Source organism: Pseudomonas sp. G3-19, from assembly GCF_054855875.1.
Window position 1 is genome coordinate 1,718,903 of the sequence record NZ_JBMPIQ010000003.1, and the last position, 914,128, is coordinate 2,633,030.

A 914,128-nucleotide genomic window follows, 5' to 3' on the forward strand; every position below is an offset into this window, starting at 1 on the left:
TTATCCCCGATGGGACGCGAAGCGGCCCCTGTTTCTAAAGTCAAAAGAGGGGCCGCTTCGCAGCCCATCGGGGATAAATCCCCTCACCACAAAACTGTGTAAATCCAGGACAGAGTGAAGCCTGAACATACCGGAGCTACGCATTACACGCGGCATATATTTTTTAAGGTCTGAAGCAACAAACTTACTAATTTATCTATCCCGGGCCTTTGCACATGATCGCTTCAACAAGAAATGCGCCGTCCGTGTCGGCGCTTACCGAAGTACGTCCACGTACTCATCCTTGCCTTGGAGTTCGTCATGTCCACCTCTGCAACAACATCCGCGCCGCTCATTGAAAAACACACGATAGGATACGTGCCCCCCGAAGATCGCCACGGAAAGGTCAGGGATCTGTTCACGCTGTGGTTCGGCGGCAACATCGCGCCGTTGCCCATCGTTACCGGCGCGCTGGGCGTGCAGTTGTTCCACTTGAATCTGGTCTGGGGCATCGTCGCGATTCTGGTCGGTCATCTGGTCGGCGGCGTGCTGATGGCGCTGCACTCGGCGCAAGGCCCGCAGATGGGCATTCCGCAGATGATCCAGAGCCGCGCGCAGTTCGGCTCGCTCGGTGCTCTGCTGGTGGTGCTGATTGCCGGGGTCATGTACATCGGCTTCTTTGCCTCCAACATCGTGCTGGCCGGCAAGTCGCTGCACGGCGTGGTCGACAGCGTGCCGGTGCCGGTCGGCATCGTCATCGGTGCCCTCGGTTCGGGGATCATCGGCATCATCGGCTACCGCTTCATCCACGTGCTCAACCGCATCGGCACCTGGGTGCTGGGGATCGGCATCGTCGTCGGTTTCGGCTACATCTTCACCCATATTCAAACCGATGACTTCCTCACCCGCGGCAGCTTCAACCTTTCCGGCTGGCTCGCCACCGTGTCGCTCGCTGCGCTGTGGCAGATCGCGTTTGCGCCGTACGTGTCCGACTATTCGCGTTATTTGCCGGCCGATGTAAAAGTCTCGTCGACGTTCTGGACCACGTATCTGGGTTCGGCGCTGGGCTCGAGTCTGGCGTTCATCTTCGGTGCCGTCGCTGTGCTGGCGACCCCGGTGGGCATGGACACCATGGATGCGGTCAAGCTCGCCACTGGCTCGATCGGCCCGCTGATGCTGGTGCTGTTCCTGCTCAGCGTGATCAGCCACAACGCCCTCAACCTGTACGGCGCGGTGCTGTCGCTGATCACTCTGGTGCAGACCTTTGCCTATCGCTGGATTCCGACCGCCAAGAGCCGTGCGGTGATCTCGATCATCGTGCTGCTGGCCTGCTGCTTCGCCGCCGTCGGCGCGTCGAAGGACTTCATCGGCCACTTCGTCGACATGGTGCTGGTGCTGCTGGTGGTGCTGGTGCCGTGGACGGCGATCAACCTGATCGACTTCTACGCCATTCACAAGGGCCAGTACGACATCCAGTCGATCTTCCAGGTCGACGGTGGCATCTACGGACGTTACAACCCGCAGGCGTTGCTGGCCTATGCGATCGGCATTGCGGTGCAGATCCCGTTCATGAACACCCCGCTGTACGTCGGCCCGGTGTCGGCGCACATCAACGGCGCCGACCTGTCGTGGCTGGTGGGGCTGCTGGTGACCTCGCCGCTGTACTTCTGGCTGGCCAGTCGTGACAGCGCCTATCGGCGGCGGATGATGGGCGGGAAACTGGTGGGCAGTCACTGAGATTGATTCGATGTAAAAAGAAGGCCCGCCATGCGCGGGCCTTCTGCGTTGTGGTGTGGTATTTCTTGATGCCCCGACAGGCACCCACGAGACAGGGAAAACTCATGCTGCGAATTCTGGGCAAGGCGTCATCGATCAACGTGCGCAAAGTGCTGTGGACCTGCGCTGAACTGCAGATCCCGTTCGAGCGTGAGGATTGGGGCTCGGGCTTCAAGCAGACTGATACGCCGGAGTTTCTAGCGCTCAACCCTTGCGCGATGGTGCCAGTGATTCAGGACGGCGATTTCACCCTGTGGGAATCGAATACGATCATTCGTTATCTGGCAGGCGCCTATGGCGGCGCCGACCTCTACCCCATCGAGCCGCGAGCCCGTGCACGGGTCGATCAGTGGATCGACTGGCAAGCGTCGGAGCTGAACCGCTCGTGGTCTTATGCGTTCATGTCGCTGGTGCGCCAGTCAGCGAATTATCAGGACAGCGCCGCTCTGGCCAAAGGCATCGAGCAGTGGTCGCAGACCATGGGCATCCTCGATCAACAGTTGCAGAAGACTGGCGCCTACGTCAGTGGCGAGCGGTTTTCCCTCGCCGACATCCCCATCGGGCTGTCAGTCAACCGTTGGTTCGAAACGCCGCTCGCGCATCCGGACTATCCCGCCGTCAGCGCGTATTACCAGCGTCTGAGCCAACGCGAAGGCTTTCGCCTGTACGGCAGAAACGGTACGCCGTGACAATCAGATCAACAGATCTTCATAAAACGCGCCGAACGGTCGCTGCGGGTGGGCGATCTGGATTTCCAGAATCCACACCCCGGCATTTGGCGTCTGGTCGAAATCGCCGAGATTGCCGCCGCGATGGATCGCGTGAGGGAAATCGCTGACGCGGTGGCCCTTGATATCGAGATTGAGTTTCCAGCCCATGGCTTCAGCCTGATCGCTGGCATAGCGATAAAGTTCGACACCGCTCACGCCTTGGCGCCACAGTGCCTCGACACGCTTGAACAGCTCCTTGGACGCCGCCGCGCAGGCGATCATTTCCGGATCGGAGCCAGTGGTGAAGGTCTCGCCGGCATCGCCTTCGTGCCCCTGCCAGACCACGCCCATGTCAATGAAGAAAATATCGTTGTCACCGAGCACCGGATCGCCTTCGGAACGCTCCTTGAACGCCTTCAGCGTATTGGCGCCGAAGCGAATCAGCAGCGGATGCCAGATGCGGTCCATGCCCAGTTCGGCGAGGATCTGCTTGCCCCGCTCCTGGGCTTCGGACTCACGCATGCCGGGCTTGATCACCCTGGCGATGGCATCAACGGCGTTCCAGGTCAGGCCCTGCGCATGACGCATCGTTTCCAGCACAAACCGCTCACCGACCGCTTCTTTACCGCTCAGGGCTGCACTCATTTGCTTGTTCCTCATGGCTACGCTGTGTAGTTTTTTATATTGCGAAACGCCGATCAAGATACAGCCATGACACAACGTGTCAATTACTCTTCCGCACGCACCACACCGCGCTCCTCCAGCAAACGCACGAACATGCTCAAGCTGCGCGACACCGTGCCCCGGCGCCACACCAGCCAGGTGGTCAGATAGCGAAAGTCCGCCGCCAGCGGCCACACGCTGACCGTCGCGCTGCCAGGCATGCTTTGCAGCATTTTGCGCGGCATCAGCGCCAGCCCGGCGCCGGCACTGACGCAGGCGAGCATGCCGTGGTAGGACTCCATCTCGAAAATCTTGCCCGGCACGGCAGCGTCGGTGCTGAACCATTTTTCGAAGTGATGACGATAGGAGCAGTTGGAGCGGAACGCGTAGATGTTCTCGCCGTTCACATCCGCCGCGCGCCGCACCGGGGGGTGATTGAGCGGCGCGATGATGACCATCTCTTCCTCGAACGCCGGCACACCTTCCAGCGCCGGGTGCAGCACCGGGCCATCGACGAAGGCCGCCGCCAATCGTCCTGAGAGTACGCCGTCGATCATTGTCCCGGACGGGCCGGTCGACAGATCCAGATCGACCTTGGGATGCAACTGGTTGTACGCCGCGAGCAGTTCGGGGATGCGCACGGCGGCGGTACTTTCCAGCGAACCGAGGGGAAATGCGCCCTGCGGTTCTTCACCGGCGACCGTGGCCCGCGCTTCCTGCACCAGATCGAGAATGCGCCGCGCGTATTCGAGAAAACTCCAGCCAGCCGGTGACAGACGCAAACGGCTTTTCTCGCGAATGAACAGATCGACGCCCAGATCCTGCTCCAGCTGTTTGATCCGCGTGGTCAGGTTCGATGGCACGCGATGAATCTGCGCCGCGGCGGCGCTGATGCTGCCGTGCTCGGCAACGGCCTTGAAGATTTCCAGCTGCACCAGATCCACAGTCATTCTCCAATCGTGAAAGAAACGATCTTTATTATTCAGTTTCCAGAAAACAAACGCCACCCTACTCTAGGCCCATCCACTGAACTCACAGGAGCCCGCCATGAGCCAGATTTCCAGCCAGACCCACGCCATCTCGATCAACCCTGCTACCGGAGAGCAGATCGGTCACTACGCCTTTGAATCCGCCGAAGCCCTCGACGCTGCGCTGACCCGCGCCGCGTTCGGTTTCTCGAAATGGAAACGCAAGCCGCTGCAGGATCGCTCCCGCGCCCTGACCGCCCTCGCCGGCGCCCTGCGTGACAGCGCCGAAGCCATGGCGACCATGATCACCCTGGAAATGGGCAAGCCGATCGCCCAGGCCCGTGGCGAAATTGAAAAATGCGCCAAGCTCTGTGAGTGGTACGCCGAAAACGGTCCGGCCATGCTCGACGCCGAACCGACTCAGGTTGAAGGCGGCAAGGCGCGCATCGAGTACCGACCACTCGGCCCGATCCTCGCGGTGATGCCGTGGAACTTCCCGATCTGGCAGGTGCTGCGCGGTGCCGTTCCGGCGCTTATCGCCGGCAACACCTACGTGCTCAAGCATGCGCCGAACGTGATGGGCAGCGCCTACCTGCTGCGCGACGTCTTCAAGAACGCCGGTTTCGCTGATGGCGTGTTTGAAGTGATCAACGTCACCCCGGAAGGCGTTTCCACCGCCATTGCCGACCCGCGCATCGCCGCTGTCACCCTGACCGGCAGCGTGCGCGCCGGCATGGCCATCGGTGCCCAGGCCGGTGCCGCGCTGAAGAAATGCGTGCTGGAACTGGGCGGTTCCGATCCGTTCATCGTGCTCAATGACGCTGATCTGGACGAAGCCGTGCAGGCTGCCGTGATTGGTCGTTATCAGAACTCCGGCCAGGTCTGCGCCGCGGCCAAGCGCCTGATCATCGAAGAAGGCGTGGTCGAAGAGTTCACCCGCAAATTCGTCGAGGCCACGCGTCAATTGAAAGTCGGCGATCCGCTGTCCGCCGACACCTACATCGGGCCGATGGCGCGTTTCGATCTGCGTGATGAACTCGACCAGCAAGTGCGCGACACCCTCGAAGAAGGCGCCACCCTGTTGCTCGGCGGCGGTAAGGCGCAAGGCCCGGGCAACTACTACGAGCCAACCGTGCTGGCCGATGTCACCGACCGCATGACCTCGTTCAAACAGGAACTGTTCGGCCCGGTGGCATCGATCATCACTGCCCGCGATTGCGCCCACGCCGTGGCCCTGGCCAACGACAGCGACTTCGGCCTGACTGCGACGATCTATACCGCCAACGTCGCACTGGCCCAGCAACTGACCAGCGAACTGGACACCGGTGGCGTGTTCATCAACGGCTACTCCGCCAGCGACCCGCGCGTGACTTTCGGCGGCGTGAAGAAAAGCGGTTTCGGTCGCGAGTTGTCGCACTTCGGCGTGCGCGAGTTCTGCAACGCGCAGACGGTGTGGCTGGATCGCAAATAATCAGGACTCCAACACGCACAGGTGGGAGTGGGCTTGCTCACGAAGGGGCCGGCATGTTCAGCATTGATCGTGACTGACCTGACGCCTTCGCGAGCAAGCCCGCTCCCACACTCGAAAATTCCGCACACACCGCTATAGCAAGTCGGGCGCTGTTTTTTGCGGCTGCGCAACCGCCGGCCCCTTGCTCAACAGCCCAAGCACCACTGCCGCCGAAGCCAGCGTGATCACGGTCAGGATGTGCAGCAGGTACTGAAACGCCGAGGCATAACCTTGCACCAGACGCTCGCTGGCCAGCCCCGGAACCATGTTGAGCGCATGCGCCATGTCGCCCGTGGTAACCCGGTGCGCGGTCTCGGCAATCAACGCCGCATCGACACTGCCTGCCACTGCCCCCGTCAGATCGGTATGCAGCAGCGAAGTCAGCACAGCGCCCACCACCGCCAGCGCAATACCCTCACCCGCCACGCGCACGGTATTGAAGATCCCCGCTGCCATCCCCGCGCGCTCCTTCGGCACAACGCTGACCGACAGACCATCCATCAAGCCCCACGGCAAACCGGTGCCAATCCCGATCAACAGCATCGCAATGACCAAGGCGGATTTTGGCTCGCCGACGTTGTACAGGCTCAACCCGTGCAAGCCCACCGCAGCGATCAGAAAACCGATCCCCGACAGGATTCCCGCCGAGACAAACCGGGTCAGCGACGCCGCCAGCATCGGTACCACCAGCATGGGCGCCGACAGCGCCAGCAACAGCAGGCCGGCATCGATTTCGCTCAAGCCTTCCACGCCGATAAAGCGCAATGGCAACATCACCACCAGCACGATGTAGCAAAAACAGGTGCCGATCGGCAGCATCTGCACGCCGATGAAGCGCGGAAAACGCAACAGGGTCAGATCGAGCATCGGATGTTTGACGCGCTTTTCGATCATCACGAACAACCCCAGCAACAATGCCGAAGCACCGAGCAGACCGACCACCAGCGGGCTGCCCCAACCGCTTTCCGGGGCCTGAATCACGCCGAAGGTGAACAGCGCCAGCATCGCACTGAAGGTGATCGTGCCCGGCCAATCCAGTCCCGTAGCATCCGGGTTGCGGCTTTCGCGCATGCGGGGCAGGCCGAAGACCATGGCGATCACGCCGATCAGCGCGGTGAAAACAAAAATCGCCCGCCAGTTGAACGCCTCGATCAATGCGCCGGCCAGCAGCGGCCCGAAAGCCAGACCAATGCCGAATGTGGTACCGAGTACGCTGTATGCACGGGTTCGCGCATGGCCTTCGAATTCCTGCGCCAGCGACGCTGAACCGCTGGCCAACGCCGCAGCACCGGCCACGCCCTGCACCGCACGCAGCCCATCCAGCCAGTACACCGACGGTGCCAGGCTTTGCGCGACCGATGCTGCGGTGAACAGCAACATGCCGAAGCTGAACAGGCGTTTACGCCCATAGACGTCAGCCAACGCGCCCGCCGCCATCAGCAAACTGCCGAACGACAACATGAACGCATTGGTGATCCAGGTCAGGGCAACGGGACTGCCGCCCAAATCTCGGCCAATGGCGGGCGTCGCCACCGCGCCACCGGTAAAACTCAAGGGCAGTACCAATGCCGACAGGCACACGGCCGCGAGGATCAGCAGCTTGTTATGCGCGCCTGGTTGATGAGCGACCGTTGTCATGCATTCATCCTTTAAAGAAATTGCCAGGCTGCGACTTTAAGGCCGTTATATTGATGCGATAATCCCAGCAATTTTGCATGACTTTGTGAAAGGCATTCACAGATGAAATCACCCTCAGCGGCAGACCTTTGCGTATTTCTCTGTACGGCGCAGCACTTGAATTTCAGCAAGGCCGCCGTCGAACTCGGGCTCACCCCGTCAGCCCTGAGCCATTCGGTAAAGGCTTTGGAGAATCGCCTCGGTGTGCGTCTGTTCAATCGCACCACCCGCAGCGTGGCGTTGACCGAGGCCGGTGGGCGCCTGTACGCGCGCCTGAAACCGGCGTTCCGCGACATTGACGACGCACTGGAAGACCTCAACCATTTTCGCGACAAACCCACCGGCAACCTGCGTATCACCTGCGGACGCCAGGCGTGCGAGCTGGTATTGCTGCCGATTGCCAGCGAGTTCTTGCAGACGTATCCGGACATTCGCATGGAGGTGGTCGAAAGCGAAGCATTGCTCGATATCGTCGCTGGCGGATTTGATGCAGGCGTGCGCTTTGGCGATCGACTGCAGGCCGACATGGTCTCGCTGCCGATTGGCCCGGCGATGCGTTCGGTGGTGGTGGCTTCGCCAGCATTCCTTGAACGCCATCCTGCGCCGCAAAAACCCGAAGATCTGCACGACTTGCCGTGCCTGCGCCACCGCTACCCCAGTGGCGCCCTGTATCGCTGGGAATTCGAACGCGATGGCATTGCCCAGGAAATCGAGGTCAACGGCCCGCTGACCCTGGGCGACGTCAGCTTGATGGTCGGCCCTGCACTGCAAGGCCTGGGATTGGCGTATGTGTTCGATGACATGGTCAGCGAACACCTGGCATCGGGGCGTCTGATTCAGCTGTTGGCCGACTGGTGCCCCTACTATCCGGGCCTGCATCTGTACTACCCGAGCCGGCGCCACGTACCGGCGCCGCTCAAGGCTTTTATCGACTTTGCGCGCGAGCGTAGTGGTCACTAGGGCTTACAGATATTTCAGCCAGGCAATATCGCGGCGCCGCGATTTCAGCGCGGAAAACCAGCGTACCGCCGGGTACTGTGCCAGCGCCAACAGCAGTGACACCAGCCAGATCGCCGCGACTGAATCGAAGCCGAAATAGCTACCGTGGTTAAGGCCGAACAACGCCACGGCAATCAGATACAGCACCTTCAGCACGTACAGATGCAGCAGATAAAAGAACATCGGCGCCGAACCGAAGACCGTCAGCCAGCGAATCCAGCGGCGCGTCTGCAGCCGTTCGAACAGCAGCAACAACAGCAATCCGACGCTCACCGTCAGGGTGATGAACAGCAGCGATGGCGGATACTTGGTGATGTTGAAAAACGCCATCAGCGTTTGCACGGTCGTGTCTTCAACCGCCCAAGGCTTTTCGCCGTATCCGTTGAGCAACCGCAGCCCGACGAAACCCAGCAGTCCGGCGATACCAGCCAGCAACAGGCACTGCTGACGAACTCCGGCGTCGGCCGCACGGGCAAACCACGGGCCCAGCGCATAACCCAGACCGATCACGCCGATCCACGGCAACAGCGGATACGAAGTGCGCAAGCGCAGACTGTCACCGACCTCGATCCAGCCCCGATCATGCAGGATCGCCCATGGCACATGCAGTGCCGACTCCAGCGCGAAATGCAGCCCGTCCAGCAGGTTATGCCCGGCAATAATCGCCAGACTCAGCGTCAGCAACAGCCAGCGCGGCAACCAGACCAGCAGCGACAACGCGATCATGCTCAAGCCAATCGCCCAGATCACCTGCAGATAGATCACGCTCGGCGGCAACTGAAACGTCCAGGCGAAGTTCACCAAGGTGAATTCCAGCACCACCAGAAACAGCCCACGCTTGAACAGGAAGGCACTGACATCGGCCTTGCCCGCGTACTTCTCGCCGAACAGCCACGCAGACAATCCAGTCAGCAACACGAACACCGGTGCGCACAGATGCGCCAACGTGCGACTGAAAAACAACGCCGGCTCGGTGTTGGCGATGTCCATCGGGTCGGACACCTGACGATGCAACAGGAACGTCTCGCGCACGTGATCCAGCAGCATGAACAGGATGACCAGACCGCGTAACGCATCAATGGACAGCAAGCGGCCGGTCGGCAGCGGGTTGGAACGGGTACACACAATCGTCATGGAGATTTCGCCAACGAGCAAATGAATCAGGGGATCGCAACCGCACGCCCCGCCAAAAATTCGCGTTACTCTATAACATTAAAATGTCGATTCCCAACCCAAACGACATTTGCCCAATCACGTCAGGCTTCTATAGTGATCAGGCGCCCCCTGCGCTTTGCGCCTGCTGTCGAGCGTTGCCCATGACCTCAACCGAACACCTGATCATCTGCGAGCATTGCGACTGCGTGTACGAAAAGGTCGTGCTCGGCAAACACCAGAAAACCCTCTGCGTGCGGTGCGGCGGCGTGCTGCAGCGCTACAACGGCTTGACCGTCGAGCAGCGGCTGGCCCTGAGTTTCACTGCGGCGATGCTGTGGCTGTTCGCCAATTTCTATCCGGTGATGAGCATCAGCATGAAGGGCCTGAAGAACAGCGCGACGCTGTGGGATTCGGTACTGGCGCTGAGTCAGGGGCCGATCACCTTCATGGCGATGGTCGCGGCGATTTCGATCATCATCGCCCCGGCGTTTCAACTGGTGCTGTTGATCTGGGTGCTGAGTTTCGCCTTGTCATCGCGCCGGGCGCCGGGCTTCAAGCTGTGCATGCGCTGGCTGGAAACCCTGCGCCCTTGGAGCATGCTCGAAGTGTGTCTGCTGGGGGCGATGGTGGCGGTATTCAAACTGGCCGGGCTGCTCGATGTGCTGCCGGGTATCGGCCTGTTCGCTTTGGCGGTGCTGAGCTTGATGATGATCCGCATTGCCGGCCGCGACATTCGTGATCTGTGGGACATTCTATGAAGCGACCCGCGACCGCCAGCGAACTGAATCTGTGCCTGTGCCACAGCTGTGGGCTGGCCTGTGACATGACCGACGAGCCGCACGAGTGCCCGCGCTGCGATGCGCCGCTGCATCGGCGCAAGACCAACTCCCTGACGCGCACCTGGGCCTATCTGTTCGCCGCGTTGGCGTTTTACGTGCCGGCCAATCTACTGCCGGTGATGAACACGGTGATGCTCGGCAACGGCGCCGACAGCACGATCATGAGCGGCGTGCTGGAGTTCTGGGAGGGCGGCGCGTGGGACATCGCACTGATCATTTTCATCGCCAGCATCGCGGTGCCGGGGATTAAATTCGTCGCCCTGTCGCTGCTGCTGATCACCGTGCAGCGGGGCAGCGACTGGGCGCGCCGTGAGCGCTCGAAGCTGTACCGTTTCGTCGAGCTGATCGGCTACTGGTCGATGCTCGACGTGCTGGTGGTCGCACTGGTCGCGGCGCTGGTGAAGTTCCAGGCGCTGGGCGATATCGAACCACGCCCGGGCATCCTGTTTTTCGGCATGGTGGTGGTGTTCACCATGCTCTCGGCGATGAGTTTCGACCCACGGCTGATATGGGACAATGCCCCGGACGACGAACCGCTCAGCGACGCACCACCTCAAGCAGCACCTGCAACGGATGGCGCAGCGCCCGATCCGACTGGCGCTTGACCTGACTGCGGCATGAGTAACCGGTGGCCAGCGCTTCGCCCCGCTCCGCCGGCGCCTCAACCTGCCGCGCCCACGATTGCTCGTAGATCACCGCCGAGGTTTCGCGGTTGCGCGCTTCATGGCCGTAGGTGCCGGACATGCCGCAGCAGCCGGTGGCCTGCGTCGCCAGTTTCAATCCGGCTCGCTCGAACACTTGCTCCCACTGGCGAGTGGCGGCCGGCGCGTTGGTTTTCTCGGTGCAGTGTGCCAGCAGACGGAATGACCGGGCCGCATCGGCAGCGGCCTGCTCCGGCATCACCTCGAGCAGCCATTCCTGTACCAGCGCGACTTCCGGGCAGTGGTCCATGCCGGGCACTTTCAGGTATTCCTGGCGATAGACCAGCGTCATCGCCGGATCCAGCCCCAGCAGCGGTACGCCAACGTCCGCCAGCTCACGAAGTTGCTGCGCATTGCGCAACGCCGCGCGGTTGAACGCTGACAGGAAACCCTGCACATGCAGCGGCTTGCCATTGGCACTGAACGGTGCCAGATACACCTGATAGCCAAGTCGTGAAATCAACTCCAGCAGATCCGCCAGCAGCGGCGCCTCGAAGTAACGAGTGAAGGCGTCCTGCACCAACACCACACTGCGCTCGCGCTGGGCCGGGGTCAGCACCGACAGCGTGGAAACCGTCGCCGGCTGCACCTTCCAGCGGCGCAGCGCAGCGTGGAAATCAAAGCGACTGAGCAACGGCACATCGACCATGCCGCCAAGACGCTCCAACTGTTTGCGCACAAAGGTTGCGCCCATCAAACCGTTGTACAGTGCCGGAATCCGCGCCATGTACGGAATGCTGTACTCCAGCGAAGCAATCAGATAGTCCCGCGCCGGGCGCAGATAACGGCTGTGATACAGCTCAAGGAAACGCGAACGGAATTCCGGCACGTTGACCTTGACCGGGCACTGTCCCGCGCAGGATTTGCACGCCAGGCAACCGGCCATGGCGTCATACACCTCATGGGAAAAGTCTGCATCCTGCGCGCGGCTGTTGCGCCAGCGTGTCCACAGGTTGCGGAAAAATGCCGGATGACGGATCGCCTCCGACAGCACATCCACCCCTGCCTCGCCCTGCAAACGCAGCCATTCGCGGATCAGCGATGCGCGCCCCTTGGGCGATTGCGCACGCTCGCGGGTGGCTTTCCACGATGGGCACATGGCGTCGTCGGGATCGAAGTTGTAGCAGGCGCCGTTGCCGTTGCAATGCATGGCTGCGCCGTAGCTCTGCCAGACCTTTTCGTCGATCTGTCGGTCGAGTTCGCCGCGCAGGGTCACTTCGTCGATTTTCAGCAACGCCGCACCGGTATTGGCCGGGGTGGCGATCTTGCCCGGGTTGAACTGATTGAACGGGTCAAACGCAGCTTTCAGTGCCTGCAACGCCGGATACAGCTCACCGAAAAATGCCGGCGCGTATTCCGAGCGCAGGCCTTTGCCGTGCTCGCCCCACAACAGGCCGCCGTAACGCTGGGTCAGCGCCGCGACGCCGTCGGACACCGGGCGCACCAGCGCCGCTTGCTGCGGATCCTTCATGTCGAGAATCGGCCGTACGTGCAACACACCGGCATCGACGTGGCCGAACATGCCGTACTGCAAACCGTGGCTGTCGAGCAGTTCGCGCAGTTCGGCGATGTACTCGGCCAGGTGCTGCGGCGGCACTGCGGTGTCTTCGACAAACGGCTGCGGCCGCGCTTCGCCGGCAACGTTACCGAGAAGGCCGACTGCGCGTTTGCGCATGCCATAAACCTTGTTCACTGCCGCCTGGCCGACCGCCAGGGTATGGCCGAGGCGTTCGACGGCGGTGTCGCTGCTCAAGTGTTCGAGGAAGGCTTCGACCCGGTGTTGCAGGTCCTCGGGATCATCACCGCAGAACTCCACCAGGTTGATCCCCAGTGTCGGGCGCTCGGCACTTGCCGGGAAGTATTCGGCGACGCCGTGCCAGACGATGTCCTGCATCGCCAGCAACAACACCTTGGAATCCACGGTTTCAATCGACAGCGGCTTGAGCGCCATCAGCGCCCGGGCATCGCGCAACGCATCCATGAACCCGGCGTAGCGAATGTTCACCAGCATCGTGTGTTTGGGGATCGGCAGTACGTTGAGCTTCGCCTCCACCACAAACCCCAGCGAGCCTTCGGCGCCGCACAGCACGCTGTTGAGGTTGAAGCGGTTGTCGGCCTCGCGCAGATGCGCCAGGTCGTAGCCGGTCAGGCAGCGGTTGAGGTCAGGGAACCGTTGTTTGATCAACTCGCCCTGCTCATCAATGATCTGCCGCGCACAGCGATAAACTTCACCCACCCGATCTTCACGGGCGCACAGCGCTGTCAGTTCGTCTTCCGCAAGCGCTGCGCCGTGCAGGCGTTCACCGCCGCGCAGGACCATGTCGAGTTCCAGCACATGGTCGCGGGTCTTGCCGTAGGTGCAACTGCCCTGGCCGCTGGCGTCGGTGTTGATCATGCCGCCGACGGTGGCGCGGTTGGAGGTCGACAGCTCCGGGGCGAAAAACAGCCCGGCTGATTTCAGCGCGGCGTTGAGCTGATCCTTGACCACCCCGGCCTGCACCCGCACCCAGCGCTGCTCGACGTTGATTTCCAGAATACGGTTCATGTGCCGCGACAGGTCGACGACGATGCCATCGGTCAGCGACTGGCCGTTGGTGCCGGTGCCACCGCCACGCGGAGTGATCACCACTTGCTGATAAGCCGGCTCGGCGATCAGCCGTGCGACCCGCGCCACATCCTCCGCATCCATCGGAAACACCGCCGCTTGCGGCAGGCGCTGGTAGATCGAGTTGTCGGTGGCGAGCACCACGCGACTGGCGTAATCGGCACTGATCTCGCCACGAAAACCACTGGCTTTCAGGGCGCTGAGGAACAGTTGGTAATCAGTAGTCAATGCAGCGGCGGGTGACAGCTGGGCAATCATCGGTGAGGAAATCTCGGTCAAAATCGGGCCGTGTGGCGGTGAACAGTTGTGCGCAATGAATGATTGCGTCACGCTCCCGCCATCTCATGGCGCTTATGTTCATTGCTTGGCGCCGTCGGGACAAACGTAAAATCGACCCGCAATCCATGACTAAAACGAATGAATCCGCGAACCCTCACCCCTTCCATGTCGCTGTTGCTGGCCTTCGAGGCCGCCGCACGCCATGAAAGTTACACCCGCGCCGCCCATGAACTGTCGCTGACGCAAAGCGCGGTCAGCCGTCAGGTGCAGATTCTGGAAAAGATGCTCGGCATGCGCCTGTTCAGCCGCGAAGGCCGGCAAGTGGTGCTGACCGATGTCGGGCGCATGTATCAGCGCGAACTGGCCGAAGCCCTCGGGCAGATCCGCAGCGCGACGTTGCAGGCCATGGCGTTCGGTTCCGGCATTCATAGTTTGCGTCTGGCGACGCTGCCGACCTTCGGCTCGAAATGGCTGCTGCCGCGACTCAAGGACTTCTACACCGCACACCCCGGCATGACCGTGCACTTGCATTCACGCATCGAAGCGATCGACTTCGACACCAGCGAAATCGATGCGGCGATCTGTGTCGGTGCGGGGGATTGGCCGGGGCTGAGCGCCCTGCCCCTGCACACTGAAGAACTGGTGGTGATTGCCAGTGCGCAGTTGTCATTGGCCGAGCGCGATGAAGCCGAGCAGCACATCGCCGGGCAGTTACTGCTCAATGTCAGCAGCAATGTCCAGGCCTGGGCGGAATGGTTCACCCATCATGGTTTGCCACACCGCAGCATGCGCATCGGGCCGAGCTTTGAAATGACTTCGCACCTGATTCAGGCGGTCCGGGCGAATATTGGCGTGGGGCTGGTGCCACGGATTCTGGTGGAGGATGAATTGCTTAACGGCGAGCTGCAGCAACTGGGGGAGCCGATCACCAGCCGCCGCAGCTACTACCTGGTGTATCCGCCGCGTAATGAGGCGTTGCCGTCACTGAAAGCGTTCAGGGACTGGTTGGTGCATACGCTCTGAACAGCAGCACTGCTTTTTCAAAGGTGGAGGCGCACTCGGCCCTCTCAACAGTGGACTATCCAACGGTTTTCCGTCTGGCCCAAAGAACAGGTGTTCATATTTCTTGGGCATTGGTTGTGGTGCTCGGGCGCTCATAATCAATCCTCTGATGCCGGGCTGAACTCAACCCATTTAACCTTCGCGGAATCTATCAACAAATATTCGGCGCCAAAAGGCGCCACTTTGCCATCTTCATGCAGCCAATGTGGCTTATGGATCACGAACTGGCCGTTGGCTGATTCCGGCGGCCACTCGGCCGGCCAGCCAAGAACGCGCCTTTCGTCATGCAAATGCAGGGTGATGAGCCGATCAAATTGCGCGAATGCGCAGAACCATTCGCTTGGGTAAGAAGATTGTTTCGTTACGTTTCTGCGACGCAGCCAACCATGTAGCTTGTCATTGGTCGCCAGACTACAGGACAGCAATCCAAGTACCAGCGAACAAAAGAATGCCCATGACGTCTGCGCCTTGCCATCCCATATTCCTAGAGAAAAACCCTTCGTACCCACATACAAAAAGATCACGCCAATACCTGTTACCACCCCATGAATCACAAACGTAAAAATCAACGCCTGCACAATCTGCCCAAAGGTGTCAGGCCGCTTGAACGAAGTGAGCGTGTAAAAAATCCAGGTAGAAACAAATCCGGGAATCAGATACTGCAACAACGGAATAACTTCCTTGACCAGATCATCCATGATCCGTGGCTCCTTGAAAGGCATGCCCCTCCGGTTACCGGGTGGCACTCAGAAGCCTAGCGCACACTGGAATACGCCTCGTGCCGATCTGTCACAGCGCATTTCGCAAAGCAAAAAAAGCAGAAACCATTGATCCGGTTTCTGCTTTTTGTGCGGCTGGTTTTTGCTGCGGAGGCTGGGCTTTACAGGCAGTCACGCACCGATTTGCGCAACGACCCGGACTTGGCCCATGGCGGTCCCTGATACAGGGAAACGCGACTACCGTCCTTGTATTTGATGATGTCGAGAATCTCGTCGGCGGTGACGAGGCTCGGCGCCTTGATCCGGTAGCCGTTGGAAATGGACGTCTGCGTGGTCTTCGGAATGTCCTGCTGCCACAACGGCAACAAGCACGCGGCATAGTCTTTAGGCGCTTTGGTGGTGGTTTTGCTGAGATTTGGCTCGCCCGGCACCAGCGATGCTGGCAATGAGCAACCCGCCAGCAATGCCAACGCCAAACTCCCGATCCATATCCGCATGGTGTTTCCCTGATCTGAAAAAAAGCGAATGTAACGTGTAACCGGTTGTACATCCATCCCGACGCCCCGCTACAAGGGCATTTGGACAAATATTTACATGCATGCAGCCCGGTGGCAGACGAGCTGCGCATCATCGAAGAAAAATGCGACTACTCTGTTCTACCGAGAATGTTCCGGAGGTGATCATGCGGCTCAATGAATACGAACACGAACTTCAGCGCGACCTGCAAGCCGTTGCATCGGATCTGAGATGGTCGGCGGTCGACCTCAAACGCATCGCCGAACAGCTGCGCAAGAGCGGCAATGAAGCGGATGCCCAGGCGGTACTCAGGTCCTGCGAGGTGCTGCAAAGTGATGAAGAACGCTTGCAGCTGTATGCCAAGGAAGTGAAAACGCGCTCCATCAGCCGGATCAAAGTCCACTGATCCCCCCCTTTACCTCAACAAAAGCCCCGGCAATCACCGGGGCTCTTTCGTTACATTTGCTTCAACTTGCAGTGTGACTTCGCGCTCGCACCGAGCGTTTTCTGTAACCCGGCAACGCAGCGGCATAGGCCAGCGCTTCCTCTCTGCTACCGAACGACGCAAGCCGATCGCCGTGAGTACAAACCCGCCACGGGCCGTTGTTCACGCTGAGTACGTCGTAGCCGTTCATGTGCATTTTGTTCAAGACCGGAATGCTCATGGGTACCTCCTTTTTGCCGACGGTGGATTCAGCTCTGCCTTTTTAACTTACACCCGGATGCCGCAGTTGTGCCGACCGGGTGTCGCCATCGCGATGCGCCAAGGCTCTGGCACTTTCCGCCAGGCCAAACACTCAAAACCCCGAGGGAACCTTTGAATCCGGGCCCGGCTCGAATATTGCAGTTTTATTTCATTTATGTGACACGCAGTAAACAGGTAACAGATGAAAGTACGCGCAACCGTTATTTGCGAGCAGGATCGACACGTTCTCCTGGTGCGCAAACCCCGCTGTCGCTGGACACTGCCCGGCGGCAAGGTCGAGCCTGGGGAAACCAAAGCCGGGGCGGCGACGCGCGAGCTGCAGGAAGAAACAGCACTGGATGCCGAGCAGATGTTGTATCTGATGGAACTGCACAGCGGCAGCACCCAGCATCATGTCTACGAGGCGTCAGTGCTCGATCTTGAGCAGTTGCGCCCGCAAAACGAGATCACCGAATGCATCTGGCATCCGCTGGACGCGGTGCAGAATCTGCCCACCAGCGACGCGACGTTACGTATCGTGCAGGCGTTTCAACGGCGCTTGTGAGAGATCAGCCGGCGAACGCCCGGCGCCCGGCACTCATTTCCGTGCGCAATTCGCCAATGAAGTTGGAAATGTCGCGGATTGTCACCAGATGTTCCGGTGAGACGCCATTGAGCAACAACTCGACTCGCCCGGAGTCAGGCTCATAAACCTTGATCCGCAACAGTCCCTGCTCCACTTGTGTGCATTCGCATTCAAGCGACGGAAAGCCGGATTCGACAATCCGGCAGATGTCGGCAATGGCTAGCATGGGCGCACGCCTCGCAGGCGATGAGTCGATCGACCCGTTGAGCATAGATGAGCCCTCAGCAACCCGCCGCCCCGAGAAGTGCCAACCCGATCACATTTTTCGCGCAGCCTTAGTGGGCGTCATGATCCCAGATCCAGTTCCACATCCCCGGCAACTGCACCGGCTGCGAACTCTGCTCAACCGTACGCGCCAGCGCCGCCTTCAACAGCGCCGCGTGATCATCGTAGAACGGTTTGTCCGCCAGTTTCACGCCCGTGGCGGCGGCGCTGTCGAGCAGGATTTGCAGGTATTCGCGGGTATGCCGCGCGGTGTAGCGGTTGAGGTCATGAAAGGTCACCACTACCGGAATCACCCCGTCTACGGTCGGAAATTCGCCGAGGGCAATGCGCTCGCGGACTTCCGATAGCTGGCGCAGCATATTCGCCCGACGTCGGGGACTGGCGTTGAAGCCCCAGATCTTGCCGTCATTGGCGCTCAAATCAGTCAACAACACGTGCAAGCCATGCTGCTGATAGGCGGCGAAGGTGCGCTTGTCGTAATTCCAGAATGGCGGACGCAGCAGGATCGGTGCTGCTCCGGTGATCGCGGCGATATCCGCCGTGCCGTTGCTCAACGACTGCTCCAGTTCTTGCGGATCGAGCGAGCGATGGTTGGTGTGCCAATGGGTGGCGGTGTGGAATCCGAGGATGTGCCCTTCGGCGTGCTCGCGCCGCATGATGCCGCGACCAATGTCACTGTTGCCGGCGCGTGGCGCACGGGTCTGGACGAAGAACACCGCTTTGATGTCCGGTTGCACCGGGTTGACCTTGAGGCTATCGAGCACGGTCGCCGAAGGGTTCCAGAAACTCGAGGCGCTGGGGCCATCATCGAAGGTCAGCAGAAAACGCACCGGGGCCTGGGCCTTGAGCCGGGTTTCGGTTTGCGCGGTCATCTCGATCGGCGCGGCAATGCAGCCGGCCAGCCCAAGCGCGATGGCCGCTGCACAGAGAAGATTGAACGCGTATTTCATGTTTTGCCTTGCGCCTGGCCGTTGCGGCCCTGTTGTCGACTGGCAAAACTCCCTCGCCCTGATCCATCCCTGCGCCCGGCTTCGCGAGCCAGATTTGGATAGGGTACACAGGCTTTGGTTCCGGCGCTCGCTCAGTCAGCCAGAGCCTGTTGAAACGAGGTATCGATGACCCCGGCGGTGGCCAGCGGCGCCGGCAGTGCCTTGACCTTGAACAGGAAGTCCGCGGTGCCTTGCAGGTCGACCGCCGCCTGCTGATCCACCGGCCCGACAGTCATGTGCGCCTGACGCAACCAGTGCCGTGAAACCTGCTGATCGAGATTGGCTTTCTTCGCCCACAGGTCCGCGTATTCGTCAGTGTGGCTGTCGACCCAGGCCCGCGCCTGTTTCAAACGCCCGAGAAAATCGGCGATCGCTGCGCGTTTGCTGTCGATCGAAGGCGCCGACGCGGCAATCGCGCTGAGGCCCGGCATCAGGTTTTTCGCGGTGAGAATCGGCCGCGCACCGGAGAACACGATTTGCTGGGAGATGTACGGTTCCCACACCGGGAAAGCGTCGATGCTGCCCTGTGGCAATGCCGCTGCCGCATCAATCGGCATCAATTTGACGAAGTCGACGTAGTTTTCCGGCAGACCGCCCTGCTCTAGGGCGCGCAAGGTCAGCTGCTGGCTCCAGGCGCCGGGCCAGTAGGCGACTTTCTTGCCCTTCAGATCAGCGATGGTTTTCACCGGCGAATCTTTCGGCACCAGCAAGGCGATAGTGTCCGGGTTCTGCCGCGACACACCGATCAGTTTCACCGGCGCCTGTTTGGCGGCGAGAAACAGAAAACCCGAATCGCCAAGAAAGCCCAGATCCAGCGAGCCGGTCTGCAGCGCCTCGGCCAGTGGCGCGGCGGCCTGGAAGTGCTTCCAGTCGACGCTGTAAGGCGCGTCTTTCAACACGCCGGAGGCTTCGACCGAAGCGCGGATGTTGTAGTAGTTCTGGTCACCAACATGCAGGACCAACGGCTCGGCGGCGTGGGCAAGCGGTGCGGTGAATAACGCGGTCATCAGTGTGCTGCGGAGCAAACGAGAGAGCTTCATGGGAGGTCCTGCGACGGGATTTTGCATAGACCATAACGCTGTTGATAAACCGATTTTAAATTCGATTAAGGCATAAGCTCAGCGCCCGGAATGCTCACTGTCCGTTGCGCAACAGTGCATTGCCACAATGTTTCCCAAGCAACAGTTGAAAGGCGCTAAAACCGGGGAAAACCCCGTAAACATGGGTCGAAACGCACATGGCACAGAGCCTGCAATATTCCATTCATGCAGGACGCAGCCGATAAAAATATATTTTTGGACATAACAACCAGTGCCTTTGCCGGAGCGCCCCATGACATCGTTCTTACCGTTTATCCGCCTCAAAACGCTGCTGGTCGCCAGCGCCCTGGCATTGAGCCTGCAACCGCTGGCCGAAGCCGCCGAAGCGCCGCCTGCGGAAGTCCATCTGGATTACGCCTACTACTCACCCGTGAGTCTGGTGCTCAAACATTTCGGTTTTCTCGAAAAGGCCCTGCCACAGACCAAAGTCAGTTGGGTGCTGAGCCAGGGCAGTAACCGTTCGCTGGAATACCTGAACAGCGGTGGCGTCGATTTCGCCTCCAGCGCCAGCCTCGCTGCCGTGCTGAGCCGGGCCAACGGCAGCCCGATCAAATCGGTATACGTTTACAGCCGTGCCGAATGGACCGCGCTGGTGGTGCGCAAGGATTCGCCGTACCAGAGCCTCGCCGACCTCAAGGGCAAGAAAATCGCCGCCACCAAAGGCACCGATCCGTACCTGTTCACCCTGCGCAGCCTGCAACAGGCCGGGTTGAAGAAAGACGACGTGGAACTGGTGCACCTGCAACATCCGGACGGCCGCACCGCGCTGGAAAAAGGCGATGTCGACGCCTGGGCCGGACTCGATCCGCACATGGCCGCCAGCCAGGTGCAGGCCGGTTCACGTCTGCTGTATCGCAACCCGGCATTCAACAGCTACGGCGTGGTCAGCGTCACCGAGCAGTACGCCAAGGAGCATCCGCAAACCATCGACACCGTGATCAAAGCCTACGAGCAGGCGCGGGACTGGGCGCTGAAAAATCCCGACGAGTTCGCCGCGCTGCTCGCCAAGGAATCCGGTCTGCCGCTGGACGTGGCCAAACTACAGTTGTCGCGCACCGACCTGAGCAGTCCGCAACTGACCGCCAACGATGTGCAGGCCTCGAAGGCGGCGGCACCGATTCTTGTGTCCGAGGAACTGGTGCGGCGTGGGGTGAATGTCGATCAAGTCATCGATCAGTTGCTCGACAGCGGAGTGCAGCAAGCCGTCGCCCGCCAGTAATCGACCAGACTCACAGCCCATCCGCGCCCGACGCGGATTCGCTGTGAGCGGAGCCCACGTATGAGCACTCGCAGTAACGAACTGCCCGCGCCGCCTCGCAGCTTGTCGAGGCCGCGTCCTTCATCTCTCAACCCGACATGGCGACGGCGCCTGAAAGGCCTGGCCCTGCCGCTGCTGATCGTAATCGCACTGGAGTTCATCGTGCGTCTCGGCTGGCTGCCGTCCTATCAGATGCCGGCGCCCAGCGAGATCGCCCTGACCCTCACCGACCTCGCCGAAGGCGCCCTGTGGAAACACATCAGCGCCAGCCTGTTGCGGGTGTTGCTCGGTTTTGCAATTGGCGCCAGCCTGGCGCTGGTGTTCGCCGCTTGGGTCGGCCTGAGCCGTGAGGCCGAGGCTTATCTGGAACCGACATTCGCCGCGCTGCGTTCGATTCCGAGTCTGGCCTGGGTGCCGCTGTTGCTGCTGTGGCTGGGCATCGATGAAACCTCGAAGATCGTGCTGATCGCCATCGGCGCGTTTTTTCCGGTGTACGTCAACGTGGTCGCGGCGATTCGCAACATCGATCGCAAACTGGTCGAAGTCGGACACATCTATGGCTTCAGCCGCTGGCAACTGGTGCGGCGGATTCTGCTGCCTGCCGCCCTGCCCGGCCTGTTCACAGGGCTACGCAGCGGCATGAGTCTGGCGTGGATGTTTCTGGTGGCCGCCGAACTGATCGCCGCGACCAAGGGCCTCGGTTATCTGCTCAGCGACGGCCGCGAAACCTCGCGACCGGACATCGTGCTGGCGGCGATTATCGTGCTCGCCGTGCTCGGCAAACTCAGCGACGGTTTGCTCGCAGTGCTGGAACGCCGCTGGCTGATCTGGCGCGACACGTTCACCGGTCAGGAGGCGCAGGATTGATTGGCCAGAGCCAACTAAGCTGAAAGCGTCCACCCAGAGATTCGGCGCATGTGCGGAAGACTCTCGCAGTACCGCGGCATTCACGACTTTGTCGCGGTGCTGAGCATTCCCGATGCGCTGATCAATCACGTCGGCGACGCTGCGCTGGAGCGCTACAACGCGGCGCCGACCACGTCACTCGCGGTGCTCCATCAACATGATCAACGCCTGTATGCCGACAACTTGCGCTGGGGCTGGCGCCCGCACTGGGCCAAAGACCGCGCGGCGCCGATCAACGCCCGCGTGGAGAAAGTCGCCCATGGGCCGTTCTTCCGGGCGATCTGGCGTCATCGGCTGATCGTGCCCATCGACAACTGGTTCGAATGGGTCGACGGCCCGGATAAAACCCGACAGCCGTGGCTGATCCGTCGTGCCGATCACGGGCCGGTTTTCTGTGCGGCCATCGGCCAATTTCCGACACCCGGCAGCGATGCTCGGGACGACGATGGATTCGTGATCATCACCGCCGATAGCGTCGGAGGCATGCTCGATATCCATGACCGAAGACCCGTGGTCTTTCGCGCGGAGCTGGCTGCCGAATGGCTAGATCCGGCAACACCTGCGGAGCGCGCCGAACAGATGCTGCTGTTTGAAGGTGAAACCAGTGAGGCATTTGCCTGGCACAAGGTTGGCAAAGCCGTCGGCAATTCACGCAATCAGGGTGCCGGACTGATTGACGAAGTGGCTTAAAGATCCGTGATCTCACGCGTTTACCCTGTAGGAGCTGCCGCAGGTGATAACAGGTGACACTCGATCTTTACAGTGAGTGTTTCATTGTTGAGACAGCCCGAAAAAAACAGTCGTTTGAGCGAACCAACCGCCTGTCTGACATTTCAACCGTCATACATACATTTAGATGCGCTACGGATAGCATGCGCGCCGCATTTCCAATTGGCATACCAGTTGACCAAAGAGTCAGCAAAACCAGGAATCCCCTACAACTTTAACAAGCCTTGCAGAGAACTAAGTTGCGCGACGATTTTGCAATCAAACAGGCCAACGGCCTGGAGTGTATCTATCTGTCCATGACAGAACGCTTTCAACTCGACTGTTTTATCGGCCACTACATCAAGACCCGAAACCTGCGTTCAGTGCCGGACATCGAACGCATCCTGCGCACCACCCTCGAAGGCTATCCCGGGCACCCACCGGTGATGGTCAACGAGCTCAATGCATGGATCGACAAGACTCTGGGCTATCGGGCGTCACATCCGGACTTCCCGTCTCTGGAAGACCTCTGAACAACAAAAAGCCCCGCTGTTGCGGGGCTTTTTGCAGATTGCTCTCAGAGCTTCATATCAGGCCCGGTGAGTTCCTTGCCATCGTCGTGCTTCCACGTCTGTTCCTTGCGTTTCTCTCGCTCGATTTCTTCTTCGCTGGGCTCGTCTACTTCATCGTCTACTTGTTCGTCTTCATCCGGACGCTTTTGCTCGGTCGTCATGTGCACCTCGCCTTGTCAAAAATAGTCATCCAACTAGCGTAGAACAGTTTTTTACCGGCAACTTACAACCACCAGCGCAGCAAAAAAGAAAAACGCCATGCTCAAAAGCATGCTGAGCAAGGTATTGCGGGTGTACAGCACCAGTCCGATCGCCACCAGCGAACTAAGCAAATACGGATTATCCCACTGCAGATTCAACTGTTTGTCCGGCATGAACACGATCGGCCCGCAGATCGCGGTCAACATGCCCGGCACGGCAAAGCCGAGAAACTGCCGCGCATTGCTGCTCAAGCGCAGCGGCAGGCGCGGTTCGAGAAACACGTAACGGTTGAGGAACACCAGAATCCCCATGCCGAAAATCACTGCCCAGACCATCATTTGCGCCCCCGATACAACTTGTTGCAGACAAACCCTGCGGTCATCCCGGCCAGCCCCGACAACACCAGTGCCGAGCCCCACTGCCAATAGCTGAACAGCACCGAGCAGAACAGCGAAACCGCCACACACACCACGGTCGGCACGTTACGCACCACCGGGGTGATCAATGCGATGAAAGTGGCGGCAATCGAGAAATCCAGCCCCAAGTGCTCAAGCCCCGGAATGCTGCTGCCCAAGACGATGCCGGCCAGGGTGAAGAGGTTCCAGGCGATATAGAACGTCAGGCCGACGCCCAAGGCGTACCAGCGGTTGAACTGCTGACGATCATGCTGACTGGTCAGGGCGAACAGTTCATCGGTGAGCAAAAAGCCCAGGCCGATGCGCCAGCGCCCGGGCAGCGGTGAGATCACCGAGCGCATGCTCATCCCATATAACAGGTGCTGCGAGGTCAGCAGCAGCGTGGTCAACAGGATCGAGAAAATCCCGGCACCGCCCTTGAGCATGCCGATCGCCACCAGTTGCGCGGCCCCTGCGAACACGATGCTCGACAGGCCCTGCCCCTGTAACGGCGTGAGATTGGCTTCGATCGCCATGGAGCCGGCCAGCAGCCCCCACGGCGCCGTCGCCAGTGATAACGGCATGATCGCCGCAGCGCCGCGAAGAAACGCACGGCGCGGCATAAGTGAGTCAGACATAACGCTCTTCAACCGAGGAAACGGTCGCAGACTCTGCCAGCAAGTGCCCCTTCGTGGCTTGAACAATCTTGCGCACTTGCGCTAAATCGCAGCGCCCCAGCGTCGCTGTCGGCGTACCATGGAGGCCTTCACAACCACGTCAGGGAGACGACATGCTGTACCGAATCGCAGCCGACGGGCTGGTGCTGTTCCATCTGTCATTCATTCTGTTCGTACTGTTCGGCGGGCTGCTGGTGCTCAAGTGGCCACGCCTGATGTGGCTGCATCTGCCGGCGGCTGCATGGGGCGTGGCGGTCGAGGTGTTGCACCTGACTTGTCCGCTGACCTACTGGGAAAACCTGATGCGCCACGCCGCCGGGCAGACCGAATACGCCGGCGGCTTCATCGAGCACTACATTTGGCCGATCATCTACCCCGCCGGGCTGACGCCGCAGATCCAGTTGGCGCTGGGCAGCGTGGTGCTGGCGATCAACCTGCTGGTCTATGCACGCCTGGTCCGTGCGTGGAAACTGCGCCGCGCCAGCCGTATTCCGTTTTAACGCGCGGCGGGTTTCAAGGCTTGCAGCCAGGCCGGATCCAGGCGCTTCTGGTCGATCTCCAGGCCCCGCGCCTGCATCCGTTCCTTGTGCGCTTCGACTTCCCGGTGCAATTGCGCGTGATCGCTGGAGTTACCGTCCAGTTCGTGCATCTGTGTCAGCCCCAGATGATAGAAGCGCAGCACCTTCATCGCGGTCGGATCGTTCTGTTCCACCGCAGCGGTCACCTGATGCATCACGTTGGTCACGCTCATCAGGCTGCGCTTGAGCCGCCAGCTATAGACCGCCGGGGCCATCCACGGCTGCTGCCAGAATTGCCCGCGCAGCAGCGCCGCCGTCAGCAGGAAGGCGACGAACACCCCGCCGACATTGAACCGCAAGTTATCGCCGCCCGGTTCGCCGAACAGCGCCACCGCCGCCGTCGAAAGCACCATCGCCAACACCAGAAACAGCACGGCAATGATCAGCGTGCTGCGGCGGGTCTGCTGGCGAAACGTTGCTGGGTCCATCGGCTGAATCTCGAACATCGGGCATGACTTCCTTGAGCGATAAAAAGGGCAACGGAAAAAACTCGCTGCGCATTATCGCCTCTCTCGGGGATTTAGCTATGCTGGGGGCCCTTTTCAACTTTTCAGCGTCCAACGAGGACATGGCGGTACAGCGCAGATCGTGCCATCTTCATTCATGGATACACACTATTCGGATGCCATTTGCCTGCCATTGGAATGACATCGTTTTAAGGATCATTGCATGACCCAACGACACGTAATCAACGCCTCGGTCAGCCCGAAAGGCAGCCTGGAAACCCTTTCTCAACGTGAAGTTCAGCAACTGAGCGAAGCCGGCTCCGGCAGCACCTACACCCTCTTCCGCCAGTGCGCCCTGGCCATCCTCAATACCGGCGCGCATGTCGACAACGCCAAGACCATCCTCGAAGCCTACAAGGACTTCGAAATCCGCATTCACCAGCAGGATCGCGGCGTGCGCCTCGAACTGCTGAACGCCCCGGCCGACGCGTTCGTCGACGGCGAAATGATCGCCAGCACCCGGGAAATGCTGTTCAGCGCCCTGCGTGACATCGTCTACACCGAAAACGAACTCGACAGCCAACGCATCGACCTCAGCACCTCGCAAGGCATCAGCGACTACGTGTTCCACCTGCTGCGCAACGCGCGCACCCTGCGGCCGGGTGTGGAGCCGAAAATCGTCGTGTGCTGGGGCGGCCACTCGATCAACACCGAAGAATACAAATACACCAAGAAAGTCGGCCACGAACTGGGCTTGCGCAGCCTCGACATCTGCACCGGTTGCGGCCCCGGCGTGATGAAAGGCCCGATGAAGGGCGCGACCATCGCCCACGCCAAGCAGCGCATCCATGGCGGGCGCTACCTTGGCCTGACCGAGCCGGGGATCATCGCCGCCGAAGCGCCGAACCCGATCGTCAACGAACTGGTGATCCTGCCGGACATCGAAAAACGTCTGGAAGCGTTCGTGCGTGTCGGCCACGGCATCATCATCTTCCCGGGCGGCGCCGGCACCGCCGAAGAGTTCCTTTACCTGCTGGGCATCCTGATGCACCCGGACAACGCCGGCCTGCCGTTCCCGGTGATCCTGACCGGGCCGAAACATGCCGCGCCGTATCTGGAGCAACTCGATGCCTTCGTCACCGCCACCCTCGGCGATGCGGCGAAGCAGCACTACGAGATCATCATCGACGACCCGGCCGAAGTCGCGCGGCAGATGACTGCCGGCCTCAAAGCGGTGAAGCAGTTCCGCCGCGAGCGCAACGACGCGTTCCACTTCAACTGGCTGCTGAAGATCGACGAAAGCTTCCAGCGTCCGTTCGATCCGACCCACGAGAACATGGCCAACCTCAAGCTGCACCGCGACCAGCCGCCCCACGAACTGGCCGCCAACCTGCGCCGCGCGTTCTCCGGGATCGTCGCCGGCAACGTCAAGGACAAGGGCATCCGTTTGATCGAAGAACACGGGCCGTACCAGATCCGTGGTGACGCGGCGATCATGCAACCGCTCGACGCGCTGCTCAAAGCCTTCGTCGCCCAGCACCGGATGAAACTGCCGGGCGGCGCGGCGTATGTGCCGTGCTATCGCGTGGTGGCGTAACTCTCCCGCCACCGCATCCCCCTGTGCCTGCCCCCCATGCAGGCACAACAAAACCAAAGTGGGAGCGAGCCTGCTCGCGAATAGGCCAGATCAGCCACTTCAGATGTTGACTGATCCACCGTTTTCGCGAGCAGGCTCGCTCCCACAGGTTGTGTGCCAGCCACAAATGCCAGGCACACCACAATGTTTCTGCGTGCGCCGATGCTGCCAATCAGCCTTTATTTCTGACGCAAAAGCCCCGTACATTCCGCACGACAGCCACCACCGGCCCGTACTAAGCTTCGCGCTCAATTTTTCAGGGACGATTCATGAAACGGATTGCCGCGTGTCTGCTGTCACTCCTGGCCCTGGCGGCCGATGCGGCCGATCTGCAACTGCTCACCGACAACCACCCGCCCCTGCATTTCCAGCAAGGCGATCAACTGGTGGGTTACGGCGTGGATGTGGTGCGCGCGCTGGCCGAACAGACCGGCGACCGGATCGATCTGCAACAAGTGCCGTTGCTGCGCGCCCTGCGCACCGCCAGCGAAACACCCAACACCGGCGTCTTCACCGTCCTGCGTACCGACGAGCGCGATGACCGCTATCAATGGGTCGGGCCGCTGATTGAAGTCGAAACCGCGCTGTATGCCCATGCCAACAACCAGCCGCCGGTAAAAACCCTGCAGCAGGCGGATCAGGCCGGTCGTATCAGCGTGCCGCGCAAATGGCTGATCTACAGCTACCTTCAGCAGCAAAATCTGAAGAACCTCGACGGTGTCGAAACCCCGGAACAGATGATGCGTCTGTTCAGCCTGGGCCGGACCGATTTCGTGGTCTCCGACACACTCTCCACCGCCGCGCTGGCCCGCACCCAAGGCATGGAACCGGGACGCTTGCAGTATCAGATTCCGCTGATGAAACAGGACACCTACATTGCCTTTTCGCTGCAGACCGATCCGGGTCAGGTCAAACGCTGGCAACAGGCGCTGGAAACCTTGCGCGCCGACGGGCGTCTGGAGCAGATTCGCCAGCGCTGGCTGATGAATGCACTTCCGAGATGACTGAGCTGCCCCGTTCAACTGTAGGAGTGAGCCTGCTCGCGATAGCGTCAGCCCCTTCAGCAATGAGGTGAAAGACCCACCGCTATCGCGAGCAGGCTCACTCCTACAGGGATCTGTGCAAGCCGGTCTGCTTTCATTCCACCAGCCGCGCCGCCAGCGCCTTCGCCTGCAACGCCACATCCGTCACCGCAGTGCTCTCCCACCACATCCCGCGCAACGGTGGCCCCATCGCGAACAATCGGCTGCCGGCCTGCCCTTCAGCATCCAGCACCGCCCCGTCCACCGCCGCTGCAATCCCCAACGCCAACGGCCCCGGACGCACCAGCCCACGCGCCAGCAACTGCTGCGGCAGCGGTCGCGCGACGCGGCGCCAGTCGTACTCGATGCCGCTGGAATTGATCAGCGCTGCCCCCTGTACCACACAGGTTTCTACCTCGCCCCGACGCCGAATTCGAATGCTCACACCCTCGCCCGTCATCGGCTCAAGCCCTTTGAACAACGCCGCCTGAATCCGCAACCGTCCTTCGTTGTGCAAGCGCTCAACCAATGCTGCACTCAGCGGCGGCGACCGGTGATGATGACTCTCCCACCACGGCCGCACATGGCGTACGAATTGTCGACGCTCAACGTCAGTTGCCTGACTCCACAGTCGTCCGATACGGGCCCGCACCGTGTCCAGCGGCGCCTGCCAATCGATGCCCTGAGCGATCGCCTCGCGGCAATGCCTGCGCAGCTCGCGCAACAACTGTCGAGGTGTGCGAATGCTCTGATCTTCGGCAAGAAAATCCACCCACGCCGGCGGTTGCCGACGCACATGGGGCAACAGTCCGTGACGGGAAAACACTTCGATCGGCCCGCGATGACCGGCCTGCTCCAGTGAAACCACGGCATCGACCATGGTCAGGCCGGAGCCGATGATCAGCACAGTCGACTGCGGATCGAGCTGACGCATGGCGGCGACATCCCACGGATCAAGCGCTGCGGCGTTCAGGCCGCTGGACTCTTTCTGCGGCGTGCGCGCGGCGGGGAACATGCCCGTAGCGAGCACGGCATAGGCGCCGCGCAGAGTCTGCCCATTGCTCAAGCTCATTTGCACCGAATCCGCATCAGTTTGCAGATCGACGACTTCAGCGCGAACGTGCTCGACGGTCGAACCATGCTGCGCACCAACGACGCGCGCCTCGGCCAGACGCTGCTGCACATACACGCCAAACAGCCCGCGTGGAGGGAACAGCTCACTGATTGGCACATTCTGCTCGGCAGATTCCGGCCAGCCACCGGCAGCGATGTGCGCGGTCAGCCATTGAGTCAGATCATCGGGGTTATCGGGGTCGACACTCATGCGCGCCGCATTGCCGTTGAGCGTGTGGCCCAGTTCGACGGCGCTGTAAGCTTCACCGCGACCGAGTTCGGCGCGCGGTTCGATGATCAGGATCCGACGCTGGCCGGGCAGTCGCAGCAATTGCACGGCCAGCATCGTGCCGCTGAGGCCACCGCCGATGATCAGGATGTCTGCGTTCTGACTCATTCAAATCACCACATTGCGCACAAAGCGCACCGCGACCGCTCCGTCATTGCGATAGCCGTGCGGCTGGTTGCTGGCAAACATGAAAAACGCCCCGGCGGAAATGGTGTTGGCCACGTCGCCAACCGTTAACGTCAAGCAACCTTCGAACACGTAAATCTGTTCGCTCCAGCCATCGGCGTCTGGTTGCGAGGGATAGACCTCGCCCGGTTGCAGGCACCATTCCCACTGCTCGACTTCACGGGTGGCGGTGGCCTTGGACAGCAGCACCGCCTTACTTCCCGGAATCACTCCAGCCCACGCCACCTCGTTGATGCGGCTGGTATCGCGTGCGTCTGGGGCCTGGATCAGGTCGCTGAAGGCCACGTCGAGCGCTTCGGCAACGCGATCGAGGGTGGTCAGGCTGACATTCTTTTCCCCGGCCTCGATCGCCACCAGCATGCGCCGACTGACGCCGGACTTTTCCGCCAGCGCGGTCTGGCTCATGTCGGCAGCGTGGCGCAGGCGCCGAACGTTGTGACTGACGTGTTGCAGGACGGACGCCCGTTGGCTGGAATCTTTGTGCACTATATTGCTCACTCGGTGGGGTTGGGCAGTATACTGCGCAACGTTGGGCGCATTGTGCGTCCTGCCTTTTATAGTGCGCAAGGACATGACGTCAGTGAACAGCTCCCCCACGCCGCTTCGCTTCTCCCGTTTCAGCAAGGCCGAGTGCGTGCTGGTGCTGATCACCATGGTCTGGGGCGGCACGTTCCTGCTGGTGCAACACGCCATGACCGTCAGTGGGCCGATGTTCTTTGTCGGCCTGCGCTTTGCGGCGGCGGCTTGCATCGTCGCGCTGTTCTCCTGGCGCCACTTGCGTGAACTGACCCTGTTCGAGCTCAAGGCCGGATCGTTCATCGGCGTGGCGATCATGCTCGGTTACGGCTTGCAGACGGTTGGTCTGCAAACGATCCCGAGCAGTCAGTCGGCATTCATCACCGCGCTGTACGTGCCCTTCGTGCCGTTGTTGCAATGGCTGGTGCTGGGCCGTCGTCCGGGGTTGATGCCAAGCATTGGCATCATGCTGGCGTTTACCGGTCTGATGCTGTTGTCCGGGCCGTCCGGGGCGTCGTTGAATTTCAGCCCCGGCGAAATTGCCACCCTGATCAGTGCCATCGCGATTGCCGCCGAGATCATTCTGATCAGCACCTATGCCGGTCAAGTCGATGTACGCCGGGTGACCGTGGTGCAACTGGCGGCGACCTCGGTGCTGTCGTTTCTGTTGGTGGTGCCAACCGGTGAAGCGCTTCCGGATTTTTCCTGGACCTTGCTGGTGACCGCGCTGGGACTCGGCGCGGCGAGTGCGGCGATTCAGGTGGCGATGAACTGGGCGCAGAAAAGCGTTTCGCCGACCCGGGCAACATTGATCTACGCCGGTGAACCGGTGTGGGCCGGGATCGTCGGGCGAATCGCCGGCGAGCGCTTGCCGGCGATTGCGCTGGTGGGTGCGGGGTTGATTGTGGCGGCGGTGATTGTCAGCGAGCTGAAGACCAAGGGTAAGGTTGTCGAAGAAGACGCGGAGCTGGAGCGGGAGACCCAAGGTTAATCCGCAATATCTTTAGTGCCTGACCCATCGCCTTCGCGAGCAAGCCCGCTCCTACATTGGAATGTATTTCAAATGTGGGAGCGGGCTTGCTCGCGAAAGGGCCATCCGTCACAACATCCCTCCCCCTGAAACAATGCCAAACCAAATTTTTCAGACTACTTTGTAGGATTCTGAGACATCCTGGCGTTTGGTAATCAGGGAGCTGGCACGTATGATGCTTCACAAACTTCCGCAGATTAGAAGCCTATGTCCCTGATAGTTCTACTGCTTCTGCCATTCATTGGCAGCTGTCTGGCAGCGGTGCTGCCACACAACGCGCGCAATACTGAATCCCTGTTGGCAGGTCTGGTCGCTCTGATCGGCACCGTGCAGGTCGCGCTGTTGTATCCGCAAATCGCCCACGGCGGGGTGATCCGCGAAGAATTCATGTGGCTGCCCAGCCTCGGTTTGAATTTCGTCCTGCGCATGGACGGCTTCGCTTGGTTGTTCTCGTTGCTGGTGCTGGGCATCGGGGCCCTGGTCTCTTTATATGCGCGTTATTACATGTCGCCGGACGACCCGGTGCCGCGCTTCTTCGCCTTTTTCCTGGCGTTCATGGGCGCCATGCTCGGGCTGGTGATCTCCGGCAACCTGATCCAGATCGTGTTCTTCTGGGAGCTGACCAGCCTCTTCTCGTTCCTGTTGATCGGCTACTGGCACCACCGCTCCGATGCCCGGCGTGGCGCCTACATGGCGCTGATGGTCACCGGTGCGGGAGGATTGTGCCTGCTGGCGGGGGTCATGATCCTCGGCCATGTCGTCGGCAGCTATGACCTGGACAAGGTCTTGGCCGCCGGCGATCTGATTCGCGCACATGCCCTCTACCCTATTCTGCTTCCCCTCATCCTCATCGGCGCCCTCAGCAAAAGCGCCCAGTTCCCTTTCCACTTCTGGCTGCCGCACGCCATGGCGGCGCCCACTCCGGTTTCGGCCTATCTGCACTCGGCGACCATGGTCAAGGCCGGGGTGTTCCTGCTTGCGCGCCTGTGGCCGTCGCTGTCCGGCAGTGAAGAATGGTTCTACATCGTCAGCGGCGCCGGTGCGTGTACGTTGTTGCTCGGCGCCTACTGCGCGATGTTCCAGAACGATCTCAAGGGCCTGCTGGCCTACTCGACCATCAGCCATCTGGGCCTGATCACCTTGCTGCTGGGTCTGAACAGCCCGCTGGCGGCGGTTGCCGCGGTGTTCCACATTCTCAACCACGCGACCTTCAAGGCTTCGCTGTTCATGGCCGCCGGGATCATCGACCACGAAAGCGGCACCCGTGACATCCGCAAACTCAGCGGCCTGATCAAACTGATTCCGTTCACCGCCACGTTGGCGATGGTTGCCAGCGCGTCGATGGCCGGCGTACCACTGCTCAACGGCTTCCTGTCGAAAGAAATGTTCTTCGCCGAAACCGTGTTCATCAACGCCACCGCGTGGGTCGAAGCAGCGTTGCCGATTGTCGCGACCATTGCCGGTACCTTCAGCGTCGCCTACTCGCTGCGCTTTACCGTCGACGTGTTCTTCGGCCCGACGGCTACCGACCTGCCGCACACCCCGCACGAACCGCCGCGCTGGATGCGCGCGCCAGTCGAGCTGCTGGTGTTCACCTGTCTGGTCGTCGGGATCTTCCCGGCGCAAGTGGTCGGCCCGTTGCTCGCAGCCGCCGCGCTGCCGGTGGTGGGCGGGACGCTGCCGGAATACAGCCTGGCGATCTGGCACGGTCTGAACGCGCCGATGATCATGAGCCTGATCGCCATGTCCGGCGGCATCGTGGTCTATCTGCTGCTGCGCAACCAGCTCAAGCGGGGCCGCTTCAAATACCCGCCGCTGGTGGGTCGCTTCAACGGCAAGCGCCTGTTCGAGCGCAGTCTGGTGCTGATGATGCGCATGGCCCGTCGGGTAGAACGCCGACTCGGCACCCGCCGCCTGCAAATGCAACTGTTCCTGATGGTCCTGGCGGCAGTGCTCGCCGGCCTGATCCCGATGTTGCACAGCAGCCTGAGCTGGGGCGACCGGCCGAAGATTCCGGGTTCGATCGTGTTCGTCACCCTGTGGCTGCTGGCGATTGCCTGTGCCCTCGGCGCCGCATGGCAGGCCAAGTATCACCGTCTCGCCGCCCTGACCATGGTCAGCGTCTGCGGGTTGATGACCTGCGTGACCTTCGTCTGGTTCTCGGCGCCGGATCTGGCCCTGACGCAATTGGCGGTGGAAGTGGTGACCACGGTGCTGATCCTGCTCGGCCTGCGCTGGCTTCCGCGACGGATTGAAGAAGTCTCGCCACTACCATCGAGCCTGCGCAAGGCCCGGGTGCGGCGCTTGCGCGACTTGCTGCTGTCGATTGCCGTCGGCGCCGGCATGGCGCTGCTGTCCTACGCGATGCTGACCCGGCAGACGCCCAACGACATTTCCTCGTTCTACCTCAGCCGGGCCATGCCCGAGGGCGGTGGCAGCAACGTGGTCAACGTGATGCTGGTGGACTTCCGCGGCTTCGATACCCTCGGTGAAATCACCGTGCTGGTGGCCGTGGCGCTGACCGTGTTCGCCCTGCTGCGCCGCTTCCGCCCGCCGAAAGAAAGCCTGCAGTTGCCGGCCCAGCAACGTCTGCTCGCGCCGGACGTGGTCACCGATCTGGTCAACCCGCGTACAGCCAGCGACACCGCGCTCGGTTTCATGATGGTGCCGGCAGTGCTGGTGCGCCTGTTGCTGCCGATTGCGCTGGTGGTGTCGTTCTACCTGTTCATGCGCGGCCACAACCAGCCGGGCGGCGGTTTCGTCGCCGGATTGGTGATGTCAGTGGCGTTCATCCTGCAGTACATGGTCGCTGGCACCCAGTGGGTCGAGGCGCAAATGAGCCTGCGACCGCTGCGCTGGATGGGCACCGGCCTGCTGTTTGCCACCGCCACCGGTCTCGGGGCGATGGCGGTCGGCTATCCGTTCCTGACCACCCACACCTGGCATTTCGCATTGCCGCTGCTGGGCGAGATCCATATCGCCAGTGCGCTGTTCTTCGATATCGGCGTGTACGCCGTGGTCGTGGGCTCGACGCTGCTGATCCTCACCGCCCTCGCCCACCAATCGGTGCGTGGTCACAAGACCGCGTCGCTGCCCAAGTCCGTCGCCAGCAAAGGAGCCGTCTGATGGAAGAAGTCATCGCAATCGCCATCGGCGTGCTCGCCGCCTCCGGGGTCTGGCTGGTGCTGCGGCCACGGACATTTCAGGTGGTCATGGGCCTGTGCCTGCTGTCCTACGCGGTCAACCTGTTCATCTTCAGCATGGGCAGCCTGTTCATCGGTAAAGAACCGGTGATCAAGGACGGCGTGACACAGGATTTGCTGCACTACACCGATCCGCTGCCGCAGGCACTGGTGCTGACCGCGATCGTCATCAGCTTCGCCATGACCGCGCTGTTCCTGGTGGTGCTGCTGGCGTCGCGGGGCCTGACCGGCACCGACCACGTCGACGGCCGGGAGCCCAAGGAATGATGGCGATGACTCACCTGATCGCCGCACCGATCCTGCTGCCGCTGCTGACCGCCGCCATCATGTTGATGCTCGGCGAGAAGCATCGGCCGCTGAAGGCGAAAATCAATCTGTTCTCCAGCCTCGTCGGCTTGTTCATTTCGGTGATGCTGCTGCAGTGGACGCAAACCACCGGCGTGCCCGGTTCCATCGGCGTGTACCTGCCGGGCAACTGGCAGGCGCCGTTCGGCATCGTGCTGGTGGTTGATCGCCTCTCGGCCTTGATGCTGGTGTTGACCGGGATCATCGGCGTCAGCGCCCTGTTGTTCGCCATGGCGCGTTGGGACGGCGCGGGATCGAGCTTCCACGCTTTGTTCCAGATTCAGCTGATGGGCCTGTATGGGGCCTTCCTCACCGCCGACCTGTTCAACCTGTTCGTGTTCTTCGAGGTGCTGCTCGCCGCCTCGTATGGCCTGTTGCTGCACGGCTCGGGTCGGGCGCGGGTGTCGTCGGGCCTACATTACATCTCGATCAACCTGCTGGCCTCGTCGCTGTTTCTGATTGGCGCGGCGTTGATCTATGGCGTCACCGGCACCCTGAACATGGCCGATCTGGCGCTGAAGATTCCGCTGGTTCCGGAAGCCGACCGTGGCTTGCTGCACGCCGGCGCGGGGATTCTTGCGGTGGCATTCCTGGCCAAGGCCGGCATGTGGCCGCTGAACTTCTGGCTGGTGCCGGCCTACTCCTCGGCCAGTGCGCCGGTGGCGGCGATGTTCGCGATCATGACCAAGGTCGGCGTCTACACCCTGCTGCGCCTGTGGACGCTGCTGTTTTCCAGTCAGGCCGGGGCTTCGGCATTCTTCGGTGGCGACTGGCTGATCTACGGCGGCATGGCGACTATCGCCTGCGCGGCGCTGGCGATTCTGGCTGCACAACGCCTGGAGCGCATGGCCAGCCTGAGCATTCTGGTGTCGGCCGGGATTCTGCTGTCGGCGGTGGGTTTCGCCCAGCCGAACCTGATCGGCGCGGCGCTGTTCTATCTGGTCAGCTCGACCCTGGCACTGAGTGCGCTGTTCCTGCTGGCGGAGTTGATCGAGCGTTCGCGTTCGGCCAACGAAATCCCGCTGGAGGATGAAAGCGAGTTGCTGCCGCGTCCGCAGGAATCGCTGCAACCGCCCAAGGGCATCAACCTCGATGACGAGCAGAAAGCCGTGGTCGGTCAGGTCATCCCGTGGACCATGGCGTTTCTCGGCTTGAGTTTCATTGCCTGCGCGCTGCTGATCATCGGCATGCCGCCGCTGTCCGGATTCATCGGCAAGCTCAACCTGATCGGTGCGCTGCTCAATCCGCTGGGGCTGGGCGGCGAGGCACCGATCTCGAACGCTGCATGGGCGTTGCTGGCGCTGCTGATCCTCTCCGGACTGGCCTCGTTGATGGCATTCGCGCGCATGGGCATCCAGCGTTTCTGGACGCCCGAGGAGCGCCCGTCGCCGCTGCTGCGCAAGCTTGAATGCGCGCCGATCTTCCTGCTGCTGGGATTGAGCATCGCGCTGACCTTCAAGGCCGAGCCGCTGCTGCGTTACACCCAGGCCACCGCCGACGCGCTGAACAACCCGCAGCAATACGTGATGGCGGTGCTCGGCACCCGCGCCGTTCCCAGCCCTGAAGCCAAAGCGGCGATGCTGGAGGTGCAGCCATGAAGCGCGTATTTCCGGCACCGTTGCTGTCACTGGCGTTGTGGGTTTTGTGGCTGACGCTGAACCTCTCCGTCAGCCCGGGCAACCTGCTGCTCGGTGCAATCCTCGGGTTCGCCGCACCATTGATGATGCGCAAGCTGCGCCCGAAACAGGTGCGCATCCGCCGTCCGCTGACGATTTTGCGCCTGTTCCTGATGGTGGGCCGTGACGTGATCCTCTCCAATCTGATCGTCGCCTGGGGCGTGCTCAACGCCGGTCGCCGCCCGCCTCGCTCGCGCTTCGTCAAAGTTCCGCTGGACCTGCGCGACGCCAACGGCCTGGCGGCGCTGGCGATGATCTGCACCGTGGTGCCCGGCACCGTGTGGTCGGAGCTGGCGCTGGATCGCAGCATTCTGCTGCTGCACGTTTGGGATCTGGATGACGAGGCGCACTTCATCCACCACTTCAAGACTGCCTACGAGCAGCCGTTGATGGAGATTTTCGAATGAGCCCGCTGCTGTCGAACGCGATTCTGCTGACGCTGTTCCTGTTCTCGCTGGCGATGGTTCTGACCCTGATTCGCCTGTTCAAGGGGCCGTCGGCACAGGATCGGGTACTCGCTCTGGATTACCTGTACATCGTCGCCATGCTGATGATGCTGACCCTGGGCATTCGTTATTCCAGTGACACTTACTTCGAGGCGGCGCTGCTGATCGCGCTGTTCGGCTTCGTCGGCTCGTTTGCCCTGGCGAAATTCCTGCTGCGTGGCGAGGTGATCGAATGACTGCTGAATTGTCGCTGTGGGTGGAGATTCCGGTGGCGATCCTGCTGGTGCTCAGCGGGGTGTTTGCGCTGATTGGCGCGACCGGATTGCTGCGCATGAAGGATTATTTTCAGCGCATGCACCCGCCGGCGCTGGCCTCGACACTGGGCGCGTGGTGTGTCGCACTGGCTTCGATCATCTGTTTTTCTGCACTCAAGTCCGGGCCGGTGATGCATGCCTGGCTGATTCCGATTCTGCTGGCGATTACCGTACCGGTGACTACGTTGCTGCTGGCGCGGGCGGCTTTGTTCCGCAAGCGCATGGCGGGGGATGATGTGCCGGCTGAGGTGAGTAGTCGCCGCACCGAGAGTGGTAGTTAGTTTCTACATCTAGGGTGTCTGAACTGGCCTCTTCGCGAGCAAGCCCGCTCCCACATTTGGAATGCATTTCCCCTGTGGGAGCGGGCTTGCTCGCGAAGAGGCCGGTATTGCCAACACATGAACCGGGTCAGACCCAAGCCACCGCCAACAACCCCGCCCCCAACACCAGACACAGCGGCGAATACACCCAGGTATCCAGCCGCGCAAACCGCGACCCCTTCACTTCCTTGAAAAACCCCACCAGATTCGAATCGCCGATCGCCCGGGCGAACATCAATAACGCAATCGCACTGATCACCCATTGCAACGCTTTGTGATGCACCGCCGGCATGCCCCAGCCGACCCGCATGCACACCAGCGCGGCAATCACCAACAATGCTGCCGCTACCAGCAAGGTAATCCAGCCTGACGGTTTGAACGCCGGTCGCACCGTCGCCACCAGTCCTCGCACCGGCACTTGCGGTACCGCCGCCACCGCCGCCCATTGCCCACCCAGCGCCCAATACACGTGTACCAGGGCGATTGCCGCAAATATCGTCACCAGCCATTGAGCCAACACAAAGGTCATGGTCGAGAATCCTTTAAGGGATTTGAACAAAACATCCTAGTTGGCATTTTTTGAAGTGCACGACCGATCAGCGGTACGGTAAAGTGCCGCCCCATGAAATTCACCCGTTCCGATCGCTCACTGCTGGCCTGGATGCTTTATTGCTGCGTCCTGTTCAACGTGTTCGCCTGCAGCATCGGTCACGGGCAAATGGTCGGGATGCAGCTCAACGGCATCGGCGGGCAGTTCTGTACGGTCGACCCGGCCACTCAAGCGCCGCTGACCAGCAATCCCGGCGAAGAACAATTGCCGACTCTGTCCAAGGCGTTCGGCTGCCCGTTGTGCTCGGTCGGCGGCGGCATGGGCCCGGCGTTCAACTCCAGCCTGACCCTCGCGGTTCTGCCCGAACAGCACAGCCCGCCGCTGGCGCCCATCGTCAGCGCCGACCTCCCTGCCCGCTTCACCTGGCCTTCGGCCAATCCTCGCGCCCCACCGCTCGCCTGAGTGTCTTTGCCTTTTTGATTTTTCAGCCCACTGCGCCAACGCGCGGCGTTCGCCTGTGCGCTGATTCCTAGACAAGCATTCAGGATTCAACGATGAAACATATTCCTCTGCTGGCGAGCCTGTGCGGCTGCCTGTCCCTTAACGCCTGGGCGCAATCCACCGTGGATCTGGCACCGATCACCATCGACGGCGAATCCACCAGCGAACCAGGCCTGAGCCTCGATCAATCCAGCGGCATGGCTTCGCGTCTCGGCTTGAGCGTGCGCGACACACCGGCCTCGGTGGCCGTCGCCAACCGCAACGACATCGAACGCCACGGCGCACAGAACTTTCAAGACGCCGCCAACACCCTGACCGGGGTCAATGCCAGCGCACCACCGGGCTTTGGCGGATTCGTCTCCTATCGCGGTTTCACCAGCAGCCAGATCACTCAGATGTTCAACGGCGTCACCGTCTCCGGCGGCCTCGCCCGACCGGTGGATTCATGGATCTATGATCGGGTCGAGCTGGTGGGCGGGCCTTCGTCACTGATCAACGGCGCAGGCTCGGTGGGGGGGTCGCTGAACTACGTGACCAAACTGGCAACTCGCGACGAACAAGCCGCTGAAGGTCGCGTCAGCTACGGCAGTTACGACACCACCGAAACCGCGTTCGGCCTCAACCACGCGCTGACCGACCCGAGCGCCGACGTGCAGCACTACGCGCGGCTCGATGTCAGCCACAACACCAGCAACGGCTACATCGACCGTCAGGAGCGCGATGCCTGGAGCGTGGCGTTCTCGTTGCTCAGCGACCTCACGCCGAATCTGTCGCACACCCTGGCCCTGGAATATCAGGACGAACACGAAGACAGCCCGTACTGGGGCACGCCGGTGCTCAACCCCAAAGCCGGCGAGTTGAAGATCGACAAACACAATCGCTTCAACAACTACAACGTCGAGGACGGGCGCTACGAACAGCGCACGATCTGGGTGCGCTCGATCATCGACTACCGGATCAACGACAGCACCACTCTGCGCAATACGCTGTATCACCTCGACAGCCAGCGAGACTACCGCAACCTCGAGACCTATCAGTACAACGCTGACAACACGGCGGTGAATCGCTCCACCGCCTATCAAGTGCGGCATCAGGGTGAGCAGAACGGCAACCAGTTCGAACTGCGCCACGACAATACCCTGCTCGGCCTCGACACCACTTGGTCCGGTGGTTTCGAGTACAAGGTCAACCAGACCACCAACTCGCCGCTGAATATCAAAGGCCCAAGCACGGTCGATCCGAACAACTACCGTCCGGGGCATTTCTACGATATTCCCGGCACCAACCCGACACTGATCAGCGACAAGACCAACGAGGTCACCACCAAGGCGCTGTTCGTGGAAAACCGCCTGGCACTGACCGACAAACTGGCGTTGCTCACCGGCCTGCGTTACGACGACATCGACCTCGACGTGACCAACCATCGCACCGTGACGGCCGCCAATCCGAAGCATCTCAAACGCAGCTGGGAGCCGGTCACCGGGCGCGTCGGCCTGACTTACCAGTTCATTCCATCCGCCAACGTCTACGTGCAATACAGCACCGCCGCCGAGCAACCGAACGGCACGCAGGACTTCGATGTTTCCACCGGCAAGCAATGGGAAGTCGGCAGCAAGTTCGACTACCTGGAAGGCCGTGGCTCGGCGACGGTTGCCGCCTACACCATCGAGCGCAAGGACTTCGCCGTGACTGACCCGCTGGACCCTACCAGCAGCATCCCGGTAGGACAGCAAACTTCGACAGGCATCGAGATTGCCAGCTCCCTGCGGATCACCGACAAACTGTTGGCCGAAGGCAACTTCGCCTGGGTCGATGCGCAATACGACGACTTCACCGAAAAAAATGCCGCCGGCGTAGTGGTGTCGCGCAAGGGCAACACACCGACCAACGTCCCGGATCGGGTCGGCAATCTATGGCTGACTTATGATTTTTCGCCGCAATGGCAAGGTGGGGTCGATGCGCGGTATGTGGCGTCAGTATATGCGGACACGGCGAACACCATGACCGTGCCGTCGTACACACTGTTCGGCAGCTTCCTCAGCTACAAGGTCGACTCGCACACCACCGTTACCGGGCGAGTGCGTAACCTGACCAACGAGGTGTATGCCGAGTTTGCGCATGTATCGCCGGCTTACTATCTGGGTACGCCGCGTACCTTTGAATTGGCGGTGCAAACGAAGTTCTAAAAGCATGAAAGCTTCGCGAGCAAGCCCGCTCCCACAGGAGAACGCGTTCCAATTGTGGGAGTGAGACTGCTCCCACAGGACAGAGCGCTCCAATTGTGGGAGCGGGCTTGCTCGCGAAGAGGCCAGCAGTCTCAACTATCTATTTCAGATCAGCCGCCACCTTCTCCGCCACATCCTTCGGCACCCAAGCCTGCCACACCTCCGGATGCGCCTTCATGAAGGCCTCAGCCGCCTGCCGTGGTGCGGTGTGTTTCTCGCTCATCTCGGCCAACGCCTTGTTCAGCGGATCGATCGGGAAATCCACCTTGCTGAAGAATTCGGCAATCTGCGGATACTGCTTCTGGAACGGCGTAGACACGCCAATCGACAGCTTCGATGCCAGCGAACGGGTCGGTTTCGGATTGGGGTTATCGGCATCGGTCAGGGTCTTCCACGCCTCGGCATCGAACGGTGGCTCTTCCAGCTGCACCAGTTTGAATTTGCCCAGCAATGGCGTCGGCGACCAGTAATAGAACAGCACCGGTTTGCCCCGACGGATCGAAGAGCTGATCTCGGCATCCAGCGCCGCGCCCGAGCCACTGCGGAAATTGGTGTAATCGTCCTGCAGGCCGTAAGCGGTCAGCTTCTGTTTGTTCACCACTTCCGAGGTCCAGCCGATCGGGCTGTTGAGGAACCGACCCTTGCTCGGATTTTCCGGGTCCTTGAACACGTCCTTGTATTTCTTCAGATCACTGACACTGCGCAGGTCCGGCGCCAGCGGCTTGATGCCCTTGGCCGGGTCACCCTTGATCACGTATTCCGGCACCCACCAGCCTTCAGTCGCACCCTTGACCGTATCGCCGAGACTGACGACCTTGCCCTCCGCTTCAGCCTTGACCCACACCGGACTGCGCCCGGCCCACTCTTCGCCAATAACCTGAATGTCATTGTTGGCCAGCGCGGTTTCCAGGGTGATGGTGGTGCCGGGCAACGTATCGGTCGGCAGGCCATAGCCCTTCTCGACGATGATCCGCAGGACATCGGTGATCAGGCTGCCGCTTTCCCAGTTCAGGTCGGCAAAATGAATCGGTGCCTGCGCCGCCGCTGCCGGCTGCGCGGCCGTCAGTACACCGAACGAAACCACGCTGGCGGCCAATAGCCGTCGAATTCCTTTCATGCTTTGCACCTCGTGCTGTTCACAGCAATAGCAGGATGGCCTGGCAGAAGACCGCAAGCCTCTGAATACTCAGTCAACTGACTGTAGCCGAGGTTCCTGCTTTTTCCGGGGGCCAATCCCGGCGAGGTTATGTTTCAGACTTTTCCTGCAAGCTTTGCAGCTCGCGTCTGACCATGCTGGCGTATTCCGCAGGCCGCAAGGTGTAGATCTGCGCTGCCACCCAGCTCAGCCACGCGCCCTGCAATTCGGCTTTGGCGTTGAACAGGCGCAATGCCTCTTCACGTGCGCGGTCGAGGTTCTGCGAATGGAAGTCGGCGCGACTCACACCACCGATCACTCGCTGGCCTTGAACGTGATCAGTTCGCCCTTGCGCCACTTCGCCGCTTTACCGGTAACGGCTTTCAGGGTCTTGGTCAGGCCTTCCTGCAGTTGCTGGTGTGCGGCAAACACCGTCACCACGCTGTGGCCTTCCTTGAACAGGATCGCGTGGCCGTCCGCTGTATCGACAAAGGCGTAATCGCCCAGGCCGTACACCGTGAGTTTGATTTCGCGAAAGCGAATGTCCATCTTGCCGCCTTCACGGCTGGGCAGCACGGCCGCGCTGAAATGATCGCCGACCTTGAGCTTGAGCCCCGGTTTGTCATCAACCACCAACGCACTTTCGGTGTCGATCTCGGCCACGTAAATGCCTTCGGCGTTCTGTTCGGTGATGTAAACAAAACGCGACTGGAACAGCTTGACCAGCTTTGCACGCAAATCACCCAACACGAACAAAGCATGCATATCGAGGTTACTGACTGCCAAAGAAACATCCCCACATCTGAAAAAGTACCCGCGCCAAAACGCGCACGGCAAAAAAACGGCCAGGCCGATGCTGTTACCGAATGACTTCAGTACACCTGAAACAAGCGGAGCGCCCATACATCACAAGTTCGCAAGACTACTGGAAAGTCAGGCGAGAAACTTGCCTCGATGTTCGCCAGGCCTTGAAGGAAAAATCTTCATTGAAGCGCAACGAAGACGGACTACAAACTTTAGGGAAAAAACTGACGAAAAAAAGCCCTTTTCCGACATATCGCCGGTAAAAAATTGCTTTAGATAGGCACCTGTCGCCAGCAGACACTGGCGATTCTAGAGCAGCGATGCTGCTTCCGACTACCCGAACCGACCTGTAACCGTCGGCTATCTCATGAAAAGGACTTCATATGTGCACTCTGACTCACTTTGCCCAGCCCTCCAAACCAGTCATGGATACGCCTTTCGTGCTGCACGGCACTGATTTGCCGGAACTTGCGCAATACGCACAAAGCGTCCAGACCCCGCGATTTCAGGTGGTCCCGGCAGGTAATGCGTTCTTTCATATCAAGGAATCTTCCACCGGCCGTGTAAGAGGTTTCCGCGAAGACCATAACGAAGCGTGCGCCCTCGCCCGCTTGCTTGAATCACGGATCGAACTCTTGCCCAACGGCTGCCTCAGATAAAGAGCGAGCGACAGCGCCATTTCGGCACACGCAAAAGGAGTACACGATGGAACTGCCTGCATATGATCTGAAAACCCTGTTCGACCAACTGGGCCTGCCATCGGAAAACGGGGCAATCGACGATTTCATCGAAGCGCATCCGCTGGATGCCAACACCAAGTTGATCGATGCCGAGTTCTGGACAGCGCAACAGGCGCAACTGCTGAAGGAGTGGCTGCGCGCCGACGGCGAAGAAGCGGTGATGGTCGATGAATTGAACGTACGCCTGCACGACGGACGTTAATAAATGTCAGTGCAGGCTGTCGCCAGGCTCGGCCATCAGTTGCGCGAGCCAGGCAGCCTTGCACTCCTCCGCCTCGTCGCGACTGGCGAACGCGGTGCCACGCCGCTCACCATTGAGCAACACCACCCAGCAGACGCTCTGGCCCATCGCGCGCAATCCGGCGGGCACACCACTGCCAATCATCACCGCGACATCGACTCTGCACATACTGACCTCTCGACTTCATTAGCTACCTAACTAACGGCCATGTTAATGACTTCGTCGCAGAGGAAACAGCAACGCCCGTGCACAGATTCATTGCGCGAGCGGTAACAATCGATCAGCGCGGATTCTCCGGCTTGTAACCCAGGCGCAGACCGCCCCAATGCCGGCCCTTGACCATGATCGGCACCGACAAGTCGTGCATCAGCTCCCCGGTGTCACGGGTGTAGGTCTGCAGCAACACCGCCTGTTGATGGCTGCCGCAGCGGATCCCGGTGCGGTCGGCGAACTTGCGTTTGGTACGATTACCCACCGCGTCGATCTGCTGGTCACCAGTCAACGGCTGACTGAACGCCAGGTTGTGCGTCGGCACATAACCCTGCTGCGTGCAGGCAATCGCGAACACTAACCCCTCATGACGCGGCAGCAACGGCTCCTGGATCGCCGGCAGCACCTGATCGGTGTAGCGGTCGAAACGGGTCTGAAACTTCGCCGGCTGCGTCCCGGGAATCGGTTGATATTGACGGTCGAACAAATCCTCAAGACTGATCCGCCCCTGCTCGACATCCGCCTCGAACCGCGCCGCAATCTGACTCGCGCCCTCACGCGCCAAGTCATAGACGCGCTGGTGATAGTCATCCAGACCGACTTCGGCCAGACGCTCGCTGATGGTTTCCGCCTGCCCTTCCATCTGCACAGCGGCCTCGGCCAGACGTCGGGTCTGCTGATCGCTGATCGCCAGATCGCTGCGCATCTGCTCGATGGCCTTGAACAGACTGTCGAGCTGCTCGCGATTGGTTTCCGCACCACGGGCGATTTCACCGACCTGGGTTTCCACCCCGGCCGCCAGCCGTGCGATGTTTTCCAGATGCTGGCCGGTGTTTTCAACTTGTTCGACACCGGTCTGCAGATCGCTGGACAGCTCGCGGATCTGCTCCACCACTTGCGCCGTACGCTGCTGAATGTCGGCAACCATTTCGCCGACTTCGCCGGTCGCCGAGGCCGTCCGCGCTGCCAGACCACGCACCTCATCCGCCACCACCGCAAAACCACGGCCATGCTCACCCGCCCGCGCCGCTTCAATCGCTGCGTTGAGGGCCAGCAGATTGGTCTGGCTGGCGATGGACTGAATCACCAGCGTCACCCGTTGAATGTCATCGCTGCGCAGGCTCAGGGCTTCGATCAATTCACGGCTGGCGTTGGCGCGTTGACTGAGTTGATGCATGCGCGCAATCGAATCCACCAGTTCGGTGCGCCCCGCCGCGCTGCTGTGATGCGCTTCGCTGGCGGCGTCCAGCGCTTCACGACTGAGCTGCGAAGTGGCGTGTTCGGTGGCGATCATCACTTCGGCGTTGCTGACAATCTGCGCCGCCGCATCGAGTTGCGATTCGAGTTTGCTCGCCAGTTGCTTGACGGAATACGCCACACCGGCGGCTGACAGCGCGTTATGACTGGTGGTGTAGGAAAGATCGCGGGTGAGTTCGGAAATCGCGCTGCCGGTATCGACAGGCGCAGCATCAGGGGTGACACGCGATCGCAGGCGCGGCAGCCAGACGATCAGCACCGCCAGCGGCATGCCGATGTACAGCGACCATCCACCCAGCGTCATGCCGGCGAGCAACAGCATCAGGGCGATGCTTTGCAGGGTCGGAGCGATCCAGCGGTTTTTCGGCAACAGCACTGGTGCGGGCAAAGCCCCAACCAGAGATCCATCTCTCGTCATATCAACACCCCACGCTTGTTCTCATTGTTGTGACTGCATTAAACGCCACTAGAACGCCATTATCCATGGTCCGTTAGTCGTGGAGTCTGCAGCAGGTCAATGGAACGGCGCGCAACATATCGCAGACGAGCAAAAGCAAAGATCGCAGCCCCGTCAGCTCGTGTAGGAGCTGACGAAGGCTGCGATCTTTTGCAGGCGCCCCCGATTCAGGGGGCAGCCATGGAATCAGGCCTGACGCTGGTGCTTGTCGATCTGCTCGTGACGCTCTTGAGCTTCGATGCAGTACTTGGTGGTCGGGCTGATCAGCAGGCGTTTCAGGCCGATGGCCTCGCCGCTGTCGTCGCACCAGCCAAAACTGTCTTCCTTGATGCGCTCAAGGGCTTGTTCCAGTTGCGGCAGCATGCGCTGGTCGCGATCGATCGCGTTCACCAGCCAGGTGCGCTCTTCTTCAACCGAAGCCGCGTCCGCCGGGTCGGCCGGAGTGTCCAGGCTTTCGATGGCGATACGGTTTTGCTCAATGCGCTCGTGGGTTTCGACTTTCATGTTCTGCAACAGCTCAGTGAAGAAAGCGTGTTGCTCGGCATTCATGTAGTCATCTGCCGGCATGGCCAGCAACTTGTCCTTTGTCATTGATATCTCTATAAAAAAACGTGCATTAAGGCGAAATAGGGAGCGTTCCGGCGAACCGTGTCCGGTCGACGAAAAGGCATCGTTTATTGCAAACGCCACCCGGCACTCAATTTACGAAGGGGCGGCAGTCTAAGGCCCGTTTGAGGCCTCAGCAACTGTAAATACCGGGAATTTGTCCGACAACAGCCGTAAACAGCTCTGACACAGGCTTCATGGCGGTCATCGGAGTGCGTTTATAGCAAGAAATTCAGTCGAGCGGCTGTATATAGAAGACAAACGGCTAACCGCTGGTGCCTCATCGCGAATTTTTCTTCTCCCGGTGCATCGTTTCAGCCAAGCAGAACCCCAAAAGCCCTCCTAACATCAGCCTCAGTGTGATTTGATCAGCCTAAAGGAAGACTTATGCCCCGCCCCGATCTGCCGGCCAACGACGAGCGCCCCCTCGCCAGCCCCCCGATCAATGCCGAGCGTCTGCTGCAACTGATCACCGACGAATACGACACCCTGCCGCGCCAACTCAAGCGCATCGCCAGCTACATGAGCCAGCAAAGCGAGCGGATCATGGTCGATCGCATCAGCGACATCGCCCGGGAATGCGAGGTGCATCCGTCCGCCATCGTGCGTTTCTCGCAACGCTTCGGCTTCAGCGGCTTCAGCGAAATGCAGGCGCTATTCCGCGCCGCCTACACCCACAAAGCCTCGCCGGTGCACAACTACCAGCAACGCATCCGCAGCATGATCGCCAACCAGTCGCAGCAGGCCAGCGACGGCGACCTCGCCCGCGAATGCATCGACGCCACCCGCTCCGGCATCGAACGCCTGGGCCGCGAACTCGACGACGTCGCGTTCGAAAAAGCCGTCGACCTGATCGTCAACGCCGACAACATCTATGTGGTCGGCGTACGTCGCTCCTTCGCCGTCGCCGACTACCTCGTTTACAACTTGCAACACACTCACAAGCGGATTCACCTGGTTTCCGGACTGGGCGGCAGTTATCGCGAGCAGATGCGCAGCGTGCGTAGCGGTGATTTGGTCATCGCCATCAGCTTCACCCCCTACGCCAAGGAAACCCAACACTGCCTGCGCTATGCCCGCCAGCAACAGGCCAACACCCTGATCCTCACCGACAGCCACCTCTCGCCTTTGGCCAAAAACGCCAACAGCCTGCTGCTGGTGAATGAGGGCAGCGCACTGGCGTTCCGTTCGCTGAGCGCGACGTTGTGTTTGTGTCAGGCGTTATTTGTGGCGGTGGCGTATCGGCTGGAATTGAATGTGGACGAGATTCACGAACAAGCCGGTTTTGACGACTGACATTTGCCTCAGGCTCGGCTAGGTTATGCCTTCCCACCGGTTCGACTTGAAGGAACGCGTCATGAAACTGATCGGCATGCTGGACTCCCCCTACGTGCGCCGCGTGGCGATCTCCGCCAAACGCCTCGGCATCGACCTCGAACATGAATCGGTCTCGGTGTTCCGCCACTTCGAGCAATTCCAGCAGATCAACCCGGTGGTCAAGGCGCCCACGCTGATCCTCGATGACGGCGTGGTCCTGATGGACTCCACCCTGATCCTCGACTACCTGGAAGCCGCCAGCGGCAAAAGCCTGCTGCCGAGCGACCTCCAACAACGCGCCCACGCCCTGCGCCTGATCGGCCTCAGCCTCGCCGCCTGCGAAAAAGCCGTGCAGCTCTACTACGAACGCAACCTGCGCCCGGCCGACATTCAATACCAGCCGTGGGTCGAACGCGTCGAAGGCCAACTCGCCGCCGCCTTCACCGCCCTCGAACAGGAACTGGAAAAAACCGGCCTGCCCACCGACGGCACCCTCACCCAGGCCGGCATCAGCCTCGCCGTCGCCTGGAGCTTCACCGACCTCGTCGTCCCCGACCAGATCGACACCCGCCGCTACCCGCACATCGCCCAATACACCGCGTACGCCGAAACCCTCGAAGCGTTCGTCAGCACCCCGATGACCTGACCATGAGCACCACCGACACCGCCGCCCCGGCGTTAAAGGAAATCTTCAACGCCGAGCGCCTGCAACACATCGCCAGCGAAATGAGCGCCGTGTACCCGGCGTTCAAGGCCAAGGCGTTTCTCAAGCACGCCAACCAAGGGCTGGCGGAATTGTCGGTAATGCAACGCATGGCCCGCGTCAGCGAAAGCCTGCACGCCGTGCTGCCGCTGGACTACGAAGATTCCCTCGAAGTCCTGCGCGAACTCGCCCCCCGCCTCAACAGCGGATTCGTCAGCATGTGCCTGCCGCACTACGTCGCCAGCTACGGCGGCCACGCCTTCGATACCTCGATGCAAGCACTGAAATACTTCACCACCTTCGGCTCCTCCGAATTCGCCATCCGCCACTTCCTGCGCAGCGACCTCGAACGCTCGCTGGAACTCATGCACGACTGGACCCAAGACCAAAACCACCACATCCGCCGCCTCGCCAGCGAAGGCACCCGCCCCCGCCTGCCCTGGTCATTCCGCCTGGAACCCGTGCAAGCCAACCCGCAACTGGCCGCCGGAATCCTTGACCGGTTGAAAGCCGACGAGAGTTTGTACGTACGCAAGTCCGTGGCGAACCATCTGAACGACGTGACCAAGGAACATCCGGAATGGGTGCTGGACACGATTGAAGGCTGGCCACTGGAGAACAAACACACGGCGTGGATTGCCAAGCATGCGTTGCGTAGTTTGATCAAACTGGGGGATCTGCGTGCGCTGACGGTGATTGGTGCTGGGGCCAAGGCTGAGGTTGAGTTGTTGGATGTGCGGGTTGAACCGGCGGTGGTCAGGTTGGGGGAAGCGATTACGTTGTCGTTTACGGTGAAGTCGACGGTGGCGCATGAACAGCGGTTGGTGATTGATTATGCGATTGACTATGTGAAGGCGAATGGCGGGGTTTCGGGGAAGGTTTTCAAGTTGAAGACGGTGGAGTTGGCGGGGTTTGAGGAGGTGGTTGTAGGGAGGCGGCAGGTGATTCGGGATTTTACGACGCGGAGGCATTTTTTGGGGCGGCATGGGGTTAGGGTTTTGGTGAATGGGGAGATTTTGGGGAGTGCTGCGTTTGAGATCGTTGCTGATTGATACCGGTAATAGATTCCGTTGATCTGGCAGTGCTCGGGCTGATAGGGAATTTACGGATGGGGGTGCTTTCGGCCAGAAGCTGACATTCCGAGTGCTTAAAAATTAGGAGTGATGCAAAGTGGTCGGGAGGAGCCTCAGCTTCGTACAGCTAGTGAGTCGACTTCGTGATGTCAAAGCAGTATCGTCAATTACGGCTATTTGATAGTAACCTTGAGCAGGGAGAGCAAAACATGGGCGTGATGAAAAAAGTAATATCTGGCGAGGCTATGCCCTTTTTGGCGCGCTTTGCGATCGCAAGAACGGGCGAGGACAGATTGCCCGGTTACTACTCAACCGAAATGGCGATGTGGGTCGTAGATTCAGAAACTGGCCCTGTTCCCATTATTGACCATTTTGCGTTAGCCGAGCTTATGACGAAGACCAAAGTGAACGCGGAGCAGGATGACGAAGGCCTTTATTCGCTGGACGAGCTGAAAACTATAACTGAGGTACGTGCAGAAAGTGATGATGTTGACTCTGCAATGAGCCATCTGTTGGAGCTTGTGACCAAGACAGACACCGTTGTCGAAAAAGATGATGCTGCGAACGATTTCAACCAGTTTTTGGAGCTCGTTACCAAGACCAATGTGCAGGTGGAAAAAGATGATAACGGCGATCCGGCGTCTGGCTTGGAGTCTCAGTATTTCAACGATTAGCCAAAGGAATGACGATGATTTTATTGGTTACCAATCGACGGGATATAACGATGGACTATGTGGTCGCCGAACTAAGGCGCCGCGAGATACCGTTTTACCGGCTCAACACTGAACTCTTGCCGCAGTCAATCAGTACCATGTCGGGGCGAGAGCGTAGAAAATGGTCGATTCGCATCGGCGACCACGAGATTCGAGGAGACCAAGTCACGGCAGCCTACTTCCGCCGTCCTGGAGCACCTAATGCCTTGGATTTCGTGAAGGATCAAGCCGAGAAGAGATACGTGGAGTACGAGTGGGGTAGTTTTCTCAAAAGCTTGTATATGCGTCTTGAAGATATCTGGTTTAGTAGCCCTACGCAGATATTTTTAGCTGAAGACAAACCTCGACAATTAATCCTCGCTCACGAACTGGGTTTCGACATACCAGAAGGCTGCGTTACTAATGATTGGACGTTGGTGAAGAAGCTGACAAATCAGCACCGATCAATTGGAAAACCTTTGCGAGAAGCCGTTCTTTCTGGCGATAACGAGCGTGTAATGTTCACTCATCGCATCGATGAGCTGAATGAGAGCGATGCTGAAGCTGTCGCACTAGCTCCCTTCATTGTTCAAAAGGAAATTCTTAAACGTTACGATGTGCGGGTAACGGTGGTCGGTACCAACATTTTCGCGACTGCAATTTGGTCGCAGACCAATGCAGAGACTGAAGTAGATTGGCGTCAGGGCACTCGAACCGATTTGAAACATGAGAGGATTGAGCTCGAGGAATCGATTAATCGTCGCTGTATTGCTCTCGTTAGGGCGCTAGGGCTGAAATTTGGTGCCATCGATTTTGTGTGCGACCAAGAGGGCAAGCTTTGGTTTCTGGAGGTCAACCCCAACGGACAATGGGCGTGGATAGAGAACTTGACGGGTTATCCGATTTCTAAAGCCATTGTTGACGAGCTGGAAGAGATATCCTTCGGATGAACAGAATTCGCGAGTTTGTTTGGCCCATTCTCGAAAAGCAAACTGTCGCGGAGGCCCAAGCCCTAAGCGATTCTGAGAGCAAGCTTCGGGCCTCCATTCAGCAGGATAATTGGAGCCCTGGCGCCGCTGTTGCGCTTGATGAGGCACGTCGTCTTTATGATGCAGAAGCTGAACGCCGCAGAAGCGCTGACACAAAAGCTGGAATCTACTTTGCCGCGATCACTGCGCTTGTGCCCGTTTTGACATCTCTTATCCCCAGTATCTGGAACGATAAGGCGAGCGCAATATTTTCGGGTGCGTCCCTACTAATATTTGCATTGGCCATCTGTTACTTGGTCAACGCCGGCCTGTGGGCATTTCATACGCTGAGGGTATCTCAATTTAACCAAATTCATTCGAGTGATTTGGTCCGCCTCGCAGGTAGCTCCGAATCTCCAACGACACTCATCAAGGAAATCACACTTGCCATCCACTTGAATTATCCGTTGGTGAACGAAAAAGTTACCTGTATAAAAATGACCCATGTTTTTCTATTGCGAGCATTTTTGACTTTCGCATTGCTGATGGTTATTCAGGGTCTTTGGCCTCCAGTGACGACCGCATTTGATTGGGCTAAAAAGAAATATTTACCCAGCAATCCCGCTCCAGTCGTGATGTGCTACTCGTGACATAGATCTATGAGTCGCCCGTAGTTTCGTAGATTCATTTGGAGGTATACTTTTGGCCGATAGCAGGCGCTCGCGAGAGACTTTGCGGATGCAAGAACTACGAAGTAGAAGGAGCCTGCTTCAATTCTATTGGTGCATTCTAAATGCTATAATTTAATGCGCCACGATATCAAGCTACTAGGCGGAAATTTTATGGACGAGTTCTCGTTAGAAAAAATGTCAGGCAGTATTCATTATGGCAGGACAAAAGAATATTTCAGAGAGGTTTTGTCTTCATATCAAAACGGAAATTATAGATCGGCAGTCGTGATGCTTTGGTCGGTAGCGATATGCGACATTGTTTATAAGTTACAAAATCTGATCGATCTGTATGATGATGGGTCAGCGAAGTCGATATTAGATGAGGTCAGTAAGATTCAAGAGCTAGATCATAAATCTGCCGCTTGGGAACTGAAGTTGATTGATGAGGTAAATGATAAAACAAATTTGCTGGATAGTTCCGAATACGAAAATTTGAGATATCTGCAAAAGCAAAGACACCTTTCAGCGCATCCTGTTTTGAACAGGGAACGTGAGCTGCATTCACCTAACAAAGAAACCGTTAGAGCATTAATTCGAAATACTTTGACCGATGTTTTAATCAAGCCTCCTTTCTATACCCAGCATATTTTTCAAGAATTACTTGATGATATTTCAGAGTCTCGCGAGATACTTAATGACAGATCAAAAGTAAAAAAATATGTTGTGAATCGGTATTTTGATAGAACCACCGTGCCAGTTGAGTTAAATATATTTCGTTCCCTATGGAAGATCGTGTTTAGAGTTGAAAATGAGCAGTGTGAAACTAACAGACTAATCAATCTTCATGTGCTTGAGGTGATAGCTACCAGAAATAAAGCTTTGCTTCCTGAAGCAATACGAGGAGATGTTGATTTTTTTAGCAATGTGGCTAGCGCTGGTAGCCCTTTGCAATATCTTATATTCTTCCTTTCTGAAAATCACGAATTATTCCCCATTTTAAGCGACGCTGCTCGTCTAAAAGTTGAACATTATATTGAGAGCGATCCTATAGGTAAAACTGCAGGATGGTTTGTAAAGGAGAATATTTTCAAGCATGGTGATGATCTACAGGAGTGGATTATAAAAGACAAGCCGGTTTTCAGTTCATACCAATTTGATTACATACTTAAACTCTCCGATTCTGAAGAATGGCAAGAGAAGTTCTGCATGATTGCCTCAACGTACTACGGAGTCAGCACAAACTATGATCAGGCGGATTCGCGCTTTCAAGTATCGATCCCCCAGTACATAAAGCTATTTAATGAAAACTCCATTAAATATCTGGCCGGACAAATTGAAAAAAACTCTCAATGCCACGATAGAGGTCGCGCTCGTCATGACTACACAATCATCAAAGCGAGAATAGATGAATTGTTTGGAGGCGCATTTGACTATACAGATTATTACTGGTTTAGCAGAAAGCTTGGCCTTGCTGATTGAGCTATAAATCCGATCTCCAAGGGCGCGAGGTTGAGCGTCAGCTTCTGGCCGAAAGCGGCCCTTCGTTGGGCGCAGCAATGACTCGACATAAGGACAGGCAGGAGATGTCTTCTTGCTGCTTCCTACCAACTCCCGTACGGAATGCCGAATTTCTCGATATACCGCTTGGACTTTTCGCTGACGGGATACGCATAGCGCCCTTGGTTCTTACCTTGACTAGGCCCCAGCGGTTCGACCTCTGCCTGTGCTCTGGCGACTTTGACAGGATGGTGGCATGAGTCTCGAACCCAGACTCGCACGACACCACCGGGTGCCAGGCCCAAGTAGAGAGACGCGTTATAGCGCCCCTTTTGTTCAGGTGTTTTAGCGCAGCGCTGATTGACGGACTCAAGCATGAGTTGTCTGGCTTCCTCTGGGATATCTACCCAGGCCTTGTACGTTTGCGGTTCAACAATGGATTGCCAACGGACATTGATCCTTTCGGGAAGATCAGCACCAACAACATTTTTTCCGTTACTTCCTACGCCGTGCCAACCTTGAGCAGATGCTGTTCCATCCTCTGGCTGCCCGCCTGAGGCGGATCCACCTCCGGTGCGCAGGAATACTCTGCCTTTAATGTCTTCGACCGAAGTGTCCTCAACCCAGACTTTCATGTAGTTGGGCTCAGTGAAGCCTAGCTCCCACCAAGGAGATTTGGGGTCGTTTTTGGCTGATAGCGGATCACTTGGCTGGCACCCGCTGATCAAGAGAACACAAATCATCGTTGTAAGTAGTTTCATCAGATGACTGTTACCAACTACCGTACGGAATGCCGTACTTGTCGATATAGCGCTTGGCCTTTTCACTCACAGGGTAGGCATAACGGCCCCCATTTTTCCCCCGCTCCGGACCCAGCGGGTCGATTTCGCCTTGCGCTCTAGCAACCTTGATTGGTCGGTGGCATGAATCCCTCACCCACACCTGAACAACACCACCCGGAGCGAGCCCCAAATAAACTGAAGCCATGTAACGCGCTGTTCTTTCAGGCCTTTCCGGGCATCGTTGATTTGTGGAGGTCACCATTATTTGTCTGGCCTCCTCAGGGATATCCACCCACGCTTGCCAAGTTTTCTGCTCGACGATTGATTGCCATCGGACATAAATGCGAATGGGTAGATCGGCACCCACTACTCTTTTTCCGCTGCCTCCCACTCCTGTCCAGCCGCGGGCAGACTCAGTACCGTCTTCAGGTTCTCCGCCAGCAGCAGTCCCCCCGCCGGTTCTGAAGAAGACTCTACCGGTAATATCCTGCACCGAACTGTCTTCCACCCAAACCTTCATGTAATCGGGCTCAGTGAAAGCCAGTTCCCACCATTCGGATTTAGGATCATTTTTGGCCGAGAGCGGATCAGCAGACTGGCAACCGGTCATGAACAAAGTAAGAAGTAAGGTGACGATTAGTTTCATTACCAGAGAGTCCAGTCAGGTACATGGGGATGTTGCACACGAATCATGTCTTCGGTGGGTGCGTTGATATAGACGGCTCGGATACCACTGCCATCCCTTCTTCCAAGTGGATGATTCCAGTTAGCGGACATATGAATGTATTTCAACTTCAGCAATTTCTCCTCATACTGAGTCGTGCTGTAGTCACCCGCCACAAATCGATCACACAGTGCCTGCAGTTCTGAGGGCACCGCCAGAGCGGCCGTTCCGGGAATCTCGTTGAATCGAACGCCCTTTTCCTTTGCGAGGCTATACATCACTCGCAGGTACACCCTCGACAAAAGGCCGCTCACAGGACGTTTGAGTTGTACGGCGGCATAAACACGCTTCCTGCGAGGGCTGAGCCGATCTTGTTGATCTACAGGTAGGAGAAGCGCCTCAGGAGTAACAATCTCCAGCATGTCTTCAGACCAGCCTTTGGAGACCCACTGATTTTTCAAAGACACAGCATCCCGATAGATGGACGTGGTAGATACATCGGTAAACTGCGAGACCTCAAGCGTTTGCATCGGACTGACGAGTACACACTCCTCAACCTCATCGCGGTAGCCACCACCAATATCGGAATGCACACCTGGAAGAGTGATTTCCAGGTGATCGGCTTTGACGCGACTCAATGCAAAGTTTGCCCGATACTCATCACGCGCGGACAGCTGAACGACATCAGTAAAAAAACGACGGTCCAGGTAGAGCTTGATGCCCGTGGCGACTGGACTCTTTACATTCCCCAGATTGGACCAGCCAGCAATCGAAGGCACGGTGTCGAACAGACCAATGAATCCCATATTGATACTGCTTTTGTACTGGTCAATGAAGGTTCGACTGAAGTCACTCGCATTGCTGCGGAATATATTCCCTAAGGGGCCCTGTTTTCCGCGAACGACTTCATTTGCAAAGTGCCGTGCGGCCGCAGCGCCTCGACTGAAGCCGAACGTATCGAAAGTCAGAGACGTGATTTCACTGTTTGGATTGTTATCCAGAACATCTTCAATACGCGATTTGATCTCTTCAAAAGAGTGCTGGACACGTCCCGCAACACCCGTATCACCTCGACCTGTGCCAGCGCCGAATTTACTGTCCTCTTCACCTGACCGGGTACCGATCCCCTCGACGTAAATCATGCGGAATGCTTGCTTGTGCGAACCATCGCCCTCCGCCTTCTGAGGTGCGAAATAGAGCTCACTCAGTTTTTGCACATTGCTGATGTCGTTGGCGTAGCTGCTATCCGGATCACTCATGTACGGCTTGCAACTGGCATCGATATCCTGCGGCGCAATGGGATGATGAGCACCGCAGAGCAACCCCGCAGCGGAGTTGTTTGCGTTGTTACCAGTACCATCAAAGAAAACCCCAATCCTCAACGCAATGCCGATTTTCTCAGGCTCGCGCGCAGGCTCTTTCCCATGCTTCTCATACTCAGCCCAACGCTGGGCATGAATATCGACGGGTTTGGCTTCTTCGTAGCGGTAGTTTTTCGGGGGGTTGGGAACGTAGCCACTCAATCCTTGATTCCTTGTTCTGATCCTTGAAGAACGGGCCGAAGGGTGACAGCCGAGGCGTGGAGGCGCAAGGCGTGGCCGTGTGCCAGCTCGGTTGAAATTGGTGGGCGCGACGAGGGTTTGGCTCGTCGCACGGGTATGGCTAGTGGGCGATTTCGACGTTGTCGAGGGCCTGGTTTACGGCGAGTTCGCCGAGCATGACGACCTGGGCGATGCCCAGTGCGGTTTTGCGGTGGGAGGTGTCGAGCGTGGCGGCGAAGTTGTTGAGCATTTCGCTGGCGGAGCCGAGGGTTTCGCTGGCGTTGGCGAGCAGGGATTCGGTGTCGCACTTCGGGTTGGCGAGGTACATGGGTTCGGGTTTGTGCGGGCTGGCCATGATTTGGGTGGCCGGGGACAGGTAATGGTCGAGGGCGCGTTCGGCGGCTTCGTGGAGTTTTTTCGAATCGAGGGATTCGTAGGGCGATGCGAGGTCGGTTTCTGGCGGGTTGGGTGTTGGTTTGATCATGGTGAAGCTCCTACGTCAAAAAAGGGAGCCATCACTCTCGCTACCAAACGAGGGTGGCGGCCATGCGCAGGTTGGTAGACCGGGACGTAGAAAACCGGCGCGCCCGAAGACGCCCTGTGCATGACCACCATGAAGCCGTGTCGAACAGACACTGCGGAACATGATGCTTATGCAATCTACGAGAACTCAGGGCTACCAAACCCGATCACTGTTTTTCAGCGACCGACAGACGATAGAACCCGCGCCCTAGACGCACAAGCCGGCGGATTCTGGCGTACTCGTAGGCGATGGCGCAAGGCGTTGTAGGGCGTCGGTGGTAACCGCAGGCTTCATATAAACATTCCGAATATTTTCTGTTTATCCACCGGTTGAACGGGCTACCGATCCAGCACCCACCCGGCAATGATCGGAATGCACTGTTCCGTTCAAAAAAGTCATTTACGCACCTACCTCGCCATCCCCCATGTCGCTAGAGTGCAGCGCTCTTTTCAACTGGCTGACGTACTGATGAATCTGTGGTTTCGATTGCTCTGCATGCTTTTTCGCCGGCCGTGGCGCAAGCCGGTCAATGCGCTGGAATCCACCGTGATCCGCATGCGCGTGTGGCCGCTGGATCTCGATTTGAATCGGCACGTCACCAATGGTCGCTACTTCACCATGGCTGACGTCGGGCGCATGGATTTTGTGTTGCGCAGTGGCGCGTTTCGGGTGGCGTTGCGCGCTAAAGCGTTGCCGATCGTTGGCGATACCTGGGGTAAATTTCGGCGTGAGCTGAAGCTGTTTGAAGCGTTTGAAATTCACAGCCGGATGCTTGGCTGGGACGACAAATGGAGCTTCATGGAGCATCGCTTCGTGAGCAAGGGACGGGTCATCGGCGTGGTGGTCATGCGTGGGCTGTTTCGTTCGGCGAAAGGCACGATTGCGCCGGGTGAGTTTGTCAGAGAGTTGGGGCTGCCTGAGCAGTCACCCGAGATGCCGGAGTGGCTGACGTCGTGGTCGGCGAGTTGTGATCTGATGAGTCGTCAGCTTAGAGGTGAGGAGGTTTGAGTGATTGGGTGGTTGGTTGATGGCTTTTATGGATAGAGTGCGGTGTCGCTTGTGCGGGCGCCATCGCGAGCAGGCTCACTCCTACAGGGGACGCGTTTCGAATGACGTGCCTTGTTCAAATGTCGTCCCGCTTGATGCGGAATATCAGACTTGGTGCTTTGCCCGGTACGTCGTCTAACTCATCGATACGGCGCATGCCGATTTTCTCAAGAACGCGGATCGAGGCCACATGATCCGGCCTGACCAAGCCGAACACTTCAGGCAACCCGAGATGGTCGAAGGCGTGGGTTAGCGCGGTTTGTGCGGCCTCTGTTGCATAGCCGTGGCCCCATGCTTCGACAGCGAAACGATAGCCGAGATTGGTCACCGTTTTCCTCAGGTAGTCATGAGCGGCGATGCCGGCGAATCCGAGAATTTGCTCAGGGGCTTGTGCGCTGCTGATTGCCCACCATCCGTAGCCGTGGGTTTCCCAGTGTTGCAGCCAGCGATCGAGCAGTGCTTCGGCTTGAGCGATGTCGGTCATAGGGCCGGCGGGGTTGAACAGGTTGGTTTGTGGGTCGCCGAAAATGGTAAAAACGGTGGGCAGGTCTGCTGGCTTTGGGCGTCGGTAGATCAAGCGTGAGGTTGCTTCTGACATCATCAAACCCTTTGAAAAGTCTCAACAAGGGGCAAGAGCCCCTCATCGCACATCACCGCTCTGAATCGATGTTGAACCAGGGCCGAAGGTGCCCAACCAGTTTGTCTTCGGCAAAGAAACGCTCAGCGACCGCGTTATCCGAAAAGTCATCGCACCAGGAAAACCCGATGTTGTTGTTTATCAATGTCAGGGGATCAGCTTCCCGAGGAAAAACGTGTTCGATGCCAAACCGCAACTGGCATGAGGTTGTTCGAGGCTTGGCCTTATTGTTCTGGGTTAACGGTGGGTGCGCGCGACCAGGTGTACCAGGCAAACGGTGTTCCCTCAGCCGACGCTTTAAATCGGTCGCCTTACCGACATACAAACACGGGTACGGTGCGTCTGCCGGCCACCAGTCGTGGTAACGCACATCGACATCAGAGCCTCCCGGCCCCTTGAGAATAATATGCCGATTAGCGCTCATGAGAAGCTTACGGCAGCCCATCCACCAGAATGCATAAACTCCTGCACTCGACGGTACGTTGACAGGGTGATGCCTGGAAACCAGATGCTCGATCCGGTGCACCGCTTTTGCATTGAGCATCTGCTTGGTCAGCGACTGCCAAGCCGCTGCCACCTTTACTGCTCGCGAGTCTTCTTTCAGTGTGTCCATTCTTGTTCGCTTTGTTGTTGATTCATTTACTACGCCCGGATTAGCACAGCCCTCAACAATTGATGCGTCGCCTGGAGTGCTAGCTCGCACAGCTTCCGCGCAAGGCTCGGGAGCCCGGCTCCCACAGGGATTGGGGGATGACTATTCTCGGTGGCGCGTCATGTTGATCAACGCCACACGCCTGCCACCCGGCGCCGCGCGTTCTTCGATGGAGAACGGCACGAAGCCAAGCTTCGGGTAGAGCAGCAACCCTGCGGTGTTTTCATTGAAGCACGAAAGCTGCACTTCCCTTGCCCCGTACTTTTCAAAGCCGACAGCAGTCATGGTTTCGACGATGTAGCGCGCGACGCCCTGGCCACGGGCATAAGGCGCGACGATGACGTTGCCGATGCAGCAGACGCCGTCGTGCTCGGCGCGGTAGAAGTTGGCGAAGCCGACGAATTCGCCGTTGGCCAGAAATGCCGTGGAGTCGAAGCGCTGGCTGATAGCGGTGTGCATTTGCTCTTCCGTCAGCGGGTACTGCGCTTTCGGAAACATGAAGTACAACTCTTGAACGCCTTGCGGAAAGCCGCACAGGGTTTTGACGTCGTCGGCCGTCACTGGCCGGTGGGAGAAATTCATCGCTGCCCTGCCCTCACTTTTTACCCGCCAGATGATACGCAACCAAGGCGTTGGCATGGCCGTGGCCCATGCCGTGTTCATCCCTGAGCCACGCCACCAGCTCCATGTGTTTCTTGTCGGTGATGCCGGCGAGCAGGTTCAGCCAGTGATCGATGGGCTGGCTGTATTTCTTTTCGATGGAGGGGAAGTACGACGCCGGGCCTTTTACTTTGTTATCTTCGCTCATGCTGCAAGCTCCCTTGGGTCACGACGGAGGGTCGGCGGACGCTCCTTGTCAGCAGGTCATAGAGTGGACGCGAAGTACGATTGCGGCAACTTTCCCGTCCTGTCAGACGCCACAAAAACCTGTGGGAGCGAGCTTGCTCGCGAAGGCAGTGTGTCAGTCAGCGATGATGCCGGCTGACACGACGCCTTCGCGAGCAAGCTCGCTCCCGCAGGGATTGGGGGTTGAAGGAGGTCAGGGTTATTCCGTGCGACCCGGCAACATCCGCACCAGCGTGTTATCCCGCACCCAGTAGTGGTGAAACAGCCCCGCCGCTGCGTGCAAGCCGATCAGCCAGTAGCCGGCGCTGCCCAGCGTTTCATGCCAGTACTTGAGCTGTTTGGCGAAGTCCGGGTCGATCGCCACCGGTGCCGGGACGTGGAAGCCGAAGTACGGGAACGGTTTGTCGGCGGCGGCGAGCATCAGCCAGGCGAGGATCGGCGTGGCGATCATCAGCACGTACAACGCCAGGTGCATCAGGTGCGAGATGCCGGTCTGCCAGGATGGCGGCTTCGGAGTGATCGGCGGGCGTGGGCTCAAGCGGCCGAGGAGACGCACCCACACCAGCACGAAAATGCTCGCGCCGAACAGGCCATGGAAGCCCATCAGCAGGCCGCGCGCTTCGCTGCCCTTGGGCATGAAGCCTTTGATTTCGACACAGGCATAGACGCCGACGAACAGCGCCAGCATCAGCCAGTGCAGGGTGATTGAGAGTTTTCCATAACGGGTTACGGCGGTGTCGCGGGTCATAAGAAGCGCCTCGTGATTGTCGTGAGTGACGGTCGATTCGTTCGACAGTCTCGATCCGGTTGCAGGGCGAACCGACGGTGCCACCCTGCCCTTGCAGTCTTAAGACAATCTGAAGATTGCCCGTTGATTAACCTTTTTTCACCTTCAGACTTCGTTAAGAAACGCCTCCGATACTGCGCTCAAATCATTGAGGGAGGCGTTCTGCCCATGCCCGATTTCGACTGGAACATTCCCCTTCCCCTGCGCTTCGGTCAAGCCGAAACGCCGCAGATGACGTTGACCGGCGCCTTGCCCGACGACGCGCTGCGAGAGACTTTCGAAGCTTTCATCCAGCAGCGTTTTCGCAAAGCCCACGGCGCCGACATTCGGCACTTTATGCCCGAGCTGTTCGGCATGCACAACGGCGACGGTGAGCTGTGTGCGGTGGCCGGTGTACGTCGTGCACATCAAGAGCCGCTGTTTCTCGAGCGCTATCTGGATGAACCGATCGAACCGTTGATCAGCGCTGCAGCGGATCGTCCGGTGGATCGCACTGGCATCGTCGAAGTCGGCAACCTCGCCGCCAGCGACACCGGCAGCGCACGCATGAGCATCATCGCCATCACCTATCTGCTGGCCATGGGCGGCCTGGAATGGGTGACGTTCACCGGCAACATCGGGCTGGTCAACAGCTTCCATCGGCTCGGTCTGAAGCCAGTGACATTATGCGCCGCCGACCCGGATCGCCTGGGTGACGAGCGTCAACACTGGGGCAGTTATTACGAAAGCAAGCCTTGGGTGCACGTCGGCAACATCCGCGCCGGCTTCATCCATTTGCGCAATATCGGCCTGTTCACTCGATTGGGACTGCCGACCTCGATTGAAGGAGCATGCCATGTCGCTTGAACTGCAACGCTTCCAGGAAACCCTGCGCGACCATGCCCGGCGCAATGACAACTGCACCGCGCTGTGGGGCGATACGCTGAAACTCGATTACGCCACTGTTTACGCCGAGGTGCTGTATCGCCAGGAGCGCCTGCGCGACGAACAGGCGCAGGTGATCGCCTTGGCCCTGGATAACGGCGTCGACGCGATGCTATGGGATCTGGCCGTGTTGTTCGAGGGCTTGACCTGCGTGACGCTGCCGGCGTTTTTCAGCTCCGCGCAACGTGCCCATTGTCTGGAACAGAGCCAGGCCGAACGGGTGATTGCCGAACCGGAGCTGGACGCCGAGCTGCTCGCCGCCGGTTACGAAAAGCGCGGCGAGTTCTGGTGCCGCACGTTCGATGGCCCGAGTCGCCTGCCAGCCGGCACCGCCAAACTGACCTTCACCTCCGGCACCACCGGCACACCGAAAGGCGTGTGCCTGAGTGCCGACAGTCTGCTGCGTGTGGCGCGGGAGCTGGATCAAGCGAGCAAATCCACCGATCCGCAGCATCATCTGGCGTTGTTGCCGCTGGCGATTCTGCTGGAAAACCTCGGCTGCTACGCCGCGCTGTACGCCGGTGCGACGCTGAGTCTGCCGAGCCAGAAAACCTTGGGCATCCAGGGCGCCAGCGGCGTCGATGTACCGCACCTGCTGGGTTATCTGGCCGGACGTGCGCCGGAGAGTCTGATTCTGGTGCCGCAGCTGTTGCTGATGCTGGTCAGCGCTGCCGAACAGAAAGCCTTCGATCCACAAAAACTGCGTTTCGCCGCCGTCGGCGGTGCGCGGGTCTCGGAGGATCTGCTGCACCGCGCGCAGCGTGTCGGCCTGCCGGTTTTCGAAGGTTATGGCTTGTCCGAATGCGCCTCGGTGGTGTGCCTCAATCGCCCCGGCGCGCGGCGTCCGGGTAGCGTCGGCCAGCCGCTGCCGCACGTTGAAGTGCGCTTGGCCGAAGACGGCGAAGTACTGATCAAGGGCTCGGCGCTGCTCGGTTATCTGGGGGACGCGCCATACGCTGATGAATGGTGGCCGAGCGGCGATCTGGGCGAGTTCGACCCCGAAGGTTTCCTCTACCTCAAGGGCCGTAAGAAGCACCAGTTCGTCACCAGTTTCGGGCGCAACGTCAACCCGGAATGGGTCGAGTCGGAACTGACCCAGCGCCGCCATATTGCCCAGGCTTTCGTCTACGGCGAGGCCCTGCCGCACAACCACGCCTTGCTCTGGCCGCACCGTGCCGATTGCAGCGACGCGGAGCTGGCGGCAGCGGTCGCCGAAGCCAACGAAGCCTTGCCCGATTACGCCCAGGTGCACCGCTGGACGCGCCTGCCGCAACCGTTCACCGCCACCAATGGTTTGCTCACCGCCAATGGTCGCCCGCGCCGCGAGGCGATTGTCGCGCTGTACCACGCCCAATTGACTGAATCCGCTGTTTCCGAGGAGTCCGCATCATGAGTTTTTTCGACACCCTGCAAGAAGCCACGCAGCAGGAACGCCACGAGCTGTTCAACCTGCCGATCATCCTCGATGCCCTGCAAGGCAAGGTCAGCCTGCAAAGCTATCGGGCATTTCTGGCTCAGGCGTATTACCACGTGCGCCACACCGTGCCGTTGATGATGGCCTGCGGCGCGCGCCTGCCGACACGGCTGGAGTGGCTGCGCAAGGCCGTCTGCGAATACATCGAAGACGAATACGGCCATGAACAGTGGGTGCTCAACGACATCGCCGCGTGTGGCGGTGATCGCAACGCGGTGCGCGACGGGCAGCCATCGCTGCCGATCGAATTGATGGTCAGCTTCCTCTACGACCTGATCGCCCGAGGCAATCCGGTGGGCCTGTTCGGCATGGTCAACGTGCTTGAAGGCACCAGCATCGCCCTGGCCACCCATGCGGCGGGGAGCATTCGCGAGCGTCTGGCGCTGCCGGACACCGCGTTCAGCTACCTCAGCTCGCACGGTTCGCTGGACATCGAGCACATGCAAACCTATCGCCGCTTGATGAATAAGCTGGAAGATCCAGACGATCAGGCAGCAGTGATCCACGCCTCGAAAGTCGTCTATCGCCTATACACCGACATGTTCCGTGGCCTGCCGCGTGATGCGGAGGCTCAACATGCAGCTGCGTGATGCGCGGGTGGTGTTGACCGGCGCCAGTGGCGGCATCGGCATGGCCATCACCGAGGCCTTGTGCGCCGCCGGCGCCCAGGTATTGGCGGTGGCGCGGCATGAGCAGGCGCTGGCGCCGTTGCTTGAGCGCTACCCGAATTCGCTGTGCTGGGTCGCCGCCGACCTGACCTTCCTCAGCGACCGGCGCAAAGTGCTGGCCGCCGCCGAAGCCATTGGCGGCATCAACCTGCTGATCAACGCGGCCGGGGTCAATCATTTCGCCATGCTTGAACAGCTGGATGACAGCGACATCAACGCAATGCTCGCGGTGAACATCAGCGCACCGATGTGCCTGACCAAACTGCTGCTGCCACTGCTCAAACAGGCTGACAGCGCGATGGTGGTCAACGTCGGTTCCACTTACGGCTCGATCGGCTACCCCGGTTACGCCAGTTATTGCGCGACCAAGTTCGCCCTGCGCGGATTCTCCGAAGCGCTGCGCCGCGAACTGGCCGACACCCGGGTCAACGTGCTTTACGTCGCGCCCCGGGCCACGCGCACTTCGATGAACAGTGCGGCGGCGCAAGCCTTGAACGATGCGCTCAAGGCCAACGTCGATGACCCGCAAACCGTCGCCTCGGCGGTGATCCACGCGATCGCCGGCGACCGCCGCGACCTGTATCTGGGCTGGCCGGAGCGCTTCTTCGTACGCCTGAACAATCTGCTGCCACATCTGGTGGATCGAGGCCTGCGCAAGCAGTTGCCGCTGATTCGCCGCCTCAGTGAGAAACCTGACAACGAGCCGCCAAAATCATGAAAAGACTTTCCGTATGCCTGTTGCTCGCCGCCCTCAGCCAAAGCGTCTGGGCGCTGGAACCTGCCGATCAGCAACGCCTCAACGGCATCCAGCAGAGCTGGGCGCACATCCAATATGAAGTGGCAGAAAAACAGCGCGCCGCCGCGTTCGAGCAGTTGTCGTCCGAAGCCACTGCCTTTACCACCCAGCGTCCGGCAGTGGCCGAAGCGTGGATCTGGAAAGGCATCGTCACCAGCAGTTGGGCCGGCGCTCAGGGCGGACTCGGTGCCTTGGGCAAGGCCAAGGACGCCAAGGCCGATCTGGAAAAAGCCCTGACACTCGACCCCAAAGCCTTGCAAGGCTCGGCCTACACCAGCCTCGCCGCGCTGTATGATCGCGTCCCGGGCTGGCCGATCGGTTTCGGCGACAGCGACAAGGCCGAGCAACTGCTCAAGCAAGCGCTGCAACTGAATCCAGAGGGCATCGACAGTCTGTACTTCTGGGGCGATCACCTCTACCGTCAGAAGCGCTACGCTGAAGCCAGGGTCGCGCTGCTCAAGGCCCAGCAGGCCGCCCCGCGCCCGGGCCGGGAAACCGCTGACGCCGGGCGCCGCAAAGAGATCGCCGCCCTGCTGGTGGACGTGAACAAGAAACTCGACTGACAGGAGTCCGCGTGCGTTTATTACTGATTGAGGATGACGTAGCCCTCGGTGAAGGCATTCATCAGGCGTTGGGGCGCGAGGGCTACACCGTCGATTGGTTGAAGGATGGCAGCAGCGCGTTGCATGCGCTGCTCAGTGAAACCTTTGACGTTGCCGTACTCGATCTGGGCCTGCCGCGCATGGACGGCCTCGAAGTGCTGCGTCGTCTGCGCGACAGCGGTTCGAACCTGCCGGTGCTGATCCTCACCGCGCGCGATGCCACCGAAGACCGCATCGCCGGGCTGGACGCCGGCGCCGACGACTATCTGGTCAAACCCTTCGACCTCAATGAGTTCAAGGCACGCCTGCGCGCCTTGTTGCGTCGCAGTGCCGGGCGCGCCCAGGCGCTGATCGAACACGCCGGGATCAGCCTCAACCCCGGCACCCAGCAGGTCAGCTATCAGGGTCAACCTGTCGCGCTGACGCCCAAGGAATATCAGTTGCTGCATGAATTGCTCTCGCCGCCGGGCCGGGTGATGACCCGCGACCAACTGATCCAGTTGCTTTACGGCTGGAACGAAGAAGCCGAGAGCAACACCCTGGAAGTGCACATCCATCACCTGCGCAAAAAATTCTCCACCGACCTGATCCGCACCATTCGCGGTGTGGGTTATCTGGTGGAGGAGCGTCGATGACCTCGATTCGTCGCCGTACGCTGACGCTGATCATCGGGCTGTTGCTCGCCGGTCTTGCGGTGCTCAGCGTGTTCAACCTGCACGACAGCAACCACGAAATCGCCGAAGTCTACGACGCGCAACTGGCGCAAAACGCTCGCCTGCTGCAAGGCGTGATGCGCATGCCGCTGGCGAGCAAGGTTCACTCGCAGTTGTATCAGGCGTTCAATCAGGCGCTCGGCGAAGCCAAGCCACGCGTCGACGGCCATCCTTACGAAAGCAAGATCGCCTTCCAGGTGTGGAACCCGAAAAACGAGGTGCTGGTGCACACCGCCAGTGCCCCGTCGTTCACCGCCCCGCCGACGAAGCCGGGCTTCAGCGATGTGGTCGACTTGAACAACCGTCACTGGCGCGCCTTCATGCTCGAAGACCCGCAGAACGGTCTGCGCATCTGGGTCGGCGAACGCGATGATGTGCGCGCCGATCTGGTTGATCGCATCGTGCGCCACACGCTGTGGCCGAACGTGCTCGGCAGCCTGATACTCGCGGCGATGGTCTGGCTGGCGATCGGCTGGGGACTCAGGCCCTTGGCGAACATGGCGCAAACCTTGCGCGCCCGACACAGCGGCTCGCTGGAGCCGCTGCAACTGACGCCGCTGCCCAGCGAACTGGAACCGATGCAGGCGGCGCTCAACCGCATGCTCGCGCAGATTCAAGAAGTGCTTGGCCGCGAACGACGGTTTATCGCCGACGCCGCCCACGAGATGCGCACGCCACTGGCGGTGCTGCGGGTGCATGCGCAAAACCTGCTGGAGGCCGGTACCGAACAGGAGCGCCGCGAGTCGTTGCAGTTTCTGATTTCCGGCGTCGACCGCACCAGCCGTCTGGTCAACCAGTTGCTGACCATGGCCCGCCTCGAACCGAAATCCAACCCGCCGCCGCTGCAACGCATCGACCTCAGCGAAACCGTGCGCAACAGCCTCGTGCAACTGACGCCGTGGCTGTTGAGCAAACACCTGGAACTGGCCTTCGAGGACGGCGAACAACCGTTCCACGTCATGGCCAGTACCGCTGCGATCGACATTGCCCTGGGCAACCTGATCACCAACGCTGCCAACTTCTCGCCGGAGCACGGCGTGATCACGGTCAAACTGAGCCAGGCCGAGGGCTGGTGCCTGCTGAGCGTGGAGGATCAGGGCCCGGGAATAGACGAAGCGGATCGGGCGCGTCTGTTCGAACGCTTTTACAGCCGCGGCAACACACAAGGTGCGGGCTTGGGGCTGACCATCGTCAACACCATCGCATTGCGTCTGGGCGGGCGGATTACCTTGGTCAACCGGCCTGAGGGCGGCTTGCGCGCCACCTTGTCGATGCCTCTTGGCTCAGTTGTGCAGCAACGCAGCGGCGGATGACACCACCAGCAACACCGCCAGAATCCGGTTCAGCCACTGCAACTGCGCCGGATTGCTCAACCAGCGCGCCGCACCGCGACCGAGCAACGCCCACAGCGCCAGACACGGCAACGACACCAGAAAGAACGCCAGGCACAACGCGTTCAAGCCCTGCCCTTGCGCGGTAAATACGCTGATCACCGCAATCGACATCATCCACGACTTGGGGTTGACCCATTGCAACAGCGCGGCGCCGAGCAAGCTCAGTTCGGCTTTTTCCTCGCCGGCAGTGGGATCGATGGCGGTGGCCGGCGCGGTGAAAATCTGCCACGCCAGCCACAGCATCCAGCCCATCCCCAGCGCACTGATCACCGGGCGCACGCCGGGCAGCATCAGCGTACTGGCGCCCGCACCGGCGACCCACACCAACGACGCGGCGCCCGCCCCCGCACCGAGAATGATCGGCAGGCACGGCCGCCAGCCGCGTCGGGCGCTGGTGCTGAGGACGATCAGGTTGGTCGGCCCCGGGGTGATCGAGGCGACGAAGGCAAAGAGGATGAACGCAAGCATGGCACGGCCCTGTAGAAAGTCAGGGCCTACTGTGATGGCTGAGCAGCGTGGTGGTCTTGAACGTTTGTTCAGCGTCGAAACGTGCCGATGGCGCGTTGCTGATAGGCGCCCGGCGTGATGCCGTAGGCGCGCACGAACCAGCGGCCCAGATGGCTCTGGTCGGCGAAGCCGAGGCGGCTGGCCACTTCCACTGGCTGCATGCCAGCGGCGAGCATCTGTCGGCCACGGCTGAGGCGCAGCTGGATCAGCCACGCGTGCGGCGCCAGACCGTAGGCCGCTTTGAAGGCGCGGGTCAGGCGAAAGCGGTCGGTGCCACAGACGTCGGCCAGGGTTTGCAGGCTGATGTCTTGCTCGTGGTAGGCCACCAGGTAATCGCGTGCCTGCCGGGCGATCAGTGGCGCGCGGTTGGCAGCGGTGGGTTGCGGTCGCCGGTACAGATGAATCGCCAGTCGCTCGAGCAAGGCATCCAGCGCCACATCGCGCACCATGCGCACGTCCTGCTTATGCAGCGCATTGAAGGCAAACAACGTGGCGCGAGCCAGTTCAGGATCATCGTTGAGCACACTGCCGATCCCCGGCAAGCCGCTGCCGTAGCTGCCCATATGCAAACCGTCCAGCGCCTGCTCCAGCCATGTCGGTTGCAGATAGAGCATGCGATAGGTGAAGCCGTCCGGGCTCGGCGCATCGCCGTCATGGATGTCGCCGGGTTCAAGCATGAAGACCTTGCCCGGCGTGCTGTCATGCCGCGCCCGACGGCTGTTGAAGCGCTGCACGCCTTGCTCGGTGAAGCCGATCAGGTAGGTTTCGTGCCAGTGCGGATCGTAGGCATGCGCGTGCCCGGCGAAATGCGCGTGCAGGGTTTCGATGCCGGTTTCCCGGTCGCGGGCAAGGTCGATCCAGTTGCTCATGGCGTGCGTACAGTGGTGGGCTGGGGCCAGTAATCCACAATTGGCGGGTTGAGGCTAGAAGGTTTGTGCATTTCAGATCGAGCGCTGATTGACCCGCGCCATCAATTGCTCGGCACTTTCCTTACGCTCGGAATAGCGATCCACCAGAAAATCCTGACGGTCGCGCAGCAGCACGGTGAACTTCACCAGCTCCTCCATCACATCAACCACGCGGTCATAAAACGCTGACGGTTTCATCCGCCCCGCCTCGTCGAATTCCGTAAAGGCCTTGGGCACCGAAGACTGATTGGGGATGGTGAACATGCGCATCCAGCGCCCCAGCACGCGCAACTGATTGACCACGTTGAACGACTGCGAACCGCCGCAGACCTGCATCACCGCGAGGGTTTTGCCCTGAGTCGGACGCACCGCTCCGAGCTCCAGCGGAATCCAGTCGATCTGCGCCTTGAACACCGCCGACATCGCGCCGTGGCGTTCCGGCGAACACCAGACCTGACCTTCCGACCACAGCACCAGCTCGCGCAGTTCCTGGACTTTGGGATGGTCGACCGGGGCGTCATCCGGCAACGGCAGACCGGACGGATTGAAGATGCGCGTCTCGGCACCGAAGTGCTCCAGCAAGCGTGCGGCCTCCTCCACCAGCAGACGGCTGAAGGAGCGTTCGCGGGTCGAGCCGTAGAGCAGCAGGATGCGTGGTTTGTGTTCGTGCGAAGGTGATGTGATCCGGCCTTCGAACAGCGTGTGATCAAGATTGGGCAAGTGCTCTGACATATGTCCTCCGGCTCAGAGGGAGCCGATGCGATCCAGTTCGCGCTGAAGCTCAACGCGGCTGAGTGATTTGAAAGGAAGACCGAGGAAGGTTGCGCAGCGGCGCTCGATGATCGCCAGCGTGGCACGGAACGCGGCATCCACTGCGGCCTCGTCACCGCTCACATCAGAGGGATCTTCCAGCCCCCAATGGCATTTGATCGCCGGGCCGAAGTACACCGGGCAGGTTTCGCCGGCTGCCTTGTCGCAGACGGTGATGACGATGTCCGGCGGGTTGCCTTCAAAGGCGTCGTTGCCTTTGCTGTACAAACCGTCGATAGCGATACCGGCCTGTTGCAGCGTCGTCAGGCTGCGCGGCAACACTTGGCCCTTGGGGAAACTGCCGGCGCTCACCGCCTCGAAACCCTCGCGCGCCAGATGATTGAACATGGCTTCGGAAAGGATGCTGCGGCAACTGTTGGCCGTGCACATGAACAGGACACGCATGGATAGCTCCGGGGATATTTGAAATTCAGCAGCACGCGGTTTCGCGGGCAGGACGGCCGTCCATGTTGTGCAGGCGACAGGCATTGTCCTTGAGCCAATCGGCGTTGGCCGTGGCCGTGACCTTGAGGATCTGGTGAACCCAATCCGGCAGATCCGGGTTGAGCCGGTAATAGACCCACTGACCCTGACGGCGATCGAGCAACAACCCATTGCTGCGCAGTTGCGCGAGGTGGCGGCTGATTTTCGGCTGGCTGTCGTCGAGGGCGCACATCAGCTCGCAGACACACAGCTCACCCTGCTCGGCAATCAGCAAGGTGGCGCGGACACGCGTTTCATCGGCCAGGCTTTTGAACAGTTCGGTGGGGGTGAGCATGGAGGGGCGGGCTCGAACATATGGAAAACCGAATATACGGATATCCATATATTATTCAACCCCAGATGCGATCCCTTGTAGGAGTGAGCCTGCTCGCGATAGCGGCATGACTGTGAAGCAGAAGTCGCCTGATACACCGCTATCGCGAGCAGGCTCACTCCTACAAGGGAATTGTGTGGGCAGGATCAGCCGCGCAACAGGCCTTGCTCCGCCTCGCAAAGACCGACGACATAATCCCAGACCACCCGCAACCTTACTGACTTGTGCAGCTCGCGCCGGGTACTGATCCAGTAACTGCGCTCGATGCTGTCATCCGGCAGCAACCGCAGAACCCTGTGGGAGCGAGCTTGCTCGCGAAGGCGTAGTGTCAGTCGATATCTACTTCACAGACATACCGCCTTCGCGAGCAAGCCCGCTCCCACAAGGGGATTTGTGTGAGGCTGGACTAGCCGCGCAACAGCTCCTGCTCCGCCTCGCAAAGGCCGACGACATAATCCCAGACCACCCGCAACCTTACTGACTTGTGCAGCTCGCGCCGGGTACTGATCCAGTAACTGCGCTCGATGCTGTCATCCGGCAATAACGCCACCAGATCCGGATCCGACGCGGCCATGTAGCAAGGCAACACCGCAATGCCCAATCCCGAGCGCGCCGCTTCCTGCTGGGCGATCACGCTGGTGCTATGGAACACCACGCGCGGACTGCGGCAGAAGCTGTTGAGGAACATCAGTTCCTGACTGAACAGCAAATCATCGACATAACCGATCCACGCATGCCGCCCGAGGTCTTCGCGGCTGCGCAACGGCGGTGCGTTGTCGAGGTAGCGTTGGCTGGCGTAGAGCGCCAACCGATAGTCGGTGAGTTTGCGCGTGACCAGCATGTCCGCTGCCGGGCGCTCCAGATGAATGCTGATTTCCGCCTCGCGGTTGAGGATGCTGACGAAGCGCGGCACGGCGACCAGTTCCACTTCCAGCCCCGGATAACGTTCGAACAGGCCGATCATCCGGCTGGCGAGAAACTTGATGCCCAGCCCTTCGGTGACGCCGACACGGATCTTGCCCAGCGGTGCGGTGGACTGGGTGATTTCTTCCTGGGCCAGCAGCGCGACGTTCTCCATGGCTTCGGCGTGCTTGAGCAGCGCCTCGCCTGCCGGGGTCATTTCATAGCCTTGGGCGTGCTGGACAAACAGCGCGGTGCCGAGGCTTTTTTCGATCGCCTCGATGTGCCGGGCCACGGTGGCGTGAGTGGTGTTCAAGCGCCGGGCAGCGGTGAGCAGGCGGCCGCTGCGTTGCAACTCCAGAAAGAACCGCAGGTCGTTCCAGTCGAACATGGGGTGTCCTTGTCAGCTATGGTCAATCCGGGCTGTTTGAAAACGCACAGCGGCTGCGCAAAAACTAACATTCTTTTAACGAAAGCTAACAACTAGAGTGTCCGACAATAAAAACAAAAAGCGAGGTCAGGGAATGCAGACTTCCCTTGAAGAATACGACTACATCGTGGTCGGCGCCGGCCCTGCCGGGTGCTTGCTGGCCAATCGACTGTCGGCGGATAAACAGCAGCGGGTGTTGCTGCTCGAAGCCGGCGGACGCGACAACTACGCATGGATTCACATCCCCGTGGGTTACCTGTTCTGCATCGGCAACCCGCGCACCGACTGGTGCTTCAAGACCGAAGCGCAACCCGGCCTGCAAGGTCGCAGCTTGAGCTACCCACGCGGCAAAGTGCTCGGCGGCTGCTCCTCGATCAACGGCATGATCTACATGCGCGGCCAGGCTGGCGACTATGACGGCTGGGCCGCCGAGGGCAATCCGGGCTGGGCATGGAACGACGTGCTGCCGCTGTTCAAACAGAGCGAAAACCATTTTGCCGGCGCCGCTGAATTTCATGGTGCCAAGGGTGAATGGCGGGTCGAGCAACAGCGGCTGTCATGGCCGATTCTCGACGCGTTTCGCAGTGCCGCCGAACAGAGCGGCATCGCCAGCATCGACGACTTCAACCAGGGCGACAACGAGGGTTGCGGCTACTTTCAGGTCAACCAGAAATCAGGAGTGCGCTGGAACGCGGCCAAGGCTTTTCTCAAACCTGTTCGCGAGCGGACCAATCTGACGGTGCTGACCGGGGTTGAAGTGGATCGGGTGCTGCTGGAAAACGGCCGTGCTTCAAAAGTCAGCGCGCGTCACGAAGGCCAGGTGAAAAGCTTCAAGGCGCGCAAGGAAATCGTCCTCTGCGCTGGCGCCGTGGGTTCGCCGAGCATTCTGCAACGCTCCGGGATCGGCCCGCGTCCGTTACTGGAACGCCTCGGCATCGGGGTGATTCATGAGCTGCCGGGGGTCGGCGGCAATCTGCAGGATCACCTGCAACTGCGCCTGATCTACAAACTGCAGAACGCCCGCACCCTGAATCAGATCGCCGGCAGCGTCTGGGGCAAGATGGGCATGGGCCTGCGCTATCTGTATGACCGCAGCGGGCCGCTGTCGATGGCGCCAAGCCAGCTCGGGGCGTTTGCCCGATCCGGGCCGGAGCAGACTTCCGCCAACCTTGAATACCACGTGCAGCCGCTGTCGCTGGAGCGTTTTGGCGAGCCGCTGCACAGCTTTCCGGCGTTCACCGCGTCGGTGTGTGATCTGCGTCCGCAGAGCCGTGGCCGCATCGACATCCGTTCGGCAGACCCGCAGGAAGCACCGCTGATTCAACCCAATTACCTCAGCCATCCTGAAGACCTGCGCGTGGCCGCCGACGCGATCCGCCTGACCCGCCGCATCGTCAGCGCCCCGGCCCTGCAAGCGTTCAAACCGGTGGAATATCTGCCCGGCGACAGCCTGCAAAGCGAGGAGCAATTGCACGAAGCGGCGGCGCGCATCGGTACGACGATTTTCCATCCGGTCGGCACCTGTCGCATGGGCAGTGACGCTGACGCGGTGGTCGACGCGCAATTGCGCGTGCATGGCGTGCCCGGCCTGCGCATCGCCGACGCCTCGATCATGCCGCGCATCACCTCAGGCAACACCTGTTCGCCTACGCTGATGATTGCCGAGAAGGCGGCACAGTTGATCCTTTCAGGACCTGTTCACACCCCCAATGTGGGAGCGGGCTTGCTCGCGAAAGCGGAGTGTCATTCACCCATGATTTGACTGACACAGCCCCTTCGGGAGCAAGCCCCCTCCCACAGGAATCAACAGCATTCAAGGCAACGCGCAACACCCGGACACGCAACACCAGTGGAACAACAAAAACAATCACTGTGAGGGATACCGACATGTCAGAACACGCTCAGCCGCTGGACGCCGCGAGCGGCGCCAGCACCAGCAATGCCACGCAGAAAGTCATCTTCGCCTCGTCTCTGGGGACGGTGTTCGAGTGGTATGACTTTTTTCTCTACGGCGCCCTCGCGGCGGTGATCAGCAAGCAGTTTTTCGCCGGGGTCAACGACACCACCGCGTTCATCTTCGCGCTGATGGCCTTCGCCGCCGGGTTTATCGTGCGGCCGTTCGGGGCGCTGGTGTTCGGTCGGTTGGGGGACATGATCGGACGCAAATACACCTTCCTCGCCACGATCATCCTGATGGGTATCGCCACGTTCTGCGTCGGCCTGTTGCCGACCTACGCCAGCATCGGCATTGCCGCGCCGATCATTCTGGTGGTGCTGCGCATGCTTCAGGGCCTGGCGCTGGGCGGCGAATACGGCGGCGCTGCGACCTATGTGGCGGAACACGCGCCAATCGGCAAACGCGGTTTCCACACCAGCTGGATTCAGTCCACCGCGACCCTCGGCCTGCTGCTGTCGTTGCTGGTGGTGCTCGGTTGCCGCTACTTCACTGGCGATCAGTTTGAAGTCTGGGGCTGGCGCATTCCGTTCCTGCTGTCGATCGTGCTGCTGGGCATTTCCACCTGGATCCGCCTGAGCCTGCACGAATCGCCGGCGTACCTGAAAATGAAAGAAGAAGGCAAAGCCTCGAAAGCGCCGATCCGCGAATCCTTCGGCAAATGGGAGAACCTCAAGGTTGTGCTGATCGCGCTGTTCAGCATCAACGCCGGGCAAGCGGTGACCTTTTACGCTGCGCAGTTCTACGTGCTGTTCTTCCTCACCCAGTTCCTGAAAATGGACCCGGCGGTGGCCAACAGCCTGCTGATCATCAGTGTGGTGATCGGTGCGCCGTTCTTCATCATTTTCGGCTGGCTGTCGGACAAGGTTGGACGCAAACCAGTGCTGATGCTCGGGCTGCTGCTGGCCACTGCGCTGTACTTCCCGATCTTCAAATCCCTGGCACATTACGCCAACCCGGCTATCGATCAGGCCAGCCGTCAGGCGCCGATCACCGTGCTGGCCGATCCGGCCACCTGCACCTTCCAGTTCGACCCGGTGGGCAAGGCCAAATTCGACAGCCCGTGCGACAAGGTCAAGACCTTCCTGGTCAAGCAGGGCCTGCCCTACTCCAGCGTCGCCGCCCCGGCGGGCAGCGGCGTGCAGGTGAGCGTCGGCGACGTGAAAATCGACGGCTACGACGAATCGGCCCTGCGCGGCGCGGTGACCCTCGCCGGCTACCCGCAACAGGCCGACCTGCAACAGATCAACAAACCGATGATCGTGGCGCTGATCGTCGCACTGATCATCATCTCGGCCATGTGCTACGGCCCGCTCGCGGCGCTGATGGTCGAACTGTTCCCGACCCGCATCCGCTACACCTCGATGTCCCTGCCGTATCACATCGGCAACGGCTGGTTCGGCGGTTTCCTGCCAACGGTGTCGTTCGCGCTGGTGGTGTACACCGGGGATATTTTCTATGGGCTGTGGTACCCGGTGCTGATTACCGGGGTGAGCCTGGTGGTGGGGATGATTTGTCTGCGGGAGACGAAGAATATCGATCTCGATAAGAACTGAATCTGAAACATGATCCTTTGGTAAAAAAACCTGTGGCGAGGGGATTTATCCCCGATGGGGTGCGTAGCGCCCCCCGTGAAAAAGGGGACTACTACGTAGTCCATCGGGGATGAATCCCCTCGCCACAATTAAATCTCTTCCTCCAGTAACTAAGCGTCAGCCTTGATCACTTCAAACTTCACCTGATCCGGATAAAACGCCACATAGTTCTTGATCGCATCGACCGAGATCTTCGGTTTCTCGTACGTCCACACCGCATTCGCCCCCTCATGCCCCGGCACTTGCAGGCTGAAGTAATTGGCATCGCCCTTGTACGGGCAGTAACTGGTGTGGTCGGTGCGGGCGAAGTATTTCTCGTCGATGTCTTCGCGGGGCACGTAGTACACCGGCGGGTAGTTGGCCTCATGGAGCACCAGCACATGCGAGGACGCCGCGACCTGGATGCCGTGGAATTTCACCAGCAGGCAACCGGGGAGTTCTTCGAGGGTGATGACGGGATTGAGGCCGGTGGTGCTCATTGGGGTTTCTCCAGGGACAAATGAACTGTGGCGAGGGAGCTTGCTCCCGCTGGGCTGCATAGCAGACCCAAATCCGGAAATCGCGCTGCATCAGGTATAACGCGATTTCAGGTTTTGCGACGGCTTCGCCGCCGAGCGGGAGCAAGCTCCCTCGCCACAAGCGTCAGGTTGGCCCTGTCATTTCACATCAAACCACGATATCAGTCGCCACCGCCTGCCCCACCACACCCACGGCAAAGTCAACCTGCCCCTGCCCGGTCAGATCGACCAGCAGCCCGGTCTGACCGTTCTGCGCGTAGTAAGTCAGGATCGCATCGCCCGCGTGGCCGGTGAAACTGCTGACGAAGTTCAGTGACGCCGCCCCCGTGGCAAACGCGGCGATGCCCGAGAGGTCGATCTTGTCCACGCCGCTCTTGAAATCCATGATCCAGTCCGGCTGGTTGTTGGTCGAGTCGCTGGCCGCGCCGAACACGAAGGTGTCTGCGCCCTCGCCGCCCCACAGCACATCCGCGCCGCCACCGCCGTAAAGGATGTCGTTGCCGGCTCCGCCGAACAGATGGTTGACGGCCAAGTTGCCGATCAGCAGGTCATTGCCCGAACCGCCAACCGCATTCTCCACGGTCACGCCATAGGCAATCGATACGTTGCCGACCAGCCCGCCAACGTCAGAGAACGAACCCTCATTGAGGTTGATCTTCTGGTTCTGGGTGAAGCCGGAGAAGTTCAGCGTATCGTTACCGCCACCGTCCCACACTGAGAACACAACTTTCGACGCCGCCGATGTCGCGCTGTAGAAATCGCGGCCGGCGTTGGAGCCGAAACCGTAGGTGGTGTCATCGGCGCGGGTTGCATAGTTGGCGCCATAGAGTTTCTGCACCGCCACGATATCGTCCAGCAACGGCGCGGAGGCGTAGGCGCCGCTGCCGTCCTTGCTGAAGTTCTGGTCGGTGTTGGCTTCGCTCCAGTAGCTCATCAGGCTGTAGCCACGGGTGTCTTCGGCGTACTTGGCGTCGTTGTAGGTCGGACTGCCGTTGCCGGCGTTGTAGGCGCCCGGGTGCGACAGGCCAAGGGTGTGGCCGATTTCGTGGGTCAGGGTCTGACGCCCGTAGTTGTTGGTGTCCGGGGTCTTGTTGACCTGATATTGATTGTTGATCAGGTACCACGACTGACCGTCATAGCTGCCGCCGCTCGGCAGGTAGGCGAACGCTGCGCCGCCGGTGCTGACGTCGTAGTTGCCGAAGGTCATGTGGCCGTCGCCGCCCTTGCCCTCAGTGAACGTGACCTTGGCCACGTCGGCCCAGGATTGCATGGCCAGTATGGCTTGAGCCTTTTGCTGAGCGCTGAACTGGCTGAAGTTGCCTAGGTTCGGGTTGTAGTTTGCCGGTTTCTCGGTAAGGAAGGTGTAGGTCAGGGAGATTTTGCCGTCACCGTTCTTGTCGTGCCACGACAGGTTTTTGCGCAGGATTTCGTCGGCTGCCTGATCGGCGGTGAACGACGGTTTGCCGTTCACCAGGCCGACGCCGCGGTCGTACAGGTGGCTGAAGGCGTTCACTTCGTCATAGGCGCTGCTGGATTTTGCTTTGGCTTGAGCCATGGTGGGACTTCCTTGTTTCAGAGTGGTCAGTGCGTTCGGACCGTGGCGATCTTCTGGCGAGATCGTCCTGTCGCTCGCGTTTCTTAAAGGCCCGACGAACCTGCCATGCCCGGCAAGCGCGGTGCCATTCGATTTCTCGATAGTCGCCCGCGCCGTCCCGGTAATACCGGTCATTCCCGGCAACGTTTTTATCTGTATATCCATACAGATAAAAGTTGCCCCTAGCGCGAACTCCGGCCATTCTGTGCACCTCCAGTGAACTGAACGACGACGGTGGTTATGCGGCTGTACCTCTGTGAAAAACCTTCCCAGGCCAAGGACATTGCGGCCGTGCTCGGCGCAAAGCGTCGGGGCGACGGCTGCTGGCTGGGAACGGACGTCACAGTGACCTGGTGCATCGGCCATCTGCTGGAAACCGCGCCGCCGGATGCCTACGACGCGCGCTACAAGCGCTGGGTGCTGGCGGATCTGCCGATCATTCCCGACAAGTGGAAAATGACCGTCAAGCCGCGCACCGCCAGCCAGTACAAAGCGGTCAAGCGCCTGCTCGGCGAGGCCAGCGAACTGATCATCGCCACCGACGCCGACCGTGAGGGCGAAATGATCGCCCGGGAACTGGTCGAGCACTGCCGCTATCGCGGGCCGATCCGTCGCCTGTGGCTGTCGGCGCTGGATGAGGCGTCGATCCGCAAGGCCCTGGCCGCGCTGAAGCCGGGAGCGGAAACCTTCAGCCTGTACCACTCGGCGCTGGGGCGCTCGCGGGCCGACTGGCTGATCGGCATGAACATGAGTCGCCTGTTTACGCTATTGGGCCGGCAGTCCGGCTATCAGGGTGTGCTGCCGGTCGGCCGGGTGCAGACGCCGACACTGCGGCTGGTGGTGGACCGCGACCGCAGCATCGCCGACTTCGTGCCGGTGCCGTACTGGGCGATCGATGTGCAACTGCTGCACGACGGCACGCCGTTCACCGCGCAATGGCGTGCGCCCTCCGACGTTTGCGACGAGCAGGATCGCTGTCTGAATCAGGCGCTGGCCCAGCAGGCAGCCGCCGCTCTGAACAGCGCCGCCAGTGCGCGAGTGGTCAAACTGCGCACCGAACGCATGCGTGAAGTGGCACCGCTGCCATTCGATCTGGGCACCCTGCAGGAGGTCTGCTCGAAGAAACTCGGTCTCGGCGCCCAGGAAACTCTCGACATCGCCCAGGCCCTCTACGAAACCTACAAGGTCATCACCTACCCGCGCAGCGATTGCGGCTTTCTGCCGCTGAGCCAGCACAGCGAGGCGCCGGGGATACTGGCGGCACTGCGTCAGGCCGACCCGAGCCTTGATGTGTTGAACGGTCACCTCGACCCGCAGCGCCGCTCGCGGGCGTGGAACGACGCCAAGGTCAGCGCCCACCACGGCATCATCCCCACCGCCGCGGCGAAAAATCTCGAACGCCTGAGCGGCAAACACCGGGCGGTCTATACCCTGATTCGTGCGCGTTATCTGGCGCAATTTCTGCCCAACCATGAATACGATCGCACCCAGGCCGACTTCGATTGCGCCGGTGAAGCCTTGCGCGCCGTCGGCAAGCAGATCATCGAACCGGGCTGGAAACGCGCCCTGCCCGAAGCCCTCGCCCCGGCCAAGGGTCGTGAAGCGCCAGCCCCGCAAACCCTGCCGGCGCTTAGCCAGGGTATCGATTGCGCCGTGGCCGGCGTGAACCTCAAGGATCTGTGGACCCAGCCGCCGAAGCCCTACACCGAGGGCGACCTGATCAAGGCGATGAAGAACGTCGCCAAACTGGTGGAAGATCCGCTGCTCAAACAGAAACTCAAGGACACCACCGGCATCGGCACCGAAGCGACCCGCGCTTCGATCATTCAGGGTCTGCTGGATCGAGGTTATCTGGTGAAGAACGGCAAGGCGCTGGCCGCGACGCCTGCAGCCTTCAGCCTGATCGACGCCGTACCCCGGGCAATTGCCGACCCCGGCACCACCGCCATCTGGGAGCAGGCGCTGGACATGGTGCAGAGTGGCGAAATGAGCCTGGAGGAGTTCGTCACCAAACAGGCGGCGTGGATGAGCAAGCAGGTCAGCCGCTGTTCGGCGCTGAGCCTGACCATCAGCGGCCCGCCACCGGCCGGCAAGGCTGCGGCGCCGTGGAAGAAAAAGCGTAAATCGACCCGAAGCAAAACTGCCAGCGCAGCCAAACGCACAGCGAAGTAATGATCAGTCCTGTGGTGGGGGACTCTGTGGTGAGGGACTCTGTGGTGAGGGGATTTATCCCCGATGGGCTGCGAAGCGGCCCCAGCTTTTACTTAAACAAGAGGACTGCTGCGCAATCCATCGGGGATAAATCCCCTCACCACAAGGTATGAGTCGACAATACTGAAGTCGCAATCTTCAGGAATTCCCCCCAATGCCCACTATCGAACTGCACCCCGCCCACCGCGACGAACTGCAAACCATCGAAAACCTCATGCAGTTCTACATGTACGACTTCAGCCAATGGCTACCACTGAAACTCGGCGAACATGGCTTCTTCAGCATTCAGCCGAAAGACGACTACTGGCGCAATCCAGCTACCCAACCGTTCCTGATCTGCGTCGACGGTGAACTGGCCGGCTTCGTGACCGTGGATGACGAAACCCACATCGACGGCGCCGAACACAACATCGGCTACTTTTTCCTCTCCCGACGCTATCGTGGCCAAGGCGTCGCGCAGTTTGTCGTCTCTGCCCTCTTGAGCCGTCTGCCCGGTCAATGGCAGATTTTCCACATCGACGCCAACCTGCCTGCGCAGCGCTTCTGGGCCAGGTTGATCCCCGAATTGACTGGCGGCGCATTCACCCGCCAACAGCGCGCCGTGGACGGTTACCCCTGCACCTTCTACGTCCTGCGCGCCCCCGCATCCGTTGCCTGAACGGATCTTTTCTCATTCCAAAACAGCTTTGTCCGACAATATGTAGTGAACAAAAATAATCACTACAAAACCGTTGACGGCACCGTTTTGCTTTTGCATGATGAAGACGTTCCCCGATCGGGAACATCGGTAACACGCTTGAGCAAACTCGTCTGACCGCCGAGTTGTTTTTTCCGGATACACGCTGCCCACAAGGCAGATTGAAGAAGCTGACCTGGCCTGAACGTCCAGTACAAGGACGAGAAGCGCTGGCGAAAATTCTCAAGACGCTTGTGGTCGACCCTGAAAACGTCGTCAAGGAGCCTCCCGGTTTTCGCTGCTTCTCCTCGTTGTGACGCTATTGCGTAGCAGTTATTCAACACGACTACATGCAACAGACGCATGACCCCGTACTTCACACGGGCGACTGCTGACGTCCTGGTTTCGGTGCCAGGGATCAACTAACCGATGGGCTACCTGTATTAGCGAATCAACTTTGAAAGATCACCAGACTGGTCAAGGGGCAAACATCATGAATCTGAACAATCAACCTACTATCGAAGAACTGGCTCGTATGTTCGCTGCGCAAAAAGACAGCCACGACAGCCACATTCTCTGGATCAGCAAGTCGGGTCAGGTGCATATCGACTGCCTGTCGCCCCACGCTGGTGAAGAAGAATTCGACCGCAGCAACCAGAACCTGCTGGCCCGCCTGAAGATGTACCGCCGCGGCCACGGTTATGTCGGCAAGAAAGCTGCGGCCGACAAGGACTTCATCGGCAATGTGCTGCAGACGCTGAAACAGGCGTGGGATTCGATGCAGAACAAGAATGAAGTTCGGGTGATTGACCGGTTCTACTGAGTTACAACTTCAATAAATAAAAGGGGCCTGCTTCCAACAGAAGCAGGCCCTTTTTATATCCGCAATTCACACACAATCCTGTGGGAGCGGGCTTGCTCGCGAATGGGCCGGGTCAGTCACCATCACCTCAACTGAGACACCGCATTCGCGAGCAAGCCCGCTCCACAGGGGGGCTGTGTTGTTGGTCAGATTTTCGTTTGCAGGACCAGATTCACAAACGCCAGCGCCGCCGCACTGTGGTAATTATTCTGCCGCCGCAACAACGCCGCCCCACGCTGCGGCGCTTCGTTCTCGACGCTCAAGCGACGCAACGCCCGGTCTTCGCTGGCAATCGCTTCGGGCAACATCGTCGCCATCGGCGAATGCCGCACCACCTCCAGCAACGTACTTACCGAGTTCACCTCGATCCGCACCTGCGGCGTGATCCCCTGCTGACGGAAATACTCATCGATCGATAACCGGGTGATGAAATCTGGCGCCAGCAAGGCGAAATCAAGTTGCGCAAGATCACGCGATGTCAGCACCGCACTGCTGTCGTACAGCGGATGCTCGCGCCCGACCATGATCCCCAGGGTTTCAGTAAACGCCGGAATACACTCAATGTCCGGGTGGCGCACCGGGGTAAAGGCAATCGCGATGTCCAGCGAATCGTCCGCCAGCCCAGCCTCGATGTCGTCCATCGACAGTTCGAAAATCTGCAAATGAATACCCGGATAGCGCGCCGCGAAATCGCGCACCAACGGCCCGACCAGATAGGCCATGAACGTCGGGGTCATGGCCAGCCGCAAGCGCCCACGGGACAGATCCTTAACGTCATGCAACGCCCGCTTGCCCGCCTCCAGTTCCACCAGCACGCGCCGCGCACACTCAATGTAAGCCTCACCGGCATCGGTGGGTTTAACGGTGCGCGAGGTGCGGTCGAACAGGTTCACTCCAAGGGATTCTTCCAGTTGGCGGATCTGTTGCGACAGAGTCGGCTGCGACACATGCAACGCCTCCGCCGCCCGGGTGAAGCCGCCGTGATCGGCCACGGCCAGCAGATAACGTAAATGTCGCAACAACATGGGATCACCATCTATAGGCAGGACTTATGTGAAGCATTGTATATCGGTCTTGGACGCTATGGATCAATCGACAGAAGATGGCTCCCACACAGCAAGCCAACCTTGAAAGGAGTGACACCATGCAACAGTCCCACGCCTATAACGATGCCAGCCTGGCCCTGACCACGCGCATTCTCGACATCAAGGCCCGCAAGAATTTGTCATGGCAGGATCTTGCCGATGGCACCGGCCTGAGCCTGGCCTACGTCACTGCTGCCCTACTCGGCCAGCACCCGCTGCCACAAGACGCCGCGCAAGTGGTTGGCGACAAACTCGAACTGGACGCCGACGCCGTTGCCGCCCTACAGATCATCCCGCTGCGCGGCAGCCTCAGCGGCGTGCCGACCGACCCGACCATCTACCGCTTCCACGAGATGATCCAGATCTACGGCACCACCCTCAAAGCCCTGGTTCACGAGCAGTTCGGCGACGGCATCATCAGCGCCATCAACTTCAAGCTCGACATCAAGAAAGTCGAAGACCCGGAAGGCGGCTCCCGCGCCGTGGTCACTCTCGACGGCAAGTTCCTGCCGCTGCGTCCGTTCTGATCCACCCCGGCCCGCACCCCGTGTGCGGGCCCATCCAAACCTCAATTGCCAAGTCGTCACCCCATCTGCCTGGAGGCTGCCCCATGCACAAAATTCTGTTGACCCTGACCCTGCTCGCCGGCCTTGCCGCCCAGGCCCAGGCTGATGAAGAGGCGATTGCCTACCGCTACGGCATGACTCTGGATATTGCTGAAATCGTGAACATCACCCCGGTCGCCGACGTCTGTGGCGTTGTACCGGTCGAGATGACCTACCTCGACAGCCACGGCGCAAAACACATTCTTCAATACAGCGAATTCGGCACCGGCTGTTCGAACTGAGAGGACAACACCATGAAAAACCTGATCGAAGGCTTCCTGAAGTTCCAGAACGAAGCGTTTCCGCAACGCACCGAGCTGTTCAAGCACTTGGCGACCACTCAAACCCCGGGCACCTTGTTCATCACCTGTTCCGACAGCCGCGTGGTGCCGGAACTGCTGACCCAGCAAGAACCCGGCGAGCTGTTCGTGATCCGTAACGCAGGCAATATCGTGCCGTCCTACAGCCCGCATCCGGGCGGGGTGTCGGCGACGGTGGAATACGCGGTGGCGGTGCTTGGGGTGACGGACATCGTGATCTGCGGCCACTCCGATTGCGGCGCGATGACCGCGATTGCCCAGTGCAAATGCATGGATCATCTGCCCGCCGTCAGCGGCTGGCTGCAACATGCCGAGTCGGCGAAAGTGGTGAACGAGGCGCGGCCGCACGCCAATGACGCGGCGAAATTGAGTTCGATGGTGCGGGAAAATGTGATCGCGCAACTGGCGAATATTCAGACCCACCCGAGCGTACGTCTGGCCCAGGAGAAGGGCCTGCTGAACCTGCATGGCTGGGTGTATGACATCGAGACCGGCTCGATCGATGCGCTGGCGGCGGATCGGCGCACGTTTGTGCCGTTGGCTGAGCAGCCAGCGACTTGCGCCATTCAGGCAAACACCAGCGCAGCCGCCTGATACAAATCCGCTGAGGTGAAGAGGAACTTGTGGCGAGGGGATTTATCCCCGATGGACTGCGCAGCAGGCCCGATCTCTTGGGGCCGCTTCGCGCCCCATCGGGGATAAATCCCCTCGCCACAGGGCCGGTGTGCATCAATCGGGATAAGGCGTTTTCAGCGCTTTACGCTGAGGTCGATCTGGGTCATACGGCTACGAACCGTAAACACCCCATCCCCCGAAAGAATCGCACTGCGCGCAAACAGGCGCCCGCTCTCCCAGTTCGAAAGCCCTAGTTCCGGCTTGTTCAGCGCGTACTGGCCATCGACCCAACGGGTAATCCCGTTACCCACAAACGGCGCGTTCACCGCGTTGTAAAAACGCTCTTGCGCAGCAGCATCCTCGCTGATCAGCGACACCGTGAACTGCGGGCTGTAGCGGTTGAACAGCGCGATCGCCTGATCCAGTTCGTCGACAATCATCAGGCTGACTTCCGGGGTTTCTTCCCACTCCCACTCGCGGCCCAGCTCTGATTCCGCCAACGCTTCGGCCAGAGCTTCGGTCTGATAACCCTCGGCGCGATAGACCTCGACCGTCGCGTTCTGCCACTCAGCCGGCAGGTAACTTTCGCTGCCTGTGACGATGTGCAATTTGCAGCCCTGACCGCGTGCGCTGCCGGCCTGCTGCAGCGCATTGAGGAACAGCGGGATCAGCTCGACGGCACGATCACGTTCAATCAGGCAGACGTTCAGCGTGTTGCAGACTTTGCGATCCAGCGAATTACGCACCACGGCGGCGAAGCGCGTGGCGTCGGCGTCACGATCGGCAATCAGCCACGCGCCACCAGTGCCGTGCAGGCTGACCGCCGTGCCCGCCTGCTGGGCGATGCTGCCCAACTGGCTGACCGCGCGGCCCGAACCCCGGGCCACCGCCAGCGACAAACGCCGGTCGGCGAACATCGCCCAGCCGGCGGCGTGATTGACGCTTTCCACCAGCGACACCGCGCCCGCCGGCAGACCGGCATCGGCCAGCGCCGGGTTCAGCGCGTGAGTGACGATCGCTTGCGCGGTGCCCAATGCATCGCTGCCGATGCGCAATACCGCGGTGTTACCGGTGCGCAGAACGCCGGCGGCATCGGCGAACACGTTCGGCCGTCCTTCGAACACGAACGCCACGATGCCCAGCGGCGACACCACTTGCTCGACCTTCCAGCCGTCGTGTTCGACGCTGCTGATGACCTTGCCGCGCGTGGCCGGCGCATCCCGCCAGGCGCGCAGACCGGCGATCATGTCGCGGCGCATGCGTTCGTCGGCGAGCAGTCGGGTGGTCGAGCGGCCACGGGCCTTGGCGCGTTCGATGTCGGCCAGGTTGGCGGCTTCGATCAGGTTCCAGCACTCTGCGGTTTCCAGGCGTTGTGCGAACAGATCGAAGAAGTGGCTGATGGCCTCGTCGGACACCGCCGAAAGCGCGCTGAAAGCCGCTTGCGCACGCTCGATTGCCACAGCAGCCGCTTGTTGGTCAACCACCGGAATCAGCAACAGCTCGCCACTCACCTGCTCGACCAGCAGATGGTCACCGGGCTGAAACCGCGCCGCCAGTTCGGGGCTGACCACGGTCACGCGGTTACCAGCGAAAGGGATCGGCGTGCCAGCGACTAGACGTTCGAGCGCAAGAGACATGAAGCGGATTCACCATATGAGGGGCGGCCGGAAAATGTAGCGGATTCTGCGCTGAAACACACCTTCTACAAACACCACCGAACCTGTGGGAGCTGGCTTGCTCGCGAAGGCGTCGGCACCATCAACATGGATATTGAATGTGCTGGCCTCTTCGCGAGCAAGCCCGCTCCCACAGGTTTCGTGGTGTTTAAAAGATTGGGTCAGAACACCGACCAGCCAATCCGCGAACTGAGCATCTCCAGCGCCGCCATCCCCGCCAGCGAGTTGCCGGCAGCGTTGAGTTCCGGCGACCACACGCACACCGAGAACTGCCCCGGCACCACCGCGACAATGCCGCCGCCAACCCCGCTCTTGCCCGGCAAGCCGACGCGATAAGCGAAGTTGCCGGCCTCGTCGTACAGACCGCTGGTGGCCATGATCGAGTTGACCTGCTGGGTCTGGCGCCGAGTGAGGATCTGTTCGCCGCTGTGCTTGCAGAAACCGTCGTTGGCGAGGAAGCAGAATGCGCGGGCCAGATCGATGCAGTTCATGCGCAGCGCGCAGTGGCTGAAGTAGCTGCGCAGCACCGCTTCGACGTCGTTGTGGAAGTTGCCGAACGATTGCATCAGGTACGCCATGGCCGCGTTGCGGGCGCGATGCTGGTACTCGGATTCGGCGACCTTGCCGTCGACGATCACCTGCGGATTGCCCGACAGGCGCCGCACGAAGTCACGCATCGACAGGGCTGGCGCGGCGAAACGCGACTGGTTGATGTCGCAGATCACCAGCGCCCCAGCGTTGATGAACGGATTGCGCGGACGCCCGCGTTCGAACTCCAGTTGCACCAGCGAGTTGAACGGCTGGCCGGACGGCTCGTGCCCCAGGCGCTCCCAGATCGCTTCGCCGGAATGCTCGATCGCCTGCACCAGACTGAACACCTTGGAAATACTCTGCACCGAGAACGGCGTCTCGGCGTCGCCGGCGCAATACATTTCGCCGTCGTTGCCATACACGGCGATGCCCAGCTGATTGGCCGGCACGGTGCCGAGGGCGGGAATGTAATCAGCCACTTTGCCCTGCCCGATCAGGGGCCGGACAGCGTCAAGAATCTCGTTCAACAGCGCTTGCATGCCGGGTTCCGAAGTCTCGCCCCATGGGATTGCGGGGACACTGGGGCTAGACGCTGCGCAACTGCCACGAATCACACTGGCTATCACAGGGGACTGTGGTAGATGAAAGATTCAGGGCTGGCCACGATCAAGGGTGGGAGTGGGCTTGCTCACGAAGGGGTCGGCACAGTCAGCATTGATGTTGGCTGACCTGACGCTTTCGCGAGCAAGCTCGCTCCCACAAGGGGCTGTGGTGGATGAAGGATTCAGGGCTGGCCACGATCAAGGGTGGGAGTGGGCTTGCTCACGAAGGGGTCGGCACAGTCAGCATTGATGTTGGCTGACCTGACGCTTTCGCGAGCAAGCTCGCTCCCACTGGGGCTGTGGTGGATGAAGGATTCAGGGCTGGCCACGATCAAGTGTGGGAGTGAGCTTGCTCACGAAGGGGCCGGTACAGTCAGCATTGATGTTGACTGAACTGACGCTTTCGCGAGCAAGCCCGCTCCCACTGGGGCTGTGGTAGATGAAAGATTCAGGGCTGGCCACGATCAAGGGTGGGAGTGGGCTTGCTCACGAAGGGGTCGGCACAGTCAGCATTGATGTTGGCTGACCTGACGCTTTCGCGAGCAAGCTCGCTCCCACTGGGGCTGTGGTGGATGAAGGATTCAGGGCTGGCCACGATCAAGTGTGGGAGTGAGCTTGCTCACGAAGGGGTCGGTACAGTCAGCATTGATGTTGACTGAACTGACGCTTTCGCGAGCAAGCCCGCTCCCACTGGGGCTGTGGTGGATGAAGGATTCAGGGCTGGCCACGATCAAGTGTGGGAGTGAGCTTGCTCACGAAGGGGTCGGTACAGTCAGCATTGATGTTGACTGAACTGACGCTTTCGCGAGCAAGCCCGCTCCCACAGGGGGGGCTGCTGCAAATCCGGAACTCAGTGTGCGCCGTCGAGACCGGCGAGCAGCGCACTGTCGCGGCTATAGATATCCGGCGAATAACGCACCTGCCCATCCTTGCCGACCTGTGCCGTCCAGTAGGTCATGAGGATCGGCACCGGTGCCGACAGGCGGAATTCGTGGGTGCTGCCGGTGGCGAGCAAGGTGTCGGTGCGCGTACGTTCCGCCGGGGTCAGTAACAGGTCGCGCAGTTGCATCGGGTGCTCGACCCGCACACAGCCGGAGCTGAAGGCGCGCGGGCCTTTGTCGAACAGGGCCTTGCTCGGCGTATCGTGCAGGTACACCGCGAACGGGTTGGGGAAGCGGATCACCAGTTGCCCCAGCGGATTACGCGGCCCGGCCTCCTGGCGCAGCATGATGTTGCCGGGGTTGTCCCAGTCGATATCCGCTGCGGCCAACGGCTGGCCATGGGCGTCGAGCACCTGCAGGTTCTGCCGGCTGAGGAAGGTCTGATCCTTGCGGATCGCCGGCAGCTTGTCTTCTTTCCAGATGGTCGGCGGCACGGTCCAGGTCGGGTTCAGGGTCAGGCGCGTGACCCGGGATTTGAGCAACGGGGTCTGCCGTTCGGCGCGACCGACCTGGGTACGGGTCTGCCAGACCGGCACGCCGGCCTGATATAGGGTCAGTTCAGCCGCGGCGACGTTGACCAGCAAACCGTCGGGCTCCATGTCCTGGGCCAGCCAGCGGAAACGTTCAAGGTTGACGCGCAATTGTTCGCGGCGCGTCAGCGGGCTGATGTTGAGCTCGGCAATCGTCCCCGGCCCGACTACCCCGTCGGCCTGCAACGAATGGTTGGCCTGGAAGCTCTTCACCGCTTCCACAAGCACGCCCTCATAGGCATTGCCGGGCGTACCGATGGCGTGAGTCAGATAGCCTTCGTTGAACAGGCGTTGGGCCAGTTCCGGCACGCGTTTGTCTTCCATCGCCGGGCGCAGCAACGGGCCGTTGCCCACCGACTGCCAGTGCGGCAAGGCTTGCAGCCGCTGGCTGGCGTAGAGGTGGCGCAGGCTTTGGTATTGCGCCAGACGCGGACGCGCCAGATCGAACGCGGTCTTGATGTCGTGCAGACCGGGCACGGCGATCGCCAGCAATTCCGCCTGACGATCACGCGGGGTGTCATCGGAATGCCACAGCGGCTCGAAATGCGATTGCAGCAGACGACCGTAATGCAGGTCCTGCAGGGCTTGCAGATAAGAGCGGCTGATGTCGATATCGGCGCACAACTCGCCGTCCTGCGGCGGATTGGCCGCCACCGGGTAGCGCTTGGGATTGAGGCCATCATCGGCCAACAGCTGCAACTGCGCGCGCAAGGCCGGCAAACGCCCGGACTCGCTGGCCCACACCGGCAGCCAGTCCTGCTGCTGATAAAACGCCTGCAATTGCGTCAGCGCCGAGCCGCTCAGGTGCGCGGCAATCGCCGGGCACGCCAGGGGCAAACCGATCAGCACCGCTTGCAGCGGACTTTGTGGCTCGACCGGCATTTCCGCCGGCGGCGTCGGCAGGGTCTGCAACGGTGGCAGCGGCTCATCGGCGCAAGCGACAAACGGCGCAGCGAGCAAACAAATGCTCAAGTAGCATGCGTACTTTTTGAACAACTGCTTTACTCCAATCCGTGGCCGTCTGAATGACGGTCAACCTTACATCAGGTGCGCTGAACAGTCAGGCTCGAAACAGGGGTCTGTCGGGTATGACTGGGAGTCAGGAGCCAAAGTGCCAAATAAGTAGCAAGTGAGGACACTTTATAAATGTTGACGTATTTGCGCCGACTTCTGCTGACCACCGCGACCCTCGTCGTCGTGAGCAGCCCAGCTTTCGCCGCCGGCAAACCATCGCCGGTTCTCTTCACCAGCCTCGCCCACGCCGCGCCGGAACTCAATCCCCAAGCGCTGAAAGGTGCCTTGAGCGCCATGCAATGCGCAGTGAACAATGGCGCGAGACCCTCACGCCACCTGGCGATCATCGATTATTCGCAGCCCTCCACCGCCCGCCGGCTGTGGATCTTCGATCTGAACAGAAAGAAACTGGTGCTGCGCGATCTGGTCGCCCACGGTTCAAATTCCGGGGAAAACTTCGCCACCCAGTTCTCCAACCGCGAAGGCAGTTACCAATCCAGCCTCGGTCTGTTCCGCACCCAGGAAAGTTACGAGGGGACCCATGGTTATTCGCTGCGCATGGACGGTCTGGAGCCGGGCTTCAATGATCTGGCCCGCGACCGCGCCATCGTGATCCACGCCGCCGACTACGTGAATCCGTTGTGGAGCAAGCGTCAGGGCCGTATCGGTCGCAGCCAGGGTTGCCCGGCGGTGCGCCCGCAAGTGGCGAAGCAGGTGATCGATAAACTCAAGGACGGCCAGTTCATGTTCTCCTGGTACCCGGACCAGCGCTGGCTGAAGTCCTCGCCGTACCTCAACTGCCAGCCGCAGCAAGTGGCGAGCATCTTGAGTACCCACGCCAGCTGACGATCAGGGCCACGACCATCAGCGCCGCCGCAACCCCGAACGTGCTGTGCAAGCCACTGCCGATGACCTCGGCCGGGGCTTGCGTCGGGTCACCCGTAGCGAAGGCGAACACCGCGCCCATGACCGCCGCGCCGGTGATCAGTCCGAGATTGCGTGACAGCCCGAGCAGGGCCGACACCACGCCGCGCTGATCCTGACTGACCATGGCCATCAACCCGCTATTGTTGGCCGCCTGAAACAACGCGTAATTGCTGGCAATGACCGCCATCGGCAGCAGATACGCCGGCAGACCGAGACTTATCGGCAACAACGCCAACAAACTGCAACCACCGGCCAACCCGAACAACGCCCCCGGCACCACCCGCCGCGCACCGAAGCGATCCACCAGACGCCCCGCCGGCACCCCGCCGCACGCCGCCAGCAGCGGCCCGACCGACAATGCCAGGCCGACCACGGTGCTGCCCAGTCCCAGGCCCCGGCTCAGGTAAAACGGCCCGACCACCAGCGTAGTCATCATCACCGTCGTCACCAGCAACGTAAGCGCCAGGCTGCTGCTCAGACGCGCGTCGGCAAACAATGACAGGCGAATCAGCGGCGCCCTGGCGTTCATCTCGACCGCAACAAACACCCCTGCTCCGCACAGGCTGACCAGCAGCAACATCAGCGTGTAGCCATCGAGCGTCATCGCCAGCGCGTAGGCGGCCAGCGTCAATACCAGCACCACGGTGCCGAGGTAATCAAACGCGACTGCCGATTTGGCCGGGCGATCCGCCGGCAGATATCGATAAACCAGCCACGCGTTGAGCAGGCCCAACGGCACGTTGAGGACAAAGATCGACGGCCAGCCGACATGCGCGATCAGCAGACCGCCCAGCGATGGCCCGAGGCTGGTGCCGGTGGCCGACATGGTTGCCAGCAAGCCCATCGCACTGCCCGCCCGCGCCTTGGGCACCGCATCCGCCACCAGCGCCACCGTCAAGGCGAACATGATCGCCGCGCCAAGGCCCTGCACGGCCCGCGCGCCGATCAACCAGCCAAGCCCCGGCGCCAGCGCACAGCACAGCGAAGCACTGGTAAAAATGCCGATGCCGATCAGCAGCAGTCGCCGCCGCCCGAACACATCGCCCAGACGCCCGACGCTGACAATCAACGTGGTGACCGCCAGCAGGTAGGCCAGCACGATCCACTGCACCTGTTGAAACGTCGCATCGAACGCTGCAGCCAAGGTCGGTAATCCGGCATTGGCGATGCTGGTGTCCAGCGACGGCATCAACATCGACAGCGCCAGACTGGTCAGCGCCCAGCGGGCTTGAGGGGGCAAGGGGGATCCGGGCATCGGGCGCTCCTGGTGCAAAGGTCAGACGGCATAGCCTGCTTCTCGACAAGGCAAGGCGCAAGACGCATGCTTTGCACTTGATACCTGCATGGAACGCCATGTCATGAGCACACCGGATCTGAACCTGTTGATCACCCTCGACGTGTTGTTGCGCGAAGGCAGCGTCGCCCGCGCCGCGCACATTCTGCGGCTGAGCCCGTCGGCCATGAGTCGTGCCCTGGCCCGGCTGCGCGAAACCACTGGCGATCCGTTGCTGGTGCGCGCCGGCCGAGGTCTGGTGCCGACCCCGCGTGCGCTGGAATTGCGTGAGCGGGTCAGCGCTCTGGTGCAGGAAGCCGAGGCGGTGTTGCGCCCCGCCGAAGTGCTCGATCCCGGCCAGTTGCAGCGCACCTTCACCCTGCGCAACACCGACGGATTTGTCGAAACCTTCGCCGCCGCGCTGCTCGCGCGCATCGCTGAAGAAGCACCCGGCGTGCGCCTGCGCTTTGTGCAGAAAGCCGACAAGGACAGCACGCCGCTGCGCGAAGGCCGGGTCGATCTGGAGACCGGCGTGGTCGACGACAGCACCGACCCGACGCTGCACAGCCGCATTCTGTTTGAGGATCACTGGATCGGTGTGGTGCGCGAAGGCCATCCGTTGAGCTCGGGCAAGATCAGCAGCAAACGCTTTGCCGGCGGCCAGCACATTCTGATCTCACGGCGCGGGCGCAGCAGCGGCCCGGTCGACGAAGCGTTGCTCGCCGCAGGTCTGACGCGGGATATCGTCACGTCATTCGGCGGCTTTTCGGCGGCGCTGACGCTGGTGCGCGAATCGGACCTGATCGCCACGGTTCCGGAGCGTCACACCAGCAAGCTGCGCATGGGCCTGCACAGCTTCGCCCTGCCCTTCAGGATGCCGCCGATCAGCGTGTCGATGCTCTGGCACCCACGGATGGACGCCGACCCGGCGCACCGCTGGCTGCGCAACTGTGTGCGGGAAGTCTGCGTTTAACGCGCGTCGCCCCCAGCCGGTTTGTAGAACAGGAATTTTCCGACCGCGGCGGTCTTTTTGTACTCCCTGGCCCAGCTCGGATGCACCTGGCGATCATGGAAATACAGTGCGCCATGGGTGCGATCCGGCAACTGGCGGTTGAGTGCCTTGCCGGCGATGTCCTTGGCCAGGGTGTATTCGGCGTCTTCCTTGACCTGATCGGCCTTGCCATCGCACCACCAGGAAAACTGGCAGCTCTTGGTTTCCGAACCTTGCTTGACCACTTCGCACACTGTGCCGGGAAAGCCGTCGTGCCCCAGGCGATTCATCACCACATTGGCCACCGCCTCCATTTCCGGGGTGTCGCGACCCTTGGCTTCCCAGTAGATACTGCGCGCCAGGCAGGTGATCGGATCGTCCAGCGGCGCGGTGCCGGCGGGGTCAACCGCCTGCACTTCAGTGGGGGTGATCGCTTCGGATTTGGGTGCTGGCGCCGCGCTGACTTTGTCGGCGGCCTTCTCTTCCAGCACCTGGGCTTTCTCTTCGGCCTTGGCCTTGATCGGGGTCTGATCGGTGGCGTTCACAACGCCGGCCATAAGGGTTAATGCGAAACAGCCAGCCAACCATTTCAATCCCATGTCAGTTCTTCCGGCAGCGCCCGTTCCGGGCAAGGTGTTTCGTGGGGGAGACGCCCGGTTCCCGGGGCCTTCGGAGAGTGTAGACGGCAAATACCGCAGTAACGTTCCGCAGAAAAATCCGCTCGGTAAAGAAAAAGACATTGCATTCCCCCGGGCCATTTCGCGCATCATGAGCGCACTCAGCTCAAGGGAGATTTCCATGCGCTTCATGCCATCCGTCTTGCGTTTTGCCACGCTGTCCGTGGGCCTGGTCGTGGCCGCCTCGGCCATGGCTGCCGACGAGTCGCAACTGATCGAGTCGATCAATGCCTACCGCAGCCAACCGCAGCGCTGCGGCAGCCAGGCGTCTAGTGAACTGCCACCGCTGTCGGCCGATCCACGGCTGAGACTGCCGGCCGCCGGTGCGGTCGATCTGCAACAGGCCATGGCCAGCGCCAGCTACCCGATGGTCAACGTGCAGGCGATCACCCTCAACGGCCCACGGGATGCAGCGTCGGCGATGAAGGCGATTGAGGAAAGTTTCTGCCAGGTGGTGCTGGACCCGCAGTTCGTCGATGTCGGGGTCAGCCGTGCTGATCGTGACTGGCGTATTGTGCTGGCGCGACCTCTACTGTCGGCGAAGCTCGGCGATGCGCAAAGCGAAGGCCAGAAGTTGCTCGAACAACTCAACGCCGCTCGCGCCCAACCGCGTCAATGCGGCGGCCAGGCCTTTGCCGCGGCCGGGCCACTGGCCTGGAACGCGAGCCTGGGCACGATCTCCCAGGATCACAGCCGCGACATGGCCAACAACAACTACTTTGATCACAAGGACCGCGACGGCCGCACCCCGGGCGACCGCGCCGAACTGGCCGGCTACAGCGGGCAACTGGTCGGCGAGAACATCGCTGCCGGCCAAGACACCGTGCGCAAGGTCGTCGACGGCTGGCTCGCCAGCCCCGGCCACTGCGCCAACCTGATGAACCCGCAATACAAAGAACTCGGCGCCGCCTACGCGACCGACCCAAAGAGCAGCGCCGGGATTTACTGGACCGCGATGTTTGGGGCGCAATAGCCCGCCTTCAGAAAACACCGAAGACCCAAGGTGGGAGTGGGCTTGCTCACGAAGGGGCCGGCGCATTCAGCATCAATGTCGACTGACCTGACGCTTTCGCGAGCAAGCCCGCTCCCACTGGGGATCGTCGGTGAATGAAGGATTTGCGGCTGGACGCTATCAAGTGTGGGAGTGGGCTTGCTCACGAAGAGGCCGGCGCATTCGGCATCAATGTCGGCTGACCTGACGCCTTCGCGAGCAAGCCCGCTCCCACTGGGGATCGTCGGTGAATGAAGGATTTGCGGCTGGCCGCGATCAAGGGTGGGAGTGGGCTTGCTCACGAAGGGGTCAGCACATTCAGCATCAATGTCGACTGACCTGACGCTTTCGCGAGCAAGCCCGCTCCCACTGGGGATAGGTGCTGGGTGAAGGATTTGCGGCTGGCGGCGATCAAGGGTGGGAGTGGGCTTGCTCACGAAGGGGCCGGCACATTCAGCATTGATGTCGACTGAGCGGACGCCTTCGCGAGCAAGCCCGCTCCCACTGGGATCGCATTTGTTCTGAAGTAATGCGGTGTATGCACATCCTGATCTCAAACCCAGATCGCATCCCATAACGGATAGTCACCGAGTTTTTTTACCAGTCCGGCCCGCAGTGGATTAGCCACTACATAGCGGGCCAGTTTCACCAGGTCCTCCTCTCGACGTAATGCATGATCATGAAAACCGTGCTGCCAAAGGCTCCCGGTTCTACCGGCTGCTGTGTTCACTGAACGAGTACTCAGGGATTTGACCTGGCACATCAATTGTCCAAGTGTTCCCTTTTGCAACTGGATCAGCCAATGAAAATGATCCGGCATGACAACCCATGCCAATGTCTCGGCAAACCCCTCCTCCTGCGCCTGCCTGAACTGATGTACAACCAACCGGCCGAGCCTGTAATCCGTGAACACCGGCTCACGCCCCAAGGTATTGGCGGTTAGTAGGTAGATCTGATTTTCTTCGCAATGACGGCCGGTTCGCAGGCGATGTGATGAATAACGTTTGGGCATTCCTTTGCCTTGTTCATGGTTGAATTCAGAAAAAGGCTAGATCAGCCATCACAGTGCGCCGAACATGTTTGTTGGCAGGATGTGTCTGCGCACCGGATCAACTGTGGGAGTGGGCTTGCTCACGAAGAGGTCGGCACACTCAGCATCAATGTCGGCTGACCTGACGCCTTCGCGAGCAAGCCCGCTCCCACTGGGGGATCGTCGGTGAATGAAGGGTTTGGGGCTGGCCGCGATCAAGGGTGGGAGTGGGCTTGCTCACGAAGGGGCCGGCACATTCAGCATCATTGTCGACTGACCTGACGCCTTCGCGAGCAAGCCCGCTCCCACTGGGGGATCGTCGGTGATGAAGGATTTGCGGCTGGCCGCGATCAAGGGTGGGAGTGGGCTTGCTCACGAAGAGGTCGGCACACTCAGCATCAATGTCGGCTGACCTGACGCCTTCGCGAGCAAGCCCGCTCCCACAAGGGATCGTCGGTGATGAAGGATTTGCGGCTGGCCGCGATCAAGGGTGGGAGTGGGCTTGCTCACGAAAGGGCCGGCACATTCAGCATCAATGTCGACTGACCTGACGCCTTCGCGAGCGAGCCCGCTCCCACTGGGGGCATCAGTGATGTTCAGAATTGCGGGCACAAAAAAACCGGAGTCATGGCTCCGGTTTTTTTATTGTCAGTGGGTCCTCATTCCTGCTGCATACATCGCCAGTTTCAGCACACTCGCCACCACGGCGAGTGACACGACGCTGCCGAACCAGATCAGCAACAACCAGCCCAAACGCTGGTACCAGCGGGAGGATCTGACCTCACGCGAATCAATGGTAGCCATCGCCAATCCTCACTTTGCCGCGGAATACGTAGTAGCTCCAGAAGGTGTACATCAGGATCACCGGCAGGATGAACAGTGCGCCGATCAGGGCGAACAACTGGCTCGAAGGCGGAGACGCCGCCGCCCACAGGCTCACCGATGGCGGGATGATGTTCGGCCAGATGCTCAGCGCCAGACCGATGTAACCGAGCAGCATCAACACCAGAGTGAACACGAACGGCCAGTGGGTGTGACGCTGACGCAAGGTACGCAGCAGCCCGAACAACGCCAGCAGCGCCAGCACCACCAACCCGGCGAACACCATCAAGTGCCCGCTGGTCGACCAGCGAGTGGCCAGCTCCGGGTGCAACTTCAGTGTCCACGCACCAATCACCACCACCATCGCCGTCAGCAACCACGCCAGCGGCCGGGTGAACAGACGCATCCGCGACTCGAGCATGCCTTCGGTCTTGACCAGCAACCAGGTGCTGCCCAGCAGCGCATAAGCCACCACCAGACCGACGCCGCACACCAGCGGAAACGGCGCCAGCCAGTCCAGGCCGCCACCAGCAAACTGCCGATTCACCACGGGAATGCCCGATACGTACGCGCCGATCGCCACACCCTGGGAGAACGTCGCCAGCAGCGAACCGCCGATGAACGCCTTGTCCCACCAGTGACGCTTTTGCGCTGACGACTTGAAGCGAAACTCGAACGCCACGCCACGGAAAATCAGCCCGCAGAGCATCAGGATCAGCGGCAGGTACAACGCCTCCAGAATCACCCCGTAGGCCAGTGGAAACGCGCCATACAACGCCGCGCCACCAAGCACCAGCCAGGTTTCGTTGCCGTCCCACACCGGGGCGACTGTGTTCATCATCACGTCGCGCTCCTGCTCATCCGGGATCAGCGGAAACAGGATCCCCAAGCCCAGATCGAAGCCGTCCATGATCACGTACATCATCACCCCGAAGGCGATGATCACACCCCAGATCAACGAGAGATCGATACCTTGAATACCCATGACTCAATGCTCCTTCATCGGGGCGGTAGCCGCCGAAATAGGCCGGCGCGGGGTCTGCAACTGATCGCCCTCCGGCGGATGTTCGTGATGCGGCTGCGGGCCCTTGCGCACCAGTTTCATCATGTAGCCGATGCCCACGGTGAACACCGAGCAGTAGATCACCACGAACAGCAACAGCGAGGTGCTCATCTGCGCCACCGAGTGGTGCGACGCGGCGTCATGGGTGCGCATCAGGCCGTAAACCACCCACGGCTGACGCCCGACTTCGGTGGTGATCCAGCCGGCCAGCAACGCGATCAACCCGCTCGGCCCCATCAGCAATACCAGACGCTGGAAGCCGCGATGCTGATAGAGCTTGCCGCCACGGCGCAGCGCCAGACCGAGCACACCGACGAGGATCATCAACATGCCCAGCCCGGCCATCACGCGAAAGCTCCAGAAGATGATGGTCGAGTTCGGCCGATCCTCTTTCGGAAAGCTCTTGAGCGCCGGGATCTGCTTGTCGAGGCTGTGGGTCAGGATCAGGCTGCCGAGGTACGGAATTTCCAGCGCGTACTTGGTCTTCTCCGCCTGCATGTCGGGGATGCCGAACAGCACCAGCGGCGTCGGGCCATTGTCGGCGTTTTCCCAGTGGCCTTCGATGGCGGCGATTTTTGCCGGTTGATGCTCCAGGGTGTTCAAACCATGGGCGTCACCGACCACCGCCTGAATTGGTGCCACGATCAGCGCCATCCACAACGCCATGGAAAACATCCTGCGCACCGGCGCGGTATTGTTGCCGCGCAGCAAATGCCAGGCCGCCGACGAGCCCACGAAGAAGGCCGTGGCGACGAACGCGGCGATCGCCATGTGCGCCAGACGGAACGGAAACGACGGGTTGAACACAATCGCCAGCCAGTCCAGCGGCATCACCCGCCCATCGACGATTTCAAAGCCCTGTGGGGTCTGCATCCAGCTGTTGGACGCGAGAATCCAGAACGTTGAAATCAGCGTGCCGATAGCGACCATCACCGTGGCAAAGAAGTGCAAGCCACGGCCGACGCGGTTCCAGCCGAACAGCATGACCCCGAGGAAACCGGCCTCAAGGAAGAACGCCGTCAGCACCTCATAGGTCAGCAACGGCCCGGTGATGCTCCCGGCGAAGTCGGAAAAGCCGCTCCAGTTAGTGCCGAACTGGTACGCCATGACCAGCCCCGAGACCACGCCCATGCCGAAGTTGACGGCAAAGATCTTCGACCAGAAGTGGTAGAGATCGCGGTAGGTGTCGTCACGGGTTTTCAGCCACAGGCCTTCGAGTACCGCGAGGAAACTCGCCAGGCCGATGGTGATCGCCGGGAAGATAATGTGGAACGAAACCGTGAACGCGAATTGAATTCGCGCCAGGTCCAGTGCCTCCATGTTGAGCATGATGATGTCCTCATCCAGGCTGAAAAGCGGCAGCACGTCGCCGGGCCACCGCCAGGCGCGAACGCCTGCAGCCATTCAAATTGCCAAGGTTTTTATAAGTAGCGGGTCAGGCCAGCGATGACGGGATCAGGTTGCTGACCTTGGCCGCTTCGAGGCGAATCGCGACGAATTTCGAGGTCGGCGTGTAGGTCCGGTCGCCGTAGCTTTCCAGCGGCACCAGCGGGTTGGTTTCCGGGTAGTACGCCGCCGCCTGACCGGGCGGAATGTCGTAGGCGATCAGGGTGAACCCGCTGACCCGGCGCTCGCGCTTGTCATCCCACAGCGCCACCAGATCGACCTTCTGCCCCGGTTCGAAACCGAGACGCTGGATGTCCTGCTCGTTGGCGAAGATCACGTCGCGCATGCCGTAGACACCGCGATAACGGTCGTCGAGGCCGTACAGCGTGGTGTTGTACTGATCGTGGGAACGCATGGTCTGCAGGATCAGATCCGGCTTGACCGGCAGGTTGCGCACGCCTTCGCTGATCAGGTGTTCCGGCAGCACGCACGGGGTGAACTGGGCTTTGCCGGACTCGGTGTTCCAGACCCGATCCGAGGCATCGTTGCCGAGGTGGAAGCCGCCCGGAGTCAGCAGTTTTTCGTTAAAGTTCTCGAAGCCCGGAATCACATCGCCGATCAAATTGCGAATGCGCCCGTAATCGCCCACGACCCACTCCCAGTCGATTGGATGCTTGCCCAAGGTCGCGGCGGCAATCCCGGCAATGATCGCCGGCTCGGACTTCAAGTGCGCCGACTTCGGTTTCAACTGACCGAACGACAAGTGCACCATGCTGAAGGTGTCTTCCACGGTCACGCCTTGCGGGCCTTCGGCCTGGATGTCGATGTCGGTGCGGCCGAGGCACGGCAGGATCAATGCGTCGCGACCGGTGACCAGATGGCTGCGGTTGAGCTTGGTCGAAATGTGCACCGTCAGGTCGAGTTTGCGCATCGCTTCGTGGGTTCGCGGGGTGTCCGGCGTGGCTTGGGCAAAGTTGCCGCCCAAACCGATAAACACTTTGGCTTCGCCACGCTCCATCGCACCGATCGCCATCACCGTGTTGTGCCCGTGCATGCGCGGCACTTTGAAGTTGAAGCGTTTTTCCAGGGCGTCCATCAGCTCCTTCGGCGCCAGTTCGTTGATGCCCATGGTGCGGTCGCCCTGCACGTTACTGTGCCCGCGCACCGGCGACAGACCGGCACCCGGACGGCCAACGTTGCCGCGCAACAGTTGCAGGTTGATGACTTCCTGCAGGGTCGGCACCGAGTGCACGTGTTGGGTCAGGCCCATGGCCCAGCACATGATCACGCTCTTGGCGCGGCCATACATGCGCGCGGCCAGTTCGATGTCGTGCAACGGCACGCCGGACTGCTCGAGGATGTGCTCCCAAGTCGTGGCGTCGACTTCTGCCAGGTAGCTGTCCAGACCCGAAGTGTGCTCCGCGATAAACGCATGGTCGAACACCGGTTCGCCACCGCTAGCCTGGGCTTCACGCTCCCACTGCAGAAGGAATTTGACCATGCCGCGAATCATCGCCATGTCGCCACCCAGCGCCGGGCGGAAGTACGCGGTGTTGGTCGCTTCCCAACCGTTGCTGAGCATCTCGATCGGGTTCTGCGGGTTCTGGAAACGTTCCAGGCCACGCTCTTTCAGCGGGTTGATGCACACCACTTGCGCGCCACGTTTCACCGCTTCACGCAGCGGTTCGAGCATGCGTGGGTGGTTGGTGCCGGGGTTCTGGCCGATGACGAAAATCGCGTCGGCATGATGCAGATCCTCGTAGACCACGGTGCCCTTGCCCACGCCCAGCGTCTCGCCCATGCTCACCGCACTGGCTTCGTGGCACATGTTCGAGCAGTCGGGAAAGTTGTTGGTGCCGTAGGCGCGGACGAACAACTGATAGAGAAACGCCGCTTCGTTGCTGGCCCGGCCCGAGGTATAGAACTCGGCCTCGTGCGGCGATTTCAGACCCTTGAGGTGTTCGGCGATCAGCGCGAACGCATCTTCCCAGGTGGTTTCCACATAGCGGTCGACCCGCGCGTCGTAACGCATCGGGTGGGTCAGACGGCCCTGATATTCCAGCCAGTAGTCGCTCTGCTCGGCCAGGCTCGATACCGTGTACTTGTTGAAGAACGCCGGGTCGACCAAGCGCCCGGTCGCCTCCCAGTTCACCGCTTTGGCGCCGTTCTCGCAGAACTTGAGCATGCTCGCACCGGGCGCTTCACCCCACGCACAGCCCGGGCAGTCGAAGCCGCCGTTCTGGTTGGTCTTGAGCATGGCGCGGATGTTTTTCAGGGCGTTTTCACTGCCCAGCCAGCTTTTGGTCAGGCTGATCACAGCCCCCCAACCGGCAGCGGCTCCCTTGTAAGGTTTGTAACGGTCGACTTGTGACATGGGACATCTCCATGACGATGCACACAGGCATGAACCTGATCTTGGTTAAACAGCGACGGCCGACTTTGCACAGCAATAAAGTGGTCGTTTCAGTTGCCGGAGCAAGGATATGAACCGTTACAAAACATTGTCTAATCGCTATTTATGACCACATTATCGAAACCCTCTATCACGGCGAAAAACCCTTTATTTACGAGGCGTTGCGAAACTAAAACGGTAACTTCCGAGAGAAAATAATTGATCATCGACGCGCTCAATCAAGCGGTCATAAACAGTGATTGGACGAGATCTGAAGTTGCCCATAATCTGCGCTAACCAGTTCCGTCAATGCGGACTTCCCACTTCTGCGAGGCTGTCATGTCAGAGCGTGTCCTGATCGATGGTTACAACCGCCGCGTCGACTATCTGCGCATGTCGGTCACCGACCGCTGCGACTTCCGCTGCGTGTATTGCATGGCCGAGGACATGCAGTTCCTGCCGCGCCAGCAAGTGCTGACGCTGGAGGAGATCTATCAACTGGCGCAGAGCTTCGTGGCACTGGGCACGCGCAAGATTCGCCTGACCGGCGGCGAGCCGCTGATTCGTCCGGGCGTGGTCAAGCTGTGCGAGCAGATCGCCGCCCTGCCCGGCCTGCGTGAACTGTGCATGACCACCAATGGCTCGCAGCTGGGCAAACTCGCCGCGCCGCTGTTCGACGCCGGGGTCAAGCGACTGAACATCAGCCTCGACAGCCTCGACCCGGATCGTTTCAAGCAAATGACCCGCACCGGTGATCTGGCACAGGTGATCAGCGGCATCGATGCGGCGCGCAAGGCCGGTTTCACCCGAACCAAACTCAACGTGGTGGTGATGCAGGGGCGCAACGATCAGGAGATCAACGATCTGGTGAGCTTTGCCATCGACCGCCAGCTCGACGTCTCCTTCATCGAGGAAATGCCGCTGGGGATCATCAGCGAACACAGCCGCGCCGAGACGTTTTTCTCCAGCGCCCAGGTGCGCGAAAAAATCGCCAAGCGCTACACCCTGATCGACTCCGCCGAGTCGACCCAGGGCCCGTCGCGCTACTGGCGGCTGGCCGAGGCGCCAGACATTCGTCTGGGCTTTATCTCGCCGCACAGCCACAATTTCTGCGGTACTTGCAACCGGGTGCGGCTGACTGTCGAGGGGCGCCTGCTACTGTGTCTGGGTAACGAGCATTCGATGGATCTCAAAGCCGTGTTGCGCGCTCATCCGGGGCAACCAGAGCGGCTGGAGAAGGCCATCATCGAAGCGATGAAACTCAAGCCGTATCGGCACAATTTCGAAGTGAACGACGACGTTCAGGTCGTGCGCTTCATGAACATGACCGGCGGCTGAGCCGCCCTCACCCTGCGTAACCGGGATCACCCAGCATGATCATCAGACCCAAGGTCAACCAATTCGCCATCCTCTTCACCCTCAAGGGTTCGATCGCCAAACGTATCGCCCTGCGCACCCTGATGGTCACCCTGCTGGCTTCTGCCATCGTGCTGATTGAAATGCTCCATCCGAGCAACTTCACCAAGGTCAACGCCACGCCGTTCACCCTGCTCGGGCTGTCGCTGTCGATCTTCATGAATTTTCGCAACAACGCCTGCTACGACCGCTGGTATGAAGCGCGCAAGGCCTGGGGCGATGTGCTGGTGCACATCCGTTCGGTGATTCGCGAAACCCATGTCATCCGCGAATCGGCGCAGCGCAAGCCGTTGCTGCTCAACCTCTGCGGGTTTGCTCATGCGCTGAATGCGCGATTGCGCCGGGAAAGCGAAGCGGCGGCCAGCAGCAAGTGGATCACCCCGCAACACGATGCGCGGGTGCCGGACTACAGTGGACGGATTCTGCAGCAGGTCGGCCAGCAATGTTCGGATCTGCATCAAAGCGGCGAACTGAGCGAGTGGCGCTACATGCTGCTGGCCAATCACCTGACCAGCCTGACTCAGGCACAAGCGGTGTGCGAGCGAATCAAGAACACCCCGCTGCCCTTCCCCTACACCCTGCTGCTGCACCGCACGATTTACCTGTTCTGCATCCTGCTGCCGTTCGCCATGGCCGAACCGCTGGGCTGGCTGACCCCGCTGTTCACGGCGATTGTCAGCTACACGTTCTTTGGTCTGGATGCGATTGCCGATGAACTGGAAGACCCGTTCGGCCGCGACGAAAACGATTTGGCGACTGACTCGCTGGTGCGCACTATCGAGCGTGACATTCTCAGCGAACTGGGCGAAACCGACCTGCCGCCGATGTTGCTGCCGGTGGACTATGTGCTGAGCTGAGCTCGTTCCCTCTGTAGGAGTGAGCCTGCTCGCGATAGCGGTCGACCAGTCAGTGAAGATATTGACTGTGCCGCCGCCTTCGCGAGCAGGCTCACTCCTACAGGTTCCAGGTACACCCCGCAGAATGGCTGATCATCACACATCCAAATGTGGGAGCGAGCCTGCTCGCGAAGAGTGCTTGTCAGTCAACATTGATGTTGTATGACATGCCGCCTTCGCGAGCAGGCTCGCTCCCACAGTTCTGATTTGTGTCGGGGTCAGAACAGTTCGCTGAAGGGAATGAAACGCAGAGGATCGCCAATGCCGTGGGTGCTGTTTTCCGGCACCTCCACCAGCCCATCGGCCCAGGTCGCTCCGAGCAAAACGCCGGAACTCTGGTTCGGATACAACACCGCGCGCCCCGCCTCCAGCCGCACCCGCAGATACTCTCGACGGCTGCCAGCCTTGTTCCAGGCGAACCCGGCATTCACCGTGAAGCTCAACGGCATGACCTCTTCCACGCCCTGAATGCGCAGCAGATACGGTCGCGCCAGCAGGCCAAAAGTCACCAGCGCCGAGGTCGGATTGCCCGGCAGGCCAATCACCGGCACCGTGCCGAAATGGCCCACGGTCAGCGGTTTGCCAGGCTTGATCGCCAGCTTCCACAGCAGCGGTTTGCCGTCCTCACGCAGCACCTGCCCGAGGCAATCGGCATCGCCGGCAGACACCCCGCCGGTGGTCAGGATCAGGTCAGCCGCCACTTGCAGTTGCTCAAGCTTGAGCCGCGTCTGCGCCGGACGATCCGGCAGGATCCCGGCGTCGATCACCTCGCAGCCCAGTTCCTTCAGCCAGTGGCCGAGCAGCACACGATTGCTGTTGTAGATGCTGCCGGGACGCAGCGGCAGGCCCGGCTCGACCAGTTCGTCACCGGTGGACAGCAGCGCCACGCGCGGGCGACGCACCACGTGCAGTTGCGCCAGCCCCTGCCCGGCCGCGACCGCCAGTTCGAACGGCCCGAGGCGTTTGCCGGCGCGCAGCAGGATGTCGCCGACGCGGTTTTCCTGACCCTGCGCGCGAATGTTCTGCCCCGCCTTCAACGGCTGCAAAAAACGCACGCGGCCGTCCTCCAGCACTTCGACGTTCTCCTGCATCTCGATGCAGGTAGCGCCGGGCGGCAACGGTGCGCCGGTAAAGATCCGCGCGCAGGTGCCGGGCAATAGCGCGTCCGGTGCCAGACCGGCGTAGACCTTTTGCGACACCTTCAGCGGCTGACGATGCAGATCGGCCAGGTTCAACGCATAACCGTCCATGGCACTGTTCGGCCACGGCGGCAAGTCGAGCGAGGCGACCAGATCACTGGCCAGTACCCGCCCACGTGCCTCGTCGAGCGGCAGAATTTCGCTATCGGCCAGACGTTGCTCATTGGCCATGCCGAGCAATTGGTCGAGGGCGTCCTCGACCGGCATCAACCCTGCCTTGCTCATCCGCGCGGCCCACAGGCAGCGACTGATTTGAGGTGCGGCACAAAGTTGCACGGGCGGTGGCGGTTATCCAGTTGCTCGGCGAGGATACCTTCCCACGCTGTGCGACAGGCACCGGTCGAACCCGGCAGGCAGCACACCAGTGTGCCGTTGGACAGCCCGGCCAGCGCGCGGCTTTGCACAGTCGACGTGCCGATATCGAGAATCGAAATGGCGCGGAACAACTCGCCAAACCCGTCGATCTGCTTGTCGAACAGACAGGCCACCGCTTCCGGCGTGCTGTCGCGCCCGGTGAAACCAGTGCCGCCGGTGATCAGCACCACCTGAATGCTGTCGTCGGCAATCCAGTGCGCGACCTGGGCGCGGATCTTGTACAGGTCATCCTTGAGCAGATTGCGCTCGCTCAGGGTATGGCCGGCCTCCAGCAAGCGGCTGACCAGCAATTGGCCGGACGTGTCGCTCGCGTAATCGCGAGTATCGCTGACGGTCAGTACGGCTATGTTCAGGGGGACAATCAGGGCATCCGCTTTCGCACTCATGGGAATCTCCGGCAGTAGTCAATCAGATTGCCGAGCAGCCTAAGTGCCACTTATGAGTACTGTCTAATCACTCTGGCCAACCACATTATCGAGCTGCTCTATCGGCGCCGTTGACCTCGGCCAACGCCTTTGAAACCATGGGCGATAGAGCTGATCGATAGGCTTTTCAATTCTTCCGATTGGACGCAGATACAGGCAGGTGAGATCGTCACACCTCGCGTTTTTCGTGCGCTGCGCGCATCTGCGTCAATACTCAATCCAATTTCTCAACGAGCAGGTGCCTTCGTGGACATCAAACAACTCAAGTTCCTGATCGCACTGGACGAAACCCGACACTTCGGCCAGGCCGCCGCCCGCTGCCACATCACCCAGCCGACCCTGTCGATGCGTCTGCGCAATCTGGAAGATGAGCTGGATCTGGTGCTGGTCAATCGCGGTCAGCGCTTCGAGGGTTTCACCCAGGCCGGCGAACGGGTGCTGGCTTGGGCGCGCACACTGCTGGCAGCGCATGACGGCCTGTTCGCCGAAGCTGCGGCGTGCCGCGGGCAACTGGTCGGCAGCTTGCGCCTGGGTCTGGTGCCGCTCAGCAATTTCAACCCGGTCAATTACATTCAGAGTTTGTCCGGGACCTATCCGGAGCTGAAATTCAGCCTGTCGTCGGGGAGTTCCGACGAGATCATCGCCGGTTTGGGCAACAATCAACTGGACCTTGGCGTGTGTTATCTGGACCACGTCAACCCGAACTATTTCGACTTTTTCGAAATCGGCGAAACCCGCGTCGGTCTGCTTTACGACAACCGTCACTACCATTTCGAAGGCTCGGAAATGAGCTGGGAAGACGCCGCCGAACTGCCGCTGGGGATGATCACCACCGGCATGCATTACCGCAAATCCATCGACCTGAGCTTCCGCAGTCGCGGGCTGAATCCGCAGCCGATCCTGGAAAGCGATTCGACGTATCAATTGCTGCAGGCGATTCACCAGGGCTTCTGCTGCTCGATCATGCCGCTGGACAGCGGGCTGGAAGAGCCGATCGAACACCTGTCGTTCATGCAACTGCCGGATGCCAGCGTGCTGGCGCCGCTGGGGCTGGTAATGCGCAAGACCGAGCCGCGTTCGGCGATTGCCGAGAAGTGTTTTGCCGAGGCGCGGAAAATGTTTGGGGGTGAGGTGCCGGTTATTTGAGTGACTATCCAGACATTGCTGTTGGACGCCTGGCCGCCTTCGCGAGCAAGCCCGCTCCCACAGGTTGAATGCATTTCAAATGTGGGAGCGGGCTTGCCCGCCAAGAGGCCCGGACAGCCACACACATTTCGGATATGACAGCGGTGATCGACCCACCCAATCACCAGATCAGAACAAGCGATTGGACGCACTTTTGACTCCCCCGTAGCCTGAACTCACTTCAGCGCTTCGGGACTTTTCAAGATGCAGTGCCAAGTTGCAACAACCGCCGAACCGGGGGATGCCAATGCCCCCGCACCGCAACCGTCACAGGTGGCGTTTCGCGAATACCTGCAAGACGCCCCGCTCTCTCACGCCGCCCTGGCCGCGGAAATTGCTCTGGCGATCACCTTCAATGGCCTGAGTCAGGCGGTGATGATGGTCTCGCCCGGCAACCTCGAAGACTTCATCCGGGGCTTCAGCCTGAGCAACGCGATCATCGACAGCGTCGACGAGATCTACGACATCCGCCTGAACCATTTCGATCAGGCCTGTCAGGCCGAGGTGCAGATATCCAGTCGCGCGTTCTGGGCGCTGAAAGATCATCGTCGGCAAATGGCCGGCACCAGCGGCTGCGGCATCTGTGGCGTCGAGGCGCTGGAGCAGGCGTTGCCGCAACTGCAGATTCTGCAACCCTGCGCCCTGCCGCCGGCCGCGCATTTTGACGGTATCCGCCAACGCATCGAACAGGCTCAGCAACTGGCCCGCAGCAGCGGCGCCCTGCACGCGGCGCTGTACTTCGATGCCAGCGGTGAGGCGCTGTTGTGCCGCGAAGACATTGGCCGGCACAACGCCCTCGACAAGCTGATCGGCGCGATGCAAATCGCTGACGTCGATGCGCGCCAGGGCTTCGTGGTGGTCACCAGCCGTTGCAGCCTGGAGCTGATCCACAAGGCCGTGCGCGCCCGCCTCGGCACCCTCGTCAGCCTGTCCGCCCCCACCGCATTGACCGTGCGCTGGGCGCTCAAGCATCACCTGAATCTGATCCACGTTCCGCACCGTAACGCCCCCCGAATCTACAGCCCGATCCAGGAGCTTTCGCCATGAGCAACACCCTCACCCACCTCGACGATCAGGGCCGCGCCAACATGGTCGACGTCTGCGACAAAGCCGCGACTCGCCGCGAAGCCACGGCGCAGGCCTGGGTGCAGATGCGCCCGGAAACGCTGCAGATGATCCAGGCCAACGGTCACCCCAAGGGCGACGTTTTCGCCGTGGCGCGCATCGCCGGAATCCAGGCGGCCAAACGCACCCACGAACTGATCCCGCTGTGCCATGCGCTGCTGCTCAGCTCGATTCACGTTGAACTCAAGGCCTGCGAACCGGACCGCGTGCAGATCACCAGCACCTGCCGCCTCACCGGCCAGACCGGCGTCGAACTTGAAGCCCTGACCGCCGCCAGCGTCGCGGCGCTGACCATTTACGACATGTGCAAAGCCGTGGACCGGGCCATGGTCATCGGCGACATCCGCCTGCTCAGCAAACAGGGCGGCCGCTCCGGACACTTTCAATGGGAGGACGCGCAATGATCCTGATCAACTACTTCGCCAGCTACCGTGATCGCCTGAATCTGGGCGGGGAAAAAATCCCCCTGAGCGACGACCTGACCTGTATCGAGGACGTGCGGCAGATGCTCATGGCCCGTGGTGAGGAATGGCGCGAAGTGCTTGGCGCCGGCAACCTGATGTGTGCGTTGAACCAAGAGCTGTGCCAACCGAGCGCGGCGATCGAAGACTTCGACGAGATCGCGTTTTTCCCACCGGTCACCGGGGGCTGAGCATGACGGTTCGAGTTCAGTACAAAAGCTTCGACGTCGGCCAGTTGACCGCCGACCTGCATGCGCGCAATCCACGGGTCGGCGCGGTGGTGAATTTCATCGGCTATGTGCGTGATCTGAACATCGGGCAGAGCGTGAACGAGCTGTTCCTCGAGCACTATCCGGGCATGACCGAAAAAGCCCTCGAACGGATCGCCGACGAGGCACGCGAGCGCTGGCCGCTGCTGGGTGTGGAGATTGTGCATCGGGTCGGCGCACTGGCGGTGAGCGAGCCGATCGTGTTCGTCGGTGTCAGCAGCAAGCACCGGCACATGGCGTTCGAAGCCTGCGCGTTCATCATGGATGTGCTCAAGACCCGCGCGCCGTTCTGGAAGCGTGAGAGCACGGCGCAGGGTTCGCATTGGGTCGAGGCGCGGGAGAGTGACCAGAATGCGGCGCTGCGCTGGAGTCTGGCGCATGCCTGAAGATCAAGAGCCCCTCACCCTAGCCCTCTCCCCGAGGGAGAGGGGACTGATTGGGGGATATTGAAGAAATTCACCGAATTGAAAGATTGGTTCTGAATCCATAATCGACTCGATCTCTCAGGTCGATGGATGACGCCAGACACCTCGGTCGGCCCCTTCACGCGCAGGCGTATGGCTGAAGATCAAATCCATAATCGACTCGATCTCTCAGGTCGATGGATGACGCCAGACACCTCGGTCGGCCCCTTCACGCGCAGGCGTATGGCTGAAGACCAAATCCATAATCGACTCGATCTCTCAGGTCGATGGATGACGCCAGACACCTCGGTCGGCCCCCTCTCCCTCTGGGAGAGGGCTGGGGTGAGGGTTGAAAGTCTGATTAGATAGCCACTCCGCCAGGATTAAACTCCGGAGTCTCGTTTGAGCACAGCGCCCAACAACCTGCCCCGCCCCGCTCCCGTCACCCTGCGCCAGGCCTGGCGCTTCTGGCTCAAGCTCGGCTGCATCGGTTTCGGTGGCCCGGCCGGGCAGATCGCGATCATGCATCAGGAACTGGTCGAGCGCCGGCGCTGGATCTCCGAGCGGCGCTTTCTGCACGCGCTCAACTACTGCATGTTGCTGCCCGGCCCCGAAGCCCAGCAACTGGCGACCTATATTGGCTGGCTGTTGCATCGCACCTGGGGCGGGGTGATCGCCGGGGCGCTGTTCGTGCTGCCGTCGCTGTTCATCCTGATTGCGCTGTCGTGGCTGTACATCGCGTTCGGTGACGTGCCGGTGGTGGCCGGAATTTTCTACGGAATCAAACCGGCGGTGACCGCGATCGTCTTGCACGCCGCGCACCGTATCGGCTCGCGGGCGCTGAAAAACAGTTGGCTGTGGGCGATCGCCGGGGCGTCATTCGTGGCGATCTTTGCCTTCAATCTGCCGTTCCCGCTGATCGTCCTCGGTGCGGCATTGCTCGGCTATTTCGGCGGACGCCTGGCGCCACAGCGCTTCAACAATGGCGGGCAGCGCAGCAGTGCCGAATCCTTCGGCCCGGCGCTGATCGATGACGACACACCGACACCTGAGCATGCGCGATTCAGCCTGCCGAAACTGTGGCGTCTGCTGCTGGTTGGCGCAGCGCTGTGGTGTTTACCGATGGGCCTGCTGACCGCGCTGTTCGGCTGGGATGGCACCTTCACGCAAATGGGCTGGTTCTTCACCAAGGCCGCATTGCTGACCTTCGGCGGCGCTTACGCGGTGTTGCCCTACGTCTATCAGGGCGCGGTCGGGCACTATGGCTGGCTGACGCCGACGCAGATGATCGACGGCCTCGCCCTCGGCGAAACCACGCCCGGACCGTTGATCATGGTGGTGGCGTTTGTCGGTTTCATCGGCGGTTACGTGCAACCGGCGTTCGGCGCGGAACATGCGTTCGCCGCGGGCGCACTGGCGGCGACGCTGGTGACCTGGTTCACCTTCCTGCCCTCGTTCCTGTTCATCCTCGCTGGCGGGCCGTTGGTGGAATCAACGCACAACGAACTGAAGTTCACCGCACCGCTGACCGCGATCACTGCAGCGGTGGTCGGGGTGATTCTGAACCTGGCGTGTTTCTTCGCTTATCACGTGTTCTGGCCCAACGGATTTGCCGGGCACGCGGATCTGTTTTCGATCGGGCTGGCGCTGCTGGCGGCGTTGGCGCTGTTCATTTTCAAGCGTGGAGTGATCGAAGTGTTGATCGTTTGCGCCCTCGCCGGGCTGGGCTTGCACCTGCTGCGCTGAATCCTGGCCTGCGAATCTCCCGTTTACACGCCCGCGAATTCCCCCTTACTATCCGGGCACACCGGTCGGCGGGCCTGCCCCGCCACCGACGTTTTCCGCCAACGGAAACACGCGTTATGAGCACGTCACCACAACAACCAGAAAGGTTGAACGTCTCCGCTGTGTGCGCCCTCTGTCACAGGGGCCGCGCATGAATCGCATCGTCAATCTCCCCATGGCCCTGCGCCGTTCCAAGCTGCGTCACTCCGCACGCCCGCCGGATATCGCCTGCTGACTCCGACAGTCAGAAAAGATCCATTGTGGTGAGGGGATTAATCCCCGATGGACTGCGCAGCAGTCCCTATCTTTTTGGCCCGCTACGCGCGCCGTCGGGGATAAATCCCCTCACCACAGTTTCAGTGTCACTTCCGACTGCCGGGCATTAGCGAAATACTTTTTTCTTTTTGATATCCCTGCCAGGACACCCACGCCTATTTACCGCGTCGCGTCCGGCCCGATCCTGCGCGCCCATGCGGCGCCATCGTGAGTGATTGACCATGAAATTCGCAGCCATCGAAGACGCACGCCTGTTCCTGGAACAGAATCCCGATATCGACATGATCGAGCTGTTCATCCTCGACGCCAACGGCGTGCCGCGCGGCAAGCTGTTGCACCGCGAAGAACTGCTGGCGGTCTACCAAAGCGGTCGCCCGCTGCCCAGCACCATCCTTGGCCTGACCGTGCAGGGCGAGGACGTGGAAAACTCAGGTCTGGTGTGGGACGTCGGCGACATCGACTGCCGCGCCTACCCGCTCGAAGGCAGTCTGGTGCGCCTGCCGTGGCGGCAGATTCCGACCGCAGCGGTGCAGGTCAGCATGCACCCGAGCGAGGGAATGCCGGCGAGCATCGCCGACCCGCGTCATCTACTGATCAAGGTGATCGACGGCCTCAAGGCCGAGGGTTTTCACCCGGTGATGGCGTGCGAGCTGGAGTTCTATCTGCTCGACGCCAAACGCGATCACAACGGTCGCCCGCAACCGGCGCTGGACGCCGACGGTGGCCGACCGCGACACACCCAGGTCTACGGTTTGCGTGAACTGGAGCAGATCGAACCGTTCCTCGCCGACCTCTACGGCGCCTGCAAACTGCACGGTATTCCGGCGCGCACGGCGATCTCGGAATACGCCCCGGGCCAGGTGGAAATCACCCTCGAACACGGCGACGCGTTGCTCGCGATGGATCAGGCGGTGCGCTACAAACGCCTGGTCAAAGCGGTGGCGCACAAGCACGGCATGCGGGCGACGTTCATGGCCAAGCCGTTCGATGATCTGGCCGGTACCGGCATGCACATGCACGTCAGCCTCGCCGATGCCGAAGGGCGCAATCTGTTTGCTTCCGAAGACCCGGCCGGTACCCCGCTGCTGCGCACCGCGATTGGCGGCATGCTCGCCTCGCTGCTCGATTCGCTGCTGCTGTTCTGCCCCAACGCCAACTCCTACCGCCGCTTCCAGGCCAACAGCTATGCGCCTTTGGCGCCGACCTGGGGCGTCGACAACCGCACCGTCAGCCTGCGCGTACCGGGCGGCCCGGCCAACACCCGGCACATCGAACACCGCATCTGCGGCGCCGACGCCAACCCGTATCTGGCGGCGGCAGCGATCCTTGCCGGGATCCATCGTGGCATCCGCGAGGATCTGGATCCGGGCGCACCGGTCGAGGGCAACGGCTATGCACAAGCCAAGGAATTACTGCCGACCGATTGGCTGACCTCGCTGCAGGCGCTGGAGAATTCGGTGTGGGCACGGGATGCCCTGGGACAGGAATTTCTCGGGGTGTATCTGGCGGTGAAGCGTGCCGAGTACCGGCAGTTCATGGCCGAGGTGGGTGAACAGGATTGGCGCTGGTATCTGACCGAAGCCTGAAGCCTCACACCATCCCCCCTGTGGGAGCGGGCTTGCTCGCGAAGGCGTCGGCACAGTCAATATTTCAGTGACTGACCCACCGCATTCGCGAGCAAGCCCGCTCCCACAGGGGATTGCACCCTGACTCCCGAATTTTGTGTGGACACCGACATGACCCAACGCTGCAATTCCTACTACACCGCCACCCTCAACCAGGACACCGACTACCCGACCCTGCAGGGCCGGCATCAGGTCGATGTGGTGATCATCGGCGGCGGTTTCACCGGCGTTGCCACCGCCGTCGAACTCGCGGAAAAAGGCCTGAAAGTCGCCATCGTCGAGAGCCACAAGATCGGTTGGGGCGCCACCGGGCGCAATGGCGGGCAAGTCACCGGCAGCCTCTCCGGCGACGGTGCAATGCGCAAACAGATGCGCCCGAAACTCGGTGATGAAGTCGACGATTTCATCTGGCACCTGCGCTGGCGCGGTCATCAAATCATCCGGCAGCGGGTCGAGAAGTACGGCATCCAGTGCGACCTCAAACACGGCCATCTGCACGCCGCCTACAAGCCAAGTCACATGGACGGTTTGCGCCAGGATTACGACGAAGCCGTGCGCCGCGGCCTGGGTGATGAAGTCAGTCTGCTCGACCGCAGCCAGGTGCGCGACCTGCTGCAAAGCGATCTCTACCACGGCGCAATCAAGAACACCCGCAACATGCACCTGCACCCGCTCAACCTGTGCATCGGCGAAGCGCGGGCGGCGGAAAGTCTAGGTGCCTTGATCTTCGAGAACAGTGAGGTGCTGGAAATCATTCACGGCAAGACGCCAGGCGTGCGCACCGCCCACGGCCAGATCGATGCCAATCAAGTGATGCTCGCCGGCGACGTTTATCACAAGCTCGAACCGGGTCAGCTCAAGGGCAAGATTTTCCCGGCCATGGGTGGCATCGTCACCACCGCGCCGCTGGGTGATCTGGCGCGGCAGATCAACCCCGAAGACCTCGCGGTGTACGACTGCCGTTTCGTCCTCGACTACTACCGCCTCACGGCCGACGGGCGCCTGCTGTTCGGCGGCGGCGCCAACTACAGCGGCAAGGATTCACGGGACATCGCTGCCGAGCTGCGCCCGTGCATTGAGCAGACCTTCCCGGCGCTCAAAGGGGTGCAGATCGACTACCAGTGGAGCTGCGCGATGGGCATCGTGATCAACCGCATCCCGCAACTGGGCAAGCTCTCGGACAACGTCTGGTATTGCCAGGGTTATTCCGGACACGGCATCGCCACCACCCACATCATGGGCGAAATCATGAGCCGCGCGATCACCGGGCAGATGGAACAGTTCGACACCTTTGCGCAGTGCCAGCATATTCGGGTGCCGATGGGGGATTTGCTGGGCAATCCGCTGCTGGCGGCGGGGATGTGGTATTACCAGATGCTTGAAAAGTTGCGTTGACCGCACCGGCCCCATCGCGAGCAGGCTCACTCCTACAAGGGAAACGCGTTCCAAATGTGAGAGCGAGGCTGCTCGCGAAGAGGCCAGCAGCCTCACTACAAATCTCAGTCAGGCAACTGCTCCCACATTGAAATGCACTCCAAATGTGGGAGCGGGCTTGCTCGCGAAGGCGCCAGCAGCCTCACTACAAATCTCAATCAGGCAACTGCCCCCCCATTGAAATGCATTCCAAATGTGGGAGCGGGCTTGCTCGCGAAGGCTCCAGCCGCCTCACTATACAAATCTCAGTCCGGCAACTGCCCCCCCCCCCCATTGAAATGCATTCCAAATGTGGGAGCGGGCTTGCTCGCGAAGGCGCCAGCAGCCTCACTACAAATCTCAATCAGGCAACTGCTCCACCACAATCCCCAACCGCCGATAATCCTCGACACTCCCCGACGCCAGGTGCCGCTCGGTTATCAGCGTATGCAGGCGCGTACACGCGGCCACCACAAACGGCTCCACCGCGCCGAGCTTGTCCGCCGTGGTCACCGCAATCACCCGCGCCGCGCTGTCGAGCAGCGCCTGCTTCACCGGCACTTCATCAAAATGCAGTGAGGTGACGCCCACCTCCGGGTGAATCGCACAGACGCCGGTAAACGCCAGATCCGCCTTGATCCCGGCCAGCATGCGCACCGCCTCGTGCCCACTGGCCGACATCGTGCGCGGGTTCAGTTGTCCCCCGGCCAGAATCACTTTCACCCCCTTGTATTCGGACAAGGCAATCGCTGTCATCGGCGCGGCGGTCACCGCAGTGATCTGGATATCCGCGCGCAACGAGCGCGCCACCTGCAACGCGGTCGAACCGGAATCGAACAGCACAATCTGCCCGTCCTCGACCTTTTGCGCCGCCAACTGCGCCAGCCGCACTTTTACCTCATCGGTCTCTTCCAGCCGGGTGAAGTAATCCTTGCCGCTGTCCTTGGGCCTCGGCAACGCCCCGCCATGCACGCGCTGCACCAGTCCGGCGTGGTCCAGTTCGGCCAAGTCGCGGCGGATGGTGTCTTCAGACACAGCGAAGTGCTGGCTCAACTCGGAGGCCATGACCTTGCCGTCGCGTTCGAGGATCAGGAGGATTTTCTGCCGGCGCAGGGATGGCAGTTCGGTGACCGAATGATCGTGCATGGTTTTGCCTGTTTGTGCTTGTAGTTGCAGGTTTCGCCGAGACTAGCGAAAGCCTTGGGCAAACACAAACCGGCCGGTATCAATTGTTTCGATCATTGGAATCAACATGCCGAATTTTTTCTTTGCATTCAGCCTGTTCAGAATGGCCTCACTTTAAAACGGCTCAGGATGAACAGCTGATGAATCTCAATTTTGCGTTTGCGTGCATGATCGTGGTGTCTTTTGCGATTGCCCTGGGCCACGCCTGATCCGTCACACCGACGCTGCCAGATGCTCACGCAACCATTTGTGCGCCGGGTCGCGATGCGCGCGCTCGCCCCAGAACATCGCCATTTCGTAGCCCGGCACCGGCAACGGCGCATCGACTACCTGCAACGCCGGGTTGTCGCGAACCAAGCGTGACGGCAGCATCGCCACCAGATCGGTACTCGCCAGCACTGACATCACCATCAGAAAATGCGGCACCGACAGCACCACTTTGCGCGCCAGGCCGACCTCGGCCAGCGCCTTGTCGGTCACCCCGAAAAAGCCCCCACCCTCGCGCGACACCATCACGTGTTCCAGCGCGCAGAACTGTTCGCGAGTCGGTTTACGCTTCAAACCCGGATGCCCGACACGCCCGGCCAACACGTAATGCTCGGTGAACAGCACCCGTTGATGCAGATCCAGCGGCGCCTCTTCGGTGATGTGCAGCGCCAGGTCAAACACGCCCTGCTCCGCCTGCCTGGCCAACTGTGCCGGCACCAGATCGAGCACCGCCAGCCGCGTGCCCGGCGCCTGAGTGCGCAAACCGCTGAGGGCCGGCAGCACCACCGTCGATTCGCCGTAATCCGTCGCCGCAACTTTCCAGATGTGGCGGGCCTGCGCCGGATCGAACGCGCTGGCCGGCGCCACCGCGCGTTCCAGTGCTTCCAGTGCCTCGCGCAACGGCTCGCGCAGTTCGTCGGCCCGCGCGGTTGGCCGCATGCCCCGTGGCCCGGGCAGCAACAGCGGGTCGCCGAAGATCTCGCGCAGCTTGGCCAGGTGTACGCTCACTGACGGCTGCGACAGGCTCAAGCGCTCTGCGGCGCGGGTTACGTTGTGTTCTGCCAACAACACGTCTAGGGTCAACAGCAAGTTGATATCCAGACGTCGTAAATTATTCATGGCTATACCTGACATATCAGACATTCATTTCCAATATACCGATCAAGGATTGATCCTGCCTGCATTCAACCAAGGAGTTGCCACATGAATGTGCTACTGGTCTACGCCCACCCCGAACCTACTTCGCTCAACGGCTCGCTCAGGGACTTCACCGTCCAGCGCCTGCAAGCCGCCGGCCACACCGTGCAGGTCTCCGACCTGTATGCGATGAACTGGAAAACCACGATCGACGCCGATGATGCCCCCGGTCGCGATGAAAGCCGGCCATTCCATGCCTCGATTGATTCAAAACTGGCTTACCAACAGGGCCGGCAGTCGGCCGACATCGCCCGCGAGCAGGAAAAACTATTGTGGGCCGACGCGCTGATCCTGCAGTTCCCGCTGTGGTGGTTCACCATGCCGGCGATTCTCAAAGGCTGGGTCGAGCGCGTGTATGCCTACGGGTTTGCCTACGGTGTCGGCGAACACTCCGATGCGCGCTGGGGCGAGCGCTACGGCGAAGGCAAGATGAAAGGCAAACGTGCGATGCTGCTGGTCACCACCGGAGGCTGGGATTCGCACTACAGCCCACGCGGGATCAACGGGCCGATTGATGATTTGCTGTTTCCGATTCAGCACGGCGTGCTGTTCTACCCCGGTTTCGACGTGGTGCCGCCCTTCCTGGTGTACCGCGCCAGTCGCATGGATCAAGCGCGGTTTGCCGAGACCTGCGAGGCACTGGGCACGCGGCTGGATGAATTATGGAGCACGCGGCCGATAGCGTATCGGCAGCAGAATGCCGGGGATTATGAGATCCCGGCGTTGACGCTCAAGGATGATATTGCTCCGGGTGAGCAAGGGTTCGCCGCCCACACTTTGTAAAGATCACTGAACCTTTGTGGCGAGGGAGCTTGCTCCCGCTCGGCGACGCAGTCGTCGCAAAACCTGCGATTTTGGTACACCTGAAACACCGTGGCATCGGGGTTTGGGGCCGCTGCGCAGCCCAGCGGGAGCAAGCTCCCTCGCCACAGGGGGATGTGCTTCAGACTTCCTCCCGCGCCCGCCGCACCTGCACCAACAACGCCGGCGCAAAGTGCAGCAAGACCATCCGCGCCAGGTGGTGAGTCAGGATGAACACCACATTCAGACCACCGGCGAAGGCGACAATCGCAATCGTCTCGATCGCCCCCGGCATGTACGCCAGCCACAGCGACAGCGGATCACTGCCCAGCCAGCGCGCCGCCACTTCGGCAAACGCCGCCGCGACCACGATCATCAAGCCGACCGACACCAGCGCCGTCCGCCCGTGCCGCCCCAATTCCGCAAGACCGAGTCCCTGAAAGCGCGAGCCAATCCGCACGCCAAGAATCAGCGCCGCCAGATTCAGGCTCCAGTCCGGCATGTGAAAGCCGTGCAGCCATCCCGATTTCACAAACACCGCCGTCAGCAGAATCGCCGTCAACATGAACGGCGCCGGCACGCCGATCACCAACAGCAGTCGCCCGATGACGATGCTCAAGCCGATCAGCGCCAGCACGGTCAACGCCATGCCCGTGCTCAACGGAGCGCTTTCAACCACCGCCACCGAGGCCTGCCCGGGAATCAAAAAGCTCACCAGCAGCGTGATCAGCAACAAGCGCATCAAGTGCACGATGATGACTTTGCTCGAAGCCTTTTCCGACTCCAGCAAATCGAACACCGCCGCCAATGCACCGGGGTACACCGCCAACAGCGCATCGGTGCGATTCCAGCCAGCGCCGCGGGTCAGCCACCATCCGGCGAGGGCAATCTGCACGGTCAGGCATATCAGCAGAACGCCGAGGCTTGGCAACATCGCCGACGCCGTCACACTGTCCCACGCCTCGAACATCAGCCCGGTGGCGATGCCCAGCGTGACCTGGATGTAGCCCAAACCATAAGGCGTCGCGGGGGCAAACCCGAACTTGGTGGCGACCAATGCGGTGACAAGAATCGCCCCCAGCAACAAGCCATGAGGGACACCGCTGACCTGCAACGCAGCGCCGACAGCGGCAGCGATCAACAAACACAGAATCGATTTCATATTCTTCGCCTTCCTGGCTATTTCCCTGAGGTATTCCACTCCCCTGTAGGAGCTGCCGAAGGCTGCGATCTTTTGACTTTGATTTTTAGAAGCAAGATCAAAAGATCGCAGCCTTCGGCAGCTCCTACAGGGGGGATTCGTTCTTACGTGCGCAACCGCCCAATCGCCCGCCGATACTTCTCGACCCGTTCCAGATCCTCCCAACTCGGCGAGGCAATGCGCGACAGGTCGCTGTTCTCTTCCAGATCCGCCAGTTTCACCACCCGGCCAATCGGGTTCTGCGCCGCGCGCTCGACGAAATCCTCGTAGGACTCGCCCGGCACTTTGGTCACGGATTCAATCGCGCTCAGCACCTCTTCACTGAAACCTTCCTTGCGCAAATCATCGAGGCTGATGGCGCAATCCTCGACCACATCGTGCAGCACGGCGACGATGCGTTCTTCCAGCGTGCTCATGCGCAACATGACTTTCAGCGGATGCAGAATATACGGCGCACCGCCCTTGTCGACCTGCCCGGCATGGGCGGTGGCAGCGATGGCGATAGCGCGTTCGAGGGTCTGGGTCATGGGAGTCTCTGTGGGTTAAACGCCGTATCGGCCGCCGACGTGGATGTTGCGTTTGAGCCAGTTGCGGATCGCTTCAAGCCGTCCGGTTGGCTTCGCAGGCCCGGAATGACGTTGAAGAATCAGCGAGACCACGGTGGACTGATCGGCATTTGGATGGGCATCGATCAACTCGGCAACCCACGCGCAGTCAGCCTTCCTCAGGTGTTCACGCCACTCGCCCGGCCAAGCATCCAGCTCATCCAGCGCCAACCACCGCGCACCGCCATGCTCCATATGCCCGCCAGACATCGACTGCTCGAAACAGAAAGGCGAGTCTGGCTTTGCAGGGTCAATGTGAAACAGATAGATGTCGTGAAAGGGATGCTGCGAGGGGAGCGCGTTATTGCGGCTGCCGATTTCGATCATGGGCAATGTTCCAATCCTTGGGCGCTTAATGTTTCCGATTGTTTCGCAGTGTACGCCACACGAGCAAATCAAAAACCCGATGGAACCTCCCTCCTCCACGCCATCTCGAAACTATAAAGCGCCAAAAGCTTCGATCAGACCCGGCGCCCCTGAAGAGGAAACCCCGATGAACATTCGCTTCCTGCTTCTAATCGCCACGTTCGCCGTCATCCCCACCTGCGTCATGGCCGAAGGCTGCGACGTTCAGACCCAATCCTCCAGCGCTTCGGTGCCAGCGGTGGAAACCCACAGCTGCTACGAATACGAAGGCATGCCCGTCAGCTCCATCGACTGGTCGTGCAGCAATGAAAGCAAAGACATGCTCAACAGTAAGAAAACCAAGGTCGACCACTGTGCCGACCACTATCAGGCCACCTGTATCGCCACGATCACCCAGGAATCCCTGGCCAACCCGCACTCCACCAGCAAAGACAAAAACGCCAAGGCGCTGAACATCCCCGATAACGCCCAAGTGACCACGTATTACTACGACGTGGATCATCTGGCCCAGGCGCGAATTGATTGTGAGAATGGTGGGGGCCAATGGAAGGCAAAGTAAGCGTTTGATATCTGTGTTTGCGACAGGCAAAGAAAAGCCCGGCTCAAAAGACCGGGCTTTTTAATGCGCAATCTCCGTTAACCACCGCCGTTACCCCCACTGCTGCTATCGGACGATTGACCCGCGGAGCTGGGCTTGGAGGCAGAAGGCACCGGCCCATTGTCGGTCTTGCCACCATCCCCACCTTCAGGCAGCGAATTGGCATCCGGATCGGCATGGGTGGCAGGGGACGCCGGGTCGCGAGTCTGGCTGTTGCCGTCGTTGGCCGTCGGGGTCGGCGTCTCGCCGGCGGCAATCGCGTACAGCGAACTGCCAGACAGCAACGCCGCGAGGGTAAACACCGCGATTTTATGGTTCAGCATGGTGGCTCTTCCTCTGCGTGGGGAGTTACAGCATTGGAAGAAGGTGTGTGGTGAAGGTGCGGTGTGTCGGACGAATGGTTATCGCCCAGTCATTTCGCGCAGTTTCGATATCTGAAAACTTCGTAGGAAAACACTTCATGTGGCGAGGGAGCTTGCTCCCGCTGGGCTGCGAAGCGGCCCCAAAACCGAATAGTCCGTTTTGCTAGCGGTACCGTCGAGTCAGCGAACGTGAAGCTTTATAACTGATTAAAAGGTGAGTTATTAATTTTTCATTCAAAAACCTGTCAGCAATGACAGGTTAGAAAAACGGCTATTGCGATAACCTATGTTTTCGGCAAGATCAATATTTATCGTTCAGGAGATTATCCATGAGTGCGTTATATGCCTACTACAATAAGTCCGACGAGTTTTCTGCCAATCGCATAATAAAAGTTGGACTCATGAAAGGGGCTGAGGCTATGTATTTTAAAGGTGAGAGCGTTTCATGCACGGAGGAAATAAAAGAGGGTTGGTATTACGATGAAAAAAGCCGAAAGTTCATGACTGAGCAAGAATTTGATAACAGTCGCGAAAAATATAGAATTTCACCTGCTCCCTCGGCAGGACCGAAAATAACTTCAGCAAAAGACAGCCAAGGATCAGGACCTACCAGAACGTATTAAGACTTCGCTAGAGTTTGGACGAGAAAAAGCAATGTTTTCGAGGCTATGGCTCATACAAAAAATCACTATATACGCCTCCAAATGCACCGCTGGCTCTCTGGAGTTCAGCGGTGCACTTTCAGCAAACGTGCTCAAGCACAACGGATTGAATTAATTTTCAAAGTAAAACAAATCAAAAATTCGCCGGCGTATTCGCACTAATAATCTCCGCCTCATCCGCCCCGATATTCCGGAACTTGTGCGGCAGCGTCGTCGGAAAGTAATACCCATCCCCCGCATTCAACACGCTCACCTGCCCATCCACGGTCAACTCCACCGTGCCACGGGTCACCAACCCACACTCCTCGCCTTCCGCATGCACGATCGGCTCCTCGCCGGAGCTCGCGCCCGGAGCGTACTGCTCACGCAGCAAGCGCATCTGACGGCTCGGCACCGAGGCGCCAATGAGCAGCAGGCGCAGGCCGTGGCGGCCGAGGTCGGGTTGTTCGTTGGCGCGGAAGACGTATTGGTGTTCGCGCGGGGGCTGGTCGAAGGTGAAGAAGTCGGCCAGGGACATCGGGATGCCTTCGAGCAGCTTTTTCAGGGAGCTGACGGAAGGACTGACGCGATTCTGTTCGATCAGGGAGATGGTGGCATTGGTCACGCCGCTACGCCGGGCCAGCTCGCGCTGGGAGAGTTTGTAGCTTTCGCGTACTAGTTTGAGTCGAGAACCCGTATCCATGACAGCCTTATGTGAGTAGTACTTAAGGGTAATGGGGGTGGGTGGCGGGTGCCGCGCAAGGCGCGGATCACGTTGCTCCCGTGTCCCGGAACCGTGAAAGGCGGCTATTAAATCACGTTTGCCGGTGTTGCTCAGCAGGTTCGATGGACGGTGCGGTAAAAGTCCTTCTGGCCTTGGTAATACCGCCACTGTGGGAGCGGGCTTGCTCGCGAAAGCGCTGTGTCAGACAACATGTGCGTTGGCTGAACAGGCCCCTTCGCGAGCAAGCCCGCTCCCACAGTTGGATCTGTTTTGTGTCATTTAGCTTGGTAGCGGTTGTCAGGCCGCCATCGGCGGTATTGCTACAGCATTAAAAAAACCGGCGGGGTCTTGGGGACCGCCGCCGGGGAGGTAACTAGATGCCGAAGCGGTCGCGCAGCGAGTAGTAGACGGCGCCGAGGGCGGTCAATGGGGCGGAGAAGGTGCGGCCGCCGATCATTGGCATGTGCGGCAGCGAGGCGAAGGCGTCGAAGCGTTCGGCGTCGCCGCGGATCATCTCCGAAATCAGTTTGCCGGCCAGGTGCGAGCAAGTGACGCCGTGGCCGCTGTAGCCTTGCATGTAGTAGGCGTTTTTCTCGATGCGGCCGAATTGCGGCATGCGTGACATGGTCAGCAGGAAGTTGCCGGTCCAGCGGTAGTCGATTTTCACGTCCTTGAGCTGCGGGAAGGTCTTGAGGATCTTCGGCCGGATCAGTTGTTCGATGTCATCCGGCTCGCGCGCGCCGTAGACCACACCGCCGCCGTACAGCAGACGGTTGTCGGCCGTGAGACGGTAGTAATCCAGCAGGTAGTTGCAGTCTTCGACGCAGTAGTTGTTGGTAATCAGGCTGCGCGCCTGCTTCTCGGTCAGCGGTTCGGTGACGACGATCTGCGAGCCGCACGGCATGCTTTTCGCGGTCACGCGGTTGTCCAGACCTTGCGGCAGATAGGCGTTGCCGGCGATCAGCAGATACTTGGCGCGCACCTGGCCTTTGGCGGTGCGCACGACATTCGGCTCGCCGTATTTGATTTCCACGGCAGCCGATTGCTCGTAGATCTTGCCGCCCAGACGCACGATGGCCGCAGCTTCACCGAGAGCGAGGTTCAGCGGGTGAACGTGGCCGCCCTGCATGTCCAGCAGGCCGCCAACGTAGGCGTCGGAGCCGATTTCGCGACGGATGTCAGCGGCATCGAGCATCTTCAGGTTCTTGTTGCCGTAACGTTCCCAACTGCGCTTCTGCTCGGCCAGGCCGTTGAGCTGTTTCTTGTTCATCGCTGCGAAAATGCCGCCCGGGCGGTAGTCGCATTTGATGTCGTATTCCTTGATCCGCGAACGGATGATGTCGGCGCCTTCGAAGATCATGCTGCCGAGGATTTCCGCGGTCTTGTCGCCGTAGCGTTCTTCGATCACATCGACGTCGCGACTGTAGGAGTTGACCAGTTGCCCGCCATTGCGACCGCTGGCGCCGTAGCCGACTTTCGCCGCTTCCAGCACCGTCACCTTGTAGCCGGCTTCGGTGAGGAACAGCGCCGAGGACAGGCCGGTGTAGCCGGCGCCGATGATGCAGACATCGCACTCGACCGACTCTTCAAGGGTCGGGAAGTCGATGACTTCGTTGCGAGTGGCGGCGTAGTAGCTGTTGACGTGTTGTTGTTTCATTTTATTGTTCTCCGAGGGTCGCCCTTAGGAGCGACCACCGTTGTAAAAGAGTTAGAGCTTGATCCAGGTCGCTTTCAGCTCGGTGTACTTGTCGAACGCGTGCAGCGATTTGTCGCGACCGTTGCCCGACTGTTTGAAACCACCGAACGGCGCGGTCATGTCGCCGCCGTCGTACTGGTTGACCCAGACGCTGCCGGCCCGCAGGCCACGAGCGAAGGTGTGCGCCTTGCTCAGGTTGCTGGTCCAGACACCGGCAGCGAGGCCGAAGATGCTGTCGTTGGCGATCTGCAGCGCTTCTTCAACGGTGTCGAAGGTGATCAGCGACAGCACCGGGCCGAAGATTTCTTCGCGAGCGATGGTCATCGCATTGGTCACGCCATCGAAGATCGCCGGTTGCACGTAGAGGCCACCGGTTTCTTCGAGGGCGCGCTGGCCGCCGGCGATCAACTCGGCGCCCTGCTCGCGACCGATGCTGATGTAGCGCAGCACGTTGTCCAGTTGACGCTGATCAACCACCGCGCCGACGGTGGTCGCAGGATCCAGTGCGTGCCCCGGTTTCCACGCTTGCAGCGCTTCCACCAGCAGCGGGATGAATTGCTCGCGGATCGAACGCTCGACCAACAGGCGCGAACCGGCAGTGCACACTTCGCCCTGGTTGAAGGCGATCGCACCGGCCGCAGCCTGGGCGGCCGCGCGCAAGTCCGGAGCGTCGGCAAACACCACGTTCGGGCTCTTGCCACCGGCTTCGAGCCAGACGCGTTTCATGTTGCTCTGGCCGGCATAAATCATCAGTTGTTTGGCAATCGCCGTGGAGCCGGTGAAGGCCAGCACGTCGACGTCCATGTGCAGCGCGAGCGCCTTGCCGACGGTGTGGCCGAAGCCCGGCAGGACGTTGAACACGCCTTTCGGAATGCCCGCGTCCAGCGCGAGCTGGGCGATGCGGATCGCGGTCAGTGGCGACTTTTCCGAAGGCTTGAGAATGAACGAGTTGCCCGCGGCCAGGGCCGGGGCGAATTTCCAGCTGGCCATGATCAGCGGGAAGTTCCACGGCACGATCGCGGCGACTACGCCGGATGGCTCGCGGGTCACCAGACCGAGTTGATCGTGCGGCGTGGCGGCAACTTCATCGTAGATCTTGTCGATGGCCTCGGCGCTCCAGCGGATCGCATTGGCGGTCGCCGGGATGTCGATGCTCATCGAGTCGCTGATCGGTTTACCCATGTCGAGGGTTTCCAGCAGCGCAAGTTCTTCCTTGTGTTGCAGGATCAGATCGGCGAAGCGGATCAGGATGCGTTTGCGCTCGGCCGGGGCTTTGTTGGCCCACACGCCGGAGTTGAACGACTGACGGGCGACTTCGACGGCGAGGTTGGCATCGGCTTCATCGGTGCTGGCCACGGAGGCGAGAAAACGGCCGTCGACGGGGCTCAGGCATTCGAAGGTGGCGCCGCTGATCGCCGGGCGATATTCACCGTTGATGAACGCGCGGGATTCGATGGTCAGGGACTGGAAGCGTTGTTCCCAGTCGTTGCGTGTGGTTGTCATTATTGTGGCTCGACAAGGGGGAATTGGGGGTGTCGTGTCTGGCTTGAGATAGCTGCCCTCACCCTAGCCCTCTCCCAGAGGTAGAGGGGACCGACCGAGTTGTCTCGGGAGTTGCGCCGACCTGAATGACCGAGTCGATTATGGATTCGGTAAAGCAGGTTCAGGTCGCAGGATTTCCCAAGCATCCCCGGTCAGTCCCCTCTCCCTCCGGGAGAGGGTTAGGGTGAGGAGCTCTTGGCTTTTGAGGGCCGAAACCATCACACCGTATGCAGATACCAGTTGTACTCAAGGTCGGAAATCGAGTTCTCGAACTCGGCCAGCTCGCTTTCCTTGCACGCGACGAACACGTCGATGTACATCGGGTCGATGTACTTGGCCATGACTTCGCTGTCGTCCAGCTCGCGCAGTGCGTCGCGCAGGTTGTTCGGCAGGCTCTGTTCGTTCTGCTCGTAGCTGTTGCCTTCAACCGGCGCGCCCGGCTCGATCTGGTTGGTCAGGCCGTGGTGAATACCGGCCAGTACCGAAGCCATCAGCAGGTACGGGTTGGCGTCGGCACCGGCCACGCGATGCTCGATGCGCACGGCGTCGGCCGAACCGGTTGGCACACGGACTGCAACAGTGCGGTTGTCGATGCCCCAGCTCGGCGAGTTCGGCACGTAGAACTGCGCACCAAAACGGCGGTAAGAGTTGACGTTCGGGCAGAGGAAGGCCATTTGCGCAGGCAGGGTCTCCAGCACACCGCCGATCGCATGTCGCAGCGCGGCGTTCTGCTCGGGATCCTCGCTGGCGAAGATGTTGTTGCCTTCTTTGTCCAGGATCGAAATGTGCACGTGCAGACCATTGCCCGCCTGGCCCGGATACGGCTTGGCCATGAAGGTGGTGTCCATCTCGTGGTCGTAGGCGATGTTCTTCACCAGACGCTTGAGCAGCACCGCGTAGTCGCAGGCCTTGATCGGGTCGGAGACGTGATGCAGGTTGACTTCGAATTGCGCCGGGGCGCTTTCCTTGACGATGGCGTCAGCCGGAATGCCCTGCTCTTTCGCGCCTTCCAGAATGTCCTGGAGGCAGTCGACGTATTCGTCGAGATCGTCGATCAGATACACCTGAGTCGACACCGGGCGCTTGCCGGAGACCGGCGAACGTGGCGACTGCGGACGGCCGTTCACGTTGTCCTGGTCGATCAGGTAGAACTCCAGTTCGAACGCGGCGCAGATGGTCAGGCCCAGTTCATCGAACTTGCGCACCACGTTGGCCAGCACTTCACGCGGATCGGCGAAGAACGGCTCGCCCTCGATCTCGTGCATGGTCATCAGCAACTGTGCGGTTGGGCGCTTCTGCCACGGCTCGATGCTCAGGGTGCCCGGGATCGGGTAGCAGATGCGGTCGGCGTCGCCGATGTCCAGGCCCAGGCCGGTGCTTTCCACCGTGGAGCCATTGATGTCGAGGGCGAAGAGCGAGGCCGGCAGGTTGATGCCTTTCTCGTAAACCTTGTGAAGACTGGTGCGCTCGATGCGCTTGCCGCGCACCACACCGTTCATGTCTGCAATCAGAAGGTCGACGTACAAAACCTCAGGATGTTTCTTAAGGAATGCGTTTGCTTCGTTGAGTTGAACGGCACGCAGAGGGACCGACATGATGCACCTATTTAGCTGTTAATTATTATGTTCACCGCTGTTTCGCCGAGCCAGTCAATCCGAAAGGCAAAGTGAAGTCAATAGCGAACACCTGGCCGTTCAGCGTTTATTTTTCGGGCTTTTTTTAACACTCACGTGCCAATGCAGGCGCCGCAAGGCCTGGAATCATGAAGATTGGATGAACGGCGTTTAGAATTTTTTACATGGCAGTTGTTAATTAAAATCAACGAGGCTAAGCTCCGGAAAAGCTCGTTCAAGTGTCAAACTTCGAGGTGAATAAAAATGGCATTCAAGCCATTGATCGGCGTTACTGCGTGCGTCAAACAGATTGGCCTGCACCCCTATCACATCAGCGGCGACAAGTACGTACGTGCTGTCAGCGTTGGCGCTCAGGGTCTTCCAGTGGTCATTCCTTCCCTTGGCAAACTGACTGAAATCGAAGACCTGCTCGGTCAGCTCGACGGTCTGTTGCTGACCGGCTCACCCTCGAACGTGGAGCCCTTCCACTATCAAGGCCCGGCCAGCGAACCCGGTACGGATCACGATCCGGCGCGGGACGCCACTACCCTTCCTTTATTGCGCGCAGCTATTGCGGCGGGCGTTCCGGTGCTCGGCATTTGCCGTGGCTTCCAGGAAATGAACGTGGCCTTCGGTGGCAGCCTGCACCAAAAGGTGCACGAGCTGCCGGGCATGCTCGATCACCGTGAAGCCGACAGCCCGGACGTGGCCGTGCAATACGCACCGGCGCATGCCGTGAGCGTGCTCGCTGGCGGTGTGTTCGAGGCGCTGGCGTTGCCGGGCGAGTTCCAGGTCAACTCGATTCACAGTCAGGGCATCGACCGCCTCGCGCCCGGCCTGCGTGCCGAAGCGGTGGCGCCGGATGGCCTGATCGAGGCGATCTCGGTCGAGCACAGCCCGACCTTCGCCCTCGGCGTGCAATGGCACCCGGAATGGCAGGTGCTGGACAACCCGAACTACCTGAAGATTTTCCAGGCATTCGGCGCGGCCTGCCGGCAACGGGCAGCGCGTCGCAGCCAGCGCTGACACCACCCAGGATTTCAAAACTGTTTACTGCCCCCACGGGGTCGGCGGTTGCGCGTGTGCGCATCCGTCATCCGTGAAAACAACAAACCGTAATAACAACAAGTACGACCCAGGCAGCCAGGAAGGCGGCGCCGAACAAGCCCTCGGCAGCGCAAGGTCAGTTAAGCATGCGCAATTCCCCCTGTAGGAGTGAGCCTGCTCGCGATAGCAATAGACCAGTCAACAGAGATGTCGACTGACATGGCCTCATCGCGAGCAGGCTCACTCCTACAGGGGATATGTAATGACTGAAATTGCGCTTACAGGCTTGCAATCCACTTAAGCCCGGCCACGTTGGCCGAGCGAACGAAACCTGTTGGGAGTTTCACATGGCAAACGCCTCCAGCACTTACCGGAAGGCACTTGAAGGCCACCAGCAACCGAAAAAGGTTCTGGTGAAAGTCGATCGTGTCACCAAGAAGTTCGACGAAACCACGGCAGTGGATGATGTGTCCCTGGAGATCCATCAGGGCGAAATTTTCGCCCTGCTCGGCGGCTCCGGTTCGGGCAAATCGACCCTGCTGCGCATGCTCGCCGGTTTCGAGCGGCCAACTGAAGGGCGGATTCTGCTCGACGGTGTGGACATCACCGACATGCCGCCGTACGAGCGGCCGATCAACATGATGTTCCAGTCCTACGCGCTGTTCCCGCACATGACTGTGGCGCAGAACATCGCCTTCGGCCTCAAGCAGGACCGTTTGCCGGCCAGCGAAATCGACGCCCGCGTCGAAGAGATGCTGCGCCTGGTGCACATGACCCAATACGCCAAACGCAAACCCCATCAGTTGTCCGGCGGTCAGCGCCAGCGCGTCGCCCTTGCCCGCTCCCTGGCGAAACGTCCAAAGCTGTTGCTGCTCGACGAGCCGATGGGCGCGCTGGATAAAAAGCTGCGCTCGCAGATGCAACTGGAACTGGTCGAGATCATCGAGCGCGTCGGCGTGACCTGCGTGATGGTGACCCACGACCAGGAAGAGGCCATGACCATGGCCGAGCGCATCGCGATCATGCATCTGGGCTGGATCGCCCAGATCGGCAGCCCGGTGGACATCTATGAAGCACCGGTCAGCCGCATGGTCTGCGAATTCATCGGCAACGTGAACGCCTTCGACGGCACCGTGGTGGAAGACCTTGAAGGTCACGCGATCATCCACAGCCCGGATCTGCAGCAGAAGATCTACGTCGGCCACGGCGTCAGCACTTCGGTGCAAGACAAGTCGATCACCTACGCGATCCGCCCGGAAAAAATGCTCGTCAGCACGCTCAAGCCAGAGACCCGCTACAACTGGTCCGAAGGCAAGGTGCATGACATCGCCTACCTCGGCGGCCACTCGGTGTTCTACGTCGAACTGCCCGGCGGCAAGATCGTCCAGTCGTTCATGGCCAACGCCGAACGCCGTGGCGCGCGTCCGACCTGGGACGACAAGGTCTACGTGTGGTGGGAAGACGACAGCGGCGTGGTACTGCGCTCATGAGAACCTTCAATCAGCAATTCCTGCGCCTGGTGCCCAGCGGGCGAAAGTTCGTCATCGGCATCCCGTTCATCTGGCTGTTCCTGTTCTTCATGCTGCCGTTCTTCCTGGTGATGAAGATCAGCTTCTCGGAGGCTGCGCTGTCGATCCCGCCGTACTCGGAGATCTACACCTACGCCGAACAGAAATTCCAGCTGATGCTCAACATCGGCAACTACACCATGCTCGGCGAAGACGAGCTGTACCTGTCGGCCTACCTCGGTTCGCTGAAGGTCGCGGCGCTGAGCACGCTGATGTGCCTGGTGATCGGTTTCCCGATGGCCTACGCAATCACCAAGGCGAGCAAGGAAGCGCAAAACGTCCTGCTGCTGTTGATCATGATGCCGACCTGGACCGCGATCCTGATCCGCGTGTATGCGTGGATGGGCATCCTCAGCAACAACGGTCTGCTCAATGCATTTCTGATGTGGACCGGGCTCACCGATCACCCGATCGAGATCCTCAACACCAACACCGCGGTGTATATCGGCGTGGTGTATGCGTACCTGCCATTCATGGTGTTGCCGCTGTACGCCAACCTGGTGAAACACGACGGCAGCCTGCTGGAAGCCGCGTCGGATCTAGGTTCGAGCAACTTCAACAACTTCTGGAAAATCACCGTGCCGCTGGCCAAGAACGGCATCATCGCCGGTTGCATGCTGGTGTTCATTCCAGTGGTCGGCGAGTTCGTGATTCCGGAACTGCTGGGTGGCCCGGAGACGCTGATGATCGGTCGCGTGCTGTGGCAAGAGTTCTTCAATAACCGCGACTGGCCGGTGGCGTCTGCGCTGGCGGTGGTGATGCTGTTGATCCTGATTGTGCCGATTCTGCTGTTCAACCGCAGCCAGGCCAAAGAGATGGAGGCACGGGGATGAAACGCTTCGGTTTTTCCAAGTTCATGTTGATCTTCGGCCTGATGTTCATTTATCTGCCGATGCTGATTCTGGTGATCTACTCGTTCAACGCCTCGAAACTGGTGACGGTATGGGGAGGCTGGTCAGTGAAGTGGTACGTCGGCCTGCTCGACAACACGCAACTGATGGGCTCGGTGGTGCGCTCGCTGGAAATCGCCTGCTACACCGCGATTGCCGCAGTGGCGTTGGGCACCCTCGCCGCCTTCGTGCTGACGCGAGTGACGCGCTTCAAGGGTCGCACGCTGTTTGGCGGTCTGGTGACGGCGCCACTGGTGATGCCTGAGGTGATCACCGGTCTGTCGCTGTTGCTGCTGTTCGTGGCGATGGCGCAGTTGATCGGCTGGCCGCAGGAGCGTGGCATCGTCACCATCTGGATCGCCCACACCACGTTTTGTGCCGCCTATGTGGCGGTGGTAGTCTCCGCCCGCCTGCGGGAGCTGGATCTGTCGATCGAAGAAGCCGCGATGGATCTGGGGGCCAAGCCGTTCAAGGTGTTTTTCCTGATCACCATTCCAATGATCGCGCCGTCGCTGGCAGCGGGCGGAATGATGTCGTTCGCCCTGTCGCTGGACGACCTGGTGCTGGCGAGCTTCGTCTCAGGTCCGGGTTCGACCACGCTGCCGATGGAAGTGTTCTCGGCGGTGCGTCTGGGCGTGAAGCCTGAGATCAACGCCGTGGCCAGCCTGATTCTGCTCGCGGTGTCGCTGGTGACCTTCCTGGTCTGGTACTTCGGCCGCAAGGCAGAAGCCAGCCGCAAGAAAGCGATTCAGGAAGCGATGGATCAGACGGCGAATGAGGCGTGGCAGCAACCGCAACGCGCCGCCACTGCCTAAGCAACACCGATGAACACTGTGGCGAGGGGATTCATCCCCGATGGGTCGCGAAGCGGCCCCAAGCCAAGCACTTGCGGTGTAACAGGAACACCGCATGCAATGGTTTGGCGACTGCTTCGCAGCCGATCGGGGATAAATCCCCTCACCACAGCAAGCTCCCTCGCCACAGGTTTTACGTACACCCGGTTTGTGTTTTTGAATAAAAAGAATGGAGTTTCACCGATGAAAATGTTTGGCAGGACTCTGCTGACACTGTCCTTAATGGGCGCAATCGCCACGGGCGTCCAGGCCAACGACAAGGTGCTGCGTGTTTACAACTGGTCCGATTACATCGCGCCGGACACCGTCAAGAAGTTCGAAGACGAGACCGGTATCCAGGTGACCTACGACGTGTTCGACAGCAACGAAACCCTTGAGGCGCGTTTGCTGGCGGGCAAATCCGGCTACGACATCGTCGTGCCGTCCAACAGTTTCCTGGCCAAGCAGATCAAGGCCGGGGTCTATCAGCCACTGGACAAATCGAAGCTGTCGAACTGGAAAAATCTCAACCCGGTGCTGCTGAAAAACGCCTCCGCCAGTGATCCGGACAACGCCCATGCGTTCCCGTACATGTGGGGCTCGATCGGCATCGGCTACAACCCGGACAAGGTCAAGGAAGTGCTCGGCGCCAAGGCCCCGACCAACTCTTGGGACTTGCTGTTCAAGCCGGAAAACGCTGAAAAGCTGAAAGCCTGCGGCATCAGCTTCCTCGACTCGCCGACCGAAATGATCCCGGCCGCCCTGCACTATCTGGGCTACCCGGTGAACGACAAGGACAAGGCGCACATCCTCGAAGCCGAAGCACTGTTCATGAAGATCCGCCCGTACGTGGCGTACTTCCATTCCTCGAAGTACATCTCGGACCTGGCCAACGGCAATATCTGCGTGGCGGTCGGTTACTCCGGTGACGTGCTGCAGGCCAAGGCCCGTGCGGTGGAAGCCGGCAACAAGGTGCAGATCGACTACAGCATTCCGAAGGAAGGCGCCGGCAGCTTCTACGACATGGTCGCCATCCCGCGCGATGCGGCGAACGTCGAGAACGCCTACCTGTTCATGAACTTCCTGATGCGCCCGGACATCATCGCCGAGATCACCAACAGCAACGGCTACAGCAACGCCAACTCGGCGGCGACGCCACTGGTGGACGAAGCGATCCGCAACGATCCGGGTTCGTATCCATCGCAGGCGGTAATGGCGACGTTGTATGCGGTGCCGGATCAGCCGATTGCCACCCAGCGGATCATGACCCGCGGCTGGACCCGGGTGAAGCTCGGTAAATAACCGAATAACCCTGTGGGAGCGGGCTTGCTCGCGAAAGCGCAGTGTCAGGCACAGATGAATTGACTGACCTGACGCCTTCGTGAGCAAGCCCACTCCCACAGGAGATAGGTGTCAGCTTGAAAGTTTACGGTTTCCCGTTCACGCAGCGCCTTACCACCGCTGCACCCTGCAATGAACGGCCTCACCTGGCTCCCTCGGCTCAGGTGAATTTCAGGCGCCCTCGGGCGCCTTTTTTTCTGCGCTCAATTCAATGGCCAATCCTGCAGGATTCGATAGCGACCCTTGTGCGATTCGAACAAGGCAAAGCGCTCGGCGCGCAGGAAAAACTCCGGCGGCGTAGTGGCCTCCGGCGCCTCTGTTCGATAGTCACGGGCCAGGGTCAGGTGCGGGCGAAACTCGCGTGGTGATTCTTCGAAGCCGAACGGCAGCATCGCCTGCTCCAGCGCATACACCAGACGCAACAGGGCCGGCGGCGCCTGCTCCGGCGCCAGCGACAGGATCCCCGCCCGATGCCAGACCTGCAGGCGATCCAGCGCAATCTTCAATGGCTCACCCGGCGTGCGCACCTTGCCGGCGGCCTCGCAAACTTCATGGATCTGCGCCAGCGGCACAGCACCGAGAAACAGCAGCGTCAGGTGAAAGTTATCCGCCGGCACCGCTTTGCCGGTGCGCAACCCCAGCTCGCCGCGCCACTGGGCAATGGCCTTGCGTTGCGGTGACGGGCAGTCGAGGGCAAAAAACAGTCGCTTGAACGGTTCATCCCTGCGCGCATCATCGGTCATGGGCCAACTCCTTCGCTCGTCGATCAGCCGATTCTACACAGGCTTCTCTGACGACTGGCGACACCCGGCTATAGTTCAAGGATTGCCATCGAACCGGAGGTCGCCATGCGCGAGATCCTCAGCAAAGAACCGTGGTGGGCCCGGCCACCCAGCCCAGGGCAGGATGAAACCGAGCTGGAATGGGGCTGGCTGGTGCATTACAGCGAAGGTGAACCGCGTTTCGAATTCGTCCGCGAGCGGCCAACGGAAGAGCAAATCCGCAACCGCAAAAGCTGCCGGATCACCCCCTCTCCAGAGTAATCACAGGCCATTGTGGGAGCGGGCTTGCTCGCGAAAGCGGCGGGTCAGCCATGAAGATAGTGGCTGTGCCGACCCCTTCGCGAGCAAGCCCGCTCCCACAGGGTTTCGCAGGATGACGACAATCGTGGGCACACCACAACTCCAGGGTGGGAGCGGGCTTGCTCGCGAAAGCGGTGGGTCAGCCATGAAGATAGTGGCAGTGCCGACCCCTTCGCGAGCAAGCCCGCTCCCACAATGGATTTGCGCTGGTCTTCAGGATTCAAGAAGGTTCTTGAAGCCCCCAAAGATCATCCGCTGCCCATCAAACCCCATCGGGTTGACGTCCGGTTGCATGCGCGGGTCGTCCATCATCTTTGCCATGCCGGCATCGCGGGTGGCTTTGTCGGGCCAGATCAGCCAGCCGGACGACACCGTCTCGCCCTCCTTGAGTTTTACCGCCATCGGGAATGACGTGACTTTGCCGTCCGGCACGTCATCGCCCCAGCACTGAACCACCTCCTTCGCTCCGTATTCCTTGAACAGTTTCGCGGCGATCTCACAGTGTTTTTTGTACTGTTCGCGATTGGCATTCGGCACGGGTGCTACAAAAATATCGATGTAAGCCATGATCACTCTCCTTGCACGTTGGGTTCGATCTGCCGGGTAGTCGATTGCGGCGGCCGCCATTCGACACGATTCACGCCCTGCCCGACCGACGGTTGTTCGCCCCCGCCAAGGCTGCCCTCGACCTGCCCGGCGATATGCAGGGTTCCGGCCATGACCCCGGTGGTCGGGTTCTGCAGCAATTTCGCCCAGGCCTTGTCGAACGTGCTGCCCAGGCTGCTGCGAATCAGCGCTTCGCTGTCGGGCCGGTCGTTGGCCTGGATGATCGCGCGGATGCCCGCCACACCGATCGAGATCACCCCGCCGACCAACTTGCCCGCCGCAGCCGCCACGGCACTGGCCGCCCCGCGCGGAGCCATTTCCGCCTCCATCCGCTGGCTGGCGCGTTTGGCCACGGGGGCCATGCCGGCGTCGGTCGAAGCGATGCCTTTGCTGCCGCCTTCGGTGTGGATCTTGTCGATCAACGCGGCATACGCCGGCAAGGTGTTCAGCGGCTCGGTGCTGATGACCTGATAGAGCGACGCATCCCGCGCCGGCGGCGGGCCGAGGGCAATCGCCGGGACCTTTTGCAGACGCCCGTTGAGCTGGGCCACCGGCACACCATAACGCTGGGCGATGAGCGGCATCTGCTGGGCCATCAGTTGCGCGTAGAACGCCGTGGCCTGACCGAGGATCGCGTCCGGATCGATCTCCACCGCCACCGGTTCCAGCACTCTTTCCTGATATTGCTCAAGCAGATAGCTCGCCAGGCGCTTGGCCGACGCATCCTGCTCACCGCCGGCACTGATGGTGTACCAACTGACCTTCATCGACAGCCATTCCTGAGTCCAGTAGCTGCTGAACCACGGAATGAAATTTTCTTCAGTTTGCTGATAGACGCGAGTGCGCCAATGTTCCATCGAGCCACGGGCAAATACTTTGACTTGCTCGGTGGATTGCTGCGAGGCGCTGACGATGTCGCGATCGATCTGCTGCCAGGTCGCCTGCGATACCACCACCGCTCGCGGCGCCACCGGGGCCCGCGCCGAGGAGGCACAGCCAGCCAGCAGACACAGTGCGGCGAGGCTCAGCGCACGCAGGTTCACGGTGGTGGAGTCCTTGAATGGAGGAAAACAGATTTGAGTATAGGTGCGGGTATTGGGCCATTTGTCGGTTGTGGCCGGACGGGCGCTCTCACTTTGAAATGCGTTCCCCCTGTGGGAGCGGGCTTGCTCGCGAAAGCGGTGGGTCAGCCATGAAGATGTTGGCTGTGCCGGCCCCTTCGCGAGCAAGCCCGCTCCCACAGGGGGAAGCATCAACCATCAACGCCGTCGATATTCACCATCGCCACGATTGCCTTCCGCCCGCCGCCCGGCGAAGGCACGATTCACCCATCCGAGACGCAACGAGGAGTACCCATCATGATTCGCACCATCACCCTCTCCGTGAGCTTCCCGGTGTTCGGCAGCAACTACTACGACCAGCAAGTCGTCTCGCGCAAGTCCCAGGCGCTGCTGTTCAACGAAGATTTCGACGATGTGCTGATGCCCGCCGCGAGCAATCATTTCAGCAATGAAGTGGTGGGCATCAACGATCAGTTCCGCTTTCTGAGCGACATACTCGCCACCCATTTGCTGGATCTCGAGGCCACCGCGCCTGCGCATTCCAGCGTCCGGGCGAGCGCTCATTTTTAATCGACGAGGGCGTTCCCGTTGCGGGAACGCCCTTTTGATTTCTACTCAGTCATCGTCGCGATCACGATAGTAACGACGCCCGTCGCGACGACCATCGTCGCGGTCATCCCAACGCCGGTCATGGTCGTAGTAGCGACCGTGATCACGGTCGTAATGTCGTCCGTGGCGATGATCATCATCAAAGTCCGCCACACAGCCAGCCAGCAAAACAGCGGCGGATATCGTCAACAGCAAGGTTGTTGCACGCTTCATTCAAACTTCCCTAACACCAAGGTCTTGACCACGGAACGGCTGTCACTGCCCGCGCCTTCAGGACGCAGTGCGCGCAGCCGCTGATACGACCGGACAAAAGGACTTTGATTCACTGCCCGACCACGACCGTTGATCGGCCCGCCGCCAGCATCCGGGCAGCGGCGAAATGCCACCTATACTGCTGCTTAGCGACTCCCACGCAACGGATCTGCGCCTCGATAACAACAAGCAGAGGTGGACCATGGTCTGGCAGCAAATCTACGACCCGTTCGGTAACCCGCTGATCTCCACGCTCATGGCCGCGGTGCCGGTGGTGGTGATGCTCGCGGCGCTGGCGTTCTTTCACGTCAAGGCGCATCTGGCCGCTCTGTTGGCGTTGGCGTCGGCCCTGCTCATCTCGATCTTCGCCTTCGGCATGCCGGCGAGCATGGCCGGTTCGGCGGCGCTGTTCGGCGCCGCCAATGGCTTGCTGCCGATCGGCTGGATCGTGCTCAACATCATCTTTCTGCATCGCCTGACCACCGAGAATGGCTCGTTCAAAGTGCTGCAGGACTCCCTGGCGCGAATCACCGATGACCGGCGTTTGCAGTTGCTGCTGATCGCCTTCTGCTTCGGCGCGTTTTTCGAAGGCGCGGCCGGGTTCGGCACACCGGTTGCGGTGACCGGGGCGATTCTGATCGGCCTCGGTTTTTCGCCGTTGGCCGCCTCGGGGCTGGCGTTGATTGCCAACACCGCCCCGGTGGCGTTCGGCGCCCTCGGCACGCCGATCATCACCCTGGCCAAGGTCACCGGGCTGGACGAGATGGAGCTGTCGATGATGGTCGGTCGGCAGCTGCCGTTTTTCTCGGTGCTGGTGCCGTTCTGGCTGATCTGGGCGTTTGCCGGGTGGCGCAAGATGCTGGAGATCTGGCCGGCGATTCTGGTGGCCGGGGTCAGCTTCGCGGTGCCGCAATTCCTCGTGTCGAACTTCCACGGGCCGATGCTGGTGGACGTGATCGCCGCGCTGATTTCCATGGCCTGCCTGACCCTGTTTCTGCGGGTCTGGAAACCGGCGACGGTGTACACCTCAGCCGCCCTGTCCGGGCGGGTCGACAACTCCAGGGTCGAGGAAGAAACAGTCACCGCCAGCGCCGCATTCCGCGATCAGGCGCGCCCGGCGGTGATGCGTGCGTGGATGCCGTGGATCATCCTCACGGTGTTCGTGTTTGCCTGGGGCACCCAGGGCTTCAAGAACGTCTTCGACGTGCGCCCGGCGCTGGATCCGGTAACCCATTCGGTGAAACTTGATGCGCAAGGCAAACCGCTGAATGAGGCCAACCCGATTTTCTCGCCGGCGCTGACCTTCACCACCCTGCACCTGCAAGTGCAGAAAGTCCCGCCGGTGGTGCCGGCGCCGAAAGCCGAAGAGGCGATCTACAAGTTCACCTGGTTCACTGCCACCGGCAGCGGCATCCTGCTGGCGGCGATTGTCGGCGGGCTGCTAATGGGCTATTCGATCCCGCAACTGATCAAGCAATACCTGCGCACGTTGTGGGTGGTGCGCTTTTCGCTGATCACCATTGCGGCGATGCTGGCGCTGGGGTTCCTCACGCGTTATTCCGGGCTGGACGCCACCATGGGTCTGGCGTTTGCCGCGACGGGGGTGTTCTACCCGATGTTCGGCACCCTGCTCGGCTGGCTCGGCGTGGCATTGACTGGCTCGGACACAGCGTCGAACGTGCTGTTCGGCGGACTCCAACGGGTGACCTCGGAACAGCTGGGCATCAGCCCGGTGCTGATGGCAGCGGCCAACAGTTCCGGCGGGGTGATGGGCAAGATGGTCGATGCGCAATCGATCGTGGTCGCCTCCACCGCGACCCGCTGGTATGGGCATGAGGGCGAGATTCTGCGCTACGTGTTCTTTCACTCGATCGTGCTGGCCATCCTGGTGGGCGGGCTGGTGACGTTGCAGGCGTATGTGGCGCCGTTTACGCACATGGTGGTTGGCGGGCATTGATGTCGCTTGTAGGGGCCTCTTCGCGAGCAAGCCCGCTCCAACATTTGGACTGCATTGCCCTTTGGGAACAAGCTATTTCCCCACCAGGATTGCATTCTCCGTGGGAACAACCCCGTTCCCACATTTGGAATGCATTCCACTGTGGGAGCGGGCTTGCTCGCGAAAGCGGTGTGTCATTCAACCCAAAGGCGAACTGTTCCGACGCCTTCGGGAGCAAGCCCCCTCCCACATTGATAGGCATGCCCCCCAAATTTGGCTATGTGTCGATCAGAAGATTGATGAGCCATGCGCATAACTCTATAGCGCAAATCCGCAAAAACCTTTTCCCCTCCGCGCAGGTCATTCCAAGAACGAGACCGGTAAACATGCCGGCGCGCCCGTTTGGGCCCTTCAATCCCTGCCGTCCTGATTAAGCCAGAGAGGAATCGAAGCATGACGATTTCCCGACGAAGATTCCTGATCCTCGGCGCGGTGACCGCCACCGCGTTTGCAATGCCCCCCTTCATTAGCCTCAAGGCCTACGCGGCCAGTCTGGAGCAACCCGCCATGGCCAAACTGACGATCAACGTCAACGGTAAACCCCAAGCCCTTGAGGTGGACAACCGCACCACCCTGCTCGACGCCCTGCGCGAGCACCTGCACCTGACCGGCAGCAAAAAAGGCTGCGACCACGGCCAGTGCGGCGCCTGCACCGTCATCGCCGACGGCCGCCGGATCAATGCCTGCCTGACCCTGGCGGTGATGCACGAAGGCCGTGAGATCACCACCATCGAAGGCCTCGGCATGCCCGACAACTTGCACCCGATGCAGGCTGCGTTCATCAAGCACGACGGCTACCAGTGCGGCTATTGCACGCCGGGGCAGATCTGCTCGGCGGTTTCCGTGCTCAAGGAAATCCGCGAGGGCATTCCCAGCCACGTCAGCCCCAGCCTGACCGAAGCCCCGCAACTGATCGCCAGCGAATTCCAGGAACGCATGAGCGGCAACATCTGCCGCTGCGGCGCCTACTCGAACATCATCGAAGCCATCACTGAAGTCGCGCAGGTGCCAGCATGAGAGCGTTCAATTACAGCCGCGCCGATTCCCCCGCCGCAGCAGCAGCGCTGGCGGCGCAGGTCGAAGGCGCGAAATTCATCGCCGGCGGCACCAACCTGCTGGACCTGATGAAACTCGACATCGAAACCCCGTTGCACCTGATCGACGTCAACCACCTGGGCCTCGATCAAATCGAAGCCACGCCTGAAGGCGGATTGCGCATCGGCGCGCTGGTGCGCAACACCGATCTGGCCGCTGACAGCCGCGTGCGCAAGGATTACGCGTTGCTCTCCCGCGCTCTGCTCGCCGGGGCCTCGGGCCAGTTGCGCAACATGGCGAGCACCGCCGGCAACCTGCTGCAACGCACCCGCTGCCCGTACTTCTACGACGTCAATCAGGCCTGCAACAAACGCCAGCCCGGCAGTGGCTGCGCGGCGATTGGCGGGGTCAGTCGTCAATTGGGGCTGATCGGCGTCAGCGACGCCTGCATCGCGACCCACCCGAGTGACATGGCGATTGCCATGCGCGCCCTCGATGCGCAGGTTGAAACGGTGAAGCCGGACGGCAGCACACGCAGCATCGCCATCGCCGATTTCCATCAACTGCCAGGCAATACGCCGAACATCGAAACCAGCCTCACGCCCGGCGAGTTCATCACTTCGGTAACCTTGCCGGCCCCGGTTGGCGGCACGCACATTTATCACAAGGTGCGCGATCGCTCGTCGTACGCCTTCGCGCTGGTGTCGGTCGGTCTGATCCTGCAAAAGGACGGCAGTGGCCGTGTGGCGGTCGGCGGTATTGCGCCGAAACCGTGGCGGGTGGAAGACGCCGACACGTTGCTGCCCAAAGGCGCAAAAGCCGTCAGCGAACACTTGCTCGACGGTGCCACGCCAACCCACGACAACCAATTCAAACTGACCCTGGTCGAGCGCACGCTCGGCTCGGTGTTGGCGCAAGCGAGGGATGAAGCATGAAGTTCGACACGCCCGCCACCACCAACCCGATTGACCAGCTCAAGGTCGTCGGCAAACCCACCGACCGCATCGAAGGCCCGCTGAAAACCAGCGGTCAGGCGCCATATGCCTATGAGCAGCACGAGGCCGTGGCGAATCAGGCTTACGGTTTCATGGTCGGCTCGGCCATCGCCAAGGGCCGCATCAGCCACATCGATCTCGACGCTGCACAAGCGGCGCCCGGCGTGCTGGCCATCGTCACCGCCGCCAATGCCGGCAAGCTTGGCAAAGGCCAATACAACTCGGCGCCGCTGCTCGCTGGGCCCGAGGTGCAGCACTATCACCAGGCCGTGGCGCTGGTGGTCGCCGAGACCTTCGAACAGGCTCGCGCTGCGGCGCAATTGGTCAAGGTCGATTACGTCGCGGCCAAAGGCGAGTTCGAACTGGCCAACATGCTTGACCAAGGCGTCGAAGACGACGAGTTGCCCGACGTCACCCACGGCGATTTCGACAAGGCCTTCGCCGCTGCGCCGGTGCAGTTCGACCAGACCTACACCACTCCCGATCAGTCCCACGCGATGATGGAGCCGCACGCGACGCTGGCCGCATGGAAAGGTGATCATCTGACCTTGTGGACCTCCAACCAGATGATCGCCTGGAGTGTCGGCGACGTCGCCACGACGCTTGGCCTGCCCAAGGAAAACGTGCGCCTGATCTCGCCGTACATTGGCGGCGGCTTCGGCGGCAAACTGTTCATTCGTGCCGACGCAATCCTCGCCGCCCTCGGTGCGCGCCTGGCCAACCGCCCGGTGAAAGTCGCCCTCGCCCGCCCGCAAATGGCCAACAACACCACCCACCGCCCGGCCACGATCCAGCGCATTCGGATGGGCGCCACGGCGGACGGCAAGCTCAGCGCCATCGCCCACGAAGGCTGGTCGGGTAACCTCAAGGACGGCAAGGTCGAAGTCGCCGCGCAGCCGAGTCAGTTGCTCTATGCCGGGGAAAATCGCCGGGTGACCATGCGCCGGGCGCCGCTGGATCTGCCCGAAGGCAACTCCATGCGCGCGCCGGGTGAAGCGCCGGGGCTGATGGCGCTGGAGATCGCCATGGACGAAATGGCCGAGCAGCTCAAGCTCGACCCGGTGCAGTTCCGCATCCTCAATGACACCCAGGTCGACCCGGTGAAAACCGAGCGTCCGTTTTCCCAGCGACGCCTGATCGAATGCTTGCAGACCGGTGCCGAGAAATTCGGCTGGAACCAGCGCAATGCTACTCCCGGCAGCCGTCGCGAAGGTCGCTGGCTGATCGGCATGGGCGTCGCCGCCGCGTTTCGCAACAACCTGCTGCTGAAGTCCGGCGCCCGGGTGCGGCTGGAGCGCGACGGCAAGGTCACGGTGGAAACCGACATGACCGATATCGGCACCGGCAGCTACACGATCATCGCCCAGACCGCGGCCGAGATGATGGGCGTGGGGCTGGCGGACGTCAGCGTGCATCTGGGGGATTCGACCTTCCCGGTATCGTCCGGCTCCGGTGGCCAGTTCGGCGGCAACTGCTCGACTGCCGGGGTGTATGCCGCGTGCATGAAACTGCGTGAAGCGGTGGCGACGAAGCTGGGCATGAGCGGTAGTGACGTCGAGTTCGCCGACGGTCAGGTGCGCGCCGGCGGCAAGACCCTGCCGCTGCGTGATGCGGCAAAAGATGGCGTGGTCGAGGCCGAGGACAGCATCGAGTTCGCCGACCTCGCCAAGCAGTATCAGCAATCGACTTTCGGCGCGCATTTCGTGGAGGTTGCGGTGGACGCAGCGACCGGCGAAGTCCGCGTGCGGCGCATGCTCGCCGTCTGCGCGGCGGGACGGATTCTCAACCCGAAAGCCGCGCGCAGCCAAGTGATCGGCGCGATGACCATGGGCGTCGGAGCGGCGTTGATGGAAGAGTTGGCGGTGGACAAGCGGCTGGGCTTTTTCGTCAATCACGATCTGGCCGGATACGAGGTGCCGGTGCATGCCGACATTCCGCATCAGGAGGTGATTTTCCTCGATGAGACCGATCCGATTTCATCGCCGATGAAAGCCAAGGGTGTGGGGGAACTGGGGATTTGTGGCGTGAGCGCGGCGGTAGCGAATGCGATCTACAACGCCACCGGGGCGCGGGTGCGTGAGTATCCGATTACGCTGGACAAGATCCTCGATTCGTTGCCGGAGATGACCTGAGCAACCTGGAAAAGCCCCTCACCCTAACCCTCTCCCAAAGGGAGAGGGGACTGACCGAGTTGTCTTATGGGATGCGCCGACATGAGAGGTCGTGTCGATTATGGACTCAGCGTAGTGCTCACAGACATCCCCCAATCGGCCCCCTCTCCCTCCGGGAGAGGGCTGGGGTGAGGGAACCGCGTCACTCGGATCGCAAATACTGCTCAGCACTCACCTGCTCCATCCACTCCACCACTTCACCGTCCAGCACTTCGGCAATCGCAATGTGCGTCATCGCCGTGGTCGGCGCGGCGCCATGCCAGTGCTTCACCTGCGGCGCGATCCATACGGTATCGCCGGGGCGGATCTGCCGAACTGGCTGACCCCACTCCTGCACAAAACCTGAACCGGCGGTGACGATCAGCGTCTGACCCAACGGATGGGTATGCCACGCCGTGCGTGCGCCAGGTTCGAAGGTCACCGTGGCGCCGCTGACACGCGCGGCATCGCTGCCCTTGAACGGCGCGTCAACACGCACAGTGCCGGTGAACCAGTCTGCCGGGCCTTGGGCCGAGGGTTGCGAGCCGTTGGGAGTAACAATGACGCGCGGGGATTCGTTGGCCTGGGCCTCACCCGCAAGTAAGGACAGGGTCAGTGCAGAAGCGGCAATCGGGTTCATGGCGATGGTCTCCGGTGATCAATAGCCGCACTTTACCGAGCCGTACTCTTCAAATAATCGACTAGAATTCGAAAAAACTTATGCAGGACACTCATCAATGCTTCGAGAAAACGCCAGTGACCTGCTCGCCTTCCTCGCCGTGGCCCGCGAGCGCAGCTTCACCAAAGCCGCGGCCAAACTCGGCGTCTCGCAATCGGCGCTCAGCCATACCATCCGCGCCCTTGAAGCGCGTCTGGGCCTGCGCCTGCTGACCCGCACCACGCGCAGCGTCTCACCCACCGAGGCCGGCGAACATTTGCTGCAGACCATCGGCCCGCGCTTCGAAGAGATCGAACAGGAACTGGCGGCCCTGAGCAACCTGCGCGAAACCCCGGCCGGCCGGATCCGCATCAGCGCCACCGACCATTCGCTGAACTGGCTGCTGCGCCCGGTGCTCAAGGAATTCCTGCCCCAGTACCCGGACATCGCCGTCGAGGTGATCTGCGATTACGGTTTCGTCGACATCGCCGGACAAGGCTTCGACGCCGGCATTCGGCTGGGCGAAGACGTGGCCCAAGGCATGATCGCCACCCGCATCGGCCCGGACATGCGCATGGCGGTGGTCGGCTCGCCGGCCTATTTCGCCAACCGTACACACCCGCAAACGCCAAGAGACTTGACTGACCACGCCTGCAACAACTTGCGCCTGCCCACCAACGGCGGGCTGTACACCTGGGAGTTCGAAAAGGGTGACGAAAGCCTCAAGGTGCGAGTGTCCGGGCAAGTCACGCTGAATGGCGTCTACCCGCTACTCGACGCCGCAGTCGACGGTTTCGGCCTCAGCTACATTCCGGAAAATATCGTCGCGCCGTATCTGGCCGAGGGGCGTCTGGTGCAAGTGCTGGCAGACTGGTGCCCGACGTTTGCCGGTTACCACCTGTACTACCCGAGCCGACGGCAGGCTGCGCCGGCGTTTGCGCTGTTGGTGGAGGCGTTGCGGTATCGCGGCTGACCGCCTACCCCAGCAGCGCAATCAACTGGTGGCGCTGCGCATCGGTGAGCATCGGCCCGAATCCGGCGCCAGCGTTGTCGGCCATGTAGCGCGGATTGCCGGTGCCGGGAATCACGCAAGTCACCGCCGGGTGCGACAGCAGGAACTTCAACGCCAGTTGCGGCCAGCTGTTGACCTGCACGTCCGAGACCCAGGCCGGCAACGGCTTGACCTTGAGACGGGCGAGCAACCCGCCGCCGCCAAAAGGCCGATTGCAGATCACCGCCACCCCGCGTTCACGGCACAGCGGCAGAATGCGTTTCTCCACGCCACGGTCATCGAGGGCGTAGTTGATTTGCAAAAAATCCAGTTGTTCGGCCTTGAGCACTGCTTCGACTTCATCGTAGGCCGACGGCGTGTAATGGGTGATGCCGATGTAGCGAATGCGCCCCTGCTCTTTCCATTCGCGCAGGGTTGGCAGATGGCTTTGCCAGTCCAGCAGGTTGTGGATCTGCATCAGGTCGATGCGTTCGGTGCGCAGCAGACGGAAGGACTGCTCCATCTGCGCGATGCCCTCCTTGCGCCCGCGGGTCCAGACCTTGGTCGCCAGAATTGCCGGCGAGCGCGGTTCGTGGATCGATAGCAGCTCGCCAGTGGTTTGCTCGGCGCGGCCATACATCGGCGAGCTGTCGATCAACGTGCCACCCTTTTTGAACAGCTCGTCGAGCACTGCTGGCAATAGCTTATAAGCCGGATCGCCGGGAGCAACGTCAAAGCCGCGATAAGTGCCCACGCCCACCATGGGCAACAGCTCGGAGCTGGAAGGGATGGCGCGGGTCTGCATGGTCTGGTCTCCTGCCTGGCTCGGCGAAGTGGCAGTCGGCGTGATGGCAGTGGCCAACGCCCGGTCAAAGGTCAGGACCGCCGAAACCCCGGCAGCCAGCGTGAGCAAGCGGCGACGGGAGCAACCCTCAGTGTGGCTCATGCGGGTTCCCCTGCTGCGTGAATCTGTTGCACGTTATGTGCGACGGCTGCCGGCCCGATTCGCTGGACTACACTGCGACTGCGAACACCCGCGCCCCGTTAAAGTTAGTCGAATGTCCAGAAAACTGATGTCACTCGTCGCCTTGCTCATCGCCCTCTACCTGTTGCTGTGCGGGGCGCTGTTCATTTTTCAGCGCTCGCTGATCTATTTCCCCCAGCCTGACAACGCCGTGACTACGGAAGATTCGCGGCTGAAACTGGCGATGCCGGAGGCCGATGTGTGGGTGACCACGCGCGCGCATGCCGGGCCAAAAGCGCTGATCTACTTTGGCGGCAATGCCGAGGATGTGTCGCGCAATCTGCCGTCGTTCAGTGAGGCTTTTCCCGACTACGCGGTGTTTTTGCTGAACTACCGGGGCTTCGGTGGCAGCGGCGGCTCACCTTCGGAAGAAGCGATTGCCGAAGATGCGCTGGCGCTGTTTGATCAGGTGTACGCCAGCCATCCGCAGATTGCCGTGATCGGCCGCAGCCTGGGATCGGGGGTGGCGGTGCGGCTGGCGAGTCAGCGTCCGGCGACCAGATTGATTCTGGTGACGCCGTACAACAGCCTCGAAGAAATTGCCGTCCGCCAATACCCGTGGTTTCCGGTCAAATGGTTGCTGAAGGATCGCTTCGAGTCGGGCCGCTATGCCGCGCACATTCGCGTGCCGACGTTGCTGTTGGCGGCCAGCGATGACGAAGTGATTCCACGAGACAGCACGCAGCGGCTGCTGACGCATTTCCCCAAAGGCGTGGCGACGCTGCGGGTGGTGCCGGATTCGGGGCACAACTCGATTTCCGAGCGGGTGCAGTATCTGCAGTGGATGCAGGAAGTGCTTGATCGCTGATAGCCGATTATTGCGTTGGCTGAACTGGCCCCTTCGCGAGCAGGCTCGCTCCCACAGAGGTACGCATTGCCAAGGTGGGAGCGAGCTTGCTCGCGAAGACGCCAGTGCAGACAGCACAAAGTCCGGCTCGCCCCCCCCCTGAATCACCCCACAAAAAAGCCAGATGGCCAGCATGAACCAAGTGCAAAAAGCCCAGTCCTAGTGGCGCCGTATTCCGCGGCTGCCCACTTCAGCACTGTCCTTTTCCCTGAGTCTGCCGTCCCATGCGCCATGTCGTTCGCTCATCACGCTTCGTTTCGCTGTGCCTGCTGATCCTTACCACACTGTTCACCGAGACCTCCCACGCCAGCGAAGAGCGGCAACTGATAGCCGCGATCAACGACTATCGCGCCCATCCGCAACGCTGCGACCGCCGCCCGGCCCAGCGCCTGGCGCCACTGTCGCTGAAATCGAATCTGGCGCTACCGATCGGCTATGGCTACGGCGGTGGCTTGCGCGAGAGATTGAAATCTTCGGGGTATTCGGCGGTGGCGGTACGCAGTATCCGCATCATTGGGGCCGGGGATGCCGAGGAAGCCTTTGAGCAGTTACAAGACAGCCACTGCAGCGCCCTGCTTGACGCCCAGTACGCCGACATCGGCGTCAGCCGCTCCCGTGGTGAATGGCAAGTGGTGCTGGCGCAACCGGTGCTCGACAGTCGCGTCGGCGACAACCGCAGCGTCGGCAAGGCCTTGCTTGCGCAGGTCAACGCCGCCCGGGCGCGACCACGGATGTGCGGGCGCCAACGCTTCGCCGCCGCCCGCCCCCTGAGCTGGAACGCCGCACTGGGCGCCGCCGCACAAGGCCACAGCAAAGCCATGGCCTACGGCAACTACTTCGCCCATCGCGACCCGGACGGCGACCTGCCGGCGGATCGCGCCCGGGCGGCGGGTTATCGGGGACGGCAGATCGGCGAAAACATCGCCGCCGGGCAGAGCTCACCGGCCAAGGCGATGGCCGGATGGCTGGCCAGTCCCGGGCACTGTGCCAACCTGATGAACCCGATGTTCACTCAGGTCGGTGCCGGGTTCGCCAGTGAGGCGCGCAGTGATGAGGGGGTTTACTGGACGATGGTGTTTGGTGCGCCTTGATTCGCTTGAGAGCTTTTCAGTGACGCTACTGGCCCCTTCGCGAGCAAGCCCGCTCCCACACTGGATCTGTGTTGTTCACAAATCCATGTGGGAGCGGGCTTGCTCGCGAAGAGGCCGGTACAGACACCCTCAATCGCTTGCGCCGCCTCCCGGTTCAGTCCAGTTCGGTGTGATGCGAGAAGTTACAGCGAAGTAGAAACAGCCGCGCCCTTCGATAAAAAAGGGCGCTGGAGTCTGGTGGAGTGCTGCCGGGGTCAGACCGGGGAAATCGTCGCAAGCATTCCGATCAGAATGGTCAACGTCAGAAACCCACCGAGGAAAATCGCCATCTTGTTCATGCTGCTCTCCTTAATGTTGAGCTTGCGGTGCACCGGGCGCTTCGGGATGAAGGGCTGCCGCGGGTGACCGAATTGCCGGGCTATTCTGAGCGCCTGACTGAGCCGGTTACAGAGGCAGATCCAACAGAAAAATACGGATCAGATGCCAATCTGATCCGCTCCGCCCATGCTCTGGTATTCAGATCGGCACACAACGGTTCGAGATCCACCGCTTTGAACTAGAGTGATTGCCGTCGCGCGAAGAACAACAACAATTCCAGGAGTGGTCAATGTCCGAACTGAACCTGCACCCCAACGCCGCTGAATCCCTGAAACGCTGGCACGAGATGATCCGCACCGGCAACCTCAAGGCCTTGCCCGAACTGCTCGATGCCAATGCCGTGTTCCGCTCGCCCATGGCCCACTCGCCTTACCCCGGCGCGCCAGTGGTGACGATGATCCTCAACACCGTGTTCGACGTGTTTGAAGATTTCAAATACCACCGCGAACTGGTGACTGCCGATGGTTTGAATGTGGTGCTGGAGTTCAGTGCCAAGGTTGGGGCGAAAGAGCTGAAGGGGATCGACATGATTCGCTTCGATGAGAGCGGGAAAATTGTAGAGTTCGAGGTGATGGTGCGGCCGTTGAGCGGGTTGCAGGCCCTCGGCGAAGAGATGGGGCGGCGGCTTGGTGCGTATCTGGCAAGCGCGAAACCAAAGTAGGATCAGGCGCCACAAAAAAAGCCCACTGACCGTTACCGGTTCAGTGGGCTTTTGTGCATCAGGCGTCTAGTTACAACGCCATGTCACGTGCAGCATTTTCCTTCGGTGCTTCAGCTTTTTCAGCTGCAGGTGCAGCAGCAGCCTGACCGATCACCGGTGGAGTTGGCAGTTCGAGGATCTTGGCGGTGTACGCCCACTCTTGTGCCACTTTGGCCGGATCGTTGTTCAGCTGGGTGCCGTAGCTTGGAACGATCTGGTGCAGCTTGGCTTGCCATTCAGGGGTGGCGACTTTGTCTTTGAAGACTTTCTGCAGCACGCTCAGCATGATCGGTGCAGCGGTCGACGCGCCTGGCGATGCGCCCAGCAGGCCGGCGATGGAGCCGTCTTGTGCAGCAACGATTTCGGTGCCCAGTTTCAGCACGCCGCCAGCGGCTTCATCACGCTTGATGATTTGCACACGCTGGCCGGCTTGCCACAGGCGCCAGTCTTCGGCTTTGGCGTTCGGGAAGTATTCCTTCAGCGCGTTCAGACGGTCTTCATCCGACAGCATCAGTTGACCGGCCAGGTACTCGACCAGCGGGTATTCCTTGATGCCGACCTTGGTCATCGGCCAGATGTTGTGGGTGGTGGTGCTGGTCAGCAGGTCCAGGTACGAGCCTTCTTTGAGGAACTTGGTGCTGAAGGTCGCGAATGGGCCAAACAGGATGACGCGCTTGCCGTCAAGAACACGGGTGTCCAGGTGCGGAACCGACATCGGCGGTGCGCCAACCGAAGCTTTACCGTAGGCCTTGGCCAGGTGCTGCTCGGCGATGGCCGGGTTATCGGTCACCAGGAACGAGCCGCCGACCGGGAAGCCAGCGTATTCCTTGGCTTCAGGAATGCCCGACTTCTGCAGCAGGTGCAGAGCGCCGCCACCAGCGCCGATGAACACGAACTTGGCGTCGGTTTCGGTCTTGGTGCCGTCTTTCAGGTTTTTGTAGCTGACGCGCCAGGTGCCGTCGGCGTTCTTGGTGATGTCTTCGACTTCACTCGACAGCTTCAGGTCGAAGTTAGGCTTGGTCTGCAGGTAACCGGCGAACTGGCGGGTGATTTCGCCGAAGTTCATGTCGGTACCCAGCGGGCTCCAGGTGGCCGCGATTTTCTGGTTCGGGTCACGCCCTTCCATCATCAGCGGGACCCACTTCTTGATCACAGCCGGGTCTTCGGAGTACTGCATGCCGGCGAACAGCGGGCTCGCTTGCAGGGCTTCGTAGCGCTTTTTCAGGAACTTGATGTTGTCATCGCCCCACACGAAGCTCATGTGCGGCGTGGTGTTGATGAACGAGCGAGGGTTCTTCAGAACGCCTTGCTGAACCTGCCAGGCCCAGAACTGACGGGACACCTGGAACGCTTCGTTGATCTCGACCGCTTTCGGGATCGTCACGTTGCCTTTGTCGTCTTCCGGGGTGTAGTTCAGCTCAGCCAGGGCGGAGTGACCAGTACCGGCGTTGTTCCAGCCGTTGGAGCTTTCCAGAGCGACGCCATCGAGGCGCTCGACCATTTCCATCGACCAGCTTGGCTCCAGCTCATTGATCCACACACCCAGGGTGGTGCTCATGATGCCGCCGCCGATCAGCAGAACGTCGACTTTCTTTGCTTCTGCAGCATTGGCGGACGACATCCCCATCGCCAAAGCCAGCCCGAGCAAGGCTGTGTTCACTTTCTTAAACATCCGTTGCACCTATGATAAAACGCCTTCCGCCCGCCGCTGTTATCTGTATGCGATCCGCTTTGATGACGCTCAGGCTCGCGTCGCAGATTCCGGCACACTTCAATTTTGACGGGTGGGCACACAAGGCCGACGTACCGCATCGACCTCAGTTAATGTCCCTTCTGAACTGACTTCTTATCATTATTGGCTTCAGCTACTTGAGCGACAGGGATTCCGTCAGCCCGCCCCAAAGGCAGGCAAACCGAATAAGGTCAAACCAAGTTGGCGCGAAGAATATCACGTCAGGGCAAACCCGCGCGTCTGTTCCCGACTTGAGAGTCTTTTTCCGCTCTGGGCGTTATCGGCCGGTTTGGGCTGAACATGATTCAGAAACCTGTGGTGGCTGGGCTGGCTCCATCGCGAGCAGGCTCACTCCTACAGGGAATGGGCTGCTCTCGCGATGGCGGCGCTACAACCGAAACCGATCCACCGACAACGCCAACGCCCCCGCCAGACTCGACAGTTCATCGGTGGTATTGGCCGTCTGCCCGATCACTTTACTGTTGCCCTCGGACATCCCGGCGATCATTTCCACCTGATGGGCGATTTCGTTGCTGGCCTGGCTTTGCTCGCCGATGGTGCGAGTGATGTCGTTGACCAGTTGCGTGGTGCTGAGGGTGGCGTCGAGGATTTCGCGAATCGCCCGTTCGACTTCAGCCGTGACCGCCATGCCCTTGTCGACCTGGGCCACGCCGGCCTCCATGCTGCTGACCGCCTCGCGGGTGCTGTGCTGGATGCGTGCGACCATCGCAGCGATTTCCTGGGTTGAGGCACTGGTGCGTGCCGCCAGGCTGCGCACTTCGTCGGCAACCACGGCAAAGCCCCTCCCCAGCTCGCCGGCCCGCGCTGCCTCGATGGCCGCGTTGAGTGCCAGCAGGTTGGTCTGGTCGGCGATGCTCTTGATCACCTGAATGATGTTGAAGATGCCTTCGGATTCCTGATCCAGCGTACGGATCACCTGCGCCGACTGTTGCGCCGAGCGGGCGATGTCGTCCATGTCGCTGACCACCTGATGGATCACCTGTCCGCCGCTCTTGGCCAGCGACTCGGCCTGATTGGCCATGCCCAGCGCGCGTTCGGCATGACGAGTGATTTCCTCGATACTGGCGGTCATCTGGCTGGCGGCAGCGGCCATGGTGCCGGCCGCGGCGCTTTGCTGCTGACTGCTGTCGGCGACCTGATGGCAACCGTGGCTCAACTGCTCACTCATGCCGCTGACGCCATGGGCGTTGCGCCGAACGACATCGATCATGTTGCGCAGGTCACGCTGCATGGTCGCCAGACTGCGGATCAGCGTACTGGCCTCGTCCTTGCCGGTCGGCTCGCTGATCGGTTCGCTGAGGTTGCCGTGGGCAATGCTTTGCGCGATCTGGTTAGCGGATTTCAGCGGCCCCATGATGCTGCGGGTCACCCAACGCCCTTGCGCCAATAACAGCAGCAGACTGGCGAGCAATACTGCGCCGAGGGCGATGTTGGCGTTGCGAATGGCGCTTTCGGTGGCCTGGCTGGTGTCACGGGTGTTGCTTTCGATCAGTTCGCTGAGGGCCGCCATCTGCTCTTCAAGCTGACTGAAGGCGCTGTTGAACGTGCCCAGCTCCCGTTGCGCGCTGTCCGGGTTATCCAGTGCCAGGCCGACGATCCGCTCGGCCGCCGCAATGTAGGTATCCAGGCTGGGCTTGACGTGTTCCAGAGCGGCCCTGATCGTGGGATTGACCGGCAATTTGAGGTTTTCATCCAGCACTTCGCGAAAATGCGTGGCGTGCTCGTTGATCGAGTCCTGCACCTCTGCGGCCGTGCCGGTGCTTTTGCCCAAGCCGACCAGCATTGCCGAATACACGTCGGCTCGCAGCGCATCGTGCATCATGTCGGCTTCCATGTGATTGCGCAGCGCGGTCATGCTCACCGCGTTGTCGTTCACCGCTGCGGACATGCGCGTATTCCCCACATAGCTGACCAGACTCACGATCAGCGCCGTCAACAGACTGGTGGCAATCAGCAGCAGCAAACGCAATTTGATCGACACGGTGGGTTCCTCCCCTGAGGCGCGCCGGAATGCGCCTTTCAGGATTTCAGTTAAGCTTATTTGTGCAGATGTGCCGCTTCAGAGCGTTTCAGCAAGTATCCGCGTGTTCGAACGGAACTCCGGCAAAGGTCGCACCTCTGAGATTATGTAGTCCTTCCTTTTTGCTTCGCGCTTGTGGAGGAACATCGTCATGCGCAAGTTAGTGCTCATTTCTTCTCTCCTGCTGTGCCTCCCTGTCGGCTCGGCGCTGGCCCGTGTCGACGCCGGCGATGTCGCCACCTCGGCGGGCGTTTCCGCGTCGCTGTACTCGACCTTCAAGGATCACAAAATGGTGATCCCGGCGCGCGACGACCTGTCAGCATTCGTCGCCAGCGGCGGGGCCATCCGTGGGGTTTATCTTGAGTCGGTACTGCAACAGGTCCGGCACGACAACCCCGGCCTCAATGCCAGCGATGAAGACCTCGCCAACGCGATTCTGGTGCATTACGAAGGCCTGAATCAGTAGTTGCCAGGGACGCAGCGGCCGATGGACGGCAGCTGAGGGCGCATAGGCAAAACCGTCTGACGGCCTCTATGATGGAGGCCATGACGACTCTTGCGCCTCCTGCGCCTTTGCGCTCACCCTGCCCGCCCGGCGCCTGCGATTGCGGGCGCGACGCGTTGCTGGAAGCGCCGGGCACGGATCTGCGCATTCTGCGCCTGACCCGCGAGCAGGAAAAAATCCTCCTCGCCCGGCTGGAACAACTTAAAGACCTTGCGGACTTGCGGCATCTGCAACAGCGCATGCACGAACAGTTGGGCCTGCGGGTGGAAATCTCCCCGGGCTTTCATGAAGTGCGCAGCATGCTCGGCATCGAGATTCAGATCGAGGCGCTGCCGGGACTGTGCCGCAAGACCCGCAAGTCAATTCCGGCGGCGATTCGTCGGGGCTTGAACAACCACCCCGAAATCGCCTTCGAACTGCTCAACGCTCACGACTTGCTGCGCGACACCTGATCATTTTTTCATGCCAACCCGTTTGCGCATCTCGGCAGTGATGCTCTGGCGGGTTTTCTTCAGGTCGGCCCACGGCTCATCGCCGACTTCGTTCAGACGCTCATGGACATTGCTGATGTTCCACTGATTGCCACCCTTGATCTCCCCTACTTCTTCGCGAAACAGCGGTACCGACACCGGCAGTCCTTCACGGGTGCGCGCCGCGTAGGCACAAATGGTGGTGGCGCCCAGGCCGTTACGCAGGTAGTCGATGAAGATCCGACCGACACGATTTTTCGGCCCGGACACCGCGGAAAAGCGTTCCGGCAACAGCTTGGCCATGTGACTGACGATCGCATGGCTGAAATCCTTTACCTCGTCCCAGCCATGCTTGCGGGTCAACGGCACCACCAGGTGAATGCCTTTGCCGCCGCTGGTCTTGAGAAACGCCTTGAGCCCCAGTTCATCCAGCACGGTGAGGGTCAGCGCAGTGGCTTCGACCATGCTTTTCCACGGCAGCGCGGGATCCGGGTCGAGATCGAGGACGAAACGGTCAGGCTTGTCCAGATCGACGGTGGTGGCGTTCCAGGTGTGCAATTCGACCGTGCTCATCTGCACTGCGCCGATCAAGGCTTCGGCGTTGTTGATCAGCATCACCGGTTGCCCGGTGACGTCCTTGTCCAGTGTGGTGATGCCGGGAATCGCCAGGCGCTCGGCGTTTTTCTGGAAAAACAGTTCGCCGGCAATGCCGTCCGGCGCCCGCACCAGCGCGACCGGGCGATCCTTGAGCTGCGGCAGAATCCACTCGGCGACGCTGGCGTAATACTCGGCCAGTTGCATCTTGGTGGTGCCGCTGACCGCATCGATCACCCGATCGGGGTGAGTGATGCGCACTTTGCCGCTGGCCAGCCCCAGCTGGGACGGCGCCGGTTCGGCTTTCTTCGGCTCAGCAGCTTTCTTTGATTCTGCAGCTTTCTTCGACGAGGCAGTTTTTTTCGACGGGGTGGCTTTCGCTGAAGTCTTCACGGGTTTCGCGCGCTCCTCGGTAATCGACCTGGCCGGTTTGTCATTACGCAGACCATGGAACACGGCGTGACGTACCGAACCGTCCTTGGTCATTTCGGCGAACGCCACTTCTGCCAACAGTTTCGGTTTGAGCCAGTGCACGCCTTTGGCCTCGAAGCCGCTCGGTGGATTGACCACCGCAGCCTTCTTCACTTGCAACGGCTTGAGCTGGGCGAGGATGCTTTTCAGTGTGGTTTCGTTGAAACCGGTGCCGACCTTGCCGGCATAGCGCAACTCGCCACTGTCGCGATCGTGCAGGCCCAACAACAGCGCGCCGAAGGCACTGCGCGCGCCTTTCGGATCGGTGTAGCCGACGACCACGAATTCCTGCCGATGCTTGCACTTGAGCTTGATCCAGTCACTGCTGCGCCGCGACACGTAGGGCGAGCCGAGGCGTTTGCCGATCAGCCCCTCCATCTGCATCTGACAGGCGCTGTTGAGCAGTGCGTCCGCCATTTCATCGAAAGCTTCGGAGAAGCGCAGCAATGGCTGCTCGTGCCCGCCGAGTACCGTGGACAACGCCGCGCGACGCTCCTCGACCGGCACTTCGCGCAGGTCGACACCGTTGAGGTACGGCATGTCGAACAGGTAGTACATGATGCTGGCGCTGCGCCCGGCTTCGAAGGCGTTTTGCAGCGCCTGAAAGTCTGGGACACCGCGCTCGTTGGTGACCACCACTTCGCCGTCCAGCCACGCCGATTCCAGCCCCAACTCGGCCAGGGCTTGCGCCTGTTGCGGCAGTTTGTGCGTCCAGTCGTGACCGTTGCGGGTGAACAGTTGCACCTGGTCGTGATCGATGCGCGCCATGATCCGGTAGCCGTCGAACTTGATCTCGTAGCTCCACTGCCCTTCGGGTGCGCTGTCGACCAGGGTCGCCAATTCCGGCTTGAGTTGCGCCGGCAGTTTGGCCTTGCGCGCACCAGTGAGCGTCCCGGATGCCGCTTTGCGCGGTTTCGCCGGGGCCTTTTTCACGGGCCTGGCTTGCTCGGCGGCGAGCTTGGGTTTGCTGATCAGGGTGCGTTCGCTGAGCACGCTGTCCGGCTCGGCGCTGAGCACATCGTAGTCGTCCTGCGGGCGCGCGGCGCTGTCCTGATGTTTGATCAGAAACCAGTTTTCCTTCTTGCCCGGCATGTGCGTGCGCACCAGATTCCAGATCCCGGAGAGCTTTTCGCCTTGCAGTTCGAACTTGAGTTTGCCCTTGGCGTAGGCCTTGGCCGGATCCTCCTGCGGAATCCACACACCACGATCCCAGACAATTACATCGCCCGCGCCGTAATGCCCCTCGGGAATGCTGCCCTCGAACGTCGCGTAATCCAGCGGATGGTCTTCGACGTGTACCGCCAGACGCTTGACCTTGGGATCGAGCGACGGGCCCTTGGGCACCGCCCAGCTCTTCAGTGCGCCATCGAGTTCCAGGCGAAAGTCGTAATGCAGGTGTGACGCGTCGTGCTTCTGGATGCAGAACTGCAGCGCATGTTCAGTGGCCTTGCTGCAGCCACGGCGTTTAACGGCGGCGGGCTCCGAGGTCGCCGAGAAATCGCGCATGCGGTTGTAATCGTCGAGGTTCCTGTTCATGGCGCACCTGCCTTGTGTCAGCCAATGCGGGTCACGGTCAGCGCGACCACGGCGATCCGGTCCACGCGCTGGTAACCGGGGTTCAACAACTCTTCACCGAATACGTCGGGATCCAGCTCGCGATAGGTCCAGCCGAATCGCGTCGAATCCAGGCGCGGCACCACCGTATCGAAAAAAGGATCGCGGCCATCGACCATGGCCACGCCGGTGTAGAGCAGCAACGAACCACCGGGGGCCAGCCGATTGAGCGCTTGCTCGACGATACGCAGCGACAATCCGGCGCCGAGCGAGCCACCGCCATGCCGATAAGCACGCCCGGCCGGATCGGCCATGTACGGTGGGTTGGCGACAATCAGGTCGAAATTGCCTTCGGTGCCCTGCAGCACATCACTGGCCTGCACCTCGACATTCGCGACTTCGGCCAATGCTGCGTTGATCGCGGTCAGGCGCAGCGCGGCGGGATTGATGTCGACCGCCAGCACCTGCGCTTCACGCCGTGCGCGGGCAATCAGGATGGCGCCGACGCCGGCGCCGCAGCCAATGTCCACCGCACGCTGAATCGGCGCGAAGCTCTGTTGCAGATGCGCGTGAATCAGTTGCGCGAAACGGTAGGTGTCCGGGCCGAAAAACACCGAATCGGCGGCATCGGTGGGAAAGCCGGAATGCACGAACAACAAATCATCCAGACTCGACCAGCGCACCCGGCTTTTCAAGCGGCCGTCGTAGACATCAATCACTTGCGCATCCTGCAATTGCCGCTGTTCATCGGCAGACAGCAAGCCAGGTTCGAACGGCCGCGACCAACCGAACACGTCGCGCAGGGTATCGGCGACCTGCCCTTCGTCACGCTGGTTGACCCGCTGATGGGTCAGGGGCGTCGGCGTGATGAAACGGTAGCCGTCGGCCTGCAGGCGCCGGCCGAGTTGCAGCAGCGTCAGGTCGTGGGCGGACAGTTGTTCTTCCTGATTCATGAGATTTCCTTAACGCAGACTGGATTTGAGTTCGATGAAGCGGCGTGTCGCCAGAAGCCCCGCCGGGTGGGCATGGCGGGCCGGTGACAACCATGGGATCAGCGTCGCCATTTGTGCGTGTCCGTCCTGACCTTGCAGGGCAGACATCAGCCGCTGCACATCGGGATCGTGTTCGGGCACGGCGGCGTCCGGGGTGGCAACCTGACGGCTGCGCCGTGGTGCTTTGCGTTGGTCGGATGGCGTCCAGTCGCCGGCAATCCAGTCGTGCAGCAGTTGCTTTTCATAGGGACTGAACACGCCGAACATCGCCGCACCGTCGCCGTCGATCAACTGCCAGAAACGGCTGGCTTGCGGATCTTCATTGCGTTTGATCCAGCCTTTGTCCTGCATTGCCTGCAGGAAACCCGGTAGCTGTTCGGGATTGGCCAGCCACTGATTGACGGTTTTGCCTTCGAAACGGCAGTAGTCGGAGTGCATGTGCTGACCGAACGGGCGTTTGCGCTCAAGCATCGCCAGCACTTCCTGCTCCAGGTCAAAACCCTCGATGATCGCGCGACTGCCCTGCCCCAAGTCATTTAGTCGATAGCCCAGCGATACCCGGCGCAGAAATTCGCCGCGATCGGCTTCCAGCGGCAGCAAGTCAAGTACCGACTGCACGGCCTTTTGCGCATGCCCGGTGCTGGCGTTGTCGATGGTCACATGCAGGGTGAAGTAGTAAGGATCAATGCCCAACTCGCTGAGTTCATAGGCGCTGATCAGCAAGTGCAGCGGCAGTTGTTCGTAGCCGAGGTTGTAGCCGATCACCTCCGGCAGAAAGCTTTCGCCACAGGCGCCGAGTGCCAGTTGCAGGGCACCTTGCAGGTAGCGTTCATCGGCGATGGCGCTGGCGTCCTGCAAACCATGCTCAGCGAGCAGTTTGCGGTAGATCACCACGTGGTTTTGCGCTGGATTGCCGTCGCCCAGTTCTTCCAGATAGGTACACAGCAACCCGTCGAAACGCGGGTCGCGCCACTGCGCCAACAAACCGTACAGCCACGCGCCATCGACCAGTTTGGTCGGCGCCACGGCTTGCAGAAAGTACAACGCGTGAGCCTTGTTGCGGAAGAACTGGCGCGGTCCGCCGGCCTGGCGTTGTTGCAGGTAATCGGCGTACTGCCGGGCAACTTCTGTGCAGTGCTCGGCGACCCAGCCTTGCCACGCCGACGGATCCTGAGGGAGTTCTTCGGGCAACAGCGCGGCGCGCTGCAACTGCTCGGCGAGAAAATCCTGCGCGAGGGTTTCAGGCACATCCTCAAGCAGCAGTGCCTCATAAATACGCCGCAGATCGCCGTCGGCATTGATGGGCTGTTGCTGCGCGCTCGGCGCCTGCAGAGGGGTCAGGGCAGTCATGTCAGTGTTCTCGTTCGGTTGGCCGGTCAGGGCGTTGTTTCACGCCTCTACATCAGCAGAGCAACCGCTACGGAGAAAAATTCAATCAACATGAAAATCGCCCTGACGGACGGAGCATCGCGGTCCCGGCAAGGGCTGCTCGATACCGCGATTTTTGACGGTGCTTCAGGCCTGACCTTTGGCCTGAGCCTCCAGGTGCAACTGCAATTGCGGGGCGATCTGCAGCGCGGCAGCCAGTTCATCCAGGTAGTTGCGTTCGGCGTCTTGCTGATCGTCCACCAGGATCACGCTGACCAGGTACATTTCGGCGGCCGTCGCCGGGTCGCCGTTGGCCGCCTCGGCTACTTCGTTCGCATCCAGCGGTTTGGCAACTTCAGCGTTAAACCATTGCTGCAATTCTGGATCGTCGGTGTGTTTGCCAATCTCTTCATCGATCATTTGCCGTTCCCGGGCGTCGATCTCACCGTCAGCCTTGGCTGCCGCGATCAGCGCCCGCAGCACAGCATGCCCGTGTTCCTCGACTTCGGGCCCAGCCAGCAGATTTGCGGTTGGCGGAATCTGCTGTGGCGCCGCCGACGCCTGACTGCGCTGCCAGGCCTGATACGCCTGGAACGCCATCATTCCCAACGAGGCCAGTGCCGCATAATTGGTGCCGCCGGAACGACTTTGTGTTCCGCCGCCACCGAGTGCCCCACCCAGCGCGCCGCCCAATCCACCGCCGCCACCGCCGCCAAGTAAACCACCCAGCAATCCACCCAAACCGCCCAGCCCACCGGACTGCGCGCCACTGGCGCCTGTACTCGCGCCGCCGCCCAACAGACCGCCAAGCAAACCGCCCAACCCACCCAGCCCACCGCCGGCCGAACCAGCACCTTTTTGTCCCGCCGAGGCCTGGCCCCGGAGCAGTTGTTCGAGCAAATCGCTGGTGTTCATGATCTCGTCCTCAGCCATTGGCAATAAATGCGTCAGGCAACAATAGACCGCCGACGCCGGCGCGCCAGCACCGTTTGGCTGACGCTGGCAGATTTCGCCGAGGTATTTTTTGTGCGGGCAGCTAAGATTCAAAGGTGGTGAACCTTATCCCGGCCAAACCGGTCGATAGCTGCAACCCCGACCCGGTTTGCCGGCGCCCTTTGCCCAAGGGTGATACCCGGCATGCTTCATTTTTCTGGAGAACGCCCCTGTGATATCGACCGTACACATCGCCAGGCTCAAAGCATGGGGCGCCCATGGTTTTACCGCGACCGGCGTGGTCACAGCCTTTCTGGCGACCCTCGCCCTGCTGGAAAACCAGCCGACTCACTGCCTGATGTGGCTGGGCGTGGCATTGATCGTCGACGGTCTCGACGGGGCGTTGGCGCGTAAGGTCAATGTGCAGTCGGTGCTGCCGAGTTTCGACGGCTCGATCCTCGATCTGGTGATCGACTACCTGACCTACGTGTTCATTCCGGCGCTGTTCATCTATCGCTACATTCCCCTGCCCGACTACACCCTGCTGCTGAGCGTATCGCTGATTCTGGTGTCGTCGCTGTTCTGTTTCTGCAACGTCAACATGAAGAGCAAGGACAACTATTTCGTCGGTTTCCCCGCCGCATGGAACGTGGTCGCGCTGTGCCTGTACATCATCAATCCGGGGCCGTGGATCACCTTTCTGACCATCATCGGTCTGGCGCTGCTGACCGTGACCCGCATGAAGTTCCTGCACCCGTTCCGGGTACGCCGGTTCATGCCGATCAACATCGCGGTGACGGCAATCTGGCTTCTGTGCAGCCTGTCGCTGGTGCTTAATCACCCGATGATCAATCCGCTGGTGATGGGTTTGTGGCTGCTGGCGTCGGCGTACTTCCTGGGGATCTGCATCTGGCGTACGGCGCTGGAGTGGGTTGATGGGGCGCACCTGAAATAGGCCTGATCGCCACACCTAAAACCTGTGGGAGCGGGCTTGCTCGCGAATGCGTCTGTCCAGTCAATAATTCTGTCTACTGATCCACCGCATTCGCGAGCAAGCCCGCTCCCACCGGGGTTTTGCATGGTTCTGAACATTCAGCGCTTGGTAATGACCACCTCCAGATACTCGCTCGGCACCACCAGCGACTTCTCTCCCACCCGGTTCGAGCGGTTCAGCAGGTCCGCCAGATCACTCTCCAGCGCTTGCCCGCTTTCCGGCGGCAATGCCGCGAAGGCCTTGTGCACTGGCCCGTACCAGTGACGGAAAATGTCGATGAAATGCGCCGCCGAGCGATAGCGGAAATTGAAGGTGCGGCGGGTGACCTGCAGCAGAAATTCGCGCTCATTGAAGTGGCTGTGCAACCACGCTTCAGTGCCCCAGTTCGACGGCGGCTGGGCCACGGCGGGGGGTGGCACGTGGCGACCGAGAACCTTGAACATCTGGCCGACGAAACCTTCCGGCGTCCAGTTCGCCAGACCGATGCGCCCGCCCCTTCGGCAGACCCGCGCCAGTTCCGCTGCGGCAGTCGCCTGATCCGGGGCAAACATCACGCCAAAGGTCGACAGCACCGCGTCGTAACTCTCGTCGGCGAACGGCAACGATTCGGCATCGGCGACCTGAAAAATCACATCAAGATGCTCGGCCCGCGCCCGATCCTGTCCCCGCTCCAGCAGCGCCGCGACATAGTCGGTCGAGGTCACCTGACAACCACGTCGCGCCGCCGCCAGTGTGGCGTTGCCATTGCCGGCGGCGACATCCAGCACCTCCTCATCGCAGTGCAGGTCGCAGGCCTCGGCGAGGTTTTCGCCGACGATCTGCAAGGTGGTGCCGATCACCGCGTAATCACCGCTGGCCCAGGCGACTTTCTGGCGCTCTTTCAGACCCGTCAGATCAATGGGAGTACTCATCAATCGTGCTCCGCAGCAGGTAGAAGGACTTCATTCGGCCGTGGTCGGGTCGATGACCGTCATCACCCGCGCCACGCTGTTGGCCGGGAATCCACCCAGCCTGGCGTGCTCGCGCACCTGCTCTTCGTCAGGGGCGATGTAGACGCAATAGATTTTGTCGGCGGTGACGTAACTCTGCAGCCACTGCACCTGTGGCCCGAGTTCACGCAACACCTGGCAGGAGGTTTGCGACACGGCTTGGAGTTCTTGCGGCGACAGCTTTCCGGCCCCTGGAATCTCGCGTTCAATCACGAATTTCGGCATGGCAACCTCGCGTTCTTTTTATCAGTGACAGGGACGGCAGTGGCCCTGCTCATCCACTATCGCGCCGAGGGTCGATGGCGTCCCTGCCAATCGTCCGAAGAGCCCGGAAAACCCCGGCCTGGCCGATGAATGGCGGCTTTTTGTAAAGGCCTCGAGACACTCCGAGATTGCCATTGCATGGGGCAATCGGCTTTTATGCCTTCCCGTCTTCCGTGAATGGATTCCATCATGTCCCTGCGTCTTGAATGGCTCGTCGATCACCCGCAGCACAGCGACACTTACGCCGAGTGGATCCACCGCCAGTTCGCCTACGAATACGCCGAGCAACCCTTGACCGAATGGCAACGCGAGTTCGCTGCCGGCCAGAACAATGGCGACTGGTCATGCCTGATTGCGCTGGACGGCGAGCGTCTGCTCGGCGGTGCGGCGCTGGCCCGGGCGGATCTGGCCCTGCGTCCGGATCTCGGCCCGTGGCTGGCGTGCGTGTTTGTCAGCCCGCAAGCTCGTGGCCAGGGGCTGGCAGAGCGGTTGATCGATGGCATCAGCCAGACGGCGAAACAGCGCGGCTTCGCGCGTTTCTATCTGCACACGCAGAGCAAGCAGGACTACTACGCCAAACGCGGCTGGACAGTGCTGGAGCGCTTTCGCGCCTGGGACAACGAGCAATGGCTCATGGTGCGCGACCTTTGAGCCATTGATGTGCGCGGGCGGTGACTGTCGATGCATCTGAGCACTCAGTTCTGGTTGTTACAGCCATCGGCAAATTTGCGGTAATCCAGCACCTGGGTTTTTCCGGCCGAATCCAGGTACGTCATGCGCGCATCGATAATGCCGCAGTTCACCGCGTTGTCCTCGGTCATCGACAGCACTTTCTGGATGTCCAGGTGCGTGCCGTAGGTGTAGGTGTGCGGGCTGACATCGGCTTCGGCCCGGGCCGACAGGGTGCAGATGTTCAGGGCGGCGAACAGGCAGGCGGCGACAACGGTTTTGTGCGTCATGGTGGTTTCCTCAAGGCTTGTATGGGTTGAGCCGAGGCAAACTGTGTGGGCCTCGATGGAGCCTATTTGAGGCGCGCGAGGTATCGCGTCTGTGTCAGGAAACGGCCGCTATCAATCACTGTGTATCCCCACCGCCCGGAGATACACAGCGATACAAAACCCTGAAAAAATCGCGTTTTTGCATGTGTATGTATCCGCCATTACGCCAGATACACTGCAATACAAACCCGGGCAGGCAAGCCGTCGCAGGCTCGATAGACTGCACGGCATTGCCCTTTGATAGAGGTTCTGCACCGATGGAACATGTCGATCACATCCTCATCGTCGACGACGACCGCGAGATCCGCGAGCTGGTCGGCAATTACCTGAAAAAGAACGGCCTGCGCACCACCGTGGTCGCCGATGGTCGGCAGATGCGCAGTTTTCTCGAAGCCAACACCGTTGACCTGATTGTGCTCGACATCATGATGCCCGGCGATGATGGCCTACAGCTGTGCCGCGAACTACGCGTGGGCAAACACAAGGCCACGCCGGTGCTGATGCTCACGGCGCGCAACGATGAAACCGACCGCATCATCGGCCTGGAAATGGGCGCCGACGATTACCTGACCAAGCCGTTCGCCGCTCGCGAACTGCTGGCGCGGATCAACGCGGTGCTGCGGCGCACGCGCATGCTGCCGCCGAATCTGGTGGTCACCGAAAGCGGCCGGCTTCTGGCCTTCGGCCGTTGGCAACTGGACACCTCGGCCCGTCATCTGCTGGACAAGGACGGCACGCTGGTCGCCCTCAGTGGCGCCGAATATCGCTTGCTGCGGGTGTTTCTCGATCATCCGCAACGGGTACTCAGCCGTGATCAGTTACTCAACCTGACCCAGGGCCGCGAAGCCGATCTGTTTGATCGCTCGATTGATCTGCTGGTCAGCCGTTTGCGCCAGCGCCTGCTTGATGATGCGCGTGAGCCGGCTTACATCAAAACCGTGCGCAGCGAGGGTTATGTTTTTTCGCTACCGGTGGAAATCCTCGGGGCCTCGGCATGAGCCTCAAGCTGCATTGGCCACGCACCCTGGCTTCGCGGTTGTCGCTGATCTTTCTGGTCGGGCTGATCCTGGCCCAGGCCCTGTCGTTTGGCGCGCAGTATTACGAGCGTTTCCAAAGCGCCAGAAGCACCATGCTCAGCAATATGCAAAACGACGTTTCGACGTCGGTTGCAATCCTCGACCGCTTGCCGGCGCAGGAACGCCCTGCCTGGCTGCCACGACTGGCTCGCACCAACTACGATTATCGGTTGAACGACGGCGATCCCGGCGCCCCGCTCGACGCCGAGGAGGTACCGGTGGCCGCGACCTCGATCAGCAGTGCGATCGGTGGCGCCCATCCGCTGTCCTTCAGCCGTTTTTCCGCAGAGAAAAAACACTTCCAGGCCCATTTGCGCCTCAGCGACGGCAGCCCGTTGACCATCGATGTGCGCCCGGCCATGCCGCCGCTGTCGCCGTGGCTGCCGGGGGTATTGCTCGGGCAATTGGCGCTGCTGATCGCTTGCACCTGGCTGGCGGTGCGCATTGCCATACGCCCCCTCGCCCGCCTCGCCAATGCCGTGGAATCCCTCGACCCCAACGCGCACCCGGTGATGCTCGACGAACACGGCCCGACCGAAGTGGCCTACGCCGCACGGGCCTTCAACGCGATGCAGGCGCGCATCGCTGCATACCTGAAAGAGCGCATGCAACTGCTGGCAGCGATTTCCCATGACCTGCAAACCCCGATCACCCGCATGAAATTGCGCGCAGAGTTCATGGACGACTCGGTCGAGAAAGACAAACTGTGGAACGACCTCGGCGAGATGGAACATCTGGTGCGCGAGGGCGTGGCGTATGCCCGCAGCATCCACGGCTCGACCGAGGAAAGCCGGCGCACCGACCTCGATTCGTTCCTCGACAGCCTGGTGTTCGACTATCAGGACATGGGCAAGGACGTGCAACTGAGCGGGAAGAGCGCGGCGGTGATCGATACCCGTCCCCAGGCCCTGCGCCGGGTGCTGGTGAACCTGACCGACAACGCACTGAAATTTGCCGGTGCCGCGCAGTTGCAGGTCGATATCGACGACGGTCTTTGCATCAAAATCCTCGATCGCGGGCCGGGCATTGCCGAAGCCGAGTTGCAACAGGTCATGCAGCCGTTCTACCGGGTGGAAAACTCGCGCAACCGCAGCACCGGCGGCACCGGCCTGGGCCTGGCCATCGCCCAGCAACTGGCCATGGCCCTCGGCGGATCACTGACCCTGAGCAACCGCGAGGGCGGAGGCCTGTGCGCGGAGTTGAAATTGCCCCTGCGCTGATCCCCACACCAATCACCTGTGGGAGCGGGCTTGCTCGCGAAAGCGGCGTATCAGCCCCTGATGCATCGACTGACATACCGCGTTCGCGAGCAAGTCGAATCTTCGTACCGCCGCTCCCACATTGGAATTTGCATGGAGCACAAACACTGCATCTTGCCCCAGCCCGACTAGACTGATTCATGCCCCAGTCGAGGGGGATTGCAGGACGACGTCAGCTGTGCCCTGCCCACTTCTGTGACCACCGCCCAGCGGCCCATGCCTCGACAACGTTTTGCCACCGGACGGTGATCCTGTATCAGGAGCACTCGTGATGGACGAAACACGACTCAACGCATTCATGGGCAAACTGGTCAACGACATGGGCGGCGCCGCGATGCTGGCGAACGTCATCGTTGGCGAAGAACTCGGGCTGTACCGGGCGATGGCCGACAGTCAGCCGGTCACCCCGCAAGCCCTCGCCGAAAAAACCACCTGCAACCCGCGTCTGGTACGCGAATGGCTCAGCGCGCATGTCGCGTCCGGCTATATGGAGCATCACGATGGCCAGTTTCGGTTGCCGGAAGAGCAGGCGCTGGCACTGGCCGTGGAAGACTCGCCGGTGTACGTCGCCGGCGGACTCGGTGTGGTGGCCTCGTTTTTCCACGACAAGGACAAACTGGTCAAGGCTATGCGCGGCAACGGCGCCCTGCCCTGGGGCGATCACCATCCGTGCATGTTCAGCGGCACCGAACGCTTCTTTCGCCCCGGCTACAAAGGTCACTTGATCGCTGAATGGCTGCCGGCGCTGGACGGCGTGGTCGCCAAACTCGAAGCAGGCGCCAAAGTCGCCGACATCGGCTGCGGCCACGGCGCCTCGACGGTGATCATGGCCCAGGCGTTTCCCAACTCGCGCTTCGTCGGTTTCGATTATCACGCGCCGTCGATCACGGTTGCCACGCAGCGCGCCGAAGAAGGCGGCGTCAGCAGCCGGGCAAAATTCTTCCAGAACACCGCCAAAAGCTACCCCGGCGACGACTACGACCTGATCTGCTATTTCGACTGTCTGCACGACATGGGCGACCCGGTCGGCGCCGCACGGCATGCGTTCGAATCATTGAAGAAGGACGGCACGGTGCTGCTGGTCGAGCCGTTTGCCAACGACGCGCTGGACGACAACATCAACCCGGTCGGACGCCTGTTTTACGCGGCCTCGACCTTTATCTGCACGCCGAATTCGCTGTCCCAGGAAGTTGGCCTGGGGCTGGGTGCGCAGGCCGGTGAAATGCGCTTGCGCAAGGTGTTTACCGAGGCCGGGTTCAAGCATTTTCGCCGGGCGACGCAGACGCCGTTCAATCTGATTCTGGAGGCGCGCAAATAAATCACCGCTATCACCTGTGGCTAGGGAGCTTGCTCCCGTCGGATTGCAAAGCAAGCCCAAAACAGGCCTGCTGCGCAGTCCAGCGGGAGCAAGCTCCCTCGCCACACGGTTAATGCTAACCTGCGGGCATCGTCCTCCCCGGAGTGCTGACCATGCTCGACAGCCCGACCCGCGAACACCTCGACACCCTGCACCAGGCCATGGCCGATGGCGGCTTTGTGGTGCTGACCGGCGCGGGCATCAGCACGCCGTCGGGCATCCCGGATTACCGCGACAGTGAGGGTGTACGCCGGGGCCGGCAGCCGATGATGTATCAGGAATTTCTCGCCGCTCCGGAATCCCGTCGCCGCTACTGGGCGCGGGCCATGCTTGGCTGGCCGCGGGTGCGTCAGGCGCGGCCCAATGCCGCGCATCAGGCGCTGGCCGATTTGCAGCGCCGGGGTCTGATCAGCGCCTTGATCACGCAGAACGTCGACACCCTGCACGATCAGGCTGGAAGTCAGGACGTGATCGAACTGCATGGCAGCCTGCACCGGGTGTTGTGCCTGGATTGCGGCCAGCGCAGCGCGCGTGACGACATTCAGCAGCGGATGGTCGAGCAGAATCCGTATCTGGCCGGGGTCGACGCGGTGCAGGCGCCGGACGGCGATACCCTGCTCGATCCGGCCTTCGAAGCACGTTTTCAGACGCCACAATGCCCGTATTGCGCCGGTGAACGGATGAAGCCGGACGTGGTGTTTTTCGGTGAAAACGTGGCGCAGCCGACGGCGGCGCGGGCCATGGCAGCGGCAGAAAATGCCGCGGGATTGCTGGTGGTGGGTTCGTCGCTGATGGCCTATTCGGCGTTTCGTCTGTGCCGGGTGATTGCTGATCGGGGCAAGCCGTTGCTGGCGATCAATCTGGGCAAGACCCGCGCCGATGATCTGCTGGATCTGAAGATCGAGGCGTCATGCGAACAACTGCTGCCGTTGCTGGTGCAACGCTTGACTTCCTGACTCGCGAAATCCCCTGTAGGAGCGAGCCTGCTCGCGATAGCGTCCTTTCAGCCAAGACTTTCCTCGACTGATACCCCGCCTTCGCGAGCAAGCCCGCTCCCACAGGATCAATGTTCGGCTTTGAGAATATCGAACAGTGCCTGCGCCGCTGCCGACAGCTCATTGCCCGGCTCCGTCAGCACACCAATCGCCCGCTCCACTGAATCATTCAACGTCAGGCAATGCGCGCCCAGTTCGAGCATCTGCTCGGCGCACAACGCCGGCACCGCACTCACCCCCAATCCGCTAGCGACCATGCGCCCGACGGTTGCCAGTTGATGACTCTCGAATTCCACCGGCAGTTTCATGCCCCGGGCCTGCAAGTGCTCTTCGAGCATCACCCGCACCGTCGACGGCCGTTGCAGGGTGATGAACGGTTCCTGCAGCAGGGTCTGCCAGTCGATTTCGCCAAGCCCGGCCAGCGCTGAATCCTGTGGCACCACGGCGACAAAGCGGTCCATGTACAGCGGGGTAAACGTCAGCGAGGTGTTCTGCATCGGTTCGAACGCGACACCCAGTTCCACGTGGCGGTCGCGGACCATTTCCAGCACTTGCTCGTTGATCACGTCGTTGACCGTGACGTTGACGTTCGGATAGCGCGCGCGAAAGGTCTTGAGAATCGGCGGCAGCAGGTTGCCGGCAAACGACGGCATGGCCGCCAGCGTCACCCGCCCGCGTTGCAGGCTGAAGCGCTGACGCATTTCGTCTTCGGCGTTGTCCCAGTCGGCAATCAGACGCCGGGCCAGCGGCAGCAGCGATTCGCCCTCGGCGGTCAGCGCCACATTGCGCGTGTTGCGACTGAACAACCGCCCGCCCAGCCCCTCTTCCAGCGCCTTGATGGTCAGGCTCAGGGCCGATTGCGACAAGTGCAGACGCTCGCAGGCCACGGCGAAGCTCAGGCTCTGAGCCACAGCGAGGAAAGCACGGATCTGTTTGATGGTCATGAGCGCTATGCTTCCGTATCTGCAATCAGTCAATTGTTTAACTTTATCAATCAATCAACCTTAAAAATCAACTTAACAAATATATTCTCCAGCGCGACACTCCAGTCATTCGGCTAGCCAGCCGCCCGACAAACAATAAAAGAGGTGCATATGGCAGGTTTCGACAAGCGCGTGAGTTCCTACGAGGAAGCTCTGGCCGGTCTTGAAGACGGCATGACCGTGATCGCCGGCGGCTTCGGCCTGTGCGGCATCCCGGAAAACCTGATCGCCGAGATCAAGCGCAAGGGCACCCGCGACCTCACCGTGGTTTCCAACAACTGCGGCGTCGACGGTTTCGGCCTCGGTGTGCTGCTGACCGACCGCCAGATCAGCAAAGTCATCGCCTCCTACGTCGGCGAAAACAAACTGTTCGAAGAGCAACTGCTCAAGGGCGACATCGAAGTCATCCTGACCCCGCAAGGCACCCTCGCCGAGAAAATGCGCGCAGGCGGCGCCGGCATCCCGGCCTTCTTCACCGCCACCGGCGTCGGCACCCCGGTCGCCGAAGGCAAGGAAGTGCGTGAATTCAAAGGGCGCAAGTACCTGATGGAAGAGTCCATCACCGGCGACTTCGCCATCGTCAAAGGCTGGAAAGCCGACCATTTCGGTAACGTCGTCTACCGTCACACCGCGCAGAACTTCAACCCGCTGGCGGCCACCGCCGGCAAGATCACCGTGGTCGAAGTCGAAGAAATCGTCGAGCCCGGCGAGCTGGATCCGTCGCAGATCCACACCCCCGGCATCTACGTCGACCGGGTCATTTGCGGCACGTTCGAAAAGCGCATCGAACAGCGCACCATCCGCAAATAATTCAGGCTGACGGAGAATAAAAACATGGCACTTACCCGCGAACAAATGGCTCAGCGCGTCGCCCGCGAAATGCAGGACGGCTACTACGTGAACCTCGGCATCGGCATTCCGACCCTGGTCGCCAACTACATTCCCGACGGCATGGAAGTCATGCTGCAATCGGAAAACGGCCTGCTCGGCATGGGCCCGTTTCCGACGGAAGACACCATTGATGCCGACATGATCAACGCCGGCAAACAGACCGTGACCGCGCGCATCGGCGCATCGATTTTCAACTCCGCCGAATCCTTCGCGATGATCCGCGGCGGGCATGTCGACCTGACCGTACTCGGCGCGTTCGAAGTCGACGTCGAAGGCAACATCGCCTCGTGGATGATTCCCGGCAAACTGGTCAAGGGCATGGGCGGCGCGATGGATCTGGTGGCCGGTGCCGACAACATCATCGTGATCATGACCCACGCCTCCAAGGACGGTGAGTCCAAACTGTTGGCCAGGTGCAGCCTGCCGCTGACCGGCGCCGGCTGCATCAAGCGCGTACTGACCGACCTCGCCTATCTGGAAATCGAAAATGGCGCTTTTGTCCTCAAGGAACGCGCACCTGGCGTCAGCGTCGAGGAAATCGTCGCCAAAACCGCTGGTAAACTGATCGTCCCGGATCACGTACCGGAAATGCAGTTCGCTGCCCAGTGAGGAATTCGAAAATGCAAGACGTCGTAATTGTTGCCGCCACCCGCACCGCGATCGGCAGTTTCCAGGGTTCGCTGGCTTCGGTGTCCGCCGTTGATCTGGGCGCTGCGGTGATTCGCCAGTTGCTCGAGCAGACCGGCCTGGACGGTGCACAGGTCGATGAAGTGATCATGGGCCAGGTGCTGACCGCCGGCGCCGGCCAGAACCCGGCGCGTCAGGCGGCGATCAAGGCTGGCCTGCCCCACGCCGTGCCCGCCATGACCCTGAACAAGGTCTGCGGCTCGGGCCTGAAAGCCCTGCACCTGGGCGCGCAAGCGATCCGTTGCGGCGATGCCGAGGTGATCATCGCCGGTGGTCAGGAAAACATGAGCCTGTCCAACTACGTGATGCCAGGCGCACGCACCGGTCTGCGCATGGGTCACGCGCAAATCGTCGACACCATGATCAGCGATGGCCTGTGGGATGCGTTCAACGATTACCACATGGGCATCACTGCCGAGAATCTGGTCGATAAATATGAGATCAGTCGCGAACAGCAGGACGCCTTCGCCGCCGCTTCGCAGCGCAAAGCCGCTGCGGCCATTGAGGCCGGACGCTTTGTCGATGAGATCACCCCGATTCTGATCCCGCAGCGCAAAGGTGATCCGGTGGCGTTCAAGGTCGACGAACAACCACGTGGCGACACCACCGCCGAATCCCTGGCGAAACTGCGTCCGGCGTTCAAGAAGGACGGCAGCGTCACCGCCGGTAATGCTTCGTCGCTGAACGATGGCGCCGCTGCAGTGATCCTGATGAGCGCCGAAAAGGCCAAGGCCCTGGGCCTGCCGGTGCTGGCAAAAATCGCCGCGTACGCCAACGCCGGTGTTGACCCAGCGATCATGGGCATCGGCCCGGTCTCGGCCACCCGTCGCTGCCTGGACAAGGCGGGCTGGAACATCGGCCAACTGGACCTGATCGAGGCCAACGAAGCTTTCGCTGCGCAATCGCTGGCAGTGGCCAAGGATCTGCAATGGGATCTGGACAAGGTCAACGTCAACGGCGGCGCCATCGCCCTCGGTCACCCGATCGGTGCATCGGGCTGCCGCGTGCTGGTGACGCTGCTGCACGAAATGATCAAGCGTGATGCGAAAAAAGGTCTGGCGACCCTGTGCATCGGCGGCGGTCAGGGTGTGGCGCTGGCGCTGGAACGCGGTTAATCCAAAGGAGCAATACAGGCGGCGGACGGATCCACGACATCCGCTCGCTGTCTGGTTTCACCGCTTTTGTGGCGAGGGGATTTATCCCCGATGGGATGCGCAGCAGCCCCAGAATTTTTCGCCTCGACACACATCTTTGCCAGCGCTTCGCACTGGATCGGGGATAAATCCCCTCGCCACAGGGTGCTTTGAAAGTCACACCACCATCTGCAGAATCAACCAGGCATTCGCGCCACTGATCACCACAAACAATCCCCACGCCAGCACCCGGGTCGGCAGCCGGTTCACAAACGGCCCCATCAGTTGCTTGTCGCTGGTCATGCGAATCAGCGGGTACAGCGCAAACGGCAGCTGCAAACTCAACACCACCTGACTCAACACCAGCAACTTGCCCACCGCGTTATCGCCCATCAGCCACACGCCAAGGAACGCCGGGATCAGCGCCAGCCCACGGGTGATCAACCGCCGCTGCCAGCAGGGAATACGCAGGTTCAGATAACCCTCCATGATCACCTGTCCGGCGATGGTCCCGGTGAACGTCGAGCTCTGCCCCGACGCCAGCAACGCCACGCCGAACAGCACACTGGCCAGCGCGCCGCCGACCAGCGGGTCGAGCAGGTGGTAGGCGTCCTGAATGTCGACCACGTCGGTATGCCCGGACTGGTGAAACGCAGCCGCCGCCAGAATCAGGATCGCCGCGTTGACCAGCAGCGCCAGCGCCAGCGAGCCGATAGTGTCGATGCGCGCCAGGTTGACCGCGTCCTGCTTGCTGGCCAGGTCCTTGCCGATCATCCGCGTCTGCACGATCGAAGTGTGCAGGTAGAGGTTATGCGGCATCACCGTCGCGCCGAGAATACCGATCGCCAGATACAACGGCGCGGCATCGCTGATCGCCGAGAGCGACGGTTTGAAACCGGCGAACACATCTGGCCAGTACGGTTTGATCAGCACCAGTTCAACGAAGAAACACACGCCGATGGTCGCCACCAGCACCAGCATGATCGCCTCCAGCCGACGGAAGCCACGGTTCTGCAAGGCCAGCACCAGCAGCGTGTCGAAGGCGGTCAGGGCAATGCCGAAGGTCAGCGAACAGCCAAGCAACAAGTGAAACGCCAGGGCGCAGCCGAGCACTTCGGCCAGATCAGTGGCGATGATCGAGATTTCCGCCAGCACCCATTGCAGGCGCGCGGTCGGGGTGCTGTAGCGCTCGCGGGACAATTGCGCCAGATCGCGACCGGTGGCGATGCCCAGACGCGAGCACAGGCACTGCACGACCATTCCCGCCAGACTTGCGAGCAACACCACGAACAGCAGGCTGTAACCAAAACGCGAACCGGCCTCGATCGCGGTCGCCCAGTTGCCCGGGTCCATGTAGCCGATCGACACCAGCAAGCCAGGCCCGGCAAAACGCAGCACGCGTTTGAAGAACGAAGCGCTCGGATCCACCGCGACGCTGCCGGCCACTTCCGGCGGGCAGAACGGCGCGGTGGCGATTTTGGGTAAGCTGAATTTCACGCACACATCCAGAAACAAGTTCGAAAGACGCAGCTTAGAGGTTTCAGTCAGCGCCTTGAAGAACAAAAACTCTATCGGCTCATGCCCAACAGTTGCTCACGCAGTTCGGGATTGCGCGTACGCGGATCCAGCCAGATATCGAAAAACGCCCGGGCAAATTGCGGATCATCGATTTCATGCTGCAACTGCTGACCGACAAAAAACCGCGCGCCCTGCCCCGGCAGATACACGCCCGTAATCCGCGTGCCGGCCTGCACATCGACGAACGATTGCTCCATTTGCCCTTGCCACCTGGCCAGTTGCGCGGGACTGACGCCCGAGCCTGCCAGGCGTTTGATTTCATCGACACTGGCCTGCACCAGATCATCGCGGGAGATCTTGCGCCGATAGATCAGCTCCAGGGCGAAGGGCTGTTCGGTGGACAACGGGCGTGCCGCACTCCACAACCGGGCGTTGTAGACGTCAAAGCCGAACACACTGAAATCACCGGTGCCGATGATTTGCGCGCCGGGCACGGCGTCCTGCCAATTGGCCCAGGTCGGCGTCAGCAACAACGCCCACAAGCCGATGCCACAGCACCCACGCAGCAACTTCGATGGTTTGCTCATCGCGGCATCGACTCCGGTAAACCCTGATCTTCAGAGCATAGCGGATATCACTCGCAGACTTTGTATACAAAAATTGTCGATCAATGCAGCAATCGGTTACCTTGGCCGTTCCATCCCCGGAGGCCTCCCGCGTGCTGATCCTCAAATTACTGCTGATCCCCGGTTTTCTACTGCTGATTTCTCTCGCCGGCAAGCGCTGGGGGCCGAGCGTGGCCGGTTGGCTGTCGGGGTTGCCGGTGGTGGTCGGGCCGATTCTGTTTTTCCTCGCCATCGAACAGGGGCCGCAGTTTGCCGCGCAATCGGCGGTGGCGGCGCTGTCGGCGATGTTCGCCATGATCGCCTTCTGCATTACCTACGCGCAGGTGGCGCAGCGGGCGAACTGGCCGTTGGCGCTGACGATTTCCCTGACGGTGTGGGCGGTGCTGGCGCTAATGTTGTCGCTGATTCCGTCGTCCCTGACGTTCTCGATCGCTGCGGCGGCGATTGCCCTGCTCGCCGCGCCGTACCTGTTTCCCGACGTGCAGCCGGTACTGAACGGCCCGGCGCCGAAGTCGGACAAACTGCTCTGGCGGATGATTGCCGGTGCGGCGCTGACGCTGCTGGTGACCATGCTTGCGAGTACCGTGGGCGAGCGCTGGAGCGGCTTGCTCGCGGTGTTCCCGGTGCTCGGCAGTGTGATGGCGGTGTTCTCTCAGCAGACCCGTGGCCCGGCGTTTACCGCGACATTGCTGCGGGCGACGGCGACCGGCATGTACTCGTTTTCGGCGTTTTGCCTGGTGACGGCGCTGACCCTGCCGAGTCTCGGCTTCAGCGGATTCATCGCCGGTGTCGCGGTGTCGGTGGCGATGCTCGGGGTCACCCGCAAGTTGCTGGCCCGACCGACTCCCGCCAAAAGCCCACAACCTCAAGGCTGAGGCAGCCTGACAAACCGCGCTGGAATGCCAGGCATGCTCCGTGGGATCATCGCCGCCCTGGCGCGACCATCCCTCGGAGATTCACATGTCATTGCTCAGCAAGAAAGCCGTCGTCCTGTTGCTGGCGGCGGTCGCCGGCCTCGGCGCCCTCAACGCCCAGGCAGCCAAGCCCAAGGAAAAGGCCTCGACCAACAACGTGTCGATGCTCGACGGCAAGTTCACCTTCGTCCTGCCCAAAGGCTTCACCGCCGACCCGCTGCCGGCCGGGCCAACCGGTGCCAAGGGCACGATGTACACCAATCAGGCGACCAAGACCGTGGTCATCGCCGCGGAAAACCAGATCGCCGGCGGCGCCAGCGTCAAGGACAACGACAACGAATTTCTCGATGGCAGCCTGGCGAGTTTCATCGATGACCAGCGCAAGGCCCTGCCGGACTTCAACAAGCTCAGCGAAAAAAGCCTGACCCAGAAAAGCAGCGGCCTCGGCGTGCGTCAGGTCGACAGCACCGCCACTCAGGGCGGCGGCCAGACCCTCAATACCACCCTGCTCGCCGCGTCCGGCAAGCGCATGGCGCTGGTCCAGGTGATTTCCCGGGCCAGCGACAAGAGCGGTCACGATGCGCTGGTGAAAACCATCCTCAAGGACAAGTGATCCTTACGGATTGAGCTGCTGCAGCCAGGCGTTCAAGTCGCGCAGCTCGGCAGAACTGATGCTGTGGCCGACACCGGGATAAGCGTGAAACTCGGGTTTGTAGGCAAGTTTTTGCAGCAGCGCATTGGCCGCGGTGCCGTCGCGGTACGGCACCCGATCATCGGCGGTGCCATGGCCGATGAAGATCTTCAGCGGCAACGGTTGTTGCTGCGCCTGGAGCTCGGTTTTCAATACCGGCAACAGGCGTCCGCTCAACGCCGCGATGCCACCGACCGCCACGGGCGGACGCAAGCCCACCTCGTACGTCATCATCGCGCCCTGGCTGAAGCCGATCAGGTACACCTTGTCCGGGCTGGCGTGATATTTCTTCGCCGCCTGGGCGACAAACTCCCGCAGTTTCTGACCGCTGGCCTTCAGATCATCGGTCTCAAAGTTGTAGGCGCCTTCGCCTTTTTTGCGAAACCACTGGAAACGCCCTTCGCCCAACGCCAGCGGCGCCTGCACCGAGAGGTAGTTGTACTGTGCCGGCAGTTGAAACTTCATACCGATCAGATCGGCTTCGTTACTGCCGTAGCCGTGCAGAAAAATCACCAGCGGCCGGGTGTTCGCGTCCGGGTGAACCTGTTCGATGTATTTCAGTGGCAAGTCGCTTTGCAGCGTGGTTTGCGCGTGGACGGCGCTGGACGCCAGCAGGGTTAACAGGGCAAACGCCTTCAACATAAAGCCTTCCTTCACAGAGTGTCGGGTTCGTCGGTGAGCCTAACACTCTCTGAAGATTGTGGTGCTGGCGAGACCGCTATCGCGAGCAGGCTCACTCCTACAGGGACAACGCATGCCAAATGTAGGAGTGAGCCTGCTCGCGATGAGGCCGGAAAATCCAAGGAAATCTGTCAGTCGTTTATCAGCTTGCCCACCCGAATCGGCTCACGCCCCGCCACCTTGGCCTGCCAGATCCCCGGCTGGGTGTAGCGCCCGCGATCAATCGCAAACAGCACGCCGCTGGTGCCGGCGCGGACGGTGGTCAGCCGGTCATTCAACGGATCCACCACTTCGAACAGCGCATCCCCCTGCTCGACCCACTCCCCGGCATTGCGCAGGAAACTGACCACGCCATGGTGCGGCGCGAACAGGTATTCGGTGCCTTCGAACGGCATGCCTTCGCAGCATTCGCTCGGCGCCGCCGGCCATTCGCCGCTGATGAAACCCTGCTCGGCGAGAAAGCCGAGAATCGCTTCACAATTGGCCTGCGCCTGATCGACCCGGGTGTCGCCAATGCTGCCCAGTTCAAGGGTGGTGGCGAGGTTCGCCGGGGGAATCGCCGCACTCGGAAACGCTCGGGCCAGACGCAGCCACGGCGATGAGCACGACTCATCGAACGAACTGCCACCGGAGTCTTCGCACAACAAGGCCACGCCGGCCTTCAGTCGCGCCGCCAGCGATTGCCAGCGCGGCCAGTGTTGCGGCAATGCGTAAATGTGAATCGCCGCGTCGAAATCGCAATGCAGATCGAGGGTGATGTCGGCGTCGCAGGCATGGCGCAGCAGCAAGCGGTGCAGCGCTTCCAGTTGCGAGGCCGGGGCTGGCAACTCATCGAGCACCTCGCCCATGGTCTGGCGGATCAGCGCGATGTTGGCCTCGGCGTCGCTGCCCAATTGCTCGCCGATTCGCGCCGCCACCGGCGCACTGAGTTCAACAAACGCGCGGTTGAAATTCTTCCCGCTGCCCAACTCGAAGCGCCCCATGTGGCTGCCTTGCAGATGCTGGTCGAGGCCAATCGGGTTGGCCACCGGCACCAGCTCGATCACGCCTTGCAGACGACCCTGCTGTTCCAGCTCGTTGAGGCGTTGCTTGAGTTCCCATGCGGTGCGCATGCCCGGCAGTTCGTCGGCGTGCAGACTGGCCTGGATGTACACCTTGCGAGTGCCCGCGCCGTAACGGAAGACGCTGAGGGAACGTTCGCTACCCAGATGGCTCCAGGGCAGGACATGGTCGATGCGTTGCATGGGAAAACTCCTGAATGGCTGGATCACGCAGATCCCCTGTAGGAGTGAGCCTGCTCGCGATAGCGGTGTGTCAGGCACTAAAGCGGCTGAATGTTAAACCGCTATCGCGAGCAGGCTCACTCCTACAGGGTTCTCCTATGAATCAGAGCACAAAAAAAGTGGCCACCGCGCAAACGGGACCACTTTTTTCTACAGCGTATTAATGACCGTACACGTCAAAGTCGAAGTACTTGTCCTGGACTTTCTTGTACTCGCCATTGGCGCGGATTTCGGTGATGGCCTTGTTGAATTTCTCGGCCAGCTCGGTATCGCCCTTGCGTACGGCAATCCCGGCACCGCCGCCGAAGTACTTGGCGTCTTCGTAAGTCGGGCCGACGAATTCGAAACCTTTGCCGGCGTCGGTCTTCAGGAAACCGTCGCTGAGGTTGACCGAGTCGGCCAGCATCGCGTCAAGACGACCAGATTTCATATCCAGGTTGGCTTCCTGTTGCGAGCCATAGCGCACCACTTCAAACCCGGCGTCCTTGGCCATGTCGGTGGCATAGCGGTCGTGGGTACTGGCGCGCAGCACGCCGACTTTCTTGCCCTTGAGCTCGGTCAGCGGATCTTTGACACCGGAGCCTTCCTTCATCACGAAGCGCGCCGGGGTGTGGTAGTACTTGATGGTGAAATCGACGTTTTTCTTGCGGTCGTCAGTGATGGTCATCGAGGACAGGATCGCGTCGATCTTCTTCACTTTGAGTGCCGGGATCAGGCCGTCGAACTCCTGCTCGACCCACACGCATTTGACGTCCATCTGTTTGCACAGGGCATCGCCGATATCGACGTCGAACCCGGTGAGTTTGCCATCAGCGGTTTTCATCGAGAATGGCGGGTAAGCGGCTTCGATCCCCAGACGAATCGGTTTGGCGTCTTCGGCGACAGCGGTCAGGGACAACATCGACAGTGCCAGGGCACCGAACATCACTAGCTTCTTCATTTATTACTCCTGTGTGCGGAGGCTTTTATTGGCAGCTTTCGATTGGCGTTCGGTCATGGCCATTGAGCAGCAAAAACCGACGTGGCCGGCAGTCTATGGCGGCGCGCACAGGGCAAATTGTGTTTAGGCGACAAATACTTACAGAAAATCGGCGCACGCGTTGACCGGGATCAACGGTGCGCCGACATGGTGCAAAGGCTGTAGGACAAATCTTTGAAAACGACACAAATGGCCTTTGTAGGAGCTGCCGCAGGCTGCGATCTTTTGCTCTTTAAAAGTCAAAAGATCGCAGCCTGCGGCAGCTCCTACAAAAGCTTTCAGCATTCACATCCAATAGGCGCCTTGGCGGCTTGAGTAGCACTCAAGCTGAAGCCCTCATCCAGCCAGCCGGTCACGCCGCCGATCATCTCCTTGACCGGGTAACCCAACGCCGCCAGTTTCACCGCAGCCTTGTTGGCGCCGTTGCAGTGCGGGCCGGCGCAATAGACCACGAACAACGTGCTCGTCGAATACTCCACCAGGCCTTCGGCGGTCAGCAAGCGGGTCGGAATGTTGATCGCGCCCGGCACGTGACCGCGCTCGAACGCCAAAGGCCCGCGCACATCGACCAGGACAAAATCGACTTCACCGGCCTCCTGGCTGCCGTACACGTCAGAACAATCGGTTTCAAAGGTCAGACGGTTGCTGAAGTGCATCAGGGCAATCGCCGACGGTGCGGCAGGAATGTCGCGAACCAAGCTGGTCATGTTGTGTGGCTCCTTCATCTGTTGGGGTGTGAGCAGACTTTATCGGGCCGGCACTTGGCGCTACAGTGGCGCACAAGACACTCACCGGGAATTTTCCGCCAAATGCCTGACTCACCTGGATTGGTCGCGATTCTGGCCTACGATGGCCTCTGTACCTTCGAGTTCGGCATTGCCGTGGAGATTTTCGGCCTGCCCCGGCCGGAATTCGATTTCCCGTGGTACGAGCACTGCATCGTCGCCGTCGATCAAGGGCCGATGCGCGCCATGGGCGGGATTCACGTATTGGCCGACGGCGGCCTGGAGCTGCTGACGCAGGCGCGCACCATCATCATTCCCGGTTGGCGCGACCGCGAGGCCCCGGTGCCGCCGGCGCTGATCGACGCCTTGCGACAGGCCCACGCCCAGGGTGCGCGGTTGCTGTCAATTTGCTCAGGGGTGTTTGTGCTGGCCGCCAGTGGCTTGCTCGACGGCCACGGTGCGACCACCCACTGGCGCTACACCGATGAACTGGCGCGACGCTACCCGGCGATCGCGGTCGATCCGGATGTGCTTTACGTCGATTCCGGACAGTTGATCACCTCGGCGGGCAGCGCCGCCGGGATCGATGCCTGCCTGCATCTGCTGGCACGGGACTTCGGCACCCAGGTCGCCAATTCAGTGGCCCGGCGTCTGGTGATGTCGCCGCAACGCACTGGCGGTCAGGCACAGTTCATCCCCACGCCGGTCAGCGCGACGCCGCGAAACGACTTGTCGCGGGTGATGCAGTGGGCCCGCGAGCGCTTGCACCAACCGCTGGAAGTGCGCGATCTGGCCAGCGAAGCGGCGATGAGCGAGCGCACCTTTTTGCGCCGTTTCACCGAAGCCAGCGGACAATCGCCCAAAGCGTGGCTACAACACGAGCGACTGGCCCGGGCGCGGGAATTACTGGAGAGCAGCGTGCACAACACCGAGCAAATTGCCCTGCACTGCGGTTATCGCTCGGTGGAAAGTTTTCGCGTGGCGTTTCGCAGCGTGGTCGGGGTGCCGCCGTCGGTGTATCGGGAGCGGTTTGGGCGTGGGGTCAAGGCCATTTCTTGAGTTGACTGTGATGACCCCTTCGCGAGCAAGCTCGCTCCCACATTTGAAATGGGCCCCCCTGTGGGAGCGAGCTTGCTCGCGAAGAGGCCAGTCCAGCCACAATAAACCTACGGCTTACGCAACAGATAGGTATCCATGATCCACCCATGCTCGGCACGGGCTGCTTTGCGCACCCGCTCGATCTCGGCCGCCACATCCTTGAGCTTGCCACTGATCAGAATTTCATCCGGTGTGCCCAGGTAGGCTCCCCAATAAATCTCGGTCTGCTGATCCGCCACATGGTGGTAGGAATCTTCAGCGTCGAGCATCACCACCAGGCTGTCCGTGTCACTCACCTGCCCCGCCGCCAGACGCCGGCCAGTGGTGATTTCAATTGACCGGCCAATGCTGTTCAACGGCACTTTATGCTGCGCCGCCAACGCCTGAACGCTGGTTATCCCGGGGATCACTTCAAACTCGAAAGCACAGCGACCTGACACCAGAATCGCCTGCAGGATACGAATCGTGCTGTCGTACAACGCCGGGTCGCCCCACACGAGGAATCCGCCGCACTGCTCGTCAGCCAATTCTTCATTGATCAGTTGTTCGAAGGTTTCTTGCTTGGCGCGATTCAGATCATCGACCGCGCGGGTGTAGTCCACGTCGCCGCGCGCGCGCTCTGGGCTGTGGGATTCGACGAAGCGATACGCAGGATCGGTGATGTAACGCGCACAGATATCGCGACGCAAATCGATCAGTTTGTCCTTGCTCGGGCCTTTGTCCATCAGAAAGAACACGTCGACCTGATTCAGCGCCTTTACCGCCTGCATCGTGATGTAGTCGGGATTTCCGGCGCCGATGCCGATGACCAGCAGTCGTTTCATCAAAGTGCTCCCGCAAGATCGATACCCAGCAAGCGTAGCCGCCAGATGCCGTTGAACCGCAGCTCAACCATGGACAACGGTTCAACATCAACGGCGTTGAACGCCGCGCCCTGTAACACCTGCATCAGTGCCGCACGCACCACAAACGGATGGGTGACGGCGACGATGTGCCCCGATGCGCCTTGCAGACTGGTCAGCCATGCCGCCACGCGTTCGCTCAACTGCATTACCGACTCGCCACCATGCGGTGCCGCCTGCGGATCATTGATCCACGCCTGCAAGGCCTCGGCCTCGCGCACTTGCAGATCCTTGATCGCTTGCCCGTGCCAGCGCCCCGAAATCGCAATCGCGCAGCGCTTCGTCCACTTGCGGCGCCGCACCGAACCACTCGGCGGTCTGACGCGTACGCAGTTCCGGCCCGCACAACAAACGGCTGGCACCGGTGAATTTTGCGGCCAACGCGCCGAGCGCCAATGGCGAATTTTCAACAGGCTCGTTCGTAGGAAAGCGCGACAATTTCTGTGCGACGGTTCGCGCGTGGCAAATCAAAGTCAAACGGGTGGACTGCACAGGGTTTCACTCGATGAACATCAGCTGAATCGGCGGCAAATCGCCGGTCTTGTGGCAATTGTGCCGTAACCCGGTCGCTTCAGGGGATCTCGTGAACCTCCAGCCCAGTACTCTGAAGTAGAAAAAGCGGCAATGTCTGACACGCCTGGAGGCAATGGACTACAAGAGGCACAGACTCAGGTGTAGCCCTTGTTACTCAGGGTTGTGAGCTTATTTAAACGTCGAATCGCCAACGCTAAAAATTCACTAGACATGTAACCTGAGTTACATAAATACTGTTTTAACGGATTGTGAAACGAATTCAACACCCCCCCCCTTCATCCAGCAGGAGCCCGGATGCCCCCTCTCAGAGACTTGATCACCGACCCCGGCCTGGAGCTGACGCCGTCTGAGCGCAAAGTGATTCGCGCCCTGCTCGACCAGTATCCACGCAACGGCCTGGGTCCGATGGCGCGTCTGGCCGAGCACGCCGGCGTCAGCGATCCGACCATCGTGCGGCTGGTGAAGAAGCTCGGATTCGGCGGTTACGCCGAGTTTCAGGACGCCCTGCTCAGCGACATGGACCACCGTCTGCGTTCACCGCGCACCCTGTTGCAGCCGCGTTCGCACCTGAACAAGGACGATGCCTGGGGCCATTATCTGGCCGACAGCCAGCGTCTGCTGGTGGAAACCCAGGTTCTGACGCAACCCGAAGACGTGCGCATTCTGCTCGACTGGCTGCTCGACACCCGGCACCAGATCTACTGCTTCGGCGGGCGCTTCAGCAGCCTGATGGCCAACTACCTGCTCAATCACTTGCGCCTGCTGCGACCCGGCTGCTTTGCCCTGGAAGACAACGCGCAACTGCCCGACCGCCTGTTCGATCTGCAACGCCAGGACGTGGTGCTGCTGTTTGACTATCGGCGCTACCAGTCCCAGGCCCTGCGGGTTGCCTCGGCGGCGAAGAACAACAACGCGCGGGTGGTGTTGTTCACCGACATCTATGCCTCGCCGCTGCGCGAACTGGCGGACCTGATCATCAGCGCCCCAGTGGAATCGGCCTCGCCGTTCGACACCATGGTGCCGGCGCTGGCCCAGGTCGAGGCGCTGATTGCCTGCCTGACCCTGCGCAGCCCCGATCTGGCCGATCGCCTGGAAGGCATCGACGCCCTGCGCAACGACTTCAACACCCATCTGCTGGAGGATAAATAAGGATGTTCAGTCTTCCCCACCGCTCGCCGCGCGATTTGCCGTTCGTCACCGACCACACCGCATTGCTGCTTGTGGACATGCAGCGTGCCTGGCTCGAACCGCAGTTCGACCCGCACCTGAACGGCCCGGACGCCGAGTATTTCCTGACCCGCGCGCACATGCAGGTGGTGCCCAACCAGCGCCGTTTGCTCAGTGCCTTTCGCGAAGCGCGGCAGAACGTGCTGCACACGATTATCGAAAGCCTGACCGCCGACGGTCGCGACCGCTCGCTGGATCACAAACTGTCGGACATGCACCTGCCCAAGGGCAGCACCCAGGCGCGGATCATCGACGACCTGACCCCGGTGGAAAACGAGATCGTGTTGCCGAAAACCTCGTCCGGGGTGTTCAACTCGACCAACATCGATTACGTGCTGCGCAACCTCGAAACCCGTCACCTGATCATCGCTGGCATCGTCACCGACCAGTGCGTCGACATGGCCGTGCGGGATGCCGCCGACCGTGGCTATCTGGTGACGCTGGTCGAAGACGCCTGCGCCACCTACACCCCGGCGCGGCATGACGCCTGCCTGAACGCGATCAAGGGTTACTGCTGGATCACTGACACACAAACCGTGCTCGGCCGCTTGCAGGAGATGCGCCCATGAGCGAGCGCCTGACGCCGTTGCCGATGACCACCATCGTCACCACCGACCTGATCGGCATCACCCGTGGCCGCTCGTTTCCCACCGATCAGCTGGAACATTATCAAGCGGCCGGGTGCGGCTGGGTGCCAGCCAACAGCGCACTGACGCCTCAGGACATCATCGCCTCGACCAACCCATGGGGCGCCTATGGTGATTTGCGGTTGATTCCCGATTTGAGCAGCCGCGTGACGGTCGGTAATGGCCCGGACGCCGCAGCACCGGCGCTGGACTTCATCCACGGCGACATCCGCGAGACCGATGGCCGGCCGTGGAGCGCTTGCCCGCGCACGCTGCTGCGCGATGAAATCGAGCGCTATCGCGACGACCTCGGTTTGCAGGTCAACGCGGCGTTCGAACACGAATTCAACCTGCATGCCGGCTTCGCCGAACACCTGGCGTTTTCCCTTGAAGCCCAGCGTCAGGGTGCCGAATTCGGCGGCTGGCTGCTGAGCGCCCTGCGCGCCGGCGGTGTCGAGCCGGAAATGTTCCTGCCCGAATACGGCAAGCACCAATACGAAATCACCTGCCGGCCAACCCTCGGCGTGGCGGCGGCGGATCGTGCGGTCAACGTGCGCGAGATCACCCGCGAAATCGCCCGACAAATGGGCGTCGACGTCAGCTTCGCGCCGAAAACCAAGGCCGACGCGGTGTGCAACGGTGTGCACCTGCACGTCAGCCTGCTCGACCTGCAAGGTCTGCCGCTGCTGTACGACGCCGGCACCAGCAACGGTCTGTCGACCCTCGGACAGCATTGGGCCGCCGGGATCCTGCATTACCTGCCGGCGCTGTGTGCGTTCACCGCGCCGACACCGGTGTCGTACGAGCGTTTGCAGCCACACCACTGGAGTGCGTCCTATGCGTGTCTGGGGCAGCAGAACCGTGAAGCGGCGCTGCGCATTTGTCCGACCGTGAGCCTGGGCGGCAAATCCGTGGCGGCGCAGTACAACCTGGAATTCCGCGCGATGGACGCCACCGCCTCGCCGCATCTGGCGATGGCCGCACTGCTGATTGCCGGACGGCTGGGCATCGAACAGCGTCTGGCGCTGAACGCGATCACCGATGAAATTCCCGATTCACTCAACGACGAGCAACGCAAGGCCCGGGGCATTGTGGCCCTGCCCGCCTCGCTGGCCCAGGCGCTGGATTGCCTGCGTGACAGTGCAGCCTTCAATCAATGGCTGCCCAAGCCGTTGCTCGACACTTACCACGCCCTTAAAACCGAGGAACTGGCGCTGACGGAACAGCTCTCGCCCGCTGACCTGTGTGAGCACTATGCACGCCTGTACTGAATCCGCCGAGCTGGGGTTGTACACCCGCCCGGTCTACAACCTGAGTCGCGAAGATTCATCGCATCCGTTGATCCTGGTGTGCGAGCACGCCAGCCGCTACATCCCCGAGGCCCTGAACAATCTGGGCCTGGACGATGCCGCCGCGCGCGAGCACATCGCTTGGGACATCGGCGCACTGCAACTGGCTGAAAAGCTCTCGGAGAGACTTGGGGCGACACTGTTGAGCGCCAACTATTCACGGCTGCTGATCGACCTCAATCGGCCACGGCATGCCCCCGACAGCATTCCGGCGCAGAGCGAGATTTATCAGGTGCCCGGTAACCGCGAGCTGGACGAAGCCACGCGCGAGTACCGGCGCCAGACCCTGTTCAAACCGTTTCACGCCCGGCTGCAGACCCTGATCGACCAACGCGTCGCACAAGGCCAAGCGGTACGGGTGGTAGGGATTCACAGTTTTACCCCGGTGTATTACGGCCAGCCGCGCCCGCTGGAAGTCGGCGTACTGTTCGGTCAGGCCGGCGCCTATGCGCAACGGGTGATCGATGGCCTCGGCCAGCACCCGCTGAACGTCGCGGGCAACCAGCCGTACCGGGTTGATCCGCTGGGCGACATGACCGTGCCGGTGCACGGCGACGCCCGGGGGCTGGAATCGGTGTTGATCGAGGTGCGCAACGACCTGCTGCGCAGCCCCGAAGCGGTATCGTTGTGGGCCGAGCGCCTGGCGCCGCTGCTGTAAAGAATGCTGCAAGACTGCTGACGCTGTAAACGATGGACCGATATAACAACTAAAAACGCTGGATAGGCTGACAAGGAGTTGCGCTTCATGGAAATAGAAGAGTTCGGCTACAAACAGGAGTTGAAACGTAGCCTGACACTGACCGACCTGGTGGTGTACGGGATGATCTTCATGATCCCCATCGCCCCCTTCGGCGTGTATGGCTACGTGAATGCCGAGGCGCCCGGGATGGTGCCGCTGGCCTACATCATCGGCATGGTCGCGATGCTGTTCACCGCGCTGAGCTACGGCAGCATGGCCAAGGCGTTTCCGGTCGCCGGTTCGGTGTATTCCTACGCGCAACGCGGCCTCAATCAACACGTCGGCTTCATCGCCGGCTGGCTGATGCTGCTCGACTACCTGCTGATTCCACCGCTGCTGTACGTCTACGCGGCGATGGCCCTGAACCATCTGTACCCGGACATTCCGAAGGTCGGCTTCATTCTGGCGTTTCTGGTCAGCGCGACGTTCGTCAACCTGCGCGGCATCACCTTCACCGCACGGATGAACATCATCTTCCTGCTGGCACAGCTGGTGGTACTGGGAATCTTCCTGTTCTACGCCTGGAACGCCCTGCACAATGGCGGCGGCAACGGCGAGCTGACCCTGGCGCCGCTGTATCACCCGGAAACGTTCAATTTCGCCTTGCTGATGCAAGCGGTGTCGATTGCCGTGCTGTCATTCCTCGGCTTCGATGCGATCTCGACCCTCGCCGAAGAAATCAAGGGCGATCCGGGCCGCAGCGTCGGCCGCGCAGCGCTGATCACTCTGGTGGTGATGGGCGTGATTTTCGTCGTACAGACCTGGATCGCCACCGATCTGGCTGCTGGCATGGGTTTCAAGTCCGCCGACACCGCATTCTATGAAATCGCCGAAATCGCGGCTGGCAGCTGGCTGGCCACCCTGACCGGTGTGGCGACCGCGCTGGCCTGGGGCGTCGCGGTGGCGATCACCTCGCAAGCGGCAGTGTCGCGCCTGCTGTTCGGCATGGCCCGCGATGGCAAGTTGCCGAAAGTGCTGGCCAAGGTGCACCCGAAGCACAACACCCCGTACCTGAGCATTTATCTGGTGGCGGTGCTGTCGCTGGTGATCTGCTACCTGTTCATCAATTCGGTCGACACCCTGACTTCGCTGGTCAACTTCGGTGCCCTCAGCGGTTTCATGCTGCTGCACCTGACAGTGATCAACTACTACTGGCGTCGGCAGAAGTCCGGTCAGGTCGTACGCCATCTGATCTGCCCGGTGATCGGCTTCATCATCGTCGCCGCCATCATGTACAACATGGGCGTCGATGCGCAGAAACTCGGCCTGATCTGGATTGCGCTGGGTCTGGTGTACCTGTTCTTCCTGAACAAGCTCGGCGCCAGCACAGCGCTGCCTGACCCGAGCAATGGCTGACAAGAAAAAGAGCGGCGTCTGACATCAAATCAGGCGACCGCCGCTTTAAAGCGTGGCAACCGACAGTGATAGTCAGGTTCGGTGGGATCACCGGACCCTTTGATACAGGAGTGCATCCATGCTGGTCTTACGCCCAGTCGAGACAACCGACCTGCCGCAATTGCAGCAGCTGGCCCGCGACAGCCTGGTCGGCGTCACGTCGCTGCCTGACGACAGCGAACGCCTGCGCGAAAAAATCGCCGGCTCCTGTGCCTCGTTCGACAACGACACTCAGGCGCAAGGCCCGGAGAACTACTTCTTCGTGCTGGAAGACCTCGACACTCAACGGCTGGTCGGTTGCTCGGAGATCCTCGCCACGGCCGGTTTCAACGAACCGTTCTACAGCTTGCGCAATCGCCACTTCACCAGTGCTTCGCGGGAACTGAACATCGAGCACGGGGTGCCGGCGTTGTCACTGTGTCACGACCTCAGCGGACACACGCTATTGCGCGGGTTTCACATCGACAACGCGCTGGTGCGCAGCGCCTTTTCCGAATTGCTGTCGCGGGCACGGCTGCTGTTCATCGCCGCTCACGCACAACGTTTCGCCGATGCGGTGATCACCGAGATCGTCGGCTATAGCGATGAGAACGGTCATTCGCCGTTCTGGGACGCACTGGGCAAACACTTCTTCGACCTGCCCTACGTCGAGGCCGAACGCCTGTGCGGTCTGCAAAGCCGCACGTTTCTCGCCGAACTGATGCCGCAATACCCGATTTACGTACCGATGCTGCCTCCGGCAGCGCAGGAATGCATCGGCCGGATTCACCCGGACGGCCAGGAAGCGTTCGACATCCTCGAACGCGAAGGCTTTGAAACCAACAGCTACATCGACCTGTTCGACGCCGGTCCGACCCTGTATGCGCGCACCGCGAACATCCGTTCTATCGCCCACAGCAAGACAGCCAGCGTGCGCGAGCAGGCGCAGATCGACGCCCGCGGCCATTACCTGCTGAGCAACGACGCGCTGCATGGCTTCCGGGCCATCGTCGCCGAACTGGATTACCAGCCTGAGCAACCGCTGTCGCTGACGCCGGATCTGTGTGCCGCACTGAAGGTCACCGATGGCAGCACGATCAGGGTGATAGCCCTGTGAACCGCCACCGGCTGCACACCCAACGACAGTGCCCGAACCGGCGCGTACAAGGAGTTACCGCATGATCGTCCGTCCGGTCAAAGTCAGCGACCTGCCAGCACTGATGACCCTGGTGCAACAGGCTGGCCCGGGGTTCACCACCCTCCCGGCCAATGAGGATCGCCTCGCCCACCGGGTGCGTTGGGCCCAGCGCGCGTTTTCCGGACAAGTGGAACGGGCCGACGCCGATTATCTGTTCGTGCTTGAAGATGACGACCTGCGGGTGGTCGGCGTCAGCGCCCTGACCGGCGCGGTAGGCCTGCGCGAGCCGTGGTACAACTACCGAGTCGGCCTGACCGTGAGTTCGGCACCGGATCTGGGCATTTCGCGGCAGATCCCCACACTGTTTCTCAATAACGAGCTGACCGGCCAGTCGGAACTGTGTTCGCTGTTCCTTCAGCATGAGCAACGCCATGGCAACAATGGACGGCTGCTGTCGCTCGGGCGGCTGCTGTTCGTGGCCGAGTTTCCGCAACTGTTTGGCGAGAAGATGATCGCCGAACTGCGCGGCAGTGCCGATGAACTCGGTTGCTCGCCGTTCTGGGACAGTCTGGGCCGGCATTTCTTCCAGATGGACTTCAGCCATGCTGACCACTTGTCGGGTCTGGGCAACAAGTCGTTCATCGCCGAACTGATGCCGCGCCAGCCGTTGTACACCTGCATGCTCACCGAACAGGCACAGGCGGCCATCGGCCAGGCGCATCCCAATACCGAGCCCGCGCTGAAGATCCTGCGCGAAGAAGGATTTGTGCATAAGGGCTACATCGACATCTTCGACGGTGGCCCGGTGATCGAAGCACCGATCGGCAACATTCGTACCGTGCGCGACAGCCTGGCGCTGACCCTGAGTCTCGGCACGCCGGACGATCAGGCACCGTTGTGGCTGATCCACAACCGGCGCCTGGAGAACTGCCGCATCACCGTGGCCCCCGGTCGTCTGGTCGGCAATACCCTGGTGGTCGATCGCCTCACCGCCAAGCGCCTGCAACTGCAACCGGGCAATTCGGTGCGCGCCGTGCTGCTGCCCAGGCAACAGCAACAGGCGGTAGCGGCCTGATCTGCGGTTTAGCCAGTGAAAATCCGCTGACTGCCGATGAAACCTTTCAGCCGCTGGATCCTTCATCAACGCCTCACTCGCAAATTCGTCATGAACCTTGACCCATTCGCGTGATAGCCTTTTCATTCTTCGGCGTTGACACCTTTGCTCAAGCCGTTCCATTCCTTTGTATTGGTGGAACTCGTATGACCAGGCTTTCCCATCAAGATTTGCGCCGTAACTTCCGTCAATTGCTGGCTTCCGACACCTGCTACCACACCGCCTCGGTGTTCGACCCGATGTCCGCGCGCATTGCCGCAGACCTGGGTTTTGAGGTGGGGATCCTCGGCGGCTCCGTGGCCTCGTTGCAGGTGCTGGGCGCCCCCGACTTTGCCCTGATCACCCTCAGCGAATTCGCCGAACAGGCCACCCGCATCGGCCGCGTCGCCCAATTGCCAGTGATCGCCGACGCCGACCACGGTTACGGCAACGCCCTCAACGTGATGCGCACCATCGTCGAACTGGAACGCGCCGGCGTCGCCGCCCTGACCATCGAAGACACCCTGCTGCCGGCGCAATTCGGCCGTAAGTCCACCGACCTGATCTCGGTCGCCGAAGGCGTCGGCAAGATCCGCGCGGCGCTGGAAGCCCGGGTCGATTCGGAAATGGCAATCATCGCCCGCACCAATGCCGGCATTCTGCCGAATCAGGAAATCATCAGCCGCACCAAGCAGTATCAGGCCGCCGGTGCCGACGGCATCTGCATGGTCGGGGTGCAGGACTTCGATCAGCTCGAGCAAATCGCCGAACACCTGACGGTCCCGCTGATGCTGGTGACCTACGGCAACCCGGCGCTGCGCGACGACAAGCGCCTGGCCGAACTCGGGGTGCGCGTGACCATCGACGGCCACGGCGCCTACTTCGCCGCGATCAAGGCGACCTACGACAGCCTGCGCGAACAACGCCAGATCTTCACCCAGGCCTCGGACCTGAGCGCCACCGAGCTGACGCACACCTATACCCAGCCTGAGGATTACATTCTGTGGGCGAAGGAATACATGAGCGTCAAGGAATAAGCTGCGGTCAGGACTGGCCTCTTCGCGAGCAGGCTCGCTCCCACAGTGGATCTTCAGTGAGCACAGCATGGGTGTTGAACACAGATCCCATGCAGGAGTGAGCCTGCTCGCGATGACGTCGGCACATTCAACACCCATTTAGCCTGACCCGCCGCCTTCGCGAGCAAGCCCGCTCCCACAGTGGATCTTCAGTGAACACAGCAGTGGTGTTGAACACAGATCCCATGCAGGAGTGAGCCTGCTCGCGATGACGTCGGCACATTCAACACCCATTTAGCCTGACCCGCCGCCTTCGCGAGCAAGCCCGCTCCCACAGTGGATCTTCAGTGAACACAGCAGTGGTGTTGAACACAGATCCCATGTAGGAGTGAGCCTGCTCGCGATGACGTCGGCACATTCAACACCCATTTAGCCTGACCCGCCGCCTTCGCGAGCAAGCCCGCTCCCACAGTGGATCTTCAGTGAACACAGCAGTGGTGTTCGGCGCAGATCCATTGTGGGAGCGAGCTTGCTCGCGAAGGCGTCAGTTGCAGCACCGCCAATCCGAGGGAGTCAGCGCTTGGCCAACTCCATGATCATCCGCGACAACAGATAAATCCGCGGCGCCACGCTCGCCACTTCGGCGTATTCCTCCGGCGTGTGGATATTGCCGCCGACAATCCCGAAACCGTCCAGCGTCGGCGTACCCACCCCGGCGGACAAGCTGGCATCCGCCGCGCCACCACTGCCCTCTTCGGTCAGCTTGCGGCCGATCTCGCCGTAAATCCCTTGGGCCATGGCCATCAAGCGATCCGACTCCGCCGTTTGCGGCATCGGTGGCAGGCCGCGTTTGAGGCTGGTGGTGACTTCGGTTTCAGCGATCAGCTTATCCTGCGACACTCGCGCCAGGTCTTTCTCGATCCGGTCGAACTCTTCCGGCACCGCCGCACGCACGTCAGCCTTGGCGGTGGCGTGATCCGGGATCACGTTGGTGCGATCACCGGCCTGAAGCACGGTGAAGTTGATCGTGGTTTTCTTCGCTTCGTCGCCGAGTTTGCCCAGTTGCAGAATCTGGTGCGCCGCTTCCATCGCCGCGTTCCGCCCCAGTTCCGGCGCGACCCCGGCATGCGCCGCCTTGCCTTTGACCTCGACCAGCGCCGTCGCACTACCTTTGCGCCATACCACCAACCCATCGGCCGGACGCCCAGGTTCAAGGTTGAGGGTCACGTCATGCGCCTTGGCGGTTTTCTTGATCAGGTCGGTGGCAACGTCGGAGCCGGTTTCCTCGCTGGCGTCGAGCAGGAAGGTGATTTGCGCGTAGTCCTTGAAGTCGAGGTTCTTCAGAATCTTCAGCGCGTAGATCCCGGCGACGATGCCGCCCTTGTCGTCCATCACCCCGGGCCCGTAGGCGCGGCCGTCCTTGATGTGGAACGGCCGCTCGGCCGCGGAGCCTTCCTTGAACACCGTGTCCATGTGCGCCATCAAAAGGATTTTTGCCTTGCCGGTGCCTTTGAAGGTGGCCAGCACATGATTGGATTTTTCCGGGGTATTGGGCACCAGTTCGATGGTGGCGCCGAGCTTCTTCAGCTCATCGATGGCGATCTCGCTGACTTGTTTCAGGCCCGGTTCATAACCGGAACCGGAGTCGATGTTGACCAGCCGTTCCAGCAGTTTCAGGGCTTCGGGCTGATACTGCTCGGCATCCGCCAGCACTTGCTTGTGCGGTTCGGCGAAGGCGCTGGCGGAGCTGAGGACGAGGGACAGGCCGAGGCTGGCGGCCAGCAGCGAGCGGGGGAATGCGAACGTCATGAATCGATCCTTGTTTCGCGTCGGGGGGACTCAAACCGTACCTGACATCGACGCAAGGCTCTATACCGGATGCGACATCTCTGCGGCCGACACCGAACACTTGTAGGCCTTCGCCTGCTCGCGACAGCGGAGTGTCAGCCGACATCAATGCCGCTGACAGAACGCCTTCGCGAGCAAGCCCGCTCCCACAGGGGACGGCGGTGATAGATCAGACCGAATCGAGCAGTTCCTGCTTCGGCAGATCATCACTGTTGCAGATCACCCGATTGCGCCCGCTCGCCTTGGCCTCGTACAACGCCTGATCCGCATCATTGAGCCAGCGGGTCGCGTCGCCGTGTGCCGGTTCGTAAGCCGCCAGACCAATGCTCAGACTGACCTTGAGCGCCGGGTTCTGCTCGTAACCCAGGGTGGCGAAACGCTCGCGCAAGGCTTCCATGGCCTGCGCGGCATTGAACAGCGGCAGGTCAGGCAGGATCACGCAAAACTCGTCGCCGCCATAGCGCCCGGCGACGTCCGCAGCGCGCAGGTTCTGCTTGAGCATTTTGCTCAACTGGCGCAGCACGATGTCACCCGCCACATGCCCGTAGGTGTCGTTGATCGCCTTGAAGTGATCGATGTCGATCAACGCGATCGCTGCGCCCTGCTGCTGCCGGCGGCAACGTTGAAAGGCGATTTCCAGTTGATCCTTCCACGCGCCGTGATTGAGCAGTCCGGTGAGGCTGTCGGTGCGACTCAGGGCCAGTAGCTCACGCTTGTGCAGACCCAGCGTGTAGGCCTGGCGAAAGCAGATCCAGCCCAGCGCCAGCGGGTACAGCATCAGCAACGGCAGGCAAGCATAAAGCTGCAGAGGCGAGGTTTGCGGGATGAACGCCGGGGCGAAAACCACCAGGCCGACGCCGATACCGAGGATCTGCGCCGCCAGGCCTGCGGCGAGAAAACGTAATCCGCCGATGGCGACGTTATTCATCGCCATCATCGAAATGGTGGTGGCACTGGGCAGCGGATTGAACTGCATGGCGGCGACCCAGAAGCCGCCCATAAAGGCATCAACCAACAGATTGCGGTGTTCCGCATGGTAAGGAACGCTGGCACGACGGGCCCATTGAAACGCCAGGTGCGGCCAGAGCAGGCCATTGAACAGCATCAACGCCCAGACCCACAGCGGCGGGTCTAGCGGGTACATCGCCGCGCTCACGCACAACAGCCCCAGCACCAGCCCGAGGGTTCGCGATGTATAAAGCCTCCTGGCCAATGAAAGTCCCTTTCCCCCCTTGTTTCGCATAAGGGCCTCGACCACTCAACGGAACCTGCGAACACCGTCAGACGGATGTGCTGGAAGTCTAACAGGCAGCCGTTAAATAGCTATCACCGGCCAGCCGCTGAATACCGCGCCATCGCCGTCGCGCACAGGGCAAATTTTTAGCTATACCTGAAAGGACGAAAACGGAAAAACGACTATAAGAAGGAGGCCCATGCAGACCTACCGAGTGTTGATCATCGGCAGCGGATTTGGCGGCCAATGCGCGGCGGTCAACTTGCTCAAGGCCGGAATCGACGATTTTCGCTTGCTGGAAAGAAGGGACTTTTTCGGCGGCACCTGGTGCCAGAACACCTACCCCGGCGCGGCGGTGGATGTGCCGTCGCCGCTGTACTCGCTGTCCTTCGCGCCGTACCGCTGGACACAGATGTTCGCCGCCCAGGCCGAATTGCATCGCTATACCGAACACGTCATCGAGCGCTTCGGCCTGCGCGAGCGCGTGGCGCTGCAAACCAACGTCGAACGCATCGAATGGGACGACGCCGAACAGCGCTGGGCGGTGCACACCAGCAAAGGGATTTTCTACGCGCAGTTCGTGATCAACGCCTCCGGGCCGTTGAGCCAACCGGTGATCCCACCCTTCCCCGGCCAAGATCGCTTTGAGGGCAGGACTTTTCATACCAACAATTGGGATCACAGCTACGACTACCGCGGTAAACGCGTGGCCATCGTCGGCAGCGGCGCCAGTGCCGCCCAGGTGATTCCGGCGATTGCTGCCGAAGTCGAGCAATTGCACGTGTTCCAGCGCACGCCACATTGGGTGCTGCCGCGCGCCGATCGCACGTTCGGGCCTTTCCAGCGCTGGCTGCTGGGTGTCAAACCGGCGTACAAGCTGCTGCGCTGGCTGCTCTACTGGCAATTCGAGACGCGGGTGATCGCCTTCAAATATTCGAAACCGGCGATTCACCTGGTCCAGCGCCAGGCGCTGCGTTTTCTCAAGCAACAGGTGCCGGACCCGGTATTGCGCGCAAAACTCACCCCGGACTTCACCATCGGCTGCAAGCGCATTCTGCTGTCCAGCACCTATTACCCGGCGCTGACCCGGCCCAACGTCACGTTGCACAGCCGTGAGCAAGGCATCGCCGAAATCGATGAAACCGGGATCACCACCACGGACGGCCAGCACATCGACGTCGATCTGATTATCTGGTCGACAGGCTACGACGCCACCGACGGCGTGGTCTCCTATCCGGTGACCGGCAGGCACAGCGTGCAACTCAAGGATGTCTGGGCGCAGTACCCGCGCGCCTACCTGGGCACCAGCCTGCCGGACTTTCCCAACCTGTTTATCGTCACCGGGCCCAACACCGGCATCGGGCATACCTCGGCGCTGTTCATCATCGAAGCGCAGATGAATTACATCCTCGACTGCATCCACACCCTGCAGTCAAAAGGCCTGCGCAGCATCGAAGTGCGCCCCGCAGCGGAACGTACCTACACTGCAATGATACACCGTGAGATGGAACGCACGGTGTGGAAGTCCGGCGGCTGTCACAGTTGGTATCAGAGCAAGAGCGGTCATGTGATCGCGATATTTCCGGGCTTCAGTTTCAGCTACTACCGGTTGACCCGGGCGCTGAAACCGGCTGACCACATTCTGTCCTGAACAACGTAAAAGGAAGACGTCGATGCTTGTGCTGTTTGTCGCTCTCGCGGTTTTCGTGGCCTGGAGCTGGTTGAGTTACCCGGCGGTCGGGCATTGGCTGTACGACCTGAGCACGGCGCTCGAGGCCAAGTTGTACAAGTTGCACAAAATCGAGGTGCCGATTGCCGAAATGACCGTCTCGACCTGGCAGGGTGGTCCCTATGAAGCAGCCAGCGCGATCCTGATGCTGCACGGCTACAGCGCCGAGAAGAATCTGTGGCTGCGCTTCGCCAGGCATTTTGTCCGCCAGTACCGGGTGATCATTCCGGACATCGCCGGTCATGGGGAAACCGGGTTCAAGGCCGGTGGCGGCTACGACATTGCGCTGCAGGCCAAGCGCATGATCCAGCTGCTGGACGTCTGCGGCGTGGAGAAAGTCCACGTGATCGGCAACTCCATGGGTGGCTACATCGCGGCATGGCTGGCAGCAACTTACCCGGAGCGGATCGCCTCGGTGGCGCTGATCGACCCGGCCGGCGTCACTGCACCGCAGGCCAGCGACATGGAGCGTCATCTGGCCCGTGGGCATAACCCGTTCCTGATCAACTCCCGGGAAGAGTTCCGCCAGTTTTATGCGATGACCATGGCCTCGCCGCCGTGGGTGCCCGGGCTGGTGCTGGACGCCATCGCCCAGCGATACGAACGTCAGCGTGATGAACTGGAAGAGATCTTCCGCGACTTCCGCGCCAGCCCGCCGATGGAGCCGAAACTGGCCGAGATCAAATGCCCGGCGCTGCTGCTGTGGGGCCGCAAGGACCGCTTGATCGACGTCAGCAGCGTGCCGGTGTGGAGCAAGGGCATCGCCAATCTGCGGGTCGAAGTGTGGGATGGCGTCGGACACATGCCGATGGTCGAACAACCGGGGAATACCGCACGGTTGTATCGGGAGTTTCTGGGCAATCAGCGATGAGTCCCAACACTATCCTTGTGATGAGGGAATTTATTGTGGTGAGGGGATTCAGCGAAACGTCGCACCGCCCCGATGGGTTGCGCAGCAGCCCCAGTTCCAGCACTAAGCTGAATCAGACACACCGCATTCTCTGGGTTGGGGCTGCTGCGCAGCCATCGGGGATAAATCCCCTCACCACAGGTAATCACGTCCGCCGATGGGGTCGAAATGAACATTCTCTACGACGAACGCCTCGACGGCCCGCTACCGGAGGTGAACAAGGCCGAGTTGCTGAAAACCCTGCAGCGCGCCCTCCCGGATCTCGACCTGCTCTGGCGTGAAGACGAACTCAAGCCTTACGAATGCGACGGCCTCTCGGCCTATCGCACCACGCCGATGCTGGTCGCCCTGCCCCGGCGACTCGATCAGGTGCAGACCCTGCTCAAGCTCTGCCATCAACACAACGTGCCGGTGGTGGCCCGGGGTGCCGGCACCGGATTGTCGGGGGGTGCGCTGCCGCTGGAAAAAGGTCTGTTGCTGGTGATGGCGCGCTTCAACAACATCCTGCACATCGACCCGGCGGCCCGTACCGCGCGGGTTCAGCCCGGGGTGCGCAATCTGGCGATTTCCCAGGCGGCCGCGCCGTTCGGCCTGTATTACGCGCCGGACCCGTCGTCGCAGATTGCCTGCTCGATCGGCGGCAACGTCGCGGAAAACGCCGGTGGCGTGCATTGCCTCAAGTACGGCCTGACCGTGCACAACCTGCTGAAAATCGAAGTGCTGACCATCGAGGGTGAACGTCTGACGCTGGGCAGCGACGCCCTCGATGCGCCGGGTTTCGATTTGCTGGCGCTGTTTACCGGCTCCGAAGGATTGCTCGGGATCATCACCGAAGTCACGGTCAAATTGCTGCCCAAACCGCAGCTCGCCAAGGTCTTGCTGGCCAGTTTCGACTCGGTGGAAAAGGCTGGCCGTGCCGTGGCCGACATCATCGCCGCAGGGATCATTCCCGGCGGCCTGGAAATGATGGACAACCTGGCGATCCGCGCCGCTGAAGACTTCATTCACGCCGGTTACCCGGTTGATGCCGAGGCGATTCTGTTGTGCGAACTCGATGGCGTCGAAGCCGATGTCCACGACGATTGCCTGCGGGTGCGCGAGGTCATGCTCCAGGCCGGCGCCAGCGAAGTGCGGCAGGCCCGCGATGAAGCCGAGCGCGTGCGCTTCTGGGCCGGGCGCAAAAACGCCTTTCCGGCGATTGGCCGCTTGTCGCCGGACTACTACTGCATGGACGGCACCATCCCGCGCCGCGAATTGCCCGGCGTGTTGCACGGCATCGCCCGCCTCGGCGCCGAATACGGCTTGCGCGTGGCCAACGTGTTTCATGCCGGCGACGGCAACATGCACCCGCTGATTCTGTTCGACGCCAACCAGCCCGGCGAACTGCATCGCGCCGAAGCGTTAGGCGGGAAGATTCTGGAATTGTGCGTGCAGGTTGGCGGCAGCATCACCGGTGAACACGGGGTCGGCCGCGAGAAAATCAATCAGATGTGCGCGCAGTTCAACAGCGCTGAGCTGAGCCTGTTCCACGCGGTCAAAGCCGCGTTCGACCCGCAAGGCCTGCTCAACCCCGGCAAGAACATCCCCACCCTGCACCGCTGCGCCGAATTCGGCGCGATGCACATTCATGCCGGACAACTGCCATTCCCCGAACTGGAGCGTTTCTGATGGCTGATTTCGACGCCAGCAGCGCGCTGCTCGATCAGGTCAACCAGGCCCGGGCCAACGCCACGCCGCTGAAGATTCAGGGCGGCAACAGCAAGGCGTTTCTCGGCCGCGAAGTGGCCGGTGAAGTGCTCGACGTCCGCGCACATCGCGGCATCGTGCGCTATGAACCGACCGAGCTGGTAGTCAGCGTGCGCGCCGGTACGCCGTTGCGCGAGCTGCTCGCGGCGCTCGACGCGGCCGGGCAGATGTTGCCCTGCGAGCCGCCGGCCTTCGGCGACAGCGCCACGGTGGGCGGGATGATCGCCAGCGGACTGTCCGGGCCACGGCGGCCATGGTCAGGTTCGGTGCGCGATTTTGTCCTCGGCACTCGGGTCATCACCGGGCTCGGCCAACACCTGCGCTTCGGTGGCGAGGTGATGAAAAACGTTGCCGGCTACGACCTCTCGCGCCTGTTGACCGGCAGTTTTGGTTGTCTCGGGGTGCTCACCGAAGTCTCGCTGAAAGTCCTGCCAAAACCGCGTCAATGCCTGAGCATCCGTCTCGATATCGACTGCGCGCGGGCGCTGGCCAGATTGGCCGAATGGGGCCAGCAACCGTTGCCGATCAGCGGCGCCTGCCATGATGGGCAAAGCCTGTATCTGCGCCTTGAGGGCGGCGAAGGCTCGGTCACCGCCGCGCATCAACGGCTCGGCGGCGAACCACTGGATTCGACGTTCTGGCGCGACTTGAACGAGCAACGCCTGAGCTTTTTCGACGAAGGACTGCCGCTGTGGCGCCTGTCGCTGCCGAACAATCTCGGGCCGCAGGACTTGCCCGGCCAGCAGTTGCTCGACTGGGCCGGCGCGCAACGCTGGCTGAAATCCGATCACGAGCACATTCAGATCCTCGCCCAGGAACTCGGCGGCCACGCCACCTGCTTTACCCATGGCGCCAGCGACACACCGTTCCAGCCGCTAGCCCCGGCGCTCATGCGTTATCACCGGCAACTCAAGGCGCAACTCGACCCGCAAGGGCTGTTCAACCCCGGCCGGATGTACGCGGAGTTCTAGCCATGCAAACCACCCTCAGCGAAGAGTCCCGACAACTGCCGCGCGCGGCCGAGGCGGAAAAAATCCTCCGTACCTGCGTGCATTGCGGGTTTTGCAACGCCACCTGTCCGACCTATCAGTTGCTCGGCGATGAACTCGACGGGCCGCGCGGACGCATCTATCTGATCAAACAAGTGCTCGAAGGCGCGCCGGCCACCGAGCAGACGCAGTTGCATCTGGATCGCTGCCTGTCCTGCCGCAACTGCGAAACCACCTGCCCTTCCGGTGTCGACTATCACAACCTGCTGGATATCGGGCGGGCGGTGGTCGATCAGGCGGTGCCGCGCCCCGCTGCCCAGCGCTTGTTACGCGAGGGCTTGCGTGCACTGGCGCCGAATCCCGGGATGTTCAAGGGTTTGCTGCGCGTTGGTACAACCTTCAGGCCCCTGCTGCCACGAATGTTCGAAAGCAAATTGCCGCAGCGCTCGTCAGCATCCGGTTCACGCCCTGCTCCGCGACATGCGCGGCGGGTGTTGTTGCTCGAAGGCTGTGTGCAACCGGGCCTGTCGCCGAACACCAATGATGCGACGGCGCGGGTGCTCGATCGGTTGGGGATCAGCGTGACGCCGGTGGCCGAGGCCGGTTGCTGCGGCGCGCTGGACTATCACCTCGACGCCCAGGCCAAGGGCCTCGACCGCGCGCGGCAGAACATCGACGCGTGGTGGCCGCACCTGGAAAACGGCGCCGAAGCCATCGTGCAGACGGCCAGCGGTTGCGGCGCGTTCATCAAGGATTACGGGCATTTGCTGGCACAGGATCCGCGCTACGCCGACAAGGCGCGGCAGATCAGCGAACGGACGCTGGATCTGGTACAGATCCTGGCCCGGGAGCCCCTGGAGAAACTGTGCGCCGCCAGCCAACGCCGGATCGCCGTGCATTGCCCCTGCACCTTGCAACATGCGCTGAAACTCGGCGGCGCGGTGGAGACACTGTTGACCCGGCTGGGCTTCAACCTCACGGCGGTGCCGGACGGGCATTTGTGCTGTGGTTCGGCCGGCACCTATTCGCTGACCCAACCGACCCTTGCCCGGCAACTGCGCGACAACCGCCTCAATGCCTTGGAGAGCGATCGCCCGGACCTGATCGTCACCTCCAACATCGGTTGCCAGAATCATCTGGCCGGCGCCGGGCGCACCCAGGTTTTGCACTGGATCGAACTGGTGGATCAGTCGTTGGCAGAATGAAGTTCGTAGGATTCTTCGTTTGCCGCCGTCGGCGAAGGCTGCGATCTTTTCCTCCATCCTTTACGTGACCGTGGCAGGAATTTTTTTCATGACCGTGCAGCCTTTCGTCAGCCCCGACCTGATCCGCCAACGCTTCTCCAAAGCGATGTCCGACATGTACCGCGAAGAAGTGCCGTTGTACGGAGCGCTGATGGAACTGGTGGAACAGTCCAATCGCGAAGTGCTGGCGGCTCAGCCGGACATCGCACGGCAGCTCGACAGCACCGGTGAAATCCAACGGCTGGACATGGAGCGCCACGGCGCCATCCGCGTCGGCACGGCTACAGAGCTGGCGACCCTCGCCCGGCTGTTCGCGGTGATGGGCATGCAACCGGTGGGTTATTACGACTTGACCCCGGCGGGTGTGCCGGTGCACTCCACGGCGTTTCGCGCGGTGCATGAAGCGGCGCTGCAGGTCAGTCCGTTTCGGGTGTTCACTTCGTTGCTGCGTTTGGAACTGATCGAGGATCCCGAGCTGCGCGCGTTTGCCGAATCGGTACTGAATCAGCGTTCGATCTTTACCCCTACTGTCTTGCACCTGATCGAGCAGGCTGAGTCAGCGGGTGGTCTGAATGAGCCTGAAGCGGAGGAATTTGTCCTGCAGGCCCTGGAGACCTTTCGCTGGCATCACAGCGCAACCGTCACCGCCGCGCAGTACCAGACCCTCAGCGCTCAGCACCGTCTGATCGCCGATGTGGTGGCGTTCAAAGGCCCGCACATCAACCACCTGACCCCGCGCACGCTGGACATCGACAAGGTTCAGGCGCAAATGCCGGTGCATGGCATCACCCCGAAAGCGGTAATCGAAGGGCCACCGCGTCGGCACTGCCCGATCCTCCTGCGCCAAACCAGTTTCAAGGCACTCGACGAGCCGATTGCCTTCACCGACCAGAGTGACACCCACGGCAGCCACAGCGCGCGCTTCGGCGAGATCGAACAACGCGGTGCGGCGCTGACTCCCAAGGGGCGAGCGCTGTATGACCGTTTGCTGAATGCCGCCCGCGATGAACTCGGTGACTTCCCCAACGAAGGCAACGCCGCACGCTATAACGAGCTGATGACTCAGCACTTTGGCGAATTTCCTGACAGCGTCGACGGCATGCGCGAACAGGAGCTGGCGTATTTTCGCTACTTCCCTACCGAAAAAGGCTTGGCAGCGGGTAGCCTCATGTCGGCATCGCTGGAGGATTTGCTCCGCGAGGGCCATGTGAAAGCTGAACCGTTGGTGTACGAAGATTTCCTGCCGGTGAGTGCGGCGGGGATTTTTCAGTCAAACCTTGGGGACGCGGCGCAGACGCACTATGGCGAACACTCCAACCGCCAGGCGTTCGAACAGGCGCTGGGGCGTGCGACCATTGATGAGTTGGGGTTGTATGCCGAGACGCAGCGGCGTTCGATTGAGGAGTGTGCCCAGGTTTTGGGCCTGAAACTGTTCTGACTGTGGCGAGGGAGCTTGCTCCCGCTGGGCTGCAAAGCGGTCCTCGTTTTGGGAGCGCTGCGCACTCCAGCGGGAGCAAGCTCCCTCGACACAGAATCAAATGTTGCCTCTAGCGCAGTCGCGACAACAAGGCGAAACGCTCGACGCTGGCCCTTGGCCTTACTGCGCAACTTCTTGCGCACTTGTTCGGTGAAAAAGGCGATTCATCGCGCTGCAGGCCTTGACTGGCGTGGCTTACAGCCAAGTGCGCAACTTCTTGCGCAGTACTGCGCAAGAAGTTGCGCACTTTCCCTCTCGATTCAGCAAAAAACATCGGCCAAACCGCACGCCAGAGCCACTCCACCCCCGGCTGCCGGGACCTTCGACAAACCTGGCACGCTCCTTGATAACAGTCAGGCACCCACCGGGCGATTTCGCCTCCCGGGCACCCTAAATTTATCCGCAAGGAGAGCACCCCATGGCAACACCAGCGTACATGTCGGTTACCGGCGAAAAACAAGGCCTGATCACTGCCGGCGCCTTCACCGCCGACTCCGTTGGCAACACCTACCAGGAAGGCCACGAAGACCAGGTTATGGTTCAGGCTTTCAGCCACGACGTGATCATCCCGCGTGACCCACAGTCCGGTCAGCCAACCGGTCAGCGCGTGCACAAGCCAGTGATCATCACCAAGGTCTACGACAAGGCTTCGCCTCTGCTGCAAGCTGCTCTGACCTCCGGCGAGCGCATGAGCGAAATCGTTATCCAGTGGTACCGTACTTCGGCTCAAGGTACTCAAGAGCACTACTACACCACCAAACTGGAAGACGCGATCATCGTCGCCATCAACAACAAAATGCACAACTGCCAGGATCCAGGCAACTCGCACTTCACCCACCTGGAAGAAGTGCAGTTCACCTACCGCAAAATCACCTGGACCCACGAAGTATCCGGTACTTCGGGTTCCGATGACTGGCGTGCTCCAGTCGTTTAATTACGGCTGATCGTTACAAGCATCGACCAGCCCTGCTGGTCGATGTTGTTTACGCCCCTCCAGAATTTCGCGTGCGTTGAACCGCCTTGCGGTTGTCGACGAACGCCGCTGTACAGCACGAGGAACAAGGGATGTTCGCGCCGGCCAATGAAACCCACTTTGCCCTGACCATCGAAGGGCTCTCCGCCGATTTTCAGGTGTTTACCCTGACCGGCCGGGAAGCCATCAGCCAGCCTTTTGTCTTTGAGGTGGAGCTGGTCAGTGAGCAGCCGTCGCTGGACCTCGAAACCCTGCTGCACAAACCGGCCTTCCTGCAGCTGTCGCCCGATGGCAGCGGCATCCATGGCCAGATCTACCGCGCCGCGCAAGGTGACTCGGGCAAACGCCTGACCCGTTATTCGGTGACCCTGCGCCCGCAATTGTCGTACCTGGCGCACCGCGTCAACCAACGGATCTTCCAGAACCTCACGGTGCCGAAAATCATCGGCATGGTTCTCGAAGAGCACGGCATTCAAAGCAACGCCTACGAATTCAAGACCGGTTCGATCTATCCCGAGCGCATATACTGCGTGCAATACGATGAATCGGACCTGCATTTCATCCAGCGTCTGTGCGAGGAAGAAGGTATTCACTACCACTTCCAGCACAGCGCCACGGCGCACAAGCTGGTGTTCGGCGATGACCAGACGGTGTTCCCGAAACTCAAGCCTGTGGCCTACCAGCAAGACTCCGGCATGGTCGCCAGTAACCCGGTGATCAAGCGTTTCGACCTGCGCCTGGAAACCCGTACCAGCCGCACCACGCGCCGCGATTACGACTTCGAAAAACCGCGCCTGACCCTGGAAAGCGAAAACCGCGGCGACGCCCTGCCCGATCTCGAAGACTACGATTACCCGGGCCGCTTCATCGACCGCGAGCGCGGCAAGCACCTGGCCAAACGCGCCCTCGAACGCCACCGCAGCGACTTCCAGCTCGCCGAAGGCAAGAGCGACCAGCCGCTGCTGGTCAGCGGTCATTTCCTTGCCCTGACCGAACACCCGAAGGCCAAGTGGAACGACCTGTGGCTGCTCACCGAAGTCCTCCACGAAGGCAAACAGCCGCAAGTGCTGGAAGAGTCGGTGACCAGCGACACCACCGCGCTGAAAGACGATTTCCATCAGGGCTATCGCAACCGCTTCCAGGCGACCCCGTGGGACGTGCCGAACCGTCCACCGCTGCGCCACCCGAAACCGCGCATCCTCGGCAGCCAGAGCGCCGTGGTCACCGGCCCCAAAGGTGAAGAGATCCACTGCGACCAGTACGGTCGGGTCAAAGTGCAATTCCACTGGGACCGCGAAGGCCAGGCCGACGACAAGACCAGTTGCTGGCTGCGCGTCTCCAGCGCCTGGGCCGGCGCCCAGTACGGCGGCATCGCCATCCCGCGCATCGGCATGGAAGTGCTGGTCACCTTCCTTGAAGGCGACCCCGATCAACCGCTGATCAGCGGCTGCCTGTACCACAAGGAAAACACCGTCCCCTACGCGCTGCCGGCGAACAAGACCCGCAGCACCTTCAAGACTCTGAGCTCGATGGGGGGCGGTGGCTACAACGAACTGCGCATCGAAGACAAGAAAGGTCAGGAGCAGATCTTCCTCCACGCCCAGCGCGACTGGGACGAAAACATCGAGCACGACCAGAAGATCCGCGTCGGCAACGAACGCCACGACACCGTCGAGCAAAACAGCTACACAGAATTCAAGGCCGAGGAACACCACACCGTCTACGAAGACCGCAAAGTCGAGGCCCGCGCCAACGATCACCTGACCGTGGGCGTGAATCAGCACATCAAGATCGGCACCGGTCAGTTCATCGACGCTGGCCAGGAAATCCACCTCAGCAGCGGCATGAAAGTCGTGCTCGAAGCCGGCGCCGAACTGACCCTGGTCGGCGGCGGCAGCTTCATCAAGATCGACGCCGGCGGCGTGACCATGAGCGGCCCGACGATCAACATCAACTCCGGCGGCAGCCCCGGCAGCGGCACCGACGCCGCCCCGCTGATGCCCGGCGTGCTGAAACAGGCCGACGCCGACAAGGCCGGTCAGGTCCTGACCCCGGCCCAGATCAACACCCTCAAACGTAACGCGCCGTTCTGCGAAGAATGCGAAAAATGCAAGGCAGGTGCCTGTGCCATCTGATCGACTGACACCCAAGGACTGGCTGGCACAACAGCCGCTGCAGAGCGGTGAACGCCTGTATCTGATCATCAGCGCAGCAAGCGATGCCGACGCGCTGAAAACCCTGTACCTGACCGAACCCACCGCCCAGCTCCTGCCAATCTGGGGCGACACGCCCTACTCCACCTGGCAACCAGTGATGCCCTACGTCACCGAGCTCAAACCGAACTCGGCATTCCTGCCGTGGATCGCCGAAACCGACGCCCTCGACTGGGGCTGGCTGGCCGTCTCACGCGCCGAACCGAACGACGTGTTCGAGCACCTGCGCAGCCTGACACAGGTGAAGATGCCTGACGGGACTGAGGTGTTTTTCCGCTTCTGGGATGGCAGGCATATCTACCCGATTCTGAAGGGACTGGGAGACAAGGCCGGAGAAGTGCTGCCGGTGTTTGAACGGTATCTGATTAATGGGCAAACGCTGGAGGTTGGGACGCGAGTGTTGCCGAAGGTGCGGGATTGGCCGTGGTGGGAAGTGCCGAAGGATTTGCTGGATAGTCTGATGGCCGAAAATCCATCAACGATTATTGGCAACATGATGCAGTGGCTGTTGGATGAACATGCTGACCTGTATTTCTCGTTCCCCGAGTCGAACCTGAAACAAAAAGTGGCGCGCTTTGTAAAACGCACGCCGCTCACGGAAGAAAATTTTGCCGGGCTGCTGAAAGCCCATCTGGAAAATGAGGTGGTTGTATGAGCGTTTTGATGGGTGGGATCGTTGGTGGCCTCACGGCAAAACAACCTGATGCTCAGGCAATCATCGCCGACTTCAAGAAGTGTCTGAAAGATTACCGCAAGCATGCCGAAGCCTGGTATGGCGGCATTCTGGATGCCGAGCAGCAGTTCAAGGTCGGCGACGAAGTCGGGACGGCGGACAAGGACAGCAAAAAGGAAAATACCCTTTATGCCAACTGCCCGGCGAACGGCAAGCTAGTACTCGTGCATAGCTTCGAATCCGCGCGTTTTGTCCCGATCGGTAATACGCCGGTACGCCTGACGCCGGTGGTGGACGGCCGCTTCATTGGCAAGAACGAAGTGGGCCCGACGATCAACAAAACCATCGACTCGACGGGGATTCTGGAAGTTTCCGGGCTCACCCCCAATCAGCAATACAAGATTACGTTCTTCCCAAATCCCACGCCTGCTCAGATCGATAGCCTCTTCAACTCCTATCAAGGCGTGATTGGTGAATTGGGCGGATGGCTGCAAACCGAGTGGAGCACAAGTTTCTTGCCGCTTTGGCAGGCACACACTGATGCATCACTGGGCGGTCGTGCCCTGCAGGAACTGGAAGCCGCGTGGGAAGGCTTCATGAAGGCGATCATGGGTTTGTGGGGCGATATCAAGAGCCTTTATGACCTCGTTGCACACCCCCGCGAAAACTACGAAAAACTGAAAAAATTCTTCACAGAAGAACAGATCAAGAAGATTTATGACGCCTCGTCAGAGGCTATCCACACTGCCCTGCTGATCGCCAGCGATGAACCACTGATGTGGATCTACGTCGCTGCCATCGTGGCGTGGATAAAGATGCTCCCGCCACAGACCTGCACAGAAGTGCTGGCGCAAATGAGCACAGAATTCTTGCTGAATATTCTGGTCGGTGTGGTTCTGACAGGTGGTCTGGGCCTGGCCGTGCGTATCGGTACGAAAGCAATCAAGGGGGTGCAAAGCAGCGGTAAGGTCATAAAACTCATTGAAGACTTCACCGGCATGCTGATGAAGGTCAGCAAGTCCAAAGCAACGCCGCATACCGAGGCGTCGAAGCCGTTATTGCTCAATGGTGATTCGAAGTTCAATCCGGCACGCAAGGCAGATGTTCAGATTGCGTCGCCTAAACCTGCCGAAACCGCCACAGCGCCGAAGAACAAGCCACCGGTGAGCGGTGGGAAGGTGGAATCTGATGCGCAGGTTCAGGCCCGTAAAAAAGATGAGCCGGCTTCGCGTGTCGAACAGGTAGAACCCGTCGACAACGCGCCAAAACAGTCGAAAAACCCGGCTGACGAACCCGCACAATGTGTCGACAAAACCTGCTCCAACGGCGAACCCGTGTCGATGGTGACCGGTGAAGAATTGCTCACGCTGACTGATGGTGAACTGGGTGGTCTGCTGCCGTTCGAGTGGACTCGCCTTTATCGCAGCAGTGCGGTGGAAATCGACAGCCGCCTCGGCCATGGCTGGAGCCATTCGCTGTCCCATCGCCTGCAGGTAGACGATGAAGGCGTGCTCTGGACCGACAATGAGAACCGCCAGACCCGTTTCCCAATGCCAACCGAGCAACGTCCGGCCATCACCAACAGCCTTGCCCAGGCAGCGATCTTCCTTGGCGATGCTCCCGGAGAATTGGTCCTTACACAGGCCGGCCCCAAAACTCGCTTCTACCATTTCCGAGCTGGCCGCCTGACTACCATCAGCGACGCTTACGAAAATCGATTGCACATCAGTTACGACTTCGTTGACCGCATCCAGCGTATCGATAACGGCGCAGGCCGTGCCCTTTTACTGCGTTACGACGACCGACACATTGTGGCCGTCGATCAGCAGCAACAGCGCCCGGAATACACCGAACGTGGTGAGCGCCAGGATCCATGGGTGACCATTCAGACGCTTGTCACCTACCGGTACAACGCACGCAATCAACTTGTTTCTTCCACAAATGCAGCCGGTGAAACCGAGCACTACCGGTACAACGATCAGCACGTCATTCTTGAGCGGCAAATGGCCGGCGGCGCCAGTTTCTTCTGGGAATGGGAACGGGAAGGCAAACACTCTCGCTGTGTACGTCACTGGGCCAATTACGCGCAAATGGAAGCGCGGTACGAGTGGGACGACAAAGGCTCGGTGACCGTCTATAACGCCGATGGCAGTAAGCTGGTCTATGTGCATGACGAAAATGCGCGCCTGGTCAGCGAGACCGCGCCCGATGGCGGCGAAAAGCAAAATGCCTACGACGATGAGGGAAGGCTGGTCGCCGTAAAAGATCCGATGGGCGCGATCACTGAATATCAGTACAGCGAAGCTGGGCGCTTAATCGCCGTTATCCCGCCGGAAGGTATACCGACCCGTTACAACTACTTCAACGGTCAACTCATTGATGTACAGCGCGGCAAGGCACGCTGGAAATATGAGCGCAACCGTCAGGGTGATATCACCCAACAAACCGACCCGGACGGCAACGAGACCCACTACAGCTATGACCGTCAGGGCAGATTGCTGGAAATTCGTCACCCCGATGGCAGCCGCCATCAACTGGGCTGGAACAACCTCGGCCAGTTGCTGGAAGAACGCCTGCCGGACGGTGGTCAACGCAAGTACCGCTACGATGCACTTGGCCGGCAAATCACTCGTCAGGACGAATTTGGCGCGATTACTCAATATCAATGGGACGCCGCTGATCGCCTGACCCAAGTAACCCTGCCCGGCGGTGCCACTCGCGCTTTCACCTATAACCCGTATGGCCGGGTCACCGCCGAACGCGACGAACTCGGCCGTATCACCCGCTACGAATACGCCGAGAACCTGCACCTGGTCAGCCGCCGCATCAATCCGGACGGCAGCCAACTGCGCTACCGCTACGACAACTCGCAACTCAATCTCACCGAAATCGAAAACGAACGCGGTGAGCGCTATCAGCTCGATTACTACTCGAACGGCCTGATCCAACAGGAAACTGGCTTCGATGGCCGTCGTACTGCCTACGAGTACGATCTCAACGGTCAGTTGCTGAAGAAAACCGAGTTCGGCGATGACGGCAGCGAGCTCGTTACCGAATACCAACGCGATGCCGCTGGCCGTCTGCTCGTGAAAACCCTCGCCGATGGCGAAGAAGTTCACTACAGCTACGACGCCCTCGGTCGCCTGGTAAACGTCGACGACGGCCACTGGCCGCTCGCCTACGAATACGATGCTGCAGGATCGCCTGATCACTGAACACCAAGGCTGGGGCACCACTCGTTACGAATACGACAGCGTCGGCCAATTGAGCCACTGCCGCCTGCCAGATGGCAGTACGCTCGATTACCGCCACCTGCCCGGCGGGCGCCTGAGCAGCATCGACCTCAACGGCTCACGCCTGACCAGCCATCAGTTCAGCGCCGGTCGTGAACAACAGCGCCAGCAAGGCCTGTTGCTCAGTCAATACCAGTACGACGAACAAGGCCGACTGCAAGCACACACCGTCGGCCAGCGTGATAAAAACCTGTTCCAGCGTCGCTACAACTACGACGCCAACGGCAACCTCGCCGACATCGACGACAGCCGCAAGGGCAATCGCAGCTACCATTACGACCCGCTCGACCGACTCATCAGCGTGCGCGGCGCTACACCGGAGAGCTTCGCCCACGACCCGGCGGGCAACCTGCTGGGTCAGAACAACGAAGGCACGGCCAACCTCGCTAACGTCAAAGGCAACCGTCTGCTGATGCAAGGCGACCGTCATTACGACTATGACGCCTATGGCAATCTGATCCGCGAACGTCGTGGCACCGGCCAGAAACTCGTCACTGAATACAGATACGACTGCCAGCACCGTCTCATTGGCGTCAGCCTGCCGGGCGGTAGCACCGCGTCCTACAAATACGACGCCTTTGGTCGCCGCGTCGAAAAAACCATCGACGGCCACACCACGGAATTCCTGTGGCAAGGCGAACGTCTGATCGCTGAAAGCGCCGAAAACCGCTACCGCAGCTACATCTATGAGCCCGGCAGCTTCCGCCCACTGGCGATGCTCGATGGCGAAGGCCCGCGCAAAGCCACGCCGTTTTACTACCAACTCGACCACCTCGGCACACCGCAGGAACTCACCGACTACAGTGGCGAGATCATGTGGTCGGCCAAGTACCGCGCCTACGGTAACCTCGCGGCGCTGGACGTCAGCGAGATCGATAACCCGCTGCGTTTCCAAGGACAGTATTTCGATCCCGAGACGGGGTTACATTACAACCGGCACCGCTACTACAATCCTGGGACTGGAAGGTTTTTGACACCGGATCCGATCAAGCTTGCTGGCGGATTGAATAACTACCAGTACGTGCCTAACCCTACGGGGTGGGTGGATCCATTGGGGTTGAATGGGTGTCCGGGACAGAAAAAATTTACGAGAAATGATAAATTTTATGGTTCTCGCAGAGCTGCATTTCAAGACGCAAAACGTGATGCGAGAATACCTAAATCAGCCGAACCAATGGAAGTCAACCAAGTTGCCCTTACGAAAACGGGTGAGCATGGCATAGGAAAACAAAACGTTCTCGATGCAGATGGCAACATTGTCTACACTAGAGAATACCACTATAAAAACATTGACAATGAGCGCGTAGTCATTCAAGAGCATTCATATGGACATGAAGATTTCCCAAGCGACCATGCTTCGCACAAACCGCATTTCAATGTGAGAGAGTATGATCCTAGTAGTGGCAACGCTGACCGCACTAGAACTTTCCATCTTAAAAGTGTTTCCAACCACTATGTTTTCGAGTGACAAATAAAATGTGGATAGACTACATTTCAGACAAAAAACAATGGCTAGCCATTTTTGGGAATAACTATGAACCAGCGGACCTACATATCTCTCACGCCATTTTTAGAGACAACGCAATAACCTTAAAATTATTTAGCCACCTTAAAGGTGACAGCTATCCGGATAAATGGATAAAGAACGAATATAACGAGTATTCCTTTGATCTAATTATCAACGATGTAAAAACTGTAGAGATCAGAAACTTCAACCTCTATGGCAAGCTAAAGTTAGAAATCAAAAAAAACAATAATGAGCACGAGATAAAAGCCACAGTTAATGCTCTCTGCAATTTCACATGCATAGCCAGCGGTATTTTTATAGCTAACATCAAAGCTTACAACAATGACGGCGCAGTTTAAGTGCAAAAAAGTCGACATATGATTTTCATGGTCTAGCCACTAAATATTACAACTGTGAGCATCGACTCATCTGCGTCAAACCGCAAGGCAGGGAGTACGGTCATCTACAAATACGACGCCTTTGGTCGCCGTATCGAGAAAACCGTCGACGGCCACACTACCGAGTTTCTGTGGCAAGGCGAACGCCTGATTGCCGAAAGTTCAGACAATCGCTATCGAAGCTACATTTACGAGCCGGGCAGCTTCCGCCCACTGGCAATGCTCGACGGCGAGGGCACACGCAAGGCCACGCCGTTTTACTACCAACTCGACCACCTCGGCACACCGCAGGAGCTCACTGATTACGGCGGCGAGATCATATGGTCGGCGAAGTAACGCGCCTACGGTAACCTCGCAGCGCTGGATGTCAGCGAGGTAGATAACCCGCTGCGCTTCCAAGGTCAGTACTTCGATGCCGAGACGGGGTTACATTACAACCGGCACCGCTACTACAATCCTGGGACGGGACGGTTTTTGACGCCGGATCCGATCAAGCTTGCGGGCGGGTTGAATAATTACCTGTATGTATCAAACCCCACAGGCTGAGTGGATCCTCTTGGGCTTAATCAGTGTCCGGGGAGCGGCAGATATTTAGACAAACCCGCAGAAGCTGATGGTTCTTTAAACATTGATGCCGGTACAAATCCGATAGAGGGTTATTACAATATCGATATTGATCCTAAAGCTCCGGGAGTACACGCTGGGAATGCAACGGATTTGTCGGGTATAAAATCAGGATCACAAAGTCATATCAACATGGATAACCCTTACGGCTACGACCCTTTAAACCCAGAAATATTAAGGGTATTATCCGAAAATGGAAAAATCACTATTACAGGCAGCGCATTCGCAAACAAATACATAAAGAAATCACTAAAAAGAATAGATGAATTAGGGCTAAGAACAGTTTCACAAACCAAAGTCGACCCAAAAGGCTTTAAAACAATTGACGGCAACCAAATCGAATCAAAACAACTTGATCAGTTTGTAATCGAGAGAGCAAAATGAATTTCTCAGTTGACATTACAGAATCCTTTGGCGCTATCGATTTCGATAATGCCGGCGGAGTTATTTCACATATAAATATTCCCCCGAACGAAAACATTCAAAATAAATTTCGACTCGAATTATTTAATTTTGTACTTAACTTAATAGACAAACCGGTAATTTCTTCAATAGAAAACCAGAATCCAAATTTTCTAGAAAAGATGGACGAGGACGGATTCCTGGTCATCAAGAAAGCTATTATCACATTTGAAAAAATAAAAGGTCACGAAAAATTAATACGCCTATTGAACGAGGAAAGTGGCTACTTGACGCACGAGTCTTACGGCCCAAAACTAGAGAACAAAGATAAAATATACGACATCGGCGGAAGATCGTTTTCAACTCCTGAATTATTAATTAACCTCGCAATAATTTCACCAAAAAAAGTAACCCTCGACTTCAGCGCTTCAAACCACACCTATATACCCACATACGAAGAACTTCAGAAATCAGTAGAAATATTGAACTCACAAGCAAATCGCTCCCAACCTGAAATCCAGGGAGTATTCGATACTAACTTTAGCAATTCTCATATGATAAGCGACTTTGACGCAGGCTATCGAGTATACAAATTATAGAAAAGTAACGGACCGGGGCCATATGGAAGAGATTATTCAGGAGCTTTTGCTCAAAGTTTCAACCAGAGGTATCCTCACGAAAACCTGAATGTATAAATAGTTGCAGCACACACAACAAGAACCGTAACTGATGGATAGCATTTTTATAGACAAATCAAAGGACAAAAACAGGCAAAAAAAGTTTACAGATTTATTTCGCTTGCAAAAAAGGGACAGATTTATTTTCCGGCTTGCCCCCTTTTTTTGATTCAAAATTTTTTTTGAAGACAGCCTTTCTTAGCCCCCTTTTCAGAAATAAATCCGTCCCCTTTTTTCTCAGCTATCACTACGACCCCCTTGATCGGCTGATCAGCGTGCGCGGCGCTACGCCGGAAAGCTTTGCCCACGACCCGGCGGGTAACCTGCTCGGTCAGAACAACGAAGGCACGGCCAACCTCGCCAACGTCAAAGGCAACCGTCTGCTGATGCAAGGCGACCGCCACTACGACTACGATGCCTACGGCAACCTGATCCGCGAACGCCGTGGTACCGGCCAGAAACTCGTTACCGAATACCGCTACGACTGCCAGCACCGCCTGATCGGCGTAAGCCTGCCAGGTGGCAGCACCGCGTCCTACAAATACGACGCCTTCGGTCGACGCATCGAGAAGACCGTCGACGGCCAGATCACCGAGTTTCTGTGGCAAGGTGAACGACTGATCGCCGAAAGCGCGGAAAACCGCTACCGCAGCTACATCTACGAACCCGGTAGCTTCCGTCCACTGGCGATGCTCGATGGCGAAGGCCCACGTAAGGCCACGCCGTTTTACTACCAACTCGACCATTTGGGCACACCGCAGGAACTCACCGACTACAGTGGCGAGATCATGTGGTCAGCGAAGTACCGCGCCTACGGTAACCTCGCTGCGCTGGACGTCAGTGAGATTGACAACCCGCTGCGCTTCCAGGGTCAGTATTTCGATTCCGAGACGGGCCTACACTACAACCGGCATCGCTACTACAATCCGGGGACTGGACGGTTTTTGACGCCGGATCCGATCAAGCTTGCTGGGGGGTTGAATAACTACCAGTATGTGCCTAACCCTACCGGATGGGTGGATCCGCTGGGGCTGAACGGGTGTCCAGGTAGTAACGGAGGGACATCAACTGAAGATGTTAATAACCCTACTAAAAGCGCCTTGAAAAACATGGTGCGCAAACTACCACTCAGTCGCAGATGGAACGTGCTGCTACTGGAAAAAACCCGACCACCGGCGTAGTAGAAACATATCCAAACGGTAAGACAATCACTCCAAACTCAACAAGATACACCAGTCACAAAGCGCAGCTGACAGCTATAAAACGTGTAATGCGAATATATAAAAACACTGGAAACAAGGCATTGGCTGAGCGTCCCATGAGCATGGGGGGCATAATCGGAGAGTGATACAAAAAGGGCGGAACAAAGTACAAACAACAAACTAAAGCCGTTACAATTATGGACACTAACGGCCTACCAAGAACATCATTCCAAAAGTATGAAAAATGAAACTTGAACCCAGCCTCGACATACTACCTTCACTGTTATTTCCTATTGACGTAAACAGCGAGCAAGATGACACCACAGCAACATTTATAGCGAACATAGACACAAACAGTAAAGATGAACTAGTCAAACTATTTGACGCGCTCATTGAGCCAGAATTCAAATGCCGTATAGCGAGTGAACAGCAGTGGTATATCGACACACTCACCTTTTATCTAAATAAAAATGAAAAATCTAACCGAGTATTCTCGGATATCACCGCATATCTTGCTGAGGAACCAGCTGATAAGCGCCAATTCATGTCAGTTCTTCTAAACTGCCTAAAAAAATACAAAGAAAAAAATTGACGAAAAAACTGGGAGTATTGTTATAAATGGCGTTCGCCCAATTTTTCCAAAAACGCCTATACAAATAATGCTGCTGAATGGTGCAACATGCACTCTAGCGACCAAAGGGGACAAGACCAAAGGGATAGATTTATTTTCCGGCTTGCACCTTTTCCTAGCCCAGTTTTTTCAGAAAATAAATCCGTGCCCTTTTTCCCACCGCCATTACAGCAATCGGATTACACACTCAAAGGACTGTCCCCTTGAAACACCTGACTCGCCCTCTAACCCTTCTTCTCGCGCTTACCTTCTCACTCAGCGCTACCGCATTATCCCTTCGCTCCGAACAACGCCCGGACGGAACGACGGCCCTGCTACTCACCAATGACCCAGCGCCGGACAGAGCGCCAAAGCTCAACAAGGATCCAGCCATTCGTTCGGCGTTAGTTGATTTCTTTGGTTACCAAACGGGTAGCTACACCAACGACAAAACGATGATCGTGCAACAAGTCCTGGATGCGCTCGATTCGGAAATGTCCATGTTTGAACAGGGTGTGCCTGCCGGCAGAAAAATGATCACCGCCATGGATGACGGCAACAACGGGTTCGACCGCGGGGCTTTGTTGCTGGACGACAAAGGACAATTGATCGCTGTCGGCTTGGTGAATGGTCATTGCACGGTGAAGTCTCGTGACGAGGCTTTGACCTGTAATGATGCGCCGGACACGGTGCTGACGATCTTCCAGCCGCAAGGCGCAAAAAAAGCTGACGCAGAGCCTTTGATTGGCTGGAGCAAGCAGCTGCCGCCGCTGTTGGCCATGTGGGCGGAAAGCGATAATCCTGAGCGACGAGCCGCAGCGCAAAAAATTGCGACCATTGAATACGCTGCCACTAACCCGAGTCAGGGTGCCTGGACGGTGGGTCAGTTACCTTCCGATTTCCCTGAAGCAATGCTGGCGATGCTGCCGCAACGGGCGCATCTGATCGGTGCGGGTGCTCACGGCGTATTCACCACGCCGGGGATGGAGGGTTCACCGATTGAGGGTGATTGGGACAAGATTGCCGGACGTCCTCAGCATGAGTTCGAGGTCATTCTTCGTACCTTTACTGATTATGCAGATGTCATCAATTTCTATCAGCAGCATGCGAAGGATGCCGAAATCAGCGGTAATCAACGAAAAGCGCTGGTCGAGGGTTACATCGGTGGAGGTACTTACAAAATCGAAATAAGTAATAGGGAAGACGAGGGAACGGTCATCACGCTCTCGGCGTGGAATCAAGAAGTCTGATTCATTCAGTCGGGAGTGTCATAAATTTTGTGTTCGGGCATAACATGTCGCAGAGGTGCATGTATGCCGACCAAAAAGAGACCGGCCCGAGAGGCCCAGCGTGACCTTCCTTCCATTCCCCAAGAGCTGATCGACCAGTTCGTCAGCGGCCCGATGAGTGCCGACGCTATTCAGGATGCCGCGATGGCGTTTAAGAAAGCGCTGATCGAGCGAGCCCTTGGCGCCGAGATGGGGCACCACCTTGGTTATCCTCAGGGCGCGGAGCGCCCTGAGGATTCGAGTAATCAGCGTAATGGCAGAAGCAGCAAGACCGTGCTGACCGAAGACGGCCCGTTGCGTCTGGATATTCCCAGAGACCGCGACGGCAGTTTCGCCCCGATCCTGATCCCCAAGCACGAGCGCCGTTTCACGGGTTTCGACGACAAAATCATCGCCATGTATGCCCGTGGCATGAGCGTTCGCGAGATTCGTGCTTTCCTCTCGGAACAGTACGGCACAGATGTCTCTCATGACTTCATCAGCTCCGTCACCGATGCGGTTCTGGAGGAAGTCAGTACCTGGCAGCAACGCCCGCTTGAGCCCATGTATCCGGTCATTTTCTTCGATGCTCTGCGGGTCAAGATCCGTGACGAAGGCGTGGTTCGCAATAAGGCCATCTACTTGGCTCTGGGCGTGCTGCCGGATGGGACCCGAGATATTTTGGGGATCTGGATCGAGAACACTGAAGGTGCCAAGTTCTGGATGAAGGTCTTCAATGACCTCAAAACCCGGGGCGTCGAAGACGTGCTGATCGCGGTAACTGACGGGCTCAAAGGTATGCCGGAGGCTTTGAGTGCGGTGTTTCCAGAGACAACGCTGCAGACATGCATCGTCCATTTGATCCGCAACAGCCTTGATTACGCGGCGTGGGACAAGCGCCGTGAACTGGCCAAGGCCCTTAAGCCGATTTATCAAGCTCTCAATGCCGATGTCGCCGAACAGGCTCTGGACGCCTTCGAAGCGGGGCCGTGGGGCAAGCAGTATCCGACGATAGCGGCGGCTTGGAGACGCGCCTGGGAGCGGGTTATCCCATTTTTCGTGTTCCCACCCGCGATACGCAAAGTGATCTACACCACCAACGCGATCGAAAGCATCAATTCGCAGTTACGCAAGATCATCAAGACAAGAGGCCACTTTCCAACCGATGAGGCGGCGACAAAACTGATCTGGCTGGCGCTGAAAAACATCACCGCCAACTGGGGCAGCGCCGCCCATGACTGGAAAAGCGCCATGAATCAGTTTGCGGTTTTATATGGAGACCGATTCATCAGGCCGAACTGGTGAAATGAAGGCCTGCCTGACGGCAGGCCATTACCGGCCCGCACACAAAAAATCTGACACTCTCATTCAGTCAGAAAGAGGCGACTTCAATCGCCTCCTTCTGGTTGTATCTCAGAGCTTTTCCAGTTCTTCCTTTGCTCCAGGCGCATAGCGACCCACTGCCTTGAGCATCCAGAACTCTGCCTTGGATCGGCTCTTGGGCAGTCCACCTCGCCCTTGCGCATACATCTTTCCTAAGGCCAACTGAGCGTTGCCAAAGTCTGCGTCCGCTGACTGGCGGTAAAGTTTTGCAGCTTCGCGTTCATTGCGTTCAGTTCCACGGCCCTGCTCCAGCATCTGTGCCAATTCATATTGCGAGTACTTGTTACCTTGCAAAGCCGATTTGCGATACCACGCGACAGCGAGCTTTTCGTCCTTTTCCACACCGCGCCCGGTGGCCAGCATTTCGGCAAAATTGTTTTGACCAGATGCGTCCCCTGCCTCAGCGGCCTTAAGAAACCACTTTGCCGCGGTTACATCGCTCTGTGGAACTTCGTCACCCTCTTCGTAGATGTGGGCCAGTAACATATAGGCCATGACATAACCGCCCTCCGCCGACTGGTTGTAATACGCCAACGCTTTGTCCATATCCTTGAGATTTTTGATTGATTGGCCGCCGCGATGGTAGATCTGCGCCAGGCTGAACTGTGCTTTGGCGTTACCCTGCTCCGCCGCTTTCAGATCCCAATAAACACCTGCATCTTCACCCTCAACACTTCGATCCCAACTAAGCTCCTCAGCAAGTCCGACTTGCGCCTCGGCATTTCCTTGCTCTGCTGCCTTGCGAAACCACTGTTCCGGCATGCCAGGCGACCACTGCTCTACCACCCCGCAAAGATTCTCCTGAATGGCTTTGCCAAACTGCGTCTGCGCTTCGAGATCACCTGCAACCGCTTGCTCTTGCAGATGTTCCGAATTCGGTACGCACTTCCCTGCCTTCATCCCGTCGTAGAGCTCACGTGGTTCTTGTGCCCATGTATTACATGCGATGAACATAGAAAAGAGGGCAGTACCCGCTGCACCGATAGTTTTGAAACTGTTGCTCATTTGTTACTTCCTTGTCGCTTAAAAAATCCAAGAAAATCGGTGGAAAACACTAGGTCGCTTCAATCATCTGATCTGCAACCTCATACTTAACCACCACCCGATTCCGATACAACCTCACCCGCTCCACCAATTCCCCCACCTGCCCCTTCTCCCGCACTTCCCGCCAGATCTCATTCTCCCGATACACCCGCTCCCCCTCCCGCACAAACCGGTGACCTTCCTGAAACACGTGATACCGATACTCCCGCACCTGATCGCACAACAACTCCCCCTCCAGCTGCGTGTCCCCCACGTTCAACTTCAACTGAAAACTCCGATCCGTCGGGTTGTGCAGTACCAGGTCAACGTAGTTGTAGAAAATCGCCGCGCCGGAACCGAATGGCAGTACTCGCCCCTCGTCCGGGAATGGGTCGAAGCTGTGGTTGGAGCGTTCAACGACTATCAGCGGTGAGTGGATCACCATCCAGTGGATCAGGTTACTCAGTTGGCAGATTCCGCCGCCGATACCGCGTCGCGCTTCGCCGAAGGAGAGTTCCATGCCTTCGACGTAGCCGCGTTTGCGGGTTGGGCGGCCGACGAGGCGGCAGAAGGAGAAGTGTTCGCCGGGGGCGATGATGAGGCCGTCGATGGCGGCGACGGCGAGTTTCAGGTTGATGACTTTGTTGTGTTGCAGGGCGAGGTCGGAGTTGCCCAATTTGCGGATGAGTTTCGAGGTGTGTTTCAGGTAGCGGAATGGCAGACGGTCAGCGCCGGCCACAAGGCGTGCGTAGCGTTTGCTGGAGCAGTGCCAGGCGATCTGGCGGAATAGTCTTTTTTGCCACACGCGCAGCCAGTACAGGGCCGGGTGGTAGAGGGAAAGTGGTTTCATCCGTGAGGCGACGGCAGGTGCCGTTTTGTCCTTGAAGCATCTGAGGGGCGCGCAGTTTAGCCTGTGGGCCGGCTTGCGTCGTGCGCGAGATGCCGTGGCTCGACACACTTCGAATGGCTTGCTGAACAGAAAATTAAGCTTCAACTAAGCTTGCGTCGCTAGCATCCCGGCCCGAGAGACACCTGTCGCCGATCAACCGCGGATGAGCTTCCCGAATGAGCCAGTTTGATTTACCAGCCGTTACGCAGTCGAATTTCAGTCTTGTATTGGTAAATTACAAAACCCCGGACATCACCCGGATGTGCCTGGAGTTGTTGCGCGAGCACGTCCGGGCGCAGCGCATTCCGGTTTGGGTGGTGGACAATGATTCGGCGGATGCCAGCCTGGATTACTTGCGTTCGCTGGACTGGATCAATCTGATCGAACGTCCCTCCCCCGGCAAAGAAGCGGGACATATTGCGCATGGCAAGGCGCTGGATCTGGCGCTGGAAAAAGTTGAAACCGACTATCTGTTTCTGCTGCACACCGACACCTTTGTCTACGACAAGGAAGTCTTCGCGATGATGTTGCGCGAGTGCACTAGGACTTCGGATATCGCCGCAGTCGGGTGTGTCGAACAAATCAATCGTGGGATCGTGAGAGACACCTGGCGGTTAACTTCGCGATTTTGCAAACACTATATTCGCCGGGCGAAAACTGCGTTGGGTTTGCGCAGTAAAGAGCCGAAACCTTATCGGGAAACTCACCTCAAGAGTTTCTGCACTTTGTGGAACGCCAAGTTGATGAAGTCCCATGGACTGCACTTTTGCATGGATGACCGAGTGCCCGGTTATACCCTGCAGGATCGAATGGTCGGTCTGGGCTATGGCATCAAACTGCTGTCACCACGCAAGATTTTCCGCTATCTGGATCACATCCAGGCAGGAACCGTCGCCGCCGCCGGCACGTACGGCAAAAACCACCGCCGCACCAAGATGTATGAAGCCACCCTCAAACGATTTGAGGGGCAGGCATCGGCATAATCGCGAACACAAAAAAGGGCGACTGCAAAGTCGCCCTTTTTTTATCTGAAATTGTATACATCCGCTCCGAAGAGGTGTTCGCCCAGTGTAATGGCCTGGCAATCCATGCACCGGTAAAGAGCCCTGACACTGGGCGAACGGGAAGGATTTTAATAGAAGTTGGCAGATATGTCGTCATACACAAAGGTAAATTTTATGTACGAAAAAGTTAATAGATATTTATCGACGAAATCCTTTCGTGAAACTTTCAAAGCACGGTTCAGCTCATTTCAGATGATTGTTCTCATACAATAATCTGTACAAGAACAATCATCTTGTAGAGTTAATACTCAGCTTTCATGCTGACTGGTCACTTTTAATACATCGGTATAAGTGACAACTACGCTCTGCCCGACTTTCAGATCTTTCAGCTTGGCCTGAATTTCAGGCTTTTTGACGTCGAGGATTTTCGACTGACCTTGAGGGTTTTCCAGGGTCACCTGATTTTGCTTCAAATCAATTTTGGTGATTTTCAATTGCACCTGAATCTGGCGATAAGCCTCGCCGCCCGGGTTTTCGCTGCCCGGCGCCTTGCGCAGCTCGCCGCTCCGCTCGACGGTGCCAGGCAGACCTTTATCTACATCGGTATCGAGGTAAGCCGCCACCGAGCGTTGTACTTCGACTTTTACCAGATCGCCGACCTGAAGATTGGCGAGGTTTTTCGCCTTGTCGCTGAGCTGAACGTGAACCTGACGACCTTCGGCGCCTTCCAGCACCACCTGATGGTTGGCTGCATCGACGGCCAGCACTTTGGTGGTGACCTGATCGGCCTCGACGGTGGCGGACAGCGGAATATCGGCCGCCATGGCGCCGAAGCTGGTGGCGGACAGGACGGTTGCGAGGGTGATGGCCTTGGCCAGAGCGTGGAGCTTCATAAGCGGTACTTTCCCTGTAATGAATGGCAGCAACCGGCGCCAACGTCTGTTTGGCGCCGAATGTGCCACTGAGCATAGACGCTGTTCAGGGCTTGGCTTTCGTTTCTGACGCGGCGGTCTCCTGCGCGGTGGACTCGCCACTGGTGGTGCCCTTGCCGCTGTCCTCGCGCTGTTTGGGGTCGGTCGGGCGCAGCGCGTCGTTGTCGCGCTCGGTTTCTCCCGGTGGCCGGGGTTCGTCGGGGTGTTCGCTGGGGGATACGGGTTTCATGGTGGTTCTCCTCAGGCGTCAGGGTCATCCAGTTCATTGGTAACGTTCACGGCTGGCGAATTCTTATGCAGGTCATCGGCCTTGGCGCGCAGGATCTGCCACTGCTCCAGATCGATCGCGCCCTGGCCGAGCAGATCGTCGGCAATGCGTTGCAGGTCGAAATAGTGAGCGTCGGGGGATTGCTGCCAGTAGGTCTGATCGTCGAACAGGCGCTGCCAGGTGGTGAGGTCTGGGGGTTGCAGGTCGTCGCTCATGGGCGGGCTCCTCGCCGGGGTCTCGGAAATGGGCCGGGATTGATCGGTAGAGGGTGGTAGACGGGGCGGAGTTCCGGGCAATTGCTCTGTGGGTGGCTGTAACGGCGCCTTCGCGGGCAAGCCCGCTCCCACAGGTTTTGCGTGTGAGCGTCAGTACCCGGTCATTTCCAGATAGCCGCGCCCGCCATGGCTACCGCTGATCCGCACCGGCCCTTCCCAGTAAGGGATGCGCAGGTTCATCCAGGCGTCGGGATTGAGCGCGTCGAGGCTGATGTCGAGGTGTTTGTCGGGAATGCTGATCGACCAGCGCACCGGCATCTGGCGGCCGGCAACTTTTGCGGTGTCCTTGGGTGTGAGTCTGATCTGCGCGCCGTGCAGGGTTTCGGTCTGGCCGTCGGCGTTGATCCAGGTGCCGGTCAGATACGGCGCGCCGTCGGTTTGCCGGGTGCGAAACAGCATCAGCGACTCACCACTGTCCAGGTGCAGGGAAAACCAGTCCCACCCGGTCTGATTGGCTGCCAGCGGCTGACTGCTCCATTCACGATCCAGCCACGCCGGGCCGCTGACGGTGTAAGTCTGGCCGTCGATTTGCAGGGTGCCGCTGGCCTGAAAAAACGGCTGACTGTAGTAGTACGAAGCCTGACCCTGTTCGGATTTTCGGCTGAAACCGTTGTCACCTTGCAACACCAGTGGACGACTGGAGGTGAGGTGCAATTGATAGCTGAAAGCTTTGTCGCTGGCACTGAGTTGCAGATCGGTCAGCGGATCCTGCGCCTGACTGGCGAAGCGCCAATCATCGATCCACGCCTCGAACGGCGCGACGTTCACCCCGGCCTGCCCCACTCCGCCTCGGGCATAGCGCTCGGCGGCATGGTGCGCGGTGGCCGAAGTCACTGCGGCATGCCCGAGCCAGATCGTCTGGTTGGCCCAGCCAGGTTGGTCTGCCGCAGGTTTTAACGCACTGCGAAACAGCGTCCATTGCACGCCGAAATCGTGGCCCTGCTGATCCTTGAGATTGGCGGTGACATACCACCACTCGATACGAAAACCATCATGTGCGCCGTGATCTGCCGGGAAGCTGAACACCCGCCCCGGCACCACCGGTGTGAACTGCGCGGCCTGATCGCCGAGCCCGGCAAAACCCTTCTGCTCTGGCACAGGCTGATCGCAACCGCCCAACAGCAGCAACGCGAACAGCAGCGCAACCCGGTTAATCCTCATGAGCAAACGTCCTCAGCAGATCCGCAGGTTGCGTGCGGTACAACGAATACAGCGGCCACGCCGAGGCCAACAGCGTCGCCAGCAACGCCAGCCCTAGCAACTGCAGCAGTTGCAGCGGAAAGATCCGCAACGGCAAACGCCAGCCGAATGCCTGCACATTGATCACCGCGTCCAGACACCACGCCAACGCGATCCCCAATGGCAACGCCAGCACCAGCGTCAACACCGCCAGCAGCCAGGTCTGGCCGAGGTTGAGCAGCATCAACTGGCGGCGCGTCACGCCCAAGGCCCACAGCGGCGCCAGTTGCCCTAGGCGGCTCTGGCTCTGAGTCAGCAGGCTGATGAACAGCGCGACACCGGCCACCGCCAAAGTCAGGCTGTTGAGCGCGGCGGTGGCGGCGAAAGTGCGTTCGAAAATCTGCACCGACCAACCCTTGAGTCGCGCCTGATCGACGATGCGGCTGTCATCAAGCTGAAAGCGCGTTTGCAGTGCGCGCAAAAACGGCGGGATATCGGGCGGCGCGATGCGCAGGTTGAAACGGTTCGGCGTCAGTGACGGCCACAACCGCAGCAAATGATTGCTGTTGACCAGCGCGTGCCCCTTGGGATTGCCGTAGTCGGCGTAGATCCCGACGATCCGCGGCGACCACGCCCCGCCCGGCGTCGGCACGCTCAGATGATCCCCCGCGCGCACCTTCAGCCGTCGTGCCAGTTGTTCGCTGAGCATCACTGAATCGTCGTTCGCCAGATGCGCCCACGGATCTCCGGCAATCGCCTCGAGCAACGGCCAGTGCTGCCGGTAATAAGGATGATCGATCACCCCGAACACATCCGCCGGCCAGCCTTGCAGGGTGACCGCGACTTGCCAGTTGGGCAGCACCGCGCTGACGTTCGGCTGTTGTTTGAGCCAGGTGTACATCTCGCGCGATTGCGCCGGATTGACCGGGTTGAGGTACAGCTCGGCACTGAGGCGTTGTTCGAGCCAGTCGTCGAAGGTCTGGCGAAAACCGGCGGTCATGCTGCCGGCGCCGATGTTGGCCGACAGCGCCAGCAGCAACGCCATCAGGGCCAGACTGAGTGCCGGCAGTTGCTCGCGGCAATCGGCGAGAAACCACTGACCGAGTACCGAGCGACTACGCCCGAGCAACGGATTGAGCACCGCGCTGAGCACCACCGGCAACGCCAGCGCGGCGCCGAGCAGCAACCCGGCCATCAACACAAAACCACTGCTCAGACTGTCGCCCCAGACCAGCGCCAGCAGCGCGATCAGTCCCAGCACCGCCGCCAGCCAACCCTGACGGCGCAACCAGCGCGCATGTTGCTGATGCCAGGCCTGCGGATCCGCCACCGCCAACAGCGGCAAGCGTGCCGCACGCAGCAGACTGTTGGCACCGGCCAGCAACGCGCCGAACAGGCTCAAACCAATACCGCTGAACCACCACCACGGACTCAGGCGCAACTGCCCCGCCACTTCCGCGCCATAAAGGCCGCGCAGGCTGGCGGCGACATCCGGCAGCAACACGCTCGCCAGCCAGTAACCGCTGATGACTCCGAACACCCCGCCAGCCAACGCCAACACACCGAGCTCGACGACCAGACAGCCGATCAACATCCGCGCACTGACCCCGCAGGCGCGCAACGTACGCAGCAGGCCGCGACGTTGTTCCAGTGCCAGACCGATCGCCGCGTGCACGATGAACAGTCCGACCAGAAACGAGAGAAAGCCCAAGGCATCCAGGTTGAGGTGAAAGCTCTCGGTCAGGCGCGAAAGATTGTTTTCCTCGGCGCTGCTTTTGAGCTGCAGCCGGCCATTGAACGCGGCCGGCAGCTCGCCATGAAAATCCTTGGGCAGTAACAAGCGTGACAGTTGCCCGGGCTGTTCGAGCACGGTTTGCGCGACGCCGATGTCGACCAGCAACATGCCCGGTGCCATGTCCTTTTGCGCGTGCAGCGGCGGCAGCGTCTGGCCGCTGGCGGTTTGCGGCGTGGCGCCTTCGGTCAGGCCCAAGGCGTGCAGGGTTTCCGGTGAAATCCACGTGCTGCCCGGCGGCGAGAAGAACGCGACGATGCGCTCGATCGGCATCGCCTGCCCGGCCACCGCAGCGTCCGTCGGCAGCGACACCGGTTCGATGCCCATCAGTTGCAGCCGCTGATCCGGATGATCCTTGAGCATCAGCCGGCCTTGCAGCAGCGGCGACACCGGCCAGCCTGCGCGGCGCAGATCGATGAACCACTGCTGGGTGAACGTCGCACCGCTCGGTGTGGCCAGACTGGCCTGAGGTTCGCCGCCGATCATCTGGCTGGCCCGGGCGTAACTGTCGCGGGCCTGACTGTTCAGCGCCTCGACCCCGGTCAGCAGGCTGGTCGCCAGCCACAACCCGGTCAGCACACTGAAGAACTGCACCGGATGCCGCCGCCAATGGCTGAGTAGCGCGCGCAGGGTTTGCCAGAAAACGTTCACGTCAGCCGGCCACTGGACAACACCACCCGCTGCGCCAACCGCGCCGCCACGCGTGGGCTGTGCGTGACCATCAACAGCGTGGTCGGCGTGTCATCCAGCAACTCGAGCAACAGGCGCAGCACTTCGTCGCTGGTGGCTTCGTCGAGGCTGCCGGTGGGTTCGTCGGCCAGCAGCAGTTTCGGCCGCGACGCCAAGGCCCGGGCCAGCGCCACCCGCTGCTGCTGACCGCCGGAAAGTTGTTCGGGATAACGCTTGAGCAACTCGCCCAGCCCCAGACGCTGCACCAGATGCGCTTGCCAGCGCGGCTCATGGCGCCCGGCCAGGCGCGCCTGGAACGCCAGATTGTCCTCGACCCGCAGGCTGCCGATCAGGTTGAACTGCTGGAACACCAGACCGATTTCCGTGCGGCGCCAGTCGGCCAGTTGCGCTTCGTTCATCTGCTCCAGCCGATGCTCGCCGCTGTGAATACTGCCGCGATCAACCTTGTCGAGGCCTGCGATCAGGTGCAGCAAGGTGCTTTTGCCGCTGCCGGATTCGCCCATCAGCGCCAGACTGCTGCCGGCTTCGAGCGTCAGGTCGACGCCTTGCAGCACCGGTAACGGGCCTTGGGGGGTGAGGTAACTTTTGAACACGCCTTGAACCTGAAGCATGCCGCCATCCGTTGGGTCAGTGTGGGGCAAGGATAGCGGATTGCGGTCTCTTCAGATCAGTGGTGTTTGCACTGGCCTCATCGCTGGCAAGCCAGCTCCCACAGTGTTTTTGGGTGTATTCAGTATTTGTGAACAACCTCAATCCCTGTGGGAGCTGGCTTGCCAGCGATGAGGCCCGTTGGCCCGACACAAATCTCACTCCCCGGTCGCCACACTGGTCGCCGCCGCACCCGGCGTGACGATGGTCTTCAGATCAATATGCTTCCACTCAGGCTTGGCCCCCAGCCGCGCATTGAAGCGGTAGTTGAAGGTGAAGTCGTCCGCTGTCGGCAGCGTCAACGGTTTGCCGTACAGCGCCTCGACTCCCGCCAGGTCATAACCCATCAACTGCAGCAGCGTCGGAAAAATGTTGTAGTGACTGGAGCGATCCTTGTTCGCCGGCAACGCTTGCGCCCAGTCCGGCCCGTGCAGCTGATCGCCCTGAATCACCACCAGTGGCACCAGCCCTTCTTCCTCCACCGGATCGCCACCGCAGTGGGTATTGAGCCCGGGGTTGCCGCGTTCATGCAGGTCCTGGCCGTGATCGGAGGTGTAGATCAGCAGCGCATTGTGCAAATTGGCCTGGGCAAACACCCGGGCGAAGAACTCGCCGACATTCCACAGCACGGTGCTCTTGTAGGCGTTGCGGTACAGCACCCAATCATCCGGCTGGCCGTTGAAACCGTCGCGCTTACCGGTATCCGCCACTTCGGTGAATTGCCCGCGCGGCAAGGTCGGACGGTAGGCCATGAAGGCGTCGGGGTATTTGTCGTGCACCGGGAAATGCGCGCCGACCTTGTTGATCACCACCAACTCCGGCTGATCATCGTTGAGCAATTCGATCAGCTTGGCGGCGGCAGCCATGTCGCGGTCACGCACGCTGGTCTGGTCAAACTGGACGAATTCGTCGATGTCTTTTTTCTCGGTGTCGGTCATCAGGTTCTGCAGATTGCCGGCAGTGCGCTGAGCGTCGATGTACACCGTGCGCAACCCGGCCTTTTTCGCGTACTGCCAGATCGACGGCAGCGTGCTGTTGATGCGCATGTAATCGTCGCGGGTGCCGCCGTAGCGCAACGTGACGTTGGTGTCGGCGCTGCAATTGGCGATGGATGCGGCGTAGCCGTAGTTGAAAATGTCGACGCCCGGATGCGCCTGATTAAGGTTGCTGTGCACCCCGAACGGCGCGTTGATGTCCAGGTAATTGCCGGAAATGCTTTCGTCGATGATCAGCACGATGTCGTGATTGATCGCCACTGCGTTGCGCGCCAGCGTCACCGGCTCGCGCGGGCCGACCGTGTTGTGCAGCGCTTCATAAGCGAACAGGTTGAGATAGGCCAGCGGCGTGTACATGATCGGCAAACCGCGCGCGCCCTCGCCCGCCCGCAGGAACAACACCGCGCTCAACAGCAGCACACCACACACCGGCGCCGCCACACGCAACGCGTTGGGCACCACCAGTGCATGGCGCGGTTTCAGACCGATGCCGAACAGCAACAGCAGACCACTGAGCGCGCCATGAATGATCGCGTCGCGATACTGGTAGGCGGCCTCCTGAATGAAGCCGCCGGAGTACACCAGCGAGACAAAACTGCTGTAGCTCAGGTAATCCGCGGTGACTCGGGTATAGACATCGAAAAACACCGCCGAGACAAACAGTGTTATTGCGAACAAGTGGCGAATGAGAGCCTGACGAATATAAGCCGTTAGATATAACGCTAAAGTAAGCGCCAAAAACATCGCGCCAAAAAGAAGTACAGCAAAACCGACGCCGATAGCATTTAACCGATCAACGTAATATTCGGAATAAAGCAGCAAATAAACAATTAAAAGTACTTCTTTGGTATATCTGAACATGGCGATACCGCTCGTGCAAAACGGCAGGGAGTCAAAGGTTTGTCGGTCAGAACCTGACACTAGCACCCAGCCATCAAAGCGCAAGAATTGACTGTTTTCTTTAGAAAGCGTCAAAAAACCGGTGACTCAAATCTGACACACACAAAACGCTAGAAGCCTTTAAATTAAAGACTTACAACCGTTTATCGCTTATTTGAAATCTGAACAAATCTGCAAAAAAACAACAAATCCAATCGCAGCAATGACTTGATGGCCAATCGCCAAAAAGCGCTCAAGTGTTATACAGGTGCAACATGTCATTTTGCTGACACGCTTTCCAAACCCTGCGCTATACCCCTTTTACAGTCTTCTTCCGAACTTCTTCTTTTCGCTCTATCGAGGGTGCGCAGATGGACGTGAGCGTATTTGGCACCGGCTATGTCGGATTAATTCAAGCCGCCGCACTTGCAGATGTAGGACATCGGGTTTTATGTGTCGATATTGACCCCAACAAGATCAAGCAACTGCAACAAGCTGTGCCACCTATTAGTGAGCCAGGTCTTTCCAGCACCCTTGAAGAAAACATCAAGGCCGGCCGCTTGCTCTTTAGCACCCAGGCCAGCGACGCGGTGGAGCATGCCGAGCTGATTTTCATCGCCGTGGGCACGCCGGCCGATGAAGACGGTTCCGCCGACCTGACCCACGTGCTCAACGTCGCCCGGGAGATCGCCTCGCACATGGAGGCCGATCGCACCCTGATCATCAAGTCCACGGTGCCGGTCGGCACAGCGGACCAGGTCGCCGCCAAGGCCAGCGAAGAGTTGCAGCGCCGTGGCAAAAGTGCCCTCAAGGTCCGCGTGGTGTCCAACCCCGAATTCCTCAAGGAGGGCAGCGCCCTCGCCGATTGCATGCGCCCGGACCGGATCATCGTCGGCACCCGCGATGACGAAGCCCGCGAGCAGATGAGCGAGCTGTACGCGCCGTTCTGCCGTAACCACGAAAAACTGATGTTCATGGACAACCGCAGCGCCGAGCTGACCAAGTACGCAGCCAACGCGATGCTCGCCACGCGCATCAGCTTCATGAACGAACTGGCCAACCTCACCGAACTGCTCGGCGCCGACATCGAAGCGGTGCGCAAAGGCATCGGCTCCGATCCGCGCATCGGCTACCACTTCATTTACCCCGGTTGCGGCTTCGGCGGTTCATGCTTCCCCAAGGATCTGCGCGCCCTGCTGCACACCGCCGAACACAACGGCATGCCGCTGAAATTGCTGCGCAGCGTCACCGACGTCAACGACAGCCAGCGGCACATCCTCTTCGGCAAACTCAAGGCGCAGTTTCCGCAGGGTCTGGCCGGCAAGTCGATTGCGATTTGGGGCCTGGCGTTCAAACCCAATACCGATGACATGCGCGAAGCCCCCAGCCGCTACCTGATGGACGCGCTGTGGGCCGAAGGCGCCAGCGTGCAGGCCTACGATCCGGAAGCCATGTCCGAATGCCGGCGCCTGTACGGCTATCGCAACGACCTGCACCTGTGCGCCACCCGCGACGACACCCTGGAAGATGCCGATGCGCTGGTGATCTGCACCGAGTGGAAGAACTTTCGCGTAGTGGATTTCGAGCTGCTGGCGAGCAAGCTGCGCTCGAAAGTGATTGTCGACGGTCGCAACCTCTACAACCCGGAACACGTGGCCGCCGCCGGTCTGCATTACAGCGGCATCGGCCTGCGCCACATCGCTCCGGAAGGACTGCGCCCATGAGAATCCTGGTCACCGGCGCAGCCGGCTTCATTGGCGCCCATTGCGTGTTGCGGCTGATGCGCGACGGGCATGCGGTGGTCGGCCTGGATAACTTCAACGGCTATTACGACCCGCAACTGAAACACGATCGGGTGCAATGGGTGCGCGATCAGGTCGGGCATTTCCCGCTGGCGCGGATCGATCTGGCCGATGCCGCCGCGATTGAAGCGCTGTTTGTCCGCGAGCAACCGCAAGTGGTGATCCACCTCGCGGCGCAGGCCGGGGTGCGCTACTCGCTGGAAAATCCGAAGGCCTACCTCGACAGCAACCTCAGCGGTTTCCTGAACATTCTCGAAGGCTGCCGGCATCATCCGGTCGAGCATCTGATCTACGCCTCGTCGAGCTCGGTGTATGGCGCCAACCAGCACACGCCGTACTCGGTGCATGACGGGGTGAATCACCCGCTGTCGCTGTACGCCGCGACCAAAAAAGCCAACGAGCTGATGGCCCACAGTTATAGCCACCTGTTCGGCATTCCCTGCACCGGTCTGCGCTTTTTCACCGTGTACGGGCCATGGGGTCGGCCCGACATGTCGCCGATCCAGTTCGCTCGGGCGATCACCGAAGGCACGCCGCTGAAGCTGTTCAACTACGGCGAGCACCAGCGCGATTTCACTTATATAGACGACATCGTCGAAAGCATCGCGCGCCTCACCGACCATCCGCCGCACAACCACCCGGAGTGGGATCGTGAACATCCCGACGCGGGCAGCAGCATGGCGCCGTGGTGCCTGTTCAACATCGGCGGCCACCACCCGGTGGAGCTGAAAACCTATCTGGCGCTGATGGAAAAACACCTCGGCCAGAAAGCCATTGTCGAGCTCTTGCCCCTGCAACCGGGCGATGTGCTCAACACCTGTGCCGAGACCGATGATCTGGCCCAGGCCACCGGGTTCCAGCCCCGGATCGAGCTGGATGAAGGACTGGGGCGTTTCATCGCCTGGTTTCGCGACTACTACCCCACTGCCTATCGCCCACGCGCCGCTCGCGGCTGAACATCAGCGGAGGACCCCATGACTGGACATGAACAAGGTGTACCGATCAATCAGATGCGCCGTGACAAGCGCATGGATCCCGAGCACCGAATGCGCCTCGATAGCGCCATCCACCGGCAGGGCCGTGGCTGGCTGACCGGCCGCGACGGCGGTCGGCCATGGACGCTGTCACGCACCAACCGGGTATTGGCCTGCTTCGGTGCGCTGCTGATTCTGGTGATGTTTTCGCCGCTGCTGCTGGGCCTGGCGCTGGCCATCAAATTCACCAGCCCGGGACCGGTGATGTTCGTGCAGAAACGCACCGGTTATCGCGGCCGCACCTTCGGCATGTACAAGTTCCGCACCATGGTCTGCAACGCCGAAGAACTCAAGGAATCGCTGCGCCACCTTAACAAGCACGGGGTCGACGCCATCGACTTCAAGATCGACAAGGATCCACGCATCACCGGCATCGGCGGTTTCCTGCGGCGTACCAGCCTCGACGAACTGCCCAACCTGTTCAACGTGGTCAGCGGTGACATGCGCCTGGTCGGCCCGCGGCCGACTTCGTTCAACGCCTACCGCTACAAGGACAACCACCTTGCGCGTCTGAGCATCTACCCCGGCATGACCGGCCTGTGGCAGATCTCCGGGCGCAGCAATATTGACTTCGACCAGCGCGTTGAGTTGGACCTCAGCTATATCGCCGAGCAAAGCCTTTTGCTTGATCTGAAGATCTTGTTGAAAACCCCCTTCAAAGTATTCAGCGGCCACGGAGCAAGCTAATGGACGGTTCAACCAACAAAAGCCTGAGCATAGCCAACCCCAGCGAATCGAACCTGATTTCGACCGTGCTGGATCTGGATCTGCGGATCCTGTTCCTGACCGCCGCCAACCCCGGCGCGGGCACCACCACCAGTGCCCTGGCACTGGCCAGCCAACTGGCGCAGATGAGCAGCGGCCAGGTGTTGCTGGTCGATGCCAGTCAGTCGGCAGGCAACCTCACGCAGCAATTGAACCTGGGCAAGGAGCGCGGCCTGCGCGACCTGCTGTTCAACCCGGACAACCCGCCGCTGTTGCAGGACTGCGTGGTGCAGGTCTCGAGCCTGCCTTTCCATGTGCTGCCCAATGGCCGGCCGATCCGCACCCTCGAACACCTGACCGCCGAGCGCCTGAGCCCGCTGCTCGACCGCCTGGGCACCCAGTACCGCTTCGTGGTGATCGACGGCGACGCGGTGTATTCCGCCGCCGACACGCTGGTGCTCGCCACTCAGGTCGATGGCGTGGTGTTCGTGGTCCGCGCTGAGGACACCCGCTGGGAAGTCGCCCAGGCCGCCGTGCAACGTCTGACCCAGGCCGGGGCAAAAGTGGTCGGCAGCGTGTTCAACCGGCGCAAGTACTACATGCCCAAGTGGCTCTACAAAAACCTGTAAGCAAACGCGAAGGATGACGCCATGAACGCCAAGATACTTGTTCTGCTGATGCTGCCGCTTGCAGGCTGCTCCAGCACTTCCGAAACCCAGAACATGCCGGTGAACATTCTCACCGCCACCCCGGCCAATGCCCAGGCCACCGATATGCCCAAGGTCGAACAGACCCTGCGCCCGCAAGACGTGCTGGATGTGATCTTCCACATCAGCACCAGCGGTTCGGACGCTTACCGCGTGCAGTCGGGTGACCAGATCGGCCTGAACTTCACCGCCGCCAGCCAGCTCAATGGCAACCAGTTGGTGCTGCCCGACGGCACCATCAACCTGCCCGGCGCCAACACCTCGGTGAAAATCGCCGGCTTGACCGCCGACGAGGCGCGCGATGAAATCCAGCGTGCTTACCAGCGCAAACAGCTGTTCCAGCCCAACCGCAATCAGCTGACCGTGCAGGTCATCAGCCCGCTGACCAATGAGCAAAACCTGAAAAGCGCACTGAATCACCCGGCCACCGGCATGAGCCGCGAGATCACCGTGGGCAATGACGGTTATGCGAGCTTTCCGGAAATCGGCGCCGTGCCGCTGCAAGGCATGACCATCAACCAACTGGAAACCTTTCTTAACCAGAAATACGCGCAATTGCCCGGGCGGATGAGCGTCGATGTGATGCTCAAGTCCACCGCCGGCAACGAGATCTATGTGCTCGGCGAAGTCGGCCAACCGGGTTCCTACCCGATCCGCCGTCCGGTCTCGGTGCTTGAAGCGCTGACCCTGGCGCGTGGCACCAACGTCAAGGCGCGCCTGGACTCGGTGGTGATCATGCGGCGCAACGGCAACCAGGTGCAGGCCGTGCACTACGACGTGGAAAAAGCCCTGTCGGGCGATGCGTCGCAGATCGCCTACCTGCAACCGGACGACATGCTGTTCGTGCCGAAAACCAAACTGGCGAGTGCCGGCGATCTGGCCCGGCAACTGGCTGACGTGGTGCTGTTTCAGGGCGTGGGCTTCAGCTTCGGCTACCGCGTCGACAACAAAAGCAGCAGCAGTAACTGACTCTCAGGTGACCGATCATGAATCCAAAGGAAAACTACCTGCATGAGTTCTTCAGGATCTTCTTCGCCAACAAGCAACTGGTGAAACGGGTCTTCCTGATCTTTGCAGTCATCGCGTTGGTACTGCCGCTGGTGCTCAAACAGAGCTTCGATATCACCGCTCAGGTGATCGTGCAGTCGAAAAAACTCTCCCAGGGTGACGCCACCACGTCACTGACGGTCGATAACGCCACCTTCATTCCGCCGTCGCTGGCGGACATGGAAACCGAAAGCAACATCCTGCGGTCCCCGGCGCTGATCCGCCAGACCATCAGCGAGCTGCGCGACAAGGGCGAGTACAACCCGCCGGCGGGCATCTTCGCCAAACTGGTGAGCGAACCGTTCCGCCGCTATATCTCTTCGCCGCTGCGTGAGTACGTGATCAATCCGCTGCGCAACATGCTCGGGCTGCAAACCGATCCGGTGCGTGACACCGTGCTCGACGGCCTGACGCAAGATGCGATCAACAGCCTGAAAATCGAGACCCTGCCAGGCTCCAACGTGATCTCGATCGTCTACAGCTTCCCCGATCCGCATCAGGGCACGACGTTCGTCGCCACCCTGCTGCAGAACTATCTGGGCAGCCGTCAGGCGCTGCAATCGATCGACCTGCCGCAATCCTTCTATGAAACCAAGAAGCACCTGTATCAGGTGCGTCTCGACGGGCTGGAAGGTAATCGGCAAGCGCTGCTGGAAAGTGTTGCATCGTCCGATCCGAAGGAAGAAATCACCTTCCGCCTGAACGCGATCAATACCGAAGAGCAGGCCCTGAACCTGTATCAGGATCGCCTGTTGCAGAGCCAGCGCTGGCTCGAATACCTGAAAACCGCGCTGACGGCCGCCAGCAGCAACAAGCTCAACGACTACACCTTCCCCTTCACCTTCACCACCACCGTCGATAACGTGGCGTTCGAGGATCGGGAAATCAAACAGTTGGGCGAGCAACTGACCACTCAGGTCAGCCGCTACATGAATGACCTCGCGGTGTTCCAGCCCGGCAGCGAGCCGATGCTGCTGACCCGCGAACAGATCGCCCGCACCCGCCAGCAGTTCCTCAAAGTGGTGAGCAACCGCATTCAGGAGCGCACCAACGATCTGGCCGTGGTGCAACAGGTGATCGATCAGAAAACCGCGCGCATCGCCGAGTTCAAGAACCGCATCCACACCTTGCAGCAGACCCAGAGCAAGCTGCGGCAGATGGACACGGAAATCGACGCGCTGCACACGGCGTTCTCGACCTACGCGCAACGCTTTGCCGAAAGCAGCACCGCCGGTTCGCTCAACGACGACCTGTCGAACGCCAAGGTGCTCAGCCCGCCGTTCGAGCCGACCGAGCCAGCGTTCCCCAAACCGCTGCTGATCATTCCGTTCGGGCTGTTCACCGGTCTGCTGCTGGCGATAGCCCTGGTCTATGTGCGTGAGTTCTTCGATCACCGTTTCAAACACCCTGCGCAAATCACCCACGAACTGGGCCTGCCGGTGTTGCTGGTGATCAACGACGAGAACGTGCTGCCGAGCAATCCGCACAAGAACTGGACCGTGCCAAGCTTCGTGCACTGGGTGCGCAATTGAACACGCTGTCCACCCCGAACGCCGCGCTGCCGATCATTCATTTGCTCAGCAGCGGCGGCTTCTATGGGGCCGAGCGCATGCTGCTCGATCACTGCCTGGCGACACCGGGGCAGCACCAGGTGCTTTTCCTCGATGCACCGCCGGCGTTGATCGCGCGCTTTCGCGAGGCCGGGGTGGACTGCCGTGGCTGTGCCGGGCTGGGTGAGCTGTTGCGCCACCTGCGGGCCCGGCGCAGCGAACGGCCGCTGATCAACACCCACAACTTCAAAGGGCTGTTGTTCGGCTGGGTCGGCGCAACGCTGTTGCGTTTGCCGCTGGTCATCACCCAACACGGCTTCACCCCGCGCAGCCGCAAGCAGAAGTTCTACACCTGGCTGAGTCTGCAGTTGTGCCGCACGGCGTCGGTGGATCGGGTGGTGTGCGTGGCCGAGAGCATTGCCGTGCTGCATCGTCAGGCCAGCGTGCAGGCGGAAAAACTCCAGGTGATCCCCAACGGATTGCCCGCCGCCGACGCGCTGGTCAGCACCGTTGACCGCCAGCGCTGGCTCGCCGGTTACGTCGGGCGCCTGAGCAGCGAGAAAGGTCCGGACCTGTTTCTCGATGCGCTGATTCCGCTGTGTCACCAGCATCCGCAACTGGACGCGGTGATGCTCGGCGACGGCCCGGAACGCGAGGCGCTGCAGGAGCGGATCGACGCCGCAGGTTTGCAGCAACGGATTCGTCTGCCCGGCTACCAGACCGCCATGCAACCGTGGTGGCAGCGCCTGGATGCGCTGGTGATCAGCTCGCGCACCGAAGGCACGCCGATGATTCTGCTCGAAGCGATGCAGAGCGGCGTGCCGGTGGTGGCGTTCGCCGTCGGCGGCATTCCCGATGTGCTCGAGCACCGGCATAACGGTCTGCTGGCGACACCTGCCGACAGCGCCGACCTCGCCCGTCAGCTCGACAACCTGCTGAGCGAGCCGAAACTGGCCCGGCATTTGTGCGACAACGCAAAGCGTACGCAACAGGATCGCTACGACCTCAAGGCCCTGGCCGAACGCTGGTCGCAGCTGTACATCCGCACGGCACGGGAGGCACGCGCATGATTTTCCCGCTCTCGATCGTCACGCTGCTCGGGATGGTGTGCATCGGTCTGCTCGCCAGCCCTTATCCGTTTCTCGCACCCGGCGCGGTCATTGGCCTGGTGGGTTTCACAGTGTTGTATCGCAAGCCGGCCTGGGGCCTGCTGGGCATTGCCGCGCTGGTGCCGTTCGAAGGTTTCTTCAAGGACAGCGCATTGTCCGGAAGCAAACTGATCGGCGCTTCGCTGGCGGTGATCCTGATGCTGCAACTGGCCATGCACCAGATTCCTTCCGAGCGCCTGCGCAGCAATATCTGGCGGTTTCTGCTGTGGTTTCTGGCGCTGTATTTCCTCAGCCTGTTCAACACCGATGACCTGGGCATGTCGCTGGGGCATCTGCGCGAACTCAGCGTCGGGCTGATCCTGTTTGTCATCACCCTGCTGATCGGCCGTGAACTGAACCTCGACCTGTTCGCCCGACTGGTGACCCTGAGTGTCAGCGCCACCTGTGCCATGGCGATGTTTTCAGTCAAATTCCAGGATCAGGGCCGCGCTGCCGGTCTGCTGGAAGACCCCAACGCCTTCGCCTTGCTGATCGCCTTCGCCATTCCGCTGGCGCTGCTGCTGGTGATTCGCGGGCCGAATCTGTTGCATCGGTTGTTCTGGGGCGCTTGCTGCCTGTTGCTGCTCGGCGGCATGACCAAGACCGAATCGCGCTCCGGGCTGGTGGTGGTGGCGTTGAGTCTGTTGATCGGCTGCTGGCACTACCGCGCGCAACTGACCCGCATTCGCCCACGGCACCTGGGTTTCGCCATGCTCGGCGCGGCCATCGTGATTCCGCTGGCGATCTACGCCATGCCCGCCGGTTACCTCGCGCGCATTCAGTCCCTGAGCGTGTTGAGCGCCGGCGCCAAGGGCCACGACGACGAATCCCTCGGCCGGCGCGCCTCGTACATCGTGGTCGGCGGGCAGATGATCCGCGAGAACCCGCTGCTCGGCTCCGGTCCCGGCACCTTCCCGCTGCACTACGCGACCACCGGCTACGCCAAAGCGTTTTCCGCCAACCGCAAGATCGGCGACCTGTACCGCCGTGCCCACAACACCTACCTGGAAATTTTCAGTGAACTGGGGATTCCCGCCGGCCTGCTGTTTGTCGGCATGCTCGGCCTGGGCCTGTACAACCTGATCCGCGCCCGCGCCGCGTGGATGCTGCGGCGCGATTGGCAGCAGGCGGACCTGATGACTCACCTCGGGGTGAGCTTTCTGTCGCTGACCCTGTTCCTGATGTTCCTCAGCGCACCGAACCAGAAATACCTGTGGATCATGCTCGCGCTGACCAGCGTCCTGCGCCTCAAGGCCGAACAGGCGCCACTGACCGAGGCCAGGACATGAGCCGGATCAGCATCATCATCCCGATGTACAACGAGGCCCGGCACATCGGCCGCACGCTGCTGGCGGCGCAAAAAGCCGCACATGCGGCCGATGTCGAGTGCGAGTTGATTGTGGTCGACAACGGTTCGAGCGACGACGGCCCGCACATCGCCCGCCAGTTCGGTGCACAGGTGCTGGTGCTGCCGGGCCTGCTGATCGGCGCGCTGCGCAATCGCGGTGCGCTGCTGGCAAGCGGCGAGTGGATCGCGTTCATTGATGCCGACGTCGAAATGCCCGAAGACTGGCTCAAGCCCTTGTTCGAGCTGCAAGCCGAGGGTCAGGCCGACGTCTTCGGTCTCGACCTGCACACCCCCGCCACTGCGCCGTGGTACGCCGCCGCCTGGCAACGGCGCACGCTGCGCCCGTCGAGTCAGGCATCGCACCCGGTGGACTGGCTGCCCAGTTCCAACCTGCTGATGCGCCGGCGCTGGTTCGACAAGGTCGGCGGCTTCAACGAACACCTGCGTACCGGCGAAGACAAGGAATTTACCCTGCGCCTGCACGAACAGGGCGCGCGGCTGCTGTCGGTGAACAGCAGCGTGGCCCTGCATTGGGGCTACGAGATGAACTGGCGCGAGTGGATGGGCAAGGAAATGTGGCGTCAGGGCAGTCATCTGCAACTGCTGCGCACTCACGGTTTCAGCCTGCGCCTGCTGCGCTTTCCGCTGCTCTCGCTTGGCGCGTGGCTGCTCGACTTGCTGGCGATTTCCGCACTGCTCAACGGTTTTCCGCACCACGCGGCCGTCATGGTGATGCTGACCACGATACCGGCGCTGGTGCTGAGCATTCGCCAGAGTTCACGCCATCATGATGTGGGCCTGACCCTGCAACTGTGGGGCCTGCACTGGGTGCGGCTGCACCTGGCCGGGGCGGCGTTGATTCTCAGTCTGTGTCATTGGAACACCAGGAGGCCTGCCCGTGGCTGAATTCATTTTCTGGATGTGCCTGCTGCTGCCGGTATACGCCTACCTTGGCTACCCGCTGCTGCTGACTGTACTGGCGCCGCTGTTCCCGGCCTGGCGCCACAGCCCGGCGCCGCCGCTGAACATCAGCATCGTGATTGCCGCGCACAATGAGGCGCGGCACATCGAGCACAAGTTGCGCACGCTGCTGGCACAGGACTACCAGCCGGCCACGCTGCAGATCATTCTCGCCAGCGATGGCTCGACCGACGACACCGTGGCTTGCGCGCACAAAGTGGTTGATTCGCGCATCACTGTGCTCGACCTGCCGCGCCAGGGCAAAGCCGCGACGCTGAATGCCGGCGTAGCCCTGGCGACTGGCGATATTCTGGTGTTCACCGACGCCGACAACCAATGGTCGCGGGAAACCCTCGGCTACCTGCTCGCCCCGCTGAGTGACCCGAATGTCGGCGCCTGCGCCGGGCACATGGTGATTCCGGTGACCGGCGGCGGCCTCAGCGTCGGCGACAGTCTGTACCGGCATTACGAAGGCTGGCTGCGTCGGGTGGAAAATCGCACCGGCTGCATGGTCTCGGCCGACGGCGCCCTGCTCGCCCTGCGCCGCGAGCTGTTCCAGAGCGTGCCGGCGGAGGTCAACGACGACTTCTTTCTCAGCACCTGTGCACCGGTGGCCTTCAAGCGCATTGTGTACGTGCCCGAGGCGCAAGTGATCGACCACGGTGTCGACGAAGCGGACAAACAGTTCCGCCGCCGTCAACGCGTCACCGTCGGTGGCCTGCAAAGCCTCGCCCAGCGCAGTGAGCTGCTCAACCCACTCAAACATGGCCTGTATTCGCTGGCGCTGATCAGCCACAAACTGATCCGGCGCCTGGCACCGATCCTCCTGCTGCCGTTGCTGCTGAGCAACTTCTGGCTGTGGGACGACCACGGTTTCTATCGACTGGCCCTGATCGCCCAGCTGTTCGGCTACGCCATTGCGCTGGCCGGACTGCTGGACTCGCAACATCGCTTGCCCAAACCGTTTCGTCTGGCCGCGTTCCTGCTGGTCACCCTCGCCGGGATGAGTCTCGGCCTGTGGCAGTTCCTGCGCGGCCACCGATATGCCCAGTGGAACCCTGAACAAAACCGTTGAGAGGACCGAAGCCATGGCGATCAAACAATTAATAAAACGCACCAGTGGCTGGCTTTACCTCAACTCGCCCGTGGGACGAAACCAGTTGCACGGCGCCGGGGTGATTCTGATGCTGCATCGGGTGCTGGCCAACGACCGCGCCGCCGACTTGCCGCACCGCAATGAGCTGTGTGTCGGGCCCAAGGCGTTCGAACACCTGCTGGTGTGGCTGCGCCGGCACTTCGATTGCGTGCCGCTGATGGACATCCTCACGCCCACCGCATTGCGCAGCGAACGCCCACGGGTGGCGCTGACCTTCGACGATGGCTGGCGCGACAACGCGGTCAATGCGTTCCCGTTGCTGCAAAAACATCAGGTGCCAGCGAGCATTTTTCTCTCCACCGATTTCATCGGCAGCCGTCAGCGCTTCTGGTGGGAAAGCCTCGGCGAAACCCTGTGGGGCAGCCACGGCGAAAAGGCCCGCATGCATCTGATCGAATGCCTGCACATGATCCACCATCCGGTGCCGGTGCTGGTGGATGACATCGACGTTGATCGCCGCAGCCTGTCGCTGCTGCATTACCTGCAAGGCCTGAAAAACCTTGAGCCGGCGATGCTCGAACGCCTGACCGACGAATGCCCGCCCGAAGCGCAGCCGCAAGCGCTGGACTGGCATCAGGTACGCGCGCTGGAAGCCTCGGGGCTGGTGCGCTTCGGCCCGCACGGCGCCAGCCACGCGATCCTCACTGAACTGGACGATGTGCGCCTGAGCGAAGAAATCAGCCGCAGCCGCGACGCCCTGAACAATGGCTGCAACCGGCCGTTGCCGGTGTATTGCTACCCCAACGGCAACAACGACGATCGCGTGCGCAAGCAGATTGCTGCCCACGATTACCCGTTCGCCCTGGGCACCGGCACCGGCATCTATCGCGGTGAAGGCGATCCGCTGAACCTGCCGCGTTTCGGTGTCAGCCAGCGTACTGCGCGCAACCCGGAGTTGCTGTCGTGGCGCATCTTTCGTGGCAACCGCCCATGAGCCGCAGCCACTATCTCAAACACTTGGCGCTGAGCATGGGCACCAAACTGGCGATGATCGCCCTGCGCCTGCTGCGCAACGTGTTACTGGCGCGGATCCTCGGGCCGAGTGAACGCGGGTTGTTCGCGTTGCTCAGCACCTTGCCCGACCTGATCAGCGCTGCCACCAGTGGCGGGTTGAATTCAGCCGTGGGTTATCAAGCCGCCAAGCAACGGCCGATGGGGCTGCTGTTGAGTCAGGTGCTGGTCTTCGGTTGCTTGCTCGCCGGTCTGCTGACCTTGCTGGTGGTGGCGCTGGTGCGTGAGTTCGGCAGTGAGCTGGATGTCACAGTACAACTCGGTCTGCTGGCGTGGCTGTTGCTGCTGGCGGTGCCGCTGACCGTGCTGAAAAGCGGCCTGCTGACCCTGCACAACGCCTCCGGCGGCGTGGTCGCGTTCAACGCCTTGCGCCTGACCGAATCACTGGCGCCACTGCTGCTGTTTCTCGCACTGTTCTGGATGTGGAAAAGCGCGGCGCTGGAAGCGGCGTTGATCAGTTGGCTGGCCGGGATCAGCCTGGTGGTGCTGGCCGGTTGGGTCTGGCTCAAACGCGCGCAACCGCTGCAGTTGCAATGGGATCGCGCCAGCCAGAACGAACTGCTGCGCTACAGCGCGCGCAGCCATCCGGATCTGCTGTTCCAGCAAGTGATTCTGCGCTCGGATTACCTGTTCATCGGCGCCCTGCTCGGCAGCACCGCGCTGGGTCATTACGCGATGGCCAGCGCCGCCGCCGAACTGCTGCTGATCGTCCCGGAAGCGGTGACCACGCCGCTGATGAAACGCCTGTTGCAACAGGACGAAGGCATGGACAAGGTCACTCCGCTGGCCCTGCGCCTGACCGCCACGGTGATGCTCGGCGCGTGCCTGAGCATGGCAGTGATCGGCAACTGGCTGATCGTCACCCTGTTCGGCATCGCCTACCAACCGGCGTATCCGGCGCTGCTGGCGTTGCTGCCGGGGCTGCTCGGCCTGTGCTACGCGAGCATCCTGCGGCTGGACCTGCTGGGGAAAAACCGCCCCGGCACGGTGTCGCTGCTGATGGGTCTAGGCGCCCTGCTCAATCTGGCGCTGAACCTGGTGTTGATTCCGGCCTACGGCATCGTCGGCGCGGCAGCGGCGTCGTCGATTGCCTATCTGGCGGTGACGGTGGCGATGCTGGTGTTGTACTGCCGTTTGAGCGGCGTGGCGTTCTGGCAAACCCTGATCATCCTGCCCAGCGACATCGCGCCGATGTGGCAGATGCTGCACCGGAAGGCCGCATGAAAGGCCTGGTCCTGCTGCTCGGTCTCGGCCTGTCGCTGGACGCCTTTGCCGCGTCGATGCGCTGGGGCGAGATCCGCGACGGCAGCCTGTACCTGCAAACCGACCGTCCGGACACCGTGACCGTGCGCTGGACACCCGCGTGGCAGGCCGAGGCCAACGAAGAGCATCTGTACCTGCTCGACGGCCAGGGCAAATTGCAGGGCGAACGCGTGATCAAGGCCAGCGAAACCCGCGGCACCCAGAGCTGGGCGTTGCTGCCGGGTGCCGCCAGTTATCGCCTGGAAATTCCCGGCTACAGCTTCCGCAATTACCGGGTCGAACACGACGAGCACACGGTGGCGCTGTTCGAACCGGCCAAGGTGCATTTCAGCGCGCAGACGCAGAATGGCGACGAGTTGTATTTCAAAGTCGCGCCGGGGGAACACGCGGTGCTTGCCGGCAAGTTTCATGGCGGGGTCAACGCGCTGCAGGTACAACGGGTTGGCGATGATCAGCCACTGACACTGACGCTGACGCTCAAACCCTATCGCGCCTATTGGCAGTTCGATCAACTGGCGTTGCCGGTCAGCGAGCGCGAACAGGTCTGGCGCCTGCGCCTGCAAGGCAGCGGCAAAGCAGCATTCTGGCTCGACGGCACGGCCAATCGGTTTGCGCAGACTCCGCAGCAACTCAAACCCGTGCGCGAAGAGACCGGCCAGATCCACCTGACCCTGCACGACAAAATCCTCGGGCGCACGCCGGATCTGGGCATCGCCCTGCCCTACGTGATGCCACCCGCCAGTAGTCACGCGGTGCTGGATGCGCTGAAAGCGACCGCCGCCAGCTACTACAGTTTTGTCGATGTCACGGCGAAGAATCCGCACTTCGAAGACGCGTTCCGCCAGGCTTATCAGGAGCGCTTCGGCATCCGTCAGGACATCACCTTGCTCGCCGGCAGCCAGCGTCAGGCCGATCTGCGCGCCGACGTGCAAAGCAATGGCGGCCTCGATGCATGGCTGGCCGGCACCCGCGCCTTGAGCGGTAAAGGCACGCACTACATCGGTTTTGCCGACGAGCCGAACCTCAACTATTCAAACTTCGAGCAATACCGGGCAATTTTCGCCAGCATGGCCAGGCAAGTGCGCAGCGATCCGGCGAATGCCAAGGCTGGCGTGCGCATCGCCATGCCGGCCAGTTCACGGCTGGTCAACGGGCCGTTCGCCGATAACGCGGCAGACAAGCGCGGCATCGACTGGGCGCGACGTTTGCTCGGTGAGTCCGCCGAGCAGATCGACGCACTGGCGTGGCACGAGTGGATGATCCGCGACCTGCTCGCCACCCGGGTTTACCGCGACAGCGTGCGCCGCGCCGCCGAACTGGTTGGCCTCGATGGCCACGGCCAGCCGCGCAAAGCCTTGCTGCTGGATCAGACCAATATGTCCAGCGGTTCCAGCCTCAGCCCCTACGATCAGGAGACGCACTACGCCTCGCTGTGGTGGGCGTCGGTGGTGATCAACGCTTCGCAGGACGGTTTGCTGAGCATGCTCAACTGGTTTCAGGCCGCCGATGAACCGCAGTATCCCAAGGGCATGATCCGGGTTTTGGGCGATGAGCGTTTTGAGCTGAAACCGGTGGGGCTGGCCCAGCAGTTCATCGCGCAGCATTGGCTGCACCAAGTGCTGTGGCTAGAGAACGATGGCTTTGAAGTCGATGTGCTGGCGATGGCCGGCGACGAGCAGCGGGGTCTGCTCGGTGTGAACAAGGGCACGCGTTTGCAGCGTGTTGACCTGAGTGGCGCCAAGTGCCCGCTGAACAACGGTGCGTTGCGTTACTTCGGCGCGGACAACCGCAGCCGCGACGCGCCGTTTGCCTGCCGCGATGGACGCGTCAGCTTCGACTTGCCAGGGGAAACCCTGTTCGCGTTGAGCTGGAGCGCGTCATGAAGCCAATTCCGAATATCAGAAAAGGTAAAGCGAACAAAGATTTGTGGGTAGGGAGTTTTTGTGGCGAGGGGATTTATCCCCGATCGGCTGCGCAGCAGTCGTCGCTTTTAGCCTGTAAATGCGGGGCCGCTTCGCAGCCCATCGGGGATAAATCCCCTCGCCACAGAGCCCCTCGCCACAGTTGTTCGCCCTGCCGGAACGCCGGAGTACAGAACATGGGTACCGTCAGCAAACTCAGCCAGCACATCAAACAAAAAGGCCTGCGCGCCACCCTCGCCAAGGCGTGGAAGCACTACGTGTTTTTTCATCAGGAATTGCTGTGGATGGAGCGCGACCTGGTCAGTCCGGTGCCACCGCACAGCCTCAAACCGTATCCGCCGCTGCGGGTGGTGAAGATCACCGCCGACAACGCCAGCGCCTTTGCCCGCTACTTCGGCGACCGCGTCGGGACCATGGCCGAGCTGGCCAACGAAGGCCACACCGGACACATGCACCTGGACGATCAAGGCGATGCCGTGGCGTTCATCTGGGGCAGCGCACGGGACTACTTCGACCGGCATTACTACGGCTGCCTGTTCCCGGTGAAACCCGGCGAGTTCTTCGAATTCGGTGGCGAGCTGACCCGTGCCTACTGGGGCAGCGAGCTCTCGGTGGACCTGCAACTGGAACTGTGGAAAGCCATGGCGGCCCAGGGCTGCGACAAGGTGGTGGACGTCTGCGAATTCCACAACGTCCCGGCGCTGAAACTGCACCTGCGCATGGGTTACACCGAGCAAGGCCGGATCATGAACGTCTACACCCTGTTCGGTCGCTGGCACTTCTACCGCGAAACCCGCTACAGCGGTTCGCGACTGGATGCGCTGCGCAAACCGTCCCGCCCACCTGTCACAGCCACGGCGGTCTGAGCCTATGACGGCGCGATTCGAATGGCGCACTTCACTGTGCGCCGCCGACTTCCCGGCAGCCGCCTATGAAGCGCTGCGCCTGCAGGTGACGGATCACACGCCGTTCAACCACCTGGGCTGGTTGTGCGCGGCGGAGCAGGCACTGGGCGCGGGTGAGCGCCTGCACATCCTGCTCGGTTGGGAAGCGGACGAATTGCGCCTGTGCCTGCCGCTGGTAGCGGGCCGTGAGCGCTTTGCCGGCGTGCCGTTTCGTGTACTGCACCACTTGGGCTATCCGCTGGCGGACCGGCTGGCGCTGCTGTCATTGCTCAAGGGCGAAGACATGCGCGAAGCCTTGCACCTGATCCGCCGACAGCTGCCGCACGCCCTGCTGCAACTCAACGAATTGTCCGAGCCGGCGGGTGACGAAAGCGCCCTGACCGAATGGATGGCCCACAGTTCTGCGGGCGAACGCCGCCTCAGTTGCCGGGTGCCGGTGCATCTGATCAGCGACGCGGATCACCAAGAGGTCTCCGGCGACCCGCGCTACAAGCTGCGACGGGCGCGCAAACGAATTGTCGCGTGTGGCGCCCAGGTGCGGCGCATCTGCCCCGACGCGCTGAGCATGGGTCCCCTGTTGCGGGCGATCAGCGAAGTCGAAGCGGTGAGCTGGAAAGGTGACGAAGGCGTGGGGATTTTCGCCAGCGAACGCAGTCGGCAATGGATCGAACGCGCCTTCACTGCCCTCGCCGGCCAGGGCCTGGTGCGGGTGGTGACGCTGGAACTCAACGGGCGTTGCATCAGCTATCGCCTCGGCTTGCTGGAGCAGGGCCGACTCTACGATTACAACCTCGCGTTCCTGCCGCAATACGCCGATCTGGGCAGCGGCCGGGTGCTGCTGGAGGAATGGATTCGCTGGGGGCTGGACGAGCATTGGCGCTGGATCGATGCCTCGCGGGTCAGTCTGGAAAACTCCAGCCACCAACTGCACGAACGCATGACCGGACAACTGGAACACTGGCGCTGGAGTTTCTATTCCTGGCGCCCCAGCGGGATGTTGCTGGGGCTGGGATTGCGGCTCTGGCAGCGCTTGAAACCGACGGTGCAGCAATGGCGCGCGCGACGTGCGGCCAGACCGGCATCGGCGCCCACACCTGTCGTCATCACCACGGAGGGCGATCATGCCTCGCCAAGTCATAGTCAACGCTGACGATTTCGGGTTGAGCCCGAACGAAAACGCGACGATCTTCGCCGCGTTTCAGGCCGGGGTCATCAGCTCGGCCACGGCCATGGCCAACATGCCGGCGTTCGAAGCAGCCTGCGCGATGGCCCGGCATCCGTCGCTGCAAGGTCGGGTCGGGTTGCATTTCAACCTGACCTACGGGCGGCCGCTGAGTACCTCAATCCTGCGCAGTCGCACATTCTGCGATAGCCACGGCGTATTCGACCTGAGCCTGCCACGGCACAGCCTGTGGCTCGGACGTGAGGATCGCGACGCGGTGCGTGAAGAGTTGCAGGCGCAGTGGCAGCGCTGTGTCGAACACGGCGTACGGCCGAGCCATATCGACTCGCATCAGCACGTGCACAACATCTGGCCGATCGGCGAAATCGTCGCGCGCTTTGCTGCCCATCAAGGCGTGCCGATTCGCCTGGCGCGCAACCTGGGGCAGAACCTCAGTCTGCCGAAACGCATATTCAAAGGTTTGCTCAACTGGCGCTTGCAGAGTCTGGCCGGAGCCACGGCGGACTATGTGTGCACGCCGGTGGATCTGCGTAACGACCCCGCGCCGAGCGACGGCGTGCTGGAAGTCGTTGCCCACCCGAATCAGCTTGGCAGCGATTTCGGTGATGCCTACCTCAATCCCGGAGAATCCCTGAGCCACGTGCTGGAGCAGCGGCTGCCGGGTGTGCCACGGGTGTCCTATGCCGATCTGCACAAGGATTTTTTACGCGGTGCCGCGGCACTCGATTGATTCATCCCCACAACAGCAACATCCACCACACCGGGCTTCGGCCACGGAGGGCAACATGAACGTCATCGGAAAACTGCGTGACCGGATTCGTCAAAAAGGCTTTCGTAACTTCTTCGCCAGTCTGTGGAAGCGCTACGTGTTCTTCCACTGGGAACTGCTGTGGATGGAGCGCGATCTGGTGACCCCGGTGCCGCCACACAAGCTGCGGCCATACGAGGGAGTGCGCAAAGTCGATATCACACCGCACAACACCGGGGCGTTCGCCAAGCATTTCGGTGACCGCGTGGAAACCATGGCCGAACTCGCCGCCGAAGGCCACACCGGGCACATGTACCTCGATGCCGACGGCCACGCGGTGGCATTCATCTGGGGCAGCATTCGCAACTACCACGACCGCCACTATTACGGCTGCTGGTTCCCGGTCAAACCCGGCGAGTTCTTCGAATTCGGCGGCGAAATGGCCCGGCCTTACTTCGGCACCAGCCTGTCGGTGGACGTGCAAGTCGCCCTCTGGGAAGCCATGGCCGCCCAAGGCTGTCATACCGTCGTGGACACCTGCGAAACGCGCAACATTCCGGCAATGAAACTGCACATCCGCATGGGCTACCACGAACAAGGGCGTATCACCCACGTTTACGGCCTGTTCGGCCGCTGGCGCTTCTACCGCGAAAGCCGCTACGACGGCTCACGCCTGGACCCCCTGCGTAAACCGGCGCGGCCGGCGGTGAGTGCGGCGGCGCAGGCTTGATTCGGTTGTAAAAGGCATGGCGGCCATTCGGCCGCCATCGCGAGCATGCTCGCTCCTACAGTGGATTTGTGTACGACACCGATCACGTGTAGGAGTAAGCCTGCTCACGATGAGGCCAGATGGAGCAACAAATTCTCAGGTTTTGCGAGCGACCAAGGTGAAGCACAACGGCATCTGCGCCTCGCGATTCAGATACTGGTCATACACCTCCTCTCGATTCGAGTGCGCATACTCCTTGAAGTGCGCGATGTTCAGGCCGGCCGCGATGGCACCGCTGAAGATCGCGCCGAGGGTGTGCACGAACCAGTATGACTTGGCAGCCTGCTGTTCGACCTTGCCGACGTAGACGATCGGTTCTTCCTGCACGAATGGCTCGGCGCGGAAGTAGGAGCTGGCGAGGCGGTACGGGTCTTCGGCGTCGGGGTCGACCATTTCCAGAAACGGATGGGTTTCGTAGATCACCAGTTTGCCGCCCGGCTTCAGGGTCAACGCCACGTGGCGAAAGAACTCGCCGATGTCGGGCATCCAGTTCAGCACGCCGATGGTGATCAGCGCCACGTCGAAGCGGCTGTGCAGCGCGGCCGGCAGGTGATGGATATCGCTTTCGATGAATTCGGCATTGTACGGCGAGCGCTGATTCAGCTCGCGGGCCTGTTCGAGAAACGCCTCCGATTGATCGACGCCGACCACACTGCGCGCGCCGAGGGCAAACAGCGACAGGCTTTCGCGGCCGTTGTTGCAACCGAGTTGAATCAGCGCTTTGCCATCGACGCCGACCTGTTCCAGCACGCCACGCAAGGTGTCGTCGAGGCAAGAAAAATCAGCCTTTGACACCTCGTTCAACAGCGCTTGCCATTCCGCCGACTCACGGTGATGACGAGCAGAATCGTTCCACGCCTGTCGATTGCTGTCGATGGCGGTTTTATTGTTGGGCACTTCCATGGCGCACTCCGGGCGATGCTCGTGATTGAGCGGACCCGAGTCTAGAACAGCCCGATCAGTACGGTTGTTGCGACTTTGTAAGCCACACCGCCGTTCCACTGTGGGAGCGAGCTTGCTCGCGAAGGCGTCGGCCCAGCCAACATCTTCATTGCCTGAACCACCGCTTTCGCGAGCAAGCCCGCTCCCACAGGGGTAATGCGGCGGCTTCGTAGAGATTTTTGCGACCGGACCTCATCGCTGCAAAAAGCTCCCACAAGATTTCAGATAGAACGCAAGATTTGCACACGTCACAAAACCTGTGGGAGCGGGCTTGCTCGCGAAGACGTCGGTCCGGCCAACATCTTCATCGACTGACACGACCTCTTCGCGAGCAAGCCCGCTCCCACACTTTTGGCGTGGTCACATCTGGTTGAGGCGTTCGCGCAGGAATTCGACCAGCGCCTGCACCGGGCGCGAAGCCTGGCGGTGTTGCGGGTACACCGCCGACAGGGTCAGCGGTTCGGGGCGGTAGTCGTCGAGCACTGGCAGCAGTCGCCCGTCCTTCAGCGCCGCGCCGACGATGAACGTCGGCAGATAAGTAATCCCCATCCCCTGCACCGCCGCGTCCCTCAGCAGCTCGCCATTGTTCACCCGCATGCGTCCGGTGACATTGACCAGCAGCGGCTTGCCCTGCCCCGCGTTGAAGCGCCATTGCACCGAACGACCGTGGCCGTACGGCAGGCAGTCGTGGCTGTGCAGGTCTTCGGGATTGAGCGGCGTGCCGCGTTCGGCCAGATATGCCGGGCTGGCGCAGTACACCCGTTCGATGGCGGCGATGCGCCGCGCAATCAACGTCGAGTCTTCCAGCACACCAATGCGCAGCGCCAGGTCATAACCTTCGCCAAGCAGGTCCACCGGGCGGTCGCTCAAATCCACCTCCACGGTGACATCGCGATAGCGCTGCAGGAACAGCGGCAGCAGACACCCCAGATGCGCGACGGCAAACGACAGCGGCGCACTGACGCGAATGGTCCCGCGCGGCTCGGCGGTCTGCCCGGCGATGCCCTGCTCGACCTGTTCCACTTCGCCCAGCAGACGCAGCGCCGATTCGTAGTAGCTCTGGCCCAGTGGCGTGACGTCGAGGCGTCGGGTGGAACGATTCAACAGCCGCACACCGAGGCGCTCTTCAAGCTGCATCAAACGGCGGCTGACGAACTGCTTGGACAGGCCCAACTGATCGGCCGCAGCAGTGAAACTGCCGGAGTCCATGACCTGGCAAAAAATACGCATGTCTTCGAACGGGTTCATTGTCACTCTCTGGTAGACAGTCAAACGCTTTATAGCCGCTTTTTCACTTTTCGACAGCTCATTAATCTGTGCTCACGGTTTGAAAACAGCCCGACACAACACCAATAACTTTCGAAAATGGAATTGAGCATGAACATCAAAAAGACCCTGACCGCATCCCTCCTCGCCCTGTCCATCGGTAACGCATTCGCCGCCGGCAGCCCGGGTGTCGAACACACCACCCAAGCGTTCCTCGAAGCCCTCGCCGCCGGCGGCGGCAAACCGCTGGAGCAACTCAGCCCGAAGGATGCCCGTGCAGTGCTGACCGGCGCTCAGGCCTCGGTAAAGGTTGACCTGTCCGGAGTTGAAGTCAGTGACAAGGCAATCAAGGTCGATGGCCAGACGATCAACCTCAAAGTGGTGCGTCCGGCCAAGGTCAAAGGCGAATTGCCGGTGTTCATGTTCTTCCACGGCGGCGGTTGGGTGTTGGGTGATTACCCGACGCACCAACGCTTGATTCGCGATCTGGTGGTCGGTTCTGGAGCGGTCGCGGTGTACGTCGATTACACGCCGTCGCCGGAAGCGCAGTACCCGACAGCGATCAACCAGGCCTACGCGGCGACCCAATGGGTGGCAGAGCATGGCAAGGACATTGGCGTCGACGGCAAGCGTCTGGCGGTGGCCGGCAACAGCGTCGGCGGCAACATGGCCGCGGTCGTGGCGCTGATGGCCAAAGAAAAGCAGAGCCCGGCCCTGCGCTTCCAGCTGCTGATGTGGCCGGTGACCAACGCGCAGTTCGACGACGGCTCGTACCAGCAATTCGCCGAGGGTCATTTCCTCACCAAGGGCATGATGCAATGGTTCTGGGACAACTACACCACCAACCCGGCCGAGCGTGCGCAGATCCACGCCTCGCCGCTGAACGCCAGCAGCGACCAGCTCAAGGGCCTGCCCGCCGCGCTGGTGCAGACCGCCGAGTTCGACGTGTTGCGGGATGAAGGCGAAGGCTATGCGCGGCATCTGGATGCGGCCGGTGTGCCGGTGACGTCGGTGCGTTACAACGGGATGATTCATGACTTTGGCTTGCTCAACCCACTGAGCCAGATTCCCGAAGTGAAAGCGGCCGTGCGCCAGGCCGCGGCTGAGCTGAAAACACATCTGAACTGAGCCCCCCTCACTCGCCACACCTGACGGTGTGGCGAGTTTTTTGTCTGCAGGAACCCTTGTGGTGAGGGGATTCATCCCCGATGGGTTGCGAAGCGACCCCGCCGCTAACCAGAAAAGCAGGGGACTGCTGCGCAGTCCATCGGGGATGAATCCCCTCACCACAAAAGCCTCTTCTACACCAACGTTCATGCAGTTCCGGAGATCGCCATGTCCATCCTCCTCACTCACCCACTGTCCTGGAGCGCCGCCCTGCTGCTGCTCGATGCGCTGCTCTGGCACCTCGCGCCGTTTCAGCATCGGGCACCGAGAGTCGGCATTCGCCTGGCGCTGTTTCTGGCGTTCAGCGCACTGATCATCAACGCCGAGATCAGCCCGTTGCAGGCGCCGCTGTTCGCCGATGACCGGGTGATGCAATTGGGCGCAACGGCGTTGGGGATTGTCTGGTGGCTGTACGCCGCGCGGGTGCTCACCGAGGTGATCGGTCTGGCACTGATGCGGCGCATCGGCCACAGCGGTCGGCTGTTGCAGGACGTGATCGGTGCGCTGGTGTTTCTGGCGGCGATCGTCGCGGCCGCCGGCTATGTGCTGGAACTGCCAGTCAAGGGCTTGCTGGCGACCTCCGGCGTAGTGGCAATCGTCGTTGGTCTGGCGTTGCAAAGCACCTTGAGCGACGTGTTCTCGGGAATCGTGCTCAACACCACCAAGCCTTATCAGGTCGACGATTTCGTGGTGATCGACGGTGTCGAGGGCAAGGTCATCGACATCGACTGGCGCGCCACGCATCTGTTGACCAGCAGCGGCACGCTGGCCGTGGTGCCGAACTCGGTGGCGGCCAAGGCGAAGATCGTCAATCTCAGTCGCCCGACCAACCTGCACGGGGTGTCGATCAGCATCAAGGTGCCGAATCACATTCGCCCGCGGCGGGTGCTCGACGCCCTCGACCGCACGCTGCAGGGCAGCAGCAGTCTGCTGCTCAATCCGCCGCCCAAAGCCGTGTTGAAAGAGGCCGGCGAGGAGATGTCGGAGTATGTCGCCAGCGGTTTCATCAGTGAACTGAGCAAGAAAGGCGAAGTGCGCAATCAACTGTTCGACCTCGCCCATCGACATCTCGAAGCCGCAGGAATTTCCCGCCATCCCGATGGCGTGATCGAGCCCTCGACCCGCGCCCGGGCGTTGCTCGATGAAGTGAAAGTTTTCCGCTCGCTGAGCCATGAGGAACGTGATCGCCTCGCCGAATCGATGGTCGCGCAGCAATACGCGGCCGGTCAGGTGGTGCTGGGGCTGGATGAAGTGCCCGACAGTCTGTTTGTCATCGCCACTGGTGTGGTCAGTGCGACCGTGCCCGACGGCAACGGCCAGACCGAGGCTGGACGCATGGGGCCGAGTGAGGTCATGGGCGAACAGAGCATCCTCGCCGATACCCCGTCGCAAGCCACGTTCACCGCGCTGACGTCGAGCATCATCTATCGCCTCGACAAAGCGCTGACCCGCCAATGCATGGAGCAGCGCAGCGAAGTCGGCCAGGCGCTGAACAAATTGCAGGCGGTGCGACAGCAGAACAGTCGGCTGGCGTTGATGGCCAAACCGGTGGCGGTGCGCAAGGGTGGTTTTTTGGGTTGGCTGCAAAAGCGCTGATGCGAGAGCAAGATCAAGAGCCCCCCTCACCCCAACCCTCTCCCCCAAGGGGGCGAGGGGGAAAGGGAGCCGATCTCCGTGTACTTCAATTTCGGAGATCGGCTCGGTATTGCAGGTCGGCGTATCGCGAACAAACCCCTCGGTCAGTCCCCTCTCCCCCAAACGAGGGGAAAGGGAGCCGATCTCCGTGTACTTCAATTTCGGAGATCGGCTCGGTATTGCAGGTCGGCGTATCGCGAACAAACCCCTCGGTCAGTCCCCTCTCCCTCTGGGAGAGGGCTAGGGTGAGGGGCTTCAGGCATCACTTGGCCGTGAACTTGGTGTAGCTGTTGATCAGGTTGCGATAGTTCGGCAGGCGTTCGGACAGCAGATGCGCCAGGCCTTCCATGTCGTTGCGCCAGTCACCTTGCAGCTCGCACGCTACCGAGAACCAGTTCAGCAGGTGTGCACCGGCGGCCGACATGCGCGCCCACGCGGCTTGTTGCACGGTGGTGTTGAAGGTGCCGGAAGAATCGGTGACCACGAACACTTCGAAACCTTCAGCAATGGCCGACAGGGTCGGGAATGCTACGCAAACGTCCGTCACCACACCGGCGATGATCAGTTGCTTGCGGCCGGTGGCCTTGATCGCCTTGACGAAATCTTCGTTGTCCCAGGCATTGATCTGGCCAGGGCGCTGAATGAACGGTGCATCGGGGAATTGCTCGCGCAGCTCAGGCACGATCGGGCCGTTCGGGCCGGCGTCGAAGCTGGTGGTGAGGATGGTCGGCAGCTTGAAGAACTTGGCGATGTCGCCCAGTGCCAGCACGTTGTTCTTGAACTCGTTGGGGGTGAAATCCTGTACCAGCGAGATCAGACCGGTCTGGTGGTCGACCAGCAGCACGACCGCATCATCTTTGTTCAGACGCTTGTAGGGAACGCTCATGGGAAACTCCTCGGTGGATGGTTGTTGCGTGAGGCGCCGACCGGATGGCCGGCGCTTTTTTGTAGTGATCAGAAAGCGAAACAGGAACAGCCGAACGCGCCCCAGAAACCGGCGAAGTCGCTGACCGGTGCGTTCGACAGTCGGGCTTTTTCATGGCTGTGCGCGTGCACTGCGCAAGCACCGACGCACTGGTGCACTTGCGCCTGCAAAGGCGAGTTCGGGCGCCAGTGGCCCGGCACCTTGACCACCGGCGACCAGTCCGGCAGCACGGGGATCGAGCGTGGGCCGAGGTCTTCGAAATCGCCGGCGGCGTAAACGATCTTGCCGCCGACCACGGTCAATACCGACTCGATCCACTTGATCGCTTCTTCTTCGACGTGGAAGAAGTCCGCGCTCAGCGCCGCCAGATCCGCCAGTTGCCCGACCTTGATCTGGCCCTTCTTGCCCTGTTCCGACGAGAACCAGGCGCTGCCGTGGGTGAACAGTTCCAGTGCGGTAGTGCGCGGCAGACCTTCTTCGTACAAGGCCAGACCGCCGACGGTGCGACCGCTGACCATCCAGTACAGAGATGTCCACGGGTTGTAGCTGGAAACCCGCGTGGCATCGGTGCCGGCGCCGACCGGTATGCCTTCGGCGAGCATGCGTTTGATCGGCGGCGTGGCTTCGGCGGCTTTCGCGCCGTAACGGTCAACGAAGTATTCGCCCTGGAACGCCATGCGATCCTGAATCGCGATGCCGCCGCCCAGCGCCCGCACCCGCTCGATGTTCTGCGGTGTGATGGTTTCGGCGTGGTCGAAGAACCACGGCAAGCCATTGAACGGAATGTCGCGATTGACCTTCTCGAACACGTCGAGCATGCGGCTGATCGACTCGTTGTACGTGGCGTGCAAGCGGAACGGCCAGCGCTGCTCGACCAGATGGCGCACCACCGGTTCCAGCTCCTGTTCCATGGTCTGCGGCAGGTCCGGACGCGGTTCGAGGAAGTCTTCGAAGTCGGCGGCGGAGAACACCAGCATCTCGCCGGCACCGTTGTGCCGCAGGTAATCGTCGCCTTGGTGCAACTTGACGCTGCCGGTCCAGTTCTGGAAATCAGTCAGCTCTTCTTTGGGCTTCTGGGTGAACAGGTTGTAGGCGATGCGCACGGTCAACTGATCATCCTTGGCCAGTTGCTCGATCACCTGATAGTCATCTGGATAGTTCTGGAAACCACCGCCGGCATCGATCGCGCTGGTCAGGCCGAGGCGATTGAGTTCGCGCATGAACTGCCGGGTCGAGTTGACCTGATAGTCCAGCGGCAGCTTCGGCCCCTTGGCCAGCGTCGAGTACAGAATCATCGCGTTGGGTTTTGCCACCAGCATCCCGGTCGGATTGCCGTTGGCATCACGGACGATCTCGCCGCCCGGTGGGTTCGGTGTGTCGCGGGTGTAACCGGCGACGCGCAGTGCGGCGCGGTTGAGCAGCGCGCGGTCGTACAGGTGCAGGACGAACACCGGGGTGTCTGGCGCGGCCTGATTGAGCTCTTCAAGAGTCGGCATGCGTTTTTCGGCGAACTGGAATTCGTTCCAGCCACCGACCACGCGCACCCATTGCGGGGTCGGCGTACGGTCGGCCTGCTCCTTGAGCATGCGCAACGCATCGGCCAGCGACGGTACGCCTTCCCAACGCAATTCGAGGTTGTAGTTGAGGCCGCCACGGATCAGGTGCAAGTGCGAGTCGTTGAGGCCGGGGATCACGCAGCGTCCGTGCATGTCGATCACTTGCGTGGCCGAACCACGCAGGGCCATGGCCTGGGTGTCGTTACCGACGACCACAAAGCGCCCGTCCTTGATCGCCACCGCACTGGCCAGCGGCTTGCTGCGGTCTACGGTATGAAATTGGCCATTGAACAGAATCAGATCGGCGTTCATCGCAGTTCCTTTCGAGTAGATGAATGGGTGTCAGCGTGACGGCTGTTTCGCCGGTTCGACGTGAGCATGGGCCTGACCGGCTTCCAGCCACGGCGCGAACAACCGGGTTACGCGGGGCATGAACACGTACACCACCGACAGGACGATGGTCAGGGTGATCAGGAATGTGGCGACCACGTAGTTGGAAAGCAGCGGATGCAGCTTGAGCAGCGGCCCCCAGATCAGTGGCACCAGCAGCGTGTGCGGCAGGATCACCAGCAGGGTGATGACCGCTTGCTTCCAGCGCGGCGGCGGCTTTGCGGCATCGGCCAGCGGCGCGAACCAGAATTCGTTGACCGGCGCGACTTCGGTCTGGTCGCCATCAGCGAGCATCGGCGCCGCCTCATCCACCAGCGCCTGGCGCTGCGGCGACTCCAGCCACAGCTGCATGGCCTCGGTGGAGCAGAAGCGCAGGACGCAGGTGTAGGTGTCGAGACCGGCCAGTTTGCCGCGCACCACGTCGACCCCGAGGTGACCGTCGCGCTGCCCGGCGACCCGGACGATGTTGCGCAACCATGCTTCGTAAGGCTGTTCAAACCCGGCCTTGACCCGGTGCTTGACGATCAGGGTCACGGTTTCACCGACCCCCGGTGCTTTTGGACTCAGGGTTTCAGGCATAACGCAGCACTCCGGGCAGACGAACATTGAGCGCCAGGCGTCCCGGCCCGGCGATAAACACAGTGGCGAACAGGATCAACAGCAACCAGCCGAATTGCCCCTCGGCCACACTCCATTGCGGATGCACGACCAGCAGCGCCACCAGCAGAACAAAAAGAATAGGCAAGCAGGCCAATCGCGCCAGCACCCCGGCGACGATCAGTAGCGGACAGAGGACTTCAGCGAAAATCGCCAGGCAGAGTGTGAGGTGCGCGCCGAGGTGGAACGGGTCTTCGATCTGCTGCAATTGCGCGTTGAAGTCCAGCAGCTTGGGCAAACCGTGGACCCACAGCAGGAACAGCCCGCCGCTGACCCGCAGAAACAGCAGACCGACATCCTGTGCCTGTTCATCGTGTTGTGATGCGCTCATGACCCTACCCTTTAATCCTTATCGGGTTGAATCATGCTCGGTGCGGGCGAGGGAAAATTGAATGGATGTGCTCTCTTTCAGGCGAGTCGGATTCCTGTGCGAGCGAGCCTGGTGCGGGCGGCGATCCGACAGTGGCGTCCGGTCAGCCAGCATCATTGTTGAATGACACACCGCTTTCGCGAGCAAGCCCGCTCCCACAGGGAAATTTGGCGCGTCAGGAATGCGGGATATCCAGCGGCGCCGCCATGAACTGGCTGATCCGCGAACGCAGCCAGCGCTCGGCCGGGTCGTTATCGTGCACCCCGCTCCAGGCCATCGACAGCTGTGCGGCGTCGATCGGGAACGGTGGATCTTCAGCGCGCAGGTTGCAGCCTTCGACAAGTGCGCAGGCGGCGTAATCAGGGACGGTAGCAATCATTTCAGTGCCGGCGAGCAACGCGCGCAAACCGCTGAACTGCGGCACACCGAGCACCACGCGCCGCCGCCGGCCGAGCTTGGCCAGGTCCAGGTCAATGTTGCCGCTCAGGTCGCCGGAGAACGACACCATTGCGTGCGGGCGCTCGCAGTATTCGTCCAGCGTCAGCGGCCCCGGGCGATCATCGCCGCGTAGCACTTTGCAGGGAATGTCGCGCAGTTTCTTGCGCTTGGCGTTGGCCGGCAGATCGGTGGTGTAACTGACGCCGACCGAGATTTCCCCGGACGCCAGCAGCGCCGGCATCAACAGATAATTGGCACGGCGCACCACCACGACAATCCCCGGGGCTTCCTGCTGAAGCTGTCGCAGCAGCGGCGGAAACAGACCGAACTCGGCGTCGTCCGACAGGCCGATGCGGAACACGTCGCAACTGCTCGCCGGGTCGAATTCCTTGGCCCGGCTGACCGCGCCGGAGATCACATCCATCGCCGGTTGCAGCTCCTGCAGAATCGCCAGCGCGCGGGCGGTCGGCTCCATGCTGCGACCGTTGCGCAGCAGCAACGGATCATCGAACAAGTCGCGCAAACGCCCCAGCGCCGCACTGACCGCCGGTTGGCCCATGAACAGTTTTTCAGCGACGCGGGTCAGGTTCTTTTCGAACATCAGCGCTTCGAAAATCACCAGCAGGTTCATGTCGACGCGACGCAGATCGTTACGGTTCATGGGCTCGTGTTCCTTGCTTGAGAAGTCGTGTTCAGTCGGGTGCGGTAGCGCCGTACTTTACTTGATCAACGGTACGTTGGCCGCGCGTTTGTATGGGCCGTATTCCATCGACACCCATTGGAAATGTTTGTCGAGGGCAGCGACTTGCAGCGATGTGCTGAGTTCAACGTTTTACGGCGCAATTAACAACGTTTAACTCGTCAGTCTTCCGGCCCCGTCCAACAATGAAACCCTCTGCGAAACATTGTTTTTTTGACCAGAGGGAAACGTGCCGAGCGTGCGTTGCCCCCCCGACACGGACATTGGCCATGGCTCACTTACAACAAACAGTCGCCCTCGCCCCCTCCAGCGAATTCCGCACACCGCGCATCGGCGGCCTCAGTCCGCAACGCGAACGGCGGGCCAAACAGTTGATCCTCGATCGCCTGGGTGAAAGCCTGGAAGTCACCGAGCTGGCAGAGGCCTGTTCGTTGTCACGCAGTCATTTTTCCCGGGCGTTCAAATGCAGTACCGGACTCTCGCCACAGGACTGGATCCGCACCCAGCGCATCGCTCGCGCCAAGCAGTTGATCCGGCTCACCCACTTGAGCCTGACGCAGATCAGCCTGGAATGTGGCTTCTGTGATCAGGCGCACTTCTGCCATATCTTCACCCGCAGCGAAGGGATCAGCCCTTTCGCCTGGCGGTGTCGTGAGGTGCCGGGCATGAAGCCCGAAAGACCGCAACCAGCGGCCGCGCCTGTCGGCATACGCCTGGCGGTCTAGACGCTGCCGCGCGCCAAGCTCATTTCCCTGCGCTTCATTGCTGCCTCAAACGCTGCGCCACTTGCGCCACCCGCTCGCCCAGGTGTGCCGCCGTACGCCGGTCTTCGAGCGGCGGCGCCTGCTCGGGGGGCTGTTCGACATTGGATTGGGACATGGCCCCGAGCGCGCTGCCCAGACGATTCAACTGTCCATCGAAGCAGCCCGCCACCGAGCGCGCCGGGAGCAGGTCGAGCCCCACCCAGATCATCGAATGCTGCGCGGCGAACACCGCCATTTGCAGCAATGTATTGAGCTTGTCGCCGCACAGGCTTCCGGAATTGGTGAACCCGGCGGCAACCTTGTTGCGCCACGGTTTCGCCAGATAGAACGCCGCGCTGGCCTCCATGAAATGCTTGAAACCCGCCGACGCGCTGCCCATGTAAGTCGGCGCACCGAAAATGATCGCGTCGGCGCGGTGCAACTCATCCCAATAGAACTCGACTTCTTCTACCGCCACCAACCGACAGGTACTGCCCAAGTGCCGTTCGACGCCCTGCGCCACGGCTTCTGCCATGACGCGAGTGTGGCCATAGCCGCTGTGATAGACCACCACCACGTTGCTCATTGCGCCGTCCTCCGCTCGGGTGCACTCCATTGCAGCCATCAGGTCCTGGCCTGAGGCCAGGCTTGATTCAGCGGATTTTTGGGGTTGAAGCGAACACAGACGAGTTAATCGTTGTTAATTGTCCGCGAGACAAAGCGCTGGTCTGAACATTGCAGCGGGCAAAAATGCCGATCGCAGCATCACTTTCGAGCATTGCCGGCAATCTGCACGTTGCACTGATGCCAGAACCTGCGGAATATGTCCGCAAAACTGCGGATTAGAAGGCTTGCGTGCCGCTGACGCTGATCCGCGCTGCCCTTCACGGAGGCTTCACACGCCGTGGGCAGGATTATAAAAATTTCGCAGGAGTGAGCTGTTGAGTCTTCCCCCGAATCAGGCCCTCGGTTTCGGCCCCTATCGGATTCAGCCCGGCAAACGGCTGCTGCTTGAAGGCGAGCAGCCGTTACGCCTGGGCCGACGTGCCATGGATATTCTGCTGATCCTGCTGGCGCATGCCGGCGATGTCGTGAGCAAGCAGCAACTGATTGCCGGCGTGTGGCCGGACAGCGTCGTCGAAGACATCAATCTGCGGGTGCACATGGCGGCGTTGCGCAAAGCCCTGGGCGATGGTCAGGGCGGGCAGAGATACATCGTCACGGTGGCGCAGCGCGGCTACAGCTTTGTCGCACCGATCAGGCTGCAATCGATCGAACAGCACACCTGCGCAGAGACCGGCACCCGGCATAACCTGCCACTGCGCCGCACGCGAATGATCGGCCGCCAGCCGCTGGTCGACAGCCTGATCAGACAGTTGCCACGCCAGCGCTGCATCACGCTGGTCGGCCCCGGCGGCATCGGCAAAACCACCGTGGCCCTGCGCGTTGCCGAGCAGATGATCGGCCACTATCGGGACGGTATCCGGCTGCTGGATCTGTCGCCGATCAACGACGCACGAATGATCTGCTCGCACCTGGCGGCCCTGCTGGATGTGGTGCCGCATGACAACGATCCGCTGACCCACCTCGTCAATGCGCTGCGCGAGCGCCAGATGCTGCTGGTGATCGACAATTGCGAACACCTGATCGACGCCATGGCACTGCTCAGCGAGAGCATTTTGCGCGGTGCGCCGCAGGTTCACATTCTGGCCACCAGCCGCGAGAGCCTGCGTGCCGAAGGCGAGTATGTGCAACGTCTCGAATCCCTCGATTACCCGCCGCCGATTGCCGTGCTTGATCGTGCGCAGGCGTTGAGTTTTTCGGCACTGCAACTGTTTGCCGAACGCGCCCTGGCCGCGCACGAGGGCTTCGAATTGAGCGACGCCGAGTTGCCCGATGCGCTTGAAATCTGTCGGCGTCTGGACGGCATTCCGCTGGCGCTGGAGCTGGCGGCGGCGCAGGTTGGAGAACTCGGCCTGCAGGGTTTGCTCAGCCAGCTGCAAGGGCGTCTGCCGGTATCGGCTGCCGGCAATCAGAGCAGCGTGGAGCGCCACCAGACGCTGCGTGCCACGCTGGACTGGAGCTTCAACCTGCTCACCGATTGCGAACAGACCTGCCTGCGCCGGCTCGGCGTGTTTCGGGGTGGCTTCACGCTGGAGTCCGCCGCTGCGGTGATCGGTGGACAGCAGATCCAGCCCGGCGAGGTGTTCGGTTCGATCACCCAACTGGTCGCCAAATCGTTGCTCAACGTCGAAGTCGGTGACGAGGAAGTGTTCTATCGGTTGCTCGACACCACGCGCAGGTATGCCCTGGAAAAACTCGAGCAAGACGCCGAACTCGCCGAAACCCGCGAACGCCACGCTGAACGTTGTCTGGCGCTGATGTATCAGGCGCAGACCGATTGGGAAACGACCTCAACCGCCCTGTGGATCGAACGCTACGCACGCGGTCTGGAAGACCTGCGCGCGGCGCTCGACTGGAGCCTGAACGGTGCAGGCCCCAATGATGTGGGGATTTATCTGGCCGCGACCTCGGCGCCCCTGTGGCAAGAGTTGTCGCTGCTCAAGGAATACGGCGGTTACGTGCGTCAGGCGCTGGCCCTGCTGGAAAACGCTGCCGAACCTTGCCCTCGGGTGAAGATCGCGCTGAAACTGGCGCTCGGCAGCGCCTGCTACCACACCTGGGGTGGCACCCCGGAAACCATCGCCGCATTCGTCGATGCCCATGCGCTGGCGCAAGCGTACGACGACGTGGCTGGCCAACTGCGTGCGGTGTCCGGGCACATGGCGGTCAACCTCAGCTGTGGCCACTATCGGTCGGCGCTGGAACAGAGCGAACAGTTTGATCGGCTCGGCCTGCACGGCGACCCGCAGTTGTCGCTGAGTACACATCGCCTGCGGGTGTTGGCGCTGCATTACGCCGGCGACCAGCAGCAGGCACGCCTGCATGCCGAGCAAGTAATTCAGCGCATGGCGCAAAACGGCAACCCCAACCGCTTCACCCATGGCTTCGGCGTGCAGTACGACCAGAGCGTCGCCTCGCTGACGGTGCTGGCCCGGGTGTTGTGGCTGCAAGGTTTCCCTGAACAGGCCTGGCGCACGGCCAGGCAGGCACTGGACATCGCCGTGCAAATCAACCACGGCACCTCGATCTGCTACACCCTGGCGCTGGCCAGTTGCCTGATTGCTCATTACAACGGTGACCCGCAAAACGCCCGTGCTTTGCTGCAGCTGTTGCTGGAGCAGGCGCAGAAGCATTCCGTATTGCTGTTCTATCGCTGGGCACGGCAATACGCGCAGGTCCTCGACGCCGATGCCGCCGTGCCGATAGCGACCGATGACAGCGGTCTGATCAGGGAGATCATGGTCACCCTGGACAGCAGTTTTGTTGATGACGCGTTGCTTGAGCGGGCACACAGCGGAGCAGCAGGCTGGAGCACGGCGGAGATTCTGCGGGCTCGGGCCGATCAGATGTTGATTGAAGATTCGGCTTGCCCCGACAGCAACACCCGGCAAGCCGAAAAGGTCTTGCTCCAGGCACTGTCGATCGCGCAAACCCAGGGCGCGCTGGCCTGGGAACTGCGCAGCGCCACTTCGCTGGCGCAGTTGTGGCAACGGCAGAACCGCTGCCGCGAAGCGCTGGAATTATTGAGCCCGATCTATCAACGCTTCACCGAGGGCTACGCCACCCCGGACCTGCGCAAGGTGCGCTGGTTACTCGACGAGTTGGGCCGCCAACTGCGAGCCTGAGACCCAACGACTGCGGCTGACGAAGCGCGCATGCCGACGCTCGTACTCGTTGGGTTCACCGCTGCGTTCCAGTTGTTCGCGGGCGTAACGACGGGTGGTGTTGAGCATGCGATAGCGCAACCCGGCACTGCCCCGCTCCACCGCCAGCAAAGACTTCTGCGCCAACCGATCAATCATCAGGGCCAACGTCGACGGGGGTAATTGCGCGCAACTGATGACACCCATCGCCGCATCAATGGCAAACGCCGTTTTGAAGACCGACAGGCGTTGCAGCACCCGCTGTTCCTGCTCACTCAGGTGCTGATAGCTCCAGTCCAGCGCGGCTTTCAGGGTTTGATGGCGTGGCACGGCAGTACGCCGACCATGGCTGAGCAGCTGTAAACAATTGTCGAGTTGAGACTGCAAGCCGACCAACGCCAGCGCATCAATGTGCGCCGCCGCCAGTTCAATCGCCAGTGGCAGCCCATCGAGCCGCCGACAGATGTCGCGCACAGCATTGAGATCCTGTTCACGCAGGGTAAAACCCTGCTGCCGGGCTCGGGCACGACTGACAAACAATTGCACGGCCGAATAGCTCATGGTCTCTTCGACACTGCCCAACGCTGAGGACTTGGGAATGGCCAGTGGCGGCAGGGTTTGCACGGTCTCTAGACTGGCCTGCAATGCTTCGCGACTGGTCGCAAGAATCGACAACCGTGGCGCGGCCGCCAGTAAACGTTCAACCAGAACCTTGCAGGCTTCACGCAGATGCTCGCAGTTATCCAGCACCAGCAAGCTGTGACGCGCTGCCAGCGTGACGAGATCGGTTTCAAGGGTGTGCAACAGATAATCGAGCAGTGGCGTGGTGTCGTTGACTACCGCCAGGTCCACCAGCCAGACCCCGTCGCGAAAATGCTGTAACAGCAACTCTGCAGCACGCAACGCCACCGTGGTTTTGCCGACACCCGCAGGCCCCGTCACGGTCATCAATCGGCACAGTGGCAATTGCCGCACCATCGAGCCCACCACTGAATCGCGACCGGTCACCGGCGTCAGCCGCACAGGCAAGTTGTGTTGTGGCGCTTGCAGGTGTTCCAGGGCCACGTGCTCGAAATTGTCGCCGTGCACCGGAGCAACGAAGCTGTAGCCACATTGCGGCACATTGACGATGTAGCGCTGGCCGTTCTCACCGTCACCGAGCGCCCGGCGCAGGGCGGCAATGTGGACGCGAAGATTGATCTCTTCGACCACCGAAGTGGGCCAGACCCGTGCAATCAACTCTTCCTTTCTGACCACTCGGCCTGCACGCTCGACCAGCACCTGCAGAATGTCCAGCGCCCGCCCGCCCATGCGCAGTTGCCGATCCCCGTCGAGGATCAGCCGTTGGCGCAAATGAAAGGCGTAAGGGCCGAAATACAGGACTGACGCCGAGTGCAAATCGTTGAGGCTGTTCATGCCAACTATCTTGGCAGCCTGCGATGACGGCACAACCTTCACACAGGGCGCAGCACGGACATCCGGGTGCGCACAACGGACAGAACCGCTCTAGCTGAACTGTTCGCGGTATTGCACAGGGGTAAGGCCAAGTTTTTCCGCGAACAACAGACGCATGTGCCGAACACTGCCAAAACCACTCTTGTAGGCCACGGTTTTCAAAGGCAGGTCAGTGGTTTCCAAAAGATTTCGTGCGCAGTCGATACGCGCACTTTGCAGGAACTCCATCGGCGTCATATTGATGTCGCGGACAAACGTCCGCGCGAAGTGCCGTGCACTCATGTTGGCCAATCCTGCCATGCGCTCGACACTGAACACTTCGTCGAGATGGTCCAGGACGTAATTCTGTACTCGGGTGATCGGTGTTTCCTGAGGCGCCACCGCCGCCATCAAGGGGCTGAACTGCGCCTGTCCGCCTTGACGTTTCATCACCACCAGCAGCACTTTGGCGACGTCCTGGGCCAACTTCTTGCCGTGATCCTGCGCCACCAGCGCCAGCGCCAGGTCGATGCCGGCCGTGACCCCGCCAGAGGTGATCAGATTGCGATCCTCAATGAAAATCTGGTCGGTGGCGACGCTCGCCTTTGGAAATGCCTTGATCAGGCGTTCGGTGTAGTTCCAATGAGTGGTCACCCGATAGCCGTCGAGCAACCCGGCATGGCCGAGCACGAAGGCACCGGTGCAGATCGAACCATATCGCTCGGCACAGGGCACCGCCGCTTTCAGCCAGGCCAGCAACGCCGGGTGTTTTTCGTTGTAAGCCCCCGGCCCTCCTGGCACCAGCAGCAAGTCGTAGCGCTCAAGGGCTTGTTCGATATGCCGGTCGGTGTGTACCAGCACACCGTTGGACGCACGCAACGGCCCGCGCTCGGTGCCAAGGGTCGTCAGCTGATAGTGCGACTCCGGTTTCAAATAGCGATTGGCCACCGAAAACACTTCCAGCGGCCCGGCCATGTCGAGCAGCAGAAAGTCGGGGAACAACACCATGGCCACGGTTTTCATGGGGTACACATCACTGATAATGAAAAATGGACGGACAAGACTGGCTGAGCATTATGGCCAACTGCGACACAATCGTCGGAAAAAAATACGTGATCAAGCGCACACAACTGTCAACCAGAAAGGGACAGTATTTCAATTTCCATCTACTTATTACCCCGAAGAGTAAACAGTAACCTTCTCCTCACTCGGACGAATTCACGTCCCCCCAGGAGATTTCATCATGCTGACTCTTCGCAAAGCCTCCGATCGTGGCCTCGCCAATCATGGCTGGTTGAAGTCGTTCCACACCTTTTCCTTTGCCAGCTACCGCGACCCGCGTGAACAGGGTTTTTCCGACCTGCTGGTGATCAACGATGACCGCGTTGCCGCCGGCAAAGGTTTCGGCCAGCACCCGCATCGCGACATGGAGATCTTTTCCTACGTGCTCGAAGGTGCGCTGGAACATAAAGACACGTTGGGCACCGGCTCGGTGATCCGCCCTGGCGACGTACAACTGATGAGCGCCGGCAGCGGCGTGGCGCACAGCGAGTTCAACCATTCGGCCACCAAGCCCGTGCACTTTTTGCAAATCTGGATTGTGCCGGAGATCAGCGGCGCCAAACCGCGCTATCAACAGGAGCACTTCAGTGCGCAAAAAAAACGTGGTCGCCTGCAACTGATCATCTCGCCGGACGGCAGCGATGGTTCGCTGACAGTACGCCAGGATGCTCGGGTTTACGCCGGGTTGTTCGACGGCAAGGAAAGCGCCACCCTGAAACTGTCGGCCAACCGTTACGCCTACGTACATGTGGCTCGCGGCAGTGTTGAACTCAATGGCCAGTTGCTGCAGGAAGGTGATGGCGTGCGGGTTCGTGAGGAACAGGCGTTGACCCTGAGCAATGGCGTGGATGCCGAAGTCCTGGTGTTTGACCTGCGTCCGCAAGAGCTGCCGCAAATGCCATGAGGCATGGGTTTTCAAAGCCAACAAAAACGGCCTTCGATTGAAGGCCGTTTTTTTATTTTGGCAACACCGATGATGGCAACTCGGCAGGCTTGGCAGCACCGACATCTTTGCCCGCCTGAACCGCCGCCAAGGTTGTTTGTATCGCTGCATACAGGTTGGCCTGACTGGCGAAATAGCCACCCACGACGATGCTGACCACACCAAACAGATGCACAGCCGTTGCCATCCAGACGTTGGCATTGACGGTACCCGCTTTTTTGAGCGCCTCTCTGGACTCGATGGCAATGCCTTGAATCATCGAGTCGTAGCGTTTATCCCGTTCGACCTGAATGCGCTCATTCGCCTTGTCTCGCTCTGCCTGGGAGCAAAGGAACTCTCGGATATCTGCATGCACTCGCTCTACCCGAGCATCCATCCTTGCCTCGATGGTCTCGATCCTGGCGTTGAATTCTTCACGGCTGATAGCGTTCATGGCTTGTGTGTTACGACCTTTGCTCAATGTGTCGAAGCTTTGATATTGCTCGAATTCCCTGGCTTTCAATCCGATCCCCTTCCCTGGGTTAGCGATACCTTCTCTGGCGCACCGATTTCCTGGCGCTGCGAGTTGCATCAACCTTAGGACTGGCGCTCCAAGCCCACAAGCCGGCAGATTCTGCTGCGGATGTAGGGCGTTTCATCAGACGCTGTAGCTTGTCCAAAACGCTTTGAGCCGTCACTCATTCTCCAGTGCAAACGCCTCGACAATCTGCTCAATCACCGCCCTGACCCGTGCGGTGTGGCGCAAGTCCGCGTGGGTCACCAGCCAGACCTCATACGGTTGTGGGCGATTGCGCTCCGGCCAAAGCCTGATCAGGCCATCGCGCTCGCCCATGTACAGCGGAATTTCTCCTACGCCCAGGCCAGCCGCAATCGAGCGGCGTACCAACAGACTTGAACTCAGGCTGGCGACAATCCGCCCGCGATGCAGCGGTTCGCAAACCAGCGTCATGTCCCTGTGCGTCTGCAAATACGGTTGGTAGACCACCAGATCATGGCCTTCGAACGCGGTACCCTGCGGCGGGATGCCATGGGCGTCGATATACGCCTGTGATGCGAACAATCCCACGGGCCAGCGCGCAATCCGCCGCGCGATCAGATCGGGATTGTCAGGCCGGGTATTGCGCACAGCGATGTCGGCCTCGCGCTTGGCCAGGCTGAGGATCTGCGTGGAGGCGTCGAGTTGCACACGCACGTCCGGGTGCTGCGCGTGCAGGCGGCTAATGGCCGGGATCAGGAAGTCGATGGCCAGCGAGTCGGTGGTGCTGACGCGTACGGTGCCGGTCAGACGATCATCCAGGCCCTGAATCTGCCGCTCAAGTTCCAGCGCCGACTGCTCCATTTTCTCCACGCTTTTGAGCGCGGCTTCGCCGACTGCGGTCAACGCGTAGCCGTCGGAGGTGCGCAGGAACAAGGTCGCGCTCAGGGACTTTTCCAGCGCCGTGATCCGTCGCCCGACAGTCGCCTGATCCACCCCCAAAACCCGCGCTGCGCCGCGTAAGGTCGACTCTCTGCATACTGCGAGAAATACCCGCGCATCATCCCAGTTCATGCTGCCCCCAACCGATGCGAATTTGCATCACTATAAAGCCAAATCGCTGCATTACCGCAGCAAAGATAGCCGATATCCTGAGCGCCATAGACCTTCCTCAGGAATGCTGTCATGCGTACATCCACCTCAGCGTTACCGATTTTCTCGGGACTCTGCGCCAGCCTGGTCGGCATTGGTCTGGCGCGTTTTGCCTACACACCGCTTATTCCCTCGCTGATTCAGGCGCAGTGGTTTTCTGCCAACGACGTGGTCTACCTCGGCGCAGCCAATCTGGTCGGCTATCTGATCGGCGCCCTGCTCGGCCGGCTGATAGCGCGGCAACTGGGCAATAAAAACGCCCTGCGACTGATGATGCTGCTGGTCACCGCAGCGTTTTTTGCCTGTGCATTTCCATTGTCGGTGAGCTGGTTCTTTGGCTGGCGGTTGTTGTCGGGGATTACCGGCGGCGCAATTATGGTGCTGGTGGCGGCGACTGTTCTGCCCCACGTGCCGGCATCCCGCAAAGGGCTGGCCAGCGGTGCGATTTTTCTCGGTATCGGCCTGGGCATCGCCGCCTCCGGAACCCTTGTCCCGCCCTTGTTGAATATGGGCCTGCCCGCCACCTGGTTGGGACTGGGCGGATTGTCGTTGTTGCTGACCGCGATCAGCTGGTTTGGCTGGCCTGCTGATCTACCGCACCCGACCGCCATTCACGCAGGCGCGACGGTTGAGCCAACGCCCTCCGCCGTCTATTTGCTGTTCGGCCAATACGCATTCATGGCCGCAGGTCTGGTGCCGGCCATGGTGTTTCTGGTGGATTACGTGGCTCGCGGGCTCGGTGCCGGGGCGCAGATTGGTGCACTGGTTTGGGTGATGTATGGCCTGGGCGCAATTGTCGGCCCGGTAAGTTACGGCTTTCTCGCGGACCGGCTTGGCGCGCGGATGGGCATCCGGCTGGTATTGGTGGTGCAGGCGATTGCGCTGGGACTGCTGGCGGTTTCCCACTCTTTCATCGCGTTAGCCGTGCTGGCAGTGATCATCGGTTCATTCCCGCCCGGCATCGTCCCGCTGGCCTTGGCCCGCGTGCATGAGCTGGTGCCGGATCACCATCGCCAGCAAATCGCCTGGAGCCGCGCCACCGTATCGTTTGCCACGTTTCAGGCGCTGGCCGGATTTGCCTATTCGGCGCTGTTCAATGCCACGGGCGGTCAGCACGCAATGCTCTTCGTGATCGCCGCAGGGGCGATTGCCGTGGCGATCCTGTTAGAGCACGCCCTGAAATGGCTGCCCTCAGTGACTGAACCACGCGTCTGTGAAAATTGAAGGGAATCATTGCCCGCGGGCTGCGCTCCCATCTTCAGAACCTCAAGCAACAGGAATCGACATGACTTTGCCCAACGAAATGACCCGGATCGAAATCACTCAACCCGGTGGCCCCGATGTTCTGCAAGCCAAACGCGTGCCGTTGCCGGTCGCAGCAGCCGGTGAAGTACTGATCCGTGTGCATGCCGCTGGGATCAACCGCCCCGACGCCCTGCAACGCGCCGGCAAATACCCGATGAAGCCGGGCATGAACCCGATCCCCGGTCTGGAAGTGGCCGGCGAAGTGGTGGCGCTGGGTGCCGGTGTCAGTCAGTTTGCCGTCGGGGACAAAGTCTGCGCGCTGACCAACGGTGGCGGTTACACCGAATACTGCAACGTCCCGGCCGGACAAACCCTGCCGATCCCCGATGGACTGGATTGGGTGCAGGCCGCCGCTATCCCGGAAACCTTCTTTACCGTGTGGGCCAACCTGTTCGGCCTCGGCGACGCTCAGCGCGGTCAGCGCGTGCTGATTCACGGCGGCACCAGCGGCATCGGCACCACCGCGCTGATGCTGTGCCGCGAGTTCGGCATCGAAGCCTTCGCCACCGCCGGCAGTGCCGATAAATGCGCGGCAATCAGCAAACTGGGTGGGCAGCCGATCAATTATCGCGAGCAGGATTTCGCCACGGTCATCGCCGAAAAAACTGCAGGCCAGGGGGTGAACGCGATTCTCGACATCATGGGCGCCTCGTACCTCAACGGAAATGTCAGCGCGCTGGCGATGGATGGCCGGCTGGTGATGCTGGGCTTTCTTGGTGGCGGCAAGGCCAACGACATCGACCTGCTGGCGATCATGGCCAAGCGTGCGGTGATCACTGGCTCGTTGCTGCGAGCGCGCACCGCAGAGGAAAAAGCCGAAATTGCCGAGCAACTGCGCGAACACGTGTGGCCGGCGCTTAACGCCGGACGCTGCCTGCCGATCATCGATAAGGTTTATTCGCTGAACGATGCCGCCCAGGCGCATGCGCGCATGGAAGGTGGCGACCACATCGGCAAAATCGTCCTGCGCGTGGGCTGAGCTGCAGCATTTTGTAATCGTTGCGAGTAGACGGTGGTCGAAAAAGTCACGCGCAGACCGAGCCTTCTGGTAAAAAGCCTTCTTTGTCTGCGTTGTGGTGAACCGTTTAATGTTCCTGTCCTTCATGACCCGTTTGCGTCGTCGCCGTCTGGCGTTCGCCTGCATGGCTGCGCTGATCATTGGCGTGCCGACGAGTTGTGCGGTGCTCGAACACACCGAGCGCAAACTGCTGTTTCGCATCGAACCGGGCACGGCCGGCTGGTATCACGGCTTGCCGGGCAGCGTGCAGGAACTCGACTTGCAGCCCAAGAGCTTCAAGGCCGGGCAGAATATTCATGCCTGGTGGTGGCCCGCAGAACGACCGAACGCTCCGGCGATTCTCTATCTGCATGGCGTGCGCTGGAACCTCACCGGACAGCTGTTCCGCATCGAGCAATTGCGCGCGGCCGGCTACTCGGTACTGGCGATCGACTACCGTGGTTTCGGCCAGAGCAAGGGCGATCTGCCTTCGGAAAGCAGCGTGTACGAAGATGCCCGTGTGGCGTGGGAGCGCTTCAAACTGCTGCAGCCCGACCCGAGCAAGCGCCTGATCTACGGTCACTCCCTGGGCGGTGCGGTGGCGATTGATCTGGCCGCCGAACTCGGCCAGGACGCGGCTCGGGACCATACCCCGCTGCCGGTCAAAGGCCTGGTGATCGAGTCGACTTTCACCTCTCTCGCCGATGTGGCGGCGGCGGTGGCCAACACTTCGCTGCCGGTACGCTGGCTGCTGTCGCAGAAATTCGACTCCATCGACAAGATCGCCGAGATTCACATGCCGCTGCTGGTGGTGCACGGCATGGCCGACGCGTTCGTGCCGCCACGCTTCAGCGAGCAGCTGTTCAACGCCGCCCGACAACCGAAACGACTGCTGTTGGTGCCGGGTGCCACCCACAACAACAGCATGGCGCTGGGCGGGCAGAATTATCGCAAGGCGATCGATGCGCTGATGCAGTCCAAACCCGCGCCGCGCGTGGCCGGCCCAGCATTGGTGCGCAGCGCGCAGGATTCCTAGCGATAGCCGCGAGCCTGCAGATCGAACAGCTTGGCGTAGTGCCCGTTTGCAGCGATCAGGCTGTTGTGATCGCCCTGCTCCAGTATCCGTCCACCCTCCAGCACCATGATCTGATCGGCATTGCGCACACTGGAAAAGCGATGGGAAATCAACAAGGTCATGCGCCCTTCGGTGTGTTGGCTGAAATGCTCGAACACTGCCGCTTCCGCTGCCGGATCCAGCGCCGAGGTCGGTTCGTCGAGAATCAGGATGTCGGCATCGCGGCGCATGTACGCCCGGGACAAGGCAATCTTCTGCCATTGCCCGCCCGATAACTCCTGACCGCCAGCAAACCAGCGGCCCAACTGCGTGGCATAGCCACGGTCGAGGCCTTCAATGAACGGCGCGGCCATGCCTTCAGCCGCTGCGGCCTGCCAGCGCGATTCATCGTTGAACGCCGAGGTATCCCCCACGCCGATGTTTTCGCCCACGGTGAACTGGTAGCGAATGTAGTCCTGAAAAATCACGCCGATACGCCGCCGCAAAGTGTTCTCTTCCCAATCCTGCAAATCGCTGCCATCAAGCAGAATCCGCCCCTGATCGGGCCGATACAGGCGCGTCAGCAATTTGATCAGCGTGGTTTTGCCTGAGCCGTTCTCCCCCACCAGCGCCACACTCTTGCCCGGGACCAGGTGCAGGTCGATGCCTTCCAGCGCCGCACGGTGGGCCCCCGGATACCGAAAACCGACGTTTTCAAAGCGCAGGCCATCGCCCGGTTGCGCGCCGACGGTGAGATGACCGCAATCGGCGAGCACCGGTTCGGCCAGATATTCATACAGGTTGGACAGATACAGACCGTCTTCGTACAGGCCACTGATCGCGCTCAGACTGCTGCTGACCGCACTCTGCCCCTGCTTGAACAACACCAGGTACATGGTCATCTGACCAAGACTGATATTGCCGTGCACGGCATCGATCACCACCCAGGCATAAGCCAGATAGAACGCCCCGGTGCCGAGCAAGCCGAGACCGAAACCCCAGCCATCACGACGCAATGTCAGACGCCGATCCTCGGCGTAGAGCTTGGCAAAAGTGTCCCGATAACGCTGCAACAGCAACGGCGCAAAGCCGAACAGCTTGACCTCTTTGATATAGGCCTCATGGGACAGCAAGGTTTCGATGTAATTTTGCTGCCGACTCTCCGGGGCACGGCGGGTGAACAGGCGGAAAGCGTCGCCGGAGAAATGCGCCTCGGCGAAGAACACCGGCAACGCGCCAATGACCAGCAACACCAGCGCCCACGGCGAAAAATGCACCAGCAGCACACCGAAGCTGATCAGCATGATCAGGTTCTGGATCAACCCCAGCGACTTCATCACCAACGCCAGCGGCCGGGTCGAGGCTTCGCGGCGCACGCGCACAAGCTTGTCGTAGAACTCGGAGTTCTCGAACTGCACCAGCGACAGGGTCTGCGCCTTCTCCAGAATCAGCGTGTTGACCTTCTGCCCCAACTGCACCCGCAACAACGACTGCTGCACCGAGAGCGCCCGTTGCGTACCGGACAACAGCGCCAGCACGCCCGCCTCCATCAGCACATAACGCAACACCGGCCACAGCGGTGCATCGCCCAGCTGCGCTTGCAACTGCATCGCCGTCACCACCGCGTCGACAATGCGCTGGCCCAGCCACGCTGCCAACGCCGGCAGAACGCCGGCAATCAGGGTCGCCAGCACCAGGCCCAGAAATAAACCGCGTGAAGTCGCCCAGACCAGCAAAAGGGCGCGCCGGGCCTGATCGATCAAGGCGTTGAAGCGGGAAATCAAAGGCATGGCAGAACAAGCTCGATAGGTCGTACAGGGTGTCATGGTACTCCGCAGGTTTTATCCGTGCTGAAGCGCGGCGTTTTCAGAAGAAAAACATCTGGAAAAACTCCGGCCGTTGCGACGTCCAACGCTTTGCTATGGTTTAACCGCCTTTCGCGGAACCTGGCGAACATCGCCTCTCTCCGCGCCTACTGCCAGGAACGCCATCATGCGAATCAATCCCTACCTGATCTTCAACGGCAACTGCCGCGAGGCCTTCACCTTTTACGAACAAGCCTTGCAAGGCAAACTCGAAACAATGATGACCTACGGCGAAACACCCGCCGCCGAACACGTACCGAAAGAGCACCACAACCTCGTCAACCATACCTGCCTGAAGGTTGGCGACCAGATGATCATGGCCTCGGACACCACACCTGACCGGCCAACCGAGGGTATGAGCGGGTGCTCGATCTCCCTCAACGTCGACAGTATTGCCGAAGCCGAGCGAGTGTTTAACGCGCTGGCCAAGGACGCTCGCGTCGACATGCCGCTGCAAACCACGTTCTGGGCCGCCCGGTTCGGCATGCTGGTCGATCGCTTTGGGGTGTCGTGGATGATCAATTGCGAGACTGACAAGTAACGCCGACGTTTCGTCAGGCATGAAAAAGCCCAACCTCTTCAGGTTGGGCTTTTTGATTTATCGCTGGGCCAGCTCATGCCGCACGCATTGTTCGTAATAGGTCTGCTTGACCGCTGCAGGTTTGAGCTTCGACGTGCTGTTGTAGGTCTGCTCGGTAATCCCCATTGCCGTCATGCGCATCCACGGTTGCTGGAACTTGCGCACCTGCAACTGCTTGCGCGCGCCATACAACGAGATCCCCGAGAGCTTCGACTGTTGTGCGCCGGCGGCGATGTCCGAGCCCCACGTACAGGCAAACCGGTGACTCTTGCTCAACTCCCTCGCTTCAATGGTCGAAGCGAAAGCAGCCAGGGAAAGCGTTGCAACGGTTATGACAATCGTCCGCATATAGCCAACCTAACCTTTTGAAAAAAGGCGATTTTGCCGGGGAAGCCCAAGCCTGGGGGCCAGCAAATTGCCGCACTCGCGAGATTGATCCGGGCTTGCGACGTGGTCAGCGACCGTCGCGGACCTCAACCCGCAGACGCTCGGGGCCCGCTTCCGAGCATTCGATAGTGACCGGCAAGAAGCGCTCGATCACCGCGATGTTGCTGTGCAGATGCTCGGTCATTCTTGGGGTAGTGAACGATCCGCCACCGGCCAGCGCCATCGGCAGCAGCAACTGGTCGGCGAGGTGTTCCGCCATCGCAGCGTCACTGCGTAACCAGTCTGTCGCCTGATTGATTGCGGTATCAGCGACCTTCTCCGCCCGTAACAATACCTGGCCAAAGGCACTGAAGACTTCGGTGACCTGCTCGAACACGTACTCCAGTAACAGCACGTTACCGGGGCCACGCGCCGGGTCGAGCGTGATCGGATGCAAAGTTTCCGCTGCCCAGCGCAAGCGTTTCGCCACCTGATTCAGTTCACGCGCGGCGACGCTCGGTGCGAGACCGGCCGTCAGCGCCAAGGCTTGCTGCGACAGCAGCGCCCCACGCTCACACAGGTCCAGCGGCGTCAGTTGCGACGGCTGCACCGTGACGTCGATCTCACCGCCACCGGCCGGGACAAAGCCGTGACGCAGCAGATCCAGCTCAATGCCGGCACCCATGCGCCGCATCAACGGCAACCAGCTGCGCGTAAGGAAATCGACAGGCGGCGCCAACGGATTATGCGTACCGCCGCTGATCCGTACGCGACTTGTGCCCGGCGCCTGCAACAGCGCCGGCAGCAATGTCTGCAACACCAACGTGCAACTACCGGCCGTGCCGATCGCAAACCGGTAATCACCCGAACGAATCGCTCCCGGCTCGAAGCGCAACTCCTGCGAGCCCAGTTCCGCTCCCGCGATCCGTGCGCCGCAGACTTCGGCGGCCGCCATCACTGCCGTCAAATGCTGGCGTAACAATCCCGGCCGACTGCGGCGGGCACGAATCTGTTTAATGCGAAACGCCTGGCCCGTCACCATCGACAGGCTCAGCGCGCTGCGCAACACCTGACCGCCGCCAATCGCGCCGTCCAGTTCAATCACTTGCGGTTCCATTTCAATCCTTACGCATACAACCCGACGATGTCCCTGAGGTAGTCATCCAGTCGTCGCGAGTCTTCCTGAGTTCTGAGTAATGTGGGCACATCGCGCTCGAGTTCGGCAGTGATGAACCTGTGCAGCGCCGGACGACGCGGGCCGTAGGCGCGCTCGTCGGCATTGCGTTTAAGTGCCAGCAGTTCGTCGACTTCAGCCAGCAGTGCGCGGTCGTCGACCGTGGTCAGCAGCTCGGCGAAGGTCATCGGTGGACGCCCACGCCCCTGATCGATCCAGCGCACCGCCAGCAACGGCCGCAGCACGTAGAAGTACTTCTTGAACCGTACGCTGTCGCCTTGCAGGTACTGGCGAAAGTTGTTTTTCGCCATCGACAGATAGTGGTTGCGGGCTGCCGGCGGGCTGTAGAACGCTTCGGCCAGCTCCCGCAGTTGCGTAACCTGCGCGCTTTCGCTGCGGTACACCAATGGCGAGTCGAGCCACTCCAGCAACGTCGGGTTGGACTTGCGCAACAACCCGAGGGTCTTGCGCAGTTCCCAGCCGCTGACGTCCAGCTCGTCGTCCAATGGCCGCTCGATCACAGCGCGCGGCGTGTCGACCTGAACGAACCACTGCGGTTTTTCCACGTACACGAACCGGACGTCGTAGTCGCTGTCGGTCGAGGCAAAGCCCCAGGCCCGACTGCCGGACTCACAGGCGTACAACACCGTGACATTGCGCTCGCGCTCTATACGCGCCAACTCTTCCAGTACCCGCGCACGCATCGTGGCGCACAGCGGGTGGCGTTCTGCAAATTCCATGACTGCTGATCCTTTTATCCTTTGACGCACACCACTTGCCGCAGGGTGTGCAGCACTTCCACCAACTCGCGCTGGGCGTGCATGACTTTGTCGATGTCCTTGTAGGCCATCGGAATTTCGTCGATCACCGCTTCGTCCTTGCGGCACTCGACATGCGCCGTGGCGCGGATCTGGTCTTCGACGGTGAACGTATTCTTTGCCTTCGTTCGGCTCATGGTGCGGCCGGCGCCGTGGCTGCAGGAGCTGAACGACTCTTCGTTGCCCAGGCCGCGCACAATGAAACTCTTGGCGCCCATCGAACCCGGAATGATCCCGAGTTCACCTTTCTTCGCCGACACCGCGCCTTTGCGGGTGACCAGGATTTCTTCGCCGAAATGCCGCTCTTTCTGCACGTAGTTGTGGTGGCAGTTGACCGCTTCCAGCGCCACCTCGAACGGTTTGCGAATGATCTGGCGCGTGGCCTGAATCACCGCGCGCATCATCAATTCGCGGTTCTGTCTGGCGAAGTCCTGCGCCCAGCTCACCGCTTCCACGTAATCATCGAAGTGCTGGCTGCCTTCTTCGAAGTACGCCAGGTCACGATCCGGCAAGTTGGCGATGTGTTGCCGCATATCCGCCTGAGCCATCTGAATGAACAGGTTGCCAATGGCGTTGCCGACACCGCGAGAACCACTGTGCAACATGAACCAGACCCGGTTGGCTTCATCCAGGCACACTTCGATGAAGTGGTTGCCGCTGCCTAGCGTGCCCAGATGCCCACGGTTGTTGGTGTTGGTCAGTTTCGGGTACTTGTCGGTGATCAGTTTGAAACGTGGCTGAAGCCCCGCCCAGGCCTGATCGGCTTGCTGCGGAATCTCGTCCCATGCGCCCTTGTCGCGCCGAGAACGGTTCGAACTGCGGCCATGGGGCACCGCTTGCTCGATGGCGCTGCGCAGACCTTGCAGGTTGTCCGGCAAGTCGGCTGCGGTCAGCGACGTGCGTGCGGCGATCATGCCGCAACCGATGTCCACGCCGACGGCCGCAGGGATGATCGCGCCCACCGTCGGAATCACGCTGCCAATAGTCGAGCCCTTGCCCAGATGCACATCCGGCATCACCGCCAGATGCTTGAAGATGAATGGCATCTTTGCCGTGTTCATCAGCTGCTCGCGGGCCTCGTTTTCCACCGGGACGCCTTCGGTCCAGAGTTTGATCGGCTTGCCGTTGGCGACTTCGAGCAGTTGGTAAGTGTGTGCTTTCATTTCTCTATTCTTTATTCGTTGGCCGATGATTCGGCGTTGTTCCGTCATGTGCAGCGACAAAAAAACAGACACTGTGGCTCTGCCAGTCGAGCCCCCGTTGCCGGGGCGGGATTCGAACCCGCGTTCCGATGGAGTACCTGTTGCATTCGCTGCCTTCTTTTTCAATAAGGTGGCACGACAAAAGTTGATGACTGTTGCGCGTCGCCGCGCACCGGGGTTAACCGGCCTCAGATGTACAGCCATCAGGCATTCGTGCCGTCACTCACGCTGACAAGGGTTTGATGAGACGTCTTGGATGTAGTCCCACCGGCATTCAGCGCCTGTGACAAATCAATTCATTGCATCTTCTCGATCGCTTCGACCCAGTGCTGGGCACCGTAACGACCGCTGGTGAACTGCTCGACCACATCGAACACTGCATCGCTGAAACCGCCGACATTCAGGATGTCATCGCGGTCGGCTGCCTGCGTTGCATAACCCGGCTGGATATCGATGCACACCAGCCGTGCCTGCGGGTTGATCCGCTTGATGCGCTCCCACTGGAGCATGGTCTCACTGGCACCACGGCGCCGCGTGTCGATCCAGGACTCGTTGTCCGATACCAGAATCAGCGTATCGACCCTGGCCTTGCTGTCCGCCAGTTTCTTCAATGGCGCCGAGCAGTTGGTGCCGCCGCCAAAGGCCGCGGCCAGTTTCTCCGCATTGCTGATCACGCTGTCCCGTGGATTGAGCTTGATATCCACCACCTTCACTTCGAACGGCATCACCCGCGCCGCCGGCTGTTTGCGCAACACCGCTGCCGCGACCAGTGCCGCCACATCAATGCAACGCACTGCGGTGGTTGCACCCTGACGATAACCGGTCGCCGGGCTGCCCATTGAACCCGATACGTCCGGGCAAACCACCACCGCGCCTTCCAGCTTCGGCACGTTGGCCAGCGACAGCTCAAGTGCATCCTGCAACGCCTCGCGGATCTGCAGCGGTACGTTATCGCCAACCATCCGATAGGCCGCCAGCAACTGGTATGGATAAACCCGCGCCTTGGCCACTTCTTGCGGATCTGCAAGTCGCGCGGCCACGTACTCGACGCAACCCGGAACCTCGAACGCGCCATGCCGCGCCAGGGTGTTGAGGTTGATGCGCAATCCCTGCCAGCCCATGTTGTAAGCCTGCGCAGCCCATTGCTCTTTGCTCAGGGTTTCGTTGCCGAGCAGTTGGAACGGTACCGCGGGTACTTGATGACTCGCGCCGCTGCGAAATGCCAGCAAATCACGGGTCAACTCGGGCAATGCCTGCACATCCACCGGTTTGCCGATCAGCCAGGCGAAGAACGCTTCGCGCCAGGCCTCAGCCGGCTTTGGGTGAACCATCTTCACCACGTCCGCCAGCGATGGCTGGTTGCCAATCGACGCTTGCAGCAGTTGACGTTCGGTCGCGCGGTTCAGCCAGTTCTGCACCAGACGCTTGGGTTGCGAACCGAGGGATTTGCGCCCGGTGGCGCCACTGCGCAGGATCTGCACGTAGTTGCGCAACATCTTGCCGCTGTCGATCACTTGTTCAAACACCTCAGGCACCAGCGTCGAACGGTTCGCCGTCAACGCCGCCAGCAACAACGCCGGCATGTCTTTCATGTGGCCCTTATGGCGAGCGTAGACAGCAGCCTTCGCCACGAAACGGCTGTCGAGTTCAGCCACCAGCTTCAATACTTGATCCAGTTGACTCTCTGCACTGGCGTAAAACGTCTGGTTCAGGCAACCGGTGACCGCCAGTTGAGCCAGTTGATGCTTCGGGGTGTAGGCATACGCCGAGGCACCGGAGGCATTCAAAGTGTCGCAGGCTGGCAGCTGTTTCGATTGCGTGTTGAAGAGTTTGAAGTTGGCCATCGTGGCGTCTCGCTGTGTTGTCCTGTTCGTTGCGATAGGTATTGCAGCGGCTGTGCCAGTTTTTGAAAGGTACAGAATTTATTTTCTATCTTATTGATTTATATAGTTTTTTATTTTTTATCGATTTTTTTTAGCTGAACCGAAGACAAACCCCGCGTGAGAAACCTATCATTTGATATCGTCATTTATCTTTTGAGATAGGCATGCCCAACAAACGTACTGTCGCGATCGGTTTTATCGGCGCCACGCTGGATCGCGTTGGCAAGGGCGCCAATCGCTGGAGCCACTGGCGACCGAGCGTTGGCCTGTGCCAGCAACCGGACGTGCTGATCCATCGCCTGGAACTGATTCACGGTATCGACGCACGCGACATCAGCCTCGCTGAACGGGTTCGCGCTGATATCCAGCAGGTCTCGCCGGAAACCGAAGTCCACCTGCACCCCATGGCACTGCGCAATCCGTGGGATTTCGAAGAGGTCTACGGCGCGCTGCATGACTTCACGACGGCCTACAGCTTCGATACCGAGCACGAGGACTATCTGGTTCACATCACCACCGGCACTCACGTCGCGCAGATTTGCTGGTTCCTGCTGACCGAAGCACGCTATTTGCCGGCACGCCTGATACAGACCTCCCCCGCCCGACGCAAAAGCGAAGATGAACAAGCCACCGGCACCCACGCCCTGATCGACCTCGACCTGTCGCGCTATGACCGCATCGCCTCGCGCTTCGCCAACAAACGCCTCGAAGGCCTGGAGTTCTTGAAGTCCGGCATCGCCACCCGTAACGCGGCGTTCAACCGCTCCATCGAACAGATTGAACGCGTGGCCGTGCGCTCCAAGGCGCCCATGCTGCTGATCGGCCCGACCGGCGCCGGCAAATCGTTTCTCGCCCGACGCATCTATGAACTCAAACGCAGCCGCCATCAAATGCAGGGCCGGTTTGTTGAGGTGAACTGCGCCACCCTGCGGGGCGACGGTGCGATGTCGGCTTTGTTCGGTCACGTCAAAGGCGCATTCACCGGCGCGCAGAACGCCCGCGACGGCCTGCTACGGGCAGCGGACGGCGGCATGTTGTTTCTCGATGAAATCGGTGAGCTGGGCGCGGACGAACAGGCGATGCTGCTCAAGGCGATCGAAGAAAAGCGCTTCTTTCCGCTCGGCTCCGACAAGGAGGTCGATAGCGACTTCCTGATCATCGCCGGTACTCACCGCGATCTGCGCAGCCGCGTCGCCGAAGGCCTGTTCCGCGAGGATCTGTACGCACGCATCAACCTCTGGACATTTGACTTGCCCGGCCTGGCCGGCCGCCGCGAAGACATCGAGCCCAACATCGATTTCGAGCTCGAACGTCACGCTCGCGATCACGGCCAACTGGTGCGCTTCAACCTCGAAGCGCGCCGACGCTACCTCGCCTTCGCCAGCTCTCGGGAAGCAGCATGGCTGGGCAACTTTCGCGAACTGTCAGCGTCGATTACCCGGATGGCCACGCTGGCGGACAGCGGACGAATTGATGAGGCGCAAGTGCAGGAAGAAATTGATCGACTGCGTTATGCGTGGGGACTGGCGCAAGCGGACGGCGTGTCGGATGACCTCCCGGGAGACGCCGATAGCCTCGACCTGTTTGATCGATTGCAATTGAAGGCGGTAATTGAAGTATGTCGGCAAGCGGACAGTCTGTCGGATGCCGGACGCAGACTGTTCGGCGTATCGCGCCAGGCCAAGGCGCAGCCGAATGATGCAGATCGCTTGAGAAAATACCTGAGCCGCTTCGGGATTGAATGGGCCGACTTGCAAAGCCGCAAAATATAGCGCGGTGTTTTCGCGACGCTTTGTCGCGGTCATGTTTGTGGTCGGCTTGGTAGAAATCCTTCTACTTTCACATTGCGCCGGGTATCTGTGACGTTACCGCTCGTCCAACGACCAGCACCTTAGGCCTGTTCATGCCTCCAAAGAGTTACCCCCATCGCGCGGAAGACTCAGATCATGAACAAGTCGATTGCAACCCTGACGCTTGCAAGCCTGCTGTTGACTGGCTCGCTTTTCACGCAGACCAGTTCGGCAGCAACACCGACGGCCTCCTCCGGCACAAATCAGGCGCAAAGCTCAGAGTCCAACGAGGAAAAAGCCAATAAAAAAGGCGAAGAAGCGTCAGGCTCAAACTCCGGCGCCGAACCGCAAGAAACGCAGAAGGACGCCGCAACCTCCAGTGACTCGGAGGATATTCAGCAAGATTCGAAACCTTAACACTTGGGCGACTGCCGTCGCCCCACTTGACTCACCTGACACGAATCACAATTGTTGACGCAAGCATGTCGCCCAGGCGTTTGCGCGAGCCAAAGAAGATAAAAATCCAGTCGAGGATGTTCAGAAACGGCGTTGTGATATTGCGTATGAACGATTGATACAGATTGCAGTTCAAGTAGCTACGCTCATCAATCACCGACATCCCCAGCAGCTTTTTACCCAGGCTTTGGCCGTTGGGCATTGCATCGGAAAACAGGTAATACGCCACACCCGTACCAAGAGCCAGGACAGCCACCGCATTTGGCGGCAAACCAATAAACTCCGCCAGCCGTCCTACGAAGAGGATCAAAAAGTAGGTGATCAACGTATCGATGATCTGCCCACCCCAGCGACGGCCCAGCCCTGCGAGATTTTTCGGCTTTTGATATTCACTGCTGGTATTGCTGATGTCCATGCGCCTTCGCTCGATCGGAATTTAGATACCGGAGTATCGGCAACCGATCGCCAATATTTAATGGCGCTTCAGGGGAGTGCGGTCAATCAAACCCACAAGATTGCTCCGAATGAATAGGCTCACTGAAGGTAAAGAAGTAGAACGATATTTTCTCGTCCTCTACGTCTTTTAATTCATATCTGATCCTGTCGAGCCCACGATCGATTCGGGTAACGACGAGCTCCATGAATTGAGTCAGCCCGCCACCAAAGCCACTTAGATCAAGCGCACTGACATCCTGAAAATTTATAGTGATCGCGCTTTCTGCTGCGTCATCGAGCGACGACATCGTCAAGGCCAGGTTGTACTTGAAGTCTTGAATTTCGATATTCAGCGAAACGACCGCATTGTGCTGAATCAAAAGCGAGTTCAAGCGAGATAACTTATCCATTTTCTTAGGAACCCATGACGAAAAAGATGTGGCCTGCACTTCATTCGTGTATCTGAGCGAGCATCTTCAGCCCTGGCTGGCAGAGTATCAACCCGACATCAAATGGCTGCGCAGCCGGATCCCGCTTGTCTATCAAGTGATCCAAACTTTTCATCCAGCGACCTTTTTTGCGCGGGTTTTGCGAAGGCACAAAAAAGCCGATCTGGATGATCGGCTTAGATGAAGTCCCGAAAAACTCCCTACGCATGAAAAAGCCCAGCTGGTTAGAGTTGGGCTAAGTCATTGAAAAATATGGTCGGGACGGAGTGATTCGAACACTCGACCCCTAGCACCCCATGCTAGTGCGCTACCGGACTGCGCTACGCCCCGACTGGTTTGAAACCCGCCCCTCGTCTCGAAGAGCGCTCAAGAATATATCGCAAGCTTTTGAAAACTGGAAGTATTCAAACGCAGCTTTTTATTTCTTGAGCACCACCAGTACATCTTCAAGCTCAGCGATCATCTGGCGGATCATTTGCTTGTATTGGGTGGTGTCGTCTTTGGCTTCATCACCGGACAAGCGCAGACGCGCGCCGCCGATGGTGAATCCCTGATCGTAAAGGAGCGCGCGGATTTGCCGGATCATCAGCACATCCTGGCGCTGATAATACCGGCGGTTTCCGCGGCGTTTGACGGGGTTGAGTTGAGGAAACTCCTGCTCCCAGTAGCGCAGCACGTGTGGTTTTACCGCACACAGCTCGCTGACTTCACCAATGGTGAAGTAGCGTTTGCCCGGGATGACGGGTAGTTCGTCGTTATGACTTGGTTCCAGCATAAGCCTCAACTCGGGCCTTCAACTTCTGCCCTGGACGAAAGGTGACCACACGGCGAGCCGTGATCGGGATTTCTTCCCCCGTTTTCGGGTTGCGGCCAGGCCGCTGGCGTTTGTCCCGAAGGTCGAAATTGCCGAAACCGGACAATTTGACCTGCTCGTTGTCTTCAAGAGCGTGCCTGATTTCCTCAAAAAACAGTTCAACCAATTCCTTGGCTTCCCGCTTGTTCAGGCCCAGCTCTTCATACAGACGTTCCGCCATCTCAGCTTTCGTCAAAGCCCCCATACGTCACTTCCTTAACGTGGCGTTCAACCTTTGTTCGAGCGAGGTGAGGATATTTTGCGTCGTCGAATTCACCTCATCGTCATTAAGAGTGCGCGATGGATGCTGCCAGGTCAAGCCAACTGCAAGGCTTTTTCTATCAGGATCAATACCTTTACCCTGATACACGTCAAACAGCCTGAGATCCGTGAGCCATTCGCCTGCATTTTCACGGATTACGTCCAGTACAGCCGAGGCCGCGACGTCTTTGTGCGCGATCAGTGCAAGGTCACGACGCACTTCAGGAAAACGCGACAACTCATGGAATTGCGGCATTTTTCCGGAAGCGACTTCAGCCAGAACCAGCTCGAAGACGAAGACCGGACGATCCAGACCCAGGGCCTTGGACAGCTCCGGGTGAATCGCACCGATAAAGCCGACTTCACGCCCGTCACGTTCGATGCGCGCGGTTTGCCCCGGGTGCAGCGCTGGGTGTTTACCCGGAGTGAAAGTGAAGGTATCCAGTGCACCGGCAAAGCCCAACACCGCTTCAACATCAGCCTTCACGTCGAAGAAATCGACGGTGTCGCGACCCTGCGCCCAACCTTCCGGCAGACGGCTGCCGCAAACAACACCCGACAGCATCGGTTCTTGCTTCAGACCTTCCAGCTGACCGACGAAGCGCAGACCGCTTTCGAACAGACGCACGCGATCCTGCTGGCGGTTCAGGTTGTGCTGCAACGCCTTGACCAGGCCCGGCCACAGCGAGGAACGCATGGCAGCCATATCATTGGAAATCGGGTTGGCCAGCAACAGCGGCTCAACGCCCGGGTTGAACAGTTCGAACTGTTTCGGATCGATGAAGCTGTAAGTGATCGCTTCCTGATAACCACGGGCTACCAGCAGACGACGCAGCTCAGGCAATTCGCTGCGTGCTTCAGCCTTCGCTTGCGGCGCCAGACGCGCTTGCGGGTAACGAACCGGCAGACGGTTATAGCCGTACAGACGCGCCAGCTCTTCGATCAGATCGACTTCCAGACTGATGTCGAAGCGGTGACTTGGCACTTCTACGCGCCACTGCCCTGCGCCGTCAGCGGAAATCTTCAGACCCAAGGCGCTGAGCAGACGCTCGACCTGCGCCGAATCCATTTCCATCCCCAGCATCTGGGTGATGCGCTGCGCACGCAGGGTGATCGGCGCGATCGATGGCAGGTGCTGTTCGCTGACGGTCTCGATGATCGGGCCGGCTTCACCACCGGTAATTTCCAGCAGCAGGCCAGTGGCGCGCTCCATGGCTTCACGGGCCAGTTGCCAGTCCACGCCACGCTCGTAACGGTGCGAGGCGTCGGTGTGCAGGCCGTAGGAACGAGCCTTGCCCGCCACAGCGATCTGATCGAAGAAGGCACTTTCCAGGAAAACGTCGCGAGTGGTTGCGGACACACCGCTGTGCTCGCCACCCATTACGCCGGCAATCGCCAGAGCGCGGGTGTGGTCGGCAATCACCAGGGTATCGCTACGCAGGCTGACTTCCTGACCGTCGAGCAAAACCAGCTTCTCACCCTCCTCCGCCATACGCACGCGGATGCCGCCATTGATTTCGGCGAGATCGAAAGCGTGCAGTGGCTGACCCAGCTCAAGCATCACGTAGTTGGTGATGTCGACGGCAGCGTCGATGCTGCGCACATCGGCGCGGCGCAGACGTTCAACCATCCACAGCGGGGTTGGTTTGGACAGATCAACGTTACGGATGACACGACCCAGGTAACGCGGGCAGGCGGCAGGCGCCAGCACTTCTACCGGACGCACTTCGTCGTGCATAGCCGGAATGGTCATGACCACCGGGCGAGTGACCGGCGTGTCGTACAGCGCACCCACTTCACGGGCCAGACCGGCCAGCGACAGGCAGTCGCCACGGTTCGGGGTCAGGTCGACCTCGATGCTGGCATCTTCCAGATCCAGGTACACACGGAAATCTTCGCCCACCGGCGCATCGGCCGGCAGTTCCATCAGACCGTCGTTGCCTTCACCGACCTGCAGCTCGGCTTGCGAGCAGAGCATGCCGTTGGACTCGACGCCACGCAGCTTGGCCTTCTTGATCTTGAAGTCGCCCGGCAGTTCGGCACCGATCATGGCGAACGGAATCTTCAGGCCCGGACGCACGTTTGGCGCACCGCACACGACCTGGAAGGTTTCCGCGCCATTGCTGACCTGGCACACACGCAACTTGTCGGCATCAGGGTGCTGCTCGGTGCTCAGCACCTCGCCCACCACCACGCCGCTGAATACACCGGCGGCCGGGGTCACGCTATCGACCTCCAGACCCGCCATCGACAGACGAGCAACCAGCTCGTCGCGACTTACCTGCGGGCTAACCCAGCCACGCAGCCATTGTTCACTGAATTTCATCCTGCTCTCCTAAGAATTCGTTACGACTAGCGAAATTGCGCGAGGAACCGCAAGTCGTTGTCGAAGAACAGACGCAAGTCGTTCACGCCGTAACGGAGCATTGCCAGACGCTCGACACCCATGCCGAAGGCAAAACCGGAGAACTCTTCCGGATCGATGCCGGACATGCGCAGCACGTTCGGGTGCACCATGCCGCAGCCCATGACTTCCAGCCAGCCGGTCTGCTTGCAGACGCGGCAGCCTTTACCGCTGCACATCACGCATTCCATGTCGACTTCAGCGGATGGCTCGGTGAACGGGAAGTACGAAGGACGGAAACGAACGGCCAGCTCTTTTTCGAAGAACACCCGCAGGAATTCTTCGATGGTGCCTTTGAGGTCGGCGAAATTGATGTCGCGATCGACCAGCAGGCCTTCGACCTGGTGGAACATCGGCGAGTGGGTGATATCCGAGTCGCTGCGATACACACGGCCTGGGCAGACGATGCGGATCGGCGGCTGCTTGGACTCCATGGTGCGGACCTGTACCGGCGAGGTATGGGTGCGCAGCAACATGTTCGCATTGAAATAGAAGGTGTCATGCATCGACCGGGCCGGGTGGTGGCCTGGGATGTTGAGCGCTTCGAAGTTGTGATAGTCGTCTTCGACCTCAGGGCCTTCGGCGATGCCGTAGCCGATGCGGGTGAAGAACTGCTCGACTCGTTCCAGAGTCCGGGTCACAGGATGCAGACCACCGGAGGTCTGGCCACGGCCCGGCAACGTCACGTCAATGGATTCGGCAGACAGTTTGGCAGCCAGTTCGGCTTCTTCAAACAGAGCCATGCGCGCATTGAGAACGCCTGTAACACGCTCCTTGGCAACGTTGATCAGGGCGCCGACTTGCGGACGCTCTTCTGCCGGCAAATTCCCCAGGGTCTTCATCACCTGAGTCAATTCACCCTTTTTGCCAAGGTATTGAACCCGGATTTGCTCCAGGGCATTGATATCTTCAGCGCTTTGCACAGCCTCTAGTGCTTGAGAGACCAGCGCATCCAGGTTTTCCATGTACAGACTCCAGATACAAAATAGGGGAAGAGCTTGAAGGCTCTTCCCCTATTTATGACGTTTAACACCTGGCCCCACAGAGGTGAGGCCGGGTGACTGTCGGGGGTACTTAAGCCAAGGTGGCTTTAGCTTTCTCGACAATCGCAGCAAACGCCGCTTTTTCGTTCACTGCCAGATCAGCCAGAACCTTACGGTCGATCTCGATGGACGCTTTTTTCAGGCCAGCGATGAAACGGCTGTAGGACAGACCGTTAACACGAGCACCAGCGTTGATACGAGCGATCCACAGAGCGCGGAACTGACGTTTTTTCTGACGACGGTCACGGTAGGCGTATTGGCCTGCCTTGATTACCGCTTGCTTGGCAACACGGAATACGCGGGAGCGTGCGCCGTAGTAGCCTTTAGCAAGTTTCAGAATTTTTTTGTGACGCTTACGGGCAATGACGCCACGCTTTACACGAGCCATGAGTTACTTCCTCTATTCTTGACTAAAATTAACGAAGGCGCAGCATGCGCTCGACTTTTGCCACGTCAGACGGATGCAGCAAGCTGCTACCGCGCAGTTGACGCTTACGCTTGGTCGACATTTTGGTCAGGATGTGGCTCTTGAAAGCGTGCTTGTGCTTGATACCGTTAGCAGTTTTCAGAAACCGCTTAGCAGCACCACTTTTGGTTTTCATTTTTGGCATGTTCGGATACTCCGCATTCAGTTGATAAACATAATCAGAAGGCCTGCCGTGCCCTGTTGATTACTTCTTCTTTTTCGGGGCGATGACCATGATCAGCTGGCGTCCTTCCATCTTAGGATGCTGTTCGACCGAACCGTACTCGAGCAGGTCAGCTTCAACCCGCTTGAGGAGTTCCATCCCCAGCTCCTGGTGGGCCATCTCACGGCCGCGGAATCGCAAGGATACCTTGGCCCTGTCCCCGTCACTCAGGAAACGTACCAGGTTGCGCAGTTTTACCTGGTAATCCCCTTCCTCCGTCCCTGGACGAAACTTGATTTCTTTTACCTGAATCTGCTTCTGGTTTTTCTTCGCTGCTGCAATCTGCTTCTTCTTCTCGAAGATCGATTTGCCGTAGTCCATCACCCGGCAAACCGGTGGGACTGCGTCAGCAGAGATTTCTACCAGATCAAGCTTTGCTTCTTCAGCAATACGAAGCGCTTCATCAATCGAGACGATGCCAATCTGCTCGCCATCAGCGCCAATTAACCGAACCTCGCGTGCCGAGATATTCTCGTTGATCGGGGCTTTCGGTGCAGCTCGTTTATCTTGTCTCATTTCACGCTTAATAATAATTACTCCGAATCTGGGCGACCACGCCGGGAAACCGCTTGCGCGAGAAACTCAGCGAACTGGGCGACGGGCATCGAGCCCAGGTCAGCACCTTCACGAGTACGCACAGCGACAGTCTGCATCTCGACTTCCTTATCTCCGATAACCAAAAGATAGGGAACCTTGAGCAAAGTATGCTCGCGGATTTTAAAGCCGATCTTTTCATTTCTCAAGTCGGACTTGGCACGAAATCCGCTTTCGTTGAGAGTTTTTTCAACCTGAGCGACGAAATCTGCCTGTTTATCAGTGATATTCATGATCACTGCCTGGGTTGGCGCCAGCCACGCAGGGAATGCACCTTCGTAATGCTCGATCAGAATCCCGACGAAACGCTCGAACGAACCGAGGATCGCCCGGTGCAGCATCACTGGGTGTTTGCGGCTGTTGTCTTCGGAGACGTATTCGGCGCCCAGACGGACAGGCAGGTTGAAATCGAGCTGCAAGGTACCACACTGCCAGACGCGACCGAGGCAATCTTTCAGCGAGAACTCGATTTTCGGACCGTAGAACGCACCTTCACCCGGCTGCAGATCATATGGCAGACCCGCGGAATCAAGGGCTGCAGCCAGTGCCGCTTCGGCGCGATCCCACAGCTCGTCGGAACCCACGCGTTTTTCCGGACGAGTGGACAGTTTCATCTCGACATCGGTGAAGCCGAAGTCGCGGTAAACGTCCATGGTCAGCTTGATGAACGCTGCGGATTCGGCCTGCATCTGCTCTTCAGTGCAGAAGATGTGGGCGTCATCCTGGGTGAACGCACGCACACGCATGATGCCGTGCAGCGCGCCCGATGGCTCATTACGGTGGCAGGCACCGAATTCGGCCAGACGCATCGGCAGCTCGCGGTAGCTCTTCAGGCCCTGGTTGAAGACCTGCACGTGGCACGGGCAGTTCATCGGCTTGATGGCGTAGTCGCGGCTTTCCGACTCGGTGGTGAACATGTTGTCGGCGTAGTTGGCCCAGTGCCCGGATTTCTCCCACAGGCTGCGATCGACCACTTGAGGGGTCTTGATCTCGAGGTAGCCGTTGTCACGCTGCACCTTGCGCATGTACTGCTCGAGCACCTGGTACAGAGTCCAGCCATTCGGGTGCCAGAACACCATGCCCGGCGCTTCTTCCTGGGTGTGGAACAGGCCCAGGCGCTTGCCGATCTTGCGGTGATCGCGCTTTTCCGCTTCTTCGATGCGCTGGATGTAAGCCGCCAGCTGCTTCTTGTCAGCCCAGGCGGTGCCGTAGACGCGCTGCAGCTGCTCGTTCTTGGCATCACCGCGCCAGTAGGCACCGGACAACTTGGTCAGCTTGAAGGATTTCAGGAAGCGAGTGTTCGGCACGTGCGGACCGCGGCACATGTCGACGTATTCTTCGTGGTAGTACAGACCCATGGCCTGTTCGTTCGGCATGTCCTCGACCAGACGCAGCTTGTAGTCTTCGCCGCGAGCCTTGAACACTTCGATCACTTCGGCGCGCGGAGTGACTTTCTTGATCACGTCGTAATCTTTATCGATCAGCTGATGCATGCGCTGTTCGATGGCGGCCATGTCGTCCGGAGTAAAAGGACGCTCGAAGGCGATGTCGTAATAGAAGCCTTCATCGATGACCGGACCGATGACCATTTTGGCCGTCGGGTACAGCTGCTTGACCGCATGGCCAACCAGGTGCGCGCAAGAGTGGCGAATGATCTCCAGCCCCTCTTCATCCTTTGGCGTGATGATTTGCAGCGTCGCGTCGCTGTCGATGATGTCGCAGGCGTCGACCAGCTTGCCGTTGACCTTGCCGGCCACGGTGGCCTTGGCCAGACCTGCACCAATGGATGCGGCGACCTCGGCTACGGAAACCGGGTGATCGAATGAACGTTGACTGCCGTCGGGAAGAGTAATAGTTGGCATGGCGCCTCCTCTCCTAGTGGTGACCCCTACCAAAGGTCACGTGGGTTGGGATGAGCCAGTACAAGATCCGATCCAGGCCATTCAATGACGAACGCCTGCCTTACAGCGGCAGGAGCCTTGCGGCCAACCGGAAAACCGAACCAGAGTGACTGGGATTCAAATCAGAATTTTTCGCACGCTGACCGCTGCCGGGGCTGAAGGCCATCCGGAGCCTGAGAACGCTTGAGCCCGGCATGCTAGCACAGATGAGCGGTCATCGACGTCATCGAATTGAGGTCCTGCTGATTTGCGCATTTTTGCGTCGCGAAGTGAACTTGGGATATACGCTTTGCCTCAAATAAGCTGAGAATCGTCGCCGATATCAACCCAAGGAGTTTCCGACATGCGCCTTATCCGACTTTTTGCTTTCGCGGCCCCGCTGGCCCTGCTGCTGCCGCTGAGCGCCAACGCGGCCTGGCCTGCCGGCGTCAAAGCCCAATACATGAACGACTGCACCGCCGCAGCCAGCAAGAGCGTCAATCCGGCCGAAGCCAATAAACATTGCGCTTGCGGTGCCGACGTTCTGGAAAAGAAATTCACCACGCAAGAGATCGCGCAACTGATGGACAAGAACACCCCGCCAAGTGGTGAACTGGGTCAGCGAGCCTTGAAAGAAATCTCGGTTTGCCGCGTGCAGAAATAAGCGCTGACGAATGTTTTTTCGGGCGCCGAGCAGGCTGAAAACCGCCCAAAAGACCCCGAAATCGATAATTTACGCAGGTTTTATAGCTTTTTTTACACCCTCTTCACTCGGCTGAAAGCCACTGAAACCGGGGCTTGCAGACATTTGAGAGGTTTAAATCAATGCAATATGAAAGCAAACAGCACGTCCGGGGGGCTACCAAAGCGAACATTTCGACTATGATACTCCGGTGTGCCCAGTTGGCCTGAGCAGCACAGTACTACTGAAAATATATGTTTCTTGGAGATACACCATGTCTAATCGCCAAACCGGCACCGTTAAATGGTTCAACGATGAAAAAGGCTTCGGCTTCATCACTCCTCAAGGTGGCGGTGACGACCTGTTCGTACACTTCAAAGCTATCGAATCCGACGGTTTCAAAAGCCTGAAAGAAGGCCAGACCGTCTCTTTCGTGGCTGAGAAAGGCCAAAAGGGTATGCAAGCTGCACAAGTTCGCCCAGAGTAATTTCCTGGCGCACTAAAAAAACCCCGTCCATGTGACGGGGTTTTTTATGCCTGCAACAAAAGCGATCTGCGATCAGCCGCAGTTGACGCGAGTGACCACCAGGTTGTTGTCGGTGTTCAGATTCAGGCGATCGGAACGGTACTCCAGAGTGATCATGTCAGTTGGCTTGAGGAAGCGGGCGTTTTGCGCGCCAGCCTTGACGCGAGCCTGATCGAGCAGTTCCGGCGAAGCCTTTTTACCGATGGCAAACTCCGCTGCCTTTGCTTCACAGCGGCTATGACCGGCATCGGTCGCCACAGGATCCTTTGCCGACTCGCTGGAGGTTGTGCTGCAACCGGCCAACATGGCAACGGCCATTAGTGCACCCAGAGACGCGAACTTCAAAGGCATGAAGCCTCCTTTTTTCAAATGGTTAAGCTGAGATCGTGCGACCGCCAATTCGGCGTTTGGTTTCACAGCCGGTGCCATCACCCTGCCCCACGACCCGGAAAAACGCTGAGTCTGCCTGAAGTGCGCGCACCGCATCCTCACGCAATCGTCACCGAATATTAATGAAGCTCAATAGACGTCGATGTAATCGTGCGGCGGATTCGGCCAGTTGTCTTTCAGCGCATTGAAAATCTGCATCACCCAGACTTCATCACTGGCCGCGACCTTGCCGACATACCCCGACCCCTTGGCCCAGGTCTCCAGGCGAAACAGCAGGCCATCAATATCCTGCCCGCCGGTCACACCGGAAGAAATATAGGCAATTCCACTCTTGGTCACGCGCAGCTGCGTGTGCACATCATCGCTGGCCGACGCCAGCAACTGGCGCACAGCGTCGAGTGTCAGGCCATCGGGGGTGTTCAAATCGATCTGCACAGCACATTCCTTGGATCAGCCGGAAAAGACCAAGTGTCGCATAGCGTCGCGCTCATGCCTAAGTCGCAGTGCCAAACGCCCGACAAAGTGGTTAACTCGCTTTCAGACATTCCCGACTTTTCGAGCGCACTCATGAACACCGTAAGCATCTCCGCCGACATCAAGGTTCATTGGCCGAAGGGGCACAGCTCGTACAGCCCGGGCAGTGCGGAGGAGCTGGCGTTGATCAGCATCGATCTGCTGGTCAAGACGATGGGAACCCAGGGCGCACAAACGTTTATCGCCCAGGTGTTCGAGCGGTACCAGCATGACGGCGAGAACACGCAGGACACCGAGAGAAAATAAAAACCCGCAGGCTGGCACCTGCGGGTCACAGCCTTACTTCAAGCGCTTCAGACGCTCGGTCAGCAGATCGAAGAAGCCTTGAGCATCCCCATTTTCCACCCAGAAGGCGTTCTTCGGCGCCTTCAGACCGTCATACCAGTCAACGATGGTCTGGCCAAAAGTCGGACCTTCGCGACTATCCACCACAACGTTCACCGAACGACCGGTGAACAGCTCAGGCTTGAGCAGGTAAGCGATGACGGTAGCGTCATGCACCGGGCCGCCCGGGATGCCGTAATGCTCCATGTCACCCTTGATGTACTCGTTGAGGATGTCGCCAACAATCTTGCTTGCGTTGTTGTTCAGTGCAGCAATCTGTTTCAGGCGTGCGTCGCTGGTGAGGATCTTGTGGGTCACGTCCAGCGGCAGGTAGGTCAGTTTCACGCCGCTCTTGAGTACCACCTCCGCCGCTTGCGGGTCGGCGAACAGGTTGAATTCGGCCACCGGGGTGATGTTGCCGCCATTGAAGTGCGCACCGCCCATGATCACCACTTCCTTGATGCCATTGACGATCTCCGGCTCCTGGATCAGCGCCAGCGCCAGGTTGGTCTGCGGGCCAAGCATGGCGATGGTGATGCTGTGCGGCTTGGCTTTTTTCAGGGTGTCGATCAGGTAGTTGACCGCATTGCCTTCGGCCAGGCCTTTTTTCGGCTCATGCACGGTGACACCCGACAAGCCTTCTTTGCCATGGATGTTCTCGGCGTAGATCGGCGTACGCATCAGCGGTTTCGGCGCACCGGCATACACCGGAACGTCTTCGCGCCCTGCCCATTCTCGAGCCAGGCGCGCGTTGCGCGATGTCTTGTCGAGGCGCACGTTGCCAGCCACGGTGGTCAGTGCACGAATGTTCAGTTCATCCGGCGAAGCCAGGGCGAACAGCAAAGCGACTACGTCGTCGGCACCCGGGTCGGTGTCGATGATCAGGTCGATCTTTTCAGCAGCCTGAGCGCCGGTGGCGGTAATAAAAGACAAAAGCAGCAGACTCCGAAGCAATTGGTGGAGTTTTTGAGCATAGCGGTGCATGGCGCATTCCTTGTGCTGATGAAAATGAAAGGGTCGGAAACCCGATTAGAACGTTACCCCGGCCACCAGCACGATGTTGCAGTACGGCTGACATTCGCCTGTACGAACAATCGCCCGCGCCTGTCGGCTGAGAACCTTGAATTGCTCATGCGTCAGCAGCTCGCGCCGACCGAGGGCACCCTCTTCCTGCAACTCGTCCAGCGCGACCAGGGCGGTCGGCTGCTTGTCGAGGATTTCGTTGGCCAGCACATGGCTTTCCACCTGCATCTCGCTGAGCACGACTTTCAGGGTACTGACAAAATCCGGAACGCCGTGGGTCAGCGCCAGATCAATCAATTCAACACCCGGTGGCACCGGCAGTCCGGCGTCACCGATGACCACCATGTCACCATGGCCCAGGGAGGCGATCAGCCGCGACAACGCGACGTTGAGCAGAGGAGTCTTTTTCATGCGGGTTTGAACGCCTGTACGTCGGACATGGTTGGAATGGAAGGTTGTGCGCCGGCCCGGGTCACAGACAGCGCTGCCGCGACTTGCCCGTACCGGATCGCCTCGGCCTCGGATTTGCCACTGGCGAGCGCCGCAGCAAAACCGCCGACGAAGGTATCGCCCGCGGCGGTGGTATCGACCGCCTGCACCTTTGGCGCCGGGAAGTGCTCGAAACCTTTGCCATTGGCAAACAGTGAACCTTGCGCACCGAGGGTAATGATGACCTTGCCCGCGCCCATTGCGATCAACTGGTTGGCAGCGCTTTCTGCGCTTTGCAGCGAATCGACCGGCAACCCGCTCAACGCGGATGCTTCACTTTCGTTGGGGATCAGGTAGTCGATGGCGGCAAACCAGTCTGCCGGTAGCGGACGACTGGCCGGCGCCGGATTGAGGATGACCGTTTTACCCAGCGCACGTGCACGCTTGAGCGCATGCCCTACCGTTGCATCCGGGATCTCGAGCTGGCAGATAATCACGTCGGCCGCTTGCAGCACCGCATCAAAACGGTCGATCACTGCCGGGGTCATTGCACCGTTGGCGCCAGCAACGATCACGATGGCGTTCTGACTGTTGTCATCGACCACGATCAGCGCCACGCCACTGGAATCTTCGACTGTGCTCACCGCCTGACAATCGATCTGCTCAGCCAGCAACGCGTCACGCAATTGCACGCCGTAGTCATCGTTGCCAACACAGCCGACCATTGCCACCCGCGCACCCAGGCGCGCAGCAGCGACTGCCTGATTGGCGCCCTTGCCGCCGGACACGGTGGCAAAGGAATGACCGATCAGTGTTTCACCGCCCTTGGGCAGCCGTGGTGCCCGGGTGACCAGATCCATGTTCAGGCTGCCTATTACCACTACATTTGCTGGCATACATCACTACTCGTCAATTCGGTTTCAGCGGTACTCGGTGAATACGCCGGACAGCGGCGCAGTCGATTCGCGCAAGACAATACTCGGGGTCACGATCCGTTGATCGGTGACCAGACTCGGGGTAGCAATCCTTCGCAGCAACACTTCGGCAGCCATCTCGCCCAACTGCAGGATCGACTGGCCAACGGTGGTCAGCGCCGGGTACACGTAGCGACTCATCTGGATATCGTCGAAGCCGATCACCGACAGCTCGCTCGGTACGCGGACATTGCGCTCGGCCGCCGCGCGCAGCACACCGATCCCGATCATGTCGTTACCGGCGAAGATCGCACTCGGCGGATTGCTTTCAAGCAGGATCGCCGCCGCGTTGTAACCGCCAGTGCTGGTGAAATCGCTTTCCAGCATGCGCTCGGCCCGCACCTTGATGCCCGCCTCCTGCAGCGCCCGACAAAAACCGGCCTGGCGCATTTGCGCCACGCTAGTGCTCGACGGACCACCGATGGTGGCGATGTCACGATGGCCCAGCTCCAGCAGATGCCGCGTCGCCAGATAAGCGCCATACTCATGGTCGATGCGCACCAGGTCGGCGTCGACGCCATCCAGCCCGCGGTCGACGATGACCATCGGCGTTTTCACCCCGGCCAGCCCTTGCGCGAGCCCGATATCGCCACCGGCGGAGGCGACGATCAGACCGTCAATGCGCTTCTCCAGCAGCACGCGCAAATAGCTGCGCTGTTTTTCCGGGTTGTCGTCAGAATTGCACAGGATCACGCAGTAGCCGTTACGCTCGCAGTAATCCTCGATGCCCCGTGCCAACTCGGCAAAATACGGGTTGAGGCTGTTCGGCACCAATAAGCCAATGGTCGCAGTGGTCTTGGCTTTCAGCGAACGCGCAACCGCACTCGGCACATAGTCGAGGCTTTTGATGGCCGCCTCGACCTTCAACCGCACTTCCTGGCTGACCGGGCGCGTCTTGTTCACCACGTGAGAAACCGTGGTGTAGGAAATCCCCGCGAGCGCCGCCACATCCTTGATCGTTGCCATCTGTTAGCCCCGTCGACTGGCGCGCTGGCTGCGATAGGTATCGAGCACTACCGCGATGACAATCACCGCGCCGGTGATGATGCGCTTGGTTGGCTCGGTCGCGCCAATCTGCGCCAGACCGGCGGCCAGTACCGAAATGATCAACACACCGAAAAAGGTGCTGATCACCGAACCACGGCCACCCATCAGACTGGTGCCACCGATCACCACGGCGGCGATCACTTGCAATTCGAGACCGGAGCCGGCATTCGGGTCTGCCGCTTCCAGCCGGGAAATCTGGAACAGCGCGGCGATACCCGCGAGCAGCCCCATCAGGCTGAACACCAGAATCTTGTACGGTTTTGGATTGATCCCGGCCAGCCGCACAGCTTCCTCATTGGTGCCGATACCGATCAGGTAACGACCAAACACGGTGCGGGTCAGCACAGCTTGCGCAATGAATATCACCAGCAAGGCAATGATGAACGACGGCGAAATGCCGAACGCGATCGGGTTCGACAGCCAGGCAAATGAATCACCAATGTACGCGGTGCGCGAACCGGTCATCTGATACGCCAGACCACGGGCCATTTCCAGCACACCGAGCGAAACGATGAACGACGGAATGCGCCACGCCACGGTGATCGAACCGGTCACCGTTCCCGCCAGTGCCGCCACCGCCATACCCAGCAACGCGGCCGGCAACACGCTCCAGCCCCAGCCGAGAATCGCCACGCTGACTGTCGAAGCGGCAAGTGCCAGCACCGAACCGACCGACAGGTCGATGCCGCCGATGATCAGTACAAAGGTCATGCCCACCGCCAGCACCATCAGATCGGGAATCTGGTTGGCCAGCGTGCTGAAAGTGTCATAGGACAGAAAGTGGCTGCTCATCATCGAGAACAGCGCCACCATCGCCAACAAGGCCCCGGCCAGGCCCAGATAGGTGCCCAGACCGTAGAAATTGCCACTACGTTTGCCGGCGGAAGATGCAGTTTTCATGGGAGATCCCTAGGCGCCGCTTCATTGAGCAACGCATCACGTTTTTGGTAGCCGGCGAACGCGGCGGCAAGCAAATCATCCTGGGTCCAGCTGTCGCGCTCGAAGGTATCGATCAAACGCCCTGCCGACAGCACACCAATCCGGTCGCAGATCAGCATCAGCTCGCGCAGGTCACTGGACACCACCACCAGCGCCTTGCCCTGACGCGTCAACTCGCCCAGCAAGGCGTAGATATCGAACTTGGCACCGACATCGATGCCGCGGGTCGGCTCGTCGAACAACAGCACCGAGCAATCGCGCTCCAGCCAGCGGCCGATCACCACTTTCTGCTGGTTGCCGCCAGACAATTCCGACACCAACTGAGTTGGGCTGGAACTGCGGATGCGCATGGCGTTGATCTGACGCTGCGCCAGGGAAATTTCGTCGCTGGCATTGACGATTCCTGCCCTGGAAATCTCCGGCATGTTGCCCAGGGCGATGTTGGCGCTGATCGACTGACTGAGCAGCAGGCCTTCACCTTTTCGGTCTTCGGTGATCAAGGCAATGCCATGGTTCACCGCATCAACCGGCGAACGCACACTGACCACCTGCGCCGGCGAACCCAGCGCAATCGTGCCGCTGTCGGCCAGATCGGCGCCGAAGATCAGTCGCAGCAATTCGGTGCGCCCTGCCCCGATCAGCCCGGAAATCCCGAAGATCTCGCCGGCGCGCACTTCGAAAGAAACATCGCGCACCTTGTCGGAACGGGTCAGGCCCTGGACCGTCAGTGCCGGGGCGCCGATCTTGCGCGGGCCCATGTCGATGTGTTCGCCCAGTTCGCGACCGACCATCAAGGTGACCAGTTGCTCACTGTTGTAGTTGGCCATCGGCTCGACGCAGACCAGATTACCGTCACGCAGCACAGCAATGCGCTGCGCGACGCGCGCCAGCTCTTCGAGACGGTGGGAGATATAGATGATGGAGACGCCACGCGCCTGCAAACGAGTGATCTGCTCGAAGAGCATTTCCACCTCGCGGGCAGTGAGCATCGCGGTCGGCTCATCAAGGATCAGCACATGGCAATCGCCGATCAGGTTGCGTGCGATCTCGACCATCTGCTGGTGCCCGATCCCCAGCTCACCCACCAGGGTGTCCGGGTCAATGGCATCGAGGCCGACCTGCGCCATGGCTTCGATCGCGGCTTTGCGCAATTGCTTGCGACTGATCCAGCCGCCGTTGCTCGGCAGGTTGTCGAGAAACAGGTTTTCCGCCACCGACAGGGTCGGCAGCAGATTGAGTTCTTGCATGACCATGCGCACGCCAAGCTCTTCGGCCTGGGTGCGACTGCCCGGACGGTAGTCCTTGCCCTGGAATTGCATCTGACCGGTGGTGGGCGTAACCAGCCCCCCAATGATCTTCGACAGCGTGCTTTTACCGGCGCCATTCTCACCGGTCAGCGCCAGCACTTCACCGCGCATCAGCGTCAAGTCGATGCCCGTGAGCACCGGTTGCGCATAGGTCTTACCGATACCGCTGACCGAGAGGACAGCGTTCGGGGCGGAAACTGACATAAAAAACTCTCCATGCGCTCGTCCGGACGGACGAGCGCCGTTGTGTCGCCGGAAGACTTACTTAGTGACCAACTCGACTGGCGTTTCGATCACGCCATTGACGCCGCTGTCGACTTTTTCGCCCTTGAGGATTTTCAGCGCAGTCTCGATACCGAACACGGCCTGCTTGGCAGCGAACTGATCGGCCGTCGCCAGCACACGACCATCCTTGAGCATCGGCTTGATCGCATTGATGTTGTCGTAACCGACCACTTGTACCTTGCCCGCCTTGCCGGCAGCACGCACAGCGGAAACAGCGCCAACGGCCATGCTGTCGTTACCCGCCAGCAGCGCTTTCACATCCGGGTATTCGCTGAGAATCGACGCAGCAACCTTGTTGCCCTTGTCGATCTCCCAGTCACCGGATTGCAAGGAGACAACCTTGATCTGCGCCGCCTCCATCGCATCCTTGAAGCCTGCGGTGCGTTGCTGGGCGTTGGTGGTGGTGGACACGCCTTCGATGATGCCGACCTCGTCACCGGCCTTCAGTTGCTTGGCCAGGTATTCGCCGACCAGACGCGCACCTTTGCGGTTGTCCGGGCCGACGAATGGCACGCTGATTTTTTTGCTTTTGACGATCTGCGGATCGAGCTGGTTGTCGATGTTGATCACAGTGATGCCGGCATCGACGGCTTTCTTGATCACCGGCACCATGGCTTTGGAATCGGACGGTGCGATGACCAGCGCGTTGACCTTGGCCAGAATCATCTGCTCGACGATGCGGGTCTGGCCGGCGGTATCGGTCTCGTCCTTGATGCCGTTGGAGATCAGGTCGAAATCGGCGGAGTGTTCTTTCTGGTAGGCCTTGGCGCCATCTTCCATGGTCAGGAAGAATTCGTTGGCCAGGGATTTCATGACCAGTGCGACTTTAGGTTTTTCCGGGGACTCGGCGAAAGCCGAAGAGACAGGTAGTGCGGCGGCTGCGGCAGCCAGCATAGCGACAGCAAGAAGACGTCCAGCGAATGGCAGCTTCATGGGTTCACTCCGATCTTATGATTATTGTGAGCAACGCTCGCGCTGGCGTAAGCTTCAGCGCTCTCTTCCGGACAATAGTGCACCGGGGAAGCCGCGCAAACGTTTGCGTAGACCGAACTATGCGAATCCCGCCGACATTTGTCAACAATCAGAAATCGTTGTTGTATTGCGGGGCGCAATCGTCTGATTCACCCCTTACCGCTTAAGCCGTGGTGCTGACCAGGTTGCCGCTGGTGGAATCCTTGGACATTTCCTTGACCAGTGCCGCTGCGACTTCCATCAGCGCGCCGCTGGTTTGCGCGATCTGCCCCTGAACGGACATCACCGCCTGTGATTTGGCCTCGGGCGTCGGATAGCTCGCCGCCTGAGCCGCCGCCAGTTGCTGTTGCTGCTCCTGCAGTTGCTTCTGCAATTCCTGCATGCGCTTGAGCAACATTTTTACGGTCACGCTCAGACTGTCGCCGCTGTCAGCGCTATCCGCCTTGCTGGCTTCTTGCGCGGGACCACCGGTGCGAACTTGATTGCTCGGTTCTTTTTCAACGCCAAGCGCCTCGTCGGCCGCATCTGCTTCCGCCTGGTTCATTGCATTGATTGTCGCTGCGGTTTTACCGCCAATGGTGACTGAGCCGGGATTTGAAAAACCGATCGTCAGTGACATGTGCACTCCCTAAATAAACGTTTCCTTCCACAGCCATCGGCCTGCTGACGGGTTTCTTTAGCGGAAAACCTGAACCGGCAAGCCGTTGCGGTCGCCAGGAGGTGTAGTCCCTTTCGGTGAACCGAACACGAAAGCTTCCTTTGTTCGGAAACCCGGATAAGCCATTCACTCAAGAATCCGCCAACTTACAAAATATTGATATAAATCATCAGGTTAAACATTTCTCTAAAGCAAAGTAGCACTGGTACAGATCCTGCTCCCTAGCCTGCACCCCGGGCATTCAGATCGGCACGGGGCGCATCTAGATGAACCTGCATCAGCACCGTCTCACTACTAGAGAGAAAAATAATGAAATCTGCTTTCAACACCTTGGTTCCGGGCGCTTTGGCCCTCCTCCTGCTCCTGCCCACTGCCCTTCAGGCAAAAGAAGTCGAAACCCAGACCAAACTCGCCAACGTCGTGGTGCTTGCCACGGGCGGCACCATTGCCGGTGCCGGCGCCAGCGCAGCCAACAGCGCCACCTATCAAGCGGCCAAAGTCGGGATTGAACAACTGATCGCCGGCATCCCCGAACTGAGCAAACTGGCGAACGTGCGTGGCGAACAAGTCATGCAGATCGCTTCGGAAAGCATCACCAACGACAACCTGCTGCAACTGGGTCGCCGCGTATCCGAGCTGGCCGACAGCAAAGACGTCGATGGCATCGTCATCACCCACGGCACCGACACCCTGGAAGAAACCGCGTACTTCCTGAATCTGGTGGAAAAAACCGACAAGCCGATCATCGTGGTCGGCTCGATGCGTCCGGGCACCGCCATGTCGGCGGACGGCATGCTCAACCTGTACAACGCCGTCGCCGTCGCCAGCAGCAAAGAAGCGCACGGCAAAGGCGTGCTGGTAACCATGAACGACGAGATCCAGTCCGGTCGCGACGTCAGCAAAATGATCAACATCAAGACCGAGGCGTTCAAAAGCCCTTGGGGTCCGCTGGGCATGGTGGTTGAAGGCAAATCCTACTGGTTCCGCTTGCCGGCCAAGCGTCACACCATGGATTCGGAATTCGACATCAAAAACATCAAGAGCCTGCCTGACGTAGAAATCGCCTACTCCTACGGCAACGTCGACGACACCGCTTACAAGGCTCTGGCCCAGGCCGGCGCCAAAGCGATCATCCATGCCGGTACCGGTAACGGTTCGGTGTCTTCGCGCGTAGTGCCATCCCTGCAAGCCCTGCGTAAAGACGGCGTGCAGATCATCCGCTCGTCCCACGTCAACGCCGGCGGCTTCGTCCTGCGTAACGCCGAACAACCTGACGACAAGTACGACTGGGTGGTCGCTCACGACCTGAACCCGCAAAAGGCCCGCATCCTGGCCATGGTCGCCCTGACCAAAACCAACGACAGCAAAGAACTGCAGCGGATGTTCTGGGAATATTGATTGGCCCTCGCCTGACCCTTTCGGGTCGGGCAACCTGCTCACCACTCGCCCGTGCGGCGGGTGGTGCTGCCACTTACGCTGAGCGCGACTTTTTCATACAAAATAATCGACCCGACTTACACCAAAAGCGGAAAAGCGCTGTCAGAGGATTTTCTTGAATTTTAAGCAGTTGCGAAAATGCTTACAGTTAAATACTGTATGCCCGTACAGCTTAATAAGGATAACCTCGTGGCCACCTCTCCTGATGCTCCTGACGCTTACGAACGCATGGGCATGCGCGTTCAGAAAATCATCAATTCCCCTACCGCACAAAAAGCCAAAGCCGCACTGATCTTCCGTCTGCCGGACGAGCCTGTGGATGCATGGGAGCAACTGCTCGAGGAAATCGACGAGAACGACAACGTCACACTCGCCTATCGCGACGATGGCGGCGTGCAGATTTTTTGGGTTGTGCCGAAGGAAGATTGATTCAATGAGTGTCCGCTGTTTTGCTTTGCTGCTGCTGTTCATCGCTTTTGGCGCCCAGGCTGGCGCGCCCCGCACTTTTACCGAGGCCAAAAAGGCCGCCTGGAAACTGTATGCACCGCAGTCCACCGAGTTTTACTGCGGGTGCAAGTACACCGGCAACAAGGTGGACTTGAAGGCTTGCGGCTACGTACCACGTAAAAATGCCAAGCGTGCTTCACGCATCGAATGGGAACACATCGTCCCGGCGTGGGAGTTCGGTCACCAGCGTCAATGCTGGCAGTCGGGCGGGCGCAAGAACTGCACCCGCTATGACCCGAGCTACCAGAAAGCCGAAGCCGACCTGCACAACCTGGTGCCGAGCATTGGTGAGGTCAACGGTGACCGCAGCAACTTCAGTTATGGCTGGCTGCCGGTGCAATCCGGGCAGTACGGCTCGTGCCTGACCCAGGTCGACTTCAAGGCCAAGAAGGTCATGCCGCGCCCGTCGATTCGCGGCATGATCGCGCGCACCTATTTCTACATGAGCAAGCAGTACGGCTTGCGCCTGTCGAAACAGGATCGGCAACTGTACGAAGCGTGGGACAAAACTTATCCAGTGCAGGACTGGGAACGTCAACGCAATCAGAGCGTGGCGTGCGTGATGGGACGCGGCAATGAATTTGTCGGCCCGGTAAACCTGAAAGCCTGCGGCTGATTCTTCAGCGCAAAAGAAAAGGCCTCGAACGTGATGTTCGAGGCCTTTTTTGTTTTTAGCTGCCAGCCTTGTTGTAGCGCCAGTAGCCCATCAGATTGAGTGACTCGCGCGAGATACCGCACTCCTTGATCAAGTATTTGCGCAGACGCATGACCGCTGCGCTTTCTCCGGCAATCCAGCCATAAAAACCTTCAGGGGCCGTGTTGGCGATCTCCCAGAGAATGTCTTTGTCGATATCGACTTCGGCGAGTTCGGCAGCTTGCCCGACCGATGAATCCTCTGCCGGCAGGAACGCCTGCTGCACTGCCTCTACCATCAGCGCCCCAGCCACTACTTCTGGCGTCTGATCGCGAACCAGCCACTGCACCGACAGCCCAGGCCAATCCGGCACCGGGAGCATGTCTGGTGCGCTGTCCACTTCAAAGTAAGCCTGAGTCTGAGGCGGTTCAGCCATGGCAGCCAACTCGTCAAGAATGCCCATGGCGGCCGGCAATGCCGTGGCATCGGCCACCAGCAAAACCTCCTTGAGCAGCTGCGGCGGTTTCCATTCAAACCCTCCGGCGTCCTGCGCGGAAAAACCGCTGTCAGGAGCGAGAATCTGCATCGACGCTCCTGGCTGCGCACGCAGCGCCCAGCGCGACGCGGGCCCGGTTTCGCCATGCAGAACAAAATCGATATCGACCTCGCCTTGCTCGGCGCGCAAATGACGAATGGTGTAGGTGCGCATTGCTGGCCGCCGGCTCGCCAGCATCGAACGAAAACGCGCGTACCAGCCCTCCTCCTGCGCAAGACTTGCAGGCGATCCATCTTCAGCAGGGAAGAACAATTTGACCCGCTGATCCGGCGCCCAAGTGGCCATGCCACCTATCGAAGGGTCGGCGAGCGTGATCCGCATCATGTGCGGACTCACCAGCGTCTTGCGGTGCAAAACCGCATTGAAGAGTTTGTAGGGAGCGGTGGAGGCCATGCGGAGCTCCTTCGGGAAATCGTGATTGACTCGTATAAGACGAATCGCCCGCGATGTCCTTTAGGCCGCTCCGCTGAAAGTGCTGCTTACGGCGCGAGCGGATGCTCGACGATCACCGACTCGACGTTCTGCTTCTTGGCCTTCACCAATGCCGCATCCACCTCTACCTTGCGCGCTTGCGCGTCGGCCTGGGAGTTGAACGGACCAATCAGGATCCGCGTCTTGCCGCTGCTGTCCTTGATCACGGTCGGCACGAACGCATGCTCGATCAACCAGCCACTCAGGTCACTGACAGCCTGAGGCGTTTCGCCGCGTACTTCGAGGTCCCATTGCGGGGCGGACGCCGCCGCAGGTGCGGCCGCGACTGCCGTTTTCGGCTTCTGCACGTCTACACTCTTGCCTTCACCACATCCCGCCAATGCCAGTGCCGCGACCATCCAGACCAGTTTGCGCACAACGCTTTCCTCGAAAATCACAAAGCGCCGATCTTAACATTCATAAATACTTCGCGAGGCCCGCAAAATGGGCACAAAACAACGAGATTGATGATTGCAGCCTCTGTATAGTTACGCCCTGGGAATTAATGCCGCATCTGCGCGTCAGAAAGAGGCACCCAAACCGTGAGACTTCGCACTAATCTATACGTACCACCGACCTCTGCACTGTCTGAATCAGGTGCCCTACAAAGCAATCAAGGAGAAGACCATGCTGATACTCACCCGCAAAGTCGGTGAAAGCATAAATATTGGTGATGACATTACGATCACCATCCTCGGCGTAAGCGGTCAGCAAGTCCGTATCGGCATCAACGCCCCGAAAAACGTTGCCGTGCACCGTGAAGAGATCTATCAGCGCATTCAGGCTGGCCTGACCGCCCCGGACAAGCCACAAACGCCCTGAGCCACCCCGCAGTCAGTAGCCAGTCCATTTGCCTTCGCGTAAGACTGGCTAAAGATTCACGCGCCGTATTGCCATCCGCTCCCCAGTCCACTGGGCACGGCGCCTGACACATCCCTTCTCCGCTTCATTCGCTCCCCTCCCTTTCTCCAGCAGCGCGATACTACCTGCGACTGCCAAGCCTGGCTGTCAGACATTTCCGAGAGGACACAGGGAATTGCTCCCTGCTAGCCGAACGTCACGCCGCGCGCCATGCCGGTAGCTGCAATCATCATCAGTACCAACAGCAGCGCCTCGACATGGCTGATCCGCGCGAACAGCTTTGCACGTCCGGTATCGAGCGCCTTGCCCCGCGCCAATGCGATCCGCCATTTGACCAGCGTGATCATCGGCGCCAGCTCTGTCAGCAGAATCAGCACGAACAACGTCATCTTCAAATGAAACAGCGGCTGGTGCAGATAGTAGTCAGTGCCCTTTTCAAAGCCACCGAAGGCGCGCATGCCACCGGTCACCAGTAGCACCAGCGCAGCAATCCCCCACAGATTATCAGCGAGCAAAACCCGCTTGGCCTCACCGACGCCAGCGGCCAGACGACTGAACGCCGTGCCACGGGTCAACACGGCCCAGAAGCCCAGTGCAAAAGCCAAGAGATGAATTGCGGCGAGAAGCCAGTGAACCAGCATCGACGAACTCCTTTGAGAAAGCCCTGGAAAACGCCAGTCAGTAGTAGTCGAAAAAAGCCGGTTGCGCCCGCACACAGCAATGGGGCTGGAAAGCTTCGCGCAGGAAACAGAGAGACAGAAACGGATTCGCCAAATCGCAGGCAAAAAAAATCCCAAGCAGCTGATGGAAGCTTGGGATTTAAAAATGCATAAACCGTGGTGGTGAACGCGGGGCAGATGTTACTGAACTTCACGACCAGCAACAACATTTTTTTGATAACCGGTCGGTTAAAAATACCGGTAACCCCTTCAATATCCACACTTTTTAGACGGATCCAAAAAAAGAACAGAACGCCATATCAGCAGGTCGTGTTATTTCGAAACACGCTAAGCGCTTGGGTAACGGAAGAGATGCAGTGTCGAGAGGTGCGCTGAGGTGGGGGTTTTGAAAAAGCTTTGCAAAAGTTTTGCAAATCGCAGACAACAAAAAAGGGCCCACCTTTCGGTGAGCCCTTCTAGACCGCCCAGCAGAGCGGATTTTGTTTGGTAGGCGCGATTGGACTCGAACCAACGACCCCCACCATGTCAAGGTGGTGCTCTAACCAACTGAGCTACGTGCCTGCTGTGAGGCGGCATTCTACGGAATTCCGGAGGGGTGTCAACACCTTTTTTTCACCTAACCCTATGAATATGCAAAATATTTAATTTCGGGCCGGCAGATAAGATTTTTCCGGTGGCTGGCGGAGGTTTTTCAACTCGGGTAGGATCGACGCACTCGTAAAATATATTAAACAGAGGCTGCAGGATGGCGAACACCCCTTACCCAGAGTCTTATTACGCTGCGTCGGCCAACGCCGTACCGCCACGTCCGGCCTTGCAGGATGATTTGGAGACGGATGTCTGTGTGATCGGCGCCGGGTACACCGGGCTGTCCTCGGCGCTGTTTCTGCTGGAGAACGGTTTTCGCGTCACGGTCCTGGAAGCGGCCAAGGTCGGCTTCGGTGCGTCGGGGCGTAATGGCGGGCAGATCGTCAACAGCTATAGCCGTGACATCGACGTCATCGAGCGCACGGTTGGCCCAAAGCAGGCGCAACTGCTCGGGCAGATGGCCTTCGAAGGCGGACGGATAATTCGTGAGCGCGTGGCCAAGTACGACATCCAGTGCGACCTGAAGGACGGCGGCGTGTTCGCCGCCCTCTCCGCCAAGCAGATGGGACACCTGGAATCGCAGAAGCGCCTGTGGGAGCGCTTTGGCCACACGCAACTGGAACTGCTCGATCAGCGCCGCATTCGCGAAGTGGTGGCGTGCGATCAATACGTCGGCGGCATGCTCGACATGAGCGGCGGCCACATTCATCCGCTGAACCTGGCGCTCGGTGAAGCTGCTGCGGTCGAGTCCCTCGGCGGCACCATCTATGAGCAATCGCCAGCCGTGCGCATCGAGCGTGGTGCCAACCCGGTGGTGCACACGCCGCAAGGCAAGGTCAGGGCCAAGTTCATCATCGTTGCGGGCAACGCCTATCTCGGCAATCTGGTACCGGAACTGGCGGCGAAGTCGATGCCGTGCGGCACCCAGGTGATCACCACTGAACCGCTGGGCGATGAGCTGGCGAAAACTCTGTTGCCGCAGGATTACTGCGTCGAAGACTGCAATTACCTGCTCGACTACTACCGACTGACCGGCGACAAGCGTCTGATCTTCGGCGGCGGCGTGGTTTACGGTGCGCGGGATCCGGCGAACATCGAAGCGATCATCCGCCCGAAAATGCTCAAGGCGTTCCCGCAACTGAAGGACGTGAAGATCGACTACGCGTGGACGGGCAACTTCCTGCTGACCCTGTCGCGCCTGCCGCAGGTTGGGCGCCTGGGCGATAACATCTACTATTCGCAAGGCTGCAGCGGCCACGGCGTGACGTACACGCATCTGGCCGGCAAGGTACTGGCCGAGGCGTTGCGCGGTCAGGCCGAGCGTTTTGATGCGTTTGCCGATCTGCCGCATTACCCGTTCCCCGGCGGGCAGTTGCTGCGCACGCCGTTTGCGGCATTGGGTGCGTGGTATTACGGGTTGCGTGACAAGCTGGGGTTCTGATCAGTTTTCTTGACTGACAAGAAACTGTGGCGAGGGAGCTTGCTCCCGCCGGGTCGCGCAGCGGACTCTCTTTTATCTAAAAAGAAGGCCTGCTGCGCAGTCCAGCGGGAGCAAGCTCCCTCGCCACAAATATTTGCAAAATTCAGATCAGAGCTGATCCCGGGCAATCCCGCTACGAATCCGCAAGATATCCGCCAGCACCGCCAAAGCGATCTCCGCCGGCGTCTTGCTGCCCAGGTTAAGCCCGATCGGCGCATGAATCCGCGCCAGCTCGACCTCCCCTAGCCCACCAATCCTGCGCAAGCGCTCGAAGCGTTTCTGCGAAGTCTGCTGCGACCCCATCACGCCAATGTAAAACGCCTCGGTGCGCACCGCCTCCATCATCGCCAGATCGTCGATGCGCGGATCATGGGTCAGCGCCACCACCGCGGTATCGCGATGACAGCCGCCATCGGCGATGAACACCGAAGGCAGTTGCCGACGAATCTCCACGCCGTTGAGCACCACGCCTTCGAGCACTTCATCGCGCGGATCGCAGAGAATCACTTCGAAACCCAGACCCACCGCGAACTCGGCACAGGCCTGCGCCACGCTGGAGTATCCCGCCAGCAACAGACGCTGAGCAGCACCGACGCGAATCCGCACCCGATCAATCTCGCGCTCGATGCGCGCACCCTGCTCGCGATCAGTGAACAGACTGCGCGCACCGCTGGCCAGATCGACTTCGCGAATCAAACGGCGCTGACCGAGCAACGCTGATTCAAGCTCACGCAGATGCGCCTGCACCTCGCAGTCGGCGTCAAATTTCTCTACCAGTACGTCGAGAATGCCGCCACAGGGCAGGCTGACCCGCGAGCGCGGATCATCACCTTCGCCGTAACGCACCACGTTGACCGCATCGAGAAACGCACCTTCAGCGACGCGCTCGAGAAAGTCTTCCTCAACACAGCCACCGGACAGCGAGCCGATCCACTGGCCTCTATCGTTCACCGCCAGCAGCGAACCCGGTGCACGCGGCGCCGAGCCGTAAGTGGTCAGCACGGTGCAGAGCCAAATGCGCTGCCCCGCTACCGACCACTCCAGTGCCCGCCGCACAACCTGTAGATCGAGATGCTGCATGTCAGTGCGCCTTGTGCTCGACGGCCGGAGCGTCAGCCTGCAGTTTCTGCACATCGCTCACCGCCAGTTCAGCCGATTGACCGCCCCAGCCTTGACGCAGGTAGTTCAGCAGATCAGTCAGTTGCTCAGGTTTGAGCTTGTCGGCGAAACCCGGCATTGGCTGCATGTGTTCGAACCCGGCGAATTTCTGCTCACCGATACCGTCCTCGATCACCCGCACCAGGTTGCGCGGATCTTCCAGGCGCAGCGTGGTATTGCCGCGCATGGCCACGGCGATGTGCGGTTTGCCTTCACCACCGGCGGCATGACAACCGGCGCAGACGTTCAAATATTCCTGACGGCCGCGTTGCGCACTCGGGCTGAGTTTGTCCAGCGACACTTCAGTCAGCTCTTTCGCCGCTGGCGGCTTGTCGCCAAGCAGGAACGTCGCCATCGCCGCCAGATCCTGATCGTTCAGACCCTGAGTGCTGTTGTGGAACACCGGGAACATCTCGTTGAACATCGTGCCCTGGGCGCTCATGCCGTGCTTGAGGAACGTGCTCAGATCCTGCTGATTCCAGCCGCGCGCCGCCAGATCGGTGGCGAGCAGGCTCGGTGCCAGATACCCGTTGAGGATGCCGCCAGTCAGGCGCTTGTCCAGTTGCATCGCGCCCGGCAGGCCGCGTGGCGTGTGGCATTCGCCGCAGTGACCGAGCACTTCGACCATGTACTGGCCGCGCTTCCAGGCTGCGCTTTTGCCTTCGGCAGATTCCAGCTTCAAGGCCTTGCCGTACAGCATGTTCCAGCCGATCAGGCCCGGACGCACGTTGAACGGAAAGCTCAGACTCGTGACCGGCGCGGCGCGCTCGATCGGCTCGATGGTTTTCAGATACGCGTGAATCGCATCCGAGTCTTCCCGCGGAACCAGGTGATACGAGGTGTACGGCATCGCCGGATACAGATTCGCCCTGTCGCGACGCTTGCCTTCGGTCAGCGCAGCGAAGAATTCGTCATCGCTGTACAAGCCGATGCCGTGCTCTTTGCTCGGGGTGATGTTGGTGCCGTAGATCGTGCCGAATGGCGAGACGATCGGCAGCCCGCCGGCAAACGGCGCGCCGCCAGGCGCGGTGTGGCACGCCATGCAGTCGGCGGCGCGAGCAAGATATTCGCCGCGCTTGACCTGATCATCAGCGTGAGCAAACAACACCGGCGCAGCCAGCCCGACCGCCAGGGTCAGGCGGGTCAATAGATGCTTCATGCTCAACCCTCCTTGACCAGGCCGAGATCGGTCAGCACGTTGCGCGTGGCGTTGTAGTAACGCACGTACCCGGTGCAACGGCAGATGTGGTGGCCGAGGCTGTCCTCGATGACTTTTTCCAGTTGGCTTTTGACGATCGGCTGGCGCTGCAGCTTCTCCACCAGCACCGTCGCGGCGTTGACGAAGCCCGGCGCGCAGTAGCTGCACTGGAAGGCGAATTCGTCGACGAAACGCTGCTGGATCGGGTTCAGCTCAGTGACCTGGCCACTCTCATCACGCTTGGCGTGACTTTCGATGGTGCGGACTTTCTTGCCTTCGAAGTAATGCGCGCCAGTGATGCAGGTGCGCACTTCTTCGCTGGTGCCGTCCGGGTTGTCGACGATCACCACGCAGGCGTGGCAGATGCCCTGGCCGCAGCCCAGGCGCGAACCGGTGAGGTTCTTGTATTCGTGCAGATAGTCGATCATCGGCAGGTCATCAGGGATGTCCACCGGGCCGACGGATTGACCATTGAGGGTCAGTTGAAGCGGACGGTTAGCCATTGAGGGCCTCCTTGATGCGCGCAGCAGTGATTGGCAGATCGCGAACACGTTTACCGATGGCATGCGCCACGGCGTTACCGATGGCACCGACCACCGGGATCATCACCACTTCGGCGATGCCTTTGGACGGATCGCTAGGCGACAGCGGCGGCAGAATCTCCGCAGTCTGCTTCCACACCGCCACGTGACGGGCCATCGGCAGGCGATAACGGTTGAAGTTCCAGTCACCCTCCCCCGGCCCGCCTTCGTACAGCGGCATCTCTTCCATCAGCGCGTGACCGATGCCCATGGCAATCCCGCCTTCGAGCTGGCCCTTGACCAGTTCTTCGACCAGCACCCGACCGCACTCGACCCACGAATGGTGGTTGAGCACCTCGACTTCCGCCGAGCCTTTGTTGACCTTGAGCTCTACCAGCGTCGCCACCGGGCTGTAGTAAGTAACCGCCGCGTTGTTCAACTGGACCACCGGGTAGTTGATGTTCTGGCGATCCAGCAGGTGGAAACCCGCCGTGCTCATCAGCGCTATCTTCGCTTTCGGCGCGCCATCGCCGTACTTCACTGCCAGACCGTCGAGCGGCAGACGCTCGCGCACGCCGTCGATGCTGTATTCGGCCTCGGCCCAGCTCCAGCGGTTGAACGCGTGAACGGTGGCGCCGGTGACCAGACCACGTTCGTGAGCGCGCTTGGCCAGCTCTTCGAAGCTCAATGGCTGCATGCCATTGGCAGTGAGCTTGCCATCGACCCAATGCGCATCTTCACGACGCACCACGTAAGGGTTGGCTTGACCGCCGTAAGGGCCCTGACGCCAGATTTCCATGGCCGCCGGCCACAAACCGTTGTTGAACAGCACGCGCGCCGCTTCACGGGTGGCGTGACTGAAGTAGTAGGCCGAGTTGGTCGCGGACGACGCCGAGGCCAGCTTGCCGACCCAACGCGGGTTGCGCAGCAGGTTGTCCTGTTCGGCCTGGCTCATGATGTAAGGGTTGCCGCTGGTGATCAGCTGCATTTCCTTCCATTCGGTTTCGCCGGTCTTCACGTCGTGCGCCGGGCTGCCAAGGAAATCGGCCACCACCAGCGCCTGCGAAGTGGACATGCCAGTGCCGATTTCAATACCGATGTGACGCAGAGTGATGCGACCTTCAGCAGTGAATTCGATGCTGGCCATCGGCGCTTCGGAGCCAGTGCCGAAGTCTTTCTGGCAAATGGCAAAACCCACGCCGTACCAGTTGTCCGGGTCGGCAGCTTCGCGCTGTTTCTTGATCGCGTCGCGGTTTTTCCAGACTTCGTGCACCGAGGCCTTGTCGAGAATCTCGTGCAGGCGCAGAGCACCCGCCGGAATCGCGCCCTGGGTGTTTTTCATGCCCGAACGCAAGGCGTTCTTGCGACGCAGATCAATCGCGTCAACGCCGAGGCGGTTGGCGATTTCGTCGACCATCATTTCGGTCGAGGCCATGCTTTGCAGGGTGCCGTAACCGCGCATCGAACCCGCTTCAACACCACGCGAGTGATAAGCGGTGACCTGCAGATCGTTCTGCGGCATGTAATAGATCGACTGCGCTGCCGTGGCACCGACTGCCGCTACCGACGGGCTGTAGTTGATACGGCCACCACCGTCGACGCTCATCTCGGCACGGAAAATCTTGAAGCTGTAGTCGTTCTTGTCCACTGCGAGCTGATAGCGGATATCGAACGGGTGACGCTTGATGCCGCTCTGGAACTGCTCATAGCGGTCGTTGGCCAGACGGATGGGGACACCGGCGCCGTACAGCGCAGCGAGGGCCGCGTAGTAGACGAAGATGTTGTGGTCTTTGGAACCGTAGCCCACGGTGTAACCCGGGTGCATGTTCAGGTTTGCCAGGCCGAAGCGCGATGGCGCGATCATTTTCGCGGTCTCGGTCGCCGCTTCCAGCGGGCACTGAGTGGCGACCACGAAGTGCAGGGTCTTGGTTTTCGGGTCGTACCAGCCGTTGCCGTTGTCCGGCTCCATGGCGGCCGGTTCGATCGACGGGGTTTTGTAGCGCTCGTCGAACACCAGCCAGTTGTCCGGCGGCGTATCGATCTCTTTTTTCATGCGGTCGGCGTAGAACAGGCCGCGCTCGGTCAGGTTGCCGTGCAGGTTCGGCTGGGAATTCCACACCGGACGCCGGTTTTTCAGCATCGGGAACAGAATCGAGTCTTTCAGGCTGGCGAATTCGTCTTCGTCGGCCGAGGTCGCGCCGCCCACGCGCACGTAGCGGAAGCTGCCATAAGGGTCGCCTTCGTAGTACGGCACTTGTGCACCGTAACGAATCGCCTTGTCATTGAATTTGAGTTTGTTCTTGGCCTGACGGAAACGCTCGAAATCGTTCCAGATCAGGATCGCCACCGGGTGACCGATGAACATCGGCACTTTGCCTTCCGGCAGCAATGGATCCGGCGCGTGTTCTTCAGGGAACACGATGCCGTCCTTGTCCAGATCGGCCGCGGTGACAATGCGGTCAGGTTGCAGGTCGGCGCCCAGCCACGACAGGTCGTAGCCTTCGTAGATTCGGTCGGCCTTGATGGTTTTCAGCAACATGGCGTGGCCTTGCTGCTCAGGCCAGCCCGGCATGTCCTTGGAACGAATATCGCGGGCAAATACTTTGCTGCCGCAGACCTTGGACAGGGCGTCGTTACGTTGGCGTGCCTTGCCGTTGTTGCCGAGCCACTTCTCGGACGGCACGGTGACGCTGTTTTCCATCAAGGCAGCCAGCGCCTGACTGCTGAGCGGCGTGAGCGTGACGCTCACACCCGCCACCAGCCCGCCCTGGAGGAACGAGCGCCGGGATATATCACGGTTGGACATGGATCATCCTCTGGGCGGTTATGTGTCCGCCCTTCTGGTTATCTACTGGGAATCTCGAGTCTTGCAGAAGCCCTTCTTGGCGAAACAAAGGGCGTGTTGACAGTGCAAAGCTGACCGAAAGGTTAACTTTAAAGGTTTCTGAGCGTCCGGCAAACAACCAGTTACAAAAATTTGACTAAAGAATCAAAAAATCAATGCGACGTGGCACCGCAGCAGATCGCCGGGCACACCGCCCCCCCCCCTGTGGGAGCGGGCTTGCTCGCGAAGGCGTGGTGTCAGGCAGACCATTTTCAACTGATACACCGCTTTCGCGAGCAAGCCCGCTCCCACAGGGGGATTTGTGTTGGATTCAGGGTGGAGGCACGAGCCTAAGGAAGGAAATACCAAATTTCAGACACAAAAAACCCCGGTCTTTCGACCAGGGTCTTTGCTATCGATTCCGAAACAACCAACGGTTGCTTTCGGTGTTTCAAGGCGTTCAGTGGTCCTTGAAACAGATATGGCGCAGCGGACGGGACTCGAACCCGCGACCCCCGGCGTGACAGGCCGGTATTCTAACCGACTGAACTACCGCTGCGTATCGCTTTGAGCTTGCGCTCAAGTAACTCGTTTTGATTGAAAGCTTCGGTGCTTTGCAATCGCGAACCAGACAATGTCTGACTCGTAAAATATGGCGCAGCGGACGGGACTCGAACCCGCGACCCCCGGCGTGACAGGCCGGTATTCTAACCGACTGAACTACCGCTGCGCGTCGGTGGAGGCACTTTCAGCCTACCTCTTGCTTTCGCAAGTTTCTCGGGGAGTGGTGGGTGATGACGGGATCGAACCGCCGACATTCTGCTTGTAAGGCAGACGCTCTCCCAGCTGAGCTAATCACCCGTTTGCATCTCCGAGGCCGCGAAATTTACGCAGGTAGCGAACCTAAGTCAATAGCAGGATTGAAGTTTTTCTGAAAAAGACGAAATTGTTTCCATCCTGCAAGACTGCCTTCGCGAGCAAGCTCGCTCCCACAGGGGGATTGCATTCCAAATGTGGGAGCGAGCTTGCTCGCGAAGGCGGCAGCCCATTTGACGCAAATTCAGGAGAAGAACGCGATCTACTCGGTGTAAATCATCTTCTTGGTCATGCCACCATCCACGACGAATTCCTGCCCGGTGACAAACCCGGCATTGCGCGACAACAGCCACGCGACCATCGCCGCCACATCCTCGACCGTCCCTACCCTGCCCGCCGGATGCTGAGCATGATCGGCATCGGCCAAAGGCTCTGCTCGCCGCGCAGAAGGATCCCGAGCATCAATCCAGCCAGGGCTGACCGCATTGACGCGAATTTCTGGCCCGAGACTGATCGCCAACGCATGGGTCAGCGCCAACAACCCGCCCTTGCTCGCCGCATACGCCTCGGAATCAGCCTCCGACTGCCGCGCACGGGTCGAGGCCAGATTGACGATCGAGCCGTTGTGCGCGCGCAGATACGGCGCACAGTGCTTGGCCAGCAGCATCGGCCCACTGAGGTTTACCGCCAGCACTCGATTCCAGTACGCCAGATCAAGACTTTCCAGGGTGATGTTGTGCGGGTCAGCGACTGCCGCGTTGCACACCAGCGCATCGAGACGACCAAATTGGCCGAGCACCTCGGCAACGCCGAGCGCGACTTGACTTTCATCCGCCACGTCCATTGCGATGAACCAGGCATTCTCGCCCAGTACCTTCGCCACTTTCGAGCCGCGCACCCGATCGAGATCGGTCAGCACCACTTGCCAGCCTTCGCTGATCAACCAGGCCGCGATACCCAAACCGATGCCGCGCGCAGCACCGGTAACCAGCGCCACGCGGCCATGGGTGCCCGCCTTCGGAGTAGACAACTCGATCACAACGCCGCCAGACCGCGCGACAGATCAGCCTGCAGGTCCACCACGTCTTCCAGACCGACCGCGATGCGGATCAGGCTGTCACGAATCCCTGCTGCTTCACGCTCCTGTGGCGCCAGACGGCCATGGGAGGTGGTGCTCGGATGAGTGATGGTGGTTTTGCTGTCACCAAGGTTGGCGGTGATCGAGATCAACCGGGTGGCATCGATAAAGCGCCACGCGCCCTCTTTGCCGCCCTTGACCTCGAAACTCACCACCGCGCCGAAGCCCTTCTGCTGACGCTGGGCCAGTTCATGCTGCGGATGGCTCTTGAGACCGGCGTAATGAACCTTCTCGATACCGTCCTGCTGCTCCAGCCATTCGGCCAGTTGCTGGGCGTTGGCGCAGTGCGCCTTCATTCGCAGATTCAGGGTTTCCAGGCCCTTGAGGAAGATCCACGCGTTGAACGGGCTCAGTGTCGGCCCGGCGGTGCGCAGGAAACCGACAACTTCTTTCATCTGCTCGCTGCGACCAGCCACCACACCACCCATGCAACGGCCTTGGCCGTCAATGAACTTGGTCGCCGAGTGCACGACAATGTCCGCACCGAGTTTCAGCGGCTGCTGCAAGGCAGGCGTGCAGAAGCAGTTGTCGACCACCAGCATCGCGCCTTTGGCGTGAGCGATTTCCGCCAGCGCGGTGATATCCACCAGCTCTGCCAACGGATTGGACGGCGACTCGACGAACAGCAGCTTGGTGTTCGGCTTGATCGCCGCATCCCAAGCCGAGAGATCGGCCAGCGGCACGTAGTCAACTTGCACGCCGAAACGCTTGAAGTACTTCTCGAACAGGCTGATGGTCGAACCGAACACGCTGCGCGACACCAGCACGTGATCGCCGGCACTGCACAGGCTCATCACCACCGCCATGATCGCGGCCATGCCCGTGGCGGTGGCGACCGCTTGCTCAGCGCCTTCCAGCGCAGCGATACGCTCTTCGAACGCGCGCACGGTCGGGTTGGTGTAGCGCGAGTAAACGTTGCCCGGCACTTCCCCGGCAAACCGCGCGGCCGCGTCGGCAGCGGTGCGGAACACGTAGCTGGAAGTGAAGAACATCGGATCACCGTGTTCGCCTTCCGGCGTCCGGTGCTGACCGGCACGTACGGCCAGGGTATCGAACGCTACGCCTTCGAGGTCGCTGTCCAGCCGACCGGCATCCCATTCCTGACTCATGCTGTCACTCCTTGCCCTGTTCTGAATAAATGAAAGTCTTTTGTCAGATACAAAACCGGCCCCTCAGGGCCGGTAGAAACTCAGTTGTTGTACAGATCGATGATCGCACTGACCGCCTGGGTCTTGACCTTGGAGGCATCGTTGCGTGCCTGCTCGATCTTGTCCAGGTAAGCCTCGTCGACGTCGCCGGTGACGTACTTGCCGTCGAACACCGCGCAATCGAAGTTTTCGATCTTGATCTTGCCGCCACCGACTGCTTCGATCAAGTCCGGCAGATCCTGATAGATCAGCCAGTCTGCACCGATCAGATCCGCCACATCCTGAGTCGAACGATTGTGTGCGATCAGTTCGTGAGCGCTCGGCATGTCGATGCCGTAAACGTTCGGGAAGCGTACGGCCGGAGCCGCGGAGCAGAAGTAGACGTTTTTCGCGCCGGCTTCGCGGGCCATCTGGATGATCTGCTTGCAGGTGGTGCCGCGTACGATCGAGTCGTCGACCAGCATCACGTTCTTGCCGCGGAATTCCAGCTCGATCGCGTTGAGCTTCTGACGAACCGACTTCTTGCGGGCAGCCTGGCCCGGCATGATGAAGGTCCGGCCGATGTAGCGGTTCTTGACGAAGCCTTCGCGGAATTTCACACCCAGGTGGTTCGCCAGCTCCAGCGCGGCGGTGCGGCTGGTGTCCGGGATCGGGATGACCACGTCGATGTCGTGCTCTGGACGCTCGCGCAGGATCTTCTCGGCGAGTTTCTCGCCCATGCGCAGACGCGCCTTGTACACCGATACGCCGTCGATGATCGAATCCGGACGCGCCAGGTAAACGTGCTCGAAGATGCACGGGGTCAGGGACGGGTTGGTCGCGCACTGACGAGTGTGCAGCTTGCCGTCTTCAGTGATGTACACCGCTTCGCCCGGGGCCAGGTCGCGAATCAGGGTGAAACCGAGCACGTCCAGCGAAACGCTTTCGGAAGCGATCATGTACTCGACGCCTTCGTCGGTGTGACGCTGACCGAACACGATCGGACGAATGCCGTGCGGGTCACGGAAACCGACGATGCCGTAACCGGTGATCATCGCCACCACCGCGTAACCGCCGACGCAACGGTTATGCACGTCGGTCACGGCGGCAAACACGTCTTCTTCGGTCGGCTGCAGCTTGCCGCGCTGGGCCAGCTCATGAGCGAACACGTTGAGCAGCACTTCCGAGTCGGAACTGGTGTTGACGTGACGCAGGTCGGATTCGTAGATCTCCTTGGCCAACTGTTCAACGTTGGTCAGGTTGCCGTTGTGCGCCAGGGTGATGCCGTAAGGCGAGTTGACGTAAAACGGCTGCGCTTCGGCCGAGGTCGAGCTGCCGGCAGTCGGGTAACGGACGTGACCGATACCCATGTGGCCGACCAGGCGCTGCATGTGACGCTGCTGAAACACGTCACGCACCAGACCATTGTCCTTGCGCAAGAACAACCGGCCATCATGGCTGGTCACGATACCGGCAGCGTCCTGGCCGCGGTGCTGGAGCACGGTTAGCGCGTCATACAGCGCCTGATTGACGTTCGACTTACCGACGATACCGACGATGCCACACATGCGACGCAACCCCTACTTAATGGATCTGAACTGAACAACACTCACTGAGGCGTTTTGGCCGACGGCAAGAGTTGCTCCTTGAACGGAATATCAGCGGGTACGCTGATTCCGCTGGCAAGCCACTGACTGCTCCACCCGAGAATCAGGTTTTTGGACCAGTCGGCGACCAATAGAAACTTTGGCACGAGCTGTGATTCTTTCCACCACCCGTCCTGCTGTACCGGCCCCAGGCTCAACAGCCCGACTGCCACGACCACCAGCAACACGCCACGCGCCGCGCCGAAGGCCATGCCCAGGAATCGATCGGTGCCGGACAATCCGGTCACGCGCACCAACTCGCCGATAAGATAATTGATCATTGCGCCCACGATCAGCGTGGCGACAAACATGATGGCACAGCCCGCGATCACGCGAGCCGATGGGGTTTCGATGTATCCGGCGAGGTACTCGGACAGTGAGCCACCGAACATCCAGGCAACCGCTCCTGCGATGATCCAGGTCACCAGCGATAATGCTTCCTTGACGAAGCCGCGGCTCAAACTGATCAAAGCGGAGATGGCGATGATTGCAACAATCGCCCAGTCAACCAGGGTAAATGGCACAGTGCAGCCTACAGACGGATAAGGCGGCGCATTTTAGCAGAGCGCACCGCTGTCGGTAAGCTGCGATTTTCAGTGCATTTCAATCGAATCGATAGATCCTAGCCGCGCTCGGGCTGGAAGCGCACGACAAACCCCTTCAGGTTCTGCTGGCGACTCAACAGATCACGCAGACGATCGGCCTCGGCACGCTCGATCAGCGGACCCACGAACACCCGGTTCTTGCCGTCGGCGGAACGGATATAAGCGTTGTAGCCCTGACTGCGCAGGGTTTTCTGCAGGCTTTCGGCGCTGGCGCGACTCGACAGACTGGCCAGTTGCACCGACCAGCTGACCGACAGACCGTTGGCATCGACGCGACTTTGCGTGGTGTCAGGTTTCGACGCAGCAGCAATAGGCTGAGCAGGTGCCGGAATCGGTTTGGCCACCGCAGGCGGCGCAGTCGGCTTGGCGATTGCTATGGGCGCCGTCGGCGCCGGGGCTGCCGCGATTGGTGCAGCAGGCGCAGTGTCTTCTGCGACTTCTTCATCCGCTGGCACCGGCTCTTGTGGCGAAGCTTGCGGCTCAGGCACGGCCACCGACTCCATTTGCACCTGAGGCATCGAAGGGGCTTGCGGCGCGGCAGGCGCCTCGACCGTCACTTGACGTTGCTCGTCCTGGCGGGAAAACAGCATCGGCAGGAAAATCACCGCCAGCGCCACCAGCACCAGGGCACCGACCATGCGCTGCTTGTACGCTTTATCCAGCAAAGCCATTTGCCGCTTCCTCCGTGGAGCGCCGGGCCAGCCATTCAAGGGCCTCGGCAACACAATAAAATGATCCGAACAACAGAATCTCGTCGTCGCTGGTTGCGATCTCGCACTGCCCTTCCAGCGCAGCCGCGACACTGTCATAGGACGTGACGGACGCGCCAAGGTTCTGCAACCCGGCGTGCAATTCACTGACCGGACGCGAACGCGGCGAATCCAGCGGCGCGACCGCCCAATGCTGGACACTAGCATTCAATTCGCCGACAACACCATCCAGATCCTTGTCGGCCAACAGGCCGAACACAGCCAGACGCTTGCCTACCGGCGGCCGAGTGGCCAGGCGCCGCGCCAGATACTCCGCCGCGTGCGGGTTATGCCCCACGTCCAGCAGCAGGTTCAGGCGCTTGCCATCGAATTCGAACGAGCGGCGATCCAGCCGGCCGACCACGCGAGTGGCCTGCAAGGCAGCAACAATTTGCGACGGATTCCACGGCAAGCCGAGCAGCAGATACGCCTGCAATGCCAGCGCGGCGTTTTCCATCGGCAGATCGAGCAGCGGCAAGTCGCGCAGTTCGACCGGCTGGCCTTGCGCATCAGTGCCGCGCCACTGCCAGTGCTGGTCTGTGATGCCGAGGTCGAAATCACGCCCACGCAGGAAAAACGGACATGCCAGCTCCCGCGCCTTGTCGAGCAGCGGTTGCGGAGGATTCAGGTCGCCGCACAAGGCTGGTTTGCCCTGACGAAAAATCCCGGCCTTCTCGAAGGCCACGGATTCGCGGGTATTGCCCAGGTATTCGGCATGATCGACGCCAATGCTGGTGACCAGCGCGATATCGGCGTCCACCACATTGACCGTGTCCAGACGCCCGCCCAGCCCGACTTCCAGCACCACAGCGTCAAGTTTTGCCTGTTGAAACAGCCAGAACGCCGCCAGGGTGCCCATTTCGAAGTAAGTCAGGGAAGTATCGCCACGCCCGGCCTCCACCGCAGCGAAGGCCTCGCACAGCTGCGCGTCAGTGGCTTCGACGCCATTGAGCTGCACCCGCTCGTTGTAACGCAGCAGGTGCGGAGAATTGTAGACACCCACGCTCAGGCCCTGCGCCCGCAGCAATGACGCCACGAAAGCGCAGGTCGAACCCTTGCCGTTGGTGCCGGTGACCGTAATCACCCGAGGCGCCGGCTGGCCCAGTCCCATGCGGGACGCTACCTGTTGCGAACGCTCCAGCCCCATGTCGATGGCCGATGGATGCAACTGCTCAAGGTAGGCGAGCCACTCGCCAAGGGTACGCTCGGTCATACGTTGGCAGGCACCGGTGGAACGACGATTGGCTCAACAGGAGCGGCGACGTAGGTCGGAGTCGGCTGGCCGGTCAGTTGCGCCAGCAGATTGCCCAGGCGTGGACGCAGTTCACGACGATCGATGATCAGATCGATCGCGCCATGCTCCAGCAGGAACTCGCTGCGCTGGAAGCCTTCCGGAAGTTTTTCACGCACGGTCTGCTCGATCACGCGCGGACCGGCGAAGCCGATCAGTGCCTTTGGCTCACCGACGATCACGTCGCCGAGCATTGCCAGACTGGCGGAAACGCCGCCGTAGACCGGATCGGTCAGCACCGAGATGAACGGAATGCCTTCTTCACGCAGACGCGCCAGTACGGCCGACGTCTTGGCCATCTGCATCAGCGAGATCAGCGCTTCCTGCATGCGCGCACCACCGGAGGCGGCGAAGCAGATCATCGGGCAACGGTTTTCCAGGGCGTAGTTGGCGGCGCGCACGAAACGCTCACCGACGATGGCGCCCATGGAACCGCCCATGAAGCTGAATTCGAACGCCGACACCACCACCGGCATACCCAGCAGGGTGCCGCTGACGGAAATCAGCGCGTCCTTTTCGCCGGTCTGCTTCTGTGCAGCGACCAGACGGTCCTTGTACTTCTTGCCGTCGCGGAATTTCAGACGGTCAACCGGCTCCAGGTCTGCACCCAGCTCGTTGCGGCCTTCGGCATCCAGGAAGATGTCGATACGCGCCCGTGCGCCGATGCGCATGTGGTGGTTGCACTTGGGGCAAACGTCCAGGGTCTTTTCCAGCTCAGGGCGATACAGCACAGCCTCGCAGGACGGGCATTTGTGCCACAGACCTTCAGGCACCGAGCTCTTCTTGACCTCCGAACGCATGATCGAAGGGATCAGTTTGTCTACCAACCAGTTGCTCATGCTTTCTTTCTCCAGTACCGGCGGCCCGAACGCTCTGGTTCGCAGCCCCGCGTATGCCCTTCAGCTAAATTCATGTGTGTGGCGATGGTTGGTGGAACGCCGCGGTCAGCGCGGAACATGACCTGCGTGCAACTCCAGAAACCCTCAGCCTCGCCTGCTTTGTGCAAGTGCATTGATGGACGGCGGCAGTTCGCCAGCCGTCACATCGAAGTAGACGCTCCCTGCGAGCTTCTACGTACGGCATTGATGAACGCGCGGATCTTCGCATGATCCTTGATGCCCTTGCTCGCTTCTACCCCGCCGCTGACATCGACCGCGTACGGTTTGACCCGGGCCACAGCGTCGGCGACGTTTTCCGGGGTGAGGCCACCGGCCAGGATCAGCGGCTTGCTCAAAGCTTGCGGAATCAAAGACCAGTCGAACGCCTCGCCGGTTCCGCCCGGCACGCCTTCGACGTAAGTGTCGAGCAGCACGCCACTGGCACTCGGATAGGCATCGACGGCAGCCGCGATGTCATCGCCAGCCTTGACCCGCAATGCCTTGATGTACGGACGATGCCAACCTTCGCACTGTTCAGCGGTCTCGTCGCCATGGAACTGCAACAGGTCCAGCGGCACGGCATCGAGGATTTCCCCCAACTCGCAGCGGCTGGCATTGACGAACAGGCCCACCGTCGTCACGAACGGCGGCAAGGCCTGGATGATCGCCCTTGCCTGCTGCACGCTCACTGCACGCGGGCTCTTGGCGTAGAACACGAACCCGATCGCATCCGCCCCGGCCTCGACCGCTGCCAACGCATCTTCTATGCGGGTAATCCCGCAGATCTTGCTGCGAACGGCTGACATATCGAGAAAAACTCCGCGTCAAATTCGGGAAAGTCCCGGATGGTAACAAATGCGTTCGAGGGCGTCAGCCGTCAAGTTCCGAGAAACCCGTAAGGAAATGTGGCCCGATAAAACGCTCGGGCAACGGAAATTCATCGTGATACTCGACCTGCACCAGATACAACCCGTACGGATGCGCTGTCACGCCACCGGAACGGCGCTCGCGGCTTTCCAGCACTTCCTTCATCCACTCGACCGGCCGCTCGCCGGCACCGATGGTCATCAGCACACCGGCAATGTTGCGCACCATGTGGTGCAAAAAGGCGTTGGCGCGAATATCGAGAACGATCATCTTGCCGTGGCGAGTCACGCGCAGATGATGCATCTTCTTGATCGGCGACTTGGCCTGGCACTGACCAGCACGGAACGCACTGAAATCGTGAGTGCCGATCAGGTATTGCGCCGCTTCAGCCATGCGCTCAACGTCGAGTGGGCGGTGGTTCCAGGTGATCTCTTCGTTGAGATGCGCCGGACGAATCTGATCGTTGTAGATGACATAGCGATAACGCCGGGCGATGGCTTTGAACCGCGCATGGAAATGCGCCGGCATCACCCGCGCCCAGCTGACACTGATGTCGTGGGGCAGATTGATATTGGCGCCCATCACCCAGGCTTTCAGCGAACGATCGACTGGCGTGTCGAAATGAACCACTTGTCCGCAAGCATGCACCCCGGCATCGGTACGCCCGGCGCACTGCAGCGAAATCGGCGAATTGGCGACTTTCGACAAGGCTTTTTCGAGCTCTTCCTGCACCGTGGCCACGCCGGTCAACTGACGCTGCCAGCCGCTGTAGCGCGAGCCTTTGTACTCGACGCCCAGTGCCACACGGTAAAAGCCTTCGGGTGCCATTTCGGCGACCGGGTTATCTATGTTTGCCAAGGTGGGACAGCCTGCTGAGGTACAAAGGCGGGCATTATAAGGCTGTGGGTCGGGGATGCCAGTCAGTTCTGTGTTGACCGATCCGACCTCTTCGCGAGCAAGCCCGCTCCCACAGGAGGAATGTATTCCAAATGTGGGAGCGGGCTTGCTCGCGAAGGCGGTCGATCAGGCACCACAGAAATCCAGCCCAAACAAAAACGGCAGCCTCGATGGGCTGCCGTTCCGTTTACTGCTGACGCTGGCTCATGCCAGGTGCGAAAGCATTTCCTTGGCTTCGCCACGCTGCTTTTCGTCACCCTCGGTCAACACTTCGTTGAGGATGTCGCGTGCGCCGTCGCTGTCGCCCATATCGATGTAGGCCTGGGCCAGATCGAGTTTGGTCGCGGCTTCGTCGGTGCCGGCGAGGAAGTCGAAATCGTCCTCGCCCAGATCATCGCCCATGGCCGCATCGGCTTCGGTGAAGGTCGGCTCGGCGATGCTCTGCGACAGGCGATCCAGCTCGGCGTTGACGTCATTCAGTTCCGCTGCGAATGCGTCAGGCTCGGCCGCCGGGTTGCTGTCCATTTCATCAGCCAGCGACAGATCGAAATCCGCCGGCAGCTCCAGATCGTCCTGTGGCACTTCGTTGGCGACCACAGGCTCGGCCGGCGACAGATCTTTCACGCCTTCGTCCAGATCCAGCAGGAAGTCATCATCCGCCAGATCCGCCGCCGGGGCTGGCGCAGGCTCGGCACCCAGATCCAGATCGAGGTCGAAGTCCGACAGGTCGTCGAGGTTCTCTTTGATCTCGGTCTGCTGTTGCAGCACCGATTCAAAGCTCAGATCGTCGTCGGCCGGGAACTCGTCCAGCTCCACCGGAGCTTCAGGCTCAACAACAGGTGCAGGCTCAACCGGAGTGATGTTGTCGAGATCGTCCAGGCTCAGGTCGAACGCGCTATCCAGGTCGTCCGCCGCAGGCTCAGGCGCAGGCGCCTCTGGCTCGTCGAGCAGCAGCTCCTTGACGTATTGCGCATCGAGTTCGGCGGCGGCTGCCGCTGCAGCCAGACCCGCGACAGCGACGACCGCCATGGCCGGGAAGCGTTTTTTCAGCTCTTCGACCTTGGCGAAGTTATCGCCGTTGGCCACCAACTGACGCTCCTGAGCGACGAACGCATCGCGGTCACCCTGCTGACCGTAGACTTCCATCAGTTTCAGACGCAGATCACTGCGTTGCGGCTCGAGGCTGACGCCCTCTTCCAGCAACGCTGCGGCCTGATTCAGGCGACCGGCATTGATGTGCGACTGCGCTTTGTCCAGCACGTCATCGGAACGCTCGGCGGACGGTGCGACCAATGGCGCGGCAATCGGCTCAGCCATCACCACCGGAGCCACTACCGCAGCAGGCGCTGGCGCAGGTGCCGGGGTGTTGAGCTTGACGCTGGCAGCAGGTGTTTCCAGGCCTTCGAAGCTGCTTTCCGGCAGATCCTGCTCGGCGGAGAACTCTTGCTCTTCCGCCAGAGCACGGGCCATGCGCAGGTGTTTCTCGGCTTCCTGCTGGGCTTTGCGGCGACGGGCCAGCAGCAACAGCAGAAGCAGCAACACCACCGCACCGCCACCGATCAGACCCAGCAGGATCGGATTGGTCAGCAGTTCATTGAAGGTTTTATCCTCGTCAATAACCGGTTTCGGCGCGACCACCGGCCTTTCAGCAGGCGTGTCGACCGGTGGCGCAATCGCCGATTCAGGTGTTGGCGCCGCTTCTGCCGGGGTGGCTGGAGGGGTTGCAGCCAGTTCGGCGGTGATCGCCGGTACGGCAGCAGTGGCGGCTGGCGCAGCGCCCGGGCCTTCGGCCTGCATCTTCGCCAGTTGATTGTTCTTCAGCTCGATCAGGCGTTGCAGCTTGTCCAGCTGACTTTGCAGATCGGCCATGCGGCTTTTCAGTTCCTCGTTGTCACGACGGGTCGTGTCGAGGCTTTCCTGAGTCACCGCCAGCTTGTTGCTCAAGGCCTTGGCATCGCCGGCCGGGCCTTTGCCACGCCCTTTGGCGTTTTCGGCAGAGACCAGACTCAGGTTGTCCTTGGCATTCTGGCCGGCGCCGACATTGCTGCGACCACGCTTGGTGGCATCGAGCTGCTGCTGGCCGGTACCCGGCTTGGCCACATAGCGACGACCCTGACGCCAGGCTTCGTTCTGCGCGGCGACTTCGGCAATCGCTTTCGATTGCGGCAGCGCGGTGCTTTCCACCGAGTCCGGCAGGCGCAGCACCTGACCGGTTTTCAGCCGGTTGATGTTGCCGTCGATGAACGCATCCGGGTTGAGCGCCTGAATCGCCAGCATGGTCTGCTGCACCGAACCGCCGGTGCGCGCCTTCGCGGCAATTTCCCACAGGGTGTCGCGCGGCGTGGTGGTGTATTGCGACGGGTGCGTGGCGCCGGTGGTCGGTGCGGTGATGGTCTGCGACGGTGCCGGTTGCGCAGCGGCGTCAGCGGTCTGTGGCGAGAATTTCGACGGATCCAGCAGCACACTGTAATCGCGCAGCAGACGGCCATTCGGCCACATCACCTGCACGAGGAATTTCACCATCGGTTCCGACAGCGGCTTGCTCGACGTTACGCGCAGCACGCTTTTGCCGCTGGCGTTGAGCACCGGAGTGAACGTCAGGTCGTTGAGGAAGGCCTGGCGATCGACACCGGCCTTGGCGAAATCTTCGGGTGAAGCCAGGCTCGGCACCACTTCGGCAGCGGTGAGATCCTTGACGTCGAGCAGCTCGATCTCGGCCACCAGCGGCTGGTTCAGGGTCGACTTCAGGGTCAGCTCCCCGAGCCCGAGGGCATGCGCCATACCGGAGGACAGCGCCGAGGCGGCCGCTATTGCTAACACCAGTTTGCGAACTTGAACCATAGCCTCATCCTTTGTTTGAACGTTCCTCGGCCAGCGAGAAGATGTTGATTGCCGCTGCCGTAAGGCATTGCGCGCGACGACGACAGACTGCCGCGCGCGATCATTTCTTTGATGCCCCGGAAAGTCCCGGAGGGTGACACGTTATCAAGTGCTCCGGGCAAGCATAGCGCTCACCTAGAATCAGTCGACAAATTGTTGCCAAGTATCTTTTACAGCAGGTCTTTTATCAACAATTCAGCGACCTGCACAGCATTCAGGGCGGCGCCTTTGCGTACGTTATCTGACGTCAGCCACAGATTAAGTTCCGCCGGGTCGTCGACACCGCTGCGCACCCGACCGACATAGACAACGTCCTGCCCCACCGCGTCACCCACCGCAGTCGGATAATCGCCGGCCTCAACCAGCTCGATGCCGGGCGCATTCTCAAGCGCAGCGTTGACCTTTGCCAGGTCGACCGCGCTCGCTGACTGCAAGGTCACGCTATAGCTATCGCCAAAAAACACCGGGGCTTGAACGCAAGTGGCGGAAATCTTTAATAAAGGCTGCTTCAGCACCTGACGCAACTCGCGCACCAGCCGTTTTTCCAGCAGCGTGTGGCCTTGAGCGTCGGGCGTGCCGACCTGGGCCAACAGGTTGAAGGCCATCTGCCGATCAAAGAAAGTCGGCTCCAGCGGACGCATGTTCAGCAACTCAGCGGTCTGCCGCGCCAGCTCGGTCACAGCTTCGCGACCTTGGGCTGACACGGCCAGATTGGCGGTGACGTTGACGTATTGCAGTTCGAGCAAATCGAGCAGCGGCGCCAGCACCACGGCCAGCGTCGTCGCCGAAGGGCTTGGGCTGCTGACCTGGAACGGTGCTTTCAGACCGGCAATGACCTCGGCGTTGGCCTCCGGCACCACTTGCGGCGCCTGCTCGGCCGGCAATGCGCCGGACAGATCGATCAGCGAGCAACCGGCCGCGTGGGCACGCGCCGCGTAACTCAGGGAAACGGCAGCGCCAGCGGCAAAGAACACCAGTTTGACCTTGCTGAAATCGAACTCGTCGACTTCACGCACGCGCACGTTCTTGTTGCGAAACAGCACCGAACTGCCGGCGGATTCGCTGCTGGCCAGCAGGTGCAGGTTGCCGACCGGGAAGTCGCGCTCTTCGAGAATCTGTACGAGGGTTTCGCCGACAGTACCGGTGGCGCCGACGACGGCAATATCAAGGGTCTGGGTCATGGTTCTACCTCTGGCGAAACGGGGGGAGCGGCACTTTACCGGGTGAGTGAGATGCAGGCAATTTCTGCGGGACTTGCAGTGTCTGTTCTGACCTCTTCGCGAGCAAGCCCGCTCCCACAGGGGGAACGCATTTCAAGGGTGGGAGCGGGCTTGCTCGCGAAGGCGCCAGACCTGACACCGGAAAACCTCAGGCATAAAAAAACCCGCACCTATCACAAGGCACGGGTTCTTTCATTGCATCAAGCGATCAACGCTCCAGCAGGATCCGCAGCATGCGACGCAGCGGTTCGGCCGCGCCCCACAGCAGTTGGTCGCCGACGGTGAAGGCACCGACGAATTGCGAGCCCATGTTCAGCTTGCGCAGACGACCCACCGGTACGTTCAGGGTGCCGGTGACCTTGGTCGGGCTCAGCTCCTGCATGCTGATGTCGCGGTTGTTCGGCACCAGTTTGACCCAAGGGTTGTGCTGGCTGATCAGCCCTTCGATATCAGCGATCGGCACGTCTTTGTTCAGCTTGATGGTCAGCGCCTGGCTGTGACAACGCATGGCGCCGATGCGCACGCAGATGCCGTCGACCGGGATCGGGCTCTTGAAGCGGCCGAGGATCTTGTTGGTCTCGGCCTGGGCCTTCCACTCTTCGCGGCTCTGGCCGTTCGGCAGTTCCTTGTCGATCCACGGAATCAGGCTTCCGGCCAGCGGTACGCCGAAGTTTTCGGTCGGGTACGCGTCGCTGCGCATGGCCTCGGCCACGCGACGGTCGATGTCGAGGATCGCGCTCGCTGGATCGGCCAGTTGATCGGCCACCGCAGCGTGGGTCGCGCCCATCTGCTTGATCAGTTCACGCATGTTCTGCGCGCCGGCACCGGAGGCCGCCTGATAAGTCATGGCGCTCATCCACTCGACCAGACCGGCTTCGAACAGACCGCCCAGGCCCATCAGCATCAGGCTGACGGTGCAGTTGCCGCCGATGTAGTTCTTGGTGCCCGCGTCCAGTTGCTGGTCGATGACCTTGCGGTTGACCGGGTCGAGAATGATGACGGCGTCATCGTTCATCCGCAGGCTGGAAGCCGCGTCGATCCAGTAACCCTGCCAGCCGGCTTCGCGCAGCTTCGGGAACACTTCGCTGGTGTAGTCGCCGCCCTGGCAGGTCAGAATCACGTCGAGGGTTTTCAGCTCTTCAATGCTGTAAGCGTCCTTGAGCGGAGCAATGTCCTTGCCCACGGACGGGCCTTGGCCACCGACATTGGAAGTGGTGAAAAACACCGGCTCGATAAGATCGAAATCCTGCTCTTCCAGCATCCGCTGCATGAGCACGGAACCGACCATGCCGCGCCAACCGATCAGACCTACACGTTTCATCGCAACTACACCTTCTTGAAAAGTGGGCCGCTGCTTTGTATTGAATTTCGCAGCGGGCCCGAGAGATTACAGATTCCGCAGCGCGGCGACTACTGCGTCACCCATTTCCTGCGTTCCGACTTTAGTGCAACCGGCCGAATAGATGTCGCCGGTGCGCAAGCCTTGATCCAGCACCACGCTGACGGCTTTCTCGATTGCATCGGCCGCGTCGTGCAGATTGAAGCTGTAACGCAGCATCATCGACACCGACAGAATGGTCGCCAACGGGTTGGCAATGCCTTTGCCGGCGATGTCCGGGGCCGAACCGTGGCACGGCTCGTACATGCCCTTGTTGTTCGAATCCAACGAGGCCGACGGCAGCATGCCGATGGAACCGGTGAGCATCGAGGCTTCGTCGGAGAGAATGTCGCCGAACATGTTGTCGGTGACGATCACGTCGAACTGCTTCGGCGCGCGCACCAGTTGCATGGCGGCGTTGTCGACGTACATGTGGCTCAGCTCGACTTCAGGGTAATCCTTGGCGACCTGCTCGACCACTTCACGCCACAATTGGCTGGACGCCAGCACGTTGGCCTTGTCCACCGAACACAGCTTCTTGCCACGGACCATGGCCATGTCGAAACCGACACGGGCGATGCGGCGGATTTCGCTTTCGCTGTACGGCAGGGTGTCGTAGGACTGACGCTCGCCGTTTTCCAGGGTGCGGGTGCCGCGTGGCGCGCCGAAGTAGATGCCGCCGGTCAGCTCACGGACGATCAGGATATCCAGACCGGCAACAATTTCCGGCTTCAGGCTCGAAGCGTCGGCCAGTTGCGGGTAGAGGATCGCCGGACGCAGGTTGCCGAACAGGCCCAGTTGCGCACGGATTTTCAGCAGACCGCGCTCAGGGCGGATGTCACGCTCGATGGCGTCCCATTTCGGGCCGCCCACTGCGCCCAGCAGCACGGCGTCGGCAGCACGGGCACGTTCGAGGGTTTCGTCGGCCAACGGCACGCCATGCTTGTCGATGGCGGCGCCACCGATCACGTCATGGCTCAGCTCGAAGCCCAGGCTGTACTTGTCGTTCGCCAGCTCCAGCACCTTGACCGCTTCGGCCATGATTTCCGGACCAATACCGTCACCTGGGAGAATCAGAATCTGCTTGCTCATGCTTTCCTCGTGTCTTCAATCGGTGCGCTTATAATGGGCGCGCCGGGAAAAATTCTTATCGTTCGGCCATCAGCACAATCACATCTGTACTGAATGAGCCGTCGGCATCAATCTCAAAATATTCGCGCACTTCGTTGCCCATCGACTGCTGCAACTGGCGGATCGCCGCGCGCATCACTTCGGGCGTGCGCATACGCTCCACCCAACTGCTGTACTCCAGACGCAGGCGCTGACGACTGGTGCTGCGGGTATGCAGCCCGGCCTCGCTGACCTGACGCAACCACTCAGCGGCGGAATAATCGCGCACATGGCTGGTGTCGCGCAGCACTTCGACGCTTTGCAGGTAAGTGTCAAACAACGGACTGCCCGGTGACAACACGTCAACGAACGCCGCCACACCGCCGGGCTTCAGCACCCGACGCACTTCACGCAGCGCCACCCCGAGATCGCTCCAATGGTGCGCCGAATAACGGCTGAACACGTAATCGAATTCACCATCGGCAAACGGCAGGCGCTCGGCGGCGCCGTTGACCGTGGCAATGTTGTTCATGCCGCGATCAACCGCCGCAGCGGCCACCACATCGAGCATCTGCTGCGACAGGTCGTAGGCCACCACTTCCTTGACCAGTGGCGCCACATGAAAACTCACATGACCGGCGCCGCAACCCAGGTCCAGCACCCGGGCGTCGCCCTGCCCGGCCAGTTCAGCCTGTAGCAGCGCGAATTCGGTGCCTTGAGCGTGAACAGCGCTGCTCAGGTAGGCGGCGGCCTGTTCACCGAATTGCTTTTGTACAACCTGACTGTGCTGGGCGGTGCTGGTCATGGTCACTTCCTGGTATTTGTGTTGTTTGGGCCGGCCTCTTCGCGAGCAAGCCCGCTCCCACAGGGGAATGCATTTCAAATGTGGGAGCGAGCTTGCTCGCGAAGGGGCCAGCCCTGACTACATCAATCTTATGCGTCGCGGAACAACCACGGCTGGCTCACACGATGCTTGGCCTCGAACGCAGCAATTGCATCACCGTCCTGCAAGGTCAGGCCGATATCGTCCAGCCCATTCAACAAGCAATGCTTGCGGAACGCGTCGATCTCGAAGCGGTACACCTTGCCGTTCGGGCTGGTCACGGTCTGTTCGTGCAGATCGATCTGCAATTGATAGCCCGGCTCGGCCTCGACCTGCTTGAACAATTCATCGACTTCAGCGTCGCTCAGGATGATCGGCAGCAAGCCGTTCTTGAAGCTGTTGTTGAAGAAGATGTCGGCGTAGCTCGGCGCGATGATGCTGCGGAAACCGTATTCTTCCAGTGCCCATGGCGCGTGTTCACGGCTGGAGCCGCAACCGAAGTTCTCGCGGGCCAGCAACACACTGGCGCCTTGATAACGCTCGGCGTTGAGCACGAACTCCTTGTTCAACGGGCGCTTAGAGTTGTCCTGGTACGGCTGGCCGACATCCAGGTAACGCCACTCGTCGAACAGGTTCGGGCCGAAACCGGTGCGCTTGATCGACTTCAAAAACTGCTTCGGGATAATCTGGTCGGTGTCGACGTTGGCACGATCCAGAGGCGCGACAAGACCAGTGTGCTGGGTAAAAGCTTTCATGCTGCGCTCTCCTTCAGATCAATTCACGAACGTCGATGAAACGACCGTTCACCGCCGCCGCAGCGGCCATGGCCGGGCTCACGAGGTGGGTACGGCCACCGGCACCCTGACGGCCTTCGAAGTTACGGTTGGAAGTCGAGGCGCAATGCTCGCCGGACTCCAAACGGTCCGGGTTCATCGCCAGGCACATCGAGCAACCCGGCTCACGCCATTCGAAACCGGCTTCGAGGAAAATCTTGTCCAGACCTTCGGCTTCCGCCTGCGCCTTCACCAGACCCGAGCCCGGTACGACGATTGCCTGCTTGATCGTCGAAGCGACTTTGCGACCCTTGGCGATCACGGCTGCAGCGCGCAAGTCTTCGATGCGCGAGTTGGTGCAAGAGCCGATGAACACGCGATCCAGCTGAATGTCGGTGATCGCCTGATTGGCGGTCAAACCCATGTATTTCAAGGCGCGGACGATCGAATCGCGCTTGACCAGATCCATCTCTTTGGCCGGATCCGGCACGTTCTGATCAACGGCCAGCACCATTTCAGGCGAAGTGCCCCAGCTGACTTGCGGCTTGATCTGTGCAGCGTCCAACTCAACTACGGTGTCGAACTTGGCGTCGGCGTCGGAGACCAGGTCTTTCCAGGCTTCAACCGCCTGATCCCACTGCGCGCCGGTCGGTGCGAACGGACGGCCCTTGACGTATTCGACAGTCTTTTCGTCCGCAGCCACCAGGCCCACACGGGCGCCGGCTTCGATGGACATGTTGCAGATGGTCATGCGGCCTTCGACGGACAGGTCGCGGATCGCGCTGCCGGCGAACTCGATGGCATGGCCGTTACCGCCGGCGGTGCCGATCTTGCCGATCACCGCGAGGACGATGTCCTTGGCGGTCACACCGAATGGCAACTGACCTTCGACGCGCACCAGCATGTTCTTCATTTTCTTCGCGACCAGGCACTGGGTGGCGAGCACGTGCTCCACTTCGGAAGTGCCGATCCCGTGTGCCAAGGCACCGAAAGCGCCGTGGGTCGAGGTGTGCGAGTCGCCGCAGACCACGGTCATGCCCGGCAAGGTCGCGCCCTGCTCCGGGCTGATCACGTGGACGATGCCCTGACGGATGTCGTTCATCTTGAACTCGACAATGCCGTACTCATCACAATTGTCATCGAGGGTCTGAACTTGCAAACGCGAGACCTGGTCGGCAATCGCGGCGATGCCGCCCTTGCGCTCCGGTGTCGTCGGTACGTTGTGGTCCGGGGTCGCGATGTTGGCATCGATGCGCCACGGCTTGCGCCCGGCCAGACGCAGGCCTTCGAAGGCTTGCGGCGAGGTCACTTCGTGGATGATGTGACGATCGATATAGATCAGCGCCGAGCCATCGTCGCGCTGTTTGACCAAATGCGAATCCCAGAGCTTGTCGTAGAGCGTTTTGCCGGCCATCAGACGGTTCCTCATCAGCTTGTTTCTATGCCCTGGGCTTATCAATAACCCTTTGGCTTGTGAGGCCGATCCTATGGGGTTACATTAAATAACTCAAATTCATATTTTTTATGCTTTGGATAACTAACTGGAATACGAACCATGGATCTGGCCAACCTCAATGCTTTTATCGCCATCGCCGAGACCGGCAGCTTCTCCGGCGCCGGGGAACGCCTGCATCTGACGCAACCGGCGATCAGCAAACGCATCGCCGGACTGGAGCAACAATTGAAGGTGCGGCTGTTCGACCGACTCGGTCGTGAAGTCGGCCTGACCGAGGCCGGCCGCGCCCTGTTGCCCCGGGCTTATCAGATTCTCAACGTGCTGGACGACACCCGCCGCGCCCTGACCAACCTGACCGGCGAAGTCAGCGGTCGGCTGACCCTGGCCACCAGTCACCACATCGGCCTGCACCGTTTGCCGCCGCTATTGAGGGAATTCACCCGCCGCTACCCACAAGTGGCGCTGGATATTCAGTTTCTCGATTCGGAAGTGGCCTACGAGGAAATTCTCCATGGCCGCGCTGAACTGGCAGTCATCACCCTGGCGCCAGAGCCACACTCGCTGGTCAAAGCCACGCCGGTGTGGGACGACCCGCTGGATTTCGTGGTGGCGCCGGAGCATTCGCTGATCAGCAACGGCGCGGTGAGCCTGGCGGACATTGCCGGTCATCCGGCCGTTTTTCCCGGAGGCAACACCTTTACTCATCACATTGTCCAACGCTTGTTCGAAGCCCAAGGGCTGACGCCGAACATCGCCATGAGCACCAACTACCTGGAAACCATCAAGATGATGGTCTCCATTGGTCTGGCCTGGAGTGTTCTGCCACGCACCATGCTTGATGAACAGGTGGCGCGCATACCTTTGCCGGGCATACAGCTCAGTCGCCAGCTAGGCTATATCGTGCACACCGAACGGACGCTGTCGAATGCGGCAAGGGCTTTCATGGCCTTGCTGGATGCGCAAATCGATCTGCCAGGGACTCCAGGCTAACTTGTGCTACTCCTATAGAGCCGCTGTCCCTGTGCCTAACGCCACCATCAGCTCAAGGCCCGTTAACAATGCCGAAATCTGTTGACCGAATTCCGCCGATGCCGCGTATTCAGGCCATTGATCCGCGACGTTCCGAGCAGAGCTGGGAGAGTGCGCCGCAATTGCTCGCCGCGCTCAACGGCGCCCGGCTCGGCGCCTGGTATTGGGACATCGAGCGCGGGCAGATCAGCTGGTCACGGGGTACCCAGGCGCTGTTCGGCTTCGATCCACGGCAGCCGCTGCCGCAGGATCTTGAATATCTGGATCTGCTGCCGCCCGAAGACCGGGCGAAAACCGTGCGCGCCTTCCACGCGGTGATTGCCGGCGCCCCGCTGGAACAGGCGATGCACCACCGCATCCGCTGGCCCGACGGCAGCCTGCACTGGCTGGAAATCAGCGGCAGCCTGCTGCCGGACAAACACGGCCGGCCCCGAATGATCGGGGTGATTCGCGAAATCACCCACCAGCGCCAGCGCGAACAGGCTCTGAGCAGCTCGGAGAAACGTTTCGCCACACTTTTTCACCTGTGCCCGAACATGGTGCTGCTGACGCGCCAGGAAGACGGCCTGATCACCGAAGCCAACCAGTATTTCGAAAGCCTGTTCGGCTGGCCGGTCCAGGACGCCATCGGTCGCACCACACTGGAACTGGGCCTATGGGTGCACCCCGAACAACGCGCAGAGCTGGTGAAAAAGACCAAGGCCAAAGGTGAATTGATCAGCATGGAAGTGCAGTTCCGCGCCAGCAACGGGCAGATTCATGACGGTATCCTCAGTGCGCAAAAGGTCGAACTCGAAGGCCAGCCGTATCTGCTCAGCACGTTTCTCGACACCACCGAACGCAAAGCCGCCGAACACGCCTTGAAAGACAGTCAGGAACGCCTTGATCTGGCGCTGGACTCGGCGCAACTCGGCACTTGGGACTGGCACATTCCCAGCGGCATGCTCTACGGCTCGGCGCGGGCCGCGCAATTGCACGGGCTGGAGCCGATCCCGTTTCACGAATCATTCGAGGAGTTTTTCGAAGGCGTGCCCGGTGAGGAGCGCGACAGCATGCGCGACGCCTACCGCAGCCTGCGCGAAGGCCCGGCCGGCAACTATCAACTGACCTATCGCGTGCAACTGGCGGATGGCAGCTCACGTTATCTGGAAAGCCGCGCCCGCCTCTACCGCGACGAAAATGGCGCGCCACTGCGTATGGCCGGGACCTTGCTGGACATCACCGATCAGGTCGAGCGCGAGCAACGTCTGGTCGCCTCCGAAGAGAAATTCGCCACGCTGTTCCAGGTCAGCCCCGACCCGATCTGCGTCACCCGTCAGGACAGCGGCGAGTTCATCGAAATCAACAACAGCTTCACCCAGACCTTCGGCTGGAGCGCCACCGACGTGATCGGGCGCACCGCCGAGGACATCGGCCTGTGGGACGCCTCGGCGAAAAGCCTGCAACGTATCGAGCGGGTGATCCGCGAACAGGGCCTGAGCAATGTCGCAATCATCGTCCAGCACAAGGACGGCCAGTCGCTGACGTGCGTGATTTCCAGCCGGCAGATCAGCGTCGGCAATCAGCCGTGCATCGTCACCACCCTGCGCGACATCACCCAACAGCAGCGCTCCGAGGCCGCACTCAAGGCCAGCGAAGAGAAATTCGCCAAGGCGTTTCACTCCAGCCCCGACGCGATCACCATCACCGAACGTGACACCGGGCGCTATCTGGAGGTCAACGACGGTTTCTGCCGCCTCACCGGTTATCGTGCTGAAGAAGTGGTGGGCAAGACCGTGTACCAGATCGGCATCTGGGCCGAAGAGAAACAACGCTCGGCTCTGCTTGCCGAACTGCAGATCAAGGGCCGCGTGCACCATCAGGAAATGCTCGGGCGCAACAAGCGCGGTGAGTTGCTGACCGTTGAAGTGTCGATCGAACCGATCACCCTCAACGAAACGGCGTGCCTGCTGCTGACCGCCCGGGACGTCAGCCTGTTGAAAAACGCTGAAGCACAGATCCGCCATCTGGCCTATCACGATCCGCTGACCAATCTGCCCAACCGCGCCTTGCTGATGGATCGCCTGAGCCAGCAGATTGCCCTGCTCAAGCGCCACAACCTGCGCGGTGCGCTGCTGTTCCTCGACCTCGATCACTTCAAGCACATCAACGACTCGCTGGGTCATCCGGTCGGCGATACGGTGCTGAAAATCATCACCGCGCGGCTTGAAGCCAGCGTGCGCATGGAGGACACGGTGGCGCGTCTCGGCGGCGATGAATTCGTGGTGCTGCTCAGTGGCCTCGAAGGCACGCGCAACGAGGTCAGTGCACAAGTGCGGGAACTGGCCGACACCATTCGCGAACTGCTCTCGGAGCCGATGTTCCTCGACGGCCAGCGCCTGCAAGTGACACCGAGCATCGGCGTGGCACTGATTCCCGATCACGGCTCGACCCCGACCGACCTGCTCAAACGCGCCGACATTGCGCTGTACCGGGCCAAGGATTCCGGGCGCAACACCACGCAGATGTACCACAACACCATGCAAAAGGCGGCCAGCGAACGGCTGCGCATGGAGACTGACTTACGTCTGGCGTTGTCGCGCGGTGAATTCAACGTGCACTACCAGCCGCAGGTCGATGCGCGGGACAACCGCATCATTGGCGCCGAGGCGCTGGTGCGCTGGAATCACCCGGAACTCGGCGCGCAATCGCCCACTGAATTCATCAAGGTGCTGGAAGACAGCGGGCTGATTCTGGAGGTCGGTACCTGGATCCTCGATGAGGCCTGTGAGGCGTTCAAACAATTGATCGCGCTGAAACTGGTCGACCCGCTCAACTTCAGCCTGTGCGTAAACATCAGCCCACGGCAGTTCCGCCAGAACGACTTCGTCGAACGCATCGAACACAGCATGAGCAGCCACGGTCTGCCCTGCTCGCTGCTGAAACTGGAGATCACCGAGGGCATCGTGATCCAGAACCTGGAAGACACCATCAGCAAAATGCGTCGCCTGAAAAAACTCGGTGTGAGTTTCGCCATGGACGATTTCGGCACCGGCTATTCATCGCTGACCTACCTCAAGCGCCTGCCGGTGGACACCCTGAAAATCGACCAGTCGTTCATCCGCGACGCAACCACCGACCCCAACGACGCCGAGATCATCCGCGCCATCGTCGCCATGGCCCGCAGCCTGGAACTGGAGGTGATTGCCGAAGGCGTGGAGACGCCGGAGCAACTGGCGTTCCTTCAGGGGCTGGGCTGCCATTTGTATCAGGGCTATCTGCACAGTCGGCCGGTGGCGTTGGAGGCGTTGAAAAAGATGCTCGAATGACGGGCACAAAAAAAGGGCGCCAGTGGCGCCCTTTTTTCTTGCTCGGCCTTATTGCAGAACCGGCTTCTGCGCTCCGTTGATCGGGATGCGCTTGGCTTTCGCTTCTTCCGGGATCACCCGCAACAGGTCGATGCTCAGCAGACCGTTGCTCAGATCGGCGGCCTTGATCTCGATGTGATCAGCCAGGCGGAAGGACAGCTTGAAAGCGCGCTGGGCAATGCCTTGATGCAGGAAGGTCACGCCTTCGTTGGCATCACGCTTGCCGCCACTGATGGTCAGCACACCCTTCTCGACTTGCAGCTCCAGGTCTTCTTCCTGGAAACCGGCGGCCGCTACGACGATGCGGTATTGATCATCACCGTGCTTTTCCACGTTGTAGGGTGGGTAGGTGCTGCCTGGCTCGTTGCGTAGCGCGGTTTCGAACAGGTCATTGAAACGGTCGAAACCCACCGAGGAACGGAACAGTGGTGCCAGGGAAAATGCAGTACTCATGGTTCAAATCTCCTGAAAACAATCAGCAAGGTTTTTTGACTCCGCGACCCGAATTCGGCATCGCGTACCCCTTAGATAGGGACCGCCAAAATGTTTTCAAGAGAGTATTTGCAGATTTTTTCAGGCTGCGGCGGCGACCGGCAAACCGAGCAAGCGCGAGACCTGGTCCGGCTCTGTCTCGCGGCGCAGCACGGTAAACAGCTCCGTCGCCTCGGGATAATTGCGCGTCAGCATCGCCAGCCATTGCTTCAAGCGACCCGGCGATTGGCGTGCAGTCATCTGCGCCTTGGCTTGCAGCCAGAAGTCCTGAATCAGCGGCAGCAGCTCGGCCCAGGTCATCTCGACCACTTCTTCACCGGCGCGCGCGGCAGCGATCTGCCGGGCCAGATCCGGGCGCGATACCAGACCGCGTCCGAGCATGATGTCTTCGACGCCGCTGATCTCGCGGCAACGACGCCAGTCCTCGACGCTCCAGATATCACCGTTGGCGAACACCGGCACCTTGACCACGTCCTGCACCCGCGGAATCCACTCCCAATGCGCCGGCGGCTTGTAGCCATCAACCTTGGTTCGGGCGTGAACCACAATGTGTTCGGCGCCGCCCTCGGCCAGCGCGGTGGCGCAGACCAGCGAGCCGTCAGGGCTGTCGAAACCGAGGCGCATTTTCGCGGTGACCGGGATGTGCGCCGGCACGGCGCGACGCACGTGTTCGACGATGCTGTTGAGCAGTTCTGGCTCCTTGAGCAGCACTGCCCCGCCCCGGGATTTGTTGACGGTCTTGGCCGGGCAGCCGAAGTTCAGGTCGATCACTTCCGAGCCGAGCTCGCAGGCCAGCGCTGCGTTTTCCGCCAGGCACACCGGATCGGAGCCCAACAATTGCACGCGCAACGGCACACCGGAACGGGTGCGGGCGCCGTTGAGCAGCTCCGGGCCGAACTTGTGGAAGTAGGCCGGGGTGAGCAACTGATCGTTGATCCGAATGAACTCGGTCACGCACCAGTCGATGCCGCCAACGCGGGTCAGCACGTCGCGCAGGATGTCGTCGACCAACCCCTCCATGGGCGCCAAGGCAATTTGCATGGGGAAAACACTACTCAGGAAGAAAAAACGTGCGGCAGTTTACTGGATATCGCAAGAAACCGCAGATCCCTTGTAGGAGTGAGCCTGCTCGCGATAGCGGTGGGTCAGATAGAGGAATGCCGACTGACACTCCGCTATCGCGAGCAGGCTCACTCCTACAGTTTAGATTTGGGCTGTTTCTGGATTTTGGATCGCCGGGCCATAACCCTCGATGAACTCCGCCGGCATGCGCTTGGGCTTGCCGCTGGACAGTTCGATGCAGACGAATGTGGTCTGGGCACGCAGCAGGGTGGCGTTGTCGCTGGGGCGGATCAGCTGGAAGTGCCGGGTCATTTTCAGGCGCTGATCCCAATCGACGATCCAGGTCGCCAGTTGCAGCTCGTCGCCTTCGTAGGCAGCCGCCAGGTAATCGATTTCGTGACGCACCACGGCCATCGCCCGATCCAGGCGCCGGTACTCGACCAGGTCCAGCCCCAGACGCTGCGAGTGGCGCCAGGCGCAGCGTTCGAGCCAGGTCACGTACACCGCGTTGTTCGCGTGGCCCAGCCCGTCGATGTCCTCGGCGCCTACTTGCAGATCAATGGTGAACGGCGTTGCCCGATCCCAGCCCATGCCCCACTCCCGGTCAGATGATTCAACCGGGGCAGTGTAACGGATGTCAGGCCGATTGCCGCGCTTGAAGGCTGCGCCCCGCCAACAGTGATAACACACCATCAACCACCCGAGGGTCGGCCAGCACCCGCTGGTGGCCGCCGCTTTCCAGGCGCAGCAGGCGACTGTCGAACCAGGATTCGTGGATCAATTGCGATTCCTTGACCGAGACAAAGGTGTCGTCCTCGGCATGCACGATCAGGCCCGGCATATCCAGTTGATAGTGCGCGACATCAAGGGTCGCGGCGCGCATGCCAACGTCCTGCTCGACCTGGCGGATGAACGCCGATCGGGCCCGCGGTGGCATGCCGACATAGCGGGCAAAACCGCGCAGCACGCCGAGGATCCGTGCGGGGGCTGCGATGCTGACCAGGGTTTCGGTGCGCAGGCCCAGTTGCACCGCGAGCATGGCACTGGCGCCGCCCATGGAGTGGCCGATGACGGCTTGCAACGGTGGCAGTTCGGCGGCCGCTTCGAGCATGGCGCGGGCGAACAGTACGACGTTGGCTTCACGCCCCGGTGAGCGACCATGGGCCGGGCCATCGAGGGCAACGACGGTGTAACCGGCCTCAACCAGCGCCGTGATCAATGCCGCAAACTGGGTGGGCCGCCCTTCCCAACCGTGCATCAACAGCACCGCCGGCCCCTGCCCCCAACGCAGCGCCGACAGGCCGAAGCGCAGCGTGATGCGTTCGGCACTCGCCAGCAGCGGCAGCTCCCAATCGCGCAGTGGCAACGTGCGCGGCGTCATGAACGCCTGACGCATTTTGCTTGCTACTCGTTGCGGTGCAATCCAGCCCAAGGTGCCATTAACGCCACGAACCCACTTCAACGTGTTCATCGCTTTCTCCTCAGGCGTGTTGCCTTCAGGTCAACGCACCGCCGACTTGGCAGCGCGCAGCAATCGATCGGATAAATCGCCCGGGCCCAGCGCACGTGCCAGCGCCAGACCACCCACCATCAACGCCACATCAGCCAACGCCTTGTCGGTGTCCTCGGGGCTGGACGCCAACTGCGCAATCATCAGTTCCAGGTGCTCGTTCAGTGCGATGCGGAAGGATTCCGGCAGACGCCCCAGTTCGCCGATGGAAGCCGGAATCGGGCACGCGGCATCGCTGGAATCGCGATGCTTGCGCGACAGGTAGAACGCAGCGACCAAGGCGCGACGCTCTTCGCCGGTCAGCTCGGAATCCATGTCGGCAATCAGGTCGCGTCGACGGCTGAGCAGTTGCTTGAACGCCTCGAGCATCATCGCGTCCTTGCTTTCGAAGTGCGCGTAGAAACCACCGACGGTCAGGCCGGCGGCGCCCATCACTTCGCCCACGCTGGGATCCGCCGGGCCACGCTGCATCAGTGCGGCGCTGGCCGCCTTGAGGATGCGTTCGCGGGTTTGAGCTTTTTTATCGTTCATCGTTGCCTCCGAATATTACGACTAGAATATTATTCGCATAATAATATTCCGCAAGTCGAGGATATGACCGCTGGTCTGAAGCACAGTGTAAGGAAAAAGGAGAGTTGGCCAAACGCCAGACAAACAAAAGGGCCATTCAATAATTGAATGACCCTTATAAATCCCGCAGAGCGGGTAATCGTGGCGTCCCCTAGGGGACTCGAACCCCTGTTACCGCCGTGAAAGGGCGGTGTCCTAGGCCACTAGACGAAGGGGACACAAACCCTTCTATACAGCTGATCAGTGCTGAGATCTGATCTGATTCAAGGCCGGTGTGGCCAGACCTTGAACTGTAAAATTGGTGGAGCTAAGCGGGATCGAACCGCTGACCTCCTGCATGCCATGCAGGCGCTCTCCCAGCTGAGCTATAGCCCCGGATTTTTCGCCTCGCGGCGGAGCGACATCTTGCAACATCGCTTCTGTAAAACTGGCGTCCCCTAGGGGACTCGAACCCCTGTTACCGCCGTGAAAGGGCGGTGTCCTAGGCCACTAGACGAAGGGGACGCAAACCCTTCTATACAACTGATCAACGCTGAGTGTTGATCGCTTCGGAGCCGGTGTGGCCAGGCTTCGAAGTGTAAATTGGTGGAGCTAGACGGGATCGAACCGTCGACCTCTTGCATGCCATGCAAGCGCTCTCCCAGCTGAGCTATAGCCCCTCATCGTTGATGTCATCGCTGAGGACGGGGCGAATCTTAAGGGCGTATCGAAAGCCTGTCAAACTTATTTTTGAAAAATTTAAAAGTTTTTTGTCGGCATAACAATCACTTACCGCCCTCCCCCCGAAAATCCGGGGGAAAAACGCCGAAGGCCGGAATCAAACGATCCCGGCCTTCGGCGGTAACCGCAGAGTCAGACGTGCTTAAGCAATCGCGCCCAGCAGCTTTTCCCACTCTTTGTTTTCTTTCTTCGACACGCCACCCAGCAAGTCAATCGCCTGGCGCAGACGGAAACGGGTCAGATCCGGGCCGAGGATTTCCATCGCATCGAGCACCGATACCGAACTCGCCTGCCCGGTAATCGCGGCAAACATCAGCGGCATCGCATCGCGCAGCTTCAGCTCGAGGGATTCGACCACCGCCTGAATCGTCGCGGTGATGCTGTCCTTCTCCCACTGACGCAGGCTTTCCAGCTTCCACAGGATCAACTGTATCAGCTGACGCACCTGATCACCGGAAAGCTTTTTCGATTCGAACAGCTTGGCATCCGGGTTCACGCCACCGGCAAAGAAGAAGCCGCCCAGCGGTGCAACCTGGCTGAAGGTTTCCACGCGCCCCTGCACCAGCGGTGCGATCTTCATCATGTACTCGGAATTGAACGCCCACTTCTGCACGCGTGCGGCGAACTCTTCCACCGGCAGGTCACGCAGCCACTGGCCGTTGAGCCACGACAGTTTCTCGATGTCGAAGATCGGCCCGCCGAGGGACACACGCTTGAGGTCGAAGTTGTCGACCATTTCCTGCAGCGAGAACTTCTCGCGCTCGTCGGGCATCGACCAGCCCATGCGACCGAGGTAGTTGAGCATCGCCTCCGGCATGAAGCCCATGCGCTCGTAGAACGTCACCGAGGTCGGGTTCTTGCGCTTGGACAGCTTGCTCTTGTCCGGGTTACGCAGCAGCGGCATGTAGCACAGCTCCGGCTGCTCCCAGCCGAAGTATTCGTACAGCAGAATCAGTTTCGGCGCCGATGGCAGCCATTCTTCGCCGCGCAGCACGTGGGTGATGCCCATCAGGTGGTCGTCGACCACGTTGGCGAGGAAGTACGTCGGCAAGCCGTCGGTCTTCATCAGCACTTGCATGTCCATGCGATCCCACGGGATCTCGACATCGCCACGCAGCATGTCCGGCACCACGCAGACGCCTTCGGTCGGCACTTTCATGCGGATCACGTGCGGTTCGCCGGCGGCCAGACGGGCGGCGACTTCTTCCTTCGACAGCAGCAGCGCGCGGCCGTCGTAGCGCGGGGTCTCGCCGCGCGCCATTTGTTCGGCGCGCATCTGGTCCAGCTCTTCAGCGGTGCAGAAGCACGGGAACGCGTGGCCCATGTCGACCAGTTGCTGGCAATACTTCTGATAGATATCGCCACGCTCGCTCTGCCGGTACGGGCCGTGCGGGCCGCCAACGTCCGGGCCTTCGCTCCAGTCGATCCCCAGCCAGCGCAGGGCGTCGAAGATCTGCTGTTCGGACTCGCGGGTCGAGCGCAACTGGTCGGTGTCTTCGATGCGCAGGATGAACTCACCGCCATGCTGCTTGGCAAAGCAGTAGTTGAACAATGCGATGTAAGCGGTACCTACGTGGGGGTCCCCGGTAGGCGATGGCGCGATGCGAGTGCGGACGGTGGTCATGGCATGTCTCGAAAAGAATGAAAAGCAAAACAATCAAGCGGCGAATGGTAACAGGCGACACCCGCCCCGCTCCAGCGGGCAGGGCATTTAAGCCAAGTTTGCGTCTGTAACGCCCATAGACCGTGGTGACGGCCCGAATATCAGCCATTGGCATTTACCGTTTATCGGCGGTATGCCAGATTCAGCCGCAGATAACTTTCCTTACAATTCCTCGACTACAGTTTGCCTCATGCCTGCCCAACTCAAGCGTCGTCTGTTTATTTTCCTGCTCCTGGTGCTGTTGATTGCCGGGGGCTTCTTCGCCCATTGGTTTTTCAAGGGCCGGTTTTATGAAAGCACCGATAACGCCTATGTCCAGGGCGAGATCACCCGCGTCTCCAGCCAGTTGAGCGCACGCATCGACGAAGTGTTGGTGCAGGACAACCAGCACGTGGAAAAAGGCCAGTTGCTGGTGCGCCTTGAACCCAATGATTTCCGCCTCGCGGTCGACCGCGCCAATGCCTCCCTCGCCACCCGCGAAGCCGAGCGTTTGCAGGCACAAAGCAAATTGACGCAGCAATCGAGCCTGATCGCCGCCAGCGACGCGCAAGTGGCGACCACCCAGGCCACCCTTGGCCGTTCGCAGATGGATTTGTCGCGAGCCGAAACCTTGCGCAAACCCGGTTACGTTTCCGAAGAACGGGTGACCACCCTCTCTGCTGACGCGCACATTGCCCGCTCGCAAGTGGCCAAGGCCCAGGCCGATGCGCAGAGCCAGCGCCAGCAAGTCAATGCACTGACGGCCGAGATCAAACGCCTCGACGCACAGATTGCCAACGCCCGCGCCGATCTGGCGCAAGCCGAGCTCAACCTGACCCGCAGCGAAATCCACGCGCCGATCAGCGGCATGGTCGGCCAGCGCGCCGCACGCAATGGCCAGGTGGTGCAGGCCGGCGCCTATCTGCTGTCGATCGTCCCGGACGAAGACATCTGGGTGCAGGCCAACTTCAAGGAAACCCAGATCGGCCACATGCAGCCCGGACAGAAAGCCGAGCTGACCTTCGATGCCTACAGCGACACGCCGATCGAAGCGCGAGTCGACAGCCTGTTCGCCGCCTCCGGTGCGCAGTTCAGCCTGCTGCCGCCGGACAACGCCACCGGCAACTTCACCAAAGTCGTGCAGCGGATTCCGGTGAAACTGACGTTCAAGGCCGACAACCCGCTGCACGGCAAGATCCGCCCGGGCATGTCGGTCACCGCCACCGTGAATATCAAAGACGCTCCAGACAATGGCCGGTGATTCGCTGATCCGCCCCGTTGGCGAACCGACCCGGCGGGACTGGATTGCGGTGATGAGCGTGATGCTTGGCGCGTTCATGGCGGTGCTCGATATTCAGATCACCAACTCTTCGCTCAAGGACATTCAGGGCGCGCTGTCGGCGACGTTGGAAGAAGGCTCGTGGATTTCCACCTCCTATCTGGTCGCGGAAATCATCATGATTCCGCTGACCGCGTGGCTGGTGCAGTTGCTCTCGGCGCGGCGCCTGGCGGTGTGGGTGTCGCTGGGGTTTCTGGTGTCCTCGTTGCTGTGCTCGATGGCCTGGAGCCTGGAGAGCATGATTGTCTTTCGCGCCATGCAGGGCTTCACCGGCGGCGCGCTGATCCCGCTGGCGTTCACCCTGACCCTGATCAAACTCCCCGAACACCACCGCGCCAAAGGCATGGCGATGTTCGCCATGACCGCGACCTTCGCCCCGTCCATCGGCCCGACACTGGGCGGCTGGCTCACGGAAAACTGGGGCTGGGAATACATTTTCTACATCAACATCCCGCCGGGGCTGATCATGATCGCCGGGCTGATGTACGGGCTGGAAAAGAAGGAAGCGCACTGGGAACTGCTGAAAAGCACTGACTACACCGGGATTCTCACGCTGGGTGTCGGCCTCGGTTGTTTGCAGGTTTTTCTTGAAGAGGGCCATCGCAAGGACTGGCTCGAATCGAACCTGATCGTGACCTTGGGCAGCATTGCCCTGCTGAGCCTGATCACCTTCGTCATCGTGCAGATTTCCAAACCCAACCCGCTGATCAACCTCGGCATCCTGCGCAATCGCAACTTCGGCCTGTCGAGCATTTCCAGCCTGGGCATGGGCGTCGGTTTATACGGCTCGATCTATCTGCTGCCGCTGTACCTGGCGCAGATCCAGAACTACGACGCCCTGCAGATCGGCGAAGTGATCATGTGGATGGGCGTGCCGCAGCTGTTCCTGATTCCGCTGGTGCCGAAGCTGATGAAGTTCGTTTCGCCGAAATGGCTGTGCACCCTGGGCTTCGGGTTGTTCGGGCTGGCGAGTTTTTCGTCGGGGGTGCTCAACCCGGACTTCGCCGGGCCGCAGTTCAATCAGATCCAGATCATCCGCGCGCTGGGTCAGCCGCTGATCATGGTGACCATTTCGCTGATCGCCACCGCGTACATCCTGCCGCAGGACGCGGGATCGGCATCGAGCCTGTTCAACATCCTGCGCAACCTCGGCGGCGCGATCGGCATCGCCCTGCTCGCCACGCTATTGGATGCACGCACCAAGACCTACTTCGATTATTTGCGTGAAGCGGTGGTGCCGACCAATCCGCAAGTGGCCGAGCGGTTGGCGTCGATGACCGACCGGTTTGGCAGCGACACTGCGGCGCTCGGCAAGTTGAGTGAGATCGTGCATCAGCAGGCGCTGATCATGGCCTACAACGACGCGTTTCACTTTGTCGGGATTGCGCTGGGGATCAGCATGCTGGCGATTTTGCTGACCAGGAAATTGCCGGCGGGGTTGAAGGCTGGGGAAGCTCACTGATTTTTGTGGTGTCTGCACTGGCCTCTTCGCGAGCAAGCCCGCTCCCACAAGTTTCTTTGGTGATCACACATTTTGTGTACACCATCAATCCTTGTGGGAGCGGGCTTGCCAGCGATGGGGCCAAGTCAGCTATCACAGGCTTCTTTGGTGATCACACATTTTGTGTACACCATCAATCCCTGTGGGAGCGAGCTTGCTCGCGAAGAGGCCCGACCAAACACTGCAAATCTTCAGACAGCCAAAAGCCGCTCGCGCAGTTTGGCAATCTCATCGCGCATCTGCGCCGCCGCTTCGAACTCCAGATCCCGCGCCAACTGGTACATCTTCTCTTCCAATGCGCGAATACGTTTGGTGATTTCGCTCGGTGAGCGCAGTTCGGCTTCGTACTTGGCGTTTTCTTCGGCAGCCTTGGCCATGCCCTTGCGCTTCTTGCTGCGCGAACCGGGCACGGTGGCGCCTTCCATGATGTCGGCGACGTCCTTGAACACACCCTTCGGCGTGATGCCGTTTTCCAGGTTGAAGGCGATCTGCTTGTCGCGACGACGCTCGGTCTCGCCAATCGCCCGCTCCATCGAGCCAGTGATGCGATCAGCGTAGAGAATCGCCCGGCCATTGAGGTTACGCGCGGCCCGGCCGATGGTCTGGATCAGCGAGCGCTCGGAACGCAGGAAGCCTTCCTTGTCCGCGTCGAGAATCGCCACCAGCGACACCTCCGGCATGTCCAGACCCTCGCGCAGCAGGTTGATCCCCACCAGTACGTCGAAGGTGCCCAGACGCAGGTCGCGGATAATCTCGACCCGCTCGACGGTGTCGATGTCCGAGTGCAGATAACGCACGCGCACGCCGTGGTCGGCGAGGTAATCGGTGAGGTCTTCGGCCATGCGTTTGGTCAGCGTGGTGACCAGCACCCGCTCCTCGACCGCCACGCGTTTGGTGATTTCCGAGAGCAAGTCATCAACCTGAGTCAGCGCCGGACGCACTTCAACCTGCGGGTCGACCAGACCGGTCGGACGCACCACTTGCTCGACCACGCGCCCGGCATGCTCGGCCTCGTAGTTGCCCGGCGTCGCCGAGACGAAAATGGTCTGCGGGCTCACCCCTTCCCACTCGTCAAAACGCATCGGCCGGTTGTCCAGCGCCGACGGCAAGCGGAAGCCGTATTCCACCAGGGTTTCTTTACGCGAACGGTCGCCCTTATACATCGCGCCGACTTGCGGCACGCTGACGTGAGACTCGTCGATCACCAGCAAGGCGTCGGCCGGCAGATAGTCATACAGCGTCGGCGGCGCGGCACCGGCCGGACGTCCGGACAGGTAGCGCGAGTAGTTTTCGATGCCGTTGCAGTAACCCAGTTCGAGGATCATTTCCAGGTCGAAACGAGTGCGCTGCTCCAGACGTTGGGCTTCCACTAGTTTGTTGTTGCTGCGCAGGTATTCGAGGCGTTCCTGCAACTCGACTTTGATGTGTTCGATGGCGTCGAGCAGGGTCTCGCGCGGCGTCACGTAGTGACTCTTCGGGTAGAAGGTGAAGCGCGGCATCTTGCGGATGACTTCGCCGGTCAGCGGGTCGAACGCGGAAATGCTCTCGACCTCGTCATCGAACAGTTCGATGCGGATCGCTTCCAGATCGGACTCCGCCGGATAGATGTCGATCACGTCGCCGCGCACGCGGAAAGTCGCCCGGGCAAAATCCATGTCGTTGCGGGTGTATTGCAGGTCAGCCAGACGCCGCAGCAAGGCACGCTGATCGAGTTTGTCGCCGCGATCGACGTGCAGCACCATCTTCAGATAGGTTTCCGGGCTACCGAGACCGTAGATGCACGACACCGTGGTAACGATGATCGCGTCCTTGCGTTCGAGCAACGCCTTGGTTGCGGACAAACGCATCTGCTCGATGTGGTCGTTGATCGACGCGTCCTTCTCGATGAAGGTGTCGGACGACGGCACATAGGCTTCGGGCTGGTAGTAGTCGTAGTAGGAAACGAAATACTCGACCGCGTTGTTCGGGAAGAACGCCTTGAACTCGCCATACAGTTGCGCGGCGAGGGTCTTGTTCGGCGCCAGCACCAGCGTCGGGCGCTGTACCTGCGAGATGACATTGGCGATGCTGAAGGTCTTGCCCGAGCCGGTCACACCGAGCAGCGTCTGGTGCGCCAGCCCGGCTTCGATGCCCTCGACCAATTGGCGGATCGCTTCAGGCTGATCGCCGGCGGGCTCGAAGCGGGTGACTAGCTGGAATTCGGACATACACACCTCTGGGATCGCGGCTCGCGCAGAAAACAGCCGAGCCGCGGGGATGACCGCAAACGACCGTTGTCGCCCAAGGAAAAACGAAGATTGTGCTCAATGTGGAGCCGATTGCCTCGCCTTTCAAGGCAAACGTCCTACATCCGGTAAAGTCTCTGACAGAGTCAATCGACTAACGGTCAAGAAATAATCGGAAAAACTTGCCGGAAAAGCTGAATCGCCTGTCGCCATTGCTCAGTGATGGCCTCTATACTAGCTCCCCGTTTGTGCACCGCTCTAGTGCATTCGGCTGGAGCGCGACACGTCCCTCCACTCTCCATTCAGAGCCGCCGTAATAATGAGCCTGTTCTCCGCTGTCGAAATGGCACCCCGCGATCCAATCCTGGGCCTCAACGAAGCATTCAACGCCGATACCCGGACCACCAAGGTCAACCTGGGTGTAGGTGTTTACTGCAACGAAGAGGGGCGAATTCCCCTGCTGCGCGCGGTGATCGAAGCCGAAACCATTCGCGCTGCCCAGCACGCCTCCCGTGGCTACCTGCCGATCGACGGCATCGCCGCCTATGACCAGGCCGTGCAAAAGCTGCTGTTCGGTAACGACTCGCCGCTGATCGCTGCCGGTCGCATCGTCACCACTCAGGCGGTCGGCGGTACCGGCGCGCTGAAAATCGGTGCCGACTTCCTCAAGCAACTGCTGCCGAACGCCGTCGTGGCGATCAGCGACCCGAGCTGGGAAAACCACCGCGCGCTGTTCGAAACCGCTGGCTTCCCGGTGCAGAACTACCGTTACTACGACGCCGCCACCCACGACGTGAACCGTGCCGGCATGCTCGACGACCTCAACGCCCTGCCGAACGGCTCGATCGTTGTGTTGCACGCCTGCTGCCACAACCCGACCGGCGTCGATCTGACCCCGGCCGACTGGAAAAACGTGCTGGACGTGGTCAAGGCCAAAGGTCACGTACCGTTCCTCGACATGGCTTACCAGGGTTTCGGCGACGGCATCGACGAAGACGCCGCGGCTGTGCGTCTGTTCGCTGAATCGGGCCTGACTTTCTTCGTTTCGAGCTCGTTCTCCAAGTCGTTCTCGCTGTACGGCGAGCGCGTTGGTGCCCTGTCGATCGTCAGCGAATCGAAAGAAGAAAGCGCGCGCGTGCTGTCGCAGGTCAAGCGTGTGATCCGCACCAACTACTCCAACCCGCCAACTCACGGTGCCAGCATCGTCGCCGCAGTGTTGAACAGCCCGGAACTGCGCGCCCAGTGGGAAGCGGAACTGGCAGAAATGCGCCTGCGCATTCGCGGCATGCGCGAGCAGATGGTTGCCCTGCTGGCCGAGAAAGCCCCGCAGCGTGACTTCAGCTTCGTCGGCCGTCAGCGCGGCATGTTCTCCTACTCCGGCCTGACCACCGAACAGGTGCACCGCCTGCGCAACGAGTTCGGCATCTACGCCCTGGACACCGGCCGCATCTGCGTCGCGGCACTGAACCAGAGCAACATCAAAGCGGTCACGGATGCGATCGTTCAGGTCATCTGATTTCGCCTGGCAATGAAAAACGGGAAGCCTTGGGGCTTCCCGTTTTTTATTTGTCCGAAGGAATGCAACATTCCCTCTAAACTGCACACAAATCGAAACTGTAGGAGTGAGCCTGCTCGCGATAGCGTCTGATCAGTTGAGGCTGCACTGCCTGACGCACCGCTATCGCGAGCAGGCTCACTCCTACAGGTTTTGTGTACACCCGAGATTTCTGAAGAGAGACAACATGAAAAACGACAACCTGCGCGCCGACCGAGACGACCTGGATGACTTCATCCCCCGCACCACGGCCAAACGCGACAAAAGCCTGGTGCTGCAAGTCGCAGCGGGCGTCTTCCTCGGCGGCCTGGCCCTGTGGCTGGTGCAACTGGCCGCCACCGCCGCTTACGCCAAACTGATGCTCGGCACGATCACTTTCGGCGGTTAAGCCAGTTCCGTCGCACGCTGACTGGCCGCATCGTCATACGCGACGTAGAGCGATTCGGCGATCTGGCTTTTGATCGCCTTGGTGCTTTCCAGACCGAGCACGAAACCTTCGGCCTTGCCGCCGGCGCGGTTCAACTCCTCAGCGGTGCTGGCCTGGGTAATCGCGTCGAAGAGTTTCTCGGCGTGAGGGCCAACGCCCTTGGGCAGACTGATTTGCGTGACGCTCATACGAGCACCTCGCGTGAAAGGGAAACAACAACGGTTCGAGTCATGGCGCGTACCTTTTCGGCGAATGGCCGGCAGCGCGTGTCACCACTTCCGGGCAACCATGGTAGACCTGTGAGGCGGTTCTGGTAACCGCCAATCGCTGACAAAACACCGTCCGTCCTGCCGAACGCAGAAAATTTACACCCGAGGCTTGACTTCTCTTTTTGAATCAGTAACATACGCACCAATTCCGCAATAGCTCAGTTGGTAGAGCAAATGACTGTTAATCATTGGGTCCCTGGTTCGAGTCCAGGTTGTGGAGCCAAATAGCAAAGCCCCTGAATCGCAAGATTCAGGGGCTTTTTTGTGGACGCTCGAAAAGTCAAAAGATCGCAACCTGCTGCAGCTCTTTGTATCTCGACTTTCGAGGGAGGGACTCGAGTCGTGAGCTCATTAGGCTTTTTGCCCGTGATGTAGATCGTGCTCCAGCCCTCCACACTCACTTATATAGTTAATTCGAACGGTATCTTGGGTCCGTCTCTGGCGAGAGCATATATATCCGTCCCTCACTCCCTAGGGGATTTGCGGTGAATCAGGCGCTGGATAATCTGTATCAAAGGAATAACTGTCAGGGGAGTGGATTAATGAATCCCTCCCCTGCCACTCTCTTTTCTGTGCGTTTAAGGCAACAGAGTTTTTATGCGTTGAAACCGATCATCCTTATTCTGAGAAGCGATATTCCGTTTATTGTTTTCTTCTGCGTCATCACGAATCTTAATGCATCGAACGCTTGACCGCTGGCTGGGACAACTTCTCTCGCATATTTATCTTGGCCGTCACCTTGCAGGAATAGCATCGAGGACACCACTTCACTGTTTCGCAGGAACTGAAGTTCGATGTGGACTGATGGTCGGAAGTCAAAGTCACCGTAGACTGTCGCACTCTTGGCACTGCCCTGCTTCAGTGCGACGGAGTACTCGATTTTATCCTCGAGACTAGCGCTCCATAACATGCATTCCAGGCCGCCAAGGTTATAGACTGCTATTTTCGAGCGAGTGGTGGTGTTTGTAATAACCGTTACTTTGGTGTGCGCCCCCTCTAGAAAGTCCTTTGGGTCTTTGATTTCAACCCCTTTTAAATATGACTGAAAATCTTCGACAAGGAAAAAGGAAGACGGTATCACGAACACTGTCCACACCCTCGACTCCGCCCCGTTGCCATACAACGCTTCGGCCTTGTAATCATGGCGCATGATCGACAGCCCAGTCAGCTCAACCTTCCATGAACCTTTGTCATCGGCCCTGGCCTTTTTACCAGTGGAGGTGGCGCCGTCGAAAATCTCCACCTCAAGATACTTAGTCGCCATCCCCATCAGCCGAACAGTGCGGTCAACAGTGGCGCCTTCATCGTGGATTGGCTGCCCTTTGGAATCCTGCGCGGCGGTGATGGCCGGCACGACCCTATTCAACACGGTCAGGCGCCAGGTATTCGACGGCGGGTTATTTGCGTATTGACCAATGGCCTTGAAGGTATGCAACACGTCCAACGACAACCCGCTCACGGTACGGGTCCAAATAGAGTTGCTGCCTGCCTTGGCCTTGCCTTTGGAGACTGCACCGAGGAAAACTTCCACCTCCTGGCCGGTCGGTGCGGAGCCAGTGAGCGTGATGCTGGTGTGCACGGTGTAACCGTTTTCGCGGATGTTCCAGTTGCTCTCGTCTTTTACTGATGTGATGGCCGGTGTGTCGGCAGCCACCACGACTACGATCCGCGGAAGCGATACCTCCTCATTACCATACCGCGCAGTAGCGGTGAAACTATGGGTGTCGGCGCTCAGCCCCGTCACCGGGAACTCCCAGTCACCACTCTGTGGATCGATGTCGGCAATTCCTATCTCGATATTGCCATCCTTGATCAGGACTTTCTGACCTTTAGCCCCTTTCCCTTCAAGCTTGATCGAGGTGTCAAAGGTCGTGCCGCCCGGGAGAATCTCATTCCCTTTGGAGTCTTTCGCACCGGTAATTTCTGGCCGCACATCCTCAAGCGCTTTGATCATGTAAGTACGCACAGGGAAGTCCACCGCCTCGCTCTCATCCGTGCTCTTGCCGAACGCGGCTTTGAACTCCATGGTCAACGGGCTGCCATCCTTGAGGTTTTTCAAGCCTTCAAGGGCGATGCTTCGCTCGTAGTAACCTTGCGCGATCCATTGATCAGTGACGTATGAACCCGGTGCCGTATGGATCTGCAGGTTGTAGTTGCTGCCATCAGCGTTCGTCCCTTTCAGGCGCAGCCAGACATATTGGCCTGTGGCAATCAACGGCCAGACGCCCATGCGATAGGTGGCATTGCTGGTCAGATTCCCTACGTTGAACTCCGGGCCTTCGCCGTCGTTGTCCGCGTCCTTGATGATCGGTTTGAGCAGTTCATTCTGCGGCATGCTCAACACAGTCAAATCAAAGACGAGGGACGGCAGCGGCTTGCTGTCGCGGATGACGACGTAGGACACCTTCACATCTTTGTTCAGGTTGAACGCGACCACACTATTCGGAATCGCAAACTCCCGGTTGCTGCCCAGCGGCCGAGGAACAGAGGTGTGCGAACCGCCTGCGGGCGTACCCTGTGCACCAGTCCAAGTGGCGATGATTTCATCAGTTGGCAGCAACGCGCTGTTGTCCGGCACCACGATGGTCAAGGTGTCCCTGACCAGCAGCGGGTTGAGTGCGCTGTCGCCGTTGTTCTCCTTGATCGAGGGGGCGAGCAGGTCCAGCGCGACGCCCACGGTGAACACCAATGGATTCGAGAGGCTGGTCTCATTTGTGGCATGGCGCCAGAGCTGGTAGCGGATGGTGATTTTATTGTCGCGGTTCGGTTCGATGTGTTGGGCGACGAAGGCGGCGTCCAGGTTGATGACCCAGTCTTGTTGGGCGGTTACGGCATTGAATGTGCGGGACCCGGGTTCCTCGCCGGAGATGTCGCCCACCCACTTCCAGGTAGCCTCATCGTTGGCTACCCATGGCTTCACCACAGGCCTGGGGATGGTCAGTCTACTGGTACCGCCGGGCAGTGTGGCCGGGTCGAGGAAGCCGTTCGCCACCCCGAGGACAATGGGGGCGTCCAGCTCGAATTTCGGTTCACCCACATTGAGCAATTTCGTGTGCAGCGACTCGCGTCTGAGGATCTCGTCGCCTTCGGCTGTCAGCAGGTCGTACCACCCCTTCAGGGTTCCGCCGTCAAGGAGCTTGAGGTTGTAGTCATTGACGGTGATGACAAAACCTTCGGGATTCTCGACTTCATCCTCCTCCGGAATGTGCCACTCCAACTCAGGCAGGAAGGTGCTGCCGTCCGGACTTTTACCCAACAGGAACAGCTCGATGCCCATGCCGTACTCGATGGCCGGATCGAACGGAATGCGGACGTTGATGGGTGTCTTCGTGGGATCGATGAATTCTCCCTCGGCTTCTTCGATGATCGGTGCGGCCAGGCGGTGGGCTGCGCCGGTGACTTGTACAAACTGCCTTTTTGAGCCTAACGGGTCACTGCTGCCGCTGCGTTCCAGCCGATAGAAGAAACTGACCTGGGTATTGACCAGTTTACGCACGGCCGCAATGGACAGCTTGAACTCGTAGTTATGCGGGATATTGTCGACAGTCTGGGGCAGGGCGGTGACTTCGACTTTTTCGCCCTCCAGGGTGGTGCCGAGCATGGTCAAGTGAATGATGTCATTCATCTCGAAGTCTGGTCGGTCGGCCGTGACATGCACTGTGATGTCGTTATCGCCCTGTTTATCGGCGTCGAGTTCATTATTGACAGCCTCCTGAACAATCGGTGCGGCCAGCAGGTCGATGCCGGTGGTGACGACGATGCGGGTTGCCTTGCACCAGTCTTCCGATTCATTGCCGACGATGTCGCGCACTTTGAAGGTGACCGCCAGACCGAAGAGGTCGGTGTCACCAGCCCGTTCAATAGTGGCTTTGGAGACCGTGATTAATATCGGGTTTGCCGCTGGATCGTTGATCTGCTCCAGGGTCACCGGTGTGGAATACTCAAAAAAGCCACCCCAACTGAGATGAATGACGTCGCCCTCGGCGATGTCGGGGTAAGGCAAGCCGCTGCCGGACTCGGACCTGATGACAATCGGCACCCCCGCTTCGGCAACGTCTTTGTCCACGCCGCCGTTGACGATTGCCGGGGGAATGTACATGTACAGGTTGGAGTGACCAGGGCCCGGGTCGATGTCCTGGCCAGCGGGGAGTTCCAGTTTGACGAAGAGGTTGAAGGGCTTGTCCGGACGCTCTTCTTTTTGATTGGGCTGTTTGATTTCGTAGGTGAGTTCGTAAGGACCTGTCTGCAGATGACGAGGAGCCACCCACAAGAGGGTCGGTTGTTTGAGCTCGGTCTGGTCAATGATGGGACGCCCGTCGACCTCACGGTCATTGAGCAGCAGCTTGACGGTATCGCCGACAGCCTTGGTGGCCCAGACGGGGATGACGACCAGCAGGCCGAGGTCGGGAAAAGTGAACACCGCCGCCCGGTTGATCCCCCACTGACCGGAAGGCAGGAGGCGCCCGAGCACTATCGGGTCCAGCAATGAATGGGGGGCAGAGATTTTCTTCTTGGGCTGAACGAGCATGGTCGGAACTCCAAGCGAACTGTCGGGAGACAAAGGGCGTGGAGTTATTCAGCGCTGAAGATGACGGCTCTGGCTACTGTCAGAAATTACAGGTAGGGACGTATTTGCGATGAACGGTCGCACGATCCCATAGCCTCAATGCTGCGTCGCCACCATTGAAAGCAGCGAATCACTCGACAGGCCAGCTACTTGTCTTTTCGAACCCGTGGAGAATGCATGAGCAGTTGCTGGCGGCGGGAGAAATGCGTCAGTGATAGCGCCATGCGTAGAAATAAGGCGCCAGCTTGAGCAGCGCCTCCCCGTCAAGAGGAGGCACTAGAGCGTGGATTACCGGTTTTCACGTCGGTGATGCTTTATGAAGGGTGATTGTCTTTGAGTGTGAAGGAGATTGTACGCAACGTGAAACTGTAGGTCTTCACACCTTCAATCGTAGTCGTCATCTGCAATCTTACTTCATCAAAGTCTTTGCCGTTTTTTGGGGTGATACTTTCATTAAATTTGAAATCACCTTCGCCTTCGAATAGTTTTAGAGATTCTCCTTCCAATTGCTTCCCTTCCAATAGTAAATCCCTATAGATAATCATTCTGGATGGGAAAGACACGTGGCCGATGAGTTTTGCACTCGTGGCACTCCCCTCTTTCAGTGTCAAGCCGTACCCAAAGTAGTCCTCTCTCCCTTGGCCATACAGTTCGGCCTTCAAACTCGGCTCAGGGGTCACTGTACAATTATTGTCAGACAATCCCATGGTGATAAAAACCCTCGCTTCAGTGTGTTTCCCCTCGAGCAATTCAACAGACTCTGAGATTTTTCCACCCACTGGATAAGACTTGAAGTCTTCGACGCGGGGTTTTAGCGATGTAGATGACATGGTAGAACTCCATCGATTGGTTGGACGACGAAGTTATTAAGGGAGTAATAGAAGACTTTGGCTACTGTCAGAACTATCAGGTCGGAGTGGGTTTCCGATGAACGGTCGCGCAGGTCGCAACCGCCTCGACACCCATCTGTTATCGAGCCTCATCTGCCAATTCGACTGCCCTTGGCCACCAGAATGGAAAGCTAGATAACGTTGTGCTCATTATCGGTTACCTAAGCGAAAGGCCGATCTGTCTCACAACAGATCGGCCTTTTTCATGCCGTCAGCGCTCAGACATGCTCGCCACTCTTCGCCTGCACCTTCGGCGCGCCATGCCCATGATCGTGTTCATCAGGCTCGATCACCGGCACTTCCTTGCCATCGCAATCGTGCAGCTTGCCGTCGCTGAAGTAATCGCCTTCACGCAGCGCCGCCAGGTCGCGATAACGCAGGGTGCGCTCTTCCGCTGCGGCGAAAACCGACTGTTGGTCAGAGTTGCCGGCGGTGAAGTGGTTGAAGGTCAGGTTGAGCACGATCGCCATGATCGCCGAGGAGCTGATGCCCGAATGGAAAATAGTCGCGAACCAGCTCGGGAAATGATCGTAGAAGTTCGGCGCGGCAATCGGGATCATGCCGAAGCCGATCGAGGTTGCGACGATGATCAGGTTGACGTTGTTGCGGTAATCGACCTTCGACAACGTGCGAATCCCGCTCGCCGCCACCGTCCCGAACAGCACGATACCGGCGCCGCCCAGCACCGAAGTCGGCACCGCCGCGATCACCCGGCCCATGAACGGTAGCAGCCCGAGAATCACCAGGAAGATGCCCCCGGTAGCCACCACATAACGGCTCTTGATCCCGGTCACCGCCACCAGCCCGACGTTCTGCGCGAAGGCGCTCTGGGTGAACGAACCGAAGATCGGCGCAAACATGCTCGACAGCATGTCCGCACGCAAACCGTTGCCCAGGCGCTTGGAGTCGACCTTGGTGCCGATGATCTCACCGACCGCCAGAATGTCCGCCGAGGTTTCCACCAGCGTCACCATGACCACGATGCACATCGACAGGATCGCGGCGAAGTGGAAGGTCGGCATGCCGAAGTGGAACGGCGTCGGGAAGCCGAACATCGGCCCTTGGGTGACACCGGAGAAATCCGCCATGCCGAGAAATACCGCCAGCACCGTGCCGATCACCATGGCCAACAGGATCGACAGACGCGAGATGGTCGAGCTGCCGACTTTGCTCAGCAGCAACACCAGCACCAGCGTCACCGCCGCCAGACCGATGTTCTGCATGCTGCCGAAGTCCGGCGCGTGGCTGTTGCCCCCCATGGCCCAGCGCGCAGCCACCGGCATCAGCGTCAGGCCGATGGTGGTGATCACGATGCCGGTTACCAGCGGTGGGAAAAACTTGGTGATTCGCGAGAACACCGGGGTGATCAGCAAGCCGATCAACGACGCGGCAATCACCGCGCCCAGCACAGACTGGAAGCCGCCCTCCCCGCCACTGCTGACGATCGCGACCATGGTCGCCACACCGGAGAACGACACGCCCTGCACCAGCGGCAACTGACAGCCAAAAAACGGTAGACCCAGGGTTTGCAGCAGTGTCGCCAGCCCCCCCGCAAACAATGAAGCAGCAATCAACAAACCAATGTCCGCCGGCGACAGCCCGGCCGCCTGGCCGATGATCAGCGGCACCGCAACGATACCGCCGTACATGGTCAGAACATGTTGCAGGCCGTAAGCCATATTCGCGCCGACCCCGAGATTTTCGTCCTCGGGCCGTTGGTGTGAAACATGGGGCGTTTTCATGTGGGGGGTTCCCTGGTTTTTGTTATGCGCACACTGTATTCAATACTCGGGACAAATGTCCATAGAGTTGTATACAACTTGTCAGTCACATAATGGATAGGTAGCCACCCAAGCTTCTATCTCGCCACCTCCATCTCCCACAAATCCGGCAACACATCCCCTCCTGCCCCCGGTTTTTATCGCACTAGGCTGAATTGTTCATGGCGACCAGCGGTGCACTGGCGCTCTTTTTTATACATATAAAGTATGCATAATGAAGTCATTCGAAATTCAGTACGACAAAAGCAAGAACGCAGCCAACAAACTCAAGCACAGGGGCGTCAGCCTTGCCGAGACCGAGCCGGTCTTTCATGACGAACGCGCGCTGACGATCGAGGACAACGACCATGACGAACAGCGCTGGATCACCCTCGGCCTCGACGGCAAAGGGCGCTTGCTGGTGGTTGCGTACAGTTATCGCGAGGCCAACGTCGTACGAATCATTTCTGCACGTGTCGCCACACCGAGCGAACGTCGCGCATATTTTCTGGAGGCTTGATCAATGAAAGACGAATACGATTTCTCGCACGGCAAGCGCGGTGCCTTGGCGCCCGCCAAGGGCAAGACCCGCATCACCATCATGCTTGATGACGCGGTCATCGAAGCCGCCCGCAGCGTGGCGGAAAACGAAGGGTTCGGTTATCAGACGGTGATCAACAACACTCTGCGCCATACCCTGCTGGAGGCTGGCAGCAAAACGCAGGACGTCGAGCCGCACCACTCCGGGCAATTCAAGAAAGGCATCACCGCCGCCGACCTCAAGAGTCTGGAAAAAAAGCTGTCGGCGGCGGTCGGGGAAATCCGCCGGGTACTGGAACCGGAGGCCAAGCCCTGAGATCAGGCCGGTACAAGCATCCGCGCCAGCGACTGGCGCACATGCGGCTGGTCAGGCACGCGCAGGCCGAATTCCTGCTCCAGCACTTCAAGCAGTTCATCGACATCCGCCACCTCGCGCCGCTCGCTGTCGGCGCCCATGTGATGAATCGCGAAGCTGCCGTTGTTCAGGGTCCGCCGCCAACCATCGCCGGTGCGCGCAACCATCAACCGCTGAGCAAACGGTGACTCGGGATGGGTCGAGACGTACCAGTTGCCGAGCGTGTAATCGATGTCTTCCTGGCGTTGCAGATCAAACAGGTACATCGCGCGCCATTCGCCGGCGACATTGGCGCGCAGCATGTAACCATCGGCCTGTTTCTCGATGCGATAGGACTCGTGCGGCGTCGCCTGTTCAGCCTCGGTATCGAGCAGCAGCGGCGCGGTCGGCACCATACCGCCAAAGCCGACGTCGGTGATGTAGCGCTCGCCATCGATGATTACCAGGCTCAAGCGGTGGGTACGCGCCGTCCACGTGCCTTCGGGTTGCGCCAGCACCACACGCCCGGAGATGCCACGGGCGTCGAAGCCCAGCTCCAGCAATAACGCCAGAAACAGATTGTTCAGTTCGTAGCAGTAACCACCCCGGCCACCGTGGAGAACCTTTTGTTCGACCGAGGCCAGATCGATCAGCACCGGCGCGCCAGTGATCGTCGACAGGTTCTCGAAGGGAAAGACGCCGGTGTGGCGCAACTGCAACTGCCGCAGGGTTGTCAGTGTGGGGGGCGGTGGGATGTCGAACCCCAGGTGTTGCAGGTACAACGTCGGATTCGCCAGACGTGGCTCGCTCATTGCTCAGTCCTTTTGCATGTGGCCGCGGATCGTTGCGCCGCTGGCCGACATGTATACGGGATCGCCCCCGGACTCCGACAATTGATTTCGCCAATCAGCGCTACCGACGCTTGCGCGAACCGATGCGAATCCAGGTCGGCGCATGGTCGCTGGCGTGCGGTTCGTTGCGCACCCAGGCGTCGACGCCGGCCTCGTGCAGATACGGGCTGAGTGCCGGGTTGAGCAGCAGATGATCGATGCGCAGACCGGAGTTGGTTTGCCAATGCTGGCGAAAGTAATCCCAGAAGGTGTAGAGGCGATCGTCGGGATACAGATGGCGCAGCGAATCAGTCCAGCCCTGATCAAGCAGCCGTTGATAACACTCGCGGCTTTCGGGTTGCAGCAGCGCATCCTTGAGCCAGGACCGGGTGTTATAGATGTCCATATCGGTGGGCACCACGTTGTAATCACCGGCCAGCACCACCGGATGATCGCTGCTTTGCAAATCCTTGGCGTAGCGGATCAAGCGTTCGAACCAGGCCAGTTTGTAGTCGAACTTCGGCCCCGGCTGCGGATTGCCATTGGGCAGGTACAGACAGCCGACCAACACACCGTGCACCGCCGCCTCCAGATAACGGCTGTGCTTGTCCTCGGGATCGCCCGGCAGACCGCGGCGACTCTCCAGCGGCTGCGCATCGCGAGCGAGAATCGCCACGCCGTTCCACGACGCCTGCCCGTGCCAGATTGCGCCATAGCCGGCGGCTTCCAGTTCGGCGGCGGGGAATGCACTGTCGGCCGACTTGAGTTCCTGCAGACAAGCGATGTCCGGTTGCTCGCGCTTGAGCCACTGCAGCAGGTTCGGCAAGCGTGCGCGCAGGCCGTTGACGTTGAATGTGGCGATCCGCAGGTTTTTCATCGTCCAGGCTCCGGCGAACAAGGTGTGAAATTTGTGACCCTGTGCTAACGGCGGTGGTTGCATCGGATCAACCGGCTGCGGCGTAATAGGCGCTCGTCACTGCCCCGAACTGCCGAGACTCGCCTCCATGCTCACCACGCTGCAAGGCCCGCGCATCCTCCTGCGTCCACTTCAGTACAGCGACACCGACGCCCTGCTCCGCGCTGCCGCCGACGGCGAACTGTGGAACCTCACCGTCACTGTGGTGCCGTCGGCGAGCACCATCGACAGCTATCTGAAAAAAGCCCTCGACGGCCGTGATGCCGGCACGGTCATGCCGTTTGTGATCGTGTTGAAGGATAGCGGCGCAGTGATCGGCTCGACCCGGTTCTGGAAGATCGACCCGCTCAATCGCAAGCTGGAAATCGGCAGCAGCTGGATCTCGGCACGCTGGCAGAAATCCTTCGTCAACACTGAAGCTAAATACCTGATGTTGCGTCACGCTTTCGAGGTGCTCGACTGCGTGCGAGTGCAGTTCACCACCGACGAGAACAACCAGAAGTCGCGCAACGCGATTCTGCGCCTCGGAGCGCAACAGGAAGGCATCGTGCGCCACGAGCGGATCATGCCGGACGGGCGCAAGCGCAACTCGATACGTTTCAGCATCATCGATGACGAGTGGCCGCAGGTGCGGCAGGTGCTGGAGCAGAAACTGGCTGAGGATCGAGGCTGAGGCTCGACAACCGCTCGTCAGCCAATCGGCACCAACAGCTGCGGCCGTCAGACCAAAGTCAGGTAACCGAACCTTTTTAGGAGACGTACCATGACAACGCGCAAACTGACTTCCCTGTTGCTCGCCGGGCTGCTGGCCACCGCCTCGGTCGGCGCCTTTGCCGCCAATGACGGGGCGGATGCCTCCGGCACCAAATCCGGTGCTACAAGCGGCACCAACATGCCACCCAACAGCACCCCCGGCGCTCCGAAAAACGGTGACAGTACCGATGGCGCCGGCAAGGGTACCGGCACCAACAGTGGCACCATGGGTTCTGGATCGGGAGCGGGGGGCGGCACTGGTTCGGCCGGCGGCGGAACCGGCGGTGCCGGTGGTGGCACAGGCAGCTGAACGAACAAGCGTGACCGCTGGTGATCCGGCATGAAGGCATGAATCTGTGGCGCTGGAATCTGATTCCGCGCCACAGATCAAGCGCGGAGGCTTTAGCGATCCGACCGCATCAACTCGGCAACCCCCTCCTCCAGCGACAACACCGCCGCGCGATTGCGCCCGGCATTTTTTGCCTGATACAGCGCCGCATCAGCACGCTGGATAAACACTTCGAGGCTGTCATTGCCGCTCGGAATAAATGAGTAGCAGCCCAGACTCACCGTCAGGTAACCGGTGGGCGAACCGCTGTGAGTAATGCGTTTATCCATCACGCTGCGGCGAATCTGCCCGGCAATCGCCAGCACGCCGTTGATGTCGGTATCCGGCAGCAACACCGCAAACTCCTCGCCACCGTAACGCACCGCCAGATCAGCCTTGCGCTGGCAGCAATTCTTCAACACCTGCGCCACCTGAGTCAGGCAGTGATCCCCTGCCACGTGCCCGTAGGCATCGTTGTAGCGCTTGAAGAAATCGATATCGAGCATGATCAGGCCGACCGGACTCGACTGTCGGGCACCGCGGGCAAACTCAATCTCCAGCGAACGCTCGAACAGGCGCCGATTCGCCAGCCCCGTCAGGCTGTCGTGGGTCGCGATCTGCTCCAGTGTGCGCTGTGCCTTGCGCAGGTTTCTCTCGATTCGCTCGCCGTCACGCACCTGATGAATGAACACCCAGCCGAACAGGCCGACGCCAAGAATCACCAGCGCCACAATCACGCTGGACTGAAAGGCCCGCTCATACCAACCCTTGAGAATCGTGTCGCGCGAAGAGGCGGACGCTACCACCAGCGGGTAAGCCGCCAACTGGCGGTAGCCGTACAAGCGCACCACGCCGTCGACCACCGACTTGATCATCGCAGTGCCGGCCGGGGCTTCGGGCAGCAGCTTCTGGTAGATCCTGCCTTGCGCCAGCGACGAACCGATCAGGCCTTCGTCGAACGGTCGCCGCGCCAGCAACGTGCCGTCCTTGAGTCCGAGAAACATGATGCCGTTGTCATCGAGGCTGAAGCTTTTGAAGAACCGGTCGAAGTACGCCATCTTGATCCCGGCCATCAGCACGCCCTGGAAATTGCCGGCGCGGTCGTTGATGCGTTTCGAGATCGGGATGATCCACTCGCCATTCTCGCGGCTGCGAATCGCCGGGCCGATGTGCGCCACGGTAGAAGCGTTCTGCTGGTGAAACCTGAAGTACTCGCGGTCGGCGACGCCATTGCCACGGGGCAGGTCCGGGAACGAGGTGATCACCCACTGGCCCTCGCGATCGAACAGGAACATGCCGTGCAACTGCTCCAGTTGCTGCACCCGACGCGCGAAGGTTTTTTGCAGACGTGGTCGCTGCGCGGCGCCATAACCATCGTCCTCAACCCAATCGGCAAGACTGGTGAGCACAAGGTCGGCGGCCAGAAACGTGTCTTCCGCCTGCTGCGCCATGGCTCGGGTCAGGTTGGTGGAAGCGATCTGCGCGTTCGCCAGGTCCTGACGCCGTGTCTGCTCCAGTTGCAGATAGAGCAAGCCAGACAGGCACAGACACACCGCAACGATGAACAGCGCTGCCGCCTTGCGCAGTGGCAGGCGTTTAAGCGTGCCGGGAGTCTGATGGGGGTCGTGAATGGGGATTGGCAAAAACGTGTCCTGGGCAGGTACGACAGGGGCCGCAGCCCGAAACCCTTACTTTTCATGAGCGTAGCCCAGCGGGGTGCGCACAGCAAACCCGCCCCGCCAACACACGCCTGCCCCGCTGTATCGGCGCGCAAGGGATTTGGATGACCTCCGCACGTCGATTTATTTTCAGTGGTGGTTTTGCGGGTGATCGCCCTCGCGTATCTGCGCAGGGCGATCGCGTGGGGCACCGATTACGCCTATCGGGGTTTGTTGATTTCGCGCAGCAGATCCGCGACTGGCAGGTTCATGGTGTTTGAGTAGTAGGGTTTATAGCCGTACGCGGTGACGACGACTTTGCAGGGGACTTGTTGTTTGTTCGCGAGGAGTTGATTCAGTTCTGTTACTGAAAGATTTCTCTCAGAACTTCGGTTGCTGGAAGTTTCACTGAGGAATGCGCGAGTAAGGTAGGAAAACTTTCCCTTGTTGTTTTCATTTTTTTCCGATCGTATCAAACCGGATGCGGAGAACTGTATGGCTTTGCCTACTGAGAAATCATGATCATCCGCCAATGCGCAATGAAGCATGCCCGAAATCATCCCAACTCGCTCCCCGCGATCAAAAAGATCCAACACATCAACGTCCGACTGATACCGGATGATGTATAGCAGCGACTTTTCTCTTTCCACAGATTCGAAGTTCAGGTTTGCGGGAGGCTTTGTGTGGTCTTTCGCACAACCTGAGCAAATAGCGAGCAAGCAACAAATGAGCACCCTGTACATCATGGAAAATCCTTCATGATTGAGTCAAAAAGCATATCGGCTGCCGATTTGCTCCCCGCGATACGGGCAGTAAACAACCCCAATGCATTTGCATGATTAGTGTCTATATTGACGTTCAATGAAGGGCCACAGGAGATAAGCCACTTTTCACCAAAATCAGCGACCCCATCTGACGAATCTCTTTTAGTTGGCATCGCTTTGATGTTGATCCAGTCGGCAGCAATTGGATCGGGGCGTTCGCGATAAATATCCGACCCCAACCAGACCAGGGCCCCTTCACCCACGGGATCAAGGGTAATCAGCATCTGAATCCGGTAACCCCATTCCGACATGATCTTTGTCAGATGCGCACCGTTCCACCCACCGAGGCTATGACCCACGATATAGACAGGACAGCTCTTGTAGGGGATCAGACTCAAGACATGTCGCTGAATATCCTGTTTTCCTCTGACTTCGTTATAGCCCAGCCACTCAGACTTATATTTACCCTCCTTTGCCAAGCTTGTCGTGCGCTCATCAAAGTCCTTCCGTGCCTCTTGGATGTTTCCATAAGGCCCCGAAAAATAATAACGTTCCTTATCCCCAGCGCCTCCGACGAAAACAACAATCGCCTTGGTACTCTCCACCGGCACAGGCTTGTCACTGACATCCTTCTTGTCCGTCAGCGCATGTTCCTTGTGCAGCTTGTAATTGTTGCCTTTCGCGCACGTTACTGTTTCAGCGGCCATGCCTCACTCCTCCAAAAACAGCTTGATGGTTTCAGGCAGGTGCGAGCTAACTTCGTGGGTGAACCCGTTAGCGTCAGACACCCCGTGCTCCAGACGCCCGTCTGCGCGCTGGATCACGTAGGGATGATTGGTCATGGGCTCACCGGTCACGTCATTGACCAGTTTCAATTTGTCCGTGAAATGCACCGGCATCGGCAGCAATCCACTGAAAGGTGCCGCTGTTACCGTGTCACCAATGATGACCGTGCCCGACCCGCCAATGACCACATTGCCGTGCCCACCGGTGCTGTCCAGGGTCGCGGCGTTTAAGCCATTGATAAACACCGTCGAGGAAACGCCGCCAGTAATCGGGCTGCCGCACGCTGATTTATCGGTCATTCGGGCAGCCGCCAATCCGTCGAAATTCACATTCGGCGAGCCACTGGCAATCGGATTGGTGCCATGTCCCGGGAGTGGGCAGGCGGTTGGATCGGTGACGCGGGCGGCGGGTTTTCCGCTCATGAACAGCTCCTTGCAGTGTTGCGGGTCATCCTTTTTGGGGGCGCAAGCATGCGTGAATTTTCCGGTTGCTTCAAACCTCCAGGCAAAAAAAGGCGCCCGATCGAGGCGCCTTTTTCATTCGTGCAACCACTCACATCAACGCGACGGCGGCACCCGAATATCCCCCGCCCGGCACTGCGTCTTCACGCCCTTGCCGCACGCGCCGAACTGCAGATCCTTGCCCATGCACACCCGCACTTCCGAAAGCTCCGGGCCGCTGCAGATCACCGCGATGCCATTGGCCGGGATCCCCGGGTTGGCCTTGCGGAACAGGTCGGCGATTTCCTGGGCTTCGAAGTAATACGAGCTGCTGAACGGTTGCAGCTCCTGCGGGATTTTCACCGCGCCAACTGCTTTGTCCGCTTCGTCCAGATAACCCATCGCGCCCAGGCCGCTGCAGGTGCCGTGCTTGGACCATTCGTGGTCAAGCAGTTTCTTGGTCGGGAACAGTGTCAGGCCCTTGGTGGTTTCCGCGGCCGACAACGTGGTCAGCGGTGGGCAGGATTCCGGCCAGCCGCCGTTGGCGTATTGCGGCCACAAGCCGTGCAGCACGAAGCCGTAGCCCTTGCCGGAGCATTGCACGTCATCTTTGTGGGTGAGGCAGAACGTTGGCGACCAGGACAGCGTCAGCAGGTAGTAATCGAACTGCCCCGCTACCGCTTCCGTTTGTACCTTGCTGGCGTTCGACTGACGCGCCGAACTCAGGCCGATGCTACCGGCCGTCAGCGCGATCAGCGCCAGAATTGTAAACAGCTTTTTCATGTACCCGCTCCTTGGGACGCCTGCGTCCGTGGTTTTTGATGCTGACCAGACTTGGCCAGCGCTGATTTCGCCATGCTTGTGTTGCAAGCGCATGACGCAAGGCAACGCCACACCCCGTTGAACGGTCTACGATTAACAGGCAGACATCAAACCAAGGGATCCGAAATGAGTAAAGCAGACGAACTCGCCGCCAAACTCAAGCAAACCCGGCACACCCATGCGGATGCCGCGCTGGAGATCGATTGCTGGCCGGCGCAGGTCTACGATCTGTACCACCGCATCGAGGCCTGGCTGCAGCCAGTCACTGAAGTGGGCCTGAAAATCCGCCGCAATCCAACCCACGTTTGCGAAAGCTCACCGGATGGCGAAAGTCACGATTACGCGATCGACCAACTGGTGATCGAAGCCAATCAACAAACCCTGACCTTTGATCCCATCGCCCGGTTTACCGAAGACGGCGCCGGCCGCGTGCAGATCACCCTGCCCGAGCGCAACACCTATCTGTTGCGCACCGTCGATGAACATCACGAAAGCCATTGGTGGCTGCAAACGGTGGAAACCGGGCAAGAACTGGATGCGATTGCGCTGACCGAGAACAATCTGTTGCAGGTGGTGCAGGAAGGGCTCGGCCTCTGACAGCGAACTGACCATAGGGATCAGCGCCTAGAACGTGGTTAACTTCTCGCTCCGATCCCTTTGAAGCCCGACAGACATGCCCATCAATAAAAAACTGCTCTTGCTCGGTTCATTGCTCGCGCTGAATTTAAGCGCTCAGGCCGCCGAGCAACCTTCGCACCTCGACACCATCCAGCAACAAGGCCAGTTGCGCGTCTGCACCACCGGCGACTACAAGCCCTACACCTTCAAGCGTCCCGACGGCGAATTCGAAGGTATCGACATCGCCATGGCGCGCTCGCTGGCCGACAGCCTAGGAGTGAAAGTCGAGTGGGTGCAAACCACCTGGAAAACCCTGATGCCGGACATGCAGGCCGGCAAGTGCGACATCGGCATGGGCGGCATTTCGGTGACGCTGGAGCGGCAGAAGAAAGCCTACTTCAGCAACACCCTCGACAGCGACGGCAAGATCCCGCTGGTGCGTTGTGCCGATCAGTCCAAGTACCAGACCATCGAACAGATCAACCAGCCCAACGTGCGCCTGGTTGAACCGGCGGGGGGCACCAACGAAGCCTTCGTCCATGCCTTCCTGCCCAAGGCGCAACTGGCGCTGCACGACAACGTGACGATCTTCCAGCAACTGCTCGACAACAAGGCAGACGTAATGATCACCGACGCCTCGGAAGCGCTGTATCAGCAGAAACTCAAACCGGGGTTGTGCGCGGTGAATCCGCACCAATACATGCAGTACGGTGAAAAGGCTTATCTGCTTCCGCGCGATGACATCAGCTGGAAACTGTACGTCGATCAGTGGCTGCATCTGAGCAAAGTCACTGGCAGTTATCAGAAGGTCATTGGTGAGTGGCTGGCGCTGCCGCAGTAATCTTCCAGGCACAAACATTTGTGGCGAGGGAGCTTGCTCCCGCTGGGCTGCGCAGCAGTCCGCTGTTTTAAAAGCGGGGGTTGCTTCGCAACCCATCGGGGATAAATCCCCTCGCCACAGGTTCAGGTTCTATTTCTATCAATCGTTGTGCAACATCCCGGAGCTGTACTGGTTCAAGCTGCTACCAATACTGTTACCGCCGAATTTTAGGGTCGTTGCATTTGTGCGACCCTCCGGCGATTGGCAATCCGAGGAGAAACAACTGGTGGTGGTCAGCCCACCGGAGCCCGAACAGGCACTCAATACCGAGACAGCTGCAGCGATCAACAGCACTTTGACGACATTGGTGCGCATGGTACGGCTCCCCTTGGGATGATCTTGTGCAAGCATCGTAGGCCTAAGTCGCGCCCGGCAAGATGAAATTTTGCTGATCGACAGCGCGGGTTCAGAATCCAGGGCTGCGGCAATCGGCTGGTCTTCCGACAACGCCGCAAAAGACTCTGTCACCCCATTGGAAAAACTCCCCCGGCCCGCTCAATCCCTTCCCGGTCTGGGTATCGCAATACGGCTACTGGTCTTGACCTCACGCAACGCCAGGCTGGACTGGATGGACGCAATCCCGACTTGGCGCCTGAGCACCTGCTCGATGAAATCGCTGTAGCTATCCAGATCCTCGGCCAGCACCTGCAACACATAATCGGCATCGCCGGTGATCTTGTGACAGGACAGCACCTGGGGCAGTTGCGCAATCACCGACTCGAAGGCGTCCGGCGCGTGATCGGCGTGGGTGGAAAAACGGATGTGCACGAACGCCATGATGTCCAGCCCGAGCATTCGCCGATCAAGGTTGGCCTGATAGCCCTTGATCACCCCGGCCTCCTCCATTCTTTTGCGCCGCCGCCAGCAAGGCGTAAGGCTCAACGACAGCCGCTCACTGAGTTCAGCGTTGGAAATACTGGCGTCTTCCTGCAACAACTCAAGAATCGCCAGGTCGGTCTCGTCGAGACTGATGCGTTTGGATGATTTTTTCTGCATGACGCCAATCCTGAGTAAGAACGCCCGATTAATCTACTTAATCAAGAAAACAAAGCAAAGAAAGCGCAGGTCAGCCGGAACAGAATATTTGCACTGGCTCACATTAACGGATGCGCAGAATGTTTACAGTTTTCAGTGATTCCCACCGTTTGCACCATGGCACCGAATTGAAGGACGGCGTGCTCAAGCCGTCATTCGAACAACCGAGTCGGGCCGATACCGTGCACAACCGCGTCAAACAGGCCGGCCTGGGGCAAATCGTCGAACCGCGTGCGTTTGACCGCTCGTGCTACGTCAACGCCCACAGTGAGCGCTACGTCAGTTTTCTGGAAAGTGCCTGGACCGAATGGTGCGCAACCGGACGCACGCACGATGCCTTGCCCCTGGTCTGGCCGGTACGCGATCTGGCCAAAGAGCAAGTGCCGACGTTCATCGACGGCAAGCTCGGCTTCTATGCCATGGATGCCGGTTCGCCCATCACCGCCACGACCTGGCAAGCGGTGAAAACCAGCGCGGATATCGCCCTCACCGGACTCGAACTGATCGATGAAGGCCACGACAGCGCCTTTGCCCTGTGCCGCCCGCCCGGCCATCACGCCGCGCGCGAATACATGGGCGGTTATTGCTACCTCAATAACGCCGCGATTGCCGCGCAGCAGGCCATCACCCAAGGCGCCAAACGTGTCGCGGTGCTCGACGTCGACTTCCACCACGGCAACGGCACCCAGAACATTTTCTACCAGCGCAGCGACGTCATGTTCGTGTCGCTGCACGGTGAACCTGCGGTGTCCTACCCGTACTTTTCAGGTTACAGCCACGAAGTCGGCGCGGGTGTCGGCGAGGGTTACAACCTCAACTACCCGCTGCCGAAAAACACCACGTGGGAGAGCTACCGCAACGCCCTGCTCCACGCCTGCAAAAAACTCCAGCAGTTCGCACCTGAAGTACTGGTGATTTCCCTGGGTGTCGACACGTTCAAGGATGACCCCATCAGCCACTTCCTGCTGGAAAGCGAGGACTTCATCGGCATCGGAACGCTGATCGCCAGTGTCGGCTGCCCCACCCTGTTCGTGATGGAGGGCGGCTACATGGTCGATGAAATCGGCATCAATGCGGTGAACGTGCTGCATGGTTTCGAGAGTAAACGCAGCTGAACCATCCCCGCTCTGCGGCCTTTGAATGACTGAATCGGAGAACAACAACATGACGCTTTTTATTGATGTCGATGATGCTGCACGCCTGTTCACCCAGGTCGGCATCCGCCGGGCCATCCGCGACATGGCGAGCTACATCGAAGCGGACTACGCACGCTGGGCACAATTTGATAAATCGCCGCGCACGGCCAACCACTCGGCAGACGGCGTGATCGAGCTGATGCCCACCGACGATGGCCAGCAGTACTCGTTCAAATACGTCAACGGCCATCCGGACAATGGTCAGCGCAACTTGCTGACCGTCATGGCTTTCGGGCTGCTGGCCGATGTGCAGAGTGGCTATCCGACCCTGCTCAGCGAACTGACATTGACCACCGCCGTGCGCACCGCTGCCACCTCGGCACTGGTTGCGCAGTCGCTGGCTCGCCCGGGTGCGACCTCGATGGCGATCATCGGTAACGGTGCGCAGAGTGAGTTTCAGGCGCTCGCCTTTCATGAAATGTTGGGCATCAGCGAAATCCGCATCTTCGATATTGATCGCGACGCTTCGCTCAAGTTGAAGCACAACCTGGCGGCGTTTCCGCAGATCGAAGTGATTCTGGCCGACTCGGTAAAGGACGCGGTCAAGGGTGCGCATATCGTCACCACAGTCACCGCCGACAAAGCCTACGCAACGATTCTCACGCCCGAAATGATCGAACCCGGCATGCATATCAATGCGGTCGGCGGCGACTGCCCGGGTAAAACCGAACTGCACGCCGACATCCTGCGCAACGCCCGGGTCATCGTCGAATTCGAGCCGCAAACACGCATTGAAGGCGACATTCAGCAATTGGAGGCCGACTCTCCAGTGGTCGAGTTTTTCCGGATTGTGCAGGGCGAAGTGCCCGGCCGCGAGAGCGATACGCAGGTGACGGTCTTTGATTCGGTGGGCTTTGCTCTGGAAGATTTTTCGTCACTGCGCTACCTCAACGACCTGGCTCAGCAACAGCAAATCGGCCAGCGCATCCACCTGGTACCGACGCCGGCCAACATCAAAAATCTCTTCCAGTTGCTGGAGCCGCAACCGGCAACAGCCTCACGTCTGCGCACCGCCAGTTAATCAGTAAGGACCGCCCCCAAGCGATTTTGCGAGGGGGCCATTCACTCTCCAGGCATCGCTGTGATTAGCCGCTGCCTCTCTAACAAGAACGCTCGACACCTACTTTCTGCCAAAACTCAAAAACATAAAATCAAGAGGTTTTGCGATGAAATCGAATCCTTCCGGGCTGCTTGAACAGCCCGCGCTGCAGCGCACGCTCAGCAATCGTCACATCCAGTTAATGGCCATGGGCGGTGCCATCGGTACGGGCCTGTTCATGGGCTCCGGGAAGATCATCGCCCTCTCCGGGACGTCGATCATCCTCATCTACATGATCATCGGCCTGTTCGTTTTTTTCGTCATGCGCGCCATGGGCGAAATGCTCCTGTCCAACCTGAACTTCAAAACCTTTGCCGACTTTGCCGGCGCCTACCTCGGCCCGCGCGCGGCATTTTTTCTCGGCTGGTCGTATTGGTTGAGCTGGAGCGTGGCGGTGATCGGCGATGCCGTCGTGGTCGGTGGATTCTTCCAGTACTGGTTCCCCGAGGTACCGGCGTGGATACCCGCCGTCGGCATGCTGGCGACGTTGTTTGCGCTGAATGTGCTGACGGTCAGGCTGTTCGGTGAGGTGGAATTCTGGTTCGCGATCATAAAAATCATTGCTGTCGTGACCTTGATCGGCGTCAGCACCGTGCTGATTGCCACGTCCTTCGTGTCCCCGAGTGGCGTCACCGCATCCCTGAGTCACCTGGTGGATAAACAGGCGGCCTTCCCTAACGGCTTGTTCGGCTTCTTCGCCGGATTTCAGATGGCAATTTTCTCCTTCGCCGGCACCGAGTTGATCGGCACCGCCGCCGCTGAAACCCGATCTCCAGAGAGGACTTTACCCAAGGCCATCAACTCGATTCCGCTGCGGATCATCCTGTTCTACGTGCTGGCACTGACCTGCATTATTGCCGTGACCTCGTGGCAGCAGGTGTCTCCGGTCAAGAGCCCCTTTGTCGAACTGTTTCTCGTGGCTGGGTTTCCCGCGGCCGCCGGTATAGTCAACTTCGTGGTACTGACTTCGGCGGCATCATCGGCCAACAGTGGCGTGTTTTCATCGAGCCGCATGCTGTTCGGCCTGGCCAATCAGCAAAACGCTCCGGGCATCTTCCGGCGACTGTCAGGTAACAGCGTGCCGCTGCTGAGTCTGGCGTTCACCACACTCTTGATGCTGATTGGGGTGCTGGTGCTGTTCATCGTGCCGGAAGTGATGACCGCCTTCACCATCGTCTCCACCGTGTCGGCGATTCTGGTGATTTTCACCTGGTCGACCATCCTCGCGTCGTACATCGCCTATCGCAAAAAACGCCCGGACCTGCATGCGAAGTCGGCTTACAAGATGCCCGGCGGCGTACCGATGGCCTGGTTTTCCCTGGCATTTCTAGGCTTTGTGCTGTGTCTGCTGGCATTGCGACCTGACACGCGGATTGCCTTGATGGTCATGCCGGGTTGGTTCGTATGGTTGGCGATTGCTTACCAGTTGACTCGCTCAAGGCAGACGAAATCGGCAGTGGAGTCGGCGAGCCAGTTTGGCTGAATCTGCACGCCTGAGCCGTCACCTCAACGTGATGGCTCAGGCTCAAAGACCAGCCCCCGTCAGATCCGTTGCCACGCCTCCAGCGGAATCTGCGCCATCGCCTCAAACGCCGGTTTGGCGAACCAGAAACCCTGCATCAGATAAATCCCGCAATCGGCGAGAAAATCGCGCTCCTCGGGGTGCTCGATGCCCTCGGCAATCACCTCGACGCCCAACTCGGCACACATGCCCACCACGCCACGCACAATCGCCTGGCGTACGCGGTCGCGATGGATATCGCGAATCAGCGCCATGTCCAGTTTGATCAGGTCCGGCTGAAAGTCCGCCAGCAGATTCAGCCCGGAATACCCCGCACCGAAGTCATCAATGGCGGTCTTGAACCCGAACTCGCGGTACTCGCGCAAGATGTTCATCAAGTGCTTGTTGCTTTCGACGTGCTCGCCTTCGACCGCTTCGAAGATCAGCCGATCAAGCGGGAACGCATGTGCGCGGGCCGCCTCCAGCGTGCTGCGAATGCACATGTCCGGTCGATACACCGCGTTGGGCAGGAAATTGATCGAGAGAAACCCGGTGAGCCCCAACTGCGCAGCCGTGGAGATCGCACGCACGCGGCACAGTTGATCGAAGCGATAGCGGTTCTGGTCATCAACCTGCTCCAGCACCGACAGCGCACCCTCGCCCTGCACGCCCCGGACCAACGCCTCGTGGGCGAAGGTCGATTGATCACGCACATCGACAATCGGCTGGAACGCGAAGGAGAACGCCATATCGGCCTCGCCTTTTTGCCGGCATCCTTGGCACCCCCCGCTGGGCTGGGGGAAAATTGGTGTATTGGTCATGACGCCCCCTGAGAGCGGGTTGCAACCATCCATGGCCCAGAAAAAAATCACTGCACGGACCGGGTGGCGCCGCTTGGCGGCCCCCGCTTATACAGGCTGACCGGTCAATTCCGGCCAAGTTCATTGCGAAATGCCATCAGGTGCGGAAATGCGCCGTCATGCGTTGCAGGTCCTGCCCGAGCGACGCCAGTTCAATGGTTGCGGCAGCGCTTTCTTCGCTGGCGACGGCCGACTGATCGGCCACATCGCGCACACTGACGATGCTGCGATTGATCTCATCGGCCACCGCACTTTGCTGCTCGGCGGCGGCGGAAATCTGCAGGCTCATTTGCTGGATCGTGCCGATCGAATGGTTGATCTCGGTAATCGCCTGCTCGGCCTTCTGCGCCAGCACCACCGTGTCCAGCGTACGCTCACGGCTGGATGTCATCAGTGTCGAAGCCGCTTGAGTGCCCTGTTGCAAAGTGACAATCAGCGCTTCGATTTCCTTGGTCGAATCCTGGGTGCGCTGCGCCAGCGAGCGCACTTCATCGGCGACTACGGCAAAACCACGCCCCTGCTCCCCCGCCCGCGCCGCTTCAATCGCCGCATTCAGCGCCAGCAAGTTGGTCTGCTCGGCGACTGCCTTGATCACATCGATGACCTTGCCGATCTGCTCACTGTCCTGGGACAGCACGTTCATCGCCGCGCCCAAGTCTTCGATCGCCACCGACAGTTCGCTGATCTGCACGGTCGCCTGCTTGACCACCGCACTGCCGTGGCGTGCCTGCTGATCGGCCAGGGTCGCGGCGGCTGATGCGTCGGTGGTGTTGCGCGCCACCTCCTGCACGGTCGAGGCCATTTCGTGCATCGCCGTGGCGACCTGATCCACCTCGACTTTCTGCTGACGCACACCGGCGCTGGTCTGCTCGCTCATCGCCGAGAGCTTCTCCGCCGATGTCGAAATATGCGTGACACCGTTACCGATCCCCTGCACCAGCGTATTCAGGCTTTGCGCCATGTCCTGCATCGCGTTTTGCAGATCGCCCAACTCATCCTTGCGGCTGGATTTGGCTTGCACCGTCAGATCGCCCTTGGCAATCCGCCGCGCCAGCTCCACCGTCAGCGCCAGCGGCCCGGTGATCTGCCGCGAGATCAGCACCGCAGCCAACAGACCGACCACCAGCGCCAGCACCGTCAGCACTGCAATCTGGATAAACGCACGCTGTTGATCGTCCCGCGCAAGACGCTGCTGAGTGTCCATCAGCCCGGTCATGATGCTGTCCATCGCCTGGCTCTGCTGATCCACCTGCTGGCGCAGGCTCTGCTTCTGCTCGAACAGCGCGGCGACCTGCACCAGCACCTCACGATAACGGCGCATGCCGGCCTGCGCCTCTTCAAGCTGACTCGACAGGGCCGCCGGCAAACCGCTGCGCGCCTTGCTCATGTCGGCCAGAAACGCATCGGTGGTGTCCAGCAGCACCTTCTTGTTAGCCTCGCTCGGCACCGCGATATAACGCCGCAACATCAGACGAAACATCGTCATGCCATTGCGCAGATCCGCCACCGTGCGCAAATCCGCCACCCGCGCGCTATCAGCAGACGCCAACGCGCTGGCCGTGGTGCTCTCGAACATGCTGTTGAAGGTCTCGGCGTACTTGTCCGACATCGCCCCCAACGGTTTCAGCGCATCGCTGGTCGCCTTGTCCGCCTCGACCAAACGCTTGACCTGCTGATCGTAAGCCAGCGTGGTGTCCTGCAAACGCTTCAAGGCTTGCTGGTTTTCCGCCCGCGTCAGGGTCTGCAACGCCTTGGCGATCAGGCCCTGCAACACCGTCAGCTGCGACTGATAAGCCTCGGCATAAGCGACATCCGCCGCCGCTTCGTACTGCTTCTCCGACAACCGCATGTCCTGCGACGCATCGTTGAGAGTGCCGATCAGACGCGTGGTGTCCAGGCGATCCACCAGCACATTGCTGCTGCTATAGCCAATGAAGGCCACCGCCCCCACCGCCAGCAAAAGAACGCCAAACCCGGCCCCCAACTTTCGGGAAACCTTGATGTTGCCCAGGAAATTCGATGCTTCTGCCATGTTCAGCCTCTAACGCCCTGACGCGATTCAGCGTCAGGCACAAAAAGTAGATCTCTGATAACCGGAGTTACCACTCATATTCGGGGTCGTCGTCCTGGGCGAAATACGGGCAGCTTCCACTGACCCGGCTGCAACAAACTGACGCGAAAAGCCGTACCGACGGCCCACGCACCAGCGGACAAATCCAGGACTGACGCTGGATTTATCGTTTCAGCAAAGGTGTTGGAACGGATGCTATAAATTTTGGGAAAAGTTGTACAACTTTATATTTTTGTATAATCGTTGAACTTTTTTGAGCGCGTGATGACGCATTGCCATCACTTTTTTTGGCACATCGCTATTCCTGTGGAAACAGGCTGAAACCCGCCATTTTCGGCGGTTGTTTTGCGCATCGACAGAACGCCCTCCGCGACCACAACCTCGCCGCTTGCCACGGAGGGCAGCGCTCTACGCCTTGAGCTCGACGTTATCCAACGCCTGATTCACCGCCAACTCCCCCAACATCACCACCTGCGCAATGCCGAGCAGCGTCTTGCGGTGCGAGACCTCCAGCAACGCGGCGAAATCGTTGAGCATGGTCGTGGCGGAACCCAATGATTCACTGGCGTTGGCGAGCAGGGATTCGGTGTCGTAGGCCGGGTTGGCAAAGAACATTGGTTTGGATTGATCACCGCTGGCCATGATCTGGCTGGTTGGGGTGAGGTAGTGATCGAGGGCGCGCTCGGCGGCTTCGTGGAGCTTGCGGGAATCGAGGGATTCGTAGGGGGATGCGGGGTTGGTTTCGGGTGGATTCGGTGTTGGTTTGAACATGGTGTAACTCCTGACGGATAAACGAAAAGGAGCCATCACTCTCGCTACCAAACGAAGGGTGGAGGCCATACGCAGGTTGGTAGACCGGTCGTCAGGAACCCCGGCGCATCCGAAGACGCCCCGCGCATGACCACCATAAAACGAAGACGAGAAACGCCCTCGCAAGACAGTAGTCTTGTGCTTCTGACGGAGGCGGGCTACCAAACCCGATCACTGGTATGCAGTGACGTAGGGACGATAGAACCCGCGAGCTAGACGCACAAGCCGGCGGATTCTGTCTTAGGTGTAGGGGGAGGCGCAAGGTGGTGTAGGAGAGGAATTGCAAAAACAGGCTTCATTTAAACAGGCGTGATTTTTCTGTTCGCAAAGGTTCTAAGAGCACGCTAATCGACGAGATGCTGTCACCAGTGCAAAGAGCAATGCGGCCCGCTTTCGCGCGCTATCCGTCTTTCCGATGATGGATCGGACACATCGTCGGTCCCTGCCCCATTTAATAAAGGCCAAAAGACCGCTTTAAAAAGCCCTGTACCAGCATCGTACCAGCCAGGTACCCCTTCTCGAAGACTCCGCGATTTCTTCCCTTCTTTGTAGCAATTTTAAAGCAAGCGTTTTCGGCTACGATCTGGGCACTACTGATACTGTCAAAAACGGGGATAGAAATACTGGTGCAATGAACGCTCTCTTGACGTTGTCCCGTGAGATCTGACATGAGCTGTCCCACCATTGTGTGGTGCGCTAAAGATGTCTGTTGCACAAGTGTTTAAGCCAATGCAACTCCGCAGCATGTACTAGGCTTTTCAAACCCATCGCTCAAGGACGATTTTCATGTCAGATCACTCAGCCTCCAATATCGCAACGGCAGATGCTTTGACATTGCTACTGCACAACCAGCATGCGTTGGCGGCTGCAATAGAGGAGGTCACCGTGTGGCTTTCGGCTAATGGCGTGCAGGTAGTTGCAGATAACGCTGTGATGGCTATGGAAACCTTAGACACAAATGCAAAAGCGATTAAAGATGCAATTATGCGTATACGGCAGTCCTAGGAATGCCTAGCAGGCAGCGGTCGTTCTATTCGACCAAAAGCGGTCAGTCGTGGTCGTCAGCTTTCGGCCAAAAACGGACATCAAGAGCGTCAATAAAACTTAGGGCGGTTCACAAATTGATCGACTTTGGTCTAGATTCAAAACGGCTGAGGGAATCGGTTATGATGATGGCCATTTGTTTATATGGTGCTTTTGGCCCCGGCGATAAGGACTCGCGACATGAAAAAACCGGTGGCCGCTGCAGTCGTTCATCTTGATGGGAAAATTCTCATCACTCGTAGGGCTCCAGGTCAAAAACTCGAGGGCCTGTGGGAGTTTCCAGGCGGCAAGCTTGAACACGAAGAATCTGCCCTGGAGTGCATTACCCGTGAGTTACGTGAGGAGCTTGGTGTTGAGTCTGTCGCCGGCGAAATACTCACCACCACGACTTACACCTATCCCGGCGGTGAGATCGAGCTGATCGCCATTTCAGTTCAGCTGCAATCCACTCAGTTCACCTTGCAGGTCCACGACCGGTTTCAGTGGGTGCTACCTCAAGAACTCCTTCAATACAACTTGGCTCCTGCCGACATTCCCATTGCCCAAGAGATCATCCGGAAATATGGCTAATTTCATTTCTCCTGCCCCCGGATCAAACCTTAAAAACGAAGACCTAATTCTTCATTTTTTGTGCAGTCCTCAAGGTGGAATGCGCCGGTCAATTCGAACCAACACTCTCGTCATTGTTTCTAATCACGTGGCGTCAATTTACGACGATCGCTGGGTCGAAGATGTATTGCATTACACCGGTATGGGTCAGGTCGGTGATCAATCTCTTGCGTTCAACCAAAACAGAACACTGAACGAATCGCGCATTAATGGAGTGGCCGTACATCTATTCGAAGTCTTTACCGCCAAGACCTATACCTACATCGGTGAGGTAATGCTGGCTGATGAGCCATACCAAGAGAGACAACCGGATGTAGAAGGGCAGGACCGCTTTGTTTGGGTTTTCCCTTTGCGTTTGAAATCGGGCACTCCGCCGGCAATTTCTGATGTCACGCTGCAGCAACTCAATCGGGTTAAGGAAAAACAGGCCCGGAAATTGAGTGACGCTGAGGTAGAAGCGTTAGCCCGGCGTCAAGGACGGGCCAATGTTGGGAAGCGCAGCGCCAGAGTCACGCAACACCAGCGCTCACCATGGGTAGCAGAGCACGCTAAGCGTAGATCCAAGGGGCGATGTGATTTATGCCAAGAAGCCTCTCCGTTCAACAGGAAGGATGGGACGCCATATCTGGAGACACACCATATCGAGTGGCTTGTACATGGTGGAGCAGATACGGTGGAAAACACAGTTGCTCTCTGCCCCAACTGCCATAGAAAAATGCATGTGCTTGACGACCAGGCTGACAAAATACTTTTGGTCGCACGGATCAATTCCCACTAATTAAAGGAGCTATGTGTGGACGAGGAAATCAGTTTTGAACATGAAGGGACAAAGTACAGCGGCACCTACTCGGTTCACGGAGATGAGCTCATAGTTTATCTACCTGATGGTAGCCAGCGGGCAACCACGTTGCGTGGCCTTGACCCTGAAGTGACTGCCTTAACTCATCTACGTGGGTTTGTACTGCACCCGAAAAACGTTGATCGGACTGGTAACTGACAGTCAGCATCGTCATGCCGTGATCAGAAAACCCATCGGTAGGTCGTCATGAGTGGCTGTTCCCGGCTAGAAGCGGACATTTTTTTCGAATCCATACTTTACCTTGAGCACGCACAGCGCCGCCTACAGAGCGCGCTCACTCCGGCTTACAGATGAGTTTGATTTGCTTGCATGCAAGTTTAATGAATTAGCGCAAAATTAACGGATCCGGGAGTTTTTAGATGGCAAACACTGAGATTAAAAACACTCTTTGCCCCTATCTGGTCAGACCTCTGATAGAGGTTGGGCAGATTAATAGGGAGCATGTACTACCAGTAGGGATAGGCGCTCCGGAGTCATTTTTTGTAGAGGCAGCATTGTCTGAGAATAGTCGGCTTAATGAGCTGATTGACGCTCCAATGGTGAATGACCAACTTATTAAAATGCTTTGCATGATGGCCGACATCCACGGACGCTCTGGTGGGAAGACTGCAACCATGCATGGAGAGACCGAGGTGGGAGGTCGATTTACTGCGAATGTTAGCAAGGAAAGTATTGATTTCAAATATCGAAAGCCTATTGAAAAGAACAAGCTCACTGGGGAGTTTTTGGTAAAAGGCTTTAGCGAAGAGGTTTTTGAGGAAGCGGCTAAAATTGCCAAGAATATGGCTGACAAGGGGAGGAATAGACAAGGCGATATAACCATGCTTATCCACAGCAAAGAGCGCTTGGATATGAGTTTTTACAGTGATTTTATGTTGATTATACGCGAGGCAATCAAAGCGGCTTACCTATTTACTGTCAAGACTTATGGGGATATTGCAATAACTTCTAAAAGCGGGCATGTGTTTAGAGCCGCCTTTGAGGCTCGTACTGAAGAAAAGCTCAGAGCGTCAGGGCTGTATTGGCAGCAGCTGCCTGCCGACCATTACGAGCCTATTGTTAAACTTACTGCTAAGCATCATATGTTCATGACAAGCATAAAGGAGGATATGATGTACACTCAGGTAATCTTGTTTGGAGGGTTGTCATTTATTTTTTGGACTCCGCGGGATGACATAGAGTTCGAGCATGATGGCTGTGGAAAGCTGATTGATGCATCCAAGCAGTGTTTTATTGATAGGCCAGAAGATTGAGGTTGTATGCCATTTGACTTAGGTGTTTAAGTTCTGCACATGATTTCCTGAACTCTGGCGGCGTCCGGTGCGAATAATACACTGATAACAATGCTTGCGGTCGCCACCGTCAGCTTTTGGCCGAACGCGGCTGCGTATGAGAGATTGCTTTCGGCCAGAAGCGGACGTTTGCAAGCGAGCACGCACGACCAGAGGCGAAGTTGACGGCCGACCGTTTCCGGCGGTACCTATCTTTTTTAATGGAGATTGATTTGCATAGATGAAGCTAGGCCTTCATTAAACTTAATTGGTTTATAACAAACCATTGATGCATACAAATCACTGCTGCCCAGCTGCTCCACAAATATGGCAGCAGGTATTCAGTTCCGTATGATGTTTTAACGTTTGCAGCTATCTTGGCTCGGTAAGTTGCTAGCACTACGAGCCAATAAGGACACGAATATCCATATTCGAATGCTGGTGAGGTTTTAAGCTCAGTAGCGTCGAGATTTTTGTATTCTCCACGAACTTGAAACTTTGCTATACGAGCGAACCCTCGAGAAAATTTTCTTTTGTCCTGGGGGTTGGTTACAGTGCTGAAGCTAGTCCTGACAATTTCATGCTTATAATTATCGCTTTCTTGAGCTCCAAGATGTTTCAGATTCTGGAACAAATCTTCCTTTATTTTTTCCTTTTTCAATTGCTGCATTTTTTTAATCAAAAAATCTTCAAAAGTACTTTGATAAATCTTATTTTCTGAATAGGACGCATTTGGTGAGTGTTGATAGAATCTAAGCAAAAAATAACTATTGATTGCTAGCGCCACCATCCAGACGTGTTGAGTATTTTGCGTGAATGCAATTGTAGTTCCAAGTAATGACACCGACTTTAAGTCGGCACCAAAAAACCATAAAGATATGAGTATGGATGAAAAGGATAGGAGCATACCCCGAGCCTTCTTGAAATCACCCTCATCAAAACCAGAATTCATAAGCATCTTCCTTAAATCAAATAGGATCTAAATAATTACAATATTAGGTCAATGCCTTACGATGTAGATGCCCGGCAAAAAATAACTAAGCCTCTTGTGGCGAGCGCCAGAACCCCCCTTTCGCATCGTATTTGCCGCTTCTTATCGTATGTTGTAAGTCGTCCCGGTAGTAATTGAAAGATACTCGGCAGGAGGTCGCGCTAACTTATAATATCTATTATAAGAGTTTTCGTTGCCGTCCGCTTGATTGCTTCTAGACGAACCATATCAAAGTTTGTCTTGGAAATCATCGGCCAGATAGTCTGGGCCGACGATTCCAAGAGCACCTTTAGGTGGGCTTCGAAACAATATTAGCTTTGAAAATCACCACTGAACCTTCCACCGTCCACCACCTTTGCAGCCGTTGCAGTGCTGGATACTTCGCCAATCCGATCTACCTTCCAGCTTTGTTATTCCTTTTTCCGCCTGGATAGCTTTGAAGGCAGGTCGCCAAGAATTGTGGTTGCATTGTTTGACACAAACCAATGTGTCGGTATCACCTTTTTTTCCGATTTTCTTATAGTATCTTATTTGCCCTTCACCTACTGGAGAGTGAGCAATTTCGGTCTCGCAGTCTTCTGGCGAATTTGTGTCTTTGTCCGGGTCGCCATCGTCTAATTTTGAACTTAAAAACGCAATTCGACTTTTGAGCTTTAAAATTTCAGTATTTGCGGCTTCTAATTTGTCGTTTAATTCGCTGTTTTCATCGATAATAGAATTTAGGTCTTTTTCCTTTTCTTCAGCATTTGCAGCATTTAGACGATCGCGCATCTCACGCTTAGGGATTTCACGGAGGCTTTTAGGCGCTGAAAGCGATAGTGAAGACGTTTCGAGAACAATTCCTCTGATAGTTGACTGGAATCTACCTAGTCCAGGTATATCCCCCGAATATTCGTCCCAAAGCTTGCTTGCCGTCCAAATTGAAGAACTAAGGTAGTCCTTCTCACCCAGTGGCCAATACAGTCGGACTGCACCGAGATAACAGGAGTCTCGCTTACCTAACTCATCTGTCATTGCCCAAGACCCCTCGTCATCAACGACAGCTACATGAGCGACTCCAACGAGATCCCTTGCAAGTTTTTCAGCTAAGTTCGGCCAAGGTCGCTCATCGAGATCGTCAGAAATGACCACGACTGGAAACTTCCTTCCTTTATCAAGTAGCCTGGTGCACAGTGCAAGACCTCCGTCTTCTCCATTGCTGTCTATTATCGATGAGGAAGGTATCTTGTCTCCATCAAGCTCCCAGTCATCGAACTTCTCGATGATTTCTCTAATAATTCTAGGGCATCGGGGATGGATTCTGACTGGAGCGATAATCTGTGACAGTCTTTTTGCAGATAGTGAGCAGTATATAAAAACCGAGTTATCAACAAGTCCGATTCGAAGCTCAGTTACAAATGCATGCTCATTTTCAAAAATCTCAATTAATAGTATTTCACGCAGGCTTCCAAGCTCGTTCTGTATGAGCTTGCGAGAAAAAGTTCCATTTGCACCCTGTTTGATGCTTGTAAATTTTCCTTTTTCACTTGATAGGTCAGTCACCCCTTTTTCCGACATCCAACTGTCAAACATTTTATCTACAATTTCAAACCTATTTGTTGCATGCCTAGTGTCAGTTGATACGTGTTTTAATAGGTATTTTCCGAGATCCTGCATTATAGAACTCCGTTTCAACTTTCAGTTTGGATTTTAATTGTTTTTTACCCGCACGGTGGCACTTTGATGGTAGTGGTATGGCGGGAAATTCTCAATCGCTTATGCGAACGTCCGATTCTGGCCGTTTTCAGACGGTCTCGACAGGCAACAATCGGCCAATACCGGCCCCTCATAGGAGGTTGCTTTCGTGCCCTTTGAACGGCATTTTCAAAGTGTCAGTAATTCGGGCCAGGATCTTTGTGCATCCCTCAGATACCCTGTTCGGCGACTGATGCGCAAACAAGCGCTTTGCCCTTGGCCCTCTATCGTTAAATGGAATCCCATGCATCACCGCATCCACGCCGCTTACCATCAAGCCAAATGCAGCCGCAGCAGCTGTGCCTGGCTGTTTATCGACAACACACCCATCGAAGAATGGCTCAACAATCACCTCGACTACCCTGATCTCGACTTGAACGGTCTTTCACTGATGTGGTTGCTGGATGAGGAAGAGGACGCACTCGCCCAACGGCGTTTCACACCTGCGCAGGACGGCACAACGACACCGGTTCCGCTGCTGGTCTGTGGCGATGACATGGACTTCGATTGCTTTGTTCTGATGACCGAACAGGTGATTGACGGCACTACTTTGCACTGGCGCCGTTTTGGGCATAGCGTTTCCGGTGGTCTGGAAGTCGGTATCAATACTCAGTGGGGCTCCGAGAACCGCTCGGTCAGTTTTTCCCTGGCAGACTTTCACGAAGCGCTGGCGGAGTTTTACAGGCTGATGAAAGCCTGAAGAGCTAAGTGATGCATGCGCATTCCCACTTATAGGTACCGCACTACGATGCCCATACGCTTACAGGTAGATTAATTTATGGCTAGAAGCCACAGGCTCCAAAAAAAACTTCATGCGCAGCATCTGATGGCAACGGCTGAAGCAGTCGTACTTGATGACGGTCTTGTTGAAAAGCTATGGGCGCTCAATCAAGGTGACAGATTTGAGCTGAATTCAGCGTGCCTCAGTTCGGCAGCTATCCAAAAGTACCGCTTGGAGTACTTGGTAACGAGAGGCCCTATTCCCGAACACTGGCTATACAAGAAATTTGACCCAGAGGAACTTACATTATTTTTTACGGCAAAAGACTTTGACGGCATTTGCCATGGCTGGACTCTGTTGGACAAATGAGAATCTCAGGTTTAGTTCTCCAAAACGCAGCTTCTGGCCGTTTTCTGCCAGTCGCGTGAAACAGAAAGCGATCCAATATAGATAGTCCGTGTCGAACGCAACAAACTGTCGGGATGAATTACTCCCCGGATTGCAAGCGCTCGATAGCTTCGAGAAGCTGGCCGTCGAAGTACTCTGTTTCATCTCGTTCCTGGTCTTTCATGCGGCGCTTTGCCTCGATCAGCAGGTATTTGGTCGCGATGTTCTGATTCAAAAAAGTAGCGACCATAAGATCATTCAAACTTTCCAGAGGTGTGTCCCATGCCTCCCTGCAACGCTGAATGAGTCCTGTGGGGGCATCCCCACTCCAAGGACCTAAAATATCCGAGACTGTCAGGGTGGAGGTCATGAGCCTGCCTTTGAGAGAAATTGAAGGGCTTGTAATTTCGCACGCTCTGGAGATTGATGAATAGCGAAATCGAATGCCCGCTTCTGGCCGGAAGCGGTCGTTCCTGAACGTTCGCTAGCGGCCAGATGGGTAGGCTCATCGCCGTCCGTTTCTCGCCGAAGTCGCTCGGTTACGGTTGGAAGCAATTTCCCAAAAGGAGCCGGTCAGTCATAAGATCCGATCATTGTACGGTCTTGAAAACCGTCGACTGTAACAGGTCCATGAGTTCGAATCCCATCGCCTCCGCCATCTTATGTACCGACAAAGCCCTGATTATCCAGGGCTTTGTTGTTTCCGGGGTTTGAGATTTTCACCCTGCAATTTCTGGATCGTTTCCGCATTTTTTCATTCATTTCCGCAACCCTCCCCCACTCTCATCCAAATCGAACGGCTCGGCAAAGATCTTCGGCACGCGTCTGGTGCCGGCGTGATCTCGATCGGCCAGATGCTCGCGCTCGATCTTGTTCGCTAACGAACCAAAGTGATATTGGCTCGCAGAGCCTAGAGACAACTTCAGTCAGTATTCCGATACTGCCGATGGCGGTAGGTTGATACATGGCCCTTAGCGACCCATTGATCACCGCAAGCATCACTCTGGATTATCTCGGCGCGGTGCAAATCAACGAGTGGCTCGAAGTGCGTCTTGAGCACTCCAGAAAGGGACGTCAATCGGCGTTTGCTGACGTCAGTCTGCACATCGGTGAACGAACGGTCGCGCGCGCCAGTGCCGTGTTCGCCCTGCCGCTGAGCTGAGGCGCTACACATCAGTCTGACGCCTCAGAATCGTCCCGCGCCGGCACAGGAATTTGCCACGAGGGTTTCTTGCTGATCTGGCTATCGAACGTGCGTCGCGCTTCGCGGAAACCCTCGACGTTTTCCACCACCCAAGTCCAGATCGGCGACATCCGCACCAGCAATCCCATGCCCAATGGCGTCAGCTCGTACTCGACGTGCGGCGGCACCTGGTCGAGCTCGCGCCGAGTCAGCAGGCCGTCGCGTTCAAGCGCACGCAGGGTTTTGGTCAACATGCGCTGAGTCACACCGGTCATCTGCCGTTTGATCTCGGCATGGCGCATCGTGCCGTAGACCCCCAAGGCATGCAGGATGCCCAAAGACCAGCGACTACCGGCGTGCGCAAGCACTTCGCGGCGCACGCCATCATCGTCTCGTCTGAGCGTCTGGCAGATTGCTTCTGCCTCACTGAGCGCTTGCTGATCAGTCATTTCTTCACCTGGTATCACGCGTGTGCCTTCTTCTGAGTGCCGCCCGATCGTGCCAGCATTTGCCGATCTTACATGCAGATTTCAGGAGACATCATGACCGAATGGAACCACCCTTCCGCGCAATCCATTCTCGTCCTGGGCGCAGGTGAGCTCGGCCTGCCGGTTTTGCGCAACCTTGCGCGAGTGGCAAAGCGCTCGCCCGGCAGCACGATCAGCGTGCTGCTCAGGGGCTCAACGATCAATAGCAAGGTGCAGGGAAAGAAAGCCGAAATCGATGAACTGCGCAGTCTCGGCGTACAAATGGTGGCGGCAGATCTGGTCAACGATTCAATCGATCAACTGGCCGAAATCTTCGCACCGTTCGATACCGTCATCGGCTGCGCCGGCATGGTCGCTGGTCGCGAGACACCGATGAAGCTGGCGACCGCCGCGCTCAAGTCCGGCATCAAACGCTACTTTCCCTGGCAGTTTGGCGTGGATTTCGAGGTGATCGGCCGGGGCAGTCCGCAGGATCTGTTCGATGCTCAACTCGACGTGCGCGAACTGCTGCGCGCGCAGGACAAAACCGAATGGGTGATCATCTCGACCGGCATGTTTACCAGCTTCCTGTTTGAGCCAGTATTTGAAGTCGTTGATTTCGACAACGACACCGTTAACGCCTTGGGCAGCCTGGACACCAGCGTGACGCTCACGACCCCGGATGACATCGGCAAGCTGACCGCAGAAATCGTTTTCTTCGAACCGCGTTTTCGCAACGAGATCGTGTATCTGTCGGGCGACACGCTGACCTATGAACAGGTCGCGGGCCTTCTCGAACGCGTGCTCGGACAGCCCTTCAAGCGTAACGTCTGGACAGTGCCGCACCTGATGCAGGAACTGGAAAAAGACCCCACTCACCACATCAAAAAGTACCGCGCGGTGTTTGCCCAAGGTCGAGGTGTGGCGTGGCCTAAAGCGGGCACTTTCAATGAGCATCGAGCGATTCAGGTCACGACTGCTGAGCAGTGGGCGCGGGAAAACCTCAAGGCTGATTGAATGTCAGCTCGACTTACGCTTTAGCTGACATGAAGTGTCCCACTTTAAAAATCATCCATTGATGTGTGAACCGATAACCCGTGAGATAGGCACGGCTACAAACAGCCCGCCATCCGCTGATAACAAGAAAAAGGTTCACAAATCATGCGCAAGTTCGTAAAAATCCTGACCCTGACTTCCTCCGTCCTCCTTTCGGCGCCGTTCACTGTTCAAGCGCAGGAGTCCACTAAAGACACCGGCCCGGCCTTTGTTGTGCACCGGTTGACCGACTTTCTCTACGCCATCGGCGAACCCGATTACTATCAGAAAAATTTCTCGTATTTATTGGTCGGGAAGAACCAGGCGTTGATGTTCGATGCAGGGGCGAATCAGAAAGAAAACATCACGCACGTGGCGAGCAGGATCACCGACAAGCCGCTTTCGATGCTGCCATCGCACCTGCACTTTGATCACCTGGGCGGCCTGCACAACTTCAACAGCATCTACCTGGTCGACACTCCGTTCACTCGCCGGTTCAGAGGCAAGGATGGCGTCTACCGTGTGCCCGAGCCGGTCTATCTGGGCAACTTCGATCACATGGTGGTGCCGCCCTTCAAAGTCGCGCGGCTGATCAAGCCCGACGAGACGATCGACCTTGGAGGCCTCAAGGTGCGCTTGATCAGCGTGCCGGGTCACACTCCGGACGAAGTCGCGCTTTTTGATGAGACGCACAACATCTTGCTCTCGGGAGATCATGTGTACCCATCGTGGCTGCTGGCAGGCAATCTCAAAGACTACGTCGCTTCGCTCGATGCCACACTGAAACTGATCAATCGGCAAACCTCCATTTATGGCGCGCATGCCGACGAGGATCCGACCAAAGTGCCGTCGATGACCTTCGCCGATGTGCAGGCGATTCGCGACAAGATGGCCCTGATCCTTGCTGGACAGACCAAAGGTGAAACCTTCAGCGATCCAGAGCTGGTCAGGAGTTCCGATCTATACAAGGTCAAGAATGACATCAGTATTCTCACCAACATCCGGTTTACCGATGGTCGTGGCTACGGTTACTGAGCGGGCTGCCCGGCCGTAGCGAGTAACCAATCGATGAACGCCCGGATTGGCGGGCGTTCGCGCGCGGCTTCAGGACAGGCCACGTAATAATTGTGCAGCGCAGGCAAGGTTCCCGACAGCGGCCGCACCAACCGGCCTTCGTCCAGATCCCGTGCGGACACCAGCTCATCGCTCAGCGCGACACCGAAACCATCGCGCGCCGCCTGCAACACCATGCCGAAGTCTTCAAAGTAGATGTCCTCTGTGCCGATGCAATTGACACTGGCGTCGGCCAGCCATTGCTGCCACTGGCTGCCGGTGTCTTCGTGGAGGAGACGGTGTCGAGCCAGATCCGCCACCTCGCGAATGGCTTTCGGCCCCCGCAGATATTGCGGGCTGCACACCGGCGTCATACGGATGCCATGCAACAAACGCCACCAGACGCCCGGCCACGGCGGCGAACCGTAGACCACTGCAATGTCGGCCCGGCGCCAGTCAACTTGCGGTATTCCCGGCGCGGTGATCACTTTCACCCGCACCGAAGTGGACGCTTCCATGAAGCGCAGCAGAGGCGTCGTCAGCCACTCCACGCCCTCGGCAGGCGGGATGGATAAGGTGATGTCGACGACGTTGCGCTCCGCATCGCAAGCGGACTGCATTGCCGCCACCGCGCCGCTGATTTCGCCCATGGCGTTTGCCACATGTTTTTGCAGCAGTCGACCGTTGGCGGTCAGCATCAGCTGCCTTCCGCGCTTCTCGAACAGCTTTATACCGAGACCGGCCTGCAACGCTTTGACTTGCTGACTCACCGCGCCAACGGTGACATGCAGCTCAACCGCAGCGGCCGCCAAACTGCCCAGGCGGGCCACACTCTCGAACACCTTGAAGTTGTGCAGAGGGGGAAACGTCATCTCATCTCCGTAAGATTCTGCGATCAGGTAAGGCATCTGGCATGGCTACTCTGATGGCACGGGGAGCTCCGCGTTACTGTTCCAGATCTTGACAGGCCTGCTAAACAAATTCTCAGTCTGGAAACTTGAGATCCGCCATTCATACTCTTCAATCTCAAAACGCACGTTGAGAAGCGCGGCATTGAGATGCGACCTACCATCGCTAAACGTACTGGTCTGGAGCATCGTCCAATGCCCGATACCAAAGTTCTCCATGACTTCGATCACCTCGCTGGTTAAGAAATGCACATTAAGAGCAAAATGCGCTGGCGTTTTCATATAGGTAGAAAACATGGCCCGAATTTCTTCACGCCCTCGGTAGCCACCGAAGCTATTTTCATAGCGGGCCCCCTTACCTTCCCATATTGCCTGCCGGGTAAACAAAGACGCCAACTCATCCAACGGCGTGTCGGCGTCCAGACCATCACATAATTGCATATACCGGTTTATGCACCGGCGGATCGCCTGTTGATCTTCGAAAACTTTTATACGGTTTTGCAGCTCTTGGACACTAGTCATGTTGTACCTCAGTCGCGGCCAGCGTGGATGGGCACGCCAGCACAGACAGTCAAGTCGCCGCACTCACAGCGAGCTGCTCGCGTAGTTATTGATTAACAGGCGGTCTGCAACTGCAAACAGCTTTTCATCACCGCCTTTGGCTGCTACCAGCTGCAGACCGACGGGCAACCCGCAGTCGCTAGTCAGCGGGATGCTCAGTGCGGGATGACCGGAAAGGTTGAATGGCCGCACCAGCGCGGTCATGCCCAATACCGCACGAGTGTCCTCCGCCTCTTCCACGCGAAGCGGGAAGTTAGGCATGGTCGGGAGCGCGATGACATCGAAACGCGTCAGAGCCTCATCCACCTCGGCGCAAAACAATTTACGCACTTCCTCAGCCCGTTCGAGCGCTTGGTCAGTGGTTTGCCCGGCGGCGGCCAGGCGGCCAGCGACATCTGCGCCAACTTTCATCGAGCTCAACAAGTGGCCGCAAGCCTGAAAGGTCTCACGGTTAATTATGGCCACGCCCGCATCATAGGCGGCCGCAAAATATTCCAGCTCAAGCCGGCCCAAAGGCAAGGAACTCCGCATTAACGCCGTGTCGACCACTGCGCTGATCACGGGGTCCGCTTGAACCTGAAGGAGGCCAATCTTCACACCTTCAGCTAACAACTGCGGTGTGAATGTCGGATCGATCATGCCCATTGCTCTTTCAAGCATCGGCAGCGTAGCGGCTATTGGGCCTACGCAATCCAAGCTGGATTGTGCAGGCATCACGCCCAACCGGCTGACTCTGCCGAATGTAGGTTTCATCCCGAAAACGCCACAGCAGCAGGCCGGGATACGCACTGATCCGCCAGTGTCGGTGCCCAGGCTGAAATCGACCAGGCCTGCGGCAACTGCCGCAGCAGATCCACTTGAGGAACCTCCTGGTATGCGCCCTGGAAAACGTGGATTTGAAGCGGTGCCGAAATGACGATTGATGCCCGTCGTGCCGAAGGCCAGTTCATGCAGGCCGACCTTGGCAGTGATATGCGCGCCTTCTCTCAATATGTTTTCAACCACCTCGGCATGCCGTTGGGCTGGAGACGCATCCTCGAGCGCGCGGGAAGAAGCGCGTGTCGGATAGCCTTGTATATCAATGGTGTCTTTAACCGCGACGCGCAAGCCGCCTCGGCTGCCCATATCGAGCGTTTCAACTATGACGTTCATCATTCCAATTCCATTGCTGTGGTATTTTCAGCCGGCGGTAGTTGTGCGGCGGTCGATCAACCTCCCGACGGCCGATGAAAAATCTCTCCCAGTGAGGCATAGAAAGGTCCCCCAAGACGTGAGAGTGGGCGCATCTTCACCGAATCAACTCGGCCACCGTCGTAAATATCCGGTGACAAGTGATAGGCAACTACCTCACCGATAAACAACTGGCTGTCGCCGTCACCCAGAGAAAGCGTCCGATGCAGCCGACACTCCATTTGCACGGGCGTGCTGGCGATACGCGGCGGTCGGATGGTGCGACTGGGTAGCACATCAATACAGAGCATTTCGACCTCACTGACATAGGGGTCGACCTCATCGGCGCAACGATGCATCAGTTCCATACTGGCTTCGGTGACCACGTTGACTACAAATTCGCCGCTTTCGAGGATGTTTCTCGCGGTGTCCTTAAGCACACCGTGACGTTGTTCGATATTGATCGCCAATAGCGTCGGACGCGTTGCGACATAGTTGTACGAACTGAACGGAGCCGCGTTGACCGTGCCCTGCGAATTGAGGGTCGTGACCCACGCAATCGGCCGCGGCGCGACACAGCCAACGATAAGCTTGTGCGCCGCAGCAGGCTCAAGTTCGCGCCCGTCTACATAAATAAACGCTTCCACTTCGACCTCTTATGTAATGGTTTCAGAAGATGAAACTGCCTGGGTAGTTACGGACAGCCCAGGCAATGGTTCGAGTTCCAGGCGCCCTACTCGGCAGTTTTTGCCGGGCGAATTGAAAGCACTGCCATGGTCGTGATCGCTCCCATGACAATCAGCATCACCGAAACCGGCCAGGCGTCCTTGTAAATGCTGAACAGCGCAGTGGCCGCCAGCGGTGCCAAGCCGCCGGAGAAGATAGAGGCGATTTCGTGCCCCATCGCCAGGCCGGAATAACGGACCTTTGGCGGAAAGAGTTCGCCCATCAGTGCCGGCTGCGTTCCGATCATGGCGCCGTGACACACCGCCAATCCCACCAGAGCAGACACGTAAACCCACACAGGCTCGTGAGTATCGAGCAACCAGAAGAACGGGAATGCGAACAGCATCAGGCCTACGGATCCGAAGGCGTATACCAACCGCCGACCGATCCGGTCTGACAGCCAGCCCCAGAAGACGATCGTGAACGCTTCAACGATCATCGCCACCATGACACTGGCAAGCACCAGTTGCGTATCCAGCCCTGTGAACTTGGCGTAGGCGACTGTAAAGGCAAGAAACAGATAGGCGCTGCCGTTCTCGGCAATGCGCAAGCCCATGGCTTGCAGTACTGCCTTGGGGTGATTGCGGAGCACTTCAAGGGCGGGCATATGTTGCGCTTTCTCCTGGCCCGCCTGGGTTTCGAATTCCTGGCTTTCCGGCAGGCTGCGGCGGATATATACCCCGACCCCGAAAATCAGAATGCTGGCGAGAAAAGGCACCCGCCATCCCCAGCTCATCATGTCGTCATAGGGCAGCATCTGGACCAGATAGAACGCTGCCGCCGACAGCACGAAACCGCCGGACACACCTAATTGGCTCCACGCTGCGTAGAACCCTACGCGGCCTTTCGGTGCATTCTCGCTGAGCATCAACACCCCGCCACCCCACTCACCGCCGGAAGCGACACCCTGTAAAATTCGCAACAAGACCAGACAGACCGGCGCCAAGTAGCCGACCTGCTCGAAGGTGGGCAAAAGGCCCATGGCGAACGTGGCAATACCCATGATCCCCAGTGTCATGATCAAGGCTTTCTTGCGCCCTGATTTGTCGCCGATATGCCCGAAAATCAGCCCACCGAGTGGCCGCGCCAGAAAGCCAACAGCGAAGCCGGCAAATGAGGCCATGGTGCCGAGAACGGGATCGGTACCCGCCGGGAAAAACAAAGGACCAAAGATGAGCGCTGCTGCGGTCCCGTACAGGAAGAAGTCATACCATTCCAAAGCGTTGCCCAATACCGAAGCGATGACGATACGGCGCATGGTCTGAGGATCGCTGTAATTTTTTATATGGGTATTCAGATTAGTCATTGTTTTACTTCTCCGGTTTTATCACCAGATCTTCCAAGTGTAGGAAGTCACCAAGCGATACTCGTTATAATCGTTGCCAAATTTTTGCTGAATACGAAAGTTTTTGACTTCGAAGAGCAAATCCTTGAACGGCCCGCTCTGAACGACATAATTGAAACTGATGTCACGTTCATTTTCCTCTTCGCGACTTAATCCCTTCCCCCGATCAATATCAGTTCCTTTGATATAACGAGTAAACATGCGCAGCCCAGGCAACCCCATGGCCGCAAAGTTATAGCCGTAGCGAACGGACCAGCTTCGTTCATCAGGCCGGATAAATGGTAATCCCGCCCAGTTCGGCAGATACAGCTGTGGCACATATCCGTTCAATGTCGGAAATACAGTTTCCCCGGCCATCCGCTGATAACTGGCGCCAAACAGATGGCCACCTTTTTCCAGCGTAATCAGCCCGCTGTAAGCACGATTATCGACTGCCCCCCCCAACGCACTGCCATCTTCACGATTGTTGAAATAACCCAAGTCGGTTCTCAGCACATAACCGTCTGCAATTGGCCAGGCGTGCTTGATACCGCCGTAGTCCTGCTTATAGATATCGTTGAGCACGCCATGAAAATAACTGGCTTGCAGCGCCGGGGTAAGCGCATAGGTAGCCCCGGCGAAATCGAGCCCGTCACTGTGCTGACTATCCGCTGTACCCCAACGGTACAGGCGCTCGTGATCTGAAGACTGGCGGGTGACTATGGACCAGAATCGCCCGCCTACCAGGGTCAGGCGATCGAGATCACGAGACTCGATTACGGCGCCTTGATAGATCGTGTCGAGCAATCGACTGGGATCGTTGGAGGCCACCGGATAATTGGGTTTCTGGTCGCCGATTTTTACCGAAGTCCTGGCGTATTTGAATTTCAACGTGGCGCCTGCCCGCCCATAGTCTCGCGCGGCCTTTTGTTCATCCAGGCTATACGGCAACGTGCCGTCATTGCCGGAAGAATCCAAACGCAAAGCAAACTGCCCATTGATATCCAGTCCGACCGCTACCGGAGTTTCGCTGTAGCCTGATTCATATTGCAGATCGAAGCCCTGCGACCAGTTACCGATTTTATCGGCAGTCGGCAGGTTGTCCGTGAAATTCCTGCTCAAGTAAAAGTTCCTGAAGTTAATGGAAAGATGGCTGTCGTCCTTGATTTCGGCTAAACATCCCAGAGGAATTGCCGGACCACTGCAAATACAAATAAATGCTGTACGCAACCGCCAGTCTTTATCCATTTCTTGAACCCTGAGGTGTGATCACACAAGTCATCGGCAGTAAACCAAGTACAGGCTCGACCGGGGCATGAATGCCCGCTCGCAGTCACATTTTGTTTTTGTTTTGTCTTCAGATATCCAGCACCAGGCGCGAGTCAGTCGCCCTAGAACAACACAATATGATTTGCTCGTTACTCTGTTTTTCTTCATCGGTAAGATAAACATCCCGATGATCGGGCCTACCCTCAATCACATCGCACAGGCAGGTGCCGCAAATTCCCTGCTCACACGACACTTCAACTTTTATCCCGACAGCAGCCAGCGCGTCGACGATGCTTTGCCCTTCTTCGACTTGCACGGTTTTCCCACTGCGGGCAGCGACGACTTCGAAGCTTTCGCCGGCCCTGTCGGTCTCGACCTGAAAATATTCGCGATGTATCCGCTGCTCGTCATAGCCCTGGCCGCGTGCACTTTCGATGACCCAGTCCATGAATCCCATCGGCCCGCAGGTGTAAACGTGGCTGCCGGATGGCGCGGCATTCAGCACTGCGCTCAAATCCAGATATTGGTGCGGGTCTGCATCACTGAAATGTGTGAACACTCGGGCCGCGAAAGGCGCCGCTTCCAGTTCATCGACGAAAGCGCAGCGCGCCCTCGATTGCCCCTTGTAATGAAGCTCGAAGCTTTGGCCCTGCGCATGCAATGCATACGCCATCGCAATCATCGGGGTGATGCCAATGCCGCCGCCCAGCAAAATTGAATGACTGGCATCGGCAATTAGTGGAAACAAGTTTCGTGGCGCGCTTATGCGGATATCCGTCCCCGGCACGAGACGATCGTGAACCGCTGTTGAGCCACCTCGGGAATTGCCATCCCTGAGCACGCCGAGCCGGTAGACGTTGTTGTTGCCCGGGTCACCGCATAAGGAATATTGCCTGACGAGCTCCGCACCGAGGTGCAGGTCGACGTGCGCACCAGCGGTAAACGCAGGCAACGGCTGGCCGTCGGCAGCGGCCAGTTCCAAGACAACGACGTCGTCGCCTTGTACCTCACGCTTGCGGACGATCACATCAAGCATCTGATCGTTCATGGCCGATTCCTCAAAGGATATAGCCGATACCAGCGAGCGAATCGTCGCTGTTGATCAGGCTGATGACTTTGCGGTGAAGTTTGAATTGTCCCTCGTAACGCACCAGCTCGTAGACCACATCAGCGCTGTAATGCTTGAGACTCTCCTTGCGAAACTCGCGCACATTCTGCGCGCATCGCACGGTGACGCTGGCACCGTCATCGGCCAGCACGCGTATACGCGACAGAGTCCTGACGGTACGGGGCTGCGGGCTGGTCGAGATAGACTCGCCGCCCACCAGGCGCTGCACACGCAATAGGCGCATGTGGTGATCGTCATAGGCGTAATTGAGGGTGTTTTCGAAGTCAGTTTCCTTCGGGTCGATCGGGATCACGTAAACACCTTTTTCGGTCCACCTGCCCAACCAGTTTTCATATTCGCCGTGATCCAGCATGTCGCCTTCCTGCCAAATGAAAGCGGTCACTTCTTGCAGCAATTGCAGGTTCATAGATTTCTCCACTCTCAAGCCGACATCAACTTTTTCCACTGCTGGTACGCCGCACGCATGCCGGTCTCGGCGCTCACGTCGGAAATCCGGCCGTCTTCGCTAGTCTTCTCACCAGGCAATCCGCGGTTGAGCATGATCCATAACTCCTCACCGGCACTGGCGCCCTTCTGCACGCGCTCCCATGCCTCGGAATCGTCCGGCGTGCCGAAACCCATCGGGCCCTGAAAGTGCTCGTGCAGGCGTAACCGGTAACGGTTGGCGGCTGCCGGGCCGCCGTCCATGGTGATCACGGAGTGATGGATCTCGGTCTCGGTCACTGAAATCGGCTGCAACACCCGGAAAAAGGCCATCGAACACGCAACATTGGGAAACAGGTTGAGGTTGAAACCCGATCCGCCTACAGCACGGACAATGCGACGAACCTGCAGCTCGTCTATGCCCTCTTCGCGTAACTCGGCGGCGAGCCTTTCGAAACGTTCAGGAATCGGTTTATCAAGGTCAGCTTCGAGATCGACCAGATCAGGAATCATCACCATGACGCTATGGCCGTTGCCCAGGTCTTCGACATAACCGGGGCCATTGACGAAGTCGAACAGGGCCAGGGTCTGCTCGTCCACCGAGGACAGAAAGCTTTTGTGCACCAACGGGAAGTGATAGGCGTCGGTGGTGTTTTCCAGCTGGATTTTCCAGTTACCGGGAAAGCGGAAACGATGCTCGCCGGGGACCTTGATGCCATAGCCGGCCCCCTGTTTCATAAACAGGTCCATCCATTTTTTCGCCGCGCCGAGGAAATCTTCCAGCGGCTCGATGTCCTGTTTGAAGGTCGCGAAAACCATGCCGGCGTAGCTTTCGGTGCGTAGACTGATCAGCGGCAGTTCGCTCTTGTCCAGGCAGTCGCCGTAGCTCTCCGGATGCGGAATGCCGCGCAACGAACCATCGAGGGCATAGCCCCAGCCGTGATAGGGACAGACGAAGCTGTTTGTCTTGCCTTTCTTGTGCTCGCAGACAGTGGCCCCACGGTGGCGGCAGCGATTAAGCAGTACGTTGATCGACTTTTTACGGTCGCGCACGACAATCACCGGCTGCTTGCCGATATAGGTCGTTTTGTAGCTACCCGCCTCGGGCACTTCGCTTTCGTGCGCCACCCAAATCCAGGTGCTGTGGAAGATTTTTTCCAACTCGGCATCGAAGAGCTGCGGATCGGTATAGAGCGACGTATGAACACGATCACCCTGCACCAGGTCTTGAGGGTCAACCGACAGATTGACGGTGGGAATAAGCTTGGTCACGGAATCACCTTACTATTTTGGCAGTACAAGGTTTCGCGGGCGCATAGCGTCTGTCACGCCCACGGCACGGCAGCGCGTCCAGCGCAGCGCGTTGGGTATCGGCAGTCAGCTCAGAATGCGAGCGGCAAAAGACGGGGTTGGCTTCTTAGGGATCCATAACGCGCCAGTGACACTGGCACGTACGAGCGCAGAGACGGGTTTGAGTGCACGGTCATGGCATTAGCCCTCGTTCTTGTGCGCCTCCCGGCTGGGAAGCTTTATGACTCACAAGCTAAAGGGCAGCGGCCGACCGCTCAATGACAGGTCCCGTCAAAGTCGTTGCGCCTAGCGCAACAAGCTTGGACGGTTAAACAGGGGCGGATACGCACGCGCAGCTACTGAAGCGCCCTCCTCATGGTCTTGGCGATGTCCATGGCCAACTCACGGCTCAACTCGTCAAGGCTTCGGCCGCGACGCGCAACGACATGAATTTCTGTGGCATTCAGTTCTTCGCAATCTATCGTCAAAGCTTTGAATATGCCGTTGCGCATTTCATCCGTGACGTGCAGTTCAGTTAGAAGAGTGGCGCCAAGGCCGGAGCGAACGAAATCAAGGATCACCGACAGCGAATTGGAGGTCATCGACGGAGTGACGTCGATGGACTGCTCTCGACAAACGCCATCGAGTAATTCTCTGACGCGAAATTTCGGTCCAGGCAGCACCAGTGGCTGTCGGGCCACTTCTTCAAGCGTGACAACGCTGCGTTGCGCCAGCGCACTGTCCCGATGAACGATCAGGCGCAGCGGCTGCGGCAGGCTGAAAAGCCGGTTCAGACGCGTTATCTGATCAGGCGCGAAGACGACGCCCAAGTGTGCTTCGTCCGCGATTACCATACGTTGCACTTCGCAGGACGGGGCGGTGATGATTTCGCTCTTGTGCAAATGGTGCGCACGCATCAGTTCCTGAAGGGAATTGATCGATTTCGCACCCAGCAAACCCTCTCCTACTGCGATCACGGTTGTCGCGTCGGCAATGCCGCGCAACTTATCCAGATGAGTCATGAACGCAGCGTAGCGAATGTTACGCTCCTCGTAGTAGGCCACGGCTGCTTCACCTGCGGCTGTGAGACTCATCCGGTGCGTGCCCTGCCTGACCAGATCAATCCCCAATTCTTCTTCGAGCTTGGCTATCTGGCGGCTCACGGAAGAGGTTGCGATGCCCAACTCTTCCGCGGCGGCACGCATCGAGCCCTTTGCATGGCTCAGATGCAGGTAGCGAAGACGGTTGTCCTGCAATTCAGTTTGACGACTGCTGCGATGTGGCATCGATGTACCCTTTTTCGAAACGACGTGCCGCGCAGCCATGACAGGCCTGGATGCGCAGCGATGCGGCCCGCCCCTTGAGCGAGGGGCAGTTACCGGCATCCTACATCAGGCTAATCTGGAGAGGGACGCGTATCGAATCATCGGCCACGAACAAGACGGAACAACTGACTGCGGGCAAGGCGCCTCCAAGGTGAGATACACGCAGGGGCGCAATCGCCGTTTGTCATGCAAGGGTCTAATGCTGGATTTTTATCGGCTTGCCTTGCACGAGACGTCAACGTTTCGTGCAAGGCGTGCGGCGTCATGGATACGGAGTGGTGGGCGCAATACCAGCAAACAGTGCGCCGGCGCTGTCGTAGGTCGCCTCGCCGAGGAAAGCATGCTGGGTGACTACCATCGAATCGCGCAAAATCCATTGCAGCCGGTTCTCATCGAAGATCGCTGCGGTGCCCGCCAGCCGATAAGCCATCGCCACCACCTCTGCACAGGTGTGCGCCGCGTGCGTCGCGCTCAATCGAAGCAAGTTGGCTTGCTGCTCGGTGACTGGGTCGCCGGCCAGTATGGATGCCCAGACAGCGTCCGGCGCTTCGTAGAAAAAAGCCCGGGCGCTGCGCAGCATCGCCTCAGCCTTGCCCAGTTCAATCCGGTAGTACGCGCGATCACCTAGCCGGGGCGCGCCGGTAACGGTCTTGGTGCTGCCCGACATCGCCGTTACCAGATCCAGCGCCGCGCGCGCCAGCCCCAGATTTACCGCCGCATGCACTTGGGCCTGATAGGAAACCGAAGGATAACGATATAGTGGCTCATCAATGGTTGCCGCCGTACCGCGCACAAATGTCCAGGCGTGCTCAACGGTTTTGTCTTGCAGTCGTAGATCATGGCTGCCGGTTCCCTGCATGCCGACTACGTTCCAGTTTTCGACAATCTGCACTTCTCTTGCGGCAAACACCGCAGTCAATGGCTTGCCCGCAGCGGCACCGCCGCCGTTGGCCGCAGTCCCCCCAATGCCCACGCCGATCCAGTCTGCGCCCTTGCAGCCACTGGCGAAACGCCAATGGCCGGTAATCTCCCAGCCGCCATCTACGGCTTTGGCGGGCTGCAATGGATAAAGACCACCGGCATAGACCTGATCCGGTCCGTTGGCGTAGATAACCGCTTGGGTTTGCGGCGGCAAGGACGCCAGATAAATATTCGCCGAACCAAACGCCGCTACCCAGCCGGTCGAACCGTCCGCCTGGGAAATTCGTTCGATGATGCGCAAGAATTCTCCGGGCGGTAACGCATCGCCACCGAAGCACTTTGGCGTGCTGGCCCGAAAGATACCGACTGCTTTCATTTTTTCGATCATGTCACGAGGTACGTGTTTGCGCTGATTGAACTCGCCACGACGTGAGGCGATCTCGGCGATAACCGCATCCAGGCCTAGCGTGTTAATCGTTTCTGATGCAACAGAGTTTTTAACGTTCGAAATGCAGCCAACTTTGCTGTTCATCCAATTCTCCGGAATGGCAAACTTAAACACCGGCAGAATGGAGGACAAACTTGACAACGATCAAATTCGAAACATGCATAATCTAGATAAAAGACATGAATAAGCCCAATCATTACCGCTTGCAAAGACCAAAATTGGAACATTCCTTTCATTAATATCCAGCATACGAAAGACGAATTTGACCGCATGACGCTCGAGCATGAATATGCCAGCGTCAACGTTAACAATGGGAACTTGTCATCATGAATACAACAATTAAAGCAGATTTCCGTCAGGCACTTTCGTTGTTGTCAGCTGCCGTCAATATAATCAGCACCGATGGCCCCCATGGCCGTCTCGGGCTGACCGCCAGTGCCGTCTGCTCGGTCACCGATTCGCCACCGACTGTTCTGGTATGCATCAACCGCAGCAGCTCCATACACCAGGCGCTGCTGGGAAACCGCGCACTGTGTGTGAACATTCTGCCCGGCCATCAGGAAGAAATAGCCCGGCGGTTCGCCGGAATGACCGACGTACCGCCTGAAGAGCGTTTCGCCGACGATGACTGGCGCGAAGGCCATACAGGATTACCGGTGTTGGGCGATGCCCTGGCAAGTCTTGAAGGCACTGTAGTGGACATCAAGGATGTGGGGTCGCACTCGGTGCTCTTCGTCGAAGTTGCGCATATTCATGTCGGCGAGCATGGCGAAGGGCTGACCTACTTCGGGCGTAATTTTCACCGGCTCGATCGATTTGGCAGCCATGACCCGCAGGCTTCTGCTTCCTGATGAGGACTGTGAATATGACGTTTTGCCTGTTTCTTACAGCCAATAAAAGTCGAACCGAGACATGTCTTATTAAGCAAGATCCGAACTCATTGTTATCGGCGATTCCCGGCGTGATCGAGTGTGCCTGGCATGTAACATTGGCATCGACTCACGCCGATCCTTTCATCGCGGCTGAGCGTTCCCCGGAGTGCGTCATTCAACTATACTTCGGCCGTATTGATCAACTTGAGGCTGCACTGCAAACAACCGGTCCGCTTGCCAGCCTTGTATCAACCGGCAGGCTAGCCGGGTACGAGTGGCAGCAACAAGCGATGCTGGTTAGAAGCTTCAGTGATACCCGATATCCCCCGACGGCGGCGGTTGACGATGAGCGGGTTACGTATCTTGTGGAATACGCCGGCCAGGTCGCCAATGAGGCGGCCTGGGTCGAGCAATACCTTCGTCAGCACCCGCCTTTGCTGGCGAAACTGCCCTGCGTTCGTGAGGTTGAGGTCTATACCCGTCTGGATTATTGCAGCCGGCTACCTGTCGAGCGCAGCACCACGCTGCAACGCAACAAAGTCGTATTCGACTCGGCGGACGCGCTCGATCAAGCCCTTGCCTCGCCGCAGCGCGAAGTCTTGCGCAAGGATTTTCTGAGTTTGCCGCCGTTCAGTGGCTCCAGCCCCCACTACCCCATGCGTACATACCAATACCGATCCGCCTAGACGGTAATCGTCCGCCCAGGCAACTCTATCAGTGTGCCTCGCCTGTCTGCGCTGCGGCGAACAGTTCAACCAGCAGCCCTCGCAACCAGGCGATGCCGGCGTCAGAAGAAAAACGGCTGTGGTAGTAGACGCCCACCGAAATCGCTGGCAACTCGATGGGCAAACTCAACAGCCGGTACGCCTGGGTATGGTTGATCTGGGTGGCTATCGCGCGCGGCAGAATCAACGCCAGTTCTGTGGTGGCGACTATCTTCGGAGCAATCGTGAAATTCGGCACCTTCAAGGCGATGTCTCGCTGCAAGCCCACCTTGCGAAACGCTGTATCGGCGGTCAAGCCGTGCCCGGTAATGTTACTGGATACATGCACGTAGCGTAGCGCCGCCATCTGATCGAAGCTCATGCTGTCGGACTGTAATGGATGGCCTCTGCGTAGCAGGCAGATGAATTCATCTTCCAGCAGACGCTCGTAAATGCAGTCATCTGTAGGCTCGACCAGATAGCCCACAGCAATATCGATATCGCCCTTGCGCAGCGCCATGGCCAACTGGTCGATGGGCAGAGGATGGATCTCCAGGTTGATGCTCGGGGCCAGGGTAACGAGGACCTCCATCAGCCTCGGCAGGACATACAACTGCGACATGTCGGACATCGAAATGCGGAAGGTACGCGTCGCCGTTTCCGGGTCAAAGCGTGATGACATCATTAGCGCTCCCTGGATGATGTCCAGGGCATGCTCGATCGGGCCGGACAATCGAATGGCGGCATCGGTAGGTTCCATCGACGTCGCCGTTCGGACGAACAACGGGTCATCGAAAACGTCGCGCAAACGGCGCAAGGCATGGCTCACAGCGGGTTGGCTGAGATGCAGTCTTTCCGCAGCGATAGTAAGACTCCGGTGCTCCCAGATAGCCATAAAGGTTTTCAAGAGATTCAAATCAATCGTGGCCATATTGATATGTTTCGTCATGGAAGTCTCGAAGTTGCTGATGTCTACGGTTCAGCCCTGATGGAATCATCGGAAGGCCCGGCGACTAGTATGCAATCAAAGCTCAGTAACGATAAGTTTTTTCTCAGCCTTGATTAATAAAACGAACACTTCGCCGCGCTGCGCGCAATTATTCATTTGGTGCATTGCGCAAATAATTCTAGATCATTTGACCCTCTCCAATAGCGGCTATTAACGTAACAACACGCCGTCGCGAACGATTCGACGCGTTCCAAGAGATTAATCATGAGAGTCGTTGATAATATGAAAAATAAAATGACTGTACCTGCAAATGATAAGTCCAGTGCGTGTGGACCCCACGGCGTAATACGTGCAGTTTATATATCTGTCATTGGCCAGATTCTCGAATGGTATGACTTCTTCTTATATGGAACAGCGGCGGCTCTGGTTTTCGGCGAATTGTATTTCCCCATTGACGAGGATCCGCTGACTGGCGTCATTGCGGCCTATGCCGGTCTCGCGCTCGGGTTCGTCGCTCGTCCTGTCGGCGGAATATTGTGTGGGCATTTGGGCGATCGCTACGGACGCAAGATGGTGCTGACGCTAACGCTCAGCGCAATGGGCGTCGCCACCTTTTTGATGGGGCTGTTGCCCACTTATCAGAGCATCGGTATCGCTGCGCCGGTGATGCTGGTGATGTTGCGACTGGTGCAGGGGCTCGCGGCCGGCGGCGAGTGGAGCGGAAGCATTCTGGTAATCAGCGAAAACACCCACCAGAGCCAGCGCGGCCGCTTTTCCGCCTGGGCTCCATGTGGCGCGGTCGTCGGCTTCGCCCTGTCAACGGGCGCCTTCATGCTCGCGGAAAAGATCTCTGGCGATGCCTTCATGACCTGGGGTTGGCGTGTGCCGTTTCTGTTCAGCATCGTGCTGATTGCCGTGGGTCTGTATTTGCGCAGCCATATGCATGAAAGCGAGGAATTTGCACAGGTCGCGAGCGAAGGAAAAGCCGCTCGCGCACCGATCATGGAAGTGTTGCGTTTTCATCCACGGCAAATATTGATGATCTTTGGCCTGCGTTTGGGTGAAGGCTGCGCGTCATGGATGTTCTTCACCTTTTCCATCGCCTATGGCAAGTTCCTTGGTCTTTCCAACGCATTCGTTCTGGGCGCGTTGACCTTTTCGATGGTGCTGATGATTCCGTGTGCGCTGCTGGCCGGGTATATCTGCGACAAGGTGGGACGCAAACCGGTTTACCTCACAGGTGCAGTGGCTATGCTGTTGTTCGCCTACCCGTTTTTCCTGATGTTCCAGTCGGGTGAGCCGTGGATCATTGTGACTGGACTGGTATTGGCGAACGGTGTAATTCTGGGCCTTCTCGAAGGCGCTCAGCCAGCCTTCATCAGTGAGTTGCTGCCAGCCCGTCTCAGGTTCTCCGGTCTGGGCATCGGACGCGAAGTCGCCTCGGTGTTGGGTGGCGGACTGGCACCGATCATCGCCACGGCGCTTCTGGCGCACTATCGCGCTCCGGAGCCCATCGCAATCTATCTGGCCAGCATGGCGCTGATTACCGTGATCGCCACCTTGCTCACGCCTGAAACCTATCCCCGCGAGCAACGACTGCGCGACCGTGCATTGGCCGCAGAGCAGAATCGAGCGCCCGTGGAACCCTACATCGAGCGCAGCTCGGCGTTGGGTGGATAATCCCGACCGCGGCGCTGGCCATTTGCAGCCATACCACTCAGTCCTTGAGCGTGGCGATAATCTCGTGACAGCGCTGCACCATCGCACTCGTATCGTTCATCCGAGCGCTGAGGATGATGGGTGATACGGCACCCGGTTCCTCGATTTTCACGTAAACAAGATCAGCGCGGTGCTGCTGTTGTACCGCCTCTGGTACCAAGGTGATGCCAAGCCCGGCAGCGACCAGTCCGAGAGCCGTCTGCAACTCGTTGGCCCACTGCGAGACCTTGATACCCAGACCGTGATTGGCAAAAAGCGCCAGCACATGATCGGCATAGCTGGGCCTTGGATTGCCTGGATAGAGTATGAAGCGCTCGCGGCAGAGTTGCTCAAGCGTCACCGAACCAACGGCAAGCGCATGCCCGAGCGGCAGAACGGCCACCAGTGGATCCTCACGCAGCACTGTCTGCCGGACCGCGCCATCGTCGAAACGGATACGCCCAAAGCCGATATCGATGCGGCCGCTTTTCAGCGCTTCGACTTGTTGCAATGTGGTCATTTCATGCAGACCAAGTTCCAGGTTCGGATCCAGCCGCAGTTCACGGATCAGTTGCGCAAGGATCCCGTAAAGCGTCGATGGCGCAAACCCGATCGCCAGCCACTGGCGCTGGCCCTGACCAATGCGTTGGGTGTCCAGGCACAGCTGTTGAAATTGCTCGAGCAGCAGCCCGCTTTGCTCATGGAAATAGCGTCCGGCCTCAGTCAGTTGCAACGGCCGGCTGCGCTCTAGCAGCGCGGTGCCGAGGAACTCCTCAAGTTGCTGAATCTGTCGGCTCAGCGGCGGCTGAGCCATGTTCAGCCGCTCAGCCGCCCGCGTGAAATTGAGTGTCTCGGCTACCGCTTTGAAATAACGCAGGTGTCGCAAGTCCACGATACCTCCTGAGTATGGATGTACATAAAATGGATATTGGACGCTTCGTTTAAGCTCGAAGATGCTACGCCAGAGGCACAAAAGATCCAATGAGTATGGATCACGAATTTGCGTCATCACCACAACCTGCCATGGAAATTCTAATGAGCGCAGCCCGAATCGAGCGTCTGGAAACGATCATCGTCGACTTGCCGACTATCCGCCCGCATAAACTGGCCATGCACACCATGCGAGGTCAGACACTGGTCATCCTGCGGCTCATTTGCAGTGACGGCATCGAAGGTGTTGGCGAAGCCACCACCATCGGCGGCTTGGCGTATGGCTATGAAAGCCCGGAAAGTATCAAAGCCAACCTCGACGCCTGGTTCGCGCCATTGCTGATCGGGCAGAACGCGACCAATCTAAATGCGCTGATGCGCATGCTGGACAAGGCCATCAAAGGCAACACATTTGCGCGATCAGCGGTTGAAACCGCCTTGCTTGATGCTCAGGGCAAGCGCTGCGGGCAACCAGTAAGTGAGTTGCTCGGCGGTAGGGTCCGCGATGCACTGGAAGTGGCCTGGACGCTTGCCAGCGGCGATACCGACAAGGACATCGAAGAAGCCGAGCGGATGCTCGACGAGCGCCGCCACCGCATCTTCAAGCTAAAAATCGGCGCCCGGTCGCTGGCGACCGACTTGCCCCACGTAATTGCCATCAAACGCGCGCTGGGCGACAGAGCGAGCGTGCGTGTAGATGTGAATCAGTCCTGGAGCGAATCCGAGGCGATTCGAGGCTGCCAAGTGTTGGCGGAAAATGGCATTGATCTGATTGAGCAACCCATCTCACGTCATAACCGCAAAGGCCAGGTACGCCTGAACCTGCGCAGCGCCGCGCCGATCATGGCTGATGAATCCATCGAATGCGTAGAAGACGCTTTCAACCTGGCACGCGACGGCGCTGCCAGCGTCTTCGCGCTGAAAATCGCCAAGAACGGCGGCCCACGTGCAGTTCTGCGTACCGCGTCCATCGCCCAAGCAGCGGGCATTGCCCTTTACGGCGGAACCATGCTCGAAGGCGCCATCGGTACCCTGGCATCGGCGCACGCTTTCATCACTCTGGAGCAACTGCAATGGGACACCGAATTGTTCGGCCCACTTTTGTTGACCGAAGAAATCGTTGCACAACAGTTGATCTACCGCGACTTCAAGTTGCACGTGCCCAGCACTCCCGGCCTGGGCCTCACACTGGACGAAGGCCGACTGGCTCAGTTCCGCCGCCATTGACCACAGGAGCAGGAATATGTTGTTTCACGTAAAAATGACCGTCAGGCTTCCCGCCGATATAGACGCCCAGCGCGCCGCCCGCCTCAAAGCTGACGAGAAAGATCTCGCCCAGCGGCTCCAGCAAGAAGGTAAATGGCGACACCTCTGGCGTATCGCCGGCCACTACGCCAACTACAGCGTCTTCGATGTAGACAGCGTTGAGGCACTGCACGAACTGCTGATGCAGTTGCCGCTGTTTCCGTACATGGACATCGAGATCGACGGCCTGTGTCGTCACCCCTCCTCAATCCATGCGGACGAGCGCTGAACAGCACGCCCTAGTACCCATTACAAAAATAAGACGAGGACCGATCATGACGGTAACCATTTCCCACACCGAGCAGATCCAGACATTTTTCAAACAGGCTGCTGGCCTGGAAAACGGTCGCGGCAGTCTGCGCATCAAACAGATTCTGTTTCGTCTGCTGCAAGACAGCGCACGTCTGATAGAAGAACTGCAAATCACCGATGACGAGTTCTGGACTGCCGTTGATTACATCAATCGTCTCGGCGGGCGCAATGAAGCCGGTTTGTTGGTGGCAGGTCTTGGGCTGGAGCACTTTCTCGATTTGCTTAATGATGCCCGTGACGAACAGGCCGGCAAGGTCGGCGGCACACCCCGCACTATCGAGGGGCCTCTTTATGTGGCAGGCGCGCCGCTGTGCCAAGCTGAGGCGCGTATGGATGATGGCAGCGAAGACGGCATCGCGACGCCAATGTTCATCCAAGGTCAGGTGGTCGATCTGGCGGGCAACCCGATCGCTGGCGCGATTGTGGACTTGTGGCAAGCCAACACCAAGGGCAGCTATTCCTGGTTCGACAAATCTCAGTCGGATTTCAACCTTCGTCGCCGTATCGTGACCGACGAACGCGGCCATTACCGGGCGCGCAGTATCGTACCGTCAGGGTATGGTTGCGATCCGCAGGGACCGACTCAGGAATGTCTCGACCTGCTTGGCCGCCATGGGCAGCGCCCGGCGCACATCCACTACTTCATCTCGGCCCCGGGCTTCCGCCATCTGACCACGCAGATCAACCTGTCGGGTGACAAATACCTGTGGGACGATTTCGCCTATGCCACTCGCGAAGGTCTGGTGGGAGAGGTACGGTTTGTCGATGATCAGCAGGCGGCCACCAACCGTGGCGTTCACGGACGGTTCGCCGAGCTGGACTTCGACTTTCAGTTGCAACCGGCTCATGACGAAGTGGAACAGCAGCGCAGTGCCCGCCCGCGGGCGCTTCAGGGCTGAACGTTTCCAATTGCCTCGCCCGCCCCTCGGAAAACCCACATACAAAGGGGCGGTTTTTTATACAACTAGGGAGGTTGCCCGTGAAACACATGATTGAAGATGTCTGACAGCAATCTGTTCCTATTTCTGAAACGAGCCGCGATGCCTGTGTGCGGCATCGCGGCAATCACGGGTTCCATCGCGCTGGGCTTTGCGTGGACCGCGGGGCTGATCGGCGGGCGAACGACCACACGCACCTTTCTTGGCGACTCGCTCGCCAACTTCGAACCTGGGTTTCGCCGCGCGCATGGCAAGGGCATGTGCTTCGCAGGCACTTTCCACAGCAATGGTGCAGCCGCTCACCTCTCATACGCACGAGTGTTCTCGCAGGGGCAGGCTCCGGCTATCGGCCGGTTTTCCGTGGGCGCGGTAGATCCGCACGCCGCCGACAACTCTTCGGCGACCGTCAGCATGGCTCTGCTGTTGACCGCTGAAGACCGGTCGCAATGGCGCATGAAGCTGAACAACGCACCTTATTTCGATACGCGTAGCCCCGAGGGTTTTCTCGCCCAGCAACAGGCACTCAAGCCCGATACCCGCACGGGCAAGCCTGATCCAGCACGCGTTGCGGCGTTTCTTGCCGACTATCCAGAGGCTCGAAAAGCATTGGCACGCAAAGCGAGTGCGCCTTGGCCGAGCAGCTTTTCTGGTGCGCAGTACAATGTGATCAATGCCTTCGTTTTGCTCTCCTCCGATGGCAAGCGTCAGCCGGTGCGCTGGTTCATGCGTCCGCATGCAACCTTCTCAGCATTCAGCACCGAACAGCGCGCCAAGGTGAGTCACGATTTCCTGTTTGATGATCTGCGACAGCGTCTGGCACAGGGCCCGCTGTCATGGGATCTAGTGCTGCAATTGGCGGATGCGAGTGATCCGATCGACGATCCATCACAGCCTTGGCCGGAGCAACGACCGCAAGTGACCGCCGGCACGCTTGAGGTGACCGGCGTTTTCGACCAGGTCAACGGCGCCTGTCGGGACGTTAATTTCGATCCGACACTGGTGCCTGCTGGCATCACACTGTCCGCCGATCCCGTACTGGCAGCGCGGGCAGGTATCTATTCGCACTCTTATAACGCTCGGCTGCGAGAGATTGCCCTTGGTAAAGCAACAGATGCCGTCGGTAAAAAGGAAGGCCACTGATGAAAACAAATTCGGTCACTCATTCGCCTCGTCGCTTCAATCTGCTGGCAAGAATTCTTCATTGGTCAATGGCGCTAGCGATTATTGCCATGCTGTTCATCGGTGTGGGGATGATGACATCGCTAACGTGGCGTCCATTTCTCATCAACTGGCATCAGTCATTGGGCGCAGCCATTCTTTGCCTCGCGAGCATACGTCTGTTCAACCGGTTATTACATCCCGGCCCGCTGTTACCCAAGAGCGTCCCTAAGTGGCAAGCCACAGCGGCAAGAGTTACGCATTGGTTACTTTATTTTTTCATGTTCAGCCTGCCACTATTTGGCTGGGCGATGCGCTCAGCTGGCAACTGGCCGATCACCATACTGCCCGGTTGGAACGTACCTGCAATCGTTGGTGAAAACCCAGTGGTCTATGCTTGGTGCCGGATGCTGCATGGAGCATTTGCGTGGCTGTTTTTCGTTGCAATTCTAGGCCACATCAGCGCTGCCTTGTTACATGCTTGGGTGTACAAGGATAAAGTGTTCGCCACTATGATGTTTGTGCTCAAACGCGAGTCATAAGAACACCCGCCGATGTTCCACGGGAACGTGTGTGATGTCAGAAAATGCTTAGACCCTGAAATCTAGTTGGAGCAGCAATCATCATCATCATCGCTCCCTTGTATTCATATTAACAGTTAGGCTCAACAGAACAGCGGATCCGAGGCGAGAAAGCGGCTGGGGCAAAAAAGAATCTAATCCCTCTGTCAATCAACAGTGTTTAGCTGATTTCTTTCCCAACCACTGGCGATCGGCGAAGGCACACCGAGCAGTGCCTCGGTGGGCAGCACATCGACTTGCTTGCCATAGACAGGACCAGTCGTCCGTTTCCCTTAAGCCATGCGATGTAACTTGGCTACGGGCCTATGTGCCAGCAAACGCCGTTGTCGAGACAGGCACGTGGCTGCGGTCATAAGCCTTCCTTTTCAGCGGCTTTTTTTCAATGAATCCTTTCAGGATTTCAATCATTGAAATTTCAGTAAGCTGGCGCGCCTCACACTAACGCGATCCCGCGGGTTTCCGACCCCGTGCCCCTTGAAATTCCTCAGGGTCCCCGGCACTTTCTGCGCCATTCGCGTTACGCTAATCTCCCCCCATCCACCAATACATCAAGGACGAAGCGTGTTCTGGAATAGAGACAAGAAAATTCGAGTTGAGCTGACGGCTCCAATAACCATCGCCCAGGCGAATTGCAAAGATTTGCAAACGCCGTCTTCGCTAACGCCGGTTATAAAGACGATAGACAAAGACTTTGCTCTTAAGCTTTTGATAGGTATTGCGCTCTTTTTACAGACAGCTCTCTTTGTCGACGGCTACCTGGAGCTTGCGGCCTACTTCGAGCAGTTCGGCATCTCGACAAGCGAGCTCGAATTGACTAACCCGGCGATCTTGGCTGCCGGTTACATACACTGGTTTACCATGGTTATGAGCTGGGTGGACGACATGCCCATTGTCGGCCCATTTCTGCAATGGTTTCCATTCGGGACAGTGGCGTTGGCGTATGTTTACACTCTTGCAAATCACGAAGCGAAAGGACAATCCTTTTTTGTTAAGGGACTAATGGGAAGTTTGGCACTGTTCGTGATTTTCATTCTGCCTACCATCGGAATAAGGCATGGGGTTGACAGGGGCAGACATGACGTCCACGAAGCAGCTGGTATCGAGGTAGTGAACGGTCTAAGCCAAGTACATACCGTCGTAACCAAAGAAGGAGAAAGCATCACCGGGTATCTCGTGGCAGCAGACACTAAAAGCGCTTTTCTTCTCGCGAATCAGACCGTTTACAAAATCGACAACCGAACAAACCGAGTGATGAGAAAGGTACTGCTGAAGGCGAAACCCAAAAAAGCTCTCTAGGTATCAAGCGCTGCGAACCTAGTGCATTCCGTTTGAAAAGACGGACATCCCTGCAAAGGTTTCAGCTAGAGAGATTCCGCGAGTTCGATAACCCGTGTAGGGGGCGGCCCTCGGGGAGGACCCGTGAAATCTGCGCCCTGCCCGGCCTGCCCGACTCATACCTTCGGCTCGGCCTCGCTCAGGTCCAGCCGCTTGGCCACCCAGCGCTCGTACAAGCCGATGGCGACATCGGCGCCGGCCATCGCGGTCAGGCAACCCAGGGCGCCCGCCGTCCAGATCGACAGGCCCGCGCCAAACAGCAACATCATCGCTGACACGCCGCAGACGATGCAGGCACCGGACCGAAGTGCGAGGCGGCGCAACAATGCCCAGCCTCTTGCCCCGTCCTTGTCAGCGCGCCACATCTCGCCGGACACACCGCCAACCAGGGACAGGGCAATCACCAACCAGATCGGCATGTCTGCCAGTGCCTGCTGCTCGTTCGTCATTTCCCTGCCCCTTAAACAAAAAGACCCGGCGCTATGGCCGGGTCAGGTGGTGGGTGGCCTGCCGCGCTTTGCGGTCGCACCCATCGAAGATGGCCCCTTTTTACAGCTCGATTCTGGTGGTAGCAAGACCGTTTTAATGCCATCCGGTGAATGTGTGGGTGACGCCCGGTGAACGGCTGGCGAATGTCGGTGAATATCTCAACCCGGCTGGCTTTTGCTTCTGGTGTTTTAGCGGCGTCCCATGCGTCCCACCTCTCTAAAACTAGGTGGGACGTCCGAAAGCCCCGCAGATTGGGGCTTTGCCCCACCGTCCTACTTTTATCTCTCTTTTCTCGTGTATAGAGAGAATATTTAAAAACACGCGTGCGCGTGAACACGCGCATTGATGCCCGCTACGCATACACGGGCGGGAGGCATGAAAAAGGTGGGACGGTGGGACAGCCCAACAACGACGGGGCCTGCGCCCGTCCCACCACCGCAAAAAGCAGTGGGACGGAGGCAGGCCAGTGGGACGGCGTGAGCCAGAGTAATGCCCACGATCAAGCCGCTTCCCCCAGGAGGAAGTGCTCAACCACAATGTGAGCGTCATGCAGGCGCTGGTAGTAGAGGTTGCGTGTGCAGCCACTCTCAGCCAGACGCGCAGTCAGAGGCGCATCAGGCTGGAAGTAATGCACCTGGACTACCGTCATCAACTCGGGATCAAGGCGTTTCTTGACGATGCGCTCGATGTCCAGGGAGGCCTCCAGCGGCACCCTGCTCCCGCGCCTTCCGCGCACAAGCTGGCCACCGCTTTCCATCATCATCGCGACCATGTTGCCGCCCGAGTAACCAGCGGCCAGCTCATCGCTATGCAGCTCCTGCGCCCATTGCTTGAGGGCCATATCGATCGCCTTAATCATCGAAGCACGGCTCCTCGAACTCAGGTTGTTCCAGCGCAGGCGCCCTGCCCCAACCCTCCGGTTTCTTGTACGCCCAAGGCCGCTGGCCGCTCTTGCTCAGGGCGCCCAAACGAAACCGTCGCCACCCCAGTCGATGCAGAATCGCACCCACACGCATCTGCTCGGGTTTGCCCCAATGACCGGGATCGAGCTTGAGCGCCTGACTCATCACCTCACTGCCGGTGGTGGTCTCACCGATCTGCGACTCTTCGAGCCAGGTCAGGATGGGCGTTTCCCATTCGTCCACCACAAAGCGTTCGTCCTGCTCCTCGCTGAACATCGGCGCTTCCTCTCGTGTTACCCACCAGAGGTCGCCGGCCTCAAAGCAGAACATCGCTTCGGCCCACAGCTGATCGCGGATCTCGCGCAGCAACGCCACGTCGACCTTGGTACAGGCCACCGGCCAATAGCGTCGGTTGCCGGTGGCGTCCTTGAGGTACTCGTCCTGGTTGGTGGTACCGACGAAAACACACTGGCGTGGCACGTCCAACGTTCTGCGGCCATAGCTTTCGCGGTAGGTGTCGGTCGACGCGGAGAAGAACTGCTTGGCCTTGGTGCTCTCGGCCTTGTTGAAGCTGTCCAACTCGCCGAGCTCGACAATCCACTTGCCGCGAATCGCCTGGAAGCCGTCCTTGTCGCCGAGGGCAAACGGCGTGTCCATGAACCACTCGCCGCCAAGCACGCTCATGGCGGTCGACTTACCAGCGCCTTGTACGCCTTCGAGGATCATCACCGAGTCCGCCTTGCAGCCGGGTTTCATCACCCGTGCCACGGCGGAGATCATCCAGCGCTTGCCTACCTTGGACGTGTAATCCGTTGCCTTCACACCCATCACATCGGTCAACCAACGCTCCAGGCGCGGCACGCGATCCCATTCCAGCTTTTTCAGGTACTCGCGCACCGGGTGAAACGCGTGGTCGTGGGCCACGACGCTGACGGCTTCGATCACGTGCGAGGACTTCACGCGCAGGTTGTACTGCTGCGCGAGCCACTTCATGACGCGCACATCATCGATGTCGGCCCACTCACCGGTGCCGCCGCCATAGGGCGCTGCACGCAGCTTGACGATCTTCGAGCTGAAGGCGCAGTAGCTGATCACCCCGGCCCAACGTTCGTCGTGAGCGAGGATCAATTCGACGTTCTGCATGTGCGCGATCAGCGCGCCGCTCTCGCTGCGGGCCAGTTGATCTTTCCAGCCACCAGCCGCCGGTGGACGGACCACGGCCAGCACCTGACGGCGAACCGCGTCGAGGCCTTCGGCGACGTGCAGGTCGTTGAAGTCGGTCCACTTGTCGTGACGCTCGACGGAGAAGATCGGCGCAACGACTTGGGCGCCGACGATCAGAGCAGCATTGCTGGCCTTCTCCTCACCCGGGTTCCACGCATCACCGTTGGGCTTGGTGGTCTTCCAGTCGTCATCGCGGCAGATGATCAGCGGGCAACCGGCGAAGCGCTCGCGCATGACCTTGCACACGGCCAACAGGTTGCCCGCATCGAAGGCCACCGCCACAGCGAGCGACGTCGCCATGTGCAGGCTGGCGCCGGTGGCGTAACCCTCACAGACCAGCACCGGTTCGCCCGGTACCGGATGCGGACCGAGCAGGTGGAAAGCGCCCTCCTTTGCCATCCCGTAAGGCCAGTAGGATTTGTCGCGGCCGGTGTCTTCTTGCTTGTTCGGGAAGATCACCTGGAGGCCCATTATCTGATCACGGGCGTTCTTCATTGGGACCAGCACGGCGCCGGTGCGTGGCGCATAGCGGACGTTGATGCCGACGATCTGTTTGCGGTCCAGGTAATCGCTACGCCCGGTGGTCGGCATGCGCTCGAACAAACCCTGCGCCCTTTTCGCGGCCCGCCGCGCAGCGTTACTTGCGATTTCGGCGGCGCGGCGCTTGGCCTCTTCCTGACGAGCGCGCATCACTTCGCGCTCTTCCGGCGACATGCGCCCGGCCTTGACCTTGACCTTTTGCGTCTCGCCCGAACGCCAGTCACCGAAAGCGCCGAAGATCAGCGTGTCGCCCTTCTCCGTGCGCTGCTCGTGAACCACGTACCAGCCGTTCTTTTCCTTGCCCTTGTCCTGCGATGTCTTGCAGCGGGTCAGCTTGCCGAACACCAGCGGTTGCGCTGGCTCCAGACCGTAATCGGCGAATTGGCCCAATACCTCATCGAGCATGCTGAATCCCCCGCTCAGACAGGGACTGGCAACTGATGCACTGCGAGCAGCCCGGTTGGGCCAGACGACGCGCTTCCGGGATCGGGTCGTCACAGGCTTCGCAGAACAGCAAGGAATGAGCAGTGCTTTCGGCTTTGGCAGCGCTGCGCGCCGCCATGGCCTGATCGATGCGTTCCTGCACCAAGTCGTTGGCGAAATCAGCGATGTCAGCCACGGTCAGCACCTCGCGTCGTCTGGTTGACGTAGGTGGCGCGGTTGAACAACCCGAGCAGCCCTTGAATGCCCCGGAACACCTGCAGGCGAATCGCCGCGAGTTCCTGATCGGTGACGACACCGTCGCCGATGCTCTTGGCCCAGGTCTCGGCGAGATCCGCGACTTGGCGGAAGTATTCGGCGATGCCGGTGGTGAGAGTCTCGGGCATGTCGTTGGTATAGGTGTCGGCCAGCTCCTGCCAGATCGTGTCGCCGACCAGCGCATGCACCGCATCAAGAATGCGGCGATCCTTGGTCAGTTCGAGGATCTCACCGAACTCCTGAATGTTGATGGAGTGGCTCGGATGGGTTGGCGATAGTTTGTGCTGCAGCGTGGTCGAGTTACGACCGGTCGTGGCTGCAATGGCAGCAGCGCCGCCCGGGTAATCGCGAGCGGCGTGGTACAGCGCTAAATCGAGCGGCAGGATTTCCCGCTGCGCCCGTTCCAGAGAACTCAGAGCGATACGGCTCATGGCATTAATCCTAAAAGTTGCCAGTGCCGCGCGACAGAAGTTGGTGATACATTTGCCGCGTGGTCTGGAGAGGCCCAAAGCCGGCTAGGTTCGTAAGACCAACACCGGCACCGTGCCGGGGCGAACAATCCGTTGTTCACCCCTGGCGCAACAGCTGCCAGCTCTGTGGTAAGAACGGCAGCAACACCAAGGCTTCCGAGCCTTGGAAACGCGATGAAAGTCGGCGGCATGTGGTGTGCTCGCCTTCCGACATCGCGACCCGATAGCATTGTGGTGATGCTGTCGGGAGAAAACAGGCGACCTTTGGGTCGCCTTTTTTCTAGTTTTTTTGGCTGTTGATGAAGTTGATCGGAGCGGGAAAGACTTCTGGTAGATCCGGCCTTAGCTCATGTGCGGATAACGCTCCTCGACAAGCTTTTACAATCAACGGCACCTGCTTAACGGGGACACCTCGGCGCATCCAGTTGAACAGTCGCTGAGGACTAACTCCGATAATTCGAGCGAAAGCCGTAGGAGAGCCAGCAGTGCAACCTATCGCTCTCTCAAGAGCGGAAACGGGTACAGGCCCCACTTGGGGTGAATTGAACGAGCTCATAGATTTACCTCGACACACCAAACACGAAACAAACAATACGTTTGTTATCGGAATACTGCAAGCGGGGTAACATACTGTTTATGAAAACACGGCTGATATCCAACAACGCTGAGCGCTTTGTGAAAGCGCTGGAGCTGACCAACACAGGTGGTACAGAGCTGGCTCGCGTACTCGGGTTAGAAAACGACCAAAATATTACGAACTGGAAAAAACGAGGGGTACCGGCCAATAAAATAAGCGCAGTAGCACTTGCGCTCGGGCTGAGGAGAGAGTGGCTCGAATACGGTGATCTGCCGATGTTTACGGATGATGCCGAGATCGTTTACGGGGTCACGGATGATGGAGAGCCCTATGAAATGACCTCCATTGTTCCATGGAACTCTGATCACTCAATTGAAAAAGATGATCTGGTGTTCTTGCTGACAGACCAGAGCGGAGCGCCTATAGAATCGAGCCAGGTTGACATACACGGCGCTCACAAACGTCATGTCACGCTTGACGTAGCAACTCTTAGAGAATGCGGGGTCAACGCGAATAATGCTGTGTTCATGCTGAACGTTGGGAATAGTAATCAACCCCTTATTCCTCATGGCGCAGTGCTCGGCATTGACAAAGCTTTTACACGAATTGTCGATAGTGAATTGTATGCACTGACGCACAACGGCACCTTGAGGGTGAGGTTCTTACAGCGGTTATCCAGCGGAGCAATCAGGCAAAAATGCTTCAATCGTGAAGAGTATCCCGACAAAGAATACTCAATGGATCAGGTTCTCGAACAACGGATTGTCATCCTCGGACGCGTGTTTTGGTGGTCAGTAAGCAGACCTTTAGGCTCAGCCTAATCTCAAGAAACCAAACAAACCGTGTTGACCAAACAGCAAACATATTGTTTACTCGCCTCACTCTTTACCACAGAGCGAGGCAATACCTATGCGCACCACCGCTACCTTACATGTCCATCCGACATGCGTAAGCAATCGCAACCTGATCGAACAACTACAGCTCACAACAGGCTGTCTGGTCGTCATTCATAACAGCAAGCCCAAGCTAGTCGCCAAGTCCTGCCAGCCCTCTCCTATCGATCCGAACGGTGGAGGGCAAGCGGCATGATCAAGTACAAGGTCGACAACCGCACACTGCAGTTGCTCAACGCCCAGGTCAACCTGACCGAGACCTTCAACCACGTCCTGCGAACAGCACCGAAGCGTGATTGCCTAGCGTTTCGCCTCAAGGCTGAGCGCGGCACAGTGGAAAGCACTTTTGTCGTCGAACTGGGCAGCGAACGCCACACGCTGACCCTGCACAACGACAAGAAGATGCACCTCAAACTCGCCGACTTCATCGAAGAGATTGCCAACGGTCCGTTCGACGCGAGCAACTCCAGCGACCTGGTACATCGCCCGCATGCCGATCGTCAATACGGCCGTTTTGATGTCCAGGACAAGCAGCGCGTGTTCGAACTGGTGCACACCGGCGGTGTGCTGAGCCTCGACATGGGTTTCGAGCTTCCCCTGCATGTGGCGCTGCATCGCACCCATTCACGCCGGGGCGTCACCGCCATCTTGAGCATCGGCAACAAGAGCCCGCATACGCGTTGCTTCACCCTGTACGACCCCGATGCCGAGATCTACGCAAAGCTCATTGAGTCCATCAACCACCTTGCTGCAGCCGCCACTCCTGCTGCGCATGCTGCTTGAGGAGCCGTTTATGGAACGCACTCTCGCCCAAGCAGCCACTCAACTCGGCCTCACTCGCCCCAAACTGATCGCTCTCATGCGGGAAAAAGGTCTGCTCAAGGGAAACCTGCCGGCGAACCCGAAGCGAGACAAAGCGTACCTGCGGGTCAAGGACAGTCCTTGGTATGACGAGAAACACGGAATGCAGTACAGCCAGTCGACTCGGGTGAAGCAGGCCGGTATCCGTTGGCTGGCCGAGCAGTTGGACATTGATCTTCCTGCCATCCCGGCAGATCGCCGTGACGTGGCCTAGGGAGTACGCCCGCCAGATCATTGCCATGCGCACACGTGAGGAGCGCAACGCCGCGCTCCTCGAAGTGCCCGAACATCTGCGCGAGCTGACCAGACGCCACTGCCTGAACGCCTGGAACCACCCGGCACGACAACAACGCAAGGAGGCTCGACAAGGCCATGAGTAACGCTGCACAGAACCCGCTCCGCCTGCATCCGGCGCCCGAATCGGCCACCGTCGAACTGCTCTATCGCATCTTCGGTGACGTCCTGATCCCGCTGGAAAAAGTCCGCGAGCAGTACTTTCGCAATCTCAACGAGCAGTCGTTCGTGACGGAGATCAACAGCGGCCGGATCCAGCTTCCGATCACCACGCTGGACACCAGCCGCAAGGCGCTGAAGTACGCGCACATCCGCCACGTCGCCTCGCTGATCGACATCCGCGCCTACAAAGCGGATGAAGACATGCAGCGACAGCAGGACGGCCAACACCCTGTTGCCCCCACACCACTGACGGCCGTCACCACCGGCCAACGACAATCCCAGGAGCACACCACATGATGACCCCAATACAAATCGGTGCACTCGTCACCCTGATAGTTCTGGCCGCCCTTCTGCTCTGGGGCGGTTACATCATGGGCCGCAGCGATGGCCTGGAGACAGGCCTGCGCGAGGGTGAAGACATCCAGCGCGCCGCAAGCGCCAAAACCATCCGCGAGCTCCAGGCCTCTCTGCAGTTCATCCGGGCCGATCACACGCGCCTCGTACAAACCTGCAAAGGACTTGAAGCAGGTCCGCTCTTCGGCCCGGCCGAGCACCAGACGCTGGTCGCCATCGGCGAGCTACTGCGGATCGCCGCCGAGACCTTCAGCGCCTTTCGTACCGGCAAGAAGCTTGAGCGTGACGCCCGCTCACTGCGCGAACAGGTGCTTGCGATGGCTGCGCAGCTGCAACCAGGAATTCAGGACAACAAGGTCGGACAACCGCTCTCCGGCGCCGCGCAAGTCACTGTGGAGGCTGCGTGAATGAGTTGGCTCTTTTCGCAGGCGCTGGTGGCGGAATACTCGGCGGACACCTCCTCGGCTGGCGCACCGTCTGCGCCGTTGAGCGTGATGCCTACGCCGCACAGATTCTGGCGCAACGACAAGCCGATGGACTGCTCCCGCCTTTCCCGATTTGGTCAGACGTGTGCAGTTTTGACGGACGACCATGGAGAGGCCTTGTTGACGTGGTTTCGGGAGGATTTCCTTGTCAGGACATCTCGGTTGCAGGCAACGGCCTTGGTATCGCCGGCGCCCGCTCCGGACTGTGGCAGCAGATGGCACGAATTACCGATGAGGTACGACCGCGCTACGTCGAACTGGAGAACTCACCATTGCTTGTGGGAAGAGGACTTGCCGTGGTGCTCGGTGGCCTTGCCGAAATCGGGTATGACGCGCGATGGGGTGTTATTGGAGCGGCTGACCTCGGCGCCCCTCATCAGCGGGACAGGATCTGGCTCATCGCAGAAGACACCCGTCAGACGATGGCCAACACCGGTGGCGAGCATGGCAAAGGGATCCTCCCCTGCCGCACTAACTCGCCGATCGGGAGCCGACCGCTCGAACGATCGCCTGGATCACGCCGTGATGGCACTGGATGGTGGTCATCTGAACCCGGAATGGGCCGAGTGGCTGATGGGTTGCCCATCGGGTGGACCGACTTAAGGCCATTGGCAACGGACAAGTTCCAGTCGTGGCAGCAACAGCATTCGAACACTTGTCAGGATTTGAAAATGGGTGAAGGCGCATGAAAACCTTATTTCTGCTAATGGCTCAATACAACGGGCAAACAATCATTTCAATTAATCAAGTTTGTAAAGACTATTTCACACACCTAACAACCGATATGTTTCAGCGCAAAGTAATGGCTGGTCAAATTCGAATACCTATCACGAGACTCGAATCCAGCCAGAAAAGTGCTAAAGGAATTCACATAACAGATTTAGCAGCGTATTTAGACTTGCAGCGGGAGGCCGCGGTAAAGGAATGCAACCAGCTCAACGGAATTCGCCGAGCCAGCTAATTCACTGCTTACCCCAGGCGCCCAGCTTCACGGGCGCTTGAATGATCCTCTCTAACCATGGCCATTCGGCATAGTGGTCACCCTTCCCGCGAAGATGGGTATACCTACGCAACGAGTTCCAGTCACGGTGCCCGGACACGCTGGCCACCCGCGGGATATCCCAATCCATCTCAAACAACCGACTAACTCCGTCGTGTCTCAGATCGTGGAAGTGAAGATCTTCAATCTCCAGAAACTTGCACGCCTTCGCCCAGGCCGTAGAGATCGACGAAGAGTTGTAGGGGAAAATTTCCGCACGCTCTTTTGGCATGCTTTGCAGAATTCGCCAAGCTTCGTCGGGTAGGTGGCACCACACATCATTGCCGATCTTCTGCCCTGGGTTCTTCATGTCTCTCACCAAAACTCGCTGGTTCGACTCATCTACGTCGTCCCACAGAATTCGGCTTATCTCATCCTGCCGACGCGTGGAAAAAACCGCGAAACCGATCACCTTCAGCATGTTGATTGAAGTAGGCCGACGCTGCTGCATGCTCACGAAGTGCTCAAGAAGCTTATCCAGTTCGTCCCTAGTCGGACGTCTATCGCGCTCCCGGCTCTTCATGTTATAGCCGAGCTTCCTCAACACCTTCCGAGCGTCCGGCATCGCGTGAGGGTCTACCTCATACCCCCAAGCGGGACGCGCAATCGAAAGGACAGCCCCAAGATGCGCCAAATCGTTGCCAGCCGTCTGCGGCTGGACGCCGCCGCCCTCTTTACTCATTCGCCAGAGTGCAAAATCCACCAACCGTTGACTGTTGATAGCCGAATCAACGGTCTGACCAAACTCCGTCGCCGCTATAGCATTTAGAGTGGCTTCCTTGGTTTTACCCAACGGCCGGACTTTCTCCATTTCATCCAGGTACTGCTTGATCATGTCCTGAACGGTGACGCCCTTGCGGTTCGCCCGCTCAATCGCACCAGGCTGATCTAGCTCTGCCTCACGTCGCCGCACCCACGCTTGTGCCGCCTGTTTCCGGGCGAAGGTCTGGCTCTCTTGGTAGACTTGCGCTCCATCGCGAAACAGGCGTATCTGTGCCGTGTAACTGACTGAGCCATCGGTGCGTTTTCGTGCTCTGATCGTTGCCATAGTCGACTGGTACAATTCCGAAAGTGATTGGTACATTGTACCAGCGCCATCGAAAAAACGCCTGAAAACGCCTAAAAAAACGCTATAAATACGTTGAGCCAAATGGTACCAAACACCCACTCCAGCCCAGTAAACTCAAGCCCTGTGCTATCTCGGCGGTTCTCCGTTGCGCCTATGATGGACTGGACCGACCGCCATTGCCGTTTCTTCCTACGCCTTCTGTCGAAGAACGCCCTGCTCTACACCGAAATGGTCACCACCGGCGCTCTCCTCAACGGCGATCACGAACGTTTCCTCCGTCACAACGAAGCCGAGCATCCGCTGGCGCTGCAGCTCGGCGGTAGTGTTCCTCTGGATCTGGCCGCTTGCGCGCGCATGGCGCAGGAGCATGGTTACGACGAGGTGAACCTTAATGTTGGCTGCCCGAGTGATCGGGTGCAGAACAATATGATCGGTGCGTGCCTGATGGGGCATCCGCAGTTGGTGGCGGATTGTGTGAAGGCGATGCGTGATGCGGTGTCGATTCCGGTGACGGTGAAGCATCGGATCGGGATCAATGGGCGGGACAGTTACGCCGAGTTGTGTGATTTCGTCGGTACGGTGCGGGATGCCGGGTGTACCAGTTTTACTGTGCATGCGCGGATTGCGATTCTGGAGGGCTTGTCGCCGAAGGAGAATCGCGACATTCCGCCGTTGCGTTATGACGTGGCGGCTCAGTTGAAGGCGGATTTTCCGGAGCTGGAGATTGTGTTGAACGGCGGGATCAAGACGATGGAGGCCTGCCATGAGCATTTGCAGACTTTTGACGGTGTGATGCTCGGGCGTGAGGCTTATCACAATCCGTATTTGCTGGCGGAGGTCGATCAGCAGTTGTTCGGCAGCAGCGCGCCGGTGATCAGCCGGGCCGAGGCGCTGGCGCAGTTGCGGCCGTATATTGCCGAGCATCTGCAGGCGGGCGGCGCGATGCATCACATCACTCGGCATGTGCTGGGGTTGGGCACCGGGTTCCCGGGGGCGCGCAAGTTCCGCCAGTTGTTGTCGGTGGATATTCACAAGGCCAAGGATCCGCTGGCGCTGCTGGATCAGGCCGGCGAGTTGCTGCAAGGGCGTTGATGCCCTCCCTCCGTAAAACGTGCCAGGCGGGTTGATCCGCCTGGCGTGCGCATCACCCCGCCGCCGCTTCCGTCCAGTTCACCCAGCCAAACACCCACGTCGCCAGAATCAACAAGCCAAACGCGATCCGATACCAGGCGAACGCGGCGTAGCTGTGGTTGGCGATGAATTTGAGCAGGCCGCGCACGGCGATCATGGCGAAGATGAAGGCGATGACAAAACCGAGGGCGAACACCGGCAGGTCGCTGGCCTGGAACAGGTCACGGTATTTGTAGCCGGAGTACACCGCGGCGCCGACCATGGTCGGCATGGCGAGGAAAAACGAGAACTCTGTGGCGGCTTTCCGGGACAAGCCGAACAATAAACCGCCGATGATGGTCGAGCCCGAGCGCGACGTGCCGGGAATCATCGCCAGGCATTGCACGAAACCGATTTTCAACGCGTCTGACCAGCGCATGTCGTCGACGTGATCGACGCTCACCACATGATTGCGCTGTTCGGCCCACAACATGACGATGCCGCCCACCACCAAGGCCATGGCTACGGTGATCGGGTTAAACAGGTATTGATGGATTTTGTCAGCGAACAGTACGCCGAGGACCACCGCCGGGAGGAAGGCGATCAGCAGGTTGAGGGTGAAACGCTGCGCATTGCGTTGGGTGGGCAGGCCTTTGACGATGTCGAAGATCTTCGGGCGAAACTCCCAGACCACGGCCAGGATCGCGCCCAGCTGAATAATGATGTTGAACGCCATCGCGCGTTCGCCGCCGAAGTCCAGCAGGTCGGCGACGATGATCTGGTGGCCGGTACTGGAGATCGGCAAGAACTCGGTCAGGCCTTCTACCGCGCCCAATATCAACACCTGGATAAAGGTCCAGAAATCCATTAATCCTCCGTCAGAGCGCTCTTGATGAGCGACCGGTCAACTGTATTCAGGAATTGAGTATCTGAAGTTAAACAATCGGTATAACGCGACACCCATTGCCTGATCAGGCGACGGAGAATATGTCTTATCAAAAGACACACTCAAGCCATGTTAATAAACGTCCGCCTACGAACTGCTCAAAAAATATTTAGGGCTATAGTAGAAAAAAGTTCGATTGGCCAATAAAGTGTGACCCAGCTCACATTGTCTCAGGATCGTCGACAGTGGCAATTGGACATGAATAAAGCCATCGCCATAGATTCAAAATAGTGGCACAATTCCACATTGCCACCATGTAACGACTAGTTCACAGCCCCGAGAAAATCAACTAAAAGCTTGAAATGCTTAATTATTGTTAGAAAACTCGGGAGCCACGTCTAAAAATCGCGTGAATGTTACCAATTGTCAGTCACAGATGAGAACCGGTGCTTTAACATCCCGATGTCAGCACCTAATTCGAGTCAAAGCATGATGCTCTCAGGGAACTTGGCGACTAGAAGTCCGCGCCCGACAAACGACGTACCCGGTGTTCTCACACTGGGCCGTACCCGTGGCGTGGCCGAACATTTTAGTGCGCTGATCGCAAAGCACGTACGCACTGATATGGCACTTGAGGCCAGTTCGTACACTAGTTCCTATAACAATGAACTTTCTGGTTCGTATCGAGCCATCTTCATCGTTATCGACACTCCGCAAGCGCTGGAAGACAATCTTGCGCTGATCGAGAACCTGCGTTCCGACAACTTGAAACCGATCATTTGCGCGGTCATAACCGGTCGCGGCGCTTTCAACAAGATCAAGTACTTCCTGGCCGGTGCCGACTTCTGTATCAAACTCAATACCCTTTCCGACGAGGGCGACGAGTTGCTCGGTGAATTCTTCAACAGTGAAGAATGGCAGCGAGATATCAATCTGACGCTCGACCCGACGCGCATCTGCCTGCTCGGCGGCGCCAGCCAGAAACTCGACATCTCGTTTGCCGAGATGAAGATCCTGGAAGCCTTTGCGCAGACCAGCAATCACATTCTCAGCCATGATGAAATCGCCAGCATCATGGGGCTCAATACCAATTTCTACGACCCGAGAGCGCTGGAAAAATCCATCAGCCGCTTGCGTGGAAAAATCAAGGACATGTATGGTACCAATGCGATTCAGAGCATCCGCGGCTACGGCTATCGCCTGATGCGGGGTCTGATATCGACTGCCTGACTCTCGGGCAGCCATCCTCTTTGCATAATCACGAAGGATCGTCATATGCAACCATACAGCTCAAGTTGTACTTCAAATCTACTAATAATCAAGCCATTGAATGAGCACGGCTACACCGAACCATAACAATAAACTTAACAACATAGCAGCAGAACGAGTGGAATTTATCGAGGCCATTTTGGGCCCAGACCCTGCCTGTCGGTTACTTCCAAGGAAGTTATTGCTCGCCTGCCGATTTACCTTTTCGCCCATTTTGGTGCACATTTTAGGAGAGAGACATGGAAACTAGTACAACCCTCCCAAGAAAATATTTTGTCGTCGTGACCAACAGTACAACGTCGCAGCGTGAACTTGAGAGCATTCTGTCCAGCGAGCGCTTCAATTCGTTTGGCACGTCTCAGGCACAAATGTTTATTGAAGGTGCTACTTCGCCCTCTTCCGCTCCCATGCTGATGGAGTTCACTTACCCAAGGGGCACCCGGAAAAACGTTGCCCGCACGATTGAACACGACACCCAGCGCATATTGGCCACCCTCGAATCGGAATGGTTGTCCGCACAATCGGCGAAGCCGTTTCAAAGTGCAGAGAGCGACACCCGCACTGCCGCCATCGAAGACGCCGCCACCTGCAACGAAGCCTGGCATCTGGACAACGATCAAGGCGCACTGGTCAAGGAAGGCGTCGAGATCAGCCTTACCGGACTGGAAACCGCGCTGGTGCGCAAAATGCTCCATCACGAAGAACGTGTAGTCAGTCGAGATGACCTGATCCTCAGCATCGGCCGCGAGCCGGAGCAGTATCGGGGCCTGGAGATGTGCCTGAGTCGCCTGCAGGACAAGTTCAAAAACGCGAGTAATGGTGAGCGATTGTTCCGTGCCGTAAGAAACCGCGGTTATTGCCTCATCCAGGAAATCGTTGCGTAAATACCGCCGATATCCGCGAACAAAACAAACAGAAAACAGTGCGATTACAAAAACAACAAGAGCACTCTGTTTGGCTTCACCTCCCCTGGTAATAATAGCTCCCTGCCTCCACCCCTCCTACAGTAACAAACACAACATAATTTATTCACCCCCCGCTCTGCGACCTTTTCTAACACCCTTGTATTTGATTATTAAAAAGTTGGCACTGTGCCATCTTGTTAGAACTCGTCAGACACCCTCTCCGGCAATAACTTAGTCTATTGATTGACGACAGTTCGGCCTATCGACGTTGTTACCTCAGGACACTCGTCCAATAACAACAACAAGCCTATCTAGCAACTCGGACTTCAACTGTCGAAACCTGAATGGACGTATTTCTGGGGATATCTCATGGAACTTTCTCTACGGATCAATCGAAATAACGGCCTCAAGGGACTTACCTTCTGGGGCCAATGGGCATTGGCGCAGGCTTTCATTGTTGCGTTGTTATTCATACTGGCTGAACGGCACACAGGCACCGTCGAGTTCTATTACCGCATGTGCGCAACACTGGCGGTATTGGCCTCGGTGCCGGCATATACGTTCAGCGGCGTGTACCGCAAGCAGGACAATTACCTGACCGGGCTTGGACGCTTGTTCATGGGCTGGTCGATGACCATGGTGGCGCTGGCCGGCATCGCGTTCGTGTGCAAGGCCGACGAAGTGTTCTCCCGCGAGGTGACGCTGAGCTGGGCGGTCTACGGCTTCCTCGGTCAGGCGTTGATGTACGCGCCGCTGCATGCCTTTTCCAAGTACTACCAGCGTTCCCGCACCAGCGCGCAGAAGACCCTGATCGTCGGCACTGGCGAGCTGGCTCTGGGTCTGGCGAAGAAGATCAGTCAGGTGGAAAACCTGCCGCTGGTAGGTTTGGTCAGCAATGGCGCGAAGCCGAACCTGGATTCGGATGCGCCGCGTGTGGTCGGTGATCAGGAAGATTTGCTCAAGCTGATCAAAGACCATGACATCCGCCGGTTGTACATCACCCTGCCGCTGGCTGAGGCTGCGAAAATCGAAGCGATGTACGTCGATTTGCTCGGCGCCAACGTCGATGTGGTCTGGGTGCCGGACTTGAACAGTCTGACCCTGCTCAACCACTCGGTGAAGGTCGTGGATGGTCTGCCGGCGATCTGCCTCAACGAAAGTCCGCTGACCAGCCGCCCTACCGCTGCACTGAGCAAGAGTCTGGTGGAAAAAGGCGTGGCGCTGCTGGCGATCATCCTGCTGAGCCCGGTGCTGCTGTTCATCGCGTTGGCGGTGAAGATCAACTCGCCGGGGCCGGTGTTCTTCAAGCAGGATCGCCACGGCTGGAACGGCAAGGTGATTCAGGTCTGGAAATTCCGCTCGATGCGCGTGCACGATGATCGTGAAGTGGTTCAGGCCAGCCGTAATGACTCGCGTATTACTGCGGTCGGGCGCTTCATACGCCGCACCTCGCTGGATGAGCTGCCGCAGTTGTTCAACGTGCTGCAGGGGCAAATGGCCTTGGTCGGCCCGCGCCCGCACGCGGTGGCGCACAACCACTACTACTCGGGGAAAATCCTCGCGTACATGGCTCGTCATCGAATCAAACCGGGTATTACCGGGCTGGCACAGATCAGCGGCTGCCGTGGCGAGACCGACACCATCGACAAGATGCAGCGGCGTGTGGAGATGGACCTGCATTACATCAACAACTGGTCGTTGTGGCTGGATCTGAAGATCCTGGTGAAGACGCCGTTTACGTTGCTGTCTAAAGATATTTATTGATGGGCTGGTGACGAGCCAGGCGATACCGCAAGGGGACGAAAGTCCCCTTTTTTGTGGGCGGGATTTGGGCAGTGGGTCAGGCTGTTGCGAGGGTGGCAGTGCCGACGCCTTCGCGGGCAAGCCCGCTCCCACACGGGATCTCGGTATGGATCGGGATATGCGCTTCACCCCGTTCCACTGTGGGAGCGTGGCTTGCCCGCGATAGCGGTGGGTCAGGCAGCACAGATGTTGAATGGGCCGGCGCCTTCGCGGGCAAGCCCGCTCCCACAGGGTCCGGCGGTGTTCACTCAAATCGGGCACACCACAAAATCATTGTGGGAGCTTGCCTGCAAGCGATAGCGGTGGGTCAGGCAACATGGATTTTGAATGGACTGGCGCCTTCGCGAGCAGGCTCACTCCTACAGGGATCGGGGTATGGATCGGGTATTCGGTTCACCCCGGACCACTGTGGGAGCGTGGCTTGCCCGCGAAAGCGGTGGGTCAGGCAGCACAGATGTTGAATGTGCCGGCGCCTTCGCGAGCAAGCCCACTCCCACAGGTCTCAAGGGGGGTTCTCGGGTTTACTCGGTAATCTTCGAGAAGTTGCGGTAGAACATGTCGCCCTCGCGGCTATCGGTCATCGAGTGCAACTGGAAGCTGCGATTAAGCCTGGCGCCGCCGTCACGGGTCAGGGGGGCCCAGACCAGGTTGGCACGGCGCATGGTCGACATGCTCATCATTTCGTCGAACGGGATCGACAGGTAGATGCCCTTGTCGAAGCTACCCTCCCCGTACTCGGCGCTGCCAGCAGTAGTAATCGTCGCCCAGGCACCGAAACGCACGCCGTTGAAAAACTCGCGGGAGATGTCCAGCGTACCGCCCCAGTCGCCGGCCAGATAACGACCGACGCTGACTGCTGCCAACGTGTCATACGGCAAATCGGTGTAACCGGTGATGTGCCCCGTCCAGACCGAGTAGTCGCGCAGGCCGAAACCCTGGTCGAACTCGCGCTGGCGCACATAGTTCAGATCCGCTCCCACCGACCAGCGCTCACCGGTCGGCCGGAACAGCACCTCACCGCCGACGCCGGCAAACATCGACTCCAGATAGCCACCGTAGACCATGCCATACAGGTCCTTGTCCAACTGCTCGGCATGGCTGACCTGGAACAACGGCATGGTCACTTCCGAGGTGGTCAGGTACTGACGCAAGTCGGTACGCACCCGTGGCAGGCCGCTCGGCGCATCGTAGGTGAACTTGTCGAAGTTGTTCACCAGGTTGGCACTGAGCAGACCGTTCCACCAGGTGTTGCGGTTGAAGCGGTACTCGGCGTCCGCGTCGGCACTGAATTGATAGAGCAAACCATCCGGGCCGCCAACGTTCTGCTTGAAGCCCAGTCCAACGCCATAATTGAAGTGCTGCGGCGCTTCGCTGTAGAGGGTTTTCTCGTTATGCGGCATCGCCGGGTTGATCTCGGTGGTGCGGTGCAACGACTCCAGCGGCTCCTCGTTGTTGATCACTTCGCGGAAGGTCTGGCGCGGCACGCTGGTCTCTTCCAGCGGCAGGTCGTAACGCTTGTTGACCACGGTGAACCAGTTGATGTCGTCGTTCACACTGTTGTCGAGAATCCGGCTCGCGCGGCCGACAGCCTTCGACGAATGGAAGTAGCGCTGCTGCTCGCCGTAGACGATCAACTCGGAATCACGCTGACTGATGCGCTCGACCTTGTACCCGGCATTCTGCTGCAAGCGTTGCGACACGTCGGCCCAGTTGACCTGTTCCATCGGCGTGGTCGGCATCTTCGCCGGCAGCGGTTCCGGCGTCGGGTCGTAGGTCTTGGCCGGCGCCTTGCGGCTGACAAAATTGGTGTGGAAGGTGATGCCGAACATCGCCGTGTTGCCCCGCTCCCACGCCGCGCTGACGTCCACCGAATCGGCCACCTTGAACACCGCGCCGAAGTTGATCGGCGAGTCTTGCTTGATCACGTTGTCCTTCGGCTCGTGCTTGTAGTCGTTGCCTTCGTATTCGAGCTTCAGGCTGAGTCGGTCCCACGGTGTCTGATAGCTCACACCACCAAAGAACGAAGGCTTGCCGCGAAAGTACGAACCGGCGTTGACGTCACCGGTGCCTTCCAGGGCCGGACGGGTCTTGAAGCGATCGTCGAGGTAGCCCAGCGGGTTGTCGAGGTCGCCGCGATTACCGAGATAACCCCAGGCAATGCCGGCGCTGAAATCGAAATTATCAAAGCGCTTGTTGGCGACGAAATATTCGCTGGCGAACAAGCCGGTACCGCCAATGTCTCGGAAGCCCAGAGCGACATCGGGGGCCCAATGAGTTTCCTGCCACAGCCGGACTTTGGCATCGACCGCCTTGTCCTTATAGCTCTGGCTGCCGCTCATCGACTCCGGCCCGTACGGCCGGTTGGTGATCGCGGTGTAGCGGAACGAACCTTCGAGCCAGTCCAGTGGCTGCAACGACACGCTGTAGCGGCTGTAAGGCTCGGTGCGGTTGGCGTTGACGCTCAGCTCTCCGGCCGGGGCCATGCGCGCGGTCGGGGTCTGCAACAGACCGGTGCCGCCGAAATCATTTTGGGTAATACGCGGCTCGGCATGCACCAGACCGCACGGCAATAACAACACAGCTGCAAAACGTAACTTCAACGAACCACCTCAGCCAGCTGCGTGGCAATCAATTCGGCCAACTGCTGATTCAGTTCAGGAACAGGCGGATCCAGATCATCGTTTTTCACCGGCACCAGAATCTTGCTGCCGGCCACGGGGAACTGCCCGCTCTCGCGATTCCAGTGCGCGATACCCACGCGCCGCACCGCACCATTGGGCTGGATCAGCCACAGGTAATCGGCCTCGGCATCGTCCAGTGGCGTGCAGCTTTCCAGGTACTCACGCGCCTCCAGCAAGGGCTGATAAGGCAGGTGGCAGGTCTCGGCAACCGCGCCCAGCACTTGCACCTCGTCGACCCGTTTCGGGTAGATCAGCCGATCGCCGTCGTCCAAACGAATGTTGCGCGCGAAACCGACTTCCACCGCGACCGGATCGAGGTCCGCCACCTGTCGCCCGGTGACCGGCATTTGCCGCACCTGCTGAGCCAGGCGCAGCGCCAGCGCCGCGCGGCTCGGGCGGTCAAACAACGAAGCCATGCGCTGCAACACATCCAGATCAAACAACACCCCGGCCTTGAGCCGCGCCTGCTGTTCCAGCAACGACTGGCGCAGCAACACGCCGGCCAGCCAGTAACCTTCGGCATTCGGCAGCGCCACGCTGATCACGTCGAGCAAGCGCCCGCCCGGCGGCAACTCCACCGGCCCTGGGTTGGCGACATCGCCGCTGACGGTGACCGCTGCCTGACTGATGCCGCTGAGCAACAGCAAACCCGCCGATAACCTCCGCAAGCGCTTCATGGCAGATGCCTGCGATCAGGGGTCAGTTGCACGATGCGCACGCGCATTTGCGCGGTCAGTTGCTGCTCGCTCTGCAGGATGAATCCGTCCAGCGGATCGACCCAGTAATGGTTGGTCGCGCGCAGGCCGATCGCCGGGACGTCGATACGTTCGTCGACACGCAGCACGGTGTATTCCTTGTCGAGAATTTGCAGAGTTTGCGTGGATCGACGGGAGAACCGGCTGTTGACGATCAAGCCGACTTCCTGGCCCTTGTACAGGTCGATCCAGCGCTGACTGGTGAAACCATCGGCGACTTGATGCAGGCCGCGTTTGAACGGCGCGTTATCGGCCAGCCGCGTGCCGTCCAGGTCGCCCTCGACGCCGAGGCCGATGGTGCGCACGGCGAGGCCATCACGCAGCAGCAACACCTGTTTGCCGGAGGCGACCCAGAACTGCAGGTCTTCACGCTCGCGCACCAGCGCCAGCACCCCGGAGCCGGACGGCGTGGTCAGTTTGACTTGCGGATACTTGACCTCGGCCACCTGGGCCGCGCTCACGTCCAGCTCGTCCGGCCCGATCACCGCCGACTTGAGGTTGCGCACCGAGGCGGTCATCAGCGGGTTACAGCCACACAACATCAAGGCCGCCATCAGGCAGACGCCAACTTTCAAGGTTTTCACGGTCGGCCTTATTTGCTGTTGTTACTGAATTCGCTCCAGTTCTTCGCAGCGGAAGCCCCGGTCCCGACAATCGATGCCGACGGCACCAGTTGACTGATGAAGCGGTTCCAGCGCGTGACGTTGGCCGGGCCGACGTAAACCACATCCTGGGGGCGCACTTCAAAGTGCGAAGCGAGTGCCATGGCGGTCGGCGACTGGGCTTCCAGTTGATAGATCTTCGCCGGCTCGACATCGAGGTTTTCCACCCCGCGAATCACGTACACCGCGTTGCCGTTGGAGGTGGTCTGGCTCAAGCCGCCGACCGAACCGAGCACGTCGGATAGGTTCATCGTCGCGGTCTTGAAGCTCAGCGCACGGGGCTGATTGACTTCGCCCATGACGTAGATGCGCTTGTTGTCGTTGTACGGCAGATACAGCTGATCGCCGCCCTTGAGGAAGACGTGCTGCAACTCGGAGTCCTGCTGGTTGAGCGAGTCGAGATTGAGCGGATACACCCGGCCATTGCGCGTCAGCAGCAGGCCCGACAAGTCGGCGTTGTTGGTGTCGATGCCGGCAGTACCGAGGGCTTCGACCACGCTCAGCGGGTTGGTGGAAATCGGTTGTGGCCCGGCCTTGGCCACGGCGCCGGAAACCACCACTTTCTGACTGGCGAAACGCAGCACCGCGACATCCACCTGCGGCTCGGCGATGAACGCCGACAGCCGGGTTTCGATGTCCGAGCGCAGCTGTTGAATAGTCTTGCCGGCCGCCTGCACTTCCTTGATGAACGGGTAGTACAGCGTGCCATCGGAGCGCACCAGTCGACCGTTGGCGTCGATCTGCTGTTGTGCCCCCGATGGCGCGGTCAGCTCCGGGTGATCCCAGACCGTGATGTACAGCACATCATTGCTGCCGATGCGGTATTCCGCAGGCGTTGCCAACAGTTCCGACGGTACCGTCTCACGCTTCTGCGTGGCACGGGTCATCGAGATCAGCTTGGGCGTGATCGGAATCAGCTCGACCCGACTGCTTTCGCTGGCGCCCTGGCGCGTGATGTCGCCGGTGCTCAGGTATTGGCCGGGGGAAAACATGCAACCTTGCAAAGCGATACTTGCCAACAGCAAAAGAGAAAAACTACGAGTCATAATGGCACTACGCTATTCAAGGGCGAATCTAAAAATAAAGTCACCCGACTTGCGTCGGGCGACCCTGTACTGCACTAACAAATGTTCCTGTTAGTTGTGCGTGCCGGTTGTACCGGTAGTACCGGTGGTGCCAGTGGTACCGCCGTTGGCACTTCCGCCGCTGTTGGACGCCGCGACTGCACTGGCAACCATTGCAGTACTGGCAGCAGGCGCTGTAGAAGCCGCAACACTGCCAGATACATTGGTCACCGCAGTTAGCGGCGCTTCAGCAGCGGACGCCCAGTTGCTCAACATCGTCAACAGGGCAATCGCCATCACTTTTTTCATATCAACTCCTTTCTAACATTCGACCTGTTAAAAACCGGTCTTTGTTAGCGGTGGTAGCGTTCAAGTCCGCGAAAAGCGCGAACAAGATCCGTCGTTCTTTCACAGTCTTACCCAACTGATAAAAGTCGAACGGCAGGTTTATATCTACGGACTTGCAAAAGGCATTTCCAGCGTATTTTCCCGACGATATCTAACAGCTGACCGAAACTAACATTCAGTATTAGAACGACATCATTCGAGATAACCGCGCGGATGATTCGATTGCCAGCGCCAGGTATCGGTGACCATGTCCTGCAGACTGCGCGTGGCTTTCCAGCCGAGTTCTTTTTGCGCTTTCGAGGCGTCGGCCCAGCTCTCGGCAATGTCCCCGCTGCGCCGTGGCATCACCCGGTACGGCACCGGACGTCCACTGGCCTGTTCGAAGGCATGCAGCACTTGCATCACGCTGTAGCCGTCGCCGGTGCCAAGGTTCCAGGTATGAATGCCCGGACGGTCGGCAATCGATTGCAAGGCTTTGAGATGGCCATCGGCGAGGTCGACGACGTGGATGTAATCGCGCACTCCGGTGCCATCGATCGTCGGGTAATCGTCGCCGAAAATCGACAGTTCCTGCAGGCTGCCGACCGCGACCTGGCTGATGTAAGGCAGCAGGTTGTTGGGGATGCCGCTGGGGTCTTCGCCCATATGCCCGCTGTGATGCGCGCCGATCGGGTTGAAGTAACGCAGCAAGGCGATGCTCCAGCGCGGCTCGGCCTGACTCAGGTCGCGCAGCACGTTCTCGACGATCAGCTTGGATTGACCGTAAGGATTGGTCGGAATGCCGGTGGGGAAATCCTCGCGGATCGGCATCTGCTCAGGCTCGCCGTACACCGTGGCCGACGAACTGAACACGAGCCGGAACACCCCCGCTGCGGCCATCGACTGACACAGCGTGATGCTGCCGCCGACGTTGTTTTCGTAGTAATCCAGCGGCTTGCGCACGCTCTCGCCGACGGCTTTGAGCCCGGCAAAATGCAGCACCGCGTCGATCGCATGCTCGCGGAAAATCCGGTCGAGCAACGCCCGGTCGCAGACATCGCCGCGAATCATCAACGCGCTTTTGCCGCAGATACCTTCTATCGCGTGCAATGCCGCATCGCTGCTGTTGCAAAGATTATCCAGTACAACAACTTCATAACCTGCTTCAAGCAGCGCAAGTGTGGTGTGCGAGCCGATATAGCCGGCGCCACCCGTTACCAGAATCTTCATAGCGCGGTCCGTCATTGGATAAGTGACAAGTAGCCTGTCAAGTCCCTTTCATTGAATCTGTGGCGCACCACACAAATAAGGACGACAACAGCCTTAAACAAAATTAGTTCAACCACTGGCAATAAATATTTTTGCAGGTCAAACTGTATTGCCCGGTACTTATTAGCACCCCAAGTACACTCATCACTATCAACAGATACCGACTAAAAATAACTAATAACGCCTTAACCGACATCTCATAACATTGTCATGTTTTACCCCCTGCGCTAATTGCCATTAACAACCTGACTCAGGTATTAAAGTACTCGTTCAATAATCATTGAAACTTGTGCGCCTTGATAAGTGCGCGCATCCGTTGCCTGTGTTCCATGACTGTCCAGGATACTTTTATGATTCGTAAATGTTTGTTTCCCGCTGCCGGTTACGGCACGCGTTTCTTGCCGGCGACCAAAGCCATGCCGAAAGAGATGCTGCCGATCGTCAACAAACCGTTGATCGAATACGCCGTTGAAGAAGCACGGGACGCCGGCCTGCAACACATGGCCATCGTCACCGGTCGGGGCAAGCGTGCGCTGGAAGACCACTTCGATATCAGCTACGAACTCGAACACCAGATCCGCGGCACCGAAAAAGAAAAATTCCTCGCCGGCACCCGCGAGCTGATCGACACCTGCACCTTCTCCTACACCCGTCAGGTGGAAATGAAGGGCCTCGGTCACGCGATTCTCAGCGGCCGCCCGTTGATCGGCGATGAACCTTTCGCCGTGGTGCTGGCCGATGACCTGTGCCTGAACCTGGAAGGTGACGGCGTGCTGTCGCAGATGATCCAGCTGTACAAGAAATTCCGCTGCTCGATCGTCGCCATCCAGGAAGTCCCGGCCGACCAGACCCACAAATACGGGGTGATCGCCGGCGAGCTGATTTCCGAGGGCATCTACCGGGTCAATAACATGGTGGAAAAACCGGCGCCGCAGGATGCCCCGTCGAACCTGGCGATCATCGGCCGCTACATCCTCACCCCGGACATCTTCGACCTGATCGCCGACACGCAACCGGGCAAGGGCGGCGAAATCCAGATCACCGACGCGCTGATGAAACAGGCGCAGAACGGTTGCGTGCTGGCTTACAAGTTCAAGGGCCTGCGCTTTGACTGCGGCGACGCCGAGGGTTACCTGCAAGCGACCAACTTCTGCTACGACAACGTCTACCTCAAGGGCCGCTGAGACGGTCCCCGCCCACTTCTCTTTTCAGGAGGCAACCCATGAACATGGCACAGCATGCAGCAGAGATTGAACGGGAGGTGGGCAACCTCGGCACGGTGAGCTGGCTGTCACGCCATCAGCCGTTGCCCAGCGCCAACGAGTCGTGGCTGGGCAGTATTTTGCTGGTGGAACGCATCGGCATGTTTCCCTCGTCCGGCGACATTCGCCGCACGCTGGCGGATCCCTATCCCCTGCTCGCCCATCTGAAACAACTGTATGCCGAGCAGGCGCTGGAAATGGACGATCGTGATGGCCTGAAGGTGATCTTCAGCGACTGGCGCTTCCGCGTACGCCTGTGCTGCAACGAGCCGGCGATCATCATCAATGTCGAGACGCGGTGTGCCACGCAACTGATGCCGCAGAAAACGGCTGAGCTCCTTAGCCAGATAGATAACTTCAAATAAAAACACTTTCCTGTAGGAGCTGCGGCACGCTGCGATCTTTTGATTTTGTTTTCAAGAGCAAGATCAAAAGATCGCAGCGTGCCGCAGCTCCTACAAGTCGCAACTGTCCGCGTTGATGCCACTGACGATCCAGCGATAGAAGTAATCGGCAATCACTTTCCCGCCCGTGGCCGGCTGCGGATGAATCTTGTCCGGGCCGATCATCGCCGCCGCATAGCGTTTGACGTCAGGGCCGAACGCGCATTGCAGATTGGCAAACCCCAGCTGCTGCTCGTGCGCCCACGGCTGCAAGACCTGTGCATACGCCGACATCGGATAGGCGCTGGAACGCGTGGTGTCCTGACGCATGATCAGGTTGATGCTCGCCGCCGGTTGGATCTCGCGGATCATCGCCACCAGGCCCTGAACGTTGTGCAGGTATTGTTCGGGTTTGACCCCGAAGCCCTGATCGTTGCCGCCGAGCATGATCAGGTAAACGTCGGCGGGGATCTTCGACACGGCGGCTTTCCACTGCACCTGCCATTGCGGGTTCTGGTGATAGAAATCCACGGAGGCCGCGCCCGAAGCTGCCAGTTTCGAAACCCGCACGCCGTTCTGTTCGTTGCTCATCCACAAGCCAAACAAGGTCGGTGCGCCCTTCACCACTTCCAGTTTGAATGACCAGTCTGGCGCTGAAGAGAGAGCTGCAAGCGGTACTTCCTGTACGCCCGCACCCTTGAGCGTCAACGGTTGCCAGTCTTCCGAGGGCGTCCAGCGGTAGCGCAGCTCACTGGCTTCGCCGTTGCCCAGATAGAGCAATTTCGCCTGGCTGACTTGGGTGTCGATGGCCGGTGTCGGGCTGGCATCGATTTGCAGCCAGGCACCGGGCTTGCCGGTCACCGTGCGGCTGTCGGGGCTGGCTTGGCCGAGGCCGGACACTTGCCAGCCACCACCGAAGTATTTTTCGCTGCTGCGGGTGTATTTGAAATGCGTGCCCCCCAGCGCGGCGCCGTGGTTGAAACCGACGTAACCGGGGCCGGCAAAACCCACTTCGCCGGCCACGCGCTGCACCAGTTTGTTCAGGTAGAAATCCTGCCCGGCGCTGTAGCTGTCGCCGATCACCGAGACCGACAAGACCTTCCCGGCCTTGCCTTCGCGCCACTGCGCAAAGCGCTCGCGGGCATCGCCTACTTCCACCACCGACGCCGCGACGGGCTGAGCGTCATTTACTGCCAACATGCATTATTTCCTTCAGTCTGGAATGGCCCCTTCGCGAGCAAGCCCGCTCCCACATTGGATCTCGGCAACTCACACAATCCCTGTGGGAGCGGGCTTGCTCGCGAAGCTTTTCAGCTATTGGCCGGCACCACCGGAGTAACGCCAACCGCTGGCTTCTTCTTCGCCGCACGCTCCCCGAGAAACAGCACCGAAGTGACATTGAAGCGGCTGAAAATCATCGACAGCACCACCGGCCCCAACAGACCAAACAGCAGTCCGCTGAGCACCAGAATGCTTTCGTCTTTCACACCCAGCCGCCCCATGACAAACCGCGAAGTCGCCGCGAACAGCACATGGAACAGAAAGATCGCGTAAGAGTAGCCGCCCAGCCAGGTCAGCCACTTCGAGCGCATGTCACTCGACAGCAAAGCAATGCAGGACACACACCCCACGGTCAGACCGATCAGGCTGCGGCGGTCGACGATCAACTCACGGTCAATCGCCGCCACGTACAGCAGCGTCAACGAAATCAACACAAACACCAGCGGCCCGACCACCTTGAACCGCTGCTTCAACGCCTCGACATTTTCCTGGCCGATCATCCCCGCCACAAAGAACGGCAGCAGGTAAATCGCGCCATTGATGCCGAACGCATCGAGCTTGAACGGCGGCAACAGAAACACCGCCGCAGCGAAGGCGAACAGCAGATACAAGCGCGTCATCGAGCGCAGCATCCCGCGCCATTCCAGCAGCCCGACGAACATGAAAATGATGAACACCGCCTGCAGGAACCAGAAGTGATTGACCGGTACCCAGAACGACAACAAGGCATCGATCACGCCGACATCCTTGTTCACCCCGGGACCCACCGCCTGCAACACCGAAAACGGCACACCGACGCAAAACAGCGGCACGATCAGCCGTCGTACCTTGCCGCTGAAGAACGCGGAAAAGTCATTGCCGCGAATTTTGTAGATCGAATAGATGTAGCCGGAAATGAAGGTGAACAGCGGCATGCGCACGTACACCATCGAGTCGGCAATCACCCGGAACGGCGAGCCGAGATCGATCTTCAGACCTCCGCCCAACGGGCCAATGACGTGATAGAGCACCAGCAGCAGGCACGCCAGGCCACGCAGGGTTTCGATCTCCAGCGATTTTTTCTTGCTCGACATAAACACCTGCCTCAATTCAGAACTCGTGATTCAACCCGCACCGGCTTGTTCGCGCGCAACATCAAGCCGAGGCCAACAAACAGCACCGGCACCACCATGGAAAAGTGCCGGGCGAAGGAGCCGAAGTCCGGCTCGAACAAACCTTGCACCAGCAAAAACGCCAGCGGAATCGCGATCAGTTCCTTGGGTTTGGTTTCGATCGGTGCGCCTTTGTAGTCGGTGGAGGTGATGACTTTGAACAGCAGCAGCGCGGTCATGATCATCAGCGCCACAAAGATCACCTGGCCCGGCCCGGACAACAGAATCAGCTCTACCGGGAACGACAGCCGGAAGAAGATGATCATCGAGTCCAGCGCCTGCGAGACGAAGTCACTGCCGCTGAGCCACGAGACGATCAACGATTTCGAACCCTCCTCCCCCGCCGTACGCAACTCGTTGTTGCTGGCGCGAATCGACGACACCGGAAACCCCAACGCCAGCTGAATCGCCATGGCCACCGCCAGGTAAAACAGGAACAGCATCAGGAAAAAGGTGAAGCGCGACACGTACTTTTTCATCACGCAGACGCCGACCCACGACAACGAAAACAGAATCCAGTAAGGCCGAATCAGCACGCCATAGATCACCGCCGACAGAAAAAATCCGCCGCGGTATTTGCGCGTCAGCGAGCTGAACAAAATGCTCAGCACCGCCACCGAAACGATGATTTCCTTGGTCAGGTTTTCCAGAAAGAACGAACGCACAATCCCCCACAGACACAGGGTGCCGAAGATCGCCAGCGGCATGCGCCGGAACACCACCACCGGAATCGCCGTGAGGAAGAAGTTGCAGAACATCCCGTAGGCCCAGGCGTTGGTCAGGTTGATCCCGGTGGGCCGCAGCAGAAACGCCGAACACTCATAAGAGGAGCGATCCGGCGAGAACGGGTTCCAGAAATTGCAGTTGTCGGCGCGGGCGTAGGACGACCACAAGGTCATCGCATCCGGGCCCGGAGCGCGCGGGATCAGCAGCGGCATCGCCACCGACAGAAACAACCCGGTGAACAGAATCAGGAACGACAGCGAAGAATCGAGTTTGCGGCCGCGAAACTCGATACACGGCAACTTCAACCCCATGCCAGCGCCCCTTTTACGCGGGTCGCCCGGGTCAACACGGCAATCACCCCGAGCTGGACGATGATCGCGAAGACATTGCCCCACGCCGCGCCATAAATCGAATAGTGCTTGATCAGCAGGTAGCTGACCGGCACCGACACCAGCAAGCAAATCGCCGCGCTGGCGAATGACACTCGACTGTTTTTCGAAGCGATCAGACCGCCCCAGACGATGTCGCCGATGGCCCGCAGGGCAAAGGAAAAAATCAGTACACCGAGGACCGCGTTATCCGGACGCGGCACGCTGCTGGCGACGTAATCGAGCACCACGTTGAAGAACAGATAGATCAGCACCGCCACCGCCGCCGACACCAGCAGCGAGCGCATCACCCATTTGTTGACGAACAAATGGGTGACCGTGAACGCCTGCTGATCCGCCTGAAACCGCTTGGCCAGCACCGGAATCCCCACCACCGCCACCACCGCGTAGGACAGCGCCTGCAAAGTGTTCGCCGCAGACCACGCGTACACATATTTACCCAAGCTGGCGTAGGGCTCGAGATCGGCAATCAGGAAGCGCTCGACGGACTGACTCAAGGCGATCAACCCCGTGCCGAAATAAAACGGCAACCCGGCCTTCCACACGGTCGCGGTAGTCAGTGCTTCGCTGACCCGGCCCTTGTGCACATTCACCACGATCAGGTAACCGGCGGCGATCACCAACACATTGGCGGCCACCCACAGCCACAGCACACTGGCGATGCCGGAGACCCAGTCGAGCATCATCCCGCCCACCGCCAGCAGCGCCCAGAGACCGGTCTTGATGAAGAACAGCAGCGCGCCCGCGGTGGCTTTCTGCGCAGAAAACACGAACGAGTTGATCTCGAACGACAGGTGTTCGGTGAGCAGCACCAGCGTCACGCAAAGAATCAACGCGGTGCTCGCCTCGACCTGCTGGAACAGCGAGTAAATCCCCACCGTGACTAGCGACAGCAGCAGCCCCACCGCCAGGTACAGCAACAGGACTTTGTCGACCACTCGCCGCGAGCTGCCACCAACGCTGATCAACCGATTGATCTCGGAACTGAAACCGACGCTGTAGAACTTCGAAGCGATCAGCGACGCGGCGACCACCACGCCATAAAACCCCAGCGCTTCGTAGCCCAGGTAATGGGTGATGGCCAACACCAGCAGAAACTTCGCGCCCAAGGCTCCGCCGCGCAGCAGCAAGCGAAATATCATCGAACGACGCCTTTGATGATCTCGTCCATCATCACCGTCTTGGCTTCGATTTCGCGGCAGGTATCGGTCAGGCGCTTGCCGAAGTTCGACAGGGCATTCGGCGCATACACGGTGTCGATGATCTGGTCGACATTGATGTCGCCGCCATTGATCACCCAGTCTTCCACGCCCATGTCCTGATAGGCGCCAAAGCCTTTGCGCTCATAGCTGATGTGGTACGCCGGGACACCGGACAGCAGCGACTCGATGGCGCCGTGCAGACGCACCGAGATCACCAGGTCCGGCTGATATTTGGCAATCGTCGCCTTCAACGACAGCAGGTCCTCGGTGATGCCCAGTTCGCGATAGAACGCACCGTCATCGTTGCCGCGAACGGCGCTCTGCACCGCGCAGACCACTTTGCTTTTGTTCTTCAGGCGCTGCAGCAGCAGCTTCAGGTTGGCGACGTAGGCGACCTTCTTTTCCTTGCTCCACTCCGGCGGCTTGCGCAGCACCACGCACACGGTGGCCGGCGACGCGGCGCAGCGGGTGAACTTCGGTTGCTGAAGGATCTTGCTGGCCAGTGACTGCACTGCCAGATCCGGCGCACGATAGACGTTTTCGCAGGCATCGAACATTGCCGAGGAGCGGTTATCGCGCACGAACACCGCGTCAGCGCTGGCGTAGTGATCGACGATCTTGCGGCTCTCGCCATGGAACGGACCGATGCTTTGCGGCAGGTACACCGACGGCACTTTGCTGAGGATCGCCGTTTCCAGTTGCTTGGCGTGGCCGAGTTTGAGCTTGATGTGTTCGAAGGCACTTTTCGAGCGCATGTAGCCGCCACCGACGCCGACGATCAGATCAGTCTTGCGCAGCAGATCCGCCAGCCCGGCATACGACTGATTGAGGAACACCGCCTGCTTGACCCGCCCCAGGCCCTTGGCCGCCATCACCGGCGCGTCGAAACGCGGGTGCGGCAGGTAGGCGAAAGACTGCGGATCGGACGCCACGACATTGATCGCGGTGTCTTCGCCAAAGTTGCGCTGCACCAACGCGATGGCCAGATCGACGAGCAGGCCGTCACCGGAGTTGGACGCACTGTAGCCATGCAAAATCGTTACGTTCATAAGCTGAGTTCTACTTAATAAGTGGGAGCGCAATACACGTCGTAGGTCTGGCGGATCATCAGCGCGGCGCTGAAACGTTCGCGCACGATGTTCCGACCTTCGCTGCCGAGGTCGAGCAACCGCGGCTTCTGGATTCGCGCCAGCACATCGGCCAGCGCCTGGTGATCACCGGTGGGAAAGACGTAGCCGGACACTTCATGGGTGACCAGTTCGGGCAGTGACGTGCAGTTGCTGGCGATCACCGGCAAGCCCATGGCCATGCCTTCCAGCGGCACCATGGCAAAACCTTCCCAGCGGCTCGGAACGATCAGCGCGTCGGCCTGTTGATACAGCGCCTGCACTTCGGCCGGCGTGACCCACGGCAGGTACTCGACCGCGTCCATCTCGGGGCACTCGACCGTGTCCTCGTTGACCGCACTGCCGACCACCGTCAGTTTCAGATCACTTCGCTGCACCTTGGCGAAGGCCTTGAGCAGCACGTCGAAACCTTTCTGGTAGTCGAGACGACCGACGAACAGCAGATGGATCGGCGCGGGGCTCTCGGCCTTCGGCGCTTCGTCTCGCTGGTGGATGCCGTTGTAAATCAGCTTCATGCGCGAGCGCTGAATGCCGAACCGCGCAGCCTTGTCCATCTCGTAGCGGCTGACGCAGATAATCACGTCGGTGACTCTCTGCAGGACCCGCTCGATCCATGCGTAGATCTTCTGCTTGGTCGGCGAGCTTTCCATCAGGAACGAAAAGGCGTGCGGGCAGTAGACGATTTTCGGCTTGCGCCACGGTCGCAGAAGCACACAGACCACGCGGCCGATCACCCCGGAAAAGGTGCTGTGCAAATGCACCACATCGGGTTTTTCCTTGAGCATCACCCGGGTCAGTTGCCAGGCAAAACGCAGCAGCGAACGCACATCACGCCCGCTGCGTTCGAACGTGCGAATCTGCTGTGCATCAATGCCGTGCAGCTCTTGTTTCTGGTCGAGCGGCACCAGATAGACCAGCTCGTAGTTCGAGTCATGGCCTTCGGGCGACGCCGAGATGGTGCGGATAACGGTGGCGACCCCACCTTTTATCGTTTCAGCCACGTGCAGTATTTTCTTCACAACCCACCCACTTTCATGCCTGTTGGAACGCCCCTGATTTCAGGATTTGTCCGACGCGTATTCGTAGTTGTAATAGCCATAGCTGCCATTGCCGTAGTAGCTGGCAGCGCGCTTCTCGACGCCGTTGAACACCGCGCCCTTGAGCTCGATGCCGTTCTGCGCGAAGCGGCGAATGGTCGCTTCAATTTCCTTGGCCGGGTTTACCGCAAACCGCGTGACGATCAGGCTGATCCCGGCTTCACGCCCGACAATCGCCGCGTCCGTCACCGCCAGCAGTGGCGGCGTATCGATGATCACCACGTCGTAGCGCTGACTCAGCTCGGCGAGCAAATCGCGGAAGTTGGCGTGCATCAACAACTCGGAAGGATTCGGTGGAACCTGGCCACGGCTGATGAAGTGCAGGTTGTCGATTTCCACCGTGTTGATCGCCTGCTCGATGCTGCAGCGCTTGACCAGCAGGTCCGACAGACCATTGGCGATCGGTACATTCAGCGTCTTGTGCAAGTGGCCCTTGCGCATATCAGCGTCGATCAGCAGCACGCGCTGACCGCTTTGCGCCATGACCGCGGCGAGGTTGGAGGAGACGAAGGTCTTGCCGACCTGCGGGCTGGGGCCGGAGATCATGATGCGGTTGTTGGTCGAATCCAGCGCGGCGAAATGCAGGCAAGTACGCAGGCTGCGGATCGACTCGATGGACAGGTCGGTCGGGTTGCGCAGGGCCAGCAGATAGGCCGGCGTCTCGGCGGTGATTTTGGCTCGGCCTTTTTTCGTGTCCTCGTCACGCTGCAAGGCGCTGTAGGGAATCGAGGCGTACACCGGCAGCCCGAGCTGTTCGATGGCTTCCGGGCCTTCCAGACCTTTGCTCAGGGATTTGCGCAACAGCACCAGCGCCACACCGAGAAAGGCGCCGAGGAACGTCGCGATCAACACGATCAGGGCTTTTTTCGGTTTGACCGGGCTGCTCAGGTCAACATCCGCCGGATCGATCAGGCGCACATTGCCCACCGCACCGGCGCGAACGATGTCCAGCTCCTGGGATTTGTTCAGCAACTGCGTGTAGATCTGCGAAGCGACTTCCACATCGCGGGTCAGGTTGAGCAGCTCCTGCTGCGTGGCCGGCAGATCACCGACCTTGCCTTCCAGCGATTTCTGCTGCTGGGTCAATTCGCCGATCTGCGACATCAGCGCGCGATACGCCGGATGCTGCTTGGTGAACTTGCGATCCATTTCCGCCTGCTGCATTTTCAGCTCGGAAATCCGCGTTTCCAGCGCCACGGACTGACCAAGCACCGATTGCGTTTCCAGGGAAATATTCACGGTCTTGCCGTGGGTCTGATACGCGTTGAGCGCATCGCTGGCCTTGGCCAGATCACGCTTGACCTGCGGCAACTGGCTTTGCAGGAACGCCAGGCTCTGCGCCGCTTCCGCCGAGGTGCGGCGCACGTTCTGGTCCACGTAGAGCGCGGCGATCTTGTTGAGGATCTTCACCGCCTCGGCCGCATCGGCGCTGGCCAGCGCCAGACGGATAATCCCCGACTCTTTACCTTGCTCGGAGATATCCAGCGCATCCTGGTAACCCTGAATGGTCACGATCCGTGGATTGCGCACCACTTCAAAGCGAGTACCCGGGTTGGCTTGCAGGCGCTCGATCAAACCCTCGACGCCGTCCTGGGCGAAGGCTTCGCCGGCGACGCCCTCGACCAGCAGGTTGTCGTTGTCATCGAGCAACTGAAAGTGCTGTTGTTCGCCAGCCACCAGGGTGAGCTTCTTGCCCAACAACTCTTTGGGCAGATTGAGCCGGGTAAACTCCAGACGCTCGCCGCCCCAGGCGTAGCTGTTGAAGCCAAAACGCGGCGGCGCCACGCTGAACTCGGTTTCGCCGCGATAACGCCGGGCGAGAAAACCGCCGACCACCGGGAAGGTGTTGGGGGTGACGTCGATGTCCAGGCGCAGGTCGTCGACAGTTTTGCCGATCACCGCGCGGGACTTGATGATGCCGATTTCGGTCACCGACGGCGATTGCCCGCCGAGCATGCTGCTGAGGTCGGAAAAACCGAGCATGTCGTTCTTTTTCGGTTCGACCTGAACCAGTGCGTTCGCCAGGTACACCGGCGTCGCCAATACCGCGTAGGCAACGCCAGCGGCCATGAATGCACCGGTGAATGCACCGATCAACCATTTCTGATCGATCAAACTGCCAAATATGCCGAGAAGATCAATACTGTCTTGATCGTTATCACGGTTGGCGATTACTGACGGTAACTGCATAAGTCTTTCTTACCATTCACTGATCTGAAGAATATTCATCAATGTCCGAGGCGCTGCGCCCACGAGCTAACAGCATCTTCAATCAATGCATGGGCATGAATAAAAGCGGCCTTACCTTGACGATACGGATCCTGTATTTCTCGTTCGCTCTGCCACTTGCCGAGAAGAAATACTTTGCCTCGGGCGTGCGAGGCAATCTTCAGCACCTGATTCACATGTTGTTTTTCCATGACCAGAATCAGGTCTGATTCATTGACGATATCGGCGGTCAATTGCCGGGCCCGGAAACCCTCGGCGCTGTGCCCGTGGTCTTCCAGCACCTGGCGCGCCGAGGCTTCCATGCCTTCGCCGACCCGCGCAGAGAGACCTGCGGACGTCACCGAAATGGTTGAGGGGGTCAGCGCGTTACGCAGCAGAAGTTCTGCTGTCGGACTTCGGCAAATATTGCCAACGCACACGACGAGGATCTTTTTGAACAAGGTTTACATTCCTGTGTAATATCATTCTGCCAACATCTAGAGCGGATCTTAATGAACCCACTAGATCATTCTGCACTCAGAAATAGATTCGCCCTGTTAGTACCAGCGTATTAAGTACCACAGGGTCAAAAGCCGCCAAAACACAATTAACGGACTAAAAATAACTGTGATTTTCAGGTCTGGTTTTCCTGACAAAAAATAACATTGGCGCACTTAGTGCCATTGTCAGTTTCGAAACAGTTATCTCGAGATACCTTTTCGCCGTTGTCACTTCTCACCCGGAGAACCGACATGAAATCAGCCCATCTCAACCCCCTGAGCGCCCTGACCCTGTTACTGCTGGCGGCAACCGGCCAGAGCCAGGCCAATGAACTGTTCCCGGCATTGCCCGCCAATAAAACCATCGGGGTTCAGGTCAAAGTCCAGACCTTTTCCGCTGCCGACGCCGAGCGCGTCAAAGCCACCGGCTTCAGTTTCGTGCGTTTTGGCGTATGGACTGACAGCCTGCCCAGCGCGGCCTACCAGAAGCAGATCAGCGATGCCTTCGCCGTGGCCCGCGCGGCCGGTCTGCCGGTGCTGATGACCCTGCGCGCGACCAAGCCGTTACCGGCCAATGATCTGGCGAACGCGGGGGTCGCGTATGCCAACACGCTGACCAGCCTGGCAGCGACCTATGGCTCACAACTGGTGGCGATCGAGCTATGGAATGAGCCGGACCTCGGCACTTACTGGCCGACCGGCAATTTCGACACGACGTTCGTGCCGTTCATGAGCGCAGCGTGCAAGACCCTGCAAGACAAACCCCAGACTGTCCCGGTGATCGGTTTTGGCTTCGCCCGGCCGCCGACTGCCGGCTCGGCGTCCACCGTGGCACTCAACCGAATCGTCAGCGAATACCCCAAATGCCTCAACGCGGTCTCCTACCATCCCTACGGCATGAGCGGCACGCAGATCAGCAACTCCCAGGCGTTTATCCAGCAGAACTTCCATCTGCCGGGGGTGATCAGCGAATGGGGCATCTCGGCGCTTCCCTCCAACGGCGGAACTGAAGGCCAAGCCAGTAAAATCAGTGCATTCGTGGCCGATATCAAAACCCGCAACATTGCCCTGACCTCGATTTACGAGTGGAAAAACAGCGACACCGGCAGCAATGACCGCGAGAAGAATTTCGGTCTGTTGACGTCCGATGGCCAGCCGAAACCGGCCGAAACTGCGGTCAAAACCCAGCTGAGCCAGCAATAACCTCCATCAATGTGCTCAAGGGGCGCTGGCCGTCAGTTGCTTTGAACCTGCGGCCGATTTTGGCATCGTATTCATCGATACCGCGCCCCACCGTTCAAACAGCCGTTCTCAGGTTGTTGCCCCCGGGGAACCCGTTGCGCCTTGATGCCCTTGAGTGGCTGTCAACGCTCGGGTAATGTCGTCAAACCCACAGGACAGAGCACACCCATGACTTCCAAGCTGGAACAACTCAAACAGATGACCACCGTAGTTGCCGACACCGGCGACTTCGAAGCGATCGCCCGGGTCAAGCCGGTCGACGCCACCACCAACCCTTCCCTGCTGCTCAAGGCAGCCGCCATCCCCGCCTACGCCGAGCTGCTGAACGCCTGCGTCAGCGACTGCAAGGGCGACGTGGGTCTGGCCAGCGACCGTTTCGGCGTCGCCGTGGGCCAGGAAATCCTCAAAGTGATTCCGGGCCGCATTTCTACCGAAGTGGATGCGCGCCTGTCGTTCGACCAGGACGCCGTGCTCAAGCGTGCGCATCGCCTGATCGAGCTGTACGACAAGGCCGGCATCGGCCGTGACCGCGTGCTGATCAAGATCGCTTCGACCTGGGAAGGCATCCGCGCTGCGGAGATCCTCGAGAAGGAAGGCATCCAGACCAACCTGACCCTGCTGTTTTCCTTCGCTCAGGCCGCCGCTTGCGCTGACGCCGGGGTGTTCCTGATCTCGCCGTTCGTGGGCCGCATCTACGACTGGTACAAGAAGGCTAACGGCAACGACTACACCGGCGCCGATGATCCGGGCGTGCAGTCGGTCACCCGCATCTACAACTACTACAAGGCCAATGACTACAAGACCGTGGTCATGGGTGCCAGCTTCCGCAACCTGAGCCAGATCGAGCAACTGGCCGGCTGCGATCGCCTGACCATCAGCCCGGACCTGATCGACAAGCTCGCGGCAGACACTGGCAAACTGGAGCGCAAACTCGCCCCGGGCCACGCCGGCGAAGCGCGCCTGAGCCTCAACGAAGCGCAATTCCGCTGGCTATCCAACGAAGACGCGATGGCTACCGAGAAACTGGCTGAGGGCATCCGTCAATTCGCCCGTGACCAGGAGAAGCTCGAGGCGCTGCTGCAGGCCAAGCTGTGATCTGAGCGGTTGAAATGCAAAAAGGGCGAACCCGGTTGGGTTCGCCCTTTTTTTGTGCCTGCTGGATTATTAGTGTTTTGGCGAGAGCTATCGCGAGCAGGCTCACTCCTACAGTGGATCTGTGGATTACTCAAGATTATGCGTCGAATGAGAAACCCTGTAGGAGTGAGCCTGCTCGCGATAGGGCCAGCAGGCCCTACCCACATTTCAGGCCATCAATGCCGTTCGAGGGCATTCACCAGGTCATGGAAGGCTTCACGGTTGGAGTCGTTCAGGCCCATGAGGATCTTGTGCGCTTCGAGCACCTTGATCCGCACCACTTCTTCGGACTGGTCCTGATCCGGCAGGTCATCCAGGCACTCGGGGCACGGCACCGGGTGGTTGACGATGTTGAACACCTGCTCGAAGCCCATCGACTGCAGCAGCCGGGTGATGTCTTCGTGGGTGGTGACGACGGTCGGCAGCAGGCCGACCTTTTGCCGCGACAGGATCGACAGTTTGGCCAGCAGGCCGAGGGTGGTGCTGTCGATGCTGCGGGTTTCGGTCAAATCGATCACGATCGCGTTGAAATTCAACGCGGTGAAGATTTTCTCAATAGTCGCATCCAACGCCGAACACAGGGTCAGGCGAACTTCACCGACGAACTTCAGGACGAAGGTGCCGTCCTGCTCGGCGAACTGGATTCTACCGGTACTCATTGAAGGTTCCTGCTCAACACCAACAGGGCGATATCATCCGGCATCTCCCCTAGCGTGGCCAATCCAAACACTTGCCGCAGACCATCCAGGCTGCCGCCCGCCGACTTCACCCGTTGGGGCAAAGCGGCTTCTTTTTCCTTGAGCGTCGGTTCTGGCAACAGATCCAGAATGCCGTCGGACATCAGCGTCAGGCTGAACGTCGGAGGCAGCTCAAGCACGTGATCTTCGTAGGTGGCCTCATTGAACAGGCCCACCGGCAAACCGCGGCCTTCGAGGTAACGAACACTGTCAGGCGTGTACAACACAGGCAACGGCAGATGGCCGCCGATGCTATAGGTCAACAAACCGGTCTCCTCGTCGATGACTCCACCGACCATTGTGACGTGTTTGCCCAGCTTACAACTGATCAGCCCCCGGTTGATATGACCAAGGACTTCCGAAGGCTTGAATTCCGGCAACGTGCCGTTGCGCTTGGACTCGAACAGCAGGCGCGTGGTCATGAACTTCAGCAGCACCGTGACGAACGCTGACGAGGCGCCATGGCCCGATACGTCGGCCAGGTAGAACGCCACCCGACGCTCGTCGACACGGAAGTAGTCGACAAAATCACCCGACAGGTACAGCGACGGGATGATCTGGTGGGCAAACTGGAACTCGTCGATGCGCCACGGGCTTTCCGGCAGCATGTTCATCTGCACCTGACGACCGGCGTTCTGGTCTTCCTGGAGCAGGTTCAGGCTGGCTTCGAGCTCGCGGTTGGCCTTCTCCAGCTTCTCGCGGTAGCGCTGGTTCTCCAGCAGCAGGCGCGCACGATCCAGCGCGCGACGCACCGAATGCTCGAGCACGGCCAGGTCTTCGAGAGGCTTGATCAGGTAGTCCGCCGCACCCAGGCGCAGCGCCTCGACCGCGTCGTTCATCACGCCGGCACCCGAAACGACGATCATCGGCGTTTGCGGTGAGCGCTCGGTGACCTGACGGATAAGTTCGAGACCACCCATCTGCGGCATGCGCAGATCGCAGATGACCAAGTCGGGCTTGTCTTGCTCGAATACCTGAAGACCCTGTTGGCCGTTGCTGGCCTGCAGGACGCTGAAACCACTGTCTTCCAAATAGGCCGCGAGGCTCGCGCGCACTACTTCGTCATCATCGATTATCAGCAGCGTGGCACTGGTTTTTGGCATGTGGGCAAACGGCGCCAGAATTAGGTTGGCGTAGCAGGCGGGGCATCGGCCCGGCTCAGACTACTGGATTCGCTTTCTAGCCTCTCTGCTGCACCGCTTTCGAGCACTGAGCCGGAACGCGATTGCACCAGAGGTGCCCTTCTAAGGCGCAGACGGTACTCCCATCCGCGGGGCGTTTCAAGCATGCGCCGATGGTCGCTTGACGACTTTACTTGTCAAATCACCGAGAGTTATAAGAACAGCTCAAACCGTAACCCAATGGAAGGTCGAAGCCATGAGTCAAACCGGTCGGGACTACAGCGAAAAGCGCGATTTCATCCGCATGCGGGTCGATGCCGATGTGGTGTTGATTCATGAAGGGGATCAGGTGTCGGGCGTGTGCATCGACCTCTCGAGCAGTGGCATGCAGGTCGAAGCGCCGCGCCAGTTCGCGGTTGGTGACCGTTTGAGCGTGCGCATCGATTCCGAGCATGCGGCGCTGAGCGGGCTGGAAGCGGAGACCGAAGTGGTCTGGGTCAAGGCTCAGGACGGCGATGGCCAGAAGCTCGGCCTGAGCATTCTGAAGATGAAATAAGCGCACACAAAAAAGGCGGCCTCGCGGGCCGCCTTCCTGTCATCGGTCGAGATTAAAAATCGTCTTCGACGTGACCATCCTTGACCTTGAACTCGCGGTTCTGCAGGTAGGCGTTGCGGATGAAGGTGTATTTGTCGCCGCTGATCAGCTTCTCGCTCGACAGCAGGCTGGCGCGGGTGTCGACGATGTTCAGGCCGAACACCGAGTTACGGACAGGCACGTCGTTGATGTAGCGGTACGGACCGGTGTAGCTGTCGACGTACTTGGACGGTGCATCACGCAGGGTGCTCGGGCCGAGCAACGGCAGCATCACGTAAGGGCCGCTGCTGACGCCCCAGTAACCGAGGGTCTGACCGAAGTCTTCGTCACTGCGATTCAGGCCCATTTTGGTGCCGACATCGAAGAAGCCCAGCAGGCCGAAGGTGGTGTTGAAGATGATACGCGCGGTATCGACACCGGCTGCTGCCGGTTTGGCCTGCAGAATGTTGTTCGCCAGGTTGGTGACGTCACCGACGTTGCGGAACATGTTGTGGATGCCGTCTTCGAGGAACTGCGGCGTCACGAACTCATAACCCTGCGCCAGCGGCTTGAGCGCGTAGGTGTCAACGAAGTCGTTGAACTGGAAGATCGGGCGGTTGACGCTTTCCCAAGGGTCTTCTTCCGTTGCAGCGTTGGCGGCGAACGGAACCAGCAGGACGCTGGCACATACACATAGCTGAGCGAGAGGATTGCTCCAGCGCATAGAAAAACTCCTTGGATTTTTACTGGCGCGGGCACCCGGGCCCAGGCGTTAAGAGCGCTAGTATAAGCGCAAAAGCCGTTTTGGGCAGTCCACCCGTGAAGAGTAATGCAGGACGTTTCCAGGGAGCGCCTTCACACACCTGTCATCCAACTGTCACCGGCGTCGCCTAGCCTCATGCCTATTTCAGGGACGTTGCCATGACCCATGCTGAAGTCTTGCCTGTCGCCGCGCCCGGCCTGACCGCCGTGCTGTTCGGACTCAGTGGCTGTCTGGTGGATTTCGGCGCCCGTGCCCATCAACACGCCAGCGTACTGCCCGAGCACGCCGACGCCACACCCGGCGCTCTCGACAGCCTGCTCAGCCTGCAGCGCCAGCAGATTCCCTGTGCGTGGATCGACGAGCTGCCCCCTGCCCTCGCGCAACCCCTGGCGGCCTCTCTGCCGGCGTGGATCAAACCGACGCAATATTCAGCAACAATCAATCCATGGCCCGCACCGAACGCCTGCTGGCAGGCGCTGATGGGTTTGAACGTCAGCTGCCTGGATGGCTGCGTGCTGGTGAGCGGCGAGCCCCGGTTGCTGCAAGCGGGCCTCAACGCCGGGCTGTGGACCATCGGCCTGGCGTCCTGCGGCTCACTGTGCGGCCTGTCGCCGAGCGAGTGGCAAGCGCTGAGCCAGAACGAACGCGACCAACGACGCGGTAAGGCAACCCTGCAGTTGTTCGGGCTGGGCGTGCATTCGGTGATCGATCATCTGGGCGAGCTCGACACCTGCCTGGCCGACATCAACCTGCGCCGCCTCAAGGGCGAAAAGCCCTGACCGGGATCATGCAGGTTGCCGCAGAGTGGATTAATCTAAAGGTCAGCCATAGACCTTTGGCGCGCGGCTGCGGTCAATGCCAGTGCCTCTTGATAAAAGGAACCCCACCATGCCCGCCCAAGAACTGCAAAAACAACTCGACACCCTGCGCGAGCAACTGGAGCAGAATCCGCCGCTGTCCGAAGCCGAACGTGAAGATCTGCATGCGCTGATGGCGCAGATCGAAACTGAAATCAAACTGGAGAGCGCCACTCAGGATGCCAGCATCGCCGATGGCGTGAACCTGGCGGTGGACCGCTTTGAACTCGAACACCCGGCCATTGCCGGCACCCTGCGCAATATCGTCAATGCGTTGGGTAGCATGGGGATCTGATTTCCCTCCCCTGAAATGCAAAAAGCCCTGCCAGCGCTGGCAGGGCTTTTTCATTTCCACAAATTGAAACACAGTCCAATGTGGGAGCGGGCTTGCTCGCGAAAGCGGTCTGTCAGCCAATGCATCATCAACTGACAGACCGCTTTCGCGAGCAAGCCCGCTCCACAATTCAGATGTTTATTGACGGACCAGGCGGTGGTTCGGCAACTGCACAGATTCAGTGCTGCGATACGGGTTGATATCCAGCCCGCCCCGGCGCACATACCGTGCAAACACCGTGAGTTTCTCCGGCTTCAGCAAACGTTGCAGGTCGAGGAAGATCCGCTCCACGCACTGTTCGTGGAAGTCCGAATGCTGGCGGAAACTGACGATGTACTCCAGCAGGCTCGCGTGATCCAGCGCCGCGCCGCGATATTCAACTACTACGCTGCCCCAGTCCGGCTGACTGGTCACCGGGCAATTGGATTTGAGCAGATGGCTGTGCACGCTCTCTTCGACAATCCGCGAATCATCGCAACGCAGCAGTTCCGGACGCGGATGCTCATAGTTGCTGACGCTGATGTCCAGATCGTCGATGCACACGCCCGGCAACGCCACGACGCCTTCGGCCTCGACGTCCTTCAGGCTGCGTACCCGTACGCCGACCGGTTTGCCGGCAGCGGCCGACAGGTCCTTGACCAGCGTCGCCTCCAGGCTGGCGATATCGGCAAACGGTGTCTGATTCAGCGAGTTCAGGTACAACTTGAACGACTTCGATTCGATAATGTTCGGCGAATCCGCCGGAATGCTGAATTCACCGATCGCCACCACCGGCTTGCCCGATGGCAACAACCACGACAGTTCGAAGCAATTCCAGAAATCCACGCCTTTATACGGCAGGGTTTCGGCGGTCAGGCCCAGCTCGGCCCATTTCGCGGTGCGCGGAATCGGGAACAGCAGGGACGGCGTGTACGTGGCGATGTATTCGCTGGATTTGCCCAGCGGCGAATGTTCGGCTGCGGGATGCATGGCGGAAACCTGACTGAAGAATCAGCGGATTCTATCAGCCTTTGCGCCCGCCTTTGAGTGCTTACTGACTGACAGTCAGTTTGCCGACCATGCCCGCCTGGTAGTGACCGGGAATATTGCAGGCAAATTCCAGGCTGGTGGCCTTGCTGAAGGTCCACGTCAGCTCGGCGGTCTTGCCCGGCTCGACCAGCACGCTGTTGGGGTCGTCGTGCTTCATGCCGTGGTCCATGCTGCCGTGATCCATGTCCGCCATGTCGTGGGACATTTCTTTCATGCCGGTAGGCGTGAGCATGCCGCTTTGCTGCATCTGCAACATTTCCTGCTGGTGTTGGGCATGCATCGCCGCGTCACCGAGGTTGAATTCGTGCAGCAACTGGCCTTTATTCACCAGCACAAAGCGAACCGTCTCACCGGCCTTGACCTGAATCGCCTTGGGATCGAACGACATGTCGTTCAGTACAACTTCAATGCTGCGAGTAGCCTTGGCTGCTGGTGCCGGTTGGCCGAAATCATAGCTGTGCGCGGGTGCGGCCCAGACAGGTGAACTCAGCGCCAGCACACAGGCGGCGACGGCCAGAGGGTTGCGCAAAAACATAGTCATACTCCAACAAGATAAGGTTCAGCCTGTGGGAAACTCTAGCCCGCCTGCGCTGGCAGCTACCTGACAGGCAGATTACAACTTTGTCAGGTTGGCGTGTGTCGGCTGCTCCCACGGTATAACGCTTTTGTTCCTACAACCCGAGTCGCCCATGAAACTGCTGATCGTCGAAGACCAACCGAAAACCGGCCACTACCTGCGCCAGGGCCTGACCGAGGCCGGCTTCAACACAGAACTGGTGGCCGACGGCGTCAGCGGTCAGCAACTGGCGTTGAGCGGGGATTATGCGCTGTTGATTCTCGACGTGATGCTGCCCGGGCGCAGTGGCTGGCAGATTCTGCAGGCGGTGCGCAACGCCGGCCTCGATACGCCGGTACTGTTTCTCACCGCCAAGGACGCCGTGGAAGACCGGGTGCACGGCCTCGAACTCGGCGCCGACGATTATCTGGTCAAACCCTTCGCCTTCTCCGAACTGCTGGCCCGGGTGCGCAGCCTGCTGCGCCGGGGCAGCGCCCTGCCCCAGGAAACCAGTCTGCAACTGGCCGACCTGCGTCTGGACCTGATTCGCCGTCGGGTCGAACGCAGTGGCCAGCGCATCGACCTCACCGCCAAGGAATTCGCCCTGCTGGAAATGCTTCTGCGCCGTCAGGGTGAAGTGCTGCCGAAATCGCTGATTGCCTCGCAAGTCTGGGACATGAACTTCGACAGCGACACCAACGTGATCGAAGTGGCGATCCGGCGCCTGCGCCTGAAGATCGACGATGACTTCCCCAACAAACTGATCCACACCGTGCGCGGCATGGGTTACGTGCTTGAAGAGCGTCCGGCCTGATGCGTCGCCTGTCGCTGACTTCTCGTCTGGCGCTGCTCTTTGCCGCCTGCACCGCCGTGGTCTCGCTATTCGCCGGGGTGCTGTTCAGCCGCGCCAGCGAGGCGCACTTCATTGAGCTCGATCAGCAATTGCTGGACGGCAAGCTGATCGGTTTGCGCCGAGCCTTGCAGGATGTGCAACCCGTTCAGCGTGAGGCGCGGCTGGCGGATGAGCTGAGCCGTCAGGCCGATCTGGCGCTGCGTATTACCGGCAGTGACGGCCAGCGCTGGTACGACAGCTCGATCAATTTACCGCAGGACTTGCCGCAACAGCCGGGCCTGTCGACCATCAGCCATGACGGCGCCGACTACCGCGTGCTCAACGCCCCGCTCCACCCGGATCAACCCGACTCGCCACAACTGACGCTGCTGCTGGACATCACCCACCACCAGCACTTTTTGCAACGCATGCAGCACCTGATCTGGCTGACCGTCGGGCTGTCGGCGCTGGCCACCGCGCTGCTCGGCGCCTGGGCTGCACGCAGCGGCTTGCGTCCGCTGCGGCGCATGAGTGCAGTGGCGCGTGGGATTTCCGCACATTCGCTCAACGCCCGACTGCCGGAAGCGCAAATGCCGCCAGAACTTGCGGAAATGGCCCACAGCTTCAACGCCATGCTCGGACGCCTCGACGACTCGTTTCAACGGTTGTCGGCGTTCTCTGCCGACATCGCCCATGAACTGCGCACACCGCTGTCGAATCTGCTGACCCACACCCAGGTCACCCTCACCCGCCCGCGACCGATCGAGGATTACCGCGAAGCCCTGCACAGCAATCTCGAAGAACTGCAATGGATGGCGCAACTGGTCAACGACATGCTTTATCTGGCCAAGGCTGATCACGGTTTGCTGATGCCCAAGCGTGAGGCACTGGAGCTGGCGGATGAGAGCGATGTGTTGCTGGAGTTTTTCGCGCCACTGGCCGAGGACGCCGGGGTGACACTGAGCCGCGAAGGTCATGCGCGCATGGAAGGTGATCGCAATATGTTGCGCCGGGCCTTGTCGAATCTGCTGGATAACGCGCTGCGCTTCACCCCGGCGACGGGCAGCGTGCGCCTCTCCATCGTCGATCAACCGCACATAGCGCAGGTGTCGGTGGAGAACAGTGGCGAAGGCATTTCGGCAGAGTTGTTGCCACGGCTGTTTGACCGGTTTTATCGAGCAGATCCGGCGCGGCAGGAAGGCAGCAGTGAACATGCGGGGCTGGGGCTGGCGATTACCCAATCGATCGTCCGCGCCCATGGTGGGCAGATTCATTGCGAATCGGCTGCGGGGTGGACGCGGTTTGTGATTGAGTTGCCCAAGAAGGATTGAGGCCGACAGTTCCGGCCCCTTCGCGAGCAAGCTCGCTCCCACATTGGATTCGTGAACGACACAGATCCAGTGTGGGAGCGGGCTTGCTCGCGAAGGCGATATTGAAGCTTACGAATATCTCAGCGCATGCGCCGGCTCGATCTTCGCCGCCCGCAACGCCGGGTACACCGTCGCCAGGAAGCTCAGAATAAAGCCCGCCGAGCAGATCAACAGCACATCCCCGCCCTGCAATTCCGAAGGCAGGTTGCTGACGAAGTACACGTCGGAACTGAAGATGTGCTGCCCGGTAACGCGCTCAACCCAGCCGACCATCTCGCTGACATTCAGTGCCGCGATCACGCCGAGCACGCCGCCAATCAGTGTGCCGACAATGCCGATCACCGTACCCTGCACCATGAAGATCGCCATGATCTGCCGTGGCGTGGCGCCGATGGTACGCAGGATCGCGATGTCTGCGCCTTTGTCGTTCACCACCATGATCAGCGTGGCGATGATGTTGAACGCCGCCACAGCGACGATCATCAGCAACAGCAGGCCGATCATGGTTTTTTCCATTTTCATCGCGCTGAACAGGCTACCCTGGGTGTGAGTCCAGTCGTCAGCCTTGAACTCGGCACCGAGGCCTGCGGCGATGTCCGAGGAGACTTTCGGCGCGGCGTACAGATCCTTCACCGCCAGGCGCACGCTCTGCACCTGATTCGGCTGCCAGTGCTGCATGGTCGCGGCATCGGCCACGTGGATCAGCCCCATCGAACCGTCCAGTTCGGCGCCGACCTTGAACACACCGACCACGTTCAGGCGCTGCATGCGCGGGGTAATGCCCCCCGGTGCGGTGCTGACCTCCGGGACGATCAAGGTGATCTTGTCGCCGACGTTGAGGCGGAAGCGGCGCGCGGTGATTTCACCGATCACTACACCGAACTCGCCCGGTTTCAGGTCATCGAGACGTCCCTGCACAATGTGCTGGGCCACGATCGACACCTTGCCTTCCTGGGCCGGATCAACACCGCTGATCTGGATCGGCTGCATCAGGCCCTTGTAGGACAGCATGCCTTCCATCTCGGTGAACGGCACGGCGGCGGTCACTTCAGGATTTTTCAGCGCGGCGGCGGCGACCGGCTGCCAGTCATCGATCGGCTTGACGCCAACGATGGTCGCGTGCGGCACCATGCCGAGGATGCGCGAGCTCATTTCACGCTGGAAGCCGTTCATCACCGACAGCACCACGATCATCGCCAGCACGCCGAGGGCGAGCCCGATCATCGAAGTCATCGAGATGAACGAAACAAAGCGATTGCGGCGCTTGGCGCGGGTATAGCGCGTGCCGATAAAGATCGATAACGGTCTGAACATTCGCTGGGGCACCGTATAAAAAATCAAGCTTAAAAAAGCGGCCAATCGCTTGAGAGCGTAGCGAGCGAAGGAAAGACAAGGCAAAAACAGGCGAGGAAGCGGAGTCTACTGGCTGTAAATGAGCATTCCGAGCCTGTTTTTAACGCAGTATTTCCGAGCGCAGTAGCTCTCAAGGGATTGGAGTCAGGCAGCCTTCCTGCAATTGAAGGACGCGGTCCATCTGGCGGGCCAGGTTCATGTCGTGAGTCACCACCAGGAACGCCGTGCGCATTGAAGTGCTGAGTTCCAGCATCAAGTCCTGGATGCCTTCGGCGGTGTGCGAATCAAGGTTGCCGGTTGGCTCGTCGAGCATCACCAGGCCTGGATTGTTCACCAGCGCACGGGCGATAGCCACACGCTGGCGTTCACCACCGGACAGCTCGGCCGGTTTGTGCTCCAGACGATGGCCCAGCCCCACCCGCTCCAGCAACGCGGTAGCGCGCTGACGTGCTTGCGGGATCGCGGTCTTGCCGATCAGCAGCGGCATGCAGACGTTTTCCAGCGCGGTGAATTCCGGCAGCAAGTGGTGGAACTGGTACACGAACCCCAAGGCACGGTTACGCAGCAGGCCACGCTTCTTCTCGCTCAGCGCCGACAGTTCTTCGCCGTCGAGCCAGACGCTGCCTTCAGTCGGCGTGTCGAGACCGCCGAGCAGGTTGAGCAAGGTACTTTTGCCGGAACCGGACTTGCCGACGATCGCCACACGCTCGCCCGGGTGCAACTCCAGTTGCAGACCGGCCAACACTTGCACCGACTCCGGGCCTTCCTCGTAGGATTTGCCCAGGTTGCGGCAGCTCAAAATTGCTTTATCACTCATGCCCGACTCACTCATAACGTAGCGCCTCCGCCGGCTGGGTGCGCGCAGCACGCCAGGCGGGATACAGGGTGGCGAGGAAACTCAGGACCAACGCAGCAGCGCAGACCATGACCACGTCCTGGCTCTGCACCTGCGACGGCAGGTAATCAATGAAATACACATCGGCGTTGAGGAACTTGTGGCCGATCAGCCCTTCGAGGGCGGAAATCGCCGCACTGACGTTGAGCGCAGCGAGAATACCGAGCACCGCACCAATCGCCGTACCGACCACGCCGATCACGGTGCCCTGCACCATGAACGTGCGCATGATCGTCCCCGGCGTGGCGCCGAGGGTACGCAGAATGGCGATGTCGCTTTTCTTGTCATTTACCACCATCACCAGCGTGGAAATGATATTGAACGCAGCCACCGCGACGATCAGCAGCAACAGCAGGCCGATCATGGCTTTTTCCATGCGGATCGCCTGATACAGGTTGCCGTGGGTACGGGTCCAGTCGCGGGCGTAGTAATGGTCTTCGCCCAACTGCTGGGCGATGGTCCAGGCCACGCGCGGCGCCTGGAACAGATCATCGAACTTCAACCGGATGCCCTGCACCTGATCAGGCTTCCAGCGGTGCATCTTCGCCAGATCCTGCAGGTTGGTGACACCCAGATAGCCGTCCAGCTCACCGGCGCCGACATGGAAAATGCCGACCACGGTAAAGCGCTTCATGCGCGGGAACATCCCGGCGGGGGTCACGCTGACCTCCGGCGCGACGAAGGTGACCTTGTCACCGAGGCCCACGCCGAGCTTGGTCGCAGCCTTGTCGCCGATGACGATGCCGAAGCTGCCCGGCGTCAGGTCGTCGAGTTTGCCCTGCTTCATGAAGTTGTCGATGATCGACACATTGCGCTCGAGCGCGGGGTCGATGGCGTTGAGCAACACCTTGGACACCTGGCCGTTGTTGGTCAGCAAACCCTGCATCTGAGTAAACGGCGCAACGGCCGTCACCTCAGGGTTGCGCTTGACCTTGGCGGCCAGGCTCTGCCAATCGTTGATCGGTTCGCCGGTTTCAAGAGTCGCGTGGGGCACCATGCCCAACACGCGGGTGCGCATCTCATGATCGAAGCCGTTCATCACCGAAAGCACCACGATCATCACGATCACGCCGAGGGCGAGCCCGATCATCGAAGTCAGGGAAATGAATGACACAAAATGATTGCGACGCTTTGCACGGGTATAACGCGTGCCGATAAATACGAAGAGAGGTCTGAACATGTCGGGGCTTGTTCGGAGGGAAAAGGAACGTCCTTGTGGCGGGGGTCGATAACCAGCTTTACACTCAGACCACCGCCGCTACCATGGGTTCGCCATGTCGACATTAGATGAAGAAGATCGCCGCGAATACTACCGTATCGAGGACATGATCGCACTGGAAATTCGGCCCCTGTCCGCTCCCGAAGCCGCAGGCCAGGAAGTGTTGCAGGATGCTTCCCCGCTGTTCAACCTGCTCAGCGAACTGCACCTGAGCGAATTCGAGTCGCAGCACCTGTTACGCCAGATCAGCGAGCGCGACCGGGCGATCGCCGCGTTTCTCAAATCCCAGAACAAACGCATCGACCTGCTCAGCCAGGTGGTCGCCCTGACCGTGCTCGGCCATATCGGCGAGCCGCAACCGGTGATCATCTCCGAAGGCGGGATCGACTTTCAGCACCCGACCCCGATTGCCACTGGCGCGCACCTTTCGGTGAAACTGGTGCTGATGCCGCAGGCACTGGGCCTGCTGCTGCGCGCCCGCGTCACCCATTGCGACCGCAAGGGCGACGGCTACGACGTCGGCACCGAGTTCGAACACTTGACCGACGCCCAGCGCCAGTTGCTCGCCCGCTATATCTTGCAGAAACAGGCCCAGGAACGACGCCTGGCCCGTGAACAGAACGAATCAGGCATTTAAATTAAGGAAGCACCGTGACCCTCATCTACGGCCACCGCGGCGCCAAGGGCGAAGCACCGGAAAATACCCTGACCAGTTTTCAGGAATGTCTCAAGCACGGCGTGCGCCGTTGCGAACTGGATCTGCACCTGTCCAAGGACGGCGAGCTGATGGTGATCCACGACCCGACCCTCAAGCGCACCACCGACCGGCGCGGCAAGGTGGTCGAGCACACCGCCGCCGAACTGGTGACCTACGACGCGCGCAAGGGCGGCCCGGGTTGGATCAAGCCGTGCCCGATTCCGACACTGGAAGAGCTGTTCGAAAAATGTGATTTCGAGCACTGGCAGCTGGAAGTCAAAAGTGCATCGCGCACCCGCGCCGCGACTACCGTACTGGCGATTCGCGAAATGGCCCAGCGTCATGGCCTGCTGGACAAGGTCACCATCACTTCGAGCTCGCGGGAAGTGCTGAAAGCGGCGCTGGACCTGGTACCGGACGTGTCGCGTGGACTGGTGGCCGAATACGCCTGGCTCGACCCGCTAAAGGTCGCGGCCAGCTATGGCTGTGAGATTCTGGCTCTGAACTGGACGCTGTGTACGCCGGAACGCCTGCAGAAGGCGCAGCGTCAGGGGCTGCATGTCTCGGTGTGGACCGTCAACGAGCCTGCGCTGATGCGCAGACTCGCCGACTTCGGCGTTGACAGCCTGATTACAGACTTTCCCGGTTTGGCCACTGCCACCCTCGAGAATTGCTGAAATCGGTCTCCCCGGCCGGCTCAGGCCACCGGCCGGAGCCCGTCAAAAAAGCCGGTTGAGGCCGTCGTACGCCGCTACCCGATAGGCTTCGGCCATTGTCGGGTAGTTGAACGTGGTGTTGACGAAGTACTTCAGCGTATTCAACTCGCCCGGCTGGCTCATGATCGCCTGACCGATGTGCACGATCTCCGACGCCTGATAACCGAAGCAGTGGACGCCCAGCACTTCCAGGGTTTCACGGTGGAACAGGATCTTCAGCATGCCTTGCGGCTCGCCGGCGATCTGCGCACGCGCCATGCTCTTGAAGAACGCCTTGCCGACTTCGTACGGCACCTTGGCCTGGGTCAGCTCCTGCTCGTTCTTGCCGATCGAACTGATCTCCGGAATGGTGTAGATACCGGTCGGCACGTCATTCACAAAGCGCCAGCTGCCGTTATCGACGATGCTGCCGGCAGCCGAACGACCCTGGTCGTGGGCGGCACTGGCCAGGCTCGGCCAGCCGATCACGTCGCCAGCGCCATAGATGTTCGGCACGCAGGTGCGGTAGGCCTCGTCGACTTCGATCTGGCCACGGCTGTTGACCTTGACGCCGATGTTTTCCAGACCGAGCTGGTCGGTATTGCCGGTACGGCCGTTGCACCAGAGCAAGGCGTCGGCCTTGATCTTCTTGCCGGACTTCAGGTGCAGGATCACACCGTTGTCCACACCTTCAACGCGATCGTAGTCCTCGTTGTGGCGCACGGTGATGTTGTTGTTGCTGAAGTGATAGCTCAACGCCTGGGAGATTTCCGAGTCGAGGAAGCTCAACAACTGACCACGGTTGTCCACCAGCTCAACCAATACACCCAGACCGCTGAAGATCGAAGCGTATTCACAGCCGATCACGCCGGCGCCGTACACGATCAGTTTGCGCGGGGTGTGGCCGAGGCTGAGGATGGTGTCGCTATCGTAGATACGCGGGTGATTGAAATCGATGTCCGCCGGGCGATAAGGGCGCGAACCGGTGGCGATGATGATGTGCTTGGCCACCAGTTTCTCGACCACGCCGTTGGCGCAGACCACTTCGATGGTTTGCTCGTCGGCGAAGCTGCCGGTGCCGAAGAACACGTCGACGCGGTTACGGGCGTAGTAGCCAGTGCGCGAAGCGACTTGTTTGGAAATGACTTTCTCGGCGCTTTTCAACACGTCCGGGAAGGAGAACCAGCGCGGTTCGCCGATCGCCCGGAACATCGGGTTGGTGTTGAACTGCATGATCTGCCGCACCGAGTGACGCAGGGCCTTGGACGGGATGGTTCCCAGGTGGGTGCAGTTGCCGCCGACCTGGCGACGGCTGTCGACCATTGCCACCTTGCGCCCCGCTTTGGCGGCGTTCATTGCCGCGCCTTCTCCCGCCGGGCCGGAACCCAACACCACCACGTCGTAGTTGTAGACAGCCATGCGTACTCCTCAGAACAGGCCGCGGTGCCAGCAGCACCGGCGGCTAAATCACGCCGAATCGTGGCGCGAAGGAACAATTGGGGGTCAGTAAAGAACCCGGACACAGTCTATAGAAGCGTCAACGCCGCGCACATTAACCCTTGGTCGCGTCGTAGGCTACTTTTGCCTGCACTACAACGCCAGCTTTCGTACTGTTTTCAGTCAATTTTTGCGCCACTGAGGCGTTCGAAAGCCGCACTGGTGCGGATAACAAAACCTGTATCGGCACGAATCACGAAGAATGCACCAATGTCATGTTTTTCGGCATAGTCCCAAGCCCGTTCAGGCCCGAGAATCAGCAACAGCGTCGATAGTCCATCGGCCATCAACGCTGAAGGATGAATTACCGTGACTGACGCCAGGTTATGTAGGACCGGTGCCCCGCTCCGTGCATCGAAGGTGTGGGAATAACGCCGGCCACCTTGCAGGAAATAGTTACGGTAATCACCGGAGGTGGAAACGCCGTAGCCGTCGACCTCAATGATCCGTTCGGCCACCTGCTGATCGTCTCGCGGCTCTTCCAGCGCAATACGCCAGGATGAGCCATCAAGCTTCTTGCCCTTGGCCTTTAGCTCACCGGTGGCTTCGGCGAGATAGTCATGGATGCCCATCGACTCGAGCCTGGCGGCGATGGTGTCGACCGCGTAACCGGCGGCGATGCTGTTGAAGTCGACTTCGACAGCGGCGTCCTTGCACAAGCGGTCGCCGTCGATATGCAAATGGCGGTAGCCGACTCGCTGCAGGGTTTCGGCCAGCGCGGCGGAGTCGGGGACTTTCTCTTCACGCCCTTGCGGGCCGAACCCCCACAGGTTCATCAGCGGTTCGACAGTCAGGTCGTAGGAACCTTCGCTTTGCTCCGACAGCTGCTCGCCGACACGGACCAATTCGAGCACGGCAGCCGGCATGGTCTGACAGCTGTTCGCTGGCAAGGCATTGAAACGTTCGATGTCGGAGTCACTGCGATAGGTCGACATCTGCCGATCCACTTCCGCGAGGATAGCCTCCACTTCTCGGCGAACTTGCGCCGGTTCGGCAACACCGGTGTGTCGCACGTACTTGATCGAATACGTGCTGCCCATGGTCGCCCCCCCAAAGCTTTCCATGGACTCACCGCTGCCGCAGGCAGCGAGAAAAACCGCGACACTCACAAGCCAAACCCACCGTCCAGTGAACAATTCTTCATCTCCCCATAAAAGCGCGCCGGCCATTATGGATCAAAGGCCCGCACGCTCCCCAACGGATGCAACGCGTCATAAGAAACCAATAATGAGTAACTGAAAATGTCCTCGACCACGGGCAAAGGCAAAGCGATTTTTCGCGTTGTCAGCGGCAATTTTCTCGAGATGTTCGACTTTATGGTCTATGGCTTCTACGCCACGGCCATCGCCAAAACCTTCTTCCCGGCCGACAGCGCCTTCGCTTCCCTGATGCTGTCCCTGGCCACCTTCGGTGCCGGTTTCCTGATGCGTCCGCTGGGCGCGATCTTCCTTGGTGCCTACATTGACCGTCACGGTCGTCGCCAGGGCCTGATCATTACCCTTGCGTTGATGGCCGCCGGTACGATCCTGATCGCCTGCGTGCCGGGCTATGCCACTCTGGGTGTCGCAGCGCCGTTGATCGTGCTGTTCGGTCGCTTGCTGCAAGGCTTCTCGGCCGGCGTCGAGCTGGGCGGTGTTTCGGTGTATCTGGCGGAAATCGCCACGCCGGGCCGCAAAGGCTTTTTCGTCAGTTGGCAGTCCGCCAGCCAGCAGGCGGCGGTGGTGTTTGCCGGCCTGCTCGGAGTGGGTCTCAACCACTGGCTGAGCCCGGAACAGATGGGTGACTGGGGCTGGCGCGTGCCGTTCCTGATCGGCTGCATGATTGTTCCGGTGATCTTCGTCATTCGTCGTTCGCTGGAGGAAACCCCGGAATTCCAGGCGCGTAAACATCGTCCTACCCTGCGGGAAATCGTCCGCTCGATCGGTCAGAACTTCGGCATCGTCATCGCCGGCATGGCGCTGGTGGTGATGACCACGGTTTCGTTCTACCTGATCACCGCCTACACCCCGACCTTCGGCAAGGCTGAACTGCATCTGTCGGATTTCGACGCGCTGCTGGTGACCGTGTGCATCGGTCTGTCGAACTTCTTCTGGCTGCCGGTGATGGGCGCGGTGTCCGACAAGATCGGGCGCAAACCCCTACTGCTGGCGGCGACGATTCTGGCGATCCTGACCGCCTACCCGGCGCTGTCGTGGCTGGTGGCGAACCCGAGCTTCAGTCATCTGCTGATCGTCGAACTGTGGCTGTCGTTCCTGTACGGCTCGTACAACGGCGCAATGGTGGTGGCGCTGACCGAAATCATGCCGGTGGAAGTGCGCACCACCGGATTCTCGCTGGCCTATAGCCTGGCGACGGCGACCTTTGGTGGCTTCACGCCAGCAGCCTGTACTTATCTGATCCATGTGCTGGACAACAAGGCTGCGCCGGGTATCTGGCTCAGCGGTGCGGCGGTGCTGGGACTGATTGCGACGCTGGTGCTGTTCCGTGGCAATAAGCATGAGCTGCGGACTGCGCAAGCGGCCGTGGCAGGTGGCGCCCGATAAAACGCCTTAGGGAGCAAGCCCCCTCCCACAAGGTCCGGTGGTGCCAACATGATTGTGTGAACACCGCCAAACCTGTGGGAGGGGGCTTGCTCCCGAAGAGGCCGGTACAGGCAATAAAGATTCAGCAGGCATAAAAAAACGCCCCGACCTAAGTCGGGGCGTTTTCATTTGCAGCGAAGGCTTAGCGCGGGAACGCTGGCGGGTTTACACCGGCCATGTCTTCCATCACGCGAACCACCTGGCAGCTGTAGCCGAACTCGTTGTCGTACCAGACGTACAGAACAACGCGGTTGTCCTGAACGATGGTCGCTTCAGCGTCGACCACACCGGCGTGACGCGAACCCACGAAGTCAGTGGACACCACTTCCTGCGAGTTGACGAAGTCGATTTGCTTGTGCAGATCGGAGTGCAGCGCCATGTAGCGCAGGTACTCGTTCATCTCTTCACGGCTGGCGGCTTTCTCAAGGTTCAGGTTGAGAATGGCCATCGACACGTTTGGCGTCGGAACGCGGATCGCGTTACCGGTCAGCTTGCCGGCCAGCTCAGGCAGGGCCTTGGCAGCGGCGGTGGCAGCACCGGTCTCGGTGATGACCATGTTCAGCGCGGCGGAACGGCCACGGCGATCGCCCTTGTGGAAGTTGTCGATCAGGTTCTGGTCGTTGGTGTACGAGTGAACGGTTTCGACGTGACCGTTGATGATGCCGAACTTGTCATTCACAGCCTTCAGCACCGGCACGATGGCGTTGGTGGTGCAGGAAGCGGCGGACACGATCTTGTCGTCAGCGGTGATTTCGTTGTGGTTGATACCGTGAACGATGTTCTTCAGCTTGCCTTTGCCAGGCGCGGTCAGAACAACGCGAGCGACACCCGGGCATTGCAGGTGCTGACCCAGGCCATCGGCGTCACGCCATACACCGGTGTTGTCCACCAGCAGCGCGTCTTTGATGCCGTACTGGGTGTAATCCACCTCGGTCGGGTTCTTCGCGTAGATCACCTGGATCAGGTTACCGTTGGCGGTGATGGTGTTGTTTTCTTCGTCGATGACGATGGTGCCGTTGAACGGACCGTGTACCGAATCGCGACGCAGCAGGCTGGCGCGCTTGGTCAGGTCGTTTTCGGCGCCTTTGCGCACGACGATGGCACGCAGACGCAGACCGTCGCCACCACCGGTTTTCTCGATCAGGATGCGCGCCAGCAGACGACCGATACGACCGAAGCCGTACAGCACAACGTCAGTGCCTTTGCGGGCCGAAGCGTTTTGCTGACCAACCACGTCAGCCAGTTCTTCACGCACGAACTGCTCGGCGCTGCGGCCATTGCCTTCGCTGCGGAATTTGAACGCCAACTTGCCCAGGTCTACCGAAGCCGCGCCGAGCTTGAGCTCGCTCATGGCTTTCAGCAGAGGGAATGTTTCGTGGACGGAGAGTTCGCTATCGTCGGAGGAACGGTGGCGAGCAAAGCGATGAGCTTTGAGAATCGCGATGACAGACTGGTTGATCAGGCTGCGGCCATAGATCGAGCTCACCACGTTGTTATTGCGGTAGAGCTGACCGATAAGCGGAATCATCGCTTCTGCGAGTGCTTCACGGTCGATCCATTCACCAAGACACTGGTCGGGCTTCTGAGTCACGGGAACCTTCCACATGTAGGGGCAGAAAAAAGGGGCTACATTATGCCGCCGAGAACCTCTTGTAGCAATGCGCGCTTGTCGCGCAATCGGTAACAAAATTCCGTTCAAAAAAATCACGCCCCGCGCCAGCCCAGTAAAACCGGGGCTTCCAGCGCAGTCAATTTTTCGACGACTGTTAGACGATGTCTGTAACCCTCCGTAACACCAGTCGATTTCGGCACTACATAACCACTAAAAAAGTGCTCTTTTTTATGGTTACCACTACATTTTGCGCAAACCGCGAAGATAGACGCAGTCTGCAACTGACAGCCGGCACCTGACGCCGCTACAATTACCGACTTTGTCGCAAAGCCTGGAGCTCAACCTTCCGTGCCCGTTCTGCGTCTACCGCTTCTCCCTGCCGCGGCAGGTAAACAGCATTGGGGCAACCTGCCCGGTGCTGCCCTCAGCCTCGCGATTGCCGAGGCTGCCAGCGCTGCCAAGCGCTTCACCCTGCTACTGACCGCCGACAGCCAGAGTGCCGAACGGCTGGAACAGGAGCTGAGTTTCTTCGCCCCGGATTTGCCCGTACTGCATTTCCCCGACTGGGAAACCCTGCCGTACGATCTGTTCTCGCCGCACCAGGACATCATTTCCCAGCGTATCGCCAGCCTTTATAGGCTGCCGGAACTGGCGCACGGCGTGCTGGTGGTGCCAATCACCACCGCCCTGCACCGCCTGGCGCCGACCAAGTTCCTGCTCGGCAGCAGTCTGGTGCTGGATGTCGGGCAGAAGCTCGATGTCGAACAGATGCGCTCGCGGCTTGAGGCCAGCGGCTATCGCTACGTCGATACGGTTTACGAGCACGGCGAGTTCACCGTACGCGGCGCGCTGATCGACCTGTTCCCGATGGGCAGCAAACTGCCCTATCGCATCGACCTGTTCGACGACGAAATCGAAACCCTGCGCACCTTCGATCCGGAAAACCAGCGTTCCATCGACAAGGTCGATTCGGTCAAGCTGCTGCCGGCCCGAGAGTTCCCGCTGCAGAAAGATGCGGTCACCCGCTTCAAGGCGCGCTTTCGCGAGCGTTTCGACGTCGACTTCCGGCGCTGCCCGATCTTCCAGGACTTGAGCAGCGGCATCACCCCGGCCGGTATCGAGTACTACCTGCCGCTGTTCTTCGACGAAACCTCGACACTGTTCGATTACCTGCCGCAGGACACTCAAGTGTTCTCGCTGCCGGGTATCGAACAAGCGGCAGAAAACTTCTGGAACGACGTGCGCAATCGCTACGAAGAGCGCCGCGTCGATCCATCGCGCCCTCTATTGCCGCCTGCGGAATTGTTCCTGCCGGTGGAAGACTGCTTCGCCCGCCTCAAGAGCTGGCCACGGGTCGTCGCCAGTCAGCAGGACGTCGAATCCGGTGCCGGCCGCGAGCGCTTCCCGGCGCAAGCGTTGCCGAACCTGGCGATCGAAGCCAAGGCCACACAACCGTTGGCAGCGCTTTCGGCATTTCTCGACGAATTCCCTGGACGCGTGCTGTTCACCGCCGAATCCGCGGGCCGGCGTGAAGTTCTGCTGGAGCTGCTGGAACGTCTGAAGCTGCGGCCGAAAACCGTCGACAGCTGGCCGGACTTCGTTTCGAGCAAGGATCGTCTGGCGATCACCATTGCGCCGCTCGACGAAGGCTTGATGCTCGATGACCCGGCGCTAGCGCTGGTGGCCGAGAGCCCGCTGTTCGGTCAGCGCGTCATGCAGCGTCGTCGCCGGGAAAAACGCGCCGACGCCAACAACGACGCGGTAATCAAGAACCTCACCGAACTGCGCGAAGGCGCGCCGGTGGTGCACATCGATCACGGTGTTGGACGTTATCTGGGCCTGACGATTCTGGAGATCGACAACCAGGCGGCCGAATTTCTTACCCTGGAATATGCGGAGAACGCCAAGCTCTACGTGCCAGTGGCCAACCTGCATCTGATCGCGCGTTACACCGGCAGCGACGACTCACTGGCGCCGCTGCACCGCCTCGGCTCCGAGACCTGGCAGAAAGCCAAGCGCAAAGCCGCCGAACAGGTGCGCGATGTCGCCGCTGAGCTGCTCGACATCTATGCCCGTCGTGCCGCCCGCGAAGGCTACGCGTTTGCCGACCCGAAAGCCGATTACGCGACCTTCAGCGCCGGTTTCCCGTTCGAAGAAACGCCGGACCAGCAAGCGACCATCGAAGCGGTGCGCGAAGACATGCTCGCACCGAAACCGATGGACCGACTGGTCTGCGGCGACGTCGGTTTCGGCAAGACCGAAGTGGCGATGCGCGCCGCGTTCATCGCCGTGCACGGCGGGCGTCAGGTCGCGATTCTGGTGCCGACCACCCTGCTCGCCCAGCAGCACTACAACAGCTTCCGCGACCGCTTCGCCGACTGGCCAGTGACCGTGGAAGTGATGAGCCGCTTCAAATCGGCCAAGGAAGTCAACGCGGCGATCGCCGATCTGGCGGAAGGCAAGATCGACATCGTCATCGGCACGCACAAGCTGCTGTCCGACGACGTGAAGATCAAAAACCTGGGTCTGGTGATCATCGACGAAGAACACCGTTTCGGTGTCCGGCAGAAAGAACAGCTCAAGGCCCTGCGCAGCGAAGTCGACATTCTCACGCTGACCGCCACGCCGATTCCGCGCACGCTGAACATGGCGGTGTCGGGCATGCGCGATCTGTCGATCATCGCCACGCCGCCGGCGCGACGCCTGTCGGTGCGCACCTTCGTCATGGAGCAGAACAAGAGCACGGTCAAAGAGGCCCTGCTGCGTGAACTGCTGCGCGGTGGGCAGGTTTACTACCTGCACAACGACGTGAAGACCATCGAGAAGTGCGCTGCCGATCTCGCCGAACTGGTGCCGGAAGCACGGATCGGCATCGGTCACGGACAGATGCGCGAACGCGAACTCGAACAGGTGATGAGCGACTTCTATCACAAGCGCTTCAACGTGCTGATTGCCTCGACCATCATCGAGACCGGCATCGACGTGCCGAGCGCCAACACCATCATCATCGAGCGCGCCGACAAGTTCGGTCTGGCGCAATTGCACCAGTTGCGCGGACGTGTCGGCCGCAGTCACCACCAGGCTTACGCGTACCTGCTGACGCCGCCACGCCAGCAAATCACTTCGGACGCGGAAAAGCGTCTGGAAGCGATTGCCAACACCCAGGATCTGGGCGCCGGTTTCGTGCTGGCGACCAACGACCTGGAAATCCGTGGCGCCGGCGAACTGCTGGGCGATGGCCAGAGCGGGCAAATTCAGGCCGTGGGTTTTACGTTGTACATGGAGATGCTCGAGCGCGCGGTGAAGTCGATCCGCAAGGGCGAGCAACCGAATCTCGATCAACCGCTCGGCGGTGGCCCGGAGGTCAACCTGCGTGTGCCGGCGCTGATTCCGGAAGACTATCTGCCGGACGTTCACGCCCGCCTGATTCTGTACAAGCGCATCGCTTCGGCCACCGACGAGGAAGGCCTGAAGGATCTGCAAGTGGAGATGATCGATCGTTTCGGCCTGCTGCCGGAGCCGACCAAGAATCTGGTGCGCATCACCGCGCTGAAGTTGCAGGCCGAACAACTGGGCATCAAGAAAGTCGACGGTGGCCCGCAGGGTGGACGCATCGAGTTCGCCGCGCAGACGCCGGTCGACCCGATGACCTTGATCAAACTGATCCAGACTCAGCCAAAACGCTACAAATTCGAAGGCGCCACGATGTTCAAGTTCCAGGTGCCGATGGAACGCCCGGAAGAGCGCTTTAATACTGTAGAGGCGCTGTTCGAGCGCCTCCTCCCGAAAACTGTTTGAAGGACGCCGCATGCGCCTGTTTCGCTCACTGACTTTGCTACTTGCCTTGGTAGCCCCTTCGGTTTTCGCCGATGACCTGTATCAGGTCGAAATGATTCTGGTCCGCCAGAACGCCGTGCCAGCGATCGTCAGCCGTGCCGCCCCGGAAGACTGGGCCGTCGGCGCTCAACGCCTGGGTGATGACAGCCTGCGCACACCTGCGCTCGGCGACGTTGCCAGCAAACTCAGCGCCAGCGGTGATTACAGTGTGCTGATGCACAAGGCCTGGCAGCAGACCCTCGGCGAAGCGCCGACCAAGGTGGCAGTCAGCGACGGCAAGGAACAGTTCGGCCAGTTCCCGATCGAGGGCACGCTGGAAATGAAACTCGGACGCTTCACCGACGTGAACGCCGACTTCTGGGTCAACCAGATCGACGCCAACGGCATGGTCACTGCCAGCGAACACCTGAAACAGGACAGCCACACCAAAAACGGCCAGCTCAACTATCTCGACAACGGCCACCTGGCGCTACTGATCAAGATCACGTCCCTGACGGCGCCCGCCCCTCGGCAAGCCCCTGAAGCGATTCCGGACTGATCGAAGTCCTTATGTCCCCGCCCCTGAGTAAACCGTTGGCACCCTCCTGGGTCAGCCGATTCAAGGAACAGAGCCTGGAGCGTGGCCGCCGCTACGCCCTGGAAAACCGGGTACGCATCGCGCAGGTGGGCGATGCGACCATTACCGCCAGTTGCGAAGGCTCTGGCGGTAACGTCTACCGTCAGACCATTCACTTGCGCGAGTCAGCCAAAGACACCCTGTTGCTGGTTGACGCCACCTGCACCTGCCCGGTGCGCAATAACTGCAAACACTGCGCCGCAGTACTCCTGCAAGTGCAGGAAACCCTCGAATACCCTGCCGCCGCCAAAGACGCCGAACTGCTGGAAAAACTCCAGGCCGTATTGGAGAACCGCAGCCCCAAAGCGCCGCCGCAAGTGTTGGTGGACAACGTGCAACCGCTGCCGCGCCTGTGGCTGGCGAGTGTCGAGTTCAGCGCGTTCGAGCCGCGCAACGGCAAGATGCAGCGCTATATTCAGCATCGGGCGGCGCTGTCGTTCAGCTATCTGGATGAATACGTCAGCGGGCAGAAAAACAGCGACATTCTGATTCGTCAGGAAACCCAGACCCTGCGGATAAAACGCCATCCGGAAGTGGAACAGTCCTACCGCGAACAGTTAAGAATCCTCGGCTTCCGTATCGCCACGCGCCAGAGCAAAGCGCTGCCGGAAAGCGCCGGTGAGCTGTACGAGATGGTCAACGACAGCGCCTGGCTGACGTTTACCCTCAACGAACTGCCGAAGCTGCGCACCCAAGGCTGGGAATTGCAGATCGACGAGGAGTTCGGTTTCGACCTGACCGCCGTCGACGACTGGTACGCCACCGTCGAACAGGCGCCGGAACGCGACTGGTTCGATCTGGAATTGGGGATCATCGTCAATGGTGAGCGCCTGAGCCTGCTGCCGATCCTGCTCAACCTGATGCGCTCGCACACGGAAATCCTTAACCCGGAACGCCTGGCGCGGCGCCGCGATGACGAGCTGATTCTGGTCAATGTGCCGCAACGCAACAGTGAGCACGGGCCGCTGCAAGTGGCGCTGCCCCTTGGCCGACTAAAACCGGTACTGGCAACGCTGGGCGAGTTCTACTTGCAGGAACCGGGCGAAACCACCCTGCGCCTGAGCAAGGCCGACGCCACGCGGCTCAACTCGCTGGAAGGCATTCCCCTGCTGTGGGAGGGTGGCGAACAGATTCGAAGTTTCGCCCAACGCCTGCGCGACATCCGCGACTACAGTGCACAAGCGCCGAAGGGCTTGAACGCGACGTTGCGTCCCTATCAGCTCGAAGGCTTGAGCTGGATGCAGTCCCTGCGTCAGCTTGAGGTCGGCGGGATTCTGGCGGACGACATGGGTCTGGGTAAAACCCTACAGACCCTGGCGCATATTCTCAGCGAGAAAAACGCCGGGCGTCTGGATCGACCGTGCATGGTGGTGATGCCCACCAGCCTGATCCCGAACTGGCTCGACGAAGCCGCGCACTTCACGCCGCAACTGAAAGTGGTCGCGCTGTACGGTGCCGGCCGCAAAAAGCATTTCGAGCATCTGGCCGACTTCGACCTGATCCTGACCACCTATGCACTGCTGCCCAAGGACGTCGAACGGCTGGCACAACAGCCGCTGCACGTTCTGGTGCTCGACGAAGCGCAGTACATCAAGAACCCTAACAGCAAGGCCGCGCAGGCCGCTCGCGAACTCAACGCGCGCCAGCGCCTGTGCCTGAGTGGCACACCGCTGGAAAACCACCTCGGCGAGTTGTGGTCGTTGTTCCACTTTCTGCTGCCGGGCTGGTTGGGCGATGTCAAAAGCTTCAATGCCGACTACCGCGTGCCGATCGAAAAGCGCGCCAGCGAAGTCAGGCTGCAGCACCTCAATGGGCGGATAAAACCGTTTCTGCTGCGCCGCACCAAGGAACAGGTGGCCACCGAACTGCCGCCCAAAACCGAGATCATCCACTGGGTCGATCTCAATGAGGCGCAGCGCGACGTGTACGAAACCATGCGCCTGGCGATGGACAAGAAAGTCCGCGACGAGATCACTCGCAAAGGCGTGGCGCGCAGCCAGATCATCATTCTTGAAGCCCTGCTCAAGCTGCGTCAGGTCTGCTGCGATCTGCGCCTGGTCAACGACGCCACCCTGCCCGCCCGTGGCAGCAGCTCGGGCAAACTCGACAGCCTGATGGAAATGCTCGAAGAGTTGTTCGAAGAAGGTCGGCGGATTCTGCTGTTCTCGCAGTTCACCTCGATGCTGTCACTGATCGAAGACGAACTGAAGAAACGCAACGTGGCCTACGCCTTGCTGACCGGCCAGACCCGCGATCGGCGCACGCCGGTGAAGGAATTCCAGAGCGGCAAGCGTCAGATTTTTCTGATCAGCCTGAAGGCCGGCGGCGTCGGCCTGAACCTGACCGAAGCGGACACGGTGATCCATTACGATCCGTGGTGGAACCCGGCAACCGAGAACCAGGCAACCGACCGCGCCTATCGAATCGGCCAGGAGAAGCCGGTGTTCGTCTACAAGATGATTGCCCGCGGCACGGTGGAAGAGAAGATTCAGCACCTGCAGAAGGAAAAGTCTGACTTGGCAGCAGGCGTACTGGATGGGCGCAAGGCCGGGGACTGGAAACTGCAGAGCGATGATATTGAAGCGCTGTTTGCGCCGTTGCCGGATAAGCTCGACAAGCGCTGAGATGTGCAGTGTTTGCTAGATAGCTTTCGCGAGCAAGCCCGCTCCCACAGTTGGATCGCATTTCCCTTTGTGGGAGCGAGCCTGCTCGCGAACGGATCACCTCAGTTGAAGGTTCAAACTGAAGCTTACTGCCTGGAAGCGGGCAACGGCGCAAACAGCGCTTCGATATCACTCTGTTCCAGTTTGAATCCACCCGTCGTACCACCTTCAAGCACCGCCCCGGCCAGCGCTGCTTTCTCCTGCTGCAACGCTTGTATCTTTTCCTCTACCGTGCCGCGAGCGATCAGCTTGTAAACAAACACCGGATTGTTCTGCCCGATACGATAAGCGCGATCAGTTGCCTGATTCTCCACTGCCGGGTTCCACCATGGGTCGAAGTGGATCACCGTGTCCGCAGCCGTCAGGTTCAGACCGGTACCGCCAGCCTTGAGGCTGATGAGGAACAACGGCACCTTGCCGCCCTGGAAATTCTTGACTGGCGTGCGCCGGTCGGTGGTGTCGCCAGTCAGCAACGAATAACCGATAGCGCGCTGCTGCAACTCCTGCTCGATCAGCGCCAGCATCGAGGTGAACTGGGAGAACAGCAGGATGCGCCGACCTTCGCCGAGCAACTCTTCGAGCATCTCCATCAGGCTGATCAGCTTGCCGCTGCCCGAGCGCAATGCCTTCGCCGTGAGAGGCATGTTGATCAAGCGCAGATCGCAGCAGACCTGACGCAGCTTGAGCAAGGCATCAAGAATGATGATTTGACTGCGCGCCACACCACTGCGGGCAATTTCGTCGCGCACTTTTTTGTCCATCGCCACGCGCACCGTTTCATAGACGTCGCGCTGGCCGTCGCTGAGTTCAACCCAATGGATGATTTCGGTTTTCGGCGGCAGCTCAGTGGCGACCTGATCTTTCTTGCGACGCAGCAAAAACGGCTTGATGCGCGCCGTCAGGTGCTGCATGCGCTGGACATTGCCATGTTTCTCGATCGGTGTGCGGTAATCGCGGTTGAAGGATTTGCTGTCGCCCAGCCAGCCAGGCATGAGGAAATGAAACTGCGACCACAGCTCGCCGAGATGGTTTTCCAGTGGCGTGCCGCTCAGACACAAGCGCTGACGGGCCTGCAAGTCACGTGCGGCCTGCGCCGCTTTGCTCAGCGGGTTCTTGATGTTCTGCGCTTCGTCGAGAATCAGCACGCTCCACGACTGCGGCCGCAACGTTTCAAGATCCCTGGGCAGCAAGGCGTAAGTGGTCAGCACCAAGTCGTATTCGGCGAGATTGGCGAAGTCTTTTTGCCGCCCGGCCCCATGCAGCGCCAGGACCTTCAACTGAGGCGTGAAGCGCTGGGCCTCGTCGAGCCAGTTGGGAATCAGGCTGGTCGGCATCACCGCCAGTGCCGGGCAATCGAGGCGACCGGCGTGCTTTTCCGTGAGCAGATGCGCCAGGGTCTGCAGGGTTTTGCCCAAGCCCATGTCATCGCCAAGAATGCCGCCGACCTCCAGCTCCCGCAGAGTCTGCATCCAGCCAAGGCCTTCGAGCTGATATGGGCGCAGTTGCGCATTAAGGCCGGCCGGTGCAGCAATATGGGTGTGACTGGAATTGTGCAGCCGCTTGGCAAAAGTGCGCAGGCGTTCGCCGCCCTGCCATTCCAGTGGCATGCCATCGAGCATACTCAGGCGCGCGGCGTCTGGAGCAGTCAAGCGCAGCGCATCGCCCTGATGTCCGCCCAGGTACAGCTCGCCCAGCGTCGCCATCAGCGGTTTGACCCGACTCAGCGGCAACGCCACCTTGGCGCCTGCCGGGTCGCCAAAACCGCTGGGCTTGAGTTCGATCAGGAGTTTTTCGTCGTCGCTGCGTTGCGCCAGATTCACCGGGTCGAGCAAACGTGGCTGGGTGCGCAACAGATGCAGAAGGATCGGCAACAAGCTGTAGCGCTCGCCATTGACGACGATGCCCAGTTGCAGATCAAACCATTGATGCCCGGCCTCTTCTTCGACCTCCGCGTACCAGTGTTCGACCGGCTGCACATCGAAATGGAAGCCGGGACTGATTTCGATTTCCCAGTCCGCGGCGCGCAGTGTGGCAAGCCCTTCATGCATGAATCCGAGCCAGGCGGAATCATCCGGCAAAGTGAACATCTCGCCGGGACGATCCATAGCGCTCTTGCGCGTGGCTTTTTTGAAGCCGAGCTTTTGCAGGCTCTGGCGCAACTTCTTTTCCATCGCAGGCTGGCGTCGAATGCGCTGGGTTTCAGTGCCATTGAGGATCATCACTTCCGGATTACGATCCACCGCCGGATGACCATTGTAGGTAAACACCAGAGCGGCGCGGTGCTCCAGAACGTATTCCCAGCGCGAACGCTCCCGGCCGCTGACCAAGGTCAGTTGCGGCTGCGGAAGCACGTCATCGATGATTCGTTCGGTGAGCTTATGCGGCGGCGGGATTTTGGTCATCGCGCTCATGCGATGGCTGAACTGCATCGCCTGACGCGCCGGGATGTCTGGGGCGAGGGTCAAATGGCAGGCCAGTTTTTCTTCCAACTCACTGAACAGAGGGCCAACCTGTCGCTGCTCACGATCGAGGTAATAAAGCGGCTCCAGCGCCAGCACGGTTTCCTGCGCAGCCTCGGCACTGCTCCACTGGGCGCGGAACCCACCGTCGGCCTGCTCGGCCCAAGAGAACAGACCCATGCGTTTCGCGCCCGGCGTCAGTGCCTGCAAGTTTTCGAAGTCGAGGAACAGGCGGGAGGTGCACAGGAGCATTTCCAGCAGTTCGGCGCCACTGCTGCCTTCCAGCGGATAGCCGCTGTAATAGGCGTGATGGGAATGCATGGCGACCAACAGCCTGGCAACGCGCAGATCCAGTTCGGACAGATAACCGGGCTGACGCATGAGCATGTCCGCCAGCGAATACATCGGTTTTACTTCGCGTAACTCGCTGTTCTTGAGCTGGGAGACCTTGAAAATATCGAGCAGCCACTTGCCGCTCACTGACGTTGGCTTGAGCTTGTAAAACAGGCGCGTGCCTGCGGTTTGCGCGCCTTCTCCGATGGGCTTGGCCGGCACGGGAATGGTCGAAAGCCAATGTTCCAGCGCCCGCCCCAACTGGGCCTGAGCGTCACTTTCGGACGCTTCATGATCACGGCCCTGCAGGTGATAGAGCACCGCAGCGCAGTGTTTGCAGTCGATTGAGACAGGACAGGTGCACAGGCAACGCAAGGTGACGGAACCCAGCCGATCTTCGGACAGGTAAATGGTTTGTTCATACGCCTGATCTTCCGAACCGACGCAGAACGCCTCGATCTTTCTGTCATCGATCTCGATGATCTCTACCCGATCATCGACAGCATAAGCACGGGCCTTGGCCAACGCCTTGCTACTGAATGCGTGAGTCCATGCCAGCCCTTTAAGCCGCTCGATGAAACTGCTCATGGACAGTCCTTAGCTGGCCAACACCCGCGCCAACGTCGATTTCACCTTGCCCATCCCGTCATGCAGCGCCTGCTCGATCTCGGCCATGGTGATCACCGCCGTGGTCTTGCCTGCTGCCGGATTCACCACCAGCGACAGGCAGGCGTAATCCAGATCCAGCTCACGGGCCAGTGCCGCTTCCGGCATGCCGGTCATGCCGACGATGTCGCAGCCATCGCGCTCCAGACGCACGATCTCCGCCACGGTTTCCAGACGCGGGCCCTGGGTGCAGGCGTACACGCCCTGATCGCTGTATTCGCAGCCTTCGGCAGCCAGCGCGGCGATCAGTTGCTGACGCAGCGACTCGCTGTAAGGGAAGCTGAAATCGATGTGGGTGACGTGCTCCAGATCATCGGCGAAAAACGTGTGTTCGCGACCGCTGGTGTAATCGACGATCTGGTGTGGCACACAGAAATGCCCGGTGCCCATGGCCGGATGGATCCCGCCCACCGCGTTGACCGCGATGATCGCCTCGGCGCCGGCCTGCTTCAGCGCCCACAGGTTGGCACGGTAGTTGACCTTGTGCGGCGGGAAACGATGGGGATGGCCGTGACGGGCGAGGAACAGAACTTCCTTGCCGGCATATTCCCCGATCTGCACTTCAGCCGACGGCGAACCGTAAGGCGTATCCACCGCCAACGACTGACGAATGCTCAGGCCTTCGAGCTGGGTCAGGCCGGTGCCACCGATGATTGCGTAAACCGTCATAGCAAAAATCCTTAATCGATCAGTTGAGCGTCTTTGAGCGCGCCGATGGCGGTGAGCCAGCGCGGATCCTGACGGTAGTCGGTGCTGGCGAACGCCTGCCCGCGCATTCGCGCAATGCGTGCGGACGGCTTGACCTTCATCCGTTGCGCAGCACTCAGGGCCAGTTCGGCCGCAGCGCGGTCATTGCACACCAGGCCCATGTCGCAACCGGCAGTCAACGCGGCTTCGATCCGGCTGGCAGCGTCGCCGACCACGTGGGCGCCGGCCATCGACAGGTCGTCGCTGAAGATCACGCCGTCAAACTGCAACTCGCCGCGCAGGATGTCCTGCAACCAGCGACGGGAGAACCCGGCCGGCTGCGAATCGACTTGCGGATAGATGACGTGCGCCGGCATGACCGCAGCGAGTTGCTTGCTGAGTCTGGCGAACGGTACGAGGTCGTTGGCGCGGATCTCGTCGAGACTGCGCTCGTCATTCGGGATCGCGACGTGGGAGTCGGCTTCGGCCCAACCGTGACCGGGGAAATGCTTGCCGGTAGCGGCCATGCCCGCGCTGTTCATGCCGCGGATGAAGGCGCCGGCGAGCAATGCGGCGCGCTCGGGATCCCCTTCGAACGAACGAGTGCCGACCACGGCGCTGCGCTGGTAATCCAGATCCAGCACCGGGGCGAAACTCAGGTCGAGGCCGACCGCCAACACTTCGGTGGCCATGACCCAGCCGCATTGTTCGGCGAGGTATTCGGCGTTCGGGTTGTCGGCGATGGCACGCATCGCCGGCAGGCGCACGAAGCCCTGACGCAGACGCTGCACGCGACCGCCCTCCTGGTCGACCGCCAGCAGCAGATCCGGGCGAATGGCGCGGATCGCAGCACTCAGCTCGCGCACTTGGCGCGGGTGCTCGATGTTGCGCGCGAAAATGATCAGGCCGCCCACTTCGGGCTGGCGCAACAATTGGCGATCTTCGGCCGTCAGCCAAGTACCGGCGACGTCCACCATCAACGAGCCTTGCAGGCCAGCAGTCATAGAGATTCCTTGAAAACGAAAAACCCGATCCGCCAGAAATCGCTACCGTGAGCAGGGCTCGGCAGGCCAATAATTTCTATGGAGATCGGGTTCAGAACGAAAGTCGGCATGGGCGGCTAGCTTAGCGGATACAAGCAGCCGCGCCCACCCGTGTGCGGTTAAACCTTGGCGGCCACCGGAGTCGATTTGCTGCGCGGGCGAAGCTGCGCAGTCGCCATCGCGGGGTCGGTGACACCGGTTTCGGCACGCATGCCGGCGGCAAGGAACGGCACCATCAGACGCATCACCTGTTCGATCGAGGTGTTGACGCCGAAATCGGTCTCGGCAATCGCGCGCAAGGCCTTGATCCCGGACATGCTGAACGCCGCAGCGCCGAGCATGAAGTGCACGCGCCAGAACAGTTCGATAGGTGGAATGCGTGGAGCGGCTTCATTGACCAGCAGCATGTAGCGGCGGAACACCTTACCGTACATGTCTTCCAGATAACGACGCAGGTGACCCTGGCTCTGGCTGAACGCCAAACCGAGCAAACGCATGAAGATCGACAGGTCGTTACCGCTGCGTGGCTGCACCACGAGCGCTTGCTCGACGAGGATTTCCAGCAACTCTTCAAGGGTCGGCTTGTTTTCAGGCTTGGCCTGGCGACGCTCCAGCTCTTTATCGAGGCTGATGCAGAACGGCCCGAGGAAGCGCGAGAAAACCGCCTGGATCAGCGCTTTCTTGGAGCCGAAATGATAGTTCACCGCCGCCAGGTTTACCCCGGCCTTGCTGGTGATCAAACGCAATGAGGTTTCAGCGAAACCTTTCTCCGCGAACAACTGCTCGGCAGCATCAAGAATGCGTTCAACGGTTTCCGACTGGGCCATGGCTACTCCGCCTGACAAACACTTGTTTGAAACATACGTTTCAGCCCAAGCCTTGTCAAGCCTGCCAGTTCGTTTTGGGAATGGTCGGTCAGCTATTTAACCACACTCGACCGGCGCATTAATAAGCACGGGAACCGACCGTCCGGCGGGCTGCAAAAAAACGGGCATTGCCAAGACCGCTTCACTGTATATAATCCCAGTCACTGTATAAAAAGACAGAGCGATCAATATGCTAAAGCTGACGCCACGCCAAGCCGAGATTCTGGCCTTTATCAAACGCTGCCTCGAAGACAACGGCTACCCGCCAACCCGCGCGGAAATCGCTCAGGAGCTCGGTTTCAAGTCGCCCAACGCGGCGGAAGAACACCTCAAGGCCCTCGCCCGCAAAGGTGCAATCGAAATGACCCCGGGCGCCTCCCGCGGTATTCGTATCCCCGGCTTCGAAGCCAAGGCTGACGACTCTACCCTGCCGATCATTGGCCGGGTGGCTGCCGGCGCACCGATCCTCGCCCAGCAGCACATCGAAGAGTCCTGCAATATCAACCCTGCGTTCTTCCACCCTCGTGCTGATTACCTGCTGCGCGTACACGGCATGAGCATGAAGGACATCGGTATTTTCGACGGTGACCTGCTGGCGGTTCACACCACCCGCGAAGCACGCAATGGTCAGGTCGTGGTTGCGCGAATCGGCGACGAAGTCACCGTCAAACGCTTCAAGCGCGAAGGCAGCAAAGTCTGGTTGATTGCCGAAAACCCTGAGTTCGCCCCTATCGAAGTCGACCTGAAAGATCAGGAACTGGTGATCGAAGGCTTGAGTGTCGGCGTAATCCGCCGCTAAAGGAGGCTTTATGCAGTTCCCACACACACCCCAGCAAACACAACTGCCTCTATTCGAAGCGTTTCTGGCACAACCGATGGCACCGATCCTGAAAGATGTGGTCGAGCGCCCATGGATTGCCGAACCGGAAGTATTCAGTGAGCTGTCACTGCGCGGTGCGGCCGGGAACTGCCTGAACCTGCTTGCCCCGATTCTTCGCGAACTGAGCGAGGATCAGGATGCACGCTGGCTGACGCTGATCGCCCCTCCAGCCAGCCTGACCCAGATCTGGCTGCGAGAGGCCGGCCTGAACCGTGAACGCATTCTGCTACTGCAACCTCGTGGTGCGCAAAGCGCTCAGCAACTGGCCTGCGAAGCACTGCGCCTGGGTCGTAGCCATACGGTGGTAACCTGGCTCAATCCGCTGAACACAAGTTCACGGCAACAACTGATCAGCGCAGCCCGCACGGGCGACGCTCAGAGCCTGAACATTCGATTGGGTTGATTCACTTGTAACGCGCGCTGTGTGAAGCGCAGGGCTTCTCCAGGGACAGAGAAGCCGATCTGATGTTGCAGCGGCAAGCGCCGACAGGCGGATCTCAGTGAAGAACCCGCGGCCCTTCTTCCTTATCAAATTCGCCTTCGACCATACGGCCGGCCATCTGTACGCCGACGCTCAACATCGCTTTCGCGATTTCCACATGCTGGCCTTGCAGGAATGCTTTAGCATCCTCGGAGAAATCCAGCGTCACCAGAGAACCCTCGTCCTCAGCCCTGCGCAGTTCGATTCGGCCGTCTGGTAACTCGACAATTTCTAGAAAGGACGTTGGCATATAGGTCTGTTCTCCACGAAAGGCAGGGATTATATAGACATCATTCGGGCTTCGCTCGGGATCTTGACCAGCAGCATGTTTCAGATTGCCACCGTGTCAATTGTCCTCAGCATTCGTTCAAGCCTTCGCGAAAGCGGATTGCCAGGCCCTTGAGATTCTGCCGCCAGCTCTCCAGCTCTTCCCGACTCAACTCCTGCGGCGCCTCTTCTTCATCGAGATTAATGGCCTGAATCAATGGCTGTGTCACATCGCCCTTGGGCTTGTGTGGCACCCGTGGCGGCTGGAACAACGCTGAGTGCGCCGCCAGCAATTTCGCCAGCCAGGTTTCAGGGTTACCAGCCAGCTCAACCATCTCGGCCAGTTCCGGGATCGCAATCGATTCCAGGACTTCGCGAGTCAGCAACGCTTCTGCTCGCGATGCATTGGCCTGAGGCAGACGATAAAAACCGGCGATCTCGTGACACAGTCCCAGAAGCGCGCCGTAGAGGTGAAACAACGCCGACTCACGTCCAGCCTGAATCAGCGCCAACGAATTCATCGCCCGCCCCTCTTCGGCGCGAGCCAGAGCCTCCAGTGACAGGCCGGCGAAATAGATCTTCTGATTGGTGCGGGTATAGAGTTCGTGCGCCATGCCGGCAGTCTCCACAGCGAAATAATTGCGTCACACAGACCCGACAGTGTCGTGGATCAGCGGATCCGACCGCAAGCACAAAACAAAAAGGCCGCATGAAAACCCGAGGGTCATCATGCGGCCTTTTGTGGATCAGGCTAACGCTTACTCAGCCTTGGCTTTCGTACGCTTGTCTTCAACAGTCCACTTGCCACCGTCGTAGAACGCTTTCCAGCCGGTAGGCTTGCCGTCGACCTCGGTCTGCACATATTGCTCCTTGGTCTTGCGGCTGTAACGGATTACTGCCGGCAGACCATCAGGATCCTTCTGCGGTGCTTCGCAGAGGAAGTGGTACTTCGGATCGATCTCATCCTTGTGCGGCAGAATCTCGATCACCAGCGGAGCACGAGTCTCGCGGTTTTTCGGGAACTGGCTGGCCGCCAGGAACAGACCGGAAGCACCGTCGCGCAGAATGTAGGTGTCGTTGACCTTCTCGCATTTCAGCTCGGGCATCTTCACCGGATCCATCTTCGGCGGCGCCGCGTCACCGCTCTTGAGCAGTTTACGGGTGTTCTTGCAGGTCGGGTTGGTGCAACCGAAGAACTTGCCGAAACGGCCAGTCTTGAGCTGCATCTCGCTGCCGCACTTGTCGCACTCCAGGCTCGGACCCTCATAGCCCTTGATGCGATAGTTGCCTTCCTCGATTTCGTAGCCGGCACAATCCGGGTTGTTACCGCAGATGTGCAGTTTGCGCTTCTCGTCGAGCAGGTAGGCGTCCATCGCGGTGCTGCAGATCGGGCAGCGATGCTTGCCGCGCAGCACCAGCGACTCCGACTCGCCCTCGTCGTCCGCAGCGATCTCGTCGCCCGGCACCAGGTTGACGGTGGCCTTGCAGCGCTCTTTTGGTGGCAGGCTGTAACCCGAGCAACCGAGGAACACGCCGGTCGATGCCGTACGGATCTGCATCGGACGACCGCACGTGGTGCACGGAATATCAGTCATGACCGGCTGGTTGGCACGCATGCCGCTTTCCGGGTTCTCGGCCACTTCGAGCTTCTTCTTGAAGTCGCCGTAGAACTCGTCCAGCACGTTTTTCCAGTCGCGCTCGCCCTGAGCCACATCATCGAGGTTCTCTTCCATGCCGGCGGTGAAGCCGTAGTCCATGAGGTTCGAGAAGCTCTCCGACAGACGCTCGGTGACGATATCGCCCATCTTTTCCGAGTAGAAACGACGGTTGTGCAGGGTCACGTAGCCGCGATCCTGAATAGTCGAAATGATCGCTGCGTAAGTCGAAGGACGACCGATGCCGCGTTTTTCCATTTCCTTGACCAGGCTGGCTTCCGAGTAACGGGCCGGCGGCTTGGTGAAATGCTGCGACGGATCGAGCTTGATCAGCTTCATTGCATCGCCCTGCGCCATGTCCGGCAGAACATCGTCATCGCCAGGCTTGGTGATTTGCGGCAGAACGCGGGTGTAACCGTCGAACTTGAGGATGCGGCCTTTGGCACGCAGCTCGAAGTCGCCAGCGGCAACGCTGACGGTGGTCGACAGATATTGCGCCGGCAGCATCTGGCAAGCGAGGAACTGGCGCCAGATCAACTCGTAGAGGCGCTCAGCATCACGCTCCATGCCTGCAAGCTTGCTTGGCGTGGTGTTGGCATCGGAAGGACGAATCGCTTCGTGAGCCTCTTGTGCGCCTTCCTTGCTGCTGTAGACGTTCGGCGTTTCCGGCAGGTACTTCTTGCCGAACTCGTCCTCGATATAGGTACGCGCCATCGCCACGGCATCAGCCGAGAGGTTGGTCGAGTCGGTACGCATATAAGTGATGTAGCCGGCTTCGTACAGACGCTGGGCCATCATCATGGTTTTCTTCACGCCGAAGCCCAGGCGGTTGCTCGCGGCCTGCTGCAGGGTGGACGTGATGAACGGCGCCGACGGCTTGCTGCTGGTCGGCTTGTCTTCGCGCTTGACGATGCTGTAGCTGGAGGACTTGAGCTTCTCCAGCGCGGCTGTGGCCTGAGCTTCGTTTAGCGGTTTGAAGGCTTCACCCTTCTCGCGCGCCACTTCGAAACGTACGGTCGAACCCTTGGCGGTGCCAAGATCAGCGTGCACTTCCCAGTACTCTTCCGGGTTGAATGCACGAATCTCGCGCTCACGCTCCACCACCAGTTTCACGGCAACCGATTGCACGCGACCGGCCGACAGGCCACGGGCGATCTTGGCCCACAGCAGCGGCGAGACCATGTAACCCACAACGCGGTCGAGGAAACGACGCGCCTGCTGGGCATTTACACGATCAATGTCCAGCTCGCCCGGCTCGGAGAAAGCTTCCTGAATCGCCTTCTTGGTGATTTCGTTGAACACCACGCGCTTGTAGCGGCTGTCGTCACCACCGATGGCTTCGCGCAGGTGCCAGGCAATGGCTTCCCCCTCGCGATCCAAGTCGGTTGCGAGATAGATGGTGTCAGCATCCTTGGCGAGCCGGCGCAGCTCTTCGATGACCTTCTCTTTGCCCGGGAGGATCTCGTACTGGGCTTTCCAGCCATGCTCCGGATCGACACCCATGCGCGAGACCAATTGCTTGCGCGCTTTCTCTTTCGGCGTGAGCACCGGCCCCTCGCCCGCGGCAGCCTTGCCGCGCTTGGCGGCTGGCTCTTTGCTGGCGCTAGCCGAACCGCTGGTGGGCAGGTCTCGGATATGGCCGATACTCGACTTCACCACGTATTGGTTGCCCAGATACTTGTTGATGGTCTTGGCCTTAGCCGGGGATTCCACAATGACCAGCGATTTGCCCATGGATCAGAAAATTCCTGAATTCTAGAAGTGAAAGGCGGTTGGCGCCTGACGCGGCACCGCTATATATAGTGGCTACAAGGTGAGGTCAAGCACAGGGTTCTGTGCGCACTCGCCTTATGCCTTGGAAAAAAGGCTCGGTTCGGCGTGCACCAAAGCAAAGCGTGGCACCTGCTCGCCGTCAACCTCGACCGACTCGACGAACATGCTCAAAGGGCGTACCCAAAAGCCGTAATCGCCATACAGGGCTTGGTAAAACACCACTTCTTCTTCGGTCTCGGAATGCCGCGCAACATTGAATACACGGTACTGCTGACCTTTGTAATGTTTGTAGAGCCCAGGTTGTATCGGCATGCTTCGGCCCTCACTCAAATTTTTTCAAAATAAATACAAAAATAAATCCGCAAAAAACAAAAACCGGGGCACTTGGCCCCGGCTTCCATCGACGAGACGCTTAAACGCGTTCGAAGACGGTGGAGATGCCTTGGCCAAGACCAATGCACATAGTGGCCACCCCAAAGGTGCCGCCATTCTGCTTCATCACGTTCAGCAAGGTGCCGGAAATACGGGCACCGGAGCAACCGAACGGGTGACCCAGGGCGATCGCGCCGCCGTGCAGGTTAACCTTCTCGTTCATCTTGTCGAGCACTTTCAGATCTTTCAGCACTGGCAGGGCCTGTGCAGCGAAAGCTTCGTTGAGCTCGAAGAAGTCGATATCGTTGATGCCAAGGCCCGCACGCTTCAGGGCTTTTTGTGTCGCCGGCACTGGACCATAGCCCATGATCGCCGGATCCACACCCGCCACTGCCATCGAACGGATCACGGCCATCGGCTGGATCCCCAGATCCTGTGCACGCTGCGCCGACATCACGATCATGCACGAAGCACCATCGGTGATCTGCGACGAAGTACCGGCTGTCACGGTGCCGCCTTTTGGATTGAAGGCAGGTTTGAGGGCCGCCAGACTTTCCAGGGTGGTTTCCGGACGAATGGTTTCGTCGTAGTCGAACAGCTTCAGGAAGCCGTTTTCGTCGTAGCCCTGCATCGGGATGATTTCGTCTTTGAACTTGCCTTCCACCGTCGCTTTATGGGCGAGCTGGTGGGAGCGCACGCCAAAGGCATCCTGCTGCTCACGAGTGATGCCGTGCATCTTGCCGAGCATTTCTGCGGTCAGACCCATCATGCCCGAGGCTTTCGCCGCGTACAGCGACATGTGCGGGTTCGGATCGACACCGTGCATCATGCTCACGTGGCCCATATGCTCGACGCCGCCAACCACGAATACGTCACCGTTGCCGGTCATGATCGCTTGCGCTGCAGTGTGCAGGGCGCTCATCGACGAGCCGCACAGACGGCTGACGGTCTGGCCGGCCGAGGTGTGCGGGATCTGGGTCATCAGCGACGCCATGCGCGCGATGTTCCAGCCCTGCTCCAGGGTCTGGTTCACACAGCCCCAGATCACGTCCTCGACTTCAGCAGGATCGACCTTGGCGTTGCGTTCCAGCAGTTTGCTGATCAGGTGCGCCGACATGTCTTCGGCGCGGGTGTTGCGGTGCATGCCGCCCTTGGAGCGGCCCATCGGAGTACGACCGAAGTCGACAATCACGACGTCTCTAGGATTCAAGCTCATAAGTTCACTCTCACTCTAGTTGGGGGCGCTTAACCGAAGAAGCTCTGGCCGTTTTTGGCCATTTCGCGCAGCTTCGCGGTCGGGTGGTACAGCGCGCCCAAATCAGCGTACTGGTCAGCCAGGGCAACGAACTCGGCCACACCGATCGAATCGATGTAGCGCAGCGCACCGCCACGGAATGGAGGGAAACCGATACCGTAGACCAGACCCATGTCGGCTTCGGCGGCGGTTTCAACGATGCCGTCTTCCAGGCAGCGCACGGTTTCCAGGCACAGCGGGATCATCATCCAGTTGATGATGTCTTCGTCAGTGACTTCGCGCTGCTCGTAAACGATCGGCTTGAGCACTTCCAGCACCGACGGATCGGCAACCTTCTTCTGCTTGCCTTTCTTGTCGGCTTCGTAGGCGTAGAAGCCCTTGCCGTTCTTCTGGCCCAGACGCTTGGCCTCGTACAGCACGTCGATGGCCGAGCGACGATCATCCTTCATGCGATCCGGGAAGCCTTCAGCCATCACGTCACGACCGTGGTGACCGGTGTCGATGCCGACCACGTCCATCAGGTACGCCGGGCCCATCGGCCAGCCGAATTTTTCCATGACCTTGTCGATGCGGACGAAGTCCACACCAGCGCTGACCAGCTTGGCGAAACCGCCGAAATACGGGAACAGAACGCGGTTGACCAGGAAGCCCGGGCAGTCGTTGACGACGATCGGGTTCTTGCCCATTTTCTTGGCGTAGGCAACGGTTGTGGCAATCGCCAGCTCGCTGGACTTCTCGCCACGGATCACTTCCACCAGCGGCATCATGTGCACCGGGTTGAAGAAGTGCATGCCGACGAAGTTTTCCGGGCGCTTGAGGGCCTTGGCCAGCAAGCTGATGGAAATCGTCGAGGTGTTGGACGCGAGGATGGTGTCCTCTTTGACCTTGTCTTCGACTTCAGCCAGCACAGCTTGCTTGACCTTCGGGTTCTCGACCACGGCTTCAACAACCAGATCGACGTGACCGAAGTCACCGTAGGACAGGGTCGGACGAATACCGTTGAGCACTTCAGCCATTTTCGCGGCGGTCATGCGGCCTTTGTCAACGCGGCCAACCAGCAGTTTGGCGGCTTCGGCCAGACCCTGCTCGATACCGTGTTCGTTGATGTCCTTCATCAGGATCGGCGTGCCTTTGGAGGCCGACTGATAGGCGATACCGCCGCCCATGATGCCGGCGCCCAGTACGGCAGCCTGCTTCACGTCCTTGGCGATTTCATCGTAAGCCTTGGCCTTTTTCTTCAGTTCCTGATCGTTCAGGAACAGACCGATCAAGCTCTGCGCGGCAGAGGTCTTGGCCAGTTTGACGAAACCGGCGGCTTCGACTTCCAGCGCCTTGTCACGACCGAAGTTCGCGGCTTTCTGGATGGTCTTGATCGCTTCGACCGGCGCCGGGTAATTCGGGCCTGCCTGCCCTGCCACGAAACCTTTGGCGGTTTCGAAAGCCATCATTTGTTCAATGGCGTTCAACTTGAGTTTTTCAAGTTTTGGCTGACGCTTGGCCTTGTAGTCGAACTCGCCGGAGATGGCGCGTTTGATCAGCTCAAGGGCAGCTTCCTGCAGCTTCTCCGGAGCAACCACGGCGTCGACGGCGCTGACTTTCAGCGCGTCCTCAGGACGGTTTTCCTTACCGGCGGCAATCCACTCGATGGCGTTATCGACGCCAATCAGGCGCGGCAGACGCACGGTGCCGCCGAAGCCTGGGTAGATGCCCAGTTTGACTTCCGGCAGACCGATCTTGGCCTTGGTCGACATGACGCGGTAGTCCGCCGCCAGGCACATTTCCAGACCGCCACCCAGGGCGATGCCGTTGATCGCGGCCACGGTCGGAACGTTGAGGTCTTCGAAATCGCTGAAGATCTTGTTGGCTTCGAGATTGCCAGCAACCAGCTCGGCATCCGGCAGCTTGAAGTTGTCGACAAATTCGGTGATGTCGGCGCCGACGATGAACACGTCCTTGCCACTGCTGACGATCACGCCCTTGATCGAAGCATCTGCCTTGATGGTGTCCACGGCCTGACGCAGTTCGTTCAGGGTAAGACGGTTGAACTTGTTGACGGACTCACCCTTGAGGTCGAATTTCAATTCGACGATGCCACTTTCAAGAGCTTTAACCGTGATGGCTTTACCTTCGTAAATCATCAACTGATCTCCACGATATGGAAGCTGAACAGTACACGTCGGACGCAGGTAAATGGCTCGGCAGGACGCTTTTTCGTCGATGCTGACGCCAATCCACCCGGCACACCCGCCAACGCGATAGTCGGGATTCTGTAGGAGCAGTCTGTAAGACAAACGCTCAATTCATACGCCCGTTTGATTTGGGTACGTCACCTTCACGGAATTTCCAACAATTGTCAATCGCCCAAAATACGGGTTGAAATGCGACTTTGTGGTCATTTCCGTTGCACACAGATCCGCAACACGCAGCTGCATGCAAAGCCATTCATAGAATCAATAGTTAGAAAAGTCGCCCTAATTCCCGGCGAGCCTTGTTTAACAGGCTACGCTGGCTGGACTACAGGGAGATTCGCTGCCACTAAAAAACGAGTCAGCGATAAAAAACAGTTACCGGCCTGCCTGGCCACCCAGCCCGATGAATCATGTCGGGCTTTTTATTGCTCGTCTGCCGGACGCTCCCCACCCTTGCAGTGGGAAAAGTCCGCGAGTCAGGCCAGCGCTTTCAGAGTCGCGTCGATATCCTGCAAAACCGTGGCTTCGCCCTTCTCGCCCCAGTACAGCGCGATCATCTGCTTGTCGGCCTCGACCTTGAACACGTTGCCCGGCAACTTTTCGAAATGATCGAGCAGCAACTGGTCCTCGCAGACTTCCTGCCACTGATTGACCCATACCCCCGGCGATTTCTGCCAGTAGGTCCAGCACGCCGGCTGAGTGCCACGCCGTGGCCGATGATATTGCGCGCACGGGCTGGGCGGCTCCTGAGACAGCCAGTGTGGCCACTCCTGAGGCGCCAGCTGCATGGCCAGCCCGATGCGTCGCGCCTCCATGCGCAGGGCCATGCGGCCGCTCTGCACGCGCGACGGGCGCAACCACGCCAGTGGACTCAAAACCACCAGCAGGATTGACACCACCAGCCAGACCGTCATATCTCTACTCCCGACTTAAGGTGAGTGCATTGTGTCACTTTGGAACCAATGCGCTTGAAACCAGCCATACTTAACAATATTGATCCCTCACGAGGAGCACCTCATGCCCTACAACCACATTCTGGTCGCCGTAGATCTGACCGAAGAGTGCGACCCTGTGATCCACCGCGCCCGCGAGCTGTCGGTGAGCAATGGCGCGAAGCTGTCGCTGGTGCATATCGTCGAGCCGATGGCCATGGCATTCGGCGGCGACGTGCCGATGGATCTGTCACAACTGCAACAGCAGCAGTTCGATCAAGCCAAGGAGCGCCTTGAGCGCCTGAAGCTCAAGTACTCCGAGCTGGAAGGTGCCAACTGCCACCTGACTTACGGCCAGCCACGCCAGGAAATTCACCATTTTGCCAAGGAGCAACTGTGCGACCTGATCGTGGTCGGCAGCCATGGCCGTCACGGTCTGGCGCTGTTGCTCGGCTCCACGGCCAATGACGTGCTGCACGGTGCGCCTTGCGATGTTCTGGCCGTGCACCTGATCAAACGCTGAAACACAAAAACCTGTGGGAGCGAGCTTGCTCGCGAAGGCGTCGGCACATTCAACATTGATGCTACCTGACATACCGCTTTCGCGAGCAAGCTCGCTCCCACATTGGAATCTTCACCGATACCCGTATATGAAAAGCCCGGCGCTCATCACTGAGCGCCGGGCTTTTTCATGACCGAATCAATCAGGCATCCAGCTCGGCCCAACGCTCCACCAGCGCATCCAGCTCAGCCTGCAATTGCTCCAGCGAAGCAATCACCTTGGCCGTTTCTGCCGGCGGACGCTGATAGAAACCGGCCTCGGCCATTTCAGCCTCGACGGCCGCGATCTGCTGCTCCTTGGCATCGATATCACCCGGCAACGCTTCCAGCTCGCGCTGCAGCTTGTAGCTCAGCTTCTTCTTGGCTGCCGGCGCGGCAGCGGCAGGTGCGGCAGCCACGACAGGTTCAGCGGTGACCACAGCCGAATTCAGATCAGCCTTGCCCGACTTGCTCTCGGTCACGCCCAGCAGGCGCGGCGAACCGCCCTGACGGATCCAGTCCTGATAGCCACCGACGTATTCACGGACCTTACCTTCACCTTCGAAGACCAGGGTGCTGGTGACCACGTTGTCGAGGAACGCCCGGTCGTGACTGACCATCAGCACAGTGCCGTTGAAGGTCAGCAGCACTTCTTCGAGCAGCTCGAGGGTTTCCACGTCGAGGTCGTTGGTCGGTTCGTCGAGGACCAGCAGGTTCGCCGGTTTGCTGAACAGTTTGGCCAGCAGCAAACGCGCACGCTCGCCACCGGACAGCGCCTTGACCGGCGTGCGCGCACGCTGCGGGCTGAACAGGAAGTCACCGAGGTAGCTCAGGACGTGGCGGCTCTGGCCGTCGATATCGATGAAATCGCGACCTTCGGCGACGTTGTCGATCACGGTCTTTTCCAGATCCAGCTGATGGCGCAACTGGTCGAAGTAGGCCACATCGATGCGCGTGCCCTCTTCCACCTTGCCACTGGTCGGTTGCAGACCGTTGAGCATCAGCTTCAGCAGGGTGGTCTTGCCGGTACCGTTGGCGCCGAGCAGACCGATACGGTCGCCGCGCTGCAGGACCATCGAGAAGTCCTTGATCAGGTACGGGCCATCCGGGTGATGGAAGCTGACATTTTCCAGCACCATCACTTGCTTGCCGGACTTGTCGGCGGTTTCCAGCTGGATGTTCGCCTTGCCGGTACGCTCGCGACGCTCGCTGCGCTCGACACGCAGGGCTTTCAGGGCGCGAACGCGACCTTCGTTACGGGTACGACGGGCCTTGATGCCCTGACGGATCCACACTTCTTCCTGAGCCAGACGCTTGTCGAACAGCGCGTTGGCAGTTTCTTCCGCGGCCAGCGCAGCTTCTTTGTGCACGAGGAAGCTGGCGTAGTCGCCGTTCCAGTCGATCAGGCCGCCGCGATCCAGTTCGAGGATGCGCGTGGCGAGGTTCTGCAGGAAAGAACGGTCGTGCGTGATGAACAGCACGGCGCCCTGGAAATCCTTCAGCGCTTCTTCGAGCCAGGCAATCGCACCGATGTCCAGGTGGTTGGTCGGTTCGTCGAGCAGCAGCAGATCCGGTTCGGACACCAGCGCCTGCGCCAGCAGCACGCGACGACGCCAGCCGCCGGACAACTCGGCGAGGGTCTTGTCGGCCGGCAGCTGCAGGCGGCTCAGAGTGCTGTCGACCAGGGTCTGCAAGCGCCAGCCGTCACGGGCTTCGAGGTCATGCTGAACGTGCATCAGCTTGTCCAGATCGGCGTCGGTGACGATGTTCTGGCTCAGGTGATGGTATTCGGCGAGCAAGGCGCCAACGCCGTCGAGGCCTTCGGCAACCACGTCGAATACGGTCCGCCCGTCGGCCACCGGCAATTCTTGCGGCAATTCACCGATTTTCAGACCGGGGGCACGCCACACCGAGCCGTCATCGGGCTTCTGGTCGCCCTTGACCAGTTTCATCATGCTGGATTTGCCAGTGCCGTTGCGGCCGATGATGCACACCCGCTCACCACGGGCGATCTGCCAGGACACCTTGTCCAACAACGGCATCGCGCCGAATGCAAGGGACACATCGCTGAATTTGAGCAGGGTCATGAGCTTCTCCAAAAACCGGGCGCGCATTCTACCTGAGTTAGGCTCTCAGCAGGCCGGCAATTTGTCTGCCGAAGCACTCTGCACAACATTTGTTGCGAACTTGTGCTGCAAGACCGGCAAAGCTTTCGCCCGTTGCTGGCAAAAGGCTAAGCTACAGACAATTCAGTGCTGGCCGCGGCCGGTGCTTGTCATGATTTCTCTGCCCGGATGTCTCATGCGCAGTCGCCTTTTCAGTGTCTTGTCCTGTTTGCTACTCACCGCCACTGCCGCTCAATCCGCCCAGGCGGTGGACCTGTCCACCCAACGCCAGTATTACGATGAAGCCAAGCGTGCCTTGGCCAAGGGCGATACCGGCCCGTACTTCCGTTATAGCCAGGCCCTCGCCGATTACCCGCTGGAACCGTACCTGGCCTACGACGAACTGACCGCGCGTCTGAAAACCGCGAGCAACGCCGAAATCGAGAAGTTCCTCGCCGAGCACGGCGACCTGCCCCAGGCCAACTGGATGAAGCTGCGTTGGTTGCGCTGGCTCGCCGACCGTGGCGATTGGGCGACCTTCACCAAGTATTACGATCCGAAACTCAACTTCACCGAACTGGACTGCCTCAATGCGCAGTTCCAGATCAGCAGCGGCCACAAGGCCGAGGGCTATGCCAACGCCGACAAACTGTGGCTGACCGGTAAATCGCAACCGGCTGCCTGTGACGGGCTGTTCGGCATCTGGGCCGCCGACGGTCAGTTGACCGAACAGAAACGCTGGGAACGCACCAAACTCGCCGCCCAGGCGCGCAACTATCCATTGGCCAACAGTCTGGTCAACGGCCTGACCACCCTCGCCCCGCGCGGTCGGCTGCTGGTAGATGTGGCGCAGAAACCCGAGCTGCTCAATCAGCCGTCGCGCTTCACCCCGGCCGACGAGCCGATGTCCGATGTGGTCAGCCTCGGCCTGCGCCGCCTCGCCCGCCAGGATCCGGACAAGGCCATGGCCCTGCTCGACGGATACGCCAGCAGCATGCATTTCTCCCGTGACGAGAAAGTCGCGATTGCCCGGGAAATCGGCCTGACCCTGGCCCGGCGCTTCGACAGCCGCGCGCTGGACGTGATGACCAAATACGATCCGGAACTGCGTGACAACACCGTGTCCGAATGGCGCCTACGTCTGCTGCTGCGCCTGGCACGCTGGGACGATGCCTATCAGCTGACTCGTCGTTTGCCACAGGATCTGGCGACCACCAACCGCTGGCGTTACTGGCAGGCCCGCAGCCTGGAACTGGCGCAACCGCAGAACCCGGAAGCGCAGACTCTGTACAAGAATCTGGCGAAGGAACGCGACTTCTACGGTTTCCTCGCCGCCGACCGCTCGCAACTGCCTTACTCGCTGATGAACAAGCCGCTGGTACTCAGTCAGGCCACCATCAACAAGGTGCGCAACACTCCCGGCGTGCGGCGCGCGCTGGAATTCCATGCGCGTGGGCAGATCGTTGACGGTCGCCGCGAGTGGTATCACGTCAGTCGCCATTTCAATCGTGACGAAATGGTCGCTCAGGCCAAACTGGCCTACGACCTGAAATGGTATTTCCCGGCCATCCGCACCATCAGTCAGGCGCAATACTGGGACGACCTGGATATCCGCTTCCCGATGGCCCACCGCGACACCCTGGTGCGTGAAGCCAAGACGCGCGGCCTGCACTCAAGCTGGGTGTTCGCCATCACCCGCCAGGAAAGTGCCTTCATGGACGACGCCCGCTCCGGCGTTGGTGCCAGCGGTCTGATGCAGTTGATGCCCGGCACTGCCAAGGAAACCGCACGCAAGTTCAGCATCCCGCTGGCCTCGCCGCAACAAGTGCTCGATCCGGACAAGAACATCCAGCTCGGCGCCGCTTACCTGAGCCAGGTGCACAGCCAGTTCAACGGCAACCGCGTCCTGGCCTCCGCCGCCTACAATGCCGGCCCCGGCCGCGTGCGCCAGTGGCTGCGCGGTGCCGATCACCTGAGCTTCGACGTGTGGGTGGAAAGCATCCCGTTCGACGAAACCCGCCAGTACGTGCAAAACGTGCTGTCATACTCGGTGATCTACGGGCAGAAGCTCAATTCGCCGCAGCCGCTGGTGGACTGGCATGAGCGGTATTTCGACGATCAATGACAGGTGCTGAATACCTGAAATGAAAATTGCCCGCATCAATCGATGCGGGCATTTTTTTTGCCGTCAGCAAAGATCTGCGGCAGTTCTACACCGCCACCGCATGCCCGTCGTTGAACTGCAGCGCTGCCAACCGCGCATACAGCGGATTGCTTACGATCAGTTCCTGATGGGTACCGATGGCCACCAGGCTACCCTGATCCATCACCGCGATCCGGTCGGCGTTTTTCACTGTGGCCAGGCGATGCGCGATTACCAATGTGGTGCGATTTTGCATCAGGCTTGGCAACGCTTCCTGAATCAAGTGCTCGCTCTGCGCATCGAGGGCGCTGGTGGCTTCGTCCAGCAGCAGAATCGGCGCATCCACCAGCAACGCGCGGGCAATCGCCAGGCGTTGACGCTGGCCGCCGGAAAGTCCGAGGCCGGCGTCCCCCAAGTGGGTCTGATAGCCATTGGGCATCTTCTCGATGAAGTCATGGGCGTGGGCAATTCTTGCCGCTTCCTTGACCTGTTCCAGCGTCGCATCTGCATTGCCGTAACGAATATTCTCTTCGACGCTGCCGAAAAACAGCGCAGGCGATTGCGAGACCAGGGCGAAATTGCGGCGCAGATCCAGCGGGTCGAGGCTGGTCAGCGGCACACCATCTATCAGGATCCGGCCTTCAAGCGGGTCGTAGAAGCGCAACAGCAAGTCATACACCGTGGACTTGCCGGCCCCGGATGGCCCGACAAGGGCCAGGGTCTCGCCGGCCCTGATGGTCAGGCTCAAGCCGTTGACGGCGTAGCTGTCCGGACGTGACGGGTAGGAGAAACGCACATTCTGCAATTGCAGCTCGCCCTTGATCCGTTCTGGCAATGTCACCAGTCCGATGCTCGGTGGCTGGATGATGTTCTGCGAACTGAGCAGTTCCGCAATGCGCTCAGCGGCACCCGCCGCACGCTGCAACTCGCCGATGACTTCACTCAACGTGCCGATCGCACTGCCGACGATCAGGCTGTAGAAAACGAACGCTGCCAGCTCACCACCGGTAATGCGCCCGGCAATCACGTCCATGCCGCCGACCCACAACATCACTGCGACCGCGCCGAGCACCAGCACGATCACCACGGTGATCATCCAGGAGCGTTGAAAGATGCGCTTGCGTGCGGTGTCGAACGCGTCCTCGACCGTCGTGGCGAAACGCCGCTCGTCCTGCACCTGATGGTTGTAGGCTTGCACGGTCTTGATCTGGCCCAGGGTTTCGGAGACATAGCTGCCAATGTCGGCGACCCGGTCCTGACTCAGCCGCGACAGATTACGCACGCGCCGACCGAAAATCAGAATCGGCGCGACCACGAACGGCAAGGCAATCACCACGATGCTGGTGAGTTTCGGGTTGGTGATAAACAGCAGGACCACCCCGCCGATCACCATCAACAGGTTGCGCAGAAACATCGACAGTGACGAGCCGATCACCGATTGCAGCAAGGTGGTGTCGGCAGTCAGTCGGGACTGGATCTCCGAACTGCGGTTGTTTTCATAAAACCCGGGATGCAGGTACACCAGATGGTTGAACACCTCGCGCCGGATGTCCGCCACACAGCGCTCACCGATCCACGATACCCAGTAAAAACGCGCGAACGTGCCGACTGCCAGGCCCAGCACCATCAGCATGAAGATACCGATGCTCTGGTTCAGTTGGTGCGGCGACTGCGTCATGAAGCCCCGATCGACCAGCAATTTGATCCCCTGCCCCATCGACAAAGTGACCGCCGCGGTGACGATCAGCGCCAGCAGTGCAGCGCCGACTTGCCAACGATAAGGCGCCAGAAACCGGCTGGTCAGACTCAGCGCTCGACGGTGCCGGGAAGAAAGCTTCGAGATCATTCAGGTACACATCCGTGTTGGTGAAAGGGCTAGCCTAAACCTTCTATGGGGCGGAACTCTGTAAATCACAATGAGTCAGGTTAAATATGCCCCCAAAGACTAGGCCATAGTTGCTATTGGTCTAATGTCCCGGTTGAGACGAGCGGTCATTTCTGTTGGACTGGAGGTGCCGCTTTTGACAGACCCAAGGGTGTTGTCACAGCCTGGTCACGTGGCGGTTTTAATCTACGTGCACAACCTGATGAGGAGACAGGCCATGTCCTTGCAACACAGCAGCGATGACAAGATTCAAGTGATCCGCACCAAGCCCGGCCAACCTCTGGGTTGCTCGATTATCGACAAGGATGGGCGTGAAGTACCGATCACTGAAGACATGATCCAGGACGCGTGCCGCGAACTGGAGAAGCGATTGGTCAAGCCTGCCGAACAAAAGTGATATAGCCACCGTCTTCCTGACCCGGCCCCTGTTTGGCCGGGTTTTTTCTGCCTGCCGTTTTGTTCTGCGCAGGGATTTTCAGACAGCCACCGCCCCCAGCGCCGCCACAATCTGTTGCAACTGCGGCGAATCACCGTCGATCCGCACCTTCAGCCCCTCGATCTCGCGCCGCACCGGATACTGCTTGCGCAACACATCGAAGGCCGCACGCTGTTCAGTGACATTGCCTACAAGACTGCGACGAAAATCCGCGTCATCGCGGCGCGGGTCGTACACCCCGCGGCACAACATCGCCAGCGCCCAGGCCGGATCGCTGTCGGCGTGCAGGGTCACTTCTGACAGCCACGGTGCCGGCAACAGGTCACTGAGCTGGATGCTCGGCGGCTGAACGATAAACTCGCAATAAGCCTGATAGATCTGCGCCGTCCCGCGCTGCTTGCCATCGAGGCTGTAGCCGGCAATGTGCGGCGTGGCCAACACGCAGAGTTCGGCAAGGGCGACATCGACCTCAGGCTCGGCTTCCCAGACGTCGAGCACCGCTTGCAGGTCCTCGCGCTCCAGCAGCACGTTACGCAACGCAGCGTTATCCACCACCGGCCCACGGGCGGCGTTGATCAGCCAGGTGCCGGGTTTGAGCTGTTGCAAACGCTGTTCGTCAAACAGATGCCAGGTCGCGCCTTCGCCGGTGCGCGTCAGCGGCGTGTGCAGGCTGATCACGTCGCACTGCTCGATGATCTGCTCAAGGCTGACGTAATCGCCGCCCTCGGCTGCCTGACGCGGCGGATCGCAAACTTTGACATTCCAGCCCAGGCCCTTGAGGACCTTGATCAACCGGCCGCCGACTTCACCGGCACCGATGACGCCGTAAGTACGTTGTGGCAGACCTACGCCTTCAATTTCCGCCAAAGTCATCAGGCTGCCCAGCACGTAATCGACCACGCCCCGCGCATTGCAACCAGGCGCGCTGGACCAGCTGATGCCGGCCTCGTTGAAATAATCGAGATCCAGATGATCGGTACCGATGGTGCATGTGCCGACGAAACGCACTTTGCTGCCTTCGAGCAACGCGCGGTTGACGTTGGTCACCGAGCGCACCAGCAACACATCGGCCTGCTCGACCGTTGCACGATCGATGGAACGGCCCGGCACCCGGCGGATCTCGCCGAAACCGGCAAAAAAGGCATCGAGCAGCGGAATATTTTCGTCGGCAACAATCAGCATGGCGGGCTCCTTAAGGGGATCGGCAGTTTAGGTGCAGATCCACCGTTGGGCCAGCGCCACAGTGGATGGCATCGATGATTACAAATCCGCAACAGAGGATTTTTCCTGACTGTCACGTCAGCGGCGTAGAATGCGGCGCCTTGCGCATCAACACCTGTGGACGCTTTGCCTGTGAATTCTGTTACTGATCAACCTCTCGCTGCCTCACTCACCCGCCCCGCGCGAATTCGCCTGGAGTTCAGGAACCTGCTCGCCCTGGCCTTGCCGATCATCATCGCGCAACTGGCGACTACCGCGATGGGCTTCGTCGATGCGGTGATGGCCGGTCGCGTCGGGCCGAAAGATCTGGCGGCGGTAGCGCTGGGCAACTCGATCTGGGTCCCGGTGTTTCTGCTGATGACCGGCACCCTGCTGGCCACCACGCCGAAAGTCGCCCAGCGTTTTGGCGCTGGCACCCACAGTGAAATCGGCCCGATCGTGCGTCAGGCGCTGTGGCTGGCGCTGGTGGTGGGCCTGATCGCGACAGCGATGCTGGTCGCCGCCGAACCGGTGCTGCACCTGATGAAGGTCGATCCCGAGCTGATCGGCCCGTGCATGCAATACCTGCACGGCATTGCCAGCGGCCTGCCAGCGGTGGCGTTCTATCATGTGCTGCGCTGCACCAGTGACGGCATCGGCCGTACCCGCCCGGCGATGGTGCTGGGGCTGTGCGGTCTGGCGCTGAACATTCCGCTGAACTACATCTTCATCTATGGTCACTTCGGCGTGCCGGCCATGGGCGGCGTGGGTTGCGGCTGGGCCACGGCCATCGTGATGTGGGTCATGGCGCTGGGGCTGGCCGGTTACGAGCGCTGGGCGCCGGCCTATCGTTCGAGCGAGATCTTCAGCCGCTTCGACTGGCCACAATGGGCGGTGATCAAGCGTCTGCTGGCGATCGGTCTGCCGATTGGCATCGCGGTGTTTGCCGAGTCGAGCATCTTTGCGGTGATCGCCCTGCTGATCGGCAGCCTTGGCGCCACCGTGGTGGCCGGGCACCAGATCGCGCTGAACGTCAGCTCACTGGTGTTCATGATTCCGTATTCGCTAGGTATGGCGGTGACCGTACGCGTCGGCCAGGCCTTGGGCCGTGAAGAGCCGCGTGAAGCACGCTTTGCCGCCGGTGTCGGCATGGGGACTGCGCTGGCCTACGCCTGTATTTCGGCGAGCATGATGCTGTTGCTGCGCGAGCCGATTGCGTCGATCTATACGGCTGATCCGACGGTGATCCACATCGCGGCGATGCTGATTGTGTACTCGGCGCTGTTCCAGTTTTCCGACGCAATCCAGGTCACCGCCGCTGGCGCTCTGCGCGGTTATCAGGACACCCGGGTGACGATGATCCTGACCCTGTTCGCCTACTGGGGCATCGGCCTGCCGGTAGGTTACGCCCTTGGCCTGACCGACTGGCTCGGCGAACCGCGTGGCCCGAGCGGCTTGTGGCAGGGTTTGATCGTCGGTTTGAGCTGCGCGGCACTCATGCTGTCGATCCGCCTGACCCGCAGTGCGCGCAAGCGTATTCGGATCAGTCGCAGCGCCGGCTGAAGCCCTTACGCAGGATAAAAAATGTGGGAGCGGGCTTGCTCGCGAAAACGGTGTTTCAGTCGACATTTACAGTGACTGACACACCGTTTTCGCGAACAAGCCCGCTCCCACATTGGGTTTTGCGTTTGCCTGAGGGTCAGGCTTGTTTCTTGCGGATCCAGTACAGATAAGTACCGGCCTCTTCGTGTTGCCCCACCAGTTCGTGGTCGAGAAACACGCAGAACTTGGGAATGTCGCGACGGGTCGAGGGATCGGTGGCGATCACCTTCAGTAGACCGCCAGGCACCAGGTCGCGGATGTGCTGATGCAGCATCATCACCGGCTCCGGGCAATTGAGACCGGTGGCGTCGAGGGTGCCGTCGACCGGGGTATCGATCATTTCACTCATGATTCACTCCTGAAACTGGCCGGCATTGTCGCGCATTGCCGGGTGCTCAGTCATCTGTAGCGAGGGGATTTATCCCCGATGGCTTGCGGGGCGGCCGCAAAGACTGGGGATGCGCTACATCCCATCGGGGATAAATCCCCTCACCACAGAGATCATTCCCACAGGGTTTAGTGGTGACTTAGCGGGATTTGGCTTTCTTGATGTCATGCCGACGCAAATGGCAGGTCACTTCCTCGCGGTCGTGATACAGCTGCTTGCAGCCAATATCCACCTTGATCCCGCGCGCCTTGAAGCCATCGGCGATGCGCTCGAGCAAGCGCTTCACTTCGGCATAACGCTGCTTCATCGGCAACTTGAGATTGACTACCGCTTCGCGGCAATGGCCCTCGCCGATCCACTCTTCAAGCATCGCCGCGTTACGCGCCGGCTTCTCGACGATGTCGCAGACCATCCAGTCCACCGGCTGCTTGGGCTTGAAGGTGAAGCCGTCGGCCATCAAGTGCTGCACCAGCCCGGTGTCCATCAGACTTTCAGCCATCGGGCCGTTGTCGATGGCGGTCACCAGCATGCCGCGGTTAACCAATTGCCAGGTCCAGCCGCCCGGTGCTGCGCCGAGATCGACGCCGGTCATGTCGCTGTGCAGGCGCTCGTCCCACTGATCACGCGGGATGAAGTGGTGCCAGGCCTCCTCCAACTTCAAGGTCGAACGGCTTGGCGCCTCGCGCGGAAACTTCAGGCGCGGAATGCCCATCGGCCACATCGCCGAGTTGCCGGCGTCGGCCATGCCGAGAAACACTTCGCGACCACTCTTGAAGGTCAGCAGCAGGCGCGGTTTGTTCGCGTCGTCCACCAGTTTGCCGGCGCCGGTCAGTGCCTTGCGCAGCGGGCCTTCGAATTTCTTGCAGAAGTTCGACAGCTCTTTACCGTCGTTGGTGTCGACCACTTCCAGCCACAGGCTGCCGCAGACCGGGAAGTCCGCCATATGCTCAAGGATCACGCTGATACGGTCGGTTTCCGGCAGATTGATGAAAACGCCACGCGCCCATTGCCGCGGGAAAATCAGCTCGGCAAAGCGTTGGCCGCGCATCAGGCGCTCGGCGCCGTCTGCTTCGGTGCAGACAAACTCGGCGTACGCGGTGGCCGGTTTGGCCTTGGCGTAGCCAGCTACGTCGAGTTTGGCGGCGAGGTCGGAAATCTCCGAACAGACTTCGCCTTCGAAGCCTGGCCGGCAATGCATGAATAGGGTGTTCATTCTTACTCCTGGGCAGAGGGCGGACATTCGGCCCCTGCACGCTGCTCAAGCCTTGCGGTGAAGCAAAGCCTGTCACGAAAACCGGCGCATGATAGCCGATGTCGGAACCTTGGACTTGCCCATAGAGTCCAGTTATTAGCCAGCTACTGAAAACAGGGCTACGTTGATAGCTCTGCCCGTCCCCTCCGTCCGTAGCCGTGCGGACTCAAAGGAGTGATCGTAATGCCGTCCCTCGATAGTCTGAAGACCCTTAAAACTCTACAAATCGACGATAAGACCTACCACTATTTCAGCCTGCCCGATGCCGCCAAGAGCCTTGGCAATATCGACCAGCTACCGATGTCGCTGAAAGTCCTGCTGGAAAACCTGCTGCGCTGGGAAGATGAAAAAACTGTCACCGGCGCCGACCTCAAGGCCATCGCTGCCTGGCTCAAGGAGCGCCGCTCCGACCGGGAAATCCAGTACCGCCCGGCCCGGGTATTGATGCAAGACTTTACCGGTGTACCTGCGGTGGTGGATCTCGCCGCGATGCGCGCCGCCATGGCCAAGGCCGGCGGTGATCCGCAGCGAATCAACCCGCTGTCGCCAGTGGATCTGGTGATCGACCACTCGGTGATGGTCGACAAATTCGCCACCCCGAGCGCCTTCGAACAGAACGTCGACATCGAGATGCAGCGTAACGGCGAGCGCTACGCGTTCCTGCGCTGGGGCCAGAGCGCCTTCGATAACTTCAGCGTGGTGCCACCAGGCACCGGGATCTGCCACCAGGTCAACCTCGAATACCTCGGGCGCACGGTGTGGACCAAGGATGAGGACGGCCGCACCTACGCCTTCCCCGACACCCTGGTCGGCACCGACTCCCACACCACCATGATCAACGGCCTCGGCGTACTCGGCTGGGGCGTCGGCGGGATCGAGGCGGAAGCGGCGATGCTCGGCCAACCGGTGTCGATGCTGATTCCGGAAGTGATCGGTTTCAAACTCACCGGCAAACTCAAGGAAGGCATCACCGCCACCGACCTGGTGCTGACCGTCACGCAGATGCTGCGCAAGAAAGGTGTGGTTGGCAAATTCGTCGAATTCTACGGTGACGGTCTCGCCGACCTGCCACTGGCCGACCGCGCGACCATCGCCAACATGGCCCCGGAATACGGCGCGACCTGCGGCTTCTTCCCGGTCGATGAAGTTACCCTCGAATACCTGCGCCTGTCCGGTCGCCCGACCGAAGTGGTGAAACTGGTCGAGGCCTACACCAAGGCTCAGGGCCTGTGGCGCCTGCCCGGTCAGGAACCGGTGTTTACCGACAGCCTGGCGCTGGACATGGGCAGCGTCGAAGCCAGCCTGGCCGGGCCAAAGCGTCCGCAGGATCGGGTCTCGCTGCCGAACGTCGCGCAGGCCTTCAGTGACTTCATGGACCTGCAATTCAAGCCCACCAGCAAAGAAGAAGGCCGCCTGGAAAGCGAGGGCGGCGGTGGCGTGGCCGTGGGTAACGCCGATCTGGTCGGCGAAACCGAGTACGAATACGAAGGCCACACCTATCGCCTGAAAAACGGCGCGGTGGTGATTGCCGCGATCACCTCCTGCACCAACACCTCAAACCCGAGCGTGATGATGGCGGCCGGTCTGCTGGCGAAAAAAGCCGTGGAGAAAGGCCTGACCCGCAAGCCGTGGGTGAAGAGTTCGCTGGCACCCGGCTCGAAAGTGGTCACCGACTACTACAAGGCGGCGGGGCTGACGCAATACCTCGATCAACTGGGCTTTTCGCTGGTCGGTTATGGCTGCACCACGTGCATCGGCAACTCCGGGCCACTGCCGGAACCGATCGAGAAAGCCATTCAGAAAGCCGACCTCACCGTGGCGTCGGTGCTCTCCGGCAACCGCAACTTCGAAGGCCGGGTGCATCCGCTGGTGAAAACCAACTGGCTGGCCTCGCCACCGCTGGTGGTCGCCTACGCCTTGGCCGGCAGCGTGCGCACCGACATCAGCACTGAACCGCTGGGTAACGACCAGCAGGGCAATCCGGTGTACCTGCGCGACATCTGGCCGAGCAGCAAGGAAATCGCCGAGGCGGTGAATCAGGTGAACACCGCGATGTTCCACAAGGAATACGCCGAAGTGTTTGCCGGCGACGAGCATTGGCAAGCGATCCAGGTGCCGCAGGCCGCCACCTATGTGTGGCAGGACGATTCGACCTACATCCAGCATCCACCGTTCTTCGACGACATTTCCGGACCGTTGCCGGTGATCACCGACGTCAAGGGCGCGCGGGTTCTGGCGCTGTTGGGCGATTCGGTAACCACTGACCACATCTCCCCTGCCGGTAACATCAAAGCTGACAGTCCGGCCGGGCGCTATCTGCGCGAAAAAGGCGTGGAGCCGCGGGACTTCAACTCTTATGGCTCACGGCGTGGCAACCACGAAGTGATGATGCGCGGCACATTCGCCAACATCCGCATTCGTAACGAGATGCTCGGCGGCGAAGAAGGTGGCAACACAATCTACATCCCGAGCGGCGAGAAAATGCCGATTTATGATGCCGCCATGCTGTATCAGGCCTCGGGCACGCCGCTGGTGGTGATCGCCGGTCAGGAATACGGTACCGGCTCCAGCCGTGACTGGGCGGCCAAAGGCACCAACCTGCTGGGCGTCAAAGCGGTGATCGCTGAAAGCTTCGAGCGTATCCACCGTTCCAACCTGGTGGGCATGGGCGTGTTGCCGCTGCAGTTCAAGCTCGATCAGAACCGCAAGAGCCTGAACCTCACCGGCAAGGAAACCCTGGATATTCAGGGCCTGACCGGTGTCGAGCTGACCCCGCGCATGAACCTGACGCTGGTGATCACCCGTGAAGACGGGCGCCAGGAGAAAATCGAGGTGCTGTGCCGCATTGATACGTTGAATGAGGTGGAGTACTTCAAGTCCGGCGGGATTCTGCACTACGTGTTGCGGCAGCTGATCGCCTCTTGATTGCTTGATTCCTGTGGTGAGGGGATTCATCCCCGATGGACTGCGCAGCAGGCCCTTTTTTGGGGTCGCTTCGCTACCCATCGGGGATAAATCCTCTCGCTACAGGTGCTCGACACAAGCCTTCAGCGCTTTTGTACAGGCGAAAAAAAACCCGCCGAAGCGGGTTTTTCCCAAGACCATTATCGACTCCCTGTCGGCAGCGATCCTTGCTATGGTCGATCATCCGTGATCCTGAAACACTCCCTGTGTCTCAGTTGATGGGTGTAGATTACGCCGTGGATCCAATCGGCAATAGTCGCAAAAGCTACCACCGCGTGTAAGACATTCGCTATAGAAGCCCTTCCGAAAACCCTTAGCCCTCTCAGTCATCCAGCAGGCAAGCGGCGATTTGCGCGACCTGCAGCTGTTCGGCAGCCTGTTGCTGCGCATCGTCCTCCAGGAACCAGGCGGCCGACAACCCGGCAAATGCCAGCACCCATTGCAGCAAGCGTCGGCGATCAAGCCCGGACGCCTCGACGATCACCTCGACCTGCCGGCGCAATCGCTGTGAATCGCCAGCCGTCGGCAAGTCCGGGTTGCAGATCAGGTTGGCGTAGTCATAACCGCGCTCGCCGCGTACTCGTTTGGGATCAATAGCGAGCCAGCCGTGTGCAGCGAAATCGAGAACATTGTCGTGGTGCATGTCACCGTGCAGCACCACCACGTCCTGCGGATCTGCGAGCAAGGCTTCAGCCGTTTGCAGGCTCAGGGCATAGGTCCCGCCATGTTCGGCCGCGGCCACGCGCAGCGAGGCGAACCACGGTGCCAGCTCCACCAGCGGCGGTGGCGGCGTCGGGCGCGGCGCATGCAAGCGCGATAGTGTCGTGCACATGATCTGCGTGGCTTCGTCGTCTTCACCGTTGAGCGCCATGTGCATCAACGAACGCCGGCCCATAGCCCGTTCCAGCAACAAACCTTCCTCGTGATGGGCCAGCACCCGCGCTGCGCCCTCACCGTCCCACCAAGTCATCAGTCGATTGCCGAATTGCTCGTCGACATCCAGCGCAACCTTGAGCATGGCCGGCGTGTCGCCAAAACGCACCGGCAACAGACGGCTGCCGGGGGTGATGACCGGCTCACCGTCCGGTACCAGCGCCCAGCGTTGCAACCAGGGTTCGAAGATTGCGCAGTCAGTCACCATCACGCTCGCGGGTCTTGGCGCTTTCGGCGAGAAACTGTTCAAGTCGACTCAGCTGTTCTTCCCAGCCACGGCTGTCCATGTAATACGCCTCCTTCTGCCGCACGTCGGGAATGTGCGCGAAGCCGGACTCGGACACTTTGAGCAAAGTGCCGCCCTCGTAATCCTGCAGCTCGAACTTGACCAGCGTCGTCGGCTCCTGTGAATAGTCGATCTTTGGATTGACCGCGTACGGGTGCCAGCGAAACGAAAACAACTGCTGTGGCTCGACCCGCTCGACGAGCACGTTCCACAACACGTGTTCATAACCAGGATACGTGACCTGCCCTTGCGTCCATTCCCCGGCAATGAACCGCCTGCCCTCCAGCGCCACACCAAACCACTGGCCAAAAGCCTCGGCATCGACCAATGCGCGCCAGACATAAGAACGCGGCGCCTTCAGCGTGATTTTGCGTTCGAAACTATTGGGTACCGGTTTCATAAGTCACCTCCTGTTTTGAACAGTAGGCTTGTATGACCACATGTCCAACCTGAAGTTGTATCAAAGGGCTGCACCTGTTCAGTCCAAAGGAAACATTCGGCGGCATTTCCGATCGTTGAATGAGTGAATGACTGACGCAACCCTCTCGCTGAACCTGTTACCTTTTCCAGCGAAATGGAAACAAACAAGGACGAAGCATGCAGCCATCTCTATCCGAACGTTATCGCGGCGCTCTGCTCGGTCTCGCTTGCGGCGACGCCGTCGGCACCACGGTGGAGTTCAAGCCACGAGGCTCATTCCAGCCGCTGACGGACATGGTCGGCGGTGGACCCTTTCACTTGAAGCCCGGGCAATGGACGGATGACACCTCGATGGCGCTTTGCCTGGCGGAGAGTCTTCTGAGCAAAAACACATTCGATGCGGCGGACCAGATGGGACGCTATCTGAACTGGTGGCGGTGGGGATATCTGAGCTCGACGGGGGATTGTTTCGATATTGGCATGACCGTCAGTCAGGCACTGTCGCAGTATCAGCAAACCGGTCAGCCCTTTGCCGGGTCAACCGACCCGTTTACCGCCGGCAACGGCTCGCTCATGCGTTTGGCGCCGGTGGTGCTGTTTTTCTTCCCTGACGTCCAGCAGATCCGCAACTTCGCCAGCGACAGTTCGCGGACAACCCACGCGGCCCCTGAAGCCATCGAATGCTGTCAATTGTTTGCCGAACTGATCGCCAACGCGCTGTTCGGTACCTGCAAAAGCGAACTGTGCAGGCTGCCGCGCTCAGCTTTCACTGAGCCTAAAGTTGCCGCGATTGCTCGAGGAGATTATCTGGCCAAATCAGTCAATGATATCCGTGGCAGCGGCTACAGCGTTGAGTCGTTGGAAGCCGCGCTGTGGTGTTTTCATCACACCGACAGTTTTACAGCGGCGATTCTGCAAGCCGCCAACCTCGGCGATGATGCTGACACCACTGCCGCGATCGTCGGTCAATTGGCCGGGGCCTATTATGGCGTTCGGGCGATTCCTGCTCACTGGCTGGAAATACTTCATGACGGCGAGGAGATTGCAGCCACAGCGGATCGCCTGCTCGAAGCCTCACGGCTTCGCGTTCCTGAATAGAAACACCATAGCCGCTAAACTGCTCTGCACTTTCATCCGACACAGTGAGATTAACCATGCTCCCACGCCTGCTCCTGGCCCTGACACCCGTCCTGTTCACGCCTCTCGCCCACGCCGCCGTCGACTGCGCCAACGCCAGCAATCAGGCCACCATGAACCAGTGCGCCGGGCAGGAATTCAAGGCAGCGGACAAGGAGCTGAACGCGGTGTATCAGCAGATCACTAATCGTTTGAAGGGCAACGCCGACAGCAAAAAGCTTCTGGTGAGCGCGCAGCGGGCGTGGATCGGCTTTCGTGATGCCGAATGCAAGTTTTCCGCGTCCGGTGTGGACGGCGGGAGTGTTTATCCATTGATTTACAGCAATTGCCTGACCGAGGTGACAAAGGTGCGGGTCGAGGCGCTGAAGCAGTATTTGAAGTGTCAGGAAGGTGACATGAGTTGCCCGGTGCCAGGGGCCTGATGTTGCAGGAGTTTCAGTTTTGCCAACAGGTTTGTTGATTCCATACTTGAAACACCTGTCGCACGCTGACCAGCCTACCGACTCCCCGCACCCTGCGAGCAACCATGCGGCGCCGGATTAGAAGAGGATGCTCAAGCATCAAAATCAAAAATTAATTATTGTAATTAGATAATTTATCATCGAGAATTCGCTACCAAATTGTAGCAACCAGGAATTTTCATGAGTACTCACATCAACGGATTGGCGCTGCAGCGCATGCATTGGATCGGGCTGCTGGCAGCAATTCTCGTCTGGGTTCTGGGGGTAACGGAGGTCGGCGGCAACGCAACGATCTGGTTCTTCAAAAAGGATGAAATGCTGGCGGGCCTGCTCTATGCCTTTGCTGAGGGCTCGCCGCAATTGCTTGACCCGTTTGTCGAAGGTGCCTTGCTTGATCCCGACACCTGGCTGTCATCAACGGTCACGGCACTGATCGTTTTTCTGGATTTCCTGCCCGTGGTCCTGTCGGCTTACGCGTTATGGCTGACCGGTTTGTTCTTTCTGCGCTTGTCGCGCGGCGAAACCTGGACCGACCGCAACATCAGGGTCCTCTGGCGAGTGGGCGTACTCTGCATCGTTTCTCCGGCGACCTATCCGTTAATAGAGACCTTGCAAGGTCTGGCGTTGTCGATAGATCTGCCGCCGGGGGATCGGATTTTCCAGTTCTCGATCGGCATGTCTTCCGCTTCTGCCTACGAAATAATCAAAGGCGTATTACTCTGTATTTTTTCAATTATCATGCGTGACGCAAAAGTACTCAGCGATGAGCAAAGCCAATACATATAGAACAATATAATGACCATTATTGTCCGCCTTGACGTAGTCATGGCCACGCAAAAAATTCGTTCAAAAGAGTTAGCCGCCCTGCTCGGGATCACCGAGGCGAATCTGTCATTGCTCAAAAACGGCAAAGTCAAAGGCGTGAAGATGGCAACTCTGGACAAGCTCTGCGCTGCGCTCGATTGCCAGCCTGGCGATCTGCTGGAATACCAGAAAGACTAAGCCCGCTGGCGGCGGTTTATTTATCGCCCCCTCATCCGTTTAACTTTTATTCAATCCTTAGTTGCAAGGCGTCTTTGTCATGTCCCGTTATTTGTTCTGCGTCCTATTAATGCTGACCGCGTTGCTTGGCGGCTGCGCCACGCAAATAGACGTAGCACTCAACGCAATACCTGATCCGGACTATCCGTTCGATCGAAAGGCAACCGTGCTGGTGACCTCGACCAACAGCGCCGATGAGAACGCACTGAATGCCCGCTACTATCTTCGCGACATGGTCAACGCACTGAAAGACAGAGGCTTTCAGGAGGTTTATACCGACGCCAGCCTGCCCAGGAATCACGCGCCGATCAAAATGACCGTCACTCTCGATATCGGCAGCCGGCAAGTGTCTTATCGCTATACCGCCACCGACTATGGGCAAGTTCCAACCAGCACTACGACCGTGTGCAAGAACGCCAAGAAGAAAGATGACCGACTGACCTGTACCAGTAAGCCCAATACGACCTATGGCCCGGTGGGAACGTCAGAGCGTATCGGCTACACCACCCTCAGTACCTTCACTGTCACCGCCCGGGATGAGGCAAGTAAGCGCACGGTGTATCTGCTGCGGGCGTCGTCTTATAACGAGGACTGTCAGGCCGCCAAGGTCGAAGCGTTTCTGGTCGAGCAGGGCCTGCAGAATTTGAACTTCCAGGATCGCATGCAACGCAACTACAGCGTCACGATGCCCGAGGGTTACAGCTGCAAGTAGTCAGTTGCCCAAACGTGAGAGCTTCACAGCTCAGCCAGCGTGAGGCGGTGCTGTGAAGCTGACTCGGGTTAGACGTGGGGATCACCCGGCGGCTTGGCCGGCGCCGCGTATTGCGGCTTGAGGTGGCCGTCCTGGTCCAGCAACCAGGCGTCCATGATCTGCCGCACCACAGGGCCGGCCACTCGACCACCGGCCTCACCGTTTTCGATCATCACCGAGATGGCGATCTTCGGGTGCTCCGCCGGAGCGAAACCAACGAACAAGGCGTTGTCGCGATGACGTTCGAGGGTTTTCTCCCGGTTGTAGCGCTCGCCTTGCTTGATCGCTACCACTTGCGCGGTACCACTCTTACCGGCAATGCGATACTGCGCACCTGCCGCTGCGGCGCGCGCGATACCCCGGGCATCGTGCATCACCATCTGCATCCCGTGGTTGACCTGATCCCAGTCACGCGGGTTTTTAAGCAGGATATTCGGCATCGGATGCTCGTCGACCGGCGCCACACCATCGACCGTCTTCGCCAAGTGCGGACGATTCCATACGCCCTTGTTGGCAATCAGTGCGGTAGCTTGAGCCAGTTGTAGCGGCGTAACCTGCATGTAACCCTGGCCGATACCCAGGATCACCGTTTCCCCCGGGAACCAGGCCTGACGACGTGTGGCACGCTTCCAGGCCTGAGACGGCATCAAACCGGGCGACTCTTCGAACATGTCCAGCGAGACCTTTTCGCCAAGGCCGAACATCGCCATGTAGTCGTGCAGGCGATCGATGCCGAGCTTGTGTGCCAGGTCGTAGAAGTAGGTGTCGTTGGAGCGCATGATTGCCGCGTCCATGTCGACCCAGCCATCGCCACTGTGGTTCCAGTTACGGTACTTGTGATCGAAATCCGGGAGTTGGTAGTAGCCTGGGTCAAAGACGCGGGTCTGCGGCGTCACGACACCGGCATCGAGGCCGGCGATTGCCACTTCCGGCTTGATGGTCGAGCCCGGCGCATAGAGGCCGCGCAACACACGGTTGAACAGCGGGCGGTCGATGGAATCGCGTAGCGCCGAGTATTCCTTGGAGCTGATGCCAGTGACGAACAGGTTCGGGTCGAAACTCGGATTGCTGACCATGGCCAGCACTTCACCGGTGGACGGGTCGAGAGCCACCACCGAGCCACGACGGTCGCCCAGTGCGGCTTCCGCAGCCTCCTGCAGTTTGACGTCGAGACTTAGAACGATGTTTTTGCCAGGGACCGGATCGGTGTGCTTGAGCACGCGTAGCACCCGGCCTTGGGCGTTGGTCTCAACCTCTTCATAACCGACGTGGCCATGCAGCTGCGCTTCATAGAAACGTTCAATGCCGGTTTTACCGATGGATTGTGTGCCGCGGTACTCTACCGAATCGAGGGTCTTGGATTCTTTTTCGTTGATCCGGCCAACGTACCCGATCGAATGCGCGAAGTGCGCCCCCAACGGGTAATGCCGAACGAACTGCGGCTCGACATCAAGGCCCGGCAGACGGAACTCGTTAACCGCCAACACGGCGATTTGTTCCTCCGTCAGCTCGTAGAACAGTGTCACCGGTGTGAATGGGTGACGGGACTGCTTCATGGCCTTATCGAAAATCGTACGATCTTCGGCGGGCAAATGCAGCAGATTGATTACCTCGTCCAGCTCCTGATTAACATCAGTGGCGCGTTCGCGGGTAATGATCAGGTTGTAACTGGGACGGTTATCAGCGAGCAGCACACCATTGCGATCGTAGATCAGGCCTCTTGTCGGCGGAATCGGCAAGACGTGCACGCGGTTGTTTTCAGAGATGGTCGAGTGGTAGTCGTATTCAACCACTTGCAGGATGTACAGGCGTACCACCAGCGCGCAACTGATGGCAAAGACGAACAGAGCGCAGGCGATCAACCGCTTGTTGACCAGACGCGTCTCTTTTTCGTGATCCTTGATCGGGATGGGTTCAGGCATTTCTACAGCAACTCTTTGACATAAATTGAGTGCCGATCCGTGGGCATGACATCAGTCCGTTAAAAAACGAGCTGCACCATACCAAAAACCGAGTGGTCACTTCAGAAGGATTTTCCCTAATGGCAGTCCCGGCGACGGTTGGAACTCTCGTGCCGTCTGACTCTGACAAGAGAAGCACTTTCCTGCGGGCAAAACAAAACCCCAACTGCTTTCGCAATTGGGGTTTCGGAATTTAATCTTGACGATGACCTACTCTCACATGGGGAAACCCCACACTACCATCGGCGATGCATCGTTTCACTTCTGAGTTCGGGATGGGATCAGGTGGTTCCAACGCTCTATGGTCGTCAAGAAATTCGGGTACTGACTCGTGACCGGTTGGCCTCGCTTCAGCAAATCGGGTATGTGATACAGGTGTTTGTGAGCATCGCGAACTTTCGGTTCATTGCGTCTTCACACACCGCAATCTGGTCTCTTTCGAGCATGCAGATTGCTTGGGTGTTATATGGTCAAGCCTCACGGGCAATTAGTATTGGTTAGCTCAACGCCTCACAGCGCTTACACACCCAACCTATCAACGTCGTAGTCTTCGACGGCCCTTCAGGGAACTCAAGGTTCCAGTGAGATCTCATCTTGAGGCAAGTTTCCCGCTTAGATGCTTTCAGCGGTTATCTTTCCCGAACATAGCTACCCGGCAATGCCACTGGCGTGACAACCGGAACACCAGAGGTTCGTCCACTCCGGTCCTCTCGTACTAGGAGCAGCCCCTCTCAAATCTCAAACGTCCACGGCAGATAGGGACCGAACTGTCTCACGACGTTCTAAACCCAGCTCGCGTACCACTTTAAATGGCGAACAGCCATACCCTTGGGACCGGCTTCAGCCCCAGGATGTGATGAGCCGACATCGAGGTGCCAAACACCGCCGTCGATATGAACTCTTGGGCGGTATCAGCCTGTTATCCCCGGAGTACCTTTTATCCGTTGAGCGATGGCCCTTCCATACAGAACCACCGGATCACTAAGACCTACTTTCGTACCTGCTCGACGTGTCTGTCTCGCAGTCAAGCGCGCTTTTGCCTTTATACTCTACGACCGATTTCCGACCGGTCTGAGCGCACCTTCGTACTCCTCCGTTACTCTTTAGGAGGAGACCGCCCCAGTCAAACTACCCACCATACACTGTCCTCGATCCGGATAACGGACCTGAGTTAGAACCTCAAAGTTGCCAGGGTGGTATTTCAAGGATGGCTCCACGCGAACTGGCGTCCACGCTTCAAAGCCTCCCACCTATCCTACACAAGCAAATTCAAAGTCCAGTGCAAAGCTATAGTAAAGGTTCACGGGGTCTTTCCGTCTAGCCGCGGATACACTGCATCTTCACAGCGATTTCAATTTCACTGAGTCTCGGGTGGAGACAGCGCCGCCATCGTTACGCCATTCGTGCAGGTCGGAACTTACCCGACAAGGAATTTCGCTACCTTAGGACCGTTATAGTTACGGCCGCCGTTTACCGGGGCTTCGATCAAGAGCTTCGCGTTAGCTAACCCCATCAATTAACCTTCCGGCACCGGGCAGGCGTCACACCCTATACGTCCACTTTCGTGTTTGCAGAGTGCTGTGTTTTTAATAAACAGTCGCAGCGGCCTGGTATCTTCGACCGGCATGAGCTTACGGAGCAAGTCCTTCACCCTCACCGGCGCACCTTCTCCCGAAGTTACGGTGCCATTTTGCCTAGTTCCTTCACCCGAGTTCTCTCAAGCGCCTTGGTATTCTCTACCCAACCACCTGTGTCGGTTTGGGGTACGGTTCCTGGTTATCTGAAGCTTAGAAGCTTTTCTTGGAAGCATGGCATCAACCACTTCGTCACCTAAAAGGTAACTCGTCATCAGCTCTCGGCCTTAAGATCCCGGATTTACCTAAGATCTCAGCCTACCACCTTAAACTTGGACAACCAACGCCAAGCTGGCCTAGCCTTCTCCGTCCCTCCATCGCAATAACCAGAAGTACAGGAATATTAACCTGTTTTCCATCGACTACGCTTTTCAGCCTCGCCTTAGGGACCGACTAACCCTGCGTCGATTAACGTTGCGCAGGAAACCTTGGTCTTTCGGCGTGGGTGTTTTTCACACCCATTGTCGTTACTCATGTCAGCATTCGCACTTCTGATACCTCCAGCAAGCTTCTCAACTCACCTTCACAGGCTTACAGAACGCTCCTCTACCGCATCACTTGCGTGATACCCGTAGCTTCGGTGTATGGTTTGAGCCCCGTTACATCTTCCGCGCAGGCCGACTCGACTAGTGAGCTATTACGCTTTCTTTAAAGGGTGGCTGCTTCTAAGCCAACCTCCTAGCTGTCTAAGCCTTCCCACATCGTTTCCCACTTAACCATAACTTTGGGACCTTAGCTGACGGTCTGGGTTGTTTCCCTTTTCACGACGGACGTTAGCACCCGCCGTGTGTCTCCCATGCTCGGCACTTGTAGGTATTCGGAGTTTGCATCGGTTTGGTAAGTCGGGATGACCCCCTAGCCGAAACAGTGCTCTACCCCCTACAGTGATACATGAGGCGCTACCTAAATAGCTTTCGAGGAGAACCAGCTATCTCCGAGCTTGATTAGCCTTTCACTCCGATCCACAGGTCATCCGCTAACTTTTCAACGGTAGTCGGTTCGGTCCTCCAGTCAGTGTTACCTAACCTTCAACCTGCCCATGGATAGATCGCCCGGTTTCGGGTCTATTCCCAGCGACTAGACGCCCTATTAAGACTCGCTTTCGCTACGCCTCCCCTATTCGGTTAAGCTCGCCACTGAAAATAAGTCGCTGACCCATTATACAAAAGGTACGCAGTCACCCAACAAAGTGGGCTCCCACTGCTTGTACGCATACGGTTTCAGGATCTATTTCACTCCCCTCTCCGGGGTTCTTTTCGCCTTTCCCTCACGGTACTAGTTCACTATCGGTCAGTCAGTAGTATTTAGCCTTGGAGGATGGTCCCCCCATATTCAGACAAAGTTTCTCGTGCTCCGTCCTACTCGATTTCATGACTAAGAGACTTTCGCGTACAGGGCTATCACCCACTATGGCCGCACTTTCCAGAGCGTTCCGCTAATCTCAAAGCCACTTAAGGGCTAGTCCCCGTTCGCTCGCCACTACTAAGGGAATCTCGGTTGATTTCTTTTCCTCAGGGTACTTAGATGTTTCAGTTCCCCTGGTTCGCCTCTTGCACCTATGTATTCAGTACAAGATAACCATCTTGTGATGGCTGGGTTCCCCCATTCAGACATCTCCGGATCAAAGTCTGTTTGCCGACTCCCCGAAGCTTTTCGCAGGCTACCACGTCTTTCATCGCCTCTGACTGCCAAGGCATCCACCGTATGCGCTTCTTCACTTGACCATATAACCCCAAGCAATCTGGTTATACTGTGAAGACGACATTCGCCGAAAATTCGCAAAACTCTTAAGAGTCACTCACAAATTTTACCTTAGCCTGATCCGTTACCAGTGAAAGTAACGTTCAGTCTATCTTTCTATCACATACCCAAATTTTTAAAGAACGATCTAATCAAAGACTAGAAATCAATATTCATTCACGAATATTCATTTCTAAACTCTAACAAGCAGAAGCAGTTAATGGTGGAGCCAAGCGGGATCGAACCGCTGACCTCCTGCGTGCAAGGCAGGCGCTCTCCCAGCTGAGCTATGGCCCCATACAAAATTGGTGGGTCTGGGCAGATTCGAACTGCCGACCTCACCCTTATCAGGGGTGCGCTCTAACCAACTGAGCTACAGACCCAATTTCGAGCGCGTAACTGATTAGCTAAGAGCTATCAGCTTGGAGCTTAAGCTGCTTCTATCGTCTTCTTCAATGAATCAAGCAATTCGTGTGGGAACTTATGGAGCAGCTGATGTCGTCGATTAAGGAGGTGATCCAGCCGCAGGTTCCCCTACGGCTACCTTGTTACGACTTCACCCCAGTCATGAATCACACCGTGGTAACCGTCCTCCCGAAGGTTAGACTAGCTACTTCTGGTGCAACCCACTCCCATGGTGTGACGGGCGGTGTGTACAAGGCCCGGGAACGTATTCACCGCGACATTCTGATTCGCGATTACTAGCGATTCCGACTTCACGCAGTCGAGTTGCAGACTGCGATCCGGACTACGATCGGTTTTGTGGGATTAGCTCCACCTCGCGGCTTGGCAACCCTCTGTACCGACCATTGTAGCACGTGTGTAGCCCAGGCCGTAAGGGCCATGATGACTTGACGTCATCCCCACCTTCCTCCGGTTTGTCACCGGCAGTCTCCTTAGAGTGCCCACCATTACGTGCTGGTAACTAAGGACAAGGGTTGCGCTCGTTACGGGACTTAACCCAACATCTCACGACACGAGCTGACGACAGCCATGCAGCACCTGTCTCAATGTTCCCGAAGGCACCAATCCATCTCTGGAAAGTTCATTGGATGTCAAGGCCTGGTAAGGTTCTTCGCGTTGCTTCGAATTAAACCACATGCTCCACCGCTTGTGCGGGCCCCCGTCAATTCATTTGAGTTTTAACCTTGCGGCCGTACTCCCCAGGCGGTCAACTTAATGCGTTAGCTGCGCCACTAAGAGCTCAAGGCTCCCAACGGCTAGTTGACATCGTTTACGGCGTGGACTACCAGGGTATCTAATCCTGTTTGCTCCCCACGCTTTCGCACCTCAGTGTCAGTATCAGTCCAGGTGGTCGCCTTCGCCACTGGTGTTCCTTCCTATATCTACGCATTTCACCGCTACACAGGAAATTCCACCACCCTCTACCATACTCTAGCTTGCCAGTTTTGGATGCAGTTCCCAGGTTGAGCCCGGGGATTTCACATCCAACTTAACAAACCACCTACGCGCGCTTTACGCCCAGTAATTCCGATTAACGCTTGCACCCTCTGTATTACCGCGGCTGCTGGCACAGAGTTAGCCGGTGCTTATTCTGTCGGTAACGTCAAAATTGCAGAGTATTAATCTACAACCCTTCCTCCCAACTTAAAGTGCTTTACAATCCGAAGACCTTCTTCACACACGCGGCATGGCTGGATCAGGCTTTCGCCCATTGTCCAATATTCCCCACTGCTGCCTCCCGTAGGAGTCTGGACCGTGTCTCAGTTCCAGTGTGACTGATCATCCTCTCAGACCAGTTACGGATCGTCGCCTTGGTGAGCCATTACCTCACCAACTAGCTAATCCGACCTAGGCTCATCTGATAGCGCAAGGCCCGAAGGTCCCCTGCTTTCTCCCGTAGGACGTATGCGGTATTAGCGTTCCTTTCGAAACGTTGTCCCCCACTACCAGGCAGATTCCTAGGCATTACTCACCCGTCCGCCGCTGAATCCAGGAGCAAGCTCCTTTCATCCGCTCGACTTGCATGTGTTAGGCCTGCCGCCAGCGTTCAATCTGAGCCATGATCAAACTCTTCAGTTCAAACATCTTTGGGTTTTTAAGAAACCCTAAACTTGGCTCAGCAATCGTTGGTTACATCTTTGATTTCTCGCGGAGTAACTTGTGATGCTGATAATCTTGTTGACTATCAGTCTGACTCCACAAGCACCCACACGAATTGCTTGATTCAGTTGTTAAAGAGCGGTTGGTTAAGATCTTTCGTCTCAACCGAGGCGCGCATTCTACAGCAGCCTCATTTGCTGTCAAGTGATTATTTTCAGAAGTTTTCGAAGATTTCTTCAACAACTTCAACCACTTGCGCTTCCGATCTCTCGTTAGCGGGAGGCGAATTCTACAGCGTTACACGCTGCTGTCAACACCTCTTTTTCTCCGCTTTCGACCGAGAAGATCGAACCGTCAAAAGAGCCAAACATCACCGCTCTTTCAACTCCTTCCAGGCTTCGATGAACTGAAGCAAGTCGCTGTCGAAAACTGCGTAACTCATTGAATATCAAGGAGTTTTCCGTTTCGACTGCGCCGGAAGTGGGGCGAATTATAGACTTCCTGAATCTGCCGTCAACCGTTAATTTCAGTTTTCTATCAATGCACCGAAAAAGCCTGCTTATATATAGATGCAACGTCAGCGAATGCGCAGTATATTGCCCAACACTTAAAACAACACCCTGCTCTCAACCCTGCTCTCACCTTCGGATGATGCCTCGCAATGACTGACCAACCTCGCTCTCTGGCCTCAATGCTGTTCCCGGTTGGCCTCTTATTAATAGCCATGGCATCCATTCAGTCTGGCGCCTCTCTGGCCAAGAGCATGTTCCCGGTGGTTGGCGCTCAGGGGACGACCACCCTGCGCCTGGTCTTTGCCAGCGTAATCATGCTGTTACTACTGCGTCCGTGGCGCGCCAGGCTGACAGCTCAGTCCCTGCGCACGGTGATCGTTTACGGAATGGCGCTGGGCGGCATGAACTTCCTCTTCTATATGTCATTGCGCACCGTGCCACTTGGCATCGCAGTCGCGCTTGAATTCACGGGTCCGCTGGCCGTCGCCATCTACGCCTCTCGCCGTGCGATCGACTTCCTCTGGATTGCTCTGGCGGCAGCTGGCCTGCTCCTGTTGATCCCCACCGGAGCGACCTCCACGGGAATTGATCTGGTCGGTGCCGGTTACGCCTTGGGGGCCGGCGTGTGCTGGGCGCTGTACATTCTGTTCGGCCAAAAGGCTGGCGCCGACAACGGCGTGACGACCGCGGCGCTGGGCGTGATGATTGCCGCACTGTTTGTCGCCCCGATCGGCATCGTGCATGCCGGCGCGGCATTGCTCACCCCGTCGCTGATCCCGGTGGCCATCGGCGTCGCCATCCTCTCGACTGCTTTGCCCTACACGCTGGAGATGGTCGCCCTCACCCGCATACCAGCCCGCACCTTTGGGACTTTGATGAGCATCGAACCGGCCTTTGGCGCGTTGTCCGGGCTGCTATTCCTGCAGGAGTACCTCACGCTGTCACAATGGATGGCGATCCTGTGCATTATTCTGGCTTCCGTCGGGGCAACCATGACCATGGGCAGTAGCGCCAAACCCGTTGTAGCGGCAGATTGAAACAGGATTTGACGAAGGTCTGGCAATTGGCGTTCATTTAGGCCATGTTTAGACCCCTTAACTCAGTGCCAGGCATGGATTTTTTCGGACAGGGATATCGAACCGCTTAAAGCGCAGGCGAATACAGGCAGACCCGAGCGCCAGACTCGTGGCTACCATAAGGACGGTAATGAAACGAATTTTGATACTGATCGCTGTATTGGCAGTAGCGGGGTGCGCAGCCACCGCCAAGACCCAAGTGAAGCACGGTAAAAAAGGGCTGCACATCAACTGTTCCGGGCTGTCGTCCTCTTGGGACAAGTGCTACACCAGCGCCGCCAATGCCTGCGCCCCAAAGGGCTACAAAGTCATCGCCAAATCAGGGGACGCCGTGGAAGAACCCGGCGACTACCCGTTCGGTCTTAATCCGGCCGGTTATACCAGCCGCAGCATGATCGTCATCTGCAAATGAATCATGCTGGCTGCTCGCCTTGTCGAGCAGCCAGCTGACGCCCGATTTCCTCATGACTGGATTTCAATACCGTTCGCTGAATATCCGGTGTCACCAGCATCCGCGCCACCACCAGTGCTCCGACGCATTGCGACAGAATCGCCCACGCCAGGCTGTCGCTTTCCAGAATCTGCGCCCAGCTGGCTTGCAACCGACAAATCCACAACTCTGCCTGCTCGCGAACCTGATCATCTGAACGGGCAATTTCCGCACCCAGTGTCGGCAAGGCGCAGCCCGATTCAGGCTGCTCCACGTGAGCCATGCTCAGGTACTGTTTCAGACAGCGTTCCAGCCGCTCACGATCCTGCGCCCCCTGCCCTCCCAGTCGCTCCAGGCTCTGACACAGTTCACGCTCGACGATCGCCGTGAACAGCTCGTTTTTCGACGAGAAGTGGCTATAAAACGCTGCGCCACTGAGGCCGATAGCCTTCATCAAACCATCGACACCGACTGTGGAAAAGCCCGAACGCTTGGCTGACAGCGCGCTGCTGTTCAGCAGTTTTTCTCGGGTTTCCAGCTTGTGACCGGCGGAATACCGCATGTGCTTGCCCTCTTGATCGACCGCCTTGACGTTGTCCGGATCCTAGCATAACGTTCGTTCACTTAACGATCGTTTACTAAAGGGATCTACCCATGAATAACAAGAAGGTCGTGTTGGTGGTGGGTGCTGGCGATGCCACCGGCGGAGCGATTGCCAAGCGCTTTGCCAGAGAAGGTTTTATCGCTTGCGTCACCCGGCGCAGCGCCGACAAATTGCAGCCGCTGGTCGAGGCGATTCAGGCCGAGGGTGGCGAAGCTCACGGCTTTGCCTGCGATGCGCGCAAGGAAGAAGACGTCATTGCGTTGATTGAAGAGATTGAAACCCACCTCGGCCCGATCGAAGCGTTTGTCTTCAACATTGGTGCCAACGTGCCTTGCAGCATTCTCGAAGAAACTGCGCGCAAGTATTTCAAGATCTGGGAAATGGCCTGTTTCTCGGGCTTTCTCAATGCCCGCGAAGTGGCCAAGCGCATGGTCACCCGCCAACGCGGCACCATTCTGTTCACTGGCGCCACCGCCGGGCTGCGCGGTGCTTCCGGATTTGCCGCGTTTGCCGGCGCCAAACACGGTATCCGTGCACTGGCACAAAGCATGGCTCGCGAGTTGGGCCCGATGAATATCCACGTCGCCCATATAGTGGTCGATGGCGCGATCGATACCGACTTCATACGCAACAGTTTCCCGGAGAAGTACGCGACCAAGGATCAGGACGGTATTCTCAATCCCGAACACATCGCCGAAAACTACTGGTATCTGCACAGTCAGCCACGGGATGCCTGGACCTTCGAGCTGGATCTGCGCCCGTGGAACGAACGCTGGTAAGCCCCGCCTCCTCCATAACAATAATCAGAGAGCAGCGAACATGACGAAAACCGTGGAGTTCTATTTCGACCTCGGCAGCCCTGCCACCTACCTGGCTTACACCCAATTACCGAAAATATGTGCCGCCACTCAAAGCGAGCTGATCTATATCCCGATGCTGCTGGGCGGCGTGTTCAAGGCGACTGGCAACGCGTCGCCGGCGATGATTCCGGCGAAGGGCCGCTACATGTTTCAGGATCTGGATCGCTACGCCAAACGTTATGGCGTGCCGCTGAAATTCAATCCGCATTTCCCGATCAACACGCTGATGCTGATGCGCGCGGTCACCGGCATCCAACTGCGCCAGCCGGAACGCTTTCACGCATTTATCGATTGTCTGTTCAAGGCATTGTGGGTGGAGGGACGCGCTCTCGATGAGCCGGCGACTGTCGCTGCGGTTTTGAGCGAACAAGGCTTCGATCCCAATGAAGTCCTGGCCCTGACCAACGACGAGACAGTCAAGGCAGCCCTGAAGGACAACACCGAGACAGCCATTAAACGCGGGGTGTTTGGCGCGCCGAGCATGTTTATCGGCAACCAGATGTTCTTTGGACAGGACCGCCTCGACTTCGTCGAAGAGGCCCTGCGTCAGGCTTAGAAAAACCTCAGAACCCGGACGCTGCCAACAGCGCCCGGGTTTCAGCCATTCAAATCGCCGCTGTGCGCGTGTTCAGCCACTCCAGCGCGGCCCCCTCCAGCAACGGACTCAGACGCTCACGCACTTCAGCATGGTAGGCGTTGAACCACTGCTTCTCTTCCTGCGTCAGCAAGGATGGCTCCAGGCAGCGCGTATCGATCGGGCACAGGGTCAAGGTTTCAAACTTGAGGAACTCGCCAAACTCGCTGCTCCCCGCCTCGCGGTTCATCGCCAGGTTCTCGATGCGCACGCCCCAACGACCCGGACGATAGGTGCCCGGTTCAATCGAAGTGATCATCCCCGCTTGCATCGCCGTTTGCGGTGCCGGTGCTGCCTGATAGGCGATCACCTGCGGGCCTTCGTGCACGTTGAGGAAATAGCCGACCCCATGACCGGTGCCGTGACCGTAATCCACGTTTTCCGCCCAGATCGGTGCGCGGGCGATGGCATCGAGCAACGGCGAGAGAATGCCTTTCGGGAACTGCGCCCGCGACAGCGCGATAACGCCTTTGAGTACGCGAGTGCAATCACGCTTCTGCTCGTCCGTCGGGGTTCCGACCGGGACCATTCGGGTGATGTCGGTGGTGCCGCCCAGGTACTGGCCGCCCGAGTCGATCAGCAGCAAGCCGTCGCCTTCGATCACCGCGTGTTCTTCTTCGGTGGCGTGATAGTGCGGCATCGCGCCATTGGCGTTAAACGCGGCAATCGTGTTGAAGCTCAGCGACACGTAATCCGGACGGCGCTCACGGGCAGCGGTGAGTTTTTCGTCGATGGTCAGTTCGGTGATGCGTTCACGCCCCCAGGCCGATTCCAGCCAGGCGAAGAATTCGCACAACGCCGCGCCATCCTGCTCCATGGCCTTGCGGATATGTTGCGCATCAGCTTCGCTCTTTTGCGATTTGGCGAGGGTGGTCGGGTTCAAGCCTTCGACCAGTTTCACCGCGCTGTCGAGGTTATCCAGCAAACCGCTGGTCACCCGCGCCGGATCCACCAGCAGGCTGGCGCCGCCTGGTACAGCGCGCAAGGCGTCAGCGACTTCGCGATAATCGCGCAGAGTCACGCCGTCCTGCTCCAGCACCGCACGCAACTCGGCATCAACTTTGCTCAAAGCCACAAACAGCGTGGCCTGCTGTTGATTGATCAACGCAAAAGAAACAAACACCGGGTTGAACGACACGTCGCCGCCGCGCAGGTTGAACAGCCAGGCGATGTCATCGAGGGTGGCGATGAAGTGCCAATCGGCGCCACGTTCCTGCAGGGTCTCGCGCAGTTTGGCGAGTTTTTCGCCACGGCTGACCGTCGCTTGCGGTGGCAGATGCTGATAGATCGGCGCGTTCGGCAGGCTCGGGCGATCCGCCCAGACTTCATTCAACAGGTCGATGTCAGTGCGCAGACGCGCGCCGCGGGCTTCGAGCTTGCTGCTCAGGGTGCGCGCTGAAGCCACGGCCATCACCGCACCGTCGACCGCGACTACGCCACCTTCGGGTGTCTGCTCCGCCAGCCAGTCCAGCGGGCTCGGCTGACCCGGTTGCAGCTTGACCAGCTCGATGCCGCTGCCCTTGAGTTCCTTGGTCGCCTGTTCCCAGTAACGACTGTCGGCCCAGACTCCGGCGAAATCAGCAGTCACGATCAAAGTGCCGACCGAACCATGAAAGCCCGACAGCCATTGCCGCCCTTGCCAGTAGCCCGGCAGGTATTCCGACAGATGCGGGTCGGCCGATGGCACCAGCAACGCATGAATGCCTTCACGGCGCATCAGTTCACGGGTGTGCGCCAGGCGCTGGGGAACCGTTCCTTCGGTCAAAGTCTGGGTACTCATCATGTCTCCTGCCAATCACTTCATCGTTATTGTTCGTAGCCGTGAAAACCGGCTGGTTAAAGCCCTGTCGCCCAGAATGCCGGGGCACTGGCGCAGGCGCCTTTGATCAGTGCTGCCGCCTGATCGACATCATCGGCGGTGGTGAAACGGCCGAGGCTCAGACGAATGGTGCGCCCGGCCAGCCGGGCGTCGTGCCCCAGTGCCAGCAGCACGTGAGAAGGCGTGTTGCTCGCCGAGTTGCAGGCCGAGGTCGCGGAAAAGGCGATCGACTGGCTCAAGGCCGCACTGTTGAATTCACCTTCGCTGAAAGTCAGGCTCAACGTGTGCGCGATACGCTGGCTGGCGCTGCCGTTGAGGCGTACGCCCGGCAGACTCAGCAACTGTTCGAGCAGCCGTTCACGCAGCGCCACGATGGACTTTTTCTCGGCATCGAATTCGGCAGCCGCCAAGGCGAATGCCGCGCCCATGCCGGCGATCTGATGCGTCGCCAGGGTCCCGGAGCGCAGCCCGCCTTCGTGGCCGCCGCCATGAATCTGCGCCTGCAAGCGCTGCTGCGCGCGTGGGCCGACATACAACGCGCCGATCCCCTTGGGACCGTAAAGCTTGTGCGCCGAAAACGACATCAAGTCCACTGGCCACTGCTGCAGATCGATCGCCACTTTGCCGGCGCCCTGCGCGGCATCGACATGGAACAACGCGCCACGGCCGCGCACGACTTCACCGATCGCCGGGATATCGTTGAGGGTGCCGAGTTCGTTGTTGACCAGCATCAGCGACACCAGAAAGGTGTCGTCGCGCATGGCTTCGCTGACCGCCTGCGGGGTGATCAGGCCTTCGGCGTCCGGTACCAGATAGGTCACCGCGACGCCGGCATCCTGCAATTGCCGGGCGGTATCGAGAATGGCTTTGTGTTCGATCTGACTGGTAATGATGTGGCCACCGGCAACGCCGCGTGCCTGGGCCACGCCCTTGAGGGCAAGGTTGTTGGATTCGGTGGCGCCGGAGGTCCAGACGATCTGCGCAGCCTCGGCGCCGACCAGTTCGGCGACTTGCCGACGGGCCTGCTCGACCGTTTGCCGGGCCTGCTGGCCGAAGGCGTGGGAGCTGGACGCCGGGTTGCCGAAGTTACCGTGAAACCCCAGACAATCGATCATCACCTGGATGACCCGCTCGTCCACCGGGGTGGTGGCGGCGTAATCGAAATACAACGGACGTTTATTCATAAAAGACTCGCAGAGCGTGTTCCGGGATCAGGAGGCTCGTGTCTGCAAACGGCACAGCGCAGCCTTGTGAGCTGCGCCTGGGTTCGAGACCGTCATCAATACCTGATCGGATGCCGTTAAAGAAGAACAACTTCATTTAAAAGTGCGTAGGAACGCTCCTGAAGCCGAGCTTAACAGGCATCGGGCCGGCGGTTGAAGCAATGCGTCAGTGAAAGCTTTCGAGAAGTAACGGGTACAGCGAAATCACCAACAGCGCCGCCATGCCCCAGTTGAACACCCGCAACCAGCGCGGGTCCTTGAGCACGTTACGCAGCAGCGTGCCGCACGCTGCCCAGACGCCGACGCTGGGCAGGTTGATGAGGGCGAACACGGCGGCGATGACCACCACGTTGGTGAAGTAACCCTGCATCGGCGTGTAGGTGCTGATCGCGCCGATGGCCATGATCCAGGCCTTGGGATTGACCCACTGAAACGCCGCGGCACCCAGATAGCTTATCGGTTTGGCCTCGCCTTCCACGCCATCGCCCACCGGGCCCGAATGGGCGATTTTCCACGCCAGATACAACAGATATGCGGCGCCGACATAGCGCAGCACGGTGTAGAGAATCGGATAAGTCTGGAACACCGCGCCCAGGCCAAAGCCCACCGCGACTACCAATACAAAGAAACCGCAGGTGATGCCGAGCATGTGAGGAATGGTGCGGTTGAAGCCGAAGTTCACGCCCGACGCCAGCAACATGGTGTTGTTCGGCCCCGGTGTAATCGAGGTGACAAGGGCAAACAGGGCAAAGCCCAACAGCAGATCAAGCGAGAGGGTCATGGGGCAATCCGTCAGGGTCATTCAGGTGTTGACCCTATCGCACGGCAGCGCGCAAACCCACGGACAGTTACGCGAAAATTCAAGCAGTACAGTTTGCGATTAGCTTGGACGACCGTGCAGCTGTATGGCTCGCCCGGCGCTCATTTCAGCTTTCTTGTCGAATTGCGATTCGCCCAGTAGTGCAGCTTTCTTCGCGTGATATTCGTCGAAAGACAAGCCGCTGCGGTTCAGCGCTTCCATTGCCAGTTCGCGGGTTTCTTCGGCGGTGTACGGCCGTTGTTCGGGGGAAACGTGGGTCGCGCAACCGGCGAGTACGGAGACAGCGAGCAGCAGCGAAACAGTCAGTAAACGATTCATGAGGAGCGTCCTGGCGAGCGGTGGTAGTCGATGGACAAAGGCTACGCCCGCGCCTCTCCGGGCGAAAATCAACGCTCTCAATAGTGGCTATCAGGATTTCAGCTTGATCCGCGCTATATCTCCTAACGATCTATAAATATCGATTAACGTTCTTTTACGGAATAACCAGCAGCCGCTATAAATCCCTGCACACGGCGAACAACTGTTGCTCCAGCAACTGTTGCCCAGGCAACAGCAGATCAACAAACCCGCCTGATATCTGCACAACCGACTCACGCCATAGCGCTAAGGCCCAAGTAAACCGGGCCTCTCAGGAATTGGTACAGCGCTTGCTCAAGCCTTGGCACTTACTCACTGCTCGCTGAGCAACTGTTGATAAAAAGGAACTGATCATGTCGCGTCCCCTGAAAGTCGTCGCCCTCTCCGGTGGCACCTGGCGTCCATCGCGCACGCTGGTGCTGACCCAAGCGCTGTTGGCCGAACTGGCCGGACACTTACCGGTCGAGAGTCATCTGATCGAACTCGGTGACATCGCCCGCCCGTTGGGTGGTGCCCTGTCGCGTCAGGAGCTGAGCGCCGAGGTCGAGGCCGAACTGCAAGCCATCGAACAGGCCGATCTGCTGATCGTCGCCGCGCCGGTGTATCGCGGTTCCTACCCGGGACTGCTCAAGCATCTGTTCGACCTGATCGACCTCAACGCACTGATCGACACCCCGGTGCTGCTCGCCGCCACCGGTGGCAGTGAGCGCCATGCGCTGGTACTCGATCATCAGTTGCGGCCGCTGTTCAGTTTCTTCCAGGCCGTGACCCTGCCCATTGGCGTGTACGCCACCGAGGCCGATTTCGCCGACTACCAGATCACCAGCGAACCGCTGAAAGCGCGGATCCGCCTGGCCGCCGAACGCGCCGCGCCACTGTTCGGCACACAAATCAAACCGTTGCTGAAAATCGCTTAAGGAGCTGTTCATGGATGTTTTCTGGTTCCTGCCGACCCACGGCGACGGCCATTACCTGGGCACCACCCAAGGCGCGCGCCCGGTCACCCTGAATTATCTGAAACAAGTGGCGCAAGCCGCCGACAGCCTCGGCTATCACGGCGTGCTAATTCCCACCGGGCGCTCCTGCGAAGACTCGTGGGTGATCGCCTCGGCGCTGGTGCCGTTGACCGAACGCCTGCGTTATCTGGTAGCGATCCGCCCGGGGATCATTTCGCCCACCGTTTCGGCGCGCATGGCGGCGACGCTCGATCGACTGTCCAACGGTCGTCTGCTGATCAACGTGGTGACCGGCGGCGACCCCGACGAAAACCGTGGCGACGGCAGCTTCCTGAGCCACAGCGAACGCTACGAAGTCACCGACGAATTCCTCAGGATCTGGCGCCGGGTGTTGCAAGGCGAATCGGTGGATTTCGAGGGCAAGCACCTGAAAGTGCAGAACGCCAAAGCCTTGTATCCGCCGGTGCAGAAACCGTATCCACCGTTGTATTTCGGCGGCTCGTCCGACGCGGCGCATGACCTCGCTGCCGAGCAAGTCGACGTGTACCTGACCTGGGGCGAACCGCCCGCCGCCGTTGCCGAAAAACTCGCCGATGTACGTGAACGTGCCGCTCGCCATGGACGCAAGGTGAAGTTCGGTATTCGCCTGCACGTCATCGTTCGCGAGACCGCCGAAGAGGCGTGGAAGGCTGCGGACAAACTGATCGAGCACATCAGCGACGAGACCATCGAAGCCGCGCAGAAATCCTTCTCGCGCTTCGACTCCGAAGGCCAGCGGCGCATGGCGGCGTTGCACGACGGGCGTCGCGACAACCTGGAAATCGCCCCCAACCTGTGGGCCGGCGTCGGTCTGGTACGCGGCGGTGCCGGTACCGCGCTGGTGGGCGATCCGCAGCAAGTGGCCGCGCGGATCAAGGAGTACGCCGACCTCGGTATCGAGAGCTTCATCTTTTCCGGTTATCCGCACCTGGAAGAGGCTTACCGCTTTGCCGAACTGGTGTTCCCGCTGCTGCCCGAACCGTATGCAAGCCTGGCCGGACGCGGCGTGACTAACCTGACCGGGCCGTTTGGCGAAATGATTGCCAACGATGTGTTGCCCGGCCAAGCCAAGGCCTAAAAACGCCCATTGTAGGAGTGAGCCTGCTCGCGAAAGCGGTGTATCTGAGACGGTGATGTCGACTGTGCTGACCACATCGCGAGCAGGCTCACTCCTACAGGGATTGCATCGATTTTGAGGAACACCGCGTGACCGCCAAACCACAAAGCACCCTGCTCTCCCCGCTGCAGACCGCGCGCCAACTGGCCGCCGAATTCGCCCTCACCGCCGTCGAGCGTGACGAGCGCGGCGGCACGCCGAAGGCCGAGCGCGATGCCCTGCGCGACAGCGGCCTGCTGGCCCTGAGCATTCCCACCCGTTACGGCGGCCTCGGCGCGACATGGAGCGAAACCCTGCAAGTCGTGCGCGAGTTCGCCAAGGTCGACAGTTCCATCGCCCACGTCTTCGGCTTTCATCACCTGATGCTCGCCACCGTGCGCCTGTTCTCGCGTCCCGAACAATGGCAGCCGTGGTTCGAACAGACAGCGCGGCAGAACTGGTTCTGGGGCAACGCCCTCAACCCGCTCGACACCCGCACCGTGGTCAAGGACTTCGGCGGTTGGCGCGAGTTTTCCGGGAAGAAAAGCTTCTGCTCCGGCGCCAGCGATTCGCAGATGCTGATCGCTTCGGCCGTCGACGAAAGCGCCGGCGGCAAGTTGCTGATCGCGGCCATCCCCAGCGGTCGCAGCGGCATCACCTTGCACGATGACTGGAACAACATCGGCCAGCGCCAGACCGACAGTGGCAGCGCCACGTTCGAACGGGTGCGGGTCGAAGAATCCGAGCTGCTGCTTGACCCAGGTCCGTTGAGCACACCGTTCGCTTGCCTGCGTCCGCTGATCGCGCAACTGACCTTCACCCACATGTTCCTCGGCATCGCCGAAGGTGCCTTTGAGGAAGCGCGCCAGTACACGCTGAGCGAAACCCGGCTCTGGCACAAATCCGCCGCCCGCAATGTGCGTGAAGACCCGTACGTACTCGCGCATTACGGCGAGTTCTGGGTGGCGCTGGAAGGCATCCGCCTGCTGGTCGAACGGGCCGCCGCGCTGCTTGACGAGGCCTGGGCCCAAGGCCCGAACCTGACGGCAGAAGAGCGTGGACATCTGGCCACGGCGATTGCCACCGCCAAGGTCGCCGCCAGTCGTCAGGGGCTGGAGATTTGCAGCCGTTTGTTCGAAGTCACTGGCGCGCGCTCGACCCACGCTTCGCTGCGTCTCGATCGGCACTGGCGCAACCTGCGCACGCAGACCCTGCACGACCCGCTCGATTACAAACTTCATGAGCTGGGCGACTGGGCGCTGAATCAGGCGCTGCCGGTGCCGACGTTCTATTCCTGATCTTGCCTTTAATGGAGCGAGCCCCATGCAACTGCTGACCCTTCCGCCCTCACCCGCTCTGGCGACGTCGATCCGCGCCACCGCGCAGGTCTTCGAAGACCCCAAGTCCCAGGCCCTGCTCGCGCATCTGCAGCAGGTCGCGCCGAGCGAAGCCAGCGTGCTGATCATTGGCGAGACCGGCACCGGCAAAGAGCTGGTGGCGCGGCATATCCACAATCTGAGCCACCGCCGGCATCGGCCGTTTGTCGCGGTCAACTGCGGTGCGTTCTCCGAATCGCTGGTGGAAGCCGAGCTGTTCGGCCATGAAAAAGGCGCCTTCACTGGCGCCCTCAGCGCCAAGGCCGGGTGGTTCGAAGAGGCGGATGGCGGCACCTTGTTCCTCGACGAAATCGGCGATTTGCCGATGGCGATTCAGGTCAAGTTGCTGCGGGTGTTGCAGGAGCGCGAAGTGGTGCGTCTCGGCTCGCGCAAGAGCATTTCGATTGATGTACGCGTGCTGGCCGCGACCAACGTGCAACTGGAGAAAGCGATCAACGCCGGCAACTTCCGCGAAGACCTGTTCTACCGGTTGAATGTGGTCAATCTGGAACTCAGTCCGCTGCGCGACCGCCCCGGCGATATTCTGCCGCTGACCCGACATTTCATCGAGGCCTACAGCCAGCGCCTGGGTTACGGACGGGTCAGCATCAGCCCCGGTGCCGAACAGAAACTGCGCAGCTACAGTTGGCCGGGCAACATCCGTGAACTGGAAAACGTCATCCACCACACCCTGTTGATCTGCCGTAACGGCGTGATCGAGCGCGACGATTTGCGCCTGTCGAACCTGCGCATCGAGCGCCCGGACGATCAGCAGTCGAACGCCGACGATTCACCGGAAGCGCTGCTGGAGCGAGCCTTCCAGAAGCTCTTCGAACAACAGGCCGGCGCCCTCCACGAAAAGGTCGAAGACGCCCTGCTGCGCGCCGCCTATCGCTTCTGCCATTACAACCAGGTGCACACCGCCGCGCTGCTCGGTCTGAGCCGCAATGTCACCCGCACGCGGCTGATCAAGATCGGCGAACTGGCGGTGAACAAGCGGCGACTCACGGAGAACCTGCACGGTGAACGCCTGATCCAGTTGTCGATCTAGCCCACCAGATTGCAGTGCAGCGCATCGTCATGACTGCGGGCGATGCTGCTCAACACCTGAAATGAATTGAAGGTCACGGTCTTCGCCTGATGGGCGCGGATCAGCTGCCAGAAATCCTGCTCGCCGCTTTCATAGCGACAGAACGCCGCCTCCCCGGCTTCGCGGCTCTGCCATTGCAGCAAGCTCAGCACCCGCCGACCGTCGTCGCTGACCTGGACGCTGGCGCTGACAAAGCCTGCGTAGCGCTGCGCCAGATGTTCACTCTGCTGCGCCAGCGCACTGACCAATGCCGGTTGCTGGCGCGGCTCGATCTCGAATTCGATCAATTGGGTAAAACTGCGATTTTTCGTCGAGGTTTGCATGAGAAGTCCCCATTCATCGTAAGACGAGTCTTGCGACTCGAAGGCCTGCAGGGTAAAACCTCTAGTTAAGTCAAGGTCAAGAGCCCTATTGCAAAATGATCACCCCGGAAAACCTGCACAAACAGCTCACCGTGGGCGAAGTCGCCGCGCGCAGCGGAGTCGCGGTCACTGCCCTGCACTTTTATGAAGCCAAAGGCCTGATCACCAGCCAGCGCAATGCCGGCAATCAGCGCCGTTATCCACGGGCAGTCTTGCGCCGGGTGGCGTTGATCAAGGTCGCGCAGCGTCTGGGCATTCCGCTGGCGGAGATTGGCGAGGCGCTGAAGAGACTCCCCGACGACCGCGCTCCGACAGCAGCAGACTGGAAAGTCCTGTCCGAACAATGGCGCCGCGAACTGGACGAGCGGATCAATCAGCTGACCTTGTTGCGTGACCGGCTCACCGGTTGCATCGGTTGCGGGTGTCTGTCGATGGAGGCCTGCCCGTTGCGCAATCAGGGCGATGTGCTCGGTGATCAGGGGCCGGGGGCGCACTTTCTGGACTGACTGCTCGTCGGGGAAAAATCCTGGCCGCGCAGACAGTTCTATAGTGAATCTTCCACAAATCCGGTGGAGCCATACCTCGCAAAACAAAAACAGGGAGAACGTCATGAGCGTCAAACCCATTCCCGAGGGGTATCACAGCATTACCCCGTACCTCGGCATCCTCAAGGCTGCCGAAGCCATCGAGTTCTACAAGAAAGCCTTTGGCGCGACCCAGGTCATGCGCCTGGACATGCCCGACGGGCGCGTCGGCCACGCCGAACTGCGCATTGGCGACAGCGCGATCATGCTCGGCACGCCGTGCGATCAAGGGCCGTTGAGTGGTCCGGACAATGCCGTGTCGGTCGGTCTGCATCTGTATGTCACTGATGTCGACAAGTCCTTTCAACGGGCGCTGGATGCCGGGGCGAAAGCGGTGTCGGAGGTCAAGGATCAGTTTTATGGTGATCGCAGCGGGACGCTGAAGGATCCCTATGGGCACCTGTGGTTTCTGGCGACGCGCAAGGAGGATCTGACGGAAGAGCAGATCAAGCAGCGGGCGATGGAGATGTTCAGTCAGGGTTGAGATTTTCAGGGTTTGGGCTGGCCTCTTCGCGGGCAAGCCCGCTCCCACAGGGATCTCCGGTGTTTATACGATGGGTGTCACACAGAAAAACACTGTGGGAGCGGGCTTGCCCGCGAAGGGGCCAGCCCTGGCGACACACATCACACTTCATGAACCACCACACCACGCTTCAACCCTTGCCCCGAATGCCGAACACTTTCAGGATGCATCCCACCCGCACCTGAACAAGGATCAGCCCGATGTTTGCCGGATTCGTCAAAGACCAGCGCCACGTCAACGGCGTCGACATCGCCTATTGCCTTGGCGGCAGCGGCCCGGGGCTGTTGCTGTTGCACGGACACCCGCAGACCCACGTGATCTGGCACAAGATTGCCGAGCAGTTGGCGGAGCATTTCACCGTGGTCGCCGCCGACCTGCGCGGCTATGGCGACAGCGCCCGACCGGTTGCCGATGAACAACACCGCCGTTACTCAAAACGCGAAATGGCCAGGGACAACCTCGAGTTGATGCAGGCGCTGGGCTTCGAACAATTTTCGATTCTGGCCCACGACCGTGGCGCCCGGGTCGGCCATCGCCTGGCCCTCGACCACCGCGCTGCGGTGCAACGGATGATGCTGCTGGACATCGCCCCGACCCTGGCAATGTACACGCAGACCAACGAAGCGTTCGCCCGCGCCTATTGGCACTGGTTCTTTCTGATCCGCCCGGCGCCGTTGCCGGAAACCCTGATCGAGGCCGATCCCGCAGCCTATCTGCGCAGCGTGATGGGCAGCCGCAGCGCCGGACTCGCGCCGTTCACCGAGCCAGCGTTCGGCGAATACCTGCGTTGCCTGCAACGTCCCGGCAGCGCCCGAGGCATTTGCGAGGACTACCGCGCCAGCGCCAGCATCGACCTGGAACATGACCGGGCCGACATCGCTGCCGGCCATCATCTTGACCTGCCGCTGCGGGTGCTGTGGGGTGCGCAAGGCACAGTCGGGCGCTGCTTTGACCCGCTCAAGGAATGGCAGCATGTGGCGACCAACGTCAGTGGCAAGGCGCTGCCGGCCGGGCATTATCTGGCCGAAGAAGTGCCCGAACTGTTGCTCGCCGAAGCGCTGGATTTCCTGCGCTGAATCGAGCCCTGTACCGCCGATGCTATGCTGGCGGCTTGTGCCGCCAGTGCTCGTTCCCACATGTCCCAGAACCAAGACCCCGTGCCCCTGCCCGAAGACCTGCGCGTGCTGCTGACCGTGATCCGCAAGAACGGTTTCGCCGCTGCCGCTGATGAACTGGGCCTGTCCCCGGCCTACGTCAGCAAACGCATCCAGATTCTCGAATCGACCCTCGGCACCCGCCTGCTGCACCGCACCAGTCGCCGGGTGTCGCTGACCGAAGACGGCGAGCGGGTGCAGCGCTGGGCCTTGCGCATCCTCGATGATTTTCAACAACTGCATGACGATCTCGCCGACGCTCACGACAGCCCACGCGGGCGCTTGCACATCTGCAGCAGTTTCGGTTTCGGCCGCAACCATGTGGCGCCTGCGGTTTCGCGGCTGGCCGAGCTTCACCCGCAGTTGCAGATCCGCCTGGACCTGTTCGACCGCGCAGTGGACATCGTCAACGAGGGTTTCGATCTGGAAATCCGCGTCGGCGACGACCTGCCCGGCCAGCACATCGGCCGGCAACTGGTGAGTAACCGCCGGGTGCTGTGCGCTGCGCCCGCATACCTTGAGCGCCGCGGCACACCGCAGACTCTGGACGATCTGCAACAACATGACTGCCTGGTGATCAAGGAGCGCGACAACGCTTTCGGCGTCTGGCATCTGGATCGTGACGGCACACAGGAAAGCGTGCGGGTCAGTGGGCCGCTGTCTTCCAACAACGGCGAGATTGTCCTGCAATGGGCGCTCGACGGACGCGGCGTGTTGCTGCGTTCATTGTGGGATGTGAAACCATTGCTGGAACAGGGCCGACTGCTGCCGGTGCTGGCCGCTTACAGCCAGAGCGCCAATGTCTGGGCGGTGTACCCGACGCGGCTGGCCAACTCCGGAAAGCTGCGGGCGTGTGTGGAGTTTTTGCAGGGGCATTTCAAGGATTTGTCGCTATAGCGGGTGCAACACCAAACCCTTGTAGGAGTGAGCCTGCTCGCGATGGCGGTCATTCAGCCAATGATTATTTCGACTGACACGACGCCATCGCGAGCAGGCGAAGGCCTACAGAGGGCTAGTTGGGTGTCAGGTCAGCCATGGGTTGGCGGCCAGATGTTCGCGCTCGAACGCCTCGATCTGCTCACGCCGCTGCAAGGTACTGCCAATCGCATCCAGCCCCAGCAACAGCGCGGTCTTGCGCAAGTCATCAATCTGGAAATCGATGACTTCACCGTCCGCCAGACGTATCTGCTGCGCCTCCAGATCCACATTGATCAGTACCGTTTCAGGCTGACTCACCAACCGGCCAATGCGCTGCACCTGTGCCTCGTCCAGGGTAATCAGCAACACCCCGTTGCGCTGGCAGTTGTCGTAAAAGATCCCGGCAAAACTGCTGCCGATCAGCGCGCGAATGCCCATTTGCTGCAACCCCCACACCGCGTGTTCGCGGCTGGAACCGCAGCCGAAATTCGCCCCGACTACCAGAAAACTCGCGCCCTGCCAGGCTGGCTGGTTCAACACGAATTCCGGGTTGGGCGTGCCGTCGGCAAGAAAGCGCAGATCGAAAAACAGCCCACGATCCAGTCCCTGACGGTCGATACCCTTGAGAAACTGCTTGGGCATGATCACGTCGGTGTCGACGTTGGCCGCGAGCAGCGGCGCGGCCTGGCCGCTGACTTGCGTGAAGGGTTGCAGGCTCATGGGCGTTCTCCAAAGTGGCGGATGTCGGTGAGGTGGCCGCTGATGGCGGCAGCGGCAACCATCGCCGGACTCATCAGATGGGTGCGCGCCCCGGCACCCTGGCGGCCTTCGAAATTGCGGTTGGTGCTGGAGGCGCAACGGTCGCCGGGCGCGAGCACGTCATCGTTCATCGCCAGGCACATCGAGCAGCCGGACTGGCGCCATTCAAACCCGGCGTCGATGAAGATCTGCGCCAGCCCTTCGGCTTCAGCCTGAGCGCGGACCTCACTGGAGCCGGGCACGATCATCGCCCGCACATGCCCGGCCACCCGCCGACCGCGCACCACGCTGGCGGCGTCACGCAGATCCTCGATCCGCGCGTTGGTGCAGGAGCCGATAAAAGCGTGGCTGATGACGATATCGCGCAGCGCCATCCCCGCCTCCAGGCCCATGTATTGGAGGGCGCGGCGCATGTCCTGACGCAGGATCGGATCGTCGATGCGTTGCGGGTCCGGCACCTGCGCACCGATCGGCGCGGCCTGATCGGGGCTGGTTCCCCAGGTGACCATCGGCTCCAGCAGGCTGGCGTCGAGATGGATTTCGCGGTCGAACACGGCACCGGGATCGCTGCGCAGTTCACGCCACTTTTCCACGCCGCGCGCCCACAGTACGCCTTGTGGTGCGCGGGGTTTGCCGTTGAGATAAGCAAAGACTTTTTCGTCCGGCGCCATGAACGCACCGCGTGCACCGGCTTCGACCGCCATGTTGCAAATGGTCATCCGCGCTTCGACGCTCAGCGCATCGATGGTCGATCCGCAGAACTCGATCGCATAGCCAGTGGCGCCCGACGCACCGATGCGGCCGATCAGCGCCATGATCACGTCCTTCGACGTCAGCCCCGGCACCAGTTCGCCATCCACCGTCACGCGCATGCTTTTCAGACGTTTGTAGACCAGCGTCTGCGAGGCCAGCAGGTGCTCGATTTCCGAGGTGCCAATGCCAAATCCGAACGCCCCCAGCGCACCGTACGTGGTGGTGTGGCTGTCACCGGCAGCGATGACCATGCCCGGCAGAATGAAGCCTTGCTCCGGGGCGATCACATGCTCGATGCCCTGACGTTTATCGAGGATATCCAGCAGTTCGATGCCGAAATCCCGGCAGTTCTCCGCCAGATACGACACCTGCCGCGCACCGCCGGCATCAGGCATCGCCGCCACCCGTTTGGGGGTGGTCGGGTTGACGTGATCGACCACCGCCAACGCCGTACCCGGCCGCCAGACCTTGCGCCCGGCAGCACGCAGACCGCTGAACGCCTGCGGGCTGGTGTATTCGTTGATCACCTGGCGATCGATATACAGCAGCACATGGCCCTGATCGTCGAGGCGGCACACGGTGTGCGAATCGATGTGTTTGTCGTAGAGGGTTCTGGGGCTCATCAGGGCGCTCGCTCAGGGAATCCGGTGTTTTCCATCATAGGGAGCGCTTTGATCGCATCAATTGCCAGGCAGTGAGAGCGGCGTTCATGAATCGTGTTTGATCGGCTGATCAATGACTGCCTCTGTGGGAGCGGGCTTGCTCGCGAAGGCGTCGCGTCAGTCGACATCAAAGTTGAATGATCTACCGCATTCGCGAGCAAGCTCGCTCCCACAGGGGTTGGTGGTGACTGGGGGAATTGCGAAACATTTGCTTTCATATCACCTTTCGGGATTTCTCCGGCTCATCCGTCCTATAGAGATGCAGGCCGTTCGCACAGGCAACAGCCACGACCGCGCCTTTTGCGGACACCCGCGCTGCGAAGCCCGTAGCCGCGTGCCCTTTCATCGAAATCAAGACGCGCAATCATGTCGAAGAAATCCCGTTCCAAACTGTGGTTCCTGGTGCATAGCTGGCTCGCGCTGCCGATCTGGTGTTTTGTCCTGATCGTCTGTGTCACCGGCACGCTGGCGGTGGTCAGTCAGGAAATCGTCTGGCTGGCCAACCCGCAAATGCGCGCCAGCCAGCCATCGGATGACGCACCGCGGCTCAGTTACGATCAAGTGCTGGCCGCGATCAAACAGGCCGAACCGCAGACGCTGGTGGAAAGCATCAGCCGCCCCGACGAATCGCACTTCGCCCTCGATGTCGAGGTCAGCTACCCCGACGGCCGCTCGCAGACGGTCTACGTCAACCCGTACACCGGGGTGATCCAGGGCCCGGCGCCGGACTTCAACTTCAAGGCGTTCACCCGCGCCCTGCACGGCTGGTGGCTGGTGCCGTTCACCAATGGTTTCAGCTGGGGCTGGTACCTGGTGTCGTTCCTCGGCCTGCCGATGCTCGCTTCGCTGGTCACCGGGCTGGTGGTGTACAAGCGTTTCTGGAAAGGTTTCTTCAAACCCACCCTGCGTTTTCGCCACGGTGCGCGGATCTTCTGGGGCGACTTCCATCGACTGAGCGGCATCTGGTCGATCTGGTTCATCGCGGTGATCTCGATCACCGGCACCTGGTTTTTGATCCAGGCCATTCTGGCCGACAACCAGGTGTCGATCAGCAGCGAGCCGATCATTCCCGCCATGTCCCGGGAAAGCGTACCGATGTCGAGCGACGCCAGTCCTCCCCCACGGATCAGCCTTGATCGCGCGGTGCAGATCGCCGAACAGCACATCCCCGGGCTGGAAGTCAGTTTCGTCAGCCTGCCGGGCAATGCCTACAGCCACTTGAGCCTTGGCGGGCGCGGCTGGTATCCATTGATGTTCCAGACCGCCACGCTCAACCCGTACAACGGTGAGATGGCCGCCACGCGACTGCTGACTGACCGCTCCTCGCTGGAGTTCGTCACCGAGTCGATGCGCCCGCTGCACACCGGTGATTTCGGCGGTCTGTGGATCAAACTGATCTGGTTCTTCTTCGGTCTGCTGCTGAGCATGATGGTCCTCAGCGGCCTGTTGATCTGGACCAAGCGCACCGCGCTGGCCACCGCCAACGCGCTCAAGCGCGAAAATAAAAAGGCCCGCAGCCCCCGCGTCAGCCGTGAACCGGCGGAGGTCAGTCCGTGAGCCAGTCCAACCGCACTGCCCAACCGTCCGCCCTGCGCCGCTTCTGGCACAAATGGCGCTTTCACCTGAACGCCTTGTTGCTGCTGATTCCGTTGGGCTTCATGCCCAAGTATTTCGCCGATGCCGCGCTGTTTCGCGGTGACGTCGGCCTCGGTGAGCATGAGGTCGGCGAAATTCAGGTCGGCCCGTGGAGCCTGCGCCTGGCCGAACTGCGTAACGAAGCACCGCGCCTTAGCGGCCCCGCCGGCTACATGAAGGACTTCAATGCCGCCCTGTGCGATGCCTGTGTCGAACAGGTCAAGGCCACCTACCTGCGCATCGGCAAACCGCGCAGCCTGCGCGCCGCCGGGGTGATTTTCTTTGGCACGCCGTATCGCATGGGCGCGCAATTGCCGGTGGCGGAAAAGACCAAAGCCGATGCCGAACTGTGGATCACCATGGAAGGCTGGGACGGCAGCATGCATCAGGCCTCGATTCCCCTGAGCCAGGCCTCCCCCGCCACCCTCGCCTGGCTGAACCAACAAGGAGCCAAACCATGAACCGCGTTCAACGCCCTTCCCGCCTGCAGTTGCGCGCCGCGTTGCTGATGCTGTGCGCAGGTTTCAGCGCCGGCGCCCTGGCCCATAACCCGATGTGCGAATGCAAAGCCGTCGATGCCGAGCAGATCAAATGCACCGGCGGCTTCTCCGACGGCAGCGGCGCACCGGGGGTGACCCTCGATGTGATCGGTTACGACGAAACCATTCTGCTGCCGGGCAAGCTCGGCGCCGACTCGACCGTGACGTTCAAAAAACCGGCGGCCGAGTTTTATGTGCTGTTCGACGCCGGCCCCGGCCACGTTGTGGAAATCGACCAAGCCGACATCGAGGCCCCATGAGCACGCCCACCACCCAAGTCGTCCGCCCGGCCGGTGCCGGGCATGAAACCCTCAATGTTCTGCTGTTGTGTTTACTGATCCTTGCCGTCGCCGGATCAGTGGTGGCATGGCGCGGGGTGTCCCATGAACCGGAGCCGGTTTCCAGCCATCAACTCGATGCACGGCGCGACCTGAGTGCCGCCGAGCAAGGCATCTATGCCGACCTGCGGGTGACCCTCGACGAGATCCGCCTGCTGCGTGAAGAGCAGCAAAGCCTGCCGACCCCGCAAAATCTGGCCGAGGAAGGTTTCGCCCCGTTCGCTCAGGACGCCAGTTCGGTCAGCCGTGGCGGGCATGCCTGGCAATTGCTGGCGGACCGCGCCTATTTCGGCCACAGCCAGGCGCCCGCCGTCGCCGGTTCGTTCGTGATGCGGCTGAGCGCCGACGCCACTGCCGCGCCGGACATCTGGCTCAACCGCGCCGCCGAGCTGCAGACACCCACCGAACTGAATGACGCCGCGCTGTCCGCCGCAGGCTGGAAACAGATCGTCGCGCAGTTCGATGCCGGCGTGACACGCGAGCATCGCCACTGAACCTTCGCCTTCACCCGAGAGAAGACCGCTTGCCCATGCTTATTTCCCTGACTCGCCGTCCCCTCCTGCGCACCCTGCTGTTAGGCCTGTGCGCGTGCCTCCTGAGCCCGCTGGCCAGCGCCGATCCGGGCAAACGCCTGCGCATCGGCATCACCCTGCACCCGTATTACAGCTATGTGGCGAATATCGTCGGCGACAAGGCCGAGGTGGTGCCGCTGATTCCCGCCGGCTTCAACCCGCACGCCTACGAGCCACGCGCCGAAGACATCAAGCGCATCAGCGGGCTGGATGTGATCGTGCTCAACGGGGTCGGTCATGACGACTTCGCCGACCGCATGATCGCCGCCAGCGAAACGCCGAACATCAAGACCATCGAAGCCAACGAAAACGTGCCGCTGCTGGCGGCCACCGGTACCGCTGCGCGCGGCGCCGGCAAAGTGGTCAACCCCCACACCTTCCTGTCGATCAGCGCCTCGATTGCCCAGGTCAACAACATCGCCCGCGAGCTGGGCAAACTCGATCCGGACAACGCCAGGGCCTACACCCAGAACGCCCGCGCCTACGGCAAACGCCTGCGGCAGATGCGCGCCGATGCGCTGGCCAAACTGACTCAGGCACCGAACGCCGAACTGCGCGTGGCCACGGTGCACGCCGCGTACGACTATCTGCTGCGCGAATTCGGCCTGGAAGTGACGGCCGTGGTCGAGCCGGCCCACGGCATCGAACCCAGTCCGAGCCAGTTGAAAAAGACCATCGACCAACTGCGCGAACTCGACGTGAAGGTGATCTTCTCGGAGATGGATTTCCCTTCCACCTACGTCGAAACCATCCAGCGTGAGTCCGGCGTGAAGCTGTACCCGCTGTCGCACATTTCCTATGGCGAATACAGCGCCGACAAGTACGAAAAGGAAATGACCGGCAACCTCGACACCGTGGTGCGGGCGATTCAGGAGTCCGGGGCATGACAGCAAAAGAAACCCTCTCTGACACCCCGCCATCCCCTGTGGGAGCGGGCTTGCTCGCGAAAGCGCCGGATCAGCCAACATCTTTATCGAATGACACACCGCATTCGCGAGCAAGCTCGCTCCCACAAGATGACCGGCAACCTCGACACCGTGGTGCGGGCGATTCAGGAGTCCGGGGCATGACAGCAAAAGAAACCCTCTCTGACACCCCGCCATCCCCTGTGGGAGCGGGCTTGCTCGCGAAGGCGCCGGGTCAGCCAACATCTTTATCGAATGACACACCGCATTCGCGAGCAAGCTCGCTCCCACAAGATGACCGGCAACCTCGACACCGTGGTGCGAGCGATTCAGGAGTCCGGGGCATGACAGCAAAAGAAACCCTCTCTGACACCCCGCCATCCCCTGTGGGAGCGAGCCTGCTCGCGAAGGCGCCGGGTCAGCCAACATCTTTATCGAATGACACACCGCATTCGCGAGCAAGCTCGCTCCCACAAGATGACCGGCAACCTCGACACCGTGGTGCGGGCGATTCAGGAGTCCGGGGCATGACAGCAAAAGAAACCCTCTCTGACACCCCGCCATCCCCTGTGGGAGCGAGCCTGCTCGCGAAGGCGCCGGGTCAGCCAACATCTTTATCGAATGACACACCGCATTCGCGAGCAAGCTCGCTCCCACAAGATGACCGGCAACCTCGACACCGTTGTGCGGGCGATTCAGGAGTCCGGGGCATGACAGCAAAAGAAACCCTCTCTGACACCCCGCCATCCCCTGTGGGAGCGAGCTTGCTCGCGAAGGCGCCGGGTCAGCCAACATCTTTATCGAATGACACACCGCATTCGCGAGCAAGCTCGCTCCCACAGGGATTGGGACCGACTCTGGATTTTGCGGGAGTCTCTCTGACCCTCGGGCGCACCACGATCCTCGACAACGTGACCTTTCAGGTGCAACCCGGCCACGTGCACGCCCTGGTCGGCCCCAACGGCGGTGGCAAGAGTTCGCTGATCAAGACCTTGCTCGGGCAAATGCCGCATCAAGGCCAGTTGAGCCTGCACTGGCCCGGCCAACCCGGCACCATCGGCTACGTGCCGCAGGCGCTGGAGTTCGATCGCGGCCTGCCGATGACCGTCGACGACTTCATGGCCGCCATGTGCCAGCGCCGCCCGGCGTTTCTCGGCCTTAGCAAGCACTACGCCAAGGCCATCGGCGAGGCGCTGGAACGGGTCGGCATGCAGGACAAACGCAAGCGGCGCATGGGCGCGTTGTCCGGTGGCGAACGGCAGCGCGTGTTGCTCGCTCAAGGCTTGATCCCGGCTCCGCAATTGCTGGTGCTGGATGAGCCGATGTCGGCCCTCGACGAAGCCGGGATCCAGGTGTTCGAACGCCTGCTCGGCGACTGGCGCGCCGCTGGCATCACCGTGCTGTGGATCGAGCACGATCTGGAAGCGGTCAAGCGTCTGGCCGACCGGGTCACCGGTCTCAACCGCCGCGTGCTGTTCGACGCTACGCCGCAACAGGCACTGACCCCGGAACGCCTGTTGAGTCTGTTTTCCACCCATCCACGGAGCGCGGTCTGATGAGTTACGAAGCCTTTCGTCTGATGGTTCAGGGCTGGGCGTCGTCCGGTTACCTGCCGGAAGCGCTGGCCTACGGCTTTGTGGTCAACGCATTGCTCGCCGGCCTGTTGATCGGTCCGGTGCTCGGTGGCCTCGGCACGCTGGTGGTGGTCAAGCGCTTTGCGTTTTTCTCCGAAGCGGTCGGGCACGCGGCGCTGACCGGCGTGGCCATCGGCATTCTGCTCGGCGAACCCTACACCGGGCCGTACGGCAGCCTGTTCGGTTACTGCCTGTTGTTCGGCATCCTGCTCAACTACCTGCGCAACCGCACCGGCCTGGCGCCCGACACCCTGATCGGCGTGTTTCTCTCGGTGTCGCTGGCGCTTGGCGCGAGCCTGCTGTTGATTCTGGCCGGCAAGATCAACGTGCACATTCTGGAGAACGTGCTGTTCGGTTCGGTGCTCACCGTCAACGGCAACGATCTGCTGGTGCTGGCCATCGTCGGTTCGCTGGTCATGGCGCTGGCGCTGCCGTTGTACAACCGGATCATGCTCGCCAGTTTCAACCCGCAACTGGCGGCGGTGCGCGGCGTCGCGGTGAAGACTCTGGATTACCTGTTCGTGATTCTGGTGACGCTGATCACCGTCGCGGCGGTGAAGGTCATCGGCGCGATTCTGGTCGGCGCATTGCTGGTGATTCCGGCGGCGGCAGCGCGCTTGCTCAGCCAGTCGCTCAAGGGCTTCTTCTGGTGCTCGGTGCTGATTGCTACCGTCAGCACGCTGTGCGGGATCCTCGCGCCGATCGTCTTCGATCTGCCGATCCCGTCCGGCGCCGCGATCATTCTGGTCGCCGGCATCGCCTTCGCCCTCGCCGCCATCGCGCGCGGGGTTGTCCCGAGTCTGAAAGGGAACCTTGGATAAATGATATTCTCACTGCGAAAACTGACCCTGGCCATGGCCCTGTGCGGCGTGGTCGGCAGCCCGTTGCTGGCGGCTGAAAACACCAAACCATTGCGCGTACTGGCCTCGCTGCCCATCACCTACGGCCTCGGCGAAGTGCTGCTCAAAGGCACCGACGTCAGCCTGGAGCGCGCGGCCCCGGCGAATCTGCCGGGCAGCCGTCAGACCGCATACTTCACCGGTCGCGGCGCTCCGGCGCTGGGCAAACTGGCGAGCAATGCCGACGCGGTGATCGGCGTGCGCTCGCTGTGGGCCGATGATCCGCTGTACCCGATCGCGCGGCGCAGCAACATTCGCATTGTCGAAGTCGACGCGGCGCGCCCGGTTGATGGCGCCCTGCCGGGGATCGCCGTGCAACCGGGGCTGAAGGTCGATGGCTTGAACAGTCAGCCATGGCTGGCGAGCAACAACATGGGACGGATGGCCGACGTGATCGCGGCGGATCTGGTGCGTCTGGCGCCGTCCGCCAAGCCGAAGATCGAGGCTAATCTGGCGGCACTGAAACAGCGCCTGCTCAAGCTCAGCGCCGACAGCGAAGCGCGCCTGGCCGAGGCTGAAAACCTGAGCGTGATGAGCCTCAGCGATCACTTCGGTTACCTGATCGGCAGCCTGAATCTGGAGCTGATCGGCCAGGACGCGCGAGCAGATGCCGAGTGGACAGCCGAAGATCTGAAGAAGCTCACGGCGACGCTGAAGGACAACGACGTGGCGATGGTGCTGCATCATCGTCAGCCGTCGGAAGCGGTGAAAGCGGCGATTGCCGAGTCGGGGAGTCATTTGCTGGTGTTGAGCACCGATGCCGAAGATCCGGTGGCGGAGCTGGAAGGCAATGTCGATTTGCTGCTCAAGGAGTTGAGTGGGGCGTAGTTTCAGTTACACCGCGTTATCGTTCTTCGCGAGCAAGCCCGCTCCCACAGGGGGGTTGTGTGCAGCGCAGATCCAATGTGGGAGCGGGCTTGCTCGCGAAGAGGCCCGCCAGAACAACACCATTGCGAGCAATGAAAAAACCCGCTGCCTGTCACCAGTCCAGCGGGTTTGTTTTTGCCTGGCAGATTATTGAGCGGCCGCCTGCCCTTCCATCTTCTGTCGCAGGCTCAGCGGACGCATGTCGGTCCAGACTTCTTCAATGTAGGCCAGGCATTCCTTCTTCAGGCCGCTCTTGCCCACGGTGCGCCAGCCCTCCGGCACGGCTTTGTAATCCGGCCAGATCGAGTATTGCTCTTCGTGGTTGACCACGACCTGAAAGAGGATGTCCTCGCGGTCGAATACTGACGTCATGCTGGTTCTCCATCGTTGTAAGGGTGGGCTGCACCAGGGGTGCAGCCGGGTATGTAGATAGAACGTTCGGCGCTGCGAAAAATTTACTCGGCGGCGGCGGCGGTGGCGGCGGCCAGGGCCCGGCCGAAGATCTCGGCGACGCGGTCGATTTCGGCGGCGGTGATCACCAGCGGCGGCAGGAAGCGCACCACCGCACCATGCCGGCCGCCCAGTTCGAGAATCAGCCCACGCTTGAGGCATTCGCGCTGCACCAACGGTGCCAGACGTGCGAACGCGGGTGGGTGACCGAGCGCATCCGGCGCGCCGTTCGGATCAACCAGTTCGACGCCGAGCATCAAGCCACGACCACGAATGTCGCCCAGTTGCGGGAAGTCGCGTTGCAGGATGCGCAGGTGTTCGCTCAGGCGTTCGCCCATGGCGGCGGCGTGTTCGCAGACCTTGTGTTCAAGCAGATAACGCATCACCGCGGAACCGGCGGCCATCGCCATCTGATTGCCACGGAACGTGCCCGCATGGGCACCCGGTTGCCAGGTGTCGAGCCAGTCGCGATAGACCACCACCGCCAGCGGCAGGCTGCCGCCGATGGCTTTGGACAACACCACCACGTCAGGGACAATACCGGCATGTTCGAAGGCAAACATTTTGCCGGTGCGGGCGAATCCGCTCTGGATCTCGTCGACGATCAGCGCCACACCGGCCTTCTCGGTGATCCGACGCAAGCCGCGCAGCCACTCGATATCGGCCGGGATCACCCCGCCCTCGCCCTGCACCGCTTCGACAATCACCGCTGCCGGCAACTGCACACCGGCCTCAGGATCATTAAGCAGGTTTTCCAGATAACTCAGGTTGGCTTTGACCCCGGCCGCGCCGCCGAGACCGAACGGGCAACGGTAGTCATAAGGGAACGGCATGAATTGCACACCGTTGCTGAGCAAGGCGCCCAGCGGCTTTTTTGGCCCCAGACTGCCCATCAGGCTCAATGCGCCTTGGCTCATGCCGTGATAACCGCCGGAGAACGACAACACCGTGCTGCGCCCGGTGGCGGTGCGCACCAGTTTCAACGCGGCTTCCACCGCATCGGTACCGGTCGGGCCGCAGAACTGGATTTTCGCTTCGGCCGCCAGTAATGGCGGCAGCAAACCGAACAGGTCCTGGACGAACTGATCCTTCACTGGCGTGGTCAGGTCGAGGGTGTGCAGCGGCAGCTCATCGGCCAGCACTTGCTGGATCGCCTCGATTACCACCGGGTGGTTGTGCCCCAAGGCCAGAGTCCCGGCACCGGCCAGGCAATCGATGAAGGTCCGGCCTTCGACATCTTCGACATACAGGCCCTTGGCGCGCTTGAGTGCCAGCGGAATGCGTCGCGGATAGCTGCGGGCATTGGATTCCTGCTGGCTCTGCCGGGCCAGTAGTGGTGATTCGTTGAACTGATACAGGGTTTCCGCCGTCGCGGAGCTGATCCGGGCCGACGACTCTTCGATAAGGCTGGTGGCGACTGACATCTCTCGACCCCTCAATACGCTATGGATAGTGACCAAAACAGCACACTGCACAGGTGCGCGTTCCGGTCGCGGGGCGCACATGCAGGTTTTCCTGTTCTGGAAACGCTTAAGCGGGGCGAGGATTTAGACCCTTGATCGAGATGTCAGTCGGACAATGGCAACAGCTTGTGCAGCGTAACGCGGTGCAAGCCCTGATCGCTGGCGCGTGGCACTGCATCGCAGTAGCCCAGATGCCGATAAAAAGCCGCGCCGCTACGTGTGCTGGCGATGCGCGCCTGCGGCACACCACGAATCCGCAGCCAGCCTTCAAGGTCGGTCATCAGGGCGCGCCCTGCGCCACGGCGAAACCATTCCGGCTGCACATGACAAAAGCCTATCTCACCGCTGGCCGTGGCCATGCCGACACCCACCGGTTTGTCCTGCAACAAGGCGATATTCAGGTAGCAATGCGCGTCGGCAAGGTGCGCGCTGATGACGTCGGCAGATTGTCGGCCGATCCAGCGGCTGACCAGTTGCGGATCGTTGCGGTGTTCGAGCGCACAACCGACGCGAATCGATCGCTCGATGATGCGACTGATGATGCCGGCGTCGGCAGGTTTCGCCGGGCAGATGCAGATCGATGCTTCCATGGCGCGTTCCCTCAATCCATTGAGTCAGAGCAGCCCCGACCTTAACGCCGAGGCCGGCGAATCACCAACGCAGAGACGTTACATTTGATGTGCCACACCACGGATCCCCTAATGTGGGAGCGGGCTTGCTCGCGAAGGCGGCGTGCCAGTCAGCAACCTGTCGACTGACCGGACGCCTTCGCGAGCAAGCCCGCTCCCACAGCGGATTTTTGCTGGTTCAGACAGGTTGCAGCGGCATGGTCAACTCGACGCGCAAGCCATCCGGCCGGCTGTCGAAATGCAGGGTGCAGGCGCAGCGCTGGACGATGGCTTGCACGATGGCCAGGCCGAGACCGCAGCCGGTGCTCTGACCGTTGCGCCAGAAGCGTTGGGTCAGGTGCTGCAGATCTTCAGCCGCAATTCCGGGACCGTGGTCGCGCACCACAAAACGGGCGCGCTGGCCGACCGTTTCCAGGCTCAGCTCCACCTCAGCGTCTGCCGGGGTATGGCGCAGGGCGTTGTCGAGCAGATTGCGCAACGCGGCAATCGACAGCACCGCCGGCATTTGCACCGGCGCACTGGAGAGCTGCTTGGGCAATTGCAGCTTGATGCGCTGACGCTCGCCACCAGCCGCATCCTGCATCGCCAGTTTCGCCACCTGTTCGGCGCTGCACTGCACGCCGTCATCGAACGACAGACTGCCCTCGACCCGCGCCAGCAACAGCAGTTGCTCAAGGGTGCGGTGCATACGGTCGGCACCCTCTTCGGCGCGTGCCAGCGACTGATCGCGGGCACTGCCTTCGGTCATGCGTGCCACTTGCAGGTGGGTCTTGATCGCCGTCAACGGGCTGCGCAGTTCGTGGGCGGCGTCACCGGTCAGGCGACGCTCGCGTTCGATGGTCTTGCCAATGCGCTGGAACAGCTGGTTCTGCGTATCCAGCAGAGGTTTCAGTTCGCTGGGAAACGACTGCAATTGCAAAGGTTCCAGCGAGTCGGCGTTACGTCGCATCAGTGCTTCACGCAGACGATTGAGCGGCGCCAGGCCCTGACCGATGCCCAACCACAGCAGGCACAGGCAACCGAGCAACGCCACGCCGACCGGCACCGAGGCCGCCAGCAAAATCGACATGTTCAGCGCTTCGCGTTCGATCTGCCGATCAGCGGTGGTGATCCGCACATCGCCCCTGGCCAGGGTGAAACTGCGCCACGGCGCGCCATCGATCAGCTGGTCATGGAAGCCCATCTTTTCCGCTTCCAGGGTTTGCTCGGGGCTGCTGTGGCTGCGTGCCAGAATCTCCCCGCGCAACGAACTGACCTGACAGGCCATGCCGCCGGGAATGTTCAGTTGTTCGGCACTGAAATGGGTGCCCTCGCCCTTGCTCGGCAGCGCCGGCAGTTGCTCCAGCAGCCCGGCGACCATGCGCGCCGAGGCTACCAGCCGCTGGTCGAGGGAAAACATCATCTGATTGCGCAAGTCGCTGAGCATCCAGGCCGCAGCCAGTGCCCAGATCAGGGCGAACGCGGCGCCGAGGGTCAGACTCAGGCGCAGACGCAGACTCATCACTTCTGTTGTTCTCCACCATCGGCCGGCCCGAGGCGATAACCCAGACCGCGCACGGTTTCGACGATGCCCTTGCCGAGTTTGCTGCGCAGGTGATGGATATGCACGTTCAGCGCGTTGCTCTCCAACTCGTCATTGAAGCCGTAGACGCTGTCCTTCAACTGCTCGGTGGACAGCACTCGGCCACGGTTGTGCAGCAGCGCCTGCAACAGCGATTGCTCGCGGCGCGACAAGTCCACCGGTTGCCCGGCCAACGTGGTTTCGCGGCTGCTTGGATCGTAGGTCAGTGCGCCGTGCTCGATCAGGTTGACGCTGCGCCCGGCGACCCGGCGCAGCAGGGTTTGCAGACGGGCGAACAATTCCCGCAGATCGAAGGGTTTGAGCAGGTAATCGTCAGCCCCGGCCTGCAAGCCATCGACCCGGTCGGTCACCGAGTCGCGTGCGGTCAGGATCAGCACCGGAATTTCCAGGCCCTGCTGACGCAGTTGTTGCAGCAACTTGAGGCCATCTTCGTCGGGCAAGCCGAGATCGAGCACCATCACGTCGAATTCGGCAACCTTGAGCATCGCTCGCGCTTTCGAGGCGGTGTTGACGTGCTCGACCGTCAGGCCCTGCGCCGTGAGACCGGCAACGATACCGCTGGCGATCAGTTCATCGTCTTCGCAAACCAGTACGTGCATGATCCGTCCCGTAGAAAAAAGCCGATTAGGCCGTTGGCCGATTAAGCTGACATTATGGCGCCCAACGCCACAGCGACAAGGGCGTGACGGTTAATCATCGGTTAATCGCCATCCACCATTGTGCCCACACTTGCACAGGGACAAGGCTCCTCCATGCGTCATTTTTTTCTTTTGTTTGTACTGCTGATCTCCGGCCTGGCCCAGGCGGGAAACAACCCATTCGAGACCAAACCGGAGTTTCTGCCGGTCGACAAAGCCTTCGTGCTCACCTCCGAACGCCTTGAGTCCGGGGAAACCCAGCTGTTCTGGCAAATCACCGACGGCTATTACCTGTACCAGAAACGCCTGAAATTCGACGGTTTGACGGCCGAGCAGCAGCCTGTGCTGCCCGAGGGCGAGTCGCACAGTGACGAGTTCTTCGGTGAACAACCGGTGTATCGCCAAGGGCTGGAGGTGAAAGTCCCGGCCTCGGCCAGCGGTCAGATCAAGGTCAGTTACCAGGGCTGCGCCGATGCCGGCCTGTGTTATCCGCCGCAGACCCGGGTCATCGATCTGGGTGGCGAAGCGACGCCAACGACCAGCACTGAAGCACCGGATCAGGCCCTGGCCAGCAGCCTGCAACAACGGGCGCTGGGCTGGAGCCTGCTGGTGTTCTTCGGCCTCGGTCTGTTGCTGGCGTTTACCCCGTGTTCGTTGCCGATGCTGCCGATTTTGGCGGGCATGATTGTCGGCAGCGGTGCAACCCCACGCCGTGGTTTCGCCCTGGCCAGCAGCTATGTGATCTGCATGGCGCTGGTGTATGCAGCGATGGGGGTGATCGCTGCGCTGCTCGGCGCCAACCTGCAGGCGTGGCTGCAAAATCCATGGCTGCTCGGTGCATTTGCAGCAGTGTTCGTGGTGCTGGCGCTACCGATGTTTGGCTTCTTCGAATTGCAATTGCCGGTGGCCCTGCGTGACCGCCTCGAACACGCTTCGCGCAGTCGCAGCGGCGGCAGCCTGATTGGCGCCGGGGTGCTCGGCGCGTTGTCCGGTCTGCTGGTCGGTCCGTGCATGACCGCACCACTGGCCGGCGCTTTGCTGTACATCGCGCAGAGCGGCAATGCGCTGCACGGTGGCTTGATTCTGTTTGCGCTGGGCATCGGTATCGGGGTGCCGCTATTGCTGTTGGTGACCGTCGGCAATCGCTTCCTGCCAAAGCCTGGCGCGTGGATGAACCTGCTCAAGGGCATCTTTGGTTTCCTGTTCCTCGCGACCGCGTTGCTGATGCTGCGCCCGGTGCTGGACTCGTCACTGTGGCTGGGCCTGTGTGGCGCGCTGCTGCTGATCGCGGCGTTCTGTGCCTGGAAGCAATCGGACGGCTTCGGCCGGGTCGCCCAAGTGTTCGGCGCCAGTTCGTTGCTGCTCGGTCTGTGGGGCAGCCTGTTGCTGATCGGCGCTGCCGGTGGCAGTGACGACCCGTATCAACCGTTGCAGGTTTACAGCGCCGGGCGGGTCGCCAGCACCACGCCGAGCGGGCATGACGCGTTCACCACGATAAAGGATCCGGCCGCCCTGCTGCGCGAACTGGATAGCGCCAAGGCTCAAGGCCAGTGGGTGCTGCTCGATTACTACGCCGACTGGTGTGTGTCGTGCAAAGTCATGGAGAAACAGGTGTTCGGCAAGGACAAGGTCATGCAGGCGTTGAGCGATGTGCGCCTGCTGCGCCTCGACGTCACTGCCGACAATGCCGCCAGCCGCGAGCTGCTCGGCCGCTACAAAGTCCCGGGGCCACCGAGTTTTGTCTGGATCGGCACCGACGGCGAAGAACGACGTAGCCAGCGCATCACCGGTGAGGTGGATGCCGAGACGTTCCTGCAACGCTGGACCACCACCCGAGACGCCAATTAAATGCTGACGTTCACCCTCGGCACCTTTGCCATCGCGCTTAACCACCTGCTGCTGATCAGTGCCCTGGCGCTGGCGACCTTTGTCGGCTGGCGGGTGGCCAAGCGTGGCGGCGATAACCCCGAGTCGGCGCTGTTCAGCCTGTTTCTGCTGGGCATGCTCGCGGCACGCGTGGCGTTTGTCGCCCTGTACTGGGGCCACTATCGCAACGATCCGTGGCAGATCATCGACCTGCGCGATGGTGGATTCCTCGCCTGGCCGGGGGTGATCGTGCTGCTGCTCACCGCTCTCTATCGCGGCTGGCGTCGCCCGGGCCTGCGTCGGCCATTGGGGTTTGGCGTGGCCAGCGGCGTGCTGTTCTGGTTGTTGGCGACCCTGTCACTGAACATCTACGAACAAGGCACGCGCCTGCCGGAAATCACCCTGCGCAACGCCGCAGGCGAGACCATCCAGCTCAGCGACTATCAGGGCGGACCATTGGTGATCAACCTCTGGGCAACCTGGTGCCCACCGTGCCGGCGCGAGATGCCGGTGCTGGAAAACGCTCAACAACAACGCCCGGACCTGACCTTTCTGTTCGTCAATCAGGCCGAAAGCATGCAAAGCGTTGCCACCTTCCTGGAAACCCAGGGCCTGAGCCTGAACAACGTGCTGTTCGACCGCAGCGGTCGACTGGGTCAGGCCGTGGGCTCCATGGCGTTGCCGACTACGCTGTTCTATAGCCCTGACGGTCGCTTGCTGAGCAGTCATCTGGGCGAACTGTCGAACGCCAGCCTGGCCCGCGCCCTGGAAAATTTCGACATCCCGAATCCAACCGCCGCACCGGCCACCTCTGCAAGGAAACTGCCATGCCCCGCCTCCGCCACCTGCTGACGCTGACTCTGGGCACTGCCCTGCTGCACCTGCCGTCGGTGCAGGCCGCCGAAGAATTGCCCGCCGCGATCAAGCAGATCGAAGCCAAGGGCGCAAAAATCGTCGGCCAGTTCGACGCCCCGGACGGCTTGCGTGGTTATGCGGCGCAGTACCAGAACCGTGGCATGGCGTTGTACCTGACGCCGGACGGGAAACACGTGCTGCTCGGCAATCTGTACGACGCCGACGGCAAGGATCTGAGCAGCGAGCCGTTGCAGAAACTGGTCTATGCGCCGATGGCCAAGGAAATCTGGGGCAAGTTCGAAGCCAGCAACTGGATTCAGGACGGCAACAAGGACGCGCCGCGCACCGTGTACCTGTTCAGCGATCCCAACTGTCCGTACTGCAACATGTTCTGGGAACAGGCGCGACCATGGGTCAAGGCCGGCAAGGTGCAGCTGCGGCACATCATGGTCGGGATCATCCGCGAAGACAGCCCGGCGAAATCCGCCGCGCTGCTGGCGGCGAAAGATCCGGCCAAGGCCCTGGAAAATCACGAAAAGGCCGGCAAGGCCAGCACCCTGAAGCCGTTGAAAGACATTCCAAAAGCGGTGCAGACCAAACTGGCCGCCAACATGCAGTTGATGGAAGACCTGGAACTGCAGGCGACGCCGGCGATTTTCTACATGGATGACAAGGGTGAGCTGCAACAGCAGCAAGGCGCGCCTTCGCCGGAGAAACTGGCGAAAATTCTCGGGCCAAAGTGAGTCCGGCTTCTTTATTGCCTGATCGGGCCTCTTCGCGAGCAAGCCCGCTCCCACAGGGATCACCGCGGTCACTGTGGGAGCGGGCTTGCTCGCGAAAAGAACGATGACACGGTTTAGCGGTTGCGCTCAGCCAAAAAAGTAAACAACACCTCGCTCACAAACTGCGGATTCTCCAGGCTGGAAATATGCCCCGCCTCCGGCACCAGCACCCACGGGCAACCGATCAATTCAGCCATTTCCTGTGCCTCCGACGGCGGTCGCGGTTTGTCCTGATCGCCGCACAGCACCAGGGTGGTCGCGGCATTCAGTTCGCCCAGGCGCGGCAACAGATCATCACGACTGAAGGTGATACGCCCCATCGGCACGATGCTTTCGCGCAGGCGATCCGCGGTGTAGGCCGCCAGTTTGGCGCGGAAGTCCTGATACAGCGCCGACTGCGGATCGATGCCCGGGCGGAAGAAGATCGGCACCACGATGTCGAGCAACTGAGGCGCAATCTCGCCGCTTTCCTCGATTTGCTTGAACAGCGAGAAATAGTACTGACGGGTTGGCTCAGGCTCGACGCCGACGTAGGTGTCGAGCAGTACCAGACCGTTGATCCGCTGCGGTGCCGACAACGCCAGACGCACGCCCCACATGCCGCCGACTGACAGCCCCGCCAGCGTTATCTGCTCGATCTGCAGGTGGTCGAGCAAGGCCTCGACCTGCCGCGCGATGTCATCCAGCGAGGTGGTGCCTTGCGGCAAGCGCCCGGATTCGCCGTGGCCCCACAGGTCCAGCGCAATCACCCGGTAGTGCGGCGACAGCGCAGCGATCTGCGGCGCCCACATGGCCGTGTCCCACAGATAACTGCCCGCCAGCAACACGGCCGGGCCGGTGCCTTGATCAATGTAGTGCAGCGCTTGTCCGTCAACCGTGAAGAAAGGCATCGACCACCCCCGAGACAAAAAAGAGAACCGGCAGACTGAGCTGCCGGTTGTTGATCGTCAACCGTGTAAATGTCTGAAAATGTGCCGCCCCAATCGCGAGCAGGCTCGCTCCCACAGGGGATCTGTGATCGACACAAAACCCATGTGGGAGCGAGCCTGCTCGCGAAGGGGCCGGTACAGACGCCGAAGATTACAAGCCCTCCAGCTCCGCCATCAGATCATTCAAGCGATCCACCTTGTCCTCGGTCATGTCACTCGCCGCCAGGCCTTCGATGTACTCGGCCAGTTCCTGCACCGTGCTGCACTCGAACATCGCCCGCAGCGGCACATCGCGCTGCAGGGTTTTCTGCACCCGCGAGGCGATCTGCGTAGCCAGCAACGAATGCCCGCCCAACTCGAAGAAGTTGTCGCGCACACCGACCTTGTCGACCTTGAGCACCTCGGCCCAGATGTCGGCCAGGGTCTGCTCCAGTTCGTTGCGCGGGGCCAGGTAATCCTGGCTCTGCAACTGACCGATCTCCAGCGCCGGCAAGGCCTTGCGGTCGAGTTTACCGTTGGCGTTGTGCGGCAGCTGATCGAGCCACAACCAGTGCAGCGGCACCATGTATTCCGGCAGTTCGCTGCGCAGGCGTTGCTTGATCCGCTCCAGACGTTCGCTCGGGTTGAGCGCCGAATCCGCCTCGACCAGATAGCCGACCAAGTGCTTGCCATTCACGCCTTCCTGCACGCCGACCGCCGCATCGCGGACTTCCGGCTGTTCATGCAGACGCGCTTCGATTTCACCCAGTTCGATGCGGTAACCGCGAATCTTCACCTGATGGTCGACCCGGCCAACGTACTCCAGCACCCCGTCACTGCGCCGCCGCGCGAGGTCACCGGTGCGATACAGACGCTCGCCCGGCGCGCCGAACGGGTTCGGCACAAATACCGGCGCGGTGCGCAGCGGATCGCTGACGTAACCGCGACCGACACCGGTCCCGGCCACGCACAACTCACCCACCGCGCCCAGCGGCACCAGTTCCAGCGCGCCATCGACCAGATACAGCAAGTTGTTGTCGGTCGGCGTACCGATCGGCAAATAGCTGCCGCGAGTCGAAGCCATGTCCACACGGAAGAACGCCACGTCATCGGAGCATTCCGCCGGGCCGTAAGCGTTGACCAGACCGATCTGCGGATAACGCAGCAGCCATTGGTGCGCGAGTTCCGGCGGCATGGCTTCACCGGTCGGCAGCATCCAGCGCAGACCATCGAGGCTCAGGCGATCAGAAGAGAGCATGCCTTGAATCAGCGACGGCACACTCTCGAGCACGGTGATGCCCTGCGCTTGCACATGCATCAGCAACCCCTGCGGATCGTGAGCGATAGTGTTCGGCACAATGTCCACCCGCGCCCCGAACAACGGTGCGGCGAGGAACTGCCAGACCGAAATATCGAAGCTTTGCGAAGCGGTCTGCGCGATCACGTCGGCGTCCGTCAGTTGCAGGTACGGCACCTTGCTCAACTGGTTGTTGAGCATGCCGCGCTGCTCGACCATCACGCCTTTCGGCAACCCGGTCGAACCCGAGGTGTAGATCACGTAGGCCAGGTTGTCTGGACCGCTGTGGATACCGAGGTTTTCGGCGCTAGTCGCAGCAGCCTGAATCTCCTCCCAGACCAACAGCCGTGGACGGTTGGCGCAGCTGAACTCATCGAGCAAAGTCTGCGCCTGTTGGCGGCAGGCTTCGCTGCACACCAGCACTGGCGTGCGGCTCAGTTCGATGATGCGTTGCAGACGCTGGCTCGGCAGGCCCGGATCCAGCGGCAGGTAACCGGCACCGGCCTTGAAGCTGCCGATGATCATCCCCAAAAGATCCAGATTACGTTCGGCCAGCAACGCTACCGGTTGATCCAACTGCACCCCGGCGGCGGCCAGTGCATGGCCGAGGCGGTTGGCGTTGAGGTTGAGCTCGGCATAGCTCAGTTGCTGATCAAGGCACGTGGCGGCGATGCGCTGCGGATGCGCCGCGACCTGCGCTTCGAACAACGCCACGTAGCTCTGCTCCAGCGGATAATCGTGCGCGCTCTGGTTGCAGCCGTGCAGCAGGAAGTCCTGCTCATCAAAGCCCAGCAGCGGCAGGTCAGCCATGTCGCCATGGAAGCCATCGACCAGTGCCAGCAGCAGGCGCTTGAACTCGGCGAGCATGCGCTCGATCGTCGATTCGTCGAAATAGCGCTGGTCGTACGACAGGTGCAGACCGAGGTCATCGCCCGGGTAGCACACCGCCGTCAGCGGGAAGTTGGTGTGGGTTCGACCGGAGTCAGAAGTCGCGTTGAGGCTCTGCGCACGGTCCAGCACCGAGACTTCCACCGGCGCGTTCTCGAACACGAACAGACTGTCGAACAGCGGCTGGCCTTTCGGCAATTCGCTCTGCTCCTGAATGTTTACCAGCGGCAGGTATTCGTACTCGCGCAGTTGCATGTTGCTGTCGAGCAAAGCGCTCAGCCACTGCCGCACACTGCTGCGCTGATCGTCCTCAGGCATTTTCACCCGCAGCGCAATGCTGTTGATGAACAGGCCGACGGTGCGTTGCATCTCCGGCATTTCCACCGGGCGCCCGGCCACGGTTACGCCGAACAGCACGTCGCGATCACCGCTCAGGCGGCGCAGCACCAAGGCCCATGCCGCTTGAGCGAAGGTGTTAATGGTCAGTTGATGGGCCTGGGCCAGCTCGCGCAGCCGGACGCCATCTTCAACGTTGAGACGGGTGTAGCGGTCGCCAACGATCATGCCGCCGCTTTCGCCCGCGTGTTCGCGCAGGAACGGCCGGTCGCTCGGGATCGGCGTGGTGCGTTCGAAACCTTGCAGGTTCTGCTGCCACCACTGGCGTGCCTCGGCCAGGCTCTGGCGTTGCAGCCAGCCGATGTAGTCGCGGTAACGTGGCGGCAGCGACAACTGTGCGTCGCGACCTTCACCGAGAGCAGTGTAGATCTCGAAGAAATCGTTCATCAGCAGCGAACGGCACCAGGCATCGATCAGGATGTGGTGGTTACTCATCATGAACCAGTAACGCGCTGCGCCGACCTTGATCAAACGCAGGTGGAACGGTGCCTGATTGAGCAGATCGAACCCGGCCTCGCGCTCGTTTTTCAGCAGCGCTTGCAGCTTCGGTTCTTGCTCGTCCTCGGCAACGGCGCTCCAGTCCAGGTACTCGATCGGCGTGCGACCCGGGGTGTGGATCACTTGCAGCATGTCCTCGCCGACGTTCCAGCAGAACGATGCACGCAGCGCTTCATGACGGGCGACCACCGCTTGCCAGGCCTGGGCGAAACGCTCGGGATCGAGCTCGCTGTTGATACGGTAGCGATCCTGCATGTAGTACAGACCGGTGCCCGGTTCGAGCAAGGTGTGCAGCAACATGCCTTCCTGCATCGGTGTCAGCGGGTAGACATCTTCGATCTGCGCCGCCGGCACCGGCAGTGCATCGAGTTGCGCCTGGGTCAGTTTCGCCAGCGGGAAGTCCGACGGCGTCAGGCCACCGGCCGTGTCTTGCAGGCAATGTTCGATCAGGCTTTGCAGCTCGCCGAGGTAGGCGTCGGCCAGATCGTTGATGGTTTGCGCCTCGTAGCGCTCGGCACTGAAAGTCCAGCGCAGCAGCAGTTCGCCGCCGTACACCTGACTGTCGATGCTCAACTCGTTGGGCAACGGCGCTTGCGGATCGTGGGCCGCACCGACCGGCTCGTCCAACGGACGGAACAGCGCATCGCTGGCGAAACTCTGGTCGAACTGGCCGAGGTAGTTGAAGGTCACCGGAGCATTCGGCAACGCCGCCATGCTGCGCTGACTGAGGTCATCGGCCAGATAACGCAACACGCCATAACCGAGGCCTTTGTGCGGTACCGCGCGCAGTTGCTCCTTGATCGCCTTGATCGAAGCGCCCTGCCCGGCGGCCTCTTCGATGTTGTGCGGGGTCAGGCGTAATGGATAGGCGCTGGTGAACCAGCCGACGGTGCGGGTCAGGTCGATCTCGTCGAACAGCGTTTCGCGGCCGTGGCCTTCCAGTTGAATCAGTGCCGACGGCTGACCGCTCCAACGGCACAGCACACGGGCCAGCGCGGTCAACAGCAGGTCATTGACCTGCGTGCGGTAGGCCCGCGGCGCCTGTTGCAGCAGTTGTTGGGTACGCTCGGCATCGAGGCGCACGCTGACGGTTTGCGCGTGACGATTCTGTTGTCCGCCCTGCGGGTTTTCGCACGGCAGATCGGCGTTCGATCCGGCCAGTTGGGTTTGCCACCAGTTCAGTTCTTCACGCAGTGATTCGCTGCCTGCGTAAGCCTGCAAACGTGCCGCCCAGTCCTTGAAGGCACTGGTTTTCGCCGGCAGTTTTACCGACTGTTCGGCTTCGAGCTGGCGGTACACGGTTTGCAGATCGTCGAGCAAGACGCGCCACGACACACCGTCGACCACCAAGTGGTGAATCGCAATGAACAGGCGTTGCTGACCTTCGGGACCATCCACCAGCAAGGCGCGCAGCAGCGGGCCGTTCTGCAGATCGAGACTGCGCTGGGCATCAGCGAACAGCGCTGCGCACTTGTCCATCGCCGCCACCCGCACCTGCCACAACACCTCGGCGTCGGACACCGGTTGATGCGTTGCCTGCCATTGATCGTTGACCTGGGTGAAGCGCAGACGCAGGGCGTCGTGCTGTTCGATCACTGCCAGCAGCGCCTGCTCCAGACGATGCGGTTCCAGCGCCACTGTCGGCTCCAGCAGCAGCGCCTGGTTCCAGTGCTGACGCTCGGGAATATCAATGTCGAAGAACCAGTGCTGAATCGGCGTCATCGCCGACTCACCGAGCACCAGTCCCTGCTCGGCAGTGACTTGCTCGCTGCGGCTGGCGACAGCGGCGAGGGTCTGCACCGTCTGATGCTGGAACAGATCCCGCGGGCTGAAATGAATGCCCTGCTGCCGCGCACGACTGACCACCTGAATCGACAGAATCGAGTCGCCGCCGAGTTCGAAGAAGTTGTCGTTGAGACCGACCTGCTCGACGTTGAGCACCTCGCACCAGATCTGCGCCAGGATCTGCTCCAGCTCATTGCTCGGCGCGACGTAGTGCTGACGGTTCAGCTCGGGATCCGGTGCCGGCAAGGCGCGGCGGTCGAGTTTGCCATTGGCGGTCAGCGGCATGCTCGCCAGCAGGATCAGGTGCGTCGGCACCATGTAATCCGGCAGTTGTGCCTTGAGGTGCGACCTCAGTGCTTCACGCAGTTCGGCCTGTTGCGCTTCGCCTTGCTCGGCAACTTCGCTGACCAGGTAGCCCACCAGTTGCTTGCCGCTCGGCGCATCCAGCGCCAGCACCACCGCTTCGCGGATCGAAGCGTGATCGAGCAGACGGGTTTCGATCTCACCCAGCTCGATACGGAAACCGCGGATTTTCACCTGATGGTCGATCCGGCCCAGGTATTCCACCAGACCATCGGCGCGCTGGCGCACCAGATCGCCGGTGCGGTACATGCGCCCGCCATCGGCGGCAAACGGGTCAGCCACGAAGCGCTCAGAGCTGATGCCCGGACGGTCGTGATACCCCTGCGCCAGACCGGCGCCGCCGACGAACAACTCACCGGTCGCGCCTTGCGGTACCAACGCCAGATCGGCGTCGAGAATGTACGCCACGCGGTCACCGATCACGCTGCCGATCGGCACGCTGCCGGCGCCCTCTTCCAGCACTTCCGGGGCGAGACTGGCCAGTGGCATGACCACGGTTTCAGTCGGGCCATAGGCGTTGAAGAACAGGCTTGGTTTGAACGCGGCGCGAATCCGTTGCAGGTGCTCGCCAGTCAGCGCTTCGCCGCCGGTGATGATCATCCGCACCGGCAGAGTTTCATTCTGCGTGGCGAGGAACTGCGCCAGCTGGCTGCCGTAGCTCGGGGTGAAGCCGAGCACATTGATCCGATGGGTGCGGATCAACCCGCAGATTTCTTCCGCATCCCACTGCCCTTGCGCTCGCAGCACCACTTGCGCGCCGCTGAGCAACGGCACCAGCAGACGCTCGGTGGCGGCGTCGAAGTTGATCGAATAGAAGTGCAGTTCGCAGTCGTCCGGACGCATGCCGAAACGTTCGATCACGGCCTGGCAATGCATGGCGATTTCACCGTGGGACACCACCACGCCTTTCGGCTTGCCGGTCGAACCCGAGGTGTAGATCAGGTACGCCTGATGCTGCGGCAGGCTGATAAAGGGCAGCTCAGTGGCCGGGTAATCCGCCAGCGCCGCGCTGTCATCTTCCAGGCACCAGCGCGCCACGCTCGACGGCAAATCACCGAGGGCAGTGAACATCGCCCGGTCGCTGAGCAGCAGACCGATGCGGCTGTCTTCGATCATGTAGTGCAGGCGATCGAGCGGATATTCCGGGTCCAGCGGCACATAAGCGCCGCCGGCCTTGAGAATCGCCAGCAGGCCGACGACCATTTCCAGCGAACGCTCCAGCGCCAGACCGACCCGCACTTGCGGGCCTACACCACGCTCGCGCAAGGCCCAGGCCAGGCGATTGGCGCGAGCGTCGAGTTCGGCGTAGCTCAGGGTCTGCCCGGCGAAAGTCAGGGCCGGGGCATCTTTGCGCGCCAGCGCCTGCTCGGCGAACAGGTGATGGATGCACTGATCGAGACGACGTTCGCCCGGTTCAACGCCGAGGCTGTCGAGCAACCGCTGTTGTTCAGTCGGGTCGAGCAGCGGCAATTGGCTCAGACGCTGTTGCGGATCGGCGATCAACGCTTCCAGCAGGTTGCGCCAATGCTTGGCCATACGCGCAATGGTCGGTTCATCGAACAGATCGGTGCTGTAGGTCAGGCAGCAACCGAGGCGATGGTCGAGGTCGGTGACTTCCAGGTTGAGGTCGAACTTGGTCGCCCGCGCATCGTTGGCCAGGTACTCGACGGTCATCCCGGCGAGCATGCGGCTCTGCTGGAATTCCCAGCGCTGCACGTTGCACATCACTTGGAACAACGGGTTGTACGCCGCACTGCGCGGCGGTTGCAGCGCTTCGACCAGATGATCGAACGGCAGGTCCTGATGCGACTGGCCTTCGATAACGGTATGGCGCACTTGCTCGAACAATTCGCCGACCGACATCTGGCCGTCGAGCTGGCAACGCAACACCTGAGTGTTGAGGAATGCGCCGATCAGCCCTTCGCTTTCCGGACGAATCCGGTTGGCCACCGGCGCGCCGATGCGCAGGTCGGTCTGGCCGCTGTAGCGGTAGAGCAAGGTGGCGAGCGCAGCGGTCATGGTCATGAACAGGGTCAGACCGTTTTGCGCATTGAACGCACGGACGCGAGCGGCGAGATCGTCGCTCAGATCGAAACGGAACAGTTCGCCCTGATGGCTTTGCACCGGCGGACGCGGACGGTCGCCGGGCAGTTCCAGCAACGGATGTTCGCGACCCAGTTGCGCGGTCCAGTAGTCGAGCTGGCGCTGACGTTCACCTGACTCCAGCCACTGCCGTTGCCAGACGCTGTAATCCAGGTACTGCACCGGCAACGCTTCAAGCGGCGAATCGCGGTCATCGACGAACGCTTCGTACAGCGCGCTGAGCTCGCGGGCAAAAATATCCATCGCCCAGCCTTCGGTGACGATGTGATGCAGGGTCAGCACGAAGTAATGCTCGTGCTCGGCGGTCTTCACCAGACAGGCGCGAAGCAGCGGGCCGCTTTCCAGGTCGAACGGCAGATGCGCTTCGTCATCGGCCAGTTGCTGGACCTGCTGCTCACGCTGGTCAGCCGGCAGTTTCGAGAAGTCCTTCCAGCCCATGCGCACGCCGGTCTCGGCATGCACCTGTTGACGGGCCACGCCATCGACGCTCGGGAACGTGGTGCGCAGGGTTTCGTGGCGCAGGATCAACGCCTGCAAGGCTGCCTCGAAATGCTCGACGTGCAACACGCCGCGCAGGCGCGCCATGCCGCCGACGTTGTACGCCGGGCTGTCCGGTTCCATCTGCCAGAGGAACCACATGCGTTGCTGCGAATAGGACAGCGGTACGGCTTGGCGGCGATCGACTTTGGCAATCGGCGGCTGTTGGTTGGTCTGGCCGCTGGCCTGGATCAGGCGGATCTGCTCGGCGAAATCGCCGAGTTCGCTGTGCTCGAACAAGGCGCGCAACGGCAACTCGACGTCACAGGCCTGACGGCTACGCGAGATGATTTGTGTGGCCAGCAACGAGTGCCCGCCGAGGGCGAAGAAGTCGTCGCGCAGACCGATCCGTGGCAGACCCAGCACTTCGCGCCAGATCGCGGCGATCTGTTGTTCCAGCTCGGTGACCGGTTCGATATGCTCACGCACTTGCCACTGCGGCTCGGGCAAGGCGCGACGGTCGAGCTTGCCGCTCGGGCTCAGGGGCATTGCGTCCAGGCGCATCAGTTGCGCCGGGACCATGTATTCCGGCAGTTCGCCGGCCAGCGCGGTTTTCAGGCGGGCGATATGCACGTGCTGATCTTCGCTGGCATCGACAGCGGTGAAGTAGCCGATGAGTTGCGCGCCGGCTGCGGTGTCGCGCACCAGCACCACGGCTTGAGCGACGCCGTCCTGGGCCAGCAGCCGCGCCTCGATTTCTTCCGGTTCAACGCGGAAGCCACGCAGTTTGACCTGCTGATCGAGACGCCCGAGGTATTCGATCACGCCGTCCGAGGTCCAACGTGCACGGTCGCCGGTGCGGTACAAACGTGCGCCCTGCTCGCCCAACGGGTCGACTACAAAGCGCTCGGCCGTCAGCGCCGGGCGACCGAGGTAACCCCGGGCCAGACCGATGCCGCTGATGCACAGTTCACCCGGCACACCGGCCGGCACGGGATTGAGATCGGCGTCGAGCACGCGGCAGATCACATTGCCCAGCGGCCGGCCAATCGGCGAACGCTCGCCGTCGGCCGTGGTGCAGTGCCAGTGGGTGACGTTGATCGCGGTTTCGGTCGGGCCGTAACGGTTGTGCAGTTGCACCGCCGGCAGCTGCGCCAGCACGCGGTTGCGCAGTTCCGCCGGCAGCGCTTCACCGCCGGAGAATAACCGGCGCAGGCTGGTGCATTCGGCGCTCAGCGGCTCATCGATGAACAGCGCGAGCAGCGGCGGCACGAAGTGCAGCGTAGTCACGCCGTACTGCTGAACCAACTGCGCGATGCGATGCGGATCGCGGTGTTCACCGGGGCCGGCGATCAACAGACGCGCGCCAGTGATCAGCGGCCAGAAGCACTCCCACACCGACACGTCGAAACTGATCGGCGCCTTTTGCATCAACACGTCGCTGTCGTTCAGGCGATAGCTGTTCTGCATCCACTGCAGCCGTTCGGCCAATGCGGCGTGGGTGTTACCGACGCCTTTCGGTTGACCAGTGGAGCCGGAGGTGTAAATCACGTAGGCGAGATTGTCGCCGTGCAGGTGCAGACCCGGTGCCTGACTGGGCCAGTTTTCCAGGTGCAACGCGTCCATGGCGATCACGCTGACGCCGTCACTGGCTGGCAGACGGTCGAGCAATGCAGTCTGAGTCAGCAGCAGCTCGACACCGCTGTCGCTGAGCATGTAGGCCAGACGGTCGGCCGGGTAATCCGGGTCCAGCGGCACATAAGCGCCACCGGCCTTGATGATCGCCAGCAGGCCGATCAACAGTTGTGGCGAACGCTCGGCTGCAATTGCCACGCACACATCCGGGCCGACGCCTTTATCGCGCAGATAGTGCGCGAGGCGGTTGGCCTGGGCGTGCAATTCGGCAAAATCGAGACTGCCGCCGTCCCACACCAGCGCGGTGCGTTCCGGAGTCTGGCGCGCCTGTTCGTTGAGCAATTCCGGTAGCCAGTGTTGCGCCGGGGTGCACGGGGCGACGCTCCACGCTTGTTGCTGTTCCTGCTCGCACGGAGTCAGCAATGGCAGGTCGCCGATCGCCTGTTGCGGTTGTTCGCAGACGGCGCGCAGCAGATTGCTGAAGTGTTCGGCCAGACGCTCGATGGTCGCCGCGTCGAACAGTTCATCGGCGTAGTCGAAGGACAGGGTCAAGCGCCCGTTGCGATCTTCTTCGCTGTGCAGTTGCAGGTCGAACTTGGCTTCGCGGCTGTGCCACGGCAGTTCTTCGGCGAGCAGGCCCGGCAGGCGCTTGAGCGCACTCAAGTCGCGTTGCTGGTGGTTGAACATGACCTGGAACAGACCCTGTTCACGGGCCTGCGGGAACGCTTCGAGCAGTTGCTCGAACGGCAGATCCTGATGGGCCTGAGCACCCAGTGCAGCCTCGCGGGTCTGCGCCAGCAACTCGACAAACGACAGCCGCGAATCAACCTCGGCACGCAGCACCTGGGTGTTGATGAAGAACCCGATCAAGCCCTGGGTTTCCAGGCGCGGACGGTTGGCGTTGGGGATACCGATGCGGATATCGCGCTGACCACTGTAACGGTGCAGCAGGCTCTGGAAGGCCGAGAGCAACAGCATGAACGGCGTCGATTGATGCGCCTGCGCAGTCTGCTTGATCGCATCACTGAGGCTGACGCCAAGGCGCACACTGTGGCGCGCGGCGCTGTGCAATTGTCTGGCTGAACGCGGGTGGTCGGTGGCCAGTTCCAGCACCGGATGTTCGTCGCCCAGCCGGGCTTTCCAGTACGCCAGTTGCCGCTCGCCCTCGCCTTGCGCCAGCCACTGGCGCTGCCAACTGCCGTAGTCGGCGTATTGGGTGGGCAGCGGCGCGAGTTCGGCGCGCTGGCCTTGGAATGCCGCAGCGTACAGGCGCGAGAATTCGTCGATCAGCACGTTCAGCGACCAGCCGTCGGCGATGATGTGGTGCAGCGTCACCAGCAACTGGTGATCTTCGTCGTCGAGACGCACCAGCGTCACCCACAGCAGCGGGCCTTTTTCCAGGTCGAACTGGGTGCGAGCTTCGTCCTCGCGGATCTGTTGCGCGCGGGCTTCACGCTCGTGCGCCGGCAGGTCGCTGATGTCGATCAGTTGCAGGTTGAATTCAGGTGCGGCGTCGACTTGTTGCAGCGCCACACCGTCGCGTTCGAAGAAACGCGTGCGCAGCGATTCGTGGCGTTCGATCAGTTGCTGGAAGCTGGTGCGCAGCGCATCCTCGTCCAGTTCGCCACGCAGACGCAGGGCGCCGGGGATGTTGTAGGCGCTGCTGTGCGGGTCGAGTTGCCAGGTGATCCAAAGTCGGTTTTGCGCCAGCGATTGCGGCAGTGCTTCGCTGCGCGACAAGGCGTTGATTGCGTCTTGGGCGTTACCGCCATCCTGTTGCTGCTGCGCCACGGCAGCGGCGAATGCCGACAGGGTCGGTGCTTCGAACAACAGGCGCAGGTTCAGCTCCAGGCCCAGTTCTTCGCGCACCTTGGCGATCACCTGAGTTGCCGCAATCGAGTTGCCGCCGAGCAGGAAGAAGTGGTCGTCGGCGTTGACCTGTTTGAGGTTGAGTTGCTCGGCCCAGATCTTGCCAATCAGCGCTTCCAGCTCGGAAGCTGCCAGGGTCGACTCGGTACTTTGCAGCTCGGCGGAGGGGAACACCGCGTAGCTGTCGAGGCTGCCATCGGCCAGACGATTGCGGCACGCCGAGCGTTGCAGCTTGCCGCTGGACGTCTTCGGCAGCGCGCCCGGGTTGAGCAGCACCACCACGTTCGGCGCCTCTTGATAGGCCTCGGCCACCGCTTGGCGAATAGCTTTGATCAGCGCTTCGGGCGGCAGGATTTTCTGCACGCTGCGGCTGATTTCTGCGGCGATGCCAATGCCTTCTTCACCGCCTTGAGTGACCGCGAATGCCGCGACGCGACCTTTGCGCACCACCTCCACTTCGTTCTCGACGGTCTTCTCGATGTCCTGCGGATAGAGGTTGTGGCCACGCACGATCAGCATGTCTTTCAGGCGCCCGGTGATGAACAGTTCACCGTCGCGGATGAAGCCCAGATCGCCAGTGCGCAGCCAGGTGCGACCGGCGTGCTGGACAAAGGTCTTGGCGCTGGCCTCGGGGTTGCGCCAGTAGCCGTGAGCGATGCTCGGCCCGGCGGCCCAGACTTCACCGACCGCATTGTCATTGAGTTCTTGCAGGCTGCCCGGATCGACGATCAGCACCGCGTGCTCAGGCTGGCTGATGCCGCAACTCATGATCGGGCTGCCGTCACCCGGCTCGGCGCGATTTTGCGCCAGCGCCAGATCGTCGACACGCAGCGCAGGAATGCCCGTGCCGCGCGGTGTGCCGGCAACAAACAGGGTCGCCTCGGCCAGACCATAGGAGGCCATGAAGCTGTCTTCGCTGAAGCCGCACGGGGTGAACTTCTCGGCGAAGCGCTCAAGGGTATCGAGACGGATCGGTTCGGAGCCGGAATAGGCCACGCGCCAGCGGCTCAGGTCGAGGCGCTCCAGTGCTGATTCGCTGACCCGCTCGCTGCACAAACGATAGGCGAAATCCGGCCCGCCGCTGATGGTGCCGCCGTATTGGCTGATCGCTTCAAGCCAGCGCAACGGGCGACCAAGGAAGTACGCGGGTGACATCAGGATGCACGGTACGCCGCTGAAAATCGGCTGGAGTAATCCGCCGATCAGACCCATGTCGTGGTACAGCGGCAGCCAGCTGACGATCACATCGTCGGGGTTCACGTCGATGCCGAAACCGTGGCGGATCAGCAGCTCGTTGGCCACCAGATTACCGTGGCTGACCTGCACGCCTTTGGGCAGCGCGGTGGAGCCGGAGGTGTATTGCAGGAAGGCGATGTGGTCTGCGGGCAAAGTCGGTTCGACCCAGCGCTCGGCCTGGGCGTTGTCGAGGGTATCGACGCACAGCAACGGCGGCGCGCCGTCGATTTGCTGCAAGGCATCGCGCAGGTCGGCACTGGTCAGCAGCAGACGCGGTTCGGCGTCGGCAATGATCGACAGCAGGCGTTCCTGATGATGACGACGGGCGGACTCCGGCGGATAGGCCGGCACGGCGATAACCCCGGCGTACAGACAACCGAAAAACGCCGCGACGTAATCCGCGCCGCTGGGAAACAGCAGCACCGCGCGATCACCGAATTCAGCCTGGGCCTGCAACGCGGCAGCAATGGTCCGCGCGCGTTGATCGAGTTCGCGGTAACTGAGCACCACGCCCTGCTCCTCGGTTTCGGCGAGAAAGCGCAGGGCCAGGCGATCCGGCGTCTGTGCCGCACGGCGCTGGAGGGCTTGGACCAGAGTGCTGGGGAGTTCGAACGCGTCGGTCATGAGGTTTCCTGCCTGAATTCGGCTTGCTAAGTGGAATCGAGTTGCTGCGTCACGCCGGTCGAGGGCGTGCAGGGCGCGGTCTGTGCCGACCGCGCAAGGCATCGGAATGCTGTCTGGCCGGGGCTCGGTACCCGGAACCATTCACCAATGAGAACGGATGACGTCTTGAAATAATTAGTCGGCAGGCTGGATCGCCAACGGAGGCTGGGGTGTGGCGGTGTGTCGCAGTTCTCGATTCGCACCTTTACGGAGCATTAGTTCTCTTTCTCAATTGACAATCATTATCATTCAACATAATTTGTCGCTCGATGTGTAGGACGGCCTCGTCCCCTGGCGTCCCACTAACCTATTGGCAGCAAGGTGATTTCCATGACGGAACAAGTATCCACAAGCAGGTGCGATTCACCGCTACTTCAGGCCTTCGTCGACAATCGACTGATTCTGGTGAAGATCGCAGCGCGCATTACCGGCTGCCGTTCGCGCGCCGAAGACGTGGTGCAGGATGCGTTCTTCCGCTTGCAGTCGGCCCCGCCGATCACGTCGTCGATCAAGGCGCAATTGAGTTATCTGTTCCAGATCGTGCGCAACCTCGCCATCGATCACTACCGCAAACAGGCGCTGGAACAGAAGTACTCAGGCCCGGAAGAGGAAGGGTTGAATGTGGTCATTCAGGGCGCTTCGCCGGAAACCTCGCACATCAATTTCTCGACGCTGGAACACATCGCCGACGCGCTGACCGAACTGCCCAGCCGCACCCGCTACGCCTTCGAGATGTACCGTCTGCACGGCGTGCCGCAAAAGGACATCGCCAAGGAACTCGGCGTCTCGCCAACCCTGGTCAATTTCATGATTCGCGATGCGCTGGTGCACTGCCGCAAGGTGTCGGGCAGTCGTGGGGGTGCGGCTTCGATGGGTCGTCGCTAAGCCCTGAATTCGGCGTCAAGCCATTCGCGAGCAAGCCCGCACCCACATTTGACCGGCGTACACAGGTCGATGTGGGAGCGGGCTTGCTCGCGAAGGCAGACTTGAAACCGCAATAGATCCCAGGCCTTGTCACTTCAGGCCAGCTTGCACCGATCAAAAAACCGCTCACGCCCCAGAATCATCAACGCCGCGCGCTTGTGCGGAAAGTCGAATTCCTTCTCGCAGTGGAAGCACTGATTCTGCATGTGGCCGATCATCTTCGCGTTGTCGGCACGCGGTTCGGCGACCACGCGCTGGGTACGCGGATCATCCAGAAACAGATAGTGCACCAGCGCCGACAACCAGCTCGCGACCTTGTGCGGGCCACGGTGATTCTCTTCCCCCACCAGCATGTGAATGCCACGGTCGTAATTGTCGACATCATAGAACGGCGCGATACGGTCTTCCTTGGCCCAGTAGGCTTCGAAATAGGCAAACGGCTGATCGTCGAAACAGCCGATCAACGTCAGCGTGTGCGGATCGGCGTCGAGCTTGCTCAGGTATTCGCGATGCTGCTCAAGACTGCCCTCCTCCTGCCAGAAGCTGGCGACTCGCGGACTGTTCTGCCAGCGATTGAACCGCGCCAGATCCTGCTCGATCTCCAGCGTGCGCAGGGAAATCCACGCCCCGAGGCGTGCATCGAAACGTCGATAGACTTCACCGCGCGGCTTGACCGGGCGCTGCGGATGGCGCTTGCCCTGGCTGATCACCATTTGTTGCGGGTAGCTGCCGCTCAGCGATGTACCGAGCCATGGCTGCGGCAATTGCCAGAACAGGGTGCGCTCGCAACGGTATTCGCCGGCCACTTCGGTGTTGACCAGCAAGCCGCTGAGCAAGGCTTCGGTGGGTGGCTGATCCAGCTGCCAGAGCAATTGCTGGCGCTCCGGCTCACGGGCGAACAACCAGTAACAGGCAGCCCACAACGCCAGGCCGGGCGGCAGGGCAAAACGCTCATCGAGCTGAATCGGGCCGGTGCCGTCACGATTCAGACGCAAGCGAACCAGCGGTTGCCCGTCCAGGCTCAGGCTCAGACGGCTTTCAGTAGCATCGGCTACCAGTTCACTGCCCGAAGGCAAGGCCAGGGCAGTCAGGTCATTCAGATTGGACATGGGTCGGGCTCACGATAATCGTCGACAGTTCAACGATGGGACGTGAGCCGCACGGGAAAATTTAGCCGGCGGGGTCAAATCAGTGTTGCGGTACCGGTACCAGAGCGATCTTGTATGGCTCGAAAATCTTCAGCATCTGCCCGTTGTCCCGCAGCTCCTGCAACAATTTGCCAAACGCCTCGCCGGTGATCGGCGCGGCCGGGCGCAGAATGGAGTAATGGTGATAAACCTGATCGATGCGCTGCGACACCAGCAACTTGTCGGCCACCTTTTCGTTGCGTTTCAGGTAGTCGAACAGATAAGAGCGCGTGACCAAGGCGATGTCGGCGCGCCCGCGCAGCACCATCAACAGGTTGCTGTCATGGGAATAGGTCAACGTGGCCTTGAACGTATCCGCGAGAAATTTGGGGTCGGCGTTGAAATTGGCGAACTCGTAGTGATAACCGCTGTACAGCGCCAGCCGCTTGCCCTTGAGGTCCGAGAAGTAATCCTGCTGCCGACCCTCCTCGCGTTGCGCGACGAAAATCTCGGCATCTTCCAGACCCATATCGACCGTGGTGTGTGGAATGTCCTTCCAGCCCCACTCCGGGTTTTCGAAAATCGCCATGTCGGTGCGCCCTTCCTTCAAGTCACCGAAACGCCGGGGAATCGAGGTCGGTACCAGGACAAACTGATACTCCTTCTGCAACGCATTCAGCGCTTCGACCAATTCCGGCAGCAGACCGGTGTCGGCACCGTTTTCCGGGCGGATGGTGTAAGGCGGAAAGTGCGCGGCGCCCACTCGAACCAGTTGCGCCGCCTGCGCAGGCAGCCCTGAAAATGCCGTCAGCGCGACGAGTACCAGCCCCGTGGCCGTCCGAATTGGCGAAGACTTCAAAACACCCCACTCCCCGAAAAAATACCGATCAATGCATTCAAGCTAGGCGGTTTCGCCCAGTTAGCCAGTTTCCTGACCTGTTGAAACGTGGGTTAACGCTCTTCGAGCACCAGAATCAGCGCTTCATCGGCCAACTGATCGAGGCTCAGGCTGCCGCCGGCACGAAACCAGGTGGTGGTCCAGGACAGCGCGCCAGTGAGAAAACGTCGGGTAATGAATACATCGCCACGGATAAACCCCGCCTCCTTGGCTTCGCCCAGCACCTGCAGCCAGATGTCTTCGTAGACATCGCGCAGGGCCAGCACCCGGGCCTGACCTTCTTCGGACAGCGAACGCCATTCATAGACCAGCACCGCCATGGCTTCGCCGCTGCCGCCCATGATCGACTGCAACTCGCAGCGAATCAGCGCCAGCACCCGCTCGCGCACGTTACTGGCTTCAGCCAACGCGGCGCGCATCAACGCGGTGTTGTAACGGATGGTTTCTTCCATCACCGCCCGAAGGATTTCATCCTTGCTTTTGAAGTGATGAAAAATGCTCCCGGACTGGATCCCCACCGCCCCGGCCAGGTCACGCACGGTGGTGCGTTCATAACCCTTGTTGCGGAACAGGTGAGCCGCCACTTGCAGCAGTTTGCCGCGGGCGCTGTCAGGGTCGGTCAACTGGCCTTGGTCGACCAGTTCGCGCATGACCCTCAGGGCTTTTTGCTCGTCCACCCGTTCTCTCCTACAGTCGATCAGTCTGTTGCCCCCTGAACACGCAGGGTTGCGCGCAATTTAAGCCGCGGGCCGCAACCAAGCAAGCGCTTGGGCAGAAGATATTTCAGTGGTTTACAAACCAAGCGCTTGCTTGGTAGCCTCCAGACACTTCTGTCGCAGGTTCCTGAGTCGGAGACAACCATGCCAACCACCGTTCGGATCGGATGCGCCAGCGCATTCTGGGGTGACACCAGTACCGCCGCCGCACAACTTGTGGCCGGCGGGCAGCTGGATTATCTGGTGTTCGATTACCTGGCCGAAATCACCCTGTCGATCATGGCCGGCGCGCGCATGAAGGACCCGCAGGCAGGGTTCGCCGGGGACTTCGTTGAGGTGCTCGCGCCGCTGCTGCCGCAACTGGCTGAACAGAAAATCCGCGTCATCAGCAATGCCGGCGGGATCAATCCGAAAGCCTGTGCCGCCGCCCTGCAGGCTGCCTGCGACAAGGCCGGGGTCAGTCTGAAAATCGCCGTGCTGCTCGGCGATGACCTGCAACCGCAATTCAAGCAACTTGCCGCCCAAGGCATCCACGAAATGTTCAACGGCACGCCGCTGCCGCCGATGTGCGTATCGACCAACGCCTACCTCGGCGCACCGGGCATCGTCGAAGCCCTGCGCCTGGGCGCCGACATCGTCATCACCGGGCGCGTGGTCGACAGCGCGGTGGTCAGTGCGGCGCTGGTGCATGAATTCGGCTGGGCGTGGCACGACTACGACAAACTGGCCCAGGCCGCGCTGGCCGGGCACATCATCGAATGCGGCGCGCAATGCACCGGGGGCAATTTCACCGACTGGCGCGACGTGCCGGACTACGAAAACATCGGTTTTCCCATCGTTGAAGTCAGTGCCGACGGCCAGTTCATCGTGAGCAAACCCGAAGGCTCCGGCGGGTTGGTGACGCCGCTGTCGGTTGGCGAGCAGATGCTCTATGAAATCGGTGATCCGCAGGCCTATCTGTTGCCGGATGTAGTCTGCGATTTCACTCAAGTGAAACTGCAGCAACAGGGCAAAAACGCCGTGCACGTCCACGGAGCCAAAGGCCTGCCGCCCAGCGATAAATACAAGGTCAGCGCAACTTACCCGGACGGTTTCCGCTGCACCGCCAGTTGCCTGATCGCCGGCATCGATGCGGTGGACAAGGCGCGCCGCGTCAGTCAGGCAATCATCGACAAGACTGCAGAAATGTTCAGCCAACGCGGCTGGCCACCCTACAGCGAAGTCAACATTGAACTGCTCGGCAGCGAAGCCACATACGGCCCTCACGGCCAGCGTCGTGACAGCCGCGAGGTGGTGATCAAACTTGCGGTGCGCCATCCACTGAAACCGGCGCTGATCCTGTTCTCCCGGGAAATCGCCCAGGCTGCCACCGGCATGGCACCGGGACTGACCGGCATCGTCGGCGGACGGCCGACGGTGTATCCGCTGATCCGTCTGTTCTCATTCCTGATCGATAAAACCGCCTGCAGCCTGCACATCGACATGGCCGGTGAACAGCATCCCTGCGCCCTCCCCGCGCAAATGCCGCTCGACAGCCATGACCTGCCAACCCCCGACCAGCCACCCAAACCCCAAGGCCGCGCCGACGCCAGTGTGCCGTTGGTGAAACTGGCGGTGGCGCGCTCCGGTGACAAGGGCAACCACAGCAACATCGGTGTCCTGCCGCGTCGACCGGAATACCTGCCCTGGATCGCCGAAGCGCTGACGCCGGCGGTGATCGTCGACTGGATGCGCCATGTGCTCGACCCGATTCACGGCCGGGTAGAACGCTGGTACCTGCCCGGCACCCACAGCCTGAATTTTCTGCTGGAGAACGCGCTTGGCGGCGGTGGCGTGGCGAGTCTGCGCATCGATCCCCAGGGCAAGGCCTTCGCTCAGCAACTGCTGGAAATCCAGATCCCGGTGCCGCAGAGCATCGCCGAACAACTCGACTAGAGGTTGGGCTTCATGGCTTACGCATCGATTTTCAAAGCCGATCTGTTCAGCGGCCAGACCATCATCGTCACCGGTGGCGGCAGTGGCATCGGCCGTTGCACCGCGCATGAACTGGCGGCGCTCGGAGCCACTGTGCTGCTGGTCGGGCGCAAACCGGAGAAGCTGCAAAAGGTCGCCGCCGAAATCAGCGAAGACGGCGGCCGCGCCCATTGGCAGGCCTGCGATATCCGTGACGAAGACGCGGTGAAACAACTGGTCGCCGGGCTGATCGCCGAACACGGGCCGATCCACGGTCTGGTCAACAATGCCGGCGGCCAGTACCCGTCGCCACTGGCCGCGATCAATCAGAAAGGCTTTGAAACCGTATTGCGCACCAACCTGGTCGGCGGCTTCCTGATGGCCCGGGAAGTGTTCAACCAGTCGATGAGCAAACACGGCGGCAACATCGTCAACATGCTTGCCGACATGTGGGGCGGCATGCCCGGCATGGGCCACTCGGGCGCGGCACGTTCGGGGATGGACAACTTCACCAAAACCGCCGCGTTCGAGTGGGGGTACGCCGGGGTGCGGGTCAATGCGGTGGCGCCGGGCTGGATCGCGTCCAGCGGCATGGACACTTATGAAGGCGCTTTCAAAGCCGTGATCCCGACCCTGCGCGAACACGTGCCACTCAAACGCATCGGTACCGAATCGGAGGTCAGTGCGGCGATCGTTTTTCTGCTCAGCCCGGCGGCGGCGTTCATCAGCGGCAGCACCTTGAAAATCGATGGTGCGGCCAGTCTCGGCAGCCGCGCATGGCCGTTGCACAAGGCAAGCCACAGCGAGTCGTTCAACGGTTTCCATCGGGCGTACCTGCCCGACGTGCTCAAGGACAAGGAGTAAGCCATGCCGCAGATCCAGTCCCAACTCGATCCGCACAGTGAAGCTTTCGCGCGCAACTGCGCGGCGATGCTCACGGCCATCGAGCAAGTCCAGCAACTGGAACAGAACCTGCTGAACAAGGCTGCCGAAGCCAAGGGCAAATTCGACAAGCGCGGGCAACTGCTGCCCCGCGAACGCCTGAACCTGCTGCTCGACCCCGGCGCGCCGTTCCTCGAACTGGCGAGCCTGGCCGGCTACAAGCTGCACGACGACAAGGACGGCAGCGCTGCCGGTGGCGGCCTGATCGCCGGCATCGGTTACGTGTCCGGCATACGGGCGATGGTGGTGGCCAACAACAGCGCGATCAAGGGCGGCACGATCTCCCCCACCGGCCTGAAAAAATCCCTGCGGCTGCAACAGATCGCCCTGGAAAACAAACTGCCGGTGATCACTCTGGCAGAGAGCGGCGGCGCCAACCTCAATTATGCGGCGGAGATATTCGTCGAAGGCGCACGCAGTTTTGCCAATCAGGCGCGGATGTCGGCCATGGGGTTGCCGCAAATTACCGTGGTGCACGGCTCGGCGACGGCCGGTGGCGCCTATCAACCGGGGCTGTCGGATTACGTGGTGGTGGTGCGCGGCAAGGCCAAGCTGTTTCTCGCCGGACCGCCACTGCTCAAAGCCGCGACGGGCGAGGTCGCCACCGATGAAGAGCTGGGCGGCGCCGAGATGCACGCGCAGGTCGCCGGCACCGCCGAGTACCTGGCCGAGAACGATGCCGATGGCGTGCGCCTGGTCCGCGAGATCCTGCGCATGCTGCCGTGGAACGAGCAATTGCCGTGGCTGCCGGAGCCGCAATACAAGGCGCCGCTGTACCCGATCGACGAGCTGCTCGGGCTGATTCCCGACGACCCGAAGAAGCCCTACGACGTGCGCGAAATCGTTGCGCGGATTGCCGATGAATCGGAGTTTCTCGAATTCAAGGGCGAGTTCGATCAGCAAACCATCTGCGGCCAATTGAAAATCCAGGGCCGCGCCTGCGGCTTGATCGGCAACAATGGCCCGATCACCCCCGCCGGCGCGAGCAAGGCCGCGCAGTTCATTCAGCTGTGCGATCAGAGCCAGACGCCGCTGCTGTTCTTCCACAACACCACCGGCTTCATGGTCGGCACCGAGTCCGAGCAGCAAGGCGTGATCAAACACGGCTCGAAACTGATTCAAGCGGTGGCCAATGCGCGAGTGCCTAAACTGACGATTGTCGTCGGTGGCTCCTACGGTGCCGGCAACTATGCGATGTGCGGACGCGGTCTCGATCCACGTTTCATCTTCGCCTGGCCCAACAGCCGCACCGCGGTGATGGGCGGCGCGCAGGCCGGCAAGGTGTTGCGCATCGTCACCGAGGCCAAACAGCTCAAGGAAGGCCTGGTGCCGGATCCGAAAATGCTCGACATGCTCGAACAGGTCACCGCGCAGAAACTCGACAGCCAGTCCACCGCGCTCTACGGCAGCGCCAACCTGTGGGATGACGGCCTGATCGATCCGCGCGATACGCGCACCCTGCTCGGTTACCTGCTGGATATCTGCCACGAAGCCGACATCCGCACGTTGCAACCCAACAGCTTCGGCGTCAGCCGCTTCTGACTGCCACGGATCCCAAGGAGAACAATAAAAATGATCTTCACCCCGGAACACGAAGCACTGCGCCGCACCGTCCGCCAATTCGTCGAGCACGAAATCAACCCGCACGTCGATGAATGGGAAAAGGCCGGACGCTTTCCAATCCACGAGATTTTCCGCAAGGCCGGCGACCTCGGCCTGCTGGGGATTTCCAAGCCGGAAAAATTCGGCGGCATGGGCCTCGACTACAGCTATTCGATTGTCGCCGCCGAAGAGTTCGGCACTATCCACTGCGGCGGCATTCCGATGTCGATCGGCGTGCAGACCGACATGTGCACCCCGGCGCTGGCCCGTTTCGGCTCCGATGAATTACGCGACGAATTCCTCCGTCCGGCGATCACCGGCGAGCAGGTCGGTTGCATCGGCGTCTCGGAAGTCGGTGCCGGCTCCGACGTCGCCGGACTCAAGACCAGCGCGCGCAAGGACGGCGACGACTACGTGATCAACGGCAGCAAGATGTGGATCACCAACTCGCCCAGCGCCGACTTCATCTGCCTGCTGGCCAATACCTCGGACGACAAGCCGCACATCAACAAGTCGCTGATCATGGTGCCGATGAACACCCCGGGCATCAGCCTCAGCTCGCACCTGGACAAGCTCGGCATGCGCAGCTCGGAAACTGCCCAGGTGTTTTTCGATAACGTGCGTGTGCCGCAGCGCAACCGCATCGGCCACGAAGGCGCCGGGTTCATGATGCAGATGCTGCAGTTCCAGGAAGAACGCCTGTTCGGCGCGGCGAACATGATCAAGGGTCTGGAATATTGCGTCGACAGCACCATCGAGTACTGCAAGGAGCGCAAGACGTTCGGCAACGCGCTGATCGACAATCAGGTGATCCACTTCCGCCTCGCCGAACTGCAGACCGAAATCGAATGCCTGCGAGCGCTGGTCTATCAGGCCACCGAGCAATATGTGAAAGGTCAGGACGTCACGCGTCTGGCGTCGATGGCCAAGCTCAAGGCCGGCCGTCTCGGTCGTGAAGTCAGCGACAGTTGCCTGCAATATTGGGGCGGCATGGGCTTCATGTGGGACAACCCGGTGGCCCGCGCCTATCGCGACGTGCGGCTGGTTTCGATCGGCGGCGGCGCCGACGAAATCATGCTGGGGATCATCTGCAAACTCATGGGCATCCTGCCGGGGAAAAAGAAATGAGCCCCCTGCCCGATTGCCAGACTCTGTTGCTGGAACTGCACGGCGGCGTGCTGCACATCACCCTCAATCGCCCGGACAGCCGCAATGCGATGAGCCTGCAAATGGTCGCCGAACTGCGCGCGGTATTGGCGGCGGTGCGCGATGACCGCGGGGTTCGCGCTCTGGTCCTCAGCGGTGCCGGTGGGCATTTCTGTGCGGGGGGCGACATCAAGGACATGGCCAATGCCCGTGCCCAAGGCACCGACGCTTACCGCGAGTTGAACCGCGCCTTTGGAGCCCTGCTGCAAGAGGCTCAGGACGCACCACAAGTGCTGATCACCGTTTTACAGGGCGCAGTGCTCGGTGGTGGTTTCGGGCTGGCATGTGTCAGCGATATCGCCATGGCCGATCATCAGGCGCAGTTCGGCCTGCCGGAAACCAGCCTCGGTCTGCTGCCGGCGCAGATCGCGCCATTCGTGGTGCAGCGCATCGGCCTGACCGAGACCCGCCGACTGGCACTGACCGCTGCGCGTTTCGATGGTCATCAGGCGCGGCGGTTGGGGCTGGTGCATTTCGTCGAGCAGGATCCGCAGGCACTGGCAGAACGACTCGACGAAGTGCTCGACCATGTTTTGTGCTGCGCACCCGAAGCGAATGCGGCGACCAAAAAACTGCTGCTCGCCAGTGCCGGGCAGCCTTCGAGTGAATTGCTGGATGAGGCAGCGCAATGGTTCAGCGAAGCGGTGACCGGGGCCGAAGGGATCGAGGGCACCATGGCTTTCGTGCAAAAGCGTAAACCGCGATGGGCCCCTTAAAAGCTTCGCGAGCAAGCCCGCTCCCACAGACGGAACGCATTCCAAATGTGGGAGCGGGCTTGCTCGCGAAGAGGCCAGCACCAACACCGCAAATTCCGAGGGAACAGCCATGCCCGTCATCCACAAAATCCTGATCGCCAACCGCGGTGAAATCGCCTGCCGCATCCAGCGCACCGCCCAGGCCCTCGGCTATCGCACCGTCGCCGTATTCAGCGATGCCGACGCCGATGCCCTGCACGTGCAGATGGCCGATCAAGCGGTGAACATCGGCGCCGCATCGGTGCAACAGTCCTATCTGAACATCCCGGCGATCCTTGACGCCGCACGCCGCAGCGGTGCCGACGCGATCCACCCAGGCTACGGCTTTCTCTCGGAAAACGCCGAATTCGCCCGCGCCTGCGCAGCGGCCAACCTGACCTTCATCGGCCCCAGCGCCGAGGCCATCGAGCTGATGGGCAGCAAGCGCCTGTCGAAAATCGCCATGCTCGACGCCGGTGTTCCTTGCATCGCCGGCTATCAAGGCGCCGCGCAGGACGACGCCACTCTGCTGCGTGAAGCCGAGCGCATCGGCTACCCGCTGATGATCAAGGCCAGTGCTGGCGGCGGTGGACGCGGCATGCGTCTGGTGCACAGCAGCGAGGAATTGCCGGCGCAATTGCGCACCGCCCGCTCCGAAGCGCTGAACGGTTTCGGCAGCGACGAACTGATCCTCGAACAGGCACTGATCGAACCACGGCACGTCGAGGTACAACTGTTCGGCGATAGCCATGGCAACCTGATCTACCTCGGCGAGCGCGATTGCTCGGTGCAGCGCCGCCATCAGAAAGTCGTCGAGGAAGCACCCTGCCCGGTGATGACCCGCGAGTTGCGCCAGGCCATGGGCGAAGCGGCATTGAAGGCTGGCCGCGCGGTGAATTACCTCGGTGCGGGCACCGTCGAGTTTCTGCTCGATGCCCGTGGGCAGTTCTACTTTCTGGAAATGAACACGCGTCTGCAGGTCGAGCATCCGGTGACCGAACTGATCACCGGGCAGGATCTGGTCGCCTGGCAATTGGCCGTCGCCGAGGGGCAGCCGCTGCCGTTGACTCAGGATCAGCTCGCGCTGAACGGCCACGCCATGGAAGTGCGTCTGTATGCCGAAGATCCGACGCAGAATTTCCTGCCGCAGACCGGTCGTGTACAGGCCTGGGAACCGGCGTTGGGTCCGGGGGCGCGGATCGATCATGGCGTGCTCGAAGGTCAGTCGATCAGCCCGTTTTATGATCCGATGCTCGGCAAACTGATCGCCCACGGCGCCACCCGCGAAGAGGCACGGCGCAAGCTGCTGCGCGCGGTGCAGGACAGCGTGCTGCTCGGCGTTCAGAGCAACCAGCGTTTGCTGGTCAGCCTGCTGCAGCATCCGCAGTTCATCAGCGGTGAATTCAGCACCGCGTTCATCGCGCAGCATTTCACTGACCACCCATGCCTGCACACTTACGCCCCCACCGCCGAGGAGCTGGCCATCGCCGCCGTGCTGTTTTATCAGGCTGGCGCGCAGGCGCATCGTGCGCCGCTCAAGGGCTGGCGCAACAATGCGGGCGCGCCGCTCAATTACCGCCTCGGGCTGGAACAGCAGGAATGGAGCTTGCAACTGCTTGCGAACGGCGCTGGCCGCTTCACCGTGAACGTGATGCAGCGCGCACTGTCGCTGACCGTTATTGAGTGCAACGAACGCTCAGTGACGCTGGAAGTCGACGGCCTGCGCCAGCGTCACGCCTACCGGATCGATGACGAAGAACTCTGGCTGTTCACCCACCCCGGCAACCTGCGCCTGGAGGATCGAACTCATGCGCTGATCAGCAGTCAGAGCAGCGTCAGCTCCGGCACCCTGAAGGCGCCGATGGACGGTGCCATCGTCGACGTGCTGGTCAGCGAAGGCAGCCCGGTCAGCAAGGGTCAGTTGCTGGTGGTGCTGGAGGCAATGAAAATGGAGCATCCGCTCAAGGCCGGCATCGACGGCGTGCTCAAGCGGGTGCAGGTCAAGGTCGGCGATCAGGTAAAAAATCGTCAGGTTCTGTTGCAGGTCGAGTGAGTCGCCAGGCGCAAACGCAAGGTTTGACTACGCTCTGATCTATCAGGACGCGTAAATCAGGAAACCTGCGATGCCCCATTGGCTGGTCATTGATCTGGAAGCCACCACAGATGAAGGTGGCTGGCCGGTTACGGAAATGGAAATCATCGAAATCGGCGCGACGCTGGTCGACCGTGCCGGTCGCGAGCAGGATCACTTTCAGCGGTTCGTCAAACCGACCCGGCGGCCGTTGCTGACGCCGTTCTGCCGTGAGCTCACGCACATCACCCAGGCCAACATCGACACCGCACAGCCGCTGAGCGAGGTCTGGCCAGCATTCGAACGCTGGCTCGGGCAACACCAGACGCGCCTCGAAGGCTGGGCCAGTTGGGGCGATTACGACCGCAAGCAGTTGCTCCAGGAATGGCAGCGCCTGCAACTCGACAGCCTGTTGAGCCGGGTGCCGCACATGAACCTCAAGCAGCGCTTCGCCAAGGCCCGGCGCCTGGAACGACCGCTGGGCTTGAACGGTGCGCTGCAACTGGCCGGCATGCAGTTCAGCGGTCAACAGCACCGAGCCCTGGAAGATGCGCGCAATACCGCGCGGTTGCTGCCGTTGGTCTTGCCACTCTGAAGTCAGGGCGAGAACTCGCCGGACACGCCCCGGGCAGGTGACGGCGCCGGGAGCCTTGTGCATACTGGCCAGCCTTTTTTAACCCTTTTTTGCCCTTTTCGAGAGGAATCGCCCATGTTCAAAGTCAACGAGTACTTCGACGGCACCGTCAAGTCGATCGCTTTTGGCACCGCTGAAGGTCCGGCGACCATCGGCGTCATGGCCCCGGGCGAATACGAATTCGGCACCGCTCAGCGCGAGATCATGCACGTGGTCTCCGGTGCGCTGACCGTCAAACTGCCGGACAGCAGCGACTGGGAAACCTTCGCCGCCGGCAGCCAGTTCAACGTTCCGGCCAACAGCAAGTTCCAGCTGAAAGTCGCCGTTGAGACTGCTTACCTGTGCGAATACCGCGGCTAAGCCCACGGTTTTTCCCGGTGCAAAAAAATGCCCGTGTCCATGGACACGGGCATTTTCATTTCCGGCAGGTTACTCGAGGATTTCCACCGGCATTCCGACTTCCAGCTGACCATTGCTGTCGTTGACCAAATTTTGCCCGAACATCGCACCATCGGCCTGCGCACGGTATTTCTGCAGGGTTGCCAGCGGTTCGCGATCAGCACTGCGTTCGCCGGTTTGCGGATCGATGGTGGTCAGAATGCAGCGCGAGCAAGGCTTCACCACGCGGAACTCGACGTCACCGATACGAATGCGCTTCCAGCCGTCCTCGGCGAACGCCGCGCTGCCTTCGATCACCAGATTCGGCCGAAAGCGCAACATCTCCAGCGGTCGTCCGACCTTTTGCACCAGATCCTCAAGTGACGCTTCGCCAATCAGCAACAGCGGGAAACCGTCAGCGAACGCGACCTGATCGTCCTCACGGCCATAACCGGCCTGCGTCATGCGCGCGCGATCAAGCGGCACCTGCACCAGACGGGTCGGTTTGCCGATGAAATCGCTGACCCAGCGGGCCGCTGCATCACCGGCATCCGGCACGCGCAGGGTGTCACGCCAGATGGTCACACCGCGCAAGTCGGAATCGGCCTCGGGCAATGGCACGTCCAGCGCGGCAAGCCCGGGGGCACTCAGGGTCAGACCGCCCTGCGCATTCCACAGCGCCGACAACTGGCTCATTTTCGCCTCGGCCCGCTGGGTCAGAAAGCGGCCGCTGGCTTCATCCACGAGCATCCAGCGTCGGTCCCCTGCAAGGCCCAGTTTGTCCAGGCCAATCGATTGCAGAATCTCGGGTTTGCCGGATTTCAACGGATAACGATAAAGCGCGCTCAGACGCAGCATGGCCAGCTCCCTGGTGGGCAAAAAAGCCACCCTATACGAGCTTTATCGGCGAATCAAAGACAGATGCGCGCCCCCCTGAAAAGATAACTTTGTGGCGAGGGGATTTATCCCCGATGGGGCGCGAAGCGGCCCCACCTGAATCAAGAAGCGGGACCGCTGCGCAGTCCATCGGGGATAAATCCCCTCGCTACAGGGTTTCGTCAGGCTGGCACTTCATCGAGCATCAGACGCTGACGCACCACATCGACCAGTTTGTCCGGCTGGAATTTGGAGAGGAAGTTGTCGCAACCGACCTTCTTCACCATCGAGTCGTTGAAGCTGCCGGACAGTGAAGTGTGTAACACCACGTACAGACCGCGCAGACGCGGATCGTTGCGGATCTCGGTGGTTAGGCGATAGCCGTCCATTTCCGGCATCTCCGCGTCGGTGAACACCATCAGCAGTTTGTCGGTCATGTTCACGCCGGTATCGGCCCAGGCCTTGAGCATGTTCAGCGCCTTCAGACCGTCGCTGGCGATGTGCATTTTCACCCCGAGCTGGCCAAGGGTGTCGCGCAGTTGCGAAAGCGCCACGTTGGAGTCGTCCACCAGAAGCACTTCGCGGCCACGGGCACGCTCCAGCACCGGATCATCGAGCTTGTCACGCGAGACCTTGGCGTTGTACGGGACGATTTCGGCGAGGACTTTCTCGACGTCGATGATTTCCACCAATTGATCGTCAACCTTGCTGATTGCAGTCAGGTAGTGCTGGCGGCCAGCACTGGTCGGCGGCGGCAGAATGGCTTCCCAGTTCATGTTGACGATGCGATCCACGCCACCGACGAGGAAAGCCTGCACCGAACGGTTGTACTCGGTGACGATGATGGTGCTGTTCGGGCCCGGCACCAGCGGGCGCATGCCGATCGCCTGAGACAGATCGATCACCGGCAGCGTCTGCCCACGCAGGTTGACCACGCCGCAGACAAACGGGTGACGCTGTGGCATCAGGGTCAACTTCGGCAGTTGGAGAACTTCCTGAACCTTGAACACGTTGATCGCGAACAATTGGCGTCCGGCCAGTCGAAACATGAGAATTTCCAGGCGATTCTCACCCACCAGTTGCGTGCGTTGGTCTACCGTGTCGAGAATGCCGGCCATCAATGACTCCTGGGCTTGTTCTGATGAATTCACTACTAAGTGGGGTTATCGGCTGTTTATGGCGATTCTTGATCCCCACAAAATTCACCATCAAAATGCCACACATGGGCATTGATGTCACATTAACATCATGGTTTACTGACCCGGTGTTTTCATCTGCTACATTCTCTTCTGGCGCGACCACAGTTTGCGCCACAGGTTCCCGCGCGTAAGGGAATCCCCTAGGAACAATCAGGCCCAACCTGATGTTCGCAATATCCAATAGCCATTAATGTGACGCCATTCTCATTGCATGAACGGAGTCAGGCTATTGTGTGCGATCGCAGGTCAGTGGAACCCCACCCTCTGGAAAACCTCAGCCAGTGCAATTGCACGGTGGGGCGCGATCTCCCGACGATCCACGAACGTCGACACACACGGCATTCCCTCATCAGACATGACGCTGTGGAGATAAGCATGCCAATCGACCGTAAAGACTGGGCGCAACGCTTTCCCGAATTCCTCGTCGAAGCTGAAACACTCCTGGCCAAGTCCGAAGAGTGCCTGAGCCACCTGCAATTGATCAGCAACGACAAAGACGCCATCGACTGCATGCGCAACACCCTGCTCAAACTGGCGAGTCGGGCTGAAGCGTTGGCACTGGAGGCGATCTCCGAGTTTTCCCTGCATATTCACAGCCTGCTCGACCACGCGCCGGATCATATCGATCTGCACGCACAGGCGCTGAATGCGCTGCAGGACTGTTTCACCTTGATGGCCTGGCAGATTGAACTGGTCGATCACAATACCGGCCAATTGAGCCTGGATGGCAGCGAACAAACCTCACTGATCGAAGCTTTCGCGTTTCAGGTCGGTCAAAACCAGTTCAAGCCACCGCTCCGGCCTCAGCCGGTTTCGCTGTTGTCTTATTCCGAGCGTCAGGCGTGATCCGCCGCATTCAAAGCGTAAATCCAGGCTGAAGACGGGAATCGCTGAATGTCGCAATTGGATAGTTCATACCTGCCAGCGACAATTCGAATTAAATAATCACATCTGACACCAGCAGATATTCTGCCGCGGCCTCAGGGTTTGCCTGTATCTGTGTAACGATCAACTTCGAACCGCACGGATCTCTACCAAGCACAATAAAACGACATTTTCCATAATGGAACTCACGTCCAACATGACGTATTTCCTGACTCATTGGACATATATCGCAAACGCGACCAACGGTATCTTAAGTGGTATTATGCCGACCGTTAGTTGCTTTCAACTAATGGCACAGTGATTCAGCGACTGTCATCCAACGAACTTGATGGTCGAATATCGTTCACTGTACTTCGTTAAAATCAATAACATAATTGACAGCATTTTCAGACAGAGATCCGCCAGCCACCGGCCGGTCTGCCCGTAGCGAACATCCATTGGCTCCATCCGTTATGTACGCCAGCCTCAAGTCAATCATCAAATGGCCACCGTCCCGGGAAAATGCACGCCGGTTCACTCTCATATTGAGTGTCATCGCCGCCGCTGGCAGCCTGCTGACCTACGGATTGTCTGCTCCGCTCTCACTGGGTCTGCTGCTGTTGAATATTGCCGCCACTGCTTGTGTCTGGGTGCAATATCGACTGTCGCGCAAATCGATCAAGTTTCAGCCTCAGGAACTCGCCGACCGTTTGCTGGAAGTCCAGGAAAACGAACGCCACCGTCTCAGCCGTGAACTGCACGACGATATCGGCCAGTTACTGACAGCGGCCAAGCTGCAAAGTGAATGGCTGAAAAAACGCCTGCCAGCCGACTTGCAAGCGCAATGCTCGACACTCTGCGACACCCTTGATGAAACCCTCAACAAGGTGCGCGACGTTTCCGCCATTCTCAATCCGCGCCAACTGACCAGCCTCGGGCTGGAGGCCAGTCTGCGCGCGCACCTGCTCAAGACCCTGGCGAACACCTCGGTGCACTGGAGCCTCGATTGCCAGCAACGGCTCAATGGCATTCCGGAAGAAATGGCGGTCGCTGCCTTTCGCATTGCCCAGGAAGCGGTCACCAACATTCTGCGTCACGCGCAGGCCAGCAATCTGCTGATCCGCGTGCAACGCTTGCCAAAAGGCCTGACGCTGTTGATCAGCGACGACGGCCAAGGCTTTGCGCCTGCCGCGGACCCGGGCCGGGAAGGACAGCGCGGAATGGCCGGGATGGCCGAAAGGATCGAACAGTTGGGCGGCACGCTGAACGTCATCAGCGAGCCGGGCAAAGGCACTCAAATCGAAGCACTATTCCCCTGGGCGCCCCGTGCACTCGAGCGGGCCAGTACGAATAAGGTTATGCGTTGACTTGTAACTTACTTCTGGTGGATGACCACTCGCTGATCAGGGCCGGCGTGCGCGCTCTGGTGCTCGATATTCCCGGTTACGCGGTCGTTGGCGAAGCCAGCGACGGCTCGCAGTTGCTCGAAATGGTCGAGCAACTGGCGCCCGACATCGTGTTGCTGGATATCTCGATGAAGGAAACCGGTGGCCTGGAAGCCTTGCAACGGCTCAAGCGGGTGCGCCCGCAAAGCAAGGTGCTGATTCTCTCGATGCACACCGATCCGGCGCTGATCATGCAGGCGCTGGAATCCGGCGCGCACGGTTACCTGCTCAAGGACACCACGGCCACCGAGCTTGAACACGCCCTCGAAGCCTTGCGTAATAACGAGCGCTACCTGAGCCCGGCCATCGCCCACACCGTGATCAACCAGGCGCTGACCCGCACGCAGAAAAACCAGCCGGAAGTCGCCGACTCGCACAATCTGACGGCACGCCAGCTGGAAATCCTGCGGTTGATCGTACGCGGCAAATCCACCCGGGAGATCGCCAACGGCCTGGGCCTGAGCATCAAGACCGTCGAGACCCACCGCTCGCAGATCATGAAACGCCTGCAGATCTACGACGTGGCGGGTCTGGTGCTGTTCGCGGTGCGCGAACAGATCATCAGTCTGGACGACTGATCGAACCCGCGCCGCCCAACAGCGGCGAATGCTCCGGCAAATGCACCTGCAAGGCGGCGGGGCGCGCCTCGAAACGCAGGCTGTCGCCCTCCAGCGGCTCGCCGTCAAGGTTGATGCTCAGCCCCTCGGCGACCTTGATTTCGACCCAGGGCAAACGGGCCCGGACAAACATATTGTCGAGGCCGAAGCCGTCGCTGAGCAGGTTCTTCAGCGTGCCCACCAACTCCTGTGGCGCCGGCAGAATACTGATGTCCAATAGACCATCGTCCGCCAGTGCCTGCGGGCACAAGACGTGTCCGCCGCCTGCCTGACGACCGTTGCCGATGCCCAATGCGAGCAGCTCGCCGCTCCAGTGAAAGTCCGGCCCTTGCAGTTCACCGTAAGCCGCGTGCAGCTCACTGAAGCGCGACAAACCGGTGAACAGATAGGCGGCCCCGCCGAGCACTTTTTTCAGATCTTCAGAGGTATTGGCCGTGACCTGGCTGCCGAAACCACCCGTCGCCATGTTCAGGAAAATCTGCCCACCGACTTCGCCCAGGTCAATCTTGCGCGGTGGCACGTCCAGCATTTCCAGTGCTTCGGCCGGCTCCAGCGGGATCCCCGCCGCGCGGGAAAAATCGTTAGCCGTTCCTAGCGGCAACAGCACCAGACTGGCCTCGTCCGGATGCGCGGCAAGCGCTTCAGCGATATCGCGCAACGTGCCATCTCCGCCTCCGGCGATGATCTTCCGAAAGCCACTCGCCAGTGCTTCTTCCACCAGACGCTGAGCGTCACCGGCCTCCCAGGTCAGCCGTACGGCCAATTCCCAGCCCTGCTTGCGTTTGCCTTCGACGGCGGCGCGAACCGCCTCATTGAGTGCCTGCTTGCCATGCAGAATCAACAGCGCCCTGCGTTCACTCATTACGGTCACTCCCCAAGATTGAATCGGTATGAAACATCTTGACCACTGGTGCAGGCAAAAAAGCCATGGGAACACCATTTAATTCAAGCGACTGACCTGTTGCGTCCTACGCGACGGTATTTTTTCTTACAACATGTGAGGAATCGGCTCAATTGACCGGACACGATCCTTGATTCACCTTGTGCAGGTGGTATCAATTTTCGATTCAACAACACAAGGATGTGCAGGTAATGATTGGATACACCCTCGGAGCTGTTGGCAGTCTGGATGACGGGAAGGCCGGTGCGCTTACATTTGAAACAGCCGATGGACATTTCCATGCCAAGCCATGAAGCCAGAATTGCAAATAGTCCAGTTGCCCCTCTGGACGAAAGTCGCGCCAGTCACAAATCCGATTTCAGAAAGAACGCCAGAACCGCTGGAGAAGTTGATATGGAACCGCGCGTGACCGAACTGGAAACCCACCTCAAATACATTCGTCGGGATATGGACGAAGTTCGCGGGGATGTAAAGACCATCAAGCACCGTCTCGCCTATTCGGCGGGTGCGACGGCGGTGGTCCTGGGACTGCTGGGATGGGTTGCCAACAGCCGGTTCGATCAGTTGGTCACACTGATGAGCCATTGACAGAGGAATGCAGGCATCGACGCGGTATCGGTCGAGCCTGCAATTACCGGAAGCGGATCAGCCGAGCAGGTCGCTCAGGGGAATGAACCCGACCTCATCGCCTTCTACCAGCGTGCGGCCTTCCAGCACCTCTACCAGACCATCCGCCCAGGCCGCGCTGCGCAGCACACCGGAGCTTTGATTGCGGTAGATGATCGCCCGCCCCTGCTCGAGACGACCGCGCAGGTATTCGCGCCGATTGCCGGCCACAGGCCAGACAAAACCTGCCGGAACCGTAAACTTCAGGGGTTCGACATCCTGTACGCCCTGACGCCGCAACAAGTAGGGCCGCGTGAGCAGAGCAAAGGTCACCAGCGTCGAAGCGGGGTTGCCCGGCAGGCCGATGACCGGCACCTTGCGAAAATGACCGAATGTCAGCGGCTTGCCCGGTTTGATGGCCAGTTTCCACAGCGCCAGCTCGCCCTCTTCCCGCAATGCGATGCCAAGAAAATCCGCTTCACCGACCGACACGCCTCCGGTCGAGAGAATCAGGTCGACACCCTGCAAGTCGCCAAGGCGCGCCCGCGTGGTCGCCAGATCGTCCGGAAGAATACCGGCATCAATCACTTCACAACCCAGGCGCTGCAGCCAACTGCACAACACCACCCGATTACTGTTGTAGATCTGCCCCGGCCCCAGCGGCCGGCCCGGCTCGACCAGCTCATCGCCGGTGGACAGCACCGCCACTCGGACCTTGCGTACCACATTCAGCCCGGCACACCCCTGCGACGCCGCCAGACCTTGTTCGATCGGTCCCAGCCGGGTACCTGCAGCCAGAATCAACTCACCCACCGTGGTTTCCTGGCCTTGCGGGCGAATGTTCTGGCCGACGCTCATGGTTTCGATGAAACGCACGCTGCCATCGTCCTGAACTTCGGCGTTCTCCTGCATTTCCACGCAATCGGCCCCGTCAGGCACTGGCGCACCGGTGAAGATCCGCGCGCAGGTACCGGGCTTCAACGGCTCAGGCGCCTGCCCGGCAAAGACTTTCTGGCTGACCGGCAGCGGTGCGCCGGTCCAGTCGGCCAGATTCAGGGCATAACCATCCATGGCGCTATTTGGCCAGGGTGGTAGGTCCAGGGTCGAAACCAGGTCCTCGGCGAGCACCCGCCCCTCGACTTCGGCCAAGGGCAGAAACTCGCGTTCGACAATCGGCGAGGCTTCAGCCATCTCCAGCAGGCGGGCCAACGCTTGCTCGACAGGCATCAGGCTGCCGGTCTTGCCCGGCTTACCCACGGGATTCACAGGGCGCCGCCTGTTTCAGGTGAGGGACGAAGTTGCACGGACGGTGCCGCGAATCCAGCTGTTCGGCGAGAATGCCGTCCCAACCGGTGCGCACCGCATTGGTCGAACCTGGCAGGCAGCACACCAGTGTGCCATTGGCCAGGCCGGCCAGTGCCCGCGACTGCACGGTCGAAGTACCGATATCGGCCACCGAGATCTGGCGGAACAGTTCACCGAAGCCGTCAACCTGCTTGTCGAGCAGACAAGCCACGGCTTCAGGCGTGCTGTCACGCCCGGTGAAACCAGTGCCGCCGGTAATCAACACGACCTGCACGACGTCCTCGGCAATCCAGTGGGCAACTTGCGCGCGGATCTTGTACAGGTCATCTTTGAGCAGGACCCGTTCGGCCAAGCGGTGACCGGCAGCAGTCAGGCGGTCGACGAAGACCTGGCCTGAGGTGTCGGTTTCCAGGGTTCGGGTATCGCTGACAGTCAGCACCGCAATGTTCAGCGGCGCAAAAGGTACATCGGCCTTGGCTTTCATTAGGCTCGTCCAGTTGTAGGAGAAACAGCCCGGTGTTATATCACAGCGCCTGAATTTTTCGCCGCCCCGCTGGAGAGCTGCCATGACCTCGAATACGCCATTGCCCCCCTGCTCCATTCTGCTCCTGGCAGGCGGACGCGGCCAGCGCATGGGCGGCCAGGACAAAGGGCTGGTCGAATGGCAGGGTGAGCCGCTGATTGCGCATTTGCAGCGCAAGGTCCGACCGCTGACTGACGATCTGATCATCTCCTGCAATCGCAATCACGAGCGTTATGCAGCCTACGCCGATCAATTGGTCAGCGATGAGCAAGGCGATTTTCCCGGTCCCCTGGCCGGCATCCTCGCCGGACTCAAGGCAGCCCGCCAGCCACACCTGCTGGTCTTGCCCTGCGATGTGCCGCGAATCGACGCCGCGCTGTTGCAGGACATGCGTGAAACCGCCGGCCTGTTTCCTGAAAAACCTTTAATGTTGCGTCACGACGACCACTGGGAACCCCTGCTGTGTGTAATTCCCGTCGCCCTGTTGCCCGCCTTCGAAACCGCGTGGAACGCCGGCGAACGCAGCCCCGGCCGAATCATGCGCAATCTCGGCGCGACTGCCCTGCAATGCCCCGACAATGACCCGCGCCTGGCCAACCTGAACACCCCCGAACTGTTAAATACGCACAACACTGTGTCAGACTGACAGCATTCAAGGAACTCTCACGCCTTGTACACGTCTCAAGCTCAGTAACCAAAGTATTCCCATTCGGAGACACACCCATGACTCAACGGACCCTCGCCACTTTCATGCTCGCACTGGGCCTGGCAACTCTCGCTGGTTGCTCGTCGCCAACAGTGATCACCTTGAATGACGGTCGCGAAATCCAGGCCGTCGACACCCCGAAATACGATGAAGATTCGGGCTTCTACGAGTTCAAACAACTCGACGGCAAAGAGACCCGCATCAACAAGGATCAGGTTCGTACCGTTAAAGAGCTGTAAGCTTTACGTCGACACCAGATACAGAAAAGCCCGCATTAATGCGGGCTTTTTCATGGGTGCGGGGAAGTGAATGGCGTCACCACTGCAGGGTGATCTGACTTTCGAACTCGCGTTCTTCGCCGGTGACCGGGTCGACAAACCGCAGCCCCTGTGCCAACAGCTTCAACGGATTGGCATAGTCATCCTCAACGTCTTTCAACACATCCGGGTAGAACGGATCGTTACAGATACTCGCCCCTAGCGCGGTCATATGCACCCTTAGCTGATGCTTCTTGCCAGTCACCGGGTACAGGCCGTAGCGCCACAGATCACCATTCTTTTCCCGGACTTCCACCGCCGTTTCAGTATTGGCGACACCTGGGCCTTCCTGCATGCGGAAGAACGGTTCGCCGTCGATCAGGCGACTTTTATGCACGAGGGGAAATTCCAGTTCCGGCAGCGCACGGGCGATCGCTTCATAACGTTTATCGATCTGCCGGGTCGGGAACAACGACTGATAAGCCGAGCGGGTTTGCGGGTTGGCGGAAAAGATCACCAGCCCCGCCGTGTGCCGGTCAATGCGGTGCAGTGGCACCAGGTGCGGATTATCGAGGCGACGGATCAGACGGCGCAGCAACGTCTGTTCGACGTATTCACCGGCGGGTGTCACCGGCAGAAAATGCGGTTTGTCCGCCACCACCAGATGCTCGTCCGCATACAGGATCGACTCGAGCGCCGGAATCGGCTTTTCATCCGGCACTTCGCGGAAGTAGTGAATGCGCAGGCCTTCCTTGTACGGCAGATCCACCGCAATCGACTGCCCCTGACCATCCAGCACCCGGCCCCGGGCGATTCTGTCCAGCCATTGCTCGCGGCTGATCGCACTGAAATGCTCACACAGGCAATCCAGCACGGTAAGCCACGCACCCGGAGGCAGGTAAAGGGTGCTGGCCTGATTCTGCGCAGCGGAAAATGTTGGTGTGGACATACGGAAATTCGAACCCTCAATGCAGGCCGGCATTATCCAACACTGAGCGCAACGAACCTAGCGCAGAATCTGCGGCCCGCTCAGGCCGGAATCGACTTGAGCGCCGCGGCTTCGGTGAACTCCTTGAGCCAGCGCAGCACATCGACCGCCTCCCAGCGCCCCGGGTCATACAAGGCGTACAGCAAGCCCTGATAACCGACCACATCCAGCTGCTTGTGATAACCGGCACGCTGGAACAGCGCCTCGATCTCGGCAAAACAGGTGTTGAAATGCAGTTTGTTGAAAGGCGTCTTGCCCTCCGTGACCAGCCCGTCCAGGCGCAACTCGAGGACGGCCTCGCGCACCACGTCAACCGACATCCGGTTCACGCTGTTCTTCAACTGTTCGACATTGACCACGGTTCGTCCCTCTGACTGCCGGATTCACCTGCTCAAGTCATGCAAAGCAGCAGGCCAACCCAATTACTGTATGCACATACAGTAACCGAATAAACCACAGAGTGCCAAGGGAAGGATGCACGGTCACGACCGGCGGAAAGCCATGTCGCGTCACCGAAGAAAAGGCTCAGCGCAGGAATGCCACGACCTGATCGGCATTGAACGGCCAGCTCAGCTCCGCACCATTATCAACACGGCGCAGCACCGGAATTCGCAGGCTGTAAGCCTCGAACCAGGATTCATCGTCAGCAATATCCACCAGTTCGACCAGCAGACCGTGCTCGACGAAAGGCATCAACTCGGCTTCTGCCAACTCACACAAATGGCATCCCAAGGTGCCGAACAACTGACATTCAGGAGGCATGATCGCTCAACCGGGAAAATGAGCATTCATTCTAGGCCTGCCTCGAAAACCCGTCGAGCCGCTGCCGCCCAAAGGCCCGAGCACGGCAACCAGTACGCAAAACCCTGACGCAAATCAGTCCAGAGAAAAGCCAATCAGGCCATGCTCCCGGGCTTTTTGCCTCTACGCTTGAGAAGCCTGAGCCTGACATCGGAGTGCCTTGTGTTTGCCAACCTGCTGATCATCCTCGCCTCATCCCTGGTGATGATTGCCCTGTTTCGCCGCCTGCGCTTGCCGCCGGTGCTGGGCTATCTGTGCGTGGGCCTGATGGTGGGGCCGACCGCGTTCAACTGGGTCAACGAGAGCGAGCACCTGCCGGACGTGGCCGAGTTGGGCGTGGTGTTTCTGCTGTTTTCGCTGGGCCTGGAGTTTTCCCTGTCGAAAATGATCGCGCTGCGCCAGGTGGTGTTTCGCCTGGGCAGTCAGCAGGTATTGCTCAGCACGGCATTACTGGGAATGGTGCTGATCGTGCTTGGCATGCCGGCGACCCCGGCCCTGCTGCTTGGCGCCGGGCTGTCGTTGTCGTCGACGGCGATTGTCACCAAGGAGTTGAGCAGCCTGGGCGAAGTGTTCAGCAGCCACGGGCAGAACGCGGTCGGGGTCTTGCTGTTTCAGGACGTGGTCGCGGTGTTGTTGCTGACCCTGGTGCCAGTGTTCGCCGGGAGCAGCACGCAAGCCTGGTACTGGGCCTTGCCATTGACGCTGGTGAAGACCGTGGTGCTGTTTTTCGGTCTGCTGCTGGCCAGCCGCTGGTTGCTGCCACGGCTGTTCCACGAAGTGGCGGCCTCGCGCTCGGCGGAATTGTTCGTCCTGCTGGCGCTGGTGATTGTGCTGCTGACCGCCTGGCTGACACACCTGCTGGGCCTGTCCCCTGCCCTTGGCGCATTTCTCGCCGGCATGCTGTTGGGCGAGAGCCACTATCGCCATCAGATAGAGGCCGACATCCGGCCGTTTCGCGACATCCTGCTCGGGGTGTTTTTCGTCAGCATCGGCATGCTGATCGACCTGCAACTGTTCGTCAGTCACAGCCTGCTGATTCTCGGCCTGACCCTCGGTCTGATGCTGATCAAAGGCACGGTCGTCGCGCTTTTGGTGAAGTGGCGCGGCAGCGATCACGAAACTGCCTGGCGCAGCGGCCTGGCGTTGGCGCAGGGCGGGGAATTCTGCTTCGCATTGATGGCGCAGATGCAGCAAAACCGCATGCTGCCTGACGAACTCGGCGGCCTGCTGCTGGCGGCGACGTTCTGCTCGATGTTGCTGACCCCGCTATTGTTGCGCGGGGCACCGAAAATTGCCCTGCGCCTGCATCGCAAGCCGAATCAGGAGGCGCAAATCGAGGAAATCAGCGCCCTCAATGCCGGTCTGGATCAACATGTGGTGATTTGCGGCTACGGGCGCGTTGGCCAGTCCATCGGCCGCTTCATGCGCAATGCCAATCAACCTTACATCGCGTTGGACAACGATCCGGTGCGCGTGCAGGAAGCCGCGTCCGAGGAAAGTGATGTGCATTATGGCGACTCATCGCGCGGTGACTTGCTAACGGCCATCGGATTGTTGCGCGCGAAACTGCTGGTGATCGCCGTGGATCAGAGCGATGTCAGTCTGCGAATTCTCAAGGAAGCGCGCCGGCTCAATGCGCGGATACCGATTCTGGTGCGCACCCGCGATGACAGCCAATGGGCTGAACTCAAAGCGGCCGGCGCCACCGAAGTGGTGCCGGAGTTATTGGAGTCGAGCCTGATGCTCGCCTCCCACGCCTTGATCATGCTCGGTCTGCCAGCTCATCAGGTACAGGAGAAAGTCGACCAGGTGCGCATCAATCGCTATCGCCTGTTGCATGGCTTTTACCCCGGCACCGACGACAAGGAAACTTAGTCCTGACTGACCGCGCCGATCTTGTGCAGCGACAGGTCGGCGCCGTAATACTCTTGTTCCTGACTCAGGCGCAGGCCGTGCAAGGCCTTGATCACGCCGTAAACGGCGAATCCGCCGAGCAATGCGACCACCACACCGAGCGCAGTGCCGATCAACTGACTGATCAGGCTGACGCCACCGAGGCCACCCAGCGCAGTCTGGCCGAAGATGCCGCAGGCGATCCCGCCCCACACCCCGCACAAACCGTGCAACGGCCAGACGCCGAGTACATCGTCGATACGCCATTTGACTTGCGCGGCGGTAAAGCACCAGACAAACAGTGCACCGGCAATCGCGCCGGTCACCAGCGCACCCACCGGGTGCATCAGGTCGGAACCGGCGCAGATCGCCACCAGCCCGGCCAACGGACCGTTGTGCAGGAAGCCCGGGTCATTGCGCCCGACGATCAGCGCCGCCACCGTGCCGCCGACCATGGCCATCAGCGAGTTGACCGCCACCAGACCGCTGACGCCCTGCAAGGTCTGCGCGCTCATCACGTTGAAGCCGAACCAGCCGACAATCAGAATCCACGAACCCAGCGCCAGAAACGGAATGCTCGACGGTGCGAACGCCACCAGACGCCCTTCGCGATAACGGCCATTGCGCGGGCCGAGCAGCAAAACCGCCGCCAGTGCCAGCCAGCCGCCCATGGCGTGCACCACCACCGATCCGGCGAAATCATGGAACGCCGCGCCAAAACGTGCCGTCAGCCAGGCCTGCAGACCGAAGTTGCCGTTCCAGACCATGCCCTCGAAAAACGGGTAGATGAACGCCACGATTAGCGCCGTTGCACACAACTGCGGAACGAAGCGCGCGCGCTCGGCAATCCCGCCGGAGATGATCGCCGGAATCGCCGCGGCGAAGGTCAGCAGGAAGAAAAACTTCACCAGACCGTAACCGTGATCGGCACTCAGCACCGCCGCCGGTTGCATGAAGGTCACCCCGTAGGAGATCCAATAGCCTATAAAGAAATAGGCCAGGGTCGAAACGGCAAAGTCGCTGAGGATCTTCGACAGTGCGTTGACCTGGTTTTTCTGGCGCACCGTGCCGACTTCAAGGAAGGCGAAACCGGCGTGCATCGCCAGCACCATCACCGCACCGATCAGAATGAACAACGTGTTGGAGCTGTGAACCAGCGTGTCCACAGCGCTTTGCAGATTTTCCATAAAGAGGCAGACCTGAAGGCTAAAAAGGCACCAAAGCGGTTCGCGCGGACAATTCATGCACCAAGTTGCGACCGGTCGGTCTGCGCAATGAAGCTGCGATGAACCGGTTTGGCGCACAAGGTCGATGTCCTGACACGAACCAGGATTATTTGAGTTAAGGTTTTGCTGCATGTACGCCCGCCAACAGCGCACGGCGGCAGCAGAACGCACCACGACATAGCAAAAGCTGTACCAGTCATTTGTACTGAACCTTCGCGCAAGGCTCATACTCGAACGCTTCAGACGTCACTTACGGAGATCCACCCATGGCCAGCATCAAGGCAAAGACTGCTCAAGAAATCCTGATGAACGACTTCCAGACTCTGGTCGCCGACACCGAGCGGCTGCTCGAACACACCGCGTCCCTGGCGGGCGATCAGGCCGATGAGCTGCGTGATCAGATCCACGACAGCCTGCTGCGCGCCCGGGAAACCCTGAAGCTGACCGAAGACACCCTGCGTGATCGCGGCCAGGCTGCCGTCACCGCCACCGAAGATTATGTGTCGGCCAACCCTTGGCAATCAGTGGGTATCGCCGCCGGCGTGGGCTTTCTGATTGGCCTGCTGGCCACTCGGCGCTGATCATGTCGATCGGCGAATCCGGCCTGGGGTCGGGCACCTCCTCTTCCACGCGGCGTCTGGGCGCCGCTGTTCTCGGCTTGCTGCACAGCCATGTCGAACTGTTCGGCATCGAATTGCAGGAGCAGAAATCACGCACCGTCAGCCTGTTGCTGTTCGCAGGGCTGGCGCTGGTGTTTGCCCTGCTGTTGCTGGTGGGTCTGTCGACGCTGGTGCTGATCGTGTTCTGGGATACCTATCGTCTGGCAGCGATCATCGGCCTGTGCGTGTTCTACACCCTGGCGGCCGCTTTCTGCGGGCTGCGTCTCAAGGCAGCAGTCTTCGATGAATCCTCGCCCTTCCACGGCACGCTGGAAGAATTGGCCAATGATCGGGAGCGCCTGCTGCCATGAGCCTGCCTGAACTGCCACACAACAGCTCGCGCCGGGAAATGCGCAAGGCGCTGATCCGCCTGCGCATGGAAATGCATCGTCAGGAAATCCGCCACGAAGCCGGGCAAGTGCTGCAGCCCTTGCAGCGCATGCGCGGCATGACGCAAAACCTGCAAGGCGGCTTCGGCATCAAGCACGCGCCGCTTTGGGGCGTGGCCGCCGTCACCCTGCTGGGCTTCATCACCGGCAAAGGCGCAAAAAGCGGCGGTGTTGGCGGGCTGACCCGGCTGATACGGCTGGGCACCAGCCTCGGGCCACTGATCAAACTGGTCATGCAGAGTTCGGGCAAACGCTAAGCCGACGCATCTGGCTACATTCTTGCAATATCCGCGGGATGAACCTCTTTACCCGGAGGTTCAATCCCGCGCGCCTACCCGGTCGGCGGGGTTCATCCAGAACAAGAACGACTAAGGAGGCCCCGTGATCGACGGGCAACCGCTCGCCTGCTTTCAACCTTTCATCGATACCGCCACCGGACGTATTGCAGGCGTCGAAGCATTGGGTCGCCTGCGCCAGCCTGACGGCCAACTGGCCTCGGTCGGGCCGTTGTTTGCCGACCCACGCACACCCGCCATCGCCCTGCGCCGGCTCGACCGGCAGATCCGCGACAACGCCCTGAGCCGACTGCATGAAGCCCCCGCCGAGTGGTTTCTCAGCCTGAACATGTCGCCGCGCTGGATCAGTCGCCTGCGCGCCGATCAACCGCTGCCCAGCCTCAAGCAGATGCTGCGCCACGGCGTCGATCCGCAACGCATCGTGTTCGAGATCACTGAACTGGGCGGCAATGGTCAGCGTCTGGCCGAAGTGGTCGCGCGCTATCGCGAGGCCGGAGCGCGGATCGCCATCGATGACTTCGGCGCCGGTTACTCGCAGCTCGATCGGGTGCTGGCGTTGCAGCCGGACATTCTCAAACTCGACATGCGCCTGTTTCAGGCCGCCGCGTTGGGCGGGCCGAGCAGTGACGTGGTCAAGGCTCTGGCGCAAATGGCCGAAAAAACCGGCTGCTGGATCATCGCCGAAGGCGTGGAAACCGAGGCCCAGCTCAATTTCGCCCTGGAATGCGGTTCGCGCTACGTTCAGGGTTTCCTGTTCGCCCGGGCGCAGGAGGCGTTTTATCCGACCGACGCCTTCGTGCAGCGCTTCGCCGAACTGCGCCAGCGTTACGTGCGGCAGAAACTGGCCGAACGCGGGCGCCTGATGCAGATGCGCCAGCAACTCGGCGAACTGATGGCGATCCTCCAGAGCTGGGCTCAGGCCCACGCGCCGCTGAGTGCGCTGCCGCAACTCGAAGCCTTCCCGTGGTTGCTGCGGTTTTACCAATGCGACCGTCACGGCACCCAACTCACGCCCAACCTCGAATGGCGCAACAACGGCTGGGTCGCCGATAACCGCTATCTGGGCCACAACTGGTCATGGCGTCCGTACTTCTATCATTTGCTCGCCGAAGGCTGGGAAGAGCGGCGCCTGACCCTGTCCAGCACCTACCGCGATGCCACCAGCAACCAGTATTGCCTGACCGCCGGGCAGTTCTTCGATAACGGCGAGCGCCTGCTGCTGATCGATATTGATGCCGCGGGCTTGTAGTTCCGCTTGCAGGTGTGTGGCCGAACCGGGAAGCTAGGGCAACAGTCATCCCAGTCACCGACGGAGAGAACCAGCCTTGGATTGGCAGACCCTGCTCAACCGCGAACGCCTTGGAAAACCGCTGCACAGCCCGCAAGAGCTTGGCCGCAGCCCGTTCCACAAAGACCACGACCGCATCATCTTCTCCGGTGCCTTCCGCCGTCTGGGCCGCAAGACCCAGGTGCATCCGGTGTCGAGTAACGACCACATCCACACCCGGCTGACCCACTCGCTGGAAGTCAGCTGCGTCGGGCGCTCGCTGGGCATGCGCGTCGGTGAAACCTTGCGCAGCGCCCTGCCCGACTGGTGCGACCCGAGCGACCTGGGCATGGTCGTGCAATCGGCCTGCCTGGCCCATGACATCGGCAACCCGCCGTTCGGCCACTCCGGTGAAGATGCGATTCGGCACTGGTTCCAGCAGGCGGCCGGGCGCGGCTGGCTCGACGGCATGAGCGAAGCCGAGCGCGGTGACTTCCTCAATTTCGAAGGCAATGCGCAAGGCTTCCGGGTGCTGACTCAGCTTGAGTATCACCAGTTCGACGGCGGCACCCGCCTCACCTACGCCACCCTCGGCACCTATCTGAAGTATCCGTGGACCGCACGTCACGCCGACTCGCTGGGCTACAAGAAACACAAATTCGGCTGCTATCAGAGCGAACTGCCGCTGCTGGAGCAGATCGCCCACAAGCTCGGTCTGCCGCAACTGGAAGACCAGCGCTGGGCGCGCCACCCATTGGTGTACCTGATGGAGGCTGCCGACGACATCTGCTACGCGCTGATCGACCTCGAAGACGGCCTGGAAATGGAGCTGCTGGAGTACGCGGAAGTCGAATCGCTGCTGCTCGGTCTGGTGGGAGACGATCTCCCGGAAACCTATCGCCAGCTCGGCCCGCAGGATTCGCGTCGACGCAAACTGGCGATCCTGCGCGGCAAGGCCATCGAGCACCTGACCAACGCCGCTGCCCGGGCATTCGTCGAGCAACAGGATGCGCTGCTGGCCGGCACCCTGCACGGCGACCTGGTGGAACACATGCACGGCCCGGCCAAACGCTGCGTACTCAACGCCAAGGACATCGCCCGCAAGAAAATCTTCCAGGACAAGCGCAAGACGCTGCATGAAATCGGCGCCTACACCACCCTGGAAATCCTCCTCAACGCGTTCTGCGGCGCGGCCCTGGAGCAACATGGCGGCCGCACGCCGTCGTTCAAGAGCCGCCGGATCCTCGATCTGCTGGGCAACAATGCGCCGGATCCCCATGGCCCGCTGCACACCTCGTTCCTGCGCATGATCGACTTCATCGCCGGGATGACCGACAGCTACGCCAGTGACATGGCGCTGGAAATGACCGGGCGTTCCAGCCACTGACAGAAAAAAAGTTGCTCAACCGGGTCAGGCAACTGCCCGGATGAGCGATGCCTCGATTGAACCGGTTCTGTGGTCTCAGGCAAACGGATCGACTGAAAGGTAAATCCGTTTAACAGCCAACTACGCAAACAAAACCTTGTTTATTCAAGGTTCGACAAGCAACTTAAAACATTCAGATAAACAAATCAGCACAACACTTCCTTACGCGACACAGAGTTTGGTCGTAGTCGGTTTCCTTTTAGTGCGTAGGACTTATCCTATATTGCCGCAACAGCCCCGGGAGTTCATGCGGCAGCTCATTTATCTGAGCTAAGGTGCGCCCTTTATTCGCGCACGTATGGGATTTGATTATGAACTCCGTTTTTATTGTCGATGATCACCCCGTCATCCGACTTGCCGTTCGAATGCTGCTCGAGCATGAAGGTTACAAGGTCGTCGGCGAAACCGATAACGGGGTCGATGCCATGCAAATGGTCCGCGAATGCATGCCCGACCTGATCATCCTTGATATCAGCATACCCAAACTCGACGGCCTGGAAGTTCTCGCCCGGTTCAACGCCATGGGCACCCCGCTCAAAACCCTGGTACTGACGGCGCAATGCCCGACGCTGTTCGGCATTCGCTGCATGCAGTCCGGTGCATCCGGTTATGTTTGCAAAGTGGAAGACTTGAGTGAACTGGTCAGTGCGATCAAGGCGGTACTTTCCGGTTACAACTATTTCCCCAGCCAGGCATTGAATCCGGTGCGCCTCGACGACGTGCGTTATGCCGAACTGGAGTTATTCAAATCCGTCAACGACCGCGAGCTGATGGTCCTGCAATTATTTGCCCAAGGGCGCACCAACAAGGAAATAGCCAAGGGCATGTTTCTCAGTAACAAGACAGTCAGTACCTACAAAAAACGCCTGATGCAAAAACTCAAGGCCAGATCTCTGGTGGAACTGATCGAGATGGCCAAACGCAACGCGCTAGTGTGAGAGCCTGAATGCCCAGTCGTTTAAAGATCTGTCTCGCCCTATGTTGCGTCAGCCTGTGCCTGACGACTCAGGTGCATGCCAGCTTCGTCACCGCGCAAGATTATGTGCTGCGCAGCCGCTCGGGCCACGAAGCGCCATCCGTGTCCCTTGAACCCGCGCAACGGCAATGGCTGGAGAGTCGCCGCGAACTGGTACTGGGCACTTCCGCGCCGGACTATCCGCCGTTCGACATGACCGCCAGCGGTCGTGATTACGAAGGTTTTACCGCCGACTACGCCGGTCTGCTCGAACAGGCTGTCGGGTTGCCAATCCGGGTCCAGCGCTTTGCCTCACGGGAAGCCGCCTTGCAGGCGTTGATTGCAGGTCAGGTCGACATGCTCGGTACGGCCAACGGTTTCGAGGCCAGTAACGCAAATATCCTGCTTTCAACGCCCTACGCCATCGATCAGCCGGTTCTGGTTACCCGCGAAGGCGAGACCCGCTCGCTGACTGAAGGCCTGGCCGGTCTGCGGCTGAGCATGGTCTATCACTATCTGCCCCAGGATGAGGTCAAGGCGCAGTATCCCAAAGCCATCCTGACGTCCTATCCCTCCTATCAAAACGCAATCAACGCGGTGGCTTTCGATCAGGCTGACGTGTTTCTGGGTGACACCATTTCCACCCACTACATGATCAACAAGGGTTATCTGAACAACATTCGCATGGCCAATTTCGGCAAACAGGAAGCCCATGGTTTCAGCTTCGCCGTTCACGCCGACAACCCGCAACTGCTGGCGATCATCAACACCGTGCTGCAAGCCATACCGGCCAGCGAACGGGACAACATCGCCAAGCGCTGGAGCGCCGGCAGCGACATTCTGCTGACCGACCAGAAGCTGCAATTGACCCACCACGAAGAACAGTGGCTCAAACAGCACCCGGTGCTACGCGTCGTCGTCAACGAGGCGTTCGCGCCGCTGACATTCTTCGACAGCGACGGCAACCTGCGGGGCATCACTGCCGACCTGCTCGAACTGCTGCGCCTGCGTACCGGCCTGCGCTTCGAACTGGTCCGCAGCCGCAGTGACGGAGAAATGATCGAGCAGATCAATCAACATCGGGCGGATCTGATCGCCGCGTTGCTACCCAGCCCCCAACGGGAAAAGACCCTGCAATTCAGCCGTCCCTATCTGGAAAACTCCTTCGTCCTGCTGACGCGCAAATCCGCTGACAGCCCGACACATCCCACCCAGCTCAAGAACCGATACCTGGCGATTGCCCAAGGCAGTCCCATGGCTGATTACCTGCGCCGCGAATTCCCCAACATCCACCTGATCGAAACCTCCGACACTTTCGGTGCCGCAACCTTGCTTGCCGAAGGCAAGGCCGATGGCGCCGTCGCCTCGCTGGTGATTGCCAATTATCTGATTTCATCGCGGATCTTCGAACATCAGTTGCAGATCACCACCACCCTGGGCACACGTCAGGCGGCCTTCTCGCTGGCCAGCGCCCGTGACAATGCCGAACTGGGCTCGATCCTCGACAAGGCGCTGCTGAGCATCACACCGGAGGAACTGGGGGTCATCAACAGTCGCTGGCGCGGTTTCTCCAATGCGGCTCAAAGCAACTGGCATCACTACAAGCGCCTGTTTTACCAATTGATCGGCGCGGCCTGCCTGCTGCTATTGCTGTCGCTGTTGTGGAACGCCTACATGCGTCGCCAGATCAAGCAACGCCAGGCCGCCGAACGGGCACTCAACGATCAGTTCGAATTCATGCGTTCACTGGTCAATGGCACCCCTCACCCGATCTACGTGCGCGACCGCCAGGGTCTGCTGCAAAGCTGCAACGACAGCTACCTCGAAGCCTTCAACGCCAAACGCGAAGACGTGATCGGCAAAAGTGTCATGCAGGGCACCCTGAGCAACGCCTTCGAAGCCCAGGCCTACCAGGCGGATTACCAGCGGGTGGTGGCCGAAGGCACGCCTCTGCTGCTCGATCGACCGCTGCACATCGGTGGCCGGCGTTTGACGATCTACCACTGGATCCTGCCGTACCGCGACTCCAGTGGCGATGTGCAAGGGATCATCGGCGGCTGGATCGACATCAGTGAACGTCGCCAGTTGTTCGATGAACTGCGCCGGGCCAAGGAACAGGCGGACAACGCCAACCGCGCCAAAAGTACCTTTCTGGCCACCATGAGCCACGAAATCCGCACGCCGATGAATGCCATTATCGGCATGCTCGAACTGACGCTCAAACGCATGAATGATCAGGCTCCGGATCGCTCCTCCATTGAAACCGCCTACTGCTCGGCCAAGGATCTGCTGGGCCTGATCGGCGACATTCTCGATATCGCGCGGATCGAGTCCGGGCACCTGAGCCTGAGCCCGGAACGGGTCAATCTGGTCGAAACAGTGGCGTCGGTGGTCAGGATCTTCGGCGGCCTCGCCCGCCAGAAAAACCTCCTCCTGCCGCTGATCATCAATCCGCCCGGGCTGCAGGTCGACGTGGAACTGGATCCGTTGCGCTTCAAGCAGATCCTGTCGAACCTGATCAGCAATGCCATCAAATTCACTGAGTCCGGGCAGGTGCGGATCAATCTGGATGTGCTGCCCAACGGGCCGGGCCAATGCTCGCTCGTTCAGTTGACGATCCAGGACACCGGGGTCGGCATCAGCATCGAAGATCAACAACGCCTGTTCGAGCCGTTCGCCCAGACCGAGAGTGGCCGGCAGCAAGCTCGCAGCGGCGCAGGCCTGGGGCTGGTGATCTGTCGCAACCTGTGTGAAATGATGGGTGGGCAGCTGCAGTTGAGCAGCCAGCCGGGGATCGGCACCCAGGTCTGCCTGTCACTGCCGCTGCAAACGCTACCGTGCCAGGTGACCACGGCAAAAACCGAGCCTGTGCTGCAAACCTCTGCACCACTGAACATTCTGGTGGTCGACGATCATCCGGCCAATCGCCTGCTGATGTGCCAGCAACTGGAGTTCCTCGGGCACCGATTCACCCTCGCCGAAGAGGGTCGGAGTGGATTCGAGAAATGGCAGACCGGTGCATTCGACCTGGTTATCGCTGACTGCAACATGCCGTTGATGAACGGCTACGAACTGACCGAGGCGATCCGCCAGCAGGAACAACGCACTGGCCGCCCTCCGTGTACCGTGCTGGGTTTCACGGCCAACGCGCAGCCTGAAGAAGTACAGCGCTGCAAACAGGCCGGCATGAATGACTGCCTGTTCAAGCCGTTGAGCCTCAGCGCACTGAGCCACTGGATCAATGGTCTGCAGCCCGCGACGCTTGAACCGGCGTTCAATCTTGACGGGTTGAGTCAGTTGACTGGCGGCAACCCGCTGCAAGTCCGGCGTCTGCTCACGCAATTGCTCAAGAGCAGCCGTCTCGATCGCGAGGAATTATTAGCCCTGGCCCCCTGCAATGATCGTCAGGCAGTGGCGCTGGTCGCCCACAAGATCAAAGGCGCCGCCCGGATCGCCCAGGCCTCGCGTCTGATCGCCTGTTGCGATGCGCTGGAACAGGCCTGCATGCAGACAACGCCCGCACCGACCATCGTGCGCTGCGTCGAGGCCACCGACGCAGCCATGCTCGAACTGGAGCAGGCGTTGCGGCAACAACTGGAACCGTTCGAAGAAAGCACAATGACCGAGCCTTAACTATGCTTGGACGCTGAGCAGTGTGTTTACTTCAATGGAGAGTCAGCAATGCCCAGCCCACTGCGCCCGGATCAACGCCGGTTCCCGTTGCACGTGCACATCAGCGTCATGTTCACCTTTCTGCTGTTGCTCACAGGCGTCGTGCTGGGGTTGTTCAACTATCGCCAGACCACCCGGATCATCCTGTCGAGCAGTGAAAACCTGTTCAATCGCATCGAACAGGATGTGCGCCTGGACCTGCATTCAACCTACGAACCGATCCGGCACCTGCTGAGCCTGCTGGCCGACAATCAGGCGGCCGAGGCGCCGAACCTGCAACAGCGTCTGGCGCTGCTCAAGCCGTTCAGTCAGTCGCTCAAGGACAACACCGATCTCGCCTCGCTGTATCTGGGGTACGGCAACGGCGATTTCTTCATGGTCCGGCCCTTGCGCACCAGCGCGCTGAAAACCCTGCTCAAGGCACCACCAACAGCGGTCTATCAGGTCTGGAGCATCGAGCACGACGCCAGCGGCACCGTATTGTCGCAGTCACTGTTCTTCGACCAGACGCTGACGCCTGTCGGACGCGACACCAATCCCGACGACCGCTACGACCCGCGTACCCGCAACTGGTACAGCAACGCCCTGCAACAGGGCGATCAGATCACCACCGAACCCTATGTATTTTTCTCCACGCACAATGTGGGCACCACCCTGGCCCGACGCAGCAGCGCAACCAGTGTGATCGGTGCCGATCTGACTTTGGAGGCACTCTCGGCCACCTTGACCAAGCATGTGGTCACCCCCTCGACCGAAATCGTGTTGTTCGATGCCGATGGCAATGCCGTGGCCTATCCGGACAGCAGCCGGCTGATCGTCGACGGCAGCAGCGCACGCCTGGCCAAAGCGGCCGACCTCAGTCCGAATCTGCACGCGTTGCTGTCCACCGCCCATCCGGGCAAACGGCTCGACGTCAATGGCCGCCACTGGATCGTCGCCCGCAGCACCCTGCAGGAAGGCGGGCCGAAAGGTTTGCAGATGGCCCTGCTGGTGCCCGAGGACGAACTGCTTGCCGATGCCTACCGCATGCGCTGGCAAGGCGCGCTGATCACCTTGGCGATCTTGCTGCTGTGCCTGCCGCTGGGCTGGCTGATCTCGCGGATTCTGGTCAAACCGTTGCACGCGCTGGTCAAGGAAGCCGACGCGATCCGCAGTTTCGATTTCAACTTTCCGGTCACCCGCCGCTCGCCGGTGCTGGAGGTTGACCAGTTGAGCCTGTCGATGGCGCGCATGAAGGACACGCTCGCCAGTTTCTTCCGCATCACCGACAGCCTCTGCGCCGAAACCCGCTTCGCCCCGCTGCTGCAACGGGTGCTGTTCGAAACGGTGCAGATCGCCCAGGCGCAGGCGGGGTTGATCTATCTGCGCGAAAGCGATGGCAACCGGATGGAGCCTTACGGACTGGTCATTGATGGCGCCTCGCACGAGCCGGGCGAGTTCGCTGTGCTGGGCCGGGATCTCCTGGCCGATCAAGGGCCGGCGTGGTTCCAGCAACTGATCAACGCTGACAACGTGGTCAGCAGCCTTGGCTTCGAGCAGGCCGGGGACTTGCAGAAAGTCCTGTTGGCCATGCAGTCGCCGCGCATCCACCTGATCGGCATCCGCCTGCGTAATCGGCACAACGAAACCATCGGCCTGTTGCTTCTGCTGATCAACGACAGCGGCAGCGCTCAGGACCTGGAAAAACTGCGCCCGGACCGCATCGGCTTCCTGCAAGCCGTGTCTGGTGCGGCGGCGGTGAGTATCGAAAGTCAGCGCCTGCAAGCGAAGCAGAAACAGTTGCTCGATGCGTTCATCCAGTTACTGGCAGGCGCCATCGACGCCAAGAGCCCGTACACCGGTGGCCACTGCCAGCGCGTGCCGGAACTGACCCTGATGCTCGCGCAGGCCGCGGCCGCCAGCCAGGCGCCGGCGTTCCAGAGCTACCAACCGAGCGAAGACGAATGGGAAGCCCTGCACATTGCGGCCTGGCTGCACGATTGCGGCAAAGTCACGACGCCGGAGTATGTCGTCGACAAGGCGACCAAACTGGAAACCCTCAACGATCGCATCCACGAAATCCGCACCCGTTTCGAAGTGCTCAAGCGCGATGCCTGGATCAGTTACTGGCAGGCGATCGCACTGGGCGGCAACGCGGCGCAACTGAGCGAACTGCGTGACGCCACGCTGACGCAACTGGATGACGACTTTGCCTTCGTTGCCCGCTGCAATCTGGGCGGTGAGGCCATGGCGCCCGCCGATCTGCAACGTCTTGAACGCATTGCCGAGCGGCGCTGGATGCGCACCCTCGATGATCGCCTGGGGGTGTCATGGGAGGAAAACCGCCGCCAGGCGCAAACGCCGGCGGCGAATCTGCCAGTCAGCGAGCCACTGCTGGCGGACAAGCCCGAACACCTGATCGAACGCGCCGACAGCGAACTGATTCCGGAAGACAATCCGTGGGGGTTCAAACTGGATGTGCCGCGTTACAAATACAATCGCGGCGAACTGTACAACCTGAGCATTGCCCGGGGCACGCTGACCCGCGAAGAGCGCTACATCATCAATCACCACATGGTGCAGACGATCCTGATGCTCAGCCACCTACCCTTCCCCGGGCACCTGGACAGCGTTGCGGAAATCGCCGGTGGGCATCACGAAAAGATGGACGGCAGCGGTTATCCCAAACGCCTGAAGCGCGAGGACATGAGCCTGCCGGCACGGATGATGGCGATTGCCGATATTTTCGAGGCACTGACAGCGGCGGATCGACCGTACAAGAAGGCCAAATCCTTGAACGAGGCGCTGGGGATCATGGCCACCATGTCCCGCGAGGCGCACATCGACCCCGAGCTGTTTGCGCTGTTCATCAACGATGGGGTGTACATGCAGTACGCCGCACGGTTTCTCGATCCGCGCCAGATCGATGTGGTGGATCCGGCCAGCCTGCTGCGCAAGGCTGGCCTGAGTGCCTGATCAGCAGTCGGTCAGACGCAGGAAAATCGCCGCCAGTTGCTCGATTCCGGCCTGATCGGCGGTGCCGAAACGTGCAAGTTTCGGGCTGTCGAGATCAAGTACGCCGATCAGCCGACCGTCCTTGACCAGCGGCACTACCAGCTCGCTGTTGGAGGCGCTGTCGCAAGCGATATGACCGGGGAACGCATGCACGTCTTCAACGCGCTGGGTCTGCCGACTGGCCGCTGCCGCGCCACATACACCGCGACCGAACGGAATGCGCACACAGGCGATCTGCCCCTGAAACGGGCCAAGCACCAGTTCTTCGTTGCGATTGAGGTAGAAACCGGCCCAGTTCAAATCGTCGAGCTGGTTGAACAGGAACGCCGAAAACTGCGCGGCGTTGGCGATGAAATCGCGCTCGTCCGCCAGCAGCGATTCCAGTTGTGCGGCCAACATGCCATAGCCTTCGAGGCCCTGGCCGCTTTGTTGCAAATCAATCATGCCTTGTGCTCCAGCAATTTCAGTCCCACCCAGTAACGGGCGAATTGGTACGCGCAACGTCCGTTGCGATTGCCGCGCCCGGTTGCCCAGCGCACGGCGAGGATGTCGAGCTCTTCGTCGCGCTGCCAGCTCAAGCCGGCCTTGGCGGCCAACTGGCCGATCCAGTGTTCGACGACGTTGAGGAAATGTTCCTGGGTAAACGGATAGAACGACAGCCACAGGCCGAAACGGTCGGACAAGGCGATCTTGTCTTCCACCGCCTCACTCGGATGCAGCTCGCCATCGACGCGTTTCCAGTTTTCGTTGTCGCTTTCCTTTTCCGGCACCAGATGGCGGCGGTTGGAAGTGGCGTACAGCAGAACGTTGTCCGGGGCCTGTTCGAGCGAGCCGTCGAGCACGCTTTTCAGCACGCGATAATCGCTTTCGCCGGATTCGAACGACAGGTCATCGCAGAACAGCACGAAGCGTTGCGGCAGTTTGCCGATCTGCTCGACCACGCGCGGCAGGTCGGCCAGATGGTCGCGCTCGATTTCGATCAAACGCAGGCCGGCCTTGGCGTGTTCGGCCAGCAGCGCGCGCACCAGCGACGATTTACCGGTGCCGCGCGAGCCCCAGAGCAGCGCATGGTTGGCCGGCATGCCGTCGAGAAACTGCTGAGTGTTGCGGCCCAGTTGTTCTAACTGACGGTCGACACCAATCAAGTCGGACAGGCGCATGTCGAGGCTGACTTCCAGTGGCAGCAAATAGCCGCTGCGCCCGTCACGCTGCCAGCGCGCGGCCAGGCAGGTTTCCCAGTCGATCAGCGGACGCGGCGCCGGCAGCAAGGGTTCGATCCGCGCCAGAACCGACTCGGCGCGTTCAAGAAAAGCATTCAATCGGGAATCCACGTCTTCTCCTCGGGCACGTTCACAGTGATGATGTCGATCCAGCGACGACAGACAGATCTCAATCCCCGTTCAAGCCTTGTTACAAGGCGCTTCGGGAACCTCGGTATCCATACATGATCGACTATGCTTGAGCAGCGAAGGGAAACGGAAGTGGTTCAACACCCCATGGATATCAAATTCACCCACCGGCTGTCATACAAGCAAGCCAGATTCACGGTGCTGGTCGGGTTCGTTCTGGGCACGCTGCTCAGCCTGCTGCAAATCGGCATCGATTATGCCAGTGAAGACGCCTCCATCAACCGTGAAATCCTGTCTTTGCTGGAAATCAGCCACAATCCGGCGTCGCGAATCGCCTACAACATCGATGCGGAACTGGCGCAGGAACTGACCCTGGGCCTGTTGCGTTCGCCGGCGATCATCTCGGCGCAACTGACCGACAACAACGGCAACGTCCTGGCCAACGTCAAGCGCCCGGAGCTGCAAAGCGGTTACCGGGTGATCAGCGACTTTCTGTTCGGTGCCAAGCGCCAGTTCGAAGACCGCCTATACCTCGACCACCTGCCCGAGGAATCACTGGGCACGCTGAGTCTGGAGGTCGATACCTACGCGTTCGGCAGCCGGTTTCTGCGCCGCGCCGAAGTCACCCTGCTCAACGGCTTTGCCCGCAGCCTGATTCTCACTGGCATCCTGTTGGCGCTGTTCTACGTGATGCTGACCAAGCCACTGGTGCGCCTGATCCGGGAACTCAGCGCGCGTGACGCACGCAGCGCAGAACCGACGACCCTGGAATGTCCGGCTGGCCACGCCAATGACGAGATCGGCGTACTGGTCAAAGTCGCCAACCAGCAGTTCGACAACATCGCCACGGAAATCCAGCAACGGCGCAACGCGGAAAACCGCCTCACCGATTACCTCGGGCAACTGGAGCACATCGTCTCGGCCCGCACCGCCGAGCTCAAGGCCATCAACACCCGGCTCAGCCAGTCCAACGAAGAACTGGAAGTCGCTCGCAGCACCGCACTGGACATGGCCGAAGCGCGCTCGGCATTCCTCGCCAACATGAGCCACGAGATCCGCACCCCGCTCAACGGCCTGCTGGGGATGATCGCCCTGTCCCTCGACGGGCCGCTGAATGCCGAGCAGCAACAGCAACTGTCGATTGCCCATGACTCGGGCAAGGTGCTGGTCGAGCTGCTTAACGATATTCTCGACCTGTCCAAGTTCGATGCCGGGCAACTGGAGCTCGAACACATCCCGTTCGACCTCGGCTCGCTGATCGAGGACACCGCCAACCTGCTGTCGCAGAACGCCGCGCCGAGCGTCGAGCTGACTTGCCTGATCGACCCGCACTTCCCCGCGCTGGTGCTGGGGGATCCGACCCGGGTACGGCAAATCGTCAGCAACCTGCTGTCCAATGCCCTGAAGTTCACCCGCTTCGGCCGGGTCGATGTGCGCCTGTCCGCCCACAAGGACGGGGTGCGCATCGAAGTCTGCGACACCGGCATCGGCATCGCTCAGGATGCCCAGGTGAAAATCTTCCAGCCGTTCACCCAGGCCGGTGCCGGCATCACCCGGCAGTACGGCGGCACCGGTCTCGGTCTGGCGTTGACCTACAACCTGTGCGAGGCCATGCAAGGCCGGCTGACCATCAGTTCCGAGGCCGGTTTCGGCAGTCAGTTCTGTGCCGACCTGCCACTGCCGTGTCACACCCGGGCGGTCATGCCGCCGCCACTGCACGGCAAGGTGCTGGCGATCACCGCGGCCAGCAGCGGCTTGGCAGAACTGCTCAAGACATTGTTGCCAGTGTGGGGCGTGAGCTATGAACAGCGCACCATGGATGACCCGTTGCTGGGCCTGTCACCCGATCTGCTGATCACCGATTGCCCGGAATGCCTGTTCAGTCTGCGCCCGACCATCAGCGCACCGATCCTCGTCGTAACCGCTTATGGCAGTTTCATGCCCGGCGAAGAAGCCGCCGCGCTGGCGCCATTGCAGCAACAAGCCCGACCGCTGGCACGCAACGCGCTGTACCAGATCCTGCGGCGCATTCTGCTGGCCGATGTCACCACGAGCAACGATGCGCGCCTCGAGAGCCAGCCGGTCCGGCGGCGCGGAAAGGTGCTGCTGGTGGAGGACAATCCGGTCAATCAACTGGTGGCCAAAGGCATGCTCGGCAAGCTCGGTTGCGACGTGGTGGTCGCTGCCCACGGTGCCGAGGCGCTGGATCAACTGGAGCACGATGAGTTCGATCTGGTGCTGATGGACTGCAACATGCCGGTGATGGACGGCTACGAAGCGAGCCGGCAGATCCGCCAGAGCGGGCGCTGGCCGCATTTGCCGATCGTCGCGCTGACCGCCAACGCCATGTCCGAGGAACGCGAGCGCTGCCGTGCGGCCGGCATGAGCGATTACCTGGCCAAGCCGTTCCGCCGCGAAGAGCTGGCGGCCCTGCTCGACCAGTGGATGCCGGCTACGTCAGCGCTTTGATCTGCCCCAGCAGATGATCGAGGCCATTGCGCAAATCGTTGAGCCGATCAAGATCCACCCCGCTGTCGCACAACAACCGGGCCTTGAGCGGCCCGACCTGCTCGCGCAGCGCTTGGCCTTGCGCGGTCAGGCTCAGATGCACTTCACGCTCGTCGCGCGCCGAACGCTGGCGCTGCACCCACTGCAATTGTTCAAGACGCTTGAGCAACGGCGTCAGGGTGCCGGAGTCCAGCGCCAGGCGCTCGCCCAACGCCTTGACCGTCGGTTGCTCCGGTGCACTGTCCTGCCACTCCCACAGCACCAGCATCGCCAGGTACTGCGGGTAGGTCAGGCCGAGTTGATCGAGCATCGGCTTGTAAGCGCGAATCACCGCCCGGGACGCGGCGTACAACTTGAAGCACAACTGACTGTCGAGCTTCAGCGAATCGTCGGGCAGGCTGTTCATTTGAGCAGGGCTTCGATCTCGCCGCTGATGTCCTGCGGCTTGGTGGTCGGGGCGAAACGCTTGACCAGTTGCCCATCCTTGCCGATCAGGAACTTGGTGAAGTTCCACTTGATGCCCTCGGAGCCGAGCAAACCCGGAGCGCGCTTTTTCAACTGCACGAACAGCGGATGCGCGTCAGAACCGTTGACGTCGATCTTCTTGAACAGCGGGAAGCTCACGCCGTAATTCAGCTCACAGAACTCGCTGATCGCCCCCTCGTTACCCGGCTCCTGCTTGCCGAACTGATTGCACGGGAATCCCAATACCACCAGGCCCTGATCCTTGTAGGTCTGCCACAGCTCTTCCAGGCCTTTGTATTGCGGGGTGAAGCCGCATTTGCTGGCGGTGTTGACCACCAACACCGCTTTGCCGGCAAAATCGGCCAGGGTCTTTTGCTCACCCTTGATGGTGGTGACAGGGATATTCAGCAGGTTGTCGCTCATGAGACGGCTCCACGGGTTATCGGGAAAGGCCAAACATAGCGAGCAATTAAATTGTGTGCAATTTAATTATCCGAAAGGCGACCCGCAGGTCGCCGGTCCGCTTACTCGCGCGGCTCGAGATTCAGGCACACCGAGTTGATGCAATAACGCAGGCCGGTCGGTGGCGGGCCATCGGGGAACACGTGACCCAGATGCGCGTCGCAGCGGGCGCATTTGACCTCGGTGCGGATCATGCCGTGGCTGGTATCGCGAATCTCGGTCATGGCGCTTTCGCCGATCGGCGCGTAAAAGCTTGGCCAGCCGCAGCCGGAATCGAATTTGGTCGTGGAGTCGAACAGCGGCTCATTGCAGCAGACGCAGTGATAGACACCGTCGGTTTTGGTGTCGTTGTATTTGCCGGAAAACGGCCGTTCGGTCGCACTGAGACGGCACACGTTGTACTGCTCGGGGTCGAGCATCGCCCGCCATTCTTCCAGGGTTTTTTCCAACTTTTCCATCATCACACCTCAGCGGCTGAAAAAGCCCGATCTGTACCTTTTCCACGGATCGGGTGGCACGTATGATTGCGCCTCGTCACACGCCAGTCTGGCAGCCAGACCGGGCGCATTCAAACGGATTCTCGGCGCCATGGCGCAAGACTCCGCCTGTGCGAAGACGCAGGAATCCCAGTACGGTTGGCCATCCGCCGTCTGGATCGTTCATTTTCGGGATCACATCGCCATGCAGTTCAGCAAATCGAACAAGCTCGCCAACGTCTGCTACGACATTCGCGGCCCGGTGCTCAAGCACGCCAAACGTCTGGAGGAGGAAGGCCAGCGCATCCTCAAGCTGAACATCGGCAACCCGGCGCCGTTTGGTTTCGAAGCGCCGGACGAAATTCTTCAGGATGTGATCCGCAACCTGCCGACCGCCCAAGGCTACAGCGACTCCAAAGGCCTGTTCAGTGCCCGTAAGGCGGTGATGCAGTACTACCAGCAAAAAAATGTCGAAGGTGTCGGCATCGAAGACATCTATCTGGGCAACGGCGTGTCCGAGCTGATCGTGATGTCGTTGCAGGCGCTGCTCAACAACGGCGACGAAGTACTGGTACCGGCCCCGGACTACCCGCTGTGGACCGCCGCCGTGAGCCTGGCCGGCGGTAACGCCGTGCACTACCTGTGCGACGAGGGCGCCGACTGGTTCCCTGATCTGGCCGACATCAAGGCCAAGATCACCCCGAACACCAAGGCCATGGTGATCATCAACCCGAACAACCCGACTGGCGCGGTGTATTCCAAGGAAGTGTTGCTGGGCATGCTGGAAATCGCCCGCGCGCACAACCTGGTGGTGTTTTCCGACGAGATCTACGACAAGATCCTTTACGACGACGCCGTGCACATCTGCACCGCTTCGCTGGCGCCAGACCTGCTGTGCCTGACCTTCAACGGTCTGTCAAAATCCTACCGCGTGGCGGGTTTCCGCTCCGGCTGGATCGCCATCTCCGGGCCGAAACACAATGCCCAGAGCTACATCGAAGGCATCGACATGCTGGCCAACATGCGCCTGTGTGCCAACGTCCCGAGTCAGCATGCGATTCAGACCGCCCTCGGCGGCTATCAGAGCATCAATGACCTGGTACTGCCGCAGGGCCGCCTGCTGGAGCAGCGCAACCGCACCTGGGAATTGCTCAACGACATTCCGGGCGTCAGCTGCGTCAAGCCGATGGGCGCGCTGTATGCGTTCCCGCGGATCGACCCGAAAGTCTGCCCGATCCACAACGACGAAAAATTCGTCCTCGACCTGCTGCTCTCCGAGAAGCTGCTGGTGGTGCAAGGCACGGCCTTCAACTGGCCGTGGCCGGATCACTTCCGCGTGGTAACCCTGCCCCGCGTCGACGATCTCGAGATGGCCATCGGCCGCATCGGCAACTTCCTCAAGTCCTACCGCCAGTAACCGGTCAACGGTGCGCAACGGCCCGAACGTTGCGCACTGTCTGATTCAGCAACACTTCTGCTCTCCCCGCCTCGCTGCGCCTTCTACACTTGCGATTCATAGGGCCCACCCGCCTCTGGCGCAGTGGCGGCGGGTAGCGGCTGGCTGTCATCCCTTTCGGTTTTGGCCGTGGGCAATGACCTGCCGACTCGGGAATCCGCTGTAGGACACAGTTTGAAATAGTCACTCGGTTGAATCACCCGGTGCCGCACCTTATATACCCCGCAGTACGCTACATCTTTAGCTTGAGGAGATTTCTACAACCATGATGCGCATCCTGCTGTTTTTGGCCACTAACCTGGCGGTCGTGCTGATAGCCAGCATCACCCTGAGCCTGTTCGGCTTCAACGGGTTCATGGCGGCCAACGGGGTTGATCTCAACCTCAGTCAGCTGCTGGTTTTCTGTGCGGTCTTTGGTTTCGCCGGTTCACTGTTCTCGCTGTTCATCTCCAAGTGGATGGCGAAGATGAGCACCAGCACCCAGATCATCAGCCAGCCACGTACCCGGCATGAGCAATGGCTGCTGCAAACCGTCGAGCAACTGTCCCGCGAAGCCGGGATCAAGATGCCCGAAGTCGGTATTTTCCCGGCCTACGAAGCAAACGCCTTCGCCACCGGCTGGAACAAGAACGACGCGCTGGTCGCGGTCAGTCAGGGCCTGCTCGAACGTTTTTCGCCAGATGAAGTGAAAGCCGTTCTGGCCCACGAAATCGGTCACGTGGCCAACGGTGACATGGTCACCCTGGCGCTGATCCAGGGCGTGGTGAACACCTTTGTGATGTTCTTCGCGCGGATCATCGGCAACTTCGTCGACAAGGTGATTTTCAAGAACGAAGAAGGCCAGGGTATCGCCTACTACGTGGCGACGATCTTCGCCGAGCTGGTTCTGGGCATTCTCGCCAGCGCCATCGTCATGTGGTTCTCGCGCAAACGCGAATTCCGTGCCGATGAAGCCGGCGCACGTCTGGCCGGTACCAATGCGATGATCGGTGCATTGCAACGCCTGCGCGCCGAACAGGGCCTGCCGGTGCACATGCCGGACACCCTGAACGCCTTCGGCATCAACGGCGGCATCAAACAGGGCTTTGCCCGCATGTTCATGAGCCACCCGCCGCTGGAAGAGCGTATCGACGCGCTGCGTCGTCGCGGTTGATCGGTTTGGCTCAGTAACGAAAAGGCCCGCAGCGATGCGGGCCTTTTTTTGTGCGCGGGATTATGGGTTGCCTGTTCTGGCCTCTTCGGGAGCAAGCCCCCTCCCACAGTGTTTTCTGGTGTATTCAAGATTGCTATTACACCGACGCTCCCTGTGGGAGCGGGCTTGCTCGCGAAAAGGCCGTTAATGCCGATACAAAACTATCGGCCAGAAACCCGATAAGCCCGCTCCTCCAACCGCGTTACCCCCGCCTGCAGGAACCTGACACTCTCCGCCAGCACATCCTGCTCTTCCAGCATTCGCACCTGCCAGGCGCCAGCCAGCAAGCGCTGCACTTCATCATCGCTCACCGCAAACGGTGGCCCTGGCATCTGCGCCTGATCGTAATCCAGGGTGATCAACAACCCTTGCACACTTTGCGGCAGGATCTGCTGCAAATGCGCCGCATAGCGCTCACGCATCGGAGCCGGCAAGGCAATCAGCGCTGCCCGGTCGTACAACGCCGCGCAATCCGCTACATCGTCGGCTGTCAGCGCAAAGAAATCACCGCACCACAACTCGATGGAATCGGCGCGATAGACCTTGAACGGCCCCTTGGCACTGACCTGCGGCTTTACCTGATGCTCACTGAAAAAATCCTCGACGGCCTTCAGCGACAGCTCGACTCCGAGCACCAGATGCCCGCGCCCGGCCAGCCACAGCAGATCCAGGCTTTTCCCGCACAGCGGCACCAGCACCCGGGTCTGGGCCGGGATCGCCAGTTGCGGCCAGTGCCGCTGCAGATACGGGTTCACCTCAGGCAAATGAAAGCCGATCTGATTGGATTCCCACTTCTTGTGCCAAAACTCAGGCTGCATGCATCACCCCAAAAAAATCGATCAAAAGGCGTTAAAACTTATATTAGATTTAGATCAATGATCTGACTGAAGATGAGGCCATCTTACCGCTCAGGAACCTTTCCATGTTTCCCAGCCTGTTTATCTCCCACGGCTCACCGATGCTAGCCCTGGAACCCGGTGCCAGTGGCCCGGCGCTGGCGCGTCTGGCGGCCGAACTGCCGCAGCCGAAAGCCATCGTAATTGTCTCTGCCCACTGGGAAAGCCAGGAACTGCTGGTCAGCAGCAATCCTCGTCCGGAAACCTGGCATGACTTCGGCGGCTTCCCGCGCGCCCTTTTCGAAGTGCAGTACCCGGCACCGGGCAATCCGCAACTGGCAGCCGAAGTGGCTGAATTGCTTGACGCCGCGCATCTGCCGGCACGCCTCGATCCGCAACGACCGTTCGATCACGGCGTCTGGGTGCCGCTGTCGCTGATGTACCCGCAGGCGGATATTCCGGTGGTGCAGGTGTCGCTGCCGAGTCGCGGCGGCCCGGTGTTGCAAACCCGTGTCGGACAAGCGCTGGCGAGTCTGCGCGAGCAGGGCATTCTGCTGATCGGCTCCGGCAGCATCACCCACAACCTGCGCGAACTGGACTGGCACGCCGGCCCGGAAAGCGTCGAGCCGTGGGCACGGGACTTCCGTGACTGGATGATCGACAAGCTGGCGGCCGACGACGAGGCGGCACTGCATGATTATCGTCAGCAGGCGCCCAATGCGGTGCGCAGCCATCCGAGTGATGAGCATTTGCTGCCGCTGTATTTTGCCCGTGGTGCGGGAGGTGAGTTCCGCGTAGCGCATAAAGGCTTCACGATGGGTGCACTGGGTATGGATATCTATCGCTTCGGCTGACGTCATCGCTGGCAAGCCAGCTCCCACAGGGTTGTGGGGCGAGGCAAAAAGCAGGCAAAAAAAATCCCCGAACCAGTCGGGGATTTTTCATGTTCGATCAATCAGCCCGAGAGCGGATCAATCTTCGCGGTAGCGACGCAGTTTCAGCTGCTTGCCAGCGACGCGAGTGTCCTTCAGCTTGGTCAGGAGTTTGTCCAGACCATCTTCCGGCAGCTCGACGAGGCTGAAGCTGTCACGCACCTGGATGCGACCGATCGCTTCGCGGGCCAGACCACCTTCGTTGAGGATGGCGCCCAGCAGGTTCTTGGCGGCGATACCGTCACGCGCACCCAGCGCGGTACGGCAACGGGCACGACCTTCGCCCAGAGGCATTGGCGCGCGACGCTCGCGGTCACCACGCTCAGGACGATCACCGGAACGCTCAGGACGGTCGCCACGCGGTGCGTTGTTCGGCACCAGTGGACGTTCCTTCTCGATCGCGGCCAGGTTCAGCGCTTGACCGTTGGTCGCCTTGCGCAGCAGAGCTGCAGCCAGGGCACGCGGGGTGCAACCGATGTCAGCGGTCAGGCGATCCAGCAGTTCGCCGTGAGTCGACTCGGCATCAGCGACCAGCGGCGACAGGCTGTTGGTCAGTTTCTTGATGCGTGCATCGAGAACAGCCTGAGCGTCCGGCAGGCGAACTTCGGCAACCTTCTGACCGGTGACACGCTCGATCACTTGCAGCATGCGGCGCTCACGTGGAGTCACCAGCAGCAGTGCGCGACCTTCGCGACCGGCACGGCCGGTACGGCCGATACGGTGCACGTAGGATTCCGGGTCGTACGGCATGTCCACGTTGAATACGTGGGTGATGCGCGGAACGTCCAGACCACGGGCAGCCACGTCGGTCGCGACAACGATGTCCAGGCGGCCATCTTTCAGCGAGTCGATGACGCGTTCACGCTGGTTCTGGGCGATGTCACCGTTCAGCGCAGCGGCCTTGTAGCCTTTGGCGTCGAGGGCACTGGCCAGATCCAGGGTCGCTTGCTTGGTGCGCACGAACATGATCAGCGCGTCGAAGTCTTCCACTTCCAGCAAGCTGAGAACGGCGGAGGTCTTCTGGTCAGCGTGAACCAACAGGTGAGCCTGTTCGATCGCGGTAACGGTCTGGGTCTTGCTCTGGATCTTCACGTGCTTCGGATCGCGCAGGTGGCGCTCGGCGATGGCACGGATCGACTGCGGCAGGGTTGCCGAGAACAATACGGTCTGACGGGTTTCCGGCATGGCCTTGAAGATCACTTCCAGGTCGTCCATGAAACCGAGTTTGAGCATTTCGTCTGCTTCGTCCAGAACCAGGTGGTTCACGGTAGCGAGGACTTTTTCGTCGCGACGCAGGTGGTCGCACAGACGGCCCGGAGTGGCGACAACGATCTGTGCGCCATTACGGATTGCTTTCAATTGTGGGCCCATCGGCGCGCCGCCGTAGACAGCCACAACAGTTACGCCCGGCATTTGCTTGGCGTAAGTTTCGAAAGCGGTTGCAACTTGTAGCGCCAACTCACGAGTTGGGGCCAGGATCAGAGCTTGCGGCTCGCGCTTGGACGGATCAATGCGGTGCAGGATAGGCAGGGCAAAGGCAGCGGTTTTACCGGTACCGGTTTGCGCCTGACCAATCATATCGTGACCGGCGAGGATGATCGGGATCGACTGCTGCTGAATGGCCGAAGGCTCTTCATAGCCGGTAGCGACTACTGCAGCGACAATATTGGGATGAAGTTCAAGAGCGGCGAAGCCGCCGATTTCCTGGGTCATGGGTCTGCCTCTAAGTGCATCCGCAAAGACCCATGCTCCAAAGCTGCACATGCCGTGTTGAGACTCAAGAGTCGCCCTGGCAGCTTTGTCGGCGGGGATTTGCGAAAACGTATGAATGAAAAAGAATCGTCAAGGAAGAGCCCGCAGTGCGGACATGCAGCCGAAGCTGACTTCGGGGAATTGCGCTACCTAAACGCGGCCCGGTTAAAGGCCGGCGCGCACTATACCGGAATTTGCCCAAAAAGGGAGCTTTTTTTATCGCCTGAATCGGTGTGTCACCGCTGTGTAACGGGGTTTTGCGGATAATCGTGCAAAGGTCTATTTTGCAAAGGCCCGGCCTTGCGGGTGATGACGCTTAAACGATTCACCGATGTGCGGCATACCGTCGCTGCACCCGCCCTTCCCGCCCGAGGATTTCTCCATGAATCAGCCCTGCCCCGGCCGCGTCAGCCGTGAACGTCGTGGTCATATCCACTTGATCGGCCTCGACCGGGCCGCCAAACGCAACGCCTTCGACCTCGATCTGCTCAATGACTTGAGCCTGGCCTACGGCGAGTTCGAGGCCGACAGCGAGGCGCGGGTGGCGGTGGTGTTCGGGCATGGCGAACACTTTACCGCCGGTCTGGATCTGCTCAACGCCAGCGCCGCCCTCGCCGAAGGCTGGCAGGTTCCGACCGGCGGTTGCGACCCGTGGGGTGTTTTCGTTGGTCCACGGGTCAGCAAACCGGTCATTGTCGCCGCGCAGGGCTACTGCCTGACCATCGGTATCGAGTTGATGCTGGCCGCGGATATCAACCTGTGCGCGAGTAATACCCGCTTCGCGCAAATGGAAGTGCAGCGGGGGATTTTTCCGTTTGGGGGCGCGACATTGCGCTTTCACCAGGTGGCCGGTTGGGGCAACGCGATGCGCTGGTTGCTGACCGGCGATGAGTTTGATGCCCACGATGCGTTGCGTCTGGGTTTGGTGCAGGAAGTGATGGCCAGTGAGGATCTGTTGCCGCGGGCGATCGAACTGGCCGAACGGATTGCCCGGCAGGCACCGTTGGGGGTGCAGGCGACGCTGATGTCGGCGCGCCAGGCGAGGTATGAAGGCGAGACGGCGGCGGCGCAGGGATTGCCGGCGCTGGTGAAGAAGTTGCTGGGGAGTGAGGATGCCAAGGAGGGGGTGCGGTCGCTGGTTGAGCGGCGCCCGGGCATCTTCAAAGGGATCTGAGAAAACGGGTGTTCTTCAGGCCCTCTTCGCGAGCAAGCTCGCTCCCACATCTGGAATGCATTTCAAGTGTGGGAGCGGGCTTGCTCGCGAAGGGGCCATCACTGACCACTCAAGTCGCCGGGCGAATCGCCTTGATCAACGACTGCAACGAATACCCCAGCCGTGGCGCCAGCACTTCGGCGCGGGCGGTCAGCGCCTGCATGTCCAGCTCCTGATCGAGATCCGCCGGCACAATCAGAATCACATTGCCCTCCTTCACCGGCAGCTCCCAGTAATGCCGGTGATAGAGCCCGCGCAACAACGCCGCGCCCAACGGTTTGCCGTCATCGGTGGCCCACTGGTTGATCACCAGCCAGCCGGCCGGGTTCAGACGCTTCTGACAGTCGCCGAGAAAACTCCAGGCCAGGTGCCCGACACCCGGGCCGACATCGGTGTACAGATCGACAAAGATCAGATCCGCAGGCTCGGCCGTCGGTAGCAGTTCCAGCGCATCGCCGACCCGAATGTACAAGCGCGGATCGTCATCCAGCCCCAAGTACTCGATCGCCAGGCGCGGCACGTCCGGGCGCAGTTCGATGGCTTCGACGTCTTCCAGCGGCAGGAACTTGAGGCAGGCCTGGGTCAGCGTGCCGGCACCGAGGCCGAGAAACAGCGCGCTCTCCGGTTGCTCATGGCACAACGCGCCAATCAGCATCGCCCGGGTGTAGTCATATTCGAGCCAGCTCGGATCGGCGGTGAACACGCAGCTCTGTTCGATGGCATCGCCAAATTCCAGAAAGCGGTAATCGGCCACTTCCAGCACGCGAATCACGCCGAACTCATCCTGTACCTCGGCGAGCAACAGCTCGACGCGCTCCTCAGTCATTTCGTCTCCTGATGGTCACCGGGCGCGGTGACGCGATGGCACCGCTGCGGCGCCGTGGCAAAGCGACGATTGTCGGTGATGGGGCGGGAGCAGGTCACGCACTAATTGCTGCTACCATGGGCTTCCCGTGCGTAGAACCAATTAGAGACCGTGATGAGCCAACCGTGGAGCCCTGACAGCTGGCGCGCCCTGCCGATCCAGCAACAACCCCAATACCCTGACGCGGCGCATCTGCGCCAGGTCGAGCAGACCCTGGCCAGTTATCCGCCGCTGGTGTTTGCCGGAGAAGCGCGCGAGCTGCGCCGTCAGTTTGCCGAAGTGACTCAGGGTCGGGCGTTCCTGCTGCAGGGCGGCGATTGCGCGGAAAGCTTTGCCGAGTTCTCGGCGGCGAAGATTCGCGACACTTTTAAAGTGCTGCTGCAAATGGCGATCGTCATGACCTTCGCCGCCGGTTGCCCGGTGGTCAAGGTCGGGCGCATGGCCGGCCAGTTCGCCAAACCGCGCTCGGCCAACGATGAAACCATCGACGGCGTGACCCTGCCCGCCTACCGGGGCGACATCGTCAACGGTATCGGCTTCGACGAAAAAAGCCGCGTGCCGGATCCGGAGCGCCTGCTGCAGTCGTACCACCAGTCCACCGCCACCTTGAACCTGTTGCGCGCCTTCGCCCAGGGCGGTTTTGCCGACCTGCATCAGGTGCACAAGTGGAACCTGGACTTCATCGCCAACTCGGCACTGGCCGAAAAATACAGCCACCTCGCCGATCGCATCGATGAAACCCTGGCGTTCATGCGCGCCTGCGGCATGGACAGCTCGCCGCAACTGCGCGAAACCAGTTTCTTCACTGCCCACGAAGCGCTGCTGCTGAACTACGAAGAAGCCTTCGTGCGTCGCGACAGCCTGACCAACGATTACTACGATTGCTCGGCGCACATGCTGTGGATCGGTGACCGTACCCGTCAGCTCGACGGTGCTCACGTCGAATTCCTGCGCGGGGTGAACAACCCGATCGGGGTGAAAGTCGGCCCGAGCATGAACCCGGATGATCTGATTCGCCTGATCGACGTGCTCAACCCGGACAACGATCCGGGGCGCCTGAACCTGATTGCGCGGATGGGTGCGAACAAGGTCGGTGATCACCTGCCGGCGCTGATCCGTGCGGTGCAGCGTGAGGGCAAACAGGTGCTGTGGAGCTCCGACCCGATGCACGGCAATACCATCAAGGCCAGCAGCGGCTACAAGACCCGCGACTTCGCGCAGATCCTGGGTGAGGTGAAGCAGTTCTTCCAGGTGCACGAAGCCGAGGGCACTTATGCCGGCGGGATTCATATCGAGATGACCGGGCAGAATGTCACCGAGTGCATCGGTGGTGCGCGGCCGATCACTGAAGACGGGTTGTCGGATCGTTATCACACCCACTGTGACCCGCGGATGAATGCCGATCAGTCGCTGGAACTGGCGTTCCTCATAGCCGAAACGCTGAAACAAGTTCGCCGCTAGACCGCATCGCTGCTTTCGCGAGCAAGCTCGCTCCCACATGGGTTTTGTGTACGACACAGATCCAGTGTGGGAGCGGGCTTGCTCGCGAAGAGGCCCGCTCAGTCACAGCCGATCTGCGCCAATGCCACCCGCAACCGCCCCGCACTCTCACGCTGACAATTAAGCTGCACCCGCGCAAGCCCCAGCCAATCGGCCATCTGCCGCAAATTCAACGCCAGCGCCAGCATCCCCTCTTCGTCCAGCCCCGGCTCTTCCTCGTGCACTGCATGCACCGCCAATCGTCCCGACGCCCGCTCGGCGCGCAGATCGACCCGCGCGGCAATCCGCTCGTTGTGCAGAAACGGCAACACGTAATAGCCGTAGACCCGCTTGTCCTGCGGCGTATAGATCTCCAGCCGATAGCGAAAATCGAACAGCCGCTCGGTACGACTGCGCTCCCAGATCAGCGAATCGAACGGTGACAACAGCGCACTGGCGAAGACTTTGCGCGGGACTTTCGGCTGCGGCAGGCAGTAGGCGATCTGTCGCCAGCCAGCGACTTCGCAGGTCTGCAATTGCCCGTCCTCGACCAGCTCCGCCAGACGCGGGCGCGCATCGCCAGGGTTCAAGCGGAAATAATCGCGCAGATCCTTTTCCGTGCCGACACCCAATGCCTGGGCCGCGTGCAGCAGCAGACCACGCTGCGCTTCGGCTTCATCCGGCAACGGCTGCTGCAGAATCGATGTCGGGATCACCCGCTCCGGCAAATCATACAAACGCTCAAAACCGCGGCGGCCGGCGACGGTCACTTCACCGGCGGCGAACAACCATTCCAGCGCATGCTTTTCCGCGCTCCAGTCCCACCATTGCCCGGCCTTGTCCTCGCGGGTCGACAGACTGCCGGCGCCCAATGCACCGCGCGCCTCAACCGCGCTTAAAACCCGGCGCACGACGTCCTGCTGCTCAAGACCAAACTTCGCCAGTTGCTGATAGATGTCTCTGCCAGTTCTGGCCCGCTGCATCCGCCACCCCATCAACGGATACATCGCCAGCGGCAGCAACGACGCTTCGTGGCCCCAGTATTCGAACAGCGTGCGCCGACGGCCCGAACTCCAGGCAGCCTGGTCGAGCAGATCGGAAGAATAGGAACCCAGACGTGAAAACAGCGGCAGATAGTGCGAGCGCACCACGGCGTTGACGGAGTCGATCTGCAACAGCCCCAGCCGTTCGATCAGCCGGTTGAGTTGCGGCGCCTTGACGGTCGGCGGCTGGCGCCCATTGAACCCTTGGGCAGCCAGCGCCAGTCGTCGCGCCTGTTTGAGAGAAAAGGCCAGAGTCGCGGGCATGAGCATCTCCTTGTCTGCTCGCAACCTACCTCACCTGAAAGTGGTTTGTGTAGTAAGGCCCTGATCATTTATGCATCGGATCGTCCCAGAACGGCCGAATGGCCTCATGTTCGACGTCGGCACGGCTGACCCCGATGTCCTTAAGCGCTTCGTCGCTCAGGCTGGCAAGCAACTCGCGTTCTCGGTGCAGTTCGTACCAGCGGCTAAACTTGTGCAGCAGGTCGGAAACGATATGACCGTGGCCGGAAAATTTTGCGTCGTCTACATACTCTCTTTGACCTTTCATCGTGTTGCCCTCCTTGTGGATGGCTCAAGTCTCGCGCTGGCGCTAAGATCAATCCAACGAATGTTTCTGATGGCATTCATCACGGAGATTCATCAATTGTCGGCCTACCCCAGTATCGATACCGATGTCCTGCGCACCTTCGTCGCGATTGCCGATCAAGGCGGGTTTACCCGCGCCGGCGAAATGGTCAACCGCACGCAATCGGCGGTGAGCATGCAGATGAAGCGCCTCGAAGAAGATGTGCTGCAACGTCAGTTGTTCGAGCGCGACGGCCGCCAGGTGCGCCTGACCGCCGAGGGCCAGGTGCTGCTGGGTTATGCGCGGCGCATCCTGAAATTGCACAGCGAAGTGTTCAACACGCTGCGCGAGCCGCACATGGTCGGCACTGTGCGCATCGGTACGCCGGACGATTACGTGATGCGGTTTCTGCCGGGGATCCTCTCGCGGTTCGCTCAGTTCTACCCGCTGATCCAGATCGAAGTGCATTGCGAATCCAGTAAACAGCTGTTGCAGCGCACCGATCTGGACTTGTCGATTGTCACCCGGGAGCCGGGCAACGAGATCGGTCAGTTGCTGCGCAAGGAGCGTTTCGTCTGGGCCGAGGCGCAGAATTTCAGCGCCCACGAGCAGACGCCGTTGCCGCTGGCGATGTTCAACAGTGATTGTTTCTGCCGTTTGTGGGCGTGCAATGCGCTGGACGCAATGGGCCGCGACTACCGCATCGCCTACAACAGCACCAGCCTGTCGGCACTGATGGCGGTGGTGAGCGCGGGTCTGGCGATAACCGCGCAACTGGAAAGCCTGATCACCCCGGACATGCGCATTCTCGGCGCCGCCGAGGATCTGCCGCTGTTGCCTGAGGCCAGTATCATGTTGATCCGCAACCTGAACAATCCGTCGCCGATCACCGAATGCCTGGCCGAACACATCGTCGAAGGCTTCAAACTTTAAACGCGAGCATCACCGCGCACAGCACCAGAAAACCGCAGAACAGCCCGCGCAGGAGCCTTTCCGGCATGGCGTGGGCGACTTTCACCCCCCAACTGATGCTGGCCAGACCGCCGATGGCCAGCGGCAAGCCGATCATCCAGTCCACTTCGTGATGCACCGCGTACGTCACCAAGGTCACGCCGGTGCTCGGCAATGCCAACGCCAGCGACAGGCCCTGGGCAACCACTTGGCTGGTGCCGAACAGACTGGTCAGCACGGGCGTCGCCACCACGGCCCCGCCGACACCGAACAAACCGCCCATGGTCCCGGACGCTGCGCCGAGAACACCCAGCCATGGCCATGAGTAACGCATTTCGGAGGTCACGGCGGTTTTCTTGCCGAACATCTTCAGCAGGTTGTATGCCGAGAGCACCACAAGGAAGGCGACAAAGCCGATGCGCATGGTTTGCGCATCGATGCCCACCGCCCAGATCGAACCGATCCACGCAAAGCAAAAACCCATGACCGCCAACGGCAGCGCATGACGCAGCTCGATGCGATTGCGCTGATGATAGCGCCACAGCGCCAGCATCACGTTGGGCACCACCATCACCAGCGCCGTGCCTTGGGCGATCTGCTGATCGAGGCCAAACCACACGCCCAGCAGCGGGATGGCGATCAAACCACCGCCGATGCCGAAGATCCCGCCCAATGTGCCAAGGGCGGCGCCAAACAGCAGGTACAACAAAAACTCGATCACAGCGATGTCCTCATCCGTCAGGCGATTCATCCTACGCAGTCGAGGCTGGCGGGGAAACGCACAGCAACGCACAATGGCTATGCCAATTTCGCACAAGCACCGAAACACTCATGAATCCCAATCAGTTGACCGAGCAGCTCGGGCTGTTTCTCGATGTACTGGAGAGTGGCAGTTTTTCTGCGGCTTCCCGTCGTCATCCGCTGACGCCTTCCGCCGTGGCGCGGCGCATCGACAGCCTGGAAAGCGCGGTTGGCAGCCAGTTGTTCATTCGCAGCACCCACGTCGTAAGGGCAACTCCGGCGGGTCTGGCGTTTGCCGAGCGGGCGCGGCGCATCGTCAGCGAGCTGCAACTGGCCCGCGCCGAGGCGGTGTCGTTGAGCAGTGCGCCGGAAGGCTTGATCCGCATCGATGCTCCCGCCGCTTTTGGTCGCCGCCATCTCGCGCCGGTCATCGCTGACTTTCTGGTGCTGTACCCGGGCCTCGACGTGCAGTTGCACCTGATCGACAGCTTCATCGATATGCACGGCTCGAACCTGGGCAAAGTCGATCTGGTGCTGCGTGCCGGGCAAATGGCCGATACGCGGCTGGTCGCCACGCCGCTGGCGAGCATGGTGCGCATTGCCTGCGCCAGCCCCGACTACCTGAAACGCCGTGGCGCACCGCGCCATCCCGCGCAGTTGAGTGAACATGACGGGCTGGATTGGGAAGGTCTCGCCCCGCCCTTCGCCTGGCGCTTCGAACTGGACGGGCAAATGCAACTGCATCGCCCCGCGCGCATCCGCATGAGCGCCAACAATGCCGAAGCGCTGGTGTGCGGTGCACTCGCCGGACTGGGCATCGCGCATTTGCCGACCTGGCTGGCCAGCGAATACCTGCTACGCGGCGAACTGCTGCCGCTGTTCTGCGAGAACGGCCTGCCGCAACCGGAAAGCACCGGCATCTATGCGCTGCGCATGGAACAGCAGACCCACTCGCGCAGCCGTCTGCTTTTGGAATACCTCAAGACCCGCTTCAGCCCGGTGCCACCGTGGGATCTGTCGCTGCAACGCGAGCTGGGCCGACACTAGATCCTGGATAATTATCTGGCGCATTAAACATTCGGGCGCTAGATTCAAGCCCATCACCGAACAAGGCTTTGCCATGACCACCGAACGCGACACCTGCGACGACCTGCTGCTCGACAATCAGGCGTGCTTCGCCCTGCATTCCACTTCACTGATGATGACCAAGGTCTACAAGCCGCTGCTGCAAGCGCTGGGCCTGACCTATCCGCAGTATCTGGCGATGATGGTTCTGTGGGAAAAGGATGGTTTGACCGTGGGCGAAATCAGCACGCGGTTGCTGACCGATCCAGGCTCGCTGACACCGTTGCTCAAACGGCTAGAAGGTGAAGGTCTGCTCAGCAGAACCCGCAGCCGTGAAGACGAACGGGTGGTGATCGTCGAACTGACCGCGCAGGGCCGGGCTCTTCGTGAGCAGGCCAAAAGCGTTCCGCAATGCATCTTGGGCGCCAGTGGTTTCACCCTCGAACGCCTGCAGAATCTTCAATCTGAGCTGCAAGCCCTGCGCAGCCATCTGCAAGACAGCCTGACCGGATAACAGCGCTGCCGTATTGTAGGAGTGAGCCTGCTCGCGATAGCGGTGGTTCAGTCGGCCCCCTTATTGCCTGCTCCACCGCTATCGCGAGCAGGCTCACTCCTACAAAGAATCGGTTCACCAGGAAAAATATTCTTCAGCCCGCGCTCCCACCATCCGCTCTACATCTTCACTTTCAAGCTGATCGACAGTGCCTTTAAAGAACCGAGATTCAGCTTTCTCAAAAAATTATCTTGCGCACTAAACATTAGCGAGCTACATTCACCTCGCAGCTACTTAGCGCGCAAACAATTAGCGCAACAACAGACACTCAATGAGGCCCACACCATGCAAACTCTCTACACTGCAATCGCAACCTCCACTGGCGGCCGTGATGGTCGTGCGATCTCCAGCGACAACATCCTCGACGTCAAACTCGCTACCCCGAAAGAACTCGGCGGTGCCGGCGGCGCAGCGACCAACCCTGAGCAACTGTTCGCTGCCGGTTACTCGGCCTGCTTCATCGGCGCACTGAAATTCGTCGCCAGCCAGACCAAACGCAAAATCCCCGACGATGCCTCGATCACTGCTCATGTCGGTATCGGTCAGATTCCTGGTGGTTTCGGTCTGGACATCGACCTGCACATCAATCTGCCGGGCCTGGAACAGGCTGACGCACAAAGCCTGGTCGAAGCGGCGCATCAAGTCTGCCCGTACTCCAACGCCACCCGTGGCAACGTTGACGTACGCCTGCACACCACCGTTTGAGAACAACACCAATCCACTGTGGGAGCGGGCTTGCTCGCGAATGCTTTGTGTCATTCAACACACAGGTTGTCTGACCGGGCCTATTCGCGAGCAAGCTCGCTCCCACAGGGTTCGGGGGTAGACGTGGAATCGCAGGCACAAAAAAGCCCGACTCAATGGTCGGGCTTTTTCTTTCCGTAAAAAGCAGTGCTTATTTGGCACGGCCTTTGTAGGAACCGCCTTCGCGGGTATCGATCTCGATCATGTCGCCGATTTCGATGAAGTCAGCAACCGACAGCTCGGTACCGTTCTTCAGTTTGGCAGGCTTCATCACCTTGCCGGAAGTGTCACCGCGAGCGGAACCTTCGGTGTAGTCAACCTGACGCACGATGGTGGTCGGCAGTTCTACGGAAACCAGACGCTCTTCGAAGAACACGGCTTCGCAAACGTCGGTCATGCCTTCTTCAACGAAAGGCAGAACGCTTTCGATGTCTTCGGCGTTCAGTTCGTACATGGTGTAGTCAGTGGTGTCCATGAACGTGTAGGTGTCGCCGCTGATGAAGGACAGGGTCGCTTCTTTGCGGTCGAGGATCACGTCGTCCAGCTTGTCGTCCGCACCGTAAACGGTTTCGGTCTTGTAACCGGTCAGCAGGTTCTTCAGCTTGGTCTTCATGATCGCGCTGTTACGGCCCGACTTGGTGAATTCAGCTTTCTGAACCAGCCAAGGATCGTTGTCGATACGGATCACGGTACCGGGTTTGAGTTCTTTACCAGTTTTCATTGCGAATATCCGAATTTGGATGGGATTTACAAAAATCTAGGCCGCGTATCATATCCAATTTAGGTAAAACTGTACCAGCGCCGTGGCAAGATCCGCCTGCAAGCCTTGTTCCAGACACCACGCCTCGGCGTTTTCCTGCAGTTCTGGCCAGTGTTTACGGACCTGGAGCCAGTGCTCGCCGATCGGTTTCCCGGCACTCCAGGCCCGCCACAGACCGCTCATCGCCTCGGCAGCGGCCGGGGAAAGCCCTTTGGTGTAGAGCGCGAGAAAGGCATCGAGCTTGTCGAGGTGAATGTCTTCGTCCTGCTGATAGATGTGCCAGAGCATCGGTCGCCCGGCCCACTGTGCACGGACGAACGAGTCTTCACCGCGCACCGCGTTGAAGTCGCAGCACCACAGCAACTGATCGTATTGATCCTGACGGACGAACGGCAGCACCTGCACCGTCAGCGCCTGACGCACGTCCAGATCGCCCACCGCCAGCGAGTCGACCCCGAGCCAACGCGCAACGTCACCGAGAATCCGCCCTTCCGGCACCAGCAGATGGGTCGGCGTGCTATCGGCCGCCAACGCATCCAGCCAACTGGCCAGCCCGGCATTTTCGTAGGCAAACAACGAGATCAGCTGTGCGTCAGCTGCGCGATCTACGCCCAGGCCGTGCAGGAATTGTCGCTGCGCAGCCGCGTCCTGCTGAAATCGCCGACGCCGCTCAAGCAGACCGTTTTCACGCAGCAAGCCGCCCGTCCCCGGTTGAAATCCGGGAAAGAAAAAGAATTTCTGTACCGACTTGTACTTCACCGACGGCAAACCGTGACAACCGGTGACCCAGTCTTCGGCGCTGAGGTAATCGAGGTTCATCCACAGCGGTGGCTGTTGCCGCTCGGCCATGGCGTCCATGTACGCCGATGGCAGCTGACAGGCAAATGCGGCGATCACCACGTCCGCCGCCTCCGTCTGCGGCCAGTCGCTCGGCCAATGCCGCACCTCGACGCCCTGCTGCGATTGCTGCGCCAGGTGGATGTCGATCTCGGGGCAGATACGTTCAAAGGCGCGCAGGTCATCGACCCACAGGCGCACCGCCAGCCCATGCTCGGCTATCAGTTGCCGGGCCAGACGCCAGGTCACGCCGATGTCGCCATAGTTGTCGACCACGGTGCAAAAAATATCCCAGCGGGTTTTCGGTATCGGCATGCAAGACTCCCGTTGGCAAAAGCGCTGATTGTCCGCATAAATGACCTCGCGCAGAAGAGCCGACGGCGATTAATCTTCGTGCGACAATCGCCACTTGCCCGCAATCATCCGCCAGGAGGCAGCCATGCCCTATCGTCCCAATCCGCGTCGCCCGTTGCCCGTTCAGCTTAGCGCGCTGCAACTGACCGGCAGCATTGCCTTGGGCATGTGGCTGGGTTTTCTCGCCATTGCCCTGACTTGCTGGCTGATTTCGCGTTTTGTGTTGACCGAGCAACTGGCACCGGTTGCTCAGGCGGTGCAGCAACTGGCCAAGCCGCCAGCGGCCGTTCAGGTACAACCGGACATTCCGCCACAGAGTCCGCTGTTCGAACAGTACGAAGAAAACCTGCGCAAGAACGAGCAGCAGGCGCGCCTGGATCAGGCTCGCGGCAGCAGTCGCAACCAGTCAAATCCGAAATGCCAGTTCTGGCTGCAACAGGACCAGACCGCGCCGAGCGAAAAGAGCCGCGCCAACGTTTTGCAATTCTGCGATTGATCATGAACAAACACACCGTCCACCAACTGATCCTCGACAAACTGCGCGTCGACCTCGACATCGCCGAACGCGCCGCGCAGACCGCTTACGAAACCGCGACCCACGAAGAAAACATCGCCGAGAACAAATACGACACGCTCGGGCTTGAGGCTTCCTATCTGGCGGCGGGTCAGGCGAAACGGGTCGAGGAAATCCGCCAGTCACTGGCGCTGTGCCAGAACCTGACACTGCGCGCCTATGACGAAAATCGCGGCATCGAGATCGGCGCCCTGCTCGGCCTGGAAGACGAAAAAGGGCGCGAGCAATGGCTGTTTCTGGCCCCGGATGCGGCGGGCCTGAAAGTCGATGTGGTGGGTCAGCCGATTACCGTCATCACCCCGCGCTCGCCGCTGGGCAAAAGCCTGCTGGGCAAGTTCGAAGGTGATGAGGTGGTGATTCTGGTAGCGGGCACCCGGCAACAGTTTGCTGTCACCGAGGTGCTTTGAGGCAGGGTCTTAGTGGACCGGCAGTTCGACGCCGTCGAACAGCTCTTCCAGTTCCTGCTTGTTGTGGCACTGGATGGCTTTGGCCATTACTTCGCGGGTCAGGTGCGGGGCGAACTTCTCGATGAAGTCGCACATGAAACCACGCAGGAAAGTACCGCGACGGAAACCGATCTTGGTGATGCTCGACTCGAACAGTTCGCTGGCATCCAGCACCACCAGGTCGTTATCGAGCTTGGTGTCGACCGCCATTTTGGCAACGATGCCCACACCCAGGCCCAGACGCACGTAGGTTTTGATCACGTCGGCGTCGGCCGCGGTGAACACCACTTTCGGCGTCAGGCCGCGATGGCTGAAGGCTTCGTCGAGTTTCGAACGGCCGGTGAAACCGAACACGTAAGTCACGATCGGGTATTCGGCCAGCGCTTCGAGGGTCAGCTTCGGCAGCTTGGTCAGCGGGTGGCCCTGGGGCACGACCACGCAGCGGTTCCAGCGATAGCACGGCATCATCACCAGATCACCGAACAGCTCCAGCGCTTCGGTGGCGATGGCGAAATCGACGGTGCCGTCAGCGGCCATCTCGGCGATCTGCATTGGCGAACCCTGGTGCATGTGCAGCGCCACGTCCGGGTATTGTTTGATGAAATTGCTGATCACCGGCGGCAATGCATAACGCGCCTGGGTGTGGGTGGTGGCGATCGACAGGGTGCCTTTTTTCTCGTTGGAGAATTCCTGGGCAATCTGCTTGATGCTTTCGACCTTGCGCAGGATTTCGCCTGCGGTGGTGATGATGCGCTCGCCGGCCGGGGTGACGCGGGTCAGGTGCTTGCCACTGCGGGCAAACACTTCAACGCCAAGTTCGTCTTCCAGCAGGCGGATCTGTTTACTGATACCCGGTTGCGAGGTGTAAAGGCTTTGGGCGGTAGCGGAAACGTTGAGGTCGTGGTGCGCCACTTCCCAGATGTAGCGCAATTGTTGAAGCTTCATATGTATCCCTCAAAGCAGGTAGACGCCACGGGCATCAGCGACGGTATATAACTATATTAATGGTTTGATGAATAAATCTAGAACTTTTTTATCAAAAGGCCATTATTCCCGCTTCAGCGATCCCCCCGGCGCCGGCGCTCCACCAATGGCACCAGATAAACCGGCACCTTGGCCAATTGCAGGACCCGGGTCGCCGTGCGCCCCAAAGGCGTTTCCGCCCCTACGCCGTGGCTGTGAGTGCCTACGATCAGCAAATCCACAGAGAGTTTCTGCACCTGCTCGAGAATCACCTGCGCCGGATCGCCCTGCACCACCCGAACCGCGCAAATCCGCTGCAGATCCTGCTCGCCCTCGTCGCCCAGCTCTTCGCGAAAACTGTCCAGCACCCGTTGCTCGATATTGGCGATGACAGTTTTCAGACCCTGACTGTGAAATTCGTTCAATGCCTGTTCGTCGAGATAACTCTGCAACACCGATTCGGCAAACAGCCCCATGGGTTCCACTGCATGCACCACATACAAGTCGGCATTGAATGTCCGCGCCAGCGCCAGGGCATGCTGCATCACTAAAGGTGCGTACAGACCGAGGTCAGTGGCATACAGCATCGAACGAATCATATGACCTCCTCGCGTGCCAACATGGCGGAGATTTGATTCAGCTTAGCAGTGCCTTGGCGAGTACGACGTGCGACGCAACGTCTTGAAGCACTGGGGCTTTAGATCGACGGTTCGTTACTGATGCCATGCGGTACGTGTCCGGTGGCGACCACTTCGCGGGCGGCCTCGCAGTGGCCGGTCTGATCGTCGAAGAACACATCGGCAGCGAAGGCTTCGAGAAACGCCGATTTGGTCAGCCCGCCGAGAAACAGCGACTCGTCGAGGCGGATGTCCCACTCGCGCAAGGTGCGGATCACCCGCTCATGGGCCGGTGCCGAACGCGCGGTAACCAGCGCCGTGCGGATCGGGCAGTCGTCTTCGGGGAACTCGCGTTGCAGCGCATTGAGTGCCGCCAGAAAGCCCTTGAAAGGTCCACCGCGCAATGGCTCGCGCGCCGACTCCCGTTCCTTGGCCTGAAACGCCAGCAGCCCGCCAGCCTGATAAACGCGCTCGGATTCGTCGGAGAACAACACCGCGTCGCCGTCGAAGGCGATGCGCAACTCATCACTGGCCGCGCGACTGGCGCCGCCGGAGAGAATCGTCGCCGCGGCAAACCCGGCGTCCAGCGCGGCGCGCACATCCTCGGCGTGGGTGGACAGAAACAAGTCACAGCCAAACGCTTTGAGATAGGGATACGGACTGCGCCCGCCGACGAAGGCCGCCCGCGAGATGTCCAGCCCATAATGATCGATCGAGTTGAACGCGCGCAGGCCGGTGTCGGCACTGTTGCGCGAAACCAGAATCACCTCGACCCGGGCGCGGTCGAGGCGACTGTTGAGGCTCAGGAGTTTTTCTACCAGCGGGAACGCATCGCCGGGCGCGAGAATTTCGTCTTCGTGTTCGATCTGGTATTGCCGATAGGCTTCGACGCCGCTCGCCAGGTAGACCTTGTGACTCTCGCTCAGGTCGAACAAGGCGCGAGACGAAATCGCCAGCACCAGTTTGTCATCGATGTTCTTGGCCATGCCTTCCCCCACTCCCCCGAAAACCGACTCAAGTGTTGCGTCGGTCGATAAAACTCAATGTGCGATACAGCGCTTCGATCCGTGGCAACTCACAGCCTGCCGCTTTGGCTGCGGCCAATGGCCGGGCGTAAATCGCTTCCAGCTCCAGCGGCCGTTTATGCAGGAAATCGTGGTACATGCTCGGCCAATAGTCGGGCATTTTCTCGGTCATCATGAACAGGTAATCGGCGTAACCGGGCGGAACGTCGTGACCGCAGGCCCTGGCGCCCTGCACCACTTCGGCCATCAACGCCTGGATCAGCGCGCGACTGTCCGCGTCGGCCATCAGCGGCGTGGTGCCGGCGCCGAGCAACACCGAGAGACCGTTGTAGGGAATATTCCACACCAGTTTCTGCCAGCGCGCCTGTTGCAGATTGGGCATCGCCTGCGAATCGATGCCAGCGGCGCGGAACAGACCGGCACCCTCCTCGACCAGCGCCATGCGCGCCGCTTCATCCGCCGCCGGGCCACTGTGATAGCCGACATTCACCGCACCCAAGGCCTGATGGGTGATGTGTCCCGGCCCTTCGCGATGCACGCAGATCAGGCACAGACCACCGAGCATATGCAGGGAATCGGGCAGCAACTCGCGCAAGCTGTCTTCGACGTCCAGACCGTTCTGCAGCACCAGCACTTTCGCGCCGGGCCTGGCCGCGGCAATGATCGCCGGGGCCAGACCCGCGCTGCTGGTGGTCTTGGCGCCGACCAGCAACCAGTCGCAAGCCGGCATGTCCTCGGCCTTCGCATACGCCTGCACCGGGTTCAGCGTCAGGGTGCCATGCACGGCACTGTCCACCTGCAAACCACGTTCGGCCACCGCCGAGAATTCACTGCGCAGTAAAAAGTGCACATCGAAACCGGCCCGCGCCAGCATCAGACCGTAAAACCCGCCTATGGCCCCGGTGCCGATAATCCCGATCAACGGTTTGCTGTCTGCTCCCACCATCTATGGCAACTCCTCTGCAATTCGACCCAGCGCCTGCGCCACTGCCGCGTTCAGCGCAACGGCGGTCAGACGCGTGTGCAATGCCCCAAAGAACTCGCCGTCGCGCACCACAAACAGCGCCGGCAAATGAAAGACCTGATAGCGCTCCACCAACCCGCCGTTGTTGCCGGCATCGATCCAGCACAGGCGATCCACCGCCAGCTCGAACCCGGGCAACACCTCTCTGGCATAGCGGCAGCTGGAACAGCCGACGCTGGTGAAAATCACCAGCGAAACGCCGCTCATCGCCAGCAGCCGCTGGTCGGCGTCGAAATCGGTCAGCTCGGATTCGACCACTATACTGGGGGAAACAATGTCAAATGGCCGACACAGGGAGTCTGTGCTCATGGGACGTTTCATTCCTCATCCGGACGAAGTGCCGGTTGAATTAACCTTGCTCAAGCCCGAGTGTATTTCCAGGCAACAGCTGCACACTATCAGCCTCGGCGGGATCGCTTGCAATTATCACCGCGCGTGGCGCCACGGCACGGCGCTGCAAGTGCGCATGCCGACACTCAACGCCGACATCTGTTATCCGGGCTATGTCGCATGGTGTCTGCGGCGCAAAAAGGGCTATCTGCTGGGGATCGCGTTCACCGATGAGCAGACGCTGTTCAGTGCCCGGATGGGCGAACAGGTGTGCCAGATCGAGCGTTATTGCCGCATGAACGAGGCCCACGACGATCTGCAGGATATTCAGGCGCTGGCCCTGCAATGGGTCGAACAACACGCCGACGAGTTCTCCCACGATAGCGTGCGCAAGGCTTTTGCCCAGCCAGTGCTGGATTAAAGCGGCGTTTGCCCATTGTCGAGCCGCGTCTGACGCGCTAAGGTTCGGCTCCCCGACGCGCTTAAATCTGCTGTGCTCCGCCGCGCGGGGATCGCTGGCGGCCGGCACCCGTGACCTGACGAGTAAACGATGGCTGATTTACCGATCAACGACCTAAACGTCGCCTCTAACGAGACCCTGATCACTCCCGATCAGCTCAAGCGTGATATCCCTCTGAGCGATGCTGCGCTGCGCACCGTCACCAAGGGCCGCGAAGTCATTCGCAACATTCTTGATGGCACCGACCACCGTCTGTTCGTAGTGATCGGCCCGTGCTCGATCCACGATATCAAGGCTGCCCACGAATACGCCGATCGCCTCAAGGTGCTGGCGGAGGAAGTCTCCGACACCCTGTATCTGGTCATGCGCGTGTATTTCGAGAAGCCACGAACTACCGTCGGCTGGAAAGGCCTGATCAACGATCCGTACCTGGATGACTCGTTCAAGATTCAGGACGGTCTGCACATCGGTCGCCAGTTGCTGCTGGACCTGGCCGAGAAAGGCCTGCCGACCGCCACCGAAGCCCTCGACCCGATCTCCCCGCAGTACCTGCAGGACCTGATCAGCTGGTCGGCCATCGGCGCACGCACTACCGAATCCCAGACCCACCGTGAAATGGCTTCCGGCCTGTCTTCGGCTGTCGGCTTCAAGAACGGCACTGACGGCGGCCTGACCGTGGCGATCAACGCCCTGCAGTCGGTGTCCAGCCCGCACCGTTTCCTGGGGATCAACCAGGAAGGTGGCGTGTCGATCGTCACCACCAAGGGCAACGCCTACGGTCACGTGGTGCTGCGTGGCGGCAACGGCAAGCCGAACTACGATTCGGTCAGCGTCGCCCTGTGCGAGCAGGCGCTGAACAAGGCGAAGATCAAGCCGAACATCATGGTCGATTGCAGCCACGCCAACTCCAACAAGGACCCGGCCCTGCAACCGCTGGTGATGGAGAACGTCGCCAACCAGATCCTCGAAGGCAACCAGTCGATCATCGGCCTGATGGTCGAGAGTCATCTGAACTGGGGCTGCCAGGCCATCCCGAAAGACCTCGCCGACCTGCAATACGGCGTGTCGATCACCGATGCCTGCATCGACTGGTCTGCCACCGAGAACACCCTGCGCAGCATGCACGCCAAGCTCAAGGATGTTCTGCCGAAACGTCAGCGCAACTGATCAGCGTTTCAGGGGCATAAAAAAACGCCGGGCATTGCCCGGCGTTTTCGTGTGTGCGATTCAGATCTTGGCGGCGCGGCGCTGATGACGTTCCATGTAGCGCTCGACGTAGGAGCACGACGGGATCACCGTGTAACCCATTTCTTCGGCGTACTGCAGCGCGCTTTCGGTCAGCGCGGCGGCAATGCCACGGCCGCGCAAGGCGTTGGGCACGAAGGTGCGATAGATATCCAGGGTCTGTTTCCCCAGATCCATATAGGTCAGGTAGGCACGATGACCGTCCACATTGGTCTCGAACTGATGACCAGCCTGGTCATGGTGGATGGACAACGCCTCGCTCATCACTACTCCTCGCGGGTCTCGAATTCTGACCCCTACCTTACCGATGTTTTTCCGGCGAAGGAACATCTACGCCACCCCGTGCCTGATGGACACCGAGAAAAACCACACCGGTCTCGCGCAATCGAGCACGTGATAAATAGTAGGCACCATTGGCGAAAATGCTCAAGGTGCGCTCGTCATCGTGCTCGTTGACCGGGTGACTCCGATGGACGCAGCGGCAGGCGCAGGGAAGATCTTCCCGAAGCGCTCACCGGAACATTGCCGAATGTCGAGACTTAAGACGCAGCCTCTTCTTTAAAGTCACCTCAAGAGCGACAAAGATATGTGAGGCGTCATGCAAAATCGGAACAAAAGTGTAGACGAATACATCTAGGCACACTTGGTGCAAGACGCAGAAACTGCATCAGGCAACGGGAACTTTTTCTCATTAACACGCTCAAGCCGGGGCTTGCAGCTGGATACTTTTTATACAGGCCGGTTAAAAGTTGCTCGAAAAAGAATCAACGCCTACAATTTTTTTTGCTTCTTGCGTTAGGTCAGTTTACTTACTACAAGTAATGGGTAGTATGTACGCCGGCTATTTCCTCAATCGGAGGAGAAAGCCACTTAATTGAAAGTCCTTGAAGGGGAACACGATGAACAACGTTCTGAAATTCTCTGCTCTGGCTCTGGCCGCAGTTCTGGCTACCGGTTGCAGCAGCGCATCGAAAGAAACCGAAGCACGTCTGACCGCTACTGAAGACGCAGCTGCTCGCTCCCAAGCTCGTGCAGACGAAGCTTACCGTAAAGCTGATGAAGCTCTGGCTGCTGCTCAAAAAGCACAACAGACTGCTGACGAAGCTAACGAGCGTGCTCTGCGCATGCTGGACAAAGCTAGCCGCAAGTAATAATCCCTCGGGATTGTTATCAAGCCGACCCATTTTTTGGGTCGGCTTTTTTATTGCCGGTACTTTCCCCCGGGCAATAAAAAACCCGCCGACGCTGCACGCGCCTGCGGGTTTTGATCGACTTACTGCTGCAGGTCGATCGGGGTGTTCGAGACCATCGGCGCCGAGGTATTCGGTGTGCCGATTTCAGTTGGCAGGCCATCTTCGGCCGCTACCACATCACGCACGACATCCCAGTTCACGCGCAGGTTGTTGGTGACATCTTCGCGCTTGAGCATCGCATTGATCACTGCAGTGTGCTTGTCGACCACCGACGGGTTGCCCTTGTCATCGATGGGTGTGTGCGCTTCCAGATAGACCTTGCCGCCACTGCTGCCGAACTTGTACGCATCGTTGAGAATGCGCACCGAAGTGCCGACCGGCACCATGGCCGCCATTTCCAGCACGTTGTTGTTGAACATGCGGAAGCAGCCGTGGCTGGTGCGCATGCCGATGCCGAACTTCTTGTTCGAACCGTGGATCAGGTAGCCCGGTGTACCCAAGGTGAACTTGAACGGCCCCAGCGGGTTGTCCGGGCCGGCCGGTACCACGTTCGGCAGCGGATCACCGTCGGCGGCGTGCTCGGCCTTGATCGACGCCGGAGGGGTCCAGGTCGGGTTCGGCGTCTTGGCAGTGATCGAGGTGTGCGCGATTGGCGAGCCCCAACCTTCACGACCGATCCCCAGCGGGAAGGTGTACACCACGTTCCGGCCTTTCGGGAAATAGTAGAGGCGGTATTCAGCAAGGTTGATCACGATGCCTTCACGCGGACCCGGCGGCAGAATGAACCGGGTCGGCAGGACGATTTCAGTACCGGCGCCCGGCAGCCAGGCATCGACGCCCGGGTTGGCCGCGACCATTTCCGAATAACCCAGGTCGTACTTGGTGCCCAGGTCAGCGAAGGTGTCTTCGTATTTGGCCTTGATCACCTGCACCTGGCCGATGATGTCCTCACCGGGTGGTGGCAGGGGAAACTCCAATGCAGCAACGGGACCGGCCACACACAGGGCGGCAAGTGACAGGCAGCGGGTGACGGCAGGAAAGCGCGGCAACATCCGGAAAATCCTTCGCATGATCAACAAGGGTATAAGAGCGCGATTGTACACCGCACCTCGGGAATTCGGGGAGATGCGCCGATGGGCAGCCAGAAGTCTTCATGTAGGAGCTGTCGCAGGCTGCGATCTGTTGATCCTAGAGTTCGAAACGCAACTCAGGCCAGATCGGCGAGGTGCCGCGCTTCTGCGACTCGAGAATCGCCCGGCACAACGAACACAGACGCTGATCCTGAAACACCCGACGATCCACACTCGACCAACGCGGTTGTGCCGGCAGCAGACTGCCACACAACGTGCGGTCTGCCGAGCCACCGAGTTCGAGCTGACGGGTCACCAGATGCACCCGCACTTCCTGGCAGGCGAACAGATCCAGCTGTTCGTCAGGCTCGATCAGTTGGTAGGCAAACAGGGACCAGGCAGGACGCGGCATCGGGGGCTCCAAATAAGGGGGCGCCACATTAGCCGAAAGCCTGCCACTAGAAAAGCCTCATAACAGCGGTTTTAGCGTCGGCCAGACATTTTCCAGCAACTTGCCCTGAGCCCCGGCGGCCGGGTGCAGACCATCGGCCTGCATCAGCTCGGGATGCCCACCCACGCCGTCGAGGAAAAACGGCACCAGCGGGATTTTTTTATCGTCCGCAAGTTTGCCGTAGACCTCGGCAAAGGCATCGGTGTAACGCTTGCCGTAGTTGGGCGGCAATTGCATGCCCAGCAGCAACACCTTGGCGCCACTCTGACGCGAGCTGTCGATCATCGCCGCAAGGTTTTGTTGCAATTGCGTTGGCGGCATTCCGCGCAGGCCGTCGTTGCCCCCCAATTCGAGGATCACCAGTTCCGGCTTGTGCTCTGCAAGCAGCGCCGGCAGGCGTGCCTGGCCTCCGGCACTGGTGTCGCCGCTGATCGAGGCATTGACCACTTTGTCGTCAAAACCCTCCTGTTTGAGCCGTTGCTCGAGCAGCGATACCCACCCCAGGCGGGTATCCAGTCCGAAACCGGCGCTGATACTATCGCCAACGATCAGGACAGTACCCGCCGCTGCGTTCTGGGCCATGCACATCAAGGCCAGGCCAGCACTCAAAAACCACACACGCATCGGATTCTCCATGGGCGCAAGCATTCTCACCGCGAAGAACCTCAGCAAAGTGGTTCCCAGCGCGGAAGGTGAACTGACTATCCTGCACGAACTCAGCCTGGAACTGAACCAGGGCGACAGCCTGGCCATCGTCGGCGCGTCCGGTTCCGGCAAATCCACCCTGCTCGGCCTGCTCGCCGGCCTCGACCTGCCAAGCAGCGGCGAAGTCATCCTCGCGGGGCAAGGCCTGAGCAATCTCGACGAAGACCAGCGCGCGCGAATCCGTGCCGAACACGTGGGTTTCGTCTTTCAGTCCTTCCAGTTGCTGGACAGCCTCAACGCCCTGGAAAACGTCATGCTGCCGCTGGAACTCGATGGCCGCAAAGACGCCCGCGAACGCGCCACCGAACTGCTGCAACGGGTCGGTCTCGGCCAGCGCCTGACGCACTCGCCGCGCCAGCTCTCCGGCGGCGAACAACAGCGCGTGGCGATTGCCCGGGCCTTCGCTGCCGAGCCGGACGTGCTGTTCGCCGACGAACCCACCGGCAACCTCGACAGCCACACCGGCGAGCGCATCAGCGACTTGCTGTTCGAACTGAACAAGGAACGCGGCACCACCCTCGTGCTGGTGACCCACGACGAACGCCTGGCCCATCGCTGCCGGCGCCTGATCCGACTTGAAGCCGGGCTGCTGGTTGCCCCTCTGGAGCCTTGATGGCACGTCTGCCGCTGTTGCGTCTGTTCAGTCTCGCCCTACGTCAACTCATGCGCGATGCCCGCGCCGGCGAATTGCGCGTGTTGTTTTTTGCCTTGGTCGTGGCGGTCGCGGCGAGTACTGCCATCGGCTACTTCGGCGCCCGCCTCAACGGTGCGATGATGCTGCGCGCCACCGAGTTCCTTGGCGCCGACCTGGTGCTTGAGGGCAGCTCGCCGGCCCGCGACGAACAGATCCGCAGCGGCACCGAGCTGCGCTTGAATCATGCGCAGGTGGTGGAGTTTTCCAGCGTCATTGCCACCGACAATGGCATTCAGTTATCGAGCATCAAAGCCGTCGACCGCGCCTACCCGCTGCGCGGCGAGCTGAAAAGTGCCCCGGCCCCGTTTGCCGCTGAAACCTCGGGCGGCGAGCCGCAACCCGGTGAAGCGTGGGTTGAAGCTCGTCTGCTGACTGCGCTGGATCTGAAGATCGGCGACAGCATCGACGTCGGCATGAAAACCTTGAAGCTGACCCGCGTGCTGACTTACGAGCCGGATCGCGCCGGCAACTTCTACAGCCTCACGCCTCGGGTGATGATCAACCTCGAGGACCTCGCCGCCACTGGCGTGGTCCAGCCCGGCAGCCGCGTGAGTTATCGCGAGTTGTGGCGCGGCGAACCGCAGGCGCTGGAAACCTATCGACAACTGCTCAAACCCGGTCTGGCCGCCAATCAGCGCATTCAGGATGCGCGCGACGGCAACCGGCAGATTGGCGGCGCACTGGGCAAGGCCGAGCGCTACCTGAACATGGCCAGTCTGGTCGCGGTGCTGTTGGCCGGTGTGGCCGTGGCGCTGTCGGCCAACCGCTTCGCCAGTCGCCGTTTCGATGCCAGTGCCTTGCTGCGCTGCCTCGGTTTGTCGCGTCGGGAAACCATGCTGTTGTTCAGCATTCAACTGACCGTACTTGGCCTGTTCGCTGCCCTCAGCGGCGCAGTGCTCGGCTGGCTGGCGCAACTGGGCCTGTTCGCTCTATTACATGATCTACTGCCTGCCGATGTGCCACCGGGCGGCCTGTTTCCGGCACTCGCCGGGATCGGCACCGGGCTGGTGGCGCTGGCCGGCTTCGCCCTGCCGCCACTTGCCGCGCTGGGTCGGGTGCCACCGCTGCGGGTACTGCGCCGCGACATGCTGCCGATTCCGTCGAGCACCTGGATGGTCTATGGCGCGGCGCTGGGTGCACTGGGCCTGATCATGTGGCGTCTGAGTCTGGATCTGCTGCTGACCTTCGCCCTGCTTGGCGGTGGCGTGGTCGCTGCGCTGGTGCTGGGTGGCTTGCTGCTGTTGTTGCTCAACAGCCTGCGCCGAATGCTCGCCCGCGCGCCGCTGCCGTGGCGTCTCGGCCTGGGGCAGCTGCTGCGTCATCCACTGGCCGCTGCCGGTCAGGCGCTGGCGTTCGGTCTGATTCTGCTGTCGATGGCGCTGATCGCCCTGCTGCGTGGCGAGCTGCTCGACACCTGGCAAAACCAGTTACCGAAAAACGCCCCCAACTACTTCGCCCTGAACATCCTGCCGGCGGACAAACAGGCCTTCACCGACCACTTGATCAAGGTGTCCGCGCAGGCGGCGCCGCTGTACCCGGTGGTGCCGGGACGGCTGATCAGCATCAACGGCGAACCGGTGCAGCAGATCGTCAGCAAGGATTCGGCCGGCGACCGTGCCGTGCAACGTGACTTGAGCCTGACCTGGGCCGCCGACCTGCCGGCCGGTAACAAGCTCACCGCCGGTACGTGGTGGACCGGGCAACCCTCGGACGACGTACCGGGCGTGTCGGTTGAAGGTAAAGTCGCCGAAAGCCTCAAGCTCAAACTCGGCGATCACATGGTGTTCAGCGTCGGCGGGGTCAATCGTGAAGCGAAAGTCACCAGCCTGCGCGAGATCAACTGGGACAACTTCCAGCCGAACTTCTTCATGATCTTCCAGCCCGGCACCCTGAAGGATCTGCCGGCGACTTACCTGACCAGTTTCTATCTTGCACCCGGTCACGATCAGCAGATCGTCGAGCTGTCACGGGCATTCCCGGCGGTGACCATACTTCAGGTCGAAGCCCTGCTCGAACAACTGCGCAGCATCCTCGCCCAGGTCACCCTGGCGGTGGAATACGTGTTGTTGTTTGTGTTGGCGGCGGGGATGGCGGTGCTGTTCTCCGGCTTGCAGGCAACCCTGGATGAACGCATTCGCCAAGGTGCGCTGCTGCGTGCGCTGGGCGCGCAACGGCAGTTGCTGGTCAAGGCCCGGCGCATCGAGTTCGGCTTGCTCGGTGCGGTCAGCGGCTTGCTGGCAGCCATCGGTTCGGAAGTGGTGAGTCTGGTGTTGTATCGCTTTGCCTTCGATCTACCTTGGCATCCGCATCCGTGGTTGCTGGTGCTGCCATTGATTGGCGCCGCACTGATTGGTGGTGCCGGCGTGTTCGGCACGCGTCGGGCATTGAATGCGAGCCCGCTGACAGTTTTGCGCGAGGGTTGATAGACTCCAGCCTTAGTCACCACAAGAAGTTGCCATGAGCCGTTATCGCCCTCCTCGCACCGCCGGCACCGCGCTGATCACCCCTGAAGGTGAAGCGCGGATGCGCGCCGAATTCCATGAGCTGTGGCATGTACGCCGCCCGCAGGTGACGCAAGCGGTCAGCGAAGCAGCGGCGCAGGGTGATCGTTCGGAAAACGCCGAGTACACCTACGGCAAGAAAATGCTGCGCGAGATCGACAGCCGCGTGCGATTTCTCACCAAGCGTCTCGAAGCACTGAAGGTCGTCAGCGAAAAACCCAGCGATCCGAACAAGGTCTACTTCGGCGCCTGGGTCACCATCGAGGACGAAGACGGCAAGCAGTCGTGCTACCGCATCGTCGGTCCGGATGAACTGGATCTGAAACTGGGTCTGATCAGCATCGACTCACCACTGGCCCGCGCCTTGATCGGCAAGGCGCTGGACGCCGAAGTCCGGGTACAGACGCCAACCGGTGAGCAGTTTGTCTATATCGTGGCGATCGAATATCCCTGAGCGTTTCAGCGGCGAGTGATCAAACCCTGCCGCGCAACGCGGGTCAGTTGCTTGATCATTTCCGGCGCGTCTTCAGCGCTCGGTGCCTGAATCACCGCCAGGTCAAAACTGTCACTGGCAAACCGCGCCAGCGACTCGCCATCTTCAACGAACTGGATCAGGAACGCGGCAGGACCGCCGCTGCGACGTGGCCAGCCATCGAGATAACGCAACAGCGTCGGCTGATGTTTGCCGCCAAGCAGGATTTTCGGGTTGCGCTGGGTGATATGTGCCGTGATCGGCGCGGGACGTGCTGGAGGGCGTAGTGCATTCATCGTGTCGTGTCTCTGCCTCAAAAGTCTGCATGGCAGGTGAGAGGCAACACCGAACCAGCGCTTTAGCGGTATTTCGAAGCCCTGTTCCGGCTTCTGACGGCAACTGTCTGAGTCACCTGGCGCCCCGCAAGTAGCTGTTTAAATCGGCGCATGAGCAACATCCTAGATAACGTGACCGATGAGTGTCAAGAATCGGCCGCAACAAAAAAGGCCCGCACAATGCGGGCCTTTTGCTTGAGCCAGAGCGCTCAACCGGCGATGGCGCGATCTACCGACAGCTTGCCGGCGCCTTCGATCATCACCGCGAGGCTGCCACCGAGCAGCGCCAGGGCGAACTCGTAACCGTTGTTGGCCATGAACAGACCGTTGCTGATGTGTACGGTGAAGATCGCCACCAGCGACAGGAAGGTCAGACCCAGCGCCGCCGGGCGCACCAGCAGGCCGATGATCAGCGCCAGACCGGCGAAGAACTCGGTACCGCCGGCCAGCGTGGCCATCAGGTAACCCGGGTGCAGACCGATGCTGTCCATGTATTGCGCGGTGCCCGCCAGACCGTAACCACCGAACAGACCAAACAGTTTTTGCGAACCGTGGGCGGCGAAGATCACGCCGACCGCGATACGCAGAATGGTCAGGCCGTAACCGGCGCGAGTGAACAGAACCTTGTTGATCAGAGAGCTCATGGGGCATTCCTTGTTTTGCGAGAAGTGTGTTGGGATTGGCCGCTATATTAATCAGTTAAATTCATGTTAAAAGCGCAATTATTCCGCCATAACAATCAAATTATTAGATCATTTCCGTGAAGCGACTTTCTGTCCCCGGGGCTCCAGCGACTCCCGCTCCCGGTCGAACGCCAGGTAATACTTGTTCACGCTATTAACATAGCTGACGGGGCCCATGCCCACCTGCTCCATGGCGATGCGCTCGACCTGAAAGAACCACTGGTTCGGATTCAGCCCGCGCCGCCGTGCCTCGGCGCGCATGCCCTGCACCCGCTCCGGGCCGATATTGTAGGCCGCCAGGGTGAACGCCATGCGCTCGCGCTCATTGAGTTTCGGACTGTTGAAAAACTTGCGGCGAATCATCGCCAGGTACTTGGCCCCGGCCTGCACATTCGCATCGAGATTCTGGATATTGTTCACACCGACCCGCTGCGCTGCGGACGGGGTAATCTGCATCAACCCGGTCGGGCCACTGCCGCTGCGGCCGCTGGGTTGCAGAGCTGACTCCTTGAAGGCCAGCGCCGCCAGATTCAGCCAGTCCATGCTTTGCGCGTCGGCGTGTTTTTGCAGGGTCGGGCGCAGTTTCTCCAGACGCTGGCGGTCAGCCTTGGCCAACGGATAATGCACTTGATAGAGCCGTCGATAAATCCGCAGAAACTCTGCATCCTCGTTCGCCGGCTTCCTGTAGCCGACCAGGAAACGATCGATGCTCGCCCGCAGCATCGAGGCATCACGGCGCACGAACCAGTATTCCTCACCCGGCTCGCTGATCATCAATTGTCGGTCAAAACGCAGCTTGGGCAGGATCTTGCCCCAACGCTCGGCGATCGGTTGCTCGACGATGGTCAGGTGGAAAATCCCGCCCTGCACCATCTCCAGCACGTCCTCGACCGCCAGCGTCGGATCGACCCATTCGATCTTGATCGGCGCCAGTTTGTGCAACGCCAGTTTCTGATTGAGCTGGCTGACCGCCTCCCCCGCCGCGCTGCCGGTGGGCAAGGCCAGGGTTTTGCCGGAAAGCTGCTCGACCTTTGTGTAACGGCGCTCGCCCTTGATGCCGACCAGCACCAGCGGCACGTTGCTGGCGATCGGCTCACTGCTGGCCACCGCGTGGCCGGGTTGCAGATCGAGCAGCTCACCGGGCGCGACCAGATCTCCTTCACCACGCTGCAACGCGCCGAGCAGTTGATCCTTGGCTTTGGGAATGATCTTGAGGGTAATTTCCTGACCATCGCGGGCGTGGCCATTGAGGTATTGCTCGAAGGCGCGCAGGCGATGGTATTCGACGCCGATGGCCTGACCCTGGACTTCACCGGAACTGTTGCGACTCTGATTGACCAGCACGCGCAACACTCGACTGCTGCGGATCTCCGACAGGTCACGAACCTTGGCGGCCGGCACGGCTTGCTGTGGCCCGGGCAAGCGCGCAACCGCCGTTATCGGCAGCAGCAGTGACGCGCACAACAGGAGCAAAACCGAGGGACGATGCATCCACTCTCCGGAAAGAATACGGGGTGATTTCACCGCTGAACGGTCGAAATCACCGACGAAAACAGAGCGCCTGGAGCGCTGGCAAAGTGCGAGAGACTGGCACAGTGATGGCTTTTCTGCCAACCCGGGCTACGTCACGGCATCAAAAGACAGCTATAACTCGTTGTAGTTCTTGGCTTTTCTTATAAATCTACAGCTCTGGTATGCTTTCCGGCCTTCGGCCCGAGGTAGAACCATGCAACTCATCGATATCGGCGTCAACCTGACCAACCCCAGTTTCGCCGAAAAACATCAGGCCGTGCTCGACCGCGCCTACGCTGCCGGGGTCTGCCAACTGGTGCTGACCGGCACCAGCGTCGAGAGTAGCGAACAGGCGCTGGAGCTCTGCCGGCAACTGGATCAAAGCGGCCAGCGGCTGTTTGCCACCGCTGGCATTCACCCGCATTCGGCCAGTGACTGGAACGCTGACAGCGCGCGTCGTTTGCGCAGTCTGCTGCAAGAGCAAAACGTGGTCGCCGTGGGCGAATGCGGGCTGGATTTCAACCGTGATTTCTCGCCGCGCCCGCAACAGGAAAAAGTCCTCGAAGAACATCTGGCGCTGGCAGTAGAACTGCAATTGCCGGTGTTCCTGCATGAGCGGGATGCCAGTCAGCGTCTGCTGGAAATCCTCAGGGACTTCCGCGACCAACTGCCCGCCGCCGTGGTGCACTGCTTTACCGGCGAGCAAAAAGCCCTGTTCAGTTACCTCGATCTGGACCTGCACATCGGCATCACCGGCTGGATCTGCGACGAGCGCCGTGGCACGCATCTGCACCCGCTGGTCAAGGAGATCAAGCGCGGACGACTGATGCTCGAAAGCGACGCGCCGTACCTGCTACCGCGCACCTTGCGCCCAAAGCCGAAGAACGGCCGTAATGAGCCAGCGTATCTGACCGAGGTGCTGCGCGAAGTGGCGCTGCATCGGGGCGAGACCGAGGAAGATCTGGCTGCGCACACAACGGCTTGTGCCCGCGCGTTCTTCAACCTCCCCGCCCTGCCCTGACACGCCTCAAATCCCATTGTGGGAGCGGGCTTGCTCGCGAAGGCGGTGTGTCAGTCATTGTTAATTAACTGAACCACCGCATTCGCGAGCAAGCCCGCTCCCACAAAGGGGCTCAGCGTAGAACCTGTTGACCTGTATCAAGATCTTCAGATCTGCATAGCGGCACAATGCTGGCACCTTGCCAAAACTGTTTCCGCTATCAGAGAAGACCTCCATGGGTGCCTGGCTTAGCAATATCTCGCTGAAATACAAATTCTGGGCGGTCAATGCGGTCGCTTTCGTCACCACCCTGCTGCTGGTGCTGTACGCCGTGCAACTTGAGCAGCAGGCACGCAGCCTCGCGTCGAAAACCTCCGCACAGGCCCAGGCGCAATTGCTCAAGGCGTGGCCGGACGGGCAGGCGCTGCCCAAGGCCGATCAAGTGCTGACTTTCAAACGCGGTGAAGCGCCGCGCCTCAACGATCAACCCGTGCTGGAGATCAGCGATAGCAACGGCTGGAACGAGATCAATCATCTGCCGCTGTTCGGCAACAACCCGCTGCTGGGCGCTGAAGTGTTCAGCCGTGCCGACGGCGAGCAAGTCGCGGTCATCGCCTATGGCCCAAGTCTGGCGCAAGTGTTCAGTGATCGTTTTGCCAACTACGCGGTGGCGGTGTTCATCCTGATGCTGGCCATGCTCGGCGCTTCGCAACTGCTGATCCGCTTCCTGCTCAGTCAGCTCAACACCTTGAAAGACGTGATGCTGCATGTCGAGAAGAGCGGTGATCTCTCGGCCCGCGTGCCGCTGGCCTGCAAGGACGAAGTCGGGCAAATGGCCAATGCGTTCAACGCGATGCAGGCCGGTTATCAGCGCGTGGTCACCACGGTCGCCAACACCGCGCGGCAACTCGACGTCGGCGCTGCGCGTCTGGCAGCAAGCATGAACGAAGTGCGCCACGGCATGCTCGGTCAACAGAGCGAGACCGATCAGGCCGCCACCGCAATCAATGAAATGACTGCCACGGTTTATCACATCGCCCAGCACGCCGGCGCCACCCGCGATCTGTCGCAGACTGCCGATGGCCTCGCGGGCAGCGGCCAGCAAGTGGTCAGCCGCGTGCAGCAGTCGATTGCCGGACTCTCCAGCGGCGTGCAGCAGACCGCCGAGATGATTCAGCGCCTGGCCGAAGACAGCCAGAAGATCAACGGCGTAGTCAGTGTGATTCACAGCATTGCCGAGCAAACCAATCTGCTGGCCCTCAACGCCGCCATCGAAGCGGCGCGTGCCGGCGAGATGGGCCGCGGTTTTGCGGTGGTCGCTGATGAGGTGCGCAACCTGGCGAAACGTGTGCAGACCTCCACCGATGAAATCACCACCATGGTCTCGGCGCTGCAGGCCGGCACCCGCGATGCGGTGGACTTCATGCAGGAGAGTTCGTACAAGGCCGACGACTGCGTGCAGCAGGCGCAGGAGGCTGGCGAGGCGCTGGCGGAAATCACTGGCGCGGTGGCGCAGATGCGCGAGAGCAACACGCAGATTGCGGTGGCGGCGGAGCAGCAGAGTCAGGTCGCGGAAGAGATGAATCGGGCGGTGGTGAGCATTCGTGATGTGACCGAAAACACCGTGCAACAGACCGTGGATTCGGCGACTACCAGTAATGAGTTGGCGACGCTGGCCGGGGAGTTGAGCAAGGCCATCGGTCAACTCAAACTTTAAGGGACTCATCGCGAGCAGGCTCACTCCTACAGGGGATTTGTGTACGCAGCAGATCCTTTGTAGGAGTGAGCCTGCTCGCGATGGCGTCAATTGCAACACCATCGAATCCAGCCATTGCACCTATCACCACCATAGCCAACCTTGATTCGCCGCCCCACCCGCCCCGGCCTATTCTTCAAGCATGTGTTCAACATGGATCGAGGAGTAGTCAACATGGGCAAACGTCACCCCAATCTTCCCGCGTGGCAATGGCGCGCGTACCCGAACAATCACCAGCATCCGACCAATCTGGTGCTGCACCTGATTGCCGTGCCGCTGTTCATCGTTGCATTTCTGTTGATCGTGTCCGGCGTGTTCAGCTTGAGTCTGGCCAGTATTGCCATCGGTGTGATCGGTATCGTCGCGGCGCTGGGTCTGCAGCGCCACGGCCACAGCCTGGAGGCGCAAGCCTCCGAGCCGTTCAGTGATCGTAAAGATGCCGTGTCGCGCTTGCTGGTCGAGCAGTTTCTGACCTTTCCGCGGTTTTTCCTCAGTGGCGGCTGGTGGCGCGCCTGGCGGGAGCGCCACCGTCGGCATTGAGTGACTCAGGCAAAAATCGTCACGGTCTGCCGACTCATGGCGATCAACTCTCCCTCCGCGCTCCACAACTTGGCGGCGACATGGCCATAGCCGTCGGCGGCGTATTCGATGTCTGCCAGATATTTGCACCAGTCCAGCGTGCTCAACTCGCGTAACGGCTGCACGAATTCAATAGTCCAGGTCAGCGTGCTGCCCGGTGCCGGCTTCTTCAGGTACGGCAACAAGGCCGGTGGCCACGCATCCACCAGCGCCAGCAGATGCGCCTCATTGACCGGCTCTTCCTTCACATCGCCACGCAAACGCACCCAGCCGCCCATCTGTCGCGACTTGTTGCCGGTGAACGGCATGCCGCCAACGCTCCAGCGCATCGCCAGATGGCGCATGAACTCCGGAGTCACGCCCTTGATGTAGGGCAACTCCTGGCATTCTTCCCAGTGTTTCATTTCAGTTGCCGGATAGGCCTCGACTGCGACTTCCGAAGGTCGCGAAGCACCAAAGCTGCCCTGCACGATCGTCACTACCTGACCGTTCTGCACAGCCCGGCCCAGCACTTGGCTGACCGCTTTGCCTTCGCGCAACACATCGACTTCGAAGCTCACCGGGACTTCCGGTTCGACCGGGCCGACAAAGGTGATCGCCAACGAACGCACCGGGCGCTCCGCCGGCACTTGCGCGCGCATGGTTTCGTATTGCAGCGCCGCGACCAGGCCACCAAAACTGGCCCGACCCTGACCCCACTCGGCAGGAATGATCACTTCTGGCTGGCGACGAACCGCCTCGATCAGATCGGAAAAGCGCATGACAACCTCGGCAAGCGAAAAAAGGAATGCAGCGATCTTAACCAGCATGGCAGAGCGCTGCAGCGTCTATTCCGGTCAAATGGACTGACAGAAAGGCCTTAAGGTCAGGAAGATAATCGAATGTGGGAGCGGGCTTGCTCGCGAAAGCGGTGTATCAGTAGACACATCTGTGACTGGCACACCGCTTTCGCGAGCAAGCCCGCCCCACAGGGGATCTGAGTGGATTCAGGATTTGAAACAGGCTGAACTGAGTTTTTCCAGCACCCGATCGGCCTTGGCTTCAGCCTTGATCAGGCCCGCCTGCCACGTCGCGACGCAGGGTTGCAGATCGCTTTCCAGTTCGGCCCGCGCCAGCCACTGCCAGCAATCGTGCCAGTCACCCAGCGCGCCCTGCGCCGACTTCAGCCGCTCCAGCGCCGGCTCAGGCAGGCGATCGAGTTCCGGATAGGCTTCGATGCCATACCGCACGCGCTTGATCAGCAAGCGCAGACGATGGCGGTCGTGGGCGGGATCGTGCAGCGCCTCGTCGAGTTTCTTCCATTGTTTGTGCAGGCGTTTTTCGATGCGTTTGCCCAGGCCCTTGAGCAGGCCCTGACGCTCGGAGGCACGCAGGAATCGTGGGAAAGCGTCGAGAATGATCAGCAGCGAAGCCACTTCGGCGCTCGCTGCCAATGCTGGATAGGCTTCGTCCATTTGCGCCATGCGTCGCTGTGCGGCTTGCGGTTGATCATGCTTGAGCAGGTACGCCGCCAGTACCTCGCGATCGCGCCACGGGGTGGTCAACTGACCGACCGCCGAGGCGGCACCTTCCAGTTGCTCGACTCCGGGCAAACCACGCAAGGGTCGCAACAGGCTGCGCAAGCGCCGCACCGTGGTGCGCAAGTCGTGCAGCGCCTCGGGGTCGGTACGCGCGGTCAGGCGCGCCTGACAGGCCAGCAATCGCACTTCCAGACTCAGGACATGAGCCACCGACCGATCCACCAACGCAGACATCACTTGCTCCTGATTCACATGGCTTGAAGGATGAGTCTGCCGTGAGAAGGCAGGCGCATCCTTGCGTCAAGTCAGCAGCTTAGCGTCCGGCGCGGGATTCGCGAATATAGAAACGGGCTTTCTCGGCCTTGTTGCTGCAACCTTCGAAGCCTTCAAATTGCTGCTGAGTCTTGGCCGCGGTCAGCAGCGACAGCGCCTTGGAGTAGCTGACCGTGCCGGCGAAACCTTCGGCCTTGGCCAGGTCCAGTTCATGCCACGCCGCATCCAGCTGACTGCCACAGCTGTCCCGATAAGCAGTCTTGCCAGCGCAACCGGCCAATGCCAGGGCGATCAACGGCACACAGATCCAGGCTTTCATCACTCACACCTCAAAATAGGTCAACAGTCGTGCAGGTAAGACGTTGCGGCGCGGGAAAAGTGCCTTGGCGCCCCATGAATCTGCGGTGACCAGAGCATAGCGCCGAGCGGTCACGGAGTATCGAAAAAACGACGCCCCTGCCGTCTCCAGCGACCCTGCCGATTGTCGCCCGCCCCCGGATGGGTGCATTGTGGAGCCTTGTCGGGAGGAAGTTTGATGAAAAAGCGTGTCGCACTGGTGCTGGGCTCCGGAGGCGCCCGGGGCTATGCCCATATCGGGGTCATTGAGGAAATCGAAAGACGCGGTTACGACATTGCCTGCATTGCCGGTTGTTCGATGGGCGCGGTGGTCGGCGGGATCTATGCCGCAGGCAAACTCGACGAGTACCGCACCTGGATCGAAACCCTCGATTATCTGGATGTGCTGCGGCTGGTAGACGTGAGTTTTCGCCTCGGGGCGATACGTGGCGAAAAGGTCTTCGGGCAGATCCGCAAGATCGTCGGCGAGATCAACATCGAAGACCTGCGCATTCCCTACACCGCGGTCGCTGCCGACCTGACCAACCAACAGGAAATCTGGTTTCAGGAAGGCTGCCTGCATCAGGCGATGCGCGCCTCGGCGGCAATTCCCAGCCTGTTCACCCCAGTGATGCAGGGCAACCGGATGCTGGTGGACGGCGGCATTCTCAACCCGTTGCCGATCGTTCCGGTGGTCTCCAGCCACTGCGACCTGATCATCGCGGTCAACCTCAACGCGACCAACCAGCGCCACTACAAATTGCCGGTGATTCAGCGCCCGCCCGCGTTTCGTTCGCGCTTCGACAGCCTGCTCAGTTCGCTGGGTTCGAAGATGCCGTTCCGCCGCAAACAGGCCGAGCAATTGCTGTTGCTGGAACAGGAAGCGCTGCGCGCCGAAGCCGCCGACATAAACCCGTGGCTGGAAGGCAGCGAACCGGAAAGTCAGCAACCGGCAGCGGCACCCGAGCGCGAAGGCGCGCCGAAGTCCGCCACCGGTTCTTTCATCATCGACAACGTCGGGCCGGCGTCACTGCTGGACCTGATCAACCAAAGTTTCGAGGTGATGCAGACCTCGTTGGCGCAATACAAGATCGCCGGCTATCCGCCGGACATCCTGATCAACGTGCCAAAGCGCGTGTGCCGGTTTTTCGAGTTCTACAAGGCGCCGGAACTGATCGCGCTGGGGCGGGAGATTGCGCGGGATACGCTGGATCGGTATGAGAGTGAGCAGAGTAGAGAGCCCTGAAGTTCTCGGCTGGCTGTCAGGGCCTCTTCGCGAGCAAGCCCGCTCCCACAGTGGCCGGGTGTGAAACACAAAATTTCAATCACACCGAAGAACCCTGTGGGAGCGGGCTTGCTCGCGAAGGCGTCAGCTCAGCCACCCCAAAACCTACAGGCTGTTCTCACTCAACAACCGATACCCAACCCCCGCCTCCGTCACAATAAACCGCGGCCGCGTCGGATCATCCGCCAGTTTCTGTCGCAAATGCCCAACGACAATCCGCAGGTAATGACTGTCCTCGGTATGCGTCGGCCCCCAGATGTCCTTGAGCAATTGCTGCTGGGTGATCACCCGGCCCGGATGCCGTGCCAGTTGCGCCAACACTGCGTATTCCTTGCGAGTCAGCGCCACTTCGACGCCGTCGAGCAGCACTCGTCGATAGGCCAGGTCCACGGTCAACGGGCCAAACGTCAGCGCCGCCTGTTGCGCCTCGCCGGCCGGTGCCTGACGCAACAGCGCACGGACCCGGGCGAGGAATTCCTGAATGCCGAACGGCTTGGTCACGTAGTCGTTGGCGCCGCCATCCAGCGCCTGGACTTTCTGCCCTTCGCTGGCCCGCACCGACAGCACCAGCACCGGCGCGGTGGCCCACTCGCGAAACTCGCGCAGCACCTGCTGGCCGTCCATGTCCGGCAGGCCGAGGTCGAGCACCAGCAGGTCGGGCTTGTTCAGCGCCGCCTGGGCCAGGCCCTCGGCACCGGTGCCGGCCTCGAGCACCTTGTAGCCTTGTGAGGCGAGGCTGATGCGCAGGAATTTGCGGATCTGCGGTTCGTCATCGATGACCAAAATGGTCGCGGTCTGGCTCATGAATTCACATCGACACAAAAGATTGGCAAGAGAGTAGCGCAGTCGCGATCAGGCTTCATTGTCCATCCCCGGTTGCGTCTGCAACGGCAGGTGCAGGGTGATGCTGGTGCCGCGCCCGTCAATGCCGTCGGCGACGCTGATCCGCCCGCCATGCGCGCCGACCATGCCCTGACAGATCGCCAGGCCAAGACCGGTGCCCTGCCCGCCGCGATCGCCACGAGCGGCGGTGTAGAACATGTCGAAAATCTTCGCCCGCTCCTCTTCGGGAATCCCCGGCCCTTCATCGCTGACCGTGAAGAAAATCTCGTCTTCACTCGCCCCGGCACTCAGTTGCAAACGACCGTGAGCCAGCGAGAAGCGTGCGGCGTTTTCCAGCACATTGACCAGCGCCTGCTCGATCAGCGCCGCATGCACGAACAGCAGCGGCAACTCGGACGGCACATCGGTGCTGACCTGCAACGGCGCGAGCACCGCACGCAGGCGATTGAGCGAACTGCCGACGATGTCCGCCGGCGCTACCCAGTCGCGCGCGAGCTTCAATGCACCATGGCCGAGGCGGGTCATGTCCAGCAGGTTCTGAATGTAGCGATCGAGGCGTTCGGCTTCGTCGCGGGTGCCTTCGAGCAACTCGCGGCGATCCTCCAGCGGAATGGCTTCGCCGAGGGCCAGCAGGCTGTCGATGCTGCCGCGCATGGCGGTCAGCGGTGTGCGCAGATCATGCGATACCGAGGCCAGCAGCGCACTGCGCAACTGCTCGGTTTCACCGTGCAGGCGCGCGGCTTCCAGATCGTCCGCCAGTTGCGCCCGCGCCAGCGCCTGCGCCAGTGGCTGACTCAACGCGGTGAGCAGGCGTCGACGCTGGCCGCTCAAGGTCTGGCCCTCTTTGGCGCAGACCCCGAGCAGCGCCAGCGGCCCGTCCTCCACCGACAGCGGCCACCACCACCAGCGACCGAACGGCAGCGTGCCGGTGCCCATGCCGGCCGGTTGATCGTGTTGCCAGGCCCAGTCGGCGGCGGCGCGTTCCGATTCGCTGAATTCCAGCGGCCCGCCGGTCTCGACTTTCCAGCCGCCCTGCCCGTCGCGGTTGAGCAGGCACAATTGCAGATCGCTCCAGCCGTTGAGGTGCTGCGCCGCAGCGCTGACTACCGCCTGACGATCCGTTGCCGCAGTCAGTTTGCGCGACAGATCGAGCAGCTCTGTGGTCTCTTCTTGCGTGTCGCGCAACGCCTGCAACTGCCGCCGCTGACGCGCCGCGAGATTGCCGGTGAGCGCCGCCATCAGCAGGAAGAACAGCAAGGTCAGAACATCTTCTTCGCGCTGGATGGCGAAGGAAAAATTCGGCGGAATGAACAGGAAGTCGTAGGTCAGAAACGACAACGCCGCGCAGGCCAGCGCCGGGCCCAGACTGCTGCGCACCGCCACCAGCAGCACCGCCGCGAGGAACACCAGCGAGATGTTTGGCAGCGGCAAAATACTCGATACCGCCCAGGCCAGGGCACTGGCCAACAGCGTGGCAACCAGCGCCAACAGATAGTCGAACCAGACCAGCGTCGGCGTCGTTCGCAGGCGCTGTTGCGGGTGCTCATGGTCGTTGTCGAGGACGTTGATTTCCAGGCCGTGGGCCTGGCGCAGCAAACGCGCGGCGAGCCCGCCACCGAACAGGCGACGGCGCAGACTCGGCCGCGACTGGCCGACCAGCAGCAGACTCGCCCGGCGTTCGGCAGCATGCTGAATCAGGGTTTTCGCCACTTCGCCGGCGCGTAACAACACCACTTCGCCGCCGAGGCGTTCAGCCAGTTGCTGGGCATTTTGCAGGCGCAGGCGCGATTGCTCGTCGCGCACTGTGCCGTTGTCGACATGCACCAGACTCCACGGCAAATGCCGACGCTGGGCCACGCGGCTGGCGTGACGCACCAGGCGTTCGGCATGCGCATCGCCATCGACGCCGACCAGCAAACGTCCGCGCACCGCCGGAGCCGCCTGACCGAGTTGGCGATAGCCTTGCGCGAGATCGTTATCGACCTGCGCGGCCGCCGTTTGCATCGCCAGTTCGCGCAACGCGGTAAGGTTGGTCTGGGTGAAAAACGCATCGATCGCCGCCCGCGCCTGTTCCGGCACGTAGACCTTGCCTTCGCGCAGACGCTCCAGCAATTCACGCGGCGGCAGGTCGATCAGCAGCAGTTCGTAGGCTTCCTGCAGCACCCAGTCCGGCAGGGTTTCGCGCACCTGCACGCCGGTGATGCCGCGCACCTGATCGTTGAGGCTTTCCAGGTGCTGGACGTTGACCGTGGTGTAGACGTCAATGCCGGCGGCAAGCAGTTCCTGAATATCCTGCCAGCGCTTGGCATGTCGGCTGCCGGGGGCGTTGGTGTGCGCCAGCTCATCCACCAGCACCAGCTTGGGTTTGGCCGCGAGCAGGCCGTCGAGGTCCATTTCTTCGAGCATCACGCCACGGTATTCCGAGCGCACCAGCGGCTGCTGCGGCAAACCGCCGAGCAGCGCTTCGGTTTCTGCACGGCCATGGGTTTCGACGACACCGGCGATGATTTTCACGCCCTGGCGCAATTGCGTGTGCGCGGCCTGGAGCATCGCGTAGGTCTTGCCGACCCCGGGGGCGGCGCCGAGGAAAATCTTCAGCCGGCCACGGCCGTCGCGGGGCAGGTCTGCTAACAGCGCGTCGGCGCGGCCGGAGTCGCTCATGCTTGATCTCTTCAGTCAGATGTTTATGCGTTGCCAGTTATGGCCTCTTCGCGAGCAAGCTCGCTCCCACAGGTTCAGTGTTGCTCTTGTGGGAGCGAGCTTGCTCGCGAATGGCCGCGCCGCAGAATTACAGCTTTTCCAGCGCCATGTTCAGCTCCAGCACATTCACCACCGGCGGCCCCACCAGCGGCTGTTCGATGTGCGCATCGAGCAGTTGCTGCAAAGTCGACATAGGCAGGTTGCGCGCTTGCGCGACACGCGCCAGTTGATAGGCAATTGCCGCCGGTGGCAAGTGCGGATCGAGGCCGCTGCCGGAGGTGGTCAGCAGCGCCAATGGCACCGGCCCCTGGCCGGGCACCTGCAACTTGTTGGCGTCGTCGATCACCCGCGTGGCCAGCGCCGGATTGCTCGGCGCGAGGTTGCTGGCGCTGCTGGACACGGTGGCAAAGGCGCCCGCCGAAGGGCGCGGATGGAACCACGCATCACCGACGAAATCCTGGGCGATCAACGACGAGCCGCGCACCTTGCCATCGGCGTCGTGCACCAGGCTGCCGTTGGCCTGTTCAGGGAAAGCGACCTGCGCAACGCCGGTCACCACCAGTGGATAGGCCACGCCGGTGATCAGGGTCATCAGCACCAGCAGGCTCAGGGCCGGACGTATCATTGTGGACATTGCAAAATCCTCGAATTCGTTGGGCAAACTTTTGCGGGGTACCAGGGAGATCTTTTCCCCCTCACCCCAGCCCTCTCCCCCAAGGGGGCGAGGGGAAAGGGAGCCGATCTCTGCGCTTTTCCAGACCTGAGTTTGGCTCGCTATCCCAGGTCGGTACGCCTCTTACAAACACCTCGATCAGTCCCCTCTCCCTCCGGGAGAGGGTTAGGGTGAGGGGCTCTTCCAACCTCAAACCAAATGCAAAGCCGTGAGCAGCATGTCGATCGCCTTGATCCCCACGAACGGCACCAGAATCCCGCCCAGTCCGTAGATCAGCAGGTTGCGCCGCAGCAGTGCCGCGGCACTCGCTGCCTGCACGCGCACGCCACGCAGTGCCAGTGGAATCAGCACGACGATGATCAAGGCGTTGAAGACGATCGCCGAGAGGATCGCGCTCTGCGGACTGGTCAAGTGCATGATGTTCAGCACGCCCAGTTGCGGATAGATCGCGGCGAACAGCGCCGGCAGAATCGCGAAATATTTGGCGACGTCGTTGGCGATGGAGAAAGTCGTCAGCGCGCCACGGGTCACCAGCAATTCCTTGCCGATCTGCACCACGTCCAGCAGCTTGGTCGGGTCGCTGTCGAGGTCGACCATGTTGGCGGCTTCGCGTGCGGCTTGCGTGCCGTCGTTCATCGCCATGCCGACGTCAGCCTGGGCCAGCGCCGGAGCATCGTTGGCGCCGTCGCCACACATCGCCACCAGACGACCGTCGTTCTGTTCGAGACGGATACGTGCGAGTTTTTTCTCCGGGGTGGCCTCGGCGAGCACGTCATCGACGCCCGCTTCAGCCGCGATGGCCGCAGCGGTCAACGGGTTGTCGCCGGTGACCATCACCGTGCGAATCCCCAGTTTGCGCAGCTCGGCAAAACGCTCGCGAATGCCTGGCTTGACCACGTCCTTGAGATGGATCGCACCCAGCAACTTGCCGTCGGCGCAGACCAGCAACGGCGTGCCGCCGCTCTGCGCGATCTTGTCGATTTCCCGCGACAGCGCCGGGGCCAGATCGGAGCGTTGTTGACCGAGGAAGGCCAGCAGCGAATCGACTGCGCCCTTGCGGTACACGCGGCCCTGATAGTCGACACCGGACAAGCGGGTTTCCGCACTGAACGGCACGGCAGTCAACGTATCCAGCGCCGGCTCGGTTTGTGGGTGCAGACCGCGCAGGTACTCGACGATGGATTTGCCTTCGGCGGTTTCGTCGGCCAGCGAAGCGAACAACGCGCCTTCGGCCAGTTCGCGACCATTCACGCCTGGCGCGGCATACACCGCGCTGCAACGGCGGTTACCGAAGGTGATGGTGCCGGTCTTGTCCAGCAGCAACACATGCACGTCACCGGCCGCTTCCACGGCGCGCCCGGATTTGGCGATCACGTTCAGCCGCACCAGACGATCCATCCCGGCAATACCGATGGCCGACAGCAAACCACCGATGGTGGTCGGAATCAGCGTGACCAGCAGCGCCACCAGGAACACCAGCGGCAGGCTGCCGTTGGCGAAGTGGGCGAACGGCTGCAGGGTCACCACCACCAGCAGGAAGATCAGGGTCAGGCCGATCAGCAGGATATCCAGCGCGACTTCGTTCGGGGTCTTCTGGCGCTTGGCGCCTTCGACCAGGGCGATCATGCGATCGAGGGTCGATTCACCCGGGTTGGCAGTGATCTTCACCAACAACCAGTCGGACACCAGGCGCGTGTTGCCGGTGACCGCCGAGCGATCGCCACCGGACTCGCGAATCACCGGCGCCGATTCACCGGTGATCGCCGCTTCGTTGACCGCGGCAATACCTTCGATGACTTCGCCGTCACCGGGGATCATCTCCCCCGCTTCGACGCGCACCACGTCACCTTTGCGCAGGCTGGCGGCAGGCACCACCTGGAAGCTGCCGTTGGCCAGTTTGCGCCGCGCGCTGAGGCCTTCGCTGCCAGCCTTGAGGCTGTCGGCGCGGGCCTTGCCGCGACCTTCGGCCAAGGCCTCGGCGAAGTTGGCGAACAGCACGGTGAACCACAGCCACAGAGCAATCTGCGCGGCGACGAAAGTCGGCACGACGTTGTCCGGGATGAAGCACAGCACGGTGGTGAAAATCGCCGTCAGTTCGACCACCAGCATCACGGGCGAACGCACCAGCTGGCGCGGGTCGAGCTTGACGAAGGCTTGCACCAGCGCCGGACGCCACAGGGCCGAGATCGCGGTTTTCGGTGCTTCTGCCGACTGGGTCGGCACCGCAGGTTTTGCAGGAACATGCATATTCATGATCGATTCCTTAGAAGCCCATGCTCAAGTGTTCAGCAATCGGACCGAGCGCCAGGGTCGGCAGGAAGGTCAGGCCGCCCACCAGCAAAATGGTCACGGTCAACAGGGTCACGAACAGCGGGCCGTGGGTCGGGAAGCTGTTCTGGCCGATCGGTGCGGTTTTCTTCATCGCCAGGCTGCCGGCCAGTGCCAGTACCGGCAGGATGTAGCCGAAGCGACCGATCAACATGCCCAGACCGAGCATCAGGTTGTGGAACGGGGTGTTGGCACTCAGGCCACCGAAAGCCGAACCGTTGTTCGCGCTGGCCGAGGTGTAGGCATAGAGCAACTGGCTAAAACCGTGCGGGCCGGGATTGCTGATGGTCGCCGCCGGGCCAGGCAGAGCCGCCGCGATGGCGCCGAGTACCAGCACACCCACCGGCATCACCAGCAAGGTCACCACCAGCAATTGCACTTCCCGCGCCTGCAGTTTCTTGCCGAGGTATTCCGGTGTGCGGCCAATCATCAGACCGGCGAGGAACACCGCGATCAGCACGTTAAGCAACATGCCGTAGAGCCCGGCACCGACGCCGCCGAAGATCACTTCGCCGACCATCATGTTGACCAGCGCCACCATGCCGCTGAGCGGGTTGAGGCTGTCATGCATGCCGTTGACCGAACCGTTCGACGCCGCAGTCGTGGTCACCGACCACAACACGGTGGCGGTTGTACCGAAGCGTGCTTCCTTGCCTTCCAGCGGCGCGGTCTGTTCGACCGCGACATTGTTCAGCGCCGGGTTGGGCTGATATTCGGCCCACAGCGAAGTCGCGCCGCCGATCAGGAACAGTGCGAGCATGCAGGCGATGATCGCGCGGCTCTGACGCTGGTCTTTCACGTAATGACCGAAGGTGAACACCAGCGCTACCGGAATCAGAATGATCGACGCGAGTTCGAACAGGTTGCTCCACGCGGTCGGGTTCTCGAACGGATGCGCCGAGTTCACACCGAAGAAGCCACCGCCGTTGGTACCCAGTTGCTTGATCGCAATCTGGCTGGCCGCCGGGCCAAGCGGGATCACTTGATCAACGCCCTGCATCGTCACCGCGTTCACATATTGCGCGAAGGTCTGCGGCACGCCCTGCCAGACGAGGTACAGCGCCAGCAGCAGGCACAGCGGAAGCAGGCCGTAGAGGGTGGCGCGGGTCATGTCGACCCAGAAGTTGCCCAGAGTCTTGGTCGACTTGCGACCGATGCCACGGCACAGCGCAACCAGCACCGCCAGGCCGGTGGCGGCACTGACGAAGTTCTGCACGGTGAGGCCGACCATCTGGCTCAGATAGCTGAGGGTCGCTTCACCACTGTAGGACTGCCAGTTGGTGTTGGTCATGAAACTGACCGCGGTGTTGAACGCCTGGGTCCATTCCTGGCCCGGCAGGTTTTGCGGGTTCAGCGGCAGGTGATCCTGAAACAACAGTATCGCGAACAGCAGCAGGAAACCGGCGAGGTTAAACGCGAGCAAGGCCAGCGTGTACTTCTGCCAGCTCTGCTCAGCCTGCGGATCAACCCCGGCAATCCGATAGCAACCGCGCTCGACCGGGCCGAGAATCGGCGTCAGCCAGGTGCGCTGACCTTCCATCACCTTGTAGTAAAAGCGCCCGAGGAACGGCGCCGGCAGCAAGACCACCGCAAAAAACGCGAGGATCAGCCAATAGTCATAACTGTGCATAGCCGCTCCTAGTTCCGGTCCGCGCGCAACAGCGCAACCAACAGATAAATGAACAGCCCGGCTGCCAACAGCAGGGACACCCCGTCCAGAACGCTCATGGAAGATCTCCGTTTTACGGCGTATTGCCGCGTGTGGAGGCATTGTCGGAAAGGAGGCTGTAAAGGAACGAGACCGAGGGGGTTGGCTGGGCATAAAGAAAGCGTAAAGAGTGGGTTTATGCGTTCGTTACAGGTGGGTTTTGCGTCGTGTTGGCGGGCTTCTTCGCGAGCAAGCTCGCTCCCACAGGGGATTTGTGAACGCCACAGATCCAATGTGGGAGCGGGCTTGCTCGCGAAGACGGCATAACCGACAACATCGCACCCAACTGGCGCACAAAAAACGCTCATCCAGCCGCAAACATCCCCGATACGACAGCTTTCAGCGCATTACGACCTGACTCCCAGCAATGGCACGCCCACTGCACACGCCCTCCCCCGAGCTTTCCAAACCGTTCCGGGAGCATGCGCATGAACACACAACTCAAACCCACGCTGGGCACCTTGCACCTGTGGGGCATCGCCGTCGGGCTGGTGATTTCCGGCGAGTACTTCGGCTGGAGCTACGGCTGGGGCGTGGCTGGCACGCTGGGTTTTCTAGTGACCTCGTTCATGGTCGCCACGATGTACACCTGTTTCATCTTCAGCTTCACTGAACTGACCACGGCGATTCCGCATGCCGGCGGGCCGTTCGCTTACAGCCGTCGTGCGTTCGGTGAGAAAGGCGGGCTGATCGCCGGGCTGGCCACGCTGATCGAATTCGTCTTCGCACCTCCGGCGATTGCGCTGGCGATCGGCGCCTACCTGAACGTGCAATTTCCGGCGCTTGACCCGAAACATGCGGCAGTCGGCGCCTATATCGTGTTCATGACCTTGAACATCCTCGGGGTCAAACTGGCCGCGACGTTCGAACTGATCGTCTGCGTGCTGGCGGTGATCGAATTGCTGGTGTTCATGGGCGTGGTCGCGCCAGCGTTCAGCTTCAGTAGCTTTGCCCTGAATGGCTGGGCCGGTTCCGATGTGTTCGGGCCGCCAGCGATTGCCGGGATGTTCGCCGCGATTCCATTTGCGATCTGGTTTTTCCTCGCCATCGAAGGCGCGGCGATGGCTGCCGAAGAAGCCAAGGATCCGAAGCGCACGATCCCCAAGGCCTACATCAGCGGGATCCTGACCCTGGTGTTGCTGGCGATGGGCGTGATGTTCTTCGCGGGCGGCGTCGGTGACTGGCGCACCCTGGCGAACATCAACGACCCTCTGCCGCAAGCGATGAAGACCGTGGTCGGTGACAATTCCGGCTGGCTGCACATGCTGGTGTGGATCGGCCTGTTTGGTCTGGTGGCGAGTTTCCACGGGATCATCCTCGGCTACTCGCGGCAGTTCTTCGCCCTCGCCCGCGCCGGTTACCTGCCGGCGTCGCTGGCGAAACTCTCGCGCTTCCAGACCCCGCACCGCGCGATCATCGCCGGCGGCATCATCGGCATCGCCGCGATCTACAGCGATGGCCTGATCAACCTCGGTGGCATGACCCTCACCGCCGCGATGATCACCATGGCGGTGTTCGGCGCGATCGTGATGTACATCATGAGCATGCTCAGCCTGTTCAAACTGCGCAAATCCGAACCGAATCTAGAGCGTACTTTCCGTGCGCCGTGCTACCCGCTGATTCCGCTGATCGCACTGGTGCTGGCAGTGGTATGCCTGATCGCCATGGCTTGGTTCAATGCACTGATCGGGCTGATTTTCCTTGGCTTCATGGCGGTCGGCTTCGGCTACTTCCTGCTCACCGGGCAACTGCGCGCTGACGCTCCGGCCGATGCGATGCTGACCGGCCGCTGAGGGATTTCGGGTACACCGGGCTTAACCGGCCTAGAATGGAACCACTGCGAACTCACTTCGCTCAAAGTGGTATGCAGCGTCGCTGGCGAAACCCTCGCCCGCCGAGCTGCCATTAAGGAGAGCCGTTATGCCCTGGTATGCCTGGTTGATTCTGGTCGTTGCAATCGGCTCGATCGTTGGCGGATTGATGATGCTGCGCGACACCGCCAACAAGGTTGAACTGACCGATGAAGAACGCAAACGCGTTGCGCAGCGCAACGCCGAAGCGGACATCAAAGACGCGCAGGATCGCTGAACGAAGAACCCCGCCTGAATCGGCGGGGTTTGTTTTTTGTGGGAGTATTAACTCCAAGGATCGTGTTGGACTCAGCGGCGCGCTTTTAAGAAGTAGAAGTACAGTCACCATGTCATTTACCTTGGTTAAGATGGTGGTCTTGTTGCGGAGAGTTCCACATGCGTTACTCGCAAGATCATAAAGCTCAAACCCATCAGCGGATCATCAAGGAAGCCTCGGCGCGATTTCGCAAAGACGGCATTGGTGCTACCGGTCTGCAACCCCTGATGAAAGCACTGGGGCTGACCCACGGCGGCTTTTACTCACACTTCAAATCCAAGGACGAACTGGTCGAAAAAGCCTTGCAGGAGGCGAGCGATCAAGTCGATGGTCTGTGCGCCGAGATCTTTGCCAAGGAACAGCCGCTGCAGGCGTTTATCGACACCTACCTGTCCGAATGGCATCAGACCTCCCCGCACGAAGGCTGTCCGCTGCTGACCATTTCCTCAGAGCTGGGTCTGCGCGGCCAGCCGAGCCCGACCAGTGATGCGGTACTCAATGCCCGACTGAGTCAAATCGAAGGCACCCTCGAGGGCGACAACAACGCCGACCGGGCCATTGTCATCATGTCGACGCTGGTCGGCGCGCTCTTGCTGTCACGCAGTGTCGCTGACGCCGAGTTTGCCCAACGCATCCTCGACGTCACGCGCGATCACCTCAAGCAATCGCAGGACTAAGCCTGCCAGCGCTTGAACAGCACACTGGCATTCACTCCGCCAAAACCGAAACCGTTGGACAGGGCATACTCGATTGGCATCGACCGCGCCTGACCGTGAACGATATCTACACCCGCACTCGCCGGATCGGGATTGTCGAAGTTGAGCGTCGGCGGGACGACCTGATCCCGGATGGCCAACAAGGTGAAGATCGCTTCCAACCCGCCGGCAGCGCCGAGCAAATGCCCGGTGGCGGATTTGGTCGAAGTCACGGCGATTTTATTCTCCGTACCGAACAGCGCCTTGATCGCTGCCAACTCACCAAGATCGCCCACCGGCGTCGAGGTCGCATGCGCATTGAGATGCTGCACCTGATCTGGCGCAACACCCGCCTGAGCCAGCGCCAACTGCATCGCGCGTCGTGCACCGCTGCCGTCCTCCGGCCCGGCGGTGAGGTGATAGGCATCGGCAGTGGTGCCGTAACCGACCAGCTCAGCCAAAAGCTGCGCGCCACGTGCCAGCGCATGCTCCAGCGATTCGATCACCAGCAGACCGGCGCCCTCGCCCATCACGAAACCATCGCGACCACTATCAAAGGGTCGTGAGGCACGTTCGGGGGTGTCGTTGTAACCGCTGGACAACGCTCGCGCCGCGGCAAAACCGGCCAGGCTGACCCGATCAATGCAGGCTTCCGCGCCACCGCAAACCGCGATATCCGCTTCACCGGCACGAATCATCCGCGCAGCATCGCCGATCGCCTGTACGCCGGCCGCACAAGCGGTCACCGGTGCGCCGAGCGGGCCTTTCAAAGCGTGCTGGATCGACACATGTCCGGCCGCCAGATTGACCAGAAACGATGGAATGGTGAACGGCGACAGCCGACGCGGGCCACGACTGTCGGTGGTGCGTACGGCGTCGGCTATTGCACCGAACCCGCCAACACCGGAGCCGATGATGGTCGCGGTGCGCTCCTGATCCTTGGCCTCGGACGGCTGCCATCCGGCTTGCGCCAACGCCTGGCGCGCCGCTTCCATGGCGAACAGGATGAAGCGATCCATCTTCTTCTGCTCTTTGGGCGGCGTGGCAATATCCGGATCGAAACCGGCCTCGACGTCCTCCGCCGCCGTTGGCACCATCCCGGCGACCCGGGTCGGCAGATCTGCGCTCACCGCCTCCGGCAAATTGCGCAAGCCCGAGCGTCCGGCGAGCAAACGCTGCCAGACAATCTCGAGATCACTCCCCAAAGGCGAAACCAGGCCCATTCCGGTGACAACAATTCGACGCTGATTCATACCGCAGTTACCTCTGATCAATTTTTGTAGCGTTCAGCCGCGGAGCTGCGCGACAGATTCGGTGCCATGACATGTCGTGCACGCACAAAGGCCTGCCATTCACCCTCGTCAGGCAGCGACGGGATGGTAATCAACTCGCCCTGATCCAGACCGGCGAGCGCCGCATCGACCATCTCGCCGGCCTCCATCACCATCTCCGCCGGAATGCCGCTGGCATCGATGCCGGAACGCTCCCAGATTTCAGTGCGGGTAACGCCGGGCAGCACCGCTTGCACCTTCACGCCAGTGCCTTCGAGCTCGGCGTTGAGCGATTGAGTCAGGCTCAACACGTAGGCTTTACTCGCACTGTAGGTTGCATTGAAGCGTTCTGGAAACAGCGCCACCACCGAGGCGATATTGATGATCGTGCCGCGTCCAGCCTTGGCGAAACTGGCGGCGGCTGCCGAGGCCAGCAACGTCACGGCGGTGACGTTCAATTGGATCAGACGCTCCAGTTGCTCGGCGTCGGAATTGGCCAGCAAACCATCGGCTGCGACCCCTGCGTTATTCACCAACAGGCTGATGCTCGAATCACTGCGCAGGCGTTGCTGGAGTTTGAGGACATCGTTCTTTTGCGTCAGGTCGGCTTTGAGCACTTCGACCTTTACACCGTGCGCTTCGCGCAACTCGCCCGCAGCGCTTTCAAGACGCTGTTGATCGCGTGCCACCAACAGCAAATCAAAACCACGCGCTGCCAGCCGCTGCGCGTAGACGGCACCGATACCGGACGATGCGCCAGTGACGACGGCCGTACCTTGAGACTGGACTGAACTCATGACAGCGCTCCTGAAACATATTGGGAGATAGGCCTCCAACGCTCACTGGCCTGGAGGTGGCGGAAATTATTATAGGCATAATCCAAAGACAATATGATACCCATAATTTTCAGCTCACCGACAAACGCGACGCCCCTCTCTCTGCCGCATCTCTACCACCAGAAAGCAGAAAGGCCGGTCAATGACCGGCCCCTTGGCGTTGAACAATCAGCTTAGTTCACTTCCAGCTTGTCGCGGTTGCGATCGAGGATCGCCTTGCCGATGCCCTTCACTTCAAGCAGTTCATCCACCGAGGCGAATGGCCCATTAGCATCACGATACGCAACAATCGCTTTGGCTTTCGCCTCGCCGACTCCGGACAGCTGTTTTTGCAGAGTTGCTGCGTCGGCGCCGTTGAGATCGACCTTTTCACTGGTAGACGTCGCAACGGTATCGCTCACCATCGTAGCCTTATCCGTGTTCTGGACAACGGCAGGTGCCGCCACTACAGCGATTGAAGCACTGGTGAGCAAAGCAAAAACCAGAGAGTAGAAAAAACCGTTACGCATAAATGACGCTCCATCATCGTTTGGGAAAGCAGCTTTCCGAAGCTGCTCTCCAAACTTAGGCGATGGTTGGCGGGTGTCAAAAATGCGTCTATTACAGGATGTGAAACAATCAGGGTTCGAGGCGGCGCTGCTGGTAGATCCAGTCGACGATTTCGCCGTCGGGGGTGTAGCCGCTGACAGTTTCGCGCAGGAGTTGGCGGACGCGGGAATAGTCGTCCTGCTCAACGGCAGTCATCAATTCCGTCAAACGCAGCTTGAGTGACTCCCAGGAGAGATGATCTTCCTTTGCGCTCATGATCATCGGATGCTCAGTCGCCAATACGTTATCGCCAATCAGCAGCTCTTCATAAAGCTTCTCACCGGGGCGCAATCCGGTGAACTCGATGGATATATCGCCCTGCAGATTTTTTTCCGAACGTACGCTCAAACCGGACAGATGAATCATCTTCTCGGCCAATTCGACAATCTTTACCGGTTCTCCCATGTCGAGCACAAATACATCGCCGCCCTGCCCCATGGAGCCAGCCTGAATCACCAGCTGTGCAGCTTCAGGAATGGTCATGAAATAACGGGTGATTTTGGGATGAGTAACGGTTAACGGCCCGCCGGATTTGATCTGGCTGTGAAACAGGGGAATCACTGAACCGGAAGAACCCAGGACATTACCGAAACGCACCATTGTAAAGCGAGTCTTGTTGACTCGGGAGACATTGGACTTGTCGCCGAATAGCACCGGCGCAATTTCCCGACTCAAAGCTTGCAGCGTAAGCTCTGCAAGGCGTTTGGTACTGCCCATCACATTAGTGGGGCGAACCGCCTTGTCAGTTGAGATCAACACAAAGTTTGCCACACCCGACTGCAGCGCAGCCTGAGCAGTATTGAGAGTACCAATGACGTTATTCAACACCCCTTCGGCAATATTGTGCTCGACCATGGGCACATGCTTGTAAGCAGCGGCATGGTAGACCGTTTCAACGTTCCAGGTTTTCATGACATCCAACAACTTATGTGGATGACGAATGGAGCCGAGAATTGGCAACAATCTGACCGCTACCGACTCTCGACACCTTCTCTGCTCCAGCTCCGAAAGAATGCTATAGAGATTGAATTCACTGTGATCAAACAACAGTAGAGTGGTCGGACCGAGTGCGAAAATCTGCCTGCACAGTTCCGCCCCAATCGAGCCACCCGCGCCAGTGACCAAGACCGTTTTGCCTTTGATACAACGTTCAAGCAAATCCGCTTGCGCAGGTACGGAATCGCGCCCAAGCAGATCAGCGATGTCCACCTCTTGAATATCTTCAACTTTCACACGGCCGCTGGCCAGATCAGTGAAGTTGGGCACGCTCCTGATGTGGAGAGGAAAGCTCTCCAGAAGTGTGAGAATTTCCCGGCGGCGTGCACGGGTTGATGACGGCAGAGCCAGAAGAATTTCCTGAGCCCCGGTTTCATCGATCATTTGTTGAATGTGTTTTGGTTTGTAAACCTGCAGGCCTGCTATCACCCGATCCGAGATACTTGGATCGTCATCGATAAATGCCACTGGGCGCATGGCTCGCCCCATGCGCAGGGCCGCCACCAGCTGATTGCCAGCAACACCGGCACCGTAGATCGCAACTTTGACCAGGCCGTCATCGCGGTTTGTAAATGGCACGTGTTGAGCGCCGGCGAACCAGTCGCCCATGAAATACTGCCGCATACAAAGCCGTAATCCGCCAAGAATGACGAGACTCAGCCACCAATAGTTGAAGACAATCGAGCGTGGAACGACAGCCTCGTGATTGCTGTACCAATAAACCACAAGCGCCAAAATCAGCGCAGACAGGCTGACCGCTTTTATAATCGCAATGAGCGCATCGTTGCCGAAATAGCGCATGACCGCACGATACATGCCAAAACGAATAAACAAGGGAATTGCGATGATAGGTGCGCACACGAAAAGCCAGAAATGCACCTTGAAGGGGTTATACATATCGTCCAGGCCGAGGCGGACGATAAAGGCCAGCCACAGGGCGGCCCAGACAAGCACCATGTCTGTGGTGACCTGAATCAACCTCTTACGGCGCCGAGGCAGGCTTACCAGGTACTCTCTGATTTTATCCATAAACCCTTCAATTACCTTGATCACTCTGCTCAGCGGCACGCACCATGGTGGCAGCTTGCGGCGCGCTCGGTGATCACTCTAAACCTAAATGACCCAATGATTGCTGCTTAGTTCTTGACTGCCGGAGTCTCCAGATCTCCAGCACGAAACTTTATCGCCAATACGATCAGCGGTGTGTAAGCCAGAACTACTCCCCAGGCACCGTCCAGATCCAGGCATGTGAAGCACAACGCTATGGGCAACAGCCAGAACAGATTGATCAAACCGACCGCCGCTGTTACCGGCAAGTGCCTGCCAAATCGACGCGACGCAAACTGGTAAGCATGGCTTCGGTGAGCCTCGTAGACCTTTTCCCCTCGAAACATGCGGCGCAACAACGTAAAGGTCGCGTCGACAATGAAGACTCCAAGCAGAATCAACCAAGCCCAGAGCATTGGTGCACTTATCCATGCAGCCTGTAGAGACAAGGCTCCCAAAACCATACCGAGAAATCCGCTGCCAGCATCGCCCATGAATATCCTCGCTGGAGGAAAATTCCAGTAGAAAAACCCGGCAACGCAAGCAGCCAGCAACAACGGTGCCCAAATCAGGCTCTCCATACCCGATAACCAGTAAAGCAGACTGGCCCCCAGACAAGCACAAATCGCTTCTACACTGGCGATACCATCAATGCCGTCCATGAAATTGTAGAGGTTGAGCAGCCAAACCAGGTAGAAAGCTGCCATTAAATAACCTGCCCAGCCTAAATCGATGGAAACACCGAACACCGCGATTGGCGGCAAGCTCCCGATCCATCCCAGCACCCAGAAAGCTGAACCGAAATGACCCAATAACCGCCAGCGTGCAGCGATATGTCCGTGGTCGTCCATGAACCCGATCAGGGCAACCGCGCCGCCACCACCTGCGAGAGCGAAAAACAGCTCGACAGAAATCAAGCCTGTAAAAAGCAGTAAACCCAGGGATACGAAAAAAGCCAGGACAATTGCAACGCCGCCGCCACGAGGCGTCGCAACGACATGTGAACTGCGCGCATTTGGAACATCCATCAGACTTCGGGATATTGCATAACGACGCAATACTGCAGTCATGACAAAAGAAATACCGAAAACCACAGGTATGACCCACGCGTAACTCATCTTTTTCGAGACTCCAAAAAATGCTCCGCTGTTGCTTTCAAACCATCGTTAAGACTGAACGGTGGCCGCCAGCCAAGCAACTCACGATTTTTCTTGATATCGACTTGCAACGATCCGAAAAGACGCTGTGCGACAGCACCTCGTCCGACGGAGATGGCAAGGAGCTTCAGCACTGCGACAGGAATAGGGATGAGCCATGTCTTCACGCCGAGCGAAATCAGGAGACGGCTCATTAACTGCGTCGTGGAAACGTCTTCGCCATCACTGACCAAAAACACCTGGTTCGCGGCACCAGGATGATCGATACAAGTCGTAACCAGATCGACGACATTGTCTACGTAAACAAGGCTTCTTGAATTACTAATTGCCCCGAATGGCAGGGGAATCCCTTTCACCAGCCAGTGCATCATTTGCTGGAAATTCGCTCGAACCCCAGGACCATAAATAAGTACAGGTCGAATAATGACAACCTCTATCGCGCCTGTCTGGGCAAGCTGCATGAGTTGTTGCTCTGCTTCGTACTTGGAGATCCCATAAGCGTCCGAAGGGTGCGGCGTATCGCTTGCGGTGAACGGGTGACCTACCGGAGTGCTTTCACCATTAACCTTGATGGAACTAATATAGATAAATCTTTTAACCCCGGCCTGAACGGCCTGGTGTGCAAGGCAAAGCGTTCCTCTTACATTTACCGCCCGAAACTTCGCAATGGCTTGCGCCGATTCCTCTTGCATGACATGCACTCGCGCTGCTGCGTGTACAACAACATCTACACCCACAAGTGATTCGTGCCAGTCTGTTTCTTCATTGATATCCGACAAATGTGTAACTACAACTCTTTCGGATAGCCTCGCACCTACATTACGTAGTGGAGCAACAATAGATATCTCCGGAAAATTGCAAAAATGCCGAACCAAGGACCTCCCAAGAAATCCTGTCGCACCGGTGACAAGTATTTTTTTTGGCATGTTAAACCGATTCAGACTGTAGAAAGCAAGGCTGCAATTTATCATGAAAAACCGGCGGGAGACATTGCTCCACGGTCCTCTCAGGGAATCATTCAAGCAGAATCGCCTTCACCGGCGAGCAGAATGCGAGGATTTATTTCACTTCGTTGCCTGGGAACGTGCCAAGGCACGTATCCAGCGCAGGAACAAATATGCACTGACTACATGCCTTGCTAGCTTCCCCAGTTAAAGAGGCCGTTATTTACCTTTCGGATTAGCGTTTCTCTCGTTGACTAAAATGACGCAATAATTTTCTAAACGCTCTAGAAAAGGTAAGTCTCCAACCACCCTCGTACATGGAGATCTCAACCAACAACCAATAATGCGCCAGTTTTCTGGAAATACCGCTCCAAAACGAACTACGAACTGGACGCGTTTTATTATTATTCAACTCGCGCGCACCCTGCTGGAAAAGTTCGGCCCACTGAGCAGCAACAGCAACGATATCAAATCTTTGGTAGACATCAATGTGCGCCCGTTCAGCAATGGAAATCCTGAACTTTTCATCATCCAGGTAGCGCTCGATTGCGGCAATCCAGCATGCCGCAGTATTATTCTTGATGAGCAAACCAGTTCTACCATCTACAACAGAATCCACATAGCTTTCGGAATCTGTATAAATCCCAGCACAACGGAACGCCGAATATTCGCGATACTTATTATTCGTCTTATACCTATTGGATGTCTTGTTATCCAAAGGCGCCAAACCAATCTTCCAACCGCGCTGCACCTGAAAGGCTATATAGTCAGCATAGCTATTCATATGCCCAAAAAAACGCACCTTGGGACCCTGCTCCAACCACTTGGGAAGACAGCCGACAAACTCAAAGACGACATCGTCTCTTTGCGCGAGAAAATAAGGAATGACGTCCTTGAGCACTTCCAGATCAGCCTCACGCGAGGCACTCCCCGCGAAACCGATACGGTACTCAGAGACAGTTTTGACGTCGCCAGTTGGCAGTAACGAGAAGTCAAAAAAAGCCGGCAGGAGCACCGTATTGCGGTTTTTCGGAAGGATGAACTCTCTTAGAGCAACCGAATTGGTAATGACGGCACTGGCCTTTTCAACAGCATATTTAAGCGAACGACGGATAATCGGATGCTGGTAATACTTCGCCAAAGCAGTATCACCGTCTATCAGCCAGAAATTATCATCAATATAGTAGAAATACGGAATATTGCTACGCTTTAAAGATTGCATCCATGATATAGCAACTGGATCGGCCGTTCTCACAAACAGAGGTAACGCAGACTCTGAAAAAACATGCTGATCGAGATCAGTAAGATATACTTTCTTGTATCTAATACCGAGGCAAGAACACTCAGACAACAACTGTTCAGTCAACTGCGTTGTCGCGATATCCGCTTCGACAATCAGTAGAACTTCAATACTTGAATCAACATCACTCATCATTTGAAAAACATGCGTATGGAACCAGTTTGCTGGGGCGTAAAGGCCAACGAGATGCAACCGAACACTCTACAACCTTGGCGCAGATATTCAAGTTTCGACCGAAAAAACGCATATAGGCCAAATTTTCTTGTCTAAGCGGTTCTCCGATAGAAAAGTGTACAACTCCTATAATATTTATTTCGGACAGACTTTCAGTTGAGCTGAATACAATATTGTTGCCTTTATCGACCAGTTCCAAGCCCAACAGAGCATCTGTGGTATCTGCAGCCAAGTAAATACAAACAGAAATCGAATTAAACTCGCCGCTCCCTCTTATTGGATACTCAACATATCCAGTACCCGGTATTTCTTTACCAAGCCGATAGCCCCTTGGTTCCCGGGTGTTGTATTTTTTGGAAAAATACTCATCAAAAAGCTTCGAATCAGATTCGGGCAGATCTGGCCCAGCGGTAAGTAAGTTAATCAGCCTCTCATTTCTAAAAAGCTTTTTTTCACACTCAACAACATAATGATGTTGCTCTTTCAACCTCTCGCTTAGACGCTCCTCAGCAAAAGACAAGGTAGAAAAACTCTCTACTTCATACTCTTCTGCATCAGCCCTAGACTCCTGCAGCGCAGGAGTGTCCAAAAATGGGTAAGATTCCAGATTTTCTGTTAGCTCAACGTAGTCATTCTCATCATCATCCTTCCAAACAACAAGATGATAAACAACCTGATGGCAAACATCAGTTAAGTGCTGTCGCAACTCTCGCTGACAAGATGGTTCCATCTGATTGAATCGTGGAAAATAGAAAAACTCCATCCGCAGCAGTCGTATTTCTAAACCCGGATCCGAATTATCAGACTGCGACAAACCCCACGTGACTGCATGGGGATGGAAATACTCCTTTTTATCAATGGGTGCCCAAGAACAGCTGGACCAAAATCTTGGCGTGTGCTCGTTGAATACCTGAAGATGATAAGGATTAGCTACGTTAAGCTTCTGCTCATAATAGGGAGCGACAATACAGATCTGAGCTTTATGTTTACATACACGATAAAGCTCCCTCATTGTAAACATTAGATCTGAGACGTGTTCCAAGCTGTGCGCTGCATGCACTAGCTCTACAGAGTCGTCTTCAAATGGGAGCGGTTTATCAAGATCCGCTATCACTTGGACACCTGGTAGTGGAAACCTATCGACACCGATAAATCCCGGAAGGCATTTTGGCCCACAGCCTATATCTAATTTCATCGGCAATACCTATACAGTCGATATTTCCACGAACGGATACACAGGGAAACGCTTCAAGCCTGCATAACGATATTTAACCAGTTCAAACATATATACAGGGTGAGACGTACGCGCAAAAACTCGCAATCGATAATCAGCCGACGAAGAAACTGCCGCCTGATCGACCACGAATTCAACAGGCAAAGACAGATCCACTCCGCTTAACGATGCAACTCCATTGAAAACAATGGATCCGGTTGCCCCAACAAGTTCAATACCAACTAAACCATCCTGAAGCCCATCAGTGGCAAAAGCTATTAAAACGGACTTTATTGCCGCAGGAAAATTAATTGAGTACTCAACATATGGAACATCGTGCAGCGACTTGGATAGCTCCAGCTTAATCTCCGAGCTTCCGCTCTTAGCTTGTTGAGAAAACTCCTTCAACTTTGCGAATTGTGGCATCAAGTTGTCCCACAAATCGTGCTTACGAGACAAAAACCCTAGACGCTTAGATCTAGAAGCCGCCTGCCGTAGCCGAGCTAACTCCTCAAGACTCTCAAGCAATTTTTGTGGATCTTTTATTACATCACCACCCGCAATAGATATATGGCTGCCATGGCTCTTAGACATTAATTTCAACCTACCTTCTACGGTGGTAAAACCATTAAACGTAGTAGGCTTAGAAATGGACGCCAGAACTCTGCAACTTAAAACTCCAGAGAAGTGTTCATTACAATATTTTTTGTTATTTTTCTTCATTTCTGAAAACTTGGAAAAATCCAAACCTTCAAGAACTTCAAGCCATGAGCGAGCGCTAAACGGCGATGAGACTACATAAGCGTTATTCAGTTCTTTAAAGTCGGAATAAGGCATGTAATCTGGAACAACAAGTACGGCATCTAATACATCTGCAGACAATGCGACATTTGTTGTTTTATACTTATTATTGGCCGACTCGCTCGGAGCATGAATAAGAATATCTGGACTATATCGCGAGATCTGCAGTAGCGCAGTTTCCCAGTTCAGCTCAAAGGGTAGCGTTACCAATTCAAGAAAATCATGCTTTTTGAATTCGTCCGAAAAATCCGAGCCTGCTCCACCAACAATTAGCTGAATAGTTTTACCCGACTCTGTGTACTTGAGAAAAGCGGGCAACATGACATCACGGAGAGCGGACAGCCGATGACTGCCTCCCGCGAAAGCGATAACCAACCGGTCACGTACCGGAACAACCTTGCTGGTAGTGATTTTCAGATCACAGAATGTAGGCGGAAAAAAATCTACATTCGAATGAATAAGATGCTCTCTAAAGTATTCTTGCAGTTCAAGAGTGCTGGTCAAGACTCCTGAAAAATCTTTCAGTTTATTACGCAACGTCTTCTTGCTTAAGTCCTCAAAAAAATTCATCTCCTTATTTTCTTGAAGCAGAGTGAGATTATCGTCGGTGAAATAATAGCAAGGAATTTGCATCTTCTGTGCAGCAGCAATCCATTCGAAGAACGGATCCAGTTGCCGGACAAATACAATACAGCTAGCATGTGCAATTTCGGAAATCGGCCAACCACCTGGGTATCGAATAACTCTTACACGGCTTTTCCATTCATCAGGCAAAAAGTCGAAGTATATACTAGTGCATGCATCGTGATTGCCTGTAAGAACCAATACCTTTCGATTATCATCTGAGCCGGACAAAGAGCTACTGATATCAAAATTTTCTCTCGTTCGTCCGTGCGCAACTGCCATTTCTCTCACGGCGATAGCTGTACAATGCGCCGCTGAATCCGGCAACGCGAAGATATCATACTCCTCAAAGTTCTCTGGTCGGAGAGACCAATCACGCTCTTGCCTCATTTGCTCTTCCGAGGCCCAAGTATCCAGCGCGTACGTTTTTCCTAAACTATCGTCAGTTGCAGGGCCACCAACTTCGCCAACGCAAACATCTACATAACGCAAAATGTACTTTCTGGAAATCCTTCTCCACAGATCCCAATCACAAAGGCGCGTCATAAGTATGTGCGGATCGTATAGACCTATATCATCAAGGATGAAACGTGGTACTAAGACTGCGTTATTTGAGATGCAATTCCAGCTATTTATATTGTGCGATGAAATACTTTCACCCAAGTGCACAAACTGCTCAGTACCAGAGCCCAACTCCCTTATTCTCATACCGACAGACCCATAGACTACTTGGTCTGGCGTCATTTGAGCATGTTTGTAAAGCTCTTCCAGTGCATCAGGAAAGAATTCGTCATCATCAAACGCAAATGCGATGTAGCGACCGCGAGACTTTGAATACGCCTCATACTCAGAAATTGCAGGAAGACCAATGTTTACTACATGGCGAAGACAGCTCACACGCCCATCTTTTTCCATGAACTCCGCAATAATGTCAGCACTACCGTCTGTACTGGCATCATCAACGATGATCAACTCAAGCTCAGTCAGCGTTTGACTTAATACTGACTCTATCGCCTTACGAAACTTACCACTCTTCGCGCGCCGAAAGGTGGGAAGAAAAACGGAGACAATTGGAAGCGGACCGTCAACATAAGAACTACCAGGCAACCACTGAGTTTCGCGAATGAGATCTTTGACTTTCATGTTCGAAACCTTAGACAGTTGCCGAATAATTTTCTGAATAAGCTTTTAGCACTTTTTGAGTTTCACCATCCATGCGTATTTTTCCTTTTTCCAGCCAGATTGTTCGCTCACAAAAATCACTTACCAAATCAGGCGAGTGACTCGAAAAAACAAGAATTTTACCTTGAGTCATAAATTTCTTCATGCGCTCTTGGGCTTTGTGAGCAAAGTTTATGTCACCAGCACCCATAACTTCATCAAGCAAAAGGACTTCGGGGTTAATAGCAGTCGACACAGAAAACGCCAAACGTATAAACATACCTGCAGAATAGGTACGAACTGGGTAATTTAAAAACTCACCCAATTCTGAAAACTCCGCAATTTCTTGCATTTTGGCTTTAATTTCTTTGGGTTTCAGACCTAATAAGAGCGCCCGGATTTTTATATTATCCCAACCAGACTGATTCATCTCAAAGCCTGTAGCGAACTCAAACATTGGGCATACATGACCAAGTGTTTGAGCAGTGCCGCTGGTAGTTGGATAAATTCTAGCCATTACCTTCAACAAGGTGCTTTTACCCGCACCATTCAAGCCAATCAGGCCTACACGCTCCCCTCGCGCTACTGAAAGATTCACATTTGAAAGAGCGTTAATTGTATATTCTTGAGTATTAGCCGTTCCTGGACGACGCAATACTGCATTTTTCATTCGTCCGAGGAAATCTGTCCGACCAGTGAACACCACACTTGCATCTCGCAAATCTATTGAAATATCGCTCATAACATGTAAACCACTTTTTTATCCATTTTAGATGCAAGCAAAATGCAGACGACCCACAGGAGCGACAAGTAAGCGGCACAAAAAATATAGTCTTGCTTGACTGCAAATGTACCTTCTAAAATTGGAAATCTAATAACATCCACTAAATAATACAGCGGATTATATTTATAAACAAAATCCAAACCACGATCTTTAAGCATCGTCACAGGAAACATAATCGGCGTAACAAAAAATAACACCTGAAAAATCCCTGTTAAAGCATGAGGCAGATCCCTAAAACGAGCAGACAAATACGCACTGAGAGTAATGTGCCCCAGGCCTGCGGCCAAAAGAATTCCGAGACCCGGCAACGCATATAACCAGCCTATGGGCTTGAAGCGTTCAAAGACTAATAACGTACCCGCCAGCGCGACAACACCAACCAACATAACCGCGAACAGCGCGACCAACACACGGAGCAGATAAATTTGTTTTGGAAACGAGAACTGCTTTATATAGCCTTCAGACCCCACAAACGCATAGCCACCTTCAACAAACGAGGCAACTAAAAACCCCCAAATAATCAGGCCGCACGTGAGGTAAGGAAGAAATTCCTCCATGGGTTGCTTTAGCAAAACGCCATAAACTACACCAGCACCTAGAACCATCATTGCCAGGTTTATCAGAATCCAAAGTGGGCCGATCGCCGATCTGCGAAAACGAGCCTTAATATCCTGAAGTCCCATGTATAGCCATACACGCCACTCAAGAAGCGATTTTATTGCACCGGATATAAAACTATTCTGACTGATCATCTAAAGCCTATTTAGCTCAAGCACTATTAATTCACCCTTACGGGAAACTTCGTTGAAGCCCAGCTTTTCGTATAACTTTATAGCCCTGACATTTTCATCCAGAACTTCTAGAAATACATTTTCAAGCGAAAGCTGCTGCCAACATGTTTCAATCAACAGTTGGCAGCCTCGCTTGATATAGCCTTTACCTGCATTGTCCGGCGCAGCTAGAAAGCGGCCCACTTCGGCTCGCTTTCGTTCCAAATCCACGCCATAGACAGCACATTGCCCTACCAACTCACCATCTGCCTCGATAACAAACACAAAATCGTCAGACTTTTTTTGATAGGATTCGAACCACTTTACGTGGCTGTCCCATTCAATGATGTTCGAGTTAATAAACCATCGGCGGTTTTCGTCCCTGTTTCTCCAGGCCAGAGTGGCTGGTAAATCAGCTACTTCTAGTAGACGGATCCCGACGACTTCATCAGATGTTGAGTAGAGGGTAGGTTTCATTTTGCGTACTTGGCTACCAGTTGAGATACGGTGTCAACATCGGCTTTGCTTAGACCCATATGCACCGGCAACGAAATGATTTCCTGAGAGGCCAGCGCTGCTTTAGGGCAAGAGCCATTACCATGCGCGTACATGCGGTATTCCGTGTTATCACGGTAATGCACGCCTGGGTACACTTGATGTTCATTGAGTGCGAGCATCAGCTCTTCACGGTTTTTGACACGAATTTGCACCAGGTGAGTCGACGATTCACATTCTGGATTAATGTCGATAAACCGTACCTTGTCGTTACCAGCTAGGTTTTCGCGGTACCAGTTAGCGATTTGGCGGCGGTAGGCGTTATCACGATCCAAATACTTCAATGCCACCAGACCCATTACTGCCATGATCGAGTTGCCGTGGTACTTGAAGCCTACTTCTTCAACATCATACATCCACTTATACGCGCCCTGAGCGGCAGTACGTGCATAAGTATCCTTGTTGATGCCCAGCCAGCTCATCTTGCGAACACGCTCGTCATCTTCCGCGTTTTTGAAGCAGATCATGCCGGAGTCAGCGGTTGCCAGATTTTTTACAGCCTGGAAGCTGAACACCACAACGTCCGCTTCCGGACATACGTGACGTCCATTAATACGGGTGCCGGACATGTGGGCAGCATCGAGAATCAACGCGATGTTGCGCGCCTTGCAAATTTCAACAATTTTCTGGTACTGACCGACATTGCCGCCAATACCTACAAAGATCAGTGCTTTGGTCTTGTCAGTAATGCGCTGCTCGACGCTTGCAGGATCCAGACACAGCGAGTCATCAACATCCGCAAATACAGGCTTCAGACCTGCGCAGAGAATCGCGTGGTTAGTGGATACGAAAGTAAGAGGAGTAGTAATGACCTCTGCATCATCGTCCCAGCCGTTCTTTGTCTTGAACAGTCTGAAAGCCAATTCAAGACCCACAGTATTCGACGAAAGAAAATGTGCGTGCGGCAGTCCGGTGTAGGACTTCCATGCTTCTTCCATCTCAACAGTTTTAAAACCTAATCCAGTCCAGCCTTTCTCAAGACATTCACGAATACCTTCAAGGCATTCGTCGACACGAAAGTTAGGTACAAACAGTTGAATTGACATGTATTTAGCCTCGAATTACAAGTGCTGTGCGATTTTAAGTTTTGGTTCAGGTATATTTTTCACAGAACGGGCCGAAATCTGGTCTGTTCTGCTGTTTGCAAATCAGTGACTCTCGTGTTCCAAGAGACGCTTAAGATACTTTCCATATCCGTTTTTGATCAATGGAGCCGCCAACGCGAGTAATTGCTCGTCCGAAATCCACCCCTTGCGCCATGCCAGTTCTTCAGGGCAAGCGACTTTGAGGCCTTGTCGGTTTTCCAACGTTGCAATGAAATGACTCGCCTCAAGAAGAGACTCATGAGTTCCCGTATCCAACCAGGCATAGCCCTTTCCCATGATTTCTACCGAGAGGCTGTTGCGCTCTAGATAGACGCGGTTCACATCCGTGATTTCCAGTTCGCCACGCTCAGAAGGCTTGATGCTTTTAGCGATTTCTACAACATCGGCATCATAGAAATACAGACCAGTCACAGCGTAGCTGGATTTGGGCACTGATGGCTTTTCTTCCAGGCTGATAGCCTTGCCTGACTTATCAAACTCAACAACGCCGTAGCGCTCAGGGTCGTTTACATGATATGCAAATACACTGGCTCCACTATCACGCTGCATTGCATTTGCCAGAAGTTCCTGGAAATCATGCCCATGATAAATATTATCGCCAAGCACCAACGCACATGCACTACCGTCGAGAAACTCCTCGCCGATAATGAAAGCTTGTGCCAGCCCGTCCGGAGAGGGCTGGACAGCGTAGCTTAAATTGATACCCCACTTTGCGCCGTCACCAAGAAGCTGCTCGAAACGAGGCGTATCCTGTGGCGTGGAAATAATCAATATATCTCTGATCCCCGCCAGCATTAATGTGCTGAGGGGGTAATAAATCATCGGCTTATCGAAAACCGGAAGGAGCTGCTTTGAAATTGCGAGGGTTGCTGGATGCAAACGCGTACCAGAGCCACCCGCTAGAATTATACCTTTACGATACATAATCATCCCTGCCTAGCTATATCAGAAAGCGTTCTTTTCACACAAATCTTCCAGTCCGGAATACTTATATTGAACACATCTTGAATTTTACTATTATCGAGTCGCGAATTTTTGGGTCTAATTGCTTTAGTAGGATACTCAGAACTGCTAACCGCACGGATATCGAGTTCAGAACAACTCAACTTAATGCCCAATCCAATTGCTTCAGACACTAAATAACAAGCATATTCATACCAACTTGCAAATCCCGACGCCACCAAGTGATAAACTCCACTCAGATCTTCAGAGTTTGTACCATTTACAATTCGGTAAAGACAAAGTGCAGTGACATCAGCAACGAGCGAGGCACTTGTTGGCGCGCCAGTTTGATCATCCACCACTGAGAAACTGTCTCTGGTCTCCGCTAGACGCAGTATTGTTTTTGCAAAATTACTTCCCCGCGAAGAGTGAATCCAACTCGTCCTCAACAGCAGATAATTACACCCACTTGCAATAACTGCACACTCACCATTGGCCTTTGATCTTCCATAGACACTCAGAGGATTAGGAACATCCTCCTCAGAATACGGAAGCACCGCCACACCATCAAAGACATAATCCGTTGAATAATGAACCAGCCAAACGTTATTAAGCGAAGCATACTCCGCTAACACTTTAACTAAATCAAAATTGATTTTCTGGGCTTCATCTTCGAAAGACTCAGCCAAGTCGACCGCATTGTAGGCCGCTGCGTTGACGATAACATCAGGGCGCTCATGCTCCAGATAAGTTGACAAGGCTTCTAGATCAGTCAAGTCAACTTTGCTGCGATCACAAGGCACTACGTTTCCAAGTGGGGACAGAGAGCGTTGCAACTCCCAACCTACTTGTCCATTACTCCCAAGCAGCACAATTTTTCTCATACGTACTGCCTGCTTACCCACTCTCGATAAGCACCGCTCGTGACGTTACCTACCCACACCTGGTTGTCGAGGTACCATTCGACAGTCTTTCGAATACCCGTTTCGAAAGTCTCCGCCGGCTTCCAGCCCAATTCACGCTCAAGCTTCCGAGCGTCAATTGCGTAGCGGCGATCGTGGCCTGGACGGTCTGTCACATACGCGATCTGCTGGTTATATGGCTGGCCATCGGCACGTGGGCGCAACTCGTCCAGCAAACTGCAAACAGTGTGTACGATCTCGAGGTTTGGCTTCTCGTTCCATCCGCCAACGTTGTAGGTTTCGCCAACCACCCCAGCTTCCAATACACGACGAATAGCGCTGCAATGGTCTTTGACATAGAGCCAATCACGAATTTGTTGACCGTCGCCATAAACAGGCAATGATTTACCGGCAAGCGCGTTGACGATCATCAACGGGATGAGTTTTTCCGGGAAATGATAAGGCCCGTAGTTATTCGAGCAGTTGGTGGTCAGTACGGGCAAACCATAGGTGTGATGGTAGGCGCGTACCAAGTGGTCACTGGCAGCCTTACTTGCAGAGTAGGGACTATTCGGCTCGTACTGATGAGTTTCGGTGAACGCCGGATCATCTTTAGCCAGCGAGCCATAGACCTCATCAGTGGAAACGTGCAAGAAGCGGAACGCTTCTTTGGCGCCTGACTCGAGCCCGCCCCAATAGGCGCGCACTGCTTCCAGAAGGCGGAAGGTGCCGACGATGTTTGTTTCGATGAAATCTTCCGGACCATGAATAGAGCGGTCGACGTGCGATTCAGCAGCGAAATTCAAGATCGCACGTGGCTTATGCTCGTTCAACAGGCGAGCTATCAGCTCACCATCACCGATATCGCCCTGCACAAATACGTGGCGCACATCTTTGTCCAGACTGGCCAGGCTTTCCAGGTTGCCCGCATAAGTCAGCTTGTCCAGGTTGATCACCTGTTCATCCGACTGCGCCAGCCAGTCCAGTACAAAGTTCGCCCCGATAAAACCGGCCCCGCCGGTGACTAAGATGGTCATAAATTTAGATCTTTTTCAGTCGAACTACGAGAATAAGCCCCAGGTTTCCAAGCAGTGTCTGCCGGTAGATACCAGCCCGCTGGAATCCTAGGATTCTTGAGAAGAGTTTCTGCTTGCGTGCTTTTTTGAAGCGATCCAACGTCACCTGGTGCTCAGGGCTCAGACGATGATGCATTGCTTCGAGCGCTTTGATGATCTGATCATTCCACTTGCTGAACCGGCCCTGGTAAATCAGCGGTATGCGCTTGAGACGCGCAGACCAACCGGAGTTTCCACCAATCAGGTTTTCGTCGTGCTGGCGATACAACAACGCCGGTTCAGGATCGTAATGAACCTCGCCCCCCGCCCCGGAAACAAGCAAATAAGCCCACCAATCGTGACATGGAATATCCACGTCATAGCCTGCCTCAAGCAAAAGCTTTTGGGCCGCCCTATTGAATACCATGGTGTTACCGCCACCAATGCTTTGAACGAGAGCGTTCGAGAAACGTGGTGGAAGGCTAAACCGGGGCGAATACCCAAACGAATCACCTGTTTCACCGATCAGCTCTGTGCGACCACAGTACAACGCAGGGACATCACCGGGGATACCCTGCAGCCAATCAAGTGCCTTCTGGAGTTTGAAATCCTTCCAGATGTCGTCTTGATCAGACCAGGCAAAGAAGTCCGCATCGATATCCGCTCGGCAGGCGAGAGACAGGAAATTGGCTACAAACCCTCTTTTGGGGCCTGTCGCAATGTGGACGCGCTCTGCGCCCACCTTGACTTGAAATGCTTTCAGGATTGCCAGTGTCGCGTCCTGAGAACCATCGTCGGAAACATATAGTTTCCAATTGCGATACGTCTGACGCTCGAGCGAGTCGAGTTGCTCAGCGAGAAATGATGCGCCGTTGTATGTACACATAAGAATTGCGACGTCCGCAAGACGCTCGCCAGCTACCTGGGCGGCATTATCTGTACCAAAACTCTGGCTGGAAACCGTCACAAAATCCCTCTTTGCACGAACCGTCGCCCCGCAAAGAGCGCCATCACTTATAAAAAAGCCAATCAGTATTTGCTTTTGTTCTTAGCAAGCAATGCTACATTCTACATCAATTGATGCAACGCACACTTAAAAAAGCGACGACAGCCACCACCATCAGCGCTTGCCTCGCCCTCACTCTGCAGTGCTTGCGAAAACGAATGCAGTCTGACCGAAACGAGCCGTATCGCCCCACCCCGCACGCCATGCTGACAAAAAAAATCCTGCCTCCCGACCTGAGAATCTGACAGCTTTAAGGGATGGCGAAATGGACAGGCCGCAAGAATGCGGAGGTATGCATCATCTGCGCCTTGTACACCGCATGATGAAACCACCACGGATCACCCGGGAGGCGATCACTGAACTCATAATAATTTTTTAGACTTTCAGCCTTTATTTTTTACCAGCATTTTTAGCCAGCAAACAAAAAAGAATAATACTTTATCGCGCATCCGACGCCGGCAACTCCACGCACTGAACGATAGCCTGAGCATTTGCAAACCATGCAATGGGAGCCAACTCGCTACAAAAGGATCAAACTCCTGCCCCGTTAGTCGAGCAATGAGTTGCACCTGACTGAACCACCAACCATCATGAATAGTTTTGTATCGAGAAATTAAAGACCGAAGCCCCGTATTGGCACCTACTTGATTACGATCGTGCTGCCGATACAGCATAGAAGGCACTGGATCGATATACCAACGATATCCATGACTCCGTGCGTATGCGTAGAAAAACCAATCATGCAGACTCACGCCCTGTAAAGCTTCCCAATTCGCAAGCACCGAAGATTTAATGGACTGCGACAACCTGCTGCTAAAGACATAAGTACAGCCCGGACCAGCCGCCTCAAACAGATAATCCCATTTAACTTGAGACTGAGCTTTATCCAACAAACGCGTCTTACCATCTAACCAGAAAGCAGTGACATTACTGGAATATGCATCAACCTCCTGCCGCCCGAGGCCGACCACAGCGCGCTGCAACTTATCAACGCACCAGATATCATCCTGATCAGCAAAAGCAACAAAATCAAACCCGTCGAATTCAACATCACGAATCAGTCGAAAAAAGTTGCGCGACGCACCACCAAACTTTCCGGCATCGGGCAGTACAATGACATTCGACACTCTCGTTGCCAGCGCCGCACACCAAGCTTCCGTGCCATCAGTGGAAGGATCGATACTAATATATACGCTAACATCCACCCCGGACTGAGCAAAAATCGAAGCAATTTGCTCTTCAATCCACTGCATGCCATTGTAAGCGGCCAACAAGACCGCAACTTTTGGTATTTTCCCTGACATGCCATCCCACTTGTAACGTTAAACTTGAAAACTGAAAACCTCAGACAACAAGCCCGCACTGAAACTTTCCGAAGATTTAAATGCGCATAGCGTATACACACCAGCGAGCTTCAATACCGCTAGCATAGAAGAACGTAAAACGCTGACTTGCAGCTGATCGAAAACGGAGTCATCGCAGCGGGAGATCAAGACCACTAAAAATCAACCCGGAGGAGCGCTTCAACCGTTAAGCAACCATTCACACCTTAAGCCTAGCCAGCCCTAGGTGCATTGTCACAACTTAAACAAAACGCTTGCGCGCACGCTTAGCAAAACGCCCCAGAAACCAGGCGAGCATCGGCCCCACAAGCATTCCAATCAGCAATGCCGCGATCACAACGAGGGAGATGGGCAGCTGAGGCACAGACCATCCGAGAAACAACAACGACACTGACTGCTGATTTTCCAGCACGAAAGCCAGGATCACCAGCACCGACAAAAGAACGAAAACACCAAAAAATATACGTTTGAGATTACGCACCTACGCCCCCTTGATAATTAGTAGCGCGGATCAAACGCCTTCCTCCTCTTCCTCATTCACCCGGTCACGCAGCTCCTTGCCCGGCTTGAAATGCGGAACGAATTTGCCGTCGAGACTAACCGACTGACCAGTCTTTGGATTGCGACCGACGCGCGGCGCACGATAGTGCAGGGAGAAGCTGCCAAACCCACGGATCTCGATGCGATCACCAGTGGCCAGACATTGGGACATTTGTTCAAGCATGGTCTTGATGGCCAGCTCCACATCCTTGGATGAGAGTAGCCCTTGATGGGTGACAATTCGTTCGATCAACTCCGACTTCGTCATATTTTTCCCTTCTTTTTCAAGCAGCTAGATCAGCGCTTGAAAGGTTTTAGCACGCCCGGAAGATTTTGAACAGCCCAGGGATTGACATATCTTCCTTGGCGCCGAAACGCCTGTTTTCAGTGCACAAAAGCACAAGCCGAAGCAGCACACACTCAACGGCACATGACCAGCATGGTTCGAGTGACGTAGCCTGCGGGATTGAAGCCAAACGGATATTCATCTTCATCCTTGGCCTGATCAGATCGGGTGATTACCCTGTAACCCGCGCCCTTGCACTCCTTCGCTGCGCGCTTTTGGCATTTCTCCCACCCCGAACCCAGACCAGAGCAGTCGATCTCGATACCGCTGACGCCACGCACAGCATGCGTTTTGGCACTTGTGGTGCAGCCAGCCAGTACCAACACCGCAATCAAGACAATAAATCTGTTCATCCACTTCCTTATGCCAGGCAACGCCCGACTACTGCACGACTAATACCCAGCTTAGTCGCGAATAGGCGATTGATCCGATTAAAGAAACAGACAACCCGCTGAAGTGATTGGTTTCACCGTAGCCTCGATACACGCAAACCGCGGCGCGCACCGCCACCAAATCGCAGGCACAAAAAAGGGCGACCGAAGTCGCCCTTTTTCATGATCAAGCAGAACTTAGTTCTGTTTGGCCATTGCTTGACGCAGCAGTGCCGCCATAGTGGTGTCAGCTGCTTCACCTTCCGGAGCTGCTTTCAGGCTCTGGATGGCTTCTTTCTCTTCAGCATCGTCTTTCGACTTGATCGAGAGCTGGATTACGCGGCTCTTGCGGTCAACGCTGATGATCTTGGCTTCAACTTCCTGGCCTTCTTTCAGAACGTTGCGCGCGTCTTCAACGCGGTCACGGCTGATTTCAGAGGCTTTCAGGGTTGCTTCGATGTCGTCGGCCAGAACGATGATGGCGCCTTTGGCGTCAACTTCTTTCACGGTACCGGTCACGATAGCGCCCTTGTCGTTAACCGAGACGTACTCGGAGAACGGATCGCTTTCCAGTTGCTTGATGCCCAGGGAGATGCGCTCGCGCTCTGGGTCAACCGACAGGATGACGGTGTCCAGCTCGTCGCCCTTCTTGAAACGACGTACGGCTTCTTCGCCCACTTCGTTCCAGGAGATGTCGGACAGGTGAACCAGACCGTCGATGCCGCCGTCCAGACCAATGAAGATACCGAAATCGGTGATCGACTTGATGGTGCCGGAGATCTTGTCGCCCTTGTTGAACTGGCCAGAGAAGTCTTCCCATGGGTTCGACTTGCACTGCTTGATGCCCAGGGAGATACGACGACGCTCTTCGTCGATGTCCAGAACCATGACTTCCACTTCGTCGCCGACTTGTACGACTTTCGAAGGGTGGATGTTCTTGTTGGTCCAGTCCATTTCCGAAACGTGTACCAGACCTTCAACGCCTTCTTCCAGCTCAGCGAAGCAGCCGTAGTCGGTCAGGTTGGTTACACGAGCGGTAACGCGAGTGCCTTCTGGGTAACGGGCTTTGATAGCAACCCATGGATCTTCGCCCAGTTGCTTCAGGCCCAGGGAAACACGGTTGCGTTCGCGATCGTATTTCAGAACCTTGACGTCGATTTCGTCACCAACGTTGACGATTTCGGAAGGATGCTTGATACGCTTCCACGCCATGTCGGTGATGTGCAGCAGGCCGTCCACGCCACCCAGATCGACGAATGCGCCGTAATCGGTGAGGTTTTTGACGATACCTTTGACTTGCTGGCCTTCCTGCAGGGATTCCAGCAGAGCTTCACGCTCGGCGGAGTTCTCGGCTTCCAGGACGCTGCGACGGGAAACGACAACGTTGTTGCGCTTCTGGTCCAGCTTGATGACCTTGAATTCCAGCTCTTTGCCTTCCAGGTGCGTGGTGTCGCGCACTGGACGGACGTCAACCAGGGAACCTGGCAGGAACGCACGGATGCCGTTAACGTCGACAGTGAAGCCGCCTTTAACCTTACCGTTGATAACGCCCTTGACCACTTCCTCAGCTGCGAAGGCTGCTTCCAGAACGATCCAGCATTCAGCGCGCTTGGCTTTTTCACGGGACAGCTTGGTTTCACCGAAACCGTCTTCAACCGAGTCCAGAGCAACGTGAACTTCGTCACCGACATTGATAGTCAGGTCGCCAGCGTCGTTGTAGAACTGTTCCAGCGGGATGAGTGCTTCAGACTTCAGGCCAGCGTGAACGGTTACCCAGCGAGCCTGGTAATCGATATCAACGATAACACCGGTGATGATGGAGCCTGCCTGAAGGTTCAGGGTCTTTAGGCTTTCTTCAAAGAGTTCCGCAAAGCTTTCGCTCATTTTAATTCCTGTAGATGAGGGCGAAGAATACGCCCATCTCCACACCCCAGACGGTGTGGGTTAGTTTCATTTAAAAGAAGCGCTGCAGGACTATGACTGGTCCCCTGCGGCCTTCTTGGTCACCCGGCGATATCGCGAATGGCGATCTCGCTCATGATGCGTTCAAGCACCTGATCGATGGACAACTCCGTGGAATCCAGCTGTATCGCATCAGCCGCCGGCTTGAGCGGGGCTACTGCGCGCTGGGTATCACGCTCGTCGCGTGCACGGATCTCATCTAGCAGACTCGACAGACTAACACCCTCGACTTTGCCCTTCAACTGCAAATATCGGCGGCGAGCCCGTTCCTCGGCACTGGCAGTGAGGAAAATCTTCAGCGGCGCATCCGGAAAAACCACTGTGCCCATGTCGCGACCGTCGGCCACCAGGCCCGGCGCTTCCTGGAAAGCACGCTGGCGCTGCAGCAGCGCCTCGCGTACCGCCGGCAATGCGGCCACCTGAGAAGCGCCGGAGCCGACGCTTTCAGTACGGATGACATCGCTGACTTCATCGCCTTCCAGAATGATGCGCTGCAGCTGACCGTCGGTCGCCGCGATGAACTGCACATCCAGATGAGCGGCCAGTTTCTTCAGCAGCTCTTCATTGGTCAGGTCGACACCATGATTGTGCGCAGCGAACGCCAGCAGGCGATACAGCGCACCGGAATCCAGCAGGTTCCAGCCCAGACGCTTGGCCAGAATCCCGGCGACCGTGCCTTTGCCCGAACCGCTTGGCCCATCGATGGTGATGACCGGTGCAATGTTTTTCACGACTGAGCCTCTTGAACCACGCGAATGCCGACCTGCGCGCACAGCGCGAGGAAGTTCGGGAACGACGTCGCGACGTTGGCGCAATCATGGATGCGGATCGGTGCAGTGGCGCGCAGCGAAGCGACGCTGAAAGCCATGGCGATACGGTGATCACCGTGACCATGCACTTCGCCGCCACCGATCTGGCCGCCATCAATGATGATGCCGTCCGGAGTCGGCTGGCATTTGACGCCCAGCGCCAGCAAGCCGTCCGCCATGACTTGAATGCGATCCGATTCCTTGACCCGCAGCTCTTCGGCACCGGTCAGCACGGTACGACCTTCGGCACAGGCCGCCGCCACGAACAGCACCGGGAATTCGTCGATGGCCAGTGGCACCAACGCTTCCGGAATCTCGATACCCTTGAGTTTAGCAGCGCGCACGCGCAGGTCAGCCACTGGCTCGCCGCCAACTTCACGCTGGTTTTCCAGAGTGATGTCCGCGCCCATCAGACGCAGAATGTCGATGACGCCGGTACGGGTCGGGTTGATGCCAACGTGCTCCAGCACCAGCTCGGAACCTTCTGCGATCGACGCCGCCACCAGGAAGAACGCCGACGACGAGATGTCGCCCGGCACTTCGATATGGGTCGCCGTCAGCTTGCCGCCGGACTCGACCGACGCGGTGGCGCCATCGACGCTTACCGGGTAGCCAAAACCGCGCAGCATGCGCTCGGTATGGTCACGGGTCGGCGCCGGCTCGGTCACGGTGGTCTTGCCTTCGGCGTACAGACCCGCCAGCAGCAGGCAGGACTTCACCTGAGCACTGGCCATCGGCATGGTGTAGGTCAGACCCTTGAGTTTGTGCCCGCCACGAATGGTCATCGGCGGTCGACCTTCGGCAGCGGTTTCGATCACAGCGCCCATTTCACGCAGCGGATTGGCCACACGATTCATCGGACGCTTGGACAGCGACGCATCGCCGGTCAGGGTGCTGTCGAAGCTCTGCGCGGCCAGCAGGCCGGACAACAGACGCATCGAGGTGCCGGAGTTACCCAGATAGATCGGACCCGGCGCAGGCTTCAGACCGTGCAGGCCGACGCCGTGAATGGTCACACGACCGTGGTGCGGGCCTTCGATGACCACGCCCATGTCGCGAAATGCCTGCAAGGTCGCCAGGGCATCTTCGCCCTCGAGGAAACCCTCAACCTCGGTCACGCCTTCGGCCAGCGAGCCGAGCATGATCGAGCGGTGGGAAATCGATTTGTCACCTGGTACGCGAATCCGACCGGACAGGCGGCCACCAGGTTGAGCCAGGAAAATCAGATCGTTGGAATTCATAGCGTCCACATAGGCCCTGCGGGCCAGGATTTTACTGAAATGCTCGCGGGCAACCCGGGCGCGCGTGAAGACGCCCAACAATTGGTGCCCATCCCCTGCATCGACCGCGTCGCGCAAGGCGTCGAGGTCGCTGCGAAATGTATCGAGTGTGCGCAGGACAGCCTCGCGGTTGGCGAGGAAGATGTCGTGCCACATCACCGGGTCGCTTCCGGCGATTCTTGTGAAATCGCGGAAACCGCCCGCAGCGTAACGGAAGATCTCAAGGTTTTCATTGCGTTTGGCCAACGAGTCGACCAGACCGAAGGCCAACAGGTGCGGCAGATGACTGGTCGCAGCCAGCACTTCATCGTGGCGCTCGACCTGCATGTGCTCGACGTCGGCACCCAGTTCGCGCCACAAGCGATCGACCACCGCCAGTGCGGCCGGGTCGGTCTGCTCGAGCGGCGTCAGAATCACCTTGTGCCGACGGAACAGCTCAGAGTTGGAAGCTTCCACCCCGCTCTGCTCGGAGCCGGCAATTGGATGGCCCGGCACGAAGCGCGCTGGCATACCGCCGAACGCCTCGGTCGCCGCGCGCACCACATTGCCCTTGGCGCTGCCGACATCGGTCAGAATCGCCTGCCCCAGATCAACGCTCGCCAGACGAGCCAGGACTTTCTCCATGGCCAGAATCGGCACTGCCAGTTGAATCACGTCGGCGCCCTGACACGCAGCGATCAGGTCATCCTCGCAACGATCCACCACGCCCAACTCGACCGCCAGCTTGCGCGATTGCGGGTCGAGATCGACCCCGACCACCTCACGGCAGATACCGCTTTCACGCAAACCTTTGGCAAACGAACCACCGATCAATCCCAGACCGACCACCACAAGGCGACCGATCATAGGTGCAGCAGATTGCAGAGCAGTGACATCACCCACGAGCCAGAACCTTACGCAGCGCTTCGAGGAAGCGGCTGTTTTCCGCCGGCAGACCGATGGTCACCCGCAGGTGGTTCGGCATGCCGTAGTTGGCCACCGGACGCACGATTACGCCTTCACGCAGCAGGCCCTGGAAAATCGGCGCAGCGACCTGACCGAGGTCGACGCAAATAAAGTTGCCTTTGGACTCGATCCAGCTCAGGCCCAACTCACGGAAACCATCCTGCAGCTGCTGCATGCCGGATTCGTTGAGCTGACGGCTTTGCGCCAGATACTCCTCGTCCTTCAACGCCGCACAGGCCGCGGCCAGGGCCAGGCTGTTGACGTTGAACGGCTGGCGCACGCGGTTCAGCACGTCCGCCACCACCGCAGTGGACAGGCCATAACCGACGCGCAGCGCCGCCAGACCGTAGGCCTTGGAGAACGTGCGCGATACCAGCAGATTCGGGTACGCCGCGAGAAAATCCAGACCGTCCGGCAGATCGCTGCCTTCGGCGTATTCGATGTACGCCTCGTCCAGCACCACCAGCACGTGCTCCGGCACGTCCTGCAGGAACTCGTCCAGCGCTTCGGCGCCGAACCAGGTGCCGGTCGGGTTGTTCGGATTGGCGATGAACACCACGCGGGTGTTGGCGTCGATGGCTGCGAGCATCGCAGGCAAGTCGTGCCCCCAATCCTTGGCCGGAACCACTTTGGCCTGCGCACCGACAGCCTGGGTAGCGATCGGGTAGACAGCGAACGCGTGCTCACTGAACACGGCGTTCAGGCCCGGCGCCAGATAGGCGCGCGCCACCAGCTCGAGAATGTCGTTGGAGCCGTTGCCCAGGGTCACCTGGTTCAGCTCGACGCGGCACTGCTCGGCCAGCAGCGATTTCAGCGCGAAGCCGTTGCCGTCCGGATAACGGGTCAGCTCAGCCAGCTCTTCGCGGATCGCCGCCAAGGCTTTCGGACTAGCGCCCAGCGGGTTTTCATTGCTTGCCAGTTTGACGATCTTTGCCGGATCCAGATCCAGCTCGCGCGCCAGTTCGTCCACAGGCTTGCCCGGAACGTACGGCGAAAGTTGTTGCACGCCCGGCTGTGCCAGAGCGAGGAAGTTGCCACTCATTTGCTACCGCCCCTTAGAGAACTGCTTTCGGGTAGGAACCCAGCACTTTGAGTGCTACTGCTTCCTGACTGATCTTTTCCAGCACACCTTTGATCAGCGGATCACGGTGGTGGCCGACGAAGTCGATGAAGAACACGTAGGTCCATTTGCCGCTGCGCGACGGACGGGTTTCGATCCGGGTCAGGTCGATCCCGTTGTCATGGAACGGCACCAGCAGCTCGTGAAGCGCGCCGGGCTTGTTGCTCATCGAGACGATGATCGAAGTCTTGTCGTCGCCGGTCGGCGGCACTTCCTGGTTACCGATCATCAGGAAGCGCGTCGAGTTGTCCGGACGGTCTTCGATCTTCTCGGCCAGACGCGTCAGGCCGTACAAGCCTGCGGCCATGTCACCGGCAATCGCCGCCGAATTCCACTCACCCTTGACCCGCTTCGCCGCTTCAGCGTTGCTCGACACCGCCACGCGCTCGACATTCGGGTAATGCGCGTCCAGCCACTTGCGGCACTGAGCCAGCGACTGGGCGTGGGAGTAGATGCGGCTGATGCTGTCGGTCTTGGTGTTTTCACCGACCAACAGGTGATGGTGGATGCGCAGTTCGACTTCGCCGCAGATCACCATGTCGTGTTCGAGGAAGCTGTCGAGGGTGTGGTTGACCGCGCCCTCGGTGGAGTTTTCCACCGGCACCACGCCAAAATTCACCGCACCCGCCGCCACTTCACGGAACACTTCGTCGATTGCCGCCATCGGTTTGCTGATCACCGCGTGACCGAAGTGCTTCATGGCCGCCGCCTGGGTGAAGGTGCCTTCAGGGCCGAGGTAAGCCACTTTCAATGGCTGCTCGAGCGCCAGGCACGAAGACATGATTTCGCGGAACAACCGCGCCATCTCTTCGTTGCCCAGCGGCCCCTGATTGCGCTCCATCACCCGCTTGAGCACCTGAGCTTCACGCTCGGGACGATAGAACACCGGCACTTCGCCTTCGGCCAGCGAGGCCATCTTTACTCGCGCAACTTCCTGGGCGCAGCGGGCGCGTTCGCTGATCAGCTCGAGGACCTTGCTGTCCAGAGCGTCGATGCGAACGCGCAGTGCCTTGAGTTCTTGCTCGGACATCAGCCGTGTTCCTTCTCGAATTCAGCCATGTACGCCACCAGCGCGTTGACGGCGTTGATGTCGACGGCGTTGTAGATGGAGGCGCGCATGCCGCCCACGGAGCGGTGGCCCTTGAGGTTGAGCAAGCCGCGCTCGTCGGCACCGGCCAGGAACGGCTTGTCCAGACGATCGTCCGCCAGACGGAACGGCACGTTCATCCACGAGCGGTCCGACTTGTTGATCGGGTTGCTGTAGAGGCCGCTGGCATCGATGAAGTCGTACAGCGTGCGCTGCTTGACGTCATTGAGCTTGGCAATCGCTTCAACGCCGCCCTGCTCCTTCAGCCACTGGAACACCAGGCCGGAGAGGTACCAGGCCAGGGTCGGCGGGGTGTTGTACATCGAGCCGTTATCGGCCGCGACCTTGTAGTTGAGCATGGTCGGGCACAGCGAACGCGCCTTGCCCAGCAGGTCTTCGCGGATAATGTTGACGACGATGCCGCTCGGGCCGATGTTCTTCTGCGCGCCGGCGTAGATCATGCCGAACCGCGAGATATCGACCGGACGCGAGAGAATGTCCGACGACATGTCGGCCACCAGCGGTACGTCGCCGGTTTCCGGGATCCACTGGAATTCCAGACCACCGATGGTTTCGTTCGGCGCGTAGTGAACGTAAGCGGCGTCTTTCGACAGATTCCACTCGTTCTGGCCCGGAATGGCGAAATAGTCGTATGGCTTGGCGGTGGCGGCAACGTTGACGTGGCCGTAGCGCGAGGCTTCTTCGATGGCTTTCTGCGACCAGATACCGGTGTCGATATAGTCGGCGCTGCCGCCTTCAGGCAGCAGGTTCAGCGGAATCTGCGCAAACTGCTGGCTGGCGCCGCCTTGCAGAAACAGCACTTTATAGTTCGACGGGATATTCAGCAGGTCACGCAGGTCCTGCTCGGCCTGGGTGGCAATAGACACGAACTCATCACTGCGATGACTCATTTCCATGACCGACAGACCCTTGCCATGCCAATCAAGGAGTTCACCCTGGGCACGTTGCAGGACAGCTTCAGGAAGCGCCGCAGGACCGGCACAGAAGTTATAGGCTCGCTTGCTCACATCCAATCTCGCTCTGATTTGGTGGTATCACATATCAGTCGGCGCCGATCCTGTGGGAGCGAGCTTGCTCGCGAAGGCGGACTGACATTCAACAACGATGTCGCCTGTTGCTCCGCTTTCGCGAGCAAGCTCGCTCCCACAGGGTTCGTCATGGGCGCCGATATTTCATACCGGACAAATAACAAGGGGGCGAATTTTCATCCGCCCCCTCGCTTGTCCGCTTATTCCTGCGGCTCTTCGTCAGCTGCGGCGTCGAGTTGCTGGTCCTCGGCAACGTCGTCGATCACGACATCCCCCTCGAACCCGGCACCCTCTTCACCTTCAAGCTCTTCGCCTTCGACTTCCGATGGCTCCTGAACCCGCTCCAGACCGACCAGGGTTTCGTCCTTGGCAAGTTTGATCAAGGTCACGCCCTGGGTGTTACGGCCCAGGCTCGACACTTCGTCGACACGGGTGCGCACCAGAGTGCCCTGATCGGAGATCAGCATGATTTCTTCGCCATCGAGCACCTGAACCGCACCGACCAGACGGCCGTTACGCTCGTTGCTGACCATGGCGATCACGCCCTGGCCGCCACGCTTGTACTCAGGGAACTCGGTGATCGCGGTACGCTTGCCATAACCACGCTCGGAAGCGGTGAGGATCTGGCTGCCTTCTTCCGGGATCAGCATCGAAATCAGCTTCTGCCCTTCCGGCAGACGCATGCCGCGCACACCACGTGCGGTACGGCCCATGGCACGCACGTCAGACTCTTTGAAGCGCGTCACTTTGCCGCCGTCGGAGAACAGCATCACTTCGCGCTCGCCATCGGTGATGGCCGCAGAGATCAGCACGTCGCCTTCGTCCAGCTCCAGCGCGATCAGACCGACGCTGCGCTGACGGCTGAAGGATTCCAGCGGGGTCTTCTTCACGGTGCCGTTGGCGGTCGCCATGAAGATGTAGTGACCTTCGGTGTATTCCTCGACCGGCAGCATGGTGGTGATGTATTCACCGTCATCCAGCGGCAGCAGGTTGACCAGCGGGCGACCACGGGCGGCACGGGACGCTTCCGGAATTTCGTAAGTCTTCAGCCAGTACACCTTGCCTTTGCTGGAGAACAGCAGCAGCGTGGTGTGACTGTTGGCCACCAGCAGGTGAGCAATGTAGTCCTCATCCTTGACGCCGGTCGCCGATTTGCCTTTGCCGCCACGGCGCTGAGCCTGGTAAGCAGCCAGTGGCTGAGTCTTGGCGTAGCCACCGTGGGAGATGGTCACGACGCGCTCTTCTTCCGGGATCATGTCACCCAGGGTCAGATCGAGACGCGCATCGAGAATCTCGGTGCGACGTACGTCGCCGTATTCGGCGCGGATCACTTCCAGCTCTTCGCGGATCACTTCCATCAGGCGCACGGCGCTGTTGAGGATGCGGATCAGCTCGCCGATCTGGTTGAGAATCTCTTGATACTCGGCCAGCAGCTTCTCGTGCTCCAGACCGGTCAGACGGTGCAGACGCAGTTCCAGAATGGCTTGCGCCTGTTCTGGCGACAGGAAGTATTTGCCTTCGCGCAGACCGTATTGCGGATCGAGATTTTCCGGACGGCACGAATCGGCGCCGGCACGTTCAACCATCGCGACTACGGCGCTGGATTCCCAAGGGGTGCTGACCAGTGCTTCTTTCGCTTCCGACGGAGTCGGCGACGCCTTGATCAGAGCGATCACCGGGTCGATGTTCGACAGGGCAACGGCCTGACCTTCGAGGATGTGACCACGCTCGCGAGCCTTGCGCAGCTCGAACACGGTACGACGGGTGACCACTTCGCGACGGTGACGGACGAAGGCTTCCAGCAGATCCTTGAGGTTCAGGATGCGCGGACGGCCGTCGATCAGCGCGACGATGTTGATGCCGAATACCGATTGCAGCTGGGTCTGGGCGTAGAGGTTGTTGAGGATCACCTCAGGCACTTCGCCGCGACGCAGCTCGATCACGACGCGCATACCGTCCTTGTCGGACTCGTCGCGCAGCTCGGTGATGCCTTCAAGCTTCTTCTCTTTGACCAGCTCGGCGATCTTCTCGATCAGACGCGCCTTGTTCAGCTGATACGGGAGTTCGGTGATGACGATCTGCTGACGACCACCGACCTTGTCGATGTCTTCGATGATCGATCGGGCACGCATGTAAATGCGGCCGCGACCGGTGCGGTAGGCTTCGATGATGCCGGCACGACCATTGATGATCGCGGCCGTCGGGAAGTCCGGACCGGGGATGTATTGCATCAGCTCATCGACGGTCAGCTCTGGGTTGTCGATGAGGGCCAGGCAACCGTCGATGACTTCACCGAGGTTGTGCGGCGGAATATTGGTCGCCATGCCCACGGCGATACCGCTGGAACCGTTGACCAGCAGGTTCGGGATGCGCGTCGGCATCACCGCCGGGATCATTTCGGTGCCGTCGTAGTTCGGCACCCAGTCCACGGTTTCTTTATGCAGGTCAGCCAGCAGCTCGTGCGCCAGCTTGGTCATGCGCACTTCGGTGTATCGCATGGCCGCGGCGTTGTCGCCGTCCACCGAACCGAAGTTGCCCTGACCGTCAACCAGCAGGTAGCGCAGGGAGAAAGGCTGAGCCATGCGGACGATGGTGTCGTACACCGCGGTATCACCGTGCGGGTGATACTTACCGATCACGTCACCGACAACACGGGCAGATTTCTTGTACGGCTTGTTGAAGTCGTTGCCCAGCTCGCTCATCGCGAACAGTACGCGACGGTGCACGGGCTTGAGGCCATCGCGCGCATCCGGCAGTGCACGGCCGACGATTACGCTCATCGCGTAGTCGAGGTAGGACTGTTTCAGCTCGTCTTCGATATTGACCGGGAGGATTTCTTTGGCCAGTTCGCCCATGAGAAGCCTGATTCCTTTTTCTGGTGAAACTTCGTCATATCCATATGGGATGTACGAAGCTCGTCGGGGCAGGCTGAGTGCCATGCGCCGACTTACGACAAATCAACAAATCGAACCGTGGATTTGCGCAGTAAAGACAGCTCCGTGAAGCTGCCTCGGAAAACGCCGGATGTTATCACAAGAGCCGCCACGCACCTATCCCCCAGATGCGCATGGAGCATAGTTAGTTGACCGGTGACAGGCGTAAAGGGGACGAGAGAGGCTCAGAGCTTCTTTGAATGCAGATTTGGGGCTTGATTTGGAGATGTTTATTGACTTTGATGGCCCCATCGCGAGCAGGCTCACTCCTACAGGGTTTGCGTTCGACACCAATCAATGTAGGAGCCAGCCTGCTGGCGATGGCGTCCTTTCAGACGCCACAGCCCATCAATGCAGGCGCTTGCGGCACATCAACTGAGCCATTTTCGCCGTATCCGGCCGCTCGACGATGCCCTTTTCAGTGACGATCGCATCGATCAGATCCGCCGGCGTCACGTCAAACACCGGGTTGAACACCTCGACATCCGCCCCCACGCGCTTGCCACCCACCTCCAGCAACTCGGCGCCGTCACGCTCCTCGATCGGAATGTCGTCGCCACTGGCCAGGTGCATGTCGATGGTCGAACTCGGCGCCACCACCATGAAACGCACGCCGTGGTGCATGGCATTGACCGCCAGTTGATAGGTGCCGATCTTGTTCGCCACGTCGCCATTGGCAGTGATGCGGTCAGCGCCGACGATCACCCAAGTCACGCCCTTGGTTTTCATGATGTGCGCAGCAGCCGAATCGGCATTCAGCGTCACCGGGATGCCTTCGTTCGCCAGCTCCCACGCGGTCAGGCGCGAACCCTGCAGCCATGGCCGGGTTTCATCGGCATAAACCCGCTCGACCATGCCTTCCAGGTACGCCGCACGAATCACCCCCAGCGCGGTACCGAAACCGCCAGTGGCCAGGGCGCCGGTATTGCAGTGGGTGAGAATCGCCTGGGCATTGCCCTGATGCTTGCGGATCAGATCGACGCCGAGCTGGGCCATGGTCAGGTTGGCTTCGCGGTCGCTCTCATGAATGGCAATGGCTTCGGCTTCCAGCGCCACCAGCGGATCGACATTGTCCTTCAGACGATCGAGCCGATCGTGCATGCGATTCAACGCCCAGAACAGGTTGACCGCCGTCGGGCGGGAATCCGCCAGCAGGGCGAAATCCTCTTCCAGCGCCGCGTACCAGTCGCCGCCTTCAGCCACGCGGGCGCGGGCCGCCAGCACAATGCCATAGGCCGCGCTGATGCCGATGGCCGGTGCGCCACGCACCACCATCGAACGAATCGCCTCAGCCACACCGGCAGCGCTGGTGTAGGCAATCCAGGTTTCCTCGAACGGCAAAATACGCTGATCCAGCAGGTGGAGCGCGCCATCTCGCCAATCGATGGCCTTTACTTTCTCCGCAGCCAACAGTCGATCGCGCATCCCTCACCCCGCACTCATGAACAAAAGCCGCCGATTATAGCGATCCCCCCGCGAAGACGCTCGGGTATACTTCGCCATCCTTTACAAAAGCACTGGAACCGACCCTCGATGCCGAAACCTGCCATTGCGCTCGACTTATTATTGCTGCCGACCTGGCTGGTACCCGTCGAACCCGCAGGCGTTGTGCTCAAGGAGCATGGCCTGGGCATTCGCGACGGTCGCATCGTGTTTATCGGCCCGCGCGCCGAAGCATTGAAGTGTAACGCCACTGAAGTCCGCGAATTGCCGGACGTGCTGCTCAGCCCGGGCCTGATCAACGCTCACGGGCATGCGGCGATGACCCTGTTCCGTGGCCTGGCCGATGATCTGCCGCTGATGACCTGGCTGGAAAACCACATCTGGCCGGCCGAAGCCAAATGGGTCGATGAAGAGTTCGTCCGTGATGGCACTGACTTGGCGATTGCCGAGCAGATCAAGGGTGGCATCAGCTGTTTCTCGGATATGTATTTCTTCCCGAAAGTCGCCAGTGAGCGCGTGCACAACAGCGGCATTCGCGCGCAGATCGCGATTCCGATCCTCGATTTCCCGATCCCCGGCGCCAGCAGCGCCGATGAGGCCATTCGTCAGGGCGTCGAGCTGTTCGGCGATCTGAAGCATCACGAACGGATCAAGATCACCTTCGGCCCGCATGCACCCTACACCGTGGGCGACGAGAACCTGGAAAAAATCCGCGTGATCGCCGAAGAGCTGGACGCGTCGATCCATATGCACGTCCACGAGACCGCCTTCGAAGTCCAGCAATCGCTGGAGCATCGCGGCGAGCGGCCACTGGCCCGCCTCGGTCGTCTCGGCCTGCTGGGCCCGCGCTTCCAGGCGGTGCACATGACCCAGATCAGCGATGACGATCTGGCATTGCTGGTAGAAAGCAACACCAGCGTGATCCACTGCCCGGAATCGAATCTGAAGCTGGCCAGCGGGTTCTGCCCGGTGGAGCGCCTGTGGCAGGCTGGCGTGAACGTCGCCGTCGGCACCGATGGCGCGGCGAGCAACAACGACCTCGACCTGCTCGGCGAAACCCGCACCGCCGCGCTGCTGGCCAAAGCCGTCGCCGGCTCGGCCACCGCGCTGGACGCCCATCGTGCGCTGCGCATGGCCACGCTCAACGGCGCACGGGCCTTGGGCATCGAGGCGCAGGTCGGTTCGCTGGAGATCGGCAAGGCTGCGGACATTGTCGCTTTCGACCTGTCCGGCCTGGCTCAGCAACCGGTCTATGACCCGGTGTCGCAGCTTATTTATGCCACCGGCCGCGACTGCGTGAAACACCTGTGGGTCGCCGGCAAACAGTTACTCGACGACCGGCGCCTGACCCGTCTGGACGAACAACAGCTGGGCGCCACCGCCCGGGCCTGGGGCCAGCGCATCAGCGGCCACACCGAATCGTAAACACACCGGAGCAGACTCCGCGGCTACAGCCCTTTTCAAGTTTTTCGAGGAATAGATCATGAGCAACGTCGACCACGCCGAAATCGCCAAATTCGAAGCCCTGGCCCATCGCTGGTGGGACCGTGAAAGCGAGTTCAAACCGCTGCACGACATCAACCCGCTGCGCGTCAACTGGATTGACGAGCGGGTCAATCTGGCCGGCAAGAAAGTTCTCGACGTCGGTTGCGGCGGCGGCATCCTCAGCGAAGCCATGGCCCAGCGCGGCGCCACTGTCATGGGCATCGACATGGGCGAAGCGCCACTGGCGGTTGCGCAACTGCATCAGCTGGAGTCAGGCGTCAGCGTCGAATACCGGCAGATCACCGCCGAAGCCCTGGCTGAAGAGATGCCCGAGCAGTTCGACGTCGTGACCTGCCTGGAAATGCTGGAGCACGTACCAGACCCGTCGTCGGTGATCCGCGCCTGCTACCGCATGGTCAAGCCCGGCGGCCAGGTGTTCTTTTCGACCATCAACCGCAACCCGAAGGCGTACCTGTTCGCCATCATCGGCGCCGAATACATCATGAAGCTGCTGCCGCGCGGCACCCACGACTTCAAGAAATTCATCCGCCCGTCCGAGCTGGGCGCCTGGAGCCGCATCGCCGGCCTGACCGTCAAGGACATCATCGGCCTGACCTACAACCCGCTGACCAAGCACTACAAGCTGGCCAGCGACGTTGACGTCAACTACATGATCCAGACCCTGCGCGAGGAGTAAGCCGATGGCCATCAGAGCAGTCCTTTTCGATATGGACGGCACCCTGCTCGACACCGCGCCGGATTTCATCGCCATCTGTCAGGCGATGCGCGCGGATCGCGGCTTGCCGCCGATGAACGACAAGCACATCCGCGACGAAATCTCCGGCGGCGCCAAAGCCATGGTCGCGGTGACGTTCTCGATGGACCCGGAATCGCCGGGCTTCGAGGAACTGCGTCAGGAATTCCTCGAGCGTTATCTGGCCGGGTGCGCGGTACACAGCAAGCTGTTCGACGGCATGGGCGAGCTGCTGGCCGACATCGAGCGGGCCAACCTGATCTGGGGCGTGGTCACCAACAAACCGGTGCGGTTCGCCGAGCCGATCATGCAACAGCTGGGGTTGGCCGAGCGCTCGGCGCTGCTGATCTGCCCGGATCACGTGAAAAACAGCAAGCCGGATCCGGAGCCGCTGATCCTCGCGTGCAAGATGCTTGATCTGGATCCGTCGACGGTTTTGTTTGTGGGCGATGATCTGCGCGATATCGAGTCGGGCCGCGATGCCGGCACCAAGACCTGCGCCGTGACCTACGGCTATATCCACCCGGACGACAACCCGCGGCACTGGGGCGCGGACGTGGTGGTGGATCATCCGCTGGAATTGCGCAAGGTGCTCGACAGCGCGCTGTGCAGCTGCTGAAAACGGCCTTTGTGGCGAGGGGATTTATCCCCGATGGGTTGCGAAGCAGCCCCCGCAATCTTTCAGGTCGATTCGATATGCAGGTTTACGACTGCTTCGCAGCCGGTCGGGGATAAATCCCCTCACCACAAGGAAGCAGGTCTTCATGAATGGATTGTGAGGTTCTTATGTTCGATTACACCGCCCGTCCCGAATTGCTCAAGGATCGGGTCATTCTGGTCACCGGTGCCGGTCGTGGCATCGGTGCGGCTGCCGCGAAAACTTACGCCGCTCACGGCGCCACCGTGCTGCTGCTGGGCAAGACCGAAGCCAATCTGACTCAGGTCTACGACGAGATTGAAGCGGCGGGGCATCCACAACCGGCAGTGATCCCGTTCAACCTCGAGACCGCCCTGCCCCATCAATACGATGAGCTGGCGGCAATGATCGAAACCGAGTTCGGCCACCTCGACGGCCTGCTGCACAACGCCTCGATCATCGGCCCGCGCACGCCGATCGAGCAGCTGTCGGGCGAAAACTTCATGCGTGTCATGCAAGTCAACGTCAACGCCATGTTCATGCTGACCAGCACCCTGCTGCCGCTGCTCAAGCTGTCGCAGGATGCCTCGGTGGTGTTCACCTCCAGCAGCGTCGGACGCAAGGGCCGGGCCTACTGGGGCGCTTACGGAGTATCGAAGTTCGCTACCGAAGGCTTGATGCAAACCCTGGCCGATGAAGTCGATGGCGTGGCACCCGTGCGCTCCAACAGCATCAACCCGGGCGGCACGCGTACCAGCATGCGTGCACAGGCCTATCCGGGAGAAAACCCGCTGAACAATCCGACCCCGGAAGAGATCATGCCGGTGTACCTGTACCTGATGGGCCCTGACAGCGCCGGCATCAATGGCCAGGCATTCAACGCGCAATAACTGCCATACGTCGCTTTTGTTGCCGTGGCGAATTACCGTCGCGGCACACAATTGCCGCTTCCCACCGTCACACTTCAGTCAAATATCCGCCACCCGCCCTCAAAGCAAAAAGCCATCCTGTTGATTCATAAAGGTTTTAATAAACCTGAACCGAATGGCACGACTTTCGCTCTAATTTTCCTCAAAGCATGCCGTGTGAAGGCACTGGGGCAAGGCCGATTTCGATAGCTGACTAATCGTCATCCGGCAGACTAAACTTACGCCAAATGTCCTACGGGACTGATGGATCAGTATGACGCGCAGCCCATAGCCGCTCTCACCCAGCCTGTAAGACAGACTTACTGCTTAGGGGCTCACGCCATATGAAATCACCTTCCCAGACCAATGCAATTGACTTTGACAGTGCCAAATTGCAACGCCTGGGCTTTGGTCAGCTGCCTCCGCTTCTGGAACGCCCGGCCAGCCTGGCGCAATTGCGCCAGCAAATGAGCCTGCAACTGCAAACCAGTCTTGAGCCGCAACGAATCCTCGGTCTGTTTTTCCGCGAAGTTCAGCGTCTTGTGCCGCTGGATGCCTTGAGCTACGTGCATTCGGGCAGCGACTTGCGCCTGGAGTTCGGTGCCCGCGGTCACCATTCGGTCAGCTACAGCCTCAGCCACGAAGGCGAGCACCTGGGTGAACTGGTCTTCCGCCGCAACCAGCGCTTCAGCGAGCAGGATCAGGGCAACCTCGAATCGCTGCTGTCGTCGCTGCTGTTCCCGATGCGCAATGCCCTGCTCTACCGCGCGGCAACACAAAGTGCGCTGCGCGACCCGTTGACCGGAACCGGCAACCGGATCGCCATGGAGCAGACCCTGCAACGCGAGATCGACATGTCCCGCCGGCACCTGCAACCGCTGTCGGTGCTGATGCTCGACATCGACCACTTCAAGCGGGTCAACGACAGTCACGGCCACAGTGCCGGGGATGACGTGCTCAAAGCGGTGGCAGCGTCGATCAAGGGCCAACTGCGTAACGTTGACATGGTGTTTCGCTATGGCGGGGAAGAGTTTCTGATCTTGTTGTCCAACACCGGCCGGGAAGCGGCAGCGATGGTCGGCGAGCGTCTGCGTCACGCCGCGCAGACTGCAGAATATTTCGCGGACGGTAAACTGATCGACCTGACCGTGAGCCTTGGCTGCTCGACTCTGTTGCCGGGAGAGTCAGCTGACAGCCTGCTGCGCCGGGCCGACAGTGCGCTGTACGTGGCCAAGCGCGAAGGGCGTAATCGGCTGGCGATGGCGGGCTGAGTCCTTCCAGACACCCAAAAACCACTGTGGGAGCGGGCTTGCTCGCGAAAGCGGTGTGCCAGTCAAACAATTGCTGACTGACACACCGCTTTCGCGAGCAAGCCCGCTCCCACATTTGCTTTGGCGTTTTGCCGAAAATCAGCTCTCTACAAGTGCCCGGCGTTCACGCCCGTGCAACGCCCGATCGGCGGTCTCCAGTTGCATGCAACGCTCCAGAAACAGGTACATGTAGTCGTAGCTCTTGCACACCGCCTGACGCAGTTCGGTCTGCAGAGCCTTACTCGGGTTCATGCCCGCCAGCGTGCAGATGATTTCCAGCGCTTCCCATGGGTGAGCGTCGTCGTACTGGGCATGCATCTTCAGCCACTTCATTGCACGCTTGCGCTCTTCTTCCGGGAACGCTGCCGCGTACACGCCAGTTGAGCAGACCAGCGCCGACCACTCCCCGGTCGCGCCCTCGATGGCGTAGTTGGTCGCAGCGATGGCGACGATCAGCGAATCCGCCGAACTCGTATGCCAGCACCAGTGACTCAATGCATGTAGTTCCGGCGGTACTTGCTGGGCCTGCAGATCCTCCAGGCTGACGCCATGCGCGCGACTCCAGTTCAGCCAGTAGTCGGCATGATTGAGTTCGACGCGGATGTTGCGCATCAGCCAACGGCGCGCCATGTCCTCCCCAGGATGGCGCGCAAACTTGGTTTTGGTCAGGTTCTGCGCCATATACAACGCAAACTGTTCAACTACTGGCCAGCCCCCGATCAAGTACTGGCGCATGGTTTTGGCGCTGAGCTTGTTATCGCGCATGCGCAGGTACAGTTCATGTTCGACAACCCGGCGCTTGCTCTCGCTGCAATCTGCAATGAGCTGTTGTGCCCAGGCAGGATAACTTGCAGCTTCCATGAGTGGTCCGGTTCGGTTGAATGTGTCGATCACTGTTCGGCTCCTTTTGATTTGTGATTGTAAGGATCGGCAAGAGATTTCAACGGAACGTGCCAGGCGCCTTGAACAACAGCGGCTGCGGTCTGGCGGGCCGACTTTGCAAACTGTCGCAGGTAAACAACTGCGGGCGTTCGATGACATAACCCTGAGCGTAATCCACCCCGATTTCAAGCAATGCCTGCTCGATCTGGGTTGTTTCAACAAACTCGGCAATTGTCTGCTTACCCATGACATGCCCGATGTGATTGATCACCTCGACCATTGCACGGTTAATCGGGTCGTCCAGCATATCCTTTACGAAACTCCCGTCGATCTTCAGGAAGTCTACAGGCAAATGTTTCAGATAAGCGAATGAAGACATTCCGGCACAAAAATCATCAAGTGAGAAGTAACAACCTAAGCCCTTGAGTTCATTAATAAATCTAATTGCGCTGCCGAGATTGGCAATGGCGCTGGTTTCAGTAATTTCAAAACAAATCATTTCAGGGGGTATAGCGTAATTAACAAACTGTTCACGCAGAAAGTGCAAGAACGCGTCATCTCCGATAGTAATGCCTGAAAGATTAATCGCACACATTGCCAACGGACCTTCATGTTGTTCGGTAATACATTGGGCAATCACTTTAAAAACATTCTCGACGACCCAACGATCCAGTTGACTCATCAGACCATAACGTTCGGCCGCCGGAATGAAACTGTCCGGCAGGATCATCCGTCCGGCTTCGTCATGCAAACGCAAGAGTATTTCGATGTGCCCCCCGCCATGGGCTGTAGCGCCCAGCGGAGCAATTTCCTGGGCATAAAGGCAGAAGCGGTTTTCCTCCAGCGCCATGTGCAGGCGCTGCACCCAAGCCATTTCGCCGAAGCGCAGCGACAGCTCGGAGTCGTCGGCATGATAGACCTGGACCCGGTTGCGGCCCTTTTCCTTGGCCATGTAGCAAGCCATGTCGGCGGCGCGCAATGACGCTTCGAGGGTGGTCGGGGTCTGGGCGATGTGCACCAGGCCAATGCTCACAGTGGTCAAAAACGGCCGCCCCTTCCACACGAAATGCAGGTTCTGCACGGTCTGGCGCAGGCTCTCGGCGATTTTCTCGGCGGCATCCGGGGCGCAGTTCTCCAGCAGAATGCCGAACTCGTCGCCACCCAGCCGCGCGAGGGTGTCGCTCTCGCGCAAGCCAGATTGCAACAGCGTGCAGATGTGCCGCAGCAATTCATCGCCGGCGGCGTGGCCGCAGGTGTCGTTGACCAGTTTGAACTGGTCCAGATCGAGGAACATCAGCGCATGCCGACCGGGCTGGCGCGTCAGGTTGTGCAGGGCCTGCTCCAGGCGATATTCGAACTCGCGGCGGTTGGCCAGACCGGTCAGGGCATCGTGGGTCGCCTGCCACGACAGGTTGGCGATGTATTGCCGTTCCTGAGTCATGTCATGCAGCACCAGCACCGTACCGATAACCTTCTCGGCGTTGCGGATCGGCGCGCCCACCAGCGTCACCGAGACCGTGCTGCCATCCAGGCGCTGAATCAGTTTGGAGTGCTCGCTGCCACCGATCAGTTGCCCGCTGAGAATGTGCTCGATCAGCGTCAGCCCTTCGGTCTGCGCATTGTCATCGAGCAGATTGAACAGCGCTGCCAATGGCAACCCCGCCGCGTGCTCGGACTTCCAGTGCGTCATCGCCTCCGCCGCCGGGTTCATGTAATCGATCGCGCCGTTGACGTCGGTGGTGATCACCCCGTCGCCAATCGATTGCAGGGTGATGTGTGCCCGATCCTTCTCCAGTTGCAGCGCCTGGGCAAAGGCATGCCGCTGCTTGAGCAGTTTGTGGGTGCGCAACAGGGCCAGCACGATCAACCCCAGCGCCGTGGCCAGGTTGGTGAACAGCAGCAGGCGCAGGATCATCCGTGACCCTTCGCCCAAGGCATCGCTGAACGCCTTGGCCGCCGGCGTCACACCGTCGTTGATGGCAAAGATCTGCGCTTTCCAGTGCTGGATATCAGCTGGCGTCGCGATGTTTTCGCTGATGCCCTGATGCATCTCGCGCGCGACATTGTCCAGTTGCACCAGATAGGCGTCACCGATGGTCCAGCGGTCGATCGCGGTTTCCAGATAACTGAAATGGCGGAAATTGAGGTACAGCCAGATCAGGCTCGACACATCATCGGGATGGTTGCCGCCCTTGAGGATCCCCTCCCGTGCCGCCTGCAGATCCGGCGGCTGACGATCCAGCGCCAGACGCAACTGGTGACCGCCCTGAGGCACGGCAATCGCTTGCTTGTATTTGAGGAAGATCGCCTCGTCGCGGCTGTCGGCATACAGGTTCAGGTAATAGATGGCGTCTTTCTGGCCCTTGGACCAGAGACTCTCGCCGGCAACATAGCCGCGAACGGCCGACAGGACGTAAAGACTCACGCCCCCCAATAACGCCTGAAATAACACGACGGCGATAAATGGCCAGACGATGCCCAACAACCGTGGCGTTCCGAGAGTCCTTTTATGCTTCATGAGGTCCTTTGCGCACGCACTGTCATCTTCAAGGGGAGATCGCCAGAGCCAGACAAGGGAGCGACCCCTTCCAGCAAACCAGGACATTTTCAACCGGCGATACGTATGTACCGCACCCGCTGTTCGCCATGCTTCGACACTGACGGCTTTCAATCATTCCAGAGCCGTTTTCCATGCAGTCACCTTCCGCCACGCTGCAACGCCATACTGCCCAACAGAGCGAATACCGCGCAATGATCTCTGCCCTGCGCGCCGTGCTCGACGCATCGACCTCACTGCAGACCTACTACCTCACACCCCAGACACATTCACGCCTGGGTGCAGCCCACGACCAGGCGCAAAACCTTCTGCAAGCACTGTTCGATGACAGCGGCGAGCCACAATTGGCAGCTCACCTGCAAGCGTCCAGAGGATCATTGCTGCAAGTCGACGCCGCAGCCGGTCACTGCAGCTTTTCCTTCAATCGTCCCGATGGCAGCTGCGCCCGCTTCACCATCGAGGATGTCACCCGGGCCTCCAGCACAATTCAAGAATTTCAGCGAGCGTTGCTGAGTATAGGCGCACACCTGCGTTCCGACAGGCTGCTGCCGTTGTCACAATTGCTGCGTGAGTCCGGGTTCACATTTACGGATGCACAGGACGCCACGGCACTGGCCCGGTTGATCGGCAAGGTCGAAGAACAACGCGCCTGCCACCGACTGAATCTGCGACACCAGCCGGCGCTGACGGGACTGATGAGCGACGATGACAAAGCCGCGATTCACGACCTGATTGGCGACTGGCTTACCGGCAAAACCCTGTCGGCCATCGACAGCCTGGCCAGCGAAGTAACGCCTGCCTTCACCCGCCAGCAACTGGAACAGCAGCCTGCCGCCTGCCTGGATCGCCTGCTCGACACCCCCAAGGCGCGTGACCTGGGCCAGCGCCTGCTGCAGAAACTGCAATGGTATGGCGCGCGGCCCGATGAACTGACCGTGCCCGATATCGGCCTGCGTTTACTGCTCGAAGCGTTGTGCCTGTGGTACGAACTGCCCGGCGAAGGCAGCTCGACCGAAGTGGCCGGTTTTGCGCTGGAACAACGCGCTCACTACGGCGCCAGCTACGCCAGCATTCGCCGGGATTTTTTACAGCACCTGGAGGATTCTCACCGAACCTCGTCCCCGACCGAAAAACATCTGCTGGGATGGGTATGCCTGACGCAGTTCGGGCCGGAATTTCAAGTGCGCGACATTCCTGACGACCTGCCGTACGCCAGCTCGGTGGTCTGGGTCAATTTCGTGCATGGCGTGCACCTCGCCCATGCCCTCGATCCACAGTTGCTGGAACATCTGAGCTTTCAGCAACTGGTCGATCTGCCGCTGCACAAAAGCGAAAACGCCAGCACCGACCTGCAAACCCTGATCGCCATGACCCGAGTGGCTGCCGCGCAGACCTGGACACTGGCCACCGGAGCGCCGGCTGCAGCGAACGAGACATCCGGCGATGACGCTGCCCTGCAAGCGCTGGAAGACCACAAGAAGCAAATGAACGCAGCGATCCTGCAACTGGACATCGAGCCGCCACGGCGACTCGCATTGGCAAAACAGCAACTGGACAAGGCGCTGGCCAACGAGCTGTACGATCACACGACGATTCGCCTCAAACGCCACCATCCTTCAACGCCCAACCGTAGCCGACGCAGCATTATCGACACCCCGGATGTGGCATTGCCGACCTGGCCGTTGCTGGAGGTCTATGCCGCTGGCGGGTTGAGCCCCGACACGCGCTGGTACGTCAGCAACGATGGCCGCAGTGCCAGCGAATGGATCAGCCTCAACGCAGCAGGCAAACTGCAAAGCGGTATTGTCGATACCGGACATCCAGGCCGACGCCTTTCACGGTTTCCGAGCAACTGCACCTTGCCCGAGATCAGGCCCTTGTTCGAGCAGCAGTACGACGACTATCTGAGCGAGGCCCGCAAAGCCTATGAATACCTGATCAAGTCGCTGCTGGTCACACTGCCGTGGCCCGACCGCCGGGCACTGGAGCACGGCGAAGTGCGGATTCACAGCCTCAGGGATCCGACACGGCATATCGAAGCTCACCTGGAGACAGCGGAAAACATCCTGCCGCACCGGGCCCGCATGGGCTTCGTGTTGCAGGCGACGTATCAGGGCCCGCCACAATTCTACGAATGCCTGCCTCGTGCCGGCATCATTCGTAAACGCCCGGATCTGGATGGCACACATGTTGGCGGTCTGTTATTGCCACCCCTGCCGCCCAAACGTGGACGGACCAAGGGCCAGAGCATCAGCCGCATCGTCGCCCGCCGCCTGCCGTTCGATCGAAAAGCCCACTGGGACGGTTCGACACCCGCCCCCGACGCCAAATGCGTCGCGATCCTCGAACCGCTGGGCGACTCCCTCCCGGTTTCGATGATCCCGGCGGCCCATCACGACAGTTCGCCGAACCTGACCTTCAGCTCACCGCGCACGGCGCACATCGCCTCGTTCATCGCGACCCGGTTGTTCTATGCCGATGAGCAGGCGCTGCGCAGTGAGGCCTGGGGTGATACCCGTTTCGAGCGCGACAGCCGCAAACAGCACTGGACTCATGCCCTCAAGGGCTTTATCCCGTTCTGGGGCAGTCTCGAAGACCTGCAGTCGGACAGTCCGGGCAAACGCGCAATGGGCGTACTCGGCCTGCTCCTCGATATCGTCTCGTTCGCGATTCCCTTGGGAAAATTCGTCGCCGGCAGCATTCGCCTCGCGGCCGTGGCCGGGAAAATGGCGATTCGCGTCGCCCTGCCACGCATGGCGCAATTGTCGAAAAACCTGCTGGTTTCGAGCTTGAGAAACCTCAATCCGCTGGACGCTGCGCCTGCTTTGCTCAAGCTCGGCGGCCGAGGTGCGATCGGCGCAGTGCGGGCCGTGGCGCATCTGGAACACCGCGCGGTTGCACGTCTGAAAAGGCTGGCCGGCAGAAGCGCTGACTATGACCTGCTGCACAGTCTGCCCCAGGCACTGGATGCCGGGCGCTGGAAAGCGCTGAACCCTGCCGATCACCTGGCCGTGGTCAGAGGCATTGACGATGTGCCGGTGCGCAACGTCGGCGGCTCGCGGCATCACTTGCTCGATCCGCTGTCCGACCGCCCTTATGGGCCGCAGTTGCTCGCACACGAGCATGGTTTTTCGCTGGGGCGTTCGCACTACCGCACCGTGAAAAAAACCGACGATCAGATCGATATCGAAGTAGCGCCGAACACCCGCGTCGAGCTTGTCCCCGAGGCTGGCGGACGCACCACAGTCTTGATCGATGATGTGCCCTATCGACTCGACGGCGATGAACTGCGCCGGGCCGATCTGCTCGATGACAGTCAGCACTGGACGCTGCTGCCGTGCCGGATCCGTCGCGCACCGGGCGCGGGCGACTGCCGCATCAGCTACATCACCGCAGAACCCGCCCCGATCCCCGCCGTCGGCACCATCGACAAGGAAAAGGGTTACGCACCGTGGTTCGGCGAGCGGGTTTCGGAGCCGGCCACCCTGACCCGGCGTGACGGAACGTTCCTGGCGGTCGAAGCCAGGCTTTATCAGATCATCGATAACCGCCCGAGGCTGTTCAACGGCGACCTGCGTCGCCTGGGTTTCAATCAAGGCAGGCTGGTACCAAGACAGCAGATTCAAGCCACGCTGCAGTTTCGCAAAGGCATTTATGCGCGGATAAAAACCGGCGGCACCTACGACGACATCAACGATTCACATCAGGTCGGCGCCGTGCTGATGCCGGCCATCGACGACTCGGCCACCCATGTGTTTTTCCGGGTCAACCACCACGAGTACTACCTGGCAACCTTCGCCAAAGGCGAAATCCCCGGCAAGCAGCTGACGTTCAAGCGCCTGGCACCCGCCGAACTGGCCGACGGCACCCTCGGCGCTGAACTGCTGACCGTCTACACCGGCTCGCTGCATGCCAACAACATGGTGCGCATCCATGGTCTGGAATCGGTGCAGCGCGCGATGCAGACCATGGAACAGATCGCGATCCCCATCGGCACCACGGCCATGCCTGCAAACAATATGAAATGGCTGAAGGTCGACACCAGCCCGGGCGAAGCACTGATGTTCGATCACTCGACACGGATGATCGTCACCCGCCTGCCCGAAGGCGCCGTCACTTGGGCGCGCAGCAAGGAAGCGCCGGAAGCCTTTCGGCAGAAAACCGCAGAGATTTTCGACACGTTGTTTCTGTCACCAACAATCAACCCGTCCAACACTAACGCGGCCCTGCGCATCGACAGTGCCATGCAGAAACTGCACAACCTGTTGCCCGTGCGTGAGCGGCCGGTCAACGCACGTAACATCGCCTATGCCGAAGTCACCACGACCAGCGGCAAACGGGAGATCTACGTCAGCGTGTCCGGCGCGCAAGGCAGCACCCAGCGCCTGCCGCTGTTTCGCCACATGGGTGCCAATCACGTGCGGATCGGCGACACCACTTACGTCAACATCGACTACAACCCAAGCTTCCCGCGCACCTCGCTGGAGGTCACCGAGCAAGGGCAACTGCTGGCCGTGCCGCTGACCATCAAGGAGCTGAAAACCTATCAGCCGACGCAGACCAGCCGGCCGACCTCGCTGGACAGCGAAAGCAAACTGATCAGCGTGCTACGTGAGAAATATCCCGACCCGACAGAGATCCGCGCGGTCGACATCGCGACGACCATGCGCCCGTGCGAATCCTGTTCGGTGGTGATGAAGCAGTTCGGCCATGACGGCGGCGAGGCGGCGTTGCAGGTGCTGTGGGGCTGATTACAGGCGCTGCAGGTGGCCGTAGAGCTTGGCGTAGAGGCCGCCATCGGCGATCAGTTGCTGGTGGTCGCCATCCTCGGCCACTTGCCCGCCATCGAACACCAGCACCCGATCCGCCTGCTTCACCGCCGACAGGCGATGGGCAATGATCAGCGTGGTGCGACCACTGAGGAAGCGTGCCATGGCCTGATGCAGGTTGTATTCGGTGGCGGCATCGAGGGCCGAAGTGGCTTCGTCGAGAATCACCACTTTCGGCTCGGCGAGGATCATCCGCGCAATCGCCAGACGCTGGCGCTGACCGCCGGACAGACGCACGCCGGAGCGTCCGACGATGCTGTCGAGACCGTCCGGCAGCGCCCGGATGGTCGCCTCCAGCTGGGCGATTTCCAGCGCCTGCCAGCAGGCTTCGTCGCTGCGGGTGCGGCCCATGGTCAGGTTGGCGCGCACGCTGTCGTTGAACAGCGCCGGGTGCTGCAGCACCACCGCGACGTTTTCACGAATCAGCTCCAGGCCGATTTCCTGTTGGGTCGAACCGCCGAAACGGATAGTCCCGGACAACGGCGTGTACAGCCCTAACAACAGTTGCACCAAAGTGCTTTTGCCGCCGCCGCTGGCGCCGACAATCGCGACTTTCTCACCGGGGGCAATGGACAGGTTCATCTGATCCACCACCAGCTCATCGCCGTAACCGAAGCTCAGCCCCTGCACCTCGATACCCACGGTTTCCCGGCCCTTGAACGGATCGACGCCGCCCGAGTATTGCGGCTCGTCGGCCCGCGCCAGCAGTTCGTTGATCCGCGCCAGTGCGCCACCCGCCGCGTAGTAGGCGTATTGCAGATTGAGCAGCTGCTCGACCGGGCCGATCATGAACCACAGGTAGCTGAACACCGCGAGCATCTGGCCGATCGACAGGTCGGAGAACAGCACCGTGAGCATCGCCGCCGCGCGGAAGATATCGATGCCGAACTGGAACAGCAGACCACTGGCGCGGTTCGACGCATCGGTCTTCCACTGCGAGTTGACCGCATAGTTACGCACTTCCTGCGCGCGCAAGCCGAGTCGCCCGAGGAAGAAACCCTGACGGTTGCCGGCGCGCACTTCCTGGATCGCATCGAGGGTTTCGCTCAAGGCTTGAGTGAAACGCGAGGTGCTGTCGTTCTCCAGTTTCTTCAGGTGCTTGACCCGCTTGCCCAACTGCACCGTGGCGTAGATCACCAGCGGATTGAACAGCAGGATCAGCAGCGCCAGTTTCCAGTGCATCCACATCAGGATGCTCGCGGTGCCGACCAGGGTCAGCATCGCCACCAGAAACCGGCTGAGGGTTTCGCCGACGAACTTGTCGAGTGTGTCCAGATCGGTGACCAGATGGGTGGTCACGGTGCCGCTGCCGAGGCTTTCGTATTCGCCGAGGGAAATCCTTTTCAGGCGTTCGATCAGGCGCACACGAATGCGGTAGACGATGTCTTTCGCCAACCGGGCGAACAGCCGCGCCTGCAACACGCCAAAACACAGGGCGCTGCAACGCAGAGTCAGGGTGACCACCAGCATCAGGCCGATGTAACCCGCCGCTTGTTGCCACATCGACGGCAGCACGTGGTTCATGACTTTCAGCGCGGCATCGCCATGCCCGAGCAGGACTTCGTCCACCAGCAAGGGCAACAGCAACGGAATCGGCACACTGCACAGCGTCGCCAGCACGGCCACGCCGTTGGCGATCCACAGGGATTTTTTGTGATGCAGTGCCAGGCGCCGGACTTCTGCCCAGCTCAGCCGGTCGACACGCTTTACGGCTGGCGTGTCATCGGCCAGGTCAGGCACAGGCGGCGCGCTCCAGCCAGCGACCAAGCAGCGGCGAGAGTTCGCTGAGCGGTTGATAGCCGTTGGTCAACAGCGCCAGTTGGCCGTTGCGCTCGGCGAGCAGGGTCGGGAACCCGGCGATGCCCAGATCCTGCACCCAGCTGAAATCAGCCTGAGTCGCTTTGTGTTGGTCGGCATGATCGAACAGCGCGGCAAACTCGATACGCGGTACGCCGGCCTGTTCGGCCAGTTCGACCAACACACTGGCCTGAGTGACATCGCGGCCTTCAGCATAAAACGCCTGCTGGATCAGGCCGACCAGCGTCCACGCGCAATCCGGCGCCAGGCTGCGCGCGGTAACGATCGCCCGACAAGCCGGCTCGGTGTCGTAGACAAAACCGTCGGGCAACGCCCCGTCGAACTTGAACGGCTGGCCGGTAGCCTCAGTGACCGCTTGCCAGTGCTCGAGGATGTAGCGCCGCGTAGTCGGTTCCAGCGCCGCACCGCTACCGGTGCGCAACCCGCCGACCACCAGGTGCAACTCCACCCCGGCTGCCTGCGCCTGCTCGACCAATGCCTTGGCAACCGGGGCGAACCCCCAGCACCAGGAACACATCGGATCCATCACATAGAGCAGGCGCGCAGTCATGATCAGGCCTCGGTGGATGCTTGTTTATAGTTGTAGCCGATCGGGTGCGGCATGTTGCGCGCCTTGGCCAGTTCGATCTGCTTCTGCCGATCGATGGCGCTGCGGCGGGTTTTCTCGCTCAGCTTGTCCCAGCAATGCGGGCAGCTGATGCCGGCCACGTAGTGCTCGGAGGCGCGATCTTCAACACTGACCGGTGTGCGGCAGGCATGACATTGATCGTAGTCGCCTTCGCTGAGGTCGTGACGCACGGTCACCCGGTTGTCGAACACGAAGCAGTCACCCTGCCACTTGGTTTCTTCCTGCGGCACCTCTTCGAGGTACTTCAGGATGCCGCCCTTGAGGTGGTAAACCTCTTCGAACCCCTCACCCAGCATGTAACTGGAGGCTTTCTCGCAGCGAATGCCGCCGGTGCAGAACATCGCGACCTTCTTGTGCACGGCCGGGTCGAAGTGTTCTTTGATGTAGTCGGGGAATTCGCGAAAACTGGTGGTTTTCGGATCGATGGCGCCTTCGAAGGTGCCGATCGCCACTTCGTAATCGTTGCGGGTGTCGATCAGCAGCACTTCCGGGTCGCTGATCAGCGCGTTCCAGTCCTGCGGCTCAACGTAGGTGCCGACCTTTTTGTTCGGGTCCACGCCTTCGACGCCAAGGGTGACGATCTCTTTCTTCAGCTTGACCTTGGTGCGGTAGAACGGCTGCTCGTCGCAGTACGACTCTTTGTGGTCGATGTCGATCATGCGCGGGTCGTTCTTCAGCCAGGCGAGCAGGCCGTCGATGCCTTCGCGACTGCCGGACACGGTGCCGTTGATGCCTTCTTCGGCGATCAGCAGAGTGCCTTTGATGCCATTGTCGACCATCGCTTGCAGCAGGGGCTCGCGCAGGTCAACGTAATCTTCGAGGGTGACGAACTTATACAGTGCCGCCACGACAATCGGTTGTGTCATGGGTATTTCTCCAGGTGGCTACCCTCGCAAAGGGTGAACCGGATTCAAAAAAAACGCGCCGGGTGAGCGGCGCGTTGCGGATTCTAGCAAAAACAGGATCGTTATAGGATGTGCCGAGAACTCTGTGGCGAGGGGATTTATCCCCGATGGGCTGCGAAGCGGCCCCAAAACCCGCGAATGCAGTCTCTCAGGGATACCGCATTCTGTGGGTTTACGACTGCTGCGCAGCCGATCGAGGCGGTGCGACGTTTCGCTAAATCACCTCGCCACAAAAGCTCCCACACCACAAAAAGCCCGTTACATCCAAAGTCAGTGTTTGCTACCGCCGGCACAGGTCGGCGACGCCGGAGCGGCGCCCACTTCTGCCCATTCCTGCGGGGTGTAGGTGTGCAGCGCCAACGCATGGAACTCGCCCATCAGCTCGCCAAGCGTGCCGTAGACTTTCTGGTGGCGCTTGACCCGGTTCAGGCCTTCGAACTGCGCGCTGACCACCACCGCCTTGAAGTGCGTCTGTAACCCGCGACTGTGCATGTGGCTTTCGTCCAGCACTTGCAGATGCTCAGGCTGCAGCAGGCCCAGCGTCGATTCGATGCGTTGTTGCATGGTCATCACGAACTCCGCTTACTTCTTCTTGGCCGGCGCAGCGCCTTTCGGTGCCAGCTCGTTGGTCATGTCGTCGAGCAGCTTGTTGACGACAGGCACGGCGCTTTCCAGCTTGGCCTGAGTCATCTGGGCCGATTGCTGGGTCAGCTGCGGCATTTTCTCCAGGACTTTCTTGCCCAGTGGCGACTGGTAGAACGCGACCAGGTCTTTGAGCTCCGATTCGCTGAAGTTGCTGGTGTAGAGCTTGACCATGTCAGGCTTGAGCTTGTTCCAGCCGATGGCCTGATCCAGGGCGGCGTTGGCCTTGGCCTGGTAGGTTTCCAGTACGGCTTTCTTGGATTCCGGGGCTTTGGTCTGTTCAAAACGCTGAGCGAACATTTGCTGCACTTGCATGTACACCGGAGTGCCCAGCTTGTCAGCGTGCGCCAGGGTCAGGAAAGCTTCAGCACTGGCGTTGTGGCTGGCGGTATCGGCAAGCACCTGGCCGCTGGCGCAAACCAGTGCAACCGCGGTGCAGATGGCACGAAGACGAGTCATCGAGTTTCCTTTTCAGCTAGGCGAGGTAAAACCCCAAGGGCGACCATTCTGCGCCTAAAAAACCTTATGGCTCAACCCCCGGCCCTTGCCGCGCTTGATTGCCCGGGTTTTACCGGTCAACAATCGGTTCGAGGGAACCACCTGGGCCTGACCGGGCCTAAACTGCGCAAACGAACCAACAGGAGTGTGCACGATGAGCCGTATCGAAACCGACAGCCTGGGCCAGATCGAAGTCCCGGACGACGCCTACTGGGGTGCTCAGACGCAACGCTCGCTGATCAACTTCGCCATTGGTCAGGAACGCATGCCGCTGCCGGTACTGCACGCCCTGGCACTGATCAAGAAAGCCGCCGCCCGGGTCAACGACCGCAACGGCGACCTGCCCGCCGACATCGCCCGCCTGATCGAACAAGCCGCCGACGAAGTCCTCGACGGCCAGCACGACGACCAGTTTCCGCTGGTGGTCTGGCAGACCGGCAGCGGCACTCAGAGCAACATGAACGTCAACGAAGTGATCGCCGGCCGTGCCAACGAACTGGCCGGCAATCCGCGCGGCGGCAAAACGCCGGTGCACCCCAACGATCACGTCAATCGCTCGCAAAGCTCCAACGACTGCTTCCCCACCGCCATGAGCATCGCCACTGCCAAAGCCGTGCAGGAGCAATTGCTGCCGGCGATCGCCGAGCTGTCCGGCGGCCTGGCCGAATTGGCCGCACGGCACATGAAACTGGTGAAGACCGGCCGCACGCACATGATGGACGCGACGCCGATCACCTTCGGTCAGGAGCTATCGGGCTTTATAGCGCAGCTGGATTACGCCGAACGGGCGATCCGCGCCGCACTGCCGGCGGTGTGTGAACTGGCGCAGGGCGGCACTGCCGTCGGCACCGGCCTGAATTCGCCGCACGGCTTTGGCGAAGCGATTGCTGCGGAACTCGCCGCGCTGTCCGGTCTGCCGTTCGTCACCGCGCCGAACAAGTTTGCCGCGCTGGCCGGGCATGAGCCGCTGACCAGCCTGTCCGGCGCCCTGAAGACCCTCGCCGTGGCGCTGATGAAAATCGCCAACGACCTGCGCCTGCTCGGCTCCGGCCCTCGCGCAGGCTTTGCCGAAGTGAAACTGCCGGCCAACGAACCGGGCAGCTCGATCATGCCCGGCAAGGTCAACCCGACCCAGTGCGAAGCGCTGTCGATGCTGGCCTGCCAGGTGTTGGGCAACGACGTCACCATCGGCATTGCGGCGAGTCAGGGTCACCTGCAACTGAACGTCTACAAACCGGTGATCATCCACAATGTGCTGCAATCGATCCGCCTGCTCGCCGACGGCTGCAGCAACTTCCAGCAGCACTGCATCGCCGGTCTTGAACCGGATGCGCAGGTCATGGCCCAGCACCTGGAACGCGGTCTGATGCTGGTGACCGCGCTGAATCCGCACATCGGTTACGACAAGTCGGCGGAAATCGCCAAGAAGGCTTACGGTGAGGGACTGACCTTGCGCGAGGCGGCGCTGCAGCTGGGGTATCTGACCAGTGAGGAGTTCGATGCCTGGGTGCGGCCGGAGAACATGATCGAGGCCGGCGCCAAGGGCTGAGTCCTGTAGCGCCTGACAGGCCGCCTTCGCGAGCAAGCCCGCTCCCACATTGGTACGGCATACACCGATCAAAATGTGGGAGCGGGCTTGCTCGCGAAGAACGATAAAGCGGTCTAACTGGCTGCAATCCGCATCCGCCGCGCCTTCAACCCGGCAATCAGCGACGGCCCCAACGCCACCAGCGCCGACCCCAGCACCACCAGCACCGCCCCGCCATAACCCAGCCCATTGATCTGCTCGGCATGCACATATTCCGGCCACACCCCGGCGGCAATCGCCACCGCGCCAAAGGTCACCAACGGCGTGATCGCCAGCGTCGCACTGACCCGTGAGGCCTCCCAGTGCGCCAGTGCTTCAGCAAAGGCACCGTAGGCAATCAGCGTGTTCATGCAACACGCCAGCAACAGCCAACCCTGCACCGGGCTCAGTTCCAGTGCTTCGAGCGGATGCACCCACGGTGTCAGCAACAGCGCGCAGAACAGGTAGATCACCATCATCACCTGCAGCGAATTCCACACCGTGAGCAATTGCTTCTGCCCCAGTGCGTAGAAGGTCCAGACCGTCGAGGCCAGCAGCACCAGCAACACGCCGGCGGTGTAGTCCGACAATGAGGTGAGCAGTTCAGCCAGACGCTGATTGAAGAACAGCACAAAGCCGATCAGCAGCACCGCCAGGCCAATGCCCTGACCGATGCTGAAGCGCTCCTTGAACACAAACAGGCTGGCGATCAGCAACATGATCGGCCCCATCTGCACCACCAACTGCGCGGTGCCGGGGCTGAGCAGGTTAAGGCCCATCAGGTACAGCACGTAGTTGCCCACCAGCCCGAGCACCGCCATCAGCACCAGCCAGCCACCCCGGGGGCCGAGCACCTTGCGGCTCGGCAGGCGGCGCGTGGCCGCCAGGTAGATGAACAGGCAGCCGCCGGAGACCAACAGGCGAAACCAGGTCACCGTGATCGGGTCCATCACCAGCAGCACCTGCTTGAGTTTGATCGGCAGGATGCCCCACAAAAACGCCGTCAGCAGCGCCAGGAACAGACCGTAGACCCAGCGACCGGATGAAATGTGCATGCGAACCCCAATGCCTGCTGACGAGAGCGATCATTCTAGGCCCGCCGACAGACGCAACACAGGGACAGTTCGGGCCAGGCCGCGAATGAAACTGTGCAGGTCGCAGCATTAAATTGACGCTTTGCCGTTGATCGGCTGACGAAGCGCGCCAAGTGCTTCAGGCATAAGCTGATTGGATCCCTGCAACGGATCAATCAAGGAGCCGGATCATGTACGGAATGCGCGCCGATGACAGCGCCCCCGCCACGCACTTTCGCAGCGACCGGTTGTGCCGGGTCAATGGCGAACTGTTTTTCAGCACGCGGGAGAACACCCTTGAGGGGCCGTTCGATTCCCCGGATAAGGCTGAGCAGGAAATTCAGGCGTATATCGCGCGGATGCAGCTTCTGGATTCCAACCGATGAACCGAGTTGATGCCTTCGCGAGCAAGCTCGCTCCCACATTCTGATCGGTGTACGCCGTACCAATGTGGGAGCGAGCTTGCTCGCGAAGGCGTCCTGACAGTCAATACAAATCTGCAGGTTTAACGAACAGCCTCAAACAACCCCGTCGCCCCCATCCCGCCCCCCACGCACATGGTCACGATGCCGTAACGCAAATTACGCCGCTGCAACTCACGCACCAGATGCCCGACCTGCCGCGAACCGGTCATGCCGAACGGGTGGCCGATGGAAATCGAGCCGCCGTTGACGTTGTATTTGTCGTTGTCGATCTCCAATCGATCCCGGGCATACAGACACTGCGAAGCAAACGCCTCGTTCAGCTCCCACAGATCAATGTCCGCCACCTGCAAGCCTTTGGCCTTGAGCAGTTTCGGCACCGAGAACACTGGGCCGATGCCCATTTCGTCCGGCTCGCAACCGGCGACGGTGAAACCGCGGAAAAACGCCTTCGGCTTGAGTCCAAGTTGCAGGGCTTTTTCCAGGCTCATCACCAGGGTCATCGACGCGCCGTCGGACAATTGCGATGAGTTGCCGGCTGTCACCGAACCGTCCTCGGCAAACACCGGTTTCAGTCCGGCGAGACTTTCGTAAGTGGTGTCCGGGCGGTTGCAGTCGTCGTGATCGACGATGCCGTCGAGGATCTGCACTTCGCCACTGTTCTTGTCCTCGAGCCGGTACTTGACCGCCATCGGCACAATTTCATCATTGAACAGCCCGGCCGCCTGCGCCTGGGCAGTGCGCAGCTGGCTTTGCAGCGCGTAACGATCCTGCGCCTCGCGGCTGACGTCATAACGGCGCGCGACCACTTCGGCGGTCTGGCCCATGGTGTAGTAGATGCCCGGCACCTGCTGCTTGAGCAACGGGTTGATCAGGTGGTCGGTGTTGACGCTTTTCAGGGTCAGACTGATTGATTCGACGCCGCCGGCGACAATGATGTCGCTGCAACCGGAGGCGATCTGGTTGGCGGCAATCGCAATCGCCTGCAACCCCGAAGAACAGAAACGGTTGAGGGTCATGCCGGCCACGCCGGTGCCCAGCCGCGACAGCACCGCCACGTTGCGGCCGATGTTGTAACCCTGCGCGCCCTCGTTGGAGCCGGCGCCGACAATGCAGTCCTCGACACTGGCCGGGTCGATGTCGTTGCGCGACAACAGCGCGTTGACGCAATGGGCCGCCATGTCGTCGGGGCGGGTCTGGTTGAACTTGCCGCGAAAGGACTTGGCCAGGCCGGTCCGCACGCTGTCGACGATCACCACTTCACGCATGGCATACCTCAATTGTTGTTGTCGGAGGAGAGTGGACCGAGCATAAATCCACCCTGCCGCCGACCGCGACAATCATTCACCTCGCGTATGCGGGTCCATCGGCTCAGTCCTTGTGTTTTTTCGCGCGTTTGTCGGACTTCGCGAATGCTTCCTCAAGCGCTCGGTTGATCGTGCGCAGGACCTTGACCCGGGCCCAGCGTTTGTCATTGGCCTCGACCAGCGTCCACGGCGAAATCTCGGTGCTGGTACGGTCGACCATGTCGCCCACGGCGGCGCGGTAGGCGTCCCACTTGTCGCGGTTGCGCCAGTCGTCCTCAGTGATCTTGAAGCGCTTGAACGGAATCTGCTCGCGGGCCTGGAAGCGCTCCATCTGCGTGTCCTTGTCGATCGCCAGCCAGAACTTGACGACGATGACCCCGGCGTCGGCGATCTGCTCTTCGAAATCGTTGATCTCGCTGTAAGCCCGCAGCCAGTCGGCCGGGCTGCAGAAGCCCTCGACCCGCTCCACCAGCACCCGGCCATACCAGGAGCGGTCGAACACGGTGAACTTGCCCCGCGCCGGCAAATGCCGCCAGAAGCGCCACAGATACGGCTGCGCGCGCTCCTCTTCAGTGGGCGCGGCAATCGGCACGATGCTGTACTGACGCGGATCGAGCGCCGCCGCGACCCGACGAATCGCCCCGCCCTTGCCCGCCGCATCGTTGCCTTCGAACACCGCCACCAGTGCGTGGCGGCGCATGCGCTTGTCACGCATCAGCCCGGACAGCCGCGCCTGCTCGGTGATCAGTTGTTCTTCGTAGTCCTTCTTTTCCAGTCGCTGGTTCAGGTCGAGGCTGTCGAGCAAGTTGAGTTGATCGACCGCCGTGCCCAACGGGGCGGCGTTAACCTCTTCGGTATGCACCTCTGGACGCTTGAGCGCATTCTGCAGGCCTTCCAGCAGGATTTTGCCGACGGCAAGACTGCGATAATTGGCGTCCATGCCTTCGATGATGTGCCATGGCGCGTAGTCGCGGCTGGTGCGGCGCAACACGCGCTCGCCGTATTTGACGAACTTGTCGTAGGTCTGCGATTGCTGCCAGTCCAGCGGGCTGATGCGCCAGCTGTGCAGCGGGTCGTCGGCCAGCGCCTTGAGCCGCGCTTTCATCTGCTTCTTGGACAGATGGAACCAGAACTTGAAGATCAGCGCGCCTTCATCGCAGAGCATTTTTTCCAGACGCTCGGCGGCGTTGATCGCCTGGTCCAGACGCGGATCCTTGAACAGACCGTGGACCCGGCCCTGAAGCATCTGGCTGTACCAGTTACCGAAGAACACGCCCATCCGTCCCTTGGCCGGGAGCATCCGCCAGTAACGCCACGCCGGTGGCCGCGCCAGCTCTTCATCGGTCTGCTGATCGAAAGTACGCACCTCGATCAGGCGCGGGTCCATCCACTCGTTGAGCAACTTGACGGTCTCGCCCTTGCCGGCGCCTTCGATGCCGTTGATCAAAATGATCACCGGAAAACGCTTCTGCTGCTGCAACTCGAACTGCGCTTCCAGCAGTGCTTCACGCAAGGCAGGTACAGCCGCGTCGTAAGTCTCTTTGTCGATGGCATGGCCGATTTCGGCGGATTCAAACATGGGGACGGCTCCTTCCAGGATTCAGCAAGACTAGCGGATTGGGCATGGGCGCGGCGGAGAAATTCCGCTCCTTTTGGCTTCAAGAAAAACTCTGTGGTGAGGGGATTTATCCCCGATGGGCAGCGCAGCGGCCCCAAAGCCATTCAACGCCAGATGCACGCTGGTAGCGGGATTGCGACTGCTACGCAGCCGATCGGGGATAAATCCCCTCGCCACAGGTTGCTCTGATCCGCGCCCAAATCGTTAATTGTCTTCGAGGCTGCACAGCCGGGCCTTGCCATGGATCAAGCACCCTGCGCCCGATCAGCTAGAATGGCCGCCTTGTCGTTGCCGAGCCTGCCATGAAACCTGTATTGCCCCACGCCCAACTCGACTGGGATGACCAGGGACGTCCGCGCTCGCGGGTGTTCGATGATGTGTATTTTTCCGACCAGTCGGGGCTGGATGAAACCCGTTACGTGTTCCTCGAACAGAACCGTCTGGCCGAGCGCTTTGCCGCGCTGCCGGCCGATGGGCGACTGGTGATCGGCGAAACCGGCTTCGGCACCGGGCTGAATTTCCTTTGCGCCTGGCAGCTGTTCGAACAGCACGCGGTGGCCAGTGCGCGGCTGCATTTCGTCAGCGTCGAAAAATATCCGCTGAGTCCGACGGATCTGCAACGGGCGCTGGCCTTGTGGCCGGAGCTCAAGCCACTGGCCGATCAACTGCTGACGCATTACGTGGCGATCCATCAGGGCTTTCAGCGGATCGTTCTCGGTAATGGCCGAGTGACGCTGACGCTGCTGATCGGCGATGCGCTGGAGCAACTGCCGCAACTCGATGCGCAGATTGATGCGTGGTTTCTCGACGGTTTCGCCCCGGCGAAAAACCCCGACATGTGGACCGCTGAATTGTTCGTCGAACTGGCGCGACTGGCGGCGCCGGGTTCGACCATCAGCACCTTCACCAGCACCGGTTGGGTGCGGCGTCTGCTCAACGCCGCCGGGTTCAAGATGAAACGCACGCCGGGCATCGGCCACAAGTGGGAGATCCTGCGCGGCGAGTTTCTCGGCTGGCCGCAGGACGTCGCGCCACCGCTGCCGGACAAACCGTGGTTCGCCCGCCCTGCCCCGCTGACTGGCGAGCGGCGCGCGCTGGTGATCGGCGCCGGGCTGGCCGGTTGTGCGACCGCTGCCAGCCTCGCTGCACGCGGCTGGCACGTCAGTCTGCTGGAGCGTCACGAGGCCGTGGCGCAGGAAGCGTCGGGCAATCCGCAGGGCGTGCTGTACCTGAAGTTATCAGCCCACGGCACCGCGTTGTCGCAACTGATCGTCAGCGGCTTCGGCTACACCCGCCGTCTGCTGGAAAACTTGCAACGCGGCACCGACTGGGACGATTGCGGCGTGCTGCAATTGGCTTTCAACACCAAGGAAGCCGAGCGTCAGGCGCAACTGGCCGCGGCATTCCCGGAAGATCTGGTGCACTGGCTCAATCAACCGCAAGCCGCAACTCAGGCCGGAATCGCTGTGGCCCACGGCGGGCTGTTCTACCCCGAAGGGGGCTGGGTGCATCCGCCGGCGCTGTGCCAGGCACAAGCCGCGCAAGCGAACATCGAACTGCTCAAGCATCACGATGCGCTGGAACTGCGCAAGGTCGAAGGTCAGTGGCAAGCCCTCGACGGCGAGCGCGTGCTCGCCAGCGCGCCGGTGGTGATATTGGCCGGCGCGGCGGAGATCAAACGTTTTGCGCAAAGTGCCGAGCTGCCGCTCAAACGCATTCGCGGGCAGATCACGCGCCTGCCACAAACCGCTGAGAGCCAGGCATTGCGCACCGTAGTCTGCGCCGAAGGTTATGTCGCCCCGGCACGCCTGGGCGAACACACGCTGGGCGCGAGTTTCGACTTCAACAGCGATGACCTGACACCGACCACCGCCGAACACTTGGGCAATCTGGCGATGCTCGAAGAAATCTCCAGCGATCTGGTGGCACGTCTGCACATCAATGAGCTGCCGCCGGAAACCCTGGAAGGACGCGCCGCATTCCGCTGCACCAGTCCCGACTATCTGCCGATCGTCGGCCCCCTCGCCGACCGCACAGCCTTCGCTCAGGCTTACGCCGCGTTGAGCAAGGACGCGCGACAAGTGCCGGACATCGCCTGCCCGTGGCTCGATGGCCTGTACGTCAACAGTGGCCACGGTTCACGCGGGCTGATCACCGCGCCGCTGTCGGGCGAACTGCTCGCGGCGTGGCTGGACAACGAGCCGCTGCCACTGCCCCGAAGCGTCGCCGAGGCCTGCCATCCCAATCGTTTTGCACTGCGCACGTTGATTCGCGGCAAATGAAAAATCGCGACTGGCCGCTGGTCAGTCGCCCCCTCTTATAACTCATCGTTCTAAAACTCCCACATCTGCAGCGGGTCAGTTTCTGAGTACCGGCCATTTTGGCCTGACTTGAATGACCCCTCCCCAACGGAAAAACCGGTAAGGACTTTATGTGCGGATTAGCTGGCGAGTTACGTTTTGATCATCAACCTGCAGACCTTGCAGCGGTAGAGCGAATCACCCATCACCTGGCCCCTCGCGGCCCCGACGCGTGGGGCTTCCATGCCCAAGGGCCGATTGCCCTGGGCCATCGTCGCCTGAAAATCATGGACCTGTCGGACGGCTCGGCGCAGCCGATGATCGACAGCCAACTCGGTTTGTCCCTGGCCTTCAATGGCGCGATCTACAACTTCCCGGAACTGCGCGCCGAACTCGAAGCGCTGGGCTACGCCTTCTATTCCGGTGGCGACACCGAAGTGCTGCTCAAGGGCTACCACGCCTGGGGCGAAGCGCTGCTGCCGAAACTCAACGGCATGTTCGCGTTCGCCATCTGGGAGCGTGATGCCCAGCGCCTGTTCATCGCTCGCGACCGTCTCGGCGTGAAGCCTTTGTACCTGTCGCGCACCGGCCAGCGTTTGCGCTTTGCCTCGGCCCTGCCGGCGCTGCTCAAGGGCGGCGACATCAACCCGATCCTCGATCCGGTGGCGCTCAACCACTATCTGAATTTCCACGCGGTGGTGCCCGCTCCACGCACCTTGCTCGCGGGCATCGAAAAGCTGCCGCCAGCGACCTGGATGCGCGTCGAAGCCGATGGCCGCACCGAGCAGAAAACCTGGTGGACCCTGCCCTACGGCCCACATGACGACGAGAAAAACCTGACCCTCGAAGACTGGCGCGACCGCGTGCTCGACAGCACCCGCGAGGCCGTGGCAATCCGTCAACGCGCAGCGGTGGATGTCGGCGTGCTGCTTTCCGGCGGTGTCGATTCGAGCATGCTCGTCGGCCTGCTGCGTGAAGTCGGGGTGGAGAACCTGTCGACCTTTTCCATCGGTTTCCAGGATGCCGGCGGCGAGCGTGGCGATGAATTCCAGTATTCCGATCTGATCGCCAAGCACTACGGCACTCAACATCATCAATTGCGCATCGACGAAAAAGAGATCATCGAGCAACTGCCCGCCGCGTTCCGTGCGATGAGCGAGCCGATGGTCAGCCACGACTGCATCGCCTTCTACCTGTTGTCGCGCGAAGTGGCCAAGCATTGCAAAGTGGTGCAGAGCGGCCAGGGTGCGGACGAGTTGTTCGCCGGTTATCACTGGTACCCGCAAGTCGACGGTGCGGCGGATCCATACGCAGCCTATCGTGCGGCGTTCTTCGACCGCAGCTACGACGACTACGCCGCCACCGTGCAACCGAAATGGCTGACCGCGAATGACGCCGCTGGCGACTTCGTCAAGCAACACTTCGCCCAACCCGGCGCCGATGCGGCCGTCGATAAAGCCCTGCGTCTGGACAGCACGGTGATGCTGGTGGACGACCCGGTCAAACGTGTCGACAACATGACCATGGCCTGGGGCCTGGAGGCTCGCACGCCGTTTCTCGACTATCGCCTGGTGGAACTCTCGGCGCGGATTCCCGGCCAGTTCAAGCTGCCGGACGGCGGCAAACAGGTACTCAAAGAAGCTGCACGTCTGGTGATTCCAAGCGAAGTGATCGACCGCAAGAAAGGTTACTTCCCGGTGCCGGGCCTCAAGCACTTGCAAGGCGACACCCTGAACTGGGTGCGTGAACTGCTGCTGGATCCGAGCCAGGATCGTGGCCTGTTCAACCCGGCCATGCTCGACAAATTGCTGACTGATCCGCAAGGCCAACTGACGCCATTGCGCGGCTCGAAACTGTGGCAACTGGCGGCCCTGAACCTGTGGCTCAGTGAACAAGGAATCTGATTGATGAAACCTCACGCCACAGCGATCAATCAGCGCCTGATACGCGGTCAGACACCGTCGTATGAACGCTTGCAGGCGCGTCTGGCCGAAGACGGCAGCGAACTCGGCGCCGACCCCATCGCCGTACATTGCGGTTGGGGTCGGCTGCTGATCGGCCACACTTTCCCTGACCCGGCGACGCTGGCGCAGGAACTGCTCAACGAGCAGCCCGGCGAACGCGATATCGCCCTTTATGTCGCCGCACCGCAGCAGATTCTCGGGCTGGAACCGACGCAACTGTTTCTCGACCCATCCGATACTTTGCGCCTGTGGTTCAGCGATTACCGCCAGGCCACCCGCGTGTTTCGTGGTTTCCGTATTCGTCGGGCGCAAAGCGAAGCGGACTGGCAGGCGATCAATCTGCTGTATCAGGCACGCGGCATGTTGCCGATCGATGCCACGCGGCTGACCCCGCATCATCAGGGCGGTCCGGTGTACTGGCTGGCCGAAGATGAAGACAGCGGCGCGGTGATCGGCAGCGTCATGGGCCTCAATCACCAGAAAGCCTTCAACGATCCGGAACATGGCAGCAGCCTGTGGTGCCTGGCGGTGGATCCGCAGTGCTCGCGGCCCGGTGTCGGCGAAGTACTGGTGCGGCACTTGGTCGAGCACTTCATGAGTCGCGGCCTGAGTTATCTGGATCTGTCGGTACTGCATGACAACCGTCAGGCCAAAAATCTTTACGCCAAGCTCGGTTTTCGCAACCTCTCGACCTTCGCCATCAAGCGCAAGAACGGCATCAATCAGACGCTGTTCCTCGGGCCCGGGCCGGAAGCCAACTTCAACCCTTATGCGCGGATCATCGTCGAGGAAGCGCACCGGCGCGGCATCGACGTGCAGGTGGACGATGCCGAAGCCGGGCTGTTCACCCTCAGCCATGGCGGGCGCCGGGTACGTTGCCGCGAATCGTTGAGCGACCTGACCAGCGCGATCAGCATGGGTCTGTGTCAGGACAAAAGCCTGACCCACAAAGTGTTGAAAGGCGCCGGCCTGAAGCTGCCTTCGCAGCAACTGGCGGGCAACGCCGACGACAACCTGGCGTTTCTTGACGAGCATCAGCGTGTGGTGGTCAAGCCGCTCGACGGTGAACAAGGCCAGGGCGTGGCGGTGGATCTGCAGAGCATCGAAGAGGTGCAGCAGGCCATCGAAGCCGCCAAGCGTTTCGACAGCCGCGTACTGCTGGAAAGCTTCCACGAAGGCCTCGACCTGCGGATTCTGGTGATCGGTTTTGAAGTGGTGGCGGCAGCGATTCGTCGTCCCGCCGAGGTGGTCGGTGACGGCCATCATTCGATCGGTGCATTGATCGAGGCGCAGAGCCGGCGTCGGCAAGCCGCTACCAGTGGCGAGAGCAAGATCCCGCTGGATCACGAAACCCAACGCACCCTGCACGCGGCCGGGTATGACTACAGCAGCATCCTGCCGGCGGGCGAGCACCTGTTCGTCCGTCGCACGGCCAATCTGCACACCGGTGGCACGCTGGAGGATGTCACGGCAATTCTGCACCCGACGCTGGTCGATGCCGCCGTCCGTGCGGCGCGAGCGCTGGACATTCCGATGGTCGGCCTCGACCTGATGGTGCCGGCGGCGGATCAACCGGAGTACGTGTTTATCGAAGCCAACGAACGCGCGGGGCTGGCCAATCATGAGCCGCAGCCGACGGCGGAGCGCTTTGTCGATTTGTTGTTTCCGCACAGTCAGCCGGCTGTTTCTTGATTCCGAGGTGTCTGGACTGACGCCTTCGCGAGCAAGCCCGCTCCCACAGGTTGAACGCATTCCAAATGTGGGAGCGGGCTTGCTCGCGAAGGGGCCGCAACAGACACCCTAAATCACCCCTCATCGAAACCATCGATGCGCCTCAACTCATCAGGAGTTTCCATGACCACTCAAATCCCTGAACCGGATCTGAACTACCTGCAAAAAGTCCTGCTGGAAATGCTCGCCATTCCCAGCCCTACCGGGTTCACCGACACCATCGTGCGCTACGTCGCCGAGCGTCTGGAAGAACTTGGCATCCCTTTCGAAATGACCCGTCGCGGCACCATTCGCGCCACCCTCAAGGGCAAGAAAAACAGCCCCGACCGCGCCGTCTCCGCGCACCTCGACACCATCGGCGCCGCAGTGCGTGCAGTGAAAGACAACGGTCGTCTGACCCTGGCCCCGGTCGGTTGCTGGTCGAGCCGGTTTGCCGAGGGCAGCCGGGTCAGCCTGTTCACCGACAATGGCGTGATTCGCGGCAGCGTGTTGCCGCTGATGGCCTCCGGGCACGCGTTTAACACTGCCGTTGACGAGATGCCGATCAGCTGGGATCACGTCGAACTCCGTCTGGATGCGTATTGCGCAACCAAGGCCGATTGCGAATCGCTGGGCATCAGCGTCGGCGACGTGGTGGCGTTCGACCCGCTGCCGGAGTTCACCGACAGCGGTCACATCAGCGCCCGTCACCTCGACGACAAGGCCGGGGTTGCGGCATTGCTCGCTGCGCTCAAAGCCATCGTCGAGAGCGGTCAGGAGTTGATGATCGACTGTCACCCACTGTTCACCATCACTGAAGAAACCGGTAGCGGTGCGGCGGCGGCATTGCCATGGGACGTCAGCGAATTCGTCGGTATCGACATCGCGCCGGTCGCGCCCGGCCAGCACTCCAGCGAACACGCGGTGAGCGTGGCGATGCAGGACTCCGGTGGCCCTTACGACTATCACCTGTCGCGGCATTTGCTGCGTCTGGCCGGTGAAAACGAACTGCCGGTGCGGCGCGACCTGTTCCGCTATTACTTCAGCGACGCGCATTCGGCGGTGACTGCCGGGCACGATATCCGCACCGCCCTGCTCGCCTTTGGCTGCGACGCGACCCATGGTTATGAACGTACGCACATCGACAGTCTGGCGGCGCTCAGTCGTTTGCTTGGGGCGTACATTCTGAGCCCGCCGGTATTTGCCAGCGATGCGGCGCCAGCCAATGCTTCGCTGGATCGCTTCAGTCACCAGATCGAACATGAGACACAGATGGAGAGCGATACGCGAGTGCCGTCGGTGGACAGTCTGGTGGGGCAGCGCTCCGACAGTTGAATCCTTGTTATCTGAACTATGGCTATCGCGAGCAGGCTCACTCCTACAGTTGGAATGCATTTCCTTGTAGGAGTGAGCCTGCTCGCGATGAGGCCGGTACAAACCACACAAAACTGGCAGCCAGCCACCAATCGCCGTAGCATCCCGCCATTGATTTAGCCGAGGTGCCCATGCTGATTCCCTACGACGCTCTTGAAGTCGACACCCTCACCCGCCTGATCGAGGACTTCGTCACCCGCGACGGCACCGACAACGGTGATGACACACCGCTGGAAACCCGCGTGCTGCGCGTGCGCCAGGCGCTGACCAAAGGCCAGGCGCTGATCGTCTTCGACCCGGAAAGCGAACAATGCCAACTGATGCTCAAGCACGACGTGCCCAAGCACCTGTTCGACTAGCGGACCTTTTCGGTGACCTGTTTGCGCTGGATCCGCTGATAGACTTCAGAACGGTGCACATTGACCTTCTGCGGCGCCTCGACACCAAAGCGCACGCTGGAACCGTTGACTGACAGTACGCGCACGGAAATGTCGTCACCGATGGAAATCAACTCGCCCACAACACGGCTGAGTACAAGCATGGAGTTCGTCCTTCAGGGTTAGCCAGCCCTGAAGATGCGCGGTGGGCACGCGCTCCACAATGGGTCGCGAGCAATTCAGTCTTGCCCTACACCCTGAGTCGCTGCGCCCTTCAGACGTTTCCTGCAAAAGGCAAAACAGTCTCGCCTCAAGCCGCGGAAAATCGCGGCCCGAACAGAATCACGCTCGCGCCGATCACGCACAGCGCCACGCCGATCCAGTCCGAACTCAAAGGGCGAACGCGCTCGACCACCGCCAGCCAGCCGATCGACGCGACGATGTAGATTCCGCCATACGCGGCATAGGCGCGCCCGGCGTAAGCCGCTTCGACGCGGGTCAATAACAGGGCGAACAGGGTCAGGCTGAGCAGCGCCGGGATCACCCACAAGGCACTTTTGCCCTGACGCAGCCACATGAAAAAGGCGAAACAACCGGCGATTTCAAACAGCGCCGCGAGGAAGAACCACAGGTAATTGAGCATTGATGCGTCTCGACAGGGTGACCATTGCGGCCACCCTAACGACGCAACATCCTCGGGGCAAGTTCAGCCGTTGGTTTGTCTGGCCTTGGCGCGCATTTTATCGGCCATGGTGGTCATTTCGTTGTAGATCAGTTGCGGGTTCTTCTGTTTGATCGCCCAGGCCATGCGCCCCTGCTCGTGCGGCAGGATCATGAATTCGCCGGCAGCCACTTGCTGGTAGATATAGTCTGCAATGTCGGCAGCCGTGATCGGCGAACTTTCCAGCAACTTGCCGACTTGGGCTTTCATGGCCGGGGTCGGGCCACGGAACGAGTCGAGCAAGTTGGTCTGGAAGAACGACGGGCAGACCACATGCACGCTGACTTCCTGCTGCGCCAGTTCGATCAGCAAACTTTCCGACAGCGCCACTACACCGGCCTTGGCCACGTTGTAGTTGCTCATCGCCGGGCCTTGCATCAGTGCAGCCATCGAAGCGATGTTGATGATCTTGCCTTTGCTCTGTTCGAGCAGCGGCAGGAACGCCTTGCAGCCCTTGACCACCCCCATCAGGTTGATCGCGATCTGCCAGTCCCAATCCTCCAGCGACAGTTCGCTGAAGAATCCGCCGGACGCCACACCGGCGTTGTTGACGATGACATCAATGCCGCCGAGCTTCACCTCGCAAGCCTGGGCAAACGCGGTGAGCTGGCTGTAGTCACGCACATCGCAACGTTGGGTGAAACCGTCACCACCGGCCTCGCGCACCCGCTTCAGGGTTTCCTGCAGGCCAGCTTCGCTGACGTCGGACAAGGCCAGCTGCCAGCCTTCACGCGCCCAGCGCAGCGCGATTTCGCGACCCAAACCTGAGCCCGCACCCGTGATCATCATGCGATTTTGCATAGCAGACAGCCTTGTTGTTCCGTAGGAGATGCACGGAGTGTAGCGAAGGAACACTGGCCACCCACGCTCCATCAGATTGCTGAATACAGGATCAAAAGATCGCAGCCTTCGGCAGCGCCTACAGGGAATTCATGTAGGCGCTGCCGAAGGCTGCGATCTTTTGATCTCGCGCTTTAAAGGAAATAAACGAGTAATCCAAATACATTAAAAAAACATTGAATTTTCTTTCATTCGCACCAGTCGGAATTTGTAAGCCGTCTGGAATTAGTTAGCCTCCAGTCGCCCTTGAACACCAAGTCTTCTCGAACGCTATAAACAAGGAAATCGACATGGGCACAATTCTTATCATTATCCTGATCCTGTTGCTGATCGGTGGTCTGCCGGTCTTCCCGCACTCCAGAAGTTGGGGTTATGGTCCTTCGGGCATTATCGGCGTGGTGTTGGTGGTGCTGTTGGTCTTGCTGTTACTTGGCAGGATATAAAACCCCAAGACAAAAAAAAGAGGCCCTCAGGGGCCTCTTTTTTATGCAGCGGTTTTATCAGTCCGGCTTGCCGTTGATCACACCGGCGGTGTTGTCCATCAGGCTCTTGGTCGCCGTTTGCAAGAACGCTTCCAGCTTGAGCTTCAGTTCGGCGGTACGCGGTGCGTCCGGAATGATCTCGGCAGAAGGGTTCGCGCCCAGTTGGTACTGGTAGATCTTCGGCGCCATTTCCTTCTCTTTCGGCAGCACCAGGATCTGGTCGGCAGTGACGATGGCGGTGGTCTGCTCGCTGCCCGACGGCTTGATCACACCGAAACCGGTGTCGCCGGCCGGGAGATTCAGCAGGTCACGCCCCCAGCACTGATGACGCACTTCGCCACCCAGACGGCCCATGATGGTCGGCACGATGTCGATCTGCGTACCCACGGTGTGGTCACGGGTGCCGAATTTTTCCTGAATGCCCGGGGCGATCATCAGCATCGGCACGTTGAAGCGGCCCAGGTCCATTTCGGTGATCTGGCGTTCGTTGCCGAAACCGTGGTCACCGACGATGACGAACAGGGTTTCCTTGAAGTACGGCTCTTTGCGTGCCTTCTCGAAGAACTGACCCAGCGCCCAGTCGGCGTAACGCATGGCGGTCAGGTGTTCGTTGAGGCTGCCGCGATCGGTCACGCGCTCCACCGGCAATGGCGTCGGCAAGGCGTACGGCGTGTGGTTGGACAGGGTTTGCAGCAGCGCGTAGAACGGCTTGCCGTTTTCCCGTGCCTTCAGCTCCTGCAGACCACGGTCGAACATGTCCTGGTCGGACACGCCCCAGGTCGGATCGGAGAACACCGGATTGACGAAGTCGTTACGGCCAACGAAGTTGGTCATGCCCTGGTTACTGAAGAAGCCCGACTGGTTGTCCCAGGCGAAGTCGCCGTTGTAGACATACACGTCGTCATACTTGCGCGCGCTGAGCAGCTGCGGCAGACCGGACAGCTTGTGGCTGCCTTCCGGGGTCTGCATCAGGTATTCGAAACCTGGCAGGTTCGGGAAGCACGCCATGGTCGCAAACATGCCCTGGTGGGTATGGGTGCCGTTGGAGAAGAAACGGTCGAACAGCAGGCCTTCCTTCGACAGTTTGTCGAGGTATGGCGTGATGTTGCCCGGCGCGCCCAGGGCGCCGACCGAGTGACCGGCCATGCTTTCCATCAGGATCACGACTACGTTCTTGATCGGCAGGGTCTTGTCGGCCGGCGGCGTGTAGTCACGACGCACGGCAGCGATGTCGGCATCGACCAGTTTGTCGTCCGGCATCACCAGCATCTCGCGCACCACTTTCTGCGCCTGTTCCTGCGGCAGCGTGGCTTTCCAGATGTTATTGCGATCCTCGCCCATGCGGTCCTTGGCGGCGGCGATCAGCGACAGCGTGCCGTTGAGACCCAACTGGTTGGCGAAGTTCGATTCGGTGGTGTACACGTCACCCCAACGCAGCGGCGGGCCCTGACGCAGGGTGCCACGTGCGGCTACGACGCAGATCAGCAGGCAGACCACGAACACTGCCAGGCGGGTGTACCACGGCGCCACCTGACGGGTGCCGACGTTGCCACCGCTGAACGGGCCGCGTGGACGGGTCGCACGGTCGGCGCCCTTGAAGGCCAGGGTCAGGATCACGGTGCCGATGACCCACGCCAGCAGGTAACGCACTACCGGGAAACCGTACCAGAGCATGCTCATCACGGTTTTCGGGTCTTCCTTCACGTACTGGAACACCAGGCCGTTGAGGCGCTGGTGGAACTCGCGGTAGAAGTCCATTTCCATCAGGCCGAGGAACAGCGCGATGCTCGACGCCACGGTCAGCCACAGACGGAAGAAGCCACGCGCAGCCATCGCCCGCGCACTGAACAGTGCCAGCAGCAGCGGAACGCAGACGTAGACCACCAGGCGCAGGTCGAAACGCAGGCCGTTGGCGAAGGCTTCGAGGAAGGTCGAAGCCGGGGTATCGAGGATCATCTCGCGGTTGTAGACCAGCAGCGCGAGGCGCAGCACGGAAAACATCACCATCATGACCAGGGCACACAGCAGCGTGTAGGCCAGATGCGATTTGACGGTCGGTTGCAGCAGGCGAGTGGAAGATCGCTGCTGATTCAGGGCGTCCGGGTTTGCCATGTCGTTTTAGGACCCATTGGAAGTTGAAGTTGCAAAATACAGCGGCGCCATGCCCTCTTTTGGCCATTCCAGGCCCCGGGGCGTGCGCGGTGCGCAAATGTTGCACGATCAACGGCAGCATTGCCATTGATTACTGCCCCATTGCCCGACTCTTTCATACAAGCATTCGGACGGGGGACAAACCGAGTTGCGCGGGCGAATTGTCTGGAACACTTTGTGAAAATTTCGTCCAACGCATATCTGGAAACACAATATAACGACAAAACAAAACGCCCCGAATCGGTCGGGGCGTTTTGCAGTGAACGTGAGAATTACTTCTCGGCGCGTTCTTTCAGGGCTTTCAGCGTATTGAACGGCGCATCGACCACGAACTTGTTGGCGATCATGCTCGGCACGCTGCCGCCGGGCTCAGTGTGCACCTGATAGGTCACTTCGACTTGATCACCTTTGGGTACGAACTTCCAGAACCCTTTGACCTGAGCGACACGGACAAAGCCTTTCTCTTCGGGAAGGTACTTCGGCACGCCTTCGAGGTTGCGGGTCAGGCTGCCATCGGCGCCCTCAACGGTGGTGATGTGCAACACCGAATCACGTGGGGTCACTGGCCACGGCGTATTGAACTGGGTATAGGTCCAGCTCTGATCGCCCTCGTGCTTGAGCAGTTTCTGGGTTTTGCATTCGTGAATCCAGGCGCAGGCTCCGGCCACGTCTTCCTGCAAGGCACGCAGTTTGGCAACGGTGGTCTTCATCAGGGCAACCCCCTGATAGGACTTGTAATCGGAACCCGGCACTTCGGCCAGCGAGACCTTGATCCCGTCCTGTTCCTTGGCGACCTTCCAGTCTTCGGCCTGAGCCATCGAAGTAGCCAGCACAGCGGTCAAACCACACAACACAGCGATACGATGCAGCGAACCCATAGTCTTATTCCTTATTGTTGAAGTTCCGTTCGTTTGACACATCACGCCGCCGTCATCTGCTCCCACCAGCCGATCAGTTTGATCGCTTCCTCGGAGCTGCTGCCACAGACTTCGACATCGGCGGCAAATCCTGAACAGACCGCCGGACGCTCCGGCTGACCGAAAATGCTGCACAGGTTTTCGACCGAGAGTTGCACGCAACGTTCGCCGGCAGGTTTGCCGTTGGGCATGCCCGGAATGGCAGAGCTGATGGAAGGGGCAATGCAGCAAGCGCCACAGCCTTCACGGCATTTCATGACGAGCAAGTCCTCGTGACGGGCAATGTGTTAAAGAGACACGGACAGAGTAACCGCTAAAACGGTTGTTTCAAATTCCCTGGACCGGGGTTTTTACCGATAACTGAATGTGACTGACCAGTCTCCGACAAAGCGTCTGGTTCGCGGGTCACGGCTCGATTGAATTTATTGCTTGAACTCGAAATCCAGCGCAGCGCCTTCAATATCGCGGCGCTCTTCGTTGCGCAGTTGCAACTGCATTTCGTTGCTGAGCAGGCGGCCGTTGAGCTGGAAGCCGCTGTTCTTCTCGCCGAACATCTGCGGCAGGATCGCCTCGTGTTTGGGCATCGACACAGTACCGGCAGGTTTGAGTTGCTGAACCATGTCTTTGGGCAGGCTCAGATCCAGTTTGGCCGGCGGCAGTCTGGTTTTAGCCACCTCACTGGCCGATTTCGACTTGGAAGCGACCGGGGGACGCTTCTTCACCGGGGCGGCTTTCTTCTGTGAGGCTTTCTTAGCCGGTGCTTTTTTATCCGCAACGGCTTTTTTGCTCGCGGCCGATTTGCTTGCCGGGGTGGACGTTGCGGGCTTTTCCTGAACGGCAGCTGCCATGACACCGGGCGCATGGCCCATCGTCAACACACCAAGCAAAATCCAGACAGCAGGCAAAATCGCTTTCATGAGCCCCACAACACTAACGGCAGAGGGCCATATGCTCGCCTGTTGAGTGTCACAAGACAAGCACGGTGCGCCACTCGTTCAGAAACCGCCTGCGGTTTCCTGACACAGTTGAGTCGCCAGCAAACCGAGGGTCATCAGCGCCCTTTCCGCCTCGCGATTCCACGGCGTGCCGCAGTTCAGGCGGATGCAGTGGTTGAACTGCTCGGTATTACTGAAGATCAGCCCCGGCGCAATACTGATGCCCTGCTGCAAGGCGCGGACGTGCAATTCCTGGGTATTGACCCTGCCCGGCAGACTCACCCAGAGGATGAAACCGCCCGTGGGCCGGGTCATTTGCGTGCCTTCGGGGAAGTACTGCTGCACCGCCAGCTGAAATGCGCTGAGGTTTTTTCGGTATTCCTGGCGGATGTACCGTAAATGCCGGTCATAACCGCCATTTTCCAGATAAGCGGCAATCGCCATTTGCGTGACGCTGCACGCCGAATGCGTGGTGAAGGTCTGTAGACGCTGGATTTCCTGCTGATACTTGCCGGCGATCATCCAGCCGACCCGCACGCCCGGCGACAAGGTCTTGGAAAAACTCGAGCAGTAAATCACCCGGTCCAGCCGATCGTAGGCCTTGAGGGCTTTGGTGCGGCCCTGTTCGAACATCAACTCGCCATAGATGTCGTCTTCGACGATCTGGATATCGAAGTCCGAAGCCAGGCGCAGCAGTTGTTTCTGCCGCTCTTCCGGCATGGTGCCGCCCAGGGGATTGCTCAGGCGAGTGGTCAGAACCAAGGCTTTGATCGACCATTGGTTCGCCGCCAGTTGCAAGGCTTCGAGGCTCATGCCGGTGGCCGGATCGCTGGGGATCTCGATCACTTTCAGGCCCAGCAGGTCGGCCAGTTGCAGCAGACCGTAATAGGTTGGCGATTCGGCGGCGATCAGGTCGCCCGGACGAGTCAGCACCCGCAGCGACATCTGCAGCGCATCGACACACCCGTGGGTGATCACCACTTCTGAAGGATCGACGACGACCCCGGCATCGCGCATGCGGATTGCCACTTGCCGACGCAGCGGTTCGAAACCCGGGCTGAACATGTAACTGAACGCGCGCGGACTATGGAATCGGGTGACCTTGGCCAGTTGTTGATGCAGCGCGCGCACCGGGAGGTAATCGACACTCGGCACCGCAGCGCCCAACGGGAACACCCCTTCGCGCCGCGATTCGACCAACACTTGCTGAATGATGCTGGCGCGGGTGACCAGCCCTGGCCGCTCGACCCGGGCGATGTCCGGGGTCGGCGCTGTCAGTGCCGGGGTCTGGTGCACGTAGTAACCGGACTGCGGCCGTGCACGGATCAGGCCCTGATCTTCGAGGTTGGCGTAAGCCTGCAACACCGTTGCATGGCTGACATTGAGCTGCGAACTCATCTTGCGCACCGACGGCACGCGTTCTCCGGGCTGATAGACACCGCGCCGGATGTCTTCCGCCAGCTGTTGAGCAATACGTTGGTAGAGCAAGAGGTTGGTCATGACGCAGCACTCGATTTCACGGGCATTTTATTCTTGTGTGAAACAATACCGGAACAGTTTAGAAGTGTACTGGGACAGTTGCCACCATAGTCGACCGTACAGTGCAGTGTCAGCTACAACTGTACGGATTTGCGTGCTATTCGACAGACGTAAAAAAGCCCGGCGCTGCATGACAGGCCGGGCTTTCCAGAGACGCAGCCCTCAGCGGGCGGCGCCGAGCTGGCCTTTTTCGTCGGAGAACACAATTTCCACCCGACGGTTCTGTGCCCGTCCGCGCTCGGAAGCGTTGGCGTCCACCGGGTACTCGTCGCCGTAACCTTCGACCTGAATCCGCTTGTCCTCGATACCCAGGTCCATCAGCACATCGGCCACCGCCTGCGCACGATCACGCGACAGCTTGAGGTTTTCCTGCTTGCCGCCGGTGCTGTCGGTGTAGCCCTCGATGCGCACCACGCGTTTCGGGTTGAGCTGCAGAAACTGCACGATCTTCAGCACCACGCGATTGGCCGAGTTCTTCAACTCCGCCTCGCCAGTGTCGAACAGCACGTCACCGAGGGTCATCACCAGACCGCGATCGGTCTGTGTGGTGGCGAGCGCGACGATCTGTTCTTCGAGCCACTTGCCCTGCTGCTGCACGCTCAGCAGTTTGGACTCGCGCAGGGCCAGTTGCAGGCGTTGACGCTCCAGCTCAAGCTTCGCCGCACGCTCTTCGTTGAGCACCAGATTGGTGTGTTCGCGGGCGATTTCGCTGTAACGCTGACTCAGGTAGGCGTAATGCGCGACATCCCAGCCGCTGCCCCAATAGGTCGACAGGCGATCAGCACGGGCCAGCGATTCACCGGCGCGGATCACGTCCTTGGGCGCGATACGCAGCACATTGGAATCTTCCTTGACCTTCTGGAAGTCGCTGCTGGCCTGCTGCAAGGCGGCTTCGCTGTGTTGACCGGCGCAACCGTAGAGGCTTGCACAACCGGCCAGAATCAACCCGCCGAGGGCTTTGGACTTGAAGCTCATTGGGCATCTCCCAGTTGCTTGCGCAGACGGATGATGCGGGTGTTGAGCACATTGAGTTGCTCTTCGCTCTTTTGCGTCAGCACTTTGGCTTCGGCCAGACGCGCATCCAGCTCGGCCTGTTCGGCGCGCATGCGGGCGTTCTTGAAAGACTCGTCGGTCATGTTGCCCTTGGCCCGGTTGAACTTGTCTTCGGCCAGTTTCATTTCCGGCAGTTCATCGGCGGTCGCACCGACAGCTTTGGCCTGGGTGATGGCCTGCTCGGTCAAACGCATTTGCTCATTGGGCGCAGGATCGTTGGCGCAGCCGGCCAGGGCCAGAACGGCCATGGCCGCGAAAAGAGGTCGAATACTCACTAAGAATCCCTACTGTTTTGGGGCACTGACAGGTGGCTGCGGCTGTTGCTGCTGGGCCTTCCAGCGCTCGATGTTGCGTTGCAGCGCGGCTTCGGTCAGTCCGGACGCGGGCAATTCTGTCATCTTTTTAGCGAGCTGTCCGCGCAACCACGGATCGTTGCAGGCCGAGTTGTGCGAAACCGCGAGGAACAGTCCCGGTCGGTCGATCGGTTGCTCGAAGGCCAGCAGATCATTGGCCATGCCCAATGCCTGCGCGGCGGCCATGCCCGAGTAGCGCCCGGCGAGTACGTATTCCACTTCACCCAGCAGAAGTTTCTGAAAGGCTTGAGTGATGTTTGCCGTCCGGGTCAGGGTCAGATTCTGCTCGGCGAAAGTGCCGAATGCCTGGGTCATTCGAGACTTTTCCGACAGCCCGCCGGTGTGCCCGTGCAGATCCCTGGCTTCGCTGTAGACCAGCGTTGAACCCTTGCGCGTCCACACCAGATAGTCGTTTTCCAGCAACGGCGGATAGATGTAGTCGAGGTTTTCCAGCTCGTTGAACATCAGCGGCGTGTCGGCCAGCATGTCCATGCGCCCGCTGCGTACTTCATCAAGGGCCTGCGCGCGTTTGCCGGCGTAGAGCAGCTCGACCTTGATCCCCAGATCCTTGGCCACTTGCTGCAACAGGTCGGCACTGGCGCCGATCAAGTGCTTGGGATTCTGCGGGTCCTGCCACAGGTACGGCGGCGCATCCGGGCTGCCGGTGACGACAAGGCGCTCGCATTTGCCGGCGGCCGCAGCCATCCCCGGTAACAGGATCAATCCCAATAACAACCCGCGGCGCAGATCCATGGCAAAACACTCCCACGCAAATTCGAGACAAAAAAAAGCCCGACCATAAGGCCGGGCTCTTTATAAGTGAAGCTGCCGGATTAGACCAGCTTCTCCAGCTCAGGTACCGCTTCGAACAGATCCGCCACCAGACCGTAATCGGCCACCTGGAAGATCGGCGCCTCTTCGTCCTTGTTGATCGCAACGATCACTTTGGAGTCTTTCATGCCGGCCAGGTGCTGGATCGCGCCGGAGATACCGACGGCGATGTACAGCTGTGGCGCAACGATCTTGCCGGTCTGACCGACCTGCATGTCGTTCGGGACGAAACCTGCGTCGACTGCGGCGCGCGAAGCACCGACGGCGGCGCCCAGCTTGTCGGCCAGAGCGTACAGGTGTTTGAAGTTGTCACCGTTCTGCATGCCGCGGCCGCCGGAAACGACGATCTTGGCAGCGGTCAGCTCTGGACGATCGGACTTGGCCAGTTCTTCGCTGACGAAGCTGGAAGTGCCGGCGTCGTGCGCAGCCGCTACGGCTTCAACAGCCGCCGAACCACCTTCAGCGGCAACCGGGTCGAAACCGGTGGCACGCACGGTGATCACTTTGATCGCAGCGGTCGATTGCACGGTAGCGATAGCGTTACCGGCGTAGATCGGACGCTTGAAAGTATCGGCGCTTTCTACCGAGATGATCTCGGAGATCTGGTCAACGTCCAGCGCAGCAGCAACGCGCGGCAGGATGTTTTTGCCGTTGGACGTGGCGGCAGCCAGGATGTGGCTGTAGCCCTTACCCAGCTCTGCAACCAGCGGCGCAACGTTTTCCGGCAACTGATGCGCGTAAGCGGCATTGTCAGCGTTCAGGACTTTGCTTACGCCAGCGATTTTCGCAGCGGCTTCAGCCACAGCGCCAGCGCCCTGGCCTGCAACCAGCACGTGAATGTCGCCGCCGATTTTGGCAGCAGCAGCCACGGTGTTCAGAGTGGCCGGGGCCAGCACTTTGTTGTCGTGTTCAGCAATAACCAAGATAGTCATTTAGATTACCTTCGCTTCGTTTTTCAGTTTCTCGACCAGTTCAGCCACCGACTTGACCTTGATGCCCGCGCTGCGTGCAGCCGGCGCTTCGACTTTCAGGGTCTTGTTGGTGGAGGCGGTGGAAACGCCCAAAGCGTCCGGAGTCAGCACTTCGAGAGGCTTCTTCTTGGCTTTCATGATGTTTGGCAGGGACGCATAACGCGGCTCGTTCAAACGCAGGTCGGTGGTGACGATCGCTGGCAGTTTCAGCGAAACGGTCTGCGCGCCGCCGTCGATTTCGCGGGTCACGGCAACGCTGTCGCCAGAGACTTCGACTTTCGAGGCGAAAGTGCCCTGACCGTAGCCGCTCAGTGCAGCGAGCATCTGGCCGGTCTGGTTGTTGTCGCTGTCGATCGCCTGTTTGCCCAGGATCACCAGCTGAGGCTGTTCCTTGTCGACCACAGCCTTGAGCAGCTTGGCCACGGCCAGCGAAGTCAGGTCTTCAGCGGATTCGACGAGGATGGCGCGGTCGGCACCCAGAGCCAGTGCGGTACGCAGCTGTTCCTGAGCGGTGGTCGGGCCGATGGAGACGACGACGATCTCAGTCGCAACACCTTTCTCTTTCAGGCGTACGGCTTCTTCCACTGCGATTTCGCAGAACGGGTTCATCGACATCTTGACGTTGGCGAGGTCTACGCCGGAATTGTCCGCCTTGACGCGGACCTTGACGTTGTAATCCACAACGCGTTTGACAGCTACAAGAACCTTCATGGATTCCTCGTTACTCTCCGGTGAAAAGAAAGTCGCCTAGGCGAACCTGGCGGTTGATGCTCATCGGGCACAAGGGCACCTCTAAAAACGCCGGCTAGTGGCGATGACCGTTCGTCAGTGGTGACCAACAAGTCATTGAATCGCACGGTGTGTAAACTGCGCGCCGGACTTGCGCTGCGCATCACCTTGTACTGCCTGTGCCCTGTCTTTAGAGGTGCTCTTGAAACCGCCAGTCTGCCTACGGCGAGCGCAAAACCGCCCGTATCTTGACCGGAACGCCTATTCCGGTCAATACGGCAAAATGGCCGTTCATAAGCCGTGCTTCTTTGATTTCTCTGGGCTGGAGCCGATTCAAACAAACGTTTGTATTGGACGCTCGGAGTGGTGTAGATATAATGCGCCGCCTAGAGAGAAAGGTGGTTTGCCCATTATTACCCTTGACGTTAACGTAAAGGCAATAACGGATATGACACCGAACCTCCAAATTAGAAAAAAAACTGTTGAGCCTTGAGTAGGAGATAGCCTGTGGAACGCGAATACATGGAATTCGACGTGGTCATCGTCGGTGCCGGCCCCGCTGGCCTGTCCGCCGCCTGCCGTCTGAAGCAGAAGGCCGCCGAAGCCGGTAAGGAAATCAGCGTCTGCGTGGTCGAAAAAGGCTCCGAAGTCGGCGCACACATCCTTTCCGGTGCCGTGTTCGAACCACGTGCTCTGAACGAACTGTTCCCGGACTGGAAAGAACTCGGCGCCCCGCTGAACACCCCGGTCATCCGCGATGACATTTTCGTGCTGAAAAACGCCGACAGTGCGCAGAAAATTCCTGACTTCTTTGTGCCCAAGACCATGCACAACGAAGGCAACTATATTATTTCCCTCGGCAACCTGTGCCGCTGGCTGGCCCAGCAGGCCGAGAACCTCGGCGTGGAAATCTACCCGGGCTTCGCCGCTCAGGAAGCGCTGATCGACGAAAACGGCATCGTGCGCGGGATCATCACCGGTGATCTGGGCGTCGACCGCGAAGGCAACCCGAAAGAAGGCCTGTACACCCCGGGCATGGAACTGCGTGGCAAATACACGCTGTTCGCCGAGGGCTGCCGTGGCCACATCGGCAAGCAACTGATCAAGCGTTACAACCTCGACAGCGATGCCGACGCTCAGCACTACGGCATCGGCCTGAAGGAAATCTGGGAAATCGACCCGGCCAAACACCAGCCAGGTCTGGTGGTGCACACCGCCGGTTGGCCGCTGGACATCATGGGCACCGAAAACACCGGCGGCTCGTTCCTCTATCACCTGGAAAACAACCAGGTAGTGGTCGGTCTGATCGTTGATCTGTCTTACAGCAACACTTACCTGTCGCCGTTCGACGAGTTCCAGCGCCTCAAGCATCACCCGGTGCTGGCCCAGTACCTGGAAGGCGGCAAGCGCGTCAGCTACGGCGCCCGTGCGATCTGCAAAGGTGGCCTGAACTCGCTGCCGAAAATGGTCTTCAAGGGCGGCGCGCTGATCGGTTGCGACCTCGGCACCCTGAACTTCGCCAAGATCAAAGGCAGCCACACCGCGATGAAGTCCGGCATGCTCGCCGCTGAATCGGTGGCCGACGCACTGTTCGCCGAGAAGGATGGCACTGAAGAGCTGACCTCCTACGTCGAGGCGTTCAAGAAGAGCTGGCTCTACGATGAATTGTTCGCCAGCCGCAACTTCGGCCCGGCGATCCACAAGTTCGGCGCGATCGTCGGCGGTGGTTTCAACTGGCTGGACCAGAACATCTTCGGCGGCAAACTGCCGTTCACCCTGCATGACACCAAGCCGGATTACGCTTGCCTGAAACTGGCGGCCGACTGCAAGAAGATCGACTATCCAAAGCCGGACGGCAAACTCAGCTTCGACAAACTGAGCTCGGTGTTCATCTCCGGTACCAACCACGAAGAAGAACAGCCGTGCCACCTGAAGCTGACCGACCCGAGCATCCCGATCAGCAAGAACCTGCCGCTGTACGACGAACCGGCGCAGCGCTACTGCCCGGCCGGCGTCTACGAAGTGATCACCAAGGAAGACGGCGAAAAACGCTTCCAGATCAACGCCCAGAACTGCGTGCACTGCAAGACCTGTGACATCAAGGACCCTTCGCAGAACATCACCTGGGTCACGCCGGAAGGCGCTGGCGGCCCGACTTACCCGAACATGTAAGCCGTATCGCTGAACAACGAGGCTCCCGAAACGGGGGCCTTTTTGTTGCCCAGGTTTTCTGTTTCACCACAAAACAACTGTGGGAGCGGGCTTGCTCGCGAATGCGGTGTGTCATTCAGCCCATTCATTGACTGATACACCGCATTCGCGAGCAAGCCCGCTCCCACAAGGGATCTTAATCGACTCAGGCAACGCGTTCGTCGCCAGGGCTACGCTCGAAGTAGCGCTTGTACTCACGACTGAACTGCGACGTACTCTGATACCCCACCCGATGCGCCACCTGCGCCACGCCCAGCCCTTCGGCGACCAGCAAGGTCTGCGCCTTGAGCAGGCGCAAGCGCTTCAGATACTGCACCGGCGACAACAGCGTGCTGCGCTTGAAGTGCTCGTGGAAGGACGACACGCTCATGTTCGCGCAACTGGCCAGAGTCTCGACGTTCAGCGGCTCGGTGTAATGCGCATGCAGATGACTGATCGACGCCGCCACCCGGGCGAACTGTCCCTGCTGTTCGACCAGCGCGCGCAACACATCGGCCTGTGGCCCGCGCAGCGCGGTGAACAGCAATTCACGCACCCGCGCCGGCCCGAGAATCTGCCGCTCCAGCGGATCGTGCAGGCAGCGCAACAAGCGTTCGACGCAGCCGCGCATGTCATCGTCGAGCACCACCGAGGTCATCGACTCCGGCGTTTGCGCCGGAATGTGCCGCCCGGGCGCCAGTCCCATGGCCAGCACTAATTCACCGAGCAGCACCCGATCAATCGCTACCGACACCCCCAGCAACGGCGCATCCGGCAAGGCAAAGGTTTCGCACTCGAACGGCACCGGCAGCGCCTGAATCAGATAGTGCCCGGCGCCGTACTCCATGGTGCGCGGGCCGAGGAACGCCAGTTTGCTGCCCTGGGCGATAATCATCAGGCTCGGCTCATAAATGTGCGGGCCACGCGCCACGTCGCAACTGGCGCGCAACACCTGCACGCCGGGCAACCCGGTCTGGCTGTAACCATCGCAGAGCGCCAGCGGCTCGATCAGCGAAACCAGCGTGGCATTGGCATCAAGGTGACGGGTCAACTGCATCGGAGGGGTCTTCAAAAAAGTCACGGAAAAAGGCATGCAAGCATCATCGCAGATCCTTTTGCCAATGCGCTTGCCCAGACCTGCATGCCGGAGGATTAGGCATGAGACCCGGAGGAATCGTCATGGCCGCAGCGGCAGACGGCGCCCAAAATGCGCCACCTCACCTGTCACTGCTTCTGCGAGGTTTCTTATGTACACCGCTATCGGTTATGCCGCTCAATCGGCCACCACTCCCCTCGCCCCGATGAAATTCGAACGCCGCAGCCCACGCGCTGACGACGTGGCGATCGAGATCCTCTACTGCGGCGTCTGCCACTCCGACATCCACCAGGCGCGCAACGAATGGGGCATCGCGGTTTATCCGTTGATGCCCGGCCATGAGATCGTCGGCAAAGTCACCGCCGTTGGTGCGAACGTCACTCAACATAAAGTCGGCGATCTGGTCGGTGTCGGCTGCATGGTCGACTCCTGCCGCACCTGCGCTGCCTGCCAGCAGAACCTCGAGCAATACTGCCTCGAAGGCCCGACCATGACCTACGCCACCCCGGACCGGGTCGATGGCAGCAACACCATGGGCGGCTACTCGGACAGCATCGTGGTCAGCGAGCACTTCGTGGTGCGCATCCCGGAGAAACTCGACCTGGCCAGTGCTGCGCCGATCCTCTGCGCCGGCATCACCACCTACTCGCCGCTCAAGCACTATGGGGTCCAGGCCGGTGACAAGGTCGGGATTCTCGGCATGGGCGGCCTCGGCCACATGGGCATCAAGTTCGCCAAGGCCATGGGTGCGGAAGTCACGCTGTTCACCCGTTCGGCGAGCAAGGCCGAGGAAGGTCGTCGTCAGGGCGCCGATCATGTGATCGTCTCCACCGATGCCGAGCAGATGGCTGCCGCTGCAGGCCGCTTCGACTTCCTGCTGGACACCATTCCGGTGCAGCACGACCTCAACCCGTACCTGCAAACCCTGCGCTTTGATGGCGTGCACATTTTGGTCGGCCTGATCGAGCCGATCGATCCGCCCGTGCACGCCGCCAACCTGGTGCTGGGCCGCCGCGTGCTGGCCGGTTCGCTGATCGGCGGCATTGCCGAAACCCAGGAAGTGCTGGATTTCTGCGCCGAGCACAACATCACCTGCGACATCGAAATGCTCGACATCCGCCAGATCAACGAGGCTTACGCGCGGATGATTGCCGGTGACGTGAAGTACCGCTTCGTGATCGACATGGCGACGTTGAAGCTTTAAACCTTCAGACCGAGCTCTGCCGAGAGCCGGGCTGTGACCCCTTTGATCAGGGGGATCAGCTCGGCCATTTTTTCCAGCGGCATGTACGGCACGGTGCTGGCGATACTGATCGCCGCCACAATGCGCTTGCTCGCATCACGAATCGGCGCCGCCACGCAGCGGATCGACGGTTCGTTATCCTCCAGATCGAAGGCGTAGCCACCGGCTACGTACTCGGTCATGCGCTGTTCGAGCTGTTCCCACGACTGCTGCAGATGCTGCGGCCAGAACTGACTCTTCCCACCCGCCGGCAGGCTGATGTCGTACAGCCGCTGCCAATCCTGCGGCGCATCATCGAGCATCAAGGCCTTGCCGATCCCGGTGCGCGCCAACGGCATGCGGTGGCCGACCCGCGAGCGCATTTCCGGGCCGTTACGCCCCGGATTCTTCAGCAGATACAAGACCTCGTCGCCCTCACGAATGCCCAGGTGCACGGTGTCGCCGGTCAGCGCCGACAACTCGTCCAGGTACGGCCCGGCCAGACTCACCAGCGGCAACTCTTCGCGCGCCTGAAACCCCAGCTCGATCAGCTTCGGCCCCAGCAGATAGCCGATTTGTGGCACCACGCGCAGGTAGCGCTCGTCCACCAGGCAACTGGCCAGGCGATGGGTGGTGCTGCGCGTGGTGCCGATCAGCCGGGCGATCTCTTTCAAATCGCGGGCGCCACTGGCCACCGCCTGCACCACACCCAGGCCGCGAAGCAGGGTCTGGGTGCCGGTGGGCGCGGCGTCCTTGGTTTTTTCCGGGGCGTCTTCCTGCATATCCAGCCTTTACCGTTGAGCGAGGGAACGGGCGGCATTATGGTCGCCCGACGCAGACGACTACAACTCGATACGCTCGACCTTGCCCACCAGCAGCACGTAGGACAATGCACCGATCAGCGCCAGCACCGCGATGTAGGTGATCGCCGGGGCGAACGAATCACCGCTGGCGAGGAAACCGATGACAATCGGCGTAGCAATCGCCGACAGATTGCCGATGAAGTTGAACACCCCACCGGTCAAGCCGAGCAAACGCGCCGGAGCGAGGGTCGAGACCAGCGACCAGGTGATCGAGGCCAGACCGTTGCCGAAAAACGCCAACGCCAGGAAGGCAATCACCAGCGGTGTCGATTCAACGAAATTGGCGCCGATGATCGAGGTTGAAATCAGCAGCCCGCCAATGATCGGCAACTTGCGCGCGAAGCCCACGCTGCAGCCACGCCGGATCAACAGGTCGGAAAAGAACCCCGAGCACAGCACGCCGACAAAGGCCGCGAGAAACGGCAGCGAGGCCAACAGCCCGGACTTGATGAAGTCCATGCCACGGTATTTCACCAGGTAGGTCGGGAACCACGTCAGGAAAAACCACAGCGTCGAGTTCAGGCAGAACTGACCGAGGTAGATGCCCCACAATTTGCGCTTAGTGAGGACGATACCGAGATCGGTCCAACTGAACGAGGCCTTGGCCGTCTGCGCTTGAATGTCTACGAGTCCGCCACCCTCGCGGATCAGGTCGATCTCCGCGTCGTTGGCGCCTTTGAAGTCTCGCGGTTCGCGATACACCGCGTACCAGATCGCTGCCCAGATGATGCCAGCCGCACCGGTTGCGACGAACACCATGTGCCAGCCGAATTCATGTTGCAGCCAGGCCAGCACCGGCGTCAGAAACGCCAGGCCGACAAACTGCCCGGAGGTGTAGAAACCAATCGCCGTGGCCCGCTCACGCTCGGGAAACCAGGTGGTCACCACGCGGCTGTTGATCGGATAGGCCGGTGCTTCCAGCGCGCCGACCGCCATGCGCAGCACAAACAGCGCAATGAAACTCGCAGCGAAACCGAGCAGCACCGTGGCCAGCGACCACAGCAGCAGCGCGACACTGTAGAGGATGCGCGGCGGCACCCGATCCACCAGCCAGCCGCCGGGAATCTGCATCGCGGCGTAGGTCCAGCCGAATGCGGAGAAAATCAGCCCGACGTGAACCGGGTCGATGCCCAGTTCACTGGTCAGCGCGGGCGCGGCAATCGACAGGTTGCTGCGGTCGAGGTAGTTGATGACCACGGTGATGAACAGCAACACCATGATGAAAAACCGCTTGCGGCTAGGCGTGACTAAAGACGCCTGCCCGGTGAGGGTTTGCGTTGGCATGGGGGGTGCCTCTTCTTATGATTATTTGAGCTCATTGACGCCATCTCCCATCCATGGAGATCAATTGTGGGAGGGGGCTTGCTCCCGAATGCGGAGTGTCAGTCGACATCTCTTTAGCTGACATGCCGCATTCGGGAGCAAGCCCCCTCCCACAAGGATTTGTGGTGAGTCAGAAGGCACTCACCACTCGGCAAAACTGCCATCGGCATGGCGCCAGATCGGGTTGCGCCAGCGGTGGCCGACCGCCGCGCGTTCGATCACGTATTCCTCGTTGATCTCGATGCCCAGCCCTGGCCCGTTCGGAATCTTCACGAAGCCCTGTTCGTAGTCGAACACTCGCGGATCCTTCACGTAGTCGAGCAGATCGTTGCTCTCGTTGTAATGGATACCCAGACTCTGCTCCTGGATAAACGCGTTGTAACAAGCCGCGTCCAGTTGCAGGCACGCCGCCAGCGCAATCGGCCCCAGCGGACAATGCAGCGCCAGCGCCACGTCGTAGGCTTCGGCCATGTTGGCGATCTTGCGGGTCTCGGTGATACCGCCGGCATGCGAGGCATCCGGCTGGATGATGTCGACGTAGCCTTCGCTCAGCACCCGCTTGAAATCCCAGCGCGAGAACAGCCGCTCGCCAAGGGCGATCGGCGTGCTGGTCAACGGTGCCAGCTCTTTCAGCGCTTCGTAGTTTTCACTGAGCACCGGCTCTTCGATGAACATCAGTTTGTACGGGTCGAGCTCCTTCATCAGCACCTTGGCCATCGGCTTGTGTACCCGACCGTGGAAGTCGACGCCGATACCGACGTTCGGCCCGACGGCATCGCGCACGGCGGCAACGTTGGCCAGGGCCAGATCGACTTTCTCGAAGGAGTCGAGGAACTGCAGCTCTTCGGTGCCGTTCATTTTCACCGCAGTAAAACCACGGCTCACCGCCTCTTTCGCGGCACGTGCGGTGTCGGCCGGACGATCGCCACCGATCCACGAATACACACGAATCTTGTCGCGCACCTGACCGCCGAGCAGATCACTGACCGACACACCGAGAGCCTTGCCCTTGATGTCCCAAAGCGCCTGATCGATACCGGCCAGCGCACTCATGTGGATCGCGCCACCACGGTAGAAGCCACCGCGATAGAGCACGGTCCAGATGTCCTCGATGTTGCGTGGGTCTTTGCCGATCAGGTAGTCGGACAATTCCTCAACGGCGGCGGCGACGGTGTGGGCGCGGCCTTCGACCACAGGCTCGCCCCAACCGGTCACGCCCTCATCGGTTTCGACCTTGAGGAAGCACCAGCGCGGCGGGACGATGAAGGTGGTGAGTTTGGTGATTTTCATCTGTTTGTCTCTCTTGTTAGATGCAGCGCACGCAGCGCCGGATAAATCTCAGCGAAGGGCCTTCCAGGCAGCCACGTAGGCCTTGGCATTGGCCGCCACTTGCTCAACCGTCATGCCTGGCTTGAACAGGCCGGAACCGAGGCCGAAACCTTTCACACCAGCGTCGATGAACGCTTGCATATTGTCCGGGGTGATCCCGCCGACCGGCGCCAGCACCGTCCCGGAGGGCAACACCGCGAGCCACGCCTTGACCACCGCCGGGCCCATCTGCTCGGCCGGGAACAGCTTGAGAATGTCCGCGCCCTCCTCCAGCGCCGCGAACGCTTCGGTCGGCGTCGCTACTCCCGGCGACAGGTACAGCCCCGCCGCTTTCGCTGCGCGCAGCACCTTGGCGTCGCTGTGTGGCATCACGATCACCTGGCCGCCGGCCTCTTTCACCAGCTCGACCTGCTCCGGGGTCAACACCGTGCCGGCACCGATCAGGCAATCGGCGGGCAAGGTCTGACGCAGGATGCGGATACTTTCGTACGGCGACGGGGAATTGAGCGGTACTTCGATGACGCGAAATCCGGCGGCATACAGGACTTCTCCGACAGCAGCGGCTTCCTGCGGATGCAGGCCACGCAGGATTGCGATCAGACCGTTTTGTGCCAATGCTTGCTTGAGCATGTCAGGCCTCCAGTCAGGGTTAACGGGATAAGGAATCAAGCAGCCCGGCGGCCAGCGCCAGTTGCCACAGGCCACGCTCGGTGGCCTGCTCGGCCAGCGTGACGCGCGCGAAACCGCAGGCATTGAGGGCACGGCCGTAACGGGCGCAGAGTTGCGCGTTGCCGATGAGGATGATCGACGGCAGATGCGCACTATTGCGTCGGTGCCGCTGGGCTGCGGCAAGCGCCACCAGTTCATGGCCAATCATCAGGCCAGAGAGGTAATCCGCTTGCGCCGTCGGCGCCAGTTCACCGGTCAGGCCCAGGGTGCGGGCACTGAATAATGTGGAGAGCACGCCCAGTTCGCCGTCCGCCGACAGCGCCACTTGCACGCCACGGTCGAACGCCAACCCGTCGAACGCCGCACCCTGTTGCTGGGTACGCCCGAGAATGCTGTGCTCACTGAGCACAGCGAACACTTCGCCGGTCATGAAGGTGTCGAAATGAGTGATGCGGCCCTCGACCACCTCCACCCACTTGGAGTGGCTACCCGGCAGACCGATCAACAGATCGCCGCCCGCCTCGGCCGGCAGGTTCTGCAGTACGCCGAGGACCTGAGTTTCTTCGCCGCGCATCACATTGGGCAGACGCGAACGCTGGATCACCCCCGGCACGATATGTACCCGCGTGCCGCGCAGACTGACCAGTGTTTGTAAGGAATTTCCGAGATTGGCGACGTTCGCCGGCGTCTCGCAGTAGGCCGCTTCGCGCCAGCCCTGGGCGCTGCCGACCATGCCGCAGGCGATCACTGGCAGATCCGGCTGCGCCTCGAGCCAGTCGCCACACGCCTCTTCGAAGGCCAGTTCAAAGCCGTCGGCGCATTCACCACCGTGGATGACTCGCGGCGTCTTCGGTAACTGCATGATCCCGGACGACAGCGCACGCTGCTCCAGCACCACCCCGCCCGCCGCGAGTTTATAAGCACGTAATGAGGTCGTCCCCCAGTCGAGCGCGATCAATTGCGCCTGCATCGCTTCACCTGTTTTGTTTTTGGCAGTGAGTGCGACGGACTATAGACCTTTCAAGCGCGAAATCTCAATATGTAATTTTACATCCCATATTTTGGGATTAAATCAGTCCATTTTGTCTAACGCTGAACGACGTCCGTTCAGGTGCAGGCAGGACGACACGTTAAAAAACCAGCAATCAGTAGCAGCCGGAATCCTCTCAGCCCCATCAATCGCGCTTCTCTTGAATCGCACGCACGATGTCAGTTGCTGGGATGAGCATTGACTTCGAATAATATCCACCGAATGAATAAGCAGAAGTGAACACCTTACAAGAGATGACATTACGCTGACCTAATACCTGCAATAATTCACTGGCAGGCATAAAAATATTTGATACGCCCTCATCCTCTTTTTTAAACGAGGACAATTTGGCCATATAAATATGCTCCGCTTTAGATCCAGAACTATCAAGCTCAACAAAATCCCCCACCAAATACTGAGTCAACTTGTCAAAATCCTTAAACTCGACATCCTTATCCAGCGAGCAGAACAAAGACTCGCCCAACTGACTTTCCCCGGTCACATCCTGAAAAAAATTCAACAGATCGGTTTTCGAACCAAACTTAATACCTAAAGATGAGTGATCATCTCCACCACTGACAGAAATCAAGTCAATATCAATGACCGGAAGAACCGGTTGCTTAGTGCAAGAACTGCACAGTAGCAGTGTCAGAAAAACAAACAACGACTTCATTTCGAAGATTCCAAATATTGACTCAAACGTTCATACACAATATCGCATGCCGATTTACCACCCTGTAGCGTAGCGCCAAACATGACCCCTGCCTGACGATGGTTGGCGTCTACCGCTTCGTTGATAGCTGGCCCAGATGTCATAACCCAACGCTCGCCCATGCTGGCAACGTTATCAGATGAATCCGTCACTTTGGGCGAAGCCAATACATTGACCCAATAATCTGCCGAGGGCTTCGGTGTCGTGAAATATATATCAGACACCATCCAGACACCTGTGCCACCGCCAACAGGATCAAGCGTTACCAATACCTTTACGGTGTAACCGCGCTCTTTCAAAATCGAAGTCAGATGTGCACCATTCCAACCACCCAAACTATGACCTACAACGACAATATAGACCGACTTATCACCTTTCAAAGGACGCTCGACGTACTTTTTAATATCTTTTTCACCGCGAACGTCTTTGTAACTTATGTATGGCAGATTCACCTCAACTTTCTGCTCATTAGTAAGACGCTTCTCTAACTGCTTCCATGCATTCATCACATTATGATGCGGCGGCTCATTTTGATAGTACTCTTCCTTATCCCCAGCACCGCCAATAAAAAACACTGCAACTTTTTTTACTTTAACCGCAGCCTGTTTTACGCTCTGATCAGTCTTGCAGGTCAACTCATGACCAGCCACTTCAGTTTTACAATCGTTGAGTGCGGGATTTTCGACTTCCATTTCGATCACTCTACGAACAGTTTAATAGTTTCGGCCAAATGCGAACTGACCATATGGGTAAAGCCCTGTTCATCGGTGATGCCATGCTCAACACGCCCATCGCCTCGCTGAATCGCATAAGGGTGGTCGGGAATAGGTTCGCCCGTGGCTTCATTAACGACCTGCATCCGATCATTGAAATGCACCGGCATCGGCAACAACCCACTAAACGCTGCCCCTCCGCCACTTTGTCCAATCATCACCGTGCCCGAACCACCGACCACGACATTGCCGTGGCCACCGGTGCTGTCGAGGGTTGCGGCGTTCAGGCCGTTGATGAATACGGTGCCGGAAACAGCGCCGGTGATCGGGCTGCCACAGGCTGATTTGTCGGTCATGCGCGCAGCGGCGAGGCCGTCGAAGAAGACGTCGGGCGAGCCGGAAACGATCGGGTTGGTGCCATGGCCTGGCAATGGGCAGGCGGTCGGGTCGGTGACGCGGGCGGCGGGTTTACCACTCAATTCAAAGCTCCTTGCTTCAGAGGTTCCGGGTGCGGCTGATGGATGTCGATGTCGGTCGCGGCGAAGCGCCAGCGGTTGTCGACAGGGTCGAACAGTGCGTGGCAGTGCTCACGGCTGTCGGGTGATGTGGCAGTTTGCAGATGTCGCCAGGCGCGGTCGGTTTGCCAGGCCAGTTCGGCCGGCGCGGCGTCGTCGAGTTCGTTGAGCCAGGCGTTGTAATTGCGCAGTTGATTACGCTCGTAAGCCGTTTGCAGCAGATCGGCCATTTGCACGCCGAGGTCCAGATGATGTTCGGCGGTCCACTGGCCGATCTCGGAATAGACGTACCAGCCCATCGGCATCAACGCGCCGTCCTTGAGCAACGAATGGCTGGCGGGGGCGACGAAACCGCAACAGATGTGCAGCGTCAGCCAGCCCTGATGCGCGTCGATAAACGCATTCGGCTCGAAGTGGCGTAACGCGATCACACGGTAGTCACCCAGGCCGGCGCTGCGTGTCATGAGTTCGGCGTCGAGCCGCGACACAAACGCACGAATGGCTTTGCCGCCCGTGCGATTGACGATGCACAGGATGTCTACCGGTTGACGCTGAGGGTTGTCAGAGCAGCCTGAGTTTTTCACCAGGCCATACAGGCGCATTGACGCCCGCAATCCGCTCATCGCCGGTCACTCAGAGACACAGCGAAGGCCCCACGGGCGTGGAGAAGTTTTGCCAGAAGCATTGCAGGTGTCGTCCGTGAGCGCGCAAAAATGGCGCGTAGAATGCCGGACTAGAGCGGTGGCGGCAATCACTTCAACATCGGATTGCCATCATCTCCTCAGCCTTCGGCAAACTCACGCAACACCTTGCCATCCATGCGATAGCGCACCCACTCTTCCTGCGGCTGCGCACCGAGGGATTTGTAGAATTCGATGGCCGGGGTGTTCCAGTCCAGCACGCTCCATTCGAAGCGCCCGCAGTCATTGGCACAGGCAATTTTCGCCAGATGCCGCAACAGGGTTTTGCCGGCGCCGCCGCCGCGTTGTTCGGGGGTGATGTAGAGGTCTTCGAGGTACAGGCAATTGCTGCCGAGCCACGTCGAATAGCTGAAGAAGAACACCGCAAAACCGATCGGCACACCGTCACGCAGGCAGATCAGGCCGTGGGCGGTGGCGCCCTCGCTGAACAGGCTGCGCTCGATGTCGGTGACGCTGGCGATCACTTCGTGGCGAGCCTTTTCGAAATCTGCCAGTTCGGTGATGAAGGCGAGGATTTGCGGTGCATCGCTGGGGGTCGCCGGGCGGATTTCGATCGTCATGAACGGGCCTTGTCGGAAAAGGGAAAGCGCCATACTAAGGCCGGATGCGGCGCTCGTCACATGGCAACACAGAGAATATCCTGCGCCGATATTGCAATGTGGGAGCGGGCTTGCTCGCGAAAGCGGTCTGACAGACAACAATGATGGTGACTGGATTGACGCCTTCGCGAGCAAGCCCGCTCCCACAGGAACTTCGCCAGTCTGAAAGGATGCTCATGAACACTGAGATTTTTATGCCCGTGGAGGCGCTTGCAGCAGCACTGCTGCCCCACGCCCTCGAACCCGGCGACGACGGTGCCCACGACCTCGCCCACCTGCAACGGGTCTGGCACAACGCGCGCACCTTGCAGGCCGAGGAAGGTGGCGACCTGGAAGTGTTGCTCGCTGCCGTGCTGCTGCACGATTGCGTGTCCGTGGAAAAAAACTCGCCGCTGCGCTCGCAGGCTTCGCGCCTCGCCGCAGAAAAAGCCGCCAACGTGCTGGCCGATCTGGACTGGCCCGAAAGCAAAATCAGTGGCGTCACCCACGCCATCGAAGCCCACAGTTTTTCCGCCAACATCACCCCGCTGACCCTCGAAGCGAAACTGGTCCAGGACGCCGACCGGCTAGACTCGCTGGGCATGCTCGGCGTTGCCCGCACCTTCTACGTCGCCGGGCGCATGGGCAGTGCGTTGTACGACCCGCTCGACCCTGAAGCCAAGGAGCGCGACTACGACGACACCCGCTTCTGCCTCGATCACTTTCAGACCAAGCTGCTGCACCTGGCCGATGGTTTCCAGACTGGCGCCGGTCAGCGTCTGGCGCAGATCCGCCATCAACGCCTGAAGGGTTTCATGGAGCAGTTCAAGGAAGAAATCGGCCTCGACTGATAATCCTGTGTCTCGACCGTTCGTCGCTCATCAGGCACCAATCCGATTCAAGGGCAGACCAAACACAGGTAAGGAATTCAATCACTGGAGAAGCCCTATGATCCCGTCAAGGTTGACTGCCCTCGTATTCAGTGCCCTGCTCTGCCCAGCGGTCTTCGCCGCGTCCACCACCGCAGCGGGCACAGGCCCCACCGATCCGGTTCCATCACCGCGCGCCCCGGCCATCAACAGTGCCCCAGGCATGAACACCGATGGCTCCGGGGTTCCATTGATCAACCAGCCACCTGCCACTGGCACCGACCCACGCACCCAAGGCAGCGACCCCGGCCGCCAGGGTGGCATGAACACCCCTGACTCCCCCGCCACACCCGATAACGCCGGCCCCGGCATCGGCTCGAAAACCACCACCGGTGGCTCGGGCTCCGAGGGCGGCAGCCAGTAGTTCGCCGACGCGAGCGTCCTATTCACATCCATGAAGAGGTAACCATGAACGTCGATAAAAACCTGGAAAAAGAAGTCCTCACCCGCCTGCTGCATGCCCATCCGAGCGGACTGGGCAAAGAGGTGCTGGACAATTATCGCGGCGAGAAAGTGGTGGCCAGCGCCCTCGCCTCTCTGCAGGATCGCGGACTGATCCACCACGGTCATGTGACCTGCAACGAGGCCGGCGAACACTCGTTGAATCTGCCGATCAAGCTCAGTGCGGCTGGCGTCGAAGCGGCGCGCAAGCTGGATCTGCAGTAGACCTCAGGCCGCTCGCTGCCGGTGCGGCGAGCGGCCGAATCTGCACACAAGAGGAGAAATCCCATGCCTCGTGGAAGCAAAGACAAATACACCGCCGAACAGAAGCGCAAGGCCGAACACATCGAAGACAGCTATGAGAAAAAAGGCTTGTCGAAGGATGCAGCCGAGGCGCGTGCCTGGGCGACGGTCAACAAACAGTCGGGCGGCGGCGAAAAGGCTGGCGGTTCCGGACGCAAGAAACCGGCGAGTGCCAAGTCCGAAGACCGCAAAGAATCATCGCGGCGAGCGGTGGCCAGTCGCGGGGGACATGCGCGCGACAGCAAGGCCTCGCGCGAGACGCAGACTCTCGACAGTCTGCGCAAAGAGGCGCGGGCGAAGAACATTGCCGGGCGTTCTTCGATGCGCAAGGATGAGTTGATTGCGGCGTTGCGCAAGGCCGGCTGATCCATATTTTGTGCTGAGCCGTATGGCCTCTTCGCGAGCAAGCCCGCTCCCACATTGGAGTTGTGAAAGACGCAAATCCCCCCTGTGGGAGCGGGCTTGCTCGCGAAGGCGGTTGATCAATCGCCGCAGGACTCGTGGATAAACGCATCCACCTCAGCAACTCCCGGCGCAGTCGCCGGCCCCCATCGTGTCACTGCCAAAGCCGCTGCCGCATTCGCCCGCCGCGCCGCCTCATGGGCGGGCAAACCCTGCGCCAACCCGGCGACGAACACCCCGGCATGGGCATCACCCGCCCCGTTGCTGTCCACGGCTTTTACCGCAAACCCCGGCACATGCCGACGCTCGCCACGCTGCTGAATCCAGCAACCCTGTGGTCCATCGCGCACCACCATCAGCACATCCTTGGGCAGATGATCCGCCAGCCGATCCAGCGCTTGAGCAATGTCTGCAGCCTCGGTAAAGCGCAACGCCTCGACGCTGTTGCTGGTCCACACATCAATGCGCGGCAGCAGCGCCCGCATCAACGGCGAGTCCGGCGACTCCACCAACGGCCCCGGATCGAACACCACGTTGATCACCTCCGGCAGCGCCAGCGTCCAGTCCAGCAGCGCCTGCGCCTTGCCTGCGTGCAGCAGGCTGTAACCGCTTACATAAACGTAGTCGCCCGCCTCGGCCGCCACGCTGTTCAAGTCCTCTCCGGTCACCTCACCTTCAGCGCCGATGTAGGAAATGAAACTGCGCTCGGCCGACGCATCGGTCAGCGCCACGCATATCCCGGTATCGCGTTGTGCAGGCATCTGGATGCCGATGTGAATGCCTTCATCCTTCATCGCCTGACGCGCCAAGTCACCAAAACGTCCGGAGCCATGGCGACCGAGATAAACCACCGGCAAACCATTGCGTACGGCTGCGGCCATCACGTTGAAGCCGCCGCCAGCCTCGAAAGCGGCAGACTGCGCCAGCACATCGCCGCCGACTTGCGGCAACTGATCCACGGCCATGACCAAGTCGATAATGACCTGGCCGGTGTGCAACATCTTAGGCATGAGCATTCTCGACTTGCGCGGCGCGACGATCTTTCGCCCCGCCGAGAACCAGGTAAATGCCACCGGCGACCACGAAGGTCACGATCCAGCCGAGGCCGTTGTGGCCCAGCCACGAGTCGGACAAAAAGCCCTTGAACCAGACGTTCTCGGCGGTGGTGCCGATGGTGGTGAAACTGAAGCCGAGCACGATGGCAATCGCCCACGCGCCGAACGCGCGCCACTCGATGCCGCCGCGATACCAGTAGGCGCTGCTCGGGCTGACGTCGAGCAGGTCTTTGGGGCTGTAGTAGTGACGGTGAATCAGGTCGACGACGAAGATCCCCACCCACGCGGTGATCGGCACCGCCAGCAGCGAAATGAAGGTGATAAACGGGCCGTAGAAGCTGTCGGCAATCAGCATGAAGTAGATCGAGCCGGCGAAGATCGCCACGATGTCGACCACCACCGCGTAGACGCGTTTGACCTTCAGACCGAGGGTCAGCGTGGTCAGACCGGCGGAGTACACCGACAGGTTGTTCGACAGCAGCAAGCCACCGAACGCGGTGATCAGGTACGGCACGGCCATCCAGGTCGGCAGCATGTCGCGGATGGCCACGATCGGGTCAGTCGCCGATGCCAGATCGTTGTTGCCCACCGACAGCAGGCCGCCGAGGGTGATCAGCAGCACCAGCGGAATCCCCGCACCGAACGCCGCCGAGGCGACCAGCCGTACAGCCTTGACGCTGCGGTGCTGATAGCGCGACATGTCCGCACCCGCGTTAGCCCAGCCGATCCCGGTGCCGGCGGCCATGGTGCCGATGCCGATGATCATCGCGCTCAGCGGCGCTGGCGTGGCGTTGAACACCGCGCTCCAGTCGATGGTCGCGCAGAGGAAGCCGCCGACCAGAATGTTCAGCGCGCCGAACACGTAGGTCGCCCACTTCTGGATCACCAGCAAGGTGGCGTGACCGAGGCCGGAAACCGACAGGGTCAGCAGCACGAAAATCGCGATGAAGATCAGCGTCAGCACGGGCGCACTTTTCGCTTCAACCGGCGAGCCGAACAGGATCGAACACAGCGATAGCAGCACGAACGCCGCGGTAGTGGTGTTGACCGTTTCCCAGCCCAGACGCGACATCAGCGAGACCAGCGTCGGGCCGATATTGCCACGCACGCCGAAGATCGCCCGCGACAGAGTCAGACTCGGCGCGCGGCCACGGCGGCCGGCAATCGAGATGATCCCGACCACGGCGAACGAACCGGCGGCGCCGACGATGGCAACGATGATCGCCTGCCAGATCGCCAGCCCGCGAAACGCCACCAGCGTGGCGCCCAATGGCAGGCCGAGAATGGAAATGTTGGCGGCGAACCAGACCCAGAACAGTTGCAGCGGATGACCGTTGCACTCAGCTTCCGGCACCGGCTCAATGCCGCGGGTTTCCAGTTGCCCGGCGCTTGGCCCGGCGTTTGTTGAACTCATGAACAGTGCTCCTGTTTGCCTTTATTGTGGTTGTGGCAATGACTCAAAACGACAAGACATCCCGGCCATCCTCGGCCTGTCTGTGCGATCCATTGCGGGGTAAAAATCCGTAATCCGCAGCGCGCCATTCGCGAGCAAGCCCGCTCCCACAGGAGATTTGTGAACGGCTCAAATCCCCTGTGGGAGCGGGCTTGCTCGCGAAGGCGTCAGCTCAGTCAACGCAGGGTCAACAGCCCCTGCACCAACGGTTCAAGCTCCAGATGATTGACCGCTTTGACCGTGGCAATCATCGGCGCAGGCCAGCTCTCAAGGCCCAGGCAGGCCCCGAGCATGGCGCCGAGAATTGCCGCGATGGTGTCAGTGTCGCCGCCAAGACTGGCGGCCATGCACAACGCATCGAATGCGCTCATCTCGCCAACGGCCACTTGCTGCGCCAGGGCGAACGACACCACGACCGATTCCTGCGAGGCCACCGAAGTGCCGATCACGTCGTACAGCAGATCCGCCAGCAGGGCCTTGTCGCTGTCGACGCTGATGGTTCGCGCCCAACTGATGCGCGAAGCGATGCGCCCGCCGGCCACCCAGTGCCCATGTGCCTCGGCCTGTTGCGCAATCTGCTGGCCAAGGTTCAATGCCTCGCCCAGATCCATGCCGTTGATCCCGGCCGAGACCACCGCCGCCACCGCCGCCGCACTGGAAATCCCCAGCGTGGTGTTGTGGGTGACCTGACAGGCCTGCACCACGGCCGTAATGAAACGCTCGGGATCGGCGACGTCTGCCGCAATGCCCACCGGAGTGATGCGCATCGCCGCGCCATTGGTAGTGCCGTAACGCCCGGCCTCCTCCGGCGAGTGGCCGGCAAGGATCATTTCAATGGCGCGTTTGGTCGACGGGCCGAGCAGGTCCTGCGACCCCTTGGCCTGCATCTCGGCTTCCCATTCGATCAGCCGTTGGGCGAGGACTGCCGGCTCGATCTGACCCTTGCCTTCGACCAGCAACTCGCCGACCAGAATCGCCTGTTCGGTGTCGTCGGTGATCGAGCCCTTGGGCATGTTGGCGGCGATCGGTTGCAGAGGACCGGCATCCTGCAGATCGGTGATGTGGCCGAAGCGGGTCTTGATCGTTTCGCGGTTCAACGATTGCGTCGGCATGCCCAGCGCATCACCGAGGGCCAGGCCATAAAACGCACCGAGGGCACGGTTGAGCGCGGTCATTTCGATTCTCCAAATTGCAGGTGCAGGCGGAAATGCACCGGGTCGAGCAGGCTTTCGACCTGCTCCATGAAACGGTTCTGCCGGTCGTATGTGGTACGCAGGGCCTTGAGGAACACGGTGCCGACCGGGCGCCCGAGCAGTTCGGCGTCTTCGGCATTGAGTGGTTCGGCGCCAATCCACTGATCGCCGCGCTCGCCGATGTAGCCGTAGGCAGCGAGGGTGATGGTCAGCGAGTTGTCGATCAGACCGACCCGCGGCAGGCTTTCCAGGCCACCGGTGGCCGGCATCAAAGAACGTTCAAGGGACACCAGCGTGCCGTCGTTGGAACGACGACGGCGATCGAGGGTGATGAATTGGTCGGTGCCGAAGCGCGAAAGCAGATCAGGCCGCGTCACCGCTTCCAGGCGCAGCACTTCGGTGTTGATCAGCGCCCCGCTGTCGGCCAACGCCTGCGCCCAGCCGCTGCGCTGATCGAGCGCGACACCATCGAAGGTGACGATCGAGCCGACCCCGCTTTGCGTGGCGATGTAATTGCGCCGCTTCAGTTCGGCCAGCGCTTCGCGCAACGTGCCACGGCTGACGTTGAATTCCTGAGCCAACTGATGCTCGCCGGGCAACAGAAAGCCGTCCTCCATGAGGCCGCTTTCAATGCGCCGGACGAGTTCGTCGACCACCCGTTGTTTCTTGTCAAATCGTACCTGTCTAATCATGTACAAAGTGATACCCGAAACGGGCGCGGACGGGCAAGGGAAATTTAGGGAAGGTGACAGAAGGCGGGAGAATCAAAAGCCCCTCACCCTAGCCCTCTCCCGGAGGGAGAGGGGACTGACCGAGCAGTTTCACGCTCTACATCGACCTGAAAAATCCAGTCGATTATGGATTCAGCAAAGCACTTTCAGGTCGATGTATCTCTGAAAGGTCCCCCAATCAGTCCCCTCTCCCTCTGGGAGAGGGCCAGGGTGAGGGGGAGCTTTTGATCTCAGCGTTGTTTCAGGCGATCGATGACGACGGCCAGCAACAGAATCGAACCACGAATCACATACTGATAAAACGTATCAATGTTCTTCAGGTTCATCGCATTCTCGATGATCGCCAGAATCAGCACCCCGGCAATCACGTGGCGGATCATGCCGATCCCGCCGCTCAGCGACACGCCGCCGAGCACGCATGCCGAGATCACCGTCAGCTCGAAACCCTGGCCAATCATCGGCTGCCCGGAGGTCATGCGCGAAGCGAGAATCACCCCGGCGAGCGCGCCGATCACGCCGTGCACGGCGAAGATGATGATCTTGGTCCGGTCAACGTTGACCCCGGCGAGCAATGCCGCCTCCTGGTTGCCACCGATGGCCATGGTGTTGCGCCCGTAGGTGGTGTAGTTCAGCAGCCAGCCGAAGAACAGGAAGCAGACGATGGTGATCAGGATCGGCACCGGCACGCCGAACAACTGGCCGTTGCCGAAGACGAAGAACGATTCCTGCGACACGCCCACCGCTTTGCCGTTGGCAAAAATGTAGGCCAGGCCGCGAACGATCTGCATGGTCGCCAGCGTGGTGATCAACGCGTTGACCCGCAACTTGGCGATCACGATGCCGTTGATCAGCCCGACAATCAGGCCCATCACCAGCGCTGCGCTGACGCCGAGGAACACGCTGTTGGTGTCGCGCATCACCACCGCCGCAACGACCCCCGCGCAGGCGATCACCGAACCCACCGACAAGTCGAAGTGACCTGACGCCAGGCAATACAGCATGGTGCACGCGGCAATGCCGGTGGTGGAAATCGCCAGACCCAGCCCGCGCATGTTCAGCGGCGAGAGGAAGTTATCGATCAGCAGCGTGCAGGCGACGAAGATACCGATCGCCGCCAGCAGCATGACCCAGTCGTCGAGGAAGCGCCGCAGGTCCAGCGGTTTGCGGGGAGTCGGCAGCGCCTTGTTTTGGATGGTCATCATAGTCACCTCTCAGTTCGCCACGCCGTCAGCGCGATGGCGCGGCAAAGCCAGTTGCAGCAGGTTGGATTCATTGGCCTGGTCGCGGCTGACTTCGCCGCGCAGCGCGCCTTCGCAGAGCACCAGAATGCGGTCGGAAATGCCCATCACCTCCATCAGGTCGCTGGACACCACGATCACCGAAATACCGTCGGCGGCCAGGTTATGGATGATCTGGTAGATCTCGGCCTTGGCGCCGATGTCGATGCCGCGAGTCGGCTCGTCGAGCAGCAGCACCTTCATCGGCATCGACAGCCAGCGGCCGAGAATGGCCTTCTGCTGATTGCCGCCGGACAGGAATTTGATCTGCTGACCGGCGTGCGGGGTTTTGACTTTCAGCGCCTTGATCTGCTTGTCGGCGTTGCCCTTCTCCCACAGCCCGCGCAGCAGGCAGCCGAGGCTGGCATTGGCACCGCGCGCGCTGATGTTGATGTTCTCGGCAACGCTGGCCAGCGGGATGATCCCCTCTTTTTTCCGGTCCTCGGGGCACAGCAGGATCCCGGCGGCAATCGCGTCACGCGGCGAGCGCAACTTCAATTCATGCCCGCGCAATTCGAGGCGTCCGGCGGTGTTGCGTTCAAGCCCGCTGAGCAAGCGAAACAGCTCGGTGCGCCCGGCCCCGACCAGGCCGAACAGCCCGAGAATCTCGCCCTTGTGCGCCTCGAAACTCACCGGCTCACGCAGCCCCGGGCCGAGCAAACCGTCGACCTTCAACGCCACCGCGCCGCGTGGACGACTGCGGTAATCGTAGATGTCCTGAATGTCGCGGCCGACCATGCAGGTCACCAGTTGATCGTGGGTCAACTGGCTCATGTCATCGAAGGTGCGCACATAACGGCCGTCCTTGAACACCGTCACCGCATCGCAAATGCGGAACACTTCTTCCATGCGATGCGAGACGTAGAGCACCACTTTGCCCTCATCGCGCAGGCGGCTGATGATCGCCATCAAACGGTCGATTTCGCGCGCCGAGAGGCTGCTGGTCGGCTCATCGAAGGCAATCACATGCGCGCCACGGGACAGCGCCTTGGCGATTTCCACCAGTTGCCGCTGGCCGAGCGACAGGCGCCCGACCTTGGTCTGCGGATCGATTTCATCGGCCAGGCCCTTGAGGCAGGCCAAGGCATTCTGGCGCAGGACGCCACGATTGATCAGGCCGAAACTGGCCGGCAGATGACCGAGAAACAGGTTCTCGGCCACGCTCATTTCCGGCACCAGATGCAGCTCCTGGTGAATCACCGCGACGCCGCTGCCGATGCTGTCGGCGGTCGACTTGAACGCCATGGTCTGCTCGCCGATCTGCAACTCGCCGCTGCTCGGAATGTAGGCGCCACCGAGGATTTTCAGCAGGGTCGATTTGCCAGCGCCGTTCTCGCCCATCAAGGCGTGCACCTGCCCTGGATGGGCGACGAAGCTGATGGCGTCCAGCGCCTTGACCCCGGGGAAGGTCTTGCCGATCCCGTTGAAGCGCAGGCTGCCGCCGGCGCTGCTTGCATGTGTCTGTACTTGCGCGTGCATCTGAGTCACCTCTTCACACCGATCGAGCAGCCATCAATTCCACAGGCCGATTTTTTCCAGCTCTTGCTTGAAGTTCTCACGGGTGATCAGGGTGACGTCGTCCATCGCTGTGTACTTCGGCGGTTCTTTGCCGGTGGTGACCCACTCGTACATCATCTCGGCAGTCTTGTAGCCTTCGATGTGCGGGCTAGGCAGCATCGAGCCGAAGAAACCGCTGTTGGGCTTTTTCAGCTCGCCGATGGCGTCGGTGCCGTTGATGCCGATGCCAATCACATTGGCCGCAGCGAACCCGGCGGCTTCGGTGGCGCGCACGCCGCCGAGTACGGTGTTGTCGTTCATGCCGCCAATGATCAGGTTCTTCGCTGCGCTGGGCAGCTTGACCAGCGCCGAGTTGGTGGCGTCCATGCTGCCCGGCACGTCGAGGGTTTTCAGCGCGGCGGTCAGGATGTGGTCTTTTGGCAGGCCGGCGTCTTCGAGCGCCTTCATCGAACCGTCGGTGCGCTTCTTGCCGGTGTCGAGTTCGTTGTAGGTGTTGACCACCGCGTAGGTGTCTTTCCAGTCCCAGTTGCGCTTCTTCGCTTCGGCGACCATCGCGTTGCCCTGCTTCTGGCCAACTTCGAACGCGGCCATGCCGAGGTACGGCACGTCCTCCATGAACTTGCCGCTGGCGTCGACGAAACGATCGTCCACGGCAATCACTTTCAGGTCATTGAGTTTGGCTTTGGCCATGATCGCCGGGCCGAGCGAGACGTCCGGCGGGCAGATCACGAAGCCTTTGGCACCGTTGGCCGCGAGGCTGTCGATGGCCGAGAGGGTTTTCTCGCCGTCTGGCACGGCGATCTTGATCAGTTCGAAGCCTTTATCCTTGGCGGCTTTTTCAGCAAAAGCCCACTCGGTCTGGAACCACGGCTCTTCAGCCTGCTTGACCAGGAAACCGATTTTCACGGCATCGGCAGCGAGCAGCGTACTGCTCAGACTGAACGCGGTGACCGCCAGGGCGGCACTGCACAGGGTACGAATCCCGAAACGACGTTTCATAAGCTGACTCCTTGTTATTTTTTTTGAGCAAATTAAACAGCTTGTGGCGAGGGAGCTTGCTCCCGCTGGGCTGCGAAGCGGCCCTAAAACCGGTTACCTCGGTCAATCAAACACACCGCGCAGCCCGAATTTACGACTGCTGCGCAGCCGAGCGGGAGCAAGCTCCCTCGCCACAGGTGTGGTGGCGTGACACGTACTGCTGCAAAGCCTGTTGAAAATAGTCATATCGTATGATGATTGGATTTCACGCGGAGTTCACCGCCTGAAACACGATCCACTCAGTCGTGGTACATCACCGAGCGCCCACCATCGATGGTGATGCAAGAGGCGTTGATGAACGGCGCTTCATCACTGGCCAGAAACACGGCGGTCATCGCCACTTCGAGCGGCTGGCCGATGCGTTTCGGCGGGTGCAGATCGAATGCTCGCTGACGCTCGGCGCGCGGATCGGCGAAACCGTTCCAGTAATCGACGTTGAGTTGCGTCTCGATGTACCCCGGGGCGATGGCGTTGACCCGAACGCCCTTCGCCGCATATTCGATGCCCAGCGCCCGAATCAGCCCAAGCAGGCCGTGCTTGGCCACCGGATACGGGAAGCAGCCGGGAATGATGTGGCTGGAATGGGTCGAGGCGATGTTGATGATGCTGCCGACACCCTGCTCGATCATCTGCGGCAGCACGGCTTTGCAACCGTACCAAGCACCGTCCAGATCGATGGCGAAGCAACGACGCCAGTCTTCTTCGGTCATTTGCAGCGGGTCGCGGAACACGTTGACCCCGGCGCAGTTGACCAGCACGTCGATGCGCCCGTGCAGCTCGATGGCCCGTCTGGCCATGGCATGCAGGTCTTGCTGGCGCGAGACGTCAGCCTTGATCGCCTGCACGTCGTAGCCCTTGTCGCGCCACTGGGCGGCAACCTTCTCGACCTTCTCTGCCTGAATATCGCTGATCACCAGTCTGGCCTGCTGCGAGGCGAACGCGGCAACGATGGCTTCGCCGATGCCTTGAGCGGCACCGGTCAGCAGCACCACTTTGTTTTTCAAACGCTCACCCTTCGGCGGCGCGGGCACCGGCGGCAAGGAAAGAGGTTCAGCCATGGATCAGGACTCCTGTTCGTCAGCACAAAAAAACCGGGCATCTGTCGATGTCCGGTCTGGAAGACTGTGAAAACGAAACAGGCAGGCGCGGCGAGCGACGCCGGGCCGTTGCGAGACGCTGACTCCGCTGAGGAGTGCGATAGAGGTTCGCTGCATCACTTCACCTGTTTTGTTCTTTTTAAGTGTGAGTGCGTGTTACTGCTGGAGCCGACTATAAACCCGACTGCCAAATAATCTCAATATATAATTTTGCATCCCATATTTTGGGATTCAGCCTGCAAACCGCGTGCAGAGTTTGCCCGGCACATCGACCCTCATCGACAGGACTGCGCCATCCAGTGGATGGTTGCGCGGACTCTGGGCGCTGGTGATGTACAGGGTTTTCAGGTCTTCGCCGCCGAATACGCAACTGGTTGGCCGGCTGACAGGCAGATCGATTTTGCGGTCGACCTTGCCGTCCGGCGTAAGGCGCAGCAGGCAGCTGCCGTCCCAACGGGCGTTCCAGACATAGCCCTCGGCGTCGACTGCCGATCCGTCCGGGCCACCATTCTGGTCAGGGCCATACCAGATCTCGGCGTTATCCAGATTGCCGTCGGTGTGAATGAAATAGCGATTGAGCGCCCCGTCGAGACTGTCGCCGAACAGCAGCGTGGTGCCGTCATCACTCCACAGCAGTGTGTTGGGAATGCCGAGACCGAGCAGCAATGGCGTGACACGCTGGTCGGGGTCAATGCGGAACAAGCCACCGGAACGACGCTCGATCGGCAGGTCTTCGCCGTTGTCACCGATGTTGTTCTGCATGGTGCCGAGCCACAGTCGGCCTTGGGCGTCGCAGCGTGCTTCGTTGGGCCGATTGCCGGGTTGCGGGTCGGCGATGCAGAACAGCGTGAGGCGTGGTTCGAGGCCCGGGGAATCGAGATCCAGTCGATACACGCCGCTGCTCAATGTCACCAACGCGTCGCCGCTGGCACAGGGGATGAACGCGGAAACGTGCTCGGGCATCTGCCAGATCTGCACGTTGTTGCCGATCAGCCGCAGCGCCTGCTTGCCGGCGATATCGACCCAGTACAGCGCCTGGGTCGGGGCGTCCCAGAATGGCCCTTCACCGAGCCTGGCGCGGTGTTGGGTTACGGCGGTCAACGGCATATTGAATCCTTCATGTTGTTGTTCTAACTGTAGGAGTGAGCCTGCTCGCGATAGCGGTGGGTCAGTGACGACGATTGTGACTGACCCACCGCTATCGCGAGCAGGCTCACTCCTACAGGGGGATTTGTGTTCTCAGCTGGCTTTTTTGTCGGCCATCACCTGCGGGTAAAAGCGTTTGATCGCCAGGTCGGCGTTGTCGATCAAGGTCATGCAGGCCCAGACCCCGCGCGCTGAGTCACGGGCAGCAATGGCATCGGCCATGTCTTTGTGGATCGGCAATGTGCGCCGTAGTTCATCGGGGTCGGCAGCGGAGACTTCAAACGACACGGCGAGCAAGGCGCCGAGGGCCGGGACCATTTGCTCGATGAACTGGTTGTGGCTGGCGGCCAGAATGCATTCGTGGAAGGCCTGGTCGGCACGGTTGTAATCAATGCCGCTGTCGACCGCCCGTTCCAGCGCGTTGTAGGCCAGTTGCACCGCGTGAATCTGCTCCAGGCTGGCGCGCTCGCAGGCCCAGCGCACGGCCATCGGTTCGATGGTGCGGCGCAGGTCGAGCAGGTCATCAACAAAGTTTTCCGGCAGGCCGTTGCGCGACAGCCAGCCAACCACTTGCGGATCGAACAGGTTCCAGCGCCGTACCGGTAACACGCGAGTGCCAACCTTAGGCCCGACTTCGAGCATGCCTTTGGCGACCAGGGTCTTGATCGCTTCGCGAATCACCGTGCGGCTGACACCTAACTGCTCGCCCAGATCCGCCTCGACCTTGATCGCCTGCCCCGGTTTGACCTGGCCAGCGGCAATCCAGCTGCCCAGCCAATCGACCGTTGACGCATGAAAGCTGCTGGACATGGAGACCTCAAAGCAGTTGGCGATGGGTGTCCACGCTAATGATCATATGATTGGGTGTCAAATCAGATTTTCAGGTTGTCCATCAATCAATGTGGGAGGGGGCTTGCTCCCGAAGGCAGTGCAGCAGTCAATACATAGGGGGACTGTCACACCGCCTTCGGGAGCAAGCCCCCTCCCACATTTGATTCATTGTCAGGGTTCGAGGCCGATCCGGAAGAACTCGCCGCCACTCCATACGCCCAACCAGCGCTGCCCATCGATCTCACGACTGACCGCCAGTTCCACCAGTTGGTAAAACACATTGCGGTGAATCAACGCTTCGAGGTTGGTGCGCACGTGCACGTAAGGCGCGGGTTCCTGAGTCACCGGGTCGATCTCGACGCGGATCGGATGTTCCGGCCCGGCCTCAGCAGTCTCTTCAACGTTGGTAGTGAAACGCAAGACCTGCGCTTCGCCCTCGCCTTCGGCTTCCACGGCAATCGCCACGAACGGCGCATCGTCGACTTTGATCCCGACCTTCTCGACCGGGGTAATCAGGAAATAATCATCGCCGTCGCGGCGGATGATGGTGGAGAACAGCTTGACCATCGGCTTGCGCCCGATCGGCGTACCCAGGTAATACCAGGTGCCGTCGCGGGCGATGCGCATGTCGATGTCACCGCAGAAGTCCGGGTTCCACAAGTGCACCGGCGGCAGGCCTTTGGTTTTGGGGATCTGCCCCAACAGGTCATTGGCTTTTTGCGGTCCACTCATGGCGTACTCCTTGGTTTATTGGTCGCCGACTCCCAGCAGGCTGCGCGCGTATTGCGCCAGCGGCGGGCCGATCAGGTCTTCCGGCTTGTTATCGTGGAACGTCAGTAAACCGCCACGACTCTTGATGCGTGCAGTATCAATCAAATACTGGGTGCTGGTCTCGATCAACATGATCTGAATCACCCCGCCATCGATGCCGAGGCGATCCACGGCTTCCTGATCGAGCCATTCGTCAGAGTTGCCGATACGGTCGTCAGCCTTGGCGAAACGGGTGTACAGCAGGTAGTGGGCGCCGGCATCGCGGGCTTCGCCCATCGCTTGATCGAGGCCTTCCGGGGCACGGGCGCGGCGGACCATCGGGAAGTATTCGACAAAACCCTTGAACGCTTCTTCGGCCACCACGTTCGGGCGCGGATAGGAGCCACCCGGCGGTGCAAATGCGCCCTGAGCGATGTAGATGAACGAATCCGGCTGAATGCGGAAGTTGTTCACCCGACGGCTGTCGCTGTGATCCAGCAGCCCCGCGTCGCTCATCTGATAGCGAGTGCCTTCGGCCATATCGCTGACAGTCATACAGCCGCCAAGCGCCAAAACGGCCAGCAGCAAAACCAGGCTACGCATCCTCATCCTCCAGAAGCCGGTGACGGAAAACCGGCGAATGGCCGTTGGATGCAGCTTTTGCGCCAGCTCAGGAAATTCGTTGATTGTAAGATCGTATTCGCGAGCAAGCTCGCTCCCACAGGAGAATGCATTCGAAATGTGGGAGCGAGCTTGCTCGCGAAAGCGGTTGTTCAGCCGCCGATAATCTTCATGACCGTAGCGCCACCGGAGAACGCCACTTCCTGCTTGTCGCCCAGCGCCTTGACCAGAAGACGCTGCAGCGCCGGCAATGCCTGATGACGCGGCTTGTCGAGCAGATCACCGACATAGTGGCGGTTGCTCGACGACAGGCAGCCATGCAGCCAACCGGTCGACGACAGACGCAAGCGCGAACAGGTTCTGCAGAACGGCACGCTTTCGTTGGCGATCACGCCGAAATGGCCGCGGCCCGGTATCGCATAGCGCACGGCCGTGGCATCCACCGGCGCATCAGCTTGGGCGTACTCGTAGCGCTCGCCGATCAGGCTCAGCAGTTGCTGCAGGCTGACGAACTGTTGCAGGAATGCGTTGGAGTCGGTGGCGAGGTGGCCCATGCGCATCAACTCGATGAAACGCAATTCATAGCCCCGTTCCAGGCAGTAATCGAGCAGCGGCATCACCTGATCCAGGTTCTGCCCACGCAACGGCACCATGTTGACCTTGATCTTCAGTCCCGCCGCTTTCGCTTGGTCCATGCCATCGAGCACGGTCGCCAGATCGCCGCCACGGGCAATGCTGCGGAACGCGCCGGCATCCAGGGTATCGAGGGATACGTTGATCCGGCGCAGACCGGCATCCACCAGTAGCGGAAGTTTTTTCGCCAGGAGTTGACCGTTGGTGGTCAGGCTGATGTCTTCCAGCCCCATCTTGCCGACAGCGCTCATGAAAGATTCGAGTTTGGGGCTGACCAGCGGCTCGCCACCGGTGATGCGCAAGCGCTCGATGCCGGCGGCTTCGATCAGATAAGCCACGCCGCGGGCCATGGCCTCGGCCGACAGTTCATCCTGCGCAGCCACCAGCCGCTTGCCGTTGGGCACGCAGTAGGTACAGGCGTAATTGCAGGCTGAAGTCAGGCTGATGCGCAAATTGCGAAAACGCCTGCCTTGACGGTCAACGATCATGATCACTCCGGCGATAGAATTTCGAGCCGCTAAAACTTGACTCACAAATCAAGTTTTAGCAAGCCCTATGCCTGAGTATATTCCTGCGGTACTGCGTCATGTAGCGAAATCATGGCGCAATAAGGCCGCTGAATGATTCAGCTGCTCGGTGTTTCCGGGTCGCGCTTGCGCTTGTTGCCCATGCGCACGCCGATGTCCATCAGGAACTGGAAGAAACCTTCCTGATCTTCCAGAACATTGCTCCAGAACGGCGAGTGATACAGCGCCACCGCGCCGTGCACCAGCGCCCAGGACGCGCAGTAGTGGAAGTACGGCGGCACGTCTTCGAGCTTGCCTTCGCTGATCCGGCCCTTGATGAGCAAGGTCAGGCGTTCGAAGTTCGAGGCACGGATCTTGTGCAGCTCCTCGACCATTTCCGGCACCTGATTGCCTTTTACCACCTTCTCTTCGAGACGGTCGAACAGGCGGTAGCGCTGCGGGTCGCGCATGCGGAATTCGAAGTAGGCACGGGACAGCGCTTCCTTGTCCTTGTCGACATCGGCCGAATGCAGCAGCTCGTTCAAATCACGCTCGTAATCGAGCATCAGGCGCAGATAGATCTCGGCCTTGGATTTGAAATGCTTGTAGATCGTGCCTTTGCCGATACCCACGGCATCAGCAATCATCTCGACGGTGACGCTGTCTTCACCTTGTTCGAGGAACAGCTTGAGCGCGGTATCGAGAATTTCTTGCTCGCGGCGACGAAACTCACGGACCTTACGAGGTTCTTTGTGCATAAGAAAAGGTCTGTAGGGGTCAAAATTCGAAGCCGCGTATTATGCCTAACTTGCACAAAAATGCACGGATCATCCGACCATATCTGCGTTTCTTGTTCATTTTGCGAACGCCAGGGGTGCAATGAGAACTCAACTGAAGCGCACGTATTCCAAATTTGTTTAAAAACCCCGACCGGCTAACTGGACTGAACGCCAGACTGATCAATACTTGAACTGTCGGGCGGCATCTCCCCCAAGTGCCGTGCCGGTAAAGGTACCAAGGGACCGCGTGCCTTTGTTTTACTCCTAATGGTCTTAACCCGGATTCACCCCCCAGAACCCGGGTTTTTTTTGCCTGCGATTTGGCGATGACCTACATGGCAGATTTGACAGAGGCCAGCGTAAACAGGCGCTTGAAGTTCTCGGTGGTCTGCTCGGCAAACCGCTCGTAGCTCTCCCCACGCAGCATCGCCAGAAACTCAGCCACCTCACGCACGTACTGCGGCAGGTTCGGCTTGCCGCGATAAGGGATCGGCGCCAGATACGGCGAGTCGGTCTCCACCAGCAGGCGATCGGCCGGCACTTTGCTCGCCACATCACGCAGGGCGTCGGCATTGCGGAAGGTGACGATGCCCGACAGGGAAATGTAGTAGCCCATGTCCAGCGCGGCTTTGGCCATGTCCCAGTCTTCGGTGAAGCAATGCAGCACACCGGCCTGGGGCAACGCCGCTTCTCGCAGCAGCTCAAGGGTATCGGCACGGGCGCCGCGGGTGTGGATGATCACCGGCTTACCAGTCTGCTGTGCGGCTTGCAGGTGCAGGCGGAAGGATGCCTGCTGCAGCTCGGCGGCTTCCGGTTCGTAGTGATAATCCAGACCGGTTTCGCCGATCGCCACCACTTTCGGGTGATTGAGTTCGTGCAGCAGCCAGTCAAGTGCAGGCGCCGCGCCCGGTTGCACATCCAATGGGTGCACACCAACCGAGCAATCGACGTCGTCGTAGCGCTCGGCGAGGGCTTTGACGTCGGCAGCGTTGTCGGCACTCACGCCGATACACAGGAAGTGCCCTACCCCTCGCTGGCGAGCCGCATCGAGTGCAGCATCCAGCGAACCGTCATGGGCGGCGAGGTCGAGGCGATCAAGGTGACAATGGGAATCTACGAGCATAAAAAAGACGGCTACTTACATCGTATGAGTGGGACGGTCGGATTTCAGTGCTCCGGCCAGATGGGTTTCGATGCGACTGCGGGCGGTGTTGTCGCCTTCATTGAATTGCACGCCGACGCCGGCTGCGCGGTTGCCCTGAGCACCTTTGGGGGTGATCCAGGCGACCTTGCCGGCCACCGGAATCTTCTCCGCCTCGTCCATCAGGTTCAGCAGCATGAACACCTCGTCGCCCAACTTGTAGCTCTTGTTGGTCGGGATGAACAGGCCACCGTTCTTGATGAACGGCATGTAGGCGGCGTAAAGCACCGATTTGTCCTTGATGGTCAGGGACAGGATGCCGTTGCGCGGCCCCGGGCTGATGGCTTCATTCATGTTGACCTCCACTGCTGATGTTCAGAGTCTAGGTACACATTCTTATCTTTGACCAGGCAATCCCGCCCATTGCACCAACAACGCTTCCAGCAGCAGTGCCGGGTTGAGGTTGGCTTTGCTCAGGACTTTCTGCCGCTGGGCGAGAATCCAGTCCTGAATATCGAGGACTTTGCCTTGGGCGCTTTTCTGCGCCAGGTACTGCACGACTTTGCGCATATCGGTCAGACCGAGACCGGCTTCATCCTGGGTCAGTTGGTAGCGCAGGATCAGGCTCGACCAGTCGCAGAACCAGTCGAACAGGCGCAGCATCGGAATGCTTTTCCACTCTTCGGCCAGTTGCGTCGGCGATTGCTGCTGTTTGAGCAGCTTCTTCACCCCTTCGACCACCTGCGCCCGCTGTTCACGCACGCCTTGGGACTGCAGACTGACCGCCGCCAGTGGCGAACCGGCCGCCAGCGTCAGCAATTCGACGCGCTCCTCTTCGGAGCACTCCGGCAACGCCTGCGCCAGCCATTGCAAGCTCATGGCCTCACCGGGCAGCGGGCACGCCTGCTGCACGCAACGGCTCTTGATCGTCGGCAGCAAACGGCTCGGCTGGTGGCTGACCAGCAACAACACGGTATCGCCGGACGGCTCTTCGAGGCTCTTGAGCAAGGCGTTGGCGGCGTTGATGTTCATCGACTCCACCGGCTCGATCAGCACCACCTTGCGCCCGCCCAGCTGCGCGGTCTGCACCACGAAACTGACCAGATCACGGACCTGATCGACCTTGATCGCCTTGTCGGCTTCTTCCGGCTCAAGGATGTAATTGTCCGGATGGCTGCCGGCCTTGAGCAGCAGGCAGGACTTGCACTCGCCGCACGCTTCCGGCGTAGGACGCTGACAGAGCAGGCTGGCCATCAGGCGCTCGGCCAACGCGCGCTTGCCGATCCCGGCCGGGCCGTGCAGCAAGTACGCGTGGGCGTGCTGGCTACGTCCGGCCAGTTGCTGCCAGAGGCTGTCCTGCCATGGATAGGCCTCAGCCACGAATCAGCTCCAGCAAGTTCGGAATCAAGGTATCCAGCGCTTGCTGAACCTTGACCAATGACTGACCGGCATCGATGCGCACATAGCGCGCCGGATCAGCCTCGGCGCGTTGCAGAAACGCATTGCGTACCGCTTCGAAAAACGCCCGGCCTTCCAGTTCAAATCGGTCCAGACGGCCCCGGGCACTGGCGCGGGCCAGACCGATTTCCACCGGCAGATCGAAAATCAGCGTCAGATCCGGACGCAGGTCGCCCTGAACGAACGTCTCCAGCGCAGCAATGCGTTCCAGCGACAAACCACGACCTCCGCCCTGATAGGCGTAAGTCGAGTCGGTGAAACGATCGCACAGCACCACCGCGCCGCGAGCCAGCGCCGGACGGATCACTTCGGCCAGATGCTGGGCGCGCGCGGCGAACACCAGCAACAGCTCGGTATCGGGGTTCATGACTTCATCGGCCGGGGCCAGCAGCACATCGCGAATGCGCTCGGCCAGTGGCGTACCGCCGGGCTCGCGGGTCAGTACCACTTCGATACCTTCGGCGCGCAGACGCTCGGCGAGGTATTCGCGGTTGGTGCTCTTGCCGGCGCCTTCCGGGCCTTCCAGGGTAATAAACAAGCCAGTCACAGGCAGTCCTTAATCAAAGTCATTGCGCGTTCTGCGGTGCGGTCGTCGCGGGTTCGGCAGCAGGAGCCGGCGTCGGCGCGGGTTCCTGAGCGGGAACCTGTGGCAGCGCTTCAGGCGCGGTATCAGGAGATGCCGCAGGAGTCGCCTCCTCGGTCGCAGTAGCCGGAGCGGTCGGCGTATTTGCCGGGGCCGGGCTGGAGCGGTAATCGGCGCGGCGCTTGAGCTGGAACTCGCGCACCGCGCTGTTGTGCGCATCCAGATCATCGGAGAACACATGGCTACCATCGCCACGGGCGACAAAATACAGACTGTTACCTTCCACCGGATTGAGCGCGGCATGAATCGCCTCGCGACCGACCATGGCAATCGGCGTCGGCGGCAATCCGGGAATCACATAGGTGTTGTAGGGCGTCGGCTCCTTGAGATGAGCACGGGTCAACTTGCCGGTGTAGCGATCGCCCAGGCCGTAGATCACGGTCGGGTCGGTCTGCAACTGCATGCCCAGCGCCATGCGACGCACGAACACGCCGGCAATCTGCCCACGCTCCTGCGGCACACCGGTTTCCTTCTCTACCAGCGAGGCCATGATCAGCGCCTGATATGGCTCGCTGTACGGCGCATCAGCAGAGCGGTTCTCCCACTCCTTGGCCAACACCTCGTCGAGGCGGTCGAAGGCTTTCTTCAGCAATTCGACATCGGAAACACCGCGCACAAAGCGGTAGGTATCCGGGAAGAATCGCCCTTCCGGGAACAGCCCGCGATGGCCGATTTTCTCCATCACTTCGCTGTCGCTCAAGCCCTTGAGGGTCTGCTCGATCTTTTCGTCTTTTGCCAGCGCGGCACGGACTTGGTGGAAATTCCAGCCCTCGACCAGTGTCAGGCTGTACTGCACCACTTCGCCCCGCTTCCACAGGTCGATCAGACCGTTGACAGTCATGCCCGGCTGCATGCGGTATTCGCCGGTATGGATCGGTGTGCCGGCCAGATTGAAGCGCCAGTAGATGCGCAACCAGAAGGCGTCCTTGATGACCCCATCGGTTTCAAGTTGAAGAAAGGTACGGGTCGGCGTCGAGCCTTTCGGCACATCCAGCAGTTCTTCCTGCGTGATGTTCAGGGGCTGTTCCAGCGCCGAATGAATTTTCCAGGCGCTGGCGCCCATCAGCAGCCCTGCCAGAACCAGTCCGGTTTCCAGCAGCAGCAAGAGTTTACGTCTCACGAATCAGGCATCCAGTAGCGCACGGGCAATGGTTTGCAGTTTACGGGTGAGCGGGCCAACCGGCCAGCTCAGTGCAGCGTAGGCCCGTACCGGCCAGACGCCATACACGCTGTTGCAGATAAAGACTTCATCAGCCCATTGCAGCTGTTCGAGGCTGATGTCGGTGATTTGGATGGGGATGGCCAATGACTCGGCCTGAAACAATATTTCAGCACGCATCACACCGGCCACGCCACAGCGCTTCAGATCCGGGGTGATCAGTACGCCGTCGCGCACCAGAAACAGGTTGCTGAACACGCCTTCGATGACGCGCCCGGCCTGATCGAGCATCAAGCCTTCGGCGTGTTCGCTGTCGCGCCATTCGGCACGGGCGAGCACTTGCTCCAGACGATTCAGATGCTTGAGACCGGCCAGCAACGGCTGGTTGGATAACCGCGTGACGCAGGGAAACAGGCGCACGCCCTGCTCGCCATGCACGGCAGGATAAGCAGCAGGCGGATTGCCTTGCAGAATGCGTCGACCCTGTGCCGCAGGATCGGGTGCGTAGCCACGCAAGCCGTCACCACGGGTGAGAATGAGCTTGAGCACGCCCTCGCCCATTGCCGCGGCATAAGCCAGCAGCTCGCTGCGAACCAGTTCGATATCCGCGGCGATGGCCAGACGCGAGCAGCCCTCGGCCAAACGCGTCAGGTGACGATCCAGCAATACCGGCTGGCCGCCGTGCACGGCAATGGTCTCGAACAGACCATCACCGTAAGCCAGGCCGCGATCTTTCAGCGACAGAGCGTCAGCCGGTTGACCGTCGACCCAGCTGTCCATCAACCGGCGAACCGGCGGAATGCCAACGTGCCGTTGGTGCCGCCAAACCCGAACGAGTTGGACAGTACGACGTCGATGTCCATGTTGCGCGCAGTGTGCGGCACGAAATCGAGATCGCAGCCTTCATCCGGCTCGTCGAGGTTGATGGTCGGCGGTGCTACCTGACTGTTGATCGCCAGTACGCTGAAGATCGCCTCGACCGCGCCCGCCGCACCCAACAGGTGACCGGTCATCGACTTGGTGGAGCTGACCGCCAGGTTGTAGGCGTGATCACCGAACACGGTCTTGATCGCGTTGGCTTCGGCAAGGTCGCCGGCCGGGGTCGAAGTACCGTGGGCGTTGATGTACTGCACCTGGTCGATGTTGATCTTCGCATCGCGCAGCGCATTGGTGATGCAGCGCGCTGCACCAGCGCCATCAGCGGGTGGCGACGTCATGTGGAACGCATCGCCACTGGTGCCGAAGCCGATCAGCTCGGCGTAGATCGTGGCGCCACGGGCCTTGGCGTGCTCGAGTTCTTCGAGTACCAGCGCACCGGCACCGTCAGACAGCACGAAGCCATCACGGCCCTTGTCCCATGGACGACTGGCGCGAGTCGGCTCGTCGTTGCGGGTCGACAGCGCACGGGACGCGCCGAAGCCGCCCATGCCCAGACCGCACGCGGCCATCTCGGCACCGCCGGCGATCATTACGTCGGCTTCGTCGTACATGATGTTGCGCGCCGCCATGCCAATGCAGTGCGTACCGGTGGTACAGGCAGTGGAAATGGCGTAGTTCGGCCCCTGTGCACCCAGGTGGATGGACAGAAAACCGGAAATCATATTGATGATCGAGCCTGGCACGAAGAATGGCGAAATTCGACGCGGGCCCGTCTCATGCAGGGTACGGCTGGTTTCTTCGATGTTGGTCAGACCGCCGATGCCCGAGCCCATGGCCACGCCAATGCGCTCACGGTTGGCGTCGGTGACTTCCAGACCGGCGTTGCGAACAGCCTGAAAACCCGCGGCCAGACCGTACTGAATGAACAGGTCGAGCTTGCGTGCTTCCTTGACCGACAGGTATTCCTCGACATTGAAGCCCTTTACCGAGCCGCCAAAACGGGTGGAATAGGCAGAAAGGTCGGTGTGTTCGATCAGACCAATGCCACTGCGGCCAGCCAGAATGCCCTGCCAACTGCTCGGCACATCCGTGCCCAGTGGCGACAACATACCCATACCGGTGACTACGACGCGTCTACGCGACACAGCACTCTCCTTTTTCAAATGACGACTTTGCATCAGGCCTAAAGAAAAAACCGCACGCCATGATGGCAGTGCGGTTTTTCCATGACAGCAGACAACGATTACAAACTATTACGCCTGGTGGCTAGTAACGTAGTCGATTGCAGCTTGTACAGTAGTGATCTTCTCAGCTTCTTCGTCAGGGATTTCGGTCTCGAATTCCTCTTCCAGAGCCATCACCAGCTCAACGGTGTCAAGGGAGTCGGCACCCAGGTCTTCAACGAAGGAAGCAGTGTTGACCACTTCTTCTTCTTTAACGCCCAGTTGCTCGGCAACGATTTTCTTGACGCGCTCTTCGATGGTGCTCATACCTTGTTTTCACTCCTAATGGACAAATTCAGGCAGCTGGCCAGTGGGTAAGTGTATAGAAAGGCTTTTCAGCTTTTCAACTGAAAGCTTCACTCCTCAAACCCTGCGGCCCTCTGCCTATAAATAGATTGCAGCTTTATAACGGATTTTAGACAGCTCGTATGACATTTTTTTGAAGCAATCCGTCACATTTTACTTACATGTACATCCCACCGTTCACCGGGATTGTAGCCCCAGTGACGTATGCCGCACCGTCGGATGCAAGAAAAGCGACCACCGAGGCGATCTCTTGAGCTTGTCCCAGACGGCCCAGCGGAATCTGCGTCTGCAAGGCTTCACGCTGTGCTTCCGGCAGTTCGCGGGTCATATCGGTGTCGATGAACCCAGGGGTTACCGAGTTGACCGTAATCGAACGCGAACCGACTTCACGCGCCATCGCACGGCTGAAACCTTCCAGACCGGCCTTGGCGGCTGCATAGTTTACTTGGCCTGCGTTGCCCATGGCACCCACCACCGAGCCAATACTGATAATTCGGCCCCAGCGCGCCTTGGTCATGCCACGCAAAACGCCCTTGGACAGGCGATACAGACTGTTCAGGTTGGTATCGATCACGTCGTACCATTCATCGTCTTTCATGCGCATCATCAGGTTATCGCGGGTGATGCCGGCATTATTGACCAGAATCGCCGGCGCGCCGAACTGCTCCTGAATGCTCGCGATCACGGCGGCAACGGATTCGTCGCTGGTGACGTTCAGTTCCAGGCCGGTACCTTGAATGCCGTGCTCCTTGAGCGTGGCAGCGATCGCCTCGGCACCCTTGGCGGAGGTCGCGGTGCCAACGACGATGGCGCCCTGACGACCCAGTTCCAGTGCGATAGCCTGGCCGATACCGCGGCTTGCACCGGTGACCAGTGCAACTTTACCTTGCAGACTCATGCAAGTTTCTCCTGATTCAGGCCTGCGCTGCACGGGCGGCAACGAAAGCGTCTGGGGTGTTGAGATTGGAGGTCGAAACGCCTTCGGCGCAACGTTTGTTCAGACCGGCCAGCACTTTGCCCGGGCCGCATTCGATCAGATTGGTCGCGCCTTTGGCAGCCAGCGTCTGAACCGATTCAACCCAACGAACGGGCTTGTACAGCTGTTCAAGCAGATCACGCTTGAGGGTTTCCAGATCGGCCGGCACTTGCGCGCTGACGTTCTGTACGACCGGGATCTGCGGCGCCTGCCAGTCGATGGCGGCGATGGATTCGGCAAAGCGCTCGGCAGCCGGACGCATCAGTTCGCAATGCGACGGCACGCTCACCGGCAACGGCATGGCACGCTTGGCGCCACGGGCCTTGCAGCCCTCGATGGCACGCTCAACCGCAGCCTTGGCGCCGGCAATCACTACCTGACCCGGCGAGTTGAAGTTCACCGCGCTGACCACTTCGCCCTGCGCCGCTTCGGCACAGGCTGCCAGCACGTCGGCATCTTCCAGACCGAGGATCGCAGCCATGCCGCCCTGCCCGGCCGGAACGGCTTCCTGCATCAACTGGCCACGGCGCTCGACGAGCTTCACCGCGTCGGCCAGGCTCAGGCTGCCGGCAGCAACCAGCGCGCTGTATTCACCCAGGCTGTGACCGGCAACAAATGCCGGACGCGCGCCACCTTCAGCCAGCCACAGACGCCACAGGGCGATCGAAGCGGTCAGAATGGCCGGTTGGGTTTTGTCGGTTTGATTGAGCAGCTCTTCCGGGCCCTGCTGGGTCAGTGCCCACAGGTCATAGCCCAGAGCAGCGGAGGCTTCTTTGAAGGTTTCGAGGATCAACGGATATTCCGCGCCCAGCTCGGCCAGCATGCCGAGGGACTGCGAACCCTGTCCTGGAAAGACGAATGCGAGGGAAGCAGACATGTAACAAGCCCCTAATGATCTTGTCGTCGAAAATGACGCCCCACTGGGGGACGCAAGAAACTGACAGTTGGATGGCCCTTTGAACCGGGCGGTCACATTTAAGCATTGTCCGACGAAAACGCCTAAGACAACAGATCCTCCAAACGACCGTGGAGGCGTTCGGGCAGGTTCTCCTGAATCTCGATCAGCGCGCGCTGAATTGCACTCTGAAAACCCTGAACCCCGGCCGAACCGTGACTTTTCACCACGATACCCTGCAAGCCGAGGAAGCTTGCGCCGTTATGTCGCGCCGGTGCGAGATCCGCCTGCAGGCGCTTCATCAATGGCAGGGCCAAAGCACCTACCACGCGGGAAGCAAAGTTTTTCCTGAACAAGGCCTCGATGCGCGCGGCGATCATCGTCGCCAGGCCTTCGCTGGACTTGAGCAGGATATTGCCGACAAAACCGTCACAGACCACTACATCCGCCTCGCCGCGATACAGGCCATCGCCCTCGACAAAACCGATGTAGTTAATACCGCGCGCCGCCTGCAACAAGGTCGCCGCCAGCTTGACCTGCTGATTGCCCTTGATGTCCTCGGTGCCGATATTCAGCAACGCGACACGCGGCCGGGCGATGCCCAGCGTCTGCGCCGCCACCGAGCCCATCACCGCGAACTGCAATAGATGCTCGGCGCTGCAATCGACGTTGGCGCCCAGGTCGAGCAACTGGCAATAACCCTTCTGCGTCGGAATCGCCGCCACCATCGCCGGCCGATCAATCCCCGGCAAGGTCTTGAGCACAAATCGCGACAGCGCCATCAACGCCCCGGTATTGCCGGCACTGACACAGGCCTGAGCCTTGCCATCACGCACCAGTTCAAGGGCGACACGCATCGACGAGTCCGGCTTGCCACGCAAGGCCTGAGTCGGCTTTTCGTCCATGGTGATGACTTCAGACGCCGGGACAATTGTCAGGCGCGCGCGATCGGCAGCCGATTGGCCGTTGATCAGTTCTTCAAGTAGGGAGGGTTGACCGACGAGGGTCAGGTGCAGCGAGGGCGTAGCAGAAAGGCAAGCAAGGCTGGCCTGAACAATGCTGCGGGGACCGAAGTCCCCGCCCATTGCGTCAATCGCGATGACTTGAGCGGACAAGTGATTACTCGTCAGCGCCCTTGTCGATCACTTTACGGCCACGGTATACGCCTTCTGGCGATACGTGGTGACGCAGGTGAACTTCACCAGTGGTTTTTTCTACAGACAGGGTGCTAGCCTCGAGAGCGTCGTGCGAACGGCGCATGTCACGGGCAGAGCGGGATTTTTTGTTCTGCTGAACAGCCATAATTGATTAACTCCTAAACGTTTGGGTCACGCTTTAACTGCGCCAATACACTGAACGGGTTGGACCGCGTTACCTCGTCCTCGCTCGGTTCGGGTTCATCTGCTCCCGCCGGCTGCTGGCATTCTTCCGGATGATGAGCAGGCACAATGGGCAAGGCGAGCAGAAGCTCCTCCTCGATCAGTGACTGCAGATCCAATGGATCTTCGCCCAGTTCCAGCACGTCATAACCTTTCGGTAACGACTGGGTATTCGCACCCTCCTTCACTACAGCGTAACTGCATTCGCTGTGGATCGGCAGGGTGACCAGCTCAAGACAACGCTGGCAAACCATTTTGACTTCGGTGTCGATAAAGCTGTGGATCACCACAGATTTACGTTCATCTCGTTCAAAAACGAATTTGGCCTGCACCGTACCGACATCGTCGGAAAGCGGGTCGCAGAGTCTCTTCAAATCGGCCAGCAGCAGTTCACCTTGAAGGGTGGTGCCACGGTCAGCCAATTTGCGCGGGTCAACGTGAGGTGGAATCGGGTCATTCAACATAGGCGCAGCATTATAGGGATGCACCCACCCATGTCAAAGGAAATTGTGCCCTGTCCGTCACTTGCGTGCCTCCGCTAGAATTCGCGCCTGCCTCAGGAGACGCCAATGCTGCCTTTATTACTTGCTTCCAGCTCGACCTATCGCCGGGAATTGCTCGCCCGCTTGCACCTGCCGTTCGTCTGCAGCTCGCCGGATATCGACGAAAGCCACCGACCGGGCGAATCCGCCATCGAACTGGTCAAGCGCCTCGCCGAACAGAAAGCCCGCGCACTCGCCGCGAGCCATCCCGCTCATCTGATTATTGGCTCGGACCAGGTCGCAGTGCTCGGCGATCGGATCATCGGCAAGCCACACACCTTCGACAAGGCTCGCGAGCAACTACTCGCCGCCAGCGGCGCCAGCGTGACCTTCCTCACCGGCCTGGCCCTGCTCAACAGCCAGACCGGCCACTGCCAGGTCGACTGCGTGCCGTTTACCGTGCACATGCGTCAGCTCGACGAGGCGCGAATTGAACGCTACCTGCGCCTGGAGCAGCCCTACGACTGCGCCGGCAGCTTCAAGGCCGAAGGTTTGGGCGTGAGCCTGTTCCAATCCACCGAAGGGCCTGACGCCACCAGCCTGATCGGCCTGCCGCTGATTCGCCTGATCGACATGCTGCTGGCCGAGGGCGTGCAAATCCCTTAACGCACAAAAAACCGGCCATTGAGGCCGGTTTCTTTTCAACACTGCACCACGCTTAACGCAACGATGGCCCGTGGAACCCCATCCACATCGCCAACTGCTCAGCCACACTGGCGCCAAGTTTCTTCGAGAAGCGGTCGAACGGCGATTCCTGCACAGTGAAATCCACCAGCTCTTTCTCGCCGATCACATCCCGCGCCACGGAACTGGCATTGCCCAGACCATCGATCAAGCCCAACGGCAGCGCCTGCTCGCCGGACCAGACCAGCCCGGAGAACAGTTCCGGATGCTCCTTGTCCTTCAGGCGATCGCCACGACCCTGTTTGACACTGTTGATGAACTGCTTGTGCGTGGTATCCAGCACGGTCTGCCAGAATGCGGTTTCGTCAGGCTTCTGCGGCTGGAACGGATCCAGAAACGATTTGTGCTCGCCCGAGGTATAAGTGCGACGCTCGACGCCGAGCTTGTCCATGGTGCCGACAAACCCGTAACCGGCCGCCGTTACACCAATGGAGCCGACCAGACTGGCCTTGTCGGCATAGATCTGATCCGCAGCACTGGCGATGTAATAGGCACCGGACGCACCGAGATCGGAAATCACCGCGTACACCTTGATATCCGGGTGCAGACCGCGCAGACGCTTGATCTCGTCATACACATAACCCGACTGCACCGGACTGCCGCCCGGACTGTTGATCCGCAGGATCACGCCCTTGACCTTCTTGTCCTCGAAGGCTGCTCGCAGGCTACCGACAATGTTGTCGGCACTGGCAGGCTCCTTGTCGGCAATCATGCCGGTGACGTCGATCAGCGCGGTGTAGTTCGGGCCACGGGTGGCGCTCTTTTCCATGTCCATCAGCGGCGTGAACAGGATCAGCGCAACAAACAGATAAACAAACGTCAGCAGCTTGAAGAAGATCCCCCAACGCCGCGAGCGACGCTGCTCCTGCACACTGGCCAGCAAAGTCTTTTCCAGCAGCTTCCAGCTTTTCTCGTCACCGTCGTCGGCACTTGCCTTGGCCGGTGCTTTCCATTCGTCGGTCATGCGCTGTACCCCAGCAAAAACGTATTAAGCCTGCTGCCCCAGCCAGGCGTGCAATTCACTAAAACGGTCGATCGACAGGCGCGGCTCGAACTGCTGCAGCGACTCGATCGACTGCGCGCCGTAGCTGACCGCCACCGACGCCATGCCCGCATTACGCGCCATCAGCAGATCGAAGGACGAATCCCCGACCATCAGCGCCTGCTCGGGCCGCACGCGACAATGCGCGAGAATCTGCTCGAGCATCAGCGGATGCGGCTTGCTCGCGGTTTCGTCGGCGGCGCGGGTGATATCGAAATAATCTTCCCAGCCATTGGCCTTGAGCACCCGATCCAGTCCGCGACGATTCTTGCCGGTCGCGACTGCCAGGTGATAGCCCTGCTCGCGAAACGACGCCATCGACTCCACTACGCCTTCGAACAGCGGCGAAGGCACGGCTTCTGCCGCGATGTAGTGATCAGCGTAATACTCGCGAAACAGGGTCATCTCGGCATCACTGATGTCCGGGTACAAGGTGCGGATCGCCTCGGGCAAGCCCAGACCGATGATGCCCTTGACGGCAAAATCATCACGCAACTCGAAACCGGAACGCGCGGACGCAGAATGCATCGCTTCGACAATCCGACCAATGGAATCAGCGAGGGTGCCGTCCCAATCGAAAATCAGCAGTTTGTAATCAGATGGGCGCACTCAATCGCTCCACGGTCTTGGCCCACATTTCATCCACTGGTGCCTGCAACTTGAGCTCGCCGCCATCGGGCAGCGGCACGGTCAGCATGTAGGCGTGCAGGAACAGACGTTTGCCGCCCAGATCACGGATTTCCTTGCTGAAACCGTCATCGCCGTACTTGGTGTCGCCGGCAATGCAGTGCCCGGCGTGCAACGTATGGACGCGGATCTGATGCGTGCGACCGGTGATCGGCTTGGCTTCGATCAGAGTGGCAAAGTCGCCGAAACGACGCAGGACCTTGAACACGGTCACCGACTCCTTGCCCTCCTCCTCGTCGACCTCGACCATGCGCTCGCCGGAGCGCAGATTGCTCTTGCCCAGCGCCGCACGGACTTGCTTGATCGAGGTCGCCCAATTGCCGCGCACCAGCGCCATGTAACGCTTGTCGACACCGTCACCACGCAAGGCGGCGTGCAAGTGCCGCAACATGCTGCGCTTCTTGGCGATCATCAGCAGGCCGGAGGTGTCACGGTCGAGACGGTGAACCAGCTCCAGCTCCTTGGCATCGGGGCGCAACTGACGAAAGGCTTCGATGACACCGTAATTCAAGCCGCTGCCGCCGTGAACCGCAATGCCGGCGGGCTTGTTGATCACGATCAGGGCTTTGTCTTCGTAGACAATCGAGGCTTCCAGGCGCTGTAACAGACCCTGAGCCAAGGGCACCGGTTCGTCGCGCTCAGGCACACGAACCGGCGGCACGCGCACGATATCGCCGGCCTGCAGCTTGTATTCGGGCTTGATCCGCCCCTTGTTCACGCGCACTTCGCCTTTACGCAAAATGCGGTAAATCAAGGTCTTGGGCACGCCTTTGAGCCGGGCAAGGAGGAAATTGTCGATTCGTTGGCCGGCATACTCCGGCGAGACTTCAAGCAGTTGAACGCCTGGAGTCGAAGGGGCAGTAGTTGTCATGCCGCGGATGATAACAATTTTTATGGAATTGAAGCACTTAATCATTGCTGCTATAGTCGCGAACGCCGCCAAAAGCGGCCTGGACAGCGGAACCACGGTCAAAAACCGGCCCTGACCAACGCAATTCACCAGGACGCGAGGCCGTCCTACGGGGCTTTCGCTACGTAACGGTGGAGTTTGCAGTTGTAACAAGCGCAGGTGACATGAGGCCTGAATTACACCGTCGAGCAGAGTTTTCACTCGCCTGACAGGCAAATATTCGAGGCCAGTTCACAAAGTGCAGTCAGCTGCAGATGACCCCGAGCGAAGGCTTCGGAAACATCGCCTGAATTAGCCATGATGCGTGACTTCCCCTTTCGGAGCTCACGGTAAATGCCAACCCGCTGCGGATTCTGCGCGCGGCAGCACCCGAATTATCAGGGATACGTGTAGGGTGGAGATGCACAACCGCCGGACTGTGTAGCAATAGGCTTTATCAAGACGCTTCATCTCGTCCACAGCCGCTGGTTGATTCCTCCTCCTGACTGAGTGCTTAAGTAGCCACAGCAAGCAGGACGCGTACGTCGCGATATCGGCCCAATTGGCCTGACATCGCTGGACACGGGAATGGCCAACCACTCCCGACGCACCTGACACCGACCGTGAGAAGTCGTGTGTGCCGAACGCCGTTTCCGGCAGCCCGGAAACCGACGGTACTACATGAAAAGAATGCTGATTAACGCAACTCAACCCGAAGAGTTGCGTGTTGCACTGGTAGATGGCCAACGCCTCTACGACCTGGACATCGAATCCGGTGCACGCGAGCAGAAGAAGGCCAACATCTACAAAGGCCGTATCACTCGCATCGAACCAAGCCTTGAGGCTGCCTTTGTCGATTTCGGCTCCGAGCGCCACGGCTTCCTGCCCCTCAAAGAAATCTCCCGCGAATACTTCAAGAAAGCCCCTGAAGGCCGCGTCAACATCAAGGACGTCCTGAGCGAAGGCCAGGAAGTCATCGTTCAGGTCGAAAAAGAAGAACGTGGCAACAAGGGCGCCGCCCTGACCACTTTCATCAGCCTGGCCGGTCGTTACCTCGTGCTGATGCCGAACAACCCGCGTGCCGGCGGTATCTCCCGTCGCATCGAAGGCGAAGAGCGCAACGAACTGCGTGAAGCGCTGAACGGCCTGGTTGCTCCAGCCGACATGGGTCTGATCGTGCGCACTGCCGGCCTGGGCCGCAGCAGCGAAGAAATGCAGTGGGACCTCGACTACCTGCTGCAACTGTGGACCGCCATCAAAGAAGCCTCGCTGGATCGCTCCGCGCCATTCCTGATCTATCAGGAAAGCAACGTGATCATCCGCGCCATCCGCGATTACCTGCGCCAGGACATCGGCGAAGTGCTGATCGACAGCGTTGAAGCCCAGGACGAAGCCCTGACCTTCATCCGCCAGGTGATGCCGCAGTACGCCAGCAAGATCAAGCTGTACGAAGACAGCGTTCCGCTGTTCAACCGTTTCCAGATCGAAAGCCAGATCGAGACCGCTTTCCAGCGCGTCGTCGAACTGCCTTCCGGCGGCTCCATCGTCATCGATCCGACCGAAGCCCTGGTGTCCATCGACATCAACTCGGCGCGCGCCACCAAAGGCAGCGACATCGAAGAAACCGCGCTGCAGACCAACCTTGAAGCCGCCGAAGAAATCGCCCGTCAGTTGCGCCTGCGCGACATCGGCGGCCTGATCGTCATCGACTTCATCGACATGACCCCTGCCAAGAACCAGCGCGCCGTGGAAGAGAAAGTCCGCGAATGCCTGGAAGCCGACCGCGCTCGCGTGCAGATCGGCCGCATCTCGCGCTTCGGCCTGCTGGAAATGTCCCGTCAGCGCCTGCGTCCATCGCTGGGCGAAAGCAGCGGCATCGTCTGCCCGCGCTGCAACGGCACCGGCATCATCCGTGACGTCGAATCGCTGTCGCTGGCGATCCTGCGCCTGATCGAAGAAGAAGCCCTGAAAGACCGCACTGCCGAAGTGCGCGCTCAGGTGCCGATCCCGGTCGCCGCGTTCCTGCTCAACGAAAAACGCAACTCGATCACCAAGATCGAACTGCGCACCCGTGCCCGTATCGTCATTCTGCCGAACGATCACCTGGAAACCCCGCACTTCGAAGTTCAGCGTCTGCGTGACGACAGCCCGGAAGCTGCGACCAACCAGTCCAGCTACGAAATCGCTGCTGCCGCTGCCGAAGTCGAAGAAGTCCAGCCAGCCGCTGCGACCCGCACCCTGGTTCGCCAGGAAGCCGCGGTCAAGACTGCGCCGGCCCGTGCCAATGCGCCGGTGCCGACCGAAGTCGCCGCGCCTGTCGCTGCTGCACCGGCTCCGGTTGCCGCGCCAGAGCCAAGCCTGTTCAAGGGCCTGGTGAAATCGCTGGTCAGCCTGTTCGCGACCAAAGAAGAGCCAGCCGCTCCGGTCGTCGTTGAAAAACCGGCCACCGAGCGTCCAGCCCGCAACGAAGAGCGTCGCAACGGTCGTCAGCAGAGCCGCAACCGTAACGGTCGCCGCGATGAAGAGCGCAAGCCGCGCGAAGAACGTGCGCCGCGTGAAGAGCGCGCCCCACGCGAGCCGCGTGAAGAGCGTCAGCCACGTGAAGCCCGTGAAGTCCGCGAGCCGCGTGAAGCCCGCAGCGAAGCACCGGCCGCCCGCGAAGAACGCGCACCCCGCGCTCCGCGTGAAGAACGTGCACCACGTGCGCCGCGCGAAGACCGCAAGCCACGTGGCGAGCGTGAAGAGCGTGTACGTGAACTGCGCGAGCCACTGGACGCCGCTCCGGCTGCACCCGTAGCAGCTGCCGCTGCCGCTGTGGTCGCAGAAGAGCGTCCGGCCCGTCAGCCTCGCGAAGAGCGCGCTCCACGCCCACCGCGTGAAGAGCGTCAACCGCGTGCCGAGCAGGCTGCTGCCGTTGCTGAAGAAGAAGTGAACAGCAACGAAGAGCAACTGCCGGAAGACGGTCAGGACAACGCCGAAGGCGATCGTCCACGTCGTCGCTCCCGTGGTCAGCGTCGTCGCAGCAACCGTCGCGAGCGTCAGCGTGATGCCAACGGCAACGTGATCGAAGGTTCGGAAGAGTCCGAGTCCGGCGAAAACGCTGAACCAGCACCAAGCGCTGCCGATCTGGCTGCCGGCCTGGCCGTCACTGCCGCTGTTGCCAGCAGCGTGATCAGCGCTCCGGCCGAAGCACAGGCTCACGAGCAAGCCGAACGCGCTACCGCCGCTGTTCAGGAAACCGCTCCAGTGGAAGCGCCGGTCGTTGAGGCCACCACCCCAGTGGAAGTGGTTGCTGCTCCGGAAGTCGAAGTGGCACCGGTTCAAGAAACTCTGCCTCAGGTTGAAGCCGCTGCAGAACCTGCCATTGAAGCGCCAGTTGTGGCCGCAGAGCCGGCTGCTGAAACCGTCGCTGAAACCGTGACCGAAACCGTGCGTGAAGTTCGCGAAGAACAGACCGCGTTCAACTGGGTTGCCGAGCCTGCCGTCGCTGAAACTCCAGCGCCAGTGGCAGAAGCCCCAGTGGTTGAAGAAGCCAAGGCTGCCGCGCCAGTGGTCGAAGCCGCTGAACCTGCTCCAGCGCCAGTGGTTGAAGCACCGGTGGTCGAAGCGCCAGTGGTTGCCGAAGCCCCTGCTCCAGTGGTTGAAGCCGCTCCGGTCAGCGCCCTGACGCCAAACGGCCGTGCGCCAAACGACCCACGTGAAGTGCGTCGCCGCAAGCGTGAAGCCGAGCGTCTGCAGAAGGAAGCCGAACTGGCTGCCGCTGCTGCTCCGGCGGCTGAAGTGGTCGAAGTTGCTGCTGTGACTGAAGAGGCCGTGGTTGAGTCGGTGATCGCCGAAGCACCACGCTCCGTTCAGGACGCGGTCGAGCATCACCAGGCGGCCGAGGAAAAAGAACACGAGCCTAAACCGCTCGTCTGATTCCGCAAGCCAATAAAAAGCCCCGCCTGAGCAATCAGGCGGGGCTTTTTCATGCCTCCAGTTCAAGCTTCACCACCCTTCAATGTGGGAGCGGGCTTGCTCGCGAATGCGGTGTGTCAGCCACCCTGGAAGTCACTGACGCTCCGCATTCGCGAGCAAGCCCGCTCCCACAAAAGCTCTGCAGGAGGCTCAGGATTGGGGGAATACCAGAGACTCAGGCACATCGATATCCCACAACACCCCGGGATCATCCACCGCTATCTCAATCACCCTGCCCTGCTTGAACAAAGGCCTGGCGCCGCGATCACCACTCAATGCCTGCAAGCCCGGCCCGAACGAACGCCCGAACCCCACCGGATGCCCAAATTCGCCCTCCTGCACCGGCACACTAACCGCGTCATCGGTCATTGCCGCCACCACCCGCTCGATACTCGACGGCAGGATAAACGGCATGTCCCCCAACACGATCAGCCAGCCATCTGCATCCGGACAAACCGCAACGCCAGCCGCAATACTGTCACCCATCCCGGTCGATTCAATCGAGACCACGTCACAGCCATAAGCCTGAGCCATGCGCATCGCCTGCGGCCGCGCTTCAGTGGTCACCAGCACCCGCTTGTCGAGGTTGGCCGGCAGATTCAGCAACACTTGCTCGATCACCGAGCGCACCGCGCCATCACGCCCGGTGCAATCGGCCAGCAACTTGTCCTTGTCGGCACCGGCAACCTGGCGAAAGCGACTGCCCTCGCCCGCCGCCAGCACAATCACTGCGATAGATCGACTCATGCGCCCTCCACGACTTTCTTCTGTTTCAACTCGACGCCGTTCTTGATCGCCACAATCTCCGCCAATAACGACAGAGCAATCTCCGCTGGCGAATGACTGCCGATGTGCAGACCGATCGGCCCGTGCAATCGCGCAATGGCGGCTTCTGACAAGCCTAGCTGAGCCAGATTGTCCCGGCGCTTCTGGCTGTTGACCCGCGACCCCAGTGCACCGACATAGAAGGCCGGCGAATCGAGCGCGGTGAGCAACGCCATATCATCCAGACGGGGATCGTGAGTCAGCGCGACGATGGCTGTGCGTTCGTCCGTCTGAATGCTCAACACCGCGTCATCCGGCATGCCCGGGACAAAGCGACCGTGGTGCTCTTCCCAGCCGTAGACGAACTCGGTACGCGGATCGCAGATCAGCACCTCGAAATCCAGCAGCCGCGCCATGTCCGCCACGTAGCGCGACAGCTGCCCGGCGCCGATCAGCAGCAGGCGCCAGCGCGGGCCATAAATGGCGCGCAGGGTCTTACCATCGAATGCCAGCACATCGGATTTGCTCGCCGCTGATAGCACAACTTCACCGGTTTCGATGTTCAGCTCACGGGCGACAATTTCATGCGTTTCACAACGGGCGAGCAACTCGGCGACCCACGCCGGATCAGCGACCCGCTCCTCGGTCAGGCGCAGCGTGCCGCCACAGGGCAAGCCGAACCGCGCCGCCTCCTCGCGGGTGACGCCATAGGTAATCAGTTGCACCGGTGGCCCGTCGCTGGCGATGCGCCCGTCGTGCAGACGGGCGATCAAGTCATCCTCGACACAACCGCCGGACACCGAGCCGATCACCACGCCGTCCTCGCGCAATGCGAGCATCGCGCCGGGTGCCCGGGGCGCAGTGCCCCAGGTCTGCACCACACTGAACAGCACCACCCGCTGCCCGGCGCGGCGCCATTCAAGCACGCTGCGCAGGACGTTGAGATCGGCGCTATCCATTACGCCTGCGCCTTCTGCCAACCCTGCAACTGATAACGCACCGGCAAGTTACGGATGCGCTGGCCGGTGGCGGCGAAGATCGCATTGCACAGTGCCGGCGCAATCGGCGGCACGCCCGGCTCACCGACTCCGCCCAACGGCACGTCGCCCGGCGGCGTCACCAAATGCACCGCGATTTCCTTCGGCGCCAGCGACATGCGCGCCACTTCGTACATATGGAAGTTGTCCTGCTGGACCTTGCCATCCTTGAAGCTGATTTCACCCAGCACCGCGTTGCCCAGGCCCATCACACACGCGCCCTCGAACTGCGAGCGAATGCGCTCAGGGTTGATCTGCGGTCCGCAATCAACAGCGATGTCAGCCTTGTGCACGATCAGCGTACCGTCGTCCTTGACCTCGACTTCGATCACCGCCGCCACATAGGTGACGAAGCTGTAATGCACCGCCAGACCGAGGCCTCGGCCCTTGGGCAACTGACGCCCCCAGCCGGCAGCCTTGGCCGCGGTTTCCAGTACCGTGCGCATGCGCCCGGTGTCGATCGGGTAGCGCTCGGGGGATTCGCCGTAGTTCCACTCCTCACTCAGGGTACGCGGATCGATCTGCCGATCCGGGCCGAGCAACTTGATCTGGTACTTGAGCGGATCGACGCCCGCCTTGTGCGCCAGTTCATCGACGAAACTCTGAATCGCAAAACCGTGAGGAATGTTCGACACCGAACGATACCAGCCGACCCGGGTGTGCACCGTGGCTTCGGGGTTTTCCAAGCGCACGTTGGGAATCGCGTAGGCCATGTTGGTAAAGCCCATGCCCAGTTCGAACGCCGCTTCATGGTTCATGCCCGGGGCGAACAGCGCCGTAATGCTCGGCGCCACTGTGCGATGCAGCCAGCCGGAGGGCATGCCGTCCTTGCCGACAGCGGCTTTCAAATACTCGGCGGACACCGTGTGGAAATACGAGTTGTGGATGTCATCCTCGCGGGTCCATTGCACCCGCACGGCTTTACCGGGGAATTGCTTGGCAAGGATCGCCGCCTCGACGACGAAATCCGGCTTCGATTTACGGCCGAAACCGCCACCGAGCAGCGTGACGTTGAAGGTGACATTGTCGAACGGCAGCCCCAGGCGCTCGGCGATGCGTTCGCGAGTTACCTGCGGCGCCTGACTCGGCGCCCACGCTTCACACACACCTTTGTCGTAGCGCGCGATGGCGACCATCGGCTCCATCGGTGCCTGGGCCAGATGCGGCAGATAATAGGACGCTTCGAGGCTGCTGGCGGCGCCGCTCAGGGCTTTGTCGATATCGCCAGTGTTGCGTACCACTTTGCCGGGTTTGCGCGACGCCGCTTCCAGTTCCTTGCGATAAGCGATCGAGTCATAACTGGCATTGGGGCCGTCGTCCCATTCGATCTTTAGCGCCTCGCGGCCCTTGATCGCCGCCCAGGTATTGCTGGCAATCACCGCTACGCCGCCCAGCGGCTGGAATTCCGAAGGCAGCGGACGGCTCTCGATCTGCATGATCTTCAGCACACCCGGAACCTTCAGCGCGGCGCTGTCATCCAGCGACTTGACCTTGCCGCCGTACACCGCCGGACGGGCGATGGTGGCGTAGAGCATGCCGTCGAAATGCACGTCCGCGCCGTACACCGCGCGCCCGTTGACGATATCGGCACCGTCGATGGCTTTGGTGCCTTCCTTGCCGATGTAGCGGAACTCTGACGGCTGCTTGAGGCGCAGGCTGTCACGGGCCGGCACCGCCAGTGCACTGGCGGCAGCGGCAAGTTCGCCGTAACCCAGCTCGCGACCGGACGGTGTGTGCAGGACTTTGTGCAGCTGCGCATGGCACTCGCCCACCGGCACCTGCCACTGCGCGGCGGCGGCTTGTTCGAGCATGGTCCGGGCCGCCGCGCCGCAGCGGCGCATCGGTTCATACCAGTGACGCATGCTGCGCGAACCGTCAGTGTCCTGGTTGCCGAAACGTACTTCGTCACCCGGCGCCTGTTGCACTTTGACTTTGGCCCAATCGGCGTCCAGTTCATCAGCGACCACCATGCTCAAACTGGTGCGCACGCCCTGGCCCATTTCCGAGCGGTTGCAGACCACGGTGACCGTGCCATCCGCGGCGATGCTGACGTAGACCTTGGGATCGTCGATCCAGCCATTGGGCATGCCATCAGCACCGAACTTCTTCGGTTTGTCTTCAGCCAGTGCATCCTGCCAGCCCCAGCTCGCGGCCAGGACCAATGCGCCCGTGGCGCCGACGCCCTTGAGAAAACCACGGCGGCTGAGATTGCTCAGGGCGAAATCATTCGGCAAGCGGCTCATGCCTTGGCCTCCTTCAAGTGAGTCGAGGCCTGGCGGATCGCGGTCTTGATCCGGTTGTAGGTGCCGCACCGGCAAATGTTGCCGACCATTGCCTCTTCGATCTGCTCGTCGCTCGGATCGGGGTTGGTCTTGAGCAACGCGGTGGCGGACATGATCTGCCCGCCCTGACAAAAACCACACTGCGCCACGGCGCTATCGAGCCAGGCTTGCTGCACCACCTGCCCGACCGGATCGGCGTGCAGATTGTCGATGGTGGTGACGTTTTGCCCGACCACCGAGCCGATCGGCGTGATGCAACTGCGCGCCGGCAAGCCGTCGATATGAATGGTGCAGGCACCGCACAGGCCCATGCCGCAGCCGAATTTGGTGCCGTTGTAACCGGCGACATCACGAATAGCCCACAGCAGCGGCATGTCTTCGGTGACATCCAGTGGGTGATCCTGGCCATTGAGTTTCAGGGTAATCATGGGCACGCCCGCATATTCTTGGTGGTTATGGGGTCGAGCAGAACTGGCGGTGGTTCACGCAGATCGACTCAGGCTAATGGGCCAATACACATCAGTGAAGCCGAACACTGAGCCTGTGGCGAGGGTGCTTGCTCCCGCTGGACTGCGGAGCAGGCCCTTCTTGAAAGCGGGGCCGCTACGCGCCCCAGCGGGAGCAAGCTCCCTCGCCACAGGGTCATCGCTGACTGATATGTGGTTGGCACAGGCTCTCTTGTGCCGACGCGAACGTCTGCACCGGGCCTTTGGTGGAGCAAATGACGGTTATCGTTAGCTGGCTAAGTTAACCCACCGTTAACAAAAAAGCCCTGCACTTTTTGTTCAGTGCAGGGCTTTGGATACCGACCTGAAGCGTAGCCTCAATAGCGGTTCGGCTCCATTTCCAGTTCGACATTGAAACGTTCGGCAATATCTTTCTGGATGCGTTGCGCCAGCTCCAGCAATTGCAGGCCGGTGGCGGTGCCGTAGTTGACCAGCACCAGCGCCTGCAATTTATGCACACCAGCATCGGCCTCGCGGAAACCTTTCCAGCCAGCGCGCTCGATCAACCAGCCGGCGGCCAGTTTCATCTGCCCGTCCGCTTGCGCATAGGCCACCAGATCCGGGTGCTGCGCCTTGATCTGCTCGACCAGCGCGGCCGACACCAGCGGATTCTTGAAGAAACTGCCGGCATTGCCGAGCACCGCCGGATCCGGCAATTTTTCGCTGCGGATACTGCAGATCGCGCGACTGACGTCGCTGGGTGTCGGTTGCTCGATGCCTTGCTCGGTCAGGCGCTGACGCACCGGGCCGTATTCCAGATGCAGATGCGCAACACGATCGAGCTTGAAGCGCACCCGCAGGATCAGCCAACGCCCCGGCTGCTGCTTGAACAGGCTGTCGCGGTAGGCGAAGTTGCATTCTTCCAGGCTGAAGTCGCGCAGCTCGCCGGTCTGGCGATCCAGCGCGGTCAGCCCGGCGAACACATCCTTGATCTCGACGCCGTAGGCACCGATGTTCTGCATCGGTGCCGCGCCCACGGTGCCGGGGATCAGGCTGAGGTTTTCCAGACCGGAAAAACCCAGCGCCAGCGTGTGCTGCACGAACGGATGCCACGGCTCACCGGCTTCAGCCTCGATCACCACGTGGTTGCCGTCATCGCTGATCAGCCGAATGCCATGGCTGGCCATGCGCAGCACCAGCGCCGGAATATCTGCAGTCAGCAGCAGGTTGCTGCCGCCGCCGATCACCAGCAACGGCAGATCATGGGCAGTCGCATAGGCAAGGGCTTCGCGCACGTCGGCGTCGCTGTGGGCCTCGGCGAACAACTGCGCGCGAACGTCGACGCCAAAACTGTTGAACGGTTTCAGCGAAACCTGTGATTGAAGCTGCAAACTCATAACCGGCCCTTCACTTCGATCAACAGTTGGTCACAGGCTGCTTCGATCAGGTCCAGCACCTGCTCGAAGCCCTGATCGCCGTCGTAGTACGGATCCGGCACTTCATCGACCACACCGGCATAACGGCGCAGGAACAGATCCAGCTCGGCCTTGCCGGTGGACGGTTGCAGTGCCTTGAGGTTACGCAGGTTGCTGTTGTCCATGGCCAGAATCAGGTCGTAACTGGCGAAATCGGCGCGGCTGACCTGCTGCGCGCGTTGCGCCGACAGGTCATAACCACGCACTTTGGCTGCAGCTTGGCTGCGCTTGTCCGGCGGATTGCCGACGTGCCAGTCACCGGTGCCGGCGGAGGCCACTTCGACCTGATCCGCCAGCCCGGCTGTGCGCAATTTGTGGCGCAGCACGCCTTCAGCGGTGGGCGAGCGGCAAATGTTGCCCAGGCACACGAACAGAACGCGCATCAGGCCTCCAGCAGGCGACGAACGCGCTCGAGGTCTTCAACGGTGTCGACACCGGTCGGCGGCGCGATCAATGCATCGGCGACATGAATCCGCACGCCATGCCACAAGGCACGCAGTTGTTCGAGGGATTCAGTGTTTTCCAGCCAGCACGGGCCCCAGCTCACGAAGTCCTGAAGGAACCCGGCGCGGTAGGCGTAAATGCCGATGTGGCGACGGTACGGCACGCCCTCCGGCAACTGCTCGCGGCTCTTGGCGAAGGCATCGCGGGCCCACGGCAAGGTGGCGCGGCTGAAGGTCAGCGCCAGGCCGTTGAGGTCGCTGACGACCTTGACCACGTTCGGGTTGAACAGGGTTTCGACGTTTTCGATCGGCTCGGCCAGGGTGGCCATACGCGCTTCGGTGTGGGCCGCGAGATTGGCCGCGACCTGATCAATCACACTTGGCGGGATCAGCGGCTCGTCACCCTGCACGTTGACCACGATCGCGTCCGGTGCAAGACCCAGCTTCGCCGCGACTTCCGCCAGGCGGTCAGTCCCGGAATTGTGATCTTCACGGGTCAGCACTACTTCCGCGCCGAACACTTTGCAGGCCTCGACGATGCGCGCATCGTCGGTCGCGACCACCACACGGCTGGCGCTGCTTTTGCTCGCCTGCTCCCAGACATGCTGAATCATCGGCTTGCCGGCGATATCCAGCAGCGGTTTGCCCGGCAAGCGGGTCGAGGCGTAACGCGACGGGATGACAACGGTGAAAGCAGTGGTCATTTATCCAGACGCTCGTCAGTGGTCAGGGTGCGCGCTTCGCTTTCGAGCATCACCGGGATGCCGTCGCGGATCGGATAGGCCAGACCGGCGCCCTTGCTGATCAGTTCGGTCTTGTCGGCGCTGAGCTTGAGCGGGCCTTTGCAGATCGGGCACGCGAGGATGTCGAGCAATTTGGTGTCCATGAACATTCCCTGGATAAAGAGTTAAGGCAAAAGACGATCGGGCAACAGGCGCATCAGCTGGGTGTCGAACCAGGCCACGAAGGCCGGTGACGGCACGGCATCGACCGCCAGATACCACCAGTCGTCTGCTGCGAAGGCACGGCACTTCACCGCGTCCTTTTCGGTCATCACCAACGGCAATGACGGTGTGAAATTCAAGGCCTGCACGCTGTATTCGGCGTGGTCGGCAAACGCATGGGGGACTGCTCGCCAGTCTAGCGCTTCGAGGGTATTGAAGAAACGTTGCGGATTGCCGATCCCGGCCACCGCGTGCACCGATTGACCGGGCGCAAAATGCTCAAGCGGCTGGCGCTTGCCGCTGCGCAGATTGACCAGTGCGGTCGGCTGCAGGTGAAAGGCGAAGCCGTCTTCACGATCCGCAGTGGCACCGTTGAACAGCACGCCATCGACGCTTTGCAGGCGCTCGATCGGCTCGCGCAACGGACCGGCCGGCAGGCAGCGCTTGTTGCCCAAACCACGGGCGGCGTCGATCAGCACCAGCTCCAGATCTCGCGCCAAGCGGTAATGCTGCATGCCATCATCGGAGAGGATCAGGTCCAGCGGCTCACTGGCGAGCAAGGCTTTGACCGCTGCGCTGCGATCAGGGTCGATCATCAGCGGCACGCCGGTGCGCTGCACGATCAACAGCGGTTCATCGCCGGCGACGTCGGCGCTCTGCTCGGCGGTGACCCGCCACGGCAGTTGCGGCGGTTTGGCGCCGTAACCGCGACTGACCACGCCAACCCGCAGACCGGCGCGTCGGCAATGCTCGATCAGCCACAGGATCATCGGTGTCTTGCCGGTGCCGCCGACGGTGATGTTGCCGACCACGATTAACGGCACCGGTGGCTGATAGATCTGGCCTTCACCGTCGAGAAAGCGCTGACGCTTGTTGACCACCACGCGGCGGTAGAGCATTTCCAGCGGCCGCAGCAGCGTCAGGGCCGGATGCCCCTGATACCACGCGGCGAGCAAACGATCGGACAGGCTCATCAGGATTTGGGCGCCGCCTCGACCGTGGTCATGCGCAAATGGCTGAAACCGAGCTTGCCGGCCGCGTCCATGGCGGTGATCACCGATTGGTGTTGGGTCTTGCCGTCGGCGCTGATCGACAACGGCATGTTGGTGTCACCGTTGGCTTCTTTCTGCATGGCTTCCATCAGGGTCGCCAGGTCGTTTTTCGGCAGAATCTTGTTGTTCACCGAGAACACGCCTTCGGCGCTGATCGCGACATCCAGTTGCTTGAGCTGCTGGTCTTCGGCGGGCGAACCGCTGACCGATTCCGGCAGATCGACGCGCAACTGTGTCTCGCGGGTGAAGGTGGTGGTCACGACGAAAAACAGCAACAGGATGAACACCACGTCGATCAGCGACGCGAGGTTGATGTCGATCGTTTCCCGGGGTTTGCGACGGAATTTCACGCTTTGTCCCCGGCCAGATCGACGTCACGGTCGCCCTGCACCACTTCGACCAGTTTGATCGCTTCCTGCTCCATGCCCACCACCAGCTCATCGATGCGGCGTTGCAGGAAACGGTGGAAGAACACCGACGGAATACCGACCATCAGGCCCGCAGCGGTGGTGATCAGTGCCTTGGAAATACCGCCGGCCAGGACCGAGGCGTTGGTGGTCATGCCGGAACCGGTGAAGGCGCTGAAAATGTCGATCATGCCCAGTACCGTGCCCAGCAGGCCCAGCAACGGCGACATGGCGGCAATCGTGCCCAGCGCGTTGACGTAGCGTTCGAGCTCGTGAATCACCCGCGCGGCGGCTTCTTCGATGCATTCCTTCATGATCTCGCGACCATGCTTGGAGTTGGCCAGGCCCGCGGCGAGGATTTCACCCAGCGGCGAATTGGCGCGCAATTCCTTGAGCTTTTCTTTATTGAGCTGCTTGTCCTTGATCCAGACCCAGACCTGACCCAGCAGATGCTCGGGGGTGACGCGGCTGGCGCGCAGGGTCCACAGGCGCTCGGCGACAATCGCCATGGCCGCGATGGAACTCAGAATGATCGGCAACATCATCCAGCCGCCGGATTTGACCAATTCCCACACAGTGACAGTCCCCTCGAAAAAGTGCGCCACTTTACCATACCGGTTCGCGATTAAGACCCGCTGCCCCGACGACCTGATGCCGCATTCGGCGATCCTGCGATCAATGGTGTTTCAGCGCCAGAAACGCCGTTGTTGACGCATTAGCCACGGCGCCTGAAAGCTGCCCAGGCGCAGTTGAATGGCGCCGTGCTGCGCGCTGTCGTAGATGCGCAGCCCTTGCTGGCGATAACGCGCGAGCACCAGCGGGTGCGGATGACCGAACGAATTGCCCTGCCCCCGGGAGATCAGCACCGAATGCGGACGTAATGCCCGCAGCAAAGCCATCGAAGAGGAACTGCGGCTGCCATGGTGCGGCGCTTGCAGCCAGTGCGTCGGCAGCGCCAACGGACTTTCCAGCAAAACCCGTTCGGCAGCCGTGTCGATATCGCCGGTCAGCAGCAGCCGCTCGCCATTGGCCTCGATCTGCAACACACAGGAGCGCTGGTTGCTGTCATGGGCCGCCGACCATTGCCACAGCTGAAAACTGACCCCGTCCCACTGCCATTGACGCCCGCTTTCACAGGCTTCGGCTTGCAGGATGGCGGGCAGGCCCGGCGGATCGCCACTGATCACCCGCGTCACTTTCAGGCCCCGCGATACCGCCAGCGCACCACCGGCGTGGTCGGCGTCGGCATGACTGAGCAGCATCAGGTCGATGCGGTTGACCCCCAGTTTGTGCAGCGCCGGCAGCACCACCCGCTCCCCCAGATCGAAATCGCCGAAGCGTGGACCGGCGTCGTAGAGCAACGCGTGATGACGCGTGCGGATCAGGATCGCCAGGCCCTGACCGACATCGAGCTGCCAGACATCGGCCAGTCCATCGGCCACTCGCTCGCGCGGCGGCGCCAGCAGAATCAACAGCAACGGCCAGCCCAACGGTCGCAAAGGCACCCCGCGCGGCAACAGCAACAGCAAGGCGCCGAGACTGCCGAGCAGCAAAACCCACCACGGCAACGACGGCGAGATCCACGCCGGCCAGGCCCCGGCGATCAGCGACAAGCCGCGAAACAGCCAGTCGATCAAACCACCGGCCAGCCACAACAAGCCTGCACCGACGTAAGGCACCGGCAACAACAGCGTGCCGAGCAGTGCCGGTGGCAGCACCAGCAGACTGACCCATGGCACCGCGAGCAGATTTGCCAATGGCCCGCTGACGCTGATCGGCAGGCTCAGCGCCAGCAACACCGGGCACAGACCCAGCGCAATCAGCCATTGCGCGCGGGTCCAGGTCTGCCACCATTTCCACGCGCCGAGTCGCCCGCCGAAGGTGAAAATCAAAATCCCCACCGCGGCGAACGACAGCCACAAACCCGGACGCAAACTGGCTAACGGGTCGAGCAACAGCAACGCATCGAATGCCAGCAACAGCGGCCACCACGCGCCGAGATGGCGAAAGCGCAGGCGCCACAACAACATCAGCCCAACCATCACGCAGGCCCGTTGCACCGGCACATCAAACCCGGCGAGCAAGCCGTAACCGAGCGCCGCGGCAAACGCCAGCCCACAGGCCCATGGCAGCCATGGCCAGCGCAGCGGCCACCAGCCGTAGCGCGCCAGCCCGGCGACCAACAGATAGATGACCGCCGCCAACATCCCGATGTGTTGACCGGAAATCACCAGCAGATGCACGGTGCCGGTTTCCTGCAGGATCTGCCAATCCTCGCGGCTGAGCCCGGAGCCGTCGCCGAGCACCAGTGCCGCCAATGCACCGCCCCGGCCTTGGGCATCGACTGCCAGCAAGCGCTGACGAATGCTGTCGCGCCATGCCCAGTTTGCCTCGGCCAGGCGCTGACCATCCTTGATCGTGCCGGTCGCGCCGATGCGTTGCGCCAACAGCCAGGCTTCGTAATCGAAGGCGTCGGGATTGAGCAAACCACCGGGGCGCCTGAGCTTCACCGCCAGCCGCCAGCGCTCACCGCTGTTGAGCGGCGGCCCGGCGTACCACGCCAGACGCATCAACGACGGCAATTTTTCGTGTCGCGAGCGGGCATCGGCCAACTCGAACCGCACCACGCCCTCGCTGGTTTGCGGCAAACCGACCACCCGCCCTTCGACCCAACGGGTTTCGCCGTCAAGCGCTTCCGGCAGGCGATCATTCAACGCCCATTGCGCACTGACGCACGCCCAGGTGAAACCGAATAGCAGAAACGCCAGGGGATAGCTGCGAAACGGCAACAACATCAGTCCCACCAACGGCAACAACATCATCAACCCGACCGGCGGTAAAACCGGCAAAAAAACCGGAACCAGCAGACCGACTGCCAGCGCCATCATCCCTGTGCGCATAAGCCCGTCCTTGAGAGTTCGTGCATTAGGGGTAGCTGGTATGAGGGCGGGTCGTCGTCAACAATTGTCACAAAGTCTGAATGGGCGCTTCGTAGAATCCAGACATACTTGCCGCCTTAACCGACCGAGAAGCCTTATGCCCCGGCGCTTATCAAACGTTACATGCCCGACCCGACGAGCATCAGGGAACATAATCCTTACGTTTTCTCGGCAAGTTGCTGCATGACCCGAACCTCTGGCACCTCAATCGGCACTCGGTGGCCCGGGCGATGGCCGTCGGCCTGTTCGCGGCGTTCCTGCCGATTCCGGCGCAGATGCTGGTGGCGGCGGCACTGGCGATCACCGTGCGCGGCAACATGCCGATTGCCGTCAGCCTCGTGTGGCTCACCAACCCGATCACCATGCCGGCGGTGTTTTTCCTGTACTTATCAGGCCGGAGCCTGGTTGATGAATGTGCCCGCCCGACCCTGCCCGATTCGTTGACCTGGGAATGGATCAGCGGAGAGTTGTCGACCATGTGGCAGCCGTTTTTGCTCGGGTCGGTAGTGTGCGGATTGATACTCGGCATCCTCGCCTACTTCACGGTGATGCTGTATTGGCGCTGGTGGGTGGCGCGGCAATGGGCGCGGCGCAAGAAAAGCCGCAAATCTTGAATGCAAAACGGCCTCCGCAGTGGGAGGCCGTTTTTTTGTAGCGTCTGAATAGGCCCCATCGCGCAGCAGGCTCACTCCTACATTGGAACGCGCCCTTCTGTAGGAGTGAGCCTGCTCGCGATGGCAGCGACGCGGTTTCGGATCAGGTCCGCATCCCGCGCCCACTCACCAGCAACCGCGCACAACCGAGGTACAACACCACCGTCGCCACCACCATGAAGGTGATTGCGATACCGATGCGGATATCCGATACGCCAAGAATGCCGTAACGGAAGGCATTGACCATATGCAGCACCGGGTTGGCCAGCGACACGGTCTGCCAGAACGGCGGCAGCAAGGTGATCGAGTAAAACACGCCACCGAGGTAAGTCAGCGGCGTCAGCACAAACGTCGGGATGATCGAAATGTCATCGAAGTTGCGCGCAAACACCGCGTTGATGAAGCCCAGCAGCGAGAAGATCGTCGCGGTCAAGATCACCACCAGCAAGGTCACGCCGAGGTGATGCACCTGCAGATGGGTGAAGAACAGCGACAGAATGGTCACGATCACCCCGACCATCAAGCCACGCAACACGCCGCCAATGGTAAAGCCGATCAGAATCGTGTGCGGCGACACTGGCGAAACCATCAGTTCCTCGATGGAACGCTGAAACTTGCTGCCGAAGAAACTCGAGACCACGTTGCCGTAGGAGTTGGTGATCACCGACATCATGATCAGCCCCGGCACGATGTACTCCATGTAACTGAAGCCACCCATGCCGCCAATCTGCTTGCCGATCAGGTTACCGAAGATCACGAAGTACAGAACCATGGTGATCGCCGGCGGCAGCAGGGTCTGCGGCCAGATCCGCGTGAAGCGTTTGACCTCGCGATAAACGATGGTCTGGAGGGCGACGAGGTTGGGGCGGAACTCGGAACTCATACCGCCACCTTCGACAGATTCTTCTCTACCAGAGACACGAACAGCTCCTCGAGGCGATTGGTTTTGTTACGCAGGCTCAGCACTTCAATATTCTGCTGCGCCAATTGAGTGAACAGCGCGGTGATGCCCATGGATTTGTCGACCTGGACTTCCAGGGTATGGCCGTCGAGCAACCGAGCGGGATAGCCGATCAGTTGCGGCGCGGCGTGCAAGTCGTTTTTCAGGTCGAGCAGGAAGGTTTCGACGTGCAGCTGGCCCAGCAGCTGTTTCATGCTGGTGTTCTCGACAATGGTGCCGTGGTCGATGATGCCGATGTTGCGGCACAGCTGCTCAGCCTCTTCCAGATAGTGCGTGGTGAGGATGATGGTGATGCCTTTCTGGTTCAGCTCGGTGAGGAACGTCCACATCGAGCGACGCAGTTCGATGTCGACGCCTGCGGTCGGCTCATCGAGGATCAGCAGGCGCGGCTCATGCACCAGGGCGCGGGCAATCATCAGTCGGCGTTTCATGCCGCCGGACAGCGAACGCGACGGCACATCGCGCTTGTCCCACAGGCCGAGCTGGGTCAGGTACTGCTCGGCGCGTTCCTTGGCGATCTTCGCCGGGATGCCGTAGTAACCGGCCTGGGTCACGACGATGTCGAAAGTCTTTTCGAACTGGTTGAAGTTGAATTCCTGGGGCACCACACCGATCGAGCGCTTGAGCGCGGCGGGGTTCTTGTCCAGGTCATGACCGAAGATATTCACCGTGCCGCTGGTCTTGTTGACCAGGGTCGAGAGAATGCCGATGGTCGTGGATTTGCCGGCGCCGTTGGGGCCGAGCAAGGCGAAAAAGTCACCTTCGGCGACGTCCAGATCGATACCACTCAAGGCCTGGAACCCGTTGCCGTAGGTTTTGGTTAGCTGCCGGATGGACAGAGCGGAACTCATATCGGATTTACGCACCAAGAAGGGAAGAAAAGGAAAGATTGGGCCGGGCGGCGAACAAAACAACCACGGCGCATGAGCGCAATGGTGCTTGCCGCCGCCACACAAGTACAGTCAAGAGTGTCGATAGTTATTATCAAGTCAACGCGGTCATGACTGCTTTCTGATAGGCCGGACGCTGCTTCAGCCGTGCGTACCAAGCCTGCAGATGCGGCTGCGCGGCACGTTCGATGGGCATCTCGAACCAGGCATAAATGAAACTGCCCAGCGGAATATCGCCCATGCCGATTTCGCTGCCGGACAGATATGGCTGGCTGGCGAGGGCCTGATCGGCCATGGCCAGCAGCGCGGTGCATTCCTTGATTGCGGCGTTGATCGCCGGCCAGTCCTGCTGGTCCGCTGGCGTACGCAACACGCCCCAGAACACGGTGCGGAACGGCCCGGCAAAACTCGAGGTGGTCCAGTCCATCCACTTGTCAGCGACGGCCCGGGCTTGCAGGTCTGCCGGATACCAGGCGCTGTTCGGTGCATGCTTGGCCAGCAGGTATCGCACGATGGCATTCGATTCCCATAGCACGAAGCCGTCATCCTCGATCACCGGTACCCGGCCGTTCGGGTTCATCGCGCGGTATTCAGGCGTGTCGACCACACCGAACGCGCCACCGGCGTCAATCGCCTCGTAGGCCAGGCCCAGCTCCTCGGCGGCCCACAGTGGCTTCCTGACATTCGATGAGTTTTTACGTCCCCAGATCTTCAGCATGACCGCCTCTTTTCCAATGCGTGGGCAGGCAGCATACGCCGGATCAGACCCGACTCAAATCACTCTGCATATCACCCAAGACCTTCGCCTGATGTTCGCCGAACAGATGCGGGTAGCACTTTTTCAAGTGCTCGAAGAAGAACCGCTCCGGCACATCGACGAACTGACCATGATCGACCAGATACTCCATCAACAGCGCGCCGTCACGGTTGTATGGGTGGAAAACGCTGTCACTGATGCCGTCAAATTCCAACGGTGCGACGTTGAACAGCTCGCAAAGTTGCTGATTGAAGGCCGGCGTGGCCTTGACCCAACGGTCATTGAGGAACAGCTCGGTGTAGCCGTGCATGGCAAACACATCGCTGCGCAGCAGTTCCAGCAGACGCGGGGTCGACAGGTGATTCTTTACGTCGGCCAGACCGATGCGTGCGGGAATGCCGCAATGCCGTGCGCACCCGGCCAGCAATGTGGCCTTGGGCACGCAATAGCTTTCCCCGGTGGCCAGCGCATAGCTGCCGCACAGGGTTTGCGGGTCGAGGCTGAAGGTATACGGGTTGTAGCGCACCGCATCGCGCACGGCGTGATAGAGACTGATCGCCTGCGCGAGCGGGTCGCGGCTGGCACCGCGGTGTTGTTCGGCGAACTCCACCACCGCCGGGTGGTCACTATCGATGAAGCGGCCGGGGCTCAGATACTCGCGCATGACGATGTTCTCCTGGGTGAGCCCCGAGTCTAGCGACAGCTCAAGCACAGAGATAACGACGTTTCGGCCAAACATGGACGCAAAGACGCGGGAACGGCGAACGATTTCCCACGGATGTTGCCCACCGAACCTACGAAAACCATCCGGGGTTTCCCACGAGTTCAATCACCATGTTCTGACCACCCCGTTTTACAGATGCCGTCTAAGCTCTGGAGGGTCGGTTTGCCTTGGTTCACGGAGGATTACATATGCTGTTGTTGTGGATACTGGTTCTGATCGTCGGTGTGGCGTATCTCGCCCACCGCCGCATCGCCCCCTTGCCCGCGTTGGGTATCGTCGCCATTTACCTGCTGGCGATGGGCATTTTCAGCCATGCCCCGGGCTGGTTGCTGCTGCTGTTCTGGATCGTGCTTGCTGTGGTGGCCGCGCCGTTGATGCTGCCTGACCTGCGCCGCAAACACTTCACCGCGCCGCTGTTCAACTGGTTCCAGAAAACCCTGCCGCCGATGTCGCAGACCGAACGCGACGCGATCGATGCCGGTACCGTGTGGTGGGACGGTGAACTGTTCAGCGGGCGTCCGGACTGGGACAAACTGCTGTCCTATCCAAAAGCGCAACTGAGCGAAGAGGAACAAGCCTTCATCGACGGTCCGACCGAAGAACTCTGCGCAATGGTCACTGACTGGCAGATCGGCCAGTCGATGGATCTGCCACCCGAAGCCTGGAGCCACATCAAGGAGCACGGTTTCTTCGCCCTGATCATTCCCAAGGAGTTCGGCGGCAAGGGCTTTTCCGCCTACGCCCACTCGCAAGTGGCGATGAAACTCGCGACCCGCAGCGGCGACCTCGCCTCCACGGTGATGGTGCCCAACTCCCTCGGCCCGGCCGAACTGCTGCTGCATTACGGCACCGACGAACAACGCAATCACTATCTGCCGCGGCTGGCCCGTGGCGATGACATTCCGTGCTTCGCCCTCACCGGCCCGCTGGCCGGCTCCGATGCCGGCGCCATGCCGGACACCGGGATCATCTGCAAAGGTGAATGGGAGGGCCAGGAAGTCATCGGCCTGCGCCTGAACTGGGAAAAACGCTACATCACCCTCGGTCCGGTGGCGACCCTGCTCGGTCTGGCCTTCAAGGCCTATGACCCGGAGCATCTGCTGGGCGACAAGGAAGATCTCGGCATCAGTCTGGCGCTGATTCCTACCGATACACCGGGTGTGGAAATCGGCCGTCGTCACCTGCCACTGGGTGCAGCGTTCATGAACGGCCCGAACTCGGGCAAAGACGTGTTCATCCCGCTGGACTACCTCATCGGTGGCCAGGAAATGCTCGGCAAGGGCTGGATGATGCTGATGAACTGCCTGTCGGTCGGGCGTTCGATCTCGCTGCCGGCAGTCGGCACTGGCGCGGCCAAATTCACCAGCCTGGTGACCGGTCAATACGCGCAGATTCGTGAGCAGTTCAACGTCCCGTTGTCGGCCTTCGAAGGCATTCAGGAAGCCATGGCACGCATCGGCGGCAACGCCTGGATGATGGACGCCGCGCGCATGCTCACCGCCAACGCGGTGGATCTGGGCGAGAAACCGTCGGTACTGTCGGCGATCCTCAAGTATCACCTGACCGAACGCGGCCGCGAGTGCATCACCCACGCCATGGACGTGCACGGCGGCAAGGCAATCATCATGGGTCCGAACAACTACCTCGGACGCAGCTGGAACGGCGCACCGATCTTCATCACCGTGGAAGGCGCGAACATCCTCTCGCGCAACCTGATGATTTTCGGTCAGGGCGCCATTCGCTGCCATCCGTTCGTGCTCAAGGAAATGGCCCTCGCTGGCCGCGAAGACAAAGAACAGGCACTGAAAGAATTCGATGGCCTGCTGCTCAAGCACATCGGTTTTGCCGTCGGCAACGCCGCCAGCACCCTGGTGCTGAACCTGGGCTTCGGCCACTTCGAACATGCACCCGGGGACAGGATCAGTCAGGGCTACTTCCGTGCACTCAACCGTCAGGCAGCGGCTTTCGCCATGCTGGCGGACTTCAGCATGATGTTGCTGGGTGGCGAACTGAAGCGCCGGGAACGCCTGTCCGCACGTCTTGGCGATGTGTTGAGCAACCTGTATCTGGCCTCCGCTGCGCTCAAGCGTTATCACGACCTGGATTCGCCGGCGCATATGGAGCCGCTGTTCCGTTGGGCCATGGAAGAAAGCCTCGGCCAGTCGGAGCGGGCACTGGATGAGCTGCTGAGCAACTTCCCGAACAAAGTGTTTGGCTGCCTGCTGCGGGTGATCGTGTTCCCGTTCGGCCGTCGCCATAAAGGCCCGTCGGACAAGCTCGGCGCCGAAGTGGCAGCTGTTATTGGTCGCGCCAAAGGTGATCCGACTCTCGAAGAACTGCTCGCCGGCTGCTATCGCCCGCAGTCCGCCGACGATGCCGTCGGTGCCCTGCAACACGCCAGCGATCTGCTGAATGCCGCCCAACCGCTGCACAAAAAACTGCACACCTCGCTCAAGAGCGGTCAGGTCAAACCGGTGGCTGGCGAACACGCCATCGACGCCGCACTGGAGGCCGGGGTGTTGCAACCGCAGGAAGCACAGACCCTGCGCGATGCCGAAGCAGCACGGCGCAAGGTGATCGACGTCGATGATTTCGACAAGGAAGAGCTGAAACAGGCAGAAGGCAAAGTCCGCTGATGCCGACGACCGTGTAGCTGTTTATTTGTGAAAAACGGGCACGAGAGCTTTATACTCCCGCGCCCGTTTTGCTCTTGAGGACTTATCTCGTGTCCAACGTCGTTGCCGATCATCTGGTTTTGCTCGACCATCTGCGCAGTATCCTGGTCGCCGTAGGTGAGGCCGAACAGGTTCCCGAAGAAAGCCATGCCTTGTTCCTGGAGCGCTTTGACGAACTGCTGGCGTCCCTGCCGATCGATCCGATCGAAAGCCAGTACCTGGGCCAGGACATCCTGACCCAAGTGATTACCCGTTATCCGCAAATAGCCCACCTGATCCCGCGGGATCTGCTGTGGTTCTTCGCTGGTGACTGCCTGCACTACCTGTCCGATGAAGAAATCGATCTGTATCAGGCACTGGAAGAACGTCGCTACGAAGCCGAACAGAACGACGAACCGTTCGACTGGAATCAGGAAAAGCAGTTGCTGGCGATGTCTGCTCAGGACAGCAAGCACTGATTTAATGGTTTGAAGATCAAAAGATCGCAGCCTGCGGCAGCTCTTACAGGGAATACATGTGATTCCTGTAGGAGCTGCCGCAGGCTGCGATCTTTTGCTTTTAAAGCAGCCCCTCGCTCTCCGGCAATTCATACGCAAGCGCCAGATTATTCGGCGCCCCCGCCTTGCCCGGCTTGCTCAACGTCGGCTCCTTCTCCAGGCACTCCACCAGATAATCGATGAATACCCGCAGCTTCGGCGGCAGGTAGCGCGTGGGCGAATGCAGCAACCACAGACCACCGTGGTAAGAAGCGAGGAACGTCCACTCCGGCAACACCTGCACAATCAACTTCTGCTCAAGCGCATAGCGCGCGGTGAAGTACGGCAGGCTGCCAATACCAATGTGCTGCAACACTGCCCCGAGCCGCACGCCGGTATGGTTGGCGGCATAGCGGCCACGTACGCCGACGGTCACCGCTTTACTGCCCTTCTTGAATTTCCAGCGCGCATCGCTCGGGGTTTCCCCCAGATAGATGCAACTGTGATTGAGCAGATCGTGAGGGTGAGTCGGCGTGCCATGTTCGGCCAGGTATTGCGGGGTGGCGCAGAGCAAATGGTCGATGGTCAGCAACTGCCGTCCGACCAGCCCGGCCGGCGGTCGATCAGTTATACGAATCGCCAGGTCGACATGATCGTCAATCAAATCAACCTGGCGGTCTTCCAGCAGCAACTCGACATCGACTTTCGGATAACGCCGCAGAAACTCAGGCATGTGCGGATGAATCACGAAACGCCCGACCGCTTTCGGCACACTGACCCGCACCAGCCCTTCCGCCTCGTGGGTGAACTGCCCACTGATCTCCATCACCGATTTGGCGGCGCTGACCATCTCCTGACAGCGCTTGAACACTTCCTCGCCACCATCACTCAAGCGCAGTTTGCGCGTGGTGCGCTGCAGCAAACGCGTAGCCAGGGCCTTTTCCAGGCGGGAAATGCTGCGACTGATCGCCGACGGCGACGAGCCCAACTGGCGGGCCGCCTCGGAAAAACTGCCGGTCTCCACGACCTTGACGAAGATCGCCATTTCACCGAGCAGTGGCAGCGGAAGATTGATGCTCACAGCGCACAAGTCCTTTGATGTTTGAACGGATTATCACGTTATTGCACGATTCATATAATAAAAACAGACACTTTAATAAGGGCATGGAATATGACGCTTCGCCTCTTTTTCCATAGTGATGACCTCAAGGCTAATGTGGAAGTCCTCGACTGCACGCCCCACGAGAACGAATTTGCCGTGGTGCTGCGCGCCACCCTGTTTCACCCGCAAGGCGGTGGTCAGCCTTGTGATACCGGCATGATCGGCGAAAGCCAGGTGCTGCGCGTGGTGCAGGAACCTGACCGGATCGTGCATTACGTCGATCGTCCGGTAAAACCCGGCATGACCTGTATTCACGTGGATGAACAACGTCGCCGCTACAACACCCGCATGCACTCGGCCGGGCACCTGATCGGGCATTTCGTGCAGGCCATGGGCTGGACGCCGATCAAGGCGCACCACTGGCCAGACGAAGGCCGGGTGCAGTTCAAACCGGGTGATGCCGCGCAGGAAGTCGACGCACCTACCGTTCAATACGGTATCCGTCAGTGGATCGAACACGATCTGCCGCGCCTGACCTCACTGCGTGAAGGCGCGCGGGAAATTGGTTTTGGCGAGCTACCGGCCTATGGCTGCGGTGGCACCCACGTACGCAGCCTGAAGGATTTGGGCACAGTCACGATCGCCTCGCTTTCGCAGAAGAAAGGCACGTTATCCGTCCACTACAGCGTGGATTAAGCTTCTCGGGCGCTGCTCCGCGCAGCGTCCGACGCCGGGGGAACCGCACTCGCCGGTTCCGTTGACTATCGATAGATGGACCTAAAAACAATGATGCTAGACGTCGAGCGTCTCGATGAGACGTGCATAAAAAAACTGGCCAACGAAGAAGTCCTCGCCATCCGCGTCAAAGGCTTCTTGCCCGAGCCGCTGGCGATCGAGATTGGCGACAAGATTCTTGCACCGGGCTTTGAGGGCTACATCAACGCGCCGAGCATCGGCCGGATCGGCATGGCGTTTTACGAGGCGGAAAACCAGCCGCTGCTGATCGAGGACTACTTCGAGCGCGCCACCCGCAACATCGCCGAACTGCGCGAGCGCTGTGCGCCCTATTCCTCGCCAGTCGACACCCTGCGCTGCATGCTCGACGAGTCGTGGCCGGCCGGCGCACATCTGGAAAACCTCTATGGCCGCAAGATGTATGTCGGCCTGTCGCGGGTGGTCAAACCCGGCGTGTGCTTCCTCGCCCACCACGACATTTTCGCCAAGGACGCCCCGGACAGCTTTCAGGCCCGCAGCCTGGAGGCGCAGTTCGCCTGCAACGTCTACCTGAACATGCCGACCGAGGGCGGCGCACTGCAGATGTGGGACGACGACATCACCCCGGATCAGTTCGACCAGATGCGTGGCGACAGTTACGGCATCGACCCGGCGCTGCTCGGCCCACCGACCCTGGAAGTGCGGCCGGAGCCGGGCGATTTCATCATGTTCAATTCGCGCTGCATGCACTCGGTGACCCCGGGCGTGGCGGATCCGCGTCTGAGCCTTTCGTTCTTTGTCGGCTATCGCGGCAATGCTTCACCCCTGACCTTCTGGAGCTGAGATGTTATCGAACTACCTGGGCGAGTTTCTGGCGCTGGCCACCATTCACTTTCTGGCCGTGGTCGCTCCCGGCCCGGACTTCGCTGTCACCATCCGCCAGAGCGTGCGCTTCGGCCGACTGGTGGGGATCTGCACCGCACTGGGGATCGGCGCCGGCATTTCCGTGCACGTTCTCTACACGTTGCTCGGCGTTGGCGCTCTGATGCACACCACACCGTGGTTGCTGACGGTGGCCAAGGTGATCGGTGGGGCGTACATCTTTTACCTCGGCATCAGCCTGATTCGCAGTAAACCGAAAACCACGCTTGAGGGCGAGAAAAGCACGGACGAACCACTGGTTGCGCAATCGCTGTTCAAGGCGTTCAGCACCGGTTTTCTGACCAATGCCACCAACCCCAAGGCCACGCTGTTCTTCCTGGCGATTTTCACCACGATCATCAGCGCCAGCACCCCACTGGAAATTCAGGCGCTGTATGGGGTGTGGATGTGCTTCGTCAATGCGCTGTGGTTCGTGATCGTCGCGCTGTTTTTCTCCAGCAGCCGGGTACGCACCCTGTTCATGCGCATGGGCCATTGGTTCGAGCGCAGCATGGGCGTGATCCTGATTCTGTTCGCCGGCAGGCTGGTGCTGTCGATGTAAAAACGACACCCAAAGACAAGGCCCGGTCAGTTGCACACTGCTCGGGCCTTTTTCGTTTGTGCGCCGCTTTTGCATTTCTGTGCGACGGATCCCACTTCAGGGGCTCCCCTTCAACACCTTCGCGGTGTTAGTTTGGAAAAGATTTGTTTCAACTTTCAAACACTTCCACTCAACTGCCTGCAAAGGAATGCCCACCGTAATGAATTTTTCTCTCAAGCGACTGGCCGCTACCAGCCTGATCCTGGCCAGCTTTTCTGCGTTCACCCTGCCCGCGCAGGCCAACATCACTCCGCAACAGAGCGCAGCCATTCTCAAGAGTTTCGATGAGGCGAGCCTCACCGACTTCCGCCAGTTTCTGGGTGCCGTAGGCAAGAGCGACCTGGGTAAAACCGACAACCTCGGCCCGGCGATCAACGCCTTTCTCGACAACAAGACCCCGAGCGCGGAACAGCAGAACGAGATCTACCGCCTGCTGGGCATTTACACCCGCGCCAAGTACGGCAAAGCCGCCCTGGAAACCCTGCGCGAACTGGTGGAAATCCCGACCTTCCAGAAAGAAGGCGTGGCCCAGCACGACAATCCGGAGTTCATCAAGATCGCCGAAAAGATCAAGAACCTGGCCGAATCGTTCAACCTGAAGTTCCGCAACGTCGACAACCGCGTCTATGAAATCTCCCTCGACGGCAGCGGCGACGAAGTCGTGGGCATTCACGCGCATGCCGACGTGGTGCCGGTCACCCCGGAAAACTGGGTGCTGAAGGACGGCACCAAACTCGACCCGTTCAAAGTCACGCTGATCGGCGACCGCATGTACGGTCGCGGCACCGAGGACGACAAGAACGGCATCGTCGTCGCGATGTACGCGATGAAAGTGATCAAGGAAGAAAAGCTGCCGCTGGCACGCAACTTCAAACTGCTGGTGGACACCACCGAAGAAACCACCGGCGACGCGATCCCGTATTACTTCGAACACAACCCGACGCCGAACTACAACATGGCGCTGGACGGTGGCTACCCGGTGGTCATTGCCGAGAAAGGCTACGGCACGGTTATGGCCAGTTTCCCGCTGCGCAAGGCTGAAGGCAGCGGCGCAGAAATCATATCGATGACCGGCGGCCTGGCAACCAACCAGATTCCATCGGTTTCGGTGGCGACACTCGTCACCGACAAGCCTGAGCAACTGGCTGCGAGTCTGCAGAAAGCCGGCAGCGAATACGCGAAAAAACACGGTGGTGACTTCGAAGTCGCGGCCAAGGTTGACGGCAAAGGCGTCAAGCTGAGCGTCACCGGTGTGTCAGCGCACTCCTCCGAACCCGAGTCCGGCGTCAACCCGGTCGCGCGGATGCTCGACTTCATCAACAGCCTCGACGGCAAGGTGGCGCTCAAGCACAACCAGATTACCGACGCTGCACGCTATGCGTCCACCAACTGGGGCCTGGATTATCTGGGTAAAAAACTCGGCGTGGGCTTCTCCGATTCGTTCATGGGTCCGCTGACGACCTCGCTGACCTATGTCGGCGTGGACGACAAAGCCTTCAAACTGGCAGTCAACCTGCGCGTGCCGAAGGGCAAATCACCGGAGGTACTGAAGAAGCAAATCGCTGACAAACTGGCGGCCTGGAGCAAGAAGTCCCACGTTGCCGTGGACTTCACTTACTCGATCGCCGAACCGATGTACCGCAATCCGGAAGGCGAATGGGTCAAGGCACTGCTGGCGGTGGCCACTGAAAACCTCGGCATGAAGCACGAGTTCGGCACGTCTGCCGGCGCGACCTCGGTGCATGAATTGCCGAACGGCGTGCAATTCGGCCTGGCCCGGCCTGAAGTCAAATACACCGGGCATACCGATGGCGAGTTCAAGACGGTTGACCAGTTCCTGCTCGACCTGCAGATCGTCACTGAGATGATGGGCCGTGTCGGCCAGCTACCGAAGCTCTGATAAGGCATGGGCCCGTGATTCAGCGGGCCTGACGTGAAAACAAAAAAGGACCCGAAGGTCCTTTTTTGTTGCGTACAAAACGCTGCACAAACAAAAACGCCGATCATCACTGATCGGCGTTTTTGTGAAATTGGAGCGGGAAACGAGACTCGAACTCGCGACCCCGACCTTGGCAAGGTCGTGCTCTACCAACTGAGCTATTCCCGCATTGGCGTCCCCTAGGGGACTCGAACCCCTGTTACCGCCGTGAAAGGGCGGTGTCCTAGGCCACTAGACGAAGGGGACAGGCTACAACTTTCACTAATAAAAACGCCGCTCACTGAGCGGCGCTTTTAGAATTTGGAGCGGGAAACGAGACTCGAACTCGCGACCCCGACCTTGGCAAGGTCGTGCTCTACCAACTGAGCTATTCCCGCAAATGGCGTCCCCTAGGGGACTCGAACCCCTGTTACCGCCGTGAAAGGGCGGTGTCCTAGGCCACTAGACGAAGGGGACACGCTACCCGGAACACATGGTGTGTGTTTCGGTGTCCAGACCCGCATCCGAAGACTTGGTTCTGGTTTCACTCAGCCCCGCCCAAAAGCAGTGCTGTTTAAAATTGGAGCGGGAAACGAGACTCGAACTCGCGACCCCGACCTTGGCAAGGTCGTGCTCTACCAACTGAGCTATTCCCGCATTGGCGTCCCCTAGGGGACTCGAACCCCTGTTACCGCCGTGAAAGGGCGGTGTCCTAGGCCACTAGACGAAGGGGACACGCTACAACATTCACTCCCTGCCGCGTTTCGCTGTGTGCTTTACGCTGCAAGTGGCGCGCATTCTATGGATGGTTTGAGAGGTCGTCAACCCCCGAATATAAATTTATTTAAATCAATGACTTCGACCTGCTTTACGGGAGCATTCGGGCTTTTCCGTCGCCCGACGATTGACGCCTATATTCCGCCACCCGCCAAGGCGTTATAGTCCGCAACACAATGATGGCAATCTGCGCACCTTGCGCCAGCATTCATATAAGCAGTGTGCAGCCGATATAGACAGAAGCTGCTGAATCAACTCGTCGAGCGGCGCTGGGCGCCTGAATGTCCAGCCACTACACTCGCATGCGAACCCTATAAAGAGGTCTTACCGGTGACACCACTCATGATCACCCTGCTAGTCATAGCCGGGATCGCAATTCTGATCGCCATTGGCTACATGAACCATGTGGTGGAAAACAACAAACTGGAGAAGGCCCGCACCAAAGTCGAACTCAACGACCGCCTGCGCCGCTGCGGCGAACTGACCGAAACCTTCCCCGGCCAGTTCATGACCCCGGCACTCAAGCTGCTGCTGACCCGACTGGAACTGAACGTCTGCCAACGTCTGCTGAACCTGGAAAAAACCAGTGCCACGACCAAGGCACGGATCACCGAACTCAGCGCACTGGTGGCCCAAGGCGAATCGATCCCGGTCAACAACCCGCCGGCACCGATCCTGACCGAAGCCAAAGCCAAGGACGTCCGTTTCCTGCTCGAAGCCCTGCACGGCCAGATCACCCGCGCCGCCCATGACGGCTTCCTGCCACCGAACGAAGCCAAACACTGGATCAAGGAAGTCCGCCACATCCTGGTCCTGCTGCACATCGAATTCTTCAACAACCTCGGCCAACAATCCCTGCAACAAAACCAACCCGGCCAGGCCCGCCTCGCCTTCGAACGCGGCGTGCAATACCTGCGCAAACAGCAAGACCCGCAGATGTACTCGGAACAACTGCAATACCTGGAAAAACTCCTGGCCCGCGCCAATGCCCAGGTCATGGACAAGATTGCTCCGGTTGAAGGCGAAGTGAACCAGTTGACCGAAGGCCTCAAAGAAGTCGAAGCCGATGCGGACTGGAAGAAGAAAGTGATTTACGACTGATGGTCGAGAGTTAAGAGAAGCCACCGAGAGGTGGCTTTTTTGTGGGGGGTGGGCTGACTGCCATTGCGAACATTCAGTTAGAGATTGGTTGGCAGTCAGGCCTCTTCGCGAGCAAGCCCGCTCCCACAGTGGGCATGAGTTTATTCAGTTGGAGATTGGTCGGCTGTCAGGCCGCCATCGCTGGAAAGCCAGCTCCCACAGTTGGAATGGGGGCGCTCAGTTGGAGACTGGTCGGCTGTCAGGCCGCCATCGCGAGCAGGCTCACTCCTACAGAAGAGCGAGATAGTGCACCGCCTCGCTCTTCACCACTCAAATGGCCGAGTGTCAGCTCGCCGAAAGCTCTTGATCTTGCCGTGCCGGCCCCGTCGGCAGGCTGAGTGGAGGGGTTTATCCGGGGGTGGGAGCGCAGCGACCGTTTGGCGCAGCCAAACACATCGAGAGGAGGTGCAGCGAAGCAAACCGGAGGCGATGCGCCCGGATGAATCCTGCAACGAAGGAACCCGAGCCTAAGCGAGGGCCGAACGCTGGGGCCAAGCGTTTTGGTTACTTTTGGGCGTCTGCAAAAGTGACTCGCCGTAAGGGCGAAACCGCCAGCCGCAGCCCCCGAAGCAACGGATATTCACCCAACCCCCCCCAGAACCTGGTCGGCCCAGAGGCCGCCAAGTCAAAGCCGAAAATGCCCAACCATCCCCTTGAGCTCCCCCCCCAACCGCGCCAGCTCAACACTCGAAACCGCATTCCCCCGCATCGCCATCGAAGACTGATCCGCACTCGCACGAATACTCGTAACACTGCGATTGATCTCCTCAGCCACCGAACTCTGCTCCTCCGCCGCCGCCGCAATCTGCTGATTCATCTGCTGAATCAACGAAACCGCCGCCGCAATACTGCCCAGCGCACTCTCGGTCTGCAGCGCATCACTGACCGCCAGCTTCACCAAGTCACCACTGCTCTGAATCTGCTGCACCGACGAATGCGCCGCCGAGCGCAACGCACTGACCAGACGCTCGATCTCCTCGGTGGATTGTTGTGTACGCCGCGCCAACGCGCGAACCTCATCAGCCACCACCGCAAAGCCCCTGCCCTGCTCCCCGGCCCGCGCCGCCTCGATTGCGGCGTTGAGCGCCAGCAGATTGGTCTGCTCGGCAACGCTCTTGATCACATCCAGCACCGTACCGATGTTCTGGATCTGCGCACTGAGGCTTTCGATGCTCGAACTGGCCGACGTCGCCGAATCCGCCAGTTGCTCGATCCGCACCATGCTCTGGCGCACCACCTGCTGCCCGCTCTCGACCTTGGCATCCGCCGTTTGTGCGGCCAGCGCCGCCTCCTCGGCATTGCGCGCCACGTCATGAACGGTGGCGGTCATCTGGTTCATGGCCGTGGCCACTTGCTCGGTCTCTTCCTTCTGGCTGTTGACCTCAAGGTTGGTCTGCTCGGTTACCGCCGACAGCGATTGCGCGGAACTGGCCAACTGCTCGATGCCCGCCTGCAAACCGCTGACGATCGTGCTCAGCCCGGTGCCCATCTGCTGCATCGCCAGCATCAGTTGCCCGATCTCATCACGCCGGGTGACCTCCACCCTCGCACTCAAATCCCCGGCCGCAATCTGCTGTGCCACCCGCATCACACTGCGCAGCGGCGCGACGATCAACCGGGTGATGAGCCACGCGGCAATCAGCCCCACCAGCAACGCCAGCGCCGAAGAACCGATGATCAACACCGAGTTCTTCTTCAATTCCGCCTGCATCGCGCCATCCTCGGCGCCATACGCCTGATCCACGCGCGCCATCACCTGCGCTGCACGCTGGTGCAACTGTTCGTAGACGGTTTTTTCCTGGGCCAGCAGGCCGGTGTACTCGGCGAGCTTGTCGTTGAATCCGGCGATGTGCCCGGACACCTCATTGAGTACCGTCAGGTAGCCCTCGTCCTTGACCGTGGTCTTCAACTGCTCGGCCTGAGCCTGCGCCTGAGCGGCCTGCTCGATGTTGCCCTTGCCGGCGCTGTCGGCATCGCCCTTGCGGCTCTGGTCCAGACGAACCCGCGCCTCGTTCATCGCCTGCAACATCAGCCGCGACACCTGGCTGACCTGGCTGGCCTGTTCGATGAACTGTGCGCCGTCCTTGCCTTCGGTGTCCTTCAAGGTATACGCGCCATCATCGGCCAGACCGGCCTGCAGTACGTCCAGGTTATTGGCCACGCTGGACACCGACCAACTGGCCATTTCCAGCGCCAGATCCTTGGCCTGGGTCAGCGAGACAAACTCATCGAAAGCCTTGCGATAAGCGCCCAATGCCTGTTCGACATCGCTCATCACCGCCACGTTGGCCGGGGACTGCGCCTTGAGTTGCGCGGCCTGGGCCAGCAAACCGTCTACGCCTTCGTGCAAGGCATCGACGGTTTTCGGATTGCTGTGCAGCGCATAGTCCTGCTCCAGCAGCCGCACCTTGAGCAAGGCACTGTTGAGCGACGACATCTGCTTCAGCCCATCGAAGCGCTGACTGATGGTCTGCAGGGACCAGACACCAATGGCAGCCACCAGCGCAGTCAACAGCAGCACCAGCACGAACCCGATACCCAGTTTCTTCGCCATACCGAGGTTGGCAAAACGTCCTTGCACGGCGGAAATCATTGCGCGTAGTCCCCTGCCAAAGTCTGTTGCCGAAGATTCGCAACGGCCATGGAGCAGCACAAGTCTCTGGCGTCGGAATAATGGCAAAAAGCTACGCACGCGTCGTTTTCAGAACGCTTGAGGTCGATTCACACCGGTACTGCGAAAAAACTGCCGGGCCCTCGGATCACAGGCATAGGCCACGTTGATCCGCTGCCACTCACTGGGTTCGCCACTCGGACTGAAGGCCCCCGGGTCGCAAAGGCTGACACCATTGCACTGCGCCTGACTGTGCAAGCGGCCAGTATCGCCCAGCGGGGCACGGGCCCAGATGAACAGGCCGCCACACGGCTTACCGAAAACCTCCCAGTCGGCGTCTTCCAGCGCCTGCAACGCGGCGACCCGATCGGTATTCAACCGTTGACGCTGGCGCTGGACCATTTTGCGATAGGCGCCATTGGCCAGAAGACTGGTCAGCACCGCCTCATTGAAACTCGAAGCGCCCATGCTACTGATCATCTTGATTCGCCCCAGCCGCGCTATCAGCGCTGGCTCGGCGTACACAAACCCGACGCGCAGCGAGCTGCTCAGTGTCTTGGAAAAGCTGCCGACATAGATCACTCGCTCATCGAGTGCCGCCAGGCGTGTGCCATTGCCATTGTGCAGGTCGGCGTAGACATCGTCCTCGATCACTCGCACATCGTGAGCGTTGCACAACCGCAGGATCTGTTGGGCAACGCCAAGGGTCAGGCAAGAGCCGGTGGGATTGTGGTGGTGACTGTTGATGAACATCGCGACCGGCCGGAACTGCCGCAACAGTGCTTCCAGCGCCTGAGGATCAGGCCCGCTCGGCGTGCGGCGCACTTCCAGCAACTGCACGCCGTACAGGCGCAACAGCTCGAACAGCGGCGCATAGCCGGGAGTTTCGACGACAACGCAGTCACCGGCCTTCAACAATGTGCGCGCGAGCAGATCAAGCGCCTGGCTCGCACCGGAGGTCGTCAGCACCTGTTCATCCAGAGCCTCGACGCCGATCAGCCTGAGGCGTTTGACGATCTGCTCGCGTAACGCCGGCAGCCCCAGCGGGCTGCTGTAATTGAACAGACTCGCCATGTCGGTACGGGCCACCTGACGGATCGCATAACTCAGGTCGTCGGATTCACGCCAGCTCTGCGGCAAGCCTCCCTCGCCGAGTTTCAACCCGCTGTGTGCCTGCCCGCAGTCAATCCCGATCACCCCACCGCCCTGCGCGGCCACCATGAACCCGGCGCCCTGACGCGGGGCCAGAACGCCTTGCGCCACCAGCCGTTCGCAGGCTTCGGCCACACACGACTGACTCAGCAGATTGGAGCGCGCAATCTGCCTGACGGAGGGCAAGCGCGTGCTCGGCGCCACACCGCTTCGCGAGATCCACTCAGTCATGCCATCAACAATCTGCTGTACGACCGGCACCATTGCCTGTCGGTCAATTCTCAATTCCATGAGCACGCAAACTCCTGTCCATTTTGCTGGCGGCAGTAAATCACAGCCGCGTCGCTCAGGCTGTGCGACAACGCCGTCAAAAGCAGCCGTTCTAACCGTTTGATACACATTGTTTAGCGGTTTAACGGAACTGGCGCCCAGCAACAGGAAAACCCGCACTGAGGCGGGTTCCAGAGTCTTGCCACTCGGCGTCAGAAAGCCGTGACGCCGCCATCCACGGCCAAGGAATGACCGGTGGTAAACGCCGCGCCATCGCTGCACAGATACAGCACGGCGCTGGCGATTTCCTCGACCTTGCCGATGCGCCCCACCGGGTGCATCGCGTTGGCGAACTCGCCTTTCTTCGGGTCAGCCTCGTAAGCGCGACGGAACATGTCGGTGTCGATCACAGCCGGGCACACGGCGTTGACGCGGATTTTCTTCTTCGCATATTCGATCGCCGCCGATTTGGTCAGACCGATCACCGCGTGTTTCGACGCTGCATAAATGCTCATCTTCGGCGCCGCGCCAAGGCCCGCCACCGACGCGGTGTTGACGATCGCCCCGCCGCCCTGAGCGAGCAACAACGGCAACTGGTACTTCATGCACAACCACACACCTTTGACGTTGACGCCCATGATCGCGTCGAACTCGTCCATCGAGCCGTCGGCCAGTTTGCCTTGCTCGATTTCGATCCCGGCATTGTTGAAGGCGTAGTCCAGGCGACCGTAGGTATTGATCACCTCGTCCATCAGATTCTTCACTTCGCTTTCGACGGTAACGTTGCAGCGTACGAAGGTCGCTTCGCCGCCGGCTGTACGAATCAGCGCCACGGTGCCTTCGCCCCCTGCCGTGTCCAGGTCGGCCACCACCACTTTCAAACCTTCGGCGGCGAACGCCTGGGCGGTCGCCCGGCCGATACCGTTGGCCGCTCCGGTGACTACGACCACTTGGCCGGAAAACGTCATGCTCATTGTTATGTCCTCGAAGGGAGAGATGCAGGAGGGATTTGCAGACTCGCAGCATAGTCACCGGGGCCCGTCCCGAGTCAGCACTATCAGAAGGCTGTTTATGCCTTCATCCGTCGCAGTGATAAAAGCCTGTGGGCCACTATCACTGCACTGGATCATTGCGCATTCGCCACATCAGCCGACCTTGCAGCATTGGCCTCGAGGGTCTATCAACAAGGCTTCATTCAGTTCGAGTGCCTGCCATGACCAGTCAGACCAATCGCCAGTTCCTCCTCGCCAAACGCCCGGTGGGGGCTGCGACCCGTGAGACCTTCACCTACCAGGAAGTCCCGGTCGGCGAACCGGGCGCTGGTCAGATACTGGTGAAAAACCAATACCTGTCCCTCGACCCGGCCATGCGCGGCTGGATGAACGAGGGCAAGTCCTATATCCCGCCGGTAGAAATCGGTGAAGTCATGCGCGCCTTGGGCGTGGGCCAGGTCATCGCTTCGAACAACCCGGGCTTTGCCGTCGGCGACTACGTCAACGGCGCCCTCGGCGTGCAGGATTATTTCCTTGGCGAACCCAGAGGTTTCTACAAAGTCGATCCGAAACTGGCGCCGCTGCCGGTGTATCTGTCCGCCCTTGGCATGACCGGCATGACCGCCTACTTCGCCCTGCTCGACGTGGGCGCACCGAAGGCTGGCGACACCGTGGTGTTGTCGGGAGCTGCCGGGGCAGTGGGCAGCATTGCCGGACAGATCGCCAAGATCAAAGGCTGCCGGGTCGTCGGCATCGCTGGTGGTGCCGACAAGTGCAAATACCTGATCGATGAACTGGGCTTCGACGGCGCTATCGATTACAAGCACGAAGACGTGCTGGCCGGACTCAAGCGTGAGTGCCCGAAAGGCGTTGATGTGTATTTCGATAACGTCGGCGGCGAGATCCTCGACGCTGTGCTCAGCCGTCTGGCGCCGAAAGCCCGGGTGGTGATCTGCGGCGCCATCAGCCAGTACAACAACAAGGAAGCGGTCAAAGGCCCGGCCAACTACCTGTCACTGCTGGTCAATCGTGCGCGCATGGAAGGCTTTGTGGTGATGGACTATGCCGCGCAGTACGCCGGTGCCGCGCAGGAAATGGCCGGCTGGATGGCCAAAGGGCAGCTCAAGAGCAAGGAAGACATCGTTGAAGGTCTGCAGACCTTTCCGGAGACGCTGATGAAATTGTTCAGCGGGGAGAATTTCGGCAAGTTGGTGCTGAAGGTCTGAAACTTAACGCGACAACACACCAAAAGCACTGTGGGAGCGGGCTTGCTCGCGAATGCGGTGGATCAGTCGATATCAATTTCGACTGATCCACCGCATTCGCGAGCAAGCCCGCTCCCACATTATTGGATCTTGCGTGTTTGATCAGGCCAGTTCGGCCACGACCGACGCCAGTGCCTTGGCCGGATCCGCCGCCTGGCTGATCGGACGGCCGATCACCAGATAATCGGAACCGGCATCCAGCGCCTGACGCGGGGTCAGGATACGGCGCTGGTCATCTTGCGCACTGCCCGCCGGGCGAATCCCCGGGGTCACCAGTTGCAGCGACGGGTGCGCCGACTTCAGTGCGGTGGCTTCCAGCGCCGAGCACACCAGACCGTCCATCCCGGCTTTCTCGGCCAGCGCGGCAAGACGCAGCACTTGCTCCTGCGGTTCGATATCCAGACCGATACCGGCCAGATCCTCACGCTCCATGCTGGTCAGCACGGTCACACCGATCAGCAACGGCTGCGGGCCGCTGCGCTTGGAAAGCTCTTCACGGCAGGCCGCCATCATGCGCAGACCACCGGAGCAATGCACGTTGACCATCCATACGCCCATCTCGGCAGCGGCTTTCACCGCCATCGCGGTGGTGTTGGGAATGTCGTGGAATTTCAGGTCGAGGAACACCTCGAAGCCTTTGTCACGCAAGGTGCCGACGATTTCCGCGGCGCAACTGGTGAACAGTTCCTTGCCCACTTTGACCCGGCACAGTTTCGGGTCCAACTGGTCGGCCAGCTTCAGTGCGGCGTCACGGGTGGGGAAATCCAGGGCGACGATGATAGGAGTCTGGCAGGCGGACATGGATGGGCTCTCAGGCAAGTCGAAATCGGCGCGCATTGTAGCGGAAGCGGCGCCAGCGCGGCACCCGATGATCGGTAAATCGTCGCCGCAAACGTGATCAGCATAGCGCTCGCGGCTATTGTGTCGAACCCGATACACAACCGACACGCCGCCAACAAGCGCCCGCGCTAGCCTCGCCAGCCGCAACACGTCCTTACATCAGCACTTCCCGCCTCACGGCAGGACGCCTATGCTGAAACCACCACCTCGCAGCCCATCTTTGTGGTTGGCGGCCTACTGGCAGATGAACAGCCCCATGCACAACACCCAGACCACCGTGACTGATGAGCAGAAAGACGACAAGCGCTGGAGCATCCGCGCGCTGATCGTCGATGACGATGTGCCGATCCGCGAGCTGATGATCGACTACCTCGCGCGTTTCAACATCCACGCCAGCGGCGTCACCGACGGCGCAGCCATGCGTCAGGCGATGCAGGCCGAGCATTTCGACGTGGTGGTGCTCGACTTGATGCTGCCCGGCGAAGACGGCCTGTCGCTATGCCGCTGGCTGCGCGCCGAATCGGACATCCCGATCCTGATGCTCACCGCCCGCTGCGAACCCACCGACCGCATCATCGGCCTGGAACTGGGCGCCGACGACTACATGGCCAAACCGTTCGAACCACGGGAACTGGTAGCGCGGATCCAGACCATCCTGCGTCGGGTTCGCGATGACCGCACCGAACAGCGCGCCAACATCCGCTTCGACAACTGGCGCTTGAACAGCGTGCTGCGCCAGTTGATCGCCGACGATGGCCTGGTAGTACCGCTGTCCAACGCCGAATTCCGCCTGCTCTGGGTCTTCATCGAACGCCCGCGCCGCGTACTCAGCCGCGAACAACTGCTGGATGCCGCCCGTGGCCGCTCGATCGAGGCGTTCGACCGCAGCATCGATTTGCTGGTGTCGCGCCTGCGGCAAAAACTCGGCGACGACCCGAAAGCCCCGCAGTTGATCAAAACCGTGCGCGGTGAAGGTTACCTGTTCGACGCGCGAGACATCGGCTGATGCGAGCGCGCTTCGACACGCTGTTCGGCCGCCTGTTTGGCATGCTGTTCGTGGCGATCGTCCTGGCGCACCTGCTGGCCTTTGCCTGGTTTCATCACTATGGGCCACCCCCACCGCCGCCCCCGCCGGAGTTTGCCGAGGCCGTCGACGGCCAACGGCCACCGCCGGATCCGCGTTTCGCCCATCGCCCGCCGCGTCCGTGGTTCGGCGGGCCGCTGGTGCCGCTGACCTTCCAGTTCATCTCGCTGATGATCGCTGCGTGGTACGGCGCCAAACTGCTCAGCCGGCCGATCCAGCGCCTGAGCGATGCTGCCGAACGCCTCAGCGAAAACCTCGACAGCCCGCCGCTGGACGAGTCCGGCCCGCGTGAAGCCCGACAAGCCGCGAACACCTTCAACCTGATGCAACAACGCATTCGTGAACAGGTGCAGCAGCGAGCACGCATGCTCGGCGCCGTCTCCCACGACCTGCGCACGCCGCTGTCGCGGTTGAAGCTGCGCCTGGAACAGATCGACGACGAAAAACTGCAAGGTCAGATGCGCCAGGACCTTAACGACATGATCGGCATGCTCGACGCCACCCTCACCTACCTGCACGAACAGCGCACCAGCGAAGCGTTGCAGTTGATGGATGTGCAGGCGCTGGTCGAATCGTTGTGCGAGAACGCTCAGGATCAAGGTGCAGACGTTGAAGTCAGCGGCCATTGCGCACCGCTGCAGGTGCAGCCGATGGCGCTGCGCTCGTGCATCAACAACCTGATGGACAACGCCCTGCGCTACGCCGGACAGGCACGCATCGAACTGCAGGATCAACGCGAGCAACTGCTGATCCGCGTGATCGACCACGGCCCGGGGATTGCCGAAGACAAGCGCGAGGCGGTGTTCGAACCGTTCTTTCGCCTGGAAGGCTCGCGCAACCGCAACTCCGGCGGCGTCGGCCTGGGCATGACCATCGCCCGCGAGGCAGCGCAGCGTTTGAGTGGCCAGTTGAATCTGGAAGAAACCCCGGGTGGCGGCCTGACCGCAATCATCCGCCTACCGCGCACTTAAGAAACACACCTATCCACCGTGGGAGCGGGCTTGCTCGCGAAAGCGGTGTGTCAGTCGACTTCTGTGTTGAATGATCGGCCGCCTTCGCGAGCAAGCCCGCTCCCACAGGTTTCAGTGGTGTTCACTCCGTCGTGTATACCCACCGGTACAAAGCCAAAACACCCAGGACATCTTGCCCCTTGAGTCTGCACAAGCCGGTACACCCACCGGTTTTACAGTCCAAGGAGTGAGCCCATGATCGGTAGCGTCAGCAATTACACGAGCTATACCAGCACCAGCAGCACCTCCACCCAGAACGCCCGCAGCCAACAACTGCAAAAGCAGCTGTTCGCCAAACTCGACAGCAACGGCGACGGCGCGGTGGATCAGGACGAACTGAACAGTGCCCTGTCGCAGAAGTCCGACGACGGCCTGCTGGTCAACCTGAGCAAACAATTTGGCGATCTGGACAGCGACGCCAGCGGCAGCCTCAGCGCCGAAGAAATGACCGCGATGGCGCCTCCGCCGCCTCCGCAGGATCAAGCACCGAACACCGACCTCGCCGACGCCCTGATCAGCGCCCTCGACGCCGATGGCGACGGCGCCATCAGCAGTGACGAACTGCGCAACGGCCTGACCAGCGCCGGCAGCAGCGCCGACAGCAACCAAATCTTCTCGGCCCTGGACAAGAACAAGGACGGCACCGTCAGCCAGGACGAACTCACCGCCAGCCTCACCCCACCACCGCCACCACCGCCGCAACAAGCCTCCAGCAACGAACTGTTCAGCCAACTGGATGCCGATGGTGACGGCAGCATCAGCGAGACCGAACTGAGCAGCGCGTTGCAAAGCAGCGACAGCGCCTCGATGAGTAGCACTGATACCAGCGCTGCATTGCTCAAGGTACTGGACAGCGACAGCAGTGGCGGCGTGAGCAGCGACGAACTGAAAGCGGCGCTACAGGCAGGTCGGGAACGCCCGCCCGAAGAACAGACCGCCAGCACCCAGACCACCAGCGAAGCGCTGAACCGGATGATTGCCAACTTGAGCAAGCAGTACTCGCTGGACAATGCTGCGCCGGTGGGCAAATACCTGAATGTGGCGACTTGAGTTGATGGGGTGATGAGTGATCGTTTCCATGCAGTGGTGTGGGAACGGTCATTTGGGTGTGGCCGTGAGAAGCTGGTTGCCTGATATGCCTCTTCGCGAGCAGGCTCACTCCTACAATTGGATGGAGTGCATTCAGTTGGAGATTGTTCGGCTATAAGGCCGCCTTCGCGAGCAAGCCCGCTCCCACAGTTGGATTGGGGGTGGTCAGTTGGAAATTGGTCGGCTGTCAGGACGCCATCGCCAGCAGGCTGGCTCCCACAATTTTTAACTGTATGCACCGCACGCGGCGAAGCCGCCCCACTCAATGGCCGAGTGTCAGCTCGCCGAAAGCTCTTGATCTTGACCTACGGGCGACATCGGAAGGCTGAGTGGAGGGATTGATCCGGGGGTGGGAGCGCAGCGACCGTTTGGCGAAGCCAAACACAGCGAGAGGAGGTGCAGCGAAGCAAACCGTAGGCGCTGCGCCCGGATCAATCCCGGAGCGAAGGGACCCGGGAGTGTCATAAATTTTGTGTTCGGGCATAACATGTCGCAGAGGTGCATGTATGCCGACCAAAAAGAAACCGGCCCGAGAGGCCCAGCGTGACCTTCCTTCCATTCCCCAAGAGCTGATCGACCAGTTCGTCAGCGGCCCGATGAGTGCCGACGCTATTCAGGATGCCGCGATGGCGTTTAAGAAAGCGCTGATCGAGCGAGCCCTTGGCGCCGAGATGGGGCACCACCTTGGTTATCCTCAGGGCGCGGAGCGCCCTGAGGATTCGAGTAATCAGCGTAATGGCAGAAGCAGCAAGACCGTGCTGACCGAAGACGGCCCGTTGCGTCTGGATATTCCCAGAGACCGCGACGGCAGTTTCGCCCCGATCCTGATCCCCAAGCACGAGCGCCGTTTCACGGGTTTCGACGACAAAATCATCGCCATGTATGCCCGTGGCATGAGCGTTCGCGAGATTCGTGCTTTCCTCTCGGAACAGTACGGCACAGATGTCTCTCATGACTTCATCAGCTCCGTCACCGATGCGGTTCTGGAGGAAGTCAGTACCTGGCAGCAACGCCCGCTTGAGCCCATGTATCCGGTCATGTTCTTCGATGCTCTGCGGGTCAAGATCCGTGACGAAGGCGTGGTTCGCAATAAGGCCATCTACTTGGCTCTGGGCGTGCTGCCGGATGGGACCCGAGATATTTTGGGGATCTGGATCGAGAACACTGAAGGTGCCAAGTTCTGGATGAAGGTCTTCAATGACCTCAAAACCCGGGGCGTCGAAGACGTGCTGATCGCGGTAACTGACGGGCTCAAAGGTATGCCGGAGGCTTTGAGTGCGGTGTTTCCAGAGACAACGCTGCAGACATGCATCGTCCATTTGATCCGCAACAGCCTTGATTACGCGGCGTGGGACAAGCGCCGTGAACTGGCCAAGGCCCTTAAGCCGATTTATCAAGCTCTCAATGCCGATGTCGCCGAATAGGCTCTGGACGCCTTCGAAGCGGGGCCGTGGGGCAAGCAGTATCCGACGATAGCGGCGGCTTGGAGACGCGCCTGGGAGCGGGTTATCCCATTTTTCGTGTTCCCACCCGCGATACGCAAAGTGATCTACACCACCAACGCGATCGAAAGCATCAATTCGCAGTTACGCAAGATCATCAAGACAAGAGGCCACTTTCCAACCGATGAGGCGGCGACAAAACTGATCTGGCTGGCGCTGAAAAACATCACCGCCAACTGGGGCAGCGCCGCCCATGACTGGAAAAGCGCCATGAATCAGTTTGCGGTTTTATATGGAGACCGATTCATCAGGCCGAACTGGTGAAATGAAGGCCTGCCTGACGGCAGGCCATTACCGGCCCGCACACAAAAAATCTGACACTCTCAGGGACCCCGAGCCCCAGCGAGCGGGCCGAACGTAGGAGCAAGCGTTTTGGGTTACTTTTTAGGCGTTTGTAAAAAGTGACTCGCCGTAAGGGCGAAACCGCCAGCCGCCACACCCAAACCAACGGATATGCCCACAACCCCAAAAAAGCCAAGGCGCCTAAACCCGAGCCTGACTCTTGCTCCAATCCGTCAACAAACTATAGGCCACCGCCAACAACGTAGGCCCGATAAACAACCCGATAAACCCAAACGCAATCAACCCGCCAAACACCCCAAGCAACACAATCACCAACGGCAGATTCCCCCCGCGGCTGATCAGATAAGGCTTCAACACGTTATCCACGCCACTGATGATGAACGTCCCCCAGATCCCGAGAAACACCGCCATCCCGTATTCACCTTTCCAGGCCAGCCAGGCCGTGGCCGGAATCCACACCAACGGTGGCCCCATCGGAATCAGACTCAACAGAAAGGTCACGATCCCCAGCACCAGCGCCCCCGGAACCCCGGCAATCAGAAAGCCAACCAACGCCAGAACCGCCTGCGCCGCCGCCGTACCGATCACCCCGTTGACCACCCGCTGCACGGTGCCGGCCACCAGCTCGATGTAATACCCGGCACGCTCGCCGATCAGGCGCTGCAGCAGACCGTGAACAAACGCCGCCAAGCGCGGCCCGTCGCGATAGAAAAAGAACACGAAGACAATGCTCAAGGTCAGCTCGAGAATCCCGCCGCCAATCTGCGCACTGCGCGCCAGCAGCCAGTTCCCGACCTGCCCCAGATACGGTTTGATCGACACCATCAGCGCTGCGCCCTGCTGATCAATGCTGTTCCAGATCCCCACCAGCCGCTCGCCCACCAATGGCACGCTGCCGAGCCAGACCGGCGCCTCCGGCAGACCATCGACCTGCACATCCTTGATGAACGCGGTGGCGTCGCGCACATGATCCGCCAGGTTGAACCCGAGCCACACCAGTGGCGCCGCCACCAGCAACATCCAGCCCAAGGTCAAAATGGCCGCGGCAAGTGATTCGCGGCCATTGAGCCAACGGGTCAGCAGACGCATCAGCGGCCAACTGGCGAACGCCAGCACCGCGCCCCAGAACAGCGCCGACCAGAACGGCGCCATCACCCACAGGCTGGCACCGAACAGCACCAGCAGGAGGATTTGCACCAACAGCCGATCGTTATTGAGCATGTACAGTCTCGAAGAAGTCAGTCGGTCAAAGAGTAGGCGAACACGCCGCGCGTGCACGCCCGATGCAGCTTACCGCAACAGATCGATGCGCAGGCCAGAGCCGTCGGCGCTCCCCGCCTCCATCCGTGCCGCCCGTACCCCCTGACCGATCAGCGCCTGACGCCAGGCCTCGGCCTTGGGTCCGGCAATCGTCACGCGTTGGGTGGTGTCGAGGTTCAAGCCACGGGAAATCAGTCGTAACCAGGTGTCATCCGGATCGCCGGTCAGCTTGGGAAAGTCCAGTTCACCGGTACTTTTGAGCTGTCGCAACAGCGTGGCCGAGGTCGGCAGCAACACGCCCAGCGGCGCGCCCGCTTCGAACTGTTCGACATGCAGGTAGGCTTTGCGATTACCGCGGGTGATGCTGTAGAGCGCCACCAGGGTGTTGTCCTTTGGTGCGGCCAGACGCAACAGCAGATAGGCCTGTTGCTCATCGGCACCGTACAGCTTGGAGTTGCCGAACACTTCATTGGCCCACAGGCTGCTTTCGCCACAATCACGGGCCTGACACCAGAACAGCAACTCGGCGTCCTGCTTTTGCAGGGCTTCGCGGGCGGCGGTGAAGGCTTCGGTGGCGGAATGCTCAGGCGGCAACTCGTAGGTGACCGAAGTGGTCTGGCCGCGCGCCGTGACCTGGCCGTCAAAGCGCAACTGGCCGCTGATCTTGCGGATCGAGCCCAGCGGATAGATCCGCTCAAGCTCCACAGGAGTGCGATAGTCGACGATCTGCGCATCGGCCAGACGCGGCACGATCTGCAGATCCTGGCTGCCGGGCACGTCGGCGGCGAACGAAACGGAACTGAAACAGCACAGCGCCAACAGACTGAGTGACCGCATAGTCAGGCTCATCGGATCGGCATGGCTTGGCGGGTCGGGGGCGCAGCGGTATAGAAATCCATCGTGTTTGTCTCCCATTTCAACCCGCCCAGCCTCGACAGTTGCCCGGTGCAAGTCAAGGAATGGCGAAGAAGCGATTGAAACAGTCTGCGACAAGGTCGGCACCGGACTCATCGTTCAGGTGCAAATGATGCCCGCCCGCCAGCTGTTCCTGGCTAAAGGGTAGCCGCTCCAGCAACTCCGGATGTTTGGCCAGCATGCCGTCGGCGGCCACCACCAGTTGCGCCGGACAGGTGATGCGCTGGACGAAAGCCATCGCCTGCTCCTGCGTCAGGCGCAACGGCGACGGCAGGGTCAGGCGATTGTCGGTGCGCCAGGTATAACCGCCGGGCACCGGCATCAGGCCGCGTTGCGCCAGCAGTTCGGCGGCTTCGCGACTGACCGCCACCAAGCCCTTCATCCGTGCTTCGATAGCGCGGTCGAGGGTGTTGTAGACCGGCTTGCGCTTTTCGCGCAGATCCAGTTGCGCCTGCAGGGCCATGCCCATGCGCTCGGCAGCATTTTCGGCTTTGTCCGTAGGAGGAATCACCCCGTCGATCAATGCCAGATGAGTGATGCGCTCTGGCAACGAGCCGGCCAGCACCAGCGAAACGATCGCGCCCATCGAATGCCCGAGCAGACCGAAGCGTTTCCAGCCCAGTTGCTCGGCGACCTGCAATACGTCATGGGCGTAGTCCCACAGCGCATAACCGGCGCCATTCGGTCGATGCCCGGAATGCCCATGCCCGGCCATGTCCAGGGCGATGATGCGCAAACCTTTGAGCTTGGGTGCCAGGCGCGCAAAGCTGTTGGCGTTGTCGAGCCAGCCATGCAGGGCAATCACCGGCAGACCGTCCTCGGGACCGAACAAGTGCGCCGCCAGTTCGATATGCGGCAGGCTCAGGCGCACTTCTTCGAAGGTCGGGTTCATGCGCAATCCTTCTGTTGGCGGCGCTCCCAGCGCGTAAACAGCTCTTTGAGCAGGCGCGCCGTGTCTTGCGGACGCTCGAGCGGGAACATGTGCCCGCCGGGCATGCTCAGCGCTTCACCCTGCGGCAGGCGCCCGACGAATCGGCTGTGATGACGCATGACCACGCGGCTCTTGTGGCCACGCACCACGGCCAGCGGCACCTGCAATTGGCGCGTGCGGCCCGGACTGGTGTGCGGCACGCCGCGATAGATACTGATTTCGGTGGCGGGGTCGAAGCGCAGACGCAGCTTGTCGCCGACCGCATGCAGCCCGTGTTGCAGGTAGGCATCGAAACATTCCGGATCGAAACCGCGAAACAGGGTCTTGCCGGCAAAATAGCTGCGCGCCGTGTCGAGATCGGCGAACTCTTCGCGCCGCCCCAACGTACGTCCGGCCGGGGTCAGTTTGTCGATGAAGCCGAAGCGCTTGGCCGCGCGGATCACCCACTGGTCTGTGCGGGTCAGCACCGGCGAGTCGAGCATGACCACGCCGCGATACAGCTCAGGGCAACGCAACGCCGCGTGCAGGTGCAACACACCGCCAAACGAATGGCCGACGCCCCACACCGGCTGATCCTGTTGCTGCAGATGGTGGATCAGTTCGTCGACCAGGTTGTACCAGTTATCGTCCGCCGGGAAACGCGGGTCATGGGCATGCTGTTCCAGATGCGCGACCCGATACTCGGGCGCCAGCGCCGCGAACAACTTGCCATAGGTGCCCGAGGGAAACCCGTTGGCGTGGGCGAAAAAGATCGGTTGCGACATGCAGGTTTATCCATGAGCGGAAACATGCCGCTGATTGTCCGCAAGAGCGCGGCCCTGAGCAATGACCGTAACTGCCAGGAATGATGACAGTCCGGACAGCATGATGGTGTTTCAGGGAGATCGCTTCCCCCTCACCCCAACCCTCTCCCCCAAGGGGGCGAGGGGGGAAAGGGAGCTGATCTGCATGAATTTCAAAACCTGAACTCGGCTCGATAGCTCAGGTCGGCGCAACTCGAACATCCAGCCCGATCAGTCCCCTCTCCCTCCGGGAGAGGGTTAGGGTGAGGGCGGCTGCTCGCCCAATGGCACCACCGCCATGGTCAAACGCGACACACAACTGGCCTTGCCCTCGTCACTGGTCAGGCGGATATCCCAGACATGCGTGGTGCGACCGATGTGAATCGGCTTGGCCACCGCGGTCACCCGCCCGCTGCGCAAACCGCGCAAATGGTTGGCGTTGATCTCCAGCCCCACGCAGTAGAACTTGCTGGCATCGATGCACAGATAACTGGCCATCGAACCGACGGTTTCCGCCAGCACCACCGAGGCGCCGCCGTGCAGCAGACCGTAAGGCTGGTGGGTGCGGTGGTCGATGACCATGCTCGCCGTCAGCGATTCCTCGTCGAAGGACTCGAAACGGATATCCAGCACTTCGCCGATGGTGTTTTTCTGGATTGCGTTCAACTGCTCGATGTTCGGAGTGGTGCGCCACAAGCTCATCGCAGGCTTCCTTTGTTGTTTTGGTGGTCACTCAATCCTGCCACAGCACCGCCTCGCTGCGCGCGCTCCATTCTTCAAACCGCGCGCCGTAGGTGTCTTCAATGACGTTGCGCTTGATCTTCAAGGTCGGCGTGAGAAAACCGTTTTCCACCGCCCAGCTGTCCTTGACCACCACCAGCCGGCGCAGGCGCTCGTGTTTGTCGAGCACGGCGTTGACCTCTTCGAGCAGTTTTTCCAGGCTCGAATGCAGACTGGCCCGCCCTTCTTCCTGATTGACCGTCGACAGTACGCACAAGCCCAGCGGCGCACTCAGGCCATCGCCGACAACACAGACCTGTTCGATCCGCGAGTGCACCGCCAGCCGGTTTTCAATCGGGGCCGGGGCCACATATTTGCCTTTGCTGGTCTTGAAGATTTCCTTGAGCCGGCCGGTCAGGCGCAAGCGCCCCTCGGCATCCTGCTCACCCTTGTCGCCGGTACGCAGGAAGCCGTCCTCGGTGAGGGTCTCGGCGGTTTTCTGCGGTTCCTTGAAATAGCCGAGCATGTTCGCCTGACTGCGCACCTGCACCTCGCCGGACTCGTCGATCCGCACCTCGACCTCCGGGCACGGTTTGCCGATCCAGCCCTGTTTGTATTGGCCCGGCAGGCAGATGTGCGAATAGCCGCAACTCTCGGTCATGCCATACACCTCCAGCACATCGAGGCCGAGTTTCTGATACCAACTGAGCAAGGTCTGCGGCACCGGTGCCGCGCCGGACAGGGCGACGCGCAAGGCATCAAGGCCCAGGCCGGCCAGCACCTTGTGCCCGACCCGCTTGCCAAGGAACGGCAGGCCGAGCAGGAAATCCAGGCGTTTAGCCGGAATCTTGCCGTACACGCCCATCTGGAATTTGGTCCAGATCCGCGGCACGCCGAACATCGCCGTGGGCCGCGCCCGCTGCAGATCGGTGATGAAGGTGTCGAGGCTTTCGGCAAAGAACACGGTTTGCCCGGTGTAGATCGAGGCCAGCTCAACGAACATGCGTTCGGCGACATGGCACAGCGGCAGGTACGACAGCAGCCGGTCTTGCTCGTTAAGCCCGAACAGTTGCGTGCCGCGAGTCGTGGCGAACCCCAGATTGGCAAAGCTGTGCATCACGCCTTTGGGCAACCCGGTGGTGCCGGAGGTGTAGATGATGGTTGCCAGTTGCTCCGCCGCAGGACGCGGATCATCCTGGATCGGCGAGCTTTTTTGCAGGTCATCCCAACTGAAATCGAACTCGCCGGGCGGGTGCAGCGGCAGGCTGATGGTCGGCAAATCCGCCGGCACACCGACCGACATGCCCGGCCAGTCATCGAGTTTGCCAATGAACGCCAGCACACTTTCCGAATGCGTCAGCACCTGATTCACCGAGTCGGCGGTCAGGTTGGGATACAGCGGCACCGAGACGTGCCCGGCCATCCAGATCGCCAGATCGGCAATGATCCAGTGCGCGCAGTTTTTCGAGATCAGCGCGATATGGCTGCCCTGCGGTAATTCCCGGGCGCGCAGCCAGTGCGCGGCGCAACGCGCTTGATGACCGACGTCGGCCCAGGTCAGGGTCTCGACCTGCCCGCCGCCGATGGGCTGCACCAGAAAGCGCTGGCGCGGGTGCCGGGCCTCACGCTCGTAAAACATATCCAGCGGCAAACGGAAGGCGGCAGACATGCGACTCGCTCCTGTTTTTTGGGTCTGGAGCAAGCGTAGTCAACCAAGCAAGTGCTTGGTTGGAAAATTCAAACAAATAATTTCAACTGAAAATGAGGGCCCTGTGGGAGCGGGCTTGCTCGCGAATGCGGTCTATCAGTGACATTTACAGTGACTGACACAGCGCATTCGCGAGCAAGCCCGCTCCCACAAGGAATCAGCGTCAGGGGTGCTTGAGACTGTTGAGGGTCATCGAGCCGATCAGCAGCTCAGGGCTTTCCAGCTCGGCCAACCCCGCCGTACCGACCTTCTCCGGCGGATATCCGGCGCCATGCTGCAGATAGCTCAGCAGATTGCCCACCAACGGGTTGTGACTGACCAGCAGCACATCGCTCACCGACACCAGTTGATCGGCTACCTTGTCCGGATCGCTCTCCGGCGTCAGCCAGCCGACCGTGCGGATCTCCGGCTCGAACCCCAGCGCCTCGCGGACAATCTGTGCGGTCTGTTGCGCGCGCAGATAAGGGCTGGCGTAGATCGCCGTCAGTGGCTGGCCGATCAATTGCGCGGCGCTGCTCAACGCTTCTTTGCGACCGTGTTCGGTCAACGCCCGCTCGGAGTCAGGGCACGAGCCGTAAGGCACCGCCTCGCCGTGACGCAACACCCAGAGTTTCATAGCTTGGGTTCCTCATCGCGGGCCGGATGCGGCGCTGGTGGCACGGCGTGCGGTGCTTCGCCTTCCGGGGCACGCGGGGTTGGCCAGTCGGCAAACGGCCAGGGTTTCTGGTCGCTGTGAAAGCTGCCGAAGCGGCCGATCTGCGCGAGGAACTGGCTCAGGCTGTCGCCGAAATTCATCAGGCTGGCGCTCGGCGCGCCGTAAATCAAACGATAGATCAGTTGCACCAGCACCACGGCGCCGAGGATGAACTGCGCCACTTGCCAGACCAGCACGTAGACGATCATCCACAGCACCCGCAGGAGAATGGATTCGTACTTGGCTTCGGTTTTCGGATCGTTCATGGCTCGCTTCCTGTTGAATCAGTTGAAACCGCTGGTGGAAATAAAGTCGACGTCGGTTTTCGGTTCGGCACGCATCAGTAGACCGATCACCTGCTCCAGCGTGCGTCCTTCAAACAGAATCGCATGCAGCCCGGCGACCAGCGGCATGTACACGCCAACCTCCTGGGACTTGGCCTTGAGCACCTTCAGGGTGTTCACGCCTTCGGCGACTTCGCCCAGACGCGACACCGCTTCATCAAGGCTCAAGCCCTGACCGAGAGCAAACCCGACCTGGTAGTTGCGGCTCTTCGGCGACGAGCAGGTGACGATCAGATCACCGACCCCGGCCAGACCGAGGAAGGTCATCGGGTTGGCACCCTGGTTCACAGCGAACCGGGTCATCTCGGCCAGGGCGCGAGTGATCAGCATGCTCTTGGTGTTCTCGCCCATCTCCAGCGCCACCGCCATGCCGGCGATGATCGCGTAAACGTTTTTCAACGCCCCACCCAGCTCGACGCCGAAACGGTCAGCACTGGCGTAAACGCGGAAGGTGCGACCATGCAACGCAGCCTGTACCGCTTTGCAGAGTTCTTCGTCTTCGCTGGCGACCACGGTGGCGGTCAGCGCGTGCTCGGCGATCTCCCGCGCCAGATTCGGCCCGGACAGCACACCAATACGTGCCTGCGGGGCGATTTCTTCGAGGATCTGGCTCATCAGTTTGAAGGTGTGGGCTTCGATGCCCTTGGTCAGGCTGACCAGCATCTTGCCGCTCAGGCGCTCGGCGTGGGCGGCCAGCACCGTGCGCAATGCGCTCGAGGGCAGCGCGACGAAGCACAGCTCGCAGGCGTCGAGGGTGGCCTGCAGGTCAGTGACCGCAGTCACTCCCGGCAGAATCTTGATGCCTTTGAGGTAACGCGGATTCTCGCGGTTGACCCGGATGGCCTCGGCCTGCTCGGGGTCACGCATCCACTGCCGGACTTGATGGCCGTTCTCGGCCAATAGATTGGCCACGGCGGTACCAAAACTTCCGCCTCCCAGGACCGCAATCGGGCGCTGTTCAGTCATATGCAATCCGTTAATCCATACCAGTGGCGATGCCGGCATTATACGGGGCGACCGGAGCGCGGCCAGCCCCTGCGTCAATTACCGACACTTGTAGGAAGAAGACCAATAAAGCCGAGGAAAATGCCCGCATCGTGACTGGAAAAGTCACTGTCCTCGGTTAACATGCGCGCCAATTCTTTGCGATCAAGGCCGTGCCGTGTCTGTTGGCTCTCCCCCCTCGCGTTCGTCACTGCTGCTGGCGCTGCTGTTCAGCCCGGTGTTGCAGGCGGACGACCTGTTTGTCGACAGCGAAACGCTGCCGCAGGTGCTGACGGCTACTCGCCTGAAACAGACGCCGGCGGAAGTGCCGGGGAGCATGACCGTGCTTGACAGTGAGCTGATCAACGCCAGCGGCGCGCGGGACATCAGCGAGTTGCTGCGGCTGGTGCCGGGGATGATGGTCGGCAACATCAACGGCAATCAGGCTGCGGTCAATTATCACGGAACCAATGCCAGTGAAGCGCGGCGCATGCAGGTGCTGATCGATGGCCGCTCGGTGTACCGCGCAGGCCTGGCCACGGTGGACTGGAGTGACATTCCGGTGGCCATGGAAGACATCGAGCGCATCGAGGTTTTCCGTGGGCCGAACACCGTCAGCTACGGCGCCAACGCGCTGATGGCGGTGGTCAACATCATCACCCGCAACCCGGCGGACAGCCACGGCACGCGCCTGAAGTACACCCGTGGCCAGCGCGGCATCAACGATTTCTATGCCAGCCAGGGCACGGGGTGGAATGGCGGCGACTTGCGCCTGTCGCTGTCCGGCCAGGAAGACGATGGCTTCGACAGCGACCGCACCGGCGCCGATTACCGTGACAGCCGCCGCTTGAACCGCTTCAGCCTCGCCGTCAGCCAGACCCTGAGCGACAACCAGAGCCTCGACTGGCAAATCAACGCGAAGGACGGCAGTAACCAGCGGCCCTACACCTACCACCCGGTGTTCTCGGGGATTACCGCTGCCGGGAACAATTCCGACGTGGTTGCCAAGGATTACGCCGGCTCGGTGCGCTGGAATCTCGACATCAATCCCGAACACAGCCTTTATATACAAGGTTCGGCCCAGCACTGGGATCGCCAGCAAGTGTGGCGCGCCTGCGATGCCGAAGTGTCGTTCAGCCCGCAACTGACCCAACTGTGGCAACTCAACCCGAACTACACCGAACGCCTGGCGCGCAACATCACCCGCTTCACCGGCCCCGGTCCGGAAGCCGGAACCCCGCAGGAAATGGCCCTCGCCAATCAGGTGCTGAATCAGTGGCGCAACGGTGCCAGCCAGACCTTGTGTGGCGACATCGATCAAAGCGCCCGCGAATCACGCTACGACCTCGAATTGCAGGACACCCTCAGTCTGTCCGACAACCTGCGACTGGTCAGCGGCCTGAACTATCGTTACGACCGGGCCGACTCCGAGACCTACTTCAACGGCACGCTGGACGACACCACCTGGCGCGCGTTCGGCCAACTGGAGTGGCGCGCCAGTGAACACTGGCTGTTGCAGGGTGGCGCCATGTTCGAAAACACCCAATTGATCGGCAGTTCGCTGACGCCGCGATTCGCCGTCAACTACCTGATCAACCCGCGCCATGGCCTGCGCGCGGTGTATTCGGAGGCGATCCGTTCGCCGGACATGTTCGAGAACAACGTCAACTGGAGCTATCAGGTGAGCAACCTGCGACCGTCCGCCTATGGCCAGTCTTCGGCGCGCTACTTCGTCAAGACCCGTGGCCCGGGCAATCTCGATCAGGAACACATGCGCTCGCGCGAACTGGGCTACAACGGCTATTTCGCCGAACTCGGGCTGGCCGTGGATGTGAAGCTGTTCTACGACGAAATCACTGGGATGATCAGCGAGCCGCTGCGCAACAACCAGTACATCGCCAGCAACGCCAACAGCTCACGTTTTCGCGGCAGCGAAACCCAGCTCGACTGGCGCCTGAGCATGATCGATCGCCTGCGCTTCACTTACGCTTTCGTCGACGCCGAAGCGAGCAATCCGCTGGATCAGCAATTCACCTCGCGCAACAGCGGTTCTGCCGGCTGGCTGCGTGATTGGGGCCACGGCTGGAACAGCGCGCTGTTCTATTATGGCGACAACGCGCTCAACGGCTACCGCTTCGAGCGCGTCGACACGCGCATCGCCAAACGCATCCCGCTGGGCAAGGCACAACTGCAACTGGCCGGCGTGCTGCAGCAGCGGCTCGACAATGAACCGACCACTTTCGTCGACAACAATTACGACGAACGCCGGGTGCTGTACTTCAGCGCCGAGCTGGAGTTCTAGAGTGCGCTACGCCACGCCAAACAAGACGCCAACCCTTGGCCACTGGCTGGCCGGTGTCTGTCTGTTTTTGACCGCGTGGCTGCACGGCGTGGCGGTGCAAGCCGCCGATATTCTGTTGACCGGCGCCGAAGAAAGCCCCGGGGTGCAAGCCTTCGTCCAGGCCCTGAGCGAGCTGCGTCCCACCGACAACGTGCGGTTCCAGCCGCTGGCCAGCCTGCCGGCGCCGGGCAAGTTGCCGAGCAATCTGCGGATGATTCTGCTCGACCTGCCCAGCCTCGACTGGCGCCTGCAGGAGCCCCAGGGCCCGGCGACGCTGGTGTTGCGCATCAGCCGATTGCAAGCGCGGCAACGCCTGGGTGGCGCACAACCGCCGCACTTGAGTCTGCTATGGAGCGATCCACCGCTGGGGCGGCAACTGCAACTGATTCGACGGATTCTGCCGCAGGTGCGCCGGGTCGGCGTGCTGTTCGACCAGCACAGCGAATTCCTGCTCAAGGAGCTGCACCAGGCAGCAGCGCCGCTGAATCTGCAAATCGTCAGCCAGCGTTGGGACAACACCCAGGACAGTCGCCCGTTGCAAAGCGTGCTGAGAAACAGTGACGTGCTGCTGGGCCTCGACGATCCCGATCTGTACAACCCGAAAACCGCGAAAAACCTGTTGCTCAGCAGTTACTCCCGGCAAGTGGCGCTGGTCGGGCCGAACGCGGCGTTCGTGCGGGCCGGCAGCCTCGCCAGCACTTACAGCGATCAGCCCGACTGGCTGGCGATCCTTGACCGGTTGCTCGATCGCCCGCCGGCGACGTGGCCGCGCACGCTCTACCCCGATCGTTTCAAGGTCTCAAGTAATGTGCAGGTCGCTCGTTCCCTGGGTATCGAGCCAATCGATGAAGCGTCTGTTGCCCGCCAGTTGGCTGAAGGAGAAAGCCACCCATGAATCTGCGTCGCCGCTGGGACATCAACACCCGCACGCAATTGATCAGCCTCGGCCCGGCCCTGCTGCTCACGCTGCTGCTGATCAGTTTCTTTACCTTCGTGCGGATTCAGGATTTACGGCAGGAGCTCAATCACACCGGGCAACTGATCGCCAATCAACTGGCGCCCGCCACCGAGTACGGGGTGATTTCCGGCAACAACGAAGTGCTGGAAAGCCTGCTCAAAGCGACCCTGGCCACACCGAACGTACGCTTTCTGGAAGTGCAGGACAGCGCCAACCGGATTCTCGCCTACGTTGAGCAAGCCGCCGATGCGCACAACCGCCCGCATCAGGTCGAGGTGTTCCAGGCCCCGGTGCGCCTGCAACGGATCGCCCTCAACAGCGATTTTTTCCACGACGCCAAAGCCAGCAACAATGTGACCAGCGAGGACTATCTGGGCCGGGTGATTGTCGGTCTGTCCAACGATGCCTTCAGTCAGCGCCAACAGGAAATTCTGCTCAAGGCCGGGATTCTGGCGTTGTTTGCCCTGCTCTTCACCTTTGTTCTGGCGCGGCGTCTGGCCGGCAGCCTGTCGGCGCCGATCCGCGATATCGGCAACGCGGTCAAGGCGATTCAGCAAGGCGATTACAAGACCCCACTGCCGATCGTCGATGACACCGAGTTGGGCGCCCTGTCGCAGCACATCAACAACCTCGCCCAGGCACTGGAGCAGGCCAGCCGCGAACAGCATCAGGCGATGGCGCAACTGATCCAGACCCGCGAGGAAGCGGAAAAGGCCAACAATGCCAAATCCGATTTTCTGGCGATGATGAGCCATGAACTGCGCACCCCGATGAACGGAGTGCTGGGCATGTTGCAGTTGCTGGAAACCACCGACATGACCGAGGAGCAGATCGAGTACGCGGCGCTCGCTTCCGAGTCCACCGAACACCTGCTGAAAGTCATCAACGACATTCTCGACTTCTCGCGGATCGAACGCTCGGAGCTGGAGCTTGAGCACATTCCGTTCAACCTCGCCGACCTGATCGGCGCTTGCGCCCAGTCGTTCCAGCACAGCGCGGTGCAGCGTGGCCTGGATCTGAACCTGCGGATCCCCGAGGACATGCGCGCCTTGCAGGTGCAGGGCGACCCGACGCGGATCCGGCAGATTCTGGTCAACCTGGTGGGCAACGCCTTGAAGTTCACCGAGCGCGGCCGGGTCAGCATCGAGGCGCAGTGGCAGGCGCTGGATCACGAGTTGCTGTGGTTCACCTGTTCGGTGCGCGACAGTGGCATCGGTATCTCCTCGGAAAGTCTGGAGTTGATGTTCAATGCGTTCCAGCAGGCCGACAGTTCGATTTCCCGGCGCTATGGCGGCACCGGCCTCGGCTTGCCGATCGCCCGCACCCTGGCCGAACGCATGGGCGGGACGTTGCGCGCGCAAAGTGAAGAAGGCCTGGGATCGGTGTTCACCCTGGAAATCCCGCTGGCCTTATATAAGCAGACGTTGCCGCAACTGGCGGCACCGCGTGCAGCCAACGGCAACGGGCATGGTGAGGGGCGCAATGTGTTGCTGGTGGAGGACAACCCGGTCAACCAGACGGTCATCGAAGCCATGCTGCGCAGCCTCGGCTTTACTGTCAGCGTCGCTACCGATGGCGCACAAGCGGTGCGCAGCGCCGAAGGCAATGATTTCGAAGTGATTCTGATGGACTGCCGCCTGCCGATCATCGACGGTTACGAGGCGACTCGGCAGATCCGTCAACTGCCCGGACGCGGCGAGGTACCGATCATCGCGCTGACCGCCAACGCACTACAGGGCGACCGCGAAACCTGCCTTTCGGCGGGCATGAACGATTACCTGGCCAAGCCGTTCAAACGCAATGACCTACAACAGATTCTGCAGCGCTGGGTGCAGTAGTGACGGTTTTTCGACCATCTGCGACTGGCGTGAAAAGCGAAAGTGCGGCAGTCTTAGGCACCCGAACGAGCCTCAAAAGAGGCTCGAATAAAAATTTCAGTGCACAAGTGTACATTCATGTCCTTGGTGCTGTGACTTTCACCACAACGCAATAGTCTATGAGTAGGCTGCCGGTACGAGGCATGAACGCGTCGATCGGCCGGGAAGATTTGCCCCACCTGCCGCATGGGATTATTGAGGAGCTCGCATGACCAAACAAAACGCCTTTACTCGGGAAGACCTGCTGCGCTGCAGTCGCGGTGAGCTGTTCGGCCCAGGTAACGCGCAACTGCCCGCCCCGAACATGCTGATGGTGGATCGCATCACCCTGATCAGCGAAGAAGGCGGCAAGTACGGCAAAGGTGAATTGGTCGCCGAGCTGGATATCAACCCTGACCTGTGGTTCTTCGCGTGCCACTTCGAGGGCGATCCGGTGATGCCGGGCTGCCTGGGTCTGGACGCCATGTGGCAACTGGTCGGCTTCTTCCTGGGCTGGCAAGGCCTGCCGGGCCGTGGCCGTGCGCTGGGTTCGGGCGAAGTGAAATTCTTCGGCCAGGTCCTGCCGACCGCCAAGAAAGTCACCTACAACATTCATATCAAACGCGTCCTCAAGGGCAAGCTGAACCTGGCCATCGCCGACGGTTCGGTGACTGTCGACGGTCGCGAAATCTACACCGCCGAAGGCCTTCGCGTCGGCGTGTTCACCTCCACTGACAACTTCTAAGGGTTATTCGCATGCGCCGCGTCGTTATCACTGGTCTGGGCATTGTTTCGTGCCTGGGCAATGACAAAGAGACCGTCTCCGCTAACCTGCGTGCAAGCCGCCCTGGCATCCGGTTCAACCCGGAATATGCTGAAATGGGTCTGCGTAGCCAGGTTTCCGGCTCCATCGACCTCAACCTTGAAGAACTGATCGATCGCAAGATCTATCGTTTCGTCGGCCACGCAGCGGCTTACGCCTACCTGGCCATGAAAGACGCGATCACTGACTCCGGCCTGACCGAAGAGCAAGTGTCCAACCCGCGTACCGGCCTGATCGCCGGCTCCGGCGGCGCGTCGACTCTGAACCAGATGGAAGCGCTGGACATCCTGCGCGAGAAAGGCGTGAAACGCGTTGGCCCATACCGTGTAACGCGGACCATGAGCAGCACCGTTTCCGCGTGCCTGGCCACGCCGTTCAAGATCAAGGGCCTGAACTACTCCATCGCTTCTGCCTGCGCCACCAGTGCTCACTGCATCGGTACCGCCATGGAACAGATCCAGATGGGCAAGCAGGACATCGTCTTCGCCGGTGGCGGTGAAGAAGAGCACTGGAGCCAGTCGTTCCTGTTCGACGCGATGGGCGCCCTGTCCAGCAAGCGCAACGACACCCCGGAACAAGCCTCCCGCGCCTACGACGCCGACCGTGACGGTTTCGTCATCGCTGGCGGTGGCGGCATGGTCGTGGTTGAAGAGCTGGAACACGCTCTGGCCCGTGGCGCCAAGATCTACGCTGAAATCGTTGGCTACGGCGCAACGTCCGACGGCTACGACATGGTTGCCCCAAGTGGCGAAGGCGCGATCCGCTGCATGCAGATGGCAATGTCCACCGTCGACACCCCGATCGACTACCTGAACACCCACGGCACCTCGACTCCGGTCGGCGACGTCGCGGAAATGAAAGGTGTGCGTGAAGTGTTCGGCGACAAGGCTCCAGCGATCAGCTCGACCAAGAGCCTGTCCGGTCACTCCCTGGGCGCCGCCGGCGTTCACGAAGCGATCTACTGCATGCTGATGATGGAAGGCAACTTCATCGCCGGTTCCGCCAACATCGACGAACTGGACCCTGAAGTGGCCGATCTGCCGGTGCTGACCAAGACCCGCGAAAACGCCACCATCAACACCGTGATGAGCAACAGCTTCGGCTTCGGCGGCACCAACGCCACGCTGGTGCTGAAGCGCTGGGAAGGCAAGTAAGTCCCCGCTGCAGAGCCACACATGAAAACGCCCCGACTGGTTCGGGGCGTTTTTTTTCGTCTGCAGAAAGTCGCCAGGCACTCCGCTTTCCCTTGTGGGAGCGGGCTTGCTCGCGAAAGCGCTGGCTCAGGTATGAAAGTGGCGACTGACACTCCGCTTTCGCGAGCAAGCCCGCTCCCACAGGGGATATCAGTGCGCCTGAAAATGAAACTTCTGTCATGCAACTTCCCGCCCTGCGACCGAATGTCGCGGATTACGCGGGCTGCAGCACTGTTGCAAAAACCGCAACAACACCTTGCACAAATCAAGCGTTTACTTAGCAAGCTAACAAATCATATAAAAGAGTCCTGCACACGCCTTGCTGCAGATAACTTGAGATTTGGAGCTAGCAGATGACTGTAAAAGTAACTGAACGCGACGATTCACACATGTCCCATGAAGGCGTAGCCGCCGGTGTACGGATCTGGGATGTGCATCAACAAGACTTGCTGGTCGGCATGTTCCACAACGAGATCGATGCCCACAACTACAAGGCCGAACTCGAACTGCAAGAACAGCAACGGGATCTGAAATCCGCTTAGGCGAATATTGAACCTGTGGCGAGGGAGCTTGCTCCCGCTGGGGCGCGAAGCGGCCCTGCTCTTCAACTCAAGAGCAGAGGCCTGCTACGCAGTCCAGCGGGAGCAAGCTCCCTCGCCACAGTTTGGGTTGTTACAGCTTTATCGGTTTACCACATCAGGTCATCAGGGATCTGATAGGCCGCGTACGGATCGTCCTCGGCATTGACCTCTTCGGTCTGCACGTTGAGCTGCACGATACGTTGCGGGTCGCGCTCCTGGATCTTCAGGGCCGCTTCACGAGGGATCACTTCGTAGCCGCCGGCATGGTGCACGATCGCCAGCGAGCCGCTGCTGAGCTTGTTGCGCATCAGCGTATTGACCGAGATGCGCTTGACCTTCTTGTCGTCGACGAAGTTGTAGTAGTCCTCGGTGGTCAGCTTCGGCAGACGCGAGACTTCGATCAACTGCTTGACCTGTGCGGCACGGGCCTTGGCCTCGGCTTTCTCCTGCTGCTGGCGGTTCAGCTCCTGGTCGCGCTTGACCTTCTCGGCCATGGCTTCCTGAGCGGCGCGCTGCTGCGAATCATCCAGCTCGGCCTGCCCTTTGTGGGCCAGACGCTGTTGCTTCTGCTTGTCTTTGCTGACCTGCTTGGCCTGCTTTTGGTTGACCAGACCTGCTTTGAGCAACTGGTCGCGAAGGGAAAGGCTCATTAATGCTTACTCACTTGGGCAACGGCTCAGCCGCAGCTGGGCAAATTCTTTTCCTGACGTTTGGCTTCACCCCACAGGGCGTCCAACTCTTCGAGGGTGCAATCTTCCATGGGACGACGGGTGTCGCGCAATGCCTGTTCGATAAATCGGAAACGTCGTTCGAACTTGGCGTTGGCACAGCGCAGTGCGGTTTCCGGATCGACCTTGAGATGCCGGGCCAGATTGACCACGGAAAACAGCAGATCACCGATCTCGTCAGCCACCGCGTCGGGATCGTTTTCGGACATGGCTTCGAGCACTTCATCGAGCTCTTCGCGCACCTTGTCCAGCACCGGCAGTGCATCCGGCCAGTCGAAGCCGACCTGCCCGGCGCGCTTTTGCAACTTGGCCGAACGCGACAGTGCCGGCAACGCGGCGGGCACGTCATCGAGCAGTGACAGCTGCTCGGGCACGGCGGATTTCTCCGCGCGTTCTTCGGCCTTGATCTCTTCCCAACGCTGCTTGACCTGTTCTTCATTCAGCCGTGGCACATCCAGCGGCGCGTACAGATCGCCGGTGGGGAACACGTGCGGATGACGACGGATCAGCTTGCGCGTGATGCTGTCGATCACTCCGGCAAATTCGAAGCGCCCTTCTTCCCGGGCCAACTGGCTGTAATAGACCACCTGAAACAACAGATCACCCAGCTCGCCCTGCAAGTGATCGAAGTCGCCGCGTTCAATGGCGTCAGCCACTTCATAGGCTTCTTCGAGGGTATGCGGGACGATGGTCGCGTAGGTTTGCTTGATGTCCCACGGGCAACCGAACTGCGGATCGCGCAGGCGGCTCATCAGGTGGAGCAGGTCTTCAAGTGAATACATCTGTCATGCCTCTACACAAAACCAATGTGGGAGCGGGCTTGCTCGCGAATGCGGTGTGTCATTCAGCGCAAATATCGACTGACACGCCCTCTTCGCGAGCAAGCCCGCTCCCACCTTCGAACGAAGCCATCTTCACGGAGTACGGTTACGCCGCGTCTCGATGATGTTCGGCAACTGCGAAATCCGCCCCAGCAAGCGCCCCAGCGCATCCAGCCCGGGAATCTCGATGGTCAGCGACATCAGCGCGGTGTTGTCTTCCTTGTTCGAGCGGGTATTGACCGCCAGCACGTTGATCCGCTCATTGAGCAGCACCTGCGAGACGTCACGCAGCAGACCGGAACGGTCGTAGGCGCGGATGACGATGTCCACCGGATAGGTGAGCACCGGCACCGGGCCCCAACTGACCTGGATGATCCGCTCCGGCTCGCGCCCGGCCAGTTGCAGCACCGAGGCGCAGTCCTGCCGGTGAATGCTCACGCCGCGGCCCTGAGTGATGTAGCCGACGATCGCGTCGCCCGGCAGCGGCTGGCAGCAGCCGGCCATCTGCGTCATCAGGTTGCCGACACCCTGGATCTGAATGTCGCCGCGCTTGCCCGGCTTGTAGCCAGTGGCCTTGCGCGGAATCAGCTCCAGCTGTTCGTTGCCACGCTCCGGCTCGACCAATTGCTGCGCCAGGTTGACCAGTTGCGCCAGACGCAGGTCGCCGGCACCGAGGGCGGCGAACATGTCTTCGGCGGTTTTCATGTTGGCCTTTTCGGCCAGCTTGTCGAAATCCACCGCCGGCAGACCGAGGCGATTGAGTTCGCGCTCGATCAGGGTTTTACCGGCCGCGACGTTCTGGTCACGGGCCTGCAACTTGAACCAGTGAACGATCTTCGCCCGCGCCCGCGAGGTGGTGACGTAACCCAGGTTCGGGTTCAGCCAGTCACGGCTCGGCGTACCGTGTTTGCTGGTGATGATCTCGACCTGCTCACCGGTCTGCAGGCTGTAGTTGAGCGGCACGATCCGCCCGTTGATCTTCGCGCCACGGCAGTTGTGCCCGATTTCGGTGTGCACGCGGTAGGCGAAGTCCAGCGGCGTCGCCCCCTTCGGCAAATCGATGGCGTGGCCGTCGGGGGTGAAGATGTACACCCGGTCCGGTTCGATATCGACCCGCAGCTGTTCGGCCAGACCACCGATGTCGCCCAGCTCTTCGTGCCATTCGAGCACCTGCCGCAGCCAGGAGATTTTCTCTTCGTAGTGGTTCGAGCCGGATTTGACGTCGGTGCCCTTGTAGCGCCAGTGCGCGCAGACGCCGAGCTCGGCCTCCTCGTGCATCGAGTGCGTACGGATCTGTACTTCCAGCACCTTGCCTTCCGGACCGATTACCGCGGTGTGCAGCGAGCGGTAGCCGTTCTCTTTCGGGTTGGCGATGTAGTCGTCGAATTCCTTCGGGATGTGCCGCCACAGGGTGTGGACGATGCCGAGCGCGGTGTAGCAGTCGCGCATTTCCGGCACCAGCACGCGCACGGCGCGCACGTCGTAGATCTGGCTGAACTCCAGACCCTTGCGCTGCATTTTGCGCCAGATCGAATAGATGTGTTTCGCCCGGCCGCTGATGTCGGCGTCGACGCCGGTGGCCTGCAATTCGTCCTTGAGCTGGGTCATCACATCGCTGATGAACCGCTCACGGTCCAGCCGCCGCTCATGGAGCAGCTTGGCGATCTGTTTGTATTGATCGGGTTCCAGGTAACGGAAGGACAAGTCCTCCAGCTCCCACTTGATATGACCGATGCCGAGTCGGTGCGCGAGCGGCGCATAGATGTCGAAGACTTCCCGGGCGACGCGGTTGCGCTTCTCGTCGTCAGCGGTTTTCACCGCGCGAATGGCGCAGGTACGTTCGGCCAGTTTGATCAGCGCGACACGAACGTCGTCGACCATCGCCACCAGCATCTTGCGCAGGTTTTCCACCTGGCCCTGAGTGCCCATCACCATCGACTGGCGCGGGCTGAGGCTGGCACTGATTGCCGCCATGCGCTGCACGCCGTCGATCAGTTTGGCCACGACGGGACCGAAGCGCTGGCTGACCGCCGCGAGTTCGATCTGACCTTCGCGGACGCCGCGATACAGCACCGCCGCGACCAGCGAATCCTGATCGAGTTTGAGGTCGGCGAGGATCTCGGCGATCTCCAGTCCCGTGCTGAAACTGCCGGAGCCTTCGGCCCACAGATTCTTCTTGGCATTGGACTGCTGTTCGGCCTCGCGAGCGAACTCGCAGGCTTCTTTCAAGGCTTCGCGATCCAGTGCCATGTCGACACTGACCGCGTGATCGAGCCAAGCCTCGAGATTGATACTGCCGTCAGTGTTGATCGGCTGGTGTGCTCTCACCTGTACCATGCTGCTTTACCTTCCCTACGACGCAGATTCAATGCGTCAAATCGCTGACCCTCAACGCCCGTATGCGCTCGCGGGGCTAAAGCGAGCGCCGCCCGGACAGGTCAGACGGATTCAGACGAGCCATCCTGGCTCGCTTCAAATAACGCCATGGCCTCGACATGTGCCGTCTGAGGAAACATATCGAGAATCCCGGCACGTTTTAACCGGTAGCCCTGCTTGATCAATTCGACCGTATCGCGCGCCAGAGTTGCAGGGTTGCACGATACATACACCAACCGTTTGGCACCCAGGGTCGCGAGCTTGCGCACCACCTCGAAAGCACCGTCACGCGGTGGGTCCAAGAGTACCGCAGAAAAGCCGTTTCCGATCCACTGGGCATCGGTCAAAGGCTGGGATAAATCGGCTTGAAAAAACTTTGTGTTATGCAAATTGTTGCTAGCAGCATTGGCAGCGGCACGGTCGACCATGGTCTGCACGCCCTCCACCGCCACCACTTCACGCACGCTTTTGGCCAGCGGCAAGGCGAAGTTACCCAGACCGCAGAACAGGTCGAGCACGCGCTCGTCACCGGTCGGCTTCAGCCAGTCCAGCGCCTGCGCGACCATCGCCTCGTTGACCCCAGCGTTGACCTGGATGAAATCCCCTGGCCGCCAGGCCAGATCCAGATCCCACTGCTCCAGGCGATAGCCCAGCGCCTGCGTGGCATCCACCGGTTGCGGCTGGCCTTCGCCATGCAACCACAGTTGCGCTGCATGGAACTGGCAGAAATCCTTGAGGATCGTCAGGTCGGCTTCGGACAGCGGCGCCATGTGTCGCAACAACACCGCCAGCGATGAACCACTGAACAACTCGACATGCCCCAGCGCCTGCGGTTTGCTCAAACGACGGAGCATCTCCGGCAAGCGGGTCATGATCGGTTGCAAGGGCTGTACCAGCACCGGGCATTCGTTGATGGCGACGATGTCCTGGCTGCCGGCAGCGCGGAAACCGACTTCAAGCTGCTTGGCTTTCATGTCCCAGCGCACGGCGATCCGCGCGCGGCGGCGATAGCCGAATTCCGGGCCAGTCAACGGCGCAGCCCATTCGTCAGGCGCGACCCCGGCGACCTTCGACAGCTGCTCGGCGAGCATGCGCTGTTTCAGGGCAAGCTGTTCGGTGTGGGGCAAATGCTGCACGCTGCACCCGCCGCAGCGGCCGGCATGCTGACAGGCTGCCGGGCGACGCAATTCGCTGGCCTTGAACACGCGCTCGGTGCGCGCCTCGACCACTTTTCCGTGGGCGCCAAGTACCCGCGCCTCGACCTCTTCACCGGCAAGGGCGCCGAGGACGAACCAGGTTTTGCCTTCGAAAAACGCGATGCCGCGACCGTCATTGGCCAGGCGCTCGATGTTCAAGCGCTGTTTTTTGCCGGTCGGAATTTGCGCGGCCTTGCTGCCGCCGGTGGGCTGGAAGCGCAGGCCTCTCTCGTGCTTGGCCATCAGTTGGGCGCGTCGAAAATGCCGGTCGACAGATAACGGTCGCCACGGTCGCAGATGATCGCGACGATCACCGCGTTTTCAACTTCTTTGGACAGGCGCAGCATCGCTGCCACCGCACCACCCGAGGACACGCCACAGAAGATGCCTTCTTCGCGGGCCAGACGCCGGGTGACGTCTTCGGCCTCGCTTTGCGCCATGTCGACGATGCGGTCAACGCGATCAGCCTGATAGATCTTCGGCAGGTATTCCTGCGGCCAGCGACGGATGCCGGGAATGGCCGAGCCTTCCATCGGTTGCAGCCCGATGATCTGCACGCTGTCGCTCTGCTCTTTCAAGTAGCGCGAGACGCCCATGATGGTGCCGGTGGTGCCCATCGAACTGACGAAATGGGTGATGGTGCCCTGGGTCTGACGCCAGATTTCCGGGCCGGTGGTGGTGTAGTGCGCTTCAGGATTGTCGCCGTTGGCGAACTGATCGAGCACCTTGCCACGGCCTTCGGCTTCCATGCGCTGGGCGAGATCGCGCGCGCCTTCCATGCCCTCTTCCTGACTGACCAGAATCAGCTCGGCGCCATAGGCGGTCATCGCTGCCTTACGCTCGGCGCTGGAGTTGTCCGGCATGATCAGGATCATCTTGTAACCCTTGATCGCGGCGGCCATCGCCAGGGCGATCCCGGTGTTGCCCGAGGTCGCTTCGATCAGCGTGTCGCCGGCGTGGATCTGCCCGCGCAGTTCGGCACGAGTGATCATCGACAGCGCCGGACGGTCCTTGACCGAACCCGCCGGGTTGTTCCCTTCGAGCTTGAGCAACAGGGTGTTGCTGGTGGCACCGGGCAGGCGCTGCAAACGCACCAGCGGAGTGTTGCCGACGCAATCGGCGATGGTTGGGTACTGCAGGGTCATGGCGTATTCGCAATCCAGACGTGCGGGGGCGCCTATCATACCGGCAAACGTTCGCAGGCCATATCACGCAAAGTGCGGTGCTTATGGTTTCTGGGAATAAGCAGATGAATGTCGCACCGGTGGTGCGACTTTTGAGTTCAGCGGTGAATCGAAGGGCCCCTTCGCGAGCAAGCCCGCTCCCACAGGAGGGTGGCGGTGTTGGTTATACAATCTGCGGACGACACACATCCAAAGTGGGAGCGGGCTTGCTCGCGAAGGCGGCAGCCGTCACGCCGCCGTCATCGGCAATCAGCCGCAAATTCAGGCGCAACCCCGCCCCACCATTCTCCGCCCACACCATCCCACCCTGACGCTGCACCGCATTCCTCGCAATGCTCAACCCCAGCCCAAAACCGCCATCCCCCGGGCGCGAGCCGTCGAGGCGGGTGAAGGGCGAGAAGATCCGTTGCAGATCGCCCTCGGCCACCCCGCCGCCCTGATCCTCCAGCCATAAATGCCAGTAATCGCCGTCACGCCGTCCATCGAGGCGCACGATGCCGCCCTTGGGCGAATGCCGAATGGCGTTGCGCAGAATGTTCTCCAGCGCCTGCGCCAAAGTATTGAGGTTGCCGCGCACCCAGCACGACGCCGGCACCGCGCACTGCAATTGCAGGCTCAGCCAGCCGCTTTCATAACAGGCATTGTCGGTGAGCATTTCCCACAAGGCCTGAATCTGGATCGCCTCGTCCGGCAGCGGCGCACGCTCGGTGTCGAGCCACGCCAGTTGCAGGGTGTCTTCGACCAGTCGTTGCATGCCGTCGACTTCACGGCCGATGCGCTCGCGCAGTTGCCGTAGATCCTGTTCGCTTTCACTGGCCACGCGCAGCCGGCTCAGCGGCGTGCGCAGTTCATGGGACAGGTCGCGCAGCAATTGCTGTTGCAAGGCGACGGTGGATTGCAGGCGTTCGGACATTGAATCGAAGGCCCGCGCCAGTTCACCGAGTTCGTCCGGGCGCTGGGTAATGCCGCTCGACAGACGCACATTCAATTGGTCGGCACGCCACGCATTGGCCTGCTTGCGTAGATTGTTCAGCGGCACCACCAGCAAGCGATACAGGCCGACACACAGCAACAGAGTGAACAGCCCCGGAATCACGCCATTTGTAATCACCCGCCAGAACACCCGGTATTTCCCCGGCAGGAAGCGCTCGGGCAACTCGATTACCAGACTGCCGGCGGACGGATTCTGCGGAAATGGTACGCGCAGCCATGGCCGGCCTTGCTTGTGGATCGGCCAGTCGAGGCCGCGTAAAAAGGTCAGGTGCTGGATTTCCTGTTCATTCAGCGGATCGCTGCTCAACGACTGCAGATTGCGGTCGATCACCCCGACCCAGGCGGCCTCACGCAGCTCCATGCTCTGCAACCAGTTATCGACCCCGTCACGCTCACCGCGCTGCCACGCCCGCTCGGCTTCGCCGGCATAGCGGCTGAGGGTGCCGCGCGCCTCGTCGGAGAGATACTGGTTGCGCTCTTCCATGTAGCGGCCCCAGGACCAGCTCAGCCAGATCATCAACAGACAGAACGCTACCAGCAGACACGCCAGTTTCCAGAACAGCGAATGCCGCCCCGGCAGGTCAGAGATTTTCATCGGTGGCACTCAGCACATAACCCTTGCCCCACACCGTGCGCACTTCCCGTTCGAGGTAACCGATGGCCTTGAGTTTGCGGCGGATCTGGCTGATGTGCATGTCGAGGCTGCGGTCGTGGGCCGCATAGCCACGTTGCAGCACATGCTGATAAAGGAAGGCCTTGCTCAGCACTTCTTCGTCGTTGCGATTGAGGGTTTCCAGCAGACGGTATTCGCTGCGAGTCAGACCGGCGGCTTGTGCGTTATAGAAGACTTCGCATTGTTCGTCGTCGAAGCGCAGCGCGCCGTGGATCGCAGCCGGGGCAATCGCTGCCGGGCGCCGATCCAGCGCCACCCGGCGCAGGATCGCCTCGATCCGCACATGCAGCTCGGCCATGCTGAACGGCTTGGGCAGGTAATCATCGGCGCCCAGGCGAAAACCGCTGATGCGGTCGGCCTCGGCGCCCAGCGCCGACATCAGCAGCACCGGCGTCGAATGGCTCTGGCGCAATTGCGTCAGCACCTTCAGGCCGTCGAGCCCCGGCAGCAGAATGTCCATCAGCACCACGTCGAACGGCTGGTGACGCGCAATGTTCAGCCCTTCCTGACCGTTCTGGCACCAGGTCACCGCAAAGCCGCTGCGGCCCAGATGCTCGTGAACATAGGCGCCCAGCACCGGGTCGTCCTCAATGGCGAGAATGCGTGGCAGGTCGGTGGAAACAGGAGTCATGAGTATCTGCTAATAATTCTCAGTTGGCCGATTATTCAAGATTGCCCGCCATCGGGCAACCCAAGCTTGACCGGCCGGACAAACGCGCCAGGCCGCGCCGACCAATGGCGACATGATTTTTCCGAAGATTGCCCGCCTGCAAATCGCTACACTGCGCCAATGTCGCGTGCCGGACGCACGTGCGAGTCAACAGTTCAGCGGGATGCAGGAGATGGGTGTGCTCAAGAAACTGGGAATCAAAGGTCGCGTGTTGTTGCTGACCCTGTTGCCCACCAGCCTGATGGCGTTGGTGCTCGGTGGCTATTTCACCTGGATGCAACAGTCCGATTTGCAGACCCAATTGATGCAGCGCGGTGAAATGATCGCCGAGCAACTGGCGCCGCTGGTGGCGCCCGCCATGGGCCACGGCAACACCGATTTGCTCGAACGCATCGCCACCCAGTCCCTCGAACAACCTGACGTGCGCGCCGTCACCTTCCTCGCCCCCGACCGCACACCGCTGGCGCACGCCGGCCCGACCATGCTCAATCAGGCGCCCAGCGGTGACAGTGCACAACTGCAACGGCGCAGCGGCAATGACGCCACCCGTTACCTGATGCCGGTGTTCGGCAAGCATCGCAACCTCGCTGGTGATCTGATCCCCAAAGAATCCGACCGACTGCTCGGCTGGGTCGAACTGGAGCTGTCGCACAACGGCATGCTGCTGCGCGGTTATCGCAGCCTGTTTGCCAGCCTGCTGCTGATTGCCGCCGGTCTGGCGGGCGCGGCCCTGCTCGCGTTGCGCATGGGCCGCACCATCAACCGCCCGCTGAGCCAGATCAAACAGGCAGTTGCCCAGCTCAAGGACGGTCATCTGGAAACCCGCCTGCCACCGCTCGGCAGTCAGGAACTGGACGAGCTCGCCTCGGGCATCAACCGCATGGCCGGCACCCTGCAGAACGCTCGCGAAGAACTGCAGCACAGCGTCGATCAAGCCACCGAAGACGTGCGGCAGAATCTGGAAACCATCGAGATCCAGAACATCGAACTGGACCTGGCGCGCAAAGAAGCACTGGAGGCGAGCCGGATCAAATCCGAGTTCCTCGCCAACATGAGCCATGAGATCCGCACGCCGCTCAACGGCATTCTCGGTTTCACGCATCTGTTGCAGAAAAGCGAACTGACGCCGCGCCAGCTCGACTATCTGGGCACCATCGAAAAGTCCGCCGACAGCCTGCTGGGGATCATCAACGAGATTCTCGATTTCTCGAAGATCGAGGCCGGCAAACTGGTGCTCGACCACATCCCGTTCAACCTGCGCGATCTGCTGCAGGACACCCTGACCATCCTGGCCCCGGCCGCCCACGCAAAGCAGTTGGAGCTGGTGAGTCTGGTTTATCGCGACACGCCGCTGTCACTGGTCGGCGACCCGCTGCGCCTCAAGCAGATCCTCACCAACCTGGTCAGCAACGCGATCAAGTTCACCCGCGAAGGCACCATCGTCGCCCGCGCCATGCTTGAAGAAGAACACGAAGACAGCGTGCAGTTGCGCATCAGCATTCAGGACACCGGCATCGGCCTGTCGAGTCAGGACGTGCGCGCGTTGTTCCAGGCATTCAGTCAGGCCGACAACTCGCTGTCGCGCCAACCCGGCGGTACCGGTCTGGGTCTGGTGATCTCCAAGCGTCTGATCGAACAGATGGGTGGCGAAATCGGCGTCGACAGCACCCCGGGCGAAGGCTCGGAATTCTGGATCAGCCTGAGCCTGCCGAAAACCCGCGACGACAGCGAAGACCTGCCGGGCCCGCCACTGCTCGGGCGTCGCGTGGCGGTGCTGGAAAATCACGAACTGGCACGTCAGGCGCTGCAGCATCAACTGGAAGACTGCGGCCTCGACGTCACGCCGTTCAATACGCTGGAGAGCCTGACCAACGGCGTCACCGGCGCGCACCAGACCGATCAGGCGATCGACCTTGCGGTGCTCGGCATCACCAGCAACGACATGCTCCCGGAGCGCCTGAATCAGCATATCTGGGACCTCGAACACCTCGGTTGCAAAGTGCTGGTGCTGTGCCCGACGACCGAACAGACGCTGTTCCATCTCTCGGTGCCCAACCCGCACAGCCAGCTGCAAGCCAAACCAGCCTGCACGCGCAAACTGCGTCGGGCGTTGGCGGATCTGGCCAACCCGCGCCAGCCGCGTAACGAGCCGGGTGAACCGCTGTCGAGCCGTGCACCGAAAGTGCTGTGCGTCGACGACAACCCGGCCAACCTGTTGCTGGTGCAGACTCTGCTCGAAGACATGGGCGCCAAGGTTCTGGCCGTGGAAAGCGGCTACGCAGCAGTCAAAGCGGTGCAGAGCGAATCCTTCGATCTGGTGCTGATGGACGTACAGATGCCGGGCATGGACGGACGCCAGACCACCGAAACTATCCGCCAGTGGGAAAGCGAACGGCATAGCACACCGCTGCCGATCGTCGCCCTCACCGCCCACGCCATGGCCAACGAAAAACGCGCCTTGCTGCAAAGCGGCATGGATGACTATCTGACCAAGCCGATCAGCGAGCGGCAACTGGCGCAAGTGGTGCTGAAGTGGACCGGTCTGGCCTTGCGCAATCAAGGAACGGAACGGGCCAGCGACAGCGCGGCGGGTGGCAGTGAGTTGCCGGTGCTCGACCACGAAGAAGGCTTGCGTCTGGCCGCCGGCAAGGCCGATCTGGCAGCCGACATGCTGGCCATGTTGCTCGCCTCGCTGGAGGCTGACCGCGAAGCCATTCGTGCCGCCAGTGAAGCCCGGGATCAGAACGCACTGATCGAGCGCGTGCATCGCCTGCACGGTGCGACCCGATATTGTGGCGTGCCGCAGTTACGCGCGGCCTGTCAGCGCAGTGAAACCCTGCTCAAACAGGGCGATCCGAAGGCAGTGGTGGCGCTGGAAGAACTGGAGCGGGCGATCAATCGACTCGCGACGCAAGCCAGGATCAGCGCCTGATCCACGGCAATGCCGGCAGCGGCATCCGCCGTTAAAGTGGTGGCCGTCAACGCTGACTCGCCACCCCGTTCCAGGAGGAATTCATGCGCACGCTCGTTTTCAGCAGCCAGACCTATGACCGCGACAGCTTCCTCGGCGCCGAATGTCCGACCGGGATAGAACTGCACTTTCAGCCGGCCCGGCTCAGCCTCGACACCGCCGCCCTGGCCGAGCAGCACGAGGTGGTCTGCGCCTTCATCAATGACGACCTCAGTGCGCCGGTGCTGGAGCGCCTCGCCGCCGGTGGCACACGGCTGATCGCCCTGCGCTCGGCGGGCTACAACCATGTTGATCTGCTCGCGGCAAAACGCCTCGGGCTGGCCGTGGTGCGGGTACCGGCCTACTCGCCACATGCGGTGGCCGAACACGCGGTGGCGCTGATTCTGGCACTCAACCGACGCCTGCACCGCGCCTACAACCGCACCCGCGAAGGCGATTTCACGCTGCACGGCCTGACGGGTTTCGATCTGGTGGGCAAGACCGTGGGCATCGTCGGCACCGGGCAGATCGGCGCGACGTTCGCGAAAATCATGCACGGTTTCGGTTGCCAATTGCTGGCCTACGACCCGTACCCAAACCCTGAGGTCGTGGCGCTGGGCGCCCGTTACCTGAGCCTGCCGGAGCTGCTCGCGCAGTCGCGGATCATCAGCCTGCACTGCCCGCTCAACGCCCAGAGCAAACACTTGATCAACCGCGAGTCACTGGCACACCTGCAACCGGGGGCGATGTTGATCAACACCGGACGCGGCGGCCTGGTCGACACGCCGGCGCTGATCGACGCCTTGAAAGACGGCCAACTGGGCTATCTGGGACTGGATGTGTATGAAGAAGAGGCGCAGCTGTTTTTCGAGGATCGCAGCGACTTGCCGTTGCAGGACGACGTATTGGCGCGGCTGCTGACTTTCCCGAACGTGATCATCACCGCGCATCAGGCGTTTCTGACCCATGAAGCGCTGGGCGCGATTGCCGCGACCACCCTGCACAACATCGCGACCTGGGCTGCAGGTGCACCGCAGAACCAGGTCGAGGGTTGAAGGCTTGCCGGTTTACTTCGGCGACAGCGACGAGGCCAGGATCAGCAACGCCAGCCAGCCAAAACCGAAAAAGCGCTGCTTCATCGAATGACCGTTACGCAGCAGGAACCAGACAAAGACCATCGGCAGCAGGAACACCATGATCTTCAACCAGCCTTCCACCGGACGCGAACCGTCGGCGTTGGGCTGAAGTTGAGGTGCGGGTTCCGGTTGCCGGCGGCGGCGACCGACCGCCGCCGGTGAAACGCGCGGCGCGGGCTCAGGGGCTGGTGGCGGGATAAACGCCTCGGGCACGGATTTATTGCGCGGCAGGCTGCCAAATGAAATCGTCGCGGCGGCGGCTTGCGCCGGTGTGTGCTCATGCTGCTGCGCCATCGGAGCACCACAATGAATGCACGCCTTTGCTTCCGAGCTGATGCTCCGCTTGCATTCATAACATTCGATCAGCGCCATGTTCCGTTCCCTCAGAGTGAAGGGCGGCAGTTTGCCATGAGCGCCGGACGATTTGAACCGGATCGAAGGTCGCACGTGTACGCCATCCTGCAATCCAGCCCGTGCTAGCATGTCGCGCAGATTTGGAGGACCCATGGTCGAACACGATTTCCGCTACACCCTGATGAACCCGCAACACACCCTCACCGAATGCCGCGCCCTCGTACCGGGCCGCTATCAGGTCACCGGCAACGGTGGCTCGATCCGCAACGGTGACGTCCTGTTGGTCACCCTCAAAGGCAGCAAGGACTTGTCCATGCGCCTGACCGTCGACACCGTGCGCCACCTGATCAATCCGCCGGGCCAATGGACCGCGATGACCACCGGCCCGGTCTTCGGCGAACTGGCGATCCACACCTGGCAGGTCAACTGCGACAGCTGCGCCAAAGAGCTGAACTTCGAGTTCGCGGTGGACGCCAAGCTGGGCAAGACCGCCGAGAAACCGGCCGCCACGGCGCGCATTGCCGAGCTGGGCTGGAAAGCCGTTGGCGACAAGCACCTGTGCCCGAAATGCCAGGAGCCTGCGTGATGAAACGCCTTGCCCTGCCGCTGCTGGTCGGTGCCGCTCTGGTGGGCTGCGCCGCAGAGCCTGTGCAATTGCAGCAGAACCGCAGCTACATTCTGGAGTGGATCGGCGAGCGGCCATTGATGGATTACAGCCATCTGACCGTGACCCTCGGTGACGATGGCCGCGCGTACGGCAATGGCGGCTGCAACCACTGGTTCGCGCCGTACACCCTCGACGGCGACAAGCTGAGCTTCGGCCCGATCGGCAAGACCCGCAAACTCTGCGCCCCGGCGCTGATGGAGCAGGAACAACGCTTCCTGCAGGCGCTGCAAGGCGTTGAGCGCTGGGACATCTCGCCGATCGAGCAGATGCGCTTCTGGCCGGCCGAAGGCAAGCCGTTGCGTTGGTGGCTGGAAGAGGGTTAACCCTCAAGAACGCCAAACCCTCACCCTAACCCTCTCCCAAAGGGAGAGGGAACTGATTGGGGGGTTCTGAAAGTGTGCGCCGACTTGAAGGATCTTCGCTGAATCCATAATCGACACGATCTTCCAGGTCGATGGAAGCGCCAGACACCTCGGTCAGCTCCCTCTCCTTCTGGGAGAGGGCTGGGGTGAGGGTTGCTCTTTAGAGGCAGCTCACTTTGTCGCCTGCAACGCCTCCAGCTTGGCCATCACCCCCGCCGCCGTCTGCTCGCCCATCAACTGCTCACGCACCTTGCCCTTGTTGTCGATGATGTAGGTCACCGGCAAGGCCTCACTGCGCGGCAGGTCGAACAGGTCGGCCGGATCCTGCGCCAGCACGGTGAACTTGATGCCCAGCTTCTCGCTGGCGCTTTTCAGGTCTTCACCCTGGACGTTGTCGAAGTTGACCCCGAACACCCCAACATTCTTGCTCTTGAGTTCGTCCGCCAAATGATTGAGCTCAGGAATTTCCGTGCGGCACGGGCCACACCATTCGGCCCAGTAATTGATGACTACCCATTGTTTGTCCAGACGCTCGGACGCGACCTTCTGACCATTCTGGTCAATGCCGTAGTCGTTGCCGCAGCCCCCCAGCATCAACGCCCCGATTATCGTCAATGCCGCTGCCAATCGCCGTGTCATGTCATGTTCCCTGGTCAAAAATTGAATGCGCCTGCGACCCATCGCCTCTGAAGGTTCTGGATTGCGCGCTGCACAGTTAGAATAGCCGCCACTTTACGCCAGAAGCGACCCGCCATGACCGATCTGACGCTTTATCACAATCCGCGCTGCTCGAAATCCCGAGGCGCGCTGGAACTTCTCGAGGCCCGTGGCCTGACCCCGAACGTGGTGCGTTACCTCGAAACCCCGCTGAATGCGGTGCAAATCAAGGCACTGCTCGGCAAGCTCGGCATCAGCGCACGGCAACTGCTGCGCACGGGAGAAGATGAATACAAAATGCTTCAGCTGGCCGACACGAGCCTCAGCGAAGCGCAATTGATTGCCGCCATCGCCGAACACCCGAAACTGATGGAACGACCGATTCTGGAAGTCGGCAACAAGGCCGTGATCGGCCGTCCACCGGAGCAGATTCTGGAGTTGCTGCCGTGAGCACGCCGTACATTCTGGTTCTGTATTACAGCCGCAACGGTTCGACCAATGAAATGGCCCGGCAGATTGCCCGCGGCGTCGAACAGGCTGGCCTTGAAGCGCGCCTGCGTACCGTACCGGCGATTTCCAGCGAGTGTGAGGCGGTCGCCCCGGACATACCGGAAGACGGTGCGCTCTACGCCACCCTCGATGACCTGAAGAACTGCGCCGGCCTCGCCCTTGGCAGCCCGACGCGTTTCGGCAACATGGCCGCGCCGCTCAAGTACTTCCTCGACGGCACCAGCAACCTGTGGCTGACCGGCGCTCTGGTCGGTAAACCGGCCGGCGTCTTCACCTCCACCGCCAGCCTGCACGGCGGCCAGGAAACCACCCTGCTGTCGATGATGCTGCCGCTGTTGCACCACGGCATGCTGATCACCGGCCTGCCGTATAGCGAGTCGGCGCTGCTGGAAACCCAGGGCGGCGGTACGCCGTATGGCGCCAGTCATCACGCCGGGGCCGATGGCAAAAAAGGTCTCGATCAGCACGAGATGGCGCTGTGTCGCGCACTCGGCGCACGCCTGGCCAAGACCGCGCAAAAACTGGAGGGCTAAGGGTGGCGAAGAAGCCGAAAGTCCTGCCCTCCGTCGAGTGGCTCGAACCCCGCGTCAAGGCGATGCGGATCGTCAGCCTGTTGTGCTTCTTCGGCCTCGCCGGGCTGCTTGCCGCTTACTACCTGGTGTTCGCCGACCTGCACGGCGCCCGACCGTGGGTGATCCTGCTGGTCGAGCTGATCCCGTGGCTGATCCTTGCGCCGGGGATGCTGATGGGCAACGCGCGTGCGCACTCGTGGATGTGCTTTGTGGTGAATCTGTATTTCATCAAGGGCGCACTGGCAGCGTATGACCCGAACCGGCAACTGTTTGGCGTGCTGGAGATGGCCGCGAGCCTGGCGCTGTTCTGCTCGGCGCTGCTGTATGTGCGGTGGCGGTATCAGTTGAATCGCAAGCTGGCTGGCGAGGGCGAGATTTCCGCCGCCTGAGCTGACGCCTTCGCGAGCAAGCTCGCTCCCACAGTTTTTGTGTCGATCACAATATTGTGTTTCAACAAGAATCCTGTGGGAGCGGGCTTGCTCGCGAATGGGGCGATGCGGTCTTAATGGTTGACGGTGTACGCCAGCATCATCGAAATCTGGCTCATCGGCCGCCCGCCACTCTGTTCATGCCACTGATTGAACGCGTTCTGCACAATCGCCAGATCGCGCAGACTGGTCGGCGCCTTGTCGACGATCTTCTGTGCATTCAGCGCCGCGACCACGTCGTAGCTCGGCACGAACGTGTCCTTGCCGACCATGCGCAGGAAGCGCGGCGCCGACAGCCCGCCCAACTGACTCCCGTGCTTTTTCAGGTAGGTCCACAGACCGACGATATCGGTCACCGGCCAGTCGGCGATCAGCGCGCCGAAACTGCCCTTGTCCTTTTCCACATCGAGGATGAACTGGGCATTGCGCGGCACGCTCTTGAGCTTGCCCAGGTGGCGAATGATTCGCGCGTCCTGCATCAGGCGTTCGAGGTGTTCGGCGCTCATCAGCACGACTTTTTCCGGGTCGAACCTGAAGAACACTTCTTCGAAGGCCGGCCACTTGGCGTCCACCAGGCTGTGCTTCAGACCAGCGCGAAACACGCGCAGGGCCATGGTCGAGAGGTAACGATCGTCGCTGATCTTGCGCAATTGCGCGGGAGTCTTGGGAACGGGCAGATGGGCTTCCAGTTCAGCCGCCGAACCGAAGCGGTTCAGACAGTATTCGTGCAGCCACTTGTAATCGCGCATGCCCTCTCCTATTGAATGAAACAAAAAACCAATGTGGGAGCGGGCTTGCTCGCGAAGACTGAGTGTCAGTCGGCGCATATAGCGACTGATACACCGCCTTCGCGAGCAAGCCCGCTCCCACAGGGACAGTGTTTACAGATTGACCACGTTGACGAAGCGCGAAGCCGCGGTCTCGTCGATCTTCAGGCTGGTGAAGTCGAACAGGTTGCGGTCGGCCAGTTGCGACGGCACCACGTTCTGCAGACTGCGGAAGATGCTTTCAGTTCGGCCCGGAGTCTTGCGCTCCCAGTCCTGAAGCATTTCCTTGACCACCTGACGCTGCAGGTTTTCCTGCGAACCGCAGAGGTTGCACGGGATGATCGGGAATTCCTTGAAGTCCGAGTAGGCCTGGATGTCTTTCTCGTTGCAGTAGGCCAGCGGACGGATCACCACGTTGCGCCCGTCGTCGGCGCGCAGCTTGGGCGGCATCGCCTTGAGGGTGCCGTTGAAGAACATGTTGAGGAAGAACGTCTCGACGATGTCATCGCGGTGGTGACCGAGGGCCATTTTGGTCGCGCCGATTTCGTCAGCAAAGGTGTACAGCGTGCCGCGACGCAGGCGCGAGCACAGCGAGCAAGTGGTCTTGCCTTCCGGGATCAGTTCCTTGACCACCGAGTAGGTGTCCTTCTCGACGATGTGGTACTCGACGCCCAGCTCTTTCAGGTAGGCCGGCAGTACGTGCTCGGGGAAACCCGGCTGCTTCTGGTCCATGTTCACTGCGACGATCTCGAACTTGATCGGTGCAACCTTCTGCAGGTGCAGCAGCACGTCGAGCATGGTGTAGCTGTCCTTGCCCCCGGACAGGCAGACCATGACCTTGTCGCCGTCTTCGATCATGTTGAAATCGGCGACCGCTTCGCCGGCCAGGCGGCGCAGGCGCTTTTGCAGTTTGTTCTGGTTGACCGTAAGAGTGCCCATGACGCGAAATCCGTGAGGTGTGACGAAAGGCGGGCATTTTACGCAAAAACCCGGGGAGCGCGAAGGGCCGTGGGTCTGTCACTTTCAACCGATCCCCTGTGGCGAGGGAGCTTGCTCCCGCTGGGGTGCGAAGCGCCCCCAAACCTGCAGCCGTTATTTTCCTGACTCACCGAACCGCAAGGATTGGCGACTGCTGCGCAGCCGAGCGGGAGCAAGCTCCCTCGCCACAGAGTCGATCCGGCCTCAAATGTGCAAGACCCTGCCGCGATTACCCCGCCGGTTTACAGCGCGATTTGCTCTAAGCCCCTAGTCCCTGTGCGGTTAAGTCCTTTCTATACTGCGACATAAGGTCGCACACATCTGAAGACCTGAATTTGCTCGGCCACCTTTGGCCCGTAGGCGCTCCGCTGGGGGGCGATGGCAATAACAAGAGGAGTGACTGGCATGATCCATCACGTAGTGGGACTTTTTACCCACCCCGATCAGGAATGGAAGGAAATCCGTGGCGACCAAGAGGAAAGCATCAGCCACATGTACCTGACGCACACGCTGATCCTGGCGGCGATTCCGGCGGTTTCGGCGTTTATCGGCACCACTCAGGTCGGCTGGGTGATCGGCAACCGCGCACCGGTGATGCTCACCGTGGAAAGTGCGATCTGGATGACCGTGATGTCGTACCTGGCGATGCTCGGCGGCGTCGCGGTGATGGGCGCGTTCGTGCACTGGATGGCCCGCACCTATGACGCCAACCCGAGTCTGGCCCGTTGCGTGGCATTCGCCACCTACACCGCGACACCGTTGTTCGTCGGCGGGCTGGCGGCGCTGTATCCACACATGTGGCTGGGAATGATCGTCGGCACGGCGGCCATCTGCTACACGGTGTATCTGCTGTACGTGGGGCTGCCAACGTTCATGAACATTCCGTCGGACGAAGGCTTCCTGTTTTCCAGCTCAGTGCTGGCGGTGGGTCTGGTGGTGCTGGTGGCCATCATGGCGTTCACCGTGATTGTCTGGGGCCTCGGCGTGGGGCCGGTGTATACCAACTGACAAGCTTCACCCCAGAGAAAAACAAGATCTGCCAATACAGGCCGCCGCAAGGCGGCCTTCTCGTTTGGCGGATGACCATTCGGCAGGTCAGCGATTCGCAAGTCAGGAACGTTGCGGCATACTCGACGCCTCTGGAGATCCATCAAGCATGCCCGAGCAACTCAATACCCGCGTCGAAGACTGTTACCAACTCGCTGAAGCCTTTTTCAAACGTCATTTCCAACGCCCGGTCGTCAGCCTCAAGCTGCGCGGGCAAAAAGCCGGTGTCGCGCATCTGCACGAGAACCTGCTGCGCTTCAACCCGCAGCTGTACCGGGAAAACACCGAACACTTCCTCAAGCAGACCGTGGCCCACGAAGTCGCGCACCTGATCGCCCATCAACTGTTCGGCGACCGCATCCAGCCGCACGGCGAGGAGTGGCAACTGATCATGCGCGGGGTTTACGAGCTGCCGCCGGATCGCTGCCACACCTACGCAATCAAACGCCGCAGCGTGACCCGCTACATCTACAAATGCCCGTGCGCCGACAGTGATTTCCCGTTTTCGGCGCAGCGTCATAGCCTGGTACGGCAGGGGCGACGGTATTTATGCCGTAGATGCCGCAACACTTTGGTGTTCAGTGGTGAGATGCGGGTGGAATAGCCGGTTTGGTGTTGTCGCCGCCGACGCCTTCGCGAGCAAGCCCGCTCCCACATTTTGAAATGCATTCCCCTGTGGGAGCGGGCTTGCTCGCGAAAGGGCCGGCACAGACGCTAGAGAATCACCTTGGCACGCCGCAACTCGGCAATCTGCTCAGCATCAAACCCCAACTCCCCCAACACCTGCTCAGTATGCTGTCCCAACCCCGCGCCAACATGCCGCGGCGCCGGCAGCGCTTCGGAGAACTTCAGCGGACAGGCGATCTGCGCCTGGGTCGCGCCATCGCCACGCGGCACCTGGGTCACCAGTTCACGCGCCTGCAACTGCGGATGCTGCACCGCCTCGCTCAGGTTCAAGACCGGTTCGACACAGGCATCGACCTCGGCAAACAACGCGCGCAGCTCGGCAAAGTCGTGCTTCTCGAATTCGACTTTCAACGCATCCTTCAATAACCGTTGCTGCTCGGGTTTCGGCGACAAGCCCTGCGCCGCCAGCTCCGGCCGGCCCAACGCCGTACACAGTTGCTGCATGAACCCCGGTTCAAGACTGCCCACCGACAGCCAGCGCCCGTCGCGCGAACGGTAGTAGTCATAGAAGCTGCCGCCATTGAGCATCTGCTCTTCCCAATGCGGTTCGTCGCCACAGGCCAGATAGCCGGCACCGGCCATGGCGTTCAGGCTGAAGGCGCAATCGGTCATGCTCACGTCCAGATGCGTGCCCTGCCCGGTCTGCTGCCGGGCGATGACCGCCGCCAGCAGGCCGATCACCCCGTGCAACGATCCGCCCGCGACATCCGCCACCTGCATGCCCAGCGGCAACGGCCCGCTGTCGGCGCGGCCGGTATAACTGGACAGACCGGCCAGGGCGAGGTAGTTGATGTCATGTCCAGCGCGATCCTTGTACGGCCCGGTCTGGCCGTAGCCGGTGATCGACACGTAAATCAGCTTCGGGTTGATCGCCTTCAGCGCCTCATAACCCAGACCCAGACGCTCCATTACACCGGGGCGGAACTGCTCGAGGACGATGTCGTAGTCGGCCAGCAACTGCCTGACCACCTCCAGCGCCTCAGGCTGTTTGAGATCCAGCGCCAGACTGCGCTTGTTGCGATTGAGGTAAGCGTGGCTGGCTGACACACCTTGATCATGCGGCGGCAACACCCGCAGCAGATCCGTGCGCGTTGGCGATTCGATGCGCAGCACTTCGGCGCCCAAGTCCGCCAGCAACAGCGAGGCGAACGGCCCTGGCAGCAGGGTCGAGAAATCCAGAATCTTCAGTGAGGCCAGCGGCGCGGACATGGGCGATCTCCTTGGGTGATGCACCCAGCCTAGGCAGCGCTGCCGCCCACGGCAATCACCGGATGCATCAGCGGCAGTGACCGTAATGCTCAAATCGCAGGCAATAAAAAACCCCTGTAGCGAGGGGATTCATCCCCGATGGACTGCTCAGCAGTCCCCTTCTATCTAAGAAGGGGCCGCTTCGCGACCCATCGGGGATGAATCCCCTCACCACAAGGGCTTTCAGACTCCAGCATTACACTGGAGCCAATTCAGATTACTTGACGTTGCTCGGAGTAGCACCTTCAGCCACACCCAGGTCATCTTCCGGACGGGTATCGGCGATACCGCGACCACCCGAAGCCAGCTCGGATTGCAGCACGTCGGTGTCCAGCTCTTTCACCCACTTGGCAACCACGATGGTCGCCACGGCGTTGCCGACCAGGTTGGTCAGGGCGCGGGCTTCGGACATGAAGCGGTCGATACCGAGGATCAGCGCCAGGCCGGCCACCGGCAGGTGACCAACCGCCGACAGGGTGGCGGCCAGCACGATGAAGCCCGAACCGGTCACACCGGCGGCGCCTTTGGAGGACAGCAGCAACACCACCAGCAGGGTGATCTGATGGGTGATGTCCATGTGCGTGTCGGTGGCCTGAGCAATGAACACTGCAGCCATGGTCAGGTAGATCGCAGTACCGTCGAGGTTGAACGAGTAACCGGTCGGGATCACCAGACCCACGACGGATTTCTTCGCGCCCAGACGCTCCATCTTGATCAGCATGCGTGGCAGTACCGATTCCGAAGACGAGGTACCCAGTACGATCAGCAGCTCTTCACGGATGTAGCGGATCATCTTCAGCACGCTGAAGCCGTGCATGCGGGCGATGGCACCCAGCACGATCAGGATGAAGGCCAGGCAGGTGATGTAGAAGCAGGCCATCAGTTGACCCAACTGCACCAGCGAACCGACACCGTAAGCACCGATGGTGAACGCCATCGCGCCGAAGGCACCGATGGGCGCGAGCTTCATGATCATGTTGATGATGTTGAACATCACGTGGGCGAAGCGATCGATGAAATCGAGGATCGGACGGCCATAGTCACCCAGGCGATGCAGGGCGAAACCGAAGATCACCGAGAACATCAGCACTTGCAGGATGTCACCGGTGGCGAACGCGCCGACGATGGTGGTCGGGATCACGTTGAGCAGGAAGCCGACAACGCTCTGGTCTGCACCTTGCTGCACGTAGGTCGCGACTTTCGAGGCGTCGAGGGTGCTGACGTCGATGTGCATGCCGTTGCCCGGCTGCACGATGTTGACCACGATCAGGCCGACCAGCAGGGCGATGGTCGAAACGATTTCGAAGTACAGGAGTGCATAACCGCCGGTCTTGCCGACCGACTTCATGCTTTGCATGCCAGCGATGCCGCTGACCACGGTGCAGAAGATGATCGGGGCGATGATCATTTTGATCAGCTTGATGAACCCGTCACCCAGTGGCTTTACCGCCACACCGAACTGCGGGTAGTAGTGACCAAGGGCAATACCGATGATGATCGCGACGATCACCTGGAAATACAGGGATTTGTACAGTGGCTGACGAGTCGTCATTGCAAGTGTCCTCAAGCGTCCCGCGGGCAACATCCATCTGTTGGGCGCAGAACCTGAATTGCGAACCCTCCTGCACTGGAGGGATTTGTTGTTCGAGCGGCGTTTTTCCCGCGGGATAGACGCACACTTCTGTCGCTCTTATCGCAAACGCCGTGCCACTTTGGTGCAATTCGCTGCAAGCCTTTTGATATCAGGGGATGCAGGCTAATTTTTGTCACTGCCCAGTGACGCCAGTGTGGCGGATTTCCGCCAAGTCAGCGGCTCTCGTCCTACAATTTGGCGGAAATCCGCCTTGTTGCCCTGCGCATGCCCCGGCTACCATCCAGCGCCTGAGGAAGGATCTGCCGCTTATGCGCGAACGTACCATCGCCAGTCATTTCGCCCGTGCCGCCCTCGGTGGCGCACGCCGTTCGGGCTTCGACTATTCGCCGCTGCTGCAGCAACTGGGGATCAGCCCCGAGTTGCTCGATGAACCACGGGCGAGGATTGCCCCGGAGCAATTCACCCAGTTGATCCAGAGTCTGTGGCTGGCGCTGGATGACGAATACCTGGGTTTTGGCAACGCGCCGAGCAAGCCCGGCAGCTTCGCGATGATGTGCCACGCGCTGATCCACTGCCGCAATCTGGAGAAGGCACTGCAACGCGGTTTATTGTTTTATAGCCTATTCCCCGAGGCTCCGCGTCTGAGCCTGAGCCACGAAGACGAATGGGTGCGCCTGAGCCTTGATGACTCGCAGTTATGGGACCCGGATCACTTTCTCAGCGAGAGCCTGCTGGTGATCTGGCATCGCCTCGGCAGTTGGCTGATCGGCCAGCGGATTCGTCTGGAGCAGGCCACCTTCAGTTATCCGAAACCGGCGCACGGTGCCGAGTACGACCTGCTGTTCCCTTGCCCTCTGGTGTTTTGCGCCCAGCAAAGCAGCCTGTTGTTCCACAGTCGCTATCTGTCGATGCCGCTGTTGCAGGACGAACGCACCCTCAAGCACTTTCTCGAACGCTCACCCGCCGACCTGCTATCGCGCCCGGACGACGGCGACAGCCTCAGCAGTCGCCTGCGCCGCTTGCTCAGCCGCGACAGTGCGCAGTGGCCGGACCTCGAAGCGGTGGCCGCGCAGCTGCACATCAGCCCGCAAACCCTGCGTCGGCATTTGCGTGAGGAAGGCAGCAGTTTTCAGGAATTGAAGGATCAGTTGCGCCGCGACATCGCGATCTATCATCTGGGGCGGGCGGATCTGTCGTTGCAACAGATTGCCGAGCAGTTGGGGTTTTCCGAGCCCTCGGCGTTTCACCGGGCGTTCAAGAAATGGACCGGGCTGACGCCGGGGGCGTATCGGGCGCAAGAGCAGTGAGGCTTTGACGTCAAAAGCCCCTCACCCTAACCCTCTCCCGGAGGGAGAGGGGACTGGATGGGGGAAGCTCGATAAATACGCCGACCTGAAAGCTCTCTGCTGAATCCATATTCGAGGCAAATCACTCAGGTCGATCATTTTCTGGAGACACTTAGGTCAGTTCCCTCTACCTCTGGGAGAGGGCTAGGGTGAGGGCAACTTCCAATTAAACCGCAGGAAACTGAATCCTGAACGCCGCCCCGCCCATCGGCGAATCCCCGAGCATCAGCTTGGCGTTGTAGCTTTCGATGATGTCCTTGACCACCGCCAGGCCGATGCCCTGCCCCGGGTGCTGACGATCCAGACGTTCGCCGCGCTCGAGGATCCGCGCGCGCTGATTCGGCGGCACACCGGGGCCGTCGTCTTCGATACACAATTCGATACCGGCCAGGCTCTCACGCACACTGATGCGCACTTCGCCCAGGCACAGGCGATAGGCGTTCTCCAGCAGGTTGCCCATCATTTCCAGCAATGCACCCTGCTCGATCGGCACGTAGCAATGCTCCGGCAGATCGAAGGCTACCCGCACGTGTTTGTCGCGGTAGACCTTGTCCAGCGTGTCGCACAGGCTTTTGAGCACCGGTTGCAGCCGCACCTGGTGGCGCACCAGGCCGCTTTTGCGCAGGCTGGCGCGCTGCAGTTGATAGCTGATCTGCTGACTCATGCGCTCGATCTGGGTTTGCAGCACCCAGGCTTGATCGCGATCTTCCGGGCGTTGGGCCATGTCTTCACTGACGCCTTGCAGTACCGCCAACGGGGTTTTCAGGCTGTGCGCCAGATCATCGAGGGAGTCACGGTAGCGGCTGCGCTGCTGGCGCTCACTGTGCAGCAGACGGTTGAGCGAGCCGGTCAGGCGCAGCAGTTCGCGCGGGTGTTGTTCGCTGAGGCTTTCGCGAGTGCCGCTTTCGATTTCGTCGAGCTCCTGACTCAACCGGCGCAAGGCTTTCAAACTCCAGGTCAGGCCAATCCACAACAGCGCAAGCAAGACAAACAGTGCAGCACCAAAGCCCAGATAAAGGTTGTCGCGCAGGCCTTCGAGCGTCGATTCGTACTCGTGCACCGGTTGCAGGGTCACAAAGCTGAATGCCGCACTCTTGCCCCCGAGCAACTTGACTTCGACGTCGTAGACAAAAAATTCCTGACCGCTGGCCTGGCGAATCCGCGCGAACTCATTGCCCATGCCGTCGTAACGCGGCTTGTAGTTGATCTGCCCTTCTTCTGTGCCCTTGGAGCGCCAGACCAGATGCCCCTCGCGATCATAGATGTAGCCCAGCAGACGCCCGTCAGTAAGGTTGAATCGCTCGTCAGGCAACTGCGCAGGCATCTGCAGGCGACCGTTCTCGATACGTGCCGCCGAAATCAGCGTGGTCACATCCGAGGCCAGGCGCTGCTCGATCGAGTCCTGCAATGCCAAGCTGAACGCGCCCTGCATGGCCGGCAGCAAGCCGAGCATGAACAACACCGCCAACGTGGTGGCGGCGAGCATCAAACGAACGCGAAGAGAACGAATCAAGTGCAGCGCTCATTGAACAGGTAGCCGAGACCGCGCACGGTTTCGATCGGTTTGAACCCGCCCGGACTTTCAAGCTTGCGACGCAGGCGGCCGACCAGCACTTCGATCACGTTCGGATCGCGCTCGTCGTCATCCGGATAGAGTTGCTCCATCAGGCGATCCTTGGGCACCACTTGCTGGTGGTGGCGCATCAGGTATTCGAGGATGCGGTATTCGTAGGCAGTCAGCGCCAGCGGCTCTTCATCCAGCGATGCCTGCTTGCGATTGAGGTCCAGCAACAGCGGTCCGGCGACGATGGTGGACTGGGTGAAGCCGCTGGAGCGACGCAGCAAGGCGTTGAGTCGCGCCTCGAGTTCTTCGAACTGGAACGGCTTGACCACGTAGTCGTCGGCACCGGCAGCGAGGCCTTCGACCTTGTCTTGCCAGTTGCCGCGCGCGGTGAGGATCAGGATCGGAAACGTCTTGCCGCTGGAACGCAACTGGCGGATCAGGTCCAGACCGCCCATGCCCGGCAGACCGAGGTCAATCACCGCCAGATCGAAGTTGAACTGCCCGGTCTGGTACAGCGCCTCTTCGGCATTGGCCACGGACTCGACCACGTGACCGCTCTCCGTGAGGCGGGTTTGCAGGTGATGGCGCAACAGCGCTTCATCTTCGACGACCAACAGTTTCATAACGCTCTCCCGGGCAAATCAAAAAGCTCCAACGTCAACAGCATACTTGTGAGGGCGAGTCTGCTCGCGAAGGCGACGGCACAGGCGACAACTTTCTCATTGCTGTTCGATAGGCTGCAAGGTTAGCAAGCCGCCCCTGTACCTGCCCTGAACACTCGGTGAACCTGCACTGAATCAAATCGACTAGGCTGTCCTGACCACTTTCGATAAGGAGACCGACCATGCGCCTGTTCCTCGCCCTCGCCCTGCTCGCTGCCAGCAGTCTGGCCAACGCCGCGATCAAGACTCAAGAGATTCCCTACCAGAGTGCCGACGGCACCAAACTGATCGGCTACTACGCCTACGACGACGCGATCAAGGGCAAACGCCCTGGAGTCGTCGTGGTGCATGAATGGTGGGGCCTTAACGATTACGCTAAACGTCGCGCCCGCGACCTCGCCGAACTGGGCTACAGCGCGCTGGCGATCGACATGTACGGCGAAGGCAAGAACACTGAGCACCCGAAAGATGCGATGGCGTTCATGCAAGCCGCGACCCAGGATGCCGCGGCCTCCAGCAAACGTTTCGAGGCCGGGTTGAACCTGCTGAAAAAGCAGCCGCAGACCGACGTCAATAAAATCGCCGCCATCGGTTACTGCTTCGGCGGTGGCGTGGTGCTCAACGCCGCGCGTCAGGGCGAGCCGCTGGCGGGCGTGGTGAGTTTCCACGGTGCGCTGGCGACCACCACCCCGGCGACGCCCGGCAGTGTGAAGGCAAAGGTTCTGGTCGAGCACGGTGCGCTGGACAGCATGGTCACTCCAGACAACGTCACCGCGTTCAAATCCGAGATGGACAAGGCCGGCGCCGACTACACATTCGTCAGCCTCGACGGCGCCAAGCATGGCTTCACCAATCCGGATGCCGATCGCTTGAGCCACGGCGATCATGGTGGCCCGGATATCGGTTACAACAAGGCGGCCGATGAAAAATCCTGGGCGGACATGAAGGCGTTCTTCCAGAAAATCTTTGGCTGACATTGCCCCTGTGGCGAGGAAGCTTGCTCCCGCTCGGCGGCGAAGCCGTCGCAAAAACATGCCGACGCGGTTTACCTGACAGACCTCGTCCACAGATTTGGGGGGCTTTGCCCCCAGCGGGAGCAAGCTCCCTCGCCACAAAAGTGTGCAGCCTCTACCCAGTCGTGGCTTCAACCGGCAAAATGCCCGCCATGAATTCCAGCCCGATCCTCCCCACCTGCTGCACCGCGCTCGACGCTCACTGGCCGTTGCCCAGCGTGCTGCCCGAGACCGTGCTGCTCAGTACCCGTTTCGACCCGAAGCAACTGCTGGGCGATGACTTCCAGCGCAGCGCCATCGAGCCGCCGCCGAGCATTCAGCGCTCGGTGGCCAAACGGCAGGCCGAGTTTCTTGCCGGGCGAATCTGCGCCCGGGCTGCGCTGCAGCAACTGGAAGGCTCAAGCGTGATTCCGGCGATTGGCGAAGACCGCGCACCGGTGTGGCCGGCGCACATCTGCGGCTCGATCACTCACAGCACCGGACACGCGGCGGCGATTGTCGCCAACAAGCAACACTGGCGCGGCTTGGGCATGGATCTGGAAAACCTGCTCGAGACCGAGCGCGCCGAACGCCTGGCCGGGGAGATTCTGACGCCTGCGGAACTGCTGCGCATGAGCGCCGGTGCGCGGGAACAACTGGCGTTACTGGTGACCCTGACGTTTTCGGTGAAAGAGAGCCTGTTCAAGGCGCTGTACCCGATTGTGCAGAAGCGTTTCTACTTCGAGCACGCCGAGGTGCTGGAGTGGACGGAGCAGGGTCAGGTCCGGTTGCGTCTGCTGACTGACTTGTCTGGCGAATGGCGTCATGGCACCGAGCTGGAAGCGCAATTTGGGGTGCAGGATGGGCAGTTGTTGAGTCTGGTCAGCATTCCGGCCTGAGGATTTTTCGGCGACTGTTGCACCGCCTTCGCGAGCAAGCCCGCTCCCACCCTTGAAATGCATTCCCCTGTGGGAGCGGGCTTGCTCGCGAAGGCGTCATTTCTGCTGACACAAAACTCAACGGCGCTCCTGACTCCTCGGCCAACTCAGACTGAAACAAGCCCCACCCAGACTCTTGCTCTTGTTGATCAGCGCCCGACCGTCATGCCAGTGAATGATCCGCCGCACAATCGACAGCCCCAGCCCGTGCCCACCAGAGGCCCGGGTGCGGCTATCATCCAGACGCAGGAACGGCGTGAAGATCCGTTCCCACGCCGACTCCGGCACACCCGGCCCGTCATCCTCGACATCGACCCGGCAGCGCAACTGCCCGACCTGATAACTCACCGTGACATTCGAGCGCGCATGGCGCATCGCGTTGCTCACCAGATTCTGCAACGCGCGGTGCAGGAAGCGCGGCTCGGCTTCGACCCAGGCGCCATCGTTGTCCGCCGCTGACAGGCACAACCCGCGCTGCACCGTGACCTCGGCACGCAACGGCGCCAGTTCTGCGATCACCTGATTGACCAGCGCATCGAGGTCGATGCGTTGAAAGGTCAGCGCTGGCGAACCCTGTTCCAGCCGCGCGTAAGTGAGCATTTCGTCGACCAGCTTATCGAGGTCCTCGATGTCGTGATCCATGCCCTCGCGGTACTTTTCCAGCGCCTGCGGGGTGGTGGCCGAGCCGATCATCTCCAGCCCGAAACGCAGGCGCGCCACTGGCGTGCGTAGTTCGTGGGATACCGCACGCACCAACTCGCGCTGGATCGCCAGCAACTGCTGCAAGTGCTCGGCCATGCCGTTGAACGCTGCTGCCAGTCGCCCGACCGAGTCAGCTCCGCGGGCCGGCACGCGGGTTTCCAGGCTGCCCTTGGCGATGCGTGTGGCTGCCGCTTCGAGTCCCCGCAGACGTCGTTCGAGCTGACGCACCAGCAGATACACGATCAGACCGATCAAGGTCAGGCCCAGGGCAGCGATCAACACCAGCCATTGCGGCGGATACGGATTCATCTGATACAGCGGGCCGATCTCCAGCACCCACGGCGTACCGACCATGCCGGCAAACACCCTGATCGAATCCCCGCCCTTGCCCAGCGCCATCACCGTATCGCCCTCGGACACTCGGCGGCTCTGGTCTTCGTCCATGTCGGCCTCGTTGACCGTGACCAGTCGCAGATCAAAACCGAAGCCTTTCTCTTCCTTTAACTGCGCCAGTCTTTTGGGCTGTTCGCCGACCGGCACCCGTACCAGTTCATCGGCCAACAGATAAATAGTCGCGCGGGCCAATTGCTCGCTGATCTGTTGTACGTCACCGGTCAGCAGCAGCTGTTCCTTGTCGCTGACCAGTCGATAGACCCGCGCCGCATGCGGGCCGGTCTGCTCTACCAAGGCCTGACCGCGCTGCACCCGGGCGCGCTGAGAGAGATCCAGATCGGTCTCGGAAAACTTCTTCAGCGCCAGCGGAATCCCCAGCAGACGCTCCCAGACCAACAACGCCCGGTGGCGCTCGGTTTCGTTCATCGGTTGCAGGTTGTCGGCCATCAGCGAGAACGTGCCGTGGGCCAGGCGCTCGCGGTATTGCTCGCTGCGCACCTGATTGAGCAGGTGCAGCGCCAGCACACCAAGCACCGCCACCAGAATCAGCGCCGCGCACATGCCGCCATAGATGCGCAGGAAGATCGAGTTCACAGCGCCAGATCCACACAGGCTTCAGGGACGAACAGGTAGCCTTTGCTACGGATGGTCTTGATCAGGCGCGGATGGTCGGGGTCATCGCCAATCTTCGGGCGAATGCGCGAGATGCGCACATCGATCGAGCGGTCCTGACCGTCATAGCCGATGCCGCGCAACGCAGTGAAGATTTCTTCGCGAGAGAGGATTCGCCCGGCGTTCGACACCAACAGCCAGAGCAGGTCGAATTCGGCACTGGTCAGTTCGATGCCGCTGTCGCTGAGCCAGGCTTCGCGCAAGGCGTTGTCCACCACCAGCGGGCCGAATTGCAGGCGACGGCTTTTTTCCGCGATCGGTTCGGCGCTGTCACTGCGTCGCAGCAAGGCCTGAATGCGCGCGAGCAACAGCCGTGGACGCACCGGTTTGCACACGTAATCGTCAGCGCCGAGGTCGAGACCCTGAATCTGGTCAGCATCGTCGGTGCGCGCGGTGAGCATCAGGATCGGCCCGTCGTAACGATCGCGCACCTTGCGGCAAATGCTCAGGCCGTCTTCACCGGGCAGCATCAGGTCGAGGATCACCAGGTCCGGCTGCTCCTTGATGATCCGCGCCGCCGCCAGCGCGCCGTTGCCTTCGATCTCCACGCGCAATCCATTGGCTTGCAGGTATTCGCGGGTGAGTTCGGCCAGACGCTGGTCGTCCTCGACTATCAATACCTGCCAGGCTTCTTGCTCCACCGGTGACCTCTGCTTGCTGTTTTTATTAATAAGGAAGAATGCTCGGCCTGACTCAATTCCCCTGTGGGAGCGGGCTTGCTCGCGAAGACGGCGGCATGGTCAACATGGAAATTGCCTGACCCACCGCTTTCACGAGCAAGCCCGCTCCCACATTTTTCCCGTCTTTTTGTCATCTTTCGGGAGGATAAGAATGGGTAAACACCGCTCGATTGTATAAACGGCGTACAGCCAGAACACAAGTCGGCAAATGCGTTCGGATACGCCGGTTTTTTGTGATAGGGTTCGCGCCCTTAAAAATCCGCTGAAGCGTTTTTCCCGAGTGAAAAACAGTGACAAACGGTCTAACTCAGCAGGTTCGCGGCCTACACGGGAATCAGCCCTTTCGCACACAATTTACGCACAGGTTTATCCACAGGCTATACGTTGCAATACTCCCCCAAAACGCATTATCTTGTAGCCCGTGCGTAAAAAAACCCTACATGTAGGGGTTTTCGCAAAAAACCAAACACAAACCGGACAGTGAATTCAAGGCTTTTTATTGCCATTGTCGGGTTGAACCAAACGTATTTTCGAAAGCCCAAACCGCGCCTGCGGATGGCTACCGTTTTTCAGTCGACCACGACGATAACGGTACGGGTGTTGCAGTGACGAATCTGCTCCCCGAAAGGAATGCGGTCTCACGCGTATCGCGCGAACCGAAGACTTCGGCATGGAAGCGGCGCTCACAAGGCCCCCTTCCTGAACTGTCCCGAAGTCGTTATGCCCGGCGCGTGCCGGTTGTAGTGCTTCAGGACGGAACGGTGGGCACCTTGATGGTGCCCAAACAAACATAGAGAACGTGGAGACACCCATGCAAACCGACACAACTCGCGAGAACCCGCAGGGCACCTTGCCGCAGGCCGCCGATTCGAATTCGGATCTGGCCGCCACCGCGCCTGGTCAACTGCGCGTGATCAAGCGTAATGGCACTGTCGTTCCTTACACCGATGACAAGATCACCGTCGCTATCACCAAAGCGTTTCTCGCAGTTGAGGGCGGCACCGCTGCCGCTTCGTCGCGAATCCACGACACCGTTGCGCGCCTGACCGAACAGGTCACCGCGACCTTCAAGCGTCGCATGCCGTCGGGCGGCACCATCCACATCGAAGAGATCCAGGACCAGGTCGAACTGGCCCTGATGCGTGCCGGCGAGCAGAAAGTCGCTCGTGACTACGTGATCTACCGTGACGGCCGCTCGAAAGAACGCGCAGCCCATGCGCCGGTAGAAGCTGCGGTCGACGCGCACCCGTCGATCCGCATCACCCGTGCCGATGGCAGCCTCGCGCCGCTGGACATGGGCCGCCTGAACACCATCGTCACCGAAGCCTGCGAAGGCCTGGCTGAAGTCGACGGCGACCTGATCCAGCGCGAAACCCTGAAGAACCTGTACGACGGCGTGGCCCTGAACGACGTCAACACCGCACTGGTAATGACCGCGCGTACCCTGGTCGAGCGCGAGCCGAACTACTCGTTCGTCACCGCCCGCCTGCTGATGGACACCCTGCGTGCCGAAGGTCTGGGTTTCCTGGGTGTGGCCGAGAGCGCCACTCACCACGAAATGGCCGACCTGTACGCCAAGGCACTGCCGGCTTACATCGCCAAAGGTATCGAGTTCGAACTGCTGAACCCTGTGCTGGCCACCTTCGACCTGGAAAAACTGGGCAAGGCGATCAACCACGAGCGCGATCAGCAATTCACCTACCTGGGCCTGCAGACCCTGTACGACCGTTACTTCATCCACAAGGATGGCGTGCGTTTCGAACTGCCGCAGATCTTCTTCATGCGCGTGGCCATGGGCCTGGCGATCGAAGAGAAGCAGAAAGAAGACCGTGCGATCGAGTTCTACAACCTGCTGTCGTCCTTCGACTACATGGCTTCGACTCCGACCCTGTTCAACGCCGGTACCCTGCGTCCACAGCTGTCGAGCTGCTACCTGACCACCGTTCCGGACGATCTGTCGGGCATCTACCACGCGATCCACGACAACGCCATGCTGTCGAAATTCGCTGGCGGCCTGGGCAACGACTGGACCCCTGTGCGCGCCCTGGGTTCGTACATCAAGGGCACCAACGGCAAGTCGCAAGGCGTGGTTCCGTTCCTGAAAGTAGTGAACGACACCGCCGTAGCCGTTAACCAGGGTGGCAAGCGCAAAGGCGCTGTGTGTGCCTACCTGGAAACCTGGCACATGGACATCGAAGAGTTCATCGAACTGCGCAAGAACACCGGTGATGATCGTCGTCGTACCCACGACATGAACACCGCCAACTGGATCCCTGACCTGTTCATGAAGCGTGTCTTCGATGACGGCAAGTGGACCCTGTTCTCGCCTTCCGAAGTGCCGGACCTGCACGATCTGACCGGCAAAGCCTTCGAAGAGCGCTACGAGTACTACGAAGCCCTGACCGAGTACCCGGGCAAGGTCAAGCTGTTCAAGACCATCCAGGCCAAAGACCTGTGGCGCAAAATGCTCTCCATGCTGTTCGAAACCGGCCACCCATGGCTGACTTTCAAGGATCCGTGCAACCTGCGTAGCCCGCAGCAGCACGTCGGCGTGGTTCACAGCTCGAACCTGTGCACCGAGATCACCTTGAACACCAACAAGGACGAGATCGCCGTTTGCAACCTGGGCTCGATCAACCTGCCGAACCACATCGTCGACGGCAAGCTGGACACCGCCAAGCTGCAACGCACCGTGAACACCGCCGTGCGCATGCTCGACAACGTGATCGATATCAACTACTACTCGGTGCCGCAAGCGAAGAACTCCAACTTCCGCCACCGTCCGGTCGGTCTGGGCATCATGGGCTTCCAGGACGCGCTGTACCTGCAGCACATCCCTTACGGTTCCGACGCTGCCGTCGAGTTCGCCGACAAGTCGATGGAAGCGGTCAGCTACTACGCGATCCAGGCGTCCTGCGACCTGGCCGACGAGCGTGGTGCTTACGAGACCTTCAACGGTTCGCTGTGGTCCAAAGGCATCCTGCCACTGGATTCGCAACAGATCCTGATCGAGCAACGTGGCCAGAAGTACATCGACGTTGACCTGAACGAAACCCTGGACTGGGCACCGGTTCGCGCCCGTGTACAGAAAGGCATTCGTAACTCCAACATCATGGCCATCGCACCGACCGCAACCATCGCCAACATCACCGGCGTATCGCAGTCGATCGAACCGACCTACCAGAACCTGTATGTGAAATCGAACCTGTCGGGCGAATTCACCGTGATCAACCCGTACCTGGTTCGCGACCTCAAGGCTCGCGGTCTGTGGGACTCGGTCATGATCAACGACCTGAAGTACTACGACGGTTCGGTTCAGCAGATCGAGCGCATCCCGCAAGAACTCAAAGAGCTCTACGCGACCGCGTTCGAAGTGGACACCAAGTGGATCGTTGACGCGGCAAGCCGTCGTCAGAAGTGGATCGACCAGGCCCAGTCGCTGAACCTGTACATCGCCGGTGCCTCGGGCAAGAAGCTCGACGTGACCTACCGCATGGCCTGGTACCGTGGTCTGAAAACCACTTACTACCTCCGTGCCCTGGCTGCGACCAGCACCGAGAAGTCGACCATCAACACCGGCAAGCTGAACGCTGTTTCCAGCGGCGGCAACCACGGCGACGATTCGGTTCTGGCAGCTCCGGCCGGCCCAGCGCCAGTGCCAAAGGCTTGCGCGATCGACGAGCCGGATTGCGAAGCTTGCCAATAAGCTGAGCCGGGTCAGGCGTCGCGAGACGCCTGATGCTTCCAGGCAAAAGAAAACCCCCGACAGACTTCTGGTTTGTCGGGGGTTTTCTTTTGTCTGCCATTTAACTGTAGGAGCTGTCGAGTGCAACGAGGCTGCGATCTTTTGATCTTTAGTGCTGCTGCCACAGATCAAAAGATTGCAGCCTTCGGCAGCTCCAGAGGATGAGTACATCTGGCAGGCCGCCATCGCCAGCAGGCTGGCTTCCACAGAAGAGCAAAAGCCAAGCGCATGCTTTTCACCACTCAATGGCCGAGTGTCAGCTCGCCGAAAGCTTTTGATTTTGCCGTACCGGTCCCGTCGGCAGGCTGAGTGGAGGGATTTATCCGGGGGTGGGAGCGAAGCGACCGTTTGGCGAAGCCAAACACAGCGAGAGGAGGTGCAGCGAAGCAAACCGGAGGCGATGCGCCCGGATCGATCCCGGAGCGAAGGAACCCGAGCCACGGCGAGGGCCGAACGTTGGGGCTGAAGCGTTTTGGTTACTTTTGGGCGTCTGCAAAAGTGACTCGCCGTAAGGGCGAAACCCTAAGTAGCCGTTACCGCAGCAACGGATAAGCCCACAAAACAATAGCCCACAAAAAAGCCCCTCAAAAAGAGGGGCTCCCTTGCACAACCAGAAACCGCAATCAGGTCATCTGAATGATGGTTTGCATGATGGTGCTCTGGGTCGAAATGGTCTTGGCGTTCGCCTGATAGTTGCTCTGGCCCTTGATCAGGTCCACCAGCTCGTTGGTCAGGTTAACGTTCGACTCTTCCAGCGAGTTGGATACCACCTCACCCAAGGTCCCGGTTTTCGGCGCGTCGTAGCCCGGAATACCGGAAGCGAAGGTCTCTTTCCAGCTGGTACCACCGATAGCCTGCAGGCCCTGTTCGTTGGTGAAGCTGGCCAGCGCAACCTGGCCGATGGCCTTGCTCTGGTTGTTGCTGAAGTTGGCGAACAGGGTACCGGTGCCATCAATGGTCAGGTTGGTGATCTGGCCAGTGGCGTAACCATCCTGAGTCGGGATCGAACGGGCGGTATCGGCGTTGTACTGGGTGGTCTGAGCCATCGAAATGGTGATGCCTGCCGGGTTCGCGGCTGCACCATTAGGCTTGAATGTACCGTTGATCACATTACCCGGGACCCAGCCACTGAGCTTGAGGTCACTGCTGATCACCGGACCCGGCAGAGTGCTGACCTGAGTCAGCTTGCCAGCGGAGTCAAACGTCATGGTCGAAGGTGTCGGCGCGGTGACCTTCGGATCGCTACCGGTAGCGTCCGGATTACGACCGTCTACCAGGGTGTAGACCTTCCAGGTGTTGGCACCGGTCTTGACCACGTACTGATCCATCGGGTGCATGTTGCCCTGACTGTCATAGATCGGCGTGCTGAACGATTTGGTGTAGGTCGCGAGGTTGTTCGGATCGAACTTGCCGGCGGGCACTGTGTCGTCGATTACTGGAGCGGTCGAGTCCAGGTTGATGGTCGAGGTCACCAGCGAGGTGGACTTCGGCGCCAGGTTGGAAGTGTCGATCTTCAGGTCAGTCAGCACACCATTGATGATCTTGCCGTTGGCATCCACACCGTAACCCTGCAGGCGCGAGGTGTAGTCGGTGTTGGTGATGTAACCAGCGTTGTCGACCTTGAAGGTACCGGCACGGGTATAGGAAACCGAACCGTTGTTGCTCATGGTGAAGAAACCGGAACCGTTGATACCCATGTCCAGCACGTTACCGGTGTTGTTGATGTCACCCTGGGTGAACTGCTGAGAAACGTTGGCCAGGCGTACACCGTTACCGATGACCTTGCTGCCACTGCCCAGACGGGTCGACGAGTAAACGTCTTCGAATTCTGCACGGGACGATTTGAAACCGGCGGTCGCGACGTTGGCGATGTTGTTGCCGGTCACGTCCAGTTGTTTGTTGGCTGCATAGAGACCGCTAAGGCCGATATTGAAAGACATATTCCACTCCTTTGTGCCGGTTAGTCGGCTCTATATACCAATGGTTTGTACTTTGGACAGGGCGACGGTGCCCTTGCCGGACAGGTTGAGCATCAGCTCGCCACCGGTCTGGCTGATGGTCACGCTGTTGACCGTGGCTGGCAGGTAGGTCGCCATATCGGTCGCGGTGCCATTGATCGAGGCGTTGGCTTTGACGGTATAGGTACCGGTCTTCACCAGATTGCCGTCCTTGTCCTTGCCGTCCCAGGTGAAGCTCGCGCTGCCTGCGGCGCGACTGCCCAGATCGATGGTGCGAACCACCGTGCCGCTGCTGTCGGTAATGCTGACCGTGCCACCGGCAATCGACGACGGCACGGTGACCGAACCGGTCATGCCTTTGCTTGGGTCGTCCAATTGCACGGTGTTGGTCTGCACGATCACGTTACGGCCAACCAGCGACGACGCCTGCAGGGCTTGCGAGGAGCTGTAGTTGCCGGCCAGCGAACTGACGGTGCTGTTGAGGGTGGTGATGCCCTCAAGGCTGCTGAACTGCGCCAACTGCGCTACGAAAGCGCTGTTGTCCTGCGGATCAAGCGGGTTCTGGTTTTTCAGCTGGGTGACCAGCAGTTGCAGGAACGCATCCTTGCCCAGGGCTTTGCCGCCAGTGGCGCTGTTGGTGGCCGAAGCAATGCCACCGGTGGTCGAACTGCTCGTTTTCTTCGAGGAGTTCGCCAGGATGTCATTCATGCTCAGGCTGCTGGTGGTATCGGTAACACTCATGGCCGTCGCCCCTTATTACTGACCGAGGGTCAGTACCTTCTGCATCATGGTTTTGGCGGTGTTCATCATTTCGGCGTTGGTCTGGAACGAACGGCTCGCGGAAATCATGTCAGCCATTTCTTCCACCACGTTGACGTTCGGGTAGTAGACGTAGCCCTTGGCGTCAGCGGCCGGATGGTTCGGCTCGTAACGCGCTTCGAGATTGCTCTGGTCTTCGACCACGCCAAGTACCTGCACGCCCTGCCCTGCGGCGTCCTGGCTCTGGAACAGCGAGTTGCTGCCACTGTTCTGGCCGCCCTGGAACATGGTGGCGAACACCGGGTGACGGGCGCGGTAGGTCTGGTCAATGCTCGACGAAACGGTTTCGGCGTTGGCGATGTTCGAAGCCACGGTGTTCAGACGCGTGGTTTGTGCGCTCATGCCGCTGCCGGCAATGTTGAAAACGCTGGACAGGGACATGGATTACTCTCCGCGCAGGGCTGACACCAGCCCTTTGAATTTGCTGTTGAGCAGGGTGAAGCTGGCCTGGAAGCCGACCGCGTTTTCCGCGTAGTTCGACTGCTCAAGCTGAGCGTCCACGGTGTTCTGGTCGATCGAAGGCTGCATCGGCGTGCGATACATCAGCGATTCGTCGCCATTGCCCAGGCCTTCAGCTTCGATGTGACGGCTGTTGGTCATGTTCAGGGCGATGGTGCCGTTGGCGTTCTTCTGGGTCTGTGCTTCGAGCACTTTGGAGAAGTCCAGATCCCGAGCCTTGTAGTTCGGGGTATCGGCGTTGGCGATGTTGTTGGCCAGCACTTCGGCACGCTGGGCGCGGAAGCCCAATGCCTTTTCGTGAATGCCGAGCGCTTTATCGAAGCTGATGCTCATGTCGGGAACCTTCGGGTGACCGGTTTTTCGTACCTGAGCTTTAGCAAGCGCCGTGCCAAACAGAACAACCCCCGTAAACCGGGGCTTTGCGAGGAGCCGGCAAAGCGGCAATGCCAGAAAAGCGGCAACCGGTTTCCGCTGGCTGCCGCTTTTCTGCCGCTTGCGTGCTCTCGCCGACACCGGACAACTGTGGGAGCGGGCTTGCTCGCGAAAGCGTCATCTAAGTCAGTATTTGTTTTCCTGACACACCGCCTTCGCGAGCAAGCCCGCTCCCACAGGGGATTTTGTGGCGTGTGAGGGAGATAATTCAGGCACAAAAAAACGGGAGCCCCCAAGGACTCCCGTTTCTCGTGTTGCCGATGCAATCACTTCGCCTGGTAAATGATCCCCGGGCTGCACTGGACCATCTGGTAATGATCCGGCAGACCGTTCAGCGCTTCGGACGCGCCAAGAAACAGATACCCGCCCGGCTTCAGCGTGCTGTGAATGCGCAACAGGATGTCTTTCTTCACCTCGGCGGAGAAGTAGATCAGCACGTTGCGGCAGAACACGATGTCGAACTTGCCCAGACTCGCGTAGCTGTCGAGCAGGTTGAACGAACGGAATTCCACCCGGTTCTTGATCGGCGCCTTGATCACCCAGCGCCCCGGCCCTTTCGGGTCGAAGTAGCGCTGCAGACGATCGGCGGACAAACCGCGACCGATCGCCAGGCTGTCGTACTCGCCGGTCTTGCAGTTGGTCAGCATGCTGCCGGACAAGTCCGTGGCAACAATCTGCACGCCCATCTTCAACTGACCGAGGTTGCTGCGCTCGAACTCATCGATCGACATCGACAGCGAATACGGTTCCTGACCCGACGAGCACGCCGCCGACCAGATCCGCAGACGCTGGTTGGGACTGGCCTTGATTGCCTCGGGCAGCACCTTGTTCTTCAAGACTTCAAACGGATAGGTGTCCCGAAACCACAGGGTTTCGTTGGTCGTCATGGCATCGACCACCTGCTCGCGCAAACCGCTGCGCGGCTGGGTCTGGATGCGCTGTACCAGCTCACCCAGGGACTTGATGCCTTGCTGCTCCATCAGTTTGTTGAGACGGCTCGAGACCAGGTACTGCTTGTTTTCACCGAGCAAAATGCCACAGGCTTTTTCCAGGAAGACCCGGAATTGTTCGAAATCCAAATTACCCGTAGACAATGATGCCGCCTCTTAAATCGTGTTGACCGCCAGAGACAAAAGGTCCCTAGCTGATATCTGCTGCTTTGATCCGGTCGACTACCCGGGATGCCAGGTCATCAGGACGGAATTTGGCCAGGAAGTCATCGGCACCGACTTTCTTGACCATCGCCTGATTGAATACCCCCGACAACGAAGTATGCAGGATGATATGAAGCTTTTGCATGCGCGGGTCGCTGCGGATCTCCGCCGTCAGGGTGTACCCGTCCATCTCCGGCATCTCGATGTCGGAAATCATCATCAGGAACTCTTCTTCCGGCTTCTTGCCCTCTTCGACCAGCTTGCGCAGGTAATCCAGCGCCTGCTTGCCGTCGTTCAGCGCCACCACTTCAACCCCGATCGTCTGCAGGCAACGCGTGACCTGCTTGCGCGCCACCGACGAGTCATCGACCGTCAGCACCCGCAGCGACAACGCCTTGCTCTGGGTCTCAACATCGACCACACCGACCGAAATCGCCTCGGGCGTCGGCGCCACTTCCGCCAGCACCTTCTCGACATCGATGATTTCGACTAACTGATTGTCGACCCGAGTCACAGCCGTCAGGTAGTGATCGCGCCCCGTGCCCTTGGGCGGCGGATGGATCTCTTCCCAGTTCATGTTGACGATGCGCTCCACCGAGCGAACCAGGAAACCCTGGGTCTTGGTGTTGTACTCCGTGATGATCACGAACGGACTGTTCTTGTCTTTCAACGCCCCGGAACCGGTCGCCATTGCCAGATCAAGGATCGGAATGGTCGCCCCCCGGATATTCGCCACCCCGCACACGACAGGACTGGACTTGGGCATCAACGTCAGCGACGGGCATTGCAGCACTTCCCGCACCTTGAACACGTTGATGCCGTAGAGCTGCTGACCGTCAAGACGGAACAACAACAGCTCCAGGCGATTCTGCCCTACCAGTTGCGTGCGCTGGTTCACCGAATCCATTACACCAGCCATGCCCAGACTCCTACACCAACGCCAAGTGTTGTTGCGACGCACATTCATTGCTAAACGGCACGGCGCTTGCTTTTTAACTCGTATGAACGCTCAAACGACATTTTTCCGACGCCTGACCTCCCGCACCCGCAAAGCGCTGTGCGCGGTGTCTGCCGTCTGCTTCTTCTTCGCTGGCAGCCCTGCCGGTGCTGATACGGTTACCTTGCCTGACATGCTTATCGGCGTCACCCAAGGCTTTCTTGAGTTCACCGTAGAAGACTATCTGGCTACCAGTCAAACGGAAGGCCGCTACGAAATCGAGGTCAACCAGCTCGACCCGCGTATGCGCATGCCTATGTGCGACAAGGAATTGACAGCGTCGCTGGAGAGTCCGGCCCGTCCGCTGGGCCGGGTAACGGTCAAGGTCCGGTGCGAGGGAAGCTCGCCGTGGACGGTGTTCGTGCCCGCTCAAGTCCGCCTGTTTCGCGAGATTGTCACCACCACCCGCCCGCTGAAACGCGCCGGAATTATCGAGCCGCAGGATGTGACCTTGCGTGAACGCGACATCAGCCAGATCAATCAGGGTTTCCTGACGTCGGTGGATGAAGCCATCGGGCAGAAATTGACCCGACCAACGGTCGCCGATCAGGTGATTACCCTGGTGCATCTGGAACAGGCTGAAGTGGTGCGCAAGGGTGATCAGGTGGTCATCATCGCCCGCAGCGGTACGCTCGCTGTGCGCATGCCCGGCGAAGCCCTGGCCAATGGCGGTTTGAAAGAACAGATCCGGGTGAAAAACCTCAATTCCAACCGGGTGATCAAGGCGCAGGTCATCGCGCCGGGCCAGGTGGAAGTGGCCATGTAAAACGCTCAGGCAGAAAACTGGCGCCGGCCTCGATGCTTCCCTAAACTGTGCCGCAGCAGAACACGCTTCGGCACATGCAGCTCATTGCAAAGTGAGCCTAAAGTTTTCCAGGGAATGGCCGAGAACATGGCAAGCGTCCAAATTCCCAGAGGTTTTTAACATGGTCATCGATTTCAGCCGTTTGAACAGCTCCTCGTCACTTACGGGCAGTACACGTACCAGCAACGCCAAGGAAACCGCCGAATCCGGCACCTCCGCGCCGCTGAATACCCAGGCCGAAACGGCCAGTACCGCAAAAAGCGGGGAATCGGTACACCTCAGCAATGAGGCTCAACAGTTGCAGAAGGTCACTGACAAGCTGCGCGATCAGCCTGCCGTCGACAAAGCCCGGGTGGCCGAGTTGAAAGCAGCGATTGCCGATGGCAGCTATAAAGTCGACAGCAACCGTGTAGCCAGCAAACTGCTCAACTTCGAAGCCCAGCGCTAGGCTTTTGCCGGCGCCAGGCTTTTGGACGCTTAAAACCCAAGGCCAGCCATGCACGACACTAATTTATTGCAACTGATCACCGACGACTTTGCTCCAGCTCAACAATTGCTGGAGTTGCTGCAAACCGAGTCCCTCGCTTTGCACGGTCGCGACATGCCTTTGCTCGAAGACATTCTGGCGCGCAAACAGGCATTGATCATTTTGCTTGAACAGCATGGCCGCAAGCGCAGCGAAATCCTCGCCAGCCTCAACCTGCCGCTCGACCGTCAGGGCCTGGAGCAACTGGCCAGCCACTCGAGCATTGGCGACCAGTTGCTGGCCCAGAGCGACGTGTTGACCGACCTGATTGCCCAGTGCCAGGCGGCGAACGTCAAGAACGGCCAGTCGATCCAGATTCAGCAGGCCGCCACGGCCAATCAGCTGAAAATCCTCACCGGGGGCGAGCCGCCAGCGTTGTATGACGCCTCGGGCACTTTCGCCAAACCCACCAAGCCGCGTACGCTCAGCCAGGCGTGAGCCATTCGATGTGCCTGCACTATCAACCCGCGAAACATGCTGGCAAAATGCTGGCTAGTCGTAGTCAAATTTTGTCTGGAGATTGAGAAAACGTGCCAAACGCCCTAAGCGCGGATGATAGTCCGCAGCCACCAAAGGTGCTGACCACGCCCCTGGAAATCTCCAGCAACCTGCGCCAGCTGCAAGAAAGCCACGATCCGCTGATCATCACGTTCCACGAGCGCAGCCAGCGCTTTCAGAGCTACCTGATCAAGGTCGACCGCGATACCGCGACGATTGCCCTGGACGAGATGATCCCGCGCGATGGCGAGCGCTTTCTGCAGGCGGGCGAACCGTTCAAGGTCGAAGGCTTCCACGAGGGCGTGCGCATCGCCTGGGAATGCACCGGTACGCTGAACATTGAAGAGTCCGAGGGCGATCGCTTCTACACCGGTGACCTGCCGACCGAGGTGGTTTACCACCAGCGCCGCAACGCCTTTCGTGCAGCCCTGAAGCTGACTGACCTGGTCAGCGTCGAACTCGGCGGCGAAAAGCTCAAAGCGCCGATCAACGGCAAACTGCTGGATATTTCCGCCACCGGTTGCAAGCTGCGCTTTGAAGGCGACATCACCGACCGCCTGCAACTGGGCCAGGTCTACGACCGCATGATCGCCACCCCGCTGTTTGGCAATCAACCGATCTCGGTCGAACTGCGTTATCTGCACTTCGAAGAAAAGCTCAACATCACCTTCGCTGGTCTGCGTTTCCACAACATCAGCGGCCAGGCGGCGCGCAACGTCGAACGCTTCGTCTATCAGTTGCAGCGTGAAGCACGCCGGTTCGATAAAGACGATCTGTGATTCGTACAGGCAAATAGAAAGGGCAGCCCCTCGCGGGACTGCCCTTTTCTATTTCCATTGTCCCGTCCTGGCCTGGAGATCCCTGTGGCGAGGGGATTTATCCCCGATGGGTCGCGTAGCGCCCCCAAAACCTGCCGATGCGCAGTATCAGATACTTCGCATGCGTTGATTTTGCGACTGCTTCGCAGCCGGTCGGGGATAAATCCCCTCACCACAGTTAAAGCATCATTCTTTGAACAGCCTTACCCTCACCCGATTCAGGGTCTGGCACCACTGATGTCCGGCGTCGGTTTATCCCCCTCATCAGCCGGATCAGCTTCCACCGCCGCTTCAGACTGCACTTCGGGTTCCGGCTCCGGTTCTGGCGTAACCGTGGTCTGCATCTGCTCCTGCACCACCTGCTCATCCACTCGCGGATCGAGTGCTGCCACCAACGGCGAGCTGGACATGCTGTCAGGCATCGCCACGTGGTGCAGCGGCGCGTCGTCGACCTGATGCAGATTGGTCACCGCTTTCGGGCGAATGCGCCACACCAGCACCAGCGCGAAGAAACTGAAAAACGCGTACAGACTCTGACTGCCAAACAGCTTCATCAGCACACCTGCCAGCAGCGGGCCGATGCTCGCACCGACACCGTAGGTCACCAGCAGCATCGCCGTCAGCGACACCCGGCGATCGCCCTCGACGTGGTCGTTGGAAAACGCCACCGCCAGCGGGTACAGGCAGAACTGCACCAGCGAACACATGAACCCGACGACAAACAGAACTTCCAGCGGCACCTGCGGCAGGATCGCCAACGGCAACGCCGCCACCGCCAGGAACCCGGCAAAACAGCGAATCAGCAGCGCCCGGTCATAACGGTCGGACAACCAGCCCAACGGCCACTGCACCAGCAGCCCGGCAAAAATGCAGCTACCCATGAACAGACCGACCTGCTCGGTCGACAGCCCCTGCTGCGAGGCATACAGCGGTGCCAGACCGTAGAACGAGCCGATGATCAGACCGGCCCCCAGCACCGTGCTCAACGACTGCGGCACGCGCTTGATAAAGAAGCGCGGCTCCATCGGTGCCGGATGCAGTGGCGCCGGGTGAATTCGCCGGGTCAGCGCCACCGGCACCAGACACAGGGCAAAACACAGCGCGACCAGCATCAGCAGCTCCAGGCCGAGGCCCGGATGCATGACCAGAATCAACTGACCGAGCACCAGCCCCAGATACGAAGCGATCATGTAGCCGCTGAACACCAGCCCGCGCTGGTTGGCGTCGGCCTGCTCGTTGAGCCAGCTCTCGATCACCATGTATTGGCACATCATGCCCAGACCGACGATGGTCCGCAGCACCAGCCACGCCGGCAGCCAGTCGACCAGGCCATGCCCGAGCACCGCCGCGCCGACGATCCCGGCACACGCCGAATAAGCGCGAATGTGGCCGACCCGGGCAATCAAGCGGTGACCGATCTTGCCGCCCAGTACCAGGCCGAAATAGTTGGCCGCCATCAGCGCACCGACCCACAGCCCATCGACATGGTCAGCGGCCAGGCGCAATGCCAGGTAAGTAGATAGAAGGCCCGAGCCGATCAACATCATCAGCGAGGCGAAATACAGCGCTCGAAAGGATTTCCAGATTTGGCGCATCGGCGTTCCGAGCGGCTCCTTGCAGTGAGTATCGGACTATCAAGACGATAGCCCGACGGCGACAGTTAGTCAGGCCTGGGCTGCTAGAACACGCCGTTCCCAGGGAGTGATTTCATCAAAGAAGCTGGTCAACTCCATGGTCTTCGAAGCGATGTAGCCTTCGATGAACTCCTGTCCGAACAGTTCCCTGGCCAATTGGCTACGTTTCAGACGCTCGAGCGCGGCATGCAAGGTACACGGCAACGAAAGATTGTCCGGCACTTCGAATTCGCCCTGAATCGCCGCGGTCGGCTCCAGTTCATGCTCGATCCCATGCAAGCCGGCGGCCAGGCTCGCGGCAATCGCCAGATACGGGTTGGCATCGGCGCCGGGCAAGCGGTTTTCCACGCGTCGAGCCACCGGCGAACTGGCCGGAATCCGCAGCCCTGCAGCGCGGTTGTCATGGGACCAGCAGGCATTGTTCGGCGACGCATACGGGTGACACAGACGCTGATAGGAGTTCACGTTCGGCGCAAACAGCGCGGTGAAATCAGCCATGCCCGCCTGCTGCCCGCCGATGAAATGGCGGAACATTGCGGTCGGCTGGCCATTCTCGTCACTGAACACGTTGTTGCCGGTGGCGATCTCGACGACGCTCTGGTGAATGTGCATCGAACTGCCCGGTGTGTGCGCCAGCGGTTTGGCCATGCACACCACGCTCAGACCATGCTTGAGCGCGACTTCCTTGAGCAGGTGTTTGAACAGGAAGGTCTGATCGGCGAGCAACAGCGGATCACCGTGCAGCAAGTTGATCTCGAACTGGCTGACGCCCATTTCATGCATGAAGGTATCGCGTGGCAGACCGAGGGCCGCCATGCATTTATAGACTTCGCTGAAGAATGGCCGCAGGCCATTGTTGGAGCTGACACTGAACGCCGACTGCCCATCCTCGCGACGCCCGTCGAGGCCGACTGGCGGACGGAACGGCTGAGTCGGATCGGTGTTCGGCGCGAAGACGAAGAATTCCAGCTCGGTCGCCACTACCGGCGCCAGACCGCGTGCGGCGTAACGGGCGATGACTTTCTTGAGTTGGCCACGGGTCGACAGGTTGGAGCTTTCGCCGCTCAGTTCGTCGGCATCGCAGATGGCCAGGGCACGTGGCTCGTCGCTCCATGGCAGGGGATGGATCATGCTCGGCTCGGCGACCAGCGCGAGGTCGCCGTCATCGCTGCCGTAAAACCGCGCCGGCGGATAACCGCCCATGATGCATTGCAGCAGCACTCCCCGCGCCATCTGCAAACGCCGCCCTTCGAGGAAACCCTCGGCGGTCATCACCTTGCCGCGCGGCACGCCGTTCAAATCCGGCGTGACACATTCAATCTCATCAATGCCGGTCAGTCGCTGTGCGAGTGAACGCTGGCCATCGGTTGTCATGACGCAATCCTTGTTATTGTGCGAGCCGCGAACGGCGACCCGTACAAAATAGGCTCCGGCTGTTCGGAATATCAAGCAGCGTCAAACAAAAACCCGGGTCACGGCAGATAAAGGCTGAACACCCCGCCACCCAGTGGTCCGCCATTGCTGATTTCGGTGTGCCCGACCACGCCATTGCGCTGATGCAACGCGGCAATCCGGTTGGCGAAATACAGACCCAACCCGGTGCTGCCACTGCTGTGATTGATGCCCTGCACGTAATCGGCCTGCCGCTCGAGCATCTCGGCCGGGTAACCGTCGCCGTCATCGTTGATGCTCAACACCAGTTGCCCAGCCTCGTCGCTCACGGTAATCAGCAGCGACTCGCGGGCATAACGAATCGCGTTGTTGATGCAGTTGCCCAATACCGACGCAACCAATTCGCGATCGAAGAAACCCAGCGGGCTCAGCGGATCAACTTCGTAGGTAGCAATGATCCCGCGACTGGCGAACACCTCTTGATGCGCGGCCAGTTGCGCCTCAATGAAATCATCCAGCTCGTGATACGCCGGTTGCAGCGGCAACTGGTTGACGCCGAGCTTGTACAGCCCGAGCAGTTGCACCAGCATGCCGTTGAGGTGGGCGAACTCGAAGTCGATCACACCCTGCTCCGCCCCACCGCGTTGCGCTTCGGGCAAGCGCGCCAGCCACTGGCTGTGGGCTTGCATCAGCATCGCCAGCGAGTTCTTCATGTCATGAACGGTGGAGGCGATCACCGTGGAGAAATCCAGCGCCTGCTCGTCTTGGTTCATTCGCCAAACGCCTTGCTTTTCAGCTTCTGATAACGCGCATAGCGCGCGTCGGTGTCGGGCATCAGGCCGACCATTTTCAGGCAGGCCCGACATTCTTCCAGCTCCGCCGACGGCACACTGGTGTCGGTGCCATGCAGCAGCGACTGGGCCATGTTCAGCGCGATACTGATGTTCTTCGGTTGCATCTTCAGCGCCTTGCGGAACACCTCGCGGGCCTCCACCAGATTGCCGGTCTTGTACACGCGCACGCCCTGACGGTTGAGGTCGGCGGCGGCGTTGCTCGAACTGAGGATAGTCGGATCGTCGGTGAGCTTGGCGATGTCTTTCATCACCGCCGGATCGTCACCGTAGATCTCCGCACAGCTCTTGAGCATCGAAGTGCCCGCCTCGGCCTGACCGAGCATCTGCAATTGCTTGGCGACCAGCAGCGCCGCTTCAGGGCTCATGAACTGTTCCATGCCGTCGAGGCGCATCAGTGCTTGTTCGGTGAGTTTGTCGGCGGTCTCGGCATCGTTGAGCAGCAGACTGGTGGCCTTCATCAGCCGCGCACGAATCTGCAGGCCGGGGTCAGACGGGTTCTCTTTGGCGACGGCGCTGAGCGTGGTGTTGATCTCCAGCCGCGTGCGCGTGTCGAGCCCGCGCTCACTGCCCTTGCTGATCAAGGCATGGGCCAGACCGAGATTGCTTTCCGGGTCCTTGAAACGCGACTGCGCGCCCTGCGCCACCGCCTGACGATAGGCCCGGGACGCGGTGTCGAAATCCTCGTTGGCCATCGCCAGTTTGCCGAGCAACGCCTGCCGGCGCACCGCCAGCGGCGACAAACGAATCGCCTCCTCCAGCACCCGCTGCGCGCCTTTGGTATCGCCCTCGGCGACCAGCACATCGGCCATGCCGTCGTACAACGCCGGCATCATCGGGAACACTTTCAGCGCTTTTTCGTAGACATCTTTGGCCTGCGCCACTTGCCCACGCTTGAACAGCAACTTGCCCAGCCCGGCAAACGCCCACGGCAACGGCCGGTCGGCAATGATGCTGTCGTAGAGGCGTTCGAGCGCTTCGTTCTGGTTCATGTCGCGCAGCGCATCGGCGCGATAACGCAGGCACAGCGGCGAATAACGGATGTCCTGCTTGCACAGCGCAATACAGGCATTGAGCACCTCGACCGGTTTACCGCGATCAAGGGCTTGCAGAATCGGTTTGAGCAACGTCTTGCGCTGCTCCAGACGCTCCAGACGCTGCGCCAGGCCGGAGCGGTTGAACGGCTTGGTCAGGTAGGCATCCGGCTCATGCTCCAGGGCGCTGAGCACCATCGCCTGACTGGTCTCGGCCGTGACCATGACAAACACCGCTTCATGGCTGATGAGCTTTTCCGACATCAAGTCTTCCAGCACCTGCTGGCCGTTCTTCTTGCCGTCGCCGAGGTGGAAATCCTGCAGAATGAAATCGTAGGACTTCTGCGCACACATCTTCAGCGCTTGCTCGCCGGTATCGGCGGTATCCACATCCTTGACCCCCAGTTCGCGCAGCATCGAGCGGACGGAACTGCGGAAATCCGAGAAATCATCGACGATCAGAAAACTCTTTTGGTGATACGACAGCATCGAAGATTTCCAGGCAATTGAAGTAGGTGAACCGGGGGCGTTTTCACAGGCGCGCAGATGATAGCTGGAGGCCAAATGCTATCAAGCGATTTCGCGCGAGTCTGAGGTCGCCGAAGGAGTTATCGGCAAGGAGTGGGGTTCTCTGAAGTGGAGGGGTTCAAGATTCCTTGGGCAGCGATTACCCTGCGCGCCGGGTCATCTTTTCACTACAGGGTTTATCTCGTGTACATCAAAGGACGTTGCATCGTGTCCGCCTGTGCGCTGCTGTTTTTTCAGCAGGCAATGGCGGGAGGAATGGATTGTGCGAAAGCGGCGAGTGCCGTGGAGAATGCTGTTTGTGCGGATAAAGGGTTGTATGAGCTGGATGCGCAGATGGGTGCTGCATACAGCAAACTCATGAAGTCAGCGCCAGATAAAACGACCGAGCTTAAAGGCGCTCAGCGCCTTTGGCTAAAGACCCGCAATCAATGCGTTGAAAATGTCAGTTGCCTTAATCAGCGCTATCGCGAACGGCTCGAATCATTGCAAACGCAATGGATCGATACGCTGGCGTACTTGCCCGACGAGATAGACAGACAGGCGATGGTCGAGCTGCAGCAACGTATCGAGGCGGCGAGCAAGGTTGATCCCGAGTTTGCTCTGGAAAAGACTCTAGGTGCATTCACGGTAAGCCTTGATAAAACTTCGTTTGCCGGTGTTCCCGATGATGATGAGCAAACGCATTTTCCCGAAACGATCCCGAAAGGAGTGAGCCTGGATGAATGGAAGGCATTAAATGCGTCCAACATCACAGGTGCCTCTGAAATGGGTCAAACGACTTACACCCTTACCGATCTGGATGGCGATGGATTGCGCGACCTGATCGTTGAAACCTACTCAGGCGGCACCGGGTTGTTCTGGTACACCGAAACCTGGCGCGGCACAGGAAGCAGGTTCACCAGACGAGGTGCCGAAGCTGCTACCGAACCCAACGCCCAGACCACCCTTTTCTACACCAATGATCGCGGCGCCAACCAAGCGGTCAACTGGGTCAAGGTGCATGACAGAATTTACGCCGCCTATCGAGATGGCGCTTACGGTGTTGATAAGGTCTATCTGCTCAACCCCCTGCGGATCAATCATCAGGTCCCCACGATAACGGTGCAGTATGGTTATGAACTGAACGTGCCTCGCACTCAGGCGAATCAGGACAATCCGACAGCCTATGAACTGACCCCCACCGTACAAAAGGCACTCATTCTAGGTTTATCCAAGATAAGAAATACGGAGTCGAAGAACTCGGCCCCCATCTGCCCAATCCCCTCATCAGGCCCGGGGGACGATGACTATTACAGCTACGGCGCAAGTTATTACGCGATTGAACCCGTCGCCGATTTCCCGGTGATCATCGGCGACGACTGCTTTATCGCCAGACTGATCAATTGGTTTGGTAGCTACGATGAAAAAGTCGGGCTGTTTGCGCAACTGGCGTTGCGAAAGCCGGGATCAGAAGAGCAGGCACAAAGCTATACGGTCAACGGGCGCCGCCACATAACTCAAGTAAGCATCTCAATAGGCAAAGCCGAGGGTGGCGCGGCAAACTAGACAGCAGCAATGAAAACGAAAAAGCCCCGCCAGATCATCCTGTGCGGGGCTTTTTTGCGAGCCTTGGCGAGGCTCTGAATGATGGTGTCCCAGGGCAGGTTCGAACTGCCAACCTTCCCCTTAGGAGGGGGATGCTCTATCCAATTGAGCTACTGAGACACTGAGTTATCGCGGCCGGACGCGGCGCGACGGACGGCGTGCATGTTAACGGCCAGCCCCTGATTTGTCATGTCGTCCGTGGGCTTTTTAAGTGTAGGCAGGCGCCTTGCAATACTGCGGGAACATTTACCGTGCAATTTGCACTACCTCAAAAAGCCATCATTGCAGATTGCAACCCTCTCCCTATGAAAAACCCTTGCAAATCCTTGTTTTTAAAGGACTTCACAGCGGTTAGACTGTTGGCACGACGGCTGCTTTCTCTGTTCTCATAACAGCACAAACGGAGTCCGCCCCATGAACAGCACTCTCCTGCTCGCAAACGCTATCGCACTGGCGGTTTTGGTTGGCTTTCATTTTGTTCCAGAGAGTGCTGAACCGGTGGCTCAGCGTATGCCGCATTATTTGCAGGTGCAGAAAGCGCCGCAGTTGGCGGTGCTGAGCGATCAGAGCGACTACGCGGCGCAGGCAGTCAATGAGCCTGAGCAAGCAATGCCGACGCGCGACACCGAACGTCTGGTTTTTTGAAATATCTTCAGGAGTACAGCATGTCCAGATCAGCCGCAGGATTTCTGATCCTCGCCTTATTGAGTGGCGTTGTGCATTTTTCGCTGTTCGAGGAAACCTCAGTCACCCTGCCCCTGATTGGCTGCGGCGTGTTTGCGGTGTTGTTTGTGCTGGCCCTGGTGGCCGGGCGCAGGATCAAGTTTGATCCGGTGCTGCGTTAAGACGGATCAAGCCCAGCAGTTGCTTGACGGCGTCCGCCAGGTCGCCCGAGTTGTCGATCAGATGCACGGGCAAGTCAGTTGCCCTTCTGTCCTTGAACAGCGCATTGCGCGCCAGTCTCGCATCGATCTGCTCAGGCGTCTCCCGCCCTCGTCTGAGCAGGCGTTCACGCAAGACCTCATCGTTGACCGTCAGCAGCACCGGCAGCAGCGTCGGATAGCGCTCAAGCGCCTGACGCAGGTTGGCGCGTGAGCCGTTCACCAGCACAGATCGTCCAGCGCGCAACCATTCGTCGATTTCTGCCGGGATACCATAAGCCAGCCCATTGGCCTGCCAGGACAGCGAGAAATCCCCGGCTTGCTGGCGTCGCTCGAACTCTTCGGGCGTCACGCCGATGGCATCCTCACCCACCGATTCCGCTGATCGGGTAATCACTCTGCGGATGATTTCGCATTTCAACTCACGCAAAGGCTCACGCGCGGCCTCGATCAGGCTGTCCTTGCCTGAACCGGAGGGTCCCATCAGATAAATAAGCCTGCCATCCATCCTGAAAACGCCCTCCAACGGGTGTTTGCCCTAGTAAATCGGCAAATTGCCACTATCCTGTACAGGTAAGGAACAAGGATTGAAAGCCGCATAGCATGCACGTTCTGACGTCTTCGGACATCAACAGATGTGCACCCGGAAGCGGTCATTGATGCGGACCAAGGCAAAGTTTTCAAACCAGTCCGCATTTCTGATAATTGGTGCTGGCATTACGCCTTTACCCAGCTCAATATTTGTCACAGAATTGACGCCAATGATCTGGCAATTTTGAGGCATGATGCGGGCCTCTTAACAATTCAGGTTGAACCATTTGGCGCGGATGCTTGTCCTACCACACATCCTGCGGCCAATCCCGAGAACCGCTCCCCTGAACTAACCGGTTAAATATATGCGCCCATTGAAACAGGCAATTTATTCCAGCCGTACGGCTGACAAGTTCGTCGTACGTCTGCCAGACGGGATGCGTGAACGCATTGCCGAGGTGGCTCGCAATCATCATCGCAGCATGAACTCCGAAATCATTGCGCGCCTTGAGCAGAGTCTTATTCAGGAAGGTGCACTGGGCGAAGAGTTGAGCATGCGCCTGGACAGCCCGGAGCTTTCGCTGCATGAGCGTGAGCTGCTGCAACGCTTCCGTCAGCTGTCGCACCGTCAACAGAACGCACTGGTGTCGCTGATCGCTCACGACGCCGAGATGGCCGCAGACGCGTCCTGAGTTGTGCCGAACATCTCAAGCCAGCTTAAGTGCTGGCTTTTTTTTACCCGGATTTTAATCACGACAATCCAAGGCAGACTTTGTGGTGAGGGGATTTATCCCCGACGGACTGCGCAGCAGGCCCTCTTCCGGGGTCGCTGCGCAACCCATCGGGGATAAATCCCCTCACTACAGATAACTACACAGGCACAAAAAAGCCCGCCATTTCGGCGGGCTTTTGTATGGCAGCGAATCAGAGCAGGAAGATCGTCGCCAACCCCAGAAAGATGAAGAAGCCACCGCTGTCGGTCATGGCCGTGATCATCACGCTGGCGCCCATCGCCGGGTCTCGGCCCATCTTGGCCAGCGTCATCGGGATCAACACCCCCATCAGCGCCGCGAGCAGCAGGTTGAGAGTCATCGCCGCCGTCATCACCACACCCAGCGACCAACTGCCGTAAAGCAGGTAGGCGACCACACCGATCACCCCACCCCAGACCAGACCATTGATCAACGCCACCGCCAGCTCCTTGCGCATCAGACGCGAGGTGTTGCCGGTGCTGACCTGGTCGAGCGCCATGGCACGCACGATCATGGTGATCGTCTGGTTACCGGAGTTACCGCCGATACCCGCCACGATCGGCATCAGCGCCGCCAGCGCCACCAGCTTCTCGATCGAGCCTTCGAACAGACCGATCACCCGCGACGCGACAAAGGCAGTGATGAGATTGATCGCCAGCCACGCCCAACGGTTGCGCAGGGATTTCCAGACTGAGGCGAAGATGTCTTCCTCTTCGCGCAGACCCGCCATGTTGAGGACTTCGCTTTCGCTCTCCTCACGAATCAGGTCGACCATTTCGTCGATGGTCAGACGGCCGATCAGCTTGCCGTTCTTGTCGACCACCGGGGCCGAGATCAAGTCGTAACGCTCGAACGCCTGAGCCGCGTCATAGGCGTCCTCGTCCGGATGAAAACTCACCGGATCGCTGGCCATGACTTCAGAAACCTGTTTCTCCGGATCGTTGACCAGCAGACGCTTGATCGGCAGCACGCCCTTGAGCACGCCGTCGTAATCGACCACGAACAGTTTGTCGGTGTGGCCCGGCAGCTCTTTGAGCCGACGCAGGTAACGCAGAACCACTTCGAGGCTGACATCCTCGCGGATGGTCACCATCTCGAAGTCCATCAGCGCACCGACCTGCTCCTCGTCATAGGACAGGGCCGAACGCACGCGCTCGCGTTGTTGCTGGTCGAGCGTCTCCATCAGCTCATGGACGACGTCTCGCGGCAGCTCGGAGGCCAGGTCAGCAAGTTCGTCGGCGTCCATGTCCTTGGCCGCAGCCAGGAGCTCGTGATCGTCCATGTCGGCGATCAGCGTTTCACGAACGGAATCGGATACTTCGAGAAGAATGTCGCCGTCGCGATCAGCCTTGACCAGTTGCCAGAGCGTCAGACGGTCGTCCAGCGGCAAGGCTTCAAGGATGTAGGCAACGTCGGCGGAGTGCAGATCATCGAGTTTGCGTTGCAGCTCGACGAGGTTCTGCCGGTGAACCAGGTTCTCGACCCGGTCGTGGTGCGCGCCTTCCTGGCGATGAGTCAGGTCTTCGACGACCTTCTGGCGCTGCAGCAGCTCAACGACCTGAGCCAGGCGATCCTGCAGGCTTTCCTGGGTTTTCTTTACTTCGATTTCGGACATAGGCGAACTCCACTCCCAGCAGCGGGGCACGCCGGAAGGATCAATCAGTCAATTCATGATTGGTGAAACGGGCTACTGAGTAACTACTGGGTAAGTCCATGGAGGTTTTCCATAAGCCCCGGCGGGGCCGACGGGCGCAATGATACACCGCCTGACGGTTTTAAACGTTAAAAAATCGCGGTCGAAACAAGTGCTTGCGCGACAAAGTTGAGCGCTGTCCTGACCCGTGCAGATGCGACGACTCATCTTGAAAAGAAAACACACCGGCGTTGAAAAATGTAGCGACTACCCTTGAGCGTAGACCGTCATGGAGGACGTCGAATGCTATCCAGAACATGCCTTTTTGTGGTCGCCAGCCTGCTCTGCCTGCCACTCGCCGGAGCCGCCACCACCCTTCACCGCTGCGAGGCTGCCGACCGCGGCATCACCTTCACGACCCTGAGCTGTGCGAGCGACGAGCAGCTTTCAGAGCAACAGGTTCACCCTTACTCGCCCGGATCCGTCGTACCGATCATGCCGGAACACAACCATGAGGAAATATCCGGTATAACAATCAGGGGACGTGAACCGGGCATCGTTGGCCGCCTGGAGGACAAATGCGGCAACCTGATCGATGCCAGGCAGCGCCGCGCAGCAATCATCAATCAACGAGTGATTGCCGGCATGAGCCAACAGGATGTCGAGAGCGCGCTCGGCAAACCGGACAAGGTGAATATTCGAACGTCGACGACGAGCTATCGCTATGACCTGAAAAAAGGCCGAAGTGCTCAAGTCGATTTTGACGAGAAGGGATGCGTGAAAGGAAAAGCCAAATCGCAGGCAACAAAAAGCCCGCGTTAAACGCGGGCTTCTTGAATATGGTGCACTCGACAGGATTCGAACCTGTGACCGCTCGGTTCGTAGCCGAGTACTCTATCCAGCTGAGCTACGAGTGCATTTTGTGTTTTTAGACCAGATCACAACTGGTTGAAGCCGAGTTGCCTGTATTGCTACAAACGACTCTTAAATGGTGCACTCGACAGGATTCGAACCTGTGACCGCTCGGTTCGTAGCCGAGTACTCTATCCAGCTGAGCTACGAGTGCATTTGTGTTTTTAAACCAGACCACAACTGGCTGAAGCCGAGTTCTTTATATTGCTATAAACAACTCTTAAATGGTGCACTCGACAGGATTCGAACCTGTGACCGCTCGGTTCGTAGCCGAGTACTCTATCCAGCTGAGCTACGAGTGCATTTGTTGCGCCGCATTATAGCCCGTCTAATCTCTATTCCAACCACTTTTTCTAATAAATTCAAGAACTTACAGAAAAAGCCAGATTACAACGTACTAAGCAAATAATGGCGGAGAACGGGGGATTCGAACCCCCGACACCCTTTTGAGGTGTACTCCCTTAGCAGGGGAGCGCCTTCGGCCACTCGGCCAGCTCTCCGCAACACGGGGCGTATATTAACCACCTTCTTCCCCGTTTGCAAACATAAAAATCGATAAAAATTAATGGCTTGGTTCTTCGTCCTTCTCTTTCTTTATACGCAGGTAAATTTCCTCACGGTGCACGGCAACCTCTTTCGGGGCGTTGACGCCGATGCGCACTTGATTTCCTTTGACGCCGAGCACGGTCACGGTGATTTCGCCATCACCGATAATCAGGCTTTCTGCGCACCGACGAGTCAGAATCAGCATACCTTTCTCCTCACGCATTTCATTTCAGGGACAACAGTCTGCAAAAAAAAGGCACCCGACCTACAACCGGAGCGATCGTAGCCCTACATGCCTGAGTATTGACCAGCGCGAGCAAAAGAACAGTTCAGGGCTCGCGCCATTCAAAAAATAAAGGGCGCGGTCAGACCGCGCCCTTCAGGTGACCGGATTTACTCGCCCTGACGGGCCGGCGCATCCAGTTCGAAAGCCGTGTGCAGGGCGCGCACGGCCAGCTCCAGATACTTCTCTTCGATCACCACGGAAACCTTGATTTCCGACGTCGAGATCATCTGGATGTTGATGCTTTCCTTGGCCAGGGATTCGAACATGCGGCTGGCCACGCCTGCGTGGGAACGCATGCCGACGCCGACGATCGAGACCTTGGCAATCTTGGTGTCGCCCACCACTTCCCGGGCACCGATCTCGCGAGCGGTGTTTTCCAGCACGGTCTGTGCGGCCTGGTAGTCGTTGCGGTGCACGGTGAAGGTGAAGTCGGTGGTGTTATCGTGCGCAACGTTCTGCACGATCATGTCGACTTCGATGTTCGCGGCACTGATCGGGCCGAGAATCTTGAACGCCACGCCCGGGGTGTCTGGCACGCCACGGATGGTCAGCTTGGCTTCATCGCGGTTGAAAGCGATGCCGGAAATGATCGGCTGTTCCATGGTTTCCTCTTCATCAATAGTAATGAGGGTGCCCGGACCCTCCTTGAAGCTGTGCAGTACGCGCAGCGGAACGTTGTACTTGCCGGCGAATTCCACCGCACGGATCTGCAGCACCTTGGAACCGAGGCTGGCCATTTCCAGCATCTCTTCGAAGGTGATCTTGTCCAGACGCTGAGCGACCGGCACCACACGCGGGTCAGTGGTGTAGACACCATCGACGTCGGTGTAGATCTGGCACTCGTCAGCCTTCAAGGCAGCCGCCAGTGCCACGCCTGTGGTGTCGGAACCGCCACGGCCGAGGGTGGTAATGTTGCCGTGCTCGTCGACGCCCTGGAAACCGGCGACAACCACCACGCGACCTGCTTTCAGATCACCGCGAATCTTCTGGTCATCAATCTGCAAGATACGCGCTTTATTGTGCGCACTGTCCGTCAGGATCCGCACCTGATTACCGGTGTACGACACCGCCGGCACACCGCGCTTGATCAGCGCCATGGCCAACAGGGCAATCGTCACCTGCTCACCGGTGGAAACGATCACGTCCAGTTCACGCGGAACCGGTTGCACGTCGCCACTGATTTGCTTGGCCAGATCGATCAGACGGTTGGTTTCGCCGCTCATTGCAGACAGCACAACCACCAGGTCATCGCCGGCATCGCGGAATTTCTTAACCTTGTCGGCGACCTGCTCGATTCTCTCGACAGTGCCGACCGAGGTGCCTCCAAATTTCTGTACGATCAAAGCCATTTCAAAGCCGCCTCTGCCCATGAAGGGCGCCCAATAATCACTCGAACAGCCGCCGGGCCCGCCACTAGACTGCGGGCCCGACGGGCCGTCTTATAAACCCTGCTCGACGAATGGAACGGTCAGCGCCAGCGCGCCATCCAGTGCGCCGGCGTCAACACCGCCGCCCTGCGCCATGTCCGGACGACCACCGCCCTTCCCGCCCACTGCCGCAGCAGCCTGTTTCATCAAATCACCGGCTTTGAGTTGGCCAGTCAGGTCCTTGGTTACGCCTGCAACCAGTACGACCTTTTCCTCATGGACACTGCCGAGCAGGATCACTGCGCGGCCGAGTTTGTTTTTCAGCTGATCGACCAGCGCCAGCAGCGCCTTGCCATCCTGACCATCCAGACGTGCAGCCAGAACCTTCACGCCTTTGACGTCGACTGCCGAGTTCGACAGATCGTCGCCCGCGGCGCTGGCAGCCTTGGCCTGCAACTGCTCGAGTTGCTTTTCCAGCACGCGGTTGCGCTCCAGCACGGCCGACAGCTTGTCGATCAGATTGTCGCGGCTGCCCTTGACCAGGTTGGCCGCTTCCTTGAGTTGTTCTTCTGCAGCGTTCAAGTAGGCCAGTGCCGCAGCACCGGTGACTGCCTCGATACGACGCACACCCGATGCCACACCGCCTTCGCTGATGATCTTCAGCAGGCCGATGTCGCCGGTGCGGTTGGCGTGGATACCGCCACACAGCTCGACGGAGAAATCGCCGCCCATGCTCAGCACGCGCACGTTGTCGCCGTACTTCTCGCCGAACAGCGCCATCGCGCCTTTCTGCTTGGCGGTTTCGATGTCGGTTTCTTCAGTTTCAACTGCGGAGTTCTTGCGGATCTCGGCGTTGACGATGTCTTCCAGCGCTTTGATCTGCTCCGGCTTGATCGCTTCAAAGTGGCTGAAGTCGAAGCGCAGACGCTGGCTATCCACCAACGAACCCTTCTGCTGAACGTGCTCGCCCAGTACCTGACGCAGCGCAGCGTGCAGCAAGTGGGTGGCCGAGTGATTCAGCGAAGTCGCGTGACGCACCTCGGCATCGACATGGGTTTCCACTGGCGCGCCGATGGTCAGACTGCCGGAATCCAGAACACCGTGGTGCAAGAATGCGCCGCCGGTCTTGGTGGTATCACGGACGTCGAAACGCGCGTTGCCCGCCTGGAGGAAACCGCAGTCGCCAATCTGGCCGCCGGATTCAGCGTAGAACGGCGTCTGGTTCAGCACGATCACCGCCTCTTCGCCTTCACTCAGGACGTCGACCGACTGGCCATCTTTGTAGATAGCGACGATTTTTGCCGAACCGCTGGTGTCTTTGTAACCGGTGAACTCGGTGGCCACATCAACCTTGACCAGGGTGTTGTAGTCCAGACCGAACGAGCTGGCGGAACGCGCACGAACACGCTGGGCTTCCATTTCACGCTCGAAGCCGACTTCGTCAACGGTCAGGCCGCGCTCGCGAGCGATGTCGGCCGTCAGGTCCATCGGGAAACCGTAGGTGTCGTAGAGTTTGAACACCACGTCGCCCGGCACCACGGTGCCTTTGAGTTCCAGCAGATCCTGTTCGAGAATCTTCAAGCCGTGCTCCAGGGTCTTGGAGAACTGTTCTTCTTCGGCCTTCAGTACGCGCTCGATGTTGCTCTGCTGCTTCTGCAGTTCCGGGAAGGCTTCGCCCATCTCGGCGACCAGCGCAGCCACGATCTTGTAGAAGAAGCTGCCGGTGGCGCCCAGCTTGTTGCCGTGACGGCAGGCGCGACGAATGATCCGGCGCAGCACGTAGCCGCGGCCTTCGTTGGACGGCAGCACGCCGTCGGCGATCAGGAAACCGCACGAACGAATGTGGTCGGACACCACTTTCAGCGACGACTGGTCGCCATTCTCGCAGCCGATGGCTTCAGCCGAGGCTTTGAGCAGGTTCTTGAACAGGTCGATGTCGTAGTTGGAATTGACGTGCTGCATCACCGCACTGATCCGCTCCAGGCCCATGCCGGTATCGACCGACGGTGCTGGCAACGGATGCAACACGCCATCGGCGGTGCGGTTGAACTGCATGAACACGTTGTTCCAGATCTCGATGTAACGGTCGCCGTCTTCTTCCGGCGAACCCGGTGGGCCGCCCCAGATGTGGTCGCCGTGATCGTAGAAAATCTCGGTGCACGGGCCGCACGGGCCGGTATCGCCCATGGTCCAGAAGTTGTCGGAGGCGTAAGGCGCGCCTTTGTTGTCGCCGATGCGGATCATGCGCTCGACCGGCACGCCGATCTGCTTGGTCCAGATGTCATACGCTTCGTCGTCGGAGGCGTAGACGGTGACCCAGAGTTTTTCCTTCGGCAGTTTCAGAACGCCAGTCAGGAAGGTCCAGGCGAAGGTAATCGCGTCGTGCTTGAAATAGTCACCGAAGCTGAAGTTACCGAGCATTTCGAAGAATGTGTGGTGACGAGCGGTATAACCGACGTTTTCCAGGTCGCTGTTCTTGCCACCGGCACGCACGCACTTCTGGCTGCTGGTTGCGCGGGTGTACGCGCGCTTTTCCTGGCCCAGGAAGCAGTCCTTGAACTGGTTCATCCCCGCGTTGGTGAACAGCAGGGTTGGGTCGTTGCCCGGAATCAAAGAGCTGGAGGCTACACGGGTGTGGCCTTGCTCTTCGAAGAAGCGAAGGAAGGCTTCACGGATTTCTGCGCTTTTCATTAGGTTCTTCCACGGAGGCTGCGGCCAAAGGCCTGTACGAAACGTCAACAGACGAAACGACGGCAAAGGGCCGCATTATATCGGCCCTTCGCGCGGGGTACAGCGTGTTTATACGATAGTAACGGTCAATTGGACGGCTAACGCTGTCACTTGCGCGAAAACTCGACGAATGTCGCGATCACTTGCTCGATTTGCGAGCGACTGACGTCCATGTGCGTGACCATGCGCAAGCGCGCGGCGGCGCTCAACTTGATCCCGCGTTCGGCGGCAAACGCCTTGAGCGCTTCGGCCTGATCGCCCATTTGCACGTAGACCATGTTGGTCTGCACCGGCTCTACGCTGAACCCGGCCTCGCGCAAGCCTTCGGCCAAGAACTGCGCGTTGGCATGGTCATCCACCAGGCGCTCGATATTGTGATCCAGCGCATACAGCCCCGCTGCCGCCAGCAACCCGGCCTGACGCATGCCACCGCCGACCATTTTGCGCAGGCGGCGGGCCTTGCCGATCAGCTGCTCAGTGCCACACAGCACCGAACCGACCGGCGCGCCGAGGCCTTTGGACAGGCACACCGACACCGAATCGAAATGTTGCGTGATCTCGCGGGCATCCACCCCAAGCTTGACTGCCGCGTTGTACAGCCGCGCGCCGTCCAGATGCAGGGCCAGACCATGCTCCCGCGTGAATTGGCGCGCGCGGGCCAGATACTCCAGCGGTAACACTTTGCCCTGCATGGTGTTTTCCAGCGCCAGCAGCCGGGTACGGGCGAAATGGAAGTCATCCGGCTTGATCGCTGCCGCTACGTGAGCCAGATCCAGCGAACCGTCGGCCTGCACTTCCAGCGGCTGTGGCTGGATCGAACCGAGCACCGCCGCGCCACCGCCCTCGTACTTATAGGTGTGCGCCTGCTGGCCGACGACGTATTCGTCGCCACGTTCGCAATGCGCCATCAGGCCCAGCAGATTGCTCATGGTGCCGGTCGGCACGAACAGCGCGGCGGCGAACCCCAGGCGTTTTGCCAGTTCCGCCTCCAGACGATTGACCGTCGGATCTTCGCCGTACACATCGTCACCCGTGGCCGCCGCCGTCATCGCGTCGAGCATGGCAGGAGTCGGTTGGGTGACGGTGTCGCTGCGAAGATCGATAACGCTCATGAACCTGGCCTCTGGTCAGCAGGGGAAATCCCTTTTCGAAGGTGAATTACTGCGGTCATGGCGCCGATTAATCAACCCTTGAGTGAGAAAAAGCACATTACTTATTGAAAGGACGCAACCCAATGTGGGAGCGGGCTTGCTCGCGAAAGCGGTGTGTCAACCAATCAATTTGCTGACTGACACACCGCCTTCGTCGGAACGCCGCCCGGAGCAAGCCCGCTCCCACAGGTTCTGTGCACGGCTGGAAAATATGTGATAAAAACGCTGCGCCGCCCGAGAAAGGGCGGCAAAAACGTTCTCAGGGCGGGGTGCAATTCCCCACCGGCGGTAATTGCGCGCAATGCGCATAGCCCGCGAGCGCTTGGCGACGAACACGGCTTTTGCTGTGATCGGCGGCAAGGTCAGCAGACCCGGTGTGATTCCGGGGCCGACGGTCATAGTCCGGATGAAGAGAGAACGGGATTGACACCAAAGGGCCGCCCGCGCGCTTGTGTGCTCGTGCGTACCCTTGAATCCCTTTCAATTCATAACGCCCTGTTTTTCACACAAACAGGAGTCAGAACATGCAACCCACCGCTATCGACAGCAAAAGCAAACACCCTCACGGCGAGCGCGTTGCGTTCATCCAGGCCTGCTGGCACAAGGAAATCGTCGACCAGAGCCGTAAGGGCTTCGTCGCCGAAATGCTGGTTCAGGGTTATCAGGAATCGGACATCGATTTCTTCGAAGTCGGCGGCGCCTTTGAAATGCCCCTGCACGCCAAGTTGCTGGCAAAAACCGGCCGTTATGCCGGCATCGTTGCGGCCGCTCTGGTCGTGGACGGCGGCATCTATCGTCACGAATTCGTTGCCCAGTCCGTGGTCAGCGGCCTGATGCAGGTGCAACTGGAAACCGAAGTGCCAGTGTTCTCGGTGTCCCTGACCCCGCATCACTTCCATGCCGGTGAAGAACATCAGAAATTCTTCTTCGAGCATTTCGTGCACAAGGGTCAGGAAGCGGCGCGGACTTGCGCGGATACGCTGCAGAAGGTTCGTGCGCTGCGTCGCAGTGAGCCGCGTGCAGTCGCCGTGTAAACACGAAACCAAAACTGTAGGAGTGAGCCTGCTCGCGATAGCGGAGTGCCAGTCGACCACTGTAGTGACTGATACATTGCAATCGCGAGCAGGCTCACTCCTACAGGGGTTTTGCGTAGGATCAGGCGAGATTTTCGTCGGTGGTCGGCACGATCAGAATGCCCGCGCGCAAGCCGTTCTTGACCTTCGGATTGGGGAAGATGATCCGCGCGCCCTCTTCCTCGATGACCCAGCGGGTATTGGCCAGATCTTCGGCCAGCACATAACCCACATCCAATTCAGAAAAGTTCTCGATGTCCGCTGGCAGGTTCAGGCGGAACGCATCGCTGTGCTTGATGATTTCCCGGGCGACGCTGAACAGCTGCAAACCATCCAGACCCTCTGCAGCCAGATCCGGCTCATTGCCTTCGATGATCTGCTTCAGACGAGTTTCCAGACGTGAAACATCCACCCCTTCGTTCTGCCCGAACGGCCGCGCCTTGCCCAGTTCCAGGGTGAAAGCCTCGGCACCGAGCTTGTCGTAGGTGTAGGAACTGAACACGATCGACGGCTTGTTCTGCAGCAGCACCGCTTCCATCCCGGCAGCGCGCAGACGCGCCAGCTCGCGGCGCGAATGCTGGCGACCTTCCTTCCACGGATACAGCGCGAACTGCTCGATCTTCGAACCACGAATGGCGGTGTGCAGGTCGTAGTGCAGGCGCTGCCGATCCGGCAGGCTGAAGAAGCTCGCCGCCAGCCGTTCCAGCTCGCAGGCGCGGATGGCTTCGGAACCGCTGGTTTGTTCATGCCGGCCGTTGAACAGCCGATTGACGTCCTGCTCGACGAAGCGCTCGCCCTTGCGGATCGCTTCGGGGTTGCCGAACAGGAACAGAATGCGTGCACGCGGCTTCAGATCGCCGCGAGCGATGTCATGCAGCAGCCGATCGAGCAACTCGATCGGCGCTGTTTCATTGCCGTGGATACCTGCCGACAGCAGCAGGTCCAGGCCATTGTCACGCGCTTCGGGTGGCCGGACTTCCAGCGCACCCTCGCTCAACCAGCGCATGCGCACGCCTTCGACAGTCAGTTGAGTCTTCTCCGCCGGTTCGCGGCCGGCGAGGGTCAGTTCAAGCAGTTTGCCGAGGGCGAGCATAGAGCGGTTTCCTTAGTGATCGTGGTTGCAATCCGGGCCGTGCACGTGGTCTTCGTCGTCGCCGACTTCAGCCGGTTCCATTTCCAGTTGCAGACTTACCAGATTAGTCGCCAATGGGCGCAGCAGCAGGTTGGCGTATTCTTCGTCACCTTCCTCGACGTCCACGCCGATCAGCAGCTGGCCACGGCCGTCCTGCTGGATCCACAGCTCTTTGCCTTGCCACATCACCGCGACGCGGGTGCACGAGGTTTGCAGTTGCGTGCCGTCGGTGTCTTCAAGGATCAGCTGCAGGGAATCGCTCATGTTTTTACTCTCTTGGGGAGACAAGCCGCGCGTCGTGTTCAGGCGACGCGCCGGCCATCAATTGATCTGGAATGGATAAACCGCGCCCAGTTTAAGGATTTGCGTCAGTTCATCCAGTGCCGTCCGGCATTCAAGCAGCAACTGCGGGTCCGCCAGATCGGTTTCGCTCAGGCGGTCGCGGTAGTGCTTTTCAACCCATGCGGTCAACGAACCGTACAACGGGGCCGTCATGATAACCCCTGGGTTGACGGCCGCCAGCTCGGTTTCGTTGAGCGCGACGCGCAGTCGCAGGCACGCCGGGCCACCGCCGTTCTGCATGCTTTGCTTGAGGTCGAAGACTTTGACTTCGCGGATCAGCCCGCCGGAGCTGGTCAGCCCTTGCAGGTAGTTCCACACACGCTCGTTGCCACGGCACTCTTCCGGCACGATCAGCAGCATCGAGCCATCCGGACGCGACAGCAGCTGGCTGTTGAACAGGTAGGAACGCACGGCGTCATCCACGGTGACCGCCGAACGCGGCACGCAGACCGACTGGAACTTGCCGCCGACCTTGGCCAGTTTGCCCTGCAACTCGGCCAGCATCTGCTCGGTGTCGAGGAACGCGTCCTCGTGATAGAACAGCACCTCGCCGTTACCCACCGCGATCACGTCGTTGTGGAATACGCCCTGGTCGATCACCGCCGGGTTCTGCTGCGCGTAAACCACGCCCTCGTCACGCAGACCGTGCAGACGCGCTACCGCTTGCGAGGCTTCCAGAGTCTGGCGCGCCGGGTACTTCTGCGGCGCCGGGTAACGGGTGTCGAACGCACTGCGACCAAACACGAAGAACTCGACACCGGCCTCGCCGTACTCACGGCAGAAACGCGTGTGGTTGGCCGCGCCTTCGTCACCGAACTGCGCCACCGCCGGCAACGCGGCGTGATGGGCGAAGTGCTGCTGATCGGCGAACATCGCACCGAGCACGCGGCTGGTGGTCGGGTGTTCGATGCTGCGGTGGTATTTGCAGTTGAGGTTGGCGGCGGTGAAATGCACGCGACCGTCAGCGGTGTCGGCACTCGGGCTGACAGTGGCGGCGTTGGCCACCCACATGCTCGATGCCGAGCAACTGGCGACCAGCAACGGCATGGCTTCCTTCGCTGCACGCTCGATCACTTGCGCGTCGGTGCCGCTGAAACCCAGACGGCGCAACGCGGCCACGTCCGGACGCTCCTGCGGCGCCAGCACGCCTTGCTGAAAGCCCATTTCCATCAGCGCTTTCATTTTCGCCAGACCTTGCAGCGCCGCTTCCTTCGGGTTCGAAGACTGCTGGCTGTTGCTCTGGGACGCAACGTTGCCGTAGGACAGACCACCGTAGTTATGGGTCGGCCCCACTAGACCGTCAAAATTGACTTCATAGGATTTCATCAGCGAGGCTCCACGAGAATCTGTTGTTATAGGCTTCAAGTAACAATTCAGTCAGACCGCGTCGCGGCTATCGCGAGCAGGCTCACTCCTACAGGTTTGGCGGTGTTCACACATGCTATGTTCGACACAAATCCTGTAGGAGTGAGCCTGCTCGCGATGGCCGTTACGCCATCTTCACGCCAGGCGTCAGGGCCGCAGGCAACACCAGGCTCGGTGTTTCCAGCGACGCCACCGGGTACGCGCAGTAATCCGCCGCGTAGTAGGCGCTGGCGCGATGGTTGCCCGAAGCCCCGACACCGCCGAACGGCGCGCTGCTCGCCGCACCGGTCAGCTGTTTGTTCCAGTTGACGATACCGGCGCGGCTTTCCAGCCAGAACTGCTGATAACGATCTTCGGAATCCGACAGCAAACCAGCCGCCAAGCCATAAGCGGTGTCGTTGGCCTCAGCGATCGCCGCAGCGAAATCGGCGTAGCGAATCACCTGCAGCAACGGGCCGAACAGTTCTTCGTCCGGGCGCTTGGCCACGGCGGTCACATCCAGAATGCCCGGAGTCAGCAACGCCGATTGCGCTTGCGGCTGAGTCATCGCCAGCAGCGACACCGCGCCATTGGCCAGCAGGTGTTGCTGGGCATCCATCAGCGCTTTCGCCGCGCCAAGGGAAATCACCGAGCCCATGAACGGCGCGGGTTGCTGATCGAACGCACCGACCTCGATGGTCGCGCTGACTTCCACCAGACGCTTGAGCAGGCTGTCGCCCCACGCGCCTTGCGGCACCAGCAGACGACGGGCGCAGGTGCAACGCTGACCGGCGGAGATGAACGCCGACTGAATGATCGTGTACACCGCCGCGTCCAGATCAGCCACCTGATCGACCACCAGCGGATTGTTGCCGCCCATTTCCAGCGCGAGGATCTTGTCCGGACGCCCGGCGAACTGCTGGTGCAGGTGATTGCCGGTACGGCTCGAACCGGTGAAGAACAGACCGTCGATGCCCGGGTTCGCCGCCAGCGCGATACCGGTTTCGCGAGCACCTTGCAGCAGGTTCAACACGCCGGCCGGAAGACCGGCTTCGATCCAGCACTTGACCGTCAGCTCGGCGACTTTCGGCGTCAGCTCGCTTGGCTTGAACAGCACGCTGTTACCGGCCAGCAGCGCCGGCACGATGTGCCCGTTCGGCAAATGACCCGGGAAGTTGTAAGGGCCGAACACCGCCACCACACCGTGTGGCTTGTGGCGCAGTACGGCGGTGGCGTCGCCCAGCGGGCCGCTCTTCTCGCCGGTACGTTCGCGGTAGCTCTGCACCGAGATCGCGATCTTGTTGACCATGCTGGTGACTTCAGTCGCGGCTTCCCACAGAGGCTTGCCGGTTTCCTCACCAATGGTGCGGGCCAGTTCGTCGCTGTGGTTTTTCAGGGCGGCGGCGAAGGCTTCGAGCACGCTGATGCGCTCGTCCAGCGAACGCCGCGCCCAACCCGGAAAGGCCTGACGCGCAGCCTGCACGGCCGACTCGACCTGAGCGGCGGTAGCGCCCTCCCCCGACCACAGCACTTGCTGGGTCACCGGGTTCAGCGACTGAAAGGCTTCGCCCTGACCGGCGAGCCATTCACCTGCGATGTATAGCGAATTCATTATTTCGACTCCCGAGCAGCAGACAACGCCACGGCGCGCACTTGATCGCCAGCGTTGAGTTGAAGACGTTTGGCGGTCAGCGGATCGACCACCAGCGTGCCGGCGGCCAGGCGGGCCGGGGCAGCGGTGATGCGGCAATCTTCGCGCTTGCGGTTATGGATGATGAACGGCGTGGCGTCATCGCCCGGTGTACCGATCGCCAGCACCAGCGCTTCGCTGTCGCGGACTGCGCGGATCTTGCTGGTTTCGCACTCGATGGCCGGGCCGGCGTCGAAGATGTCGACGTAGCCCTGATAGCTGAAACCTTCGCTCTTGAGCATCGCCAGCGCCGGTTCAGTGTCGGGGTGTACCTGACCGATGACGTTGCGCGCATCCGGCGACAGGAAGCAGGTGTACAGCGGGAATTTCGGCATCAGTTCGGCAATGAACGCCTTGTTGCCAACGCCGGTCAGGTAATCGGCCTGACTGAATTCCATCTTGAAGAAGTGCCGACCGAGGCTCTCCCAGAACGGCGAGCGTCCGGCTTCATCGGAGACGCCGCGCATCTCGGCGATGATCTTGTTGCCGAACAGCTCAGGGAACTCGGCGATGAACAGCATGCGCGCCTTGGACAGCATGCGGCCGTTTAGACCAGTGCGGTAATCGGCGTGCAGGAACAGCGAGCACAGCTCGGAGTTGCCGGTCAGGTCATTGGCGAGGAACAGCGTCGGAATCTCGCGATAGATGTTCAGCTCTTGCGAGGCGCTGACGGTCAGGCCGACGCGGAAGTTGTACCACGGCTCGCGCAGACCGACCGCGCCAGCGATGGCGGAAATCCCCACCACGCGACCGTTGTCGTCTTCGAGCACGAACAGGTAGTCCGCATCGCCACGGCCGGCTTCGCCGCGAAAGGTCTTCTCGGCCCAGCCGACCCGATGGGTCAGGCGCTCTTCGTTGGCCGGCAAGGTGGTCAGGCCGGTGCCGGTGCTGCGGGCCAGGTCGATCAGCGCGGATAAATCGCTGCTGCGTACGGGACGAACAATCATGCTATCTCCTCAAACGGGCCGCCTTCGCCACCCGTGAAACTCGCTAAGGCGTTAAACCGCCACCAGGCGCACGCTGGCACCTTCACCGACGCCCAGGGCTTCGGCTGCTTCCAGATCCAGGGTCACCGGTTTGCCCGGCGCGTAATCGAGTTCCAGCAGCACCGCGCGGTAATCCTGCAACTGCGCGTTGGCCACCAGATACTGGCGCCCGGCGCCTTTGACCGGCTCGCCGATCTTCACCGGCACTACACGGCTCTGGGCGATCGAACGGATCCCCGAAGCACGCGCATGCAGGGTCGGGCCACCGTCGAAAATGTCGATGTAGTGATCGGTCTCGAAGCCTTCGCGCATCAGGATGTCGAAAGTGATCTGCGCACGCGGGTGCACCTGGCCCATCGCTTCTTGAGCGGAATCCGGCAGCAGCGGCACGTAGATCGGGTAATGCGGCATCAGTTCGGCGAGGAACGTGCGGCTCTTCAGGCCACACAGGCGTTCGGCCTCGGCGTAGTTGAGGTCGAAGAAGTTGCGCCCGATCGCGTCCCAGAATGGCGAGTCACCGTTTTCGTCGCTGTAACCGACGATCTCGGTCACCACCGAATCAGCAAAACGCTCCGGGTGGCTGGCGACGAACAGCAGGCGGCCACGGGAGTTGAGCTCGGCCCACGGCGACCCCACCAGCTCACGCTGCACGTAGAAACTGGTCAGCAAGCTGTTGCCTGTCAGGTCGTGGCATTGCGAAAGCACGTGGATCTTGTTGTGGATTTTCAGCTCGCGAGAAGCGTGGACGAAGGTCTCGTTGCGGAAGCTGTAGAACGGCTCCGAATAACCGGCCGAAGCAACGATGGCCGAGCAGCCGACCAGTTTGCCGGTGGCGGTGTCTTCGAGGACGAAAAAGTAGCTCTCCTCCCCGTTGAAACTCACTTCGGCAGCGAACGAGGCTTCGCTCGCGGCGATCTTGTCGCTCAGACGTTCCACGTCATCCGGCAAGGAAGTGACACCAATCGGACTGTCCGCAGCCAGACGCTGTACCTCGCCCAGATCAGCCATTTGCGCAGGGCGCATCACCAGCATGGTGTCACTCCTTTCTCTTATAAAAATTTACTGAAGAAATAGCCGGGCCTTGTAGGAGTGAGCCCTGTGGTGAGGGGATTTATCCCCGATGGGTTGCGCAGCAGCCCCAAGATTTTGGGGGCCGCTTCGCTGCCCATCGGGGATAAATCCCCTCACCACTAAGGCTGACTCCGACAGTTAAATCTGTCCGGTATCAAAAATTGGGTTCGACGCCCGAATCCTCGGGCGTCGAAGGGTCTATCAGGCTTGCGTCAGTGTTGCGGCGGCGCGTTCGAAGCGGTCGAGGCCGGCATCGATATCGGCATCTTCCACCACCAGGCTCGGGGCGAAACGGATCACGTCCGGGCCAGCCTGCAGAATCATCAGGCCTTCTTTCTCAGCGGCGTTGAAGATGTCCTTGGCCTTGCCTTTCCAGGCGTCGCTCAGCACACAACCGATCAACAGACCGAGGCCACGCACCTGAGTGAACAGGCCGTACTTCTCGCCGATCTGCTGCAGGCGGGTCTTGAATTTGTCGTGCTTAGCGTTGACGCCGCTCAGCACCTCGGGGGTGTTGATCACGTCGATCACTGCTTCGGCGACGGCGCACGCCAGCGGGTTACCGCCGTAAGTGGTGCCGTGGGTGCCGACGACCAGATGTTTGGCCAGCGCTTCAGTGGTCAGCATCGCGGCGATCGGGAAACCACCGCCCAGGCTCTTGGCGCTGGTCAGGATGTCCGGGGTTACGCCGTAATGCTGGTAGGCGAACAGGTGACCGGTACGGCCCATGCCGGTCTGCACTTCGTCGAACACCAGCAGCGCGTTGTTCGCGTCGCACAGTTCGCGGGCACCTTGCAGGTAAGCCAGTTCGGCCGGCAGTACACCGCCCTCGCCCTGGATAGGTTCGAGCACGACCGCACAGGTCTTGTCGGACACCGCCGCTTTCAGCGCGGCCAGATCGTTGTAAGGAACGTGGGTGATGCCGGTGATTTTCGGACCGAAACCGTCGGAGTACTTCGACTGGCCACCGACGTTAACGGTGAACAGGGTACGACCGTGGAAGCTGTTGAGCGCGGCGATGATCTCGTACTTCTCGCTGCCGAAACGGTCGAACGCCACGCGACGGGCCAGCTTGAACGCGGCCTCGTTGGCTTCGGCGCCCGAGTTGCAGAAGAACACGCGCTCGGCGAACGTGGCGTCGATCAGCTTGTGCGCCAGGCGCAGGGCCGGCTCATTGGTGAACACGTTAGACACGTGCCACAGCTTGTTCGCCTGCTCGGTCAAGGCACCGACCAGCGCCGGATGCGCGTGGCCCAATACGTTTACGGCAATCCCGCCGGCGAAGTCGATCAGCTCGCGACCGCTCTGGTCCCAGACGCGGGAACCGGCGCCATGCACCGGAATGAAAGCGGCAGGCGCGTAGTTGGGAACCATTACCTGGTCGAAATCGGCGCGTTGTACCGCAGCGTGCTCAACGGACATCGGAGTCTCCTGAAGAGGAACACCCGCCTGAAACTGGCGAGCGATGGGGGGATTGTAAGGACAGTTTTCAGCCCGGCCTTGCCGCCAAGCGACAACTTCTTATAGCGCAAACCCCGGATTTTCCCGGGTTTACGGCAATGCGACATATAGCGTCGCAAAGGCGCAGTTTAAACTGCACGCCGCCATTTGCGCAGACGTACCGGGGATCTTAATCAAGAGAGTTTTGTGGCGTGCGGTATATATGTACCGCACATCGAATCAACGGCCGGTGTTTGCTAGGGACCTTTCTCCAGGCAAACGGCCTCACCCCATGATTCAAGAAACCACACCCGCCCTCGCGACTCTGCCCGACCCACTGCTGCTACCCAGGCAGGACGCACACTATCAACCGCTGCTCCAGGCCATCCCGACATGGCTGATTCAGGCTGCGGCACACAAGCGCACGGCATTGAAACGGGCCAGTCCGCTGCTGCCCGCCAACCTCAAACAGGCATCACGCACCGAGCATGCAAAACTGCGCGCGCTTAATGCCTCGCACTGGACCGCACACAACCGCGTCGAACGAAGCCTTGCCCGGTTGCAGGACGCCAAAGCGTTCGCCGAACCGCTGCTGCGCGCCGAGATAGAAAACCGTTTTGGCCTCAAACTGGATGTCAGGCAGACCTTCCTGCGCCTGTACCTGCCCGACCATGTTCCGTGGCTGCGCATCAAATCCGGCGCCGCACGCACCTGGACTGTCTCGCTGCTGGACGCCGCGCTGCACAATTTTGAAAGCAGCGAGACCAGCGCTGACGCCTTTGAGTCCGCCTCGGGTTATGTCAGTCAGCCCTCACCTGACGGCCAGTTCAGCGTATTGCCGAACATCCTCAAGGCGATGCCGATCCCTGCCTTCACCCGCCTGTGTCGCGAGCTGGATATCGGCCGCCGCTATAACACTTATCTGCAAGACAATTTGGGCGTCAGCAATCCGCTGGTCGCAGCCGTGCTGCAACCACAGGTTTGCACGAGTGACAAAGCCGCCCTGGTCGCCGCCCTGCAAATGGCCTACATGCAAAAGCTGCTGGGGGCCGATGTCCATCGCCTGATCCTCGGGCTGCTCGATGGCTTGCAGCATTTACGCCTCAATCGTCAGGCGTGGCATTGCCATGCGCTGACGATGATGAAAGTCAGCCTGACCGGCATCGTGCTGTTCGCGCCGAATCTTGAAGCTGCACACGCAGCAGCCCGAGTCGTGGTTTACATTCCCGATGACCCACAACACCCAGTCAAGGAATACGCCAGTTCCGCTGCCTTCGCTGAGGAGCTGGCGCAACGCTTGCGCGATCCGGACTATCAGGTGTTCTTCAGCCGTTTTATCGACCACGCCGAGCGCGGCGCTTTCTTCGGTCAGTTGCGGGCCCTGCTCAGCCCCGTCACCTGGCAACCCGTACCGGCCGGCGATCCACGCCCCAGCTGGCGCGAGCATCCGGCCGTGCGGCCTTTTATGCAGATCGTCGCGACCCCGATCCGGGGTGAGCTGTGGGTTTACCTCTACCAGCGCAAGCTCGACAAGATGCTCAACGATGCCCGCGTCATCGCCGTCTCGACGGCCATGGTCGATCGCAAGGCGCGCTGGGCACTCTGGGATTCCTTCACGGACATCGCACAGTCGCTGCTCAACCTAGTCGCGTTCGTCGCCTTGCCATTCGTGCCATTTCTCGGCGAGCTGATGCTTGCCTACACGGCCTACCAACTGCTCGACGAGACGTTCGAAAGCATCGTCGACTGGGCCGAAGGACAACCCCGCGAAGCGTTCGCGCATTTGATCGGCGTCGTGGAGTCCATGGTGCAGGTCGGCACTTTCGCCGCCGGCGGCGCTATCGCCGTCAGCGAGTTTCGCGCGCTGTTGCCTGCCGATGTCGTCCAGTTCATCGACCGCTTCATTCCGGTGAAAACGGCCAATGGCAAGACCCGCTACTGGAAACCCGACCTGCGCCCTTACGAGTGGCCCGCCACGCTGTCCAAAGACGCCAGAACCGATGCACTTGGCCTGCAAACCCACCAAGGCAAGAGCCTGCTGGCTCTGGAAGACAAGTTGTATGCCGTCAGCCTTGACCCCGAAACGGGCGCCCATCGCATCGACCATCCGACGCGCCCCGAGGCTTACAAACCCGCACTCAGGCACAACACCGCAGGCGCCTGGCAAACCGAAATTGACCAGCCACTGGCTTGGGATCGCGCCACCGTGCTGAGCCGCAGCAGTGCGCAGATGCAGCGCCTTCCCGCCGCTCTGCGAGAGCGCCTGCTGAATATCAGTGGCTGCGAGGAAAACACCCTGCGCCAGATGCACGTCGAGCGCGATCAATTGCCACCCTTACTCAGTGACACGCTGCAGCGCTGGCAGATCGATCAGGACATTCAATTGTTCATCGAGCAGATTGGCAGCCCGCATGCCGAGGATTACCTCAAGGCCGACCCGGCCACCCAACTGCAACTGCTTTTCGACAACGGCGACTGGCCTGCCGACCGAGGCCTGCAACTGATCGATCGTCAGGGCAGAACCCTGTGGCGCAGCCCCGTCGCCGATGTGCCCTTCATACAAATCGAGGGCTCACGACTGGACGATGGCGACCTGCTCAAGACCTGTCTGCAACGCCTGACAGAATCGCAACGAAGGCGGCTATTGAGCGAAGCCCTGCATACGCCCGCACCCTCGGCCGAGGCCCGCGCAACTAGCCTGCGGCGCAGCGTCGCCGAGCTGGCACAGCGCAAACGCCAAAGCCTGTTCGAGGATCGATATCGTCAGTTACAGCGCGGCGCCAGCCCGCTGGTACAGGTACTGATGGATGCCGAACCCGGCCTGCCGAAGGCGTTGGCGCAATCGATACTGGAAACGGCAAGTGATGCTGAATACCTGCAATTACAGCGTGGAACACTCTCCGCAAGACTGGTGGTTCTGACCCAGGAAACGGTTCTGCAAGTGCGCGTAACCCGAGCCTTTGAAGGGCTGGAGCTGCAAGCGACAGTCAATAATCTGGATACGGATCGGCTGGCCCTCCATTCGCTGCCACGCTTGCCGGGCTGGTCGCCGTCGATACGAATGGAGCTCAGGCACTACAGCCATAGCGGGCAACTGATCGACAGCCTCGGCGCGCAGGACGCGCTCATTCGCAAGGTGCTGGTACTGACCGAACAGGGCGACTATCAGCCGTTCGACGCTACCGGCGAGTCGCTCAGCGCGCCGGGGTCACTGTATTCAAGTCTGCTGCATGCCCTGCCCGACGCAGAACGTTCGGCGCTGAACATCCATATCACGCAAGACCTGCAGCTCAAGCAGCTGATTCGTGACCACGCGCTCGACCGTCAAGCGTTGCTGAACCTGCTGTCGCAAAATCCGATTCGCAAACCCGCTTACGACCCCACCGTGATGCGCCTGCGTGGCGGTACCAGTGGCTATCGGCGCATGCCGACCAATACGCCGACGCTGCACGCCCATGCCCACTGGCTGCTGCCGCACTTGCTGCCCGAGGAGCTCAATGCATTCGTCGAGCGCCTGCAACGCCATCCGAACGGCCCGCGAGCGGAGCTGAGCCGCTTGATCACTGAACGCAACCGCCTCGACGCGGTGCTGAGTCCGTGGACTGAGGGGATTCCCCTCGTTCATCCGCAGTCCGGCGCCCGCCTCACCACCGAGCAATATGCGATCCAGCGTCATCGCCGACGGCAGATGCGGGTCGACATCCTGGACTGCTGGAAGCAGCAGGTTTCCTTGCCGGAGAACACCGAACAGACCATCGATCTGCGCCTGTCACAGTCAATCATCGGAGAGCTGCCACAACTGGAGGTGAACTTCAGTCACGTGGACTACCTGACCATCGAAGGGGTCGGCAGCACTCAGGGTATACACGGTTTTCTGAACTGCTTCTCCGGCTTGCGTCGCCTGGCGCTGCGCAATTTCCAGCTGGGCAACCTGCCGGAGTCGATCAGCCGTTCGCCACAACTGCGCGAGCTGATTCTCAGCGACTGCAGCATCACCCTGACAGCCGAGAGCCAAACCACACTGGCGGCGTTGACTCAACTGAGAACCCTGGACCTGTTCAGGAACCCGCTCGGACTCGCCCCCAATGTCGAAAAAATGCCCAGACTCAATTACATCGATGTGTCGGAGACCGGCATATCCGAACTGCCACCCGGCCTGCTCACGCGCCCGCTATTGCGCACTGCGCTGCTCAACGACAACCAGATCCGATCGTTGTCTCCCGCCCTTTTCGAGCTGCCCAACAACGTTCCGGAAGGCTTCGATCTGAGCGGCAATCCGATTGCCAGCGCAGACCGGGAGCGCATCAAACGCCACTTTAACGACACCCGCCAGGACTTCGGCGTAATGGCCGAACAGGCTGATCTGCTGCGCGTACAGGCGCTGTACACACACATGGATCTGGAACAGGCCAGTGAATTTTTCTATCTGCTACCCGGCACCCTGGCCGAGGGTCGAATCGAACTTGCACGGCTTGAGCGCGAATACAGCGACTTGAGTAGCAACCTCGCCAATTGGGCGACCGACCACCCTGCCTTGCACCCGGTCAGTGGCGAGCCCTTCACGATTGAGCAAGTGCTGAACGAGCACGCCGCACGTCACGAATTCAAATCGCTCATTGAACAGTGCTGGCGCCGGGAAACCGAGCAAGACGAACCGGATGAGAACCTCCAGCCACTACATGACTTGAACCTGGCGACGGTCATCCGCGGCGACTTGCCTGTACTCAATGCCGATTTCAGCCATGTCACCCATCTGTACCTCAGAAGCCTGCCGGGCCAGACGTTTGGAATCGACAGGTTTGTCGAGACGTTTGCCAGCCTCAGAGGGCTGACGATTTATCAATATCGGCTTGAACACATTCCGCCGGCGGTGTTTCGCATGGCTGAGCTGACCTATTTGTCGCTTTCACACTGCGAGTTGACGCTCACGCCGCAAAACGCCCTTGAGCTTGCGCAAATGGAGCGCCTCGATCACCTGGACTTGAGTGACAACCCGTTGGGCGAGACCCCGGATGTCAGCCAGATGACTAATCTGCAAACGCTGATGCTGGACAACAGCGGCATCACCAGCCTGCCGCCGGGCTTGCTGCAACTCGAACACCTGGAAATCGCCGACTTGAGCGACAACGCGATCACCCAGGTTCCCAGCGATATCCTGGAGTTGCCAGAAGAGCGTGCGGACAAATTCAGCCTGCGGAGCAATCCGCTCTCTGAGCTGAGCCTGCAACGGCTGATCGCCTACTTCAGAAAGCACCGCATCGATTTTGGCGTGGAAGCCGTCATCGAACGGGCGGAAATGGAGGTGTCCACGTCTGAAGATTCGGGGGTCGATGAGTGACGCTCAGCGGGTTCTGCCGGGGTGCGTCAACCGCGCTCCGGCGGCACTGACGACAGTTCGAACGGACTGCTGCTGCGCCGCTGGTTGCGATCTTCGCGCGGCGTGGCGCCGAAGAAGTTGCGGTAGGCGCTGGAGAAATGCGGCCCGGAGGAGAAACCGCAGGACAGGCCGATCTGGATGATCGACTTGCTGGTTTGCATCAACATCTGCCGGGCCTTGTTCAGGCGCAGTTCCAGGTAGTACTGGCTCGGCACGCGGTTGAGGTATTGCTTGAAGATCCGCTCCAGCTGTCGACGGGACACGCACACGTGCTGGGCGATTTCGTCGGTGGTCAGCGGCTCTTCGATGTTGGCTTCCATCAGCAACACCGCTTGGGTGAGCTTCGGATGGCTGGAACCGAGGCGGTTCTGCAGTGGAATGCGCTGGCGTTCACCGCCCTCGCGGATGCGCTCGACCACCAGTTCTTCGGACACCGCACCGGCCAGTTCTGCTCCATGATCACGGGCCAGCACTGCCAGCAGCAGGTCGAGTACCGACATGCCGCCGCACGCGGTCAGGCGATCGCGATCCCAGTCGAACAGGTGACTGGTGGCGATGACTTTCGGGAAGCGCTCGGCGAAATCGTCCTGCCAGCGCCAGTGCACAGCCGCGCGGTAGCCGTCGAGCAGACCGAGCTGCGCCAACGGATAGACACCGGCCGACAGACCACCGATCACGCAACCGGCACGCACCAGTTGCTTGAGCGCGCTGCTGAGGGCCGGGGCCAGAGTGGTCGGTGGCTCGTCGGCGAGCAAAAAGAGTTTCTGGAAGTTTTCCAGCTTGCCGGTCCACGCCTCGCCGGGCAGTTGCCACGCCCCCTCGGCCGCAACGTCTGTCACGGTTTCGGCCTGGAGGAACGACAGTTCGTAAACCACCTCCGGATGCACCCGCTGAGCAACACGCAAGGCCTCCTCCGCCAGCGCCAGCGTCAAAGCTTTAGTGCTGGGCCAAATCAGGAAACCAATTCGATGGGCAGTCATGGGCGGGCAATCCGAAACGAAGAACGGTGATGAAGGCATGGGCCAATGCTAGCCCGTAATCGAAGCTGTCGCAGGTCCATTGTGGGAGCGGGCTTGCTCGCGAATGCGGTAGATCAGACACCAATGATGTCGACTGAAACACCGCTTTCGCGAGCAAGCCCGCTCCCACAGAGGGCCGAGCAAGTCTTCAGGTCGCGAAGCATGACCTAATCTGGTGCATAACGGCAGCGATTACTTGAGGCTACCTGAGAGGAACTGTTGCAAACGCTCCGATTGCGGATTGACCAGCACTTCGCGCGGGTTGCCGCTCTCTTCCACGACACCTTTGTGCAGGAACACCAACTGGTTCGACACTTCACGGGCGAAGCCCATTTCGTGCGTGACCACGACCATGGTGCGGCCTTCCTGAGCGAGGGCCTGCATGACTTTCAGCACGTCACCGACCAGCTCCGGGTCAAGCGCCGAAGTCGGTTCGTCGAACAGCATCACTTCCGGCTCCATCGCCAGCGCACGGGCAATCGCCACACGCTGCTGCTCGCCACCGGACATGTGCCCCGGGAACGCATCTTTACGATGGGCCACGCCAACCTTGTTCAGGTAGTGCTCGGCTTTCTCGCGCGCTTCAGCCTTGGACACGCCCAGCACGTGGACCGGCGCTTCCATGATGTTTTCCAGCGCAGTCATGTGCGACCACAAGTTGAAATGCTGGAACACCATCGACAGGCGCGAACGCATGCGCTGCAGCTGTTTCGGATCAGCGGCTTTCAGCGCGCCGTCCTTGTTCGCTACCAGTTTCAGCTCTTCGTTGTTGAGCAGGATCTTGCCCGCGTGCGGCTGCTCAAGCAGGTTGATGCAGCGCAGGAAAGTACTTTTGCCGGAGCCACTGGAGCCGATGATGCTGATCACATCGCCGGCTGCCGCTTTCAGGGACACGCCCTTGAGCACTTCGTGACTGCCATAGCGTTTATGCAGGTCTTGGACTTCAAGTTTGTACATGCGGTCGGTTCTCACAAAAACAGTCAGTCAGTCGTTGAGCAAGCGCCCGTGACGCAGCGCTTCGCGCCCCGCCACCTTGGCCAGCCAGAAACCGGGTTGGGCATAGCGCAGCCGTTCAATGGCAAACAGCACCCCGGACGTACCAGCACACACCGTGCTGACCCGATCGGACACAGGGTCGATCACTTCGAAAATCTCATCCCCGGCGTCAACCCACTCGCCAGGTTTACGCAGGAAACTCACCACACCGGGGTGCGGCGCCAACAGTAATTCAGTGCCTTCGAACGGCATGCCTTCGCACGCTTCGTTGGCCGGCTTCAGCCATTCGCCAGTGATCAGGCCTTGCTCGGCAAGGAACGCCAGAATGCCTTCAGCCCAGGCTTGCGCATCAACGCGGTCGGTATTGGCCTGACCGCCGAGCTCGACGGTGGTCGCCAGGCACGCCAGTGGGATCTGCGCGTCCGGAAACTGCCGCGACAGACGCAACCATGGCAACGAGCACGCTTCATCGAAGGAGCTGCCGCCGGAATCTTCCGCCAGCAAACCGACCTTCACATTCAGGTGCGCCGCCAACGAGCGCCACTGCGGCCAGTGCTGCGGCAGCGCATACATGTGCAGCGCGGCTTCAGCGTCGCAGTGCAAGTCGAGCACCACATCGGCAGTGCAGGCGTGGCTGAGCAAAACGCGCTGCATGCCTTGCAACTGACTGCTCGCTTCGGGCAACGCAGCCAGGTGATCAGCCATGGCCTGACGGATCAGCCGAATGTTGGCGTGCGGATCGTCACCGAGACGCTCGGCCAGCGTCGCCGCAACCGGTGCGCTCAGCTCGACGAAATCGCGGTTGAAATTCTTGCCGCTGCCCGCCTCGAAACGCCCCTGATGATTGCCTTGCAGCAACTGGCCGAGGCCCAGCGGGTTGGCGACCGGCACCAGCTCGATCACGCCGTTGAGCAGGCCCTGGGCTTCGAGTTCGCCGAGGCGTTTTTTCAGCTCCCAGGCGGTGCGCATGCCCGGCAGTTCGTCAGCGTGCAGGCTGGCTTGGATGTAAGCCTTGCGCTCACCGCTGCCGAAGCGGAAGACCGAGATCTTGCGCTCGCTGCCCAGATGGCTCCACGGCAATACGTGGTCGATGCGTTCCATATCAGTGCTTCCGTGGGGCCAGATAGCTCAGCCAGCGACGCTCGGCCAGCTTGAACAGGCGCACCAGAATGAAGGTCAGGCACAGGTAGAACACGCCGGCGGTGATGTACGCCTCGAACGGCAGGTAGTACTGCGCGTTGACGGTACGGGCCGCGCCGGTGATGTCGATCAGGGTCACGATGGACGCCAGACTGGTGGTCTGCAGCATCATGATCACTTCGTTGCTGTACTGCGGCAGTGCCCGGCGCAGGGCCGACGGCAACAGAATGCGCTTGTACAGTTTGAAGCGCGACATGCCCATGGCCTTGGCGGCTTCGATCTCGCCGTTCGGCGTGGCCTTGAGGCTGCCGGCAATGATCTCGGCGGTGTAGGCGCTGGTGTTGATCGCGAACGCCAGGCACGCACAGAACGTCGCGCTGGACAGCCACGGCCACAAGAAGCTTTCACGTACTGCTTCGAACTGCGCCAGGCCGTAGTAGATCAGGAACAGTTGCACCAGCATCGGCGTGCCGCGGATCACGTAGGTGTAGAGCCACGCGGCGCCGTTGACGATCGGGTTCTTCGAGACGCGCATCAGGCCCAGCGGCAGTGCCGCCAACAGACCGAACAACAGCGACAGCGCGAGCAGTTTGAGGGTGGTCAGCAGGCCGCCGAGGTACAGCGGCATGGCCTCCCAAATGACGTTGTAGTCGAAGATCATAGATCAGCCGCCCTTACGCCTACCGAGTAGCGCTTCTCAAGGTGACGCAGCGCCAGCAACGAGACACTGGTGATCACCAGGTACATCGCCGCCACTGCGAGGAAGAAGGTGAAAGGCTCGCGGGTGGCATCTGCCGCCTGCTTGGCCTTGAACATCATGTCTTGCAGACCGACCACCGAAATCAGCGCGGTGGCTTTGGTCAGCACCAGCCAGTTGTTGGTGAAGCCAGGAATCGCCAGGCGAATCATCTGCGGCACCATCACCCGGAAGAACACCTGAAAACTGCTCATGCCGTACGCCATGCCCGCTTCGGCCTGGCCCTTGGGGATCGCCATGAACGCGCCACGGAACGTCTCCGACAGGTACGCACCGAAGATGAAACCGAGGGTGCCGATACCGGCGGCCAGCGGGTTCAGGTCGATGTAGTCGTCATAACCGAGCATCGGCGCAACACGGTTGAGCAAGTCCTGACCGCCGTAAAAGATCAGCAGGATCAGCACCAAGTCGGGAATCCCGCGGATCACCGTGGAATACAGATCGCCCAGCCACGCCAGCCAACGAATCGGCGACAGGCGCAACGCGACCCCGATCAGCCCGAGAACGATGGCCAGGGCCATGGACGACAAGGCGAGCTGAAGCGTCAGCCATGCGCCATCGAGGATGACAGCCCCGTAGCCTTTCAACATGATTCAGGTCCTCGAAAGTTGGGATGAAAAAATGGCGCAAACCGCAGAGATCCTGTTGCTTGCGCCATTTCTGACTTGTCGCAGAGACGTGTTACTTGCCGTAGATATCGAAGGCGAAGTATTTGTCCTGGATGGCTTTGTATTTACCGTTTTCACGGATGGCCGCGATGGCCGCGTTGATCTTGTCTTTCAGCGCGTCGCCCTTGCGCACCGCGATGCCTACGCCATCGCCGAAGTATTTGACGTCGGTGAACTGCGGGCCGACGAAGGCGAAGCCTTTGCCGGAATCAGTGTTCAGGAAGCCGTCTTGCAGCAGAGTGGCGTCAGCCACAGTACCGTCGAGGCGACCAGCAGCCACGTCGAGGTAGATTTCGTTCTGCGAGCCGTATGGCTTGATCTCGGCACCCAGCGGGGCCAGGACTTCGCGGGCGAAACGCTCGTGGATCGAACCACGTTGTACACCGATGTTTTTGCCCTTGAGCTCAGACAGGTTGTCGCTGACAACGGTGCCCTGCTTCATGACCAGACGGGCCGGGGTGTTGTAGTACTTGTTGGTGAAGTCCACGGATTTCTTGCGGTCTTCAGTGATCGACATCGACGACAGGATCGCGTCGATCTTGCGCACTTTCAGTGCCGGGATCAGACCGTCGAACTCT

843 protein-coding genes, 23 tRNA genes, 3 rRNA genes, 11 pseudogenes and 1 riboswitch (1 of these 881 only partly in view) are annotated in these 914,128 nt (G+C 59.9%); of the genes and pseudogenes, 369 read left to right on the forward strand and 511 right to left on the reverse strand.

Annotated features, from left to right (window positions below):
* The first annotated feature begins 300 nt into the window (after positions 1-300).
* Together ACOYXI_RS07745 and ACOYXI_RS07750 are read left to right on the forward strand one after the other, a co-directional pair.
* Entirely contained in the window at positions 301-1,716 is a 1,416-nt protein-coding gene (locus ACOYXI_RS07745) for a purine-cytosine permease family protein (RefSeq protein ID WP_096796404.1), read from the forward strand.
* Between the two features lie 104 nt (positions 1,717-1,820).
* On the forward strand, positions 1,821-2,444 hold the full coding sequence (locus tag ACOYXI_RS07750; protein ID WP_461674662.1) for a glutathione S-transferase family protein: 624 nt from the start codon (positions 1,821-1,823) through the stop codon (positions 2,442-2,444).
* A 3-nt stretch (positions 2,445-2,447) separates the two neighbouring features.
* On the opposite strand, the gene ACOYXI_RS07755 is transcribed toward ACOYXI_RS07750, so the two are convergent.
* Together ACOYXI_RS07755 and ptrR are read right to left on the reverse strand one after the other, a co-directional pair.
* Complete coding sequence (locus ACOYXI_RS07755; protein ID WP_139054753.1) at positions 2,448-3,110, reverse strand: M24 family metallopeptidase; 663 nt, start codon at positions 3,108-3,110, stop codon at positions 2,448-2,450.
* 83 nt (positions 3,111-3,193) lie between these two features.
* The gene (gene ptrR / locus ACOYXI_RS07760) at positions 3,194-4,072 is read right to left on the reverse strand and encodes a putrescine utilization regulator PtrR (protein ID WP_097090372.1); all 879 of its coding nucleotides are present in this window, start codon (positions 4,070-4,072) and stop codon (positions 3,194-3,196) included.
* A gap of 103 nt (positions 4,073-4,175) precedes the next feature.
* Between ptrR and ACOYXI_RS07765 the strand changes: the two genes are divergently transcribed.
* Positions 4,176-5,567, forward strand: a complete 1,392-nt coding sequence (locus ACOYXI_RS07765) for an aldehyde dehydrogenase family protein (RefSeq protein ID WP_461674663.1) — start codon at positions 4,176-4,178, stop codon at positions 5,565-5,567.
* Between the two features lie 132 nt (positions 5,568-5,699).
* On the opposite strand, the gene ACOYXI_RS07770 is transcribed toward ACOYXI_RS07765, so the two are convergent.
* The gene (locus tag ACOYXI_RS07770) at positions 5,700-7,244 is read right to left on the reverse strand and encodes an MFS transporter (RefSeq protein WP_461674664.1); all 1,545 of its coding nucleotides are present in this window, start codon (positions 7,242-7,244) and stop codon (positions 5,700-5,702) included.
* 102 nt (positions 7,245-7,346) lie between these two features.
* On the opposite strand from ACOYXI_RS07770, the gene ACOYXI_RS07775 reads away from it, so the two are divergent.
* Positions 7,347-8,243, forward strand: a complete 897-nt coding sequence (locus ACOYXI_RS07775) for a LysR family transcriptional regulator (protein ID WP_461674665.1) — start codon at positions 7,347-7,349, stop codon at positions 8,241-8,243.
* 3 nt (positions 8,244-8,246) lie between these two features.
* Here the strand turns inward: ACOYXI_RS07775 and ACOYXI_RS07780 are convergent, their stop codons facing one another.
* Entirely contained in the window at positions 8,247-9,416 is a 1,170-nt protein-coding gene (locus ACOYXI_RS07780; protein ID WP_461674666.1) for a DUF1624 domain-containing protein, read from the reverse strand.
* A gap of 182 nt (positions 9,417-9,598) precedes the next feature.
* Here ACOYXI_RS07780 and ACOYXI_RS07785 point away from each other — a divergent pair, with 182 nt between their 5' ends.
* Together ACOYXI_RS07785 and ACOYXI_RS07790 are read left to right on the forward strand one after the other, a co-directional pair.
* Positions 9,599-10,195 (forward strand): paraquat-inducible protein A, encoded by a 597-nt coding sequence (locus ACOYXI_RS07785; protein WP_003225887.1) that lies wholly within the window; start codon positions 9,599-9,601, stop codon positions 10,193-10,195.
* Positions 10,192-10,881: a paraquat-inducible protein A gene (locus ACOYXI_RS07790; protein ID WP_027612991.1), complete on the forward strand. Its 690-nt coding sequence runs from the start codon at positions 10,192-10,194 to the stop codon at positions 10,879-10,881. Before ACOYXI_RS07785 ends, ACOYXI_RS07790 begins: the two co-directional genes overlap by 4 nt.
* Here ACOYXI_RS07790 and ydiJ read toward each other — a convergent pair.
* Positions 10,814-13,840, reverse strand: coding sequence for a D-2-hydroxyglutarate dehydrogenase YdiJ (ydiJ, locus tag ACOYXI_RS07795; protein ID WP_461674667.1), 3,027 nt, complete (start codon positions 13,838-13,840; stop codon positions 10,814-10,816). The two genes, ACOYXI_RS07790 and ydiJ, sit on opposite strands and share 68 nt — an antisense overlap.
* 159 nt (positions 13,841-13,999) lie before the next feature.
* Here ydiJ and ACOYXI_RS07800 point away from each other — a divergent pair, with 159 nt between their 5' ends.
* Complete coding sequence (locus ACOYXI_RS07800) at positions 14,000-14,884, forward strand: LysR substrate-binding domain-containing protein (RefSeq protein WP_461674668.1); 885 nt, start codon at positions 14,000-14,002, stop codon at positions 14,882-14,884.
* A gap of 137 nt (positions 14,885-15,021) precedes the next feature.
* Here the strand turns inward: ACOYXI_RS07800 and ACOYXI_RS07805 are convergent, their stop codons facing one another.
* Both ACOYXI_RS07805 and ACOYXI_RS07810 read right to left on the reverse strand, forming a co-directional pair.
* Complete coding sequence (locus ACOYXI_RS07805; protein ID WP_134786670.1) at positions 15,022-15,621, reverse strand: DUF6338 family protein; 600 nt, start codon at positions 15,619-15,621, stop codon at positions 15,022-15,024.
* Between the two features lie 182 nt (positions 15,622-15,803).
* Complete coding sequence (locus ACOYXI_RS07810) at positions 15,804-16,139, reverse strand: hypothetical protein (RefSeq protein ID WP_003225912.1); 336 nt, start codon at positions 16,137-16,139, stop codon at positions 15,804-15,806.
* Between the two features lie 185 nt (positions 16,140-16,324).
* On the opposite strand from ACOYXI_RS07810, the gene ACOYXI_RS07815 reads away from it, so the two are divergent.
* Positions 16,325-16,564 (forward strand): hypothetical protein, encoded by a 240-nt coding sequence (locus ACOYXI_RS07815; protein WP_098964368.1) that lies wholly within the window; start codon positions 16,325-16,327, stop codon positions 16,562-16,564.
* Positions 16,565-16,625: 61 nt separating this feature from the next.
* On the opposite strand, the gene ACOYXI_RS07820 is transcribed toward ACOYXI_RS07815, so the two are convergent.
* Positions 16,626-16,823 carry a DUF2188 domain-containing protein gene (locus tag ACOYXI_RS07820; RefSeq protein WP_461674669.1) on the reverse strand — a complete coding sequence of 66 codons (198 nt, stop codon included), beginning with the start codon at positions 16,821-16,823 and terminating at the stop codon, positions 16,626-16,628.
* Between the two features lie 222 nt (positions 16,824-17,045).
* On the opposite strand from ACOYXI_RS07820, the gene ACOYXI_RS07825 reads away from it, so the two are divergent.
* Positions 17,046-17,408, forward strand: coding sequence for an NUDIX hydrolase (locus tag ACOYXI_RS07825; protein WP_098964369.1), 363 nt, complete (start codon positions 17,046-17,048; stop codon positions 17,406-17,408).
* A gap of 4 nt (positions 17,409-17,412) precedes the next feature.
* Here ACOYXI_RS07825 and ACOYXI_RS07830 read toward each other — a convergent pair whose 3' ends face one another.
* The 3 genes from ACOYXI_RS07830 to ACOYXI_RS07840 all read right to left on the reverse strand — a co-directional run bounded on the left by ACOYXI_RS07830 (position 17,413) and on the right by ACOYXI_RS07840 (position 19,743).
* Positions 17,413-17,655 carry a DUF1652 domain-containing protein gene (locus ACOYXI_RS07830; RefSeq protein ID WP_003225919.1) on the reverse strand — a complete coding sequence of 81 codons (243 nt, stop codon included), beginning with the start codon at positions 17,653-17,655 and terminating at the stop codon, positions 17,413-17,415.
* Between the two features lie 109 nt (positions 17,656-17,764).
* Positions 17,765-18,664: a polysaccharide deacetylase family protein gene (locus ACOYXI_RS07835; RefSeq protein ID WP_461674670.1), complete on the reverse strand. Its 900-nt coding sequence runs from the start codon at positions 18,662-18,664 to the stop codon at positions 17,765-17,767.
* Between the two features lie 131 nt (positions 18,665-18,795).
* Complete coding sequence (locus tag ACOYXI_RS07840; RefSeq protein ID WP_027612983.1) at positions 18,796-19,743, reverse strand: ABC transporter substrate-binding protein; 948 nt, start codon at positions 19,741-19,743, stop codon at positions 18,796-18,798.
* Between the two features lie 292 nt (positions 19,744-20,035).
* Between ACOYXI_RS07840 and ACOYXI_RS07845 the strand changes: the two genes are divergently transcribed.
* From ACOYXI_RS07845 to ACOYXI_RS07860, 4 genes are all read left to right on the forward strand, one after another.
* Positions 20,036-21,022: an aliphatic sulfonate ABC transporter substrate-binding protein gene (locus tag ACOYXI_RS07845; protein WP_461674671.1), complete on the forward strand. Its 987-nt coding sequence runs from the start codon at positions 20,036-20,038 to the stop codon at positions 21,020-21,022.
* A gap of 60 nt (positions 21,023-21,082) precedes the next feature.
* Positions 21,083-21,928, forward strand: coding sequence for an ABC transporter permease (locus tag ACOYXI_RS07850; RefSeq protein ID WP_461674672.1), 846 nt, complete (start codon positions 21,083-21,085; stop codon positions 21,926-21,928).
* A 48-nt stretch (positions 21,929-21,976) separates the two neighbouring features.
* Positions 21,977-22,657 carry an SOS response-associated peptidase gene (locus ACOYXI_RS07855; RefSeq protein WP_461674673.1) on the forward strand — a complete coding sequence of 227 codons (681 nt, stop codon included), beginning with the start codon at positions 21,977-21,979 and terminating at the stop codon, positions 22,655-22,657.
* 278 nt (positions 22,658-22,935) lie between these two features.
* On the forward strand, positions 22,936-23,208 hold the full coding sequence (locus ACOYXI_RS07860) for a hypothetical protein (protein WP_027612979.1): 273 nt from the start codon (positions 22,936-22,938) through the stop codon (positions 23,206-23,208).
* 44 nt (positions 23,209-23,252) lie between these two features.
* On the opposite strand, the gene ACOYXI_RS07865 is transcribed toward ACOYXI_RS07860, so the two are convergent.
* The 3 genes and pseudogenes from ACOYXI_RS07865 to ACOYXI_RS07875 all read right to left on the reverse strand — a co-directional run bounded on the left by ACOYXI_RS07865 (position 23,253) and on the right by ACOYXI_RS07875 (position 24,481).
* Positions 23,253-23,408, reverse strand: a complete 156-nt coding sequence (locus tag ACOYXI_RS07865; protein WP_202368532.1) for a hypothetical protein — start codon at positions 23,406-23,408, stop codon at positions 23,253-23,255.
* A 62-nt stretch (positions 23,409-23,470) separates the two neighbouring features.
* Positions 23,471-23,783 (reverse strand): annotated as a pseudogene (locus tag ACOYXI_RS07870) (AzlD domain-containing protein).
* Positions 23,783-24,481, reverse strand: coding sequence for an AzlC family ABC transporter permease (locus ACOYXI_RS07875; RefSeq protein ID WP_461674674.1), 699 nt, complete (start codon positions 24,479-24,481; stop codon positions 23,783-23,785). Before ACOYXI_RS07875 ends, ACOYXI_RS07870 begins: the two are co-directional and overlap by 1 nt.
* A gap of 152 nt (positions 24,482-24,633) precedes the next feature.
* On the opposite strand from ACOYXI_RS07875, the gene ACOYXI_RS07880 reads away from it, so the two are divergent.
* Positions 24,634-25,020, forward strand: a complete 387-nt coding sequence (locus tag ACOYXI_RS07880) for a DUF2784 domain-containing protein (protein ID WP_461674675.1) — start codon at positions 24,634-24,636, stop codon at positions 25,018-25,020.
* Here ACOYXI_RS07880 and ACOYXI_RS07885 read toward each other — a convergent pair.
* On the reverse strand, positions 25,017-25,544 hold the full coding sequence (locus tag ACOYXI_RS07885) for a DUF3087 domain-containing protein (RefSeq protein ID WP_461674676.1): 528 nt from the start codon (positions 25,542-25,544) through the stop codon (positions 25,017-25,019). The two genes, ACOYXI_RS07880 and ACOYXI_RS07885, sit on opposite strands and share 4 nt — an antisense overlap.
* Positions 25,545-25,767: 223 nt before the next feature.
* On the opposite strand from ACOYXI_RS07885, the gene ppnN reads away from it, so the two are divergent.
* Positions 25,768-27,141, forward strand: a complete 1,374-nt coding sequence (gene ppnN, locus ACOYXI_RS07890) for a nucleotide 5'-monophosphate nucleosidase PpnN (protein WP_027612974.1) — start codon at positions 25,768-25,770, stop codon at positions 27,139-27,141.
* A gap of 308 nt (positions 27,142-27,449) precedes the next feature.
* Positions 27,450-28,184 (forward strand): substrate-binding periplasmic protein, encoded by a 735-nt coding sequence (locus ACOYXI_RS07895; protein WP_461674677.1) that lies wholly within the window; start codon positions 27,450-27,452, stop codon positions 28,182-28,184.
* A 133-nt stretch (positions 28,185-28,317) separates the two neighbouring features.
* On the opposite strand, the gene ACOYXI_RS07900 is transcribed toward ACOYXI_RS07895, so the two are convergent.
* Both ACOYXI_RS07900 and ACOYXI_RS07905 read right to left on the reverse strand, forming a co-directional pair.
* Positions 28,318-29,712 (reverse strand): FAD/NAD(P)-binding protein, encoded by a 1,395-nt coding sequence (locus ACOYXI_RS07900; RefSeq protein WP_461674678.1) that lies wholly within the window; start codon positions 29,710-29,712, stop codon positions 28,318-28,320.
* Entirely contained in the window at positions 29,713-30,276 is a 564-nt protein-coding gene (locus ACOYXI_RS07905; RefSeq protein ID WP_461674679.1) for a helix-turn-helix domain-containing protein, read from the reverse strand. It lies immediately after the preceding gene.
* An 85-nt stretch (positions 30,277-30,361) separates the two neighbouring features.
* Here ACOYXI_RS07905 and ACOYXI_RS07910 point away from each other — a divergent pair, with 85 nt between their 5' ends.
* From ACOYXI_RS07910 to ACOYXI_RS07940, 7 genes are all read left to right on the forward strand, one after another.
* A complete protein-coding gene (locus ACOYXI_RS07910; RefSeq protein WP_135296060.1) occupies positions 30,362-31,297 on the forward strand; it encodes a DMT family transporter in 936 nt (311 codons plus the stop codon).
* Positions 31,298-31,543: 246 nt separating this feature from the next.
* Positions 31,544-34,462, forward strand: coding sequence for a monovalent cation/H+ antiporter subunit A (locus tag ACOYXI_RS07915; RefSeq protein WP_461674680.1), 2,919 nt, complete (start codon positions 31,544-31,546; stop codon positions 34,460-34,462).
* Positions 34,462-34,806: a Na+/H+ antiporter subunit C gene (locus tag ACOYXI_RS07920; protein ID WP_003225953.1), complete on the forward strand. Its 345-nt coding sequence runs from the start codon at positions 34,462-34,464 to the stop codon at positions 34,804-34,806. Before ACOYXI_RS07915 ends, ACOYXI_RS07920 begins: the two co-directional genes overlap by 1 nt.
* On the forward strand, positions 34,803-36,482 hold the full coding sequence (locus ACOYXI_RS07925) for a monovalent cation/H+ antiporter subunit D (protein ID WP_098964383.1): 1,680 nt from the start codon (positions 34,803-34,805) through the stop codon (positions 36,480-36,482). Before ACOYXI_RS07920 ends, ACOYXI_RS07925 begins: the two co-directional genes overlap by 4 nt.
* The gene (locus ACOYXI_RS07930; RefSeq protein WP_461674681.1) at positions 36,479-36,967 is read left to right on the forward strand and encodes a Na+/H+ antiporter subunit E; all 489 of its coding nucleotides are present in this window, start codon (positions 36,479-36,481) and stop codon (positions 36,965-36,967) included. Before ACOYXI_RS07925 ends, ACOYXI_RS07930 begins: the two co-directional genes overlap by 4 nt.
* A complete protein-coding gene (locus ACOYXI_RS07935) occupies positions 36,964-37,242 on the forward strand; it encodes a K+/H+ antiporter subunit F (protein ID WP_003225959.1) in 279 nt (92 codons plus the stop codon). The genes ACOYXI_RS07930 and ACOYXI_RS07935 overlap by 4 nt, the downstream gene beginning before the upstream one ends.
* The gene (locus ACOYXI_RS07940) at positions 37,239-37,601 is read left to right on the forward strand and encodes a Na+/H+ antiporter subunit G (RefSeq protein WP_095136490.1); all 363 of its coding nucleotides are present in this window, start codon (positions 37,239-37,241) and stop codon (positions 37,599-37,601) included. Before ACOYXI_RS07935 ends, ACOYXI_RS07940 begins: the two co-directional genes overlap by 4 nt.
* A 127-nt stretch (positions 37,602-37,728) precedes the next feature.
* On the opposite strand, the gene ACOYXI_RS07945 is transcribed toward ACOYXI_RS07940, so the two are convergent.
* The gene (locus tag ACOYXI_RS07945) at positions 37,729-38,169 is read right to left on the reverse strand and encodes a DUF3995 domain-containing protein (RefSeq protein WP_098964385.1); all 441 of its coding nucleotides are present in this window, start codon (positions 38,167-38,169) and stop codon (positions 37,729-37,731) included.
* 93 nt (positions 38,170-38,262) lie between these two features.
* Here ACOYXI_RS07945 and ACOYXI_RS07950 point away from each other — a divergent pair, with 93 nt between their 5' ends.
* Together ACOYXI_RS07950 and ACOYXI_RS07955 are read left to right on the forward strand one after the other, a co-directional pair.
* The gene (locus ACOYXI_RS07950; protein ID WP_097090306.1) at positions 38,263-38,652 is read left to right on the forward strand and encodes a DUF2946 domain-containing protein; all 390 of its coding nucleotides are present in this window, start codon (positions 38,263-38,265) and stop codon (positions 38,650-38,652) included.
* A 92-nt stretch (positions 38,653-38,744) separates the two neighbouring features.
* On the forward strand, positions 38,745-40,877 hold the full coding sequence (locus ACOYXI_RS07955; protein WP_461674682.1) for a TonB-dependent receptor: 2,133 nt from the start codon (positions 38,745-38,747) through the stop codon (positions 40,875-40,877).
* Positions 40,878-41,016: 139 nt separating this feature from the next.
* Here the strand turns inward: ACOYXI_RS07955 and ACOYXI_RS07960 are convergent, their stop codons facing one another.
* The 3 genes from ACOYXI_RS07960 to ACOYXI_RS07970 all read right to left on the reverse strand — a co-directional run bounded on the left by ACOYXI_RS07960 (position 41,017) and on the right by ACOYXI_RS07970 (position 42,837).
* A complete protein-coding gene (locus ACOYXI_RS07960; RefSeq protein ID WP_461674683.1) occupies positions 41,017-42,033 on the reverse strand; it encodes an ABC transporter substrate-binding protein in 1,017 nt (338 codons plus the stop codon).
* A gap of 127 nt (positions 42,034-42,160) precedes the next feature.
* The gene (locus tag ACOYXI_RS07965; RefSeq protein ID WP_098968428.1) at positions 42,161-42,358 is read right to left on the reverse strand and encodes a hypothetical protein; all 198 of its coding nucleotides are present in this window, start codon (positions 42,356-42,358) and stop codon (positions 42,161-42,163) included.
* An 8-nt stretch (positions 42,359-42,366) separates the two neighbouring features.
* Positions 42,367-42,837 carry a hypothetical protein gene (locus ACOYXI_RS07970; RefSeq protein ID WP_007966910.1) on the reverse strand — a complete coding sequence of 157 codons (471 nt, stop codon included), beginning with the start codon at positions 42,835-42,837 and terminating at the stop codon, positions 42,367-42,369.
* Positions 42,838-43,238: 401 nt separating this feature from the next.
* On the opposite strand from ACOYXI_RS07970, the gene ACOYXI_RS07975 reads away from it, so the two are divergent.
* Together ACOYXI_RS07975 and ACOYXI_RS07980 are read left to right on the forward strand one after the other, a co-directional pair.
* Positions 43,239-43,514 (forward strand): hypothetical protein, encoded by a 276-nt coding sequence (locus ACOYXI_RS07975; RefSeq protein ID WP_098964388.1) that lies wholly within the window; start codon positions 43,239-43,241, stop codon positions 43,512-43,514.
* Positions 43,515-43,560: 46 nt separating this feature from the next.
* Complete coding sequence (locus tag ACOYXI_RS07980) at positions 43,561-43,797, forward strand: DUF2789 family protein (protein WP_461674684.1); 237 nt, start codon at positions 43,561-43,563, stop codon at positions 43,795-43,797.
* Between the two features lie 6 nt (positions 43,798-43,803).
* On the opposite strand, the gene ACOYXI_RS07985 is transcribed toward ACOYXI_RS07980, so the two are convergent.
* The 3 genes from ACOYXI_RS07985 to ACOYXI_RS07995 form a co-directional block, all read right to left on the reverse strand.
* Positions 43,804-44,004 carry a hypothetical protein gene (locus ACOYXI_RS07985; RefSeq protein WP_007966907.1) on the reverse strand — a complete coding sequence of 67 codons (201 nt, stop codon included), beginning with the start codon at positions 44,002-44,004 and terminating at the stop codon, positions 43,804-43,806.
* A gap of 112 nt (positions 44,005-44,116) precedes the next feature.
* Entirely contained in the window at positions 44,117-45,721 is a 1,605-nt protein-coding gene (locus tag ACOYXI_RS07990; RefSeq protein ID WP_461674685.1) for a methyl-accepting chemotaxis protein, read from the reverse strand.
* A gap of 225 nt (positions 45,722-45,946) precedes the next feature.
* Positions 45,947-46,351 (reverse strand): TraR/DksA family transcriptional regulator, encoded by a 405-nt coding sequence (locus tag ACOYXI_RS07995; RefSeq protein WP_003225981.1) that lies wholly within the window; start codon positions 46,349-46,351, stop codon positions 45,947-45,949.
* A 402-nt stretch (positions 46,352-46,753) separates the two neighbouring features.
* Here ACOYXI_RS07995 and ACOYXI_RS08000 point away from each other — a divergent pair, with 402 nt between their 5' ends.
* The 7 genes from ACOYXI_RS08000 to ACOYXI_RS08030 all read left to right on the forward strand — a co-directional run bounded on the left by ACOYXI_RS08000 (position 46,754) and on the right by ACOYXI_RS08030 (position 53,269).
* Entirely contained in the window at positions 46,754-47,662 is a 909-nt protein-coding gene (locus ACOYXI_RS08000; RefSeq protein WP_461674686.1) for a MurR/RpiR family transcriptional regulator, read from the forward strand.
* Between the two features lie 61 nt (positions 47,663-47,723).
* Positions 47,724-48,329, forward strand: coding sequence for a glutathione S-transferase (locus ACOYXI_RS08005; RefSeq protein ID WP_098964391.1), 606 nt, complete (start codon positions 47,724-47,726; stop codon positions 48,327-48,329).
* Positions 48,330-48,331: 2 nt separating this feature from the next.
* A complete protein-coding gene (locus tag ACOYXI_RS08010; protein WP_461674687.1) occupies positions 48,332-49,438 on the forward strand; it encodes a DNA alkylation repair protein in 1,107 nt (368 codons plus the stop codon).
* A gap of 230 nt (positions 49,439-49,668) precedes the next feature.
* On the forward strand, positions 49,669-50,133 hold the full coding sequence (locus ACOYXI_RS08015; protein WP_461674688.1) for a hypothetical protein: 465 nt from the start codon (positions 49,669-49,671) through the stop codon (positions 50,131-50,133).
* Between the two features lie 14 nt (positions 50,134-50,147).
* Positions 50,148-51,101 (forward strand): MvdC/MvdD family ATP grasp protein, encoded by a 954-nt coding sequence (locus ACOYXI_RS08020; RefSeq protein WP_461674689.1) that lies wholly within the window; start codon positions 50,148-50,150, stop codon positions 51,099-51,101.
* Positions 51,098-51,769, forward strand: coding sequence for a hypothetical protein (locus ACOYXI_RS08025; RefSeq protein ID WP_461674690.1), 672 nt, complete (start codon positions 51,098-51,100; stop codon positions 51,767-51,769). Before ACOYXI_RS08020 ends, ACOYXI_RS08025 begins: the two co-directional genes overlap by 4 nt.
* Positions 51,770-51,961: 192 nt before the next feature.
* Positions 51,962-53,269 (forward strand): hypothetical protein, encoded by a 1,308-nt coding sequence (locus ACOYXI_RS08030; protein ID WP_461674691.1) that lies wholly within the window; start codon positions 51,962-51,964, stop codon positions 53,267-53,269.
* Between the two features lie 122 nt (positions 53,270-53,391).
* Here ACOYXI_RS08030 and ACOYXI_RS08035 read toward each other — a convergent pair whose 3' ends face one another.
* From ACOYXI_RS08035 to ACOYXI_RS08050, 4 genes are all read right to left on the reverse strand, one after another.
* On the reverse strand, positions 53,392-54,048 hold the full coding sequence (locus ACOYXI_RS08035) for a DUF2931 family protein (RefSeq protein ID WP_461674692.1): 657 nt from the start codon (positions 54,046-54,048) through the stop codon (positions 53,392-53,394).
* Between the two features lie 10 nt (positions 54,049-54,058).
* Positions 54,059-54,715 (reverse strand): DUF2931 family protein, encoded by a 657-nt coding sequence (locus tag ACOYXI_RS08040; protein ID WP_123586750.1) that lies wholly within the window; start codon positions 54,713-54,715, stop codon positions 54,059-54,061.
* Positions 54,715-56,256, reverse strand: a complete 1,542-nt coding sequence (locus ACOYXI_RS08045) for a DUF2235 domain-containing protein (protein WP_461674693.1) — start codon at positions 56,254-56,256, stop codon at positions 54,715-54,717. The genes ACOYXI_RS08040 and ACOYXI_RS08045 overlap by 1 nt, the downstream gene beginning before the upstream one ends.
* A gap of 139 nt (positions 56,257-56,395) precedes the next feature.
* Positions 56,396-56,758, reverse strand: coding sequence for a DUF6124 family protein (locus ACOYXI_RS08050; protein WP_003226001.1), 363 nt, complete (start codon positions 56,756-56,758; stop codon positions 56,396-56,398).
* 507 nt (positions 56,759-57,265) lie between these two features.
* On the opposite strand from ACOYXI_RS08050, the gene ACOYXI_RS08055 reads away from it, so the two are divergent.
* Positions 57,266-57,805, forward strand: a complete 540-nt coding sequence (locus ACOYXI_RS08055; protein WP_095136509.1) for a thioesterase family protein — start codon at positions 57,266-57,268, stop codon at positions 57,803-57,805.
* Between the two features lie 115 nt (positions 57,806-57,920).
* On the opposite strand, the gene ACOYXI_RS08060 is transcribed toward ACOYXI_RS08055, so the two are convergent.
* The 5 genes from ACOYXI_RS08060 to ACOYXI_RS08080 all read right to left on the reverse strand — a co-directional run bounded on the left by ACOYXI_RS08060 (position 57,921) and on the right by ACOYXI_RS08080 (position 60,727).
* The gene (locus tag ACOYXI_RS08060; RefSeq protein ID WP_461674694.1) at positions 57,921-58,442 is read right to left on the reverse strand and encodes a GNAT family N-acetyltransferase; all 522 of its coding nucleotides are present in this window, start codon (positions 58,440-58,442) and stop codon (positions 57,921-57,923) included.
* Positions 58,443-58,494: 52 nt separating this feature from the next.
* Positions 58,495-59,094 (reverse strand): GIY-YIG nuclease family protein, encoded by a 600-nt coding sequence (locus ACOYXI_RS08065; protein WP_098964404.1) that lies wholly within the window; start codon positions 59,092-59,094, stop codon positions 58,495-58,497.
* A gap of 141 nt (positions 59,095-59,235) precedes the next feature.
* On the reverse strand, positions 59,236-59,715 hold the full coding sequence (locus tag ACOYXI_RS08070) for a GNAT family N-acetyltransferase (RefSeq protein ID WP_098964405.1): 480 nt from the start codon (positions 59,713-59,715) through the stop codon (positions 59,236-59,238).
* Positions 59,716-59,728: 13 nt separating this feature from the next.
* Entirely contained in the window at positions 59,729-59,941 is a 213-nt protein-coding gene (locus ACOYXI_RS08075; RefSeq protein ID WP_098964406.1) for a DUF4287 domain-containing protein, read from the reverse strand.
* Between the two features lie 237 nt (positions 59,942-60,178).
* On the reverse strand, positions 60,179-60,727 hold the full coding sequence (locus ACOYXI_RS08080; RefSeq protein ID WP_247842382.1) for a cytochrome b: 549 nt from the start codon (positions 60,725-60,727) through the stop codon (positions 60,179-60,181).
* Between the two features lie 207 nt (positions 60,728-60,934).
* On the opposite strand from ACOYXI_RS08080, the gene ACOYXI_RS08085 reads away from it, so the two are divergent.
* Genes ACOYXI_RS08085 through ACOYXI_RS08115 form a run of 7 tightly spaced genes read left to right on the forward strand, consistent with a single transcriptional unit; the run spans position 60,935 to position 67,256 of the window.
* Entirely contained in the window at positions 60,935-61,612 is a 678-nt protein-coding gene (locus ACOYXI_RS08085) for a thermostable hemolysin (RefSeq protein WP_098964408.1), read from the forward strand.
* Positions 61,602-63,083, forward strand: coding sequence for an AMP-binding protein (locus tag ACOYXI_RS08090; RefSeq protein WP_461674695.1), 1,482 nt, complete (start codon positions 61,602-61,604; stop codon positions 63,081-63,083). The genes ACOYXI_RS08085 and ACOYXI_RS08090 overlap by 11 nt, the downstream gene beginning before the upstream one ends.
* Positions 63,080-63,754 (forward strand): TenA family transcriptional regulator, encoded by a 675-nt coding sequence (locus tag ACOYXI_RS08095; RefSeq protein ID WP_461674696.1) that lies wholly within the window; start codon positions 63,080-63,082, stop codon positions 63,752-63,754. The genes ACOYXI_RS08090 and ACOYXI_RS08095 overlap by 4 nt, the downstream gene beginning before the upstream one ends.
* Positions 63,741-64,550 carry an SDR family oxidoreductase gene (locus ACOYXI_RS08100; protein WP_098964411.1) on the forward strand — a complete coding sequence of 270 codons (810 nt, stop codon included), beginning with the start codon at positions 63,741-63,743 and terminating at the stop codon, positions 64,548-64,550. Before ACOYXI_RS08095 ends, ACOYXI_RS08100 begins: the two co-directional genes overlap by 14 nt.
* A complete protein-coding gene (locus tag ACOYXI_RS08105) occupies positions 64,547-65,191 on the forward strand; it encodes a tetratricopeptide repeat protein (RefSeq protein WP_098964412.1) in 645 nt (214 codons plus the stop codon). Before ACOYXI_RS08100 ends, ACOYXI_RS08105 begins: the two co-directional genes overlap by 4 nt.
* 11 nt (positions 65,192-65,202) lie before the next feature.
* On the forward strand, positions 65,203-65,865 hold the full coding sequence (locus tag ACOYXI_RS08110) for a response regulator (RefSeq protein ID WP_098964413.1): 663 nt from the start codon (positions 65,203-65,205) through the stop codon (positions 65,863-65,865).
* Entirely contained in the window at positions 65,862-67,256 is a 1,395-nt protein-coding gene (locus ACOYXI_RS08115; RefSeq protein ID WP_461674697.1) for a sensor histidine kinase, read from the forward strand. Before ACOYXI_RS08110 ends, ACOYXI_RS08115 begins: the two co-directional genes overlap by 4 nt.
* On the opposite strand, the gene ACOYXI_RS08120 is transcribed toward ACOYXI_RS08115, so the two are convergent.
* The 7 genes and pseudogenes from ACOYXI_RS08120 to ACOYXI_RS08150 all read right to left on the reverse strand — a co-directional run bounded on the left by ACOYXI_RS08120 (position 67,227) and on the right by ACOYXI_RS08150 (position 71,670).
* Positions 67,227-67,805, reverse strand: coding sequence for a LysE family translocator (locus ACOYXI_RS08120; RefSeq protein WP_282412857.1), 579 nt, complete (start codon positions 67,803-67,805; stop codon positions 67,227-67,229). The genes ACOYXI_RS08115 and ACOYXI_RS08120 overlap by 30 nt on opposite strands.
* A gap of 68 nt (positions 67,806-67,873) precedes the next feature.
* On the reverse strand, positions 67,874-68,713 hold the full coding sequence (locus tag ACOYXI_RS08125) for a helix-turn-helix domain-containing protein (RefSeq protein ID WP_461674698.1): 840 nt from the start codon (positions 68,711-68,713) through the stop codon (positions 67,874-67,876).
* Between the two features lie 72 nt (positions 68,714-68,785).
* A complete protein-coding gene (arsH, locus tag ACOYXI_RS08130) occupies positions 68,786-69,484 on the reverse strand; it encodes an arsenical resistance protein ArsH (RefSeq protein WP_461674699.1) in 699 nt (232 codons plus the stop codon).
* Positions 69,485-69,496: 12 nt separating this feature from the next.
* The gene (locus ACOYXI_RS08135) at positions 69,497-69,967 is read right to left on the reverse strand and encodes an arsenate reductase ArsC (protein ID WP_103368888.1); all 471 of its coding nucleotides are present in this window, start codon (positions 69,965-69,967) and stop codon (positions 69,497-69,499) included.
* 25 nt (positions 69,968-69,992) lie between these two features.
* Entirely contained in the window at positions 69,993-70,340 is a 348-nt protein-coding gene (locus ACOYXI_RS08140) for a metalloregulator ArsR/SmtB family transcription factor (protein ID WP_095136524.1), read from the reverse strand.
* 185 nt (positions 70,341-70,525) lie between these two features.
* A pseudogene (locus tag ACOYXI_RS08145) lies at positions 70,526-70,663 on the reverse strand (LysR family transcriptional regulator); the annotation flags it as partial.
* A 122-nt stretch (positions 70,664-70,785) separates the two neighbouring features.
* A complete protein-coding gene (locus tag ACOYXI_RS08150) occupies positions 70,786-71,670 on the reverse strand; it encodes a LysR family transcriptional regulator (RefSeq protein WP_134786700.1) in 885 nt (294 codons plus the stop codon).
* Positions 71,671-71,803: 133 nt separating this feature from the next.
* Between ACOYXI_RS08150 and ACOYXI_RS08155 the strand changes: the two genes are divergently transcribed.
* The gene (locus tag ACOYXI_RS08155; protein ID WP_461674700.1) at positions 71,804-73,471 is read left to right on the forward strand and encodes a GMC family oxidoreductase; all 1,668 of its coding nucleotides are present in this window, start codon (positions 71,804-71,806) and stop codon (positions 73,469-73,471) included.
* A gap of 125 nt (positions 73,472-73,596) precedes the next feature.
* Positions 73,597-75,219: an MFS transporter gene (locus ACOYXI_RS08160; RefSeq protein ID WP_027611735.1), complete on the forward strand. Its 1,623-nt coding sequence runs from the start codon at positions 73,597-73,599 to the stop codon at positions 75,217-75,219.
* Positions 75,220-75,368: 149 nt separating this feature from the next.
* Here ACOYXI_RS08160 and ACOYXI_RS08165 read toward each other — a convergent pair whose 3' ends face one another.
* Both ACOYXI_RS08165 and ACOYXI_RS08170 read right to left on the reverse strand, forming a co-directional pair.
* Complete coding sequence (locus ACOYXI_RS08165) at positions 75,369-75,737, reverse strand: DUF427 domain-containing protein (protein WP_098964421.1); 369 nt, start codon at positions 75,735-75,737, stop codon at positions 75,369-75,371.
* Positions 75,738-75,924: 187 nt separating this feature from the next.
* Positions 75,925-77,331, reverse strand: a complete 1,407-nt coding sequence (locus ACOYXI_RS08170) for a serralysin family metalloprotease (protein WP_461674701.1) — start codon at positions 77,329-77,331, stop codon at positions 75,925-75,927.
* A 279-nt stretch (positions 77,332-77,610) separates the two neighbouring features.
* Here ACOYXI_RS08170 and ACOYXI_RS08175 point away from each other — a divergent pair, with 279 nt between their 5' ends.
* The 3 genes from ACOYXI_RS08175 to ACOYXI_RS08185 all read left to right on the forward strand — a co-directional run bounded on the left by ACOYXI_RS08175 (position 77,611) and on the right by ACOYXI_RS08185 (position 81,080).
* Positions 77,611-79,542 carry a DNA topoisomerase III gene (locus ACOYXI_RS08175; RefSeq protein ID WP_098964424.1) on the forward strand — a complete coding sequence of 644 codons (1,932 nt, stop codon included), beginning with the start codon at positions 77,611-77,613 and terminating at the stop codon, positions 79,540-79,542.
* A gap of 193 nt (positions 79,543-79,735) precedes the next feature.
* Positions 79,736-80,239, forward strand: a complete 504-nt coding sequence (locus tag ACOYXI_RS08180; RefSeq protein ID WP_134786704.1) for a GNAT family N-acetyltransferase — start codon at positions 79,736-79,738, stop codon at positions 80,237-80,239.
* A 511-nt stretch (positions 80,240-80,750) separates the two neighbouring features.
* The gene (locus ACOYXI_RS08185; RefSeq protein WP_007966852.1) at positions 80,751-81,080 is read left to right on the forward strand and encodes a hypothetical protein; all 330 of its coding nucleotides are present in this window, start codon (positions 80,751-80,753) and stop codon (positions 81,078-81,080) included.
* A 185-nt stretch (positions 81,081-81,265) separates the two neighbouring features.
* Here the strand turns inward: ACOYXI_RS08185 and cynR are convergent, their stop codons facing one another.
* Positions 81,266-82,144, reverse strand: coding sequence for a transcriptional regulator CynR (cynR, locus tag ACOYXI_RS08190; protein ID WP_098964429.1), 879 nt, complete (start codon positions 82,142-82,144; stop codon positions 81,266-81,268).
* A gap of 119 nt (positions 82,145-82,263) precedes the next feature.
* Here cynR and cynS point away from each other — a divergent pair, with 119 nt between their 5' ends.
* The 3 genes from cynS to ACOYXI_RS08205 all read left to right on the forward strand — a co-directional run bounded on the left by cynS (position 82,264) and on the right by ACOYXI_RS08205 (position 83,723).
* The gene (gene cynS / locus ACOYXI_RS08195) at positions 82,264-82,731 is read left to right on the forward strand and encodes a cyanase (protein ID WP_097090280.1); all 468 of its coding nucleotides are present in this window, start codon (positions 82,264-82,266) and stop codon (positions 82,729-82,731) included.
* Between the two features lie 83 nt (positions 82,732-82,814).
* Entirely contained in the window at positions 82,815-83,051 is a 237-nt protein-coding gene (locus ACOYXI_RS08200; protein WP_097090279.1) for a DUF2790 domain-containing protein, read from the forward strand.
* 12 nt (positions 83,052-83,063) lie between these two features.
* On the forward strand, positions 83,064-83,723 hold the full coding sequence (locus ACOYXI_RS08205; protein WP_135296091.1) for a carbonic anhydrase: 660 nt from the start codon (positions 83,064-83,066) through the stop codon (positions 83,721-83,723).
* Positions 83,724-83,878: 155 nt separating this feature from the next.
* Here ACOYXI_RS08205 and ACOYXI_RS08210 read toward each other — a convergent pair whose 3' ends face one another.
* From ACOYXI_RS08210 to ACOYXI_RS08220, 3 genes are all read right to left on the reverse strand, one after another.
* On the reverse strand, positions 83,879-85,381 hold the full coding sequence (locus ACOYXI_RS08210; RefSeq protein ID WP_461674702.1) for an aldehyde dehydrogenase family protein: 1,503 nt from the start codon (positions 85,379-85,381) through the stop codon (positions 83,879-83,881).
* Positions 85,382-85,581: 200 nt separating this feature from the next.
* A complete protein-coding gene (gene glsB / locus ACOYXI_RS08215; protein ID WP_027611723.1) occupies positions 85,582-86,490 on the reverse strand; it encodes a glutaminase B in 909 nt (302 codons plus the stop codon).
* 913 nt (positions 86,491-87,403) lie between these two features.
* The gene (locus ACOYXI_RS08220) at positions 87,404-89,020 is read right to left on the reverse strand and encodes a L,D-transpeptidase family protein (RefSeq protein ID WP_461674703.1); all 1,617 of its coding nucleotides are present in this window, start codon (positions 89,018-89,020) and stop codon (positions 87,404-87,406) included.
* A gap of 150 nt (positions 89,021-89,170) precedes the next feature.
* On the opposite strand from ACOYXI_RS08220, the gene ACOYXI_RS08225 reads away from it, so the two are divergent.
* Positions 89,171-89,884: a murein L,D-transpeptidase catalytic domain family protein gene (locus ACOYXI_RS08225; protein WP_027611721.1), complete on the forward strand. Its 714-nt coding sequence runs from the start codon at positions 89,171-89,173 to the stop codon at positions 89,882-89,884.
* Here the strand turns inward: ACOYXI_RS08225 and ACOYXI_RS08230 are convergent.
* Positions 89,832-91,220: an MFS transporter gene (locus ACOYXI_RS08230; protein WP_461674704.1), complete on the reverse strand. Its 1,389-nt coding sequence runs from the start codon at positions 91,218-91,220 to the stop codon at positions 89,832-89,834. The two genes, ACOYXI_RS08225 and ACOYXI_RS08230, sit on opposite strands and share 53 nt — an antisense overlap.
* 103 nt (positions 91,221-91,323) lie before the next feature.
* Here ACOYXI_RS08230 and ACOYXI_RS08235 point away from each other — a divergent pair, with 103 nt between their 5' ends.
* On the forward strand, positions 91,324-92,211 hold the full coding sequence (locus ACOYXI_RS08235) for a LysR family transcriptional regulator (RefSeq protein ID WP_027611719.1): 888 nt from the start codon (positions 91,324-91,326) through the stop codon (positions 92,209-92,211).
* Here ACOYXI_RS08235 and ACOYXI_RS08240 read toward each other — a convergent pair.
* Positions 92,208-92,828, reverse strand: a complete 621-nt coding sequence (locus ACOYXI_RS08240; RefSeq protein ID WP_098964440.1) for a cell wall hydrolase — start codon at positions 92,826-92,828, stop codon at positions 92,208-92,210. The genes ACOYXI_RS08235 and ACOYXI_RS08240 overlap by 4 nt on opposite strands.
* Positions 92,829-93,027: 199 nt before the next feature.
* Here ACOYXI_RS08240 and ACOYXI_RS08245 point away from each other — a divergent pair, with 199 nt between their 5' ends.
* Positions 93,028-93,879, forward strand: coding sequence for a CAP domain-containing protein (locus ACOYXI_RS08245; RefSeq protein WP_282413125.1), 852 nt, complete (start codon positions 93,028-93,030; stop codon positions 93,877-93,879).
* A 571-nt stretch (positions 93,880-94,450) separates the two neighbouring features.
* On the opposite strand, the gene ACOYXI_RS08250 is transcribed toward ACOYXI_RS08245, so the two are convergent.
* The 5 genes from ACOYXI_RS08250 to ACOYXI_RS08270 all read right to left on the reverse strand — a co-directional run bounded on the left by ACOYXI_RS08250 (position 94,451) and on the right by ACOYXI_RS08270 (position 100,572).
* On the reverse strand, positions 94,451-94,909 hold the full coding sequence (locus ACOYXI_RS08250; protein ID WP_098964443.1) for an REP-associated tyrosine transposase: 459 nt from the start codon (positions 94,907-94,909) through the stop codon (positions 94,451-94,453).
* A 666-nt stretch (positions 94,910-95,575) separates the two neighbouring features.
* Entirely contained in the window at positions 95,576-95,731 is a 156-nt protein-coding gene (locus ACOYXI_RS08255; RefSeq protein WP_098964444.1) for a DUF2474 family protein, read from the reverse strand.
* A complete protein-coding gene (gene cydB / locus ACOYXI_RS08260) occupies positions 95,718-96,734 on the reverse strand; it encodes a cytochrome d ubiquinol oxidase subunit II (protein ID WP_096796447.1) in 1,017 nt (338 codons plus the stop codon). The genes ACOYXI_RS08255 and cydB overlap by 14 nt, the downstream gene beginning before the upstream one ends.
* Positions 96,735-96,737: 3 nt before the next feature.
* Positions 96,738-98,141 carry a cytochrome ubiquinol oxidase subunit I gene (locus tag ACOYXI_RS08265; protein WP_095136770.1) on the reverse strand — a complete coding sequence of 468 codons (1,404 nt, stop codon included), beginning with the start codon at positions 98,139-98,141 and terminating at the stop codon, positions 96,738-96,740.
* A 106-nt stretch (positions 98,142-98,247) separates the two neighbouring features.
* Complete coding sequence (locus ACOYXI_RS08270) at positions 98,248-100,572, reverse strand: FdhF/YdeP family oxidoreductase (protein WP_210558703.1); 2,325 nt, start codon at positions 100,570-100,572, stop codon at positions 98,248-98,250.
* A gap of 357 nt (positions 100,573-100,929) precedes the next feature.
* Here ACOYXI_RS08270 and moaA point away from each other — a divergent pair, with 357 nt between their 5' ends.
* Together moaA and ACOYXI_RS08280 are read left to right on the forward strand one after the other, a co-directional pair.
* On the forward strand, positions 100,930-101,928 hold the full coding sequence (gene moaA, locus ACOYXI_RS08275) for a GTP 3',8-cyclase MoaA (protein WP_461674705.1): 999 nt from the start codon (positions 100,930-100,932) through the stop codon (positions 101,926-101,928).
* Positions 101,929-101,963: 35 nt separating this feature from the next.
* Entirely contained in the window at positions 101,964-102,863 is a 900-nt protein-coding gene (locus ACOYXI_RS08280) for a bestrophin family protein (RefSeq protein ID WP_027611711.1), read from the forward strand.
* Positions 102,864-103,120: 257 nt separating this feature from the next.
* Here the strand turns inward: ACOYXI_RS08280 and ACOYXI_RS08285 are convergent, their stop codons facing one another.
* Both ACOYXI_RS08285 and moaB (ACOYXI_RS08290) read right to left on the reverse strand, forming a co-directional pair.
* Positions 103,121-104,326, reverse strand: a complete 1,206-nt coding sequence (locus ACOYXI_RS08285; RefSeq protein ID WP_098964449.1) for a molybdopterin molybdotransferase MoeA — start codon at positions 104,324-104,326, stop codon at positions 103,121-103,123.
* Positions 104,323-104,862, reverse strand: a complete 540-nt coding sequence (gene moaB, locus ACOYXI_RS08290; RefSeq protein WP_461674706.1) for a molybdenum cofactor biosynthesis protein B — start codon at positions 104,860-104,862, stop codon at positions 104,323-104,325. Before moaB (ACOYXI_RS08290) ends, ACOYXI_RS08285 begins: the two co-directional genes overlap by 4 nt.
* Positions 104,863-105,147: 285 nt before the next feature.
* Between moaB (ACOYXI_RS08290) and ACOYXI_RS08295 the strand changes: the two genes are divergently transcribed.
* The 8 genes from ACOYXI_RS08295 to ACOYXI_RS08330 all read left to right on the forward strand — a co-directional run bounded on the left by ACOYXI_RS08295 (position 105,148) and on the right by ACOYXI_RS08330 (position 113,426).
* Positions 105,148-106,047 (forward strand): LysR family transcriptional regulator, encoded by a 900-nt coding sequence (locus ACOYXI_RS08295; RefSeq protein WP_461674707.1) that lies wholly within the window; start codon positions 105,148-105,150, stop codon positions 106,045-106,047.
* Between the two features lie 243 nt (positions 106,048-106,290).
* Entirely contained in the window at positions 106,291-107,133 is an 843-nt protein-coding gene (gene fdhD, locus ACOYXI_RS08300; RefSeq protein WP_461674708.1) for a formate dehydrogenase accessory sulfurtransferase FdhD, read from the forward strand.
* Positions 107,130-107,615 carry a cyclic pyranopterin monophosphate synthase MoaC gene (gene moaC, locus ACOYXI_RS08305; RefSeq protein ID WP_461674709.1) on the forward strand — a complete coding sequence of 162 codons (486 nt, stop codon included), beginning with the start codon at positions 107,130-107,132 and terminating at the stop codon, positions 107,613-107,615. Before fdhD ends, moaC begins: the two co-directional genes overlap by 4 nt.
* Positions 107,612-107,863 carry a MoaD/ThiS family protein gene (locus ACOYXI_RS08310; protein ID WP_095136553.1) on the forward strand — a complete coding sequence of 84 codons (252 nt, stop codon included), beginning with the start codon at positions 107,612-107,614 and terminating at the stop codon, positions 107,861-107,863. The genes moaC and ACOYXI_RS08310 overlap by 4 nt, the downstream gene beginning before the upstream one ends.
* A 2-nt stretch (positions 107,864-107,865) precedes the next feature.
* Positions 107,866-108,327, forward strand: coding sequence for a molybdopterin synthase catalytic subunit MoaE (gene moaE / locus ACOYXI_RS08315; RefSeq protein WP_098964456.1), 462 nt, complete (start codon positions 107,866-107,868; stop codon positions 108,325-108,327).
* A 420-nt stretch (positions 108,328-108,747) separates the two neighbouring features.
* Positions 108,748-110,091 (forward strand): chromate efflux transporter, encoded by a 1,344-nt coding sequence (gene chrA, locus ACOYXI_RS08320; RefSeq protein WP_223008342.1) that lies wholly within the window; start codon positions 108,748-108,750, stop codon positions 110,089-110,091.
* Positions 110,092-110,627: 536 nt separating this feature from the next.
* Positions 110,628-111,992: a glutamine synthetase family protein gene (locus ACOYXI_RS08325; protein ID WP_461674710.1), complete on the forward strand. Its 1,365-nt coding sequence runs from the start codon at positions 110,628-110,630 to the stop codon at positions 111,990-111,992.
* A 150-nt stretch (positions 111,993-112,142) separates the two neighbouring features.
* A complete protein-coding gene (locus tag ACOYXI_RS08330; RefSeq protein WP_134786720.1) occupies positions 112,143-113,426 on the forward strand; it encodes an NAD(P)/FAD-dependent oxidoreductase in 1,284 nt (427 codons plus the stop codon).
* Between the two features lie 378 nt (positions 113,427-113,804).
* Here the strand turns inward: ACOYXI_RS08330 and ACOYXI_RS08335 are convergent, their stop codons facing one another.
* Together ACOYXI_RS08335 and ACOYXI_RS08340 are read right to left on the reverse strand one after the other, a co-directional pair.
* A complete protein-coding gene (locus tag ACOYXI_RS08335) occupies positions 113,805-114,590 on the reverse strand; it encodes a DeoR/GlpR family DNA-binding transcription regulator (protein ID WP_461674711.1) in 786 nt (261 codons plus the stop codon).
* A gap of 252 nt (positions 114,591-114,842) precedes the next feature.
* Positions 114,843-115,736, reverse strand: a complete 894-nt coding sequence (locus ACOYXI_RS08340) for a LysR family transcriptional regulator (RefSeq protein ID WP_171061869.1) — start codon at positions 115,734-115,736, stop codon at positions 114,843-114,845.
* A gap of 84 nt (positions 115,737-115,820) precedes the next feature.
* On the opposite strand from ACOYXI_RS08340, the gene ACOYXI_RS08345 reads away from it, so the two are divergent.
* Positions 115,821-116,597 carry an NAD(P)H-dependent oxidoreductase gene (locus ACOYXI_RS08345; protein WP_139054675.1) on the forward strand — a complete coding sequence of 259 codons (777 nt, stop codon included), beginning with the start codon at positions 115,821-115,823 and terminating at the stop codon, positions 116,595-116,597.
* 160 nt (positions 116,598-116,757) lie between these two features.
* On the opposite strand, the gene ACOYXI_RS08350 is transcribed toward ACOYXI_RS08345, so the two are convergent.
* The 3 genes from ACOYXI_RS08350 to ACOYXI_RS08360 form a co-directional block, all read right to left on the reverse strand.
* Positions 116,758-117,777 (reverse strand): AbrB family transcriptional regulator, encoded by a 1,020-nt coding sequence (locus tag ACOYXI_RS08350; RefSeq protein ID WP_134786724.1) that lies wholly within the window; start codon positions 117,775-117,777, stop codon positions 116,758-116,760.
* A 143-nt stretch (positions 117,778-117,920) separates the two neighbouring features.
* The gene (locus ACOYXI_RS08355; RefSeq protein WP_098964468.1) at positions 117,921-118,343 is read right to left on the reverse strand and encodes an HD domain-containing protein; all 423 of its coding nucleotides are present in this window, start codon (positions 118,341-118,343) and stop codon (positions 117,921-117,923) included.
* A gap of 15 nt (positions 118,344-118,358) precedes the next feature.
* A complete protein-coding gene (locus ACOYXI_RS08360; RefSeq protein WP_098964469.1) occupies positions 118,359-118,748 on the reverse strand; it encodes a hypothetical protein in 390 nt (129 codons plus the stop codon).
* Positions 118,749-118,914: 166 nt separating this feature from the next.
* Here ACOYXI_RS08360 and ACOYXI_RS08365 point away from each other — a divergent pair, with 166 nt between their 5' ends.
* The gene (locus ACOYXI_RS08365) at positions 118,915-119,346 is read left to right on the forward strand and encodes a hypothetical protein (RefSeq protein ID WP_098964471.1); all 432 of its coding nucleotides are present in this window, start codon (positions 118,915-118,917) and stop codon (positions 119,344-119,346) included.
* Positions 119,347-119,423: 77 nt separating this feature from the next.
* On the opposite strand, the gene ACOYXI_RS08370 is transcribed toward ACOYXI_RS08365, so the two are convergent.
* On the reverse strand, positions 119,424-119,708 hold the full coding sequence (locus ACOYXI_RS08370; RefSeq protein WP_461674712.1) for a hypothetical protein: 285 nt from the start codon (positions 119,706-119,708) through the stop codon (positions 119,424-119,426).
* 368 nt (positions 119,709-120,076) lie between these two features.
* Here ACOYXI_RS08370 and ACOYXI_RS08375 point away from each other — a divergent pair, with 368 nt between their 5' ends.
* Positions 120,077-120,370, forward strand: a complete 294-nt coding sequence (locus tag ACOYXI_RS08375) for a hypothetical protein (protein WP_225135506.1) — start codon at positions 120,077-120,079, stop codon at positions 120,368-120,370.
* A gap of 172 nt (positions 120,371-120,542) precedes the next feature.
* Here ACOYXI_RS08375 and ACOYXI_RS08380 read toward each other — a convergent pair whose 3' ends face one another.
* From ACOYXI_RS08380 to ACOYXI_RS08395, 4 genes are all read right to left on the reverse strand, one after another.
* A complete protein-coding gene (locus ACOYXI_RS08380) occupies positions 120,543-121,091 on the reverse strand; it encodes a cupin domain-containing protein (protein ID WP_003226097.1) in 549 nt (182 codons plus the stop codon).
* Positions 121,092-121,485: 394 nt separating this feature from the next.
* Positions 121,486-122,769, reverse strand: a complete 1,284-nt coding sequence (locus ACOYXI_RS08385; RefSeq protein WP_135296112.1) for an NAD(P)/FAD-dependent oxidoreductase — start codon at positions 122,767-122,769, stop codon at positions 121,486-121,488.
* 51 nt (positions 122,770-122,820) lie between these two features.
* The gene (locus ACOYXI_RS08390) at positions 122,821-124,314 is read right to left on the reverse strand and encodes an aldehyde dehydrogenase (RefSeq protein WP_461675559.1); all 1,494 of its coding nucleotides are present in this window, start codon (positions 124,312-124,314) and stop codon (positions 122,821-122,823) included.
* Between the two features lie 254 nt (positions 124,315-124,568).
* Positions 124,569-125,945, reverse strand: a complete 1,377-nt coding sequence (locus tag ACOYXI_RS08395) for a glutamine synthetase family protein (protein ID WP_027611689.1) — start codon at positions 125,943-125,945, stop codon at positions 124,569-124,571.
* A gap of 282 nt (positions 125,946-126,227) precedes the next feature.
* Here ACOYXI_RS08395 and ACOYXI_RS08400 point away from each other — a divergent pair, with 282 nt between their 5' ends.
* The 5 genes from ACOYXI_RS08400 to ACOYXI_RS08420 all read left to right on the forward strand — a co-directional run bounded on the left by ACOYXI_RS08400 (position 126,228) and on the right by ACOYXI_RS08420 (position 131,603).
* Positions 126,228-126,989, forward strand: a complete 762-nt coding sequence (locus ACOYXI_RS08400; RefSeq protein ID WP_461674713.1) for a gamma-glutamyl-gamma-aminobutyrate hydrolase family protein — start codon at positions 126,228-126,230, stop codon at positions 126,987-126,989.
* 368 nt (positions 126,990-127,357) lie between these two features.
* On the forward strand, positions 127,358-128,500 hold the full coding sequence (gene potA / locus ACOYXI_RS08405; protein ID WP_041073459.1) for a polyamine ABC transporter ATP-binding protein: 1,143 nt from the start codon (positions 127,358-127,360) through the stop codon (positions 128,498-128,500).
* 29 nt (positions 128,501-128,529) lie between these two features.
* Complete coding sequence (locus tag ACOYXI_RS08410) at positions 128,530-129,411, forward strand: ABC transporter permease subunit (protein WP_171061872.1); 882 nt, start codon at positions 128,530-128,532, stop codon at positions 129,409-129,411.
* Complete coding sequence (locus ACOYXI_RS08415; protein WP_007962456.1) at positions 129,408-130,283, forward strand: ABC transporter permease subunit; 876 nt, start codon at positions 129,408-129,410, stop codon at positions 130,281-130,283. Before ACOYXI_RS08410 ends, ACOYXI_RS08415 begins: the two co-directional genes overlap by 4 nt.
* A 222-nt stretch (positions 130,284-130,505) precedes the next feature.
* Positions 130,506-131,603 carry a polyamine ABC transporter substrate-binding protein gene (locus ACOYXI_RS08420; RefSeq protein ID WP_027611685.1) on the forward strand — a complete coding sequence of 366 codons (1,098 nt, stop codon included), beginning with the start codon at positions 130,506-130,508 and terminating at the stop codon, positions 131,601-131,603.
* Between the two features lie 242 nt (positions 131,604-131,845).
* Here ACOYXI_RS08420 and thpR read toward each other — a convergent pair whose 3' ends face one another.
* Positions 131,846-132,385 carry an RNA 2',3'-cyclic phosphodiesterase gene (gene thpR / locus ACOYXI_RS08425; RefSeq protein ID WP_461674714.1) on the reverse strand — a complete coding sequence of 180 codons (540 nt, stop codon included), beginning with the start codon at positions 132,383-132,385 and terminating at the stop codon, positions 131,846-131,848.
* A gap of 105 nt (positions 132,386-132,490) precedes the next feature.
* Here thpR and ACOYXI_RS08430 point away from each other — a divergent pair, with 105 nt between their 5' ends.
* On the forward strand, positions 132,491-132,685 hold the full coding sequence (locus ACOYXI_RS08430; RefSeq protein WP_226500136.1) for a PIN domain-containing protein: 195 nt from the start codon (positions 132,491-132,493) through the stop codon (positions 132,683-132,685).
* A 252-nt stretch (positions 132,686-132,937) separates the two neighbouring features.
* Here ACOYXI_RS08430 and ACOYXI_RS08435 read toward each other — a convergent pair whose 3' ends face one another.
* The gene (locus ACOYXI_RS08435) at positions 132,938-133,291 is read right to left on the reverse strand and encodes a DUF1428 domain-containing protein (protein WP_461674715.1); all 354 of its coding nucleotides are present in this window, start codon (positions 133,289-133,291) and stop codon (positions 132,938-132,940) included.
* Positions 133,292-133,293: 2 nt separating this feature from the next.
* Positions 133,294-134,373, reverse strand: coding sequence for a hypothetical protein (locus tag ACOYXI_RS08440; protein ID WP_135296117.1), 1,080 nt, complete (start codon positions 134,371-134,373; stop codon positions 133,294-133,296).
* A gap of 315 nt (positions 134,374-134,688) precedes the next feature.
* On the opposite strand from ACOYXI_RS08440, the gene ACOYXI_RS08445 reads away from it, so the two are divergent.
* The gene (locus tag ACOYXI_RS08445; RefSeq protein WP_096796472.1) at positions 134,689-134,961 is read left to right on the forward strand and encodes a hypothetical protein; all 273 of its coding nucleotides are present in this window, start codon (positions 134,689-134,691) and stop codon (positions 134,959-134,961) included.
* A gap of 45 nt (positions 134,962-135,006) precedes the next feature.
* Here ACOYXI_RS08445 and ACOYXI_RS08450 read toward each other — a convergent pair whose 3' ends face one another.
* Positions 135,007-135,213, reverse strand: a complete 207-nt coding sequence (locus tag ACOYXI_RS08450) for a hypothetical protein (protein ID WP_096796473.1) — start codon at positions 135,211-135,213, stop codon at positions 135,007-135,009.
* 241 nt (positions 135,214-135,454) lie between these two features.
* Between ACOYXI_RS08450 and ACOYXI_RS08455 the strand changes: the two genes are divergently transcribed.
* From ACOYXI_RS08455 to paoC, 4 genes are all read left to right on the forward strand, one after another.
* Positions 135,455-137,209, forward strand: coding sequence for an L-lactate permease (locus ACOYXI_RS08455; protein ID WP_098964489.1), 1,755 nt, complete (start codon positions 135,455-135,457; stop codon positions 137,207-137,209).
* Between the two features lie 432 nt (positions 137,210-137,641).
* The gene (paoA, locus tag ACOYXI_RS08460; protein WP_461674716.1) at positions 137,642-138,265 is read left to right on the forward strand and encodes an aldehyde dehydrogenase iron-sulfur subunit PaoA; all 624 of its coding nucleotides are present in this window, start codon (positions 137,642-137,644) and stop codon (positions 138,263-138,265) included.
* A complete protein-coding gene (locus tag ACOYXI_RS08465; RefSeq protein ID WP_461674717.1) occupies positions 138,262-139,218 on the forward strand; it encodes an FAD binding domain-containing protein in 957 nt (318 codons plus the stop codon). The genes paoA and ACOYXI_RS08465 overlap by 4 nt, the downstream gene beginning before the upstream one ends.
* A complete protein-coding gene (paoC, locus tag ACOYXI_RS08470; protein WP_461674718.1) occupies positions 139,215-141,410 on the forward strand; it encodes an aldehyde oxidoreductase molybdenum-binding subunit PaoC in 2,196 nt (731 codons plus the stop codon). The genes ACOYXI_RS08465 and paoC overlap by 4 nt, the downstream gene beginning before the upstream one ends.
* A 181-nt stretch (positions 141,411-141,591) precedes the next feature.
* Here the strand turns inward: paoC and ACOYXI_RS08475 are convergent, their stop codons facing one another.
* Entirely contained in the window at positions 141,592-142,068 is a 477-nt protein-coding gene (locus tag ACOYXI_RS08475) for a (R)-mandelonitrile lyase (protein ID WP_115985080.1), read from the reverse strand.
* A gap of 97 nt (positions 142,069-142,165) precedes the next feature.
* Between ACOYXI_RS08475 and ACOYXI_RS08480 the strand changes: the two genes are divergently transcribed.
* Positions 142,166-143,059, forward strand: coding sequence for a LysR family transcriptional regulator (locus ACOYXI_RS08480; protein ID WP_461674719.1), 894 nt, complete (start codon positions 142,166-142,168; stop codon positions 143,057-143,059).
* A 4-nt stretch (positions 143,060-143,063) separates the two neighbouring features.
* Here ACOYXI_RS08480 and ACOYXI_RS08485 read toward each other — a convergent pair whose 3' ends face one another.
* Positions 143,064-144,023 (reverse strand): aldo/keto reductase, encoded by a 960-nt coding sequence (locus ACOYXI_RS08485; RefSeq protein ID WP_461674720.1) that lies wholly within the window; start codon positions 144,021-144,023, stop codon positions 143,064-143,066.
* A gap of 112 nt (positions 144,024-144,135) precedes the next feature.
* On the opposite strand from ACOYXI_RS08485, the gene ACOYXI_RS08490 reads away from it, so the two are divergent.
* The 3 genes from ACOYXI_RS08490 to ACOYXI_RS08500 all read left to right on the forward strand — a co-directional run bounded on the left by ACOYXI_RS08490 (position 144,136) and on the right by ACOYXI_RS08500 (position 147,078).
* On the forward strand, positions 144,136-144,909 hold the full coding sequence (locus tag ACOYXI_RS08490; RefSeq protein WP_103367699.1) for an alpha/beta hydrolase: 774 nt from the start codon (positions 144,136-144,138) through the stop codon (positions 144,907-144,909).
* A 263-nt stretch (positions 144,910-145,172) separates the two neighbouring features.
* Positions 145,173-146,039, forward strand: a complete 867-nt coding sequence (locus ACOYXI_RS08495) for a CAP domain-containing protein (protein ID WP_461674721.1) — start codon at positions 145,173-145,175, stop codon at positions 146,037-146,039.
* Positions 146,040-146,646: 607 nt separating this feature from the next.
* Positions 146,647-147,078 carry a nuclear transport factor 2 family protein gene (locus ACOYXI_RS08500; protein WP_098964502.1) on the forward strand — a complete coding sequence of 144 codons (432 nt, stop codon included), beginning with the start codon at positions 146,647-146,649 and terminating at the stop codon, positions 147,076-147,078.
* 70 nt (positions 147,079-147,148) lie between these two features.
* On the opposite strand, the gene mqo is transcribed toward ACOYXI_RS08500, so the two are convergent.
* The 3 genes and pseudogenes from mqo to ACOYXI_RS08515 form a co-directional block, all read right to left on the reverse strand.
* Positions 147,149-148,789: a malate dehydrogenase (quinone) gene (mqo, locus tag ACOYXI_RS08505; protein WP_098964504.1), complete on the reverse strand. Its 1,641-nt coding sequence runs from the start codon at positions 148,787-148,789 to the stop codon at positions 147,149-147,151.
* Between the two features lie 448 nt (positions 148,790-149,237).
* Positions 149,238-150,101 carry a methyl-accepting chemotaxis protein gene (locus tag ACOYXI_RS08510; RefSeq protein ID WP_461675560.1) on the reverse strand — a complete coding sequence of 288 codons (864 nt, stop codon included), beginning with the start codon at positions 150,099-150,101 and terminating at the stop codon, positions 149,238-149,240.
* A pseudogene (locus ACOYXI_RS08515) lies at positions 150,096-150,851 on the reverse strand (HAMP domain-containing protein); the annotation flags it as partial. The gene ACOYXI_RS08510 and the pseudogene ACOYXI_RS08515, both read right to left, overlap by 6 nt.
* A gap of 190 nt (positions 150,852-151,041) precedes the next feature.
* Between ACOYXI_RS08515 and ACOYXI_RS08520 the strand changes: the two are divergent.
* Both ACOYXI_RS08520 and ACOYXI_RS08525 read left to right on the forward strand, forming a co-directional pair.
* The gene (locus ACOYXI_RS08520) at positions 151,042-151,356 is read left to right on the forward strand and encodes a DUF2388 domain-containing protein (protein ID WP_007962425.1); all 315 of its coding nucleotides are present in this window, start codon (positions 151,042-151,044) and stop codon (positions 151,354-151,356) included.
* A 68-nt stretch (positions 151,357-151,424) separates the two neighbouring features.
* Entirely contained in the window at positions 151,425-151,847 is a 423-nt protein-coding gene (locus ACOYXI_RS08525; RefSeq protein ID WP_049827829.1) for a hypothetical protein, read from the forward strand.
* Here ACOYXI_RS08525 and ligD read toward each other — a convergent pair whose 3' ends face one another.
* The 4 genes from ligD to ACOYXI_RS08545 all read right to left on the reverse strand — a co-directional run bounded on the left by ligD (position 151,848) and on the right by ACOYXI_RS08545 (position 157,759).
* Complete coding sequence (ligD, locus tag ACOYXI_RS08530; protein ID WP_461674722.1) at positions 151,848-154,466, reverse strand: DNA ligase D; 2,619 nt, start codon at positions 154,464-154,466, stop codon at positions 151,848-151,850. It lies immediately after the preceding gene.
* Between the two features lie 17 nt (positions 154,467-154,483).
* Positions 154,484-155,437 (reverse strand): methyltransferase, encoded by a 954-nt coding sequence (locus ACOYXI_RS08535; protein ID WP_461674723.1) that lies wholly within the window; start codon positions 155,435-155,437, stop codon positions 154,484-154,486.
* A 9-nt stretch (positions 155,438-155,446) separates the two neighbouring features.
* Positions 155,447-156,826 carry an iron-containing redox enzyme family protein gene (locus tag ACOYXI_RS08540; protein ID WP_461674724.1) on the reverse strand — a complete coding sequence of 460 codons (1,380 nt, stop codon included), beginning with the start codon at positions 156,824-156,826 and terminating at the stop codon, positions 155,447-155,449.
* 165 nt (positions 156,827-156,991) lie between these two features.
* Positions 156,992-157,759: a tellurite resistance TerB family protein gene (locus tag ACOYXI_RS08545; RefSeq protein WP_461674725.1), complete on the reverse strand. Its 768-nt coding sequence runs from the start codon at positions 157,757-157,759 to the stop codon at positions 156,992-156,994.
* Between the two features lie 250 nt (positions 157,760-158,009).
* Between ACOYXI_RS08545 and pcsA the strand changes: the two genes are divergently transcribed.
* The gene (gene pcsA, locus ACOYXI_RS08550; protein WP_098964514.1) at positions 158,010-158,732 is read left to right on the forward strand and encodes a phosphatidylcholine synthase; all 723 of its coding nucleotides are present in this window, start codon (positions 158,010-158,012) and stop codon (positions 158,730-158,732) included.
* A 137-nt stretch (positions 158,733-158,869) separates the two neighbouring features.
* Here the strand turns inward: pcsA and ACOYXI_RS08555 are convergent, their stop codons facing one another.
* Both ACOYXI_RS08555 and ACOYXI_RS08560 read right to left on the reverse strand, forming a co-directional pair.
* Positions 158,870-159,682, reverse strand: coding sequence for a class I SAM-dependent methyltransferase (locus tag ACOYXI_RS08555; RefSeq protein WP_098964516.1), 813 nt, complete (start codon positions 159,680-159,682; stop codon positions 158,870-158,872).
* A 30-nt stretch (positions 159,683-159,712) separates the two neighbouring features.
* Positions 159,713-159,985, reverse strand: a complete 273-nt coding sequence (locus tag ACOYXI_RS08560; protein WP_007962415.1) for a DUF4242 domain-containing protein — start codon at positions 159,983-159,985, stop codon at positions 159,713-159,715.
* A 228-nt stretch (positions 159,986-160,213) separates the two neighbouring features.
* On the opposite strand from ACOYXI_RS08560, the gene ACOYXI_RS08565 reads away from it, so the two are divergent.
* Entirely contained in the window at positions 160,214-160,675 is a 462-nt protein-coding gene (locus tag ACOYXI_RS08565; protein WP_461674726.1) for a GNAT family N-acetyltransferase, read from the forward strand.
* Positions 160,676-160,719: 44 nt separating this feature from the next.
* Here ACOYXI_RS08565 and ACOYXI_RS08570 read toward each other — a convergent pair whose 3' ends face one another.
* Positions 160,720-160,983, reverse strand: coding sequence for a DUF2790 domain-containing protein (locus ACOYXI_RS08570; RefSeq protein WP_027611659.1), 264 nt, complete (start codon positions 160,981-160,983; stop codon positions 160,720-160,722).
* 296 nt (positions 160,984-161,279) lie between these two features.
* Here ACOYXI_RS08570 and ACOYXI_RS08575 point away from each other — a divergent pair, with 296 nt between their 5' ends.
* From ACOYXI_RS08575 to ACOYXI_RS08590, 4 genes are all read left to right on the forward strand, one after another.
* Entirely contained in the window at positions 161,280-162,020 is a 741-nt protein-coding gene (locus tag ACOYXI_RS08575; protein ID WP_047601800.1) for a response regulator, read from the forward strand.
* Positions 162,017-163,318 carry an ATP-binding protein gene (locus ACOYXI_RS08580; RefSeq protein ID WP_134786746.1) on the forward strand — a complete coding sequence of 434 codons (1,302 nt, stop codon included), beginning with the start codon at positions 162,017-162,019 and terminating at the stop codon, positions 163,316-163,318. The genes ACOYXI_RS08575 and ACOYXI_RS08580 overlap by 4 nt, the downstream gene beginning before the upstream one ends.
* Before the next feature lie 310 nt (positions 163,319-163,628).
* The gene (locus ACOYXI_RS08585; protein ID WP_098964523.1) at positions 163,629-164,675 is read left to right on the forward strand and encodes a class I SAM-dependent methyltransferase; all 1,047 of its coding nucleotides are present in this window, start codon (positions 163,629-163,631) and stop codon (positions 164,673-164,675) included.
* A 152-nt stretch (positions 164,676-164,827) separates the two neighbouring features.
* The gene (locus ACOYXI_RS08590; RefSeq protein ID WP_027611655.1) at positions 164,828-165,670 is read left to right on the forward strand and encodes an NAD-dependent protein deacetylase; all 843 of its coding nucleotides are present in this window, start codon (positions 164,828-164,830) and stop codon (positions 165,668-165,670) included.
* 107 nt (positions 165,671-165,777) lie between these two features.
* Here the strand turns inward: ACOYXI_RS08590 and ACOYXI_RS08595 are convergent, their stop codons facing one another.
* Complete coding sequence (locus tag ACOYXI_RS08595) at positions 165,778-166,653, reverse strand: LysR substrate-binding domain-containing protein (RefSeq protein WP_461674727.1); 876 nt, start codon at positions 166,651-166,653, stop codon at positions 165,778-165,780.
* Positions 166,654-166,803: 150 nt separating this feature from the next.
* On the opposite strand from ACOYXI_RS08595, the gene ACOYXI_RS08600 reads away from it, so the two are divergent.
* The 3 genes from ACOYXI_RS08600 to ACOYXI_RS08610 are packed head-to-tail and all read left to right on the forward strand — an operon-like array spanning position 166,804 to position 169,385.
* On the forward strand, positions 166,804-167,502 hold the full coding sequence (locus tag ACOYXI_RS08600) for a CoA transferase subunit A (protein WP_007919568.1): 699 nt from the start codon (positions 166,804-166,806) through the stop codon (positions 167,500-167,502).
* Between the two features lie 24 nt (positions 167,503-167,526).
* Complete coding sequence (locus ACOYXI_RS08605) at positions 167,527-168,192, forward strand: CoA transferase subunit B (RefSeq protein ID WP_027611653.1); 666 nt, start codon at positions 167,527-167,529, stop codon at positions 168,190-168,192.
* 11 nt (positions 168,193-168,203) lie between these two features.
* Positions 168,204-169,385, forward strand: a complete 1,182-nt coding sequence (locus ACOYXI_RS08610) for an acetyl-CoA C-acetyltransferase (protein WP_047601805.1) — start codon at positions 168,204-168,206, stop codon at positions 169,383-169,385.
* A gap of 195 nt (positions 169,386-169,580) precedes the next feature.
* Here the strand turns inward: ACOYXI_RS08610 and ACOYXI_RS08615 are convergent, their stop codons facing one another.
* Positions 169,581-170,900 carry an Nramp family divalent metal transporter gene (locus ACOYXI_RS08615; RefSeq protein WP_282413735.1) on the reverse strand — a complete coding sequence of 440 codons (1,320 nt, stop codon included), beginning with the start codon at positions 170,898-170,900 and terminating at the stop codon, positions 169,581-169,583.
* Between the two features lie 71 nt (positions 170,901-170,971).
* Positions 170,972-171,508 (reverse strand): chalcone isomerase family protein, encoded by a 537-nt coding sequence (locus ACOYXI_RS08620; protein WP_027611650.1) that lies wholly within the window; start codon positions 171,506-171,508, stop codon positions 170,972-170,974.
* A gap of 131 nt (positions 171,509-171,639) precedes the next feature.
* On the opposite strand from ACOYXI_RS08620, the gene ACOYXI_RS08625 reads away from it, so the two are divergent.
* Together ACOYXI_RS08625 and ACOYXI_RS08630 are read left to right on the forward strand one after the other, a co-directional pair.
* Entirely contained in the window at positions 171,640-172,422 is a 783-nt protein-coding gene (locus ACOYXI_RS08625) for a hypothetical protein (protein WP_461674728.1), read from the forward strand.
* A gap of 85 nt (positions 172,423-172,507) precedes the next feature.
* Positions 172,508-173,074 carry a DcrB/PsbP domain-containing protein gene (locus ACOYXI_RS08630; RefSeq protein ID WP_086792572.1) on the forward strand — a complete coding sequence of 189 codons (567 nt, stop codon included), beginning with the start codon at positions 172,508-172,510 and terminating at the stop codon, positions 173,072-173,074.
* A 3-nt stretch (positions 173,075-173,077) separates the two neighbouring features.
* On the opposite strand, the gene ACOYXI_RS08635 is transcribed toward ACOYXI_RS08630, so the two are convergent.
* The 4 genes from ACOYXI_RS08635 to ACOYXI_RS08650 all read right to left on the reverse strand — a co-directional run bounded on the left by ACOYXI_RS08635 (position 173,078) and on the right by ACOYXI_RS08650 (position 176,802).
* The gene (locus ACOYXI_RS08635; protein ID WP_461674729.1) at positions 173,078-173,794 is read right to left on the reverse strand and encodes an alpha/beta hydrolase; all 717 of its coding nucleotides are present in this window, start codon (positions 173,792-173,794) and stop codon (positions 173,078-173,080) included.
* Between the two features lie 170 nt (positions 173,795-173,964).
* Positions 173,965-175,077, reverse strand: a complete 1,113-nt coding sequence (locus ACOYXI_RS08640; RefSeq protein WP_461674730.1) for a M14 family metallopeptidase — start codon at positions 175,075-175,077, stop codon at positions 173,965-173,967.
* A 199-nt stretch (positions 175,078-175,276) separates the two neighbouring features.
* On the reverse strand, positions 175,277-176,056 hold the full coding sequence (locus ACOYXI_RS08645) for an ABC transporter substrate-binding protein (protein ID WP_003226194.1): 780 nt from the start codon (positions 176,054-176,056) through the stop codon (positions 175,277-175,279).
* Between the two features lie 317 nt (positions 176,057-176,373).
* Positions 176,374-176,802, reverse strand: a complete 429-nt coding sequence (locus ACOYXI_RS08650) for a rhodanese-like domain-containing protein (protein WP_210558663.1) — start codon at positions 176,800-176,802, stop codon at positions 176,374-176,376.
* A gap of 102 nt (positions 176,803-176,904) precedes the next feature.
* Between ACOYXI_RS08650 and ftrA the strand changes: the two genes are divergently transcribed.
* Complete coding sequence (gene ftrA / locus ACOYXI_RS08655; RefSeq protein WP_461674731.1) at positions 176,905-177,879, forward strand: transcriptional regulator FtrA; 975 nt, start codon at positions 176,905-176,907, stop codon at positions 177,877-177,879.
* Positions 177,880-177,986: 107 nt separating this feature from the next.
* Here the strand turns inward: ftrA and cobF are convergent, their stop codons facing one another.
* Positions 177,987-178,742, reverse strand: a complete 756-nt coding sequence (cobF, locus tag ACOYXI_RS08660) for a precorrin-6A synthase (deacetylating) (protein WP_135296142.1) — start codon at positions 178,740-178,742, stop codon at positions 177,987-177,989.
* Positions 178,742-179,312: pseudogene (locus ACOYXI_RS08665) on the reverse strand (histidine phosphatase family protein). The gene cobF and the pseudogene ACOYXI_RS08665 overlap by 1 nt, the downstream one beginning before the upstream one ends.
* Positions 179,313-179,648: 336 nt before the next feature.
* On the opposite strand from ACOYXI_RS08665, the gene ACOYXI_RS08670 reads away from it, so the two are divergent.
* The 8 genes from ACOYXI_RS08670 to ACOYXI_RS08705 all read left to right on the forward strand — a co-directional run bounded on the left by ACOYXI_RS08670 (position 179,649) and on the right by ACOYXI_RS08705 (position 187,937).
* The gene (locus ACOYXI_RS08670; protein ID WP_027611641.1) at positions 179,649-180,503 is read left to right on the forward strand and encodes a MurR/RpiR family transcriptional regulator; all 855 of its coding nucleotides are present in this window, start codon (positions 179,649-179,651) and stop codon (positions 180,501-180,503) included.
* A 2-nt stretch (positions 180,504-180,505) separates the two neighbouring features.
* Complete coding sequence (locus tag ACOYXI_RS08675; protein WP_007968761.1) at positions 180,506-181,150, forward strand: cysteine hydrolase family protein; 645 nt, start codon at positions 180,506-180,508, stop codon at positions 181,148-181,150.
* Positions 181,147-182,478 carry a type I glutamate--ammonia ligase gene (locus tag ACOYXI_RS08680; protein ID WP_095136621.1) on the forward strand — a complete coding sequence of 444 codons (1,332 nt, stop codon included), beginning with the start codon at positions 181,147-181,149 and terminating at the stop codon, positions 182,476-182,478. The genes ACOYXI_RS08675 and ACOYXI_RS08680 overlap by 4 nt, the downstream gene beginning before the upstream one ends.
* Complete coding sequence (locus ACOYXI_RS08685; protein WP_461674732.1) at positions 182,462-183,214, forward strand: N-formylglutamate amidohydrolase; 753 nt, start codon at positions 182,462-182,464, stop codon at positions 183,212-183,214. The genes ACOYXI_RS08680 and ACOYXI_RS08685 overlap by 17 nt, the downstream gene beginning before the upstream one ends.
* 87 nt (positions 183,215-183,301) lie before the next feature.
* Positions 183,302-184,651 (forward strand): APC family permease, encoded by a 1,350-nt coding sequence (locus ACOYXI_RS08690; protein WP_027611637.1) that lies wholly within the window; start codon positions 183,302-183,304, stop codon positions 184,649-184,651.
* 118 nt (positions 184,652-184,769) lie between these two features.
* Positions 184,770-185,786: an arginine N-succinyltransferase gene (locus tag ACOYXI_RS08695; protein WP_461674733.1), complete on the forward strand. Its 1,017-nt coding sequence runs from the start codon at positions 184,770-184,772 to the stop codon at positions 185,784-185,786.
* 61 nt (positions 185,787-185,847) lie between these two features.
* Complete coding sequence (gene astA, locus ACOYXI_RS08700) at positions 185,848-186,882, forward strand: arginine N-succinyltransferase (RefSeq protein WP_027611635.1); 1,035 nt, start codon at positions 185,848-185,850, stop codon at positions 186,880-186,882.
* A gap of 185 nt (positions 186,883-187,067) precedes the next feature.
* Complete coding sequence (locus ACOYXI_RS08705; RefSeq protein WP_007968750.1) at positions 187,068-187,937, forward strand: isocitrate lyase/PEP mutase family protein; 870 nt, start codon at positions 187,068-187,070, stop codon at positions 187,935-187,937.
* Between the two features lie 552 nt (positions 187,938-188,489).
* Here ACOYXI_RS08705 and ACOYXI_RS08710 read toward each other — a convergent pair.
* Positions 188,490-189,725 carry a M20/M25/M40 family metallo-hydrolase gene (locus tag ACOYXI_RS08710; protein WP_134786763.1) on the reverse strand — a complete coding sequence of 412 codons (1,236 nt, stop codon included), beginning with the start codon at positions 189,723-189,725 and terminating at the stop codon, positions 188,490-188,492.
* Between the two features lie 208 nt (positions 189,726-189,933).
* Positions 189,934-191,007 carry a diguanylate cyclase gene (locus tag ACOYXI_RS08715; RefSeq protein ID WP_096796510.1) on the reverse strand — a complete coding sequence of 358 codons (1,074 nt, stop codon included), beginning with the start codon at positions 191,005-191,007 and terminating at the stop codon, positions 189,934-189,936.
* A 190-nt stretch (positions 191,008-191,197) separates the two neighbouring features.
* Here ACOYXI_RS08715 and ACOYXI_RS08720 point away from each other — a divergent pair, with 190 nt between their 5' ends.
* The 18 genes and pseudogenes from ACOYXI_RS08720 (at position 191,198) to ACOYXI_RS08805 (ending at position 214,238) form a co-directional block, all read left to right on the forward strand.
* Positions 191,198-192,649, forward strand: a complete 1,452-nt coding sequence (locus ACOYXI_RS08720; protein ID WP_461674734.1) for a flavin-containing monooxygenase — start codon at positions 191,198-191,200, stop codon at positions 192,647-192,649.
* Positions 192,650-192,671: 22 nt separating this feature from the next.
* A complete protein-coding gene (locus ACOYXI_RS08725) occupies positions 192,672-193,598 on the forward strand; it encodes an alpha/beta fold hydrolase (protein WP_330206986.1) in 927 nt (308 codons plus the stop codon).
* Positions 193,599-193,805: 207 nt separating this feature from the next.
* Positions 193,806-195,305: a glycolate oxidase subunit GlcD gene (gene glcD / locus ACOYXI_RS08730; RefSeq protein ID WP_461674735.1), complete on the forward strand. Its 1,500-nt coding sequence runs from the start codon at positions 193,806-193,808 to the stop codon at positions 195,303-195,305.
* Positions 195,305-196,354 (forward strand): glycolate oxidase subunit GlcE, encoded by a 1,050-nt coding sequence (gene glcE, locus ACOYXI_RS08735; RefSeq protein WP_461674736.1) that lies wholly within the window; start codon positions 195,305-195,307, stop codon positions 196,352-196,354. The genes glcD and glcE overlap by 1 nt, the downstream gene beginning before the upstream one ends.
* 2 nt (positions 196,355-196,356) lie before the next feature.
* Complete coding sequence (gene glcF, locus ACOYXI_RS08740; protein WP_461674737.1) at positions 196,357-197,577, forward strand: glycolate oxidase subunit GlcF; 1,221 nt, start codon at positions 196,357-196,359, stop codon at positions 197,575-197,577.
* Positions 197,578-197,665: 88 nt separating this feature from the next.
* Complete coding sequence (gene hglS / locus ACOYXI_RS08745) at positions 197,666-199,054, forward strand: 2-oxoadipate dioxygenase/decarboxylase HglS (protein WP_461674738.1); 1,389 nt, start codon at positions 197,666-197,668, stop codon at positions 199,052-199,054.
* A 457-nt stretch (positions 199,055-199,511) separates the two neighbouring features.
* Positions 199,512-200,027, forward strand: a complete 516-nt coding sequence (locus ACOYXI_RS08750; RefSeq protein ID WP_003226246.1) for an Hcp family type VI secretion system effector — start codon at positions 199,512-199,514, stop codon at positions 200,025-200,027.
* Positions 200,028-200,158: 131 nt separating this feature from the next.
* Positions 200,159-202,201, forward strand: coding sequence for a type VI secretion system Vgr family protein (locus ACOYXI_RS08755; RefSeq protein WP_461674739.1), 2,043 nt, complete (start codon positions 200,159-200,161; stop codon positions 202,199-202,201).
* Positions 202,191-202,934 (forward strand): DUF4123 domain-containing protein, encoded by a 744-nt coding sequence (locus ACOYXI_RS08760; RefSeq protein WP_461675561.1) that lies wholly within the window; start codon positions 202,191-202,193, stop codon positions 202,932-202,934. The genes ACOYXI_RS08755 and ACOYXI_RS08760 overlap by 11 nt, the downstream gene beginning before the upstream one ends.
* A pseudogene (locus ACOYXI_RS08765) lies at positions 202,931-207,713 on the forward strand (RHS repeat-associated core domain-containing protein). Before ACOYXI_RS08760 ends, ACOYXI_RS08765 begins: the two are co-directional and overlap by 4 nt.
* A gap of 8 nt (positions 207,714-207,721) precedes the next feature.
* Positions 207,722-208,111 (forward strand): Imm50 family immunity protein, encoded by a 390-nt coding sequence (locus ACOYXI_RS08770; protein WP_210558960.1) that lies wholly within the window; start codon positions 207,722-207,724, stop codon positions 208,109-208,111.
* A gap of 32 nt (positions 208,112-208,143) precedes the next feature.
* A pseudogene (locus tag ACOYXI_RS08775) lies at positions 208,144-208,693 on the forward strand (RHS repeat-associated core domain-containing protein); the annotation flags it as partial.
* Positions 208,694-208,696: 3 nt separating this feature from the next.
* On the forward strand, positions 208,697-209,158 hold the full coding sequence (locus tag ACOYXI_RS08780; protein WP_210558961.1) for a hypothetical protein: 462 nt from the start codon (positions 208,697-208,699) through the stop codon (positions 209,156-209,158).
* Positions 209,155-209,775 (forward strand): hypothetical protein, encoded by a 621-nt coding sequence (locus tag ACOYXI_RS08785; RefSeq protein WP_461674740.1) that lies wholly within the window; start codon positions 209,155-209,157, stop codon positions 209,773-209,775. The genes ACOYXI_RS08780 and ACOYXI_RS08785 overlap by 4 nt, the downstream gene beginning before the upstream one ends.
* Before the next feature lie 317 nt (positions 209,776-210,092).
* Positions 210,093-210,917 (forward strand): annotated as a pseudogene (locus ACOYXI_RS08790) (RHS repeat domain-containing protein); the annotation flags it as partial.
* Between the two features lie 382 nt (positions 210,918-211,299).
* Positions 211,300-211,647, forward strand: coding sequence for a hypothetical protein (locus tag ACOYXI_RS08795; protein WP_210558963.1), 348 nt, complete (start codon positions 211,300-211,302; stop codon positions 211,645-211,647).
* Positions 211,648-211,889: 242 nt separating this feature from the next.
* Positions 211,890-212,915, forward strand: coding sequence for a hypothetical protein (locus ACOYXI_RS08800; RefSeq protein WP_210558964.1), 1,026 nt, complete (start codon positions 211,890-211,892; stop codon positions 212,913-212,915).
* A 63-nt stretch (positions 212,916-212,978) separates the two neighbouring features.
* A complete protein-coding gene (locus ACOYXI_RS08805; RefSeq protein WP_134785609.1) occupies positions 212,979-214,238 on the forward strand; it encodes an IS256 family transposase in 1,260 nt (419 codons plus the stop codon).
* 108 nt (positions 214,239-214,346) lie between these two features.
* On the opposite strand, the gene ACOYXI_RS08810 is transcribed toward ACOYXI_RS08805, so the two are convergent.
* Together ACOYXI_RS08810 and ACOYXI_RS08815 are read right to left on the reverse strand one after the other, a co-directional pair.
* Positions 214,347-215,321: a tetratricopeptide repeat protein gene (locus ACOYXI_RS08810; protein WP_210558965.1), complete on the reverse strand. Its 975-nt coding sequence runs from the start codon at positions 215,319-215,321 to the stop codon at positions 214,347-214,349.
* Between the two features lie 49 nt (positions 215,322-215,370).
* Complete coding sequence (locus ACOYXI_RS08815) at positions 215,371-216,189, reverse strand: VanW family protein (RefSeq protein WP_461674741.1); 819 nt, start codon at positions 216,187-216,189, stop codon at positions 215,371-215,373.
* 215 nt (positions 216,190-216,404) lie between these two features.
* On the opposite strand from ACOYXI_RS08815, the gene ACOYXI_RS08820 reads away from it, so the two are divergent.
* Positions 216,405-217,211 (forward strand): glycosyltransferase family 2 protein, encoded by an 807-nt coding sequence (locus tag ACOYXI_RS08820; protein WP_098964560.1) that lies wholly within the window; start codon positions 216,405-216,407, stop codon positions 217,209-217,211.
* Between the two features lie 329 nt (positions 217,212-217,540).
* Here the strand turns inward: ACOYXI_RS08820 and ACOYXI_RS08825 are convergent, their stop codons facing one another.
* From ACOYXI_RS08825 to ACOYXI_RS08855, 7 genes are all read right to left on the reverse strand, one after another.
* Positions 217,541-218,125: a hypothetical protein gene (locus tag ACOYXI_RS08825; protein WP_098964562.1), complete on the reverse strand. Its 585-nt coding sequence runs from the start codon at positions 218,123-218,125 to the stop codon at positions 217,541-217,543.
* 85 nt (positions 218,126-218,210) lie between these two features.
* The gene (locus tag ACOYXI_RS08830) at positions 218,211-218,393 is read right to left on the reverse strand and encodes a hypothetical protein (RefSeq protein ID WP_134786777.1); all 183 of its coding nucleotides are present in this window, start codon (positions 218,391-218,393) and stop codon (positions 218,211-218,213) included.
* 11 nt (positions 218,394-218,404) lie between these two features.
* Entirely contained in the window at positions 218,405-218,647 is a 243-nt protein-coding gene (locus ACOYXI_RS08835; protein ID WP_098964563.1) for a hypothetical protein, read from the reverse strand.
* A 150-nt stretch (positions 218,648-218,797) separates the two neighbouring features.
* The gene (locus ACOYXI_RS08840) at positions 218,798-219,868 is read right to left on the reverse strand and encodes a lipocalin-like domain-containing protein (protein WP_223007920.1); all 1,071 of its coding nucleotides are present in this window, start codon (positions 219,866-219,868) and stop codon (positions 218,798-218,800) included.
* Positions 219,858-222,329 carry an ABC transporter permease gene (locus ACOYXI_RS08845; protein ID WP_461674742.1) on the reverse strand — a complete coding sequence of 824 codons (2,472 nt, stop codon included), beginning with the start codon at positions 222,327-222,329 and terminating at the stop codon, positions 219,858-219,860. The genes ACOYXI_RS08840 and ACOYXI_RS08845 overlap by 11 nt, the downstream gene beginning before the upstream one ends.
* Entirely contained in the window at positions 222,326-222,979 is a 654-nt protein-coding gene (locus ACOYXI_RS08850; protein ID WP_258675156.1) for an ABC transporter ATP-binding protein, read from the reverse strand. The genes ACOYXI_RS08845 and ACOYXI_RS08850 overlap by 4 nt, the downstream gene beginning before the upstream one ends.
* A 195-nt stretch (positions 222,980-223,174) precedes the next feature.
* Positions 223,175-224,872, reverse strand: coding sequence for a sulfatase-like hydrolase/transferase (locus ACOYXI_RS08855; protein ID WP_461674743.1), 1,698 nt, complete (start codon positions 224,870-224,872; stop codon positions 223,175-223,177).
* A gap of 389 nt (positions 224,873-225,261) precedes the next feature.
* Here ACOYXI_RS08855 and ACOYXI_RS08860 point away from each other — a divergent pair, with 389 nt between their 5' ends.
* The 17 genes from ACOYXI_RS08860 (at position 225,262) to ACOYXI_RS08940 (ending at position 244,109) form a co-directional block, all read left to right on the forward strand.
* A complete protein-coding gene (locus ACOYXI_RS08860) occupies positions 225,262-226,614 on the forward strand; it encodes a UDP-glucose dehydrogenase family protein (protein ID WP_461674744.1) in 1,353 nt (450 codons plus the stop codon).
* The gene (locus ACOYXI_RS08865; RefSeq protein ID WP_461674745.1) at positions 226,611-227,648 is read left to right on the forward strand and encodes an NAD-dependent epimerase; all 1,038 of its coding nucleotides are present in this window, start codon (positions 226,611-226,613) and stop codon (positions 227,646-227,648) included. Before ACOYXI_RS08860 ends, ACOYXI_RS08865 begins: the two co-directional genes overlap by 4 nt.
* An 18-nt stretch (positions 227,649-227,666) precedes the next feature.
* Complete coding sequence (locus ACOYXI_RS08870; protein WP_223007917.1) at positions 227,667-228,413, forward strand: sugar transferase; 747 nt, start codon at positions 227,667-227,669, stop codon at positions 228,411-228,413.
* Positions 228,413-229,060 (forward strand): CpsD/CapB family tyrosine-protein kinase, encoded by a 648-nt coding sequence (locus tag ACOYXI_RS08875; RefSeq protein WP_007961335.1) that lies wholly within the window; start codon positions 228,413-228,415, stop codon positions 229,058-229,060. Before ACOYXI_RS08870 ends, ACOYXI_RS08875 begins: the two co-directional genes overlap by 1 nt.
* 21 nt (positions 229,061-229,081) lie before the next feature.
* Positions 229,082-230,107 carry a polysaccharide biosynthesis/export family protein gene (locus ACOYXI_RS08880; RefSeq protein ID WP_098964572.1) on the forward strand — a complete coding sequence of 342 codons (1,026 nt, stop codon included), beginning with the start codon at positions 229,082-229,084 and terminating at the stop codon, positions 230,105-230,107.
* Between the two features lie 17 nt (positions 230,108-230,124).
* A complete protein-coding gene (locus ACOYXI_RS08885) occupies positions 230,125-231,717 on the forward strand; it encodes a GumC family protein (protein WP_461674746.1) in 1,593 nt (530 codons plus the stop codon).
* Positions 231,714-232,805 carry a glycosyltransferase family 4 protein gene (locus ACOYXI_RS08890; RefSeq protein ID WP_210558971.1) on the forward strand — a complete coding sequence of 364 codons (1,092 nt, stop codon included), beginning with the start codon at positions 231,714-231,716 and terminating at the stop codon, positions 232,803-232,805. Before ACOYXI_RS08885 ends, ACOYXI_RS08890 begins: the two co-directional genes overlap by 4 nt.
* On the forward strand, positions 232,802-234,172 hold the full coding sequence (locus ACOYXI_RS08895; protein WP_134786784.1) for an O-antigen ligase family protein: 1,371 nt from the start codon (positions 232,802-232,804) through the stop codon (positions 234,170-234,172). Before ACOYXI_RS08890 ends, ACOYXI_RS08895 begins: the two co-directional genes overlap by 4 nt.
* A complete protein-coding gene (locus ACOYXI_RS08900; protein ID WP_461674747.1) occupies positions 234,169-235,137 on the forward strand; it encodes a glycosyltransferase in 969 nt (322 codons plus the stop codon). Before ACOYXI_RS08895 ends, ACOYXI_RS08900 begins: the two co-directional genes overlap by 4 nt.
* The gene (locus ACOYXI_RS08905; protein WP_134786786.1) at positions 235,130-236,266 is read left to right on the forward strand and encodes a glycosyltransferase family 2 protein; all 1,137 of its coding nucleotides are present in this window, start codon (positions 235,130-235,132) and stop codon (positions 236,264-236,266) included. The genes ACOYXI_RS08900 and ACOYXI_RS08905 overlap by 8 nt, the downstream gene beginning before the upstream one ends.
* A 13-nt stretch (positions 236,267-236,279) precedes the next feature.
* Positions 236,280-237,281, forward strand: a complete 1,002-nt coding sequence (locus tag ACOYXI_RS08910) for a polysaccharide deacetylase family protein (protein ID WP_330207003.1) — start codon at positions 236,280-236,282, stop codon at positions 237,279-237,281.
* Positions 237,278-238,582 (forward strand): lipopolysaccharide biosynthesis protein, encoded by a 1,305-nt coding sequence (locus ACOYXI_RS08915; RefSeq protein ID WP_135296944.1) that lies wholly within the window; start codon positions 237,278-237,280, stop codon positions 238,580-238,582. The genes ACOYXI_RS08910 and ACOYXI_RS08915 overlap by 4 nt, the downstream gene beginning before the upstream one ends.
* Entirely contained in the window at positions 238,579-240,504 is a 1,926-nt protein-coding gene (locus tag ACOYXI_RS08920) for a hypothetical protein (protein ID WP_461674748.1), read from the forward strand. Before ACOYXI_RS08915 ends, ACOYXI_RS08920 begins: the two co-directional genes overlap by 4 nt.
* A 215-nt stretch (positions 240,505-240,719) precedes the next feature.
* Positions 240,720-241,409: a GNAT family N-acetyltransferase gene (locus tag ACOYXI_RS08925; protein WP_134786787.1), complete on the forward strand. Its 690-nt coding sequence runs from the start codon at positions 240,720-240,722 to the stop codon at positions 241,407-241,409.
* A gap of 4 nt (positions 241,410-241,413) precedes the next feature.
* Positions 241,414-242,598, forward strand: a complete 1,185-nt coding sequence (locus tag ACOYXI_RS08930; protein ID WP_461674749.1) for a GNAT family N-acetyltransferase — start codon at positions 241,414-241,416, stop codon at positions 242,596-242,598.
* A complete protein-coding gene (locus tag ACOYXI_RS08935) occupies positions 242,570-243,361 on the forward strand; it encodes a ChbG/HpnK family deacetylase (RefSeq protein WP_461674750.1) in 792 nt (263 codons plus the stop codon). The genes ACOYXI_RS08930 and ACOYXI_RS08935 overlap by 29 nt, the downstream gene beginning before the upstream one ends.
* A gap of 55 nt (positions 243,362-243,416) precedes the next feature.
* On the forward strand, positions 243,417-244,109 hold the full coding sequence (locus ACOYXI_RS08940; RefSeq protein ID WP_461674751.1) for a GNAT family N-acetyltransferase: 693 nt from the start codon (positions 243,417-243,419) through the stop codon (positions 244,107-244,109).
* 135 nt (positions 244,110-244,244) lie between these two features.
* On the opposite strand, the gene ACOYXI_RS08945 is transcribed toward ACOYXI_RS08940, so the two are convergent.
* Together ACOYXI_RS08945 and ACOYXI_RS08950 are read right to left on the reverse strand one after the other, a co-directional pair.
* Positions 244,245-245,051 (reverse strand): class I SAM-dependent methyltransferase, encoded by an 807-nt coding sequence (locus ACOYXI_RS08945; RefSeq protein WP_461674752.1) that lies wholly within the window; start codon positions 245,049-245,051, stop codon positions 244,245-244,247.
* Positions 245,052-245,450: 399 nt separating this feature from the next.
* Positions 245,451-246,338, reverse strand: a complete 888-nt coding sequence (locus ACOYXI_RS08950; RefSeq protein ID WP_095136678.1) for a LysR family transcriptional regulator — start codon at positions 246,336-246,338, stop codon at positions 245,451-245,453.
* Between the two features lie 129 nt (positions 246,339-246,467).
* Between ACOYXI_RS08950 and ACOYXI_RS08955 the strand changes: the two genes are divergently transcribed.
* A complete protein-coding gene (locus ACOYXI_RS08955; protein ID WP_461674753.1) occupies positions 246,468-247,484 on the forward strand; it encodes an alpha/beta hydrolase in 1,017 nt (338 codons plus the stop codon).
* A 207-nt stretch (positions 247,485-247,691) separates the two neighbouring features.
* Complete coding sequence (locus ACOYXI_RS08960; protein ID WP_027611592.1) at positions 247,692-249,119, forward strand: mechanosensitive ion channel family protein; 1,428 nt, start codon at positions 247,692-247,694, stop codon at positions 249,117-249,119.
* Between the two features lie 301 nt (positions 249,120-249,420).
* Here ACOYXI_RS08960 and ycaC read toward each other — a convergent pair whose 3' ends face one another.
* From ycaC to ACOYXI_RS08985, 5 genes are all read right to left on the reverse strand, one after another.
* Positions 249,421-250,044, reverse strand: a complete 624-nt coding sequence (gene ycaC, locus ACOYXI_RS08965; protein ID WP_007961287.1) for an isochorismate family cysteine hydrolase YcaC — start codon at positions 250,042-250,044, stop codon at positions 249,421-249,423.
* A gap of 68 nt (positions 250,045-250,112) precedes the next feature.
* Positions 250,113-251,951 carry an amidohydrolase gene (locus ACOYXI_RS08970; protein WP_150369093.1) on the reverse strand — a complete coding sequence of 613 codons (1,839 nt, stop codon included), beginning with the start codon at positions 251,949-251,951 and terminating at the stop codon, positions 250,113-250,115.
* A 30-nt stretch (positions 251,952-251,981) separates the two neighbouring features.
* Positions 251,982-252,608, reverse strand: coding sequence for an antibiotic biosynthesis monooxygenase (locus tag ACOYXI_RS08975; RefSeq protein WP_098964596.1), 627 nt, complete (start codon positions 252,606-252,608; stop codon positions 251,982-251,984).
* Positions 252,601-253,017, reverse strand: coding sequence for a DoxX family protein (locus tag ACOYXI_RS08980; protein WP_098964597.1), 417 nt, complete (start codon positions 253,015-253,017; stop codon positions 252,601-252,603). The genes ACOYXI_RS08975 and ACOYXI_RS08980 overlap by 8 nt, the downstream gene beginning before the upstream one ends.
* 214 nt (positions 253,018-253,231) lie before the next feature.
* Positions 253,232-254,155 carry a LysR family transcriptional regulator gene (locus ACOYXI_RS08985; RefSeq protein ID WP_045122544.1) on the reverse strand — a complete coding sequence of 308 codons (924 nt, stop codon included), beginning with the start codon at positions 254,153-254,155 and terminating at the stop codon, positions 253,232-253,234.
* Positions 254,156-254,463: 308 nt separating this feature from the next.
* Between ACOYXI_RS08985 and ACOYXI_RS08990 the strand changes: the two genes are divergently transcribed.
* On the forward strand, positions 254,464-254,919 hold the full coding sequence (locus ACOYXI_RS08990; protein WP_134786794.1) for a helix-turn-helix domain-containing protein: 456 nt from the start codon (positions 254,464-254,466) through the stop codon (positions 254,917-254,919).
* Between the two features lie 34 nt (positions 254,920-254,953).
* Here ACOYXI_RS08990 and ACOYXI_RS08995 read toward each other — a convergent pair whose 3' ends face one another.
* Positions 254,954-255,523 carry a flavodoxin family protein gene (locus ACOYXI_RS08995; protein ID WP_027611586.1) on the reverse strand — a complete coding sequence of 190 codons (570 nt, stop codon included), beginning with the start codon at positions 255,521-255,523 and terminating at the stop codon, positions 254,954-254,956.
* Positions 255,524-255,878: 355 nt separating this feature from the next.
* On the opposite strand from ACOYXI_RS08995, the gene ACOYXI_RS09000 reads away from it, so the two are divergent.
* Positions 255,879-258,686 (forward strand): ATP-binding protein, encoded by a 2,808-nt coding sequence (locus ACOYXI_RS09000; RefSeq protein WP_461674754.1) that lies wholly within the window; start codon positions 255,879-255,881, stop codon positions 258,684-258,686.
* Here ACOYXI_RS09000 and ACOYXI_RS09005 read toward each other — a convergent pair.
* A complete protein-coding gene (locus ACOYXI_RS09005; RefSeq protein ID WP_461674755.1) occupies positions 258,651-260,120 on the reverse strand; it encodes an ATP-binding protein in 1,470 nt (489 codons plus the stop codon). The genes ACOYXI_RS09000 and ACOYXI_RS09005 overlap by 36 nt on opposite strands.
* Before the next feature lie 90 nt (positions 260,121-260,210).
* The gene (locus tag ACOYXI_RS09010) at positions 260,211-261,161 is read right to left on the reverse strand and encodes a GlxA family transcriptional regulator (RefSeq protein WP_134786797.1); all 951 of its coding nucleotides are present in this window, start codon (positions 261,159-261,161) and stop codon (positions 260,211-260,213) included.
* Between the two features lie 220 nt (positions 261,162-261,381).
* On the opposite strand from ACOYXI_RS09010, the gene ACOYXI_RS09015 reads away from it, so the two are divergent.
* A complete protein-coding gene (locus ACOYXI_RS09015; RefSeq protein WP_095136690.1) occupies positions 261,382-262,104 on the forward strand; it encodes a pirin family protein in 723 nt (240 codons plus the stop codon).
* A 52-nt stretch (positions 262,105-262,156) separates the two neighbouring features.
* Here the strand turns inward: ACOYXI_RS09015 and ACOYXI_RS09020 are convergent, their stop codons facing one another.
* Positions 262,157-262,645, reverse strand: a complete 489-nt coding sequence (locus tag ACOYXI_RS09020) for a hypothetical protein (protein WP_227698838.1) — start codon at positions 262,643-262,645, stop codon at positions 262,157-262,159.
* A 171-nt stretch (positions 262,646-262,816) separates the two neighbouring features.
* Positions 262,817-263,692: a LysR family transcriptional regulator gene (locus ACOYXI_RS09025; RefSeq protein ID WP_461674756.1), complete on the reverse strand. Its 876-nt coding sequence runs from the start codon at positions 263,690-263,692 to the stop codon at positions 262,817-262,819.
* A gap of 111 nt (positions 263,693-263,803) precedes the next feature.
* On the opposite strand from ACOYXI_RS09025, the gene ACOYXI_RS09030 reads away from it, so the two are divergent.
* The 3 genes from ACOYXI_RS09030 (at position 263,804) to ACOYXI_RS09040 (ending at position 267,108) form a co-directional block, all read left to right on the forward strand.
* Entirely contained in the window at positions 263,804-264,994 is a 1,191-nt protein-coding gene (locus ACOYXI_RS09030) for a YbfB/YjiJ family MFS transporter (protein ID WP_461674757.1), read from the forward strand.
* A gap of 61 nt (positions 264,995-265,055) precedes the next feature.
* On the forward strand, positions 265,056-266,054 hold the full coding sequence (locus ACOYXI_RS09035; RefSeq protein WP_461674758.1) for an NAD(P)H-quinone oxidoreductase: 999 nt from the start codon (positions 265,056-265,058) through the stop codon (positions 266,052-266,054).
* Positions 266,055-266,163: 109 nt separating this feature from the next.
* Positions 266,164-267,108: an alpha/beta hydrolase gene (locus tag ACOYXI_RS09040; protein ID WP_098964607.1), complete on the forward strand. Its 945-nt coding sequence runs from the start codon at positions 266,164-266,166 to the stop codon at positions 267,106-267,108.
* On the opposite strand, the gene ACOYXI_RS09045 is transcribed toward ACOYXI_RS09040, so the two are convergent.
* On the reverse strand, positions 267,105-268,916 hold the full coding sequence (locus ACOYXI_RS09045) for an ABC transporter ATP-binding protein (RefSeq protein WP_461674759.1): 1,812 nt from the start codon (positions 268,914-268,916) through the stop codon (positions 267,105-267,107). The two genes, ACOYXI_RS09040 and ACOYXI_RS09045, sit on opposite strands and share 4 nt — an antisense overlap.
* Before the next feature lie 202 nt (positions 268,917-269,118).
* Here ACOYXI_RS09045 and ACOYXI_RS09050 point away from each other — a divergent pair, with 202 nt between their 5' ends.
* Complete coding sequence (locus ACOYXI_RS09050) at positions 269,119-269,532, forward strand: VOC family protein (RefSeq protein ID WP_139055538.1); 414 nt, start codon at positions 269,119-269,121, stop codon at positions 269,530-269,532.
* A 57-nt stretch (positions 269,533-269,589) separates the two neighbouring features.
* Here the strand turns inward: ACOYXI_RS09050 and ACOYXI_RS09055 are convergent, their stop codons facing one another.
* From ACOYXI_RS09055 to ACOYXI_RS09075, 5 genes are all read right to left on the reverse strand, one after another.
* Positions 269,590-269,919, reverse strand: a complete 330-nt coding sequence (locus ACOYXI_RS09055) for a hypothetical protein (protein WP_134786803.1) — start codon at positions 269,917-269,919, stop codon at positions 269,590-269,592.
* Between the two features lie 106 nt (positions 269,920-270,025).
* The gene (gene rtcA, locus ACOYXI_RS09060; RefSeq protein ID WP_461674760.1) at positions 270,026-271,054 is read right to left on the reverse strand and encodes an RNA 3'-terminal phosphate cyclase; all 1,029 of its coding nucleotides are present in this window, start codon (positions 271,052-271,054) and stop codon (positions 270,026-270,028) included.
* A gap of 8 nt (positions 271,055-271,062) precedes the next feature.
* Positions 271,063-271,851, reverse strand: a complete 789-nt coding sequence (locus ACOYXI_RS09065) for a nucleotidyltransferase domain-containing protein (RefSeq protein WP_210558985.1) — start codon at positions 271,849-271,851, stop codon at positions 271,063-271,065.
* A gap of 14 nt (positions 271,852-271,865) precedes the next feature.
* Complete coding sequence (locus ACOYXI_RS09070; protein ID WP_027611573.1) at positions 271,866-273,092, reverse strand: RtcB family protein; 1,227 nt, start codon at positions 273,090-273,092, stop codon at positions 271,866-271,868.
* 335 nt (positions 273,093-273,427) lie between these two features.
* Positions 273,428-274,975 (reverse strand): RNA-binding protein, encoded by a 1,548-nt coding sequence (locus ACOYXI_RS09075; protein ID WP_461674761.1) that lies wholly within the window; start codon positions 274,973-274,975, stop codon positions 273,428-273,430.
* 203 nt (positions 274,976-275,178) lie between these two features.
* On the opposite strand from ACOYXI_RS09075, the gene rtcR reads away from it, so the two are divergent.
* Positions 275,179-276,786 (forward strand): RNA repair transcriptional activator RtcR, encoded by a 1,608-nt coding sequence (rtcR, locus tag ACOYXI_RS09080; RefSeq protein ID WP_461674762.1) that lies wholly within the window; start codon positions 275,179-275,181, stop codon positions 276,784-276,786.
* 174 nt (positions 276,787-276,960) lie between these two features.
* Positions 276,961-277,221 (forward strand): hypothetical protein, encoded by a 261-nt coding sequence (locus tag ACOYXI_RS09085; RefSeq protein WP_027611570.1) that lies wholly within the window; start codon positions 276,961-276,963, stop codon positions 277,219-277,221.
* 31 nt (positions 277,222-277,252) lie between these two features.
* On the opposite strand, the gene ACOYXI_RS09090 is transcribed toward ACOYXI_RS09085, so the two are convergent.
* The 11 genes from ACOYXI_RS09090 to thrS form a co-directional block, all read right to left on the reverse strand.
* Positions 277,253-277,675 (reverse strand): RDD family protein, encoded by a 423-nt coding sequence (locus tag ACOYXI_RS09090; RefSeq protein ID WP_134786808.1) that lies wholly within the window; start codon positions 277,673-277,675, stop codon positions 277,253-277,255.
* 82 nt (positions 277,676-277,757) lie between these two features.
* Positions 277,758-278,105, reverse strand: a complete 348-nt coding sequence (locus tag ACOYXI_RS09095; RefSeq protein ID WP_098964618.1) for a hypothetical protein — start codon at positions 278,103-278,105, stop codon at positions 277,758-277,760.
* Positions 278,106-278,397: 292 nt separating this feature from the next.
* Positions 278,398-278,474: transfer RNA gene (locus tag ACOYXI_RS09100), tRNA-Pro, on the reverse strand.
* 88 nt (positions 278,475-278,562) lie between these two features.
* On the reverse strand, positions 278,563-278,919 hold the full coding sequence (locus ACOYXI_RS09105; protein ID WP_003179985.1) for a MerR family transcriptional regulator: 357 nt from the start codon (positions 278,917-278,919) through the stop codon (positions 278,563-278,565).
* Entirely contained in the window at positions 278,900-279,202 is a 303-nt protein-coding gene (gene ihfA / locus ACOYXI_RS09110; protein ID WP_002553164.1) for an integration host factor subunit alpha, read from the reverse strand. Before ihfA ends, ACOYXI_RS09105 begins: the two co-directional genes overlap by 20 nt.
* A gap of 3 nt (positions 279,203-279,205) precedes the next feature.
* Positions 279,206-281,584 (reverse strand): phenylalanine--tRNA ligase subunit beta, encoded by a 2,379-nt coding sequence (pheT, locus tag ACOYXI_RS09115; RefSeq protein WP_461674763.1) that lies wholly within the window; start codon positions 281,582-281,584, stop codon positions 279,206-279,208.
* A 26-nt stretch (positions 281,585-281,610) separates the two neighbouring features.
* Entirely contained in the window at positions 281,611-282,627 is a 1,017-nt protein-coding gene (gene pheS / locus ACOYXI_RS09120) for a phenylalanine--tRNA ligase subunit alpha (RefSeq protein WP_003226365.1), read from the reverse strand.
* 109 nt (positions 282,628-282,736) lie between these two features.
* Positions 282,737-283,093, reverse strand: a complete 357-nt coding sequence (gene rplT, locus ACOYXI_RS09125; protein WP_002553161.1) for a 50S ribosomal protein L20 — start codon at positions 283,091-283,093, stop codon at positions 282,737-282,739.
* 28 nt (positions 283,094-283,121) lie between these two features.
* Positions 283,122-283,316 carry a 50S ribosomal protein L35 gene (gene rpmI / locus ACOYXI_RS09130; RefSeq protein ID WP_002553160.1) on the reverse strand — a complete coding sequence of 65 codons (195 nt, stop codon included), beginning with the start codon at positions 283,314-283,316 and terminating at the stop codon, positions 283,122-283,124.
* A 60-nt stretch (positions 283,317-283,376) separates the two neighbouring features.
* Entirely contained in the window at positions 283,377-283,928 is a 552-nt protein-coding gene (gene infC / locus ACOYXI_RS09135; RefSeq protein ID WP_170929410.1) for a translation initiation factor IF-3, read from the reverse strand.
* Positions 283,928-285,850 (reverse strand): threonine--tRNA ligase, encoded by a 1,923-nt coding sequence (thrS, locus tag ACOYXI_RS09140; RefSeq protein ID WP_007961251.1) that lies wholly within the window; start codon positions 285,848-285,850, stop codon positions 283,928-283,930. The genes infC and thrS overlap by 1 nt, the downstream gene beginning before the upstream one ends.
* 382 nt (positions 285,851-286,232) lie before the next feature.
* On the opposite strand from thrS, the gene ACOYXI_RS09145 reads away from it, so the two are divergent.
* Both ACOYXI_RS09145 and ACOYXI_RS09150 read left to right on the forward strand, forming a co-directional pair.
* Positions 286,233-286,532, forward strand: coding sequence for a hypothetical protein (locus ACOYXI_RS09145; protein ID WP_003226370.1), 300 nt, complete (start codon positions 286,233-286,235; stop codon positions 286,530-286,532).
* 292 nt (positions 286,533-286,824) lie between these two features.
* Positions 286,825-287,037 carry a cold-shock protein gene (locus ACOYXI_RS09150; RefSeq protein WP_003179963.1) on the forward strand — a complete coding sequence of 71 codons (213 nt, stop codon included), beginning with the start codon at positions 286,825-286,827 and terminating at the stop codon, positions 287,035-287,037.
* A 72-nt stretch (positions 287,038-287,109) separates the two neighbouring features.
* Here the strand turns inward: ACOYXI_RS09150 and ACOYXI_RS09155 are convergent, their stop codons facing one another.
* Both ACOYXI_RS09155 and ACOYXI_RS09160 read right to left on the reverse strand, forming a co-directional pair.
* Entirely contained in the window at positions 287,110-287,427 is a 318-nt protein-coding gene (locus tag ACOYXI_RS09155) for an I78 family peptidase inhibitor (protein ID WP_098964624.1), read from the reverse strand.
* 168 nt (positions 287,428-287,595) lie between these two features.
* A complete protein-coding gene (locus tag ACOYXI_RS09160; RefSeq protein WP_098964626.1) occupies positions 287,596-287,901 on the reverse strand; it encodes a hypothetical protein in 306 nt (101 codons plus the stop codon).
* Between the two features lie 132 nt (positions 287,902-288,033).
* On the opposite strand from ACOYXI_RS09160, the gene ACOYXI_RS09165 reads away from it, so the two are divergent.
* Positions 288,034-288,246, forward strand: a complete 213-nt coding sequence (locus ACOYXI_RS09165) for a hypothetical protein (RefSeq protein WP_096796226.1) — start codon at positions 288,034-288,036, stop codon at positions 288,244-288,246.
* 33 nt (positions 288,247-288,279) lie between these two features.
* On the opposite strand, the gene ACOYXI_RS09170 is transcribed toward ACOYXI_RS09165, so the two are convergent.
* The 8 genes from ACOYXI_RS09170 to ACOYXI_RS09205 all read right to left on the reverse strand — a co-directional run bounded on the left by ACOYXI_RS09170 (position 288,280) and on the right by ACOYXI_RS09205 (position 295,919).
* Positions 288,280-289,308 carry a nucleoside hydrolase gene (locus ACOYXI_RS09170; protein ID WP_096796176.1) on the reverse strand — a complete coding sequence of 343 codons (1,029 nt, stop codon included), beginning with the start codon at positions 289,306-289,308 and terminating at the stop codon, positions 288,280-288,282.
* Positions 289,309-289,353: 45 nt separating this feature from the next.
* Positions 289,354-289,758: a D-ribose pyranase gene (gene rbsD / locus ACOYXI_RS09175; protein WP_098964629.1), complete on the reverse strand. Its 405-nt coding sequence runs from the start codon at positions 289,756-289,758 to the stop codon at positions 289,354-289,356.
* The gene (gene rbsK, locus ACOYXI_RS09180; protein WP_223007847.1) at positions 289,755-290,672 is read right to left on the reverse strand and encodes a ribokinase; all 918 of its coding nucleotides are present in this window, start codon (positions 290,670-290,672) and stop codon (positions 289,755-289,757) included. The genes rbsD and rbsK overlap by 4 nt, the downstream gene beginning before the upstream one ends.
* A gap of 24 nt (positions 290,673-290,696) precedes the next feature.
* Positions 290,697-291,716, reverse strand: coding sequence for a LacI family DNA-binding transcriptional regulator (locus ACOYXI_RS09185; protein WP_027611551.1), 1,020 nt, complete (start codon positions 291,714-291,716; stop codon positions 290,697-290,699).
* A gap of 3 nt (positions 291,717-291,719) precedes the next feature.
* Positions 291,720-292,697 (reverse strand): ABC transporter permease, encoded by a 978-nt coding sequence (locus ACOYXI_RS09190; protein WP_007961238.1) that lies wholly within the window; start codon positions 292,695-292,697, stop codon positions 291,720-291,722.
* The gene (locus ACOYXI_RS09195) at positions 292,694-294,247 is read right to left on the reverse strand and encodes a sugar ABC transporter ATP-binding protein (protein WP_098964633.1); all 1,554 of its coding nucleotides are present in this window, start codon (positions 294,245-294,247) and stop codon (positions 292,694-292,696) included. The genes ACOYXI_RS09190 and ACOYXI_RS09195 overlap by 4 nt, the downstream gene beginning before the upstream one ends.
* A gap of 57 nt (positions 294,248-294,304) precedes the next feature.
* Positions 294,305-295,261, reverse strand: a complete 957-nt coding sequence (locus tag ACOYXI_RS09200) for a substrate-binding domain-containing protein (protein ID WP_461674764.1) — start codon at positions 295,259-295,261, stop codon at positions 294,305-294,307.
* A 202-nt stretch (positions 295,262-295,463) separates the two neighbouring features.
* Positions 295,464-295,919: a hypothetical protein gene (locus tag ACOYXI_RS09205; protein ID WP_027611549.1), complete on the reverse strand. Its 456-nt coding sequence runs from the start codon at positions 295,917-295,919 to the stop codon at positions 295,464-295,466.
* Positions 295,920-296,267: 348 nt separating this feature from the next.
* Here ACOYXI_RS09205 and ACOYXI_RS09210 point away from each other — a divergent pair, with 348 nt between their 5' ends.
* The 3 genes from ACOYXI_RS09210 (at position 296,268) to ACOYXI_RS09220 (ending at position 298,518) form a co-directional block, all read left to right on the forward strand.
* Positions 296,268-297,356 (forward strand): asparaginase, encoded by a 1,089-nt coding sequence (locus ACOYXI_RS09210; protein ID WP_027611548.1) that lies wholly within the window; start codon positions 296,268-296,270, stop codon positions 297,354-297,356.
* A gap of 198 nt (positions 297,357-297,554) precedes the next feature.
* Positions 297,555-297,824 carry a DUF1654 domain-containing protein gene (locus ACOYXI_RS09215; protein ID WP_371917862.1) on the forward strand — a complete coding sequence of 90 codons (270 nt, stop codon included), beginning with the start codon at positions 297,555-297,557 and terminating at the stop codon, positions 297,822-297,824.
* Positions 297,825-297,828: 4 nt separating this feature from the next.
* Positions 297,829-298,518 carry an endonuclease gene (locus tag ACOYXI_RS09220; protein WP_003226397.1) on the forward strand — a complete coding sequence of 230 codons (690 nt, stop codon included), beginning with the start codon at positions 297,829-297,831 and terminating at the stop codon, positions 298,516-298,518.
* 55 nt (positions 298,519-298,573) lie between these two features.
* On the opposite strand, the gene ACOYXI_RS09225 is transcribed toward ACOYXI_RS09220, so the two are convergent.
* Both ACOYXI_RS09225 and ACOYXI_RS09230 read right to left on the reverse strand, forming a co-directional pair.
* On the reverse strand, positions 298,574-299,485 hold the full coding sequence (locus tag ACOYXI_RS09225; RefSeq protein WP_098964638.1) for a siderophore-interacting protein: 912 nt from the start codon (positions 299,483-299,485) through the stop codon (positions 298,574-298,576).
* An 86-nt stretch (positions 299,486-299,571) separates the two neighbouring features.
* Positions 299,572-299,940 carry a sporulation protein gene (locus tag ACOYXI_RS09230; RefSeq protein WP_047293271.1) on the reverse strand — a complete coding sequence of 123 codons (369 nt, stop codon included), beginning with the start codon at positions 299,938-299,940 and terminating at the stop codon, positions 299,572-299,574.
* A gap of 250 nt (positions 299,941-300,190) precedes the next feature.
* Here ACOYXI_RS09230 and csrA (ACOYXI_RS09235) point away from each other — a divergent pair, with 250 nt between their 5' ends.
* On the forward strand, positions 300,191-300,385 hold the full coding sequence (csrA, locus tag ACOYXI_RS09235) for a carbon storage regulator CsrA (protein ID WP_003179932.1): 195 nt from the start codon (positions 300,191-300,193) through the stop codon (positions 300,383-300,385).
* Positions 300,386-300,609: 224 nt separating this feature from the next.
* On the opposite strand, the gene ACOYXI_RS09240 is transcribed toward csrA (ACOYXI_RS09235), so the two are convergent.
* Together ACOYXI_RS09240 and ACOYXI_RS09245 are read right to left on the reverse strand one after the other, a co-directional pair.
* Positions 300,610-301,065 carry a DUF2214 family protein gene (locus tag ACOYXI_RS09240; RefSeq protein ID WP_098964639.1) on the reverse strand — a complete coding sequence of 152 codons (456 nt, stop codon included), beginning with the start codon at positions 301,063-301,065 and terminating at the stop codon, positions 300,610-300,612.
* 523 nt (positions 301,066-301,588) lie between these two features.
* Positions 301,589-301,665 (reverse strand) — tRNA-Val (locus tag ACOYXI_RS09245).
* A gap of 184 nt (positions 301,666-301,849) precedes the next feature.
* Between ACOYXI_RS09245 and ACOYXI_RS09250 the strand changes: the two genes are divergently transcribed.
* Positions 301,850-303,133, forward strand: a complete 1,284-nt coding sequence (locus ACOYXI_RS09250; RefSeq protein ID WP_461674765.1) for an NAD(P)/FAD-dependent oxidoreductase — start codon at positions 301,850-301,852, stop codon at positions 303,131-303,133.
* Positions 303,134-303,280: 147 nt separating this feature from the next.
* On the opposite strand, the gene ACOYXI_RS09255 is transcribed toward ACOYXI_RS09250, so the two are convergent.
* The 23 genes from ACOYXI_RS09255 to leuC (ACOYXI_RS09365) all read right to left on the reverse strand — a co-directional run bounded on the left by ACOYXI_RS09255 (position 303,281) and on the right by leuC (ACOYXI_RS09365) (position 328,485).
* On the reverse strand, positions 303,281-304,252 hold the full coding sequence (locus ACOYXI_RS09255) for an XdhC family protein (RefSeq protein WP_134786866.1): 972 nt from the start codon (positions 304,250-304,252) through the stop codon (positions 303,281-303,283).
* A 1-nt stretch (position 304,253) separates the two neighbouring features.
* A complete protein-coding gene (locus tag ACOYXI_RS09260) occupies positions 304,254-305,489 on the reverse strand; it encodes a cytochrome c (protein ID WP_098964643.1) in 1,236 nt (411 codons plus the stop codon).
* Between the two features lie 2 nt (positions 305,490-305,491).
* Positions 305,492-306,031, reverse strand: coding sequence for a (2Fe-2S)-binding protein (locus ACOYXI_RS09265; protein ID WP_003226408.1), 540 nt, complete (start codon positions 306,029-306,031; stop codon positions 305,492-305,494).
* Positions 306,024-308,855, reverse strand: a complete 2,832-nt coding sequence (locus ACOYXI_RS09270; protein ID WP_461674766.1) for a xanthine dehydrogenase family protein molybdopterin-binding subunit — start codon at positions 308,853-308,855, stop codon at positions 306,024-306,026. The genes ACOYXI_RS09265 and ACOYXI_RS09270 overlap by 8 nt, the downstream gene beginning before the upstream one ends.
* 500 nt (positions 308,856-309,355) lie before the next feature.
* Positions 309,356-309,432 (reverse strand) — tRNA-Asp (locus tag ACOYXI_RS09275).
* 94 nt (positions 309,433-309,526) lie between these two features.
* A tRNA-Asp gene (locus tag ACOYXI_RS09280) sits at positions 309,527-309,603 on the reverse strand.
* Between the two features lie 55 nt (positions 309,604-309,658).
* Positions 309,659-309,734 (reverse strand) — tRNA-Val (locus tag ACOYXI_RS09285).
* 217 nt (positions 309,735-309,951) lie between these two features.
* Complete coding sequence (locus ACOYXI_RS09290; RefSeq protein WP_003226413.1) at positions 309,952-310,728, reverse strand: SDR family oxidoreductase; 777 nt, start codon at positions 310,726-310,728, stop codon at positions 309,952-309,954.
* On the reverse strand, positions 310,725-311,936 hold the full coding sequence (locus ACOYXI_RS09295; protein WP_098964646.1) for an O-succinylhomoserine sulfhydrylase: 1,212 nt from the start codon (positions 311,934-311,936) through the stop codon (positions 310,725-310,727). Before ACOYXI_RS09295 ends, ACOYXI_RS09290 begins: the two co-directional genes overlap by 4 nt.
* A gap of 80 nt (positions 311,937-312,016) precedes the next feature.
* On the reverse strand, positions 312,017-313,522 hold the full coding sequence (gene purF, locus ACOYXI_RS09300) for an amidophosphoribosyltransferase (RefSeq protein WP_003226416.1): 1,506 nt from the start codon (positions 313,520-313,522) through the stop codon (positions 312,017-312,019).
* 41 nt (positions 313,523-313,563) lie between these two features.
* A complete protein-coding gene (locus ACOYXI_RS09305; RefSeq protein ID WP_007961197.1) occupies positions 313,564-314,124 on the reverse strand; it encodes a CvpA family protein in 561 nt (186 codons plus the stop codon).
* 98 nt (positions 314,125-314,222) lie between these two features.
* Entirely contained in the window at positions 314,223-314,876 is a 654-nt protein-coding gene (locus tag ACOYXI_RS09310) for an SPOR domain-containing protein (RefSeq protein ID WP_134786871.1), read from the reverse strand.
* Entirely contained in the window at positions 314,860-316,167 is a 1,308-nt protein-coding gene (gene folC, locus ACOYXI_RS09315) for a bifunctional tetrahydrofolate synthase/dihydrofolate synthase (protein WP_150369137.1), read from the reverse strand. The genes ACOYXI_RS09310 and folC overlap by 17 nt, the downstream gene beginning before the upstream one ends.
* Complete coding sequence (accD, locus tag ACOYXI_RS09320) at positions 316,164-317,084, reverse strand: acetyl-CoA carboxylase, carboxyltransferase subunit beta (protein ID WP_027611535.1); 921 nt, start codon at positions 317,082-317,084, stop codon at positions 316,164-316,166. Before accD ends, folC begins: the two co-directional genes overlap by 4 nt.
* Positions 317,085-317,284: 200 nt before the next feature.
* The gene (locus tag ACOYXI_RS09325; RefSeq protein WP_139055550.1) at positions 317,285-317,929 is read right to left on the reverse strand and encodes a phosphoribosylanthranilate isomerase; all 645 of its coding nucleotides are present in this window, start codon (positions 317,927-317,929) and stop codon (positions 317,285-317,287) included.
* Positions 317,930-317,993: 64 nt separating this feature from the next.
* Positions 317,994-318,818, reverse strand: a complete 825-nt coding sequence (truA, locus tag ACOYXI_RS09330; RefSeq protein ID WP_177439981.1) for a tRNA pseudouridine(38-40) synthase TruA — start codon at positions 318,816-318,818, stop codon at positions 317,994-317,996.
* Between the two features lie 273 nt (positions 318,819-319,091).
* Positions 319,092-321,728, reverse strand: coding sequence for a FimV/HubP family polar landmark protein (locus ACOYXI_RS09335; RefSeq protein WP_461674767.1), 2,637 nt, complete (start codon positions 321,726-321,728; stop codon positions 319,092-319,094).
* A 209-nt stretch (positions 321,729-321,937) separates the two neighbouring features.
* On the reverse strand, positions 321,938-322,948 hold the full coding sequence (locus tag ACOYXI_RS09340; RefSeq protein ID WP_461674768.1) for an aspartate-semialdehyde dehydrogenase: 1,011 nt from the start codon (positions 322,946-322,948) through the stop codon (positions 321,938-321,940).
* Positions 322,949-323,195: 247 nt separating this feature from the next.
* Positions 323,196-324,308, reverse strand: a complete 1,113-nt coding sequence (gene asd, locus ACOYXI_RS09345; protein WP_003226428.1) for an aspartate-semialdehyde dehydrogenase — start codon at positions 324,306-324,308, stop codon at positions 323,196-323,198.
* A gap of 66 nt (positions 324,309-324,374) precedes the next feature.
* On the reverse strand, positions 324,375-325,457 hold the full coding sequence (gene leuB, locus ACOYXI_RS09350; RefSeq protein ID WP_210558995.1) for a 3-isopropylmalate dehydrogenase: 1,083 nt from the start codon (positions 325,455-325,457) through the stop codon (positions 324,375-324,377).
* A gap of 55 nt (positions 325,458-325,512) precedes the next feature.
* On the reverse strand, positions 325,513-326,280 hold the full coding sequence (locus tag ACOYXI_RS09355; protein ID WP_461674769.1) for a class I SAM-dependent methyltransferase: 768 nt from the start codon (positions 326,278-326,280) through the stop codon (positions 325,513-325,515).
* A gap of 128 nt (positions 326,281-326,408) precedes the next feature.
* A complete protein-coding gene (gene leuD, locus ACOYXI_RS09360; protein ID WP_007969234.1) occupies positions 326,409-327,053 on the reverse strand; it encodes a 3-isopropylmalate dehydratase small subunit in 645 nt (214 codons plus the stop codon).
* 13 nt (positions 327,054-327,066) lie between these two features.
* Positions 327,067-328,485 (reverse strand): 3-isopropylmalate dehydratase large subunit, encoded by a 1,419-nt coding sequence (gene leuC, locus ACOYXI_RS09365; RefSeq protein ID WP_027611528.1) that lies wholly within the window; start codon positions 328,483-328,485, stop codon positions 327,067-327,069.
* A 141-nt stretch (positions 328,486-328,626) separates the two neighbouring features.
* Here leuC (ACOYXI_RS09365) and ACOYXI_RS09370 point away from each other — a divergent pair, with 141 nt between their 5' ends.
* Together ACOYXI_RS09370 and ACOYXI_RS09375 are read left to right on the forward strand one after the other, a co-directional pair.
* On the forward strand, positions 328,627-329,517 hold the full coding sequence (locus tag ACOYXI_RS09370) for a LysR family transcriptional regulator (protein ID WP_083368466.1): 891 nt from the start codon (positions 328,627-328,629) through the stop codon (positions 329,515-329,517).
* Positions 329,518-329,585: 68 nt separating this feature from the next.
* A complete protein-coding gene (locus ACOYXI_RS09375; RefSeq protein WP_461674770.1) occupies positions 329,586-332,864 on the forward strand; it encodes a PAS domain S-box protein in 3,279 nt (1,092 codons plus the stop codon).
* 48 nt (positions 332,865-332,912) lie between these two features.
* On the opposite strand, the gene ACOYXI_RS09380 is transcribed toward ACOYXI_RS09375, so the two are convergent.
* From ACOYXI_RS09380 to gltX, 10 genes are all read right to left on the reverse strand, one after another.
* Entirely contained in the window at positions 332,913-333,356 is a 444-nt protein-coding gene (locus ACOYXI_RS09380; RefSeq protein ID WP_007969230.1) for an Hsp20 family protein, read from the reverse strand.
* 120 nt (positions 333,357-333,476) lie between these two features.
* Complete coding sequence (locus tag ACOYXI_RS09385) at positions 333,477-334,436, reverse strand: tRNA dihydrouridine synthase (protein ID WP_096796151.1); 960 nt, start codon at positions 334,434-334,436, stop codon at positions 333,477-333,479.
* A 162-nt stretch (positions 334,437-334,598) separates the two neighbouring features.
* Positions 334,599-335,048, reverse strand: a complete 450-nt coding sequence (locus ACOYXI_RS09390; protein WP_098964657.1) for an acyl-CoA thioesterase — start codon at positions 335,046-335,048, stop codon at positions 334,599-334,601.
* A 46-nt stretch (positions 335,049-335,094) separates the two neighbouring features.
* On the reverse strand, positions 335,095-335,928 hold the full coding sequence (locus tag ACOYXI_RS09395) for an alpha/beta fold hydrolase (protein ID WP_096796149.1): 834 nt from the start codon (positions 335,926-335,928) through the stop codon (positions 335,095-335,097).
* A 30-nt stretch (positions 335,929-335,958) separates the two neighbouring features.
* The gene (locus tag ACOYXI_RS09400) at positions 335,959-336,498 is read right to left on the reverse strand and encodes a TetR/AcrR family transcriptional regulator (protein WP_007969225.1); all 540 of its coding nucleotides are present in this window, start codon (positions 336,496-336,498) and stop codon (positions 335,959-335,961) included.
* Positions 336,499-336,679: 181 nt separating this feature from the next.
* Positions 336,680-336,755, reverse strand: a tRNA-Glu gene (locus ACOYXI_RS09405).
* 81 nt (positions 336,756-336,836) lie between these two features.
* A tRNA-Ala gene (locus ACOYXI_RS09410) sits at positions 336,837-336,912 on the reverse strand.
* 53 nt (positions 336,913-336,965) lie between these two features.
* Positions 336,966-337,041: transfer RNA gene (locus ACOYXI_RS09415), tRNA-Glu, on the reverse strand.
* A gap of 79 nt (positions 337,042-337,120) precedes the next feature.
* Positions 337,121-337,196 (reverse strand) — tRNA-Ala (locus tag ACOYXI_RS09420).
* 203 nt (positions 337,197-337,399) lie between these two features.
* Entirely contained in the window at positions 337,400-338,881 is a 1,482-nt protein-coding gene (gltX, locus tag ACOYXI_RS09425) for a glutamate--tRNA ligase (RefSeq protein ID WP_461674771.1), read from the reverse strand.
* 229 nt (positions 338,882-339,110) lie between these two features.
* On the opposite strand from gltX, the gene ACOYXI_RS09430 reads away from it, so the two are divergent.
* Positions 339,111-340,160, forward strand: coding sequence for an HlyD family secretion protein (locus ACOYXI_RS09430; RefSeq protein ID WP_139055558.1), 1,050 nt, complete (start codon positions 339,111-339,113; stop codon positions 340,158-340,160).
* Entirely contained in the window at positions 340,150-341,700 is a 1,551-nt protein-coding gene (locus ACOYXI_RS09435; protein WP_461674772.1) for an MDR family MFS transporter, read from the forward strand. The genes ACOYXI_RS09430 and ACOYXI_RS09435 overlap by 11 nt, the downstream gene beginning before the upstream one ends.
* Before the next feature lie 230 nt (positions 341,701-341,930).
* On the opposite strand, the gene uvrB is transcribed toward ACOYXI_RS09435, so the two are convergent.
* Positions 341,931-343,946 carry an excinuclease ABC subunit UvrB gene (gene uvrB, locus ACOYXI_RS09440; protein WP_007969222.1) on the reverse strand — a complete coding sequence of 672 codons (2,016 nt, stop codon included), beginning with the start codon at positions 343,944-343,946 and terminating at the stop codon, positions 341,931-341,933.
* A 337-nt stretch (positions 343,947-344,283) separates the two neighbouring features.
* Here uvrB and ACOYXI_RS09445 point away from each other — a divergent pair, with 337 nt between their 5' ends.
* Together ACOYXI_RS09445 and ACOYXI_RS09450 are read left to right on the forward strand one after the other, a co-directional pair.
* Positions 344,284-345,480, forward strand: coding sequence for an amino acid aminotransferase (locus tag ACOYXI_RS09445; protein WP_027611521.1), 1,197 nt, complete (start codon positions 344,284-344,286; stop codon positions 345,478-345,480).
* Between the two features lie 226 nt (positions 345,481-345,706).
* Positions 345,707-345,907 carry a hypothetical protein gene (locus ACOYXI_RS09450; RefSeq protein WP_003226457.1) on the forward strand — a complete coding sequence of 67 codons (201 nt, stop codon included), beginning with the start codon at positions 345,707-345,709 and terminating at the stop codon, positions 345,905-345,907.
* Here the strand turns inward: ACOYXI_RS09450 and ACOYXI_RS09455 are convergent.
* On the reverse strand, positions 345,904-346,134 hold the full coding sequence (locus ACOYXI_RS09455) for a hypothetical protein (protein ID WP_003226459.1): 231 nt from the start codon (positions 346,132-346,134) through the stop codon (positions 345,904-345,906). The two genes, ACOYXI_RS09450 and ACOYXI_RS09455, sit on opposite strands and share 4 nt — an antisense overlap.
* Positions 346,135-346,362: 228 nt before the next feature.
* Between ACOYXI_RS09455 and ACOYXI_RS09460 the strand changes: the two genes are divergently transcribed.
* Positions 346,363-346,438, forward strand: a tRNA-Asn gene (locus ACOYXI_RS09460).
* Positions 346,439-346,810: 372 nt separating this feature from the next.
* Here the strand turns inward: ACOYXI_RS09460 and ACOYXI_RS09465 are convergent.
* The 3 genes from ACOYXI_RS09465 to ACOYXI_RS09475 all read right to left on the reverse strand — a co-directional run bounded on the left by ACOYXI_RS09465 (position 346,811) and on the right by ACOYXI_RS09475 (position 353,414).
* Positions 346,811-350,743 carry a hypothetical protein gene (locus tag ACOYXI_RS09465; RefSeq protein ID WP_461674773.1) on the reverse strand — a complete coding sequence of 1,311 codons (3,933 nt, stop codon included), beginning with the start codon at positions 350,741-350,743 and terminating at the stop codon, positions 346,811-346,813.
* Positions 350,744-351,096: 353 nt separating this feature from the next.
* The gene (locus tag ACOYXI_RS09470; protein ID WP_098964661.1) at positions 351,097-351,612 is read right to left on the reverse strand and encodes a hypothetical protein; all 516 of its coding nucleotides are present in this window, start codon (positions 351,610-351,612) and stop codon (positions 351,097-351,099) included.
* Positions 351,613-351,890: 278 nt separating this feature from the next.
* Positions 351,891-353,414 carry a nucleobase:cation symporter-2 family protein gene (locus tag ACOYXI_RS09475; protein WP_134786880.1) on the reverse strand — a complete coding sequence of 508 codons (1,524 nt, stop codon included), beginning with the start codon at positions 353,412-353,414 and terminating at the stop codon, positions 351,891-351,893.
* Between the two features lie 253 nt (positions 353,415-353,667).
* On the opposite strand from ACOYXI_RS09475, the gene ACOYXI_RS09480 reads away from it, so the two are divergent.
* Positions 353,668-353,952: a BrnT family toxin gene (locus ACOYXI_RS09480; protein WP_027611518.1), complete on the forward strand. Its 285-nt coding sequence runs from the start codon at positions 353,668-353,670 to the stop codon at positions 353,950-353,952.
* Positions 353,953-353,955: 3 nt separating this feature from the next.
* On the forward strand, positions 353,956-354,288 hold the full coding sequence (locus ACOYXI_RS09485; protein ID WP_098964666.1) for a BrnA antitoxin family protein: 333 nt from the start codon (positions 353,956-353,958) through the stop codon (positions 354,286-354,288).
* Positions 354,289-354,290: 2 nt separating this feature from the next.
* Here the strand turns inward: ACOYXI_RS09485 and ACOYXI_RS09490 are convergent, their stop codons facing one another.
* Both ACOYXI_RS09490 and ACOYXI_RS09495 read right to left on the reverse strand, forming a co-directional pair.
* Positions 354,291-355,118 carry an arylamine N-acetyltransferase family protein gene (locus ACOYXI_RS09490; protein ID WP_098964667.1) on the reverse strand — a complete coding sequence of 276 codons (828 nt, stop codon included), beginning with the start codon at positions 355,116-355,118 and terminating at the stop codon, positions 354,291-354,293.
* Positions 355,119-355,218: 100 nt separating this feature from the next.
* Positions 355,219-356,013 (reverse strand): exodeoxyribonuclease III, encoded by a 795-nt coding sequence (locus ACOYXI_RS09495; RefSeq protein WP_134786881.1) that lies wholly within the window; start codon positions 356,011-356,013, stop codon positions 355,219-355,221.
* A 127-nt stretch (positions 356,014-356,140) separates the two neighbouring features.
* On the opposite strand from ACOYXI_RS09495, the gene ACOYXI_RS09500 reads away from it, so the two are divergent.
* Positions 356,141-356,725: a GNAT family N-acetyltransferase gene (locus tag ACOYXI_RS09500; protein WP_461674774.1), complete on the forward strand. Its 585-nt coding sequence runs from the start codon at positions 356,141-356,143 to the stop codon at positions 356,723-356,725.
* Between the two features lie 90 nt (positions 356,726-356,815).
* Positions 356,816-357,115 (forward strand): hypothetical protein, encoded by a 300-nt coding sequence (locus ACOYXI_RS09505; protein ID WP_096796939.1) that lies wholly within the window; start codon positions 356,816-356,818, stop codon positions 357,113-357,115.
* A gap of 92 nt (positions 357,116-357,207) precedes the next feature.
* Here the strand turns inward: ACOYXI_RS09505 and ACOYXI_RS09510 are convergent, their stop codons facing one another.
* The 5 genes from ACOYXI_RS09510 to ACOYXI_RS09530 all read right to left on the reverse strand — a co-directional run bounded on the left by ACOYXI_RS09510 (position 357,208) and on the right by ACOYXI_RS09530 (position 361,564).
* Positions 357,208-358,776, reverse strand: a complete 1,569-nt coding sequence (locus ACOYXI_RS09510) for a sensor domain-containing diguanylate cyclase (protein WP_210559002.1) — start codon at positions 358,774-358,776, stop codon at positions 357,208-357,210.
* Positions 358,777-359,012: 236 nt separating this feature from the next.
* Entirely contained in the window at positions 359,013-359,537 is a 525-nt protein-coding gene (locus ACOYXI_RS09515; RefSeq protein ID WP_461674775.1) for a hypothetical protein, read from the reverse strand.
* The gene (locus ACOYXI_RS09520; protein WP_098964675.1) at positions 359,534-360,262 is read right to left on the reverse strand and encodes an alpha/beta hydrolase; all 729 of its coding nucleotides are present in this window, start codon (positions 360,260-360,262) and stop codon (positions 359,534-359,536) included. Before ACOYXI_RS09520 ends, ACOYXI_RS09515 begins: the two co-directional genes overlap by 4 nt.
* 3 nt (positions 360,263-360,265) lie before the next feature.
* Entirely contained in the window at positions 360,266-360,763 is a 498-nt protein-coding gene (locus tag ACOYXI_RS09525) for a PAAR domain-containing protein (protein WP_098964676.1), read from the reverse strand.
* A 135-nt stretch (positions 360,764-360,898) separates the two neighbouring features.
* Positions 360,899-361,564 (reverse strand): ribonuclease T2, encoded by a 666-nt coding sequence (locus ACOYXI_RS09530; RefSeq protein ID WP_027611510.1) that lies wholly within the window; start codon positions 361,562-361,564, stop codon positions 360,899-360,901.
* Between the two features lie 165 nt (positions 361,565-361,729).
* Here ACOYXI_RS09530 and ACOYXI_RS09535 point away from each other — a divergent pair, with 165 nt between their 5' ends.
* Positions 361,730-362,200: a hypothetical protein gene (locus ACOYXI_RS09535; protein WP_098964677.1), complete on the forward strand. Its 471-nt coding sequence runs from the start codon at positions 361,730-361,732 to the stop codon at positions 362,198-362,200.
* 76 nt (positions 362,201-362,276) lie between these two features.
* Complete coding sequence (locus ACOYXI_RS09540; protein WP_461674776.1) at positions 362,277-363,062, forward strand: transporter substrate-binding domain-containing protein; 786 nt, start codon at positions 362,277-362,279, stop codon at positions 363,060-363,062.
* A 138-nt stretch (positions 363,063-363,200) separates the two neighbouring features.
* Here the strand turns inward: ACOYXI_RS09540 and ACOYXI_RS09545 are convergent, their stop codons facing one another.
* Both ACOYXI_RS09545 and ACOYXI_RS09550 read right to left on the reverse strand, forming a co-directional pair.
* Positions 363,201-363,416, reverse strand: a complete 216-nt coding sequence (locus tag ACOYXI_RS09545; RefSeq protein ID WP_098968434.1) for a hypothetical protein — start codon at positions 363,414-363,416, stop codon at positions 363,201-363,203.
* 180 nt (positions 363,417-363,596) lie between these two features.
* Positions 363,597-364,097: an Lrp/AsnC family transcriptional regulator gene (locus tag ACOYXI_RS09550; RefSeq protein WP_045122550.1), complete on the reverse strand. Its 501-nt coding sequence runs from the start codon at positions 364,095-364,097 to the stop codon at positions 363,597-363,599.
* Between the two features lie 119 nt (positions 364,098-364,216).
* Here ACOYXI_RS09550 and ACOYXI_RS09555 point away from each other — a divergent pair, with 119 nt between their 5' ends.
* The 3 genes from ACOYXI_RS09555 (at position 364,217) to ACOYXI_RS09565 (ending at position 367,914) form a co-directional block, all read left to right on the forward strand.
* On the forward strand, positions 364,217-365,251 hold the full coding sequence (locus ACOYXI_RS09555) for a histone deacetylase family protein (protein WP_461674777.1): 1,035 nt from the start codon (positions 364,217-364,219) through the stop codon (positions 365,249-365,251).
* A 49-nt stretch (positions 365,252-365,300) separates the two neighbouring features.
* Positions 365,301-366,353 (forward strand): ornithine cyclodeaminase, encoded by a 1,053-nt coding sequence (locus tag ACOYXI_RS09560; protein WP_134786885.1) that lies wholly within the window; start codon positions 365,301-365,303, stop codon positions 366,351-366,353.
* A gap of 145 nt (positions 366,354-366,498) precedes the next feature.
* Positions 366,499-367,914, forward strand: a complete 1,416-nt coding sequence (locus ACOYXI_RS09565) for an amino acid permease (RefSeq protein ID WP_027611499.1) — start codon at positions 366,499-366,501, stop codon at positions 367,912-367,914.
* A 59-nt stretch (positions 367,915-367,973) separates the two neighbouring features.
* On the opposite strand, the gene rimA is transcribed toward ACOYXI_RS09565, so the two are convergent.
* The 4 genes and pseudogenes from rimA to ACOYXI_RS09585 form a co-directional block, all read right to left on the reverse strand.
* Positions 367,974-368,753, reverse strand: a complete 780-nt coding sequence (rimA, locus tag ACOYXI_RS09570; RefSeq protein ID WP_461674778.1) for a S6 modification regulatory phosphodiesterase RimA — start codon at positions 368,751-368,753, stop codon at positions 367,974-367,976.
* 136 nt (positions 368,754-368,889) lie between these two features.
* Complete coding sequence (locus tag ACOYXI_RS09575; RefSeq protein ID WP_410477721.1) at positions 368,890-369,762, reverse strand: methyl-accepting chemotaxis protein; 873 nt, start codon at positions 369,760-369,762, stop codon at positions 368,890-368,892.
* Positions 369,748-370,824 (reverse strand): annotated as a pseudogene (locus tag ACOYXI_RS09580) (methyl-accepting chemotaxis protein); the annotation flags it as partial. The pseudogene ACOYXI_RS09580 and the gene ACOYXI_RS09575, both read right to left, overlap by 15 nt.
* A 447-nt stretch (positions 370,825-371,271) precedes the next feature.
* The gene (locus ACOYXI_RS09585) at positions 371,272-371,634 is read right to left on the reverse strand and encodes a DUF6124 family protein (RefSeq protein ID WP_098964684.1); all 363 of its coding nucleotides are present in this window, start codon (positions 371,632-371,634) and stop codon (positions 371,272-371,274) included.
* Between the two features lie 825 nt (positions 371,635-372,459).
* Here ACOYXI_RS09585 and ACOYXI_RS09590 point away from each other — a divergent pair.
* The 5 genes from ACOYXI_RS09590 (at position 372,460) to ACOYXI_RS09610 (ending at position 375,438) form a co-directional block, all read left to right on the forward strand.
* Entirely contained in the window at positions 372,460-372,678 is a 219-nt protein-coding gene (locus tag ACOYXI_RS09590; protein ID WP_175553719.1) for a hypothetical protein, read from the forward strand.
* A 219-nt stretch (positions 372,679-372,897) separates the two neighbouring features.
* Positions 372,898-373,287, forward strand: a complete 390-nt coding sequence (locus tag ACOYXI_RS09595) for a (deoxy)nucleoside triphosphate pyrophosphohydrolase (RefSeq protein WP_375123630.1) — start codon at positions 372,898-372,900, stop codon at positions 373,285-373,287.
* Positions 373,280-374,104, forward strand: a complete 825-nt coding sequence (locus ACOYXI_RS09600; RefSeq protein WP_461674779.1) for an HNH endonuclease — start codon at positions 373,280-373,282, stop codon at positions 374,102-374,104. Before ACOYXI_RS09595 ends, ACOYXI_RS09600 begins: the two co-directional genes overlap by 8 nt.
* A 15-nt stretch (positions 374,105-374,119) precedes the next feature.
* A complete protein-coding gene (locus ACOYXI_RS09605) occupies positions 374,120-374,323 on the forward strand; it encodes a hypothetical protein (protein ID WP_461674780.1) in 204 nt (67 codons plus the stop codon).
* A 221-nt stretch (positions 374,324-374,544) separates the two neighbouring features.
* The gene (locus tag ACOYXI_RS09610) at positions 374,545-375,438 is read left to right on the forward strand and encodes a hypothetical protein (RefSeq protein WP_461674781.1); all 894 of its coding nucleotides are present in this window, start codon (positions 374,545-374,547) and stop codon (positions 375,436-375,438) included.
* 265 nt (positions 375,439-375,703) lie between these two features.
* On the opposite strand, the gene ACOYXI_RS09615 is transcribed toward ACOYXI_RS09610, so the two are convergent.
* Both ACOYXI_RS09615 and ACOYXI_RS09620 read right to left on the reverse strand, forming a co-directional pair.
* Entirely contained in the window at positions 375,704-376,408 is a 705-nt protein-coding gene (locus ACOYXI_RS09615) for a hypothetical protein (RefSeq protein ID WP_461674782.1), read from the reverse strand.
* A gap of 363 nt (positions 376,409-376,771) precedes the next feature.
* On the reverse strand, positions 376,772-378,103 hold the full coding sequence (locus ACOYXI_RS09620; RefSeq protein WP_461674783.1) for a hypothetical protein: 1,332 nt from the start codon (positions 378,101-378,103) through the stop codon (positions 376,772-376,774).
* 322 nt (positions 378,104-378,425) lie between these two features.
* Here ACOYXI_RS09620 and ACOYXI_RS09625 point away from each other — a divergent pair, with 322 nt between their 5' ends.
* Together ACOYXI_RS09625 and ACOYXI_RS09630 are read left to right on the forward strand one after the other, a co-directional pair.
* Positions 378,426-378,881, forward strand: a complete 456-nt coding sequence (locus ACOYXI_RS09625) for a hypothetical protein (RefSeq protein ID WP_461674784.1) — start codon at positions 378,426-378,428, stop codon at positions 378,879-378,881.
* Positions 378,882-378,959: 78 nt separating this feature from the next.
* The gene (locus ACOYXI_RS09630; RefSeq protein WP_461674785.1) at positions 378,960-379,271 is read left to right on the forward strand and encodes a hypothetical protein; all 312 of its coding nucleotides are present in this window, start codon (positions 378,960-378,962) and stop codon (positions 379,269-379,271) included.
* A gap of 118 nt (positions 379,272-379,389) precedes the next feature.
* Here the strand turns inward: ACOYXI_RS09630 and ACOYXI_RS09635 are convergent, their stop codons facing one another.
* Complete coding sequence (locus ACOYXI_RS09635; RefSeq protein WP_461674786.1) at positions 379,390-379,659, reverse strand: hypothetical protein; 270 nt, start codon at positions 379,657-379,659, stop codon at positions 379,390-379,392.
* A 609-nt stretch (positions 379,660-380,268) separates the two neighbouring features.
* Between ACOYXI_RS09635 and ACOYXI_RS09640 the strand changes: the two are divergent.
* Positions 380,269-380,451: pseudogene (locus ACOYXI_RS09640) on the forward strand (acyl-CoA thioesterase domain-containing protein); the annotation flags it as partial.
* 11 nt (positions 380,452-380,462) lie between these two features.
* On the opposite strand, the gene ACOYXI_RS09645 reads toward ACOYXI_RS09640, so the two are convergent.
* Positions 380,463-380,921, reverse strand: coding sequence for a winged helix-turn-helix transcriptional regulator (locus ACOYXI_RS09645; RefSeq protein WP_460160799.1), 459 nt, complete (start codon positions 380,919-380,921; stop codon positions 380,463-380,465).
* A 93-nt stretch (positions 380,922-381,014) separates the two neighbouring features.
* Here ACOYXI_RS09645 and ACOYXI_RS09650 point away from each other — a divergent pair, with 93 nt between their 5' ends.
* Both ACOYXI_RS09650 and ACOYXI_RS09655 read left to right on the forward strand, forming a co-directional pair.
* Complete coding sequence (locus ACOYXI_RS09650) at positions 381,015-381,956, forward strand: aromatic alcohol reductase (protein ID WP_460160798.1); 942 nt, start codon at positions 381,015-381,017, stop codon at positions 381,954-381,956.
* 144 nt (positions 381,957-382,100) lie between these two features.
* Positions 382,101-383,009, forward strand: coding sequence for an MBL fold metallo-hydrolase (locus ACOYXI_RS09655; RefSeq protein WP_460160797.1), 909 nt, complete (start codon positions 382,101-382,103; stop codon positions 383,007-383,009).
* Here ACOYXI_RS09655 and ACOYXI_RS09660 read toward each other — a convergent pair.
* The 11 genes from ACOYXI_RS09660 to ACOYXI_RS09710 all read right to left on the reverse strand — a co-directional run bounded on the left by ACOYXI_RS09660 (position 383,003) and on the right by ACOYXI_RS09710 (position 394,605).
* Positions 383,003-383,899: a LysR substrate-binding domain-containing protein gene (locus tag ACOYXI_RS09660; protein WP_460160796.1), complete on the reverse strand. Its 897-nt coding sequence runs from the start codon at positions 383,897-383,899 to the stop codon at positions 383,003-383,005. The two genes, ACOYXI_RS09655 and ACOYXI_RS09660, sit on opposite strands and share 7 nt — an antisense overlap.
* A 45-nt stretch (positions 383,900-383,944) precedes the next feature.
* The gene (locus ACOYXI_RS09665) at positions 383,945-384,457 is read right to left on the reverse strand and encodes a nuclear transport factor 2 family protein (protein WP_460160795.1); all 513 of its coding nucleotides are present in this window, start codon (positions 384,455-384,457) and stop codon (positions 383,945-383,947) included.
* A gap of 63 nt (positions 384,458-384,520) precedes the next feature.
* Positions 384,521-385,648 carry an amidase gene (locus ACOYXI_RS09670; protein ID WP_460160794.1) on the reverse strand — a complete coding sequence of 376 codons (1,128 nt, stop codon included), beginning with the start codon at positions 385,646-385,648 and terminating at the stop codon, positions 384,521-384,523.
* Between the two features lie 56 nt (positions 385,649-385,704).
* Entirely contained in the window at positions 385,705-386,313 is a 609-nt protein-coding gene (locus ACOYXI_RS09675; protein ID WP_460160793.1) for a flavin reductase family protein, read from the reverse strand.
* Between the two features lie 86 nt (positions 386,314-386,399).
* The gene (locus ACOYXI_RS09680; protein ID WP_460160792.1) at positions 386,400-387,698 is read right to left on the reverse strand and encodes an MFS transporter; all 1,299 of its coding nucleotides are present in this window, start codon (positions 387,696-387,698) and stop codon (positions 386,400-386,402) included.
* 21 nt (positions 387,699-387,719) lie between these two features.
* A complete protein-coding gene (locus tag ACOYXI_RS09685; RefSeq protein ID WP_460160791.1) occupies positions 387,720-388,964 on the reverse strand; it encodes an OprD family outer membrane porin in 1,245 nt (414 codons plus the stop codon).
* A 109-nt stretch (positions 388,965-389,073) separates the two neighbouring features.
* The gene (locus tag ACOYXI_RS09690; RefSeq protein ID WP_460160790.1) at positions 389,074-390,033 is read right to left on the reverse strand and encodes a PDR/VanB family oxidoreductase; all 960 of its coding nucleotides are present in this window, start codon (positions 390,031-390,033) and stop codon (positions 389,074-389,076) included.
* Between the two features lie 10 nt (positions 390,034-390,043).
* Entirely contained in the window at positions 390,044-390,520 is a 477-nt protein-coding gene (locus ACOYXI_RS09695; RefSeq protein ID WP_460161524.1) for an aromatic-ring-hydroxylating dioxygenase subunit beta, read from the reverse strand.
* Between the two features lie 14 nt (positions 390,521-390,534).
* Positions 390,535-391,809: an aromatic ring-hydroxylating oxygenase subunit alpha gene (locus tag ACOYXI_RS09700; protein WP_460160789.1), complete on the reverse strand. Its 1,275-nt coding sequence runs from the start codon at positions 391,807-391,809 to the stop codon at positions 390,535-390,537.
* 374 nt (positions 391,810-392,183) lie between these two features.
* Positions 392,184-393,113 carry a LysR family transcriptional regulator gene (locus ACOYXI_RS09705; protein ID WP_460160788.1) on the reverse strand — a complete coding sequence of 310 codons (930 nt, stop codon included), beginning with the start codon at positions 393,111-393,113 and terminating at the stop codon, positions 392,184-392,186.
* A 301-nt stretch (positions 393,114-393,414) separates the two neighbouring features.
* Positions 393,415-394,605 (reverse strand): acyl-CoA dehydrogenase family protein, encoded by a 1,191-nt coding sequence (locus ACOYXI_RS09710; protein ID WP_461674787.1) that lies wholly within the window; start codon positions 394,603-394,605, stop codon positions 393,415-393,417.
* A 242-nt stretch (positions 394,606-394,847) separates the two neighbouring features.
* On the opposite strand from ACOYXI_RS09710, the gene ACOYXI_RS09715 reads away from it, so the two are divergent.
* Both ACOYXI_RS09715 and ACOYXI_RS09720 read left to right on the forward strand, forming a co-directional pair.
* The gene (locus ACOYXI_RS09715) at positions 394,848-395,372 is read left to right on the forward strand and encodes a flavin reductase (RefSeq protein WP_460160787.1); all 525 of its coding nucleotides are present in this window, start codon (positions 394,848-394,850) and stop codon (positions 395,370-395,372) included.
* A gap of 14 nt (positions 395,373-395,386) precedes the next feature.
* Positions 395,387-396,079, forward strand: coding sequence for a hypothetical protein (locus ACOYXI_RS09720; protein ID WP_460160786.1), 693 nt, complete (start codon positions 395,387-395,389; stop codon positions 396,077-396,079).
* Between the two features lie 28 nt (positions 396,080-396,107).
* On the opposite strand, the gene ACOYXI_RS09725 is transcribed toward ACOYXI_RS09720, so the two are convergent.
* Positions 396,108-397,046 (reverse strand): LysR family transcriptional regulator, encoded by a 939-nt coding sequence (locus ACOYXI_RS09725; RefSeq protein WP_460160785.1) that lies wholly within the window; start codon positions 397,044-397,046, stop codon positions 396,108-396,110.
* Between the two features lie 264 nt (positions 397,047-397,310).
* On the opposite strand from ACOYXI_RS09725, the gene ACOYXI_RS09730 reads away from it, so the two are divergent.
* On the forward strand, positions 397,311-398,726 hold the full coding sequence (locus tag ACOYXI_RS09730; protein ID WP_460160784.1) for an MFS transporter: 1,416 nt from the start codon (positions 397,311-397,313) through the stop codon (positions 398,724-398,726).
* 37 nt (positions 398,727-398,763) lie between these two features.
* Here ACOYXI_RS09730 and ACOYXI_RS09735 read toward each other — a convergent pair whose 3' ends face one another.
* Entirely contained in the window at positions 398,764-399,636 is an 873-nt protein-coding gene (locus ACOYXI_RS09735; protein ID WP_460161523.1) for a LysR family transcriptional regulator, read from the reverse strand.
* 143 nt (positions 399,637-399,779) lie between these two features.
* Between ACOYXI_RS09735 and ACOYXI_RS09740 the strand changes: the two genes are divergently transcribed.
* The 6 genes from ACOYXI_RS09740 to ACOYXI_RS09765 all read left to right on the forward strand — a co-directional run bounded on the left by ACOYXI_RS09740 (position 399,780) and on the right by ACOYXI_RS09765 (position 405,264).
* The gene (locus ACOYXI_RS09740) at positions 399,780-400,901 is read left to right on the forward strand and encodes a muconate cycloisomerase family protein (protein ID WP_460160783.1); all 1,122 of its coding nucleotides are present in this window, start codon (positions 399,780-399,782) and stop codon (positions 400,899-400,901) included.
* Between the two features lie 16 nt (positions 400,902-400,917).
* Positions 400,918-401,208, forward strand: a complete 291-nt coding sequence (gene catC / locus ACOYXI_RS09745) for a muconolactone Delta-isomerase (protein WP_460160782.1) — start codon at positions 400,918-400,920, stop codon at positions 401,206-401,208.
* Between the two features lie 46 nt (positions 401,209-401,254).
* Complete coding sequence (gene catA, locus ACOYXI_RS09750; protein ID WP_460160781.1) at positions 401,255-402,190, forward strand: catechol 1,2-dioxygenase; 936 nt, start codon at positions 401,255-401,257, stop codon at positions 402,188-402,190.
* 99 nt (positions 402,191-402,289) lie between these two features.
* A complete protein-coding gene (locus ACOYXI_RS09755) occupies positions 402,290-403,369 on the forward strand; it encodes a catalase family peroxidase (protein ID WP_461674788.1) in 1,080 nt (359 codons plus the stop codon).
* Positions 403,369-403,929, forward strand: coding sequence for a cytochrome b (locus ACOYXI_RS09760; RefSeq protein ID WP_460160779.1), 561 nt, complete (start codon positions 403,369-403,371; stop codon positions 403,927-403,929). The genes ACOYXI_RS09755 and ACOYXI_RS09760 overlap by 1 nt, the downstream gene beginning before the upstream one ends.
* A gap of 600 nt (positions 403,930-404,529) precedes the next feature.
* Complete coding sequence (locus ACOYXI_RS09765; protein WP_136493478.1) at positions 404,530-405,264, forward strand: hypothetical protein; 735 nt, start codon at positions 404,530-404,532, stop codon at positions 405,262-405,264.
* A 155-nt stretch (positions 405,265-405,419) separates the two neighbouring features.
* Here the strand turns inward: ACOYXI_RS09765 and ACOYXI_RS09770 are convergent, their stop codons facing one another.
* The 6 genes from ACOYXI_RS09770 to ACOYXI_RS09795 form a co-directional block, all read right to left on the reverse strand.
* Positions 405,420-405,752, reverse strand: coding sequence for a phage holin family protein (locus ACOYXI_RS09770; RefSeq protein ID WP_461674789.1), 333 nt, complete (start codon positions 405,750-405,752; stop codon positions 405,420-405,422).
* Between the two features lie 539 nt (positions 405,753-406,291).
* The gene (locus tag ACOYXI_RS09775; protein ID WP_461674790.1) at positions 406,292-406,651 is read right to left on the reverse strand and encodes a PA0613 family protein; all 360 of its coding nucleotides are present in this window, start codon (positions 406,649-406,651) and stop codon (positions 406,292-406,294) included.
* Positions 406,644-408,863, reverse strand: coding sequence for a VapE domain-containing protein (locus ACOYXI_RS09780; RefSeq protein WP_461674791.1), 2,220 nt, complete (start codon positions 408,861-408,863; stop codon positions 406,644-406,646). The genes ACOYXI_RS09775 and ACOYXI_RS09780 overlap by 8 nt, the downstream gene beginning before the upstream one ends.
* A complete protein-coding gene (locus ACOYXI_RS09785; protein WP_093099971.1) occupies positions 408,853-409,077 on the reverse strand; it encodes a TraR/DksA family transcriptional regulator in 225 nt (74 codons plus the stop codon). The genes ACOYXI_RS09780 and ACOYXI_RS09785 overlap by 11 nt, the downstream gene beginning before the upstream one ends.
* On the reverse strand, positions 409,070-409,588 hold the full coding sequence (locus ACOYXI_RS09790) for a phage regulatory CII family protein (protein WP_108224732.1): 519 nt from the start codon (positions 409,586-409,588) through the stop codon (positions 409,070-409,072). The genes ACOYXI_RS09785 and ACOYXI_RS09790 overlap by 8 nt, the downstream gene beginning before the upstream one ends.
* 319 nt (positions 409,589-409,907) lie before the next feature.
* Positions 409,908-410,183 (reverse strand): YdaS family helix-turn-helix protein, encoded by a 276-nt coding sequence (locus tag ACOYXI_RS09795; protein WP_373870917.1) that lies wholly within the window; start codon positions 410,181-410,183, stop codon positions 409,908-409,910.
* A gap of 80 nt (positions 410,184-410,263) precedes the next feature.
* Here ACOYXI_RS09795 and ACOYXI_RS09800 point away from each other — a divergent pair, with 80 nt between their 5' ends.
* The 8 genes from ACOYXI_RS09800 to ACOYXI_RS09835 all read left to right on the forward strand — a co-directional run bounded on the left by ACOYXI_RS09800 (position 410,264) and on the right by ACOYXI_RS09835 (position 414,214).
* Positions 410,264-411,025 (forward strand): LexA family transcriptional regulator, encoded by a 762-nt coding sequence (locus tag ACOYXI_RS09800; RefSeq protein WP_461674792.1) that lies wholly within the window; start codon positions 410,264-410,266, stop codon positions 411,023-411,025.
* Positions 411,026-411,289: 264 nt separating this feature from the next.
* Positions 411,290-411,880, forward strand: a complete 591-nt coding sequence (locus ACOYXI_RS09805) for a hypothetical protein (RefSeq protein ID WP_093099961.1) — start codon at positions 411,290-411,292, stop codon at positions 411,878-411,880.
* 10 nt (positions 411,881-411,890) lie between these two features.
* A complete protein-coding gene (locus ACOYXI_RS09810) occupies positions 411,891-412,172 on the forward strand; it encodes a phage antirepressor KilAC domain-containing protein (RefSeq protein ID WP_236191883.1) in 282 nt (93 codons plus the stop codon).
* 25 nt (positions 412,173-412,197) lie between these two features.
* Positions 412,198-412,338 carry a hypothetical protein gene (locus tag ACOYXI_RS09815; protein WP_164486587.1) on the forward strand — a complete coding sequence of 47 codons (141 nt, stop codon included), beginning with the start codon at positions 412,198-412,200 and terminating at the stop codon, positions 412,336-412,338.
* A complete protein-coding gene (locus ACOYXI_RS09820) occupies positions 412,331-412,711 on the forward strand; it encodes a pyocin activator PrtN family protein (RefSeq protein ID WP_093099956.1) in 381 nt (126 codons plus the stop codon). Before ACOYXI_RS09815 ends, ACOYXI_RS09820 begins: the two co-directional genes overlap by 8 nt.
* Positions 412,708-413,175 (forward strand): hypothetical protein, encoded by a 468-nt coding sequence (locus ACOYXI_RS09825; protein WP_461674793.1) that lies wholly within the window; start codon positions 412,708-412,710, stop codon positions 413,173-413,175. The genes ACOYXI_RS09820 and ACOYXI_RS09825 overlap by 4 nt, the downstream gene beginning before the upstream one ends.
* Positions 413,172-413,942: a DNA cytosine methyltransferase gene (locus tag ACOYXI_RS09830; RefSeq protein WP_461674794.1), complete on the forward strand. Its 771-nt coding sequence runs from the start codon at positions 413,172-413,174 to the stop codon at positions 413,940-413,942. Before ACOYXI_RS09825 ends, ACOYXI_RS09830 begins: the two co-directional genes overlap by 4 nt.
* Complete coding sequence (locus ACOYXI_RS09835) at positions 413,939-414,214, forward strand: pyocin activator PrtN family protein (RefSeq protein ID WP_093099948.1); 276 nt, start codon at positions 413,939-413,941, stop codon at positions 414,212-414,214. The genes ACOYXI_RS09830 and ACOYXI_RS09835 overlap by 4 nt, the downstream gene beginning before the upstream one ends.
* Before the next feature lies 1 nt (position 414,215).
* Here the strand turns inward: ACOYXI_RS09835 and ACOYXI_RS09840 are convergent, their stop codons facing one another.
* Positions 414,216-415,340: a site-specific integrase gene (locus ACOYXI_RS09840; RefSeq protein WP_461675562.1), complete on the reverse strand. Its 1,125-nt coding sequence runs from the start codon at positions 415,338-415,340 to the stop codon at positions 414,216-414,218.
* A gap of 102 nt (positions 415,341-415,442) precedes the next feature.
* Between ACOYXI_RS09840 and dusA the strand changes: the two genes are divergently transcribed.
* Positions 415,443-416,453, forward strand: coding sequence for a tRNA dihydrouridine(20/20a) synthase DusA (gene dusA, locus ACOYXI_RS09845; RefSeq protein ID WP_461674795.1), 1,011 nt, complete (start codon positions 415,443-415,445; stop codon positions 416,451-416,453).
* A gap of 52 nt (positions 416,454-416,505) precedes the next feature.
* Here the strand turns inward: dusA and ACOYXI_RS09850 are convergent, their stop codons facing one another.
* Entirely contained in the window at positions 416,506-417,339 is an 834-nt protein-coding gene (locus tag ACOYXI_RS09850) for an undecaprenyl-diphosphate phosphatase (RefSeq protein WP_027611490.1), read from the reverse strand.
* 507 nt (positions 417,340-417,846) lie between these two features.
* Between ACOYXI_RS09850 and ACOYXI_RS09855 the strand changes: the two genes are divergently transcribed.
* The 3 genes from ACOYXI_RS09855 (at position 417,847) to ACOYXI_RS09865 (ending at position 421,295) form a co-directional block, all read left to right on the forward strand.
* Complete coding sequence (locus ACOYXI_RS09855; RefSeq protein ID WP_134786931.1) at positions 417,847-418,587, forward strand: winged helix-turn-helix domain-containing protein; 741 nt, start codon at positions 417,847-417,849, stop codon at positions 418,585-418,587.
* A 278-nt stretch (positions 418,588-418,865) separates the two neighbouring features.
* On the forward strand, positions 418,866-419,510 hold the full coding sequence (locus ACOYXI_RS09860) for a winged helix-turn-helix domain-containing protein (RefSeq protein WP_461674796.1): 645 nt from the start codon (positions 418,866-418,868) through the stop codon (positions 419,508-419,510).
* Between the two features lie 390 nt (positions 419,511-419,900).
* A complete protein-coding gene (locus ACOYXI_RS09865; RefSeq protein ID WP_134786932.1) occupies positions 419,901-421,295 on the forward strand; it encodes an undecaprenyl-phosphate glucose phosphotransferase in 1,395 nt (464 codons plus the stop codon).
* Positions 421,296-421,855: 560 nt separating this feature from the next.
* Here ACOYXI_RS09865 and ACOYXI_RS09870 read toward each other — a convergent pair.
* From ACOYXI_RS09870 to galE, 6 genes are all read right to left on the reverse strand, one after another.
* Positions 421,856-423,934 carry a YjbH domain-containing protein gene (locus tag ACOYXI_RS09870; RefSeq protein WP_123588486.1) on the reverse strand — a complete coding sequence of 693 codons (2,079 nt, stop codon included), beginning with the start codon at positions 423,932-423,934 and terminating at the stop codon, positions 421,856-421,858.
* A complete protein-coding gene (locus ACOYXI_RS09875) occupies positions 423,931-424,692 on the reverse strand; it encodes a capsule biosynthesis GfcC family protein (RefSeq protein ID WP_461674797.1) in 762 nt (253 codons plus the stop codon). Before ACOYXI_RS09875 ends, ACOYXI_RS09870 begins: the two co-directional genes overlap by 4 nt.
* Positions 424,689-425,354: a YjbF family lipoprotein gene (locus tag ACOYXI_RS09880; RefSeq protein WP_041074034.1), complete on the reverse strand. Its 666-nt coding sequence runs from the start codon at positions 425,352-425,354 to the stop codon at positions 424,689-424,691. Before ACOYXI_RS09880 ends, ACOYXI_RS09875 begins: the two co-directional genes overlap by 4 nt.
* A gap of 8 nt (positions 425,355-425,362) precedes the next feature.
* Positions 425,363-426,478 (reverse strand): polysaccharide biosynthesis/export family protein, encoded by a 1,116-nt coding sequence (locus ACOYXI_RS09885; protein WP_177416201.1) that lies wholly within the window; start codon positions 426,476-426,478, stop codon positions 425,363-425,365.
* 90 nt (positions 426,479-426,568) lie between these two features.
* Positions 426,569-426,805: a hypothetical protein gene (locus ACOYXI_RS09890; protein WP_003226528.1), complete on the reverse strand. Its 237-nt coding sequence runs from the start codon at positions 426,803-426,805 to the stop codon at positions 426,569-426,571.
* Between the two features lie 231 nt (positions 426,806-427,036).
* Positions 427,037-428,053, reverse strand: a complete 1,017-nt coding sequence (galE, locus tag ACOYXI_RS09895; protein ID WP_027611482.1) for a UDP-glucose 4-epimerase GalE — start codon at positions 428,051-428,053, stop codon at positions 427,037-427,039.
* 389 nt (positions 428,054-428,442) lie between these two features.
* On the opposite strand from galE, the gene galU reads away from it, so the two are divergent.
* Together galU and ACOYXI_RS09905 are read left to right on the forward strand one after the other, a co-directional pair.
* Positions 428,443-429,276 (forward strand): UTP--glucose-1-phosphate uridylyltransferase GalU, encoded by an 834-nt coding sequence (gene galU / locus ACOYXI_RS09900; RefSeq protein WP_027611481.1) that lies wholly within the window; start codon positions 428,443-428,445, stop codon positions 429,274-429,276.
* A gap of 38 nt (positions 429,277-429,314) precedes the next feature.
* Positions 429,315-429,719 carry a mannose-1-phosphate guanylyltransferase gene (locus ACOYXI_RS09905; protein WP_461674798.1) on the forward strand — a complete coding sequence of 135 codons (405 nt, stop codon included), beginning with the start codon at positions 429,315-429,317 and terminating at the stop codon, positions 429,717-429,719.
* Positions 429,720-429,809: 90 nt separating this feature from the next.
* Here the strand turns inward: ACOYXI_RS09905 and ACOYXI_RS09910 are convergent, their stop codons facing one another.
* The 8 genes from ACOYXI_RS09910 to ACOYXI_RS09945 form a co-directional block, all read right to left on the reverse strand.
* Positions 429,810-430,937, reverse strand: a complete 1,128-nt coding sequence (locus ACOYXI_RS09910) for an SGNH/GDSL hydrolase family protein (RefSeq protein ID WP_134786936.1) — start codon at positions 430,935-430,937, stop codon at positions 429,810-429,812.
* Between the two features lie 110 nt (positions 430,938-431,047).
* Positions 431,048-432,091, reverse strand: coding sequence for an acyltransferase family protein (locus ACOYXI_RS09915; protein ID WP_247269285.1), 1,044 nt, complete (start codon positions 432,089-432,091; stop codon positions 431,048-431,050).
* A gap of 11 nt (positions 432,092-432,102) precedes the next feature.
* Positions 432,103-433,206 carry a hypothetical protein gene (locus ACOYXI_RS09920; RefSeq protein WP_003226536.1) on the reverse strand — a complete coding sequence of 368 codons (1,104 nt, stop codon included), beginning with the start codon at positions 433,204-433,206 and terminating at the stop codon, positions 432,103-432,105.
* On the reverse strand, positions 433,197-434,426 hold the full coding sequence (locus ACOYXI_RS09925; protein ID WP_461674799.1) for an MATE family efflux transporter: 1,230 nt from the start codon (positions 434,424-434,426) through the stop codon (positions 433,197-433,199). The genes ACOYXI_RS09920 and ACOYXI_RS09925 overlap by 10 nt, the downstream gene beginning before the upstream one ends.
* Entirely contained in the window at positions 434,423-435,535 is a 1,113-nt protein-coding gene (locus ACOYXI_RS09930; RefSeq protein WP_134786940.1) for a polysaccharide pyruvyl transferase family protein, read from the reverse strand. Before ACOYXI_RS09930 ends, ACOYXI_RS09925 begins: the two co-directional genes overlap by 4 nt.
* A 14-nt stretch (positions 435,536-435,549) precedes the next feature.
* On the reverse strand, positions 435,550-436,632 hold the full coding sequence (locus ACOYXI_RS09935; RefSeq protein ID WP_461674800.1) for a glycosyltransferase: 1,083 nt from the start codon (positions 436,630-436,632) through the stop codon (positions 435,550-435,552).
* A gap of 39 nt (positions 436,633-436,671) precedes the next feature.
* A complete protein-coding gene (locus tag ACOYXI_RS09940; RefSeq protein ID WP_135296235.1) occupies positions 436,672-438,900 on the reverse strand; it encodes a polysaccharide biosynthesis tyrosine autokinase in 2,229 nt (742 codons plus the stop codon).
* A gap of 38 nt (positions 438,901-438,938) precedes the next feature.
* On the reverse strand, positions 438,939-439,379 hold the full coding sequence (locus tag ACOYXI_RS09945) for a low molecular weight protein-tyrosine-phosphatase (protein ID WP_007968224.1): 441 nt from the start codon (positions 439,377-439,379) through the stop codon (positions 438,939-438,941).
* A 291-nt stretch (positions 439,380-439,670) separates the two neighbouring features.
* Between ACOYXI_RS09945 and ACOYXI_RS09950 the strand changes: the two genes are divergently transcribed.
* Together ACOYXI_RS09950 and tal are read left to right on the forward strand one after the other, a co-directional pair.
* Complete coding sequence (locus tag ACOYXI_RS09950) at positions 439,671-440,621, forward strand: glycosyl hydrolase family 5 (protein WP_461674801.1); 951 nt, start codon at positions 439,671-439,673, stop codon at positions 440,619-440,621.
* Positions 440,622-440,828: 207 nt separating this feature from the next.
* Positions 440,829-441,755: a transaldolase gene (gene tal, locus ACOYXI_RS09955; protein WP_027611470.1), complete on the forward strand. Its 927-nt coding sequence runs from the start codon at positions 440,829-440,831 to the stop codon at positions 441,753-441,755.
* Positions 441,756-441,970: 215 nt separating this feature from the next.
* Here tal and rssC read toward each other — a convergent pair whose 3' ends face one another.
* Positions 441,971-442,453 (reverse strand): anti-sigma factor antagonist RssC, encoded by a 483-nt coding sequence (gene rssC, locus ACOYXI_RS09960; RefSeq protein WP_003226553.1) that lies wholly within the window; start codon positions 442,451-442,453, stop codon positions 441,971-441,973.
* Positions 442,450-443,634, reverse strand: a complete 1,185-nt coding sequence (rssB, locus tag ACOYXI_RS09965; protein WP_041074010.1) for a two-component system response regulator RssB — start codon at positions 443,632-443,634, stop codon at positions 442,450-442,452. Before rssB ends, rssC begins: the two co-directional genes overlap by 4 nt.
* 274 nt (positions 443,635-443,908) lie before the next feature.
* Between rssB and ACOYXI_RS09970 the strand changes: the two genes are divergently transcribed.
* Complete coding sequence (locus ACOYXI_RS09970; protein WP_135296237.1) at positions 443,909-444,208, forward strand: PilZ domain-containing protein; 300 nt, start codon at positions 443,909-443,911, stop codon at positions 444,206-444,208.
* 52 nt (positions 444,209-444,260) lie between these two features.
* Here ACOYXI_RS09970 and ACOYXI_RS09975 read toward each other — a convergent pair whose 3' ends face one another.
* Positions 444,261-444,950, reverse strand: coding sequence for an MlaA family lipoprotein (locus ACOYXI_RS09975; RefSeq protein WP_098964788.1), 690 nt, complete (start codon positions 444,948-444,950; stop codon positions 444,261-444,263).
* 197 nt (positions 444,951-445,147) lie between these two features.
* Between ACOYXI_RS09975 and ACOYXI_RS09980 the strand changes: the two genes are divergently transcribed.
* Complete coding sequence (locus tag ACOYXI_RS09980; RefSeq protein ID WP_103368826.1) at positions 445,148-445,768, forward strand: phosphatase; 621 nt, start codon at positions 445,148-445,150, stop codon at positions 445,766-445,768.
* Between the two features lie 109 nt (positions 445,769-445,877).
* Positions 445,878-446,141, forward strand: coding sequence for a DUF4404 family protein (locus ACOYXI_RS09985; RefSeq protein WP_041074003.1), 264 nt, complete (start codon positions 445,878-445,880; stop codon positions 446,139-446,141).
* A 177-nt stretch (positions 446,142-446,318) separates the two neighbouring features.
* Here the strand turns inward: ACOYXI_RS09985 and queF are convergent, their stop codons facing one another.
* A complete protein-coding gene (gene queF, locus ACOYXI_RS09990) occupies positions 446,319-447,149 on the reverse strand; it encodes an NADPH-dependent 7-cyano-7-deazaguanine reductase QueF (RefSeq protein WP_461674802.1) in 831 nt (276 codons plus the stop codon).
* 61 nt (positions 447,150-447,210) lie between these two features.
* Positions 447,211-447,744 (reverse strand): copper-resistant cuproprotein CopI, encoded by a 534-nt coding sequence (gene copI, locus ACOYXI_RS09995; protein WP_098964793.1) that lies wholly within the window; start codon positions 447,742-447,744, stop codon positions 447,211-447,213.
* Between the two features lie 154 nt (positions 447,745-447,898).
* On the opposite strand from copI, the gene ACOYXI_RS10000 reads away from it, so the two are divergent.
* Both ACOYXI_RS10000 and ACOYXI_RS10005 read left to right on the forward strand, forming a co-directional pair.
* Positions 447,899-448,579 carry a heavy metal response regulator transcription factor gene (locus ACOYXI_RS10000; protein ID WP_098964794.1) on the forward strand — a complete coding sequence of 227 codons (681 nt, stop codon included), beginning with the start codon at positions 447,899-447,901 and terminating at the stop codon, positions 448,577-448,579.
* Entirely contained in the window at positions 448,579-449,928 is a 1,350-nt protein-coding gene (locus ACOYXI_RS10005) for a heavy metal sensor histidine kinase (RefSeq protein ID WP_461674803.1), read from the forward strand. The genes ACOYXI_RS10000 and ACOYXI_RS10005 overlap by 1 nt, the downstream gene beginning before the upstream one ends.
* A 108-nt stretch (positions 449,929-450,036) precedes the next feature.
* On the opposite strand, the gene ACOYXI_RS10010 is transcribed toward ACOYXI_RS10005, so the two are convergent.
* From ACOYXI_RS10010 to ACOYXI_RS10020, 3 genes are all read right to left on the reverse strand, one after another.
* Positions 450,037-451,281 carry a lipoprotein-releasing ABC transporter permease subunit gene (locus ACOYXI_RS10010; protein ID WP_041068958.1) on the reverse strand — a complete coding sequence of 415 codons (1,245 nt, stop codon included), beginning with the start codon at positions 451,279-451,281 and terminating at the stop codon, positions 450,037-450,039.
* A 169-nt stretch (positions 451,282-451,450) separates the two neighbouring features.
* Positions 451,451-452,137, reverse strand: coding sequence for a lipoprotein-releasing ABC transporter ATP-binding protein LolD (lolD, locus tag ACOYXI_RS10015; protein ID WP_167797081.1), 687 nt, complete (start codon positions 452,135-452,137; stop codon positions 451,451-451,453).
* A gap of 7 nt (positions 452,138-452,144) precedes the next feature.
* The gene (locus tag ACOYXI_RS10020) at positions 452,145-453,395 is read right to left on the reverse strand and encodes a lipoprotein-releasing ABC transporter permease subunit (RefSeq protein WP_041068963.1); all 1,251 of its coding nucleotides are present in this window, start codon (positions 453,393-453,395) and stop codon (positions 452,145-452,147) included.
* 94 nt (positions 453,396-453,489) lie between these two features.
* Here ACOYXI_RS10020 and ACOYXI_RS10025 point away from each other — a divergent pair, with 94 nt between their 5' ends.
* A complete protein-coding gene (locus ACOYXI_RS10025) occupies positions 453,490-454,071 on the forward strand; it encodes a PilZ domain-containing protein (protein ID WP_007968195.1) in 582 nt (193 codons plus the stop codon).
* Positions 454,072-454,085: 14 nt separating this feature from the next.
* Positions 454,086-454,808 carry a glycerophosphodiester phosphodiesterase gene (locus ACOYXI_RS10030; RefSeq protein ID WP_003226579.1) on the forward strand — a complete coding sequence of 241 codons (723 nt, stop codon included), beginning with the start codon at positions 454,086-454,088 and terminating at the stop codon, positions 454,806-454,808.
* A 42-nt stretch (positions 454,809-454,850) separates the two neighbouring features.
* Here ACOYXI_RS10030 and sthA read toward each other — a convergent pair whose 3' ends face one another.
* Both sthA and ACOYXI_RS10040 read right to left on the reverse strand, forming a co-directional pair.
* Entirely contained in the window at positions 454,851-456,245 is a 1,395-nt protein-coding gene (gene sthA / locus ACOYXI_RS10035) for a Si-specific NAD(P)(+) transhydrogenase (protein ID WP_003226580.1), read from the reverse strand.
* 197 nt (positions 456,246-456,442) lie between these two features.
* Positions 456,443-457,492, reverse strand: a complete 1,050-nt coding sequence (locus tag ACOYXI_RS10040) for an FAD:protein FMN transferase (RefSeq protein ID WP_461674804.1) — start codon at positions 457,490-457,492, stop codon at positions 456,443-456,445.
* Between the two features lie 72 nt (positions 457,493-457,564).
* Here ACOYXI_RS10040 and tcuC point away from each other — a divergent pair, with 72 nt between their 5' ends.
* Positions 457,565-458,866, forward strand: coding sequence for an MFS transporter (tcuC, locus tag ACOYXI_RS10045; protein ID WP_096797170.1), 1,302 nt, complete (start codon positions 457,565-457,567; stop codon positions 458,864-458,866).
* 181 nt (positions 458,867-459,047) lie between these two features.
* Here the strand turns inward: tcuC and ACOYXI_RS10050 are convergent, their stop codons facing one another.
* Complete coding sequence (locus ACOYXI_RS10050) at positions 459,048-460,511, reverse strand: glyceraldehyde-3-phosphate dehydrogenase (RefSeq protein ID WP_003226583.1); 1,464 nt, start codon at positions 460,509-460,511, stop codon at positions 459,048-459,050.
* A gap of 354 nt (positions 460,512-460,865) precedes the next feature.
* On the opposite strand from ACOYXI_RS10050, the gene mfd reads away from it, so the two are divergent.
* The 3 genes from mfd to ACOYXI_RS10065 are packed head-to-tail and all read left to right on the forward strand — an operon-like array spanning position 460,866 to position 467,594.
* The gene (gene mfd / locus ACOYXI_RS10055; RefSeq protein ID WP_150369287.1) at positions 460,866-464,315 is read left to right on the forward strand and encodes a transcription-repair coupling factor; all 3,450 of its coding nucleotides are present in this window, start codon (positions 460,866-460,868) and stop codon (positions 464,313-464,315) included.
* Positions 464,316-464,325: 10 nt separating this feature from the next.
* Complete coding sequence (locus tag ACOYXI_RS10060) at positions 464,326-464,892, forward strand: CsiV family protein (protein WP_134786954.1); 567 nt, start codon at positions 464,326-464,328, stop codon at positions 464,890-464,892.
* A gap of 11 nt (positions 464,893-464,903) precedes the next feature.
* Entirely contained in the window at positions 464,904-467,594 is a 2,691-nt protein-coding gene (locus ACOYXI_RS10065) for a DEAD/DEAH box helicase (protein ID WP_139055638.1), read from the forward strand.
* Between the two features lie 125 nt (positions 467,595-467,719).
* On the opposite strand, the gene ACOYXI_RS10070 is transcribed toward ACOYXI_RS10065, so the two are convergent.
* The 4 genes from ACOYXI_RS10070 to ACOYXI_RS10085 all read right to left on the reverse strand — a co-directional run bounded on the left by ACOYXI_RS10070 (position 467,720) and on the right by ACOYXI_RS10085 (position 473,648).
* The gene (locus ACOYXI_RS10070; protein ID WP_210559148.1) at positions 467,720-471,013 is read right to left on the reverse strand and encodes a DEAD/DEAH box helicase; all 3,294 of its coding nucleotides are present in this window, start codon (positions 471,011-471,013) and stop codon (positions 467,720-467,722) included.
* Positions 471,014-471,022: 9 nt separating this feature from the next.
* Positions 471,023-471,760, reverse strand: a complete 738-nt coding sequence (locus ACOYXI_RS10075; protein ID WP_123588508.1) for an S-methyl-5'-thioinosine phosphorylase — start codon at positions 471,758-471,760, stop codon at positions 471,023-471,025.
* Between the two features lie 11 nt (positions 471,761-471,771).
* Positions 471,772-472,782 (reverse strand): beta-N-acetylhexosaminidase, encoded by a 1,011-nt coding sequence (gene nagZ, locus ACOYXI_RS10080; RefSeq protein ID WP_041068989.1) that lies wholly within the window; start codon positions 472,780-472,782, stop codon positions 471,772-471,774.
* Positions 472,783-472,940: 158 nt separating this feature from the next.
* Entirely contained in the window at positions 472,941-473,648 is a 708-nt protein-coding gene (locus ACOYXI_RS10085) for a TetR/AcrR family transcriptional regulator (protein ID WP_007961819.1), read from the reverse strand.
* Positions 473,649-473,877: 229 nt separating this feature from the next.
* Here ACOYXI_RS10085 and lexA point away from each other — a divergent pair, with 229 nt between their 5' ends.
* Together lexA and sulA are read left to right on the forward strand one after the other, a co-directional pair.
* Positions 473,878-474,486, forward strand: coding sequence for a transcriptional repressor LexA (lexA, locus tag ACOYXI_RS10090; RefSeq protein ID WP_003226590.1), 609 nt, complete (start codon positions 473,878-473,880; stop codon positions 474,484-474,486).
* Between the two features lie 10 nt (positions 474,487-474,496).
* Positions 474,497-474,970: an SOS-induced cell division inhibitor SulA gene (gene sulA / locus ACOYXI_RS10095; protein WP_003226591.1), complete on the forward strand. Its 474-nt coding sequence runs from the start codon at positions 474,497-474,499 to the stop codon at positions 474,968-474,970.
* A gap of 94 nt (positions 474,971-475,064) precedes the next feature.
* Here the strand turns inward: sulA and ACOYXI_RS10100 are convergent, their stop codons facing one another.
* The 7 genes from ACOYXI_RS10100 to ACOYXI_RS10130 form a co-directional block, all read right to left on the reverse strand.
* Positions 475,065-475,298, reverse strand: a complete 234-nt coding sequence (locus tag ACOYXI_RS10100; protein WP_003226592.1) for a hypothetical protein — start codon at positions 475,296-475,298, stop codon at positions 475,065-475,067.
* A gap of 106 nt (positions 475,299-475,404) precedes the next feature.
* Positions 475,405-475,929 (reverse strand): DUF6586 family protein, encoded by a 525-nt coding sequence (locus ACOYXI_RS10105; protein WP_097088548.1) that lies wholly within the window; start codon positions 475,927-475,929, stop codon positions 475,405-475,407.
* 144 nt (positions 475,930-476,073) lie between these two features.
* Entirely contained in the window at positions 476,074-478,704 is a 2,631-nt protein-coding gene (gene topA, locus ACOYXI_RS10110) for a type I DNA topoisomerase (RefSeq protein WP_095140031.1), read from the reverse strand.
* Positions 478,705-478,818: 114 nt separating this feature from the next.
* Entirely contained in the window at positions 478,819-479,055 is a 237-nt protein-coding gene (locus ACOYXI_RS10115; RefSeq protein WP_134786957.1) for a DUF1653 domain-containing protein, read from the reverse strand.
* 100 nt (positions 479,056-479,155) lie between these two features.
* On the reverse strand, positions 479,156-480,331 hold the full coding sequence (gene fadA / locus ACOYXI_RS10120) for an acetyl-CoA C-acyltransferase FadA (protein WP_047600135.1): 1,176 nt from the start codon (positions 480,329-480,331) through the stop codon (positions 479,156-479,158).
* A 29-nt stretch (positions 480,332-480,360) separates the two neighbouring features.
* Positions 480,361-482,508, reverse strand: coding sequence for a fatty acid oxidation complex subunit alpha FadB (fadB, locus tag ACOYXI_RS10125; protein WP_024013640.1), 2,148 nt, complete (start codon positions 482,506-482,508; stop codon positions 480,361-480,363).
* Between the two features lie 527 nt (positions 482,509-483,035).
* A complete protein-coding gene (locus tag ACOYXI_RS10130) occupies positions 483,036-483,473 on the reverse strand; it encodes a hypothetical protein (protein ID WP_098964812.1) in 438 nt (145 codons plus the stop codon).
* A gap of 103 nt (positions 483,474-483,576) precedes the next feature.
* Between ACOYXI_RS10130 and ACOYXI_RS10135 the strand changes: the two genes are divergently transcribed.
* Entirely contained in the window at positions 483,577-484,014 is a 438-nt protein-coding gene (locus ACOYXI_RS10135) for a universal stress protein (RefSeq protein ID WP_108590729.1), read from the forward strand.
* A gap of 181 nt (positions 484,015-484,195) precedes the next feature.
* On the opposite strand, the gene ACOYXI_RS10140 is transcribed toward ACOYXI_RS10135, so the two are convergent.
* Positions 484,196-486,118 carry an ATP-binding cassette domain-containing protein gene (locus ACOYXI_RS10140; RefSeq protein WP_098964816.1) on the reverse strand — a complete coding sequence of 641 codons (1,923 nt, stop codon included), beginning with the start codon at positions 486,116-486,118 and terminating at the stop codon, positions 484,196-484,198.
* Between the two features lie 214 nt (positions 486,119-486,332).
* On the opposite strand from ACOYXI_RS10140, the gene ACOYXI_RS10145 reads away from it, so the two are divergent.
* The gene (locus ACOYXI_RS10145) at positions 486,333-488,261 is read left to right on the forward strand and encodes a transglycosylase SLT domain-containing protein (RefSeq protein WP_134786959.1); all 1,929 of its coding nucleotides are present in this window, start codon (positions 486,333-486,335) and stop codon (positions 488,259-488,261) included.
* Between the two features lie 85 nt (positions 488,262-488,346).
* On the opposite strand, the gene ACOYXI_RS10150 is transcribed toward ACOYXI_RS10145, so the two are convergent.
* Positions 488,347-490,125, reverse strand: coding sequence for an ABC transporter transmembrane domain-containing protein (locus ACOYXI_RS10150; protein WP_027611440.1), 1,779 nt, complete (start codon positions 490,123-490,125; stop codon positions 488,347-488,349).
* 256 nt (positions 490,126-490,381) lie between these two features.
* Here ACOYXI_RS10150 and ACOYXI_RS10155 point away from each other — a divergent pair, with 256 nt between their 5' ends.
* On the forward strand, positions 490,382-490,561 hold the full coding sequence (locus tag ACOYXI_RS10155) for a PA1571 family protein (RefSeq protein ID WP_027611439.1): 180 nt from the start codon (positions 490,382-490,384) through the stop codon (positions 490,559-490,561).
* Between the two features lie 78 nt (positions 490,562-490,639).
* On the opposite strand, the gene pdxB is transcribed toward ACOYXI_RS10155, so the two are convergent.
* Entirely contained in the window at positions 490,640-491,782 is a 1,143-nt protein-coding gene (pdxB, locus tag ACOYXI_RS10160) for a 4-phosphoerythronate dehydrogenase PdxB (protein ID WP_134786960.1), read from the reverse strand.
* Between the two features lie 171 nt (positions 491,783-491,953).
* On the opposite strand from pdxB, the gene ACOYXI_RS10165 reads away from it, so the two are divergent.
* The gene (locus tag ACOYXI_RS10165) at positions 491,954-493,363 is read left to right on the forward strand and encodes an MATE family efflux transporter (protein ID WP_027611437.1); all 1,410 of its coding nucleotides are present in this window, start codon (positions 491,954-491,956) and stop codon (positions 493,361-493,363) included.
* Positions 493,364-493,499: 136 nt separating this feature from the next.
* On the opposite strand, the gene tusA is transcribed toward ACOYXI_RS10165, so the two are convergent.
* Together tusA and rlmM are read right to left on the reverse strand one after the other, a co-directional pair.
* Positions 493,500-493,751, reverse strand: a complete 252-nt coding sequence (gene tusA, locus ACOYXI_RS10170) for a sulfurtransferase TusA (protein WP_003226616.1) — start codon at positions 493,749-493,751, stop codon at positions 493,500-493,502.
* 178 nt (positions 493,752-493,929) lie between these two features.
* A complete protein-coding gene (gene rlmM, locus ACOYXI_RS10175; RefSeq protein ID WP_134786961.1) occupies positions 493,930-495,003 on the reverse strand; it encodes a 23S rRNA (cytidine(2498)-2'-O)-methyltransferase RlmM in 1,074 nt (357 codons plus the stop codon).
* 222 nt (positions 495,004-495,225) lie between these two features.
* Here rlmM and acnA point away from each other — a divergent pair, with 222 nt between their 5' ends.
* Positions 495,226-497,967 carry an aconitate hydratase AcnA gene (gene acnA / locus ACOYXI_RS10180; protein ID WP_134786962.1) on the forward strand — a complete coding sequence of 914 codons (2,742 nt, stop codon included), beginning with the start codon at positions 495,226-495,228 and terminating at the stop codon, positions 497,965-497,967.
* Between the two features lie 361 nt (positions 497,968-498,328).
* Here the strand turns inward: acnA and ACOYXI_RS10185 are convergent, their stop codons facing one another.
* Positions 498,329-499,147: an aminoglycoside phosphotransferase family protein gene (locus tag ACOYXI_RS10185; protein WP_372241227.1), complete on the reverse strand. Its 819-nt coding sequence runs from the start codon at positions 499,145-499,147 to the stop codon at positions 498,329-498,331.
* Positions 499,137-499,625: an SRPBCC family protein gene (locus ACOYXI_RS10190; RefSeq protein ID WP_025111040.1), complete on the reverse strand. Its 489-nt coding sequence runs from the start codon at positions 499,623-499,625 to the stop codon at positions 499,137-499,139. Before ACOYXI_RS10190 ends, ACOYXI_RS10185 begins: the two co-directional genes overlap by 11 nt.
* Before the next feature lie 197 nt (positions 499,626-499,822).
* Here ACOYXI_RS10190 and ACOYXI_RS10195 point away from each other — a divergent pair, with 197 nt between their 5' ends.
* The 5 genes from ACOYXI_RS10195 to ACOYXI_RS10215 all read left to right on the forward strand — a co-directional run bounded on the left by ACOYXI_RS10195 (position 499,823) and on the right by ACOYXI_RS10215 (position 502,996).
* Positions 499,823-500,743 carry an ADP-ribosylglycohydrolase family protein gene (locus ACOYXI_RS10195; protein WP_461674805.1) on the forward strand — a complete coding sequence of 307 codons (921 nt, stop codon included), beginning with the start codon at positions 499,823-499,825 and terminating at the stop codon, positions 500,741-500,743.
* Positions 500,744-500,799: 56 nt separating this feature from the next.
* On the forward strand, positions 500,800-501,204 hold the full coding sequence (locus tag ACOYXI_RS10200; protein WP_461674806.1) for a lysozyme inhibitor LprI family protein: 405 nt from the start codon (positions 500,800-500,802) through the stop codon (positions 501,202-501,204).
* Between the two features lie 219 nt (positions 501,205-501,423).
* On the forward strand, positions 501,424-502,029 hold the full coding sequence (locus ACOYXI_RS10205) for a DUF2975 domain-containing protein (RefSeq protein ID WP_095140016.1): 606 nt from the start codon (positions 501,424-501,426) through the stop codon (positions 502,027-502,029).
* A gap of 9 nt (positions 502,030-502,038) precedes the next feature.
* Positions 502,039-502,245, forward strand: a complete 207-nt coding sequence (locus ACOYXI_RS10210; RefSeq protein WP_003226632.1) for a helix-turn-helix domain-containing protein — start codon at positions 502,039-502,041, stop codon at positions 502,243-502,245.
* Between the two features lie 79 nt (positions 502,246-502,324).
* Positions 502,325-502,996, forward strand: coding sequence for a hypothetical protein (locus ACOYXI_RS10215; protein WP_097088530.1), 672 nt, complete (start codon positions 502,325-502,327; stop codon positions 502,994-502,996).
* Between the two features lie 68 nt (positions 502,997-503,064).
* Here the strand turns inward: ACOYXI_RS10215 and mrdA are convergent, their stop codons facing one another.
* The 6 genes from mrdA to ACOYXI_RS10245 all read right to left on the reverse strand — a co-directional run bounded on the left by mrdA (position 503,065) and on the right by ACOYXI_RS10245 (position 510,413).
* On the reverse strand, positions 503,065-504,957 hold the full coding sequence (gene mrdA / locus ACOYXI_RS10220) for a penicillin-binding protein 2 (RefSeq protein WP_027611428.1): 1,893 nt from the start codon (positions 504,955-504,957) through the stop codon (positions 503,065-503,067).
* 236 nt (positions 504,958-505,193) lie between these two features.
* Positions 505,194-505,309: ribosomal RNA gene (gene rrf, locus ACOYXI_RS10225) — 5S ribosomal RNA — on the reverse strand.
* Positions 505,310-505,462: 153 nt separating this feature from the next.
* Positions 505,463-508,354, reverse strand: a 23S ribosomal RNA gene (locus ACOYXI_RS10230).
* A gap of 237 nt (positions 508,355-508,591) precedes the next feature.
* Positions 508,592-508,667: transfer RNA gene (locus ACOYXI_RS10235), tRNA-Ala, on the reverse strand.
* A 9-nt stretch (positions 508,668-508,676) separates the two neighbouring features.
* Positions 508,677-508,753: transfer RNA gene (locus ACOYXI_RS10240), tRNA-Ile, on the reverse strand.
* 123 nt (positions 508,754-508,876) lie between these two features.
* Positions 508,877-510,413, reverse strand: a 16S ribosomal RNA gene (locus tag ACOYXI_RS10245).
* Together the 16S, 23S and 5S rRNA genes with 2 tRNA genes alongside form the textbook arrangement of a ribosomal RNA operon.
* A 682-nt stretch (positions 510,414-511,095) precedes the next feature.
* Between ACOYXI_RS10245 and rhtA the strand changes: the two genes are divergently transcribed.
* Together rhtA and ACOYXI_RS10255 are read left to right on the forward strand one after the other, a co-directional pair.
* Positions 511,096-511,983, forward strand: a complete 888-nt coding sequence (rhtA, locus tag ACOYXI_RS10250; protein WP_134786968.1) for a threonine/homoserine exporter RhtA — start codon at positions 511,096-511,098, stop codon at positions 511,981-511,983.
* 169 nt (positions 511,984-512,152) lie between these two features.
* Positions 512,153-512,434: a hypothetical protein gene (locus ACOYXI_RS10255; RefSeq protein WP_096795010.1), complete on the forward strand. Its 282-nt coding sequence runs from the start codon at positions 512,153-512,155 to the stop codon at positions 512,432-512,434.
* 1 nt (position 512,435) lies between these two features.
* Here the strand turns inward: ACOYXI_RS10255 and ACOYXI_RS10260 are convergent, their stop codons facing one another.
* Positions 512,436-513,014, reverse strand: a complete 579-nt coding sequence (locus ACOYXI_RS10260; protein ID WP_098964827.1) for a TetR/AcrR family transcriptional regulator — start codon at positions 513,012-513,014, stop codon at positions 512,436-512,438.
* A gap of 92 nt (positions 513,015-513,106) precedes the next feature.
* Between ACOYXI_RS10260 and ACOYXI_RS10265 the strand changes: the two genes are divergently transcribed.
* Together ACOYXI_RS10265 and ACOYXI_RS10270 are read left to right on the forward strand one after the other, a co-directional pair.
* Positions 513,107-513,835, forward strand: coding sequence for an SDR family oxidoreductase (locus ACOYXI_RS10265; RefSeq protein ID WP_134786969.1), 729 nt, complete (start codon positions 513,107-513,109; stop codon positions 513,833-513,835).
* Between the two features lie 40 nt (positions 513,836-513,875).
* A complete protein-coding gene (locus tag ACOYXI_RS10270) occupies positions 513,876-514,472 on the forward strand; it encodes a 2-hydroxychromene-2-carboxylate isomerase (protein WP_134786970.1) in 597 nt (198 codons plus the stop codon).
* 49 nt (positions 514,473-514,521) lie between these two features.
* Here the strand turns inward: ACOYXI_RS10270 and ACOYXI_RS10275 are convergent, their stop codons facing one another.
* From ACOYXI_RS10275 to ACOYXI_RS10290, 4 genes are all read right to left on the reverse strand, one after another.
* Positions 514,522-516,330: an aminopeptidase P family protein gene (locus ACOYXI_RS10275; RefSeq protein WP_134786971.1), complete on the reverse strand. Its 1,809-nt coding sequence runs from the start codon at positions 516,328-516,330 to the stop codon at positions 514,522-514,524.
* 56 nt (positions 516,331-516,386) lie between these two features.
* Entirely contained in the window at positions 516,387-517,553 is a 1,167-nt protein-coding gene (locus tag ACOYXI_RS10280; RefSeq protein ID WP_134786972.1) for an aminotransferase class V-fold PLP-dependent enzyme, read from the reverse strand.
* A gap of 205 nt (positions 517,554-517,758) precedes the next feature.
* Positions 517,759-518,373, reverse strand: a complete 615-nt coding sequence (locus tag ACOYXI_RS10285; RefSeq protein WP_210558415.1) for a LysE family translocator — start codon at positions 518,371-518,373, stop codon at positions 517,759-517,761.
* A gap of 99 nt (positions 518,374-518,472) precedes the next feature.
* Positions 518,473-518,730, reverse strand: coding sequence for a hypothetical protein (locus tag ACOYXI_RS10290; RefSeq protein ID WP_041069780.1), 258 nt, complete (start codon positions 518,728-518,730; stop codon positions 518,473-518,475).
* A gap of 392 nt (positions 518,731-519,122) precedes the next feature.
* Between ACOYXI_RS10290 and msuE the strand changes: the two genes are divergently transcribed.
* The 4 genes from msuE to ACOYXI_RS10310 all read left to right on the forward strand — a co-directional run bounded on the left by msuE (position 519,123) and on the right by ACOYXI_RS10310 (position 523,287).
* On the forward strand, positions 519,123-519,686 hold the full coding sequence (gene msuE / locus ACOYXI_RS10295) for an FMN reductase (RefSeq protein WP_047599911.1): 564 nt from the start codon (positions 519,123-519,125) through the stop codon (positions 519,684-519,686).
* Between the two features lie 10 nt (positions 519,687-519,696).
* Positions 519,697-520,842 (forward strand): FMNH2-dependent alkanesulfonate monooxygenase, encoded by a 1,146-nt coding sequence (gene ssuD, locus ACOYXI_RS10300; RefSeq protein WP_223009464.1) that lies wholly within the window; start codon positions 519,697-519,699, stop codon positions 520,840-520,842.
* A gap of 128 nt (positions 520,843-520,970) precedes the next feature.
* Complete coding sequence (locus ACOYXI_RS10305; RefSeq protein ID WP_150368222.1) at positions 520,971-522,158, forward strand: acyl-CoA dehydrogenase family protein; 1,188 nt, start codon at positions 520,971-520,973, stop codon at positions 522,156-522,158.
* A 25-nt stretch (positions 522,159-522,183) separates the two neighbouring features.
* Positions 522,184-523,287, forward strand: a complete 1,104-nt coding sequence (locus ACOYXI_RS10310; protein ID WP_134786975.1) for a sigma-54 interaction domain-containing protein — start codon at positions 522,184-522,186, stop codon at positions 523,285-523,287.
* Here ACOYXI_RS10310 and ACOYXI_RS10315 read toward each other — a convergent pair.
* On the reverse strand, positions 523,284-523,649 hold the full coding sequence (locus tag ACOYXI_RS10315; protein WP_134786976.1) for an antibiotic biosynthesis monooxygenase: 366 nt from the start codon (positions 523,647-523,649) through the stop codon (positions 523,284-523,286). The two genes, ACOYXI_RS10310 and ACOYXI_RS10315, sit on opposite strands and share 4 nt — an antisense overlap.
* 95 nt (positions 523,650-523,744) lie before the next feature.
* On the opposite strand from ACOYXI_RS10315, the gene soxR reads away from it, so the two are divergent.
* From soxR to ACOYXI_RS10335, 4 genes are all read left to right on the forward strand, one after another.
* Positions 523,745-524,194: a redox-sensitive transcriptional activator SoxR gene (soxR, locus tag ACOYXI_RS10320; protein WP_103368494.1), complete on the forward strand. Its 450-nt coding sequence runs from the start codon at positions 523,745-523,747 to the stop codon at positions 524,192-524,194.
* 103 nt (positions 524,195-524,297) lie between these two features.
* Positions 524,298-524,756, forward strand: coding sequence for a VOC family protein (locus tag ACOYXI_RS10325; RefSeq protein WP_103368493.1), 459 nt, complete (start codon positions 524,298-524,300; stop codon positions 524,754-524,756).
* A 239-nt stretch (positions 524,757-524,995) separates the two neighbouring features.
* Positions 524,996-525,871, forward strand: a complete 876-nt coding sequence (locus ACOYXI_RS10330; protein WP_461674807.1) for an alpha/beta fold hydrolase — start codon at positions 524,996-524,998, stop codon at positions 525,869-525,871.
* 24 nt (positions 525,872-525,895) lie between these two features.
* On the forward strand, positions 525,896-526,846 hold the full coding sequence (locus ACOYXI_RS10335) for a LysR substrate-binding domain-containing protein (protein WP_135296269.1): 951 nt from the start codon (positions 525,896-525,898) through the stop codon (positions 526,844-526,846).
* A 126-nt stretch (positions 526,847-526,972) separates the two neighbouring features.
* Here the strand turns inward: ACOYXI_RS10335 and leuD (ACOYXI_RS10340) are convergent, their stop codons facing one another.
* Both leuD (ACOYXI_RS10340) and leuC (ACOYXI_RS10345) read right to left on the reverse strand, forming a co-directional pair.
* The gene (gene leuD, locus ACOYXI_RS10340; protein ID WP_134786979.1) at positions 526,973-527,587 is read right to left on the reverse strand and encodes a 3-isopropylmalate dehydratase small subunit; all 615 of its coding nucleotides are present in this window, start codon (positions 527,585-527,587) and stop codon (positions 526,973-526,975) included.
* Positions 527,584-529,002, reverse strand: coding sequence for a 3-isopropylmalate dehydratase large subunit (gene leuC, locus ACOYXI_RS10345; protein ID WP_461674808.1), 1,419 nt, complete (start codon positions 529,000-529,002; stop codon positions 527,584-527,586). The genes leuD (ACOYXI_RS10340) and leuC (ACOYXI_RS10345) overlap by 4 nt, the downstream gene beginning before the upstream one ends.
* A gap of 405 nt (positions 529,003-529,407) precedes the next feature.
* Here leuC (ACOYXI_RS10345) and ACOYXI_RS10350 point away from each other — a divergent pair, with 405 nt between their 5' ends.
* From ACOYXI_RS10350 to ACOYXI_RS10385, 8 genes are all read left to right on the forward strand, one after another.
* A complete protein-coding gene (locus ACOYXI_RS10350; RefSeq protein WP_134786981.1) occupies positions 529,408-530,598 on the forward strand; it encodes a PepSY-associated TM helix domain-containing protein in 1,191 nt (396 codons plus the stop codon).
* On the forward strand, positions 530,595-531,137 hold the full coding sequence (locus ACOYXI_RS10355) for a thiamine pyrophosphate-binding protein (protein WP_095137357.1): 543 nt from the start codon (positions 530,595-530,597) through the stop codon (positions 531,135-531,137). The genes ACOYXI_RS10350 and ACOYXI_RS10355 overlap by 4 nt, the downstream gene beginning before the upstream one ends.
* A complete protein-coding gene (locus ACOYXI_RS10360; protein ID WP_097088250.1) occupies positions 531,134-531,475 on the forward strand; it encodes a hypothetical protein in 342 nt (113 codons plus the stop codon). Before ACOYXI_RS10355 ends, ACOYXI_RS10360 begins: the two co-directional genes overlap by 4 nt.
* Positions 531,472-532,047: a DUF6162 family protein gene (locus tag ACOYXI_RS10365; protein ID WP_461674809.1), complete on the forward strand. Its 576-nt coding sequence runs from the start codon at positions 531,472-531,474 to the stop codon at positions 532,045-532,047. The genes ACOYXI_RS10360 and ACOYXI_RS10365 overlap by 4 nt, the downstream gene beginning before the upstream one ends.
* Positions 532,048-532,082: 35 nt before the next feature.
* Positions 532,083-533,012 carry a metal ABC transporter substrate-binding protein gene (locus tag ACOYXI_RS10370; protein WP_134786984.1) on the forward strand — a complete coding sequence of 310 codons (930 nt, stop codon included), beginning with the start codon at positions 532,083-532,085 and terminating at the stop codon, positions 533,010-533,012.
* Between the two features lie 728 nt (positions 533,013-533,740).
* Positions 533,741-534,586, forward strand: a complete 846-nt coding sequence (locus ACOYXI_RS10375; RefSeq protein WP_461674810.1) for a metal ABC transporter ATP-binding protein — start codon at positions 533,741-533,743, stop codon at positions 534,584-534,586.
* Positions 534,586-535,485, forward strand: a complete 900-nt coding sequence (locus ACOYXI_RS10380) for a metal ABC transporter permease (protein WP_003226663.1) — start codon at positions 534,586-534,588, stop codon at positions 535,483-535,485. The genes ACOYXI_RS10375 and ACOYXI_RS10380 overlap by 1 nt, the downstream gene beginning before the upstream one ends.
* Positions 535,486-536,391 (forward strand): metal ABC transporter substrate-binding protein, encoded by a 906-nt coding sequence (locus ACOYXI_RS10385; RefSeq protein ID WP_210558397.1) that lies wholly within the window; start codon positions 535,486-535,488, stop codon positions 536,389-536,391.
* A 186-nt stretch (positions 536,392-536,577) separates the two neighbouring features.
* Here the strand turns inward: ACOYXI_RS10385 and ACOYXI_RS10390 are convergent, their stop codons facing one another.
* From ACOYXI_RS10390 to ACOYXI_RS10410, 5 genes are all read right to left on the reverse strand, one after another.
* Complete coding sequence (locus tag ACOYXI_RS10390) at positions 536,578-536,802, reverse strand: MbtH family protein (RefSeq protein WP_003226665.1); 225 nt, start codon at positions 536,800-536,802, stop codon at positions 536,578-536,580.
* Between the two features lie 83 nt (positions 536,803-536,885).
* On the reverse strand, positions 536,886-538,304 hold the full coding sequence (locus ACOYXI_RS10395; RefSeq protein WP_461674811.1) for a diaminobutyrate--2-oxoglutarate transaminase: 1,419 nt from the start codon (positions 538,302-538,304) through the stop codon (positions 536,886-536,888).
* A 143-nt stretch (positions 538,305-538,447) separates the two neighbouring features.
* Positions 538,448-538,933, reverse strand: coding sequence for a GNAT family N-acetyltransferase (locus tag ACOYXI_RS10400; RefSeq protein ID WP_134786987.1), 486 nt, complete (start codon positions 538,931-538,933; stop codon positions 538,448-538,450).
* A gap of 217 nt (positions 538,934-539,150) precedes the next feature.
* Positions 539,151-540,473 carry an ATP-binding protein gene (locus ACOYXI_RS10405; RefSeq protein ID WP_134786988.1) on the reverse strand — a complete coding sequence of 441 codons (1,323 nt, stop codon included), beginning with the start codon at positions 540,471-540,473 and terminating at the stop codon, positions 539,151-539,153.
* Complete coding sequence (locus ACOYXI_RS10410) at positions 540,473-541,153, reverse strand: response regulator (protein ID WP_007969056.1); 681 nt, start codon at positions 541,151-541,153, stop codon at positions 540,473-540,475. The genes ACOYXI_RS10405 and ACOYXI_RS10410 overlap by 1 nt, the downstream gene beginning before the upstream one ends.
* 153 nt (positions 541,154-541,306) lie before the next feature.
* Between ACOYXI_RS10410 and dsbD the strand changes: the two genes are divergently transcribed.
* Genes dsbD through dsbG form a run of 3 tightly spaced genes read left to right on the forward strand, consistent with a single transcriptional unit; the run spans position 541,307 to position 544,656 of the window.
* Positions 541,307-543,040 (forward strand): protein-disulfide reductase DsbD, encoded by a 1,734-nt coding sequence (dsbD, locus tag ACOYXI_RS10415; RefSeq protein ID WP_461674812.1) that lies wholly within the window; start codon positions 541,307-541,309, stop codon positions 543,038-543,040.
* Entirely contained in the window at positions 543,041-543,910 is an 870-nt protein-coding gene (locus tag ACOYXI_RS10420) for a TlpA disulfide reductase family protein (protein WP_027613398.1), read from the forward strand.
* Positions 543,886-544,656, forward strand: coding sequence for a thiol:disulfide interchange protein DsbG (gene dsbG / locus ACOYXI_RS10425; protein ID WP_461674813.1), 771 nt, complete (start codon positions 543,886-543,888; stop codon positions 544,654-544,656). The genes ACOYXI_RS10420 and dsbG overlap by 25 nt, the downstream gene beginning before the upstream one ends.
* A 113-nt stretch (positions 544,657-544,769) precedes the next feature.
* Here dsbG and ACOYXI_RS10430 read toward each other — a convergent pair whose 3' ends face one another.
* The gene (locus tag ACOYXI_RS10430) at positions 544,770-545,585 is read right to left on the reverse strand and encodes an alpha/beta fold hydrolase (protein WP_027613400.1); all 816 of its coding nucleotides are present in this window, start codon (positions 545,583-545,585) and stop codon (positions 544,770-544,772) included.
* A gap of 190 nt (positions 545,586-545,775) precedes the next feature.
* Positions 545,776-558,774, reverse strand: a complete 12,999-nt coding sequence (locus tag ACOYXI_RS10435) for a non-ribosomal peptide synthetase (protein WP_461674814.1) — start codon at positions 558,772-558,774, stop codon at positions 545,776-545,778.
* Between the two features lie 369 nt (positions 558,775-559,143).
* Here ACOYXI_RS10435 and ACOYXI_RS10440 point away from each other — a divergent pair, with 369 nt between their 5' ends.
* Positions 559,144-559,698 (forward strand): RNA polymerase factor sigma-70, encoded by a 555-nt coding sequence (locus ACOYXI_RS10440; protein ID WP_134786992.1) that lies wholly within the window; start codon positions 559,144-559,146, stop codon positions 559,696-559,698.
* A 134-nt stretch (positions 559,699-559,832) separates the two neighbouring features.
* Here ACOYXI_RS10440 and ACOYXI_RS10445 read toward each other — a convergent pair whose 3' ends face one another.
* From ACOYXI_RS10445 to ACOYXI_RS10455, 3 genes are all read right to left on the reverse strand, one after another.
* Positions 559,833-560,846 carry a GNAT family N-acetyltransferase gene (locus ACOYXI_RS10445; RefSeq protein ID WP_135296278.1) on the reverse strand — a complete coding sequence of 338 codons (1,014 nt, stop codon included), beginning with the start codon at positions 560,844-560,846 and terminating at the stop codon, positions 559,833-559,835.
* A 79-nt stretch (positions 560,847-560,925) separates the two neighbouring features.
* Positions 560,926-561,723, reverse strand: coding sequence for a substrate-binding periplasmic protein (locus tag ACOYXI_RS10450; RefSeq protein ID WP_098964866.1), 798 nt, complete (start codon positions 561,721-561,723; stop codon positions 560,926-560,928).
* A gap of 92 nt (positions 561,724-561,815) precedes the next feature.
* Positions 561,816-562,439 (reverse strand): TetR/AcrR family transcriptional regulator, encoded by a 624-nt coding sequence (locus ACOYXI_RS10455; protein WP_223007670.1) that lies wholly within the window; start codon positions 562,437-562,439, stop codon positions 561,816-561,818.
* A 183-nt stretch (positions 562,440-562,622) separates the two neighbouring features.
* Between ACOYXI_RS10455 and ACOYXI_RS10460 the strand changes: the two genes are divergently transcribed.
* The 8 genes from ACOYXI_RS10460 to ppnP all read left to right on the forward strand — a co-directional run bounded on the left by ACOYXI_RS10460 (position 562,623) and on the right by ppnP (position 571,980).
* Positions 562,623-564,413: an acyclic terpene utilization AtuA family protein gene (locus ACOYXI_RS10460; RefSeq protein WP_461674815.1), complete on the forward strand. Its 1,791-nt coding sequence runs from the start codon at positions 562,623-562,625 to the stop codon at positions 564,411-564,413.
* A gap of 12 nt (positions 564,414-564,425) precedes the next feature.
* On the forward strand, positions 564,426-565,295 hold the full coding sequence (locus ACOYXI_RS10465) for an SDR family oxidoreductase (RefSeq protein WP_115989249.1): 870 nt from the start codon (positions 564,426-564,428) through the stop codon (positions 565,293-565,295).
* A gap of 3 nt (positions 565,296-565,298) precedes the next feature.
* Positions 565,299-566,915, forward strand: a complete 1,617-nt coding sequence (gene atuC / locus ACOYXI_RS10470) for a geranyl-CoA carboxylase subunit beta (protein WP_098964870.1) — start codon at positions 565,299-565,301, stop codon at positions 566,913-566,915.
* A 30-nt stretch (positions 566,916-566,945) separates the two neighbouring features.
* Complete coding sequence (atuD, locus tag ACOYXI_RS10475; RefSeq protein WP_027613409.1) at positions 566,946-568,103, forward strand: citronellyl-CoA dehydrogenase; 1,158 nt, start codon at positions 566,946-566,948, stop codon at positions 568,101-568,103.
* On the forward strand, positions 568,100-568,897 hold the full coding sequence (locus ACOYXI_RS10480; RefSeq protein ID WP_461674816.1) for an enoyl-CoA hydratase/isomerase family protein: 798 nt from the start codon (positions 568,100-568,102) through the stop codon (positions 568,895-568,897). The genes atuD and ACOYXI_RS10480 overlap by 4 nt, the downstream gene beginning before the upstream one ends.
* 109 nt (positions 568,898-569,006) lie before the next feature.
* On the forward strand, positions 569,007-570,968 hold the full coding sequence (locus ACOYXI_RS10485) for an acetyl/propionyl/methylcrotonyl-CoA carboxylase subunit alpha (RefSeq protein WP_282412424.1): 1,962 nt from the start codon (positions 569,007-569,009) through the stop codon (positions 570,966-570,968).
* Positions 570,969-571,038: 70 nt separating this feature from the next.
* Positions 571,039-571,581, forward strand: coding sequence for a 3'-5' exonuclease (locus ACOYXI_RS10490; RefSeq protein ID WP_134786998.1), 543 nt, complete (start codon positions 571,039-571,041; stop codon positions 571,579-571,581).
* A 114-nt stretch (positions 571,582-571,695) separates the two neighbouring features.
* Positions 571,696-571,980, forward strand: coding sequence for a pyrimidine/purine nucleoside phosphorylase (gene ppnP / locus ACOYXI_RS10495; protein ID WP_097088279.1), 285 nt, complete (start codon positions 571,696-571,698; stop codon positions 571,978-571,980).
* A 69-nt stretch (positions 571,981-572,049) separates the two neighbouring features.
* Here the strand turns inward: ppnP and ACOYXI_RS10500 are convergent, their stop codons facing one another.
* Together ACOYXI_RS10500 and ACOYXI_RS10505 are read right to left on the reverse strand one after the other, a co-directional pair.
* Positions 572,050-572,856: an MOSC domain-containing protein gene (locus ACOYXI_RS10500; RefSeq protein ID WP_134786999.1), complete on the reverse strand. Its 807-nt coding sequence runs from the start codon at positions 572,854-572,856 to the stop codon at positions 572,050-572,052.
* A gap of 200 nt (positions 572,857-573,056) precedes the next feature.
* Complete coding sequence (locus ACOYXI_RS10505) at positions 573,057-573,992, reverse strand: chemotaxis protein CheV (RefSeq protein WP_003226705.1); 936 nt, start codon at positions 573,990-573,992, stop codon at positions 573,057-573,059.
* 456 nt (positions 573,993-574,448) lie between these two features.
* Here ACOYXI_RS10505 and ACOYXI_RS10510 point away from each other — a divergent pair, with 456 nt between their 5' ends.
* The 3 genes from ACOYXI_RS10510 (at position 574,449) to ACOYXI_RS10520 (ending at position 576,960) form a co-directional block, all read left to right on the forward strand.
* A complete protein-coding gene (locus ACOYXI_RS10510) occupies positions 574,449-574,919 on the forward strand; it encodes a hypothetical protein (RefSeq protein WP_098964877.1) in 471 nt (156 codons plus the stop codon).
* Positions 574,920-575,410: 491 nt separating this feature from the next.
* Positions 575,411-576,304, forward strand: coding sequence for a sensor histidine kinase (locus ACOYXI_RS10515; protein ID WP_027613415.1), 894 nt, complete (start codon positions 575,411-575,413; stop codon positions 576,302-576,304).
* Complete coding sequence (locus ACOYXI_RS10520) at positions 576,301-576,960, forward strand: response regulator (RefSeq protein ID WP_007969079.1); 660 nt, start codon at positions 576,301-576,303, stop codon at positions 576,958-576,960. The genes ACOYXI_RS10515 and ACOYXI_RS10520 overlap by 4 nt, the downstream gene beginning before the upstream one ends.
* On the opposite strand, the gene yegS is transcribed toward ACOYXI_RS10520, so the two are convergent.
* The gene (gene yegS, locus ACOYXI_RS10525; protein WP_097088281.1) at positions 576,944-577,861 is read right to left on the reverse strand and encodes a lipid kinase YegS; all 918 of its coding nucleotides are present in this window, start codon (positions 577,859-577,861) and stop codon (positions 576,944-576,946) included. The two genes, ACOYXI_RS10520 and yegS, sit on opposite strands and share 17 nt — an antisense overlap.
* A gap of 318 nt (positions 577,862-578,179) precedes the next feature.
* Here yegS and ACOYXI_RS10530 point away from each other — a divergent pair, with 318 nt between their 5' ends.
* Positions 578,180-578,488 (forward strand): hypothetical protein, encoded by a 309-nt coding sequence (locus ACOYXI_RS10530; RefSeq protein WP_171061883.1) that lies wholly within the window; start codon positions 578,180-578,182, stop codon positions 578,486-578,488.
* A gap of 57 nt (positions 578,489-578,545) precedes the next feature.
* Here the strand turns inward: ACOYXI_RS10530 and ACOYXI_RS10535 are convergent, their stop codons facing one another.
* Positions 578,546-579,772 carry a molybdopterin molybdotransferase MoeA gene (locus ACOYXI_RS10535; protein WP_223007683.1) on the reverse strand — a complete coding sequence of 409 codons (1,227 nt, stop codon included), beginning with the start codon at positions 579,770-579,772 and terminating at the stop codon, positions 578,546-578,548.
* A complete protein-coding gene (gene moaB / locus ACOYXI_RS10540; protein ID WP_003226719.1) occupies positions 579,756-580,295 on the reverse strand; it encodes a molybdenum cofactor biosynthesis protein B in 540 nt (179 codons plus the stop codon). Before moaB (ACOYXI_RS10540) ends, ACOYXI_RS10535 begins: the two co-directional genes overlap by 17 nt.
* Before the next feature lie 82 nt (positions 580,296-580,377).
* Here moaB (ACOYXI_RS10540) and mobA point away from each other — a divergent pair, with 82 nt between their 5' ends.
* Complete coding sequence (mobA, locus tag ACOYXI_RS10545) at positions 580,378-580,980, forward strand: molybdenum cofactor guanylyltransferase MobA (protein WP_461674817.1); 603 nt, start codon at positions 580,378-580,380, stop codon at positions 580,978-580,980.
* Between the two features lie 77 nt (positions 580,981-581,057).
* The gene (locus ACOYXI_RS10550; RefSeq protein ID WP_003226722.1) at positions 581,058-581,279 is read left to right on the forward strand and encodes a YgdI/YgdR family lipoprotein; all 222 of its coding nucleotides are present in this window, start codon (positions 581,058-581,060) and stop codon (positions 581,277-581,279) included.
* A gap of 76 nt (positions 581,280-581,355) precedes the next feature.
* Here the strand turns inward: ACOYXI_RS10550 and ACOYXI_RS10555 are convergent, their stop codons facing one another.
* The 3 genes from ACOYXI_RS10555 to ACOYXI_RS10565 all read right to left on the reverse strand — a co-directional run bounded on the left by ACOYXI_RS10555 (position 581,356) and on the right by ACOYXI_RS10565 (position 583,047).
* A complete protein-coding gene (locus ACOYXI_RS10555; RefSeq protein ID WP_461674818.1) occupies positions 581,356-582,246 on the reverse strand; it encodes a pseudouridine synthase in 891 nt (296 codons plus the stop codon).
* Positions 582,247-582,326: 80 nt separating this feature from the next.
* Positions 582,327-582,644 carry a transcriptional regulator gene (locus ACOYXI_RS10560; RefSeq protein WP_003226726.1) on the reverse strand — a complete coding sequence of 106 codons (318 nt, stop codon included), beginning with the start codon at positions 582,642-582,644 and terminating at the stop codon, positions 582,327-582,329.
* A 166-nt stretch (positions 582,645-582,810) separates the two neighbouring features.
* Positions 582,811-583,047: a glutaredoxin family protein gene (locus ACOYXI_RS10565; protein WP_098964882.1), complete on the reverse strand. Its 237-nt coding sequence runs from the start codon at positions 583,045-583,047 to the stop codon at positions 582,811-582,813.
* 201 nt (positions 583,048-583,248) lie between these two features.
* Between ACOYXI_RS10565 and ACOYXI_RS10570 the strand changes: the two genes are divergently transcribed.
* Entirely contained in the window at positions 583,249-584,961 is a 1,713-nt protein-coding gene (locus tag ACOYXI_RS10570; protein ID WP_461674819.1) for a cation:proton antiporter, read from the forward strand.
* Here ACOYXI_RS10570 and ACOYXI_RS10575 read toward each other — a convergent pair.
* Positions 584,958-586,166, reverse strand: a complete 1,209-nt coding sequence (locus ACOYXI_RS10575) for an ammonium transporter (protein WP_027613424.1) — start codon at positions 586,164-586,166, stop codon at positions 584,958-584,960. The two genes, ACOYXI_RS10570 and ACOYXI_RS10575, sit on opposite strands and share 4 nt — an antisense overlap.
* Positions 586,167-586,471: 305 nt before the next feature.
* Between ACOYXI_RS10575 and ACOYXI_RS10580 the strand changes: the two genes are divergently transcribed.
* The 8 genes from ACOYXI_RS10580 (at position 586,472) to ACOYXI_RS10615 (ending at position 597,824) form a co-directional block, all read left to right on the forward strand.
* Complete coding sequence (locus ACOYXI_RS10580; protein ID WP_003226733.1) at positions 586,472-586,786, forward strand: ElaB/YgaM/YqjD family protein; 315 nt, start codon at positions 586,472-586,474, stop codon at positions 586,784-586,786.
* A 2-nt stretch (positions 586,787-586,788) separates the two neighbouring features.
* A complete protein-coding gene (locus ACOYXI_RS10585) occupies positions 586,789-587,175 on the forward strand; it encodes a phage holin family protein (RefSeq protein ID WP_027613425.1) in 387 nt (128 codons plus the stop codon).
* Positions 587,172-587,510: a hypothetical protein gene (locus ACOYXI_RS10590; protein ID WP_027613426.1), complete on the forward strand. Its 339-nt coding sequence runs from the start codon at positions 587,172-587,174 to the stop codon at positions 587,508-587,510. Before ACOYXI_RS10585 ends, ACOYXI_RS10590 begins: the two co-directional genes overlap by 4 nt.
* A gap of 124 nt (positions 587,511-587,634) precedes the next feature.
* Positions 587,635-588,798, forward strand: a complete 1,164-nt coding sequence (locus ACOYXI_RS10595; protein ID WP_096794968.1) for an EAL domain-containing protein — start codon at positions 587,635-587,637, stop codon at positions 588,796-588,798.
* A gap of 76 nt (positions 588,799-588,874) precedes the next feature.
* Complete coding sequence (locus ACOYXI_RS10600; RefSeq protein ID WP_003226741.1) at positions 588,875-590,203, forward strand: deoxyguanosinetriphosphate triphosphohydrolase; 1,329 nt, start codon at positions 588,875-588,877, stop codon at positions 590,201-590,203.
* Between the two features lie 350 nt (positions 590,204-590,553).
* Complete coding sequence (locus ACOYXI_RS10605; protein WP_098964885.1) at positions 590,554-591,180, forward strand: response regulator transcription factor; 627 nt, start codon at positions 590,554-590,556, stop codon at positions 591,178-591,180.
* Positions 591,181-591,188: 8 nt separating this feature from the next.
* The gene (locus tag ACOYXI_RS10610; protein ID WP_461674820.1) at positions 591,189-594,830 is read left to right on the forward strand and encodes a transporter substrate-binding domain-containing protein; all 3,642 of its coding nucleotides are present in this window, start codon (positions 591,189-591,191) and stop codon (positions 594,828-594,830) included.
* 48 nt (positions 594,831-594,878) lie between these two features.
* The gene (locus tag ACOYXI_RS10615) at positions 594,879-597,824 is read left to right on the forward strand and encodes an HD domain-containing phosphohydrolase (RefSeq protein ID WP_461674821.1); all 2,946 of its coding nucleotides are present in this window, start codon (positions 594,879-594,881) and stop codon (positions 597,822-597,824) included.
* On the opposite strand, the gene ACOYXI_RS10620 is transcribed toward ACOYXI_RS10615, so the two are convergent.
* A complete protein-coding gene (locus ACOYXI_RS10620) occupies positions 597,825-598,307 on the reverse strand; it encodes a GAF domain-containing protein (protein ID WP_123587425.1) in 483 nt (160 codons plus the stop codon).
* A complete protein-coding gene (locus tag ACOYXI_RS10625; RefSeq protein ID WP_098964890.1) occupies positions 598,304-599,194 on the reverse strand; it encodes an ATP-binding protein in 891 nt (296 codons plus the stop codon). Before ACOYXI_RS10625 ends, ACOYXI_RS10620 begins: the two co-directional genes overlap by 4 nt.
* A gap of 165 nt (positions 599,195-599,359) precedes the next feature.
* Between ACOYXI_RS10625 and ACOYXI_RS10630 the strand changes: the two genes are divergently transcribed.
* Complete coding sequence (locus tag ACOYXI_RS10630) at positions 599,360-601,681, forward strand: hybrid sensor histidine kinase/response regulator (RefSeq protein WP_135296285.1); 2,322 nt, start codon at positions 599,360-599,362, stop codon at positions 601,679-601,681.
* Here the strand turns inward: ACOYXI_RS10630 and ACOYXI_RS10635 are convergent.
* The 3 genes from ACOYXI_RS10635 to msrB all read right to left on the reverse strand — a co-directional run bounded on the left by ACOYXI_RS10635 (position 601,665) and on the right by msrB (position 603,105).
* Entirely contained in the window at positions 601,665-602,126 is a 462-nt protein-coding gene (locus ACOYXI_RS10635; RefSeq protein ID WP_027613434.1) for a MarR family winged helix-turn-helix transcriptional regulator, read from the reverse strand. The genes ACOYXI_RS10630 and ACOYXI_RS10635 overlap by 17 nt on opposite strands.
* Positions 602,123-602,608 carry a glutathione peroxidase gene (locus ACOYXI_RS10640; RefSeq protein WP_027613435.1) on the reverse strand — a complete coding sequence of 162 codons (486 nt, stop codon included), beginning with the start codon at positions 602,606-602,608 and terminating at the stop codon, positions 602,123-602,125. Before ACOYXI_RS10640 ends, ACOYXI_RS10635 begins: the two co-directional genes overlap by 4 nt.
* A 101-nt stretch (positions 602,609-602,709) precedes the next feature.
* The gene (msrB, locus tag ACOYXI_RS10645) at positions 602,710-603,105 is read right to left on the reverse strand and encodes a peptide-methionine (R)-S-oxide reductase MsrB (protein ID WP_027613436.1); all 396 of its coding nucleotides are present in this window, start codon (positions 603,103-603,105) and stop codon (positions 602,710-602,712) included.
* A 223-nt stretch (positions 603,106-603,328) separates the two neighbouring features.
* On the opposite strand from msrB, the gene ACOYXI_RS10650 reads away from it, so the two are divergent.
* Entirely contained in the window at positions 603,329-604,540 is a 1,212-nt protein-coding gene (locus tag ACOYXI_RS10650; RefSeq protein ID WP_003226761.1) for a pyridoxal phosphate-dependent aminotransferase, read from the forward strand.
* Positions 604,541-604,844: 304 nt separating this feature from the next.
* A complete protein-coding gene (htpX, locus tag ACOYXI_RS10655) occupies positions 604,845-605,732 on the forward strand; it encodes a protease HtpX (RefSeq protein ID WP_007964827.1) in 888 nt (295 codons plus the stop codon).
* 200 nt (positions 605,733-605,932) lie between these two features.
* Here htpX and ACOYXI_RS10660 read toward each other — a convergent pair whose 3' ends face one another.
* Positions 605,933-606,589, reverse strand: coding sequence for a thiopurine S-methyltransferase (locus tag ACOYXI_RS10660; RefSeq protein ID WP_461674822.1), 657 nt, complete (start codon positions 606,587-606,589; stop codon positions 605,933-605,935).
* A 104-nt stretch (positions 606,590-606,693) separates the two neighbouring features.
* Here ACOYXI_RS10660 and ACOYXI_RS10665 point away from each other — a divergent pair, with 104 nt between their 5' ends.
* A complete protein-coding gene (locus ACOYXI_RS10665) occupies positions 606,694-607,461 on the forward strand; it encodes a DODA-type extradiol aromatic ring-opening family dioxygenase (RefSeq protein ID WP_461674823.1) in 768 nt (255 codons plus the stop codon).
* A 117-nt stretch (positions 607,462-607,578) separates the two neighbouring features.
* Here the strand turns inward: ACOYXI_RS10665 and ACOYXI_RS10670 are convergent, their stop codons facing one another.
* Positions 607,579-609,252 (reverse strand): DEAD/DEAH box helicase, encoded by a 1,674-nt coding sequence (locus ACOYXI_RS10670; RefSeq protein ID WP_027613439.1) that lies wholly within the window; start codon positions 609,250-609,252, stop codon positions 607,579-607,581.
* Between the two features lie 421 nt (positions 609,253-609,673).
* Here ACOYXI_RS10670 and ACOYXI_RS10675 point away from each other — a divergent pair, with 421 nt between their 5' ends.
* Positions 609,674-610,465: a crotonase/enoyl-CoA hydratase family protein gene (locus ACOYXI_RS10675; RefSeq protein ID WP_210558371.1), complete on the forward strand. Its 792-nt coding sequence runs from the start codon at positions 609,674-609,676 to the stop codon at positions 610,463-610,465.
* Positions 610,466-610,574: 109 nt separating this feature from the next.
* On the opposite strand, the gene ACOYXI_RS10680 is transcribed toward ACOYXI_RS10675, so the two are convergent.
* Positions 610,575-611,330: a spermidine synthase gene (locus ACOYXI_RS10680; RefSeq protein WP_461674824.1), complete on the reverse strand. Its 756-nt coding sequence runs from the start codon at positions 611,328-611,330 to the stop codon at positions 610,575-610,577.
* Positions 611,331-611,483: 153 nt separating this feature from the next.
* On the opposite strand from ACOYXI_RS10680, the gene ACOYXI_RS10685 reads away from it, so the two are divergent.
* Positions 611,484-612,830: a class II 3-deoxy-7-phosphoheptulonate synthase gene (locus tag ACOYXI_RS10685; RefSeq protein WP_007964815.1), complete on the forward strand. Its 1,347-nt coding sequence runs from the start codon at positions 611,484-611,486 to the stop codon at positions 612,828-612,830.
* A gap of 98 nt (positions 612,831-612,928) precedes the next feature.
* Here the strand turns inward: ACOYXI_RS10685 and ACOYXI_RS10690 are convergent, their stop codons facing one another.
* Positions 612,929-614,155, reverse strand: a complete 1,227-nt coding sequence (locus ACOYXI_RS10690) for a winged helix-turn-helix domain-containing protein (RefSeq protein ID WP_461674825.1) — start codon at positions 614,153-614,155, stop codon at positions 612,929-612,931.
* A 64-nt stretch (positions 614,156-614,219) separates the two neighbouring features.
* The gene (locus ACOYXI_RS10695; protein WP_097088306.1) at positions 614,220-614,441 is read right to left on the reverse strand and encodes a DUF1127 domain-containing protein; all 222 of its coding nucleotides are present in this window, start codon (positions 614,439-614,441) and stop codon (positions 614,220-614,222) included.
* A 96-nt stretch (positions 614,442-614,537) separates the two neighbouring features.
* Here ACOYXI_RS10695 and ACOYXI_RS10700 point away from each other — a divergent pair, with 96 nt between their 5' ends.
* Positions 614,538-615,392, forward strand: coding sequence for a LysR substrate-binding domain-containing protein (locus ACOYXI_RS10700; protein WP_025113145.1), 855 nt, complete (start codon positions 614,538-614,540; stop codon positions 615,390-615,392).
* On the opposite strand, the gene ACOYXI_RS10705 is transcribed toward ACOYXI_RS10700, so the two are convergent.
* Positions 615,382-616,131 (reverse strand): sulfite exporter TauE/SafE family protein, encoded by a 750-nt coding sequence (locus ACOYXI_RS10705; protein WP_027613445.1) that lies wholly within the window; start codon positions 616,129-616,131, stop codon positions 615,382-615,384. The genes ACOYXI_RS10700 and ACOYXI_RS10705 overlap by 11 nt on opposite strands.
* A gap of 110 nt (positions 616,132-616,241) precedes the next feature.
* Here ACOYXI_RS10705 and ACOYXI_RS10710 point away from each other — a divergent pair, with 110 nt between their 5' ends.
* The 3 genes from ACOYXI_RS10710 (at position 616,242) to ACOYXI_RS10720 (ending at position 618,474) form a co-directional block, all read left to right on the forward strand.
* A complete protein-coding gene (locus ACOYXI_RS10710; protein WP_134787013.1) occupies positions 616,242-617,198 on the forward strand; it encodes a LysR family transcriptional regulator in 957 nt (318 codons plus the stop codon).
* Positions 617,199-617,271: 73 nt separating this feature from the next.
* The gene (locus tag ACOYXI_RS10715) at positions 617,272-617,730 is read left to right on the forward strand and encodes a MarR family winged helix-turn-helix transcriptional regulator (protein ID WP_134787014.1); all 459 of its coding nucleotides are present in this window, start codon (positions 617,272-617,274) and stop codon (positions 617,728-617,730) included.
* A gap of 324 nt (positions 617,731-618,054) precedes the next feature.
* Positions 618,055-618,474, forward strand: coding sequence for an organic hydroperoxide resistance protein (locus ACOYXI_RS10720; protein ID WP_108183405.1), 420 nt, complete (start codon positions 618,055-618,057; stop codon positions 618,472-618,474).
* Positions 618,475-618,664: 190 nt separating this feature from the next.
* Here the strand turns inward: ACOYXI_RS10720 and ACOYXI_RS10725 are convergent, their stop codons facing one another.
* A complete protein-coding gene (locus tag ACOYXI_RS10725; protein ID WP_003226785.1) occupies positions 618,665-619,234 on the reverse strand; it encodes an elongation factor P in 570 nt (189 codons plus the stop codon).
* A 48-nt stretch (positions 619,235-619,282) separates the two neighbouring features.
* Positions 619,283-620,425: an elongation factor P maturation arginine rhamnosyltransferase EarP gene (earP, locus tag ACOYXI_RS10730; RefSeq protein WP_461674826.1), complete on the reverse strand. Its 1,143-nt coding sequence runs from the start codon at positions 620,423-620,425 to the stop codon at positions 619,283-619,285.
* A 124-nt stretch (positions 620,426-620,549) separates the two neighbouring features.
* Here earP and ACOYXI_RS10735 point away from each other — a divergent pair, with 124 nt between their 5' ends.
* Positions 620,550-620,960 (forward strand): hypothetical protein, encoded by a 411-nt coding sequence (locus ACOYXI_RS10735; RefSeq protein ID WP_041069540.1) that lies wholly within the window; start codon positions 620,550-620,552, stop codon positions 620,958-620,960.
* Between the two features lie 2 nt (positions 620,961-620,962).
* Positions 620,963-621,445 carry a GreA/GreB family elongation factor gene (locus ACOYXI_RS10740; protein WP_134787017.1) on the forward strand — a complete coding sequence of 161 codons (483 nt, stop codon included), beginning with the start codon at positions 620,963-620,965 and terminating at the stop codon, positions 621,443-621,445.
* 9 nt (positions 621,446-621,454) lie between these two features.
* On the opposite strand, the gene cysB is transcribed toward ACOYXI_RS10740, so the two are convergent.
* From cysB to ACOYXI_RS10765, 5 genes are all read right to left on the reverse strand, one after another.
* Positions 621,455-622,429, reverse strand: a complete 975-nt coding sequence (gene cysB / locus ACOYXI_RS10745; protein WP_007908591.1) for an HTH-type transcriptional regulator CysB — start codon at positions 622,427-622,429, stop codon at positions 621,455-621,457.
* Positions 622,430-622,542: 113 nt separating this feature from the next.
* Positions 622,543-623,046, reverse strand: a complete 504-nt coding sequence (locus tag ACOYXI_RS10750) for a universal stress protein (protein WP_461674827.1) — start codon at positions 623,044-623,046, stop codon at positions 622,543-622,545.
* A 98-nt stretch (positions 623,047-623,144) separates the two neighbouring features.
* Complete coding sequence (locus tag ACOYXI_RS10755; RefSeq protein ID WP_027613454.1) at positions 623,145-624,050, reverse strand: 5'-nucleotidase; 906 nt, start codon at positions 624,048-624,050, stop codon at positions 623,145-623,147.
* A gap of 28 nt (positions 624,051-624,078) precedes the next feature.
* Positions 624,079-625,035, reverse strand: a complete 957-nt coding sequence (locus ACOYXI_RS10760; RefSeq protein ID WP_461674828.1) for a putative 2-dehydropantoate 2-reductase — start codon at positions 625,033-625,035, stop codon at positions 624,079-624,081.
* A complete protein-coding gene (locus ACOYXI_RS10765) occupies positions 625,036-625,422 on the reverse strand; it encodes a thioredoxin family protein (RefSeq protein ID WP_027613456.1) in 387 nt (128 codons plus the stop codon). It lies immediately after the preceding gene.
* Between ACOYXI_RS10765 and ACOYXI_RS10770 the strand changes: the two genes are divergently transcribed.
* Positions 625,421-625,864, forward strand: coding sequence for a PilZ domain-containing protein (locus tag ACOYXI_RS10770; RefSeq protein WP_258675551.1), 444 nt, complete (start codon positions 625,421-625,423; stop codon positions 625,862-625,864). The genes ACOYXI_RS10765 and ACOYXI_RS10770 overlap by 2 nt on opposite strands.
* Before the next feature lie 129 nt (positions 625,865-625,993).
* Positions 625,994-627,070, forward strand: coding sequence for a 3-deoxy-7-phosphoheptulonate synthase (locus ACOYXI_RS10775; RefSeq protein ID WP_008079929.1), 1,077 nt, complete (start codon positions 625,994-625,996; stop codon positions 627,068-627,070).
* Positions 627,071-627,130: 60 nt separating this feature from the next.
* Here the strand turns inward: ACOYXI_RS10775 and ACOYXI_RS10780 are convergent, their stop codons facing one another.
* Positions 627,131-627,412, reverse strand: a complete 282-nt coding sequence (locus tag ACOYXI_RS10780; protein WP_003226804.1) for a GNAT family N-acetyltransferase — start codon at positions 627,410-627,412, stop codon at positions 627,131-627,133.
* Between the two features lie 635 nt (positions 627,413-628,047).
* On the opposite strand from ACOYXI_RS10780, the gene oprI reads away from it, so the two are divergent.
* The gene (gene oprI, locus ACOYXI_RS10785; RefSeq protein WP_003199355.1) at positions 628,048-628,299 is read left to right on the forward strand and encodes an outer membrane lipoprotei OprI; all 252 of its coding nucleotides are present in this window, start codon (positions 628,048-628,050) and stop codon (positions 628,297-628,299) included.
* A gap of 122 nt (positions 628,300-628,421) precedes the next feature.
* On the opposite strand, the gene ACOYXI_RS10790 is transcribed toward oprI, so the two are convergent.
* The 3 genes from ACOYXI_RS10790 to ACOYXI_RS10800 form a co-directional block, all read right to left on the reverse strand.
* Positions 628,422-629,393, reverse strand: coding sequence for a L,D-transpeptidase family protein (locus ACOYXI_RS10790; protein WP_098964907.1), 972 nt, complete (start codon positions 629,391-629,393; stop codon positions 628,422-628,424).
* A gap of 136 nt (positions 629,394-629,529) precedes the next feature.
* Positions 629,530-629,823, reverse strand: a complete 294-nt coding sequence (locus tag ACOYXI_RS10795; RefSeq protein WP_003226812.1) for a hypothetical protein — start codon at positions 629,821-629,823, stop codon at positions 629,530-629,532.
* Between the two features lie 57 nt (positions 629,824-629,880).
* A complete protein-coding gene (locus ACOYXI_RS10800) occupies positions 629,881-630,486 on the reverse strand; it encodes an arylesterase (protein WP_007964780.1) in 606 nt (201 codons plus the stop codon).
* 10 nt (positions 630,487-630,496) lie between these two features.
* On the opposite strand from ACOYXI_RS10800, the gene ACOYXI_RS10805 reads away from it, so the two are divergent.
* Genes ACOYXI_RS10805 through greB form a run of 3 tightly spaced genes read left to right on the forward strand, consistent with a single transcriptional unit; the run spans position 630,497 to position 634,216 of the window.
* Positions 630,497-631,180, forward strand: coding sequence for an ABC transporter ATP-binding protein (locus ACOYXI_RS10805; RefSeq protein ID WP_007964778.1), 684 nt, complete (start codon positions 630,497-630,499; stop codon positions 631,178-631,180).
* A complete protein-coding gene (locus ACOYXI_RS10810; protein ID WP_461674829.1) occupies positions 631,180-633,684 on the forward strand; it encodes an ABC transporter permease in 2,505 nt (834 codons plus the stop codon). The genes ACOYXI_RS10805 and ACOYXI_RS10810 overlap by 1 nt, the downstream gene beginning before the upstream one ends.
* Before the next feature lie 34 nt (positions 633,685-633,718).
* Positions 633,719-634,216, forward strand: a complete 498-nt coding sequence (greB, locus tag ACOYXI_RS10815; RefSeq protein WP_461674830.1) for a transcription elongation factor GreB — start codon at positions 633,719-633,721, stop codon at positions 634,214-634,216.
* A gap of 5 nt (positions 634,217-634,221) precedes the next feature.
* On the opposite strand, the gene ACOYXI_RS10820 is transcribed toward greB, so the two are convergent.
* The 3 genes from ACOYXI_RS10820 to ACOYXI_RS10830 all read right to left on the reverse strand — a co-directional run bounded on the left by ACOYXI_RS10820 (position 634,222) and on the right by ACOYXI_RS10830 (position 636,743).
* Positions 634,222-634,530: a hypothetical protein gene (locus ACOYXI_RS10820; protein ID WP_003226820.1), complete on the reverse strand. Its 309-nt coding sequence runs from the start codon at positions 634,528-634,530 to the stop codon at positions 634,222-634,224.
* Positions 634,531-634,778: 248 nt separating this feature from the next.
* Positions 634,779-635,213 carry a DoxX family protein gene (locus ACOYXI_RS10825; RefSeq protein ID WP_007964771.1) on the reverse strand — a complete coding sequence of 145 codons (435 nt, stop codon included), beginning with the start codon at positions 635,211-635,213 and terminating at the stop codon, positions 634,779-634,781.
* A 108-nt stretch (positions 635,214-635,321) separates the two neighbouring features.
* Positions 635,322-636,743 (reverse strand): MltF family protein, encoded by a 1,422-nt coding sequence (locus tag ACOYXI_RS10830; protein WP_461674831.1) that lies wholly within the window; start codon positions 636,741-636,743, stop codon positions 635,322-635,324.
* A gap of 235 nt (positions 636,744-636,978) precedes the next feature.
* Between ACOYXI_RS10830 and ACOYXI_RS10835 the strand changes: the two genes are divergently transcribed.
* The 3 genes from ACOYXI_RS10835 (at position 636,979) to ACOYXI_RS10845 (ending at position 640,060) form a co-directional block, all read left to right on the forward strand.
* Positions 636,979-637,785: a TatD family hydrolase gene (locus ACOYXI_RS10835; protein WP_134787025.1), complete on the forward strand. Its 807-nt coding sequence runs from the start codon at positions 636,979-636,981 to the stop codon at positions 637,783-637,785.
* Between the two features lie 214 nt (positions 637,786-637,999).
* Positions 638,000-639,481, forward strand: coding sequence for a methyl-accepting chemotaxis protein (locus tag ACOYXI_RS10840; RefSeq protein WP_461674832.1), 1,482 nt, complete (start codon positions 638,000-638,002; stop codon positions 639,479-639,481).
* A 213-nt stretch (positions 639,482-639,694) separates the two neighbouring features.
* Complete coding sequence (locus ACOYXI_RS10845; RefSeq protein ID WP_027612458.1) at positions 639,695-640,060, forward strand: Mpo1-like protein; 366 nt, start codon at positions 639,695-639,697, stop codon at positions 640,058-640,060.
* 5 nt (positions 640,061-640,065) lie between these two features.
* On the opposite strand, the gene ACOYXI_RS10850 is transcribed toward ACOYXI_RS10845, so the two are convergent.
* From ACOYXI_RS10850 to ACOYXI_RS10860, 3 genes are all read right to left on the reverse strand, one after another.
* Positions 640,066-640,860: an acyl-CoA thioesterase gene (locus ACOYXI_RS10850; RefSeq protein WP_461674833.1), complete on the reverse strand. Its 795-nt coding sequence runs from the start codon at positions 640,858-640,860 to the stop codon at positions 640,066-640,068.
* A 225-nt stretch (positions 640,861-641,085) separates the two neighbouring features.
* Positions 641,086-641,853, reverse strand: coding sequence for a CHAD domain-containing protein (locus ACOYXI_RS10855; RefSeq protein WP_461674834.1), 768 nt, complete (start codon positions 641,851-641,853; stop codon positions 641,086-641,088).
* Positions 641,854-641,932: 79 nt separating this feature from the next.
* A complete protein-coding gene (locus tag ACOYXI_RS10860) occupies positions 641,933-642,211 on the reverse strand; it encodes a hypothetical protein (RefSeq protein WP_007963692.1) in 279 nt (92 codons plus the stop codon).
* Between the two features lie 216 nt (positions 642,212-642,427).
* Between ACOYXI_RS10860 and ACOYXI_RS10865 the strand changes: the two genes are divergently transcribed.
* Positions 642,428-643,474, forward strand: coding sequence for a patatin-like phospholipase family protein (locus tag ACOYXI_RS10865; RefSeq protein WP_027612455.1), 1,047 nt, complete (start codon positions 642,428-642,430; stop codon positions 643,472-643,474).
* 144 nt (positions 643,475-643,618) lie between these two features.
* Here the strand turns inward: ACOYXI_RS10865 and ACOYXI_RS10870 are convergent, their stop codons facing one another.
* The 6 genes from ACOYXI_RS10870 to kdpF all read right to left on the reverse strand — a co-directional run bounded on the left by ACOYXI_RS10870 (position 643,619) and on the right by kdpF (position 651,785).
* A complete protein-coding gene (locus tag ACOYXI_RS10870; protein ID WP_003226844.1) occupies positions 643,619-644,317 on the reverse strand; it encodes a response regulator in 699 nt (232 codons plus the stop codon).
* A gap of 48 nt (positions 644,318-644,365) precedes the next feature.
* A complete protein-coding gene (locus ACOYXI_RS10875; protein WP_461674835.1) occupies positions 644,366-647,017 on the reverse strand; it encodes a DUF4118 domain-containing protein in 2,652 nt (883 codons plus the stop codon).
* 127 nt (positions 647,018-647,144) lie between these two features.
* Positions 647,145-647,690 carry a potassium-transporting ATPase subunit KdpC gene (gene kdpC, locus ACOYXI_RS10880; protein ID WP_096794945.1) on the reverse strand — a complete coding sequence of 182 codons (546 nt, stop codon included), beginning with the start codon at positions 647,688-647,690 and terminating at the stop codon, positions 647,145-647,147.
* Positions 647,691-647,918: 228 nt separating this feature from the next.
* Entirely contained in the window at positions 647,919-649,982 is a 2,064-nt protein-coding gene (kdpB, locus tag ACOYXI_RS10885; RefSeq protein WP_134787030.1) for a potassium-transporting ATPase subunit KdpB, read from the reverse strand.
* Between the two features lie 10 nt (positions 649,983-649,992).
* Positions 649,993-651,687, reverse strand: coding sequence for a potassium-transporting ATPase subunit KdpA (gene kdpA / locus ACOYXI_RS10890; RefSeq protein ID WP_027612451.1), 1,695 nt, complete (start codon positions 651,685-651,687; stop codon positions 649,993-649,995).
* Between the two features lie 8 nt (positions 651,688-651,695).
* Positions 651,696-651,785: a K(+)-transporting ATPase subunit F gene (kdpF, locus tag ACOYXI_RS10895; RefSeq protein WP_007963673.1), complete on the reverse strand. Its 90-nt coding sequence runs from the start codon at positions 651,783-651,785 to the stop codon at positions 651,696-651,698.
* A gap of 408 nt (positions 651,786-652,193) precedes the next feature.
* Here kdpF and eat point away from each other — a divergent pair, with 408 nt between their 5' ends.
* The 3 genes from eat to ACOYXI_RS10910 all read left to right on the forward strand — a co-directional run bounded on the left by eat (position 652,194) and on the right by ACOYXI_RS10910 (position 654,569).
* On the forward strand, positions 652,194-653,558 hold the full coding sequence (gene eat / locus ACOYXI_RS10900; RefSeq protein ID WP_007963671.1) for an ethanolamine permease: 1,365 nt from the start codon (positions 652,194-652,196) through the stop codon (positions 653,556-653,558).
* A gap of 127 nt (positions 653,559-653,685) precedes the next feature.
* The gene (locus ACOYXI_RS10905) at positions 653,686-653,853 is read left to right on the forward strand and encodes a DUF2897 family protein (RefSeq protein WP_003226857.1); all 168 of its coding nucleotides are present in this window, start codon (positions 653,686-653,688) and stop codon (positions 653,851-653,853) included.
* Positions 653,854-654,011: 158 nt separating this feature from the next.
* On the forward strand, positions 654,012-654,569 hold the full coding sequence (locus ACOYXI_RS10910) for a TetR/AcrR family transcriptional regulator (protein WP_134787031.1): 558 nt from the start codon (positions 654,012-654,014) through the stop codon (positions 654,567-654,569).
* Here the strand turns inward: ACOYXI_RS10910 and fabF (ACOYXI_RS10915) are convergent.
* The 29 genes from fabF (ACOYXI_RS10915) to mtnA form a co-directional block, all read right to left on the reverse strand.
* The gene (gene fabF / locus ACOYXI_RS10915; RefSeq protein WP_461674836.1) at positions 654,566-655,840 is read right to left on the reverse strand and encodes a beta-ketoacyl-ACP synthase II; all 1,275 of its coding nucleotides are present in this window, start codon (positions 655,838-655,840) and stop codon (positions 654,566-654,568) included. The genes ACOYXI_RS10910 and fabF (ACOYXI_RS10915) overlap by 4 nt on opposite strands.
* A 17-nt stretch (positions 655,841-655,857) precedes the next feature.
* Positions 655,858-656,655: an SDR family NAD(P)-dependent oxidoreductase gene (locus tag ACOYXI_RS10920; RefSeq protein ID WP_282413029.1), complete on the reverse strand. Its 798-nt coding sequence runs from the start codon at positions 656,653-656,655 to the stop codon at positions 655,858-655,860.
* A gap of 212 nt (positions 656,656-656,867) precedes the next feature.
* Entirely contained in the window at positions 656,868-657,203 is a 336-nt protein-coding gene (locus ACOYXI_RS10925) for a ComEA family DNA-binding protein (protein ID WP_134787034.1), read from the reverse strand.
* Positions 657,204-657,312: 109 nt separating this feature from the next.
* Positions 657,313-659,307 carry a polysaccharide biosynthesis protein gene (locus tag ACOYXI_RS10930; RefSeq protein WP_134787035.1) on the reverse strand — a complete coding sequence of 665 codons (1,995 nt, stop codon included), beginning with the start codon at positions 659,305-659,307 and terminating at the stop codon, positions 657,313-657,315.
* 107 nt (positions 659,308-659,414) lie between these two features.
* Positions 659,415-660,443 carry an MraY family glycosyltransferase gene (locus ACOYXI_RS10935; protein WP_461674837.1) on the reverse strand — a complete coding sequence of 343 codons (1,029 nt, stop codon included), beginning with the start codon at positions 660,441-660,443 and terminating at the stop codon, positions 659,415-659,417.
* Positions 660,440-661,453: a UDP-glucose 4-epimerase family protein gene (locus ACOYXI_RS10940; RefSeq protein WP_134787612.1), complete on the reverse strand. Its 1,014-nt coding sequence runs from the start codon at positions 661,451-661,453 to the stop codon at positions 660,440-660,442. The genes ACOYXI_RS10935 and ACOYXI_RS10940 overlap by 4 nt, the downstream gene beginning before the upstream one ends.
* A gap of 208 nt (positions 661,454-661,661) precedes the next feature.
* The gene (locus tag ACOYXI_RS10945) at positions 661,662-662,858 is read right to left on the reverse strand and encodes a glycosyltransferase (RefSeq protein WP_167734164.1); all 1,197 of its coding nucleotides are present in this window, start codon (positions 662,856-662,858) and stop codon (positions 661,662-661,664) included.
* Positions 662,851-664,095, reverse strand: coding sequence for a class I SAM-dependent methyltransferase (locus tag ACOYXI_RS10950; RefSeq protein WP_134787037.1), 1,245 nt, complete (start codon positions 664,093-664,095; stop codon positions 662,851-662,853). The genes ACOYXI_RS10945 and ACOYXI_RS10950 overlap by 8 nt, the downstream gene beginning before the upstream one ends.
* A gap of 9 nt (positions 664,096-664,104) precedes the next feature.
* Complete coding sequence (locus ACOYXI_RS10955; protein ID WP_134787038.1) at positions 664,105-666,681, reverse strand: glycosyltransferase family 2 protein; 2,577 nt, start codon at positions 666,679-666,681, stop codon at positions 664,105-664,107.
* Positions 666,682-666,691: 10 nt separating this feature from the next.
* A complete protein-coding gene (locus ACOYXI_RS10960; protein ID WP_167734166.1) occupies positions 666,692-667,441 on the reverse strand; it encodes an ABC transporter ATP-binding protein in 750 nt (249 codons plus the stop codon).
* Positions 667,438-668,235: an ABC transporter permease gene (locus ACOYXI_RS10965; RefSeq protein WP_134787039.1), complete on the reverse strand. Its 798-nt coding sequence runs from the start codon at positions 668,233-668,235 to the stop codon at positions 667,438-667,440. Before ACOYXI_RS10965 ends, ACOYXI_RS10960 begins: the two co-directional genes overlap by 4 nt.
* Positions 668,236-668,730 carry a GNAT family N-acetyltransferase gene (locus ACOYXI_RS10970; RefSeq protein WP_134787040.1) on the reverse strand — a complete coding sequence of 165 codons (495 nt, stop codon included), beginning with the start codon at positions 668,728-668,730 and terminating at the stop codon, positions 668,236-668,238.
* Complete coding sequence (locus ACOYXI_RS10975) at positions 668,727-669,854, reverse strand: DegT/DnrJ/EryC1/StrS family aminotransferase (protein ID WP_134787041.1); 1,128 nt, start codon at positions 669,852-669,854, stop codon at positions 668,727-668,729. Before ACOYXI_RS10975 ends, ACOYXI_RS10970 begins: the two co-directional genes overlap by 4 nt.
* A gap of 102 nt (positions 669,855-669,956) precedes the next feature.
* Positions 669,957-670,838 carry a glucose-1-phosphate thymidylyltransferase RfbA gene (gene rfbA / locus ACOYXI_RS10980; RefSeq protein ID WP_461674838.1) on the reverse strand — a complete coding sequence of 294 codons (882 nt, stop codon included), beginning with the start codon at positions 670,836-670,838 and terminating at the stop codon, positions 669,957-669,959.
* A gap of 2 nt (positions 670,839-670,840) precedes the next feature.
* Entirely contained in the window at positions 670,841-671,740 is a 900-nt protein-coding gene (gene rfbD / locus ACOYXI_RS10985; protein WP_134787043.1) for a dTDP-4-dehydrorhamnose reductase, read from the reverse strand.
* Complete coding sequence (gene rfbB, locus ACOYXI_RS10990; protein ID WP_103368353.1) at positions 671,737-672,795, reverse strand: dTDP-glucose 4,6-dehydratase; 1,059 nt, start codon at positions 672,793-672,795, stop codon at positions 671,737-671,739. Before rfbB ends, rfbD begins: the two co-directional genes overlap by 4 nt.
* Positions 672,796-672,799: 4 nt before the next feature.
* Positions 672,800-673,780, reverse strand: coding sequence for a glycosyltransferase family 2 protein (locus tag ACOYXI_RS10995; RefSeq protein ID WP_461674839.1), 981 nt, complete (start codon positions 673,778-673,780; stop codon positions 672,800-672,802).
* Between the two features lie 422 nt (positions 673,781-674,202).
* Positions 674,203-675,123, reverse strand: coding sequence for a glycosyltransferase (locus tag ACOYXI_RS11000; RefSeq protein WP_103368354.1), 921 nt, complete (start codon positions 675,121-675,123; stop codon positions 674,203-674,205).
* Between the two features lie 280 nt (positions 675,124-675,403).
* On the reverse strand, positions 675,404-675,643 hold the full coding sequence (locus tag ACOYXI_RS11005; protein WP_461674840.1) for a lipopolysaccharide assembly protein LapA domain-containing protein: 240 nt from the start codon (positions 675,641-675,643) through the stop codon (positions 675,404-675,406).
* A 30-nt stretch (positions 675,644-675,673) separates the two neighbouring features.
* Positions 675,674-675,970, reverse strand: coding sequence for an integration host factor subunit beta (gene ihfB / locus ACOYXI_RS11010; RefSeq protein ID WP_003189779.1), 297 nt, complete (start codon positions 675,968-675,970; stop codon positions 675,674-675,676).
* Positions 675,971-676,122: 152 nt separating this feature from the next.
* On the reverse strand, positions 676,123-676,401 hold the full coding sequence (locus ACOYXI_RS11015; RefSeq protein ID WP_027612423.1) for a hypothetical protein: 279 nt from the start codon (positions 676,399-676,401) through the stop codon (positions 676,123-676,125).
* Between the two features lie 216 nt (positions 676,402-676,617).
* A complete protein-coding gene (gene rpsA / locus ACOYXI_RS11020; protein ID WP_027612422.1) occupies positions 676,618-678,303 on the reverse strand; it encodes a 30S ribosomal protein S1 in 1,686 nt (561 codons plus the stop codon).
* A 119-nt stretch (positions 678,304-678,422) separates the two neighbouring features.
* The gene (gene cmk, locus ACOYXI_RS11025) at positions 678,423-679,112 is read right to left on the reverse strand and encodes a (d)CMP kinase (RefSeq protein ID WP_015093983.1); all 690 of its coding nucleotides are present in this window, start codon (positions 679,110-679,112) and stop codon (positions 678,423-678,425) included.
* On the reverse strand, positions 679,109-681,316 hold the full coding sequence (locus ACOYXI_RS11030; protein ID WP_461674841.1) for a bifunctional prephenate dehydrogenase/3-phosphoshikimate 1-carboxyvinyltransferase: 2,208 nt from the start codon (positions 681,314-681,316) through the stop codon (positions 679,109-679,111). Before ACOYXI_RS11030 ends, cmk begins: the two co-directional genes overlap by 4 nt.
* A 28-nt stretch (positions 681,317-681,344) precedes the next feature.
* On the reverse strand, positions 681,345-682,457 hold the full coding sequence (hisC, locus tag ACOYXI_RS11035) for a histidinol-phosphate transaminase (RefSeq protein WP_003226905.1): 1,113 nt from the start codon (positions 682,455-682,457) through the stop codon (positions 681,345-681,347).
* Between the two features lie 13 nt (positions 682,458-682,470).
* Positions 682,471-683,565 carry a prephenate dehydratase gene (gene pheA, locus ACOYXI_RS11040; protein ID WP_003226907.1) on the reverse strand — a complete coding sequence of 365 codons (1,095 nt, stop codon included), beginning with the start codon at positions 683,563-683,565 and terminating at the stop codon, positions 682,471-682,473.
* A complete protein-coding gene (gene serC / locus ACOYXI_RS11045; protein ID WP_027612419.1) occupies positions 683,565-684,650 on the reverse strand; it encodes a 3-phosphoserine/phosphohydroxythreonine transaminase in 1,086 nt (361 codons plus the stop codon). Before serC ends, pheA begins: the two co-directional genes overlap by 1 nt.
* A gap of 221 nt (positions 684,651-684,871) precedes the next feature.
* A complete protein-coding gene (gene gyrA / locus ACOYXI_RS11050; RefSeq protein WP_098964976.1) occupies positions 684,872-687,526 on the reverse strand; it encodes a DNA gyrase subunit A in 2,655 nt (884 codons plus the stop codon).
* 426 nt (positions 687,527-687,952) lie between these two features.
* Entirely contained in the window at positions 687,953-689,029 is a 1,077-nt protein-coding gene (mtnA, locus tag ACOYXI_RS11055) for an S-methyl-5-thioribose-1-phosphate isomerase (RefSeq protein WP_461674842.1), read from the reverse strand.
* 108 nt (positions 689,030-689,137) lie between these two features.
* Between mtnA and ACOYXI_RS11060 the strand changes: the two genes are divergently transcribed.
* The 5 genes from ACOYXI_RS11060 (at position 689,138) to ACOYXI_RS11080 (ending at position 694,102) form a co-directional block, all read left to right on the forward strand.
* Positions 689,138-690,472 carry a TRZ/ATZ family hydrolase gene (locus ACOYXI_RS11060; protein WP_027612416.1) on the forward strand — a complete coding sequence of 445 codons (1,335 nt, stop codon included), beginning with the start codon at positions 689,138-689,140 and terminating at the stop codon, positions 690,470-690,472.
* A gap of 58 nt (positions 690,473-690,530) precedes the next feature.
* Positions 690,531-691,229 (forward strand): bifunctional 2-polyprenyl-6-hydroxyphenol methylase/3-demethylubiquinol 3-O-methyltransferase UbiG, encoded by a 699-nt coding sequence (ubiG, locus tag ACOYXI_RS11065; RefSeq protein ID WP_096794918.1) that lies wholly within the window; start codon positions 690,531-690,533, stop codon positions 691,227-691,229.
* Positions 691,230-691,233: 4 nt separating this feature from the next.
* Positions 691,234-691,905 carry an N-acetylmuramic acid 6-phosphate phosphatase MupP gene (gene mupP, locus ACOYXI_RS11070; RefSeq protein WP_003226921.1) on the forward strand — a complete coding sequence of 224 codons (672 nt, stop codon included), beginning with the start codon at positions 691,234-691,236 and terminating at the stop codon, positions 691,903-691,905.
* Between the two features lie 167 nt (positions 691,906-692,072).
* The gene (locus ACOYXI_RS11075) at positions 692,073-692,813 is read left to right on the forward strand and encodes a YciK family oxidoreductase (protein WP_065257167.1); all 741 of its coding nucleotides are present in this window, start codon (positions 692,073-692,075) and stop codon (positions 692,811-692,813) included.
* Positions 692,814-693,175: 362 nt separating this feature from the next.
* Entirely contained in the window at positions 693,176-694,102 is a 927-nt protein-coding gene (locus tag ACOYXI_RS11080) for a GGDEF domain-containing protein (RefSeq protein WP_134787048.1), read from the forward strand.
* A 138-nt stretch (positions 694,103-694,240) separates the two neighbouring features.
* Here the strand turns inward: ACOYXI_RS11080 and ACOYXI_RS11085 are convergent, their stop codons facing one another.
* Positions 694,241-695,002 carry a TenA family transcriptional regulator gene (locus ACOYXI_RS11085; protein WP_246881743.1) on the reverse strand — a complete coding sequence of 254 codons (762 nt, stop codon included), beginning with the start codon at positions 695,000-695,002 and terminating at the stop codon, positions 694,241-694,243.
* Between the two features lie 79 nt (positions 695,003-695,081).
* Positions 695,082-697,541, reverse strand: a complete 2,460-nt coding sequence (locus tag ACOYXI_RS11090; protein ID WP_097088389.1) for an EAL domain-containing protein — start codon at positions 697,539-697,541, stop codon at positions 695,082-695,084.
* A 173-nt stretch (positions 697,542-697,714) separates the two neighbouring features.
* On the opposite strand from ACOYXI_RS11090, the gene ACOYXI_RS11095 reads away from it, so the two are divergent.
* Complete coding sequence (locus ACOYXI_RS11095; RefSeq protein WP_461674843.1) at positions 697,715-702,331, forward strand: deaminase domain-containing protein; 4,617 nt, start codon at positions 697,715-697,717, stop codon at positions 702,329-702,331.
* On the opposite strand, the gene ACOYXI_RS11100 is transcribed toward ACOYXI_RS11095, so the two are convergent.
* The 5 genes from ACOYXI_RS11100 to ACOYXI_RS11120 form a co-directional block, all read right to left on the reverse strand.
* Positions 702,332-704,149 carry an ABC transporter ATP-binding protein gene (locus ACOYXI_RS11100; RefSeq protein ID WP_461674844.1) on the reverse strand — a complete coding sequence of 606 codons (1,818 nt, stop codon included), beginning with the start codon at positions 704,147-704,149 and terminating at the stop codon, positions 702,332-702,334. It abuts the gene before it with no gap.
* On the reverse strand, positions 704,142-704,744 hold the full coding sequence (locus ACOYXI_RS11105; RefSeq protein WP_171061881.1) for a DsbA family protein: 603 nt from the start codon (positions 704,742-704,744) through the stop codon (positions 704,142-704,144). The genes ACOYXI_RS11100 and ACOYXI_RS11105 overlap by 8 nt, the downstream gene beginning before the upstream one ends.
* A gap of 35 nt (positions 704,745-704,779) precedes the next feature.
* A complete protein-coding gene (trhO, locus tag ACOYXI_RS11110) occupies positions 704,780-705,721 on the reverse strand; it encodes an oxygen-dependent tRNA uridine(34) hydroxylase TrhO (protein WP_027612407.1) in 942 nt (313 codons plus the stop codon).
* Positions 705,722-706,030: 309 nt separating this feature from the next.
* Positions 706,031-706,330, reverse strand: a complete 300-nt coding sequence (locus ACOYXI_RS11115; protein ID WP_003226935.1) for a BolA family protein — start codon at positions 706,328-706,330, stop codon at positions 706,031-706,033.
* A gap of 12 nt (positions 706,331-706,342) precedes the next feature.
* On the reverse strand, positions 706,343-706,861 hold the full coding sequence (locus ACOYXI_RS11120) for a DUF2059 domain-containing protein (RefSeq protein ID WP_003226938.1): 519 nt from the start codon (positions 706,859-706,861) through the stop codon (positions 706,343-706,345).
* Positions 706,862-707,054: 193 nt separating this feature from the next.
* Between ACOYXI_RS11120 and ACOYXI_RS11125 the strand changes: the two genes are divergently transcribed.
* Positions 707,055-708,449 carry a class II fumarate hydratase gene (locus ACOYXI_RS11125; protein WP_096794913.1) on the forward strand — a complete coding sequence of 465 codons (1,395 nt, stop codon included), beginning with the start codon at positions 707,055-707,057 and terminating at the stop codon, positions 708,447-708,449.
* Between the two features lie 113 nt (positions 708,450-708,562).
* Here the strand turns inward: ACOYXI_RS11125 and ACOYXI_RS11130 are convergent, their stop codons facing one another.
* The gene (locus ACOYXI_RS11130) at positions 708,563-709,522 is read right to left on the reverse strand and encodes a DMT family transporter (protein ID WP_134787053.1); all 960 of its coding nucleotides are present in this window, start codon (positions 709,520-709,522) and stop codon (positions 708,563-708,565) included.
* Between the two features lie 209 nt (positions 709,523-709,731).
* Here ACOYXI_RS11130 and ACOYXI_RS11135 point away from each other — a divergent pair, with 209 nt between their 5' ends.
* Complete coding sequence (locus tag ACOYXI_RS11135) at positions 709,732-709,926, forward strand: DUF6316 family protein (protein WP_115989173.1); 195 nt, start codon at positions 709,732-709,734, stop codon at positions 709,924-709,926.
* A 119-nt stretch (positions 709,927-710,045) separates the two neighbouring features.
* On the opposite strand, the gene ACOYXI_RS11140 is transcribed toward ACOYXI_RS11135, so the two are convergent.
* Both ACOYXI_RS11140 and pap read right to left on the reverse strand, forming a co-directional pair.
* Entirely contained in the window at positions 710,046-711,230 is a 1,185-nt protein-coding gene (locus ACOYXI_RS11140) for a thiolase family protein (RefSeq protein WP_210558200.1), read from the reverse strand.
* A 103-nt stretch (positions 711,231-711,333) separates the two neighbouring features.
* Complete coding sequence (pap, locus tag ACOYXI_RS11145) at positions 711,334-712,848, reverse strand: polyphosphate:AMP phosphotransferase (RefSeq protein ID WP_047598735.1); 1,515 nt, start codon at positions 712,846-712,848, stop codon at positions 711,334-711,336.
* A 341-nt stretch (positions 712,849-713,189) separates the two neighbouring features.
* Here pap and mnmC point away from each other — a divergent pair, with 341 nt between their 5' ends.
* The 5 genes from mnmC (at position 713,190) to ACOYXI_RS11170 (ending at position 720,594) form a co-directional block, all read left to right on the forward strand.
* Complete coding sequence (gene mnmC, locus ACOYXI_RS11150; RefSeq protein ID WP_461674845.1) at positions 713,190-715,169, forward strand: bifunctional tRNA (5-methylaminomethyl-2-thiouridine)(34)-methyltransferase MnmC2/FAD-dependent 5-carboxymethylaminomethyl-2-thiouridine(34) oxidoreductase MnmC1; 1,980 nt, start codon at positions 713,190-713,192, stop codon at positions 715,167-715,169.
* 149 nt (positions 715,170-715,318) lie between these two features.
* Positions 715,319-717,091, forward strand: a complete 1,773-nt coding sequence (locus ACOYXI_RS11155) for an N-acetylglutaminylglutamine amidotransferase (protein ID WP_336839206.1) — start codon at positions 715,319-715,321, stop codon at positions 717,089-717,091.
* A 3-nt stretch (positions 717,092-717,094) separates the two neighbouring features.
* Positions 717,095-718,843: an N-acetylglutaminylglutamine synthetase gene (gene ngg / locus ACOYXI_RS11160; protein WP_461674846.1), complete on the forward strand. Its 1,749-nt coding sequence runs from the start codon at positions 717,095-717,097 to the stop codon at positions 718,841-718,843.
* A gap of 162 nt (positions 718,844-719,005) precedes the next feature.
* Positions 719,006-720,196 carry an osmoprotectant NAGGN system M42 family peptidase gene (locus ACOYXI_RS11165; protein WP_461674847.1) on the forward strand — a complete coding sequence of 397 codons (1,191 nt, stop codon included), beginning with the start codon at positions 719,006-719,008 and terminating at the stop codon, positions 720,194-720,196.
* Positions 720,197-720,366: 170 nt separating this feature from the next.
* Entirely contained in the window at positions 720,367-720,594 is a 228-nt protein-coding gene (locus ACOYXI_RS11170; RefSeq protein ID WP_003192759.1) for a YheU family protein, read from the forward strand.
* Here the strand turns inward: ACOYXI_RS11170 and csrA (ACOYXI_RS11175) are convergent.
* The 3 genes from csrA (ACOYXI_RS11175) to ACOYXI_RS11185 form a co-directional block, all read right to left on the reverse strand.
* Positions 720,591-720,776, reverse strand: coding sequence for a carbon storage regulator CsrA (gene csrA, locus ACOYXI_RS11175; protein ID WP_027612397.1), 186 nt, complete (start codon positions 720,774-720,776; stop codon positions 720,591-720,593). The two genes, ACOYXI_RS11170 and csrA (ACOYXI_RS11175), sit on opposite strands and share 4 nt — an antisense overlap.
* Before the next feature lie 146 nt (positions 720,777-720,922).
* Complete coding sequence (locus ACOYXI_RS11180) at positions 720,923-721,255, reverse strand: YnfA family protein (RefSeq protein WP_135296321.1); 333 nt, start codon at positions 721,253-721,255, stop codon at positions 720,923-720,925.
* A 63-nt stretch (positions 721,256-721,318) separates the two neighbouring features.
* A complete protein-coding gene (locus ACOYXI_RS11185; RefSeq protein ID WP_210558194.1) occupies positions 721,319-722,134 on the reverse strand; it encodes an SDR family oxidoreductase in 816 nt (271 codons plus the stop codon).
* A gap of 323 nt (positions 722,135-722,457) precedes the next feature.
* Between ACOYXI_RS11185 and ACOYXI_RS11190 the strand changes: the two genes are divergently transcribed.
* Positions 722,458-722,616: a DUF3309 family protein gene (locus ACOYXI_RS11190; protein ID WP_169432680.1), complete on the forward strand. Its 159-nt coding sequence runs from the start codon at positions 722,458-722,460 to the stop codon at positions 722,614-722,616.
* Positions 722,617-722,673: 57 nt separating this feature from the next.
* Here the strand turns inward: ACOYXI_RS11190 and ACOYXI_RS11195 are convergent, their stop codons facing one another.
* From ACOYXI_RS11195 to ACOYXI_RS11240, 10 genes are all read right to left on the reverse strand, one after another.
* Positions 722,674-724,767, reverse strand: coding sequence for an LTA synthase family protein (locus tag ACOYXI_RS11195; RefSeq protein ID WP_098964992.1), 2,094 nt, complete (start codon positions 724,765-724,767; stop codon positions 722,674-722,676).
* Positions 724,768-725,078: 311 nt separating this feature from the next.
* On the reverse strand, positions 725,079-725,684 hold the full coding sequence (locus ACOYXI_RS11200; RefSeq protein WP_027612394.1) for an START domain-containing protein: 606 nt from the start codon (positions 725,682-725,684) through the stop codon (positions 725,079-725,081).
* 41 nt (positions 725,685-725,725) lie between these two features.
* A complete protein-coding gene (locus ACOYXI_RS11205) occupies positions 725,726-725,980 on the reverse strand; it encodes a YkgJ family cysteine cluster protein (protein ID WP_041069283.1) in 255 nt (84 codons plus the stop codon).
* A 165-nt stretch (positions 725,981-726,145) separates the two neighbouring features.
* Positions 726,146-726,640 (reverse strand): translation initiation factor 2, encoded by a 495-nt coding sequence (locus tag ACOYXI_RS11210; RefSeq protein ID WP_098964993.1) that lies wholly within the window; start codon positions 726,638-726,640, stop codon positions 726,146-726,148.
* A gap of 78 nt (positions 726,641-726,718) precedes the next feature.
* Entirely contained in the window at positions 726,719-728,158 is a 1,440-nt protein-coding gene (locus ACOYXI_RS11215) for an aminotransferase-like domain-containing protein (RefSeq protein WP_003226969.1), read from the reverse strand.
* A gap of 201 nt (positions 728,159-728,359) precedes the next feature.
* Positions 728,360-729,172 carry an OmpA family protein gene (locus ACOYXI_RS11220; protein ID WP_134787057.1) on the reverse strand — a complete coding sequence of 271 codons (813 nt, stop codon included), beginning with the start codon at positions 729,170-729,172 and terminating at the stop codon, positions 728,360-728,362.
* Entirely contained in the window at positions 729,169-729,525 is a 357-nt protein-coding gene (locus ACOYXI_RS11225; RefSeq protein WP_047598756.1) for a DUF4398 domain-containing protein, read from the reverse strand. The genes ACOYXI_RS11220 and ACOYXI_RS11225 overlap by 4 nt, the downstream gene beginning before the upstream one ends.
* Positions 729,526-729,534: 9 nt before the next feature.
* On the reverse strand, positions 729,535-730,356 hold the full coding sequence (locus ACOYXI_RS11230; protein WP_098964995.1) for a substrate-binding periplasmic protein: 822 nt from the start codon (positions 730,354-730,356) through the stop codon (positions 729,535-729,537).
* A gap of 80 nt (positions 730,357-730,436) precedes the next feature.
* The gene (locus tag ACOYXI_RS11235) at positions 730,437-731,366 is read right to left on the reverse strand and encodes an electron transfer flavoprotein subunit alpha/FixB family protein (RefSeq protein ID WP_007961977.1); all 930 of its coding nucleotides are present in this window, start codon (positions 731,364-731,366) and stop codon (positions 730,437-730,439) included.
* On the reverse strand, positions 731,367-732,116 hold the full coding sequence (locus ACOYXI_RS11240; RefSeq protein ID WP_007908338.1) for an electron transfer flavoprotein subunit beta/FixA family protein: 750 nt from the start codon (positions 732,114-732,116) through the stop codon (positions 731,367-731,369). It abuts the gene before it with no gap.
* Between the two features lie 525 nt (positions 732,117-732,641).
* Here ACOYXI_RS11240 and ACOYXI_RS11245 point away from each other — a divergent pair.
* Positions 732,642-734,306, forward strand: a complete 1,665-nt coding sequence (locus tag ACOYXI_RS11245) for an electron transfer flavoprotein-ubiquinone oxidoreductase (protein WP_461674848.1) — start codon at positions 732,642-732,644, stop codon at positions 734,304-734,306.
* A gap of 184 nt (positions 734,307-734,490) precedes the next feature.
* Here the strand turns inward: ACOYXI_RS11245 and ACOYXI_RS11250 are convergent, their stop codons facing one another.
* Entirely contained in the window at positions 734,491-735,381 is an 891-nt protein-coding gene (locus ACOYXI_RS11250; RefSeq protein WP_007961974.1) for an AraC family transcriptional regulator, read from the reverse strand.
* A 190-nt stretch (positions 735,382-735,571) separates the two neighbouring features.
* Between ACOYXI_RS11250 and ACOYXI_RS11255 the strand changes: the two genes are divergently transcribed.
* Positions 735,572-736,624, forward strand: a complete 1,053-nt coding sequence (locus ACOYXI_RS11255; protein WP_098964996.1) for an NAD(P)-dependent alcohol dehydrogenase — start codon at positions 735,572-735,574, stop codon at positions 736,622-736,624.
* Here the strand turns inward: ACOYXI_RS11255 and ACOYXI_RS11260 are convergent.
* The 10 genes from ACOYXI_RS11260 to ACOYXI_RS11305 all read right to left on the reverse strand — a co-directional run bounded on the left by ACOYXI_RS11260 (position 736,621) and on the right by ACOYXI_RS11305 (position 745,057).
* On the reverse strand, positions 736,621-737,424 hold the full coding sequence (locus ACOYXI_RS11260; protein WP_461674849.1) for an IclR family transcriptional regulator: 804 nt from the start codon (positions 737,422-737,424) through the stop codon (positions 736,621-736,623). The genes ACOYXI_RS11255 and ACOYXI_RS11260 overlap by 4 nt on opposite strands.
* 60 nt (positions 737,425-737,484) lie before the next feature.
* Positions 737,485-738,789, reverse strand: a complete 1,305-nt coding sequence (locus ACOYXI_RS11265) for an MFS transporter (protein WP_098964997.1) — start codon at positions 738,787-738,789, stop codon at positions 737,485-737,487.
* A 180-nt stretch (positions 738,790-738,969) separates the two neighbouring features.
* Positions 738,970-740,118, reverse strand: coding sequence for a galactonate dehydratase (dgoD, locus tag ACOYXI_RS11270; RefSeq protein ID WP_098964998.1), 1,149 nt, complete (start codon positions 740,116-740,118; stop codon positions 738,970-738,972).
* 48 nt (positions 740,119-740,166) lie between these two features.
* Complete coding sequence (locus ACOYXI_RS11275; RefSeq protein WP_041069252.1) at positions 740,167-740,787, reverse strand: 2-dehydro-3-deoxy-6-phosphogalactonate aldolase; 621 nt, start codon at positions 740,785-740,787, stop codon at positions 740,167-740,169.
* Between the two features lie 19 nt (positions 740,788-740,806).
* A complete protein-coding gene (locus tag ACOYXI_RS11280; protein WP_461674850.1) occupies positions 740,807-741,796 on the reverse strand; it encodes a 2-dehydro-3-deoxygalactonokinase in 990 nt (329 codons plus the stop codon).
* A gap of 205 nt (positions 741,797-742,001) precedes the next feature.
* Positions 742,002-742,529 (reverse strand): hypothetical protein, encoded by a 528-nt coding sequence (locus ACOYXI_RS11285; RefSeq protein WP_098965000.1) that lies wholly within the window; start codon positions 742,527-742,529, stop codon positions 742,002-742,004.
* The gene (locus tag ACOYXI_RS11290; RefSeq protein ID WP_098965002.1) at positions 742,526-743,260 is read right to left on the reverse strand and encodes an alpha/beta hydrolase family protein; all 735 of its coding nucleotides are present in this window, start codon (positions 743,258-743,260) and stop codon (positions 742,526-742,528) included. The genes ACOYXI_RS11285 and ACOYXI_RS11290 overlap by 4 nt, the downstream gene beginning before the upstream one ends.
* Positions 743,261-743,265: 5 nt before the next feature.
* Positions 743,266-743,760: a PAAR domain-containing protein gene (locus ACOYXI_RS11295; RefSeq protein ID WP_098965003.1), complete on the reverse strand. Its 495-nt coding sequence runs from the start codon at positions 743,758-743,760 to the stop codon at positions 743,266-743,268.
* A complete protein-coding gene (locus tag ACOYXI_RS11300) occupies positions 743,757-744,419 on the reverse strand; it encodes a hypothetical protein (RefSeq protein WP_135296326.1) in 663 nt (220 codons plus the stop codon). The genes ACOYXI_RS11295 and ACOYXI_RS11300 overlap by 4 nt, the downstream gene beginning before the upstream one ends.
* Positions 744,420-744,577: 158 nt before the next feature.
* Positions 744,578-745,057, reverse strand: coding sequence for a GNAT family N-acetyltransferase (locus ACOYXI_RS11305; RefSeq protein WP_003226995.1), 480 nt, complete (start codon positions 745,055-745,057; stop codon positions 744,578-744,580).
* Between the two features lie 215 nt (positions 745,058-745,272).
* Here ACOYXI_RS11305 and ACOYXI_RS11310 point away from each other — a divergent pair, with 215 nt between their 5' ends.
* The 4 genes from ACOYXI_RS11310 (at position 745,273) to ACOYXI_RS11325 (ending at position 747,114) form a co-directional block, all read left to right on the forward strand.
* On the forward strand, positions 745,273-745,926 hold the full coding sequence (locus ACOYXI_RS11310; RefSeq protein ID WP_210558187.1) for an HD domain-containing protein: 654 nt from the start codon (positions 745,273-745,275) through the stop codon (positions 745,924-745,926).
* A gap of 97 nt (positions 745,927-746,023) precedes the next feature.
* Entirely contained in the window at positions 746,024-746,368 is a 345-nt protein-coding gene (locus ACOYXI_RS11315) for a hypothetical protein (RefSeq protein WP_096794893.1), read from the forward strand.
* Positions 746,369-746,412: 44 nt separating this feature from the next.
* Positions 746,413-746,670 carry a hypothetical protein gene (locus ACOYXI_RS11320; RefSeq protein WP_096794892.1) on the forward strand — a complete coding sequence of 86 codons (258 nt, stop codon included), beginning with the start codon at positions 746,413-746,415 and terminating at the stop codon, positions 746,668-746,670.
* A 63-nt stretch (positions 746,671-746,733) separates the two neighbouring features.
* Positions 746,734-747,114: a Rho termination factor N-terminal domain-containing protein gene (locus ACOYXI_RS11325; RefSeq protein WP_134787064.1), complete on the forward strand. Its 381-nt coding sequence runs from the start codon at positions 746,734-746,736 to the stop codon at positions 747,112-747,114.
* A gap of 116 nt (positions 747,115-747,230) precedes the next feature.
* On the opposite strand, the gene ACOYXI_RS11330 is transcribed toward ACOYXI_RS11325, so the two are convergent.
* The 27 genes from ACOYXI_RS11330 to ACOYXI_RS11460 form a co-directional block, all read right to left on the reverse strand.
* Positions 747,231-748,160, reverse strand: a complete 930-nt coding sequence (locus tag ACOYXI_RS11330; RefSeq protein WP_135296328.1) for a PfkB family carbohydrate kinase — start codon at positions 748,158-748,160, stop codon at positions 747,231-747,233.
* The gene (locus tag ACOYXI_RS11335) at positions 748,153-749,619 is read right to left on the reverse strand and encodes a purine-cytosine permease family protein (RefSeq protein WP_098965008.1); all 1,467 of its coding nucleotides are present in this window, start codon (positions 749,617-749,619) and stop codon (positions 748,153-748,155) included. Before ACOYXI_RS11335 ends, ACOYXI_RS11330 begins: the two co-directional genes overlap by 8 nt.
* A 215-nt stretch (positions 749,620-749,834) precedes the next feature.
* The gene (locus ACOYXI_RS11340) at positions 749,835-750,833 is read right to left on the reverse strand and encodes an ADP-ribosylglycohydrolase family protein (protein WP_210558185.1); all 999 of its coding nucleotides are present in this window, start codon (positions 750,831-750,833) and stop codon (positions 749,835-749,837) included.
* Complete coding sequence (locus ACOYXI_RS11345; protein WP_027612372.1) at positions 750,830-751,543, reverse strand: GntR family transcriptional regulator; 714 nt, start codon at positions 751,541-751,543, stop codon at positions 750,830-750,832. Before ACOYXI_RS11345 ends, ACOYXI_RS11340 begins: the two co-directional genes overlap by 4 nt.
* Positions 751,544-751,812: 269 nt before the next feature.
* Positions 751,813-752,781: an L-arabinose ABC transporter permease AraH gene (araH, locus tag ACOYXI_RS11350; protein ID WP_027612371.1), complete on the reverse strand. Its 969-nt coding sequence runs from the start codon at positions 752,779-752,781 to the stop codon at positions 751,813-751,815.
* 12 nt (positions 752,782-752,793) lie between these two features.
* Positions 752,794-754,338: an L-arabinose ABC transporter ATP-binding protein AraG gene (araG, locus tag ACOYXI_RS11355; protein ID WP_134787069.1), complete on the reverse strand. Its 1,545-nt coding sequence runs from the start codon at positions 754,336-754,338 to the stop codon at positions 752,794-752,796.
* Positions 754,339-754,371: 33 nt separating this feature from the next.
* The gene (locus ACOYXI_RS11360) at positions 754,372-755,376 is read right to left on the reverse strand and encodes a substrate-binding domain-containing protein (protein WP_047295641.1); all 1,005 of its coding nucleotides are present in this window, start codon (positions 755,374-755,376) and stop codon (positions 754,372-754,374) included.
* Positions 755,377-755,654: 278 nt separating this feature from the next.
* Complete coding sequence (locus ACOYXI_RS11365) at positions 755,655-756,473, reverse strand: SDR family oxidoreductase (RefSeq protein ID WP_461674851.1); 819 nt, start codon at positions 756,471-756,473, stop codon at positions 755,655-755,657.
* A gap of 270 nt (positions 756,474-756,743) precedes the next feature.
* Positions 756,744-757,619, reverse strand: coding sequence for an SMP-30/gluconolactonase/LRE family protein (locus tag ACOYXI_RS11370; RefSeq protein WP_135296330.1), 876 nt, complete (start codon positions 757,617-757,619; stop codon positions 756,744-756,746).
* Between the two features lie 132 nt (positions 757,620-757,751).
* Positions 757,752-758,468 carry a FadR/GntR family transcriptional regulator gene (locus tag ACOYXI_RS11375; RefSeq protein ID WP_047598787.1) on the reverse strand — a complete coding sequence of 239 codons (717 nt, stop codon included), beginning with the start codon at positions 758,466-758,468 and terminating at the stop codon, positions 757,752-757,754.
* A gap of 192 nt (positions 758,469-758,660) precedes the next feature.
* Entirely contained in the window at positions 758,661-759,221 is a 561-nt protein-coding gene (locus tag ACOYXI_RS11380) for a DUF1285 domain-containing protein (RefSeq protein ID WP_097088448.1), read from the reverse strand.
* Positions 759,222-759,236: 15 nt separating this feature from the next.
* Positions 759,237-759,842: a DUF4823 domain-containing protein gene (locus ACOYXI_RS11385; protein ID WP_007967613.1), complete on the reverse strand. Its 606-nt coding sequence runs from the start codon at positions 759,840-759,842 to the stop codon at positions 759,237-759,239.
* 170 nt (positions 759,843-760,012) lie between these two features.
* Positions 760,013-760,981, reverse strand: a complete 969-nt coding sequence (locus ACOYXI_RS11390; RefSeq protein WP_098965014.1) for a GTP 3',8-cyclase MoaA — start codon at positions 760,979-760,981, stop codon at positions 760,013-760,015.
* Between the two features lie 137 nt (positions 760,982-761,118).
* Positions 761,119-761,757, reverse strand: a complete 639-nt coding sequence (locus ACOYXI_RS11395) for a TetR/AcrR family transcriptional regulator (protein ID WP_007950805.1) — start codon at positions 761,755-761,757, stop codon at positions 761,119-761,121.
* 352 nt (positions 761,758-762,109) lie between these two features.
* Positions 762,110-762,901 (reverse strand): TatD family hydrolase, encoded by a 792-nt coding sequence (locus tag ACOYXI_RS11400; RefSeq protein ID WP_223009087.1) that lies wholly within the window; start codon positions 762,899-762,901, stop codon positions 762,110-762,112.
* 15 nt (positions 762,902-762,916) lie between these two features.
* Entirely contained in the window at positions 762,917-763,273 is a 357-nt protein-coding gene (locus ACOYXI_RS11405) for a PilZ domain-containing protein (RefSeq protein WP_027612362.1), read from the reverse strand.
* A gap of 42 nt (positions 763,274-763,315) precedes the next feature.
* Positions 763,316-764,299 carry a DNA polymerase III subunit delta' gene (locus tag ACOYXI_RS11410; protein ID WP_098965017.1) on the reverse strand — a complete coding sequence of 328 codons (984 nt, stop codon included), beginning with the start codon at positions 764,297-764,299 and terminating at the stop codon, positions 763,316-763,318.
* Positions 764,292-764,924: a dTMP kinase gene (gene tmk / locus ACOYXI_RS11415; protein ID WP_098965019.1), complete on the reverse strand. Its 633-nt coding sequence runs from the start codon at positions 764,922-764,924 to the stop codon at positions 764,292-764,294. Before tmk ends, ACOYXI_RS11410 begins: the two co-directional genes overlap by 8 nt.
* A 19-nt stretch (positions 764,925-764,943) precedes the next feature.
* Entirely contained in the window at positions 764,944-766,140 is a 1,197-nt protein-coding gene (gene mltG, locus ACOYXI_RS11420) for an endolytic transglycosylase MltG (RefSeq protein ID WP_210558180.1), read from the reverse strand.
* A gap of 3 nt (positions 766,141-766,143) precedes the next feature.
* Positions 766,144-766,959 carry an aminodeoxychorismate lyase gene (gene pabC / locus ACOYXI_RS11425; RefSeq protein ID WP_461674852.1) on the reverse strand — a complete coding sequence of 272 codons (816 nt, stop codon included), beginning with the start codon at positions 766,957-766,959 and terminating at the stop codon, positions 766,144-766,146.
* On the reverse strand, positions 766,959-768,203 hold the full coding sequence (fabF, locus tag ACOYXI_RS11430) for a beta-ketoacyl-ACP synthase II (RefSeq protein ID WP_003227039.1): 1,245 nt from the start codon (positions 768,201-768,203) through the stop codon (positions 766,959-766,961). Before fabF (ACOYXI_RS11430) ends, pabC begins: the two co-directional genes overlap by 1 nt.
* A 108-nt stretch (positions 768,204-768,311) precedes the next feature.
* Positions 768,312-768,548 carry an acyl carrier protein gene (gene acpP / locus ACOYXI_RS11435; protein ID WP_003175607.1) on the reverse strand — a complete coding sequence of 79 codons (237 nt, stop codon included), beginning with the start codon at positions 768,546-768,548 and terminating at the stop codon, positions 768,312-768,314.
* Between the two features lie 196 nt (positions 768,549-768,744).
* Positions 768,745-769,485, reverse strand: a complete 741-nt coding sequence (gene fabG / locus ACOYXI_RS11440) for a 3-oxoacyl-ACP reductase FabG (protein ID WP_027612356.1) — start codon at positions 769,483-769,485, stop codon at positions 768,745-768,747.
* Between the two features lie 16 nt (positions 769,486-769,501).
* The gene (gene fabD, locus ACOYXI_RS11445) at positions 769,502-770,440 is read right to left on the reverse strand and encodes an ACP S-malonyltransferase (RefSeq protein ID WP_098965023.1); all 939 of its coding nucleotides are present in this window, start codon (positions 770,438-770,440) and stop codon (positions 769,502-769,504) included.
* 122 nt (positions 770,441-770,562) lie between these two features.
* Complete coding sequence (gene plsX, locus ACOYXI_RS11450) at positions 770,563-771,573, reverse strand: phosphate acyltransferase PlsX (protein ID WP_080963300.1); 1,011 nt, start codon at positions 771,571-771,573, stop codon at positions 770,563-770,565.
* Positions 771,574-771,577: 4 nt separating this feature from the next.
* Positions 771,578-771,760 (reverse strand): 50S ribosomal protein L32, encoded by a 183-nt coding sequence (gene rpmF, locus ACOYXI_RS11455; protein WP_003179396.1) that lies wholly within the window; start codon positions 771,758-771,760, stop codon positions 771,578-771,580.
* Between the two features lie 13 nt (positions 771,761-771,773).
* Complete coding sequence (locus ACOYXI_RS11460) at positions 771,774-772,301, reverse strand: YceD family protein (protein WP_003204262.1); 528 nt, start codon at positions 772,299-772,301, stop codon at positions 771,774-771,776.
* 105 nt (positions 772,302-772,406) lie between these two features.
* Here ACOYXI_RS11460 and ACOYXI_RS11465 point away from each other — a divergent pair, with 105 nt between their 5' ends.
* Complete coding sequence (locus ACOYXI_RS11465) at positions 772,407-772,985, forward strand: Maf family protein (protein ID WP_098965025.1); 579 nt, start codon at positions 772,407-772,409, stop codon at positions 772,983-772,985.
* A gap of 52 nt (positions 772,986-773,037) precedes the next feature.
* Here ACOYXI_RS11465 and sppA read toward each other — a convergent pair whose 3' ends face one another.
* The 3 genes from sppA to rluC are packed head-to-tail and all read right to left on the reverse strand — an operon-like array spanning position 773,038 to position 775,663.
* Positions 773,038-774,027 carry a signal peptide peptidase SppA gene (gene sppA / locus ACOYXI_RS11470; protein ID WP_095137203.1) on the reverse strand — a complete coding sequence of 330 codons (990 nt, stop codon included), beginning with the start codon at positions 774,025-774,027 and terminating at the stop codon, positions 773,038-773,040.
* A gap of 24 nt (positions 774,028-774,051) precedes the next feature.
* Complete coding sequence (locus ACOYXI_RS11475) at positions 774,052-774,714, reverse strand: HAD-IA family hydrolase (protein ID WP_027612351.1); 663 nt, start codon at positions 774,712-774,714, stop codon at positions 774,052-774,054.
* Complete coding sequence (rluC, locus tag ACOYXI_RS11480) at positions 774,701-775,663, reverse strand: 23S rRNA pseudouridine(955/2504/2580) synthase RluC (protein ID WP_007950779.1); 963 nt, start codon at positions 775,661-775,663, stop codon at positions 774,701-774,703. The genes ACOYXI_RS11475 and rluC overlap by 14 nt, the downstream gene beginning before the upstream one ends.
* A gap of 699 nt (positions 775,664-776,362) precedes the next feature.
* On the opposite strand from rluC, the gene rne reads away from it, so the two are divergent.
* Entirely contained in the window at positions 776,363-779,599 is a 3,237-nt protein-coding gene (rne, locus tag ACOYXI_RS11485) for a ribonuclease E (RefSeq protein WP_461674853.1), read from the forward strand.
* 189 nt (positions 779,600-779,788) lie between these two features.
* Here rne and ACOYXI_RS11490 read toward each other — a convergent pair whose 3' ends face one another.
* The 12 genes from ACOYXI_RS11490 to ACOYXI_RS11545 form a co-directional block, all read right to left on the reverse strand.
* Complete coding sequence (locus tag ACOYXI_RS11490; RefSeq protein ID WP_135296335.1) at positions 779,789-780,385, reverse strand: nucleotidyltransferase family protein; 597 nt, start codon at positions 780,383-780,385, stop codon at positions 779,789-779,791.
* Positions 780,382-781,362: an XdhC family protein gene (locus tag ACOYXI_RS11495; protein ID WP_461674854.1), complete on the reverse strand. Its 981-nt coding sequence runs from the start codon at positions 781,360-781,362 to the stop codon at positions 780,382-780,384. Before ACOYXI_RS11495 ends, ACOYXI_RS11490 begins: the two co-directional genes overlap by 4 nt.
* Entirely contained in the window at positions 781,362-783,683 is a 2,322-nt protein-coding gene (locus tag ACOYXI_RS11500) for a xanthine dehydrogenase family protein molybdopterin-binding subunit (protein WP_461674855.1), read from the reverse strand. The genes ACOYXI_RS11495 and ACOYXI_RS11500 overlap by 1 nt, the downstream gene beginning before the upstream one ends.
* Positions 783,680-784,150 carry a (2Fe-2S)-binding protein gene (locus ACOYXI_RS11505; RefSeq protein ID WP_027612345.1) on the reverse strand — a complete coding sequence of 157 codons (471 nt, stop codon included), beginning with the start codon at positions 784,148-784,150 and terminating at the stop codon, positions 783,680-783,682. The genes ACOYXI_RS11500 and ACOYXI_RS11505 overlap by 4 nt, the downstream gene beginning before the upstream one ends.
* A 395-nt stretch (positions 784,151-784,545) precedes the next feature.
* Complete coding sequence (gene murB / locus ACOYXI_RS11510; protein ID WP_135296338.1) at positions 784,546-785,565, reverse strand: UDP-N-acetylmuramate dehydrogenase; 1,020 nt, start codon at positions 785,563-785,565, stop codon at positions 784,546-784,548.
* The gene (locus ACOYXI_RS11515; RefSeq protein WP_123587531.1) at positions 785,562-786,026 is read right to left on the reverse strand and encodes a low molecular weight protein-tyrosine-phosphatase; all 465 of its coding nucleotides are present in this window, start codon (positions 786,024-786,026) and stop codon (positions 785,562-785,564) included. Before ACOYXI_RS11515 ends, murB begins: the two co-directional genes overlap by 4 nt.
* Positions 786,026-786,790 carry a 3-deoxy-manno-octulosonate cytidylyltransferase gene (gene kdsB, locus ACOYXI_RS11520; protein WP_210558164.1) on the reverse strand — a complete coding sequence of 255 codons (765 nt, stop codon included), beginning with the start codon at positions 786,788-786,790 and terminating at the stop codon, positions 786,026-786,028. Before kdsB ends, ACOYXI_RS11515 begins: the two co-directional genes overlap by 1 nt.
* Positions 786,787-786,972, reverse strand: a complete 186-nt coding sequence (locus tag ACOYXI_RS11525; protein ID WP_003174668.1) for a Trm112 family protein — start codon at positions 786,970-786,972, stop codon at positions 786,787-786,789. The genes kdsB and ACOYXI_RS11525 overlap by 4 nt, the downstream gene beginning before the upstream one ends.
* 21 nt (positions 786,973-786,993) lie before the next feature.
* Positions 786,994-788,004, reverse strand: a complete 1,011-nt coding sequence (lpxK, locus tag ACOYXI_RS11530; protein ID WP_115989146.1) for a tetraacyldisaccharide 4'-kinase — start codon at positions 788,002-788,004, stop codon at positions 786,994-786,996.
* Positions 788,004-788,432 carry an ExbD/TolR family protein gene (locus ACOYXI_RS11535; protein ID WP_027612340.1) on the reverse strand — a complete coding sequence of 143 codons (429 nt, stop codon included), beginning with the start codon at positions 788,430-788,432 and terminating at the stop codon, positions 788,004-788,006. The genes lpxK and ACOYXI_RS11535 overlap by 1 nt, the downstream gene beginning before the upstream one ends.
* Entirely contained in the window at positions 788,429-789,064 is a 636-nt protein-coding gene (locus ACOYXI_RS11540; protein WP_003227083.1) for a MotA/TolQ/ExbB proton channel family protein, read from the reverse strand. The genes ACOYXI_RS11535 and ACOYXI_RS11540 overlap by 4 nt, the downstream gene beginning before the upstream one ends.
* A 111-nt stretch (positions 789,065-789,175) precedes the next feature.
* On the reverse strand, positions 789,176-791,389 hold the full coding sequence (locus ACOYXI_RS11545; RefSeq protein WP_210558162.1) for a DNA internalization-related competence protein ComEC/Rec2: 2,214 nt from the start codon (positions 791,387-791,389) through the stop codon (positions 789,176-789,178).
* A gap of 215 nt (positions 791,390-791,604) precedes the next feature.
* Here ACOYXI_RS11545 and ACOYXI_RS11550 point away from each other — a divergent pair, with 215 nt between their 5' ends.
* A complete protein-coding gene (locus ACOYXI_RS11550) occupies positions 791,605-792,042 on the forward strand; it encodes a DUF2062 domain-containing protein (RefSeq protein ID WP_461674856.1) in 438 nt (145 codons plus the stop codon).
* Between the two features lie 142 nt (positions 792,043-792,184).
* On the opposite strand, the gene ACOYXI_RS11555 is transcribed toward ACOYXI_RS11550, so the two are convergent.
* The 4 genes from ACOYXI_RS11555 to ACOYXI_RS11570 form a co-directional block, all read right to left on the reverse strand.
* Complete coding sequence (locus ACOYXI_RS11555) at positions 792,185-792,964, reverse strand: ABC transporter permease (RefSeq protein ID WP_282413139.1); 780 nt, start codon at positions 792,962-792,964, stop codon at positions 792,185-792,187.
* The gene (locus ACOYXI_RS11560; protein WP_027612335.1) at positions 792,961-793,893 is read right to left on the reverse strand and encodes an ABC transporter ATP-binding protein; all 933 of its coding nucleotides are present in this window, start codon (positions 793,891-793,893) and stop codon (positions 792,961-792,963) included. The genes ACOYXI_RS11555 and ACOYXI_RS11560 overlap by 4 nt, the downstream gene beginning before the upstream one ends.
* A gap of 133 nt (positions 793,894-794,026) precedes the next feature.
* Positions 794,027-794,650, reverse strand: coding sequence for a glutathione S-transferase family protein (locus ACOYXI_RS11565; RefSeq protein ID WP_134787085.1), 624 nt, complete (start codon positions 794,648-794,650; stop codon positions 794,027-794,029).
* Positions 794,651-794,693: 43 nt separating this feature from the next.
* The gene (locus tag ACOYXI_RS11570; RefSeq protein WP_134787086.1) at positions 794,694-795,353 is read right to left on the reverse strand and encodes a transglutaminase-like domain-containing protein; all 660 of its coding nucleotides are present in this window, start codon (positions 795,351-795,353) and stop codon (positions 794,694-794,696) included.
* 248 nt (positions 795,354-795,601) lie between these two features.
* Between ACOYXI_RS11570 and ACOYXI_RS11575 the strand changes: the two genes are divergently transcribed.
* A complete protein-coding gene (locus ACOYXI_RS11575) occupies positions 795,602-798,049 on the forward strand; it encodes an acyl-CoA dehydrogenase (RefSeq protein WP_461674857.1) in 2,448 nt (815 codons plus the stop codon).
* An 89-nt stretch (positions 798,050-798,138) separates the two neighbouring features.
* On the forward strand, positions 798,139-798,546 hold the full coding sequence (locus ACOYXI_RS11580; protein WP_007967565.1) for a PA2817 family protein: 408 nt from the start codon (positions 798,139-798,141) through the stop codon (positions 798,544-798,546).
* A gap of 100 nt (positions 798,547-798,646) precedes the next feature.
* Here ACOYXI_RS11580 and ACOYXI_RS11585 read toward each other — a convergent pair whose 3' ends face one another.
* Complete coding sequence (locus tag ACOYXI_RS11585; protein WP_027612331.1) at positions 798,647-799,645, reverse strand: LysR family transcriptional regulator; 999 nt, start codon at positions 799,643-799,645, stop codon at positions 798,647-798,649.
* 90 nt (positions 799,646-799,735) lie between these two features.
* On the opposite strand from ACOYXI_RS11585, the gene ACOYXI_RS11590 reads away from it, so the two are divergent.
* The 4 genes from ACOYXI_RS11590 to ACOYXI_RS11605 all read left to right on the forward strand — a co-directional run bounded on the left by ACOYXI_RS11590 (position 799,736) and on the right by ACOYXI_RS11605 (position 803,802).
* Entirely contained in the window at positions 799,736-800,362 is a 627-nt protein-coding gene (locus ACOYXI_RS11590) for an alanyl-tRNA editing protein (RefSeq protein ID WP_098965050.1), read from the forward strand.
* Between the two features lie 90 nt (positions 800,363-800,452).
* Positions 800,453-801,223 carry a 2OG-Fe(II) oxygenase gene (locus ACOYXI_RS11595; protein ID WP_047600411.1) on the forward strand — a complete coding sequence of 257 codons (771 nt, stop codon included), beginning with the start codon at positions 800,453-800,455 and terminating at the stop codon, positions 801,221-801,223.
* 1 nt (position 801,224) lies between these two features.
* A complete protein-coding gene (locus tag ACOYXI_RS11600; protein ID WP_338802704.1) occupies positions 801,225-801,863 on the forward strand; it encodes a LysE family translocator in 639 nt (212 codons plus the stop codon).
* Positions 801,864-802,062: 199 nt separating this feature from the next.
* Positions 802,063-803,802: a dipeptidase gene (locus ACOYXI_RS11605; protein WP_461674858.1), complete on the forward strand. Its 1,740-nt coding sequence runs from the start codon at positions 802,063-802,065 to the stop codon at positions 803,800-803,802.
* A gap of 131 nt (positions 803,803-803,933) precedes the next feature.
* Here ACOYXI_RS11605 and ACOYXI_RS11610 read toward each other — a convergent pair.
* From ACOYXI_RS11610 to ACOYXI_RS11635, 6 genes are all read right to left on the reverse strand, one after another.
* Positions 803,934-804,009 (reverse strand) — tRNA-Gly (locus ACOYXI_RS11610).
* A 2-nt stretch (positions 804,010-804,011) separates the two neighbouring features.
* Positions 804,012-804,087: transfer RNA gene (locus ACOYXI_RS11615), tRNA-Glu, on the reverse strand.
* A gap of 55 nt (positions 804,088-804,142) precedes the next feature.
* Positions 804,143-804,218 (reverse strand) — tRNA-Gly (locus ACOYXI_RS11620).
* A 3-nt stretch (positions 804,219-804,221) separates the two neighbouring features.
* Positions 804,222-804,297: transfer RNA gene (locus ACOYXI_RS11625), tRNA-Glu, on the reverse strand.
* Positions 804,298-804,401: 104 nt separating this feature from the next.
* Positions 804,402-804,477: transfer RNA gene (locus tag ACOYXI_RS11630), tRNA-Gly, on the reverse strand.
* Between the two features lie 2 nt (positions 804,478-804,479).
* A tRNA-Glu gene (locus tag ACOYXI_RS11635) sits at positions 804,480-804,555 on the reverse strand.
* Between the two features lie 384 nt (positions 804,556-804,939).
* On the opposite strand from ACOYXI_RS11635, the gene ACOYXI_RS11640 reads away from it, so the two are divergent.
* A complete protein-coding gene (locus ACOYXI_RS11640) occupies positions 804,940-805,698 on the forward strand; it encodes a hypothetical protein (RefSeq protein WP_171061878.1) in 759 nt (252 codons plus the stop codon).
* 664 nt (positions 805,699-806,362) lie between these two features.
* Here ACOYXI_RS11640 and ACOYXI_RS11645 read toward each other — a convergent pair.
* The 4 genes and pseudogenes from ACOYXI_RS11645 to ACOYXI_RS11660 all read right to left on the reverse strand — a co-directional run bounded on the left by ACOYXI_RS11645 (position 806,363) and on the right by ACOYXI_RS11660 (position 810,744).
* Complete coding sequence (locus ACOYXI_RS11645) at positions 806,363-807,244, reverse strand: methyl-accepting chemotaxis protein (protein ID WP_371917821.1); 882 nt, start codon at positions 807,242-807,244, stop codon at positions 806,363-806,365.
* Positions 807,245-807,271: 27 nt separating this feature from the next.
* Positions 807,272-808,330: pseudogene (locus ACOYXI_RS11650) on the reverse strand (HAMP domain-containing protein); the annotation flags it as partial.
* Between the two features lie 108 nt (positions 808,331-808,438).
* Positions 808,439-809,791 carry an aminotransferase-like domain-containing protein gene (locus ACOYXI_RS11655; protein WP_098965056.1) on the reverse strand — a complete coding sequence of 451 codons (1,353 nt, stop codon included), beginning with the start codon at positions 809,789-809,791 and terminating at the stop codon, positions 808,439-808,441.
* Between the two features lie 191 nt (positions 809,792-809,982).
* Positions 809,983-810,744 carry an SDR family oxidoreductase gene (locus tag ACOYXI_RS11660; protein WP_027612323.1) on the reverse strand — a complete coding sequence of 254 codons (762 nt, stop codon included), beginning with the start codon at positions 810,742-810,744 and terminating at the stop codon, positions 809,983-809,985.
* A gap of 239 nt (positions 810,745-810,983) precedes the next feature.
* On the opposite strand from ACOYXI_RS11660, the gene ACOYXI_RS11665 reads away from it, so the two are divergent.
* Positions 810,984-811,988, forward strand: coding sequence for an NADP-dependent oxidoreductase (locus tag ACOYXI_RS11665; RefSeq protein ID WP_098965058.1), 1,005 nt, complete (start codon positions 810,984-810,986; stop codon positions 811,986-811,988).
* Between the two features lie 141 nt (positions 811,989-812,129).
* Here the strand turns inward: ACOYXI_RS11665 and pyrF are convergent, their stop codons facing one another.
* The gene (gene pyrF, locus ACOYXI_RS11670) at positions 812,130-812,828 is read right to left on the reverse strand and encodes an orotidine-5'-phosphate decarboxylase (RefSeq protein ID WP_047295723.1); all 699 of its coding nucleotides are present in this window, start codon (positions 812,826-812,828) and stop codon (positions 812,130-812,132) included.
* Between the two features lie 295 nt (positions 812,829-813,123).
* Between pyrF and ACOYXI_RS11675 the strand changes: the two genes are divergently transcribed.
* From ACOYXI_RS11675 to ACOYXI_RS11690, 4 genes and pseudogenes are all read left to right on the forward strand, one after another.
* Complete coding sequence (locus tag ACOYXI_RS11675) at positions 813,124-813,873, forward strand: response regulator (RefSeq protein WP_041073744.1); 750 nt, start codon at positions 813,124-813,126, stop codon at positions 813,871-813,873.
* Entirely contained in the window at positions 813,873-814,922 is a 1,050-nt protein-coding gene (locus tag ACOYXI_RS11680) for an ATP-binding protein (protein ID WP_225135956.1), read from the forward strand. Before ACOYXI_RS11675 ends, ACOYXI_RS11680 begins: the two co-directional genes overlap by 1 nt.
* Before the next feature lie 234 nt (positions 814,923-815,156).
* On the forward strand, positions 815,157-816,011 hold the full coding sequence (xopAW, locus tag ACOYXI_RS11685) for a XopAW family type III secretion system calcium-binding effector (protein WP_461674859.1): 855 nt from the start codon (positions 815,157-815,159) through the stop codon (positions 816,009-816,011).
* 545 nt (positions 816,012-816,556) lie between these two features.
* Positions 816,557-817,816 (forward strand): annotated as a pseudogene (locus tag ACOYXI_RS11690) (IS256 family transposase).
* A 219-nt stretch (positions 817,817-818,035) separates the two neighbouring features.
* On the opposite strand, the gene ACOYXI_RS11695 reads toward ACOYXI_RS11690, so the two are convergent.
* The 9 genes from ACOYXI_RS11695 to ACOYXI_RS11735 form a co-directional block, all read right to left on the reverse strand.
* A complete protein-coding gene (locus tag ACOYXI_RS11695) occupies positions 818,036-819,076 on the reverse strand; it encodes an AI-2E family transporter (protein WP_027612318.1) in 1,041 nt (346 codons plus the stop codon).
* A 69-nt stretch (positions 819,077-819,145) separates the two neighbouring features.
* Complete coding sequence (locus ACOYXI_RS11700) at positions 819,146-819,952, reverse strand: DUF4892 domain-containing protein (protein ID WP_225135960.1); 807 nt, start codon at positions 819,950-819,952, stop codon at positions 819,146-819,148.
* 115 nt (positions 819,953-820,067) lie between these two features.
* Entirely contained in the window at positions 820,068-820,922 is an 855-nt protein-coding gene (locus ACOYXI_RS11705) for an alpha/beta hydrolase (RefSeq protein ID WP_461674860.1), read from the reverse strand.
* Positions 820,919-821,725 carry an alpha/beta fold hydrolase gene (locus ACOYXI_RS11710; RefSeq protein ID WP_134787092.1) on the reverse strand — a complete coding sequence of 269 codons (807 nt, stop codon included), beginning with the start codon at positions 821,723-821,725 and terminating at the stop codon, positions 820,919-820,921. The genes ACOYXI_RS11705 and ACOYXI_RS11710 overlap by 4 nt, the downstream gene beginning before the upstream one ends.
* Before the next feature lie 276 nt (positions 821,726-822,001).
* A complete protein-coding gene (locus ACOYXI_RS11715) occupies positions 822,002-822,445 on the reverse strand; it encodes a hotdog fold thioesterase (RefSeq protein ID WP_134787093.1) in 444 nt (147 codons plus the stop codon).
* 31 nt (positions 822,446-822,476) lie between these two features.
* A complete protein-coding gene (locus ACOYXI_RS11720; RefSeq protein ID WP_098965069.1) occupies positions 822,477-824,132 on the reverse strand; it encodes an AMP-binding protein in 1,656 nt (551 codons plus the stop codon).
* A gap of 202 nt (positions 824,133-824,334) precedes the next feature.
* Positions 824,335-824,787 (reverse strand): phosphohistidine phosphatase SixA, encoded by a 453-nt coding sequence (sixA, locus tag ACOYXI_RS11725; RefSeq protein WP_134787095.1) that lies wholly within the window; start codon positions 824,785-824,787, stop codon positions 824,335-824,337.
* Positions 824,784-825,131 (reverse strand): DUF4389 domain-containing protein, encoded by a 348-nt coding sequence (locus ACOYXI_RS11730; protein ID WP_007968953.1) that lies wholly within the window; start codon positions 825,129-825,131, stop codon positions 824,784-824,786. Before ACOYXI_RS11730 ends, sixA begins: the two co-directional genes overlap by 4 nt.
* A gap of 18 nt (positions 825,132-825,149) precedes the next feature.
* On the reverse strand, positions 825,150-826,175 hold the full coding sequence (locus tag ACOYXI_RS11735; protein WP_027612311.1) for an NAD(P)H-dependent glycerol-3-phosphate dehydrogenase: 1,026 nt from the start codon (positions 826,173-826,175) through the stop codon (positions 825,150-825,152).
* A 196-nt stretch (positions 826,176-826,371) separates the two neighbouring features.
* Between ACOYXI_RS11735 and ACOYXI_RS11740 the strand changes: the two genes are divergently transcribed.
* The 6 genes from ACOYXI_RS11740 to ACOYXI_RS11765 all read left to right on the forward strand — a co-directional run bounded on the left by ACOYXI_RS11740 (position 826,372) and on the right by ACOYXI_RS11765 (position 833,906).
* Positions 826,372-828,495 (forward strand): TonB-dependent receptor plug domain-containing protein, encoded by a 2,124-nt coding sequence (locus tag ACOYXI_RS11740; protein ID WP_461674861.1) that lies wholly within the window; start codon positions 826,372-826,374, stop codon positions 828,493-828,495.
* Between the two features lies 1 nt (position 828,496).
* On the forward strand, positions 828,497-829,429 hold the full coding sequence (locus ACOYXI_RS11745) for an ABC transporter substrate-binding protein (RefSeq protein WP_225135969.1): 933 nt from the start codon (positions 828,497-828,499) through the stop codon (positions 829,427-829,429).
* Entirely contained in the window at positions 829,426-831,330 is a 1,905-nt protein-coding gene (locus ACOYXI_RS11750; RefSeq protein WP_461674862.1) for a response regulator, read from the forward strand. The genes ACOYXI_RS11745 and ACOYXI_RS11750 overlap by 4 nt, the downstream gene beginning before the upstream one ends.
* Positions 831,331-831,577: 247 nt before the next feature.
* Positions 831,578-832,093, forward strand: coding sequence for a 3-hydroxyacyl-[acyl-carrier-protein] dehydratase FabA (fabA, locus tag ACOYXI_RS11755; protein ID WP_003227150.1), 516 nt, complete (start codon positions 831,578-831,580; stop codon positions 832,091-832,093).
* An 11-nt stretch (positions 832,094-832,104) separates the two neighbouring features.
* Positions 832,105-833,325, forward strand: a complete 1,221-nt coding sequence (gene fabB, locus ACOYXI_RS11760) for a beta-ketoacyl-ACP synthase I (protein ID WP_007968959.1) — start codon at positions 832,105-832,107, stop codon at positions 833,323-833,325.
* Between the two features lie 392 nt (positions 833,326-833,717).
* Positions 833,718-833,906 carry a hypothetical protein gene (locus ACOYXI_RS11765; RefSeq protein ID WP_003227153.1) on the forward strand — a complete coding sequence of 63 codons (189 nt, stop codon included), beginning with the start codon at positions 833,718-833,720 and terminating at the stop codon, positions 833,904-833,906.
* 146 nt (positions 833,907-834,052) lie between these two features.
* Here the strand turns inward: ACOYXI_RS11765 and ACOYXI_RS11770 are convergent, their stop codons facing one another.
* The 7 genes from ACOYXI_RS11770 to ACOYXI_RS11800 all read right to left on the reverse strand — a co-directional run bounded on the left by ACOYXI_RS11770 (position 834,053) and on the right by ACOYXI_RS11800 (position 842,547).
* Positions 834,053-834,595, reverse strand: coding sequence for a DUF2058 domain-containing protein (locus ACOYXI_RS11770; RefSeq protein ID WP_007968960.1), 543 nt, complete (start codon positions 834,593-834,595; stop codon positions 834,053-834,055).
* Positions 834,596-834,621: 26 nt separating this feature from the next.
* Positions 834,622-835,455, reverse strand: a complete 834-nt coding sequence (gene mazG, locus ACOYXI_RS11775; RefSeq protein ID WP_210558881.1) for a nucleoside triphosphate pyrophosphohydrolase — start codon at positions 835,453-835,455, stop codon at positions 834,622-834,624.
* Between the two features lie 132 nt (positions 835,456-835,587).
* Positions 835,588-837,831: a GTP diphosphokinase gene (gene relA / locus ACOYXI_RS11780; protein WP_027612305.1), complete on the reverse strand. Its 2,244-nt coding sequence runs from the start codon at positions 837,829-837,831 to the stop codon at positions 835,588-835,590.
* A gap of 101 nt (positions 837,832-837,932) precedes the next feature.
* Positions 837,933-839,309, reverse strand: a complete 1,377-nt coding sequence (rlmD, locus tag ACOYXI_RS11785) for a 23S rRNA (uracil(1939)-C(5))-methyltransferase RlmD (RefSeq protein ID WP_098965074.1) — start codon at positions 839,307-839,309, stop codon at positions 837,933-837,935.
* Positions 839,309-840,211 carry a cysteine synthase CysM gene (gene cysM / locus ACOYXI_RS11790; RefSeq protein WP_027612303.1) on the reverse strand — a complete coding sequence of 301 codons (903 nt, stop codon included), beginning with the start codon at positions 840,209-840,211 and terminating at the stop codon, positions 839,309-839,311. The genes rlmD and cysM overlap by 1 nt, the downstream gene beginning before the upstream one ends.
* Before the next feature lie 202 nt (positions 840,212-840,413).
* Positions 840,414-841,838 carry a histidine kinase sensor domain-containing protein gene (locus ACOYXI_RS11795; protein ID WP_461674863.1) on the reverse strand — a complete coding sequence of 475 codons (1,425 nt, stop codon included), beginning with the start codon at positions 841,836-841,838 and terminating at the stop codon, positions 840,414-840,416.
* Positions 841,825-842,547, reverse strand: a complete 723-nt coding sequence (locus ACOYXI_RS11800; RefSeq protein WP_098965077.1) for a response regulator transcription factor — start codon at positions 842,545-842,547, stop codon at positions 841,825-841,827. The genes ACOYXI_RS11795 and ACOYXI_RS11800 overlap by 14 nt, the downstream gene beginning before the upstream one ends.
* Before the next feature lie 217 nt (positions 842,548-842,764).
* Between ACOYXI_RS11800 and ACOYXI_RS11805 the strand changes: the two genes are divergently transcribed.
* Both ACOYXI_RS11805 and ACOYXI_RS11810 read left to right on the forward strand, forming a co-directional pair.
* Positions 842,765-845,518, forward strand: a complete 2,754-nt coding sequence (locus ACOYXI_RS11805; RefSeq protein WP_461675563.1) for a response regulator — start codon at positions 842,765-842,767, stop codon at positions 845,516-845,518.
* A gap of 83 nt (positions 845,519-845,601) precedes the next feature.
* Positions 845,602-846,591 (forward strand): 2-hydroxyacid dehydrogenase, encoded by a 990-nt coding sequence (locus ACOYXI_RS11810; RefSeq protein ID WP_139054873.1) that lies wholly within the window; start codon positions 845,602-845,604, stop codon positions 846,589-846,591.
* Positions 846,592-846,603: 12 nt separating this feature from the next.
* Here the strand turns inward: ACOYXI_RS11810 and ACOYXI_RS11815 are convergent, their stop codons facing one another.
* A complete protein-coding gene (locus ACOYXI_RS11815; protein ID WP_098965080.1) occupies positions 846,604-847,044 on the reverse strand; it encodes a hypothetical protein in 441 nt (146 codons plus the stop codon).
* 133 nt (positions 847,045-847,177) lie between these two features.
* Here ACOYXI_RS11815 and ACOYXI_RS11820 point away from each other — a divergent pair, with 133 nt between their 5' ends.
* Complete coding sequence (locus tag ACOYXI_RS11820) at positions 847,178-847,612, forward strand: hypothetical protein (protein ID WP_025112952.1); 435 nt, start codon at positions 847,178-847,180, stop codon at positions 847,610-847,612.
* A complete protein-coding gene (locus ACOYXI_RS11825) occupies positions 847,612-848,016 on the forward strand; it encodes an META domain-containing protein (RefSeq protein WP_007968709.1) in 405 nt (134 codons plus the stop codon). Before ACOYXI_RS11820 ends, ACOYXI_RS11825 begins: the two co-directional genes overlap by 1 nt.
* Before the next feature lie 210 nt (positions 848,017-848,226).
* On the opposite strand, the gene ACOYXI_RS11830 is transcribed toward ACOYXI_RS11825, so the two are convergent.
* Positions 848,227-848,694, reverse strand: coding sequence for a TlpA disulfide reductase family protein (locus tag ACOYXI_RS11830; protein WP_027612297.1), 468 nt, complete (start codon positions 848,692-848,694; stop codon positions 848,227-848,229).
* A 114-nt stretch (positions 848,695-848,808) separates the two neighbouring features.
* On the opposite strand from ACOYXI_RS11830, the gene arsC reads away from it, so the two are divergent.
* The 3 genes from arsC to ACOYXI_RS11845 are packed head-to-tail and all read left to right on the forward strand — an operon-like array spanning position 848,809 to position 850,183.
* On the forward strand, positions 848,809-849,162 hold the full coding sequence (gene arsC / locus ACOYXI_RS11835; RefSeq protein ID WP_098965083.1) for an arsenate reductase (glutaredoxin): 354 nt from the start codon (positions 848,809-848,811) through the stop codon (positions 849,160-849,162).
* Positions 849,159-849,755, forward strand: a complete 597-nt coding sequence (gene wrbA / locus ACOYXI_RS11840) for an NAD(P)H:quinone oxidoreductase (RefSeq protein ID WP_139054871.1) — start codon at positions 849,159-849,161, stop codon at positions 849,753-849,755. Before arsC ends, wrbA begins: the two co-directional genes overlap by 4 nt.
* A 2-nt stretch (positions 849,756-849,757) precedes the next feature.
* The gene (locus ACOYXI_RS11845) at positions 849,758-850,183 is read left to right on the forward strand and encodes a DUF2069 domain-containing protein (protein ID WP_098965087.1); all 426 of its coding nucleotides are present in this window, start codon (positions 849,758-849,760) and stop codon (positions 850,181-850,183) included.
* A 113-nt stretch (positions 850,184-850,296) separates the two neighbouring features.
* Here ACOYXI_RS11845 and ACOYXI_RS11850 read toward each other — a convergent pair whose 3' ends face one another.
* The gene (locus tag ACOYXI_RS11850) at positions 850,297-850,971 is read right to left on the reverse strand and encodes a DNA-3-methyladenine glycosylase I (protein ID WP_098965089.1); all 675 of its coding nucleotides are present in this window, start codon (positions 850,969-850,971) and stop codon (positions 850,297-850,299) included.
* A gap of 132 nt (positions 850,972-851,103) precedes the next feature.
* Positions 851,104-851,928, reverse strand: coding sequence for a tRNA 2-thiocytidine(32) synthetase TtcA (gene ttcA, locus ACOYXI_RS11855; RefSeq protein ID WP_041067551.1), 825 nt, complete (start codon positions 851,926-851,928; stop codon positions 851,104-851,106).
* A 444-nt stretch (positions 851,929-852,372) separates the two neighbouring features.
* Between ttcA and ACOYXI_RS11860 the strand changes: the two genes are divergently transcribed.
* Together ACOYXI_RS11860 and ACOYXI_RS11865 are read left to right on the forward strand one after the other, a co-directional pair.
* Positions 852,373-852,975: a Yip1 family protein gene (locus tag ACOYXI_RS11860; protein WP_007917515.1), complete on the forward strand. Its 603-nt coding sequence runs from the start codon at positions 852,373-852,375 to the stop codon at positions 852,973-852,975.
* 148 nt (positions 852,976-853,123) lie between these two features.
* Entirely contained in the window at positions 853,124-853,618 is a 495-nt protein-coding gene (locus ACOYXI_RS11865; RefSeq protein WP_003227192.1) for a SprT family zinc-dependent metalloprotease, read from the forward strand.
* Positions 853,619-853,728: 110 nt separating this feature from the next.
* Here the strand turns inward: ACOYXI_RS11865 and ACOYXI_RS11870 are convergent, their stop codons facing one another.
* Together ACOYXI_RS11870 and ACOYXI_RS11875 are read right to left on the reverse strand one after the other, a co-directional pair.
* On the reverse strand, positions 853,729-854,910 hold the full coding sequence (locus ACOYXI_RS11870) for a CaiB/BaiF CoA transferase family protein (protein WP_461674864.1): 1,182 nt from the start codon (positions 854,908-854,910) through the stop codon (positions 853,729-853,731).
* Between the two features lie 256 nt (positions 854,911-855,166).
* A complete protein-coding gene (locus ACOYXI_RS11875; protein WP_027612291.1) occupies positions 855,167-856,501 on the reverse strand; it encodes a dicarboxylate/amino acid:cation symporter in 1,335 nt (444 codons plus the stop codon).
* 350 nt (positions 856,502-856,851) lie between these two features.
* Here ACOYXI_RS11875 and ACOYXI_RS11880 point away from each other — a divergent pair, with 350 nt between their 5' ends.
* Positions 856,852-857,850, forward strand: a complete 999-nt coding sequence (locus tag ACOYXI_RS11880) for an AraC family transcriptional regulator (protein WP_461674865.1) — start codon at positions 856,852-856,854, stop codon at positions 857,848-857,850.
* Between the two features lie 205 nt (positions 857,851-858,055).
* On the opposite strand, the gene ACOYXI_RS11885 is transcribed toward ACOYXI_RS11880, so the two are convergent.
* Positions 858,056-859,402 carry an ATP-binding protein gene (locus ACOYXI_RS11885; protein ID WP_223008287.1) on the reverse strand — a complete coding sequence of 449 codons (1,347 nt, stop codon included), beginning with the start codon at positions 859,400-859,402 and terminating at the stop codon, positions 858,056-858,058.
* Positions 859,399-860,076 carry a response regulator transcription factor gene (locus tag ACOYXI_RS11890; RefSeq protein WP_247840396.1) on the reverse strand — a complete coding sequence of 226 codons (678 nt, stop codon included), beginning with the start codon at positions 860,074-860,076 and terminating at the stop codon, positions 859,399-859,401. The genes ACOYXI_RS11885 and ACOYXI_RS11890 overlap by 4 nt, the downstream gene beginning before the upstream one ends.
* Positions 860,077-860,297: 221 nt before the next feature.
* On the opposite strand from ACOYXI_RS11890, the gene ACOYXI_RS11895 reads away from it, so the two are divergent.
* Positions 860,298-861,089 carry a dienelactone hydrolase family protein gene (locus tag ACOYXI_RS11895; RefSeq protein ID WP_225135987.1) on the forward strand — a complete coding sequence of 264 codons (792 nt, stop codon included), beginning with the start codon at positions 860,298-860,300 and terminating at the stop codon, positions 861,087-861,089.
* Positions 861,090-861,280: 191 nt separating this feature from the next.
* On the forward strand, positions 861,281-862,006 hold the full coding sequence (locus ACOYXI_RS11900; RefSeq protein WP_461674866.1) for a 4'-phosphopantetheinyl transferase family protein: 726 nt from the start codon (positions 861,281-861,283) through the stop codon (positions 862,004-862,006).
* A gap of 117 nt (positions 862,007-862,123) precedes the next feature.
* On the opposite strand, the gene ACOYXI_RS11905 is transcribed toward ACOYXI_RS11900, so the two are convergent.
* Positions 862,124-863,734, reverse strand: a complete 1,611-nt coding sequence (locus tag ACOYXI_RS11905; protein ID WP_461674867.1) for an ATP-binding protein — start codon at positions 863,732-863,734, stop codon at positions 862,124-862,126.
* Positions 863,731-864,453 (reverse strand): response regulator, encoded by a 723-nt coding sequence (locus ACOYXI_RS11910; RefSeq protein ID WP_098965100.1) that lies wholly within the window; start codon positions 864,451-864,453, stop codon positions 863,731-863,733. The genes ACOYXI_RS11905 and ACOYXI_RS11910 overlap by 4 nt, the downstream gene beginning before the upstream one ends.
* An 850-nt stretch (positions 864,454-865,303) precedes the next feature.
* Here ACOYXI_RS11910 and ACOYXI_RS11915 point away from each other — a divergent pair.
* Positions 865,304-868,198: a ribonucleoside-diphosphate reductase subunit alpha gene (locus tag ACOYXI_RS11915; RefSeq protein ID WP_095137143.1), complete on the forward strand. Its 2,895-nt coding sequence runs from the start codon at positions 865,304-865,306 to the stop codon at positions 868,196-868,198.
* 662 nt (positions 868,199-868,860) lie between these two features.
* Here the strand turns inward: ACOYXI_RS11915 and flgE are convergent.
* The 6 genes from flgE to ACOYXI_RS11945 form a co-directional block, all read right to left on the reverse strand.
* The gene (gene flgE, locus ACOYXI_RS11920; protein ID WP_098965102.1) at positions 868,861-870,177 is read right to left on the reverse strand and encodes a flagellar hook protein FlgE; all 1,317 of its coding nucleotides are present in this window, start codon (positions 870,175-870,177) and stop codon (positions 868,861-868,863) included.
* Positions 870,178-870,207: 30 nt separating this feature from the next.
* The gene (gene flgD, locus ACOYXI_RS11925) at positions 870,208-870,936 is read right to left on the reverse strand and encodes a flagellar hook assembly protein FlgD (protein WP_223008284.1); all 729 of its coding nucleotides are present in this window, start codon (positions 870,934-870,936) and stop codon (positions 870,208-870,210) included.
* Positions 870,937-870,951: 15 nt separating this feature from the next.
* Positions 870,952-871,395 carry a flagellar basal body rod protein FlgC gene (flgC, locus tag ACOYXI_RS11930; RefSeq protein ID WP_003227217.1) on the reverse strand — a complete coding sequence of 148 codons (444 nt, stop codon included), beginning with the start codon at positions 871,393-871,395 and terminating at the stop codon, positions 870,952-870,954.
* Between the two features lie 3 nt (positions 871,396-871,398).
* Positions 871,399-871,806, reverse strand: coding sequence for a flagellar basal body rod protein FlgB (flgB, locus tag ACOYXI_RS11935; protein WP_007917581.1), 408 nt, complete (start codon positions 871,804-871,806; stop codon positions 871,399-871,401).
* A gap of 365 nt (positions 871,807-872,171) precedes the next feature.
* Positions 872,172-872,999: a protein-glutamate O-methyltransferase CheR gene (gene cheR / locus ACOYXI_RS11940; RefSeq protein ID WP_007963053.1), complete on the reverse strand. Its 828-nt coding sequence runs from the start codon at positions 872,997-872,999 to the stop codon at positions 872,172-872,174.
* A gap of 46 nt (positions 873,000-873,045) precedes the next feature.
* Positions 873,046-873,978 carry a chemotaxis protein CheV gene (locus tag ACOYXI_RS11945; RefSeq protein ID WP_095137138.1) on the reverse strand — a complete coding sequence of 311 codons (933 nt, stop codon included), beginning with the start codon at positions 873,976-873,978 and terminating at the stop codon, positions 873,046-873,048.
* An 82-nt stretch (positions 873,979-874,060) separates the two neighbouring features.
* On the opposite strand from ACOYXI_RS11945, the gene flgA reads away from it, so the two are divergent.
* The 4 genes from flgA (at position 874,061) to ACOYXI_RS11965 (ending at position 876,664) form a co-directional block, all read left to right on the forward strand.
* On the forward strand, positions 874,061-874,822 hold the full coding sequence (gene flgA / locus ACOYXI_RS11950) for a flagellar basal body P-ring formation chaperone FlgA (protein WP_027612276.1): 762 nt from the start codon (positions 874,061-874,063) through the stop codon (positions 874,820-874,822).
* 160 nt (positions 874,823-874,982) lie between these two features.
* Entirely contained in the window at positions 874,983-875,309 is a 327-nt protein-coding gene (gene flgM / locus ACOYXI_RS11955) for a flagellar biosynthesis anti-sigma factor FlgM (RefSeq protein WP_007917589.1), read from the forward strand.
* A gap of 48 nt (positions 875,310-875,357) precedes the next feature.
* Positions 875,358-875,825, forward strand: a complete 468-nt coding sequence (locus ACOYXI_RS11960) for a flagella synthesis protein FlgN (RefSeq protein WP_007963060.1) — start codon at positions 875,358-875,360, stop codon at positions 875,823-875,825.
* Positions 875,826-875,917: 92 nt separating this feature from the next.
* Positions 875,918-876,664 (forward strand): flagellar brake protein, encoded by a 747-nt coding sequence (locus tag ACOYXI_RS11965; protein WP_135296362.1) that lies wholly within the window; start codon positions 875,918-875,920, stop codon positions 876,662-876,664.
* A gap of 257 nt (positions 876,665-876,921) precedes the next feature.
* Here ACOYXI_RS11965 and ACOYXI_RS11970 read toward each other — a convergent pair whose 3' ends face one another.
* The 4 genes from ACOYXI_RS11970 to ACOYXI_RS11985 all read right to left on the reverse strand — a co-directional run bounded on the left by ACOYXI_RS11970 (position 876,922) and on the right by ACOYXI_RS11985 (position 882,103).
* Positions 876,922-878,298 carry an MFS transporter gene (locus ACOYXI_RS11970; protein WP_135296363.1) on the reverse strand — a complete coding sequence of 459 codons (1,377 nt, stop codon included), beginning with the start codon at positions 878,296-878,298 and terminating at the stop codon, positions 876,922-876,924.
* Positions 878,299-878,367: 69 nt separating this feature from the next.
* On the reverse strand, positions 878,368-879,609 hold the full coding sequence (locus ACOYXI_RS11975) for a glutamine synthetase family protein (protein ID WP_330206669.1): 1,242 nt from the start codon (positions 879,607-879,609) through the stop codon (positions 878,368-878,370).
* 200 nt (positions 879,610-879,809) lie between these two features.
* Entirely contained in the window at positions 879,810-880,502 is a 693-nt protein-coding gene (locus ACOYXI_RS11980; protein ID WP_098965110.1) for a sensor histidine kinase, read from the reverse strand.
* Complete coding sequence (locus ACOYXI_RS11985; protein ID WP_047295822.1) at positions 880,499-882,103, reverse strand: tetratricopeptide repeat-containing response regulator; 1,605 nt, start codon at positions 882,101-882,103, stop codon at positions 880,499-880,501. Before ACOYXI_RS11985 ends, ACOYXI_RS11980 begins: the two co-directional genes overlap by 4 nt.
* A gap of 132 nt (positions 882,104-882,235) precedes the next feature.
* Between ACOYXI_RS11985 and ACOYXI_RS11990 the strand changes: the two genes are divergently transcribed.
* On the forward strand, positions 882,236-883,687 hold the full coding sequence (locus tag ACOYXI_RS11990; protein WP_461674868.1) for a lysozyme inhibitor LprI family protein: 1,452 nt from the start codon (positions 882,236-882,238) through the stop codon (positions 883,685-883,687).
* An 82-nt stretch (positions 883,688-883,769) separates the two neighbouring features.
* On the opposite strand, the gene ACOYXI_RS11995 is transcribed toward ACOYXI_RS11990, so the two are convergent.
* A tRNA-Arg gene (locus ACOYXI_RS11995) sits at positions 883,770-883,846 on the reverse strand.
* Between the two features lie 294 nt (positions 883,847-884,140).
* Here ACOYXI_RS11995 and ACOYXI_RS12000 point away from each other — a divergent pair.
* Both ACOYXI_RS12000 and ACOYXI_RS12005 read left to right on the forward strand, forming a co-directional pair.
* Complete coding sequence (locus tag ACOYXI_RS12000; RefSeq protein WP_027612268.1) at positions 884,141-884,371, forward strand: hypothetical protein; 231 nt, start codon at positions 884,141-884,143, stop codon at positions 884,369-884,371.
* Between the two features lie 20 nt (positions 884,372-884,391).
* Entirely contained in the window at positions 884,392-884,571 is a 180-nt protein-coding gene (locus tag ACOYXI_RS12005) for a PA3371 family protein (RefSeq protein WP_027612267.1), read from the forward strand.
* Here ACOYXI_RS12005 and phnN read toward each other — a convergent pair.
* Positions 884,546-885,115, reverse strand: coding sequence for a phosphonate metabolism protein/1,5-bisphosphokinase (PRPP-forming) PhnN (gene phnN, locus ACOYXI_RS12010; protein ID WP_461674869.1), 570 nt, complete (start codon positions 885,113-885,115; stop codon positions 884,546-884,548). The two genes, ACOYXI_RS12005 and phnN, sit on opposite strands and share 26 nt — an antisense overlap.
* Positions 885,116-885,503: 388 nt before the next feature.
* On the opposite strand from phnN, the gene ACOYXI_RS12015 reads away from it, so the two are divergent.
* Entirely contained in the window at positions 885,504-885,830 is a 327-nt protein-coding gene (locus ACOYXI_RS12015) for an Arc family DNA-binding protein (RefSeq protein ID WP_003178899.1), read from the forward strand.
* 232 nt (positions 885,831-886,062) lie between these two features.
* Here the strand turns inward: ACOYXI_RS12015 and mgtE are convergent, their stop codons facing one another.
* Positions 886,063-887,505, reverse strand: a complete 1,443-nt coding sequence (gene mgtE / locus ACOYXI_RS12020; RefSeq protein WP_027612263.1) for a magnesium transporter — start codon at positions 887,503-887,505, stop codon at positions 886,063-886,065.
* A gap of 321 nt (positions 887,506-887,826) precedes the next feature.
* On the opposite strand from mgtE, the gene ACOYXI_RS12025 reads away from it, so the two are divergent.
* Positions 887,827-888,345, forward strand: a complete 519-nt coding sequence (locus ACOYXI_RS12025) for a cell envelope protein SmpA (protein WP_461674870.1) — start codon at positions 887,827-887,829, stop codon at positions 888,343-888,345.
* An 18-nt stretch (positions 888,346-888,363) separates the two neighbouring features.
* Here the strand turns inward: ACOYXI_RS12025 and ACOYXI_RS12030 are convergent.
* The 8 genes from ACOYXI_RS12030 to ltaE form a co-directional block, all read right to left on the reverse strand.
* Positions 888,364-888,440 (reverse strand) — tRNA-Arg (locus tag ACOYXI_RS12030).
* Positions 888,441-888,512: 72 nt separating this feature from the next.
* A tRNA-Arg gene (locus ACOYXI_RS12035) sits at positions 888,513-888,589 on the reverse strand.
* A 71-nt stretch (positions 888,590-888,660) separates the two neighbouring features.
* A tRNA-Arg gene (locus tag ACOYXI_RS12040) sits at positions 888,661-888,737 on the reverse strand.
* A gap of 107 nt (positions 888,738-888,844) precedes the next feature.
* Positions 888,845-888,935: transfer RNA gene (locus ACOYXI_RS12045), tRNA-Ser, on the reverse strand.
* A 62-nt stretch (positions 888,936-888,997) separates the two neighbouring features.
* Positions 888,998-889,186 (reverse strand): carbon storage regulator CsrA, encoded by a 189-nt coding sequence (csrA, locus tag ACOYXI_RS12050; protein WP_002554426.1) that lies wholly within the window; start codon positions 889,184-889,186, stop codon positions 888,998-889,000.
* A gap of 188 nt (positions 889,187-889,374) precedes the next feature.
* Positions 889,375-890,616: an aspartate kinase gene (locus tag ACOYXI_RS12055; protein ID WP_025112914.1), complete on the reverse strand. Its 1,242-nt coding sequence runs from the start codon at positions 890,614-890,616 to the stop codon at positions 889,375-889,377.
* Positions 890,617-890,706: 90 nt separating this feature from the next.
* A complete protein-coding gene (alaS, locus tag ACOYXI_RS12060) occupies positions 890,707-893,325 on the reverse strand; it encodes an alanine--tRNA ligase (RefSeq protein WP_461674871.1) in 2,619 nt (872 codons plus the stop codon).
* Between the two features lie 146 nt (positions 893,326-893,471).
* Complete coding sequence (ltaE, locus tag ACOYXI_RS12065; protein ID WP_461674872.1) at positions 893,472-894,476, reverse strand: low-specificity L-threonine aldolase; 1,005 nt, start codon at positions 894,474-894,476, stop codon at positions 893,472-893,474.
* Positions 894,477-894,766: 290 nt separating this feature from the next.
* Positions 894,767-894,938, forward strand: a riboswitch (FMN riboswitch).
* Between the two features lie 101 nt (positions 894,939-895,039).
* Between ltaE and ACOYXI_RS12070 the strand changes: the two genes are divergently transcribed.
* Positions 895,040-895,549 carry a 6,7-dimethyl-8-ribityllumazine synthase gene (locus tag ACOYXI_RS12070; protein WP_041066540.1) on the forward strand — a complete coding sequence of 170 codons (510 nt, stop codon included), beginning with the start codon at positions 895,040-895,042 and terminating at the stop codon, positions 895,547-895,549.
* 121 nt (positions 895,550-895,670) lie between these two features.
* Here ACOYXI_RS12070 and astE read toward each other — a convergent pair whose 3' ends face one another.
* The 7 genes from astE to ACOYXI_RS12105 all read right to left on the reverse strand — a co-directional run bounded on the left by astE (position 895,671) and on the right by ACOYXI_RS12105 (position 903,575).
* Entirely contained in the window at positions 895,671-896,681 is a 1,011-nt protein-coding gene (astE, locus tag ACOYXI_RS12075) for a succinylglutamate desuccinylase (RefSeq protein WP_461674873.1), read from the reverse strand.
* A 12-nt stretch (positions 896,682-896,693) separates the two neighbouring features.
* A complete protein-coding gene (locus tag ACOYXI_RS12080; protein WP_134787124.1) occupies positions 896,694-896,984 on the reverse strand; it encodes a topoisomerase II in 291 nt (96 codons plus the stop codon).
* A gap of 57 nt (positions 896,985-897,041) precedes the next feature.
* A complete protein-coding gene (astB, locus tag ACOYXI_RS12085; RefSeq protein ID WP_115984193.1) occupies positions 897,042-898,388 on the reverse strand; it encodes an N-succinylarginine dihydrolase in 1,347 nt (448 codons plus the stop codon).
* Between the two features lie 163 nt (positions 898,389-898,551).
* On the reverse strand, positions 898,552-900,021 hold the full coding sequence (gene astD, locus ACOYXI_RS12090) for a succinylglutamate-semialdehyde dehydrogenase (RefSeq protein WP_167797104.1): 1,470 nt from the start codon (positions 900,019-900,021) through the stop codon (positions 898,552-898,554).
* Positions 900,018-901,043, reverse strand: coding sequence for an arginine N-succinyltransferase (gene astA, locus ACOYXI_RS12095; protein ID WP_027612638.1), 1,026 nt, complete (start codon positions 901,041-901,043; stop codon positions 900,018-900,020). The genes astD and astA (ACOYXI_RS12095) overlap by 4 nt, the downstream gene beginning before the upstream one ends.
* Before the next feature lie 51 nt (positions 901,044-901,094).
* The gene (gene aruF / locus ACOYXI_RS12100) at positions 901,095-902,114 is read right to left on the reverse strand and encodes an arginine/ornithine succinyltransferase subunit alpha (protein ID WP_461674874.1); all 1,020 of its coding nucleotides are present in this window, start codon (positions 902,112-902,114) and stop codon (positions 901,095-901,097) included.
* Positions 902,115-902,354: 240 nt separating this feature from the next.
* Positions 902,355-903,575 carry an aspartate aminotransferase family protein gene (locus ACOYXI_RS12105; RefSeq protein ID WP_461674875.1) on the reverse strand — a complete coding sequence of 407 codons (1,221 nt, stop codon included), beginning with the start codon at positions 903,573-903,575 and terminating at the stop codon, positions 902,355-902,357.
* 310 nt (positions 903,576-903,885) lie between these two features.
* On the opposite strand from ACOYXI_RS12105, the gene ACOYXI_RS12110 reads away from it, so the two are divergent.
* Positions 903,886-908,931 carry a dermonecrotic toxin domain-containing protein gene (locus ACOYXI_RS12110; RefSeq protein WP_461674876.1) on the forward strand — a complete coding sequence of 1,682 codons (5,046 nt, stop codon included), beginning with the start codon at positions 903,886-903,888 and terminating at the stop codon, positions 908,929-908,931.
* A gap of 26 nt (positions 908,932-908,957) precedes the next feature.
* Here the strand turns inward: ACOYXI_RS12110 and argR are convergent, their stop codons facing one another.
* The 6 genes from argR to ACOYXI_RS12140 form a co-directional block, all read right to left on the reverse strand.
* Positions 908,958-909,950, reverse strand: a complete 993-nt coding sequence (gene argR, locus ACOYXI_RS12115; protein WP_027612635.1) for a transcriptional regulator ArgR — start codon at positions 909,948-909,950, stop codon at positions 908,958-908,960.
* Between the two features lie 231 nt (positions 909,951-910,181).
* Positions 910,182-910,946, reverse strand: a complete 765-nt coding sequence (locus tag ACOYXI_RS12120; protein ID WP_003227281.1) for an ABC transporter ATP-binding protein — start codon at positions 910,944-910,946, stop codon at positions 910,182-910,184.
* Positions 910,947-910,973: 27 nt separating this feature from the next.
* Positions 910,974-912,086 carry a M14 family metallopeptidase gene (locus tag ACOYXI_RS12125; RefSeq protein WP_461674877.1) on the reverse strand — a complete coding sequence of 371 codons (1,113 nt, stop codon included), beginning with the start codon at positions 912,084-912,086 and terminating at the stop codon, positions 910,974-910,976.
* 1 nt (position 912,087) lies between these two features.
* Positions 912,088-912,786: an ABC transporter permease gene (locus ACOYXI_RS12130; RefSeq protein WP_097085837.1), complete on the reverse strand. Its 699-nt coding sequence runs from the start codon at positions 912,784-912,786 to the stop codon at positions 912,088-912,090.
* Positions 912,783-913,472: an ABC transporter permease gene (locus tag ACOYXI_RS12135; protein WP_003227287.1), complete on the reverse strand. Its 690-nt coding sequence runs from the start codon at positions 913,470-913,472 to the stop codon at positions 912,783-912,785. The genes ACOYXI_RS12130 and ACOYXI_RS12135 overlap by 4 nt, the downstream gene beginning before the upstream one ends.
* Before the next feature lie 91 nt (positions 913,473-913,563).
* A protein-coding gene (locus ACOYXI_RS12140) for an ABC transporter substrate-binding protein (RefSeq protein ID WP_027612633.1) crosses the window boundary here: on the reverse strand, positions 913,564-914,128 show its 3' portion. 209 nt of this gene lie beyond the right edge of the window; only the last 565 of its 774 coding nucleotides appear in the window; its start codon lies beyond the right edge, outside the window — the gene reads right to left on this strand; the stop codon is at positions 913,564-913,566.

Coding starts and splice junctions, on each gene's coding strand:
- ACOYXI_RS07745 (WP_096796404.1), top strand. CDS start 301: ATGTCCACCTCTGCAACAACATCCGCGCCGCTCATTGAAAAACACACG.
- ACOYXI_RS07750 (WP_461674662.1), top strand. CDS start 1,821: ATGCTGCGAATTCTGGGCAAGGCGTCATCGATCAACGTGCGCAAAGTG.
- ACOYXI_RS07755 (WP_139054753.1), bottom strand. CDS start 3,110: ATGAGTGCAGCCCTGAGCGGTAAAGAAGCGGTCGGTGAGCGGTTTGTG.
- ACOYXI_RS07765 (WP_461674663.1), top strand. CDS start 4,176: ATGAGCCAGATTTCCAGCCAGACCCACGCCATCTCGATCAACCCTGCT.
- ACOYXI_RS07770 (WP_461674664.1), bottom strand. CDS start 7,244: ATGACAACGGTCGCTCATCAACCAGGCGCGCATAACAAGCTGCTGATC.
- ACOYXI_RS07775 (WP_461674665.1), top strand. CDS start 7,347: ATGAAATCACCCTCAGCGGCAGACCTTTGCGTATTTCTCTGTACGGCG.
- ACOYXI_RS07780 (WP_461674666.1), bottom strand. CDS start 9,416: ATGACGATTGTGTGTACCCGTTCCAACCCGCTGCCGACCGGCCGCTTG.
- ACOYXI_RS07785 (WP_003225887.1), top strand. CDS start 9,599: ATGACCTCAACCGAACACCTGATCATCTGCGAGCATTGCGACTGCGTG.
- ACOYXI_RS07790 (WP_027612991.1), top strand. CDS start 10,192: ATGAAGCGACCCGCGACCGCCAGCGAACTGAATCTGTGCCTGTGCCAC.
- ydiJ (WP_461674667.1), bottom strand. CDS start 13,840: ATGATTGCCCAGCTGTCACCCGCCGCTGCATTGACTACTGATTACCAA.
- ACOYXI_RS07800 (WP_461674668.1), top strand. CDS start 14,000: ATGAATCCGCGAACCCTCACCCCTTCCATGTCGCTGTTGCTGGCCTTC.
- ACOYXI_RS07805 (WP_134786670.1), bottom strand. CDS start 15,621: ATGGATGATCTGGTCAAGGAAGTTATTCCGTTGTTGCAGTATCTGATT.
- ACOYXI_RS07810 (WP_003225912.1), bottom strand. CDS start 16,139: ATGCGGATATGGATCGGGAGTTTGGCGTTGGCATTGCTGGCGGGTTGC.
- ACOYXI_RS07815 (WP_098964368.1), top strand. CDS start 16,325: ATGCGGCTCAATGAATACGAACACGAACTTCAGCGCGACCTGCAAGCC.
- ACOYXI_RS07820 (WP_461674669.1), bottom strand. CDS start 16,823: ATGAGCATTCCGGTCTTGAACAAAATGCACATGAACGGCTACGACGTA.
- ACOYXI_RS07825 (WP_098964369.1), top strand. CDS start 17,046: ATGAAAGTACGCGCAACCGTTATTTGCGAGCAGGATCGACACGTTCTC.
- ACOYXI_RS07830 (WP_003225919.1), bottom strand. CDS start 17,655: ATGCTAGCCATTGCCGACATCTGCCGGATTGTCGAATCCGGCTTTCCG.
- ACOYXI_RS07835 (WP_461674670.1), bottom strand. CDS start 18,664: ATGAAATACGCGTTCAATCTTCTCTGTGCAGCGGCCATCGCGCTTGGG.
- ACOYXI_RS07840 (WP_027612983.1), bottom strand. CDS start 19,743: ATGAAGCTCTCTCGTTTGCTCCGCAGCACACTGATGACCGCGTTATTC.
- ACOYXI_RS07845 (WP_461674671.1), top strand. CDS start 20,036: ATGACATCGTTCTTACCGTTTATCCGCCTCAAAACGCTGCTGGTCGCC.
- ACOYXI_RS07850 (WP_461674672.1), top strand. CDS start 21,083: ATGAGCACTCGCAGTAACGAACTGCCCGCGCCGCCTCGCAGCTTGTCG.
- ACOYXI_RS07855 (WP_461674673.1), top strand. CDS start 21,977: ATGTGCGGAAGACTCTCGCAGTACCGCGGCATTCACGACTTTGTCGCG.
- ACOYXI_RS07865 (WP_202368532.1), bottom strand. CDS start 23,408: ATGACGACCGAGCAAAAGCGTCCGGATGAAGACGAACAAGTAGACGAT.
- ACOYXI_RS07875 (WP_461674674.1), bottom strand. CDS start 24,481: ATGTCTGACTCACTTATGCCGCGCCGTGCGTTTCTTCGCGGCGCTGCG.
- ACOYXI_RS07880 (WP_461674675.1), top strand. CDS start 24,634: ATGCTGTACCGAATCGCAGCCGACGGGCTGGTGCTGTTCCATCTGTCA.
- ACOYXI_RS07885 (WP_461674676.1), bottom strand. CDS start 25,544: ATGTTCGAGATTCAGCCGATGGACCCAGCAACGTTTCGCCAGCAGACC.
- ppnN (WP_027612974.1), top strand. CDS start 25,768: ATGACCCAACGACACGTAATCAACGCCTCGGTCAGCCCGAAAGGCAGC.
- ACOYXI_RS07895 (WP_461674677.1), top strand. CDS start 27,450: ATGAAACGGATTGCCGCGTGTCTGCTGTCACTCCTGGCCCTGGCGGCC.
- ACOYXI_RS07900 (WP_461674678.1), bottom strand. CDS start 29,712: ATGAGTCAGAACGCAGACATCCTGATCATCGGCGGTGGCCTCAGCGGC.
- ACOYXI_RS07910 (WP_135296060.1), top strand. CDS start 30,362: ATGACGTCAGTGAACAGCTCCCCCACGCCGCTTCGCTTCTCCCGTTTC.
- ACOYXI_RS07915 (WP_461674680.1), top strand. CDS start 31,544: ATGTCCCTGATAGTTCTACTGCTTCTGCCATTCATTGGCAGCTGTCTG.
- ACOYXI_RS07920 (WP_003225953.1), top strand. CDS start 34,462: ATGGAAGAAGTCATCGCAATCGCCATCGGCGTGCTCGCCGCCTCCGGG.
- ACOYXI_RS07925 (WP_098964383.1), top strand. CDS start 34,803: ATGATGGCGATGACTCACCTGATCGCCGCACCGATCCTGCTGCCGCTG.
- ACOYXI_RS07930 (WP_461674681.1), top strand. CDS start 36,479: ATGAAGCGCGTATTTCCGGCACCGTTGCTGTCACTGGCGTTGTGGGTT.
- ACOYXI_RS07935 (WP_003225959.1), top strand. CDS start 36,964: ATGAGCCCGCTGCTGTCGAACGCGATTCTGCTGACGCTGTTCCTGTTC.
- ACOYXI_RS07940 (WP_095136490.1), top strand. CDS start 37,239: ATGACTGCTGAATTGTCGCTGTGGGTGGAGATTCCGGTGGCGATCCTG.
- ACOYXI_RS07945 (WP_098964385.1), bottom strand. CDS start 38,169: ATGACCTTTGTGTTGGCTCAATGGCTGGTGACGATATTTGCGGCAATC.
- ACOYXI_RS07950 (WP_097090306.1), top strand. CDS start 38,263: ATGAAATTCACCCGTTCCGATCGCTCACTGCTGGCCTGGATGCTTTAT.
- ACOYXI_RS07955 (WP_461674682.1), top strand. CDS start 38,745: ATGAAACATATTCCTCTGCTGGCGAGCCTGTGCGGCTGCCTGTCCCTT.
- ACOYXI_RS07960 (WP_461674683.1), bottom strand. CDS start 42,033: ATGAAAGGAATTCGACGGCTATTGGCCGCCAGCGTGGTTTCGTTCGGT.
- ACOYXI_RS07975 (WP_098964388.1), top strand. CDS start 43,239: ATGTGCACTCTGACTCACTTTGCCCAGCCCTCCAAACCAGTCATGGAT.
- ACOYXI_RS07980 (WP_461674684.1), top strand. CDS start 43,561: ATGGAACTGCCTGCATATGATCTGAAAACCCTGTTCGACCAACTGGGC.
- ACOYXI_RS07985 (WP_007966907.1), bottom strand. CDS start 44,004: ATGTGCAGAGTCGATGTCGCGGTGATGATTGGCAGTGGTGTGCCCGCC.
- ACOYXI_RS07990 (WP_461674685.1), bottom strand. CDS start 45,721: ATGACGAGAGATGGATCTCTGGTTGGGGCTTTGCCCGCACCAGTGCTG.
- ACOYXI_RS07995 (WP_003225981.1), bottom strand. CDS start 46,351: ATGACAAAGGACAAGTTGCTGGCCATGCCGGCAGATGACTACATGAAT.
- ACOYXI_RS08000 (WP_461674686.1), top strand. CDS start 46,754: ATGCCCCGCCCCGATCTGCCGGCCAACGACGAGCGCCCCCTCGCCAGC.
- ACOYXI_RS08005 (WP_098964391.1), top strand. CDS start 47,724: ATGAAACTGATCGGCATGCTGGACTCCCCCTACGTGCGCCGCGTGGCG.
- ACOYXI_RS08010 (WP_461674687.1), top strand. CDS start 48,332: ATGAGCACCACCGACACCGCCGCCCCGGCGTTAAAGGAAATCTTCAAC.
- ACOYXI_RS08015 (WP_461674688.1), top strand. CDS start 49,669: ATGGGCGTGATGAAAAAAGTAATATCTGGCGAGGCTATGCCCTTTTTG.
- ACOYXI_RS08020 (WP_461674689.1), top strand. CDS start 50,148: ATGATTTTATTGGTTACCAATCGACGGGATATAACGATGGACTATGTG.
- ACOYXI_RS08025 (WP_461674690.1), top strand. CDS start 51,098: ATGAACAGAATTCGCGAGTTTGTTTGGCCCATTCTCGAAAAGCAAACT.
- ACOYXI_RS08030 (WP_461674691.1), top strand. CDS start 51,962: ATGGACGAGTTCTCGTTAGAAAAAATGTCAGGCAGTATTCATTATGGC.
- ACOYXI_RS08035 (WP_461674692.1), bottom strand. CDS start 54,048: ATGAAACTACTTACAACGATGATTTGTGTTCTCTTGATCAGCGGGTGC.
- ACOYXI_RS08040 (WP_123586750.1), bottom strand. CDS start 54,715: ATGAAACTAATCGTCACCTTACTTCTTACTTTGTTCATGACCGGTTGC.
- ACOYXI_RS08050 (WP_003226001.1), bottom strand. CDS start 56,758: ATGATCAAACCAACACCCAACCCGCCAGAAACCGACCTCGCATCGCCC.
- ACOYXI_RS08055 (WP_095136509.1), top strand. CDS start 57,266: ATGAATCTGTGGTTTCGATTGCTCTGCATGCTTTTTCGCCGGCCGTGG.
- ACOYXI_RS08060 (WP_461674694.1), bottom strand. CDS start 58,442: ATGTCAGAAGCAACCTCACGCTTGATCTACCGACGCCCAAAGCCAGCA.
- ACOYXI_RS08065 (WP_098964404.1), bottom strand. CDS start 59,094: ATGGACACACTGAAAGAAGACTCGCGAGCAGTAAAGGTGGCAGCGGCT.
- ACOYXI_RS08070 (WP_098964405.1), bottom strand. CDS start 59,715: ATGAATTTCTCCCACCGGCCAGTGACGGCCGACGACGTCAAAACCCTG.
- ACOYXI_RS08075 (WP_098964406.1), bottom strand. CDS start 59,941: ATGAGCGAAGATAACAAAGTAAAAGGCCCGGCGTCGTACTTCCCCTCC.
- ACOYXI_RS08080 (WP_247842382.1), bottom strand. CDS start 60,727: ATGACCCGCGACACCGCCGTAACCCGTTATGGAAAACTCTCAATCACC.
- ACOYXI_RS08085 (WP_098964408.1), top strand. CDS start 60,935: ATGCCCGATTTCGACTGGAACATTCCCCTTCCCCTGCGCTTCGGTCAA.
- ACOYXI_RS08090 (WP_461674695.1), top strand. CDS start 61,602: ATGTCGCTTGAACTGCAACGCTTCCAGGAAACCCTGCGCGACCATGCC.
- ACOYXI_RS08095 (WP_461674696.1), top strand. CDS start 63,080: ATGAGTTTTTTCGACACCCTGCAAGAAGCCACGCAGCAGGAACGCCAC.
- ACOYXI_RS08100 (WP_098964411.1), top strand. CDS start 63,741: ATGCAGCTGCGTGATGCGCGGGTGGTGTTGACCGGCGCCAGTGGCGGC.
- ACOYXI_RS08105 (WP_098964412.1), top strand. CDS start 64,547: ATGAAAAGACTTTCCGTATGCCTGTTGCTCGCCGCCCTCAGCCAAAGC.
- ACOYXI_RS08115 (WP_461674697.1), top strand. CDS start 65,862: ATGACCTCGATTCGTCGCCGTACGCTGACGCTGATCATCGGGCTGTTG.
- ACOYXI_RS08120 (WP_282412857.1), bottom strand. CDS start 67,805: ATGCTTGCGTTCATCCTCTTTGCCTTCGTCGCCTCGATCACCCCGGGG.
- ACOYXI_RS08125 (WP_461674698.1), bottom strand. CDS start 68,713: ATGAGCAACTGGATCGACCTTGCCCGCGACCGGGAAACCGGCATCGAA.
- arsH (WP_461674699.1), bottom strand. CDS start 69,484: ATGTCAGAGCACTTGCCCAATCTTGATCACACGCTGTTCGAAGGCCGG.
- ACOYXI_RS08135 (WP_103368888.1), bottom strand. CDS start 69,967: ATGCGTGTCCTGTTCATGTGCACGGCCAACAGTTGCCGCAGCATCCTT.
- ACOYXI_RS08140 (WP_095136524.1), bottom strand. CDS start 70,340: ATGCTCACCCCCACCGAACTGTTCAAAAGCCTGGCCGATGAAACGCGT.
- ACOYXI_RS08150 (WP_134786700.1), bottom strand. CDS start 71,670: ATGTTCGACTGGAACGACCTGCGGTTCTTTCTGGAGTTGCAACGCAGC.
- ACOYXI_RS08155 (WP_461674700.1), top strand. CDS start 71,804: ATGCAGACTTCCCTTGAAGAATACGACTACATCGTGGTCGGCGCCGGC.
- ACOYXI_RS08160 (WP_027611735.1), top strand. CDS start 73,597: ATGTCAGAACACGCTCAGCCGCTGGACGCCGCGAGCGGCGCCAGCACC.
- ACOYXI_RS08165 (WP_098964421.1), bottom strand. CDS start 75,737: ATGAGCACCACCGGCCTCAATCCCGTCATCACCCTCGAAGAACTCCCC.
- ACOYXI_RS08170 (WP_461674701.1), bottom strand. CDS start 77,331: ATGGCTCAAGCCAAAGCAAAATCCAGCAGCGCCTATGACGAAGTGAAC.
- ACOYXI_RS08175 (WP_098964424.1), top strand. CDS start 77,611: ATGCGGCTGTACCTCTGTGAAAAACCTTCCCAGGCCAAGGACATTGCG.
- ACOYXI_RS08180 (WP_134786704.1), top strand. CDS start 79,736: ATGCCCACTATCGAACTGCACCCCGCCCACCGCGACGAACTGCAAACC.
- ACOYXI_RS08185 (WP_007966852.1), top strand. CDS start 80,751: ATGAATCTGAACAATCAACCTACTATCGAAGAACTGGCTCGTATGTTC.
- cynR (WP_098964429.1), bottom strand. CDS start 82,144: ATGTTGTTGCGACATTTACGTTATCTGCTGGCCGTGGCCGATCACGGC.
- cynS (WP_097090280.1), top strand. CDS start 82,264: ATGCAACAGTCCCACGCCTATAACGATGCCAGCCTGGCCCTGACCACG.
- ACOYXI_RS08200 (WP_097090279.1), top strand. CDS start 82,815: ATGCACAAAATTCTGTTGACCCTGACCCTGCTCGCCGGCCTTGCCGCC.
- ACOYXI_RS08205 (WP_135296091.1), top strand. CDS start 83,064: ATGAAAAACCTGATCGAAGGCTTCCTGAAGTTCCAGAACGAAGCGTTT.
- ACOYXI_RS08210 (WP_461674702.1), bottom strand. CDS start 85,381: ATGTCTCTTGCGCTCGAACGTCTAGTCGCTGGCACGCCGATCCCTTTC.
- glsB (WP_027611723.1), bottom strand. CDS start 86,490: ATGCAAGCGCTGTTGAACGAGATTCTTGACGCTGTCCGGCCCCTGATC.
- ACOYXI_RS08225 (WP_027611721.1), top strand. CDS start 89,171: ATGTTGACGTATTTGCGCCGACTTCTGCTGACCACCGCGACCCTCGTC.
- ACOYXI_RS08230 (WP_461674704.1), bottom strand. CDS start 91,220: ATGCCCGGATCCCCCTTGCCCCCTCAAGCCCGCTGGGCGCTGACCAGT.
- ACOYXI_RS08235 (WP_027611719.1), top strand. CDS start 91,324: ATGAGCACACCGGATCTGAACCTGTTGATCACCCTCGACGTGTTGTTG.
- ACOYXI_RS08240 (WP_098964440.1), bottom strand. CDS start 92,828: ATGGGATTGAAATGGTTGGCTGGCTGTTTCGCATTAACCCTTATGGCC.
- ACOYXI_RS08245 (WP_282413125.1), top strand. CDS start 93,028: ATGCGCTTCATGCCATCCGTCTTGCGTTTTGCCACGCTGTCCGTGGGC.
- ACOYXI_RS08250 (WP_098964443.1), bottom strand. CDS start 94,909: ATGCCCAAACGTTATTCATCACATCGCCTGCGAACCGGCCGTCATTGC.
- ACOYXI_RS08255 (WP_098964444.1), bottom strand. CDS start 95,731: ATGGCTACCATTGATTCGCGTGAGGTCAGATCCTCCCGCTGGTACCAG.
- cydB (WP_096796447.1), bottom strand. CDS start 96,734: ATGGGTATTCAAGGTATCGATCTCTCGTTGATCTGGGGTGTGATCATC.
- ACOYXI_RS08265 (WP_095136770.1), bottom strand. CDS start 98,141: ATGCTCAACATGGAGGCACTGGACCTGGCGCGAATTCAATTCGCGTTC.
- ACOYXI_RS08270 (WP_210558703.1), bottom strand. CDS start 100,572: ATGTCACAAGTCGACCGTTACAAACCTTACAAGGGAGCCGCTGCCGGT.
- moaA (WP_461674705.1), top strand. CDS start 100,930: ATGTCAGAGCGTGTCCTGATCGATGGTTACAACCGCCGCGTCGACTAT.
- ACOYXI_RS08280 (WP_027611711.1), top strand. CDS start 101,964: ATGATCATCAGACCCAAGGTCAACCAATTCGCCATCCTCTTCACCCTC.
- ACOYXI_RS08285 (WP_098964449.1), bottom strand. CDS start 104,326: ATGAGCAAGGCAGGGTTGATGCCGGTCGAGGACGCCCTCGACCAATTG.
- moaB (WP_461674706.1), bottom strand. CDS start 104,862: ATGAGTGCGAAAGCGGATGCCCTGATTGTCCCCCTGAACATAGCCGTA.
- fdhD (WP_461674708.1), top strand. CDS start 106,291: ATGCAGTGCCAAGTTGCAACAACCGCCGAACCGGGGGATGCCAATGCC.
- moaC (WP_461674709.1), top strand. CDS start 107,130: ATGAGCAACACCCTCACCCACCTCGACGATCAGGGCCGCGCCAACATG.
- ACOYXI_RS08310 (WP_095136553.1), top strand. CDS start 107,612: ATGATCCTGATCAACTACTTCGCCAGCTACCGTGATCGCCTGAATCTG.
- moaE (WP_098964456.1), top strand. CDS start 107,866: ATGACGGTTCGAGTTCAGTACAAAAGCTTCGACGTCGGCCAGTTGACC.
- ACOYXI_RS08325 (WP_461674710.1), top strand. CDS start 110,628: ATGAAATTCGCAGCCATCGAAGACGCACGCCTGTTCCTGGAACAGAAT.
- ACOYXI_RS08330 (WP_134786720.1), top strand. CDS start 112,143: ATGACCCAACGCTGCAATTCCTACTACACCGCCACCCTCAACCAGGAC.
- ACOYXI_RS08335 (WP_461674711.1), bottom strand. CDS start 114,590: ATGCACGATCATTCGGTCACCGAACTGCCATCCCTGCGCCGGCAGAAA.
- ACOYXI_RS08340 (WP_171061869.1), bottom strand. CDS start 115,736: ATGAATAATTTACGACGTCTGGATATCAACTTGCTGTTGACCCTAGAC.
- ACOYXI_RS08345 (WP_139054675.1), top strand. CDS start 115,821: ATGAATGTGCTACTGGTCTACGCCCACCCCGAACCTACTTCGCTCAAC.
- ACOYXI_RS08350 (WP_134786724.1), bottom strand. CDS start 117,777: ATGAAATCGATTCTGTGTTTGTTGATCGCTGCCGCTGTCGGCGCTGCG.
- ACOYXI_RS08355 (WP_098964468.1), bottom strand. CDS start 118,343: ATGACCCAGACCCTCGAACGCGCTATCGCCATCGCTGCCACCGCCCAT.
- ACOYXI_RS08360 (WP_098964469.1), bottom strand. CDS start 118,748: ATGATCGAAATCGGCAGCCGCAATAACGCGCTCCCCTCGCAGCATCCC.
- ACOYXI_RS08365 (WP_098964471.1), top strand. CDS start 118,915: ATGAACATTCGCTTCCTGCTTCTAATCGCCACGTTCGCCGTCATCCCC.
- ACOYXI_RS08370 (WP_461674712.1), bottom strand. CDS start 119,708: ATGCTGAACCATAAAATCGCGGTGTTTACCCTCGCGGCGTTGCTGTCT.
- ACOYXI_RS08375 (WP_225135506.1), top strand. CDS start 120,077: ATGAGTGCGTTATATGCCTACTACAATAAGTCCGACGAGTTTTCTGCC.
- ACOYXI_RS08380 (WP_003226097.1), bottom strand. CDS start 121,091: ATGGATACGGGTTCTCGACTCAAACTAGTACGCGAAAGCTACAAACTC.
- ACOYXI_RS08385 (WP_135296112.1), bottom strand. CDS start 122,769: ATGAAACAACAACACGTCAACAGCTACTACGCCGCCACTCGCAACGAA.
- ACOYXI_RS08395 (WP_027611689.1), bottom strand. CDS start 125,945: ATGTCGGTCCCTCTGCGTGCCGTTCAACTCAACGAAGCAAACGCATTC.
- ACOYXI_RS08400 (WP_461674713.1), top strand. CDS start 126,228: ATGGCATTCAAGCCATTGATCGGCGTTACTGCGTGCGTCAAACAGATT.
- potA (WP_041073459.1), top strand. CDS start 127,358: ATGGCAAACGCCTCCAGCACTTACCGGAAGGCACTTGAAGGCCACCAG.
- ACOYXI_RS08415 (WP_007962456.1), top strand. CDS start 129,408: ATGAAACGCTTCGGTTTTTCCAAGTTCATGTTGATCTTCGGCCTGATG.
- ACOYXI_RS08420 (WP_027611685.1), top strand. CDS start 130,506: ATGAAAATGTTTGGCAGGACTCTGCTGACACTGTCCTTAATGGGCGCA.
- thpR (WP_461674714.1), bottom strand. CDS start 132,385: ATGACCGATGATGCGCGCAGGGATGAACCGTTCAAGCGACTGTTTTTT.
- ACOYXI_RS08430 (WP_226500136.1), top strand. CDS start 132,491: ATGCGCGAGATCCTCAGCAAAGAACCGTGGTGGGCCCGGCCACCCAGC.
- ACOYXI_RS08435 (WP_461674715.1), bottom strand. CDS start 133,291: ATGGCTTACATCGATATTTTTGTAGCACCCGTGCCGAATGCCAATCGC.
- ACOYXI_RS08445 (WP_096796472.1), top strand. CDS start 134,689: ATGATTCGCACCATCACCCTCTCCGTGAGCTTCCCGGTGTTCGGCAGC.
- ACOYXI_RS08450 (WP_096796473.1), bottom strand. CDS start 135,213: ATGAAGCGTGCAACAACCTTGCTGTTGACGATATCCGCCGCTGTTTTG.
- ACOYXI_RS08455 (WP_098964489.1), top strand. CDS start 135,455: ATGGTCTGGCAGCAAATCTACGACCCGTTCGGTAACCCGCTGATCTCC.
- paoA (WP_461674716.1), top strand. CDS start 137,642: ATGACGATTTCCCGACGAAGATTCCTGATCCTCGGCGCGGTGACCGCC.
- ACOYXI_RS08465 (WP_461674717.1), top strand. CDS start 138,262: ATGAGAGCGTTCAATTACAGCCGCGCCGATTCCCCCGCCGCAGCAGCA.
- paoC (WP_461674718.1), top strand. CDS start 139,215: ATGAAGTTCGACACGCCCGCCACCACCAACCCGATTGACCAGCTCAAG.
- ACOYXI_RS08475 (WP_115985080.1), bottom strand. CDS start 142,068: ATGAACCCGATTGCCGCTTCTGCACTGACCCTGTCCTTACTTGCGGGT.
- ACOYXI_RS08480 (WP_461674719.1), top strand. CDS start 142,166: ATGCTTCGAGAAAACGCCAGTGACCTGCTCGCCTTCCTCGCCGTGGCC.
- ACOYXI_RS08485 (WP_461674720.1), bottom strand. CDS start 144,023: ATGAGCCACACTGAGGGTTGCTCCCGTCGCCGCTTGCTCACGCTGGCT.
- ACOYXI_RS08490 (WP_103367699.1), top strand. CDS start 144,136: ATGTCCAGAAAACTGATGTCACTCGTCGCCTTGCTCATCGCCCTCTAC.
- ACOYXI_RS08495 (WP_461674721.1), top strand. CDS start 145,173: ATGCGCCATGTCGTTCGCTCATCACGCTTCGTTTCGCTGTGCCTGCTG.
- ACOYXI_RS08500 (WP_098964502.1), top strand. CDS start 146,647: ATGTCCGAACTGAACCTGCACCCCAACGCCGCTGAATCCCTGAAACGC.
- mqo (WP_098964504.1), bottom strand. CDS start 148,789: ATGTTTAAGAAAGTGAACACAGCCTTGCTCGGGCTGGCTTTGGCGATG.
- ACOYXI_RS08510 (WP_461675560.1), bottom strand. CDS start 150,101: ATGCAGCGTGACCTGCGCAACATGATCGATGTCGTTCGGCGCAACGCC.
- ACOYXI_RS08520 (WP_007962425.1), top strand. CDS start 151,042: ATGCGCAAGTTAGTGCTCATTTCTTCTCTCCTGCTGTGCCTCCCTGTC.
- ACOYXI_RS08525 (WP_049827829.1), top strand. CDS start 151,425: ATGATGGAGGCCATGACGACTCTTGCGCCTCCTGCGCCTTTGCGCTCA.
- ligD (WP_461674722.1), bottom strand. CDS start 154,466: ATGAACAGGAACCTCGACGATTACAACCGCATGCGCGATTTCTCGGCG.
- ACOYXI_RS08535 (WP_461674723.1), bottom strand. CDS start 155,437: ATGAATCAGGAAGAACAACTGTCCGCCCACGACCTGACGCTGCTGCAA.
- ACOYXI_RS08540 (WP_461674724.1), bottom strand. CDS start 156,826: ATGACTGCCCTGACCCCTCTGCAGGCGCCGAGCGCGCAGCAACAGCCC.
- ACOYXI_RS08545 (WP_461674725.1), bottom strand. CDS start 157,759: ATGAACACCAGCGATTTGCTCGAACAACTGCTCCGGGGCCAGGCCTCG.
- ACOYXI_RS08555 (WP_098964516.1), bottom strand. CDS start 159,682: ATGAGTACTCCCATTGATCTGACGGGTCTGAAAGAGCGCCAGAAAGTC.
- ACOYXI_RS08560 (WP_007962415.1), bottom strand. CDS start 159,985: ATGCCGAAATTCGTGATTGAACGCGAGATTCCAGGGGCCGGAAAGCTG.
- ACOYXI_RS08565 (WP_461674726.1), top strand. CDS start 160,214: ATGTCCCTGCGTCTTGAATGGCTCGTCGATCACCCGCAGCACAGCGAC.
- ACOYXI_RS08570 (WP_027611659.1), bottom strand. CDS start 160,983: ATGACGCACAAAACCGTTGTCGCCGCCTGCCTGTTCGCCGCCCTGAAC.
- ACOYXI_RS08575 (WP_047601800.1), top strand. CDS start 161,280: ATGGAACATGTCGATCACATCCTCATCGTCGACGACGACCGCGAGATC.
- ACOYXI_RS08580 (WP_134786746.1), top strand. CDS start 162,017: ATGAGCCTCAAGCTGCATTGGCCACGCACCCTGGCTTCGCGGTTGTCG.
- ACOYXI_RS08585 (WP_098964523.1), top strand. CDS start 163,629: ATGGACGAAACACGACTCAACGCATTCATGGGCAAACTGGTCAACGAC.
- ACOYXI_RS08590 (WP_027611655.1), top strand. CDS start 164,828: ATGCTCGACAGCCCGACCCGCGAACACCTCGACACCCTGCACCAGGCC.
- ACOYXI_RS08595 (WP_461674727.1), bottom strand. CDS start 166,653: ATGACCATCAAACAGATCCGTGCTTTCCTCGCTGTGGCTCAGAGCCTG.
- ACOYXI_RS08600 (WP_007919568.1), top strand. CDS start 166,804: ATGGCAGGTTTCGACAAGCGCGTGAGTTCCTACGAGGAAGCTCTGGCC.
- ACOYXI_RS08605 (WP_027611653.1), top strand. CDS start 167,527: ATGGCACTTACCCGCGAACAAATGGCTCAGCGCGTCGCCCGCGAAATG.
- ACOYXI_RS08610 (WP_047601805.1), top strand. CDS start 168,204: ATGCAAGACGTCGTAATTGTTGCCGCCACCCGCACCGCGATCGGCAGT.
- ACOYXI_RS08620 (WP_027611650.1), bottom strand. CDS start 171,508: ATGAGCAAACCATCGAAGTTGCTGCGTGGGTGCTGTGGCATCGGCTTG.
- ACOYXI_RS08630 (WP_086792572.1), top strand. CDS start 172,508: ATGTCATTGCTCAGCAAGAAAGCCGTCGTCCTGTTGCTGGCGGCGGTC.
- ACOYXI_RS08635 (WP_461674729.1), bottom strand. CDS start 173,794: ATGTTGAAGGCGTTTGCCCTGTTAACCCTGCTGGCGTCCAGCGCCGTC.
- ACOYXI_RS08640 (WP_461674730.1), bottom strand. CDS start 175,077: ATGCAACGCATCGACCATGTCCTGCCCTGGAGCCATCTGGGTAGCGAA.
- ACOYXI_RS08645 (WP_003226194.1), bottom strand. CDS start 176,056: ATGAAGAAGCTAGTGATGTTCGGTGCCCTGGCACTGTCGATGTTGTCC.
- ACOYXI_RS08650 (WP_210558663.1), bottom strand. CDS start 176,802: ATGACCAGCTTGGTTCGCGACATTCCTGCCGCACCGTCGGCGATTGCC.
- ftrA (WP_461674731.1), top strand. CDS start 176,905: ATGCCTGACTCACCTGGATTGGTCGCGATTCTGGCCTACGATGGCCTC.
- cobF (WP_135296142.1), bottom strand. CDS start 178,742: ATGAAACGACTGCTGGTCATCGGCATCGGCGCCGGAAATCCCGACTAC.
- ACOYXI_RS08670 (WP_027611641.1), top strand. CDS start 179,649: ATGCCCCCTCTCAGAGACTTGATCACCGACCCCGGCCTGGAGCTGACG.
- ACOYXI_RS08675 (WP_007968761.1), top strand. CDS start 180,506: ATGTTCAGTCTTCCCCACCGCTCGCCGCGCGATTTGCCGTTCGTCACC.
- ACOYXI_RS08680 (WP_095136621.1), top strand. CDS start 181,147: ATGAGCGAGCGCCTGACGCCGTTGCCGATGACCACCATCGTCACCACC.
- ACOYXI_RS08685 (WP_461674732.1), top strand. CDS start 182,462: ATGCACGCCTGTACTGAATCCGCCGAGCTGGGGTTGTACACCCGCCCG.
- ACOYXI_RS08690 (WP_027611637.1), top strand. CDS start 183,302: ATGGAAATAGAAGAGTTCGGCTACAAACAGGAGTTGAAACGTAGCCTG.
- ACOYXI_RS08695 (WP_461674733.1), top strand. CDS start 184,770: ATGCTGGTCTTACGCCCAGTCGAGACAACCGACCTGCCGCAATTGCAG.
- astA (WP_027611635.1), top strand. CDS start 185,848: ATGATCGTCCGTCCGGTCAAAGTCAGCGACCTGCCAGCACTGATGACC.
- ACOYXI_RS08705 (WP_007968750.1), top strand. CDS start 187,068: ATGACCAGGCTTTCCCATCAAGATTTGCGCCGTAACTTCCGTCAATTG.
- ACOYXI_RS08710 (WP_134786763.1), bottom strand. CDS start 189,725: ATGACGTTCGCATTCCCCCGCTCGCTGCTGGCCGCCAGCCTCGGCCTG.
- ACOYXI_RS08715 (WP_096796510.1), bottom strand. CDS start 191,007: ATGCGAAACAAGGGGGGAAAGGGACTTTCATTGGCCAGGAGGCTTTAT.
- ACOYXI_RS08720 (WP_461674734.1), top strand. CDS start 191,198: ATGCAGACCTACCGAGTGTTGATCATCGGCAGCGGATTTGGCGGCCAA.
- ACOYXI_RS08725 (WP_330206986.1), top strand. CDS start 192,672: ATGCTTGTGCTGTTTGTCGCTCTCGCGGTTTTCGTGGCCTGGAGCTGG.
- glcD (WP_461674735.1), top strand. CDS start 193,806: ATGAACATTCTCTACGACGAACGCCTCGACGGCCCGCTACCGGAGGTG.
- glcE (WP_461674736.1), top strand. CDS start 195,305: ATGGCTGATTTCGACGCCAGCAGCGCGCTGCTCGATCAGGTCAACCAG.
- glcF (WP_461674737.1), top strand. CDS start 196,357: ATGCAAACCACCCTCAGCGAAGAGTCCCGACAACTGCCGCGCGCGGCC.
- hglS (WP_461674738.1), top strand. CDS start 197,666: ATGACCGTGCAGCCTTTCGTCAGCCCCGACCTGATCCGCCAACGCTTC.
- ACOYXI_RS08750 (WP_003226246.1), top strand. CDS start 199,512: ATGGCAACACCAGCGTACATGTCGGTTACCGGCGAAAAACAAGGCCTG.
- ACOYXI_RS08755 (WP_461674739.1), top strand. CDS start 200,159: ATGTTCGCGCCGGCCAATGAAACCCACTTTGCCCTGACCATCGAAGGG.
- ACOYXI_RS08770 (WP_210558960.1), top strand. CDS start 207,722: ATGTGGATAGACTACATTTCAGACAAAAAACAATGGCTAGCCATTTTT.
- ACOYXI_RS08785 (WP_461674740.1), top strand. CDS start 209,155: ATGAATTTCTCAGTTGACATTACAGAATCCTTTGGCGCTATCGATTTC.
- ACOYXI_RS08795 (WP_210558963.1), top strand. CDS start 211,300: ATGAAACTTGAACCCAGCCTCGACATACTACCTTCACTGTTATTTCCT.
- ACOYXI_RS08805 (WP_134785609.1), top strand. CDS start 212,979: ATGCCGACCAAAAAGAGACCGGCCCGAGAGGCCCAGCGTGACCTTCCT.
- ACOYXI_RS08810 (WP_210558965.1), bottom strand. CDS start 215,321: ATGAGCAACAGTTTCAAAACTATCGGTGCAGCGGGTACTGCCCTCTTT.
- ACOYXI_RS08815 (WP_461674741.1), bottom strand. CDS start 216,189: ATGAAACCACTTTCCCTCTACCACCCGGCCCTGTACTGGCTGCGCGTG.
- ACOYXI_RS08820 (WP_098964560.1), top strand. CDS start 216,405: ATGAGCCAGTTTGATTTACCAGCCGTTACGCAGTCGAATTTCAGTCTT.
- ACOYXI_RS08825 (WP_098964562.1), bottom strand. CDS start 218,125: ATGAAGCTCCACGCTCTGGCCAAGGCCATCACCCTCGCAACCGTCCTG.
- ACOYXI_RS08830 (WP_134786777.1), bottom strand. CDS start 218,393: ATGAAACCCGTATCCCCCAGCGAACACCCCGACGAACCCCGGCCACCG.
- ACOYXI_RS08835 (WP_098964563.1), bottom strand. CDS start 218,647: ATGAGCGACGACCTGCAACCCCCAGACCTCACCACCTGGCAGCGCCTG.
- ACOYXI_RS08840 (WP_223007920.1), bottom strand. CDS start 219,868: ATGAGGATTAACCGGGTTGCGCTGCTGTTCGCGTTGCTGCTGTTGGGC.
- ACOYXI_RS08850 (WP_258675156.1), bottom strand. CDS start 222,979: ATGCTTCAGGTTCAAGGCGTGTTCAAAAGTTACCTCACCCCCCAAGGC.
- ACOYXI_RS08855 (WP_461674743.1), bottom strand. CDS start 224,872: ATGTTCAGATATACCAAAGAAGTACTTTTAATTGTTTATTTGCTGCTT.
- ACOYXI_RS08860 (WP_461674744.1), top strand. CDS start 225,262: ATGGACGTGAGCGTATTTGGCACCGGCTATGTCGGATTAATTCAAGCC.
- ACOYXI_RS08865 (WP_461674745.1), top strand. CDS start 226,611: ATGAGAATCCTGGTCACCGGCGCAGCCGGCTTCATTGGCGCCCATTGC.
- ACOYXI_RS08870 (WP_223007917.1), top strand. CDS start 227,667: ATGACTGGACATGAACAAGGTGTACCGATCAATCAGATGCGCCGTGAC.
- ACOYXI_RS08875 (WP_007961335.1), top strand. CDS start 228,413: ATGGACGGTTCAACCAACAAAAGCCTGAGCATAGCCAACCCCAGCGAA.
- ACOYXI_RS08880 (WP_098964572.1), top strand. CDS start 229,082: ATGAACGCCAAGATACTTGTTCTGCTGATGCTGCCGCTTGCAGGCTGC.
- ACOYXI_RS08885 (WP_461674746.1), top strand. CDS start 230,125: ATGAATCCAAAGGAAAACTACCTGCATGAGTTCTTCAGGATCTTCTTC.
- ACOYXI_RS08895 (WP_134786784.1), top strand. CDS start 232,802: ATGATTTTCCCGCTCTCGATCGTCACGCTGCTCGGGATGGTGTGCATC.
- ACOYXI_RS08900 (WP_461674747.1), top strand. CDS start 234,169: ATGAGCCGGATCAGCATCATCATCCCGATGTACAACGAGGCCCGGCAC.
- ACOYXI_RS08910 (WP_330207003.1), top strand. CDS start 236,280: ATGGCGATCAAACAATTAATAAAACGCACCAGTGGCTGGCTTTACCTC.
- ACOYXI_RS08915 (WP_135296944.1), top strand. CDS start 237,278: ATGAGCCGCAGCCACTATCTCAAACACTTGGCGCTGAGCATGGGCACC.
- ACOYXI_RS08920 (WP_461674748.1), top strand. CDS start 238,579: ATGAAAGGCCTGGTCCTGCTGCTCGGTCTCGGCCTGTCGCTGGACGCC.
- ACOYXI_RS08925 (WP_134786787.1), top strand. CDS start 240,720: ATGGGTACCGTCAGCAAACTCAGCCAGCACATCAAACAAAAAGGCCTG.
- ACOYXI_RS08930 (WP_461674749.1), top strand. CDS start 241,414: ATGACGGCGCGATTCGAATGGCGCACTTCACTGTGCGCCGCCGACTTC.
- ACOYXI_RS08935 (WP_461674750.1), top strand. CDS start 242,570: ATGCCTCGCCAAGTCATAGTCAACGCTGACGATTTCGGGTTGAGCCCG.
- ACOYXI_RS08940 (WP_461674751.1), top strand. CDS start 243,417: ATGAACGTCATCGGAAAACTGCGTGACCGGATTCGTCAAAAAGGCTTT.
- ACOYXI_RS08945 (WP_461674752.1), bottom strand. CDS start 245,051: ATGGAAGTGCCCAACAATAAAACCGCCATCGACAGCAATCGACAGGCG.
- ACOYXI_RS08950 (WP_095136678.1), bottom strand. CDS start 246,338: ATGAACCCGTTCGAAGACATGCGTATTTTTTGCCAGGTCATGGACTCC.
- ACOYXI_RS08955 (WP_461674753.1), top strand. CDS start 246,468: ATGAACATCAAAAAGACCCTGACCGCATCCCTCCTCGCCCTGTCCATC.
- ACOYXI_RS08960 (WP_027611592.1), top strand. CDS start 247,692: ATGTCCATCCTCCTCACTCACCCACTGTCCTGGAGCGCCGCCCTGCTG.
- ycaC (WP_007961287.1), bottom strand. CDS start 250,044: ATGAGCGTTCCCTACAAGCGTCTGAACAAAGATGATGCGGTCGTGCTG.
- ACOYXI_RS08970 (WP_150369093.1), bottom strand. CDS start 251,951: ATGAACGCCGATCTGATTCTGTTCAATGGCCAATTTCATACCGTAGAC.
- ACOYXI_RS08975 (WP_098964596.1), bottom strand. CDS start 252,608: ATGCCTGAAACCCTGAGTCCAAAAGCACCGGGGGTCGGTGAAACCGTG.
- ACOYXI_RS08980 (WP_098964597.1), bottom strand. CDS start 253,017: ATGAGCGCATCACAACACGATGAACAGGCACAGGATGTCGGTCTGCTG.
- ACOYXI_RS08985 (WP_045122544.1), bottom strand. CDS start 254,155: ATGAACCGTAACGATCTGCGTCGCGTCGACATGAACCTGCTGGTGATT.
- ACOYXI_RS08990 (WP_134786794.1), top strand. CDS start 254,464: ATGGCTCACTTACAACAAACAGTCGCCCTCGCCCCCTCCAGCGAATTC.
- ACOYXI_RS08995 (WP_027611586.1), bottom strand. CDS start 255,523: ATGAGCAACGTGGTGGTGGTCTATCACAGCGGCTATGGCCACACTCGC.
- ACOYXI_RS09005 (WP_461674755.1), bottom strand. CDS start 260,120: ATGAACAGCCTCAACGATTTGCACTCGGCGTCAGTCCTGTATTTCGGC.
- ACOYXI_RS09010 (WP_134786797.1), bottom strand. CDS start 261,161: ATGAAAACCGTGGCCATGGTGTTGTTCCCCGACTTTCTGCTGCTCGAC.
- ACOYXI_RS09015 (WP_095136690.1), top strand. CDS start 261,382: ATGCTGACTCTTCGCAAAGCCTCCGATCGTGGCCTCGCCAATCATGGC.
- ACOYXI_RS09025 (WP_461674756.1), bottom strand. CDS start 263,692: ATGAACTGGGATGATGCGCGGGTATTTCTCGCAGTATGCAGAGAGTCG.
- ACOYXI_RS09030 (WP_461674757.1), top strand. CDS start 263,804: ATGCGTACATCCACCTCAGCGTTACCGATTTTCTCGGGACTCTGCGCC.
- ACOYXI_RS09035 (WP_461674758.1), top strand. CDS start 265,056: ATGACTTTGCCCAACGAAATGACCCGGATCGAAATCACTCAACCCGGT.
- ACOYXI_RS09040 (WP_098964607.1), top strand. CDS start 266,164: ATGTTCCTGTCCTTCATGACCCGTTTGCGTCGTCGCCGTCTGGCGTTC.
- ACOYXI_RS09045 (WP_461674759.1), bottom strand. CDS start 268,916: ATGCCTTTGATTTCCCGCTTCAACGCCTTGATCGATCAGGCCCGGCGC.
- ACOYXI_RS09050 (WP_139055538.1), top strand. CDS start 269,119: ATGCGAATCAATCCCTACCTGATCTTCAACGGCAACTGCCGCGAGGCC.
- ACOYXI_RS09055 (WP_134786803.1), bottom strand. CDS start 269,919: ATGCGGACGATTGTCATAACCGTTGCAACGCTTTCCCTGGCTGCTTTC.
- rtcA (WP_461674760.1), bottom strand. CDS start 271,054: ATGGAACCGCAAGTGATTGAACTGGACGGCGCGATTGGCGGCGGTCAG.
- ACOYXI_RS09065 (WP_210558985.1), bottom strand. CDS start 271,851: ATGGAATTTGCAGAACGCCACCCGCTGTGCGCCACGATGCGTGCGCGG.
- ACOYXI_RS09070 (WP_027611573.1), bottom strand. CDS start 273,092: ATGAAAGCACACACTTACCAACTGCTCGAAGTCGCCAACGGCAAGCCG.
- ACOYXI_RS09075 (WP_461674761.1), bottom strand. CDS start 274,975: ATGGCCAACTTCAAACTCTTCAACACGCAATCGAAACAGCTGCCAGCC.
- rtcR (WP_461674762.1), top strand. CDS start 275,179: ATGCCCAACAAACGTACTGTCGCGATCGGTTTTATCGGCGCCACGCTG.
- ACOYXI_RS09085 (WP_027611570.1), top strand. CDS start 276,961: ATGAACAAGTCGATTGCAACCCTGACGCTTGCAAGCCTGCTGTTGACT.
- ACOYXI_RS09090 (WP_134786808.1), bottom strand. CDS start 277,675: ATGGACATCAGCAATACCAGCAGTGAATATCAAAAGCCGAAAAATCTC.
- ACOYXI_RS09095 (WP_098964618.1), bottom strand. CDS start 278,105: ATGGATAAGTTATCTCGCTTGAACTCGCTTTTGATTCAGCACAATGCG.
- ACOYXI_RS09105 (WP_003179985.1), bottom strand. CDS start 278,919: ATGCTGGAACCAAGTCATAACGACGAACTACCCGTCATCCCGGGCAAA.
- ihfA (WP_002553164.1), bottom strand. CDS start 279,202: ATGGGGGCTTTGACGAAAGCTGAGATGGCGGAACGTCTGTATGAAGAG.
- pheT (WP_461674763.1), bottom strand. CDS start 281,584: ATGAAATTCAGTGAACAATGGCTGCGTGGCTGGGTTAGCCCGCAGGTA.
- pheS (WP_003226365.1), bottom strand. CDS start 282,627: ATGGAAAACCTGGATGCGCTGGTCTCTCAAGCACTAGAGGCTGTGCAA.
- rplT (WP_002553161.1), bottom strand. CDS start 283,093: ATGGCTCGTGTAAAGCGTGGCGTCATTGCCCGTAAGCGTCACAAAAAA.
- rpmI (WP_002553160.1), bottom strand. CDS start 283,316: ATGCCAAAAATGAAAACCAAAAGTGGTGCTGCTAAGCGGTTTCTGAAA.
- thrS (WP_007961251.1), bottom strand. CDS start 285,850: ATGCCAACTATTACTCTTCCCGACGGCAGTCAACGTTCATTCGATCAC.
- ACOYXI_RS09145 (WP_003226370.1), top strand. CDS start 286,233: ATGCGCCTTATCCGACTTTTTGCTTTCGCGGCCCCGCTGGCCCTGCTG.
- ACOYXI_RS09150 (WP_003179963.1), top strand. CDS start 286,825: ATGTCTAATCGCCAAACCGGCACCGTTAAATGGTTCAACGATGAAAAA.
- ACOYXI_RS09155 (WP_098964624.1), bottom strand. CDS start 287,427: ATGCCTTTGAAGTTCGCGTCTCTGGGTGCACTAATGGCCGTTGCCATG.
- ACOYXI_RS09165 (WP_096796226.1), top strand. CDS start 288,034: ATGAACACCGTAAGCATCTCCGCCGACATCAAGGTTCATTGGCCGAAG.
- ACOYXI_RS09170 (WP_096796176.1), bottom strand. CDS start 289,308: ATGCACCGCTATGCTCAAAAACTCCACCAATTGCTTCGGAGTCTGCTG.
- rbsD (WP_098964629.1), bottom strand. CDS start 289,758: ATGAAAAAGACTCCTCTGCTCAACGTCGCGTTGTCGCGGCTGATCGCC.
- rbsK (WP_223007847.1), bottom strand. CDS start 290,672: ATGCCAGCAAATGTAGTGGTAATAGGCAGCCTGAACATGGATCTGGTC.
- ACOYXI_RS09185 (WP_027611551.1), bottom strand. CDS start 291,716: ATGGCAACGATCAAGGATGTGGCGGCGCTCGCGGGGATTTCCTACACC.
- ACOYXI_RS09190 (WP_007961238.1), bottom strand. CDS start 292,697: ATGAAAACTGCATCTTCCGCCGGCAAACGTAGTGGCAATTTCTACGGT.
- ACOYXI_RS09195 (WP_098964633.1), bottom strand. CDS start 294,247: ATGTCAGTTTCCGCCCCGAACGCTGTCCTCTCGGTCAGCGGTATCGGT.
- ACOYXI_RS09200 (WP_461674764.1), bottom strand. CDS start 295,261: ATGAAGCTGCCATTCGCTGGACGTCTTCTTGCTGTCGCTATGCTGGCT.
- ACOYXI_RS09205 (WP_027611549.1), bottom strand. CDS start 295,919: ATGTCACTGACGATCGGTTTTTCAAATCCCGGCTCAGTCACCATTGGC.
- ACOYXI_RS09210 (WP_027611548.1), top strand. CDS start 296,268: ATGAAATCTGCTTTCAACACCTTGGTTCCGGGCGCTTTGGCCCTCCTC.
- ACOYXI_RS09215 (WP_371917862.1), top strand. CDS start 297,555: ATGCCCGTACAGCTTAATAAGGATAACCTCGTGGCCACCTCTCCTGAT.
- ACOYXI_RS09220 (WP_003226397.1), top strand. CDS start 297,829: ATGAGTGTCCGCTGTTTTGCTTTGCTGCTGCTGTTCATCGCTTTTGGC.
- ACOYXI_RS09225 (WP_098964638.1), bottom strand. CDS start 299,485: ATGGCCTCCACCGCTCCCTACAAACTCTTCAATGCGGTTTTGCACCGC.
- csrA (WP_003179932.1), top strand. CDS start 300,191: ATGCTGATACTCACCCGCAAAGTCGGTGAAAGCATAAATATTGGTGAT.
- ACOYXI_RS09240 (WP_098964639.1), bottom strand. CDS start 301,065: ATGCTGGTTCACTGGCTTCTCGCCGCAATTCATCTCTTGGCTTTTGCA.
- ACOYXI_RS09250 (WP_461674765.1), top strand. CDS start 301,850: ATGGCGAACACCCCTTACCCAGAGTCTTATTACGCTGCGTCGGCCAAC.
- ACOYXI_RS09255 (WP_134786866.1), bottom strand. CDS start 304,252: ATGCAGCATCTCGATCTACAGGTTGTGCGGCGGGCACTGGAGTGGTCG.
- ACOYXI_RS09260 (WP_098964643.1), bottom strand. CDS start 305,489: ATGAAGCATCTATTGACCCGCCTGACCCTGGCGGTCGGGCTGGCTGCG.
- ACOYXI_RS09265 (WP_003226408.1), bottom strand. CDS start 306,031: ATGGCTAACCGTCCGCTTCAACTGACCCTCAATGGTCAATCCGTCGGC.
- ACOYXI_RS09270 (WP_461674766.1), bottom strand. CDS start 308,855: ATGTCCAACCGTGATATATCCCGGCGCTCGTTCCTCCAGGGCGGGCTG.
- ACOYXI_RS09295 (WP_098964646.1), bottom strand. CDS start 311,936: ATGAGTCAGGAATGGGATGCCGGTCGGCTGGACAGCGACCTCGAAGGC.
- purF (WP_003226416.1), bottom strand. CDS start 313,522: ATGTGTGGCATCGTCGGTATCGTCGGTAAGTCGAACGTCAATCAGGCG.
- ACOYXI_RS09310 (WP_134786871.1), bottom strand. CDS start 314,876: ATGGCTTTGCTGGATAAAGCGTACAAGCAGCGCATGGTCGGTGCCCTG.
- folC (WP_150369137.1), bottom strand. CDS start 316,167: ATGACCGAGCGTACCCTTGGCGAGTGGCTCGCCTACCTTGAGCAGTTG.
- accD (WP_027611535.1), bottom strand. CDS start 317,084: ATGAGCAACTGGTTGGTAGACAAACTGATCCCTTCGATCATGCGTTCG.
- ACOYXI_RS09325 (WP_139055550.1), bottom strand. CDS start 317,929: ATGTCAGCCGTTCGCAGCAAGATCTGCGGGATTACCCGCATAGAAGAT.
- truA (WP_177439981.1), bottom strand. CDS start 318,818: ATGGCACCCGAAGGCTTTTACCGTGTGGCACTGGGCGTCGAGTACAAA.
- ACOYXI_RS09335 (WP_461674767.1), bottom strand. CDS start 321,728: ATGGTTCAAGTTCGCAAACTGGTGTTAGCAATAGCGGCCGCCTCGGCG.
- ACOYXI_RS09340 (WP_461674768.1), bottom strand. CDS start 322,948: ATGACCCAGACCCTTGATATTGCCGTCGTCGGCGCCACCGGTACTGTC.
- asd (WP_003226428.1), bottom strand. CDS start 324,308: ATGAAACGTGTAGGTCTGATCGGTTGGCGCGGCATGGTCGGTTCCGTG.
- leuB (WP_210558995.1), bottom strand. CDS start 325,457: ATGAGCAAGCAGATTCTGATTCTCCCAGGTGACGGTATTGGTCCGGAA.
- ACOYXI_RS09355 (WP_461674769.1), bottom strand. CDS start 326,280: ATGACCAGCACCGCCCAGCACAGTCAGGTTGTACAAAAGCAATTCGGT.
- leuD (WP_007969234.1), bottom strand. CDS start 327,053: ATGAAAGCTTTTACCCAGCACACTGGTCTTGTCGCGCCTCTGGATCGT.
- leuC (WP_027611528.1), bottom strand. CDS start 328,485: ATGGCCGGCAAAACGCTCTACGACAAGCTCTGGGATTCGCATTTGGTC.
- ACOYXI_RS09370 (WP_083368466.1), top strand. CDS start 328,627: ATGGATCTGGCCAACCTCAATGCTTTTATCGCCATCGCCGAGACCGGC.
- ACOYXI_RS09375 (WP_461674770.1), top strand. CDS start 329,586: ATGCCGAAATCTGTTGACCGAATTCCGCCGATGCCGCGTATTCAGGCC.
- ACOYXI_RS09380 (WP_007969230.1), bottom strand. CDS start 333,356: ATGAGTACTGCATTTTCCCTGGCACCACTGTTCCGTTCCTCGGTGGGT.
- ACOYXI_RS09385 (WP_096796151.1), bottom strand. CDS start 334,436: ATGCAAATTGCCTTGGCGCCCATGGAGGGGTTGGTCGACGACATCCTG.
- ACOYXI_RS09390 (WP_098964657.1), bottom strand. CDS start 335,048: ATGGGCTGGGATCGGGCAACGCCGTTCACCATTGATCTGCAAGTAGGC.
- ACOYXI_RS09395 (WP_096796149.1), bottom strand. CDS start 335,928: ATGAACACGTTGAAGTGGGTTCGTGGCGTTAATGGCACCTTGGGCTGG.
- ACOYXI_RS09400 (WP_007969225.1), bottom strand. CDS start 336,498: ATGAACGATAAAAAAGCTCAAACCCGCGAACGCATCCTCAAGGCGGCC.
- gltX (WP_461674771.1), bottom strand. CDS start 338,881: ATGACCACCGTCCGCACTCGCATCGCGCCATCGCCTACCGGGGACCCC.
- ACOYXI_RS09430 (WP_139055558.1), top strand. CDS start 339,111: ATGCCTGCCCAACTCAAGCGTCGTCTGTTTATTTTCCTGCTCCTGGTG.
- ACOYXI_RS09435 (WP_461674772.1), top strand. CDS start 340,150: ATGGCCGGTGATTCGCTGATCCGCCCCGTTGGCGAACCGACCCGGCGG.
- uvrB (WP_007969222.1), bottom strand. CDS start 343,946: ATGTCCGAATTCCAGCTAGTCACCCGCTTCGAGCCCGCCGGCGATCAG.
- ACOYXI_RS09445 (WP_027611521.1), top strand. CDS start 344,284: ATGAGCCTGTTCTCCGCTGTCGAAATGGCACCCCGCGATCCAATCCTG.
- ACOYXI_RS09450 (WP_003226457.1), top strand. CDS start 345,707: ATGAAAAACGACAACCTGCGCGCCGACCGAGACGACCTGGATGACTTC.
- ACOYXI_RS09455 (WP_003226459.1), bottom strand. CDS start 346,134: ATGAGCGTCACGCAAATCAGTCTGCCCAAGGGCGTTGGCCCTCACGCC.
- ACOYXI_RS09465 (WP_461674773.1), bottom strand. CDS start 350,743: ATGCTCGTTCAGCCCAAGAAGAAAATCTCTGCCCCCCATTCATTGCTG.
- ACOYXI_RS09470 (WP_098964661.1), bottom strand. CDS start 351,612: ATGTCATCTACATCGCTAAAACCCCGCGTCGAAGACTTCAAGTCTTAT.
- ACOYXI_RS09475 (WP_134786880.1), bottom strand. CDS start 353,414: ATGAAAACGCCCCATGTTTCACACCAACGGCCCGAGGACGAAAATCTC.
- ACOYXI_RS09480 (WP_027611518.1), top strand. CDS start 353,668: ATGAAGTCATTCGAAATTCAGTACGACAAAAGCAAGAACGCAGCCAAC.
- ACOYXI_RS09485 (WP_098964666.1), top strand. CDS start 353,956: ATGAAAGACGAATACGATTTCTCGCACGGCAAGCGCGGTGCCTTGGCG.
- ACOYXI_RS09490 (WP_098964667.1), bottom strand. CDS start 355,118: ATGAGCGAGCCACGTCTGGCGAATCCGACGTTGTACCTGCAACACCTG.
- ACOYXI_RS09495 (WP_134786881.1), bottom strand. CDS start 356,013: ATGAAAAACCTGCGGATCGCCACATTCAACGTCAACGGCCTGCGCGCA.
- ACOYXI_RS09500 (WP_461674774.1), top strand. CDS start 356,141: ATGCTCACCACGCTGCAAGGCCCGCGCATCCTCCTGCGTCCACTTCAG.
- ACOYXI_RS09505 (WP_096796939.1), top strand. CDS start 356,816: ATGACAACGCGCAAACTGACTTCCCTGTTGCTCGCCGGGCTGCTGGCC.
- ACOYXI_RS09515 (WP_461674775.1), bottom strand. CDS start 359,537: ATGATGTACAGGGTGCTCATTTGTTGCTTGCTCGCTATTTGCTCAGGT.
- ACOYXI_RS09520 (WP_098964675.1), bottom strand. CDS start 360,262: ATGGCCGCTGAAACAGTAACGTGCGCGAAAGGCAACAATTACAAGCTG.
- ACOYXI_RS09525 (WP_098964676.1), bottom strand. CDS start 360,763: ATGAGCGGAAAACCCGCCGCCCGCGTCACCGATCCAACCGCCTGCCCA.
- ACOYXI_RS09530 (WP_027611510.1), bottom strand. CDS start 361,564: ATGAAAAAGCTGTTTACAATTCTGGCGCTGATCGCGCTGACGGCCGGT.
- ACOYXI_RS09535 (WP_098964677.1), top strand. CDS start 361,730: ATGAGTAAAGCAGACGAACTCGCCGCCAAACTCAAGCAAACCCGGCAC.
- ACOYXI_RS09540 (WP_461674776.1), top strand. CDS start 362,277: ATGCCCATCAATAAAAAACTGCTCTTGCTCGGTTCATTGCTCGCGCTG.
- ACOYXI_RS09545 (WP_098968434.1), bottom strand. CDS start 363,416: ATGCGCACCAATGTCGTCAAAGTGCTGTTGATCGCTGCAGCTGTCTCG.
- ACOYXI_RS09550 (WP_045122550.1), bottom strand. CDS start 364,097: ATGCAGAAAAAATCATCCAAACGCATCAGTCTCGACGAGACCGACCTG.
- ACOYXI_RS09555 (WP_461674777.1), top strand. CDS start 364,217: ATGTTTACAGTTTTCAGTGATTCCCACCGTTTGCACCATGGCACCGAA.
- ACOYXI_RS09560 (WP_134786885.1), top strand. CDS start 365,301: ATGACGCTTTTTATTGATGTCGATGATGCTGCACGCCTGTTCACCCAG.
- ACOYXI_RS09565 (WP_027611499.1), top strand. CDS start 366,499: ATGAAATCGAATCCTTCCGGGCTGCTTGAACAGCCCGCGCTGCAGCGC.
- rimA (WP_461674778.1), bottom strand. CDS start 368,753: ATGACCAATACACCAATTTTCCCCCAGCCCAGCGGGGGGTGCCAAGGA.
- ACOYXI_RS09575 (WP_410477721.1), bottom strand. CDS start 369,762: ATGCAGGACATGGCGCAAAGCCTGAATACGCTGGTGCAGGGGATCGGT.
- ACOYXI_RS09585 (WP_098964684.1), bottom strand. CDS start 371,634: ATGTTCAAACCAACACCGAATCCACCCGAAACCAACCCCGCATCCCCC.
- ACOYXI_RS09590 (WP_175553719.1), top strand. CDS start 372,460: ATGTCAGATCACTCAGCCTCCAATATCGCAACGGCAGATGCTTTGACA.
- ACOYXI_RS09595 (WP_375123630.1), top strand. CDS start 372,898: ATGAAAAAACCGGTGGCCGCTGCAGTCGTTCATCTTGATGGGAAAATT.
- ACOYXI_RS09600 (WP_461674779.1), top strand. CDS start 373,280: ATGGCTAATTTCATTTCTCCTGCCCCCGGATCAAACCTTAAAAACGAA.
- ACOYXI_RS09610 (WP_461674781.1), top strand. CDS start 374,545: ATGGCAAACACTGAGATTAAAAACACTCTTTGCCCCTATCTGGTCAGA.
- ACOYXI_RS09615 (WP_461674782.1), bottom strand. CDS start 376,408: ATGAATTCTGGTTTTGATGAGGGTGATTTCAAGAAGGCTCGGGGTATG.
- ACOYXI_RS09620 (WP_461674783.1), bottom strand. CDS start 378,103: ATGCAGGATCTCGGAAAATACCTATTAAAACACGTATCAACTGACACT.
- ACOYXI_RS09625 (WP_461674784.1), top strand. CDS start 378,426: ATGCATCACCGCATCCACGCCGCTTACCATCAAGCCAAATGCAGCCGC.
- ACOYXI_RS09630 (WP_461674785.1), top strand. CDS start 378,960: ATGGCTAGAAGCCACAGGCTCCAAAAAAAACTTCATGCGCAGCATCTG.
- ACOYXI_RS09635 (WP_461674786.1), bottom strand. CDS start 379,659: ATGACCTCCACCCTGACAGTCTCGGATATTTTAGGTCCTTGGAGTGGG.
- ACOYXI_RS09645 (WP_460160799.1), bottom strand. CDS start 380,921: ATGACTGATCAGCAAGCGCTCAGTGAGGCAGAAGCAATCTGCCAGACG.
- ACOYXI_RS09650 (WP_460160798.1), top strand. CDS start 381,015: ATGACCGAATGGAACCACCCTTCCGCGCAATCCATTCTCGTCCTGGGC.
- ACOYXI_RS09655 (WP_460160797.1), top strand. CDS start 382,101: ATGCGCAAGTTCGTAAAAATCCTGACCCTGACTTCCTCCGTCCTCCTT.
- ACOYXI_RS09660 (WP_460160796.1), bottom strand. CDS start 383,899: ATGACGTTTCCCCCTCTGCACAACTTCAAGGTGTTCGAGAGTGTGGCC.
- ACOYXI_RS09665 (WP_460160795.1), bottom strand. CDS start 384,457: ATGACTAGTGTCCAAGAGCTGCAAAACCGTATAAAAGTTTTCGAAGAT.
- ACOYXI_RS09670 (WP_460160794.1), bottom strand. CDS start 385,648: ATGAACGTCATAGTTGAAACGCTCGATATGGGCAGCCGAGGCGGCTTG.
- ACOYXI_RS09680 (WP_460160792.1), bottom strand. CDS start 387,698: ATGACTAATCTGAATACCCATATAAAAAATTACAGCGATCCTCAGACC.
- ACOYXI_RS09685 (WP_460160791.1), bottom strand. CDS start 388,964: ATGGATAAAGACTGGCGGTTGCGTACAGCATTTATTTGTATTTGCAGT.
- ACOYXI_RS09690 (WP_460160790.1), bottom strand. CDS start 390,033: ATGAACGATCAGATGCTTGATGTGATCGTCCGCAAGCGTGAGGTACAA.
- ACOYXI_RS09695 (WP_460161524.1), bottom strand. CDS start 390,520: ATGAACCTGCAATTGCTGCAAGAAGTGACCGCTTTCATTTGGCAGGAA.
- ACOYXI_RS09705 (WP_460160788.1), bottom strand. CDS start 393,113: ATGCCACATCGCAGCAGTCGTCAAACTGAATTGCAGGACAACCGTCTT.
- ACOYXI_RS09710 (WP_461674787.1), bottom strand. CDS start 394,605: ATGAACAGCAAAGTTGGCTGCATTTCGAACGTTAAAAACTCTGTTGCA.
- ACOYXI_RS09715 (WP_460160787.1), top strand. CDS start 394,848: ATGAATACAACAATTAAAGCAGATTTCCGTCAGGCACTTTCGTTGTTG.
- ACOYXI_RS09720 (WP_460160786.1), top strand. CDS start 395,387: ATGACGTTTTGCCTGTTTCTTACAGCCAATAAAAGTCGAACCGAGACA.
- ACOYXI_RS09725 (WP_460160785.1), bottom strand. CDS start 397,046: ATGACGAAACATATCAATATGGCCACGATTGATTTGAATCTCTTGAAA.
- ACOYXI_RS09730 (WP_460160784.1), top strand. CDS start 397,311: ATGAGAGTCGTTGATAATATGAAAAATAAAATGACTGTACCTGCAAAT.
- ACOYXI_RS09740 (WP_460160783.1), top strand. CDS start 399,780: ATGAGCGCAGCCCGAATCGAGCGTCTGGAAACGATCATCGTCGACTTG.
- catC (WP_460160782.1), top strand. CDS start 400,918: ATGTTGTTTCACGTAAAAATGACCGTCAGGCTTCCCGCCGATATAGAC.
- catA (WP_460160781.1), top strand. CDS start 401,255: ATGACGGTAACCATTTCCCACACCGAGCAGATCCAGACATTTTTCAAA.
- ACOYXI_RS09755 (WP_461674788.1), top strand. CDS start 402,290: ATGTCTGACAGCAATCTGTTCCTATTTCTGAAACGAGCCGCGATGCCT.
- ACOYXI_RS09760 (WP_460160779.1), top strand. CDS start 403,369: ATGAAAACAAATTCGGTCACTCATTCGCCTCGTCGCTTCAATCTGCTG.
- ACOYXI_RS09770 (WP_461674789.1), bottom strand. CDS start 405,752: ATGACGAACGAGCAGCAGGCACTGGCAGACATGCCGATCTGGTTGGTG.
- ACOYXI_RS09775 (WP_461674790.1), bottom strand. CDS start 406,651: ATGATTAAGGCGATCGATATGGCCCTCAAGCAATGGGCGCAGGAGCTG.
- ACOYXI_RS09780 (WP_461674791.1), bottom strand. CDS start 408,863: ATGCTCGATGAGGTATTGGGCCAATTCGCCGATTACGGTCTGGAGCCA.
- ACOYXI_RS09790 (WP_108224732.1), bottom strand. CDS start 409,588: ATGAGCCGTATCGCTCTGAGTTCTCTGGAACGGGCGCAGCGGGAAATC.
- ACOYXI_RS09795 (WP_373870917.1), bottom strand. CDS start 410,183: ATGAGCTCGTTCAATTCACCCCAAGTGGGGCCTGTACCCGTTTCCGCT.
- ACOYXI_RS09800 (WP_461674792.1), top strand. CDS start 410,264: ATGAAAACACGGCTGATATCCAACAACGCTGAGCGCTTTGTGAAAGCG.
- ACOYXI_RS09805 (WP_093099961.1), top strand. CDS start 411,290: ATGATCAAGTACAAGGTCGACAACCGCACACTGCAGTTGCTCAACGCC.
- ACOYXI_RS09810 (WP_236191883.1), top strand. CDS start 411,891: ATGGAACGCACTCTCGCCCAAGCAGCCACTCAACTCGGCCTCACTCGC.
- ACOYXI_RS09815 (WP_164486587.1), top strand. CDS start 412,198: ATGCGCACACGTGAGGAGCGCAACGCCGCGCTCCTCGAAGTGCCCGAA.
- ACOYXI_RS09820 (WP_093099956.1), top strand. CDS start 412,331: ATGAGTAACGCTGCACAGAACCCGCTCCGCCTGCATCCGGCGCCCGAA.
- ACOYXI_RS09825 (WP_461674793.1), top strand. CDS start 412,708: ATGATGACCCCAATACAAATCGGTGCACTCGTCACCCTGATAGTTCTG.
- ACOYXI_RS09835 (WP_093099948.1), top strand. CDS start 413,939: ATGAAAACCTTATTTCTGCTAATGGCTCAATACAACGGGCAAACAATC.
- ACOYXI_RS09840 (WP_461675562.1), bottom strand. CDS start 415,340: ATGGCAACGATCAGAGCACGAAAACGCACCGATGGCTCAGTCAGTTAC.
- dusA (WP_461674795.1), top strand. CDS start 415,443: ATGGTACCAAACACCCACTCCAGCCCAGTAAACTCAAGCCCTGTGCTA.
- ACOYXI_RS09850 (WP_027611490.1), bottom strand. CDS start 417,339: ATGGATTTCTGGACCTTTATCCAGGTGTTGATATTGGGCGCGGTAGAA.
- ACOYXI_RS09855 (WP_134786931.1), top strand. CDS start 417,847: ATGATGCTCTCAGGGAACTTGGCGACTAGAAGTCCGCGCCCGACAAAC.
- ACOYXI_RS09860 (WP_461674796.1), top strand. CDS start 418,866: ATGGAAACTAGTACAACCCTCCCAAGAAAATATTTTGTCGTCGTGACC.
- ACOYXI_RS09865 (WP_134786932.1), top strand. CDS start 419,901: ATGGAACTTTCTCTACGGATCAATCGAAATAACGGCCTCAAGGGACTT.
- ACOYXI_RS09875 (WP_461674797.1), bottom strand. CDS start 424,692: ATGAAGCGCTTGCGGAGGTTATCGGCGGGTTTGCTGTTGCTCAGCGGC.
- ACOYXI_RS09885 (WP_177416201.1), bottom strand. CDS start 426,478: ATGACTCGTAGTTTTTCTCTTTTGCTGTTGGCAAGTATCGCTTTGCAA.
- ACOYXI_RS09890 (WP_003226528.1), bottom strand. CDS start 426,805: ATGAAAAAAGTGATGGCGATTGCCCTGTTGACGATGTTGAGCAACTGG.
- galE (WP_027611482.1), bottom strand. CDS start 428,053: ATGAAGATTCTGGTAACGGGTGGCGCCGGCTATATCGGCTCGCACACC.
- galU (WP_027611481.1), top strand. CDS start 428,443: ATGATTCGTAAATGTTTGTTTCCCGCTGCCGGTTACGGCACGCGTTTC.
- ACOYXI_RS09905 (WP_461674798.1), top strand. CDS start 429,315: ATGAACATGGCACAGCATGCAGCAGAGATTGAACGGGAGGTGGGCAAC.
- ACOYXI_RS09910 (WP_134786936.1), bottom strand. CDS start 430,937: ATGTTGGCAGTAAATGACGCTCAGCCCGTCGCGGCGTCGGTGGTGGAA.
- ACOYXI_RS09915 (WP_247269285.1), bottom strand. CDS start 432,091: ATGTCGAGCAAGAAAAAATCGCTGGAGATCGAAACCCTGCGTGGCCTG.
- ACOYXI_RS09920 (WP_003226536.1), bottom strand. CDS start 433,206: ATGGGGTTGAAGTTGCCGTGTATCGAGTTTCGCGGCCGCAAACTCGAT.
- ACOYXI_RS09925 (WP_461674799.1), bottom strand. CDS start 434,426: ATGATATTTCGCTTGCTGCTGCGCGGCGGAGCCTTGGGCGCGAAGTTT.
- ACOYXI_RS09930 (WP_134786940.1), bottom strand. CDS start 435,535: ATGAACGTAACGATTTTGCATGGCTACAGTGCGTCCAACTCCGGTGAC.
- ACOYXI_RS09940 (WP_135296235.1), bottom strand. CDS start 438,900: ATGCAGTTACCGTCAGTAATCGCCAACCGTGATAACGATCAAGACAGT.
- ACOYXI_RS09950 (WP_461674801.1), top strand. CDS start 439,671: ATGAAATCAGCCCATCTCAACCCCCTGAGCGCCCTGACCCTGTTACTG.
- tal (WP_027611470.1), top strand. CDS start 440,829: ATGACTTCCAAGCTGGAACAACTCAAACAGATGACCACCGTAGTTGCC.
- rssC (WP_003226553.1), bottom strand. CDS start 442,453: ATGAGTACCGGTAGAATCCAGTTCGCCGAGCAGGACGGCACCTTCGTC.
- rssB (WP_041074010.1), bottom strand. CDS start 443,634: ATGCCAAAAACCAGTGCCACGCTGCTGATAATCGATGATGACGAAGTA.
- ACOYXI_RS09970 (WP_135296237.1), top strand. CDS start 443,909: ATGAGTCAAACCGGTCGGGACTACAGCGAAAAGCGCGATTTCATCCGC.
- ACOYXI_RS09975 (WP_098964788.1), bottom strand. CDS start 444,950: ATGCGCTGGAGCAATCCTCTCGCTCAGCTATGTGTATGTGCCAGCGTC.
- ACOYXI_RS09980 (WP_103368826.1), top strand. CDS start 445,148: ATGACCCATGCTGAAGTCTTGCCTGTCGCCGCGCCCGGCCTGACCGCC.
- ACOYXI_RS09985 (WP_041074003.1), top strand. CDS start 445,878: ATGCCCGCCCAAGAACTGCAAAAACAACTCGACACCCTGCGCGAGCAA.
- queF (WP_461674802.1), bottom strand. CDS start 447,149: ATGCATCCCGCAGCCGAACATTCGCCGCTGGGCAAATCCAGCGAATAC.
- copI (WP_098964793.1), bottom strand. CDS start 447,744: ATGTTTTTGCGCAACCCTCTGGCCGTCGCCGCCTGTGTGCTGGCGCTG.
- ACOYXI_RS10000 (WP_098964794.1), top strand. CDS start 447,899: ATGAAACTGCTGATCGTCGAAGACCAACCGAAAACCGGCCACTACCTG.
- ACOYXI_RS10005 (WP_461674803.1), top strand. CDS start 448,579: ATGCGTCGCCTGTCGCTGACTTCTCGTCTGGCGCTGCTCTTTGCCGCC.
- ACOYXI_RS10010 (WP_041068958.1), bottom strand. CDS start 451,281: ATGTTCAGACCGTTATCGATCTTTATCGGCACGCGCTATACCCGCGCC.
- lolD (WP_167797081.1), bottom strand. CDS start 452,137: ATGAGTGATAAAGCAATTTTGAGCTGCCGCAACCTGGGCAAATCCTAC.
- ACOYXI_RS10020 (WP_041068963.1), bottom strand. CDS start 453,395: ATGTTCAGACCTCTCTTCGTATTTATCGGCACGCGTTATACCCGTGCA.
- ACOYXI_RS10025 (WP_007968195.1), top strand. CDS start 453,490: ATGTCGACATTAGATGAAGAAGATCGCCGCGAATACTACCGTATCGAG.
- sthA (WP_003226580.1), bottom strand. CDS start 456,245: ATGGCTGTCTACAACTACGACGTGGTGGTGTTGGGTTCCGGCCCGGCG.
- ACOYXI_RS10040 (WP_461674804.1), bottom strand. CDS start 457,492: ATGGCCGGCGCGCTTTTATGGGGAGATGAAGAATTGTTCACTGGACGG.
- tcuC (WP_096797170.1), top strand. CDS start 457,565: ATGTCCTCGACCACGGGCAAAGGCAAAGCGATTTTTCGCGTTGTCAGC.
- ACOYXI_RS10050 (WP_003226583.1), bottom strand. CDS start 460,511: ATGTGGAAGGTTCCCGTGACTCAGAAGCCCGACCAGTGTCTTGGTGAA.
- ACOYXI_RS10060 (WP_134786954.1), top strand. CDS start 464,326: ATGCGCCTGTTTCGCTCACTGACTTTGCTACTTGCCTTGGTAGCCCCT.
- ACOYXI_RS10065 (WP_139055638.1), top strand. CDS start 464,904: ATGTCCCCGCCCCTGAGTAAACCGTTGGCACCCTCCTGGGTCAGCCGA.
- ACOYXI_RS10070 (WP_210559148.1), bottom strand. CDS start 471,013: ATGAGCAGTTTCATCGAGCGGCTTAAAGGGCTGGCATGGACTCACGCA.
- ACOYXI_RS10075 (WP_123588508.1), bottom strand. CDS start 471,760: ATGACGGTTTACGCAATCATCGGTGGCACCGGCCTGACCCAGCTCGAA.
- nagZ (WP_041068989.1), bottom strand. CDS start 472,782: ATGACTGCTGGCCTGCAAGGCTCGTTGATGGTGGACGTCGCCGGTACT.
- ACOYXI_RS10085 (WP_007961819.1), bottom strand. CDS start 473,648: ATGGCCCAGTCGGAAACCGTTGAACGCATTCTTGATGCTGCCGAGCAG.
- lexA (WP_003226590.1), top strand. CDS start 473,878: ATGCTAAAGCTGACGCCACGCCAAGCCGAGATTCTGGCCTTTATCAAA.
- sulA (WP_003226591.1), top strand. CDS start 474,497: ATGCAGTTCCCACACACACCCCAGCAAACACAACTGCCTCTATTCGAA.
- ACOYXI_RS10100 (WP_003226592.1), bottom strand. CDS start 475,298: ATGCCAACGTCCTTTCTAGAAATTGTCGAGTTACCAGACGGCCGAATC.
- ACOYXI_RS10105 (WP_097088548.1), bottom strand. CDS start 475,929: ATGGCGCACGAACTCTATACCCGCACCAATCAGAAGATCTATTTCGCC.
- topA (WP_095140031.1), bottom strand. CDS start 478,704: ATGGGCAAATCGCTGGTCATTGTGGAATCCCCGGCTAAGGCCAAGACC.
- ACOYXI_RS10115 (WP_134786957.1), bottom strand. CDS start 479,055: ATGCCGATACAACCTGGGCTCTACAAACATTACAAAGGTCAGCAGTAC.
- fadA (WP_047600135.1), bottom strand. CDS start 480,331: ATGAGCTTGAATCCTAGAGACGTCGTGATTGTCGACTTCGGTCGTACT.
- fadB (WP_024013640.1), bottom strand. CDS start 482,508: ATGATTTACGAAGGTAAAGCCATCACGGTTAAAGCTCTTGAAAGTGGC.
- ACOYXI_RS10130 (WP_098964812.1), bottom strand. CDS start 483,473: ATGACGGTCTGGCTGGTGGTGTCAATCCTGCTGGTGGTTTTGAGTCCA.
- ACOYXI_RS10135 (WP_108590729.1), top strand. CDS start 483,577: ATGCCCTACAACCACATTCTGGTCGCCGTAGATCTGACCGAAGAGTGC.
- ACOYXI_RS10140 (WP_098964816.1), bottom strand. CDS start 486,118: ATGACCCTGCTCAAATTCAGCGATGTGTCCCTTGCATTCGGCGCGATG.
- ACOYXI_RS10145 (WP_134786959.1), top strand. CDS start 486,333: ATGCGCAGTCGCCTTTTCAGTGTCTTGTCCTGTTTGCTACTCACCGCC.
- ACOYXI_RS10150 (WP_027611440.1), bottom strand. CDS start 490,125: ATGATCTCGAAGCTTTCTTCCCGGCACCGTCGAGCGCTGAGTCTGACC.
- ACOYXI_RS10155 (WP_027611439.1), top strand. CDS start 490,382: ATGTCCTTGCAACACAGCAGCGATGACAAGATTCAAGTGATCCGCACC.
- pdxB (WP_134786960.1), bottom strand. CDS start 491,782: ATGCTGATTGTTGCCGACGAAAATATTCCGCTGCTCGATGCCTTTTTT.
- tusA (WP_003226616.1), bottom strand. CDS start 493,751: ATGAGTGAAATGATCGATACCCCGGTCGACGGCACCCTCGACGCCACC.
- rlmM (WP_134786961.1), bottom strand. CDS start 495,003: ATGAACACCCTATTCATGCATTGCCGGCCAGGCTTCGAAGGCGAAGTC.
- acnA (WP_134786962.1), top strand. CDS start 495,226: ATGCCGTCCCTCGATAGTCTGAAGACCCTTAAAACTCTACAAATCGAC.
- ACOYXI_RS10185 (WP_372241227.1), bottom strand. CDS start 499,147: ATGGTGACTGACTGCGCAATCTTCGAACCCTGGTTGCAACGCTGGGCG.
- ACOYXI_RS10190 (WP_025111040.1), bottom strand. CDS start 499,625: ATGAAACCGGTACCCAATAGTTTCGAACGCAAAATCACGCTGAAGGCG.
- ACOYXI_RS10195 (WP_461674805.1), top strand. CDS start 499,823: ATGCAGCCATCTCTATCCGAACGTTATCGCGGCGCTCTGCTCGGTCTC.
- ACOYXI_RS10200 (WP_461674806.1), top strand. CDS start 500,800: ATGCTCCCACGCCTGCTCCTGGCCCTGACACCCGTCCTGTTCACGCCT.
- ACOYXI_RS10205 (WP_095140016.1), top strand. CDS start 501,424: ATGAGTACTCACATCAACGGATTGGCGCTGCAGCGCATGCATTGGATC.
- ACOYXI_RS10210 (WP_003226632.1), top strand. CDS start 502,039: ATGACCATTATTGTCCGCCTTGACGTAGTCATGGCCACGCAAAAAATT.
- ACOYXI_RS10215 (WP_097088530.1), top strand. CDS start 502,325: ATGTCCCGTTATTTGTTCTGCGTCCTATTAATGCTGACCGCGTTGCTT.
- mrdA (WP_027611428.1), bottom strand. CDS start 504,957: ATGCCTGAACCCATCCCGATCAAGGATCACGAAAAAGAGACGCGTCTG.
- rhtA (WP_134786968.1), top strand. CDS start 511,096: ATGACTGACCAACCTCGCTCTCTGGCCTCAATGCTGTTCCCGGTTGGC.
- ACOYXI_RS10255 (WP_096795010.1), top strand. CDS start 512,153: ATGAAACGAATTTTGATACTGATCGCTGTATTGGCAGTAGCGGGGTGC.
- ACOYXI_RS10260 (WP_098964827.1), bottom strand. CDS start 513,014: ATGCGGTATTCCGCCGGTCACAAGCTGGAAACCCGAGAAAAACTGCTG.
- ACOYXI_RS10265 (WP_134786969.1), top strand. CDS start 513,107: ATGAATAACAAGAAGGTCGTGTTGGTGGTGGGTGCTGGCGATGCCACC.
- ACOYXI_RS10270 (WP_134786970.1), top strand. CDS start 513,876: ATGACGAAAACCGTGGAGTTCTATTTCGACCTCGGCAGCCCTGCCACC.
- ACOYXI_RS10275 (WP_134786971.1), bottom strand. CDS start 516,330: ATGAGTACCCAGACTTTGACCGAAGGAACGGTTCCCCAGCGCCTGGCG.
- ACOYXI_RS10280 (WP_134786972.1), bottom strand. CDS start 517,553: ATGAATAAACGTCCGTTGTATTTCGATTACGCCGCCACCACCCCGGTG.
- ACOYXI_RS10285 (WP_210558415.1), bottom strand. CDS start 518,373: ATGACCCTCTCGCTTGATCTGCTGTTGGGCTTTGCCCTGTTTGCCCTT.
- ACOYXI_RS10290 (WP_041069780.1), bottom strand. CDS start 518,730: ATGAATCGTTTACTGACTGTTTCGCTGCTGCTCGCTGTCTCCGTACTC.
- msuE (WP_047599911.1), top strand. CDS start 519,123: ATGTCGCGTCCCCTGAAAGTCGTCGCCCTCTCCGGTGGCACCTGGCGT.
- ssuD (WP_223009464.1), top strand. CDS start 519,697: ATGGATGTTTTCTGGTTCCTGCCGACCCACGGCGACGGCCATTACCTG.
- ACOYXI_RS10310 (WP_134786975.1), top strand. CDS start 522,184: ATGCAACTGCTGACCCTTCCGCCCTCACCCGCTCTGGCGACGTCGATC.
- ACOYXI_RS10315 (WP_134786976.1), bottom strand. CDS start 523,649: ATGCAAACCTCGACGAAAAATCGCAGTTTTACCCAATTGATCGAATTC.
- soxR (WP_103368494.1), top strand. CDS start 523,745: ATGATCACCCCGGAAAACCTGCACAAACAGCTCACCGTGGGCGAAGTC.
- ACOYXI_RS10325 (WP_103368493.1), top strand. CDS start 524,298: ATGAGCGTCAAACCCATTCCCGAGGGGTATCACAGCATTACCCCGTAC.
- ACOYXI_RS10330 (WP_461674807.1), top strand. CDS start 524,996: ATGTTTGCCGGATTCGTCAAAGACCAGCGCCACGTCAACGGCGTCGAC.
- ACOYXI_RS10335 (WP_135296269.1), top strand. CDS start 525,896: ATGCTGGCGGCTTGTGCCGCCAGTGCTCGTTCCCACATGTCCCAGAAC.
- leuD (WP_134786979.1), bottom strand. CDS start 527,587: ATGAGCCTGCAACCCTTCACGCAAGTCAGCGGCCAGGCCGCGCCGCTG.
- leuC (WP_461674808.1), bottom strand. CDS start 529,002: ATGAGCCCCAGAACCCTCTACGACAAACACATCGATTCGCACACCGTG.
- ACOYXI_RS10350 (WP_134786981.1), top strand. CDS start 529,408: ATGTCGAAGAAATCCCGTTCCAAACTGTGGTTCCTGGTGCATAGCTGG.
- ACOYXI_RS10360 (WP_097088250.1), top strand. CDS start 531,134: ATGAACCGCGTTCAACGCCCTTCCCGCCTGCAGTTGCGCGCCGCGTTG.
- ACOYXI_RS10365 (WP_461674809.1), top strand. CDS start 531,472: ATGAGCACGCCCACCACCCAAGTCGTCCGCCCGGCCGGTGCCGGGCAT.
- ACOYXI_RS10370 (WP_134786984.1), top strand. CDS start 532,083: ATGCTTATTTCCCTGACTCGCCGTCCCCTCCTGCGCACCCTGCTGTTA.
- ACOYXI_RS10375 (WP_461674810.1), top strand. CDS start 533,741: ATGACAGCAAAAGAAACCCTCTCTGACACCCCGCCATCCCCTGTGGGA.
- ACOYXI_RS10380 (WP_003226663.1), top strand. CDS start 534,586: ATGAGTTACGAAGCCTTTCGTCTGATGGTTCAGGGCTGGGCGTCGTCC.
- ACOYXI_RS10385 (WP_210558397.1), top strand. CDS start 535,486: ATGATATTCTCACTGCGAAAACTGACCCTGGCCATGGCCCTGTGCGGC.
- ACOYXI_RS10390 (WP_003226665.1), bottom strand. CDS start 536,802: ATGACGTCAGTATTCGACCGCGAGGACATCCTCTTTCAGGTCGTGGTC.
- ACOYXI_RS10395 (WP_461674811.1), bottom strand. CDS start 538,304: ATGTCAGTCGCCACCAGCCTTATCGAAGAGTCGTCGGCCCGGATCAGC.
- ACOYXI_RS10400 (WP_134786987.1), bottom strand. CDS start 538,933: ATGGAAGCATCGATCTGCATCTGCCCGGCGAAACCTGCCGACGCCGGC.
- ACOYXI_RS10405 (WP_134786988.1), bottom strand. CDS start 540,473: ATGAGTCTGCGTCTGCGCCTGAGTCTGACCCTCGGCGCCGCGTTCGCC.
- ACOYXI_RS10410 (WP_007969056.1), bottom strand. CDS start 541,153: ATGCACGTACTGGTTTGCGAAGACGATGAACTGATCGCCAGCGGTATC.
- dsbD (WP_461674812.1), top strand. CDS start 541,307: ATGCGTCATTTTTTTCTTTTGTTTGTACTGCTGATCTCCGGCCTGGCC.
- ACOYXI_RS10420 (WP_027613398.1), top strand. CDS start 543,041: ATGCTGACGTTCACCCTCGGCACCTTTGCCATCGCGCTTAACCACCTG.
- dsbG (WP_461674813.1), top strand. CDS start 543,886: ATGCCCCGCCTCCGCCACCTGCTGACGCTGACTCTGGGCACTGCCCTG.
- ACOYXI_RS10430 (WP_027613400.1), bottom strand. CDS start 545,585: ATGCCTTTCTTCACGGTTGACGGACAAGCGCTGCACTACATTGATCAA.
- ACOYXI_RS10435 (WP_461674814.1), bottom strand. CDS start 558,774: ATGACCGACGCGTTCGAACTCCCCAGCACTCTGGTCCAAGCCCTCCAG.
- ACOYXI_RS10440 (WP_134786992.1), top strand. CDS start 559,144: ATGACGGAACAAGTATCCACAAGCAGGTGCGATTCACCGCTACTTCAG.
- ACOYXI_RS10445 (WP_135296278.1), bottom strand. CDS start 560,846: ATGTCCAATCTGAATGACCTGACTGCCCTGGCCTTGCCTTCGGGCAGT.
- ACOYXI_RS10460 (WP_461674815.1), top strand. CDS start 562,623: ATGCCAACCACCGTTCGGATCGGATGCGCCAGCGCATTCTGGGGTGAC.
- ACOYXI_RS10465 (WP_115989249.1), top strand. CDS start 564,426: ATGGCTTACGCATCGATTTTCAAAGCCGATCTGTTCAGCGGCCAGACC.
- atuC (WP_098964870.1), top strand. CDS start 565,299: ATGCCGCAGATCCAGTCCCAACTCGATCCGCACAGTGAAGCTTTCGCG.
- atuD (WP_027613409.1), top strand. CDS start 566,946: ATGATCTTCACCCCGGAACACGAAGCACTGCGCCGCACCGTCCGCCAA.
- ACOYXI_RS10480 (WP_461674816.1), top strand. CDS start 568,100: ATGAGCCCCCTGCCCGATTGCCAGACTCTGTTGCTGGAACTGCACGGC.
- ACOYXI_RS10485 (WP_282412424.1), top strand. CDS start 569,007: ATGCCCGTCATCCACAAAATCCTGATCGCCAACCGCGGTGAAATCGCC.
- ACOYXI_RS10490 (WP_134786998.1), top strand. CDS start 571,039: ATGCCCCATTGGCTGGTCATTGATCTGGAAGCCACCACAGATGAAGGT.
- ppnP (WP_097088279.1), top strand. CDS start 571,696: ATGTTCAAAGTCAACGAGTACTTCGACGGCACCGTCAAGTCGATCGCT.
- ACOYXI_RS10500 (WP_134786999.1), bottom strand. CDS start 572,856: ATGCTGCGTCTGAGCGCGCTTTATCGTTATCCGTTGAAATCCGGCAAA.
- ACOYXI_RS10505 (WP_003226705.1), bottom strand. CDS start 573,992: ATGGCCGGCATTCTCGACACGGTAGACCAACGCACGCAACTGGTGGGT.
- ACOYXI_RS10510 (WP_098964877.1), top strand. CDS start 574,449: ATGCCAATCGACCGTAAAGACTGGGCGCAACGCTTTCCCGAATTCCTC.
- ACOYXI_RS10515 (WP_027613415.1), top strand. CDS start 575,411: ATGTACGCCAGCCTCAAGTCAATCATCAAATGGCCACCGTCCCGGGAA.
- yegS (WP_097088281.1), bottom strand. CDS start 577,861: ATGAGTGAACGCAGGGCGCTGTTGATTCTGCATGGCAAGCAGGCACTC.
- ACOYXI_RS10530 (WP_171061883.1), top strand. CDS start 578,180: ATGCCAAGCCATGAAGCCAGAATTGCAAATAGTCCAGTTGCCCCTCTG.
- moaB (WP_003226719.1), bottom strand. CDS start 580,295: ATGAAAGCCAAGGCCGATGTACCTTTTGCGCCGCTGAACATTGCGGTG.
- mobA (WP_461674817.1), top strand. CDS start 580,378: ATGACCTCGAATACGCCATTGCCCCCCTGCTCCATTCTGCTCCTGGCA.
- ACOYXI_RS10550 (WP_003226722.1), top strand. CDS start 581,058: ATGACTCAACGGACCCTCGCCACTTTCATGCTCGCACTGGGCCTGGCA.
- ACOYXI_RS10555 (WP_461674818.1), bottom strand. CDS start 582,246: ATGTCCACACCAACATTTTCCGCTGCGCAGAATCAGGCCAGCACCCTT.
- ACOYXI_RS10565 (WP_098964882.1), bottom strand. CDS start 583,047: ATGCCTCCTGAATGTCAGTTGTTCGGCACCTTGGGATGCCATTTGTGT.
- ACOYXI_RS10575 (WP_027613424.1), bottom strand. CDS start 586,166: ATGGAAAATCTGCAAAGCGCTGTGGACACGCTGGTTCACAGCTCCAAC.
- ACOYXI_RS10580 (WP_003226733.1), top strand. CDS start 586,472: ATGGCCAGCATCAAGGCAAAGACTGCTCAAGAAATCCTGATGAACGAC.
- ACOYXI_RS10585 (WP_027613425.1), top strand. CDS start 586,789: ATGTCGATCGGCGAATCCGGCCTGGGGTCGGGCACCTCCTCTTCCACG.
- ACOYXI_RS10590 (WP_027613426.1), top strand. CDS start 587,172: ATGAGCCTGCCTGAACTGCCACACAACAGCTCGCGCCGGGAAATGCGC.
- ACOYXI_RS10605 (WP_098964885.1), top strand. CDS start 590,554: ATGAACTCCGTTTTTATTGTCGATGATCACCCCGTCATCCGACTTGCC.
- ACOYXI_RS10610 (WP_461674820.1), top strand. CDS start 591,189: ATGCCCAGTCGTTTAAAGATCTGTCTCGCCCTATGTTGCGTCAGCCTG.
- ACOYXI_RS10615 (WP_461674821.1), top strand. CDS start 594,879: ATGCCCAGCCCACTGCGCCCGGATCAACGCCGGTTCCCGTTGCACGTG.
- ACOYXI_RS10620 (WP_123587425.1), bottom strand. CDS start 598,307: ATGATTGATTTGCAACAAAGCGGCCAGGGCCTCGAAGGCTATGGCATG.
- ACOYXI_RS10630 (WP_135296285.1), top strand. CDS start 599,360: ATGGATATCAAATTCACCCACCGGCTGTCATACAAGCAAGCCAGATTC.
- ACOYXI_RS10635 (WP_027613434.1), bottom strand. CDS start 602,126: ATGAACAGCCTGCCCGACGATTCGCTGAAGCTCGACAGTCAGTTGTGC.
- ACOYXI_RS10640 (WP_027613435.1), bottom strand. CDS start 602,608: ATGAGCGACAACCTGCTGAATATCCCTGTCACCACCATCAAGGGTGAG.
- msrB (WP_027613436.1), bottom strand. CDS start 603,105: ATGGAAAAGTTGGAAAAAACCCTGGAAGAATGGCGGGCGATGCTCGAC.
- ACOYXI_RS10650 (WP_003226761.1), top strand. CDS start 603,329: ATGCAGTTCAGCAAATCGAACAAGCTCGCCAACGTCTGCTACGACATT.
- htpX (WP_007964827.1), top strand. CDS start 604,845: ATGATGCGCATCCTGCTGTTTTTGGCCACTAACCTGGCGGTCGTGCTG.
- ACOYXI_RS10660 (WP_461674822.1), bottom strand. CDS start 606,589: ATGCAGCCTGAGTTTTGGCACAAGAAGTGGGAATCCAATCAGATCGGC.
- ACOYXI_RS10665 (WP_461674823.1), top strand. CDS start 606,694: ATGTTTCCCAGCCTGTTTATCTCCCACGGCTCACCGATGCTAGCCCTG.
- ACOYXI_RS10670 (WP_027613439.1), bottom strand. CDS start 609,252: ATGACCCAGGAAATCGGCGGCTTCGCCGCTCTTGAACTTCATCCCAAT.
- ACOYXI_RS10675 (WP_210558371.1), top strand. CDS start 609,674: ATGAATCAGCCCTGCCCCGGCCGCGTCAGCCGTGAACGTCGTGGTCAT.
- ACOYXI_RS10680 (WP_461674824.1), bottom strand. CDS start 611,330: ATGACTGAGGAGCGCGTCGAGCTGTTGCTCGCCGAGGTACAGGATGAG.
- ACOYXI_RS10685 (WP_007964815.1), top strand. CDS start 611,484: ATGAGCCAACCGTGGAGCCCTGACAGCTGGCGCGCCCTGCCGATCCAG.
- ACOYXI_RS10690 (WP_461674825.1), bottom strand. CDS start 614,155: ATGCCCGCGACTCTGGCCTTTTCTCTCAAACAGGCGCGACGACTGGCG.
- ACOYXI_RS10695 (WP_097088306.1), bottom strand. CDS start 614,441: ATGAAAGGTCAAAGAGAGTATGTAGACGACGCAAAATTTTCCGGCCAC.
- ACOYXI_RS10710 (WP_134787013.1), top strand. CDS start 616,242: ATGAATCCCAATCAGTTGACCGAGCAGCTCGGGCTGTTTCTCGATGTA.
- ACOYXI_RS10715 (WP_134787014.1), top strand. CDS start 617,272: ATGACCACCGAACGCGACACCTGCGACGACCTGCTGCTCGACAATCAG.
- ACOYXI_RS10720 (WP_108183405.1), top strand. CDS start 618,055: ATGCAAACTCTCTACACTGCAATCGCAACCTCCACTGGCGGCCGTGAT.
- ACOYXI_RS10725 (WP_003226785.1), bottom strand. CDS start 619,234: ATGAAAACTGGTAAAGAACTCAAACCCGGTACCGTGATCCGTATCGAC.
- earP (WP_461674826.1), bottom strand. CDS start 620,425: ATGCCGATACCGAAAACCCGCTGGGATATTTTTTGCACCGTGGTCGAC.
- ACOYXI_RS10735 (WP_041069540.1), top strand. CDS start 620,550: ATGCCCTATCGTCCCAATCCGCGTCGCCCGTTGCCCGTTCAGCTTAGC.
- ACOYXI_RS10740 (WP_134787017.1), top strand. CDS start 620,963: ATGAACAAACACACCGTCCACCAACTGATCCTCGACAAACTGCGCGTC.
- cysB (WP_007908591.1), bottom strand. CDS start 622,429: ATGAAGCTTCAACAATTGCGCTACATCTGGGAAGTGGCGCACCACGAC.
- ACOYXI_RS10750 (WP_461674827.1), bottom strand. CDS start 623,046: ATGATTCGTTCGATGCTGTATGCCACTGACCTCGGTCTGTACGCACCT.
- ACOYXI_RS10755 (WP_027613454.1), bottom strand. CDS start 624,050: ATGGCCAAGAACATCGATGACAAACTGGTGCTGGCGATTTCGTCTCGC.
- ACOYXI_RS10760 (WP_461674828.1), bottom strand. CDS start 625,035: ATGGTGGGAGCAGACAGCAAACCGTTGATCGGGATTATCGGCACCGGG.
- ACOYXI_RS10770 (WP_258675551.1), top strand. CDS start 625,421: ATGGGACGTTTCATTCCTCATCCGGACGAAGTGCCGGTTGAATTAACC.
- ACOYXI_RS10765 (WP_027613456.1), bottom strand. CDS start 625,422: ATGAGCACAGACTCCCTGTGTCGGCCATTTGACATTGTTTCCCCCAGT.
- ACOYXI_RS10775 (WP_008079929.1), top strand. CDS start 625,994: ATGGCTGATTTACCGATCAACGACCTAAACGTCGCCTCTAACGAGACC.
- ACOYXI_RS10780 (WP_003226804.1), bottom strand. CDS start 627,412: ATGAGCGAGGCGTTGTCCATCCACCATGACCAGGCTGGTCATCAGTTC.
- oprI (WP_003199355.1), top strand. CDS start 628,048: ATGAACAACGTTCTGAAATTCTCTGCTCTGGCTCTGGCCGCAGTTCTG.
- ACOYXI_RS10790 (WP_098964907.1), bottom strand. CDS start 629,393: ATGTTGCCGCGCTTTCCTGCCGTCACCCGCTGCCTGTCACTTGCCGCC.
- ACOYXI_RS10795 (WP_003226812.1), bottom strand. CDS start 629,823: ATGCCGCGTCCTGCCTGGTCCCTGTTTGCCTACCAACTGATCGAGCCT.
- ACOYXI_RS10800 (WP_007964780.1), bottom strand. CDS start 630,486: ATGCGTGTGTGGTTTTTGAGTGCTGGCCTGGCCTTGATGTGCATGGCC.
- ACOYXI_RS10805 (WP_007964778.1), top strand. CDS start 630,497: ATGGGCGCAAGCATTCTCACCGCGAAGAACCTCAGCAAAGTGGTTCCC.
- ACOYXI_RS10810 (WP_461674829.1), top strand. CDS start 631,180: ATGGCACGTCTGCCGCTGTTGCGTCTGTTCAGTCTCGCCCTACGTCAA.
- greB (WP_461674830.1), top strand. CDS start 633,719: ATGAGCCGTTATCGCCCTCCTCGCACCGCCGGCACCGCGCTGATCACC.
- ACOYXI_RS10820 (WP_003226820.1), bottom strand. CDS start 634,530: ATGAATGCACTACGCCCTCCAGCACGTCCCGCGCCGATCACGGCACAT.
- ACOYXI_RS10825 (WP_007964771.1), bottom strand. CDS start 635,213: ATGAGCTCTCTGATCAACAAGGTTCTGTTCACTCGCGCCGGTTACGGC.
- ACOYXI_RS10830 (WP_461674831.1), bottom strand. CDS start 636,743: ATGCATCGTCCCTCGGTTTTGCTCCTGTTGTGCGCGTCACTGCTGCTG.
- ACOYXI_RS10835 (WP_134787025.1), top strand. CDS start 636,979: ATGCAACTCATCGATATCGGCGTCAACCTGACCAACCCCAGTTTCGCC.
- ACOYXI_RS10840 (WP_461674832.1), top strand. CDS start 638,000: ATGGGTGCCTGGCTTAGCAATATCTCGCTGAAATACAAATTCTGGGCG.
- ACOYXI_RS10845 (WP_027612458.1), top strand. CDS start 639,695: ATGGGCAAACGTCACCCCAATCTTCCCGCGTGGCAATGGCGCGCGTAC.
- ACOYXI_RS10850 (WP_461674833.1), bottom strand. CDS start 640,860: ATGCGCTTTTCCGATCTGATCGAGGCGGTTCGTCGCCAGCCAGAAGTG.
- ACOYXI_RS10855 (WP_461674834.1), bottom strand. CDS start 641,853: ATGTCTGCGTTGGTGGATCGGTCGGTGGCTCATGTCCTGAGTCTGGAA.
- ACOYXI_RS10860 (WP_007963692.1), bottom strand. CDS start 642,211: ATGAAAGCCTGGATCTGTGTGCCGTTGATCGCCCTGGCATTGGCCGGT.
- ACOYXI_RS10865 (WP_027612455.1), top strand. CDS start 642,428: ATGAAAAAGCGTGTCGCACTGGTGCTGGGCTCCGGAGGCGCCCGGGGC.
- ACOYXI_RS10870 (WP_003226844.1), bottom strand. CDS start 644,317: ATGAGCCAGACCGCGACCATTTTGGTCATCGATGACGAACCGCAGATC.
- ACOYXI_RS10875 (WP_461674835.1), bottom strand. CDS start 647,017: ATGAGCGACTCCGGCCGCGCCGACGCGCTGTTAGCAGACCTGCCCCGC.
- kdpC (WP_096794945.1), bottom strand. CDS start 647,690: ATGTCCACAATGATACGTCCGGCCCTGAGCCTGCTGGTGCTGATGACC.
- kdpB (WP_134787030.1), bottom strand. CDS start 649,982: ATGAATATGCATGTTCCTGCAAAACCTGCGGTGCCGACCCAGTCGGCA.
- kdpA (WP_027612451.1), bottom strand. CDS start 651,687: ATGCACAGTTATGACTATTGGCTGATCCTCGCGTTTTTTGCGGTGGTC.
- kdpF (WP_007963673.1), bottom strand. CDS start 651,785: ATGAGCGTTCTGGACGGGGTGTCCCTGCTGTTGGCAGCCGGGCTGTTC.
- eat (WP_007963671.1), top strand. CDS start 652,194: ATGAACACACAACTCAAACCCACGCTGGGCACCTTGCACCTGTGGGGC.
- ACOYXI_RS10905 (WP_003226857.1), top strand. CDS start 653,686: ATGCCCTGGTATGCCTGGTTGATTCTGGTCGTTGCAATCGGCTCGATC.
- ACOYXI_RS10910 (WP_134787031.1), top strand. CDS start 654,012: ATGCGTTACTCGCAAGATCATAAAGCTCAAACCCATCAGCGGATCATC.
- fabF (WP_461674836.1), bottom strand. CDS start 655,840: ATGAATCAGCGTCGAATTGTTGTCACCGGAATGGGCCTGGTTTCGCCT.
- ACOYXI_RS10920 (WP_282413029.1), bottom strand. CDS start 656,655: ATGAGTTCAGTCCAGTCTCAAGGTACGGCCGTCGTCACTGGCGCATCG.
- ACOYXI_RS10925 (WP_134787034.1), bottom strand. CDS start 657,203: ATGCGTAACGGTTTTTTCTACTCTCTGGTTTTTGCTTTGCTCACCAGT.
- ACOYXI_RS10930 (WP_134787035.1), bottom strand. CDS start 659,307: ATGGATAAAATCAGAGAGTACCTGGTAAGCCTGCCTCGGCGCCGTAAG.
- ACOYXI_RS10935 (WP_461674837.1), bottom strand. CDS start 660,443: ATGAGTTACGCGTGGGTCATACCTGTGGTTTTCGGTATTTCTTTTGTC.
- ACOYXI_RS10940 (WP_134787612.1), bottom strand. CDS start 661,453: ATGATAAATTGCAGCCTTGCTTTCTACAGTCTGAATCGGTTTAACATG.
- ACOYXI_RS10945 (WP_167734164.1), bottom strand. CDS start 662,858: ATGAGTGATGTTGATTCAAGTATTGAAGTTCTACTGATTGTCGAAGCG.
- ACOYXI_RS10950 (WP_134787037.1), bottom strand. CDS start 664,095: ATGAAATTAGATATAGGCTGTGGGCCAAAATGCCTTCCGGGATTTATC.
- ACOYXI_RS10955 (WP_134787038.1), bottom strand. CDS start 666,681: ATGAAAGTCAAAGATCTCATTCGCGAAACTCAGTGGTTGCCTGGTAGT.
- ACOYXI_RS10960 (WP_167734166.1), bottom strand. CDS start 667,441: ATGAGCGATATTTCAATAGATTTGCGAGATGCAAGTGTGGTGTTCACT.
- ACOYXI_RS10965 (WP_134787039.1), bottom strand. CDS start 668,235: ATGATCAGTCAGAATAGTTTTATATCCGGTGCAATAAAATCGCTTCTT.
- ACOYXI_RS10970 (WP_134787040.1), bottom strand. CDS start 668,730: ATGAAACCTACCCTCTACTCAACATCTGATGAAGTCGTCGGGATCCGT.
- ACOYXI_RS10975 (WP_134787041.1), bottom strand. CDS start 669,854: ATGTCAATTCAACTGTTTGTACCTAACTTTCGTGTCGACGAATGCCTT.
- rfbA (WP_461674838.1), bottom strand. CDS start 670,838: ATGTATCGTAAAGGTATAATTCTAGCGGGTGGCTCTGGTACGCGTTTG.
- rfbD (WP_134787043.1), bottom strand. CDS start 671,740: ATGAGAAAAATTGTGCTGCTTGGGAGTAATGGACAAGTAGGTTGGGAG.
- rfbB (WP_103368353.1), bottom strand. CDS start 672,795: ATGACCATCTTAGTCACCGGCGGGGCCGGTTTTATCGGGGCGAACTTT.
- ACOYXI_RS11000 (WP_103368354.1), bottom strand. CDS start 675,123: ATGTCAGGGAAAATACCAAAAGTTGCGGTCTTGTTGGCCGCTTACAAT.
- ihfB (WP_003189779.1), bottom strand. CDS start 675,970: ATGACGAAGTCGGAGTTGATCGAACGAATTGTCACCCATCAAGGGCTA.
- ACOYXI_RS11015 (WP_027612423.1), bottom strand. CDS start 676,401: ATGAACAGATTTATTGTCTTGATTGCGGTGTTGGTACTGGCTGGCTGC.
- rpsA (WP_027612422.1), bottom strand. CDS start 678,303: ATGAGCGAAAGCTTTGCGGAACTCTTTGAAGAAAGCCTAAAGACCCTG.
- ACOYXI_RS11030 (WP_461674841.1), bottom strand. CDS start 681,316: ATGATCGGTCGCCTTGTGGTGGTCGGTCTGGGATTGATCGGTGGTTCG.
- hisC (WP_003226905.1), bottom strand. CDS start 682,457: ATGAGTGGCAACTTCCTCGCTCTGGCACAGCCGGGCGTGCAACAACTT.
- pheA (WP_003226907.1), bottom strand. CDS start 683,565: ATGTCCGAGCAAGAACTCAAGGCACTGCGCGTTCGCATCGACGCTCTG.
- gyrA (WP_098964976.1), bottom strand. CDS start 687,526: ATGGGCGAACTGGCCAAAGAAATCCTCCCGGTCAATATCGAAGACGAG.
- mtnA (WP_461674842.1), bottom strand. CDS start 689,029: ATGCGCGATCGACTGTTGGCTGCGGAGAAAGTAAAGGCCATCGATTGG.
- ACOYXI_RS11060 (WP_027612416.1), top strand. CDS start 689,138: ATGCCGAAACCTGCCATTGCGCTCGACTTATTATTGCTGCCGACCTGG.
- ubiG (WP_096794918.1), top strand. CDS start 690,531: ATGAGCAACGTCGACCACGCCGAAATCGCCAAATTCGAAGCCCTGGCC.
- mupP (WP_003226921.1), top strand. CDS start 691,234: ATGGCCATCAGAGCAGTCCTTTTCGATATGGACGGCACCCTGCTCGAC.
- ACOYXI_RS11075 (WP_065257167.1), top strand. CDS start 692,073: ATGTTCGATTACACCGCCCGTCCCGAATTGCTCAAGGATCGGGTCATT.
- ACOYXI_RS11080 (WP_134787048.1), top strand. CDS start 693,176: ATGAAATCACCTTCCCAGACCAATGCAATTGACTTTGACAGTGCCAAA.
- ACOYXI_RS11085 (WP_246881743.1), bottom strand. CDS start 695,002: ATGGAAGCTGCAAGTTATCCTGCCTGGGCACAACAGCTCATTGCAGAT.
- ACOYXI_RS11090 (WP_097088389.1), bottom strand. CDS start 697,541: ATGAAGCATAAAAGGACTCTCGGAACGCCACGGTTGTTGGGCATCGTC.
- ACOYXI_RS11095 (WP_461674843.1), top strand. CDS start 697,715: ATGCAGTCACCTTCCGCCACGCTGCAACGCCATACTGCCCAACAGAGC.
- ACOYXI_RS11105 (WP_171061881.1), bottom strand. CDS start 704,744: ATGTGTTCCTGGTGCTGGGGGTTCGCCCCGGTTGCCAAGGCATTGGTC.
- trhO (WP_027612407.1), bottom strand. CDS start 705,721: ATGACACAACCGATTGTCGTGGCGGCACTGTATAAGTTCGTCACCCTC.
- ACOYXI_RS11115 (WP_003226935.1), bottom strand. CDS start 706,330: ATGACCATGCAACAACGCATCGAATCGACGCTGGGCCTGCTGCAGCCT.
- ACOYXI_RS11120 (WP_003226938.1), bottom strand. CDS start 706,861: ATGACTCGTCTTCGTGCCATCTGCACCGCGGTTGCACTGGTTTGCGCC.
- ACOYXI_RS11125 (WP_096794913.1), top strand. CDS start 707,055: ATGAGCCGTATCGAAACCGACAGCCTGGGCCAGATCGAAGTCCCGGAC.
- ACOYXI_RS11130 (WP_134787053.1), bottom strand. CDS start 709,522: ATGCACATTTCATCCGGTCGCTGGGTCTACGGTCTGTTCCTGGCGCTG.
- ACOYXI_RS11135 (WP_115989173.1), top strand. CDS start 709,732: ATGTACGGAATGCGCGCCGATGACAGCGCCCCCGCCACGCACTTTCGC.
- ACOYXI_RS11140 (WP_210558200.1), bottom strand. CDS start 711,230: ATGCGTGAAGTGGTGATCGTCGACAGCGTGCGGACCGGCCTGGCCAAG.
- pap (WP_047598735.1), bottom strand. CDS start 712,848: ATGTTTGAATCCGCCGAAATCGGCCATGCCATCGACAAAGAGACTTAC.
- mnmC (WP_461674845.1), top strand. CDS start 713,190: ATGAAACCTGTATTGCCCCACGCCCAACTCGACTGGGATGACCAGGGA.
- ACOYXI_RS11155 (WP_336839206.1), top strand. CDS start 715,319: ATGTGCGGATTAGCTGGCGAGTTACGTTTTGATCATCAACCTGCAGAC.
- ngg (WP_461674846.1), top strand. CDS start 717,095: ATGAAACCTCACGCCACAGCGATCAATCAGCGCCTGATACGCGGTCAG.
- ACOYXI_RS11165 (WP_461674847.1), top strand. CDS start 719,006: ATGACCACTCAAATCCCTGAACCGGATCTGAACTACCTGCAAAAAGTC.
- ACOYXI_RS11170 (WP_003192759.1), top strand. CDS start 720,367: ATGCTGATTCCCTACGACGCTCTTGAAGTCGACACCCTCACCCGCCTG.
- csrA (WP_027612397.1), bottom strand. CDS start 720,776: ATGCTTGTACTCAGCCGTGTTGTGGGCGAGTTGATTTCCATCGGTGAC.
- ACOYXI_RS11180 (WP_135296321.1), bottom strand. CDS start 721,255: ATGCTCAATTACCTGTGGTTCTTCCTCGCGGCGCTGTTTGAAATCGCC.
- ACOYXI_RS11185 (WP_210558194.1), bottom strand. CDS start 722,134: ATGCAAAATCGCATGATGATCACGGGTGCGGGCTCAGGTTTGGGTCGC.
- ACOYXI_RS11195 (WP_098964992.1), bottom strand. CDS start 724,767: ATGGCAAACCCGGACGCCCTGAATCAGCAGCGATCTTCCACTCGCCTG.
- ACOYXI_RS11200 (WP_027612394.1), bottom strand. CDS start 725,684: ATGGGTTCGCTGCATCGTATCGCTGTGTTGTGTGGTTTGACCGCTGTG.
- ACOYXI_RS11205 (WP_041069283.1), bottom strand. CDS start 725,980: ATGAAATGCCGTGAAGGCTGTGGCGCTTGCTGCATTGCCCCTTCCATC.
- ACOYXI_RS11210 (WP_098964993.1), bottom strand. CDS start 726,640: ATGAAAGCGATTTTGCCTGCTGTCTGGATTTTGCTTGGTGTGTTGACG.
- ACOYXI_RS11215 (WP_003226969.1), bottom strand. CDS start 728,158: ATGACCAACCTCTTGCTCTACCAACGTATTGCTCAACAGCTGGCGGAA.
- ACOYXI_RS11220 (WP_134787057.1), bottom strand. CDS start 729,172: ATGAGCTTCAAGTCCAAAGCCCTCGGCGGGTTGATTCTGGCCGGTTGT.
- ACOYXI_RS11230 (WP_098964995.1), bottom strand. CDS start 730,356: ATGGATCTGCGCCGCGGGTTGTTATTGGGATTGATCCTGTTACCGGGG.
- ACOYXI_RS11235 (WP_007961977.1), bottom strand. CDS start 731,366: ATGACTATCTTGGTTATTGCTGAACACGACAACAAAGTGCTGGCCCCG.
- ACOYXI_RS11240 (WP_007908338.1), bottom strand. CDS start 732,116: ATGAAGGTTCTTGTAGCTGTCAAACGCGTTGTGGATTACAACGTCAAG.
- ACOYXI_RS11250 (WP_007961974.1), bottom strand. CDS start 735,381: ATGCAGTTGACCCGTCACCTTGATGCCAATGCCACGCTGGTTTCGCTG.
- ACOYXI_RS11255 (WP_098964996.1), top strand. CDS start 735,572: ATGTACACCGCTATCGGTTATGCCGCTCAATCGGCCACCACTCCCCTC.
- ACOYXI_RS11260 (WP_461674849.1), bottom strand. CDS start 737,424: ATGCAGGAAGACGCCCCGGAAAAAACCAAGGACGCCGCGCCCACCGGC.
- ACOYXI_RS11265 (WP_098964997.1), bottom strand. CDS start 738,789: ATGCCAACGCAAACCCTCACCGGGCAGGCGTCTTTAGTCACGCCTAGC.
- dgoD (WP_098964998.1), bottom strand. CDS start 740,118: ATGAAAATCACCAAACTCACCACCTTCATCGTCCCGCCGCGCTGGTGC.
- ACOYXI_RS11275 (WP_041069252.1), bottom strand. CDS start 740,787: ATGCTCAAGCAAGCATTGGCACAAAACGGTCTGATCGCAATCCTGCGT.
- ACOYXI_RS11280 (WP_461674850.1), bottom strand. CDS start 741,796: ATGCAGGCGCAATTGATCGCGCTCGACTGGGGGACGACCTCATTACGT.
- ACOYXI_RS11285 (WP_098965000.1), bottom strand. CDS start 742,529: ATGAAGTCGTTGTTTGTTTTTCTGACACTGCTACTGTGCAGTTCTTGC.
- ACOYXI_RS11290 (WP_098965002.1), bottom strand. CDS start 743,260: ATGGAAGTCGAAAATCCCGCACTCAACGATTGTAAAACTGAAGTGGCT.
- ACOYXI_RS11300 (WP_135296326.1), bottom strand. CDS start 744,419: ATGAGCGGATTGCGGGCGTCAATGCGCCTGTATGGCCTGGTGAAAAAC.
- ACOYXI_RS11305 (WP_003226995.1), bottom strand. CDS start 745,057: ATGACGATCGAAATCCGCCCGGCGACCCCCAGCGATGCACCGCAAATC.
- ACOYXI_RS11310 (WP_210558187.1), top strand. CDS start 745,273: ATGAACACTGAGATTTTTATGCCCGTGGAGGCGCTTGCAGCAGCACTG.
- ACOYXI_RS11315 (WP_096794893.1), top strand. CDS start 746,024: ATGATCCCGTCAAGGTTGACTGCCCTCGTATTCAGTGCCCTGCTCTGC.
- ACOYXI_RS11320 (WP_096794892.1), top strand. CDS start 746,413: ATGAACGTCGATAAAAACCTGGAAAAAGAAGTCCTCACCCGCCTGCTG.
- ACOYXI_RS11325 (WP_134787064.1), top strand. CDS start 746,734: ATGCCTCGTGGAAGCAAAGACAAATACACCGCCGAACAGAAGCGCAAG.
- ACOYXI_RS11330 (WP_135296328.1), bottom strand. CDS start 748,160: ATGCCTAAGATGTTGCACACCGGCCAGGTCATTATCGACTTGGTCATG.
- ACOYXI_RS11335 (WP_098965008.1), bottom strand. CDS start 749,619: ATGAGTTCAACAAACGCCGGGCCAAGCGCCGGGCAACTGGAAACCCGC.
- ACOYXI_RS11340 (WP_210558185.1), bottom strand. CDS start 750,833: ATGACCGCGCTCAACCGTGCCCTCGGTGCGTTTTATGGCCTGGCCCTC.
- ACOYXI_RS11345 (WP_027612372.1), bottom strand. CDS start 751,543: ATGATTAGACAGGTACGATTTGACAAGAAACAACGGGTGGTCGACGAA.
- araH (WP_027612371.1), bottom strand. CDS start 752,781: ATGACCATCCAAAACAAGGCGCTGCCGACTCCCCGCAAACCGCTGGAC.
- araG (WP_134787069.1), bottom strand. CDS start 754,338: ATGCACGCGCAAGTACAGACACATGCAAGCAGCGCCGGCGGCAGCCTG.
- ACOYXI_RS11360 (WP_047295641.1), bottom strand. CDS start 755,376: ATGAAACGTCGTTTCGGGATTCGTACCCTGTGCAGTGCCGCCCTGGCG.
- ACOYXI_RS11365 (WP_461674851.1), bottom strand. CDS start 756,473: ATGGCTGAACCTCTTTCCTTGCCGCCGGTGCCCGCGCCGCCGAAGGGT.
- ACOYXI_RS11370 (WP_135296330.1), bottom strand. CDS start 757,619: ATGCCGTTGACCGCCGTAACCCAACACCGCGCCAGGCTCGGTGAAGGG.
- ACOYXI_RS11375 (WP_047598787.1), bottom strand. CDS start 758,468: ATGTCCAGCAGCTTTCATGCGTCAACGGTCGATTGGCTGGGCAGCTGG.
- ACOYXI_RS11380 (WP_097088448.1), bottom strand. CDS start 759,221: ATGAGTGGACCGCAAAAAGCCAATGACCTGTTGGGGCAGATCCCCAAA.
- ACOYXI_RS11385 (WP_007967613.1), bottom strand. CDS start 759,842: ATGCGTAGCCTGGTTTTGCTGCTGGCCGTTTTGGCGCTTGGCGGCTGT.
- ACOYXI_RS11390 (WP_098965014.1), bottom strand. CDS start 760,981: ATGATCGTTGACCGTCAAGGCAGGCGTTTTCGCAATTTGCGCATCAGC.
- ACOYXI_RS11395 (WP_007950805.1), bottom strand. CDS start 761,757: ATGCACAAAGAACCTCGTAAGGTCCGTGAGTTTCGTCGCCGCGAGCAA.
- ACOYXI_RS11400 (WP_223009087.1), bottom strand. CDS start 762,901: ATGCTCGTAGATTCCCATTGTCACCTTGATCGCCTCGACCTCGCCGCC.
- ACOYXI_RS11405 (WP_027612362.1), bottom strand. CDS start 763,273: ATGAATGAAGCCATCAGCCCGGGGCCGCGCAACGGCATCCTGTCCCTG.
- pabC (WP_461674852.1), bottom strand. CDS start 766,959: ATGGACAGCTGGGTCGACGGTCAACCGGCTGACGCTCTGTCGCTGAAA.
- acpP (WP_003175607.1), bottom strand. CDS start 768,548: ATGAGCACCATCGAAGAGCGCGTCAAGAAAATCGTTGCCGAGCAACTG.
- fabG (WP_027612356.1), bottom strand. CDS start 769,485: ATGAGTCTGCAAGGTAAAGTTGCACTGGTCACCGGTGCAAGCCGCGGT.
- fabD (WP_098965023.1), bottom strand. CDS start 770,440: ATGTCTGCTTCCCTCGCATTCGTCTTTCCAGGACAGGGTTCGCAGTCC.
- rpmF (WP_003179396.1), bottom strand. CDS start 771,760: ATGGCTGTTCAGCAGAACAAAAAATCCCGCTCTGCCCGTGACATGCGC.
- ACOYXI_RS11460 (WP_003204262.1), bottom strand. CDS start 772,301: ATGTTGAATGACCCGATTCCACCTCACGTTGACCCGCGCAAATTGGCT.
- ACOYXI_RS11465 (WP_098965025.1), top strand. CDS start 772,407: ATGCTGCCTTTATTACTTGCTTCCAGCTCGACCTATCGCCGGGAATTG.
- sppA (WP_095137203.1), bottom strand. CDS start 774,027: ATGACCGACGAATGGAAAGCACCGGCCAAGGCAAGTGCCGACGACGGT.
- rluC (WP_007950779.1), bottom strand. CDS start 775,663: ATGACAACTACTGCCCCTTCGACTCCAGGCGTTCAACTGCTTGAAGTC.
- rne (WP_461674853.1), top strand. CDS start 776,363: ATGAAAAGAATGCTGATTAACGCAACTCAACCCGAAGAGTTGCGTGTT.
- ACOYXI_RS11490 (WP_135296335.1), bottom strand. CDS start 780,385: ATGAGTCGATCTATCGCAGTGATTGTGCTGGCGGCGGGCGAGGGCAGT.
- ACOYXI_RS11495 (WP_461674854.1), bottom strand. CDS start 781,362: ATGGATAGCGCCGATCTCAACGTCCTGCGCAGCGTGCTTGAATGGCGC.
- ACOYXI_RS11500 (WP_461674855.1), bottom strand. CDS start 783,683: ATGAGCCGCTTGCCGAATGATTTCGCCCTGAGCAATCTCAGCCGCCGT.
- ACOYXI_RS11505 (WP_027612345.1), bottom strand. CDS start 784,150: ATGATTACCCTGAAACTCAATGGCCAGGATCACCCACTGGATGTCACC.
- murB (WP_135296338.1), bottom strand. CDS start 785,565: ATGAGTTTGCAGCTTCAATCACAGGTTTCGCTGAAACCGTTCAACAGT.
- ACOYXI_RS11515 (WP_123587531.1), bottom strand. CDS start 786,026: ATGCGCGTTCTGTTCGTGTGCCTGGGCAACATTTGCCGCTCGCCCACC.
- kdsB (WP_210558164.1), bottom strand. CDS start 786,790: ATGACCACTGCTTTCACCGTTGTCATCCCGTCGCGTTACGCCTCGACC.
- ACOYXI_RS11525 (WP_003174668.1), bottom strand. CDS start 786,972: ATGGACACCAAATTGCTCGACATCCTCGCGTGCCCGATCTGCAAAGGC.
- lpxK (WP_115989146.1), bottom strand. CDS start 788,004: ATGAGCCTGTCCGATCGTTTGCTCGCCGCGTGGTATCAGGGGCATCCG.
- ACOYXI_RS11545 (WP_210558162.1), bottom strand. CDS start 791,389: ATGCGCACAGGGATGATGGCGCTGGCAGTCGGTCTGCTGGTTCCGGTT.
- ACOYXI_RS11555 (WP_282413139.1), bottom strand. CDS start 792,964: ATGAGTTCCGAGTTCCGCCCCAACCTCGTCGCCCTCCAGACCATCGTT.
- ACOYXI_RS11560 (WP_027612335.1), bottom strand. CDS start 793,893: ATGAGTTCCGCTCTGTCCATCCGGCAGCTAACCAAAACCTACGGCAAC.
- ACOYXI_RS11565 (WP_134787085.1), bottom strand. CDS start 794,650: ATGCTGAAGATCTGGGGACGTAAAAACTCATCGAATGTCAGGAAGCCA.
- ACOYXI_RS11570 (WP_134787086.1), bottom strand. CDS start 795,353: ATGCGCGAGTATCTGAGCCCCGGCCGCTTCATCGATAGTGACCACCCG.
- ACOYXI_RS11575 (WP_461674857.1), top strand. CDS start 795,602: ATGCTGTTGTTGTGGATACTGGTTCTGATCGTCGGTGTGGCGTATCTC.
- ACOYXI_RS11590 (WP_098965050.1), top strand. CDS start 799,736: ATGACGCTTCGCCTCTTTTTCCATAGTGATGACCTCAAGGCTAATGTG.
- ACOYXI_RS11595 (WP_047600411.1), top strand. CDS start 800,453: ATGATGCTAGACGTCGAGCGTCTCGATGAGACGTGCATAAAAAAACTG.
- ACOYXI_RS11600 (WP_338802704.1), top strand. CDS start 801,225: ATGTTATCGAACTACCTGGGCGAGTTTCTGGCGCTGGCCACCATTCAC.
- ACOYXI_RS11605 (WP_461674858.1), top strand. CDS start 802,063: ATGAATTTTTCTCTCAAGCGACTGGCCGCTACCAGCCTGATCCTGGCC.
- ACOYXI_RS11640 (WP_171061878.1), top strand. CDS start 804,940: ATGATCACCCTGCTAGTCATAGCCGGGATCGCAATTCTGATCGCCATT.
- ACOYXI_RS11645 (WP_371917821.1), bottom strand. CDS start 807,244: ATGCTGGCGATGCAGCAGATGGGCACCGGGCTGAGCACGATCGTCAGC.
- ACOYXI_RS11655 (WP_098965056.1), bottom strand. CDS start 809,791: ATGGAATTGAGAATTGACCGACAGGCAATGGTGCCGGTCGTACAGCAG.
- ACOYXI_RS11660 (WP_027612323.1), bottom strand. CDS start 810,744: ATGAGCATGACGTTTTCCGGCCAAGTGGTCGTAGTCACCGGAGCGGCC.
- ACOYXI_RS11665 (WP_098965058.1), top strand. CDS start 810,984: ATGACCAGTCAGACCAATCGCCAGTTCCTCCTCGCCAAACGCCCGGTG.
- pyrF (WP_047295723.1), bottom strand. CDS start 812,828: ATGTCCGCCTGCCAGACTCCTATCATCGTCGCCCTGGATTTCCCCACC.
- ACOYXI_RS11675 (WP_041073744.1), top strand. CDS start 813,124: ATGCACAACACCCAGACCACCGTGACTGATGAGCAGAAAGACGACAAG.
- ACOYXI_RS11680 (WP_225135956.1), top strand. CDS start 813,873: ATGCGAGCGCGCTTCGACACGCTGTTCGGCCGCCTGTTTGGCATGCTG.
- xopAW (WP_461674859.1), top strand. CDS start 815,157: ATGATCGGTAGCGTCAGCAATTACACGAGCTATACCAGCACCAGCAGC.
- ACOYXI_RS11695 (WP_027612318.1), bottom strand. CDS start 819,076: ATGCTCAATAACGATCGGCTGTTGGTGCAAATCCTCCTGCTGGTGCTG.
- ACOYXI_RS11700 (WP_225135960.1), bottom strand. CDS start 819,952: ATGCGGTCACTCAGTCTGTTGGCGCTGTGCTGTTTCAGTTCCGTTTCG.
- ACOYXI_RS11705 (WP_461674860.1), bottom strand. CDS start 820,922: ATGAACCCGACCTTCGAAGAAGTGCGCCTGAGCCTGCCGCATATCGAA.
- ACOYXI_RS11710 (WP_134787092.1), bottom strand. CDS start 821,725: ATGTCGCAACCGATCTTTTTCGCCCACGCCAACGGGTTTCCCTCGGGC.
- ACOYXI_RS11715 (WP_134787093.1), bottom strand. CDS start 822,445: ATGAGCTTGTGGCGCACCACTCCGAACATCGAGCAGTTGAACGCAATC.
- ACOYXI_RS11720 (WP_098965069.1), bottom strand. CDS start 824,132: ATGTCTGCCGCCTTCCGTTTGCCGCTGGATATGTTTTACGAGCGTGAG.
- sixA (WP_134787095.1), bottom strand. CDS start 824,787: ATGAAACTCTGGGTGTTGCGTCACGGCGAGGCGGTGCCTTACGGCTCG.
- ACOYXI_RS11730 (WP_007968953.1), bottom strand. CDS start 825,131: ATGAACGATCCGAAAACCGAAGCCAAGTACGAATCCATTCTCCTGCGG.
- ACOYXI_RS11735 (WP_027612311.1), bottom strand. CDS start 826,175: ATGACTGAACAGCGCCCGATTGCGGTCCTGGGAGGCGGAAGTTTTGGT.
- ACOYXI_RS11750 (WP_461674862.1), top strand. CDS start 829,426: ATGAATCTGCGTCGCCGCTGGGACATCAACACCCGCACGCAATTGATC.
- fabA (WP_003227150.1), top strand. CDS start 831,578: ATGACCAAACAAAACGCCTTTACTCGGGAAGACCTGCTGCGCTGCAGT.
- fabB (WP_007968959.1), top strand. CDS start 832,105: ATGCGCCGCGTCGTTATCACTGGTCTGGGCATTGTTTCGTGCCTGGGC.
- ACOYXI_RS11765 (WP_003227153.1), top strand. CDS start 833,718: ATGACTGTAAAAGTAACTGAACGCGACGATTCACACATGTCCCATGAA.
- ACOYXI_RS11770 (WP_007968960.1), bottom strand. CDS start 834,595: ATGAGCCTTTCCCTTCGCGACCAGTTGCTCAAAGCAGGTCTGGTCAAC.
- mazG (WP_210558881.1), bottom strand. CDS start 835,455: ATGTATTCACTTGAAGACCTGCTCCACCTGATGAGCCGCCTGCGCGAT.
- relA (WP_027612305.1), bottom strand. CDS start 837,831: ATGGTACAGGTGAGAGCACACCAGCCGATCAACACTGACGGCAGTATC.
- rlmD (WP_098965074.1), bottom strand. CDS start 839,309: ATGGCCAAGCACGAGAGAGGCCTGCGCTTCCAGCCCACCGGCGGCAGC.
- cysM (WP_027612303.1), bottom strand. CDS start 840,211: ATGACCCTGCAGTACCCAACCATCGCCGATTGCGTCGGCAACACTCCG.
- ACOYXI_RS11795 (WP_461674863.1), bottom strand. CDS start 841,838: ATGAAAATCTCTGACCTGCCGGGGCGGCATTCGCTGTTCTGGAAACTG.
- ACOYXI_RS11800 (WP_098965077.1), bottom strand. CDS start 842,547: ATGACTCCTGTTTCCACCGACCTGCCACGCATTCTCGCCATTGAGGAC.
- ACOYXI_RS11810 (WP_139054873.1), top strand. CDS start 845,602: ATGCGCACGCTCGTTTTCAGCAGCCAGACCTATGACCGCGACAGCTTC.
- ACOYXI_RS11815 (WP_098965080.1), bottom strand. CDS start 847,044: ATGGCGCTGATCGAATGTTATGAATGCAAGCGGAGCATCAGCTCGGAA.
- ACOYXI_RS11820 (WP_025112952.1), top strand. CDS start 847,178: ATGGTCGAACACGATTTCCGCTACACCCTGATGAACCCGCAACACACC.
- ACOYXI_RS11825 (WP_007968709.1), top strand. CDS start 847,612: ATGAAACGCCTTGCCCTGCCGCTGCTGGTCGGTGCCGCTCTGGTGGGC.
- ACOYXI_RS11830 (WP_027612297.1), bottom strand. CDS start 848,694: ATGACACGGCGATTGGCAGCGGCATTGACGATAATCGGGGCGTTGATG.
- arsC (WP_098965083.1), top strand. CDS start 848,809: ATGACCGATCTGACGCTTTATCACAATCCGCGCTGCTCGAAATCCCGA.
- ACOYXI_RS11850 (WP_098965089.1), bottom strand. CDS start 850,971: ATGCGCGATTACAAGTGGCTGCACGAATACTGTCTGAACCGCTTCGGT.
- ttcA (WP_041067551.1), bottom strand. CDS start 851,928: ATGGGCACTCTTACGGTCAACCAGAACAAACTGCAAAAGCGCCTGCGC.
- ACOYXI_RS11860 (WP_007917515.1), top strand. CDS start 852,373: ATGATCCATCACGTAGTGGGACTTTTTACCCACCCCGATCAGGAATGG.
- ACOYXI_RS11865 (WP_003227192.1), top strand. CDS start 853,124: ATGCCCGAGCAACTCAATACCCGCGTCGAAGACTGTTACCAACTCGCT.
- ACOYXI_RS11870 (WP_461674864.1), bottom strand. CDS start 854,910: ATGTCCGCGCCGCTGGCCTCACTGAAGATTCTGGATTTCTCGACCCTG.
- ACOYXI_RS11875 (WP_027612291.1), bottom strand. CDS start 856,501: ATGACGACTCGTCAGCCACTGTACAAATCCCTGTATTTCCAGGTGATC.
- ACOYXI_RS11880 (WP_461674865.1), top strand. CDS start 856,852: ATGCGCGAACGTACCATCGCCAGTCATTTCGCCCGTGCCGCCCTCGGT.
- ACOYXI_RS11890 (WP_247840396.1), bottom strand. CDS start 860,076: ATGAAACTGTTGGTCGTCGAAGATGAAGCGCTGTTGCGCCATCACCTG.
- ACOYXI_RS11895 (WP_225135987.1), top strand. CDS start 860,298: ATGCGCCTGTTCCTCGCCCTCGCCCTGCTCGCTGCCAGCAGTCTGGCC.
- ACOYXI_RS11900 (WP_461674866.1), top strand. CDS start 861,281: ATGAATTCCAGCCCGATCCTCCCCACCTGCTGCACCGCGCTCGACGCT.
- ACOYXI_RS11915 (WP_095137143.1), top strand. CDS start 865,304: ATGCAAACCGACACAACTCGCGAGAACCCGCAGGGCACCTTGCCGCAG.
- flgE (WP_098965102.1), bottom strand. CDS start 870,177: ATGTCTTTCAATATCGGCCTTAGCGGTCTCTATGCAGCCAACAAACAA.
- flgD (WP_223008284.1), bottom strand. CDS start 870,936: ATGAGTGTTACCGATACCACCAGCAGCCTGAGCATGAATGACATCCTG.
- flgC (WP_003227217.1), bottom strand. CDS start 871,395: ATGTCCCTGTCCAGCGTTTTCAACATTGCCGGCAGCGGCATGAGCGCA.
- flgB (WP_007917581.1), bottom strand. CDS start 871,806: ATGAGCATCAGCTTCGATAAAGCGCTCGGCATTCACGAAAAGGCATTG.
- ACOYXI_RS11945 (WP_095137138.1), bottom strand. CDS start 873,978: ATGGCTGGTGTAATGGATTCGGTGAACCAGCGCACGCAACTGGTAGGG.
- flgA (WP_027612276.1), top strand. CDS start 874,061: ATGAACGCTCAAACGACATTTTTCCGACGCCTGACCTCCCGCACCCGC.
- flgM (WP_007917589.1), top strand. CDS start 874,983: ATGGTCATCGATTTCAGCCGTTTGAACAGCTCCTCGTCACTTACGGGC.
- ACOYXI_RS11960 (WP_007963060.1), top strand. CDS start 875,358: ATGCACGACACTAATTTATTGCAACTGATCACCGACGACTTTGCTCCA.
- ACOYXI_RS11970 (WP_135296363.1), bottom strand. CDS start 878,298: ATGCGCCAAATCTGGAAATCCTTTCGAGCGCTGTATTTCGCCTCGCTG.
- ACOYXI_RS11975 (WP_330206669.1), bottom strand. CDS start 879,609: ATGACCGCCGAGGGTTTCCTCGAAGGGCGGCGTTTGCAGATGGCGCGG.
- ACOYXI_RS11980 (WP_098965110.1), bottom strand. CDS start 880,502: ATGAACCAAGACGAGCAGGCGCTGGATTTCTCCACGGTGATCGCCTCC.
- ACOYXI_RS11985 (WP_047295822.1), bottom strand. CDS start 882,103: ATGCTGTCGTATCACCAAAAGAGTTTTCTGATCGTCGATGATTTCTCG.
- ACOYXI_RS12000 (WP_027612268.1), top strand. CDS start 884,141: ATGAACAGCACTCTCCTGCTCGCAAACGCTATCGCACTGGCGGTTTTG.
- ACOYXI_RS12005 (WP_027612267.1), top strand. CDS start 884,392: ATGTCCAGATCAGCCGCAGGATTTCTGATCCTCGCCTTATTGAGTGGC.
- phnN (WP_461674869.1), bottom strand. CDS start 885,115: ATGGATGGCAGGCTTATTTATCTGATGGGACCCTCCGGTTCAGGCAAG.
- ACOYXI_RS12015 (WP_003178899.1), top strand. CDS start 885,504: ATGCGCCCATTGAAACAGGCAATTTATTCCAGCCGTACGGCTGACAAG.
- mgtE (WP_027612263.1), bottom strand. CDS start 887,505: ATGTCCGAAATCGAAGTAAAGAAAACCCAGGAAAGCCTGCAGGATCGC.
- ACOYXI_RS12025 (WP_461674870.1), top strand. CDS start 887,827: ATGCTATCCAGAACATGCCTTTTTGTGGTCGCCAGCCTGCTCTGCCTG.
- csrA (WP_002554426.1), bottom strand. CDS start 889,186: ATGCTGATTCTGACTCGTCGGTGCGCAGAAAGCCTGATTATCGGTGAT.
- ACOYXI_RS12055 (WP_025112914.1), bottom strand. CDS start 890,616: ATGGCTTTGATCGTACAGAAATTTGGAGGCACCTCGGTCGGCACTGTC.
- alaS (WP_461674871.1), bottom strand. CDS start 893,325: ATGAAAAGCGCAGAAATCCGTGAAGCCTTCCTTCGCTTCTTCGAAGAG.
- ltaE (WP_461674872.1), bottom strand. CDS start 894,476: ATGAGCGTTATCGATCTTCGCAGCGACACCGTCACCCAACCGACTCCT.
- ACOYXI_RS12070 (WP_041066540.1), top strand. CDS start 895,040: ATGCAACCCACCGCTATCGACAGCAAAAGCAAACACCCTCACGGCGAG.
- astE (WP_461674873.1), bottom strand. CDS start 896,681: ATGCTCGCCCTCGGCAAACTGCTTGAACTGACCCTCGCCGGCCGCGAA.
- ACOYXI_RS12080 (WP_134787124.1), bottom strand. CDS start 896,984: ATGAGCGATTCCCTGCAGCTGATCCTTGAAGACACCGACGGCACGCAA.
- astB (WP_115984193.1), bottom strand. CDS start 898,388: ATGAAATCCTATGAAGTCAATTTTGACGGTCTAGTGGGGCCGACCCAT.
- astA (WP_027612638.1), bottom strand. CDS start 901,043: ATGATTGTTCGTCCCGTACGCAGCAGCGATTTATCCGCGCTGATCGAC.
- aruF (WP_461674874.1), bottom strand. CDS start 902,114: ATGCTGGTGATGCGCCCTGCGCAAATGGCTGATCTGGGCGAGGTACAG.
- ACOYXI_RS12105 (WP_461674875.1), bottom strand. CDS start 903,575: ATGTCCGTTGAGCACGCTGCGGTACAACGCGCCGATTTCGACCAGGTA.
- ACOYXI_RS12110 (WP_461674876.1), top strand. CDS start 903,886: ATGATTCAAGAAACCACACCCGCCCTCGCGACTCTGCCCGACCCACTG.
- argR (WP_027612635.1), bottom strand. CDS start 909,950: ATGACTGCCCATCGAATTGGTTTCCTGATTTGGCCCAGCACTAAAGCT.
- ACOYXI_RS12120 (WP_003227281.1), bottom strand. CDS start 910,946: ATGTACAAACTTGAAGTCCAAGACCTGCATAAACGCTATGGCAGTCAC.
- ACOYXI_RS12125 (WP_461674877.1), bottom strand. CDS start 912,086: ATGGAACGCATCGACCACGTATTGCCGTGGAGCCATCTGGGCAGCGAG.
- ACOYXI_RS12130 (WP_097085837.1), bottom strand. CDS start 912,786: ATGATCTTCGACTACAACGTCATTTGGGAGGCCATGCCGCTGTACCTC.
- ACOYXI_RS12135 (WP_003227287.1), bottom strand. CDS start 913,472: ATGTTGAAAGGCTACGGGGCTGTCATCCTCGATGGCGCATGGCTGACG.